Source organism: Bacillus sp. LLTC93, from assembly GCF_002993125.1.
In the GTDB taxonomy this organism is placed as follows: Bacteria; Bacillota; Bacilli; order Bacillales; family Bacillaceae; genus Bacillus; species Bacillus zhangzhouensis.
In genome coordinates this window covers 115,343-809,577 of the sequence record NZ_PVME01000003.1, presented here as the reverse complement: position 1 = coordinate 809,577, position 694,235 = coordinate 115,343, and the positions used below count along the sequence as shown (strand labels likewise).

The 694,235-nt window shown below is 41.0% G+C and carries 718 protein-coding genes, 18 tRNA genes, 1 rRNA gene, 12 pseudogenes, 11 riboswitches and 3 other annotated features (1 of these 763 cut by a window edge); of the genes and pseudogenes, 562 read left to right on the top strand and 187 right to left on the bottom strand.

The window, feature by feature from the left end; translation table 11 throughout:
* Positions 1-187 precede the first annotated feature (187 nt).
* The 19 genes from rrf (at position 188) to C6W18_RS13680 (ending at position 3,904) form a co-directional block, all read left to right on the top strand.
* A 5S ribosomal RNA gene (rrf, locus tag C6W18_RS13770) occupies positions 188-303 on the top strand.
* A gap of 9 nt (positions 304-312) precedes the next feature.
* Positions 313-387 (top strand) — tRNA-Asn (locus tag C6W18_RS13765).
* 4 nt (positions 388-391) lie between these two features.
* A tRNA-Ser gene (locus C6W18_RS13760) sits at positions 392-482 on the top strand.
* A gap of 17 nt (positions 483-499) precedes the next feature.
* A tRNA-Glu gene (locus tag C6W18_RS13755) sits at positions 500-574 on the top strand.
* A gap of 32 nt (positions 575-606) precedes the next feature.
* Positions 607-682, top strand: a tRNA-Val gene (locus tag C6W18_RS13750).
* 15 nt (positions 683-697) lie between these two features.
* A tRNA-Met gene (locus C6W18_RS13745) sits at positions 698-774 on the top strand.
* Between the two features lie 48 nt (positions 775-822).
* Positions 823-899 (top strand) — tRNA-Asp (locus C6W18_RS13740).
* 19 nt (positions 900-918) lie between these two features.
* Positions 919-994: transfer RNA gene (locus C6W18_RS13735), tRNA-Phe, on the top strand.
* Between the two features lie 6 nt (positions 995-1,000).
* Positions 1,001-1,073, top strand: a tRNA-Thr gene (locus tag C6W18_RS13730).
* Positions 1,074-1,097: 24 nt separating this feature from the next.
* A tRNA-Tyr gene (locus C6W18_RS13725) sits at positions 1,098-1,182 on the top strand.
* Between the two features lie 13 nt (positions 1,183-1,195).
* Positions 1,196-1,269 (top strand) — tRNA-Trp (locus tag C6W18_RS13720).
* Between the two features lie 29 nt (positions 1,270-1,298).
* Positions 1,299-1,374, top strand: a tRNA-His gene (locus tag C6W18_RS13715).
* Between the two features lie 9 nt (positions 1,375-1,383).
* Positions 1,384-1,455 (top strand) — tRNA-Gln (locus C6W18_RS13710).
* 7 nt (positions 1,456-1,462) lie between these two features.
* Positions 1,463-1,537: transfer RNA gene (locus C6W18_RS13705), tRNA-Gly, on the top strand.
* 5 nt (positions 1,538-1,542) lie between these two features.
* Positions 1,543-1,613, top strand: a tRNA-Cys gene (locus tag C6W18_RS13700).
* Positions 1,614-1,627: 14 nt separating this feature from the next.
* A tRNA-Leu gene (locus C6W18_RS13695) sits at positions 1,628-1,716 on the top strand.
* Positions 1,717-1,753: 37 nt separating this feature from the next.
* Positions 1,754-1,835: transfer RNA gene (locus tag C6W18_RS13690), tRNA-Leu, on the top strand.
* A gap of 501 nt (positions 1,836-2,336) precedes the next feature.
* Positions 2,337-3,131, top strand: a complete 795-nt coding sequence (locus C6W18_RS13685) for a phosphotransferase (protein ID WP_105927887.1) — start codon at positions 2,337-2,339, stop codon at positions 3,129-3,131.
* 68 nt (positions 3,132-3,199) lie between these two features.
* On the top strand, positions 3,200-3,904 hold the full coding sequence (locus C6W18_RS13680; RefSeq protein WP_105927911.1) for a hypothetical protein: 705 nt from the start codon (positions 3,200-3,202) through the stop codon (positions 3,902-3,904).
* A gap of 44 nt (positions 3,905-3,948) precedes the next feature.
* Here C6W18_RS13680 and C6W18_RS13675 read toward each other — a convergent pair.
* The 5 genes and pseudogenes from C6W18_RS13675 to C6W18_RS13655 form a co-directional block, all read right to left on the bottom strand.
* Positions 3,949-4,496: pseudogene (locus C6W18_RS13675) on the bottom strand (histidine phosphatase family protein).
* 69 nt (positions 4,497-4,565) lie between these two features.
* A complete protein-coding gene (locus tag C6W18_RS13670; RefSeq protein ID WP_034321732.1) occupies positions 4,566-4,757 on the bottom strand; it encodes a hypothetical protein in 192 nt (63 codons plus the stop codon).
* A gap of 142 nt (positions 4,758-4,899) precedes the next feature.
* The gene (locus C6W18_RS13665; RefSeq protein ID WP_105927910.1) at positions 4,900-5,169 is read right to left on the bottom strand and encodes a hypothetical protein; all 270 of its coding nucleotides are present in this window, start codon (positions 5,167-5,169) and stop codon (positions 4,900-4,902) included.
* A 135-nt stretch (positions 5,170-5,304) separates the two neighbouring features.
* A complete protein-coding gene (locus C6W18_RS13660) occupies positions 5,305-5,925 on the bottom strand; it encodes a DUF1963 domain-containing protein (RefSeq protein WP_223251700.1) in 621 nt (206 codons plus the stop codon).
* A gap of 18 nt (positions 5,926-5,943) precedes the next feature.
* Complete coding sequence (locus C6W18_RS13655) at positions 5,944-6,747, bottom strand: DUF2262 domain-containing protein (protein ID WP_105927886.1); 804 nt, start codon at positions 6,745-6,747, stop codon at positions 5,944-5,946.
* Between the two features lie 538 nt (positions 6,748-7,285).
* On the opposite strand from C6W18_RS13655, the gene ltaS reads away from it, so the two are divergent.
* The gene (gene ltaS, locus C6W18_RS13650; protein WP_105927885.1) at positions 7,286-9,229 is read left to right on the top strand and encodes a lipoteichoic acid synthase; all 1,944 of its coding nucleotides are present in this window, start codon (positions 7,286-7,288) and stop codon (positions 9,227-9,229) included.
* A 157-nt stretch (positions 9,230-9,386) separates the two neighbouring features.
* The gene (lepB, locus tag C6W18_RS13645; protein ID WP_105927884.1) at positions 9,387-9,953 is read left to right on the top strand and encodes a signal peptidase I; all 567 of its coding nucleotides are present in this window, start codon (positions 9,387-9,389) and stop codon (positions 9,951-9,953) included.
* A gap of 43 nt (positions 9,954-9,996) precedes the next feature.
* Here the strand turns inward: lepB (C6W18_RS13645) and C6W18_RS13640 are convergent, their stop codons facing one another.
* The gene (locus tag C6W18_RS13640) at positions 9,997-11,289 is read right to left on the bottom strand and encodes a homocysteine synthase (RefSeq protein WP_105927883.1); all 1,293 of its coding nucleotides are present in this window, start codon (positions 11,287-11,289) and stop codon (positions 9,997-9,999) included.
* Positions 11,290-11,554: 265 nt separating this feature from the next.
* Here C6W18_RS13640 and C6W18_RS13635 point away from each other — a divergent pair, with 265 nt between their 5' ends.
* The 10 genes from C6W18_RS13635 to C6W18_RS13595 all read left to right on the top strand — a co-directional run bounded on the left by C6W18_RS13635 (position 11,555) and on the right by C6W18_RS13595 (position 17,149).
* Positions 11,555-11,710 (top strand): FbpB family small basic protein, encoded by a 156-nt coding sequence (locus C6W18_RS13635; protein WP_078061704.1) that lies wholly within the window; start codon positions 11,555-11,557, stop codon positions 11,708-11,710.
* 62 nt (positions 11,711-11,772) lie between these two features.
* On the top strand, positions 11,773-11,916 hold the full coding sequence (locus tag C6W18_RS13630) for a hypothetical protein (protein ID WP_223251699.1): 144 nt from the start codon (positions 11,773-11,775) through the stop codon (positions 11,914-11,916).
* Between the two features lie 607 nt (positions 11,917-12,523).
* Entirely contained in the window at positions 12,524-12,736 is a 213-nt protein-coding gene (locus tag C6W18_RS13625; RefSeq protein ID WP_003211695.1) for a hypothetical protein, read from the top strand.
* A gap of 116 nt (positions 12,737-12,852) precedes the next feature.
* The gene (locus C6W18_RS13620; RefSeq protein WP_105927882.1) at positions 12,853-13,599 is read left to right on the top strand and encodes an ABC transporter ATP-binding protein; all 747 of its coding nucleotides are present in this window, start codon (positions 12,853-12,855) and stop codon (positions 13,597-13,599) included.
* Entirely contained in the window at positions 13,577-15,043 is a 1,467-nt protein-coding gene (locus C6W18_RS13615; RefSeq protein ID WP_105927881.1) for a hypothetical protein, read from the top strand. The genes C6W18_RS13620 and C6W18_RS13615 overlap by 23 nt, the downstream gene beginning before the upstream one ends.
* On the top strand, positions 15,027-15,932 hold the full coding sequence (locus C6W18_RS13610) for a PqqD family protein (protein ID WP_105927880.1): 906 nt from the start codon (positions 15,027-15,029) through the stop codon (positions 15,930-15,932). Before C6W18_RS13615 ends, C6W18_RS13610 begins: the two co-directional genes overlap by 17 nt.
* On the top strand, positions 15,929-16,210 hold the full coding sequence (locus C6W18_RS13605) for a hypothetical protein (protein ID WP_099728238.1): 282 nt from the start codon (positions 15,929-15,931) through the stop codon (positions 16,208-16,210). The genes C6W18_RS13610 and C6W18_RS13605 overlap by 4 nt, the downstream gene beginning before the upstream one ends.
* An 80-nt stretch (positions 16,211-16,290) precedes the next feature.
* Positions 16,291-16,416 carry a hypothetical protein gene (locus C6W18_RS20485; protein ID WP_262982645.1) on the top strand — a complete coding sequence of 42 codons (126 nt, stop codon included), beginning with the start codon at positions 16,291-16,293 and terminating at the stop codon, positions 16,414-16,416.
* A 22-nt stretch (positions 16,417-16,438) separates the two neighbouring features.
* Entirely contained in the window at positions 16,439-16,948 is a 510-nt protein-coding gene (locus C6W18_RS13600) for a hypothetical protein (RefSeq protein ID WP_223251698.1), read from the top strand.
* A gap of 127 nt (positions 16,949-17,075) precedes the next feature.
* A tRNA-Gly gene (locus C6W18_RS13595) sits at positions 17,076-17,149 on the top strand.
* A 99-nt stretch (positions 17,150-17,248) separates the two neighbouring features.
* Here C6W18_RS13595 and C6W18_RS13590 read toward each other — a convergent pair.
* Positions 17,249-17,845, bottom strand: coding sequence for a hypothetical protein (locus C6W18_RS13590; RefSeq protein ID WP_189318090.1), 597 nt, complete (start codon positions 17,843-17,845; stop codon positions 17,249-17,251).
* A gap of 83 nt (positions 17,846-17,928) precedes the next feature.
* Here C6W18_RS13590 and queG point away from each other — a divergent pair, with 83 nt between their 5' ends.
* The 10 genes from queG (at position 17,929) to C6W18_RS13540 (ending at position 28,585) form a co-directional block, all read left to right on the top strand.
* Complete coding sequence (gene queG / locus C6W18_RS13585; protein WP_105927908.1) at positions 17,929-19,077, top strand: tRNA epoxyqueuosine(34) reductase QueG; 1,149 nt, start codon at positions 17,929-17,931, stop codon at positions 19,075-19,077.
* Positions 19,078-19,138: 61 nt separating this feature from the next.
* On the top strand, positions 19,139-20,041 hold the full coding sequence (locus C6W18_RS13580) for an amidase domain-containing protein (RefSeq protein WP_034321693.1): 903 nt from the start codon (positions 19,139-19,141) through the stop codon (positions 20,039-20,041).
* A 43-nt stretch (positions 20,042-20,084) separates the two neighbouring features.
* The gene (trmL, locus tag C6W18_RS13575; protein ID WP_003211950.1) at positions 20,085-20,558 is read left to right on the top strand and encodes a tRNA (uridine(34)/cytosine(34)/5-carboxymethylaminomethyluridine(34)-2'-O)-methyltransferase TrmL; all 474 of its coding nucleotides are present in this window, start codon (positions 20,085-20,087) and stop codon (positions 20,556-20,558) included.
* A gap of 171 nt (positions 20,559-20,729) precedes the next feature.
* Complete coding sequence (locus C6W18_RS13570) at positions 20,730-21,437, top strand: YrpD family protein (RefSeq protein ID WP_034321690.1); 708 nt, start codon at positions 20,730-20,732, stop codon at positions 21,435-21,437.
* A 378-nt stretch (positions 21,438-21,815) separates the two neighbouring features.
* Positions 21,816-23,711, top strand: coding sequence for a PrkA family serine protein kinase (locus tag C6W18_RS13565; protein WP_034321687.1), 1,896 nt, complete (start codon positions 21,816-21,818; stop codon positions 23,709-23,711).
* A gap of 141 nt (positions 23,712-23,852) precedes the next feature.
* The gene (yhbH, locus tag C6W18_RS13560; protein ID WP_034321685.1) at positions 23,853-25,016 is read left to right on the top strand and encodes a sporulation protein YhbH; all 1,164 of its coding nucleotides are present in this window, start codon (positions 23,853-23,855) and stop codon (positions 25,014-25,016) included.
* A gap of 362 nt (positions 25,017-25,378) precedes the next feature.
* Positions 25,379-26,011, top strand: coding sequence for a biotin/lipoyl-containing protein (locus C6W18_RS13555; RefSeq protein WP_007497037.1), 633 nt, complete (start codon positions 25,379-25,381; stop codon positions 26,009-26,011).
* Between the two features lie 39 nt (positions 26,012-26,050).
* Complete coding sequence (locus tag C6W18_RS13550; protein ID WP_034321682.1) at positions 26,051-27,670, top strand: DHA2 family efflux MFS transporter permease subunit; 1,620 nt, start codon at positions 26,051-26,053, stop codon at positions 27,668-27,670.
* A gap of 17 nt (positions 27,671-27,687) precedes the next feature.
* The gene (locus C6W18_RS13545; RefSeq protein ID WP_105927878.1) at positions 27,688-28,212 is read left to right on the top strand and encodes a flavodoxin family protein; all 525 of its coding nucleotides are present in this window, start codon (positions 27,688-27,690) and stop codon (positions 28,210-28,212) included.
* 13 nt (positions 28,213-28,225) lie between these two features.
* Positions 28,226-28,585: a hypothetical protein gene (locus C6W18_RS13540; protein ID WP_105927877.1), complete on the top strand. Its 360-nt coding sequence runs from the start codon at positions 28,226-28,228 to the stop codon at positions 28,583-28,585.
* Positions 28,586-28,696: 111 nt separating this feature from the next.
* Here the strand turns inward: C6W18_RS13540 and cspB are convergent, their stop codons facing one another.
* Together cspB and C6W18_RS13525 are read right to left on the bottom strand one after the other, a co-directional pair.
* Positions 28,697-28,897 carry a cold shock-like protein CspB gene (gene cspB, locus C6W18_RS13535; protein ID WP_003212277.1) on the bottom strand — a complete coding sequence of 67 codons (201 nt, stop codon included), beginning with the start codon at positions 28,895-28,897 and terminating at the stop codon, positions 28,697-28,699.
* A 211-nt stretch (positions 28,898-29,108) separates the two neighbouring features.
* Entirely contained in the window at positions 29,109-30,200 is a 1,092-nt protein-coding gene (locus C6W18_RS13525) for a GGDEF domain-containing protein (RefSeq protein WP_105927876.1), read from the bottom strand.
* Between the two features lie 89 nt (positions 30,201-30,289).
* Between C6W18_RS13525 and C6W18_RS13520 the strand changes: the two genes are divergently transcribed.
* A complete protein-coding gene (locus C6W18_RS13520; RefSeq protein WP_411266075.1) occupies positions 30,290-30,682 on the top strand; it encodes a hypothetical protein in 393 nt (130 codons plus the stop codon).
* Between the two features lie 34 nt (positions 30,683-30,716).
* Here the strand turns inward: C6W18_RS13520 and C6W18_RS13515 are convergent, their stop codons facing one another.
* Complete coding sequence (locus C6W18_RS13515) at positions 30,717-31,115, bottom strand: spore coat protein (RefSeq protein WP_105927874.1); 399 nt, start codon at positions 31,113-31,115, stop codon at positions 30,717-30,719.
* Positions 31,116-31,269: 154 nt separating this feature from the next.
* On the opposite strand from C6W18_RS13515, the gene C6W18_RS13510 reads away from it, so the two are divergent.
* Both C6W18_RS13510 and C6W18_RS13505 read left to right on the top strand, forming a co-directional pair.
* Positions 31,270-31,776 (top strand): YhcN/YlaJ family sporulation lipoprotein, encoded by a 507-nt coding sequence (locus tag C6W18_RS13510; RefSeq protein WP_105927873.1) that lies wholly within the window; start codon positions 31,270-31,272, stop codon positions 31,774-31,776.
* 156 nt (positions 31,777-31,932) lie between these two features.
* Entirely contained in the window at positions 31,933-32,808 is an 876-nt protein-coding gene (locus tag C6W18_RS13505; protein WP_105927872.1) for a hypothetical protein, read from the top strand.
* Positions 32,809-32,833: 25 nt separating this feature from the next.
* Here the strand turns inward: C6W18_RS13505 and C6W18_RS13500 are convergent, their stop codons facing one another.
* Complete coding sequence (locus C6W18_RS13500; protein ID WP_034321661.1) at positions 32,834-33,478, bottom strand: spore coat protein; 645 nt, start codon at positions 33,476-33,478, stop codon at positions 32,834-32,836.
* A 144-nt stretch (positions 33,479-33,622) separates the two neighbouring features.
* Between C6W18_RS13500 and C6W18_RS13495 the strand changes: the two genes are divergently transcribed.
* From C6W18_RS13495 to C6W18_RS13485, 3 genes are all read left to right on the top strand, one after another.
* Positions 33,623-37,003, top strand: coding sequence for a CheR family methyltransferase (locus C6W18_RS13495; RefSeq protein WP_105927871.1), 3,381 nt, complete (start codon positions 33,623-33,625; stop codon positions 37,001-37,003).
* Between the two features lie 86 nt (positions 37,004-37,089).
* Positions 37,090-39,996 carry a 5'-nucleotidase C-terminal domain-containing protein gene (locus C6W18_RS13490; RefSeq protein ID WP_105927870.1) on the top strand — a complete coding sequence of 969 codons (2,907 nt, stop codon included), beginning with the start codon at positions 37,090-37,092 and terminating at the stop codon, positions 39,994-39,996.
* Between the two features lie 53 nt (positions 39,997-40,049).
* Positions 40,050-40,619, top strand: coding sequence for a class D sortase (locus C6W18_RS13485; protein ID WP_105927869.1), 570 nt, complete (start codon positions 40,050-40,052; stop codon positions 40,617-40,619).
* A 37-nt stretch (positions 40,620-40,656) separates the two neighbouring features.
* On the opposite strand, the gene C6W18_RS13480 is transcribed toward C6W18_RS13485, so the two are convergent.
* A complete protein-coding gene (locus C6W18_RS13480) occupies positions 40,657-41,565 on the bottom strand; it encodes an RluA family pseudouridine synthase (protein WP_105927868.1) in 909 nt (302 codons plus the stop codon).
* A gap of 109 nt (positions 41,566-41,674) precedes the next feature.
* On the opposite strand from C6W18_RS13480, the gene C6W18_RS13475 reads away from it, so the two are divergent.
* From C6W18_RS13475 to C6W18_RS13465, 3 genes are all read left to right on the top strand, one after another.
* Positions 41,675-42,025 carry a DUF5365 family protein gene (locus C6W18_RS13475; protein WP_105927867.1) on the top strand — a complete coding sequence of 117 codons (351 nt, stop codon included), beginning with the start codon at positions 41,675-41,677 and terminating at the stop codon, positions 42,023-42,025.
* 309 nt (positions 42,026-42,334) lie between these two features.
* Positions 42,335-43,000 (top strand): HAD family hydrolase, encoded by a 666-nt coding sequence (locus C6W18_RS13470; RefSeq protein WP_105927907.1) that lies wholly within the window; start codon positions 42,335-42,337, stop codon positions 42,998-43,000.
* A 14-nt stretch (positions 43,001-43,014) separates the two neighbouring features.
* Entirely contained in the window at positions 43,015-44,553 is a 1,539-nt protein-coding gene (locus C6W18_RS13465) for a bifunctional GNAT family N-acetyltransferase/carbon-nitrogen hydrolase family protein (RefSeq protein WP_034321648.1), read from the top strand.
* Positions 44,554-44,597: 44 nt separating this feature from the next.
* On the opposite strand, the gene C6W18_RS13460 is transcribed toward C6W18_RS13465, so the two are convergent.
* Positions 44,598-45,014, bottom strand: coding sequence for a hypothetical protein (locus tag C6W18_RS13460; RefSeq protein WP_105927866.1), 417 nt, complete (start codon positions 45,012-45,014; stop codon positions 44,598-44,600).
* Between the two features lie 166 nt (positions 45,015-45,180).
* Here C6W18_RS13460 and C6W18_RS13455 point away from each other — a divergent pair, with 166 nt between their 5' ends.
* The 12 genes from C6W18_RS13455 (at position 45,181) to C6W18_RS13395 (ending at position 60,067) form a co-directional block, all read left to right on the top strand.
* Positions 45,181-45,597 carry a VOC family protein gene (locus C6W18_RS13455; protein ID WP_105927865.1) on the top strand — a complete coding sequence of 139 codons (417 nt, stop codon included), beginning with the start codon at positions 45,181-45,183 and terminating at the stop codon, positions 45,595-45,597.
* Between the two features lie 88 nt (positions 45,598-45,685).
* Entirely contained in the window at positions 45,686-46,603 is a 918-nt protein-coding gene (locus C6W18_RS13450) for an AEC family transporter (protein ID WP_105927864.1), read from the top strand.
* Between the two features lie 28 nt (positions 46,604-46,631).
* Entirely contained in the window at positions 46,632-48,224 is a 1,593-nt protein-coding gene (locus C6W18_RS13445; RefSeq protein WP_105927863.1) for a PucR family transcriptional regulator, read from the top strand.
* A gap of 252 nt (positions 48,225-48,476) precedes the next feature.
* The gene (locus tag C6W18_RS13440) at positions 48,477-49,817 is read left to right on the top strand and encodes an aspartate aminotransferase family protein (protein ID WP_105927862.1); all 1,341 of its coding nucleotides are present in this window, start codon (positions 48,477-48,479) and stop codon (positions 49,815-49,817) included.
* Between the two features lie 359 nt (positions 49,818-50,176).
* Positions 50,177-50,734, top strand: coding sequence for a glycerol-3-phosphate responsive antiterminator (locus tag C6W18_RS13430; protein ID WP_034321630.1), 558 nt, complete (start codon positions 50,177-50,179; stop codon positions 50,732-50,734).
* A 215-nt stretch (positions 50,735-50,949) separates the two neighbouring features.
* Entirely contained in the window at positions 50,950-51,765 is an 816-nt protein-coding gene (locus tag C6W18_RS13425; RefSeq protein ID WP_034321628.1) for an MIP/aquaporin family protein, read from the top strand.
* Between the two features lie 15 nt (positions 51,766-51,780).
* Positions 51,781-53,277 (top strand): glycerol kinase GlpK, encoded by a 1,497-nt coding sequence (gene glpK, locus C6W18_RS13420; RefSeq protein WP_034321625.1) that lies wholly within the window; start codon positions 51,781-51,783, stop codon positions 53,275-53,277.
* A 139-nt stretch (positions 53,278-53,416) separates the two neighbouring features.
* Positions 53,417-55,078 carry a glycerol-3-phosphate dehydrogenase gene (gene glpD, locus C6W18_RS13415; RefSeq protein ID WP_105927861.1) on the top strand — a complete coding sequence of 554 codons (1,662 nt, stop codon included), beginning with the start codon at positions 53,417-53,419 and terminating at the stop codon, positions 55,076-55,078.
* Between the two features lie 158 nt (positions 55,079-55,236).
* Positions 55,237-56,982, top strand: a complete 1,746-nt coding sequence (locus tag C6W18_RS13410; protein WP_105927860.1) for a phospho-sugar mutase — start codon at positions 55,237-55,239, stop codon at positions 56,980-56,982.
* Positions 56,983-57,138: 156 nt separating this feature from the next.
* Entirely contained in the window at positions 57,139-58,284 is a 1,146-nt protein-coding gene (locus C6W18_RS13405) for a GAF domain-containing sensor histidine kinase (protein WP_034321739.1), read from the top strand.
* A complete protein-coding gene (locus tag C6W18_RS13400) occupies positions 58,281-58,931 on the top strand; it encodes a response regulator (protein WP_105927859.1) in 651 nt (216 codons plus the stop codon). Before C6W18_RS13405 ends, C6W18_RS13400 begins: the two co-directional genes overlap by 4 nt.
* A 251-nt stretch (positions 58,932-59,182) precedes the next feature.
* The gene (locus C6W18_RS13395; RefSeq protein ID WP_105927858.1) at positions 59,183-60,067 is read left to right on the top strand and encodes a GNAT family N-acetyltransferase; all 885 of its coding nucleotides are present in this window, start codon (positions 59,183-59,185) and stop codon (positions 60,065-60,067) included.
* A gap of 35 nt (positions 60,068-60,102) precedes the next feature.
* Here the strand turns inward: C6W18_RS13395 and C6W18_RS13390 are convergent, their stop codons facing one another.
* Complete coding sequence (locus tag C6W18_RS13390; RefSeq protein WP_024426598.1) at positions 60,103-60,351, bottom strand: YhdB family protein; 249 nt, start codon at positions 60,349-60,351, stop codon at positions 60,103-60,105.
* A gap of 191 nt (positions 60,352-60,542) precedes the next feature.
* On the opposite strand from C6W18_RS13390, the gene C6W18_RS13385 reads away from it, so the two are divergent.
* Positions 60,543-60,863: a YqzG/YhdC family protein gene (locus tag C6W18_RS13385; protein ID WP_373465719.1), complete on the top strand. Its 321-nt coding sequence runs from the start codon at positions 60,543-60,545 to the stop codon at positions 60,861-60,863.
* A 211-nt stretch (positions 60,864-61,074) separates the two neighbouring features.
* On the opposite strand, the gene C6W18_RS13375 is transcribed toward C6W18_RS13385, so the two are convergent.
* Both C6W18_RS13375 and C6W18_RS13370 read right to left on the bottom strand, forming a co-directional pair.
* The gene (locus C6W18_RS13375; protein ID WP_105927855.1) at positions 61,075-62,550 is read right to left on the bottom strand and encodes a catalase; all 1,476 of its coding nucleotides are present in this window, start codon (positions 62,548-62,550) and stop codon (positions 61,075-61,077) included.
* 158 nt (positions 62,551-62,708) lie between these two features.
* Complete coding sequence (locus C6W18_RS13370) at positions 62,709-63,140, bottom strand: Rrf2 family transcriptional regulator (RefSeq protein WP_034321607.1); 432 nt, start codon at positions 63,138-63,140, stop codon at positions 62,709-62,711.
* A gap of 183 nt (positions 63,141-63,323) precedes the next feature.
* On the opposite strand from C6W18_RS13370, the gene C6W18_RS13365 reads away from it, so the two are divergent.
* Both C6W18_RS13365 and C6W18_RS13360 read left to right on the top strand, forming a co-directional pair.
* Complete coding sequence (locus C6W18_RS13365; RefSeq protein WP_105927854.1) at positions 63,324-64,523, top strand: globin domain-containing protein; 1,200 nt, start codon at positions 63,324-63,326, stop codon at positions 64,521-64,523.
* A 67-nt stretch (positions 64,524-64,590) separates the two neighbouring features.
* Positions 64,591-66,015: a SpoVR family protein gene (locus tag C6W18_RS13360; protein ID WP_373465718.1), complete on the top strand. Its 1,425-nt coding sequence runs from the start codon at positions 64,591-64,593 to the stop codon at positions 66,013-66,015.
* Between the two features lie 52 nt (positions 66,016-66,067).
* Here C6W18_RS13360 and C6W18_RS13355 read toward each other — a convergent pair whose 3' ends face one another.
* Positions 66,068-67,432: an alkaline phosphatase gene (locus C6W18_RS13355; RefSeq protein WP_105927852.1), complete on the bottom strand. Its 1,365-nt coding sequence runs from the start codon at positions 67,430-67,432 to the stop codon at positions 66,068-66,070.
* A 354-nt stretch (positions 67,433-67,786) separates the two neighbouring features.
* On the opposite strand from C6W18_RS13355, the gene C6W18_RS13350 reads away from it, so the two are divergent.
* Positions 67,787-68,608 (top strand): C40 family peptidase, encoded by an 822-nt coding sequence (locus C6W18_RS13350; protein WP_034321599.1) that lies wholly within the window; start codon positions 67,787-67,789, stop codon positions 68,606-68,608.
* A gap of 452 nt (positions 68,609-69,060) precedes the next feature.
* Positions 69,061-70,461 carry a branched-chain amino acid transporter BcaP gene (gene bcaP / locus C6W18_RS13345; protein ID WP_034321596.1) on the top strand — a complete coding sequence of 467 codons (1,401 nt, stop codon included), beginning with the start codon at positions 69,061-69,063 and terminating at the stop codon, positions 70,459-70,461.
* A gap of 70 nt (positions 70,462-70,531) precedes the next feature.
* Here the strand turns inward: bcaP and C6W18_RS13340 are convergent, their stop codons facing one another.
* From C6W18_RS13340 to C6W18_RS13330, 3 genes are read right to left on the bottom strand one after another with little or no spacing between them, the layout of a single operon-like run.
* Entirely contained in the window at positions 70,532-70,822 is a 291-nt protein-coding gene (locus tag C6W18_RS13340; RefSeq protein WP_034321593.1) for a hypothetical protein, read from the bottom strand.
* Positions 70,810-71,868: an anti-sigma factor gene (locus C6W18_RS13335; protein WP_105927851.1), complete on the bottom strand. Its 1,059-nt coding sequence runs from the start codon at positions 71,866-71,868 to the stop codon at positions 70,810-70,812. Before C6W18_RS13335 ends, C6W18_RS13340 begins: the two co-directional genes overlap by 13 nt.
* On the bottom strand, positions 71,861-72,352 hold the full coding sequence (locus C6W18_RS13330) for a sigma-70 family RNA polymerase sigma factor (protein ID WP_003211938.1): 492 nt from the start codon (positions 72,350-72,352) through the stop codon (positions 71,861-71,863). Before C6W18_RS13330 ends, C6W18_RS13335 begins: the two co-directional genes overlap by 8 nt.
* Before the next feature lie 387 nt (positions 72,353-72,739).
* Between C6W18_RS13330 and C6W18_RS13325 the strand changes: the two genes are divergently transcribed.
* Positions 72,740-73,342 (top strand): lysophospholipid acyltransferase family protein, encoded by a 603-nt coding sequence (locus C6W18_RS13325; protein ID WP_034321587.1) that lies wholly within the window; start codon positions 72,740-72,742, stop codon positions 73,340-73,342.
* Between the two features lie 40 nt (positions 73,343-73,382).
* On the opposite strand, the gene C6W18_RS13320 is transcribed toward C6W18_RS13325, so the two are convergent.
* On the bottom strand, positions 73,383-74,714 hold the full coding sequence (locus C6W18_RS13320) for a hemolysin family protein (protein ID WP_105927850.1): 1,332 nt from the start codon (positions 74,712-74,714) through the stop codon (positions 73,383-73,385).
* 59 nt (positions 74,715-74,773) lie between these two features.
* On the bottom strand, positions 74,774-75,214 hold the full coding sequence (locus C6W18_RS13315; protein ID WP_105927849.1) for a MerR family transcriptional regulator: 441 nt from the start codon (positions 75,212-75,214) through the stop codon (positions 74,774-74,776).
* 336 nt (positions 75,215-75,550) lie between these two features.
* Here C6W18_RS13315 and C6W18_RS13310 point away from each other — a divergent pair, with 336 nt between their 5' ends.
* Both C6W18_RS13310 and C6W18_RS13305 read left to right on the top strand, forming a co-directional pair.
* The gene (locus C6W18_RS13310; RefSeq protein WP_105927848.1) at positions 75,551-76,933 is read left to right on the top strand and encodes a hemolysin family protein; all 1,383 of its coding nucleotides are present in this window, start codon (positions 75,551-75,553) and stop codon (positions 76,931-76,933) included.
* Positions 76,934-77,021: 88 nt separating this feature from the next.
* The gene (locus C6W18_RS13305) at positions 77,022-77,414 is read left to right on the top strand and encodes a transcriptional regulator (RefSeq protein WP_105927847.1); all 393 of its coding nucleotides are present in this window, start codon (positions 77,022-77,024) and stop codon (positions 77,412-77,414) included.
* Here the strand turns inward: C6W18_RS13305 and crcB (C6W18_RS13300) are convergent.
* Genes crcB (C6W18_RS13300) through C6W18_RS13290 form a run of 3 tightly spaced genes read right to left on the bottom strand, consistent with a single transcriptional unit; the run spans position 77,411 to position 78,893 of the window.
* Positions 77,411-77,776 carry a fluoride efflux transporter CrcB gene (gene crcB / locus C6W18_RS13300; RefSeq protein WP_105927846.1) on the bottom strand — a complete coding sequence of 122 codons (366 nt, stop codon included), beginning with the start codon at positions 77,774-77,776 and terminating at the stop codon, positions 77,411-77,413. The genes C6W18_RS13305 and crcB (C6W18_RS13300) overlap by 4 nt on opposite strands.
* Positions 77,777-78,172, bottom strand: coding sequence for a fluoride efflux transporter CrcB (crcB, locus tag C6W18_RS13295; RefSeq protein ID WP_105927845.1), 396 nt, complete (start codon positions 78,170-78,172; stop codon positions 77,777-77,779).
* Between the two features lie 4 nt (positions 78,173-78,176).
* Positions 78,177-78,893, bottom strand: coding sequence for a glycerophosphodiester phosphodiesterase (locus C6W18_RS13290; protein ID WP_105927844.1), 717 nt, complete (start codon positions 78,891-78,893; stop codon positions 78,177-78,179).
* A 307-nt stretch (positions 78,894-79,200) separates the two neighbouring features.
* Here C6W18_RS13290 and C6W18_RS13285 point away from each other — a divergent pair, with 307 nt between their 5' ends.
* From C6W18_RS13285 to C6W18_RS13275, 3 genes are all read left to right on the top strand, one after another.
* Positions 79,201-79,302: a YhdX family protein gene (locus C6W18_RS13285; protein ID WP_008359843.1), complete on the top strand. Its 102-nt coding sequence runs from the start codon at positions 79,201-79,203 to the stop codon at positions 79,300-79,302.
* A 166-nt stretch (positions 79,303-79,468) separates the two neighbouring features.
* The gene (locus C6W18_RS13280) at positions 79,469-80,557 is read left to right on the top strand and encodes a mechanosensitive ion channel family protein (RefSeq protein ID WP_105927843.1); all 1,089 of its coding nucleotides are present in this window, start codon (positions 79,469-79,471) and stop codon (positions 80,555-80,557) included.
* A gap of 29 nt (positions 80,558-80,586) precedes the next feature.
* Positions 80,587-81,318, top strand: a complete 732-nt coding sequence (locus tag C6W18_RS13275) for an NAD-dependent protein deacylase (protein ID WP_411266076.1) — start codon at positions 80,587-80,589, stop codon at positions 81,316-81,318.
* Positions 81,319-81,357: 39 nt separating this feature from the next.
* On the opposite strand, the gene C6W18_RS13270 is transcribed toward C6W18_RS13275, so the two are convergent.
* Complete coding sequence (locus C6W18_RS13270) at positions 81,358-82,212, bottom strand: polysaccharide deacetylase family protein (RefSeq protein ID WP_105927841.1); 855 nt, start codon at positions 82,210-82,212, stop codon at positions 81,358-81,360.
* A gap of 296 nt (positions 82,213-82,508) precedes the next feature.
* On the opposite strand from C6W18_RS13270, the gene dat reads away from it, so the two are divergent.
* Positions 82,509-83,366, top strand: a complete 858-nt coding sequence (gene dat / locus C6W18_RS13265; RefSeq protein WP_105927840.1) for a D-amino-acid transaminase — start codon at positions 82,509-82,511, stop codon at positions 83,364-83,366.
* A 44-nt stretch (positions 83,367-83,410) separates the two neighbouring features.
* Here dat and C6W18_RS13260 read toward each other — a convergent pair whose 3' ends face one another.
* On the bottom strand, positions 83,411-83,917 hold the full coding sequence (locus C6W18_RS13260) for a universal stress protein (protein WP_105927839.1): 507 nt from the start codon (positions 83,915-83,917) through the stop codon (positions 83,411-83,413).
* Between the two features lie 558 nt (positions 83,918-84,475).
* Between C6W18_RS13260 and bmrC the strand changes: the two genes are divergently transcribed.
* Together bmrC and C6W18_RS13250 are read left to right on the top strand one after the other, a co-directional pair.
* Complete coding sequence (bmrC, locus tag C6W18_RS13255) at positions 84,476-86,233, top strand: multidrug ABC transporter ATP-binding protein BmrC (RefSeq protein ID WP_105927838.1); 1,758 nt, start codon at positions 84,476-84,478, stop codon at positions 86,231-86,233.
* Positions 86,230-88,245 carry an ABC transporter ATP-binding protein gene (locus C6W18_RS13250; protein WP_105927837.1) on the top strand — a complete coding sequence of 672 codons (2,016 nt, stop codon included), beginning with the start codon at positions 86,230-86,232 and terminating at the stop codon, positions 88,243-88,245. Before bmrC ends, C6W18_RS13250 begins: the two co-directional genes overlap by 4 nt.
* Positions 88,246-88,381: 136 nt before the next feature.
* Here C6W18_RS13250 and C6W18_RS13245 read toward each other — a convergent pair whose 3' ends face one another.
* The 7 genes from C6W18_RS13245 to C6W18_RS13215 form a co-directional block, all read right to left on the bottom strand.
* The gene (locus C6W18_RS13245; protein ID WP_105927836.1) at positions 88,382-88,999 is read right to left on the bottom strand and encodes an NAD(P)-dependent oxidoreductase; all 618 of its coding nucleotides are present in this window, start codon (positions 88,997-88,999) and stop codon (positions 88,382-88,384) included.
* Positions 89,000-89,283: 284 nt separating this feature from the next.
* Entirely contained in the window at positions 89,284-89,487 is a 204-nt protein-coding gene (locus tag C6W18_RS13240; protein ID WP_008348940.1) for an alpha/beta-type small acid-soluble spore protein, read from the bottom strand.
* A gap of 232 nt (positions 89,488-89,719) precedes the next feature.
* Positions 89,720-90,826, bottom strand: a complete 1,107-nt coding sequence (locus C6W18_RS13235) for an ABC transporter ATP-binding protein (RefSeq protein ID WP_105927835.1) — start codon at positions 90,824-90,826, stop codon at positions 89,720-89,722.
* Positions 90,827-90,964: 138 nt separating this feature from the next.
* On the bottom strand, positions 90,965-91,840 hold the full coding sequence (locus C6W18_RS13230) for a helix-turn-helix domain-containing protein (RefSeq protein ID WP_105927834.1): 876 nt from the start codon (positions 91,838-91,840) through the stop codon (positions 90,965-90,967).
* A gap of 20 nt (positions 91,841-91,860) precedes the next feature.
* Complete coding sequence (locus C6W18_RS13225) at positions 91,861-92,070, bottom strand: YheE family protein (RefSeq protein WP_003211787.1); 210 nt, start codon at positions 92,068-92,070, stop codon at positions 91,861-91,863.
* A 154-nt stretch (positions 92,071-92,224) separates the two neighbouring features.
* On the bottom strand, positions 92,225-93,583 hold the full coding sequence (locus C6W18_RS13220; RefSeq protein ID WP_105927833.1) for a YheC/YheD family endospore coat-associated protein: 1,359 nt from the start codon (positions 93,581-93,583) through the stop codon (positions 92,225-92,227).
* Positions 93,540-94,646 carry a YheC/YheD family protein gene (locus C6W18_RS13215; protein WP_105927832.1) on the bottom strand — a complete coding sequence of 369 codons (1,107 nt, stop codon included), beginning with the start codon at positions 94,644-94,646 and terminating at the stop codon, positions 93,540-93,542. Before C6W18_RS13215 ends, C6W18_RS13220 begins: the two co-directional genes overlap by 44 nt.
* A gap of 214 nt (positions 94,647-94,860) precedes the next feature.
* On the opposite strand from C6W18_RS13215, the gene C6W18_RS13210 reads away from it, so the two are divergent.
* The 5 genes from C6W18_RS13210 to C6W18_RS13190 all read left to right on the top strand — a co-directional run bounded on the left by C6W18_RS13210 (position 94,861) and on the right by C6W18_RS13190 (position 100,749).
* The gene (locus tag C6W18_RS13210; protein ID WP_105927831.1) at positions 94,861-95,994 is read left to right on the top strand and encodes a DUF445 domain-containing protein; all 1,134 of its coding nucleotides are present in this window, start codon (positions 94,861-94,863) and stop codon (positions 95,992-95,994) included.
* A gap of 121 nt (positions 95,995-96,115) precedes the next feature.
* Complete coding sequence (locus C6W18_RS13205; RefSeq protein ID WP_034321530.1) at positions 96,116-96,472, top strand: YlbF/YmcA family competence regulator; 357 nt, start codon at positions 96,116-96,118, stop codon at positions 96,470-96,472.
* A gap of 447 nt (positions 96,473-96,919) precedes the next feature.
* Positions 96,920-97,786 (top strand): Cof-type HAD-IIB family hydrolase, encoded by an 867-nt coding sequence (locus C6W18_RS13200; protein WP_034321528.1) that lies wholly within the window; start codon positions 96,920-96,922, stop codon positions 97,784-97,786.
* Positions 97,787-97,899: 113 nt separating this feature from the next.
* On the top strand, positions 97,900-99,399 hold the full coding sequence (locus tag C6W18_RS13195) for a coproporphyrinogen III oxidase (protein ID WP_105927830.1): 1,500 nt from the start codon (positions 97,900-97,902) through the stop codon (positions 99,397-99,399).
* 75 nt (positions 99,400-99,474) lie between these two features.
* Positions 99,475-100,749 (top strand): lysine N(6)-hydroxylase/L-ornithine N(5)-oxygenase family protein, encoded by a 1,275-nt coding sequence (locus C6W18_RS13190; protein ID WP_105927829.1) that lies wholly within the window; start codon positions 99,475-99,477, stop codon positions 100,747-100,749.
* A gap of 38 nt (positions 100,750-100,787) precedes the next feature.
* On the opposite strand, the gene C6W18_RS13185 is transcribed toward C6W18_RS13190, so the two are convergent.
* Together C6W18_RS13185 and C6W18_RS13180 are read right to left on the bottom strand one after the other, a co-directional pair.
* Complete coding sequence (locus C6W18_RS13185; RefSeq protein ID WP_105927828.1) at positions 100,788-102,011, bottom strand: cation:proton antiporter; 1,224 nt, start codon at positions 102,009-102,011, stop codon at positions 100,788-100,790.
* 3 nt (positions 102,012-102,014) lie between these two features.
* Entirely contained in the window at positions 102,015-102,512 is a 498-nt protein-coding gene (locus tag C6W18_RS13180) for a cation:proton antiporter regulatory subunit (protein ID WP_048238384.1), read from the bottom strand.
* A 353-nt stretch (positions 102,513-102,865) separates the two neighbouring features.
* On the opposite strand from C6W18_RS13180, the gene C6W18_RS20095 reads away from it, so the two are divergent.
* Together C6W18_RS20095 and C6W18_RS13165 are read left to right on the top strand one after the other, a co-directional pair.
* Positions 102,866-103,060 carry a hypothetical protein gene (locus C6W18_RS20095; RefSeq protein ID WP_078061699.1) on the top strand — a complete coding sequence of 65 codons (195 nt, stop codon included), beginning with the start codon at positions 102,866-102,868 and terminating at the stop codon, positions 103,058-103,060.
* A 23-nt stretch (positions 103,061-103,083) separates the two neighbouring features.
* A complete protein-coding gene (locus C6W18_RS13165; RefSeq protein ID WP_105927827.1) occupies positions 103,084-103,857 on the top strand; it encodes an enoyl-CoA hydratase in 774 nt (257 codons plus the stop codon).
* A 31-nt stretch (positions 103,858-103,888) separates the two neighbouring features.
* Here C6W18_RS13165 and C6W18_RS13160 read toward each other — a convergent pair whose 3' ends face one another.
* Positions 103,889-104,077 carry a YhzD family protein gene (locus C6W18_RS13160; RefSeq protein ID WP_034321511.1) on the bottom strand — a complete coding sequence of 63 codons (189 nt, stop codon included), beginning with the start codon at positions 104,075-104,077 and terminating at the stop codon, positions 103,889-103,891.
* 171 nt (positions 104,078-104,248) lie between these two features.
* On the opposite strand from C6W18_RS13160, the gene C6W18_RS13155 reads away from it, so the two are divergent.
* From C6W18_RS13155 to C6W18_RS13140, 4 genes are all read left to right on the top strand, one after another.
* A complete protein-coding gene (locus tag C6W18_RS13155; RefSeq protein ID WP_105927826.1) occupies positions 104,249-105,463 on the top strand; it encodes a metallophosphoesterase family protein in 1,215 nt (404 codons plus the stop codon).
* A gap of 16 nt (positions 105,464-105,479) precedes the next feature.
* Positions 105,480-108,266 carry an ATP-binding protein gene (locus tag C6W18_RS13150; protein WP_105927825.1) on the top strand — a complete coding sequence of 929 codons (2,787 nt, stop codon included), beginning with the start codon at positions 105,480-105,482 and terminating at the stop codon, positions 108,264-108,266.
* A gap of 62 nt (positions 108,267-108,328) precedes the next feature.
* Positions 108,329-109,276, top strand: a complete 948-nt coding sequence (gene yhaM / locus C6W18_RS13145; protein ID WP_105927824.1) for a 3'-5' exoribonuclease YhaM — start codon at positions 108,329-108,331, stop codon at positions 109,274-109,276.
* Between the two features lie 116 nt (positions 109,277-109,392).
* Positions 109,393-109,623: a sporulation YhaL family protein gene (locus C6W18_RS13140; protein WP_034321499.1), complete on the top strand. Its 231-nt coding sequence runs from the start codon at positions 109,393-109,395 to the stop codon at positions 109,621-109,623.
* 58 nt (positions 109,624-109,681) lie between these two features.
* Here C6W18_RS13140 and C6W18_RS13135 read toward each other — a convergent pair whose 3' ends face one another.
* Positions 109,682-110,554: a peptidylprolyl isomerase gene (locus C6W18_RS13135; RefSeq protein ID WP_034321496.1), complete on the bottom strand. Its 873-nt coding sequence runs from the start codon at positions 110,552-110,554 to the stop codon at positions 109,682-109,684.
* A gap of 161 nt (positions 110,555-110,715) precedes the next feature.
* On the opposite strand from C6W18_RS13135, the gene C6W18_RS13130 reads away from it, so the two are divergent.
* A complete protein-coding gene (locus C6W18_RS13130; protein WP_008361129.1) occupies positions 110,716-110,802 on the top strand; it encodes a YjcZ family sporulation protein in 87 nt (28 codons plus the stop codon).
* 145 nt (positions 110,803-110,947) lie between these two features.
* Positions 110,948-111,037, top strand: a complete 90-nt coding sequence (locus C6W18_RS13125) for a YjcZ family sporulation protein (protein WP_017360317.1) — start codon at positions 110,948-110,950, stop codon at positions 111,035-111,037.
* Between the two features lie 53 nt (positions 111,038-111,090).
* Here C6W18_RS13125 and C6W18_RS20335 read toward each other — a convergent pair whose 3' ends face one another.
* Both C6W18_RS20335 and C6W18_RS13115 read right to left on the bottom strand, forming a co-directional pair.
* The gene (locus tag C6W18_RS20335; RefSeq protein WP_072368131.1) at positions 111,091-111,276 is read right to left on the bottom strand and encodes a hypothetical protein; all 186 of its coding nucleotides are present in this window, start codon (positions 111,274-111,276) and stop codon (positions 111,091-111,093) included.
* Positions 111,277-111,357: 81 nt separating this feature from the next.
* A complete protein-coding gene (locus C6W18_RS13115; RefSeq protein ID WP_034321494.1) occupies positions 111,358-111,876 on the bottom strand; it encodes a DUF3267 domain-containing protein in 519 nt (172 codons plus the stop codon).
* Between the two features lie 230 nt (positions 111,877-112,106).
* Between C6W18_RS13115 and C6W18_RS13110 the strand changes: the two genes are divergently transcribed.
* Entirely contained in the window at positions 112,107-112,451 is a 345-nt protein-coding gene (locus C6W18_RS13110) for a YhaI family protein (RefSeq protein WP_007497157.1), read from the top strand.
* On the opposite strand, the gene C6W18_RS13105 is transcribed toward C6W18_RS13110, so the two are convergent.
* Positions 112,429-113,049 (bottom strand): HTH-type transcriptional regulator Hpr, encoded by a 621-nt coding sequence (locus C6W18_RS13105; RefSeq protein ID WP_034321487.1) that lies wholly within the window; start codon positions 113,047-113,049, stop codon positions 112,429-112,431. The genes C6W18_RS13110 and C6W18_RS13105 overlap by 23 nt on opposite strands.
* A gap of 187 nt (positions 113,050-113,236) precedes the next feature.
* Entirely contained in the window at positions 113,237-113,593 is a 357-nt protein-coding gene (locus C6W18_RS13100) for a YtxH domain-containing protein (RefSeq protein ID WP_034321484.1), read from the bottom strand.
* Between the two features lie 128 nt (positions 113,594-113,721).
* On the opposite strand from C6W18_RS13100, the gene yhzF reads away from it, so the two are divergent.
* Positions 113,722-113,913 carry a membrane protein YhzF gene (gene yhzF, locus C6W18_RS13095; RefSeq protein WP_034321482.1) on the top strand — a complete coding sequence of 64 codons (192 nt, stop codon included), beginning with the start codon at positions 113,722-113,724 and terminating at the stop codon, positions 113,911-113,913.
* Positions 113,914-113,960: 47 nt separating this feature from the next.
* Here the strand turns inward: yhzF and C6W18_RS13090 are convergent, their stop codons facing one another.
* From C6W18_RS13090 to C6W18_RS13080, 3 genes are all read right to left on the bottom strand, one after another.
* Positions 113,961-114,479, bottom strand: a complete 519-nt coding sequence (locus C6W18_RS13090; protein ID WP_034321480.1) for a tryptophan transporter — start codon at positions 114,477-114,479, stop codon at positions 113,961-113,963.
* Positions 114,480-114,606: 127 nt separating this feature from the next.
* Entirely contained in the window at positions 114,607-115,686 is a 1,080-nt protein-coding gene (serC, locus tag C6W18_RS13085; protein ID WP_105927823.1) for a 3-phosphoserine/phosphohydroxythreonine transaminase, read from the bottom strand.
* A 160-nt stretch (positions 115,687-115,846) separates the two neighbouring features.
* Positions 115,847-116,275 carry an HIT family protein gene (locus C6W18_RS13080; RefSeq protein ID WP_008348883.1) on the bottom strand — a complete coding sequence of 143 codons (429 nt, stop codon included), beginning with the start codon at positions 116,273-116,275 and terminating at the stop codon, positions 115,847-115,849.
* Positions 116,276-116,741: 466 nt separating this feature from the next.
* Here C6W18_RS13080 and C6W18_RS13075 point away from each other — a divergent pair, with 466 nt between their 5' ends.
* Genes C6W18_RS13075 through C6W18_RS13065 form a run of 3 tightly spaced genes read left to right on the top strand, consistent with a single transcriptional unit; the run spans position 116,742 to position 119,456 of the window.
* The gene (locus tag C6W18_RS13075; RefSeq protein WP_008361146.1) at positions 116,742-117,482 is read left to right on the top strand and encodes an ABC transporter ATP-binding protein; all 741 of its coding nucleotides are present in this window, start codon (positions 116,742-116,744) and stop codon (positions 117,480-117,482) included.
* Complete coding sequence (locus C6W18_RS13070) at positions 117,475-118,695, top strand: ABC transporter permease (protein ID WP_105927822.1); 1,221 nt, start codon at positions 117,475-117,477, stop codon at positions 118,693-118,695. The genes C6W18_RS13075 and C6W18_RS13070 overlap by 8 nt, the downstream gene beginning before the upstream one ends.
* Before the next feature lie 53 nt (positions 118,696-118,748).
* On the top strand, positions 118,749-119,456 hold the full coding sequence (locus C6W18_RS13065; RefSeq protein WP_105927821.1) for an EcsC family protein: 708 nt from the start codon (positions 118,749-118,751) through the stop codon (positions 119,454-119,456).
* Between the two features lie 28 nt (positions 119,457-119,484).
* Here C6W18_RS13065 and C6W18_RS13060 read toward each other — a convergent pair whose 3' ends face one another.
* Positions 119,485-120,672 (bottom strand): M20 family metallopeptidase, encoded by a 1,188-nt coding sequence (locus C6W18_RS13060; RefSeq protein ID WP_105927820.1) that lies wholly within the window; start codon positions 120,670-120,672, stop codon positions 119,485-119,487.
* Positions 120,673-120,794: 122 nt separating this feature from the next.
* Here C6W18_RS13060 and C6W18_RS13055 point away from each other — a divergent pair, with 122 nt between their 5' ends.
* Positions 120,795-121,145: a hypothetical protein gene (locus C6W18_RS13055; protein ID WP_189318089.1), complete on the top strand. Its 351-nt coding sequence runs from the start codon at positions 120,795-120,797 to the stop codon at positions 121,143-121,145.
* A 27-nt stretch (positions 121,146-121,172) separates the two neighbouring features.
* Here the strand turns inward: C6W18_RS13055 and C6W18_RS13050 are convergent, their stop codons facing one another.
* Positions 121,173-121,658: an antibiotic biosynthesis monooxygenase family protein gene (locus C6W18_RS13050; RefSeq protein WP_105927819.1), complete on the bottom strand. Its 486-nt coding sequence runs from the start codon at positions 121,656-121,658 to the stop codon at positions 121,173-121,175.
* 127 nt (positions 121,659-121,785) lie between these two features.
* Between C6W18_RS13050 and C6W18_RS13045 the strand changes: the two genes are divergently transcribed.
* The 7 genes from C6W18_RS13045 to C6W18_RS13015 all read left to right on the top strand — a co-directional run bounded on the left by C6W18_RS13045 (position 121,786) and on the right by C6W18_RS13015 (position 131,838).
* Entirely contained in the window at positions 121,786-123,921 is a 2,136-nt protein-coding gene (locus C6W18_RS13045) for a transglycosylase domain-containing protein (protein ID WP_105927818.1), read from the top strand.
* Between the two features lie 124 nt (positions 123,922-124,045).
* Positions 124,046-125,104 (top strand): uroporphyrinogen decarboxylase, encoded by a 1,059-nt coding sequence (hemE, locus tag C6W18_RS13040; protein WP_034321460.1) that lies wholly within the window; start codon positions 124,046-124,048, stop codon positions 125,102-125,104.
* Between the two features lie 32 nt (positions 125,105-125,136).
* Positions 125,137-126,075, top strand: a complete 939-nt coding sequence (gene hemH, locus C6W18_RS13035) for a ferrochelatase (protein ID WP_105927817.1) — start codon at positions 125,137-125,139, stop codon at positions 126,073-126,075.
* 22 nt (positions 126,076-126,097) lie between these two features.
* Positions 126,098-127,510 carry a protoporphyrinogen oxidase gene (gene hemY / locus C6W18_RS13030; protein WP_034321454.1) on the top strand — a complete coding sequence of 471 codons (1,413 nt, stop codon included), beginning with the start codon at positions 126,098-126,100 and terminating at the stop codon, positions 127,508-127,510.
* 174 nt (positions 127,511-127,684) lie between these two features.
* The gene (locus C6W18_RS13025) at positions 127,685-128,263 is read left to right on the top strand and encodes a TetR/AcrR family transcriptional regulator (protein WP_034321451.1); all 579 of its coding nucleotides are present in this window, start codon (positions 127,685-127,687) and stop codon (positions 128,261-128,263) included.
* A gap of 64 nt (positions 128,264-128,327) precedes the next feature.
* Positions 128,328-130,643 carry a YhgE/Pip domain-containing protein gene (locus C6W18_RS13020; RefSeq protein WP_105927815.1) on the top strand — a complete coding sequence of 772 codons (2,316 nt, stop codon included), beginning with the start codon at positions 128,328-128,330 and terminating at the stop codon, positions 130,641-130,643.
* A gap of 145 nt (positions 130,644-130,788) precedes the next feature.
* A complete protein-coding gene (locus C6W18_RS13015; protein ID WP_034323674.1) occupies positions 130,789-131,838 on the top strand; it encodes a M42 family metallopeptidase in 1,050 nt (349 codons plus the stop codon).
* A gap of 33 nt (positions 131,839-131,871) precedes the next feature.
* On the opposite strand, the gene gltT is transcribed toward C6W18_RS13015, so the two are convergent.
* Entirely contained in the window at positions 131,872-133,161 is a 1,290-nt protein-coding gene (gene gltT / locus C6W18_RS13010) for a glutamate/proton symporter GltT (RefSeq protein ID WP_034323671.1), read from the bottom strand.
* A gap of 338 nt (positions 133,162-133,499) precedes the next feature.
* Positions 133,500-133,637, bottom strand: coding sequence for a protein YhfH (yhfH, locus tag C6W18_RS13005; protein WP_008359029.1), 138 nt, complete (start codon positions 133,635-133,637; stop codon positions 133,500-133,502).
* A gap of 156 nt (positions 133,638-133,793) precedes the next feature.
* Here yhfH and C6W18_RS13000 point away from each other — a divergent pair, with 156 nt between their 5' ends.
* From C6W18_RS13000 to C6W18_RS12990, 3 genes are all read left to right on the top strand, one after another.
* On the top strand, positions 133,794-134,537 hold the full coding sequence (locus C6W18_RS13000) for an MBL fold metallo-hydrolase (protein WP_189318097.1): 744 nt from the start codon (positions 133,794-133,796) through the stop codon (positions 134,535-134,537).
* A 2-nt stretch (positions 134,538-134,539) separates the two neighbouring features.
* A complete protein-coding gene (lplA, locus tag C6W18_RS12995; RefSeq protein WP_034323669.1) occupies positions 134,540-135,529 on the top strand; it encodes a lipoate--protein ligase in 990 nt (329 codons plus the stop codon).
* 174 nt (positions 135,530-135,703) lie between these two features.
* Positions 135,704-137,257: a fatty acid--CoA ligase family protein gene (locus C6W18_RS12990; protein WP_105927813.1), complete on the top strand. Its 1,554-nt coding sequence runs from the start codon at positions 135,704-135,706 to the stop codon at positions 137,255-137,257.
* Positions 137,258-137,470: 213 nt separating this feature from the next.
* Here the strand turns inward: C6W18_RS12990 and C6W18_RS12985 are convergent, their stop codons facing one another.
* Entirely contained in the window at positions 137,471-137,887 is a 417-nt protein-coding gene (locus C6W18_RS12985) for a YhfM domain-containing protein (RefSeq protein ID WP_105927812.1), read from the bottom strand.
* A 177-nt stretch (positions 137,888-138,064) separates the two neighbouring features.
* Between C6W18_RS12985 and C6W18_RS12980 the strand changes: the two genes are divergently transcribed.
* The gene (locus C6W18_RS12980; protein WP_105927811.1) at positions 138,065-139,348 is read left to right on the top strand and encodes a M48 family metallopeptidase; all 1,284 of its coding nucleotides are present in this window, start codon (positions 138,065-138,067) and stop codon (positions 139,346-139,348) included.
* A gap of 45 nt (positions 139,349-139,393) precedes the next feature.
* On the opposite strand, the gene C6W18_RS12975 is transcribed toward C6W18_RS12980, so the two are convergent.
* The 4 genes and pseudogenes from C6W18_RS12975 to C6W18_RS12960 form a co-directional block, all read right to left on the bottom strand.
* Entirely contained in the window at positions 139,394-140,539 is a 1,146-nt protein-coding gene (locus C6W18_RS12975; RefSeq protein ID WP_189318088.1) for a serine alkaline protease SapB, read from the bottom strand.
* 389 nt (positions 140,540-140,928) lie between these two features.
* Positions 140,929-141,519, bottom strand: a complete 591-nt coding sequence (locus C6W18_RS12970) for a histidine phosphatase family protein (protein WP_105927809.1) — start codon at positions 141,517-141,519, stop codon at positions 140,929-140,931.
* A gap of 61 nt (positions 141,520-141,580) precedes the next feature.
* Positions 141,581-142,882: pseudogene (locus C6W18_RS12965) on the bottom strand (globin-coupled sensor protein); the annotation flags it as partial.
* A gap of 79 nt (positions 142,883-142,961) precedes the next feature.
* Positions 142,962-144,494: an FAD-dependent oxidoreductase gene (locus C6W18_RS12960; RefSeq protein WP_105927808.1), complete on the bottom strand. Its 1,533-nt coding sequence runs from the start codon at positions 144,492-144,494 to the stop codon at positions 142,962-142,964.
* A 141-nt stretch (positions 144,495-144,635) separates the two neighbouring features.
* On the opposite strand from C6W18_RS12960, the gene C6W18_RS12955 reads away from it, so the two are divergent.
* Positions 144,636-145,496, top strand: coding sequence for an SDR family oxidoreductase (locus C6W18_RS12955; RefSeq protein ID WP_105927807.1), 861 nt, complete (start codon positions 144,636-144,638; stop codon positions 145,494-145,496).
* A gap of 62 nt (positions 145,497-145,558) precedes the next feature.
* Here C6W18_RS12955 and C6W18_RS12950 read toward each other — a convergent pair whose 3' ends face one another.
* Positions 145,559-145,789, bottom strand: coding sequence for an IDEAL domain-containing protein (locus tag C6W18_RS12950; protein WP_003210924.1), 231 nt, complete (start codon positions 145,787-145,789; stop codon positions 145,559-145,561).
* Positions 145,790-146,078: 289 nt separating this feature from the next.
* Between C6W18_RS12950 and C6W18_RS12945 the strand changes: the two genes are divergently transcribed.
* The 4 genes and pseudogenes from C6W18_RS12945 (at position 146,079) to C6W18_RS12930 (ending at position 148,261) form a co-directional block, all read left to right on the top strand.
* Positions 146,079-146,657 carry a competence protein ComK gene (locus C6W18_RS12945; RefSeq protein WP_105927806.1) on the top strand — a complete coding sequence of 193 codons (579 nt, stop codon included), beginning with the start codon at positions 146,079-146,081 and terminating at the stop codon, positions 146,655-146,657.
* A 99-nt stretch (positions 146,658-146,756) separates the two neighbouring features.
* A pseudogene (locus C6W18_RS12940) lies at positions 146,757-147,239 on the top strand (alanine racemase); the annotation flags it as partial.
* Positions 147,224-147,481, top strand: a complete 258-nt coding sequence (locus C6W18_RS12935) for a cupin domain-containing protein (RefSeq protein WP_105927805.1) — start codon at positions 147,224-147,226, stop codon at positions 147,479-147,481. The pseudogene C6W18_RS12940 and the gene C6W18_RS12935, both read left to right, overlap by 16 nt.
* Positions 147,482-147,781: 300 nt before the next feature.
* On the top strand, positions 147,782-148,261 hold the full coding sequence (locus C6W18_RS12930; protein ID WP_105927804.1) for a hypothetical protein: 480 nt from the start codon (positions 147,782-147,784) through the stop codon (positions 148,259-148,261).
* 32 nt (positions 148,262-148,293) lie between these two features.
* On the opposite strand, the gene pdxR is transcribed toward C6W18_RS12930, so the two are convergent.
* Positions 148,294-149,733: a MocR-like pyridoxine biosynthesis transcription factor PdxR gene (pdxR, locus tag C6W18_RS12925; RefSeq protein ID WP_105927803.1), complete on the bottom strand. Its 1,440-nt coding sequence runs from the start codon at positions 149,731-149,733 to the stop codon at positions 148,294-148,296.
* A gap of 145 nt (positions 149,734-149,878) precedes the next feature.
* On the opposite strand from pdxR, the gene C6W18_RS12920 reads away from it, so the two are divergent.
* The 7 genes from C6W18_RS12920 to C6W18_RS12890 all read left to right on the top strand — a co-directional run bounded on the left by C6W18_RS12920 (position 149,879) and on the right by C6W18_RS12890 (position 156,266).
* The gene (locus tag C6W18_RS12920) at positions 149,879-151,048 is read left to right on the top strand and encodes an MFS transporter (protein WP_105927802.1); all 1,170 of its coding nucleotides are present in this window, start codon (positions 149,879-149,881) and stop codon (positions 151,046-151,048) included.
* A gap of 65 nt (positions 151,049-151,113) precedes the next feature.
* Positions 151,114-151,389: a barstar family protein gene (locus C6W18_RS12915; RefSeq protein ID WP_034323636.1), complete on the top strand. Its 276-nt coding sequence runs from the start codon at positions 151,114-151,116 to the stop codon at positions 151,387-151,389.
* A gap of 167 nt (positions 151,390-151,556) precedes the next feature.
* Positions 151,557-152,507, top strand: a complete 951-nt coding sequence (locus C6W18_RS12910; protein WP_034323633.1) for an ABC transporter permease — start codon at positions 151,557-151,559, stop codon at positions 152,505-152,507.
* Positions 152,500-153,450 carry an iron chelate uptake ABC transporter family permease subunit gene (locus C6W18_RS12905; protein WP_105927801.1) on the top strand — a complete coding sequence of 317 codons (951 nt, stop codon included), beginning with the start codon at positions 152,500-152,502 and terminating at the stop codon, positions 153,448-153,450. Before C6W18_RS12910 ends, C6W18_RS12905 begins: the two co-directional genes overlap by 8 nt.
* Positions 153,441-154,199: an iron ABC transporter ATP-binding protein gene (locus tag C6W18_RS12900; protein ID WP_034323627.1), complete on the top strand. Its 759-nt coding sequence runs from the start codon at positions 153,441-153,443 to the stop codon at positions 154,197-154,199. The genes C6W18_RS12905 and C6W18_RS12900 overlap by 10 nt, the downstream gene beginning before the upstream one ends.
* A 22-nt stretch (positions 154,200-154,221) precedes the next feature.
* The gene (locus tag C6W18_RS12895; protein ID WP_105927800.1) at positions 154,222-155,166 is read left to right on the top strand and encodes a siderophore ABC transporter substrate-binding protein; all 945 of its coding nucleotides are present in this window, start codon (positions 154,222-154,224) and stop codon (positions 155,164-155,166) included.
* 143 nt (positions 155,167-155,309) lie between these two features.
* Positions 155,310-156,266 carry an LCP family protein gene (locus tag C6W18_RS12890; protein ID WP_105927799.1) on the top strand — a complete coding sequence of 319 codons (957 nt, stop codon included), beginning with the start codon at positions 155,310-155,312 and terminating at the stop codon, positions 156,264-156,266.
* Between the two features lie 38 nt (positions 156,267-156,304).
* Here the strand turns inward: C6W18_RS12890 and C6W18_RS12885 are convergent, their stop codons facing one another.
* Together C6W18_RS12885 and C6W18_RS12880 are read right to left on the bottom strand one after the other, a co-directional pair.
* Positions 156,305-156,739 carry a hypothetical protein gene (locus tag C6W18_RS12885; RefSeq protein WP_034323620.1) on the bottom strand — a complete coding sequence of 145 codons (435 nt, stop codon included), beginning with the start codon at positions 156,737-156,739 and terminating at the stop codon, positions 156,305-156,307.
* Between the two features lie 86 nt (positions 156,740-156,825).
* Positions 156,826-157,188, bottom strand: coding sequence for a YhjD family protein (locus C6W18_RS12880; RefSeq protein WP_034323617.1), 363 nt, complete (start codon positions 157,186-157,188; stop codon positions 156,826-156,828).
* A gap of 159 nt (positions 157,189-157,347) precedes the next feature.
* On the opposite strand from C6W18_RS12880, the gene C6W18_RS12875 reads away from it, so the two are divergent.
* Together C6W18_RS12875 and lepB (C6W18_RS12870) are read left to right on the top strand one after the other, a co-directional pair.
* Positions 157,348-157,965, top strand: a complete 618-nt coding sequence (locus tag C6W18_RS12875; protein ID WP_105927798.1) for a TVP38/TMEM64 family protein — start codon at positions 157,348-157,350, stop codon at positions 157,963-157,965.
* Positions 157,965-158,477 carry a signal peptidase I gene (gene lepB / locus C6W18_RS12870; RefSeq protein WP_034323614.1) on the top strand — a complete coding sequence of 171 codons (513 nt, stop codon included), beginning with the start codon at positions 157,965-157,967 and terminating at the stop codon, positions 158,475-158,477. The genes C6W18_RS12875 and lepB (C6W18_RS12870) overlap by 1 nt, the downstream gene beginning before the upstream one ends.
* Before the next feature lie 35 nt (positions 158,478-158,512).
* Here the strand turns inward: lepB (C6W18_RS12870) and C6W18_RS12865 are convergent, their stop codons facing one another.
* Positions 158,513-159,658: an AbrB family transcriptional regulator gene (locus C6W18_RS12865; RefSeq protein ID WP_105927797.1), complete on the bottom strand. Its 1,146-nt coding sequence runs from the start codon at positions 159,656-159,658 to the stop codon at positions 158,513-158,515.
* A 288-nt stretch (positions 159,659-159,946) separates the two neighbouring features.
* On the opposite strand from C6W18_RS12865, the gene C6W18_RS12860 reads away from it, so the two are divergent.
* From C6W18_RS12860 to C6W18_RS12850, 3 genes are read left to right on the top strand one after another with little or no spacing between them, the layout of a single operon-like run.
* The gene (locus tag C6W18_RS12860) at positions 159,947-160,369 is read left to right on the top strand and encodes a BlaI/MecI/CopY family transcriptional regulator (protein WP_034323609.1); all 423 of its coding nucleotides are present in this window, start codon (positions 159,947-159,949) and stop codon (positions 160,367-160,369) included.
* Positions 160,362-161,201, top strand: coding sequence for a M56 family metallopeptidase (locus C6W18_RS12855; RefSeq protein WP_034323607.1), 840 nt, complete (start codon positions 160,362-160,364; stop codon positions 161,199-161,201). Before C6W18_RS12860 ends, C6W18_RS12855 begins: the two co-directional genes overlap by 8 nt.
* A 57-nt stretch (positions 161,202-161,258) precedes the next feature.
* The gene (locus tag C6W18_RS12850; protein WP_034323605.1) at positions 161,259-161,669 is read left to right on the top strand and encodes a DoxX family protein; all 411 of its coding nucleotides are present in this window, start codon (positions 161,259-161,261) and stop codon (positions 161,667-161,669) included.
* A gap of 196 nt (positions 161,670-161,865) precedes the next feature.
* Here the strand turns inward: C6W18_RS12850 and C6W18_RS12845 are convergent, their stop codons facing one another.
* A complete protein-coding gene (locus C6W18_RS12845; RefSeq protein ID WP_105927796.1) occupies positions 161,866-162,312 on the bottom strand; it encodes a ferritin-like domain-containing protein in 447 nt (148 codons plus the stop codon).
* A 167-nt stretch (positions 162,313-162,479) separates the two neighbouring features.
* Here C6W18_RS12845 and addB point away from each other — a divergent pair, with 167 nt between their 5' ends.
* Genes addB through C6W18_RS12820 form a run of 5 tightly spaced genes read left to right on the top strand, consistent with a single transcriptional unit; the run spans position 162,480 to position 174,584 of the window.
* Positions 162,480-165,989, top strand: a complete 3,510-nt coding sequence (addB, locus tag C6W18_RS12840; RefSeq protein ID WP_105927795.1) for a helicase-exonuclease AddAB subunit AddB — start codon at positions 162,480-162,482, stop codon at positions 165,987-165,989.
* Positions 165,967-169,671 carry a helicase-exonuclease AddAB subunit AddA gene (gene addA / locus C6W18_RS12835; protein WP_105927794.1) on the top strand — a complete coding sequence of 1,235 codons (3,705 nt, stop codon included), beginning with the start codon at positions 165,967-165,969 and terminating at the stop codon, positions 169,669-169,671. Before addB ends, addA begins: the two co-directional genes overlap by 23 nt.
* Before the next feature lie 26 nt (positions 169,672-169,697).
* Positions 169,698-170,873, top strand: coding sequence for an exonuclease subunit SbcD (gene sbcD, locus C6W18_RS12830; RefSeq protein WP_105927793.1), 1,176 nt, complete (start codon positions 169,698-169,700; stop codon positions 170,871-170,873).
* Complete coding sequence (gene sbcC, locus C6W18_RS12825) at positions 170,870-174,265, top strand: exonuclease subunit SbcC (RefSeq protein ID WP_105927792.1); 3,396 nt, start codon at positions 170,870-170,872, stop codon at positions 174,263-174,265. Before sbcD ends, sbcC begins: the two co-directional genes overlap by 4 nt.
* Positions 174,266-174,284: 19 nt before the next feature.
* Entirely contained in the window at positions 174,285-174,584 is a 300-nt protein-coding gene (locus C6W18_RS12820; RefSeq protein ID WP_034323589.1) for an HNH endonuclease family protein, read from the top strand.
* Between the two features lie 47 nt (positions 174,585-174,631).
* Here C6W18_RS12820 and C6W18_RS12815 read toward each other — a convergent pair whose 3' ends face one another.
* The 8 genes from C6W18_RS12815 to C6W18_RS12780 form a co-directional block, all read right to left on the bottom strand.
* Positions 174,632-174,850, bottom strand: coding sequence for a spore germination protein (locus C6W18_RS12815; RefSeq protein ID WP_003211468.1), 219 nt, complete (start codon positions 174,848-174,850; stop codon positions 174,632-174,634).
* Positions 174,851-174,872: 22 nt separating this feature from the next.
* Complete coding sequence (locus C6W18_RS12810; RefSeq protein ID WP_105927791.1) at positions 174,873-175,304, bottom strand: spore germination protein GerPE; 432 nt, start codon at positions 175,302-175,304, stop codon at positions 174,873-174,875.
* A complete protein-coding gene (locus tag C6W18_RS12805; protein ID WP_003210893.1) occupies positions 175,304-175,480 on the bottom strand; it encodes a germination protein GerPD in 177 nt (58 codons plus the stop codon). Before C6W18_RS12805 ends, C6W18_RS12810 begins: the two co-directional genes overlap by 1 nt.
* Positions 175,477-176,091 (bottom strand): spore germination protein GerPC, encoded by a 615-nt coding sequence (locus C6W18_RS12800; RefSeq protein WP_034323587.1) that lies wholly within the window; start codon positions 176,089-176,091, stop codon positions 175,477-175,479. Before C6W18_RS12800 ends, C6W18_RS12805 begins: the two co-directional genes overlap by 4 nt.
* A gap of 31 nt (positions 176,092-176,122) precedes the next feature.
* A complete protein-coding gene (locus C6W18_RS12795) occupies positions 176,123-176,356 on the bottom strand; it encodes a spore germination protein GerPB (protein WP_034323585.1) in 234 nt (77 codons plus the stop codon).
* 14 nt (positions 176,357-176,370) lie between these two features.
* Positions 176,371-176,592, bottom strand: coding sequence for a spore germination protein (locus C6W18_RS12790; RefSeq protein WP_003211745.1), 222 nt, complete (start codon positions 176,590-176,592; stop codon positions 176,371-176,373).
* 127 nt (positions 176,593-176,719) lie between these two features.
* On the bottom strand, positions 176,720-176,881 hold the full coding sequence (locus tag C6W18_RS12785) for an aspartyl-phosphate phosphatase Spo0E family protein (RefSeq protein ID WP_008355160.1): 162 nt from the start codon (positions 176,879-176,881) through the stop codon (positions 176,720-176,722).
* Between the two features lie 122 nt (positions 176,882-177,003).
* Positions 177,004-178,098: a CotH kinase family protein gene (locus tag C6W18_RS12780; protein ID WP_105927790.1), complete on the bottom strand. Its 1,095-nt coding sequence runs from the start codon at positions 178,096-178,098 to the stop codon at positions 177,004-177,006.
* A gap of 206 nt (positions 178,099-178,304) precedes the next feature.
* Here C6W18_RS12780 and C6W18_RS12775 point away from each other — a divergent pair, with 206 nt between their 5' ends.
* The 3 genes from C6W18_RS12775 (at position 178,305) to C6W18_RS12765 (ending at position 180,405) form a co-directional block, all read left to right on the top strand.
* A complete protein-coding gene (locus tag C6W18_RS12775) occupies positions 178,305-178,913 on the top strand; it encodes a CotG/ExsB N-terminal domain-containing protein (RefSeq protein WP_105927789.1) in 609 nt (202 codons plus the stop codon).
* Positions 178,914-179,039: 126 nt separating this feature from the next.
* A complete protein-coding gene (locus C6W18_RS12770; protein WP_105927788.1) occupies positions 179,040-179,945 on the top strand; it encodes a fumarylacetoacetate hydrolase family protein in 906 nt (301 codons plus the stop codon).
* Positions 179,946-180,036: 91 nt separating this feature from the next.
* The gene (locus C6W18_RS12765; protein ID WP_034323576.1) at positions 180,037-180,405 is read left to right on the top strand and encodes a YisL family protein; all 369 of its coding nucleotides are present in this window, start codon (positions 180,037-180,039) and stop codon (positions 180,403-180,405) included.
* A gap of 38 nt (positions 180,406-180,443) precedes the next feature.
* Here the strand turns inward: C6W18_RS12765 and C6W18_RS12760 are convergent, their stop codons facing one another.
* The gene (locus C6W18_RS12760; RefSeq protein WP_105927787.1) at positions 180,444-180,971 is read right to left on the bottom strand and encodes a DUF2777 family protein; all 528 of its coding nucleotides are present in this window, start codon (positions 180,969-180,971) and stop codon (positions 180,444-180,446) included.
* 154 nt (positions 180,972-181,125) lie between these two features.
* On the opposite strand from C6W18_RS12760, the gene asnB reads away from it, so the two are divergent.
* The 4 genes from asnB (at position 181,126) to C6W18_RS12740 (ending at position 186,936) form a co-directional block, all read left to right on the top strand.
* The gene (gene asnB / locus C6W18_RS12755; RefSeq protein ID WP_105927906.1) at positions 181,126-182,967 is read left to right on the top strand and encodes an asparagine synthase (glutamine-hydrolyzing); all 1,842 of its coding nucleotides are present in this window, start codon (positions 181,126-181,128) and stop codon (positions 182,965-182,967) included.
* Positions 182,968-183,114: 147 nt separating this feature from the next.
* The gene (locus C6W18_RS12750; protein WP_105927786.1) at positions 183,115-184,632 is read left to right on the top strand and encodes a phytoene desaturase family protein; all 1,518 of its coding nucleotides are present in this window, start codon (positions 183,115-183,117) and stop codon (positions 184,630-184,632) included.
* The gene (locus C6W18_RS12745) at positions 184,629-186,104 is read left to right on the top strand and encodes a phytoene desaturase family protein (RefSeq protein ID WP_105927785.1); all 1,476 of its coding nucleotides are present in this window, start codon (positions 184,629-184,631) and stop codon (positions 186,102-186,104) included. Before C6W18_RS12750 ends, C6W18_RS12745 begins: the two co-directional genes overlap by 4 nt.
* A complete protein-coding gene (locus tag C6W18_RS12740) occupies positions 186,097-186,936 on the top strand; it encodes a phytoene/squalene synthase family protein (RefSeq protein WP_105927784.1) in 840 nt (279 codons plus the stop codon). Before C6W18_RS12745 ends, C6W18_RS12740 begins: the two co-directional genes overlap by 8 nt.
* A 29-nt stretch (positions 186,937-186,965) precedes the next feature.
* On the opposite strand, the gene C6W18_RS12735 is transcribed toward C6W18_RS12740, so the two are convergent.
* On the bottom strand, positions 186,966-188,342 hold the full coding sequence (locus C6W18_RS12735; protein WP_105927783.1) for an MATE family efflux transporter: 1,377 nt from the start codon (positions 188,340-188,342) through the stop codon (positions 186,966-186,968).
* Positions 188,343-188,455: 113 nt separating this feature from the next.
* Between C6W18_RS12735 and C6W18_RS12730 the strand changes: the two genes are divergently transcribed.
* The 4 genes from C6W18_RS12730 to C6W18_RS12715 all read left to right on the top strand — a co-directional run bounded on the left by C6W18_RS12730 (position 188,456) and on the right by C6W18_RS12715 (position 190,518).
* Entirely contained in the window at positions 188,456-189,322 is an 867-nt protein-coding gene (locus tag C6W18_RS12730; RefSeq protein ID WP_105927782.1) for an AraC family transcriptional regulator, read from the top strand.
* A 14-nt stretch (positions 189,323-189,336) separates the two neighbouring features.
* Positions 189,337-189,894 carry a GNAT family N-acetyltransferase gene (locus C6W18_RS12725; protein WP_411266074.1) on the top strand — a complete coding sequence of 186 codons (558 nt, stop codon included), beginning with the start codon at positions 189,337-189,339 and terminating at the stop codon, positions 189,892-189,894.
* Positions 189,895-189,962: 68 nt separating this feature from the next.
* Positions 189,963-190,229, top strand: a complete 267-nt coding sequence (locus tag C6W18_RS12720; RefSeq protein ID WP_105927780.1) for a hypothetical protein — start codon at positions 189,963-189,965, stop codon at positions 190,227-190,229.
* A gap of 31 nt (positions 190,230-190,260) precedes the next feature.
* Positions 190,261-190,518: a hypothetical protein gene (locus C6W18_RS12715; RefSeq protein WP_034324975.1), complete on the top strand. Its 258-nt coding sequence runs from the start codon at positions 190,261-190,263 to the stop codon at positions 190,516-190,518.
* On the opposite strand, the gene C6W18_RS12710 is transcribed toward C6W18_RS12715, so the two are convergent.
* Positions 190,503-191,048 carry a serine O-acetyltransferase gene (locus C6W18_RS12710; protein WP_105927905.1) on the bottom strand — a complete coding sequence of 182 codons (546 nt, stop codon included), beginning with the start codon at positions 191,046-191,048 and terminating at the stop codon, positions 190,503-190,505. The two genes, C6W18_RS12715 and C6W18_RS12710, sit on opposite strands and share 16 nt — an antisense overlap.
* A 384-nt stretch (positions 191,049-191,432) precedes the next feature.
* Here C6W18_RS12710 and C6W18_RS12705 point away from each other — a divergent pair, with 384 nt between their 5' ends.
* Genes C6W18_RS12705 through C6W18_RS12680 form a run of 6 tightly spaced genes read left to right on the top strand, consistent with a single transcriptional unit; the run spans position 191,433 to position 199,743 of the window.
* Positions 191,433-192,779 (top strand): aspartate aminotransferase family protein, encoded by a 1,347-nt coding sequence (locus C6W18_RS12705; RefSeq protein WP_034324973.1) that lies wholly within the window; start codon positions 191,433-191,435, stop codon positions 192,777-192,779.
* On the top strand, positions 192,766-194,262 hold the full coding sequence (locus tag C6W18_RS12700) for a pyridoxal phosphate-dependent decarboxylase family protein (RefSeq protein ID WP_105927779.1): 1,497 nt from the start codon (positions 192,766-192,768) through the stop codon (positions 194,260-194,262). Before C6W18_RS12705 ends, C6W18_RS12700 begins: the two co-directional genes overlap by 14 nt.
* Positions 194,259-196,040: an IucA/IucC family protein gene (locus C6W18_RS12695; protein ID WP_105927778.1), complete on the top strand. Its 1,782-nt coding sequence runs from the start codon at positions 194,259-194,261 to the stop codon at positions 196,038-196,040. Before C6W18_RS12700 ends, C6W18_RS12695 begins: the two co-directional genes overlap by 4 nt.
* Positions 196,037-196,591: a GNAT family N-acetyltransferase gene (locus C6W18_RS12690; RefSeq protein WP_105927777.1), complete on the top strand. Its 555-nt coding sequence runs from the start codon at positions 196,037-196,039 to the stop codon at positions 196,589-196,591. The genes C6W18_RS12695 and C6W18_RS12690 overlap by 4 nt, the downstream gene beginning before the upstream one ends.
* Positions 196,566-197,915, top strand: coding sequence for a lysine N(6)-hydroxylase/L-ornithine N(5)-oxygenase family protein (locus C6W18_RS12685; protein WP_105927776.1), 1,350 nt, complete (start codon positions 196,566-196,568; stop codon positions 197,913-197,915). Before C6W18_RS12690 ends, C6W18_RS12685 begins: the two co-directional genes overlap by 26 nt.
* A 13-nt stretch (positions 197,916-197,928) precedes the next feature.
* Positions 197,929-199,743: an IucA/IucC family protein gene (locus tag C6W18_RS12680; protein ID WP_105927775.1), complete on the top strand. Its 1,815-nt coding sequence runs from the start codon at positions 197,929-197,931 to the stop codon at positions 199,741-199,743.
* A gap of 42 nt (positions 199,744-199,785) precedes the next feature.
* Here C6W18_RS12680 and C6W18_RS12675 read toward each other — a convergent pair whose 3' ends face one another.
* The 5 genes from C6W18_RS12675 to C6W18_RS12650 form a co-directional block, all read right to left on the bottom strand.
* Positions 199,786-200,643, bottom strand: coding sequence for a GNAT family N-acetyltransferase (locus tag C6W18_RS12675; RefSeq protein WP_105927774.1), 858 nt, complete (start codon positions 200,641-200,643; stop codon positions 199,786-199,788).
* A 300-nt stretch (positions 200,644-200,943) separates the two neighbouring features.
* A complete protein-coding gene (locus tag C6W18_RS12665; protein WP_105927772.1) occupies positions 200,944-201,879 on the bottom strand; it encodes an anti protein in 936 nt (311 codons plus the stop codon).
* 118 nt (positions 201,880-201,997) lie between these two features.
* Entirely contained in the window at positions 201,998-205,426 is a 3,429-nt protein-coding gene (metH, locus tag C6W18_RS12660; RefSeq protein ID WP_105927771.1) for a methionine synthase, read from the bottom strand.
* On the bottom strand, positions 205,410-207,251 hold the full coding sequence (locus tag C6W18_RS12655; protein ID WP_105927770.1) for a bifunctional homocysteine S-methyltransferase/methylenetetrahydrofolate reductase: 1,842 nt from the start codon (positions 207,249-207,251) through the stop codon (positions 205,410-205,412). The genes metH and C6W18_RS12655 overlap by 17 nt, the downstream gene beginning before the upstream one ends.
* A gap of 78 nt (positions 207,252-207,329) precedes the next feature.
* A riboswitch (SAM riboswitch) is annotated at positions 207,330-207,448 on the bottom strand.
* Positions 207,449-207,529: 81 nt separating this feature from the next.
* Complete coding sequence (locus tag C6W18_RS12650; RefSeq protein ID WP_034324959.1) at positions 207,530-208,021, bottom strand: YajQ family cyclic di-GMP-binding protein; 492 nt, start codon at positions 208,019-208,021, stop codon at positions 207,530-207,532.
* Positions 208,022-208,258: 237 nt separating this feature from the next.
* Here C6W18_RS12650 and C6W18_RS12645 point away from each other — a divergent pair, with 237 nt between their 5' ends.
* From C6W18_RS12645 to C6W18_RS12635, 3 genes are all read left to right on the top strand, one after another.
* Positions 208,259-209,107, top strand: a complete 849-nt coding sequence (locus tag C6W18_RS12645) for a CvfB family protein (RefSeq protein ID WP_105927769.1) — start codon at positions 208,259-208,261, stop codon at positions 209,105-209,107.
* 156 nt (positions 209,108-209,263) lie between these two features.
* Positions 209,264-210,241 (top strand): BMP family lipoprotein, encoded by a 978-nt coding sequence (locus tag C6W18_RS12640; RefSeq protein WP_034322993.1) that lies wholly within the window; start codon positions 209,264-209,266, stop codon positions 210,239-210,241.
* The gene (locus tag C6W18_RS12635) at positions 210,238-211,887 is read left to right on the top strand and encodes a methyl-accepting chemotaxis protein (protein ID WP_105927768.1); all 1,650 of its coding nucleotides are present in this window, start codon (positions 210,238-210,240) and stop codon (positions 211,885-211,887) included. Before C6W18_RS12640 ends, C6W18_RS12635 begins: the two co-directional genes overlap by 4 nt.
* Before the next feature lie 40 nt (positions 211,888-211,927).
* On the opposite strand, the gene C6W18_RS12630 is transcribed toward C6W18_RS12635, so the two are convergent.
* Positions 211,928-212,785 carry a DegV family protein gene (locus tag C6W18_RS12630; protein ID WP_034322988.1) on the bottom strand — a complete coding sequence of 286 codons (858 nt, stop codon included), beginning with the start codon at positions 212,783-212,785 and terminating at the stop codon, positions 211,928-211,930.
* Between the two features lie 141 nt (positions 212,786-212,926).
* Between C6W18_RS12630 and C6W18_RS12625 the strand changes: the two genes are divergently transcribed.
* Positions 212,927-213,769: a YitT family protein gene (locus C6W18_RS12625; RefSeq protein WP_105927767.1), complete on the top strand. Its 843-nt coding sequence runs from the start codon at positions 212,927-212,929 to the stop codon at positions 213,767-213,769.
* 14 nt (positions 213,770-213,783) lie between these two features.
* Positions 213,784-214,239: a BsuPI-related putative proteinase inhibitor gene (locus tag C6W18_RS12620; RefSeq protein WP_105927766.1), complete on the top strand. Its 456-nt coding sequence runs from the start codon at positions 213,784-213,786 to the stop codon at positions 214,237-214,239.
* Between the two features lie 58 nt (positions 214,240-214,297).
* Here C6W18_RS12620 and C6W18_RS12615 read toward each other — a convergent pair whose 3' ends face one another.
* The 3 genes from C6W18_RS12615 to C6W18_RS12605 form a co-directional block, all read right to left on the bottom strand.
* Entirely contained in the window at positions 214,298-214,489 is a 192-nt protein-coding gene (locus C6W18_RS12615; protein WP_024425070.1) for a DUF3813 domain-containing protein, read from the bottom strand.
* On the bottom strand, positions 214,486-214,638 hold the full coding sequence (locus C6W18_RS12610; RefSeq protein ID WP_008348539.1) for a hypothetical protein: 153 nt from the start codon (positions 214,636-214,638) through the stop codon (positions 214,486-214,488). The genes C6W18_RS12615 and C6W18_RS12610 overlap by 4 nt, the downstream gene beginning before the upstream one ends.
* An 88-nt stretch (positions 214,639-214,726) precedes the next feature.
* Positions 214,727-215,539, bottom strand: coding sequence for a Cof-type HAD-IIB family hydrolase (locus C6W18_RS12605; protein ID WP_034322980.1), 813 nt, complete (start codon positions 215,537-215,539; stop codon positions 214,727-214,729).
* A gap of 137 nt (positions 215,540-215,676) precedes the next feature.
* Between C6W18_RS12605 and C6W18_RS12600 the strand changes: the two genes are divergently transcribed.
* The 14 genes and pseudogenes from C6W18_RS12600 (at position 215,677) to C6W18_RS12535 (ending at position 230,336) form a co-directional block, all read left to right on the top strand.
* On the top strand, positions 215,677-216,462 hold the full coding sequence (locus tag C6W18_RS12600; RefSeq protein ID WP_105927765.1) for an alpha/beta fold hydrolase: 786 nt from the start codon (positions 215,677-215,679) through the stop codon (positions 216,460-216,462).
* A gap of 46 nt (positions 216,463-216,508) precedes the next feature.
* Positions 216,509-216,817, top strand: coding sequence for a metal-sulfur cluster assembly factor (locus C6W18_RS12595; RefSeq protein WP_105927764.1), 309 nt, complete (start codon positions 216,509-216,511; stop codon positions 216,815-216,817).
* Between the two features lie 121 nt (positions 216,818-216,938).
* Entirely contained in the window at positions 216,939-218,384 is a 1,446-nt protein-coding gene (locus C6W18_RS12590; protein WP_105927763.1) for an FAD-binding oxidoreductase, read from the top strand.
* A complete protein-coding gene (locus tag C6W18_RS12585; protein WP_034322969.1) occupies positions 218,381-218,929 on the top strand; it encodes an MFS transporter in 549 nt (182 codons plus the stop codon). The genes C6W18_RS12590 and C6W18_RS12585 overlap by 4 nt, the downstream gene beginning before the upstream one ends.
* 137 nt (positions 218,930-219,066) lie before the next feature.
* Complete coding sequence (gene argC, locus C6W18_RS12580) at positions 219,067-220,104, top strand: N-acetyl-gamma-glutamyl-phosphate reductase (protein ID WP_189318087.1); 1,038 nt, start codon at positions 219,067-219,069, stop codon at positions 220,102-220,104.
* A gap of 20 nt (positions 220,105-220,124) precedes the next feature.
* Complete coding sequence (gene argJ / locus C6W18_RS12575; protein ID WP_034322967.1) at positions 220,125-221,345, top strand: bifunctional ornithine acetyltransferase/N-acetylglutamate synthase; 1,221 nt, start codon at positions 220,125-220,127, stop codon at positions 221,343-221,345.
* 48 nt (positions 221,346-221,393) lie between these two features.
* Positions 221,394-221,525, top strand: a pseudogene (locus C6W18_RS12570) (bifunctional ornithine acetyltransferase/N-acetylglutamate synthase); the annotation flags it as partial.
* 14 nt (positions 221,526-221,539) lie between these two features.
* A complete protein-coding gene (gene argB / locus C6W18_RS12565) occupies positions 221,540-222,316 on the top strand; it encodes an acetylglutamate kinase (protein WP_105927761.1) in 777 nt (258 codons plus the stop codon).
* Entirely contained in the window at positions 222,313-223,464 is a 1,152-nt protein-coding gene (argD, locus tag C6W18_RS12560; RefSeq protein WP_105927760.1) for an acetylornithine transaminase, read from the top strand. The genes argB and argD overlap by 4 nt, the downstream gene beginning before the upstream one ends.
* Positions 223,465-223,534: 70 nt before the next feature.
* Positions 223,535-224,596, top strand: coding sequence for a carbamoyl phosphate synthase small subunit (locus C6W18_RS12555; RefSeq protein ID WP_105927759.1), 1,062 nt, complete (start codon positions 223,535-223,537; stop codon positions 224,594-224,596).
* Positions 224,589-227,669, top strand: coding sequence for a carbamoyl-phosphate synthase (glutamine-hydrolyzing) large subunit (carB, locus tag C6W18_RS12550; RefSeq protein WP_105927758.1), 3,081 nt, complete (start codon positions 224,589-224,591; stop codon positions 227,667-227,669). The genes C6W18_RS12555 and carB (C6W18_RS12550) overlap by 8 nt, the downstream gene beginning before the upstream one ends.
* A complete protein-coding gene (argF, locus tag C6W18_RS12545) occupies positions 227,666-228,616 on the top strand; it encodes an ornithine carbamoyltransferase (RefSeq protein WP_105927757.1) in 951 nt (316 codons plus the stop codon). The genes carB (C6W18_RS12550) and argF overlap by 4 nt, the downstream gene beginning before the upstream one ends.
* Positions 228,617-228,719: 103 nt before the next feature.
* The gene (locus C6W18_RS12540; protein ID WP_008348517.1) at positions 228,720-228,899 is read left to right on the top strand and encodes a YjzC family protein; all 180 of its coding nucleotides are present in this window, start codon (positions 228,720-228,722) and stop codon (positions 228,897-228,899) included.
* 171 nt (positions 228,900-229,070) lie between these two features.
* Entirely contained in the window at positions 229,071-230,336 is a 1,266-nt protein-coding gene (locus tag C6W18_RS12535) for an MFS transporter (protein WP_105927756.1), read from the top strand.
* A 133-nt stretch (positions 230,337-230,469) separates the two neighbouring features.
* On the opposite strand, the gene C6W18_RS12530 is transcribed toward C6W18_RS12535, so the two are convergent.
* Positions 230,470-230,664: a YjzD family protein gene (locus C6W18_RS12530; RefSeq protein WP_034322948.1), complete on the bottom strand. Its 195-nt coding sequence runs from the start codon at positions 230,662-230,664 to the stop codon at positions 230,470-230,472.
* A gap of 211 nt (positions 230,665-230,875) precedes the next feature.
* Here C6W18_RS12530 and C6W18_RS12525 point away from each other — a divergent pair, with 211 nt between their 5' ends.
* The 4 genes from C6W18_RS12525 to C6W18_RS12510 all read left to right on the top strand — a co-directional run bounded on the left by C6W18_RS12525 (position 230,876) and on the right by C6W18_RS12510 (position 233,532).
* Positions 230,876-231,616 carry a hypothetical protein gene (locus C6W18_RS12525; RefSeq protein WP_105927755.1) on the top strand — a complete coding sequence of 247 codons (741 nt, stop codon included), beginning with the start codon at positions 230,876-230,878 and terminating at the stop codon, positions 231,614-231,616.
* Positions 231,617-231,691: 75 nt separating this feature from the next.
* Positions 231,692-232,270 (top strand): hypothetical protein, encoded by a 579-nt coding sequence (locus C6W18_RS12520; RefSeq protein ID WP_034322942.1) that lies wholly within the window; start codon positions 231,692-231,694, stop codon positions 232,268-232,270.
* Between the two features lie 90 nt (positions 232,271-232,360).
* Positions 232,361-233,323 carry a BMP family ABC transporter substrate-binding protein gene (locus C6W18_RS12515; RefSeq protein WP_034322940.1) on the top strand — a complete coding sequence of 321 codons (963 nt, stop codon included), beginning with the start codon at positions 232,361-232,363 and terminating at the stop codon, positions 233,321-233,323.
* Positions 233,324-233,334: 11 nt separating this feature from the next.
* Complete coding sequence (locus C6W18_RS12510; protein ID WP_034322937.1) at positions 233,335-233,532, top strand: ComZ family protein; 198 nt, start codon at positions 233,335-233,337, stop codon at positions 233,530-233,532.
* 10 nt (positions 233,533-233,542) lie between these two features.
* On the opposite strand, the gene C6W18_RS12505 is transcribed toward C6W18_RS12510, so the two are convergent.
* Complete coding sequence (locus C6W18_RS12505; RefSeq protein ID WP_034322934.1) at positions 233,543-233,776, bottom strand: hypothetical protein; 234 nt, start codon at positions 233,774-233,776, stop codon at positions 233,543-233,545.
* Positions 233,777-233,944: 168 nt separating this feature from the next.
* On the opposite strand from C6W18_RS12505, the gene C6W18_RS12500 reads away from it, so the two are divergent.
* The 9 genes from C6W18_RS12500 (at position 233,945) to C6W18_RS12460 (ending at position 243,997) form a co-directional block, all read left to right on the top strand.
* Positions 233,945-234,883 carry a beta-ketoacyl-ACP synthase III gene (locus C6W18_RS12500; protein WP_034322930.1) on the top strand — a complete coding sequence of 313 codons (939 nt, stop codon included), beginning with the start codon at positions 233,945-233,947 and terminating at the stop codon, positions 234,881-234,883.
* 21 nt (positions 234,884-234,904) lie between these two features.
* Positions 234,905-236,146, top strand: coding sequence for a beta-ketoacyl-ACP synthase II (fabF, locus tag C6W18_RS12495; protein WP_034322928.1), 1,242 nt, complete (start codon positions 234,905-234,907; stop codon positions 236,144-236,146).
* A gap of 77 nt (positions 236,147-236,223) precedes the next feature.
* Entirely contained in the window at positions 236,224-237,027 is an 804-nt protein-coding gene (locus C6W18_RS12490; RefSeq protein WP_105927754.1) for a DUF2268 domain-containing putative Zn-dependent protease, read from the top strand.
* Positions 237,028-237,188: 161 nt separating this feature from the next.
* A complete protein-coding gene (locus tag C6W18_RS12485; protein WP_105927753.1) occupies positions 237,189-238,169 on the top strand; it encodes an ABC transporter ATP-binding protein in 981 nt (326 codons plus the stop codon).
* Positions 238,166-239,188: an ABC transporter ATP-binding protein gene (locus C6W18_RS12480; protein ID WP_034322923.1), complete on the top strand. Its 1,023-nt coding sequence runs from the start codon at positions 238,166-238,168 to the stop codon at positions 239,186-239,188. The genes C6W18_RS12485 and C6W18_RS12480 overlap by 4 nt, the downstream gene beginning before the upstream one ends.
* Before the next feature lie 84 nt (positions 239,189-239,272).
* A complete protein-coding gene (locus C6W18_RS12475; RefSeq protein WP_105927752.1) occupies positions 239,273-240,907 on the top strand; it encodes a peptide-binding protein in 1,635 nt (544 codons plus the stop codon).
* A gap of 275 nt (positions 240,908-241,182) precedes the next feature.
* On the top strand, positions 241,183-242,133 hold the full coding sequence (locus tag C6W18_RS12470) for an ABC transporter permease (protein WP_105927751.1): 951 nt from the start codon (positions 241,183-241,185) through the stop codon (positions 242,131-242,133).
* A gap of 33 nt (positions 242,134-242,166) precedes the next feature.
* On the top strand, positions 242,167-243,066 hold the full coding sequence (gene opp4C, locus C6W18_RS12465) for an oligopeptide ABC transporter permease (protein ID WP_078061722.1): 900 nt from the start codon (positions 242,167-242,169) through the stop codon (positions 243,064-243,066).
* A gap of 178 nt (positions 243,067-243,244) precedes the next feature.
* On the top strand, positions 243,245-243,997 hold the full coding sequence (locus C6W18_RS12460) for a YjbA family protein (protein ID WP_034322915.1): 753 nt from the start codon (positions 243,245-243,247) through the stop codon (positions 243,995-243,997).
* Between the two features lie 34 nt (positions 243,998-244,031).
* Here C6W18_RS12460 and trpS read toward each other — a convergent pair whose 3' ends face one another.
* Complete coding sequence (gene trpS / locus C6W18_RS12455; RefSeq protein ID WP_105927750.1) at positions 244,032-245,027, bottom strand: tryptophan--tRNA ligase; 996 nt, start codon at positions 245,025-245,027, stop codon at positions 244,032-244,034.
* 53 nt (positions 245,028-245,080) lie between these two features.
* Positions 245,081-245,300 (bottom strand) — a binding site (T-box leader).
* Between the two features lie 480 nt (positions 245,301-245,780).
* Between trpS and C6W18_RS12450 the strand changes: the two genes are divergently transcribed.
* From C6W18_RS12450 to spxA, 8 genes are all read left to right on the top strand, one after another.
* On the top strand, positions 245,781-247,418 hold the full coding sequence (locus C6W18_RS12450) for a peptide ABC transporter substrate-binding protein (protein WP_034322910.1): 1,638 nt from the start codon (positions 245,781-245,783) through the stop codon (positions 247,416-247,418).
* A 115-nt stretch (positions 247,419-247,533) separates the two neighbouring features.
* A complete protein-coding gene (locus C6W18_RS12445; protein WP_034322908.1) occupies positions 247,534-248,478 on the top strand; it encodes an ABC transporter permease in 945 nt (314 codons plus the stop codon).
* A gap of 3 nt (positions 248,479-248,481) precedes the next feature.
* Positions 248,482-249,399: an ABC transporter permease gene (locus C6W18_RS12440; protein WP_034322905.1), complete on the top strand. Its 918-nt coding sequence runs from the start codon at positions 248,482-248,484 to the stop codon at positions 249,397-249,399.
* 12 nt (positions 249,400-249,411) lie between these two features.
* Complete coding sequence (locus C6W18_RS12435; protein ID WP_034322902.1) at positions 249,412-250,491, top strand: ABC transporter ATP-binding protein; 1,080 nt, start codon at positions 249,412-249,414, stop codon at positions 250,489-250,491.
* Between the two features lies 1 nt (position 250,492).
* A complete protein-coding gene (locus tag C6W18_RS12430; protein ID WP_034322899.1) occupies positions 250,493-251,410 on the top strand; it encodes an ABC transporter ATP-binding protein in 918 nt (305 codons plus the stop codon).
* Between the two features lie 113 nt (positions 251,411-251,523).
* Positions 251,524-251,811: a hypothetical protein gene (locus tag C6W18_RS12425; protein WP_105927749.1), complete on the top strand. Its 288-nt coding sequence runs from the start codon at positions 251,524-251,526 to the stop codon at positions 251,809-251,811.
* 137 nt (positions 251,812-251,948) lie between these two features.
* A complete protein-coding gene (locus C6W18_RS12420; RefSeq protein ID WP_105927748.1) occupies positions 251,949-252,527 on the top strand; it encodes a GNAT family N-acetyltransferase in 579 nt (192 codons plus the stop codon).
* 191 nt (positions 252,528-252,718) lie between these two features.
* Entirely contained in the window at positions 252,719-253,114 is a 396-nt protein-coding gene (gene spxA / locus C6W18_RS12415) for a transcriptional regulator SpxA (protein WP_003211421.1), read from the top strand.
* 49 nt (positions 253,115-253,163) lie between these two features.
* Here the strand turns inward: spxA and C6W18_RS12410 are convergent, their stop codons facing one another.
* Positions 253,164-253,829: a TerC family protein gene (locus C6W18_RS12410; protein WP_105927747.1), complete on the bottom strand. Its 666-nt coding sequence runs from the start codon at positions 253,827-253,829 to the stop codon at positions 253,164-253,166.
* Between the two features lie 177 nt (positions 253,830-254,006).
* Between C6W18_RS12410 and C6W18_RS20645 the strand changes: the two are divergent.
* The 5 genes and pseudogenes from C6W18_RS20645 to pepF form a co-directional block, all read left to right on the top strand.
* A pseudogene (locus C6W18_RS20645) lies at positions 254,007-254,112 on the top strand (adaptor protein MecA); the annotation flags it as partial.
* Positions 254,094-254,756, top strand: coding sequence for an adaptor protein MecA (gene mecA, locus C6W18_RS12405; protein ID WP_105927746.1), 663 nt, complete (start codon positions 254,094-254,096; stop codon positions 254,754-254,756). The pseudogene C6W18_RS20645 and the gene mecA, both read left to right, overlap by 19 nt.
* 86 nt (positions 254,757-254,842) lie before the next feature.
* On the top strand, positions 254,843-256,363 hold the full coding sequence (gene cls, locus C6W18_RS12400) for a cardiolipin synthase (RefSeq protein ID WP_105927745.1): 1,521 nt from the start codon (positions 254,843-254,845) through the stop codon (positions 256,361-256,363).
* 162 nt (positions 256,364-256,525) lie between these two features.
* Positions 256,526-257,689: a competence protein CoiA gene (locus C6W18_RS12395; protein WP_105927744.1), complete on the top strand. Its 1,164-nt coding sequence runs from the start codon at positions 256,526-256,528 to the stop codon at positions 257,687-257,689.
* A gap of 214 nt (positions 257,690-257,903) precedes the next feature.
* Positions 257,904-259,730, top strand: coding sequence for an oligoendopeptidase F (gene pepF / locus C6W18_RS12390; RefSeq protein ID WP_309219514.1), 1,827 nt, complete (start codon positions 257,904-257,906; stop codon positions 259,728-259,730).
* 109 nt (positions 259,731-259,839) lie between these two features.
* Here pepF and C6W18_RS20090 read toward each other — a convergent pair whose 3' ends face one another.
* The 5 genes from C6W18_RS20090 to C6W18_RS12370 form a co-directional block, all read right to left on the bottom strand.
* Positions 259,840-260,013, bottom strand: a complete 174-nt coding sequence (locus C6W18_RS20090) for a hypothetical protein (protein ID WP_034322881.1) — start codon at positions 260,011-260,013, stop codon at positions 259,840-259,842.
* A 296-nt stretch (positions 260,014-260,309) separates the two neighbouring features.
* The gene (locus C6W18_RS12385) at positions 260,310-261,221 is read right to left on the bottom strand and encodes a ClpXP adapter SpxH family protein (protein ID WP_034322878.1); all 912 of its coding nucleotides are present in this window, start codon (positions 261,219-261,221) and stop codon (positions 260,310-260,312) included.
* Positions 261,218-261,616 carry a globin domain-containing protein gene (locus C6W18_RS12380; protein WP_008355333.1) on the bottom strand — a complete coding sequence of 133 codons (399 nt, stop codon included), beginning with the start codon at positions 261,614-261,616 and terminating at the stop codon, positions 261,218-261,220. Before C6W18_RS12380 ends, C6W18_RS12385 begins: the two co-directional genes overlap by 4 nt.
* 277 nt (positions 261,617-261,893) lie before the next feature.
* Positions 261,894-262,658 (bottom strand): lytic transglycosylase domain-containing protein, encoded by a 765-nt coding sequence (locus C6W18_RS12375; RefSeq protein WP_105927743.1) that lies wholly within the window; start codon positions 262,656-262,658, stop codon positions 261,894-261,896.
* Positions 262,659-262,679: 21 nt separating this feature from the next.
* Positions 262,680-263,258 (bottom strand): CYTH domain-containing protein, encoded by a 579-nt coding sequence (locus C6W18_RS12370; RefSeq protein ID WP_105927742.1) that lies wholly within the window; start codon positions 263,256-263,258, stop codon positions 262,680-262,682.
* 236 nt (positions 263,259-263,494) lie between these two features.
* Between C6W18_RS12370 and C6W18_RS12365 the strand changes: the two genes are divergently transcribed.
* From C6W18_RS12365 to C6W18_RS12350, 4 genes are all read left to right on the top strand, one after another.
* Positions 263,495-263,860, top strand: coding sequence for a UPF0738 family protein (locus C6W18_RS12365; RefSeq protein WP_105927741.1), 366 nt, complete (start codon positions 263,495-263,497; stop codon positions 263,858-263,860).
* Between the two features lie 33 nt (positions 263,861-263,893).
* On the top strand, positions 263,894-264,523 hold the full coding sequence (yjbM, locus tag C6W18_RS12360) for a GTP diphosphokinase (protein ID WP_034322868.1): 630 nt from the start codon (positions 263,894-263,896) through the stop codon (positions 264,521-264,523).
* Positions 264,524-264,588: 65 nt separating this feature from the next.
* Positions 264,589-265,389 carry an NAD kinase gene (locus C6W18_RS12355; RefSeq protein ID WP_008355343.1) on the top strand — a complete coding sequence of 267 codons (801 nt, stop codon included), beginning with the start codon at positions 264,589-264,591 and terminating at the stop codon, positions 265,387-265,389.
* A gap of 44 nt (positions 265,390-265,433) precedes the next feature.
* On the top strand, positions 265,434-266,300 hold the full coding sequence (locus tag C6W18_RS12350) for an RluA family pseudouridine synthase (RefSeq protein WP_105927740.1): 867 nt from the start codon (positions 265,434-265,436) through the stop codon (positions 266,298-266,300).
* Positions 266,301-266,341: 41 nt separating this feature from the next.
* Here C6W18_RS12350 and prpE read toward each other — a convergent pair whose 3' ends face one another.
* Entirely contained in the window at positions 266,342-267,085 is a 744-nt protein-coding gene (gene prpE / locus C6W18_RS12345; protein WP_105927739.1) for a bis(5'-nucleosyl)-tetraphosphatase PrpE, read from the bottom strand.
* A gap of 162 nt (positions 267,086-267,247) precedes the next feature.
* Here prpE and C6W18_RS12340 point away from each other — a divergent pair, with 162 nt between their 5' ends.
* The 10 genes from C6W18_RS12340 (at position 267,248) to C6W18_RS12290 (ending at position 276,292) form a co-directional block, all read left to right on the top strand.
* The gene (locus tag C6W18_RS12340; RefSeq protein WP_105927738.1) at positions 267,248-269,098 is read left to right on the top strand and encodes a monovalent cation:proton antiporter family protein; all 1,851 of its coding nucleotides are present in this window, start codon (positions 267,248-267,250) and stop codon (positions 269,096-269,098) included.
* Between the two features lie 53 nt (positions 269,099-269,151).
* Positions 269,152-269,261, top strand: a riboswitch (TPP riboswitch).
* Positions 269,262-269,341: 80 nt separating this feature from the next.
* Positions 269,342-270,052 carry a thiaminase II gene (tenA, locus tag C6W18_RS12335; protein WP_105927903.1) on the top strand — a complete coding sequence of 237 codons (711 nt, stop codon included), beginning with the start codon at positions 269,342-269,344 and terminating at the stop codon, positions 270,050-270,052.
* The gene (gene tenI, locus C6W18_RS12330; protein WP_105927737.1) at positions 270,027-270,644 is read left to right on the top strand and encodes a thiazole tautomerase TenI; all 618 of its coding nucleotides are present in this window, start codon (positions 270,027-270,029) and stop codon (positions 270,642-270,644) included. The genes tenA and tenI overlap by 26 nt, the downstream gene beginning before the upstream one ends.
* Positions 270,628-271,740: a glycine oxidase ThiO gene (thiO, locus tag C6W18_RS12325; protein WP_105927736.1), complete on the top strand. Its 1,113-nt coding sequence runs from the start codon at positions 270,628-270,630 to the stop codon at positions 271,738-271,740. Before tenI ends, thiO begins: the two co-directional genes overlap by 17 nt.
* The gene (gene thiS / locus C6W18_RS12320) at positions 271,737-271,940 is read left to right on the top strand and encodes a sulfur carrier protein ThiS (RefSeq protein ID WP_034322851.1); all 204 of its coding nucleotides are present in this window, start codon (positions 271,737-271,739) and stop codon (positions 271,938-271,940) included. The genes thiO and thiS overlap by 4 nt, the downstream gene beginning before the upstream one ends.
* Positions 271,941-271,944: 4 nt before the next feature.
* Positions 271,945-272,712 carry a thiazole synthase gene (locus C6W18_RS12315; RefSeq protein WP_034322849.1) on the top strand — a complete coding sequence of 256 codons (768 nt, stop codon included), beginning with the start codon at positions 271,945-271,947 and terminating at the stop codon, positions 272,710-272,712.
* On the top strand, positions 272,709-273,722 hold the full coding sequence (locus C6W18_RS12310) for a thiazole biosynthesis adenylyltransferase ThiF (protein WP_105927735.1): 1,014 nt from the start codon (positions 272,709-272,711) through the stop codon (positions 273,720-273,722). Before C6W18_RS12315 ends, C6W18_RS12310 begins: the two co-directional genes overlap by 4 nt.
* A 17-nt stretch (positions 273,723-273,739) precedes the next feature.
* A complete protein-coding gene (gene thiD, locus C6W18_RS12305; protein ID WP_105927734.1) occupies positions 273,740-274,546 on the top strand; it encodes a bifunctional hydroxymethylpyrimidine kinase/phosphomethylpyrimidine kinase in 807 nt (268 codons plus the stop codon).
* A gap of 280 nt (positions 274,547-274,826) precedes the next feature.
* On the top strand, positions 274,827-275,603 hold the full coding sequence (gene fabI, locus C6W18_RS12295; protein ID WP_003211867.1) for an enoyl-ACP reductase FabI: 777 nt from the start codon (positions 274,827-274,829) through the stop codon (positions 275,601-275,603).
* A 113-nt stretch (positions 275,604-275,716) separates the two neighbouring features.
* Positions 275,717-276,292, top strand: coding sequence for a CotO family spore coat protein (locus C6W18_RS12290; RefSeq protein ID WP_105927733.1), 576 nt, complete (start codon positions 275,717-275,719; stop codon positions 276,290-276,292).
* A 39-nt stretch (positions 276,293-276,331) separates the two neighbouring features.
* Here the strand turns inward: C6W18_RS12290 and C6W18_RS12285 are convergent, their stop codons facing one another.
* From C6W18_RS12285 to C6W18_RS12265, 5 genes are all read right to left on the bottom strand, one after another.
* Complete coding sequence (locus tag C6W18_RS12285; protein WP_034325107.1) at positions 276,332-276,775, bottom strand: CotY/CotZ family spore coat protein; 444 nt, start codon at positions 276,773-276,775, stop codon at positions 276,332-276,334.
* Between the two features lie 210 nt (positions 276,776-276,985).
* Entirely contained in the window at positions 276,986-277,477 is a 492-nt protein-coding gene (locus tag C6W18_RS12280; RefSeq protein WP_017367028.1) for a CotY/CotZ family spore coat protein, read from the bottom strand.
* Positions 277,478-277,624: 147 nt separating this feature from the next.
* On the bottom strand, positions 277,625-278,104 hold the full coding sequence (locus C6W18_RS12275; RefSeq protein ID WP_105927732.1) for a spore coat protein: 480 nt from the start codon (positions 278,102-278,104) through the stop codon (positions 277,625-277,627).
* Positions 278,105-278,192: 88 nt separating this feature from the next.
* Positions 278,193-278,528: a spore coat protein gene (locus tag C6W18_RS12270; RefSeq protein ID WP_105927731.1), complete on the bottom strand. Its 336-nt coding sequence runs from the start codon at positions 278,526-278,528 to the stop codon at positions 278,193-278,195.
* Positions 278,529-278,572: 44 nt separating this feature from the next.
* The gene (locus tag C6W18_RS12265) at positions 278,573-278,968 is read right to left on the bottom strand and encodes a spore coat protein (protein ID WP_223251697.1); all 396 of its coding nucleotides are present in this window, start codon (positions 278,966-278,968) and stop codon (positions 278,573-278,575) included.
* A 160-nt stretch (positions 278,969-279,128) separates the two neighbouring features.
* Between C6W18_RS12265 and C6W18_RS12260 the strand changes: the two genes are divergently transcribed.
* The 5 genes from C6W18_RS12260 to spoVIF all read left to right on the top strand — a co-directional run bounded on the left by C6W18_RS12260 (position 279,129) and on the right by spoVIF (position 280,604).
* Complete coding sequence (locus tag C6W18_RS12260) at positions 279,129-279,479, top strand: DUF1360 domain-containing protein (protein ID WP_034325103.1); 351 nt, start codon at positions 279,129-279,131, stop codon at positions 279,477-279,479.
* Between the two features lie 71 nt (positions 279,480-279,550).
* Positions 279,551-279,679, top strand: a complete 129-nt coding sequence (locus C6W18_RS20480) for a hypothetical protein (protein ID WP_262982644.1) — start codon at positions 279,551-279,553, stop codon at positions 279,677-279,679.
* 85 nt (positions 279,680-279,764) lie between these two features.
* Complete coding sequence (locus C6W18_RS12255) at positions 279,765-279,986, top strand: hypothetical protein (RefSeq protein ID WP_060699623.1); 222 nt, start codon at positions 279,765-279,767, stop codon at positions 279,984-279,986.
* 84 nt (positions 279,987-280,070) lie between these two features.
* Positions 280,071-280,208: a YjcZ family sporulation protein gene (locus C6W18_RS12250; protein ID WP_003212017.1), complete on the top strand. Its 138-nt coding sequence runs from the start codon at positions 280,071-280,073 to the stop codon at positions 280,206-280,208.
* 138 nt (positions 280,209-280,346) lie between these two features.
* Positions 280,347-280,604 carry a sporulation-specific transcription regulator SpoVIF gene (spoVIF, locus tag C6W18_RS12245; protein WP_008348417.1) on the top strand — a complete coding sequence of 86 codons (258 nt, stop codon included), beginning with the start codon at positions 280,347-280,349 and terminating at the stop codon, positions 280,602-280,604.
* A gap of 46 nt (positions 280,605-280,650) precedes the next feature.
* On the opposite strand, the gene C6W18_RS12240 is transcribed toward spoVIF, so the two are convergent.
* On the bottom strand, positions 280,651-282,933 hold the full coding sequence (locus C6W18_RS12240) for a UvrD-helicase domain-containing protein (protein WP_105927729.1): 2,283 nt from the start codon (positions 282,931-282,933) through the stop codon (positions 280,651-280,653).
* A gap of 126 nt (positions 282,934-283,059) precedes the next feature.
* On the opposite strand from C6W18_RS12240, the gene C6W18_RS12235 reads away from it, so the two are divergent.
* The gene (locus C6W18_RS12235; RefSeq protein ID WP_034325100.1) at positions 283,060-283,317 is read left to right on the top strand and encodes a hypothetical protein; all 258 of its coding nucleotides are present in this window, start codon (positions 283,060-283,062) and stop codon (positions 283,315-283,317) included.
* A gap of 84 nt (positions 283,318-283,401) precedes the next feature.
* Here C6W18_RS12235 and C6W18_RS12230 read toward each other — a convergent pair whose 3' ends face one another.
* From C6W18_RS12230 to C6W18_RS12220, 3 genes are read right to left on the bottom strand one after another with little or no spacing between them, the layout of a single operon-like run.
* A complete protein-coding gene (locus C6W18_RS12230) occupies positions 283,402-283,836 on the bottom strand; it encodes a GNAT family N-acetyltransferase (RefSeq protein ID WP_034325099.1) in 435 nt (144 codons plus the stop codon).
* Between the two features lie 6 nt (positions 283,837-283,842).
* Positions 283,843-284,355, bottom strand: coding sequence for a YjcG family protein (locus tag C6W18_RS12225; protein WP_034325098.1), 513 nt, complete (start codon positions 284,353-284,355; stop codon positions 283,843-283,845).
* A 52-nt stretch (positions 284,356-284,407) separates the two neighbouring features.
* Entirely contained in the window at positions 284,408-285,148 is a 741-nt protein-coding gene (locus tag C6W18_RS12220) for an alpha/beta hydrolase (RefSeq protein ID WP_034325097.1), read from the bottom strand.
* A 220-nt stretch (positions 285,149-285,368) separates the two neighbouring features.
* Positions 285,369-285,490: riboswitch (SAM riboswitch) on the top strand.
* Positions 285,491-285,568: 78 nt separating this feature from the next.
* On the opposite strand from C6W18_RS12220, the gene C6W18_RS12215 reads away from it, so the two are divergent.
* From C6W18_RS12215 to C6W18_RS12205, 3 genes are all read left to right on the top strand, one after another.
* Positions 285,569-286,687, top strand: a complete 1,119-nt coding sequence (locus C6W18_RS12215) for a methionine biosynthesis PLP-dependent protein (protein WP_105927728.1) — start codon at positions 285,569-285,571, stop codon at positions 286,685-286,687.
* Positions 286,684-287,862, top strand: coding sequence for a cystathionine beta-lyase (metC, locus tag C6W18_RS12210; protein ID WP_034325094.1), 1,179 nt, complete (start codon positions 286,684-286,686; stop codon positions 287,860-287,862). The genes C6W18_RS12215 and metC overlap by 4 nt, the downstream gene beginning before the upstream one ends.
* Positions 287,863-287,989: 127 nt before the next feature.
* A tRNA-Val gene (locus tag C6W18_RS12205) sits at positions 287,990-288,062 on the top strand.
* 141 nt (positions 288,063-288,203) lie between these two features.
* Here C6W18_RS12205 and C6W18_RS12200 read toward each other — a convergent pair.
* The 4 genes from C6W18_RS12200 to C6W18_RS12180 form a co-directional block, all read right to left on the bottom strand.
* Positions 288,204-289,412, bottom strand: coding sequence for a tyrosine-type recombinase/integrase (locus tag C6W18_RS12200; RefSeq protein WP_105927727.1), 1,209 nt, complete (start codon positions 289,410-289,412; stop codon positions 288,204-288,206).
* Positions 289,413-289,422: 10 nt separating this feature from the next.
* Positions 289,423-289,902, bottom strand: coding sequence for an ImmA/IrrE family metallo-endopeptidase (locus tag C6W18_RS12195; RefSeq protein ID WP_223251696.1), 480 nt, complete (start codon positions 289,900-289,902; stop codon positions 289,423-289,425).
* Positions 289,903-290,378: 476 nt separating this feature from the next.
* Complete coding sequence (locus C6W18_RS12185) at positions 290,379-290,963, bottom strand: SHOCT domain-containing protein (protein ID WP_223251695.1); 585 nt, start codon at positions 290,961-290,963, stop codon at positions 290,379-290,381.
* Positions 290,964-291,210: 247 nt separating this feature from the next.
* Positions 291,211-291,582, bottom strand: a complete 372-nt coding sequence (locus C6W18_RS12180; protein WP_105927724.1) for a helix-turn-helix domain-containing protein — start codon at positions 291,580-291,582, stop codon at positions 291,211-291,213.
* A 152-nt stretch (positions 291,583-291,734) separates the two neighbouring features.
* Here C6W18_RS12180 and C6W18_RS12175 point away from each other — a divergent pair, with 152 nt between their 5' ends.
* From C6W18_RS12175 to C6W18_RS11950, 46 genes and pseudogenes are all read left to right on the top strand, one after another.
* Positions 291,735-291,953, top strand: a complete 219-nt coding sequence (locus tag C6W18_RS12175; protein WP_189318085.1) for a helix-turn-helix transcriptional regulator — start codon at positions 291,735-291,737, stop codon at positions 291,951-291,953.
* A gap of 12 nt (positions 291,954-291,965) precedes the next feature.
* Positions 291,966-292,160, top strand: coding sequence for a helix-turn-helix domain-containing protein (locus tag C6W18_RS12170; protein WP_105927722.1), 195 nt, complete (start codon positions 291,966-291,968; stop codon positions 292,158-292,160).
* Positions 292,157-292,903 carry a Rha family transcriptional regulator gene (locus C6W18_RS12165; RefSeq protein WP_105927721.1) on the top strand — a complete coding sequence of 249 codons (747 nt, stop codon included), beginning with the start codon at positions 292,157-292,159 and terminating at the stop codon, positions 292,901-292,903. The genes C6W18_RS12170 and C6W18_RS12165 overlap by 4 nt, the downstream gene beginning before the upstream one ends.
* Before the next feature lie 58 nt (positions 292,904-292,961).
* Positions 292,962-293,531 carry a helix-turn-helix domain-containing protein gene (locus C6W18_RS12160; RefSeq protein WP_105927720.1) on the top strand — a complete coding sequence of 190 codons (570 nt, stop codon included), beginning with the start codon at positions 292,962-292,964 and terminating at the stop codon, positions 293,529-293,531.
* Positions 293,528-293,806: a YqaH family protein gene (locus C6W18_RS12155; RefSeq protein ID WP_105927719.1), complete on the top strand. Its 279-nt coding sequence runs from the start codon at positions 293,528-293,530 to the stop codon at positions 293,804-293,806. The genes C6W18_RS12160 and C6W18_RS12155 overlap by 4 nt, the downstream gene beginning before the upstream one ends.
* Before the next feature lie 206 nt (positions 293,807-294,012).
* On the top strand, positions 294,013-294,192 hold the full coding sequence (locus C6W18_RS12150) for a hypothetical protein (RefSeq protein ID WP_105927718.1): 180 nt from the start codon (positions 294,013-294,015) through the stop codon (positions 294,190-294,192).
* Entirely contained in the window at positions 294,192-295,085 is an 894-nt protein-coding gene (locus C6W18_RS12145; protein ID WP_105927717.1) for a hypothetical protein, read from the top strand. The genes C6W18_RS12150 and C6W18_RS12145 overlap by 1 nt, the downstream gene beginning before the upstream one ends.
* Positions 295,057-295,854 carry a PD-(D/E)XK nuclease-like domain-containing protein gene (locus tag C6W18_RS12140; protein WP_105927716.1) on the top strand — a complete coding sequence of 266 codons (798 nt, stop codon included), beginning with the start codon at positions 295,057-295,059 and terminating at the stop codon, positions 295,852-295,854. The genes C6W18_RS12145 and C6W18_RS12140 overlap by 29 nt, the downstream gene beginning before the upstream one ends.
* Positions 295,855-296,042: 188 nt before the next feature.
* On the top strand, positions 296,043-296,702 hold the full coding sequence (locus tag C6W18_RS12130) for a DnaD domain protein (RefSeq protein ID WP_105927714.1): 660 nt from the start codon (positions 296,043-296,045) through the stop codon (positions 296,700-296,702).
* Positions 296,605-297,537 (top strand): DnaA ATPase domain-containing protein, encoded by a 933-nt coding sequence (locus tag C6W18_RS12125; RefSeq protein ID WP_105927713.1) that lies wholly within the window; start codon positions 296,605-296,607, stop codon positions 297,535-297,537. Before C6W18_RS12130 ends, C6W18_RS12125 begins: the two co-directional genes overlap by 98 nt.
* 401 nt (positions 297,538-297,938) lie before the next feature.
* Entirely contained in the window at positions 297,939-298,394 is a 456-nt protein-coding gene (locus C6W18_RS12120; protein ID WP_105927712.1) for a DUF1064 domain-containing protein, read from the top strand.
* A gap of 113 nt (positions 298,395-298,507) precedes the next feature.
* Positions 298,508-298,663: a hypothetical protein gene (locus C6W18_RS20085; protein ID WP_186364838.1), complete on the top strand. Its 156-nt coding sequence runs from the start codon at positions 298,508-298,510 to the stop codon at positions 298,661-298,663.
* A gap of 75 nt (positions 298,664-298,738) precedes the next feature.
* On the top strand, positions 298,739-298,939 hold the full coding sequence (locus C6W18_RS12110) for an XtrA/YqaO family protein (protein ID WP_249407376.1): 201 nt from the start codon (positions 298,739-298,741) through the stop codon (positions 298,937-298,939).
* Between the two features lie 17 nt (positions 298,940-298,956).
* Positions 298,957-299,214 (top strand): hypothetical protein, encoded by a 258-nt coding sequence (locus tag C6W18_RS12105; protein ID WP_105927709.1) that lies wholly within the window; start codon positions 298,957-298,959, stop codon positions 299,212-299,214.
* On the top strand, positions 299,211-299,459 hold the full coding sequence (locus C6W18_RS12100; protein ID WP_105927708.1) for a hypothetical protein: 249 nt from the start codon (positions 299,211-299,213) through the stop codon (positions 299,457-299,459). Before C6W18_RS12105 ends, C6W18_RS12100 begins: the two co-directional genes overlap by 4 nt.
* A pseudogene (locus C6W18_RS12095) lies at positions 299,456-300,715 on the top strand (DNA cytosine methyltransferase). The gene C6W18_RS12100 and the pseudogene C6W18_RS12095 overlap by 4 nt, the downstream one beginning before the upstream one ends.
* 222 nt (positions 300,716-300,937) lie before the next feature.
* A complete protein-coding gene (locus tag C6W18_RS12090; protein WP_189318084.1) occupies positions 300,938-302,365 on the top strand; it encodes an AAA family ATPase in 1,428 nt (475 codons plus the stop codon).
* A gap of 12 nt (positions 302,366-302,377) precedes the next feature.
* Positions 302,378-303,004 carry a hypothetical protein gene (locus tag C6W18_RS12085; protein WP_105927706.1) on the top strand — a complete coding sequence of 209 codons (627 nt, stop codon included), beginning with the start codon at positions 302,378-302,380 and terminating at the stop codon, positions 303,002-303,004.
* Positions 303,005-303,108: 104 nt separating this feature from the next.
* The gene (locus C6W18_RS20475) at positions 303,109-303,231 is read left to right on the top strand and encodes a hypothetical protein (protein WP_262982643.1); all 123 of its coding nucleotides are present in this window, start codon (positions 303,109-303,111) and stop codon (positions 303,229-303,231) included.
* A 15-nt stretch (positions 303,232-303,246) separates the two neighbouring features.
* Positions 303,247-303,711: a hypothetical protein gene (locus C6W18_RS12080; RefSeq protein WP_105927705.1), complete on the top strand. Its 465-nt coding sequence runs from the start codon at positions 303,247-303,249 to the stop codon at positions 303,709-303,711.
* A gap of 155 nt (positions 303,712-303,866) precedes the next feature.
* Complete coding sequence (locus tag C6W18_RS12075) at positions 303,867-304,367, top strand: hypothetical protein (protein WP_105927704.1); 501 nt, start codon at positions 303,867-303,869, stop codon at positions 304,365-304,367.
* A gap of 73 nt (positions 304,368-304,440) precedes the next feature.
* On the top strand, positions 304,441-305,040 hold the full coding sequence (locus C6W18_RS12070) for a BA5345 family protein (protein ID WP_105927703.1): 600 nt from the start codon (positions 304,441-304,443) through the stop codon (positions 305,038-305,040).
* 165 nt (positions 305,041-305,205) lie between these two features.
* Positions 305,206-305,921 (top strand): annotated as a pseudogene (gene terS, locus C6W18_RS12065) (phage terminase small subunit).
* The gene (locus C6W18_RS12060) at positions 305,908-307,212 is read left to right on the top strand and encodes a PBSX family phage terminase large subunit (protein WP_105927901.1); all 1,305 of its coding nucleotides are present in this window, start codon (positions 305,908-305,910) and stop codon (positions 307,210-307,212) included. The pseudogene terS and the gene C6W18_RS12060 overlap by 14 nt, the downstream one beginning before the upstream one ends.
* Positions 307,213-307,231: 19 nt before the next feature.
* The gene (locus C6W18_RS12055) at positions 307,232-308,686 is read left to right on the top strand and encodes a phage portal protein (protein ID WP_105927702.1); all 1,455 of its coding nucleotides are present in this window, start codon (positions 307,232-307,234) and stop codon (positions 308,684-308,686) included.
* Positions 308,667-309,587 (top strand): phage minor head protein, encoded by a 921-nt coding sequence (locus C6W18_RS12050; RefSeq protein ID WP_105927701.1) that lies wholly within the window; start codon positions 308,667-308,669, stop codon positions 309,585-309,587. Before C6W18_RS12055 ends, C6W18_RS12050 begins: the two co-directional genes overlap by 20 nt.
* Positions 309,588-309,590: 3 nt before the next feature.
* Complete coding sequence (locus tag C6W18_RS12045; protein ID WP_105927700.1) at positions 309,591-309,857, top strand: hypothetical protein; 267 nt, start codon at positions 309,591-309,593, stop codon at positions 309,855-309,857.
* Positions 309,858-310,007: 150 nt separating this feature from the next.
* Positions 310,008-310,634: a phage scaffolding protein gene (locus C6W18_RS12040; RefSeq protein ID WP_105927699.1), complete on the top strand. Its 627-nt coding sequence runs from the start codon at positions 310,008-310,010 to the stop codon at positions 310,632-310,634.
* A 13-nt stretch (positions 310,635-310,647) separates the two neighbouring features.
* A pseudogene (locus tag C6W18_RS12035) lies at positions 310,648-311,445 on the top strand (N4-gp56 family major capsid protein); the annotation flags it as partial.
* Positions 311,434-311,718 (top strand): fibronectin type III domain-containing protein, encoded by a 285-nt coding sequence (locus tag C6W18_RS20325; protein ID WP_223251708.1) that lies wholly within the window; start codon positions 311,434-311,436, stop codon positions 311,716-311,718. The pseudogene C6W18_RS12035 and the gene C6W18_RS20325, both read left to right, overlap by 12 nt.
* A 15-nt stretch (positions 311,719-311,733) precedes the next feature.
* The gene (locus tag C6W18_RS12030) at positions 311,734-312,030 is read left to right on the top strand and encodes a phage head-tail connector protein (RefSeq protein ID WP_105927697.1); all 297 of its coding nucleotides are present in this window, start codon (positions 311,734-311,736) and stop codon (positions 312,028-312,030) included.
* The gene (locus C6W18_RS12025) at positions 312,024-312,365 is read left to right on the top strand and encodes a phage head closure protein (RefSeq protein WP_105927696.1); all 342 of its coding nucleotides are present in this window, start codon (positions 312,024-312,026) and stop codon (positions 312,363-312,365) included. The genes C6W18_RS12030 and C6W18_RS12025 overlap by 7 nt, the downstream gene beginning before the upstream one ends.
* Positions 312,358-312,777 carry an HK97-gp10 family putative phage morphogenesis protein gene (locus C6W18_RS12020; protein WP_105927695.1) on the top strand — a complete coding sequence of 140 codons (420 nt, stop codon included), beginning with the start codon at positions 312,358-312,360 and terminating at the stop codon, positions 312,775-312,777. The genes C6W18_RS12025 and C6W18_RS12020 overlap by 8 nt, the downstream gene beginning before the upstream one ends.
* Positions 312,778-312,792: 15 nt before the next feature.
* Positions 312,793-313,191, top strand: coding sequence for a DUF3168 domain-containing protein (locus C6W18_RS12015; protein WP_105927694.1), 399 nt, complete (start codon positions 312,793-312,795; stop codon positions 313,189-313,191).
* A gap of 13 nt (positions 313,192-313,204) precedes the next feature.
* Positions 313,205-313,728, top strand: a pseudogene (locus C6W18_RS12010) (phage major tail protein, TP901-1 family).
* Positions 313,715-313,990 (top strand): fibronectin type III domain-containing protein, encoded by a 276-nt coding sequence (locus C6W18_RS12005; protein ID WP_317615001.1) that lies wholly within the window; start codon positions 313,715-313,717, stop codon positions 313,988-313,990. The pseudogene C6W18_RS12010 and the gene C6W18_RS12005 overlap by 14 nt, the downstream one beginning before the upstream one ends.
* A gap of 68 nt (positions 313,991-314,058) precedes the next feature.
* Positions 314,059-314,565, top strand: coding sequence for a tail assembly chaperone (locus C6W18_RS12000; RefSeq protein ID WP_105927692.1), 507 nt, complete (start codon positions 314,059-314,061; stop codon positions 314,563-314,565).
* A gap of 20 nt (positions 314,566-314,585) precedes the next feature.
* Positions 314,586-314,894, top strand: a complete 309-nt coding sequence (locus C6W18_RS11995; protein ID WP_034647808.1) for a hypothetical protein — start codon at positions 314,586-314,588, stop codon at positions 314,892-314,894.
* 4 nt (positions 314,895-314,898) lie between these two features.
* On the top strand, positions 314,899-319,680 hold the full coding sequence (locus C6W18_RS11990; protein WP_105927691.1) for a phage tail protein: 4,782 nt from the start codon (positions 314,899-314,901) through the stop codon (positions 319,678-319,680).
* Complete coding sequence (locus C6W18_RS11985; protein WP_105927690.1) at positions 319,677-320,444, top strand: distal tail protein Dit; 768 nt, start codon at positions 319,677-319,679, stop codon at positions 320,442-320,444. The genes C6W18_RS11990 and C6W18_RS11985 overlap by 4 nt, the downstream gene beginning before the upstream one ends.
* An 11-nt stretch (positions 320,445-320,455) precedes the next feature.
* Positions 320,456-324,391 carry a phage tail protein gene (locus C6W18_RS20320; protein WP_223251693.1) on the top strand — a complete coding sequence of 1,312 codons (3,936 nt, stop codon included), beginning with the start codon at positions 320,456-320,458 and terminating at the stop codon, positions 324,389-324,391.
* Position 324,392: 1 nt separating this feature from the next.
* Positions 324,393-324,590 (top strand): hypothetical protein, encoded by a 198-nt coding sequence (locus C6W18_RS11970; RefSeq protein ID WP_105927689.1) that lies wholly within the window; start codon positions 324,393-324,395, stop codon positions 324,588-324,590.
* A 64-nt stretch (positions 324,591-324,654) separates the two neighbouring features.
* The gene (locus tag C6W18_RS11965; RefSeq protein ID WP_105927688.1) at positions 324,655-324,933 is read left to right on the top strand and encodes a hemolysin XhlA family protein; all 279 of its coding nucleotides are present in this window, start codon (positions 324,655-324,657) and stop codon (positions 324,931-324,933) included.
* 19 nt (positions 324,934-324,952) lie between these two features.
* Positions 324,953-325,216 carry a phage holin gene (locus C6W18_RS11960; RefSeq protein ID WP_105927687.1) on the top strand — a complete coding sequence of 88 codons (264 nt, stop codon included), beginning with the start codon at positions 324,953-324,955 and terminating at the stop codon, positions 325,214-325,216.
* Between the two features lie 55 nt (positions 325,217-325,271).
* Entirely contained in the window at positions 325,272-326,081 is an 810-nt protein-coding gene (locus C6W18_RS11955; RefSeq protein ID WP_105927686.1) for a peptidoglycan recognition protein family protein, read from the top strand.
* Between the two features lie 87 nt (positions 326,082-326,168).
* A complete protein-coding gene (locus C6W18_RS11950; RefSeq protein WP_105927685.1) occupies positions 326,169-326,957 on the top strand; it encodes a DUF3800 domain-containing protein in 789 nt (262 codons plus the stop codon).
* Between the two features lie 369 nt (positions 326,958-327,326).
* Here C6W18_RS11950 and C6W18_RS11940 read toward each other — a convergent pair whose 3' ends face one another.
* From C6W18_RS11940 to C6W18_RS20640, 3 genes and pseudogenes are all read right to left on the bottom strand, one after another.
* Positions 327,327-327,818, bottom strand: a complete 492-nt coding sequence (locus C6W18_RS11940) for a hypothetical protein (RefSeq protein ID WP_105927684.1) — start codon at positions 327,816-327,818, stop codon at positions 327,327-327,329.
* A gap of 114 nt (positions 327,819-327,932) precedes the next feature.
* Entirely contained in the window at positions 327,933-328,151 is a 219-nt protein-coding gene (locus tag C6W18_RS11935) for a hypothetical protein (RefSeq protein WP_105927683.1), read from the bottom strand.
* A 695-nt stretch (positions 328,152-328,846) separates the two neighbouring features.
* Positions 328,847-329,418, bottom strand: a pseudogene (locus tag C6W18_RS20640) (MDR/zinc-dependent alcohol dehydrogenase-like family protein); the annotation flags it as partial.
* Between the two features lie 68 nt (positions 329,419-329,486).
* Here C6W18_RS20640 and hemB point away from each other — a divergent pair.
* A complete protein-coding gene (gene hemB / locus C6W18_RS11920) occupies positions 329,487-330,482 on the top strand; it encodes a porphobilinogen synthase (protein WP_105927682.1) in 996 nt (331 codons plus the stop codon).
* A gap of 209 nt (positions 330,483-330,691) precedes the next feature.
* Here the strand turns inward: hemB and C6W18_RS11915 are convergent, their stop codons facing one another.
* The gene (locus tag C6W18_RS11915; protein WP_034325088.1) at positions 330,692-331,636 is read right to left on the bottom strand and encodes an acetyl-CoA carboxylase carboxyltransferase subunit alpha; all 945 of its coding nucleotides are present in this window, start codon (positions 331,634-331,636) and stop codon (positions 330,692-330,694) included.
* A gap of 32 nt (positions 331,637-331,668) precedes the next feature.
* Entirely contained in the window at positions 331,669-332,115 is a 447-nt protein-coding gene (locus C6W18_RS11910) for a MarR family winged helix-turn-helix transcriptional regulator (protein ID WP_105927681.1), read from the bottom strand.
* Positions 332,116-332,628: 513 nt separating this feature from the next.
* Here C6W18_RS11910 and C6W18_RS20465 point away from each other — a divergent pair.
* Complete coding sequence (locus C6W18_RS20465) at positions 332,629-332,751, top strand: hypothetical protein (RefSeq protein ID WP_262982642.1); 123 nt, start codon at positions 332,629-332,631, stop codon at positions 332,749-332,751.
* A gap of 174 nt (positions 332,752-332,925) precedes the next feature.
* Here the strand turns inward: C6W18_RS20465 and C6W18_RS11905 are convergent, their stop codons facing one another.
* A complete protein-coding gene (locus C6W18_RS11905) occupies positions 332,926-333,114 on the bottom strand; it encodes a hypothetical protein (protein WP_034325201.1) in 189 nt (62 codons plus the stop codon).
* A 51-nt stretch (positions 333,115-333,165) separates the two neighbouring features.
* Entirely contained in the window at positions 333,166-333,672 is a 507-nt protein-coding gene (locus tag C6W18_RS11900; protein WP_105927680.1) for a hypothetical protein, read from the bottom strand.
* A 528-nt stretch (positions 333,673-334,200) separates the two neighbouring features.
* Here C6W18_RS11900 and catA point away from each other — a divergent pair.
* The 3 genes from catA (at position 334,201) to C6W18_RS11885 (ending at position 336,542) form a co-directional block, all read left to right on the top strand.
* Positions 334,201-334,848 carry a type A chloramphenicol O-acetyltransferase gene (gene catA / locus C6W18_RS11895; RefSeq protein WP_105927679.1) on the top strand — a complete coding sequence of 216 codons (648 nt, stop codon included), beginning with the start codon at positions 334,201-334,203 and terminating at the stop codon, positions 334,846-334,848.
* Positions 334,849-335,167: 319 nt separating this feature from the next.
* Positions 335,168-335,470: a hypothetical protein gene (locus C6W18_RS11890; RefSeq protein ID WP_105927678.1), complete on the top strand. Its 303-nt coding sequence runs from the start codon at positions 335,168-335,170 to the stop codon at positions 335,468-335,470.
* Positions 335,471-335,711: 241 nt separating this feature from the next.
* The gene (locus tag C6W18_RS11885) at positions 335,712-336,542 is read left to right on the top strand and encodes an SMI1/KNR4 family protein (protein ID WP_105927677.1); all 831 of its coding nucleotides are present in this window, start codon (positions 335,712-335,714) and stop codon (positions 336,540-336,542) included.
* 71 nt (positions 336,543-336,613) lie between these two features.
* On the opposite strand, the gene C6W18_RS11880 is transcribed toward C6W18_RS11885, so the two are convergent.
* Together C6W18_RS11880 and C6W18_RS11875 are read right to left on the bottom strand one after the other, a co-directional pair.
* Positions 336,614-337,234: a LysE family translocator gene (locus tag C6W18_RS11880; protein WP_105927900.1), complete on the bottom strand. Its 621-nt coding sequence runs from the start codon at positions 337,232-337,234 to the stop codon at positions 336,614-336,616.
* 262 nt (positions 337,235-337,496) lie between these two features.
* Positions 337,497-338,387, bottom strand: a complete 891-nt coding sequence (locus C6W18_RS11875) for a LysR family transcriptional regulator (RefSeq protein WP_034322365.1) — start codon at positions 338,385-338,387, stop codon at positions 337,497-337,499.
* Between the two features lie 127 nt (positions 338,388-338,514).
* On the opposite strand from C6W18_RS11875, the gene C6W18_RS11870 reads away from it, so the two are divergent.
* Entirely contained in the window at positions 338,515-339,672 is a 1,158-nt protein-coding gene (locus C6W18_RS11870; RefSeq protein WP_105927676.1) for an MFS transporter, read from the top strand.
* Positions 339,673-339,760: 88 nt separating this feature from the next.
* On the opposite strand, the gene lpdA (C6W18_RS11865) is transcribed toward C6W18_RS11870, so the two are convergent.
* Entirely contained in the window at positions 339,761-341,155 is a 1,395-nt protein-coding gene (lpdA, locus tag C6W18_RS11865) for a dihydrolipoyl dehydrogenase (RefSeq protein ID WP_105927675.1), read from the bottom strand.
* 188 nt (positions 341,156-341,343) lie between these two features.
* Between lpdA (C6W18_RS11865) and C6W18_RS11860 the strand changes: the two genes are divergently transcribed.
* The 3 genes from C6W18_RS11860 to C6W18_RS11845 all read left to right on the top strand — a co-directional run bounded on the left by C6W18_RS11860 (position 341,344) and on the right by C6W18_RS11845 (position 344,335).
* Positions 341,344-341,925 carry a TetR/AcrR family transcriptional regulator gene (locus C6W18_RS11860; protein WP_105927674.1) on the top strand — a complete coding sequence of 194 codons (582 nt, stop codon included), beginning with the start codon at positions 341,344-341,346 and terminating at the stop codon, positions 341,923-341,925.
* Positions 341,926-342,256: 331 nt separating this feature from the next.
* Positions 342,257-343,390, top strand: a complete 1,134-nt coding sequence (locus C6W18_RS11850; protein ID WP_105927673.1) for a Rap family tetratricopeptide repeat protein — start codon at positions 342,257-342,259, stop codon at positions 343,388-343,390.
* A 486-nt stretch (positions 343,391-343,876) separates the two neighbouring features.
* Positions 343,877-344,335, top strand: coding sequence for an AraC family transcriptional regulator (locus C6W18_RS11845; RefSeq protein WP_105927672.1), 459 nt, complete (start codon positions 343,877-343,879; stop codon positions 344,333-344,335).
* A gap of 234 nt (positions 344,336-344,569) precedes the next feature.
* Here the strand turns inward: C6W18_RS11845 and C6W18_RS11840 are convergent, their stop codons facing one another.
* A complete protein-coding gene (locus C6W18_RS11840; RefSeq protein ID WP_189318083.1) occupies positions 344,570-344,833 on the bottom strand; it encodes a LacI family transcriptional regulator in 264 nt (87 codons plus the stop codon).
* Between the two features lie 261 nt (positions 344,834-345,094).
* Between C6W18_RS11840 and alr the strand changes: the two genes are divergently transcribed.
* Positions 345,095-346,276, top strand: a complete 1,182-nt coding sequence (gene alr, locus C6W18_RS11835) for an alanine racemase (RefSeq protein WP_105927671.1) — start codon at positions 345,095-345,097, stop codon at positions 346,274-346,276.
* A 163-nt stretch (positions 346,277-346,439) separates the two neighbouring features.
* Here the strand turns inward: alr and C6W18_RS11830 are convergent, their stop codons facing one another.
* On the bottom strand, positions 346,440-347,552 hold the full coding sequence (locus C6W18_RS11830; RefSeq protein ID WP_105927670.1) for an NAD(P)-dependent alcohol dehydrogenase: 1,113 nt from the start codon (positions 347,550-347,552) through the stop codon (positions 346,440-346,442).
* A gap of 214 nt (positions 347,553-347,766) precedes the next feature.
* Here C6W18_RS11830 and C6W18_RS11825 point away from each other — a divergent pair, with 214 nt between their 5' ends.
* From C6W18_RS11825 to hag (C6W18_RS11810), 4 genes and pseudogenes are all read left to right on the top strand, one after another.
* Positions 347,767-348,381, top strand: coding sequence for a TetR/AcrR family transcriptional regulator (locus C6W18_RS11825; protein ID WP_105927669.1), 615 nt, complete (start codon positions 347,767-347,769; stop codon positions 348,379-348,381).
* A gap of 5 nt (positions 348,382-348,386) precedes the next feature.
* A pseudogene (locus C6W18_RS20665) lies at positions 348,387-348,659 on the top strand (Kelch repeat-containing protein); the annotation flags it as partial.
* Positions 348,660-348,886: 227 nt separating this feature from the next.
* Positions 348,887-349,726, top strand: a complete 840-nt coding sequence (gene hag, locus C6W18_RS11815; RefSeq protein WP_105927668.1) for a flagellin Hag — start codon at positions 348,887-348,889, stop codon at positions 349,724-349,726.
* 289 nt (positions 349,727-350,015) lie between these two features.
* Entirely contained in the window at positions 350,016-350,837 is an 822-nt protein-coding gene (hag, locus tag C6W18_RS11810) for a flagellin Hag (RefSeq protein ID WP_105927667.1), read from the top strand.
* 32 nt (positions 350,838-350,869) lie between these two features.
* On the opposite strand, the gene C6W18_RS11805 is transcribed toward hag (C6W18_RS11810), so the two are convergent.
* Positions 350,870-352,342 (bottom strand): FAD-dependent oxidoreductase, encoded by a 1,473-nt coding sequence (locus tag C6W18_RS11805; RefSeq protein ID WP_105927666.1) that lies wholly within the window; start codon positions 352,340-352,342, stop codon positions 350,870-350,872.
* Positions 352,343-352,562: 220 nt separating this feature from the next.
* Here C6W18_RS11805 and C6W18_RS11800 point away from each other — a divergent pair, with 220 nt between their 5' ends.
* Positions 352,563-353,387, top strand: coding sequence for a methyl-accepting chemotaxis protein (locus C6W18_RS11800; RefSeq protein WP_105927665.1), 825 nt, complete (start codon positions 352,563-352,565; stop codon positions 353,385-353,387).
* Between the two features lie 46 nt (positions 353,388-353,433).
* Here the strand turns inward: C6W18_RS11800 and C6W18_RS11795 are convergent, their stop codons facing one another.
* A complete protein-coding gene (locus tag C6W18_RS11795; RefSeq protein ID WP_105927664.1) occupies positions 353,434-353,805 on the bottom strand; it encodes a DUF5412 domain-containing protein in 372 nt (123 codons plus the stop codon).
* A 243-nt stretch (positions 353,806-354,048) separates the two neighbouring features.
* Here C6W18_RS11795 and C6W18_RS11790 point away from each other — a divergent pair, with 243 nt between their 5' ends.
* Positions 354,049-354,672 (top strand): poly-gamma-glutamate hydrolase family protein, encoded by a 624-nt coding sequence (locus tag C6W18_RS11790; RefSeq protein WP_105927663.1) that lies wholly within the window; start codon positions 354,049-354,051, stop codon positions 354,670-354,672.
* Positions 354,673-354,698: 26 nt separating this feature from the next.
* On the opposite strand, the gene C6W18_RS11785 is transcribed toward C6W18_RS11790, so the two are convergent.
* Positions 354,699-355,253 carry an ImmA/IrrE family metallo-endopeptidase gene (locus C6W18_RS11785; protein WP_034322325.1) on the bottom strand — a complete coding sequence of 185 codons (555 nt, stop codon included), beginning with the start codon at positions 355,251-355,253 and terminating at the stop codon, positions 354,699-354,701.
* 310 nt (positions 355,254-355,563) lie between these two features.
* On the opposite strand from C6W18_RS11785, the gene C6W18_RS11780 reads away from it, so the two are divergent.
* Complete coding sequence (locus C6W18_RS11780; protein ID WP_034322323.1) at positions 355,564-356,463, top strand: N-acetylmuramoyl-L-alanine amidase; 900 nt, start codon at positions 355,564-355,566, stop codon at positions 356,461-356,463.
* On the opposite strand, the gene C6W18_RS20460 is transcribed toward C6W18_RS11780, so the two are convergent.
* The 6 genes from C6W18_RS20460 to C6W18_RS11755 all read right to left on the bottom strand — a co-directional run bounded on the left by C6W18_RS20460 (position 356,452) and on the right by C6W18_RS11755 (position 360,057).
* Positions 356,452-356,583 (bottom strand): hypothetical protein, encoded by a 132-nt coding sequence (locus C6W18_RS20460; protein ID WP_262982641.1) that lies wholly within the window; start codon positions 356,581-356,583, stop codon positions 356,452-356,454. The genes C6W18_RS11780 and C6W18_RS20460 overlap by 12 nt on opposite strands.
* A gap of 99 nt (positions 356,584-356,682) precedes the next feature.
* Positions 356,683-356,853, bottom strand: a complete 171-nt coding sequence (locus tag C6W18_RS11775) for a type II toxin-antitoxin system SpoIISB family antitoxin (protein WP_008358858.1) — start codon at positions 356,851-356,853, stop codon at positions 356,683-356,685.
* Entirely contained in the window at positions 356,828-357,598 is a 771-nt protein-coding gene (locus C6W18_RS11770; RefSeq protein ID WP_105927662.1) for a type II toxin-antitoxin system SpoIISA family toxin, read from the bottom strand. Before C6W18_RS11770 ends, C6W18_RS11775 begins: the two co-directional genes overlap by 26 nt.
* A 162-nt stretch (positions 357,599-357,760) precedes the next feature.
* Positions 357,761-358,759, bottom strand: a complete 999-nt coding sequence (locus C6W18_RS11765) for an inorganic phosphate transporter (protein WP_034322317.1) — start codon at positions 358,757-358,759, stop codon at positions 357,761-357,763.
* Between the two features lie 15 nt (positions 358,760-358,774).
* Positions 358,775-359,392: a DUF47 domain-containing protein gene (locus tag C6W18_RS11760; RefSeq protein ID WP_105927661.1), complete on the bottom strand. Its 618-nt coding sequence runs from the start codon at positions 359,390-359,392 to the stop codon at positions 358,775-358,777.
* Between the two features lie 206 nt (positions 359,393-359,598).
* Entirely contained in the window at positions 359,599-360,057 is a 459-nt protein-coding gene (locus C6W18_RS11755) for an ASCH domain-containing protein (RefSeq protein WP_105927898.1), read from the bottom strand.
* A gap of 222 nt (positions 360,058-360,279) precedes the next feature.
* On the opposite strand from C6W18_RS11755, the gene ggt reads away from it, so the two are divergent.
* The 18 genes from ggt to C6W18_RS11665 all read left to right on the top strand — a co-directional run bounded on the left by ggt (position 360,280) and on the right by C6W18_RS11665 (position 377,633).
* Entirely contained in the window at positions 360,280-362,034 is a 1,755-nt protein-coding gene (ggt, locus tag C6W18_RS11750; RefSeq protein ID WP_105927660.1) for a gamma-glutamyltransferase, read from the top strand.
* A 259-nt stretch (positions 362,035-362,293) separates the two neighbouring features.
* Positions 362,294-363,331, top strand: a complete 1,038-nt coding sequence (locus C6W18_RS11745) for a sulfate ABC transporter substrate-binding protein (RefSeq protein ID WP_034322308.1) — start codon at positions 362,294-362,296, stop codon at positions 363,329-363,331.
* A gap of 11 nt (positions 363,332-363,342) precedes the next feature.
* On the top strand, positions 363,343-364,188 hold the full coding sequence (gene cysT / locus C6W18_RS11740; RefSeq protein ID WP_034322306.1) for a sulfate ABC transporter permease subunit CysT: 846 nt from the start codon (positions 363,343-363,345) through the stop codon (positions 364,186-364,188).
* Between the two features lie 5 nt (positions 364,189-364,193).
* On the top strand, positions 364,194-365,063 hold the full coding sequence (gene cysW, locus C6W18_RS11735) for a sulfate ABC transporter permease subunit CysW (RefSeq protein WP_105927897.1): 870 nt from the start codon (positions 364,194-364,196) through the stop codon (positions 365,061-365,063).
* Positions 365,064-365,078: 15 nt separating this feature from the next.
* Positions 365,079-365,810, top strand: coding sequence for a sulfate/molybdate ABC transporter ATP-binding protein (locus C6W18_RS11730; RefSeq protein ID WP_189318082.1), 732 nt, complete (start codon positions 365,079-365,081; stop codon positions 365,808-365,810).
* A 239-nt stretch (positions 365,811-366,049) separates the two neighbouring features.
* Positions 366,050-366,517 (top strand): PTS sugar transporter subunit IIA, encoded by a 468-nt coding sequence (locus C6W18_RS11725; protein ID WP_105927658.1) that lies wholly within the window; start codon positions 366,050-366,052, stop codon positions 366,515-366,517.
* Positions 366,518-366,570: 53 nt separating this feature from the next.
* A complete protein-coding gene (locus C6W18_RS11720) occupies positions 366,571-367,944 on the top strand; it encodes a PTS galactitol transporter subunit IIC (RefSeq protein WP_034322301.1) in 1,374 nt (457 codons plus the stop codon).
* A gap of 19 nt (positions 367,945-367,963) precedes the next feature.
* Complete coding sequence (locus C6W18_RS11715; RefSeq protein WP_003212259.1) at positions 367,964-368,242, top strand: PTS sugar transporter subunit IIB; 279 nt, start codon at positions 367,964-367,966, stop codon at positions 368,240-368,242.
* Between the two features lie 62 nt (positions 368,243-368,304).
* Positions 368,305-368,751 (top strand): hypothetical protein, encoded by a 447-nt coding sequence (locus tag C6W18_RS11710; protein WP_105927657.1) that lies wholly within the window; start codon positions 368,305-368,307, stop codon positions 368,749-368,751.
* Positions 368,748-369,779: an alcohol dehydrogenase catalytic domain-containing protein gene (locus tag C6W18_RS11705; protein WP_105927656.1), complete on the top strand. Its 1,032-nt coding sequence runs from the start codon at positions 368,748-368,750 to the stop codon at positions 369,777-369,779. The genes C6W18_RS11710 and C6W18_RS11705 overlap by 4 nt, the downstream gene beginning before the upstream one ends.
* Before the next feature lie 182 nt (positions 369,780-369,961).
* On the top strand, positions 369,962-370,945 hold the full coding sequence (gene pdhA / locus C6W18_RS11700; protein WP_105927655.1) for a pyruvate dehydrogenase (acetyl-transferring) E1 component subunit alpha: 984 nt from the start codon (positions 369,962-369,964) through the stop codon (positions 370,943-370,945).
* 31 nt (positions 370,946-370,976) lie between these two features.
* Positions 370,977-371,957, top strand: coding sequence for an alpha-ketoacid dehydrogenase subunit beta (locus tag C6W18_RS11695; protein WP_034281944.1), 981 nt, complete (start codon positions 370,977-370,979; stop codon positions 371,955-371,957).
* Between the two features lie 17 nt (positions 371,958-371,974).
* Positions 371,975-373,303 (top strand): dihydrolipoamide acetyltransferase family protein, encoded by a 1,329-nt coding sequence (locus tag C6W18_RS11690; RefSeq protein ID WP_105927654.1) that lies wholly within the window; start codon positions 371,975-371,977, stop codon positions 373,301-373,303.
* A gap of 12 nt (positions 373,304-373,315) precedes the next feature.
* Positions 373,316-374,698: a dihydrolipoyl dehydrogenase gene (gene lpdA / locus C6W18_RS11685; RefSeq protein ID WP_105927653.1), complete on the top strand. Its 1,383-nt coding sequence runs from the start codon at positions 373,316-373,318 to the stop codon at positions 374,696-374,698.
* Positions 374,699-374,723: 25 nt separating this feature from the next.
* Positions 374,724-375,428, top strand: coding sequence for an SDR family NAD(P)-dependent oxidoreductase (locus C6W18_RS11680; RefSeq protein ID WP_223251690.1), 705 nt, complete (start codon positions 374,724-374,726; stop codon positions 375,426-375,428).
* Entirely contained in the window at positions 375,385-376,191 is an 807-nt protein-coding gene (locus tag C6W18_RS11675) for an SDR family NAD(P)-dependent oxidoreductase (RefSeq protein WP_034322281.1), read from the top strand. Before C6W18_RS11680 ends, C6W18_RS11675 begins: the two co-directional genes overlap by 44 nt.
* 93 nt (positions 376,192-376,284) lie before the next feature.
* Positions 376,285-377,241 carry a sugar-binding transcriptional regulator gene (locus tag C6W18_RS11670; RefSeq protein WP_034322278.1) on the top strand — a complete coding sequence of 319 codons (957 nt, stop codon included), beginning with the start codon at positions 376,285-376,287 and terminating at the stop codon, positions 377,239-377,241.
* Between the two features lie 62 nt (positions 377,242-377,303).
* Positions 377,304-377,633, top strand: a complete 330-nt coding sequence (locus C6W18_RS11665; RefSeq protein ID WP_105927651.1) for a bh protein — start codon at positions 377,304-377,306, stop codon at positions 377,631-377,633.
* A 12-nt stretch (positions 377,634-377,645) separates the two neighbouring features.
* On the opposite strand, the gene C6W18_RS11660 is transcribed toward C6W18_RS11665, so the two are convergent.
* Positions 377,646-378,971: an APC family permease gene (locus C6W18_RS11660; protein ID WP_105927650.1), complete on the bottom strand. Its 1,326-nt coding sequence runs from the start codon at positions 378,969-378,971 to the stop codon at positions 377,646-377,648.
* A 330-nt stretch (positions 378,972-379,301) separates the two neighbouring features.
* Between C6W18_RS11660 and C6W18_RS11655 the strand changes: the two genes are divergently transcribed.
* Positions 379,302-380,258 carry a ring-cleaving dioxygenase gene (locus C6W18_RS11655; RefSeq protein WP_105927649.1) on the top strand — a complete coding sequence of 319 codons (957 nt, stop codon included), beginning with the start codon at positions 379,302-379,304 and terminating at the stop codon, positions 380,256-380,258.
* Positions 380,259-380,689: 431 nt separating this feature from the next.
* Here C6W18_RS11655 and C6W18_RS11650 read toward each other — a convergent pair whose 3' ends face one another.
* Positions 380,690-382,012 carry a S1C family serine protease gene (locus C6W18_RS11650; RefSeq protein WP_105927648.1) on the bottom strand — a complete coding sequence of 441 codons (1,323 nt, stop codon included), beginning with the start codon at positions 382,010-382,012 and terminating at the stop codon, positions 380,690-380,692.
* A 169-nt stretch (positions 382,013-382,181) separates the two neighbouring features.
* Here C6W18_RS11650 and proG point away from each other — a divergent pair, with 169 nt between their 5' ends.
* The 10 genes from proG to C6W18_RS11600 all read left to right on the top strand — a co-directional run bounded on the left by proG (position 382,182) and on the right by C6W18_RS11600 (position 392,771).
* A complete protein-coding gene (gene proG / locus C6W18_RS11645; protein WP_105927647.1) occupies positions 382,182-383,006 on the top strand; it encodes a pyrroline-5-carboxylate reductase ProG in 825 nt (274 codons plus the stop codon).
* A 189-nt stretch (positions 383,007-383,195) separates the two neighbouring features.
* A complete protein-coding gene (locus C6W18_RS11640; RefSeq protein WP_105927646.1) occupies positions 383,196-384,020 on the top strand; it encodes a M55 family metallopeptidase in 825 nt (274 codons plus the stop codon).
* 18 nt (positions 384,021-384,038) lie between these two features.
* Positions 384,039-384,974 carry an ABC transporter permease gene (locus C6W18_RS11635; RefSeq protein WP_105927645.1) on the top strand — a complete coding sequence of 312 codons (936 nt, stop codon included), beginning with the start codon at positions 384,039-384,041 and terminating at the stop codon, positions 384,972-384,974.
* Positions 384,971-385,933, top strand: coding sequence for an ABC transporter permease (locus tag C6W18_RS11630; protein ID WP_034322254.1), 963 nt, complete (start codon positions 384,971-384,973; stop codon positions 385,931-385,933). The genes C6W18_RS11635 and C6W18_RS11630 overlap by 4 nt, the downstream gene beginning before the upstream one ends.
* A gap of 7 nt (positions 385,934-385,940) precedes the next feature.
* A complete protein-coding gene (locus C6W18_RS11625; protein ID WP_034322252.1) occupies positions 385,941-386,954 on the top strand; it encodes an ABC transporter ATP-binding protein in 1,014 nt (337 codons plus the stop codon).
* Positions 386,951-388,573, top strand: a complete 1,623-nt coding sequence (locus C6W18_RS11620) for a peptide ABC transporter substrate-binding protein (RefSeq protein ID WP_105927644.1) — start codon at positions 386,951-386,953, stop codon at positions 388,571-388,573. The genes C6W18_RS11625 and C6W18_RS11620 overlap by 4 nt, the downstream gene beginning before the upstream one ends.
* 304 nt (positions 388,574-388,877) lie before the next feature.
* Positions 388,878-389,819, top strand: a complete 942-nt coding sequence (locus C6W18_RS11615) for a S66 peptidase family protein (protein WP_105927643.1) — start codon at positions 388,878-388,880, stop codon at positions 389,817-389,819.
* Positions 389,816-390,895: a dipeptide epimerase gene (locus tag C6W18_RS11610; protein ID WP_105927642.1), complete on the top strand. Its 1,080-nt coding sequence runs from the start codon at positions 389,816-389,818 to the stop codon at positions 390,893-390,895. The genes C6W18_RS11615 and C6W18_RS11610 overlap by 4 nt, the downstream gene beginning before the upstream one ends.
* Positions 390,895-391,803, top strand: a complete 909-nt coding sequence (locus C6W18_RS11605) for a C40 family peptidase (protein ID WP_105927641.1) — start codon at positions 390,895-390,897, stop codon at positions 391,801-391,803. The genes C6W18_RS11610 and C6W18_RS11605 overlap by 1 nt, the downstream gene beginning before the upstream one ends.
* Positions 391,803-392,771: an ABC transporter ATP-binding protein gene (locus C6W18_RS11600; protein WP_105927640.1), complete on the top strand. Its 969-nt coding sequence runs from the start codon at positions 391,803-391,805 to the stop codon at positions 392,769-392,771. The genes C6W18_RS11605 and C6W18_RS11600 overlap by 1 nt, the downstream gene beginning before the upstream one ends.
* A gap of 62 nt (positions 392,772-392,833) precedes the next feature.
* On the opposite strand, the gene C6W18_RS11595 is transcribed toward C6W18_RS11600, so the two are convergent.
* The gene (locus C6W18_RS11595; RefSeq protein WP_105927639.1) at positions 392,834-393,694 is read right to left on the bottom strand and encodes a dimethylarginine dimethylaminohydrolase family protein; all 861 of its coding nucleotides are present in this window, start codon (positions 393,692-393,694) and stop codon (positions 392,834-392,836) included.
* Between the two features lie 179 nt (positions 393,695-393,873).
* On the opposite strand from C6W18_RS11595, the gene C6W18_RS11590 reads away from it, so the two are divergent.
* From C6W18_RS11590 to C6W18_RS11565, 5 genes are all read left to right on the top strand, one after another.
* The gene (locus C6W18_RS11590; protein ID WP_034322378.1) at positions 393,874-394,395 is read left to right on the top strand and encodes an acyl-CoA thioesterase; all 522 of its coding nucleotides are present in this window, start codon (positions 393,874-393,876) and stop codon (positions 394,393-394,395) included.
* Between the two features lie 114 nt (positions 394,396-394,509).
* Entirely contained in the window at positions 394,510-394,836 is a 327-nt protein-coding gene (locus C6W18_RS11585) for a PadR family transcriptional regulator (RefSeq protein ID WP_105927638.1), read from the top strand.
* Between the two features lie 4 nt (positions 394,837-394,840).
* Complete coding sequence (locus C6W18_RS11580; RefSeq protein ID WP_105927637.1) at positions 394,841-395,593, top strand: HAAS domain-containing protein; 753 nt, start codon at positions 394,841-394,843, stop codon at positions 395,591-395,593.
* A gap of 309 nt (positions 395,594-395,902) precedes the next feature.
* Positions 395,903-396,391 (top strand): small multi-drug export protein, encoded by a 489-nt coding sequence (locus C6W18_RS11570; protein ID WP_034322235.1) that lies wholly within the window; start codon positions 395,903-395,905, stop codon positions 396,389-396,391.
* Between the two features lie 19 nt (positions 396,392-396,410).
* Positions 396,411-396,956 (top strand): GNAT family N-acetyltransferase, encoded by a 546-nt coding sequence (locus tag C6W18_RS11565; RefSeq protein WP_105927636.1) that lies wholly within the window; start codon positions 396,411-396,413, stop codon positions 396,954-396,956.
* 18 nt (positions 396,957-396,974) lie between these two features.
* On the opposite strand, the gene C6W18_RS11560 is transcribed toward C6W18_RS11565, so the two are convergent.
* Together C6W18_RS11560 and C6W18_RS11555 are read right to left on the bottom strand one after the other, a co-directional pair.
* Positions 396,975-398,018: a bifunctional transcriptional activator/DNA repair enzyme AdaA gene (locus C6W18_RS11560; protein ID WP_105927635.1), complete on the bottom strand. Its 1,044-nt coding sequence runs from the start codon at positions 398,016-398,018 to the stop codon at positions 396,975-396,977.
* A 319-nt stretch (positions 398,019-398,337) separates the two neighbouring features.
* On the bottom strand, positions 398,338-398,472 hold the full coding sequence (locus tag C6W18_RS11555; protein WP_003212325.1) for a YrzI family small protein: 135 nt from the start codon (positions 398,470-398,472) through the stop codon (positions 398,338-398,340).
* A gap of 221 nt (positions 398,473-398,693) precedes the next feature.
* Positions 398,694-398,802, top strand: a riboswitch (guanidine-I (ykkC/yxkD leader).
* Between the two features lie 65 nt (positions 398,803-398,867).
* On the opposite strand from C6W18_RS11555, the gene C6W18_RS11550 reads away from it, so the two are divergent.
* Entirely contained in the window at positions 398,868-399,197 is a 330-nt protein-coding gene (locus C6W18_RS11550; protein WP_034322226.1) for a DMT family transporter, read from the top strand.
* Positions 399,194-399,508: a DMT family transporter gene (locus C6W18_RS11545; RefSeq protein WP_034322223.1), complete on the top strand. Its 315-nt coding sequence runs from the start codon at positions 399,194-399,196 to the stop codon at positions 399,506-399,508. The genes C6W18_RS11550 and C6W18_RS11545 overlap by 4 nt, the downstream gene beginning before the upstream one ends.
* Positions 399,509-399,541: 33 nt before the next feature.
* Here the strand turns inward: C6W18_RS11545 and C6W18_RS11540 are convergent, their stop codons facing one another.
* Positions 399,542-399,727, bottom strand: a complete 186-nt coding sequence (locus C6W18_RS11540) for a hypothetical protein (protein ID WP_034322220.1) — start codon at positions 399,725-399,727, stop codon at positions 399,542-399,544.
* Positions 399,728-399,889: 162 nt separating this feature from the next.
* On the opposite strand from C6W18_RS11540, the gene purU reads away from it, so the two are divergent.
* The 5 genes from purU to C6W18_RS11510 all read left to right on the top strand — a co-directional run bounded on the left by purU (position 399,890) and on the right by C6W18_RS11510 (position 405,462).
* The gene (gene purU, locus C6W18_RS11535; RefSeq protein ID WP_105927634.1) at positions 399,890-400,792 is read left to right on the top strand and encodes a formyltetrahydrofolate deformylase; all 903 of its coding nucleotides are present in this window, start codon (positions 399,890-399,892) and stop codon (positions 400,790-400,792) included.
* A gap of 43 nt (positions 400,793-400,835) precedes the next feature.
* Positions 400,836-401,053: a binding site (T-box leader), on the top strand.
* A 55-nt stretch (positions 401,054-401,108) separates the two neighbouring features.
* Positions 401,109-402,206: a glutamate 5-kinase gene (gene proB, locus C6W18_RS11530; RefSeq protein ID WP_142392799.1), complete on the top strand. Its 1,098-nt coding sequence runs from the start codon at positions 401,109-401,111 to the stop codon at positions 402,204-402,206.
* 12 nt (positions 402,207-402,218) lie between these two features.
* Positions 402,219-403,466, top strand: a complete 1,248-nt coding sequence (locus C6W18_RS11525) for a glutamate-5-semialdehyde dehydrogenase (protein ID WP_105927632.1) — start codon at positions 402,219-402,221, stop codon at positions 403,464-403,466.
* Positions 403,467-403,590: 124 nt separating this feature from the next.
* Positions 403,591-404,727 carry a Rap family tetratricopeptide repeat protein gene (locus C6W18_RS11520; RefSeq protein ID WP_105927631.1) on the top strand — a complete coding sequence of 379 codons (1,137 nt, stop codon included), beginning with the start codon at positions 403,591-403,593 and terminating at the stop codon, positions 404,725-404,727.
* 306 nt (positions 404,728-405,033) lie between these two features.
* Positions 405,034-405,462, top strand: a complete 429-nt coding sequence (locus tag C6W18_RS11510) for an organic hydroperoxide resistance protein (RefSeq protein WP_060596095.1) — start codon at positions 405,034-405,036, stop codon at positions 405,460-405,462.
* A gap of 32 nt (positions 405,463-405,494) precedes the next feature.
* Here the strand turns inward: C6W18_RS11510 and C6W18_RS11505 are convergent, their stop codons facing one another.
* Positions 405,495-405,941, bottom strand: coding sequence for a MarR family winged helix-turn-helix transcriptional regulator (locus C6W18_RS11505; protein WP_034322203.1), 447 nt, complete (start codon positions 405,939-405,941; stop codon positions 405,495-405,497).
* A 167-nt stretch (positions 405,942-406,108) separates the two neighbouring features.
* Between C6W18_RS11505 and ohrB the strand changes: the two genes are divergently transcribed.
* Positions 406,109-406,525, top strand: coding sequence for an organic hydroperoxide resistance protein OhrB (gene ohrB / locus C6W18_RS11500; protein WP_105927896.1), 417 nt, complete (start codon positions 406,109-406,111; stop codon positions 406,523-406,525).
* Between the two features lie 200 nt (positions 406,526-406,725).
* On the opposite strand, the gene guaD is transcribed toward ohrB, so the two are convergent.
* The 4 genes from guaD to C6W18_RS11480 all read right to left on the bottom strand — a co-directional run bounded on the left by guaD (position 406,726) and on the right by C6W18_RS11480 (position 411,899).
* Complete coding sequence (gene guaD, locus C6W18_RS11495; RefSeq protein WP_105927629.1) at positions 406,726-407,196, bottom strand: guanine deaminase; 471 nt, start codon at positions 407,194-407,196, stop codon at positions 406,726-406,728.
* A gap of 139 nt (positions 407,197-407,335) precedes the next feature.
* Complete coding sequence (gene metE, locus C6W18_RS11490) at positions 407,336-409,624, bottom strand: 5-methyltetrahydropteroyltriglutamate--homocysteine S-methyltransferase (protein WP_105927628.1); 2,289 nt, start codon at positions 409,622-409,624, stop codon at positions 407,336-407,338.
* A 153-nt stretch (positions 409,625-409,777) separates the two neighbouring features.
* Positions 409,778-409,969: riboswitch (cobalamin riboswitch) on the bottom strand.
* 112 nt (positions 409,970-410,081) lie between these two features.
* Positions 410,082-411,041, bottom strand: coding sequence for a S8 family peptidase (locus C6W18_RS11485; RefSeq protein ID WP_034322196.1), 960 nt, complete (start codon positions 411,039-411,041; stop codon positions 410,082-410,084).
* A 378-nt stretch (positions 411,042-411,419) separates the two neighbouring features.
* Entirely contained in the window at positions 411,420-411,899 is a 480-nt protein-coding gene (locus tag C6W18_RS11480; RefSeq protein WP_105927627.1) for a GNAT family N-acetyltransferase, read from the bottom strand.
* Between the two features lie 266 nt (positions 411,900-412,165).
* Here C6W18_RS11480 and C6W18_RS11475 point away from each other — a divergent pair, with 266 nt between their 5' ends.
* From C6W18_RS11475 to C6W18_RS11460, 4 genes are all read left to right on the top strand, one after another.
* Positions 412,166-412,852 (top strand): response regulator transcription factor, encoded by a 687-nt coding sequence (locus C6W18_RS11475; protein WP_034322191.1) that lies wholly within the window; start codon positions 412,166-412,168, stop codon positions 412,850-412,852.
* A 3-nt stretch (positions 412,853-412,855) separates the two neighbouring features.
* Positions 412,856-414,205, top strand: coding sequence for a sensor histidine kinase (locus tag C6W18_RS11470; protein ID WP_105927626.1), 1,350 nt, complete (start codon positions 412,856-412,858; stop codon positions 414,203-414,205).
* Between the two features lie 66 nt (positions 414,206-414,271).
* Positions 414,272-414,961: a PepSY domain-containing protein gene (locus C6W18_RS11465; RefSeq protein WP_105927625.1), complete on the top strand. Its 690-nt coding sequence runs from the start codon at positions 414,272-414,274 to the stop codon at positions 414,959-414,961.
* A gap of 93 nt (positions 414,962-415,054) precedes the next feature.
* Positions 415,055-415,573, top strand: a complete 519-nt coding sequence (locus tag C6W18_RS11460) for a PepSY domain-containing protein (protein ID WP_034322182.1) — start codon at positions 415,055-415,057, stop codon at positions 415,571-415,573.
* Between the two features lie 166 nt (positions 415,574-415,739).
* Here C6W18_RS11460 and C6W18_RS11455 read toward each other — a convergent pair whose 3' ends face one another.
* On the bottom strand, positions 415,740-417,032 hold the full coding sequence (locus C6W18_RS11455) for an aminotransferase class V-fold PLP-dependent enzyme (RefSeq protein WP_223251689.1): 1,293 nt from the start codon (positions 417,030-417,032) through the stop codon (positions 415,740-415,742).
* Positions 417,033-417,084: 52 nt separating this feature from the next.
* Entirely contained in the window at positions 417,085-417,237 is a 153-nt protein-coding gene (locus C6W18_RS19865; protein WP_142392797.1) for a cation:dicarboxylate symporter family transporter, read from the bottom strand.
* A gap of 177 nt (positions 417,238-417,414) precedes the next feature.
* Between C6W18_RS19865 and C6W18_RS20080 the strand changes: the two genes are divergently transcribed.
* The 3 genes from C6W18_RS20080 to C6W18_RS11440 all read left to right on the top strand — a co-directional run bounded on the left by C6W18_RS20080 (position 417,415) and on the right by C6W18_RS11440 (position 419,917).
* Complete coding sequence (locus C6W18_RS20080) at positions 417,415-417,555, top strand: hypothetical protein (RefSeq protein WP_180272400.1); 141 nt, start codon at positions 417,415-417,417, stop codon at positions 417,553-417,555.
* A 132-nt stretch (positions 417,556-417,687) separates the two neighbouring features.
* Positions 417,688-417,851, top strand: a riboswitch (M-box (ykoK) riboswitch).
* Positions 417,852-418,058: 207 nt separating this feature from the next.
* Complete coding sequence (gene mgtE / locus C6W18_RS11445; protein ID WP_105927623.1) at positions 418,059-419,417, top strand: magnesium transporter; 1,359 nt, start codon at positions 418,059-418,061, stop codon at positions 419,415-419,417.
* 101 nt (positions 419,418-419,518) lie between these two features.
* Positions 419,519-419,917 carry a metal ABC transporter substrate-binding protein gene (locus C6W18_RS11440; RefSeq protein WP_034322172.1) on the top strand — a complete coding sequence of 133 codons (399 nt, stop codon included), beginning with the start codon at positions 419,519-419,521 and terminating at the stop codon, positions 419,915-419,917.
* Between the two features lie 137 nt (positions 419,918-420,054).
* Here C6W18_RS11440 and C6W18_RS11435 read toward each other — a convergent pair whose 3' ends face one another.
* Positions 420,055-420,918: a LysR family transcriptional regulator gene (locus tag C6W18_RS11435; RefSeq protein WP_034322170.1), complete on the bottom strand. Its 864-nt coding sequence runs from the start codon at positions 420,916-420,918 to the stop codon at positions 420,055-420,057.
* 207 nt (positions 420,919-421,125) lie between these two features.
* Here C6W18_RS11435 and C6W18_RS11430 point away from each other — a divergent pair, with 207 nt between their 5' ends.
* The 3 genes and pseudogenes from C6W18_RS11430 (at position 421,126) to C6W18_RS11420 (ending at position 422,526) form a co-directional block, all read left to right on the top strand.
* Entirely contained in the window at positions 421,126-421,497 is a 372-nt protein-coding gene (locus C6W18_RS11430; protein ID WP_078061710.1) for a cupin domain-containing protein, read from the top strand.
* Between the two features lie 178 nt (positions 421,498-421,675).
* Positions 421,676-421,776: pseudogene (locus C6W18_RS20630) on the top strand (IS1595 family transposase); the annotation flags it as partial.
* A gap of 240 nt (positions 421,777-422,016) precedes the next feature.
* Entirely contained in the window at positions 422,017-422,526 is a 510-nt protein-coding gene (locus C6W18_RS11420; RefSeq protein ID WP_105927622.1) for a MepB family protein, read from the top strand.
* Positions 422,527-422,692: 166 nt separating this feature from the next.
* Here C6W18_RS11420 and C6W18_RS11415 read toward each other — a convergent pair whose 3' ends face one another.
* Complete coding sequence (locus C6W18_RS11415; protein WP_034322164.1) at positions 422,693-423,022, bottom strand: MerR family transcriptional regulator; 330 nt, start codon at positions 423,020-423,022, stop codon at positions 422,693-422,695.
* Between the two features lie 187 nt (positions 423,023-423,209).
* On the opposite strand from C6W18_RS11415, the gene C6W18_RS20075 reads away from it, so the two are divergent.
* The 3 genes from C6W18_RS20075 to C6W18_RS11405 all read left to right on the top strand — a co-directional run bounded on the left by C6W18_RS20075 (position 423,210) and on the right by C6W18_RS11405 (position 424,396).
* Entirely contained in the window at positions 423,210-423,365 is a 156-nt protein-coding gene (locus C6W18_RS20075) for a hypothetical protein (RefSeq protein WP_167331435.1), read from the top strand.
* Positions 423,366-423,407: 42 nt separating this feature from the next.
* Complete coding sequence (locus C6W18_RS11410) at positions 423,408-423,572, top strand: hypothetical protein (protein WP_034322162.1); 165 nt, start codon at positions 423,408-423,410, stop codon at positions 423,570-423,572.
* Between the two features lie 359 nt (positions 423,573-423,931).
* The gene (locus tag C6W18_RS11405) at positions 423,932-424,396 is read left to right on the top strand and encodes a MarR family winged helix-turn-helix transcriptional regulator (protein WP_105927621.1); all 465 of its coding nucleotides are present in this window, start codon (positions 423,932-423,934) and stop codon (positions 424,394-424,396) included.
* A gap of 233 nt (positions 424,397-424,629) precedes the next feature.
* On the opposite strand, the gene C6W18_RS11400 is transcribed toward C6W18_RS11405, so the two are convergent.
* On the bottom strand, positions 424,630-427,053 hold the full coding sequence (locus C6W18_RS11400; protein WP_105927620.1) for an EAL domain-containing protein: 2,424 nt from the start codon (positions 427,051-427,053) through the stop codon (positions 424,630-424,632).
* 247 nt (positions 427,054-427,300) lie between these two features.
* On the opposite strand from C6W18_RS11400, the gene C6W18_RS11395 reads away from it, so the two are divergent.
* The 4 genes from C6W18_RS11395 to C6W18_RS11380 all read left to right on the top strand — a co-directional run bounded on the left by C6W18_RS11395 (position 427,301) and on the right by C6W18_RS11380 (position 431,139).
* Positions 427,301-427,915: a DedA family protein gene (locus C6W18_RS11395; RefSeq protein ID WP_105927619.1), complete on the top strand. Its 615-nt coding sequence runs from the start codon at positions 427,301-427,303 to the stop codon at positions 427,913-427,915.
* Positions 427,916-427,992: 77 nt separating this feature from the next.
* Positions 427,993-428,164, top strand: a riboswitch (yybP-ykoY riboswitch).
* A 31-nt stretch (positions 428,165-428,195) separates the two neighbouring features.
* The gene (locus C6W18_RS11390; protein WP_105927618.1) at positions 428,196-428,987 is read left to right on the top strand and encodes a TerC family protein; all 792 of its coding nucleotides are present in this window, start codon (positions 428,196-428,198) and stop codon (positions 428,985-428,987) included.
* Between the two features lie 215 nt (positions 428,988-429,202).
* On the top strand, positions 429,203-429,958 hold the full coding sequence (sigI, locus tag C6W18_RS11385) for an RNA polymerase sigma factor SigI (protein WP_039178045.1): 756 nt from the start codon (positions 429,203-429,205) through the stop codon (positions 429,956-429,958).
* The gene (locus C6W18_RS11380) at positions 429,955-431,139 is read left to right on the top strand and encodes an anti-sigma factor domain-containing protein (protein ID WP_105927617.1); all 1,185 of its coding nucleotides are present in this window, start codon (positions 429,955-429,957) and stop codon (positions 431,137-431,139) included. Before sigI ends, C6W18_RS11380 begins: the two co-directional genes overlap by 4 nt.
* Positions 431,140-431,177: 38 nt before the next feature.
* Here the strand turns inward: C6W18_RS11380 and C6W18_RS11375 are convergent, their stop codons facing one another.
* Together C6W18_RS11375 and C6W18_RS11370 are read right to left on the bottom strand one after the other, a co-directional pair.
* Positions 431,178-431,372, bottom strand: coding sequence for an alpha/beta-type small acid-soluble spore protein (locus C6W18_RS11375; RefSeq protein WP_003211343.1), 195 nt, complete (start codon positions 431,370-431,372; stop codon positions 431,178-431,180).
* A gap of 123 nt (positions 431,373-431,495) precedes the next feature.
* The gene (locus C6W18_RS11370; RefSeq protein WP_105927616.1) at positions 431,496-432,212 is read right to left on the bottom strand and encodes a DUF1836 domain-containing protein; all 717 of its coding nucleotides are present in this window, start codon (positions 432,210-432,212) and stop codon (positions 431,496-431,498) included.
* A 280-nt stretch (positions 432,213-432,492) separates the two neighbouring features.
* On the opposite strand from C6W18_RS11370, the gene htpX reads away from it, so the two are divergent.
* From htpX to C6W18_RS11350, 5 genes are all read left to right on the top strand, one after another.
* Positions 432,493-433,392, top strand: coding sequence for a protease HtpX (htpX, locus tag C6W18_RS11365; protein ID WP_034322141.1), 900 nt, complete (start codon positions 432,493-432,495; stop codon positions 433,390-433,392).
* Positions 433,393-433,536: 144 nt separating this feature from the next.
* A complete protein-coding gene (locus C6W18_RS11360; protein WP_105927615.1) occupies positions 433,537-434,883 on the top strand; it encodes a TrkH family potassium uptake protein in 1,347 nt (448 codons plus the stop codon).
* 97 nt (positions 434,884-434,980) lie between these two features.
* On the top strand, positions 434,981-435,499 hold the full coding sequence (locus tag C6W18_RS11355) for a DUF421 domain-containing protein (RefSeq protein ID WP_105927614.1): 519 nt from the start codon (positions 434,981-434,983) through the stop codon (positions 435,497-435,499).
* Positions 435,500-435,505: 6 nt separating this feature from the next.
* Positions 435,506-435,670 carry a hypothetical protein gene (locus C6W18_RS20070; protein ID WP_167331434.1) on the top strand — a complete coding sequence of 55 codons (165 nt, stop codon included), beginning with the start codon at positions 435,506-435,508 and terminating at the stop codon, positions 435,668-435,670.
* On the top strand, positions 435,663-435,845 hold the full coding sequence (locus tag C6W18_RS11350) for a hypothetical protein (RefSeq protein ID WP_105927613.1): 183 nt from the start codon (positions 435,663-435,665) through the stop codon (positions 435,843-435,845). Before C6W18_RS20070 ends, C6W18_RS11350 begins: the two co-directional genes overlap by 8 nt.
* 27 nt (positions 435,846-435,872) lie before the next feature.
* On the opposite strand, the gene C6W18_RS11345 is transcribed toward C6W18_RS11350, so the two are convergent.
* On the bottom strand, positions 435,873-436,892 hold the full coding sequence (locus tag C6W18_RS11345; protein ID WP_105927612.1) for an acyltransferase family protein: 1,020 nt from the start codon (positions 436,890-436,892) through the stop codon (positions 435,873-435,875).
* A 294-nt stretch (positions 436,893-437,186) separates the two neighbouring features.
* Between C6W18_RS11345 and C6W18_RS11340 the strand changes: the two genes are divergently transcribed.
* The 3 genes from C6W18_RS11340 (at position 437,187) to C6W18_RS20455 (ending at position 440,114) form a co-directional block, all read left to right on the top strand.
* Positions 437,187-439,397, top strand: a complete 2,211-nt coding sequence (locus tag C6W18_RS11340) for a PAS domain-containing sensor histidine kinase (protein WP_105927611.1) — start codon at positions 437,187-437,189, stop codon at positions 439,395-439,397.
* Between the two features lies 1 nt (position 439,398).
* Positions 439,399-439,890, top strand: a complete 492-nt coding sequence (locus tag C6W18_RS11335; RefSeq protein WP_105927610.1) for a methylated-DNA--[protein]-cysteine S-methyltransferase — start codon at positions 439,399-439,401, stop codon at positions 439,888-439,890.
* 89 nt (positions 439,891-439,979) lie between these two features.
* On the top strand, positions 439,980-440,114 hold the full coding sequence (locus tag C6W18_RS20455) for a hypothetical protein (RefSeq protein WP_262982640.1): 135 nt from the start codon (positions 439,980-439,982) through the stop codon (positions 440,112-440,114).
* A gap of 24 nt (positions 440,115-440,138) precedes the next feature.
* Here the strand turns inward: C6W18_RS20455 and mtnA are convergent, their stop codons facing one another.
* Positions 440,139-441,200: an S-methyl-5-thioribose-1-phosphate isomerase gene (gene mtnA, locus C6W18_RS11330; RefSeq protein ID WP_105927609.1), complete on the bottom strand. Its 1,062-nt coding sequence runs from the start codon at positions 441,198-441,200 to the stop codon at positions 440,139-440,141.
* Positions 441,201-441,206: 6 nt separating this feature from the next.
* On the bottom strand, positions 441,207-442,400 hold the full coding sequence (gene mtnK, locus C6W18_RS11325) for an S-methyl-5-thioribose kinase (protein WP_105927608.1): 1,194 nt from the start codon (positions 442,398-442,400) through the stop codon (positions 441,207-441,209).
* An 80-nt stretch (positions 442,401-442,480) separates the two neighbouring features.
* Positions 442,481-442,638: riboswitch (SAM riboswitch) on the bottom strand.
* Between the two features lie 162 nt (positions 442,639-442,800).
* Between mtnK and C6W18_RS11320 the strand changes: the two genes are divergently transcribed.
* The 6 genes from C6W18_RS11320 (at position 442,801) to C6W18_RS11295 (ending at position 447,846) form a co-directional block, all read left to right on the top strand.
* Positions 442,801-443,982: a pyridoxal phosphate-dependent aminotransferase gene (locus tag C6W18_RS11320; RefSeq protein ID WP_105927607.1), complete on the top strand. Its 1,182-nt coding sequence runs from the start codon at positions 442,801-442,803 to the stop codon at positions 443,980-443,982.
* A gap of 52 nt (positions 443,983-444,034) precedes the next feature.
* Positions 444,035-444,136, top strand: a riboswitch (SAM riboswitch).
* 99 nt (positions 444,137-444,235) lie between these two features.
* Positions 444,236-445,456: a 2,3-diketo-5-methylthiopentyl-1-phosphate enolase gene (gene mtnW / locus C6W18_RS11315; protein WP_105927606.1), complete on the top strand. Its 1,221-nt coding sequence runs from the start codon at positions 444,236-444,238 to the stop codon at positions 445,454-445,456.
* Entirely contained in the window at positions 445,457-446,152 is a 696-nt protein-coding gene (locus tag C6W18_RS11310; RefSeq protein WP_105927605.1) for a 2-hydroxy-3-keto-5-methylthiopentenyl-1-phosphate phosphatase, read from the top strand.
* Positions 446,116-446,754, top strand: coding sequence for a methylthioribulose 1-phosphate dehydratase (locus C6W18_RS11305; protein ID WP_034322112.1), 639 nt, complete (start codon positions 446,116-446,118; stop codon positions 446,752-446,754). Before C6W18_RS11310 ends, C6W18_RS11305 begins: the two co-directional genes overlap by 37 nt.
* A 17-nt stretch (positions 446,755-446,771) precedes the next feature.
* Positions 446,772-447,302, top strand: coding sequence for a 1,2-dihydroxy-3-keto-5-methylthiopentene dioxygenase (locus C6W18_RS11300; protein ID WP_105927604.1), 531 nt, complete (start codon positions 446,772-446,774; stop codon positions 447,300-447,302).
* A 301-nt stretch (positions 447,303-447,603) separates the two neighbouring features.
* Positions 447,604-447,846: an aspartyl-phosphate phosphatase Spo0E family protein gene (locus C6W18_RS11295; protein WP_105927603.1), complete on the top strand. Its 243-nt coding sequence runs from the start codon at positions 447,604-447,606 to the stop codon at positions 447,844-447,846.
* A gap of 49 nt (positions 447,847-447,895) precedes the next feature.
* On the opposite strand, the gene kinD is transcribed toward C6W18_RS11295, so the two are convergent.
* Positions 447,896-449,401, bottom strand: coding sequence for a sporulation kinase KinD (gene kinD, locus C6W18_RS11290; RefSeq protein ID WP_034322105.1), 1,506 nt, complete (start codon positions 449,399-449,401; stop codon positions 447,896-447,898).
* A 205-nt stretch (positions 449,402-449,606) separates the two neighbouring features.
* Between kinD and mhqR the strand changes: the two genes are divergently transcribed.
* Positions 449,607-450,062, top strand: a complete 456-nt coding sequence (gene mhqR, locus C6W18_RS11285; RefSeq protein ID WP_003211701.1) for a MarR family transcriptional regulator MhqR — start codon at positions 449,607-449,609, stop codon at positions 450,060-450,062.
* 233 nt (positions 450,063-450,295) lie between these two features.
* Here mhqR and motB read toward each other — a convergent pair whose 3' ends face one another.
* The 3 genes from motB to C6W18_RS11270 form a co-directional block, all read right to left on the bottom strand.
* The gene (motB, locus tag C6W18_RS11280; protein ID WP_034324953.1) at positions 450,296-451,063 is read right to left on the bottom strand and encodes a flagellar motor protein MotB; all 768 of its coding nucleotides are present in this window, start codon (positions 451,061-451,063) and stop codon (positions 450,296-450,298) included.
* Positions 451,056-451,850 carry a flagellar motor stator protein MotA gene (motA, locus tag C6W18_RS11275; RefSeq protein WP_034324951.1) on the bottom strand — a complete coding sequence of 265 codons (795 nt, stop codon included), beginning with the start codon at positions 451,848-451,850 and terminating at the stop codon, positions 451,056-451,058. The genes motB and motA overlap by 8 nt, the downstream gene beginning before the upstream one ends.
* Positions 451,851-452,233: 383 nt before the next feature.
* Positions 452,234-454,336 (bottom strand): ATP-dependent Clp protease ATP-binding subunit, encoded by a 2,103-nt coding sequence (locus C6W18_RS11270; protein WP_105927602.1) that lies wholly within the window; start codon positions 454,334-454,336, stop codon positions 452,234-452,236.
* Positions 454,337-454,581: 245 nt separating this feature from the next.
* On the opposite strand from C6W18_RS11270, the gene C6W18_RS11265 reads away from it, so the two are divergent.
* From C6W18_RS11265 to C6W18_RS11235, 6 genes are all read left to right on the top strand, one after another.
* Positions 454,582-455,625, top strand: a complete 1,044-nt coding sequence (locus C6W18_RS11265) for a YkvI family membrane protein (RefSeq protein ID WP_105927601.1) — start codon at positions 454,582-454,584, stop codon at positions 455,623-455,625.
* Positions 455,626-455,696: 71 nt separating this feature from the next.
* A riboswitch (PreQ1 riboswitch) is annotated at positions 455,697-455,741 on the top strand.
* 158 nt (positions 455,742-455,899) lie between these two features.
* On the top strand, positions 455,900-456,556 hold the full coding sequence (queC, locus tag C6W18_RS11260; RefSeq protein WP_034324944.1) for a 7-cyano-7-deazaguanine synthase QueC: 657 nt from the start codon (positions 455,900-455,902) through the stop codon (positions 456,554-456,556).
* Positions 456,557-456,997, top strand: a complete 441-nt coding sequence (gene queD, locus C6W18_RS11255) for a 6-carboxytetrahydropterin synthase QueD (RefSeq protein ID WP_034324942.1) — start codon at positions 456,557-456,559, stop codon at positions 456,995-456,997. It abuts the gene before it with no gap.
* Positions 456,990-457,721: a 7-carboxy-7-deazaguanine synthase QueE gene (gene queE / locus C6W18_RS11250; protein WP_034324941.1), complete on the top strand. Its 732-nt coding sequence runs from the start codon at positions 456,990-456,992 to the stop codon at positions 457,719-457,721. The genes queD and queE overlap by 8 nt, the downstream gene beginning before the upstream one ends.
* Positions 457,722-457,736: 15 nt before the next feature.
* On the top strand, positions 457,737-458,234 hold the full coding sequence (gene queF, locus C6W18_RS11245) for a preQ(1) synthase (RefSeq protein ID WP_034324938.1): 498 nt from the start codon (positions 457,737-457,739) through the stop codon (positions 458,232-458,234).
* 268 nt (positions 458,235-458,502) lie between these two features.
* Complete coding sequence (locus C6W18_RS11235) at positions 458,503-458,721, top strand: hypothetical protein (RefSeq protein ID WP_105927599.1); 219 nt, start codon at positions 458,503-458,505, stop codon at positions 458,719-458,721.
* A 118-nt stretch (positions 458,722-458,839) separates the two neighbouring features.
* On the opposite strand, the gene C6W18_RS11230 is transcribed toward C6W18_RS11235, so the two are convergent.
* Positions 458,840-459,028 (bottom strand): YkvS family protein, encoded by a 189-nt coding sequence (locus C6W18_RS11230; RefSeq protein WP_034324932.1) that lies wholly within the window; start codon positions 459,026-459,028, stop codon positions 458,840-458,842.
* Positions 459,029-459,195: 167 nt separating this feature from the next.
* Here C6W18_RS11230 and C6W18_RS11225 point away from each other — a divergent pair, with 167 nt between their 5' ends.
* From C6W18_RS11225 to C6W18_RS11200, 6 genes are all read left to right on the top strand, one after another.
* A complete protein-coding gene (locus tag C6W18_RS11225; protein ID WP_034324929.1) occupies positions 459,196-459,390 on the top strand; it encodes a hypothetical protein in 195 nt (64 codons plus the stop codon).
* Between the two features lie 307 nt (positions 459,391-459,697).
* Positions 459,698-460,360: a cell wall hydrolase gene (locus C6W18_RS11220; RefSeq protein ID WP_034324927.1), complete on the top strand. Its 663-nt coding sequence runs from the start codon at positions 459,698-459,700 to the stop codon at positions 460,358-460,360.
* A gap of 113 nt (positions 460,361-460,473) precedes the next feature.
* Positions 460,474-461,790: a polysaccharide biosynthesis protein gene (locus C6W18_RS11215; RefSeq protein WP_105927598.1), complete on the top strand. Its 1,317-nt coding sequence runs from the start codon at positions 460,474-460,476 to the stop codon at positions 461,788-461,790.
* 54 nt (positions 461,791-461,844) lie between these two features.
* Entirely contained in the window at positions 461,845-462,333 is a 489-nt protein-coding gene (gene stoA / locus C6W18_RS11210) for an endospore biogenesis thiol-disulfide oxidoreductase StoA (RefSeq protein ID WP_105927597.1), read from the top strand.
* Positions 462,334-462,628: 295 nt separating this feature from the next.
* On the top strand, positions 462,629-464,548 hold the full coding sequence (locus C6W18_RS11205; protein WP_105927596.1) for a heavy metal translocating P-type ATPase: 1,920 nt from the start codon (positions 462,629-462,631) through the stop codon (positions 464,546-464,548).
* A gap of 105 nt (positions 464,549-464,653) precedes the next feature.
* Positions 464,654-465,748 carry a M24 family metallopeptidase gene (locus tag C6W18_RS11200; protein WP_105927595.1) on the top strand — a complete coding sequence of 365 codons (1,095 nt, stop codon included), beginning with the start codon at positions 464,654-464,656 and terminating at the stop codon, positions 465,746-465,748.
* Positions 465,749-465,802: 54 nt separating this feature from the next.
* On the opposite strand, the gene C6W18_RS20060 is transcribed toward C6W18_RS11200, so the two are convergent.
* On the bottom strand, positions 465,803-465,946 hold the full coding sequence (locus tag C6W18_RS20060) for a hypothetical protein (protein WP_162839370.1): 144 nt from the start codon (positions 465,944-465,946) through the stop codon (positions 465,803-465,805).
* 93 nt (positions 465,947-466,039) lie between these two features.
* On the opposite strand from C6W18_RS20060, the gene C6W18_RS11195 reads away from it, so the two are divergent.
* The 10 genes from C6W18_RS11195 (at position 466,040) to C6W18_RS11150 (ending at position 477,595) form a co-directional block, all read left to right on the top strand.
* Positions 466,040-467,029, top strand: coding sequence for a LacI family DNA-binding transcriptional regulator (locus tag C6W18_RS11195; protein ID WP_105927594.1), 990 nt, complete (start codon positions 466,040-466,042; stop codon positions 467,027-467,029).
* Between the two features lie 55 nt (positions 467,030-467,084).
* A complete protein-coding gene (gene glcT / locus C6W18_RS11190) occupies positions 467,085-467,939 on the top strand; it encodes a glucose PTS transporter transcription antiterminator GlcT (RefSeq protein ID WP_034324915.1) in 855 nt (284 codons plus the stop codon).
* Positions 467,940-468,141: 202 nt separating this feature from the next.
* Positions 468,142-470,241: a glucose-specific PTS transporter subunit IIBC gene (gene ptsG / locus C6W18_RS11185; RefSeq protein ID WP_105927593.1), complete on the top strand. Its 2,100-nt coding sequence runs from the start codon at positions 468,142-468,144 to the stop codon at positions 470,239-470,241.
* Positions 470,242-470,334: 93 nt separating this feature from the next.
* Positions 470,335-470,601, top strand: coding sequence for a phosphocarrier protein HPr (locus C6W18_RS11180; protein WP_003211078.1), 267 nt, complete (start codon positions 470,335-470,337; stop codon positions 470,599-470,601).
* A complete protein-coding gene (gene ptsP / locus C6W18_RS11175) occupies positions 470,601-472,319 on the top strand; it encodes a phosphoenolpyruvate--protein phosphotransferase (RefSeq protein WP_034324912.1) in 1,719 nt (572 codons plus the stop codon). Before C6W18_RS11180 ends, ptsP begins: the two co-directional genes overlap by 1 nt.
* A gap of 99 nt (positions 472,320-472,418) precedes the next feature.
* Entirely contained in the window at positions 472,419-472,661 is a 243-nt protein-coding gene (splA, locus tag C6W18_RS11170; protein ID WP_051691184.1) for a splAB operon transcriptional regulator SplA, read from the top strand.
* Between the two features lie 81 nt (positions 472,662-472,742).
* A complete protein-coding gene (splB, locus tag C6W18_RS11165; protein WP_034324907.1) occupies positions 472,743-473,771 on the top strand; it encodes a spore photoproduct lyase in 1,029 nt (342 codons plus the stop codon).
* Between the two features lie 115 nt (positions 473,772-473,886).
* On the top strand, positions 473,887-475,848 hold the full coding sequence (locus C6W18_RS11160; RefSeq protein ID WP_105927592.1) for a methyl-accepting chemotaxis protein: 1,962 nt from the start codon (positions 473,887-473,889) through the stop codon (positions 475,846-475,848).
* A 75-nt stretch (positions 475,849-475,923) separates the two neighbouring features.
* A complete protein-coding gene (locus tag C6W18_RS11155; protein ID WP_105927591.1) occupies positions 475,924-476,709 on the top strand; it encodes an SDR family oxidoreductase in 786 nt (261 codons plus the stop codon).
* 13 nt (positions 476,710-476,722) lie between these two features.
* Positions 476,723-477,595, top strand: coding sequence for an NAD(P)-dependent oxidoreductase (locus tag C6W18_RS11150; RefSeq protein ID WP_105927590.1), 873 nt, complete (start codon positions 476,723-476,725; stop codon positions 477,593-477,595).
* Positions 477,596-477,835: 240 nt separating this feature from the next.
* On the opposite strand, the gene C6W18_RS11145 is transcribed toward C6W18_RS11150, so the two are convergent.
* Positions 477,836-478,627: a CAP domain-containing protein gene (locus C6W18_RS11145; protein ID WP_034325158.1), complete on the bottom strand. Its 792-nt coding sequence runs from the start codon at positions 478,625-478,627 to the stop codon at positions 477,836-477,838.
* Positions 478,628-478,963: 336 nt separating this feature from the next.
* On the opposite strand from C6W18_RS11145, the gene C6W18_RS11140 reads away from it, so the two are divergent.
* A complete protein-coding gene (locus C6W18_RS11140) occupies positions 478,964-481,090 on the top strand; it encodes a peptidoglycan D,D-transpeptidase FtsI family protein (protein ID WP_105927589.1) in 2,127 nt (708 codons plus the stop codon).
* 155 nt (positions 481,091-481,245) lie between these two features.
* Entirely contained in the window at positions 481,246-483,075 is a 1,830-nt protein-coding gene (locus C6W18_RS11135; protein WP_105927588.1) for a PAS domain-containing sensor histidine kinase, read from the top strand.
* Between the two features lie 25 nt (positions 483,076-483,100).
* On the opposite strand, the gene C6W18_RS11130 is transcribed toward C6W18_RS11135, so the two are convergent.
* Entirely contained in the window at positions 483,101-484,273 is a 1,173-nt protein-coding gene (locus C6W18_RS11130) for an aminotransferase A (protein WP_105927587.1), read from the bottom strand.
* Positions 484,274-484,565: 292 nt separating this feature from the next.
* Between C6W18_RS11130 and C6W18_RS11125 the strand changes: the two genes are divergently transcribed.
* Positions 484,566-485,450, top strand: a complete 885-nt coding sequence (locus C6W18_RS11125) for a cation diffusion facilitator family transporter (RefSeq protein ID WP_034325154.1) — start codon at positions 484,566-484,568, stop codon at positions 485,448-485,450.
* Positions 485,451-485,519: 69 nt separating this feature from the next.
* Here the strand turns inward: C6W18_RS11125 and C6W18_RS20055 are convergent, their stop codons facing one another.
* Positions 485,520-485,672 carry a hypothetical protein gene (locus C6W18_RS20055; protein WP_189318080.1) on the bottom strand — a complete coding sequence of 51 codons (153 nt, stop codon included), beginning with the start codon at positions 485,670-485,672 and terminating at the stop codon, positions 485,520-485,522.
* Between the two features lie 301 nt (positions 485,673-485,973).
* Between C6W18_RS20055 and C6W18_RS11120 the strand changes: the two genes are divergently transcribed.
* The 3 genes from C6W18_RS11120 to C6W18_RS11110 all read left to right on the top strand — a co-directional run bounded on the left by C6W18_RS11120 (position 485,974) and on the right by C6W18_RS11110 (position 488,930).
* A complete protein-coding gene (locus tag C6W18_RS11120; RefSeq protein WP_105927586.1) occupies positions 485,974-486,513 on the top strand; it encodes an RDD family protein in 540 nt (179 codons plus the stop codon).
* Between the two features lie 124 nt (positions 486,514-486,637).
* On the top strand, positions 486,638-487,948 hold the full coding sequence (locus C6W18_RS11115; protein WP_105927585.1) for an MFS transporter: 1,311 nt from the start codon (positions 486,638-486,640) through the stop codon (positions 487,946-487,948).
* A gap of 73 nt (positions 487,949-488,021) precedes the next feature.
* Positions 488,022-488,930 carry a chemotaxis protein gene (locus tag C6W18_RS11110; protein WP_034325151.1) on the top strand — a complete coding sequence of 303 codons (909 nt, stop codon included), beginning with the start codon at positions 488,022-488,024 and terminating at the stop codon, positions 488,928-488,930.
* Between the two features lie 36 nt (positions 488,931-488,966).
* On the opposite strand, the gene C6W18_RS11105 is transcribed toward C6W18_RS11110, so the two are convergent.
* The 4 genes from C6W18_RS11105 to C6W18_RS11095 all read right to left on the bottom strand — a co-directional run bounded on the left by C6W18_RS11105 (position 488,967) and on the right by C6W18_RS11095 (position 490,772).
* Positions 488,967-489,428 carry a YkyB family protein gene (locus tag C6W18_RS11105; protein ID WP_105927584.1) on the bottom strand — a complete coding sequence of 154 codons (462 nt, stop codon included), beginning with the start codon at positions 489,426-489,428 and terminating at the stop codon, positions 488,967-488,969.
* A gap of 252 nt (positions 489,429-489,680) precedes the next feature.
* Positions 489,681-489,971 (bottom strand): helix-turn-helix transcriptional regulator, encoded by a 291-nt coding sequence (locus C6W18_RS20295; RefSeq protein WP_223251687.1) that lies wholly within the window; start codon positions 489,969-489,971, stop codon positions 489,681-489,683.
* A 77-nt stretch (positions 489,972-490,048) separates the two neighbouring features.
* Complete coding sequence (locus C6W18_RS20290) at positions 490,049-490,213, bottom strand: cupin domain-containing protein (protein ID WP_262982647.1); 165 nt, start codon at positions 490,211-490,213, stop codon at positions 490,049-490,051.
* Positions 490,214-490,556: 343 nt separating this feature from the next.
* A complete protein-coding gene (locus C6W18_RS11095; protein ID WP_034324450.1) occupies positions 490,557-490,772 on the bottom strand; it encodes a hypothetical protein in 216 nt (71 codons plus the stop codon).
* 194 nt (positions 490,773-490,966) lie between these two features.
* Here C6W18_RS11095 and C6W18_RS20050 point away from each other — a divergent pair, with 194 nt between their 5' ends.
* Positions 490,967-491,143: a hypothetical protein gene (locus tag C6W18_RS20050; protein ID WP_189318079.1), complete on the top strand. Its 177-nt coding sequence runs from the start codon at positions 490,967-490,969 to the stop codon at positions 491,141-491,143.
* A 64-nt stretch (positions 491,144-491,207) separates the two neighbouring features.
* Here the strand turns inward: C6W18_RS20050 and C6W18_RS11090 are convergent, their stop codons facing one another.
* The 3 genes from C6W18_RS11090 to C6W18_RS11080 all read right to left on the bottom strand — a co-directional run bounded on the left by C6W18_RS11090 (position 491,208) and on the right by C6W18_RS11080 (position 494,070).
* Positions 491,208-492,485 carry an MFS transporter gene (locus tag C6W18_RS11090; protein ID WP_034324448.1) on the bottom strand — a complete coding sequence of 426 codons (1,278 nt, stop codon included), beginning with the start codon at positions 492,483-492,485 and terminating at the stop codon, positions 491,208-491,210.
* 73 nt (positions 492,486-492,558) lie between these two features.
* Positions 492,559-493,056, bottom strand: coding sequence for a L,D-transpeptidase family protein (locus tag C6W18_RS11085; protein WP_034324445.1), 498 nt, complete (start codon positions 493,054-493,056; stop codon positions 492,559-492,561).
* A gap of 156 nt (positions 493,057-493,212) precedes the next feature.
* Entirely contained in the window at positions 493,213-494,070 is an 858-nt protein-coding gene (locus C6W18_RS11080) for a metallophosphoesterase (protein WP_034324442.1), read from the bottom strand.
* Positions 494,071-494,209: 139 nt separating this feature from the next.
* Here C6W18_RS11080 and fadH point away from each other — a divergent pair, with 139 nt between their 5' ends.
* From fadH to C6W18_RS11005, 15 genes are all read left to right on the top strand, one after another.
* Positions 494,210-494,974: a 2,4-dienoyl-CoA reductase gene (gene fadH / locus C6W18_RS11075; protein WP_105927583.1), complete on the top strand. Its 765-nt coding sequence runs from the start codon at positions 494,210-494,212 to the stop codon at positions 494,972-494,974.
* A 64-nt stretch (positions 494,975-495,038) separates the two neighbouring features.
* Positions 495,039-496,259, top strand: a complete 1,221-nt coding sequence (locus tag C6W18_RS11070) for an EAL domain-containing protein (protein WP_105927895.1) — start codon at positions 495,039-495,041, stop codon at positions 496,257-496,259.
* Positions 496,260-496,522: 263 nt separating this feature from the next.
* A complete protein-coding gene (locus C6W18_RS11065; protein ID WP_105927582.1) occupies positions 496,523-497,419 on the top strand; it encodes a manganese catalase family protein in 897 nt (298 codons plus the stop codon).
* 184 nt (positions 497,420-497,603) lie between these two features.
* Entirely contained in the window at positions 497,604-497,846 is a 243-nt protein-coding gene (locus C6W18_RS11060) for a YkuJ family protein (protein ID WP_003212254.1), read from the top strand.
* Positions 497,847-497,990: 144 nt separating this feature from the next.
* The gene (locus tag C6W18_RS11055; RefSeq protein WP_105927581.1) at positions 497,991-498,506 is read left to right on the top strand and encodes a ribonuclease H-like YkuK family protein; all 516 of its coding nucleotides are present in this window, start codon (positions 497,991-497,993) and stop codon (positions 498,504-498,506) included.
* Between the two features lie 149 nt (positions 498,507-498,655).
* On the top strand, positions 498,656-498,847 hold the full coding sequence (gene abbA / locus C6W18_RS11050; RefSeq protein WP_003210802.1) for an antirepressor AbbA: 192 nt from the start codon (positions 498,656-498,658) through the stop codon (positions 498,845-498,847).
* A gap of 145 nt (positions 498,848-498,992) precedes the next feature.
* Positions 498,993-499,436 (top strand): cyclic-di-AMP-binding protein CbpB, encoded by a 444-nt coding sequence (gene cbpB / locus C6W18_RS11045; protein ID WP_034324432.1) that lies wholly within the window; start codon positions 498,993-498,995, stop codon positions 499,434-499,436.
* 96 nt (positions 499,437-499,532) lie between these two features.
* The gene (gene ccpC / locus C6W18_RS11040; RefSeq protein WP_099728658.1) at positions 499,533-500,414 is read left to right on the top strand and encodes a transcriptional regulator CcpC; all 882 of its coding nucleotides are present in this window, start codon (positions 499,533-499,535) and stop codon (positions 500,412-500,414) included.
* 128 nt (positions 500,415-500,542) lie between these two features.
* A complete protein-coding gene (locus C6W18_RS11035; RefSeq protein WP_105927580.1) occupies positions 500,543-500,968 on the top strand; it encodes a DUF4275 family protein in 426 nt (141 codons plus the stop codon).
* Positions 500,969-501,161: 193 nt separating this feature from the next.
* Positions 501,162-501,638 (top strand): flavodoxin, encoded by a 477-nt coding sequence (locus C6W18_RS11030; RefSeq protein WP_105927579.1) that lies wholly within the window; start codon positions 501,162-501,164, stop codon positions 501,636-501,638.
* Positions 501,628-502,521, top strand: coding sequence for a WD40/YVTN/BNR-like repeat-containing protein (locus tag C6W18_RS11025; RefSeq protein ID WP_105927578.1), 894 nt, complete (start codon positions 501,628-501,630; stop codon positions 502,519-502,521). The genes C6W18_RS11030 and C6W18_RS11025 overlap by 11 nt, the downstream gene beginning before the upstream one ends.
* Positions 502,522-502,570: 49 nt before the next feature.
* Positions 502,571-502,996, top strand: a complete 426-nt coding sequence (locus C6W18_RS11020; protein ID WP_051691180.1) for a flavodoxin — start codon at positions 502,571-502,573, stop codon at positions 502,994-502,996.
* Between the two features lie 109 nt (positions 502,997-503,105).
* Entirely contained in the window at positions 503,106-503,816 is a 711-nt protein-coding gene (gene dapD, locus C6W18_RS11015; protein ID WP_034324420.1) for a 2,3,4,5-tetrahydropyridine-2,6-dicarboxylate N-acetyltransferase, read from the top strand.
* A 34-nt stretch (positions 503,817-503,850) separates the two neighbouring features.
* Positions 503,851-505,029, top strand: a complete 1,179-nt coding sequence (locus C6W18_RS11010; RefSeq protein WP_105927577.1) for an N-acetyldiaminopimelate deacetylase — start codon at positions 503,851-503,853, stop codon at positions 505,027-505,029.
* 50 nt (positions 505,030-505,079) lie between these two features.
* A complete protein-coding gene (locus C6W18_RS11005) occupies positions 505,080-505,322 on the top strand; it encodes a YkuS family protein (protein WP_034324415.1) in 243 nt (80 codons plus the stop codon).
* A 22-nt stretch (positions 505,323-505,344) separates the two neighbouring features.
* Here C6W18_RS11005 and C6W18_RS11000 read toward each other — a convergent pair whose 3' ends face one another.
* On the bottom strand, positions 505,345-506,154 hold the full coding sequence (locus C6W18_RS11000) for a mechanosensitive ion channel family protein (protein ID WP_105927576.1): 810 nt from the start codon (positions 506,152-506,154) through the stop codon (positions 505,345-505,347).
* A 272-nt stretch (positions 506,155-506,426) separates the two neighbouring features.
* On the opposite strand from C6W18_RS11000, the gene ahpA reads away from it, so the two are divergent.
* The 3 genes from ahpA to C6W18_RS10985 all read left to right on the top strand — a co-directional run bounded on the left by ahpA (position 506,427) and on the right by C6W18_RS10985 (position 508,574).
* Complete coding sequence (gene ahpA, locus C6W18_RS10995) at positions 506,427-506,969, top strand: biofilm-specific peroxidase AhpA (protein ID WP_007498654.1); 543 nt, start codon at positions 506,427-506,429, stop codon at positions 506,967-506,969.
* Between the two features lie 82 nt (positions 506,970-507,051).
* The gene (locus C6W18_RS10990; protein WP_034324409.1) at positions 507,052-507,510 is read left to right on the top strand and encodes a TlpA family protein disulfide reductase; all 459 of its coding nucleotides are present in this window, start codon (positions 507,052-507,054) and stop codon (positions 507,508-507,510) included.
* Between the two features lie 482 nt (positions 507,511-507,992).
* Positions 507,993-508,574: a Rok-like winged helix domain-containing protein gene (locus C6W18_RS10985; RefSeq protein WP_034324407.1), complete on the top strand. Its 582-nt coding sequence runs from the start codon at positions 507,993-507,995 to the stop codon at positions 508,572-508,574.
* 63 nt (positions 508,575-508,637) lie between these two features.
* On the opposite strand, the gene C6W18_RS10980 is transcribed toward C6W18_RS10985, so the two are convergent.
* Positions 508,638-509,555 (bottom strand): coiled-coil domain-containing protein, encoded by a 918-nt coding sequence (locus C6W18_RS10980; protein WP_105927575.1) that lies wholly within the window; start codon positions 509,553-509,555, stop codon positions 508,638-508,640.
* A gap of 83 nt (positions 509,556-509,638) precedes the next feature.
* On the opposite strand from C6W18_RS10980, the gene C6W18_RS10975 reads away from it, so the two are divergent.
* From C6W18_RS10975 to moaD, 6 genes are read left to right on the top strand one after another with little or no spacing between them, the layout of a single operon-like run.
* Positions 509,639-510,220: a molybdenum cofactor guanylyltransferase gene (locus C6W18_RS10975; protein WP_189318078.1), complete on the top strand. Its 582-nt coding sequence runs from the start codon at positions 509,639-509,641 to the stop codon at positions 510,218-510,220.
* A 29-nt stretch (positions 510,221-510,249) separates the two neighbouring features.
* On the top strand, positions 510,250-511,266 hold the full coding sequence (locus tag C6W18_RS10970) for a thiazole biosynthesis adenylyltransferase ThiF (protein WP_034324401.1): 1,017 nt from the start codon (positions 510,250-510,252) through the stop codon (positions 511,264-511,266).
* A gap of 9 nt (positions 511,267-511,275) precedes the next feature.
* Positions 511,276-512,553, top strand: coding sequence for a molybdopterin molybdotransferase MoeA (locus C6W18_RS10965; RefSeq protein WP_189318077.1), 1,278 nt, complete (start codon positions 511,276-511,278; stop codon positions 512,551-512,553).
* Positions 512,535-513,059, top strand: a complete 525-nt coding sequence (gene mobB / locus C6W18_RS10960) for a molybdopterin-guanine dinucleotide biosynthesis protein B (protein ID WP_034324395.1) — start codon at positions 512,535-512,537, stop codon at positions 513,057-513,059. The genes C6W18_RS10965 and mobB overlap by 19 nt, the downstream gene beginning before the upstream one ends.
* Positions 513,056-513,547: a molybdenum cofactor biosynthesis protein MoaE gene (locus C6W18_RS10955; RefSeq protein ID WP_034324392.1), complete on the top strand. Its 492-nt coding sequence runs from the start codon at positions 513,056-513,058 to the stop codon at positions 513,545-513,547. The genes mobB and C6W18_RS10955 overlap by 4 nt, the downstream gene beginning before the upstream one ends.
* The gene (gene moaD, locus C6W18_RS10950; protein WP_034324389.1) at positions 513,540-513,773 is read left to right on the top strand and encodes a molybdopterin converting factor subunit 1; all 234 of its coding nucleotides are present in this window, start codon (positions 513,540-513,542) and stop codon (positions 513,771-513,773) included. Before C6W18_RS10955 ends, moaD begins: the two co-directional genes overlap by 8 nt.
* Positions 513,774-513,820: 47 nt before the next feature.
* On the opposite strand, the gene C6W18_RS10945 is transcribed toward moaD, so the two are convergent.
* A complete protein-coding gene (locus C6W18_RS10945; RefSeq protein ID WP_034324386.1) occupies positions 513,821-514,198 on the bottom strand; it encodes a Rok-like winged helix domain-containing protein in 378 nt (125 codons plus the stop codon).
* A gap of 518 nt (positions 514,199-514,716) precedes the next feature.
* On the opposite strand from C6W18_RS10945, the gene C6W18_RS10940 reads away from it, so the two are divergent.
* From C6W18_RS10940 to lepB (C6W18_RS10905), 8 genes are all read left to right on the top strand, one after another.
* Positions 514,717-515,124, top strand: a complete 408-nt coding sequence (locus tag C6W18_RS10940) for a YIP1 family protein (RefSeq protein ID WP_223251686.1) — start codon at positions 514,717-514,719, stop codon at positions 515,122-515,124.
* Between the two features lie 215 nt (positions 515,125-515,339).
* Positions 515,340-516,446, top strand: coding sequence for an efflux RND transporter periplasmic adaptor subunit (locus tag C6W18_RS10935; protein WP_105927572.1), 1,107 nt, complete (start codon positions 515,340-515,342; stop codon positions 516,444-516,446).
* Positions 516,443-517,144, top strand: a complete 702-nt coding sequence (locus C6W18_RS10930) for an ABC transporter ATP-binding protein (protein ID WP_105927571.1) — start codon at positions 516,443-516,445, stop codon at positions 517,142-517,144. Before C6W18_RS10935 ends, C6W18_RS10930 begins: the two co-directional genes overlap by 4 nt.
* Complete coding sequence (locus C6W18_RS10925; protein ID WP_034324378.1) at positions 517,131-518,324, top strand: ABC transporter permease; 1,194 nt, start codon at positions 517,131-517,133, stop codon at positions 518,322-518,324. Before C6W18_RS10930 ends, C6W18_RS10925 begins: the two co-directional genes overlap by 14 nt.
* 321 nt (positions 518,325-518,645) lie before the next feature.
* The gene (locus tag C6W18_RS10920) at positions 518,646-519,401 is read left to right on the top strand and encodes a DeoR/GlpR family DNA-binding transcription regulator (protein ID WP_105927570.1); all 756 of its coding nucleotides are present in this window, start codon (positions 518,646-518,648) and stop codon (positions 519,399-519,401) included.
* Entirely contained in the window at positions 519,398-520,309 is a 912-nt protein-coding gene (gene pfkB / locus C6W18_RS10915; RefSeq protein ID WP_105927569.1) for a 1-phosphofructokinase, read from the top strand. The genes C6W18_RS10920 and pfkB overlap by 4 nt, the downstream gene beginning before the upstream one ends.
* 13 nt (positions 520,310-520,322) lie before the next feature.
* Positions 520,323-522,215 (top strand): PTS fructose transporter subunit IIABC, encoded by a 1,893-nt coding sequence (locus C6W18_RS10910; RefSeq protein ID WP_034324372.1) that lies wholly within the window; start codon positions 520,323-520,325, stop codon positions 522,213-522,215.
* 211 nt (positions 522,216-522,426) lie between these two features.
* Complete coding sequence (gene lepB / locus C6W18_RS10905; protein ID WP_034324453.1) at positions 522,427-522,999, top strand: signal peptidase I; 573 nt, start codon at positions 522,427-522,429, stop codon at positions 522,997-522,999.
* Positions 523,000-523,062: 63 nt separating this feature from the next.
* Here lepB (C6W18_RS10905) and C6W18_RS10900 read toward each other — a convergent pair whose 3' ends face one another.
* Positions 523,063-523,338 carry a hypothetical protein gene (locus C6W18_RS10900; RefSeq protein ID WP_034324370.1) on the bottom strand — a complete coding sequence of 92 codons (276 nt, stop codon included), beginning with the start codon at positions 523,336-523,338 and terminating at the stop codon, positions 523,063-523,065.
* Between the two features lie 143 nt (positions 523,339-523,481).
* Here C6W18_RS10900 and C6W18_RS10895 point away from each other — a divergent pair, with 143 nt between their 5' ends.
* Positions 523,482-525,101 carry an ABC-F family ATP-binding cassette domain-containing protein gene (locus tag C6W18_RS10895; protein ID WP_034324367.1) on the top strand — a complete coding sequence of 540 codons (1,620 nt, stop codon included), beginning with the start codon at positions 523,482-523,484 and terminating at the stop codon, positions 525,099-525,101.
* Positions 525,102-525,139: 38 nt separating this feature from the next.
* Here C6W18_RS10895 and C6W18_RS10890 read toward each other — a convergent pair whose 3' ends face one another.
* The 3 genes from C6W18_RS10890 to mreBH all read right to left on the bottom strand — a co-directional run bounded on the left by C6W18_RS10890 (position 525,140) and on the right by mreBH (position 527,693).
* Positions 525,140-526,372 (bottom strand): aminopeptidase, encoded by a 1,233-nt coding sequence (locus tag C6W18_RS10890; RefSeq protein WP_105927568.1) that lies wholly within the window; start codon positions 526,370-526,372, stop codon positions 525,140-525,142.
* A gap of 107 nt (positions 526,373-526,479) precedes the next feature.
* Positions 526,480-526,611: a protein YkpC gene (locus C6W18_RS20045; protein ID WP_003210922.1), complete on the bottom strand. Its 132-nt coding sequence runs from the start codon at positions 526,609-526,611 to the stop codon at positions 526,480-526,482.
* Positions 526,612-526,685: 74 nt separating this feature from the next.
* Complete coding sequence (gene mreBH / locus C6W18_RS10885; RefSeq protein WP_099728754.1) at positions 526,686-527,693, bottom strand: rod-share determining protein MreBH; 1,008 nt, start codon at positions 527,691-527,693, stop codon at positions 526,686-526,688.
* Between the two features lie 275 nt (positions 527,694-527,968).
* On the opposite strand from mreBH, the gene abhA reads away from it, so the two are divergent.
* The 5 genes from abhA to ade all read left to right on the top strand — a co-directional run bounded on the left by abhA (position 527,969) and on the right by ade (position 533,223).
* On the top strand, positions 527,969-528,247 hold the full coding sequence (gene abhA / locus C6W18_RS10880; RefSeq protein ID WP_034325036.1) for a transcriptional regulator AbhA: 279 nt from the start codon (positions 527,969-527,971) through the stop codon (positions 528,245-528,247).
* Positions 528,248-528,392: 145 nt separating this feature from the next.
* Positions 528,393-529,682, top strand: coding sequence for an ATP-binding protein (locus tag C6W18_RS10875; RefSeq protein ID WP_105927567.1), 1,290 nt, complete (start codon positions 528,393-528,395; stop codon positions 529,680-529,682).
* 4 nt (positions 529,683-529,686) lie between these two features.
* Complete coding sequence (locus C6W18_RS10870; protein WP_034325041.1) at positions 529,687-530,523, top strand: gamma-glutamylcyclotransferase family protein; 837 nt, start codon at positions 529,687-529,689, stop codon at positions 530,521-530,523.
* A 37-nt stretch (positions 530,524-530,560) separates the two neighbouring features.
* A complete protein-coding gene (locus C6W18_RS10865) occupies positions 530,561-531,229 on the top strand; it encodes a potassium channel family protein (RefSeq protein ID WP_008345123.1) in 669 nt (222 codons plus the stop codon).
* Positions 531,230-531,492: 263 nt separating this feature from the next.
* On the top strand, positions 531,493-533,223 hold the full coding sequence (gene ade / locus C6W18_RS10860) for an adenine deaminase (RefSeq protein ID WP_105927566.1): 1,731 nt from the start codon (positions 531,493-531,495) through the stop codon (positions 533,221-533,223).
* A gap of 102 nt (positions 533,224-533,325) precedes the next feature.
* On the opposite strand, the gene rnjA is transcribed toward ade, so the two are convergent.
* On the bottom strand, positions 533,326-534,993 hold the full coding sequence (rnjA, locus tag C6W18_RS10855) for a ribonuclease J1 (RefSeq protein WP_003212511.1): 1,668 nt from the start codon (positions 534,991-534,993) through the stop codon (positions 533,326-533,328).
* A 5-nt stretch (positions 534,994-534,998) separates the two neighbouring features.
* Positions 534,999-535,208 (bottom strand): DNA-dependent RNA polymerase subunit epsilon, encoded by a 210-nt coding sequence (locus C6W18_RS10850; protein ID WP_008345114.1) that lies wholly within the window; start codon positions 535,206-535,208, stop codon positions 534,999-535,001.
* Positions 535,209-535,592: 384 nt separating this feature from the next.
* On the opposite strand from C6W18_RS10850, the gene C6W18_RS10845 reads away from it, so the two are divergent.
* A complete protein-coding gene (locus tag C6W18_RS10845) occupies positions 535,593-536,372 on the top strand; it encodes a Cof-type HAD-IIB family hydrolase (RefSeq protein ID WP_105927565.1) in 780 nt (259 codons plus the stop codon).
* Between the two features lie 39 nt (positions 536,373-536,411).
* Here the strand turns inward: C6W18_RS10845 and def (C6W18_RS10840) are convergent, their stop codons facing one another.
* Both def (C6W18_RS10840) and C6W18_RS10835 read right to left on the bottom strand, forming a co-directional pair.
* Positions 536,412-536,969 carry a peptide deformylase gene (gene def, locus C6W18_RS10840; protein WP_034325032.1) on the bottom strand — a complete coding sequence of 186 codons (558 nt, stop codon included), beginning with the start codon at positions 536,967-536,969 and terminating at the stop codon, positions 536,412-536,414.
* A 112-nt stretch (positions 536,970-537,081) separates the two neighbouring features.
* Positions 537,082-537,261: a YjcZ family sporulation protein gene (locus tag C6W18_RS10835; RefSeq protein WP_105927894.1), complete on the bottom strand. Its 180-nt coding sequence runs from the start codon at positions 537,259-537,261 to the stop codon at positions 537,082-537,084.
* A 234-nt stretch (positions 537,262-537,495) separates the two neighbouring features.
* On the opposite strand from C6W18_RS10835, the gene C6W18_RS10830 reads away from it, so the two are divergent.
* The 5 genes from C6W18_RS10830 (at position 537,496) to lpdA (C6W18_RS10810) (ending at position 543,536) form a co-directional block, all read left to right on the top strand.
* Positions 537,496-538,164, top strand: a complete 669-nt coding sequence (locus C6W18_RS10830; RefSeq protein ID WP_105927564.1) for a YkyA family protein — start codon at positions 537,496-537,498, stop codon at positions 538,162-538,164.
* 409 nt (positions 538,165-538,573) lie between these two features.
* Complete coding sequence (pdhA, locus tag C6W18_RS10825) at positions 538,574-539,689, top strand: pyruvate dehydrogenase (acetyl-transferring) E1 component subunit alpha (RefSeq protein WP_024424754.1); 1,116 nt, start codon at positions 538,574-538,576, stop codon at positions 539,687-539,689.
* Positions 539,690-539,692: 3 nt separating this feature from the next.
* Complete coding sequence (gene pdhB / locus C6W18_RS10820) at positions 539,693-540,670, top strand: pyruvate dehydrogenase complex E1 component subunit beta (protein ID WP_034325029.1); 978 nt, start codon at positions 539,693-539,695, stop codon at positions 540,668-540,670.
* A gap of 108 nt (positions 540,671-540,778) precedes the next feature.
* Positions 540,779-542,119 (top strand): dihydrolipoamide acetyltransferase family protein, encoded by a 1,341-nt coding sequence (locus C6W18_RS10815; protein ID WP_105927563.1) that lies wholly within the window; start codon positions 540,779-540,781, stop codon positions 542,117-542,119.
* A gap of 4 nt (positions 542,120-542,123) precedes the next feature.
* Positions 542,124-543,536 (top strand): dihydrolipoyl dehydrogenase, encoded by a 1,413-nt coding sequence (lpdA, locus tag C6W18_RS10810; protein ID WP_105927562.1) that lies wholly within the window; start codon positions 542,124-542,126, stop codon positions 543,534-543,536.
* 141 nt (positions 543,537-543,677) lie between these two features.
* On the opposite strand, the gene C6W18_RS10805 is transcribed toward lpdA (C6W18_RS10810), so the two are convergent.
* Positions 543,678-544,058, bottom strand: a complete 381-nt coding sequence (locus C6W18_RS10805; protein ID WP_223251704.1) for a hypothetical protein — start codon at positions 544,056-544,058, stop codon at positions 543,678-543,680.
* A 317-nt stretch (positions 544,059-544,375) separates the two neighbouring features.
* Here C6W18_RS10805 and C6W18_RS10800 point away from each other — a divergent pair, with 317 nt between their 5' ends.
* Positions 544,376-544,495, top strand: a complete 120-nt coding sequence (locus C6W18_RS10800; RefSeq protein ID WP_078061763.1) for a GapA-binding peptide SR1P — start codon at positions 544,376-544,378, stop codon at positions 544,493-544,495.
* Positions 544,496-544,538: 43 nt separating this feature from the next.
* Here C6W18_RS10800 and C6W18_RS10795 read toward each other — a convergent pair whose 3' ends face one another.
* Entirely contained in the window at positions 544,539-546,011 is a 1,473-nt protein-coding gene (locus C6W18_RS10795; RefSeq protein ID WP_105927893.1) for an aminotransferase class I/II-fold pyridoxal phosphate-dependent enzyme, read from the bottom strand.
* Positions 546,012-546,201: 190 nt separating this feature from the next.
* On the opposite strand from C6W18_RS10795, the gene C6W18_RS10790 reads away from it, so the two are divergent.
* Positions 546,202-546,471 (top strand): UPF0223 family protein, encoded by a 270-nt coding sequence (locus C6W18_RS10790; protein ID WP_105927561.1) that lies wholly within the window; start codon positions 546,202-546,204, stop codon positions 546,469-546,471.
* 28 nt (positions 546,472-546,499) lie between these two features.
* Here the strand turns inward: C6W18_RS10790 and C6W18_RS10785 are convergent, their stop codons facing one another.
* Positions 546,500-547,135 carry a DUF1054 domain-containing protein gene (locus tag C6W18_RS10785; protein ID WP_105927560.1) on the bottom strand — a complete coding sequence of 212 codons (636 nt, stop codon included), beginning with the start codon at positions 547,133-547,135 and terminating at the stop codon, positions 546,500-546,502.
* Positions 547,136-547,422: 287 nt separating this feature from the next.
* Between C6W18_RS10785 and C6W18_RS10780 the strand changes: the two genes are divergently transcribed.
* From C6W18_RS10780 to C6W18_RS10755, 6 genes are all read left to right on the top strand, one after another.
* Complete coding sequence (locus C6W18_RS10780) at positions 547,423-547,611, top strand: hypothetical protein (RefSeq protein WP_105927559.1); 189 nt, start codon at positions 547,423-547,425, stop codon at positions 547,609-547,611.
* Positions 547,612-547,744: 133 nt separating this feature from the next.
* On the top strand, positions 547,745-548,551 hold the full coding sequence (locus C6W18_RS10775) for an inositol monophosphatase family protein (RefSeq protein WP_034318102.1): 807 nt from the start codon (positions 547,745-547,747) through the stop codon (positions 548,549-548,551).
* 111 nt (positions 548,552-548,662) lie between these two features.
* Positions 548,663-550,588, top strand: coding sequence for a hypothetical protein (locus C6W18_RS10770; RefSeq protein WP_105927558.1), 1,926 nt, complete (start codon positions 548,663-548,665; stop codon positions 550,586-550,588).
* Positions 550,578-550,841 (top strand): hypothetical protein, encoded by a 264-nt coding sequence (locus C6W18_RS10765; protein WP_105927557.1) that lies wholly within the window; start codon positions 550,578-550,580, stop codon positions 550,839-550,841. Before C6W18_RS10770 ends, C6W18_RS10765 begins: the two co-directional genes overlap by 11 nt.
* The gene (locus C6W18_RS10760; protein WP_189318076.1) at positions 550,841-551,359 is read left to right on the top strand and encodes a sigma-70 family RNA polymerase sigma factor; all 519 of its coding nucleotides are present in this window, start codon (positions 550,841-550,843) and stop codon (positions 551,357-551,359) included. Before C6W18_RS10765 ends, C6W18_RS10760 begins: the two co-directional genes overlap by 1 nt.
* A complete protein-coding gene (locus C6W18_RS10755) occupies positions 551,356-551,652 on the top strand; it encodes an anti-sigma factor family protein (protein ID WP_105927555.1) in 297 nt (98 codons plus the stop codon). The genes C6W18_RS10760 and C6W18_RS10755 overlap by 4 nt, the downstream gene beginning before the upstream one ends.
* Before the next feature lie 39 nt (positions 551,653-551,691).
* On the opposite strand, the gene C6W18_RS10750 is transcribed toward C6W18_RS10755, so the two are convergent.
* Positions 551,692-552,327 (bottom strand): hypothetical protein, encoded by a 636-nt coding sequence (locus C6W18_RS10750; RefSeq protein ID WP_105927554.1) that lies wholly within the window; start codon positions 552,325-552,327, stop codon positions 551,692-551,694.
* Between the two features lie 275 nt (positions 552,328-552,602).
* Complete coding sequence (locus C6W18_RS10745; protein WP_034318096.1) at positions 552,603-552,782, bottom strand: DUF5325 family protein; 180 nt, start codon at positions 552,780-552,782, stop codon at positions 552,603-552,605.
* Positions 552,783-552,895: 113 nt separating this feature from the next.
* On the opposite strand from C6W18_RS10745, the gene typA reads away from it, so the two are divergent.
* Both typA and C6W18_RS10735 read left to right on the top strand, forming a co-directional pair.
* Positions 552,896-554,734, top strand: a complete 1,839-nt coding sequence (gene typA / locus C6W18_RS10740) for a translational GTPase TypA (protein WP_034318093.1) — start codon at positions 552,896-552,898, stop codon at positions 554,732-554,734.
* A 96-nt stretch (positions 554,735-554,830) separates the two neighbouring features.
* Positions 554,831-555,112 carry a YlaH-like family protein gene (locus C6W18_RS10735; protein WP_044334035.1) on the top strand — a complete coding sequence of 94 codons (282 nt, stop codon included), beginning with the start codon at positions 554,831-554,833 and terminating at the stop codon, positions 555,110-555,112.
* Between the two features lie 30 nt (positions 555,113-555,142).
* Here the strand turns inward: C6W18_RS10735 and C6W18_RS10730 are convergent, their stop codons facing one another.
* Both C6W18_RS10730 and C6W18_RS10725 read right to left on the bottom strand, forming a co-directional pair.
* A complete protein-coding gene (locus C6W18_RS10730) occupies positions 555,143-555,373 on the bottom strand; it encodes a YlaI family protein (RefSeq protein ID WP_012009835.1) in 231 nt (76 codons plus the stop codon).
* A gap of 305 nt (positions 555,374-555,678) precedes the next feature.
* A complete protein-coding gene (locus C6W18_RS10725; RefSeq protein ID WP_034318087.1) occupies positions 555,679-556,296 on the bottom strand; it encodes a YhcN/YlaJ family sporulation lipoprotein in 618 nt (205 codons plus the stop codon).
* Between the two features lie 140 nt (positions 556,297-556,436).
* Here C6W18_RS10725 and C6W18_RS10720 point away from each other — a divergent pair, with 140 nt between their 5' ends.
* Positions 556,437-557,759, top strand: a complete 1,323-nt coding sequence (locus tag C6W18_RS10720; protein WP_105927553.1) for a PhoH family protein — start codon at positions 556,437-556,439, stop codon at positions 557,757-557,759.
* A 15-nt stretch (positions 557,760-557,774) separates the two neighbouring features.
* Here C6W18_RS10720 and C6W18_RS10715 read toward each other — a convergent pair whose 3' ends face one another.
* Entirely contained in the window at positions 557,775-558,257 is a 483-nt protein-coding gene (locus C6W18_RS10715) for a hypothetical protein (RefSeq protein ID WP_105927552.1), read from the bottom strand.
* A gap of 120 nt (positions 558,258-558,377) precedes the next feature.
* Between C6W18_RS10715 and glsA the strand changes: the two genes are divergently transcribed.
* From glsA to C6W18_RS10690, 5 genes are all read left to right on the top strand, one after another.
* Positions 558,378-559,307, top strand: a complete 930-nt coding sequence (gene glsA, locus C6W18_RS10710; protein WP_034318080.1) for a glutaminase A — start codon at positions 558,378-558,380, stop codon at positions 559,305-559,307.
* 122 nt (positions 559,308-559,429) lie between these two features.
* Positions 559,430-559,711: an Fpa/YlaN family protein gene (locus tag C6W18_RS10705; RefSeq protein WP_034318078.1), complete on the top strand. Its 282-nt coding sequence runs from the start codon at positions 559,430-559,432 to the stop codon at positions 559,709-559,711.
* Between the two features lie 210 nt (positions 559,712-559,921).
* Positions 559,922-561,133 carry a putative lipid II flippase FtsW gene (gene ftsW / locus C6W18_RS10700; protein ID WP_034318075.1) on the top strand — a complete coding sequence of 404 codons (1,212 nt, stop codon included), beginning with the start codon at positions 559,922-559,924 and terminating at the stop codon, positions 561,131-561,133.
* Between the two features lie 79 nt (positions 561,134-561,212).
* On the top strand, positions 561,213-564,659 hold the full coding sequence (gene pyc, locus C6W18_RS10695) for a pyruvate carboxylase (RefSeq protein WP_105927551.1): 3,447 nt from the start codon (positions 561,213-561,215) through the stop codon (positions 564,657-564,659).
* Positions 564,660-564,757: 98 nt separating this feature from the next.
* Complete coding sequence (locus C6W18_RS10690; RefSeq protein ID WP_105927550.1) at positions 564,758-566,191, top strand: cryptochrome/photolyase family protein; 1,434 nt, start codon at positions 564,758-564,760, stop codon at positions 566,189-566,191.
* A 39-nt stretch (positions 566,192-566,230) separates the two neighbouring features.
* Here C6W18_RS10690 and C6W18_RS10685 read toward each other — a convergent pair whose 3' ends face one another.
* Entirely contained in the window at positions 566,231-567,154 is a 924-nt protein-coding gene (locus tag C6W18_RS10685; protein WP_034318066.1) for a COX15/CtaA family protein, read from the bottom strand.
* A 396-nt stretch (positions 567,155-567,550) separates the two neighbouring features.
* On the opposite strand from C6W18_RS10685, the gene cyoE reads away from it, so the two are divergent.
* The 6 genes from cyoE to ctaG all read left to right on the top strand — a co-directional run bounded on the left by cyoE (position 567,551) and on the right by ctaG (position 573,723).
* Entirely contained in the window at positions 567,551-568,468 is a 918-nt protein-coding gene (gene cyoE / locus C6W18_RS10680) for a heme o synthase (RefSeq protein ID WP_034318063.1), read from the top strand.
* 279 nt (positions 568,469-568,747) lie between these two features.
* The gene (coxB, locus tag C6W18_RS10675; RefSeq protein ID WP_034318061.1) at positions 568,748-569,815 is read left to right on the top strand and encodes a cytochrome c oxidase subunit II; all 1,068 of its coding nucleotides are present in this window, start codon (positions 568,748-568,750) and stop codon (positions 569,813-569,815) included.
* A gap of 175 nt (positions 569,816-569,990) precedes the next feature.
* Positions 569,991-571,862 (top strand): cytochrome c oxidase subunit I, encoded by a 1,872-nt coding sequence (gene ctaD, locus C6W18_RS10670; protein WP_034318059.1) that lies wholly within the window; start codon positions 569,991-569,993, stop codon positions 571,860-571,862.
* Positions 571,862-572,482: a cytochrome c oxidase subunit III gene (gene ctaE / locus C6W18_RS10665; RefSeq protein ID WP_373465679.1), complete on the top strand. Its 621-nt coding sequence runs from the start codon at positions 571,862-571,864 to the stop codon at positions 572,480-572,482. Before ctaD ends, ctaE begins: the two co-directional genes overlap by 1 nt.
* A 2-nt stretch (positions 572,483-572,484) precedes the next feature.
* Positions 572,485-572,814: a cytochrome c oxidase subunit IVB gene (gene ctaF, locus C6W18_RS10660; protein WP_024426910.1), complete on the top strand. Its 330-nt coding sequence runs from the start codon at positions 572,485-572,487 to the stop codon at positions 572,812-572,814.
* 30 nt (positions 572,815-572,844) lie between these two features.
* Positions 572,845-573,723: a cytochrome c oxidase assembly factor CtaG gene (gene ctaG / locus C6W18_RS10655; protein WP_105927548.1), complete on the top strand. Its 879-nt coding sequence runs from the start codon at positions 572,845-572,847 to the stop codon at positions 573,721-573,723.
* A gap of 192 nt (positions 573,724-573,915) precedes the next feature.
* On the opposite strand, the gene C6W18_RS10650 is transcribed toward ctaG, so the two are convergent.
* Complete coding sequence (locus C6W18_RS10650) at positions 573,916-574,281, bottom strand: YugN family protein (protein WP_034318051.1); 366 nt, start codon at positions 574,279-574,281, stop codon at positions 573,916-573,918.
* Positions 574,282-574,442: 161 nt separating this feature from the next.
* Between C6W18_RS10650 and C6W18_RS10645 the strand changes: the two genes are divergently transcribed.
* The 9 genes from C6W18_RS10645 (at position 574,443) to coaD (ending at position 579,500) form a co-directional block, all read left to right on the top strand.
* Positions 574,443-574,865, top strand: coding sequence for a CBS domain-containing protein (locus C6W18_RS10645; protein ID WP_034318137.1), 423 nt, complete (start codon positions 574,443-574,445; stop codon positions 574,863-574,865).
* Positions 574,866-574,987: 122 nt separating this feature from the next.
* Positions 574,988-576,031 carry a CAP domain-containing protein gene (locus tag C6W18_RS10640; protein ID WP_034318049.1) on the top strand — a complete coding sequence of 348 codons (1,044 nt, stop codon included), beginning with the start codon at positions 574,988-574,990 and terminating at the stop codon, positions 576,029-576,031.
* A 107-nt stretch (positions 576,032-576,138) separates the two neighbouring features.
* On the top strand, positions 576,139-576,552 hold the full coding sequence (locus C6W18_RS10635; protein WP_105927547.1) for a YlbD family protein: 414 nt from the start codon (positions 576,139-576,141) through the stop codon (positions 576,550-576,552).
* A gap of 19 nt (positions 576,553-576,571) precedes the next feature.
* On the top strand, positions 576,572-576,820 hold the full coding sequence (locus tag C6W18_RS10630) for a YlbE-like family protein (protein WP_034318044.1): 249 nt from the start codon (positions 576,572-576,574) through the stop codon (positions 576,818-576,820).
* Between the two features lie 72 nt (positions 576,821-576,892).
* A complete protein-coding gene (locus C6W18_RS10625) occupies positions 576,893-577,300 on the top strand; it encodes a hypothetical protein (RefSeq protein ID WP_034318041.1) in 408 nt (135 codons plus the stop codon).
* Between the two features lie 57 nt (positions 577,301-577,357).
* Entirely contained in the window at positions 577,358-577,807 is a 450-nt protein-coding gene (ricF, locus tag C6W18_RS10620; RefSeq protein ID WP_034318038.1) for a regulatory iron-sulfur-containing complex subunit RicF, read from the top strand.
* A 64-nt stretch (positions 577,808-577,871) separates the two neighbouring features.
* Positions 577,872-578,144 carry a YlbG family protein gene (locus C6W18_RS10615; protein WP_034318036.1) on the top strand — a complete coding sequence of 91 codons (273 nt, stop codon included), beginning with the start codon at positions 577,872-577,874 and terminating at the stop codon, positions 578,142-578,144.
* Between the two features lie 282 nt (positions 578,145-578,426).
* On the top strand, positions 578,427-579,014 hold the full coding sequence (gene rsmD, locus C6W18_RS10610) for a 16S rRNA (guanine(966)-N(2))-methyltransferase RsmD (RefSeq protein WP_262982646.1): 588 nt from the start codon (positions 578,427-578,429) through the stop codon (positions 579,012-579,014).
* Between the two features lie 3 nt (positions 579,015-579,017).
* A complete protein-coding gene (gene coaD / locus C6W18_RS10605) occupies positions 579,018-579,500 on the top strand; it encodes a pantetheine-phosphate adenylyltransferase (protein WP_034318030.1) in 483 nt (160 codons plus the stop codon).
* 13 nt (positions 579,501-579,513) lie between these two features.
* Here the strand turns inward: coaD and ylbJ are convergent, their stop codons facing one another.
* On the bottom strand, positions 579,514-580,722 hold the full coding sequence (ylbJ, locus tag C6W18_RS10600; protein ID WP_105927546.1) for a sporulation integral membrane protein YlbJ: 1,209 nt from the start codon (positions 580,720-580,722) through the stop codon (positions 579,514-579,516).
* 159 nt (positions 580,723-580,881) lie between these two features.
* Between ylbJ and C6W18_RS10595 the strand changes: the two genes are divergently transcribed.
* Both C6W18_RS10595 and C6W18_RS10590 read left to right on the top strand, forming a co-directional pair.
* Positions 580,882-581,661 carry a patatin-like phospholipase family protein gene (locus C6W18_RS10595; RefSeq protein WP_105927545.1) on the top strand — a complete coding sequence of 260 codons (780 nt, stop codon included), beginning with the start codon at positions 580,882-580,884 and terminating at the stop codon, positions 581,659-581,661.
* A gap of 4 nt (positions 581,662-581,665) precedes the next feature.
* Entirely contained in the window at positions 581,666-582,694 is a 1,029-nt protein-coding gene (locus tag C6W18_RS10590; RefSeq protein WP_105927544.1) for a SepM family pheromone-processing serine protease, read from the top strand.
* A 234-nt stretch (positions 582,695-582,928) separates the two neighbouring features.
* On the opposite strand, the gene C6W18_RS10585 is transcribed toward C6W18_RS10590, so the two are convergent.
* A complete protein-coding gene (locus C6W18_RS10585; RefSeq protein WP_105927543.1) occupies positions 582,929-584,176 on the bottom strand; it encodes a nucleotidyltransferase in 1,248 nt (415 codons plus the stop codon).
* A gap of 206 nt (positions 584,177-584,382) precedes the next feature.
* Here C6W18_RS10585 and C6W18_RS10575 point away from each other — a divergent pair, with 206 nt between their 5' ends.
* The 3 genes from C6W18_RS10575 (at position 584,383) to gerR (ending at position 585,776) form a co-directional block, all read left to right on the top strand.
* The gene (locus C6W18_RS10575) at positions 584,383-584,901 is read left to right on the top strand and encodes a YceD family protein (RefSeq protein ID WP_019743276.1); all 519 of its coding nucleotides are present in this window, start codon (positions 584,383-584,385) and stop codon (positions 584,899-584,901) included.
* Between the two features lie 26 nt (positions 584,902-584,927).
* Complete coding sequence (gene rpmF / locus C6W18_RS10570; RefSeq protein ID WP_008354700.1) at positions 584,928-585,101, top strand: 50S ribosomal protein L32; 174 nt, start codon at positions 584,928-584,930, stop codon at positions 585,099-585,101.
* A gap of 135 nt (positions 585,102-585,236) precedes the next feature.
* Positions 585,237-585,776, top strand: a complete 540-nt coding sequence (gene gerR / locus C6W18_RS10565) for a sporulation-specific transcriptional regulator GerR (RefSeq protein WP_034318017.1) — start codon at positions 585,237-585,239, stop codon at positions 585,774-585,776.
* 47 nt (positions 585,777-585,823) lie between these two features.
* Here gerR and C6W18_RS10560 read toward each other — a convergent pair whose 3' ends face one another.
* On the bottom strand, positions 585,824-586,303 hold the full coding sequence (locus C6W18_RS10560; protein WP_034318014.1) for an N-acetyltransferase: 480 nt from the start codon (positions 586,301-586,303) through the stop codon (positions 585,824-585,826).
* Positions 586,304-586,514: 211 nt separating this feature from the next.
* On the opposite strand from C6W18_RS10560, the gene C6W18_RS10555 reads away from it, so the two are divergent.
* From C6W18_RS10555 to C6W18_RS10260, 59 genes are all read left to right on the top strand, one after another.
* A complete protein-coding gene (locus tag C6W18_RS10555) occupies positions 586,515-587,414 on the top strand; it encodes a 2-dehydropantoate 2-reductase (protein ID WP_034318011.1) in 900 nt (299 codons plus the stop codon).
* A gap of 65 nt (positions 587,415-587,479) precedes the next feature.
* Positions 587,480-589,099: a bacillithiol biosynthesis cysteine-adding enzyme BshC gene (bshC, locus tag C6W18_RS10550; RefSeq protein ID WP_105927542.1), complete on the top strand. Its 1,620-nt coding sequence runs from the start codon at positions 587,480-587,482 to the stop codon at positions 589,097-589,099.
* Positions 589,100-589,227: 128 nt separating this feature from the next.
* Entirely contained in the window at positions 589,228-589,659 is a 432-nt protein-coding gene (gene mraZ / locus C6W18_RS10545; protein ID WP_003211163.1) for a division/cell wall cluster transcriptional repressor MraZ, read from the top strand.
* 66 nt (positions 589,660-589,725) lie between these two features.
* Positions 589,726-590,658, top strand: coding sequence for a 16S rRNA (cytosine(1402)-N(4))-methyltransferase RsmH (rsmH, locus tag C6W18_RS10540; RefSeq protein WP_034318006.1), 933 nt, complete (start codon positions 589,726-589,728; stop codon positions 590,656-590,658).
* 36 nt (positions 590,659-590,694) lie between these two features.
* Positions 590,695-591,042, top strand: a complete 348-nt coding sequence (gene ftsL, locus C6W18_RS10535) for a cell division protein FtsL (protein WP_034318003.1) — start codon at positions 590,695-590,697, stop codon at positions 591,040-591,042.
* 7 nt (positions 591,043-591,049) lie between these two features.
* Positions 591,050-593,200 (top strand): penicillin-binding protein, encoded by a 2,151-nt coding sequence (locus C6W18_RS10530; RefSeq protein WP_223251703.1) that lies wholly within the window; start codon positions 591,050-591,052, stop codon positions 593,198-593,200.
* A gap of 126 nt (positions 593,201-593,326) precedes the next feature.
* Entirely contained in the window at positions 593,327-595,246 is a 1,920-nt protein-coding gene (locus C6W18_RS10525; RefSeq protein ID WP_034318000.1) for a stage V sporulation protein D, read from the top strand.
* A gap of 212 nt (positions 595,247-595,458) precedes the next feature.
* On the top strand, positions 595,459-596,934 hold the full coding sequence (locus C6W18_RS10520) for a UDP-N-acetylmuramoyl-L-alanyl-D-glutamate--2,6-diaminopimelate ligase (RefSeq protein ID WP_105927892.1): 1,476 nt from the start codon (positions 595,459-595,461) through the stop codon (positions 596,932-596,934).
* Positions 596,935-597,070: 136 nt separating this feature from the next.
* A complete protein-coding gene (mraY, locus tag C6W18_RS10515) occupies positions 597,071-598,045 on the top strand; it encodes a phospho-N-acetylmuramoyl-pentapeptide-transferase (protein WP_034317997.1) in 975 nt (324 codons plus the stop codon).
* Positions 598,046-598,054: 9 nt separating this feature from the next.
* The gene (gene murD / locus C6W18_RS10510) at positions 598,055-599,401 is read left to right on the top strand and encodes a UDP-N-acetylmuramoyl-L-alanine--D-glutamate ligase (protein ID WP_373465681.1); all 1,347 of its coding nucleotides are present in this window, start codon (positions 598,055-598,057) and stop codon (positions 599,399-599,401) included.
* Between the two features lie 59 nt (positions 599,402-599,460).
* A complete protein-coding gene (gene spoVE, locus C6W18_RS10505) occupies positions 599,461-600,561 on the top strand; it encodes a stage V sporulation protein E (protein WP_024424259.1) in 1,101 nt (366 codons plus the stop codon).
* A gap of 198 nt (positions 600,562-600,759) precedes the next feature.
* A complete protein-coding gene (murG, locus tag C6W18_RS10500; protein ID WP_105927539.1) occupies positions 600,760-601,854 on the top strand; it encodes an undecaprenyldiphospho-muramoylpentapeptide beta-N-acetylglucosaminyltransferase in 1,095 nt (364 codons plus the stop codon).
* A gap of 31 nt (positions 601,855-601,885) precedes the next feature.
* Positions 601,886-602,797 (top strand): UDP-N-acetylmuramate dehydrogenase, encoded by a 912-nt coding sequence (gene murB, locus C6W18_RS10495; RefSeq protein WP_105927538.1) that lies wholly within the window; start codon positions 601,886-601,888, stop codon positions 602,795-602,797.
* A 127-nt stretch (positions 602,798-602,924) separates the two neighbouring features.
* Positions 602,925-603,704, top strand: coding sequence for a cell division protein FtsQ/DivIB (locus C6W18_RS10490; protein WP_105927537.1), 780 nt, complete (start codon positions 602,925-602,927; stop codon positions 603,702-603,704).
* Complete coding sequence (locus C6W18_RS10485) at positions 603,701-604,390, top strand: DUF881 domain-containing protein (RefSeq protein WP_105927536.1); 690 nt, start codon at positions 603,701-603,703, stop codon at positions 604,388-604,390. The genes C6W18_RS10490 and C6W18_RS10485 overlap by 4 nt, the downstream gene beginning before the upstream one ends.
* Before the next feature lie 20 nt (positions 604,391-604,410).
* Positions 604,411-605,136: a DUF881 domain-containing protein gene (locus C6W18_RS10480; RefSeq protein ID WP_105927535.1), complete on the top strand. Its 726-nt coding sequence runs from the start codon at positions 604,411-604,413 to the stop codon at positions 605,134-605,136.
* Positions 605,136-605,504: a small basic family protein gene (locus C6W18_RS10475; RefSeq protein ID WP_003210988.1), complete on the top strand. Its 369-nt coding sequence runs from the start codon at positions 605,136-605,138 to the stop codon at positions 605,502-605,504. Before C6W18_RS10480 ends, C6W18_RS10475 begins: the two co-directional genes overlap by 1 nt.
* A 159-nt stretch (positions 605,505-605,663) precedes the next feature.
* On the top strand, positions 605,664-606,986 hold the full coding sequence (gene ftsA, locus C6W18_RS10470) for a cell division protein FtsA (protein WP_105927534.1): 1,323 nt from the start codon (positions 605,664-605,666) through the stop codon (positions 606,984-606,986).
* Positions 606,987-607,019: 33 nt separating this feature from the next.
* Positions 607,020-608,168 carry a cell division protein FtsZ gene (gene ftsZ, locus C6W18_RS10465; RefSeq protein WP_034317972.1) on the top strand — a complete coding sequence of 383 codons (1,149 nt, stop codon included), beginning with the start codon at positions 607,020-607,022 and terminating at the stop codon, positions 608,166-608,168.
* 304 nt (positions 608,169-608,472) lie between these two features.
* A complete protein-coding gene (locus C6W18_RS10460) occupies positions 608,473-612,789 on the top strand; it encodes a S8 family peptidase (RefSeq protein WP_105927533.1) in 4,317 nt (1,438 codons plus the stop codon).
* A 250-nt stretch (positions 612,790-613,039) separates the two neighbouring features.
* Complete coding sequence (spoIIGA, locus tag C6W18_RS10455) at positions 613,040-613,969, top strand: sigma-E processing peptidase SpoIIGA (protein ID WP_105927532.1); 930 nt, start codon at positions 613,040-613,042, stop codon at positions 613,967-613,969.
* A 59-nt stretch (positions 613,970-614,028) separates the two neighbouring features.
* On the top strand, positions 614,029-614,748 hold the full coding sequence (gene sigE / locus C6W18_RS10450) for an RNA polymerase sporulation sigma factor SigE (protein WP_007499746.1): 720 nt from the start codon (positions 614,029-614,031) through the stop codon (positions 614,746-614,748).
* Positions 614,749-614,890: 142 nt separating this feature from the next.
* Positions 614,891-615,670, top strand: coding sequence for an RNA polymerase sporulation sigma factor SigG (gene sigG, locus C6W18_RS10445; RefSeq protein ID WP_024424250.1), 780 nt, complete (start codon positions 614,891-614,893; stop codon positions 615,668-615,670).
* Positions 615,671-615,821: 151 nt separating this feature from the next.
* A complete protein-coding gene (locus tag C6W18_RS10440; protein ID WP_105927531.1) occupies positions 615,822-616,760 on the top strand; it encodes a sugar-binding transcriptional regulator in 939 nt (312 codons plus the stop codon).
* 243 nt (positions 616,761-617,003) lie between these two features.
* A complete protein-coding gene (locus C6W18_RS10435; RefSeq protein ID WP_105927530.1) occupies positions 617,004-618,248 on the top strand; it encodes an NAD(P)H-dependent oxidoreductase in 1,245 nt (414 codons plus the stop codon).
* 12 nt (positions 618,249-618,260) lie between these two features.
* Positions 618,261-618,692, top strand: a complete 432-nt coding sequence (locus C6W18_RS10430; protein WP_034317954.1) for a transcriptional regulator GutM — start codon at positions 618,261-618,263, stop codon at positions 618,690-618,692.
* Between the two features lie 18 nt (positions 618,693-618,710).
* Positions 618,711-619,241, top strand: a complete 531-nt coding sequence (gene srlA / locus C6W18_RS10425; RefSeq protein WP_003210918.1) for a PTS glucitol/sorbitol transporter subunit IIC — start codon at positions 618,711-618,713, stop codon at positions 619,239-619,241.
* 13 nt (positions 619,242-619,254) lie between these two features.
* Positions 619,255-620,265 (top strand): PTS glucitol/sorbitol transporter subunit IIB, encoded by a 1,011-nt coding sequence (srlE, locus tag C6W18_RS10420; RefSeq protein ID WP_105927529.1) that lies wholly within the window; start codon positions 619,255-619,257, stop codon positions 620,263-620,265.
* Positions 620,266-620,291: 26 nt separating this feature from the next.
* Positions 620,292-620,648, top strand: a complete 357-nt coding sequence (locus C6W18_RS10415; protein ID WP_007499733.1) for a PTS glucitol/sorbitol transporter subunit IIA — start codon at positions 620,292-620,294, stop codon at positions 620,646-620,648.
* A 126-nt stretch (positions 620,649-620,774) separates the two neighbouring features.
* On the top strand, positions 620,775-621,554 hold the full coding sequence (locus tag C6W18_RS10410; protein ID WP_189318075.1) for an ABC transporter ATP-binding protein: 780 nt from the start codon (positions 620,775-620,777) through the stop codon (positions 621,552-621,554).
* Positions 621,555-621,633: 79 nt separating this feature from the next.
* Positions 621,634-621,870 carry a YlmC/YmxH family sporulation protein gene (locus C6W18_RS10405; protein WP_008344958.1) on the top strand — a complete coding sequence of 79 codons (237 nt, stop codon included), beginning with the start codon at positions 621,634-621,636 and terminating at the stop codon, positions 621,868-621,870.
* 211 nt (positions 621,871-622,081) lie between these two features.
* Positions 622,082-622,945: a peptidoglycan editing factor PgeF gene (pgeF, locus tag C6W18_RS10400; protein ID WP_105927528.1), complete on the top strand. Its 864-nt coding sequence runs from the start codon at positions 622,082-622,084 to the stop codon at positions 622,943-622,945.
* A 6-nt stretch (positions 622,946-622,951) separates the two neighbouring features.
* Positions 622,952-623,641: a YggS family pyridoxal phosphate-dependent enzyme gene (locus C6W18_RS10395; RefSeq protein WP_223251701.1), complete on the top strand. Its 690-nt coding sequence runs from the start codon at positions 622,952-622,954 to the stop codon at positions 623,639-623,641.
* 1 nt (position 623,642) lies between these two features.
* Positions 623,643-624,101, top strand: coding sequence for a cell division protein SepF (sepF, locus tag C6W18_RS10390; RefSeq protein WP_003212271.1), 459 nt, complete (start codon positions 623,643-623,645; stop codon positions 624,099-624,101).
* A gap of 6 nt (positions 624,102-624,107) precedes the next feature.
* Complete coding sequence (locus C6W18_RS10385) at positions 624,108-624,389, top strand: YggT family protein (protein WP_105927526.1); 282 nt, start codon at positions 624,108-624,110, stop codon at positions 624,387-624,389.
* Between the two features lie 53 nt (positions 624,390-624,442).
* Positions 624,443-625,219, top strand: a complete 777-nt coding sequence (locus C6W18_RS10380; protein ID WP_105927525.1) for a YlmH family RNA-binding protein — start codon at positions 624,443-624,445, stop codon at positions 625,217-625,219.
* Between the two features lie 26 nt (positions 625,220-625,245).
* Entirely contained in the window at positions 625,246-625,740 is a 495-nt protein-coding gene (locus C6W18_RS10375; protein WP_034317940.1) for a DivIVA domain-containing protein, read from the top strand.
* 59 nt (positions 625,741-625,799) lie between these two features.
* Positions 625,800-626,037, top strand: a binding site (T-box leader).
* Positions 626,038-626,096: 59 nt separating this feature from the next.
* Positions 626,097-628,862 (top strand): isoleucine--tRNA ligase, encoded by a 2,766-nt coding sequence (gene ileS / locus C6W18_RS10370; RefSeq protein ID WP_105927524.1) that lies wholly within the window; start codon positions 626,097-626,099, stop codon positions 628,860-628,862.
* Positions 628,863-629,022: 160 nt separating this feature from the next.
* Positions 629,023-629,397 carry a TraR/DksA C4-type zinc finger protein gene (locus C6W18_RS10365; protein ID WP_034317934.1) on the top strand — a complete coding sequence of 125 codons (375 nt, stop codon included), beginning with the start codon at positions 629,023-629,025 and terminating at the stop codon, positions 629,395-629,397.
* 94 nt (positions 629,398-629,491) lie between these two features.
* Positions 629,492-629,959, top strand: a complete 468-nt coding sequence (gene lspA, locus C6W18_RS10360; RefSeq protein WP_034317932.1) for a signal peptidase II — start codon at positions 629,492-629,494, stop codon at positions 629,957-629,959.
* A complete protein-coding gene (locus C6W18_RS10355) occupies positions 629,956-630,870 on the top strand; it encodes an RluA family pseudouridine synthase (RefSeq protein WP_105927523.1) in 915 nt (304 codons plus the stop codon). The genes lspA and C6W18_RS10355 overlap by 4 nt, the downstream gene beginning before the upstream one ends.
* A gap of 170 nt (positions 630,871-631,040) precedes the next feature.
* Entirely contained in the window at positions 631,041-631,583 is a 543-nt protein-coding gene (gene pyrR, locus C6W18_RS10350) for a bifunctional pyr operon transcriptional regulator/uracil phosphoribosyltransferase PyrR (protein WP_024424234.1), read from the top strand.
* Between the two features lie 154 nt (positions 631,584-631,737).
* Positions 631,738-633,066, top strand: a complete 1,329-nt coding sequence (locus tag C6W18_RS10345; RefSeq protein WP_099725923.1) for a solute carrier family 23 protein — start codon at positions 631,738-631,740, stop codon at positions 633,064-633,066.
* A gap of 129 nt (positions 633,067-633,195) precedes the next feature.
* On the top strand, positions 633,196-634,119 hold the full coding sequence (locus C6W18_RS10340) for an aspartate carbamoyltransferase catalytic subunit (protein ID WP_105927522.1): 924 nt from the start codon (positions 633,196-633,198) through the stop codon (positions 634,117-634,119).
* On the top strand, positions 634,103-635,389 hold the full coding sequence (locus C6W18_RS10335; RefSeq protein ID WP_034317924.1) for a dihydroorotase: 1,287 nt from the start codon (positions 634,103-634,105) through the stop codon (positions 635,387-635,389). Before C6W18_RS10340 ends, C6W18_RS10335 begins: the two co-directional genes overlap by 17 nt.
* Positions 635,386-636,480, top strand: a complete 1,095-nt coding sequence (locus C6W18_RS10330) for a carbamoyl phosphate synthase small subunit (protein WP_105927521.1) — start codon at positions 635,386-635,388, stop codon at positions 636,478-636,480. The genes C6W18_RS10335 and C6W18_RS10330 overlap by 4 nt, the downstream gene beginning before the upstream one ends.
* Positions 636,465-639,680 (top strand): carbamoyl-phosphate synthase (glutamine-hydrolyzing) large subunit, encoded by a 3,216-nt coding sequence (gene carB, locus C6W18_RS10325; protein WP_105927520.1) that lies wholly within the window; start codon positions 636,465-636,467, stop codon positions 639,678-639,680. Before C6W18_RS10330 ends, carB (C6W18_RS10325) begins: the two co-directional genes overlap by 16 nt.
* On the top strand, positions 639,677-640,453 hold the full coding sequence (locus C6W18_RS10320) for a dihydroorotate dehydrogenase electron transfer subunit (RefSeq protein ID WP_105927519.1): 777 nt from the start codon (positions 639,677-639,679) through the stop codon (positions 640,451-640,453). Before carB (C6W18_RS10325) ends, C6W18_RS10320 begins: the two co-directional genes overlap by 4 nt.
* Entirely contained in the window at positions 640,447-641,379 is a 933-nt protein-coding gene (locus C6W18_RS10315; protein WP_034317913.1) for a dihydroorotate dehydrogenase, read from the top strand. The genes C6W18_RS10320 and C6W18_RS10315 overlap by 7 nt, the downstream gene beginning before the upstream one ends.
* Positions 641,351-642,055 carry an orotidine-5'-phosphate decarboxylase gene (pyrF, locus tag C6W18_RS10310; protein ID WP_105927518.1) on the top strand — a complete coding sequence of 235 codons (705 nt, stop codon included), beginning with the start codon at positions 641,351-641,353 and terminating at the stop codon, positions 642,053-642,055. Before C6W18_RS10315 ends, pyrF begins: the two co-directional genes overlap by 29 nt.
* A 7-nt stretch (positions 642,056-642,062) precedes the next feature.
* Positions 642,063-642,701 (top strand): orotate phosphoribosyltransferase, encoded by a 639-nt coding sequence (gene pyrE, locus C6W18_RS10305; protein ID WP_034317908.1) that lies wholly within the window; start codon positions 642,063-642,065, stop codon positions 642,699-642,701.
* 270 nt (positions 642,702-642,971) lie between these two features.
* Positions 642,972-643,074, top strand: a riboswitch (SAM riboswitch).
* A gap of 116 nt (positions 643,075-643,190) precedes the next feature.
* Positions 643,191-643,295, top strand: a complete 105-nt coding sequence (locus tag C6W18_RS10295) for a DUF2292 domain-containing protein (protein WP_369810469.1) — start codon at positions 643,191-643,193, stop codon at positions 643,293-643,295.
* Positions 643,296-643,340: 45 nt separating this feature from the next.
* Positions 643,341-644,042 carry a phosphoadenylyl-sulfate reductase gene (locus C6W18_RS10290; RefSeq protein WP_105927517.1) on the top strand — a complete coding sequence of 234 codons (702 nt, stop codon included), beginning with the start codon at positions 643,341-643,343 and terminating at the stop codon, positions 644,040-644,042.
* 13 nt (positions 644,043-644,055) lie between these two features.
* On the top strand, positions 644,056-645,120 hold the full coding sequence (gene cysP, locus C6W18_RS10285) for a sulfate permease (protein ID WP_105927516.1): 1,065 nt from the start codon (positions 644,056-644,058) through the stop codon (positions 645,118-645,120).
* 57 nt (positions 645,121-645,177) lie between these two features.
* A complete protein-coding gene (gene sat / locus C6W18_RS10280) occupies positions 645,178-646,314 on the top strand; it encodes a sulfate adenylyltransferase (RefSeq protein ID WP_034317899.1) in 1,137 nt (378 codons plus the stop codon).
* Between the two features lie 14 nt (positions 646,315-646,328).
* On the top strand, positions 646,329-646,922 hold the full coding sequence (gene cysC, locus C6W18_RS10275) for an adenylyl-sulfate kinase (RefSeq protein ID WP_034317896.1): 594 nt from the start codon (positions 646,329-646,331) through the stop codon (positions 646,920-646,922).
* A gap of 28 nt (positions 646,923-646,950) precedes the next feature.
* On the top strand, positions 646,951-647,706 hold the full coding sequence (cobA, locus tag C6W18_RS10270) for a uroporphyrinogen-III C-methyltransferase (protein WP_105927515.1): 756 nt from the start codon (positions 646,951-646,953) through the stop codon (positions 647,704-647,706).
* Between the two features lie 75 nt (positions 647,707-647,781).
* Complete coding sequence (locus C6W18_RS10265) at positions 647,782-648,567, top strand: sirohydrochlorin chelatase (RefSeq protein ID WP_105927514.1); 786 nt, start codon at positions 647,782-647,784, stop codon at positions 648,565-648,567.
* Complete coding sequence (locus C6W18_RS10260; RefSeq protein WP_105927513.1) at positions 648,548-649,051, top strand: precorrin-2 dehydrogenase/sirohydrochlorin ferrochelatase family protein; 504 nt, start codon at positions 648,548-648,550, stop codon at positions 649,049-649,051. Before C6W18_RS10265 ends, C6W18_RS10260 begins: the two co-directional genes overlap by 20 nt.
* A gap of 30 nt (positions 649,052-649,081) precedes the next feature.
* Here C6W18_RS10260 and C6W18_RS10255 read toward each other — a convergent pair whose 3' ends face one another.
* The gene (locus C6W18_RS10255; protein ID WP_105927512.1) at positions 649,082-650,791 is read right to left on the bottom strand and encodes an Rqc2 family fibronectin-binding protein; all 1,710 of its coding nucleotides are present in this window, start codon (positions 650,789-650,791) and stop codon (positions 649,082-649,084) included.
* Positions 650,792-650,956: 165 nt separating this feature from the next.
* On the opposite strand from C6W18_RS10255, the gene C6W18_RS10250 reads away from it, so the two are divergent.
* The 17 genes from C6W18_RS10250 (at position 650,957) to spoVM (ending at position 668,524) form a co-directional block, all read left to right on the top strand.
* Entirely contained in the window at positions 650,957-653,632 is a 2,676-nt protein-coding gene (locus C6W18_RS10250; RefSeq protein WP_034317883.1) for a calcium-translocating P-type ATPase, SERCA-type, read from the top strand.
* 83 nt (positions 653,633-653,715) lie between these two features.
* Positions 653,716-654,591, top strand: coding sequence for a YicC/YloC family endoribonuclease (locus tag C6W18_RS10245; protein ID WP_105927511.1), 876 nt, complete (start codon positions 653,716-653,718; stop codon positions 654,589-654,591).
* Between the two features lie 76 nt (positions 654,592-654,667).
* Entirely contained in the window at positions 654,668-654,937 is a 270-nt protein-coding gene (gene remA / locus C6W18_RS10240) for an extracellular matrix/biofilm regulator RemA (protein ID WP_008344898.1), read from the top strand.
* A gap of 9 nt (positions 654,938-654,946) precedes the next feature.
* Positions 654,947-655,561 carry a guanylate kinase gene (gene gmk / locus C6W18_RS10235; RefSeq protein ID WP_034317877.1) on the top strand — a complete coding sequence of 205 codons (615 nt, stop codon included), beginning with the start codon at positions 654,947-654,949 and terminating at the stop codon, positions 655,559-655,561.
* 3 nt (positions 655,562-655,564) lie between these two features.
* The gene (gene rpoZ / locus C6W18_RS10230) at positions 655,565-655,768 is read left to right on the top strand and encodes a DNA-directed RNA polymerase subunit omega (protein ID WP_003211647.1); all 204 of its coding nucleotides are present in this window, start codon (positions 655,565-655,567) and stop codon (positions 655,766-655,768) included.
* Between the two features lie 117 nt (positions 655,769-655,885).
* Positions 655,886-657,103: a bifunctional phosphopantothenoylcysteine decarboxylase/phosphopantothenate--cysteine ligase CoaBC gene (coaBC, locus tag C6W18_RS10225; RefSeq protein ID WP_105927510.1), complete on the top strand. Its 1,218-nt coding sequence runs from the start codon at positions 655,886-655,888 to the stop codon at positions 657,101-657,103.
* Positions 657,100-659,508, top strand: coding sequence for a primosomal protein N' (gene priA / locus C6W18_RS10220; protein ID WP_105927509.1), 2,409 nt, complete (start codon positions 657,100-657,102; stop codon positions 659,506-659,508). The genes coaBC and priA overlap by 4 nt, the downstream gene beginning before the upstream one ends.
* A gap of 15 nt (positions 659,509-659,523) precedes the next feature.
* Positions 659,524-660,006, top strand: a complete 483-nt coding sequence (gene def, locus C6W18_RS10215) for a peptide deformylase (RefSeq protein WP_034317869.1) — start codon at positions 659,524-659,526, stop codon at positions 660,004-660,006.
* 5 nt (positions 660,007-660,011) lie between these two features.
* Positions 660,012-660,965: a methionyl-tRNA formyltransferase gene (fmt, locus tag C6W18_RS10210; RefSeq protein ID WP_105927508.1), complete on the top strand. Its 954-nt coding sequence runs from the start codon at positions 660,012-660,014 to the stop codon at positions 660,963-660,965.
* Positions 660,952-662,295 carry a 16S rRNA (cytosine(967)-C(5))-methyltransferase RsmB gene (gene rsmB, locus C6W18_RS10205; protein WP_105927507.1) on the top strand — a complete coding sequence of 448 codons (1,344 nt, stop codon included), beginning with the start codon at positions 660,952-660,954 and terminating at the stop codon, positions 662,293-662,295. Before fmt ends, rsmB begins: the two co-directional genes overlap by 14 nt.
* Before the next feature lie 3 nt (positions 662,296-662,298).
* Entirely contained in the window at positions 662,299-663,381 is a 1,083-nt protein-coding gene (gene rlmN / locus C6W18_RS10200) for a dual-specificity RNA methyltransferase RlmN (RefSeq protein WP_105927506.1), read from the top strand.
* A 3-nt stretch (positions 663,382-663,384) separates the two neighbouring features.
* Positions 663,385-664,155 (top strand): Stp1/IreP family PP2C-type Ser/Thr phosphatase, encoded by a 771-nt coding sequence (locus tag C6W18_RS10195; protein ID WP_105927505.1) that lies wholly within the window; start codon positions 663,385-663,387, stop codon positions 664,153-664,155.
* Complete coding sequence (gene pknB / locus C6W18_RS10190; protein WP_105927504.1) at positions 664,149-666,104, top strand: Stk1 family PASTA domain-containing Ser/Thr kinase; 1,956 nt, start codon at positions 664,149-664,151, stop codon at positions 666,102-666,104. The genes C6W18_RS10195 and pknB overlap by 7 nt, the downstream gene beginning before the upstream one ends.
* A 12-nt stretch (positions 666,105-666,116) precedes the next feature.
* Positions 666,117-667,013 carry a ribosome small subunit-dependent GTPase A gene (rsgA, locus tag C6W18_RS10185; RefSeq protein ID WP_105927503.1) on the top strand — a complete coding sequence of 299 codons (897 nt, stop codon included), beginning with the start codon at positions 666,117-666,119 and terminating at the stop codon, positions 667,011-667,013.
* A gap of 3 nt (positions 667,014-667,016) precedes the next feature.
* A complete protein-coding gene (gene rpe / locus C6W18_RS10180; protein WP_105927502.1) occupies positions 667,017-667,667 on the top strand; it encodes a ribulose-phosphate 3-epimerase in 651 nt (216 codons plus the stop codon).
* Positions 667,668-667,727: 60 nt separating this feature from the next.
* Positions 667,728-668,372: a thiamine diphosphokinase gene (locus tag C6W18_RS10175; protein ID WP_105927501.1), complete on the top strand. Its 645-nt coding sequence runs from the start codon at positions 667,728-667,730 to the stop codon at positions 668,370-668,372.
* Between the two features lie 71 nt (positions 668,373-668,443).
* Positions 668,444-668,524, top strand: coding sequence for a stage V sporulation protein SpoVM (spoVM, locus tag C6W18_RS10170; protein ID WP_008354550.1), 81 nt, complete (start codon positions 668,444-668,446; stop codon positions 668,522-668,524).
* Positions 668,525-668,593: 69 nt separating this feature from the next.
* Here spoVM and rpmB read toward each other — a convergent pair whose 3' ends face one another.
* Entirely contained in the window at positions 668,594-668,782 is a 189-nt protein-coding gene (gene rpmB, locus C6W18_RS10165; protein ID WP_003212514.1) for a 50S ribosomal protein L28, read from the bottom strand.
* Between the two features lie 272 nt (positions 668,783-669,054).
* Between rpmB and C6W18_RS10160 the strand changes: the two genes are divergently transcribed.
* From C6W18_RS10160 to sucD, 27 genes are all read left to right on the top strand, one after another.
* Positions 669,055-669,417 carry an Asp23/Gls24 family envelope stress response protein gene (locus C6W18_RS10160; protein ID WP_034317844.1) on the top strand — a complete coding sequence of 121 codons (363 nt, stop codon included), beginning with the start codon at positions 669,055-669,057 and terminating at the stop codon, positions 669,415-669,417.
* 15 nt (positions 669,418-669,432) lie between these two features.
* Positions 669,433-671,106 (top strand): DAK2 domain-containing protein, encoded by a 1,674-nt coding sequence (locus tag C6W18_RS10155; protein ID WP_105927500.1) that lies wholly within the window; start codon positions 669,433-669,435, stop codon positions 671,104-671,106.
* A 149-nt stretch (positions 671,107-671,255) separates the two neighbouring features.
* A complete protein-coding gene (gene sdaAB, locus C6W18_RS10150; RefSeq protein WP_105927499.1) occupies positions 671,256-671,918 on the top strand; it encodes an L-serine ammonia-lyase, iron-sulfur-dependent subunit beta in 663 nt (220 codons plus the stop codon).
* A gap of 23 nt (positions 671,919-671,941) precedes the next feature.
* The gene (gene sdaAA, locus C6W18_RS10145; RefSeq protein ID WP_105927890.1) at positions 671,942-672,844 is read left to right on the top strand and encodes an L-serine ammonia-lyase, iron-sulfur-dependent, subunit alpha; all 903 of its coding nucleotides are present in this window, start codon (positions 671,942-671,944) and stop codon (positions 672,842-672,844) included.
* The gene (gene recG, locus C6W18_RS10140; RefSeq protein ID WP_105927498.1) at positions 672,822-674,870 is read left to right on the top strand and encodes an ATP-dependent DNA helicase RecG; all 2,049 of its coding nucleotides are present in this window, start codon (positions 672,822-672,824) and stop codon (positions 674,868-674,870) included. Before sdaAA ends, recG begins: the two co-directional genes overlap by 23 nt.
* A 112-nt stretch (positions 674,871-674,982) precedes the next feature.
* Positions 674,983-675,549, top strand: a complete 567-nt coding sequence (fapR, locus tag C6W18_RS10135) for a transcription factor FapR (RefSeq protein WP_034317834.1) — start codon at positions 674,983-674,985, stop codon at positions 675,547-675,549.
* A 15-nt stretch (positions 675,550-675,564) separates the two neighbouring features.
* The gene (gene plsX, locus C6W18_RS10130) at positions 675,565-676,563 is read left to right on the top strand and encodes a phosphate acyltransferase PlsX (RefSeq protein ID WP_105927497.1); all 999 of its coding nucleotides are present in this window, start codon (positions 675,565-675,567) and stop codon (positions 676,561-676,563) included.
* 15 nt (positions 676,564-676,578) lie between these two features.
* Positions 676,579-677,523: an ACP S-malonyltransferase gene (fabD, locus tag C6W18_RS10125; protein WP_105927496.1), complete on the top strand. Its 945-nt coding sequence runs from the start codon at positions 676,579-676,581 to the stop codon at positions 677,521-677,523.
* Positions 677,523-678,266: a 3-oxoacyl-[acyl-carrier-protein] reductase gene (fabG, locus tag C6W18_RS10120; protein WP_034317825.1), complete on the top strand. Its 744-nt coding sequence runs from the start codon at positions 677,523-677,525 to the stop codon at positions 678,264-678,266. The genes fabD and fabG overlap by 1 nt, the downstream gene beginning before the upstream one ends.
* 81 nt (positions 678,267-678,347) lie before the next feature.
* Complete coding sequence (acpP, locus tag C6W18_RS10115) at positions 678,348-678,581, top strand: acyl carrier protein (RefSeq protein WP_034317822.1); 234 nt, start codon at positions 678,348-678,350, stop codon at positions 678,579-678,581.
* Between the two features lie 183 nt (positions 678,582-678,764).
* Positions 678,765-679,508: a ribonuclease III gene (gene rnc / locus C6W18_RS10110; RefSeq protein ID WP_034317819.1), complete on the top strand. Its 744-nt coding sequence runs from the start codon at positions 678,765-678,767 to the stop codon at positions 679,506-679,508.
* Between the two features lie 105 nt (positions 679,509-679,613).
* Entirely contained in the window at positions 679,614-683,174 is a 3,561-nt protein-coding gene (gene smc / locus C6W18_RS10105) for a chromosome segregation protein SMC (protein WP_105927495.1), read from the top strand.
* A 21-nt stretch (positions 683,175-683,195) separates the two neighbouring features.
* Positions 683,196-684,182, top strand: a complete 987-nt coding sequence (ftsY, locus tag C6W18_RS10100) for a signal recognition particle-docking protein FtsY (protein ID WP_105927494.1) — start codon at positions 683,196-683,198, stop codon at positions 684,180-684,182.
* A 143-nt stretch (positions 684,183-684,325) separates the two neighbouring features.
* Positions 684,326-684,658 carry a putative DNA-binding protein gene (locus C6W18_RS10095; RefSeq protein WP_034317813.1) on the top strand — a complete coding sequence of 111 codons (333 nt, stop codon included), beginning with the start codon at positions 684,326-684,328 and terminating at the stop codon, positions 684,656-684,658.
* Between the two features lie 13 nt (positions 684,659-684,671).
* Entirely contained in the window at positions 684,672-686,012 is a 1,341-nt protein-coding gene (gene ffh / locus C6W18_RS10090) for a signal recognition particle protein (RefSeq protein ID WP_034317810.1), read from the top strand.
* A 105-nt stretch (positions 686,013-686,117) separates the two neighbouring features.
* Complete coding sequence (rpsP, locus tag C6W18_RS10085; protein WP_034317807.1) at positions 686,118-686,390, top strand: 30S ribosomal protein S16; 273 nt, start codon at positions 686,118-686,120, stop codon at positions 686,388-686,390.
* Entirely contained in the window at positions 686,390-686,635 is a 246-nt protein-coding gene (locus C6W18_RS10080; protein ID WP_034317804.1) for a KH domain-containing protein, read from the top strand. Before rpsP ends, C6W18_RS10080 begins: the two co-directional genes overlap by 1 nt.
* Before the next feature lie 103 nt (positions 686,636-686,738).
* Positions 686,739-687,125, top strand: a complete 387-nt coding sequence (locus tag C6W18_RS10075; RefSeq protein WP_034317802.1) for a YlqD family protein — start codon at positions 686,739-686,741, stop codon at positions 687,123-687,125.
* A 7-nt stretch (positions 687,126-687,132) separates the two neighbouring features.
* Positions 687,133-687,657 (top strand): ribosome maturation factor RimM, encoded by a 525-nt coding sequence (rimM, locus tag C6W18_RS10070; protein ID WP_105927493.1) that lies wholly within the window; start codon positions 687,133-687,135, stop codon positions 687,655-687,657.
* Positions 687,654-688,388: a tRNA (guanosine(37)-N1)-methyltransferase TrmD gene (trmD, locus tag C6W18_RS10065; protein WP_034317796.1), complete on the top strand. Its 735-nt coding sequence runs from the start codon at positions 687,654-687,656 to the stop codon at positions 688,386-688,388. The genes rimM and trmD overlap by 4 nt, the downstream gene beginning before the upstream one ends.
* 137 nt (positions 688,389-688,525) lie before the next feature.
* On the top strand, positions 688,526-688,873 hold the full coding sequence (gene rplS / locus C6W18_RS10060) for a 50S ribosomal protein L19 (protein WP_003212364.1): 348 nt from the start codon (positions 688,526-688,528) through the stop codon (positions 688,871-688,873).
* 90 nt (positions 688,874-688,963) lie between these two features.
* Complete coding sequence (gene ylqF / locus C6W18_RS10055) at positions 688,964-689,812, top strand: ribosome biogenesis GTPase YlqF (RefSeq protein ID WP_034317793.1); 849 nt, start codon at positions 688,964-688,966, stop codon at positions 689,810-689,812.
* 75 nt (positions 689,813-689,887) lie between these two features.
* On the top strand, positions 689,888-690,652 hold the full coding sequence (locus C6W18_RS10050; RefSeq protein ID WP_034317790.1) for a ribonuclease HII: 765 nt from the start codon (positions 689,888-689,890) through the stop codon (positions 690,650-690,652).
* A 27-nt stretch (positions 690,653-690,679) separates the two neighbouring features.
* Positions 690,680-692,416, top strand: a complete 1,737-nt coding sequence (locus tag C6W18_RS10045; RefSeq protein ID WP_105927492.1) for a glycosyltransferase — start codon at positions 690,680-690,682, stop codon at positions 692,414-692,416.
* Positions 692,413-692,688: a FlhB-like flagellar biosynthesis protein gene (locus C6W18_RS10040; RefSeq protein WP_034317785.1), complete on the top strand. Its 276-nt coding sequence runs from the start codon at positions 692,413-692,415 to the stop codon at positions 692,686-692,688. The genes C6W18_RS10045 and C6W18_RS10040 overlap by 4 nt, the downstream gene beginning before the upstream one ends.
* A 176-nt stretch (positions 692,689-692,864) precedes the next feature.
* A complete protein-coding gene (sucC, locus tag C6W18_RS10035) occupies positions 692,865-694,025 on the top strand; it encodes an ADP-forming succinate--CoA ligase subunit beta (RefSeq protein WP_008344824.1) in 1,161 nt (386 codons plus the stop codon).
* 22 nt (positions 694,026-694,047) lie between these two features.
* A protein-coding gene (gene sucD, locus C6W18_RS10030; protein WP_003212080.1) for a succinate--CoA ligase subunit alpha crosses the window boundary here: on the top strand, positions 694,048-694,235 show its 5' portion. Its footprint extends 715 nt past the window's final position; 188 of the gene's 903 nt are visible here — the first part of the coding sequence; the start codon lies at positions 694,048-694,050; its stop codon lies off the right edge, out of view.

The following is a 694,235-nucleotide window of genomic DNA, read 5'->3' as shown; positions in this document are numbered from 1 at the left end:
ATCAGGTTGATAGGTCTGAGGTGGAAGCGTGGTGACACGTGGAGCTGACAGATACTAATAGATCGAGGACTTAACCTATATTCTAATGTGAAGCATGAACATTGTTATCTAGTTTTGAGAGAACATTTTTAAAATATCTCTTGATTTATTTTCAATACATAGTATAATATCTTTTGTCACTAAATTGTCTGGTGATGATGGCGAAGAGGTCACACCCGTTCCCATACCGAACACGGAAGTTAAGCTCTTCAGCGCCGATGGTAGTTGGGGGTTTCCCCCTGTGAGAGTAGGACATCGCCAGGCTTTCTTCATTCCGCAGTAGCTCAGTGGTAGAGCTATCGGCTGTTAACCGATCGGTCGTAGGTTCGAATCCTACCTGCGGAGCCAATTTGGAGAGCTGTCCGAGTGGCCGAAGGAGCACGATTGGAAATCGTGTAGGCGGTAACCCCGTCTCAAGGGTTCGAATCCCTTGCTCTCCGCCACAATTTACATAATAAAGGGCCCGTTGGTCAAGCGGTTAAGACACCGCCCTTTCACGGCGGTAACACGGGTTCGAATCCCGTACGGGTCACCATTTTCATAGAATATACACCAGCATTTTTATTCGGAGGATTAGCTCAGCTGGGAGAGCATCTGCCTTACAAGCAGAGGGTCGGCGGTTCGAGCCCGTCATCCTCCACCATATCTTTTATATCGTCGCGGGGTGGAGCAGTTCGGTAGCTCGTCGGGCTCATAACCCGAAGGTCGCAGGTTCAAATCCTGCCCCCGCAACCAAATTATTTTATACACCAATAGGGAGTACTCATTGAGTGTAACCAAAATGGTCCGGTAGTTCAGTTGGTTAGAATGCCTGCCTGTCACGCAGGAGGTCGCGGGTTCGAGTCCCGTCCGGACCGCCATTTTTAAAAAGTAATACTTGGCTCGGTAGCTCAGTTGGTAGAGCAACGGACTGAAAATCCGTGTGTCGGCGGTTCGATTCCGTCCCGAGCCACCACTATTTGCCGGTGTAGCTCAATTGGTAGAGCAACTGACTTGTAATCAGTAGGTTGGGGGTTCAAGTCCTCTTGCCGGCACTGCTTTTTCTTTTTTCTATATGTGGAGGGGTAGCGAAGTGGCTAAACGCGGCGGACTGTAAATCCGCTCCCTCCGGGTTCGGCGGTTCGAATCCGCCCCCCTCCACCATTTTTATTTTCATAGGGGCATAGTTTAAAGGTAGAACAGAGGTCTCCAAAACCTCCGGTGTGGGTTCGATTCCTACTGCCCCTGCCAATTATATTATAAGATTCATAACATTTATGGCGGTTGTGGCGAAGTGGTTAACGCACCAGATTGTGGCTCTGGCACTCGTGGGTTCGATTCCCATCAATCGCCCCATTTTATTATTGGGCTATAGCCAAGCGGTAAGGCAACGGACTTTGACTCCGTCATGCGTTGGTTCGAATCCAGCTAGCCCAGTTGATATGCGGAAGTAGTTCAGTGGTAGAACACCACCTTGCCAAGGTGGGGGTCGCGGGTTCGAATCCCGTCTTCCGCTCCAATAATGGCGGCATAGCCAAGTGGTAAGGCAGAGGTCTGCAAAACCTTTATCCCCGGTTCAAATCCGGGTGTCGCCTTTTTTGAAAAGACTGCCGGGGTGGTGGAATTGGCAGACACACAGGACTTAAAATCCTGCGGTAGGTGACTACCGTGCCGGTTCAAGTCCGGCCCTCGGCACCATTGATTTTTATCATAAGTTGCGCTCTTTAATGATCATGCCGGTGTGGCGGAATTGGCAGACGCGCACGACTCAAAATCGTGTTCCTCACGGAGTGCCGGTTCGACCCCGGCCACCGGTATCTATCATCGGTAATTGAATGTGAAATTGCCGTCAATCTAACGTTTCTCCATTGTGGAGAAACGTTTTTTTGTGTTTTCAATTCGAATTAGTGTTTGCGAAGGAGCAGTTAACATCATGATTTTGGAACTTTTATCGTCAGAGTGAATTGCATTCATTCTTTAAGGTTTTAGATAAACAGAAGATATGTATCCCTCTCTAGAGAATAAAAGTGTTGGAAACTCCTTTAGATGATCGATTCTATTTGATAATATAAAATGAACAATCTAAAGAAAGCGGAGTCTAATCCTCTTGACATGATTTACAAAAGGAAAAGTTATATGTTCCTTCGTTTTAAGTATTCAATTACTTGTCTGTCTAAAATCATTCAAGGGATGCATGGTATGGACCATTACATTCCCTTTGCTAAGCAGAACCCTTTGGAATATCTGCTTGTATGTATAGGGAAATCTCCATCTCTAGTTGACACCAGCATTGTGTCCCGTCTTTAGGGGGATTTTTAATGAAAAATCAATTTAATAATGAAGAATTGCTGAAAGGCGGGAATGTCTCAAACGTATATCGTTCGGGAGAAACGGTTAGACGAGAATTGAAACCAGGCAATAGCAACATACACAAATTATTGAAACATTTGAAAAAAAAGAATTTCAGCTATGCTCCAAAATATTTAGGTGTTGATGATGAAGGGAGAGAGATACTCTCTTTTATCGAAGGGGAGGCCGGCAATGATCCTATAAAAGAATATATGTGTTCTCATGATGTCTTAAGAGAAATAGCGAAAATGTTAAGACTCTACCACGATGCCGTAAGTGACTTTCCAATATCCGATGTTTGGGAACGAATGGACAATACACCTAACCAAATAGAGGTGGTGTGCCATAATGATTTTGCCATGTACAACATTATTTTCAATCATGGAAAACCTGTAGGAATCATTGATTTTGATGTTGCGAGTCCTGGTCCAAGACTTTGGGATATCGCCTATACACTTTACACTTGTGTTCCCCTCAGTAGATTCATTCGCACTGAGACAGGTAAGTTGGTTCAATATCATTCATTAGAACATGCAGATCATATAAAATATAGGGTTCAATTGTTTTTTGAATCCTATGGTGAGGAAATGGGAGACAGTTATTTGGATATGGTGTTACTGCGTTTAGAGGGATTATGTAAATACATGAAAAGAAAAGCAAATGAAGGGGACATAGCTTTTCAGAAAATGATCGCTGAAGGACATCTTGAACACTATCAAAAGGACATTAAATTCATTCAGGAGCATGGAGAAGAATGGATTTAGAGTAGCCTTTTTTCATGGAGGGTTTGTCTTACGATCAAATTGAATGTAAAAAGGACGGCGTTATGATATTGCAAACTACTACTATATTACGGGTCATCATTCAAGACGAGAGATCAAATCATTATCCTCATTTCAGACAGTACTGTGTAAAAAAAGAACAAGGGCTACGTAAAGAGGCGCTAAAAGTCCTTCATTCCTTTATTGAAGAGATGAAAAAGAACGATTTTGAAACTCAGCGAGTATTTGTTACGTGGTTGTTTGAGTGGATTGAACAGTTTGAGGATGATCATCATTTACTCGTTTTTCCGCTGGTGAATGGACTCATCAATCCGGTTCTTGAGGAGTGGAAGAAGGTTGATCCAGTGGATGTAAGGCCATATCGCTGGCAAGGTTTGTTTGTACCTCAGGGAGAATCATTGCCTTATTTATTGAAGGCACTAGAGCTTGGGGGCAGCGGGGAGCAGCGTGTGATTGTTCAGATTTGTGAAACCTATCTATCCGCTTTGTGGTATTCGTTTCATCATATACATGAAGATCTTTATTTAAGTACATTTGAGATGGATCAAGAGCGAATTCAGGGCATTGAAGATGTCATGATGCTGATACAAGATGAAAGGACACGTACATATTTTCAAAAACAAGCAGTCTATTATGCTCAGCTTTTATCTGACTGGATTGAATTTCAGCAAACGGAGACAAGCGGGTTTATGAAATGGTGTGCGGAACTTGAAAAACCGTATGAATGGGTGAAGGCCTTTTATTATCGCCAATAGGTGTATTGTGATGAGAAAACGACAGAATGGATATTCTGCCGTTTTTATATGTTATACCATATTCGTTCTATTTCTAAATGGTCTGAGTTAAAGTATTTCAATACATAGACATCTGGATTGCTGAGCTTCTCCCACTCATTGAAGCCAATGTTTGAATCGGCGTGTTTGAGGAGTAGGCTCATGATATTGCCATGTGTGACGAAGAGGGTATGATTTTCTTCAAAATGTATTTGTTCATAGAGAGCCTCTACGATCCGGTCCATGGCTTCTTGGCTGGATTCTCCGCCTTCATATGTGATGTTTAAATCCGTAAAGCTGAGCTTTAGCTTCTCATACCAATCGTCCATGGGCTTGCTGCTTAACACACGTTCAGAAAGACGGTCATCGATTTTCATCTTAAGTTGTTTTACATGGGCAAGAGGCTGGATAGTTTGGATAGCTCGTTATAAGGACTTGAGATGATCTGATTGAGGTGTATGCTGGAAAAGAACTGTGCCAGTGTGTGTGATTGAGCGATGCCTTGCGGTGTTAAAGCCGCGTCTTTGGATTGTCCATCTGCTTGGCAGTGTCTGACGATATAATATGTTTTCATGTGATTACACCTTTCATTGAGTATAAAAAAATCATCCAAGATTGGATGAAGATTCACGAAAGTTTAGGTTCATTTGTTCGTATCTATTTCTTTATAGGGATCTGTGAGCTTGGATGTCAGGTCTAAGTTGAACAAAAAATCATCTACTGTGTCTGTACCAAAGGGAAGGGTGGAAAAGTTAATTGGGATACTGTCTTCTTGCGTTTCTGAAGTGATCGGCTGTTTGGGCTGCTTTTTTCTCCAGTTCTTAAACAAGCGCATGTGGGGCCCCCTTTTCTATGAAAAAGATGGATTTATACATAATATACGGGGAGAGTTGTCCAAGCGTCAATTGTTTTCTTCAAAAGGATTTATTAAATTTATACGAAAAGAGCTACATTCAAGTGCGGCTCTTTTTGTATATTTACATGGCATGGCGTAATGCTTGCAGTAATTTACGTTCGCATCTTATGTTGTAACGCTTATGATGGAGTTTATCCGTTTTAAACCGGCCAATGACACGGCGAACATCTTGGTCATAAATGATGAGCTCTCTGCAAGTTTGATCGTTTAATAACGTTTGAAACCAGCTATATTTTTTCAGATGTGCTGCGTTTCTTGAGATATCTTCTTCATCTACCTGTAGAAAAGGAATGTACAGAGCAATGGTAAAGATATCTAAAATGAATCCCACATGACCTCCTCCTTTCATATGATTCGTTACGCTTGAAAAGAAAAAAGGTTTCATTGAAAAGACATCTAAAAACAATCCCAGTGCATAAGCCATTCTTTCGTTTCTTTGTCGTAATAGAAATACATGGTGCCATTATCACCAATCATGAAACGAGGTTTTTCTTCTGAGGCGATTTGTAGCATAAATTCGCCTGGCTTTTGATGGGGGGGGAGATTGAATATAAGCCCCATATCCGCCGATTTTTGTGAACGAGTAATTTGTGTATTGTTTAAAGAAGTGATCTGACGCTTCTTCACTCTCATTGACTTCTGATAAATCGACATATGACCATGCTTCTTCCCAGCATGGAAAGTCCTCTTGCTCTCTTTCGTTCCACTGGATTTGAAAGGGTTTGAGCCCTTTCACTTCTTCTGGAGTCTCAACTACTTCTAATCCTTCCATAGACGAATATTCAATGAGTTTCCAGCCTTCGCCGTTTGTGGTGATATCAATCGGAAGTGCTTTCTGGTTGAGGAAAATTTGAATCATCTTACATTCATCGAATCCGTGCATTCCCCTTGGGACTTCGGGTAAATAAATTTGTAAAATTGGGATCATGGCGCCATCTTGATCTGTCGGCCAGCCTTTATCAGGATGGATGGAAAAATGTCCGGCAAACCAGCTGTATCTAGATGGATCAGGACGGAATCCCCCAATCTTGGCTATGACTGGTGTTTTTCCAACTTGATTTAATGCATGAAAAGCCTTTATCTCCATTGATTATCCCTCCATCTTTTAGCCTGCAATGTGTGCATCTTTAAATGTGCCACCTATATTTCCTGTGATAAGGATGACATGTCCCCAAAATAAATCACCGTCATGATAATAGGCTTCAAACTCTCCATTTGGATAAGCTTGCAGGCTTTCAAGCGAAATGCGATTGATAAATTGGTCATGTGTGATCTCTTCTTGATTTTCATCTGAGTCGTCTTGTTCCTGCCAGTCTTTTGCTAGCTCAATCAGTTTATTTGCCGCAAATGATTTAATAGAAGAATCCCATTTAGTCTGCTCTTGTACGAGTCGTCTAGCAGTTTGGATAGCGTCGGTTATACCTTCGTCTTCTTCGAGATTAAAGTAGAGAAGGCATTCCTGATTGCCCCATTGGATTGTCGTTTCAAATAAGTCTAGTCCTTTCACTAATTCAAAGGTGCCCAGCTTGTCATCGTGATAAAAGACAGGTTTTTGTGCTTCTTCTAGTATTTCTTGAAGCTCTCTTTCCTCTGTATCTGTATCGATCAGTGATACCAGCATGAATTCACCTGCACCTTTTCGCACCTGAAGTGTAACGATTGATTCTTTATGTAATTGTGCCTGTTTTTCCCGTAATCCCTCTTCATCTGTTAACCAGCAGAGTCTCACCTTTTCGGTTGTGATGTGGCCTTTTTCCTTCCATGCAATCAGTGGAATGGAAGCGGTCCAAAGAGATTCCTTTCCTGCTTTTCCTGCACCTACTCCAGTAGGTCCTGTGACAGCAATGATGTCTACTATTTCTGCTGAAAATCTTTTTTCAAATGCGTTGATTTGTTGATTATTCTTCATGTGATGTCCTCCAGCCTGAGTTATGTGTTGTGAATTATATCTTTATCACACCGCACATTGGCAGGGGAAATCAAGCTTTTTTTGCTTGAAACTGTTTTTTAGGTTTGTAGGAGTAGAGAGGATACATGGATTTCTGGGGGATGAGTCACAATAAAAGAGCAAATTGAAGGGATCGAATGTTGTATAAATTTAGGTGAATAAGTCGAAAAGCCTAGGTGAATCTTCCTTTTCTTTATAATTACTTTGACACGAATAGATGAAAAAAGTAAAGTAGTACTGAGTGATTTACAAAACCTTCATCATCCACTGAAACATGAAGTGTCAGTAAATATAGTGTAAATGGATATTTTTCCTTTTATTTACTCGTATTTTTTTTGAAACTTATGATGCTTCTCATTCGTTATATTAAAGGAGCACACGTAACCGCCGGAGACAGAGCATCGGAATGCTTGGTGCAGAAGATTTACATTTGCAAAATGAATGTAAATTTTTTATGATTTCATTTATATCAGATCGAAAATAAGAAAGAAGAGGTTTTATGAAAAAAATATTTGCGAACAAATATAGCTTTTTTGTTTTGGCTGTTCTCTTATTTTGGGCAAAATCGTACACAGCCTACAAAATGGACTTTAATTTAGGAGTGAAAGGTTCTTTTCAAGAGGGTCTTCTCTTATTAAATCCATTTAGTTCAGCCATCGTGTTTTTTGGACTTGCTCTCTTTATCAAGGGGCGTAAATCGGCCATTGTTTTAATTGTCATTGATTTTATTATGACCGGACTTTTATATGCCAATGTAGCGTATTATCGTTTCTTTGATGACTTTTTGACTTTCTCCACAATGAAACAAGCAGGAAATCTTGGAGGAGGTATGACTGGCGGTGTGTTAGCAAGCATTAAGCCGCATGACCTATTATACTTCCTTGATATTATCATCTTAATTGCTATTGTCATTTGGAGACCAGAAGTGAAGAAATTCGAAATGAAAAAAACTTTCGCACTGCTTATTGTGGCGGCAGGTGTTGGACTGTTCTTTGTCAACCTGCATTTAGCTGAAAAAGATCGTCCAGAACTATTAACAAGAACATTTGATCATAAGTATGTTGTCAAATACTTAGGTGTTTATAACTATACGATTTATGACGGCGTACAAGCAGCACAAAACGCAACGCAGGTCGCAAATGCGAGCAGTGAAGATTTAACTGATGTCGTGAACTATACGGCTTCTCACTATGCGAAGCCAAATGCAGAGTATTTTGGTAAAGCAAAAGGTAAAAACATCATTAAAATTCATTTAGAAAGCTTCCAGTCGTTCTTAATTGACTACAAACTAAATGGAGAAGAAGTAACACCATTTTTAAACAAGCTGGCTCATGGAAAAGATGACTTTACGTATTTCGATAACTTCTTCCATCAGACTGGCCAAGGGAAGACATCTGATGCTGAGCTGATGATGGATAATAGTATGTTTGGTTTGCCAGAGGGTGCAGCGTTTGTGACAAAGGGTGAAAACACCTTCCAATCACTTCCTGCGATTCTAGATCAAAAAGCAGGCTATACAAGTGCAGTGCTTCACGGGGACTATAAGTCTTTCTGGAACCGTGACACGATTTATAAGCATATGGGAATTGATCAATTCTTCGATGCTTCATATTACAACATGGATGAAGAAAACCTTGTGAATATGGGTCTGAAGGATAAGCCGTTCTTTAAAGAATCAATCCCAATGTTAGAATCAATGAAAAAGCCATTTTATGCACATTTAATGACACTGACAAATCACTATCCATTTAATCTAGATGAGAAAGATGCGACAATCGCTAAGGCAACAACTGGCGATAAAACCGTGGATAATTACTTCCAAACAGCAAGATATTTGGATGAGTCATTAGAGCAATTCTTTAAGGACTTGAAAAAATCAGGTCTTTATAAAGACTCAGTGATTCTATTATATGGTGATCATAACGGTATTTCTGAGAACCATAACCGTGCAATGAGTGAAATCCAAGGAAAAGAAATTACACCTTATCAAAATGCACAAAACCAGCGTGTACCGCTCATGATTCGTGTTCCTGGTAAACAGGGCGGCGTGAACCATACGTATGGTGGTGAAGTAGACGTGATGCCAACGCTTCTTCACTTACAAGGTATTGATTCGAATGAGTTCGTGAATTTTGGGACAGATCTATTTTCTAAAAAGCATGATCAAACCGTTGCATTCCGTAACGGAAACTATGTGACACCAAAATATACCCTTGTAGATAACACTGTCTACGACACGAAAACGGGTAAAGTGGTGAAACAAAATAAAAAGACAGAGGCGATTAAAGCCCGTGTTGATAATCAGTTAAGCCTTTCAGATAAAGTGCTCTACAGGGATCTTCTTCGATTCCATAAACTATCTGATTTTAAACCAGTGAATCCATCTGATTATTTCTATGGTAAATCAAACAAAGAGAACGAAGCGGATTCTTCTGCTAAGTAACTGAGTTTTGGGCAAGCACAGAAAGGTGCTTGCCTTTTTCTCTCTCACTGCTTGATTTGTTGGCAAAATATGTTTATATTTAGGGGGAAACAAGCGTGACGTCAGCAGATAGCTGGTGAAAAACTCATTTCGTCCTAGGGGATTTCAGGAGGAGCTTATGATAACAAATACTAAAACACAAAAAAAGAAATCAGAGTTATGGGGCTGGATCAAAGCCATCTTAATCGCATTCATTGCTGTTTTCATCATTCGTAACTTTTTATTCGCACCGTACATTGTCAAAGGGTCTTCTATGTATCCGACATTGCATGATACAGAGCGGGTTTTTGTGAATAAAACCGTCGATTATTTCGGTGATTATAAACGAGGACAGATCATTGTCCTTGATGGGGAAGACCGCAGCACTCACTACGTGAAACGACTGATTGGTTTACCTGGTGATAAAATCGAAATGAAAAATGACCAGCTGTATGTAAATGGAAAAAAAGTGGCGGAGCCTTATTTAGAATCAAACAAAAAGCAAGCAGCCTCAGATGGCACTTTGCTGACACCTGATTTTGGTCCTCTTACAGTCCCAAAAGGAAAGTACTTTGTCATGGGTGACAATCGCCAAAATTCAATGGACAGCCGCAACGGTTTAGGTCTTTTTACAAAGAGTGATATTCAAGGGACAACATCATTTGTATTTTATCCTTTCCAAGATATTCGATTACTCAACCATTAAATAAACAGAAAAAGCACACAGTCGTGTGCTTTTTTCTATTTCATTAAGACTGGCTTTTTGCAATCGCCTGCTCAAGATCTGCCAGAATATCTTCAATCGCTTCTGTTCCAACAGATAAACGAATGAGTTCTGGTGTAACGCCTGTCGCTTTTTGTTCAGCTTCACTTAATTGTTGATGCGTTGTGCTGGCAGGATGAATAATCAGTGACTTAGAATCGCCCACGTTTGCAAGATGTGAGAAAAGCTGAACGGAATCAATGAGCTTTTTACCTGCTTCTCGCCCACCTTTAATACCAAATGTGAGGATTGCGCCTTGTCCTTTTGGTAAATATGTTTGAGCCAGTTCAAAGGATTCATGGCTTTCAAGACCTGGATAGCTTACCCACTCTACAAGGGGGTGATCTTGTAAAAATTGCGCTGTTTTTAACGCATTTTCACTATGCCGCTCAAGACGTAAATGCAATGTTTCTAAGCCCTGAAGAAGTAAAAATGAGTTGAAAGGTGACAGTGCTGCCCCTAAATCACGTAAGAGCTGTACACGCGCTTTTGTGATATAGGCCGCTTCTCCAATCGCTTCAGTATATGTGAGACCGTGATAACTTGGATCTGGTTCAGTCAGCCCTTTGAACTTATCACTGTCAGCCCAAGGAAACCCGCCGCTATCAACGATGACACCGCCAATTGATGTGCCATGTCCGCCAATGAATTTCGTCGCTGAGTGGACGACAATGTCTGCACCAAACTCGATAGGTCTTAATAAATAGGGGCTGGCGAGCGTATTGTCCACAATAAGTGGAATATGGTGTTTGTGTGCAATGGCTGAGACGGCTTCAATATGTAAAATGTCGCCTTTTGGATTCCCGATGCTCTCTGCATACACTGCTTTTGTTTTATCCGTAATCGCTGCTTCAAGTTCTTCAAGGTTGGATGAATCGACAAATTTCACTGTAATTCCGAGCTTTTTAAGCGTATGAGCAAACAGATTGTAGGTGCCTCCATAAAGGCTGCTGGAAGATACGATTTCGTCACCAGCTCCTGCAATGTTTAAAATAGAGTAAGTGGTGGCTGCTTGTCCAGAGGAGACAGCAAGTGCACCAATTCCACCTTCAAGCTCAGCAATCCTTTTTTCAAACACGTCATTGGTGGGGTTCATAATACGTGAATAAATATTTCCAGGTTCCTGAAGTCCGAATAAATTCGCCGCATGCTCACTATCTCTAAAACCGAAAGAGCTTGTTTGATAAATAGGTACGGCTCTTGAATAGGTCGCTGAATCAAGTTCCTGACCTGCGTGAATGGCTTTTGTTTCTAAACGAAATTGAAGTTCTTCTGACATGTGTATATCCTCCTTTTGTTAGATAAAACCAACTACTTTGATAAGAAATATTTAATAAGACTATAAATCTTGTTTCGTGCTTGGTCAATCATTTTTTAGATAAATCTGAAAAAACAATAAATATAGTTGACAGGTCGGAATAGTGTGTATTAACATGAGCATACTGAAAACACCAACAAGAATGGCTGATCGGTCAACCGAAGGCTCTATCACTCAAGCATGAGTGAAGGGCCTTTTTTTATTTCAATGAGAAAGGGTGATGAGCGTGGAAAAAAAGAAAAAACGAAAAAAATACAGAAAACATATGGATCTCACACTAGACATATTGATTGAACGGAACAAATATGAGATTTACAGCAATCAAGAACGAATAGAAGCGATTTACGATCGAATTGATGAAAAGCATACAAGGTCGAAATAACTTTTTTGGGATAAGTGCTTTTTTGATGTATATGTCTGATGACAAGAGGTAGTGAGGTTTCAATGACAATTTCAATTGATATTGTGGATCAGTTTTTTTTGACAGACAAACAAACCATTCAAGTGCTTGAAGACATGAGGCTCACCATTGTTCCTGGTGAATTTGGGACGGTGATTAGTCCGAGCGGATGCGGAAAAATACATTGACAGCTGGTGAAATCAATGGGAACAATTATTTTCCTGATACAGTCTCTACCGCAATTTTATAAGAAATATAGAAAAAGTATAGTAGTCACTTCTAGGCTGCTGTGCTTTTTTCATCGAAAGGAAGCGAGTCATATGTTGTGTCCTGCTGAAGCAGGTAAGGGCTTTTTTCCCAATACGATTTCTTGTATATACATATTTTAAGTGACAAGAGAAGAAGGAAAATGTACTCACTCTTTTGTCGGAATTATCAGTAAATATTTCATAATTAATCTGTTAACGACATATAATTGGGACTTCTATATCTGATATATCGGGGGAATTCTTTCTATATCTCAAAAATGAAAGAACATATAGAAGAGATGATAAAAATGAACTATTTGAAAAAAAGTAGAAAAAAGCTGGCTTAATTGCCATTATATGGGTTTATTAGGCATTGTGTTGTGGTGAAAACTAGTGAAAAAGAGAGGGTTCATGCAGTTGGGAGTAAATAATTGAATAAAAAGTCACATTTTACCCGAAAGTATGTTCGGTCAAAAATGGGATCTTCTGTTGATGTTTGGAGTGTGACGCCTATGATACGATCATCATAAGCTGGGAGGTGAAAAGTATGACTTATGCAGCGCCGCAAGTTGACTATTCCACTATGGAACCTGCTATTATGGACCAAGCTTGGTTCTTAGTATTTGTTGCAGTCCTTCTTGGATTGGGAGCAACAGTTGTTCTAGGAGCAGCAGTTTGGTGTTTAGCAAACGGCAAGGGTAGCTTTACAGGAGCCGTTCAGTGGGAAAGTGGCTTAAAAGTCCAAATTGAATGTAAGTAGCTATACTTAGGATTCATCTTTTTACTTCTATGATATGACACCAGGGCTAAACCGTCTGTGGCGGGCGGTTTAGCCTGATCTGTTTTTAAAAGAATATGCAGACACTTGGAGGTTATATGTTTACGATCGAGAATTTAACCAAGACGTATAAAAATAATGTGACTGCTGTCAATGATTTTTATTTAAAAATTGCCCCTCATCAAATCGTTGCTGTTGCAGGACCGAATGGATCTGGTAAAACAACGATGATTAACTGTATACTCGGCATCATTAAGCATACAAAAGGAACAATTCACTTACAGGACGTCACTAATGATGAACCATCCTTTAAAAAACAAGTAGCCTATATTCCAGATGACCTGCTGCTCCCTGAAGCATTGACTGGTGCTGAATATTTAGATTTTGTTTCTTCTATGTATGAATGTAAAACAATTCATAGAAGAAATCAACTAATTGAACTGTTTGATATGGACTCGGCTTTATCAAGACCGATCGAAACCTATTCACATGGTATGAAAAAAAAGACACAGCTGATTGCCGCCTTTATGCTTGATAGTCAATTGGTGATCATGGATGAGCCCTTTAGAGGACTTGATATTGAAGCGGTTATAAACACAAAGAAACTGATGAAGCGTTATGCCGAGAACCATGGTGCAATCTTGCTTTCAACGCATGATATGCTTTCAGCGGAAGAGCTGTGCCACAAAATCGCCATTATTTCTAAGGGAAATAAAATGGATGAAGGAACGGTCTCAGCCTTAAAGGAGAAGTATCAATCAAGCACACTGGAACAGGTGTTTCTGAAAGCTTCAATGTTAAGTGATAGGGGTGCACATTTTGATGAAATCATTAATCATTTCTAAAATGATGCTAAAAATGTGGCAGCAGGAGATGTATAAGCTCTTTGATACTCAAACGAAGCGAATCATTGTGGTCTTATTCTTTTTGTTTGCAGTCACAATGGGGGCCATCATTGGATACAGTTTTACTGGTGTCTTTATGAAGGCTTTCTTAAATGGGGATGAACGTTCACTTGGATTATTGGTTGTGTCGATGGCGATCAATGCATCTATTTTTACAAGCTTGTTATTTGTTCTGATCAAGGTCAGAACGCCTGAGCAAGACCGGTTTTCTATGCAGCTCAGCTGGTTCCCGCTCTCTACCTTTCAGAAAAGTCTTGGATACTTCATTCCGATGGTGACAGTAGTGACAGGGCTTGTGTTATTTTTTATCGGCATCTTGCTTTTACCTAATTTTATTGCCCAAGGAATCGGTATTTTCTTTATCCTCACTTTCTTTTTGATGGTGCTTTTGCAATCGCTATTTGTCCTAATGCTGCTGCAATTCATTTATAACATCACCTATTTGCTCGTTCTGAAATTAAAATTACCGTTGCAAAAATTTGCAGCGATATTTGTTTTATTGGCACTGGTTGTGGCGTATGGAATGACGCATTTTGACATCAGCCAAATACAGCAATCATATGTACAGTTTGATTATCATTTGATGTATTTTACAGCACCGTTATTCCTAGCGGCACAAGGGATGTCTCCAGATGGGGTGAATTATGCGATTTTGATCCTATTGATCCTCTTATCTGCGGGCGGCGCATTTATTTCTCTCGCCCTGATGCCGATTATGGCTGAGAAAAAAGCGTTAACTTTTTTAAACAAACTGCCATTCTCTGCTTCAAAAAAGTGGTCACTTATTGTAAAGGAAATCAAATCACAGGTGCGAAATGAAGAAAACATTTTAAACTTTCTCATTCTTCTCATTGTGATCTTATTCGTCCGTTATCAGTTTGCCTTCCGCTTTGAAGGAGAAGCGTTTTTTGTTCTATGTGCTCTTGCTGGATTAACAGCCTTTAATTCATTTGGCAATGATAAACGTATGCTAGGGATGTATAAAACATTTGGCCTAAGGTCGTGGGAAGTGGCTCTGTATAAGTTTATTGGACTTCTACTCGTTGGCGTGCTGCAAATTGCTTTATTCATGATTGCAACATGGACGCTTCCTGATCAGATCTGGATCCTTTTGATTGGAGCTGCTGCTCTCTGTAATGCAACGGCTCTCTTTTATGTGGTGGGTATTTTACTGCCCCTTGATCGAAATAATCCATACACGGGCATTTTTTCATTTGGAGCACTTATTTTAATCATGATTCCGATTGTGTTTATTGGAAATTATGTCATAGGGGAGTCGAGTCAAACGCTTCAGTGGCTGCTTGTGGCAGGATTTGAAGGTCTGCTCATCTTTGCCATATACAAAGGTTTTTCATGGAGGTATTCACATGATTCAACTTCTTAACAGTAAGCTAAAGATCGAGCGGGTACCGGCTCTTGCGCCGTATGTGACCTTACAAAAGAGGCATCTGACTGATACGCAGTATGGAAGCACTCTCCCGATTAATGAAAGTGCATATCATATGTTAACGAAAGTTGACGGCAAGAGGACAGAAGCGAGTATTACGGCAGAGCTCGCCGATTTGTTTCAGGTCGATGAGTCTGTGATTGCTCGTGATTTTTATCAACTGATGATGGGGTTGAATCAGCATCATTTGCTGTCTATTCATTATCAATCACCATATCCGATTGTCACAGCCTGCTGTCAATTTTTTAAGCAGTATCAAGTAAAGATGAAGGAACGGTTTGATTGTACAGGACACTCATTCCTTCAAATATTGGGGACGGCCTTGCTCATGGTGACGCGTAAAATCATCTTTTTCTGGGTGCTTTTCATGGTCATGGCAGGAATCGCCTTTTTATTCATTCCTGATCCATCGATTGCAGCCATTGCGATTTATTTTTCCATTATTTATTTCGGATTAATTACCGGGACCGCCTTGCATGAGGCAGCACATGGATATGCACATCGGAAGTTTGCGGGACGGGATGGTCCTCAAGGGTTTTTTGCGAGCGATATGATGTCTGTGAAGTTTGTGAGACCTGTATTAGATCCATTTCAGAAAAAGCAGGTATGGATTACGCTGCTTGGACCACTCGCACCAGGTGTGATTGGGGCAGCAGGCATCATTGTGACCGTGTTATTTCTGAAAGAGAACCCGATTTCGACAGGTTTCTTCATTTTTTCAATCACGTATTTTATTCAATTACTCTACCTTCTTCCGTTTATGGGGGATGGTAAGTCCATTATGAAGCAGTTATTGCTTGGTGGAATGGGAGGACAACGATCATGAACGTTCAGGCAATGAAACAAGGTGCTATTGTTGGTGGTTTTCTAGGATTCTTAGGCTTTCCGATGCTGACAATTGGTGTACTATTCTATCATTTATTTCAATCAAAAACGAATGATGCATTATTATTTAACAGTCTCGCTTTTGAGATGGAAGGTTCGTCAGCGTTTACTTTTCAGATCAAGCCAAACTTTTTTATTTATATGATTGTGATTTTTGCGGCGAGTTTTCTCATTGTGGCATTGCTGTCGGCAATGAAACAGAAAAAAGCGAAAGATTAGGAGAATTCTCCTAATCTTTTTTTGTATAATCAACCAAATTTTAGTATAATAAAGAATAAAAAACATCAAAGGGGATATCAATGATTAAAAAATGGAGTATTCTTTTATTTGCTGTTTTTCTGTTAGCGGGATGCGGCGAGAAGGCTGCAGAAACAACGACGACAGAGAAGACGGTATCTAAAAAAAGAAACAGAACCCGTATCTAAGAATCAAGTAACAATCGAAAAAATGAAGCTGACAAAGAAAGAAGAAAGCTTACTAGATGCAACAACTACTAATGAAATGGTGGCTCTTACCCTAAAGGGATTAACGAAGAAGAATAAGAGTATTACTTTTATCGGGAGTCATTATAAAAATGGTCGATTAGTTGATGAGGAAGCATCTTCTGCCACCTTTACCTTACATCAGGATGGAACCGATCAAACGATGAACATGCTCTTTCAACTGAATCATCAGAAAGATATATACGAATCACAATTTAGTATTTGGTCAGACAAGAAGAATGATGGGATGACAAAAGCAACTTCAAGCTTTCCATTCAAAGTAGGTGATTATGTTTTTTCCGCACAATCTGAATCTGTCAAAGTGGCTTCAGGAGAAAAAGCACTAATTGCGTATACAGCTGCAATGGGGAAAGATGGGATTTCACCTATGCTTGGAGCAATCGAGAAGAACCCCGAGAAAGCGTTGAAGAATATGTCACATGCGTACTTATTTTTTGTCCAGTTAGACAAATAACTATCGTAATATATATGGAGAATATGAAGTTTTTTGACGAAAAATCTTCATATTCTCTTGACGAATTGTTAAGAAAGTTGTAACATTATAAAAGTCAACGCAATGATGTTGCCTTTAAAAGATTGATGCGGGTGTAGTTTAGTGGTAAAACCTCAGCCTTCCAAGCTGATGTCGTGAGTTCGATTCTCATCACCCGCTCCAATACATAATTTTTGTTAATAACGCAGTATTTCGTTTCTTAGATAAACGAAGTGTTGCGTTTTTTATTATGTCAGTATAATGTGAAAAAGCACTGTCAGGCTACAGTGCTTTTTCAATGAGTTCATATTTGCTTTCTCCACCATGTATTTGTATAAACATCTTCGTCAAGGATTGTATAAGAGCTTCACTCTTTTCCCGGGAAATAGATGGCGGGAAAAGGATGATTTGAAGAATGTTTTTTGTGTCTTGAGAAATTTGTGCTTTACTTGCTTGAGAAAATAATCCCTTAAGTCCTGCGTCGTCCTGCCATTCAATGTGACCAGCATCATTTTTTGCCAGTGAAAGTGGTTCTTTTAGGCGATCGGCATCTAATGTCAGGATGGGCAAGAAATATTTTAATGAGAAAAATATCGACAAATCCTGTACGGAATTGGTCGAGTCAATAAATTGTTCCTTTTGAATATCAGAAAGAAGTGGAAGGAAAGGGACGTCTTCTAAAAGATCAGTCCATACTTTGATTGCTTGTACTTCTTCTAAGGCTTTATCTTCGTATTCAAAAAACAAAGACTCTTGAAACAGGCGTAATCGACCTTTTAACATTTGAGGTGATTTACCGACTTCAATATGTGAATATTCAATCTGTCCAACATGGATAGACGGGTTTTGAGGATGATAAATTTCCATATGTATCTTCACAGTGACTCACTCCAATCGGTCATGATACACTCGTATTATACTGAAAACAACAGAAGAAACAAAGGAAGGAGGTTTGCAAGGTGATTCATGTTGGAGAATTAAAAGAAGAGTTAATTCAATATGCGAAAGAAATTGGTGTCGATAAAATTCGATTTGCAAGTGCTGATACATTTGATTCATTAAAGGACCGACTGATCTTACATGAATCGTTAGGGTATTTGTCCGGCTTTGAAGAGCCTGATATTGAAAAACGAACAAACCCTTCTTTGCTGCTTCCAAAGGCCAAATCAATTGTTGCGATAGCGCTCGCGTATCCTTCCAAAATGAAAGATGCTCCTCGAAGCACAAAGGATGCGAGAAGGGGAATCTTCTGCAGGGCTTCATGGGGAACGGATTATCATGTTGTTTTGAAAAAAAAGCTCGATATGCTCGAGGAATTTTTGCGAAGCAAACATGTCGATATACGAACAAAATCAATGGTGGATACAGGGGAACTGTCTGATCGTGCTGTAGCAGAACGCGCTGGTATTGGTTTTAGTGCAAAGAATTGTATGATTATCACACCAGAGTTCGGCTCTTATGTGTATTTAGCTGAAATGATCACAAATGTCCCATTTGAACCGGATGAGAAAATTGAAGATCAGTGCGGGACGTGCAATAAATGTGTGGATTCGTGTCCGACAGGTGCACTTGTGAATCCAGGACAGCTGAATTCTCAAAGGTGCATTTCGTTTTTAACTCAGACAAAAGGGTTTTTACCTGACGAATTTCGTTCGAAAATAGGGAACCGATTGTATGGATGTGATACGTGCCAAATCGTCTGCCCGATCAATAAAGGGAAAGACTTTCATCTGCATCCTGAAATGGAGCCGGACCCTGAAATTGCAAAGCCACTTTTAAAGCCGCTCCTTACGATCAGCAATCGAGAGTTTAAGGAAAAATACGGTCATGTATCAGGATCATGGCGGGGGAAAAAGCCCATTCAGCGGAATGCAATTTTGGCACTCGCTCACTTTAAAGACACATCTGCCTTACCAGTTTTGATTGAATTGATGCACAAGGATCCAAGGCCGGTCATTCGAGGCACGGCCGCTTGGGCCATTGGCAAAATTGGCGACAAGCAGCAGCTTTCAGAGCTGGAAAAAGCCCTTGAGCGGGAAAGTGATGAAGAAGCGAAACAAGAGATCATCAAAGGGATTGAGTTGTTACAGACACCTTTAAATACTAAATAACATCCCTATGAACATAGAATGTACCAAACAGAGATTTTAAAAAAAGTTTGGTGGTGTCTGTGTGAAACAATTATTAGCGCAAACGTTAGAAGACAGGCTGGCGTATTTATTAAATGACAGTGCGATTAAACAGCCGCAGCTCATGTCTGATGTGGAAGCAGTAGAACGAAAAAAGGAGCTTTTTGCTAGAAGACAGGTTGAGATTGTGAAGGCAAAGGCAAAAGCAAAGCTTCTAGATTCAACGATTCAGGACGATGGAGCTCAGCATGTGCAATATCTTGCTCATCTCACTTATGTTTGTAAGGATGTAGACGATTCTTTTTATTTGGAGGAACAGGTTGAAAAAAGAGAAGCGTTTCTTTATAACGATATGCTTGTCAAAGATCACATGATGCAGGAGGAACGGCAAAAGGAAGAGCAGGAGGATGAGCGCTTCCAGAACGAGGAACAATTCGGGAGAGCCTTTCACTATGATCGGCGGGCAGCCGTGCAATATGCGGAGACGTACTGGAATAAACGGAATCCAGCCTACAAGAATTTTGAAGATAACTGTACAAATTTTATTTCACAATGCTTGAAAGCAGGGAATGCGCCAACGAGAGGGTATCCGAATCGCGGGTCTGGCTGGTGGGTGCGTCCACATACGTGGAGCTACAGCTGGACGGTGGCTCATTCGATGAAAAATTATTTAGCGAATTCTAAAGCGGGCTTAAGGGCAAAGAAGCTAAAAGAAGCGAAGGAGCTTCAAATTGGTGATATCATTTGCTACGATTTTGAGGGTGATGGAAGGTATAATCATACAACCATTGTCGTTGACCATGATAAAGGCGGGATGCCTCTTGTGAATGCACAGACGTATGACAGCCGCATGCGGTATTGGTCATATGAGGATTCGACCGCCTATACACCAGCTATTCGTTATACGTTTTTTCACATTTTGGACGATGCCGCAAAGGATAGTTAATGGTATAATGTTGAGCGGAAAAGAAAATTAGAGGTGAACTTTTTTGGGACTTCATGTCGTTTTATATCAACCAGAGATTCCAGCTAATACTGGAAATATTGCGCGTACATGTGCAGCAACAAATACAACACTTCATCTGATTCGTCCACTTGGTTTTTCGACAGATGACAAAATGCTGAAGCGTGCTGGACTCGATTATTGGAAGTATGCCAATGTCGTCTATCATGATTCGCTCGATGAATTGTTTGAGGCGCATCCGAAGGGACAATTCTTCTATATCACAAAGTTTGGCCAAAAACCGCATACAACGTTTGATTACTCTCAGTTAGATGAAGACTATTTCTTCGTCTTTGGCAGAGAGACAAGTGGATTGCCGAAAGATCTAATTGAACGAAATATGGACCGCTGTCTTCGTTTACCGATGACAGAGCATGTTCGTTCGCTTAATCTATCAAATACAGCAGCAATCCTTGTTTATGAGGCACTTCGCCAGCAGCAATATCGAGATCTCATATAAGATCATGATGAAAGCCGAGAAACCGATCTCGGCTTTTTTATGTGAGATTAGAAGCAGGGAGATGAAAAATATGACTTATTTATACTTTTTTTGACATGTTAAAAAATAGGTAGTATGATAGATTGTGATCACGTTTTCAAAAATGATGAATCCATTAGGAGGAATAATGAGATGAAAAAACTACTGATCACTAGTGCCATTAGCTCAGCTATTTTAATGGGGGCCATTCCAGTCAGTATTCCAGGTCTCTCTCAGACGCAGGAAATAGAAGCAGCGCAATTATCTAAAGGAATTGGCGGGCGTACTTATATCAATAGTAATGGATCTATATTGGTCACAAAAATTCAACTTCCTTCCACGATGAGTGTGTCTAATGGGACAGCTTATATTTATTCTGGATTCACAGGATCAAAAGAAGCGGATATTGGTCTTCAATACAGTCCAACCTATAATGTATGGAAACCTACGATGAAGGTAGGGACAAATAATCAAGAAACATATATCGAAGGACAGAGTGATTTTACGTATACAAAAGGATTTAAGCCTGGAAGTACTGTTCAAATGACCATTTATAAAAATTTGAATGGACATACAAGAGCGACTTTCTGGGGGACAAACAATGTTGGTTATACAGGACGCATTATCACAGAAATTCAAAACTCAAATATTGGCTCTGTGACCAAATGGAAATTACTTTCGACGGTTGCAGTGACTGACGATATTTATCGGAAAGATATTCGGGCAAACTTCTCTACTCGTTTTACTGATATCACATTAGATAATCGAGCAGTCACACCGGTGATAGATACGCAAGACTTTACTTCGATTCAGGTATCGGGTAATACAGTGAATATGCAAGTGCTGAAAACAACGAACTAAATGAAAAAAGGATGTTCCGCTGATGGAACATCCTTTTTTTTCATTTACCAGGCTTGCCTTCGTAGCCAGCTGTGAAAATGGATACTAAAAACGTAATGATGACGCCCATCATAATGACCGTTCTCATATATGCTCCCCCTTATCCCTTTGTTCCTACTCGCTGCCTGTTTCATATGATGTGAAGTTCGCCTTGAAAAGCAGGAGAAGAAGATCATTTTTCTCCTGTTTTTCCTTTATTATGAAGGGTCTTGCGGATGGTTGTCAATTCAGTTTGCCAATTCGTCATTTTGAAGAACGAAAGCATGTAATAGGACGCCTCCGCATAGATTGTAAAACAGTATCTGATTACTAGCTTCAATCTTGAAAGAGGAGGTTCATATGGATATTTTAAAGAAAATTGAACAGTACAGAGAAGAAGAGCAGCGTCTGAAATGGGAAGGCACATTCAGCGATTATTTAGACATTATTAAAGAAAATCCACTTGTCGCTCAATCTGCTCATTCTCGCGTTTATCATATGATTAAAGACAGCGGGATTGAAGAGGAGAATGGGGTCAGAACCTACAAATTTTTTGATCAAGAGCTTTTTGGATTAGAGGAGTCACTGGAAAGGCTAGTGGAGGAATATTTCCACCCTGCTGCAAAGCGATTAGATGTGCGGAAACGTATTTTATTATTGATGGGACCGGTAAGTGGCGGGAAATCTACGCTTGTAACAAGGCTGAAAAGAGGTCTCGAAGCATATTCCCTGACAGACAATGGCGCAGTCTATGCGATCAAAGGCTGCCCCATGCATGAAGACCCGCTTCATCTCATTCCGCAAAATCTGAGGGAGGATTTCTATAGAGAATATGGCATTCGTGTGCAGGGGAATTTGTCGCCTCTGAATATGATGAGATTGGAAGAGGAATATGGCGGCAGAATTGAGGATGTAAGGGTTGAGCGGATCTTTTTCTCAGAGGATAAACGGACCGGCATTGGTACCTTCAGCCCGTCTGATCCGAAATCTCAGGACATTGCCGACTTAACAGGCAGCATCGATTTTTCAACCATTGCTGAATTTGGATCAGAGTCAGACCCTCGTGCATACCGGTTTGATGGGGAACTCAATAAAGCAAACCGCGGAATGATGGAGTTTCAGGAGATGTTAAAGTGTGATGAGAAATTTCTATGGCACCTTCTTTCATTAACGCAGGAAGGAAATTTTAAGGCAGGCCGATTTGCCTTGATTAGTGCGGATGAATTGATTGTCGCTCATACGAATGAAACCGAGTACCGGTCGTTTATTTCAAATAAGAAGAACGAGGCCCTTCATTCAAGAATTATTGTGATGCCGATTCCTTATAATTTAAAGGTGACAGAGGAAGAACGGATTTATCATAAAATGATTTCAGAAAGTGATGTTTCAGACGTTCATATTGCACCCCATACGCTGAAGGTGGCGGCGATGTTCTCTATTTTGACGAGACTCAAAGAGCCGAAGCGGTCTGATATTGATTTGGTGAAAAAAATGCGTCTGTATGATGGGGAAAGTGTCGAAGGTTTTCAATCTGTTGACATAGATGAGATGAAAAAGGAATTTCATGACGAAGGGATGAGCGGAATTGACCCGCGTTATGTGATCAACCGAATTTCATCCACCATTATTCGAAAGAATATGGAATCGATCAATGCACTGGATGTACTTCGTTCCTTAAAAGAAGGGCTCGATCAGCATCCGTCTATCTCAAATGAAGATCGGGAGCGGTATTTGAATTTTATTTCTGTCGCGCGAAAAGAGTATGACGATATTGCGAAGAAGGAAGTTCAAAAGGCATTTGTGTATTCCTATGAGGAGTCTGCGAAAACACTCATGGATAATTACTTAGATAATGTCGAAGCTTACTGCAATAAAAACAAGCTGCGTGACCCGTTAACTGGTGAAGAAATGAATCCTGATGAAAAGCTTATGCGTTCAATTGAGGAACAGATCGGTATTTCTGAAAATGCCAAAAAAGCATTCCGAGAAGAAATTCTCATTCGTATTTCGGCTTATGCGAGAAAGGGCAAACGTTTTGATTATAATTCTCATGAGAGATTACGAGAGGCGATTCAGAAGAAGTTATTTGCTGATCTAAAAGATGTGGTTAAAATTACGACATCGACGAAGACACCAGATGAACAGCAGCTGAAAAAGGTAAATGAAGTAGTGGCTAGATTGATTGATGAGCATGGCTATAATTCAACAAGTGCAAATGAACTCTTAAAATATGTAGGTAGTCTTCTGAATCGTTAATAAATGAAGGAGGCATTATTGGCGCATATCAGCACCGGTAATGTCTTTTTTAGAAATGATCGTCATCTTGGATGACAGGCAGCATACGATAAAGGAATCGATGGTTAGAATAATTGCGCAAACAGGTGAGGAGGGGGATGGATGTCCCAGCAAGAAAAAAGTCAGTTTATTGTTTCTCAGGAAGACTGGTCCCTCCATCGAAAAGGCTATGACGACCAGCAGCGTCATCAGAAAAAAGTCAAAGAGGCGATTAAAAACAATTTGCCGGATCTTGTCACAGAGGAAAGCATCATCATGTCTAATGGGAAAGATGTTGTCAAAATTCCAATTCGATCATTAGATGAATATAAAATTCGGTACAACTACGACAAGAATAAGCATGTGGGGCAAGGGGATGGAGACAGCCAGGTTGGTGATGTGGTCGCGCGTGATGGGTCAGATAGTAAGCAAGGGCAAGGGAAGGGGCAAGGCGCTGGAGATCAAGCAGGTGAGGATTATTACGAAGCAGAAGTCTCATTAATGGATCTGGAGGAAGCGCTGTTTCGTGAACTAGAACTGCCTAACCTTAAACAAAAGGAGCTTGACGACATCATTGTCGAACAAATTGAGTTTAATGATATTCGCAAAACGGGCTTAACAGGAAATATCCATAAAAAACGAACGATGTTGTCGGCATTTAAACGAAACGCGATGACGGGAAGTCCTTCCTTTTATCCAATTTATCCAGAGGATATCAAATATAAAACGTGGAATGAAGTGACCAAACCAGAGTCGAAAGCCGTCGTTTTGGCGATGATGGATACGAGCGGAAGTATGGGACTTTGGGAAAAGTATATGGCTAGGAGTTTTTTCTTTTGGATGACACGTTTCTTACGGACAAAGTATGAGACGGTTGATATTGAATTTATTGCCCACCATACAGAGGCGAAGGTTGTCGATGAGGAACATTTCTTCTCACGGGGGGAGAGCGGGGGCACCATTTGCTCGTCTGTCTATCGAAAGGCACTAGAGCTCATAGATGAACGATATCCGCCGTCACGATATAATATTTATCCTTTCCATTTTTCTGATGGTGATAATCTGACCTCCGACAATGCGCGGTGTGTGAAGCTTGTTCAAGAGATTATGAAAAAAGCCAACTTATTCTGTTATGGTGAAGTGAATCAATATAACCGTCATTCTACGTTAATGTCAGCATATAAGCATATTCAGGATGAGAAATTTAATTATTATATTTTGAAGCAAAAATCAGACGTGTTTCTCGCATTAAAAAAATTTTTTCAGCAGGAAGAAGTTCTTTCTTAAAGAGAACATTTGAAAAAACCTTTCAGTATAAGGGCTGAAAGGTTTTTTTTGTGGAGAAGGAAAGGATCACCAGAAAAAAAGTAAAACTTTCTCTTTGACATTTCAATTTTCATTTATTAATATTTAATCTTGTTAAATATAAGTTTTTCAAAAAAGATGCCGATCGTCTTTTCTTCTTTTTCTGCTCTTTGCTCATGAGTGAACAATAAGTATAAATGGGCTGCACACCATTTTTCAGCGGAGTAGATGAAGGGAAAATGACATCTTTATGATCTTGTTTCATATTCTGTCAGATGATGGGCATTCTAAGCTTGCTAAAGCAGATGACACTATATTTTTATACATGAAAGGAGAAACAAAACATGAACAGAGGGCGTTTATTACTAACGAATATTATTGGCCTTATTGTGATTCTTGCCATTATTGCCGGAGGTGCTTATTACTACTACGAAAGCACAAACTTTGTGAAAACAGACGAGGCAAAAGTGACAGGAGACATGTATCAAATTACAGCACCAGCAGCTGGACAAATCAAAGGCTGGGATATCAATGAAGGTGACGAAGTGCAAAAGGACAGCACAGTTGCAAAAGTTGAAGGAGAAGCAAAAACAAACATTAAAGCAGTAGCTGATGGCACATTAGTCAAAAAAGAAGTGCAAAACAACCAACAAGTGCAGCCAGGTACAGTTCTTGGTGAAACAATTGACCTAAGCAAGCTTTATATCACAGCGAATATCAAAGAAACAGACATTAAGAACATTGAAAAAGGCGACAAAGTCGACATCGTGGTAGATGGTGATCCTGATACAACATTCGAAGGAACTGTTGAACAAATTGGTTATGCGACAAATTCAACATTCAACATGCTGCCAGCAACAAATTCAAGTGGTAACTATACAAAAGTGACACAAAAAGTAGCCGTCAAAATTTCAATTAAAAATCCATCTGACAAAGTACTTCCAGGTATGAATGCTTCTGTCAAAATCTCATCTTAATGATGACTGATATCAAAAAATGAAAGGAGGTTGTCTGAGATGGCAAATCAACCTGCAGCGACAAAACAGGGAACAGGCTCCTTGTCTTTACTGATCATTTTAATGGCTGGTTTGTTCGTAGCGATTTTAAACCAAACGCTTCTGAACGTAGCCATGCCCCATTTAATGACTGAATTTAATGTGAGTGCAACGACCATTCAGTGGCTTACAACAGGTTACATGCTTGTCAACGGTGTGCTGATTCCGTTATCCGCGTTTTTAATCACACGTTTTGGACAGCGTAGCTTATTCCTAGTGGCCATGATCTCATTTACACTAGGCACATTTATTTGCGGCATTGCGCCGAACTTTTCTACGATGCTCATTGGCCGCTTGATTCAAGCAATCGGTGGCGGTATCTTGCAGCCGCTCGTCATGACAACAATCCTTTTTATTTTCCCTCCGGAAAGCAGAGGGAAAGGAATGGGGATTTTTGGTCTCGCGATGATGTTTGCACCAGCTGTAGGACCAACATTATCTGGTTACATTATTGAACATTATTCTTGGCGTATTATGTTTTATGGCCTTGTACCAATCGGTTTGATTGTCATTATCGCGGCTTTCTTTATGTTTAAAAATATTGTAGAGCCTAAAAAAATCAAGCTGGACACCCTTGGTGCGATTCTTTCAATCGTTGGTTTTGCTTCGCTTCTATACGGAGTGAGTGAAGCGGGGAGTGATGGTTGGACAGATCCGATCGTCTTATCGACGATTATTATTGGTGCGATTGCGATCATTCTCTTTATTTTCCAACAGCTAAAAGCTGATAATCCGATGCTTGATTTCCGTGTGTTTAAATACAGCATTTTCTCATTATCAAGTGTCATTAACATCATTATTACTGTTGCCTTATACACTGGAATGTTCTTACTTCCGATTTATCTGCAAAACCTCGTTGGGTTTACTGCATTGCAATCGGGTCTGTTAATGCTTCCAGGGGCACTTGCGATGCTGATTATGTCCCCAATTTCAGGGATCTTGTTTGATAAATTTGGACCTCGTCCGCTTGCGATTGTGGGAATGCTGATTACTGTTGTCACCACATACGAGTTTACAAGGCTGACCATTGATACATCCTATAGTCACATTGTGCTCATGTATGCAGTACGTGCATTTGGTATGTCACTGCTGATGATGCCTGTTATGACAGCTGGGATGAACCAATTACCACAGCATTTAAACAGTCATGGTACAGCGATGTCTAACACATTAAGACAAATTAGCGGCTCAATCGGTACGAGTTTGATCACGACGATTTATACGAATCGGACGACATTCCATTATTCGAATATGGCGGATCAGACGAATACAGCTGACCCATTCTTTATGAATTCATTCCAAACGGCTGTGTCGAATGTGATGCATCATATGGGGATGACAGCAGAAGCTGCTCAAAAATATGTATCCACCCAGCTCTTTACGAAAGCACAGGTCGATTCAAACGTGATGGGCATCAATGATGCTTACATGTGGGTCACATTATTCTGTGCGGCTGGTGTCATTCTCAGCTTGTTCTTGCGAGATGTACGTAAGGATAAAAAACGAAAAGATCAGCAACATAAGAAACAAGAAATGACGCTGCTTCCAGCACCTAAGGAAGCAAACCAAGATGCAAGATAAGTGTGGAGGGACCGTACATGAAAATTTATGTCGTATATGATAGTGAAGGCGACCATACAAAAGCACTTGCAGAAGCGATTGCAGCGGGTGCAGATGAAACAGAGCAAGCTGAAGTGTTCATTGATCATGTGAAAGATGCGGACATTCGCAAGCTTGATCAAATGGATGCGATCATTTGGGGCTGCCCTGGTCACTTTGGTACCATTAGTTCTGGATTAAAGACATGGATTGACCGTCTTGGCTACTTATGGGCAGAAGGAAAACTCATCGATAAAGTCGGTGCTGTTTTCTGTACAACTGCTACAACACACGGCGGTTTAGAAATGACGATGCACAATTTGATTACGCCAATGTTCCATCAAGGGATGCTTGTGGTAGGTCTTCCTGGAAATGTTCCAGAGAATGCTTTATACGGCTCTTATTATGGAGCAGGTGTGACATGTCCAATTGATTCTGATGAATTGATGTCTACGGAAGGCATTGAACTCGGCAAAGCATTAGGAAGACGTGTAGCATCAGTCACTGCATCATTTAAGCGATAAGGAGAGGGTTCTTTTGGCGACGATTATTGTAGCGTTAGTAGCTGCTGTTCTAGTCATTATCGGATTAGTAGCGTTCAATGTCAGACACGCTTCGGTCGAGAAGGCAGAGATTAAAGAAGATGTGTCTAATCAGCCTGACGTGCCGCGCAGCGAGCCAGAAGTTGCGGCGAGACCTGTAGAGCCTGAAGAAGAAGAAATAGCGTCAGAGCCTTCTCAAACGGACGATCACGTGTCTGGCGACGATTTCTATAGACAGGCGCTTCAAAAGTTTAAGCAGCCAGAACCACCTGTCAAAAAAGAAGAACCAGAGACAAAAATGAATGATGATATGTATCGTTCTGCTTTGCAGAAGCTAAAGCAGAAGGACAAATAAAAAGAGAACCTCTCGTCAGGTTCTCTTTTTTATTGCATAAAAAAACCGCTGGCAGAAGCCGAGCGGTTTTCCTTCACTCTATAAAGTGCTAAAAGAGCAGATGCTCTTAAATTACGCTTTGTTAACGTTAGCAGCTTGTGGTCCGCGGTTACCTTCAACGATTTCGAAAGAAACTGCTTGACCTTCTTCTAAAGTTTTGAAGCCTTCGCCTTGGATAGCAGAGAAGTGAACGAATACATCGTCTTGACCTTCTACTTCGATGAATCCGAAACCTTTTTCAGAGTTGAACCATTTTACTTTACCTTCTAACATGAAATTTCCTCCTAAAGCGATCTTAACGCTTAAATTCACTATTCTTGCTCTTACACAAACTTCAAAGACGAAAACTCTTTCAAAACTTTCTTCTTAAAGGTGATACGAACAAAAATAATTACCTTTACTTTACCAGTGTTTGCGGGAAAAAACAACTGTTATCCGAAAACTTTTTTAAAAATAATGAGCTCTAACATATTGAGGAAAAGACCTATGTCAAATGGTTTCTCATTCTCTCTGAAAAGCTTACTTGATTTCGGCCTGACTGCTTCGCTTTATAAAGCTCTTGGTCAGCAATAATGGGTAGTTTCTTGATGTCTGTATGCGTTCCGGGATAATATGCACATCCAATTGACACAGTAGTTTGAATGGACGTTCCATCTTGTAAATAAATCGGCTGATCCGCTATTTTTCTCCGTAATCGTTCTGCAATTTGCCATGTTTTTTCAACTGAACAATTCGGTAGAAGGACAGCAAATTCCTCGCCGCCGATCCGCCCAATAAAATCTGAGCTTCTTGTGTTTTTAATCAACCTTGTTCCAATTTCTTTTAAAACGATATCTCCCTCGTGATGTCCATATTGATCATTAATGGATTTAAAGTAATCAATGTCTAAGTAAATAAGGGACATTTGATGAATAGACTGCTTCCATTTCGTAGAAAAAGCATGACTTAATACTTCATCAAACTTCCGTTTATTTAATACACCTGTTAAAAAGTCATAGTGAGCCTGGAATTTATACAAATTTAATAGCTGATATGCTTTTGTTTGATGCTCAATGACATAAAAGTTAAACAACCCGGCAATATATGAGAAAATCCAATAGGCAAAATGCAGTTCAAATGATGTCTCATGGACGATGGTGATAAACAAAATGGTTGCAATCACGTTGCTTATCGTGATGGATAACAGCATTTTCACAACATGATTGATATGGCGTTCAGCAATCAAAAAAGAGGCTGTTGCGATAATCATCATGGAAAAAATATTGATGAAAGAAGCGACGTTTGCTTCGATTAATAATCGCCCAATGATGACAATACATGCCGCAATGAACGTTTGCGCGATACCTCCATAAAAGGCCGTTAAAATAAGGGGGATATGTCTTAAATCGATGATGGCTGGTCCTGCTTTAATAGAGAAGAACATTAAGAGGACACCGAGTAACCCAGAAAGCATGCCTTTACATAGTTGTTTGAGTAAGGTATCTTCTTTCTTTAAAAAATTCTCTTTAAACACAAGCATAAATAAATAATGGAAAGTGACAAGAATTGTTAAATTAATAAAGAGGTCTCTTAGCAAAATAAAATCACCTTTTTAAAATTACTAAAATTTGTTGCAAAAGAAAAGGGGAAAAAAGATAATTAATAAAAATTTCACTTATGAGGAGGATGAACCGATTGCGCAGAAAACGCTTTCCAAATGAAGCGGAATGGCTTTCTTTTTTTGAAACAGAGCCTGATGAAGGGTTTGAACGAGATATGCCTATTGAATATCAAGATCTGACGTTTCGATTTGAGAATCAAGAGGAGCGATTCGTGATCACGATGTCGTTAGAGATGAAAGAGTTTTACTTAAAGATCGTTCGAAAAGAGGATGCGAAGGTTTCAGGGATATATGATTTTAAAACCGTGGGACGTATAGATATTAAAAAAGATCGGCAGGGAGAAAAAGAGCTTTTGCTCATTTTAGATGATGATCGTCACAGATTCATCACATCGATTGAAATTACTTTTTTGCCTTCCTTTTGTCTCATGGTCAAAGAGCATTTTTCAGGAGAATAAACAGGAGCCTTTTTCATGAAGGCTCCTGTTTCATTTATTTGTGCTCGATGTCATTGATCGCTTGCTGGATAGATTCATCATCCAGCACGTTCATGACACTTTCATCAATATGAAGAGACTGTGCATAAGACTCTCTTGGCTGATGGGTTCTTGAAGGTGACTGATGCTGATTTGTGTGACTTGGCTGGACAGCTGTGAACGCTTGCTTGATCATTTGACCTACTTCAGCAGTCCCTTTTGATTCTTGGTGCGAGTGTGATTCATGGCGAGATGGCTCATGATGTTGATGATCATTGCCTTTCATCATTGAAGACATATTCATTTGCGTCATGCTTTTCAGCCTTTTTCGTAAAACCGGGGAGAATAATGCAATGATAGCTGTTGATGCTGCGATCATTGCGCCAGTGCTCATGCCTTTTCTTTTTTTAAACAAACGAATCCCTCCATTTGATCATGATGATTCTTCTTCATCATGTTTAGGATGACCAAACATAGCTGAATTATGAATTCATTTTGCTGAAATAGAGGATGTGTGCATAAAAAGTCGTTTGGATGAAAAACCTATGAGCAAAAGGAGGGAATAATTGATGAATAAGAAATGGATGCTATCTTTACTACTCGTTCCAACATTAATCACCGCTGGGTGTGGAATGAACAACCAAGGCGATGAACGAAGAGGAACAATGAAACGACAGTATGAAAATGTCACATATAAGAACGACAACCTGAGACAGGATCAGCCAGATGTTCAAACGCCACAAAAGGTCAAAGTGGCAGATAAGGCGTCAGAGCTTGTAGCCAACATGTCTGAAGTGAAAACAGCGAACGTGCTTGTCACAGGGAAAAATGCATTTGTTGCCGTCGTGCTCGAAGGCAATAAAAGTGGTGACGTGACTGACGATTTGAAAAAGAAAATTTCAGACAAAGTCAAATCAACGGATCAACAAATCGATAACGTGTATGTATCCGCTAATCCAGACTTTGTTGATCGTATGAAAGGGTACGGAAAACGTATTAAAAGCGGAGAGCCAATTTCAGGATTTTTCGATGAATTTACTGAAACGGTTAGACGTGTCTTCCCTGAATCAAAATAGCTACGACAAAAGCCGTATGTCATATGCGGCTTTTTTGTTTGGAACCGCACCTCGCGCACCTGACTGCATAAAGTAAAAAATATATCACCTCTTGTTGATCTTTGTTTCTTCATAGAAAGAGAAAGAGGTTGCAGGATGAATTCAGGTGGGGAGTAAATGAAAGCCAAGCCGTCATTGATTCATAAAAAGCTTGTAGGCGGAATGATTGCAGCAGGTCTGATTTTTTATGCTTTCACCGCGTACTTGATTTATGTTGCGTTTCAGCTGACAGGACAATATTTAGAGCATCAGTCTTCTCCTAAAACGGTTTTAACGGAGGGACTCAATAAGCAAGTCTATGAACATATCAGAATTTACTATGCGGAGGAAGAGGACGTCTTTGTGGATCTGACAATAGAGGCTTTGGATCAGGCAAAGAAGAGGACATCGGCAGTGTTTCAGTTTGAACCTGACAAACCTTTAGACATTATTTATTTTGATGATAAAGACACGATCGAACAATTTGCCGGCATCAAGCAAATTACGGGTTTTTACTCCGATTATGATCAAATGATTGGGTTATACCCAGATAAACGGGAAGAATTATTGAAGAAAGAGACACTGCCCTTATACTTTTTCAACACGTTATTCATTCATGAGTATGCTCATTTTGTTTTCTATGAAAAGGTCCATGCATACAAGGTGTCTCCAGTGATCTTTCCTCTTTGGTTCCATGAAGGAACAGCAGAGTGGACGGCCTATGACGTGTTAAACGCTACGTCTGAACGGTTCGACGTCGTTCCTTTTCAATCTCTTCATTCTGATCAAGACTGGCAAGACTCTCGGATGACGTATGAGACAGATGTTTATTTACAAAGCTATTATATGATCTATGAGCTGGTGCAGCTTTACGGACGAAACATCATACATGAGATCATGGAGGAAACGGCGAAAGAGGGCCGATTTGATAGAGGCTTTGAGCAGGCGACAGGGCAGCGGCTCTCAGAATTTGAAGAACAGTTTAAAGTGATGTATCAAAGAAAAAACGGCTGACCAGAGAAAGGGGTCAGCCGTTTTTTTAATGAAGCGGCTTTTGCTGATTGGCTTTGCTTGGCGGCATTTGAACCTGTCCTTGCATTGGAACAAATGTAGATGTCATCGCTTTCATGTCTTGTACAGAAAGCTGAGGGACTTGATAGTAGCCATGTTTGTTTTGATACAAGAAAATTTCATACGCCATTTCGATAAAGTTCGGAATTTGCGCTGCGAGCACACGTCTGACAACTGGATTTGTTACTTCTAGTGATGTCATGGCTAGTAATCCTGCATGTGATTTCACGAGGCCGAGCATATGCCCTGTGATACCTGCATCTTTTACATCTTGCAATGACTGATTTGGCTTCTTCGGCTGAGAAGGTTTGATCCCGTACGTCACCTGTGTAGGCTCTTTCATCATATAAGTAGCGGTTTCTTCACTAGGCTTTTGTCCAGTAGAAAAACAATCTACAGTGACATTGTACTGGGATAAAACGAATTGATATTGTCGATCTAAAATGTCGGATAATGCAGGATCTTGGATAAACTGCCGAAAGATTAAATATTGATCCAGAATATTAATCGTGCCTGCTAAAATTTCATGTAAATCAAATAACTCATGCCCGCCATGGTTGAGCTCAGGCTGCGGGGCACTTCCTTGAAATGGTGGTTGCTGCTCGTTTTGCATAGAGGTTCCTCCTTCTGTTTTTACATTCTGTTTTAATGTGAGGATGTTTTCCTTCTTTCATGCAAAAAACATTATTTACAATTAGAGGGTTTTCTTCCTTTTTGTCGAAAAAAAGTATCAGACGAATGAACATGGGGGTAGCAGATGCAGGACAAAATCATTAATCGTTTGATAGAAGACGAACATGTGCAGGCACCAGTGATTGGCATCGGTGTTTCGCCGTTTGAACAGCATCATCTTGAGGCTTTTTTTCAATCGTTTCCAAATGAAATAAATGCCTCTTTTATTGTTGTGCAAAATCATGTGACGGGCGATTGTATAACTGATTTGGAATCACTTGTTTTACCGATTGGCTACCGGGCAAAAACGATTAAGCATGGTGAGAAAGTCATGGAAAATAAGATTTATTTTTGTCCGCAGCATTCGGTTGTCACGTTAACAGAAGACAAACGATTGCACGTATCAGAGCAGCTTCTAACGAACAAGGCATGCTCTGTCGACTCGCTTTTTCAGTCACTTGCCAGTGTGCAAAAGGAAGAGGCCTTTGCGATCTTTTTTCAAAAAGGTCATTGTGTGGGGAGTGGTTTGCTTCAATTGGTGGATCAAGGTGGTACAGCCTTATCATGCAGTGAGATAGAAAGTGGTTTTGACAGCATGTATCATCAAACATTCAAAGACCCTTCAATTCTTGCAGCATATATCGCCAATATCATCAATGTCCCGCATGCAGATGATGCAGATCCCGTTTTGCTTAGAATGATTGAACGTCTTGAAATGTATAAAGGAATTGCCTTTTCAACCTATGAAAGGAAAAGGATACTCTCTGTCATTCAAAAACGAATGCGGAGTGCAAAACAACCGATTTCATTATTATCAGAGTACGATCGTTTATTAGAAAGGGAGCCAGATGAGCTTGACCGTTTACATGTACAGCTTCTCAGCGGCACGACCTCTTTTTTTAGAGATATGGAGGCTTTTCGAGTATGTGAACATAAGGTCATTCCGTCGATCGTTGAAAATACGATGAAAAACGGGAAATCTCGATGCCGCATTTGGATTGCGGGATGTTCTACAGGGGAAGAAGCCTATTCCTTTACGATTTTATTTTTAGAAGAAATGAAGCGAAGACAAATGTCTATTGAACTTCAAGTGTTTGCAACAGACATCAACCGGAAAGCGATTCAAATGGCCAGTAAAGGTCTTTACTCGGTAGAGTCTATGGCAAGAATGCCAGAAAAATGGCGGGCGCGATATTTCGAAAAAAAAGGTGACGCTTTTATTGTGAAGCAGTCGCTTAGAAAACATATTGTCTTTGCACCTCACAATTTATTGATCGATTCACCTTTTATCCACCTCGATTTTATTAGTTGCCGAAATGTTCTGATGTACTTCCAGCCTGAAGTACAAAAACGAGTGTTGTCCCGATTCCAATATGCTTTAAAAGATCAAGGAATGTTGATATTAGGGCCAAATGAAACTGTACCCAATATTCCTCGCTTGTTTCATTTGTTCAATGAAAAGTGGAACATTTACACCCATTCAAACGTTCCTAAATACAATGTATCTTGGGCACATGACGCTCATTATGTGGAATTAAAAGAGCGAGCTGCACAATATATGCAAGAAGTGAGCAAGGATTATGACGCATGCATGGTGATCAACGATTGTGACAAAATCCTGGCGATATCAAAGGGTGCCTATTCTTTCCTAGAACATACAGAAGTGTCAAATCAATCATGTGAATATGTGACGCCTGATTATATGAAAGAGATGTTGAGTCAAACCTTTCAAAAAGTGTGGACAGACGAGACAGAGGTTGTGTTTCAGCATGTTCTTATTTCGGAAAAAGGCAGAAAGCAGTATGTAGATTTTACCGTGAAAAGTTTTGATCGCCGTTTTAAGGGAGTATACGTCATTCTTATTCGGATGAATGAGAGAGGGAAAAATCAAAAGAACAGCAGGGACAAAGGGATGCCAGATCAGAATTCAGTCTATCAACAACGTATTGTCGATTTAGAAAATGAACTCAATGAAGTCAAACAAAAGGAGCAAGAGGCAAGGGCTCAATTAAAAGCAAAAAACACGCAAATAGAGGAGCTTGAGAAAAAACACGAACATTTGATTAATATCATAAACAACTTAAAGGTGACAAGAGAAGAACTGTACAGACCCTCTGTGAAGCCAGAGCTTGCGACGTTGTTTGTGGACCGGGACATGAATATTCGCTATTACGCTCCTACAGCTGCCTCTTTATTTACTTCAGCTCAAATAAGGCACCAGCAATCCTTTCAGTCAATGGCTAAAAAGCTAGCGCAGGAAACGCTTTATGATGATATTCAATCCGTCATATCGGACAGGCGTGTCATCGAACGTGAAATTGAAACGAACGAAGGAGAGCAATTCACCGTTCAAATTACACCTATCTTTGATCAGGATCATGAGGGAGCGGTGATGACATGGATTAAAATGACGGAAATGACGAAAATCAAGCAGTCGCTTCATCTTGCGGTGACAGCACTTGATAACAGCCATATTCATATTGTTGTCGCAACAGAGGAAGGAATCATCCAATGCGTGAATCAGCGTTTTTGTCAGTTTGTACAGCAGCATGAATATGACCTGATCGGCAAAGATATTTTTTCTGTCTACCATTCGCTATGTCAATGTGATGATTTAGCGAAGCAATGGGACGTTTGTTTAAGAGATGGCAGCTGGACAGGTGAGTTGTACTTTCAGGATTTATCAGGACGCGAACGATGGGAGAGAGTCTCTTTACATCGAATTGATGATCCTAACAAAATGCAGGCAACCGTGATGCGGATTTCAGAGGATATTACCAATCAAAAGCAGTCAGAGAAGATGCTGATGAAGTCTGAGATGCTATCGGCAGTTGGTCAGCTTGCAGCAGGCATTGCCCATGAGATACGTAACCCGCTGACGTCGTTAAAGGGATTTTTACAGCTGATGATTCAAAGTAAAAAATATCAGAAGGATTATGCAGATGTGATGATGTCAGAGTTTAATCGGCTTGAGGCGATTATTAACGAATTCCTAGTGCTTTCTAGAAGCAAATCTGTGAAATTTGAGCCGGTACATGTCAATCTTCTGCTCGAAGAAGTCATCATGGTCGTTGAATCGCAGGCGGTCTTAAAAGGCGTGTCCATTCAAAAAAACCTTTCTCCGTCACTGCCAAACATTCAAGGCATACCGAATGAACTGAAACAAGTCTTCCTGAACATCCTTAAAAACGGAATTGAAGCAATGGATGGCGTGACAGGTGTCATCCAAGTGACCTCAGTACTGAAAACCAATCAAATGATGTTGATATTTGAAGACCAAGGAAAGGGCATACCAGAAGATGAAATGGGGAAACTGGGTGAGCCTTTTTATACAACGAAAGAAAAAGGGACGGGCCTTGGATTGATGATGACCATTAAAATCATTGAAAGCCATGGCGGCACCATTCGTTTTGAAAGCAAAAGCTTTGAGGGAACACGGGTGATTATTGCGTTTCCAATGAGTTGAAGGAGATAAGTTTTACATGAAATCCATTCAACATCAATATTTACTTTGTACACTATGAGAGATGAAGTTCAAAGGAGAGAGGTCTGATGAAACGTATACTTTCAATTCGAATGCTCTGCTGTTTAATTTTGGTGATCTTTAGTCTACAATCCTTACTGCCAGGTGTGATGACAGCAGAGCAGGTTAGGGCGTCTGAGAAGAAGGAAACCGTGTGGAAACAAATGAAGCCAATGAAGATCAAGAAAGCCCGTCAGCTGATAGGAGAGACGGTTACGGTGAGCGGAATTGTGACAGCAGATCAATCCGCTATAGGCAATGGGAAACTATCGACATATATTCAGGACAAAACGGCTGGAATCAATATTTATTCCACGCAACCCAAAAGTTTCCCGGCACTAAAAGCCGGCATGAAGGTGACGGTGACTGGCAAGGTCACGTCTTATAAAGGGCTGATCGAAATTGTGCCAGATCAAGACCGTCTGAGGATAGATGCTGTGAATCAAACATTGCCAGCGCCGAAGCGAGTCTCCATTAAACAACTGGAAACGGATCAGGCAGGTAAATATGAAGGAAGACTTGTGAAGATAAAAGGCTACGCGGAATCAAAGCCGGATCAGCCTGCTGGTGGTGGATACAATGTGCCCGTCATAGATAAAAAATATCACAGTACCGTCCTTAGAGTGATGGTCGATACAGGTGCCATTGATCAAGTAAAGGCAGGGAAATGGTATGAGTTTACAGGGGTTTTAAGCAGGTATGATACGCTGCAGGTGCTTCCAAGACACAAGAATGATGTCAAACTACTGAAACGCCAGCCAAAGCCACCAAAAATCAAGAAAGAATATGAGGCAACGGTTGACCGCGTGGTGGATGGAGATACCATTCATTTAAAACAACCGGTGCTTGGTACAACAAAGGTGCGCTTTGTCAATATGGACACGCCAGAAACGTACCATAAGCCAAAAAATGAATTAGATCAAAACCAACTGCGCTTTGGACAGCAAGCGACTGACTATTTAAAATCGCTTCTTTCAAGCGGTGATAAAGTCACGTTAAACATTGGTCCTGAAGCGAAGGATGGCTACGGACGTCTGCTAGCTCAAGTGAAAACCAAAAAAGGGATCAATACAAATTTAGAGCTTGTGAAAAAAGGTTATGCCCCTACTTATTTCATCTGGCCAGTTGGAGATGAAAAAGACTATCATACGTTCCAACAAGCCGTCAAAGAAGCGAAGGAAAAAGGGCTTGGCATTTGGAACGAAGCAGACCCTCTGCTGGAACAGCCATTTGAATTTAGAGCACGCGAGCAGAAAAAAGGACTCACACGTTATGTCGGTGATTCATCTGAGAAAACCTACGTATCCCCTCAAAACTGGAAAGACATAGACGTAGATAAACGTGTCTTTTTTGCTTCAAAAGAGGAAGCAGAGCAGGCTGGATATGAGCCGGCAGAGGAATCGAGCGAAGTACCTTTAACGATTTTAAGCATGAATGATCTACATGGTAAAATCGATCAAGAATACGAGCTGGATATAATGGGTGATGGCAGTAAAGGAATGTACGGACGAATGGATTATGTCGCGGCATATATGAAACAAAAACAAGCAGCACACAAAAATACGATAACGGTCCATGCAGGGGATATGATTGGTGGAAGCTCTCCGGTATCTTCACTTCTGCAAGATGAACCAACAGTTGAACTCATGGAGAACATAGGCTTTGATGTTGGCACAGTCGGCAATCATGAATTTGATGAAGGCGTAGACGAGCTATTGCGTATCTTAAATGGTGGAGATCACCCTAAAGGCACAAAGGGGTATGAGGGCCAGAACTTTCCACTCGTTTGTGCGAACTGTGAATACAAGGATACGGGCAAACCACTTTTACCTGCCTATGAAATCAAGGAAGTCGAAGGAATTCCTGTCGCATTTATCGGTGTTGTGACGAAGTCAGCCGCAGGAATGGTGATGCCAGAGGGGATTAAAGACATCCAGTTTACAGATGAAGTAAAAGCCGTCAATAAAGCAACGAAGGAACTAAAGCAAAAAGGGATCAAAGCCATTGCGGTGCTGGCTCATATGACAGCCTCTCAAAATGGAGATACCATTACTGGGGAGAGTGCGAAGCTTGCCAAAGAAGGTGATGACGAAATTGATGTCATTTTTGCAGGACATAATCACGAAGTGGTCAATGGAGAGGTCAATGGGAAACTAATCGTTCAAGCCTTTGAATATGGGAAAGCAATTGGCGAAGTGAGTGTAACACTTGACCGGAAAACGAAGGATATTGTCAAAAAGAGTGCTTACATCCAGTATGTAGACCAATCTGGTATTGAAAAGGACAAAGAAGCAGCCGCTATTTTAGCTCATTACGGAAAAGAAGTTGAACCAATCATTAGTGAGGTTGTTGGAGAAGCAGGCGTAAAAATGGAAGGCGGCTATTCAAATGATGGAGATACACCGCTTGGTAACCTCATTGCCGATGGCATGAGATATTCAATGAAAAGTGACTTTGCCATGATGAATGGTGGTGGCATCAGGCAAAACCTCGAAAAAGGGCCGATTACTTGGGGAGATCTCTTTAATATTCAGCCATTCGGCAACGTTTTAGTCAAGCTGGAGATTAAGGGGAAGGACTTGGTTGAAATCATTGAAGCGCAAATATCTCCTCAATTTGGGCCAGATTATAGTATTTCGGGCTTTTCATATTCCTATGATCCGTTAACATATAAAGTAGTCGACTTGAAGCTGCCAGATGGTTCAGCCGTTGCTTTTGATCAAACCTATACTCTCACGGTGAATAACTTCATGGCAACCGCAACTGGAAGTAAATATGCGCCGATAGGCAGGCTCGGGAAAAATCCTGAAACGGGCCCAGAAGATTTAGAAGCAACCGTTGAATTTGTGAAGAGCTTTGAGGGTGCTTCCATTGTGTATCAAAAAGAGGGACGAATTCAAAAAGCAAAACAAGAAGAAAAGGCAGCAGCAAGCTGAAGGAAATATTATCTAAGTAGTTGTAATGGTTTTTCAAACAAAGGAGCTTAAGCATGAAAAAGTGGCTGGCACTTACTGTGATGACAGCAGGTATTGTCCTGCTCGGCTGGGGAATTTGGCAAATCGCCTCTACTCACCTTCAAACAGCACAATCATTAGAAGAAGCGAAGAAGGCCGTGGCGGTCGATCAAGGGATGTCAAAGAAGCAGTTTGCTCCTGAAATGGGGAAAGCCGCTGGCATCCTGACGATTCCGAAATTAAAAGCAGACCTTCCTATTGTTGAGGGAACGGATGCAGACGACCTTGCCAAAGGGGTAGGACATTATAAAGGCAGTTATTACCCTGATCAAAATGGACAAATCGTTCTGTCAGGCCACCGGGACACGGTGTTTCGCCGGACAGGCGAGCTTGACATTGGAGATCAGCTGAAAATCACTGTGCCGTATGGTGAGTTTGTTTATGAAATCACACATACGAAAATTGTGGATCAGCATGATACATCCATTATCACCTTGCAGAATGAAAAAGAAGAGCTAGTGTTAACCACTTGCTATCCATTTCATTTCGTTGGCAATGCACCAGAGCGGTACATTATTTATGCAAAAAGAGTATCTGCGAAATGAAAAAAGAGCCTGATCATATATGCAGGCTCTTTTTCGTTTAATGTATGATCTTGTCCATTAGCTCTGCCATATCAGGTGGAAGAGGCGCCTCTATGGTGAGATGCTCTCCTGTAAATGGGTGTTTCATGTCTATTTTTTTGGCATGAAGGGCGCATCTATTCATGTGATCTCGCATACCGCCGTATAATGTATCTCCAGCTAAAGGATGCCCGAGGCTGCTAAGATGGACACGGATTTGATGCGTCCTTCCCGTCTCCAAACGAAGCTTGACGGCTGTCATCTGTAGGTGTTTATTGATTTCGATGACCTGAAAATGGGTCACAGCACTTTGTCCAGTAGGAGAGATTCTCCGTCTGACTGCATGGTGTTTGTCGCGGCCGATTGCCTCGTTGATGGTGCCTTTCTTTTTCTTGAACAGTCCCTCTGCGAGGGCGATGTATGTTCTTTTAATCGTTTTGTTAGAAAGCATTTGATCAAGTACAGCATGTGCTAGCCTGTGCTTTGCAAAAATGACAGTGCCGCTTGTGTCTTGATCAAGCCTGTGAATATGTCTCACCCGCTTTTCTTCCCCGTTTGCTTGAAAATGGAAGGCGACAAGGTTGGCCAATGTGCCCATTTGTCCTTTTTCATTCGGATGCGTTGGTTGGCCAGCTGGCTTTTGTACAATCAATAAATGCTCGTCCTCAAAGAGCAACTCTAAATCACCGTATTCTGGTGTGACATCACTTTCTTCCGTTTCAAATAGATCGATGATGATCTGGTCACCTGTACTGACTTTTGCCGCGTGATGGGCAGGTTTTTGATTTAGACGTATTTTTTGATACTCCATCCAAAAATGAATGATCGGTTTAGAAGCAGACACTTCTGTTTTTAAAAAATGGCTTAATGAAGTGCCGTGATGCTGCTCACCTACTTTTAGTGAGAGTGTATGTCCTTTTATGATCATGATATCCGTTCCTCTCTTTGGGTATATATAGGAAACACTTACCTTAGCGAACGCCTTTTTTTCTGTGCTATTCTGAATGGAGAAATAACGACAGAGAGGTAGATGTCACGTGAGATTAATGAAAGCTGCTACAGACATGCAGGAGCAGGCAATTGAAGAATTATCAAAGGATGTTGAAGATCTTTTATCCCATGTGATCAATGAAGAGCAGCAGGAAGCGCGTCAAAAACAGCGCCCGCTTACATTCATTGATGGGGTATATAACGGGACGATGGATGATGCTTTTCGTATTTTATCGGGACTTCAGCTATTACATACCATTATTGTAAAACCGAAACGTCATCTCACCAAACGAGATCGTGAGCTATTCGAGCGAAACCGTGAGCAGGTCAACGCCTGCGGCTTTTCTTTTCCGTTTGATCTCGACGATTTTGCCAGCCGTCACCTTCAAAATGCGTAAAAGATGGTGTGAACTTCCTTGTTAACTTACAAGATGGTCGCACATACTATTTTTAAGGGAACGGAGAAACCTTCACGATCTGTAATACCAAACCCGCTCTTTTTCAACATTGCCTATTTCTCCACGAATCGGAGCGCTTGGATCTCTTGCAGAATGAATCGAACATGATAGGAGCCTGACAAAACGATGCAGGCTCCTTTTATACATAATCATTTTAGCAGACATTCATCTTTGAAAGTCAATTTTATTCGCGATATGATAGCAATGAGTATCATGTTTCAGACTTTCGTAAAAAAAGGAGTGGCCTCGTTGGTAAAGGCGATTATATTTGATTTTGACGGATTAATTTTAGATACAGAAACACATGAATATGAGGTTTTACAGGAAATGTTTGCAGAGCATGAATCGGAGCTGCCTCTTTCTGTATGGGGCAATGTCATCGGTACGCAGGCAGGCTTTAAGCCATTTGAATATTTGGAAGAGCAGTTAGGGAAGACATTAGATCATGAGGCTCTCACAGCGGACCGGCGTTCCCGTTTTCAAAAGAGAATGAAGGACGAATCAGCAAGACCAGGCGTAGAAGCTTATTTAGAAGCAGCTCAGGAGCTGGGGATCAAGATTGGACTTGCTTCCAGCTCAGATTATAAATGGGTGTCTGATCACCTCAAGCAAATTGGACTGTTCGATTACTTTGAATGTATCCGCACGTCAGACGATGTGGAAGAAGTCAAACCAAACCCAGAACTTTATTTGCAAACCGCAAGCTGCTTAGGTGTAGAGCCGAAAGATTGCGTGGCATTTGAGGATTCTGTGAATGGCTCAGTTGCTGCGAAACGAGCAGGCATGAAATGTGTCATCGTCCCAAACAAAGTGACGAGCACACTGCAATTTGAAGAATATGATGTCAGATTAGAATCCATGGCTGAAATCGAATTGCTCCAGCTATTCCATCAGCTTGAAAAAGAGGATCAGTAAGGGGACAAAGATTCATGGCAGAAAAACTAGATTTAACGCGTTTTGAAAAAAGAATGGTGATCCGTAATATCAGGGAAGAAGATATCGACCGGATCATTGCGCTTCAAGAACTATGCTTTCCGGGCATGGACCCTTGGAAACGAGAGCATCTTGAAAGTCATCTCGAGCATTTTCCGGAAGGACAGTTTTGTGCGGAATTCGAGGGAGAAATCATTGGCTCTTGTTCAAGTTTATTAATTAACTTTGATGAATACGATGATCGGCACACTTGGCAGGACATTACAGATGATGGATACATCACCAATCATAATCCTGATGGAATGAATATGTATGGAATCGAAGTGATGGTTAGTCCTGAGTATCGCCGCATGAAAATTGGTCATCGTTTGTATGAAGCTAGAAAAGATTTAGCGAGAAGATTAAATTTAAAAAGCATCATCATTGGTGGGCGCATCCCGAACTATCATAAATATCAAGAGGAAATGACGCCTCGCCAATATGTTGAGCAGGTGACGCTCCACCAAATTTATGATCCCGTTTTATCTTTTCAGCTGTTAAATGAATTTACTCTGATGCGGATCAATCCGAATTACTTGCCGGATGATAAAGCATCCAGCACATATGCGACGTTAATGGAATGGAACAATGTAGATTATCGTCCGCAATCGAAAAGATATTATAAATCAGCCTTCCCAGTTCGAATTTGTGTGATTCAATATGCGATGAAACAAATTCATTCCTTTGAGGAATTTATGAATCAGGTGGAGTATTACGTTGATGTTGCATCAGATGCATCGGCTGACTTTGCTGTTTTCCCAGAAATTTTCACGACACAGCTCATGTCTTATTTAGAAGAGCGATCACCAAGTCTTGCGGTACAACGGATCACGGAATATACCGAGGACTACATTAATTTGTTTACAGATCTCTCTGTGAAGTACAACATTAACATTATCGGTGGGTCCCACTTCGTTGAAGAGGAAGGGAAAATCTACAATATTGCCTATTTATTTAGACGTGATGGAACGATTGAAAAACAATATAAGCTTCACATTACACCGAATGAAAGAAAATGGTGGGGAATTTCAAGTGGTGACCAAGTCCGGGTATTTGATACTGACTGCGGCAAAATTGCGATTCAGATTTGCTACGATATTGAATTTCCTGAGCTTGCTCGGATTGCTGCTGACAAAGGAGCGAAAATTATTTTCACTCCGTTCTGTACAGAAGACCGCCAAGGCTATTTAAGAGTGCGCTACTGTGCGCAGGCTAGAGCGGTTGAAAATCAGATTTATACAGTCATCTCTGGAACTGTCGGAAATCTTCCACAAACCGAAAATATGGATGTCCAATATGCACAATCTGCTATTTTTGCCCCTTCTGACTTTGAATTTGCAAGAGATGGGATTGTAGGAGAGTGTAATCCGAATATTGAAATGGTTGTGGTTGGTGATGTCGATTTAGAAATTTTAAGAAGACAGCGGCAAGATGGAACGGTACGTCAGCTGAAAGACCGAAGAAGAGACGTGTACCATATTGAATATAAGAAATAACCAAAACAAGCGCCCCGTTGTATGCGAGGCGCTTGTTTTTATGTTTACATTTTCTTTAACGACAATGTAGCAAAGTGAGCAAAGCTTTTGGCAGCTAAAAATGGAACACCAGATTTGACTAGAGATTGATAAATCGTTTTATCTACTTGTTTCCAAGTAAGAGTAGGCTCTTCTAACAGATTTTTTAAATCAGGTCCTACATGTTGATTGAAAAACTGTTCAAATTGTTCACGTTTTTCTTGTCCTGCAATCAATTCTAATTTTTGTAACCACTTATCTTGTTTTTGGAAAGAGAGTTCAATGTTTTGTTTAATTGTGTCAGTGACTGAAGGAAGCTGAAAATCACTCTGTGTTGTGACCTGTTTGTTTTGAATAGATGCAGCATCAGCTGTCTGTGTGAGTGGTGAAGCGAATAAAAGGACAGTAGTGGAGAGCACCAAAGATTTTGCGATTGTTTTCATTATGAAAACCTCCTAGTTTATTTAGTATTGTGTTCGAGATTTATTATACATTTTTGTTAAAATAAGGTAATGAGTCTTGCCGCTTATTTTTTCATGTGACAAAGGGATGCCTAAGCAAAAGATGAATATACTGAAAGGAGATCATGAGTTCAAAAAGGAGAGGAACATGGGGCGACAAACGAAACATTTGTATATCAATTTGCCGGTAAAGCATGTAAAGGAATCAAGAGTTTTTTTTGAGCAACTGGGCTTTGACTTCCAACCGCAGTTTACAAATGATCAGGCCGCTTGTTTGGTCATTGACGACACGATCACCGTCATGCTGTTATCCCTTAAACATTTTCAATCCATTTCAGAGAAACAATTGGTCGATGCAAAGCAGGCATCTGAGGTGATTATCTCCATGCGGGTCGATTCAAGAGAAGAGGTTGATGAGTTGGTGGAGCAGGCAATTGCAGCAGGCGGTTCGCCGTTTAAGGAAAAGCAGGATCATGATTTCATGTATGGATGGAGCTTTCAGGATCTTGATGGTCATTTGTGGGAAGTGTTCTATATGGATGAGGAGAGAAGCGACCTTTCATAAGGGTGCTTCTTTTTTATTGTTTATCAGTGGTATGATAATGAGGAAGCAAAAGGAATAAGGTATTCATCTAGAGAAAAGTAGGTGCAGCATGGAGTTTTTACTTGTTTTAATGCCAGTGTTCGGCATTTTCCTCATAGGATATATCGGGCAGAAGGCAATTGGTTTTGACATACATACGCTCTCATCAATGTCTTTATACTTAATGTCACCATTTCTTGCGTTTGAAACCTTTTATCAAAACAAAGTGTCAATGGACTATGTGTACCTAGCCATTTTTGTCGTAGGACTTTGCCTTTCACTTGTTTTATGTGTCTTCATTTTATCTCGTATTTATGGTTATTCGAATGAAACGTATTGTGCCATGATTCTGTCGTCAGCATTTATGAACAATGGAAATTACGGCACACCTGTTGTCCTGCTTGTCTTCGGAGCAGCAGGTTTAGATATTGCAATTGTGTTGATGGTTCTTCAGCAGCTTGTGATGAGTACAATCGGCATGTATTATGCGGCAAAGGGCGGAGAGGATGCGGGAGATCTAAAGGTCGTTTTGAAAAAAGTGCTGCGTATGCCGGTTGCTTATGGGGCACTCATCGGTCTATTATTTCAGCTGATTGACCTTTCATTACCTAAAGAGCTTATAACGGGTGTTCAGCTGGTTGGGGATGCAGCCATACCGACGATTATGCTCATTTTAGGCATGCAGCTGGCAGTGATTTCTTTTAAGCAAGTGGAGTATCGCCATATTTCCTATGCTGTGCTGCTAAAATTATTGATCTCACCACTGATCGCATTTGGCTTTACGCTCATTTTACCTGTAGATGATTTGGTAAAACAAATTATGGTCTTAGTTGCAGCCATGCCGACGGCAGCGAATACAACGCTGATGGCTGTACAATTTCGAACGAAGCCTGAGTTTGTGTCAAGTGCGACGTTTCTCAGTACAATCTTAAGTATCGTCACTTTACCTGTTTTATTATGGATTTTATCCATGCACCCTCTGGGATAGGGGACGGCAAACAAAGGGGGATATATGAATGAATGCAGATGTTCATTTTCAAGTGCGTGATGTGTTAAAAACGAAGTATTTTACACATGCGAAAGTATTAGCTGGGGAAAAGGGACTGTTTCGGCAAGTCAAATGGGTACATGTGTTAGAAGTGCCTGCTGTAGAGGATTTGTTAAATGGAGGCGAGCTTATATTAACAACGGCCGCAGGTTTTCATGATCAATTGGATGTATTTAAAGAGTTTTTAAGACAGCTGATTGACTCAGGTGCAGCTGGCTTGTGTATTGAATTTGTTCCGCTGCGCTTCGATGTGCCGGAAGAACTGATTGCCTATGCAGAAGAAAGGGATTTTCCCCTTATTCTGTTTACAAAAGAAGTGAAATTCGTCAACATTACACAGCATCTTCATACGATGATGATCGAGCGCCAGTATCAAATGATGGCCGACTTAGAAGCACTATCATCAAAGCTTAATGAGCTTTTATTGACCCCTCATCCGCAGATGGATATTTTAGATCAAGTGTATCAGCACTTAAGAGGAATTCTTTTACTCATACCCGTTCAAGGCGAGCCAATTATTTTATGTGATTCATCCAAACAAACTGAAGAGCTTGTCATGAATTATTTGCAGTATGCTTCCTTGCCAAACGGGTATGAAGTGACTCAAAAACAAGTCCTCGCACTCAAACAAACATTTGCAGATCTTGTGCTCATTCATCAATCGAACACACTTTCAGAATTTGAACTGCTCGTGATGGACAAGGGAGCGAATGCCCTTGCCCAGCAAACTTTAAGAGAGCTTTATACTGAAGAACTGAAGAAGACAAAAGAGAATGAATGGCTGCAAAAATGGTTCCAGGAAGAGCATACAGAAAGAGACATTTTAGAGCATCTTGAAGAAACGGAAGGACTGAAAAAACCAACCGGCTGTGTGGTCATGCTCTTTCAAAAACATCATCAAATCGAAAAAATTGCAGGAAATCTTTACTTTCTCGTATCTTGCCGCTCCATCTTTCAACGTGCCGGTTTCCATCTGATCGCTTATGAGCATCAAGGACAAACCTTGTTTATTTTATTGAACACGAGAAAGGTAGAAGACTGGAAGGAGCGAGCAGAGAAGGCAGCAAATGAAATGAGGCAATTATATGATCGTGAGCAGCCTCGTGGGACCGTGATCAATTTTGGGATTGGTCAATATTGTGAGCAGTTTCAGCATATGAGAAAAAGCTTTCAAGCAGCAAAAGAAGTGCTCCATTTAAAAAAAGCAATGCCGCAGCGAGTGGAAAGCCCATTTTATCAAGATTTACATATGCTTCGGCTGATGCCGGTCATGAAAGAGAGCGGTCTACTAGAATGCTTGGTGAAAGAGTATTTAGAGCCGGTGATTTTATATGATAAGCAAAATAGCGGAAGACTCTATCAAACGTTGAATATCTTTTTACAGACGAACGGTTCTAAAAAAGAAACCGCAAGCCAGCTCTATATTGTCAGGCAGACCCTTTATCATAGACTGGATAAACTGCATGCTTTGCTTGGAGAGGATATGATGCAGGCGCCGAAACGCCAGGCGCTTGAATTTGCGATTCTTGCTTATGAATTCCTGCAAGGAAATAGCCGTTAACAAGGTGTGTTAGATTTGCCGAGGCATCAAGTAGAGTGTCTTATGGTTCTTTTCAATGAGTTGACGATCTGTCTAATGTAATCGGCCCTGCCCCTTTTTATAATGAAAGTAACGATTGGTTCTCTCTTACAGGCGGCCTTGTTTCAGTTTCATATGCCTCACTTTTCATCCATATAATGAATGGAGAGGCAATGTAATGGACCTGTCTAAGCTTCTTTAATGATGAAAACGGATACATGGGGGCGTGGGAAGATGAAAATACATGAGCAAGCTCAAAATCTTCAGGCAAAAGATGATCAGTTGATCTGGCATCATATGAAAGGGACAAACAAAGAAAATGAAAGCATGGTCATTCACGAGGCAGAAGGCGCATGGGTGACAGATATTCATGGGAATCGATATTTAGATGGGATGTCAGGCCTTTGGTGTGTAAATGCCGGATATGGCCGAAAAGAGCTTGCAGAAGCGGCGTATCAGCAATTAAATACGATGCCTTACTATCCGCTTACACAAAGCCATGTACCAGCTATTCAGCTGGCTGAGAAGCTCAATGAATGGCTTGGGGGTGACTATGTCATCTTCTTTTCCAACAGCGGTTCTGAAGCCAATGAAACCGCATTTAAGATCGCAAAACAATATCATGCGCAAAAGGGAGAGGGTACACGAACAAAATTCATTTCCCGATATCGATCGTATCATGGCAATACAGCAGCAGCTCTTGCTGCAACCGGTCAAGCGCAGCGTAAATATAAATATGAACCATTAGGGCAGGGCTTCATCCATGTCGCGCCACCTGATCTGTATCGGCATCCCGAGGACCAAGAGAATTTGGCAAGTGCTGCTGCGATTGATCAAGCGATGACATGGGAATTAAGTGAGACCATTGCTGGGGTCATCATGGAGCCGATTATTACGGGAGGCGGTATCCTAATGCCGCCAAAAGGGTATTTAAAGAAGGTCAAAGACATTTGTGAAGCTCATGGAGCGCTTCTCATTGTGGATGAAGTGATATGCGGCTTTGGCCGAACAGGAAAGCGGTTTGGTTTTATGCATGAGGAAGTGAAGCCAGATATTATTACAATGGCAAAGGGGATCACAAGCGGCTATTTACCGCTTTCTGCAACATGCGTCAAACGGGAAATCTATGAAGCCTATGCAGGAGAAGATACGTATGACCGGCTGCGTCATGTTAATACATTTGGCGGTCATCCTGCTTCCTGTGCGGTTGCAGTTGCCAACCTAAATATTATAGAAAACGAGCAATTAGTGGAACGATCTGACACACTTGGTCGAGACATGCTCGAACGTTTGCAAGAGTTAAAAGAACATCCATTTGTCGGTGATGTCAGAGGAAAAGGCATGCTGTTTGGGATTGAGCTTGTGCAGGATCAGCAGTCAAAAAAGCCAGCTGATCCAAGTGTTGTCGGTCAATTGATTGCAGAATGTAAAAAACGCGGGCTGATCATCGGGAAAAATGGAGATACGGTCGCTGGCTATAATAACGTTGCGCAGCTTGCACCGCCGCTCAATATCACAGATGAAGACGCCACATTTATCATTAATACAATAAAAGAAAGTATGGCGCAACTTTAGCAGAGAGACTTCTCTCTGTTTCAGATTGTTGACAAAGGGCTAAAATGATCTTTATTTTAGCCCTTTGTCTTCTTTTCAGCGTGATTGAAAACCTTTGAAGTCTAGGAAGGACGAGCACCGAAGCGGAGCGAATTTGACATTCGTGAGCACCGGAGCGCAGGACTGACACCGAATGCGAGGGTTTGTCTACACGCTGAGCAGAGAGACTTCTCTCTGCTTTTTTCTATGTAAGGCTAAAAGTTCTTTATTAAGTTGCTAGGTCGAATCGGCAATGGGTACACTAGGTGTATTGAAAAAAAGAAGAGATTCTATTACTGTAAGGGAAGGCTGAACCAATACATATTAGAAGGAGACGGCATATGAGTTTTCATGATCAACCCATTCTACCTGCTGTTCGCAATATGAAGCAATTTGAGGAATTTTTAAAAAGTCCATTTACATATGGAGTCTTACTTGATGTTCACTTAGGCCGGCTTAAGGGCATCATGAATGAGGCGAATGCCCATCACAAAAAAATGTTTGTCCATGTCGATCTTATTCACGGAATCAAGCATGATGAGTATGGAACGGAATTTATTTGTCAGGAAATGAAGCCAGCAGGTATTATTTCTACTAGGTCTTCTGTCATAGTAAAAGCCAAGCAGAAAAAAGTATATGCGATTCAGCGAATGTTTTTACTTGATACAAGTGCGATGGAAAAAAGCATGGAGTTTGTCGGGAAACATCGACCGGATTTTATTGAAGTATTGCCGGGTGTCGTGCCAGATTTAATTACAGAAGTGCGCGAAAGAACGGGAATACCAATATTTGCAGGGGGATTTATCCGAACAAAAGAAGACGTGGAAAGAGCACTTGAGGCCGGAGCAACAGCTGTGACGACATCGAATACAAACCTTTGGAAAGCATTCCAAAAGTGAAAAAGATAAAATGTGAAAATTGATTGACAACGTTTTCATCCTCTGATACTATAGCACTAAGTTAATATCATGTGATGGAGAAACGGAGATCCACAACAGCGCTTTACTAGGTGACAAATGACCCTGATGTAAAGTATGTTTGTTGTGGATCTTTTTTCTTTATCTTTTCTACACATTCATAGGGGATGGCAACTGAACCAGAGGAGGAATTTTTCATGACACCATTTTGGGGTGAAGTCGTAGGTACAATGCTGCTCATTATTTTTGGAGGCGGTGTGTGTGCGGCTGTAAATTTAAAGAAATCGCTCGCCTATCAGTCCGGCTGGATTGTAATCGCTTTCGGGTGGGGATTTGCAGTAGCCATTGCAGCTTATGCAACTGGTGGAATTAGCGGGGCTCATTTAAACCCGGCGCTGACAATTGGTCTTGCTCTAGAAGGAAGTTTTCCGTGGGCGGATGTTCCAATGTATATTGTCGGCCAAATGCTTGGCGCATTACTCGGAGCTATTATTGTCTTTTTACATTACTTACCGCACTGGAAAGCAACAGACGATCCAGGTGCAAAACTAGGTGTATTCTCAACTGGTCCTGCGATTCCGCATACCTTTGCAAACGTACTCAGTGAAGTCATCGGTACATTTGTATTGGTTCTAGGAATCTTAGCGATTGGTGCAAATAAATTTGCAGACGGAGTAAATCCGCTGATTGTTGGTTTCTTAATTGTAGCGATTGGTCTTTCTTTAGGTGGAACAACAGGTTATGCAATCAACCCTGCACGTGATTTAGGTCCGAGAATTGCACATGCAATTCTGCCGATTCCAGGCAAAGGTCCATCGAATTGGAAATATGCATGGGTTCCTGTTGTTGGTCCAATTTTAGGCGGTGCATTTGGCGGTGTTTTCTACAATGCAGCCTTTAAAGCGAACGTCACTCCAGCCTTTTGGATTGTAAGCGTTATTTTAGTTGTGGTATTGTTAGGACTCTATTTCTCTACGAAAAACCAAACAAATGCTGTAAATGAAAGTATGTAAGGGGAGGAAAACACCATGGCAAAAGAAAAATATATTCTCGCATTAGATCAAGGGACAACAAGCTCAAGAGCAATCTTATTTGATCAAGAAGGTAAAATTGCACATACATCACAGAAAGAATTTAATCAATATTTTCCGAACCCTGGCTGGGTAGAACATAATGCAAACGAAATTTGGAGCTCTATTCTATCTGTTATTTCAACCGCTTTAATTGAATCTGGCATTGAAGCAGATCAAATTGCGGGTATTGGAATTACGAACCAGCGTGAAACAGCTGTTGTTTGGGATAAACATACAGGCGCACCAGTTTATAATGCAATTGTTTGGCAGTCTAGACAAACGTCTGGCATTTGTGAAGAGTTAAAAGCTCAAGGGCACAATGAGACGTTTAGAAATAAAACAGGTCTTCTCATCGATGCTTATTTCTCAGGCACAAAAGTGAAATGGATTTTAGACAATGTAGAAGGTGCCCGTGAGAAAGCAGAAAATGGCGACTTACTGTTTGGCACAATCGATACATGGCTCATTTGGAAAATGACAGGCGGAAAATCACACGTTACAGATTATTCCAATGCGTCAAGAACGTTAATGTTCAATATCTACGATCTGAAATGGGACGAAGAATTACTTGATATCCTAGACGTACCTGCTTCTATGCTTCCAGAGGTCAAACCATCTTCACACGTTTATGGTGAAACGACGGACTATCACTTCTTCGGTAAAAATATCCCGATCGCAGGAGCAGCGGGAGACCAGCAGTCTGCTTTATTCGGTCAGGCTTGCTTTGAAGCGGGAATGGCGAAGAACACATATGGTACTGGATGTTTCATGTTGATGAATACAGGGGAAAAAGCCATTAAGTCGGATCATGGTTTATTAACGACGATTGCATGGGGCATTGACGGTAAAGTTGAATATGCTTTAGAAGGAAGTATTTTCGTTGCCGGTTCAGCGATTCAGTGGCTACGTGATGGACTGAGAATGTTTAAAGACTCAAAAGACAGCGAAGCTTATGCAAAGCGTGTCGAGTCAACAGATGGTGTATATGTCGTTCCAGCATTCGTTGGTCTAGGCACACCATACTGGGACAGTGATGTAAGAGGCGCTGTATTCGGATTAACACGCGGTACTTCTAAAGAGCACTTTGTCCGTGCAACGTTAGAATCACTTGCTTATCAAACGAAAGATGTTTTAGATGCGATGGAAAAGGATTCAAACATCTCATTAAAAACTTTGCGTGTTGATGGCGGAGCTGTGAAGAATGACTTCTTAATGGGCTTCCAAAGTGATTTGCTGGATGTACCAGTAGAACGTCCAGAAATTAATGAAACGACGGCACTCGGTGCGGCCTATCTTGCGGGAATAGCAGTTGGCTTCTGGAACGACCGTTCAGACATTGCAAAACAATGGAACCTTGACAAGCGCTTTGAACCGAAGATGGAAGAGGACAGCCGTGACTCGTTATACAGCGGGTGGAAAAAGGCTGTAAAAGCAGCTCAAGCTTTCAAATAAACAAAAAGTATGGTATACTTCAAGTAAGTTAATAGAACGGTTGGAGAACTGGAGAGACCGCAGGCACCGAAGTGTAGAAATACGCTTTGGGTGTTTGCGGTCTCTTTTTCTTTACCGTACAACATGGGAGGAACAAGAGATGACTTTTTCTAGCTTAGAAAGAGAACAAATACTGCACGAAATGACAAAAAAACCATATGATGTGTTTATCATTGGTGGGGGTATTACAGGCGCCGGTACAGCACTTGATGCGGCTTCACGCGGGATGCGTGTTGGTCTTGCAGAAATGCAGGATTTTGCGGCAGGTACGTCTAGCCGCTCAACGAAACTCGTGCACGGTGGACTTCGTTATTTAAAACAATTTGAAGTGAAGATGGTGGCAGAGGTCGGTAAAGAACGTGCCATTGTATATGAAAATGGTCCGCATGTGACAACGCCAGAATGGATGCTTCTTCCGATGCATAAAGGTGGTACATTTGGTAAGTTTTCAACATCAATTGGTCTAAGAGTGTATGACTTTTTAGCTGGAGTCAAGCATGGCGAACGCAGAAGCATGCTAAGTGCGAAAGAAACACTTGCAAAAGAACCGCTTGTGAAAAAGGACGGCTTAAAAGGCGGCGGCTACTATGTTGAATACCGTACAGATGATGCACGCCTCACAATTGAAGTGATGAAAGAGGCAGTGAAATTCGGTGCAGAAGCTGTCAACTATGCGAAAGTAAAAGAATTTATCTATGATAAAGGTAAAGTTGTCGGCGTTGTCATTGAAGATGTCATGACGCATAAAACATATGATGTGTATGCGAAGAAGATTGTCAATGCGACAGGTCCGTGGGTAGATCAGCTAAGAGACAAGGACCATTCAAAAGAAGGGAAACACTTACAGCATACAAAAGGAATTCACTTAGTATTCGACCAATCGGTTTTCCCATTAAAACAAGCGATCTATTTCGACACGCCTGACAAACGCATGGTCTTTGCGATTCCAAGAGAAGGCAAAACGTACGTTGGAACAACAGACACAGTGTATAAAAAACAGCTTGAACATCCACGTATGACCAAAGCAGATCGTGATTATGTCATTCAAGCGATCCAGTACATGTTCCCAGACCTCAACATTACGGAAAAAGATGTTGAATCCAACTGGGCCGGTCTTCGTCCGCTCATTCATGAAGAAGGAAAAGATCCTTCAGAAATTTCTCGTAAGGATGAGGTGTGGACATCATCTTCAGGTTTGATCACAATTGCTGGTGGTAAATTAACAGGCTACCGCAAAATGGCTGAGCACATTGTGAACCTTGTACGTGATGGACTCAAAGAAGAGACTGGCAAAGATTACGGACCATGTAAAACCAAACATATGCCAATCTCAGGTGGGCATGTAGGCGGATCTAAAAATATGGCGTCCTTTGTTCAAGCGAAAACGGCAGAAGGAGCATCCGTTGGTTTAACAGAACCGATTGCTCAAAAACTAGCTGAAAAATACGGCTCAAACGTCAGCAGTGTCTTCAAGCGTGTAGAGCAGCTTCAAGGTGAACCAGACAAACGAAATATTCCAGCGTATGTACTGGCAGAGCTTGTCTATGCGATCGAAGAAGAACTAGCCGCTACACCTGTCGATTTCTTCTTAAGAAGAACAGGAAGCCTATTATTTAATATCAACTGGGCAAAAAAATATGCACAGCCTGTCGTTGACTATATGGCAGATCGCTTTGGCTGGGATGAAGCGACAAAACAAAAACATCAAACTGAATTAGATCAACTATTCCATGAAGCAGTCGTACCGCTTGATGCCGAATAAGAGAAAAAGCCGATCGTGCATCGGCTTTTTTTATTGTTTTTTTTCTATTTGTTCATCGTTTTTTCATATGTTAATGATATAACATGACATGAAGGGTAATTCCATATAAAATAACAGTAGATGTTATGAAATTGATGATAAGAACTGGGAGGATGACCATGAGTTGGAATACGAATTATGAGCGATGGATCAATGAGAAGCACCTGGATACTGAACTAAGGGAATGGCTAGAGGCGCATCGAGAGGATCATCAAGCTCTTGAAGACTGCTTCTACAAAAACCTTGAGTTCGGCACTGGAGGCATGCGCGGGGAGATTGGTGCAGGCACGAACCGAATGAACGTCTACACTGTTCGTAAAGCATCAGCAGGTCTTGCTGCGTATATTGCGAAACATGGAGAAGATGCAAAAAGAAGAGGCGTCGCCATTGCATATGATTCACGCCATAAATCGCCTGAATTCGCGATGGAAGCAGCGAAAGCGCTTGCTTCACATGGCATTCAAACGTATGTATTTGACGAACTGCGTCCGACACCAGAACTCTCCTTTGCTGTTCGGGAGCTGAATGCATTTGCTGGTATCGTCGTGACAGCAAGTCATAATCCACCAGAATATAATGGCTATAAAGTATATGGAGAAGATGGAGGCCAGCTGCCTCCATTTGAAGCAGATCAGGTCATTAAAGAAGTAGATGCCATTGAAAATGAACTGGCGATTCCAGTAAAATCAGAAGAAATATTAAAACAAAATGGGCTCATTAACATGATCGGAGAAGAAATTGATCATGCTTATATTGAAAAATTAAAAACCATCAGTGTGCACCCTGAGCTTGCAGATGAAGTCGATGTCAAAGTGGTGTTTACTCCGCTTCATGGAACAGCCAATCACCCTGTCCGAAATGGGCTAAAGGCTCTTGGCTATCAGCATGTGACCGTTGTTCCTGAACAAGAAAAGCCAGATCCACAATTCTCGACGGTGACATCGCCAAATCCAGAGGAGCATGCAGCGTTTGAGTATGCGATCAAGCTTGGTGAACAGCAGAATGCCGATATCCTCATTGCAACTGACCCAGATGCAGATAGGTTAGGCATTGCGGTGAGAGATCACGAGGGAGAATTTACAGTCTTAACAGGCAACCAAACAGGAGCGCTGTTGCTTCATTATTTATTGTCTGAAAAACAAAAGCTGGGTCTGCTGCCGCCTCGTCCAGTTGTGATGAAAACCATTGTCACAAGTGAACTTGGGCGTGCTGTCGCATCAGCATTTGGTGCTGACACCATTGACACTCTCACTGGTTTTAAATTTATTGGAGAAAAGATTAAGCAATTTGAAGAGAGCGGAGAATACACGTTTCAATTTGGCTATGAAGAGAGCTATGGCTATTTGATCGGTGACTTTGCCCGAGATAAAGATGCGGTGCAAGCGGCGCTGTTAGCCGTTGAAGTCGCTGCCTTCTATAAAAAACAAGGCAAGTCATTGTACGATGCCCTTGTCGATATTTTCAAGGAGTTTGGATTTTACTGCGAAGGGTTGAAGTCATTAACCTTGAAAGGTAAAGAAGGAGCTGAGCAGATTTCAGCAATCCTCCATACCTTTAGAACAAATCCGCCAGCTGCCATCGCAGGTCAGCGCATCACGGTCATTGAGGATTACCAATCAAGTCAAAGACATCTCGTGACAGAAAAGAAAGAAGAAACAATTCACCTGCCGGCATCAAACGTGCTGAAATATTTCCTTGAGGATGGCTCATGGTTCTGCTTAAGACCTTCTGGTACCGAACCTAAAGTGAAATTTTATATTGCAGTTAAAGGCTCATCTTTAACAGATAGCGAAGAAAAGCTGAAGCATTTATCAGAAGAAGTAATGAAAGTCGTTTATGATATTGTTGAAGAAACAGCTAAATAAAGCAACTAAAAAAGCCATCGTGTAAATGCATGATGGCTTTTTTCTCAGCCAAAAGTATGAGAAGAAATCATCCTTTTTGAGAAAGAGCCAAAAGGGTGCGCATGGTATAATCAACATAATGATAAGAGGATGCAGCTAATGCCGGGGGTAAACAGCATGGGAGAATACAAAGAGAAGGTTAAAACATTAAAAACGTTAAAAGAAATTGCTGAAAAGTTAAATGAAGGCATGGAAATGAAAGACACGCTTCATGAAGTACTCCATATGCTTATGGATGTCACAGGCTTTCAGACAGCATGGATTTATTTTATAGAAGAAGACGGCTCGTATGAACTGATGGCAGAGGTATCCTTACCTGAAGCACTCGCAAAGCACCAAAAGCAATTGATGTGTCAAAACGACTGTTATTGCATCAACCGATACACAAAAGGGTCACTGCAATCAGCCACCAATATCATCAACTGTAAACGGATTGAAACGGCCATCGAGCAAAATCTTGGGAATACGGAAGGAATTACACATCATGCGACAGTACCACTCAAAGCGTGTAAGCGCACGTTCGGTTTATTAAATGTGGCTGCAAAAGGAAAAGTCACATTTGCGCAAGAAGAGCTGAATTTGCTTGAAAGCATTGCACTTCAAATTGGCACTGCCATTCAGCGGATGAAGCTTGTACAAAACGAACAGCAGCATGCACTCTTAGAAGAAAGAAACCGGCTTGCGCAGGATTTACATGATTCTGTCAACCAAATGCTGTTTTCAGTGAGTCTCACTGCAAAAGCTGCCCGTCAAATGACAAACGATCAGAATTTAGGGGAAATGATTGATTTTATTCAGCATTTATCACAAGATGCCCTCATTGAAATGCGGTCACTCATTTGGCAGCTAAGACCAAGAGGACTTGAAAAAGGATTTACGACAGCGATTGAAGAGTACGCACAGCTCTTAGGATTAAACTGTACTTTATCTTTATCAGGCTGTATGGAGATGGATCATTCGCGGCATGAGGCTTTGTTTCGCGTATGTCAAGAAGCACTGAATAATTGTCAAAAACATGCGGAAGTAGAGGAAGTCGAGGTCAAACTCGAGCAATCGGCAGACACGTTTGAGATGGAAATCATCGACCGTGGAAAAGGATTTCAGTATGACGAGCAAATGAGCCTTCCTTCACTTGGGCTGAAAGGGATGGCTGACCGCATCCGAAGAATAGGTGGTACATTTTGTATTGATTCTGAGCTAGGTCAAGGAACCAAGATTCATGTGAAAGTGCCATTTTCTCAAGAAAGGAAGGGGTCGTCATGAGAGTAGTTATTGCAGATGATCATCATATTGTGAGAAAAGGGCTGGTGTTTTTCTTGCAAACACAGCCTGATGTGAACATCGTTGGTGAGGCATCCAATGGAGAAGAGGCGCTTAAAGTTGTCAGACAGACGCAGCCTGACATTGTCTTAATGGACCTCTCAATGCCTGTGATGAATGGCATTGAGGCAACGAAACAAATGATGCTAGAAATGCCGGATACACGCATTGTGATCCTGACAAGCTATGCGGATAAAGATTATGTCATACCAGCCATTCAAGCTGGGGCGAAAGCCTATCAGCTCAAGGATGTAGCGCCAGAAAAACTGCTCACGACAATGATCGAAGTGCAAAATGGCACCTATCAATTAGATGGTCATATCACAACCTTTCTTGTGCAGCATCTGACAGAACCAAAAGAGCAAAAATGGGCACTGATGAACGAGCTGACCAATAGAGAACGAGATGTCCTATTTGAAATTGCAAAGGGTAAAAGCAACAAAGAAATCGCCTCAGCGCTGTTTATTTCTGAAAAGACTGTCAAAACGCACGTATCTCATGTATTATCAAAGCTAGAGCTGGCAGATAGAACCCAAGCGGCTCTTTATGCAGTGGATTATCAAAAAAATCAGCCAAAAGAGCTGCTATGATAGAAGGGAATTTAGTCGTTATGCTAAAACTTTTAAGCGCACATTCAGTTCAATGAATTGAATAAAAAAGGGCACTAATATTGGTTTATTTGGAGTGCCCTTTTGTGTGAAAAGAGAAGCATGTACAGTCTAATTGATAGGAGCAAAACAAAAAAGACTTGATGAGTGTATTCTCATTGAGTCTTTTTTTATTTTGTAGGAGGTGATGAGTCGATCAATTACAGGAAAATCTAAAATGGGAGGAAACAAAAGTGGAGACATATGAATTAGTGAGCGATTATCGCGATGATGACAAATTGAAAGAGAGTTTTAATGCGTTAGCGATCAACACATTTGATTTGGATTTTAGAGACTGGTACGAGAGAGGGTACTGGGATGAAAAATATATTCCTTATTCCTTTGTACATAACGGGAAAGTGGTCTCCAACGCCTCTGTCTATCTCATGTCAGTGATCATTGATGGTCAAACGTATCGAGCTGTTCAAATTGGTACCGTCATGACAGATCAAGCCTACCGCCACAAAGGATTGGCGACAAAGTTAATGCAGCATATTATGGACACGTATGAAAATCACTGTGATGTGATGTTTCTTTTTGGCAATGAAACCGTGCTGAATTTTTACCCGAAGTTTGGCTTTACCCGTTATCACGAAAGTGAGTTTAGCCTGGATATCAGCAAAAGCACCATTCAAATGAAAAAGGATGAGCGCATCAAGCAGCTGACACTTGAACACGACCTGCCATTACTTGAACAGTTCGCAGAAAAACGTCAATCTTACTCAATGAAGATGGATGCCCAGGATCATGGCAGCTTGTTGATGTTTTATTTTACATTAGTATGGCCGGATGCCATCTTTTATATTGAAGCATTAGATACAATTGTGCTTATGAATGAAGAAAATGAAACCATGCATGTGTACGATATCATCTCGCTTAAAACGCCAAATATTGAGGAAGTTGTAGCAAGCATTGTAAAGGAGACGACGGAAAAAGTGATCTTTTATTTCACGCCTGATGCTTCAATTGAAGGCATACATGCGGTCACGACCCCAAATGACGAGGATGCACTGTTTATTTTAAATAAAGACGCTTGGTTAAATGGCCACTTTATGTTTCCAATCACAGCACACTGCTAAATGTATGTAAAAAGGCTGAAGATCAGCCTTTTTCTTTATGTGTACATCGGTTGTGAATAAACTTCAGAAGCAGCAGCCTCTGAAGCATGGTCAATGTACTGCAGGAGCCCGTATAAACATTTTTCAACATCTGCATCGTTTCGGTTAAATTGATACGCATGTAAGAAATGCTCAATACGTTTCGAGAGCAAGTCATCTTGCGTACGTACCATAAGAATAAGTAAATTATCCCATTGCGAGCGATGCGTATAATAAAGTGCCTTATCATAATCCGCCACATTCATGAAACCTTCTCCTTTCCCTTGAGAAGTCCTCATTAGTTTGCTCGGATCATATCGACTTTTTCAGGGGAAAAGTTGGTGTCCGCATGAATCGCGTACCGGAAATTATAGGTTGAATAAATGCTTCATGTATGAAAAAGGGTCGTTCAGCAAAACCTAATCAAAATATACATGAAAGTGAGATCAATGATATCATGCAGCCGAAATTGTGGATGCTTTTTGCAGCAGGAATGGTTTTGCTCGGCAGTCTCATGGTCCATCCTGCATCAAAAGCAGCGGTCCAGCCCGTTGAAAATTGGGAAAGACTTGCTTATACAGCATTGCAAGATGAATATGAAGGCGCCGCTTTAAACGACTATCATTACATTGGACGAACAAAAGTAAATGATGAACAGACAAAAGATGTATTTCGCGTGACTGTGAAGGAAGGATCGACCCTTTTTGCAGCACACGCAGAAATTTATTTTCACCCGGTGACCGGTCATTTGATTAGTATTAACGTGTTTCGCTTATAAAAAAGCACCTCTTATCAAAAGAGGTGCTCACCGTGTAGACAAACCCTCGCATTCGGTGTCGGTCCTGCGTGCCGGTGCTCACGAATGTCGAATACGCTCCGCTCCGGTACTCGTTCTTCCTAGACTGCAAAGGTTTTCTATCACGCTGAAAAGAAGACAAAGGGCTAAAATGAAGATCATTTTAGCCCTTTGTCAAACAATACGAATTCAATTATTTCATGTTTCCTTGAAGATATGAGCGAATATCCACACCGAGTGAATCCGCTAAACGCTGTCCGTAATCTTCATCTGCACGATAGAAATTGCAGATCGCAAGTAATTTCGTTTTTTCATTTACACCTTTGAGATCAGCTGTTAGGTTTTTGATCAATGCTTGTTTCTCTTCCTCAGAGTAGCTTCGATATTTTTCCCCAGCTTGTTTGAAATCGTTCGGTTTTTCGATTTTTTGTCTCACCATACGGTCACCATGAAGAACAGGTTCACTTTCTTTGTAGTGAGGGTTTTCTTTTGGCTGATCATCGTAACGGTTTGGTTCATAGTTAATATGACCGCTTGGACGAGTCGTTGTCATAAAGCCATCCTGTTGGTTATTGTGCACAGGTGCATAAGGGCAGTTGACCGGAATGCGCATGTAGTTCGCACCAAGACGGTGACGCTGCGTGTCTGGATATGAGAACAGACGACCTTGAAGCAGTTTATCTTCAGACGCTTCAATTCCTGGAACCAGTGCACTTGGCGTGAAAGCAGATTGTTCTGTTTCAGCAAAGAAATTTTCAGGGTTGCGGTTGAGTGTCATGCGTCCTACTTTTTGAAGCGGGTAATCTTCCTCGCTCCACGTCTTTGTTGGATCACATGGATCATAATCAAGTTCATCATAATCGCTAAGCGGCATAAGCTGAACATATAAGTCCCATGCTGGATAGTTGCCTTTTTCAATGCGATCAAAAAGATCTCTTGTCGCATGCTGGAAATCGTCTGCTTGAATTTCTGCTGCTTCTTCCATGGATAAATTGCGAATACCTTCTGATGGTCTCCAGTGATATTTCACATATTTGGTTTCCCCATATTTGTTTACCCATCTAAACGTATGAACGCCAGAACCGCGCATTTCAGCGTAGTTTGCAGGGATTCCTTCATCAGAGAAAAGCCATGTGAGCATATGAGTCGATTCAGGTGTTAAGGTCATAAAATCCCAATAACGGTCAGGATCTTGGATATTGGTTACAGGATCTGGCTTGAGAGAGTGAACCATATCAGGGAACTTCAATGCATCTCGAATAAAGAAGATCGGCAAGTTGTTACCAACCAAATCGTAGTTGCCTTCTTCTGTATAAAATTTGACAGCGAAGCCGCGCGGGTCACGTAATGTTTCAGGTGAACCTTTAGGGTGAATAACCGTTGAGAAACGAACAAAAACGTCTGTCTGTTTTCCTTCTTCACTTAAGAAGGCTGCTCTTGTATGTTTCTCCATGCTATTTTCTACTTCAAACACACCATAAGCACCGGCGCCTCTTGCATGAACGACACGCTCTGGAATACGTTCACGGTCAAAGTGTGCAAGCTTTTCAATCAAATGGTAATCATCAAGAAATGAAGGTCCGCGGTGACCAGCTGTTCTTGAGTTTTGGTTATCGCCAACAGGCACGCCCTGATTCGTCGTCAAATTTTTATGATTTGAATTTGTCATTGTTTTTTCCTCCTGTAAACAAAAAATGGTTTCTAGCAATCTATATACCCTAATTATATTGAATCAAACATGATAGTCAATATTTATTTATAATAATTTTAATTAAATTATTATTACAATGAGGTAAAGAAAAAGACGAAAGAATAAAATTCTTCCGTCTAAAGCAGGAGCTCTCTTAGAGCATCTTTGTTTTGTGTTAAATCTTTTAATGTGTATTGGTCTAGAACATGTAAATAAGCAGTGAGTGCTTCGTGAAGTACGTGCTTTAATGAACAAATCGGGGAGATGATACAGCTGTTTTTCTTTGGATCAAAGCATTCGACCATGACTAAGTCTTCCTCTGTATAGCGGACAACCTCTCCAATGTTAATGCTTTCTGGGCTTTTCCCCAGCCTAATTCCACCATTTCTCCCGCGGATTGTTTCCACATACCCACGTTTTCCAAGATGGTAAATCACCTTCGTTAGATGATTTTTAGAAATGCCATAAATATCGGCAATCTGCTGAATATTTGACAGTTCATTGTTGTCTCTTGACGCTAAATAAATGAGTACCCTTAATGAGAAATCTGTATAATTCGTAAGTTTCATTTTGACGACCTCTAAACCTAATAGAGTTTTGTATCATCGTAACACATTTTAGACAAGAACTGGTCGAGAAAGTGTTAAATGTGACAACATTTAAAACATGTATTATAAATATTGCTTTTATAAGCTGTCATCCATTACGATAAAGATGTATTTAAAATACATCTTTCGAAAGAAGGAATAACGATGTTATCCACAGGTCAAATGAACGCTATTCAACAATCAGCCCCTCTACTAAAAGCCGAGGGAACAAAACTTGTGACTGTTTTTTATCAAAATATGATCAGGCAGCACCCAGAGCTTCTCAATCAGTTTAATAAAACGAATCTCATGAACGGAAGTCAGCCAGAGGCGCTTGCTGCGACATTATATCAAGCTGCACTGCACATTGATCGATTAGAAGAATTGCTTCCTGCGGTGAAACAAATTGCCCATAAGCATGTCAGCGTCATGGTGAAAAAAGAGCAGTATCCGATTGTCGGGCATCACCTCATTGAAGCGATGAAAGAAGTGTTTGGATTAAATGAGCAGGATGACACATTATTGGCGTGGAAGGCTGCATATGACATCATTGCGAATATATTTATTGCGATTGAAGCAGAAATGATGGATGAAAATGTGAAGCAAAAAGGCGGATGGGCAGATGTCAAACCGTTTGTCATCAAGAAAAAGAAACAAGAATCTCCAGCGCTTATCTCCTTTTATTTAGTACCAGAAGATGAATCAGAGCTTCCAATGTATGAAGCGGGTCAATACATTACTGTGCAGGCAGATATGCCGGGCGAAGCCTATGTGTGCAGCAGACAATACAGCTTATCAGATCAATATCACCCGTCTTATTACCGCATCACAGTAAAGCGCGATGGTCATGTGTCCACATTCTTGCATGATGAAATGGAAGAAGGGGACGTTCTTCAAGTGAGTATGCCGCAGGGAATGTTCTGCTTGCAAGAAGATACAAAAGAGCCCGCTTATTTCATCAGTGCCGGTTCCGGTGTCACACCAATGATTGGTTTAGTGAAAACAGCAGCTCACCGCAATCAACCGTTTACGATGATTCATGCAGACCGATTAGAGGATGTAACCGCTTTTGAAAAAGAGTTTGAGAGCGTTCTAGCTTCATCTTCCCATGGTCGCATCTTCCTATGTAACGAGCAATTTGAACAGTCCGGAAAGGGCGAGCTGGTTGAGAAGGCAGCTTGCCGGATTGACCGTCCATTCCTTCAATCAGTGATGAGAGAAGGGAAAGGCCAATTTTATCTATGCGGTTCTCCGACATTTACACAGGAGATGATCCATATCCTAAAAGAGATGGGAATTCCAGAACAGAATATACATTTCGAATCATTCGGCGGGCAGTCCATGAAAGAAATGGAAGTTGTCTAAACGAATGGCGGAACATCATGTTTTTTTAGATACGCTCATATAGTAGGGATAAGTCCGATGAGGAGGGATGGTTTCCTTGAGCGTATCTGAAAAACGTCTTTTACAAAGAGCCATTGATGAAATTACAGAAATTGCAGAAGGATTTGGTCTAGATTTTTATCCGATGAGGTATGAAATCTGTCCCGCGGAAATTATTTATACGTTCGGTGCATACGGAATGCCAACAAGATTTAGCCACTGGAGCTTTGGAAAGCAATTTCATAAAATGAAGCTTCATTATGATTTAGGGTTAAGCAAAATTTATGAACTGGTGATCAATTCAAATCCTTGCTACGCCTTTCTACTAGATAACAATTCGCTTGTTCAAAATAAATTAATTGTGGCTCATGTACTGGCACACTGTGATTTCTTTAAAAATAATTGCCGTTTCCAAAACACTAAACGAGATATGGTAGAAAGCATGGCTGCGGCGGCGGAGCGGATCAAAGAGTATGAGCATATCCACGGAACAAAAGAAGTCGAATCCTTTTTAGATGCGGTATTGGCTTTGCAGGAGCATATTGATCCGTCTCTTGTTCGTTCAAAATTAAGCTGGAATATAGACGATGAAGAAGAATATGAAGAGGATAAACCAAAACGTCAAACACCGTATGATGATTTGTGGGGAATGGATGAGCCGAAGACGCGTGAGAAAAAGAAAGCCGTCAAGCAATTTCCACCAAAGCCAGAAAAAGATATTTTGCTCTTTATTGAAGCGCATTCCCGGGAGCTAGAGCCGTGGCAGCGGGATGTACTGACCATGCTTAGAGAGGAAATGCTCTATTTTTGGCCTCAGCTGGAAACAAAGATTATGAATGAAGGCTGGGCATCGTATTGGCACCAGCGGATTATGCGCGAGCTCGATTTAGATTCAAGTGAATCGATTGAATTTGCGAAATTAAATGCAGGCGTGGTGCAGCCATCTAAGACGGGTATCAATCCTTACTATTTAGGGCTGAAGATATTTGAAGATATTGAAGAACGCTATGACAACCCATGTGAAGAATTAAAAAAAGCAGGTGTGACAGAAGGGTCCGGACGTAGCAAAATGTTTGAAGTACGAGAAATTGAATCGGACATTTCCTTTATTCGAAACTACTTAACAAAAGACCTTGTGATGAGAGAAGACTTGTACTTGTTTCAAAAGCAGGGGAGAGACTATAAAGTCATTGATAAAGAATGGAAGGCTGTTCGTGATCAGCTTGTGAGCATGAGGGTCAATGGTGGTTTTCCTTATTTGACCGTGATTGATGGCGACTATTTAAAAAACAATGAACTCTATATTAAGCATTGGTACGAAGGCATTGAGCTCGACCTGAAATACTTAGAAAAAGTACTCCCATATTTGTATCAGCTGTGGGGAAGAAGTGTGCATATCGAGTCAGTTCTTGAAGGAAAAGAGGTGATGTTTTCATACGATGGAAAAGGAGTTCATAGAAAATATCTCGCGTAAAAAGATCAAAAAAGATGTCTGTTTTAAGACATCTTTTTTGTGTTTCACAAAGTTATTGATTTTTAAGCAATTTGAAAATGTGCTTGGCTTGATCTGTATTTTCCATGAGACCTTTTAGCTGCTGGCTTGTTGGACCATATGCATAAAACGGTACTTCATCACCGGTATGACCTGATGTTGTCCAGCCTGTATGTGATCTTGTGTTGATGATTTCTTCAATTGCATCATCAATCTTAACTGCATTTTTTGTTTCAGCTGCTTTTTGAATAGAAGCAATCTCCTCTTTTGTGAAATCAAGTTCAATATATTGTTTGAGCGCAGACTCAACAGTCATGCCACCTGCAATTTTGTTTGCAATAAAATCAGGTGTCTTTTTCGCTGCTTTTACAGGTTTGTAATCCCAGCTGCCAGAGCCATCTGCTCCGAAGGAAAGTCCGCCAGTGGAATGATCCGCAGTCGTGATCACTAACGTATTTTTATCCTTTTTTGCGAAACGAATGGCTTCTTCAAATGCTTTTTCAAAATCCTTCACTTCACTCATGGCACTGACAATATCATGGTCATGTCCCGCCCAGTCAATTTGACTGCCTTCGACCATGAGGAAAAATCCTTTTTTGTTTTTAGATAGCTGTTTAATGGCTGAGGACGTCATGTCTTGTAGGGAAGGAGTGTTTTTATCGCGATCAATGGCTTTATCGAGACCGCCATCAGCAAAAAGACCTAACACTTTTTGGTTTTTATTGTTTTGTAAGGCCGCTTTATTGGTGACATAATCGTAACCTGCTTTTTTGAATTCCTTCGTCAAATCACGATCCTTGCGAACAAAATCGATAAGTCCTCCACCAAGCATGACATCGACTGTATGCTGTTTCCCGATTTTCTCATCGAAGAAATCATCGGCAATGGCTGCTGTGTTTTTTCGAGACACATCATGGGCGGCATATGCAGCAGGTGTGGCATTGGTTAATTCAGATGTCACGACAAGACCCGTAGACTTTCCTTTACGCTTTGCTTCTTCTAAGACTGTTTTTAATTTTTTGCCATTTTTATTTACGCTGATGGCATTGTTGTATGTCTTTTTACCAGTCGCCATGGCTGTACCAGCCGCTGCTGAATCGGTGATGTTACTTTTAGAGTCGTCAGGGTATGTTTTGTGCATGCCAGTGAGGTAAGGATCAAACGCTGTTTGCTTTGAAAGGTCTCCGTTGTGTTTAAATGAGCGGTAAGTTGAAAGATAAGGTGTGCCCATGCCATCTCCAATTAACACGATCACATTTTGTACGTCATTTTTTGGTTTCTTTTTCGCCTCAGCTTTGTCAGCCTGTCCAAATTCAATTCCTGAAAAAATGCCAATCGATAGCACAGATGCTGCTGCCACAGCAGCTATTTTCGTTTTCGAGCTTTTCAACACACTCATTCATTTTGCCTCCTCATTGTTTATGTATCGCTCTTACGTTTACAATGGTAGAGCAGAAGTGTGGATTCCATTTTACAGTACCGTAAAGTTTGCTTTAAAATTGTAAAGGTCCACTTTACATAGAATGGACCAAAATGAGAAATGAATGTATCATTTATCCATGACAAGATGCATTCGTTTTGTCATGATTGTGTAATAAAAATGAAATGAAAAGAACCCTAAAAAAAAATAAATTTTGCCGAATTAATAAGCATAATGTCGTAGGAAGTCAAGACTATTTCTTCTGGTATTTGATCCTTATAATAGAAAGTAGATAAAAATTCGGATCACGATAGATACATACAGGAGGAACAAATGAAAAAACAATTGATCACAGCTGCAAGTGCAGTTCTACTTGGGACGACATTATTTGCCGGAGCTGCCTCAGCACAATCAGTAAAGGTTCAAAAAGGTGACTCTCTTTCTGTTCTAGCGAAAAGATACAAAACAACCGTGAGCAAGATTAAATCAGATAATAAGCTGAAATCTGACAAAATTTATGTTGGACAAACGTTAAAAGTAAATGGAACTTCCTCGAAAACAACAACTAAAACAACAACAACAGTAAAAGCGGCTTCAGCGACAGCCACTCATAAAGTTGTCAAAGGTGATACACTATCTAAAATTGGCAAAAAGTATGGGATGACAGTGAAAGAGCTGAAATCATTAAATAAACTCAAAACAGACCTCATCAAAATTGGACAAAAGCTAAAGGTGAAAAAGACGTCTAAAGTGAAGACAACACCTGTCAAAGAAAAAACAGTCTCTACTTCTTCATTAAACACGTCTAAGCTCGTATCTGATGCTAAAGCACAGAACGGTACACCATATAAATGGGGTGGAACGACACCGAAAGGCTTTGATTGCAGTGGGTTTATGTGGTATATCATTAACAAGCAAAAAAAGATCTCAAGACAAACAACAGAAGGTTTTTGGGGCTCGATGAAGAGCGTCTCAACACCAAAGGTAGGAGATTTTGTGTTCTTTACTACCTATAAATCTGGTCCATCTCACATGGGTGTCTACATTGGGAACAACAAGTTTATCCATGCTGCCTCTGACGGTGTGACAGTCAGTGATATGAATTCAAGCTATTGGAAGCCGATTTATCTTGGAGCGAAAACATTTGTTAACTAATCTATTCAAAGAGATTGCTCATGGAGCAGTCTCTTTTTTTATATATCATTCACGTAACAGGAGTGGACCTTTATCATAGTTCACTACCAGTCTAAAGACTTTTATATAACATGAATATGGACTCGCTATCAAAAGGAGAGTCTTATTTTTATTCAATCATTATTATATGAAAAAAACATAATTTTTGATGTTGAATAATAAATAGAGAGTGACAGGCTGTGAAATGAATAAAGTATGAAGAAAAACTGACCTATATATTGACAACGATTTTGTTGATATTTAAGGATTTTCACTCTATTTTTTAAAAAAGTGTTTTCATTTTTTAATTTTCATATATAATAATTTTACGCCACTAATTTATTGTGATAAATTTAATCTAAATATTCAGAAAATATTGTGAATTATACAGGTGTGGCGTCTTTAGACTGATACTACGTTTTGGGAGTGATGTTATGAGCAATTCGTTGTTTAGAAAAAAGAGCATTTCAGATCTCATCGCGGCAACACAAGGGGAAAAAGCGTTAAAAAAGGAATTAGGTTCATTTGACTTAACGATGCTTGGTATTGGGGCCATTATCGGAACAGGGATATTTGTTCTGACAGGTACAGGAGCTGTCACAGCGGGTCCAGGACTCGTTCTATCATTTGTGATCGCAGGTCTTGCTTGTTTGTTTGCGGCACTTTCTTATGCGGAATTCGCTTCCACCGTTCCTGTGTCAGGATCTGTTTATACATTTACGTACGCATCAATGGGAGAATTTTTGGCATTTATCATTGGTTGGGATTTGATATTAGAATATATGCTGGCCGCTAGTGCAGTTTCAGCAGGCTGGTCGGGATATTTTGTGTCATTTTTAAATGGGGTTGGCATTCATATACCGGTTGAGTTAACAGCAGCACCAGGTGGTTTAAAGGGGCAAGTGACATATTTTAATCTTCCTGCATTTATTATTTTAATGATCATCACCTTCTTGCTGTACTTCGGTATTAAGGAATCAAAACGAGTCAATAACATCATGGTGATTTTGAAAATTGCTGTCATTCTGCTCTTTATTTTAGTCGCTGTGAAATATGTAAAACCAGAAAACTGGACACCATTCGTTCCATTTGGGACATCAGGGGTCTTAAGTGCAGCAGCACTCGTATTTTTTGCATTTATCGGATTTGATGCAGTTGCTTCTGCGGCAGAGGAGACAAAAAATCCTTCACGCAACTTGCCAAGAGGTATTATTACTTCATTATTGATTTGTACCGTTTTGTATGTCGTTGTGAGTGCCATCATGACGGGCATCGTTCCATTCATGAACTTTGATGGAGTATCACATCCAGTGTCTCTTGTTTTACAAGTAGCAGGTCAAAACTGGGTGGCTGGCATTGTGGATATTGGGGCGATTTTAGGGATGACCACGGTTATGCTTGTCATGCTATATGGCCAAACACGCGTCATGTTTGCGATGTCTCGTGATGGCTTGGTGCCAAAGGTTCTTTCAAAGGTTCATCCAAAACATAAAACACCTTATATCAATACACTTTTCTTCGGTACATTGTCAGCATTAATGGGAGGGTTCATTCCACTAGATGAACTTGCAAGCCTAGTGAACATCGGGACACTTTCCGCATTCATTTTGATTTCGGTCGCTGTCATTGTGATGAGAAAAACACAGCCTGATTTACCGAGAGCATTTAAATGCCCAGCAGTTCCACTCATTCCAATCTTGGCTATTCTATCCTGTGGACTGCTCATTTATAAACTCGGCGCCATCACATTTGTTCGTTTCTTCATCTGGCTTGCTATTGGATTGGTTGTCTATTTCTTATATTCAAGAAAGCACTCAGAATTAAATGAAAAATAAATGGATATACAGGAAAAGCCAGTGCTACTTGGTGCAGTCAAGTAGCACTGGCTTTACATTTTGTGATTCATTAAAAACCTAACTGAAGATCTATATCAATTGATACGATGGCATAGACGCAAGCAATGACAAAGATATTCAGAACGACACCTAGAAAACCTGGGCCAGTACGACCTTTTTTGATGAACAGTTCAATAATACCAAATGGAACTGCGGCCATTGCAAAAGGAAGCATCTGAAAAGAATAAAATGTCACGTTGCTGATAATGGCGAGGTTCAGCATGAGCAGGGATAAAATAGCTGTGCCGACAGAAATCCAGCCAAATACATTGTGTTCTTTAAAAATTCTTACCAATTCCATAATTCCACCTCGCTCACTTTTGCCGTTTTAATCCGTTTTGTCTTCACAAATTTCTCAATTTCTTTAGAAGGACCTGTGACAACAGAGCCATAAGCTGTGACACCATTTTGATTGATATATCGTATTCGGTTAGCCAGATCTAGTTCAGGTCTGCCAGAGATCGTTTTTGCCCAGGTTGGATGCTGATTGACATAGGCAAGGGCATCTTTGAATTGATCTACCTCTGTTTTTGATGTGTGCTGAAGCTCTTTTAAAAATTCGGAGTCTTTCCCAGGAAAACCGATTGGGCGCTGATTCCCACTTAATGAATCCTCTGTTTTAATCGCATTCCAAAGCACTTTCATATCGTATTTTTTAGCAAAGGTATAAACGTCCTTTGGTGAGTATGCTTTATCATAGGATACATACACTTCACTCACTGTTCCTTCAGGAAGCTTGTCTAAAGTGGTGAGTGTTTGTTTTTTTGATGCATCTGCCTGCGTAGAAGGGTGGGTAAAGAAATCCTCCGTATTGCGTGCATTGTCACCATAATAAGAGATTGTAGGCTGTTTTAATTTATCGAAAAACATTTCAATTTGCTCACTGCCAATGGCTTCTGTTTTATTGCCTATTTGTTTTTGCAGCTTAAGCTCTGTGTTCATACCAAACAGCTTGACCTGTCCTTTTAAATCCCTCATATCAATGGCCACGTTTGGTTTCGTGAGAGCGACTGTCACAGCAGCTGTTTCCATGAAATGATTGCCTTTGCTCTCTGCTCCGCCAACTCCGTAGTATAGATAACTTCCTAATGTACAAAGCGGTAAAATAATGAGTGTAGATATGACAGCAAGTACGGAAATACGTAAGTAAGACTTTCTTTTTCCGTATTGTAAAATGGCTTTTTGCTTTTCAGGACTGATGGAAAAGTCTGTCCAATCCGAGTCATTCAGCTCCTGACTTAAGCGCTTTTCATTTTCTTCAAGCTCTTCTTCAAACGCCATCATTTCTTCCTCATTCATCTCGCCATTATTATATTGTTCCCATCGCTTGTTAAACTCTTCATTCATCATTAACACCTCTGTTATATAGTGCTTTTAGGCGCTGCCTTGCACGAAATAAAACACTTTTAAAATTTGCTTCAGTAATATTCATGACCTTGGATGCTTCCTTGTAATTCAGTTCTTTTAAATAATACAATGTCAACGCTTCCTTGTAGTTATCTGGAAGCTGCTCCAAATACATGTTGAGGACTTCTTTTATTTCAACCTGTTCAGCAGGGCTTTGTACAGACGTTTGTAAAAGGCCGCCAATTAGATCATCCGATATGGTCACTTCTTTTTTATGTTTCCTGACATAATCAATAAAAGCATTTCGTGCCACCTGAAATAACCAAGGTTTCACTTTGCTATGGTCGTAGGAATGAATATGTATATAAGCTCGCATAAAGGTTTCCTGCAATAAGTCTTCCGCCAAATGTTTGTCTTTTGTCATGGAGAGCAGAAACCTGTAAACATCGTTCATATACATTTGATAAATTTCATCGATCGTCACTGATTTTTCTCCCCTCTATGTTATACACGCATAAGAAAGGCATAAAGTTGCACGAAACTTCTCATAGGCCGTACATTACTCATTTCTTTCGCCGAATCAAAATCATTTCTCCTTATCATAGCGAAATTTGCATCATTTATAAAGCATTTTCAATAGAACAAATCAGGAAAAACCTTCGAAAAACGACAAAATTGGACACAATTCCTATTCTATTCTCTCCTAAAACCTCATGCTTGAATACAGAATGAGCCACGATTTCAAGCGGAAACATGATTTTAGTGGGCAGCCCTTCATTTTGACAGCATCACAAAAATTTTAGTACCAGGTAATAAAAAATTTGTTATAATAGAAACAAATCCTTCATTCTTCAAACAAAGGAAGTGCACTATGTATAAATTTTCAGGCTATACGATCAAAGCATTTTTTGCTCTCCGAGGCGGAATCAAAGTATATCAAAAAGAAAATCTGCCAACGGATCGAGGTTTTGTCATTGCATGTACGCATGAGGGTTTTGTGGATGTTCTTGCACTAGGCGCAGGAATTCTTCCGTTTGAGATCCACTACATGGCGAAAAAAGAATTGTTTGCAAATAAATGGATCGGCGGATTTTTAAAAAGGATTCATGCCTTTCCAGTTGATCGAGAGAATCCAGGGCCGAGCAGTATTAAAACGCCCATTAAATTATTAAAAGAAGGAAAGATCGTTGGAATTTTTCCAAGTGGAACACGTACAACAGAAGATGTTCCTTTAAAAAGAGGGGCGGTCACCATTGCGCAACTCGGCAAAGCGCCAATTGTCCCAGCGGCGTACAAAGGACCATCAAATGCGAAAAGCCTTTTCAAAAAGGGGAAAATGCGCTTAATCATTGGGGAACCGATTGAGCTGTCTGAATTTGACCATCTTCCGCCCAAAGAAAGATTAGGTGCCATGACCGAAGTATTAAACACAAGAATCAAAGAACTTGAAGCTCAATTAATGGAAAAGGGATAAAAAAAACGACCACTTGCTTAGGGCAAGGGTCGTTTTTTTCTTACGAAGCGCCTTCTTCGGCTGCTTCTAATAGTTGTTCATTTAACTTTTTGACTTCGATGTATACCACGTGGTGTCCATCGACTTCATTAATAATAAATTCATAGCCTTGTTCACGAATGGAGTCATTTTTCTCTACTTCATACTTCTGCGTGAGGAACCAGCCGCCAATCGTGTCAACTTCTTCATTATCAAGTGTAATCCCTAACAGTAGGTTGACTTGATCCACAAGGACTTTACCATCAAAGATGTAATGGTCTTCGCCTAGCTTACGCACTTCGTTGATTTCATCTATATCGAATTCATCACGAATTTCACCGACGATTTCTTCAAGGATGTCTTCAACAGTCACAAGACCTGCTGTACCACCATATTCATCTGATAAGATCGCCATGTGTACACGTTCACGCTGCATTTTTAGCAGTAAATCATGAACAGGAAGCGTTTCAATCACATGAATAATCGGATTCACAAATTTTTCGATCGTATCACTTGTAGAACATTCACCGCTAATGCACGCAGTGAGAACCTCTTTAATATTCACAACACCGATCATATTGTCTTTATCGCCATCTTCAATTGGATAACGTGTATATTTCTCTACCTTGGTGACTTTCAGCATTTCCTCAATGGTAATATCATGAGGGAAGCTGACAACTTCGGTACGAGGAATCATAATTTCTTTCGCCAGACGGTCATCAAATTCGAAAATTTTATTGACATATTTGAATTCAGACTGGTTAATCTCGCCGCTTTTATAGCTTTCTGATAAAATAATCCGCAATTCTTCTTCAGAGTGTGCCATGTCATGCTCAGATACTTGCTGAAGACCAAACGCTTTCGTTAGTAAACGAGCAGATCCATTTAATACCCAAATGAACGGGAACATCACTTTGTAAAAGATCATCAGTGGTCTAGCAAAAAGAAGGGATACTTGCTCAGCCTTTTGAATGGCGAGTGTTTTTGGTGCAAGCTCTCCAACCACAACGTGTAAGAACGTCATGATACTAAACGCAATAATAAAAGTGATGATGTGACTAGCTGATTGAGGAATTGACAGCTCTACAAAAAGTGGAGCAAGCATATGCGCAATCGTTTCTTCCCCTAACCAACCTATTCCAAGGGCGGTAATGGTAATACCAAGCTGACAGGCAGATAAGTACTCATCAAGGTGAGTCGTCACATGCTTGACAGCAACTGCTGTTTTATTACCTTCTGCGATTAATTGATCAATTCTTGAGCTTCTTAAGCGAATGATCGCAAACTCTGATGCAACGAAAAATGCGGTTAAAGCTATAAGCAAAGCAACTATAAGTAAATTAACTATGTCCAATTAAGGCCTTCGTTCTGACTGTTGAGAACGAAGGTAACACCTCCTGTTTAGTAAAAATTTTAACTTAACAGCAGTAAAAATGATTGGACAGCCGTCATTTTTTCAGGAGTAAGCTGCTCTTTTAGTTTTTCACGTTGTTCTGGTTGAAGCTGCTTACAACGTGTCAAAATGCGGTCCATATGCTCATTCATCCGATCGATATCAGATGTTAAATGGACAAGTTCATCATGATTCTCTTTTTGAGAAGGGAATTGTTCATCTAATCTGGATTTGATGTCAGAAAGAGCCAATCTCTGCTGTTTGCAAAGAACGATTAATTGTAATCGTTTTAAAGCATGTTCATCGTAATAACGATAATTTGAGCAAGACCTAACAGGCGCAAGTAATCCTAGATTTGTATAATAATCTACTGTTCGTTTTGTCACCTGTGCAATCTGTGCTAGCTCACCAATACGGTACTTTTTCTCAGCCCCATCTGAACATCTCCTCCTAACCGTCACGTTATAGTTTATGAAAATAGTTTAATATAATTCTAGGCTGAAATACAAGTTAATTGTTCATATTTCCTGGCAATATGAAGAAACAGAGGGGGCGTTTTCTCAATCTAGGTTGTCATGTCAAAAATAACATGACGACACAGGAATTTTCAGATTATTTATGGTAAGATAAAATGAATACCGTTTCATATATATGTAGAGAGGCGGATTTTACGTGAACCGGAGGTGGTTAAGTGGGGCCCTCAAAGTCGTCTTATTTAATCAGTTAACCGTTTTGCAAAAGACAACATCATCAATCAGGAGGTGACTCCTTGTTCTTCTAGGAAAGAGCAAGGTTAAATGGACGATATTGTTAATCTGAGTATAGTCGGTGTTTTGATTGCTTTAACAGCTTTCTTTGTTGCATCTGAATTTGCCATTGTGAAGGTGAGAAGTTCCAGAATTAATCAACTTGTTGCCGAAGGGTCCAAAAAGGCCATCATGGCGAAAAAGGTGACATCAAGGCTAGATGAATATTTGTCAGCCTGTCAGCTTGGTATTACAGTGACATCACTCGGTTTAGGGTGGATCGGTAAGCCGGCAGTGAAAGAACTTTTGGTTCGAGGTTTCGGTTTGACAAACATTCCTGATTCAGCAATCAGCCTGATCTCAGCAACACTTGCGTTCTCTATTATTACTTTTTTGCATGTAGTCGTAGGTGAGCTTGCTCCAAAAACGCTCGCCATTCAAAAGGCAGAAAAAATGACGCTTTGGCTATCAGGCCCGCTGCATGCATTTTATATCCTCATGTACCCTTTCATTTATGTGTTAAACGGGTCAGCCCGAATGTTAACCAAAATGATGGGCATCGATATGGGTGCTGAAAAAGAACATTCCCATTCTGAAGAGGAATTGAAGATTTTATTATCTGAGAGCTTGAAAAATGGGGAAATCAACCCATCAGAATATAACTATATGAACAAAATTTTCGATTTCGATAATCGAATTGCCAGAGAGATCATGATACCCCGAAGAGAAATTTGCGCAATCCCAGAAGATATGCCATTAGACGATATACTGGCCGTTATGACAAAGGAAAAGTATACACGTTTTCCAGTGTTTTCAGGGGATAAAGACCATGTCATTGGCATGTTGAACAAAAAGCAGCTCTTTGCAGATATTGTGTATCAGGGAGAAAAAGATCAACTGAAGATTCAAGATTATATTTATCCGGTGATTGAAGTGATTGACACAATTCCAATTCAGGAGCTTCTCGTTAAGATGCAGCGCGATAGAATGCATATGGCGATCTTAACTGATGAATATGGCGGAACGTCTGGACTTGTCACAACGGAAGATATTTTAGAGGAGATTGTCGGAGACATTCGAGATGAATTCGATGAAGATGAGCAGCCTGTCATTCAAAAAAGAGCCGATCATCATTATGTATTAGATGGCAAAGTGAGATTAGATGAAGTTCAAGATTTGATCGAGCTTCCCTATCATGATGAAGAAATTGATACAATAGGCGGGTTAATCTTAAAAGAAAATATCGATATCCAAGAAGGACAGTCTATTTATCTCGATGACATTCGGATAAAGGTGCTGGAAATGGATGGGCGCTATATTAAAAAGATCGACCTGAAGAAAGGCGTCATGTCATCGGATAAAGATAACACACGCACTGGGCTTGATATAAAAGAGCCACTGTTAGTAAATGAAATGACCTTGAGCGAAAAATAAGCTCAAGGTTTTTTTAGGTATTTAGTCTCTTCTTAACGAATGTACGTTCGTATATAATGAGAACAAACGTTCTTTAAGGGGGATGGACATGCTTTGGTATGAAACAGCAAGTATCACGGAGAAAAAAGCCTCAATGAAACGAATTGAGTTTCATTTGAAGAATTTCAAAAATTATCAGGCAGCAATCTTAAATATTGAAAGGAAGCTTGAAAAAAGAAGTACGCATCATCAAGATCACATGACACGAAAAAAGCTAGAAGAGCAGAAAAGCCAGTATGAACTAATCGTTGCTTGTATTGAAACCGCACTAAAAGAATTGGATGACATAGAGCAGAAGCTGATCGATTACAAATATTTTCGAGATTGGCGGATGGCAAAATGTGCAATTGAAATCGGCTATAGTGAAAAAACACTTTTTTTAATGAAGCGTCAGTTAATGGATCAACTGCTCATTAGCTTAGCCGCCATCACGAATATTTAAAAAAGGTGTTGTCCTATTTGATAAAACGCAGTAAAGAGACATAAAGACCCGATGATCGTCACAAATAAATAGGCAGCAAGCTGCCGTATTTGATGCTGCATTAGCATAGTCGCAGACTCTACACTAAAAGTAGAGAATGTTGTAAAGCCACCGAAAAATCCTGTTCCAATAATCACAAGCAGCGGATGATTGGCAGTCACTGCACCTGTCAGTAAACCTAAACCGGCAGCACCTAATAAATTGATAAGAATGATACTGTATGGGAAACGAGCATGGGAATGAGTTTTCTGAATCGATTGGCTGATGAAAAAACGAAGAGCACTGCCAATCCCGCCGGCAACAGCTGTATAAAAAACAATCATTTATCTGCTCCCTTTCTGCTGCTCATTTTGATGAAAAAGCCGCTGAGCAATCATAAGCCCAGATAAGGCAGCGGTCAATCCTGCAATCACTGAGAGCAGGATGTACATCAAACTTGAAGTGAACTGTCCAGCCTGTAATAGGAAAACAGTCTCTTTAGAAAAAGTGGACATTGTCGTAAAACCCCCGCAAAATCCTGTTCCGATTAAAGCGGCAAGATATTTTTTTCCCTTCCGGAACATAAAGTATCCTGTCGAAATACCAAGAAGTAGACTGCCTACAACGTTTTCAATCAGTGTTGCATAGGGAAAGGTTTGGCTGACAACGGACTGGCTTAGCTCATATCTGCAAAGTGTACCAATCAGTCCACCGATAAAAACGGCGAGATAAGCTTTCATTTAGTCATTTCTCCTTTTGAAAAAATGGTGGATGATCTGTCACCACTCCATCAATGGGGTATTTTTTTATCCGATTGGCTGTTTTTTGATCTTTCACGGTCCATATAAATACATCCATCCCGAATGAGTGGATGCGGTCTATCCACCACCTGTTGATCATCGTTTTCTTCATATTAAGACAATCCGCAAAGGAACTGTACACCGCCAATTTTCTTTTCGCCAGTTTTAAGGCGGAAGGTTTTATGATATAGGCTGTTCGAAGAGAAGGGGCATAAGCTTTGACTCTTTGGAGTGCATTGTCATCAAAAGATTGGACCATGATATGACGGGAATAGGTAAACCGGTTGATGATGTCGACAACTGCCTTTTCAATCCCAATCTGTCGTTTTGGATGCTTGATCTCAATGAGTATCCCGATTTGTTGGCTGTATTTTTCAAGAATTTCTTGTAATGTGGGGATTCGTTCGTTGGCGAACCGTTCATCAAACCAGCTTCCTGCATCCAGCTTCTTCAGCTGATCAAGTGTATAACTTTTCACTAAGCCGCTTCCATCTGTCGTTCGATCAATGGTGTCATCGTGAATCACGGCTACGTGCTGATCCAATGTCAGCTGTACGTCTAACTCGATATAATCTGCACCCTGCTGAACTGCTAAATCAAATGCAGCGATTGTATTTTCTGGGGCAGCGCTTGATGACCCTCTATGCGCGATAATATACACATGCTCCAGCTCCCTGACATTCGTTCTGGTCTTATCATATCAAATGCTTTGCCGGTTTTCCTTCTTTACTATATGGAGAGGGGGAGAGCTGTATGTAATAATGAAATAGCTTGTGCCTAGAAATTATGTTGTATCAATATAAAAAGTTGTAGGTATATCCCAAGCTTTCATTGAGTAAATCTGAATAACATCAATTTTTCTTCGATCAATTTTGTCCAAATCGTCAGCGTTCGTCAAAATATTAGTGCTTTCGTCATGTTGACTGAAAATTCTGATGTTTTATAATGATGAAAAGGAGGCGAGATGATTGGGTAAAGGGAGAATTAGAGTGGAAGAACGTATTAAGGTCGAAACGGATGCTGAAATGTTTAAAGCGACTCTCCTTGATCAGGCTCAGAAGAAAAAGTAGTTTGCTGCCCGTCGAAATGTCTCAATGCCAAAATTTCATAATTGAACATCATGCCTCGGGATCAGTCCCGAGGCTTTTTTATATAGAGGTCAGACATTTAAGAGAGGACATGAGCGAAGATTATATTATAAACTAGAGAGGATTGTTTTAAAGGAGAGAGACAGACATGTTTACACAAAAATGGATGGATACATATTTCACAGTAGATATTGCGATCCAAATCGGTATTAGCCTTTGTATTTTATTGCTTTTTTTATTGCTTCGGAAAGTATTTACGAAGTACTTATTTCATCTTCTCTTTAGGCTGACGAATCGGTCTAAAACCGAGGTAATTAATCAAATTGTTGTAGCATTCGAAAAACCTGCCAGACTGTTTTTTGTGGCACTTGGTTTATATTTTGCATTAAGACAGGCACCATATTTTGAGCATCATATGGATGTCATCATCAAATTGTATAGATCCTCCATTATACTGATGCTGACATGGGGGCTTTGTAATTTAACCGCTGCGTCTTCATTCTTGTTTCAAAAGGTGAATTCGAAGTTTGAATTAGAAATGGATGATATTTTAGCGCCTTTTTTATCAAAGGTTCTTCGTTTCATTATTATTGCATTAAGTATTAGTGTCATTGCACAAGAATTTAATTATGATGTGAACGGGCTTGTGGCAGGGCTCGGTCTAGGTGGTCTAGCCTTTGCGCTCGCTGCGCAGGATACAGTGGCGAACTTTTTTGGAGGGATTGTCATCATTACAGAGAAGCCTTTTACGATGGGCGATTTTGTGGAGACGCCAAGTGTACTTGGGACTATAGAGGACATTACATTTAGAAGCACAAAGTTTAGAACACCTGCTGAAGCGGTGGTGACAGTTCCGAATTCCACACTTTCAAAAGAGCCAATCACAAACTGGACGAGAATGAATAAACGTCAGATTACGTTCTCCATACGTGTGTCCTACAATACACCGAATGAAAACATTGATAAGTGTATCAAACGGCTCAAACAAATGCTTCATGAGCATGACGGTGTTCATAAGGAAACCATTATGGTGAATCTTGATGTGCTGGCAGACAGCTATTTGAACTTATTTTTCAACTTTTACACGAACACAACAGCTTGGTCTGAAAACCTCGATATTAAGCAAGACATTAACTATCGCATCATTGATATCTTCCATCAAGAAGGTGTAGAATTTGCTTTCCCTGGACAGACCATTTATATGAAACAAAAGGGTGAGAAACAGCTGGGGGAATAAAGGAGGAATTGTGAGTGGATCAAACAAAGGTGGCAGCGCTAAGAGAGAGATTAACGCAGGCTTCACATATTACAGTACTTTCAGGTGCTGGTATGAGCACAGAATCGGGTATTCCCGATTTTAGATCAACAGGTGGTTTGTGGACAGAAGATACCGCTCGCATGGAGGCGATGAGCCGGTCCTACTTTTTATCACACCCTCATCAATTCTGGCCGAAATTCAAGGAATTGTTTCAGATGAAAATGAGTGGAGACTACGAGCCAAATAGAGGACATGCCTTTTTAGCCAACCTTGAGAAGCAAGGAAAGCACGTGGATATTTTCACTCAAAATATCGATGGCCTGCATAAAAAGGCGGGAAGCCAGCATGTCTATGAACTGCATGGTTCCATTCAAACAGCTACTTGTCCATCGTGCCAGACGACATATGAACTGCCTTATTTATTAAAAGAAGAGGTGCCGGTTTGTCAAAGGGTTTCCTCGGGTGGCCGCACGTGTGGACGTGTGCTGAAAACAGATGTTGTCCTTTTTGGTGACATGGTGAAGCATTTTGATCAAGTGGAGAGATCACTTCAGCAAACGGACATGCTGCTGGTCATGGGAACTTCCCTAGAAGTGGCGCCAGCACGATATATTCCAGAAGATGCAGCTCAGCATCCTTCCATCTTCAAGGTGATGATGAATTTGAGTGAAACAGAATACGATACTCTGTTTGATCTTGTCTTCCACGAACGGATTGGCGATCTCGTGAAAACTCTATAAATCATCAAAAAACCCGCATCCAAAAGGTGCGGGTTTTCTTTATTGCTGCAGCGGCTTCATTGTTTCATCAAGGACTTCAAATGTATAGCCCTTTGCTTTTAGCTGTGTGATCAAACTGTTTAAGTATTTTGCAGTAGCTGGCTGATCATGCATTAAAATGATTTTTGGTTCTTTCGGGTGTTTTGTCTCTAGCACTTGCAGCTGATTCAATACCTCTGGTACATATTTTGAGCTTTTATATTTCCAGTCAAGGCTATCAATTGTCCAATCCCAGTATATAAAGCCTTTTTGTTTTAAACGTGCTTTTTGTTGATCTGTTAAATTGGGGGAACTGCCATAAGGTGTTCTCACAAGATGTGTATACTCACCTGTGACAGAAGCCAAAATGCGCTGGTCTTCTTTCATCTCGTTTACGGGAGAATCACTTTTTTGATAAAAGTGTTTCACATCATGCGTGATGCCATGAAGCCCTAATTGATGACCTTCTTGATGAAGCCTTTTAACAGCTGCTGGGTGTTCTTTGATCTGGGGCCCAAGCATAAAGAATGTGGCCTTCACTTGATGCGCTTTTAGCACATCTAATAGCTGATTTGATGTAGCAGAAGGACCATCATCAAAGGTTAAAAAGATCGTTTGATCCGTTACATGTTTGTTTGGATTGATCTTAAAATGTGCATCTAGTGTTTTCGAAGAATCATCTTTTGCTTTCAGACTTGTGCTTGTGTCTCGGAATTGACTGCTCGCAGACATTTGAGCCGGCTGGTCTGCTGCCTGCATATTGGTTTTAGACATATCCCAAATGAAAAAGAGGATCAGTGATAGAATCACTAAACCAATAGCCTTTGAGAGCAGCATCGTGTTTGAAGGTGTCTGTTTTTTCGTAACCCGTTGCATTACAATCGCTCCAATAAATCAAAAATTTGTGTCGAATCATGTAGTGGATTCTGTCTTTTTTCGCTGTTTTATGTCGTGCTCATATGGAGTAAGTATACAGGAAAAAAGAGCCTATGAATATAGAAGATGCTAAAAAATTGGAATCTTTTTGGTTATAAATCTATATTTGTTACAATGAGAGGTTATCCATTTATGTTCGTATGAAATAATTCTGATTAATCATTGAAACGTTTACATTTATCCGCTAAGATAGCATCAGACTCAACCATTAAAGCAAAGCGAAGGGGAGATTCCATATGAAAGTATTGTACAATGGAGATTTCATTGAAAAAAAAGATGCACATGTTGATATTGAGGACAGAGGCTATCAATTTGGGGACGGAGTCTATGAGGTCATCCGTGTATACAATGGTACTTTATTTACATTAAAAGAGCATACAGAGCGTCTCTTCAAAAGTGCAAAAGAAATCGGCATTCATCTGCAAGGTACAGTATCAGATATGGAAGAAAAATTAAAACAGTTAGTCGCTCACAATCAATTAACAGATGGCGGTGTGTATATTCAAGTGACACGAGGAGTCGCACCTCGTAAACATCAATATGGTGATTCTCTCACTCCTCAAATCACGGCATATACGTTCCAGGTGAAAAAGCCTGTTCAAGAACAGACAGCTGGTGCAAAGGCCTTATTATCTGAGGATCTTCGCTGGTTAAGGTGTGATATTAAAAGTTTAAACCTCTTATATAACGTCATGGAAAAGCAGAAAGCGTCCGAAGCCGGTGCGTTTGAAGCGATTCTCATTAGAGACGGTTTTGTGACCGAGGGAACCTCCTCGAATGTGTATGCTGTCATTGATGGCGTAATTCGTACTCACCCAGCAAACAACCTCATTTTAAACGGCATTACCCGTAGAAAGCTGCTAGAGGTATGTGAGGAAGAAGGATGCAGTGTCGAAGAAACCCGTATAAGCAAAGAAGAGCTACTGCACGCGCAGGAAATTTTCATCAGTTCGACGACTGCTGAAGTCATTCCAATTGTTGAGATAGATGGTCAGCAAGTTGGGGAAGGCATTCCAGGAGAGATCACGAAGCGTGTTCAGGAAGGTTTCCAAAATAAAATTAAACATGAAAGTGAAGCTTCCATTTCTTCATAAAGAAAAAGGCTGTAAACCAATGTTTACAGCCTTTTGTGATGCATTTATTTCACAATAAGCACAGGTATATCTGATTTTGATGATAACTTTTCGCTCACACTGCCAAATAGCATCTTTTTCAATCTGCTTTGGTCACGTGCTCCCATGACGATGAGGTCTGCTGATATCTCTTCAGCATAATCGATAATCGCTTCTGCAGGCTCTCCCTCAACAATTTCAATGGCAGCTTCAAACCGCTCCTCGTTTAATAGCATTCTCGCTTCCGCAACGACCTCTTCTGTATGGTCTTCAAAAATCAAGGGACTTTGCTGTTCGTCATGAGGTACATACACAGGGGGTGTTTGAAGGTCTGCCATGCCGCCCCCGATATAAGCACCGCCAGTCATTGGGCGTGGTGCATCAAACACCTGTCTGCTTGATTTGCCATCATGTGCATAGGCAACGGTCAGCTTGGCATTCAAGGTTTTGGCTAAAGCGATTGCCTTCTTTAATGCTTTCTTACTGTCTTCATGTCCATCAAACGCAACGACCATCCGATCAGCTTGAAACAATGTCCTCATTCCTTTCAAAAGGAGTCTTTACATTCATGGTATACCCGTTATCAGGAAAAGATACACATGAAGGCGATTGTATTTTTGTTAGAAAATTTCATTTATTGAAAAATATTTATTGACAAAATGGTGACAGCCACTATAAGATAAAAAAAGATTCAAGAGCCAAAAGGAGGAAATGTCATGTGCAACATTAGAAGAATGAAATCAAACTGCATGAATGGGTTGATTCACGTGACAAATACACCTTCATTGGTCATTGAAAAGGAACCAGTATGTTCCAATTGATCGGATGAATCAAGGCGTATGTTGCGTATTTGTCAACATGCGCCTTTTTATCATGTATAAAAGAGGCGTACCAGTCAGCTGGTTGCCTCTTTTTTTGTTGTATTCATTTCGTATCCCGAAATAAAGAAATGGATATCAACAACTAAATGAAGAGGAGTGAAAGCATGTGAACATGCCAAAAGCAAGACAAATGACAAAAGCTCAAAAAACGAAACAAGGTGACAGCCAGGAAAATATAGAAAGCGGCTAGCTTTAAAAGGAGAGACAAACATGTTTTCAGTATTTGCAAAATTAGGCTGGTTCTTTAAACAAGAGTGGAGGCGATATACGATCGCCATTACGCTGCTGCTCATTGTGAATGTGCTTGAAATGCTGCCGCCAAGGTATCTCGGGCAGGCAGTTGATGACATTCGTTCTGGTCAATTTACAACATCCAGTATTGTGTTTTATGTGGCTATTTTTTGTTTACTTGGTGTCATCGTCTATACGCTGACGTATTTTTGGATGTATCAGTTATTTGGCGGCGCGAATGTCATGGAGCGTGTGATGCGCGGAAAACTGATGCGCCACTTACTTAAGATGACACCAACCTTTTATGAAAAGAAAAAAACCGGCAACTTAATGGCCTTAGGTACAAACGATTTGAATGCTGTGGCCTTAACGACAGGTTTTGGCGTTTTGACATTGGTTGATTCCACTGCTTATATGCTGATGATCTTTTTTACGATGGGGCTGACGATTAGCTGGAAATTAACCTTAATGGCGATTATCCCCATGCCGCTGATGGCGATCTTGATTGCGTTTTATGGCAGCAAGATTCATGAGCGCTTTACAGTCGCTCAAGATGCATTTGGTGATATGAACGATCGTGTACTGGAATCAGTGGCCGGCGTTCGGGTCATCCGGTCTTTTGTACAGGAGAAACAAGATGTCGAGCGCTTTCGCCAAATGACAGATGATGTATTCCAAAAAAATATGCGAGTGGCGATCATTGATTCATTGTTTGAACCGACAGTGAAATTGCTTGTGGGCATCAGTTACTTAATCGGAATTGGCTATGGAGCATATCTTGTGTTTCAAAGTGATTTAACGATTGGTGAACTTGTTGCATTTAACGTCTATCTTGGGATGATGATCTGGCCAATGTTTGCGATCGGTGAGTTGATTAACATCATGCAAAGAGGAAATGCGTCGTTAGATCGGTTGAATCATACCCTTAGCTACAAGCCGGATGTAACAGACACAGCTCAGCCAAAAACATTACAAGAGCCTGGAGATATTCAATTTGATCAAGTGACGTTCAGATATCCAACTTCGTCTAAAGATAATTTAGTCGATGTGTCCTTTACTGTGCGAAAAGGCCAGACGATTGGCATTACAGGAAAAACAGGTAGCGGCAAAACAACAATCGTGAAACAGCTTCTGCGGCAGTATCCACCAGGTGATGGACAAATATTCTTATCAGGTGTTCCGATCCAGGAGATTGAATTGGATCAACTATTTCAATGGATCGGTTATGTACCACAGGATCATATCCTTTTCTCAAAAAGTGTAGAAGAGAATATGCGCTTTGGTCATATGGAAGCGAAACAAAACGAATTAGCACAAGCAATCAAAGACGCTTACTTTGAAAAGGATTTACGCCTGTTGCCAGAAGGCTTGGAAACCATGGTTGGGGAAAAAGGCGTGGCGCTGTCAGGCGGTCAAAAGCAGCGAATTTCCATCGCACGTGCTTTATTAATTGATCCCGACATTTTGATTTTGGATGACTCTCTATCTGCAGTTGATGCGAAAACAGAAACCGCTATTTTAGAAAATTTAAGACAAAACCGTCATGGGAAAACGACGTTTATTACAACCCATCGTCTATCAGCTGTTGAGCATGCGGATCTCATTCTTGTCATGGAAGAGGGACGCATCGTCCAAAAGGGAACCCACCAAGAGCTCATTCAGCAAGATGGATGGTACAAAGAACAATTTCTGCGTCAGCAGCTGACAAATCAGCTGGAAGGAGGGGATGAGGCATGACAACAGGAAGAAGACTCCTTGCCTATGCACTCCTATATAAGAAAGTACTGTCTGTTGCCTTGATCTTTCTGATCATCGCGGTTGGTGCTGAGCTGACAGGACCATTTATTGGGAAGAAAATGATTGATGATCATATTTTAGGTGTCGAAAAACCGTATGTCGAGGTAAATGAAAAAACAGATGAAACGGTTTATTACCAGGGAAATAACTATATACGAAGCGATCGATTAAAGAATGAAAATGAAGCCGGAAAACAAATCAATGTGGTGCAAGTCGGATTCGGTTACTACTTTGTGAATGAGCCAGTTCGTTTTGATGGAAACCGGACGATATCGGGAAATCAGCTCACCATTGAAAATGGGAACGAGCACAAAACCTATGATGTACAGCGTTTATCAAAAGAGGAAATTTTCGCTTTTTATCAGCCTGAAATCAGTGGTTTGATGCAGCTTGTTCTATTTTATCTAGGGCTGCTCGTCATTGCGATCTTCTTTCAGTATGGGCAGCATTATTTGCTCCAGCGGATTGCAAACCGTATTATCCAAAAAATGAGGGTAGACGTATTTGAGCATATTCAAACGTTGCCCATCCAGTATTTTGATAATTTACCGGCTGGAAAAGTAGTAGCACGGATCACCAATGACACGGAAACCATCCGTGATCTATATGTGACTGTCCTCGCAAATTTCGTGACAAGTGCCATTTACATGATTGGAATTTATATCGCCATGTTTTTATTAAATGTGAAGCTGGCACTCATTTGTTTGGTAGCTGTACCGATTATTTTCCTATGGTCGATGACTTACCGGAAATTTGCATCAGTATACAATCACCGCATTCGTTCTATTATCAGTGAAATCAATGCGAAGCTAAATGAAGCAATTCAAGGGATGACGATTATTCAAGCGTTTCGCCATGAAAAAGCGACGAAAGAAGAATTCGATGAGCTGAATAACAATCACTTTCGGTATCAGCGAAAGATGCTTCATTTAAATTCACTCCTTTCACATAACTTGGTTAACCTGCTGCGTAATTTAGCGTATGTTGCGCTCATTTGGTACTTTGGCGGCGCGTCATTAAGTGCGTCTGGCATTGTGTCTATCGGCGTACTCTATGCATTTGTCGATTATTTAAATCGATTGTTCCAGCCGATTACAGGCATTGTGAACCAATTTTCTAGATTGGAATTAGCAAGGGTTTCATCTGAAAGGGTCTTCCGATTATTAGATGAGCCAGGAACAAAAGTCGAAGAACCTGATCAGAAAAAAATGGAGGGGTACGTTCAGTTTCAAGATGTTACCTTCGCTTATAATGAAGGGAATAACGTACTAAAGAACATTACGTTTGAAGCAAAAAAGGGCCAAACAGTTGCACTTGTGGGGCATACGGGTTCAGGAAAAAGCTCGATTATGAACTTGCTGCTGCGTTTTTATGACATCCAGCAGGGAGATATTCTCATTGATGGAGAAAGTATTTATCATCAGTCGCGCCAAACTTTGCGTAAACAAATGGGCATTGTTCTGCAAGATCCGTATTTATTTTCTGGAACAATTGCATCCAATGTCAGCTTAGGAAATGAAGACATCAAAAGAGAAACCATTGAATCCTCATTAAAGCAAGTAGGCGCAACAGAGTTATTGAAGCATCTGCCACAAGGCTTGGATGAACCAGTGGTTGAAAAGGGAAGTACCCTCTCTTCAGGGGAACGTCAGTTGATTTCATTTGCTCGCGCACTGGCGTACGATCCAGCGATCTTAATTTTAGATGAAGCAACCGCCAACATCGATACAGAAACAGAAGCCATCATTCAGCGAGCACTTGATGTAGTCAAAGAAGGACGAACCACCTTTGTCATTGCTCACCGATTATCTACCATTAAGAAAGCCGATATGATTTTGGTGTTAGAAAAAGGTGAAATTGTCGAGCGAGGCAACCATGAACAACTCATGGAGCAAGGTGGGCTGTATGCGCAAATGTACGAACTGCAAAAAGGTGCACTTGCAAGCAGCTAAATTGAATAGCCGAAGGAAGTAAAAAAGGCCTCTTTCACGCGAAAGGGGTTCTTTTGATTGGCATGAAAAAAGTCGAGGATTTATTTCATCACCTCGACTTTTTACCGGTTGTATATGGTTTGCACGGGCTACATGATCAATAAGCGATGCCGACGCGTTGATGCACAAATTCCTTTGAATTTAACTGTTGATACAAAAAATGTGCGGTATCTTCAACTGAAATTTTCTTTCCATCGATAGGGAGAAAATCTTTCTCATAGCGATATGACCGTGTCACTTCTCCATCTGGTAAATAGGTTGGACAAATAATGGTCCAATCTAGATCAGTTGATTGAAGGATTTCAAACGCTTTGGCATGCTCTTTAGCTGCTCGGGAAGTGGTTCGCCTTGATTCATTTGTTTCAAAGCGATAAAGCTTTGGCTGCTGCCTTGCTTTTAAAATACCCGCCGTGCCAATCGTAATAATTCTTGATGTATTTGTTTGCTTCATGGCTTGTACGATATGCTCCATTGAAACAGATAATGTGTCATCTCCATCTGTAGATAGACAGCTCACAACAATATCTGCTCCTTTGATCGTTTCAAGTACATCTTCTTGATTTCTTGAATTACCGGTGACTTGAAACATACCCGCAAGCATTCCTTCCCGGTTTGTCCGAATCAATGAACGAACCATGTAACGATCATCTACTTGAACGAAACGAAGAAATGCTTGTCCTACACGTCCATGAGCACCGAAAAGAGCTATTTTCATCTGTTCGATCCCTCCACTACATACTATAAGTGAAAAGAACCCAAAATGGTACAATTTTTATGTCATGCTTTTTTTGTAAAGGTGAAAGGACCGAATACTATGAGCATATTCGCATAATAGAGAGATACCTACAAATTGTAGAAGTTCAAAGTTCATACCGGAAATAATGTCCATGAAGATCCGCTCCTTTCTACTACATGATATGAGCTGGAAGGGAATTGGTGAGAATAAATGCAAAAAAAGAAGACACCTTAAAAGGTGCCTTCTATGATCCAGATATGAAATTAAGCTTTTGTTCCGCCAAGGTTTTGTTGAGCGTAAGACACAAGACGTTTTGTGATTTCTCCACCAACTGATCCGTTAGCACGAGCTGTTGTTTCTGCTCCAAGGTTTACACCAAATTCAGAAGCGATTTCGTATTTCATTTGATCGATTGCTTGTGCAGCTCCTGGAACTAGTAATTGATTCGAACTATTAGAATTTGCCATGATGTGAATCTCCTTTATATATATGATTTGGTTTTGGTTGGGTTTGCTGGAATCGCACCAGCGAAATGATCAAGTCATTTGCCACTTGGCGAAACCCAATGCAGTAACTGCTTTGTACTAAGTATTATGGTTATTTGTGAAGAAAACATACGAGAAAAGAACATGGTAAATGTTGTGTCAACATACAAAAAACCACCACTCAATAGTGAGTGATGGTGTTGCGTATGTCTCCTTATTCAGCTGACCGAATGCGCAGCTCAGTATCAATATCGAAGAAGTGCGCTTTATTCATATCAATGGCAAGCGGTATAGACTGACCTGCCTGAATATCCGTACGAGAATCAACACGTGCAATAAACGTTTGACCATCGAGAGAAGAATAAAGCATTGTTTCTGCTCCCATTAATTCAGCCACTTCTACGATTCCATCAATTTTTGTTCCTTCAGACGCCTCTATAAACACAGGCTCATCATGGAAATCTTCCGGCCTGATGCCAAGAATGACATCCTTTCCGATATAGCCTTGACTACGTAATACCTTCATCTTTCCTTCGGGTACACGAATGTGAGTTTTTCCAACTGCAATGGCGCCGTCAGAAAGTTTCCCTGTAAAAAAGTTCATCGCAGGAGAGCCAATGAATCCGCCAACAAACACATTCTCTGGGTTCTCATAGACATCCTTCGGCGCGCCCACCTGCTGGATAAATCCATCTTTCATAACAACAAGGCGAGTAGCCATTGTCATGGCTTCAGTCTGATCATGTGTGACATAGATAAATGTCGTTTGCAGGCGCTGGTGAAGTTTAGAAATTTCAGCACGCATTTGAACACGGAGTTTTGCATCTAAATTTGAGAGCGGCTCATCTAGAAGAAAGACTTTTGCATCGCGCACAATCGCTCTGCCAAGTGCAACACGCTGTCTTTGACCGCCAGACAGTGCTTTTGGTTTTCTCTCTAAATATTGTTCAAGCCCTAATATTTTAGCCGCATTTCGAACCCGCTCATCAATTTCAGATTTAGGAAACTTCCGAAGCTTTAATCCAAAAGCCATATTATCGTACACATTCATGTGAGGATATAATGCATAGTTTTGGAAAACCATCGCAATATCCCGGTCTTTTGGTGCTACGTCATTCATCCGTTTACCGTCTAACAGAAAGTCCCCTTGTGAAATTTCTTCAAGACCTGCAATCATGCGAAGGGTTGTTGATTTTCCGCAGCCCGATGGACCAACAAACACAATAAATTCTTTATCCTGTATATGTAGATTAAAGTTGTCTACTGCTGTTACTTTGTTATCGTACACTTTATAAATTTGATTGAGCATCATTTCAGCCATGGATGATAGCCTCCCATTCCCTTTTTGAAAGCGCTTTACTTATAAATAAAGTGTATAAAATAGGGGGGAGTCTGTAAATGGACAACGTGCACAACATCTTATTTTCATTTTTGGGCAGGGTGCTCATGTCACCATTATTTATGAAAGGTCGAGAAGAATCATCATAAAGTAAGCAGCCGATGCTTCCGAAAAATGTCGTATATCTAGACCTGTGCGCTCAATAAATTTATCGATCCGATATTGAAGGCTGTTTCGGTGAACATATAAAGCTTTTGCTGCCTGCGATGCATTTAAATTACATTGCATATAGGTCATCAGGGTGCGGTAAACATCCCGATCAAAGACCGTTTCTTTAAAAGCATCAGAAATAGCGTCAAAAACCACAGAGGCATCATAACGAATGAGAGATGGCAGACATTGATAAAATGTGGCAACCCCTGACCTAAGCTTGCCTCGCTGCATATGCCACATAAAGAGCTGATATTCATTTAACAATCTTATTTGCAAATGGTTATTTGGCAAATGCAGCTGTCCTTGTAAAAAGAAAGAGTCTGTTAAAAAATCACTTGTGATGGCCTGAGACAAATCATTTAGCTGATCTAATTGACCATTTTCTGACGTAGCGTTTGTTTGAATCAGCATAGCTGTTTCAGCGCCTGTCCATATGAATTGGGTGCATTCGAGGCTGCTATTCACAGCCTCTTTTATTTGCTGTCTTTGTTCGGGTTGATGGTCCATTTTAAAATAATGAACACGGACGGGATGGTGGACGGTTAATGGTTTGTTTTCAAAAAGATAGCTGTACCATTTCTGTTCATCCTCAGTCTGCTGTGTATGAGATAGATCAATTGGTGTAAGGAAAGAATTGAGAAGAAGTGTTTCTCTTGCTGTAAGCGCCGTTTTGTCTACTCCAAATATTTCGCCTTTGTCCGTTTGATACCAAAGAATCTGTTTGTCATTTGTTGGTGAACTGATGATATGGTGTCCGTAAACAAGCTTTAACTTTTCTAACATGGCGAGGCTCCTTAAACAGTTTAATCATAGACATGGAAAAGCATTAATTCGTGGATTTCTTCTTTTAGGGTTGGTTCGACTTCATGAGGCGGAAGCTGGGAGCCCCATTCAATATCACCCGTTTTGTGGTAGATACCTTCATAGTGCGCACCATTGTGAAAAAAGGATATTTTCCATCCTGGCAATTGCGCTTTCTTAAAGAGGGGTTTCCATTGAAAATGAGAAATCATATCATCATTGCCTCCTTGCTTTTATTGATGAAACAATAAATAAACACGACAATACGGAAACAACCTTGAACTTGATTTTATTGTATCTCATCTGATGAAAAGAGCATAGGAAAAGCATAGATTTCAGAATACTGACACGCGAGACGAAAAACAATCAGTTGACGTTCGCGTGATCTGTAGTCGTGAGTGTCGTTTGTGAAAGGTAAGACGCGTAATCCACAATTCTTTTCCCGATCAGCCATTCTGATTTTTTCAAGGACACATGCTGGAAAATCTCACGGCCTGGGCGAGAATTGGCTTCAAACATCCAGATTGCGCCTGTGTGATCAATGCCTAAGTCAAAACCGATTTCACCAATATGACCGGGCATTTTTTCATCTATCACCTGACTAAGCGTGATGGCAGTATGAGAAAGCTGTTGTAAAATCTGCAAACGTTTCTTCTCTTCAGGAAAGACATCATAGAGTGTTTTGACCGATCCTCCATGTAACTGATGGGTCGTGACTGTGTGATTTCCTGAAACTTTTGCCGCTGCTGCCGTGACTGTCCAATGACCATACTTATTTTTATTCGTATGAACTCTGAAATCCAGCGGTTGATTGTCTATATGCAGAAGTTCAATGCCTTGTTGGGCAATAATTTCATGAATGACGCAATCTTTTCGCAACTGTTTGACGAAATGTTCTACTGAATCATATGAAATGGACTTTCCTTTATTCGAACGTACAATGATCTCGTTATGCACTGATTTTAATTGATAAATACCGTCTCCGTGACTCCCGTTTGTCGGTTTTAAGTAAATGACATGATGCAGATGGAGGAGTGTTTCTATTTTACTTAGAGTGTCCAAAGGATCTAATTGTATGGAATGTGGCAGAAAGGACAATGTTCGTTCATCTGTTAATAGTTGCTCATGTATATGCCATTTATTAAAAAAATAAGGGTTGAACCAAGGGATCTCGTAATCTTGAGTGAGTTTGCGCTTTGTTTCTTGAATGAAAGCCGATTGAGCAGCCTTTCTATTTGGAAGCCGGTCATAAACGACTGACGGCAGAGGGAGTTGTTTTTTAACCCATCTGTCCTCTTGGTAGAGCAGTCCTTCTACTATCCCTTTTTCCCAATCAATAGAATGAGTACCAAAAACATATGCAAAACCAGCATGTTGCTTGCAAGATTGCAGCAGCTTGATAAAAAAATCTGATCTTGATCCTAATGGCTGCGTACTTTGCTCAAAACCTGCGGTGAAAATGCCGATCAGTGGCCCTATAAAAAGTGTATCGTCAACGATGATGACTTCAACTTTTGATTGGTAAGGAATCAGTAAATCGATGTATAGGTCTTTCGATAATAAAATTTTATGTGTTTGTTGATGGTAGGAAATGGTGAAGTCGTCTACTAAACGAGACCCTAAAGCAAGAGAATCGATTGCATTCTGCTGTTTAAAATGGATGGGAAGGTGAATTGTTTTTTCACTTGTTAGATGAGGGACGATGATGCAACGATTTCTGTTCATAAGAAGCCTCCTTCGGTTGAGACATCATAGATTGTGCATGTTCAAGAATGAATCGAATCAATTGATTTTCCTTTTCAGGGTAAGCTTTTAAAAAAGCGGATCGTCCTGGTTTAGATCTTATATTTGATATGAAAAGTCTGCCTTCACTTGTATGAAGTAATTCTAAAGCGAACTCAAAGCATGGAGAGTAGGTTTTATCTACATATGCTGGGAGAGATGACTGAATGGATGCAATATCATCTAATAGTAGCTCTTTGATGTGTGGCTGCAATGAATGTAAATAGTGGTCAAAGCCTACCACTTGATTTGAATTTTGTGCATTGCTTAAAAGGCTATTTTCCAAAGGTGATTTTGTGTGAATCCCCATGCTATTCCATTGATTTTGTGAATCTTTCATAAGAAAAATCCTTATTTCATTGAATAAAAAATCTTTTTGGTCATTCGTGTTAAAAAATTGAAGGAAATATCGACCTACAAACTTTTTGCACCATCGTTCAACCTCTGATGGACGAGAAAATGTGATGACCTGCATGGGACTTAGCTGAACAGTGAATGTTGTTTTGTCATTTAAGGAAATGAAGTAAGTAGATGATGCATGCTGTTGAGAGAGCGGTTGCATCTTACAATATCCACCCTTCCTTACCATGTTGAGCAGGTCCGAGGGCTCTTTCAATAATGAGCATACAGGTAAATATGGCTGCAAAGAAGGAAGGAGACGGAGCCGCTCGAATAGCACCATTTTATTTGGGATTCCAGTATTCAAAAAAGCTGTTTTTGGATACTTTTTTAGCCATTCCATGATTGGTTTTGCTTTTTTAGATTGTGCGCCATGCTGGTAAAGACATCGATCGTAAATCAAGTCTGGAATTTGAAATTCTGCGGCTGCAAAACCTTTGTCATTCGTATATTTTTGACCTTGTATCAAATTCGAAGCAGGCTTTAAATCAAGAGGTGTAAAACGAACAACCTCTAAATCAAAAGAAGAGGCAGCTTTGGCGAGCTGACGTGTGAATACCTCTTCATGCTGCGGAGAAAGGGTCACAATACCTAACGTTGACGTCATTAAAAAACACCTTCTTTTCAACTTCATTTTTTACCACCAGAGAAACACTTTTTCATGATTTTACAGAAACCTTGCGCTCCTTTATCATTACGACAGATTACTTTATCATATGTCTCATTGCATGCTTCATTTGCTTGGGATCATGACAACAACTATAATACGTATAGATCAAAACAATAAACATCGGGTGTAGTTTGAAAGGTAGATGACGACTTTGAATATATTCACAACGTTTATCTTTATGATTGTTATAGGAGCAGTCATAGGAGCAGCGACAAACCATCTTGCAATTAAAATGCTTTTTCGTCCTTATAAGCCATATTACTTATTTGGAAAACAGCTCCCATTTACACCAGGGCTCATTCCTAAAAGAAGAGATGAAGTAGCCAAGCAGGTTGGTGTCATGGTTATGGAGCATTTACTCACGCCAGAAGGTATTCAAAAACGATTTGAATCATCGGAGGCAAGGCAAGAGATGTTGCATACAGTCCATCAATATATTGACAAGGGTGCTGATATGGAGATAACAGTGCTCTCCTTGTTAGAAAGATTTGGCGTTCCGCAGGCTGATGTAAAAGCAGATGAATGGCTCCATCAGTGGTCTGATCAGAAGCTCAGTTCACTGCTTGAAAAATATGATCAGCAAATTTTATCTGAATTGCTTCCTCCAGAAGTGGAAAATAAAATCTCTTCAAACATTCCAGTTGCAGCAGATTATATTTTAAAGAGGGGCATTCATTACTTTGAAAGTGAAGAAGGAAAAGCAAGACTTGGCAATATGATTGATGATTTCTTAAAAGAACGAGGAATGCTTGGCAGTATGGTCCAAATGTTTCTTGGGAATTCAAGCTTAATTGACCGTGTACATCCTGAAATCATCAAATTTTTAAGAAATGCAGAAACAAAAAGGTTTTTATCGGATTTGCTTGTTCAAGAATGGGACAAGGTAAAGCAGTTTTCTCTTCATGAGCTTGATGAAAAATGGAATGTGAAGGAGCTTGTATTTAGTGTGAAAAGACAATTGCTTTCCCATTTCTCTACAAAGCTGATATTAGACAGACCAGTTGGAGCTTATGTCAGTGCTGTAGCGGATGATCTCAAAACACAATTTGCGCCAGTGCTGATTGATAAGGTGATCGAAGCGGCATCGAATGCTTTAGAGGGTCTGCTCGCTAAGCTTCAATTTGAAGAAATCATTCGGGAGCAAATTGAACTTTTCCCACTTGAAAAAATGGAAGAGCTTGTGGTCAGCATTTCCAGTAAAGAGCTCAAGATGATTACCTTTCTAGGTGGTCTTTTAGGCGGGATGATTGGCGCTATCCAAGCTATTTTTGTCACGCTATTCTAAGACCGGCTAGAGAAATTTTGATGAATTTATTGTATATATGTGAAACGAAAGCCATAGTTTGTTATAGTGGAGTGGTGTCCGCCGATCATATCGGTGATAACGGATAGAAAGGAGACATAACATGTCTGTAAATCTTTATGATGTTGCATATGACCTTGAAAAAGCACTGCGTCATAGCGAAGAATATTCAACTTTAAGAAATCTTTATGATGAGGTAAATGAGGATGAGTCCTCTAAAAGAATGTTTGAGAACTTTCGTGACATTCAAGTAAACCTTCAACAAAAACAAATGACTGGCCAAGAGATTACACAAGAAGAAGTGGAGCAAGCTCAAAAAACGGTGGCACTTGTTCAGCAGCACGATAAAATCTCTCAATTGATGGAAGCAGAACAACGCGTGAGTGTTCTCATCGGTGAATTAAATAAAATTATCATGAAGCCTCTTGAAGAGCTTTATGGAAATACAGAAGAAAATTAATTGAAAGGGCGATAAAATTCGCCCTTTTTTTATTTAGCATCTCCTCTGCATATCTTTTAAAAAAAGGTTGATGAAGCTCAAAAATTCTGCGATAATACTTATTGAAAGTGCTTTCAAAAAAGCGCTCTCGTGATTAATTGGGTGCGTTTCACTTGGGATTTATGGCGATGAGCCGAATGAGAGAGAAGCGCTTCTGGGAGAAACGCAAAGCATAAGGGGATCGAATATAAGCAATGCTTTGGTGTGTGAAAGATAAGGGGATTATGGGGAGCTTCATCACTCCATTGTTACGCATCCAAACCATACATAAAAAAAAGCCTAGGGGTAGGCTTTTTTTATTTACCGTTGATTCATAAAGCTAGGGGTTGTTTCAACTGTATGTTCTAAAGCACCAAGCTAGGGCATATCCTCATCTTAAGTACAGTCATCAAGAAGGGGGATGCCTCAGTGTCAAAAAAACTACTTGCACTCAATATAGATGGAACGTTACTTCGTTCCAATGGGAAAATTCACTCCGCTACAAAAGAAGCTGTAGAATATGTAAAGAAAAAAGGGGTTTACGTGACGATTGTCACCAATCGGCATTTTCGGGCAGCACAAAAAATCGCCAAGGCGTTGAAGATTCCAAATTCAACTCTTGTGACGCATAGTGGTGCTTTTATCGCTGATAAACTCGATGAGCCGCTTCATGTGAAGAAATTAACGGAAGAAAAAACATTTAATCTTGTGCAAATTCTTGAAAGCTTTGATTGTAATGTCCGCTTGCTGCATGAAAAATTCTCTATCGGCAATCGAAAAAAAACACAGTCTCAATTGATGGGAAAGACGTTGATTCATCCGTCTGATCCGATTTTTTATCCCGTTCAATTTGTAGAATCGTTAAGTGATATGCTGATGGATGAACCGGTCAGCACACCAGTGATTGAAGTATATTCGACCGCAGAGCTTCAGCCTGAGATTCACAAGACTATTCAACAAGCATTCCCTTCTGTCGATCTCATTAAGATCAGTGATGAGAAAATGAATATCGTATGCAAAGGGGTTTCAAAAGAAGCAGGACTCTCTCTTTTAACCTCGGCGCTAGGATTAACTTTAGAAGATACGGTCGTCATCGGCCATGGGCCAGATGACATTCCAATGCTTGAGTTAGCTGGCTTAGGCGTCGCTATGGGAAATGCACCTCATTCGGTCAAGCGTAAAGCCGATTGGGTGACACGGTCTCATGATGAACAGGGCGTCGCTTATATGATCAAAGAATACTTTAGAATGCAGCAAAGGGAAGGCTTTTTACATCAATTCGATATTAAACGATAATACGGTGAAGACCCTGTCCATCAAGAAATGACAGGGTCTTCATCTGTTCCCTTCATTGCTTTTCCTAGATGAATTTTGTAAAATGAAACAAGTTTGAAGATAAAGGTGATACGATGCGAATTTTAATTAAAGGGCTGTCAGATGAACGATTTCATCGCCCGCTAGTCAATATAGCAAACTTATTTGAAGAAGATAGTGAAGTGCTGTTTGATCCAGACGAACAGGATGATGGTTTAGTGATCGTGTTTAGCTGGAAAGAAGAACGTGGAATGATTGAAGCATCTGGCCATATCGCTGGATCAGAAATAAACAGTCGTTTTACAAGAGATGTGCCAGAGGGCTTAAACGATAAAGAGCGCTGGAAGCAAATCAAAAACACAGTGCTCTCTGTTTATTTACACCTGCTTCAGGAGCATACAGGCATGACGCAAAAATGGGGGATTCTCACCGGGATACGTCCTACGAAATTACTTCACAAGATGCTAAGAGAAGGCATGACAAAGGAAGAAGCACATGCGGGGTTAAAGCGTGATTACTTGATTCATGATGAAAAAATCGATTTGATGCAGGAGATTGTCGACCGTCAGCTTCAAGCGATTCCAGATCTGTATGATCTTCAGCAGGAAGTGAGTATTTATATTGGTATTCCTTTCTGCCCAACAAAATGTGCTTATTGCACGTTCCCTGCTTATGCCATTAAAGGACAAGCTGGCAGAGTGGGAACGTTTCTCTTTGGACTGCATTATGAGATGCAGAAAATGGGCGAATGGTTAAAAGAACACGGGATCAAAGTGACGACCGTTTATTTTGGCGGAGGCACGCCAACGAGTATCACAGCGGAAGAAATGGATTTACTGTATGAAGAAATGCATCGCTCTTTCCCTGATGTGAAACATATTCGAGAAGTTACTGTAGAAGCAGGACGTCCTGATACGATTTCGCCTGATAAGCTAGAGGTGCTAAACCGCTACAATATTGACCGGATTAGCATCAACCCGCAATCATATGAGAATGAAACACTGAAAGCCATTGGCCGGCACCATAGTGTGGAAGAAACGATTGAAAAGTATCATTTATCAAGACAGTACGGCATGAATAATATTAACATGGACTTAATCATTGGTTTGCCGGGTGAAGGACTAAAGGAATTTCAGCACTCCTTGCAGCAGACTGAAGAACTAAGGCCTGAATCTTTAACCGTGCATACACTCTCCTTTAAAAGAGCGTCTGAGATGACGCGCAATAAAGAGAAATATCAAGTGGCAGACCGAGAAGAAATCACACGTATGATGGATGAAGCGGTCGCTTGGACGAAAGAACATGAATATTATCCATATTATTTATATAGACAAAAAAACATCTTAGGGAATCTCGAAAATGTCGGGTATTCATTAGATGGACAGGAAAGTTTGTATAATATCATCATTATGGAAGAAGTTCAGACGATCATTGGCATTGGATGCGGCGCAGCCAGTAAATTTATTGATCCGCGATCAGGAAAAATTACGCAGTATGCCAATCCAAAAGATCCAAAATCGTATAATGATCGCTATGAGCACTATACGGAAGAGAAAATTCAATTCCTTGAGTCATTATTTGTTTCTCACGTTTAAACACTGCGGTGACGCAGTGTTTTTTTCATTTGTAAAAGGGTATATAAGTGATAAAAAGTTAAAGCAGGTGTACATATGATTGATGTGATCGGAATTGGGATTGGGCCCGCAAATTTAGGATTGGCAGCTTTATTAGAGGAGTATGAAGACGTCACATGCTGTTTTTTTGAACAAGAGGCTCATTTTGCCTGGCATCCTGGTATGCTGATCAAAGGAACGGATTTGCAGGTTTCCTTTCTAGCAGACCTTGTGACGATGGCGAATCCAAGGAGCAGGTATACATTTTTGAATTATTTACATGAATCAAACAGACTTCATCGATTTTATACATTTGAACAATTTGATATACCTCGGAGAGAATTCAACGAGTACTTATCATGGGTCGCAGGTGAATTAGATAGCTGTCAGTTTGGGATGAAGGTAGAAGAAGTGACGGACTGTCAAGAAGGTTATCTAGTAAAAGTTCGGCAAATGAAAGACGGATCGCTTTCTGAATATCATGCAAAGCATGTCGTACTTGGGACAGGAAGCAAGCCGATGATTCCAGTCGATGTGCCAGAAGCTGCATTGCCACATGTGACGCATAGCAGCCGCTACTTAGATCAACAAAAAGAACTTCACGAAGCTGAATCGGTGACAGTAATCGGTTCCGGGCAAAGTGCAGCCGAGATTTTCTTAGACCTCCTTCAGCATCAAAAGAAAGGGCAGCAGCTTTCATGGTTTACACGTTCTAGTGAATTTAGAGAGCTGGAGAAGGCAGAGCTTGGCCAGGAGCTATTTACGCCAAAGTATGTTGAATATTTTCATTCGCTTCCTTATGAAGAACGTATGAATACATTGCCTAGACTGACTGGATTAAGGAATGGCATAGATGCATCGACGCTTTCTCGCATTTATCAGGAATTGTACCATCGCTCTGTTTCAGGAGAAGAGCCGTCTGTTCTCATTCAGCCGATGACCGAGCTTGAAGCGATTCAGATGGAGGAGCATCGGCCTTTGGAACTGCACCTAAGGCAGTGGCAGCTGAAGAAAGAAAAGAAAATAACAGCGGATCATGTGGTATTGGCTACAGGATACACGCCGAATATTCCCGCATGGTTTAGTGCGTACGAACCTTTGATTGAATGGGAAAGTGATGAACATTTTAAAGTGACAGGCGACTTCAGGCTTGTATTCAAAGACAAGCGCTCACATCATTTCTTTACATTTACTCATCTTGATCACTCTCATGGAACAGCGGCGACCAATTTAAAGCTATCCATCTACCGCAACCAGAAAGTGATACAAACCATTCGCGGGGTAAAGGAAACACCAGTGAAGCAAGAAACAGCATTTCAGCAATTTGATTAAGAAATGAAAAAGGGCCCTTTATTCGGGGCCCTTTTTGGTTAAATGGTTGTTTCTTTTTTCACTTTTGGTTTTTCTGTTTTCCACTTAAAGATTTTATTGAGTATGTGATAGATTCGCTTAGATTCTTTCGTCACAAGGGGTCCTAAAATCGCAAGGATTAAGACATATAATGCAGCAAATGGCTTCAATGTAGCGGCAAGCCCACCTGCAATGCCAAGCTCGGCTACGATGATTGAAAACTCTCCTCTTGAGACGATGGTTAATCCAATATTAGAAGAGGCTTTATGAGAAAAACCAGCTCTTCTTCCAGCGAACATACCGGCAATGAAGTTCCCAATTAAGGTGAGAATTACAGCGCCAATCGCAAGCCAGAAGGCGTCTCCTAATGTAAATGGATCAATACTCAGACCGAAGCTGAAGAAGAACATCGCCCCAAAGAAATCTCTAAATGGAACAACGAGATGTTCGATGCGGTCAGAATGCTCTGTTTCTGAGAAAACAAGGCCAAGTAAGAGAGCACCGATTGCCTCTGCTACATGAATTGTCTCTGAGAAACCAGCGACAAAGAACAAAGCGGCAAAAATCACAATGATGAACACTTCGTTCGAACGGATATCGAAAAGCTTGTTTAATAGTTTTGGCAGCTTACGTGCGATGATAAAGAAAAGCATCATATAACCAAAAGCGATTAAAATAGATAATAAGGCACCGCCAACGGATGTGGCATCTCCAAGGACAAGACCTGATACGACGGATAAATAAACGGCGAGGAAAATATCCTCGAACATAATAATCCCAAGAATTAACTCTGTTTCAGGGTTCGCTGTCCGTTTCAAATCAACAAGGACTTTGGCAACGATGGCACTAGATGAAATGGTGATAACCCCTGCCATAATGAGAACCTCGAGGAATCCAAATCCTGTAATGAAACCATAAAGCAGTCCTAAGCTAAAGTTGATCAAAATATAAATAGATCCGCCGACTGCAATGGATTTGCCCGATTTAATGAGCTTTCCGACAGAGAACTCAAGTCCAAGGTAGAAAAGAAGGAACAAGACACCCATTCTACCAAAAAACGAAATAATTTCAGTGCTTTCGATAAATTTCAAATCAATGATCCCGATGGTCGGAGCGTGCGGCCCAACAACCATTCCGAGGACGATGAGAAAAGGAATGATAGAGAATTTAATTTTATTGGCAATTAAGCTGGCAATGGCGATGAGAATCAGCGCCGTCCCAATTTCAAAGACTAAATGATCCATTCATCACTCTCCCCCTCTAGAAAGAAAATCACGTATCAATCGCTTCAAGTGTTTTCTTTCCCCTGAAATGACCATCGTATCATTTGCTTGAATAATCGAATCAGCACCTGGGTTGAGTAATTTTTCATTTGTATGTTTAATGATCGCAATCACGGTTACTTCATAATTTTGTCTCACATCTAAATCACCGAGTGTATGTCCAACCGCTTTTGCGCCTTTTTCCACCTTAAACCATTCAATGATCAAGTCATTGAAGGCCATTTCAATGGTTTCAAGTGCCTGCGGCTTATACACCATCCCGCCGATAATAGCAGCGATTTGCCGGGATTCAGCATCATCGAGAGAAATGGTGGATAGAACTTCATCTGGATCATCATCGTCAAAACGATAAATCTCCCGTCTGCCATCATCATGAATCACAATCGTCATCTTTTCTCTATTTCTCGTTTCAATTTCAAATTTCTTTCCGATCCCTGGAAGATCATTTTCTTTAATGTTCATTTTATCCCTCCGAATATGATAGGTTGTGTTTTTCATATAGTGAATACGGATGAAATAAAATGAATCAGTAGAGGTAATTTGATTGACACATAATGGGGATCGCACACTTCATTTCCAAAAAACATAGATCAATGGATAATGCTGTTGATGGAACACGCTTTAAAAGAAAAGCTTTTGAACCAACCATTGATAATCTGTGCTTTAACAGAATGGATGAGGCATGTTTTTTTGAAAATGGAGGTGTCTTCACTGCGTTTATTTCTTCATCATAGATGGATGGAGAAATACAATTGGGTGTGCTCGCTTCTGCCTGTGAAGCAAAAACGACATTTGAAAAGGGAGAAAACATGACGATGAAGCTAATCAATATGAGTATGGAACACCTTATCAATCATCCTCCTCCTTTCAAATCATTTTTCTTTCTTATTTTACTATATAAAAATATATTTCTTGTTTCAACAATTATGCTTATTTTAGTATCAATTGATCTTGAAATTTTTTATTCAGAGGAAAAGGAATTACTCGATGGAAAGGGAAGTAAGTCATAAGCTGTTAAGAAAGAGGGGAATGGATGATGACATATATCAATGGTCAGTTAGATGGGGATATTTTTGAAATCGTTTTCAATAGACCGGAAGCTTATAATTCATTTCATGTTGACATGTTTGCTGAATTCAAGGAGGCGTGTGATACAGCGGAGGAAAGCAGTGCAAAAATCGTTGTGATTAAGGGAATGGGAAAAGGGTTTTCGGCTGGCGGAGATATTGGAATGATGCTTAAGCAGGATCGTGAAGAGGATTTTCATCGTGTGATGGATTTGATCGAGGGAATTACACTTTCTCTTGCCCGTATGAAAAAAGTGACGATTGCGCTTGTTCACGGGGCAGCGGCGGGCCTTGCTTTTAGCTTTGCTCTAAGCTGTGATTATTTGTTTATGCATCAAGATGCAAAACTCGCCATGAATTTTAACGGAATAGGGTTAATTCCAGATGGGGGAGGGCATTTTTTCCTCACAAAAAGAGTCAGTGAACAAACTGCCAAACAATTGATTTGGAGCGGACAAAAGCTGTCGGCTGAAGAAGCGCTCGAGCTTCGTCTCGCAGATGGTGTGTTTCAGGAAGAGGTCGATATGTATCAAAAAGTGTGTGTGAAGCCGTTTATAAACATGCCGCTTCAGGCTTTTATTGAAACAAAAATGATCTATTTCCAGCAGTCAGAATCACAGCTGTTAGCCGTTCTTCAAAAGGAACGGGCAGCACAGGCAAGATTGAGGCAAAGTCATGATCACAAGGAAGGTATTCAGGCCTTTTTAGAAAAAAGGCGTCCTGTGTTTCAAAAAGTATAAACGAATGTGAGGCCGGCGAATGCCGGCTTTTTTAACGTTCAAATAAAAGAAGCTTGCCTGCATTATCAACGAGCCGATGAGAATGCTTCGTATATTGCTGTTCGGTTAAGCGATGACGTCCTAATTCCTTCGCCTTTTCATCACTATCCGTTGTGATTTTTTCATTTAATAAGGTCTCACCTGACCGATCAAATACGGTTAAAAAGTATGTTTTTTCCATCCGTCATCTTCCTTTCCTCTGTTTTTTAATGTAATTAAACAAGGGGTAAGACAAAACCTCTTTTTTGCTTTTAAAAATGTGTTTTTTAGAATGAGAGTGATAGAACGTGCATTCGCAAAAATGGCGTGATAAAATATGGACAACTACAGTACCGGACAAGGAGATAGACGTTTGACTAAGCTCACCTTTATTCATGCCGCAGATCTTCATTTAGATAGTCCATTTGCGGGAATGTCGAATATACCAAGCCAAATATTTAAGCGGCTCAAAGAAAGTACATTTCAAAGTGCCAAGAACATGTTTGATCTCGCCATTGAACGAGCAGTAGACTTTGTGCTGCTGAGCGGAGATTTATTTGATGAATCTAATCGCAGTCTGAAAGCACAGCTTTTTTTAAGACATCAGTTTCTAAGGCTGCAAACACACGGGATTGAAGTCTTTATTATTTACGGTAACCATGATCATTTAGGCGGTGAATGGACACCGATTGAGTGGCCAGAGAATGTTCACGTTTTCTCGAGTCATACGCCAAGTGAGCAATCTTTTTATAGAGGGGATCAGCTTGTCGCAAGTATTTATGGGTTTAGCTACAAGGAGCGAGCTGTCTATGAAAATATGACCTCTCATTACGTAAAAACGACTGATGCTGCTTATCACATTGCCATGCTTCACGGCACATTAGCGGGTCAAGAAGGGCATGATGCGTATGCGCCATTTCAGCTACAGCAGCTCCTCTCGCGGGATCTCGATTATTGGGCGCTTGGACATATTCATAAGAGAGCCCTTCTCCATGAAGATCCATTTATTATTTACCCTGGCAACATCCAGGGCAGACATATAAAAGAAACGGGAGAGAAAGGCTGTTACTTTGTTCACCTCTCCGAAGATTCTGAGACAGCAGAGTTTATTGGGTGTGCAGATGTCTTCTTTGAGACATTGGGAATAGACATCACAGAAACGGTTCATATGACGGACCTCGTGACGCTTGTAGAAAGAAATATCGGTGAACTGAAAGAGCAGGGCGTTCCACATTTTGTGAAAATTGAATTGACTGGTGATGCGCCTGATTATTTTGAGCGCACGCAGCTTGAGGTGCTCGAGGAGCTGATGGCAGTTCTTCATGAGCAAGAAGAAGATGAAGACGTGTTCGTTTGGGTGATGTCTATTGACTGCCGAACAAACGAGGATGTCGTCTATCCAGAAGATTCCTTTTTGAAAGAACTCACATCAGAAATTGCACAGTTTGAGGCATATGAAGAGCTGCTCTCACCGATTAAGCGTCACCCAACCTACAGGAAGTCAGGGAAAGCTCTCACAAAAGAGGATGAAGTGGACATAAAAGAAGAAGCACAAAGATTGCTGACAGAACAGCTGAAGCAATTATGAGTAAAGGAGAGGCATGATGAAAATACGTTCACTCCATATTGCGAATTTCGGGAAATTTTCAAATCGAACCTTTCACTTTTCTGATGACGGTTTTCAGCTAGTTTATGGCCTGAATGAATCGGGGAAAACGACTTTGAAGGCGTTTATTGAATCGATGTTATTTGGTTTTTCAAAAAGCAAGATGTATAAGCCGAAGCAGGGGTCTTTTTATGGCGGATATCTCACTTGTGTAGATGAGACGTTAGGTATCATTCATATTGAGAGAACGTCCGATCAAGGCGGTCAAGCTCAGGTGTTATTACCAAATGGTGAAGTGAAAGACGAAGCTTTTCTAAGGACTCTTTTAAAGGGAACGGATCGCAGATTATTCCAATCAATCTATTCATTTGATGTGTTTGGATTGCAAAATGTCCAAGCCTTAAACCAAGATCAAATCGGTGAATTTTTACTTTTCTCAAGTTTATTTGGTTCAGATGCGGCCTCCAAGATGGATAGCAGGCTGCTAAAGCTGCAGGAGCAGCTTTTTAAACCAAATGGGCGCAAGCCGGAATTAAACCAGCAGCTTGATCGTTTAAAAGAGCTGACAGGCCAGCTGAAACAAGCCAAATTGGTAGAAGGCCGTTATGCCGAAAAGAAACGGGAGCAAACTGAATTAACGGAGAGTATAGAAAAGCTTCAAAATGAAATGAAACAGGTAGAAGAAAATATTCATCAACTGACTGAACACATTCGACTGTACCCTATGATAGAGAACAAGGTGGAGCTAAAAAAAGAATTGGCGCATTATCCAGAACGAGTCAAGCGGTTTAAACAAGAAACAGAGCATGAACTTGATAAACTAGAATCACACCTTCACCCGAAAAAAGCGCAATTGACGGCACTGAAGTCGAAATTAGATCACTTGCAAACCTCGCTTGCACAAGTGCAACCACTCTATGAAAAAGATACGTTAATGGAGATGAATCGTGTCGTCGATGAGTCGTCTGAGGCTGAGCTTGTGATGAAGCGCTTAGCAGAAGGAAAAGCAGAGCGTGATTCATTGAAACAAAAAATAGAAGAAGCGACAGCGAAGCTGAAATGGCAGCGTCCAATTAAGTTGGATCAGATCGATGACTCACTTGATTTTGAGTGGGAATTAAAGGAGGCTGTCAGCCAATATGTTCGTTTAATGGATAGAAAAGCCCAGCTGGATGATCGATTTGATCACGCAAGACATGAGCTAGAAGAAGCGGAAACCGCTCTAAAAGGATTAAAGGAACAGCAGGTCAAGCAGCAGGGCGCAGAGGATGCCAGGGGAACAAGAACGAAAGAGAAACAGGTTCATTCCAGGGCGTGGTTATTCCCGGTCATGTTTATGTTTGATGCTGTGATCCTGTTCGTACTATTCTTTTTAACAGAGTGGTGGGTGACATTACTCTTTGCAGTGTTTTCTGTTTTTGTCTTCATTGCTATGTATCCATTCATTAAACATGCTCTAATAAGGCAAGGAAACAGTGGAGAGACATCTGATTCCTTTCAGGTTCAAGCAGCTTCAGCTGAAACGGTTGTGAGGCAAAAGGAGCTTCTATACGAAAGAATCATCCGGCAATATGAAGACTGGGAACGAGAGATAGAACCAGTCCAGCAGCAAGTAGAGGAAATGAAAAGACAGCTGGGCTTGTCCTCAGAGCTTTCTTTCCTCGTAGAAGCCTTTCATATTCTGAAACAATTAAAAACGAATACAGCGGCATATGAGGTGATTACTCGGGAAATAGACGTGCTTGTCGACCAGGAATCAATCTACGAGCGTAGAGTCTTAGCGTTAAGCAGCATACTTCAAAGAAATGAAGGGACCATTCAAGAGAACATCTCAGCCTTTCAAGAGATATTGAAAGACGAGGCGAAAAGAGAAAAAGAACGTCAGGCATTGAATGTATCCATTCAACATGTGGAACAGCAGCTGACAACGCTAGAAGGAGAAATTCAATATTACGAAAAACAAATTGGCGAGCTTTTTCGTCAAGTAGAAGCGGAGTCAAAAGAAGATTACCAAGTACTTTCCCATCTATCTAAAGAATACCGGGAGCGGCTGTACAATTTGCAGCAGCTGAACCAAGAGTTGCATAGAAGCGGTTGTTTTGATGAGGAAGAATGGATTGTCCAGAAAGGATTACGCCTCCTTGAGAAGGAATGCGCAGAAGCGAAGAAGCATCTACATGACATTCAACTGAACTCAAGGAATATGGAGAAGCGCTTAGCAGAACTAGCGGTGGACATCCGGCAAATAGAAGCTTCAGGCACAGTGTCTGATTTGACTCATCAGCTTGCAGCCGAGCAGGAACATGCGAAGCATCTTGCGAAAAAATGGGCAGCTATTCAGCTTGTCCGCTCCGTCATTAGAGAAAAATTGAATGAACATAAAGAAACAAGGCTGCCAGCGCTCCTTCAAACAGCTTCCAGCTTTATTCAGCCGTTAACAAATGATCGATATGAAGCCATTTTATTTTCAACCGAAGATGACCGGCTGATTGTAAAAAGGATGGATGGACGAATATTCCGCCCAGAGGAGCTTTCGCAGGCAACATGTGAACAGATCTATCTCGCGATTCGTTTTGCGCTCGCTTTGTCTCATCAGCAAGATTGTCAGCTCCCATTTATGATGGATGACAGCTTCGTTCATTTTGATCATGTTCGTCTAGGAAGAGTACTGGAGATGATGAATGAAATGACTCGTTTTGAGACACAGCTGTTTTATTTCACCTGTCATCATCATATGAAGCAAGCAGCAGAAGAGAGCCAGATTACGAGTTTAGCAGTTGAATGATTGACAAATAATGACTTATGTTATACTTATATGAGCAGAAATATGGAAGGAGCTTTTATTGAATGGCTAAAGGGATCATGACCTATGATGTCGGCGAACAAGTTGACCTGCATTTATTAATTAAATCATCTACTAAAGGTATTGCGAGTAATGGCAAACCATTTTTAACATTAATTCTTCAAGATCAAAGTGGAGATATTGAGGCGAAGCTATGGGATGCAAAGCAGAATGATGAACTCACATATGCACCACAAACCATCGTGAAGGTAGTAGGTGACATTCATCATTATCGCGGGAGGAATCAGCTGAAGCTTAGGAATATACGCCCTGTTGCTGAAAACGAACAAATTCGAATTGATGATTTTCTCGAAACAGCTCCTATTCCAAAACACGATATGATGGATACGATTATGCAATATATCTTTGATATGAAAAACCCTAATATTCAGCGTGTCACAAGACATTTGCTGAAGAAATACGGACAGGAATTTGCTGATTATCCAGCAGCGACCAAAAATCATCACGAATTTGTCTCAGGTCTCGCCTATCACGTGGTGTCCATGCTGCATTTAGCGAAATCAATTGTTGACCTATACCCATCACTAGATCGAGATCTTTTATATTCTGGCATCATTCTTCATGATTTAGGGAAAGTAAAAGAGCTTTCGGGTCCAGTCTCAACCACATATACGGTTGAAGGGAACTTAATTGGTCATATTTCCATTATGGTGACAGAAATTGCGAAAGCCGCAGAAGAGCTTGGTATTGATTCAGAAGAAATTTTGATTTTACAGCATTTAGTGCTGAGTCATCACGGAAAGGGAGAGTGGGGAAGTCCTAAACCACCAATGGTGAAGGAAGCAGAAATTCTCCACTATATTGATAATCTAGATGCGAAAATGAACATGATGGATCGTGCGCTTGAGCATGTGAAGCCTGGAGAATATACAGAACGTATTTTTGCACTAGAGAATCGTTCATTTTATAAACCAACCTTTCATGATCAATAACAATGTCAAAACGTCCGTTTCATGCGGGCGTTTTTTTCATAACTTGTCTTCTTTTCGCATAAGCATATAACACAAAGGAAGAGAGAGATGTCCTGAAAAAAGGAGGCGATGAAAAGATGTTGTTTTTTCCATGGTGGGTGTATGCATGTATCATTGGCATTATTTTCTGTGCATATAAATTAATGACGACAGCCAAAGAGGAGCAAGAGATTGATCAATCCTTTATTGAAAAGGAAGGAGAAATTTTTATCGAGCGAATGGAACAGGAAAGAGAGCGCAGACGTCAGGATCAGCAAGTGAAAAGATCACAGGAAACAGTGAAACATGAGGATCATTCGATTGCTTAAATATCATTTCATACAAAACCCCCTCTGCTTGTTGAAGGCAGAGGGGGTTTTTTCGTGATTATTGATTTTGAGTTTCTGTTGTTTGTTGAGATTTTTCTTTGAACGTGTTTTGAAGTTCTTTGTCTTTTACTTTCACATCAGCGTCTTTTACCAATTTGTTTAAGATGGTTTGGACTTCATTTGTGTCAGCTTGTTTTTGATCAAGCAGTTCTTTTTTCAAGTCCGCTTTCATGTCATCGTATTTACCACGTTCTTCGGTCTTTTTGATGATATGGTAGCCGAATTGTGATTTCACTGGTTTACTGATTTCATTTACTTTTAGCTTGAAGGCAGCTTTACTGAAGTTCTCATCCATTTGGCCTTCTTTTGCAAACCATCCTACATCGCCACCTTGGGCTGCTGAAGCCGTGTCAGTTGAATATTCAGACACAAGGGCATCCCATTTTTCACCTTTATCTAATTTCTTTTCCACTTCTTCAGCTGTTTTCTTATCAGCTACTAAAATGTGGCTTGCGCGGATTTTCCCTTTTAGGTCATCGTAATACGCTTTTACTTCTTTATCAGTGATTTTGATGTTAGCTTTGGCAGCCTTTTGAGTCAGCAGCTCATATTTCACTTGATCTTTGATGTAATCTTTTCCGAATTCATCTTGAAGTTGTTTTAAACGATCTTCACCAAGTGTCTTTTTATATTCTTCCATTTTCTTATCAATTTCTTTATCTGATACTTTGTATTTGTCAGCAAGAACCTTTTGTTGAACAAGTAGGTTTAAAGCATCTCCACCTGCTTGTTTCTTAAGAGTTGTATAAAGCTCTTCTTTCGTGACATCTCCTGATTTTGTTGTTGCGATTACTTCTTTATCACCGCTACTGCATGCGCCAAGAGTTAAAACACTTACTGCTGTTACAGCTGCTAAAGCCATTTTTTTCATTCAAAAAACACTCCTAATCTTTCCAATTTATTTATCGTTGCTTGTATCATAACATATTGTGACACGCAGTAAAAAGAATTGCAAATGGAAGGGCATTCGTCTAGTCAAAAATTTGCACGCCACATACACATATAGTGATCACAAAAAGGAGGCTGAATTATATGGGAGCAGGATATTCTAATGGGTTTGCTTTATTGGTCGTGCTATTCATTTTGCTGATCATTGTTGGTGCAGCATATCTTTATTAATTAAATCGCTGTTACAGAAAGGAGCCGTCCTGCCATGCGTGCGGGCGGTTCTTTTTTCAAACGATGACAGGTGCCTAAACGTTTTCAATTTTTCTGCATACACTGAGCTTAGAACAGAGGAAGACCTGGCAGGAGGTGTTTTCACATGGGAGGAGAAGTCTTTGCTGGCGGTTTTGCACTAGTCGTCGTGTTATTTATCTTATTGATCATTATCGGTGCTTCTTGGATTTGCTAATAGATCATAGAACACAAAAAGCTGCCCTCAAACCGGCAGCTTTTGCTTTGATCTTAAATAGAAATGGTAATTTCAACAAATGATGAGATAAGTAAAATCAGTATCGATACATTGATAAAGCGAAACACCTTATCTTGCCGTTCTTCAGGAATCTCTCTGACAAGGCATAATGTATTAGTAAGCCTGTTTATTGAATACACAATAAACGCGGCAAAGACGATGAAGTAAAATAAAACTATCGGAGATCCCCCCTCTCTCTGCTATTCCATACTACATTACCAAATTTTTTATGAAAAAGATAGAAGTTGGCTTTAAAAACCTCATGATGAGGAGGTTTGGTCAACTAAAATATCAAACTCGTCTTGGGCTTGATCGATGATACAGGATTTTGGTGCTTTTAGCAGTTTCCATGCAAATAAAAAATCAGGCAAACAATAGCCTGCATGAATACTTGCGATGATGATAAAATAGTGTGCGTACATTGGAAACGCTATGCCTAAAACAAAGTAAACAGGGGAGATGACACAAAACGGGCTGAGCAGTGAGAAAAGCATCACTCTCTTTGGCACGCGCTGCCAGCAATTTCGTTTAAATAACGTCATTTTTTTCTTGTTTTTCATCACTGGTATCAAGTGAACCACACGGTGGACAAGCAATGTCGCGAGTAAAAGCACAGCAAAAAGCGGTGCATTGTGACTGCTTAGTCTCGTTTCAGGATGAGTCAGTTGAAAACATAAAAAAGCCATAATGAAAAAAAGTATAGAAAGACTTATGGCTGAAATCATCATTCTCGTATAACCATAATCCTTTTCGAGATTAATGGTCTTCCAACAATTCATTTTTCATCCTTCCAATCTAAAATCTAATTGAATATCTCAAGATAATTTACTCTTCCTGAAGATAAAAATCAATGGTTTTTATGAAAAAAAATAAAATGTTGCATTCATATGGAATAAAGAGAGGAAACTTTGGATTTTTCAAGAAAAAAAGACATAAGGGGAGGTTCGTCTCTTTCGTCAATGAGTAATTTCGGCTAAAATAGAAAGACTAAGAGAAAGAGGGAACGTACATGAGTATTGAGGAACGAATGAGCCAGCTCGAATATTATATGGAACTTTTACTGACGGCGACAGATATGAGCCGTTATCCATATTATGCGCTATTGATCCGGCAGCGTGTATCGAAAGAAGAAGCAAAGGACATTGAGCGTATTTGTGCTGAGCTTTCAGATGAAATGGACAAGCAAAAAGCACAAGGCTATGTCATGTTTGACGATCTCCTTGCGCTTTTTGCGGGACAGTTAATTGAGAAGCTGGATGTTCATGAGACGATTTTTGCTCTGCATGATCAAGGGCTGTTTCAGCCTTTAATGAATGAATTTATAAAGATCATTAAACAATTTGATTTGCTTTAGCCGCTTTTTCTGCTGCCTCAGCTGAGTCTTCAAGTTCCTCAGACTTTTTCGTGATTTTTCCACGCTCATTCAAAAAGTCCTTCTCAATGTTTGAAAACGATTTCTCAAAAATCTCCATGAAGTCCTCACCATAAATGTTTCGGATAATACACATCATTTCTAAAATTTCAGGGAACTTTCCGTAAATGTCATGAAGCGGTTGAGCGCCTTTGACAATACCATTTCTGGCCGGGTCATAATCTTCGAGTAGTTGATGGAATGTCTCTTCGCCTTTTGGCGTTAGCTCAATATACGTATTGCGTTTATCGTTTAACTTTTTAGAAAATTTTAAAAATCCTCTTTCCTCCAGTTTTTTGGAGAAGTTAAACGCAGTTGATACATGCATGACGCCAAACTTTGCAATTTCTGATATTGAAGCTCCTTTTAATTGGTACGCAATCCACAAAATATGATGTTCATTAATATTCAGGTTATACGGTTTAATCCACTGCTGCCAGTCTTTCTCAATGGATTTCCAAAGAGCTTTGCTCAATTGGGCCATTCTTTGACTGAATAAAAGTGCTTCTTTTACATCGAAAGGCTTTTCCGAATGATTCATCCATTTCACCTACTTCTCTTTTTCTTGTAATTCTATTATGCCAATAAAATAAAGATTAATAAAGCTGAAAATTCAAGAATTTTAAAAAGTCATGAAAAACATTGACAAAATAACCTTTTTTCAACAAAAAAAATGCGGGATACGCACCCCGCACACTTTTGTAAACGAATATTTATTTGGGAGTATATTAGTTTTGTAAGGTTTTCTCCAGTTGTTTGAGCTTTTCCTCAATTTCCTGAATTTCCTTTTGTAAGTCCTGTTGATGAGGTTTGATGTCTTCGCGCCATTGCTGAATAGATGTTTGCAATTCAGCCCCAACCTCTTTAATGACTTCTGCACTTTCTTTTGCTGTTTCAACAATTTGCTCTTTTAAAGCTTGTCCATCTCTTTTTAATCTTGTCAGCGTATCTTCGAATTTGTCATAGCTGTCTTTCATCTTTCCGCGTACATCTCTGCCAGAAGAGGGAGTCGTCAGGAGCACTGCCGCACCTCCGAGGAGACCGCCTACAAATAATCCTGTTAATAAAGAACGTCCACTAGCCATTCAAATCACCTCTAGTCAAATTTTACACATTCGCATGTTCTCTCTGAGCTGATGATCAGCTTCATTGAACTTCCATACATAGCTTGCTTTATTTTAGCATACTTTTGAAGAAAAGGGAGGGGAGAAGGTTGTCTGTCTTTCTGTTCGTTTTTACGTGTATCGGTGTCGTTTTCACAGGTGGTTCCATTCATTATGCAAGACAGCTTGGGTATGCAGGGTCTTATCCGCCAAAACATGTATTAAAGCAAAAAGCACTTGTGTGTGCGGCAGGTGCAGGGATTTCGCTTCTCGTTTTGCTGCTTACCCTTTTTCTTTTATAAAAGCATGAAAAAACCTCTTCATCTGACATGAAGAGGTTCGTTATTCGTTAAGCGACTTCTATCATTCTTGCACGCTTTAGAATGGACTGAGCAATCGGGAAGACAAATACCATGGCAATGGTATTAATCACGACTGCTGGTAGGACAACACCCACAAGAAGTGCCGGTAATGCAGCTGGCAGTCCGGTGATCAGTAAAGCGGCAGATAGGAAAATGACGCCGGATACGATGGTTCCAATAGCAGTTAACACAGCGGTCAGCACAACTTTGTTCTTCATCTTCTGGCAAGACAAGAAAAGGGCTAGGAAGATAAAGGCTGTCACGGGTTTATCAATCATATTTGGAATTTGTCCGCCTGGGAAACCCGTTGTCAAAGCGGAAATGACCCCCGTCACGAGGGCAATCACGACTACATGCTGTACCTTAGGGAAAAGGATGATGCTTAAAAACATCATGACCAGCATCATATCAGGTTTCATTCCGAAAAAGATGGGCGGGAAAATCGTATGCAAAACAGCTCCCATTGCTGCAAGCAATGACATAATCACTAATTCTTTTGTTTTCATTTCTATGCTCTCCTCTGCTAAGCTCTTATAGGACTCTCCAATAATATGGCTCATCATTTATTGCAAGAGTCATCACTTTATATTTCTCGTTATTATAACAAATTTATTTCAAGATAGAAAAGCCTTTTTACTCATTTTCTTGCTGGAACTTTTTCATAAAGTCCGCAAGCTTTTGACAGTTTTCAATCGAAACCGCATTGTAAATAGATGCTCTGCATCCACCGACAGAACGATGTCCTGCAAGTCCAACCATTTGTTCTTGTTTGGCTTTCTCCACAAATGATGCGGTAAGTGCGTCATCACGAAGGGTAAACGTGACATTCATATGAGAACGGCTGTCAGCGCGTGCATGCCCTTTGTAAAAGCCGTCACTTTGATCAATCGTCTCATAGAGAATGGCCGCTTTTTGTTCATTGCGTTTTTCCGCTGCTTCTACGCCGCCAGCGTTTTTGACATGCTCAAGGACAAGAGACAGCATATAAATCGCAAAAGTCGGTGGTGTGTGGTAAAGAGAGTTGGCTTTTGCGTGTGTTGAATATTTTAATATTTTTGGCGTGCCGTTTTTTTCTTTCTCTAAAAAACGTTTGCGCGCGATCACAATCGTGATACCAGAAGGTCCTAGGTTTTTTTGTGCCCCTGCATAAATGAAATCAAATGAAGAAACGTCTATTTGTTTGCTGAGAATATCACTGGACATGTCCGCAATGAGCGGAAGTGAAGTGTCCGGGAACGTTTTCCACTGTGTGCCGAAGATCGTATTGTTTGATGTGATGTGCAAGTAAGCACCGTCTGTTAAACCCGAAGCATCTACATCTGGAATATACGAATAATTGTCATCTTTACTTGAGGCAAACACAGACGTTTCACCAAACCCTTTTGCTTCAGACAATGCTTTTTCTGACCAAGCGCCTGTTTGAATGAAATGAGCCGTTTCGCCTTCATGTAAGAAGTTCATAGGAATCATCGCAAATTGAAGACTAGCTCCACCTTGTAAAAAGAGGATCTCATAATCTTCTGGAATGTCCATCAGCTCGGTCAAAAGCGCTTTTGCTTTATTGTGGACTTCTTCATATTCACCGCTGCGATGAGAAAGCTCCATCACAGACATCCCAGTTTGTTTAAAATCAACAAGTTCTTCTTGTGCTTTTTGAAGCACTTCTAGCGGCAGTGCCGCCGGACCAGCATTAAAATTCGTCGTTCGCTTCATCACAATCTCTCCCTATTTCTCGCGTTAATGGATCAAAAGATAAAACCATCCTATCACAAATTTGAAGCATTTGGACAAAAAATTTGAATCGTTCTAAAAATCTTACTATTAGGAGATGTAAGCCTTAAAAAGGTGGCAGAAATAAGAAAAACCTCATCTTTTAAGATGAGGTAAGCCGCGTGTGAATGGCAGAAGAAATGTCTTTTAAATCCTCTGACGTATATTGATCTTGATGTGACTTCCATACGGCGCCAAAGCCATCTCCTTTGCCGTAGCGCGGAATGATATGCATATGATAATGGAACACAGATTGTCCGGCTTTTTCACCGTTGTTGTTCAGGAGGTTTAAACCAATTGGTTCAAATTCCTGTTTGATTGCCCTTGCAATTTTCGGAATCGCTTGGAAGTAATGATTAGACACTTCTGGTGTCATGTCATAGATGTTTTCTTTATGTATTTTCGGGATTACAAGGGTATGCCCTTTTGTTACTTGGCTAATATCAAGAAAAGCCAATACATGCTCGTCTTCATATACTTTTGCACATGGAATGTCTCCATCAATGATCTTGCAAAAAATGCAGTCGCTCACGCCATGTCACTCCTCATTAATTTTCCTTTATCGTATCACAAAAAGAAGCAAAAAAGAAAACAGGATAAGCGAACTCCTTTGGTCGCTCATCCTGCTCCTGCAGAAGAAATGCTGATGCTTTCATTCGATATGCCTTTTGAATTCTCTATTTACTGAAATAAAGAATTCATATGCCTACTATTTCTGCTGTAAACACCTCATTTGACGATTGTATAGGACACAAAAATCAAGAATCAGTGAAGCAAAACAGAAGCTAAGGTTTTTAGATGAAAAACCAACTTGTCATGCGGTTCTTTGCCTTTAACAAACACCTCATTTACTTATTGGTCATCAAGTTCATTTCTTCTACATACATTATGATGACCAATGTGCCTATTTTTTATTCAGGGCTCGTCTATAGGTAAACATTTCAAATTACCCTTCGTTTTTGGTACTATAAAGGAAAAAGAAAGAAAGGAACGAACTCATGTCCCTTTTAACTGTAAAAGATGTAACGGGTGGATATACGAAGAATCCCGTTCTAAAAAATATTTCATTTGAATTAGAAAGAAATCAAATTGTCGGTCTCATTGGCTTAAATGGAGCGGGAAAAAGTACAACCATTCGTCATATCATCGGTTTGATGAAACCACATAAAGGTGTCATTGAGCTGAATGGACGAACACTACAAGAAGATCAAGAGGCGTATCGTTCGCAATTCACCTTTATTCCAGAAACACCTGTTTTATATGAAGAGTTAACACTAAAAGAGCATTTAGAGCTGACAGCGATGGCTTACGGTCTTTCAAAGGAACAACTCGAAGAACGTCTACCATCATTGCTGAAAGAATTTCGAATGGAGAAACGGCTGAAATGGTTCCCTGCTCATTTTTCTAAGGGTATGAAGCAGAAGGTCATGATTATGTGTGCGTTTCTTGTTGAACCAGAGCTGTATATCATCGATGAACCGTTTTTAGGGCTTGATCCTCTTGCGATAAATGCACTATTGGAACGAATGAATGCTGCAAAGAAAAACGGCGCTAGTGTCCTGATGTCAACGCATATTTTGGCGACAGCTGAACGTTATTGTGACTCCTTTATTATTTTGCATGAAGGTGAAATTAGAGCGAAAGGAACACTGACAGAGCTAAGAGAACAGTTCAACATGAGAGATGCGACACTTGATGATCTTTATTTGGAATTAACAAAGGAAGAAAGCTATGAGTAAAACAACGCAAACCATTTGGAAATCACGATTAGAGGAACACGTACAAGACACAAGAAAATATTTAAAATACATGTTCAATGATCATCTTGTCATTGTGCTTATTTTTTTCCTTGCAGGCGGGGCGAGCTGGTATAGCGGCTGGCTCAAACATATTCCAACTCACTTCCCTTCGTACTGGGTCATGGCAGTTGTTTTCTCACTGGTGCTGACAAGCTCTTACGTACGTACGTTGATCAAAGAGGCAGATCTCGTGTTTTTGCTTCCTCTGGAAGCGAAGATGGAGCCTTATTTAAAAAACGCCTTTAATTTTAGCTTCCTTTCGCAGCTGTTTCCTTTGATTGCCGTATCGATTATCGCACTCCCGCTTTATTCGGCTGTATCTTCAGGAGATCTCATGCTTTATGTGCTGATCTTGGCGCAAATGATCTTGATAAAGGGCCTGAATACAGCGATTCAGTGGAGAATCACTTATTTTCAAGGAAAGCATGTCAGATGGCTTGATGCAGTGTTTCGTTTTCTATTGAATACGTTTCTGATGTATACCGTTTTACAGGCAGCCTATGCGATTGCAATTGTTTTTTATCTTATATATGCCGTCTATCTTATTTACTTAACAAATGCAGTGAAAAAACAGCCTTTTCAATGGGAATTGCATATTTCTGATGAATTAAAACGGAAACAGCGCTTCTATCGCTTGGCCAACTTATTTACAGATGTGCCTCATTTAAAGAAACAGGTGAAAAGAAGAGCATACATGGACTGGATCTTGCAGTTTGTTCCTTACGAGCAGCGTAAAACTTTTTCTTACATGTATGTGAGGGCGTTTTTACGTTCAAATGACTATTTTGGTCTTGTGTTTAGATTAACGGTCGTGTTTGTGCTGATTATTCTGTATACAGGTGCAGCAGATTGGGTAGGTGCGTTACTTGTCTTGTTCACAGTATTTATCACAGGTGTGCAGCTTGTTCCTTTAACGAAGCACTTCGCTCATCTTTCATTACAGGCACTATATCCAGTTTCTCAGCAAGAAAAGGATCGTAGCTTTTTTGTTCTCGTCCGTAATGTACTCATCATCCAATCAATTTTGCTGAGCTGCGCGGTACTCCCAGCAGGAGGATGGAAGGGAAGTGGACTTGCTCTTCTCATGTCATTGGTATTTGTGCTTGTTTTATTCAAGCCTTATGTCCAAAGTCGATTAAAAAAGATGAGATAAGTGAAAATCTATTTTTTACAGCGAGCGTATGATGACATCAAGGAGGGAACCGGATGAATGCAGCTGAACGGGAGTTGTATGAAGAGGCTATTCTTTTTCAAACGCGATTTTTAAGAAGACCATCAAAGATCGAACGGTTTTCAAAAGGAGTTCAGCAGCGAGTGAATCGCCGAATCCCTGCTAGGTTTCATCAAGTCATCACAAGTGCGGTTAAATCAATGGTCGAATCCACCGTAGCAGGGACGCACTTCACTTCATTTTCAGTGATCGATGAACAATTAACGATCGTAGAGAGAAATGAGCTGGCAAAGGATAAAGTGAAGTATTATCAAAAGGCGGCGGCGATCGAAGGGATTGGAACAGGGGCAGGCGGTTTATTCCTCGGAATGGCGGACTTCCCGTTGCTGCTGAGCATTAAGATGAAATGTCTTTATGAGTTAGCATGTATTTATGGCTTTGATTTGTCTCAAAAAGAGGAAAGACTCTTTTTGCTTTGTATTTTTCAGCTCGCCTTTTCAAGCAGTGCACATCGTCAAAAGATGATGAAGGTCATTGATGATTGGGAAACAAGCCGGGAGGAAATGGATTGGTACAGCTTTCAGCAGGAGTATCGAGATTACATTGATCTTGTGAAGCTGTTTCAATTAATGCCAGTCGTCGGTGCGGCTGTAGGCGGGGTGGCGAATCATCAGCTGACAGGACAGCTCGGGGAAGTCGCACGCCATGTGTTTCATTTACGAGTGATGAAAGAAATGAAGTGAAAAAGCCGCTGTCGTCAGCGGCTTTTTGTTATTCATCGTAGGATAGGACGGCGTGAGCGAGTACCTTTGCTGCGACAGGCATTGCTTTTTCGTTGATATCGAATTTCGGATGATGATGTGGATACACATCCTGGCTGTTTTCTGGCATAGCTCCAGTGTAGAAGAATGTGCCAGGAACATGGTGTAGGTAGTAAGCAAAATCTTCTCCGCCCATTTGGGTTTCCGCTTCTTTTACTTCTATGACACCTTCTGTTTGTCTTGCTATTTCAGCAATATATTCAGTTGGCTTTGGGTGATTTTTGACAGCAGGATATCCTCTCACATATTCATATGTGTACGATGCATCATGCATGTGGCAAACCCCTTTGACCACCTGTTCAATTTCACGTTCAATGATATGTCGTGCACTTTCTTCAAAGGATCGTGCAGTACCGGTTAAAACGGCTGAATCGGCAATGACGTTAAAGGCATTCTCAGCCACAAAACCTCCAACAGATACAACAGCTGAATCAATTGGATTGACTTTACGGGCGACAACTTGCTGCAAGTTTGCGACAATTTGTGAACCGATGAGTACGGCATCTTTTGTTAGATGAGGCTGGGCGCCGTGTCCACCTTTACCTTGGACTTGAATAGAGAAACGGTCGGCGGCTGCCATAAAGTTCCCGCTTTTATAAAGAACGGTGCCACAAGGTTCTGATGACCAAAGGTGAGTACCGAATATGACATCGACTCCGTCTAAACAGCCGTCTTCAATCATCGGTTTAGCACCGCCTGGAGCATATTCTTCAGCGTGCTGATGAATGAGGACGATTTTCCCTTTTAATTGATCACGATGCGTATGGAGGATTTTTGCTAATACAAGAAGTGTCGCTGTATGCCCATCGTGACCGCACGCATGCATCACACCAGGCTTTGTTGATTTGTAAGGCACATCCTTTTCATCGTGGATAGGCAGTGCATCAAAATCAGCTCTGAGGGCAATCGTCGGCCCTGGGGAAGCTCCTTCAATAAAAGCAAGAACACCATGACCACCCACCTGAGTACGTGTTGGTATATGTAATGTGTCATAGTAGTTAGCGATGAAAGCGGCTGTTTCTTCTTCCTGAAAAGAAAGTTCAGGATTCATATGGAGATGGCGTCTAATTTCAACCATTTCCTCATAATGTTCATCAAGACGTTCATTGATGCTTTTTTGTAAAGTGGATATTGTCATTGATTCGATTACCTCCTTCATGCTCTTTTACTGATTGTATGGTAATTGTTAGAATCTTTCAACAGAAGAGGATTTCGTGTTCAACATCAAAAGGTCATTTTACATAAAAGTCGAAAGTTGATATGAAGCTGGCAAAAGGGGGAAGTGGCATTGGGAAACTGTCCAAATTGTTCAAAAGTATTTTCTTTCGTCGAAAAGTTTCATTTATCTCACACGAGAATGATGATGTGTCCAAGCTGTCGGCACCCAATCAAAGAAACGTTTGTCTCAAAGATGAGTTTTTTCATGATCTGCTTGATTCCGTTATTGGTGCTGCTTATTCAGTTGAAAGGCGCTTCACCTATGTTGAAGTGGCCGATCTTATTAGGGTGGATATTGCTGAATTTCTATGTGCTTCAGCCTATCATTCATCGGTACGAGCTAAAATGAAGTCGTTGAAAAGAAAAGCCCAGCTAAAGGGCTTTTTTTCATGAAAAAAGAAGTGCTAAAGCAGCACTTCCTTAATTGTCTGTGACGGCATGGTAGGATGTGAGATAGGCAGGACGAGAGAAGATGGAGCCTGTATCCTCGTGAGGCTGAAAGAATGCTTCTGATTCTTGAAAGTCTTGAAATAAATCCTCTGATTCCCAAAGTGTCAAAATCAGATAAACCTCTTCATCTTTTTGTGGTCTTAAGACACGCAGAGCCTTGAAGCCGCGCTGATGCTCTGAGATGTTTGTTTTCTTTTGAAAGGTGGATTCAAAAAGTGCTCTGCTTTCAAGCTTAACAGGGATATGATTCAAGGTGACGAAGCCAGATTGGACAAGCTCGCCTTTCGCATAAATCACATCATAGGCATGAGGGGCTTTAAATACGGTCTCTCCCTCGGTTTCATGAAAAAGAGCTGCTTGTTCTTTTCCAACCATATAAAGTAGATTTTCCAGATGGTGTTTCTTTGCGATTTTATGCAAAAAATCTGCTGTTCCATATGTAATATAGAAGTTCATCTAAACCGCCTCCTGCTTGATAGTATAACAAAAGAATGATATATAATTCTTTGGTAGTCAATCCATAAAACATATTATGAAGCAATACATCCCATACTATCCGTATAAAGGAATGAGGTGACCTAATGTGAAGAAAAAGAAGATAATCATTCCGTTAGTCATTGCAGGAAGTACACTCGTGCTTTCATTTATTGGCTATCTGACCATTTTATTTTTAGGACATTATGTCATAGATGAGAAGAAGCTTGTTTTTCACGCTTCCTCAAAAATCATTGATCAGAATGGAAAAGAACTCACAAGTATGTATTCAGAAAATCGGGACCCTGTGTCATTAAAGGAGGTACCTGATAAAGTAGCGAAAGCTTTTGTTGCTGTCGAGGACAAGCGTTTTTATGAGCATCATGGAATTGATGCACAATCTATTTCAAGAGCGGTTTATCGAGATATATTAGCAGGAGGAAAGGTAGAGGGCGGGAGTACGATTACCCAGCAGCTCGCAAAAAATATTTTTCTCACAAACGATAAAACCTTTCTTCGAAAAACAAAAGAAGTCATTATTGCTATTAATTTAGAAAGAGATTATTCAAAGGATAAACTGCTTGAGATGTATTTGAATCAGCTTTACTTTGGCCATGGCGTCTATGGGATTCAGGCGGCAGCCAATTATTATTTTAGTAAAGATGTCAAAGACTTAACTGTCAGCGAAGGTGCTACACTTGCTGCTATGCCAAAGGCACCGTCTTCTTACTCGCCTGTTTTACATCCTGATAAAAATAAAAAAAGGCGAGATACCATCCTGAATTTAATGAATGAACAAGGATATTTGTCATCCACAGAAACAGTAGAAGCAAAAGGGAGAACACTCGGCATCCATTTGAAAAAGAAATCAGAAACGCCTTGGGTGGACAGCTATGTCGATCTCATCATTAAAGAAGCAGAATCAGAGTATGCCATTTCACATGAGCAATTGCTTCAAGGCGGCTATACCATTACCGTCCCGATCGATATGAACTTACAAAAAGTCGCCTATGATGCGATGAAGAACAACCGTTATTTCCCGGGAAAAAGCGGTTCTCCGGAAAGCAGTGCCGTGTTTATTGATAACGAGTCTGGTGGAGTAAAAGCAGCCATTGGAGGACGAGAATATCAAGCAAGAGGCTATAACAGGGTAACGGCTGTTAGACAGCCTGGATCTGTTTTCAAGCCGATCGCGGTGTATGGTCCGGCGATGCAGGAGAAAAAATTCAGGCCTTATTCACTGCTTGAAGACAAAGAAAAAAGCTATGACGGCTATTCACCAAAGAATTACGATGGACAGTATGAAGGCAGGGTCACGATGGTGGATGCCCTGATGAAGAGTAAAAATACAGCTGCTGTGTGGACGTTAAGTCAGCTTGGCATTGACACCTCTAAATCTTATCTTGAAAAAATGGGAATAGAGATTTCAGATAAAGGACTTGCCATGGCACTTGGCGGCTTAGAAAAAGGGGTTTCTCCATTGCAGATCGCTGGAGCCTTCCATACATTTGCAAATGAAGGCGTGTATAAAAAGCCTTTCTTTATTCAGAAAATCACAAATGATGAAGGGGAAACTGTTGAGAAGAATCGAAACAAGCAAGAGCGAGTGTTTAGTGTGCAAAACGCATGGAATATGACGAGAATGCTTCAGCAAGTCGTCAAAGGCGGGACAGCTCAGAGCGGTTCTTATGCTGGAGACTTAGCAGGTAAAACAGGAACAACCACCTATTCAGGTGTGAAAGGTGCAACGAAAGATGCTTGGTTTGCTGGTTACACACCTAGTACAACGGGTGCGATTTGGATGGGATATGACAAAACCGATAACAGTCACTATTTAACTGGCGGCAGTCAGTATCCAGTGCAGTTGTTTAAAGATATTTTAACGACAGCCCAAATCACCAATGAAACATTCAAAAAGCCAGAAGGGGTTAAAGAACTTCAATCACCGATCCATTTAGAAGGACTATCAGGATTTGAAGCCCGCTATGCCTTTAAAATCAAAGGATTGTTTACATTGGAGCTGTCTTGGGACGAACAGGAGGATAAACGGGTTGAATATCGCATCTATGAAAAGAGAAATGGAAGCGAGACGCTGATCGACTCAGTGACTGGCGTGGGCAGCTACACAATGCCGTATGCCAATGTGTTTTCAGATGCGCAGTATAAGGTTGTTCCATACAATACCCAAACAAAAGAAGAAGGCGAAGGCAGTTCTTATATCAAGCCAGAGACTTTTGGACGTTAATATTCGGCGATTTTTTGAACATTGAGCCGCTTTAGTATACCGTGCCTTGAAAAAGCGGTATAGTAAAAGCAGTGTTTGAGCCTTATACAAAGAGAGTGTGGGGCGAAAGGTGGAATGAAAGGTAATGGGAAAAACGAAAGCTTTTAATGACACGTTCTTAAAGGCGTGCAAAGGGGAAAAAACAGACCATGTACCTGTTTGGTACATGAGACAGGCGGGACGCTCACAGCCTGAATATCGTGCCCTCAAAGAAAAATACGGGCTATTTGAAATTACGCATCAGCCAGAGCTATGTGCTTATGTAACAAGACTTCCTGTAGAACAATATGGTGTAGATGCCGCTATTTTATATAAAGATATTATGACCCCGCTTCCGGCTATTGGAGTGGACGTTGAAATTAAAAATGGAATTGGACCTGTGATTGATTCACCCATTCGGACAAAAGCAGATATAGAACGTCTTGGGGAACTTCATCCTGAAGAAGACCTGCCATATGTGCTTGATACAATCAAGCTATTGACGAAGGAGCAGCTAAATGTTCCGCTCATTGGTTTTGCTGGTGCACCATTTACGATGGCAAGCTACATGATTGAAGGCGGTCCATCTAAAAATTATCATAAAACGAAGGCACTCATGTACAGTGAGCCTGAGACATGGATGTTGCTCATGAACAAATTAGCTGATATGACGATCACGTACATACGCGCCCAGGTAAAAGCAGGTATCAGTGCATTTCAAATCTTCGACTCATGGGTTGGCGCTTTAAATGCAGCAGATTACCGGACATTCATTAAGCCTGTCATGCAGCGGATCTTCACAGAGCTGAAGTCTGAAAACGTACCAATGATCATGTACGGAGTTGGTGCAAGCCATCTGGCGAAAGATTGGCATGACCTGCCGCTTGATGTCGTTGGGCTTGATTGGCGTATGAGTGTAGACGAAGCGAGGAAAGAAGGACTCACAAAAACGTTACAAGGGAATCTTGATCCAACCATCTTACTTTCTCCTTGGGAAGTGATTGAAGAAAGAGCAAAAGATATATTAGATCAAGGGATGAAATCAGATCACTTCATCTTTAACTTAGGTCATGGGGTATTTCCTGATGTTTCACCAGATACGTTAAAGAAGCTGACAGATTTTATTCACGACTATTCGGCTAAACATAAAAAAACATCCATCTAAACTATTTCAAATGATCTGAAGGAGTGTTGGTTGTGGAGAAAAAGAAAATGGGTCTTCTTGTCATGGCATATGGCACCCCATATAAAGAAGAAGACATTGAGCGTTACTATACACATATCCGTAGAGGCAGAAAGCCTGAGCCAGAGATGCTGCAAGATTTAAAGGATCGCTACAAGGCAATCGGCGGTATTTCTCCTTTATCAAAAATTACAGAACAGCAGGCAAATGGTTTGTGTGATCATTTGAATGACATCCAAGATGATATTGAATTTCATGTCTACATTGGCTTAAAACATATCGAGCCTTTCATTGAGGATGCGGTTGCTGAAATGCATCGAGACGGCATCACAGAAGCTGTGAGTATCGTCCTTGCGCCGCACTTCTCAACCTTTAGTGTGAAATCGTATAATAAACGTGCACAAGATGAGGCAGATAAGCTTGGTAATCTGAAGATCACTTCTGTTGAAAGCTGGTATGATGAACCGAAGTTTGTGGACTATTGGGTGAAACAAGTGAAAGATACGTATGCATCCATGAGTCAAGAAGAAAGAGAATCGGCGGTGCTCATTGTGTCTGCACACAGCCTTCCTGAAAAAATTATTGCAGCAGGAGATCCATACCCTGATCAGCTCGCACAATCTGCCAAAATGATTGCGGGCGGTGCAGGAATTGAACATTATGAAATTGGCTGGCAAAGTGAAGGTAATACGCCTGATCCGTGGCTTGGACCAGACGTGCAAGACTTAACGCGGGACTTATTCGAACAAAAAGGCTATAAAACGTTCGTGTATGTGCCTGTTGGTTTTGTCGCTGATCATCTTGAAGTGTTATACGATAATGATTATGAATGTAAAGTCGTGACAGATGAAATCGGTGCAGCCTACTATCGTCCAGAAATGCCAAATGCGAAACCAGCATTTATTGATGCGCTGGCGACAGTCGTATTAAAGAAGCTTGACGAAAGCAAGTAATCATATAAAAGAAGGCGATCCTATGCATGACAATCAAAAACACCTTGTCATCATTGGCGGTGGCATTACTGGTTTAGCCGCCGCCTTCTATTTGGAAAAGGAAATCGAAGAAAAAGGTCTCCCTATTCAAATATCTCTTATTGAAGCGAGTCCTAGGCTAGGTGGAAAAATACAAACATTATATAAAGATGGCTACATCATTGAACGTGGACCTGATTCATTTCTAGAAAGAAAGGTCAGTGGACCGCAACTGGCAAAGGATGTCGGTCTGTCGGATCAGCTCGTCAATAATGAAACAGGGCAAGCGTATGTATTAGTCAATGAAACCCTTCACCCGATGCCAAAGGGTGCTGTCATGGGTATTCCAACTCAAATCAGCCCATTCATCACAACAGGTCTTTTTTCAGTTGCAGGAAAAGCGAGAGCGGCGATGGATTTCGTTTTACCAAAGAGCAAGCAGACAGAAGATCAGTCACTTGGTGAATTTTTTAGAAGACGTGTGGGCGATGAAGTCGTTGAGAATTTAATCGAGCCTCTTCTATCAGGTATTTATGCAGGTGACATTGATCGCCTTAGCCTAATGTCTACCTTTCCGCAGTTTTATCAAACGGAACAAAAGCATCGCAGTTTGATTCTTGGGATGAAAAAATCACAGCAGCATGCGAAAGCGCAGCAAGTGACAGCAAAAAAACAAGGACAGTTCCAAACAATCAATCAAGGACTGCAAGCCCTGGTTGAAGCGGTAGAAAGTAAGCTCAAGCAGACGACGATTTATAAAGGGACAAAAGTGAAGCAGATTGAAAAAACAGATGGAGGCTATGGTGTACAATTAGATAGCGGTCAAACGCTTTTTGCAGATTCAGCCATTGTCACTACGCCGCATCAATCGATCTATTCCATGTTTCCAAAAGAAGCAGGGCTTGATTACTTGCATGACATGATATCCACTTCTGTAGCAACGGTTGCTCTTGGCTTTAAAGAAGAGGATGTTCATAATGAATATGATGGCACAGGTTTTGTCATCTCAAGAAACAGTGATTTCTCTATTACAGCCTGTACGTGGACGAATAAAAAATGGCCGCATACAGCTCCTAAAGGAAAAACGCTATTGCGTGCGTATGTAGGGAAAGCTGGCGACGAATCGATTGTCGAGCAGTCTGATCATCAAATCGTCAGCATCGTGCTGGAAGATTTGAAGAAAATCATGGATATTAAAGCAGATCCAGAACTGACAACGGTGACTCGCTGGAAAACCAGTATGCCGCAATATCATGTTGGTCACCAACAGCAGATTTCGAAGATGCGTGAAACGTTTAAGCAATCATATCCTGGTGTTTATATCGCAGGTGCTGCTTTTGAAGGTGTCGGAATCCCTGATTGTATTGATCAAGGAAAAGCCGCCATCTCTGAGGCTGTTTCTTACCTATTTTCATAAAAACAAACTCCCTTTTCTGTCATGGAAAGGGAGTTTTTCATGTTCGTATGATAAGAAAAGAATTGTGAATCATAAAAGTGAACAAATTAGTTGCATCTTTAGAAAAGGATATGGTATATTACTTTCTGTACTTAATGACCAAAACGTTCAAATAGTCATTTCGGGAGTGAGATCATGAGTGTTGATAGGAGACAAATGATTTTAGATGGGGCCACGAAGGCATTTACTCAATTCGGGTATAAAGCGACCACAATGGACCTTGTGGCGAAACTTGCCAATGTCGGAAAAGGAACCATTTATACCTTTTTCAAAAACAAAGAAGAGCTGTTTGATGAAATTTTCACTTCCCTTTTAATGGAGATGAGAAAAATTGCTGACGAGGCAATTGATGAGAAGAATAGTTTCTCTGAAAACCTTCACTTAGCACTCTTTGCAATATTGGAATTTCGAAAAAACCACCAGCTCACAATTAAAATTTTTCAGGAAAATGCGGAGCTTGGCACGTCCGCGGTCAAGGAAATGATTGAAAAAATGGAGCAAATGATCATTCGCTATATTAAAACAAAAGTAAAAGAAGCGATTGAAAAAGGCGACATTAAGCCTTGTGATCCTGAATTGACTGCATTTGTGATGGTGAAACTATATATTGCACTTATTTTTGATTGGGAGAAGCGATACGAGCCTTTAACAAAAGAAGAAGTAGCCGAATCATTGGAGCTTTATGTACTAAAAGGGCTTTCTACAACAACGTAATTTTTTTTGAGTTCAAATGACCAAATTGTCAATTTAGTCATTCATCTATGGGAGGAAAACAGCAATGAATTTAATTCGGAATCAATGGAAAGACATTGTGACGAGCAAAAAACTACTGATCCCGATTTTAGCTGTCTTATTTATTCCGCTGATTTATAGTGGTGTATTTTTAAAGGCTTACTGGGATCCATATGGTACAGTTGATCAATTACCTGTAGCGGTTGTCAACTTGGATGAAGGCAGTCATTATGATGGCAAAACGCTTCAAGTCGGCGATGATTTAGTGAAGGAATTGAAGAAGAACGATAGTTTTAAATGGCACTTTGTTGATAGTGAAGAAAAGGCCATCAAAGGATTAAATAACGAGGACTATTATCTCGTTGTAGAAATACCAAAAGATTTCTCTAAAAATGCAAGTACAGTGCTAGATAAACATCCGAAAAAATCGAATTTGAAATATTATACAAATCCAGGCGCAAACTACGCTGCGTCACAAATTGCAAATAATGCCATTATCAAATTAAAAGATTCGGTTTCAAAGGAAGTCACAGAAAATTATGCAGAGGTCATCTTTGATAACTTCAAAACCATTGCAAAAGGATTAGATCAAGCAAGCGATGGTGCGAAGAAAATTGATGACGGAACAAAAAGCGCAAAAGAAGGCAGTCAAAAGTTAAAAGACAATCTGGCGAAATTGGCTGAAGGAACGTTAACATATAGTGAAGGTGTTCATCAGTTCGCAGGGAAAATGGGTGAACTGAACACAGGGATTCAATCTCTTGACAGCGGGCTTGGCCAGCTATTAACTGGATATCAAACCATCGACCAGAAATTCGGAGAACTTGGCTCAGGAATTGATACATTGAGTGAAGGGCTAAATACAAGCCTTGAAGGACATCAGCAGCTTGCCTCTAAAATGCCGCAATTCACAGCAGGCATTGAGCAGCTAAACAATAAAGCACAGTCGTTTTCGGAAAAAATTGCAGCAGTAGAAAAAGTATTGTCTTCACCAGAATTAGCGAACCTTGAAAAGATGGCGCCTAAACTAGATCAGGTGAAAACTGATGCAAAAGCGTTCAATACAAAACTGGCTTCTTTAAAAGTAAAAGAAGCGCTCTCTAATCGAGATGCAAAAGTAAAAAGTATTATTCAAAACAGCTCAATGACAGATGAAGAGAAAAAGGCGGCAATGGATCAGCTCGAAAGCCTTCCTAAAATTGAACTGCCTGACCTGTCTGGACTTGAGCAAAGCTTAGCGGCCTTGCAGGAACTGCCCGATGCTAGTGAAGTTCAATCTGCGGTTGCTTCGGCAAAAGCACAATTGCAGCAAGTAAAGCAGCTGCCAAATAAAACAGAACAGCTATACACATCTACAGTTGCGATACAAAATGCCATTGATCAAATGACATCTGGTACGAATAAATTGTATCAAGGTGCACTTAAGCTTCAAACAGGTCAAGGGCAATTACAAGAAGGCCTGCAAACAGCAAATGGAAAGCTTGATACAGCGAAAAGTGGTGCGGATAAGCTTGCAAATGGTTCAAGCCAGCTTAGCGCAGCGTTAAATAAGCTAGAAAGTGGTTCAACGAGTATCCAAAGCAACTCATCTAAGCTTGCTGAAGGCTCAAAATCGCTTGATAAAGGATTAGGCGACTTAAAGAGCGGTACAGGGAAGCTGTCCAATAAATTGAAAAGCGCCGCAGATGAAACAGGTGAAATTGATGCGGATCAGGACAATTACAATATGATTGCGAGTCCAGTCAAAACAGAAAACGATACAGCGAAAAAGATTGATAATTACGGAACAGGGCTCACGCCTTATATCTTATCCATGGGACTCTTTGTAGGGGCTCTTATGCTCACCGTTGTATTCCCAATGAAAGACCCTGCTGGACGCCCTAGAAATGCGTTTGAATGGTTTGTCAGCAAATATAGTGTGCTCCTGCTTGTCGGTATCTTACAGGCTGTCATTGCAAGCACCATGCTTATCTTTGGACTTGGTCTTGAGGTGGAGAGTCTCTGGCGCTTCTATCTCTTTGCGATCGTCGTCAGTCTGACGTTCCTAGCGATCATTCAGCTGCTGGCGACAACAATGGGGAACCCAGGGCGCTTCATCGCTGTCATTATCTTGGTTCTTCAGCTTGCAGCAAGTGCGGGTACATTCCCGCTGGAGCTCGTACCAAAATTCTTCCAAGTCATTCATAGTCTGCTTCCAATGACGTATACAATCAACGGATTTAGAACGATCATTGCAAGCGGTGATGACAGCTATTTATGGCACCAAGCAGCGGTCCTTGGAACAGTTGCCATCATCATGATGGCAGCAACAACAGCATACTTTGCTTGGAACATAAGAAAAATGAAACAAGACGAAGCTTAATAAATGAATCCTTTCTCTTTCATAGAGAAAGGATTTTTCTATTAGAAATTAGACATCAGGAACCCGAAGAGATATATTTTAAGAAGAGATGCTGAAAAAGGCATACATGGAAGGAATTGCTTTCAGACAAAGGAGGAAATGCCGAATGACGACTGAAGTAAACGAAACGATTCAGCTTATTCAAAAGCTCGTATCAATCCCAAGTCCATCAGGGAATACAGAAAAGGTGATCGGCTTTGTTGAACGTTTTTTACAAGATTTGAATATTGAGACAAAGCGTAATCGAAAAGGCGGATTAATTGCCACAATAAAAGGAACAGATGACGAGGAACACCGCATGCTGACAGCGCATGTCGATACGCTCGGTGCGATGGTAAAGGAAATAAAATCAAATGGCCGAATTCGTCTTGCACTCATCGGGGGCTTTCAGTATAACTCGATAGAAGGCGAGTATTGTGAAATTGAAACAGCATCAGGTCATACATACACAGGAACAATCCTCATGCATCAAACGTCCGTTCACGTATATGAGGATGCTGGAAAAGCGAAACGAAACCAAGAAAATATGGAGATTCGCCTCGATGAAAAGGTGAAAAATGCAGACGATGTCAAAGCACTTGGGATTCAAGTAGGAGACTTTATCTCGTTTGATCCTAGAGTGGAAGTGACGTCTTCAGGCTTTATTAAATCAAGACATCTTGATGACAAGGCAAGTGTGGCGTTATTGCTGCGTTTAATCCACCGGATTCAAACAGAGAACATTACTTTGCCACATACGACACACTTCTTAATTTCAAATAATGAAGAAATTGGCTACGGCGGAAACTCGAATATTCCAGAAGAAACGGTGGAATACCTGGCAGTAGACATGGGGGCCATTGGCGACGGTCAATCAACGGATGAATATAGTGTGTCTATTTGTGTGAAGGATTCAAGCGGTCCTTATCACTACGGATTACGCAAGCATTTAGCAGCATTAGCAGAAGAGAATGAAATTGATTACCGCCTTGATATTTATCCTTATTATGGCTCTGATGCGTCAGCAGCAATTAGAGCAGGACATGATATCATTCATGGACTGATAGGTCCCGGCATTGATTCCTCGCATGCCTTTGAAAGAACACATGAAGATTCACTTATCCATACAGCTAATCTTCTTTATCATTATGTTCAATCAACATTAATCACAGCATAAAAAAAGAACCCCAGCTATTGGGGTTCTTTTTGGTTAGCTTGAAAGTTGTGTTGGCTCAGGAACATCTTGTCCAGTCATCACACGATGTCCTTTTTCAGGGTCATATTGCCCTTCCCATTTAGACATCACGACAGCTGCAAGTGCATTACCTGTTAAGTTGACAACAGTTCGCGCCATATCCATGATACGGTCAACACCTGCAATAAATGCGAGACCTTCAGCGGGTACACCGATTGTTCCTAGTGTTGCGAGTAATACGACAAATGAAGTACCAGGAACGGCAGCCATTCCTTTTGATGTCACCATCAGCACAAGAACAAGTGTAAGCTGCTGTACGATCGTGAGGTCAATGCCATATACCTGTGCAAGGAAAAGCGCAGCGATGGCTTGATACAAGACGGAGCCGTCCAGGTTAAACGTATAACCAATTGGGATAACGAAAGAGACAATTCCCTTTGGACATCCGATGCGCTCCATTTTATCCATAACTCTTGGTAAAACTGTTTCAGAGCTGGATGTACTAAAGGCAAGAAGCATTTCGTCTTTCATGTAAGCAAGAAATCTGAAAATATTGACGCCGATCATCTTTCCAATAATTCCGAATACAACGATAAGGAAGAGAGCCAGCGCAAAATAAACAAGACCTACGAGCTTACCTAATGAAATCAGAGATTCAAGGCCAAATTTTGAAACTGTCACACCAATGAGTGCGAAGACACCAAATGGTGCAGCTTTCATCACAACATTGACGACATGGAACATGGCATGTGATACACCTTCAAAGAAGGCGAGCACTGGTTTACCGCGTTCACCAATGGCTGAAACGCCAAGTGCAAATAACACAGTGAAGAAAATAATCGCAAGCAAATCACCTTCCGCCAATGATTGGAAGAAGTTCGTTGGAACGATATGAAGGAACGTATCAGCAACTGATTTACTGCTTTGCTCTTTTTCCGTTTCAACATACTGGCTAATATCTTGTTTTTCCGTATTTCCAAAGTCAACGCCTGCACCAGGTTGAACAAAGTTAGCAAGCACAAGACCAAGGACAATCGCAAATGTTGTGATAATTTCAAAATAAAGAATGGTTCTAAAACCGAGCTTCCCTACTTTTTTACCATCACCGGCACCTGCAACACCTAAAATTAAGCTAGAGACGACAATCGGTATAACAATCATCTTAATGAGTCTTAAGAAGAAGTCTCCAATTGGTTTTAAGTATGTCTCGACACCTGGGTTACCGAAAAAGATCGCACCAACAACGACACCGAGAATAAGACCGATTAGGATTTGTGTAGCTAATCCAAATTTTAATTTTTTCATAGATTTCCTCCCTACTTATTCATCAAAGGAATATTCCCATCATATTAAGTTTTAATATATGAATTAAAGTATAACTAAAATTAAAGAGGTTCGTCCACGGTTAAATTATATTAAGAAAATACAAAATTGTTTGAAAAAATGGACATTTAGAACCTCCTTCATTGTTTCAAGTCAATAAAAAGTGTCTTCAGAACTAAAAGTCATCATATGAAAATACTAAAAAACCCTTTTGCGACAAGGGTTTTACCTTTTTACCTATTTTTCAGAAAAAATAAAAAGCACTTTTAACTCCAACTGACGATGGAGGAAAAAAGTGCTTTTTAATTCAATTTATTTCCTTATTTAAGATAACTTACTTGTGAGCATTCCTCACATTCATTACCATAACACTCGTGCTGTTCCATTAAATCATTTCCACATTTTGTGCATTTCTTCGAGGGCAAATTTCTAAAAAACTCAGTGATTTTTCCTAGCATTTGTCATCCTCCAATACATTTTGTTGTTATCATTGTATTATAACAGATTGATAATTGTCAATCTGTTTTGTAACAATAGGCAAGAAGAATGCTTTTTCTATGAAAAATGGGTATATTGTAAGAAGGGGATTTTGACAAAAGGAGGGAAGAATGACGATGAAATTAACCGTGATTGGATGCTACGGAGGGTTTCCAGCAGCCGGTGAAGCGACATCAGGTTATCTGTTTGAATCAGATGGTTTCCAGCTGCTTGTAGACTGCGGGAGCGGAGTTCTTTCTAAGCTTCAGCAAACCATTGATATAGAAGAACTAGATGCTGTTCTCCTTTCTCATTATCATCACGATCATATTGCAGATATCGGACCTCTCCAATATGCGAAATTAGTGGGTTATCATTTAGGGAAAAGCAGCGGTCCACTTCCGATCTATGGACATACAGGTGATCAAGAAGCATTTAGGCGGCTCTCTGATGATGTACATACAAAGGCAAAGCCTTATCATCCAGCAGAAGGCATTCAAGTGGGTCCATTTCAAGTTGATTTTTTGAAAACGGTTCATCCGGCAGAATGCTATGCCATGAGAATTCAGGCAGATGATGCTGTGGTGGTGTATACAGCGGATTCAAGCTATCAGGACGCATTTATCCCATTTAGCAAGAATGCAGATCTGCTCATTGCCGAGAGCAATTTTTACGCCAGGCAAGACGGATCAGGTGCAGGACATATGAACAGCACTGAAGTAGGGAAGATAGCAAATGAAGCAAATGTTGGGGAGCTCATCATCACCCATCTGCCTCATTTCGGACGGCATAAAGACCTAGTCAATGAAGCACAGGCGTTATATACTGGCAGTATACAGCTTGCCCATTCCGGGCTTAGATGGAACAAGGAAGGAAGATAGAGATGCTGTTTATCGATAACGAACAACATGTTGATCCAATGATTAATCTGGCAATTGAAGAGTATTGCTTAAAATATTTAGATCCAGAAGAAACGTATTTGCTGTTTTACATCAACCAGCCGTCCATTATTATTGGAAAGAACCAAAATACAATAGAAGAAATCAATACAAAATATGTGGAAGACAACGGAATCAAAGTGGTTCGCCGCTTATCCGGCGGTGGTGCAGTTTACCATGACAAAGGAAACTTAAATTTCAGCTTTATCACAAAAGATGACGGGGACAGCTTCCATAACTTTAAAAAGTTCACGGAGCCAGTCATCAAAGCACTTGAAAAGCTAGGCGTCAAAGCTGAATTAAGCGGCAGAAATGACATCATGGCAGATGGACGCAAAATTTCTGGAAATGCCCAGTTCGCCACACGAGGACGTATTTTCAGTCATGGCACACTGCTATTTGATTCAGAAATTGAACATGTTGTCTCTGCATTAAATGTAAAAAAAGAAAAGATTGAATCTAAAGGCATTAAATCCATTAGAAGCAGGGTCGCGAATATTAGTGAACTGATGGATCAAAAAATGACAACAGAAGAATTTAGAAAAATTCTTTTAAGCTATATTTTTGATACGGATGGGGACGTGCCTCAATATCAACTGACTGATAAGGATTGGCAAAAGATTCATGAAATTTCCCGGGATCGATATCAAAAATGGGAATGGAACTACGGCCGTTCACCTAAGTTTAATTTGCAACACTCCAAGCGGTTCCCAGCTGGCTCGATTGATCTGCGATTAGAGGTGAAAAAAGGCATGATCCAAGACTGTAAGATCTTTGGTGACTTCTTTGGCGTAGGGGATATTGCCGATATTGAAAAAAGACTCATCGGACAACAATATGATCGTAAAACCATCAGCGATGTATTAGAGGATATGGATATGCGCCACTATTTCGGCAACGTATCAAAAGAAGATTTTCTTGATTTGATTTATTAAGCACGGGACAAGCACAGCTAGAGATAGCGGTGCTTTTTTTGATTGAAAGAAATGAAAGCGATGAACATTTGATCTTGTGGATTTTTTCGATTGTCTATTATAATAGGAAGGAGGAATGTTTGGTCATAAAATGAATGGCTATTCATTCATTGACGACGCATAAGGGGTGGGAGAATGGATTTGATCAAAAATCTTGAGCAGACTGCGATGACCAAGGGAGAAAACATCGCACTGATCTTTGAAGGAAACAAGTGGACCTATCGAGAGCTGATGACAAGTATTGAGCGTTTTGCAGATGGCTTAGTCAACGAAGGGTTTCAAGCTGGGGATCATATCGCGCTTATTTTAGGAAATTCACCGCATTTCGTCATTTCTTTTTTTGGGGCATTGAAGGCAGGGCTTGTCGTTGTACCTGTCAATCCAACATACACGCCAAGTGAAATTGGATATATGCTGATCACAGGTGATGTAAAAGGCATTGTTGCACCTGATCAGCTTCTGCCAGTATACGAGCAGGTGTATGAACAGCTTCCCTCTATTGAACGAGTGATTATTTGTGCAGAAAATGAATCTGCGTGCAGATCAAGTTTCAAAGAAGTATCTGATCGTCTTGTCTTCTTTGGAAAGCTTGTGTCTGGACGTGCACCAGAAGTGACACATCCTTCCATTCAGCGTGACGATACTGCAGTTATTTTATTTACATCTGGCACGACAGGAAAACCAAAGGGTGCGATGCTGACTCATTTCAACCTTTATTCAAATGCCAGAGACATTGCTGAGTACCTATCGATTGATAAAAGGGACAAGGTCATCGCCGCTTTACCTATGTTCCATGTATTTTGTTTAACGGTCTGTATGAATGCACCGTTGATTCACGGCGCGACCATTTATGTCCTGCCGCATTTCAGCCCATCAGAGCTTTTGCGCATGATGGAAAAAGAAAAACCCACGCTATTTGTTGGTGTTCCAACCATGTATAACTATTTATACCGCCAAGAGGGACATGATGAAGCGATGACATCAGTGAGGATTTGTATATCAGGCGGTGCCTCGATGCCTGTTGCCTTACTACACGGCTTTGAGAAAAAGTTCGGAGTCACGGTGCTGGAGGGCTATGGATTATCAGAGGCTTCCCCAGTGACTGCTTTCAATCCTCTTGATGGAAAAAGAAAACCGGGTTCAGTCGGGACTGATATTATGAATGTGAAGAATAAGATCGTGAATGAACTTGGAGAGGAAGTCGGTCCGAATGAAGTCGGAGAACTCATTGCAAAAGGGCCAAACATCATGAAAGGCTATTATCAAATGCCAGAAGATACCGAAGCTGCACTGAGGGACGGGTGGCTATATACAGGTGATCTGGCGAGAAGAGATGAAGATGGATATATTTATATTGTCGATCGAAAAAAGGATATGATTCTCGTTGGCGGCTATAATGTCTATCCAAGAGAAGTAGAAGAAGTGCTTTATCAACATGAAGCTGTAGCAGAAGCCGTTGTCATCGGTGTGCCAGATCCAAACACAGGTGAGGCTGTCGTCTGTTACATTTCCCCTAAGAAACATGCTCACATCAATCAAGAAGACATCATCACACATTGTTCACGCTATTTAGCGAAATATAAGCAGCCCCAAACGATCCATTTCATAGAAGATATTCCAAAGAACACAACAGGTAAAATTTTAAGAAGAGCGCTAAAGGACAAGTATCATACAGAAGAAAGTAAATAAAAAAAGGAGTCTCTTATGAAGAGACTTCTCAGCATGTAGACAAACCCTCGCATTCGTTGTCAGTCCTGCGTGCCGGTGCTCACGAATATTTCATTCGCTCCGCTCCGGTACTCGTCCTTCCTAGACTTCAAAGGTTTTCAATCACGCTGAAAAGAAGACAAAGGGCTAAAATAAAGATCATTTTAGCCCTTTGTCAACAATCTGAGGAGTCTCTTATGAAGAGACTCCTTTTTGAATGGCTTCTTTTAACTGTTTCTGAAAAGTATTTGACTGTTTTTGATTCAGTTCATAATACGTACCATCTACTAAAAAAACGACCTGAGAACGGTTGGTCCATAGCTGAAAGGTGGTGCCATTTGTTCGTCCAAACATCACCTTGGCAATATAATCAGGTTTTTTTATATTTTTCTTAAGATGATTGCTTGTTTGTTTGCCTTTGTTTAATTCTTCAATTAAATCTTCAGCAGTGTCTTTATCATCTATTTCATAAGAAATGGACTGATTTGTCGGTGAAAGCAATAACTTTTCTGCTCGATTCTCATCGAAGATTTCACTCGTCCGGCTGAACACATAAAAGAAGGTGATCAGTAGAAGTCCAAAGATCACAATTCCTGCAAGGATTTTCTTCATTTTGATCCTCCAACTCACTGTTTTACTTTTAGTTTCTCCGATTTTATAGAAGCATAATCATTTTTTTCGCTGAAGCTTTTTCAGATGGGGCATGCTATGATGGAGCCAAATGAGACAGGTTCTAAACAAAAATGTGCGTGATTAGAATAAAGAGAGGAATGGAAAGGAGGCTGACCTGTGCGAGTACGTAAATGGGTAGCTCTTGCAACGTTAGCATACATATTGTACGGTCTTTTTATTTATTTTTATTTGTTTCTAATGGGTGATTCATCGGTTCCTGAAAGTGTGAAAGGGACAAGTGCAGACCCTCATACTTTTATGACAAGCCATGAGCTTGTGATCAGTGAGAATTTCTCGAAAATACGTAACCTGCTGTACTTTATGACAATACCGTTAGATTGGTATGTCTTTTTCCTTTTGCTCATTTCAGGGTTTTCACGGAAATTAGCAGACTGGAGCTTTGCAGCAGCTCGTTTCACATTCTTAAGTAAACTTGTTTATGTCTTCGTGCTATCACTTCTAACGATGCTGGTTTCATTGCCGATCAAGTGGATTGGCTATCAGCTGTCCTTACACTACGGAGTATCTGCTCAAAGCACAGCAAGCTGGTTAAAAGATCAAACGCTGGATTTCTGGATTCAATATCCGCTCCTTGCCCTATGTGCCCTTGTGTTCTTTTGGCTCATTCAAAAGAGAAGGAAATTATGGTGGCTGTATGCCTGGTGTTTGACAGTCCCAGTCACACTCTTCCTCTTCTTTATACAACCAGTCGTCATTGATCCTCTATACAACGATTTTTACCCATTAAAGGATCAAGCACTTGAGAAAAAGATATTAACCCTTGCAGAAAAAGCGCATATCCCGGCTGATCATGTATATGAAGTCAACATGTCTGAGAAAACAAACACGATGAACGCTTACGTAACTGGGATTGGTGAAAATAAACGCATTGTTTTATGGGACACGACGTTGCAAAAGCTAAAGGATCAGGAAATTTTATTTATCATGGCGCATGAAATGGGGCATTACGTCATGAAGCATGTCTATATTGGTCTAGCAGGATATTTAGTGCTGTCACTAGCAGGATTCTTTGCAATGGACCGCCTTTATTTTTACCTTTATCAAAAGGGAGCCGCCTTATTTCGGCTGAAGGGATCACAGGATGTCGCTGCTCTTCCGATTCTTTTGATCATTGTATCCATGCTGTCATTTGCGGCGTCCCCTTTTACAAATGCAGTTTCAAGGCATCAAGAACAGGCAGCTGATGAATATGCCGTGAACCTGACAAAAGATGGGGAGGCGGGGGTGACGTCTTTTCAAAAACTTGCAAAATCAGGTCTGTCCCAAGTCAATCCACCGCTTCTCGTGAAAATATTCCGCTATGGACATCCGACAATGATGGAGAGAATCATGGACATGGAAAAAGCAGCAGAAAAAGAGGAAACGTCGAAAAAGCAATAAATAAAGAAAATCCGGCTGACCCAGCCGGATTTTTTGCACACTTGTTTAGTTAGAAGCCGCTTGAACGTTAATTAACCCTTTTCCGTAATAGAATGAGTTACCAAGCGGTGTTGCCGTGTTTTCCAAGCGCTGGCGAACCTGTGAATTTGATAGATTCGGGTTCTTAGAAAGAATAAGCGCTGCTGCTCCTGCTACATGAGGAGAAGCCATAGATGTTCCAGTATAAGAAGTGTATCCACTGCTTGGCACTGTACTTAAAATAGAAGTACCAGGTGCGGAAACATTTAATTCAGGACCTGCGCTAGAAGATGAGTTTCTTACATTGTTGCTGTTCACATTGGCAACGGCAATGGTAGAATCATATTTTGCTGGATAGCCGACAGTACTTGTAGAGCCAGTGGAACCTGAATTACCTGCAGCAGCAACAACAACAATTCCGCGATTGTTTGCTGTATCAACAGCATTTTTAAGCGCTGTTGAACCGGTTGGTCCGCCTAAGCTCATATTGATGACATCCATGTTATTGGCAACAGCCCATTCAATACCGCTAATAATCCAGCTGTATTGTCCATCGCCGTAACGATCTAACACTTTAACGGCATATAGGGAAGCACTTGGAGCGACCCCAAGAACACCAATTGTGTTATCAAGGGCAGCGATCGTTCCGGCTACGTGAGTTCCATGTGATTGAAAATCTTGGGTGGCATTTGGCTCTGAAGGGACGAAGCTAGCACCGCCTGCAACATTTAAGTCAGGGTGTGCAGCGTGGATACCAGTATCTAGGACAGCTACTTTGACATTAGCACCTTTATAGCCTTGAGCGTGTACAGCTGGAGCTTTGATTTGAGGGATACCATAAGGGACGGTTTGTGCATATGCTTCTGCTTTGTGGTCTTCTTCTACATAAGCAATGCTAGGGTCATGCTCAAGTTTTTTTGCGGCTTGTTCGGACATCTTCACTTGTGCAGCATTAATGAGCCGATATTGCTTTTCTAGTTTTCCGCCATTTTGAGTCACCGCATGTTTCTTAGAGCTGTTTGTCGTGGCAGAAGCTTTAAAGCCAACGATATAGCTTTTTTCACTATCTGACTTTGAGACAGTCTCGGCATTTGCCATGGAGCCTCCAAACCCTGCTGAAAACAGAAGAGGGACAGCCAATAAAACACTTGTCATCACATTTTTCTTTTTCACGCACATTCCACATCCCTTTTTTCTTATTTCAGAATAATCATCCGTAGTCTATAAGAATGATCCGTTTGATTATTCTGTATTTTCAGTTTAAGGGAAGTAGGCAAATAAGAGTAGACCTGAATTTTTGTGAAAGTCCTAGCGGAAATTAGGGAATTAAGTCGCTTGGAATGGATGGTAAATTATGTTTGTTTTAGTTTCCTTACGTTTTCCTATTAAAATGGAAGGGTGCTTTTTTTCTCATGATCAATTTGGGGACAAACATTCGATACCCGAAAGGTCATTAAATAGGTAGAAAAGGCTAGCGTTTATTTCGAATTTCGATATAAAAAAATATTATTTTATCATTGTTTCTGTCATAAAAAAAAGAACCTGCTAAGATCACAGGTTCTTTAAGAAGGGGAAGATTGAGTTAAATGGCTGACCACGTTGTAATCACGCACCTTCCATTCGCCATCTTTCCATTCCACATAATTTAAGCAAGCATTGACAAGTCTTGTGTCCTGAAGACCCATGTGTTCATCAGCAAGAATGGTGAGTAAGCAGTGGATGGCGGCACCGTGAGCCACAATCAGTACATTTTGATCTGGGTAGGTGGCTCTGACCTTTTCAATACCTTCTAACATTCGGTCTTGCATAGCCTCTAATGGTTCCATATTTGGATATTGTTTATCTGGAAACAGCTTCTGGCGCTCCTCAAATGATATGCCTTCAGCGTCTCCAAAATCACGTTCAATAAAATCATCCATGATGACGAGAGGCGCATGCACATGCACATGTTTTAAAATCAAATGAGCTGTTTCTTTTGCCCTTGATAATGGACTGGAAATGACGACATCCCAATGGGAATCCTTTAGGTAAAGTCCAGTTTGTTCAGCCTGCCATTTACCTGTCTCATTTAAAGGGACATCTGTTCGCCCTTGAATTCTTTGAGCTGCATTCCAATCTGTTTCACCGTGTCTGACTAAGCAAATTGTTGTCAATCAAATCCCGCCTTTTCTGTCTTTTGTTCTATTATACTAGAAGAAAAGAAGAATGGCTGGATTAGCGATTTGTCAGACTGGTTAAGGATTCGACTGAGCTGGCAACTTGGGAAACCGTTTGTTTGACTTCCTTCAACTCGTTTAGGAATGTTTGGAGATCTATTTCGATTTTTCCGTTTTGGTTTTTACTTAAGTTCATACTGCTCACGATATCATCGAAGAGCGAATTGATTTGAGTCATTTTTTCTTTACTGTCTGTCACAAGTAAATTCACGTCCGCAATGTGCTGTGACACAATGGAGATTTGTGAATTGGTATTATTGACAAGCTCTGAAACAGTTGAAACCGTTTTCTTTGTGTCCTCTGATAATTTGCGAACCTCGTTTGCGACGACAGCGAATCCTTTTCCATGTTCACCTGCACGCGCAGATTCGATTGAGGCATTTAAAGATAACAAATTCGTTTGCTCTGCTATGCCTGTGACGATCCCAAAAATTTGTTCAATTTGTTTTGCGATTTCTTCTAATCGTTTAATTTCTGTTTCAATCTTTGTCATGCTGCCATCAATTTGATTCATTTGTGTTTGCTGAATTTCTAATTCTTTTTTACCGCCGATTGATTTTTCCTCGACCTGTGCTGATATTTTCGTTCCAGCTTGTGACATATCTGCCATCTCATCAGATTTTGATACAAGCTTGTCCACTGCACTTGTTGTGTTGGAGAAGAGAGAAGCAAGCGAATTTGAGGTTTCTGTGATTTTTGTATGAAGCTCTTGCTGCTGTTCTTCCGCTTCATCACGAATTTTAGAATATTCATTTTGGAACGTATCTAGGACAAGCTGCTGCTCTAAATTTAAAATTTTCGTCGTCGCTTTGACTGCCGTCTGATATTCTTTGAAATCTTGGATATGCTGGACAAATAAATCCATAATTGATAGCAAAAGGTCTTGGAATGCCGCCATATACCATTTAGGCTGGAGGCCAATTCGTAAATGAACTTGTGCAATTTTAATCCTTTTTGCCACATATGCATCGTCAATCACACCTGCAAACATTTCGCTAATATGAATGCGTAGTGTTTTTTTCAAACGATCGACAGAACTATTATCTTGAATGATATGCATCAAGGAAGACTCTACTTCTAAATTTTTATAAAATTTATCAACGATATGTGTAATATCATCTTGAACAATTGGATTCAATTGTTTCAGTATAAAAAGGTCTTGCTGCGTCAGGTCAATCATTTTGATTTGTTTGGCAATGTCCGTATTCTCCGAAAAGTTGATTCGTTTTATCTCATCATCCTGCTGCGTGAAAAAAGCAGTGCTTTTTCTTTCTTTTTTAAATAACAATGTTTTTGTCCCCCCATAATCATCACAAATATCAGACTTTATGTTTCTTATCGGATAATAATGGATTTTTTAAAGGGAAACCAGTGAAATTTTACTGTTCTTTATATGACCTTTTTAGTGGTTTCTTTGCTGGTCCTGCTACTACGTCTCCAGTGATTGAAAAACGTGAACCGTGACAAGGGCAATCCCAGGTGCGGTCACTATTATTCCAAGCGACTTCACAGCCTAGGTGAGTACATGTTGTATCGACAAGGAAGACACTCCCATCCTCTGATTTATAGGCCCCGCATTTCTTATGTTCATAAGATACAATGCCGCCTTCGCCTGGTTTTAAATCATCAATGGTTTGATCAGTTCGTTTTAATTTACCACTGATCAGATTGGCAGCAACATTGGTATTTTCTTTCATAAAATCTTTGATGAATGAGTCAGAAACAAGTCTTGATGGGGTAAAGATTGATTCGTAGGGATTAGATTTTCCCTCAATTAAATCCCCGATAAGAGTTGCTGCGACATGGCTTGTCGTCATGCCCCATTTTCTAAAGCCGGTAGCAACGAAGATATTCGGATGGTGTTTGGTCAGGTGGCCAATGTAAGGGATTTGATCCATTGTGACCATATCGTGCGTCGACCAGCGATAAAGAACCTCCTCAATTCCAAGTGTATCGTCTCCAAACTTTTCTAGTGCTTCATAGTGTGCGGATTCATCACCGCCTTGTCCTGTTTTATGGCCTTCTCCTCCGATGAGAACCACTTCTTCACCGTGAAGTTCTGCCGTTCTTAAAGAGTGAGCGGGCTGGTCAATTCCTAAGTACATGCCGCCTGAAAGAGGCTTGGTTGTTTTGGCTGCTACTACATAAGATTGCTTGGGATGAATTCGAGTGAAAAAAAGTCCTTTGCCATCATAAAAAGGAAAGTGTGAACAGGAAATGATATAGCGGCCTGTCAGATGATGCCCACTTTTTGTGACGACAGCAGGCCGTTTCCCTTCTTTGACATCGACTGCGGTGGTTTGTTCAAAAATACGCACACCTCGCTCAATGAGCTGGTCGATCAGTGCATTTAGATAATGAAGGGGATGAAACTGCGCCTGCTGGGTCATGGCAAGGGCAGCTTTTATGTCAGTGTCAAAAGGAAGCTCTGTTTTCCATTCTCGGTCAATGCCGAGCTGTTTGTAGGCATCTAATTCTTTCTTTAACTTTTTGACGCCGCTTTCTTCCTTTGTATATAGGTAAGCATCTTTTATCTCTAACTGACACTTGATTTGGTGCTCCTTTATACGTGCTTGAATGAGCTCTTTTGCTTTCTCATTGGCTTCTACATACAAACGGGCTTTTGGCATGCCAATTTGCTGAATCAGCTCATGATAGTACACATCGTGCTGTGAGGTGATTTTAGCTGTCGTGTGTCCGGTCGTGCCTTGCAGTAATTGATCGGCATCAATGATGATGACATCTAATCCACGTTCTGTCATGTCAAACGCAGTAGCGATACCGGTAATTCCGCCGCCCACAATGATCACATCTGCTGTAAGATCCTCTGTTGCAGAAGGAAAAGAATGCTTTTGACTCTCTGCTAACCATAACGATTTTGCCTGCTTCATTCCTTTATGTTCTTGTTCCATGTTGTCGCCTCCAGTTTCTTGTTGTGTGTAATTTTTCCACAATGTAGAAAATCATACATTCGAAAGGAAACAAGCATGACATACATAAAAAAATAGCCAACACATAAAAATAAACAAGATAAAAGGAAGGAGTGGACTTGCGTGTCTACAAAGCAGCCGAAGAAAACATTGCCGCCTCAACATCAGAATGAACGTCCAGGTCTTGAATATAAAATGAACCCTAGACCTATTTTTGATCGAGAGGTGCAGGGCAAAAAACTAGCTGGGAAAACGGCTATTGTGACAGGTGGAGATAGCGGGATCGGAAGAGCAGTCTCTGTCTTATTTGCGAAGGAAGGGGCCAATGTGGCGATTGTTTACTTGAGTGAACATCGTGATGCAGAGGAAACGAAGGACTATATTGAAAAGGCGGGAGGACGCGTGATCTTAATTGCAGGTGACTTAGGGGATGAGGCTTTTTCAAATGAGGTCGTCAAAAAAACAAAAGATGCTTTCGGTTCTATTGATATTTTGGTGAACAACGCAGGGGAACAGCATCCGCAAAAAAGCATTGAACAGATTACCTCTCATCAGCTTCTTCGGACATTTCAAACGAATATTTTCGCCATGTTTTATTTAACAAAGGCTGTGCTCCCTCATTTAAAGAAAGGAAGCAGTATTATTAATACAACCTCCGTCACAGCCTATAAAGGGCACGAAACCTTAATCGATTATTCATCGACAAAAGGGGCGGTTGTGACATTTACCAGATCATTATCCTTATCGCTCATTAAACAAGGGATTCGAGTGAATGGGGTAGCTCCGGGACCTATTTGGACGCCGCTGATTCCATCAACTTTTACAGAAAAGGAAGTCTCTGAATTTGGCGGAGATGTCCCAATGGAAAGGCCTGGTGAACCAGTAGAGCTTGCGCCAAGTTATTTATTTTTAGCGAGCGAAGACTCGTCTTACATGAATGGACAAATCCTGCATGTGAATGGCGGAACCATTTTAAATGGGTAAACAAAAAACTTGCGGTAAAGAGACGAGTTGCTGTCTCTCTGCCGCAAGTAAAATCATCATGATTAATGTAAGCAGTGCTCTGCATATTGAGCTGACAGGTCATTGAATCGCTTTTCATCACGCTGATCCAGTGCCTTATCAATCTCTTCTCTAAGGAAGGTTAAGCGCTGTTTATAAAGCGCCTCATCTAAAACCATTTGAATATAGATGTCTAAAATGGTGACGCCGTTTTCTTCGGTTTTTTGGGTGTTGCGGGACTTCATGAGCTCAGCATACGTTTTTTTCTCTTTCATAAAGAATCCCCCCGATGCCTTTTTTATAGTATATGGATTGCTGGAGAAAAAATCAACAAGAATTTATAATTTTTAGACAATTTATTTTTGAGCAAAATCGACACCTCTTGTCCAATCGACAGAATGCGATATACTTTTAAAAATGCCTTTTAGATAGATCGAATGTACTAAAAAATATGGTAAAAAGATGATTTTAAATAAATTTTGAAAAAATCCTGTCGTTTCTTATACGTTGGTGATAGATTAATAGTATCTAAAATAACCAAAAATTAACACAGGAGGAAATGAAGTGTCAGGAATTAGCGAAACACCTTTAGATTCATATGTCATTAATCAAACAACGATGGCGATCCTTCCAGTTGAAGAAGGAAAAAGAGTATATTCAAAAGTCATAGAAAGAGAGACAAGCTTTTACGTCGAATTAAAGCCGCTGCAAATCATTGAACGCAGCTGCAGATTCTTCGGCTCAAGCTATGCAGGCAGAAAGGCGGGAACATACGAAGTAACAGGAATTTCTCACAAGCCTCCAATCGTGATTGACTCATCCAATCATCTGTATTTCTTCCCAACCTATTCATCCAATCGTCCTCAGTGCGGCTGGATCTCCCACAAATACATTCATACCTTCCAAGAATCATCCCTCGGGGACACGCTGGTCACGTTTACAAATGAGCAAACCGTCAAACTGGATGTCTCATATAAATCATTTGAGAGTCAGGTGCACCGGACAGCGTATCTCCGAACGAAATTTCAAGATCGTCTTGATGGAGGTCTTCCTAAAAAACAAGAATTTATGCTGTATCCAAAGGAACAGCAGCTCAATCTTGTATACGATTTTATTTTAAGAGAACTTCGTAACAGATATTAGCCAAAAACCAGCGGCAGACAGCCGCTGGACTCCTCAACCTACGTGAGCTTAGCACATCGTCATTTCTTTCTCGTAGAAAAAACAATTGATAAACGGGTGATGATGGAGAATATAGCCGCTATGCAGCAATATGCGGATCGTCAGCAAGTAAAACTGCGTCCTCACACGAAAACACATAAAACACCTAGGCTTGCCAAGGTGCAGGAGGAGATGGGCGCATCTGGCATGACCATGGCGAAAGTAGGAGAAGCTGAGGTGATGGCAGCGCATGGACTGACAGATATTTTTATCACAAATCAAATTGTAGGCGAGACAAAACTAAAGCGAATTCGAAAGCTGGCAGAATCAATACATATTTCATTCGGTATCGATTGTGTAGAGCATGTTCATCAAATTCAAAATGTCTTTCGCAAAGCAGAGAAAAAGGCTGAGGTTTTAATCGAGATAGAAGTTGGAGAAGAAAGGTCTGGTGTCATTGAAGAGAGTGATTTTCGTCAAATCTTACAGGCCATTCAGTCATGTGAATTCGTTCATTTAAAGGGGATTTTCTCTCATGACGGACATACATACAAGGCGAATTCGTTTGGCATCAGCATGATGACACGGACGAAGTGTTTTTCGTCATTGATGGCCAGATGGGAATTGAGTTTAGGGATGGCAAGGTCGAACTGCATGCAGGAGAAATGTTCGTGATCCCAAAAGGAAAAGAACACAAACCATACGCCAAAGAAGAATGTCATGTCATGTTGGTTGAACCGCGGGGAGTCGTCAATACAGGGGATGCCTCTTCTAATCTGACAGCAGAAAATGATGTGTGGATATAATGCAAAACGAAAAGGCGCCGAAAGGAGTCTTTTTTTAGAAAAAATCATGAAGATGACATACATTGAAACCAATTATATCTCTTTAGTCGTCTATTGACTGTATCGGTAGGATGTCAAAGAAATGACAGGGAAATGTGGATCATTAGACGTATTTTCATCCATTTGCTCATAAATCACAGAAGTGACACGAGCCGTCTGTTACAATAAAAGAAATCATTTCTTGAAAAGTGTTCGTATGAGGTAAAGGATGCTCATATTTGACCGATATGAACGAATGGGAATTAGAAATGGAGGCTCTGTATGAAAAAACGATTGCATTTGATGCTGCTATTCACCGTGACAGTGATATTACTAGCAGCCTGTCATCAAGCAGGTCAGTCGCCTTCAAAACAAGACACAAAAGAAGCTGCGTATGAACAATGGGTTCATCGTTATATGGATGAGTTAAATGAAGCATATGAAAACATGACAGACCAATTTATTTCAGATGGACATGGTAAGATTCAAGCAACTGAAAAATTGGCAAAAGCGACAAAAGCATTTGATCGTGTGATTCAAAAAGGACTTGCTCATCAAGAAGTTCCAGCTGCGTACAAACAGGCTGACAAACAATTAAAGACAGGACTTTCTTCATTTGAAAAAGGGATCGATAAGGTGGAGCAGCTGTTGAAGCATCCTGATCAAGAAAAGCTGTTTATTTCCGCTACCCATCATTTACAAGATGGATTGCAACAGACAGCCGCGTTTATTGAAGAAGTAGGTCACATTCAGCAATCATGAAAAAAGCTTGGAAGTTCACTTCCAGGCTTTTTTTAGATGCGCAGTGTTTGCTTTAAACGGCGCACGCCCTCTTGAATCATTTCTTCATCTGTACAGGCGAAACCAAGCAGCAATCCCTTTCTGTTGCTTTCATAGCAATAGGGGCTTAATGGATAAATTCCGACACCAGCGGCTTTAGCAGCCGCAATACTGCCTTTTTCATCAAAGTCTGGCGCTCCTTCCAAAAAGACATGAAGGCCAGTATCGGTTCCATATAAATGGAAATGTTTGTCGAATTGATGTATCAAAAGGGCTTCCATCATGGCCGCCTGCCTTTTTTTATAAAGCTGTCTCATTCGCCTGACATATCGCGTGAATTCTCCTTCTCTGAAAAATGAAGCAAGTGTAATTTGCTCCATGATCGGCAGCTGTCTTTGGATGAGGGATTGCAGCGCAGCGATTTCTTTGATAACAGCTTTGGAGCCGATGATTGCAGCAAGGCGTATGCCTGGTGCCAGCACCTTGGAAAAGCTTAAGATGTATATCACATGATCGGGTGCTTCTGAAAATAAGGAAGGAAGCGGCCCGCCATGATAACGATAATCCCCATCAAAATCATCCTCTAATATGTAAGATTGGTGGCTGACAGCAAACTGTATCAGCTGCTGTCTTCTATTTACACTCATACATACACCGGTTGGACGTTGATGGGAGGGTGTCACAGCGATCATCTTGGTTCGCCCCGGCAATGTGTTCACAATCATACCTTCCTCATCTACTGGTGCGGGATAAATGTTCATTTCACGATGTAAAAACGAAAGCCTTGCTCCAGGAAAACCTGGATCTTCAACAGCCACCGTATCGCCTTTTTTGAGCAGTACCTGTGAAATTAAGTCAATGGCTTGCTGCGTGCCCCCTGTTAATACCATTTGATCTTCTTCTACATTGATCCCGCGTTCAACAGATAAATATTGGCGTATTTCTGAGCGTACCTCCCATAATCCGTGCGGGGAAGAATAGCCCCAATCCTTCATGTCTAAGCGCTGTAATGCTTTCATAAGCGAGCGTTTCCATATGTTTTGAAAATGTTCGTCGATGGCTGGCTCTTGATGGCGAAAGTCGATATCGAGCTTCTCATGAAATTCATTGGCCGAGAGCCAGTGCTCCATTTGTTTTTCAGCCTCGTCAAAATGAGGCCTAACGGGGAGTGCAAAGGGCGGCTCGCTTTGATGGGGAGTGGAAGCTACGTATTGGTCACTTGAGATGACCTTAGTCCCGCCTCTTCTAGACGTGCTGACATAGCCTCTTGCCAGCAATTCATCATAGGCAAGTTGTACGGTTGATCTTGATACATTTAGCTCCTGTGCTAACACGCGTGTCGGCGTTAACTGATCGTTAGGATTCAGTTTTTGTGAATGAATTTTTTGAATGATACCGGTCACGATTTGCTGCCATAGCGGGGTAGAGCTTGAGCGGTCTAAATGAATATACATGTGGCACCTTCTCTCTTTGTCACGTCATTTATGATGATGACACGGAATTATGGACTGGTCAATAGAGTCATTTTTGGATGTAGGAAGTAAGCCAAATGGTGTGTAAACTGTTATCAGATGTCATTTACATAGAGGAGAGAGTCAAATGATTCCTGCATCAAAAGAAGAAACGGCTCAACAATCCATGATCCCGTTTATTTTCGTTTTATTTGGTCTTTTCATGATTACGACCGCTGTGAATCTGCAAGTGCCTCTTTATACGGCGTATGCAGATCAAGCAGGGTACGGAAAGGCGGCAACAGCACTTGTATTTGCTGCGTATGTATTCGGACTTATTCCAGTATTGCTTTTTCTCGGCGGCATATCTGACCGGGCTGGACGCAAACCAATTTTATTGGTCGCGCTTTGCTTTTCGTTATGTGCCACCCTTTTGATGATCGTGCATCCTTCCATACAGATGCTCTTTGCTGCCAGGCTGCTGCAAGGAGTGGGGCTTGGTCTAAGTGTTGGAACATGCACGGCCTATTTGATTGCTTTATATCCAGAGAAATCAGGCTGGATCCCGACCTTTATTGCCTTATGTAGTTCGGTTGGGTTTGGGGGAGGTGCTCTTTTTACAGCGCTTCTTTCTTTTCAGCGTGTGTCGCTCACGCCGCTGAGCTATTGGATTGTTTTGGTCTTTTTGATGCTGACGATTGTTGGTGTATTCTTTTTTGTGCCGCCTATACAAGGAAATACGAGTAAACCGATGATGAATATGCCAAGGTTTCCAAAAGGGACGATGCCGGCGAACTTGGCGATTGCCATTGCATGGTCAGTGTGTGGGCTTGTTATTTCTATTTTGCCAGCACAGCTGAAATTAAATGGATATGAATTATGGGTAGGACCGGCGCTGTTTTTTATTAATATGGCAGGTGTCCTCATGCAGCCCTTTGTTCGTAAAATGAATAGCAGCGCAGCGCTCCGGGTGGGTTTTATCTGTCTTCCGTGCGGATATGGCCTGCTGCTGTTCGGTGCAAATGGTGGGTCCATTTTCCTTGTACTTGCCGGGACCATGCTTGCGGGCACTGCTTGCTATGGATTTACTTACTTAGGTGGTCTTCAGCTGATTGTCGAGCGAGGGAAGAAGGAGGCGGCTAGAGCGGTTGCAGGATATTACTTGTTTGCTTACTTAGGTCTAGGCATTCCGAGTGTTTTTGTCGGTCTCTTTGCTGATATGTACGGTACTCAGACGGTGTTAACTTTCTTTTTCTTGGTCGTTTTGGCCGCCTGTCTCATACTGTTTATCTCAGGTTTCAAGCGGAAACAAACGTGAGATGTCCATCTTTCTCTTTTTTGATCAATTCGTTTAAAATAAAGACAAGAGAGGGGAAGATGAATATGAAAAAAGTGCGGCTGGACGGTGCGATATGCAGGTCGCAAGAGGAGCTTCATGACCAACTAAAAACAGTTTTACACCTTCCTGACTATTACGGGAAAAACCTTGATGCCCTTTGGGACTGTTTAACAGGAGAAGTGAATCTACCTGTAGAGCTTACATGGGTGAATTTTCAAACAAGTAAAGACGCTCTTGGCAATTATGCAGAGAGCTTGCGGCAGTTATTTCAAGATGCGGAAGAGGAACTGAAGGGACAATTTCAAGTGAACATTCAATAATTGGGGAAAAAGCAGCTGATACCGTAGGCTGTTTTTTTATGTGCTTTACTCCTTTTTTATTCCGGTATTGAATATTTTACTAAATGTGATAATATATGAACTGTCGCTTAATTGATAATGATAATCATTTGTAGCGGAAAGAGCTTGATAGAAAGTGAGAAACCTGTATGAAGTTGTATCAATTAAGTTTGTTATTTGTGTGTTTGGCATGTGCATCACTGTTTGTCGGTGTACAGGATCTGTCCATTTTACAGCTGTTTCATCTAACAGATGGGCAAATGCATACCTTATTGTCAAGTCGCATCCCACGACTGATGAGTATTGTGCTTGCTGGCATGAGCCTTAGTTTATGCGGCTTTATGATGCAAAGCATGACGAGGAATAAATTTGTTTCACCAACCACTGCAGGAACAATGGATTGGGCCAAGCTTGGTATTTTAGTAGCAATGCTCGTTTTTACACATGCGAGCCCGCTCACGAAAATGGGCATCGCATTTCTGTTTACTCTAGCTGGCAATCTCCTTTTCTTAAAAATCCTGCGCCATATTAAGGTGAACGATACGATCTATGTACCGTTAGTCGGCTTGATGTTTGGTGGGATCGTTAGTTCAATATCTACGTTTATAGCCTATAAATATGATCTGATCCAAAACGTATCCGCATGGCTTCAAGGAGATTTTTCTCTTATTGTTCAGGGGCGTTATGAACTGCTCTATGTGAGTGTTCCACTTTTGATCATCGCGTATTTATATGCTGACCGCTTTACAGTGGCCGGTATGGGAGAGAGCTTTGCCGTCAACTTAGGTTTAACGTATAAACGTGTGATGGCGGTTGGCTTGGTAATCGTTTCGATGATTACGTCTGTCACCATTTTAACTGTCGGAATGCTGCCATTTCTCGGCTTAATCATTCCTAATATTGTATCGATCTACCGAGGCGATCACTTGAAAAAAAGCCTCCCGCATACAGCCTTACTAGGTGCCATTTTTGTTCTGATTTGTGATGTGCTCGGAAGGGTGATCATTTATCCATATGAAATTTCAGTTGGGCTCATGGTAGGCATCATCGGAAGTGCGATCTTCCTGTACATGCTATTAAGGAGGAAACGCTATGCATAAGAAACGTATATTATTTCTCATTGCAGCCATTTCAGCCGTGCTGGTCGTGATCTTTATCACCTTTCAAATGGGATACTGGCAGTACACAGTCCCGAGCCGTTTAAAAAAAGTGCTTGCGATGACATTGACGGGAGGCGCTATTGCCTTTTCATCCGTTGTGTTTCAAACGTTGACCAACAATCGAATCTTAACGCCAAGCATTTTAGGCTTAGACGCACTTTACTTATTTTTGCAAACAGCGATTATTTATCTTTTTGGATCGACCAATTTGATGATCGTCAATAAAAACCTGAATTTTTTCCTTTGTGTTGGGCTGATGATTCTTTTTTCCGTGCTGCTATATACGGTGATGTTCAAACGCAAAAACAAGCACATTTTCTTACTTCTACTTGTTGGTATTGTATTTGGTACATTGTTCAAAAGTCTTTCTTCCTTTATGGAAATGCTCATTGATCCGAATGAATACCAGGTCGTACAGGATAAATCTTTTGCAAGCTTTAACCACATGAATACAGATATCCTACTCATTGCTTCTATTTTATTTGTAGCGCTATGTTTTTATATTTGGACATTCCGCTCCAAATTAGATGTGATGTCCTTAGGAAAGGAACATGCTGTGAATCTAGGGATTGACTATGATGGCATCACAAAAAAGATGCTGATCGTGATTGCCGTCCTTGTGTCTATCGCAACGGCTCTTGTCGGACCTATTACGTTTCTTGGCTTACTCGTCGTGAACGTGGCAAGAGAGCTATTTCGTACATACCGGCATACGTACTTGCTATTAGGTTCTTTTTTCATCAGTGTCATTGCCCTTGTAGGCGGGGAGTTTCTTGTAGAAAAGGTATTTACCTTTCAAACGCCGCTGAGTGTCTTGATTGATTTAGTCGGAGGATTGTATTTTATTTACTTACTTTTAAAGGAGAGTCGTTCATGGTCGTGATGAAGGGAGTCAGTAAGACATATAACGGAAAAACAGTGCTTCACAAAACAACTGTCAGTGTGAAAAAAGGACAGCTGACCTCTCTCATTGGTCCAAATGGTGCGGGCAAGAGCACGCTTTTGTCCATCATGAGCCGCCTGATTCAGCCAGACACAGGTGCAGCTTATTTACAGGACAAACCATATAGCGCGTATCCTCCGCAGGAGCTTGCGAAAAAGATGAGTATTTTAAAGCAGTCCAATCACATGAGTGTGCGCCTGACCGTACGGGAGCTTGTCAGCTTTGGCCGTTTTCCTTACTCACAAGGCCATCTGACAAAAGAGGATGAGAAGATGATCGATGTGTCCCTTCAATACATGAGGCTCGTCGATATCCAGCATCAATACTTAGATGAACTAAGCGGCGGACAAAGGCAAAGAGCCTTTATTGCGATGGTGCTGGCTCAGGATACGGACTATATTTTCCTAGATGAGCCTTTAAACAATTTAGACATGAATCATTCTGTTGAAATGATGAAGCTGTTTAAGCAGCTCGTTCATGATCTCGGGAAAACGATTGTTGTCGTTCTCCATGATATTAACTTTGCATCTGTGTATTCCGATCATATCGTCGCCTTAAAAGATGGACAGGTGATCCAAGAAGGCGGAGTAGATGAAGTGATTCAAACAGATGCACTTGAACAAATTTATGACATGCGCATACCGATTGAAGTCATTCGTGGTGAGCGTATTTGCTTATATTTTTCTTAAAAAAATGAAGAGGTGATCAAGCATGAAAAAATGGATATGGATGATGACTGTATTAACAGCGATTGTTGTACTCGCTGCCTGCGGTAACCAAGGGAAAACAGAAGGAACTAATGAGGAAATGGTGACGGTAAAAGACATGCTGAATAAAGATGGCGTGAAAATCAAGAAAAACCCGAAAAAAGTCGTCGTGTTTGATATGGGAAGTCTTGATACGCTGGACAAACTAGGTGTGAATGTGACAGCTTTACCAAAACAAGTGGTCCCAAAATATCTATCCAAATATGAGGATGACAAATATGAGAATGTCGGCGGTTTAAAAGAGCCGAATTTCGAAAAAATTGCAGAGATTAAGCCCGACTTGATTATTATTCAGTCTCGTCAATCAGATGCATTCGATGAATTTTCTAAAATTGCTCCTACGATTTTGATGGATGTAGACACTGCCAACTATATGGAATCATTTAAAAAGAATGCCACGACGTTAGGGGAAATTTTTGATAAGGAAGACGAAGTCAAAAAAGAACTAGCAGCCATTGATCAAAAAGTAGATGCATTAAAGAAACAGGCAAAAGAGTTGAAACAGAATGGTTTAATGATCATGGCCAACGACAGTAAAATGACAGCCTTTGGTGCTAAGTCAAGATACGGACTCATCCATGATGTGTTTGGTATCACACCGGCAGATCAAAAGCTTGAGCCGTCTGACAAACACGGACAAAGCATTTCGTATGAGTATATGGTCAAAACGAATCCAGATTTCTTATTTGTCGTTGATCGAGGCGCAGCGATCGGAGAGGAAACGTCTGCGAAACAGCTTGTTGAAAATGATTACGTGAAATCAGTCAAAGCGATCAAGAACAATCATGTAGTGTATTTGAACTCTGATATGTGGTATTTATCTGGCGGCGGACTTGAATCGTTGACTGCCATGATTGATGAAGTGAAAAAAGGAATTGAACAAAAATAAATATTGGATAAAAGGCTGCTCTTTTTGAGCGGCTTTTTTATTGTGGATTCATAAAAATATGTTGCGCGCAGGAAACTTTCTTCAAAATATGTTATAGTGGAACCTACATTGCTAGACTAAGATAGAGTGAGGGTTCGGAAAGGATGAAGGAGAAAACAAGATCAAAAAGAAGGCTGAGACCTTGGGTGAAAGTCGTGCTGTTTATCATGGCATTTGTTATGGTGATGGCGGTATCTGTGACAGGATACGCCTATTATAAAATTTCAAAAGCGTCGAATAAGGCGCAAGTCTCATTAGAAAGAGGAGACACCTCGCAAAAGCGTGTGAAAGCTTTTGATCCAGGGAAGGATAGCTTTTCGGTACTGCTGCTTGGAATTGACAGCCGTCCAGGTGAAACGGTAGATGAAGCAAGAAGTGATGCGGTCTTACTGGCGGCGGTGAACCGAACAGAGAAAACCATCAAGCTCCTCAGTATTCCTCGTGATTCTTATGTAGATATTCCGGGAAGAGGATATGATAAAATCGCCCACGCCCATGCCTTTGGGAGTGCAGATTTGTCAGTCAAAACGGTAGAAAACCTGTTGAACATTCCGGTAGACTATGTGATTTCAGGGAACTTTAAGGCGTTTCAAGACATTGTAGACGAGCTAAATGGAATTGAAGTAACGATTGAAGATGAAGGCATCGCAAAGCAAATGGAAAAGGATTCAAAGGGGAAAGTTCATGTGCAAACAGGCACACATACACTAAATGGCGAAGAAGCATTAGCCTTTGTGAGAACGAGAAAGGCAGATAGTGACCTCATGCGTGGAAAGCGCCAAATGGAAGCACTTCAAGCCATCTTTGAAAAATCTAAATCTATTTCTTCGATCCCGTCATATGACAACATCATTGATACACTTGGTGATAATGTCTCAACCAATCTGTCCATGAAGCAGTTTATCGGTCTTTTCCCTTTACTGAGCTCGTTGAAATCAGTGGACACCATTCAGCTAAAGGGGCATGATTATCAGCCTGGAAATGTGTATTACTTTGAGTTAGATGGAGCAGGATTAGAAGAAGTCAGAACAGAGCTGAGAGAACAGCTTGAGTTATCATAAATAAGAAGGAGCCTGCCGCTATGGCAGGCTTTTTTCTTTTAATAGTAGAGGGTTGCAGGCATCGTTGGGTACCACACGCCATTTAAAGCAAGCGCCCAGCCGTACACTTTTTGACCTGATTCAATCTTGTCCTTCACTGAGATGAGCGTTTCGTATGAAGTGACTTGATAAGCCTGACCGGTTTTTTTAGCGACAATGACAGATAAAATATTATCATTGAATACACTCGGTTCTTCATCATTACTCGTCCAAGCGATGCGTTGATAAAAATTTGAATTAAAATGATTTTCCAGTGCCTTTACTTCAAACTTCACTCGTTTTCCAACGATGGAAACCGTTGTGTAGGCTACACTTGTAAATTGTGCCGTTGCTGCTGGTTCCTGTTTTCCTGCTTGTAGTGGTTCTGTTGCAGAAACTGCGCTTGGCACAAGTAATCCTGCTGCTAAAGTGAATGCTGCTATTTTTTTGATCATCTTTTTGAAACCCCCTAATTTTTGGTATATTGATCAATTCGCCAAAAATCGAAGGTTTCCTTTGTTTTTGTAAAATATAACCATTTTTATTTTTCTTGATGGAGAAAATATCGAGTAAGCAGTTCCTCTACACGATGTCGTATACGTGGATTAAAGTATTTATGCTTTTCTTCATAGCCATTCATGATAAATAAATACGTCGTAAACCCTTCATCGTGTTCAATTTGCTGTACCTTCATTTTTTCTTTACGTAAATGCTGCTTCAGTTCATAAAGTGCTTTCTGTGCTTCCTTTAACGCAGAGGTAACAAGCTGAATATATGGTTCATTAAGTTTAAATGTTTGGTGTTCTTTTAAGTGTGTCAAATCACGATTGAGGATGGAGATGACCATTGGAAGAAAGATGGCCTGTTCCATCATCTGAAGTTGTATTGTTGATAGTCTTGTCATATCCATGCCTGCTTTCTTTATAAATAGAACGTTTGTTCTTGTTTATTATATCGGATGAGTCAAAGAATCTCAAGGGGGGATGGAGAGGGATTTATTTGTATATTTTTATGTTTTCCATGTAAAATGAAAAGTAGACAAACCTTGAAGGAGTCAAATAAGTTGCCATCATTTCTTTCCGTCTTTACTCATGAAAATATCACATCATTTTTTGAGAGCTATAAGGCCTTTGGACCAATTGTGGCCATATTGCTCCCTTTAATAGAAGCATTTCTACCGTTTTTACCTCTTGTTGTGTTTGCTGTGGCAAATGCAAATGCGTTCGGCCTTTGGGAAGGCTTTTTATTGACCTGGATCGGTGCAAGCGCAGGGTCTATCCTTGTCTTTGTACTGATCAGAAAATTTGGGCAGATGAGAATGCTGAACTTTATCAGCAGACACCCTTCCATTAAGAAATTGATGCTTTGGGTGGAAAAGCGGGGGTTTGGTCCGTTATTTATTTTACTCTGCTTTCCTTTCACACCTTCTGCTGCCGTCAATGTAGTAGCAGGCCTATCAAGAATTAGCATCTGGCAATTTTCATTAGCCGCTTTATCAGGTAAGTGTGTCATGCTTTTGATCATTAGTTTCATTGGCTATGATCTTTCTGCTTTAGTAAAGAATCCGTTAAGAAGTGTCTTTGCGGTTCTAGTTATCGCTTTATTATGGTATGTTGGAAAGAGAGTAGAGAATAGGTTGAACATTCGAATGAGCAAGCGTGAGGACAAAGGAGGCTCTTAATGAAAAAGAAGCCATTGCTATGGTTGATGATTATTACATGCATCGTCTTATTGTTCCAAGTAAAGAATTTCATGTTTGTCACGTACAAAGTAGAAGGGGTTAGTATGGACCCGACATTTACAGATGGAACAGAATTATTAATCAATAAGTTCTCGCCAAAACTCACGAAAATTAGCCGGTTTGATTACGTTTTATTTCATGGACCTAAAAATCAAATTTTGATCAAGCGGGTCATTGGGCTTCCAGGAGAAAAGATCAAGTATGAAGATGATCAGCTATTTGTCAACGGTGCAAAGTGGAAAGAACCATACTTAAAAGAGCAGAAAAAACATAAAATGGGGAACGTCCTGACAGGAGATTTTCAGCTGAAAGCCATCACAGGACACGATAAAATACAAAAAAATCATTACTTCGTCATCGGAGATAACCGAATACATAGCTTTGACAGCCGGCATTTTGGGACGATCTCAAAGGACCAAGTAGTCGGTGTAAAGAGGAATAACGATGAATAAAAAAGAGGCGCTCTGCTCATGCAAAGCGTCTCTTTTTATTTTGCAGCTTTATAATCAGTCTGTCTTTTTGCCCAGAAATGATGTAAGAATCGAAAAAACGGTGGCAGCATGGCAATCACAAGAATGATTCTGACGACTTGTACAGCGACAACAAAGGTGGAATCCTCATGAAGTGTGACTGCTGTTGTCGCCATTTCTGCAATCCCGCCAGGCGAAAAAGCAAGAATGGCTGTAATGACAGAAATACCTGTGATTTCTGCTATCGCAATTGAACTGAGAACAGTCGCAGCAATGAGCCCGGCTGAGCTGACGATGGCCACTATTAAGGTGTTTTTTAGCCCAACAAACATCTGTTTATTCATTTTTGACCCGATGGTTGCACCTAGAAATACCTGTGACGCAATATTGGCTTGTGCTGGCCAATAAGGAATCAAATCATGACCTGTGAGCGCACCCGCACCTACTTGAAGGGCTGCGACCCCTAACATGCTGCCGATCAGCCAAGGGGCAGGGAAATGAAGGCGAACCGCTAGGCGTGACATGAGCCAGGCACCTAAGATGAGCGCAGCAGTCCAAGAGATATTTGATAGGGTGAAAACGCCTGATGAGAAGGCGCTGCCCTGTGCTGCTATAGCCGTACCAGATTGGCTTTTTGTATTTAAATAGAACACCATAAATGGGATGGTGAGTACAACCATTAAAACACGTATCGTTTGCACGAGACTCACAACAGCTGTATTTGCTCCAACTTCTTGGGCAATCCCTGGCATCGCGGATAGACCGCCTGGTGCAGTTCCGACAAAGCTGGTGAGCATATCTGTTTTGCTCAGCTTCCATAAGAGAAAGCCAGAGAGCATCGCTAGTAGAATAGAAAAGACGAGCATGAAACTCACAGGAAGCCAATTGTCAGCGAAAATGTGAAGGACTTTCATGTTCATTTTCTGTCCAAGTTCGATTCCGAGAATGAATTGACCAAGGAGTAGCCATCTGCTATGAATACGTAAGGTGTTGTTTTCTTTACGCTGAAACAGGGTGGGGCGGCGCATGGCAATAAATGCAGCTGTGATTAACGTACCGACCATCCAGCCAATAGACATTCCTGTTAAAGACAAAAGAAATCCACCCAAACCGCTTATCGCGATCAGAATCAGATCAGTTCGAAGGCTGTTTCCTTGTTTCATCACATGTAAACCTTCTTCCTATATGTTTGTTCAGTAAGTGAAATGTTGTTATGTTCACTATAATACAAAAGTCTCTATAAATAAAATACGAATTTTTTTACCATTTTCATAAGATTATCTTATCATTAATAGGCTCCATTTATCTTCATGTGAAAATATCGAATTTATATAAATAAAGAGATCATTTTTACCAAAAACAAAAACAATACACAACGATTTTCCCCTATTTTTGTTATCAGTTGACTATCATTTTCAATTACACTACAATGCTTAGTGTGAGGTGATGACATGAAAATTCCTTCTTTTAAATATAATGAAAAGGGATTGAATCGTTTTTTTGGTCCTTTAGAGGGAAGGATTATGGAGATCCTTTATCAAGGCGAGGATATGCCGATTAAAGAAGTACAGCAGAAGCTGTCAAATGAGAAGCCGATTAATTTCAACACGGTGATGACTGTGCTGAATCGCTTAACCGAAAAAGGAATTGTGGAAAAGAAAACAAAAGGGCGTTCATCTATTTATAATCCCATTTTAACAAAAGAAGAATTTCTAAATGAGCAAACAAAGTGGATTACGCAAGGGCTGATGGACGATTTCGGTCCACTGGCAGTGAATCATATGGTGGATGCGATTGAAAGTGCTGATCCTGAATTACTCAAAATACTTGAAGCAAGGCTTGCATCAAAAAAAGAGGAGCAGCAAAATGAATAAAATGAAGTCGAGTCTGCTGTTTTTAGGCGGTATATTGATTGGTTTAGTGATTTTTTATCAGATGGGTTATTATGTGCTCTCGAGCTTTTTTGGCTGGAATCAAGCATATAACCTGATCCATGTGTGCCAGTCTGTTCTCGAATTCTACGGTTTCACTCCTTTAAAATATTTTCTAGATGCTTTAGTTCTCTACACATTGGGATTTGCGGCTTTCTATATGACGAAGCAAATCAGAAAGTATATCCAATTCAAGGGAAATATGATGATGGCAGTCGATCAGGAAACGACCGATTTTCTATCAGAGAAATATGCAAACGACATCATTGTTTTTCATTGTCATGAACCACTTGCTTTTGCAATGGGGATGCTTCATCCAAAGGTTTACTTATCAACGGCACTTATGGACATGCTTGATGAAGGGGAAATTGATGCTGTTGTTCATCATGAATTGCATCACAAATACAGCTATGACCCTTTAAAGTCTTTCGCTTTTTCAATGCTCACAAAAGTGATTTGGTACATTCCAGTGTTAAAGCATATGAGACAAAGTTACTCTGTTTTTCGTGAAGTGATTGCAGATGACTATGCTATTCGGCAGACAGGTACGGAGCTTGGAGTGGGGCAAGCCCTTTTGAAACTCATTAAAAAGAGAACCCAGTTTCAAAAACAAACGAAGTTTGCGGTGTCCTTTGGAGATCGGGCGTTAAATTTAAGAATACAAAAGATCTTAAACCCAACATACAATATACCTTTCAATGTACCACTTATTCCAATCGTGACATCCGCCATTCTCATGGTGGTCTTAATGATTATGCTCAACCTAAATTACTAATTTTTTTTACTTATTCACATTACATTATGTAGTGTAAAAACAGGAGGAAATCACTATATGAAAACGAATCAAGAAATAGGAACACTTTTCGTACGCGTTATCCTAGGTATCATTTTCTTTTTACATGGGCTTCAGGCATATCAAGGAGGCCTAGGGGGTACAGCTGCATTCTTTGGTCAAATCGGTGTGCCGGAATTTATGGCCTATATTGTGAAGACAATTGAGCTAGTCGGTGGAATAGCCCTGATTTTAGGTCTAGGAACACGTATTTTCGCAGCTTTATTTGTGCCAATTATGGCTGTGGCGATTATAACAGTTGGTTTTTCTAGAGGATTTGTTGGCGGTTATGAATTTGAACTTTCTTTATTGGTCATGGCGCTTTATTTGACGCTTAGCGGAAGTAAGGTACTGTCAATTGATGGGTTATTAAAACATCAGCAGCAAAGCAATGAAGCAAAATTTCATTAAAATATCATAAAAAAACTCCTCCTGCCTTTTGTGGTAGAGGAGTTTTTTGTTGGTCAAATCGTCGTTTTCTCGGTTGAAAAAGCGAAAGGTAAGAGAGTTTTTGTTGATGATAGCACTTTATTTCACATGTTGAGTGAACAAAAAGGCATTTTCATTTTTTGACGGAACGTATGATCTCCTATTAAAATAGAACTATCTAAGACACATGGTGCGTTATAAGATATAAAAACCATACAGCATGCTGCTGTTCGTCTTGTGCGATACGTTTCATTAGCTCTTTTGTTCCTTGATCACGGACATAGTCTGATACGCTTAAGTAAAAATCGACCGTTTTTTGTTCGTCTTTAAAGGCAAACATAAGCCCTTCTCTGAATTGATCTGGACAAGGTTCTGTTATGCTTGGTTTGTGGTTTTTACCAGTTAAAGAATAGTATAGTTTTGAAAAAAGTTGATAGTGTCTGACTTCATCCTGGCGTATTTCTTGAATGATCTTTTTCGCCTCAGGATTTTTTGCTTTTTGGGCAAGTTTTTCGTAGCATTGGATCGCAGAATATTCACCATTAAGAGCCTTCTCAAGGTCTGAAATGATTCTTGTGTTTTGGCGCATGTCATAGGGCGAGTAGTCATAGTAACCGTAATACATGATATTGCCAGCCTCCTTTTAGATCATGATGGTTTATGATATGAAAAGAGCTAGGAAAGGTGCCTATTTCTTTTCAATAAAGAGGGAGAAAGGGAACGTGATAGGAAAATAGCTATTTACCTTTATTTTCGCTAGAATATGAGTACATAAGAAAGGTGTTGTGGAACGTGGAGATTCAGTTTTTAGCAGGCAGATCGGGGAGTGGAAAAACGACTGCAATCTTAGAGGAGATGAAAGAACAGCTTCGGCTTGATCCGTTGGGTCCGCCAATCATTTTTTTAGTCCCGGATCAAATGACATTTTTAATGGAATATGAGCTTGCAAAAACGTCTGAAGCTGGCGGAATGATCAGGGCCAAAGTATTTAGTTTCACTCGTCTTGCTTGGTCTATTTTACAGCAGACTGGCGGAGCAAACCGGCAATTTGTTACAAGCACAGGGGTTCAAATGCTTTTAAGAAAAGTGATTGAAGAGCAGAAAGAAAAGTTTAAAGTATTCAAAAAAGCGAGTGATAAGCCGGGATTTGTTGAGCAAATAGAAAAAACGATGGCTGAATTCAAAAGGTACTGCATGTTACCGGAGGATATTGAAAAAATTTCAGCGTCCAGCATGCATTCAGAGTATACAGAAGAAAGACGGGCAGCCGAAAAACTGCATGATCTGCATGTTCTTTATCAGCAGATGGAGCAGCATTTACAAGATGAATATGTGCACTCAGAAGATTATTTGACACTTCTCACGCAGCAAATTCCTTTATCTGATGAACTAAAAGGAGCGCATATTTATATAGATGGCTTTTATCAGTTTACCCCACAGCAGCTTCTCGTCATTGAGCAGCTTTTGCTGCATGCCACAAAAATAACCGCTGCTTTCACAGTAGATCGTTCATATCATGACAAGCAGCCGAATGAACTTGATTTATTTCGTATGACTGGTAAAACGTATTTTCAGCTCTATCAGCTTGCCAAAGAGTGTGGAGCGGCCATTTCTGAGAACATTTTGGAGGGAAATAAGCGGCATCTACATACACCAGATCTAGCTTATTTAGAAAACCAATATGAGCAGAGACCGCAGCAGCCGTATCAAGAAAAAACGCCTCATCTCACAGTATCTAAAAGTGCAAACAAACGGGCTGAAATTGAGGGAGTAGCGAGAGACATTCTTGATTTAGTGAGGGAGGAAGGCTTTAGGTTTCGAGATATTTCGATTGTTGCAAGACATGTAGACGACTATAAAGATACGTTAAAAGAGGTTTTTCGAGATTATGATATTCCTTTTTTTATTGATGGAAATGAATCGATGCAGTATCATCCGCTCATTGAATTGATTCGTTCGAGCATGGATGTCATAAAAGGGAACTGGCGGTATGAAGCGGTGTTTCGCTGTGTGAAAACAGAGTTCCTATTTCCGCTAGAACTCGCCAAAAACAAAGCGAGAGAACAGGCAGATCAGCTTGAAAACTATTGTATTGCTTATGGTGTAAAAGGGGAGCGCTGGACAAACGGCTCACGTTTTCATTACAGGCGATTCCAATCATTAGATGAAGATTTTGGACAAACAGATCAAGAAATTGAAATGGAACAAATGCTGAATGACGTAAAAGAATGGATTGTTCCCCCTCTTTTTCAATTGCAAAAAAGATTGAAAAAAGCACAAAAAGTGAGGGACATGGTGGAGGCCATCTATGTCTTTCTAGAGGAAATACAAGTGCCGGAAAAGCTTGAAAAGGCAAGGCTTGAGGCTGAAGAAGCAGGTAGATTAGCTGAAGCGATGCAGCATGGACAAGTATGGGGTGCTATTGTTCAACTAATGGATGAATTTGTTGAAATGCTCGGAGAAGAGGAGCTCTCATTTCCTTTATTCCAACAGATGATGGATACAGGTCTAGCATCTCTAAAGTTCGCTTTGATTCCGCCTTCACTCGATCAAGTATTTATCGGAAGTATGGATTTATCCAGAATGTATCAAGTGAAGTGCACGTTTATCATTGGTGTAAATGATGGCGTTATTCCGGCGCGGCCTTCTGATGAAAGTGTATTGTCTGAGGATGACCGGGAATGGTTAAAGCGAGCAGGAGCAGAGCTAGCAGAAACAGGAAAGGAACGGCTGCTAGATGAGCAATTTTTAATTTACCAATCGCTATCAAGTCCATCCCATCATTTGTATCTATCCTATTCAGCTTCAGATGAAGAAGGACGTTCTCTATTGCCTTCGACTTTCATCAAGTATTGCCAAGAGCTTATGCCACATCACCAGCATGCTCTTTATGTGTTAGATCCAGAACAGCTGGATGACAAGGATCAATTAAAATTTGTAGCGAATGAGCATGTCTCGTTATCCTATACTGTCTCGCAGCTGCAGCAATGGCTCAATCAATATCCCATCAGTGGCGTATGGTGGAGTGTATATAATAATTTAATGACATCACCCAATCGAGATGTATCAAAAAAGATCATGTCAAGTTTGTTTTTTACAAATAGAGCGAAGCGCTTAAAGCCAAATGTCACAAAAGAGCTTTACGGTGATCATATTCAAGGCAGTGTTTCAAGGATGGAGAAATTCAATGCGTGTGCATTTTCTCACTTTGCTTCCCACGGGTTAAAACTAAAGGATCGACAATTTTACAAATTGGAAGCACCCGATATCGGTCAGCTGTTTCACTCAGCGTTAAAACATATTTCAGATACGCTCATTGAGCAAAAAAAGGATTGGAAAAACTTAACGAAGGAAGATTGTGTCACCTACTCAAGACATGCAATTGAACAGCTTGCCCCGCGTCTGCAAAAGGAAATTTTATTAAGCTCTAATCGGCATGCTTATATTAAAGAAAAGCTTCAGAAGATCCTGATTCGCGTCTCTTCTATATTAAGTGAACATGCCAAATTGAGTGGATTTTCTCCAATTGGGCTTGAGTTAGGTTTTGGAGGTCAAGGGCCTCTGCCGCCGTTTACTTTTCAATTGAAAAATGGCTGCACGATGGAGCTTGTCGGAAGAATTGACCGAGTGGATAAAGCAGAAGGTTCAAAGGGGCTGCTTTTGAGAATTGTCGACTATAAGTCCAGCGAGAAAGGGCTTGATTTAGCAGAGGTATACTATGGCTTGGCCTTGCAAATGCTCACTTACTTAGACCTCACAATTACTTATTCTAAAGAATGGCTAGGCATGGAGGCGACTCCTGCTGGAATTTTATATTTCCATATTCACGATCCGCTCATTCAAGCGACTATTCCGCTCGCAGAGGATGAAATTGAGCAGGAAATATTCAAGAAATTCAAAATGAAGGGTCTATTGCTTGAAGATGTAGAAGCAGTAAAACTAATGGATCAAACGCTTGAGTCAGGAAGATCCCAAGTCATTCAAGCGGGCTTGAAAAAGGATGGATCTTTCCGTTCGGATTCTGCAGTTTTAAGTGAAGATCATTTCCACATACTCACAAAACACGTTCGACGCACTTTTGAAGAGGCAGGGGAAAGAATTACAAATGGTGAGGTAGAAATTAATCCATATAAATTGAAGGATCAAACACCTTGCCGTTTTTGTTCATTCAAGTCTATTTGTCAGTTTGATGAATTAATAGAGGATAATGAATTTCGGGTGCTCACTTCAGACAAAGATGATGTCATGATAGACCGGATCAAAAAAGAAGGGGATCAGTATGCAAATACCAAAACCGAATAACAGTACTTGGACAGATGACCAATGGGAAGCCATCGTTTCAGAAGGACAAGATATCCTTGTTGCGGCGGCGGCTGGGTCAGGTAAAACGGCTGTCTTGGTTGAACGGCTGATTCGAAAAATGACACGGCCTGAGCAACCAGTTGATGTGGACCGTCTCCTCGTTGTGACTTTTACAAATGCATCTGCGGCAGAAATGAAGCACCGGATCACTGAAGCACTTGAAAAGGAATTATCAAAAAACCCTGGGTCCCTTCATATGAGGAGACAGCTGTCACTCATGAACCGTGCCAACATTTCTACCTTGCACTCATTCTGTTTACAAGTTCTGCGCACCTTTTACTATGAGATTGATCTTGATCCAGGCTTTCGTTTGGCCGATCAAACAGAAGGAGAATTATTAGGAGATGAAGTGTTAGACGAGCTGTTTGAAGATGAATATAAGGCTGGAAAGCCAGCATTTTTTGAATTAGTTGATCGTTACACATCTGACCGTCATGACTTAGATTTGCAGTGGCTCGTGAAGAGAATTTATGAATTTTCTAGGTCTCATCCTTCTCCTGAGCAATGGATGCGGGCATTCCTTTCTCTTTATGATGTGGATGCACAAACAAAAGTAGAAGAATTACCGTTTTATCCATATATCAAAGAGGATCTTTCTCTCGTTTTCCGGAGCTGTCAGGAGCTGCTCGAACGGGCTCTTACCCTATCGAAAGAGCCGGGTGGTCCAGCACCGAGAGCAGAGAATTTTATAGATGATTTAGAGCAAGTAAATGAATTAATCAGGCATCAAGATGATTTTGAAAAGCTCTATGAGCTCTTACCGAACATCAATTTTAAAAGGCTAAAGACGTGCAAAGGGGACGAATACGATCCTGTTCTGTTAGAAAAAGCCACAGATGCACGCAATCAAGCAAAAAAACAATTAGAAAAGCTAAAAGATGAATACTTTATGCGAAGTCCTGCACAGCATTTAAAAAGCTTGGCTGAAATGAAGCCAGTTGTTGAGACCCTTGTGGAGCTTGTCATCCAATTTGGAGAACGTTTCGAAAGAGCAAAACAAGAAAAATCAATCGTAGACTTTTCGGATTTAGAGCATTATTGCTTACGGATTTTAGCGAAGCAGGATGCGGAAGGAAATCTGATCGAAACAGAAGCAGCTAAATACTATCAACAGCAATTTGAAGAAGTGCTTGTTGATGAATATCAGGATACAAACCTTGTACAAGAAACAATTTTAAAGCTTGTGTCTAAAGGGGAACTTCCTGCAGAAGGCAACCTTTTTATGGTTGGTGATGTAAAGCAGTCCATTTATCGGTTTAGACTTGCTGAGCCGATGCTCTTTTTAAATAAATATAAGCAATTTAAAACAGACAGCAAAGACACAGGTAAAAGAATCGATTTAAATAAAAACTTCCGAAGCCGATCTGATGTTTTAGACAGTACAAACTTTCTGTTCAAACAGCTGATGGGGGAAACAGTTGGAGAAATTGAATATGATGAACAAGCTGAATTAAAGCTTGGAGCCAGTTTTCCGCAAAGCGAAGATACAACGACAGAAATGCTCCTTGTCCATCTAGATCAACATGAAACGGAAAGTGATGAAGAACGAGAAGAACTAGAGACTGTGCAATTTGAGGCAAGGGTCATTGCAAAGAAAATAAAAGAATTGGTTGAACAGCCTTTTCAAGTGTACGATGCAAAACAGCAAATGACCCGCAACTTGCAATATCGAGATATCGTGATTTTGCTTCGCTCTATGCCGTGGGCTCCGCAAATGATGGAGGAATTAAAGAAGCAGGGAATCCCTGTGTATGCGAATCTTTCCTCAGGCTATTTCGAAGCAACAGAGGTGTCTGTGATTCTTTCTCTGTTAAAAGTAATCGATAATCCATATCAGGATATCCCGCTTGCAGCTGTTTTAAGATCACCTATTGTTCATTTAGATGAAAATGAAATGGCACTTATTAGAACGAGTGATAAAAAAGGAACTTATTATGATGCTGTGAAGGCATTCATGAGTGTAACCCATTCTGATCACCCTACATGCAAAAAACTAGAGCGATTCTTCCAATTGCTGCGTAAGTGGCGTGATTTCTCCATGAATCACTCGGTAGCAGAATTGATTTGGGAAGTGTACCGCGATACTCAGTATGTAGATTATGTTGGCGGGATGCCTGGTGGAAAGCAGAGGCAGGCGAATCTTCGTGCTCTTTATGATCGAGCAAAGCAGTATGAAAAGGCTGCCTTTAGAGGACTGTTTCGATTCCTTCGTTTTATTGAAAGAATGCAAGAGCGTGGAGATGATCTTGGAGCAGCGAAAACGTTCAGTGAAACAGAGGACGTTGTTCGTATGATGACGATTCACAGCAGTAAAGGTTTAGAATTTCCAGTTGTCTTTACTGCAGGACTCGGCAGGAACTTTAATATGATGGACTTAAACCAGTCCTACTTGCTCGATAAAGAACTAGGCTTTGGAAGCAAATATATTCATCCAGAGCTGAGAATTAGTTATGCGACATTACCGCTTGTGGCCATGAAAAAAAAGATGAGAAAAGAGTTATTATCTGAAGAGCTAAGGGTTCTATACGTGGCGCTTACAAGGGCCAAGGAAAAATTATTTCTTGTCGGCTCCGTCAAAAATCAGATCAAAGCATTAAGTAAATGGCAAAATGCCGCAAATGGAGAAGAGTGGCTCCTCCCTGATTTTGAACGATACCAAGCCAAAACTTACTTAGATTTTATTGGACCTGCTCTCATCCGTCATCAAGCGATGTCATCTATTTTAGAAGAAGCAGGCGATGTTGTTCTCTCGCATCCATCATCATTCACCATCTCATTCACTCAAGCCTCAGATCTTCTAAAAGAAGATGTGTCACTTGAAAGGAAGCAGCACGACGAAGTGGTACAAGCGTTAATGGAAGGTCTTCCTGTTGAAGGACATGGTGATTATGAAGAGGAGGTTGCCGAGAGACTCTCATGGAAATACCCATATGTAGCGGCCTCACAAGTCGGTACAAAGCAGTCTGTCTCAGAGATTAAAAGGATGAAAGAAGTACAGGATGAGTACAGTGTTCCTGCTTCTATTCGAAAAGCTCGTGCAACCTTGTATGACAGGCCGGCTTTTATGAAGAAAAAAACACTCACTGCAGCAGAACAAGGTACTGCGATGCATACAGTCATGCAGCACATTCCCCTTCCTTCAGAAGAGCCTTATGATGAATCTCGTATAGAGCAGCTGCTCGATTCCTTAAAGCAGCGAGACTTACTAACAGATGAGCAAATCCAGTCTATTGATCGAGAAGGGATTATGTCCTTCTTTTCTACTTCTATTGGTCAAAAACTGCGGAAAGCGGACTGGGTGAAACGAGAAGTGTCATTTAGTATGATTTTACCTGTCAAAGAGGTGTACAGTCATATTGATGCAGAGGATGAACCTGTGCTTATTCAAGGAATGATTGATTGTTTGTTTGAAGCAGATGGAAAGCTTTATTTACTTGATTATAAAACAGATAGAGTGCAAGGCAGATATTCAGGCGGACTAGAGGTTGCCGAACCGATTTTGAAAAAGCGCTATGAAACCCAATTAGCGTTATACGCAGCAGCAGTAGAACGTTTAACAAACAGAACATTAGAGGAGAAAATTCTCTATTTCTTTGATGGGAATTTAGAAATTTCTTTATAAATGTATCGGAATGAGAGGTGAATCACATGAGGATTTTGCATACGGCGGATTGGCATTTAGGGAAAACCCTTGAAGGCCGAAGCCGGCTTGACGAGCAAGCTCAGTTTTTAGATGAACTGTATCAAATCGTCAAAGACGAACAAATTGATGTCATTGTGATGGCTGGAGATGCCTTTGATACAGTGAACCCACCTGCTAGAGCAGAGCAGCTTTTTTATGAAAGTCTATCTGCATTATCTGATAAAGGAAAGCGTCAGGTTGTGGTCATCTCAGGTAACCATGATAATCCGGATCGCTTATCAGCCGCATCTCCTTTAACAAATGATCAGGGAATTCATTTAATTGGCTATCCGACAAATGACATCATCCGCGTCAATGTTCCTTCTTCAAGTGAACGTCTATCCATTGCAGCACTTGCTTATCCGTCCGAGGCGAGGCTAAATGAGGTGCTGGCTGAAACATTTGAAGAGAAACTGCTTCGTGATCATTATAATTTAAAAATACAACAAGCGTTTCAACATTTAAGTGCTCAATTCCAAGCTGATACGGTCAATATCGCAACGAGCCATATTTATGTGGCAGGAGGAAGTCAAACAGATTCAGAAAGACCGATTGAAGTAGGAGGTGCATATACTGTTGCGGCTGAAAGTCTGCCCGAGGCCGCTTGTTATGTCGCACTCGGTCATTTGCATCGTCCGCAAACAATCAAACGTGCCAAAACGATTGCCCGTTATTCTGGATCACCGCTTGCTTATAGCTTTTCAGAGTCAGGCTATGCCAAATCAGTCACCATTGTAGATGCAAAGCCTAATGAAAAAGCAAGCTGGAAAGAAGTGTTTTTATCAAGCGGTAAACCACTTGTGAAATGGAAGGCGACTGAGGGGCTGAGTCAAGTACACGAGTGGCTAGATGAGAAACGGGATCTTCATGCCTGGATTGATTTAGAGATTCATTTAACAGATCAACTGTCCATTGAAGAGATCCATCAGCTCCGAAAGCAGCATAGTGGTTTTGTCCACATTAGACCAAAGTTCAAAGAATTACAGCAAATGGAAGAACGGAAACAAGTGGAAAAGCTCTCAATCGAAGAGCGGTTCGTGAAATTTTATGAGCGTCAGACAGGTGGCGGTCTGCCTGATGAAAAAACAGTCAAGCTGTTTTTAGAGCTTGCCAATGAAATGCAAGAGGAGGAAGCGACTTGAAGCCGATCACGCTAACCATTAAAGGACTTCATAGCTTCAGAGAAGAACAAACCATTGACTTTAGCTCTTTATGTGAAGCGGGTGTGTTTGGCATTTTTGGACCGACAGGAAGCGGAAAGTCATCCATATTAGATGCCATGACACTAGCACTCTATGGCAAAGTCGAACGTGCGTTAAATAATACACATGGTATTTTGAACCAAGCTGAAGAAAAACTGTCGGTTTCCTTTACATTCGCTTTGCAAAAGGAGCATCACATTTCTTATAAAGTCGAACGTGCTTTCAAGCGGGCAGATGAAATGAAAGTCAGAACGTCATTATGCCGCCTGATTGAAATCAGTGATACGCAGACAGTTCTTGCAGATAAAGCGAGTGAGGTCAATCGTAAAATAGAAGAATTACTCGGATTAACAATTGATGACTTTACGAGAGCGGTTGTCTTACCACAAGGGAAGTTTGCTGAATTCCTTTCATTGAAAGGAGCCGATAGACGCCAAATGCTTCAGCGTTTGTTTAATCTAGAAAAGTATGGTGATCAGCTCGTTAAGCGTTTGCGTGCAAAGGCTCAGAACCGGTATGGGCAGAAAAATGAACTGCTGGCTGAACTGAATGGTTTAGGAGAAGCTGGCCCAGAGGCATTAGCAAAAGCGAAGGAAGGCGCTGAGCAGGCAAAGGTCATTTTTCTTGAGAAAAAACAAATGCGGGACGAAGCGTTAACTGCTTTTACAAAGGCACAAGCGATTTGGCAGTATCAAAAAGAACAAGAGGCGTATGAGACTGAACAAAACAAGCTCAACCTGTTGGTGCCAAAGATGGAAGAGAAAAAAACTCAACTCAACATCGCGGAGCAAGCAGAGTCATTAAAGCCCTATGCGGATGCATTAACAAAGGCTGAACAGCAGCTTTCCCAAGCGTCAAATGAGAAGCAGGAAGCAGAAAAACAGTTACTTCATCAACGAACGATCTATGATCAAATGACGCAGGAATATGAGCGAGCACGTCAGAAAAAAATAGAGACTGAGCCAGCGCTTCTTCAAAAGAAAGAACAGCTGATTCAGTTAAAGGAAATTGAACGGAAAAAAGAGGCGGCTCTTCAGGAAAAGACGGGACTAGAGCAGCAAAAAAATGAAAAAGCGCAGCAATTGATACAAAAAAAAGCAGAAGCAGAGAATCTCCAATCTCTATTAGAGCGTGCACTGACGAAACAAACACAGCTGAAGCGTGAGCTGGAGCAATTACAAGTCTCTGTAAAAGAGCGGAAAAGTGTACAGGAGGCTTTGCGTTTAAGTGAAAATGTGCAAAGAATCAATCAGAGCATTCAAAAGGAAGAACAAAAGATTGGGGAGCTAAAAAAGCGATCCTCACAGGCTGCAGAAGCTTATGAAAAGCTTCAAAAACAGCAAAAAGATTCTCATGAAAAAATAGACCAATCGTTTCAAGCGATTGAACAACTTTATTTTTATGTATGTGAATTTGAGCGAGCTCTTACAGAATGGAGTAAGAGAGAACAAAAGCAGAAGCTCGAAAAATTAAAACAGCGTGATGCTGTAAGGGCAGCAGAATTAAGAAAAGAATTAGCGGCAGAGCTAGTAGATGGTGAGCCATGTCCCGTTTGTGGGTCGATTCATCATGATCCAAAGGCTGCGATAGCCAATGACCATGAAGAAACTGTTGCCCAAATCGATGAAGTCATTCAAAGAATAGACAAAGAGCTCAAGCAAGCAGAGGAATATGCTAGAGACATGTATGCAGCAAAGCAGCTGCTAGAAACGCATGCCAATCAATTAGTAAAGCAGTTCGCCTTTTTATCTCAAAAAGCCCCCGGTGCGGAAGTAGCTGCAGCAGTAGAAACAGTGCAAAATCCGCAGTCCTTGCATCATCTGATTCAAGAATGGAAAGGCATGAAACAAGATATTCAAGAAGTTGAACGTAAACGTGCTCGTTTAATGGATGAAACCCATGATCAAGCAGCAGAGATGAGCAAAATGGAAGAGCAATTGACATTTGAACAGCAGCGTATTCAAGAATTAGAGGTGCTGATCAAGGAGCTTCAATCTGAGCTTTCAGAGCAAACAACACAATTTGAGCAGGCTTTCCCGCGCTTTACATTGAGCCAAGTGCAAGAGATGCAAAAGCAAATAGATGAAAAGGACCAACAAGCAGAAGGTTATAAAGAGCGTATTGAGAAAAGTATTTCGTTTTTAGAAGAAAAACAGCAGATAAAAGAGCACCTGCAAACAACGATATACGATGTAGAGAAGGAGCTTGATAAACTAGCGCATCAGCTAGAAAGTCAGCAGAAGCTCATCCATCAATATGAAACAGATATAGGACGATATCCATTAAAAGCAGCCTCTATTTCTGATGAACTCATCGAGGTTGAACAGTCTCTTGCTCATCTAAATGAGACAGAGCAGCAATCGTACCAGCAATTAAAGCATGCGCAGCAACTGTTTAGTGAGGCGCAAAGCCATTTTTCAAGCAGTGAGCGTCAACTCCAAGAGGCTAACCGGCGAAAACAAGAAGCTGAAGCAGCATGGCAAAAAGAAACAGAGTCTTCTCCTTTTCATAAGCCAGAGGAGATTGAGTCTGCTTTCATGGATCAAGCATTACGTCATACGGTCAAACAGGAAATTGAGGTATTTGAGGATAAAAGAAAGCAATGTGCTGCAAACTTAAAGCGAATTTCTGAACAGCTGAAAGATGAGTCACTAGATGAAGAGCAGTGGACAGATGTTCAATTCAGAAAAGAAGCGGCAGAAAAGGAATTGGAAGAAGCGACAGTGATGAGCGGGTCTGCACATGAACACCTGCGTGTGATTGAAGAAAATCATCAGCGCTTTGCAAGTATTCATGAACGCTTGGAAGTACTGCAACAAGAAATTGATCGGCTCGATAAGCTGCAAACCGTTTTTAAAGGGAATACGTTTGTTGAGTTCTTAGCAGAAGAACAGTTAGAAAGTGTCAGCCGTGATGCATCAGCCCGTCTTGGCATTTTGACAAGACAAAGGTATGCAATTGAAGTCGACTCAGAAGGTGGCTTTGTGATGCGTGATGATGCCAATGGCGGTGTCAGACGCCCGGTGTCCAGCTTGTCTGGCGGAGAAACTTTCCTGACGTCATTGGCGCTTGCGCTTGCTCTTTCCGCACAAATCCAGCTGAGAGGTGAGTTCCCGCTGCAATTCTTCTTCCTTGATGAAGGATTCGGTACACTCGATCAAGACTTGTTGGATACGGTAATTACGGCACTAGAGAAACTACAGTCTCAAAATTTAGCAGTTGGCGTGATCAGCCATGTGGAAGAATTGAAGATGAGACTGCCGAAGAAACTGATTGTCCATCCAGCAGATCCAAGCGGGAAAGGGACAACGGTATCAATGGAATTAATGTAAATGTTGAGGTGATGACAGGGTGGCAAAGCAAACGATTGGATTATGTGAGCTGTGCGGAAGACAAGATGTCTTGCTCACGGAACATCACTTAACGCCAAGAGAAGAAGGTGGGGCATTTTTACCAACTGCCTTCCTGTGCATCCCTTGCCATAAACAAGTGCATGCCCTCTTTACAAACCAGGAGCTTGCCGCACGTTTGAACACGCTTGATGCGCTAAGACAAGATGAAAAGCTTGTTCCGTACATCAAATGGATTCGAAAACAGCCGGCAAGCAAGCTGGTCAAAACAAAAAAATCGAGACAACGCAGACAGAAATAAGCATAAAAAAGCACTCCTCTAAATGAAATGGGTATAGAGGAGTCGCTTTATGCATTGCCTACCATATTCTGATCATTTAAGTCAGGATCCACATAGTTGGTGGCGCTGATGCCATTATTTAATATCAAGAAATCTCCGGTATTCCCCGCTCCAGAGCCTAAAGCAGATTTTGACGAACTTTTAGGCGAAAGGTAAAATGAGTCACCGACGTTTACGACGCCTCCAGAAATAGAGTTAATGTAAATGGGTCCGACAATTGCTGGCATAATCGACATCCTTTATTCGAAGTCATATCACCATCATATGCGCAGGTAGGTCCACTTGTGAGTTTGGCGGACTTTCGTCGTTGCTAAATAACTCTCGAATATGCTTCACTCGCGCTATGCCATTCATTCTACAAGTAGAACCGATTTGATAGACAGAGGACGATGATACCCCTTCTACATGTATCGAAGAAACTTTAATCACAGGCTTTTCATGGTAAAATGCCGTTCTAACTGATCGTTCTGGCAGCATCAATGGAATCGGCTCATAATACACTTCAAATTCTTTCGCATTTAAGTTTTCTGCTTCATAGCCATAAAACAAACTAAGCGTCCGTTGAACAGCTAACACCTTGACCTTCGGGCATAGCTCCTGTGTATCACCAATTTGAACGACACTCGAAATCCCGACAGAATTCACCTTCGAGAACTTCACTTGAGATGTGCGCTTAATCATTATCGAGGTGCCAGAGGAACAAACGGTCCAATGATAAGAGATTCTGGCGGTGTATCGAAAATCGAGGATAATTGTACATGGTCTGTGTCCCCGATGATGAATAGGGAAGAGGACGATACCCCAACTACTTTAATGCTTCCGGTCTCGATGTTGCGGTTGACAACTGTGAAATTCATCCGTTTTCCTCTCCTTTCGTTTCACTTGGAATATGGGCTAAAAAATGCTCAATCGCCCGCTTCACATCATGCTTCACATATTCAGCAATTTGCTCTGAACGCTGCAGCGGTGTCATATCTTCACGATGTGGCAGCTGTCCTGCATAGTATTTGATCCTGCTGTCAATTTGTTTTCGAATGTCCTCAATGATATGGTGTTTATTGCTTTCATCAAGAGAGCCTTCATATCGCTGCTCTAGTTCTTCAAGAAGTTCTGGTGCTTCTTCATTTAAGAATGCATCGACAAGCTGGCGTGTTTGATTGAAAAATTGATCAGCCATTTCTTGCTGCATCATTCCAATTCCCGGGGTTGTTGTTTGGCCCACTTCAAAATTTTGAACACTGTTTGGATCAGATGGATTGAGGCCGATATTCAATGTACCTTCCAGCCGCTCGATTTTCAGTTGATCAAATTGATAATCAATCCGTTCAATATTCGTTGTCGGTTTGTCTTTGATCATTTGCATTTCCTGCTGAAGCTCGTTAAGCCTTTTTTCAAGCATCATGATTTGCTGTGTTTGTTTTTGAATGATGCCATACACTTGTGAAGCGTTGCTTTGATAGTCATACATTTACATACACCTCCGGGGATTGCAGATGAACTTAAGTTGTTGGTGACTGAAGCGGTACAAAAGGTGCTGTGCTTGCGCCTTGAGATTCTTCAATTCCTTGTGAGCCTGCTGCGGCAGGTGCTGATTCTACGTAGCTGCCTGTGTTATACAGGTTGGAAAGCGCCTTGATTGATCCAGCACTCCCAATTTGCAGAACAGATGAGTTACTCACAGACTCCACGCGTAAATAATTAATTTGTATCGCTTGATTAATATAGAAGTTCAACGGATTCTCACTCCTTACAAGTTACCAACAAGCGGTTGATCAATGACATCACTGTCGTACGTATTTGTTACACTCTTATAGTTGCTGATGCGCAATTGATCACCAGTGTTAAAACTGCCTGCGCCAGCAAACGTTTTAACCTGACTATTTGGAGAAATGGTGATGCAGTCTCCAACATGAACGACTCCGCTCGTTCCGACGGCATTTACTTTAAAGGCTCCAACAATAGCCGGCATAGCGGTGCACATCCTTTATAAAATTAGGGCGCTTTGTTTTTGGGCGTTTCACCATAGCTTATGATGGGTCTTTTAATGTGTGATTGTCTTTTTAAAAGCTTTTGATGAGAGGAATTAGGTGTATGGTTTACCCTTTATTCGAGCATTCTTTAGAGGTGTATTTGATGCCTTTATTTAAGAGTGTGTCAAGCTCTTGACTGCACCTGATGGTTTCTTCAGCATTCATACCGAATTTTTTTGCAGTCTCAATTAAATGTAATCTTTTTTGTTCAATTTCATAATTGATCATAACGGACGCCAACTCTCACATTTTTTATCAAATAGAAGGATATGGTTAGTATACCCTATTTTTCTATAAAAAAAGCTGTTTCGTCAATATGAGTAATAAAGTGACAAAATTCGAAATTGTCCTCACGTTCCAAATGTCTCTTTTCTAATCTCAGCCTGTAAATAACGTCGTCTTTTGTTGATATACTGCCGGATTAACTCTCTCTCTGACTGTAGTACTTCTTTTCGATCTTTCGTATATGGATCGTCCCCGATTCGGTACTCAATCGAGTTATGCCATTTCTCGATGATTGGACAGAGACGGTCCTGTGAAAAATGCGTATCTAGTACATGCTGGAAAAGAGCATAATAGGCTCTCTTGAACGAAGGAATATCTAGTAATCTAGCAGTTAATGTATTAAATCCGCTTACTGGGATATAATCGAACGCCATTTCTTCTCCATGGATGTCACGGCCCCATGTCGCATCATAATCCCAAGGAAGCACTTGAAATCTCCCTTGTTCATTCACATAAAGAGCGTAGTTATGAACAAAGCCATCAAAATTTTGGGTGCACACCACACCAATGAGCCAGCGGAAATATTGTGTCACATCAAGGTATTGCTCGATTTTTTCTGCAAATACGTCGTCTGTTGCTGTGTTGAGAAAGTAAATAAATTCGCTCAGTTGCTCGTCATGTCTTGATGTACCCGTTTTTTTCTCGTACCCGAGAAGAAGATGCTTTTTGGGCTTTTTATCAAACGAACTCAAAAGGGAGAAATTAGCGTCGTCATCTACTGCATAATAAATACCGCCTCCTGATAGCTGCCGTTTTTGAAGAAATAACTCATCGACGGATTCTATTTTTAAATAAATGCCCTCTTTTCTTCCGTTAATGGTCAGGAATACATGAGAAGCAGCAGGGCTTAGCACCCCCATCTGCTCGAAGAAATAAAAGGACAGCCTGTTTCGAATAAAAGAAGGGTCATTGTACTCTGCATTTAAATGAAAGATGGATTCGCCTTGTCTTTGTTTTGGCTTTCGATATTCAATTTGATAGGACTTTTTCTTAAGCTTTCTAATGTGTGACCCGCGGTATGAAGCATAAATATGTGATTTGATTTGGCCTGTTTTCAGAATCGCCTCAACAGGTTCATCGTTCCAAATGTCTTTTTTTAATTCAATCAGGTCCTTAGGATGAATCCACATATCAAGTTGTTTTAAAGGTTCTGTGCTCATACGTTCATCAGCCTCCTATATGCTCTTCTTTACGATATGAAAATGAAGGAATGTCCTGTACCGGCTGGTAGGTGTTCATGGAGTTTTAAAAGAAAGAGGCATTCGTCACGAACACTTGTCTACCGAGTCTCGTAACATAAAGCAGAGAAGATAAGCAGCTTTGTCTGTTTGTTTTGTCGAAGCATAGACTGGGAGGGGAATTGTTCGTGAGTACATTTGATCATTCACACATTGAACATGCAGTGGATTCACTTCGAAGTGAGGGACGTGATCATCACTTAGATCGTGAACCAGAATCGAGACGTTCGCACAAATCAGCTCGTTCTCGTCATTCAAGTCGCCATCATTGGTTCTTTGGCGGATGCCGTAAATCACGCCGTAGCAAAAAAAGCTACAGAAGCTATCGCTCGAAGAAAAGCCATCGTTCAAAGAAAAGCTATCGCTCGAAGAAAAGCCATCGTTCAAAGAAAAGCTATCGCTCGAAGAAAAGCCATCGTTCAAAGAAAAGCTATCGCTCGAAGAAAAGCCATCGTTCAAAGAAAAGCTATCGCTCAAAGAAAAGTATGAAGAGTAAAAAATCTTACAGAAGCAAAAAGAGCGAACCGAAAAAGTCACACCGCAGCAAGCACAGATCTCATCATAAGAAAAGCTGCCGCAAGTCACATCGCAGCCATCGATCTAAGCGTTCTCATCATCACAGACGAAGTCATTCTTGCCGAGGATGCGGAAAGAAAAAGCATCATTCCCGAAGCAGAGGAAATGTTGATCGTAAATGGGATCAAGGGAATATGTGGGAATATCGACGCTACCGCTAAACATGAGGTCATCATTTTTGAAACCCTTTTTAAAAGAGAGTATGATAAAAAAGGGTTTTTTTTATTTCGTAGAGAAATAAAATGAGACATCATAACTTAGCGAAATGAAGATTGCGAGGGGAAGACATGAAGTTTTTTACAGGTGAGATACATAACAGGATGTTTATTGGGGTGGTCATTGATGATGAATGGGTGATGGACGTTAAAAAGGCAGAGGCTAAATTATTTGAGCTGGAGACATTGCCAAACTCTTTAGCTGAATGCATCAACATGGGGGACAAGTTTGTCGAACACGTCAGACAGCTTCTTGATTGGGCTGAGAAAAAAGAAGAAGACCGCGGCTCTTATGTATATCCGCTTTCTGGGGTCAAACTCCATGCACCGATTCCAAAGCCAGCTAAAAACATCATGTGTGTCGGGAAGAATTATCAAGATCATGTCTTGGAGATGGGAAGTGCTGCAGATATTCCTAAAGACGTGATGATTTTTACAAAGGCACCTACTTCAGTGGTTGGACACGAAGCGGACATTCTTCTTCATGAAGATGTGACAAGTGAATTGGATTACGAAGGTGAGCTTGCCATCGTCATGGGGAAATCAGGGAAGAATATTGCGCCTGAACAGGCCCGCGATTATATCTTCGGTTACACCATTTTAAATGATATAACGGCAAGAGATTTGCAGAAAAAACATAAACAATTTTTCATAGGCAAAAGCTTAGATACATCTTGTCCGATGGGACCTTATATCGTCCATAAGTCAGTGATCGAGGATCATGGAGCACTCCAAGTGGAAACAAAGGTAAACGGAGAGGTTCGTCAGTCTGCCAGTACGGAATTAATGATCTTCCCAATTGAGGACATTGTTTCAACTCTTTCAAAAGGGATGACGCTAGAAGCAGGTGACATCATTGCAACGGGTACACCTTCTGGCGTTGGAAAAGGCTTTGAACCGCCAAAGTTTTTAGCTTCAGGAGATCAGATTGAAATCACGATTGAACCGATTGGGACGTTATCGAATCGCGTCAAATAAAGGGCTGTTGACACAGGATTGTCGCTTTGTGTTCGACTTATTTCGTGGTACGATGAGAAGGTACTTGTTCTGATAAAGGGGGAAATAACAGATGGGGACACATTTACATATTACAGCGTGGGTGCTAGGGATTATTTTATTCTTCGTGGCCTTTGCTCTAGCAGGTAAAAATGACAAAGGTGCTAAAATTGTGCACATGATCGTCAGACTACTCTACTTGCTCATTATTGCAACAGGCGTAGAGCTGTATGTTCGCACAGGAATGAAAATTCCAGGTTTCGGGGGCGAGTATATCGGCAAAATGGTACTCGGTATCCTTGTGATCGGTTTCATGGAAATGGTTCTTGTACGCAAGAAAAAAGGAAAATCAGTGACGGGTGTATTGATTGGTTTTATCGTGATTGCGATTGTGACCATTCTTCTAGGTTTACGTCTGCCGATCGGTTTCCATATCTTTTAATATAAAAAGGGCATTGCTTATAGGAAGCAGTGCCCTTTTTATGTGACATCAAACGTGGAAACCGACCGGTGACCGTCAGAAGTGGTCCATTCAAAACGCATTCGGCCGGCGGCAGGCTCATGGTGGCATTGAAGTGCTAGCGATTGTGTATCTGCTGAAAACTGAAAGAAAGAGACGCATTGAAAAGCATGAAAGGAGGAGAAGACACAATCGTAGACGGAAAAGCCCAGCTGTTCTACTTGTTCTATGATTTGATAAAAGACGTTTTCTGGTACGAACATGAGTAAGTCAAGCCAACCTTTGGCAAGAGATGCTGTATATTGAATCATTTCACCGCCTTGTACTTCCAGCAACTGCCCGTTTTCATGAAGAATCATAGACCCGAGCAATTCTCCTTTTGTCCATCGGTCATTTTCTTTCAAACAGATCATAGAGCTTTGAAGACTTTCTGGCAGCATGATCTCTCCTTCTTCATCTTCGATCAGGCAATGCCCATTTTCAATCAGTAAATACCCGATACACCACCTTCGGTTAGAGCGCTCAAGATGCTTCATTCGTTTCTCCATTGGCAAAAGCTCCTTTCCTCTTTCCTTTCTTACCAAATGATGCTTGTCCTATACTCCCGGAAAAAAGGACAAATCAACTATCAAGGAGACGATGCATAAACTAAGAAAGGCTGAATGAGAACACTTGATGAAAAACGGATGGGAGCTGATGATGATGTGTGGAATAACAGGCTGGGCAGACTTTAAAAAGCAGCTCATCCAACAGGAACATGTAATCAATCAAATGACAGATACATTATCTAAAAGAGGGCCAGATGATACAAATACGTGGAAAAATGAGCACGTTCTTTTTGGGCATAAAAGGTTAGCGGTTGTAGATGTAGAAGGTGGAAAGCAGCCGATGACTTATACACATCAAAACCATGCTTATACGGTTGTATACAATGGAGAGCTCTATAACACGGAGGACATAAGAAAAGAATTATTAAAAAGGGGGCACCGCTTTCTTGGGCATTCTGATACAGAGGTTCTTCTTCACGCCTACACAGAATGGAAGGAAGAGTGTGTCACCCATTTTAATGGTATTTTTGCATTTGTGATCTGGGATAGTGAGCGTGAATTATTATTTGCAGGGAGAGACCGGCTCGGCGTCAAGCCATTTTTCTATACAGAACGTCATCATTCCTTTTTATTTGGTTCAGAGATCAAAGCCCTTCTTGCTCACCCTGATATGAAAGCAAAGGTCGATCATGAGGGGTTATCGGAGATCTTTGGCTTAGGACCGTCTAGAACACCAGGGCAAGGGGTATTTAAAGGTGTAAAAGAGCTGAGACCTGCACATGCTTTGACCTTTTCAAAAGATGGCCTGCGTGTGTGGAGGTACTGGAATGTCAAAAGCGAGCAGCATACAGACTCACTTGATGACACCGCTCAGCACGTCAAGCATCTCTTTACAGATGCTGTCACAAGACAGCTCGTCTCTGATGTGCCTGTTTGCACATTTTTATCTGGTGGCGTTGATTCTAGTGCCATTACCGCCATCGCCGCCAAGCACTTTGAGAAAATAGGGAAAGCGCCGCTTCATACGTATTCGGTTGATTACGAAGGAAATGACCAATTCTTTGAGGCAAGTCAATTCCAGCCGAATGCTGACGGTCCTTGGATTGATCAAATGACCAAAGCATTTCAAACGAATCACCACAGCAGTGTCATCGGGCAAAAGGAACTGGCTTCGTATTTGAAGGAAGCGGTTGAAGTTCGAGATTTACCGGGCATGGCAGATATTGATTCTTCCTTACTTTGGTTTTGCCGAGAAATTAAAAAGGATTTCGTTGTCGGCCTATCAGGTGAATGTGCTGATGAAATATTTGGAGGCTATCCGTGGTTTCATATGTCAAATGAAACGAATGGTTTTCCTTGGATGAGATCGACTGAAGCCCGCACGCAGCTTCTTCAAGACTCGTGGCAAAAGAAGCTATCACTGAAGGAATATGCGCGAAGCAAATATGAAGAAACCGTGGCAGAAACACCTCTTTTAGATGGAGAAACTGGAGTAGATAAAGCCCGGAGAGAACTTTTTTACTTAAATATGATCTGGTTCATGACAACGCTGCTAGATCGAAAAGATCGAATGAGTATGGGCGCGAGCCTTGAGGTGCGTGTGCCATTTGCAGACCATCGCCTTGTCGAATATGTTTGGAATATTCCTTGGGAAATGAAAATGCATGGAAATCGTGAAAAAGGGGTTTTACGAAAAGCATTAGAGGGAATTTTACCGAATGAAGTGCTTTATCGCAAGAAGAGTCCTTACCCGAAAACGCATCATCCAGCCTATACCCAGGCTGTGAAAGAGATGTTAACAGATTGCCTTGCGCAAAAAGATTCTGTGCTTCATGAATTTTTAGATCCACATCAATTGAAACAGCTGATTGAAACTGAAGGGGCTTCCTTTCAAGTGCCTTGGTATGGCCAGCTAATGAAGGGCCCGCAGCTAATTGCCCATCTGGCGCAGATTCATCATTGGTTTGAAACATATCGAATTGATATAGACGCGTAATAAAGGGTCGGCTTTCTTGCACTTGTTGAAAGGAAGCCGGCTTTTTTGATACATAACATGAGACTTTTAGAGCACATCGAAAGTTGATCTAACCTTTCTAATTTGTATAATTAACTTAAAGTGAATTAATTTGGAGGAAAAAGGATAATGAAAATCATTGTGATCGGAGCAGGACCAGGGGGACTTGCGGCAGCTATGATGCTTCAAAGCAAAGGACATGACGTTCATGTATACGAAAAACAGCCCTTTGTTGGCGGACGTAACTCTAAGTTTCAACTTGGTGATTTCACGTTTGATACAGGTCCTACCTTTCTCAGCATGATTCATATTGCAGAGGAGCTGTTCACCTTTGCTGGCAAAAATCTTTATGACTATATCGATGTCATTGAATTAAAAGAAATGTATAGATTAATCTTTCAAGACAAGCAGCTTGATATGATTCGAGACCGAGACGAAATGTACAAACGGTTAGAAGCCTTTGCACCTGGTGAGGGCGAAGGATATGTACGCTTTATGAACGATACAAAGCGCAAAATGGACCGCCTTACGCCAATTTTACAAAGTAAGATGGATCGTTTTCATCATTATTTGCGTCCAAAGGTGATAAGAGCACTTCCGCAGCTTTCGTTAAATAAGAGTTTATATGATGTGCTCTCAGACTATTTCTCGAATGAGTCGGTGAAATATGCATTTACGTTTCAATCAAAGTATTTAGGAATGTCACCATGGGAATGCCCTGGAGCGTTTTCGATTCTTTCGTTTATGGAGCATGATACAGGCGTTTTCCATCCGAAAGGTGGCGTGAATCAGCTGTCAGAAGCGATGGCAAAGGCGGCGGTTGAATCTGGTGCAACCATTCATTTGTCATCTGGCGTCGAAAAGCTGATGACTGAAGGCAGGAAAGTAAAGGGCATTCGCTTAGAATCAGGGGAAGAAGTACACGCAGATGAGGTTGTCGTCAATGGAGACTTTGCATATGTGATGACAAAGCTGGTAGAGCCAGGTTTATTAAAGAAATATAGCGAAAAGAAATTGAAAAAGAAAAAATTCTCATGCTCCACCTTTATGCTTTATTTAGGATTAGATACAATTTATGATGAGCCGCATCATACCATCGTTTTTTCCGATGATTACGCTAAATTTGTCAAAGGGATTACGAAAACGTATGAGCTGCCAGATGACCCGTCCATTTATATTCAAAATGCAAGTGTAACAGATGACTCGCTTGCGCCAAAAGGAAAGTCAGCTCTTTATGTGTTGGCACCCGTTGCCAATAATCAAAGCGGTATTGACTGGGAAGCGCATCAAGATGAATTCAGAGAACTTGTGCTGGACACACTGGAGCGGAAAACCGGCTTTAAGAATATTAGACAGCATATAGAAGTCGAGCGGATGATCACCCCGAAGCATTGGGAGGAAGACCTTTACGTATATGAAGGGGCTACATTTAACCTTGGCCATCAGCTTACGCAAATGATGGTGCTAAGGCCGCACAATGAATTTGATGAATTGAAGCACTGCTGGCTTGTTGGAGGAGGAACGCACCCAGGAAGCGGTTTGCCGACCATTTTAGAATCGGCACGCATCACGACAAATGCGATTCTCTCAAAAGAGAAACATACGCACAAAACGATGCCACATCACGAAAAGGGGAGCGCCTCATGAAGAAACATATATTGATTGCAGGTGGCGGTATTGGCGGAATGATCTCAGCGCTCTATTTAAAAAAAGCTGGACATGATGTCACCCTTGTCGAAAAAAATGAACGGCTTGGCGGTCGGCTTGCTTTTGTACGTGAGAAAGGATATAAAGTAGATGAAGGTCCGACCATTGTCCTACTTCCTGGAATGTTAAAAGGCATTTTACATGAGGTGGGAATTGACGAAACCTCTCTTGATCTTTTGCAGCTTGATCCGCTGTACACGATCCAGTACCAGGATGGAACCTCCTACACGAAGTACTCTGATTCACAGCGACAGTTAGATGAAATCAGACGTGTATTTCCAAAGGAAGATCAAGGGTTTCTGAAATTTATAGAAGACATGACGAATCGGTTTCAAGAAGGGCAGCAAGCTTTTCTAGAGAAATCGTTTCATGAAAAACGAACATTTTTCACAAAAGAAAACATGAAGATTTTGATGAAATTAAAAGCGTACCGAACGGTTCAAAGCGCTCTAAAAAAATACTTCTCAGATGAACGCCTGCGAGATGCATACGCACTTCAAACCCTCTATGTCGGCGGAAACCCATATGAAGCATCTGCTATTTATTCGCTTGTTTCATATAGTGAGCACGCACACGGAATCTACTATTTAAAAGGCGGATATGCCAGTTTAGTAGATATATTGGAGAGACAACTCATTGAGATGGGTGTGAATGTAAGACGAAATGAAGAAGTGACGCAATTGGAGTTTGAGGGCAAACGGGCGGTCAAGGCAAAAGTAAATGATGAACACATAGCAGCTGATGCTTTTGTGATCAACGGGGATTATCCAGCGGCGTTAAAACAGCTTGGTTTAGATGAACAAGACCGGCGTAAATACGTTCCATCCTCTGGCTGCGTGATGGTGTATCTCGGTTTAAATAAGGTGTACCATGAAGCACCTGTTCATCAATTTTTTATGGGAGAACACTTTGATCAGCATATGAAAGAGGTTTTTCAAACGAAAACAGTCCCTCAAGACCCGTCATTTTATACATTTAATCCATCCATCATTGATCCAACTCTTGCCCCAGAAGGCTGTAGTGTCTTGTATATGCTCATTCCTGTTCCTTCAGGAGATCACATCAACTGGGAAGAGGAGACAGACTTTGTGGGAAACATGCTGAATCGTCTTGAGAAAAGAGGCTTTCCGCAATTGCGAGAGTCGATTGTATGGAAAAAGGTAAGAACACCAAATGATTCACTGCGAGAAGGATTGTTTGAGGGAGGCAGCTTTGGACTTGCACCTAATTTGTTTCAATCAGGCGTCTTTCGCCCGCAGGTGAAGGTAGCAGAGACAGACAATCTTTATGCGGTAGGTGCCTCCATTCATCCTGGCGGCGGGGTACCGATCGTCATGCAAAGTGCGAAGCTCATGGCTTCTGTGCTACTAAAAGATTTGAATGACAGAAAGGAAGTGAAGCTAAGTGGTTGATGTGCAAACAGCATTGAAAGTATGTGAAGAGACGATTCAAATCCATTCAAAAACGTTTTATCGCGCCTTTTCTATGCTGCCTAAAAAGAAAAGACAGGCAGTCTGGGCTGTTTATTCCTTTTGCCGGAGAGCGGATGACATTGTAGATGAGTCCCCTTCACCAAAAGAGGAGTTAGCATCCTTTCGGGAGGCGTTTGATCAATTCTTACATGGTGAGGTAGACCGGAATGATCCGATGTGGGTGGCGCTAGAGCATACATTTCAAGAGTTTCGTATGGATGAAGCTCCGTTCCGTGACCTGCTCCATGGACAGGAGATGGATTTAGAGCATCAAAGATACGAAACGTTAGATGAATTGCTCATCTATTCCTATCATGTAGCGAGTACAGTTGGACTCATGCTGCTTCCGATTATTGCTCCCCGTAAAAAGGAACAACTCAAAGAAGCAGCCATTTCGTTAGGGATTGGCATGCAGCTCACCAACATCCTTCGTGATATTGGTGAGGATGCAGCTGAAAGAAATCGCATTTATTTGCCTAAGCAAGTGATGGATCAATTCGGCTATACAGAGCAAGAATTGCAAGAAGGTGTGGTCAATCAAGCATTCCAGCATGTATGGGAGTACATTGCCTTTGAGGCAGAGGCGTACTATGAGGAATTTTTTGACCATCTTCATGAATTTCCACTTTATTCACGTATGCCGGTGAAAGCAGCTGCTCACTTTTATAAAGCCATTTTAGATAAAACAAGAGAAAATGAATACCGCGTCTTTACACAGCGCTCGTTTATTTCAAATCAGGAAAAAGCACTGATTTTAGAAAATATGACGTAATGAAAAAAGGACTGCACCCGCAGTCCTTTTTATGTGGAAGTAAATCGATACTCCGTCCATACCCTTGAACGCCACCGCCTATACATGAAGATGCCTCTTACCCATTCATCCACGATAAAAGATATCCAAACCCCAATCAGGCCCATCTCAAGCTGAATGCCTAATATATAAGCAATCGGAAGCCCGATTCCCCACATTGAAATCATCGCCATATACACTGGGAACTTCGCGTCACCAGCAGCCCGCAAGGAGTTAATGATGACCATATTAAAAGAACGTCCGGGTTCTAAAATGATCGTCAATAGGAGGAGTAGGCTGGCAATTTGAATAATCTCGCTGTTGCTTGTGAAAAAAGCAAGCAAATGTGTCGATGATAAAGATAAAACAGTGGAAGAAAGAAGGGAGATGGCAATGGCCCAGTATAGGCTTTTCATGCATCTGCGATAGGCAGCGTCGAATTCTTTCGCCCCAATATGACGGCCGATTAAAATTTGTGTCCCTTGGCTAATGGCTGCACCAAACAACATAACGAACATCATCAAGTTCTGAGTATATACTTTTGCTGCTAGTGCCTGCGTTCCCATAAATGTAATAAACAGCGTAATGACCATCTGAGAACCGTTATAAGAGAGCTGCTCTCCAGCAGAAGGAATTCCGATTTTTAGCAGCTTTTTTAAATGCGTCCGCTGGATGTGAAACATGTTCTTCATTGAAAACCGTAACCCAATTCGGCGGCGAACAATCAGGATCATCGCAATTAATCCGATGAACCGAGCTAGTGATGTTGAAAGGGCAACACCCATCACACCTAGTACTGGGAAGCCAAACGGACCGAAAATGACCAAATAATTACCGGCAACGTTTAATACATTCATTCCGATGGTGACATACATCGTGTCTCTTGTATATCCATAGCTTTTTAAAATAGCACTATAGGTCATAATGAGCGCTTGAATAAAAGAAAGCAGGCCGACAATTTGTAAAAACACCGTCGCATCTGGCATCAGCTCACTTGATAATCCCATCATGTGTAAGATTGGAACAGCTAACACAAACATGAGGAGACTAATGACAAAGCTAATCAGAAAGTTTGTTCCTAGTGAAACATATGCGACTTGAGTCGCTTCCTGCTCACGATTGCCTCCTAAAAGCTGAGCAATCACAATCGTCGTCCCTGTTGTAATAAAGCTGAACATGACAATCAACAAATTAAGAAGCTGGTTGCTTACACCTACTGCGGCAACGCTGCTATCGGAGTATTGACTGAGCATGAGTGTATCCGCACTTCCCATGAGCATATATAAAGAGATTTCGATAAAAATAGGCCAAGTTAACGCAAATAATGAAGGATGGGATCTTTCATTTTTAGCTTGAACCTTTTGAAATGGCAGTGTTTGAGGTTTCATCAAATAGCCTCCTTTTGTATAAATCCGATTTATAGTGTACCTTGCATCGACTATAATAAGAAGAGATGAAACCGAAATTTATTGGAGAAATCCGACTTCATAAGGGGATGAATATGAATCCATTTATTACATTTACTGTACCTCCGTTTCCGGATTATATTGCTTCAGGCAAAGGCGTATTTCGTCAAGGAGAAAGACATATTTCTAGAATCTTCACTGTATTTGATCTTCTCTATGTCACAAAGGGTGAACTGTGGATAACTGAGGACGAGGCGGCTCATCACGTAAAAGAAGGAGAATATATCATTCTATCACCAGGCCTGTCTCACGGCGGACATCTGCCATGCGAAGAAGAAACCCATTATGAGTGGCTGCATTTCTCAATTGATCCATTTGAGTTTACGAATCGGCCGAGAGAACACTGGTTTGATATGAAACAAAATCAAGCCACCTTTGAAAAACCCGCAAAATATGAGTTTAGCCTTCCCCGTCAAGGAAAAGTAAAAGGAAGAAGTGTGTTAGAGAAGCACCTTTCAGCGATGAGAGCATTGAATGATGATGCGTCTGAACTTCCGCTAAAAAAACAGCTTCAATTTGAAGAGCTGCTCATTCATTTACAAAAAGAAGCATTTCATATTCCAAATGCAAAGGAGACCGTCGCATCAGAAGTGGTTCACTATCTCGAGCGCCATTTTATGAAAAAAATACAAATGGAGCAGCTAGCAGAGAAGCTTCATTATCATCCTGATTACATCACAAGATGCATGCAGACGGTGTATGGACTGACTCCAAACCAGTACATCAATCGTCTCAAAATCGAAAAAGCCAAAAGCCTGCTTGCCTCAACGAATGAAAAAATAGCGGCCATTGCAGAACGTGTAGGTGTTGACGACCCTACTTATTTTTCTAAGCTGTTTCGGCAAAATGAAGGCATGCCGCCTATCCAATACCGTCATCTAGCAAGAAGGACGACAAAGTAAAGGAACGTGAAATGATGAAAAGGAAAAAAGAGCATGTGAGCATACGTCCATTAGACGAAACTGATCTAGAGGTCGTGTGGCATTTAAAGTTTAAAGCATCAGACCAGTCCTATCGAAAGTGGAATGCACCTTATTTTCATGAACACGAGATCCCGCTTGCTGCATTTAAGAAACGATATGTACAGGATGACGCCATTCCGCCAAAGCTATATGGCATTGTCATAGGTGGCGAATTGAAGGGCACCGTTTCTTATTATTGGGAGAATGAACGAACACGCTGGCTTGAATGCGGGATTCTTATTTATGACTCACGTTTTTGGAATGGAGGAGTTGGAACAAAGGCGTTAAATCTATGGATAAATGAGTTATTTTCACACATTGATATCCCGCGAATCGGTCTCACCACCTGGTCTGGGAATGAACGGATGATGCGGTGCGCGGAGAAATGCGGGTTTACCCTTGAGGGAAGACTGCGAAAGGTCCGTTACTACCAAGGAGAGTATTATGATTCTATGCGTTACGGGATGCTGAGAGAGGAATGGCAAAGCCTTCTGCAACATTCAACTGAATAATTCCTTTTCTTTTTAGTACAAAAGTAGCGTATGATTGAATAAACTAAAAAAGAAGGGTGGCGAATGAGTTGCGCTGGATTACCGGATGGTTTGTGTCGATTATAGTGGCCGTTTACCTATTTGTAGATGCACCTAAACATGGGAAGAATAAATGGCTGTGGGCGATTTTAGGCCTTTTATTCGGGCTCTTTACATTTGGAATATACCTCATCAAAACAGGGAGAAAAGGATTGGGCTGGACGGTTCTGATCGTGTCCATTATCATCTATTCTATTTTCATTCTAGTCTATGTCTTTTACTTCTTATTGCTGATTATCGGATACTCAAACGCATAGAAAGCGCGTGTACATAAGGGGGAGTTTGATCTTGAGAATCACGGGTTTATTCGTTTCACTTGCTGTTGCCATTTATTTATGGTTTGATGCTCCAAAGCATGACAAAGACAAATGGCTGTGGGCGATTTTAGGCGTGCTATTTAGTACAATCGTTCTTGGTATTTACTTGATCAAGACAGAGAGGAAGGGGCTCGGCTGGACAATTCTCATTTTAACAATCTTGTTTTATCTCATGTTGCTGATCTCTGTTTTGATCGGTGTTCTTCTTTTTTATCAGAGTCCTTCATGAAGAAGGGCTTTTTCTTTTACCTTTTGAGCAGGCACACCTGCAATGACAATCTGCTCTTCATGAAAGGAACGATTCACCACTGCATTTGCTCCGATTGAAATATGATTCGCAATATAGATATTTCCAAACAGCTTAGCACCAGGGCCAATCCATACATGATCTCCTATAGTTGGTACATCATTTTCATGATGGTTTTGACCGATATTCACTCCTTGATGAATATCACAAAATGCCCCGATTTTTGCATGCTTGTTCACAATTAAAAGACCAGTATGATTGATTCTGAGCCCAGGGCCAAAGACGCCAATCGGAATATCAAAGCCAAGCTGCATGCCTTTCTTTTTATGTAAATAGCGGTAAAACCATTTGCATAACGTGGCACCGCGATTTGTATAGTATTCATATTTTCGTAAATACCTTTGATATTTCCATATATCATCACCAAACCACTTTGGTCTTCTGCGCGTGATGGCTAATGCTTTCTTATCCTGAGCCAAGTAGTGGTGAAGATCATGCTTCGTTACAATCATCAGATATCCCTCGATTCCCTTTCGTTTCAGAGAAATTATACCATTATAACCATTTATTTCAATAAAAATGACGATATCTCTTTGTTTTTCTACATTCATTTCATCCGGCTTTCTATATAAAATAAGCACTCAGTGAGAAGTAGAACAAAAGAACCAGGAAGAATGATTTGTAATTTTTTTCAACCTGTTTCACGATCAAGCGTTTCATCTCTTTACAGCAGTAGATGTTTGTAAAAAATACACGAAAATACTCGTAGAAAAGAGAAAATTGCATTCATATGATTTTCGAATCATCTTTTTGAATACAATTGACTTTCATATCGCATATCCTCTAGTCTAGTAAATGAAAATGATAATCTTTATCAATTGGAGGAGTGTTTTATTATGTCCATCAAAACCGTTTCTAAAAATCAGCAGTTTTTAGAGCAGCAAAATCAAAGAGAATCTAATGCAAGATCTTACCCGAGACGGTTCCCATTAGCCATGCAAAAAGCCGAAGGTATGATCGTGACAGATGCGGATGGCAGAGAGTTTTATGACTGTCTAGCAGGCGCAGGAACACTTGCACTTGGGCACAATCATCCCGTTGTTATAGAAGCTATTGAACGTATGCTTCATGAAAAAAGACCATTGCATACGTTGGACATAACCTCAGAAATTAAAGAAGAATTTGTGAATGAGATTTTTTCTCACTTGCCAGAGGAGTTTGCAAAAAGAGCAAAAATTCAATTTTGTGGACCAACTGGTGGTGATGCGATAGAAGCAGCCATTAAACTAGTCAAGACCGCGACGGGAAATCGTTCGATTCTCTCATTCCACGGGGCTTATCATGGTGCGACACATGGCACGATGTCATTAAGCGGCAACTTATCTCCAAAGGAAAGAGTGCAAGGTTTAATGCCAGACGTTCATTTCCTGCCTTATCCATATGAATACCGCTGCCCATTTGGGATTGGTGGTAAAGATTCGCACCGTATTTCCAGCTCTTATATTGAGCGTATATTAAATGATCCTGAAAGTGGTATTCTTCCGCCAGCAGGCATGATCTTTGAAGCCGTGCAAGGCGAGGGCGGCTCCATACCAGCATCCATTGAATGGATAAAAGAAATGAGACGAATCACAAAAGAAAAAGGAATTCCGCTCATCATCGATGAGGTTCAATCAGGCATTGGCCGAACAGGGAAGATGTTTGCCTTTGAACATGCAGGGATAGTGCCAGATGTCATTGTATTATCAAAAGCAATTGGTGGAAGTCTGCCGCTTTCAGTTGTGATTTATGATAAAGACTTGGATCAATGGAATCCAGGAGCACATATTGGCACATTTAGAGGAAATCAAATGGCGATGGCTGCTGGAACCGCTACGCTTAAATTTATAAAAGAATCCAACCTGCTTGATCATGTAGACCAATTAGGTGATCGTATGCAGGCTCATCTAAAAGATATCCAAAAACAAGTACCAGCTCTTGGTGATGTACGTGGAAGAGGTTTAATGATTGGCGTTGAAGTCGTCAATACAAATGAGAAACAGGATGTGGATGGAAGCTATCCAGCCAATCCAGAGCTAGCCAGTCTCATTCAGAAGAATTGCTTCGATAAAGGCTTAATTGTGGAGACAGGAGGCCGTTTCGGAAGTGTGATTCGATTCTTACCACCGTTGGTCATGACAGAAGAACAGCTTGAAAAAGTCATCGCTATTTTTAAAGAGGCAGTTTACGATGCAATCAACTAAGCCTTCTGTTGATTCATTATTTATTAATCAAAGCCAGCTTGGGAGAGAGTCCTTCCAAGCGGCTCTCCATACATCAATCGACAGCTTACTGGCCCAGTGGCAAAAAGACAATGGACCGTACAGCGGAATATTGCCTGGGAAATTAGCGGCTAGTGTCGAATCGTTATTTCAATTTCAACCGTCTGGAGAATCAATTGATTCTGTCTTTCGAGATATAAAAGAGCACCTTTTGCCGCACTTGGTTGATGTGTCACATCCAAAATGCTTGGCACATCTTCATTGCCCGCCCCTCATTCCTGCACTTGCAGCAGAGGTGATGGTCAGTTCCTTTAACCAATCAATGGATTCCTTCGATCAAAGCGGCATTGCTTCTTTGGTCGAGGAGGAAATCCTAAAGTGGCTATGTGTGAAGTTTTCTTATGGAGATCTAGCAGATGGGACATTTACGAGCGGTGGAACCCAATCTAACTATATGGGACTGCTACTTGCGAGAGATGCATTTTGCGAAAGCACATGGCAATGGAATGTTCAGCAGAAAGGTTTACCGAGCGAAGCTCACCGTATGCGGATTCTCTGCTCTAAGAATGCGCATTTCACTGTGAAAAAGTCAGCATCCCAGCTAGGTTTAGGAGAGCAGGCAGTCGTACTAGTAGAGACAGATGAGCATCACCGAATGGATCTCAATGATTTGAAGCAGAAGCTTGTTGAGTTAAAGGAGCATGATCTGCTGCCATTTGCGGTAGTGGCGACTTGCGGGACAACTGATTTTGGCAGTATTGATCCGGTTCGAAACGTGTATGACATCGTCAAGCCATACGGCCTATGGATTCATGCAGATGCTGCATATGGCGGAGCACTTGTGTTAAGCGAAACCTACCGAAGTAAATTAGACGGTATTGAGCTTGCAGATTCGATCACGATCGACTTTCATAAACAATTTTATCAGCCGATCTCCTGCGGGGCATTTTTGCTAAAGGATAAAAGGCATTTTGGTTTGATTGATTATCATGCAGATTATCTCAATCCGAAGGAAGATGAGCTGGAAGGAATTCTACATCTCGTTAATAAATCTGTCCAAACAACGCGCCGATTTGACGCACTGAAATTACTTCTATCACTTCGTCTTATTGGAGAAGAAGGGTTTGGCGAGATCATAGACCATACGATCCATTTTGCGAAGGATGTGGCTGCGCTCATTGAAAAAAATGCTCACCTTGAAGTGATCAATCCGGAGCCAGAAATCAATGCGGTTGTGTTTCGATTTATAGATGAGAATCGATCGGATGACATCAATAAGGTCATTCATCGCACATTATTCCAAACAGGAACTGCTGTCGTTGCAAAAACAGTAGTGAATGGTCAAACCTGCTTAAAATTCACTTTGTTAAATCCGAGAACGACAATCACACATATCGAGGAAATCCTTTCTGACATCGTTGATATCGGGATCGCTCATATTCAATCCGGGAGGGTACTACGTTGAGTCAATATAAACAAATGGCTGAAAATGCAACCATGCAAAGCTTTTTAAACTGTTTTTTACGTGAAACAGGAATCGATCGATCTGCAAAAAAAGAGACAAAAGCAGATGGCTCACATGTATTCGTGGCAAAACTAGCGAAGCAAGATCTTGAGCTTGTGATTCCGATCAAATATTTTTCACCTGTAGGCCGTCATCTATTTGATTTTCCGATTCGCTTTCGCCCGCAAGGCAGTGAACAAGAGGGGACGATCGTCGATTACACGACACTCGTTGCTTTATGTTCAAAGGAGCTTCTCATTGAATATGGCCGCACAGATGCAGAGGATGAGTTCATGCTTCGCATCATTTTAAGCTGCCGGAATATTGAACGATTCTTAAAGGAGAGAGAAAGTGATCGAACGGCTCTTTCTCAAGCTGATTTTGAGTATATCGAGGCGGAGCAGTCACTTCTCCTTGGACATTTAACGCATCCTACACCAAAGAGCAGACAGGGAATGACAGAAGAGGAGGAAGCGATTTATTCTCCTGAGCTGAAAGGGTCTTTCCAGCTTCATTACTTTAAAGCGCACCATTCTATTGTGCTTCAGGATTCTTCTATTTCACAGTCTGCCGCAAACCTCATGCTAGAGGAGCTCTCACGCCAGGTGCCAGAAGAAAAAGAGAGACTGCATACATTAACAAAAGACGGAGAATATGTCCTTATTCCGATCCACCCGCTACAAGTCAAAGTGGTCATGGAGAAAGCGTTCGTGAAGCGTTATGTGGAGGAAGGAAAACTGACTTATTTAGGGCCGATAGGGTCTGAATACACAGCGACTTCTTCCTTTAGAACCGTTTACCAAAAGGATTCTGCTTACATGCTTAAATTCTCTGTCCCTGTGAAAATTACGAACTCCTTACGTGTGAACAAACAAAAGGAACTTGACCGCGGAGTTGAGATGTCTCGCATTTTAAAAACTGAATTGGGCGTTTCTTTATATGACCAATTCTCTGGATTCCGGGTGATTGAAGATCCAGCGTATCTATCCATTCAAGGAGATGAGGCGGAATCTGGCTTTGAAGTGGTCATTCGTCAAAATCCATTTTTACATCGTGAAAAAGGGGCAAGCTTAATTGCTGGGTTATGTCAGGACCATGCGTATGGAGGAAAATCGAGATTAGCAGGGATCATTCATGACCTTGCAGACGCAGAAGGCCGATCAACTGAGGCTGTCAGCAAAGATTGGTTTAGACAATATTTAACCATTTCGTTAGAGCCGATGCTCTGGCTGTTTGAAACGTATGGTCTTGCACTGGAAGCCCATCAGCAAAATGCCGTGGTGCAGCTGAAGAATGGTTATCCAGACACATTCTATTATCGTGACAACCAAGGCTACTATTATAGTGAATCGAAAAAGGATAAACTCGCAAATCTTGTCCAAAACTTGAGCGTCAGAAGTGAAACCATTTGTGCTGATGATGTAGCTGTTGAGAGACTGCGTTATTATTTCTTCTTTAATCATTTATTTGGTCTTATTAATGGCTTTGGCACAGAGAGGCTGGCAAAGGAAGAGGATTTGTTGGCACTCGTTAGAGACACATTGCTCGCTCATGAAGGGAAATATGGTGCATCAGACCTGACAAACAGCCTTCTCCGCTCAAAGGAACTGCCTTCAAAAGCGAATTTGCTGACAAGGTTTGAAGATATGGATGAGCTGACGGGGTCTCTGGAAACACAGTCTCGTTACACGTCTGTATTGAATCCGCTCTTTTTACATAAGGAGGCACTGATTGGATGAGGCATCGTATTAAGTTCATTCGCGCTGAATATGAAAGGGACGTCCGGCTTGTCCACAAGTGGATGCAAGAAGAGTACGTTCACCCGTTTTGGCATTTGAATATTCCGTTTCCTGCTTTTGAAAAACATTTTTATCAGGCGATTCATGATCCGCATCAGACCCTTTATTTAGGAACAATTGACGGGACGCCGATGAGTTATTTTGAGGCATACAACGTCAAAGGTGATGTGATTGAATCCTACTATCAGCCTTCTCCGCATGATCAAGGAATTCATCTGTTAATAGGGGAGCCAGATTATGTAGGAAAAGGATTTGCTGCGCCGCTGCTTCAGGCGATGACAGCATTTCAATTTGAGCAGAACAAAAGAACAGAAAAAATTGTTGCTGAACCGGATATTCGCAATGAAAAAATGATTCATGTGTTTGAAAAATGCGGCTTCGAACGTGTAAAACCAGTTGCTTTACCAGATAAAACAGGGCTTTTGATGTTTTGTGATCGAGATCGATTTGAAAGGAAGTATAACCATGACATGGTTCAACAAGCAAAATAATGTAGTGGATGTAATTGGGATTGGCATTGGTCCATTTAACCTAGGGCTTGCCGCACTATCTGAAGAAGTAAATGAAATTGACGCTTTGTTTTTTGAAAGAAGTGAAGCCTTTCACTGGCACCCAGGCATGCTCATTGAAGGGACGACACTTCAAGTCCCATTTTTAGCGGACCTAGTCAGCATGGCAGATGTGAAAAGTAAATATAGCTTTCTCAACTATTTGCAGGAGCAAAACCGTTTGTATTCATTTTACTTCCTAGAGGACTTCCATATCCCGCGCAAGGAATATAGCCATTATTGCCGCTGGGTCGCTGACCAATTAGACTCTTGCCGGTTTGGTATGAATGTCGAATCTGTCTCATTGATCGAGAAGGCAGGAGAAAAGCGATATGAAGTGCATGTCCGTGATGTGAAAGATCAAACCATAGAGGTGTTTGAAAGTAAGCATCTCGTCTTAGGAATTGGCACACAGCCGGCGATACCAGTCTCGCTCCAGCCAGCTTTAGGAGATAGGGTGTTTCATTCTGCTGACTATTTAAAACGCAAGAAAGAAGGCTGTTTCAAAGGAAAGTCTGTGACGGTCATCGGTTCTGGTCAAAGTGCGGCAGAAGTGTTTTATGACATTTTATCAGATGATGAGGCGAAGGATATTCAATGGTTCACTCGATCTAAAGGGTTTTTCCCAATGGAATATTCAAACCTTGGTCTTGAGTATTTCTCTCCAGACTACATTGATTTCTTTTATGAACTTCCGCAAACAAAAAAAGATGCCTTATTAAAACAGCAAGACTTGCTGTATAAAGGCATCAGTTCTGCGATGATACGCGATATTTATCACTTGCTTTATGAACGTTCTGCTTGCGGAGAACAGTTGAACACGTTGCTACAAGCGATGACCGAGGTCAACTTGATTGAGGAAACATCGGGTGGCTTGTCGCTTTCCTGTTCTCAATGGGTAAAAGAGGAATCCTTTACACATGAGACAGATATCGTCGTCTTAGCGACGGGCTATCAATCGGTATTGCCGCCGTTTATCGATCCGATTGCCCATCACATTGAGTGGGATGATCAAGGACGATTCCAAGTCGAACGTGAATATCGCCTGAAAACAAACACAATGGGTGAAAATGATATTTTTGTGCAAAATGCAGAGCTTCATACACACGGGGTCGGCGCACCAGATTTAGGGCTTGGGGCTTACCGAAACAGTGTGATTATCAATGAACTTGCCCGTCAAACCGTGTATCCACTATATCAAAAGCACGTCTTCCAGACATTTGGTACACATAAGAACGCAAACACATTTGAAGAAATCAAAGGTTAAGGAGGATGAAGCGATGAATGTACAAGATGAATTGAAAAAAGCGGTGAATCCTGCTGCTTGGAAAAAGGCGAACCAGCGAATGGTGGCAAAAATGCTGTCTGAATACATGTATGAGGATATGCTTCATCCCGTTCAGCTAGATCGTAAGGATGGCATCGCTCAATATGAATTAATCATTCATGAACATAAGAAATATCGCTATCTTGCAAAACCGCGTTTGTTTGATAGCTATGATACGATCGCTGAATCGATCGAGTGCTGTCAAAACGGGAAATGGACAAAGGATGTTAGTGCCATTGTGTTTTTACTAGACATCCAGCCGATCATTCCAATGTCTTCTGACACAACAGGCCATCTCATTAAAGAGCTTCATCATACCCTGCTCGCAGATGTTCATTTGCTGTCGAAGAAGGCACTTCGTGCGGATGAACTGACAGATACAGATTACGCTTGGATTGAAGGAGAAATGACAGGGCATCCTTGGATTGTGTATAACAAAGGGCGCATTGGATTCAGTTACGATGATTACTTAGCCTATGCACCTGAAAGGCAAGAAAGTGTGCAGCTATCTTGGATTGCTGTTCACAAAGAACTTGCGTCATTCCATGCGGTTGAACATGAAAACTATGAACAAGTGATCGCAAAAGAATTAGATGAAGTGACCATTCGTCAATTTCACCGCGTTTTAAAGGATGAAGGGCTGAATGTAGCTGATTATTATTTGATGCCTGTTCATAAGTGGCAGTGGACTCATATGATTATTCAGCATTTCCCTGAAGATTTGGCCTTACGCCGCATTGTGTATGTAGGAGAGGGTCTTGATCAATATATTCCGCAGCAGTCGATCAGAACCTTTACAAACATCTCAAATAAAGGGAAGCATCATATTAAACTGCCAATGAGTATTTTAAACACACTTGTGTACCGAGGACTCCCGTCAGAACGTACAGTCATCGCCCCTCGTATTACAGCACATATTAAAGGGATTGCCGATCAAGACTCATTTTTATCTGACGTATGCCGCGTGATTTTACCAGGCGAGAATGCAAGTATCAATGTTGATCATCCATACTACAGCAAACTGCCTGGTGCGCCGTATCAATATCTTGAAATGCTCGGTGTGATTTTCAGAGAAAGTATTTATACGTACTTAGATGAAGGGGAGAGCCCGGTTACACTGGCGGCACTCACTTATGAGGATCATGAAGGAGAGCCGTATATTAAACAGCTCATTGAAAAATCGGGTCTCTCAGCAAAAGAATGGATGGCGAAATTCTTCCATGTCGTGATGCCACCGCTGCTTCACTTTATGTATCAATACGGTACAGTCTTTTCACCGCACGGGCAAAATACGATTCTTGTGTTAAAAGATCATCAGCCGCATCGTTTGGCGATCAAAGATTTTGTTGATGATGTGAACATTAGTGATCAGCCGCTGCCGGAATTAGCTTCACTAGAAGAAGATTTAAAAGAAGTGCTGCGCAGTGAGCCGCCGGAAGGTCTCGTGCAATTTATCTTTACAGGACTGTTTATTTGTAACCTGCGTTACGTATCAAACGTATTAGACAATCATCAGTTGTTAGATGAAACGACTCTTTGGCGCTTGCTTGCAGAAGAAATTCAGCATTATCAAGAGCAATTCCCGCAGTTAAAGGACCGTTTTGAATTATTTGATCTATTCCAGCCTCAGCTGACAAAGCTTTGCTTAAACCGTAATCGAATGATTGATTATGGCTATGGAGATGGCGACGACCGGCCGCATGCATCAGAGCATGGGAAGGTCACGAATGCACTCGCTCATGTTCTTTCATCCGTTGCCGAGAAGTAAAAAGAAAGCTGTAGACAACCTCTGTCTACAGCTTTTTGTTTTTTAAGAAAATGCTTGAGAGGCAAGGAAATAGAGAAGCGCCGGATCGTTCTGCTTTTCTTTTCCGCGAATCATCATAAAATGCGCTTTGTTTGTTTTCGTAAATCCTGCTTCTACAAGTGATGTATGCAGACGCTCAGCTGTTTCCTCCTGCATATCTAAACGAATGGCACCAGAATAAGTCGAGATGAGCGATTTGATCAATGAGAGGGCCGTTTGTTCATTGTTTGCTGCAAGCGGACCAATCATCAGATTGGCTGGGGTTTCGACGCCAAATGCAAAGCCGGTTGTTTCATGATGTTCATTCTTTGCGATGAAACGGAAGGCTGCCCGGCTCATTCGGTTTATTAAAAAGCTTGAACGATTGGTGCCTGCGGCTTTTTCGTCAAGTGCTTCAATAGATGAAAGGTGCGTTTCATCAGCAGGAGAAAGGCGAATCTCACCTGAAACGCAAAGTGCCGAAGGGTTTGTTTTCTGTGCTTTGTATGTATGAATGTAACCGGCCGTGTGAAAACCGATCTTTTCGTAAACCGGCTGCCCCTGTGCAGTAGCAGTTAAAACGACAGGAACGCGCTGATCACTTTGACGAAGCAAGGTGTCAATCATTTTACGTGCAAGGCCTAAGCCGCGATGTGTCTCAGATACAATGACAGCACCAATTGATGCGACTCTGTCATATTGGAAAAGTCCTGCACATGAGATCACTTGTCCGTCAGTTGTTGTAAAACCTGTAAAATATCCGTTTGTTAAAAGAGATGTGAGTTCTTCCGCATTGTAATCAGGCCAGTCTACCTCTTTTGACAATGCGATGAGATCTGGTATGTCATCAAGTGTTAATGATCGTTGAATAACGTTTGTCAATACACGCAACTCCTTCTTAGCTGAATTGATCTATCTGTATCGTACCATAAGAAGGCATAAGAAAAAGGAAAAGGGAAATCCTTTTCCTTCCTGCATGTAGACAAACCCTCGCATTCGTTGTCAGTCCTGCGTGCCGGTGCTCACGAATGTCAAATTCGCTCTGCTCCGGTACTCGTCCTTCCTAGAATGCAAAGGTTTTCTATCACGCTGAAAAGAAGACAAAGGGCTAAAATAAAGATCATTTTAGCCCTTTGTCAACAATCTGAAAGGAAAAGGGAAATCCTTTTCCTTCTTGTCAAATTAATAATTCAGGTCACGGTTGTATTCATATTCAAAGGTGAGCTGCAAGTTTTTAATCGACACAACGCCCACTTTGATTAATCTTCCACCGATAAACTGAGGGACCTCTGTCGCATTGAAAGAAACGTAAAAGCGATCTTTTGCCGGAACCTGACTTGTTTTATAGGAAGAGATGTCGACCTTTTGTCCGTTCCAAGGTACGTTCACTGACCCGCCTTTTAAGGAAGAAACGGTGAATACATAATTGTGTGCGTTTGTACTGCCTTTATCAGCTTCTAATGAAACACCAGTCACAACGGCATCCTGCGGTAAGCTGCTTAAATCAAAAGAAGAATTTGGAGAACCAGCTTCATTGAAGCTGTTGAGTGTGGCAGGTGACCCATATCGTTTGGTTGTGACTTTTTCAATGCTTTTATCAAACACAATACGATACATTTTATCTTCTTCATTTAATAATCGTTTTGGCTTAACGGCTATGTAGTAATCAGTGCTCGCGGCAATTTTTGGCATATGAATGATCTCGTTTTGGTTGTTTGTCCGCACAGAGGAAGATACAAGCGACCCGTTCTTATTATAAAGGTAAAGGTCGAAATCATTTCCAGGTTTCACATTCACGAGTTTAATAGAAAAACGGCCATCTGCTCCATCAAACTTGGAGCTGGTGAAACGGTAAAAATCGATGTCATCCAAAGAAGAAATACTGCCCTCATGATATAAATACGTTTTGCTCAGATGAAGGGAATGCTGTAAGAATTGAGCTTTTTCCATTGTATCATTGTTTGCATAATCACTTTCAGGATACAGGTGCTCTAATTCTTCCGTATAATATTTTGTTTGTTTCGCAGAGGCTTCACTTGCTTGTGCAGGTGATTGAAAGAGAGGTGTAGCGATGAAGAGGCCGGTAAGCAGTAAAATACCCATTTTCTTTTTGAACATGACAAACATCTCCTTTTAAGTAAATGACTTTCATTTGTAATATCGGTAAATAAGAGTGAAAATTGATATTTATTCCATTTTTTATCAAAAAAGAACCTCCAATCACGGAGGTCCTGCATTAATGAACATTAAAATATCGAGCTTCAGGATGAGAAACGACGATCGCTGAAACAGATGCTTCAGGTTCCATCATGAAGCCTTCTGTCAGGTGGATGCCGATTTTTTCAGGCTGAAGCAGGTGGAACAGCTTTTCTTGGTCTTCAAGATTTGGACACGCTGGATAGCCGAAGGAATAGCGCTGTCCTTGATATTTGGCCTGAAACCGCTTTTCCATTGTGAAATCGACTGGATCAGGAAAGCCCCATTTGTCACGAATCACTTGATGAGTTCTTTCAGCTAACCCTTCTGCAAGTTCAAGCGCCAGAGCCTGGACAGCATGCATTTTTAAATAATCACCTTCTTGCTTAAATTGCTGCGCAACCTCACGTATACGTGCACCAGCTGTGACGGCAAATAAGGCAATATAATCTTTCTCCATTTTTTCGCTTTTCCGCACATAATCAGAAATGGAGCGGTACGGAAGCTTTTCCTGTCTTGGAAATTGGAACGTTTCAATGATGCGATCAGGCGCTTCCGGATCATAAATATGCAGGTCATTCCCATTTGAACTGGCAGGGAAGAATTGATATACAAATGCCGGTGCAAACCAGTTTTTCTCTCTGCCTTCCTGAAGAAGATCTGTGACAAGTTGTTTTAACTCCAATGCTTTTGGATGCTGTTCAGCTAATAATGTTTTGACCTTTCCTTTTAAGCCGAGGTGATGACCAATAAGCATTTGTTCATTTACATAAGGCATAATATGATGCAAATCAATGTTACGCACATAATGGCGTTTTGTATTTTCTGGTGTGAAAATGGGTGCCTGCGGGAGTGTCGCGCGTTTTTCTAGTAATTCAATGACGGCTTTCGGCTGTTTCACTTCTTTCTCCTTGATGACAGCCTCTTGTTCCGCTGAGGGCTTTGTTTGAAATTGAAGAGGGTCCGCTTTTAACTCATTGGCTAATGACAGGCCGTCCATTGCATCTTTGGCATAAAGAACGGGTCCATCATAATGAGGCGAAATTTTCATCTTCGTAAATTTCCGTGAAAGAGCAGCACCGCCCACCAAAATGGGAACGGAGATGTTTGCTTTTTGTAGATCTTGAGCGGTTAGTACCATTTGCTGTGCTGACTTAACAAGCAATCCGGATAATCCGATCATATCTGGTTTTTCCTTTTGCACGGCTTCAATCAATGTTTGAGGTGTGACCTTGATTCCGAGATCGATCACTTGAAATCCATTATTGCTCAAAATGATATCGACAAGGTTTTTCCCGATATCATGGACATCTCCTTTCACGGTGGCAAGAAGAATTTTTCCTTTCCCACTTGCATGCTGCTTTTCCATATATTGCTCAAGGTATGAAACAGATGCTTTCATGACCTCTGCTGATTGAAGCACTTCAGCTACAATCAGTTCGTTTTGATTAAAAAGACGTCCAACCTCAGCCATTCCCTGCATCAAGGGTCCATTGATGATATGAAGAGGCGATTCGAATTTGTCCAAAGCAAGGGCCAGATCATCAATCAGTCCTTCTTTCGTACCTTCGACGACATAGAGCGCTAGCCTTTCATCAAGCGATAAGGAGACCTTTGGTTTTTTCTCCGTTTTCTTTTTCCCGCGGTAAAATTGGGTGAATTCGGCAAGGGTTTGATCATTAGTTTCATATAGTAATGTTTCAGCAAGCTTGATTTCTTCCTTTGGAATTGAAGCGAAGCGCTCAAGCTTTTCAGTATTCACGATCGCATAATCAAGTCCTGCTTGAACGCAGTGATACAAATAGACGGCATTCAAGATTTCTCTGCCAACAGGCGGGAGTCCGAAAGACACGTTACTAATGCCTAAAATCGTGAGACACTGAGGCAGTGTTTCCTTGATCATTTTGATGCCTTTGATCGTTTCTTCAGCAGCACCAATATACTGCGCGTCTCCAGTGCCTACTGGAAAGACAAGAGGATCAAAAATAATGTCACTTGCAGGAATTCCATATTTCTTCGTTAGCAATTCATGGGAACGTACGGCAATCTCGAGCTTTCGTTCTGCTGTCACTGCCATCCCTGTTTCATCGATCGTTCCAACAACAAGTGCGCCGCCATATAGTTTCACAAGCGGAAGAATCTCTTCAAACCGCTCTTCGCCATCCTCTAAATTAATGGAATTGATGATGGCTTTCCCTTGAGAATAAGTGAGTGCTTTTTCAATCACGTGTTTATCTGTTGAATCAATGACAAAAGGGGCTTTGACCTTTTTCGTGGCTTCTTGTAAAAAGCCTTCCATGTCTGCTTCTTCATCACGGTCTGGATCTGCTAGACACACATCAATGACGTGAGCGCCATTTTTCACCTGAGCACGAGCAACTTCTGCCGCCTCTTCAAACTTTTGTTCAGCAATCAGTCGTTTGAATTTGCGGGAACCAATGACATTTGTCCGCTCACCTACAAAAAGCGGACGCATGGCTTCTTCATATATAAGGGGGTCAATTCCTGATACGGTATGCTGTGACGATTCATGTGCCATGCTGCGCGGCTGAAGCGAGCGCACTTCATCAGACAATGCCTGAATATGTGCAGGTGTTGTTCCGCAGCAGCCCCCGACGATATTTAACCAGCCTTCCTGTGCAAAGGCGGCGATTTTTTTAGCAAGAGAAGCAGGGGATTCGTGATATTGTCCTTCTTCATCTGGGAGACCTGCGTTTGGATAGCAGCTAACAGCTGACTTTGCGATGGAGGAGAGTGTGCGGATATGGTCTGTCATAAATTCTGGACCAGTTGCACAGTTTAGGCCAACGCTGATTGGTTTCATATGCTCAAGAGAGATATAAAAGGCTTCAATATCTTGACCAGCAAGGGTAGTGCCCATTGGTTCAATCGTACCTGATACCATTAGTGGTAATTGAATGCCGGTCGCGTTAAAGGCTTCCTGAATGCCCTTGAATCCAGCTTTTACATTCAGCATGTCTTGGCTTGTTTCTAAAAGAAGGGCATCACATTTGCCATCAATGAGTGCGCGGGCCTGCTCCTCATAGTTTGCGACGAGCTCTTCAAAGGTTGTGCCGCCTGTCACAGATAATGTTTTAGTTGTAGGCCCCATTGCGCCTACAACAAAACGAGGCCACTCAGGTGTGGAGAAACGGTCTGCTTCATCCTTTGCCAGCTGAGCAGCTCGTACGTTGAGCTCATAGGCAAGGTGGCCAAGCCCGTATTCATCGAGAACAAGTTTCGTAGCGCCGAATGTATTCGTTTCAATGAAATCCGCACTTGCCTCAAGGTATTCCCTGTGGATCGTGGAGATGATGTGAGGGGCTGTCAGGTTCAAATACTCGTTACAGCCCTCATACTCTTCTCCGCCAAAGTCCTCTGCTGTGAGATTGGCGTTTTGAATCATTGTGCCCATTGCACCATCAAGGACGAGGATGCGTTTCTTGAGTTGTTCAGTGATAGTTGACATTTACGTTTGGCTCCTTTTCTTTCTGATGGATGTAGGTTGTCAGTTCTGCTGTTAAATCTGATCGAAGGAAAGGGGTAATTAAATAAATGCCATTAAACAATTCGCAGGCCGTATCTAATAAAGACCGGGCAATCGCTAAGCCTTCTGTTCGCTGCTTTTCCTTATCCTCGCCTGCCTTGGCCATAATCTCACGAATCGAATCAGACAATTTGATGCCCGGAATTTCATGATGAATAAACTCTGCATTTCGACTGCTTGTTAACGGCATAATGCCGATGTAAATCGGTTTATCCAAATGACGGCTTTCCTCATGAATTTTCACTAGCTGTTCCTCTGAGTAAACAGGCTGTGAGATGAAATAATCAGCCCCGTATTCGATTTTTTTCTCAAGCCGTTTTACTGCTTTATCAATATGACGTACATTTGGATTAAACGCGCCAGCCACTGAAAAATTGGTCTTTTTTCCAAGCGGCTTCCCAGAGAAAGAAAGTCCTTCGTTAAACTGTTTGATCAGACGGATCAAATCAAAGGAGGTTAAATCATAAACAGATGTTGCACCTGGGAAATCACCAATTTTAGACGGGTCGCCAGTGATGGCTAAAATATCGGTTAAACCGAGAGTGTCGAGTCCCATCAAATGGGATTGTAGCCCAATCAAATTACGATCACGACACGTGATATGGACAAGTGAACGCATATCAAGCTGCTGTTTCAATAATGCGCCGCAAGCCACATTACTAATGCGCGGGGTCGCAAGGGAATTATCGGCTAACGTCAAGGCATCGATGCCTGCACTCTTTAATTCATTTGCTGCGACAAGGAATTTTTCAAAGTTCAGCTTCTTTGGCGGGTCCAGCTCTACGATAATCGATCGTTTTTTAACAGCCAGCTCGTCAAGTCCAGGTTCAGTGCGCTGGTCTTGGATCGAAATGATTTCTTCTTTTAATACTTTCACTTCTTTTTCAGTGATCGGTGCTAAATCTTTAACAGCTTCAGCCATTGCGCTAATATGCTGAGGCGTCGTTCCGCAGCAGCCTCCGATAATGCGTGCGCCTTGATTTCTAAACTCTAGCGCACTTTTTCGGAAATAATCATTATCTGTATCATAGACGAGTCTGCCTTCTTCAAGAGACGGGAGACTGCTGTTAGGATAGACAGATAAATAAGAATTTTCCAAAATCGGAACGCCTTCAAGTGCCTGAATCATATGATAAGGGCCTAGCCTGCAGTTGATGCCAACGACATCAGCGCCGAGAGAGGATAATTCAGATAAACCGTCCTTCAGTGGTGTACCGTCCTGCAAAACACCTTGCTCATGCATGGATACGTTCATGACAATCGGGAGAGTCGTTTCTTTGCGTGTAATTTCGAGAACGGCCTTCGCCTCTTCCATATCATAATACGTTTCAAGCAATAATCCGTCAGGCTGTTCATTTAATAGGATGTACAGCTGTTCTCTAAAGCTTCGTTTGATCTCGTCTATCGAGTAGGCATTTTTGTTAAACGTTCGAATGCCGCCAATCGTTCCGAGTACATAAGCTGAGCCAGCGGCAGCTTTTGCAATTTGTACTGCTTTTGTATTGATGCGTTTTGTTTCTTCTTCTAATCCGTAGCGGGATAGTTTAATATAATTCGCACCGTACGTGTTCGTTTGAATGATGTCAGCTCCAGCCTGCACATACGCCTCATGCACTCTTTTCACTTCATCTTCTTTTGATAAATTTAGTTCTTCAAAGCACCGGTCAATGCCGTAAGAGTATAAAAGTGTTCCCATTGCTCCGTCAGCAATCAATACGCGATTTTGTAAGTCTTGTAATAGGCCCATTGTATTCCTCCTTATTTCTATGTAACAAAAAAAGCCTTCTGATAAGAAGAAGACTTTTTGGCTGTATCGTAATTCTTCTCCTTATCTTCCAAGCAGTTGCTTGCTGGATTTAGCACCTTGGTCATAGAAAATACATTTCTACTACACCGGTTGCTGAGGCTTCACAGGGCCAGTCCCTCTGCCTCTCTTGATAAGAAAGCGATATGAACATGTCAATGAATTGAACTTCCATCAACTGTAACGAAAAAATCAGAAATAATCAATGGAAAATTTAAAATTTATCGAAAATTTATAAATTGGACGTCAATCGGCAAATCTGCTTTGCGCATGAGTGAAATGACCTCTTGTAAATCATCTTTATTTTTCCCTGTTACACGCACTTGGTCATCCTGAAACTGCGACTTCACTTTGATGCCAGATTGCTTAATGAGTGCGTTGATCTTTTTGGCATTGTCTTTATCGATACCACTAATCAGCTTGGCACGCTGGCGTACTGTTCCGCCTAGAGCATGTTCAGTTTTTCCGTAGTCGATGTTTTTAGTCGGCACATTTCGTTTAATCAGCTTTGTCACAAGCACATCTTTTAGCTGTTCAAGCTTGAAGTCATCATCTGAGATGAGAACGAGCTCTTCTTTTTCGAGTGAAATATCACTTTTACTTCCTTTAAAATCATAACGGTTTTTAATTTCTTTTAGCGCTGCTTGAATGGCGTTTTGCACCTCTGGCAGTTCCACCTTCGATACAATATCAAATGAACTTTCTTTTGCCATAACACATGACCTCCAAGTATAGATATTGCGTCTATTTTATCATGCAAACAGGGGAAGAAGAAACTTTATCATATAGACAAATCAAAGAGTTCAGCCGCTTGCAGTATAAATCAAGTGCAGTTTGTCCACTTTAGCTAACAGAACTAGAGATGTTCATGTTGAAAGAAGTATAGTAGAATAAAGTGAATCAAAAGATGAACGAACGCTCTTTTATGAGCAGATAGGAAGGAAGAGAACATGAGACCAGGTGAGCAATTGACCTTGCAAATAGATAACGAGATGGAGTACGGCTACTTTTTGACAGATGGTGAAGATTCGGTCCTCTTGCACCGCAGTGAGATGACAGAGGATATTGATGACCGAGATGAAGTAGAGGTCTACTTATATGTAGATCATGAAGAAAGACTAGCTGCGACGATGAAAATGCCTACAATCAATGCACATACATACGGCTGGGTAGAAGTCGTAGATGTTGTAGAAGACATGGGCGCATTTGTCGATGTCGGGCTATCAAAGGATGCACTTGTTGCAACAGAACACCTCCCGCCTTTTGAGGAAGCATGGCCGAAAAAAGGAGACAAACTCTACTGTATGCTGAAAGTCACAAGCTACGGTAGAATGTTCGCAAAGCCAGCCACTGAAGACGTGATCAGTGAATTGTTTACTGAGGCGCCAGAAACCTTAATGAACAAAGAAATCACTGGGACAATTTATCGCTTAATTGCGACAGGCTCCTTTATGCTGACAGATACAGGAGTGAGAGGATTTATCCACCGCACAGAACGAAAGGAAGAACCAAGGTTAGGTTCGACCGTTACAGGCCGCGTTATTGCGGTGAAAGAGGATGGAACCGTGAACGTTTCTTTGCTTCCTAGAAAGCAGGACGCGTTATCTGTTGATGCAGAAGAAATTCTAACTTATATGAGAACCCGAAATGGTGCCATGCCTTACTGGGACAAAAGTGATCCAGAAGATATACGTGAACGATTTCAAATGAGCAAGGCGGCCTTTAAACGAGCACTAGGTCATCTGATGAAAAATGACCTAGTCTTCCAAAAAGAAGGCTGGACATATGAAAAAAAGTGAGCATTTGCTCACTTTTTTATTTTTGCCATAAATAATGGGTTTTTTCAGTGAAAAAAGTCATAAAAAAAGCTGAAAAACCTTCCTTTTATCATTGAAACAACGCCTTTCAAATCCGATAAGAAAGAAGTAAGGATGATAAAAGGAGTGTGTTTTTGGATGAAAGTGAAGATCTCAATACTTCTGATGGCAGCCATGCTCATGGTACTCGCCTCATGCAGCAATCAACAGGGAGGACCACCGAAGTCAAATGTGAAGCATATTGGCGTCATGCTGACAGACGATGGTCTTGGTGATCAATCATTTAACGATTCTTCATTTAAAGGTTTAGAAAAAGCACGTGACGGGCTTGGCATTGAATTTGATTATAGAGAAATTGCAGAAACGGATACATACGAAAAAGGGCTGACAGAGCTCGTAAAAGATGGCAATGACCTGATCATCGGTGTAGGCTTCAGTATGCAAGAAGACTTAGAAAAAGTCGCAAAAACATATCCGAAGAAGCAATTCTTGCTGATCGATGCCGTATCTGAGCTGAAAAATGTGACCTCCGTGACATTTAAAGAAGAGCAAGGCAGCTATTTAGCAGGAGCACTTGCTGCCATGACAACGAAAAGTGATGTCATTGGATTTGTTGGCGGTGTCGATGCGGATCTCATTCATCGTTTTGAAAAAGGATTTCAGAAAGGCGCCAAATCTGTGAATCCGAAAATCAACATCCTGTCCACCTATGCAGGTACATTTAGTGACGCAGGCAAAGGTAGTAAAATTGCTAAAGAAATGATCAAAAAGAAAGCAGATGTTTTATACGCCGCAGCCGGCTATACGGGTGTTGGTGTATTAAAAGAAGCGCAATCACAAGGCAAATATGCAATTGGCGTAGACAGCGATCAGTACTATACAGCTGAAAAAGCTGTGATTTCGTCCATGGTCAAAAAAGTCGATGAAGTGGTCTATCAATTCAGCGAACAGCTCGTAAAGAACAATCAAATCAAAAGCGGGCATATCGTCTATGACTTAAGCAATGACGGAATCGATATGGCAAGAATCCGAGTGCTCAAGGATGCTGAGAAATTGACCAAAAAAATAAATGGACTGAAGCAGACGCTTCTGAAAGAAGAGGGGGCAGCATCATGAGCTTACGCGTTAAAATTTTGCTCAACTCACTCATCTCACTTCTTTTAGCGGTTGGTGTCATCGCCTTTATCATTGTCAGCATGACAAAGATCCAATCATCGAATGAAACAGAAGTTCAAACTTTACTCAACGTACAAAAAACGAAGGCGAGCTTTGAAAGTGTTGAACAAGCCATGACCAACTATTCCATGACACTTTCAGATGAACAGCTAGAGGTCGTTCAAAACGATATCTCTACAGCAAAAAAACAGCTGCAAACGTTAAACAAAAACGCAGGAAATATGAACAAAGAAGCATTAACGAGGTTAAATTCAAAGTTTGACACGTGGACCAAGGAAGCCAACAATGCCATTGGTGAAAAAAATGCATCTGATGCAAGACGTGTGGCAGCAAGAATTGATGGTGTCTTAAACGACGTGCATACGATGAATAAAAGAGCACAAGAAGCGTATGAACAAAATCTAGAGAATGCAGCAGAAAATGTGCAGTGGATCATCACAAGTGCACTCGTCGCAGCACTCACACTGATTGTCATCTCCGTCTTTTTAAATATTGGTTTAACGAGATCCATCGTGACACCAATCAAATCACTATCCTACCGGGCCAAGCAGATTGCAGAAGGAAACCTTGCTGTGGAGCGGATGGACATCCAGCGTAAGGATGAGATCGGCGTCTTAAATGAATCATTCAATCAAATGACAGATCAGCTGATTAGTCTAATTAAAGAAATCAGCAATGTCTCAAGTCAAGTGGAGAATTTCTCGATCCAGTTAGATGATGAAAACAAAAAGCTGATGGAATCTGCGAATCAAGTGTCTGTTTCGACAGACGAGATGGCAAATGGTTCACAAGCGATTTCAGAAGACCTCCAGCATGGCGTTAGTTTAATTGAGAAAATGGATCAGCATGGACGTAAAAATTCCGAACGATCACAAACGGTCATCCGCAGTACAGAGGATGCCATTGAAGCAGTGGAAAGCGGAAAGCACACGTTAACAGAAACAAAAACAGCAATCGAAAAAAATACACATGCAACAAGGCAAATCGAGCAGTCAGCAGGAGAATTCACTCAATACGCCAGCGGAATCTCGGCAATGGCCAAAACGGTTTCTGACATTGCGGACCAGACCAACCTACTCTCGCTAAATGCGGCGATTGAAGCGGCTAGAGCAGGGGAAGCTGGAAAAGGCTTTGCCGTTGTAGCAGATGAAATTCGTAAGCTTGCAGATGAATCATCTAACGCAACAAGACAAATCTTTGACATGGTCAGTCATATTGAAAGAGGCATTCAGTCCATTAGTCAAACCGTGCAAGAAGGGGTTAAGCTTTCTCTTCAGCAGCAGGATGCGATGGACAAAACCTCACACTCCTTTGAAGATATAGAAACAAAAGCACAGCATATTAAAGAAGAAATGGCATTTTTAAATGACCAAATTATTCAATCGACAGAGCTTGGCGGACAAGTGCTGCACTCGATTGAAAATATTAGTGCAGTTGTAGAAGAAACAGCAGCAGGCAGCGAAGAAATTTCTGCCTCGGCCAATGAACAGCTGCAATCGTTCCATCAAATGAACAAACAGGTAGAAGAACTGATGAGTATGACGGCGAGGTTAAATGAAACCGTTCATCGATTTAAACTTTCATAAGAAAAGCACCCTTCCCTACATGTTGAGGGAAGGGTGCTTTTTATGAGGGTTTGCCTGTAAAGAAGATCGCAAGCGTGCTAGGACCTGAATGGGACCCAACAGCAGCACCGATGATATGAATATCTATTTCTTTTGGATGAAATTCGGTTTCGATCAATTGCCTCATGTCTTCTGCAAGTGCAGGATCATCACCATGACTAATGCCGACTGTTTGGTTCGACCAGTCCGTTCCGCGCTCTTTCATCAGTTCAATAATGCGTTTCAGCAGTTTTTTACGTCCGCGTATTTTTTCAAGCGGTATCAGTTTTCCATCCTCGACGTGTAAAATGGGTTTAATGCTTAACAAACCGCCAACAAATGCAGACGCTTTACTGATTCTTCCGCCTCTTGCTAAATACGATAAATCGTCTACAGTAAAAATATGTTGTAAAGATTCACAAAAATGCTTTACAGACGTTTCAATTTCTTGTATTGTATTTCCGTCACTGGCAAGTGATTGAGCGTGTTTGACAGCAAGTCCATAGCCAAGTGAAGCACATTTAGAATCAATGATTCGCAAATCGAAATCAGGGTATTCTTCCTTTACTTCGTTTGCCATCATCACAGCGGTTTGGTATGTACCTGAAAGCTCTGATGAAAAAGCGACATAAAGTGCGGATGTATGAGTTTTTGCTAAAGAAACAAAGGCTTCCTTGATTCGGTTTGGTGAAGGTTGTGACGTTTTGGGACTTGCACCTTGTCTCATCGCATCAAATACTTGTTTTGGTTCAATGGTGAGTAAATCCTCAAATTCCTGCTCCCCAAGTAACACACGCAGCGGAATGAGTGTCATGTGATGTTCATCATAATAAGAAAGAGGCAGATCAGCAGCACTGTCTGCTATGATATGAACAGTCATATAAATCCCTTCTTTCTAAAAGAAATTAGCCATATTTTACATCTTTTTAGCCTAACTATATCATAGAAATCATCTTTTCGTGTTCAAATTCTAAATTTTAGGGAAAACCATAGAGAGAATGGTAAGTGGAGGAATGACAACATGTTCATTGGAGAAGCAAAAAAACTCATTGTCGTCGTCATTGGTGCATTACTCAATGCGATTGGACTGAATTTATTCTTAATCCCAGCTGACGTATATGCGAGCGGTTTTACAGGGGTAGCCCAGCTGTTATCCAGTTTAATCGATCAATATGCGCCATTTTATTTATCAACAGGGATCCTATTATTTATTTTAAACATTCCAGTCGGCATTTTAGGCTGGATGAAGGTTGGCCGTTCCTTTACTTTGTATAGCATTATCAGTGTAGCACTGACAACCATTTTCCTTGGCATTTTACCAGAGCAGAGCGTTTCTGAAGATATCTTATTAAATGCTGTGTTTGGCGGTGTGATCTCTGCACTTGGGATTGGAATCACGCTGAAATACGGGGCATCAACCGGCGGTCTCGACATCCTTGCGATGATTTTAGCGAAATGGAAGGATAAGCCAGTCGGCACGTATTTCTTCATTTTAAACGGAATCATCATTTTTACAGCAGGATTATTACAAGGTTGGGAGAAAGCATTATATACCCTTGTCACATTATATGTGACCACTAGGGTCATTGATGCCATTCATACAAGACACGAGAAGCTGACGGCGATGATTGTGACGAAGAAAGCAGATGAAATCAAAGAAGCTATTTATGGAAAAATGGTCAGAGGCATTACGACTGTACCTGCGAAAGGCGCATTTACCAACGAGAACAAAGAAATGATGGTGATTGTTATTACAAGGTATGAGCTGTATGAACTTGAACAAATTATTAAAGAAGTCGATCCAAAAGCCTTTACGAATATTGTTCAAACAACCAATATTCTTGGATTTTTCAGACGAGATTAAAGGGTGGGTAGAAGATGAAAAAAGGTTTGGTGCTTCTTCTCGTTTTATTGGTTTTAGCAGCTTGTGGACAACAAAAAAAGGATGAACCAGACAAGGAGGTTTCCGGTCAAATGGGAGAAAAAACGGTTGTACTCACAGTAGACCCCGTCCAAAAAGGTTCTTCGGTTCAATTTAACATGTCACTGAAAAATGAATCAGATCGAGATATTGAATTTACTTTTAACACAAGCCAGAAATTCGAGCTAACTGTGTATGACGAAAACGGGAATGAACAATACCGCTATTCGAAAGACCGTATGTTCACACAGGCTATCCAATCTTTTGTACTGAAAAAAGACGAAACGTATGATTTTCAAGATACGTGGTCAAACGGTGTAAAGCCGGGAACGTACGAAGTGATCGTAATGTTTAAAGGAAAAGCAGAAGGGCTGAAGCAAATCACGGAAAAGAAAACGTTCCAGGTGAAATAAGCGGCCTGCTTGTTGAGAATAAGAAAAAGCTGTCCAAATAGTGGACAGCTTTTTTACGTTAAAGATCATCAAGCAGGTCTTGGAAGGTATGCAACTGGTTTCTTTCTGCATCTGTCGAGTTGGCAAATGCAGATGATACGGCATTTTTTGCTCGCTTGACAGCCTGTTGACGCTCTAACCCAGATGAAAATGAAGAAGTAAGTGCTTCTTCAGTAAATGATTTGGCTTGATCAAAAAGTTCGTTTCTCACAATGAACCTCCAGAAGCATCAGTCTTCATATTTCCTCGGTCCTCCGCCGCTTCTTCAAGTGTGGAACGATAAGGAAAACGTGCGTCATGTAGACTGACTGAATCTTTACCTTGTTGTATAAAGCGTTTCGATTTGCTTCTTTTACCCATTCGGAATCCGCCCCTTTACACAAGCTGACAGGTCAACCTGTCTAATGGTAGTATGCCCGATTCCTTTGGCTATGTATGAATGGAAAAATTAAAGTGAGAAGTAATTCGTTAGGAATTTTGCAATCCCATCTTGTTCATTCGTATCTGTGACTTCATTTGAGATGCGTTTCACTGCGTCAATCCCGTTGCCCATCGCAACGCCGCATCCAGCAAATTCAAGCATCTCTAAATCATTGTCTTCATCTCCAAATGCCACAATTCGCTCCTTAGGAACACCGTAATAATCACTGATCTTTTGCAGTCCAACGGCTTTGTTCATGCCTGTTTTAATGATTTCAATCACATGCCACGGAGCGGCCCATCGCCGGTGATCAATTACTTCTGCATGAACATCTGTTAAATAGCTCCGAATGGCTCCAACGTCTTCTTCTTTTGCGTGAATTAAGACACTTGTCACATTCTCTCCAAGGTTGTTTCTAAGGTCTCCAACGGTTACTTTATTTGCATTCATATTAAATATATCAATGAGTTTTTCATCATGATAATGGAAATACAAATCGTCTAACACTTCAGCTAACACATTGTGCACTTTATACTCCTCACAGATGTCCACAAGCTGTTTAACAACTTGAAGATCAAGTGACGTGTGAAATCTGCCCCATTTTTCATCAAGAGGATGATGGACAAACGCTCCGTTAAAGTTCACAATCGGTGAATCGAGTTGTAATTGCTGATAATAAGGAGAGCTGGAACGAAATGGCCGGCCTGTTGATATACATACATGATGCCCACTGTCTTTCACTTTTTGAATGACGTCAAGCGTGTGCGTAGAAATGGTTTTATCATCTTTTAATAAGGTGCCATCCAGGTCAAGTGCGATTAGATAAGGTTTGGTCTCCATAAAATCTCCTTTGATCTGTAAGTAATAGGAGGCAAATGGTGCGGATGCCTCTATCTATAGTGTATCTTTATCACATCTTCGTTGTCTACATGTTAAAATAAACAAAGACGGGAATGATAAAGGAGGATTCATAGGCTGTGATCACCATTGATGAGCAAATTGAACACGATATTCCATTTTTACATATCGTAAAAGCTGAAAATAAAGAAAAACCGCTGCCGCTTGTATTTTTCATACACGGGTTTACAAGTGCACGTGAGCACAACTTACACTTCGCCTTTCATTTGGCGGAAAAAGGCATGAGAGTCATTTTGCCTGACTGTGCTTATCATGGTGTAAGATCAGAAAACCTCAGCTTAGAGGAACTAGCATCAAAGTTCTGGGAAATTGTCCTGAACGAAATTCGTGAAATCGACATACTCAAAACACATTTTCAAGAAAAACAATTGATTGAAGCCGATCTGATAGGCGTCGCTGGTACATCGATGGGAGGCATCACCACCTTTGGTGCACTTGCAAAGCATGATTGGATTAAAGCGGGCGTCAGCTTAATGGGCAGTCCAAAATATACGACTTTTCTAAAGGCACAAATCATGGACATGCGTCACAAAGGTTTGATGAAAGACATCACGGACGAAGAGGTCAATCAGCAATTAAACACTTTGCGCCCTTATGATTTAACGCTGCAAACGGATCGATTGAACAAAAGACCGCTGTTATTCTGGCATGCGGAAAATGATCCTGTTGTCCCTTATCGCCACGCTAAAGCATTATATGACGAGTTAGCGGCAACACAATATAAGCAAGACCCGCACCTAATTCGTTTTATCACAGATGAACAAGCAGGCCACAAGGTCTCAAGACAAGCGATGTTTGAAACGGTTGACTGGTTTGTGACACATCTGAAAAGCACAAACGTTTAGTCAAAAGAAAAAGTACGTTATACTAATGGAAAAAGGAGTGGATATCATGGATGAAGCATTGAAAGAAAATATTTTAGGCGCCCTAGAACAGGTGATTGACCCTGAGTTAAATGTCGACATCGTCAATCTTGGACTTGTCTATGATGTCGATCTTGATGAGAATGGAAAAGCAGATGTCACCATGACCTTAACATCAATGGGTTGTCCTTTAGCCCCAATTATCGTGGATGAAGTCAAAAAAGCATTAAGCGACCTGCCTGATGTGAAAGAAACAGAAGTTCACATCGTATGGAATCCGCCTTGGACAAGAGACAAAATGTCAAGATACGCTAAAATCGCGCTCGGTATTCAATAAGCACATATGAAAAACGCCTGGTATGAGTTAACTCGTACCAGGTTTTTTTATGAAAAATTAAGATGTGGGGAGAGAATGGTTTGATATAATGGACGTAATTTCATAGAACGGAGTACCTATAATGAAACGAAAGTGGATATGGATCGTTCTTTTCATGGGATATGCTGCTGCATTTTTTGCATCAATCACCGTACGCGAAGGTCAAGCACACAAAAGGCAAAATCTCGAGGCGTTTACAGATGTCAGCCATCTCATGCCTGTCAAAATAAAAAAAGTTGTTCAAGGTAAAGAAATAGAGACTTTAAAAGAAGCATTGGAAGAAGCAAAGGAGAAACATCTACCGATTTCAATTGCCGGGAAGCAGCATAGCATGGGCGGCCACACGTATTATGAAAATGGGATCGTGCTTGATATGACTAAATTCCGCCGGATTTTAGCCTTTGATGAAAACAAGCAGACCATTCGTGTCCAAAGCGGCGCCACATGGGATGATATTCAAAAATTTGTAAACCCATACGGTCTTGCGGTGAAGGTGATGCAATCGCAAAATATCTTTACGGTTGGAGGGTCATTAAGCGCAAACGCACATGGACGTGACATTCGCTACGGATCACTCATTGACACAGTTCGTTCCTTCAGACTGTTAAAAGCAGATGGCGGGATCATCACAGTTAAGCCAGGCGATGACTTATTTACGGCTGTCATTGGAGGATACGGTTTGTTCGGCGTGATTTTAGAAGTTGAACTTTCATTAACAAAGGATGAATTATATAAAATGGAAACAACCTCTCTTGATTATCGTGAATACACCGAGTATTTTCAAAAGCATGTAAAAGACAATAAAGAGGTACGCATGCATCTTGCAAGAATCTCAACAGCGAAAAAACACTTTTTGAAAGAGATGTATGTCACCAATTACAGCCTCTCTTCTGATCAAGAGATAGAATCATATCGGGAGCTCAAAGAAGATCAGCTTGTCATGCCCTTAAAATTTATGCTCGGCCTTTCGAGAAGATTTGATATGGGGAAAGATCTGCTATGGAATTTGCAAAAGAAATATTTCCAAAGTCAAAATGGACAGTTGATCACAAGAAACAATGTGATGCGGTCTGATTCTGCATTTTTAGAATATGAAAATGAGTCGGACACTGATGTGCTGCAAGAATATTTTGTTCCGGTTGATCGTTTTCGTGCGTATATAGATGAAATGAGAGACCTATTACAACATGAAGAGTTGAATTTAATGAATATCACGATACGCTATGTACAAAAAAATGAAAAAGCGGATCTTTCATATGCAAAACAAGATATGTTTGCACTTGTTCTTCTTGTGAATTACGGTTTTAAGAAAGAAGAAAAGGCAGAAGCGGAGCGGCTTATCCGGCAAATGACAGATGTCACCCTGCGGCACCATGGAAGCTTTTACTTACCGTACATGCCTTATCAAACAAAGGCACAAATGAAACGGGCGTATCCTAAAGCCGATGTATTCTTTCAAAAGAAAAAGCAGGCAGATCCAGATGGCAGGTTTATCAACTATTTTTATGAAAGGTACAATACACAATGAATGCAAAAGCAATGAAATGGTTCGTCTACTCACAAAGCCTGCTGTTTTTCGCCAGTAGTCTGATCTTTCCTTTTTACATTCTGTTTATTAAAAATGTTGGATCAAGTTATTCTCAGTTTGGTCTCGCGTATGGTCTGTTTGGTTTAAGCGGCGCGTTTATTCATTTACTCTTAGGAAAACTGCCTGAAACAACCGACAGGCGGCTCTTTTTAATCATTCATTCGTTCGGTATGGCTTTTCTTTTGCTGCTTTTTCCGCATATTACAGAAGTGGAGCAAGTGTATATGATACAGCTTGCACTAGGTGCGCTTGGTGGTTTTCAAAAGCACGGGGAGAAACTGCTCGTTACAGAACTGACAACTGAGAAGAAAAGAATGAAAGAAGTCGGGCACTATCATTTTTGGACAGCTCTTTTTTCATCCATCGCCATTATGCTTGGAGGCCTGTTTGCCGATTTCTTTACCGTCCATTTCATTTTTTATGCAAGCTCCTTATTATATTTATGCAGTGCGCTCATGGTCATCAATATGAAAAACGAAAGATAAATCCGCATGTCTCACGAAGATATGCGGATTTTTTTATGAAAAAAAATGAAAACAAATATTAAATATACAATTGAATTAATTTTTATACATGTTATAATGTTAAATAATTTCACAAAGATCAAGAGGGTGTATTGACGTTGAAAATAGGTATTATAGGTGCTACAGGGTACGGTGGTGCGGAATTGGTTCGTATCTTCAAGCACCATCCACATGTGGAGGAATGTATATTGTATTCATCAAGTGGTGATGGGCAATCATACAGTCAATCTTATCCGCATCTGACAAACATTGCAGATCAAACATTAAAAGCCATTGATCCGGCTGCCATTGTGCGAGAAACAGATGCTGTGTTTTTAGCGACACCAGCAGGCGTATCAAGTGAACTTTCGCCGAAGCTCATGAATCAAGGGGTGCCAATCATTGATTTATCAGGTGACCTGCGCATTCAAGATGGAGCAATTTACGAAGCTTGGTATAAACGAAGGGCAGCAGATGAAGCATCCGTCCAACAAGCTGTGTACGGTTTATCTGAACTGAATCGTGAAAAAATTGAGCAGGCTGAAGTGATTGCAAACCCCGGCTGCTTTCCTACCGCAGTTCTTCTCGGCTTAGCACCACTGATGAAACAGAATTTAATTGATGAATCTATGATCATTATAGATGCGAAAACAGGGGTGTCCGGTGCCGGACGATCTGCCTCACTAGGAACGCATTTTTCAGAACTGAATGACAACTTTAAAATTTATAAGGTGAATGAGCATCAACACACACCTGAAATAGAACAAGTATTAAGAGAATGGAATCCACAAACGGCAAATATCACATTTTCAACGCATCTTGTCCCGATGACAAGAGGGATTATGGCGACGATGTATACACAATTGAAATCAGATGTCACAAAAGATGAATTGATGAAGCGTATGAAAGGCTTTTATGAAGATTCCTATTTTGTCAGAGTGAGAGATCACGGGGTTTATCCGCAAACAAAAGAAGTATACGGCAGTAACTTCTGTGACATCGGCTTTCATTTAGATGAGCGAACAGGCAGACTGACGATCGTGTCGGTCATAGACAATCTAATGAAAGGCGCCGCCGGCCAAGCGGTTCAAAACTTCAACATCATCAAAGGCTTACATGAAGAGGCGGGCCTCACAATGACACCTCTTTATCCATAAGAACAGGGGAGACAACAAACATGATTGAATTAAATGAAAAAAGCATTGTCAAAATAGACGGTGATGTATCATCACCAAAAGGCTTTGAAGCGAAGGGAATTCACATTGGATTACGCTATTCAAAAAAAGACCTTGGCTTGATCATCAGTGAAGTACCAGCAGCGAGTGCAGCGGTATACACACAAAGTCACTTTCAAGCTGCGCCTCTACAAGTCACTCAAAAAAGCTTAAAAAAGACAGGACAATTAAAAGGTGTGATTGTCAATAGTGCCATCGCCAATGCTTGTACCGGTGAGCAGGGATTAAAAGATGCATACGAAATGCAGGCAGCCTGTGCAGACATGTTAGGGATAGCGCCTGATTACATTGCAGTTTCTTCTACTGGTGTCATTGGAGAATGTCTGGATATGGATAAAATCAAAAAAGGCATCACCCAGCTGAAAGAAGCAAAAGCAGAAAAAGGCCATTTTGAAGAGGCGATTTTAACGACAGATACGGTCATTAAAAATACAACATACACCCTTACGATAGACGGAAAAGAGATTCTCATTTCAGGCGCAGCGAAAGGCTCTGGCATGATTCATCCGAACATGGCGACAATGCTTGGCTTTGTCACAACAGATGCAAATGTCGAGCAGGAAGCTTTGCAAAATGCGCTTCGTGACATTACGGATGTGACCTTTAATCAAATTACCGTCGATGGAGAAACATCGACAAACGATATGGTACTTGTGATGGCAAATGGCATGGCAGAAAATGATGCGCTGAATGAAGAGCATCCAGAATGGCCATTGTTTAAAGAAGGCTTAAAACTAGCTTGTGAGGATTTAGCCAAAGAGATTGCTAGAGATGGAGAAGGCGCAACCAAATTAATCGAAGCGAAAGTGGTTGGAGCTAAAAATAACTTGGAAGCTGGCATCATTGCGAAAAAAATCGTTGGTTCAAGTCTTGTGAAAACAGCCGTATACGGTACGGATGCAAACTGGGGCCGGATTGTCGGAGCCATCGGTCATAGCGCAGCTTCCGTTACACCAGAAGAGGTTGAAGTCTATTTAGGCGGACAATGTCTGTTTAAACATAATGAACCGCAGCTTTTCTCAGAAGAGGAAGCAAAAGCGTATTTAGAGCAGGATGAGATTACGATTTTGATTCAAATGAATGAAGGAAATGGTGAAGCGGCAGCGTGGGGCTGTGACCTTACCTATGATTACGTGAAAATTAACGCGAGCTATCGCACATAATGAAGGGGATAGACATGGATAAAACGATCGTGTTCAAGTGTGGAGGAAGCAAAAGCGTATTTAGAGCAGGATGAGATTACGATTTTGATTCAAATGAATGAAGGAAATGGTGAAGCGGCAGCGTGGGGCTGTGACCTTACCTATGATTACGTGAAAATTAACGCGAGCTATCGCACATAATGAAGGGGATAGACATGGATAAAACGATCGTGTTCAAGTGTGGAGGCAGTGTCATTCGAGAACTTTCAGATACCTTTTATGAAAATGTCCGCTCACTTCAAGCTGCTGGATTTAAGCTTGCTATCGTACATGGCGGAGGACCTGAAATCACCAACATGCTGCAAAGATTAGAGGTGAAAACAGAATTCGTTGATGGACAGCGTAAAACAACGAAGCCTGTGTTAGAGGTAGCCGAAATGGTTCTTTCAGGAACGGTGAATAAATACTTTGTTTCAGAGCTCGCAAAACATGATATATCATCTGTCGGCGTTTCTGGTAAAGATGGTCAGATGCTTGTCGCTGATTTTCTCGATCAAGATGTTTATGGGTACGTTGGCGAAATCAAAGAAGTCAATCCTGAAATGGCAGAAGCATTAATGGATAAACAATTCATTCCTGTCATTGCTCCGTTATCTATGACGGAAGAATGTCAAACCTTAAATGTGAATGCCGATTTAGCAGCATCAGCTGTCGCAGGAGCCATGAAAGCCGATAAGCTCATGTTTGTCACAGATGTTGAAGGCATTTTGAAAAATGGTGAGTTGTTAGATGTCGTCACCGAACAAGAAGCTCTTTCACTGATTGATGAAGGCATTATTTCCGGGGGAATGATTCCAAAAGTACAATCTGCTTTAAGTGCTTTATCAGGAGATGTGGATGAAGTCATGATCGTGAATGGCAAAGGCAGTATATTTACAGGGGAAACCTTTAAAGGAACACGAATTGTGAAACAAAAGGAGGCGGTCCTGTGAGTCATCTCTTTCAAACATATGGCCGGTGGAATATTGAAATTAAAGAGGCAGCAGGTTCTTGGGCAGTCGATACAAACGGGAAAAAATATTTAGACTTTATTCAAGGCATTGCGGTCACGAATTTAGGCCACAATCACCCAAATGTGAATCAAGCCATCAAGGAACAACTAGATCACGTTTGGCATGTATCGAATCTATTTGAAAATGGACTGCAAGAAAAAGCAGCAGAAAAGCTGGCAGCAAATAGTTCAGGGGATCTCGTATTTTTCTGCAATAGCGGGGCTGAGGCAAATGAAGGTGCTATTAAATTAGCGCGTAAAGCCACAGGGAAAACAAATATCGTGACATTTTTGGACTCTTTCCATGGGCGTACCTATGCTGGAATGGCTGCCACAGGTCAAGATAAAATCAAAACCGGTTTCGGACCCATGCTAGCAGGCTTTCACTATGTACCATTTAATGACCCTGACGCTATGTCAGCGTGTGAAGTCGATGATGTGGCAGCGGTTATGCTGGAAGTTGTGCAAGGTGAAGGTGGAGTGAATCCAGCTACAGCAGAATTTCTAGAGGCAGTTCAAGCGTTTTGCAAAAAGCATCAAGCACTGCTCATCGTTGATGAAATTCAAACGGGCATTGGGCGCACAGGAACAGCATTTGCATACGAGCAAGTGGGACTTGATCCTGATATTATCTCAGCTGCAAAAGGTCTAGGAAATGGCTTCCCGGTCGGTGCGGTCATAGGGAAAAAAGCATTAGGAGACGCTTTCTCACCAGGTTCTCACGGAACCACATTTGGTGGCAACATGCTCGCCATGGCAGCTGTGAATGCGACACTTGATGTCATATTCAAAGAAGACTTTCTTTCAGAAGTCAAAGAAAAAGGTGCTTACCTTTTAGAAAAACTGCAAGATGTCAAACAGCTGAACATCGTCAAAGAAGTACGTGGAAAAGGATTGATGGCAGGCATTGAGTGTCATCAGCCAGTAGGTGACTACATCACAGCTCTTAGAGAACAAGGTTTACTGGTGCTTCCAGCTGGTCCGAATGTCATTCGTTTATTGCCTCCACTGAATGTGGAGAAAGCAGAATTGGATCAAGCGATAGAAGCGATCATTCAAGTGTTAGCAAATGAAACGGTGACGGTGTAAATTTTTTTTACACCAGTACGCATAAAAATGCATTTATATAATTAATTATTCAATTTGGGGTGACACAAGCATGAAAGGTTATTTAAATTTAGAAGATGGAGCCTCTTTTGAAGGAGATCTGACAGGAGAAGCTGGCATCACTGGTGAAGTGGTCTTTTTTACAGGCATGACAGGTTATCAAGAGGTGCTCACAGACCCTTCCTATAAAGGTCAAATCATTGTTTTCACCTATCCACTGATCGGAAATTACGGCATCAATCATGAAGATTTTGAGAGCAAAAAGCCACAAGTAAAAGCTGTGGTTGTCTATGAGGCAGCCGAGCATTTTTCTCACCATCTTGCTGCGGTAAGCTTAAAGGATTATTTACAGAAGTGGAACATTCCACTTCTGACACATGCAGATACTCGTGCAGTCGTGCAAAACATCCGGGCAAATGGCACAATGAACGCTGTATTAAGTTTAGACGAAAACGAAACGCCGCCAGCCATGAAGCAAGACAATGTTGTCGAGCAGGTAGCAGAGAATGAGATCTACACACAGGGCAGCGGCGAGGAACATGTGGCGCTCATTGATTTTGGCTTTAAAAAGTCAATTGCAGATTCACTTGAGGCGCGCGGCTGTAAAGTAACAGTCATTCCTTATAAACAAATGGAAAAGGTGTTTGAGATCAAGCCAGATGCGGTTCTTCTGTCAAACGGACCTGGAGATCCCAAAACAATGAAACCATATTTAAAGACGATTCATGACATCATGATGACCTTCCCGACACTTGGTATCTGCTTAGGTCATCAATTAATCGCTCTTGCACTGGGCGGGGATACGTATAAGCTTCCTTTTGGCCACCGCGGGGCGAACCATCCCGTACAAGATACAGAATCAAAACGTGTCTTCATGACAAGTCAAAATCACAGCTATGTTGTGAATGAAAAAAGCATGAATGACAAAGAAGTGGATGTGAAATTCCTTCACGTCAACGATGGATCTGTAGAAGGATTCATTCATAAAGAGAAGCTGATTATGTCCGTTCAATTTCATCCAGAAGCACACCCAGGGCCTGCTGAAAGTGAATGGGTATTCGATGATTTTATTGAGAAAGTGAAACAAGCAAGGAGAGAAGTCGCACATGCCTAAAGATCAAAGCATACAAACCATCCTAGTCATCGGGTCTGGTCCAATCATCATTGGTCAGGCAGCAGAATTTGATTACTCAGGAACACAAGGATGTATGGCCTTAAAAGAAGAGGGCTACAAAGTCATCTTAGTGAATAACAACCCAGCAACCATTATGACAGATGAGTCATTTGCTGATGAAATCTATTTTGAACCGCTTTCAGTTGATTCAGTGACAAGAATCATTGAAAAGGAAAAACCAGATGGTCTTTTAGCTAACCTTGGCGGACAGACCGCTTTAAACCTTGCTGTCGAGTTAGAAAAAGCCGGTGTGCTGAAAAAGCATGGGGTGACACTGCTCGGAACGTCAGTTGAAACAATTGAAAACGGTGAAGATCGTGAGAAATTCCGTGCTCTCATGAAACATTTGAACGAACCTGTGCCAGATAGTGAAATTGTGGATAATGCGAAAGATGCCCTTCAATTTGCAAAAGAAGTAGGCTTCCCAGTCATTCTTCGACCAGCGTACACACTTGGCGGTAAAGGTGGAGGAATCGCTTTAACAGAAGAGGCGTTTAAACCGCTTATTGAAGGAGCCCTTTTAGCGAGTCCAATTCATCAGTGTTTAGTTGAAAAAAGCATTGCTGGCTTCAAAGAAGTCGAGTATGAGGTCATGAGAGATCGTCAAAATACGTGTATCACTGTATGTAATATGGAAAATATCGATCCGGTTGGTGTGCATACAGGGGACTCAATTGTCGTTGCACCATCCCAAACATTAACGGATCAGGATTATCAAATGCTCCGTTCAGCGAGCCTGAAAATTATTTCAGCGCTGGATGTAGTCGGCGGTTGCAACATTCAATTTGCTCTTGATCCACTCAGTAAAGAATACTTTGTCATCGAGGTAAATCCACGGGTCAGTCGTTCTTCAGCTCTTGCATCAAAAGCAACAGGCTATCCGATTGCAAAAATGGCTGCAAAGCTTGCGGTGGGCTATACACTAGACGAATTGAAAAACCCGCTCACAGGCACAACTTATGCTAGCTTTGAGCCGGCACTTGATTATGTCGTCGTGAAATTCCCGCGCTGGCCGTTTGATAAATTTAAACATGCAGATCGTAAATTAGGCACAAAAATGAAGGCTACTGGTGAAGTCATGGCCATTGACCGTAATTTAGAGTCTGCCATTCAAAAAGCAGTCGCATCACTTGAAATCAAAACAAAGGGCTTTCATTTGCCAGAACTGAAAGAGCAATCGACTGAACAATTATTTGAATTAATCAAAACGCCAGACGATCGTCGTTTTTTCGCTGTCATGGAGCTTCTTTCTAGACAAGAAACGGTTGAAACGATTCATCAAATGACGCAAATCGATCTATTTTTCTTACATGTGTTCAAACATATGATCACACTCGAGCAAGAACTGAAGAATCATAAGGGAACTCTATCCAAAGACACCTTGAAAAAGGTAAAGGAAAAAGGCTTCCTTGATGAAACGATCGCTTCTCTCACGGGAAGCAGTGAAGAGGCGATTAGACAGCTTCGCCTGGAATATGGCATTGCGGCTTCATTTAAAATTGTCGATACTTGTGCTGCGGAATTTGATGCGAAAACGAATTACTTCTATTCCACGTACTTTGGCAAAAGTGATGGAGAGCATCAGGAGAAAACAAAGCAGCGTGCATTGATCATTGGCTCTGGTCCGATTCGAATTGGGCAAGGAGTCGAGTTTGATTATAGTGCAGTACATGGGGTTCTCACCTTGCAAAAGCTTGGATTTGAAACCATCATGATGAACAACAATCCAGAAACGGTAAGTACCGATTATGAGATTGCTGATCGTTTATATTTTGAACCTATTACATTAGAGCATATCTTAAACGTTGTGGAAGCGGAACAAATTGATTTCGTCATCGTCCAATTTGGCGGGCAGACAGCAATCAACGTAGCAGAAGGCTTGGAAAAAGCCGGTGTCACTTTGTTAGGTACGTCCTTTGACACACTAGATGCGCTAGAAGATCGTGATTTGTTCTATCAGCTTCTTGATGAACTAAAGCTTCCTCATGCAAAAGGAGATACTGCTCACTCAAAAGAAGAAGCACTCGCGCATGCTACAAGCATCGGTTACCCTGTGTTAATTCGCCCATCGTATGTCATAGGCGGAATGGGAATGATCGTTGTTCAATCTGAAGCACATTTGACGTCACTGCTTGATCAGCCTGATCATTTGCCATATCCGATCTTAATTGATGAATACGTCACTGGAAAAGAAGTTGAAGTGGATCTCATTTCTGATGGAAAAACGATCTTCATTCCAACGATCGTTGAGCATATTGAGAAAGCGGGCGTGCACTCAGGTGACAGCTTTGCCATTTTACCGAGTGTCTCCATCAGCGAGGAGATCAAACAGCAGGTGTATAACGCATCTGAACAAATAGTGAAGAAATTAGCCTTCAAAGGCATTATGAATATCCAATTTGTGATCAAAGGCGATCAGGCGCTTGTATTAGAGGTGAACCCTCGGGCAAGCCGGACTGTCCCAGTAGTCAGTAAGGTAATGGGGATTGAAATGATTCCGCTGGCAACACAGTTATTAGCTGGTGCGACGCTTGAAGAATTGAATCCTTCGACGAAAAACAAAGGGGGAACAGCTGTCAAATTCCCAGTTTTCTCATCACATGCCATTCAAGATATCGATTTAAAGCTGACACCAGAAATGAAAGCAACAGGTGAAGGAATGTGTGTAGGCAAAAACGTCGAAAGCGCCTTGAAAAAAGTGTTTGCGTCGATCTGGCATCAAAAAGGCAGCCTCTTTATACAAGGCAGTGAGCTATTAATAGAGGAAGCGAAACATGCAGGCTTTGATGTCTGGACTGGCAGCTTTGAATCTTGGCTGCAACAAGGCGATAAATCCCTCCACATTCATTTGGCGGATGATGAAGAGGCAAAAGAGCAGCGTGTAAAAGCTCTCACACATGGTGTTCAAGTATTAACCGAATATGAAACAGTTCAAGCATTCCTGCAAGGGAAAGAGGGAGATGTGTCGCCCGTATCTCTCCATGAATTATATAAAAAGGAAGTGACGGCATGAGTCAAGTCGACGTGCAACCGGCATTATACGGAAAAGACTTTTTATCGTTAAAGGATTTTTCTATCAATGACATTGCGTACTTAATTGAAAAAGCGGAAGAAATGAAACAGCATCCATATCAGGATTTATTCAAAGGGAAAACGTTAGCGATGATCTTTGAAAAGTCCTCTACTAGAACCCGTGTATCGTTTGAAGCGGGAATGACGCAGCTAGGAGGGCACGCACTCTTTCTTAGCTCAAATGATTTGCAAATTGGCAGAGGAGAATCCATTAGTGATACGGCGCAGGTGCTGTCTGGCTATGTAGATGGCATTATGATTCGGACCTTTGAACATGAGAAGGTGGAGGAGCTTGCAAAATACGCGTCTATTCCAGTGATCAACGGACTGACTGACTACTCACATCCATGTCAGGCACTTGCTGATTTATTGACGATTAAAGAAGCAAAAGGGACATTAAAAGGAGTCAAAGTGGCGTATATCGGAGATGGAAATAATGTGGCTCACTCCTTGATGGTCGGCTGTGCGCAGCTAGGCTGTGATATTGCGGTTGCATCACCAAAAGGCTATGAACCACTCCAAGAAGTGACAGATACTGCACGTAAGTTTGCAAAACAATCAGGCGCAGAAGTGATTGTTACGACAGACCCTGTAGCAGCTGTTCAAGATGCTGATGTCATTTATTCAGATGTGTTTACAAGCATGGGGCAGGAGGCGGAAACAGAGAAACGTCTTGCTGAATTTAAAGAATATCAAGTCAATGATGAACTGATGGGTCATGCAGCAAAGGATTATATCTTCCTTCATTGTTTGCCGGCACACCGCGGAGAAGAAGTAACAGCAGACATTATTGATGGGCCGCACTCAAAAGTATTTCAACAGGCAGAAAATCGCCTGCATGTGCAAAAAGCGTTAATCAAAGAGCTCATGTATCAACAAACCAAATAAACCACATAAGTCCCTGACTCGTAGGAGCAGGGACTTTTTGCATAGAGGATTGGAGAGGCAAGTGACGGGACATAATAACATCAATCGAGAAAGGAGGATGGAAATGGGTCAACAGCATCAGTTTAAATCAGGGAATAAAGCACCGAATAATGGTGTCTATATCGAGATCGGTGAAACCGGAAGTATGGTGAAAGATCCTTTAAAGATTAAGCTCAAAGCAGGCGACGTCTTTCCGGATAACTCGAACCATAACCGTGTTTGGACCTACCAAAGAAAGCCGTAAGCAATTGACTAAGAGTCCATATGAATAAGTCTTTAGAGGCATGTGTCATGCCTCTTTTTTCTTTATAATAAAAAACAATTAAGTTCAAATTTTCAAATAAATAGTATGAAAAAAAGAGAATGTAAGGTAAAATATGTAATTATTAATAGAGATGTTGAAAGGATTTGTGTGATGGAAATGACGAATCTCAGTGAAAGTGTTTGGAATAAACGCTTCACCTCATTATTCATATCAAGACTCATTAAAAATACAGGGGAAAGTTTTGCTTTTACATCCGTTCTTTGGCTATTGATTTTAAGAGGGGATGGAGCGCTTGGTACAGGACTTCTTCTAGCAGTTACAGTTCTTCCTTCATCATTGTTAGCCCCAATACTAGGACCTCTTATGAAAAAGCACCATTTGTCTAAATGGATGTTCGCTTCAGACGTCGTTCGAGCAACAATTGTACTCATTATTCCACTACTGCACTTTTCGCATCTATTGCCCCTATGGTTATTGATCTCATTAATGGTGATTCAATCGGCAACAGGTGCAGCATATAACCCAGCTTCTGTGGCTATCTTACCGCAGATTGTTCCGAAGCATCTCATTCAAAAAGCAAATGCGATCCTGCAATCTTCTTTTGAAATTGTCGCACTTGCAGCAGTGATGGTAGCGGGTCTCTTGGTCAAATTAATTGGACCTGCAGATACACTGCTGATCACAACTGCCTTATTTATCATATCTGGCCTGTTTATTATTGGCGTCAAACTAAAGAAGACAGACGAAGAAAAAGCAGCAGGCATTAAACAAGCAAAGAATACATATTTTTATAACTTAAAAAGAGGCTTCCTTGTCGTCAAAAATCATCACATTTTATTTGCGCTAACGCTGTATTGTATTTTAATGAATGTCGCAGCAGCCCCGTGGCAGGCACTGTCGGCTGTATACGTAGCAGAAGCGCTGCAAAGTGATTCAATGGTGTATTCCATTTTAAGAGGCGTTGCCGCAGTGGGCGCGTTTATGATGGGCTTTGCACTGGCAAAGGTGAAAATTAAAAGATTTGGTTTGTTCTTTATTGTCGCAGGAATGATTGAAGGGGCAGCGTTCTTTATCACAGGGATGAGCACATGGCTGCCAGTCGTTCTTCTTGCTTCCTTTATTTTTGGCGCCGCCGTTAGTGCGATTAATGTACCGGAAATGGTCATTATTCAAACGTCAGTGGACCAGGAGGATCAGCCACAAGTATATGCTGTGATCAATGCATCATCAAATGTCTTTCTCCCGTTTGCAGCTGTCGTATCGGGCGTCCTCGCAGAAAGATTTGGAGCGGGACCTGTTATTGCTGGCGGGGGGGTGCTTGAAATTTTATCAGGCATCGCGATCTTCCTGTTTACAGGGCTTGCGAAAAGCCATTTGATAGCAGACAAACAGAACTCTGAAACGGTTGAGGTGTAAACCAATAAAAAACCCCCTGTATTCAAGACAGGGGGTTTTAACGTGAAGACAAACCTCTTTAATTCACGCTGAAAAAAAGAAAAAGAGCTAAAATCATCATTTTAGCTCTTTTTCAGCAATCGTTTCTTACGTATTAAGAGTGTTTTGTTGAACTTTCCGTTTCTTTCATTGGACTTACTTCAGCAAAGATGAATAAAATAACCGTAAACACAATAGCAAGAATGGAAGTCAAAGTAAAATCATAAGCAGCTCCATTCATAGATGCAACGATGTAACCAGCCATATGTGTCAGCAGAAAAGTCCAAATGAGGGTGATAATATAATGCATAATCCCACCGTCCTTTATGTAACAATCTATTGATTATCATACCATAGATACGAGTTAAGGGAAAAGACTGTTTTCCGCCTTTATGTGACCATTTTTAGACCTTCTGCTATAAAATTGAAAAGAATTCTTAGTCTTTAGGGGATTTCCTTATTCCTACAAGAGTTGTTGTTCATATCATAGAAAGCAGAATCACTGAAAGGAGGCTGGCCATATGGGTGTAAGCGAACGGTTTTTTCAGCTTGGTTCCCAGTGGAACGTCATTCACCTTCCTCAAAAACCAAATGGCTTTGGCATTCTTATCCTCGGTGACCGAAATCACTTTGTGCAGGAAAATACATCATTCTGGCTTCAGCATTATGGAAGAAACCAGCTTTTAACTGCCTTAAAGGATGAAGGATATACATTGTTTAATAGTCATCTTCATGGGAATCACTGGGGATGCGAAGATGCCGTATTTAGTGCAAAGCAGCTTGTTCATCACACATTAAAACAAGAAATATTAAACCGGGAAATTCATGTGCTGGCGGAGGGGATGGGGTCACTTGTCGCCATGAGCCTTGCCGAAGAGATGCCAGAAGTGCTAAGGTCCATTGCGATGGTGAATCCTTGTTTGCATCTGCATGCACAAAGAGAAAGAGAAAAGGAACACAAATTCTTTTACAAACAGCTGATCAAAGAGTTAGCGCAGAGCTATGGCTGCACTGAAAAGGAAGCTGAAACGTATCCACTGCCTTCTTGCCCCGTTCATTCAGCTCATGTACCGATTCATATATGGCAAAGACTAAGCGGCGCACCGTATTCATATGAACTTCACGCAAAGCCCTTTATCGATCAGCATATGAGAAATCCAGAACATTGTCAGGTCGATCTCACCTTGCATATGTTTGATCATCCAAGAAGAATCTTTCAATCCATTCACAAGTTTTATAAATCGCATGAAAGAGAATTGTAATGAATAGGATGATAACAGCCCTTCATGGAAAGGGCTCTTCTTTTTATTCGATATGCTAAAAAAGGGGACATGAACATGGAAACAGGACTGATCATAGGTGCAGATGAATTTTTTGGCCTGACACTTTGTGAATATATGATGAAAGAGGGCATTCAAGTGGATATCACGTGTCCTCACGATCATACAGAAGAGCAAAAGTTGCTATTAGAAGAGCGGATGATGTGGCTCGGCCGGAATGACCTCGTCCGTGTCATTGACCTTCAGGATGGCAAAGAGACGTATGATCTGATCTTTATTCAATCAGAGGAACCCAATAAAAGAGAAACAGACATCAAAGCGCAGCAGGGCATGTACCGAATACTGTTCGAAGAACCTGAAGACGAACCGTCCAAACAGAACGTGCCAGCTGTTATCCTTCCTCGCATGTTCGGACCGTGGACACTTGATGAAGAAAGAAGAACAAAGAATGACCACTCATTTTTTGTAGAAGATGTCGCAAAGGATCTTTTGAAATGGGCGTCGCGCACCAACCAAAGACAGGATATGACGCATCAATTGAAGGTAGAAAGCCAAACAGATGACAAACAAGCAGAAGAAATGATCGCAGAATGGAAAAGACAAAACTCAACATTTTTCGACAAAAAGCAAGAATGATCTTCCATCTTATCTTTTTTCAGTATAAAATAAACCTATATTTAACATACAGGTTCATGCCTGCATGTTGCAAAGGGAGTTGAACATGGCATGAAGTACCAACGGCTTGTCATGATCTTTTCGTTCCTTCTCCTATTATCTGCCTGCTCGCAGGCGCCTTTAAAAGGACATATTGAGAAGGTGGGTTTACTCGTCCCCGATACGATCAATGATCAAGTTTGGGGAACGAAAGGTTATAAAGGCTTATTAAGTATTCAATCGACATTTGGTGTAGATGTTTATTATAAGGAAGGGATGGTCGACAAGGAGAAGATCGTTGATGCCATTGAAGAATTCCATAAAAAAGGAGTCAATTTGATTATTGGCCATGGCAATGAATACAGCGAAATTTTTAACTTGATCAGTGAAGATTATCCCAAAACACAATTTATTACGGTTAATGGAAACAAGCCTCAGGCTGACAATGTCACAAATGTGACGTTTAAAGGAGAAGCCATGGGCTTTTTCGGAGGCATGACAGCAGCACATATGTCAAAAACCAAAAAGATTGGTATTCTTGCTACATACGATTGGCAAAGTGAAGTAGACGGCTTTATCAAAGGCGCAAAATATCAAGATGAACATGTGCAAGTGCTAGCGGAATTTGTCGAAAACTGGGACGATGCTGACAAAGCTGTGGATCTCTATCAAAAATTGAAAAAACAAGGCGTAGATGTTGTGTATCCAGCAGGTGATGGTTATAATATCCCTGTCATTGAACAAATCAAAGCCGATAATTTATCAGCTATCGGGTATGTCACCGATCAATCCAACCTCGGAAGTCATACCGTCTTAACGAGCACAGTACAGCATGTCGATAAAGCGTACAGTATCATTGCGAAGAAATTTAATGAAGGCAAGCTAAATGAACAAGATGAGTACTCCTTTGACTTTAAAGAAGGAGTGATCGAAATGGGGAAATTTAGCTCAACCATTGACCGCGCTTTCGTGAAAGACATTGAGAGTGATATTGCGTATTACAAAAAAACTGGCAAACTGCCAAATGAAAAGTGAGGACTTTGAACATGCAGCACGAAAAATCGATGGAGTTTTTACAAATTGCCATGAAGTATTTCCCGCAGGCAAAAGAAGAATTAGATAAAGCAGGGATTCAGCTTGAGCCTGAAGCTCTTCAGCCGCTACTATCATTGTTTACATCGGTCATGCAAGAGGCATATGAGCTTGGAAAAGCAGATGCAGAATCAGAAAAAGCCACAAAATAGTGGCTTTTTTTTATGATAATTTTTTCTTGAAGGCACTAATCATAGGGCCAACATCTTTAAACACAGGCTTCAGCTCGTCGATCGAGTTCATGATGTTCCCGATCTGATTCATGACATGCACATAGTCAATTGAGTCATCATTTGAAGATGTTTCCGCACGATCCTCCTTTGCTTCTGTCTTGCTTTTCTCCTTTTCAAGTGGCTGACCAAACATCATTGCCGAGAAAATATCTTTTTGCGCCATATCACATGTTCCTTTCTACTATTGGTATACATTAATCTATGAAAAAAGTGAAAGGAAAGGTTAGACGTTTGTATTGCCAAGGAGAAAAAAATAAGGTAAAATTAGTACCAGATACTAATATAAGATCACAATATTACATGCTCGTATGAGTAAAAGGAGTCTTAATCAATGAATGCTGGAATTATTGGCCTTGGCCGCTATATACCTGAAAAAGTATTAACAAATCATGATTTAGAAAAAATGGTTGAAACTTCTGACGAGTGGATTCGTACTAGAACAGGTATAGAAGAAAGAAGAATTGCATCTGATGATGTCAATACATCTCATATGGCGCTTGCTGCTGCAAAAAAAGCATTAGCTGACGCAGATGTGGCTGCAGAAGATATTGATATGATTCTTGTGGCGACAGTCACGCCAGATCAAGCATTTCCGACAGTCGCTTGTATGATTCAAGAACAGCTCGGTGCACATAAAGCATGTGCAATGGATATTAGCGCTGCTTGTGCTGGCTTTATGTATGGGCTTGTTACTGGAAAACAATTTATCGAATCAGGAACTTTCAAGCACGTGCTCGTCGTTGGCGTTGAAAAGCTTTCTCGCATTACCGACTGGGATGACCGCAATACAGCTGTTTTGTTTGGAGATGGAGCAGGTGCTGCAGTGTTAGGAACAGTCAGCGAAGGCAAAGGAATTCTATCATTTGAGCTTGGAGCCGATGGAAGCGGCGGGAAGCACTTGTACTTAGATGAAAAAGATCATACAATCATGAATGGACGAGAAGTATTTAAATTTGCTGTAAGACAAATGGGCGAGTCAAGTGTAAACGTCATCGAAAAAGCTGGACTATCAAAAGAAGACGTTGATTTCTTGATCCCGCATCAAGCAAATATTCGCATTATGGAAGCAGCCCGCGAACGCTTAGAGCTGCCAGTCGAAAAAATGTCGAAAACTGTCCATAAATATGGAAACACATCAGCAGCATCCATTCCAATTTCATTATGTGAAGAAATCGAAGCCGGAAAAATTCATGACGGCGATGTGATTGTAATGGTTGGTTTTGGTGGCGGATTAACGTGGGGCGCAATCGCTATGCGATGGGGCCGATAAAAGAGTGAGGTGCACAAATTAATGGATAAAAAGCGAGTAGTTGTTACAGGATTAGGTGCTTTGACACCTCTTGGCAACGATGTAGAGACAACATGGAAAAATGCTGTAGCAGGTGTATCAGGTGTTGGACCGATCACACGTGTCGATTCAAGTGAATATACCGCAAAAGTAGCTGCAGAACTAAAGGATTTTAACATCGAAGATTACATGGAGAAAAAAGAAGCGAGAAAAATGGCGCGCTTCACTCAATATGCAGTCGTTGCTGCTCAAAAGGCTTTAGAAGATTCACGCCTTGAAATCACAGATGAAATCGCACCGCGTGTTGGTGTATGGGTTGGGTCTGGTATTGGTGGACTTGAAACATTTGAAGAGCAGTTTGAAGTGTATTCAAATAAAGGGGCAAGACGTGTCAGCCCATTCTTTGTCCCAATGATGATTCCAGATATGGCGACAGGACAAATTTCTATTGCACTTGGCGCAAAAGGAGTTAACTCTTGTACAGTCACAGCATGTGCAACAGGTACAAACTCAATTGGTGATGCATTTAAAGTCATTCAGCGTGGAGATGCTGATGCCATGATCACAGGCGGAACAGAAGCGCCGTTAACAAAAATGTCGTTTGCAGGTTTCTGTGCGAACAAAGCACTATCGACAAATCCTGATCCAGACACAGCAAGCCGTCCATTTGATAAAAACCGTGACGGATTTGTCATGGGTGAGGGAGCTGGGGTTATTGTTCTTGAAGAACTAGAGCATGCGTTAAAACGTGGTGCAACCATTTATGCAGAAATCGTTGGATACGGTTCAACTGGTGATGCATACCATATTACAGCACCTGCTCCAAACGGAGAAGGCGGCGTTCGCGCGATGAAAGAAGCGATTCGAGACGCAGGTTTGTCTGTGGAAGAAATTGATTATATCAATGCCCACGGAACAAGCACACCTTACAATGATAAATTTGAAACAATGGCCATTAAAGAAGTGTTCGGAGAGCATGCAAATCAGCTTGCGATCAGTTCGACAAAATCAATGACAGGTCACTTACTTGGCGCAGCAGGCGGAGTAGAAGCGATTTTCTCTGTTCTTGCGATTAAAGACAGCGTCATTCCTCCAACGATTAACCTTGAAACACCGGATGAAGAATGTGACCTTGATTATGTAGCAAATGAAGCACGTTCAAAAGAAGTACAAGTTGCTTTGAGTAACTCACTTGGCTTTGGCGGGCATAATGCGACAATTATTTTCAAAAAATACGAAGCGTAATACTTCCTGAGAAGGCGGTGATCTATAAACAGATCGCCGCCTTTTTGCATATGATAAAAATGGAGGTGTTAAACGGTATGGGTCTGATCAATACACAATATCTCATCCATCAATCATCATCATTTCAGGAGCTTGCGGTGCGCTTTGTCCCTTATTTTAAAGGAGCAGCAGAAAAGGAATGGTCCTCTATTCTGTCCCATTTACAGCATCACGGGATGGCGCGATCTTGGAACCCGTGCCAGGAAATGATCGATAAGCTCAAAGAAAAAGGATACTTCAAGCTCGTCATGAAAGAATATCAAAAGCTGCAAAAACAGTGGGGAGGCCCTGACATCCCTGTGTTTATTTTACCTGTCAATGAGAGCAGTAAAGAAATCAGAGAGCAATTTTATTATCAATCCGGCATGGCATTTGACGACAAGGTTTTTCTCTTTTTATCGCCAAATACCCCGAAAGAACGTATCGGTACATTACTGACACATGAATATCACCATGTATGCAGGTTGCATTTTCTCACGAAAGAAGAAAAAGATTTTACATTCCTTGATACAATCATGATGGAAGGGTTGGCTGAATATGCTGTGTATCATAGATACGGAGAAAGCTATACAGCCAAATGGACCAGATTATATGACGAAGCGCAGCTTCAGCGCATGTACAAGAAATGGGTATCCAGTCACCTTCATAAGAAAGTCCAGGACGACGAAAGACTGATACAGAACCTCCTTTATGGAAAAGGGAACTACCCCAAAATGCTTGGTTACGTCACTGGGTTTTATATCGTGAAAAAGTATTTCAGTGAGCATCGAATCAGCGAGGAGTCTATGATTGCAGAGCCAGCCGAAACCTTTTTAAAGGCGATAGAATCACAAAGTGAATAAATAACATAAAAAGAGACATATTACAAATTTACTAAATAATTCTTGATTTCGTCATGCTGATGTAATAATATACAAATATAAATTTTGATAATTCTTTTTATTATAAAAAGACGGAATTTTTTGATTTTCTTTTATTGATCTATGGAGAAAGGAGCGAATGAATGAGCGCGCTACTTGAAGTGCAAAACTTAAAAACATATTTTTTTCGAAAAAAGGAACCGATTCCCGCTGTTGATGGCGTTGATTTTAGCATCAACAGAGGAGAAACTGTCGCATTAGTCGGTGAGTCTGGATCTGGCAAAAGCATTACGTCCTTATCCATTATGGGTCTGATTAATGGGACTGGTGGAAAAATTATGGACGGTTCCATTAAGCTTGATGGAAAAGACCTTGTTACATATGGTGAAAAGGAATTATGCAGTATTCGCGGAAATGACGTATCCATGATTTTTCAGGAACCCATGACCTCACTTAATCCCGTTTTAACCATCGGGGAACAAATAACTGAAATCCTCATCTATCACAAAAAACTTTCAAAAAAAGAAGCTACCAGAAAAGCGATTGACCTGCTGAAGCTTGTTGGTTTTTCTCGCCCAGAACAAATCATCAAAGATTATCCGCACCGTTTATCCGGCGGCATGCGTCAACGAGTCATGATTGCCATTGCGCTAAGCTGCGACCCAAAGCTTCTCATTGCAGATGAACCGACAACGGCACTAGATGTGACCATTCAAGCGCAGGTGCTTACCTTGATGAAAGATTTATGTTCTACATTTGGTACATCCATTCTCCTCATAACACACGATTTAGGTGTCGTATCTGAAGTAGCAGATCGAGTGATTGTCATGTACTGCGGACAGGTTGTTGAAAATGGGACCGTCGAAGAGTTATTTGATCAGCCGCTTCATCCTTACACGGAAGGGTTGCTTGAATCAATTCCTGTCATTGACGGAGAGATACAGCCATTAACGGCGATAAAAGGGAATGTTCCTGCGCCAGATCAGCTTCCAGCCGGCTGCCGCTTTGCTCCTAGATGTCCGAGTGTGAAGGATCGCTGCCTAGGAGAGTTGCCCAAGCTGAGAACATTTGAAAATGGCAGAAGCGTCAGGTGCTTCTTATATGAGGAGGCAGACCAAACATGACCCTTGCTGAAAATCAATCACAGACAACAGATCTTCCAGAGAAAGAAACCATTCTTGAACTGAAACATATTCGAAAACACTTTCCGATTAAAGCGGGAGTATTGCAGAAGAAAGTAGGTGCGGTCAAAGCTGTTGACGGCATAGACCTGAAGATTTATAAAGGTGAAACGTTAGGCATTGTTGGGGAGTCAGGATGCGGTAAATCTACATTAGGACGGACAATGATTCGCTTATATGAACCAACAGACGGTCAAATCCTATTTAAAGGGCAAGATATCTCGCGTGTATCTGAATCAAAGCTAAGACAATCAACACGAAAAAACATCCAAATGGTTTTTCAAGATCCCTTTGCATCACTCAACCCTAGAAAAACACTTCGAAGCATCATCAAAGAACCCTACAAAACACATCACTTATATTCCTTCAAAGAAAGAAATGAAAAAGTGGAACAGCTTTTGTCAAAGGTGGGCCTTCATCCAAGCTTTGCAAATCGCTACCCCCATGAATTTTCTGGCGGGCAGAGGCAGCGGATCGGCATCGCTCGAGCCCTTGCCATGAATCCCGAAATGATCATCGCAGATGAGCCGGTTTCAGCACTCGACGTATCCATTCAGGCGCAGGTGATTAATCTGATGGAGGAGCTCCAGGAGGAATTTGACCTGACCTATCTATTTATCTCTCATGATCTAAGTGTGGTCAGACACATTAGTGATAGAGTCGGCGTCATGTATCTTGGCAAAATGATGGAGCTTGCCGATAAGCACAGCCTGTACGATGAACCGCTCCATCCGTATACACAGGCACTGCTTTCTTCCGTTCCAATCACCCGTAAAAAAGGGCAGGTGAAAAGAGAACGCATTATGTTGCAAGGTGACTTGCCGAGCCCTGCGAATCCGCCAAAAGGTTGCGTGTTTCACACAAGATGCCCGCATGCGAAGGAAATCTGTAAACAGCAAGTACCTGAATTTCAGGAATTAAGAACGAACCACTTTGTTGCCTGCCACCTCTATGACGCTTAATCAGCTTGTATGATCTCATCTTTGAGAGGGGGGATGAAGCAGCATCTGTCGTCATTTCTAAAAAAAGAATAGGGGGAATTGTACATGAAAAATAGAAATAAAAAGTCCATTTTGGTCAGTTTACTGCTGATCTTTACACTGATCCTTGCGGCTTGCTCTGGTGGGAATAAAACTTCTGGAGACAGTGAAAAGAAATCCACTGGTAAACCTGTACAAGGCGGAGATCTTGTCATCGGTTCAATTGCAGAGCCTACGTTATTTAACTCGCTGTATTCAACAGATGTGGCAAGCTCTGATATTGAGGAAAGAATCTACAGCTTCTTACTTCAAACAGACGGAAAACTCAACCCGCAGCTAGCGCTGGCAGAAGATATTAAAGAATCTGATGACGGCAAGCAGTTTGATGTGACCATTAGAAAAGGTGTGAAGTTTCATGATGGTAAAGAACTGACTGCTGAGGATGTTGTGTTTACATACAGCATTCCGATCAATAAGGACTACAACGGTGAGCGTGGATCAGGCTTTGAAGTCTTAGATTCTGTCAAGAAGACAGGAGATTACTCTATTGAATTCAAGCTCAATAAAAAAGATCCGTATTTTTATAATGTCACACTAGGAAGCTATGGTATTTTGCCTAAGCATATTTTAGGTGATGTGCCTGTCAAGGATCTCGGTGAAAATGAATTTAACCGAAAAAAACCAATCGGTTCAGGCCCATTTAAATTTGCAGAGTGGAAAGAAGGAGACTATGTCAAACTAGAAGCCTTTGACGATTATTGGGATGGACGTCCATACCTTGATACCGTCACGATTAAAACGATTCCTGATCAGAATGCAGCCATTGCCCAGCTATCAGCAGGTGATATTGACTTCTTTGCTGTACCGGGAGCAGAGCTGCAAACAGCTGAAAAAGTCAGCAACGTTAAAATTGAATCTGATCTAGGACTCAATTATTCATATATTGGCTGGAACCAGAAAAATGATCTCTTTAAAAGTAAAAAGGTCCGCCAAGCGCTTACGCATGCCATTGATCGTCAAACGATTGTCGATCAAGTGTTAGATGGAGACGGGAAAGTAGCCAACATTCCGGAAAGTCCGCTGTCATGGAACTATCCAAAGAGTGAAAATGTCCCAGTGTTCGAATTTGACCAAGAAAAAGCGAAAAAGATGCTGAAAGAAGAGGGCTGGGAGGATACAGATGGAGACGGCTATCTTGATAAGGATGGCAAAAAGTTCTCCTTTGTTTTGAAGACGAACCAAGGAAACAAAGTCCGTGAAGATATCGCTGTTGTTGTTCAGCAGCAGCTCAAAGAAATTGGGGTTGAAGCAAAGCCGCAAATTGTGGAATTCAGTGCATTAATTGAACAGACGACACCGCCTAAATGGGATTATGATGCTCTATTACTTGGCTGGAGCCTTGCGACATTCCCTGATCAATACAGCATCTTCCATTCAAGTCAGTCGGAAAAAGGCTTGAATAACATTTGGTATAAAAATGAAGAGGTGGATCAGCTGCTAGTTGATGCGAAGAACTTGAGCGATCGAAAAGAATATTCGAAGGCGTATGAAAAAATTTATAAGCTGATCGCAGAAGACCAACCGTATACGTTCCTTTATTATGCCAACTCACATCGTGCAATGCCATCTAATCTCCAAGGCTACTCTTACCACCCGAAAGATGAGTATTACAAAATCGAAAAATGGTGGATTGAACAGTAGGCTACTTGTGAAGAAGGGGAGTTTACTCCCCTTTCAGCGTGAAGACAAACCCTCGCATTCGGTGTCAGTTCTGCGTGCTGGTGCTCACGAATATCAAATTCGCTCCGCTCCAGTACTCGGCCTTCCTAGACTTCAAGGGTTTTCATATCACGCTGAAAAAAAGACAAAGAGCTAAAATAAAGATCATTTTAGCCCTTTGTCATCAATCTGGAAGGGGAGTTTACTCCCCTTTTTATATCACGGTATGGTCATTCGATGAAAAAGGAGTTGTGCATATGGTTACATATATCATTCGAAGGACATTGCTTTCCATTCCTATCTTGTTTGGTATTACGATTTTGTCCTTTGCTATTATGAAAGCAGCACCAGGCGATCCGATGTCACTCATGATGGACCCTACCATTAGTGCCGCAGACCGGGAAGCCTTTATTGATAAGTACGGCTTGAATGATCCCGAATATGTGCAATATATGAAATGGCTTGGCAATATGCTTCAAGGTGACTTTGGCACATCCATTGTAAAAAAGGGGACCCCCGTGGCTGATTTGATTTTTGCCCGGTTGCCAAATACCCTCATCCTCATGATTTTTTCTACATTTATTGCCCTGATCATCGCCATCCCATTTGGTGTCCTTTCAGCAAAACGTCCGTATACAAAGCTTGACTATGGCATTACGGTTACATCATTTATCGGACTGGCTATTCCGAATTTTTGGTTTGGTCTGATCCTCATTATGGTTTTATCTGTGAATCTAGGATGGTTCCCAACTGGTGGAGTCTCTACCTTGAATACCGATTTTAATGTGTTTGACCGGCTCCATCACATCATTTTACCAGCCTTTGTGTTAGCAACTGCTGATATGGCAGGGCTTACGCGTTACACAAGGTCGAGTATGCTTGATGTCATGCGGCAGGATTACATTCGCACTGCAAGAGCGAAAGGCTTTAGAGAAAACAAAGTCATTTTCAAGCATGGCTTAAGAAATGGTTTGATGCCTGTCATTACGATTTTTGGCCTCATGATTCCATCCTTTATTGGCGGCGCGGTCGTGGTAGAACAAATATTCACATGGCCTGGTCTTGGAAAGCTGTTTATCGATTCTGCTTTTTCAAGAGATTATCCGGTGATTATGGCGATGACCGTTATTTCCGCAGTGCTAGTGGTTGTTGGAAACTTAATAGCGGATATTTTATATGCGATCGTTGATCCGCGTATTGAGTATTAGAAGGGAGCTGAAGCACAATTGGCACAGCCTAATATGGGAACACCTCCTGTTGATCTCAAATTAAAGGAAGGCCTTCCGCCAAAACCTGAGACGATGCTGCGTTTATTTTGTGAGAAATTTTTCAAAAATAAATTGGCGGTTGTCGGCTCTGTTATTTTATTGGTGATCATCTTTTCGGCCATTTTTGCTCCAGTGATCGCCCCTTACGCACCAGAGCAGCAAGATTTATTGAAGCGGCTTCAGCCACCAAGTGCAGAGCATTTTATGGGAACTGACAAGTTTGGCCGCGATATTTTCTCAAGAGTGCTTTATGGAGCGCGTGTCTCTCTGTTAGTTGGTTTCGTCTCAGTGGTCGGAGCGATCACCATTGGCACCGTCGTTGGAGCGGTAGCAGGCTATTTTAAAGGATTTGTTGATTCTGTATTAATGAGGTTTGTTGATGTCGTGTTGTCTATTCCGGACATCTTTCTATTGATCACGCTAGTGACGATTTTCAAACCAGGCATTGATAAATTGATTTTGATCTTTGCTTTGACCGGCTGGACAACAACCGCCAGACTGATCCGCAGTGAATTCTTATCCCTGCGAACAAGGGAATTCGTATTGGCGGCAAGAACGATTGGAACGAAAAACCATGTCATCATCTTTTCGCATATTTTACCGAACTGTATCGGTCCTATTATCGTGTCAGCTACATTGAAAGTAGGTTCCGTCATTTTAGCTGAATCAACGCTGAGCTATCTAGGGTTTGGCATTCAGCCCCCAACGGCAAGCTGGGGCAACATGCTGCAAGATGCACAAAATTTCTCGATTATGGTGCAAGCATGGTGGTATCCGCTATTCCCGGGTTTACTGATCCTGCTCACCGTACTATGCTTTAATTTCTTAGGAGATGGGCTGAGAGATGCGCTGGACCCTAAAAAGCTGAAGTGAGGTTTAAACTTTCATAACAAGTTGAATGAGACTCTGCGATACGTTCTCCGTTTCCTTGATGAAATAAAGAAATGCAAACCGTCATTCGCTTCGCTTGAAGTTTTGATAAAGTTGGAATAATTTCTCTATCCCTTGCCCATACTGTGGACAACAGTTTTTAAAAAGTGAGGGATTGGTTATGTTATTTCTTCATGACGTATGGGTGAATTGGTTTGAAGGGGAAGAAAATGGCTACAATGTGTGCCATTTTCATGAGTGGCGTAAGGAGGACAGTGTCGAGTTGTTAGATCAAGTGCCTTTACTCAAGGTGCAGAGTCCTTTGTTTGATTACATAGAGAATGATCTATCAGAGCTGCCGAAAACGCTGCTAGAATCTGTATTTGAGAAATCATATATTCGAAAAAATCATGAACGGCGAAAATTAGAGTATTGCTTTGTTGTAACGGACGGCATCCGAATCATTGCCGTAGATACAATTGGGTATTCCATTCCTGTGAGAAAGAGCCGTTTGATTCCAAGACAGGAGCAATTGGTGTACGAAATGGTGAAAGATGTAAAGGCAGAGGAATATGAATTCTCTAAAGACAGTCTTGAGTCGACGAAAGAGTACCATATTTTGTCATTGCCGCCGCAGCACATCAGTGGATTAACGAGAAAAGAAAGACAGCTGAAGCAGCTCATGTTTATGGCGCTCGATCAATTAAAAGGACTTCAAAATAGGGCGGAAATTGCATATTGGTATACGGAATGGAATCCGCGAATGTACAACCAAATCAAACGAATGTCATTCGAGGAGATTTGGAACATGCTTTACAATGAAACAGTTGACGGGTGGTCTGAAAACCATTTAGCATTCTGTGAAAAAATGATTAAAGGACAGCCGTTTTTCGAAAAGCTTTGGGAAATGGAGAACGAATCAAAAGTGAATTAGAAAAAGCTTGCAGCATATGAAGCTGCAAGCTTTTTTATTTGCGTTTTCTGCCAAGACCCATCGCATTCTCCATTTTTTTCAGCATTTTGTTTGCCGCGCGGTTTGCCTTTTCAGCGCCTTCGTCTAGAATGCGGTCAAGCTCGTCTGACTCAATGAGTTCATAGTATCGATCTTGTATTGGTTTTAAAGCATCCACCACAACGTTCGCAAGATCTCCCTTAAACTCACCATAGCCCTTGCCTTCATACTTTTGTTCAAGCTCGTCAATAGATACGTTACCTAATACAGAATAAATCGTCAGCAAGTTGGCGATTCCAGGCTTGTTTTCTTTGTCATACTTGACGACGCCCTCCGAATCAGTGACTGCACTTTTAATTTTCTTTTCAAGCTGCTTTGGTTCATCTAATAAGGTAATGAAGGATTTTTGGTTCGGATCGGATTTGCTCATTTTTTTCGTTGGGTCTGTTAAAGACATGATTCGAGCGCCTTCTTTTGGAATTTTCACTTCTGGTACGGTAAAGATATCGTTAAACTTTCTGTTAAAGCGCTCAGCAAGCGTTCTTGTCAATTCAAGATGCTGCTTTTGATCCTCGCCAACAGGTACTAAGTCAGTACCGTATAATAAGATATCGCCAGCCATTAATGGTGGATAGGTTAACAAGCCTGAAACAACAGCTTCCTTACCAGCGGATTTGTCCTTAAATTGAGTCATTCTTTCTAATTCCCCAATATAAGCGACACATTGCAGCATCCAGCCTGCCTGGGCGTGGGCAGGTACCTCTGATTGGATAAACAATGTCGCCTTCTCTGGATCAAGTCCTACTGCCAAATAAAGAGCCGCTAAGCTTCTAATATTTTGACGAAGAGCTAAGCGATCCTGACTCACTGTAATCGCATGCTGATCCACCACACAAAAATAGCCATGATAGTCATGCTGCAAATCAACAAATTGCTTCATTGCCCCAATGTAGTTCCCTAATGTCACAGAACCGCTAGGCTGAATGCCTGAGAAAATTGTCTTCTTTGTCATACTAAAACCTCTTTTCTTCAATATAAAAAGGCCCACCCATCACTTTTCAACAGAAAAGGGACGAATGAACCGCGGTACCACCCTTGTTATTTCAATCAGAAATCACTCAAGACGTTGATATCGGAGACTGCTCCGTCTAAGCCTACTCACTTTTCAGAAGTGTTCGGTTAGCTGCTCCAAAGCCCATTCCATACATGCCATTATCTGCTTACACCGGCCGCAGACTCTCTGTAAATGGTGAATATATGTACTCTTCTTTTTCATCGCAACAGTATGTCTATCTATTATAAAGGATGACAATGAAAAAGTCACGAAGCCCTATGTGACCTTCTCATCATGTCGTTTGACACTTAAAATTTTAGATAAAATAGCAACTATCTGTCAGAATTTTTAAAAAAAGGATGATTAATTATATGTATAAAACATTATTCCTGTTGAATTTGTTAAATTATTTTAATCAATTTCCGCTTTAATTTGTTGAAGTGCTTGAGACTTTAGTTTATAAAAATCCCTCTTTATCCCCATTTACGTTTTTTAAAAATATATGAAATTGATATTGCAATAAATTATTCTATTCATTATAATGAATTTGTTCACACGTTTGTGCTAGGCTCTTTACATAATGAAAATTCAGAAAAAACAAAAGAAATAGAAAGTAAGTTATTTAGGGACTTTTTTACGCTATTTCTTAAATCTGAATCTCATCTTCTATCGAGACCTTTGAACTAAAACATATTATAAGGGGGAATACAGTTGAAAAAGCGTTGGTCTGTTGTTACTTTAATGCTTATTTTCACACTTGTATTAAGCGCTTGTGGTTTCAGCGGAAACAAATCAGGCGACAGCACGAGCAGTTCTGGAGAGGCTAAAACAACATTAAATGTGAATATCTCCACTGAGCCTTTTTCTCTACATCCGGGATTGGCAAATGATTCAACTTCAGGAAGTGTCATCCGTCAGACTTTTGAGGGATTAACTAGAATTAATGCTGAAGGCAAGCCAGAAAATGCAATGGCTTCTGACATCAAAACAAGTGCTGATGGTAAAACATACACATTCACACTTCGTGATGCAAAATGGTCTAATGGTGACCCTGTCACAGCAAAAGATTTCGAATATGCTTGGAAATGGGCATTAGATCCTAAAAATGAATCTCAATATGCTTATCAGCTTTACTATATTAAAGGTGCTGAAGCAGCTAACAAAGGGAAAGCGAAAGTTGCTGATGTTGGCATTAAAGCAAAAGACGACAAAACGCTTGTAGTTGAGCTAGAGAACCCAACACCGTTCTTTACTGAACTCACTGCATTCTATACGTATATGCCAGTCAACCAAAAAGTGGCTGAAAAGAATAAAAACTGGTTCACAAATGCTGGTGAAAACTACGTATCTAACGGACCATTCGTTCTTTCTCAATGGAAACATGGCGGTTCTATCACGCTTGAAAAGAACAATGAATACTGGGATAAAGACACTGTAAAACTGAAAAAGATTAACATGTCTATGATCAAAGATACAAACACTGAGCTTAGCATGTTCAAAAAAGGCGAGCTTGACTGGGCTGGTTCTCCAACTGGAAGCCTTCCAACTGAATCTTTACAAACATTGAAAAAAGATGGCGGTCTTAAAATTCAAACGATCGCTGGTATCTATAACTACAAATTCAACACAGAAGTAAAACCTTTAAACAATGCAAACATTCGTAAGGCTCTTGCATACTCAATCAACCGCCAAGCGATTGTTGACAAAATTACGCAAGGTGAACAAGTTCCAGCAATGGCAATCGTGCCTCCAACAATGGAAGGATTCACTGATAACAAAACTGGCTACTTTAAAGATCACGATGTAGCAACTGCTAAAGAACTTCTTGAAAAAGGTGCGAAAGAATTAGGCTATAAGTCAGTTTCTGATCTTCCAGCATTGAAATTGTCTTACAATACTGATGAAGGCCACCAAAAGATTGCACAAGCAATTCAAGAAATGTGGAAGAAAGATCTAGGTATTAAAGTTGAACTTGATAACTCTGAGTGGAACGTATACATCGACAAAATCCACAGCGGAGATTACCAAATTGGACGTATGGGCTGGTTAGGTGACTTTAACGATCCAGTGAACTTCCTTGAGCTTTACAAAGATAAAGACGGTGGAAACAACGACACTGGCTGGGAAAACAAAGAGTACAAACAATTATTGAATGATTCTGCGAAAGAAACAGATAAAACAAAACGTGAAGAAATGCTGAAAAAAGCAGAAGAAATTCTCATCAACGATATGCCTGTAGCACCAATCTACTTCTACACTCAGCTTTGGGTACAAGATCCAAAACTAAAAGGTGTAGTCGTATCTGGACTTGGTGATGTTCAATACAAATGGGCACATTTCGAAAAGTAAGATTATAGTGTAAGAGATCTATGGCAAGGATCTTAAGGTATATGGAGGATGTCTCTCCATATACCTTTCTTGCTGATTAGAGAAATTGTTGTAAAATCATGGAGGTGCAATTCCGTTGCTTAAATATATCGGTAAGCGATTAATATATATTTTAATCACACTGTTTGTTATTGTAACTGCAACTTTCTTTCTCATGCAGGCAGCACCTGGTGGTCCATTCTCTGGAGAGAAGAAACTTCCTGCTGAAATTGAAGCAAACCTAAACGAGCACTACGGGTTGGACAAGCCCTTATTTGTTCAATATGTAAGCTATTTAGGTTCAGTTGCAAAATTAGATTTTGGTCCCTCATTTAAATATAAAGGACAAACTGTAAATGACTTAATCAGTTCTGGATTCCCCGTTTCCTTTACCCTCGGAATTGAGGCAATTCTCCTCGCATTAGCATTTGGTGTATTGTTTGGGGTCCTTGCAGCGCTCTATCATAATAAGTGGCAAGACTACACGATTGCCATTTTAACGATCTTTGGAATCTCGGTTCCGAGTTTCATTTTAGCGGCGCTACTACAATATGTATTTGCATCTGAGGCAAGCTTCTTAGCGATTTTCCCGGTTGCAGGATGGGAGACTTGGGCAAGCACCGTACTACCTTCTATTGCACTTTCCTTCATGCCAATGGCATTTATCGCTAGACTTTCACGGTCAAGTATGCTTGAAGTGCTAAACAGTGACTACATTAGAACGGCTAGAGCGAAAGGATTAACGAAATCAGCTGTTACGATCAAACACGCGATTCGAAACGCATTGTTACCTGTCATCACATACATGGGACCAATGGCTGCTTCGGTTTTAACAGGTAGTTTTGTCGTTGAGAAGATTTTTGGTATTCCTGGCTTAGGCTCTCACTTTGTCACAAGCATTACAAACCGTGATTACACCGTCATCATGGGTGTCACTGTCTTCTACAGTATTATTCTATTAATCAGTATTCTAGTCGTTGACGTTCTATATGGCATCATCGATCCAAGAATTAAACTGACGAAGGCGAAGAAAGGGGTCTAACACATGGAAGAAATGAGAAAAGACTTATTTGTGCCGGCGACGGCTGACGCAGCAGAATCTGAAAAAATTTCTAAACCGAGTCTATCTTTATGGAAGGATGCCATGCTTCGCTTCCGTGCAAATAAACTTGCAATGGTTGGGCTTACAATTATTTTCATTATTGTGATGCTGGCGATTTTCGTTCCGGTGTTTTCTAAATATGATTACTCTACGACAGATTTGCTTAATGCAGACCAGCCACCATCAAAAGAGCACTGGTTCGGTACGGATGATTTAGGCCGAGACATGTTTGTTCGTACATGGGTGGGTGCAAGAATTTCGATCTTTATCGGTCTTGCTGCAGCCATTCTTGACGTGATCATCGGTATTATCTGGGGAAGTATTGCTGCATTCAAAGGCGGCCGTACAGATGAAGTCATGATGCGTATTGCAGACGTTTTATGGGCAATTCCAACATTATTAATGGTCATCTTAATGATGGTTGTTCTCCCAAAAGGATTATTAACGATTATCCTCGCCATGACCGTCGTAGGCTGGATTAACATGGCACGTATTGTACGGGGACAAGTTTTACAATTGAAAAGTCAAGAGTACGTTCTTGCAGCACAAACATTAGGTGCGAAAACGTCTAGACTTTTATTTAAACACTTGATTCCAAACTCAATGGGACCAATTCTTGTGACGATGACGCTAACGATTCCTTCTGCTATTTTCACAGAGGCCTTCTTAAGCTATTTAGGGCTTGGTGTACCTCAGCCTTTAGCAAGTTGGGGAACAATGGCGTCTGACGGAATCCCGGCCATGACGTACTATCCGTGGAGATTATGGTTCCCAGCCGCATTTATTTGTATAACAATGTTTGGTTTTAACGTGGTTGGAGACGGACTAAGAGACGCTTTAGATCCGAAGTTGCGTAAATAAGGAGTGATGAGGATGGAACGTGAACGTATTCTAGAGGTGAAAGACCTTGCAATCTCATTTAAAACATATGGTGGAGAGGTTCAAGCCATCCGTGGTGTGAACTTCCACTTAAATAAAGGCGAGACACTTGCGATTGTAGGTGAGTCTGGCTCTGGTAAAAGTGTCACATCACAGGCTATCATGAGATTAATCCCGATGCCGCCAGGTTATTTCAAGCGCGGAGAGATCCTGTTTGATGGACAAGATATTGTCAAGAAAACGGAAAAACAAATGCAAACCATTCGAGGAAAAGACATTGCTATGATCTTCCAGGATCCAATGACTTCTCTGAACCCAACCATGAAGGTCGGGAAACAAATTACTGAAGTGCTATTCAAGCACGAACAAATTTCGAAAGAAGCGGCTGAAAAAAGAGCCATTGAATTATTAGAGCTTGTTGGGATTCCGATGCCTGAAAAAAGAATCAAGCAATATCCGCACGAATTTAGTGGCGGGATGAGACAGAGGGTTGTCATCGCGATGGCACTCGCAGCAGATCCAAAGCTATTGATTGCTGATGAACCAACAACTGCACTTGATGTAACGATCCAGGCACAAATATTAGAATTAATGAAAGAAATTCAGCAAAAGATTGAAACATCGATTATCTTTATTACCCACGATCTAGGTGTTGTCGCCAATGTTGCTGATCGTGTAGCCGTCATGTATGCAGGACAGATTGTGGAAACAGGGACTGTCGATGAAATCTTCTACAACCCGAAACATCCATATACATGGGGACTTTTAGCATCAATGCCGAGTTTAGATACAGATGGCGGAGATGAAGGAAAGCTGACAGCGATCCCAGGAACACCGCCAGATCTAACAAACCCGCCGAAAGGAGATGCATTTGCACTCCGAAGCGATTATGCAATGAAAATTGACTTTGAACAAGAACCGCCAATGTTCAAAGTATCAGATACGCATTATGTGAAATCATGGCTACTTCATCCGAATGCACCTAAAGTTGAACCGCCTGCTGCTGTAAAGGCGAGAATGCGTGAACTAGAAGGTAGCTACGAAAAACCTGTATTAGTAAAAGAGGGTGAATAGCATGGCAGAAAAACTGGTAGAAATTAAAAATTTGAAGCAGCATTTCCATACAGCAAGAGGAACTGTGAAAGCAGTTGACGGTGTCTCATTTGATATTTATAAAGGTGAAACACTTGGACTTGTAGGTGAATCTGGATGTGGTAAGTCTACAACCGGACGTTCCATCATTAGACTTTATGATGCGACAGATGGCGAGGTTCTCTATAAAGGAGAGAGCGTACACGGGAAGAAATCAAGACAAAAAATGCTTGAATTCAACCGACAAATGCAGATGATCTTCCAAGATCCGTATGCGTCACTTAACCCTAGAATGACAGTCCTTGATATCATTGCAGAGGGCATAGACATTCATGGGCTTGCGAAATCTAAGCAAGCGCGTAAAGAGCGTGTGTACCAATTGCTTGAAACTGTTGGCTTGAACAAAGAGCATGCGAACAGATATCCACATGAATTTTCAGGTGGTCAAAGACAGCGAATTGGAATTGCTCGTGCATTAGCAGTTGAGCCAGACTTTATCATTGCGGACGAACCAATCTCTGCACTTGATGTGTCCATTCAAGCGCAGGTCGTCAATTTAATGAAAGAACTGCAAGAAGAAAAAGGCTTAACGTATTTATTCATTGCGCATGACCTTTCCATGGTGAAATACATTAGCGATCGTATCGGTGTGATGTATTTTGGGAAATTGGTTGAACTCGCACCAGCGAATGAATTATACGAAAACCCGCTTCATCCATATACAAAATCATTGTTATCTGCGATTCCGCTTCCAGATCCTGATTACGAGCGTAACCGCAAGCGAATGAAGTATGATCCATCCGTTCATAAAGGGACGAACACGGAGTTCCGTGAAGTGAAGCCAGGCCACTTTGTGAGCTGCACAGAGGAAGAGTTCAAAGAGCTCCAGGCTAAACAATAAGATCAGAACAGAGAAGAAGCACTGCTAGGTCAGTGCTTCTTTTTTTATTTTACAAAAAAACAGTATTATGGTAATTTTCGATTAACAAAGAGAGAAGTCTAGGAGGAAATAAGATGTCAAGATGGAGGAATTTTCGCTATTCATTACTTCATTTTCTGATCGTGTTCATGCTTTTCTCAACGTCATTTTTGGCGGAACCAAACGGAGGACCGTGGTTGCTCTCGTTTATGGTACTCATTGGCAGCATTTCGTTTTCGGTGGAATATATGCTTGACCGTCATACGAACAACCAGAAGCCAGAAGCACAGCGCGTGAAGTATCTTTATTTCATCATGTTTCAAATCGCGATGACACTCATTCTGTTTGTTTGTTTTCACATGCTCATGAATCGTTCGATATAAAACTTTTTTTGCATTGTTTGAAAAAAAGTGAAACCACCTCATACTTTTTAGCGTCTTACTAGTACAGGCGTTTAAATAGCAGGAAATCGGGAATATATAAGGAAGTGGTTCTTCACTATATCATAAGGAGCGGATCCATGAATTGGTATGAAAAGCTCAGTGAATACTTCCCGATAGAAGAAATGAAGTCAAAAGAGCATATGGAAGCTTTATTAAAGGAAAGAAGTGAAATTTATCATAAGGAAGAAGGGCCTCATCATGTGATGATGTACGCTGAATTTGATTCTTTCATCTTTATTGATTATTTATTTGTTTCCAAAGATGCAAGAGGTGAAGGCCTCGGCTCAAAGCTCATTCATAAGCTGAAGGAAAAAAAGAAACCGATCTTGCTTGAGGTCGAGCCTGTAGATGAAGATGATGCAGATACTGCAAAACGCCTAAAGTTTTACCAAAGAGAGCACTTCAAGCATGCCGAATCAATCGGTTATAAACGCAGGTCACTTGCAACCAATGAAGTGAGCCGCATGGAAATCCTTTATTGGTCGCCTCTTACAGATAATGAGGAAGAAATAATGGAGGCCATGAGGAAGACATATGAAAGAATCCATACGTATAAAGATGAAGAATGGTATGGGCAATCGTATGAGGATGTTGATGATGTGTTGAAGGTCATCGAAAATAAAAAACAAAAAAACATTTTCGATCATCTCGACTAAATGAGAATGTTCAGACATCAACCATCACCAAAATGAACGAAATTGTCTAGTTTTTGTCACAAAAATTGCAAGAAAACCTGTTCACACTTACTTTTTTATAGTATAATCACTATAAAGATTACTAATTTAGAACAATTTTAATTTAAGAATACAGATCAATATTCATTCTACAAATTGAGGAGTGAAGATTTATGGTAACATTATACACATCACCAAGCTGTACATCATGTAGAAAAGCAAGAGCGTGGTTAGAAGAGCACAATATTCCATATCAAGAGAGAAACATTTTTTCTGAGCCTCTTTCAATCGATGAAATCAAAGAAATTCTTCGAATGACAGAAGACGGTACAGATGAAATCATCTCAACACGTTCTAAAGTATTCCAAAAGCTAAATGTGAATGTTGAGACAATGCCGCTTCAACAATTGTATAAACTAATCAACGAGCATCCTGGTCTTTTAAGACGTCCAATTATCTTGGATGAAAAAAGATTACAAGTTGGGTACAACGAAGATGAAATTAGACGTTTCCTTCCAAGAACGGTTCGTACATTCCAACTGAGAGAAGCTCAGCGACTTGCTAACTAATAGAAAAGCGAAAAGCTGCCGATCATCCGGCAGCTTTTTTTATTTGTTTTCAGTTGTTTTCAGCCGTTTGTTCATAAAAGAGGCTGGCTAAAATGACGGTTGCGACTGTTAAAAAAGGAAGCAAAAATTCAAGGGTTGCATGCTGCGCCATAAATTCATTCAATTTCACATCACGGACAATCATTTCACCGCCAGTAAAAGCTAAAAGGGCACTTCCTCCGTATAAAAGAAACGGAAATTTGATTAATGCTGTATGAATGAGCTTACTTCCCCAAATGATAATAGGTACTGAAATCATTAAGCCAAAAGCGGTAAGCACCATGTTACCTTTTGCGGCTCCTGCAACTGCGATCACATTATCAAGCGACATAAAGAGGTCCGCAATCACAATGGTTTGAACCGCACGCCAAAGGGAGCCACTGCTTTTAATCCGAATGGATTCTTTCTTTTGTTCAATTAACAGATTGTATCCTATATAAAGGAGAAAGAGCCCACCGATAAATTGCAAATAAGGGATGGTCAATAAATAAACTGCTGCACCTGTCATTGTAATTCTCATCAGCACTGCCAAAAGTGTGCCGATCCATATGGCTTTATTGCGTTTATCATTTGATAAGCTTCGACTGGCCATCGCAATGATCAACGCATTATCTCCGCCTAAAATCATGTCTATGCCAATAATCATCAGTAAGGATACGATCCACTCTGTTTCCACCCATTTCACCTCACGTTACTAATAGAGCTCGTACAACCAATATATGAGGACAATTGAAATATATGTTTCTGTAAGTTTTCTCTGCAAAAAATGCGTTTTTATTTCTTTTATTCATGTTTTATCATAAAATAGACAGTACAAAGCAATACCTCAATTCTTTAAACGGTTAACATGTAGACGGAACGGGTAAAGTGTAGTAAAGTACTATTAATTGGGAGCTTGTATGTCCCTTCAACATCTTATATAGAAGGGAAGGTTGGCAAAATGGAAATTGAAAGAATAAATGAACATACAGTCAAATTTTATATTTCCTACGGTGATATTGAAGATCGCGGTTTTGACCGTGAAGAGATTTGGTATAATCGTGAACGCAGTGAAGAGCTGTTCTGGGAAGTAATGGACGAAGTACACGAAGAAGAAGAGTTTGCAGTAGAGGGACCGCTTTGGATTCAAGTACAGGCACTTGATAAAGGTCTTGAAATTGTCGTGACAAAAGCCCAACTTTCTAAAGATGGACAAAAGCTCGAATTGCCGATTCCAGAAGATAAAAAAGGTCAAACAGATGAAAGTCTAGATGCACTGCTTGATGATTTTCATAAAGAAGAGCAGGATCAAGAAGAACATAATGAGAAGGACAAAAAGCTTCAACTTCAATTCGTATTGAAATTGGATGACTTTGAAGATTTGATTGCACTTTCTCAATTAAATATGCAGGATTTTACCACAAGTTTATATTCGTTTGAAAACCGTTATTATCTATATGTTGACTTCCACGAGGATTTGTCAGATGAGCAAGTGGAGAATAAGCTCAGCATTCTGCTTGAATATGCCCATGAATCAGTGGTCAGCATCTACAGACTGCAAGAATACGGTCAGCTGATTGTGAAAGGGAATGCCCTTGAAACGATTCAACAGCACTTCTCGTAAACAACAAAAAGTCGATTTCTATAGAGGAATCGGCTTTTTTATCTGAATGAATAGTTAAACAAAGAGATCGGCAAGGAGAAAATGAAATGAGAAATTTAGTTAAGGTTCTATTTTTTCTTATCATTACGATAGGTGCTTATTTAATTATTCAAATTTTTGCCGGTGATCTAGCGGTCAGTGTACTCAGTTCCGTCAGCGTTCTATTCACTTTATCGATTATCTTCATTGGATTTGTCATTTTCTTAGAGAACCGAAATCCGTCCCAAACGATTACATGGCTTGTCCTGCTTGGCAGCTTTCCGTTGTTCGGATTTTTGTTCTATATTTTCTTTGGCCGCAATATTAAAAAGCGCCGGCTGTTTGAAAAGAAAGCGGCGCTGGATGAGCAGTTAATCCAGGAAGATGAACGCATTCACAGAGAAGCAATTGAAAAAATGACACATATGGGTGACCATCAGCAGCTTTTATTTAAGCTGGCCCACAGACTTGGACATACCCCTATTACGTATCGAACGTCCTCTAAAGTGCTAACAAATGGAGAAGAAACGTTCTCTCATATTTTTGAAGAGATCAAAAAGGCAAAACATCACATTCACCTAGAATACTATATTCTCCGCCACGATGACCTTGGCCAAGAATTAAAGGACATTTTAATTGAAAAAGCGAAAAATGACGTCATTGTCCGTTTTTTATATGACGATGTAGGCAGCTTAAAGCTCTCTCGCCAATATATTGCTGACCTAGAAAAAGCTGGCGTTCAGATCGTTCCGTTTTTACCAGTAAGGCTACCCTTGTTAAATAATAAAATCAACTTCCGTAATCACCGGAAAATTGTGGTGATTGATGGGGAAGTAGGATTTGTCGGCGGCCTTAACATTGGAGACGAATATATGGGCAGAAGCAGGCAATATGGATTCTGGCGTGATACGCACCTGATGATTAAAGGTGAGGCTGTTCGCGATTTGCAGCAAATTTTTATGCAGGATTGGTATTATATGACCAATGAAAGATGCTCAGGCGTGGAATATTTTAAAGATTTCAGCCATCTTGAGAGTACAACAGAAGGCGTACAAATGATCGCTGGCGGTCCTGATAAACAGTGGGAGGTCATTAAAAATCTCTTTTTCTCCATGATCATCTCCGCCAAAAAATCAATTTGGATCGCTTCACCGTATTTTGTACCTGATGATGATATTTTGTCAGCTTTGAAAATTGCTTCTTTGAGTGGAGTAGATGTACGGATTATTGCACCGAAGAATCCAGATAAACGGATCGTCTTCCATGCGTCTCGTTCATACTTCCCGGAGCTTCTTGAAGCAGGGGCGAAGGTGTATGAATATGATCAAGGCTTTATGCATAGTAAGTTTATTATTGTAGATAGTGAGCTGGCTTCGATTGGGACGGCCAACATGGATATGAGAAGCTTTCATTTGAACTTTGAAGTGAATGCCTTCCTCTATAAAACGAAAAGCACAGAGAAGCTGGTCAACGACTTCTTAGGTGATTTAGAGCAGTCGCATGAAATTGTCCCGGAAGAATTTGCAAAGAGGCCTTTGAGGGTGAGGCTGTTTGAATCTACCGCAAGATTATTATCACCACTTTTATAAAAATTGTATTTCTCCCTTTTTCTAAAAGGGGGATTTTTTATTTTAACGAGGAAAAGCTCGGTGAAATCATCTTTTGAATCGATAAAAGTCCATTTTCGATATTCGCTTCCTCTGATGAAAACAAGCTATCATATGGTCATCAAAGAGCAAGGAGCGAAATGAATGAACGAAGCGATCATGGATAATGGGAAGCTTATCAGAATTACACATCATCTAACGAAAAGTCGGTTAGAGCATGTAAGGGCTACATGCAAGTTTTATTGCCCTGAATGCAGGCAGGAGGTACAATTAAAGCTAGGTGAGCATCGTGTCTATCATTTTGCACATAAACAGCTGACAGCATGTCCATTAGCTGCTTCAGGCGAAACGGCTTATCATCAGGCGGGGAAGGCAGCCATCAAGGCTTGGCTCACTAGGCTTGGACATGAACCGGTGCTGGAGAAGTATGTTTCAAAGGTTCAGCAGCGTCCTGATGTGACCGTCGCTATAGGAGATGCAGGCTATGCGCTCGAATTTCAATGTGCGAATATTTCGCAGCAAGAGCTGCAAAAAAGAACAGAAGGTCTCCGTGCAGCAGGGCTCTATCCTTTATGGATCATAGGTGCAAATCGTTTAAAACGAAAATCTACACAGCTCTTTTCTTTCTCCTCCATTCATTGGGGAATCTTAAGGCAAACGAAGAAAAGGAGACTGATTTTTTACTGTCCGATTCAGCAAATGTTCATCCATCTTGATCAAATCCTCGTGTTTCAGCCAACCAAAATATGTGCCACAATAACCGTCAGACCGCCTTCAGCATACCGTCAACTTTCGGCGATTCTATCTTCTCCCTCGAGCAAGCATCGATTAAACAAGCAATGGCTTAGGTGTATACAACAATTTAGGCAGAGGCCTCCTCGCATTTTATCAAATGAAAGTAAGCGTTTGAGACACATTTTTTATGAGCATCACCAAATGGCATTTCCGTTTTTGCCATCTGAATTATTTATCCCACTGACAGAAGCGTATATCTTTACAAGTCCCGTTTATGTCTGGCAGGGATGTCTTTATGATTGGATGGTTAGGAAAAGAGGAAGAGGACCAATGACCATTCAACACTTTATAAAAGAAATCTATCGGTGTGTGCAGGCAAAAGAAGTGAAGCTCCGATATGCAGATGTCTCAATAGAAGAAGTCAAAGAGGTGATCACCGCATATGTAAAAGCACTCGTCTACCAAGGGTTTTTACACATGACGAAAGAGGGTAATTATGAAGTAACGTCGAATCAAATGCCAATACAAACATTAGATGAAGTGTTAAAACGAGATGCTTTCTTATTTCATTAGCATGTTTCATGCCCACTTTGATCATGATAAGAAAAAGGTGGTGCTGCTATTGAATAGAAAGAAACGCTTTTTTCTCATTTTATTAGTCTGTTTGGTATTTATTTCTGCATATGATTTGACAAATATAGCTCAAAACAAAGAAGATAAATACAACACCAATTTCTTTCACTTTCCGAAAGGTTGGTTCAACACAACTCATGCAAGGGGGATTCATATGACTTCACAAAGTAAAAACAACCATCTACCAGACAGAAGCGAAGTAAAAGAAGAAAACAAATGGCGTCTTGAAGATATTTTTGAAAGCGTCGATTCATGGAACAAGGAATTTGAAGCTGTAAAAAAAGAAATTCCTAAGCTAGCCCAATTTAAAGGCAAGCTGGCTCATTCTGCTGATGTCCTGTATGAAGCCCTAACATTTCAGGATCAACTTTCTGAAAAGCTTGGCAAGCTTTATACATATGCGCATATGAAATACGATGAAGATACAACAAACTCATCATTTCAGGCATTAAATGATAAGGCGTCCAATTTATTTACACAGCTGTCTAGTACATCTGCGTATATTGTTCCAGAGATTTTATCGATTCAAGAAGATAAACTGCAACAATTTATTCTGGAAAAAGAAGAGTTAAAACTTTATTCTCACGCTCTCGAAGAAATTAACAAAGAGCGCCCACATATTTTAAGTGAGGAGCAAGAAGCTTTATTAGCTGAAGCCTCTGAACCTCTTTCATCTGCATCCACTACTTTTAGTATGTTTAACAATGCCGATATTTCGTTCCCTTCTGTAAAGGATGAGGATGGGGAAGAAAAGAAAATTACCCACGGCAACTTCATCACATTTTTAAACAGTGATGATCGTGAAGTGAGAAAGAATGCCTTCAAAGCCGTTTATAAAACATATGATCAGTATAAGAATACACTTGCTTCTACACTGAGCGGTTCGATTAAAAAAGATAATTTTTATGCGAAAGTACGAAATTACAAATCCGCAAGAGAAGCAGCATTATCAAGAAATAGTATTCCGGAAGAAGTGTATGACAATCTAATTGATACAGTTCATCAATACTTACCTTTATTACACCGTTATATTGAATTACGTAAAAAAGTATTAAAGCTTGATGAAGTGCACAATTATGACTTGTATACACCACTTGTGAAAGATGCTGGCATGAAGTTAACCTACGATGAAGCAAAGGATTATATGCTGAAAGGATTAGCGCCATTAGGAGAAGAATATGTGTCCGTGTTAAAAGAAGGACTCGACAATCGCTGGGTAGACGTTTATGAGAATAAAGGGAAACGAAGCGGTGCGTATTCATCAGGAAGCTATGGTACCAATCCATATATTTTAATGAACTGGCAAAATAATATTGATAATTTATTTACACTGGCTCATGAATTTGGGCACTCTGTCCATAGCTACTATACAAGAAAGCACCAGCCTTATCCGTATGGCAACTATAGTATTTTTGTAGCTGAAGTGGCTTCCACAACAAATGAAGCGTTACTAGGCGAATACTTGCTCAATCATTTAGAGGATAAAAAGCAGCGTTTGTATGTGTTAAATCACTTGTTAGAAGGGTTTAGAGGAACAGTATTCAGACAAACGATGTTTGCTGAGTTTGAGCACCTTATTCATGTGAAAGCACAAGAAGGAGAGGCATTAACGCCAGAGTTTATGACGAACCTTTATTACGACCTGAATAAGAAATATTTTGGCGACGGCATGGTTGTTGATAAGGAAATCGGATTAGAATGGACGAGAATCCCTCATTTCTATTACAACTATTATGTGTACCAATATGCGACAGGCTATAGTGCGGCGCAGGCATTAAGCAAGCAAATATTAACAGAAGGTAAACCTGCGGTGGAGCGTTATACAGATTTCCTTAAAGCAGGAAGCTCCGATTACCCAATCAATGTGCTGAAAAAAGCAGGTGTTGATATGGCATCTAAAGAACCAATTGAAGCGGCATGTCAATTGTTCGAAGAAAAACTCAAAGAAATGGAAGAACTCATCTCCACAACGGGTGAGTAATGAAAAGACTTCTGTCAGACGTGTGAGTGTAAGCTCATCTTTTGACAGGAGTTTTTTTCTGATCACAAAAAACGACCTCTTCTCATGACGAGGTCGTTCTTGCAAATCATCAACCTTTAAATCCTTTAAAGGTCTTACGGTGGTTCATTCGATAGAGCACAAAGAGAATGGAAGCAAATAAGAGCGGAGACGTCAGATAAAGAGGCAGCAACTTCATTAAGCCTAATATATTTAAAAAGAAACATAAGCCAATGGCAACAAGTCCAATGGTTGTGCTGCGCATGCAAATCCCTCCATTTTTTCGTTACTTTCACTATATGAAAGTGACAACCCTCTTATGTTTTGTGACAAAAATATGAACATATAGCATATCGGTTGTCATAAGTCGACAAAATTTGATATACTACAGATGTGAAATTAATCACATACAAACATTACCCCTTTGTTTGACCGTGAAAAATTTCTCCCATCCCCTTTGTTGTCGTTAAGACATAGTGAAACCGCGCTTATCCCGGCGCGGTTTCTTCGTGTTAAAAAACAGAACGAATGTTCCTATTAAAGGTAAAGAAAAAACATGGGTCAGCACCCATGTTCATTCTCACAGCGGTAGACATCAAGCTCTGAATGATTTTCATCTTCTTTATAGCGCCAAAACATTTCTTGATGTACTTGTACACGTTCTACCTTTTTGGCGAAAGCCAGCTTCTTCATTTCTCGTTCAACTTCTTCAAGCGTCAGGTCGTATACTACGGCAATCTCTTTTGCAGAGGCAAATTGAAAGTAAGCAATAAACCATTCAATCGGAGGCCGTTCTGAAGGTGTAGGTTTTTCACCAATCATTTCAAAGAGAATTTCCTCGTATATATCATAAGAGTATGCACCTGAAATCTTTAATCCTTCATCTCCGTTTACCGTATTAAAAAAGGCGAAGGTAGGAAGTTCAGATACGTCCATTTCAGCTGCAATTTTCATATCGCATTTTAGTGCTTTGACAGCACTTTGAGAATGGATGTCCCGCTGGAATTCCTCTATGTCCAGTCCAGCACTTTTTGCATTTTCCAGCAAGACATGTTCACTTGTGACATCCTGCTGATGGCAAAAAAGTGATTCTTGAATGAGACGTAAAAATTTCATTCCGCATTTTCTACCTTGAAGCTCAGCTGCTTTTAGTGCGAGCGAGGCGAGGTAGGGTGATGTTACAATTTGTTCAGACAGCATTTGTTCTTTTTTGGTCTGAGTTTTGGTAGCAAATTTCCCCCATGCTTCTGTCAGCAAATGCTTTTTTCTTTTCCGGTTCAATGCATTAATACTCGAACTTGTGACCGTTCGTAAAGTGAAGAAACGGCCATACTTCATCTTCAATTTTTTAATTGAAGGCTCCAATAACCAGCAGTCTGGGCTGAGAGGATCAATGAATACATAGATTTCAATCGGCTTTTGAGGATGTCCGTGACAGTGTGAGAAATATTGATCGTGCTGATTGCAGCTCAAGATCGTCCGTCCTTTTCAGGTGTTTGATTCACCATATGACGAGCCGTCAGAGAAAGCCGCTCAAATAAAAAGTCACGAATATCGCCGGTTAGTCCTACTTGATCCATTGCATCCTCCATGCATTCAAGCCATGCGTCAGCCCGCTCCTCAGTAATCGGAAAAGGGAGATGTCTCGCCCGCAGCATGGGGTGACCATGCTCCTCTGTATAAAGCGGGGGGCCGCCTAAATATTGAGTTAGAAACTGTTTTTGTTTTCTTGCTGTTTCTTTTAAGTCATCCGGGAAAATAGGATGAAGCAAGGGATGACACTTTACATTTTCATAAAAAGTATCAACAAGTTGCGATAGAAGTTCCTCTCCAACCGCTTCGTAAGGTGCGTTAAACGATTGTACCATGTTGACTACTCCTTTTACTCGTAGCTAATAGGATGACTCACCCTATTGCGAAGTTCATGTATTTCAAAAATGATATTCAGTCTGTTCTATTTTATTGTTTCTATTGTTGTATACTTATTTTAACAACCTCAACTCAATTCCACAAACAAACCGCTTTGGCCTATTGGAAATACAGAGAGAGGCGGGTTCCGTGATCAATTGACCATATCATAACACATTCGGTCAAAAAAGGGTGAAAAGCGACATACAAAAAACCGAAGAGGTTATTCTCTTCGGTTTAGGCATAATATTGTGCTGTGATTTTCTTTACATAATTTTGTGTCTCTTTAAATGGTGGAATGCCTCCATATTTATCTACATTTCCTGAGCCTGCGTTATAAGCAGCTAAAGCGAGTGAGACATTTCCATTATATTTCTGAAGCATTTGTTTTAAATACTTCGTTCCGCCTTCAATGTTTTGGGCCGCATCAAAGGCATTACTCACGCCAAGTGATTTAGCAGTAGACGGCATGAGCTGCATGAGCCCGAGCGCACCTGCATGACTGACAGCATTCGAGCGATAGCCGGATTCTTGCTTGATGACCGCGTGGATCAGCTTCTCTGGGACGCCATGCTTTTCAGCCATTTGTGACACGATCTGATTAATCTCTTTTGATGAACCGCTTGAGACCGCTTTTTGAAGCGGCGGCGTATAATTGTTGTTTAAGACGTTTCCAATGCCATTTGCCGTATTTAATTGAGCGTCATCAGCATATAAAGACTGAGATTGAAGCTGATCACTGCCGGCGATGGCAGATAGGTATGGATTCGTACGCGCATATTGTGTGTTCGGAGCCGTTGATGGATCCGTTCCCATAAAAGCAGAGATTGAGAGCGGGAGACGTGATAGTTCTGATCCGCCTAAAAAATCTTGCAACAGCGACTGGAATGAAGCTTGAGCACTCGATTCTTGGCCGGTCTGCATTTGCGATTGTCCGTTATCCGATTGTAACGTTTTGAGCGCTTGAAGCTGCATAAAGGATTGAAGTTGATTGACGTTCATCATGTTCCTCCTTCAAGGAATTCATCTATTTTGTGTTTTCATTTTCTCTTCATAAAAACGAACCACTTTGTTTTTCGTGTTTCGTGCTGGGATCTGAAATTGATGGAGCAGTGCGGAGAATGCGGCTTGTCCGATTTCTAAGTCACTCACTTCAAATTCAAGTTCATAGTCCTCTACTGTTAAATATCGGCTGTGATCCAAAACAATTAAGCCTTCTTCGATCATTTTTTCTGCTCTTGATGTTTCAAGCGAACCAAAATACACAATTTGATCCCTTTGAATGTTCAGGTGGTCTAACCGGTCCGCCACCTCACCTTCTGGCAGCTCAAAATCGTCAACGCGAGTAGGAGGAGCTATCGTTTGATGGGTTTCGAGCAAGCCTATCTCGTGTGGTTCTTTTAACGTGAGAACCCACTGACCGTCTTTTTCTCTCATTCTTAATGCAGCAAATTGAGATTTTATATCAAAGTGAGGTGTATCAAAGTAATAATTGGTTTGAGTGCGGAAATCCGCATCCTTCAATTGAAAATATTGTTTTAGCTGTTCAAATTCTTCTTTCATTAATAATTGCTTTAGTTCGATTTCAATTTCCTGTGCCATCTTGACATCAACCTTTCATTTAGAGGAAATATTCATATTGTACATGATGTGTGTTCTCTATGTAAAAGTCTATTTTTTTCTTTAATTAGTCCTTTAACAAGTACTAACATTTAAGCTGAATCATGTGAAATGATCATATAAAAGAAGAAAACGGTATTTTCGCAAAAAGTTCGGTTTATCAATATTGAACTTGATATGATAAAATAAAGCTGTACTTTGTTGTAAAGGAGATCATGATGCAAAACAGAATTGAAATCACAGAAGCAACTTTAAAAGAAGACAGGCTGATTTTGACGATCCAGTCAGAGGAGCAAATTCAAAAAGCAAAAGCATCAGGACAAATGCTTGTTGATTCTGATCACTTTGCGTTCGTTTACATACTCGAAACCGAGGAGTCTTTTATGTATCTTATTTTAGGGGAACATACATGGGCTCCAATAAAAGAAGCAATGAATCTTGACATCCCTGTCTATTTGGCGGCGGAAGAACAATCGTTAGAACTCATTCAACTTCATCAGGAATTAAACTATTTAATCGACAATATTAAAGACAATGCCAATTACGGAGATATGGAAGAGAAAGTGAAGAGCACATTCCTCTGAAATAATTAGGTATTTGGAATTGGGGGAAGTTTCATGGACAAAAAACAATGGGATCAATTCCTCGCACCGTATAAACAAGCAGTTGAAGAACTAAAAGTGAAACTAAAAGGCATTCGAAAGCTGTACGAATTTGAGGATGACCATTCACCAGTAGAATTTGTCACAGGCCGAGTGAAACCCGTTGCTAGCATATTAGAAAAGGCAAAGCGTAAAAACATCCCGATGCATGAGATTGAAACAATGCAGGATATTGCTGGGCTTCGCATTATGTGCCAGTTTGTAGAAGATATACAAGTTGTAAAAAAAATGCTCCAGTCACGAAAAGACTTTGTGGTTGTAGATAAACGCGACTATATTGCAGAACATAAAGAAAGCGGATACCGCTCGTACCACCTTGTTGTGTTATATCCGCTGCAAACAGTCAATGGAGAGAAGCAGCTCCTGGTCGAAATCCAAATTCGTACGCTTGCCATGAACTTTTGGGCGACCATCGAGCATTCTCTGAATTATAAATATAGCGGGAATATCCCGGAGAAGGTCAAGCAGCGCCTTCAAAGAGCTTCTGAGGCAGCATCTCTTCTTGATGATGAGATGTCTGAAATCAGAGGGGAAATTCAAGAAGCACAAGTGGCGTTTTCCCGGAAAAAGAAAAACGATAGCTGAGCCTAAGCTTGATCAAATATGATGCTGCCCTCTCATAGCAGCAAGGTGAAAAAGGAGAAGAATTCATGAAATTTGCAGTTTCTTCGAAAGGGAATTCTGTATCTGACACACTCAAAAATAAAATTCAGACCTACTTATTGGATTTTGGAATGGAATTAAATGAAGAGGAACCGGATCTTGTCATTACTGTTGGAGGAGACGGAACCCTTTTATATGCTTTTCACCGCTATAGCAACCGCTTAAATGAAACAGCTTTTGTCGGTGTTCATACAGGTCATCTTGGTTTTTATGCTGATTGGGTGCCAAGTGAAATCGAAAAGCTTGTCCTAGCGATTGCCAAAACGCCTTATCATATTGTGGAATATCCTATTCTTGAAGTCATCGTTAGATATAACGACGGCGGCCGGGAAGAGAAATATTTAGCAATGAATGAATGTACGATTAAAAGTATGGAAGGCACGCTTGTGGCAGATGTTGAAATTAGGGGTCAGCTTTTTGAAACTTTCAGAGGTGACGGTCTTTGTTTGTCTACGCCATCTGGCAGTACGGCCTATAATAAAGCACTTGGGGGCGCCATTATCCACCCTTCCATTAGAGCCATTCAACTGGCAGAAATGGCCTCAATCAACAATAGAGTATTCCGAACGGTCGGTTCACCGCTGATTTTGCCAGACCATCATACTTGTGTGATCAAACCAATTAATGATGTTGATTTTCAGGTAACAATTGATCATTTGTCGCTGCTTCATAAAGATGTTAAATCTATTCAATGTCGAGTGGCAGACGAGAATGTTCGTTTTGCCCGATTTAGACCATTTCCATTTTGGAAAAGGGTGCAAGATTCCTTTATCGGAAAAGGAGAATAAGAAAGAGGTCGTTCTCGCTGGAATACTTTACGCTAACCAAAACCATGACAGCCAAAGAAAAGGGGCTGCCCTTAAAGGACTATTTAATTGATCTTGGTATTTCGAAAAGAATGCTGACTGATATTAAATTTGATGGCGGTGATCTGTTGATTAATGGAGAGCATGTCACCGTGAGATATGAGCTGCACGAGGGAGACAGGCTCACCATTTTATTTCCTGAGGAAAAAGTGAGTGAAGGGCTCAAACCAGCTCCGATTCCGCTGGATATAATATTTGAGGATGAGCATGTGCTTGTGCTGAATAAGAAGCCATATATCCCATCTATTCCTTCTAGAGAGCACCCTGAGCATAGTATTGCGAATGGTCTGCTTTACCATTATGCTGAGCAGTCTGTTCGGCTGACGGTTCATTTGGTGAGCCGTCTTGATCGTGATACATCTGGTGTGATGCTTGTCGCCAAACATCGCTTTGCACACAGCCTTTTATCAAAAGCGCAAAAAAAAGGGGAAGTCAAGCGAACATACAGAGCTTTTACACAGGGCATAATTGCACAAAAGCATGGAACCATTCGTGCAAAAATTGCCCGAAAAGGGGATAGTATCATTGAACGCATGGTCGATGAGGATGGTCAAGAGGCAGTGACGCATTATACAGTGCGACAGGTAGACGCTGATTTGAACATGTCGGATGTGTCTCTTGTACTTGAAACTGGAAGAACACATCAAATTCGTGTGCATATGCAATATCTTGGTCATCCGCTCATCGGTGATACGCTGTATGGCGGAACGAGCGAGAGAATGGATCGGCAGGCGCTGCATAGTGAAACCCTTGTCTTTCCTCATCCGATGACAGGTGAGCAAATGACATTTTCGGCTCCATTGCCAGCTGACATGAAGGCATTGCTTCTTTAAAGAATGAAAACCCGGTCACCTGCAAAGCAGGGCCGGGTTTTTTATGATGTGAAATGTTGGAATCTAGAATCATCATATGGCATAGATGAAGGGACAGAGACAGTTACAAGCTCAGGATATTTAAGAGCTGACAGCTGATTGCCAAAAACGCAGCCTGTATCAATATTGACTGTTCTGCCAACAAATCGAGGTTCTTTCACTGGTGTATGACCGTAAACAATCCATGGTTTCCCTTCATATTCCTTTGCCCAGTCCTTCCGCACAGGTCGTCCATCCGGCCAAATCTCTCCTGTGACAGCACCGAATAATAGATAAGATCGCATCTGTTTATTTGGCTTCTTTCCAATATCCTTTTCCTTCATCGCTGCGTGTGCAATGATCAGCTCATCTGGAATCAGCACATCATAAAGCGGAGCCTTCTCAAATAACTGTTTAAATTCATATGATAATTTGTTTTTTTCATGAAGCGGCAGTTTTTTTATTTCGTTCACTGTTGTTTCAATGCCATGCAGTAATTTAACGGGATTTCCTTTTAAATAGCGATAAAGCTTAAAGCAATGGTTTCCAGGTACGTAACGGATCGCTCCATGCGAATAGGCATGTATGACAAATTGCATCACGTCTACTGATTGAGGCCCTCGATCTGTTAAATCACCGACAAGTGCTAGTGTTCTCTTATCAGGATGGACGGGTAATCCATGTTTGAGTTCGTATCCTAGTTTGTATATGAGGGTAAGCAGCTCTTCGTAGCAGCCATGGATATCACCAATGATATCGAATTTCATAAGGTTTCCTCCTGATCTTTCTCATCAATTCATCGGGTATAAAGAAGTTTGAATTTTAGAAAATATAACGAATGGCTTTCATTTCATTTAGGCAATTGTTAGAATCAATGCTTTAACGTAAGACTTAAAAAATTAAATATGAATGTTAGGAGGCTTTAGCCAATGGAGCATACATCTGTTTCATCACTCGTTGTCGTTATTATCGTAGCCTTTTTCACCCCCATTTTATTGCACCGATTTAAGCTGACCATTCCGGTCGTTGTCGCTGAAATTATCATGGGGCTCATCATTGGAAAAAGCGGGTTTCAACTAGTTGTCGAACATGACGCATGGCTAGATACGTTATCCATGCTTGGTTTTATTTTTCTGATGTTTTTAAGTGGACTTGAAATAGATTTTTCTTCTTTTGAATCAAAGAAGAAAGCAAGAGAACTTCCAAATGGTCTAAAAGAACCGAATACGTTTAAAGCAGCCACCATTATTTTTCTTGGGGTATTTTGTATTTCCTTTATCCTGTCCTATGCGTTTGTACTCGCAGGGTTTATCGAAAATGCCTTTTTAATGACGCTCATCATTTCCACCATCTCATTAGGTGTAGTGGTTCCAACCTTAAAAGAGGAAAAGTTGATGCAGACGAATATTGGTCAAATCATTCTGCTTGTGGCCGTTATTGCTGATTTGGTGACGCTGATTTTACTTGCTGTGTTTTCCTCCATTTATGGCGATGGAACAGGGAACATGTGGCTGCTGTTATTATTATTTGCAGCGGGCATTCTTCTTTATTTATTTGGCCGAGTATTTAAGACAAAATCCATTTTTCAGTCCATGTCAAAAGGAACGGTGCAAATTGGGACAAGGGCAATCTTTACTCTCATTATAGTCTTAGTTGCCTTATCTGAATCACTCGGTGCTGAAAATATTCTTGGGGCGTTTTTAGCAGGCGTGCTCGTGTCCCTCCTTTCGCCAAATAAAGAGCTTGTCCAGCAGCTCGACTCATTTGGTTACGGATTTTTAATCCCGATCTTTTTTGTGATGGTCGGTGTGGACCTGAATATATGGGCACTGTTCAAGGACCCAACCATTATGATCATGATTCCGCTATTGTTTATTGCATTACTGCTTAGTAAGCTAATTCCCATTCTTTATTTGAAAAAATGGTATGACATGAAAAAAGTCATCGGCTCCGGCTTTTTATTAACATCGACGTTATCACTTGTCATTGCAGCTGCGACGATTGGGGAGCGGCTTGGTGTCATTGATCATAAAATGTCAGGCGCATTGATTTTAGTCGCTGTGTTGACGAGTATTTTAACGCCTGTTTGGTTTAAAGCGCTGTTTAAAAAAGAACAAGAAACGAATCAAAAAAAGCGTGTGACCTTTATTGGGGCAAACCAGCTGACTTTACCCGTAACACTTGATTTGCATCAGGATGAATATGACATCCGTATTTTGCATGTGTTTCAAGAAAATAAAGAAGCACAGCTTGCTGCCGATTCGATCTTTGAAGTTGAAGCGATTGAGCAATACGACGATGAGACGCTGAGAAAGGCAGGCATCGGCCAGGAGGATGTTCTAGTCGTAGCAACAGGCAGTGAGACAAAAAATAAGGAAATTGCTTTATTTGCAAAAGAAGAAGGGGCGAAACAAGTCATTGCAAGTGTTAACAAAGCGGAAGCAGAGCTGACGCTGAAGGAAGCGGGCATTGATACTTTTTCTAATTTCCTATCATCTAAAACGGTGCTAAGAGCGTTAATTGAAGCGCCTGATGCGATTCGATTGTTAACAAATGAGGATTCTTCTTTGTATCAAATTCAAATGAACAATCATCGGTATCACAATGTCATGCTGCGGGAATTCCCTTTTACCGGCGATTTGGTGTTTGTCCGTATTTTTAGAGGGATAGACAGCTTAGTACCGCACGGAGATACGGCGCTCAGAAGCGGAGACCGCGTGCTTGTGTCAGGTTCCCGGGAATATGTGGCAGGACTTAGAGCCCAATTAGAGTTGCAATGAACCCTTGACCAATGAACAATTCCTGATTAAGATAGAGGTACAACATCATATGTTTGATCCACTAGGGGAGTCCTTTAAAAGGGCTGAGATAAAAGTGTCGACTTTTAGACCCTCATTACCTGAACAGGTTCATACCTGCGTAGGGAAGTGGTGCGGTTTTTGACTATGCTTTTTACAAATTCCAAGCCACTTTCCACGCGGAAAGTGGCTTTTTTATATGAAGAAACAGGAGGAGAGAGGAACATGACATTTTCAAAGGAATGTAAAGAGGCAGCAGCAACATGGTGGAATGGAAGCTTTACGCATCCTTTTGTGAAAGGAATTGGAGATGGCACACTTTCACTCGATCGGTTCACCTATTACGTGATGCAGGATTCGTATTATTTAACTCATTTCGCAAAGATGCAAGCATATGGAGCTGCCATTAGTGAGGACTTACATACGACGGGCAGAATGGCGTATCATGCGCAGGGCACGTATGAAGCAGAGCTATCCCTGCATAGAAAGTTCACAGAGCTTCTTCAGATCTCTGACGAAGCACTCGACAGCTTTAAGCCTTCACCCACTGCTTATGCGTATACCTCACATATGTACAGGTCTGTGAAAAGCGGACGATTTGAAGAAATTTTAGCCACGTTATTGCCGTGCTACTGGCTATATTATGAGGTGGGGGAAAAGCTGAAACAAACGACACCTGACCATTCGATTTACCAAGAATGGATTTTGACATATGGAGGGGATTGGTTTAAAGAGCTTGTCTTTGAACAGGTCAACCGCTTTGATGAACTCGCGGAAAAAGCACCAGAACATGTACGGGCCAATATGAAAGAAAATTTTGTGATTTCAAGCTATTACGAATACCATTTCTGGGAGATGGCGTATAAAAAGGAAACGTGGCAAACAGCATGCTTAGATGGAGTTGGTGCAAATGGAACTCCACGCAGTGACAAATGATTCGTTTCCTGTTAATGAGCTGATCAAGCAAATAAAAGCCATTGAATCTGAAGTGGACTTTATTCATATCCGGGAACGGTCTAAAACAGCAAGTGAGCTTGTTGATCTCGTGAAACAACTCCGTTCAGAAGGTGTACCGAAAGAGAAACTCGTCATCAATGACCGAGTAGACGTCGCGCTGCTCACCAATATTCACCGGGTACATCTCCCAGGCCACAGCTTTTCGCCAAAGGAGCTGCGACAAAAATTTCCTCACCTTCATGCGGGTGTGTCTGTTCATTCGATAGAAGAGGCCAAAGCGGCCGAGGAAAACGGTGCAGAGTATGTCATGTTTGGGCACGTATATAACACCTCATGTAAACCAGGACTTAAGGCGAGAGGCGTAAAGCTTGTGGAAGAACTGACTTCTGCGCTGTCCATTCCGGTGGTGGTCATTGGCGGGGTGACGCCTGATCGAATCCCAGAATTGCTGCACGTGAATGTGAAAGGGATTGCTGTCATGTCAGGAATTTTCACTCACCATCAGCCGCGCATCAAGGCCCAAGCATTTTCTAAAAAGCTAAAGGAGAATCCTTATGAAAAAGCATTATGACGTTGCAATCATTGGCGGTGGAATCATAGGGATGTCCATTGCGTATCACGTCGCAAAAGCAGGAAAGCAGACTCTTTTACTTGAGGCGAATGAGATAGGGAAGCAAACGACGAGTGCGGCTGCTGGGATGCTCGGTGCACATGCTGAAGGAGAGGGTCATGAGGATATTTTCTTTCAGGTAGGCAGAGCAAGCCAGGCATTATATGAAAAATTAAAAGTTGATCTTCAGCATGAATCAGGCATTGATATTCGAAAATCAGCGGGCGGTATTATGAAGGTAGCCTTTACAGAAGAAGAAAAACGTACACTTTGCCGGATGCAGCATTTGTCTACGTTTCAGTGGCTTGAGGCAAGTTGTGTGAAAAAACGTATGCCGCAAATCGCAAATGACATCATGGGAGCAGGTTTAATTGAAGAGGATGTTCATGTTGAGCCTTATGCGGTATGCAGGGCATTGTGGCAGGCAGCTGTTCGGTACGGGGCAGATGTGAAGGAGTTTACACCTGTGATCGAAGTCATGCGGGACAAAGAAGCAATCACTGTCAGAACAGCTAATGGCACATTCACATGTGATGACCTTACGATAGCAAGTGGTGTATGGTCTGGCCGCTTTTTTGAAGAGCTAGGGTTATCTTATTCTCTTTATCCAGTAAAAGGAGAATGTGTGTCTGTATGGAATAGCGGCCCAGCGCTCGCACACACCATTTACCATGATCATTGTTATATCGTTCAAAGAGATAGCGGAAAGCTCGTAATTGGTGCAACGATGAAGCCAAATGATTGGCAGGCTGTTCCGACACTTGGCGGCATTGAAGCTGTGATTCAAAAAGCGTCTCAGCTCATGCCTTCTATAAAGGAGATGCAGATTGATCAATGCTGGGCAGGACTTCGCCCGGCGACAAGCGACCGGCATCCTTATATCGGAAGACACCCGGAAGATGAGCGTATTCTTTTTGCAACGGGACATTATCGGAATGGCATTTTACTTGCGCCAATTACTGGAGAAATCATTCGCGACCTGATATTAGGCAAGCCTGTCCAAGAGGAATGGCTTCATGCGTTTCGCATTGGCCGAAAGGAGGCACTGTTTATATGAAAATTCAATTGAATGGCAGAGTTGTTGATTTCGATAAAGAGAATGGAACGATCTATGATCTGCTATCAGCCTATCAGCTTGAAAATCGTGTAGTGATCGTCGAAAAGAACCAAGAAATTATTGATAAAGAAGCGTTTCAACAAGTAGAAATTCAACCAAATGACACGATCGAAATCGTTCACTTTGTAGGAGGAGGATGACAAAATGCTACACATTGGCGGAAAAACATTCACATCAAGACTATTACTTGGTACAGGAAAGTATCCATCATTTGAGGTTCAAAAAGAAGCAGTGAACGTATCAGAAGCTGAAATTTTGACCTTTGCTGTGCGAAGAATGAACATTTTTGAAGCATCTCAACCGAATTTTTTAGAGCAGCTTGATTTATCAAAATATACATTACTTCCAAATACAGCAGGCGCAAGTACAGCGGAAGAAGCGGTGCGCATTGCCCGTTTAGCGAAGGCTTCGGGGCTGTGTGACATGATCAAGGTAGAAGTGATTGGCTGTTCAAGATCCCTTCTACCTGATCCAGTCGAAACGCTAAAAGCATCTGAAATGCTATTGGAAGAAGGTTTTATCGTGCTGCCGTATACATCAGATGATGTGGTACTGGCAAGAAAATTAGAAGAACTCGGTGTCCACGCCATCATGCCAGGGGCCTCTCCAATCGGTTCAGGTCAAGGCTTACTAAACCCTCTGAATCTCTCATTTATTATCGAGCAGGCGAAGGTGCCGGTCATTATTGATGCGGGTGTAGGCTCTCCTAAGGATGCTGCTTATGCGATGGAACTAGGGGCTGACGCTGTATTACTCAATACCGCCGTGTCTGGTGCAAAGGACCCTGTGAAAATGGCCAAAGCGATGAAGCTGGCCATTGAATCAGGAAGATTAGGTTTTGAGGCAGGACGTATTCCGCTGAAAAACTATGGTACAGCCAGCAGTCCGCAGGAAGGGATGCCAGCGTTTTGAGCACACGTTATTCACGTCAAGAGCTTTTTTCGCCGATCGGAACAGATGGGCAAAAGCAGTTAAACGCCTCAAAGGCTGTCATTATTGGAGCGGGAGCACTTGGAACAGCCAGTGCTGAAATGCTTGTTCGTGCTGGCGTGGGATCTGTCACCATTTTGGATAGAGATTATATTGAATGGAGCAACCTTCAGCGTCAGCAGCTTTACACAGAGCAAGATGTGCAAGACCGGCTACCAAAGGCTGTGGCGGCTGAAAAAAGACTAAAGCAGGTGAACAGTGAAGTCTGCGTAAGAGGAATCGTCATTGATGTGACCGCTCAAAATATTGATGAACTTGTCAGCGGGGCTTCGATCATCGTGGATGCAGCTGATAATTTTGAGGTGCGAATGATCGCAAATGATGCAGCCATCAAACATCAAATTCCTTTCTTTTATGGAGCCTGTGTAGCCAGCTATGGCATTCAATTCACTGTCATTCCGGGAGAGACGCCGTGTTTACACTGCTTGCTTGAGCATTTACCTGCACAAGGCATGACATGTGATACAGCAGGTATTATTAGTCCGGTTGTGCAGCAGGTGGCGGCATATCAAGTGGCAGATGCTCTTAAATGTTTAACAGGACATCAAGTGACTCCGATATTAAGATCCTTTGATTTATGGACAAATGAACGGTCTGACATTCGGTCCGTCTCGTCTTTAAAGAAGGAGCAATGTCCAAGCTGTGGATTGAAGACATATCCATTTCTCTCATATGACCAGAGAGCGAAGGCAGACGTACTTTGTGGCCGCAATACGGTGCAAATCCGCAGTGCAGCAGGGACGCCACCGCCTTTACATGAAGTGGCCCTTCGGCTAAAGAAAGCAGGGATGGATGTGCTTGAAAATCCGTATTTGCTTTCTTGTCAAAAGGACGAGTTCAAGCTCGTCTTATTCAAAGATGGCAGGGCACTTGTACACGGTACAAGTGATATTGCCAAAGCGAGAACCATTTATCATCAATGGATTGGCTAATGAGAGGGTGTGATGAAATGACGATTAAAAAGGCATTAACCATCGCGGGTTCGGATTCTGGCGGCGGAGCAGGAATTCAAGCAGATTTGAAAACCTTCCAGGAGCTCGGTGTGTATGGAATGTCTGCGATCACAGCGATTACAGCGCAAAACACACTTGGCGTTCATGGTATATTTCCGCTTTCTATCGAGGCGTTAATAAGTCAAATAGATGCAGTGGCAGAAGACTTACTGCCAGATGCCGTCAAAACAGGGATGCTGTGGAGTGCTGAAATGATCAAAACGGTTGCTGAAAAAACGGTTCAGTATCAGCTGAAGCTGATTGTAGATCCAGTCATGATTGCAAAAGGTGGGGCTTCTTTATTAAATGAGGATGCTGTCTCTGCAATGAAAACACACTTACTGCCAGTCAGCTATGCAGTAACGCCCAATCTTCCTGAGGCAGAAGTGCTGACAGGCATACGCATTCAAACAAAAGAGGATCGCTACCTAGCAGCAGAACGTCTTTATGAGCTCGGCGCGAAATACGTAGTGATCAAAGGCGGACACGGTCCATTTGACGGCCTGATCACAGACCTGTTGTATGATGGAAAAGGCTTTATTGAAGTCACAAATGAACATATTGATACACCACATACACATGGCACAGGCTGTACTTTTGCAGCGGCATTAACAGCAGAAATAGCCAAAGGATGTTCCATGAAGGAAGCCTTTGAAACTGCGGAAACTTTTGTCCATGAAGCGATTAAATATCCTTTGCATATTGGCGCTGGTCACGGGCCTACCAACCATTTTGCTTATCAGCAAAACAGGATCAAAGGATAAAAATTGGACCGTCTTCACTTGCGAGGGCGGTCTCATCGTGTAGACAAACCCTCGCATTCTTTCTCAGTCCTGCGTGCTGGTGCTCACGGATGTCAAAATTCGCTCCGCGCCAGTACTCATCTTTCCTAGACTTCAAGGGCTTTCTATCACGCTGAAAAGAAGACATAGGGCTAAAAAGAAACTTTCTTCGAGCGAAAATTGTCATTATCTCATGATCTATGATAATATTATGATCAGGTACTAATACTATGTCTTGAAAAAATGGGAGGCTTTAATACATATGAACTTTTCTTTAGAAGGCCGTAATATCGTGGTCATGGGTGTTGCCAATAAACGAAGCATCGCTTGGGGAATTGCTCGTTCACTACACGAAGCAGGAGCTCGTTTGATTTTTACTTATGTTGGAGACCGTCTTGCTGAATCTGTGAAAGAGCTTGCAAGCACACTTGAGCGTGATGATTCAATTATTCTTCCTTGTGACGTGACAAGTGATGAAGAAATCGAAAAATGCTTTGCTACAATTAAAGAAAAAGTACAAGTCATTCATGGTGTTGCACATGCTATTGCGTTTGCAAACAAGGAAGAGCTTGTCGGTGAATATTTGAACACGAACCGTGAAGGGTTCCTTTTGGCGCACAACATTAGCGCATACTCATTAACAGCAGTAGCAAAAGCTGCACGTCCATTGATGACAGAGGGCGGAAGCATTGTGACGCTTACATACCTAGGCGGAGAGCGTGTTGTATCTAACTACAATGTAATGGGTGTAGCGAAAGCAGCACTTGAAGCAAGTGTGAAATATTTAGCAGCTGATCTAGGAGCAGAAGGTATCCGCGTGAACAGTATTTCTGCTGGCCCAATTCGTACTCTATCTGCAAAAGGCATCAGCGGCTTTAATACGATCCTGAAGGATATTGAAGAGCGTGCACCGCTTCGCCGTACAACGACTCCTGAAGAAGTTGGCGATACAGCATTATTCTTATTCAGTGATCTATCTCGCGGCATGACAGGTGAGAATCTGCATGTTGATTCTGGCTTCCATATCATTGCCCGCTAAACGAATAAATGACTTGCAGCATACCAATGACTGGTATGCTGTTTTTTATTTTTCTTCTGATTCGAAGCATCCTTTCATATATATAAGGAATGAATCATTCGGGAGGGATTAGTATGTCAAATAAAGGTGATGAGAATCAAAAGCCGCTTATGTATATTGTTCAGCCGAGCTATGATGAATCAAAGCCGGCCATGCAAGATATTGTGAGAAAGCGAAAGAAGTCAGAAAAACCGCCAGAAAACAAAAAAAGCACTAAAGACACGATCGAAGAAAGTGCGCAGGAACCTGTATCACAGGAAGTAGAGCAGAAAAAAGAAGCAGAGCCGCCTGCACTTCAGGAAGAACAAAAGGTCACACAAGAGGCAGAGCTTATACAAGAACGAGAGCCTCTGAAAGAAGAGGAAAAGCAGCCAGAAGGCGTATTTCATGAAACAAAACAAGAACCAAGAAGAAAACGAGTGAAAAAGCCTTTAAGTCAAATGAGCATTGACGAGAAGGTCGACTTTCTCACAAGTCTGCCTCATAATATGCCAAGAGCACTTTGCCTGATTGAAGCCGATGGTAAAACATATAGAGGGATTATAATGGATAGGAAGGAAAATACGGTGATCATTCGTACAGCAGGTGGCGGAAATCCAGTTGAATTAGCGATTGAAGAGATCACTTCCATTCATCCGCTTGGCTTTTAAAGTATATGAAAAAAAAGTCCCATTTAGGGACTTTTTTTGTTAGCAGCTACGGTTGATGAGTCGTGGATTTAAGCACTCGATTGCGCAGAAGCAGTCAAGATCCACTTCGATGCAATACTTCGATTTTTCTAATCGGAACACATCACATACGGAATCTTTATCTGTAAAATCTAAAATATGACGGTCTTTGTCAAATGCAATAAGCAAGCTGAGTGTTGCGCAGTGATCAGAGATGTGTTCGACTCTGAAAAATGCAGTGCTGAAGCAAGGTCCTGCATCTACTTCTCCGACGTTTCCGAATGCGACAAATGGTTTTGATTTGGATGTAAATAGAACAAACGGGACAGTGTCACCTAATGAATGTGATGGAGAAAGAAGATTGCTGTAACAGCTAGTCGGGCATTCTTCTTCGACGGCATTTTGTAAGTCGTTAATGTTTTCAACAGCCTCTGCTACACAGTTCCATGAATGTTTGCGGCTCATATTCAACCCTCCTATACAAGGAATTTTGTTTGAGTATTTGAGCACTGTCATCATCTACAAGCGATATGTTGTGTTGCGCCTGTTGAAGCCTTTTGGTTCAATCAATGCGGAAGCGGCAGCTCTTTTGCTGACTCCTCCGCATGATTGGTTGTCATTCGTAAGGAAGGGGATGCTTTGACTCATGACAAGTTAGGTCAACGGACGATTTGTTTAGCCGTGGTGATGATGTTTTTTATCTTTCGTTGGCATGACTCTGTCTACAAGTTCTGGGTTTAAACATTGGATCGCGCAGAAGCAGTTCAAATCAACCTCAATACAAAAGTCCGTTTTTTCTAGACCAAAGAAGTCAGGGTCACAAGGGTGACACACGCTCAGCGTATGTCCGTGTACATCAACAGGTCTTAATACTGATAACGTAGCACAGCAGTCGTGTAATTTTTCAACCCGGAAGAAGATGGATTCGAAGCATTGGCAATCGTCAACAAATCCTCCAATGTTTCCGAAAGTAGAAAACAATCCGCCCTTTTTATCAAAAAGTAAAAACGGAATTGTATCTTTTCCAGAAACTGTCGGGCTTAATAAATTACTGTAGCAGCTCGTAGGACATTTATCTTCTACAGCTTCCTGCTCTGCTAAAATCTTATCAACCGCATCGCATACACAGTTTTCATCATGTCGGCCATGGTGTTTTCCGCAGCTCATGGATTTCAGCTCCTTTAACAAGGTATTTGACTTTAGTCCTTAACAACATATGTATGCGCCCTCTAGTTGGTGTGGGTAAATGACTATTTATATTTGTTGTATTTTTGATAAAAAGAAAAGCAGAGCTGTTCGCTCTGCTTTTGTACATTAGAGGATACCAATTGCAACGATTGTCGCAACAAGTGTTTGTGTAAGTGTTTGGATTGCGATTGAGATGTCCGCATCGATTGTAGATACTGTAACGTTTCTTGAATTTTCGATGACGAGTTTTTGACGGTTTGTTTGTTTGTGAGTAGCGGCTTGTAAGAGATCTTGAGTAACGCGGTCAGCCAAATCACCATCAGCGATTGAGATGTTTGTAATTGTGATAATTGCTGTTTGAACAGCTACTTGGATAGATGCTGCGACTTGTGCGTCAACAGAAGATACGTTAATGTCACAGGAGTCTCTGACGATAATGACTTCCTCAGATGTCTGCTTTGTTACACTCACTTGATCAAAGTCTTGTAAGACATCTTCATCATCATAATAGTGACCGTCACAAACAGCTTTTCTTTCGTAGTTGTAATCGCCGTGGTGTGTACAGTTACGATCTAGAGCGACCCAAGAGTATGGTTTAGAATCCATTTCTATTCCTCCTTCCGTTTACTTTATTAAATGCTGGAATGAATGGTTTTGTCTCGGGCATTTACCCTAGCAGGCAACCCATTTTTATTTAATCGTTATTTTGCTGCGCTTGACGGCGCTGTTGAATACGATCTCGAAGCGAATTTCGTTTTGGGCGAACTTGTGGATCAGGTTCGACGTCTTCAACATGTTTTACTGCTTCAGCCTGCCTTTTTTTCTCCTGCTGCTGTTCTACGAAATCATTCGCCTTCTTTTGTAGGTCCTCAACTAATTTCAGAATCATTCTTCTCTGATCATCTGAGATATTTGCTTTCTGATCATCGGTGATATTGTTTTTGTTTAAAATATCACTCACAAGAAGACTTGTTAATGGGTCAACATCTGTATTGATTTGAAATTCCTTTTTTTCGTTCTCTTCAGCCACGATTATTTCACCTCTTTCATACGTAATGTTAGAAAAAGAAAGGGTCAAAGAATGCCGGCTTCAACTAAGAGTACATTCAGTGTTTGAGTGAGAATTTGTACAGAGTTTAGAATGGATGCATCAGATAATGTAATCGTGACGTTATAACAATTGATGATTTGAATCACAGTTTTCTTTTGGACTGTCACTTGTTGTGTGGATAAAAGCTGCTCTGTGATGTCTTTAGCCAATTCATCGTCTGGTACAAGAATTTGAATTAAAAGAGTAATGATTGTCGTTACGGTCGCTTGAAGGGAGAGTGCAGCTGTTACATCTGTTTTATGAATCGTGACATTTTCGGAATCCTTGATTTCGATGAAATCATCATAATTGCTGATTAATTCGTTTAACAGTTGTGTGTATAATAAATCAGCACTTTCTTCAATAGACAATACTTTCACTCCTTTCTTATCTATACATTATTTAATGCAGCAGGGCCTCGAGGTGGAATCAGAAAGCATGAAAAAGTACAACCCAATTTTATTTCCACTCGATTCATCATGGTGGTCTTTCTTTTTGCATATATAAAGAAAGGACGGAAAAAGAAGGAGGTGGAGGTTCCTGAGCGGTACTTTGTCATTTGCTATATTTGCCCTCGCATCCTTTAGATTGACGAGGTTAATTGTGTTTGATACCATTACGGCCCCTTTCCGCCGTCTATTTCATGAAGAACAGGAAGAGGTCAACGAACAAGGTGAAGTCGAGACATATATCATCATTAAAGGAAAAGGGCTGCGGTCTTGGGTAGGTGAGCTGTTAAGCTGTTATTGGTGTACTGGCATATGGTGCACTGCTGCTTTACTTGTGATTTACATACTTTTTCCTGTCATCAGCATGTGGCTAAATTTACTATTAGCGATTGCCGCAGCAGCAGGCATGATTGAAGCAGTCGTGTCGAGGCTTGTGAAATAAACAGGCATTCTGATCAGACACGCTTTAAAAAAATGCATATACTAACATGGAATAGGAAAGGAAGGGTTGCGATGAAACCAACTGAAACGCCGTCACATATGCTTCAAGGTTATCCAGCGCAGTCAAATCAACAATCTGTTTATACGAAGAAAATCAAGAAGACTGGCTGCGGCTGTGGAAAGAAAAAGAAGCATCAATAAAGGAAAAACAAAAGCCGGAATTATCCGGTTTTTTTGTTGCCCTTTTTTTGAGTGATGCATATGTAAGAGAGAAGGGGTGACCAGAATGGATGCATTCGAACAATTAATCGGCTCTTTGTTCACTAAACCCCATGATGGGAAAGAACAAGCGCACGAAAAGGCTGAAATGGATCTAGCGGATAAAGCGAATGATCTTGAGGAGCACTTAAAAGCTTTTGGCGTGAAGATGGATGCTTTTGCGAAAGAAACAGAAGCATTCATGATACGTCATGGAGAGGCAGATTACGTCTTTAAACAGCAGAAATAAAATTTCCGCACTTTTTTATGTGATCGTCCAAACCATTTCTTTCATTTTTCATACTTTGTAAGGGAGAAGAGGAGGTGCTTAAATATGAGTTGTTACGGTTACGGTGGCGGTTCTTGCGGAGGTTATGGCGGCGGCTACGGCGGCGGTTATGGTTCAACATTCGTTCTTGTTGTCGTGTTGTTCATCCTTCTAATCATCGTTGGTGCTTCTTTCTTTAACTAAACAGTAAGAAGGTGAGGGAAGCAATGGGGGAGCCTTTTGCTTTCCTTTCTCTTTGGTCTAACAAGGTAGTAGGATAGGCACATATCTCGCCTATTTTCATATAGTAAGGTGATTACTCCACAAAGAGGAGGCAAATGAATGGATAATAAATTCTTTAAAAGCGTCGAAAATAAAACGGGTGTGAATATGAATGATGTCTTTAAGCTTGCAGGTTCTTTGCAAAATGCCAATTTTAAAGATGAGAATACCGTTCGAGGTGTCATTAAAAAAGTAGCGCAGCTTGCAAACAAACGTGTACCTAAAGAAATGGAAGACAAAATCGTTCAATCGATTACAAGTGGGAAAGAAAAGCTTGATTTCAATACAATCGCTAAAATGATGAACAACAAAAAATAAACAACAGGCTCTCCGCTCAAAGGGGGGCCTGTTGTTTTTGTTTGAATCATTCACGATTTTTCTTTAGAAGAGGGTACAAAAAGCGAGAACGATGAGCGGTTTTCCCTCTTCTACATGATGGAACAGATAAATAGAGAGATTGTTCAGCTCTTGTCATAGCAACATATAATAAGCGCCGCTCTTCTTCAAGGGTTTCTTCATCACCGTTTCTCAATTCATCAAGTGAGAAATCATGAGGCAGTGCCCCGTCAACCACACAAGTGATGTACACCGTTTGGAATTCAAGTCCTTTTGCTCGGTGAATCGTCATGAGCTGAACGCCTGGCTCATCTGTTTTTTCCTTTTCAGCAGATTTCATGTGTTCGGCATGTGCGAGAAAGGCTTCAATTGTTTCAAAGCGTTTTGCAGCTGTTTTCACATCACGTACATCATCTGACCCTTTTTCAAGCACATTCGTATCGTTCACACGTTTTTTTAAGTAATCACCAAGTCCCATCTTTTGTTCAATAAACACCACAGCGTCAGACGGCTTTAACGTTCGTAAGGTTCGGAACAGGGGAACGATCGATTGCAGCTTTTTACGCTGAAACGGCTGAATGTCTGTTAGTTTTCCAAGGGCGTCTACCATTGAACAATCCTCCGTGATGGTCAGCGCCTTCAGTGTGTTCAGTGTTTGCTGCTTTAAAAAGAAGACCGGCAGCAGCTGTTTCATTGCAGTCACATCATCGGCATCCTGACTTAAAGAAAGAAAGGCAAGCAGCACTCGAACAATTCGTCTGCTATAGAAGGCTTTCACGCCAGCATCTGTCTCATACGGAATCGCCGATTGATGCAGCCGTTCATAAATGGCTCGTCCTCCCGTATTGGTTCTAAACAGCACACAGACATCATTCGGCTTTGCTCCATTTTTAATTTTCTCCTGAATATCTGCCACAATCATGGTCGCTTCCTCTTCCTCGTCATACGGATAAAAGAGAGTGGGAGGGATTTTCTCCGCACGAACCGCTTTTAACGACTTCGCATAGCGATGCTGGTTCTTTTTAATAATGGCATCTGCACTTGCGACAATCGTATGGTGAGAACGGTAATTCGCATGTAAATGGACGACCTGAGCGGAAGGGTAGTCCTGTTTGAATTCAAGAATGAAAGCAGGGTTGCTGCCCCTAAAGGCATAAATGGCTTGATCATCATCACCTACACAAAATAGCTGCTCTGATTCCCCGGCTAAAAGTTGAATCAATTCGTATTGAACCGGATTAATATCCTGAAATTCATCAACTAAAATATACTTGAATCGTTCTTGATATCGTTTGAGCAGTTCAGGCTGTTCCGTCAGCATGTGTAAACAGGCAATGGCCATGTCATCAAAGTCAAATTGCTGATGGTCTCGTTTCTGCTGTTCATACGATTGGTAGATCGTCCAGATTTTTTTGTCTTTTTCATCTTTCAGCTCAGGAAGTTCGCCGGGTAAAAAGGCATTTTTCCAATAGCCGATCGATTGTAACACTTGATCAGTAGGATAGTCTTTCTCATCAAGTCCTTCATTCATGATTGCTTTCCGAAGGTACTGTTCCTTTTGCCAGTCGAACTTGATCAGGTGCTGGCCGTTCCATTTGTTCGGATCATCGTGAAGCAGCATTTTATAAAAAAGACTGTGGAAGGTGCCCGTTACGACTTGGTTCGCCTGTGATGGCTGAAGCTGGTATTGCTTGCGCAGTCGTTCTTTCATTTCACTGCTGGCTTTTGTAGTGAAGGTCACGAGTAATATGTGATGAGCAGGAATTTGATGGTGTGAGATCAGATAGGCCGCTCTAGCCGTCAGCACCCTTGTTTTCCCGCTTCCGGCACCAGCCAGAACAAGCATTGGCCCATCTTTATGTGTGACAGCTTGAAGCTGCGGCGCGCTAAAGGTGATTTGAGGAAAAAGGTCGATGGTATGTACTTGTTCATTCTCTTCTAAATGTAAGACTTCGCTGAATTGAATCGACCTTGGTTCCTGCCAATCATACGATTCCTTTGTTTGCGAGATGACCTGTTTGCCAGTTGGAAAACGGAAGCCGCCAAGTTCTTTGTAGGAAGCACTTTCCTCTGGTTCTTTCTTTTTTTTCATGTCTTCTTGTTCTTCTGCTTTTTCGCATATCTCTTGCTGAGATGTTTGCTTATGAATAAAGGCAGGCTCTTCATGTATATTTAATCTGAAAAAGACTGGTTGTCCGCAATATGGGCAAGATAAGTGCCCTTTTTTTCCCTCATCATGGAGGAATTGATAATGTTCTCTCGAATATGTATGTAATGAGATCGTTCGATCATGTCGTCGTGCGCATTTCAAAGCTAGTCCTCCAATAGTCAATCAATCTTAAAAAGAAACAAATCTAATCATATCAAATGAAGTGTGTTTCAAACAGTCATAATTAGGGAATAGTAGAATAGAAGAGAAGCTAAGGAGGCGTTCTTGATGGGATATATAGCCCCGATTCAGCCGGATCTGTATTTTCAATATATCAATCGTCCTGCTCCTCAGGATAAAGAAGACTATGCGAAAGTGACAAAGGTTACTCGCACCTTTCATGACAAGGTATACAGAGAGCTGGAGAAAAAAGAGGACTTAGTGACAGAAGCAGAAACGAAAGTACAGCAAAAAAAGCGGGAACGCTTTGTGCGAGATATGTTTATGGAGGAAGGCAAGGGCATTCACATCAATGCTTATATATAAATGATTGCGCTTTCTTACCTAGACGAACGATAATGAATAATGAAAAAGCCAGAGCATCCATGATGCCCTGGCTTTTCTCTTTGATCAAACAGATAGCGTTTTTGTCATTTTGACATGTGTGATACCCGCTTCTTCAAATGGTTCAGAAACGGCTTTGTAGCCTTTCTTTTCGTAGAAAGGAAGAGCTTGGACTTGTGCATGCATAACAGCTTCCTTCGCTCCCTTGGAAGTGGCTTCTGTTTCTAGCGCCTCTAATAGTTTGTGACCAAGACCAAAAGAGCGCGCCTCTTTTAACACACAAATCCGTTCAAGCTTTGCCTTGGGACCTTCAATAATACGCAGTCTAGCGGCAGCCTGTGGCTTTTTGTCATCGTTATAAATGACAAAATGGATGGCTTCGTCTTCTAGTTCATCAATTTCGATCTCAAATGGGACTTCTTGTTCTTTTACGAACACTTCTTTTCGAACGTAATATGCATCTTCTCGTTGTGTTTGTGTTTTTGCGATAACTGTTTTCAAATGTCTTTATCCCTCTCCTAAAATAAATGTTTCATAAACGGTCCAAGATCCATTCTCTAATTGATATAAAAGGTGGAAGCGGTCAACCGTTTCCTCATGATCAATCTTTCTCAGCTTTAATGTGCCAAGTACGTCTGAATGCTCATCATCTGATAATTTTTGAGCCACTGTTACATGCGGAACAAATGCATATTCAGGTGTGCCAGCAAGTGGATCAGTGTACAATTTTTCATTTAGAGTCATTAATTCCTCGTTCGGATCTACTTTCATATAAATGACGTTGTTTACAGGAGCGAATGAACTGAATTTTTTAATACGTAAGGTAATAGGAGAAGCATTCTTTGCATACTCTCGCAAGGTTGAGACGACCTCTGCTGCTTCTAGATCCGTTAATTCAAAAGGTGTTCTTAATGTTAAATGAGGCGGTATGAGTGCATAGTTCGGATCATAACGTTTCCGATAAGAGTTCGCAACATCTTGCAATTTTTTTGATGGAAATATAACAACTCCGTATTTCATCATGTTCCCTCCTGATTAAGAAAGTATTTATTATTGTTTATTATAACAAAATTCAGTTGATTAACGAATATGGGAGCATTCTTTTTAACGAAGGGGCAATGAGTGGCTGCCAAAACGTCCATTTATGATCCCCTGCGAATGTCTCAAATAAATAATCCGCACCAGACTGTTCAAGAAGGGCTTTTAAGTCTTCATTCGGTTTGATAAAATCAAGCACTTGGCCATCTGTTGTTTTCACAGCCGTTTCTTCCAATCCAATTTGATGGATAATGGCATAATGAGAAAGTGCTGTTGTCTGTTTGACGGCTTCTAAGACCGACTTATCAACATATGGAGACTGCAAAATCAGCCCACCAAATAAAGAAGGATAATCAATAGCTGTCATGAGTGAGATCGTAGCGCCTAGTGAATCCCCAATAAATGTACGTCCTGACCCAATTTGATACGTTGGATAGTGTTCATCAATATAAGGAACAAGTTCATTTGCCAAAAAGCGTTTATACGCCTCAAACTTTGTGCCATCTGGGTGATACGTATTTCGCCTTTCAGTGACATTTTCATAAGGAACACCAATGATAATCGAACGTTCCATTTCTTTGTTTTGCATCAATTCTTCCGCCTGTCTGCCTATTTTACCTAAGCGGAAATAATCATGACCATCTTGTGCAATGATGACATGATATGTATAAAGAGGGGAGTAATTAACTGGCAAATAGATTAAAACGGTCATGTCCGTTCCGAGTTCTTTTGACTGTAAGATTTCCTCTTGTATGATTCCTGTTTTCTTCACCATAATCCATTCCTCCAGCTAACCAAATTCATCACAAGTGAAACGTTTCCATTCATTGTAACATGAAAAACATCGTTGTTCCTATATGCTAACATGCAATCAAATCGACTGACATCCATTCTGTTATAAAATACAGAAAATTTTAATTAATCATGACATTTCCCCTTGAAAAATGAGTTTTAATGCGTTACAGTATTAGGAATTAGAACAGACAGACAACACATTCTTATCGTGAGAGGTGGAGGGACTGGCCCTTTGAAACCTCAGCAACCGGTATGCATCACTTCATGTGATGTACCAAGGTGCTAAATCCAGCAAGCAGCTTTTTTGCTTGGAAGATAAGAGGAAGCGATTAAACCCCTTCTTCTTATGAAGAAGGGGTTTTCTGTTTTGAAATCAGATTTTTACTTAGGATGGTGTCAAATGAAAGAACATGTGGAAACGAAATTAGCGCAAATTGGAAACCGTAGCGAAGAGGCGACTGGCACTGTCAGTCCTCCCATTTATCTTTCAACAGCATACAGACATAGAGGCATAGGTGAATCAACAGGTTTTGATTACATTCGAACGAAAAACCCAACTAGACAACTTGTAGAGGATGCGATTGCTTCGCTAGAAGAAGGGACGGCCGGTTTTGCTTTCAGTTCGGGAATGGCAGCGATCCAAACGATCATGGCTCTATTTGAGAGCGGAGATGAACTCATTGTCTCATCAGACTTATATGGCGGAACATACCGTTTGTTTGAAAACGAATGGAAAAAATACGGTTTGCGTTTTCTGTACGATGATTTTTCAGATGAAGACTGTTTACGCTCTAAAATCACGCCAAACACAAAAGCCGTCTTTATTGAAACGCCGACAAATCCACTCATGCAGGAAGCAGATATTCAAAAAATAGCGCAGATTGCAAAAGAGCATGACGCTTTGGTGATTGTCGATAACACCTTTTACACACCAGTCTTGCAAAAGCCGATTACGCTTGGAGCGGACATTGTCATTCATAGCGCAACCAAATATTTAGGCGGACATAACGACGTCCTTGCCGGGCTCGTTGTCACAAAAGGGGAGCAGCTATCTGAAGACATGTTCCAGCATCAAAATGCCATCGGAGCGGTTCTATCTCCATTTGATTCATGGCTTTTAATGAGAGGGATGAAAACATTGGCTCTTAGAATGCGCCAGCACGAGGCAAATGCGAAGGAGTTAGCAGAGTTTTTAGAGAAGCAGCCTGAGATTCAAGATGTTCTTTACCCAGGAAAGGGAGGGATGCTGTCATTCCGAGTAGCCAAAGAGGACTGGGTCAATCCATTTTTAAAGCAGCTGAAAACGATTTGTTTTGCTGAAAGTCTTGGCGGAATCGAAAGCTTCATTACGTATCCTGCCACGCAAACGCACATGGACATTCCAGAAGAAATTCGCATTGCAAACGGTGTGTGTAACAAACTGCTTCGTTTCTCTGTTGGCATTGAGCATGTGGATGACCTAAAAGCAGATTTGAAACAGGCACTATCACAAGTAAAAGAGGAGGTACACGCAAAATGACCACACACGATTGGACTCTCGAAACACAACTTGTTCATAATGCGTTTAAAACAGACCGGTCAACAGGTGCAGTCAGTGTGCCGATTCAGCATGCGTCCACATTTCATCAAAGCAGCTTTGACGAATTTGGCCAATATGACTACTCCAGATCAGGGACACCTACACGTCAAGCATTAGAGGATACCATTGCAGCGTTAGAAGGAGGAACAAGAGGGCTTGCCTTTGCATCAGGCATGGCAGCCATTTCGACCGCTTTTCTTCTTTTATCAAAAGGAGATCACGTCCTTGTCACAAGAGATGTGTATGGCGGAACATTCCGTATGATCACGCAAGTCCTTTCGAGATTTGGAATTGAGCACACCTTTGTGGATATGACAGATTTAAATGAAGTCAAACAAGGCATTCAATCGAATACGAAGGTCATTTATATGGAAACACCGTCAAACCCTACACTAGGCATTACGGATATTGAAGGCGTCGTCCAGCTTGCAAAAGAGCATGACTGTTTGACCTTCTTAGATAATACGTTTTTAACGCCTGCTCTTCAGCGGCCGCTAGACCTTGGCGTTGATATTGTGCTGCACAGCGCAACGAAATTTTTAAGCGGCCACAGTGATGTGCTGTCAGGCTTAGCAGTGGTTAAAGATGAGAAGCTGGGAGATGACCTATATTCGCTGCAAAACTCCTTCGGTGCGGTCCTTGGCGTACAGGATTGCTGGCTTGTGTTAAGAGGGCTAAAAACCCTTCAGGTCAGATTAGAAAAAGCAAGCCAAACGGCATTCGAACTGGCTTCATTTCTAAAAGAACATCCTGCGGTGAAAAAAGTATACTACCCAGGCTTAGATGACCATCCAGGTGCAGACATTCAGCGTAAGCAAGCAAGCGGAGCAGGAGCTGTTCTCTCATTTGAACTAGAAAACCAAGCGGCAGTCAAAGAATTAGTGGATGCCGTCACATTACCTGTATTCGCCGTTAGCCTCGGTGCCGTCGAATCCATTCTGTCATACCCAGCCAAAATGTCACATGCCGCTATGCCAAAAGAAGAAAGAGAAAAAAGAGGGATTACAGATGGGCTGCTTCGATTAAGTGTGGGAGTCGAAAACGGAGAAGACCTCAAACGCGACTTCAAACAAGCACTCGATCAACTAAAGCCCGTCCTTGTCAACCAATCATAAGGAAAGAATAAAGCCGGCATGGCCGCCGGCTTTTTGACCTTTTTAAACAAAACCATTGACGACTTATCATGATGGTTATATAATAGAGACTGTCAGTAACAGAAAGCCCAGAACTGATACATAACCCGATTCCGTAGCTCAGCTGGGAGAGCGCTACCTTGACAGGGTAGAGGTCGCTGGTTCGAGCCCAGTCGGAATCATCGTTGAAACCCTTGCCTAGCAAGGGTTTTTTTGTTTTTATCCTTTCTCAGAAAACAAAGATTTCGACTTGTGGGGCCATTGTGGGGCCATTCTTTCAAAAAAAGTTATGAAATTGATCAAATGGTCTATTAATATTTAAATTAATTTGCGGTTTCGCTACGAGCTGTTTTAAACACATCGAATTTATCGGCTGTTTCTTTATCTACTTTTTCTGTTACATGACTATAGGTATCAGAAAGTACCTTGAGGCTTTCATGACCAGTTCTTTTTTGGATGGCTTTCATTTGAGCACCAGCTTCAATAAGAAGAGTAACCATTGTATGCCTTAGATCATGAAGTCTTATTTCTTTTATCTCAGCTTTTTTTCTAAACTTATCCCATCGAGCGGTTGGAGTTGTATAGTAAAATGGTTTTCCGCTGCCGTTGTGGAATAAAAATTCAAATGTACCGCCTTCCCAATCTTCACCAACTTTCATTTTTTCTTTCCTCCACCACAAATAATATTTCTGTAAATCTTCCATATACCATTCAGGCATTGAAACGAAACGACTTTTTTTGTTTTTAGTGGCTTTTATATACGCTTCTCCATTTTTAGTCTTGGACAAACTGCGGCTTATATTCAATCCTCCTTTATCCCAATCAACGTCTTTCCATTCTAAAGCCAGACCCTCACCTCTTCTTGTACCGGCAATTAACGTTGTTAAAAAATACATTCTCCACCAAATAGGCTCTAATTCATATAGTTTAGAAATGCACAAAGCAGCTTCTTCTGAATCAAAAAATCCCATCTCTTTTTTTTCGATTTTTGGTGGTTTTAGTCCTTTCATAGGGTTCTCAGGAAGGATCGACCACTCATGAACAGCAGTATTGAAAATTCTATCAAGAATAGAATAGATATCTTTTTGCGTAGCAGAACCTAAACCGCCTTTTTTTCCATCTTTTCTAGCACCGTCAAGGGTAAGAGAATGCATTAAATCATCAATTTTTTTGCTATTAATTTTACCAAGTTCCATATCACCTAGAGCAGGAATGATATGATTTTGCATGTGCTGTTTTACTACATCTAGTTTAGTAATTTCATAAATTTTGGTTGCCTTTTTCTCAAGCCATTCATCCACGAATTTTGAAAAAACCATTTTCTCAGGTGTAATATAAGCACCCGCTTGAACCTCAATTTCAAATTTTAGTAACTCTTGTTCTAGAAATTTTTCAAGTTTCTTGGGTTTTTTCAACAATGATTCATCTGTTATTTTTATTGGCTTTCTCACCTTATTGCGTTTACCGTTTACATACTCACCCTCAGTGGTCAAACGGAAAGTGTATTTACTTCTTTGTTCAATAGTCCCCATTTTTAACACCTCAATAATATTTTATTTTGTTGTAGTAAAGGCGCAGCCTACGTTTAGCAAATTCGCAAGTAACTTTGAAAATATCCGCGACAATTAGTGCTGCTTTGTTTTGGTCAGAGGGTAAATTTAAATTTTTCAGCATGAATGTTGGAATACAGAAATGATATGAAAAATAATTCGCCTTGTACTCTTGGTATTGCTTCCATTGAAGCGGCATTGCGGCATTGTTGCCACCTTCAATCAAAATGTGCCACAGTTCATGCGCCAGTTCACATCTTTGTTGAAATGGATCTGATCTACTATCAATGCTTACAACATAGACACCGCATATCTCAGTCATACAGGTCCGTTTTTCATGTTGTACGATGAAAATATTCATTTTTCGGCATAGTTCTATTAGTTCTAAGTCTGATGGAGAAGTAATCTGTTTACCTCTTAAAAACCTTTCGATCCAGTCTTCTAAATGGCTTTGAGTATATGTGTTAATCATGTGAAGCATCCCCTCCAAATTTACTGCATTAATACTGGATAAAAGTACGGTTTAAAAAAAATTCATAGAGGCTGACGACTTATTTTCCAAACATAAAAAGAACGTGTGTTCTGTTTTTGGTTCTAAAAAATAGCCCAATGCTTTAGGGCCTTATTCAGCTTTTTTTAAATCTATGTCCTTAAAAAAGAAAACTGCTGTAAAACTAATGACTATGATAAGAAGCACAATATTTTCTTTTAAATCTGGCCTATATAGATATTGATGGTATATCCAAAATCCTCCACCGATAAGCAGGAAGAAAAATTGTAGAAAGAAACCAATCAAATAACATTCTCCTATCATAAAAGATATTCCCTAATCAGCAGCCAGTATTTGTATCTATATGATGATAATAGAAATAAAAGGGTATTTCAAGAAAAAATGAACGTATGTTCTTATAGGAATTTAAATTAAAAGCCCAAAAGATAGGGCTATATTCAAATTCCTAAAAGTTGTTTCTTCTTTAGTGTGAACTCTTCATCAGTTAAAATGCCTTCTTCTTTGAGTGCTGCATACTTTCTGATTTCATCTATAATAAAATCGGTGTTCTCAGGCACAACAGGTTTTTCTTGCTTATTTACATCACTTGAAGGTTGTTTTATTACCTTTGAGGAGTTTTCTTTCATTTTCTTTATATAAGCCACCAAAGTAGCAGGATCACCTTCTAAAATACCAAACATTTCAATATGTTCACCAGCAACATTAAAAGAAAATTTATAACCACTCCATCCCTTTGTAGGAACAGATACATTAGAGACATCTGTGTATTCCCATGACTTAATAGAGTTGTTTTTATCAATAAATATTAATCTTTTTTTAGTTGCAATAAAAAGACCGACCTCACCATATTTAAGAAAATTACTTGAACATAAAACAATTTCAGCTATAGTTTCATCAGTTTGATTTAAAATATCGTTTGCTTTATGAAGAAGATTTATAAAATTTCTTGAAGCGCGTTTCTTTTTATTCAGTACAGGATTATAAATTTTTTCATCTCTAAAAATAAAAGCCAATCTATACACCTCTCACTAATAATCATTACTGTAAAAATTACAGCAGAACCTTCAGCTGAGAAAAAATGATTGTAGACTCTACTGTAATTTTTACAGTTGAATGGCCGTTCAATTGTAGGTATTACTGTAAAAATTACAGCAGAACCTTCAGCATTAATTAAACTAAACTAAACTAAACAATATATATAAATAATTAAAAGATATAAAAATAGACTCGAATCTGACTTGCAATACTTTTGTTTAAGAACAATAACAATTAACCCTTATCTTTTTTCTCAAGGTGTTCTTTGATGATTTTTTCAAGACCGTCAATCTGTTTTAAAGCATTCACTAAAATTTCATCTTTTTCATCATCTTCAAAGTCATGCCCGTCAATGGCAGCATAACGAGTGTCAGATCTTTTATTTATTTCACTTGCTAATTCTTTATAGTGTTCTTCGCCTCTTAACAAGTAATCGGTTGTAACATCAAAGAAATCCGCAATCTTAAGTAAAGTGTCATAATCCGGTTGACGATGACCTCTTTCATAGTTTGCATAAGTACCTCTGTGAATACCAATTTTTTCCGCCATTTGTTCTTGTGTTAATTTTTTGTTTTTTCTTAGTTGTATCAAGCGGTCCTTAAACATACTAACACCTCATTTCAAAATCATTATAACGTGTCAAAATGAAACAAATAAAGTTTTGTGTCAAAAAGACGAGAAAGTTATTGACATTGTTTCTTAATGACGATATTATTAAGTCAAATGATTCGTTAAGAAACATTTTGGAGGTGAAAAAATTGAGACATTGGCTTATTGAATTACGTGGTAACAGAAGCCAAGAAAGTACCGCAAAATCTATTGGTATAACAAGAGGGGCTTATGCCAATATCGAATTAGGAAAGAGAAACCCTTCTGTAACTCTTGCAAAAAAAATCGGTGACACTTTGAATTTTGATTGGACTCTTTTTTTTGAAGAAGAAGTCGTCGAAACGAAACAAAAAACAAACACCGCATAGGAGGTAAAGATAATGACAAATAAGCGAATGTCAGTTCAAGAAGCGGCGGATTATCTTGGAGTCCATCATGACACTGTATATACGATGGTCCGAACAAAAGAGATTCCGCATTTCAAAGTCAGATCAAGAATCTTCTTTCGAGAGCACACGCTAGATCAATGGATTGCAGCTCAAGAAGAAAAGATTTTGAAAGGGGTCACAGCATGAACAAACTCGTTTTCATTAAAGATAACCAAGTTGTTACGGACAGCCTGACGATTTCACAAGTTTTCGAGAAAAGACACGATTCAGTTTTAAGAGATATCGAGGTCCAAATCGAAAAATTGAAACAAGCTGATGAGACGGAGTTTTCACTCCACAACTTTGTGGAGTCAACTTACGAAAACGAGCAAAAGCGAAAATATCGCAAATTCAATCTAACAGAAGATGCTTTTGTTTTGGTTGCTATGTCATATACAACACCAGCAGCAATGAAAATGAAAATCCGGTTTATCAATGAATTCAAGAAAATGAAAAACTACATCCAAGAAATGAATGCTCCTTCTTATACGATTGATGATCCAGTCAGCCGTGCAAAGCGATGGATTGCCGAACAGGAAGAGAAACAGCAGTTACAACGAACACTGCAAATTCAAGAACCGCTTGTTAACTTCGCTGAAAGCTGTATGGCCTCAGAAAAGTCACTATTAGTTCGTGAGGTTGCAAAGCTGGCATCAAAGCAAGGCATCATCATAGGCGAAAGAAAACTTTTTCAAAAACTGCGGGACTGGAAAATGATTTTCAGCCAAAAGAACGAGCCTTATCAAGAGTATGTAAACCGTGGTTACTTCGAAATTGCTCAAGGTGTCCGAGAAGTAAATGGTTCATCTAAAGCATGGCTCACTATGAAGATCACACCAAAGGGACAAGCTTACATCATCAACCGTTTGAAAAAGCAGCAGGCCAGCTGAGCCTGTCCCTTCATTAATATTTTAGCACCACAAAAGGTATAAAGCAGGAGGAGAACATATGGCGAACAGCCCTTATAACGTAGCGAACCTATGCAAGATGATGCATAAGAAGCGTCTTGAGATAGGACTTTCACAAATAGCGATGGGAAAACTTTTAGGTGGGAGGAATCAAAAGTATGTATCAAACGTTGAAAATGGTCTTACCACTATTTCCCCTGAAATTTGCATCCGCTGGTTTGAGATATGCGGGGCATACGAACACATTGACCTTGTTCATTTCATTTTCAAGCTTCATCCAATGGCAGCCGCTCCAATTAATCCCGCCTTGAATGATTGCGCGCATAAAGCCCTTATCAATCTAGTGCAGGAAATGAAAGACGCACAAAAGGCTATCAATGATCTTGCGGAGTGGTTGAACAATACCCGCCCGGGCAAACATGAGGAGCTTCCGATGCAGGCTATCAAGCAAATATACGACCTGACACAAGCAAACAAAACGCTCATGTATTCAATGGCGCGTGAGTTTGACTTAAAGATAACGGACTTAACAGAAAAATGGTCGAAAAAAGCCATTGTCGCAGAGGTGGCAATGCACAAAAGACAGGATAGAGAGGCGGTTCTAGCGTGATTGAAAAACAGTTCATTAGTGAAGATGTATCTAGAGCAAAGACGAAAATTGATTGTGTGAAAGAGCTTTTATATCTTGCTCATCAAGAATTGAAAGACGGAAATTATGAAGAAGTTGCAAGTCTAGCTGGAAGCATTAGAAATATCAGCGAGGATCTTGTGCGGATGAATAACAAGGGTCTTCTAATTAAAACGGCTGCGGAAATACAGAAAAAACATGGTGTGAAGCTTGCAGTTGTCAAACGTACTGAAAGGACTGAAATCATTGAATATTGAGCATCCGATGGTGACGCAGATTAATAGCTTTGGTTATCCGAAAGATTACTGGAAGGACGAAGCGGAGCGCAATGGATATGAAGAGGAAGACGATGAAGACAAATAAAAAAACCCGCTTGGCATAGCGAGTTTTAAGGTGTATTGCTTCTGATTAGGTACAGACAGTATACCAAATCTTTAACAAAAATTCAATGGAGGTATACACGATGTCAAAATTTCAAATCAGTTTTGATCACCGCCGTGAAGCGCAGGAGCGTTTAGAACAGGCAGGCGGTTGGATCGACTACAAAAAAGGACAACCTGTGTTCAACTTTCCGAACGCTCAAGCAAAACAGAAATACATCCAGTTAGGGCAGGCGGCTTATCGCAGAAAGGTGGAAATGTAATGAATGGTTTAACCAATATTGATTACTCAACATATATGCCACAAGGAAATGCAGCACCTTCCGTCACAACAGAAGCAATGGTGAGCAGGCAGGCGCAAGAGGTTCAGGCGGCGATGGTGATAGCAAAAAAGTTTCCGAGAGACGTCTATGCTGCATTTGAGCGAATTAAGAAAGCATGTGAAAGAAAGCTGTTAGCTGAGAGTGCTGTTTACGAATACCCAAAAGGTGGATCGAAAATTTCGGGTCCTTCTATCCGGCTTGCTGAGGCTTTGGCTCAGAACTGGGGGAATATTGATTACGGGATAATTGAGCTAGAACAAAAAGCGGGTGAATCGTCAGTAATGGCGTATGCGTGGGATCTTGAGACAAATACACGACAAACAAAAATATTCACGGTAAAACATGAACGGAAAGCTAAGGGAACCGTAACTAAGTTGAATGATTCGAGAGATATTTATGAGCTTGTGGCTAATCTAGGGGCACGCCGTGTTCGTGCCTGCATTCTTGGAGTAATACCAGGAGACATTGTAGATGCCGCTGTTGATATGTGTCAAAAAACATTGATTAACGGACATAAGGAGCCGTTAGAGGACCGTTTGAGAAACGCCTTATCAGCTTTTAAAACTGAATTTGGTGTTACTAAAGAAATGATCGAAGAATATGTAGGGAGCAACTTGGATGCTTTTACTGAGCAAGATTATCTCAAGATTGGTCGTATTTACACTTCCTTACGTGATGGTATGGCAAAGAAAGAAGATTACTTCAATGTGAAGGTTAGCAGTGCCACCAAGTCAAAGGCAGAAGAAGATTTCCAAAAACAGAAGGAACAAAAAGAAAGCAATAAAAAGGCGGGTGATCCTGTAAATGGGGATTCCGGTGATCAATCAAGATAACTATTACTCTAATGAGATAGATAAAGTCTACATGTCTAATTCTCAATATAAAAGTTTCTTAGAGTGTGAGGCGGCTACGATTGCAAAGATTAACGGAGAATGGCAGCCGCCGTCCTCTGAGGCTCTTCTATTCGGACAGTATGTTCATGCTTGGTTAGAAGGTGAAAAGGCATTCGATTCCTTCAAAATGAATACACCATCATTATTCACTCAAAAGGGCCAGCTGTACAAGCAATATCAATTAGCTGATCTCATGATTGAATCAGTTCAAAACGATGATCTGTGTATGTTTGTTCTTCAAGGAGAGAAAGAAGTCATTGTTACTGGTGAATTGTTTGGTGTTCCGTGGAAAGGCAAGCTCGATGTCTACAACCCAAATGGAGGACGTTTCGCAGATTTAAAGACAACACGTTCCCTTCGTGAAAAAGTTTGGGATCAAGAACTAGGCTATTGTTCATTTGTAGAGGCTTACGGATATATAGGACAAATGGCAATTTATGCAGAGCTAGAAAGACAAATGGCTAAAAGGGATGAATGGCTTGAGCCTCTTATCGTTGCCATTTCAAAAGAAGATCCACCAGACAAAGCTGTTATCAATATAGACAATTCTAGAATGGAAGTCGAGCTTGAAGATATTGAGAAGCATATGGAGCGAATCATTCAAGTGAAACATGGCGGTGAGCCACCAAACCGATGCGAAAAATGTAAGTATTGTCGTTCCACAAATCAACTAAACAGGATCATTCATTTTTCGGAGCTGATCAGTTGATGGAAAAGGATTTTTTGATAAAGGTCCCTATTCCTTATGCTTACTTGTCTTTATCGAAATCAAGCAAAGATCAAGCCAGTTTGTTTAGATCATATGTAAAAGACTTCATTAAGAGAAACGAAACTGGGCTTACTTATATCAAAATTAGCGGTATGTATGCCCTATGTAAGTTGAAAGGGCGTGAATAGATGAATTACCTGAAAGAAATAAACGGCTTCATGAGGTGGCTTGAAACAACAGAACTAAAACCTACCACTCAAGCATTGTGGTTTCATCTGATGGATATAAACAACGGTTGCGGCTGGAAAGATTGGTTCACAGTGCCAAACAGTCGGCTTTATTCGAGGTTAGGAGTCAGCGAAAAGACCATGATTGAGCATCGGAAAATCTTGATAGAACATGGCCGTATTGAATATAAGCCTAGAGGCACAGGGGCGGGCAGTTACCGCATCATAAGTCTTGAGAATAAAGCAAGTATTGCCCCTGTACCTGATGAAGAACCTGAAAAGCCAAAAGAAGAAAAACCAACACGACAGGAGGACAAGCCAATGAACCCGTTTGAATTTTTCGAGAGTCATTTTGGAGGAACATTAAACTCCTTCAATGCTGAAAAGATCAATCAAATGATTGATGACCACGGAGAAGAAAAAGTCTTAGAAATCATGAAAGAAGCCGTTGAGAAGGATAGAAAATCAATCAATTGGGTGTCGGCGGTATTGTACAGACCAATCATCAAAGGAGGCAAGCAGGATGCCAAAGGCAACGCTAGACGAAGTGTTTCAAAGAATGAAGGCAAATCTAAAGTCACGCCAATCTTCGGCACCGGTCGTCTCAGAAGAAACGTATGAATGCGATGAGTGCAAAGACAAAGGAATCATCGTGTACCGGATTCACAAAAGCACAGAAGAGCGCATGAAAAATGAGGGGAAGCGCTTTGATCTAGCAGCTCATGAAATGGTTCGTGAAGATGACTTTCTTGCTGGGCGTGTGTGTTCTCCTCAAGAAGCAAAGGAATGGAAGACAACCTTTTCCCGCCAGTGTCCGTGTGTTGCTGAAAGAGCGGCACAGAAAACACAAATGCAACTTATGAGTGCCAGCAATATATCTGAACGGTTTAAGAAAATGACTTTCAGTAGTTTTAAAACAGCTGGAAAGCCTCAAGTGATTCAGGAAATGCGGGAATGCGCCTTTGAGTACGCCAAAGCATTTCAAGATATAAAAAGCACGGATGAAAACAGCATTGCTTTATTAGGTCAGTCAGGAGTCGGTAAAACGCATCTACTATCAGCGGTTGCCAACGGATTTATTGAAACATATAAAATTCCCGTCCTGTATTTTCCGTACCTTGAAGGAATGACTGATCTTAGAAAAGATTTTGATAAATTACCAGAGAAAATGGATCTCTTAAAAAACATAGACGTGCTTTTTATTGATGATCTATTCAAATCAAGAACAAATGAAAATGACGAGTTAAAGACATGGCCGTTTTTGCAAATGCAAGAAATCATTAACTATCGTTATCTGCATCAAAAACCGATCATGCTTTCATCTGAATTAACATTTGAGGACTTCATACAAATGGATGAAGCATTTGGCACACGACTTTACTCAATGTGTAAGAACTTTGCTGTGACAATTGAAAAGAATATAAAGCTGAATCATCGGCTAGAAGGAGCGTTTTGAGATGTGTAACACATGCAATGGCGAGAAAGTCGTCATAAATGAAAATAGCTTCATGGCGGGCTTCTTCCCTTGTCCTGATTGTAACACCACAGGATGTAAACAGAGCCTAAAGCCAGTCATTGAAATGTTAGATCAAATGCTGGCTAAAGCAAGGGCGTTGGAAGGAAAGACAGCATGAAGACGATGGCAGCACTAATCACTATCGCTTTCACTGCTAGATTCAGAGAAAGAAAGGTCCTGCAATGGCTGCGGGATGACGGGAGGTAACACAAAACAATAGCAATGAATCCAAGCATCACTGAACTACTAAAAAGAACCAACCTAAACGAATCAGAAAAAGAAAAGCTCGTTGCCGAACTGAAAAAGCACTTCCAGCAACGGAAAGCGAGGATCAACAAAACATGTCCAATAAATACGGCGCACGTAAAACAGTAGTAGACGGCATCACGTTTGATAGCAAAGCAGAAGCCAAATACTATGAGCAGCTTAAATGGCTCAAGAAAGCCAAGCAGATAAAAGACTTTTCATTGCAGCCACGCTTTGAGCTACAAGAAGCATTCAAGAAGAACGATAAGACTTTTCGGAAGATTGAATATATTGCAGATTTCGAGATCACTAATCTTGATGGATCAAAAGAAGTAATCGACATCAAAGGCATGGAAACAAAGGAATTTGCCATCAAGCGAAAGCTGTACGAACGCAAATTTGATACGCCGCTAAAAGTCATTGCTTTTGATCGGTCGTTTGGATTCATCGAATTAGACAAACTCAAAAAGCTGAAAAGGAAGGCGGGGAAACCAACTGTTAAACGTGGTAATAGCAGACGACCGTCCGTTGTGGATTCAAAAGGAAGATAAGCTTATGGCCTGTATGACACGTTGCAAGCAGTTTAAACATTGCGCCAGTCGTTTTGGTTCAGATTGTAAAAGGATGGGCGGAACGGAAATACCAAAGATCGGAGGGAGAAAAAATGAGCGGAAAGCCTAACAACCCATATGCTGTGGGTCCAGTCATCGAGTGGAAGATGACTAAAGAGGAGCTAGAGGCGTATCTAGCAAAACACCCGATTGTGTATCGAGAAGAATTAAAACCGTCACCAACGTTCCAGATGGATAAATGGGCATAAAAAAACACCGAAGCCGCTGCTCCAGTGCTAATTAAATCTCACACTTTAATTATAACACATGGGGGCATGAAGCGGATGAAACCAACTGAAATTAAAGACTTTGGAACAACGATTCAAAACGCAATAGAACCCGGTAAGGTCCGCATCATCGTGATTGACGGCAACGAAGGTACTGCCCACATCACAGACGCACCTGAACACGGAAAAACAATCATTCAAACTGCTAAAGGTCACTTTGCGAGGGTTGACCATGAAATAGGATACAAGATCAAATAATTGGAGGTTGAGAGATTATGAGTCTTCCAGCTGCAAAAGTCGAGTTAACTAAAGAACAAGCGAAGGCATTAGAAGCACGCGTGAACTATTATGAGGCGATCTGGATTAAACGGGGCGCTAGATTAAACAATATGATTGCACTAGATCATTGGCTAATTAAAAAAGGTGAAGAACCGCCGTGGGAACTAATATATGAACCTTTGAACGATGTTGATCTGCATGACTTAATGAGCGCTTTAACAAACGGCTATGTGGTGAAGGGGGAGCAAAAATGAGTCTACCAAAACACGTTGAACTGTCGCAGGCCGTCAAAGCCTGCAAAAACAAAGCTATGACGATTGATGATGCAGCTGCTGAAATTAGAGTGCCTGACTATATGGTGCCGATGCTTGTCAGAAAAAATGATGATCTCGTGATAGAAGGTAACGTGGTCATGGCAAAGCGTGAGTCAAACGGGCCTGTCATTTTCACACTGTTGTTTTTCATGGGGATCATTTCTGTCGCTGGGTTGATGCAATGAAACAGCTCAATCTATTCCGTGAAATCATTGTAGACAACTTTGCAGGAGGCGGGGGAGCAAGCACAGGCATCGAGCTTGCGACAGGCTTATCAGTAGATATAGCTATCAATCACGATCCGGCTGCCATTGCAATGCATGAGGTAAACCATCCTGACACAGAACATTATTGCGAGAGTGTGTGGGATGTCGATCCTAAACAAGCAGTCAAAGGTAGAAAAGTCGGTCTAGCATGGTTTTCGCCTGATTGTACACACCATTCAAAAGCCAAAGGCGGCAAGCCTGTAAAACAGAGTATCAGAGGGCTTGCGTGGATTGCTGTTAGATGGGCGATAGCGGTAAAGCCGAGAGTCATTATGCTTGAGAACGTTGAGGAATTTAAAGATTGGGGTCCTATCTCAAAAGAAGGTAAACCGATTAAAGAGCAAAAGGGGCAGACGTTTCAATCATTCGTTAAAACCCTTGAGTCACTTGGATATTAAGTGCAATTTAGAGAATTGACGGCATGTGACTATGGAGCGCCAACTATACGAAAAAGATTCTTTATGGTTGCAAGATGTGATGGAAAAGAAATCATATGGCCGAAGCCAACGCATGGAGATCCCAAAAGTCTTCTTGTTCAAACAGGGAAGCTCAAGCCGTGGCGAACGTCTTACGAAATTATAGATTGGTCCATAGGGGTCCCTAGCATATTCAGTAGGAAACGGCCACTAGTTGAAAATACAATGAAGCGAATCAAACGAGGCATTGATAAATTCATTGTGAACAATCCAAGTCCTGTAATGGTGCCGGATAAGAGCAAAGCGGCATTCTTGATCAGCTATTACACTGAGCAATCAGATAAAGAGGTAAGAGGCCTTTCGCTTGATCGACCATTACACACTATCACAGCTGGTGGCAATAGATTCGGACTAGTGACCGTTGCCTTCTTGACTAAGTATTACGGTCAAGGAGTAGGCCAACGATTAGACGAGCCATTGCATACCATTACAACAAAAGACCGTTTCGCACTAACGACAGTTTGCACAAATGGTCAGAGAATCGCAGACATCGGATTGCGTATGTTGCAACCAAATGAACTATTTGCAGGGCAGGGTTTCCCGCCTGGATACACATTTAACATCGGTAATAAATCGGACCAAATACGCAGGGTGGGGAATAGTGTTCCACCGCAATTCGCAGAGCAGCTGGTCAGGGCGAATTTGCCTGAACTATGCGTACCTGTACACATGAACAAATATTATAGCAAAGCAAACTAACAGCCTAGCGGCTTAGGAGGAAACAGAATGAACTACTCACTATATTTGATTGATGACAGACTCGTTATTGATCTTGGAGCGGATGAAAGGGGCAACATTTTAGTGGTACCTCCGAATTGGTAACCATCATGTAAAAAAAGACAGCTTACATTAATGAAAGCTGTTATGAAAACTGTGTTTTAGTATATAATATAATTAATGAGAAACGAGAGCGGGGATATTATGAAAATTGAAATAGAGAATCTTGGTCAAGTAAAGAGTGCCAAATTCGAAGAGAAAGACTTGACAGTAATTGTTGGAGACAATGGTTCAGGTAAAACATTACTTTTAGAAGCAACTACATTCATTATTAATTATTATAGAATGAACCTAGAGGAAATAGTAAGAAAATTGTACAGATTATATTCTAGTCAATTTGAGTTAGAAACAGATTGGACTAGCCTGAGGAAATTTATTGAAGACAAAACAGAAACCATCGATAAAGAAAAACCCAAATATGAATTTGAAATGGAAGTTAAGATAGAAGATCAAGTTTTAAATAATATGAATAATAATCTAAAGGAATTTTTTGAGGAACTTAAACAAAAAACCATTAGTGAAGTTAATAGAGAGATACTTAGGGTTAATGAATCAAACTTAGACTTTAATTTATTTATTACTCCAAAAATTCCAGACACAACGAACATTAATTGTGTAATAACTAAATATGACGAAGGTATATTTTTTATAGACATGTCTTTTGAAGAATTGAAATTAGGGTTTAATTTTCCATTTATAATTGATTCAATTCAAAGGGAAAGATTTCTCCATTCGATAGATCCTGAGCTTATAAAAGAGACAAAAAAATTATACGATCCAATAAACGAGCTTAAAAATAAAATGAAAAATAACTATTTGTATAGTACTTTTAGTGAAATAGACGATTTCAGAAATATTCTTTATTTACCTTCTGAGAGAAATTTATTCATGGATGATGCTCTAACAAAAACTTTAAAAGAAAGTAATGAGAATCGTTATTCTTTTGTTAGAGAAAATTCTAAAGTTAGATATAGTGAACATTTATTTAACATCGCCTATCTAAAATACAAAGACTTACTAAATCGCCTTGGGTTAGGAGATATTAGTGTTGATTCAGACCTAGAAAAGATTTTTGGTGGAAAAATTAATCTTGATGAAGAAGGAGATATTAAAAGTATTCACCAACTAGACGGAACAATTATAAAACGCGAACTTTTCTCTACAAAACAAAATAGACTTATTCCATATCTTATTTTAAGTAACCCTATTGAAGTATATAACCAAGTAATTATTGAGGAGCCTGAAGCTCACTTATCATTGAAAAGCATAAGAGAATTACTGGATTATTTTAAAATTTTGATCAAAAATGGAAAGAAACTTGTTATTACTACACATAGTGATGTATTTTTTTCACATTTAAATAATCTTTTATTACAAAATGAGGATATAGATGCCACAGTCTATGAACTCAAGTTTTTAGATGGTAAATCAATTCTCGAAGAAAAAAATAAAACTGATTTAGGATACAAAATTGATTTGTTTTCGGATGAGTTAAATAATTTGTTTGAAGAGACATTAGAATTACAAAACAAATTAGAGGAACAAGAGACAATTGATCAGAATAAAGATTGAGGGTAGAGATCTATGAATAATGCAAAGGCGTTAATAAAGAAAAATGACTTAATAAAAATTGAGAATTCTACATATTTAGACGAACATATAAAAAACAAAGATATGAATGTAGTAATGAGATTAAATATTAACGTAATTTCTGCGATAGATCTTTATAAAGCTTTCTGTATTGAAAAAAAGGGTAATGGTGAAAGTAGTAGACTTGCCTTTTTTCTTTTAGATAATTTTCCGGATGGGATTTTCATAGAAGTGGATGATGGCTTATTTAATTGTCATATTTTTGAGCTTAAATTTACTGGTTCAAGAGATTTGAAGCATCTTACAAAACAATTATTCTCTGGGTATGTTCATTGTAAAACTTTATTATCTGTATTAGATATTGAACCGACAAAAATTAATTTCTTTTTTAATGTTGTTTGTGCTCAAGAGAACAATAAACAAACTGAGTATAATTTAAAAGCTAATGCCAGAAAAGTTATTTCTGGGGAACCAATCGTTAAGGAAAATAGAGTTTTAAAAGATTGGTTATCTAACAAGTTAGTTTATTCTGAGGAGAACTATTCTAAAACTTTGAATATAAGGAAGATTGTTTTGGATAAGAAAGATGATTCAATGTATTCAAGTGACATAAATTTTTAGATTATTAGCTTTAGTCCAAGACGGAGAGCCTGCGGACACTAATCAACACCTTTTAAGGGTGCTGGTTGGTGTCCGTTTTTTATTTGTCGGGAAGGAGTGGCACCATGAAAAAAGAAAAGCCCAAAAAGAACACGCAGAAGCTCACTGACAGAGATTTAAGAGAGCTTATGGGGCAAAACGTGCAAAGACTGAAAAGAGCCAAAGGCGGGGCGTATAAGCGTAAATAACGGGAGGGAATATAGATGACAGATCAAATGATTGCTTGGAAAGTAGAAGAATGGATTAGAGACTATGAATTTATGCTACGAGAGATCGACAGGCTCACAAGGCTCCTGAATCGTGTTGAATTTGCAGGAGGTCAAAAGCTAACGGCAACATACGGTGATGAAGCTGCAATGCCTAAAGGATCAGCAGGAATAAGCCAAGCTGAACTAAGGCATCTTGACCGCAGAGAAAAGCGATTGCTCAAATACGAAGCCATTGCTAATTTTCTTAATAAAGCTGTGAACCAAATGCAAGAGGAAAGACATTTAATCGTGTATGACTGCATGATGACTGGAATGAGTTACACCGCTATATCTGATCACCTTGAATGCTCAAGAGACACAATCAGAAAAATCAAAACTGAAATAATCGGCAATATCGTCAAAGAAGTCAAGAAAGTCAATTTTCTTCAACATTTGAAATCACTTAAAACCGCAGTGTAAACTTGAAGGCAGGACGGGGAGGCATAATTTCCCGCGTCTCCACAAATTAATATATTTTCACTTGCTCTTGCGAGCTTGGGATTCGTTCGACAAATTTCGTAGACTCCTCAACTTTATCAATCTTATCCGATAATAAAATCGAGGAGTGAGTAGAGTTGGGTAAAAAAAATAAACGTGCAATAAAAAATAAAAGACAAAATGAAAAAATTAAGAAATTAGATAATGAGAACCACACGAAGAAATTAAAGGAATTAGAAGATGTGATCTACACATATCGAGATAAAGAATTACTTGCTTATTTTTTGAAAGAATTTAAATACGGTCAAGAAAAAAATTACTATAAAAAAAATGTGATACTACTTTATAATTTAGAAATTGAATGCCTAGAATTTGCGATAGCAAGGTTTTCACATATGGATAATAGTCTAGACCCTGTTAGAAGAAATCTAATGGCAATAGTGCCTTTATTCGCTGCATTTCTTACGGTCGCTTTTAATGTTAATGAAAATAAATGGTCAGGGTTTATATTTGTGACGGTATCAGTTCTAATTGTTCTGTGGCTTTTGGATAAAGACAGAAAGGATAGAATTGTTACAGGTTACATGTTAAAAACATTTGAGCAAGTAAAGGCAAGAAAAGAAAAGGAAGAAAAGTGATTTTCGTTCGACAAATTTTGCGAATAGTTCCATGTGCTCGCTTTCTGCCGATATAAAGGCGGGGGTGATAAAGGTGAATTTTGAATCTAAATATTTAGTAAGATGGGGACTCCCTGGATGGGTGTTTATGATATTTATAACCCTGCTGTATTTAATAAACAAACCAGAGTATATACCCCAAATTCTAAAGTATAAAGGTTTCTCGCTAGTAGGTTTTACTGCACTAGCAGCAGCACTAGGATTAATTTTAGGGCATATCATTCATCAGATTAGTTTGTTTTTCTGGTTTGTAATTCCAGAATACAGAAAAAGAAAATGGTTAGTTTACTTTGATAAAGAATTTAAAATAGATAAGCGAATCATTGAAGAAGAACTTGGGAAAGGAATTAAAAACATATACAGTTATCGTTTAGGGCAACTACATGCGAGAAGAGGCTTACTTACAAGTTTAATGCTGTCATTTGTGACTATAGCAGTCCTCTGTTGGACAGATTTAAACTTACTCAGCGGAAAAACGATAATACTTGAAATTGGTAACGGTGCTCTAATAATGATTATGCTGATAAATTATCACTATTTTGATAGAAACCTAGAATATTTTATGGACAGAGTAAATGAGTTTAAAAAACAAAGTAATTCAAGTGATAACTCTGAACAATCTAATAATGAATAAAATGGCGCCTCTATTATTAAGGTGCTTTTTTTGTTCCCTGTAAATTACTTCCGGTGAAGAATCTCTATAAAAAGTATCGGCTTAAAGGTAGAGTGCGGCGGCAGTTTAGAGGAAATAAAAATCCCAAAACAACACGAATCAGAAGGAGGCGGCAGGTGAATGTAGATGGAATCCAAGCACATTCAGGCGGAGAAAGATTACGTCAAAGGCATGAAATACAAGGACCTTGCCGAGAAATACGGGGTGTCGATAAACACCATAAAATCGTGGAAAAAGCGGCATGGTTGGGAAAGGAAAAAGGTGCACCCAAAGAAAAAAGTGTGCACACAAAAAAAGGTGGGCAACCCGGCAACAAAAACGCTGTAGGAAATAGCGGCGGTGCTCCTGTAAGAAATCAAAACGCAAAGACGCACGGCTTTTATTCAAAGCACATGCCAGCAGAAGCGTTTGAGATCATGCAGGACATTCAGGAGTTTTCGCCCGTTGATTTACTTTGGGAACAAATACAAATTCAGTTCACCGCTATAGTGCGGGCACAGAAGATCATGTTTGTTGAAAGCAAAGACGAAATGATCAAAGAGCTGAAAAAGAAAAAGTCAGTCGTTTCAGATTCAGCTGACATCGAAGAAGAAGAATATGAGTTTCAGTTTGCTTGGGATCGTCACGCTACATTCCTAAATGCTCAATCTAGGGCGATGTCTGAGCTTAGGGGCTTGATAAAGCAGTTTGACAACATAGCCCATGAGACAGACGAAAGACGGCTTAAACTGGAGCAGATGCGCTTGAACATTGATAAAACAAAAGCCGAAGTCGAGAAAATGGAATTAGGTGACGTTGCTCCAGTTTACATTGTTGATGATATAGGTGATGACGATGATTAAAGTATCGGAAGTGCTGGCACCGGCATTTCGTGAGTTTTGGAGATACAGAAGAGCAAAAGAGCATCTTCATTACGTTCTAAAGGGCGGCCGGGCTTCTGGTAAATCATTCAGCGTGGGCGTTGGTGTGGTAACAGACATCATTGAATACCCTGTTTCCGCTCTCGTGTTGCGTAAAGTACAGAATACGCTTGTTAAATCTGTTTTCGCACAGATAAAGCAGGCAACGGTAACGCTGGGTGTCTCTCATCTGTTCAAGTTTGTTCCTTCCAGGTTAGAGATCACATACAAGCCGAGAGGGAACAAGATTTATTTTGCTGGTGCTGACGATCCTGACAAGCTCAAATCAATCAAAGACGCTGACTTTCCAATAGGTGTCATGTGGATAGAAGAGCTTGCAGAATTCAAATCCGACGAGGAAGTAAGCACCATCATGAATTCGGTTCTACGTGAAGAACTAACACACAAAATAAAGCCGGACAACCCACGTAAACGAGCAGGGAAGTTTGATTATACGTTCTATTACACATATAACCCGCCGAAGAGAAAACAAAATTGGGTTAACAAGAAGTATGAAACGTCATTCCCTGCCGAGAACACGTATATTCATCATTCAACATACCTAGACAACCCTCATCTATCAAAAGCGTTTATCAATGAGGCTGAGACAACTAAAGCCAAAAATGAAAAGAAATATAGATGGGAATATCTTGGTGAAGCGATTGGAACTGGTGTTGTTCCGTTTGATAACCTTCAAATCAAGAAAGGTAGCATAACTGATGATATGGTCCGCTCCTTTGACAATATACGTCAAGGCGTTGACTTTGGTTATGGTCCAGATCCGCTTGCTTTCGTCAGATGGCATTATGACAAGAAGCGAAGCAAAATATATGCACTTGATGAATTATATGATCACAAAGTTTCTAACAGAGAACTAGCGAAGTGGATTAAATCAAAAGGCTATGAAAGCAATGAGATTACAGCCGATAGCGCTGAACCAAAAAGTATAGACGAGCTTAAAAAGGAACACGGCATTAGAAGGGTTTCAGGAGCAAAGAAAGGCCCTGACTCGGTTCAATATGGCGAGGAATGGCTTGGTGATTTAGATGAAATAGTCATTGATCCATTGAGAACACCAAATCTAGCCCGTGAATTTGAGAACATTGATTATCAAACAGATAAAGACGGCAACCCGAAACCACGCCTTGAGGATAATGAGAATCACTCTATTGATGCAACTAGATACGCATTTGAGCGTGATATGAAACAATCTGGCGTAAGGGTGCTTACTTGATTAGAAAGGGGGAATGACCATGTACCCAACTTCGCCAACACACACAGAAGAGCTGCTTAAAATCATCGAGGACAGCGCAGAAACATCTGACAAGCTACCCGATACAACCATTCTACAAAAGATGATTGATAAACATGCTGTAGAGCGGGATCAGATGCTCGAAGGTGTCGCTTATTATCTTAACCAAGCGGACATTAAGAAACGCAAACGCTATTACTATAAACATGGCGTTAAAGTGGTTGATACGGAGAAACCAAACAATCGAATCTCTCATAACTGGCATAAGCTGCTTGTTCAGCAAAAGGTTCAGTACCTTTTAGGGAAACCAATCACCTTTAACGCAGAAGAAGAAAGGTTTCTTGAAGTTGTGAATGATTTTATAGACGAAGACTTTGACGACTGTATGCAGGAGCTTCTTAAAAACGCCAGTAACAAAGGCAAGGAATGGCTTCATCCATTTGTTGATGAAGAAGGTAACTTTGATTATCTTCGCATTCCAGCAGAGGAAGTCATACCGGTTTACGATTCAACCAAAAAACGCAGCTTGCTATATGCTATCCGTTACTATGATGTTAAAAACATTGATGATGAGATCACCCGCAAAGTGGAATTGTACACAGATGAACAGATTTTCTACTATGTAGAGCGTAACGGATCTTTAGAATTAGACTTCGACTATGAAAAAAACCCTGAAAGTCATTTCTACACCAAACAAGGGAAAGGGTATGGCTGGGGTAAGGTACCAATGATCGAGTTTAAGAACAATGAAGAGGGTGTCAGTGACCTTATCTTCTATAAAGACTTGATTGATCAATATAATGACAACATTTCAAATAACGCAAACACGTTTGATGAAATGCAAGACTTGATCTACGTCATTAAAAATTTCGCAGGTCAAGATTTAAACGAGTTCACAACGAATCTACGTCACTATAAGGCTGTGGAAGTGTCAGGTGAAGGCGGTTTAGAAATGAAGAGTGCTGAAATTCCAATGGATAGCGCAAATTCACATCTGGACCGATTAGAAGAGAATATATACCGCTTCGGACAGGGTGTAAACAACAATCCTGACAAAGTGGGAAATTCACCGACCAACGTTGCAATTAAAAATCTATATTCATTGCTTGATCTAAAGGCGAATGAAGCAGAGCGGAAGTTCCGGCCAGCTTTAAGCGCCTTTTTTTGGTTCTTCACTGAATATCTAAAGATGACAGGACAAGGAGAATACGATCCCACGCTCTTACAGATGACATTTAACCGCTCTCGAATGACAAACGAACTTGAGCAGGTTCAAATGGCGAATCAGAGCACAGATTTAAGCCGAGAAACGCGTCTCGCAAATCATCCTTGGGTTGATGACGTAGAAGCAGAATTACAGCGTATTGAGGCAGAGGAAGCCGAATACAGAAACAGCATGCCGCCGTTAAATGAGATTGAAACGGGCGGTGATGAAGATGAATCAAAACGAGATTGATAAGCTGCTGGACGACATGATCACAGAGGATGCCAAGAAAATTGATGCTGTCTTTGCTAAGAGATTGAAAGAGATTAATCAGCAAATGGCCGCACTTTTTGCTAAGTACGGAAAAGATGGTTCTCTTTCTATGGCTGATCTGAATAAGTACAACCGCTTCAAGAAAGAAATGGAGCGGATGACAGAGGAATCAAGCAAAGCATTTAAAACGGTGCTTATCATTGTCGAAGCATTAGCCGCAAAGCAGTTTCTTGAGAACTATATGAGGTCAGCTTATCTCTACGAGATAGAAGCAGCGGTGAAGATGGGTTATACGTTGCCAACAACTGCGATGATTCAACAGGCTATTCTAAACCCGATAGCTGAATTGACTTTATCGGCTTTATATAAGCGTCACCGTGATGATTATGTTCGACAGATTCAAATTTCCATTGCTCAAGGCATACAAGCTGGCGAAGATTACTCAAAAATAGCCAAGCGAATTGAAAGAGCGACCGAATTTGCTCGAAAGAAAGCCCGTGACGTAGCGAGAACCGAAGTTCATAGGGTACAGGTATCAGCAAGAATGGAAAGCGCTGAAAAGGCTTCTAAGCATGCAGGTTTAGAAAAGGTTTGGAATGCTACCCTTGACCTAAAAACAAGGACGGGGCACAGAAAGCTAGATGGGAAGACCGCTAAAAATGGATTGTTCGTTTCTATTTATGGAGGTGTCGGTCCCGCTCCCGGTCACATGAATAACGCCAAAGATGATATAAATTGCCGCTGCACGGTTGCATTCAAAGTGAATGGCAAAATGCCGGACACAAGAAGAGCGAGAAAGGGCGGTACTGGAGCGGGTGAAGTCATTCCATACCAAACCTATGAAGAGTGGTACAAAACAATTGAGGGAAAGGGGAAATAATTCATGAAAGAGAATGAACGTGTTAAATATCTATTAGATATGCTCAATAGCGTAATTCAATACAATGATCCTGTTACTTATGATGAGATTGTCAGTGAGTTGAAGGAATCACTATTTACTCATGAAGCGTTTGATACAAAGACTGCTGAAAAAATGGTTGCATTACAAGAAGAGTACAGAGCAAAAGCCAATCATTCTAGTCAATTTAATGGATGGGACATTGTTACTGCTAAGCTAACAAACATTTTCAACAAAATAGACAAGCTTTAAAGCTGGTTACTTATGTGACAGCTTTTTTCTTTTGTCCTGAGCATGACATAAAAAGGCTCTTTTGCTCATTCTAAAGGCTTGGAGCCAAACTAAAGCGTAAATCCTGTGCGTGAGGTGGACACGCAAAAAAACATCAAAGGAGAGGTTGAAATGAGTTTAAAAGAATTACTTGGTGACGATCTGTATGCTCAAGTCATTGAAAAAGCTGGAGATCAAAAGATTGATATTGTTAGCAACGGTCAATGGTTCCCGAAAGAGCGGTTTGATGCTGTTAACAATGAAAAGAAGGAATTGAAAAGCCAGCTTGACGAGCGGGATCAGCAGTTAACCGCTTTACAGAAGCAAGCGAAGGGAAATGAAGAGCTTCAAAACGCAATTGAGCAGCTGCAAGAAGAAAATAAAAAGGTGTCTGAGGAATATCAGCAAAAGCTGGAAAAACAAGCCTTTGACTTTGCTCTCGAAAGTGCTTTACGTGATGCAAAGGCGAAAAATATCAAGGCTGTAAAAGCCAATTTAAACGTTGATGGGCTTAAATTATCTGATAGTAAGGTAATTGGTCTTGATGAGCAGTTAACCGCTCTTAAAGAGAGTGACAGCTACCTATTCAATGCAGAGAATGACAGTTCACCAGGTTTAGCTGGAAGACAGCCACACGTTAACCCATCCGCACCACTGAAAGGCAATATTACCAAAGATCAATTCGAGAAAATGGGATATAGCGAAAGAGAAAACTTATATCGTGAAAACCCAGAGCTTTATCAACAATTAACTAATTAAAGGAGTGTTTTAAATGGCTTTAACAAAACTAGAAAATATGATTGTGCCAGAGGTCATGGCCGATATGATTTCAGCGAAGTTGGACAAAGCAATTCGTTTTGCTCCATTCGCTAATGTTGACAAAACATTGCAGGGAAGACCGGGTGACACTATCACTGTACCAAAGTGGAAATACATTGGTGATGCGAAAGATGTTGCTGAGGGCGCAGAAATCGACCTTGACTTGCTTACTAGTGATTCTGAGACGTTTACCATTAAAAAAGCAGGTAAAGGTGTAGAAATTACTGATGAGGCAATGTTGTCAGGGTATGGTGATCCAAAAGGCGAGGCAGTCAATCAACTATCTCTTTCTATCAGCAACAAAGTTGATAATGATCTGCTTGAGGCTTTAGGTCAAGCAACACTCATCTATGAAAGTAAGTCAGCATCATTTGATGTCGATACGTTGGATGAAGCCATCGGCATTTTTAATGATGAAGATCCAGAAGATATGTTGTTGTTTGGTACTCCTAAAGACATTGCTGCTTTAAGGAAATCAGCTTCAGATAGTTGGACACGTAATACAGATCTAGGGGATAGTCTTCTTGTATCAGGTGTATTCGGTGAACTGCTAGGTGCTCAAATCGTACGAACAAAGAAACTTCCAGAAGGAACGGCTTATCTCGTTAAACGTGGTGCATTAAGTCTGTTCTTGAAAAGAGATATTTTTGTTGAAACAGACAGAAACATTACGAAGAAAACAACTGTTGCAACAGCTGACAAGCATTATGGCGTTTACTTATACGATGAATCCAAAGCGATTAAAATTACGCTTGCTACTACACCTAACGCGCCCCAAAATCTACAATTAGAGAACGCAAGTGAAAATGAAATCACTATTTCATGGTCTCCAGTAGAAGGGGCGACATCATACGATGTATATCGAAGCGGCAAAAAAGTAACGAACACAACGGAAACAACTCATACTTCAACAGAGTTAAATCCAGATGTTCAATATACGTTTGCTGTTGTTGCGATTAATGATGCAGGTGAATCAGAGAAATCAGAAAACCTAGTCACTCGCACAACAAAATCAGCAGGCTAATGAAAGGGTGATCCAATGGACATCCAAAAAGTAAAAAGAATGATAGGAATGACCACAGATAAGCATGATGATTACTTATCAGAGGTTGTTCCTATTTTTGTTGAATACGCTTCTGATTTTTGTAAGAACAAGTTTGATGCAGATGACCTGCCAGCGGGTGTAAAAATCTTTGTTGCGAAAGCTGTTGAGTTCAACATGAAGCCAGCAGGTTTGGCAAGTCGAAGTATGGGTGATGTGTCGTACTCTTATGACACTGATTTTCCTGAAACGGTCACTAAGTACCTGTACCCGTATAGGAGGGCTTATTGGTGAGTTATGTGTTTGAAGAGTTCCCACATGAAATCACGTTTCAAAAGCTTGAAAAAGTGCCGGACGGTGGCGGTGGCTACAATGAAGAGTATGTGGACCATCTGACAATTCCCGCTCGGGTGACAAGTGTTAAATCGGGAGAATTTTATCAAGCTCAACAGCTACAAAACCCAGTTGATCACAATGTCTATTTCGAGTACAGAGAGGACATTGAAAAGACCATGAGAATTAAACACAAAAATAAAATACTCACGTTGAAATCAGACCCTATTGATCAAGGCGGGGAAAATGAAATCATGTGTCTCAAATGCCAAGTTTCAGAGGTGCTCAATGGCTGAGGTAAGCGGAAAATGGGCGAAACAGATGGCGAAAACGGTTGAGAAATTTGAGCGCAAAGTCATAGATCGAGCAAAACAAGTGGTCACAGAAACAGCAGAACTGATATATAGTTATGCGGTCATTAACGCACCAACAGCAATGATTGATGGTGGGAACCTTAAAAACTCGATTGAGGTTGAATATCGTGACGAAGGATTGAAAGCCATCATCACTGTTGGTGCTGATTACTCCGTATATGTTGAATACGGAACAGGAATTTATGCAGAGGAAGGCGGCGGCCGTCAAACACCGTGGGTCTATTATGATGAAAAGCTAGGCCGATGGGTGATGACAAGAGGTATGAGGGCACAGCCATTCTTTAACCCAGCTGTCGAAGAGGGCATGCGGCACTTCGCAAGGGAAATGCAATAGAAAGGAGCTGCTTAAATGCGCTCATCATTGTGGCCGTTACAGGCTGCTATATTTGAAAGGCTATCAATGGATAAGCGATTGAACGAACGTGTTACAGGCGTTTTTGATGCGGTTTCCAAAGATATTAAAAAGCCTTATGTCTCAATGGGTGATGACGATGTGGCCTTGTTCGAGACAAAAACATCTGCTGGCGAGGTTGTAAACGTGGTTTTACACTGCTGGTCAGACTATTCAGGGAAAAAGGAAGCACAACAGGTCATAGACTTCATGTTGCAAGCATTGACAAAAAGGCCCCTAGAAGTAGAGGGCTTTTCTTTATGCCGTTCTGAGTTGCGAGGGATGCAGGTCATCACAGACATAGACGGATATACAAAACACGGTATCTTGCGAATGAGATACACGATAAACAATTGAGAGGGTGGTTTTAGTGGTAAACCTATTGAATGGTAAGGATGAAATCTATTTTGTTCAATCGATGGATGCGGCAGATGATGAGGGTTTATTTATTGCATTCCAGACGGAAGGCTCTCACACAAAAGAGCAGGACACGCTGGATGAAAGTACAAAGTCAGGCCGTATCGTTGGGTATGGCACAAAAGTGAATCTGTTGAATTATCTTTCTACGCCGCGGACAATGATCCGGGTCAAAAAGCCATTGAAGCGGCATTTGATAATGAAGAAGCTATCCAGGTTTGGAAAGTGAATCTCAACTTAAATAAAAATGGGAAGCATGATTCGGAATATGGTCATGCCATTATTGAAAACCTTGAGAAAAGCGCGCCACAGGATGGATTTATTGAGGTTTCAACAACGTTACCTGTATTGGGTAAAACGCAAAAAGGTGAGCTAAATGCGTTAGATCCTGCTTTCATTGCTCAAATCCGTTCTACCGCTGGAGCTGACAGCTTTAAACAGTTCGGCGAGCTTAACAAGAAAGTTGAGACACCCTAAGCAGCCCCAAAATCTATCGTTTACCGCCACATCTGACAGTATTTCAGTAAAGTGGGATGCGGTAGAAGGGGCGACTTCATATAACGTATACAGAGGCGCAGATAAGCGTCTTGATAAAAACGTCACTGACACAAGTTATGTTTCAACAGGAATGAACCCTGATACCAAATTAACAGTGAATGTGACAGCAGTGAATGAAGCTGGCGAGTCTCCAATGAGTGAAATCGTTACACAGACGGCACCAGCCGAAACAGGAGAATAACACTTGAAGGGCCTCCAGATAATAGAGGCCCTTTTCTATTACAAAAAACAAATCGGGGGTTTTTATAAATGGCTACTTTAACAATTGGTTCAAAAGAATATACAGCAAGATGTGACTTTGCATTTGATCGTACAGCAAACGAGAAATACACAACGAAAGAGGAAGACAAAGCAGGCGGAACGCTTAACATTTACATGGGTTTACTCAATGAAGATGCTTTTATGTTATCTGCTTTTTGGGATTGCGCTCTTTCTCATCTTAAAGGGAGTAAACCGTCTCCAGAACAAATCGAAGATGCAATTATGAAAATCATTGAAGAAGATACAAAAGGTGACGCGGTGGATCGCTTGGTTAAAGAAGCTTTCCAAACACTTGAAAACGCTGGTTTTTTCAAAGGAAAGATTCGTCAGAACTGGACGCTACTCGAGAAGATGAACAAACCGAAGAAAGTTGCTCCGAACGAGACACCAGAAATGGCAGCGAAGCGGATCGAGGAACAAGAGACCGGCAAGGAATACTTGGAAATGCTGAAACAAGCCCGCAAAGAGTTGACGGGATTGACTACCTCCAAGTAATTGAAGATGCAGCTCGTTGGATGGGTGTCTATGACAACGATCTCATCATGTCATGGACTCCAAACGAGTATAAACGCAAGCTCAAGGCGGCCAAGCTGCGTGAAATTGATGAAATAGAGCGAATGACAATTAACGCAATGTTTCATCGGTATGCGAATAACGCTAAAAAAGTTAAGCCGTCACAAATGTTTGATGCACAAAAAGCTAGGGCTGATCTTGAGCGTGATGTCACTAGCAACCGTTTCAAAAATCAAGTGGATGCCAAACGCTTGAACGATCTCAACATTGGATTACGGAACATACTTAGAAAATCAAAAGAAGAGGGGTGAGGGTTTGATCGAAAAATTAACGGCGGTTGTCGAGGCACAAACACGTAAATTCAAAAAGCAAATGGACAAAGTGAACGATATGATGCGCCGCATGCGCGATCATCATACGGTTGAAGTAGATGCTGAAATTGCTGATTTTCAAAGGCGTGTACGAGAGGCAGAACAGCAGATGGATAGTTTCTTGCGCCGACACGAACGCAACCGAGTTGACCTGGATGCCGATGCAGACCCTTTAACTAGGGCTGTTAGAATGGCTCGTCAAAAATTGCGAGAAATACCTCAACGGATCAATACTTACTTTACGGGTGATAACAATCCATTAACTAGTTCAATAGCTCGTGCTAAAGCGGGGCTGAGGTCTATCGCCCAAAGGGTGACAACCGTCATTGCCGGGAATCCTACTCCTTTAGGACGAGCTGTAATTGTCGCACGTACGGCATTATCTACTATCTCTCAAAGGGTAACGTCAATCATTGCAGGTAATGCCAGCCCGCTTGTTTCAACGGTTGCTGTTGCTCGTACCGCTCTTGCTTCGATTACTTCCAGAGTAACAACAGTGCTATCAGCAAATGAGGGGCCACTTCTTTTGGGAGTTGCCACAGGGCTTACAGCATTATCAAGTATACCGAATAGAGTCAAAACAGTAATAAACGGAAGTGCAGCAGCATTGATAAGGTCAGTAGCTGTTGCAAGAGCAGCTTTAGCGACAATACCGAGAGAAATTTGGGTGAAGATTGAGGGCAGGCTTGACAACTTTGAAAATGCCATGAACCGGTTAGCAAAAATCACAAATTCAATTTCAACGGTATTTGGGAATGCTATACGTGGTGGATTGTTAGCGTTATTACCTGCCATCGCTCCCGCTTTAGCTGGTGCTGTTGGTGTGCTTGGTTCACTTGGGCCAATGATTGGATCTGCTACAGGTGGATTAATGGGGCTTGTTAGTGCCTTTTCTACTGCTGGAACGGGTGCCGTGGCGTTTGGTGCATTAGCTGTTACATCTATTGGTAACGTAATTAAAACGGGGCAAGACTTAGATAAGCTACAAGCCAAGCTAGATGATGCTACAAATGCAAAAGAGCGGGCTAAAATCATGGAACAGATAAACGTGTTGCAACAGTCGCTTGGAAAAGAAGAGAAGAAAGCCCTTGCTACTTTAGAAGATTTTAAAGATAACTGGCAAGAGATCGCAAGCATAACCCAGAAGCCTATCCTTAAATCATTTACCAACTCTCTCACAACGTTTAAGACGGTTTTGAATAGTCTTAGACCGATGTTTGTGAGTGTCGCAAATGGAGCGGTTACATTATCAAAAAACATGGATAATGCTTTTAAAGCTCCTGACCTGCAAAACTTCATCAAATGGATGAACAACAATGCTGGTCAAGCATTTGTGACGTTTGGAAATATTGCTGGTAACGTCTTGAGAACAGTCATGAACCTTATTGTGGCTTTTGGTCCACTAGGAAATGATATGGCTGCAAGCATGGAAAAAGCAACAGCTTCATGGGCTAAATGGGCGGCTGGTTTAAGCTCGTCACAACGATTCCAAGACTTTATTTCGTATACCCGTGAAAACGGCCCGAAAATCTTAAAAGTTATCACAAACTTTTCAGGCGCATTACGCCGCTTATTCGCTGCGTTCGGTCCAATGTCAGCAGACATGCTTACATCTTTAGTTGATATGACCGCTCGTTTTAGAGAATGGGCCGGTACAGTTCAACATACAGAAGGTTTTAAAAACTTCATTGCCTACATCGAAAAAACAGGACCGACAGTGTGGAGCACACTTGGTCAAATTTCCCGGACTATAATAAATCTTCTTGTTGGAATGGCACCACTGGGGAAAACGATCTTGGAAAATGTAAATAGTTTTTTGAAATTTTCCAATGCAGCAATGGAAGCAAATCCGATAATCGGTCAATTAATTGCAGGTTTCCTATCTACTATTGGTGTAGTAAGAGCTTTGACACCGATGATCGTTTCTTTCTCCACACTCTTTTTGAGGTGGCAAGATATAGTAGCAATAGCAACAAAAGTCGGGTCAGCTATTAAATTGATCGGAACAACTTTCGGGATTGTATCAAAGGTATTTATGGCAAACCCTATATTGTTAGCAATTGCGGCCATTGGAACAGCAGTATTTCTTGTTATTAAATACTGGGAGCCTATTTCTAAATTCTTTATAGACTTGTGGAACAAGGTTACTAGCTTTACGCAAAATGCTTGGAATGGAATTTTGAATTTTCTAAAAGTTTTGTGGGGAAGTATTAAGGAAATATCCTCAAGCGTTTGGGGTGGAATTAAAGACTTTATAACTGGTATATGGAACGGAATTAAAAAGGCAGCGATAACGATTTGGAATGGAATCAAATTGTACTTTACAACGCTTTTCAAAATATACAAAACAATCTTCACAACTGTTTGGAATGCCATTTCTAAAGTGGTTAAAGCTGTGTGGAATGGATTGAAGAAAGCCGCAATGACCATATGGAACGGCATAAAAGCGTATTTTACGACATTATTTAAGATATATAAAACTATCTTCACGACAGCTTGGAACACTGTCAAGAAGATTGTTACAACAGTTTGGAACGCTTTAAAAAATACTGCATCTAAAGTCTGGAATGGGATTAAATCATTCTTTAGCAGCGTTTTGTCTGGAATTAAGAACTTCTTCGTGAACAACTGGAACAAAATCAAAAGTACGACAACGACTGTTTTCAACACAGTAAAGACTTTTATCGGGAGTGTGTGGAATAAGATCAAATCGACAGTCGCAAATGTTGTCGGCGGTATATGGAAGGCTGTTTCTGGAAAATTCAACGATATAAAAAATACTGTTGGAAGCAAAATGAATGACGTAAGAAGCAAGATTAAGAGCATTTGGGATAAAGTGATGTCTTTCTTCAAAGGAATTAACCTTTACAACATCGGAAAGAACATCATTCAAGGGTTAATCCGTGGCGTTGGCGGGATGGCTTCTAGCTTATATAAAAAAGCATCTGATATTGTGGGTAACGTCAAAAACACCTTTACCAAACTATTTAACATTCATTCTCCTTCACGCTGGATGCGTGATGAGATCGGTTATAACTTGGGTGCTGGTATGGCTGTAGGTCTTGATAGATCAACAAATACAGTTGTTTCTTCTGCTAAAAAGACAACGCAGGCGGCGCAAAAAGCATCACAAGCTGAAATGAAAAAAGCACAAAAGCAAGCGGCAGCATTGAAGAAAAAACAAGCTGCTGCGGCACGTAAAGCGAATGCGAGAAGAAAAACAGGCATTGATAACAAGATTAGAGCTGTGGAAACCAAGTTTGACACAGGTAAGATCAGCTCAAAGACATACATCAAACAACTGAACGCGATTAAAAAGAAAAACAAGCTAACATCCACGCAAAACGCAAAGATTCAGCGGGAAATATATAACGCTCAGAAAAAAGCACAATCACAGCAAAAGAAAAAGGCACTTGAGGCACAGCGCAAAAAGGCAAAAGCGCAGCTTGCTTATCAAAAGAAAGTGTCTCAAAAGATCGCTAATGCAGAAGTGAAATATGACACAAAAAAAATAAGCGGTCAGACATATATCAAGCAGCTTGAAAAGATTAAAAAGAAAGAAAAACTGACTGCTGCGCAGCGTAATAAGGTACAGAAAGAAATCTATGCAACTAGAACCAAACTTCAGAAAGAAGCGCAGAAGAAAAAAGATGATGAGAAAAAAGCGGCTGATAAGCTGAATAAAGGTCTTCTCTCCGCCAATAACAGCTATTTGTCCAAGTTTAAAAGCATAAACGATAAGTTAACCAACGACATCAAGAAGGCCAATGAAGAGTATAAGAACGCTCTTAAAGATCGTACGGATTCCATTTACAACGCTATGGGATTATTTGATAGTGTCACCACAGAAAAAGTCAGTGGGTCCAAGTTGTTAAATAACCTGCAAGCACAAATAGATAGAATGAAAGGTTTCCAGTCCGACCTATCAAAACTATCAAGCAATGCTCCAAAAGAATTCGTTGAGGAACTAAGAGAAATGGGCGTGGGGTCTGCTGATCAAATTAAAGCCATTGCTGCTATGTCTGAACCAGAGTTAGATAAATATATCTCTCTATGGAAACAGAAGCACAATATGGCGAGTGAACAAGCGACAAAAGAGCTTGCCGGACTCAAAAACGAAACAACCAAGAAGATCGCAGAATTGAGAAGTGCAGCAAATACGGAACTGAACAAATTGAAAATTGATTACATGAATAAAATTTCCCAATTAACTGTAAATGTTAAGCAACTGGGATCACTTAAAAAGAGTGGAAATGCAATTGGTTATAACACGATGGCAGGAATTATTTCAGGTATGAAAAGCATGAAAGGAGAGCTTGCGAAGGAAGCCAATACTATTGCTGCCACAATCGAGAAAACTATCAAGAAGAAGTTAAAAATTCATTCTCCTTCACGTTTAATGCGTGACCAAGTGGGTGTCATGGTGCCAGCTGGTATTGCTGTGGGGATTCAGCAAGGCGTGGGTACTGTGAGTAAAGCAATGAATGCCGTAACAGATGCAATGTATATCAAACAAGAAGATTTAAACATCGCTTACGATGCTTCTATTACAAACAGTAAAATAGGAGCGGTTAAACACGAGTTAAGCGCAGAGCTGCAAAACATTGAACTGCCTGAGCAAGTTATTGTTATAGAAATGGATAGCAAAAAGGTTGGTCAAGGTGTTGCAAAACCTGTAGAACATGAGCAGAAGAGAGCTAACGCAAGGAGGACGAGGATCACATGATTAATTATCAAAAACTTGTCCCCAATGAATGGAAGATTACTTTTAACGGAACCGATATATCACAATATTTCTACCTTAAAGAGACACCAAGCGGCAGGGGTGTTGTAGGTCGAGAAGTGAAAATTGACACGATAGGGAACCGCGCAGGCGGTTTTCTTCGTGGTACTAGGTTACCCGTTAGAGTGATAACCCTAGAAGTGCTATTCGCATTCAGTAGTGAAAGTGAATTGAAGAAAAAACAGGAGGAATTGAACTATATTCTTCACACAGATGAAGAAAAGCCGCTTGTTTTCTTCGATGAACCAGACAGGACATATAACGCAATATTTGAGAGTTTGACAGAGGGTGAGACAAAGGGAGGTTTGCAGCATGCCACACTAACCTTCCTTTGTTCTGATCCAAAAAAATACGGATTATCGGCGATTTATGAATTTGAGAGCGGCTTGAGGACTTTTACGAATCCAAGTTTAGCGACAATCGAACCAAAGATTGAATGTGTATTTACGGCAGCAGCCAATTCATATGAGGTGTCTCTTCTAAACTCAGATAATAGCGTGAAGAAAACTATTAAAATTGTTTATAATTTCATCGTTGGTGACACGCTTGTGATTGACATTGCTAAACGAAAAATAATGAACAATGGAAAAGCGATTATGAATGGTCTGCAAATTCAATCAGAGTTTTTTGATTTTCCTGCTCAAAAGCCAGTCAAGCTAAGGTTTAGCCATAAAAGTAGTATCAAATTCAACGAAGCTTATCTATAAGGGGGTCCGTCATGGCTGAAATATTCATTTTATCGCCAGAAGATGAACTTTTGGCTGTTCTGTCCAGTGACGGACAGGACTCATGTAATTTTTGGGATGCTAAATACAAAGAAGAACTCAACTTGGGTTCTTCTTTTTCTTTTATTGCAGATGCTTCACATCCAGATGCTAAGTATCTGTTTGAAGAGAATCAAGTCGTGTTCCGAGATAAGGACGGCGAATTGCGGGCGTTTGTTATAAAAGAGCTTGATGATACAGATGATGGTTCCGAGATTAATACGCTCGTTACATGTGAAGCCGCAATGATGGAATTGGCTGAAACAATCATTAAAGAGAAGCGGCCAAAAGATAAAACAGCACAGTATTTTCTTGATCAAGTGTTCGAACGAACTCGCTGGACCGCAGAAGTAACAACCGAGCTGGGTTTGAATTCAACATCTTTCTATAAAATGAACGTGCTTGAGTGCCTGAGCGATGTTTTGAACAAATGGGGCGGCGAGTTTAAAGACGTGGTGGAGTTTGACGGGAATACCATCACCAAACGTACTATCAAGGTATTATCACGAAGAGGAAAAGACAGCGGCAAACGTTTTGAAATAGACAAGGACACTGAAAGTATCAGACGTACTGTGATCAGCTATCCAAAAACGGCATTATACGGTTACGGTGCTTCATTAGAGACAACAGATGATGACGGAGAAGAAACAGGTGGTTATTCCCGTTTCATTGATTTTTCGGAAGTTGAGTGGAAAAAATCAAAAGGCGATCCAGTAGACAAACCAAAGGGCCAAGAGTGGGTAGGCGATCCTGCTTTATTGCAAAAATACGGCCGCTTGAAAAACGGGGCATTGATCCATAGAGAAGATATTTTCAGCGATGAAGATATTGAAGATGAAGAAGAGCTTTTGAAAGCTACTTACAATCATCTGATTACTGTGGCATCAAAAACAGAAGTCAATTATGAACTATCAGTAAAACTGCTTGAAGGCGTTGAGGGGTATGAGCATGAGCATGTCGATCTTGGAGATACAACCATCGCTATTGATCGTAATTTTGCTATCCCGATTGAGACTTCACAGCGAATTATCTCAATGGAATACGACATAACCGATCCTGAAAATACCTGTATCGTTGAAATAGGACAGTTTCTTTCAGCTTTACAAGGTGATGACCGAGTAAAGCAGCTGCAAAAGATCATTGATAGCAACCGTGGTACTTGGGAGCGGAAGCCGGATGCCGGAAATGTGACGGACGGCAGTTTTCCGAATACGAAGCCGCCACGTCCAGCAAATATCAAAGTAGAAGGTCTGTACAAGACTATTTCACTTACATGGGATTATGACCCGAGGTCCTTTATCGCCGCATATGAAGTGTATGCATCACAAAACAAGGGATTTACTCCGACAGCTACACAGCTTATTTTCCGAGGCAAAACAGGTGGCTGGCATCATCAAGACGGCGTGGAAGCTGATCAAGTATGGTATTACCGTTTGAGAGCAATAAACACACATGGAACGGCTAGTGATTGGTCAGACGAATATGAAGCAAAAAACGTAAGAATTCTTACCGATGATATTATGTTTGGTGCTGTAACAGCTGAAAAACTGGCATCACTTTCTGTCACAGCTGAAAAACTGTACACCGACATTGAGAATTCTAATATATTGCCGGGTTCTCTTTTAAGGTCAAGTGATTTAACAGCAATGAATTCGGGTCTTCTTTTCTTCAAGGAAAATGAAAGGTCTAATGTCGTTACTGTAATGAGGAATTCGACTTACAGTGCTGTCGGGATATTAACAAGTCAAAGAAAAGCATTGAAATTAACAAACGGAAAACAATATATCTTGTCATTTGAAGCCAAAAGAGGTTTGATGGATAACTTCAATTTTGTTTACGCAAGAAGAAATACAACTTCTACTAATACGGAAAGTGTTCTGATTCCATCGCCATACACGGACATAACAAATTTTCCAGAAGAAGAATTTGTAAGATATGATATTCCGTTTGAATTTACCGGAAAAACCAATTCGGACTATTACATCATTATAGCTGGGATTGGTGGAAGGGTGCCCGCAGTAACAGTAAATGGGATTCAACGTGGCGGGGGAGTAAGAGACATAAAGTTCTTAAAAAATATGAACTTCGCCGCATCGTACAACCCGGGGGAAATTCAAGTTATCTTCGGTGAAAATGCTTCTTTTACTACACCAGACGGAACTATTTACAAATTCCCAAAAGGAAGCACAGAAATTAGTACAAGCTTAGAAGGTACAGGGGCAAATTCTACAGAAACCAATGCTTTTTTAATGTTTACTGGATCAGATAAATCAAGGTTTACAAGCGGGGTCACTGTACAAACATACGATTTCAGGGTGGTACGATATAATGGCTCACAATGGCAATACAACAATAATTCCACTTGGGTCAATTTTACGCCAAATTCACAAGATACCATTATAGGAAGTGTTACGAGATCAGCAACGACAATAGAAGGTATTGAAACTTTAGATGTGACATCTGTTTCATTTGATATACGCAATGTCCAGTTACGAACAGGCAATGAAATAAAAGAATGGTCACCAAGCCCTTATGATGTAATGTTAACGGAAAAATCTGTTACAGCACTTCATGTGAACGATGCTGCGATAGGAACGGCAGCCATTCAAAACGCAGCAATTCAGAAAGCGCATCTAGGCACAGCTATCATTGACACTGCTCATATAAATGATGGTGCCATTACAAATGCCAAAATAGCTAATCTATCTGCTGATAAAATTAACGCTGGCACGATAAAAGGTATTACGATAGAGGGGTCGCTTATAAGAGGAGCGAGGATTGAACCTATTTCGGGGTCAACTGCATTTGAATCGTTTATTGAAGCAGATCAGATTTATCAATTAAGAAAAACCATTCACGATCTTACTGTAAAAAGATATGAACAACTTTCAATTAAAGCAGGTTACATTACACAGGAATATGGAAATAGAATTGGTGAGAATGAAACACAAGAGCCGATTAGTACCGTTGAGGTAAGAAGAGGCGGTATAGAGTTTTTTTCAACATCCAAAAAAGAAAACATTTCGCATAAATTAAGGTTAGAAACAAACCCGGGTGTTTCTAATGGGGCAGGCGTAACTAATAGTTGTACTCAAGCGGTCTTTTCACAGAATGACGAAGATGTTTTGTGGTTTATGGTAGACTCCGTAAGTAGCAAACCACGTCTATTAATTAACGGAAAAGCATACCTTGAATCTTATTACAAATCATATTCTGTTTCAGCAGAAAATATAAGTTTGTATGGATCTGTAGGGTATATTAATTTAAGATCTCCAAATTTAGTTAATATAGTAGGAGGCAATGGGGTCTCTTTGACAACTTTTACTGGACCGGTTGAGATAAAAGGGCACGGAGAAAAAAACGGCGGAATTACATTAGATGGTGGGGCTTATAACGGATCATTTTCTCTAGGACGAGATAATACAGGAAAACGTGTGTGGTCGTCTGATATATACGATAGGTCGTACACGGGATCAGCGAACGTGTATATTACTCAATATGGAACATTGGGCCGTGTCGTTTCATCGAAGAAGTACAAGATAAGCATCGAAGAATACCCTAACGACAAACTAGAAAATATTTTGAAATTGAAACCGAAAACATGGTTTGATAAACAAGTTGCTGAATCGTATTCAGAGATATTGGAATCCGGTAGTGAAGATGATGAAGATAGACCTTATCTTGAAAGAGTGCCGGGTTTAATAGCCGAGGATCTTTATGAAGCGGGATTGAATGAATATCTCTTCTGGAGTGAACCGGATAAGAACGGAGAAAGGCAAATCGAAGGCGTTATGTATGACCGCTTGTATGCCTTATTAATACCAATCGTCAAGGAATTGAAAGATAGGGTTAACATTTTAGAAAATCAGGTGAAAGAAATGGGGAATTGATATGGAGAATAAACAGACGGTGACAGAAAAAGAAGAATTGTTTTTTTACAAATCAATGGCTTTATCAGAGCAGTTAACAAAAGCGCATTTAGAGCTTGCCGAAGCAAGGGCGCAATATACAATATGTGACAATGAAAACAAGCAGCTTAAAGAGGAATTACTTAAATTAAAACAAAACGATTCAAACCACGCTGAATAGGCGTTTTTATTTTGCCTTCTTTGAGGAGGTGTATAAAACATGCAATAGGTTGGGGGGCTAACTCATGTCAGGAATGACGGAGGTTAACGATGTGAACATCATTCAAAAAGAAATCTCAGAATTAAAAAACAGTCATACTACTTTGGCGCAACGTGTCAACATACTTGAAAGAGGTCAAGACAAGCATGATCAGCAAATTATCAGCTTGAACAATCAGCTTAACAAAATTGAAGAAAACACAACATGGATTAAGAGAACAATCACAGGGGCAATGATAACGGCTGTTATTACGGGTGTAATTGGTGGTGTGATTGCCCTTGCATTCACATTCTTACAAAAATAAATGAAATGGGGAATTGAATATGAAAAATTTAGACAAAGGCACTGTGGTAAGAACAGTGCTTCTTTTAATTGCATTGATCAATCAAATTTTAGTTATGTTTGGCAAGACGCCTTTACCATTGGATGAAGAGTCCGTAAACAATTTAGCGAACGTTTTATATGTTGCTGGCTCAACACTCTTTACAACGATTATGACGCTAATCACATGGTTTAAGAACAACTATGTGACTTATAAAGGTAAGCAACAAAAGGAAGTCTTGAAACAAAAGGGATTAACAAAATAGAAGCCGCCTTCGGGTGGCTTTTTTTATATCAAATATATTAAAAGGGGAAGATAACATGGTGAAAGTCATTCAAGACTTCATTCCGAGAAGTAATAAGAACCGTCCGGGCAACTATATGAAGCCTTTATATATTACTGTCCATAACACAGCCAATACAGCAAAAGGGGCAAACGCATCAAGTCATGTAGCTTTCGTTAAACGATCTAGTACAGCCGTTAGCTGGCATTACACTGTGGACGAAAATGTCATCTATCAGCATTTACCGTTAAACGAAAACGGATGGCACGCAGGAGACGGCAGAGGAACGGGAAATATGAAATCGATCGGCATTGAAATTTGTGAAAATGCAGACGGCAATTTTGAGAAGGCGGTCGAAAATGCTCAATGGTTGATTCGCCAGCTGATGACAGAGCAAGGTATTTCACTTTCAAACGTTGTGCCGCACAAGCATTGGAGCGGAAAAGAATGTCCTCGTAAGTTGCTTAATCGTTGGGACAGTTTCAAAGCAGGTATTGCAACTGCTCACACGGGTAAAAAGGCAACCGCGAAACCTGTAAAATCAGTACCAACAAAAAGTACAACTAAGCCTAAAACAACATCTAAAAAGGCATGCAATTTACCTTCTGGCATTTTAAAAGTTACAAAGCCTCTTACAAAGGGAGCAGGCGTAAAAGCCGTACAGGAAGCCCTAGCGGCAGTTTACTACTACCCGGACAAAGGAGCAAAAAACAACGGGATTGATGGCTATTATGGACCGAAAACAGCGGATGCGGTCAAGCGGTTCCAACTCATGCATGGGCTTGCTGCTGATGGCATTTATGGGCCTAGAACCAGAACTGTATTAGAAAGTCTCTTGAATCAGTAGAATTTTTCAAAAAATTCCTCTCTTTTATTTTACCTGCCTAACATAAATTTAGTATAATTGTATTAAAAGTGTAAGGAGAGGGCCCTTTTGGAAGAAGAATTTTTAATGTTTTTGGATGAGACAGGAGATCATAGTTTACAACATATTGATCTTTCGTACCCTATATTTGGACTTGGTGCAGCTTTTATAAGAACTGAAAAATATATAAATGAAATAAACCCTTGCTTTGATAATTTTAAATATAAATATTTCAATAAAAGAAGTGTGGTTCTCCATTCAACAGAAATTCGAAAAGCTAAAAACAATTTCAACATATTGTTAAATGCAGAAGTTCGAAGAAATTTTATTGATGATTTAAATAGTGCTGTTGCTGAAGCCCCTTTTGCATTCTGTGTTTCTTTGATCGACAAACAAAAGCATAGAGAACAGTATATTGATCCAGATAATCCATATGATTTAACCCTTGCGTTTATTTTGGAACGGGCCTTTTTTCTTATTGCAAAACGATTGCCAGGAACCAGATGTAGGATTATTGCAGAAAGTAGAGACAAAAAAGAAAATGCGAGTTTGCGAAATACATTTGAACGTTACAAAAGGAATGGCACTGGTCAGGTAAGTGCCTCTGAACTTTCTTTTATAACAGGACTGGATTTTGTATCAAAAAAAGAGAACGAGACAGGGCATCAATTAGTTGATATCTGTCTTTATCCTTTAGCGAGAACTTTTCTTACTGGGAAGTGCCATCCTTCTGTTCCTTACTTTTATAATAAAGTTTATAAAAGTGCGAGTAACTCACCGATAGGATATGGAATTAAAACTTTCCCATTTGGTTTAAGTAGAGAGTTAGTGCAGGAAATTGAAAAAAATTGTTCTTGAGTTGTTTACAAATAAGCTAATTGGTGTATAATAAAGGTAGATAAAGGGGACTGCGAATGCGCGGGCTCCTTTTTTACTTTTGTACATATTTAAAAGTTATTGAAAAGCCCTTCCGTTTGGAGGGGCTTTTTTGTTTGTCTTTATTCAGTTCGATGTCTCATTTTATTGATCGTTCTAAAAGACGCTTCAACGCCAATAAATACGACAAAGAATATTACTATCCAACTGACCAAATCTGCCCAAATATTTGACATGTTAATCACGCCGAATTTACTTAATCCCGATTGAATTACAAAGGAGATTAAAGCAGTTATAAACACAGACAGAAACCAATTTGTTTTTCTCAAAAAAACCACTTCCTTTCAAAAATTAAAGGAATTTGCAAACATACTTAGTTGTTTTATTTTCGTTCTTGTAACGTTTGCAAAATTCATGGCCGCCCATATCTAAAAGCTTTTTACCTAACCATGCTAGACCTGCCCCAGCCAATACTTTGGCCGCCCATATCACTAACGGAGCAACCATAGTTGTCGCTTCACCTTTTTTCTGTGCAGCTAATTGATCTTGATACACTTTTTCAGCATCAGTTCCGGCCAATGATTCTAAATGATTTTTGATCTCTAATGAAATATCCTTTGGTAAACCAGCATTGATAACTTTGGATTCATCAAAGGAAAAAGTTTTATCTACTTCATTGTATGTAGCAGCTTCAAAAATAGCCTGTGCAATTCTTTGTTGCTTTTGAGGGTCCCATTGTTCTTTGGCTGATGCCTGACCAAAAGCAGATGTGATTCCAAGAGTCACAATAAGTGTTAATACAAGTGTAAGTTTTACATTGAGCTTACGCAATAAACCGTTCATACTAAACATCCTCCCCCTAAAAGTATTGTCCTACACCCGTATGGTAACAATTAACAGGCTTTATTTTCCATACTTTTTATAAAAATGGTAAAAACAGACTAAATAAAAGTCCCGTCATTTGTGACGAGATTGTGAAATGTTCTTATTAAAACGCCATTCCTGCTTCTCCTTATCCCATGCCAGTTCATTTCTTGACATTAGATTTCTGACGGCTTTTCTTATAGATTGTTCGTCTTTACCTGTTTTTATTTTTAAGTCCTCCATTGTGGGGTTATTGCGTAAACGGCTCATATTATAAATGATGCGATAAATTTTCCTTTCGAGATCAGTCATACTCTCACCTCGAAAATATTTTAACAGAATGTTTGTTCGGTGTCTAAGTGTGATGTATAATTAGAGTATACGGTTTACCCGCGGAAACGGGATTATAAAAATTCGTATATTTCAATGATTTTTCTTCTTATATTACTCACACCTCGGCCGTCCTTATGGATGGCTTTTTTAATTTTAACTAAATGACCCCATGTGGGGCCATTTTGGGGCCAAAACTCTTCATTTTTCATCAAAAATGCATATTTTTAAACAGAAAGAGTATTCAAACCCCTTGATACAACTGCACTTAAGACTGAATCCTCTTAAATGTTCAGTTAGAGTAATCCACATTGACAGGGTAGAGGTCGCTGGTTCGAGCCCAGTCGGAATCATCGTTGAAACCCTTGCATAGCAAGGGTTTTTTGTTTTTTGACAACGAATATTTGTTCTGTTTCTTTTGATTGGGGACGAATTGGGGACGAACTTTATCCGCCAGATTGTTTCTCAGTATTTTTAGGATCAAAACGATTAAAGTGTTCTGCAGTGTTAAATTCTAATTTGTTTGTGACATGACTATAAATATCTGAGGTTGTTTTAGCACTAGCATGTCCCGCTCTTTTTTGAATAGATGTACCCCCACCTGTTTGGGATGGGGTACTGCATCAATACATTCAATATTTGTCTGGTGTAATTTAAATAAATAAAGTTCGTTTATCTTAATATTTAATAATGGTTCTTCCTAAATGTTGACCATTTTTAATGGCTTCAATTTTTTCAGGTAACGTATCGAGAGTAATCTCATTGACTAGGGTCGTTTGGGAGATATTCCATTCGTTTGCTATCTCGTTCCAAATTACTTTGCGTTTATTGATTGGTACATTTACAGAATCGATCCCTAGAAGGTTGATTCCTCTCAGAATAAAAGGTAACACAGTTGTTGTTAATTTAATTCCGCCTGCATTCCCGCACATGCTCATGCTTCCACCATAAGAAATTTGAGGAATGATCACAGAAGCCACATCTCCTCCTACGGTATCTAAAACGAAGTCAAATTTTTGCTTGTTTAATGGTTTTTTTAGCTCTCCTAACTATAGCAATGCTACCAACTCCACCAGTTGACCCCGTAACGAGTATATTAGGTTGATTTTTCGTACTCATACCATTTTCCTGTAAAGCCATGATAGAAAGAGCTGCGGTAAAGCCTGCTGTTCCAAAAATCATTGCTTCTTTTAAAGTCAAGTTATTTGGCAAAGGAACAATCCAATCCAGCTGGAAATCGAGCTTTTTGTTCAAAGTCGGTATATAATTGAGCAATAATAAAACCACTAGGTAAAAAAACAGTAGGAGATGATATTGATGGAGAGTTTTCCGTCCATTCGGATGAGAAGAAATCGAAACAATGACTGGAGCCGCAGATTGGTCGCTGAAAATCGATTGTCTGCTGATGATTTCATTTGGCCAGTTTTTGTTCGGGAACATCCGGGAGAGGAAGAAATTGTTTCGCTGCCAGGGCAGTTGCGAGTCGGACTGGATCGACTTATTGAACACGTGGGACAGGCAGTAGAATTGGGAATTCCAGCAGTTGCGCTATTTCCTGTTATCGATCCAGAAAAAAAAGATGCAGATGGGAGAGAGGCGACAAATCCGGATAATTTGATTTGTCGGGCAGCCCGCGAGCTTAAGAGAGCATTCCCGGAACTCGGATTAATCGGTGATGTTGCATTAGATCCTTACACCACTCATGGGCAAGATGGAATTTTACGTAATGGCTATGTCGTAAACGATGAAAGTGTAAGTAGATTATCCGAACAAGCCATCATACTTGCGGAAGCTGGTTTTGATGTTGTAGCTCCATCCGACATGATGGATGGGCGTATAGGTGCTATACGGAGTGCTTTAGAGGAAAAGGAACTGGTCAATACAAGAATTCTATCGTATGCGGTGAAATATGCATCCGGCTTCTATGGTCCTTTCCGTCAAGCTCTGGGGAATGTATTATCTGGGGATAAAAAAAGCTATCAAATGGATTCTGCCAATAGCGATGAAGCCCTTCGAGAGGTAGCGCTTGATTTGAATGAAGGCGCAGACATGGTCATGGTAAAACCAGGGCTGCCGTATTTAGATGTCATACATAGGGTGAAATCGGAATTTAAAGTTCCTACTTTTGCTTACCAGGTTAGTGGAGAATATTCAATGTTGATGGCAGCTATTCAGAATGGTTGGCTTGATGCAAATGTTGTAATTGAAGAATCATTAATGTCGTTCAAACGCGCCGGATGCGATGGCATTTTGACTTATTTTGCTTTAGATATGGCTCGGCGACTGAGAGATGGAGAATCTCAAAACATATAGGCAAAATGAAAACAGACCATGCAGGGTCTGTTTTTTTATGAGGACGATTTGAGGACCTTCAGAAAAAGTATTGATGGAAGAAAATCCTTTTTCATACCGATCACACACCTTTTAATAGTATCAGCATATCCAGTTTAAGAGGTTACTTACAAAATATTTAGAATTCTTTGCGAGAATCCTCCTAAATGTAATATGGACTTTAAATATTTTCATTTATAATTCTCTATTTGTCTATACTTTTCATATCGCTGTTGTATAAGCTCTTCCGAGGATAATGGTATCAATTTTTTTAGAGATGATTCGATCACAGATTCAATCATTTTTGCCTGTGATTTTATATCATTTTGTGCTCCACCTTTAATTTCAGGAATGATTTCATCAATAATTCCTAAATGTTTTAAATCTTTTGCTGAAATTTTCATATGTTCAGCAGCTTCTGGAGCATACTTAGCATCCTTCCATAGGATAGATGCTGCTCCTTCTGGCGAAATTACCGAGTACCATGAATACTCTAACATATGGATATGGTTACCGACACTAATGCCAAGAGCTCCACCACTTGATGCCTCTCCAATTACAATACAAACAATTGGGACCTTAAGCGTAGCCATTTCCAAAAGATTTCGAGCTATCGCTTCAGAAATTCCACGTTCTTCAGACCCTTTCCCTGGATAGGCGCCTATTGTATCAATAAATGTAATAATAGGGCGATTAAATTTATCAGCTTGTTTCATAAGTCTTAGCGCTTTTCTATATCCTTCTGGATGTGACATTCCAAAATTTCTTTCTATATTTTCCTTTGTACTTCTACCTCTTTGATGACCAATAACCGTAACGGGCATCTCTTTAAATTTTGCAATACCACCTATCATTGCTTTATCATCACCATATAATCGATCACCATGAAGTTCGAAAAAGTTTGTAAACAATAAAGGTATATAATCCAATGTCGTGGGCCGGTTACGTAGCCTTGCAATTTGAACTCGTTGAAAAGGTGTAAGATTAGAATAAATTTCATCTTGCATTTTATTTAAACGTTTTTCTAATAAATGAATTTCTGACGATAAATCTACATTATTTTCTTTCATCATTTTCTTTAATTCATCAAATTTCTCTTTTAGTTCAATAATAGGACGTTCAAAATCCAAACTCATTTTATCCTCCAAAGGTTATGATTTACCTCACTCTAATCAAAAGACTTAGAAATAGAATCAATAAATAATTCAAAACCATCCACAACTATTTTTTGTTCTGATTCTGATAAATTATTGAGGATACGTTGATAAAATATAAGGGATTGTTCTCTTAAGCGATTAACAGTAATGTGACCTTTTTCTGTGAGGTGCAGAAAAAGTTCTCTTCTATTTTTTTCATTTACTTCACGATAAACAAGCCCCTTTTTTACTAACTTATCTACCAATCTACTTACAGTTGAAGTATCTAATCTAAGTTTATTGGATAGTTGCCAAACAGTTAATCTTTCCACCTCTAATTCCTCTAACGCCATCATTTGAGAAGTTGGTAGAGGTTTTTCAAATGGTCCATTGGGCAAATTTTGAGATTCAAAAACCCCAGTTATTATAATCATTTTCTTAATATCTGTTCTTAGTTTTAAGGCATCTTCTCTTTTCAAAAAGGTCACCCTCCTACAATTCGTGCATCATACATCAATTGTATTATACATCAATATGATTTTTTCACAAGCTTAACATAAGCCAATATGACAACATGGACGAGATATTTCTTCTTGTTAAAATGGTTTAAGTGGATTGTTTTCTACAAATGGCAGAACATCAATTATGTATCAGGGACCTTTATGGGGTACCGCTCATCGCAATCAAGCTAAGAAAATAAAACTACCCCAAAAACGAAAATCTAAATTCTTAAGTTGATGGGCATGTGAGGAAGCCCCTAACAAGCTTTATGAAAATCTTAGAAGCGATTTAGGTTAATAATATAAATGAGGAGCAGCTTGCCGAGGTGTTTCAGTATTTAGCGCAGAAACAGCTATTCGCTTCTGCTGTGAAGCAAGTTATATAGTATATCCAGATGAGTAGGGGGAAACAAGGTCGATTTGAAGAAGCTACGGTTGCTGATCAAAAGATATTAGAAACACAACTCAAAATTCAGAGAGAGGATGGTTTGTATGACTTTTAAGAAGGATTTTACGATGATTGCTCTTACGGTGATTTCAACTGCAGGAATGTACAGTATTGCAGCAGATCGAAACACAACGATGATCGATCCAAACTCAACATTTGAAAACTAATAGGCAAAATGAAAACAGACCTTGAGGGTCTGTTATTTTAAAATGGGGACGGATTGGGGACGAACCCTTTCAGTTTTGTTCAGAATCGAGAGTGACTTTTGTATTTCTCAGTGTGGTTCATTATCCTGTTTTCACAAACAGGAAGCTACATAAAGCAGCTCCCTGGACAAGTAATCAATCTTTCTTTTTTTTGTAGTCTTTTACTAAGCTTGAAACAGTTAAACCCATTACACCGAAAGCGACTACATAAAATAAAATATTTGTTACAGGTGTATCAATTTTTCCTAAAATCAACACAATAGCTATAATAGCGATGGGCAAAGTAATTAACAAACTTTTGGATGCCTTATTTTCTTGTGTCACTAACCAAGCACCTCCTTGTTGTTTCACCATTTAGGTGTGTTTTACTTAATTTTAAAAAACGAACAACATGATGGTTTTAGCAACCCACCACGCTGCATTCTCACTTCCAGTCACTTTAAGAGTGCCTAAATAAATGCCATGTTCAAGAGCGCCTGTATAATGTTCTAGAGTTATTAGAATTGTTTCTAACCCTGTAACACCGCCTATCATTACTTTCAGTTTTGTCGGTAATTGGTCATAGGCTTCTTTTATTGTTTTTATAGCCCATGTGAATTTACCGTGTACAGTAGCTTCTCCGTTTGTTTTTGACTGAGCTTCTTTAATTGCTTTTTCGAACTTTGCAGTTTCTTCTTCATTTAGATTCCAATACTGTGCAATCTCATCTATTGTAAGCTCTTTTGCTTGATCAAAAGAAGGTTTTACAGATGAATAAGAATAGGACTGTTCTTTTTCGAGACCTCTAGCAGCATTTGCTTCTGCAAAAGGTGTGAATATAAAAACAGAAATTCCTGCAACCGTTGATAATATTAAGCCTTTAGAAGTACTTAGCTTTTCCATAATGAACTCCTACTTTTGAATATATTTTAGAAATTAGACTTTCAACGAATATTAAGCTTAGTTAGTAATTTAATATTTTGTTTTAGTTGTTAGGAATATTCCTCTTACTCTAATTAATGTTATCATTTGTAAATAAATGAAGTAAATAGGTTATTTGTTATAGAGTTTGAACGGTAAAATATGCATGCATATTAATTATGAAAAAACATGAACAACAAAGAATTTAAATAAAAAAGAGTAAAACAGGCGTATAAAAAGGTATCATTTTTTGGTTTTTAACAAAACGAAGGAATGCCAGAAGATAATATTAAAGGGGGAAAAATATATAGCACTAGAACAGTTCAAGTTTGGGAAGATTACTTATGATTACTTACGAAGAGTTGCAGCAGGCTTTAACGTAGGCAAAGCTCATGGTAGACTTTGAATAGACAGAAACATAACATATTTCTTGAAAGGATGATTGTGGTGGTGAAATCAGATAAAGTCTCCTCCTGAATACATGAAATCACATTCAGGAGGAGATAAAAAATGTTTAAACAAATAGACGAAAATTACCCACGAAAAGAGCACTTTCATCATTATATGACTTTAACCCGATGCTCATATAGTTTGGTAATCAATCTAGACATCACGAAATTGCATTCAATATTGAAAGAAAGAAATCTGAAAGTGTATCCTGTGCAAATTTATTTGTTAGCAAGAGCTGTGCAAAAAATACCGGAATTTCGGATGGATCAAGTAAACGACGAACTTGGTTATTGGGATATTCTTCATCCAAGTTATACTGTTTTCAATAAAGAAACAAAGACATTTTTAAGTATTTGGACGCCTTATGAAGAAAGCTTTGTTAAATTTTATAAAAGTTGTTTAGCGGACATTGAAACATATAACAAAAGTAGCAAATTATTTCCGAAACCTAATATGCCAGAAAACATGTTTAATATTTCAAGTCTGCCTTGGGTTGATTTCACTTCTTTTAATCTTAATATATCTACAGATGAAACTTATTTACTACCAATATTTACATTAGGCAAATTTAAGATGAAAGAAGAAAAAATAATTTTGCCAGTTGCGATTCAAGTACATCATGCTGTTTGTGATGGCTATCACGTCGGTCAATATATCCAATACTTAAGATGGCTTATTGAACATTGTGAAGAGTGGTTAAACGGTTAATTGTATATATATCTTAAATTTCACGGGCATTTTTCCAGAGGTACTGCAAGGAAAGTTTAGAAAAAAGCGTAAGGCAGGCTTATACAAGTCTGCTTTTTTGTTGTGTGAAGAACATGTGAATGTGCTAAGGATATATTAGTGAGAGATTTTTATGAAAGTAGAGATTTATAGGAAGAATTTAGCTTTCATTCAATCTATTGCACCTATAGATTAAGTTTATGAAAATGTAAGTCAAACTAAAATTGTACGGGGGGAGTCTATAGTTAGTTCATACAATTTTAATTCAATACTATAGATTCAATATTAGAGAGGATTTGGAATGATGAAATTAAAAGTAATGTCCCTAGTATTCGCAGTTATTGGTTTTTTGTTTAGCTTAAACTTTCAATCTATGGCTTTAATAAGTGATGTTGTTTTTTGGCAGAAGTTTGGTTTCTACTCAGGAGCAGTTATATCTTACCTATTTGCCGTTGCGTCATTTATCACATTGATGATTAGCCGAAAACATCAGGGAAAAGGCTCGTCTAAACGTATAATTATTCATATAATGATTGTCGTTGTAAGTGGGCTATCTATATTAATCACGTCATTTATTTTACTTGCTTGGTCCGTTGGTATGTAATTTGGTATAGATAAGATATAAATTCATTTTTTCTTGAAAAACTGTTAAAGAACAATATGAGAGCGAAAGATTTGCTCTTCAACTTATGTACCTGGCTGAAACTCAGTCAGGACTTTTTATGTTTACTGGTAAATTCTTTATTGGAGCAAGGAATTGAATGGGATTGCAAGGTTTTAAAATGAGCAAATAATTAGTTGGACAATGTTATACTTATATCAATAGATATGGGGAGGCATCCACTTTGAAACCATTCTGGGAGAAAGAAGAAGAGAGTCCTTTCACGTTAGAAAAGAAAGGTGAGGAAAAAATTCGTGAAGTAGAGGGAAGTCTTGGTGTGACTTTACCTGATACATACGAAAAGCTCATTTTAGAATGGAACGGTGGTTTTACAGTTCGTAATGCGTTTCCAACTGAACGGCCGAATTCATGGGCAGATGATCATATTCAGTTTGACTATCTAATAGGAACCGCCAAAGGGGATGGAATTATGAGTAGTCCTCAGTTAAGTGATGAATTGGGGCTGCCTGAGGGACTTATTTTCATCAGCGGAGAAGAAGATACATGGATCGCAATGGATTATCGACAAACGAAAGAACATCCGCCTATTCACTATTTTGATTTAGAGATGGAAGTAGATTTTAAGCTGGCAGATAGTTTCGATGAATTTATTGGGCAGTTATATACAGCTGAAGATGCGATGGTCGAGGTAGTAGAGATTGATGATGAATCTTCGGAATTGTATATAAGTAGAGAAGAGCTTGAACTCATTTTTGAGAGAGGAGACCTTCGTCAGCAGAACCTCTTTAAAATGACATATTATCCGATGGAAGACATAGAAGAGATGGAATGGTTTTTCGATCGTATGAAGAAATGTATCAAACAGATAAAAGATCAAAATGTTTTGTATGAAGCAGCCACTGCCATTCACTCCATCCTTTTGTTAAATCCAGATATGCCAAGGAATGACCGTATCAATAAAGAGCTGCAAGAAGTTGCTGAGTTTCTAGAAAATAGTGGAGAGTCTCGAATCGCCTTTTTGGGAGAAGACATTCATCCAGTGAAAAAACCATAGTAAAAGAAGAAAAGCCCTTAAAAGGGCTCTTTTTCTTCTTAGTTTCATGTGAAGTTGTTTAGATTGGATATCTAATGTTTTGGATTTGTAAACAATAGTTTCACGCCAAAGCCTACTAACACTAAACCTGTTATTCTATCAATGGTCGTTTGAACTTTTGCTGATAATAAGAATTTTCTGATGTAGCCAAGAAGCAATACAATCGTTGAAAACCACAATATAGACAATAGAGCGTATATTGAACCCATCACGACAAACTGAAAACTTGTATTCAATCCTGGTGTGACGAATTGAGGTAAGAATGTTAAAAAGAAAATAGCTACCTTTGGATTTAATGTATTTGAGATTAATCCCTGTTTAAAAGCAGAATGTTTTGGCGTTTCGACCTTATGAGGTGGGGCGGCTTCTTTCTCTTTTTTATTCATGAAAGAAGACACACCTAGATAGATGAGGTAAATAGCGCCTAGATATTTAATGATTTCAAATGCTAAAGCAGACTTCATTAGAATTAAGGAAAGTCCAAATGCTGCAGCAAGTGTATGAATAAGAGCGCCTGATGTTAGACCTAACGCCATCTTGATCCCATCAGATTTTCCGGTACCTATGGTTCTTTTCGTGATTAAGGCAAAATCAACTCCAGGAGAAGCAACGACAAACAGAGTAAGAAGAAGAAAAGTCAGAAAATCATTCATATCCATACGTCCTTTCAAAAGTAATAATCCATACTAACGCACAAATGTATAGATTGCAATTCGTATGAGTCATGATGAAAACGCTATTCTTTTTCATTTTTATCTGTCTTTTGGTTTCGGTTACACTCTATACCATCATCAATCCATAAAAAAATTGAAGCGAGAAAAGTGATAATAGAGCATGCAGATCAAATCGCTGACTTACGAGTTGCTGGTCGGTGTACATAAGCTATTTTAATTCTTCATGTTTTTATCTCGCTGATCAGCTTGTTCTTGCTTTGAAAAAGTCTATCAACCATTCGGACAGCTGCTTGTGCGCTTTGCTCACAAATCGATTTGCATAATAAGTTAACTCCAGGTGCCGAATAGGAGCAGGCCCAGATATAGGGATAGAGACAATATTAGGCCATGTTGAATGTTGTTTTAATAACCCTCTTGGCTGGATGGTTGCACCGATACCGGCTTCAACTAACTGCAATAAAGAAGATGCGGACCCAACCTCCATGACGGTGTCCAATTCAAAACCATGTTTTTTACATACGTCATCTACTAAATCCCTGCCTAAATAACCCTTCGGATACATAACTAAAGCATGCTGCGTCAGCTCTTCCAACGTCACTTCACTCTTTTTTGCCAGCTCACTGTCAGAATGAACAAATAATTCGTAGGGCTCACTTCCAAGTGGAACTTGAACGAGACGCTTATCTGCAGGCCCACGCAGGCCAATGCCGAGATCCACTTTATGCGAAAGCACCTCTTCACGAACGAATATGGTTGAAAATGCCTTCAGATTGATTTCAGGATAATGTGTTTTGAATTCTACAAAAAGCGGAACAAGCTGAAAGTCAAGATCGGAGGGTAGTACTGCGAGACGAACGGTTCCTCGCTTTTCAGATAACAGTTCTTTCATGGCACTTTTCGCATCTCTTTCAGCTTGAAGCATTTTCATGCCATATTGATAAAGCAGCGAACCAGCTTCTGTTGCAACCACTTTTTTGCCGATTCGATCAAAGAGTGGCATCCCAAGTTCTGCTTCAAGCAGCCGAATCTGCTGACTTAGTGTAGGCTGTGATATCCCTAAATGCTCTGCGGCTTTTGTGAAATGGAGATGATCGAATACTGCCATAAAATACGTAATGTTTCGAGTATCCATATTTCATCCTTTCATGAATGATAGTATTTTACTATCATCATAATACGAATTATTGTATTGATCAATGAATGTGGCAGACGTATACTCAAAGTAACCTCAACAAGATGAGAGAGGAAGAAGAGTATTTATGAAAAAAGTATTTTATTTAGCCGCTTTATTTTTAGCTGCATTAAACTTACGGCCGATCATTACGTCTGTGGCCTCCATGATGAGTATGATTCAATCGGAGCTTGGTGTAAACGCACTGACAGCGAGTCTTTTAACCACATTACCGGTCTTGTGTATGGGGGTGTTTGCTCCTGTTGCGACGACACTCAGCCGCCGGTTTGGTTTAGAGCGAACCATTTTTTTCTCGATCCTTCTTATTACAATCGCCACCGCACTGCGTGGTACGAGTCAATCTGTTGCCATCCTTCTCATGACCGCGTTTGCAGGAGGGATAGGAATTAGCTTTGCGGGACCATTATTGTCCAGTTTTATCAAAAAGTATTTCCCGAAAAGTCCGGGAATCGTCAGTGTGTATTCTATATCGATGACAATAGGGGCAGCACTTGCTTCGGGCTTCACAATTCCTATTTACCTTCGCAGTCAGCATAACCTTCCGATTGCATTGTCTTGCTGGGCTATTTTAGGGGTTATCGCACTAATCCTATGGCTAGGTCTAGCTCGGAAAAAACAAAAGGCTGGACATGAAACCTTGCCGCTCAGGCTGCCGCTGCGAAACAAAAAAGCCATTCAATTCACTCTGTTCTTTGGCTTTATGTCCAGCATGTTCTATTCGTTGACGGCATGGATTTCACCCATTGCTCTTAGTTTCGGAAATAGTCCGCAATATGCTGCCATGCTGCTTACGGTATTTACGCTTATTCAGATTCCGGTGGCATTACTCGTTCCGGGATTCGTAAATCGCTTAGGAAAGCCGAAATTATTTCTTGTCTTATGCAGTGTGTCAGAGCTGATTGGCCTCATATTTCTTCTACTGCCATTGCCGATCTTGCCAGCCGTTATTTTCCTAGGTATGGGGGCAGGTGGATTATTTCCTTTAGCGCTTATGCTCCCAATTATAGAGACGCGTACTCCGGAGGAAGCTGGTACGTGGTCAGCTATGTCGCAGATGGGTGGGTACATCATGGGAGGGTTTGGTCCATTTTTCATTGGCTTGGTTTTCGATCTAAGCGGACATTTCCATGCTTCCATTGTTGCGATGCTCGTCATCGTTATGCTGATGATTGGCGTTCAGTTGTCTATGAATCTCGGAAAACAACGCAAAGTAGGACCCAATTAACGATCAAATGAAATCGCCACAGCCTATTTTCAAAATAGGCTGATGACGCTTATGATGCTTTATTTTTAGAAGCTGCACTCGAAACCATTTATTGTGCAAGATACTTTTCAACTTTACGGCTGGCCATTTCTGCGGCTTCCATGATGATTTCACCTAACGTTGGGTGAGGATGAATTGTCATTGCTAAATCTTCTGCTGTAGCGCCAATTTCAATAGAGAGAGAAAGTTCTGATATAAGAGTAGATGCTTCAGCACCTACGATTTGTGCTCCTAAAATAAGACCAGATTCAGCATGGGCTACAATCTTCACAAAGCCTTCTGGTTCTTTTAATGCTAGCGCTTTACCATTAATAGAGAACATTGATTTGCCAATGACAACTGGAATGGATTTTAGCTTACAATCAGTTTCACTCAGTCCAACACCGGCCAATTCTGGGCTGGAAAAAACAACAAGTGGGATCGCTTTATAATCTATCATTGAGGGTTTACCGCTGATGGCTTCTGCTGCAACCTTCGCTTCATAGGAAGCTTTATGGGCTAGAGCAGGACCATGGATGATATCACCAATGGCATATATATGCGAAATTGATGTTCTGCATTGTTCATCAATTTCAATCAGTCCTTGAGGGGTCATGGACAACCCGATAGAATCAAGACCTAATGTTCCATCTGTATTCGGTTTCCTTCCTACAGTAATCAGCGCATATTCCGCATTCACCGTGTAGCGGACTTCCTGCTTCTCATAATAAAGGTCAATTCCGCTTGTATGCTGGTCGGCACCTGTGACGTTTGCTCCTGTTATCAGTGTGATTTCATCTTCTTTCAGTTGACGAACGACAGGCGAGACAAGTTCACTTTCAAAGCCAGGCAATATTTGTTCTCCGCCTTCCAAAATGGTGACTTTCGTTCCAAATCTTGCAAACATCTGTCCTAGTTCCACCCCAATATAACCGCCCCCAACTACGACAAGATTTCTCGGAATCTTGGGAAGGGATAGTGCTTCAGTGGAAGACAATATACGACCTCCGAAAGGGAGTGATCTAATTTCAATTGGGCGGGAACCGGTTGCTAGTATAAGATGTTTGAAGGTGATACGCTTTTCCCCTTGTTCGAAATGTTGAATCGCTGCTGTATGCTGATCGATTAAGCTTGCTTCGCCTTCTAGAATTGTAACTCCCGCTGACTTTAACAAAAATTGGACGCCTCCAGCTTGTTTTTTCACAACAGCTTTTTTAAACGCTTGAGCTTCCTTGAAAGAATCGCCTTCTTGAAAAACACCCAATTGTGTGCGGAGTTTGAAACGCTCTGCTTCTCCAATTAGTGCTTTAGAAGGAATACAACCTACATGGGTGCATACTCCGCCTAACTGATCACGTTCTACAATGGCTGTCTTCATGCCAAGATTTGCTGAACGTAATGCCGCCACGTAGCCTCCCGGACCTGATCCAATCACTAAGGTATCTACTGTCTCTAAATGAATCATTTCATGTACCTCCACCTCAAAATATGATGATCATAATATATTATAGTCATCATATTTTAATGAAGTCAATACCATCTGGGTGAGGGAAGATGGATTTCAGTCAATTGACACAAGATAATATGATGAATATAATATTTTGATAAATACACTTAGAGTGAGTGAAAGAGAAGGGGGGGGGGGCGGAAGAGATGCCTTATCCGACAGGCCATAAGTTAAAAGTCAGAGAGCAGATCATTGAAAGTGCTGCAAAAGCATTTCGAACAAATGGCGTTCGTCATATCAGTTTACCATTCATCATGAAGGGGGCAGGTCTAACTCATGGCGGGTTTTACGCCCACTTTAAGAACAAAGATCAGTTGGTGATAGAGGCTTTTCATTTTGCCATTAGCGATACGATAAAGCTGTTGCAAAATGTAGCTGACAAGAAAGCAGACCAGCCTCGAATTCAGACCATCATTGAATTCTATTTAAGTTCCGTTCATAGGGATCAGACGGAGGTCGGTTGTATACTGCCTGCATTGGCAGGGGAGGTTTCTCAATTATCGCAAGAGGTTCGACAAGCCTATACCGATGAATTGAAGCGATTTATGGAGTTTATAGCCGATACGGCAAACATTGATGTCTCTACCAGTTACGCGCTAGTAAGCAGCCTGGTCGGTACAATTGCTCTAGCACGCGCTGTCAATGATTCGAATTTCAGTGATCAATTATTACTAGCAGGCAAGACACAGGCAAAACGCATCCTAGAGGTGGAATCACATCCAAATTAAAACATAGGGGTTGATGTGATGCTGATTAGAGAAGCAAGTACCATAGACTATCCTCTATTTTGAATCCCGTCACCAGTCACACTCAAACGTGTCTCCAAAATCACAAAGCGCTCTCTTTTTATAAAAAAAGGGCTGGAAGGCTGTTGTAGAAGAAGGGGAATCTGGATATGAATACTGGTTCCTTGTTTATGAAGAAATGTAATGGCATCTACTATGATTCACACGGCTCCTCTAAAGGGGCTTTTTTTTGCGGTTTCTTTTCGGTGTCGAATGATTCTTGAAATGATAATATATGTCATTATAGGGAAAATAGAGGAAGGGGTAAGGATTGATGGAGAAAGTACTTTCTTCTCACGTCGGCTTGAAAATCAATGAATGGTATTATCATATTCAAAGATTTAACGTGCCGGATGCCGAGGCATATAAAGAAGAAATCAAATCGATGCTCGATCATATGGAAGAGAACCAGGATTTATTATTGTATTTCTCACTCATGGAATTTAGACATCAATTAATGCTAGATTACTTGACTCCTTTAGAAAATGGAAAAGAGCGAGCCAACTTTAGGCAACTAGCAATGAAGATAAAAAAGGATCAAGAGAAATTAACAGGATTACTCGAGTATTACTTCAATTTTTTCTACGGCATGTACGAATTTGAAAACTATGAATACCTAAATGCCATTACCTTCTATAAGCGGGCAGAAAAAAAGCTATCTCTTGTCAGTGATGATATTGAACGTGCTGAGTTCAATTACAAGATGGCTGAAATCTATTACCACATGAAACAAACCCACATGTCCATGCATCATATCGCCCAGGCGATAGAGTGCTATAGAGAAAAAGATACATACACAGTAAGAGAAATCCAATGTTCTTTTGTCATTGGATTAAACTATATCGATATGGGCTGCCCCGAAAAAGCAATCCCCCATTTTGAACACGCACTAGAAAAAGCCGCCGACAACTCAACAAAACGATTAAAAGGATCAGCGCTTTATAATTTAGGGTTGAGTTATTTTCATAACAATGAACTATTAATGGCAATTAAATACTTTAACGAATCTATTCATTCATTTAAAGAACAAGGATATGAGCATCTAAACAAAATTCTTGATCCGCTCGTCATGTTGACAAAATCATACTTTAAAAGTGAACAGAATGATTTAGGTTTGTATGCATTAAATTATGGGATTGAACTAGCTGAAAAATTAAAGGATGATATTTTTATCAATACATTCATTATGTTGAGATCACTATATATCGATAACGATGTTAGCCGTATAGAAGAATCAATGGCTTATTTGGAATCAAAGTCTTTTTTTGCAAATCTTGAAGATTTAGCGAAAGATGCAGTGAAGCATTATAATAAAGCAGGAGATATAGAACGCTCAAACGAATTTTATGAGAAGATTCTATATTTCCAACACCAAATTAAAAGGGGAGACTGTCTTTATGAAATTTAAGTCAGTAGCAACCGTATTAATAATTGTCAGTGTGTTATGTGCTTTTAGTTATGTTTCATCAAACGATATCCATAATGAAGCCCAAAGAGGACATACATCAAGTATCGGTTATTTTGCTTAAACTAAAAAAGCCCTTTGAAGGGCTTTTTATCTAGTATTAGTAAAGGTTGAATACTAAAGGTATTAAACAGAAGAGTTAGCTATACTCTATTTTTTACATATTTAGTAATCACATGAATCAGTCTACAAAAAACATACTGAGGATAAGCAAAAGACAATGGTAAAATCAATAATAAGTGAGCGGCCAATGGTCGTTCTTTTTTGTTTTTAAAAAACGAACATCTTATAAATGAGATTCCTAAATATGTATTTTTTATAATGAATTCATTTATTTTTAATAACCTACTGCATTATATTTTAAAGGATGTTACCGTTGGATGTAAGGAATGATTGGCCAATCTTCCAATAAAGTGTTGGAGGAAAATCATGAATTACAAAATTGAAATGTTAAAGAATATGAAAATGGTGTATATGAGAAATATAGGACCATACGGCAGCATAAAGAATTTAGATATGATGAAAAGTTTTAAAAAATGGATAGCTCAACATCATTTAAATGATGAATTAGAGGAATATGGGATATATGGTGTTCCTCAAGATCATCCCGAAAGAACTTTACCTGAAAGATGCAGATATGACCTCATGTTAATGACAAATAGAGATTTTTCAAAAGATCAAATGGTTCAGACTGGTCATTTTGAAGGGGGGAAATATGCCGTTTTTACGGTGGCACATACGACTGAAAAAGTGAATTTGTTTTGGAGTCATTTACCTCATGTTCTTCAAAACAATCATTTGGACATGCGTCAGGCTCCTATTATAGAGCGATATAGAGAAGAAGAAGGGGAAGATAAGGTGTGTGAGTTCTTACTTCCGATCGTCTAGGTAGTTTGTAGATGCTACAAGATAATAAGGATAATGTAGGAAGCAAAGGGCTCATTCCTTAGAAAGATGAACGAAACCCATTGAGAATGAAAGATACACAACATTTTATGTTCTGAAGGAGTCACAGTTCTATGTGACTCCTCTTCTTAATTAGATGTCATTGATCAAGCGAAGCAGAAATAAAAAATCTGCCTCAACAATTTGGTGAGGCAGATTTTTTATGAATCTTTTACATTATTCGTAAACGTAGCAAGTACCGCTTATAACAGTGACACATTCATAAGTATTAGAGTAAGACTTACCATTCGAATCTCTAGAGAAAACGGTGACGGTTGCTACTCCTTTGCTATTGTAGCCATTCCATTTATATTGATAGCCATCATACTTGTCCCTAATAGGTATTAAATTCGAAGCTGCATCAGCAGGAATTGCAGAGAACATTAAAGCACCAGTGAATACAGCAGCGCCCACTATTTTTTTCATTTTCCCCTTAATCATAAAAACATCTCCCTTTTCATTATATTCTTCTATTAAACAATGTTTAATAGATACTTAAGAGAATAGCAAAAAGGACAGGAGAATAATGTCAAATATTGTCTAAAACATAATAAGTTCAAAAAATATACATATTTAGGAATTATTTTCATTTTTTTGTTCTGTTGTGCTTGAATGTTTTTACTTAAAAATGAATAAAGATAGACTAGACACGAAAGCGAACATTGATATAGGAATCACTCATTTTATGAGGAGGAACGATAAATGAAAAAGCTCTGCCGGGAAGTCTGGATCGAAGTCAATCTTGATGCGATTAAAAGAAATATTGAGGCGATTCAAGCGCATATTCCAAGGAAAAGTAAGATCATGGCTGTAGTGAAAGCAAATGCTTATGGACATGGTTCAGTGGAGGTGGCCAGACAGGCACTGGAAAGCGGCGCGACAGAGCTGGCGGTTGCCAGCTTGGAAGAAGGAATTGTATTACGAAGAGCGAAAATAGAAGCGCCTATTCTAGTCCTTGGATTCACTCCGCTCGACTGTGTGAAAAAAGCTGCGACATGGAGCATTGATTTATCAGGTTTACGTGCAGACTGGATCACGCGAGCAAATGAGATCTTAGAGGAAGAAGAAAGTCAGCATCGGCTTGGCATTCATGTCAATGTCGACACAGGCATGGGGCGACTAGGTGTACGGACGAAGGAAGAGCTTTTGGAAGTCGTTGAGGCACTTGAAGAAAGTGAGTACCTCAGATGGGATGGAATCTTTACGCATTTCTCAACTGCGGATGAACCAGACCCTGATTTCACATTACTTCAGCACAGTATTTTTATTGATTTTCTTCGTTTTCTAAAAAAACAAGGAATTACGCTGCCTACCGTACATATGAACAATACAGCGGCTTCTATTGCATTTCCTGAATTTAGTGCTGATATGATTCGGCTGGGCATCGGGCTTTATGGACTGTATCCCTCGCAATATATTGAAAGCTTAGACGCTGTACAACTAGAGCCGGCTCTGAGTTTAAAGGCGAGAATTGCTTTCGTGAAGGAAATGGTGACGAAGCCGAGGACAGTCAGTTACGGAGCTACCTATGTGGCAAAGCCTGATGAAGTCATTGCGACCATACCGATTGGTTATGCGGATGGGTACTCGCGTGCTTTATCGAATCGAGGATTTATGCTTTTCAGAGGAAAACGAGTGCCAATTGCGGGCCGAGTCACGATGGATATGACCATGATCAGCTTAGGAGAAATGAAAGCAAAGCAAGGCGAGGAAGTCGTCATTTACGGCCGTCAAAAAGGCGGGGACATTTCTGTCGATGAAATCGCTGAAATGCTCAATACGATTAACTATGAAGTCATCGCTACATTAAGCCGCCGCGTTCCAAGATTTTATCGTCGAGGTGGGAAGATTATTAAAATATCAACGCCGGTGATGTATGTGTGAATTCAATTTTATCTTATAAATCGTTTTGAAAAATGAGAAGGGAAAACCATGATGGAGTTGTTTCTAAAAGCGGATAGCATATTAAAATACGATTAGCCCCCTTTGCATAGCGAGGGGGCTAATGAGTTTAAGTTCTATTTCACGGTTTGTCTATGATCACTGCTTAAACTCGATACTCTTTATCTAAAATAAGGATTGGTTTAATCGTTGAGCCATTTTTAGAATCTTCAAAGGCTTGTTCAATATCTTCTAATTCATAGAATTTTGCCAGTTTCTCAACTGGAAATTGTCCATTTTTAAAGAATTTCACTAATTTAGGAATGAATAATTGTGGAACGGCATCCCCTTCTATCACACCTTTTAATGTGAGCGCGTTGAGCATTAAATCATTCGTCACGTTAAATGTTAAATCGCGTTTACCTACTGCTACTGTTGCACAAGTCCCTTTGACACGCAGGCAATGAAGTGCAGCTAGAGTGACTTCTGGTACACCAGTGGTTTCAAATGAGTAATGTGCACCTTTACCTTCCGTTATTTCCTTAATTTTTTCAGCTGGATTCTCATGTTTACTGTTGATGACATGTGTTGCACCTAATTCTTTTGCTAGCTCAAGGCGGCTATCATGGATATCAACGGCAATAATTGGATCGCAGCCTGCGATTTTTGCAGCCATTAATCCGCTTAAACCAACAGCACCTGTACCGAACACAACAAAGCTTGTACCTGGTGCTGGAGCAAGCGAATTTAAGACAGTACCGCTCCCAGTCATTAAACCGCAGCCGAATGGACCTAAGTAACGTAAATCGGTTTCTTTGTCTACTTTTATCACGTTTTTCTCATCAACAGTTGCATATGTCCCGAATGATGATTGGCCAAAAAATTGAGATACATCTTGCTGATCGTGTGTATGAATAGGCGTTTCATTGCGCTTATTACGACCAGAGAAGTTTAATTGAATCATGTTTTCGCATCCACCGGCGTTCCCATCTAGACAATTATGACAGTGACCGCAATAAGCGAATCCCAATACAACGTGGTCTCCTTCTTGAACGGTTGTTACATTAGAACCTACTTTTACTACAATTCCAGAGCCTTCATGTCCTAATAAAGCTGGACGTGGTACAGGAAGAGTGCCATCTAATACCGTGGCATCAGTATGACAGACGCCAGATGCAACTATTTTGACAAGTACTTCATCTGCTTTTGGGTCATCTAGTAATAAAGTTTGTTTCTCGAAATCTTTTTCATTTGTTGTGACCATTGCTTGAAATTCCATATCATGTGCCTCACTTTTCGTATATTATGGTATTCTATTAAAGATAGATAAAATGTCACATAAATTTCATTTGTATGTGACTTAAGTTGATTGTAAGATGAAAGGTTGTTCATATCAATCAGCAAAAAAACATTTTTGTATGGGTTTTCAACACAATAGAATTTTTGTATCTCTATTCAACATTTTTTTAAAAGTGTCTAAAAGGAGGGTGCAAATGATTAATAAAGAGGATCGCCGTGTTGAGCGAACAAAAGAAACACTGCGTCAAGCATTCAAAATGCTTGTGAAAGAAAAAGGCTATTCTCACGTAAAAGTGAAGGATATTGTTGAAAAAGCAAACTACAATCGAACGACGTTTTATGTTCATTACGATAGTAAGGACGAACTTGCAGCAGAATTAATTCACCGGGAAATGGAAGATTTTGAATACGAGTTTTGTAAGCCAACTCGTGAAAATCCACTTTTGGATTTAACTCGCATGAAACCAGAAGGCACTAATGTATTTCAATATATCGTCGAAAATCGTGACTATTATGATTTATTGGTGATGAAAGACCGTGTACCTCAAATTCAAGAAATTTTACTGAAGAAGTTGCAATACATTTTCCAGAGTAGAATGTCGTTTGTCAGTGATCAATACGAAGAAATCAACGACAGTTATTTTATTCAATATCGCTCATATGGCATCTTTGGATTGATTCTTGAATGGATCAGAAATCAGTACAATGCGTCTCCTTCTGAAATGGCACGTCGCATTATTAATTTATTATATATTCAATCCTCACTCATGATTCAGCTGAAGGACGAGGAAATGATTATTAAAACTTAATCCTCACGGAAGAACCAAAAGGCCAAGATGGAACAAAGCCAGGAGAAGAAACGACAAAAGATATACTTTCGATTACCATGATAAATGGATTGCAAAAGGATTATCTGCTCTCAGTGAAAGAGATCAACGATTTTGTAAACGGGTATAAAGAAAGAAGCTTTGGAATCGGAATGAACTTTTATGAGATCAATGATGAACACAATAAAGGACCTTTCACAAGTAAGAAAGATTATGTGGTGTACCAAAATATCTTAATATTTGATATCAAGCAATATTAATAAAATGGAAAGTTGCTGATAATAAATCAGCAGCTTTTTTTATTTTTACATAATTGTTAAAATTAGGATTAAAATCATAAAAAAATAAGATATTTTTTTAAAAATCTGCTAAACATCCTATAACCACGTCCGATAATAGAATTGTCAGGGTTGATAAGCCCTAGAATAAAGGACTTTTTTCAGACAAGGACGTCTGTCAGGTCCCAATTACATGGAGGTAATAGGAAATGAGAATTAACCACAATATCGCAGCACTTAACACATTAAACCGTCTTTCTTCTAACAACAGTGCGAGCCAAAAGAACATGGAGAAACTTTCTTCAGGTCTACGCATCAACCGTGCAGGAGATGACGCAGCAGGTCTAGCAATCTCTGAAAAAATGAGAGGGCAAATCCGTGGTTTAGAAATGGCTTCTAAAAACTCACAAGACGGTATCTCTCTTATCCAAACAGCTGAAGGTGCATTGACTGAAACTCATTCAATCCTTCAACGTGTGCGTGAATTAACTGTTCAAGCGGGTAACACAGGTACTCAAGATGCAGCGACAGATCTTAAAGCAATTCAAGATGAAATTGATAACCTTCTTGATGAGGTAGATGGAATTTCTGAACGTACAGCTTTTAATGGTAAAAATCTTCTTGACGGTACTCAAACAGGTGGATTTACGTTCCAAATTGGTGCTAACACAAAGCAACAATTAACAGTTACTATTGGTGATATGAGTACTAAGGCTGCAGGATTAGATATGTTGAAAGCTGACTACGTTGTAACAACGGCTACGACTGCTAATACTGATGCACTATTAGATAAAGTTGATGCTGCTATTAATAAAGTATCAGCTGAGCGTGGTAAACTTGGTGCAGTTCAAAACCGTCTAGAGCACACAATCAACAACCTTGGTGCTTCTTCTGAAAACTTAACAGCTGCTGAGTCTCGTATCCGTGACGTTGACATGGCAAAAGAAATGAGTGAGTTCACGAAGAACAACATTCTTTCTCAAGCGTCTCAAGCAATGCTTGCACAAGCGAACCAACAGCCACAAAACGTACTTCAATTACTACGTTAATGAAAGGCCCCTTTATGGGGCTTTTTTTTATGTTGTTTTTTTCTTCGAGGTTCCTCCAGTCTTATGATTCTTAAATCCCTCTGATAAATCATGAAAAATGACCTTTAATTTTGGCATACTCTAGCGAAACGATCATAATGAATGAGACTTTATCCTTATTTATTCCTTTTTTGTTAAACATATTCCATTAAGGTTCGATAAATGGATTGTAAGGCTTACAAAAAAATTCTAATTTAGAACTTTTGGACAAGGATGTCTAATTGGTTCAAACACATGGAGGTCATTTAACATGAGAATTAACCACAATATCGCAGCACTTAACACACTGAACCGTTTGTCTGCAAACAATGGAGCAGGGCAAAAAAACATGGAGAAGCTTTCTTCTGGTCTTCGCATTAACCGTGCGGGAGATGACGCAGCAGGTCTAGCAATCTCTGAAAAAATGCGTGGACAAATCCGCGGCTTAGAAATGGCATCTAAAAACGCACAAGACGGTATCTCTCTTATTCAAACAGCTGAAGGTGCATTAACAGAAACACATGCCATTCTTCAACGTATGCGTGAATTGACAGTTCAAGCGGGTAACATTGGTACTCAACAAACAGAAGATTTAACAGCTATTCAAGAAGAACTCACTGCTTTGGTTGACGAAATTGATGGGATTTCTCAACGTACAGCATTTAACGGAAAGAATCTGTTGGATGGTAGCGTTGAGGATGGATTCCAATTTCAAATTGGAGCGAACATTGAGCAAAATATCAACGTACAGATCGGCAAAATGGACGCTGAAACATTGACTGTCAAAGATATTAAAGTGAATGAAGATGGCTTTAGCTTTGACACCGAAGTAGCAAAAATCGATGCAGCGATCGGCGCAGTTTCTAAACAGCGTTCAGCACTTGGTGCGGTCCAAAACCGTCTAGAGCACACAATCAACAACCTTGGCGCTTCTGCTGAAAACTTAACAGCTGCTGAGTCTCGTATTCGTGACGTTGACATGGCGAAAGAAATGAGTGAGTTCACAAAGAACAACATTCTTTCTCAAGCGTCTCAAGCGATGCTAGCACAAGCAAACCAACAGCCACAAAACGTACTTCAATTATTACGTTAATGAAAAAGCCCCAATGAGGGGCTTTTTTTCTGTCAATTTGTATGAATCAGGTTGTGTAAATGAAATTCAGGAACAGCTTCATGGAAAAAAGTTCGATTTAATTCATTGTTCTCTTTGTCCCATTGTCGCCACCACTCGGCAGTTTCTCCAGAGGAATCAGACTGAATCATGTCATGTAGCTGCTCTAGGTTCAGGATTTCTCTCGGTTCTGTTAAGAAAGAATGCATACGGTGATATGCCTCAAGACGTTCAGCCTGTTTTGTTTGAACGGCATATTGTACGTATCGATTTAAATATCCCTGTACAAATGTTAAATGGGGAATTGGCTTTCCTCCCTTTAACTCGACTCCTTCCCACGCCATATCAGCAATCGCACAAAGCCACCAGCCAAGTTCATTGGCGTGCTGCATTTGTTGTAGGGTATTCCTTTCAAAAGACAACCGCCCATTTTCTTGTGCTTGTTTGAGCATACGCTCAAGTGTTTGCGCCTCGAGAGCTGCTTTTGTCATTCCTTGCCCATGAATTGGATCTAATGTACATAAAGCATCGCCCATTACCAATAATCCACTTGGCCAATCCTGCATTTGTTCATAGTGATGTCTCACGCAAGAAGGGACTCTAAATCCTTTTGGTTTTGTATAGGGCGTTAAATGGGTGATGGCTTCTGCTATCGCTGGATGGGTAAGCGCAGCGGTTTCTGAATCAAATAGATCAGCATCCGTTGTTGGATAATGTGAGCCGCCCGCTGCTGAGAGAAGAACAGCTACTAAATCATGATCTACCCGTTCAAACAGTCCTGTCGGGATTTGTTTGTTTGGTTGTCCAACTACGACCATTGATTGCAGGTTTGGCGCCTCAGGTGGTATCTGGTAGTATCTTGTGCTGTAGCCAAGAGAGACGCTTAGCTCATCTGTCTGTGGCAAGGACAGTCCTGCGTCTTTCAGCCATTTTGGTAGTTTAGACATTCTTCCAGACGTATCGATCACTAAATCTGCTTTCATTTGATGAATAATTCCTGGCTTTACATGCCGATCTTTCACGATGAGCCCTATGACTCGATTTGTTCCTTCCTCAAACTGAAGCGAGATCGCTTCATGTTTTTCTAGAAAATGAACACGTTCCTCACTTAACATTCTTTGCATCAGCACCCACTCTAGCATGGCTCGTCTTGTGACAGCTGTTTCTTCTGTATCGGTGAGCGCTAATTCACCATCTTTTGTGATGAATCGAGATGTTCGATGCAATGTATTAAACCCGCCCATTGCCAGTAACTCTTTTGTATAATCAGGAAATAGACGTTCGAATATTTGCTTGCCAAGTGGCAGCATTCTATGTGGATGAAAGGCTTGAGGAGTGCCGAGACGGTTCTCAGGAGAGTCTGGCAGTTCATCCTTTTCAATAATAAACACCTGATGATAAAACGTTGATAATACCTTTGCAGCGAGCATTCCGGTGATACCGCCGCCAATGACGATCGCCTGCTCATATTTCATGGGTTGTGTCACAACATGCGCCTCCAATAAATAAGTAAAATGGTTACATGACCATTTCATCATATGTTGATACTTTGATTATAGCAAATTTGCGTTTTTTTGAATATAGAAAGGAAATGACACACTTCTTACCCGTAAATATGAGAAAAATCATCAATCAAAATCATTATTTTTAAAAATAACTATTAATTTAAGATCGATGACCGATAAATACAGTAAGGGGGTAGGAGAAGTGGATATACTACAGAGTGTTGTGACAGCTGCACCATATATGATGCAGATCTTAAAGAATGAAGTGACGATGGGTGTTATTGATCGAGAGAAATTCTTGCTTTATTTGCCATCAAAAGATGTTGATTTTCAAATACGAGCAGGTGATCTGATTAAACCAGATGATATGAATATGAAAAAAGCGCTTAGAGGTGAAACGTCGAGTACGTTTTTGCCAGAATCCGTCTATGGGATACCGTTAAATGCGATGGGTTTGCCGATATTCGATGAGAATCAACAAGTAGTTGGGGCAATTGCTTTAGGGTTTCCGATCAAAAATCAATTGGAGCTTGAGGCATATATGGAGTCGTTACATGACATTATCCAAAGTATTCAAGAGAAGGTACATGTCGTGGCGGCGCATTCAGAGGAGCTCTCTGCTACAAGTGAGGAAATGACCTTACAAACGCAGCAAACACTTGAAAGCTCGAAAAAAACATCAGAAATTACAAAAATGATTAAAGGCATCTCGAAACAAACGAGTTTGCTAGGATTGAATGCGTCAATTGAAGCAGCCCGAGCAGGAAAAGAGGGTGCAGGTTTTAGTGTTGTGGCAAGCGAAGTCCAAAAACTATCAAGCGAAACCTCACGTGCAACTGAAAATATTGAAAGCTCATTGCAAGGGATTTCTTCCAATATACATACATTACTTGAGAGTATGGATCATATGAAAGGATCATCGGCAGAGCAGGCTTTGCTTGTGACAGAGTTTAGCGAGGTCATTGATCGATTGACTGTGGTCAGCAGGGAAATGAAAGATTTTATGCAAAAAATTATGTCAACGTAACAAAAAAACGAATCCAAATAGGGTTCGTTTTTTTGTTACTCACATTTTATTTTTTAGGTGATGGATCAAAGCGATAATCGTATGTTTCGCCTTTTACAACATTTAAAAACTCGTGTCCAATTTGAACAAGCTGTGCATTTTTCCACTTGATGAGAGGGTCTTTATCAGGGTATTTCCAGTAAATCGTTTTCTTTCGATGGGTTAGTTTGTTTTCAATTTCAGCTCTGACTGCGTTTTCCTTTAGTTTTCCTCCACTATGACGATAGGTGTTGATGATATATGTTCCGTCAGGTGATGACATAGAGCGGATGAATGTTCCGTGAGAAACGCCTTGAAGAGAGAAGCATTTCCAATAAATGATACCAGCGAAGCTAATCAATAAGATGACAAGGATGATGGTGGTTTTCTTTTTTAACATGAATTCCTCCAGATATAGATCACAATATTTCTAATTTATGAGAGAGAATACAAAAAGATTCTTATAGTCCAAAAGTTCTATTTGTTTCAATTATCGGTCATTTTTTCTCAAGATTCAACAGAAAGCCGTAAAGATAAGGAAAATTTAAGGATGTCTTCATATGGATAGACGTTTCGAAAACACTTTACAAAAGAATTTGAGATCAGTAGACTTATGCTCATATAGAGAAATGGGGCAGATGGAATGATGCAAATCATCGATACGTATCAAAATTATGAAGAGCTTTCCGCTCATGAAAGAGAAGGGATTGACTATCAAATTCTTCACAAGCGGGAAGGGGATCAGCTTCTCGTTTTGTCGCCTCATGCCGGAGGAATTGAATCAGGCGTGAGTGAGCTGATCCATGAATTAGCAGGCGATTATTCTATGTATTTATTTGAGGGCCTTAAAGTGAAAGGCAATCATGTTCTTCATATTACAAGCACACGTTTTGATGAGCCGATTTGTCTTTCTCAAGTGCATACACATCATTATACGTTTGCGCTCCACGGCTACGGAGAAACAGACGTGCTACAAACATTAGTGGGGGGTACAGACAGAGAAAGAGCTACAGAAACGGTGAAACGTCTAACTTTGAATGGTTTTCCTGCATTGCTGCTATCTGAATCAGATCGTTTTTCTGGAACACATCCTGATAATATTAATAATCAATGTCTGACAGGGAAAAGCGTTCAAATTGAAATCAGTCAAGCTCAAAGAAGAGCATTCTTTCAAGACTTTAGGCGGCGCTATCGGCGTGATACACAAAATGAACAATTTTATAGATACACAAATGCACTGAAACAAGTATTAAGCCTTTATGAATAAACCTCTGTTGTCATACGGGCAGGCGTTTACGTTTGATAAACGGCTTCTTTTTCCGCAACTCTTTCCGCTTCCGCTTTCATTAAATAGGAAGTAAACTCCTTTTGAAAGCGAATGCCTACTTTTCGCTGTTCGAATAAGGCAAGCCGTTTTTCTGCAAAAGCCCAGGTTACGTGAAATGTTTGAGCAATATGCGAAATAGCTTGCTGCCGAAGGTTTGGAAGCTTCATTTGCAGGAGCAAAAAGGTCGGAACACAAAAGTGATACATGAATTGTTTTGCCTGAAACTCTTGCAGTTCTCGAAAGAGCTTGTGCATCTTGAAATGATTGCCTGCGTGTTTCAGCACATGACAGAGCTCGTGGGCAAAATCCTGCCACTGTTCTTCTGGTGATAGGGATCTGTTTAAAATAATACTGTAAAGACCTTGATGTTTGATCATCATGCTGCCGGTATCCTCGTAATGGACCCATACATGAAATTCAGAAGCGATCCTTTGCATATCCAAATAAGCAGGACCGCTTATTTGTAGTTGAGTGTATAACCGTTTAATATCTTCTTCTAAATGGGTTAAAAAATAAGTCATTTAAAAACCTCCACGCAAACGTATGTTCTATTTTTGACGTAAAAGAAAAGTCCATATAGGACTAAATGGCTAATAAAGCTATCGCTTACTTTTTATATCGGCTTATATTTAACAATTTTAACATAAAATCAAAGAAAAATGGAATTATTTCCTGTGTTTTTCGTCGTTTTTTCATTTTCCACTATTAAAAATGGAAGATTGAATTCAAATTTTACCATAGTGTTATGACTAAAACAAACAAAATTTGTCTTACGAATGCCACCGATTGATGAGAAAGATCAATTCAATCTAGCAAAAGGGAGTGCAGAACATGGTACAAATTTATCAAGATTTTATTCCAGTAGGAAACGGAAATCGGCCAGGATACGCTATGACACCGTTGTATGTGACTGTTCATAACACAGCGAATACGTCAAAGGGAGCTGATGCGAAAAGTCATGCGGCATACGTCAAACGCCCAACAACAGAGGTGAGCTGGCACTTTACAGTGGATGATCGTGAAATTTTTCAGCATCTGCCTTTAAATGAAAATGGCTGGCATGCAGGGGATGGTCATGGGAATGGTAACCGGAAATCAATCGGAATTGAAATTTGTGAAAATGAAGATGGGAACTTTCAGCAGGCTGTCAAACATGCTCAATGGCTCATTCAAAAGCTATTAAAAGAACATGACATTCCATTAGCAAATGTGGTTACACATCAGCATTGGTCTGGAAAAGCATGTCCACGCCTGCTGCTATCTACATGGGGTGAATTTAAAAAAGGAATTGAAACTGCAGGTGATCCGGAGACGGTCATCACGTATGTGGTCAAAAGCGGGGATACGTTAACAAGTATTGCCAAAGCCCATGGCGTCACGGTGAGTGATTTACAGAAATGGAATGACATTAGCGATCCGAACAAGATTCAAATTGGACAGGTTCTTAAAATTTATCGAAATGATGGAAAGGTGATGTATGAGCTGCCGGATGGGACTTTAAAGGTGACATCTCCTTTGACAAAGGGGGAGCACGTACGCCTCGTCCAAAAAGCACTTGCTGCTGTTTATTTTTATCCTGATAAAACGGCTGTAGATAAAGGAGTCGACGGGATTTATGGGGAAAAAACGGCCAATGCTGTAGCGCGTTTTCAGCTGATGAATGGTCTGACAAGTGATGGGGTATACGGACCTAAAACGAAGGAAAAGCTGCTTGAGCTATTAAATAAGTGAGTTTTTCTGTTTGTATGAATGAATGACAGCTTCACTTTTTTCATTTAATCGTCGGACATAAGGGGACGGCTGAAATTCAGCAAATTGAACATATCTCAATTGTTTGATTTTCTTTTTCATTTTGGCACCTCAATGGTTACAGCATATGGTTTTATTGTATGCGAATCGATGTAAAAAAGGAATCAGGACGCGGGTTTAGTTCCGCGTCCTTTATTGTGATCAAGCTTTTTTATTTTTATACTCATCCAGAAGCTGTTCATTTTTTTTGAAAATACGCTCTGTATGGGGGCTTACTTTGTAATCGGCCATACTAATATGGCGTTTCTTCTTTAAAATCTTAAAAGGGTTTTTCTTGCGATTGTTGTTATCCCCTTGAAGTGCGTGGTCCATCTTCATCACCTTCCTCTTCGTCAGGCAAGATTAGGTCATAAATTGTTGTAAGTGAAGTCATTAATAAATAATCGAACTCAGTGACAATCTCATCAGAGGTCAGCTTAATGACAAAGTGTGCATCTGCTACTGAAAACGGAATGAGCACCAATTTGCCGAAATCATCGTAATATACTTCCTGCCTGTCAAGCTTTGCCTGAATGAGAGCACGCTGGTCAAGTGTTCGCAGCAAGTCATCTTTTTGTTCCTGCGTATCATATGGACACAGAACCGCTTGAATATTCATTTTTTCTGCAAAAGAATAAATCAGCCGTTCAATTCCCTCTATATATGCCTCTATACTTCCATAATATACATGGATCGGTTCGTTTTTCAATAGGTATTGGTACGTTTTTAGTTTATTGAGGTAAGAATGAAGTAGATCGTTGTTTTGTTCAAGGAGTTGATGGGTGTCGGTTTCCAGCTCATGATTCCCAAGTCTTTTAATATAGGAGCTGAGAAAAATGAAAGCATCGGTTAATGCAAAAAAAACGGCAATGATGAAGTAGTGCATCCAATCGGTGAAGATGGAAGAGGGGTCATTTGTCCAGTAAACAACAGCACCAGCTACATAAATCCAATACCACGTTTTACGAATGGCAAACATTTTTTCTTTTACTTTTTGTTCAAAGCGCCATACAGCAAATACATACACTGCAAGTGCACCTAACAATAACCATACAGTCAATTGAAAAAATAATAGCATGTTCTTCTCTCCCATAGACAGATGAATACTTGTTTACTTCTATGGGTATGATTGGAAACCCTGCTTCATGAAAAAAACTGCCAGTAAGAACAGACAGTTTGAGTGTGAAGGCAAAACCCTTTGTCTACATAAAAAAAAGACCTGTAAGACAGGCCTTTTACATTAGAGAAACGTGTTTAGCAAAAAGTATATGAGAGCACCTAGAGTTCCTGAAATTGGTAATGTGATGACCCAAGTGACAAGCATACGTTTTGCCGTACCCCAGTTCACACCTTTGACTCTGTGCGCAGAACCTACGCCTAGAATAGAAGATGAAATAACGTGTGTGGTACTAACAGGTAAGTGGATAAACGTTGCACCGAAAATAATGGCTGCACCAGTTAAATCGGCAGATACTCCGTTTACTGGACGAATTTTCATGATTTTACCGCCGACTGTTTTAATAATCTTCCAGCCACCAATAGAAGTACCAAGTCCCATTGCAAGCGCACAAGAGAATTGTACCCAGAATGGAATGTCGTCTGTTGTATGCAAATTACCTGCAATTAAAGCCATCGTAATAATTCCCATCGCTTTTTGCGCATCGTTCGTTCCATGGGTATACGATTGCAGTGCGGCAGTTAAAATTTGAACACGTCGGAATTGTTTATTTGTTTTTGCGAGATTGTTGTCTCTGAATATAATTTTAATAATGGTGTACACGATATATCCCAACACGAAAGCTAGGATAGGTGAAAGCAAAAGGGCTTGAATGATTTTAATGAATCCCGAATAGTTTAAAGCGCCAAAACCGGCAGAGGCAATAACAGCTCCTGCAATTGATCCAATCAGTGCATGTGAAGAACTACTCGGAATCCCGTAATACCAAGTAAGCAAGTTCCAAGTAATAGCTGCAATTAAAGCAGCCAAAATGACAACAGAACCGTTTTGAAGTGTAAATGGATCTGCGATGTCTTTTGTAATGGACTTTGCTACACCTGTAAATGTCATTGCTCCTAAGAAATTCATAAACGCTGCCATAATGATAGCATGTCTTGGTTTTAACGCTTTTGTTGAAACTGAAGTAGCAATGGCATTTGCTGTATCGTGGAATCCGTTAATGAAATCAAAAGCAAGTGCACAAATGACAATAAATATGGTAAGGATGAGTAATGTATCCATATTTAACTAACCCCGTTACGCATTCTTCATAATGATTGTTTCTAGATTGTTGGCAACACCTTGACAGGAATCAGCGATTTCTTCAAGTGTTTCGTAAATTTCTTTGTATTGAATGACCTTGATTGGATCAGTTTCTTTTCCAAACAAGTTCTTTAGCGATTTACGATAAAGATTGTCACAATTATGCTCGATCTCTTTGATTTTGATTGCGTGTGGTTGAATATCTTTTAAGCGATTTTCAGCCAGTAAATCAATTGTAATCATAATTTCTTTTGCGCATTCTCTGATGTAGTGGCTGAATTTGTCGATATGTTCGTCAGAGCTTGTCATTGAATAAATTTCCATTGTTGCTGAAAAATGCTCAATTCCATCTAAAACATCGTCGAGGCTATTCGTCAATTGAAGAATGTCTTCACGCTCAATCGGTGTAATAAAGGCTTTGTTCAGCTCTTTAATCATGGTATGAACATGATGATCACCTTTTGTCTCATATTCCTTCAATGTGTCAGAAAATTCTTTCAGAGTGGTTTGATTTGTTACTTTATAGCTAACAAAATACTCAGCAGTTTCATCTAAATTTTTAGCAATTTCCGTTAACAAGACGGAAAACTTGTCTTTTTTCCTTTTTAACATGTAAAAACCCTCCATTGTATAAATGAGACAATGCACACATCAAATAATTATATATTCTTTTGTCGAAAAAAAACAGGTGTAGTCGAAAATTTCTTCACTTTTTCTATTTGATCTTATTCTGACCTAAAGATGTGATCTCAACACACCTTTTTCAGAAAGGGAAAAGGAAACGGAAAAAGCGGGCCGTTTTTGGCGCCGCTTAAAGGTTAAGAAGCTGAATGAATCAGTTTAAAACGTTCACAAACAAGAAGCATGTCTTCTTTGAAGTCTAATTCGTATGGCTTGAGTGCTTCTGTGAAGAATTCTTTATGAACTCTATACCAATAGTCATATGATAGATCGCCTTCACCTTCAGCTTGTGCAAAGGATTCAGGGACTTCATTCATTGGCATCACATCTACATGCGTAATCTCAATGATGGCTTTAGGTTCTTCCTGGCTGTCCAAAATGACTGCATATTGTCCGGCTTTTGGAAGCGGCTCCTGTTCTTTTTCATAAAACAGGTGTCCAGAACAAGTGGCGGTTTTTTTCCCTTGCTTTACAAGATTAAGCAAATGATCTGGATCTGATCCGAATGCCCACGCCGAAACAAACGCGTCATCAGGTGCTTTTTCTGATTTCTCTTTCCAATACGTTTCCCAAAACATTTTGCTTTTGTGGTTCACCATTTTTCCCCCTTTGTGTTTATTATACCCTTAAGGCAAATACGTGAAAATATTATGTCTTTATCCCTACTTTTATTGTGTGTCATATGTTTTGAAAAAACGTGTTTCGTTTGATTTATGTAGGATGATAGAATGAAAATTTTTGAAATTTTAGAATAATCTATTGTATTCTGGTCAAGAAGTAGGTAATGTCAAAGTAAGAATATGGAAGGGGTGTTGTTTATGAAACGCATTTCTCTAACTGTTTTGTCCATATGTCTGTTTGTTTTCTCGTTTTTCCTACCTGTCAGTCAAGTCACTGCAAATGAAACACATGGGAATAAAGTAGCTGTTGGCAAAGATGGCATGGTGGCCACAGCTCATCCACTGGCATCAGAAGTTGGTGCTGATGTATTGAAAAAAGGTGGAAACGCAGTTGATGCTGCTGTTGCCATCCATTACGCACTGAATGTGACAGAGCCAATGATGTCTGGAATCGGCGGCGGAGGATTTATGATGGTTTATGATGGGAAGACAAAAGAAACTTCCATCATCAATAGTAGAGAGCGGGCACCTCAGGGCGCAACACCTGACATGTTTTTAACTGATGAGGGTAAAGTCATCCCATTCGCTGAGAGATCCACACATGGTAATGCAGTTGGTGTTCCCGGGACAGTAAAAGGTCTTGAGGCAGCATTAGATAAGTGGGGGACTCGTTCTATGAAGGAATTGATTAAACCTTCTATTCAACTGGCAGAGGATGGATTTCAAATTGATTCGGTCCTTGCAAAAGCCATTGAAGATCATCAAGAAAAATTGAAAAAAACGGCTGCAGCGCCAATTTTTCTTCCAGATGATCAACCGCTCAAAGAAGGAGATCTGCTTGTTCAGCCAGGTCTTGCAAAAACATTTAAACTGATTGCGAAAAAAGGAAGTAAGGCGTTTTATGAAGGAAAAGTAGCGAAGGCACTCGCAAATACGGTCCAAGATTTTGGTGGTACGATGACAACAGATGACATTAGTCATTATGAAGTCAAGACTGACAAGCCAATCTGGGGAGACTATAAAGGGTACCAGCTTGCAAGTATGCCTCCACCAAGCTCGGGCGGGGTGTTTATGCTACAAATCCTTAAAATACTTGACCACTTTAACCTATCTCAATATGACCCCAAATCGTTCGAAAAATATCAGCTACTTGCTGAAACAATGCATCTCTCCTATGCTGACCGAGCCGCATATGCCGGCGACCCCGAATTCGTAGATGTTCCACTAAAAGGACTATTAGACGATGATTACATTTCAGAAAGAGCCTCTCTCATTCAATTAGATCAAATGATTCAAAACCCGAAAGAAGGAGATCCATGGGCATATGAGGATGAAAAAAATCCATCCCCAATTGTTCCTCAGCCAGAAGATAAAACCATTGGTGAGACCACCCATTTTACTGTTGCAGATCAGTGGGGAAATGTTGTGTCATTTACAACAACCATTGAACAGTTATTTGGTACAGGGATTCTTGTCCCCGAGTATGGTTTTTTCTTAAATAATGAACTCACGGATTTTGATGCAAGGCCTGGCGGCGCAAATGAAGTGCAGCCAAATAAACGTCCATTATCAAGTATGACGCCAACGATTATTTTTAAAGATGGAGAGCCTGTCATGACCGTTGGGTCACCTGGAGGAACCACGATTATTGCTTCTGTTTCACAGACGATCCTGAATTTGCTTGAATTTGACATGGAGCTTCAGGATGCGGTCGAAGAACCAAGGATTTATACAAACAGTTTAACTTCTTACCGCTATGAAGTAGGTGTCCCCCTCGATGTGAGGACAAAGTTAAATGATATGGGGCACCGTTTTGGCAGTTCGCCTATTGATATAGGAAACGTGCAAGCTCTTCTAATTGATCGAAAAGCAGGGACATTTACTGGAGTAGCTGATTCAACTAGAAATGGAACCGCTGTTGGTGTCAATTTAAAGCTATCTGCAAATCAATAACATTTCCCGGGAAAAGAAGCGTCTCTTGAAGATGACGTTTCTTTTTTTGTCTAAACAAAAAGAAAAACATAGTTGACACCTGTGAATAGTTTGAATAATATATAGACTAACATCAATCATATATAGCTGATCGGACAACCGAAGGCTCTTGGCATTTGAAGTACAGGACTGTATGTATTTCAATGGCTAAGGGCCTTTTTTGCGTATGAAACGGCAAGGTTGGTGTCACTATTATTTGAGAACAGGGGAGCGGGATAACGTGAAAAAGTGGAAATGGGTCTCGATCGTGACCACCATATTGATCTTGACTGTGACGAGTGTTGCATGCTCAAACGCAAACGAAGCCTCAAATCAAAAAGGTAAGGTTGAGCTGTTAAATGTTTCGTATGATCCTACACGTGAATTGTATCAGGATTACAATCAAGCCTTTCAGACTTACTGGAAAGACAAAACCGGTGACGATGTGACCATTCAGCAGTCTCACGGAGGATCGGGAAAACAGGGGAGATCGATTATTGATGGACTCGAGGCAGATGTGGCAACACTTGCGCTTGGATATGACATTGATGCGATTGCAGATCGTGGACTTCTTTCAAAGGATTGGCAAAAGGAATTTCCCAACGAGTCAACTCCCTATACGTCTACTATTGTGTTTCTTGTGAAGAAAGGAAATCCCAAAAATATTAAAGACTGGGATGACTTGATTCAACCAGGCGTGTCTATCATTACGCCGAATCCAAAGACGTCCGGCGGTGCAAGGTGGAATTACTTAGCCGCATGGGCATATGCCGATAAAACATTTCATGGCGATGAAGAAAAAACAAAGGATTTTGTCAAAAAGCTATATGAACATGTCGAGGTCCTTGATTCAGGCGCCCGTGGAGCCACAACTACCTTTGTCGAACGCGGTCTTGGTGATGTGTTAATTGCATGGGAAAATGAAGCCTATTTGACACTGCATGAATTAGGCAAAGACAAATTTGAAATTGTCAGCCCATCCATAAGTATTCTAGCAGAGCCACCCGTTGCCGTTGTCGATCAAAATGTGAAGCGTAAAGGAACGGAGAAAGTGGCAAAGGCTTATCTAGATTATTTGTATTCTAAAAAAGGGCAGGAAATTGCGGCGAAAAACTATTATCGGCCTAGAAATCAAGAAGTGTTAAACAAATATAAAGACCAGTTTAAAAAAATTGATATGGTGACAATTGATCAGGCATTTGGCGGATGGCGACAGGCACAAAAAAGATTTTTTGATGATGGTGGATTATTTGATCAAATTTATAGCGGACAAAAATAGGGGGCGACGTGATGAGGAAAGCACATGCTGCCACCAATAAAAGAAAAAATGTATTGCCTGGATTTGGGCTGAGCCTTGGGGTGACGCTCGTTTATGTGAGTGCGATTGTGGTGATTCCTTTATCTATGGTATTGATCTGGACGGCTTCATTAGGAGTAGAAGGCATTTGGAAGGTCTTTAGCGATGCAAGAGTATTGAAGTCGTTGCAGCTAACTGTGACGACTTCCTTTGCAGCCGCACTCATCAATGCGGGATTTGGTGTATTGATCGCCTGGGTTCTCACCAGGTACTCTTTTCCTGGAAAGAAAATCTTGGATGCTCTCATAGACTTGCCATTTGCTCTCCCAACGGCTGTTGCAGGTATTGCTCTCACAACCCTTTATTCTCCGAATGGTTGGATTGGTCAATTTTTGCATGTAAAGGTGGCTTACACACCGTTAGGGATTATTTTGGCACTTATTTTTATCGGCATTCCATTTGTCATTAGAACGGTTCAGCCGGTGATAGAAGGACTGCAGCATGAAGTGGAAGAGGCTGCGGCGATCCTTGGTGCAACAAGAAGCCAGACCTTTTTTCATGTGCTGCTACCCGCCATGTTTCCAGCGATTATAACAGGCTTTTCTCTTGCGTTTGCAAGAGCACTGGGTGAATATGGCTCCGTTGTGTTTATTGCTGGAAATATTCCGTTTAAAACAGAAATTACACCGCTGATGATCATGTCAAAGCTTGAACAGTATGATTATCATGGTGCAGCAGCAATTGCGTGCTTGATGCTGCTCCTTTCGTTTTTCATCCTGATATTGATTCACGGGATTCAGTGGTATGTTGAGCGGAAAAAACAAGTGGACGTGAGGTGAAACAATTGGAGAGAGAGCTTAGTCATCAGCATCACACCAAATTTAAAAGTCCTGTGACGGAATCAAAGACGGTAAAGATCATTTTTATTACCATTGTGTATACCTTTTTGATTTTGTTTTTACTCATGCCGCTGATTGCCGTGTTTTCAAAGGCATTTGAGAAAGGGTGGAGTTCTTATCTTCTGGCTGTTTCACATCCAGATACACTTGCGGCAATCAAATTGACCGTCTTCATTGTGATCATCACACTGCCGCTTCAAATCATCTTTGGAGTCAGCGCTGCATGGCTCTTCACAAAATTTAATTTCCGCGGAAAACGTTTGTTAACGACTGTGATTGACCTCCCGTTTGCAGTTTCACCTGTGATAGCTGGACTTGTATTTGTTCTTTTATTTGGCTCAAACGGACTTTTAGGTCCATGGCTTTTAGCAAATGGATGGAAAGTCATTTATTCTGTACCAGGCATGATCCTCGCGACCATATTTGTCACATTTCCGTTTATTGCAAGAGAGTTAATCCCGTTTATGCAAAATGAAGGCATTCATGAGGAGGAAGCATCGCTCACGCTTGGTGCAAATGGGTGGAAGACTTTTTTTCTCGTGACACTGCCAAATATCAAATGGGCACTTTTTTACGGCGTCATTTTAGCAGGGGCAAGGGCGATTGGTGAATTTGGTGCAGTGTCGGTTGTATCAGGTCATATTCGCGGTATGACCAATACGATGCCGCTTCATATTGAAATCTTATACAATGAGTACCAATTCCAAGCTGCTTTTGCCGTGGCTTCTCTCATGGCGTTTGTTGCGGTCATTACATTAATGATCAAGCAAATCATTCAACAGATGGATCATCGGCTTGGCAAGCGTTCAAAATAAATGGAGGGATCAGCCTTGGGCATTACAGCGAAACAAATATCAAAACAATTTGGGCAGACAAAGGTGTTGCAAAACGTGGATTTGTCTATTGGAAATGGTGAATTGATATCTTTACTAGGACCATCTGGCTCTGGAAAGACGACTTTATTGAGAATTATTGCAGGACTTGACTATGCAAATAACGGGCAGATTTTATTTGGAGATCAGGATTATACTCATATTCCTGTGCGAAAGCGGCAGATCGGTTTTGTGTTCCAGCAATATGCACTTTTTCAAAATATGACAGTATTTGATAACGTTGCGTATGGCCTGAGGGTAAAACCAAAGCGGGAACGACTGTCAAAAGAGTCTATCAAAGAACGTGTGCATGAGCTGTTAGAAGTCGTTCAGTTAACGCAGTATGAGCAGCGTTATCCAGAGCAGCTGTCAGGTGGACAAAAGCAGCGTGTAGCGCTAGCGCGCGCACTTGCGGTCAAACCGAAGGCGCTCCTATTAGATGAACCTTTTGGCGCTCTAGATACGAAGGTGAGGAAAGAATTAAGACATTGGCTCAAAAAAGTCCATCGAGAATTTCAGATGACAACCATCTTTGTGACACATGATCAAGAAGAGGCGTTCGATATTGCTGATCGTGTCGTGGTCATGAATGAAGGCAGAATCGAAAAGATCGGGACAAAGCAAGAAATGGCGGAGCAAACAGACAATCTATTTGTATCCGAATTTTTAGATATAGGAAGCTATATTTAATAAGAGGTGTAGGAGGTTCAAAGGGAAGGGTGCAGCATTCGCTGCATCTTTTTTTATAAAAATTTTCCTAGGAACATTGACTTATAATTTCGAATATTATAATATCTTTACAAAGGTAACAACATTGAACATTTTTAAGGGTGAGTATTTGTGAGCGCTTTATAAAAGGTTCTACTCTAAAATGTTCTTTCTTTTTATTACATGTGTTCATGTTTATACCAAATGAAAGAGGTGGTTGTTTGAACAACTTGTTTGAATTAGATAAGGAGCTAATTAAGCTGCAGTACGAAGCATCTTCGAGAGAGGAGGTGACGGCATATTTAGCAGAACGGTTAGAAGCTGGAGGATATATTAAATCGAGCTTTCTACCAGCAGTGCTTGAAAGAGAAAAAACATATCCCACAGGCCTGCCTCTGGCGACCTTTGGAGTGGCAATTCCGCATACAGATCCTGAACATGTGAACAAACCGGCGATCAGTGTAGCGACATTAAAGGAACCTGTCATTTTTCATAAGATGGGAAGCCCTGATGAAACAGTGCAAGCCAAAATTGTGTTCGTCCTTGCAATCTCTGAACCTAGTAAGCAGCTTGTGATGTTAGAAAAGCTCATGACGCTTTTTAGAAAAGAAGACGTGATGAATAAGTTATCTCACATGACATCGTATGAAGAAGCTGTGGATGTCCTTCAACAAGAATTAAACCAATAGTCTTTCGTGAAATAATGTAAGCGCTTTATCTGAAAAAATCAGGAGGTGGATGTATGATCAAGCAAGCCGTCGATTTTATATTAGACCTTGGGCCAACTATTATGCTCCCGATTATTATGACGATTTTCGGTATGGTTTTAAGGCAAGGCTTTAAGAAATCCTTCCGGGCCGGTATCACAATCGGAATTGGCTTTGTCGGTGTCAACCTTGTCATTAATTTGCTTGTGAGCGGTCTTGGACCAGCAGCAAAAGCCATGGTCAATTCCCTTGGGTTAAAGCTCGATATTTTGGATGTCGGCTGGCCGATTGGAGCCGCAATTTCGTTTGGTACACCTGTTGCCCCTTTGATGATTCCTCTTGTGCTATTGTTAAATGTCATCTTGTTGTCCGTTAACTTTACGAAAACACTGAATGTGGATATTTGGAATTTCTGGCATTTGATTTTTGCGGCCTCTGTTACTTACTACGCTTATCATAATATGTTCTTGGCCCTTGCAGTTGGCTTGATCGTCTCTGCAATTACGCTTAAATTAGCCGATTGGACGGCACCAACAATTGAACACCATTTCGGATTAAAAGGCGTATCGATGGCTCATGCTGAAACGGTCAACTTCGCGCCGCTCATGTATGCGTCAAACCGTATCATTGATAAAATCCCTGGTTTAAACAAAATTCATGCTGATCCAGAAACATTGAAGAAACGTTTTGGCATTTTTGGCGAACCGCTCGTGATGGGTCTCATACTTGGTATCATTATTGGTCTTCTTGGCGGCTATGATGCGAAAGGCGTCATGACTCTTGGCATTCAAATGGCAGCAGTTCTTGTGTTAATGCCAAGAATGGTTGCTTTGTTAATGGAAGGACTTATTCCAATCTCTGAGGGCGCTCGATCTTATATTCAAAAGCGTTTCCCTGGAAAAAATGTCTATATTGGCTTAGATACAGCGATTGTAATCGGTCATCCGGCGAATATGGCCGTAGCCCTTTTGATGGTGCCGATTACGATTTTGCTCGCTGTTGTTCTTCCTTACAATGGCATGCTGCCATTTGCGGATTTATCGGTTCTGCCATTTACGGTTGTATGGGCAGTTGCAGCCGCTCGTGGAAATATTATTCGCGGCCTCATTAACAGTATTTTTACATTAATGATTGTCTTCTTCATCGCAACGAATCTCGCACCACTTGCGACAACAATGGGGAAAGCAGTAGGCTTTGATTTCCCAGAAGGGGCAAACATGATTTCTGGTATTGATCTAGGTTCTCACGTCATTCCTTGGATCATGGTGAGACTTCTTGATCCGAGCAACCCGTACTTTATTGCAGCGATTGTGTGTGCCCTGGCTTATGCGCTTCTATGGTACTGGGTGCGAAATGATATTAAAAAGCAGTATGCAAAAGAAATGGGCTTAGATCAGAAAGACCAATAAACAAGCTGGAGGGATTCTTATGGCAAAGAAAATATTGGTATCGTGCGGAACAGCAGTTGCAACATCAACGGTTGTTGCAAAAAAGGTAGAAGAGACATTAAAGGAAAAAGGATACGATGTCGTGGTTGAACAATGTAAGGCTTCTGAGGTACCGCAAAAGGCGGAGGGCGCCGATTTAATTGTAACGACAACGCCTGTAAGTGATACAAAAGGGACTCCTGTGATTCAAACATTATCTTTTTTAACTGGATTTGGCATTGAAGATGATATTGAGAAAATCATTGATCATATTAAGTAAACGATGTTTGCATGGAGGAGCTTTTGTAGCTCCTTCCATGTCACCTGAAAGGAGGGAGTCTCATGCAGCAGCATGCTTATAGCCGAACGTCTGCGGTGTTTTCTATTTTTCTTCCGGCCCTGCTCATCTGTCTGTTTTTTCTCTGGTCTCTTTATACCTTAATGTCGGCAGGACCTGAACCGTTAGCTGTGTTAGGTGTTTATACGCTGCCTATTCTGATGCTTTCTAGCTTCACGGGGCTGAATCAGCCGACGAACGTCATCATTAGTCGAGATGAGCTGAAGATAGGTGCTTTTGGCAGATGGCACACATATTCTGTATCCGATATCAAAGGAAAACTGTTTTTAAAGCCATATCCCCATATCGGAAAAGTATATGTCAGAGTGGGACAGGCGCGAATATTCGGGGGACGTTACTGGATATCAAGTGAGATGAGTGAATACAAACAGCTTGTTCAAACTTTACAGGGTCTTGCGAAATGTGATGAAAAGGAGGATGCAGCTACATGAAATCAGCTGTCTTTTATTCTTCAGAGGACATTCGTTATGAGGAGAGGGAGCGGCCTGCGATTGGTGATGATGAAGTTCTTTTAAGGATGCGTGCCTGCGGCTTATGCGGGACGGATATTTACAAAGCAACACATGAGACGGTACCTCCTGGGACGGTGCTCGGACATGAAATTGCCGGTGATATTGTCGAGACCGGCAGTCAAGTGACACATGTCCAAACGGGAGATAGGGTATATGTAGCACATCATGTTCCTTGTTTCACCTGTGACTTTTGTCAAAGAGGTTTTTATACAATGTGTCCGCAGTTTTCAGCCACAAATGTAGATCCAGGCGGTTTTTCAGAATATATCCGTGTTCCTGCTTTACACGTAAAGCACACTATGGGTAAGCTCCCGCATGGCGTCTCATATGAGCAAGGGGCCATGGTCGAACCAGTTGCCTGCTGCCTGCATGGGTTTGAACGAGCGCCTGTTCATCCTGGAGATTCTGTACTGATCCTTGGGGCGGGACAAATTGGCTGTATTCAATTACAGCTCGCCAAATATTATTTAGCTGGAAAAGTGATGATAACGGATGTGAATCAGAACCGGCTGCTTCAAGCGAGAAATTTAGGTGCAGATGTCGCTTTCCATCCAGCAGCTGAGCCAGTGGAAAAACGGGTCATGAAAGAAACAGATGGAAAAGGGGCAGATCTCGTCATTATTTCTGTTGGGAGCAGTGCACTTTTAAAAGAGGCGTTTCAAGCAGTAGCTAGAGGCGGGACGATTTTGGTATTTGCGCACTTTCCTAAAGGAGATGTCGCCATTCCGGCTGAGCGATTTTTCCATGACGAAGTGAAAGTAGTGGGGGCCTATTCTTCGCATCCGTATCATTATGATGAAGCGCTTCAGCTTCTGAAGGCGAAGGTGGTTCACACAGAAAAGATGGTGACGCATCGTTATCCTTTAAGTCAGCTGCTTCAGGCGATAGAATGCGCGAGGCATCCTGAAGGTGAGAGCGTCAAAATCATGATGTATCCAGATGAATGAGAACGTATGAGATTGAAAGAGAAAGAGAAGTTCTTTGGAAAAGGGCTTTGCCTTTCTCTTTTTTTCTGATAAAAGATGAAAACGCTTAAAAATCAAACAGAAATGCTTGACTTCAATGAGACTTAAACGTATGATAATTACAAATGTAACACATAAGAACAAATGTAAAGGGGAGAGAAGAAATGCAAAAACAAATCACTTTGCCTGAACAAATTAGTCATGAGAAATTAGCAGATTTATATAAACAAATGTGGTTAGTGCGATATTTTGATGAAAAGGTCGATCAATTCTTTGCAAAAGGACTCATTCATGGAACGACTCATTTATGTGTTGGACAGGAAGCGTCAGCTGTTGGTTCTATTGCCGTGTTAAAGGATGAAGATAAGATCATCAGCACACACCGTGGACATGGACATTGTATTGCAAAAGGCGCAGAGGTCAATAAAATGATGGCTGAACTGTTTGGACGTGAAACCGGCTATTGCAAAGGAAAAGGCGGCTCGATGCATATTGCCGACTTAGAAAAAGGGAATCTTGGAGCAAATGGAATCGTTGGTGGCGGTATCCCGCTTGCAACAGGCGCAGCGCTGACATCTAAAATGAAGCAGGAAGGCTATGTTGTCCTTTGTTTCTTCGGAGATGGTGCAACAAATGAAGGCAGCTTCCATGAAGCGTTAAACCTTGCATCCATTTGGGATTTACCTGTTGTGTTTATTTGTGAAAACAACCAATACGGCATGTCTGGTCCTGTGAAAGAAATGATCAACATTGAAGACATTTCAACAAGAGCAAAGAGCTACGGGATGCCAGGAAAAACTGTTGATGGAAATGACATGGTCGAGATCATGAACACAGTAGATGAAGCGGTCAGCCGAGCAAGAGATGGAGAAGGTCCGTCACTCATTGAAATGAAAACGTATCGCTGGAAGGGCCACTCAAAGAGTGATGCGAAAAAATACCGTACACGTGAAGAAGAAACGGAATGGAGACAAAAAGACGGAATCAAACGCTTTAAGTCACTCTTAATTGATCTAAATGTTTTGACAGAGGAGCAGGCAGCAAGCTTGCAGGAAGAAGCGAAACAGGAGATCGAAGCATCTGTCGAATTTGCTAAAAACAGTAAAGAACCGTCAATTGACACATTATTAGAGGATGTATACGCCTAATTAGGAGGGGAATCACGTGACAAAAACAACAGTGAGAGAGATTTCATATTTAGAAGCCGTTCGAGAGGCTATGAGTCAGGAAATGAGAGAAAACCAAGATGTCTTCATTTTAGGTGAAGATATCGGCGTATATGGAGGCGCTTTTGGGGTCACGCGCGGCATGATTGAAGAATTCGGTCCAGAGCGCGTACGCAATACACCGATCTCAGAGGCTGCCATCGCAGGAGGCGCAGTCGGAGCGGCTTTGACAGGCATGCGTCCAATTTTAGAACTTCAATTCTCTGACTTTATCACCATCGCTATGGATCAGCTTGTCAACCAAGCGGCCAAAACACGTTACATGTTTGGCGGAAAAGGAAAGGTGCCGCTTGTTGTGAGAACACCAGCAGGCTCTGGAACGGGTGCCGCAGCGCAGCACTCACAAAGCCTAGAAGCGTGGATGGCTCATATCCCGGGACTAAAGGTAGTTCAGCCTTCAACAGCTTATGATGCAAAAGGACTTTTAAAGGCAGCAATGGATGATGACAACCCTGTCATTTTCTACGAGCACAAGCTTTTATATAAAACAATCGGTGAAGTGCCAGAAGAGCAGTATTCGATTCCTCTAGGGAAAGCGGATGTGAAAAGAAGCGGGAAGGACGTCACGATTGTAGCAACAGCTATTATGGTGCATAAAGCATTAGAAGCGGCGAAGGAATTAGAAGCAGAAGGAATCGATGTCGAAATTATTGATCCAAGAACACTCGTACCTTTAGATGAAGAAACCATTATCGAATCTGTGAAGAAAACGGGTAAATGTATCGTCGTTCATGAAGCAGTAAAACGAGGCGGCTACGGCGGAGAGATTGCGAGTATGATAGCGGAAAGTGAAGCCTTTGACTACTTAGATGCTCCTATTAAACGACTTGGCGGTCTTGCGGTACCAATACCTTATAACCCAACGCTCGAAAAAGCGGTCATTCCACAAGTGCCAGATATTATTGAAGCAGCAAAAGAGCTTGTGCGCTCTTAAATAAAGGGGAGAAGATCATGCCAAAAGAGATATTTATGCCGAAGCTAAGCAGTACGATGGAGATCGGTACCTTGCTTCAATGGTTGAAAGAAGAAGGAGATTCGGTTGAAATCGGTGAGCCTCTTTTTGAAATTATGACAGACAAGATCAATATCGAGGTGGAAGCCTATGATGATGGCATTTTTCTGAAGAAATACTATGAAGCCGATGATCAAATTCCTGTCAATGCTGTCATTGGCTATATTGGAGAGGCAAATGAACAGGTGCCAAGCGAGCCGCCTGCACAAGCAGATGAAGATTCTTCGGGCAGCGGTGAATCATCAGTAGAATCTGCTTCATCTGGTTCTACTGAAGCTGAAGCCGAAACAAACTCTGATGAAAAAGTACGTGCCACGCCTGCGGCGAGAAAAACGGCAAAGGATCACCATGTGCCGATTCACGAGGTATCTGGCACAGGACCAAAAGGTAGAATTCAAAAGCGGGATGTCGAAGCAGTCGTCAATACTGATGAGCAAGATCAGCGCGTGTCACCGCTTGCAGAAAAAGTCGCTGCGCGTGAAGGAATCGATTTAGCGGCAGTTGCTGGATCTGGCGCTCACGGAAAAATCATGAAGAGTGATGTGAAAGCAGCAGCTGTACAAAAGGCAGACTCTGCTCCAGTGAAAACACAAAAACTAGCTGGCATGAGAAAAGTGATCGCTGATCGCATGTCACAAAGTGCCTTTACAGCACCGCACGTGACATTAACAAGTGAAATCGATATGACAAAAGCGAAAGAAGTGCGTAAGCAGCTGTTACCGGCGATCGAAAAAGAGACAGGCTACAGATTATCGTTTACAGAAATCATCATTCATGCAGTCAGCAATGTCCTTACGCGCCACCCGCAAATCAATATGACGTTTGAACAAAATGAGCTCCATTTCCATGACAATGTGCACATTGGTCTCGCTGTTGCTGTGAAAGACGGCTTAATGGTTCCAGTCATTTCTCATGCGAACGAAAAAGGATTAAAACAGCTGACAAAAGAGGCAAAAGAAATTGGCCGAAACGCACGTGACCAAAAACTGCTCCCAGACCAGCTGAAAGGGTCGACATTTACCATTAGTAACTTAGGTATGTATGCCATTGATACCTTTACCCCAATTATTAATCAGCCAGAAGTGGCGATCTTAGGTGTTGGGCGCATTCAAGAAAAACCTGTTGTGATAGATGGAGAAATTCAGGTGCGGCCAATGATGGGAGTCAGTTTATCGTTTGATCACCGAGTCGTAGATGGCGCACCAGCGGCTGCCTTTTTAACAGACCTTAAAAAAGTGCTTGAACAACCATTTGAATTGCTAATGTAGGAGATGAATCGGATGACGAAAACGTATGATCTGACAGTCATTGGCGGAGGGCCTGGCGGGTATACTGCCGCCCTTCAAGCAGCTGAGCGCGGACGAAAGGTCGCTTTAATTGAAGAGGATTTTCTAGGTGGTACTTGTTTAAATCGAGGCTGTATCCCTTCAAAGACACTGCTCAAACATGCAGAAGTCATTGAATCAATTGAGAAGGCGAAAAGCTGGGGAATCGAAACAGGAGACTTGGTCCTTTCCTTCGAAAAAATGAGAAAGCGTAAAGATGATGTCATTGAAAAGCTCAGAGGCGGAATCGCCTTTTTATTAAAGCAAGGAAAGATTGATGTATATAACGGCAGAGGTACAGCTGTCACAAAGCATCGTATTGAGATTGAACAACAAGCCGGATCAGAATCGATTGAAACGAAAGAGCTCATTATTGCCACCGGATCTTCACCTGCCATACCGCCAATTCCGGGGCTCAAAGAGATTCAATTTGATACAAGTGATACGATCTTTGATATCCCAGATATTCCTGCTTCTGTCGTCATTATTGGCGGAGGTGTCATTGGTCTTGAACTGGCATGTATCTTCCAGAGTCTACAATCAAAAGTCACTATTATTGAAGCGGCTCCGTCCATTATTCCACAAGAGGATGAGGAAGCATCTAAGCTGCTAGAAAGAGAATTAAAGAAAAAAGGCATCCATATTGCGACGAAAACCACTGTGACAGAGGTGACAGAAAGCGAAGGCGTCAAAGCGGTTCATGCAACAGATGATAAAGGAGAAACACATATCTTTACGGCTGAAAGACTGCTCGTTTGTGTAGGAAGAAAGCCTAATGTATCAGCGGTTAGCCAGCTGAATCTTCAGTTAGATGGACCTTTTATCAAAGTGAATGACCAGATGCAAACAAGTGCTGAAGGTGTATATGCAGTTGGCGACGTCGCCGGCGGCTATCAGCTAGCCCATGCAGCGATGGCAGAGGCAGCCGTTGCGGTCAGTAATATATGCGGAGAGCTTGAAAAAATGAATTCCGATATCGTACCTAGATGTATTTATACATTACCAGAGGTGGCGAGTGTTGGGCTTACAGAGAAAGAGGCGAAAGCAAAAGGTCTTAAAGTTCAAACAGAACGATTCGATTTAGCTGCAAGCGGAAAAGCATTGGCGGCAGGTGTTCAAACAGGCTTTATTAAACTAGTGTACGATACAGCATATGGTGAAGTCATTGGCGCCACTATGGTTGGTCCGCACGTAACAGAGATGATATCAGAAGCTTCCTCATTTATGTATTTAGAAGGGACGGCAGAAGAGATGGCCAAAATGATTCATCCGCATCCAACCATCTCAGAAGGCTTTTATGAAGCAGCCCTTCATATCGTGAGTAAGCTGAGAAAATAGAGGCCAAACAAGTGATAGGGAGGAGATGCATGTGCACGTCCAGCTTCATCAGAAAGCGGCACTTGTAACAGGTAGCACAGATGGGTTTGGAGAAGCCATCTGCCTGGCTTTAGCCCGGGCAGGTGCACATGTTTTTATACACACTTTTTATGATGAATCAAAGGCAAAAACCATTAGTGAAGACATTCAAAAAATGGGTGGCCAATCAAGTATCATCATGAATCCACTAGAGACACCGCGAGATGCAACGAACATGATGAGGCAAGTGATAGATACATGCGGCAAGCTTGATATTTTGGTCAATCAAGCAGAGCAAAAAGTGGGCACGGAGCTTGTTGCTGGCGTAAGCCCTGATAGATGGGTGGATGAAGTGGAATCGACCGTAAATACAGCTTTTCTTTCCAGTCAAGCCGCTGTATGGCACATGGTTGACCATAAGCAAGGCTGCATTATTAATATATCGTCTTCAGGCAGTATAACAGGTGATGGCGGGATGTCACATGCTACATCGAATAGTATGCTGAATGCCATGACAAAAGGTTTAGCGCGAGAATTTAAAGACAAAGGCATCCGGGTGTTAGCACTATTGCCGCCTCCTCTCCATTTGCTTCCTGACACAGAGCAAATCAAGGAGACTGTGGCTCATATGACGGTGTTCTTAAGTACGTCGTATGGGGCATTTACAGATGGAGCAGCGATTATGCTTGACGGGGGTGAGAGCGCTGGCTAATCATCAAAAAGCAGTTCTTATCGTTGGTGGGGCCCAAGGGATCGGGAAAGAAATTGCCGAGCGTTTTTTAAAAGAAGGGCATCGTGTTGCTGTGTCAGATATAGATGAACAGGGACTTTCACTCTTAAAAAAACAGCATCCTCAGCTACTGACGTTTCAAGCTGACGTTTCATCGTGGGAAAGTGTTCAGCAGATGATGTCAGCAGCTGAAAGGGAGCTAGGCGGCATTGATCATCTTGTGTATTCAGCAGGGATGACGAAATCACTTCCCTTTTTAGAAGTTGATTTTTCGCTTTGGAAAAAGACACTAGCTGTGAATTTATATGGTCTTTTTTATTGCATTAAAGCCTCGGCACCCTATTTATGTGAGCGGCAAGAAGGCAGTATGGTCATTATTGGATCGGGATCTGCGATAACAGGCTCTGGCGGCGGTATTCAGTATTACGCGTCAAAAGCAGGTGCTTTTGGCCTGATGCGTTCGCTCGTAAAGGAATTAGGCACACATCATGTGCGCATCAATGTGATTGCACCCCGCGTCATTGAATCTCAGATGCTTGATACCCTTTATCCTACTGAGGAGGAGAAAAGGCAGCTCCAATCGCTCATTCCTATCGGGAGATTAGGAAAACCTGAGGACATCGCAGGTCTCACTTTATTTCTCACAAGTAACGAAGGAAGCTATTTGCACGGACAGATTATCCTGTTAGATGGCGGGAGAACGTACCAGCCGAAATATACCGAGGGAAAAAGAGCGGAGAGTTGATCGCTCTTTTTGTCATTTTCATAACAATTGTTCCAATTGGAAACGAATGTTTGGTATACTGGTAATCATAGTATATTAAAAGGATGATGTCACATGCTGAATTGGGAAGAAAGACGACAGCTCGTCAAGGTTGCACATCTTTATTATACAGACGGGTGGACGCAGCAGGAAATTGCAAAAAAGCTCAATGTCTCAAGACCAGTCATTTCAAAACTTCTACAAAAAGCAAAAGATGTGGGAATCGTTGAAGTGTACATTAAAGACGAAAGCATTCATACGGTGGAACTTGAAAAGCAGCTAGAAACGACCTTTCAATTAACAGATGCTGTCGTGGTCCCAAGTGTCGGGACAATGTCTGAGATGGTCAAGCGGGCAGTCGGTCAGGCAGGAGCTTATTATCTTTCTAAAAACATGAAAGACGCTGAGAAAATCGGCATTTCTTGGGGAACCACGCTTGCTGAGCTTGTCAAAGAATATCCGTTTGAACGAAGAAACGAAATCAAAGTCATCCCTTTAGAGGGCGGGATGGGCAGGCAGGCAGTCGACATTCATGCCAATCAGCTGGCATATGAGCTGGCAAAGAAAATGAATGGCACATGTTCCTATTTATATGCCCCTGCGATTTTAGAGACAGAAGAATTAAAGGAACGGCTCATGGCGATGCAGGACATAGAAGCTGTGCTTGAAGAAGGCAGAAATGTGGATATTGCCCTCATCGGTATTGGTAACCCGCATAAAGGCTCTACTTTAAAAACAGTCGGTTATTTAAAAGAAGAGGATTTATCTGGATTAAGACAATCAGGTGCTGTCGGTGATATTGGTTTTCGCTTCTTTGATGGAGAAGGAAAACCCGTCCAAGATGAACTGAACCAAAAGGTCATTGGCTTATCGTTAGAACAATTAAAGAGCGTCAAAACTGTCATTGCTGTTGTGGAAGGAACCCATAAAGCTGAAAGTATTTTAGGGGCTTTAAATGGCGGCTTCATCCAAGTGCTGGTGACCGACGAACAGACTGCGACAGCCATTTTAAAGGAAGCATCAGTCCAATAAATGGCGGCGGTGATCGTATTGTATAAAAAGAGCAACATCAAACGAGAAAGGAGCTGTGTATCTTGAAGCAAACCGAAATGGAAGCAAATCTATACTGTACTCGGTGCCAAGAAGAGACCCTCCACAGCATCGTTTATGTGAATGATCAAATGAAAAGCGTTGAGTGTACAGAGTGTCATCAGAAGATCAGCGTGCAAGTCGACATCATGAAGGAATTTTACAAAGAAGTATATGAAAAAATTGCGACAAAGCCAAAGCGGATGACGCAGGAATATAAGGCGAATCTGAATGGCTTTATCTCAAGGCTCCCAATCCGCGTGCTAAGTAAGCCATACCGGCTCATGAGATATTTAAACGAATCATACAAAGTGATCAAGCAATATAAAAAATAAAGCAGAGGCTGTTTAGCTCTCTGCTTTATTTTGGGTCTTTTTCATATAATAATAAATAGGCAGTCCAGCTATCCCGATCAGTATGGAGAAAAGGCAGCTTTTCCAATCCGTGATCATCGTGCTGATTAAGACGAATAAAGAGCCGATAATCGCAACAATCGGTGTCAGTGGATAAAGTGGTACGCTATAAGCGCGCTTCATTCCGCTGTTTTGTTTTCTTAGCTTAAATACAGCGAAAAAGGCCATTACATAAAAAATATAAATCATGAAAATGGAAACCTCTGACAGCTTCTCTGGATTACTAACGATCATAAATACAATGGCGATCAAAATTTGCACAAATACAGCGACCCAAGGTGTTTGGAAGGTAGGATGAATACGTGAAATGGCTTTGGCAAAAGGAATTTGCTTTCGTTCTGCCATTGCAAAAATCACACGTGGGAATGAAAGAACCTTTCCGTTCAAACAACCAAAGATACTAATGATGATCCCAATGCTAATGATTTTACCGCCAATTGGACCAAAGAGTATTGTGGCAGCAGTACTTGTTGCATTTTCACCTAGCTGAACGATTTCATTAGCTGGTAACACGTGCAAAAGTGCCACATTAATAAAGAGATAACAGGCCGTGACAATTAAAATCCCGCCTGCCATCGCTCGAGGAAGCAGTTTCTCTGGGTTTTTCATTTCACCGCCAAGCGCTGCAAGCAAAATCCAGCCATCATAGGCAAACAACGTAGCCAAAACCGCTGCACCGAAGTTCATCTGAGCGATACTATCGTTGACAGCCGTAAAGATGTTTTCATTTCCTTTCCATAAGCCAAACACAATAATAGCGGCAATCGGGACAAGCTTTCCGATCGTGGTTAGTCCTTGTACAAACCCACCGTATTTCGTTCCCATAATGTTGATGACACATAAAAATAGAACCGTGATAATGCCAATAGTTGTAGACCATAAAGAAGAAAGAGAAAATAAATTGGATAATAATGAACCAAAATAAAGACCAAGAGCACCAATAATGGCAGGTCCGTAAATGATAATTTGCACCCAGCCGCATAAGTAGCCCCAAAATTCACCGTACACTTCTTCAAGATAGGCATACAAGCCGCCGGTTCGCGGGATTTGTGTACCAATTTCGGCGACAGTCAGTCCACCTGCAAGGGTTAATATCCCACCTAACAGCCAAGCAAATAATGCGATGTCGGAGCTTCCTGAATAGGAAAGGACGTTGCCTGGCTTCATAAAGACGCCTGACCCAATAATTGTCCCGATGACAAGAGATAGGGCAAAAAATAAGCCGATGTCTTGTTTTAACGCTGGTTGTTCTTTGTTCATTACACACGACCTCCTGCATCACTTTCGTACGTTACTGTGACATGTATTTTGTTCATTGTAATACGATTTTAAGAAAACAAGAATTAAAAAAATTTTCTGATTTTCGTATTTGTATTTAAAAGTGTTTGTTTATTGGAGATATTAGGGTGAATGTTGTGTTAAAAACGAACAATATAAGATTATTTTCGTTTTAATGTTAATTTAAAGGGCGAAAACCGAACATCCAGTAAACGTGCAGCCAAACGGTTGACTTTTCTTGAAAAATAACCTATTTTATTCATAAGGATATTATCTTGAATTCGAGATATTTTGAAATAGGAGTGAAAAATAATGAGAATAAATGGGATTCACCACGTATCTGCACTAACAGCCAATGCTCAGAATAATGTTGATTTCTACCGCCAAATCCTTGGCTTAAAACTTGTGAAGAAAACAGTTAATCAGGATGACCCTTCTATGTATCACTTGTTTTATGGAGATGAGGTCGCCTCACCAGGAACGGAACTCACATTCTTTGAAATTCCAATGCTGGCCCGCCGTTTGGAAGGAACCAATGCCATCACACGCACAGGCCTTCTCGTTTCTTCTGAAGAAGCACTTTCATTTTGGGAGAAGCGGTTTGAAGAAAAAGGCGTGCAGCAAGAAACAGCTTCCTTAAGAGGCGGAAGACCTGCCCTGCGATTTACAGATCCAGAAGGGCAGCAACTATTTTTGACAGTAGAACCGAGCGGACATGAGGCAGGTTCACCGCCAGTACATGACGATATTCCTGCAGATTATGCGATTAGAGGTTTAGGTCCTGTAGAATTAACAGTTGCAAAGGTAGAAAAAACGATCGGCGTCTTAACGGGCATCCTTGGTTTCACTGAAAGGGCACGTGAACAATCAAGTGATGGTGAGATCGTGACCATTTTTGAGTCAGGAAATGGCGGAGCTGGAACAGAGATTCATGTGATTGAAAAAGCAGAAGGGCCATCTGAGCGTTCTGGCAGAGGGAGTGTTCATCACGTGGCCTTTCGCGTGGAAGATGCAGAGGAGCTAGAAAAATGGCATGACAAAATATCAAAGGCTGGCTTCACGAATTCTGGTGTAGTGGAACGCTTCTACTTCAAAGCACTTTACTTTAGAGAGCCAAATGGTATTTTGTTTGAAATTTCAACAGATGGCCCTGGGTTTACAGTAGATGAGGGAGTGGATGAGCTTGGTGATCAGCTAGCACTTCCGCCATTTCTAGAGCACAAACGAGCAGAAATTGAACAACGATTAACCCCAATCCAGTCATCATAGCAAAAGCAGCTCATTTAATGAGCTGCTCAGCTTGTAGACAAACCCTCGCATTCGGTGTCAGTTCTGCGTGCTGGTGCTCACGAATGTCAAATTCGCTCCGCTCCAGTACTCGTCCTTCCTAGACTGCAAAGGTTTTCTATCACGCTGAAAAGAAGACAAAGGGCTAAAATAAAGATCATTTTAGCCCTTTGTCAATAATCTAAGCAGCTCATTTGATGAGCTGCTTCAGCGTGTAGACAAACCCTCGCATTCGGTGTCAGGCCTGCGCGCCGGTACTCACGAATGTTAAATTCGCTCCGTTCCGGTGCTTGTCCTTCCTAGACTGCAAAGGTTTTCTATCACGCTGAAAAGAAGACAAAGGGCTAAAATCAAGATCATTTTAGCCCTTTGTCAACAATCTGAAGCAGCTCATTTGATGAGCTGCTTTTTTGTTAGGAACTTACTTCCTTTGATTCCGATTGCGTTAATGTGACTTGTTTTGTTTCTTCTTTTCCGTTTCGAATGAGTGTGATCTTCACTGCATCTCCTACTTTTGTATTCGTGTAAAGTTCGTGTCGTAATTCACTGCCGGTTTTTACTTTTTTGCCATTGATGGCGGTAATGACATCCTCTGATTTTAAGCCAGCTTTTGCAGCAGGTGAGCCGGCGGCGATTTCTTTGACGTACACGCCCTTATCCAGCTGACTACTTTTGAGTCCTAGTGTTTCTTTCTGGTAAACATCCGGGACTTGTTCAAGATCAAGCATGCTAATGCCGATATATGGACGCTCAATTTTTCCTTTTGCGAGAAGCTGCTCGGCGATAGGTTTGACATCATTCATTGGGAGCGCGAATCCAATTCCTTCAACACCTGTTTCAGAGATTTTCATACTCGTAATTCCCACAACCTTTCCGTCTGTTGTTAAAAGCGGTCCGCCGCTGTTGCCGGGGTTAATGGCTGCATCTGTTTGAATGACATTGATGCTACTCTCGCCAGCTGATGTATTCATAGAGACCGTTCGATCGACACCGCTGACAATTCCTTGCGTCACGGTTCTTGATAAATCTTCACCAAGTGGGTTTCCGATAGCGATGACGGTTTCTCCAGCTCGAAGTGAAGAAGAATCGCCTAATGTCGCAACCTTCGTGACATTGCTGCTGCTAATTTCTACAACTGCTAGGTCAGTCAGCGGGTCTGCACCGACCAGTTTTCCTTCAACGGTTTTGCCATCATGCAAGGAGACCGTCAGTTTGTTTGCCCCTTCAATGACATGGTTGTTTGTTAATACATAGGCTTTACTGCCAGATTTTTTAAAAATCACCCCTGAGCCTGTACCGGTCTCTTCCTCTTGACTGCTGTTGTTTTGGTTTTGCTGTGATTCATCAAAAGGCGTATTGACATCGCCAAAGCTCGTATCTGTTTGACTTTGCGCTTGGTAGTTTGTAATGCCGACAATGGCTGGTGATACATTTTCGACCATATTGGAAATGCTGCTTGATGAATTCGATGTTTGTACGGCAGTGGATTTTGACGTATTGGTACTTGTATCATTAGTGGAAACAGCTTCGGTTTTTGTTGACGATTCATTTGCTGTACTGCTTTCTGAGTGCTGAGCATATGGCGTAAGGACGTAGACACCTAATGCTAACGTACCGCCTACAATGCCGCTTATGAAAGGTTTAAACCAACCACTCGGCTTCTTCTTCTGTTTTTTTGGTTGTTCGATTGTTTGTAATTCATATGAAGATTGTTTTTCATCTTTGTGATTTGTCATTCGGATCACTCTCTTTCATCAATTTTTACATGTATGTGTTCAAGGTGTTTTACGGTATGTGGTGGATACTGACTTTATCGTAAGAAAAAAATGTGGGATAAAAATGAAAACATTGTGGGAAATTGTTAAAATAAGTAGTGAATCTAAGCAAAATAGAGGAGATTAAACTGTGGAGACAATCGGAATCATTGGATATGGAAGCATGGCTGATATGATGGTACAAAAATGGCTGGAAAAAGGGGTGCTAGATGCCCGACAGTTTATGATTCATACAAGAAGTGAAACGGAGCGGCTTCATCAGCTCAAAGAGAAGCACCAAGATGTTAACATCTGCTCATTAGATGAACTTTCTGCGTCATGTGATGTTCTGTTTGTCTGTGTGCCGCCGCTTGCTGTACTTGACGTTCTGGATCAGCTACACCCGGCAAAGAAAGCGATACATGTTGTGTCAGTGGCAGCGGCTGTAACGTTAGATAAATTAACGCAGCATACGAATCAACCAGTATCCAGATACATCCCAACTTTGACTTCAGCCGTTGGGACGGGCGTATCACTTGTTGCACATGGTGTTACCGTAGGGGATGAAGAGAAAGAACGCTTGAACCGTCTGCTTTCAGCTTTTAGCATCGTCCGGGAAGTGGAGGAAGATCGGTTTGATGCGGCGAGTAATTTGACAAGCTCATCTCCTGGTTTTATCGCTGCTATTTTTGAAGAAATGGCGAAAGCCGCGGTGAGAAATAGTGAGCTTTCCTTAGAGGAAGCATATGAATTTTTAACTTATGCGCTTTTAGGCACAGGACAAGTCCTTGTAGAACACGGCCTCACATTCGCTGAAACGGTCAATAGGGTGGCGACAAAAGGCGGGATTACAGGAGAAGGCGCTGCGGTCATTCAAAGGCAGGCACCCCAGATGTTTGATGACTTATTTACACAAACCATGAAGAAATACGATCAGCTGAAATTGCAGGTCGACGAAGCAGATAAACACCACTAAAGACATAGTTAGTGGTGTTTTATTTGTTAAAAAAACCCTTTACTTGCTATTCTTTTGACCTGTATTAGCTGAGTCTAAACTCCTTATTTTTAGAAAATGTATTGAAAAATCAATCAAGTTCTCATATAATTTTTTAGAAAATTTAGAAAAATATACACAAATTTTAAGTTTAATTAAAGGGGGATGGGGATGAAGCTCTATGTATCTGTCGATATGGAGGGTATTACTGGTCTAGCTGATCATACATTTGTCGATGCCCGTCAGCACAATTATGAGCGGGGCAGAAAAATCATGACAGGTGAAGTGAATGCCTGTGTAGAAGCTCTTCTTGGGCATGGTGCAACCGATATTTTAATCAATGACAGTCATTCTAAAATGAATAATCTCTTGATCGAAGAACTGCATGAAGAGGCAGCCCTCATATCAGGCGATGTAAAACCTTATTCAATGGTGCAAGGATTAGATCAAACGTATGATGCAGCTGTTTTTTTAGGCTACCATGCGAGGGCGTCAATGAAAGGTGTGATGTCCCACAGTATGATTTTTGGTGTCAGACATTTTTACATAAATGATCATCCAATTGGTGAAATGGGCTTTAATGCGTATGTTGCAGGCTATTATGGTGTTCCGGTGATCCTTGTATGCGGAGACGATCAAGCGGCATTTGAAGCAGAAAAGCTGATGCCTGGCGTGAAAACTGTTGCAGTGAAAGAAACCATTTCAAGATCTGCTGTAAAATGCTTAACCCCAACCAAGGTAAATAAACAAATCTCGCAGCAAGTGGAAGCTGCAATGAAACAAATTCATCAAATCAAGCCGCTGACGCCTCCTGATCAGCCAATGCTTAAGATCGAGTTTGCCAATTATGGACAAGCTGAATGGGCGAATTTAATGCCGGGTACTGCCATCATAGAAGGAACGACGACGGTGACGTATCAAGCAAAAAATATTTTAGAAGCCTACCAAGCGATGCTTGTCATGACAGAGCTTGCCGCACGTACAACATTTTGTTAAGCGAGGGGGAGACAGCAGATGGCCAGCTTTTTGCTCAGGCGTTTTATTGCAATGATTGCCACGATCTTAACCATTACGACTTTAACGTTTATTCTGATGAAGGTCATTCCAGGATCGCCCTTCAATGAAGAACGAAATACAAATGAAACCGTCCAACGAAACCTCGAAAGCTACTATCACTTAGACGAACCACTTTATGTTCAATATGTCATCTATTTAAAATCCATCGTTACCTTTGATTTTGGTCCTTCCATTAAAAAGCCTTCTGAAAGTGTCAATGATCTATTGGCGAGAGGCTTCCCAGTCTCATTAGAACTTGGTCTTATCTCAATATTGATTGCTGTCATCTCCGGCATCCTGCTAGGGGTTATGGCTGCCCTCCGGCATAATGGTTTGATTGATTATATCGCCATGACCATTGCTGTTTTCGGTATATCCATTCCAAATTTTATCTTTGCTACCTTATTAATTCAGCAGCTTGCTGTGAATTTGAAGCTTTTCCCTACAGCGATGTGGACAAGTCCGATGCATATGGTGCTACCTACAATCGCACTGGCTGTCGGTCCAATGGCTATTATTGCCCGGTTAACGAGATCGAGCATGATTGAAGTGCTGTCGCAGGACTATATTCGCACTGCCAAAGCGAAAGGACTTTCTTCTTTTAAAATTGTGTTTAAACATGCGCTTCGGAATGCGCTTTTACCCGTTGTGACCATTCTTGGAACACTTGTCGCAAGTATTTTAACAGGAAGTTTTGTTATTGAAAAAATATTTGCCATTCCTGGAATGGGAAAATACTTTGTCGAGAGTATTAACAACCGTGATTACCCTGTGATCATGGGTACCACTGTTTTTTACAGCATTATTTTAATCACACTTCTTTTCATTGTAGATGTGGCGTATCGTCTGCTTGATCCAAGGATTCAGCTGCATCAGAAAGGAGGAAAGGCATGAGTGTACACCTTCAGCACGATCAACCGAATCGAAACCATGAAGTGCCGGATGAATGGTTTTCTCCTAGAGAGCAAAAGAAGACTGAAGCCCATGCCATTAAAAGACCCTCTCTTTCGTACTGGGCAGATACATGGAGACGGTTAAAGCAAAATAAGCTCGCGATGTTTAGTCTATCAGTGCTGATTTTTCTTTTTATGATGGCGGTCTTAGGTCCGCTGCTTGCCCCAAATAGTGTGACAGAGCAGCGTCTTTCGATGCAAAATCTACCGCCCTCTGCTGCTCACTGGTTTGGAACGGATGAGCTTGGACGAGATGTGTTTACGCGTACATGGTACGGAGCACGCATTTCGTTATTTGTAGGTGTGATGGCAGCCCTCATTGATTTTGCCATCGGCGTGATTTATGGCGGTATTGCTGGCTATAAGGGCGGGAGATATGACCATGTCATGATGCGAATCGTCGAGGTACTCTACGGTCTTCCTTATCTACTCGTCGTCATTTTATTGATGGTGCTTATGGGGCCCGGGCTTGTCACCATTATTGTAGCACTCACTGTCACAGGTTGGATTGGAATGGCGAGAATCGTGAGAGGTCAGGTTCTTCAGCTGAAAAGCCAGGAATATGTCCTTGCCTCGAAAACCTTTGGTGCAAAAAGCCTGCGAATCATTCGCCGGAATTTACTGCCGAATACGATGGGGCCGATTATCGTCCAGATGACTTTGACTGTGCCGACAGCGATATTTGCCGAAGCATTCCTAAGCTTTCTCGGTTTAGGAATCCAGGCACCGTTTGCAAGCTGGGGCGTGATGGCCAATGATGCTTTGCCAACTGTGCTGTCAGACAATGGTCACTGGTGGCGTTTGTTCTTCCCTGCATTTTTTATTTCACTTACGATGTTTTGTTTTAACAATTTAGGTGATGGCTTGCAAGATGCGCTTGATCCAAAGATGAAGAGGTGATGGCGCTTTGAAAAAAGTTCTTCAAATTATCGATCTGCATGTCAGCTTTCGGACATATGGCGGATCGGTTCAAGCGGTACGCGGGGTAAATGTGGATGTGTATGAAAAAGAAACCCTTGCCATTGTTGGAGAATCAGGCTGCGGAAAAAGTGTGACGTCACAAAGCATCATGCGGCTTCTTCCGGCATACAGCGCTCATGTAGATCAAGGGGAAATTTGGTTTCGTGACCGTAACTTGCTTTCTTTATCTGAAAAAGAAATGCGTGCCATCCGTGGTGTCGATATCTCTATGATCTTCCAAGACCCGATGACCGCATTGAACCCGACTTTGACAATAGGGGATCAGCTGATGGAAGCAGCGAAGGAGCATCAGAAGCTGACAAAAAAAGAAGTGAAAGAAGCCGCCATTCGGATGCTTGATTTGGTTGGCATTCCGCAGCCGAAGGAGAGACTAAAGCAATATCCACATCAGTTCAGCGGCGGAATGAGACAACGGCTCATGATTGCAATGGCACTGATTTGCGAGCCTAAGGTGCTGATCGCAGATGAACCGACAACCGCCCTAGATGTCACCATACAGGCGCAAATTTTAGAGCTATTTAAAGAGATTCAGAAGAAAACAGGTGTCACCATTATCTTAATCACGCACGATTTAGGGGTTGTAGCTCAAGTCGCAGATCGAGTGGCTGTGATGTACGGAGGGAAAATGGTTGAGGTCGGCACAAGACAGGATATCTTTTACAGTCCGCAGCACCCGTACACAAAAGGACTGCTGCAATCCGTTCCAAGACTTGATATGAAAGATGAACTCATTCCAATTGAAGGAAGCCCGCCGGATTTGTTTGCTCCACCGAAAGGCTGTCCGTATACAGAGCGCTGCCCGGCAGCCATGAAAGTGTGTGATCATATCATGCCGCATGAAACGCAGCGTTCACCTACACATACAGTGCATTGCTGGCTCCAGGATGAGAGAGCAAAACAAACGATTTTATCTGTAACACAAAGGGGGAGTATCTCATGAGAAAAAAAGGTTGGATCGTCAGTGTATGTTTGTTATCTATGATGCTACTCATTGGATGTACAGCCAATGAGCAAGCAGGCAAAGGATCGTCAAGCGATAAGGGTGAAAATAAAGTGTTAACAATAAATAACGAAAACGAACCAACATCGTTTGATCCCCCGATTGGCTTTAATAATGTATCCTGGCAAGGGCTGAATAACTTAATGGAGGGGCTAACGAGACTGAATGAAAAGCACGAACCATCTGCTGCCATGGCGGAAAAATGGGAAATTTCCGAGGATGGGAAAACGTACACGTTTCATTTACGAGATGGCATCAAGTGGTCGAATGGTGATCCAGTCAAAGCGAGCGACTTTGAATATGCTTGGAAGCGGCTGTTAGATCCGAAAACAGGATCTTCTGCATCGTTCTTAGCATACATGATTGAAGGAGGCGAGGCATTTAACAGCGGCAAAGGAAAGAAAGAAGACGTGAAAGTCAGCGCTGTAAATGACAAAACGCTTGAAGTCCAACTTGCGTACCCGCAGAAATCTTTCTTAAATATGACAGCAAATCCTGCTTTTTTTCCTGTGAATGAGAAAGTGGCAGAGAAAGATCCGAACTGGGCGAAGGATGCCAAAACCTTTGTCGGGAATGGACCGTTTAAGCTCACAGAGTGGAAGCATGACGAGAGCTTCACAATGGAAAAAAGTGAGACGTATTGGGACAAAAAAACGGTTAAGCTGGATCAAGTGAAATGGCTGATGATCAGTGATCGAAACACAGACTATCAAATGTATCAATCAGGAGATTTAGATACTGCTTTTGTCCCAGCAGAGCAAAGTGAAAATCTGCTGAAAAATAAAGATGTCCAAATTGAAGATCAGGCCGGACTGTTCTTTTATCGTCTGAATGTGAACATGGAACCTTTTCAAAATAAGAACATTCGCAAAGCCTTTCAAATGGCGATCAACCCGCAAGATATTGTGGATTATGTAACGAAAAATGAAGAGAAGCCAGCACGCGCCTTCGTTTCGCCGGGAATTCTAGATTCAAAGGGTGAGGATTTCAGAGAAGCTGGCGGCGATCTTGTGAAAAATGATACGAGTGAAGCCGCGAAGCTGTTAGAAAAAGGGCTAAAAGAAGAGAACTATTCAAAGCTGCCGCCCGTCACATTAACATATAGTACAAAGCCTGAGAACAAGAAAAAAGCTGAAGCGATCCAGCAACAGTTAAAAGAAGCGCTAGGTGTAGACGTGAAGCTTGCGAACATGGAAGCGAATGTGTTTTCAGAAGATCAAAAGGCACTGAAATTCCAATTCTCGCAAAGTTCATTTTTAGCAGACTATGCAGATCCGATCAATTTCCTAGAGAGCTTCCAAACAGGAAATGCGATGAACCGGACAGGATGGTCAAACGACACCTATGATCAGTTGATCAAGAAGGCGAGCCAAGAAGCAGATGAACAAAAGAGAAACGACATCCTTCATGATGCGGAGGCACTTCTCATTGAAGAAGCACCGATTATTCCAATCCATTTTTATAACCAAGTACATCTACAAAAAGAAGGCGTGAAGGGCATTGTCCGTCACCCCGTTGGTTATATCGATTTGAAATGGGCGCAAGTAGATGGAGAGTAAATAAGTAAATGTGGTAAAGGGACGCTTTGAAAAAAGCGTCTCAGCGTGTAGACAAACCCTCGCATTCGTTGTCAGTCCTGCGTGCCGGTGCTCACGAATATTTCATTCGCTCCGGTACTCGTCCTTCCTAGACTTCAAGGGCTTTCTATCACGCTGAAAAGAAACAAAGTGCTAAAATAAAGATCATTTTAGCGCTTTGTCAACAATCTGGGACGCTTTGAAAAAAGCGTCTGTTCCTTTAATCGTTCATGTTATGAAGAAGATGCCCATAGATTGAAAGAAAAAGAGAAAGAGGGGATATGGCATGAATCAGCTGCCAGCTGCACTTCAAACAGGGGATACGGTGGGGATTATTGCACCAGCAAGCCCGCCTGATGAGCTGAAATTAGCAAAAGGGATTGCCTTTTTAGAAAGCCTTGGGCTGAAGGTGAAAAAAGGGAAGTATATCGACGACCGGTATGGGTATTTAGCAGGTCATGATCATAAGCGAGTAGAAGATCTTCATCGCATGTTTCAAGATCCCGAAGTGAAGGCTGTGATTTGTGCTTGCGGAGGATACGGGACTGGAAGAATCGCGGAAGCCATTGATTATGACCTCATTCGCCGGAACCCAAAAATCTTTTGGGGTTATAGCGATATTACGTTTTTACATACGGCGATCCAGCAGCAGACAGGTCTTGTGACCTTTCATGGCCCGATGCTTTCCTCTGATGTGGGATGTGAGGAGGTCCATCCGTATACGAAGGATACTTTTTTGCAGCTGTTCACTCCAAGGACCTTTACGTATGCGCATCACCTGTCACCTCTCCATACCTTCTATCACGGCACTGCCTCAGGCGAAATCACAGGAGGGAACCTTGCCCTCATCGTGACAACACTTGGTACACCATTTGAGATCGATACAAAGGGGAAGCTTTTGTTCATTGAAGATATTGACGAAGAACCATATAAAATCGATCGAATGATGCAGCACCTTACATCTGCTGGAAAATTAGAAGAAGCGGCTGGATTCATCATTGGGGATTTTCATCAATGTGAGCCAAAAAAGAAAGAGCAGTCCTTAACGCTGGAAGAGCTATGGGAGACCTATATTGTGCCGCAAAAGAAACCTGCACTTGGCGGCTTTCGGATTGGTCATTCATCTCCGAACTTTGCCATCCCAATAGGCACGCAGGCTGTATTAGATGCGACAGGAAAAAAACTGCACATTTCTCCAGGTGTCGCAGCAAAAGAGGCGATTAAATGAAAATCGTAGATGTTCGTACATGCAGAACGAGTGTACCGCTAAAGAAGCCGTTCAAAACCGCTTTAAGAACGGTGTATGACGCAGCATCTCTGATCGTCATCATCACATATGATCAAGGTGATATCAGCTACGGAGAAGCAGTTCCAACATCGGTGATTACTGGTGAAACGCTAGAAAGCATTGACTATGCCATCTGTGAAGTGATCAGGCCGATCTTGCTTGGGGCTTCATTGTCGCAATATGAACAAATCTTTTCAGCTATAGACCGTGTGCTCGCTAGGAACACAAGTGCAAAGGCTGCAATTGATATGGCGATTTATGATGGCTTAGCGAAACAGGCAGGGCTTCCGCTTTATCAATACCTTGGCGGTTATCGCGATCAGCTTGAAACCGATTATACGGTCAGTGTCAACCGGCCGCTAGAGATGGCGGAAGATGCGAAGCAATATGTAGCTGACGGCTTTCCTACTTTAAAGATAAAAGTAGGAAAAGATGACATAGACACTGATATTCAGCGCATCAAGCGGATTCGAGAAAAAGTCGGGCCGGATATTCAAATCAGGCTCGACGCGAACCAGGGCTGGACGTGGAAGGAAGCGATTGTGGCCATTCGGAAAATGGAGGCGCTGAATATCGAATTAGTTGAGCAACCAGTGCCTAAAGAAGACATCGAAGGCCTGCGCCGGGTGACGGAAGCAACAGACACGTTGATTATGGCGGATGAAAGCATTTTCGGGTTCCATGATGCAATCAAGGTGCTTGAAACGAAAAGCTGTGATCTGCTGAATTTAAAATTAATGAAATCAGGCGGTATAAAAGAAGCACTGAAAATCAATGGTTTAGCAGAAGCTTACGGCGTAAAGTGCATGGTTGGCAGTATGATTGAGACCAAACTTGGTATTACAGCAGCCGCTCATCTCGCCGCAAGCCAGCAGAATATTACCCGCTACGACTTTGATGCCCCGCTTTTGCTAAAAGAGGACTTAATAGACGGAGGAATCGTGTACAAAGGAAAAGATATATTCTTTCCGCCACATCATGGGTTAGGCATTCAAGGAGTGAAAGGAGTCTCGTGATGATATATGAATCAAAGGTTCCAGTCGCGAATGTATGGACAGCGCCGCAGTCGCCAAGAGAAATCGATCGGAAGATTCTTCAGGGCTCCGTCAAAATCAAAGAGTGGATTGACCAGCAAACGTATGAAGAAAAATTGGCTTTATGTGAAGAAAATCTGATTCAATCGCAAGTGCTGCTCGGCGAACGAGTCATTGGATTAAAAGAGACAGACGGGTGGATGAGAGTCGTAATCCCTCAGCAGGCAAGCCGGAAACACCCGCAAGGCTACCCTGGCTATATCCCTGTTCAGCAATTAAAGCAAGTAACGGAGGAGGGTGCGCAAGCTACAACCCATGTCGTAGATCAGAAAAAAGCCGTGTTATATCAAAAAGGGAAAGAGGATATGGAGGTTAGTTTTTTAACAGAGCTGGCAGTGGTTGAAGAAGCCAGTGATCATTTTCATGTTCTTACCCCAGTAGGAAGAAGAGAAATCAAAAAAGAGGATGTGCGTCCGGTTTCGTTACCTTTCACTATGACCGGAAAGGATGCTTTAGACATTGGAAAACAATTTATCGGGCTTTCGTATTTATGGGGCGGCATGAGCAGCTTTGGCTACGACTGTTCCGGTTTTGCTTACAGCATGTACAAAGCGTGCGGATATCTTTTGCCAAGAGACGCAAGTGATCAAGCAGTTCAAGGAACCCCGGTCACATCAAGCGATTTAGAACCAGGTGATCTGATGTTTTTTGCAAATGAAAACGGCAAGGGAGCTGTTCGCCATGTTGGGATATATGCGGGAGATGGCCTCATGCTTCACTCGCCTAAAACCGGCAAACAAATTGAGCTTCTTTCCCTTTCTGGCACTTCATATGAGAGAGAATGGGCAGGTGCAAGGCGGTATTTGCCAAACGAAAGGGGGAAGGTGTGATGGCAGTTGAACCACTTTTACAAGTCAGCAATCTAAAAAAACATTTTCATCTATCCAAAGGAAGAACCTTAAAAGCATTAGACGGCGTCTCTTTTCAGCTGAAACAAGGTGAAACCTTTGGTCTTGTTGGCGAGTCCGGCTGCGGCAAATCCACACTTGGAAAGGTGCTCATGCGGCTTTACGACCCGACAGATGGCGAAGCCTTGTATGAAGGAAAAAGTCTTCACCACCTGTCTAAAAGAGAAGCATTTGATTTCAATAGACAAATCCAAATGGTGTTTCAAGATCCGTATTCATCTTTAAACCCAAGGCTGTCAGTAAAAGATATTATGCTGGAACCGATGGAGATCCATAACCTTTATGGGAGTCAAAAGAAAAGGATCGCCCGCGTGAAAGAACTACTTGAAGCGGTAGGGCTAAGCTATGATTTCGCCACCCGCTATCCGCATGAATTTAGCGGAGGACAGAGGCAGAGAATAGGAATTGCAAGAGCACTTGCCTTAGCGCCAAAATTTATTGTGGCAGATGAGCCGATTTCTGCACTAGATGTATCCGTTCAAGCGCAGGTCGTGAATTTGCTGAAAAAGCTGCAAAAAGAGGAAGGATTAACGTTTCTATTCATTGCGCATGATTTGTCTATGGTCAAATATATTAGCGATCGAATTGGTGTGATGTATTTAGGACATCTCGTGGAAATGACCAGTAGTGATGCTTTATATAAGACGCCGCTGCATCCGTATACACAGGCTCTGCTATCTGCTATCCCGATTCCAGATCCTGACGTGGAGGACAAGCGCAAAAGATTCATTTTAAAAGGAGAAATTCCAAGTCCAGTGAACCCGCCAAGCGGCTGTGTATTTCGAACAAGATGTCCTGCCGCCATGGACGTCTGTGCTGAAAAAAAACCGACATTACAAGCAGCGGAAGAAGGACATGAAGTTGCCTGTCATTTATACGATAGAAAATAAAGCCATGAAAATAGGACAAGCCGCAAAAAAGCCAGCAAGTAAACTAGCTGGCTTTTTTGTAATTATGAACGCCGAATAGGCAGTGTGCAGCATCGAAAAGAGCCGCCAGATTTAATAATTTCTGAAAAATCCACTTCAATGACGGTGTACCCATGAGCGGTTAATGCAGCATTTGTTTCTTGATTGATGGGCAAGCTGATCACTTTTTTCTGCCCAATGGATAAAACATTTGGTCCAAGTGTGAATTGCTCTTGTTCACTTATTTCAATCAGGTCATAATGCTTTTTGAGCAAGTGAAGATCCTCTTTGGTGAAGGCTTCAGGGTAAATCAATATCTCCTCATGAGAAAGAATATTCATTACACAATCGAGGTGCAAAATATGAGAAGGAAGATGAATGGGAAAGATGTCGTGATTCGGCAGTTCTTTTTTTAGCTGATGGATAGCGGCTGGATTTGTTCTTTTGCTCGTTCCAACAAATACGCGGGTCTGATCCACAAGCACATCGCCGCCTTCAATTGTTCCTTCTGTCAGGGTGACGGATGTCCATCCCTTTGCCTGAGCCCACTCTTTTAAGGATTGTTCTTCTCCTTGTCGAACCGGAGCGGCCATGTTTGACACAAATAAGGTATGTCCAATCGTAAACCCAATATCCCGAGTGAAGACTTGTTCAGGGAAGCGGTCATTTGCAGGAAGCAGGGTAGGCCGTACATGATGGTGTTTTAACGTTTGAATCAGCTGCTTATGCTGAGCCACTGCTTTGATTTGAGAAATATTTTCTCTAGCAAAATGCTTTTGGGTTTCGTTGATGATTTGTTTGATTTCCATATAGATAGGGCTGCACAAGAGGACTTCTTGTAAATCATCATATTCACTCATACAGTGCGGTGTTTTGTACACTTTCTCTGATTTCATAGAATCCATCAAATGGCCTCCTTGTTCGTAGATAGTTCTATTATTCCTCCTTCTAGTAAATGTTGAAACATTTCCGAAAGAAAATCTCTCATGTGAGACTAAAGCAAAAAGTTTAGACAAACCTAAAAGAATAGTGTTTAATAAAAAGCGTTCCGCATCAAAGAAATCAGCAAGAAGGGGCTATGATGATGAGTGAAGAAAATTTCAAGTATTGTAAAGAATCAAAAGTCGTTAAAACAAGCAGGGTTTTCCCTCTCGATACGAATAACCATCAAACATTATTTGGCGGTAAATTAATGAGTTATATAGATGATATTGCCTCCATCTCGGCAGCAAGACACAGCCGATGTGAAACGGTCACGGCATCAATGGATTCAGTTGATTTTTTAGAGCCGATTGGACAAAAGGAGTCGGTATGTTTAGAGTCCTATGTCACATGGGTCGGCACGTCTTCTATGGAAGTGTTCGTCAAGGTCATCAAAGAAAACTTGATGTCTGGAGAGCGCAGACTCGCAGCGACTTCATTTCTTACCTTTGTCTCGTTAGATGAAAACGGGAAGCCAAAGAAAGTCCCACAAGTCATGCCGGAAACAGAGGAAGAAATCATGCTGCATCAAACAGCGAAGCAGCGAGCAGAGGAAAGAAAAAGCCGCCGAAAGCATAGTAAAGCATTGGCTGACGCACTTGGGACAGATAAACCATGGGCGTAAAAATCACCCTTTAAGCGGTGATTTTTTTCTATCATGGTATCTTGCATGGCAAGATAGTGTGTGTTAAGATGAAGCTATCTTGTGATGCAAGATACTGAAATCGGAGGATCAATGATGACAACATCAACACAAATGCTAAAAGGAATTTTAGAAGGCTGCCTGCTGTCGATTATTTCTGAAGGTGAAATTTATGGGTATGAAATGACGAAGAAGCTCGCGCATTATGGGTTTGATCAAATTAGTGAAGGAAGTATTTATCCGATTCTGCTGCGTATGCAAAAAGAACAGCTAGTGAGCACTGTCACAAAAGCATCCGCAAGTGGACCGAAAAGGAAATACTATACGCTCACTCAAGCGGGAGAACAAGCGCTAACAGATTTTATCGCACGCTGGAATGAGCTGTCAGGAAATGTAGAGCGCTTATTACATAAAGGGAAGTGAGAATATGGTATCAAAAGAAACAAGACACATCTTACTAGAGCTGAAACTCTATCTCATATCAAAGGGGAAAAATCAGGACGACATTGACGAGCTGATGGATGAACTGACGACACACGCTGTCGACGCTGAAAAAGATGGTAAAACAGGTGAGGATGTGTTCGGCGGAGATCCGCGGGGCTTTGCTGACGAGTTAGCAAAAGAGCTTTCTAGAAATTATAAAGACTGGGTTCCGTTTGTCAGTGCTTTTTTAATTGGATCGCTCTTTTACATGATTTTAGCAGACGCCATCAGTCAAAGTTTATCGTATTCTTGGTATGCACTCATTGGTTATCCGCTGATTATAGTGGCCAATGTCATCATGACCATTGTGATGTTTAGAGCGTCTGCTTTTCAAACAAGCAGGAGGGCTTTTTTTTACTTTTGGATATTAGGTGTTTTTCAGATGACCGCCATGATCACAGTGAAATTATTGGATCAAAAACTTGGCACACCCTTACTTGTGCTTACCTCGAGTCAAAGATGGGGCGTCATTCTTCTTATGCTGCTGTGTATTGTCTTATTTAATGCAATATTAAAAGCGAATATGGTGTCGCTGATTCCGCTGATCTTCTTCGGACCGCAGCTTCTATTCGAATGGATTGGATGGACATCGCCTCTGATGCTTCTTTTCACAAGTCTGCTCTCCATTGTCATTTTAGTTTTGCTCACGATCGCTTTTTTAAGGAAAACAAACAAGAAAAATGAACATTCAATGTAAGCATAGCACATCCTATACGATGTGCTTCAGCGTGTAGACAAACCCTCGCATTCGGTGTCAGTCCTGCGCGCCGGTGCTCACGAATGTCAAATTCGCTCCACTCCAGTGCTCGTCCTTCCTAGACTTCAAAGGTTTTCAATCACGCTGAAAAGAAGACAAAGGGCTAAAATAAAGATCATTTTAGCCCTTTGTCAACAATCTGTAGCACATCCTATACGATGTGCTTTTCTTTTTCTAAAAAAATGTAGAAATGGAATCATGTTTTTCTTTACAATGGGAAGAGGACAAAAATGAAAAGGGGTTCTGTTTTTGGATATCGTATGGGGATATGTACTTGTTTTTGTATTGGCTGCTTTGCCTTTTTTTGAAGTGGTTGGTGTCGTTCCACTGGCGATCTTAAGTGGACTGCATCCTGTAACAACGGCGATTATTGGATTCATCGGCAACTTTCTTACAGTCTTGCTTCTTATTGTCTTCGTTGACCGGTTTAAAGCATGGCGGTTGAAGAGAAAAGAAGAGAAAAGTGATGAAAAAGGGGAGAAAAAGCAGCTACGGGCCAGAAAGATTTGGGAACGATATGGTCTTCCTGGTCTTGCGCTCGTCGGTCCTTTTATCATCGGCAGTCATTTAGCGGCATTTATGTGTATGAGCTTCGGTACGAAAAGAAAACAAGTGGCGGTGTGGATGACGGTTAGCTTAATGATGTGGACGGCGCTAGCAGCTAGTTTAACAGGCGCAGGCTTCCATTACTTTGCCCCGGATTCAAATGGATTGTTCGGAGATATCTTTCAGAGGTAGAGCGAAGGGAGGATAGCAGATGAAACATCAAACGCGGACAGTGCTCGAAACAGAGCGCCTTAGACTTAGAACAATGGATGAGCATGATGCGAAATTCTTATACGAAATGTTGTTCCAAGATGAAGAAGTCATGAAGTATTATCCTTCTTTAAAGGATGAAAAGCAGACGAAAGAGTGGATTGCCTGGAATCAAAAGAATGACCGAATGTACCATACCTCCCTGTGGATCATTGAAGATAAAGAAACGAAGGAACCGCTTGGGCAAAGCGGAATTGTGCTGCAAAACATCGAAGGACAAACGGAGCTTGAAATCGGCTATATGCTAAAGAGAGCGGCGTGGGGAAATGGGTATGCTGCTGAGGCTGCAAAAGGCTGTTTGACTTATGGGTTTGAAGAAATGAAGGTCAGACGGATGGTGAGCTTAATTCGTCCTGAGAATGAAGCGTCGGTGAAGGTCGCTTTAAAATTGGGCATGGAAAAAGAAAAAACCATTTCAAAATGGGATCAAATCATTGATGTATACAGCATCACCCATGACGGAGAAAACGGCTCGCTTAACCAATAAAGAGAGCCGTTTTTTCTTTTATACACGCTGTTCTAACTGAAGTAAATATTTCTTGCGTTCGACTCCACCGCCGTATCCACCGAGCTCACCACTTGTTTGAATGACGCGGTGGCATGGAATGATGATTGCCATTTGATTGGCACCATTTGCATTGCCAACCGCCCGAACCAAGTGCGGATCGCCAAGCATATTGGCAATGTCTCTATATGATCTTGTTTCACCTGCTGGAATACGTGAGAGTATGTCCCACACCTTCATTTGAAAAGGGGTGCCATGTAAGGAAAGTGGCACAGTAAACTTGGTAAGCTTTTTCTCAAAATATAAGGCCAATTCCTTTGCCAATTGCTGATGGACGTTTGTTTCTCCAACTAAAATGCGGGCATGATGCTTTTTTCTTAATGTTTCAATTTCTTTTTCGAGTCCCCGCCTGTCCATAAATTCCAGTAAATACACATGTGTGGCATCTGTCACGCTGATCATCCGCCCGACCGGTGTGGAAATAAAATTAGCATAGAGAATGTTAATCTGCGCTTTTTTAGGGGGATTCCCCATGATTTTCGTAAATGCATCATTGAAGGCGCTTGAAGATTCATAGCCGAAAGTGACCTGCTGATCGATCACTTTTTTTCCGTTCAAAATTTCTTTAAAGGCAAGTCCCATTCGGCGTGATCTTGCATATTGAACAAAGGTCATGCCGTAAATGTCTTTAAATTTTCTTCGAGCTGTGGCAGAGTGAATCCCTAATTGGCGAAAGTCCTCTTCCTTCCAGCGTTTCTCAGGATTTTTTTCTACTGCTGAAACGAGTGTTTTGACTTCTTCGGGAATGCTGTTAGGGTATGTTAATGGTGTGCAGCGCTTGCATGGACGATACCCTGCCAGCAGTGCTTCCTCCGCGGTAAAGAAAAACTCACAGTTTTCATATTTTGGCTTTCTAGCCGTACATGTGGCATGACAGAAGATACCAGTTGTCTTAATACAGGCAAAGAATGTGCCGTCATATTGCGGATTCTTGTCAACAAGTGCTTGATAAAATTCATGTTTTTGTTCATCGGTTATCATCATATGAATCCACCTCTAGATTTCCTATAAAATGTTTTTCAGCATTGTTTGGGCCGAGACAACGGATGATCTGTAAATGCAGCATCCTAAAGTTGAACGTTCATCACATCAATCTTATTTCATTATACCAGCGGTGTGATCGTTCCTCTAACGTCTGAGCATTTCTTGCTGCTCTCTTTGCGTTGGGTATGGATTGGCGTACCGTGCTTTAAGGAATGCGGAATGTGTCTAAACCTGATCCTTCTTCCTCGTATAACAATCAAGCAATGCAAGTATCATAAACATGTCAATTTCCACCTTTTCGCATTATTGATGTCCTGTTTTAGTTCATATACTTTAGTTGTTTCTGTTTCATTTCTTCATAAAATGTTTCGACTTCTTGTTCGTAAAGAACGGTCTCCATGTCCTTATATTTACGCTTGATCGTCAATGTAATAAAAAATAAATGGATGGTCATATACGCTCATTTCCCTTCAGTTCGCAGCACGCGAAATAGCCCGCAAATCTTCTTTATCAGTTGACCTGTTTCTAACACTTAGTATACGGCGGTCCCATAAAATTTCTTTCGAAAAATGAACAAGTATATTTGAATGAGAAGGTAAAGCAGTAGACCGGCATACTGGGGTGTGATACAATTTTTCCATACAGAATCTGCTCTATGGCAGGTCTGCTTATAATGAATTGGTTTTCTAGGGTTCCGTGCGGCGACGTAGTCTGGACCGAGAGGAAACACATAGGATCTTTAGAATAGATCATATGGACACGGAGGGATAAAAGCCCGGGAGATTTGATCAAACGATCGATTTCCGGGCTTTTTTGTTGCTTGAAATTGGTCAGAAAGGAAGAGATTGGATGAAATGGGGAAGTGTATTCATTGCGGCTATATTTGAAGTCGGCTGGGTGATGGGATTGAAATATGCCCACTCGCTTCTTGAATGGAGCGCAACCATCGTTTGTATTATCGTGAGCTTTTATTTACTCATAAAAGCAACAAGTGTGCTGCCAGTTGGCACACTTTATGCCGTCTTTACCGGGCTTGGAACAGCAGGTACCGTTACCTTAGGCATGGTACTTGGTGAGCCGGTTCAGCTAGTTAAAGTACTGCTGATCATGATGCTTTTGTGCGGTGTATTAGGATTGAAACTGACAACGGGTGAAAAGAAAGGGGAGGCTGAATCGTGAGCTGGCTTTTACTCATTGGGGCAGGCATCTTAGAAATGCTTTGTGTCACCATGATGAATCAATTCCAGAAAGATCGACATCTGAAATGGGTTTTATTCATTGCAGCTGGATTTTCGCTGTCCTTTCTGATGCTGTCTCTTGCGATGAATACAATTCCGATGGGAACGGCGTATGCCATTTGGACTGGAATTGGAGCTGCAGGAGGCGCCATTGTCGGAATGCTGTTTTACGGTGAGTCGAAAGAGGCGAAACGCATTTTCTTTATCGCACTGATTCTGTCTGCGGCGGTAGGGCTAAAAATCATTGAATAAAAAAAGGCTGGCAAACAGATGCCAGCCTTTTTGTCACATCGAATGATGATTGGAATCGTTTTCATTTTTGCGGTAAAGCTGACTCACAAGCACAAAACATACACCAAACGTGAGTAAAGGAATGAGTCTTTCTCCGGTCATAAAAAGATAAATGCCAGTGATCAGACATACGATGCCGAGCCAAAAGCTCACTTTACCAAACAAAGTCATGCTTTTCATCTCCATCACTCCTTTTGTGATAAAAGGTCTATTCACATTATATCACGCCTGATGCAGAATTGAATGAATATTCAATAAAAAATGCGACTCTCAATTGCTTTTTCTCTTTCCAGTCCAGTATAATATTTCATTAGAATGAAAACGTAAAAGAGGTCATGATACATGAGAACATTGATTACAGAAAAACTTGAATTACACAGACAAAAACACGAGCAAAAAGGAAGATTGCTTGTCAGCTGCCCAGATCAGCCCGGTATTGTGTCAGCTGTATCTACCTTTTTATTTGAGTACGGAGCAAACATCATTGAATCCAGTCAATACACAACAGATCATGAAAGCGGCCGGTTCTTTTTAAGAATTGAATTTGATTGGAAAGACATCTCAGCTAATATTGATCAGCTGAAAAACGGCTTTGAGCCAATTGCTGAATCATTTCAAATGACGTGGAGCATGTCGCGCGCAAGTGAGCTCAAAAAGCTGGCGATCTTCGTGTCAAAAGAACTTCATTGCTTACATGAGCTTCTATGGGAATGGCAGAGCGGAAATTTAATGGCTGAAATTGCGGTTGTCATCAGCAATCATGAAACGGCGAAAGATACAGTAGAAGCGCTCGGGATTCCATTCCATCATGTGAAGGCGAATAAAGACATTCGCAAAGAAGCAGAAAAAGAGCAGCTCGCATTATTAGAAGAGTACGATATTGATGCGGTTGTGCTTGCTAGATACATGCAAATTTTAACGCCTGCCTTTATTGAACAGCATCCGAACAAAATCATTAATATTCACCATTCCTTCCTGCCAGCGTTTATCGGTGCGAACCCATACAAGCGGGCATATGAGCGGGGTGTCAAATTAATTGGTGCGACTTCTCACTATGTAACAAATGATTTAGATGAAGGGCCGATCATTGAACAGGATATTGAGCGGGTAGATCACCGGGATGATGCAGAGGCACTAAAGAATATTGGTCGTACGATTGAACGAAGTGTACTTGCACGTGCTGTCAAATGGCATCTAGAAGATCGGATTATTGTTCACGAGAATAAAACGATCGTGTTTAATTGACCGCTTGACTTTTCTGAAGCAATTGGTGATAATATAAAAAAATTAACGAGCGTTGAAAAGGAATAGTAAGCAGGAACTGCTGTGTAAAGAGAGCAAATGATATGCTGAAACATTTGCCGCAGACAGCTGCTGAACCTACCCTTTGAGCCTTAGAGGAAAAATCTAAGCGCAGGCCTGGCGTTACAGGAGTTGAGTGGAATAAGCACACGCATGCTTATTCAATGAAGGTGGTACCACGGAAAATCCCTTTTCGTCCTTTAATTAAGGAGAAAAAGGGATTTTTTTGTGCCTAAAGGTATAGCGGAGGGAATCAATGATGAAAAAGCAAAGGATCGTCATAAAAATTGGCAGCAGTTCATTAACAGAGCAAAAGGGAGCCATTGATGAACAAAAAATGTGTGATCATGTGAGAGCCATTGCAAAGCTCAGAGAAGCGGGGCATGAAGTTATTTTAATTTCGTCAGGAGCTGTTGCGGCGGGATTTGGCAGTTTAGGATATCCTTCAAGACCTGTGACCTTAAAAGGAAAACAGGCTGCTGCTGCCGTTGGTCAGGGTTTATTAATGCAGAAATATACTGAACTATTTTCACAGTTTCACATGACGCCTGCACAAATGCTTTTAACACGTAATGACTTTTCAGATCGTACAAGATATCGAAATGCTTACGCAACGATGATGGAGCTGTTGGAAAGAAAAATTTTACCGATTATTAATGAAAATGATTCGGTTTCGATCGAGGAACTGACCTTTGGTGATAATGACATGCTGTCAGCGCTTGTCAGTGGATTAATCCATGCAGATCAATTGATCATCTTAACTGACATTAATGGAATTTATGATGCAAACCCAAATGAGCATCCTGAGGCAAAGCGGTTCGATGCGCTGACACACATTTCAGATGAATTATTTTCATATGCGAAGAGCACTGGTTCAAAGGTTGGAACAGGCGGGATGAAATCAAAGCTGTCTGCTGCACAAACCGCACTTTCACTTGGCGTCAAAGTCTTCATTGGCACGGGTACAGGGGAAGACAAATTACTTCACATTCTCGCAGGTCAAGGTGATGGAACGTATATCGGTGAACAGGACTTATCAGCCGTTAACAACCGTCGTCAATGGATTCAATTCCACTCACCCGTCTCTGGGAAAATCATGATTGATGCGGGAGCGGAAGCGGCGATTTTGTACAACGGCAGAAGCCTTCTTCCGGCGGGTGTCATTGATGTCGCTGGTGATTTTTCTAAAGGAGAGGTCGTTGAGGTCGTCGGTCCGAACGGATTAGTTGGTAAGGGACAAACATTGTACGCGTCTGATGAGCTTCTCGGCATTAAAGGGATGCGAAGTGATGAGCTTTCACATGAGAAGCCTGAGGTTATACACCGAGATCACTGGGTACAGCATGTACAAAACTGAGGAGGGAATACAATGAATGAAGTTCTTGAAAAAGCAAAAAAAGCAAGTGTGGCCAAAGATCAGCTGCTATTAAAAACGACTGAACAAAAGAATGCGGCTTTAGACGCAATCGCAAAAGCGCTAAAAGCATCTTCAGCTTTTTTGATTGAGGAGAACCAAAAGGATGTTGAGGCAGCCAAGGAAAAGCAGTTCACTCCATCTGTCATTGACCGGATCACACTCACGGAAGAGAGAATTGAGGCAATCGCAGACGCTACACTTCAACTGATTCAGCTAAAAGACCCAATTGGTGAAACGTTAGAAACCATTCAAAAAGAAAATGGTCTTTTGATTGAAAAAGTACGTGTGCCTCTCGGAACGGTTGGGATGATTTATGAAGCAAGACCGAACGTGACAGTAGATGCTGCCACCCTTTGTTTGAAAACTGGAAATGCTGTCATTCTAAGAGGAAGCTCATCAGCCATTCATAGTAATAAAGCGATTGTGAAGGTGATTCATGAAGCACTTCATGCCACGGATATTCCAGTAGACAGTGTGCAATTGATTGAAGATACAGGCCGAGAAACGGCTAAAACGCTGTTCACCTTAAATGATTACCTAGATGTCCTCATACCGCGAGGCGGGAAAAATTTAATTGATCTCGTTGTGAGAGAGTCTACCGTGCCAGTGCTTGAGACAGGCGCAGGGAACTGTCATATCTACATTGATGAAACGGCCAAAAAAGAGATGGCTGAGCAGATTGTTCTGAATGCCAAAACTCAAAGACCATCTGTTTGTAATGCCATCGAGAGCATTGTCATTCATGAAACATGGGCAAAGGCACATGGCGCTTCGTTATTTGAAGCCCTTCATGCAAATGGGGTAGAGATACGAGGAGATGAAGCCGTGTGCGCGCTTGCTCAGGGCGCAACACTTGCGACAACAGCTGACTTTGAAACGGAATTCTTAGCACCAATTGTCAGTATCAAAATCGTTCAGAACATAGAAGAAGCGATTCAACATATTCAAACCTATAGCTCCAAGCACTCTGAAGCCATCATTACGGAAAATGATCAGCATGCGGCATTTTTCTTAACAGCCGTCGATGCTGCCGCTGTATATCATAATGCCTCCACTCGATTTACAGATGGCTTTGAATTTGGCTATGGCGCAGAAATAGGCATTAGTACACAAAAACTGCATGCAAGAGGGCCGATGGGTTTGCCAGCCTTAACCTCTGAAAAATTTGTCATTCGTGGTCAAGGACAAATAAGAGAATAACGATGTCAAAAGAGAGTCTAATCACAACAGGCTCTCTTTTTCCTCTCATTTTTGTATTTCTCAGGTCAAGTATGATAAAATATGGTAATGTTTTATATTTTGAGAAGATTGGAGAAGGCAACGTATGGCGAAAATCATTCCCTCTTCGGATATTGGAGTGAAAATCAACAAGTGGTATGAATTAATCCGCAGATTTGATTCAGAACAAGCAGAACAGTTAAAGCAGGAAATTCGCACCTCTCTTGATTCAATGGAAGAAGATCAGAACTTGCTTCTCTATTTTTCTTTAATGGAATTTAGGCATGAGGTCATGCTCGATTATTTAAAGCCATTAAAGGAAGGAAAGCTTCGCGCCAACTTTTCCGAGCTTTCGAAAGAAATAGATGAGCATCAAACGCATGTTACAGGCATGCTTGAATACTACTATCATTTCTTCAGAGGCATGTATGAATTCGGCCGAAGGCAATACATTGCTGCTATATCGTCTTATCAAAAGGCGGAACATAAGCTTTCTTTTGTATCAGATGATATTGAACGTGCGGAGTATCATTTTAAAATGTCAGAAATATATTATCACATGAAACAAACCCATATCTCGATGCACCATGCCAAACTAGCGCTGGATGTCTATGTTCAGCACGAACTATATGCACTTCGCACCATTCAGTGTGAATTTATTGTGGCCGGTAATTATGATGATATGAGAAGGCATGAAAAGGCATTACCACATCTCGAAAGAGCACTTGCGAGATCAAGAGAATTTCAGAATGTGCGTTTTATTGCTTCCTCTTTGTTTAATATGGGCAACAGCTATTACAGAATGGGAGATTTGAACCGCGCACTCGACTTAATGAAAGAATCCATCTCATTATTTGATCAAAATCAATCCCATCATCTTCGTCGATCTATAGACCCTCTTTATACAGCCGCTCAGATATTATACAAACAAGGTAAAAACGAAGAAGCATTATACTACAGAGAAGAATGTATGAAACGAGCAGAAGCTCTTCAGGATGATATTCATATTCAAAAGACAAAATTTCTAGAAGCATTGTATTTGAGACAAGATGCCGAGCATATTAAACGAATTTTCCATTTTTTAGAGTCTGCCTATGCATATCCAGATATAGAGGAGCTAGCATTAGACACCGCAAAGTATTATAATGAATGGGAGGATTATGAAAAATCTTCCATGTTCTACAGAGAAGCGGAACATGCTCGAATCTATATTCAGAGAGGGGATTGTTTATATGAATTTTAAAAAATGGGCAGTCGTCTGTACAAGCATCACGATCATGGCATTATGGCTGGCATCAGCAAATGCCGATCCGGATAACAGAAACCACACGTTAGAACAACCGAATCCGCAACATGTTACCATTTAAAAGCCCTATTTCAAGGGCTTTTTTTATTGATTGACTGCCTTAAAATGAACCAGCGTGATATGTTCATAAAAATGAAACTTGTAGGAAAGATTAATAAGAGTGCTTTTTCATTGACTCTTAAAATTAGATTGTGTACAATTCAATTGTAGAAAACATTAATGGAGAGAAAGAGGGTTATATTGATGTCAGACGTTTTATTTACTGCAACGGTATCAGCTGTAGGAGGAAGAGAAGGAAAGGTTGTTTCAACAGATGGAGTACTAGAGCATGATGTGGCAATGCCTGGAACACCAAGAGCGAAAAAGCTTGAAAAAGCAACGAATCCAGAGCAATTATTCGCAGCAGGATACTCTGCATGTTTTGATTCAGCCCTTCAAATGGTAGCGAGACAAGAGCGCATCCGCTTTGAAAGTGAAGTAACGGCACATGTGAGCTTAGTCAAAGATAGTTCGGATGGCGGTTTCAAACTAGGCGTTAAATTAGAAGTAAAAGGAACTGGAATCGAGCAATCGGCATTAGACGAGCTGGTTCATAAAGCACACGGCGTATGCCCATATTCAAAAGCAACTCAAGGAAACATTGAAGTAGAACTAGTGGCTGTGGCCCAATAATTGACATCATAAAAGGCTGAGGGAATGTTCCCTCAGCCTTTTGGTTGTGTTAATTTTTGCAAAAGCTCATGTAAAGAGGCACGCAGTGTTTTCAGCTCTTCTTCTGATCTGCCAGTTCCAGACAGCATGTGAAATGGAATCGCAGTTGCCTTCTCTTTTAGCTGTTCTCCATACTCAGTTAAACGAATTTGCACAGACCGCTCATCCTCTTTTGAGCGCTTTCGGATGATGAGCCCGTTTTGCTCCATCCGTTTGAGCATGGGGGTGAGTGTACCGGAGTCTAAATACAGAAGCTCGCCCATTGTCTTCACATTTAACGTCCCATGCTCCCACAATAAAAGCAGTGCCAAATATTGAGGGTAGGTGATGTTTAACTCTTCTAATAACGGTTTATACTGCTTCGTCATCTCTCTTGAACTTGCATATAACAAGAAACAAAGCTGATTTTCCAGCTTCATATGTTCGAATTCATTTGTCATGTCAGTCACCAACTATTTTTTGTCATACTTATCATTGTATAAGATTTTCTTCCTTTTTAAAATAAATACAGACTAAAAATGAAAAATTCTTCAATGTGCGATAAATGTTTGAGAAATGAATAGAACGTGAAAGGTATTAATAGAAAAAGGAGGAGATGGAGATGGAGATGAAACCATTATTCACAGCAAAAGTAAAGGCGCAGCATGGAAGAGCTGGGCATGTTCGTTCAGACGATGGTGTGCTTGATCATAACATTGTCATGCCAAACGCAAAGAAAGATGGAGAGACTGGCACGAATCCAGAGCAATTATTTGCAGCAGGCTATGCGGCCTGTTTCGGCGGAGCGCTTGAACACGTAGCCAAGAAGCAAGGGATAGAAATTGAATCAGAAGTAGAGGCGCATGTTAGTCTATTAAAAGATGAAAGCGATGGGGGCTTTAAACTTGGCGTGAAGCTGATTGTGTCCGCTAAAGGGCTTGACCATGACAAAGCAAAAGAGCTTGTCGAGGCTGCGCATCAATTCTGTCCATATTCAAAAGCAACAAGAGGGAACATCGAAGTGGAGCTTGAAGTGGCTGAGTAATAGAAGACAAACCTTCGCATTCTTTGTCAGGTCTGCGCTCCAGTGCTCTTGAATGTCAAATTCGCTCCGCTCGGATGCTCGTCCTTCCTAGACTGCAAAGGTTTTCTATCACGCTGAAAAGAAGACAAAGGGCGAAAATAAACATCATTTTCGCCCTTTGTCAACAATTTGAAACACCTGCTGTGGGCAGGTGTCTTTTTTTAATATTCTTTCTTTTTGTCGTATGCTTCCCATGCTTCAAATGGCGCAAGGTTTTTTTGAAGAGTCAGCTGGTAAAATGGAATGTTTCTTGATTCGTATTCTTTGTTGATTTCTTCATAAATAAACGAGTCATCAAAACCAGAAGTCGCGGCATCCTGATGTCCAGCTGCAAAATACACCGCTTTTGGTCTAGCCCAGTAAATAGCGCCGAGGCACATCGGGCAAGGCTCACAGCTTGTATATAAAATACAATCTTCTAATTGGTATGTATGTAGAGCCTGGCACGCCTTTCGAATGGCTGTGACTTCTGCATGTGCAGTAGGATCATTATTTGTTGTGACATTGTTGCTTCCCTCTGCAATAATCTGACCATCCTTGACAATGACTGCTCCAAAAGGGCCGCCAGTACCATTATTGACTCCTTCTACTGCAAGATCAATTGCGCGTTGTAAAAAAGCTTCGTGATTCATTGTCTTCCTCCCTTTGTTCGACTGACTTCTCTAGTATAAACGAATCATGCTAGAAAAGGAATCATCCTAGTAGATGATCGAACAGGACAATATGCGGATAAAAAAACCCCTGCCATGTTCAGCAGGGGGGAGAAATCCATTATGCATGCTGCGCCAGCTTTTTACGAGCCACTTCAGCAGATGTGACCATGTTTTTCAAAGCAGCAATGGTTTCAGGCTCTTGTCTTGTTTTTAGACCACAGTCAGGGTTGACCCAGAAGCGATCTGTCGGACATACGTTCAGTGCATCATCAATGATTTTACTCATTTCTTCAATAGATGGAACGCGCGGGCTATGGATGTCATATACCCCAAGTCCAAGTCCTTTCATATACGGATGTTTTTCTAAATAATCAAGGAATCCACCATGACTGCGTGAGTGCTCAATCGTGATCACGTCGGCATCAAGGTCTTCGATCGTATCGACAATATCCTCGAAGTTACTGTAGCACATATGTGTATGAATTTGCGTTTCATTTTGAACAGAAGATGTTGATAAACGGAATGACTCGGCTGCCCAGTTTAAATATTCTGCCCAATCACTTTCTTTGAGCGGAAGACCTTCTCTAAGCGCAGGCTCATCTACTTGAATGACTTGAATACCTGCTTCTTCTAACGCTTCTACCTCTTTACGCAAAGCGAATGCGATCTGGAAGGCAATGTCTTTCCGGGAGATATCTGTTCTTGGGAAAGACCAGTTTAAGATGGTGACAGGTCCTGTCAGCATTCCTTTGACCTTTTTCTCAGTTAAGCTTTGTGCGTAAACCGTCTCTTTCACAGTCATTGGCTCTGTAAATTCTACATCTCCATAAATGATTGGCGGCTTCACGCAGCGCGATCCATAGGATTGCACCCAAGCAAATTTCGTAAAGGCAAATCCGGCTAGCTTTTCACCGAAGTATTCAACCATGTCTGTACGTTCAAACTCTCCATGAACGAGAACATCCAGACCAATCTCTTCTTGAATATCAATCCATCTTTTTGTTTCTTGCTTAATAAATTCATCATATTCTGCATCTGTCCACTCATTTTTACGCCACTTTTGACGAGCACTGCGCACTTCAGCTGATTGCGGGAAGCTGCCAATCGTTGTCGTTGGTAGGAGCGGCAGCCCAAGAGATTCGTTTTGGATACGAAGGCGCTCTTCAAAGGCAACTGGACGTTTAAAATCTTTAGATGAAAGATTGTTACGTTCTGCTGTCAGATCCGCATTTGTTCCTTTCGCAAATTCTTTTAAGGTAAGAAGCGCTTGTGTTGCTTCATTGATGTCTGCATCAATGGCAGCCGTTCCTTTTGTTAAGCCTTCTTTTAAAAGTGTTAATTCAGCCAGCTTTTCAGTGGCATAAGAAAGTCCGTTTAATAGTTTTTCTTCAAGCTGTTCGCTCGGGTGTTTCGCAACTGGTACATGAAGCAAGCTGCTTGATGGCTGTAGCCACACTTCTTTCGGCTGAACGTCAGCAATCACCTCAGAAATAAACGATAATCGCTCGCCAAGATCTGACCTCCAAATATTTCTTCCATCAATGATGCCGGCTGCTAAAATTTTATCTTTCGGGAAGCCATGCTTTTTCACTTGGTCAAGGTTGCGCCCTTGATCATGGACAAAATCAAGACCGATGGCTTCAACAGGGTAAGAGACAAGCTCTTCATAGGCATCAACTGAATCAAAGTATGTTTGAAGAAGAATGTTTAAGGCAGGTACGGCTTCTTTGATTGTTTGATAGATTTCTTTTACTGCTTTCACGTCTTCACTTGAAGCTGTGACAAGTGCAGGCTCATCAATTTGAACCCATTTGACGCCGGCTTCTTCAAGTTCTTTTAAAACTTGAGTATAAAGCGGCACTAGACGCTGCTCGATCTCTTTCACTTCATTTGCTTCATAGCCTTTTGAGAGAGAGACAAATGTATAAAGTCCAAGTACAACAGGTTTTGTTTCAACGCCAAACGCCTTTTTTACCTTTTCATAAGCTTCAAGCGGTTTGTTGTGTGTGAGTTTGAATTCGGTGCTTTTTTCGTATTCTGGAACGATGTAGTGATAGTTTGTATTAAACCATTTTGTCATTTCACTTGAGACAGCATCTTTTGTTCCTCTCGCCATCGCAAAGTATGTATCTAGCGGGTCTTTCAAGCTGCGGAAGCGCTCTGGAATCCAATTGAACATAACAGCAGTATCCAGCACGTGATCATAGAAGGTGAAGTCTCCAGAAGGAACAACATCAATTTGTTGGTCAATTTGTGTTTTAATGGCGGTTAAAAATTGTTCATCCAGTGTGCTTAAGAGGGTTTCGCGGTTCGTTTGACCCTTCCAGTAAGACTCAAGTGCTTTTTTCCATTCTCTGTTTAAACCAATTCGTGGGAAACCTAAATTACTTGTTTTAACAATTGTCAATTCCAATTCCTCCTCTAAAATATAAAAAGACATTCACACTCATGGTCTAGATTGATGAGGGCAAATGTCTGGTTTAAAAAGACAAAATGTGTGTGCGAAATGAAGCGTGAGCACAACTGACGCTTATCCGACATCTCCTATCAACCGTAGGGGGTTTGATGTGATAGAGCGGCTGGTATCCTGGCTGGTGAATCTTCAAGCTTTTCATCCTTCCCATCCTCATGACAGTGGATCAAAAAGAAAAGCTCTCCTCACTTACAGTGGCGGGACCGCGCCGGATTTTCACCGGTCTTCCCAATTAAAATTCGACGTGTCATCGAATTACCGACTCTCAAACTATGAATTTATTGTGTTCGATTATATAACGTTCACTTCATTTCGTCAAAGTAAATTTTGAATAATTTTAATTAAAAAAATCCTGAGAAAATTCGATCTTTTCTCAGGACCTAAATTTAAGCTATAGAGATAAAAGATCTGCTTCCAATGTTTTTTCTAAAAGTACATCAGGTGCAGTTAAATATAAAAATCCATTCCCTACAAGGGTTTTTGATTGTTTCAGCGGAAGGGTTCTTCTCACAAGCTGAGCATAGACCTCAGGTTCTGTCAGCTTACGCTGGAACGCTTCTTCCTCAGCATTTTTAATAATGGCCAGTGCACCGCTCACGTGAGGGGCAGCCATTGAAGTACCTGTGAGTCTGCCGTATTTATGGTTAGGGAGAGTGGATAAAATGTCTTCTCCTGGAGCGACGAGGTCGATTTCTTTATTGGCATTGGAAAATTCAGAGGATTCTCTTGCAAGGGAGACAGAGCCGACGGCAATGACCTCATTGTATGCAGCTGGATAGGAGAACTCTTCAGTACGCTCGTCCCCGTCTCCTTCATTTCCTGCTGCGCAAACAACAAGCACACCGCTTTTTACCGCATTTTGAATGGCCTCCTGCAGGGCTGGCTCATTGCTTGGACCACCGAGAGACATGGAGATAATATCCACCTTCTGCTCTGCGGCATAGTTGATGCCATTAATGATCCATTCGTATTTCCCACTGCCATTTTCTCCGCCGAGGACTTTCACGATAAGCAGCTTGGCTTCAGGGGCAACCCCTAAAATGCCGCCATTTTGATCTGTTGCTGCAATTGTTCCTGCTACATGGGTACCGTGCCCATTGTAGTCTTTCACATTATCCGCATCTCCATTGTCATCATCGGTAAAGTTCTTCCCTCCGATAATCTGATCTTTTAAGTCGGGATGCTCCGTGTCGCAACCTGTATCAAGGACAGCAATGGTTATGCCTTTTCCTTTGAAGCCACTTGACCAAAGTTCGGGTGCTTTAATCTCCTGAATACTTTCCGGCGTCTCTTTCGCTTCCATCACATTGGCTTTTACTTCATACGGAATTAAGCGAATTTCACCTTTCATAAGAAAGCCCTCCTTATTTTGTTTTCAAAGTAGATTCAGGCTGCGTAATGTTATTGTATAAAAGAAACTTTTGTTCGGAAAGGGTCAATTGTAATAATTTTTCAAATAATCAATCTATTATCAAATGTGCAAGTCTCCTCACATCTTGCCGAAAGGGGTCGTCTTTTGAGGAAAACTCTTGATATCATATGAAAAAGAAGGAAATGCTGCATAGTGAGCTTGCACCTGTATAGATCAAAATGGGTGGAAAGAACTAAAAAAGGCTTTCTGACTAAACAACGAAAATAAGTGATAGTTGAGAAGTGAGAAGAAGGAAGATTGAGCGGAATTATTTTTGTTCTAAAATATTTTTTACTCTAGTATTCGTTTTGTGAACAGTTAGGATAACCATAAACTCATTATCAACTGTTCGCCAATTGGACCGATTTTTCTTTTACCTGTATCCTTATAGCCTACTTGTGAGTACAGAGTCTGAGCAGGAATATTTTGATGATTCACAGCCAGTACGATCTCGTTACAGTTAGGAAATTCAGAGGTGACAAATTGATTTAATAAGAACATTGCTTGTTTCGCATATCCTTTTCCTTGCTGCGTCTGATGAATAGATAATGAAGTTAACAACATAGCGTTTGGGTTATCTGAATAATCCTTAACACGATCTGTTGCATGTAGTACAAAGAATCCAACCGGTTCAATTTCATTGAGTATGACAATTCTGTATTGTCCTTCGGTGAACTTAAAATATGCGTTTGGTAAAGCAGTGAATTTTACTTGTTCTTCATCTAAAACAAAAGACGTTAAACCCTCTATGTATACATCTGAAAAGTGTGTTAAATTTACATTGTTTTTGCTTTTCATAGAATGGTGTTCCTCCTTGTATTTTTTAAAATGAGCGAGATTTGCATATTCTATAGATATGTTTATACAACAAATGAAATAGGATTACGTTCAGGTGCTTACAATATCAATAACTGTTATGGTGATAACTTTAGTATAGAACGAATGTTCTTGTTTATCAATATTCATATGAAAAATAAGATGTGAAGTTTGTGACTGTTCCAAATGCGAAAGGCAACATATAATAATGGAAAGACAAGCCTGCCTTTTAGATAGGAGAGATAGAGATGAACAAAGGGAAGATACTCGTGATCGAAGATGAAAAGAAAATTGCAAGGGTGCTGTCACTTGAACTTGAATATGAAGGATATGAGGTCACCGTCAAAGATACAGGCATGAGCGGACTCCAGGCTCTTGAAGAAGATAGCTTCGATTTAGTGCTGCTTGACGTCATGCTTCCAGAATTAAGCGGCCTTGAGGTGCTTAGAAGGGTTCGAAAGACAAATACAGTCACGCCCATTATTTTGATTACAGCAAGAGGGAGTGTTCCTGATAAGGTAAGCGGCCTTGATCTTGGGGCAAATGATTATATTACAAAGCCTTTTGACATAGAAGAATTATTAGCGCGAATTCGTGCGCAGCTGAGATTCAATATAAGTGCGCAAGAAGAAAAGGAAACAGAATTGAGCATAGCAGATCTGACCGTCAATGAGAAAACAAGAGACATACAAAGGGGCGGACAAATGCTTGAGCTCACACCGAGAGAATATGACCTGCTTGTCCACTTGCTGAAACATCAGCAGCAAGTGCTCACAAGGGATCAGCTTTTAACAGCCGTTTGGGGCTTTGATTACTTCGGTGACACAAATGTTGTGGATGTCTATATTCGCTATTTAAGAAAAAAAGTCGACTACCCATTTGAAAAACAGCTGATTCACACAGTGAGAGGTGTGGGTTATGTGATGAAAGGATAAAGAATGAGATTAAAAAATAAAATCCAGCTTTATACGTCGCTGTCTTTGTTTTTAATGGTGCTGCTGTTTCATACAGCCATTTATTTTATTTTTTCGATGACCTTGACGCAAAAAGATATGTCTCGTCTATCTGAGGTGGCCGAAAATATTGCTATTGCTCTAAAAAAATCAGAAGAAGAGGGCCTTCCATCCTCGGAGCTACTGAAGGCGTACCTGCCTCAAAATGGCATGATCCGTGTCGTGACAGAAAAGGACCAATCGAAGCTAACTATCACAAAGGAATCAACGTTTAGCTCACTGCCTTTTACATATGAATCTGGTCAGACAGCAGAAATTAAAGAATACAACAAGCAGATGATTGCGTTCGCTGCTATTCCAGTCATTTGGACAAATGGTGAGATTGTGTCGCTTCAATTATATGAAGAAATCGAAAATACGGAAGAGAATTTGGCGTTATTAAGAATGATTTTAATCGCTACTGGCGTTTTAATTATTGTGCTTTCCTATTTTACTGGCCACATTTTAACAAAACAAATCGTCCGCCCTATTAGTAGAATGACCAATACAATGAAGGCAAGTATGAAAGAGAAGGCGTTTAAACGAATCAAACTAGCAGGCGATTCAAAGGATGAATTGTATCAAATGGGACAAACCTTTAATGAAATGTCAGAAATACTCGAGAAACATTATGAGAAAGAGCAACAATTCTTGCATGATGCCTCTCATGAATTGAAGACACCGATTACCGTTATTATGAGCTACAGTAATTTACTAAAACGCTGGGGACAGACACGTCCAGAGGTTGTAGAAGAATCCTCTCAAGCGATTCATGATGAAGCGAAAAAAATGAAAAGACTGACAGATCAATTATTAACACTTGCGAAAAATGGTCAACCGCTATACTTGAACATGAAGCCAGTTGATCTTGGTCATTTATGCAAGCAGGTATGTCATACACTTGAAGTCGCAACTAATCGAAGCATTCATCCTGATGTGCAAACAAATCAGCCGCTCGTCGCTGAGGGAGATGAAGAGAAAATCAAACAGCTTTTGACCATCTTAATTGACAATGCGGTTAAATATAGTGCAGAGCCAGTTGGTGTGACCTGCGGGAGAGCAGGAGACAAGCCGTTTATTTCAGTCATTGATAAAGGTATTGGCATAAAAGAAGAGGATCTGCCGAAAATCTTTGACCGCTTTTTCCGTGTGGATGAAGCGAGAAACAGTGAGACGGGCGGAACCGGACTGGGTCTTTCAATTGCGAAGCAAATTGCTGAAGAGCACGGGGCTGAACTAAAGGTAGACAGCCGTATAGGCGACGGGACAACCATGACCATTCTTTTTCAGAAATAAATAGGTCTTTTCTCATCAATTTCTCATTTCCTCCTTATAAAATAGGAAATAGGAAGGAGGCGCTGCATGTCTAGAAAAATGAAAATGGTGCTTGCGCTCGCAGGATGTCTCGTCATTCTTGCGGCCTTTGCAATGCTTATGATTCAAACCATTGATCAAAAATTATTAAGTGAAGCAGAAATCAAAAAAATCATCGCAAAAGACTACAATGGAAACATTACAAATATTGATTTAATCAATCATAAACAGGACTATACATTGACGCTGGAAAATTCAAATGGCATCTATCAAATCATTGCATCTTCTGCAAGCGGTCAAATGAAAGAAATCAAACAGTTAAAAAGCTATCAAAAGCCAAATGAAAAAAATGCTGCACTGCAAGCAGAAGAAGCGGCCGTTAAAAAAGTGAACGGAACCGTGATCCAAAAGAAAGAGAAGTCAGATCGTTTTATCTTTACGATCCAATCAAAAAAAGAATTATATCAAGTGGCTGTCGATAAACAAACCTTTAAGGTGATAGAAGCAGAAAAGAAAAAAACAACCTCTAAAGAAAAGAAGCTGACGAAAATCACGGTGGAAGAAGCCATTCAAATCGCCATAAAAGAAGTCGGGGGGACAGTGGATGATGCAGATCTTGAAACATTTAGCGGCATGCTCGTGTTTGAGGTGGAGCTAGATTTGCCTGATGGTAGAGAGGCAGAGGTGCTTGTGAACGCGTATACAGGAGACATTGAAGGCATTACGTACGAAAACTAATCCTTTTCTCATGATATTCTCATGTTTCTTTCCTTCCTTTATCATCTTGTTTTATTAAGATAAAGGAGAAATCAAACAGAGGAGGAAATGAACATGATGAAAAAAGTACTAGTAGCTACAGCATTAACAGGAACTCTTGTCGCAGGTGGTTTCACACTTCAAGCGCAAAATACAAATCAAACAGCAAACGCCGAGCAAGTGGTGCAAAAGAAATCATCGTTTGTCTCAAAGAAACAAGCTGAAAAAGCAGCATTAAAAGTTGTGAAAGGCTATGTGGATGATGTGGACCTTGAGCGTAAAAAAGGAAAATGGGTGTATGAGGTCGAGATTAAAAAAGGCGGCTTTGAATATAAAGTATATGTCGATGCAAAAACAGGAAAAGCGCTGAATGATCCAGTGAAAGAAAAGAAACAAAATGTGAAAATCACCAAAAAGCAGGCTGAACAAATTGCCCTTGCAAAAGTAAAAGGCACAGTTACAGATTCAGATTTAGATAAAGAAAATGGTGTGTACATTTATGAAGTTGAAATCACTACACCAGGCGGCGAGGAAGTTGATTTTGAGATTTCCGCTAAAACAGGCAAAATCCTGAAGCAAGAATGGGATGATTAATCGGCCTGCAATCCTAAGATAAATTTTTATGCGGTCTGAACCATTTATCCATCATGGATAGCTGGTTCAGACCGCTATTTTTGCTTAAATGATTGTATACAAGTGCAAATGAATATCAACTTTTAAACTGAATAGCTTACTTCCATGTATCTGTACACCAAGCATGTTAATGCTTTTTATGTTGACTGCTTATCATTTCAGTTGTTCTTAAAAACGTCTCAATCTCTTGAATATGATGACAATGGAGAGGTGATATTCTAATAGCTCCTTTCATTCCAAAGGAATCCAGCATCCTTTTAGAATAAATGCTTGTATTCACCCTTTCATATACGATCACACCATGCTGTTCATATTGTCTTACTGCATCCTCATGGTTTGTTCCTTCTATTGATATGGCTACGATGAAATCTTTTTTTGATAAATCATGGTCATCAAGATGCACGGTAACGCCTTCGATCTCTCTTAGCCCTTTTACGTTGGGTGTCCCGTCTAGCATTATTTTTAATAAAGATCTTTCTTGTTTTGCGATAGCTTCCATACCTGCTGCAAATAACTGTCGTCTGGCATTCACTGTCGTAAAATGACCACCAAGCCAGCACACATAATCAACAATTGCGCTAATAGCCGCATAATGTGCAGGTGCTGGACTTCCTAGCTCCCATTCAGTTTCTTTCTTTCCTTTTAACTTATGATGAGGGAGAAGAGCAGCTCTTTCCGATAAATAAGCAACCCCGCAGCCTCTAACACCAAAAAATTTATATGGGGCAAAATTTATCACATCAACAGGTGTTTTTTCAATGTCAATTAAACCATGAGGTGCATGTTGAACGGCATCAACAATGATAAATAAGTTTGGGTTCTTTTTTCTTGCCTCTTGTACAATTTGTTCAATGTCTAAAATAGCACCAGAGATATTCGAAGCATAGATGACACTTAGAAGAACAGTATCTTGATCGATTAATGCCAAGATGTCTTCTGCGTTCACTCCGCCTGTTAAAGGATTAGACTTGGCCACTCTCAGCTCCTTGTTTAATTTATTTGCATAAAAACTAGCTGCGTCATAAGCTGCTGGATGTTCTAAGGATGTTGTGACAATATTTGTTCCTTGAATATGTTCTGCAATGACACCCGTAGTTTGAAAGATAGCCTGTGATGCTGTCAGATATGTGGCGAAGCTTCCTTGTTTAACGTTAAAAATGGTTTGAAGATCAACAATCCCTTTTTTCTGGATATCAATCAAGTGTTTTGCAGTTTTATGATTTCTTTCAGAACAATCTGGGATGCCTTCAATGATTGAAAATATATGATTTGCCTGTTTTAGACGAAGAGAGCCACCTGCATTATCAAAAAAAAGCCGTTCCTTTTTGAGGATAGGATCCTCATCAATATATAAAAAATGTTCTCTTACTTTTTTTAATAAATCATTTGAAAAGTGCATGTTTAGTTTAGTTTCATTCATCATCATATCCCCCAATATTCATTTCTTATACTTAGTATTATACATTGTGTGATCAATCAATGGTGGTACCTCTCTCAGCGACGGTTGCCAGTGCATTGCCAATGATATTAGTTGTTGTTCTCGCCATGTCCATGATAGAATCAGCTGTCATTAAAAGAGCAATCCCTTCCAGTGGAAGCCCAATGAATGTAGATGTAAGAAACAAAAGTTAAGTAAAAATGGAACGAAGATGAATCTAATGAGAGCTAGAACTGTAATGATTATGTTTGAAAACATATACCGCATCTTTATGAGCTCAGCTGTTTTATACAAATCACTCTTTACACTTTTATGTGTAAGGTTTTTTCATTAGGACAAACTACGGGAAAGGAGGCGAGAGAATATGAAGAAAAAAGAAGAAGAACAGACAATGGACTATGCGGAATATGTTCCGCATCCTGATGGAGAAGGATATGCTTTGTTTTTGCATGATTCCTTTCATCTCCTCTCCCAAGAGGATATGAATCAGCCGGAAGAGGAATAAAATGCATGAAAGGGCGATGGTCAACTTGTCTATCGCTCTTTTTTTTGAAAAGTAAGCGAATACATGACGAGACTTGGCATCTTGCTTATTGACATCATTACGCTTTTTCTGTAATCTCAGTGTGTTAACAATATGAGACTTCGTTAGGTGAGGCTCCTGTATGGAGATACGCTGCTGCCCAAAAATGTCCAAAGACGCCAATGGGTCAACAGAAATCATCGACATAAGGTGATTTTTAATGCAGCTGGATTTATCCTATGCCATACAGTGCTAAAGCTCTACGATTGAAGGAGCAAGTGTTTATTTTGCCATGCTTACAAAGCGCCTTCATTCGGTTGAAGGTGCTTTTTTATAAGAAAAGGAGGTGTGGGGATGGATCATCCCGATTCGAGACACATAGAGATTATGTCAAAAGATCAAATTGAGACATCAGATAGAGGAGATCCTGACCCCACACGTTCTAAGGGATTCGGGTATCTCCTGACTTTGGGGAGGTAACAGCAATGATACAGAACATTACGTACGATGAACTCATTTTAAGAATCATTATTTTATTAAGAGATGGAAAACGCAAAGAATTTAAAAACATTATGGAAGAGCTTCAGCCGTATGATATGGCCTATTTATTTAAAGAGCTTCCAGAAAAACACCGCGGACGCTTTCTCAGTTTTTTAACGGTCGATGATGTAACGGAAATGATGGGTGAGCTTGAGCGGGAATATCAAGAGATCATTCTTGAAAAAGTAGGGAAAGACAAAGCTACCTTCGTTACAAACAAAATGGATAACGATGACTTAGCCAACTTGTTTGATGAAATGGATGATGAGCTAAAAGATCAGCTTTTATCAAACATGGAAGCGGAGGAATCAAAGGCCGTCCAGCTTTTGATGAATTACCCTTCAGAGACAGCAGGCCGGATCATGACCAACCGGTATGTATGGATTCCTCAGCATTATACAGTTCAGGATGCGGTTGTGAAGCTGAAAAGTTTTGCTGAAATTGCAGAATCGATTAACTACTTATATGTGATCAATGATCAAAAACAGCTTGTAGGTGTCCTCTCATACCGTGACCTTATTTTAGGTGAACCGGATGAAAAGGTGCAGGATCTCATGTTTACAAGAGTCATTGCTGTCGGAGCATTTCAAGACCAGGAAGAAATTGCAAAGCTGATTGAACGGTATGATTTCCTCGCCATTCCTGTTGTGGAAGAGAACAATGTCCTTGTCGGAATTGTCACAGTCGATGATATCATTGATGTCGTCATTCAAGAGGCAGGCGAAGACTATGAGAAGTTTGCTGCCTCTGGTAAAGATATCACGTTTGAAACACCGTCATTTGTTGCGGCATACCGCCGTCTTCCATGGCTGATTTTACTTTTATTCATTGGGCTCATTTCAGGCAGTATATTAAATTTCTTTGAAGATACGCTTCAGCAAGTTGTTGCTCTTGCTTTCTTCATGCCGATGATTGCAGGGATGACAGGGAATACAGGTACACAGTCTCTTGCGGTCGTTATTAGAGGGCTTTCAAAAGAAGAATTAACGAAAAAAACCATTATGCGCCTTATTTTTAGAGAGCTGAGAACAAGTATTTACATTGGGATTGTCTGTTCAATCATTATTACAGTTGTCGCGATGGTTTGGCAGGGCAATATGATTTTAGGCTTTGTGGTTGGTTCCTCGCTCCTTGCGACACTCATTATTGGAACAATGGCAGGTACTATCGTGCCCATTATTTTACACAGATTAAACGTGGATCCGGCTATTGCATCTGGACCGCTGATTACAACATTGAATGATATTTTATCACTGCTGATCTATTTTGGCATTGCCACAGCGTTCCTTCATACACTGATGTAGCAAAAAGACTGTAAAACGTGACGTTTTACAGTCTTTTTTGAATAAAGATTGCATATAGCGCTTTCATCCTTTACATTTTAAGGAGAAGGTGGGAGAGAAATATGAAGAAGTTCTTATTCATTTTGATGTGTATTCTTTTGCTGAGTGCATGTCAAAGGGAAGACGAAGGGAAAGACAGGAGGCTTGTTGCTGCAGAGCGTATGCTTGAAGCCATCACCGAAGGAAATAAAAGAAAAATGGAAGATGTCTACGTCGAAGGTGCGGTCCCGAGCCCGGATGACATGTTGAAACTGAAAAAAGAATGGGGCATAGACAGGCTTTCTTATGAGGATTTTCAATTGGAAGAAGCCAGCATTCACGTGTTCCATGCAAATTATGAAGATACAAAAACCGGGAAGAAAAAGGCACTTGCCCTCCGGGTGAAAGAAGATCCAGAAAAAGGCGGCGTGCTGATTGACTTTGTAGGGGTCGTTGAAGGAACTGATGCTTCCTCTAAATAAAAAAATCATTCAAAAGCCATAATAAATGTCAAATTATATGATTTAAAAGGATAGAAGAGCTGAAATAACCGTGCTCTATCTATCCTCTTTTTTTGCCATAAATGATCTTGTTTACTAAAACCACTATCTGTCACCGATCACATATTAGTTATGCCCATCAACTCCATAAATCGTGAGAGAGCACTGGTCATGTAAGAATCGCGACGTCTTATCAATACAGTGGGCACTATTCTATGTGGGTCCGGTAATGGATGACAGGTAAATCTGCCTTGCACCCGAGATTCAACCATAGATTTTGGTAATACAGTGACTCCTAGCCCATTTTCTACGCATTTAAGGACACCCTCTAAAGTACCATATTCCATTACCTTCATAGGAGCAAAGCCATTGCTCTCTAGCCATTGCTGCCAACGTCCCAAATAGATGCAATGCGCAAATGACGAGAGCAACGGTTCATGTAAAATTGATTCTACCTGGAATTGCTCCTGAGAGTAGCTTGTAATTAGAACTAGGGATTCCTCCAATACAGGGTACTCAATAATTTCTGGATGAAGAATTGGACCATCTACCAATGCGCCGTCTACCTTGTAGTTGAGAATGGCACTCACCTGATCTACAGTAGGTGCCATATACATGCTCAATTCTACTTGTGGAAAATTCTTATGATATTCTGCAAAAATTTTTGGCAATCTTGTAGAAGCAGTTGACTCTATAGCCCCAATGTGTAAAGTTCCCCGCGGAGTAGAGGAAAGTTGTACTGCCTCTATCGCTTCTTCGAAATCATAGAGTAATTTGTTTACATATGGCAACAGTTCACGTCCTGCAGGCGTTAAGGATATCTTCTTGTGATATCGATATAGAAGAGGAACACCTAATTCTTGTTCAAGACGTTGTATTCGTGCAGTGACATTTGACTGCACATAATTTAATTTCTTAGCAGCTTTTGTAATGCTTTGTTCAATGGCTACTGCTTTAAATACTTCCAAAGATTTAATATCCAAAACAACTCTCCTTTTTTTGCATCACTAATTATGATGATCTATATACTATTTTTTGATTTTACGTGATCCACTGAAGTATGTAAACTTAATTATACAAGAGGGTTTTGCGTACCTTGTTATTTAATCGTGAGGAGGGGAATGGAAGAAAGGTGATTTTATCCAGGAAAAGAAAAAACACACGTTTCCAATTAATGAGGAGGGGATCTATTGATTTCAAAGGTGAATGTCCAAGAAAAATTTTTGCAAATAAATGATTATTGGAATCCTAGAATAAGCGGAGAGTTGAACGACTCATACATTAAAATGGTAAAGATTAAGGGTGAATTCATTTGGCATCATCATGATGACGAGGACGAAATGTTCTTTGTATGTAAAGGGCATCTGGTCATCCGTTTTAGGGATAGTGAAATAGCTCTTAATGAAGGAGAGTTTATTGTGATACCTAAAGGAATTGAACATCAGCCAATTGCTGAAGAGGAAGTTCATTTGCTATTAATCGAACCCAAAACGACTCTAAACACGGGGAATGTGGTCAATGAACGAACCGTTTCGATTCCTGAACGAATGAATGAACACTAGATCATTGCACTTAACAGGTGCTTTAGTTCAAAAAGAGGCAGCAATCGCTGTCTCTTTTTACTACTTCACCATATATTCCCGCTTTTACGGTGCACAGATATGCAACTAACTATAGACTATGAAAGGAATAAAACACGAGACGATCAATGCACGTAATAAAGAGTATGTCCGACATAAAATTTATCACGTTCAGCACGTTAATATAGTTATCATCGACGATTAAAAGATTGGATGGAACGATTTAATGGGGTAGCAACGAAATACCTAAACGGGTATTTGATATAGCATTGTTCTTAGAATTTAATAGGAAATTTGCCTCTAAATAAAATGTGAATGAAATGTTGTTGAACGCCTGCAAAAAAGCAAATTTCACAACTTTAATCGATATTAGAAATTTCAACTGATGTATTTTGCTTATATAGCTTATTTCACTAAGTTTGAATTTGGTATTGCGTTCAAATTAAGATAATGTTGATTTCAAGAGTGTTGGAATTAGTGTGAAATAAGGGGTGTAAAGCAGTGAATGAATTTTATAATGTGTTAACATATGTAAATAAAATGTTTGATGAACCTAATCATTTGTCCTTAAAAGCTGTCCGAGAAGAAGTCCAAAATTCGGATTATGGGGCTGGTTTGTTTCAGCTAAATTCAAAATCAATTAGATTTAGAGTCGCAAAAATAACGCCTACTAAGATAGGACAGTTTGTTGCTTTTTGGGAAAAAGATGAGGGAAATAAAAACCAACCCTTTTCATATGAAAAAGCTACGGATTTATTAGTGATCAATACCTTTACTAGTGAAAATGATTTTGGTCAATTCGTTTTTCCGAAAGAAGTTCTTCTAAAACACAATATTCTTAAAACAGATACTACAAAAGGAAAAATGGCAATTAGAGTTTACCCTAGCTGGGAAAATCCCGCTAGCAAACAAGCTATCGAAACACAGAAATGGCAATTAGAATATTTTGTTGGCATGAACAATACAAATAGTTTGCCAGTACAAGAGCTATTAAAACTATACTCTAACTAAAATAACTCTAAGCTGTAAAAGGTTGCGAATTTATAAACTTAAACTGCCAAGGGCTCTAGTTTGATAACGGAGACAGCAAAAACGCTGTCTCTTTTTCATTAAGCCATTAGCAACAATCCATACGAACAAAGCCTTAATTTTAAAGAGTAAGCGATTCTTTATTTGTTTATCGATTCTTGTATCGGAAGTGTGCGTTAATCTGGCCTTCCAGCATTTTTTTCTTATATTGTCCGCTTTTTAATGCTTGTTCTTTTTTCTTCATGTCTTTTAAAATTTCAGCTGTCTGCACTCCGTCTTCCCTTTTATTGGCGATGTCCATTAAACGTTCAACATCTGCAAATGAATATTTCCGTGTGCCTCTTGTTGAGCGCTGGGGATAGATGAGTTTACGTTCCTCATAATATCGGATTTGCCTGACAGAAAGTCCTGTTAATTCACTGACAATCCCGATTGAAATGACTTTTTTATCTTTATAAGATACATCTTCCTGCGTCATATACTCACCCCTGCAAGTCTTTTCTTCATATTATATAGAACGACAAGTAAAAAAACCTAACGTTTGTTAGAAAATATAACACAAAAATGAAAAAAACGAAAAAACAATGGGAGGAAACTTAACATTATATGTGCAAACCATCTCATGAGCACATATAATTGAATTGAAAAAGGAGGAGGAGCATATGATGGAGCAAACACAGATCATTCGTATGGCAAAAGAAATCATCGCGTTAGATATGAAGAGGGATGAATTGCTTGAGCAATTCATGCAGGCTGCAGGTCAGAACGCACATGCTCTTCTAAGAGCCGTACAAAATGATTTGTATAAAAGGTCTTCATAAGCACCCGATCCACATCAATTGATAGGAGGGAGGGGATATTCGGTGCGACGTATATTAAAAGAAGCTTTAGCGAAAGAAAGACGTTATTATACGAAGCAGCTGTGTTCGTTAGGGGTTTACAGCCCTGATATGACCAAAAACATGACAATTAGTGACTTAAAAAAAGAGTATCATTTCTTTTTCAACAAAACAGAGCGCTATCTGTAAAAATCCCTTGAAATGTGCACGCGTCACATAGAGGGTTCTTTTTTTGCGTATTCAATATTATAGCAATATTGAATTTTGTAGAAATTTGACGAATTAACTGCAAGAAAACATAGAGTCTTTACAGATTATGTTAAAATGTGTCGTAACTTGATGGTTTGCTAAAAAAGCTTTTTTTCGAGATGATTGTGAAAAATAAGAAGGATTTTAAAAGTTTATATCGAAATCTTATACATAACACGAATGGAGTCACTTATGTGGTTGAAAGGGTTTTCAAAAACGTACTTCTATTTTTTACGAAAGGCTCCAACTGCACCGCAAGAAAGCCTTGAAGTTAAAAAAATATTATAAGAGGTAGATATGTGATGAGACTATCGTTTAATGAAGAAGAAGTAGAACGTTCAATGACGCTTTACAAGGTTTTTGCAAGAGCATTTAAAAGCGTTTCAGAACACAGTATTAGAGACAGCAAAGAGCATGGGTTTAATCCAACTGAATTTGCCGTTCTTGAATTGCTGTACACAAGAGGTGCTCAAAAGCTTCAGCAAATCGGTTCAAGACTCCTGCTTGTCAGCGGGAATGTTACGTACGTAATTGACAAATTAGAACGAAATGGTTTCATTGAAAGAGAACAGGACCCTAAGGATAAACGGTCGGTTTATGCCCATTTAACAGATAAAGGGCGCAATTATCTTGATAAGATTTACCCGATCCATTCTCTTCGTATTGCGCGGGCGTTTTCTGGTCTGACGCGTGAAGAACAAGAGCAATTGATTAGTCTTCTGAAAAAAGCAGGCATTCACAGTCAGCATTTATTATTTAGATAAAACGAAAAGGTGCCATGGTTGGCGCCTTTTAGATTGTTGACAAAGGGCTAAAATGATGTTGAATTTAGCCCTTTGTCTTTTTTAACTTATCGTGATAGAAAACCTTTGAAGTCTAGGAAGGGCGAGCACCGGAGCGGAGCGAATTTGACATTCGTGAGGACCGGAGCGCAGACCTGACAAAGAATGCGAGGGTTTGTCTATACGCTGAAAGGTGCCAGGATTGGCACCTTTTTTTATGTGTCCAGCTCATATGCAGGATAGGCGATGAATTTCTCAATATCGCTTGCTGGAAGGGGCTTTGCATAATAAAAGCCTTGCAAATCGTCACAGCCCTGCGCAGATAACAGCTGCGCTTGTGCGAAGGTTTCAACGCCTTCTGCAATGACTTCGAGAGATAATTGATGCCCCATCGCTATAATGGCACCTGTGATCTGTTCAGACTTTGAATCACTTAGAATATCCTCAATGAAGGATTTGTCGATTTTCAGTCGATGAATTGGTAAATCCTTTAAATAGCTTAAGGAGCTGTGACCTGTACCGAAATCATCAATGCTAATGCGAACGCCAAGCTGCTTCAGCGACGTAAGCACCTGTTTTGATTGCTTGATGTTGTCCATTGTCATACTTTCTGTGACTTCAAGTTCCAGCAGTGACGGCTTAAGGTCGTATTTTTTCAGTGTCAGCTTGATCAAATCGATTAAGTCTTCAGAATTGAATTGTTTAGCAGATAAATTGACGGCCACAGGAATCTTTAAACCAGTGTCATACCAAATTTTTGCCTGCTTACACGCGGTATCAATGACCCATCTGCCAATATCAATGATAAGGCCTGATTCCTCGGCTAGTTCAATAAATGCTTCAGGTGACTTTAAGGTACCGTCTGGCGCTCTCATTCTTAAAAGGGCTTCAACCCCTGTCATCTTTCTTGTTTTGGCACTGATTTGAGGCTGATAGTGAAGCACAAACTGCTCTCTTTGAATGGCATCTCTTAACTCCAGCTCTCGATTTAACCTGTCTTCACTCGATCTTTCCATTGATTCGGTGAAGAACTCATAACGGCTTTGCTTATGTTTTTTGGATAAATACATCGCCATATCTGCTTTTCTCATCAGTTCCATCCCGTCTTTTCCATTTTGCGGAGAGATCGCGATTCCAATACTGATAGATGTAATGAGCTGATGATTCTGGATGAAAAAAGGGCGTTCAAATTGCCGGATGATATTTTTAGAAAGCTGTTCAATTTTATATGTATCATGCTCCATGTGAGGGAAAATCATTAAAAATTCATCTCCGCCAATTCTAGCAATAAAGCCATTATCCGGTAAACATTGCGTCAGTCTGTTTGCAGCGCCTTTGAGCAATAAGTCCCCTATGTTATGACCAAGTGCATCATTAATAATTTTAAACCGATTCAGGTCAAGAAAAAGAACAGCCGTTGATGTCCTTGTCTCTCCTTGAGCGGATAGAACATCATTTAAATGATTGATGCCGTGACGCCGATTTGGAAGCTCAGTTAATGCATCATAATGTGCCATCACATGAATTTCTTTTTCTGCAATCCGCTGCTGCGTTAAATCCTTTAACACAAGATAAATGCTGTCAAGTGTATTGTTGACGTGAACAGGTATGTAAGTAACATGGTAATAATAAAAGCGATCTGCTGTTTTCAATTCTGCTTCACGTGTGATGGCCTTCTTAGATTGGTAAATAAATTCTTCCCACATCTCATTTGGCATCACGTATTGGCTGACATCATCACCGATCCAGAAATTGCACATTTTTAAAATGTGCTTACCTGAGTCATTGGCAGAAAGTACCTTTCGATCGACTGATAACACGATAATGCCATCGATATTATGTTTGATGAGTGATTGGAACCGCTGTTCATTTTCCTTTAGCTTATCTGACTGCTTCATGATTCGGTGATCAATATAGGCGCCAAAAATCATCAGCGTTTGGACAATAAGAGTCATTAAACCAATGAAAATAGATAGACTGAATGGCGACATTTCAAGAGAACCACCCGCAGCGACCCGCCCATCTGAATGAAAAAACATGGTAGAAGCAGCCATACCGGTATAATGCATACCAGCAATAGCAACACCCATCATGAGTGCGCCAGCTATTTTTAACAGATGATCCGCCTGTCTTTTCTCAGATCGATGGAGCCGAAAAAAGAGATTTAACGAAAAGAAAGAAGCGAGCGCAGCAATGAAAAACGAAAGAAAAAAGAGGACTGGATCATAGCTAATTGAGACATTGGCCATTGATTCCATTCCGAGATAATGCATGCTGCACATAGCTGATCCCATAGTGATTGAACTAATCAGCAGTCGCCTTGTGGAGAGCTGTTGCTGAATACATATCGAAAAAGCGATCAAAGAACCGATAAAAGATGCTAAAATCGATAAAATCAGTAAGGGAGTTTCGTATGTGATGCCTACACGCATGTGAAATGCCATCATACCGATAAAGTGCATCGACCATATCCCCATTCCCATGATCATTGCACCAATGATCAGCCATACCTTTTTCTTTGCGCCGCTTGACTGTATCACTCGGCTGGCTAAATGAAGAGCTGAGTAGGAGGCGACAACGGCGACAGCGACTGACAGAAAGACAAGCCATCCGTTGTAGCTTCCTGTTAAATGTGTCATGTGAGAAAACCTCCTGTATCCTAAAAACAGACATATACTTAATATATCGGATCGATTGGCTTCTGTGTTCACTTTTCCTTCACTTAAAAAGGACAATCAGCATTTTTTTTGTTCATTTTTTATAGTAAAATCAACTTTTAATGAAAAAACGATGAAAAGTGAATCGTTTCTTCGGTTTTATTCGTTTAATAAGTGGCACGGCTTTAAAAGCGATATGGTCTGTCAAACTGATTATGTGTGAAAGGGATTGATAAACATCGAAGATTTTATTATTTCTTTAGCTGATGCCTTTAAGAATTTGTCGTATTTTGGCATCTTCCTCGCATTATGCATTGAATTTGTTCCTGCTGAAGTGGTTTTGCCTCTCGCGGGTTACTGGGTCTCAGAAGGGGACATGGCTTTCATCGGTGTCGTGGCTGCAGGGTCGTTTGGCGGCGTGGCTGGTCCTTTGACCTTGTACTGGTTAGGACGTTACGGCGGCAGACCCTTTTTAAATAAATATGGGAAGTACTTTTTTGTAAAACCTGAGTCGCTTGATAAATCGGATGCTTTCTTTGAAAAGCATGGCGGTTTTGTCGCGTTTAGCGGCCGGTTTATTCCAGGAGTGAGAACCCTTATTTCCATTCCATGTGGTATTGCAAAGATGAATGTGTGGGTATTTTGCTTGTATACGTTTTTGGCCATTACACCGATTACGTTTGTGTATGTGTATCTAGGGTTTATGCTTGGGGAGAACTGGAAAGAGGTTGGCACCATTTTAGAGCCATATCTTTTACCGATTGGGATCGGTGTTGTGTTATTGTTCGTTCTTTACATATGGCTAAAGCGAAGAAAGAGAAAAACAGAAACGCCAACTGCTTAATCACGGGATTGGGATGAACGTAATCTGTTGACAATTCAGTATCTATTGATTAAGATATAAGTAATCTAAATATTCTTAATCCCACCAAAGGGGAGTAGCGTCCGGTTTTTACCGGAAACAAAGTCGTCATTACATGGACATATGTTCCATCGGCTTTGTTGGCATGATTCTACATATCACATGTCTAGCAAGACCTTTGCCAATACAGGCAAAGGTCTTTTTTGCATTCATAAGCCTTTGTCTGTTGTGGGACAATAGATAAAAACAAGGAGGAATGATGATGGATGCAGCAATTATTTTAGAATACGGGTGGGTTCTTCTCGTATTGATTGGATTAGAAGGGATTTTAGCAGCTGATAATGCGCTAGTCATGGCCGTGATGGTCAAACACCTTCCTGAAAAGCAAAGAAAAAAGGCATTGTTTTACGGACTTGCGGGTGCGTTTGTCATGCGATTTGGTTCTTTATTTCTTATTTCATTTTTAGTGGACGTGTGGCAAGTTCAAGCAATTGGCGCAATTTATCTTCTTTATATTTCCATTCACCATATTTTGAAATCTCATGTATTTAAGAAAAAGGAATCAGAAACGAACATGAAGCAAAGCGGCTTCTGGGCAACAGTCGTGAAAGTAGAGCTTGCCGATATTGCTTTTGCAGTAGACTCTATTTTAGCAGCCGTCGCTTTAGCGGTGACACTTCCAACAACAAGTCTTCCGCAAATCGGTGGACTTGATGGCGGTCAATTTATCGTGATTCTTTTAGGCGGTATCATCGGTCTGATCATCATGCGATTTGCAGCAACTGTCTTTGTGAAACTGCTCAAAACAAGACCGAGCCTAGAAACAGCAGCATTTGTCATTGTCGGATGGGTTGGCGTGAAGCTTACACTTTATACACTTTCACATCCCGCCATTGGAGTCGTGTCCTCTCATTTCATTCATTCAACATTATGGAAAGTCATTTTCTGGACGGTGCTTCTCGCGATTGCAGCATTTGGCTGGTTTTTATCAAGTCCATCAAGAAAGGGTGGGCAAGAAAGCAAGGAAAAACAAGAGGTGCGCCTAGAAGAGTAGGTTTTTTGAAAGAAATATCATTTCATTTTCATAACACGTATATTACAAAAAAGGGGGAGATACCCCCTTATTTCTTTGCTTTTAGACGAAACGTTGTAAAGGAGATCATGAAATACGTGTCATAATTGAGTAACAGGAAATGAATTCCTCATTTCTTCCTTTGCGCTTCCCTCATAAATTAGCTATCATAAATGAGTAATATAGGGAGAACTGAGGTGAAACCATTGCTTAGCCTTTTGTTTAAAAAAGGAAAGAAAAAGCAAACATTAGAGCAGTCGGCTATCAGTATCCAACAAGGTGATAGTGAGCTGCAAAATGCATTAATAGAGCAATACAAACCATTTGTCGCTAAGACGGTTTCATCCGTTTGTAAACGATATATAGATGAAAAAGACGATGAATTCAGCATAGGCTTAATTGCCTTTAATGAAGCGATAGAAAAATACTCTGCCGAAAAAGGAAACTCACTCCTTGCTTTTGCGGAATTAATTATTAAAAGAAAAGTGATCGACTATATTCGAAAAGAAGCAAGAAATGCGCCAACGGTTCAAATGGACCTTCAAGAAAGTGAGAATGGCGAATACTCTCAAAGTATGATTGAAGCAGAGCTATCTGCAAATGAATATAGGCGTTTAATTGAACAAGAACACAGAAGAGAAGAGATTGAACATTTTAAAGAACGGTTAAAAGTATACGGCCTCACGTTTCAAGAGTTGCTTGAGCATTCACCCAAGCATGCAGATGCCAGGCAAAATGCAATTAAAGTGGCCCATACACTCGTTGAACACGATGAGCTAAGAACGATTTTATTTCAGAAAAAACAATTGCCAGTTAAACAGCTGGAAAAGCTAGTGGAAGTCAGCCGCAAAACGATTGAGAGAAATAGAAAATATATCATTGCGATGGCGATCATTATGACGGGTGATTATGTGTATTTGAAAGATTACCTTAAAGGGGTGCTTAATTCATGAGAAGAGGCATTATAGTAGAGAAAAACAAAAAATATGTCACGCTGCTGACCCCTGATGGACAATTTCTGCGGACAAAGTACGAACAGCAAGACTATGAAATCGGTCAAGAAGTGACATTTCCGAATGAATCACGTCTCGAAAGAAAAAGAGCCGGTTTTTTTGACCTGCTCCGTTTACGTCCGTTAAATGCAGGAATTCTATCAATCGCAGCTATTATTGTCGTGATTTTCACTATGATGCCATCTTTCTCAAGTCAAAAAGCATATGCGTATATGACGATTGACATTAACCCGAGCTTTGAGCTAAAGCTGGATCACAATTATCAAGTGATCGGCGTCACACCACTGAATAAAGATGCGAAACAAGTACTCGCCAGTATGAAAGATTTAGAAAAAAATGATATGACCAAAGTGGTGCAGGAAATCATAGACGATTGTGATAAAAAGGGATACGTGAACCACTCTAAAAGCATTTATATTTCTACCGTTTATGAAAACAAGCAGGATCATACATATAAAACAAATGTAAAAAGCAAAATTAACACCATCTCTGGTGAATATCAAAAGCGCGATTACAAGCTAGAAACTGTGGAGGGTGACCTAGAAACAAGAGAGAAAGCACAAAAGGCAGGCATCTCAACAGGAACATATATTAGAAATCAAGAAATGCAAGACAAAGAACAAGAAGACATCAAAAAGGATGAAGATGCAGCAGATGGTGAAGCTGTCAAAGAAGAAGAGCCTAAGAAAGATGATGAAGATCAAGCAGGCAAAGACGAACAAGAAGAAGTAAAGACAGACGATAGCGAAGACGTGCAGCCTGATCAAGAGGCTCCTGAAGGCGAAGATAAAGAGCAGAAGGAAGTAGAGAGGGAAGAGCAAGGGTCTGTTCAAAAGCCTCACCAGACAAAACCTGATGATGAAAACAAAAACAAACAGATAAAAGAGGAAAAGGATCGCTCTTTCGATAAAGAGCAAAAAAAAAATCACTCAACTGACCCTAATGAAAAAAAGAATTCGAACAACACATCACGTGGTCATGCTGAAAAGCACGCAAAAAAAAACGACAGGGATCAGAAACGAACGTCCAGTGAACGAAAAAGAGAACATGCTAAGCAAAAAGGAAAAGATGCGCAGGCCTTTTATCGCGAGAAACGGCATGAGCACACATATGAACAATAAAAAACGCCAGAATTGCTCCGGCGTATTTCACCATGTCATTATTTAGATTGATTGCCCATTTGTGATTGAGCCTGTTGAACGAGTCTTTTTGTGATTTCGCCGCCAACAGAGCCGTTTGCACGTGCGACTGTATCTGAACCGAGAGTCACGCCAAATTCTTGAGCGATCTCGTATTTAAATTGATCTAATGCTTGTTCTACTCCAGGAACAAGAAGTTGATTTCGGTTTGCCATGATCATATTCCTCCTTTCACCTCATGTTTGTTGCGCCTTCTTATTTTGAAAAAAACTGCCTGCAATTATGCTGGCAATTGCTGCACAAAAAAACCGAGGTGATGAGGTCACCTCGGCTCTTATTTAATCCTTTTTAAGCTTCAACGTATTAAACATCATTTCTTGTGCTGTGCTTTGCAAATGAGAAGTGAAAACAGAGAAGACCGTAGAACTGATAATGCCTTTAATCAAATTCCATTGATTCTTCGTCAATTCTGTAAACTCTTCATGGAGCTTGTCTGTCTGCTCCTCGGTCATTTCTCGTAAATTCGTTTCCTTTAACGGAAAATGTGTATGGTGATAAATAAAATCAAGGACGTGCGCATATGCTTCATAAAAACGGATTGGGCTAATAATATCATCCGTTCGATCTGTGATCGTGTTAAATAAGGCAGATAAGATCATGCGAATGGCATCAAAGTCAAAAACGGATTTTAAATCCCTGACAATTAATAAAATAACGACCTGATCAATGGAGTACTTTTTGCCAAGCTCCGGATGGCCAATCATATCTTTAATATCACGTTTGATCCAGTTTTGAATCGCCGTCGATTTAAGGGAAGTTAGCTCACACAAGTTGCCAAGCTCAACAATTTCATTTGTTGACAGTCCGTGCTCTGCTTTTTGCTTTCGTCGTTCGAGCTTTTCAAAAAACGATGGGATTTTTAATTCATCATATTCATGATCTTTGTCGCTTTTTACAGATAGATTCAAAAGCTGAAGCGGAGTCAGATCTCCCTCTCCTTTTAGAGAATACAGAAGTCTCGTCATGTCAATTCTCGTTAATTTAAAAGTAACCATGTTCCACCTCATTTTGTACGTCAAAAACGTGATTATTGATCTAATTCAACATCATAATCTCTTTTCGATGAAAATGCAAAACAAACTAAAAACTGGGACGGCGCGTCACAATTTGTTCACTTCTGTTCTGTAGCAAAAGTCATAAATATTGAAGTGACGGGGCTTAAGCCGTTATGATAAACATAGAAAACGATTCCTTTTTCCTTGCAATTTGAGACGTTTATTTTTATAATTTTATTAATAAGTTCATTTGAACTTAATATGACAGCGGAGGTTATGTATGGGTAAAAGAATATTTCTGTTTATATTAACGAACATTCTTGTTATCACTACGATTGGAATTGTACTTTCGATTATTAGTGCAACAACTGGTGTTGGTTCTTATATAGGAGCAGACGGAAGTCTTAATATCATGTATCTTCTTGTCTTCAGTGCAGTTGTTGGTTTTGTTGGCTCGTTTATGTCATTAGCAATGTCTCGCTGGATGGCAAAAATGATGATGGGTGTGCGCGTGTTAAACCCTGAAAAGGATACATTAACATACGATGAGCAGCAGCTTGTTGACCGTGTTCACAGATTATCTAGAGCAGCAGGTCTTTCTAAAATGCCTGAGGTTGGTATTTATCAATCATCGGAAGTAAATGCTTTTGCGACAGGTCCTTCTAAGAGAAGATCACTTGTTGCTGTATCGACTGGTTTGCTGCATGAAATGGATGATGCAGCGGTTGAAGGTGTTATTGCTCACGAAGTCGCTCACGTTGCGAACGGTGACATGGTGACAATGACATTGCTACAAGGGATCGTCAACACGTTCGTTGTTTTCCTTTCAAGAATTGCGGCATGGATCGCAAGTCGTTTCGTTTCACGTGAAGAGCTTGTGCCGATTGTCCACTTTATCGCTGTGATTGTCTTCCAAATCATTTTCTCTATCCTAGGAAGCCTTGTCGTGTTTGCATATTCTAGACATCGTGAATTCCACGCAGACCGCGGCGGTGCTGACCTTGCAGGAAAAGACAAAATGATTCATGCACTTCGTTCTCTTGAGGCGTATACGTCAAGAATCAAAGATGATGATCAAACAGCAGTCGCGACACTGAAAATCAGTGGTAAAAGAAAAGCTTCTCTTTTCTCGACTCACCCTGATTTAAACGAAAGAATCAGAAGACTAGAAGCAAAATAAGAAAGATCAAAAAGACATTCTGTTACAGGATGTCTTTTTCTTTTTGATGAAAAAGAAAATAAAGCATAAAATACCTTTAAAAACATGTCTCTTTTCATTAAAATGATAAAGTATTCGAAAAGAAAGATAAAAGAAGGAATGACAATGAATCCAATTAAAAAGTTAATTGACCGGCTGTCAGCGTTCCAGCTGATTGCCCTTTATTATTTTCTCGCTGTCACAGTGTCGTTCATTCTCCTCAGCCTCCCAGTGGCTCACCAAGAGGGAGTGAAATGGACATTTATTGATGCCTTATTTACAGCTGTGAGTGCTGTCAGTGTTACAGGCCTAACCGTTGTCGATACCTCGCAAACATTTAGTGTGGCAGGTATGTGGATTCTTGCGTTTGTTCTGCAAATCGGAGGCATCGGCATTATGACCCTCGGTACCTTCGTATGGATCGTCATGCGAAAAAGGATTGGAATTAAAGAAAGAAAACTCATCATGGCAGACCAAAACCAAAGCAATTTATCAGGAATTGTGAAACTAATGAAGCAGGTTTTATATTTAATTTTGCTGATTGAGTTTGTCGGCGGTTTGATTTTAAGTATGTATTTTCTCAAATATTACGACGTGCAAGAGGCTTTCTTACATGGCTTTTTCTCAAGTATTAGTGCGACAACCAATGGTGGCTTTGATATTACAGGGAATTCGTTGATCCCATACAAAGGTGACTATTTTGTCCAATTTATTACGATGCTGCTCATCATTTTTGGAGCCATTGGCTTTCCGGTGTTGGTTGAAGTAAAGGACTATTTATTTAATCAAGACCGAAAGCATGCATCGTTTTCGTTGTTTACAAAAATCACAACGATCACGTTTGGCGGGCTCGTTGTCGTTGGAGCGATTGGAATATATGCACTTGAAGCCCGTTTTACCTTTCTAGGGAAGAGCTGGCATGAGATCGTGTTTTATTCTTTGTTCCAATCAACCGCAACGCGAAGCGGTGGTCTGACGACATTAGATATTACCCAATTGACGGAACCGACACTTTTATTTCTATGTATGCTCATGTTTATCGGGGCTTCTCCAAGCTCGGTGGGGGGCGGAATTCGGACAACCACGTTTGCCCTTAATTTACTCGCACTGTTTCATTTTGCGCGAGGAAATAAGTCCATCAAAATCTTCAAAAGAGAGCTTCATCAAGCGGATATTAACAAATCCCTTATGGTGACGATGATGGCCTTTATTTTGGTGTTTGGAGCTACATTCCTGTTAACCTTATCAGAGCATAATACACTTCTTGAAAATTTATTTGAAGTCTGTTCTGCCTTCGGAACAACGGGGCTATCGCTAGGGATTACCTCTGAGCTCTCTGTTTTCGGTAAGTGTATCATTATGATGGTCATGTTTATTGGACGGATCGGCATTCCAAGCTTCTTGTACTTAATTGGCCGAAGAGAAAGTGAAGCGAATTATCATTATCCGAAAGAGCGTGTCATCATCGGCTAAACAGCATTCCCAGCGAATGCTGTTTTTTTATTTCCATTATCTAACTGGCTAAATCACGCGAGATGTTCGCAATCTATAGGTAAGAGGTGAACGAGACGTGCTGGATGTAATATGGAAAGCAATTGTCATGCTGCTAGTTGGTACCTTGCTACTGAGAATAGCAGGGCCTAAATCCATTAGTCAATTAACTGTTCAACAAACAGTGATCATGATTTCAATCGGGTCGATTATTATCCAACCCTTTATTGAACATAATTTACTTGAAACCATTTATGCAGCAGCCATCTTTATTGTGGCACTTGTGGTGATGGAAAAGCTGTCGATTCAATCTGATTTCTTTGAAAAATTGGTTTCAGGGAAATCGGTGGTGATTTTACAGGATGGCCAAATGCTTGATGACAAGCTGAAGAAAACCCGGCTCACAAGGGATCAATTTAAAATGCGTTTAAAGCAGCAAGGCATTACGGACATCAGCAGTCTCAAAAAAGCCACGCTAGAAGCTAATGGACAAATTGGCTATGAATTAAAACCTGAGGAAAAACCAGTAACGGTTAAGCAAATGAAAGAGCTGTTTGAACAATTAAGAGAAGAACTAAACATGCCGAAAAAGGACTGATTTTAAATGAAAAGAAAAGCAGCGAAAAATGAAGCACTGACAAATAATATGACGCCAACAGAAAGCATGGCACATGACCAAGGTCAAACACAATTTGACGAACAATCAAAAGATCGTCAGGCAAACCGAAATTCTCACCAAGGTAAACAAGGGGGAGCATCTCGTGACTAAAAAGCATGTGAAGAGCAAGGATATCAAAGACCATAAAAAACCGATGAATCCAGACATCTTAGGAGAGGAATTTGGCAGTGAGCTTGGAGATGTGAACAGCAGCAAATGGATTGATACCCTCATGAAACCAAAAAAGGATGCTGAATGTCATACTGGGCAAAAGAACAAGAAATAGAAAAAACGATCCTCGTGGGATCGTTTTTTATTTGATATAGCTGCTTTGTTTGCCAGTGATCGTTCGCATGAGACTGGTCATTTTGAGCTCAATCACTGGCTGTGCAACGGTTTTGACAAATGTACTAGATAGGGTAAAGGTTAAGAGGATGGTTAGCAGCAATAAAATCAGTACGCTTGCCGCATTTAGTGCCCAATCATCAAACCAAGTGGTTCTGAGCAGCTTGATGACAAAACCATGCAATAAATAGACATATAACGTTCTCGTGCCCCATTTTGTAAAGAAGAAACGGCGTGTTGGGACTAATGCAAAGAAGCTAAATGTAGCGCCAAAGGCAAGCAAATACCATGCCATTCGTTTCATAGCCGCAATCAGTCCTTCATCTCCAAGAGAAGAGTATGACTGTGACCCAAATAAGAAGGAATAATCGAATTCATAGAAATAGCAAAACATGAACACGCCCATCAATACAAAAAGTGCTGTTATTTTCCCTTTGCTAGTTCGGATAAATTCAAAGTGCTGCTTCTTTAAATAAAAGCCAGCCAAAAACATGGGCAAAAAGACAAACGTACGCGATAAGCTGAGCGTATTGCTAATGCTGTCCACGTAACCGACAAGTAATGCGATCGATAAACTGACGATCATCGCCCAGTGGAACGGCAGTTTGGAAAAAGGAATGAGCAGTAAATTCCAAAAGAATAAACTAATTAAAAACCATAAAGACCATTGCGGATCAATTGGATTTAAATTGGACATGCTTTGATCCTGCAAGAGATAATAGTATACAGAATAGATCACCTGAAAAATTAAATATGGGATGATCAGCTTAACGGCGACTTTTTTCATAAAACCAGGCTGTCTAAATCCTTTTGCAAAGAAGCCAGAGACCAAGATAAAGGCCGGCATATGAAATGTATAAATAAACTTGTATAAGTAGAGCAACCAATCATTATCATGGATGAATGACCGTAACAAATGACCAAAAACGACTAGAAAAATCAGAAGAAATTTCGCATTATCAAAATAACTATCTCGTGAAGATGCCATAACATCACCTTTCCCTGCTTCATTTCAAACATAAATGTTCTAAGTGCACGGTTCCCTCATTTGCCCCATTTTAAAATACATTTTGGCTCATTTCGCTATTTGATTTGAAATTGTATAACGGTTGTAAAAGAAGCGTAAGAAAAGAGATTCATTATACAATCGTGTCATCCGCATGAAATAAATTAAACAGTCTTCGTGTAAAAAGTTATCTTTTTTTATGAGTCGAATGAAGGAACAATGAAAATATTGTAGAAATATTGTAGAGGAATGAGGCTGGAAAAGGAGTGTAAGAGAATGACTGAAACGCTCGATGGCAAGCGATTAATCTCTGCGGAAAATATCAGAAAATTAGAAAAAGAGAACGAATATTTGCGAACTGAGTTGATGCAGCAAAAAATGTTGTTAAATAAGACGTTAGATGCCATTTTTATATTTGATCAGCACCTCAACATTGTCCAAGCCAACGAAGCAACATGCCGGCTTGTACAGACACCGAAAGAAGACCTCCTCAATAAATCCGTTCTAGATTTCCTATACGGCATCCCGAAAAATAAAATTGAATGCTCACTAGAGGTTTTTTTTCGAAAAGGTACATTAAAAAGAGAAATCTCCATCCAGCTTGAAAATGGCGAGACAAAATACATTGAATTTGTTGCAGAACATGACGCCGTGAATCAGCAATATATTGTGGTGATGCGAGATATTTCTTCAAAGAAAATCTTAGAACGAGAACGCTCCATGAATGAGCAGCTGTTCAAAGATTTGTTTGACCGAGCGATTGATGGTATGGTCATTTTTGATCAGGATGGCTGCATGATAGACGCCAATCATTCTTTTTGTCAGAGCTTTGAGCTTCAAAAGACAGATTTAACAGATCGCTATTTAAATGAATTTGTCGAAGAAGAAAATCTTCCAGCCTTGCAGCACCTTTTAACGTCATTAAAAGAAACAGGAAAAGCAAAAGGAGAGCTTCCCGTTACCCTACAATCTGGTCAGCACAAATTATTCGAACTGACCATTACATCAAATGTCATGAGCGGTTTTTATATGTCCATCATGCGGGATATTACAGAAAAAAGGTTAATGGAAGAGAAGCTGTTAAAAAGTGAAGAACGCTTTAGAGAAATATTCGAAAATGCGATGGATGCTATCATCATATGGGCGGACGATGGAGAGATTGTGAGAGCCAATGAATCGGCCTGCCGTATTTTTGAATTACCAATGCATCAACTGATTGGCAAGAAACTTACAGACTTTCTCGTCAAATCTGATAAGAGATATAGACCGACAAGAAGACGTTATATCAGGAATCATGAAATAAGGGAAGAACTCCTGTTCAGAATGGCAAATGGTCAATTTAAAGAGCTGGAGTTCACCTCAAAGCATGCGGTATTAGAAGGACAGCACTTAACCATTTTACGTAATGTCAGTGATAGAAAGCGAATGGAGCAGGAGCTGCGTGAAAGTGAGCTCAAATTCCGTAAAGTATTTAATGGGTCAATGGATGGCATTGTTCTTTTCGATAATCAATACCGGATTATTGATGTCAATCCTTCTGCAAGCGAACTGCTAGAACTGAAGGACGATCATTTAACTGAAATGAATCTCTTTCATATACTTGCACCATATCAAATTGAAAATTTGGCACAGCCCGCTCAGGCGATGTCATTAGATGAGATGGACAATGAAGTTCCGTTTGTGCTGAACCACCCAGATCAACGTATACTAGAGTTCTCTTTTAAACGCAATATCATTCATAACATGAATCTAGCGATCTTTAGAGATGTGACAGAGCGGAAAGAACTAGAAGAGCGGGTGAGAAAATCAGATACACTTCATGTGGTCGGAGAGCTTGCCGCTGGAATTGCTCATGAAATTAGGAATCCGATGACGGCATTAAAAGGCTTCATTCAACTGCTGAAAGGAAATATTGAAGGGGAGTATTCACTCTATTTCAATGTCATCACATCTGAGCTTAAAAGAATTGAATCCATTATTACAGAATTTTTGATTTTAGCGAAACCACAAGCCATTGTGTATGAAGAAAAAAATGTGGTGCAAATTGTAAAAGACACGATGGATCTTCTGCACGCACAGGCGAATCTTGGCAATGTTCAAATGCACCTCAATGTGATGGATGAGATTCCACTGATCTACTGTGAACAAAATCAATTAAAACAGGTCTTCATTAACATTTTAAAAAATGCGATTGAAGTGATGCCGCGGAAAGGAAATGTATACGTGAGCATTCAGCGGAAGGGGGAGGAGCATATTGTCATTTCACTGCGTGATGAAGGCTGCGGAATGACAGAGGATAAGCTAAAGCGTCTTGGTGAACCATTTTATACAACGAAAGAACGAGGTACTGGACTTGGTTTAATGGTTAGTTATAAAATTATTGAAGAGCATCAAGGAACCATTGAGGTAGAGAGTGAAGAAGGAGTAGGGACGGTTTTCCATCTCACGCTGCCACTCAGGCAACAGAAACAAGAAGGGGAGCTTTAATGTGTATTATACAGTCTATCACGCACCAATCGGGGCATTATACATACTAGAAAAAGACGGTGTCATTATCGAAGTGGTGTTTGATGATGAACCGTTTTTGGCAAAAAAACAGGCATCCGATCTAAAAAAAGAAGATACGTCTGTTTTACGAGAAGCGAAAAAACAGCTTGATGAGTATTTCAGGGGAGATCGTAAAGTATTCGATCTTCCACTCAAGCAAGCTGGCTCTCCGTTTCAAGAGCAAGTGTGGGATGCACTTTCGGCTATTCCATACGGTGAATCAAAAAGCTATGCAGACATTGCAGAAGCGATTGGCAATCCAAAGGCCGTCAGAGCCATTGGACAAGCCAACCGGCGCAATGCATTGCCTATTTTTATCCCGTGTCACCGGGTCATTGGGAAAGACCGGTCTCTCACGGGCTATGCAGGAACGAAGACAGATATGAAAGCGGTTCTGCTTGAATTAGAAGGCATCCCATTTGTTCAAAAATAAATCCGTTGACCTGTTCCAAATGTTTAGCAAACGACATATCCTTTTATTAAGCTAAAAAAGTTGGTCGAGGGAAAAAGGAGGGTGCTAGGATGTTTTGGGGCAAAAAAGATAAAGTGTATGCCGTCACATCACTATGTGTCAAAATGAACGTCTTGACAGAGGAACAGAAAAAAGAAATATTAGCTAAAACGAATGAAACAAAAAAGCGCGGTGCTCTTAAATAACGAGAACACGGCGCTTTTTTGATATTAGAGGGAGATGCTTTCAGTGAAAAGTGCATCAATCTCCTCTGTATAATTGGAAGTGATAATCCCCTTCTCTGTAATGATACCTGAAATAAGATGGTGGGGAGTGACATCAAAGGCGGGATTAAATACTTGAACATCGGGCGGTGCAATTTGTATTCCGTTTAATTCCTTTACTTCCAGCGGGTCGCGCTCTTCAATTGGAATATCTGCCCCATCAAGGGTCGATACATCAAAGGTCGAAAGCGGTGCTGCCACAAAAAACGGAATTTGAAAGTGTTTAGCCAGAATGGCAAGACCTAACGTTCCAATCTTATTCGCTGTATCTCCATTTCGAGCGATCCGATCAGCTCCAACAATAACAGCAGAAATTTGCTTTTCCTTCATCGTATGGGCTGCCATGTTATCTGTGATGAGCGTCACATCCACACCGCCCTGCATGAGCTCCCATGTCGTCAGCCTGGCGCCTTGAAGAACGGGGCGTGTTTCACAAGCATAAATATGAAGATCGAGATTTTTCTTTTTGGCTAAATAAAAAGGAGCAAGCGCTGTTCCGTAACGGCTCGTTGCGATGGAGCCTGCATTACAAATGGTCATAATACGGTCACCTGATTTAAAGAGCTGGAGGGCATTTTGACCGATTTGCCTGCATGTTTCTTCATCTTCGATTTGAATTTGAATGGCTTCATGGACAAGATCTGTTTTGGCTGCATTCACCGAAGCAGCACGCTTAATGCGCTGAAGCAGTCGGTCTAATGCCCAGGTAAGGTTCACAGCGGTTGGACGAGCACTGTTTAAGTATTCTTTTAGTCGAGCTACTTCTTGTTGAAAGACATCAATTTTTTCTGTATCAATTTCTTGGGCACTGAGCGCAAGCCCAAAAGCGGCTGTAATGCCAATAGCAGGTGCTCCGCGCACTTTTAACGTCACAATCGCATCATAGACATCTTCCTTAGTAGATAAATGCTCAAATACGGTTTCAGCCGGTAATTTTTGCTGATTCAAAATTTTAATATGGTTTTCTTCCCATTCGACGGAACGGGGAACTTCAAATTCTTTAGACAAAACCCGTCACTCCTTTACAGATTGCTGGAATAATGCGACGAGGTCAGACGCTGTTTCCACTGTATGATATTGTTTGATGAAAGTTTTTCCGAGCGTAAGTGCTGCTTTTTTCTGCTGAATTCGTTTAGTTGGTGATGGAATGGCATCAAGATCAGCGGCATGAGCAAGACCAATGGTTCGGCGAACTAGCTCACAGCCAGCAAAGCCTGTCGCTTCTTTTAAAATACGGTCAAAGGTTGTTTCTAAAAAGCTGTCCGATACACTAAACGCTTCAATGCTGTCTTCTTTCCAAGCTTTTGTGAACACTTCTTTGAATGTTGCCCATACATTGACAACATGATCAAAAAGGTGCTGCTGATCCTGCTCATTTTCACGAGATAAAGCATTCAACAGTAGATTGGCAATAAAGTGACCGATATCGAATCCAAAGGGACCGTAAAAAGCGAATTCTGGATCAATGATCTTTGTTTCAGTCTCGCTTGCAAAAATACTGCCTGTATGAAGATCTCCATGAACCAGTGTTTCAGCTGAGGTTAAGAAAATTCGCTTTAGTTCTGCTGCTTTGGCTTGCACTGCAAGATCGGTCCACAATGCTTCGGCATCTTCTCTTAATTCCTCTTCGAAGTCATTTGTTTCACTATCAAAGAAAGGGTCTGTGAAGACGAGTTTTTCTGTGATGTCACAAAGGTCAGGGTTTGTAAATTGCTTCACGAATTGTTTTTTGATTTTAGGATTTGTGGCAAAGTCAGATGTGTAAAATAGTGTTTTGCCTAAAAATTCACCGACATGAGCTGATAAATACGGGTATTGTTTTCCGGCAATTAGCCCTTTTCTGACGATTTCCAGGTGTGATAGATCCTCCATTGCTGTCACAGCAAGAGCTGTATCAGAATAATAGACTGTTGGTACGAGATGCGGTGTATATTCTGACTGCTTAATCAGTGCAGCACTTTCAATTCTTGCACGGTCTAATGTAAGCGGCCAGCTCTCCCCAACCACCTTTGCATAAGGCAGTGCCTGCTTGATGATCAAGCCATTTTCACGTTTGTGATCAAAGATATGAAAGACGTAATTTAAATTTCCGTCACCGATTTCAGTACATGTTAAATGACTACTTTCTTGGATCAAGCCAAGTCTAATTGCGAGTACAACTGCCGAGCTCTCTGTTAATTCTTCATATGATGCCGTAAGTGTAACCAATTGCTTCCCCTCCAAATCATATAAAAAAGCCTCTTTCTCCTGAGAGAAAGAGGCTTGATGGCGTGTATGCTCTAAGCCTCTCTTATCTCTCAGCACATACGTCTGATGGAATTAGCACCGTGCCCTATAAGACAATTGTCTCGGCGCTTTACTTGCTGCGCCCCACTTCACAGTGGTATTAACGGTCGGTTGCTGTTGGGGTCAAAAGGCCAAATCCCTCGCCCAACTCTCGATAAGAGAAATCAATATGTAATTGTTTTGTCTGCATGTATTTCTTAATTCAAAATATTATCAGAGCTGCTCTTCACATGTCAATCTTTTTTCAAAATTGCTTTACAATTCATAAAACAATCTATTACAGTGAGTGTATTGTCATGTAACTTGAATAGAAGGTGAAAAAATGGAATTCCAGCAATCAGATGTGTTGAAACATTTACCGAAACAGTTTTTTGCGTCGCTTGTCCAAAAAGTGCAGAAAAAAGTGCAGGAAGGGGCCGATATCATTAATTTAGGTCAGGGAAATCCTGATCAGCCAACCCCGCCGCATATTGTCAAAGCCATGCAGGAAGCGGTAGCAAAACCGGAAAATCACCAATACTCTTCATTCCGCGGGACGGCGAAACTAAAAAAGGCCGCCGCCGCCTTTTATGAAAGAGAATATGGGGTTACGCTTGATCCAATGACGGAGATCGCGATTTTATTTGGCGGGAAAGCGGGACTTGTTGAACTGCCTCAATGCCTTTTGAATCCGGGTGATACGCTGCTTGTCCCAGACCCAGGTTATCCTGATTACTGGTCTGGCGCCGTGCTTGCTGGAGCTCATATGGTTACCATGCCTCTTCTTGAACAAAATGATTTTTTACCTGACTACCATCTATTGTCAGAGGCTGATAAGAAAAAGGCAAAATTGATGTACTTAAATTACCCAAACAATCCGACTGGTGCCACTGCAAGTCGTGCATTTTTTGAAGAAACCGTGACTTTTGCGAAAGATCACAAATTGTGTGTTGTCCATGATTTCGCATATGGTGGCATTGGATTCGATGGAGAAAAGCCGGTCAGCTTCCTGCAAATAGATGGAGCGAAAGAGACGGGTATTGAAATTTACACATTGTCCAAAACATATAATATGGCCGGCTGGAGAGTTGGTTTTGCAGCAGGAAATTCTTCTGTCATTGAAGCGATCGAGCTTTATCAGGATCATCTGTTTGTGTCACTGTTTAAAGCGACTCAAGATGCAGCAGCAGAAGCTCTTTTAAGCGATCAAACGTGCGTACAGGAGCAAAATGATCGTTATGAAAAAAGACGAAATACATGGATTGCTGCATGTAAGGACATTGGCTGGGACGTAACTGCACCGAAGGGATCATTTTTTGCTTGGTTAAAGGTGCCTGAAGGGTATACATCTGAAACTTTTTCTGACTTATTATTAGAGAAAGCACATGTTGTCGTTGCGCCAGGGAATGGCTTTGGTGCTGGCGGTGAAGGCTATGTCAGAGTAGGGCTTTTAACAAGTGAGGAGCGGTTAAAAGAAGCCGCAGAACGCATCGCTGCCTTGCAGCTATTTGAAAAAAGCCATTGACAACGTAAAAAAATGGTGGGATAATTCAGGCAATATTTAAGAAAATTGAATATTCTTATCAAGAGTAGGCAGAGGGACTAGCCCAATGAAGCCCGGCAACCGACTTCCATGAAGCACGGTGCTAATTCTTGCAGCAGGCGCTGAGAGATAAGATTCGGATGAATGAGACGAAACCTCTTTAAGGCGCTGCCCAAGCACTTAAAGAGGTTTTTTTATTGAACATATAGAGGACACAATCGAAAGGGGATTCCTAGTGAGTGAATTACTGGCAACATACGTATTAACACATCGAGAGGATGAACAAATTGACCGAAAAGCGGAGCAGATCGCTCTTGGTTTAACAGTTGGATCATGGACGGATTTGCCGCAGCTCAAAAAGGAGCAACTTAAAAAACATAAAGGCCGAGTAGAGAAAGTGACCGAAAAGTTTGCATCAGCCGAAAATGGTCTGTATCAATCAGAGGTAACAATTGCTTATCCTGAGGCTAACTTTTCAGCTGACATACCAGCCGTTTTAACGACGATATTTGGAAAGCTCTCACTAGATGGGAAAGTAAAGCTTGTCGATATAGAATTTTCGAAAAGGTTTAAAAAAAAGCTGCCTGGACCGGTATTTGGAATAGAGGGGATCCGAAAGAGATTAGATGTGTTTGATCGTCCGTTATTGATGAGTATTTTTAAAGGCGTGATCGGCCGTGATATGGCGGATTTAAAGGAGCAGCTCCGTTTACAGGCATTAGGCGGTGTTGACTTCATCAAAGACGATGAAATTTTATTTGAAAGTCCATTAGCCCCTTTTGAAGAACGAATCAAAGAAGGAAAAAAGATATTAAAAGAAACATATGAAGAGACAGGGCACCGCACGCTGTATGCTGTCAATTTAACTGGCAGAACATTTGAACTTAAAGATCGAGCAAGGAAGGCCGCTGAACTCGGAGCAGATGCACTTCTATTCAACGTCTTTGCCTACGGACTTGATGTCATGCAAAGCTTAGCTGAGGACCCAGACATCCAATTGCCTATAATGGCACATCCAGCAGTGAGCGGCGCGTTTACATCATCTCCTGAATATGGATTTTCACATTCGCTTCTTTTAGGTACATTAAATCGATATGCTGGCGCTGATTTCAGCCTTTTTCCATCTCCTTATGGATCGGTCGCACTTCCGAAAAAAGATGCCCTTGGTATCTATGAAGCTTGTGTAAAAGAGGATACGGTTCAAAAAACGTTCCCTGTCCCGTCAGCAGGCATTCATCCTGGTATGGTTCCGGTATTGATCAAAGATTTTGGATTCGATCATGTCATTAACGCAGGTGGAGGAATTCACGGACATCCGCGGGGAGCCATCGGTGGAGGGAAAGCATTTCGATCCATCATTGATGCGGTGATAAATGAAGAGTCCATCGAGGAAAAGGCATCATCTTGCCAAGACTTAAAAGCAGCACTTGATCTTTGGGGAAGGGTAGCAGAATAAATGAAAAAACCAATTGTATGTTGTGATTTTGATGGAACGATTACGAAAAATGATAATATTATTCGCATCATGAAGCAGTTTGCACCAAGTGAATGGACGAAGCTGAAGGATGGTGTCCTGTCAAAGGAGATCACAATTCAAGAAGGCGTCGGACAGATGTTTCAATTGCTAACGAGTGATCAGAAGGAAGCCATTCAGTCGTTTATTTTAGAAGATACAGAGATTCGGGAAGGATTCAAGCAATTTGTTGATGATGTAAAAAAAGCAGACATTCCTTTCTATGTGTTAAGCGGCGGTATGGACTTTTTTGTCTATCCCATACTCGAAGGCATTGTAGATCAAGCAGATATTTATTGCAATCATGCGTCATTTAAAGAAGACCATATTCAGATTGAATGGCCGCATGCCTGCGATTCAGAATGTCAAAATGGCTGTGGCTGCTGCAAGCCCTCGATCATTCGAAAGCTGACTCATGAAAATGACTTCATTATCATGATTGGAGATTCAGTAACCGATATTGAGGCAGCAAAACATGCAGATATCACGTTTGCGCGTGACTATTTGTTGAATGAGTGTAAAGAGCTCGGGCTCTTACATAAAGAATATGAAACATTTATCGATCTAAAAGCGCAATTTGTTCAAATAAAGGAAGTGAAGGAATGGCAGACGCAAAGAGTAAACGCTGGCAGGAGTTAGCAGACGTCAAACGTGAATTGGCACAAAGAGACTGGTTTTTCGGAACAAGCGGTAATTTATCGATCAAGGTGTCGGATGATCCAATCACGTTTTTGGTGACGGCAAGCGGTAAAGATAAACGAAAAGAATCGGACGAAGATTTTGTTTTAGTTGATGCAGCAGGTCAGCCTAATGATCCGAATCAACCACTCAGACCATCGGCCGAAACACTGCTTCACACATATGTGTATGAGCGGACGAAAGCAGGCTGCTGTCTCCATGTCCACACAATCGATAATAATGTCATTTCAGAGCTGTATGGGGATAAAGGAGAGGTTCGTTTTAAAGGCAACGAAATCATCAAAGCCCTTGGTTATTGGGAAGAGGATGCAGAAGTCATTCTTCCTATTATTGAAAACCCAGCTCATATTCCACTTCTTGCAGAACACTTTGCAGCGCACCTTACAGAAGAGGCGGAATCAGGTGCTGTGCTCATTCGCAATCATGGCATCACTGTCTGGGGAAAAACAGCATTTGAAGCAAAACGAGTGTTAGAGGCTTATGAATTTTTATTTAGCTATCATTTAAAATTAACGCTTTATCAAAGGCAGCTTGTTAGATAAAAAAGGAGGAAAAATACATGGCGACGATTTTTATTCATAATGAAGAGAACACATTACTTGAGAACGAACAAGAGGTAGCGGCATATTTAGAAAAACAAGGGGTCATTTATGAACATTGGGATATTGAAAAGCTACCAAACCGGTTATCAGAAAAGTATGATTTAACAGATGAGGAAAAAGAAGAAATTTTGACCGTTTTCCAAAAGGAAATACAGAATATATCTGAACGGAGAGGGTACAAAGCGCAGGACGTGATTTCATTATCTGATGCGACACCAAATCTTGACGAGCTGCTCCAAAACTTTAAGCGTGAGCACCATCATACAGATGACGAAGTACGGTTTATTGTGAGTGGGCACGGAATCTTTGCCATTCAAGGGCAAGATGGTATCTTTTTTGATGTGAGACTGAATCCAGGCGATTTAATTTCTGTGCCACCAAATATTCGTCACTACTTTACATTGCAAGAGGATCGCAAAGTGGTCGCAGTTCGCATATTTGTCACAACTGAGGGCTGGGTGCCAATTTACGAAGAAGAAACGGTTTAATGAAAGAAGCTGATCATTCCGCATGGGGCGGAAGATCAGCTTTTTTTTAGGAAAATAGACATAAAATGAGAAAGAAAATAGTTGATTTTGAACTTCTGCATAGGATAAAATTCTGTTTAATCAATGTGTCAGTCCTGTCCAAATTTGAAGTTTACCCCCAGAAATGATTGGGTAAGAGGTCTTTAGGCTGTAAAAAATTAAATAAAATAAGCATATTTAATTTAATTTACAAATAAAGTATAATTTTGGTGTCGGATCATTTAGAGCATAGACAGATGAATTCATTGCGGGAGCTGAGATCATGAATATTTATGTAAGGAAAGAACAATTGCTGATGTCCATTGATGAGAAGAGAAAACAAATGGTAGAAGTTGCTCAAGTGGAAGGGTACACAGGTGAGACGACAATTAAATATAGTCAAGAACTGGACAACTTGATGAATGAGTATCAGCATCTTCTTTTTCATGAGAAACAATCTGCCCCCTCCTTTCATGATCTTGTGTCCCAAATGAGTCTCCTATCTGTGAACCGGCCCTCTTACTGACATGAAAAAAACCGGTCTTGCATAAGCAAAACCGGCTGAACTCTTTTAGCTATGCTGAGTGAGCGGAAGGAAGCATGATCATAACAGTTGTTCCTTTATTCACTTCGCTATGAATATCAATTGTCCCGCCATACATCGAAATGATTCGTTTACACACGACAAGCCCAAGACCTGTGCCTTTTTCCTTCGACGTAATAAAGGGGAGGAAGATATGCTTTAGCATCTCTTCTGGTATGCCTTCACCCGTATCCGTCACTTTAATGATGACATGTTCTTTTTCAGCCTCAACCACAATCTTCAAATGACCGCCATTTGGCATCGCTTCTAAAGAGTTTTTCGCTACATTTAATACGACTTGTTTAATGTGATCCTTCGTGCAATACACACCAACATCTTGAATCGTATTGATTTGTAAATCAACCTCGACATTATACAGGTTTGCCTCTGAGAAAACGATCGGCATGATCTCACTCACAATTTCTTTCACAGAATTATTCTGCCATTTTTCTGCAGTTGGTTTTCCCAACACAAGAAATTCACTGACTATTTGGTTAATCCGTTTAATTTCTTCCTCTATGACAGAAAAATAGAGCTGATCTTCTTCTGAATGATACTTCTTTTGCAAAAGCTGTATAAACCCGCTAATTCCTGTTAATGGGTTGCGAATTTCGTGTGCTGTACTTGCCGCGAGTGTTCCAATCAATTCAAGCTTTTGTGCCTCATTTTGATGACGCTCCTGCTGAGTTTGACGCCTTAAAATGACATATTGGACAAGTGTGAATAAAATATTTAATAAAATAAAAGCACTGGATAGAGGAACCAGCGTAACGGACAGCACTTCACTAGTTGAAGCACGCTGCGGAAAAACCTCTAGCTTCCAGCTATTTTCATCTAAATATGTAGACACGGTGCTGTCATTTTCTGATGCTGGTTTCGGACCACTTGTAAACACAACATGTCCATTTTGATTCAGCATCTTAAAATGAAGATCTGGGTTTAATACATTCATAATATTTCTTAAATAGTCAATTTGAATGGCGGCAACTAAAACATTGGTGACTTCTTCGTTTTCATCCAAAACAGGGACACAAATGGAGAGAATTCTCTGTTTTGTAATTCTACTCACATAGTTATCTGTGATCACGGTCTGCTTGGTCACTTGAATACGCTTAAAATAATCTCTGAATGATAGGTTGATTTTTTCCTTTAACACGGTGGTGCTTGCTGTTACATTTCCTTTTTTGTCTAGGAGATACAGGCCTGAAAAACGAGGTTCTTGTTTATAGATTTTCTCTAGGATGTTTTGTACTTTTTTCGTCTCAAGCGGCTGGTCAAATCCCATGGCAAGGGAAGTTAATCTTGCCTCTGTTTCACTAATTAAATAATTCATTTGGTTTTTGTGAATATTTAACATAAGTGTAGCAGTTTGTTTGTTTTTTAAATCGATTTTTTCAGTTTCTTTTTCGTAGATAAAATAACTAATGATTAGGGTTGGAATCATCACCAAAATAAGGTACAGCCTGATCTTCTTCCAAAACCCTTTCAATATACTCATCATTCATCGCTCCAACGTATTACCTAATAGACTTATTATAGCATTGAACCTATCTTTATTACGATGACTTGTATGATTTTTAAAAAATTAGGTGATTCGTTCTGGTCTCATTTTCATGCTAAAGATGGATCAACATGTTGACATTTTACTTATTGTTTATTAATGTCACATTAGTGGGTTGCATTTCATAAAGGATGATAAAAAAATGGAAAATCATAATGTTGAGAAATCATTGAAATTATTTATTGTATTATCACGTGCTTATCGCTCAATTAACCATCACATGAACAAACATATTGTCAAACACGGTCTGAATCCGACTGAATTTGCTGTACTAGAATTGCTGTATCATAAAGGTGATCAGCCGCTTCAGCAAATCGGTGATAAGATTTTACTCGCAAGCGGAAGCATCACGTATGTGGTCGATAAATTGGAGAAAAAAGAACTCCTCAGTCGTAAGGCTTGTGCAGAAGACCGCAGGGTGACATTTGCGCATATTACGGAACAAGGACGAGCTTTGCTTGATGATATCTTCCCAGATCATGCGAAAGAAATTCATGAGATGATCAGTGTGCTGAGTGAAGAAGAGAAGGATGCGTGCATCGATATGCTCAAACATGTGGGACTGCGTGCAAAGCATTTATATGATCATAAAGAATAAACAAATAAAAAAGGAAGCCGCTGGCTTCCTTTTCAGCGTGAAGACAAACCCTCGCATTCGGTGTCAATCCTGCGCGTTGGTGCTCACGAATGTCTAATTCGCTCCGCGCCAGTGCTCGTCTTTCCTAGACTTCAAGGGTTTTCATATCACGCTGAAAAGAAGACAAAGGGCTAAAATAAAGATCATTTTAGCCCTTTGTCAACAATCTGAAAGGAAGCCGCTGGCTTCCTTTTTTATTTCGCTTTTTTCTCAATCGGTAAAATAAGTACTTCTACGCGTCTGTTTTTACTTCTGCCTTCCGCTGTATCGTTTGAGGCAATCGGTTTGAATTCACCGAAGCCTTTTGTACTAAAGTTCTCTTGGTCTAGGTTGCTGTTCTCAAGTAGAATACTTAAAAAGTTTACAGCACGAATCGCGCTTAAATACCAGTTGGATTCAAATTCTGAATTTCTAATGGGTACATTATCTGTATGTCCGCTAATGACAATGTCACGAGCAGGGTTAATGACAAGCAGTTTTGAAATTTCTCTTGCTAACGGGACATCCTGCGGGCGGATAATCGCTCGGCCGGAATCAAAGAAGATACTGTCTTCAATCGTAATGAGCAGACCTTCATCTGTAAGCTTTGTTTCGAGCTTGGAACCGAGCTTTTTATTCGCAATGAATGAATCTACTTGTTTTTTGACCTTTGTCAGAACCGCTTGGTCTCGCGCTTTTGCTTTGGCTTCTTCCTCATCTTCTTCTGCTGATTTTTTGATTTGATCGCTGTTTTCGGTTTCCTCTGTGCTTTGCATGCTGGATTGATCCATGACACCAGTGCCGCCAGTAAAAACAACATTAAAAGACTTGGCCATCTGTTCATATTTCGCAACATCAATGGAACTAGATGCAAACAGCACAATGAAGAGGGCGACGAGAAGTGTCAGAAGATCGGCATATGGAAGCAGCCAAGACTCATCTACATGCTCATCGTGATCATGTTTTTTCCGTTTCCTAGCCATTTTGCTTTTCTCCTTCTTCAATGACAAGATTTGCACGTTCTTTTGCTGGTAAGTACATAAGAAGTTTTTGTTCAATGACCTTTGGAGATTGACCTTCAAGAACCGAAAGAATACCTTCAATCATAATCAGACGAAGCTTTACTTCTTCCTTTGATTTACGCTTCAGTTTATTGGCAAAAGGATGCCATAAAACATACCCTGTAAAAATCCCAAGCAATGTAGCAACGAAGGCAGCACTAATGGCATGTCCAAGCTGTTCGATATCTCCCATGTTTGCAAGTGCGGCAATGAGCCCGACAACGGCGCCAAGTACACCAAGCGATGGAGCGTAGGTACCTGCTTGTGTAAAGATTAATGCGCCTGCCTGATGTCTTTCCGACATTGCGTCGACTTCTTCTGTTAATATGTCTCGAATAAATTCAGCACTTTGGCCGTCTACTGCCATGCTTAAGCCGTTCTTTAGAAAATCATCATCGACTTCCTCAAGATTTGCTTCTAATGCCAAAAGACCTTCACGACGAGCAATTTGTGCCCAGTTTGAAAAAAGAGGGATCATTTCTTGAATCGTTGGAAGCTGGTTTTCTTTGAAGATTTTGCCGAACAATTTTGGTGTTTTTTTAATTTCACTAGATGGGAATGCAATAACAACAGCTGAAATTGTCCCAGCAATAATGATTAATATAGCCGCCGGGTTGATAAGAGCGGTTAGACTCACACCTTTCAAAACCATACCGACACCCAGTGCAATTAATGCTAAAATAATACCAATTAACGATGTTTTGTCCATTATCTCACCAAATCCTTTAACTATCTTTTTCTATAGTTAATATCGGTGTGTTCCAGAAGGGTTTTAGCCTGAAAACAAAATTAAGACAGTTTCTGTGAAGAAATTTTGACGAAAGCGCTTTCTATTTACCTTAAAAAAAGAAACTCCCTTATAGATGGAGGGAGTTTCTTTTTTTATTTTGTGCTGTTTCATTCATAAGCAGTTCTTTTAATTTTTCTTCATGTATGATTTTGATCAGATCGTAGTTCCAATTTATCATGTGATCCATGTGATCCACCTCTTTTTCTTTTATCATAAAGGAAAAGAGGCGGGGGAGCGTCAGCGTTCAGTTGGAACTTAGCCACCATCACATGATGGATCTGTTCATCCTCCTTAGGATGTACTTATCCCTTTTTCACAACGATTTCGTCATGTTCAACATCGACGGTAAATCCAGAAAGATGTTCTTCTTCAAGCAAAATCTCTGTCATTTGATCCTCGACGTGCTCTTGAATGGTTCTTCGTAATGGACGAGCACCGAATGCAGGATGATATCCAAGCGCTGCGATTTTTTCTTTCGCTTCGTTTGTGACGTGGACCGTTAAATTTTGCTCTTTTAGCTGTTCTGACAGTTCATTCAGCAGAAGATCAACAATCTTCACTAGGTCGTCTTTGTCTAATGAGTCAAATTGAATGATGCTGTCAAAACGATTCAAGAATTCTGGTTTGAAATAGGCGCTGAGTGAATCAATCAGTGATTGTTCCTCAATTGCTTCTTCCTGATCAGACTGGAAGCCGACTTTGACCGTTTTATCTGTGCTGCCTGCGTTACTTGTCATAATGATGACCGTGTCTTTAAAGCTGACGGTTCTGCCTTGGCTGTCTGTTAACCGGCCATCTTCCATGATTTGAAGGAACATGTGCTGGACATCAGGATGTGCTTTTTCGATTTCATCCAGCAAAATGATGCTATATGGCTTTCTGCGAACCTTTTCAGTAAGCTGACCAGCTTCATCATGTCCAACGTAACCAGGAGGAGATCCGATGATTTTGGACACGGAGTGTTTCTCCATATACTCACTCATATCTAAACGAATGATCGCATCTTTTGAGCCAAATAATTCTTCGGCTAACGTTTTAGACAATTCGGTTTTCCCGACACCTGTTGGTCCAACGAAAAGGAAGGAGCCAGTCGGTCTATGTTTCGATTTTAAGCCAGCTCTGCTTCTTTTCACGGCTTTCGCCACTTTTTCTACGGCATGTTCTTGACCAATCACTCGTGCTTTTAAACGAACGTCAATTTCTTTCATTTTTGTTTGTTCGTCTGCTTGCAGTTTGCCGACAGGGATGCCTGTTTTTTGTTCCACAATGCCCTCGATATCCTCTGCTGTGACGACATGTTCTTTGTGATCTGTTTTGTGCTTAAGTCTTGCTTCAATCGCTTCTTCTTCATCTCGAAGCTTCGCTGCTTTTTCATATTGTTCTTCTTTTAAAGCAGCTTGTTTTTCAGCAGCGATTTGTGCAAGACGGTTTGTTAATTCATCTTCACTTGCTACATCAAGAGAAAGATTCGCTTTTGAACCAGCTTCGTCCATTAAATCAATGGCTTTATCCGGCAAGTGACGGTCTTGAATATACCGTGAAGATAATTGAACGCACGCTTTAATGGCTTCATCAGAATAGGTGACACCATGATAGGCTTCATACTTATCTTGAATGCCTTTTAAGATGTCGATCGCTTCATCCTGTGTTGGCTCGTCTACGATGACGGGCTGGAAGCGGCGTTCAAGTGCGGCGTCTTTTTCAATTTGGCGATACTCTTTTAATGTGGTCGCACCTACTAGCTGAAGCTCGCCTCGTGCAAGGGCTGGTTTTAAGATGTTTCCAGCATCCATTGACCCTTCGGCAGACCCTGCCCCTACAAGAAGATGGATTTCATCAACAAATAGGATAATATTTTTACGATTTTGCAATTCTTTGATTAACTGCTTCATTCGTTCCTCAAATTGACCACGTACACCTGTGTTCGCCACAAGTGAGGAGACATCTAATAAATAGATTTGTTTGTTCTTTAATTTATTTGGTACATCGCCACTCGCAATTTTTAGTGCAAGTCCTTCGGCGATCGCTGTTTTACCAACGCCTGGTTCACCAATCAGAACAGGGTTGTTTTTATTTCTTCTATTTAAAATCTCAATGACTCTTGTGACTTCTTCATCACGGCCAATGACTGGATCAATCAAACCAGCATTTGCGCCATCAGATAAGTTCCGGCCAAGCTCATCGAGTAAGCCTTTTTGTTTAGGCTGTTCCCCACTTGGGGCATGTCCTGTTGACTCGGAGAAGAATGAACTTCCTCCGAACAATTGAGGTCCCATTTTCATTTTTGACTGCTCCATCAAAGAGGTGTAGCAGTCTTCACATAAAACCATTTGGCTGCGGGCCGAATTCACTTGCATATTCAGGCGAATAGTTGCTTCATTTACTTGACAATGTTGACAACGCATTTGCCATGACCTCCTTAAAATAAAGTTTGACTTTATTTGATCAATGAATGTTAAATAAAATGGTCTATTGTTTGACCATCTTTGACTATAGTATAATCTGACCTATTTTGACTTTCAACTGTTTTGCTCAAAGGCGGATGAAAAATCCTTTTTTGCATTTAATCATGGTTTGTCCTTCTTTTCAAGGAATTTGTCTCATAGGATAAAAAAGAGACAAACGAAAGTGATGGGTGCGGAGGGGTCACATGAAACGTTCAAATGAATCCGCTTTTCAGCTTGCCTTTGTATATGTAGGAACTGTGGTTGGAGCTGGGTTTGCGACAGGAAAAGAAATTGTAGAATTTTTTGTTCGTTTTGGTTGGATTGGATTACTGGGAATCCTGATTAGCGGTGCTATTTTTACTTTCCTTGGCGCAAAAATGATGCTTATTTCTAAGCGAATTCAAGCAGAGTCTTATCAAGATATGAATCGTTTTTTATTTGGAGCAGCTGCGAGTCGATATATTAATGTCGTCATGTTTTTTATTTTACTTGGTGTCACCTCAGTGATGATTTCTGGCGCAGGTGCTATTTTTGAGGAGCAGCTTGGTATATCAAAGGAATATGGCATTTTATTGACGATCATTCTGAGCATCATTGTGCTTTTTAAAGGATCAAAAGGATTATTCGGTGTCAACGTACTCGTTGTCCCGATGCTTATTTTCTTTTCATTGATCGTGTTTCTTGATTCATTTGTTTTTAGCAGCAGTGCAAGTCACGTTCTTGCGCTGCAAATGGGAGAGGGCGAATGGATGTTGTCTGCTGTCTCATATGGTGCCTTTAATTTAGCGCTATCTCAAGCTGTGTTAGTGCCGGTCGCAAATGAAATGACATCAGAAGCTGTGATTAAAAAGGGAGCGGTTCTTGGGGGCGTCATGCTTACACTCATTTTGCTTGCTTGCTTTTTATCTCTTTCTTCATTAGATATGCTCGAGGCGTATGATATTCCAATGGCCCAAGTGGTGTATCAAGTAGCAAACTCCATTCATCTCATTTATTTATTCGTGATTTTCGGTGAAGTCTTTACATCCGTCATAGGCAATTTATATGGGCTGGAAAGACAGGTGAGGGTGTATATCCGACTGAAAAGCATCTATACGATATCTCTTATCCTCGTATGCTGTTATGTGATCAGTAAAATTGGATACGGTACACTGATTTCAACGGTTTACCCTATTTTCGGTTATGTCAGTATTTTTTTTATCCTCTTTCTTTGTCTGAAAAAAGTGCCTAAATCGCTAAATAGATAAAGAAGGGATAGCCTGCATGAAAAATATGTGGTACACTATGCTCTGTGAAAATTGAACAAAAATCCGTGAAAACGGGAGAGGTTCTAGCAAAACCCTCTATAAAAAACTAAGGACTTGCCGTATCCTTGGATGTGGCATTTTTTATTTTTTATGGCTAGGACACCTCATATACATGTGAAGGTGTCTTTTCTTTTGAGAAAATAGGGGTTTTCATGAGCCTTTCAGATGCAGCTTTGTACGGTTGTACTCATCTGCAAAAGGAGGAGAACAGGAAATGAAAAATGAAAAAGCAGTTGTTGTCTTTAGCGGGGGACAGGACAGTACGACTTGTTTATTATGGGCACTTCAACAATTTGAAGAGGTAGAAACAGTGACCTTTCATTATAATCAGCGCCATCAAGAAGAAATTGATGTAGCCAAAAGAATCGCTGACAAATTAGGTGTGAAGAATCATCTATTAGATATGTCTCTTTTGAATCAGCTGGCACCAAACGCTTTAACAAGAGATGACATTGATATTGTGGAAAAAGAAGGAGAACTGCCTTCCACATTTGTTCCAGGGAGAAACTTAGTCTTCTTATCCTTTGCCTCTATTCTTGCGTATCAAATCGGAGCAAGACATATTATCACAGGTGTTTGTGAGACAGACTTTAGCGGCTATCCAGATTGCCGAGATGAGTTTGTGAAATCTTGCAACGTCACAGTGAATCTGGCGATGGAAAAACCATTTGTCATCCATACACCACTGATGTGGCTGAATAAAGCAGAAACATGGAAGCTGGCCGATGAGCTGGATGCGCTAGACTTTGTGAAAAATGAAACGCTCACTTGCTATAATGGCATCATTTCTGATGGCTGCGGTGAATGTCCTGCATGTAAGCTTCGGAAAAACGGCTATGACACTTATATGGAAATGAAGGAGGCGAAATAAATGCTTTCTCAAATCTATCCACAAACGGATCATCCATTTTCGTTTGAATTGAACAAAGATATGCATGTATCGGCTGCCCATTTTATCCCGCGAGAAGATGCAGGCGCCTGCAGCCGTGTACATGGTCATACGTATACCATTAATATCACGATTGCGGGAGACGACCTAGATGAATCGGGTTTCCTTGTCAATTTCAGTACATTGAAGAAGCTTATTCATGGTCAGTACGATCACACGCTGCTTAATGATCATGAGGAATTCTCATCAAACGATCCATACGCGATGCCAACCACTGAGGTTGTGGCAAAGACCGTACATGACAAAGTCGCAGCGTATTTATCGACTTTAGCGAACAAACCGACATGTGTTCAGGTCTTTGTTAGAGAGACTCCAACAAGCTACTGCATCTACCGTCCGAAACGAGTTGAGATCAATGGCTAAAGCGATTCCCGTATTAGAAATATTTGGTCCAACCATTCAAGGAGAAGGAATGGTCATTGGACAAAAAACAATGTTTGTCAGAACGGCTGGCTGTGACTATTCTTGTAGCTGGTGTGATTCCTCCTTTACATGGGATGGCTCAGCAAAGCATGACATTCAGTGGCTTCAGGCAGAGGACATTGTCCAAGAGCTGAAAAGAATAGGCGGACAGGCTTTTTCTCATGTCACCATTTCAGGAGGGAATCCTGCGCTTTTAAAGCAAATGGAATCACTCATTGATTTGCTGCATGAAGAAGGTATCGATACTGCGCTTGAAACACAAGGAACGATGTATCAGGATTGGTTTTTAAAAATTGATGATTTAACCATTTCTCCAAAGCCGCCAAGCTCGAATATGAAAACAGATTTTACAAAACTGACACGCATTATAGATGAATTGAAAAATGGAAACAGATTGCAACATGCAAGCCTGAAGGTCGTGATCTTTGATGATCGTGATTTAGCCTATGCGAAGGATGTTCATGCGAAATACCCAGAGCTTCCTTTTTATTTACAGGTAGGAAATGATGACACGACGACAGGTGATGATGCGTACTTATTGACGCATTTATTAAAGAAATATGAAGCGCTTGTAGATCAAGTCGCGCAGGATTCAGATTTAAACCGCGTAAGAGTGCTGCCGCAGCTGCACACATTATTGTGGGGAAATAAACGAGGCGTATAGAAAGGAAGAGACGACATGACGACAAGAAAACCAGAAGAATTAGAAGGTGTCACTTTATTAGGAAACCAAGGGACCAATTATTTGTTTGAATATGCACCACAAGTGCTTGAAACGTTCCCGAATAAACATCCAAATAGAGATTATTTCGTAAAATTCAATTGCCCAGAGTTTACATCACTTTGTCCGCAAACAGGGCAGCCAGATTTTGCGACGATTTATATCAGCTATATTCCAAATGAAATCATGGTCGAGAGTAAATCGTTAAAATTATATTTGTTCAGCTTCCGTAACCACGGTGACTTCCATGAGGATTGTATGAATATTATCATGAACGACCTCATTGAATTGATGGACCCAAGGTATATTGAAGTATGGGGCAAATTCACACCAAGAGGCGGCATCTCAATTGACCCGTATACAAACTACGGAAAACCTGGAACAAAGTATGAAGAAATGGCATCGTATCGTATGATGAATCATGATATGTATCCAGAAACGATTGATAATCGCTAATAATAGGAAAAGACATGCCGGATGACATGTCTTTTTTTATGGAATCAAGGCGGAAATATAAGGCTAAAACCAAAAAAAGAGAAGAGTCATGTCACTCTTCTCATACCAATAGGAATAGAACTCGCTAGGACGGCTGGGGGCTACCAGCTCGTAAAATTATTATACATGACAGAACGTATGTTTGTAAAGGTAGATCGTGCTTTTTTTGCTTATCACGTTTGCTTTGAGATAAAATAGGGGCAATGAGTGGAAAACGGAGGCGTTTGTGTTGGAAAACAAAGAAGAGAAAACAGAGAAGCTGCTGTTGGAGCTAAGAGAAGAGCTTCAGATGCTTGAACACCAAAACAAAGAACGATATAAATGGAGTGCTTCCACATTGCTTGGAGTGATTGCGCTTTTAATTGATAAAGGCGTTATAACACCTGAGGAAGTAGAGATGTACAAGACCAAGGCAGAAATACAGACCTTTCATACGCAAAAAGACTGACCTCCCTTCAAAAGGTGTCAGTCTTTTTCATATGTGATTTTCAAAAGAGAGCAAAGCTCTCTGACAGCTTTGCTTCGTATATATTTATGTAATGATAGTCTGAATTGAGGATTGCAAATTAATGTGCGGAGTCTTTGATGATTTTATAGTTTTTATGATTAACGACTGTTAGTGAATCCAGTTCTAAATCTCTATAGTTGTCCATGATGGTGACATCCACAATGACAGAGTTTTCATTCACTTTTTCAACTACACCTGTTAAACCATTTCTAAATTCGATCACATTTCCAATTTTTGCAATCTTCAACCGATCCCTCTCCTTTAAAAACAGATTTCATTCCCTATTAAAAAGTATTTTGCAATATTTTCATACTAATGTAAAGGATAAAGACGTTTTTGTTTCGTTTTCGTTGTACGCTCCTCAAACGAATGATATATTTAATATTTGATCATGGCAGAAAAGGAGCGGTTTTTTTGACTGAAGAACAAATCCTCACAATACTCGAATCATTACGGAATGGGACGGAGAAGCAAGTGACCATTCAAAAAGATGATTTTTTAACTTTTCGTTCTATTTTGGTAAAGCAAGATGATTTTAAATATTTTCGCGGAATTGCCAAACATCGTGGAGATGTTATTTTTGAATATCTTAAAGAAGCAAGAAGCTAAAGCTTTTTCTCACTAATGAGAGAAAGCTTTTTTATTTTGGTTCTTTTGTCATACTTCAAACCAGCTTGATACATATGAAAAGAAAATGTAATAACCCATAATTAGGAGCATAAGGATGATTATAGGCGGAAAAGGGACCTTTTTAAGCGCTAACAATTCCAGTTCATGTGCATTCCAACTAGGACATGCCATTTTATGACGGAATTTGGACAGGCATGCAAATCTTTGTGCGTGAAAATAAAAGAAGCTCTTGTTAGAGTGGACAAGTATCTTACGGCCTACTTTGATTAAAGGAGGAATGAGGCGAATGATCAAAATTCACACAGCTCTTTTTGTCATCCTTATGCTGGTAGCAGCAATGAAGATGGACAATATACAAGAGCAGCAAGGCACATTAAGTCACGAACTTTCACAAGCACCTGTTAAGCATCAGTTTTCATATATAGATCAAGATGATCACGATCAAGTCATCCCAGCATTTTCAGAGGAGAAGCGTCAGCCAAAAGTCAAAATGCTAAGTACGTCAACAGAAAAACAGTCTTCAAAACCGAAGCAAAAGAAACAAGTGAAGTCTGAAACGACGAAAGAGGCAAGCTCAAAAAAACAAACGCGTTATTCTAATGAAGAAATGGACTTGCTCTCTCGATTGGTACATGCTGAAGCGAAAGGTGAATCTTACGCAGGGAAAAAAGCTGTGGCAAGCGTTGTCTTAAATAGGGTAGAGCATGGCTCTTTTCCTGACAGCGTCAGAGCGGTTATTTATCAGCGAAATGCCTTCCAGCCAGTATCGAATGGAAGTATTAATGATAAGGCAGATCAAGATTCTGTGAAGGCTGTGAAGCAAGTTGTGAAAGAACATGACAGAACGACAAAGGCCATTTATTTTTATAATCCGAAAACGGCGACAGATAACTGGATTCGTTCCCGTAAAATTGTAGAACGGATCGGACGTCATGTATTTGCCGTCTAAAGAAAAGCAGCGACCAACAGGTCGCCTTTTTTTTGTCTTCAATTATCAAAATATTTTCAGGACTTGTCTCATAGAATGGGAAAAGAATTTGCTTTTAGACAAGGGGAGGCTACATGAATCGATTTGTAAAAGGGGTCATTCTGCTATCTGTTGCAGCTTTCATTGCGGAGTGTATAGAGTTCTTAGTCAATATGATTTTAGCGAGAGAGCTTGGAGAACATGGAATGGGTCTATATATGAGTATCCTTCCAATCATCATGCTTGTACTTGTGATCGCTAGCTTAGAGCTTCCAGTCTCCATTTCTAAATTCATTGCAGAATCGCATGAGCGGCTTCACAAAAGTATGCTCCGCCATGCCTTTAAAATGACGCTTGTGGTGACATGTACAACCACAGGAGCAGCAGCGATTGTACTGCCTTTCATTCCTGTGTTTCATTCGTACCATCCGCTCATGAAAGGCTTAGTGCTATCTCTTATTCCGATTATTGCGTTTACCTCCATTGCACGCGGTTATTTTATGGGGAAGCAGCAAATGGGCAGAATCGCCCTAGCCAATATGCTGAAAAAAACGATCCAACTCATCTGCTTGTTTTTATTTTTCCATTGGTATTCCTTTGATATTGAAACAGCGGTGCTCATCGCCATTGGGGTCATTGTTGCGAGTGATCTTGTTGTCTTTATTTATTTATACTCCCAATACGTCATGGCGAAAAATGCTGTGAATGTGAGGTCTGTAGAACTAAGAGGGATTGACGTAAGAAAGCGCTTGTTGGCTGTCTCGATTCCGACAACTGGCATGCGCATCTTTCATGCCATCGCCAATGCCGTTGAACCCTTTTTAATCAAAGGAGCTCTCGTGGCAGCAGGCATCTCTGGAACACTGGCTGTTGATCATTACGGCATGCTTGCTGGTGTAGCGATGTCGATTGGTTTTTTCCCGGCGTTTATCGCCCATTCGATCATGATTGTGATGATTCCGAATGTATCTGAAGCCTATGCTTTAGGGCAATATGATCTCGTGAAAAAACGTGTCAGGCAAGCGATTCTCATTACGTTTGGGTATGGGGTGCCGGCAGTGATGGTGATGTATTATTTCGCTTATCCGCTCACGCAACTCTTTTTTGACTCACCACAAGCTGCCGTCTATCTGCAGCTTCTCTGGCCGTACTTTTTATGCCATCTGTTTGTGATGCCATTTCAAGCGTGTTTAATCGGTATGGGGCTGATTAAAGATGTGTTCCTACATAATATTTGGGTGCATGTCGTCTCATTTTCTATGGTGTATTTCCTTGGGTCAATTGAAAGCCTGAACATGATGGGCGTTATATTAGGAATGAACACGGGCATGCTGCTGCTGACTGCGCTGCATTATGCAACCATTTGTAAGGAGCTTGGCGTTTCGGTGTTTCTTAGAATGAAAAAAGCTTGAATGTCATCTTCATCGAGAGGGCAAGCTATAAGAAAACTGGGAAGGAAGATCTTGATGAAACGTAAATATCTACCCGCCAGTCTTCTGATCATGACCCTTCTTCTATTTCTGATGAACATAGAGGCAGAAGCGAAAGAACCTGTTATGGCGCCGAGGATAGAGGTTCCTACATTAACTGGTGAAACGCAAATCGTTCCGCCGAAAGGGAAACGAACGATCCTGCATTTTTGGACAACATGGTGTCCGTCCTGCAAAATGGAGCTGCCGGCCTTTGAGCAGATCGTGAAAGAAAATCAAAGTGATGTTGATATTCTGACCGTTAATTTACTAGGTGCTGAACAAAGTAAAAACGCTGTCGCCCAATTTGTGAAAGACAGAAAGTTTACGTTCCCGATCGTTCTTGATGAGCACGGAGAAATGATGAAGAAATATCAAATCATCACGATCCCGACCACCTTTTTAATTAATGAAAAAGGAGAAGTGGTGAAAAACCATGTAGGTCCACTGACGAAAAAACAAATCAAAGAGTGGACGAATTCGTAAAACAAATGCTTTCTATGAAGAACCAAGGGTCATTCCTTTGGTTCTTTTTTAGTGTTCAATTGCTTTTTATTTGAATAAACTGTGCTCAGAAGAGGATGGAATGATCTACATCAATAATGATAATTATTATCAAAAAGAAATTATAATAATTATTAATTGAAAATTGATCAGAACCTGTTATAATGAATTACAGACCAATAAAGAGCTTGAAATAGCAGAAAATATAGATGGAAAACGGAACGGGTAACGATTGATGATGTGAAAATCATTATCAATTAGAGAGGAGAAAACAATCATGAATGAGAATACAGCACTTTATCAAACGACAAAACAAAAGGAATCGAAATGGTCCTTTCACAAATGGGCACAGCACGGAGAATTAATAGCAGCAGGCATCTCGGGAATTCTCATCTTGATTGGGTGGGTTCTAAAGGATGAAAGCATGTGGAGTATCCCTCTTTTCATCCTTGCTTTTGTTATTGGAGGTTTTGCAAAGGCGAAAGAAGGGATCGAAGAAACGATTTCGTCTAAGACACTGAATGTAGAACTTTTAATGATTTTTGCAGCGATAGGGTCAGCTATTATTGGATATTGGGCAGAGGGCGCTATCTTAATTTTTATTTTTTCATTGAGTGGTGCGCTTGAAACGTATACGTCAAATAAAAGCAAGAAAGATTTAACAGCTTTAATGAGTATCGCACCAAATGAAGCGACTTTAATTGAAGACGATGGCACAACCATTCAAATCGCTGCTTCATCATTAACACCGGGTGACCGTATTATGATCAAAGCTGGAGAGCGTATTGCGGCAGATGGTGTGATCCTAAGCGGGAGAACAAGTGTGGACGAATCTGCACTGACTGGTGAATCGGTTCCTCAGGAAAAAGGGCAAGGGGAAGACGTGTTTGCAGGAACAGTGAACTTAAATGGTTCATTAACAGTAGAAGTAACGAAATATAATGAAGAGACGCTTTTTCATAAGATTATTAAGCTTGTTGAATCCGCTCAAGAAAGTGTTTCGCCAAGCCAAGCATTCATTGAAAAATTTGAAGGTGCATATGTAAAAGGTGTGTTAATCACCGTCGCTATTTTAATGTTCCTGCCTCATTTTGTGCTTGGCTGGAGCATGAGTGAAACCTTTTATCGGGCGATGGTGTTTATGGTGGTTGCTTCACCGTGTGCGCTTGTTGCATCCATTATGCCAGCCGCTCTTTCACTTATCTCAAACGGCGCAAGAAACGGAATGCTTGTAAAAGGAAGCGTCTTTTTAGAAAAATTAGGCACAAGCACCATGATTGCTTTTGATAAAACGGGGACGATTACAAGCGGGAAGCCAGCTGTAGAAAAGGTTGTGATGGCCAATGGCCAAGATGCACCTGCTTTTTATCAGGCGCTCTATCAAATCGAAAGTCAATCAAACCACCCATTAGCTAAAGCAATTTCTGATATGGCTAAAGAGCATCAAGCGGAACGATCTGCACATGTCACCATTGAAGAAACCTCTGGTTTTGGTGTAAAAGCACAATTAAATGGAGAAACGTGGCGTATTGGGAAGAAAGACTTTGCCGGCAAGGCTTCAATGGACCGCGAGATTGAAGAGATTGGTGACGATCTTTCATCACAAGGGTATACAGTGGTATATGTTCAAAAGGATCAAGAAGTCGTCGGGTGCCTTGGTCTTAAGGATCAAATCAGACCAGAAGCCAAAAAGATAATTCAAGAGCTGAATGATTTAGGCATTCAAACGGTCATGCTGACAGGGGACCAGCAAAAAACAGCTGAAGCCATTGCGGAGGAAGCCGGCATCCAAACCGTTGTTGCTGAATGCCTTCCAGATGAAAAGGTAAACGAAGTCAATAAATTAAAAAAACAAGGTGATTCAATCATTATGGTAGGAGACGGGATCAATGATGCACCTGCACTCGCCACAGCAGATGTTGGCGTTGCGATGGGCGGTGGCACAGACGTTGCCTTAGAAACAGCGGATCTCATCTTAATGAAGAACAATTTAAATAACCTAACAAAGATGATTCGCCTTTCAAGAAAGATGAATAGAATCATTAAGCAAAACATCATTTTCTCGTTAACTGTGATTTGTCTGTTAATTTGTGCGAATTTCTTACAAGTTCTTGATTTGCCTTTTGGCGTCATTGGGCATGAAGGAAGTACGATTTTGGTCATTTTAAATGGACTGCGTCTGCTCCGTGCATCTTAACCAAATCAACTAAGCGCACTTGGCTTCATGCCAGTGCGCTTTTGTGCGAAATATAGCAAAAACTGATACAATAGATCAGTAGTAAAACGTGTGAGGAGGATCACGATGAACCGAATGAAGAGCTTGTCTTCTTGGCTAAAGAAAAAAGACATTCAAGGTGCATTTATACATACAAAGGAGAATGTGTTTTATCTATCTGGATACTTCACAGAACCGCATGAAAGAGTGATGGGGCTGTTTGTGTTTCAAGAGGCAGATCCATTTTTTATTTTGCCTAAAATGGAAGTCAAGCAGGCGGAAAATGCTGGGTGGTCGGGCGATATCATTGGATACGAAGACCACGAAAACCCATTTGATTTTATTAAAACCGCAATAGAAAAACGAGGTGTACGAGCGACTCGTCTTGCGATTGAAAAAGAGTCGATTCCGCTTCAAAGAGCAGAGCAGCTGCAAGCTGTCACCGGGGCAGAAACATTCGTCCGGGCAGAAGAGGAGTTGAACCAGCTAAGACTGATTAAGGACGAGACAGAGATTGCTACACTGAAAAAAGCCGCTCAATTGGCTGATGAAGGTGTGAAAATTGGGGTCAACGCCTTAAAAGAAGGTGTCACAGAAACAGAAGTACTCGCTGTCATTGAATATGAACTAAAGAAACAAGGCATCCAAGGCATGTCCTTTTCAACAATGGTTCTCTTTGGAGAAAAATCAGGCGAGCCTCACGGCAATCCAGGGCAGGCAGCCTTAAAAAAAGGCGATTTTGTGTTATTTGACCTTGGTGTGATTGTGGATGGATATTGTTCAGATATTACAAGAACATTCATCTACCAAGAAGCATCTGAAAAGCAAAAGGACATCTATCAAACCGTCTTAAAAGCAGAAATGGCAGCACTTGAAATGAGCCAGCCAGGCGTGAGAATCGGTGACCTTGACTTGAAGGCAAGAGGGCTGATCGCAGAAGCGGGATATGGTGAATATTTCCCTCACCGCCTTGGACATGGATTAGGGGTTTCAGTTCATGAGTTTCCTTCCATGAGTCAAGCAAATGACGACCTTCTGAAAGAAGGCATGGTGTATACGATCGAGCCGGGTATTTATGTCCCAAAAGTCGGCGGAGTTAGAATTGAAGATGATGTTCTGATTACAGCAGATGGTCCAGTCACCTTAACCAATTATCCAAAAGAGCTGACGATCATCAAGTAATGAAAAAAATCACGATGAACGTCCAATTATTGGAAGTGTCATCGTGATTTTTTGTCACTCTTTTCGATCCTTATCAACAAAAAAATCATCAATTGATTCAAACGGTTTGATTTTATGTTCTTTTCCTAAAGGATGTAGTGCGAAGCGAGCAGAAAACAAAACAGTCATACATAATATAATCCATATGATAATACCCATCTTGAATTCCCCTTTCCATCCAGTGATTTGTTCAGCTCACATACATCTTAAAGTATGAAACGCTTACCATATCAAGAGAAAGTAGGAGAAAAAATGCCAAACATAAGGGAGATTGCGAAAAGAGCGGGCGTATCTGTAACAACTGTATCACGTGTGTTGAATCATCATCCTTATGTGAAAGAAGAAAAACGAGAACGTGTACTGAATGCGATGAAAGAGCTCAAATATACGAGAAACATTCAGGCTGTGCATTTAGCAAAGGGCTACTCTAATATGTTTGGAATCGTACTTCCAACGATTGATCACTCCTATTTCAGCGGACTTGTCACAGGCATTGCTGAGAAAGCCCAGGCGTGCGGCATGCACTTTGCCTTGTTTCAAACGGGATATGATCCATTAAAGGAAAAAGAAGCTTTGATGAGTTTGAAGGAGCGACGTGTGGACGGTTTAATCTTTTGCTCAAATGCGTTAAGTGATCGAGACATTTTAAAGTGGCAGGAATCTGGCCCCATTATTTTTTGTCATCCTACTCCACATGATGACTGTTCAGCGGTGTCGATTGCACATGATCAAGCGTTGAAAGAAGGGCTTCATCATTTAGCAGCATGCGGGCACGAGCGAATTGCGATCGTTCTTGCCAGAACAGAGGGAGCGAATAGCCAAACACGCCTTCAAGCTTATCAAGATATGATGCAATCGCTTGGGCAGGACATTGATGAGGAATGGATCATCGAAGGGAAGTTAACACTTTTTGATGGAAAGCAATTATTTACAGAATGGCAGGGGATGAAAAATCGTCCCACGGCATTACTGATCACAAATGACAACGTGTCAGCAGGTTTTTTATTAGAAGCGCAGCGTCACCATATAAAAGTAGGGGAATCACCAGCCATACTCAGCTTTCAAAATGAACAATTGAGTGAGGCTCTAGGGATTTCCAGCATTGAAATTCCACTCAAACAAATGGGGCAGGAAGCATTTGACTTGTACGACCGGGCGTTAAAGGGAGAAGCACCAGAAAAAAGAGTGCTGCCATTTCGCCTCATTGAGCGAGCAACCACTGTTTTGCAAAACAATCGTTGACGCACGTTTCATCTGTTTTGTACGATAAGAGGGATTGAATAAGAAGGAGGTGGGGATGTTCATGGAATCCTTCACCGTTGATAAAGCGTTAAATAATAATGTCATCATCGCAAGACACCCTTCTTTGGGCGAAGTGGTTCTGATTGGAAAAGGGATCGGCTTTGGAAAAAAATCGGGTGATGTTCTCGATCAAGCGGCATTTGAAAAGATGTTTGTGTTAAAAAACACGAAGGAACAAACAGAATATAAACAGCTGCTTCATCACATTGATGAGAACATGATCGAGCTTGCCAATGACGTCATTTATCATATACGAGAAAAAATGGGTCATCGCTTGAATGAGCACATTCATATCGCACTGACCGACCATATTGCCTTTAGTTTTAAGCGGGTGCAGCAAGGTTATGATATTACCAATCCTTTTATGCTTGAGACACAATCGCTGTACCCGAAAGAATACGAGGTCGCAAAGGAAGTCGTTGAACTGATTAACGAGCGGCCAGATGTTGAAACAAAGCTGCCAGAAGGAGAGATTGGTTTTATTGCGCTCCATATTCATTCGGCTTTAACGAATCGGCCCTTATCTGAGGTGAACCGTCATTCGCAGCTCATCACGCAAATGGTCCAGGTCATAGAAGATTCATTTCATATGAAAGTAGATAGAGAAAGTATTCATTATTTACGCTTATTGCGCCATATAACGTTTTCGATTGAGCGTATTAAACGGGAAGAATCATTAGAGGAACCAGAAAAGTTGCTTCATCTATTGAAAAATGAATATCCTTTATGCTACAATACTGCTTGGAAAATGATCAAAATTTTGCAACATGCATTGAAAAAGCCTGTACATGATGCAGAAGCTGTCTACCTGACACTTCACCTGTACAGATTGACTAATAAAATTTCATAGTTTCCTTGAAACGTGTAACTGATTCGATCAGGCATGAGTGACTTAAGGTAAATACAGGATAAGATCCTGTTATTTGCGTAACCTTATATCACCATGCCTTTTTTTGTGTTTGAAAGTGAAATGTAAACGGTTAATTATGAAATGTACGTCAGAGGGCGATTGAAATGTATGTTGTAAGCGAAAACAAAAGGAGGTTCAACCAGTGTTTAAATCACTTTTTGGGGTATTGCAAAAAATTGGACGAGCACTTATGCTTCCAGTTGCGATCCTTCCTGCTGCTGGTATTTTACTAGCACTTGGAAATGCGATGCAAAATCCTCAGCTGATTGATGTAGCTCAATTTTTAAGCAATGATACAATTCAGCTTGTGGCAAGTGTTATGGAAAATGCAGGGAACATTGTCTTCTCTAATCTTCCGCTCTTATTTGCTGTAGGGGTTGCCATCGGTCTTGCCAATGGGGACGGAGTGGCAGGAATTGCCGCGATCATCGGTTATCTTGTCATGAACGTTACGATGAGTGCCGTATTAATGGCCAATGGATCGATTCCGTCAGATTCTATCAAACTGGCCCAGTTCTTTAAGGAAAGCCATCCAGCGTATATTAATATGCTCGGCATTCCGACCTTGTCTACCGGCGTTTTTGGCGGGATCATTGTTGGGGTATTAGCAGCTTATATGTATAATAAATTTTACAAAATTGAGCTCCCGCAATATCTCGGTTTCTTTGCTGGTAAACGTTTTGTTCCAATCGTTACATCCATTTCAGCACTTATTTTAGGGCTTTTGATGCTAGTTATTTGGCCGCCAATCCAAGGTGCACTGAACTCGTTTTCAACAGGACTGCTTGCAGCGAATGAGCCGCTTGCTGCCTTCGTATTCGGTGTGATTGAACGCTCACTTATTCCGTTTGGTCTGCACCACATTTTCTACTCTCCATTCTGGTATGAGTTCTTTAGCTATAAGAGCTTATCAGGAGAGCTTGTCCGTGGTGACCAGCGTATCTTCATGGCACAAATCAAAGATGGTGTTCAGCTGACAGCCGGAACATTCATGACAGGGAAATATCCTTTCATGATGTTTGGACTTCCAGCCGCAGCACTTGCGATTTACCATGAAGCAAAACCTAAGAATAAAAAGCTTGTAGCTGGAATTATGGGTTCAGCGGCACTTACTTCTTTCTTAACAGGGATTACAGAACCGCTTGAATTCTCATTCTTGTTCGTTGCCCCATTATTATTTGCAATTCACTGTGTATTTGCTGGATTATCCTTTATGATAATGGATATTCTAAACGTGAAAATCGGCATGACCTTCTCAGGAGGGTTGATCGACTTCTTCTTATTCGGTATTTTGCCAAACAGAACGGCTTGGTGGCTTGTGATTCCAGTAGGTCTCGTACTTGCTGTCATTTATTACTTCGGATTTAGATTCGCAATTCGCAAATTTAATCTGAAAACGCCAGGTCGCGAGGATGAAGCAGCAGATGGTGCAAGCGGGGCTAAGGCTGGAAAAGCTGATGACTTGCCGTATGAAATCCTTGAAGCGATGGGTGACCAAGAAAACATTAAACACCTAGATGCTTGTATTACGCGTTTGCGTGTCACAGTAAATGATCAGAAGAAAGTGGACAAAGACCGCTTGAAAAAGCTTGGCGCATCAGGTGTCCTCGAAGTAGGGAACAACATCCAGGCAATCTTTGGCCCGCGCTCTGATAATTTAAAAACACAAATGCAAGACATCATTGCAGGCCGTACGCCACGTCCAGCTAAAGACCCTTCTGCAAAAGAAGAAGTCAGCCAGCAGGTCGAAGAAGTCATTGCAAAACCGCTTCAAAACGAGCAAGGGGAAGAAATCTTTGCTTCACCAATTACAGGGGAGCTTCATCCGATTACAGATGTACCAGATCAAGTATTCTCAGGGAAAATGATGGGTGACGGTTTCGCCATCTTGCCAAAAGATGGAACGGTGATTTCGCCGGTGAAAGGGAGAATCTTAAATGTTTTCCCAACGAAACACGCAATTGGCCTGCAATCTGATGGTGGACTTGAAATTTTGATCCACTTCGGTATTGATACGGTCAGCCTCAAAGGAGAAGGATTTGAAGCATTTGTAAAAGAGGGAGATCAAGTAGAAATCGGTCAAAAACTCTTAGAGGTTGATATTGATAAAATTAAGTCAGAAGTACCATCTTTGATGACACCAATTGTATTTACAAACTTAGGTGAAGGACAATTTATTGACCTTCAAGAATCCGGTGAAATCAAGGCTGGTCAAGAAAACATCATGAAAATTTCAAAATAATTTTCATAACTGCCGTTCTTGTTAGATGACAAGCTCGGCAGTATGATATAATATTGTGGATGTATTAATTGTATAAAAAGGAGATTGATAAAAATGGCTCAACAAACATTCAAAGTAACTGCAGATTCTGGAATTCACGCACGTCCTGCAACAGTTCTTGTACAAACTGCTAGTAAATATGATGCTGATATCAACTTAGAATATAATGGTAAAACAGTGAACCTTAAATCTATTATGGGTGTAATGTCTCTAGGAATCGCGAAAGGTGCTACGATCACGATCTCTGCTTCTGGTTCTGATGAAAATGATGCACTTGCTGCGCTAAAAGACACAATGAAAAGTGAAGGCCTAGGCGAGTAATGCAACAACTGAAAGGAATCGGTGCTTCAGCAGGCGTTGCGATTGCAAAAGCATATCGTCTCGAAGAACCAGATTTAACAGTTCACCAAAAAGACATCAACGATCCAGAGACAGAAGTGAAACGTTTTGAAGAAGCAATTCATGTTTCAAAACAAGAACTTGAAGCAATAAAAGAACATGCGCTAAAAGAGCTTGGCCAAGACAAAGCAGATATCTTTTCTGCGCACCTTCTTGTGTTAAGTGATCCGGAGCTGCTAAACCCAGTGATGGATAAAATCAAATCTGATAAAGTAAATGCTGAATTTGCTTTAAAAGAAACAGCAACAATGTTTGTCACGATGTTCGAAGCAATGGACAATGAATACATGAAGGAACGTGCAGCGGATATTCGCGACGTAACAAAACGTGTTACTGGACATTTGCTAGGCGTTGATATTCCAAACCCAAGTATGATTTCTGAAGAAGTCATTATCATTGCAGAAGATTTAACACCTTCTGATACTGCTCAGCTAAACAGACAATTCGTCAAAGGTTTTGCGACAGATATCGGTGGTCGTACTTCTCACTCAGCTATCATGGCAAGATCAATGGAGATTCCAGCAGTTGTTGGAACAAAAGAAGCAACAAAAACGGTGAAAAACGATGATCTCATCATTGTTGATGGTATTACTGGAGACGTCATCATTCAGCCTTCTGAAGATGAAGTGAAAGCGTATCAAAAAAAGCATGAAGACTTCTTAGCTCAAAAAGCGGAATGGGCGAAACTTGTTGACCAACCAACAGTCACAAAAGACGGCGTTCACGTAGAGTTAGCTGCAAACATCGGAACACCTGAAGATGTAAAAGGTGTACTTGAAAATGGCGGCGAAGCAGTCGGATTGTACCGTACAGAGTTTTTATACATGGGCAGAGATCAGCTTCCAACAGAAGAAGAACAGTTCAATGCTTATAAAACAGTGTTAGAGAAGATGGAAGGTAAAGCAGTTGTTGTCCGCACACTTGATATTGGTGGCGATAAAGAACTCCCTTACTTGCAGCTTCCAAAAGAAATGAACCCGTTCCTTGGCTTTAGAGCGATCCGCCTTTGCTTAGAAGAGCAGGAGATTTTCAGAACACAACTACGCGCCTTACTTCGTGCAAGTACATATGGAAACTTGAAAATCATGTTCCCTATGATCGCGACGTTACCTGAATTTAGAGAAGCAAAAGCCATTTTACTTGAAGAAAAAGAAGCGTTGGTTGCCGCTGGTACAGACGTATCTGATTCCATTGAAATCGGTATAATGGTGGAAATTCCATCAACAGCTGTCATAGCAGACCAATTTGCAAAAGAAGTGGATTTCTTTAGTATTGGAACAAATGATTTGATTCAATACACAATGGCTGCTGATCGAATGAACGAACGAGTGTCTTATCTTTATCAGCCATACAACCCAGCCATTTTACGTCTTATTACGCTTGTTATTGAAGCAGCGCATAAAGAAGGTAAATGGGTTGGCATGTGCGGTGAGATGGCAGGAGATGAAATCGCAATCCCACTTCTACTTGGATTAGGATTAGATGAATTCTCAATGAGTGCAACATCCATTCTTCCAGCAAGAACACAGCTAAGCAAGCTTTCTAAGGAAGAAGCTGCATCATTTAAAGAGCATATCTTATCACTTAGCACCACAGAAGAAGTGGTTGAATTCGTCAAGAAAACGTTTCAACATAACTAAGTGAATCAAACCAGACAGGTTTAACTGTCTGGTTTTTTTGTCGAATTTTATCATATTGAGTCATATCGAGCAGAGAGAAGGGTAACCTATAATTAAAAAATGGAGGTGACCAGATTGCCTTTCTCTGACTATAAGCCGGGTGATCAAGTATATGTGATTTATCGAAATCCACATGCAGCAAACGTAGCACAAATTAAAGAAGCGGAAATCGTTTCACATCCATACCACGAAGAGGAGCTTGCGCTATTTCTACTGGAAACATATCATCCATTAGCACCTGATGATGCCGTATTTCCAACATACGAAGAAGCAGAAGCCCTTTATCAAGATTTGTTTGAATAAGGGAGATTTTAGAAAGGATAAAAGCCATCCTGAGCGGTTAAAGTAACGGTATGAAACCTTAAAGGTAAGGATGTGCTAAATATGATCAAACCTTTCGTCCCCCAGCTTGTTTATATTGAACCTCGGGCGTTAGAATACCCGTTAGGACAAGAGCTGAAGGAAAAGTTCGAGGGTATGGGAATTGAAATAAGAGAAACGACTTCACATAACCAGGTGAGAAATATCCCAGGGAAAAATGACTTGCAAAAGTATCGCAATGCAAAATCGACGCTTGTCATAGGTGTGCGGAAAACATTGAAGTTTGATACCTCTAAACCATCTGCGGAGTATGCGATCCCTTTTGCGACGGGATGTATGGGGCATTGTCATTATTGCTATCTGCAAACGACAATGGGAAGTAAGCCGTACATTCGTACGTACGTTAATGTAGAAGAAATATTAGATCAGGCTGAGCAGTACATGAACGAGCGTGCACCGGATATCACAAGATTTGAAGCCTCTTGTACTTCTGACATCGTAGGAATTGACCATTTGACACATACACTAAAGCGAGCGATTGAATATTTTGGGCAAACCGACCTTGGCAAGCTTCGCTTCGTTACTAAATTTCATCATGTCGATCATCTATTAGATGCAAAGCACAACGGTCGAACAAGATTCCGCTTTAGTATCAATGCTGATTATGTCATAAAATATTTTGAACCCGGAACATCACCGCTTGATCAGCGGATTGAAGCAGCTGTCAAAGTGGCAAAAGCAGGCTATCCTCTTGGCTTTATTATAGCCCCAATTTACATTCACGAAGGCTGGCAGGAAGGGTATAAAGTTCTTTTTGAAAAGCTCGATGCCGCCCTTCCTGAAGATGTGAGACACGATATCACCTTTGAAATGATTCAGCACCGCTTTACAAAACCAGCGAAGCGTGTCATCCAAAAAAACTATCCAAAATCAAAATTAGAATTAGATGAAGAAAAAAGAAGATACAAATGGGGTAGATATGGAATCGGGAAATATATTTACCAAAAAGATGAGGAACAAGAACTAAGGCAGACGTTAGAATCATATATCGATCAGTACTTTCCGTCTGCAAAAATTGAATATTTTACTTAAAACAAGCCTTTATGGCTTGTTTTTTCTATTTAAATTTTCTTACAACTATTGAATGCGGTACCAATTTTGCCGATATACAAAATAAGATGCGAAAGTAGGATGTAGGGGTGATGAGATGTTTAAGAAACTTCAAATGAAGATAGCTGTTTTTATCTCAGTTATTTTAATTTTAACAGTCGTGGCGGTTCAAGTGGGTTCCAACTTGGTATTAAAACCACTCATTGAACGAGATGCTAAAACCACCACAGCAGCAACAGCAGAAAGCATGAAAGACATTATTGCATTAAGACTTGATGGTTACAGTGATACAATTAACAAACTAGCAACAAGTACACTTACTGAAGATTTTGCACAAAAACAAACAAAACAAACATTGGCATTTGAAAGCGATGAACTAAAAGGTTTACAGGAGCAGGATGAACTCATCTCGCTTGCCTATATTGGAACAAGTGATGGCAAAATGTTCGCTTTCCCAGAGTCCGATTTTGGTGAAGGATATGATCCTTCTAAACGAGATTGGTATATTCAAGCGGCTGAAAAGCCGGATGAGGTCCTGTGGACAGACCCATATATTGATAAAGCAACGAATGAAATGGTCGTCTCAGCCACTAAGGCGATTGTACGAAATGGAAAAGTCATTGGAGTCGCTGGACTTGATTTGAAGCTGTCCTCCATTCAATCCTATATAAAGGAACAAAAGATTCCTTATATGGGAACCGCTTTCTTAGTTGACGGCACAGGAACCATTTTGGCGCATCCAACAGAGCAAGGAAAGAACATATCAAAAGTCGCTTCTGTGAAAAAAGCGATCGACAATTCTGGAATTGATGATAATAAACAGCTGACCGTCATATCTAAAATTAAAGAAACCAATTGGACGATAGGGGTCAGCTTTGAGAAAAAGAAACTGCTTTGGATCACAGAACAAATGAATCAGACAAGCATCATTATATCCGTCATTGCCATTATTCTTGCGATGATCCTCAGCTTCTTATTGGCAAGAAGCATCACAACGCCAATCAAGCGTCTAACAGGGCATGTCCGTAAGGTGTCAGAAGGCGATTTAACAAGCACGCTTGCAACGAAGTCCAAAGATGAAATTGGTATCCTCACGAAAAGCTTCAATCAAATGACTGAGGACATCAGGGAGTTAATTGAAAAAGTGAAAGGGGCTTCAGACCAGGTTGTGAAATCAACGGACGAAGTCACGCAAATTTCAAATGAGACCTTGCTATCAAGCGAACAGATTGCAACTGCCATTCAAGAGGTGGCAACAGGGGCGTCCAAACAAGCCATAGATGCTGAAACAATAAATGAAAAATCAGAGCATTTGTATGAAAAAGTACGTCATATGGGTGAGCTTGCCACACAAATGCAAGTCAACTCAAAATCATCTGAAGATGCAGGCTACAGAGGGCTCGATGCTCTTGGTTTGCTCGTCCAAAAATCAACACAAGCGAATGAAGAATCGAAGAAGGTAGAGCAAATGCTGCTTGACCTTGAGCATAAAACGAAAAATATTGAAAACGTCGTGACGGCGATCTCTGAAATCTCTGATCAAACGAATTTACTTGCACTGAATGCAAGCATCGAAGCAGCGAGAGCAGGAGAAAGTGGACGAGGGTTTGCCGTCGTCGCAGAAGAAGTAAGAAAGCTTGCTGAACAATCTGCGCAATCAACAAAACACATTAGTGAAACTGTGAAACTCATTCAAGATGAATCGAAGAAGGCAGCTGAAGCGATGACAGCAGCAAGTAAAATGAATGAGGAACAAGGTGATGCCATCAATGCAACAGGTGAGGCACTCAGCAGCATCACAATGGAAATGCAGGCACTTGTCGGTTCAATCGACAGCATTCATACACAGATCAATGAAATGACAGAAGAACAGCAGAAGATGAGTGACTCCATTCAAAGCATTGCTGCCATTTCAGAAGAATCTGCTGCCTCAGCTGAGGAAGTGCATGCGTCTACAGATGAACAAGTCCAAGTGTTAGAAAGAACGAAAACCTCAACTGAAATGCTGAACGAATCAAGCCAGGCGTTACGTCAGGCGGTTGACCGGTTTAAGCTGTAATAGAATGGAAAGGGACCTTGCGACGTGAGCAAGGTCCTTTTTGTATGCTAAAATAAGAGCAGAGGAGGTGTTGACATGGATGTCAATCTAATTGGAAAAAAAGCATTGGTAGCTGCAAGCAGTCAAGGTATTGGAAAAGCCATTGCCTTTGCTCTAGCAAAAGAGGGAGCAGATGTGATGCTCTCAGGAAGACATGAGCAGACGCTGAAAGAAACAGTCAAAGAATTGTCCCCGCTTGTCAAAGGACAGCTGACTTATCAAGTATGTGATGTATCTGACGCCGAGCAAATCAAGGCGCTTGTCGTAGCAGCTGCTGGTGATGAAAAGCGTCTTGACATTCTTGTGAACAATACAGGCGGTCCTCAAACAGGGACGCTCGAAACCTTAACGGATCAAGATTGGCTGGAATCATTTCAGCTTCATTTACTCAGCTATATCCGGTTATTAAAAGAGGCCTTGCCTTATTTAAAAAAACGCGGCGCACGCGTGTTAAATATTGCGTCTATGTCGGTGAAAGAACCGATTCCAGGCTTGATGCTGTCGAATACATTTAGACCGGCGATTGTTGGATGGACAAAAACAGCTGCTCAGGAACTTGCAAAAGATGGCATTTTGATCAATACGTTAGCCCCGGGAAAAATTGAAACAGAGCGCGTCAAACAGTTGGACAAGCACCGCGCACAAACAGAGCATCAATCAGTTAAAGAAATCAAAGCACAGGCAGAACGAGCGATCCCACTTGGCCGGTACGGACAGCCACAGGAATTTGCGACATATGCCGCTTTTCTTTTATCTGAAGCCAATACATATATGACAGGTCAAACACTGATCATTGATGGTGGATTGACAAAGTCACTTTAAGGAGGAACACATGATGGCACAAATCAAAACAGTTGGTTTCATTGGAATCGGTGTAATGGGACATAGTATGGCAGGACATGTAATGGATGCCGGATATGAGGTTCTCGTGTATACAAGAACGAAAGAGAAGGCAAACGCATTGATTCAAAAAGGCGCTTCATGGAAGTCGACAGTGAAGGAAATCGCAGAAAGTGCGGATGCTGTCATCACTATGGTCGGGTATCCATCAGATGTGGAAGAGGTCTATTTAGGGGAAGAAGGGCTCGTGACACATGCTTCTCCTGGTACTTATCTCATTGATATGACCACATCGAAGCCTCAGCTTGCAAAAGAAATTGAAATGAAAGCGAAGGAAAGGGGCCTATTTGCGTTAGATGCACCGGTATCAGGTGGTGACGTAGGGGCGAAGAATGGTACGCTGGCCATTATGATTGGCGGAGAAAGGGAAGCCTATGAAGCTTGTCTGCCTCTATTTGAGCAAATGGGTGAAAACATTCAATATCAAGGACCGGCAGGAAGCGGTCAGCATACAAAAATGTGTAACCAAATTGCGATCGCAGCAGGCATGGTAGGTGTCGCAGAGGCAATGGCCTATGCCGAAAAATCAGGTCTTGATCCAGAGCAGGTGCTTAAAAGTATCACAACAGGAGCTGCAGGTAGCTGGTCCTTGTCAAACCTTGCGCCAAGAATGCTGAAAGGTGATTTTGAGCCAGGATTTTATGTGAAGCATTTTATCAAGGATATGGGCATTGCACTTGAAGAAGCAGAGCTGATGGGAGAAGAGATGCCGGGCCTCTCACTTGCGAAGTCACTTTATGAGAAGCTCAGTGAGCAGGGCGAAGCAAACAGTGGCACACAAAGTATCTATAAATTATGGGTAAAATAAAAATCCTGTCCCACCGAGGACAGGATTTCAGCGTGTAGGCAAACCCTCGCATTCGTTGTCAGTCCTGCGCGCTGGTGCTCACGAATGTTCAATTCGCTCCGCGCCAGTGCTCGTCTTTCCTAGACTTCAAGGGTTTTCTATCACGCTGAAAAGAAGACAAAAGGCTAAAATAAAGATCATTTTAGCCTTTTGTCAATAATATGAAAAATCCTGTCCCACCGAGGGACAGGATTTTTCATATTATTTTCCGATGAATTGCTGCGTCCAGTAGTTGCCAGCTTTCACATAACCAACACCGATATGTGTATAGTTTTTGTTTAAAATGTTCGCTCTGTGACCTTCACTGTTCATCCATGCTGTTACAACTTCTTGAGGTGATCTTTGACCTTGTGCAATGTTTTCACCTGCTGTTTTGTAAGTGATACCGAATTTCTTCATTTGATCAAAAGGAGATCCGTAAGTTGGGCTTGTATGAGAGAAATAGTTTTTATCTTTCATATCTTGAGATTTTGCGCGCGCAGATTTGCTTAATTTTGAATCAACAGAAAGTGCCTTTAATCCTTGTTTTGCACGCTCTTTATTTGTTAGCTCAACCACTTCTTTTTCGAATGCATTTAAGCTGCTGTCCGCTTTTGTTGCAGTTGTGTCTTTTTGGTCAGCTTTTGTGTTGTTATTGTTTTGTTTTGCTGGAGTGCTTGGTTTAGAAGCAGTTGGTTTTTTCACTGATTCTTGTTTTTGTTCATTTTTAGCTTTGTTTACTTCTTTCACTACTTTTGTACCAGTAACAGGTTGACCACTTTTGATCAGCTTGTTTAATAGTGCTTCGATTTCTTTTTGATTCGATTTGCTTAGCTTGTTTACATCTGATGAGATATGTAATTTTGCAGCTAATGTATGAAGATCAATGGCTTGATGCTGTACGGGTACGACTTGTTTCAGGTTAAGCTCCTTTGCATCAGCTGAATGCCCTCCGGTGAACGTGATCAATGCAGCAGCTGTTAGCGCTGAAAAAAAGAATGATTTCTTCTTCATCATGTAACTCCTCCTAAAATCTTTGTTTTGTTTTCTCACAGAAAATCATAACATGGACTTTTTGTTATAAACATACCAGCATCCTCCATTGACAAAGTGTGTTTGTCATTTTTGTTAAAGTCATAGAAAGAGCCTCTTCACATCAAAGGATAGGGAATTTTTCCATTTAAAGAAAACGACATAAACATACCAATATTTTAAAGTGTTAGTATATTTTTTTTCATAATAGGGATTGACAGCTTTTTTTCACTTGTTTCGCTGTAACAACTATTACAAAAGTGTTACAATAATGAGTGATAATTGTAAAAGATTGAAAGGATGAGAGGAGATACATAAGTGGGAGAGAAACAGCATCAAGGTGCTGCCGAGCAGAAAAAAATTAAGCGCCGGAACGCCTGGAGGATTAATCTCTTTTTCTTCGCTGTATTTAGTTTATTCGCTGTACTTGTGATCAAGCTCGGTGTGCTGCAAATCGTCAATGGTGAGGATTATAAAAAGCAAGCAAACCGAACAGAGGTCAAAACAGCATCATACCCGTCTCCAAGAGGAAAAATGTATGACGCGAGAGGAAGAGTCGTCGTTGATAACGAAAGTGTACCTGCTATCGTTTATACATCAGAAAGCGGTGTGAAAGCGGAGGATAAGATTAAGGTAGCAAGAAAACTTGCGACTTATATAAAAATGGATACTGATTTTTTGAGAGAGCGAGACATTCGAGATTTCTGGCTGGCCAGCCACCCGGAAGAAGCCGATAAGCTGATTTCAAAAGCAGAAAAAAAGGACATCAATGCGAAAGATGTCTATCCGCTTCAAGTGGAGCGTGTGCCAAAGAAAGAAGTAAAGGCCATTGAAAACGATGCAACCGAAAAAGCAGTTGCTGCTATCTATCGAAGATTTACAGGAGGCTATGCCTTTGAGCCTCAAATTGTGAAAGCAATGGACCCGAACGAAGAGAAAAAAGGGGACGAAAAAGTTGCTTTACTCGATGAAACAAAAGAATCAAAACAGACATCATCAGAGAGTTTGACATACGAAGAAATTTCACTTGTGTCAGAGCACCTTGATGAACTGCCTGGCGTGAATGTCATCAATGACTGGACAAGAAAATATCCGTATGAAAAGACCCTTTATAATGTACTTGGCGGTGTGACCACACCAGAGCAAGGGATTATTAAAGAACGTGAAGATTACTATATGGCAAGAGGCTACTCGCGAAATGACCGAGTAGGGAAAAGCTATTTAGAATATCAATACGAGGATTTTCTAAATCCAGAGAAAGCGACCGTTCAATATACACAAGTCGGTGGGAAGCTGCTTGATGAAATCAAGCGGACAGAGGGACGAAGAGGACTTGACCTTGCGCTGACATTTGATATGGAGCTGCAAAAAGAAGTCGACAAGATCGTCGAATCAGAGCTTAGATCCGCCAGTGCAAGAAACTATATGATGGACCGCGCCTTTGTTGTCATGATGGACCCTAACACAGGGGATATTCTCGCCATGTCAGGAAAGAAAATGGACGGCAGAGATGTCACAGATTATGCCATTGGAAACTTTACAACGCAATATGAGATGGGCTCTGTCGTAAAAGGAGCCACTGTACTATCTGGTTATCAGGACGGTATGTCACATAATCAATCCTACATGGATACACCGCTCTACTTTGCAGGGAGTGGGGGAAAACCGAAAAGGTCTTACAAAGATCTTGGGTGGGTTAACGACCTTCAGGCGCTTCAAAAAAGCTCAAACGTCTATATGTTCCAAGTAGCGATGAGAATGGCAGGTATCACCTATCAAAAGGATGGCCCGTTACCAGCAAGACCTGAACACTTACAAAAAATGAGAAACTATTATGCGCAATTCGGCCTTGGCGTAAAAACAGGGATCGACCTGCCGCAGGAATCAAGTGGAATGCAGACGCATCCTAAGACGGTCGGCGGGCTCTTGCTTGATGAAGCAATTGGGCAGTATGACACGTATACACCGCTTCAAGTCGCACAATACATGTCGACAATCGCCAATGGAGGCCACCGTGTTCAGCCAAGAGTGGTGAAAAGTGTTCACCTTCCAACGAATAAGGAAGAAGTAGGCCCGGTTGTGAAAAAATATGAGCCGAAGGTGCTGAATACCATTAACAACTCGAAAGCTGATATTGACCGCGTGAAAATGGGGCTGAAAATGGTCACATCAACAGGCGGAACTGCCGCTGGCCGGTTCGGTCAGCATGATGTAGCGGGGAAAACAGGCACAGCCCAAACCTTTTACTATGGCGCCAACCGCAGCTGGTGGGGAAATGCCACGTACAATTTAACGTTTGGAGGATATTATCCTTCTTCTAATCCAAAGGTGGCTTTTAGTGTCGTGACTCCTTATGTCTCAGATAAAGATTCTGTCATTAAAACGATCCCGAGTAAAATTGTTGATAAGTACGTTGAATTACAAAAAAAATACGAAAAGCAATAAACAGCAGAGAGCACAGCAAGAGAATGTGCTCTTTTTTGCTGAAAATATGGACGTTTCACTCGATTATGGAAGGAAAATACGGGTTTTCTAGCGAATCTTTTTTATACATCAATCTAAGGACAACCCTAAAAAAATAAAAGGAGGGTCGGACGACGATGGAACAAAAAATGAAAGATTCGAATCAGCTGTATTCGAATATTGATTTACATGCCGTTCTTTCTTCTAATGGCCGCTTTCTCTACATTTCTTCCAACTGTAAGCAGCTTTTGCTCTATGAACAAAAGGATGTACTGGGGTGTTTTTTGAAGGACTTTGTTCATAACGAAGATCAATTTCTCGTCGAAAGTTATTTCTACAATCAGCACATGCTAGAGATTTGCCACTTTAGACTGCTAAGAAGTGATCTTACAGCTGTTTGGATTGAAGCAAGCATTGATTTTGTTGCTTGTGAAGGTTTAGACAACGAATTAGGTAGAGAAATGATCCTGAAAATGAGGGTGCTGGACTCTGAGCCTCAAAAAGCAGCATTTCAAACAACATCAGACGTGTCAGAACAGTCGTTAGGCAGTCTACCGGCTTTCCAAAATGTTAGTGAAGCTGAAAAATTGATTGCCATGCTGCCAAATCCGTTATGTATTACGGCGCTTGGGAAAATTGTTTATGCGAACGATGCGATGCTGCGATTAATGGGGGTATGCACAAGAGATGAAATGATCGGCAAGTCCGCGTTTGATTTTATTGCCGAGGAATACCATGACATTGTCAGAAACCGAATTACAAGGCTGCAGCAAGGCCTTCCGGTCGGAATGATTGAGCAAGAATGGAAGAGGAAAGATGGAAGCAGCATTCACATTGAAGTAAAGTCATCGCCTACAATCTATCAAAATCAGAGGGCAGAGCTCTTGCTCTTAGTGGACATCTCATCCCGTAAAAAATTCCAAACCGTCCTTCAAAAAAGCCGAGAGCGGTATCAGCTGCTTATCCAAAATTCAATTGATACGATTGCGGTCATCCATGATCATAAATGGGTGTTTATGAATGAATCGGGCATTAAATTATTTGAAGCCGAACATTACGATAAATTAATAGGAAAGGATATCTTTCATCAAATCCATTCTTGTGATCAGCAAAAAGTCAAAAAGAGCTTGTCGCGTATTATTGAAAGATCATCAGATTCTGAGATTGTCACGATGAGCTGCCATACGTTTAAGCACAAGCTGATTTATACAGAAATGGTTTGTATCCCAACAACATTCTTTGGAGAAACAGCCGTTCAAATTATTTTAAGAGATATATCCGAACGAAAGCAGACAGAAGAACTGATGCTGCGCTCTGAAAAATTATCGATTGCAGGCCAATTGGCGGCGGGTATTGCACATGAAATAAGGAATCCATTGACGGCCATCAAAGGCTTTTTGCAGCTCATTAAACCGAAAACAAAAGATCGTGATCAATATTTCGACATTGTTTTCTCTGAGCTGAGCCGGATAGAAATTATATTAAGTGAGTTGTTAATGCTCGCGAAGCCGCAGCAAACTGCATCGATGCAGACCCTTGATTTGAAAAAAATCATCAGTGAAGTCACGGCTTTGTTAGAAACACAGGCCAACTTAAATGGAATTTTAATGAACACAAGTGACATTGAGGAGGATCTCCTGATGAACGGGGATCAAAATCAGCTCAAGCAGGTGTTTATCAATTTAATCAAAAATGCTGTAGAATCCATGCCGGACGGAGGAAAGGTAGACATTACGGCCAAAGCAGAAAGAGATGGGATACTTGTCACCATTAGAGACGAAGGAGTCGGCATTCCTGAATCAGTCATGAAGCGAATAGGAGAGCCCTTTTTAACCACAAAAGAAAAGGGCACTGGACTCGGCCTCATGGTGACCTTTAATATTTTAGAAAATCACAACGGGACGATCCGTGTCGACAGTCAGCCTGAGAAGGGCACCGTGTTTCACATCATGTTTCCTGCAAAATAAAAACAACGGCAAGAGAGCCGTTGTTTCATCCGTCTGTTGAATGTATAGAACGTTTTTCAAGTATAAATTGTTCTAGGCGGTCAAGTCCTTCTTTCAGCGTTTCAAGTGAATATGCATAGGAAAGGCGCACATACCCCTCGCCTAATGGAGAGAAAGCAGAGCCAGGTACGACAGCAAGTCTTGTACTTTCTAACAGCTCCATGCAAAAATCAAATGAACTCATCCCAAACGATTCAATGGATGGAAAAATATAAAAAGCGCCAGAAGGTTTAATGACCGGAAGCCCCATAGAAATGAGCCGATCATATACATAATCGAGTCTCTTCTTATATTGCTCTCTCATGATGAGTGCATCATCCACACCATTTGTCACGGCTTCAAGTGCCGCCTTTTGTGAGACAGCCGAGGCACAAGACACGTTATATTGATGTACTTTTAATACATGTTTAGCAATTGGAGCTGAAGCAAATAAAAAGCCAATTCTCCATCCGGTCATGCTATGAGATTTTGACAGTCCGTTGATCACAATGGTCTGTTCCTTTAGGAAAGAGGCAATTGAATGATGCGGGCGATCAAATGTCAGCTCACTATAAATTTCGTCGGATAAAATAAAGATGTCCTTTCCTTCAAGCAGCTGGGCAATTTCTTTCAATTCTTCTTCTGAAAGTGTGACACCTGTTGGGTTTGAAGGGTAAGGAAGGACAACACACTTTGTCTTTTCCGTTAATGCATCCTCAATCAGCTTGGCATTTAATTTAAAGCCAGCATTCGTTGTGTCGATATGTACGGGCGTCCCGCCACACATTCGAATGATCGGTTCATAGCCAGGGTAAACAGGTCCAGGTAAAATGACCTCATCACCCTCAGTCAAAATGGTTCGAAACGCAGCATCAATTGCTTGACTTGCACCTGTTGTGACAATGATTTCTGACTCTGCATCATAATCAAGATTCACTTTCTTCTTGATGTAATGCTGGATCGCTTGTCTTAACTCTAGGAAACCAGCATTATGAGTATATGAGGTGAAATTCTCGTCAATGGCTGCTTTAGCAGCTGTTTTGACATGATGCGGCGTATAAAAATCGGGCTGACCTATAGTCAATGAAACGACATCCTCATATGACGATACGAGATTTGAAAATGTTCTAATGCCTGAAATTTCAATATCCTTTACTCTTGGATTCAGCAAATGCTCCATTTCTCATCACCTTAAAAATTTATGTTTTTATCCTATTTTACCATTCACTGCATAAATGTCACCTGCGGAAGGGCATCGGATATCATTATATGTAGTCTATTCTCCTATACATCACAGCATGTGTGATATATGAAGAAAGAGCAACATTTATTATAGCGTAACCAGCTCGGAAAATACAGGCTGTGATGAAGATGATTAGAAAACGTCAAAACTGCGTAAAATGAAAGAACGTGAGATTCAAGTCATGGGAATTGCTTTCACAGACATACGATCTCCTGAAGGAGGACGATAGATGGAACAATCAGCGAAGACATCGAAAATAGCGTTTCTATCCGTGATGAGTAACACATTTGTTGTCATCCTAAAAATCATTGTCGGGCTGTTAACTGGATCTGTTGCTGTTTTATCAGAGGCCATTCATTCCTTTCTCGATTTAATGGCATCTTTTATTGCATTTATTTCTGTTCGTATTTCAAGAAAGCCAGCAGATTCAAAACATCCTTATGGACATGGAAAAGTCGAAAATATTTCTGGAACCATTGAGACCCTGTTGATTTTTGTTGCTGGCATTTGGATTATATACGAATGTGTTCACAAATTAATGCATCCAGAGCCCGTCAAGCTGCCTGTTCTTGGCATTGTGGTCATGCTGTTAGGCGCGCTTATCAATTTTGTTGTATCGAGAGTCGTGAACAAAGAGGCAGAGCGAGTACATTCTGTCGCCATGAAATCCAATGCGCTGCATCTTTTAACAGATGTTTATACGTCATTAGGGGTGGCATTCAGTTTATTACTTGTGGCATTAACAGATTGGTATTTCCTTGATCCGATCATTGGTATGGTTCTGGCCCTCTTTATTATGCGTGAAGCGTTTAAACTCATGAAGGAAGCCTTCCCGCCACTTGTAGACGCTCGGTTAACACCGGAGGAAGAACAATCAATTGAAGCCATCATTCAAGCATTCAGCCAAGAATTTATTGAATACCATGATTTTCGAACAAGACGGTCTGGTGCAGAAGAATATATTGATTTCCATTTGATTGTGGATGGAAAAACAACCATTGAAGATGTTCACCAATTATGTGATCGAATCGAAGAGAGGATTCAGCATGAATTTCCGCATGCGCAAATCTTTATTCATGTGGAGCCTGAAAGTGAAAGAAGTTCACAAACGTAAAAAAGGCGATCAACCTACCTACAGGTTGTATCGCCTTTTTTTACGCTTCATCTATGAAATGAAATCAAATCAATATCCATAAGCAGTATCGTAATCTTCATACCAAGAGATATAAGCTGCGTCTTCATTTGACAAATCATGCTTCATGTCTAAAAAATCAGCTTCGCAAATATCTTCAATCACAGTCATTTCGTTGTTCTTTAATAGTACGACAGTTCCCATCATGAACACCTTTCTTTAAAAAATCCTTGACTATTGTACCATGTGAAGCCCGATTGTCAACAGAAGAATCGAGACAAGACAAAAATATCACAAAATGTTAAAAAATCAGGAGGTAAAAGAACTAGAAGTGCCATGATTTTCACAAATTTTCAGTATTTATTCACATAAATCCTTCAGGGCAAACTGATCTAAAATATATGTAAAAGTGTAAAGCTCCATTGATCTTGCTATATTCATAAGATATAATAACGAATGATTATAAGAAATTTATAGAAAACATACATAATAAAGGAGAAATAGGATGGAAACAAACATAACAGAACCACACATTCAAGAAAAGAAGCATCCTGAGCTAGCAGGAGTGGGCTATCGTTTTCTTGCACACCTTTTGGACGGTGTCATTATCGGTGTTCCTTATGCCTTCATCATGTTTATTTTGGGGACACTCTTTTTTGTCTCAAGCCCAGAGGCAGCATTGATGTTAGATGATGACAGCTATTACTATTCCACAACCGTTATGACGGATGAAGAATGGGCTGTCATTATGGGACTTATTTTTTTCTACGTAGCAACGATCTTAATTGGTATCGTGGTGACATGGCTTTATTACGCCATTATGGAATCATCAAAACTGCAAGGAACTCTTGGTAAGATGGCTCTTGGGATCAAAGTCACAAAAGTAACGGGCGAAAAAGTGACATTCGGAAGAGCAACAGGCCGCTTTTTTGCAAAAGGCTTTTTGTCTCCAATCTTATGTATTGGCTACATCATTGCCTTTTTCACAGAGAAAAAACAAGCACTTCACGATTTGATTGCAAGTACCATTGTTGTGAAGAAATAATGAAAAAAGCACCTCTGCTATATAGTAAGGGGTGCTTTTTGCATAGATAGCTTGTATGGAAGAGGGGAACGTCACATAAAGTAGATTGATAGTGAAAAATAAGGCAGGGAAGGGAGACAATATATTGAGAACAGGAAAAAAGACCGTTCAGAAAAAAGGGGCAGGCTTCGGGCTGTTTTTGACAGCACCTGTTTTGGCCTGGGCACTATATGATTTCGCAAATACGATATTTTCATCAAATATGATCACCATCTTCTTCCCGTTCTATTTGCAGGAAACGATAGGGGACAGTGCGAGAATGGACCAGATCGCCAGTACCTTTATTTCTTATGCGAACGCACTAGCCAGCTTTTTCCTTGTAATTTTTACGCCTTTATACGGTGTGCTAATCGATCGTACAGGGAAAAAAAAGCGCTACATCACGGTGTTTACCCTGATTTGTATTGCTTGTACGTTGATGATGGGGATCTTTGCTGGGATTGATTTCTCAAACGAATGGTTTGGGCTGCCAGTCTCCTTATTAGTGGTCGTCACCTTGTTTGTGATAGCGAAATTTTTCTATCACTCTAGTCTTGTTTTTTATGACACGATATTACCTGACCTTGGGACAAAGGATGAAATACCTCTTATTTCTGGATTTGGCATTGCTGTCGGCTATTTAGGGACACTTGTCGGCCTCTCTGTTTATTTACTGGTTGGAAATGACCAGTTTCATGAAGCCTTTATCCCAACAGCTCTTTTATTCTTTCTCTTTTTTCTCCCCTTTCTCTTTTTTGTGAAAGACCCTCATCCGCTGCCACAGCAAGTGAAAAAAGCGTCTTTTTTCAGCGGGTATAAAGAGATTATTCACACGTTAAAAGATATGAAGCAATACAAGCCAGCTTTTATGTTTATGATCGCCTTCTTTTTTATGAATGATGCCTTACAGACAGCGATTGCGATGATGGCTGTTTATGCCAAAATTATCATTGGCTTTACCGCTGGGCAATTTATTTTGCTTTATCTTGTGTCCACGATTTCAAGTATCATTGGCTCCTTTCTATTTGGATATATCACAAAAGCGATTGGGGCAAAGCGCTCGATTACAGTCGTTTATGTCATTTTAATCGTTGCGCTTATCCTAGCTGTGACAGCTTCAACCGAATGGGTTTTCTGGGTAGCGGGCAGTTTATTTGGGATCTCACTTGGCGCGAGCTGGGGGGCATCACGGATATTGATAATTGAGCTAACACCTAAGGAAAAACGAGGACAATTTTTTGGTCTCTTTGCATTTTCAGGGAAGGTGTCTTCAATTGTCGGACCGATCATTTATGGTTCAGTCACACTGCTATTTGCAGAGCACGGAAATTTCGCAAGCCGTCTTGCACTAGGGTCTTTACTCATCCTTGCAGCGATAGGACTTGTAATTCATCAATTCGTACGAGAGAAAGCGTAAAGAAACGTCAACTTTTTACCCATGCTGCCGATATAAAAAGTACAATCTTATATTGAAGAATAGAGGGATTTCCGTGGCTTTAAACAAACAAGAAATTTTACTTGACTCTGGTACAAATGAATTGGAAATTGTGAAGTTTGAAATTGGTTCAAATCAATTCGGCATTAACGTGATGAAAGTAAGAGAAATCATTCAGCCAGTTGAGGTGACGGTTGTACCGCACTCTCACCAAGACGTAGAAGGTATGATTAGTTTACGAGGCGAGATTTTACCAGTCATCAATCTATTTTCCTTTTTTAATGTCGAGTCAGATCAGTCCGAACAAGAGAAGTATATCGTGACTGAATTCAACCAACGGAAATTTGTGTTCCATACAGGAACGGTTTCACAAATTCACCGCGTCAGCTGGGAAGAGATTGAAAAGCCAACTGCACTCAATCAAGGCATGGACCGTCATTTAACAGGCATTATTAAGCTTGATGGGAAAATGATTTTCCTTCCAGATTACGAAAAAATCATTTATGATATTGAATCCGCTTCTGGAGTAGAAACGTATCATATGTTTGACGGTGAGAAAGACGAGAGAAGAACAGGGAAGAAGCTGTATGTCGTTGAAGATTCTCCGCTTCTCATGCGTCTATTAACGAATGAATTAACTGAAGCAGGCTATAAAAACATTGTGACCTTTGAAGATGGCAAACAGGCATATGACCACGTCATGGATCTTGTCAGCAAAGGAATCAGTGTGACTGACGAAATTGATATGATTATTACAGATATTGAAATGCCAAAAATGGATGGTCATCGATTAACAAAACTGCTAAAGGAAAACCCTTTAACGGGTTCCATTCCGATTCTTATCTTCTCTTCGTTAATCACTGAAGATTTGCGGCATAAAGGAGAAACAATCGGTGCAGATGATCAAATTAGTAAACCAGAAATTCATCAGCTCATTGAAAAGGTTGATCACTTTATTATCTAAAGAAAAAACCACTCGGCCTGAGTGGTTTTTTTCTGTTTAAAAATAACTTTCCCCGAGTCGTTTGAAGACGGGTTTCGTATAATGTGATTTTTGTTTTGTGGCGGCAGGTTTTTCTTTTAAACCGACATACGTTTGAAGGATGTGTTTTGCTCGGTTTAATGACATATTCGCTTTCGGATTGCGATATGATTGATTTAAATTTCCTAAGTGTGGCAAAAATTCGAAGTCTTCTTTGGTTGGTGGCAGGTGAAAATAATAATCTCCAATTTCAATCAGCACGTCTGACTGTTGTTGACTATATTTGGGATTGTTAGAGAAATGTAGGCCCACTTTTTTTCCTTTACCTTCTTGCAATAGTTTTTGCAGCGCACGTTTTTTCAAAAGATAAAGAAACTTGGGATTTGGTGCGGTTTTAGCATGGCGGTTAACAGTATAAATGGCTTTTGCGATGTTTTCTGCTGTAGGTTCTATGTCTTTAGTATGAGCATAATCGTCCATTTTTTCTCTCCTTTGTCTTTCGTCTTCCTGTGCTTAGTATAAATTATACGTTTTTATTAGTAAATTGCAAATAGAGTTATTGTAAAAAGCGATAGGACTCCATCGCTTTTATTTACAATAGCCATTCATAATGATTTTGAAACGTGGTTGAATGTAAAAAGGGCAGAACCACCATCTTCATAGCAAAAACACCATCATACATCCGTCTTCATATCTCATGTAGCCGTGTCAGCTGAAAAGAATGTGACTCTTTTAATTTCTATATGCTAAAGGTGTCGTATTTTTTATTCTTTTAAAAACACTAATAAAAGAGCTTGTACTGTTGAAGCCTACTGGGTAGGCGATTTCTAGTAGATTTAAATCCGTCTCTTGAAGCAAGATGAGGCTTTGTTGAATTCTATACTCATTGACATAATGCAGGAGTGATTTCTTTAGAATATCTTTGTAGTATCTGCAGCATTCAGAGCGGATTAGCTGTCCTGCATGAACGATATCTTGAAGAAGTACTTTTTCATGATAATGCTGATAAATCCATATGAGCATGTGTTTCGTACGTTCATTTTTATTGTGTTTACTGGTGTTTGAATCACCTGCATATAACGATGAACGAACGTGGTGAATCATTCATTGGCTGTGATGAAATGAGAAGAAACGTTTAAACAAATATATGAACATGTCGTTCCATTGGCGTCTTTTGCCATGCCGCTGTTGATAAATACACCGTCTCCTTCCTTTATAGATAAAGTGTTTTCATTGATGTGAAATTCAGCCTCGCCCTCTAAAATAAAGACAAATTGAAATTCGTCATGCCAGTGGAGAGGGGGACAGCTTGTATTGTATATATGATTTTATTCATGACACTGTATCAGCTCAAAAAACAGAAGAAGGGTGAGTGATCATAGAAGGAGCAAAAGAGAGACCTAGATTTGGCTTGAGGTAATGGGAGTTCTTAGAAGAATTGATGGAAATGAAATATATATAAAGTGAACTATTAGATCATGATAACTACCTATTTAAATAAATGGGTAGTTTCTCAATTTGTATGTCTTTCTTATGTTGAGTCATGATTGCTTCTGAAACCTACCATATGCTAGACAACAAAGTCGAACATATGGCTTGAAAAATGGACTATTTTGTATGACTAGAATAAGCGCAATAAAAACAACCATTAAAATCAGTGTCATTCGTCATTTTTTTGGCTTCTTCAATGGCGCTTTCACCATTCATGTGCAGACCAATCAATGTACGGCTTGAAGCATCTCCTAGAAACGCACAATCTTCTGTATGTACAACATACTGTCCATGATCATCTTTTGAATGAATAAAATAATAACTTTTTAGCATACCCCTCACCTCCAACCTGACCATCCTACTATAAAACTTCCAATAATGTAAAGAATTTTTATTAAAATTGTTGCTATTTTATACACGATCATGTTGTTTTAAACACAATCAAATGGTTGATAAAGTAAATAAAGTTATATAATGTATATAAGAGGTTTGATCAGTGTACATAATAAAAGAAAGGACTGTTTATCTTGAAAGATATTTTAACTCCTTTATTGGTCGCATTTGTCGTTGGAGGCATTGTGTATGTGGTAGATGATCAGCCCATTCATCCTTTTTTTCTCTTCCTTATCCTATTTATTAGTATTTATGCAGTCGAAAGAATCGTTCATTTTGCTTCCAATCATTTCGATGAACAGAATAAGTAAGCGTCGTTTGTGTTTCAGCAATGAAAAAAGGACTTTCTATAGGAGAAAGTCCTTTTTGCTTCATTTATTGAACTCCTTGGCCTTTTAATTCACGCTGTACATCTAACTCAGCAGCTTCTCTGCTGAATTTTGGCAGTGTAATGAAGTAAAAAAGGAAGACGAGTAAAATAATCATGCCCATTCCGTAATAAATATAAGAAATATTTGTCACGAGCTTTGGAAATAGTACCGCGATTAAACCTAACGTCATTGATTGGGCAAACATAGTAAGCGGATCAACCCATCCTGACACACGTCCCATGAGACGAGGGTGGACGATTCTCGGCAGCCAGCCGCCAATGACAATGTTGATTGGACCGATGCACGTTCCAATGACAAATGATGTAACATAAAATAACCACAATGTATGGGTAGAACCAAGTACAAAAATAAGAATGCCTGCAATCAGAATTGGAATCGACATGAGATATTGCATCTTTACCTTTTTAGCGAGGACAGAGCCCATTACGCTTCCAACAAGAAGCCCTGCACCGATCGCTATCGTAAAGAATGATGTATGCAATTCAAAGTGATCTGGTGAAAGACCATATTTCATTGTAAACATTGGAAGGACTGCAAATGCGCCATTGACAAGACCGAAAACAAAGAAGCCAAAAATTAAGGAAGCCAGTAATTTATTTTTTAAAATATAAATAATGCCTTCTTTAAAATCCTTAAGAGACGTTTTAATCGTCATACTTCTCCAGCCTGCTTGTCCATTTGGCTGACGCGCTTCCATTGGAATGTTACATGAACGAATCAGGATGCCGGAAATAATAAAACTGATCAAATCGATCGTAATGGCACCATGAAGACCAATGGTTTTATACGTAATAGCACCGATTCCAACACCAAACACCATAAATAAACTAAATAGCATTTGATTTAAGCCAGCGGCTTTTGCGTATTGATCTTTATTTAAAATCGCCTGTACGAGAGATGCTTCAGCTGGATAGAAGAACTTCGTAACGGCACTTCGTATAAACAAGATCAAGAAAATAAGTGGAAGTGAATTAAAATAAATAACGATAAATAAAACAATCGTCAGCCCAGCTCGTATCCAATCACAATTCTCTGCGACTTTTTTACGATCAAAACGGTCTGCGACCACACCGACCATAAAAAAGACAAAGATGGTAGGTAGTGAATACATTAACTCTGCCAATGTGGCGTAGGCGGGCTGTTGACTAAAATGGTCGAGCAAATAAAAGGCAAACGCCATATTGCCTACTGTTGTCCCCATTTGCGAGGCAAGTGCTGCAAAAAAGAGACGAACAAAATTTCTGTTTTTAAAAATATCCATAATTACGCTCCTTAACCTGAAGATCCCACTTTATATCATATAAAATTTTAACCATTCATACAATTGATTTCTCCTACTGGCTAATGGTCACAGGTGTTCCATTTGGAACGAGTGAAGCAAGTTCAATGACATTCTGATTATACATGCGAATGCACCCTCTAGAAACAGCTTTACCAATTGAAGAAGGGTTATTCGTACCGTGAATGCCATAATGGATTTTCGAAAGGCTCAGCCAATAGGCGCCAAAGGGACCTCCTGGGTTTGGCTGTCTGTTGACAATATAATAAGAACCTGTCGGTGTCATATTTAATATTTTTCCTGTTGCAATCGGGTACGAGCGAATGAGCTGTGATCCAGAAAACAAAACGAGACGTTTCATTGAAATCGAAACAGAGATGCGGTAAGGGATCGTGCTAGGATCCGGTAACCCTGGAATAATGATGACCTCATTTTGTACTGGCTCGCGAGCCTGAAGTGACGGATTTGCAGCCTTTAAGGCATCTGTCGTTGTTCGAAAATCAAGCGCTATAGAAGCAAGTGTTTCTCCACTTTTCACCGTGTATCGTAGCACCAAAGGACACTCCTTTTGCTCAAATAAAAGAAGCCATGATGCCCGTCACCGATATACTATATGGACGGAATCAGGCCCAGTAAGGTTTCTCCTAACATTTGTCATGAGAAATATCTTTGATTATACATATGCAAGAGAGGGCGGTTTGGCTTCTGTTTACACATGAGATGTTAATGTGAAATAGGTTAATTCAGGTTTGGCTAAAAACCGAAGTGGCAGTCTTGTTGTCCCGAGTCCGCGGTTGACATAGATGCGGTGCTGATAGCTGCCGTATAAACCTTCTACATATGTATGGCCATAAGGTGCTGTGAGAATTGGTCCATAAAAAGGAAGCTGTATTTGACCGCCATGCGTATGCCCAGAGAGCTGCAAGTTAATGGGCGTTGCGTTCAGTTCTAGTGCAGCATCAGGCTCATGTACGAGCAGTAAAGTAAATAAATCAGAGGATACTTCCCGTTTGATGAGGTCGTAATCTGGCACGCTCATCATGAGGTCATCCAGTGTAGCGATCTGAATGTGCACACCTTCTTTTTCTAAAAGAAACACATCATTTTTACATAATGTAAATCCACAAGCTTCCATCGTTTCTTCATAAAGCTCCACGCCAAATGGTCCGTAGTCATGGTTTCCACATATCGCCAGCTTACCAAACGGAGCATGAAGTTTAGTCAAATAAGCTTTGGCTTTTTCATGTTCTTCAATTGATGCTTGAAAATCAACAAGATCACCTGTGAACACAATGAGGTCTGGAGATTCAGCATTGATTTTCTGGACGACGGCTTCTAGATCCTTAGCAGGAAATGTATCACTTAAATGAACATCACTAAATTGGGCAATTTTAAACTGATCAAATGAAGCTGGAAGCTGAGCATCTTGAATGGTCAGTGACACGGCATCAATTATGTGTGGCTCGATGTATCTGGCATAGCCATATCCACATGTTGTAGCCAAAAAGCCTAAAATACTCGCACCAGCTGCTCCTTTTAAAAACTGTCTGCGGGAAAGTTGCTTCATATAAGACTCCTTTAAAAATAAAATTAAGTATAGCATGATCTGTGTTAAATCTCCCATATGGTGCATGGAGGGGAAATCATGATATGATAGGGAAATAATGAATGAATAGCCATTCAAATTATACAAAGGGGGAGAACAAATGACGAAACAAACAGTGATTGTCACAGGAGGATCTAATGGGATGGGGAAGGCGATGGCTACCCATTTGGCACTCGGAGGCTGGAATGTTGTGATTACTGGAAGAACAGAAGAAACGTTGGAAAAGACCGCAAATGAAATCAAGCAGAAAGGTGGATCGGTTGGTTACTTCCAAATGGATGTGCGAAACCCAGAGGATGCTGATCAAATGGTAAAGTTTGCTGTGGATACATTTGGTGATGTTGATGCGCTCATCAACAATGCGGCGGGGAATTTTTTGGTCCCGGCAGAAAAGCTGTCTCCTAACGGCTGGAAAGCGGTCATTGATATTGTGTTAAATGGCACATTTTTTTGCAGTCATGCAATGGGCAATTACTGGATTCGTCAAAAGAAAAGGGGAAGTATGATCAACATGGTAGCCACTTATGCATGGGGTGCTGGTGTAGGTGTGGCGCATTCAGCAGCAGCAAAGGCAGGTGTTCTGTCTCTTACTCGAACGCTTGCAGTAGAATGGGGAAAGCAATACCGAATTCGCGTCAATGCGATTGCACCAGGACCAATTGAGAGAACAGGCGGTGCTGATAAACTGTGGGAATCTGAAGAGGCAGCGCAAAGAACATTAGATAGTGTCCCTCTTGGCAGACTGGGCACACCAGAGGAAATTGCAGAGCTTGCGGCCTTTTTATTATCTGAACATGCGTCTTATATTAATGGAGATTGTATCACGATGGATGGAGGTCAATGGCTCAACCAATCACCATTTTGAATGACCGTGTAAGACCTGCTTTTGATGTGGTATAATCACACAAAGAGAGAAGCAGGTGATGAAAATGGTCGATCCATTGGATATTTTAACGAATATTGAAGATGTTTTCCCGCACTATCAAGCGATCTTCAGTGCGGAAGAGCAAAAAGTGATAGGCTATGAAATTCTAGGAAGAATGAAGCTTGAGTCTGACACGGTTAGCCTAGGCTCCTTCTTTACGGATTCATCTATTCCTGACGAATATAAATTGGAAGTAGATCAAAAAGTACTTAGTCAAGCACTTGATCTCTTCACAACGGCTGATGAAGATTTGCTCATTTTTATTAATCATGATGCCAATGTCCTTATGCTTGATCATGGCGAAAGCTTTTTAGCGTTTTTAAAGGAATATGAAGCAAGAGGCATTCAGCTTAACCGGTTTGTCATTGAATTTACTGAACATACGTTTAGCGGCGACATTGAACAGCTTTACCATACGTTAACGTATTATCGTACATATGGGATCAAAATCGCCGTATCTAATATAGGAAAAGAAAGCAGTAACCTTGACCGGATTGCCCTGCTTTCACCCGATCTATTAAAAATAGATTTACACGCATTAAGGGCATCCGCACCTTCCCCTTCCTATGAGTATGTCTTGTATAGCATTTCATTGCTTGCAAGAAAAATAGGAGCGGCCTTAATTTATGAGGACATTGAAGCAAATTTTCAGCTGCAGTATGCATGGAGAAATGGCGGGAGATATTTTCAAGGGTTCTATCTGCATGAGCCTACGGCGGAATTAATCGACCGTAACAAACGAAAAGATCAGCTTAGAGAAGAATTTCAACAATTTATTGCCCATGAGAAAAAGAAACTTCAAGCTGTTTACGAACATTCTGAAACATTTTATAAACGAATTCACCAAGCTGTCACGACCTTAAAAAAATCATGCAGCACAAATGATGAACTCATACAAAAACTGGCACTCGAACTAACAGATTGCAGCTTTCGGATTTATATGTGTAATGAGGAAGGCTTTCAAATCACTGGAAATGTGTTTAAAAAAGAAGAAGAATGGCTATTTCAGCCGGAGTATATAGAGAAAAACTGGAGCTGGCGCCCTTATTTCCTATCGAATATTCTTCAAATGAGAATTAGCGGGAAAGGGTTTTTCAGCGATATTTACAGTGATTTAGAAACCGGGGAGCGAATACGAACGTTTTCTTATCCGTTAGAGGGAGACATGTATTTGTTTATAGATCTTCCATATGCCTATCTATATGAGCAAGATGGATTAATTTAAAAGCAGCCAGAGCGGCTGCTTTTTTTTGATAGAAAAAAGAAATAAAAAAATGGTTGACAATGAAACTGATAATCATTATCATTTAGTTATAGAGAGAAGCTACTCTCTGTTCCCCAACCCCTCTATCAGATCAAGATCCAAAAAACTTGGCGCTACCCCCGCCAAGTTTTTTTTGTGCTTCAATCTTTTCCTTTATGCATAGGACATCCCAAATCCTCCATACATCTTAAGTGATGATAGTTAGACGGTAGGAGGGAAAAGTCATGATCAAACGTGACAAGCGGCTGCTGATTGATTTGCCAAGACCAGATCACCCAGATGCAAATGGGGCCGCTGCTGTGCAAGAATTACTCGGCGGGAAATTTGGTGAAATGTCCACATTAAATAATTATATGTTTCAATCCTTTAACTTTAGAGGGAAACGAAAACTCAAACCGTTTTATGACCTCGTATCAAGTATTACAGCTGAAGAATTCGGTCATGTAGAGCTTGTGACAACGGCTGTGAATCTCATGATTACCGGGACCACCCATGGCGGAGATCCAGATACGACACCGATGAAGGCGGCTGTCGATAAACGAAATACACAGCATTTCATTCAAACGGCACAAACAGGCTATCCGTTTGATTCAATGGCAAAACCTTGGACAGGAGAGAATGTGTTCTCAAGTGGTAACCTGATTCTTGATCTTCTTCATAATTTCTTTCTTGAATGCGGGGCTCGTACGCATAAAATGCGTGTATATGAAATGACGGATCATCCTACGGCAAGAGAGATGATCGGATATTTACTTGTCAGGGGCGGTGTGCATGTTGTGGCATATGCAAAAGCGCTTGAGGTAGCCACAGGAGTAGATGTAGGGAAGATGCTGCCGATTCCAAACCTCGATAACAAATATTTTGACTCTGCGAGAAAATTTGAAGATCAAAACATGCATACGAAGCTTTACACATTTAGTGATACAGATTATAAGGATATCAGTAAAATTTGGAAAGGCAGCCATCCGATTGATGGAAAGCCGCTGACAGTCATTGAGGGCACCCCGCAAGGTGCACCTGTACCAGATTATAGAGAATTACCGGAAGAGTTTGCCCCGGGCATTTCAAAAGAGGATTTTGACGAAATTGCCAAACGGCTCATGAGATCTGCCGGTTTATAAAAAACATCGTGTATGAGATGAGAAAAAAGACTCAAAATAAAAAAACAGATTCTTTTTCTTTTTTTGAATTCAAGAGGAAAAATATCATCTGAGAACACTTTATGGTATGATGCTTTGTAGGACTTGTGTATAATCAATACGGGTTCATCTTGAGTTGTTTTTTTGAAAGGAGTCTTTTTTTAGAATGTCACAATTAATGGGTATCATTACAAGGCTGCAAAGTCTTCAAGAGACAGCAGAAGCTGCAAACGAGCCGGCACAGCGTTATTTCGAAGTGAACGGTGAGAAAATCTGTAGTGTTAAGTATTTCGAAAAGAATCAAACGTTTGAATTGACTGTTTTTCAACAAGGGGATAAGCCAAACACTTTCCCGTTTGACAACATTGATATGATTTCGATTGAAATTTTTGAGCTTCTACAATCCTAAGCTGAATCTTATGAAATGTTTTTTCTGAGGATTCCTTCGTTTATTGCGGCAATATACACTTGTCATCATAGGTGATGTACAAATGGAAGATGATCAATCAGCGCATTTTTCGGATAAGAGACCATTAAAAAGGAGTTCCTTTCTGTGAGTGATTCTTTTTTCTACAATCTTTCTGAAGATTATTTAGCGTTTTCTGATGTCGTCATGAGAATGAAAGACTTTATTCGAAAAGACCCTAGATCCGTCTATGTGTTATCAATTGGTACGGATTCTCAGGTTAATCAGAATGTCACAAAATTTATGACTGCAATTCATCTTCACCGGGTTGGCAAAGGAGCTTGGGGCTGTCTCACACAACAAGTGATCAGCAGGCCTGTGCAAAGTCTTAGAGAAAAAATTTCATTAGAGACAGCGTTTAGCCAAAAGGTATGTGCAGACATCCTGGAGGGTCCTTTAACAGAACTGATGGATTTGCTTCTTCCGTTTGCTGAGGAAGGGGCAGACCTCCGTTTTGAAGCCCATCTAGATATTGGCAAAAAAGGAAGTACGAAAGAGCTGATTCAGGAAATGACCGGAATGATCACAGCTATGGGAATTGAAGCAAAAATAAAACCCGACTCATATGCAGCATTTTGCTATGCCAATCGATACACAAAATAAATTCCGTCATTTTTCTCCAAACCTTGTCGAAACGTGCGGTTGACGATTCGATTCTAGTTCCTTATTCTAGCTGTATAGAGAGGAAGCAGACATTCAAAAGCCTGCTAATCAATATAAAAGCATATATGAAACAGGGGGCCTGATGTTGAATGAGCGTCATCGAAAATCGTTTTAATGAAGAAGAGAAAAAGCTATTATTAAACGTATTGCTGAATCAGGAATATGCTGTCGAATTACTAAGCAGTGAGATCAATGATATAGAATGTGGGACAAAAAATGTCGACGACAATACGTATAAGCAATTGATCACATTGTATGACAGAGTAAGATTTGAGAATTAATATCGGTTTAACATTCTATTAGATACTCGAGGCTGAGTATCTTTTTTATGCAGAAAAAATCTTTCGACAAATTTCGTTTTAGTTTATGCTTAATATGAAAAGGGAATGTATGATTGATGATCGAGAGAAAAGGGGTCGAAGAAACATGATAGAGATAGAACCGACTCAATTACTTGAGTCAACAGTAGCCGAGCATATGATTGATGCAGATAAAGTGGCACATGTTCAAATTGGAAATAATCTTGAGCATGCCCTCTTGGTCCTGACAAAAACAGGATATACAGCCATACCCGTATTAGATGCTTCTTATCATCTACACGGGTTAATTGGAACGAATATGATCATGGATAAAATCTTTGGTTTAGAACGAATTGAATTCGAGAAACTGGACCAATTGAAGGTAGAAGAGGTCATGTTAACAGATATTCCAAGACTCAAAACGACTGATCCTGTGCTAAAAGGTGTTCACGCTGTGACGAATAATGGATTTGTTTGTGTAGTAAATGAGGAGCAAGTATTTGAAGGAATTTTTACTCGACGTGTTGTATTAAAGCGCTTAAATGAGGTCATTCATTCCGCAAAAAAATGAGCTGAAGCCCAGCTTATTTTTTTTGCCTTCATAAGTTAAAGTTTATATAATGATCATATGGAATAAGAAAAACTTATAGAGGGAAAGGGGACGCCCATGCAGCTTCAAGAGTTACATATGCTTGTTGTGCTAAGTGAAGAATTGAATATGAGAAAGGCTTCGGAGCGGCTCTTTGTCTCTCAGCCTGCATTATCTCAAAGGTTGCAAACGATCGAAAAGGAATGGGGAACTAAAATCTTTTTTCGTTCACAAAAAGGGTTGACCGTGACTTCAGCAGGTGAACAGATTATCCAGTTTGCAAAAGAGGTCACGACGGAGCAAGATCGTGTGAGAGAGAGAATCGATGAGCTTGAAGGAGAAATTCATGGCACACTCAAACTTGCGGTTGCGTCCATTATTGGACAGCACTGGCTGCCAAAGGTGTTAAAGCGGTATGTCGAAAAATATCCAAATGCCAAAGTATCACTCGTCACCGGCTGGAGTAGTGAAATGCTCAAAAGTTTGTATGAAGACCATGTGCACATTGGGATTATTCGTGGAAACCCTGATTGGAAGGGGACAAAAGAATATTTGATGACAGATCATTTATATTTAGTTGATTCCGTAATCAAGGACGTGGATGAGTTAATTGAGACAGAACGACCGTTTATTCAATTTAAAAGCGACAGCACCTATTATCAGGAAATCCAGCACTGGTGGCACCAAAAATTTAAAGTGTCGCCAAAGCAGACGATTCTTGTGGACCAAATTGAGACATGTAAACAAATGGCTTATCATGGCATCGGTTATGCCATTTTGCCTTCTGTCACCTTATATGACCACGAAAAAAGTGTTCATAAAACCCCGCTCGTTGATGTAAATGGAGAGCAAATCGGACGTGACACATGGCTTCTAGGCTATGAAGCGTCTTTTCAGTTAAAACAGGTTCAAGCATTTGTTGGTGTGGTGAAAGAAATGCTTGAAAGTGATGCGGTGTAAGTACCTTTTGGAAGAGAAAGGTGCTTTTTAAAAATATAAGTGAACTTTCTTGTTTGAATTGCCTCATACCCTATGTATAGAACGAAACAGGCTGATGGATTGATTTCATAGAAAGGAATTTTCATCTTATGAGAAATAAACAATTAAAGAAAATCGACATACCGAAGTGGGGAAACTATTTACGTGGGAGATGGCGTGCACGTTTTGCAAGTCATCTTTCAATAAAAGAACAAAAAGAGATTTGGATGGATCATTTTCTTTGGCACTTATGTAGCTGGGAAAGGGTTAAATGCCTTGAGAAGGATAAAGCGATAAACGCATTTCTTCATCAATCAAAGCATAAATGTACAATTTTTTATCAATTTGTGGACGAGGCATATCTTTTTGAAAACGCCAATGCACTTTCAATCAATGAATTACCCTATCAAAATGGTCATATGGACTATAACGATATGTATGTCATGGATTGGAATGAAAAATGGACATTTGTGATGACACACGAAGCAGATTGCGGTCCATATTTTATAAAGAAGGATGAAATGAATTTCTCATAGAAGCTCTATTATATCTAAATACTTCACCATTTTAGACCCGCCTTCCAATTGGAATTAGCGGGTTTTTTATTTAGGTCATTTTTATCTTGATAAAAGCCTTTTTGTAAAAATATTTGACAATGAAAATCATTATCATTTAAAGTGTACATATAATAATTGAAAATGATTATCATTTAGATGAGGTGACCAATAGATGAAAGCACTAATTACATTTGCGAGTATGTCTGGCAATACGGAAGATATGGCAGCGATCTTAAAGCAAACACTTGAAGGAAAAGGGATAGATACAGAAATGATGGAATTTGATGATACGAGCGCAGAGGATCTTTCTTCATACGATTATGTATTGATCGGTTCTTATACATGGGGTGATGGAGATTTACCTTATGAAGCAGAGGATTTTTATGAAGAGGTCTCAACTCTCGAACTTAGTGACATTAAAGCGGCTGTATTCGGATCTGGTGATTACAGCTATCCGAAGTTTTGTGAGGCTGTTCATACATTCCATGACATGCTGCAATCAACCGGTGCCTCCGTTTTTCCTGAAACATTGAAAATGGAGCTTGCGCCAGATACAGATGAAGATGTGGCGTGTTGTCAAGAATTTGCTACCAGCTTTTTAACGTGGGCCTCTTTGTCTGAGAAACGAGTTGAAAATCATGTTTCATAAAGGAGCGACGGCCGTTGCTGCATCTAAAAGTGGCGGATACTTTGTCGCTGTAAAACGAGAAGGTATTTTTCACTATAGTGTTGAGAGCGGGTGGCAGCAACTGTTTAAGCTCAAGCATAAAATTCATGCCATCAGCTATATTGGGCCTTATTTATTTGGTGTTGGTGAAAATGGAACAGTGATCAGGTCAGGAGATGAGGGCAATACGTGGGCGCTATCATCATTTCCAACAAATGCAGTCGTTTGGTCTATTACAGGACGTAAAGATGGATTTGTGTGTGCCCATGGAAAGCACAGTATCTATGTGTCAAATGATTTCGGGATTTCCTGGGAAATTATGAAGCCATTTGCTCATGTGAATCATCCTCCTGTCATTCGCTCTTTATGTGTTGCAGGTGATCACCTTTATATTGGAACACAGATTCATGAGGTTCATGGGGGAATATGGGTGTATGACTTGGAGAGTGAACAGATTTTTCTACTAAACAGAGAAGAGCACCGAATGACAGCTTCTATGCTGCTCTGTCAGGAGCATCTTCTTGTCTGTGCGTTAGGCTCAAAAAAAGGCAAAAAAGGATCTGTTCAAATTTTAGACTTACATACAAATATTCTACATGATATTCAATCACAGGCCTTCGCTAGAGAAGAATCGTTTTTGGATGTATCAGAGGATAATGGCATTGTTTATGTGACCACCTCACAAGACGAACACGGGTTTTCTAAAGTGTATCAGCTTGATATAGAGCAAAAAGAGCTCAAATGGTTTGATACGATCAAAGGACACGGTTTTCGTGTTGCCAATCAAAACGAAAATTTTTTCTGCGCGGGTTTATATGAAAGCAAGTTTGTCAGGCCATATGAGGAGCCTGCGCTGATTCATTGATAAGGAGGAAGAAAAAGTGACGGAAAAGGTTTTATTGGTGTATGCCACGATGTCTGGGAACACAGAAGCAATGGCTGATTTAATTGAAAAAGGATTAAAGGATGCAGGAGCTAGCGTGGACCGACATGAAGCGATGGATATTGATGCCGAGCTTCTTAATGATTACTCGCACATTATGTTAGGTGCGTATACATGGGGAGATGGTGATCTTCCAGATGATTTTATTGATTTATATGAAGAAATGGAAGAGCTTGATTTAACGGGAAAAGCGTTTGCTGTATTCGGTTCCGGAGATACATCGTATGAGCATTTTTGCGGAGCTGTTGACTTAATCGAAGAAAAAGTGAAGGAGCTTGGTGGTGATATTGTCCTGCCATCAGTCAAAATTGAGCTGAATCCAGAAGGAGACGAAGAAGAGGAATTGATTTCTTTTGGCAAACAATTTGTTCATCTTCACCAGCAAGAAGCGGGATAATCGGGCCCGCTTGTTTTATTTGCCAATGGGAAGACAATTCTTTCACTTGTCATTAAAACTCTCCTTTGGTACAGTAATGAAGTATAAATTAAGAGGAGGACATACATACATGAAGCAAATGGACGCTAATGAAATTATTTCATTTATTCAAAATAGTACTAAATCAACACCTGTCAAAGTCTATATCAAAGGAAACTTGGAAGGTATTGAATTTGGTGAACAGGCAAAAACGTTCATCACTGGCAACACAGGTGTTGTCTTCGGTGAGTGGAGTGAAATTCAGGAAGCTTTAGCATCAAACAAAGACAAAATTGAAGATGTTGTTGTGGAAAATGACCGCCGCAATTCTGCGATTCCTATGTTAGACTTGAAAAATATTAAAGCACGTATTGAACCAGGTGCAATCATTCGTGATCAAGTTGAAATCGGTGATAATGCAGTCATCATGATGGGTGCTTCTATTAATATCGGTTCCGTGATCGGTGAAGGTACGATGATTGACATGAACGTGGTGCTTGGTGGCCGCGCGACAGTAGGTAAGAACTGTCATATCGGTGCTGGATCTGTTCTCGCGGGTGTCATTGAGCCACCATCTGCTAAACCAGTCGTCGTAGAAGATGATGTTGTCATCGGTGCGAACGCTGTTGTTTTAGAAGGCGTAACAATTGGTAAAGGAGCGGTTGTAGCAGCAGGTGCGATCGTTGTCAACGATGTTGAGCCTTACACAGTTGTAGCAGGTACACCTGCAAAGAAAATCAAAGACATTGATGAAAAAACAAAAGGTAAGACTGAAATCAAACAAGAACTGCGTCAGCTTTAATTCATACAATTCGCAGCAGAAGACATAGACGTGGATGATATATCCACGTCTTATTCGTATACTGGAAAGGAAGCGAGTTCACTTGTTAAATCGTGAGCAATTAATATCCATTCGAAGAGATTTACACCAAATTCCCGAGCTTGGTTTCCAAGAATTTAAAACACAAGCGTATCTCATCAAGCATCTCGATATGTATTCAAAGGATCGAGTAGAGATTGAAACATGGCGGACTGGGCTTTTTGTGAAAGTGAAAGGAACAAATCCCGCGCATGTATTTGCTTATCGTGCAGATATGGATGGTCTATCTATTCCTGAGGAAACTGGGTATCCATTTCAATCTGTGCATGAAGGGAAAATGCATGCATGTGGACATGATCTTCATATGACCATTGCCCTTGGTATTATCGATCATTTCGTTCATCAGCCAATCAAAGAAGATATCCTATTTATTTTTCAACCAGCAGAAGAAGGACCAGGCGGGGCTGAACCGATGCTTGCAAGTGATGTCCTGAAAAAGTGGACGCCAGACTTTATTACAGCGCTGCATATTGCACCTGAATATCCAGTTGGAACGATTGCAACAAAGCCCGGGCTATTATTTGCCAATACGAGTGAACTTGTAATTGACTTAGAAGGAAAAGGGGGACATGCTGCTTACCCTCATTTAGCGAATGATATGGTTGTCGCTGCAAGTGCACTTGTAGGTCAGCTGCAATCTGTCATTTCTCGTAATGTCGATCCTCTGGATAGTGCAGTGATTACAGTCGGAACGATTACGGGAGGAACTGCTCAAAATATCATTGCTCAGCATGCCAAACTTGACGGAACCATTCGCACGCTCTCACCAGAGTCTATGGAAAAGGTGAGAAAGCGAATTGAAGCGCTAGCAAAAGGAATTGAAATTGGCTACGAATGCAAGGCAACAGTTCGATACCCTTCATCTTATTACGAAGTGGACAATTCAAAGGACCTGACAGAAGAATTTATGTCATATGTAGCCAAAGAAGGGCTTGCGAATGTGATTGAATGTAGAGAAGCCATGACAGGAGAAGATTTTGGCTACATGCTGAAAAAATATCCTGGCTTCATGTTTTGGTTGGGGGTAGATTCAGAATATGGTCTGCACCATGCAAAACTCATGCCTGATGAAAAGGCCATCGAAACGGCTGTAAATGTCATGACGGCTTATTTTAAAAAGCAATCCGGTGAATGAATAATCGTGCCGCCTCCTGTACACCTTATGAACAGGAGGTGTTCTTGATTATGACAAGAATTGGTGTAGAACCATCTTTATCCGATGTAGAAGAACTTTTGAAGCAAAAAGGGTATGACGTCGTACGTATTCAAAATGAACAACAAATGGATCAGTGCGACTGCTATGTGGTGACAGGACTAGATTCAAATGTTCTTGGCATTTCAGACACAACAACAAAGGCATCCATCATTACAGCATCAGGTATGACAGCTGATGAAATTTGTCAAGAAGTAGAACAGCGTGTTCAATAAAACGAGAAAAAGAACCGGTAGATTATGATCCCGGTTCTTTTTGTTTTTTGTTTATATCAAGTACTTCTTTCATTTTTTTGCGTAGAATTCGTTCTACCCGCCACTGCTCCATTGTTTCGGTTTTCGCAATGATACGCAGCACGAGGGAAGACGAACCGAACGCCTCCACACCGACCACTTGAGGTCCTTCAATAATCTGAGGTGTTTCTGCCCGTACCTCATCACAGGCTGCTTGTAAGGCTGTAATCATCTGATCCACATTTTCATCTGGAGATAACTCGATATCAACGAGTGCCTGCATGGTCCCCCTTGAATGGTTACTAACATTCAGTATGCTTCGATTTGGAATGAAGTGAAGGGTACCATCAAAGCTTCGAAGCTGTGTTGTTCTAAGTCCGATTTGTTCTACGATGCCATCAAAGCCTGCAACCGTGATATACTCGCCTACATCGAATTGTTTTTCTAATAGAATAAAGAAGCCTGTCACAATATCACTTACTAGTCCTTGTGCGCCAAAACCGATTGCAAGCCCAACAACACCTGCGCCAGCTAGCAAAGCAGTCGGATTATAATGAAATAAGTCGAGGATCATGACAACTAGAATAAAAATCAATAAGTAGGCGAAGATATTTAACGTCAGACCTTGCAGCGTCTGAGCTCTTGATAAAGAGACTTCGTGTTTCTTAGAGAATTTATCATAGGCACGCTTAATCATCTTGTTACCTATGGCTCTGATGACAAAATAAATCATAAAAATAGCGATTAATTTTAGCAAAATTATACTGCTATTGAGGATGATGGAAACCCAATCTACTTGGTCAAATGCTCTCACGATCTTCAAAACCTTTCTATGTATGCTCTAAAAGAGAAGCTAATCATTTGTTCCCTCCTGCAAGTCATGTTAAACTTTTGTTAGTTGGAGCGAGAGATTGTGACAAATCGTTAATTAAATTTATTATTAATTAATATTGACTAAAAATCGCTTAAGTATTATAATTATATTTGTGAAGTTATTAACTAAATGAGAATTTCATCTTTTGATTCTCATTTTATATACAGCTAAGAAGTCTGTATAAAGATATTATTTTATGGAGGGATTTACATATGGCAGAGCGTTTTGTAGGAAAACAAGCTCCACGTTTTGAAATGGAAGCAGTACTTGCTAACAAGGAATTTGGTAAAGTAAGTTTAGAGGAAAACATCAAGAATGACAAATGGACAGTTCTTTTCTTCTATCCAATGGATTTCACATTTGTTTGCCCAACTGAAATTACGGCAATGAGCGATCGTTATGATGAATTCGAAGACTTAGATGCAGAAATCATTGGTGTATCTACTGATACAATCCATACGCATCTTGCTTGGATCAACACAGATCGTAAAGACAATGGTCTAGGTGAATTAAAATACCCACTAGCTGCTGACACAAACCACACAGTATCTAGAGAATATGGCGTTTTAATTGAAGAAGAAGGAATTGCACTTCGCGGGCTATTCATTATTAACCCAGAAGGCGAACTTCAATATCAAACCGTATTCCACAACAATATCGGTCGTGATGTAGATGAGACATTACGTGTTCTTCAAGCATTACAAACTGGTGGACTTTGCCCAGCGAACTGGAAGCCTGGTCAAAAAACACTTTAATTGATAGCTGAAGAAACAGGAGGGTCTAACTGATGTTAGACCTTTTTGTTTCGACACATACAATGGATGGAGGCGCTTCATAATGAAATTACGTCAACCAATGCCAGAACTAACTGGTGCAAAAGAATGGTTAAATGGAGAAGTAACAAAAGAAGATCTAATTGGTGATAAACCAACATTGATTCATTTCTGGTCAGTTAGCTGTCATCTTTGTAAAGAGGCAATGCCTCAGGTCAATCAATTCCGTGATGAATACAAGGATCAACTAAACGTCGTGGCTGTGCATATGCCGCGTTCAGAGGATGATCTGGATCTAGAAAAAATCAAAGAGGTTGCGAAAGAGCATGAAATCACACAGCCAATCTTTGTGGACAGTGATCATCAATTAACAGAAGCCTTTGAAAACGAATATGTACCTGCGTATTATGTATTTGATAAAACAGGTGCTTTACGTCACTTCCAAGCTGGCGGAAGCGGTATGAAAATGCTGGAAAAACGTGTCAATCGAGTTCTTTCTGAGTCTGAAAAGGCTGCAGAATAGGCTTTTCCCCCATGAATGGGGGTTTTTTCATGTTCAAAAACAGGCGACATATTGGACTAGATGGACTTTTCATGTAGGTGTTATTCCTAAGAAAAGAGAAAATGAGGGAGTTTATTAAAAAATATCTTTAAAATAAAAAGGTATTACGACCTATTTACATTTTTATTTTGAAATGAAAATGTAAAGATTTTAACTTTTTACTATTCAGAACGTTTTTGCACAAAAGAAATTTCAGTTTGGTAAATAACTATATAAATCAAGTAGTAGAAGCGTTTATTCAAATTTTTTACAATATTTTAAAGTTTGTCAAAAGCCTATAGTGGCAATGAACTGGGTGCCGAATTTTCCTCTTTGGCAAAATTTTAGTTGAAAATACCTATCTGTTAGCAAACTGTAAAATGATAAAAAAATAGTTGATAAAATTAGTTTTCTAATCTAATATTTACTATAGAATATTTTTTATATGATGAGGGGGAAATCCATTGTTTAATGAGAGGGAAGCGTTACGTTTACGATTGGAACAACTAAATGAAGCAGAAGTAAAGGTCATTCGTGAATATCAAATTGAACGAGATGCGATTTATGCAAAATTAAGAGAATTAGACCGTCAAGGAACAGGTCTAGTGACAGATACAAAAAAAGAAGTGCGTACAGAGAGAAAAACGGATTCACTGCCTGTATTAGCTGAGCTAGCTGCACAAGAAATGAGAAGCTACCAGCAGCCGGCGCCATCACAATCAAACGCTACATCACCTTTAGGAACAGGTCAGCTAAACGGTGCACCTGTAGGTATTCCTGAAGGAACTACAAGACGCAGAAGAGGCACAGCTCGACCTGGTTCAAAGGCAGCTAAGCTTCGTGAAGCTGCGATCAAAACGTTAAAGCGTCATAATGCGGCAATTAAAAGCTCAGAGCTTCAAAAAGAGATTGAAAAAGAGAGCGGTCTTGAAATTCCAAATATGACCACGTTTATGCAAAGCTTAATTAAAATGTATCCTGAAGTGAAGAAACCTTATCGCGGACAGTATATTTTAGAAGGCGACATTCAAACAGAAGACGAATAAATAAAAAAGAAACTGCTGGGCGTAAAAGCCGGCAGTTTTTTTATTTTTTACATCATGAGCTGATCACTTCTTTTGATCAACTGTATAGACAATCTTTCGTTCTTTAGGCATGTGGTCACGCTGTTTCTTGAATCCTTCGATTTTCACTGTCATAACCTCCCCGTTACGCTGCACCGCATCGACTTGTGCCTGGAGGGTTTGAACTTGTTCGTTTAGTTTTTTCAAAATAGGTTCAATTTCTTCCGTTGTTTGCAGGATACGATCTGGTGAGAAAGGCTCGCTGTTTGTTTGAGTTGACTGGTCAATATCAGCAAAATGAGCTGCGATCCATTCCTCGCTTTCTGCTAACTGTTTTTGATAGCTTGTGAGCGCTTCATAAAAAATCGCTTCCTTTGCCTTTTCAATTTGCAGTAATTTTTCTTGTGTTTCATAAAAACGTTCCTGAAGATGCCTGACGCCTTCCTGTAATAAATGGAGCTCTGCGTTTTTATCGCTTAGTGTTTGCTGCAGCTTTTCAATCACAGCTGATAATGTATTTCCTTTCTTCTCTTCTTTTGAAAGCAGCTTATCTTGATCCTGTAACCGTTCAGTTAATTGTTGAGAGATTTCCTTATATTTTACAACTTTCAAATGCAGCCGGTGCTTTTCTTCTGTTTCTTTTCTTCTATGATAGGTTTCCTTTTGCAGCATCTCATGGAGAAGGACCATTTTATGTAATAATTCTGATTTGCTATAGGAGAGATCCTGTATTTTAGAGGCAGCATCGCCTTGATCAATGGTCATTTCCTCCAATTGTTGTTTTAATTCAGTGAAATCCTTTTTCATCTCATGATATTCTTGAGTTAACTTCTTATTTTTAGAATACGTATATGTGGACTGTAAATCAGAAATCATTTGTTGATATTTGGCAGTTTCAGCTTTTAAATATAAATTCTCTTGAGATAGATCATGGAATAGGGGAGAAGCATGGCGCCGGTTCATAGGTAGACCCTCCTTATTCATGTTACCAATAAAGTATGCGAAATGAGTGTAAATAGAACAACCATATCAAAGGGGATGGGATGATGAGCGTAGTGAATGTGATATTAGCTGGAGGAGCTTCCAGACGTTTTGGAGAGCCAAAGGCAAGTCATGTGTATCAAGGAAAACCACTGTATGAGCATGTTAAAAAGCAGCTATTGGATGGACAAACCATCATCATCAGTCATCCAGCGCTTTTGCCTTTTTTCAAAGCAAGAGGTGAACAAGCTGTCTGGTTAGATGATGAACAGATGCGCGGGTGCGGGCCGCTTGCCGGCATGTATACCGCTATGCAAAAGCAAGATGCGGACTGGTATTTGGTGACTGCATGTGATATGCCTTTCATACGAAAAGAGACAGCCGAGGTATTATCGTCCTATTGCAACGAGCATGTAGATGCCGTTGTCCCGCTTGTGCAGGGCATATTACAACCCCTGTTTGCGCTTTATCACCGCCGCTGTCTGCCGTTTATTCACGCGTGTTTAAAAGAGAATCAATTAGCGATCAAAGACTTGCTTCAAAAGCTCAAGGTGCGCGTTGTTCCAGAGGACGAACTCAACGTGACATCAAATGAATTTCACAATATCAATAAAAGAAGCGATTTACCTGAAAACGGTATGATATGATACATAAAAACGAGGAGGAGAGAACAACATTGAAGGAGCGATATTCAAGACAAATCTTGTTCCCTCCGGTAGGGGAAAAAGGCCAGCAGGCATTGGCTGCAAGTCATGTCCTGATCGTTGGAGCTGGTGCACTTGGAACTGCATCTGCTGAAGGGCTTGTCCGGTCTGGAATCGGCACTTTGACAATTGTAGATCGTGATTATGTAGAGTTCTCAAATTTACAGCGGCAGCAGCTCTATACGGAACATGATGCAAAGGCACATGTGCCAAAAGCGATTGCGTCAAAAAAACGTCTCCAAGAGATCAACCATGAAGTGACCATACACGCCCTTATTGAAGATGCTGGGGCTGAGCTATTAAGACCATTATTTCAGAGAGCGGATATCGTCATTGATGCGACGGATAATTTTGAGACAAGAATGGTGATGAATGATTTATCACTAGAAACGAAGACGCCGTGGATATATGGCGCCTGTGTGAGCAGTCAGGGGATGTATATGACCATACTGCCGGATAAAACGCCTTGTTTATCATGTGTTTTCACAGCAATGCCTGTTGGTGGTCTGACGTGTGATACAGCGGGGATTATTTCACCTGCTGTTCAAATGGTCTCTGCTTATCAGCAAACAGAGGCACTAAAATATTTAACTGGGCATGAAGATCAAATCGAGCAGAAGTTTGTCACATTTGATCTATGGCAGTCCACATCGTTTAAAATGGATTTATCTCGTACTAAGCAGCAGGACTGTCCATCTTGCGGCACGAAAAGAACCTACCCATATTTACACGATCAGCGTAAAAAAACGACGGTCCTCTGCGGGCGAGACACAGTTCAAATCGTGTCAAAGGATTTAGCGAATCTATCATTTGAGTATTTGAAAGAACGTCTGTCGTCTATTTGTGAGGTGGAAGTGAACGATTTTTTAATCCATGTACGCTATGAAACATACCGTATTGTCTGTTTCAAAGGAGGACGTGCATTAATCCATGGGACAAATGATGAAAAAGTAGCAAATTCATTACTAGCAAGACTGCTAGGCATATAGGAGTGAGACGTGATGGAAAGACGACAGCCAATTCCAGTAGAAGAGGCCATTAATAAAGTCAGCCAATATCAAAAGCATGGAGAAGTAGAATGGGTCCCTTTAAAGAATAGCCTTGGGAGGTTCACTGCAGAGGATATTGTGGCAGACCATGATGTTCCTGCCTTTGATCGATCTCCGTATGATGGCTTTGCACTTCGGGCAGAAGATACAAAAGAAGCATCAAGTGAGCATTCGATTGAATTTGAGGTCATTGATCACATTGGTGCAGGAATGGTCTCACCAAAAACCATCGGACCATTTCAAGCCATTCGTATCATGACAGGTGCAAAGATTCCAGACGGAGCAAATGTCGTCATCATGATCGAACTTACAAAGACCTTCGAAAAAGACGGGAAACCTTTTATGTCATTAAAAAGACCGCTTCAAAAGGGACATAATATTTCTCGTCAAGGAGAAGAGACGCTCAAAGGGAAAGCGATGGTCAAAAAAGGAACAAAAGTGACCTCAGGCGTCACTGCTATACTGGCGACGTTCGGATATGCAGTGGTGCCAGTTGTCAAAAAGCCGGTCATCGGCATTATCTCAACAGGCACAGAGCTTCTTCAGGTAAGTGATGCCATGATGGAGGGCAAAATTAGAAACAGTAATCTCAGTATGGTCTTTGCGCAGGTTCTTGAAGCCGGAGGAGAGCCGCTTGATTTAGGTGGTGTATCCGATGATTTCAATCAAAGCTATCATGCAGTAAAATCAGCCTTGAGCAAGGTAGACATGCTCATTACAACAGGCGGTGTGTCAGTGGGTGATTTTGACTTTCTGCCTGCTATTTATGAAAAGCTAGGTGCAGAGGTTTTGTTTAATAAAGTGGCCATGAGACCGGGAAGTGTGACGACCGTTGCTGCGTTACCAAATGGTCAATTGTTATTTGGGCTGTCAGGAAATCCAGCTGCCTGTTTTGTTGGATTTGAATTATTTGTGAAACCGATCATCTATAGATGGTGTTTGAAAGAAAATCCTTATCCTTCTTTTGCCTTGGCGAAGCTAACACATGATTTTCCAAAGGCCAATCCTTTTACTCGATTTGTCAGAGCAGCACTCCAATTCACTGGCAGCCAGCTGAGTGTGACGCCAACTGGTCTTGATAAATCAAGTGCGGTGACTTCTATTGCTGATGCCAACTGTTTCATCGCTTTGCCTGGGGGAACAAGAGGTTTTCAAGCAGGTGATCAGGTGAATGTTCTGCTGTTTCAGCACGAAGGTGGTGGCTCTCCATGCTGGATGCCAAATTAAGCATATTACAGGTGGTCGGCTATCAAAATAGTGGCAAGACCACATTGATCGAAAAGTTATGTCAGTTGGCCGAACATGAGGGGCTTAAGCTAGGCTGCTTCAAACATCATGGACATGGCGGGAAACCAGATCGCCTTTTTAAAGAAAAAGATACCGATCGATATGTTCAAGCGGGTGCATTTGCCGCAGGTGTCGAAGGGGAAGGTGAATGTCACTTTTCAATGCAGCACATGACGTTAGAGCAGTTGCTCAACATGTGTGAACATCTCCCGTTAGACGCTGTCCTGATAGAGGGATACAAACAGGCGCCTTATTACAAAATCGTTTGCGTAAAGAACGAACAGGAGCTCATTGAGCTTTCAACACTTTCCAATATACAAGCAGCCATTTATTTTTCTCAAGAGTTTCAATTAACCGAAAATTACTCGTTTCCTGTGTTTTCAGCCTTTGAAAAGCGCGGGGTGACATATGCTTTTAACTTATTGAAGGGAGGCAGCCTTACTTGAATGAACTTTTTAAAATAACAAAAGGGCCAATTGATGTGAATGAATTGATTCAGCATGTGACAAGACGAAAGGCAGGAGCTATTACGACGTTTATCGGGACGGTCAGAGAGTGGACAAATGGCAAAAAAACATTGCGTTTAACCTATGAAGCATACATACCAATGGCCGAAAGCATGCTAAGTCAAATTGGACAAGAAATCAAGAAGCAATGGCCAGATACTGAAGTCGCCATTATGCATCGTATTGGGACACTTGAGATATCTGACATTGCTGTCGCGATAGCCGTTTCGTCTCCTCATAGGAAGGCCGCATACGAAGCCAATGAATATGCCATTGAACGAATCAAGGAAATCGTTCCAATTTGGAAAAAAGAATACTGGGAAGACGGAGAGGCCTGGATAGGTGATCAGCTTGAAACTGTTTCTTATCCAGAAGGAAAACCTAGCGATCTTCAACTGAAGGAAAAAGAAGGTGATCGGCATGATTAACGTATTATTGTTCGCCGGCCTTGCTGAGAAGGCCGGTAAACAACAAATCATCATTCAAAAAGATAAAACAACGGTTGATGAGATTAAAATAGAATTACAGGAGGTATATGGTGTTGATGCTGCACAAAATGTGATGGTTGCAGTCAACGAAATATATACGAGGGAAAATGCTGAAGTGCGTAGCGGGGACACTGTTGCACTCATTCCTCCTGTAAGTGGTGGATAATAGTTATTAGAGGATTTGGTTATGGCCAGCGGCTGTAACCAATTTTTTTATGTGTGAAAAATTTGTAGAGGTACTTGGGTATGATCTTCGTAAATAAAACATCCCCTTCGTGCTTTAGAAATGTGAGGGTCGAGCTGCTGGATGAGATCATACAATTCGCTGATTCGTCTCACATTGAAATCTGTTTGTGCTTGAAGCTGTTCTTTTAATTCTTTCGTGCTCACAATACTTCCCTTTTTCTCTTTAATAATATCTACGCATCTTGCAGCGTAGTATATTTTGTCATTAGAGGGTCTGCTTTCTTTCATATCAAGTAATTTGAGCTCATGATAAATCTGTTCTCTTTCCTTTCGAAAGTATTGCCATGCTTCTTGTTCCTTTTCATAAAGTAAAATCAATTGCATTTTCAATTTTTCTCTTAACATTCACTTGACTCCATTTCCACTATCATTTAACCTACCTCTATTTTACATTATATGAAAAAATAACGTTTGATCAAGTAAAATCCCTTTATTTTTATTTTTTTAATATGAAAGTATTGATACTAAAGTCTCTGTTGTTCTGTAAAAGAAACCAATCATAGTCCTATAAAGCCGGGATTTGTCGAAATTATTAGGATTATTTTAACAAAAATTTGTTGTGTCTCACTGTGACCATCCGAATTCAAAGGAAAAGGATATTTATTCCGATAGGCATTTTGTTTACTTGATAAAATGTTTTTAGGTAAGTAAAATCAGTGTTTTTTGATATGAATATGGTCTGGTCATGGTGTCATTTGGAGGATGTTGTTCGTGAAAATAGAATAATAGTTATAATTCTTCTTCTATGAAAATAAGAAAATCAAATGATCTATTACTTATTGGCAATCTTTTGATAAAATAGAAAGAACAAGAGCATGAATGTGCGTTTGCATACTTGCCTGACATAGAGAGGATGACATTTGATGCAAGAAAAAAGGCTAAAGCCCACGATCATAGGAGTGAGCACAAGACCAACAGAGCACCTGAAAAAAGTGTGGGAAGATCCGGTTGTTTGGTGGCCTTTATGCTGTGTGCTTGTTTTAACAGTCATAATCACTTATTTGTCTGAGCTGGTGAATGCAGGAATGTGGGCAGATTTAAGTTTGCCCATACCCGTTGTTTATGTGGTCACACTAATTGGTCTAATACTTGGGATTGTCATCAATGCTGCCATATATAGGTTCATCGTATTTTTAGCAAAAGGTGATGCTTCGTTTCAGCAGTACTGTTTATTACACCAATTACGATCATTGGAACGATTATTTCTCATTTGGTGGTCATCCTTTTCCATGTTCCAAAAGATATCACTGTTACATCATGAAACGCACTGATTCGAGTCTCTGGTCCATGGCATGATGTGTTAGCCAATATCGATGTATTTGTAATCTGGAATCTTGTTTTAACAGGCTTTTTATTGATCCAAGTCGACCATATATCGCCGAGAATTTCTTGGAGGATGATAGGAGTCTTTTATGTACTATCTTTCATTTTTCAATATGTAGGAACCACAATCAACATGTCAGTAAGCTGGGGGTAGAATGTCTTTATGAGAAAGAAAATCATCATCGGATCAATTTTTATCATTGTAATTGGTCTATTTATTGGATTTAACATTGCGAAAAACCAATCAAAGCCTGCTTCTACAGCAGCTTTTAAAACAGTTAAACTCACGTCAAAAGAAATAACATCTACTGTGATGACACCTGGGACACTTTCATTCTCTGAAGAGCAATTCATTTATGTAGAAGAGGAAAAGGGAAAACTGAATGAAATTGCTGTTAAAGAAGGTGAAAAGGTTAAGGTTGGAACGCCGCTCCTTACATATGAAAATAAGGAACTGGAGCTTGAAGAGCAGCAGCAAGCACTAGCGGCTGAATCAAGTACACTAAAACGCGAACAACTGCAAAATAGACTCAGTGAATTAGATAAAAAACAAGCAGGTGAATCTGGCACCAATTCCAAAAGCGAGCGAGATCAGCTTGAATTAGAACTGAAAGCAGCTGAATTAGAGCAAAAACAAGCTGAGCTTAACCAAGAAAAAGTAAAAGCACAGTTAGAAGATTTAACGATACATAGTAAAATTGAAGGAACAGTCATAACCATTGAGCAAGAGGCTGGAACAGGGAAGCTAGAAGAGAGACAGCCGATCATCCATATTGGCAATGAGAAAAAAATGATCGTGCGAGGTTTGATCTCTGAGTATGATGCCATAAAAATCAAAAAGAAACAAAAAGTAAAGGTAACATCTGATGTCATTCGCGGAAAAAGCTGGCAAGGAGTCGTGAAAAAAGTGGGGGCTGTTCCTGCCGGGGCAGCATCCGATACAACTGATGGCAATCAAACTGTTCAATATCCAGTTGAAATTGAAATAAAGGGAAAAAAACCTGAGGCAAAACCAGGTTTTAAAATGATCATGGAAATTGAAACAGACAAGCACCAAGCGCAAACGATTCCTGAAACAGCAGTAAAAAAAGAAAATGATGGACAATACGTTTATGTTGTTGAGAAGAATGTACTGAAAAAAGTAAAAGTCGGCCTGGGTGAAACGTCAGGTCATGTTCTTGAAGTAACAAAAGGTTTAACACCAGCCGATCAAATCATTGCAAATCCATCAGATGACATGTATGACGGAATGGAAGTGAATGCTGAATGATTCAGCTTTCAAACGTGACAAAAAGCTATGAGGTCGCACAAGAAACATTTGATGTATTAAGTGAGATTGACCTTGTCATTGAAAAGGGCGAGTATATGTCGATTATGGGGCCGTCCGGCTCTGGGAAGTCGACGTTAATGAATATCATCGGCTGTTTAGACCGACCGACCTCAGGGCAATATCTTTTTCAAGGAACAGAGCTGTCAGCAGCAAAGGATCAAGAGCTCGCAGTGATTCGAAATCAATCCATTGGGTTTGTTTTTCAGCAATTTCATTTGCTGCCTAGATTAAATGCGAGGAAAAATGTTGAACTCCCGATGATTTACGCTGGTATCGGTCAAAAGGAAAGAAAAGAACGTGCGGAAATTGCACTTCAAAAGGTTGGTTTGGCGGATCGAATGAAACATATGCCAAGTGAGTTGTCAGGAGGTCAAAAGCAAAGGGTGGCGATTGCACGTGCGATTGTCAATAAGCCTCAGCTTATTTTAGCAGATGAACCGACAGGCGCTCTTGACTCAAAAACAAGCTTCTCGATTATGGAACAGTTTACACAGCTAAATGAGGAAGGGACAACGGTTGTGCTTGTGACTCATGAAGAAGAAATAGCTGCATATACAAACCGGACGGTCGTTGTGAGAGATGGCCGCCTCGTTGAAGATAGTTGGAAGCAAGGGGACGCTATGAATGAAACTCTTTGAAAATATCAAAATAGCGCTGAATTCTGTTTTAGCTCATAAATTACGTTCTATTTTAACGATGCTTGGGATTATTATTGGTGTTGGGTCGGTGATTGCAGTCGTTGCCATCGGTCAAGGCGGCGAGCAAATGTTGAAAGAATCGATTTCAGGGCCAAACAATACCATTGATATGACGTATACGCCTTCTGATGAAGAGTTAAATGCGAATCCAAATGCCTTATTTGAAGCCGCATTTACCGAAGAAGACATACAAAGCATTAAGACAATCAATGGGGTGAAACAGGTCGCCTCCTCGACTGCACAAGGAATGCAATTGAGATTTCAAGATACGACAGTTGATGCTACAGTTAACGGTATTAATGAAGGGTATATGAATGTAGAGTCACTACAAATAGCAGAAGGACAGGATTTAAGAGATATTGACTTTAGAAGCGGCAGAAGAGCAGCTATCATCTCAGAAGGTCTAAAAAAAGAACTATTTCATGGACAAAAGGCATTAGGCGAGATGATTTGGATGAACGGTCAGCCTGTTGAAGTCATCGGTGTTTTAGCAAAACAGGAAGGGATGTTTTCATTTGATATGAATGAAATATATGTCCCATTTGAGATGCTCACTTCAACATTTGGTATAAATGAATATGATAAGTTGTCTATTCAAGTAGCGCATGCTGATCAAATGAAGGAAGTAGGGAAAAACGCCGCTGCTCTCTTAAATGAAAATCACCATACAGAAGATGCTTACGACATGATCAATATGGAAGAAATCGCTGCAGGCATCGGTCAAATTACGTCTGTTATGACAACGATCATTGGCTCAATTGCCGGTATCTCCTTACTTGTCGGCGGCATCGGTGTTATGAATATTATGCTCGTTTCTGTGACAGAGAGGACAAGGGAAATCGGTATTCGAAAGGCGCTTGGGGCAACCAGGGCTCAAATACTCGTTCAGTTTTTAATCGAGTCTGTTGTTTTAACACTCATGGGCGGGTTGATGGGGATCGCACTTGGCTTAGGCGGTGCCTCGCTAGTGTCACTATTTGCCGGCTGGCCATCTCTTGTGTCGTGGCAAGTGGTGAGTGGAGGTGTACTGTTTAGTATGCTCATTGGGATTATTTTTGGGTTAATCCCTGCGAATAAAGCTGCAAGACTTGATCCTATTGAATCGCTCAGGTATGAATAATACTGAGATGAAAAAAGAGCAGCAAATAGGTGTGACCTCACCCGAATTAACCATCTGAAGCTTTTATGCAAATCGCATAAAAGCTTTTTTTAGTTCCATTGAATGAAATGAAAAATGATAGAAATGCTAATATCATGACTTTCATCTTAATGTCACATATTTTTCAGTTTACAAATGGTACATATAAAGGTAAGATGACCATTGTGAAAGATTTTGATAGTTATTGAATGTATTTGATTGTTTTGTATTGATAATGTTGAAAAAAGCGATTACAATAAAGGTGCGCGCAAAATGAATACGTTTTCAAGAGGGGGTGTTTTCATGTTAACACCAGAGAGACATCAACTCATTATCGACTACTTAGAAGAAAATGATGTCGTCAAAATACAGGACTTAACGATTATGACGGATGCTTCTGAATCTACAATTAGAAGAGATTTATCCGCCCTTGAAGATAAAGGCTTCCTCAAAAGAGTTCATGGGGGAGCGGCGAAGATATCGAGTATTCGTCTTGAACCAGATATATTCGAAAAATCTGCCAAAAACCTTCATGAAAAGTCATTGATTGCACAGTCAGCTGCATCCCTTTTAAAACAAGGCGATTGCATTTATTTAGATGCTGGTACGACGACACAGCAAATGATTGAATATATCGATCCAGATCAAGATATTGTTGTGGTGACAAACGGTGTCATGCACATTGAAGCACTCATGAGAAAAGGCATTTCTTTTTACCTGATAGGCGGATCGGTGAAACATCGAACAGGAGCCATGGTGGGTGCCGCAGCTTTGACAGCTATGGAAAATTACCGTTTTGACAAAAGCTTTGTTGGGACAAATGGTATTCATCCCGAGGCGGGGTTTACAACACCTGATCCAGAAGAAGCGCTCATTAAAAAAAGAGCCATGAAGCAGGCGAAAAAAACCTATATCTTATCAGATGCCTCAAAGTTTGGCGAAATATCGTTTTCAGCCTTTGCTAGTTTACAGGAAGCGACCATTATCACAAACGATGCAAAAGAGGATTCATTCGATAATTACCATGAAAAAACGGTTATAAAGGTAGTGAAAACATGATTTATACAGTTACTTTAAACCCATCAGTTGATTATATCGTACACGTGGCGGATTTTGCTGTCGGCGATTTAAATCGTTCAACCTATGACAAAAAATATCCAGGTGGTAAAGGGATCAATGTCTCAAGGCTTTTAAAACGTCACGGTGTTGAATCAAAAGCACTTGGATTCATTGGCGGATTTACAGGCACATATATTCAAGACTTTTTACAAAAAGAACAATTACAAACAGCCTTTCACAAGGTGTCAGAAGATACACGAATCAATGTGAAACTAAAAACAGGTGAAGAAACAGAAATCAACGGACTGGGTCCAACTATTACTGAAGCGCAATTTGAGTCGTTTCTATCCCAATTTACTTCATTGACTGAAGGAGATGTCGTTGTATTAGCTGGCAGCATTCCTTCTTCATTGCCCGATAACACTTATGAGCGTATTGCTGAAGTTTGTGAGCAGCAAGGTGTAAGAGTTGTCCTTGATATTTCTGGAGAAGCGTTAAAAAAAGCAGCACATATGAAACCGTTCTTAATGAAACCAAACCATCATGAGTTAGGTGAAATGTTTGAGACGAGTATTTCATCAGCGGAAGAAGCCATCCCTTATGGGAAAAAGCTGTTGGAACAAGGTGCTGAACATGTCATCGTATCCATGGCAGGAGACGGAGCCCTTTTGTTCAGTAAAGAAGGGATCTATCAGTCCAATGTTCCGAAAGGCACGCTCATCAACTCAGTTGGTGCAGGAGATTCAGTCGTTGCAGGATTTTTAGCCGGCGTTTCTAAAGGTCTTTCCATTGAAGAGTCATTTAAGCTTGGTGTCACATCAGGGAGCGCTACAGCATTTTCTGAGGAACTTGGAACAAAAGAGCTTGTCGATACACTATTACCACAAGTAAAAGTCACACGCATTTAAAGGAGGAGTCATCATGAAAATTACAGAACTACTCACGAAGCATACGATTAAGCTTCATTTAGATAGCCAGCAGAAAGAAGCAGTGATTGAAGAGCTGGTCACTGTATTAGATACAGCAGGCAAATTAAATGATAAAGAAGGCTACAAAGAAGCTGTTATCAATCGTGAAAAACAGAGCTCTACTGGTATTGGTGAAGGAATTGCGATCCCTCACGCAAAAACATCAAGTGTGAAAGAACCTGCCATTGCATTTGGCCGCTCGACTGCTGGTGTAGACTATGAATCACTAGACGGACAGCCAAGTCATCTAGTCTTTATGATTGCAGCAACTGAAGGCGCAAACAACACGCATTTAGAAGCACTTTCTCGTTTATCCACACTTCTCATGCGCGAAGAAATCCGAAAGCAGCTGCTTGAAGCGGCTACTGAAGATGAAATCATCGACATCATCAATACGCATGATCAAGACGATGAAGAAGAAGAGGAAGTAAAAGAAGAACCGGCTGTAGAAGGAAAACCTGCTAAAATTTTAGCGGTGACTGCTTGTCCAACTGGCATTGCGCATACATTTATGGCGGCAGATGCTTTGAAAGAAAAAGCAAAAGAAATGGGCGTTGACATTAAAGTTGAGACAAACGGCTCTAGTGGTATTAAACATGCCCTTACAGCAAAAGAAATTGAAGAAGCACCAGCCATCATTGTGGCAGCGGACAAGCAAGTTGAAATGGAACGCTTTAAAGGCAAACATGTCATTGAAGTACCTGTGACAGCTGGAATTCGCCGCCCGCAGGAATTGATCGAAAAAGCAATCAATCAAGATGCACCGATTTATAAAGGCTCAGGCGGAGGTTCTTCAAAAGACCAAAATGAATCATCAGGCAGCGGAAGAAGTGGATTTTATAAGCACTTAATGAGTGGCGTAAGCAACATGCTTCCATTTGTTGTCGGAGGCGGTATCCTTGTTGCGATTTCATTCTTCTGGGGAATTAACTCGGCGGATCCTAAAGACCCTTCCTTCAATTCATTTGCAGCTGTATTAAAAGGCATTGGCGGAGATAATGCGCTTGCCTTAATCGTTGCTGTATTAGCTGGATTTATCGCCATGAGTATTGCAGACCGTCCAGGTTTTGCGCCAGGTATGGTCGGTGGATTTATGGCCTCAGCTGCAGGTGCAGGATTCTTAGGCGGACTAATTGCTGGTTTCCTTGCTGGTTACATCGTGGTACTCTTGAAAAAAGTATTCACCATCGTACCGCAGTCGCTCGATGGCATTAAACCGGTTCTGCTGTATCCATTGTTCGGTATTTTCTTTACAGGCATTATCATGCATTATATTGTTAACACGCCAGTTAAAATGGTGATGGACGGATTAACACACTGGCTTGAATCACTAGGTACTGGAAACCTTGTACTAATGGGTATTATTTTAGCTGGTATGATGGCGATTGATATGGGTGGCCCAATTAACAAAGCGGCTTACACATTTGGTCTTGCTATGATTGCTGCTGGCAACTATGCACCGCATGCTGCTATTATGGCAGGCGGAATGGTTCCACCACTAGGTATTGCTCTTGCTACAACGATCTTTAGAAATAAATTCTCAAAACGTGACCGCGAAGCAGGTATTACATGCTACTTCATGGGGGCCGCTTTCATCACCGAAGGGGCGATCCCGTTTGCAGCGGCAGATCCTCTGCGTGTGATTCCTTCAGCCGTCGTTGGTGCAGCAGTTGCTGGCGGATTAACGGAATTCTTTAGAGTCACGCTTCCTGCACCGCACGGCGGACTATTCGTTATCTGGGTAACAAATCATCCGATTCTTTATATCATCAGTATCTTAATAGGTGCTGTTGTCACAGCGCTTTTACTTGGTATTTTGAAAAAACCAGTCAAACAAGAAGCGTAATTCAGAAGAGAAGCATCGTGAAGAGCGGTGCTTCTTTTTGTTTAATTATCAACAAATTAGGAAAAAATATCTAAATGAATGGTTGTCTTGTGAATTTTTAAATGACATGTGATAAAGTAAAGTTATTCAATTCACGTTTCAAGTCTTTTAGCAGAAAGTCTTAGGAGGAAGCAGTATTTTGAACGAAGAAAACAAACAAAACGAAAATGACATTCAATCTGATGCAAAGCAAGCCAAAACAGAGAAGAAAAGTTCACTGTTTGAATGGATCAAAGCCATTTTGATTGCACTTGCACTTGTCTTTCTTATCCGTACGTTCATATTTGAGCCGTATGTGGTGGAAGGAGAGTCAATGGAACCAACCCTTCATGATGGGGAAAAGCTGTTTGTCAATAAAACCATTAACTATCTCGGTGGTGTCAAACGCGGTGACATTGTCATTATAAATGGAAAAGACGGTCAAAAAATTCATTATGTAAAACGATTGGTCGGCCTTCCAGGCGACACCATTGAAATGAAGGATGATACCCTTTACATTAATGGTAAAAAAGTAGATGAGCCTTATTTAAAAGAGAACAAGGCGCATGCGAAAGAGTATGAGGTGCATTTGACAGGTGATTTTGGTCCGGTGAAAGTACCGAAAAACGATTACTTTGTGATGGGTGACAACAGACTTAATTCCATGGACAGCCGAAATGGACTCGGACTCATTGAAAAGGATCGTATTGTCGGGACATCAGAATTTGTTTTCTTCCCATTTGGCGACATTCGACAAACACAATAAAAGCACCCTTCTCAGCGCGTGAGAAAAGTGCCTGAATGGACGACCCTTAAAGAAGGGTCGTTTTTAATTTGGCGTGAGCATCGTGACAATGATCACAATGGCTAAAACAGAAGCAAACACAGACCCTGTAATGGCTAAAACGGATCGAAACAATCCGATCTTTTGATTTTCTTTTCCCCGCTTTTGTAAAAAGCGTTTGGAAAAAAGGTGGACCAGTGTGTAAATGAGAACAAGCCCAATATAAAGGCCAAAGTCCTTCGCGTTAAAGCCTGTTGCAGATAAATAAATGCCCATAAAGAAAATCAATAAACAGTATTCCATGAGTGTGAGTAATCTCAAATTGCATGAACTCCTTCAACAAATCATTCGAACTTATTATACCATAATGGACAAAAAGCTTTTGTTCTGAGAGAGAGACGTTTCTATCAAACGTTATTCATGTTATACTTCATAATGATGAATGAGTGATGGAGGATTAATAAATGATTGCAGTAAATAATGTTAGTTTGCGCTTTGCTGATCGTAAACTATTTGAAGAAGTAAATATTAAGTTCACTCCTGGCAACTGCTACGGACTAATTGGTGCCAACGGAGCTGGTAAATCAACGTTCCTAAAGATTCTTTCTGGAGAAATTGATGCTCAAACTGGCGATGTTCATATGAGCCCTGGTGAACGTTTAGCGATTTTAAAACAGAACCACTTTGAATACGAAGAGTTTGAAGTGTTAAAGGTCGTCATCATGGGTCATAAACGTCTATATGATGTGATGCAGGAAAAAGATGCGATCTATATGAAACCTGATTTCTCAGATGAAGACGGGATTCGTGCAGCGGAGCTTGAAGGTGAGTTCGCCGAGTTAAACGGTTGGGAAGCAGAAAGTGAAGCAGCGATCCTATTAAAAGGTCTTGGCATTCCAGAGAGCCTTCAATCAAAGAAAATGTCTGAGCTTGGCGGTTCTGAAAAGGTTAAAGTATTACTAGCCCAAGCTTTATTCGGTAAACCTGACGTTCTTCTTCTTGATGAGCCAACGAACCACTTGGACTTACAAGCAATTCAGTGGCTGGAAGAATTCTTAATTAACTTTGAAAATACCGTTATTGTCGTATCGCATGATCGTCACTTCTTAAACAAAGTGTGTACTCATATTGCAGACCTTGACTTTGGAAAAATCCAAGTGTATGTCGGTAACTATGATTTTTGGTATGAATCCAGCCAATTGGCACTGAAACTAAGCCAAGATGCAAATAAGAAAAAAGAAGAACAAATTAAGCAGCTTCAGGAGTTCGTTGCCCGGTTCAGTGCGAACGCTTCTAAATCGAAGCAAGCAACATCAAGAAAAAAATTGCTTGATAAAATCTCTTTAGACGACATTAAGCCATCTTCTCGTAAATATCCGTATGTTCATTTTGCGCCAGAGCGTGAAATTGGAAATGATGTCCTTCAAGTAGAAGGTCTATCCAAAACAATTGACGGTGTGAAAGTACTTGATAATGTCAGCTTTATTATGAACCGCGAAGATAAAATTGCGTTTTTAAGCCGTAATGAGCTTGCTGTGTCCACTTTATTTAAAATCCTTGCCGGTGAGATGGAGCCAGACAGCGGGACGTTTAAATGGGGCGTAACAACGTCTCAAGCCTTTTTCCCGAAAGACAATAGTGAATACTTTGAAGGAAGCGACTTAGATCTTGTGGATTGGTTACGTCAATATTCCCCTAATGATCAAAGTGAAAGCTTCTTACGAGGCTTCTTAGGACGTATGCTTTTCTCTGGAGAAGAAGTAAAGAAAAAAGCAAGCGTCTTATCAGGAGGAGAAAAGGTCCGTTGTATGTTATCAAAAATGATGCTGTCTGGAGCGAATATTCTGCTGTTAGATGAGCCGACGAACCACTTAGACCTAGAATCCATTACAGCGCTGAATAACGGCTTAATGAGCTTTAAAGGGGCTATGCTCTTCTCATCTCATGACCATCAGTTTGTTGAAACAGTTGCAAACCGTATGATCGAAGTGACGCCAAATGGCATTGTCGATAAACAAACAACATATGATGAGTTTTTAGCAGATCAAGACATTCAAAAGAGACTCAACGAACTTTATGCGTAAATCAAAAAAGACATCCAATTGTGGATGTCTTTTTTTGATTAAAAAGCCCAATTCCCGTTACGGAAGATCGGTTCACGCTTCCCGTCTTTTGTGATCCCATCAATATTCATTTCTTTTGAACCAATCATGAAATCAACGTGTGTAATGCTGCTGTTGACACCAGCTGCGTCTAATTCCTCTCGTTTCATCTCTTTTCCGCCTTCGATATTAAACGCATAACCGCTGCCGATGGCAAGGTGGTTCGATGCATTTTCATCGTAAAGTGTATTGTAATAGAGGATATTCGAGTTTGAAATCGGTGAATCATCTGGTACGAGGGCAACCTCACCTAAATAATGAGAACCTTCATCTGTTTCAACCAGTGATGTTAAAATGTCTTCGCCTTCTTTTGCTTTGACATCCACAATCCGGCCATTTTCAAAGGTCAGTGTGAATTCATCAATGATATTTCCGGCATAGCTGAGCGGCTTTGTACTTGAAACAGTACCGTTCACACCCTCTTTTTTAGGCACGGTAAATACTTCTTCTGTCGGCATATTGGCCATGAAAGATACACCGCGCTCACTCACGCTACCAGCACCTACCCATATATGCTGCTCTGGGAGCTCGATCGTTAAATCTGTACCTGGTGCTTCATAGTGCAGCTTGTGATAGTGGCGCTCATTTAATACTTTTACTTTTTCATTGAGTGACTCATCATGCTTTTTCCACGCATCAACAGGATCTGCTTGATCAGCACGAGCAACTTTAAAGATTTGATCCCATAATAAAGCGACAGCCTCTTCATCTGTCTGGTCAGGGAAAATCTTTTTCGCCCAGTCTTTTGATGCAGCACCTACGACCGTCCAAGCGACTTTGTCAGATTGAACGTATTGACGATATGTATGAAGTGCTGAACCAGCGGCCTTTTGCTGTGCAGCGATTTTTTTCGAGTCAATGCCTCGAAGAAGGTCAGGGCTTTCTGACAAGATGGTAATAAAAGCGCCCCCGCGTTTTGCGATGGTTTCCATCATCTGTGCTTCCCATTCTGGGAATTGCTCAAACACATCCTGTGGTGCATGTTCGTATTTTAGACGAGTGAGAACACCATCACTCCAGCGGATATGTACGTTTTTCGCCCCGCGCTCATACGCGTGTTTTGCCACAAGACGAACAAGGTCTACAGATTCAGTAAACGCAGATACGACCACTTCTTGTCCTTTTTGAACATTCACACCGACTTCAACGATGGTCTTTGCATATTGATCTAGTTGTTTTTTGAATGAACTCATAAAAAACCCTCCTTTAGTCATGTTCATCATATCAGATTTATGACCGAAAAGGAAAATGGGGAGCCGCTTTGAAGCCAAAATAAAAAAGCCGCTTTCGTGCGGCTTTTTTAGCGGTTCAGTTGTTTCACAGGCTGTGCATTAGAAGGCGGCATATGTGAAAACGACAGGCTCATTCCTCCTAAAATAATACCCGTTAAAATGACTGTGACAACGACCCGTTTACCTAAATCAAGCAACATGTTCTTCCTCCTTCACGTTTATCCATTTCTCACGATATGATCGAAATGATGAAAAAAGAAGTAGAACAGGAAGATTATTTTAATGTTTTTTGCAATTTGTCGATGACTTCTAATGAACGCCCCGTTCCAATCGCTACACATTCCAGCGGATTTGCCGCAATATGAACTGGAACGACAATCTCTTGAGAGAGCCATTCTTGAATTCCATTTAAAAGAGCACCACCGCCAGTTAAAATCACGCCGCGGTCTACAATATCACCACTTAGCTCTGGAGGGCTATCCTCTAAAGTGGCACGAATTGCTTCTAAAATATGAAGAAGTGATTCTCGTAGGGCGCCCTGAATTTCATGAGAATCAAGCGTGATCGTTTTTGGGAGACCTGTGACAAGATCGCGTCCACGCACTTCTAAAGACTCAGGCTCATGCTCAATGAGTCCATACCCAATTTCCATTTTCACCTGCTCCGCTGTCCGCTCTCCGATCAGTAGATTGTATTTCTTTCTTACAAACGTAATGATATCTTCATCCAGCTGATCTCCGCCAATTCGAATCGAATGACAAGAGACAACGCCGCCAAATGAAATGATCGCTACTTCGGTTGTTCCTCCGCCAATATCTACGACGACGTTTGCAACAGGCTCGTCTACCGGTAGATCAGCGCCGATTGCAGCTGCGACAGGTTCTTCAATTAAATGCACATGCTTTGCCCCGCAATTCTTTACCGCGTCACTGATCGCGCGGCGCTCGACAGCTGTTGAACCAGAAGGTGTACATACAACGACGGTCGGCTTTCTAAAGGTAAATCCAATATTCTTTCCTGCTTTTTTCATAATTTGTTTGAGTAAATCTGTTGTCATATCATAATCAGCGATGACACCGTCTTTCATCGGGCGGATCGCCACAATTTTCCCAGGAGTTTTCCCAATCATCTCTTTTGCTTCTGATCCGACTGCAAGTACAGTTTTTGTTTCTGTATCTACTGCCACGACGGACGGTTCATTTAAAATAATTCCCTTGTTTTTACTATAAACCAATATGTTAGCTGTTCCTAAATCAATTCCAATTTCGGCATTTTGAAACATGTTTTCACCCAATCTCTATTTTTGCTATTTAAACAATTTTACATTTAAAAGTTCAGAGGGCTACTGTCATTTCTGGGGGTTTGTGATGACCTTGAAATGAATCTGTAAAATTCAAGTCTCATTTTGACAATCACAATAAATTTTCCCTTTGTTTTTTCTTTTATGAAAAAAATTTTCGAGTTGGAGAAACCTTTCGTGAATCTCTTACGTCTACGATATATCAATTGGTGAATAACAGATTGATCTTGAGCTAATGAAAGAAAGAGGGAACGAAATTGAAATCTATCGGAGTCGTAAGAAAAGTAGATGAACTAGGGCGTATTGTTATGCCAATCGAATTGAGAAGAGCACTGGATATCGCAATTAAAGACAGTATGGAATTTTTTATAGATGGAGATAAAATCGTCTTGAAAAAATATCAGCCTCAAGGTGTTTGTCTCATGACTGGTGAGATTACTTCTGAGAATCATGAATATGGAAATGGTAAAATTAATTTAAGCGCTGAAGGCGCAGAACTACTGCTAAAAGAGCTGCAAGAAGCCCTTCAGCAGTAAATAAAGATAGCCTGCTCTCTTGCTTCGTGCTGAGAACAGGCTATTTTTTATGAAAAAAGTTCCTTAAAAATGCCCCATCTCCCTCAAAAAATAAGTGGAAAATGGTACAATTGACAAAGAATCTCAGGGCGGAAGGTGGAATCATTTGAACAAAACATATCAAGTGCGGATCGTGTTATCTGTTCTTGCATTTATAATACTCTTAAGCTGGGATTTCTTTTATTATCTAGGCGGCTATCAAATTAATTGGCCGCTCGATCTAGCCTTTACAGTCGTTGTTTTAGCTGGTATTTGGGTCGTCTCAGGCTATGTGGACCGGTTAAATTTACTTGTGTCAGATTTAAACAAACGAGAAAAAGAAGCACACGAACTGACAGAGCGTCTGAATCGAATAACAGATAACTTGCAAGAAATCGTCTTTGAAACAAATGAAAAGGGTCAAATCATTTTTTTAAATCAAGCATGGAAACAAATGACGGGCTACGACATAGATGAATGTTTAGGCACGATGTACAATCAGTACTTTGATCAAGAAGAGCGTGTTGTCCAACATTTGTTATCTGTAGTAAAAGAACATAAGGATGAGGGCCGAGTTGAACTGCAGCTCCTCCATAAAGAGGGAAAAAAGGTATGGGGAGACGTTCATTACAAGCTCTACTTTGATGAGCAGCACCAGTTTACTGGAGGTATTGGGACGGTTGCTGATATCACGAAACAAAAGCAGGCAAAGCTCGAGCTTGAAAGATCCAATCAGCAATTGCAAATGCAGGCGCAAAAGCTCGCTGTTGCAGGACAAATAGCCGCTGGAATTGCTCATGAAGTCAGAAATCCACTGACATCCGTAAACGGCTTTTTGCAGTTGATGAAAACACAATATCCCGAAAGAACCGATTATTTTGACATTATCTTTTCCGAAATTAAACGGATTGATTTTGTTTTAAGCGAGCTGCTTGTGTTAGCAAAGCCTCAATCGGTTAATTTTCAAGAAGTCCAGCTTCATGAGCTGTTAGAACAGGTGATTACCCTGCTCAAAACAAATGCAGTTCTTTCAAATATTGACCTCAAGCAGCCATTTAAAAAGCAGGATGCTGGGGTCATCTTAGCAGATGCCAATCAAATGAAGCAGCTGTTCATTAATTTAATCAAAAATGCCATTGAGGCAATGCCTGAAGGCGGCAGCATATACATATCAACAGAGAAAGTGATGAATGAATGGGAAATCACCATTCAAGATGAAGGAAAAGGAATGTCTGAAGAGGATATTCAGAAAATATATGACCCTTTCTTCTCAACCAAAAAAGAAGGGACAGGGCTTGGTCTGACCATCTGTGCGACGATTTTAAAAGATCATCACGGTAGAATGGAAGTATCCAGTGAGCTGGGAAAAGGCACAGCTTTTCAGATTTATTTACCTGTGTGTCAAAAAAGGACGTGATTTCATGACGATGAAAACTTTATTTGTATATGGGACGCTTCTAAAACATGAAGAGCACCACGAGGCGTACATGAAAGAAAGCAGCCCATTAGCTAAATCAGCTTGGATAAATGGAAGGTTATACGATACAGGTGCAGGATACCCTGCGTGTATTCTCGCGGGAAAAAGCACAGTGTATGGGGAATTGTATGAGGTGACCGCTGAAACATTGAATAAGTTAGACGCGCTAGAGGAAGGGTATGACAAGCAGGAAATGGATGTCATGACAGATCAAGGACCAAAGGCGGCTGTTGCATACACATTATCAGAGCAGAAGGCATCAGGGCTGAAAGAAATTGAGAGCGGCAGCTGGAAAGAATACAGACTGTGGCAGCGTAAGCCGTTATCCTTCTATTATTTTGCCTATGGCTCCTGTATGGATGATGCAAGGTTTAAGCTAGCTAAAGTCGATCATTACTTCAAACGAATCGTCGGCGGTGGTGCACTTGACCGTTTTACAACTAGATTTACATTGGTGCGGCCTGATGGTTCAAGAGCCGATATGGTAGAAGATGGCGGAGAAACAGAGGGTGTTTTATATGAGGTGCCTTTTGATGCCATTCGTTATTTATACAAACGAGAGGGTGTATATGAGGGCACTTATCGTCCAGCTTTTGTCGATGTCAAAATGGGTGATCAAGTATATGAGGATTGTTTAACCTTTCTCGTCCTTCAAAAGAGCGAAGAAATCGCTCCACCAGGTCATTATCGAAGTGAAATCGAAAAAGGAGCAGACCTTTACTTAAGTGAAGCGTTCCGCAAAAAAATTCGTTCGCATATGGATTCATTAATCAAACCGTAGTAAAATGCATGGTAAGTGACATAAAAGGAGTCTGAACATGAAAAAGGAATATGCAGTCATTGGTCTTGGACGCTTTGGCGGAAGTATTTGCAAGGCGCTGAGCGAAGAAGGACTTGAAGTGATGGCCATGGATATGAACGAAGATCGAGTGAACGAATACGCTAAAATTGCTTCACATGCGGTGATCGGTGATTCGACGGACGAATCTGTTTTAAAAAATCTAGGCATTCGCAATTTTGATCATGTCATCGTCGCGATTGGAGAAAACATTCAGGCAAGTATTTTAACAACGATTATGCTGAAAGAGCTTGGCGTCAAAATGGTTACAGTGAAAGCGCAAAATGACTACCATGAAAAAGTACTCAACAAAATTGGAGCGGATCGTATTGTTCATCCAGAGCGAGACATGGGTAGGCGGATTGCACATAAAATCATTTCCAACAACGTGCTGGATTATCTCGAGCTGTCAGATGAGTATAGCCTCATTGAAATCGTTGCAAACAGTAGGCTCGCCGGGCATTCTCTTTTAGATCTCGATATTAGAGCAAGATACGGCATCAATATTGTAGCGATTAAGCGCGGAAAAGAAGTCATCGTTTCCCCGCTTGCAGATGAAATGATCCAAAAAGAAGATATCCTCATCGTCATTGGGGCAGTAGCAGATATTGGCCGGTTTGAAAAAAGAGAAATGCAGAACGACTATTAAACACTCCGAGGGCGGGGTGTTTTTTTATATCGTTGTGTACACGTCAAGCGGACAGTTCAGAGAGGAAAAGAATTTGAAATGTGCTCATTTTGCTATGAATAACAGCAAAAATGTCCGACTATATTTTTCATGCAATTATCACTATTCAGAAATAAAAGTCAGTCCTTTTATATGGTTGATTTTCTCTAAATGTCATTGACTGGGCAAACAGATTCGTTTACGATAAGTAACATTATATTGTTTACTTGGAGGAGGCAGTGTCGTTGGATAAGGAGCTTTTCAGACATCAAATTGAGGTAGCTGCAAAGAGAAAAAAAGCAGCCCTAGTGATTAAACATGCGAAGGTTATGGACGTGTTTAACCAGGAATGGATAGACGCTGATGTCGCTGTTGAAAATGGAAAAATAGTAGGAATTGGAGAATACGAGGGAGAAAAGGAGCTAGATGCAGCTGGTCAAATGCTTGTACCTGGTTTTATAGACGGTCACGTTCATATCGAGTCCTCCATGGTGACCCCTGCTGAATTCTCCAAAGCTGTCGTTCCACGCGGTGTGACAACTGTCGTAACAGACCCGCATGAAATTGCCAATGTTTCGGGTATAACAGGCATCCGTTTTATGATGGAAGAAGCGAGAAAAGCTGCCTTAAATATATATTTTATGCTGCCGTCCTGTGTGCCGGCTGTCAGCTTTGAACGATCAGGTGCTACACTAAAAGCAAATGATTTAAAGCCTCTTTATCAAGAGAAAGAGGTTCTTGGTCTTGCTGAGGTGATGGACTATGTCGGTGTAGAGCAGGCAGAAGAAGATATGCTTCAAAAACTGCTCGATGCTCAAAACGAGAATAAATTAATTGATGGCCACCTAGCAGGCTTAACGGACCGATTAATAAACGTCTACCGGACTGCGAATGTCCAAACAGATCATGAGGTGACAACAGCTCAGGAAGCCCTTGAACGTGTAAAACGAGGTATGTATGTCATGCTGAGAGAAGGGTCTGTTGCCAAAAACGTGAAAAATGTTTTACCAGCTGTCAATGAGAAGAATGCGAGACGCTTTTTCTTTTGTACCGATGATAAACATTTAGATGATTTAATGGCTCAAGGAAGTATTGATGAACAAATACGTATGTCCATCAAAGAAGGATTGGACCCCTTTTTAGCGTATCAAATGGGGAGTTTAAACGCCGCAGAGTGTTTTGGCCTCAATACAAAGGGAGCTATTGCACCAGGCTTTGATGCTGATTTTATGCTAGTTTCTGACCTTCATCAAGTAGACATCTCAAGCGTATTTATTGCTGGTGAGTTGATCTCTCAGCATGGAGATTACCAGCCAAGTGTTGGAAAGATCGCACCGAATCCTTCATTATTGCAATCTGTACATGCAGTGGATGTTCAAGATAAAGATCTTGCACTGCCTATCACAGACCATCAAAAGATGAATGTCATTCGCATTATTCCAAATCAGCTTGAAACGAAATTAGAACAAGTATCTCCTTCAGAAATCAATGGACAATTTACTAGTGATACAGAAAGAGATGTATTAAAAATGGTGCTTGTCGAACGTCATCAAGGTCTATCTGAAATTGGGGTAGGGGTTGTCAGTGGCTTTGGCTTAAAAAAGGGAGCTATTGCAACAACTGTGGCGCATGATTCTCATAACTTAATTGCCGTTGGCACAAATGATGCTGATATGATCAAAGCCATTGAGACGTTAAAAGAAGCAGGCGGCGGATTGACCGTTGTGAGGGACGGCCAGCCTCTCCATACGCTTCCATTACCGATCTCTGGTTTATTATCAGATCAGCCAGCACATCTGGTAAATGAAAGTCTTCATGCACTCCATGAAGCGTTGAAAGAAACAGGTTTTGCCTTAGATTTTAATCCATTTTTGACGTTATCCTTCTTGGCACTCCCAGTCATTCCTGATGTAAAAATGACGACAAAGGGATTGTTTGATGTCAGAAGCTTTCAGCATCTCCCGATTCAATCATAAAAGAATGAATGAGAAACCGCATGTATATTTGTATATATGCGGTTTTTTCATGCTGGACGAAAAAAAGAGACACAAGCCATTGGCTTCTGTCTCTTTGTCTGATTAAACTTCCATAATAATCGGTAAGATCATTGGGCGGCGTCTTGTTTTTTCATAAAGGAAAGGTGCAAGTGTGTCAGTAATTTCGTTTTTAATTTCTGACCATTGTGTTGTCTTGCGTTCCATCACTTTTTCAAGATGCTTTGAAATCAAATCCTGTGCGTCATTGATGAGGTCTCCAGATTCTCTCATGTAGACAAAACCTCTTGAGATCAAATCAGGACCAGCAGAGATTTTGAATTCTTTCATGTCCATGCTGACAACAACAATGACAAGACCTTCTTCTGAAAGAATGCGGCGGTCTCTTAATACGATGTTTCCGATATCACCAATGCCGCTTCCGTCGATATACACGTTACCTGATGGAATTTTGCCAGCGACACTTGCTTCGTCACCTTTCAGTGCAAGAACTTCACCGTTATCCATGATAAAGCAGTTTTCCTCAGGAATTCCGCAATCATTCGCAAGTTTAATATGCGTTTTTTGCATGCGGTATTCACCGTGAATTGGCATGAAGAATTTTGGTTTAATTAAACGGAGCATCAGTTTTTGTTCTTCTTGTCCGCCGTGACCAGATGTATGAATATTATTTAGTGAGCCATGAATGACTTCAGCGCCAGCACGGTAAAGCTGGTTGATGGTACGGCTTACGCTAATATTGTTACCTGGGATCGGTGAAGATGAGAAGACAACAGTGTCTCCGGGATTAATGGAAATCTGGCGGTGAGTACCGTTCGCAATACGAGAAAGAGCTGCCATCGGTTCACCCTGGCTGCCAGTACAAAGAATGGTGACTTTGTTTGCTGGAAGTCGGTTGATTTCATTATGTTCAATGAACGTGTTTTTTGGACATTTAATATAGCCAAGATCTTGTCCAATATCAATTGCAGACTCCATACTGCGCCCAAACACAGCGACTTTTCGGCCGTTGGCAACAGCGGACTCAATGACTTGCTGAAGTCTGTGAATGTTTGAAGCAAACGTTGCAAAGATAATTCGTCCATCTACTTTTCTAAAGATGTCATCAATGCTTTCACCTACGCGTCTTTCAGACATCGTAAATTCTGGGATTTCACTGTTTGTACTGTCAGATAGAAGACAAAGGACACCTTCTTTACCGATCTCAGCCATTTTCGTTAAATTGGCAGGCTCGCCAACAGGGGTAAAGTCAAACTTGAAATCACCTGTATGTACGATGTTACCAGGAGGTGTCTTCACGACAATTCCGTAAGAATCTGGAATACTGTGCGTTGTTCTAAAGAAAGACACAGCTGTTTTTCTAAATTTAATGGTATCTTCTTCTTCATAAATGTGAAGTTTCGTCTGTCTCAAGAGACCATGCTCTTCCAATTTATTACGAAGTAGGCCGATTGCGAGTTTGCCTCCGTAAACTGGAATATTCACTTGCTTGAGAAGGTAAGGGATACCGCCGATGTGGTCTTCATGTCCGTGAGTGATGAATAGACCTTTGATTTTATCTTCGTTTTTAACTAAGTACGTATAGTCAGGGATGACGTAATCAATTCCGAGAAGCTCATCTTCAGGGAACTTAATACCAGCATCAATTAAAATGATTTCATCTTGAAATTGAACGCCATACGTGTTTTTACCGATCTCGCCTAATCCGCCGAGCGCAAAAACTGCCGCCTGATCGTTTTTAACAAATTTCATTCCTCTCATAGCTCCAATACTTTAAAATTTTCACTTTCTCGTTCATAGTCTAAAAAAGCACCGTCTACAGGCTGAATGAATTCAATATTGTAGTTATGTTTTTTCAACTTATCGCGTACGTCTCTTTCAGAAACCGCTTCAACGTATAGTGAATCTGTGTGTTCTCTTACAGGTACCTCAGTAGTACTTGCCTGAAAAAATACCTTATATATCATCCAAATCTCTCCTTAAATACCGTATGTTACACTCGCTTATTCTATTATATTAAAAAAACGCGCATAAGAAAAGGCTCTGAGAAAAAAGGACCTTCAGCAAATGTGCGGAAGATCCTTTTAAGCAATCGATTTTTTACGAAGCATGTCCTTCCATTGTCTTCGAATTTTCTTGCGTAAACGACGAAGCATCGCTGCTCGCCTCCTTTCGTTTAGGATAGCAAGTTCCGTTCTCTCTTTATACTTGTATTATATGATGTTTCCATTGAATGTTACATGGTTATATGTGGGAAATAGGCGTTTTAAAAGGTATTGGTTTCGAAAGCGGACATCTTTCTGTATGATGAAGGGGAGAGTGTGTACATAACGAGAGACAGGAGACGAGATATGAATAAAAAAGTCATCTTCTTTGATATCGACGGTACTTTATATGATCATGATAAAAAAATACCTGAATCAACGAAGCGAGCTGTTCGTTTATTAAAAGAAAAAGGACATCATCTATTCATTGCATCTGGCCGTTCACCTTTTTTGATTCAACCTATTTTACATGAATTGGAACTTGACTCATTTATTGCTTATAACGGTCAGTATGTCATGTATGAGGGAGAAGTCATTTACGGCAATCCGCTCAAACAGGAGCTGATGGAGCAAATTTATGAAACAGCGGATCGTCATGATCACCCGCTTGTTTTCATGGGGGAAGAAACGATGAAGGCTTCTGTGCCGAACCATCCGTTTATCCATGAAGGAATTGGAACGTTAAAAACAGAGCACCCCGAGCATGATTTGTCTTTCTTTAAAGAAAACGACATTTATCAAATGCTGCTATTTTGTAAGGCAGAAGAGGAAGTCCAATATGAGGCGTTCCGCGAGAAAATTGACCTTGTCAGATGGCACGAGCTGTCAACCGACGTCTTGCCAAAGGGCGGATCAAAAGCTGAAGGAATGAAACGAGTCATCGAAAGGCTGCCTTACGATCAAAAGGATACAGTTGCCTTTGGAGACGGTCTGAACGATAGAGAAATGATTTCGTTCGCTGGAACAGGCGTTGCCATGGGAAATGCTGTGAGTGAATTAAAAGCATTGGCTGATTTTGTGACAAAGCCAGTAGATGAGGGCGGTATATTCCATGCAGTGACTCATTTAGGCCTCATTGAAGAATAAAAAAAGAAGACCCTTAAGTTGCTGGGTCTTCTTTTTATTTTATGATCTACCGATCGCAACAGAGTTGTCTGGCTCGGCGAATGGCTGATCCTTTTGAATATGATCATAAAACATGATGCCGTTCAGGTGGTCAATTTCATGCTGAAAGACGATGGCAGGGAACCCTTTTAAGCGGATATCAATGTCGTCCCCTTCAAGCGTTGTAGCCCTTACCCTGATTTTTTCATAACGGGGGACGAATCCAGGGATGGCTTCATCAACAGATAAGCAGCCTTCTCCAGTAGCCAAATAAGCTCTTTTGACTGAATGACTGACAATTCGAGGGTTGAACAGGGCATAGCTGTATTGCTGCCCATCCTCATCCTCACAGTGAACAGCAATCATACGTTTACTAATATTGATCTGCGGAGCTGCTAGTCCTACACCGGGTCTCAGTCCATATTTTTCAGCAATGTCTTCATCCTGACTATTTTTAACGAATTCGATCATATCAGCTAATTGCTGTTTTTCTTCTTCTGTTGGCGGGAGTTCGACCGCTTCAGCTGTTTGCCTTAAGACGGGATGTCCGTCCCTTACGATATCATCCATGGTAATCACAAAACTTCACTCCTATTTCCTTTGTATGTAAAGTATATAAAATGATACACAACATATGCAATGAAATAAAGAAGACCGGTCGTATGAGACCGGTCAGAGGCTTAAACAGCCATTAGCAGCAACCGCCGCCGCCTAAGAATGCTGCGCCTACAATGATTAATAGGATGAATAGGACGACGATTAAAGCGAATGTACGTCCGCCACCGTATCCGCACCCACCACCATAACCATAACTTGGGTAACAACAGCCGCCACCGTATCCATACCCGTAACCGCCGTATCCACCATACATACTTCCATGACTATAATTAGACATATTTTTGACCTCCTTTGGAAATACACTTGGCCTCTCAGAAGTGAAGGCGAAGCGTGTAATATAAACTATGTATGAATGCACTATTTGTATAGTCATGAGCCTATAGGTTGAAAAAAATCTTCTTCCCCCTAAAAAGGCTAACCTCTTTCCTTGTCACAAACGCCTATAAAAATTATAGTGGTATGTGGAGATATAAAGGGGGACCTTGTGATGAGACAGAGGAAAAGAAGCATGAAAGCAAGTGCTGCTTTAGCGGCGATATGTACCCTCTTGCTTGCGGGATGCGGAGGTCAAAGTCCGTTCAATGAGATGCAAGATGCGATGACGAAAATGAGCGAAAAAGAGGCGTCCTTTGAAAAAGAGCAGGGCACACTAGAAAACTATGAGAAAAAAGAGCATCAGCTGTATACGAAAATGATTCAAACAACAAAGGATCATACAAAAACAGTGTCAAGCCTTTCTGATCAGGCGTTAGCATCAGCTGCGAAGCGAGAAGAACATTTAAAAACAGAAAAAGACAGCATGGATGAATCGAAAAAAGAATTGCAAACTGTAAAAGAATCTGCCGGACGGATAAAAGATGCGGAATTAAAAGACAAAGCAGAACAAACGGTGAAATCAATCGAGAAGAGATATGCGTCGTACGATCAGCTTTACCGTGAGTATCAACAGGCGTTGAAACAAGACCAGCATTTGTATCAATCTTTAAAGAAGAAAGACTTAGGATACAGGGAGCTAAAATCCAAGCTGAAGACAGTGAATCGTTCTTACAGCAAGGTCAGAAAAGAAAGCAAGAAGTTCAATCAATATACAGACCAATTGAACGAACATAAACAGGCTTTATACAAAGCGGCAGATAAAGAGTCAAAAAGGAGCTGAAAAACAGCTCTTTTCTTATTTTTCGACAAAAACAAACATTTGCTATTGTAGTACAGTAGTACACTCTATACTAGTACAGTTCGTGCTGTTCGTTAAACAGATTGATACAGATCACCATAAAAAGTAAAGCGAATACATTTATTTAAATAAAGCCGTTAAATCAATTGACGGACTATTTTTCTTGTTGTAAACTAATCCTTGTTAACAGAAGTTGTATTAGTTTTTTGTGAACTATCGTTAATACAGTTAGAAGGGCTCAAAAGTAAGCGATCATCCAATGTTTCGACAACCCTCTTTGTGGCTATTATAAACAGGAGTCATATGAGTATTTTGGGTTATCCTATATCTGTATGTATAAATGGATTCACGACAAATTGACTGTTAAAAGAAAGGAAGAGGTGACTTTAGAATGGCTGCAAAAACAAAAAAAGCAATTGTTGATAGCAAAAAGCAATTTGATGCCATCAAAAAGCAGTTTGAAACGTTTCAAATTTTAAACGAAAAAGGCGAAGTCGTAAACGAAGCGGCAATGCCGGATCTTTCAGATGACCAATTAAAAGAATTAATGCGCCGTATGGTGTTTACACGTGTATTAGATCAACGTTCAATTTCATTGAACCGTCAAGGACGTCTTGGCTTCTATGCGCCAACAGCTGGACAAGAAGCTTCTCAGCTTGCAACTCACTTTGCACTTGAGAAAGAAGATTTCATTCTTCCAGGATATCGTGATGTACCACAATTAATCTGGCATGGTCTGCCACTAACAAAAGCATTCTTGTTCTCTCGTGGACATTTTGTTGGTAACCAAATGCCTGAAGATGTGAATGCACTTTCTCCGCAAATCATTATCGGTGCACAAATCATTCAAGCTGCTGGTGTAGCTCTTGGTTTGAAAAAGCGCGGTAAAAAAGCTGTTGCAATTACTTACACAGGTGATGGCGGAGCTTCACAAGGTGATTTCTACGAAGGTATTAACTTTGCAGGGGCTTACAAAGCGCCAGCGATTTTTGTTGTCCAAAACAACAGATATGCGATTTCTACACCTGTTGAAAAGCAATCTGCTGCACAAACGATTGCACAAAAAGCAGCTGCAGCTGGTATCGTAGGCGTACAAGTTGACGGTATGGATGCATTAGCTGTATATGCAGCGACTGCTGAAGCTCGTGAGCGTGCTGTAAATGGTGAAGGTCCAACATTAATCGAAACTCTTACATTCCGTTACGGCCCACATACAATGGCTGGTGACGATCCAACTAGATATCGTACAAAAGAAGATGAAAACGAGTGGGAGCAAAAAGATCCATTGGTACGCTACCGCAAATTCTTGGAAAACAAAGGACTATGGTCTGAAGAAGAAGAGAATAAAGTCATCGAAGATGCAAAAGAACAAATCAAACAAGCAATCAAAGAAGCTGACGAACAGCCTAAGCAAAAAGTCACTGACTTGATTGAAAACATGTACGATGTGAAACCATTCAACCTAGTTGAACAGCTTGAAATTTACAAACAGAAGGAGTCGAAGTAAGCCATGGCGCAAATGACAATGATTCAAGCGATCACTGATGCGTTACGCACAGAACTGAAAAATGACGAAAACGTTCTCGTTTTCGGAGAAGACGTTGGTAAAAACGGCGGCGTATTCCGTGCGACTGAAGGATTGCAAAAAGAGTTTGGTGAGGATCGTGTATTCGATACTCCACTTGCTGAATCTGGTATTGGCGGTCTTGCAATTGGCCTTGGACTACAAGAATTCCGCCCAGTAATGGAAATTCAATTCTTCGGATTCGTTTTCGAAGTATTAGATTCTGTTTCTGGACAAATGGCTCGTATGCGTTACCGTTCTGGCGGACGCTGGCATTCTCCAGTGACAATCCGTTCTCCATTCGGTGGAGGAGTTCATACACCTGAGCTTCACGCTGACAGCTTAGAAGGTCTTGTAGCACAACAGCCTGGTATCAAGGTTGTTATTCCTTCAACACCTTACGATGCAAAAGGACTATTAATTTCTGCAATTCGCGACAACGATCCAGTTGTATTCCTTGAGCATATGAAACTTTATCGCTCTTTCCGTCAGGAAGTTCCTGAAGAAGAGTACACAATTGAAATCGGTAAAGCTGACGTGAAACGTGAAGGTTCTGACCTTTCAATCATTACTTACGGTGCAATGGTTCACGAATCACTTAAAGCTGCTGAAGAACTTGAAAAAGAAGGCATTTCTGCTGAAGTGATCGACCTTCGTACAGTAAGCCCGCTTGATATTGAAACAATCATCGCTTCTGTTGAAAAAACAGGCCGTGCAATCGTTGTTCAAGAAGCACAAAAACAAGCTGGTATTGCTGCAAACGTAGTAGCTGAAATCAATGACAGAGCAATCCTTAGCCTAGAAGCACCAGTACTTCGTGTAGCTGCACCTGATACTGTGTTTGCTTTCTCTCAAGCTGAAACTGTATGGCTTCCAAACCATAAAGACGTGCTTGAAACAGCTAAAAAAGTTCTTGAATTTTAATTAAATGACAGGGGGGAAAAGAATTTATTTCTCTTCCCCTTTATCAATTACATGATCGTGTAATGTTTACACAACAAGGGTTCAACAAAATCTAGGAGGCGAAAAACAGTGGCATTTGAATTTAAACTTCCGGACATCGGAGAAGGTATCCACGAAGGTGAGATCGTTAAGTGGTTTGTAAAACCTAACGACGAAATCAATGAAGATGACGTTTTAGCAGAGGTACAAAACGATAAAGCAGTTGTAGAAATTCCTTCACCTGTTAAAGGAAAAGTATTAGAATTAAAAGTTGAAGAGGGAACAGTTGCAACTGTAGGACAAACAATCATTACGTTTGATGCACCTGGTTACGAAAATCTTCAATTTAAAGGCAGCGAAGAAGAAGGCGAAGCAAAAACTGAAGCTCAAGTACAAGGTACTGCTGAAGCTGGTAACGAGCCAGAGAAGAAAGAAGTAGCACAAGAAGAAGCGACAGCAGCAACTGGCGCAGGCGCACAAGAGCAAGTAGATGCTGATCCAAACAAGCGCGTAATTGCTATGCCATCTGTACGTAAATACGCTCGTGAAAAAGGCGTTGAAATTTACAAAGTTGCAGGTACTGGTAAAAACGGCCGTGTCTTAAAAGAAGATATCGACAGCTTCGTTAATGGTGGTTCTGTAACTCAAGAAGCAGCACCTCAAGCAGCTGAAAGTGCGAAAGAAGAAGCAGCTCCAAAAGCGGCAGCGGCTCCAGTTCTAGAAGGAGAATTCCCAGAAACTCGCGAGAAAATGAGCGGAATCCGCAAAGCGATCGCTAAAGCAATGGTGAACTCTAAGCATACAGCTCCTCACGTAACATTAATGGATGAAGTTGATGTAACAAACCTTGTTGCACATCGTAAACAATTCAAACAAGTTGCAGCTGATCAAGGAATCAAGTTAACTTACTTGCCTTACGTTGTAAAAGCTCTAACTTCTGCTTTGAAAAAGTACCCAGTACTTAACACTTCTATCGATGATAAAACAGATGAAGTTGTTCAAAAGCATTACTACAACATCGGAATTGCAGCTGACACTGAAAAAGGCTTGCTTGTTCCAGTTGTGAAAAATGCAGATCGCAAAGCGATTTTCGAAGTGTCTAACGAAATCAATGAGCTTGCAACAAAAGCACGTGATGGTAAATTGGCTCCAGCTGAAATGAAAGGTGCATCTTGCACAATCACAAACATCGGTTCTGCTGGTGGACAATGGTTTACTCCAGTCATCAACCACCCAGAAGTAGCGATCCTTGGTATTGGCCGTATCGCTGAAAAAGCGGTTGTTCGTGATGGCGAAATCGTTGCAGCTCCAGTCTTAGCTCTTTCCCTAAGCTTTGACCACCGTATGATTGACGGAGCTACTGCGCAAAATGCCCTTAACCACATCAAGCGTTTGTTGAATGATCCACAATTAATTTTAATGGAGGCGTAATGTCATGGTAGTAGGAGATTTCCCAATCGAAACAGATACTCTTGTCATCGGTGCAGGTCCTGGTGGATATGTAGCTGCTATTCGTGCTGCACAGCTTGGACAAAAAGTAACAATCGTTGAAAAAGGAACGCTTGGCGGCGTATGCCTAAACGTCGGCTGTATCCCTTCAAAAGCATTAATCAATGCTGGTCATCGTTTCGAGAATGCAAAGCATTCTGAAGACATGGGTATCAAAGCTGAAAACGTAACAGTTGATTTCACAAAAGTGCAAGAGTGGAAAGCTTCTGTTGTGGGCAAATTAACAGGTGGAGTTCAAGGCCTTCTAAAAGGAAATAAAGTAGACATCGTCAAAGGTGAAGCTTATTTCGTAGACGCTAACTCTGTACGTGTAATGGATGAAAATTCAGCACAGACTTACACTTTCAAAAACGCAATTCTTGCAACTGGATCTCGTCCAATTGAATTGCCAACATTTAAATACACTGACCGTGTGATCAACTCAACTGGTGCTTTAGCGCTTAAAGAAGTACCTAAAAAGTTAGTTGTTATCGGTGGTGGATACATCGGTACTGAGCTTGGAACTGCTTATGCAAACTTTGGAACAGAAGTTGTCATCCTTGAAGGTGGAGACGAAATCCTTCCAGGTTTCGAAAAGCAAATGAGCTCTTTGGTTAAACGTAACCTGAAGAAAAAAGGAAACGTTGAAATCCATACAAACGCTCTTGCAAAAGGCGTGAAAGAAACATCTGAGGGTGTCACTGTTACTTTCGAAGTAAAAGGTGAAGAAAAAACAGTTGATGCTGATTACGTACTTGTAACAGTTGGCCGTCGTCCAAACACTGATGAGCTTGGTCTTGAACAAGTTGGTGTTGAATTGACAGACCGCGGAGTTGTCAAAACTGACAAACAATGCCGTACAAGCGTATCTAACATCTATGCAATTGGTGACATCGTTGATGGACCACCACTTGCACACAAAGCTTCTTACGAAGGTAAAATTGCAGCTGAAGCAATCGCTGGAGAGCCAGCTGAAATTGATTACCTTGGTATTCCTGCTGTTGTATTCTCTGAGCCAGAACTTGCAACTGTTGGATACACTGAAGCAGAAGCTAAAGCAGAAGGAATCGAAATCGTTGCAGCGAAATTCCCATTCGCAGCTAACGGACGTGCACTTTCTCTTGACGCAACTGATGGCTTCATGAAAATGATCACTCGTAAAGAGGATGGTCTAGTCATCGGTGCACAAATTGCAGGTGTTGGCGCTTCTGATATGATTTCAGAGCTTAGCCTTGCAATCGAAGCTGGAGTGACTGCTGAAGATATCGCAATGACAATTCATGCTCACCCAACATTAGGTGAAATCACAATGGAAACGGCTGAAGTAGCAATTGGAAGCCCAATCCATATCGTAAAATAATGAACCTAAAAAGCCCTCTTCGACATGGAGAGGGCTTTTTAAAACGTTTGAGAAGGCTGTACAAATGTCTCTATATGAAAAAACCCCTCATGAGGTGAGGGGTTTTTTCATATGGTTATCTATAAGTGCAAGGTTGAATCGTTAATTTGTATTCACGCGGTCTAATGCATGACATAAGGGTGATAAGATATCCTCTTTACTGCGGACATTTCCTTCAACCTTCACAATGACTTTTTCATCATTGACAAGCAAAATAGCCGGTAATTCATCTACTTCGTTTTTCCAGCCCTTACGATCTTCTTTTACGATCATCTTTGACATTTCCTTTGGGTACTCATTTTTTAAATCGAGTACTGCATCATAATAAGGACTTTCTTTATCAAGATTTTCTGCATCAGTAAAAAAGAGAATTCTTGGTTTTTGAATGTGACTGACTTGGTCTGTTTGATTCGGTATGATATAAGCAAATGAGCATGAACTAAGTACAAAGAGCATGGGGAATATAATGAGAAGTGTCCTCATAAAATTCAATCTATTCACCTCAAAATCCTTTGGGGTTATACCAACATTTTTAGGAGCCGGTTCCCTGTTAGTCACTCTAGTGTATCATGTCCTTTTTGACAATTTTCGATTGTTACTCAATTGTTACAGAATTGATATGAAGCAAAATACAATTGAAACGTTCCCTCAATAATGATGAGTAAAAAGCATATATCTATAAAAATGATTAAATGTGTCATACAATTAACCGTTGACAACTTAAATGTGACATCATATTATAGAGGTAAGAAATAAATTAAACGCTTCTAAACTATAAGGTGAAGAAAAGGGGAATGTACGTGGGTACAATTATTTGTCAAGATTGCAATGAAACCATTGATCAATTTGAGAATGAAAAAGTGACAACGCTGTATGGAACGTGTGGTCACTGTCATTGCGGTGATGAAGCCTCTGAATAAATAAAAAAGCATGCAGCTCCAATTGGGGCTGCATGCTTCTTTTTTATAGAATTGGTTTTTGTTCCTTAATGACACGGATCATCTCTAGCGTTGAATCTTCAGGTCCTTGGACAGGGAGACCAATTTCAATATTTTTAAAGATATACGAGACATTTTCGTCTGTGATAATTTCGCCTGGGATAAAAATCGGAATGCCCGGCGGATATACCATGACAAACTCTGCAATGATGCGGCCGGCCGCTTCTTTAAATGGAATCACTTCTGTTGTTGCGTAAAAGGCGTCACGCGGCGTCATAGCAAGCGATGGGATCTCAGGCAGTAACACTTCCGTCACCGCTTGTTTGCCGGCCTCACATGTAGAGGTTGCGGCAATTTCTTTCATAGCCGTCACAAGTGTATCGATCGTCTCATCAGAATCTCCAGGGGTTACGATACATAAAATGTTGTATAGGTCAGAGAGTTCCACTTCAATTCGGTAGCTTTCTCTCAGCCATTTTTCGACATCATGTCCATTTAGCCCAAGGTCTTTAATCGAGATAATTAATTTCGTTGGGTCATAATCGTAAGTAGAAGCTGAACCGAGTATTTCCTGACCAATACAGGTAATGCCGTCAATTTGATTCAGGCGGTTTCTCGCTAATTCAGACAAACGAATCGCTTCATCTGCGAGTGCCTTTCCTTCAGTGGCTAATCGCTTTCTAGCGACATCAAGTGAAGCTAAGAGCAAATAAGAAGTGGATGTTGTCGTTAGCATGCTCAAAATCGACTGCACGCGGTCCTTTGAAACAAGTCCTTCCTTCATATTTAAAATAGAGCTTTGGGTGAGGGACCCGCCGAGTTTGTGGACACTTGTTGCTGCCATGTCGGCCCCTGCCTGCATCGCAGACAGCGGAAGCTCATCGTGAAAATGAATATGCACACCGTGCGCTTCATCCACAAGGACAGGCACATTAAATGAATGGGCAATCTCTACGATCGTTTTTAAGTCAGCAGAAATGCCAAAATATGTTGGGTTAATCACAAGCAAGCCTTTTGCATCTGGGTGCTCGGTCAGTGCTTTTTTGGCTGAGTCTGGTGTAATGCCGTGTGAGATACCAAGCTCTTTATCGATTTCTGGGTGAATAAAAACAGGCACTGCGCCAGAAAATACAATAGCGGACATAATGGATTTATGGACGTTACGAGGAACAATGATTTTATCTCCAGGTCCACACACCGTCATCACCATCGTCATGATCGCGCCGCTTGTTCCTTGAATGGAGAAAAACGTATGGTCAGCACCGAATGCTTCAGCAGCTAACTCTTGTGCTTCTTTTATCATCCCTCGAGGCGAATGTAAATCATCGAGAGGTTCTATATTAATGAGGTCAATGCTTAATGCATTATCACCAATGAATTCTCTAAATTCAGGATCCATTCCGGCACCTTTTTTATGGCCTGGAATGTGAAATTGGACTGGATTGGTTGCAGCGTGTTTTTTTAGTCCAGTGTATAAGGGTGTATCATGTTGTGACAATTGCTTTCCCACCTTCATCGAAATACCTGCTATTATTGTGCCAATAACGGCAGATTTCATTGCATAAAACAAAAGAATTATATTATGAACTGAACGGAATGTAAAGCATAAAATCGGTCGGTTTCTGATAGATCAAATGCTATAATGTAAGTTCAAATAAGAAATGAGTGTTAAAGTGAGGGACAAGTAAATGGAATATCAATATCCAATGGATGTCGACTGGACAACAGAGGAAAAGATTGCGGTCATTTCGTTTTTTCAAGCCGTTGAAAAGGCGTATGAAAAAGGAATTACCAAGCAGGAATTATTAAATGCTTATAAACGATTTAAAGAAGTTGTGCCATCGAAAGCAGAGGAAAAGACGCACTCTGCGGCGTTTGAAAAGGGAAGCGGGTATTCCCCTTATCGCACAGTGAAAAGTGCTAGAGAGGCAGAAGAAACAGCGATCATCCGTATGTAAAAAAACGAGCCTAGATTGGCTCGTTTTTTTATACAGATTCTTTCTGTGTAAAGCGGTATAGATAAGTCAACGTACGGAAGGCATTTTCGATTTTCGATAAAAACTCTTCATTATTCATTTGAACGACTTCTTCTCTAGGCAGCTGAATGCCGCAAAGGAGTTCGGCTTTCTTTACCGTTTGAACACGTTCAAATAGTGTTTTCAGCTGTTCAGCATCAAGCTCATTGTGACGCAGTACGTCTGGTTTCATATGATCTTTAGACCAAACGAAATCTTGCGGTATTTTCTGCTGGATGGTGTCTAGCTCTTTTTCGAATAATTGCCCATACTCACCTTTAACTGGAGATTCATAAATAAGTGCAAACCATACAAATACATGAGTTTTCCAAAGCCCAATTTGAAAATGAGGGAGCTTTTTATACCCGCGCTTACTGTTTGCAAAAGCAACCCACGTATCATTTGGCGGGTTGACTGATCTTCTCGCATGCTTTGCTACGTGTACAAACATCTCGTCTCCTGTAATAGAAGAAAGAAGCGGTGCAAAATGTTCGCCAAGAGTCTCAAGCTTTGGACGGACTCTTTCTTTTAATACGGTCATTCGTTCATCTAAACCGTCAACTGTGAATGTTTCAAAATCTTCATCTCTAAAACGCATCTCACTCATGTTATGCCTCCTGTATCATTTCGCTGATCATATTCTATCATAGCTTGGGTCAAGCTCAAAAAAAGATGCACCATAAGGAGAAAGATTGCAGAGGATATAATGTAGCGTTTAAAAACATCGAATTTGTGGTACATAACAAATAGGTAAAAACACAATTTTCAGAATGTCGTTGCGGTTATGCGATCGCTTCATACGATATAAGCAAGAACCAATTCTCTTATCGATTGTATTTTTTATCAATGAAAACTGACAAGGAATGAATCATTCTCTGGAAGGGGCGTTGACCAATGAAGCAAATCGTGAAGCAGGGGTATAGACAAGAGAAGAAGAATCGCATCGCTGTGTGGAGATTAGAGGTTGATTATGAGCTTTCTACGCTTCATGAAGCCATCGAGCAAAAAGATGGTATTCAAATTGAACGCAGCAAACGAAAGCTTGAGCGCCTAAGAAAAGAATGGGAGCAGCTTCAAGGGTAAAACAAGGTGAGGTAAAAACGAACCAATTCATCGGTTCGTTTTTGTATGACGCTGCTTTTTTCTTGCTTTTACGTACATAATATCAGTATGCTAATACAAATAGGTACTACATAGAAAAGAGGTTTACAGTCTGATGACAAACTGGGTGGAAATTGACCGTCTTGCAAAGCTTTGGGTAAAAGAAGCAGGAAGCCGTATTAAAGCGTCCATGCAGGAAGGTCTATCAATTGAAACAAAATCAAATCCTAATGATCTTGTCACAAACATCGATAAAGAAACAGAGCGTTTTTTCATTGAAAAGATTCAGTCGACATTTTCAGATCATCACATTTTAGGAGAAGAGGGACAAGGGGAAGAGGTGACCTCACTGGGTGGGATTGTGTGGATCATTGATCCGATTGATGGCACAATGAACTTTATCCATCAAAAACGCAACTTTGCCATTTCAATTGGGATATTTGAAAATGGCGTTGGAAAAATCGGTCTTATTTATGACGTCATTCATGACGAGCTATATCATGCGGTCAAAGGAGAAGGAGCCTATATGAACGATACCCTGCTCCCGCCACTAAAAGATGTCGCGATTGAAAAAGCCATTGTGGGCATTAACCCGACATGGGCAATCGAAAGCCCTTATTTTGATGCCAAACCGTTTGCCCGTCTCGTACGTGACGTGAGAGGTACTCGTACGATTGGATCAGCTGCGCTTGAGCTCGCTTATATTGCAAGTGGAAGAAGTGACGCATACATCACGTTAAGGCTTGCGCCATGGGATTATGCGGCCGGCTGCGTGCTGCTTGATGAAGTAGGTGCTGTTTATTCAAATATTCACGGAGAGCGGCTTACGTTCCTAGAGAAAAATAGCATTGTTGCAGGAAATCGATCCATTTGTGAAAAGATCTTGCACGATTACATAAAAGGAAGCGGAAATAAAAGATAAACACAATCACTTCATGAGAATGAAGTGATTTTTTGTTTTTCCTGAAACTTTTTGGTAAGGCGAATGTCTATACGAATGAGGCCTTAATTTGATGTAAAGGATTGTGTATCAATGTTTGATTTGTTTAGTGATTTATCTCTCCATTTTGAAAGGTATTTGATTTTAAATGAGTACAGTATGAAAATCATTCAATGGTGTGTACTTGGACTATTTGTCCTTTTCATGACACTTCCGCTATGGAAAGAAAAGAAGAGTGGTTATTTATTTTATGCTGGAATCGTATTAAGAGTCGTTCTGCTGGGCGGTATGACACTTGAAATGATCCACCAAGTCCTAGCTAGACAATATACGATCGAAACATTTGAAGTGCTGACAGATTTCATGCAATTTCTCATCTATGGGTATGTCTTGCTTGCATCACTTTACTATGTGATTTCTCTTCCTTATTTAAAAAATAAAGGCATGTTTTTTGCTTTTGATTTATCTGTGTTACTTCTGCCTTTATGTCAAACGGTGTTTATTGTGTTAGCTGAAAGCAAAAAGTTCTTTCTTAGCGGTGATATGGAGCTAGTATGGAGAGATCTGATCATCATTTTGCTTATGGCTGGCTTTGCCGCTTTGGTGCTGCACCTTTTCTTTCGCTTGTTTTGGCATCGGAAGTGGATGGAATTGCTGTTGTTCTATGGCCTGATTTTCGCTGCTCTGCTTTATATTTTTTATCCTTCTATCACGAAGTATGAGCTGCAATCTTCATTTAAATCGATTGTGATTTTAGCGACGGCAGCAGGAAGCTTTATGACGATTTATTTGTTATGTGTTTTACTACAAGACAAGGTGAGGTTGAGACAGTGGGGCGCTGGGGGTATATCTGTGTTTTTACTGCTATTACTCAATCCGATCGTCAATGTCCCTCATACAATGTTCCAATTCACCAAAACGGAACTTGTGGATACTTTCTCAGAAGAATATCGCCCTTTATCGGCGATAAGTGCAAAAGAATTCGCTTCAAAATTTTTACCAGTGGATCAGTCGTTATATTTAAGTGCTAGTCACCATCCTATCTCTTATCACTACGTGTTTGCAGGTGATCAGTATGAAGTGAATATTTCTGCGTTTACAGGCGAATTAAGCGGCTATTCCTATAGGGGTCGTATAGTGGGCAAGGATTTGACCGATAAAGAATATAGGGAAAAAACCATTGAATTTTTCGAAAGAAGCGGACAATCGATTGATCTGGACCGCATTCATATAGCAATCAAAAAAGATGAAGGAGAGACGAACGTTCTTCTTCTGCCAAAAATGTCTCAGAATGAAAATGAAAGCTTAGCGTTCGCCACCTGGAAAAAAGGGACGCTTCGACAAGCGCAATACGGGAACGCCATCTTTCAATTGAAGGATATAGACGGAATCCATTTAACAGAAACTGAGATAAAAAACAGGATCAACAGCATTTATCAAAATTTAAATCTAAAGCCGCCAGTTTATCAAGTCACAGGCATTGATGAATTTTATTTTGATTGGCAGCATGAAGTGAGGGTCACAACAAAAGATCAATCGGAGTTTCTGTTTAATGGTTCAACAAAAAAATTAATCAGCTTCGAGCTGTCAAAAGCGATTCTTCATCAGAAAAAAGGGAAAATCAGCGATGAAGATTTGTTAAAGATCATAGGGAAAAAGCCAGAAGACGTGAGGAAAGAAACAGGATCTGGCGAACACAAACAGTATACATTTAACTCATCCTCTCATTTACTCAATATGTCTAGAGATGATGATGGAATCAAGTTGAATTGGCAATCAGCTTCTTCTTTGCCTCATATGGTATCTAATCAAGAACGTGATGAAGTCTATCAGCAAGTAATAAAAAGGTATAAACCATATACGATCTATAAAAAACAAATAAAACCTGTGAGAATGATCGATAAAGAAGGGAACATCAACATTTCATGGCTTGTCATCATTCAAACATTCGGATCAAATGAGCGTAAAATCTATGAAGTAAATGGACGAACAAAAGAGGTGTACCGTTTTGACAGATAAAGAAAAACAAGCCATCTTTCAAGACTTATATGAACTGTATCAAGAAGGGGAGCTGGGAGAAGAAGCAGCCAGCTGGATGAAGAGACATGAACAGCAATTTCAGGATTCTTTCATGGGAAATGATCCGTCTTCAGCACTGACTGAGGATCAGAATGACGATAACGAGTTAAAACGTATGAAGGGGTTTATTTACTCATTGTATCTCTTTTTTATCGTCTTATCTATTTGGATGACTGTGTGGTTTTATTTTTGATGTCTAGACCAGCCGATCAAATTGCAATAATATATGAAGAGTATTTTCAGGAAATCACCAAATATTTATATCGCCGGACAGGAAATATGGAAACGGCCAAGGATCTAGCGCAGGATGTATTTATGAAGGCACTACATGGATTATCCTCTTTTAAAGGACATTCTAGTATTAAAACATGGCTTTATACCATTGCTTATCACACATTTGTCAATGACTATCGCCGAAAAGTAAAACGGTCATTTACGGATGTAGAGGATGTTGATTACTTAGAGCAGCAGACCTTCATCACACCAGAAGACCATATAGAAACACAAGCTGACATTCAAAGGCTGTGGAATCATATCAATCAACTGAAGGATTCTTACCGGGAGGTCCTCATTTTAAGAGATATTCAGGAATTGTCATATGAAGAAGTAGCTGAAATTTTGAATTGGACTTTATCTAAAGTCAAAACAACCCTTTATCGAGCCAGATTAGAGTTGAAGCGAATGCTACATTGTGAGGAGTTCAATAAATGAGCTGTTATTTGATCGAAGAATTGTTACCACTTTATATAGAGGGGGACACAAGTGCAGAAACAAATAAAATAGTAGCCGAGCACTTACATTCCTGCGAGAGTTGCCGTCATCTTTATCAAGAAATGAAAGAACCAATTCTTCTTATGAAGACACCGGATCCCATGCCATATTTAGATGAAAAGGAAGAAAAAAGAAAATTCGAGAAGCGCTACTATGGAAAGCTCTTACGTCGAGCGAGTATCGTGTTTAGTGTAGTGTACGTCATCATGATCATTCTATATTGGCTGAAATAAAAACCCCCATCTGGACGAACCAGGTGGGGGTTTTCGAGCTTAGTTTAATTTTTCTTTTGCAAGTTGAACTGCATCATAGAAAGTTTTTAATTGCTCTTGAGGAATTTTCTTAAGCAATTGGTTGAAAACAAGTAATTCAGTAGAACTGAATCCAAGACCTTTTGCAATTTTTGAATCAATTACAACGTTTCCTTTTTTGTCTAGAACAAGTGCATCACCAGCAAGATCAGCAATTCTGATCACTGATTTGAAAAGCTTTTCGAATTTAGTTGCTTCTTCTTTAGTAAGACCAAGTTCAATCGCTTTTTCTGCATCAAAAACTAATTTTCCTTTTTCGTTTTTATTGATGCTTTCACTGAAAACGATTGTAAGAACAGCTGCGCGATCTAAGAATTTCTCAGCAGTCGCCGCTTCTTCTTCAGTCAAACCGAGCTCAATCGCTTTTTTCACATCGAATGTGTAGCTGTTGTCTTCCTCAACAAATGAATTGATGAGAATGTTGATGACACGCTCGTTTTTCTCCAATAAATCTTTAATAATTTGTTGCTGTTCAAAAGGAATCCCTTTGAACGTTGCAGCGTTTGCTTGCCCAGGAGCTACTGTTGTGAAAGTAAGAATGATAGCTAAAGCGAAAAATACAACAGAGCTGAGCGATTTGCTCAAAAACTTCTTCATGCTTCTTTTCTCTCCCTTTTCTGTTAAATTTTGTTGCAAGAACAGCATACCATGAGAAAGTTTGTGGAAGAATAGGAAAATTGTAACTTTGTGTTTGATTTTGGAGAACTATAAAAGTTCTTGTCGAAAAATAGAGAGGTTCAGATTGCTTATATTTGCCAAGTCTACATGCTATTTTCAGTCTGATTACTCGGATTTTCATAGGTGGTTGGTCTTGTTTTTACTCGAAATAAAAAGCCTTCTACATGTAGAATGTAAAAGGCTTTTGAGAAATTTTATGATTGCACGTTTAATTTTCTTTTTAATGTAAATCCTGTACCCATGAAAATCATGGCGAACACGATACTAAGGCATGTTCCCAGTGTGCTTTTTTCTGCAACAGATACCCCAATAAACGCCATACTGACGACTGCAAGTAATGCACATAATAATAGAAGCCATTTGATTTGTTTCATTTGTCTCCATCCCTTTTTTTAGAGTTAATATAAGTTTACAGAAAAACGATCGGATTTTAAAGGGGATTGTGATATAATATGAAAGTTATCTAATTATTTTAGGAGATGAAAATGTGAAACTTCGAAAAGATCTTCGCAACATCGCAATTATTGCCCACGTTGACCATGGTAAAACGACGCTTGTTGACCAATTGCTCCATCAAGCTGGTACTTTCCGTGCGAATGAAAATATCGCTGAGAGAGCCATGGATTCAAATGATTTAGAGCGAGAGCGCGGTATTACGATTTTAGCTAAAAATACTGCGATCCATTATAAAGATACACGCATTAATATTTTAGATACACCAGGACACGCCGACTTCGGTGGTGAGGTTGAGCGTATCATGAAAATGGTAGATGGTGTACTTCTCGTGGTGGACGCTTATGAAGGCTGTATGCCTCAAACACGATTTGTGCTGAAAAAAGCACTTGAGCAAAACTTAACACCAATTGTTGTTGTCAATAAAATTGACCGCGACTTTGCTCGTCCGGCTGAAGTAGTCGATGAAGTTATTGACTTGTTCATTGAATTGGATGCAACAGAAGAACAGCTTGAATTCCCAGTTGTGTATGCATCAGCAATCAATGGTACGGCAAGTAATGATGCGAGCAAGCAAGATGAAAACATGGAATCTTTGTTTGAAGCAATTGTCAACCATATTCCAAGCCCAATTGATAACCATGAAGAGCCGCTTCAATTCCAAGTGGCGCTACTTGATTACAATGATTATGTTGGAAGAATTGGAATCGGCCGTGTATTCAGAGGGACAATGCAAGTAGGACAGCAAGTAGCCCTGATGAAAGTCGATGGCAGTGTGAAACAATTCCGTGTGACAAAGATTTTTGGTTTCCAAGGGTTAAAAAGAGTGGAAATCAATGAAGCGAAAGCTGGAGATCTTGTCGCTGTATCTGGTATGGAAGACATCAACGTAGGTGAAACAGTTTGTCCGGTAGAACACCAAGAGGCACTGCCAATCCTTCGTATTGATGAGCCGACACTTCAAATGACGTTTGTTGTCAATAACAGCCCATTTGCAGGCCGTGAAGGAAAATACGTGACATCACGTAAAATTGAAGAGCGTTTAGAGCAGCAGCTTCAAACAGACGTAAGTCTTCGCGTGGATCCAACTGATTCACCTGATGCTTGGGTCGTATCTGGACGCGGAGAGCTTCACTTATCGATTCTGATTGAGAATATGAGACGTGAAGGGTTTGAATTACAAGTATCGAAGCCAGAAGTTATTGTAAAAGAAGTGGATGGTGTTCGATGTGAGCCTGTAGAACGCGTTCAAATTGATGTACCAGAAGAGCACACTGGCTCTATCATGGAGTCAATGGGCGCAAGAAAAGGTGACATGATTGACATGATCAATAATGGTAACGGTCAAGTTCGCCTGATCTTTACAGTTCCATCACGTGGTTTAATCGGATATACAACTGAATTTCTTTCATTAACTCGTGGTTTTGGTATTCTGAACCATACGTTTGACAGCTATCAGCCGATGCAGTCTGGTCAAGTTGGCGGACGCCGTCAAGGTGTACTTGTTTCAATGGAAACAGGCAAAGCGACTTCTTACGGAATCCAAGGTGTGGAAGAACGCGGTGTGATTTTTGTTGAGCCAGGTACTGAAGTATATCAAGGAATGATTGTTGGTGAGCATAACCGTGAGAACGATCTTGTTGTCAACGTTAGCCGTATGAAACAACAAACGAACGTACGTTCAGCGACAAAAGATCAAACGGTTAGTATGAAAAAACCACGTATTATGTCACTTGAGGAATCTCTTGAGTATCTTAATGAAGACGAATACTGTGAGGTTACACCAGAATCCATTCGTCTAAGAAAGAAAATTTTAGATAAAAACGAACGTGAGAAAGCAGCAAAGAAGAAAAAGCTAGCAGGATTATCATAATTCCATGAAGAATTAAAAAGATAGAACCCTGAAAGATAAGGGGAGGGAATCTTTTTGAATGATCAGGAAGTAAGTGAGAATCTATCCTTTTTCGCGATGCTGTTTCGTGTCGATGAAAATCCGCAAACAGGGATGTGGCTCCTATATGGCACCATCCTTGTTTTAGCGATTATTGTTTTTAAGCTCGGCTTTGCTAGACGTCTACCGATTTTAAAAGCGCTCGTGATTTATTTGTTTTTGATTTTTGGCTGTACGTTTCTCACATTTTTAGGAATCTTCTTGCCAGTAGCGGAAGGCCTAGTAGTGGCAGCTGCCATTTTAATTATTTATAAAATACGGCTGCATCGTGCGAAAAAAGAAGGAACAGTAAATACGTAAAAAAAGACCTGAACATGTGTCAGGTCTTTTTTATGTTTTTTGTTCTTTTTTTCCTTTTTTCTTCTTTTTCTCTTTCGTCGCAGGATCTTGATAAAGAGAGAATCTGCCAGTTTTGATGCGTGCTTCTGTCTTGACTTTAATTCTTTCTTGGCAGTCATCGCACATATATGTATGAATCGGTCGATTTCTTAACCGCTTAGCAACGAGTGTATCATCATCAATGGTTTCAAGCTTTTCACATAATGAGCACTTCACTCTCATCATTTTCACCTCACTTTGTTGCATTCATTATAGCATGTTTTCTGAACCACTTAAAATCAGCGTAGAAAAAGGCTTATATCACAAGAGATATAAGCCGCAGCGTGTAGACAAACCATCGCATTCTTTGTCAGGTCTGTGCTCCGGTGCTCACGAATGTTAAATTCGCTCCACTCCTGTGCTCGACCTTCCTAGACTGCAAAGGTTTTCTATCAAGCTGAAAAGAAGACAAAGGGCTAAAATAAAATCATTTTATCCCTTTGTCATCAATCTGAGGCTTATATCACAAGAGATATAAGCCGTTCTCATTATTTCTTCTGATTCATATGATGGTTTGATTGATCGTTTTGATTTTTTTCTAACTGCTTTTGATCGTTTTGTTTGAGCTGATCATTCGGGTCATTCGTCGGGTCCGTTTCGCTACGATCGATCTCATTTCTCGGCATCTCTGGCATCACACGTCCGACAATGGCAGCTAGTTCATCCATAATACCACTTACAGGACGGCCTGCTTGAATTTCTTTGCCCATTTCTTTTAAACGGCTGACTGTATCTGGGTCAGCGACCACAACAGCATTCGCACCCTCTGGGTCATTTTTCAGCGCTTTTGCGACTGAATATTTAATGGTTTCTACTTTGCTTCTATCTAAATCATCTTTTACATCAATGCCAACAACAGCATAGCGGCCGATGACGATAGCCGTTGCATCATTTACATCTGCTACATGCTCGGTCACATTGACAAGATGCTGCGCGACATCTGTTGATGGGCGGGCTTGATCGGTATTTTTCTTGGTTGAGTCTGACACCCGTACTAAGTGCTGGCGTCCATCTTGCTTGTCCAGAGCCTCTGGCTTTTCCTGCTGCTGGCAAGCGCCCAACAGAAAGATGGTATGAATCATGAATAATGTAACAAATAGTCGCATGTGTATTCCCTCCTTCACAAACTGCATGATTTATTTTATTGTTGAATTAACCTTCTAACTTTATTCATGAAAACATATATTTTAACAATCGTTTTTGGAAAGACAAGGATGAATGAAACCCCGATCAGGAGGCGAAGGACCTGAGTAAAATTTATGTATTAGACACGAATGTGTTATTACAGGATCCGAATTCAATCTTTTCATTTGAAGACAATGAGGTCGTCATTCCGGCCGTTGTTTTAGAAGAAGTAGACTCGAAAAAGAGATACATGGACGAGGTTGGGCAAAATGCTCGGCGCGTTTCACGTTTAATCGACGCTTTGAGATCGAAAGGGAAACTGCATGAAAAAATTACGCTAGAGTCAAAAGGGACACTGCGCATTGAACTGAATCACCGTTCTTTCCATGAACTTCAAGAAATTTTCATTGAAAAAACGAACGATAATCGGATCTTGGCTGTGGCAAAGAATTTGAGCTTAGAGGAAGAAACAAAGCCTCATGGGCGGCCTGTCATTTTGGTTAGCAAGGATGTCTTAGTGCGAGTGAAGGCAGATGCCATTGGGCTGCAAGCAGAGGATTTTTTAAGTGATCGTGTGCTGCAAAATGAAGACATTGATAATGGCTATCACGAGCTCTATATTCCGACGGAACAGTTGAATACATTTTATAAGCAAAATCAGTTACACGTAAAAGACGTCACCAATGCCTCGTTAAACCCTCATCAATTTGTCATTATGAAGGGAAATGAAGGGGGTTCTGCTTTAGGAATGCTTGATCAAAAAGGAGAGCTCGTCAAGCGTCTCATTTATGATCAAGAACATATTTGGGGAATCCGCCCGAAAAATGTTCAGCAGACGATGGCGATAGAGCTACTTTTACGCCGTGACATTCCGCTCGTGACACTCATCGGAAAAGCGGGGACAGGCAAAACATTGCTTGCACTTGCTGCTGGATTGATGCAAACAGAGGATCTCGGCATGTTTAAAAAGCTCATCGTGGCTCGCTCAATTGTTCCTGTTGGAAAGGATTTAGGCTACTTGCCAGGAGAGAAGGAAGAGAAGCTCAGACCATGGATGCAGCCGATCTATGACAACCTAGAATTTTTATTTAATACAAAAAAACCTGGAGAACTTGATGCGATCTTAGCGGGTATTGGTTCGATTCAGGTGGAGGCTTTAACTTACATCCGTGGAAGAAGTATACCTGATCAATTTATCATCATTGATGAGGCGCAAAATTTAACAAAACACGAAGTGAAAACATTATTAACGCGAGTTGGAGAGGGAAGTAAAATTGTGTTGATGGGAGATCCAGAGCAGATTGATCATCCTTATTTAGATAGCTTAAATAATGGGCTTACGTATGTCATTGAGCGCTTCAAAGGGCAACAAATATCTGGACATGTCAAGCTTGTCAAAGGAGAAAGATCTGGACTTGCACAGCTTGCAGCTGATTTATTATAGTCCAGACCCTCTATCTTATGTAATGATTAGCTCTTTTACACCTTTAATCGGCTGAGTGATGTTGGACTGATCCTCGAAATAAACGTGGATTGGTCCTTCTTCTGTAATAGGTTTTCCATTTTGACTGAAATGAGCAATGCTTTCCATTGCTTTAGAAAGCGGGACAGCAATTGTTTCCGTTTCTGTGACAAATTCACACGCTGCCGCCTCATCAAGCGGTTCTGCATTTTTCAGCATGTCGCCAAGCTTCATACCGAAGCTGCCTGTGACGAGTCTTTCTTTTTCGTATTTCTTCTCTGTTTTTAAAGTGGGTGGGAGTGTTTGCCCCTCTCTTATGACCCGCTCTTGGTCAAGCTCCTGATCAAGCTGATTCTCTTCACTTACTGCGCTTTTCTCAAAAAATGAATCCATTAAAAATTTGCGGTCATCAAAAATCCACACACTTGGATCAATGGTGATCTTGTACCGTACGTTCCCCTTAATTTGAATAATGCTCATGTTCAAGACAACCCCTTTCCATCATAAATTATAGAAGTTTTCGCCCGCTTTGTCACTTTCATAAACATGCTTCTCTTTGTACACACTAACCTTACATGAAATATAGGGAGGATTTTGGGCATGGCATGTCGTGACAATGAAGAGCTTCAGCGATTTGTAGAAGAAGCAAAAAAAGTCGCCAAATATGGCAAAGTAGCATCCTATATTCCTGCTCTCGGTAAAGCGGATCAGACGGATTTATCTGTGGCTGTATATCATGTGAGTAACACATGTCACTCGGCAGGGGATGTAGATAAAAGGTTTACCCTTCAAAGTATTTCAAAAGTATTAGCACTTGCGCTCGTGCTCTCAGAAGAAGGGCCAAAAAAAGTATTTCAATTTGTTGGGCAGGAACCGACAGGCGATCCATTTAATTCGATGATTAAACTTGAAACAGCAAGCCCGAATAAGCCGTTGAACCCAATGATTAACGCAGGAGCGCTCGCAGTCACAAGCTTAATAAAAGGCAGGACCCCGCAAGATCAGCTCAATCGATTGCTCGCATTTATTAGAGAGCTTGCAAATGACACAAGCATTACATACTGTAAAGAAACAGCTGCTTCCGAATTTGAGACATCGATGATTAACCGCGCCATGTGCTATTACATGAAGCAATATCATATTATTAGAGGGAATGTAGAAGAGGTCATGGATGTTTATACGAAACAATGTGCCATCATGATGAACAGCTTGGATTTGGCGAAAATCGCTTGTGTTTTTTCATTAGACGGCAGGCATCCAGAGACGGGGAAGCAAATCCTTTCAAAAGATGTCGCTAGAATTTGTAAAACCTTTATGGTGACTTGCGGAATGTACAATGCAAGCGGAGAATTTGCCATTAATATCGGGATTCCCGCCAAAAGCGGTGTCTCCGGCGGGATCATGGGAGCAGCGCCATATGATTTTGGGATTGGCATTTTCGGGCCTGCGCTGGATGAGAAAGGGAATAGTATTGCTGGAATTAAGCTGCTTGAGCTCATGAGTGAAAAATATGAAATGAGTATCTTTTAACAACTCATGTCTTCTTTTTATTTTTACAGAGCGAACTGTACAAATCTGCTTGCAATTTTGGGCGTTTCGCTTTATGATAAATAGAAGAATTAGGTACTCGCCTGGGGAACGGAGGGATACTTTTGGCGTCAGAAATTTTAGTCGATCATCGGCAAAAAGCACTGTCTTTATTAAAATTGGATGCAGATAAAATTTTAAAATTGATCCAAGTGCAAATGGACAACTTAACGATGCCGCAATGTCCTCTTTATGAAGAGGTTTTAGATACTCAAATGTTCGGATTATCGAGAGAAATTGATTTTGCTGTCCGACTTGGATTAGTTGATCAACATGAAGGCAAGAAACTACTCGATAAACTTGAGAGAGAGCTTTCCGCACTTCATGATGCGTTCACAAAAAAATAATGATCGAAAACTCAAACTTCCACAACATAAGTTTGAGTTTTTTTGTCCTCCATTTTCTTTTGATTGTTTGAGAACAAACGGACTTGATTCTTTCATGAATGACGAACAATATAAAAGAGGTAAAACGGGATCAAACGGAGAAAATGTAGTAGAATAAGAACAGCTAAGAGGATATCGAGCAGAAGAAACAGACGTTAGGAAGAGGATTATATGTTAAAGAGAATGCTAAAATCGTATGACTACTCATTATTGTTCGCCATTATATTAATTAGCGCATTCGGTTTGGTGATGGTGTATAGCTCAAGTATGATTACATCTGTCATCAGATATGATGCCGCGCCAGATAATTTTTTTAAGAAACAGCTTTTATTTATGATTGTTGGGGCGGTCATCTTGATCTTTACAGCTCTGGCTCCATATCAGCTGTTTTCAAATAAAAAATTCCAGATCGGTATGCTGCTGCTTTCTGTTGTTTCACTCATCTACGTGTACTTTGGCGGTCACATTGCAGGGAATGCTAGAAGCTGGATCAAAATAGGACCTTTTAGTCTTCAGCCAGCAGAATTTGTGAAGATTGTCGTCATCATCTATCTTGCTGCTGTGTATGCAAAAAAGCAGCACTATATTGATCATATTTTAAGAGGGGTCACACCTCCAATCGTGATTGTCTCCATCTTATGTGGCTTCATTATTTTGCAGCCAGATTATGGGACAGCCTTTATCATCGGCATGATTGCCCTTGCGATGATTTTATGCTCAGGCTTTAGCGGTAAAACGCTTGCGAAGCTGTTAGCGCTATTTAGTGCAGTGATGGTCGTCGTGACACCGTTTATTATGCTGTTTTGGGATAAAATTTTCACGCAAAATCGTCTCGGACGTTTTGAGAGTTTCCAAGACCCATTTAAAGATGCAGGCGCCACTGGGCATCAATTGATTAATTCATATTATGCGATTGGATCAGGTGGCTTTTTTGGACTTGGGCTTGGAGAGAGTGTCCAAAAGTATGGGTATCTTCCAGAGCCGCATACAGATTTTATCATGGCGATCATCTCGGAAGAGCTTGGCTTTTTCGGTGTATTTTTTGTTCTAGCTCTACTTGGCTTCATCGTCGTAAAAGGTTTTTATATTGCGAGAAAGTGTGAGGATCCGTTTGGAAGTTTGCTTGCAATAGGAATTTCTTCGATGATTGCGATCCAAACATGTATTAATTTGGGTGGTGTTTCAGGTCTTATTCCAATCACTGGGGTGACACTTCCATTTATCAGCTACGGGGGATCGTCCATCATTTTATTAAGCGGATGTATGGGAATACTGCTGAATATCAGCATGTTCACTGAATATAAAGAGCGTTATAAAAAGAAAAAATCAATCAGCAAACCATCACTTCAAAAAAATGGATTGCAGAAAACTTTGAATCTTTAGAAAACAAAAGTGTACAGTTTTCATTTCTTCCTTTATTATAGAGTACATATAAAATTTTAAGGGATATGGAGGAGTGAGAATGTCACAGAGAACAATTCAAAAGGTTCTAGTTGCAAACAGAGGGGAAATTGCTATCAGAGTCTTCAGGGCCTGTACAGAGCTTAATTTACGTACAGTGGCCATTTACTCCAAAGAAGACTCGGGCTCTTATCATCGCTATAAAGCAGATGAAGCATATCTAGTTGGAGAAGGGAAAAAACCGATTGATGCCTACCTTGATATCGAGGGGATCATCGAAATTGCAAAACGAAATGACGTGGATGCGATTCATCCAGGGTACGGATTTTTATCCGAAAACATTCATTTTGCAAGACGATGCGAAGAGGAAGGCATTCAATTCATCGGTCCAACTTCTCAGCATTTAGATATGTTTGGAGATAAAGTAAAGGCGAGAGATGAAGCGAAAAAAGCTGGAATTCCAGTCATTCCAGGAAGTGACGGGCCAGTTGATTCGGTCAAAGAAGTCGAAAAATTCGGTGAAGAATACGGTTACCCGTTTATTATTAAAGCTTCACTTGGCGGCGGCGGCCGAGGTATGCGGATTGTCAGATCAAAAGAGGAGCTGAATGAAGGCTATGACCGTGCAAAGTCAGAGGCAAAAGCTGCTTTTGGAAATGACGAAGTATACGTTGAGAAACTAATTGAAAATCCGAAACATATTGAAGTGCAGGTGATTGGTGACAATCACGGCAATATCATTCATTTATATGAGCGTGACTGCTCTGTCCAAAGGCGTCATCAAAAAGTCATTGAAGTTGCACCAAGTGTATCTCTTACAGATCAATTACGTGAAGACATCTGCGAAGCGGCTGTTAAGCTGGCTCGAAATGTGTCGTATATTAACGCTGGGACTGTAGAATTCCTAGTGGCAAATGGTGAGTTTTATTTTATTGAAGTCAATCCTAGGGTACAGGTGGAACATACGATCACAGAAATGATCACAGGTGTCGATATCGTACAAACCCAAATTCTTGTCGCAAAGGGTCATGATCTCCATAGCGATGAAGTCGGAATACCAAAGCAAGAAGATATCTTCACACATGGATTTGCCATTCAATCAAGGGTCACGACAGAGGATCCTTTGAATAACTTTATGCCGGACACTGGAAAAATTATGGCCTACCGTTCAGGTGGGGGATTTGGTGTACGTTTAGATGCTGGGAACAGCTTCCAAGGTGCAGTCATTACATCTTATTACGATTCATTATTGGTCAAGCTGTCCACATGGGCGCTCACATTTGATCAGGCTGCTGCTAAAATGGTCCGTAATTTACAAGAATTCAGGATTCGCGGCATTAAAACGAATATCCCATTTCTTGAAAACGTGGCAAAGCATGAGAAGTTTCTAAAAGGGGAATACGATACGTCGTTTATCGATTCATCGCCAGAGCTATTTAATTTCCCAAAACAAAAAGACCGTGGAACGAAAATGTTGACTTATATTGGTAACGTGACCATTAATGGGTTCCCTGGTATTGCGGAGAAAAAGAAGCCTCAATTTGATAGACCAAATGTACCGAAGCTTCCAGTCCATGAAGAGGTTCCGTCTGGGACAAAACAATTGTTAGATACGCATGGACCTGAGGGACTCGCCAATTGGGTAAAAGAACAAAGCAACGTTCTTTTAACAGATACAACCTTTAGAGATGCCCATCAGTCTCTGCTTGCAACACGTTTTAGAACACATGACTTGAAGAAAATTGCCCAGCCAACAGCAGGGTTATGGCCAGAGCTATTCAGTATGGAAATGTGGGGCGGCGCTACATTTGATGTTGCGTATCGTTTCTTAAAAGAAGATCCTTGGGAAAGACTGAAAGAGCTTCGTCAAGAAGTTCCGAACACCTTGTTCCAAATGCTTTTAAGATCATCAAACGCTGTCGGATATACAAACTATGCAGATAATGTAATTAAAGCATTTGTAAAGGAATCGGCTGAGGCAGGCATTGATGTGTTCCGCATTTTTGATAGCTTAAACTGGGTCAAAGGCATGACGCTTGCCATAGATTCTGTTCGTGAATCAGGCAAAGTGGCTGAGGCAGCCATTTGTTATACGGGGGATATTCTTGATCCATCTCGTCCGAAATATGACCTTAAATACTATGTCTCTCTTGCGAAGGAACTTGAATCGGCAGGTGCTCATATTTTAGGCATTAAAGATATGGCGGGATTATTAAAGCCTCAGGCAGCTTACGAGCTTGTATCTGCTTTAAAAGATGAACTGACCATCCCAATCCATCTTCATACACATGATACGAGTGGAAACGGACTGTTCACCTATGCAAGAGCGATCGATGCAGGTGTTGATATTGTTGATGTTGCCGTTAGCTCTATGGCGGGGCTCACATCGCAGCCAAGTGCGAGCTCGTTATACTATGCTTTAGATGGACATGAAAGAAAGCCAGAAATGAACGTCAAAGCTGTAGAACGTCTTTCTCAATACTGGGATTCCGTCAGAAAATACTATCATGAGTTCGAAAGTGGCATGAATTCGCCGCATACAGAAATTTATGAGCATGAAATGCCTGGCGGTCAGTATAGTAACTTGCAGCAGCAGGCGAAAGGTGTAGGCCTTGGCGAGCGCTGGAATGAAGTAAAGGAAATGTACAGACGTGTAAATGACATGTTTGGTGATATTGTGAAGGTTACACCATCCTCTAAAGTGGTCGGAGATATGGCACTTTATATGGTGCAAAATGATCTAACAGAAGAGGATGTCTATGAAAAAGGCGCAACACTGGACTTCCCGGATTCTGTTGTTGAATTATTTAAAGGCTATTTAGGTCAGCCGCATGGCGGATTCCCAGAAAAACTGCAAAAGCTGATTTTAAAAGGGGAAGAGCCGCTGACTGTCAGACCAGGTGAGAAGCTGAAGCCAGTGGACTTTGAAGAAATTAAAAAGCAATTCAAAGAATCACATGACCTGTCGTTGACAGAACAAGATGCGATTGCATATGCCTTATATCCGAAAGTCTTTTCTGAATTCGTTCAAACAGCAGAAAGCTATGGTGATATCTCTGTTCTTGACACACCAACGTTCTTCTATGGGATGAGACTAGGTGAAGAGATTGAGGTGGAAATTGAAAAAGGAAAAACCCTCATTGTCAAACTCGTGTCAATTGGAGAACCGAATCCAAATGCCACAAGAGTCATTTACTTTGAGCTAAATGGTCAGCCGCGTGAAGTGGTGATTAAGGATGAAAGCATCAAATCCTCCGTTCAAGAAAAAATGAAGGCGGATCGCTCGAATCCAAATCACATTGCCGCATCGATGCCAGGCACCGTAATCAAAGTGCTTGTTGAAAAAGGGCAGAAAATCTCGCAAGGTGAGCACCTGATGATCAATGAAGCCATGAAAATGGAAACGACCGTTCAAGCACCATTCTCTGCGGTTATAGATGAAATTCATGTGACGAATGGAGAGCCAATTCAAACCGGTGATCTGCTGATTGTATTAAAGCCTGAATAATGAGTGAGACACATCCATAGCGATGTGTCTTTTTTGAGCGCATTAAAATGTGCAGCGGCCTGAAAGAGTGATTACACTATAGAATGAGGTGAAGAAAGTTGGAAATCGTCGTGATTTGGTTTCGCCGAGATATGCGATTGGATGATCATATCGCCTTATCAAAAGCGATCACATATGCAAAAAAACACGAATACAAATTATTTGCTTTTTATCATGTAGATCCTTTTTTTACAGAAATGGAGCTTGATTTAAACCACGAACACTTCTTTCAAAGCTTGGCTCATTTTGTCAAGGAAGCGAGAGAATCTCAAGTGTATGTTCACCTTTTCCATGATGATGTCTTGTCCGCCTTTCAGCAGGTCATCGATGTTTATGACATAAAAGCCTTCTTTTTTAATGAAGACCAAGTTGGAATCGGTCAAACACGTGATCATCGAGTAAGCGATTTTTTAGAAGGAAAGGGCATTCATGTATCAAAGTGGCAAGATACACACCTTCATGGGGCGAGAGATATTTTAAAAGCGGATGGGTCTCATTATCAAGTGTTCACCCCATACTATCAATCATGGCGAAAGAAAGAGAAGCAGCCTGTGATAAAAGTTGACAAATCTTTTTTCAGTAGCGAGCATACGATTTGTGATGAGTCACTTTCTCAAAAAGGGGATGACAAACTAAGAAGCATCATCAAGGGATGCTCAAGGAAATTTGATCAAATTGGTTCAGACAAAGCGATGAACACGCTAAACACCTTTATCCAAAAAAGACTGACACATTATCATGAGAAAAGGGATATTCCGTCTGTTTTTGGAACGAGTAAGCTGTCGCGGTTTTTAAAAACAGGCACCATTTCTATTCGGACGATCTTTCATGCTGTAAACGAGGAAGCACTTTATGAAGACGAGGGCCGGGAAACCTTTGTGAAAGAGCTGGCGTGGCGTGATTTTTATCATATGATTTTTGCGCACTATCCAGAGATGAAAGAAAAGGAAATCAATTCTTCATTTCAAGGGGTGAAATGGAATGAAGATGAGACTCTTTTTGAAGCTTGGTGTAAAGGTGAAACAGGCTTTCCGCTCGTTGATGCAGGGATGAGGCAATTAAATGAAGAAGGCTGGATGCATAACCGCTTGCGAATGGTGACTGCTTCATTTTTAACAAAGGATTACTTGATTGATTGGAGAAAAGGCGAAGCGTATTTTGAGAAAAAACTCGTGGACTATGATGAGTCTTCAAATATCGGGGGATTTCAGTGGGCAGCCTCTGTCGGAACGGATGCTGTTCCTTACTTTCGTATATTTAATCCAACGACCCAATCGAAGCGATTTGATCCAACTGGGGAATTTATCAGAAGATATGTACCTGAACTAAAACATGTCGATGAAAAATGGGTTCATGAACCAAGTAAAATGCCGATAGATGAACAAATAAAATCTGGATGTGTGCTAGGTGATGCCTATCCACTGCCGACAGTCGATCATCAAGAAAGACGCAAACAAGCCATTTCGCTATTTGAAAAAGCAAAACAACAATAAAAGAAATCCCCTTTCCACATGGAAGGGGGATACAAACTTTTATCTAAATGGCTCTTTACTTTCATATTTATACCGGGCAATGAGTAAGCAGAAGTAGCATAGTACCCCAAACAAACAAGAAATAAAGAATGAATGAGCAAGCGCATAACCAAGTGCAAGGTGAGAATAAACAGACATCACACCTGAAATTGCTTGAAGTGTAATCAGAATGGCTGAAATGATCCATCCATAATACAACTGCTTCTGATCTTTATAATGTTTAATGGCATGGATCATGGCGATAAATATCCATACGAATAAAAGAAGTGCTGCTGCTCGGTGAGACATTTGAACCCACTGATTAAAATAAGTCGGAAGTGCGCCGTCTTTTGAACAAAATGGAAAGACAGAGCAAGCAAGGCTCGATTTTGTATGTCTTACATAAGCACCCGTATACACCACGATATACGTATATGTGATCAAGCCATAAATATGGAACTGCATTCTTTTTCCGATATGAAGGGGCTTCACAAGCTTTGTTTCAGATCTAGTTGCCTCAAATACAAGAAGGGCAAGCAGTAAGATTGAAGCAAAAGAAATCAGTGAAATACCGAAGTGCAGTGCCATCACAAGTGCATTAGAACCAAACACAACGGCGAGTGCCCCTAACAGCGCTTGGAGCAGTAAGAATATAATGGACATGATGACCAAGAATTTGGTTTCACGGAATACTGGACTAATCTTTTTCCAGCATAAGATCGCCAGTGCTAGTACAAGAATAGTGGAAACCCCTGTTGACATGCGGTGACTCCATTCAATGATGGAAGCAGGATTCATTTCAGGAAAGAAACGACCGTGGCAAAGGGGCCACTGTCTACCGCAGCCAAGACCCGAGCCGGTTTTTGTAACAAGCGCACCACCAATCAGAACGATCAGCATCACAAACGTTGTGACAACGCTCAATAGCCTTAAAGCAAATTTCATCAAATTATTTCACCTTCTCTAAAAAACTTCTGATACAAATGAAAACCTCACATGCTCTCAAGTTTAAGTCAAATGCGTGTTCTGTTGCAATTCATAATCACCAAAGTTCACAAAAAAATGATATGTCAGTTCACAAAGTTTACAGATTTAGAGTGCTTGATCTTTCTTTGACAGTCTGATAGAAATAGAGGAGAGAATATTTCATTTTGCACCGCCTTCTGAAACACACATATATATCCTATATAAATTCACGAAAAGTTCACAAATAACTTCAAGTTTGTCGTTTATTATTTAATAGGATGTTTTTTTACAGCTCTTTATCTTGTATGATAGAGTTGTAACGATTTTACGTTTCATTTGTTAGTTTCAAGGTTTGGGCAAGGGAGGTTATACACATTGGCAAATTCCAAAACAGCCGCGGAAGCAGCTATTCATGGACAAATAGAAGAAACAACAGCTTGGAAAGATTTTCTTGCTCTTATTAAAATGGGCATCGTCAATTCCAACTTCATTACAACATTTACTGGAATGTGGCTTGCTTTTTATTTTACAGATATGAGTTTTCTTGGGAATCTTGATATTGTGCTGTTAACAATGATTGGTTCTTCTCTCATTATTGCCGGTTCATGCGCCATTAATAATGCGTTTGACCGTGATATTGATATATTAATGGAAAGAACAAAAACAAGACCGACGGTTACAGGTAAAATTCAGCCGGGGCAAGCGTATGCATTTGGCATTTTGCTTGTTGTACTTGGACTCATTATGCTTCTGATGACAACCATTACATCAGCAGTGATTGGATTTATTGGAGTCTTTACTTATGCGGTTCTTTACACCATGTGGTCTAAACGCCATTACACCATCAATACTGTCATCGGAAGTGTATCTGGGGCGGTTCCGCCATTAATCGGCTGGACAGCTGTCACAGGTACAATTGACACAACGGCTTGGGTTTTGTTTATGATTATGTTCATTTGGCAAATCCCACACTTCCTGTCACTTGCGATTAAGAAAACGGAAGATTACCGCAAGGCAGGCATTCCGATGCTGCCAGTTGTCTACGGCTTTGAAGTCACAAAACGCCAAATTATTATTTGGACAGCATGTCTTCTTCCACTTCCGTTTTTCTTAGGTGGATTAGGATGGCCGATTGTTGCACTTGGTACATTGCTAAACATTGGATGGCTCGTCATTGGCCTTATGGGCTTTAAAATGAAAGACGTCATGAAGTGGTCTACACTGATGTTCGTTTATTCATTAAACTACTTAACCATCTTTTTCGTTGCGATGATTATTATTACACTATTCTAGAGTGAAATACACTTTGATCACATCAAAACAATGGCTATATCTTATAACACAACATTTTCTTACAACTATGAAAGCCGCCTGATATTCAGTTCTATTTAGGCGGCTTTCTGTTTATACATAGATGGTATTTTGAGTAAAAACATCATTTTTTTATGAAAAGAGGAAATGTAAGTGCTTTTATAAGGGGCGGGGGTTATTGATGAGTGAAAGGTGATTTTATAAATAAGAGGTAAAAAGCGAAAGGCAAAGGAGATCAAGCAAAAGGGGTTGGGACAAATTATGATAAGAAAATGGCGTGTTTATTCACTGTTTCTCTTACTGACGCTCGTTTTGGCGGGCTGTGGTGAACCATACTTATCAACACTCAAGCCAGTCGGGGAAGTAGCAGATAAACAGTTTTTCCTGACGGTACTGAGTACACTTATTATGGTTCTTGTCGTCATTGTTGTATCGATCATTTTCTTTTACGTCATCATTAAATTTAAACGTTCTAAAGTGGGAGAAGATACGATTCCAAAACAGGTGGAAGGGAACCGTAACCTAGAAATTACGTGGACAGCGATCCCAATTCTTCTACTCATTATTCTCGTTGTACCTGTTGTGGCATATACGCTTGAGCTAGGGGATACAAGCGCTATGGATAAGAAAAAACGAGATCCTGAAAAGACACTTGTTGTAAATGTAAGAGCCAGCTTATATTGGTGGGAATTTGAATACCCTGATTATGGGATTGTCACAAGTCAGGAATTAATTGTACCGACAGATCAAAAGGTGTACTTTAAGCTGAAAGCATCCGATGTCAAACACTCTTTCTGGGTTCCATCAGCTGGCGGTAAAATCGATACAAATACAGACAATGAGAACAAATTTTATTTGCAATTTGATTCGAAACGAACGAAAGATGCTGGAGAATATTTCTACGGGAAATGTGCGGAGCTTTGTGGTCCATCACATGCTTTAATGGACTTTAAAGTTAAAACGCTTTCTCAAGATGAGTTTTTAGGGTGGACCAAAAAAATGGCAGATTACAAGAAGCCTACATCCACGTCAGACCTAGCCTTAGAGGGTGAAAAACTATTTAAAGAGAAAAACTGTTTGAGCTGTCACGCAGTAGAGCCTGGGGACGAACGGCCTGAAGCGGCAAGGACTGCTCCAAACCTTGCGACGTTCGGAGAGCGAACGAAAGTAGCTGGAATTAAAGACATGAACAAAGAAAATGTGAAAGCATGGCTGAAAGATCCAGAGAGCTTTAAACCAGGTAATAAGATGACAGGGACGTATCCTAAATTAAATGACTCAGAAGCAGATGCACTCTACGAGTATTTAAAAGGTCTTAAAATAGAGTGATTTTTAGAGCCTATGTTCAAATAGGTATGTGATCTTATTGAAGTTTTTGTTAAGAGCTCCCGAATATGTCTCTACAACCGAGAAGTAGTCATCTGTCAGACACAGTCTGTTTAAAAGATCGTTAAGATAGACATCTATATGAAAAGGGGCAAATGGGAGATAAGAGGGGGATTTCATGGTGAGTACAATAGCTAAAAAGCGGGGGTTTGGCGCTGTCTTATGGGATTACTTGACGACGGTTGACCACAAAAAAATTGCCGTACTATATTTAGTGGCAGGGGGATTTTTCTTTTTGGTTGGCGGCCTAGAAGCGATGTTTATCCGTATTCAGCTAGCCATCCCTGAAAATGATTTTGTGGGTGCAGGGGTTTACAATGAAATCATGACGATGCATGGAACGACAATGATTTTCCTTGCAGCAATGCCGCTTTTATTTGCATTAATGAATGCGGTTGTACCAATTCAAATTGGTGCACGTGACGTAGCATTTCCGTTTGTGAATTCACTTGGTTTTTGGCTATTCTTTTTCGGAGGGATTTTCTTAAACCTTGGCTGGTTCTTAGGCGGATCACCTGATGCGGGCTGGACTGCATACGCTTCGCTCACGCTGAATTCAGAAGGGCATGGCATGGATTTCTATATTTTAGGTTTGCAGATAGCGGGAATTGGTACGCTGATTGCCGGTATCAACTTTCTTGTGACGATCATTAATATGAGAGCGCCTGGTATGACGTACATGAGAATGCCGCTCTTCACTTGGACGACATTTGTCGCATCTGCACTCATTTTATTCGCATTCCCGCCGCTCACAGCAGGGCTTGCGATGCTGATGCTTGATAGAATGTTTGATACGAGCTTTTTCAATCCAGAGCTTGGAGGGAATACGATCATCTGGGAGCATTTGTTCTGGATTTTCGGACACCCGGAAGTATATATCTTGATCCTGCCAGCATTCGGAATTTTCTCTGAGATCATTCCAGTGTTTGCAAGAAAAAGATTGTTCGGCTACTCGTCCATGGTGTTCGCCACTGTATTGATTGGTTTCCTAGGGTTCATGGTGTGGGCGCATCACATGTTCACAACAGGGCTAGGACCTATTGCAAATGCGATCTTTGCCGTAGCCACTATGGCGATTGCGGTGCCAACAGGGATTAAAGTATTTAACTGGCTGCTCACCATATGGGGCGGTAACGTGAAGTTTACGACACCGATGCTGTATTCTGTTGCATTCATTCCGTCATTCTTACTTGGCGGGGTAACCGGGGTCATGCTTGCAGCCGCTGCAGCTGATTATCAGTTCCATGATACGTACTTTGTTGTGGCGCATTTCCACTACGTGATTATCGGTGGTGTGGTATTCGGAATTTTAGCAGGTGTGCATTACTGGTGGCCTAAAATGTTTGGAAAAATACTTAATGAGAAGCTTGGGAAAATTAGCTTTGTGCTCTTTTTTATCGGTTTCCATTTAACCTTCTTTATCCAGCATTTCTTGGGGTTATGGGGCATGCCGCGCCGTGTCTTTACGTTCCTGCCAGGTCAGGGCCTTGAGCTTGGAAACTTGATTAGTACAATAGGTGCTTTCTTTATGTTTGTAGCAGTTGTCATCATGTTGATTAACGTCATCTGGACAACAGCAAAAGGGGAGCGTGTATCGGGCGATCCTTGGGGAGATGGAAGAACGCTTGAATGGGCAGTGTCTTCACCTCCGCCAGAATATAACTTTAAACAGCTTCCACTTGTAAGAGGACTTGATCCATTATGGATTGAAAAAATGGATGGTAAAAAAGGAATGACAGCATCTGAACCGCTCGATGATATTCACATGCCGAATAATTCCATCTTACCTGTCATTATCTCATTCGGTCTATTTGTGTCAGCGTTTGGATTCATGTATCGTCAAGAGCACAGCTGGGGTCTTCCGGTGATTTTCATTGGTCTTGGCATAACGTTTGCGACCATGCTGGTCAGGTCTCTTAAAGATGATCATGGATATCATATTCACAAAGAAGATTTGACCGATGACGATGATAAAGGGGTGAAAGCATAATGGAACCACAAAAAATGACAGCGGAAACCTTTCCGGCTTCGCCTGAGAAAGCCACATTAGAAGGAAAGAATAAGTTCGTCGGGTTCTGGTTGTTTCTTGGGGGAGAAACTGTTCTGTTTGCATCTTTGTTTGCCACTTACTTGGCGCTGAAAAACTCAAATGCAGGTGGAGCAAAAACAACTGATATGTTTGACATCACAATTGTCTTTGTTGCCACGATGCTCCTGTTAACGAGCAGTTTAACGAGTGTGTATGCAATGTATCATATGAAAAACTTTAACTTTAAAAAAATGCAGCTATGGCTCGGAGTGACCGTTTTATTAGGTGCTGGATTTTTAGGGGTTGAAATTTATGAGTTTTATCACTATGTGCATGAGTATGAATTTACGATTACCAGCTCTGCTCTTGGCTCTTCCTTTTATACACTTGTAGGAACCCACGGAGCTCACGTTGCATTTGGACTTTGCTGGATTACCGCTCTTATGATTCGAAATATGAGACGCGGACTGGATTTATATAATGCACCAAAATATTATGTCGCAAGTCTTTATTGGCACTTCATTGATGTTGTGTGGGTCTTCATCTTTACCGTTGTATATTTAATGGGAATGGTGGGATAAGAATGGGAAATAAAAACACAAATCAGTCCAAAGTCGATCTTGTATACCGTAAAAAGAAAAATGCCGAAGAAATGAAGCATCAGCTCATTTCTTTCGGCTTGATGATTGGATTAACATTTGTTGCATTTTTAACGATCGCCTCTGAAGATGTCGGGAATTGGTTCGCAGTCCCATTTATTTTACTGCTTGCAGGCATTCAGGTGGCTTTTCAGCTTTATTATTTTATGCACATGAACCAAAAAGGGCATGAAACACCCGCGTTGTTTCTTTACTCAGGTGTGTTTGTCGCGTTTATTACCGTTTTAGCCTTTTTGACCATTATTTGGTGGTAAGCCCGCTTTGTCCTTGAAGGAGGCGCAGCAATGGAGAACTTAGAGATATTCGGATTTCGGGCATTATGGAGTCCCTATTATTTGACATGTATTGTAATAGCAGCTGCTTTTTATCTACTTCTCGTTACAAAGGGAAAGCACCGTGCGACGGTGAAAGAGAAAACGCTATTTCTGACTGGGCTTATTCTGTTATATGCCGTGAAAGGCAGCCCAATTGATTTAATGGGGCATATTATGTTCAGTGCACATATGGCGCAAATGGCGGTACTCTATTTAGTCATCCCGCCACTCCTTATCACAGGTTTACCTGTGGCCATTTGGGAGCGAATACTTCAAACACCAGGCATTCAGGCTATTTTCCGTTTGTTTTCCAAGCCTTTGATTGCTCTGCTTGGGTTTAACGGGTTGTTTTCGCTTTATCACATCCCGCTTGTGTTTGATTTTGTGAAAACAGATCCGTTTTATCATGCGTTGATGACGGTTGTCATTTTTATCGCTGCCTTTTTCATGTGGTGGCCGCTTGTCCATAAAGTCCAAAGTCAGCCGCAGATCACAGGCATTTTAAAGCTTGGTTACATCATGGCAGACGGTATATTGATGACACCTGCCTGCGCACTCATCATGTTTAGTGATGCACCGATCTATGCGACCTATTCAGATGCCGGCGCGTGGATACAAGCTCTGCATCTATGTGTGCCAAGCGATATGCTCGCAGGTCTTGCGCTAACTGGCCCTGATATGTTTCACACCTTGCCGCTGCTAGAGGATCAGCAGCTAGGCGCTATTTTGATGAAAATTATTCAGGAGATTGTTTACGGATCGATTCTTGCTGTTGTGTTCTTTGATTGGGCAAGAAAAGAAAGAGCGAAAGATGCCGTACCAGATGCGCTCATTCCGAAATATGAATAAATCTAAAGCACAGCCATCAAGGCTGTGCTTTAGATTTGTCTTCTTTTCAGCGTGATATGAAAACCCTTGAAGTCTAGGAGGGACGAGTACCGGAGCGAATTTGACATTCGTGAGCACCGGCACGCAGGAGTGACACCAAATATGAGGGTTTGTCTACACGCTAAAACACAGCCGCATGGGCTGTGTTTTGTTTTATGCTTCAGCAGTCATTGATTCTAGTTTTTCTTTCAGTCGGTTAAGCGTTTGTTTGCTTGATTGGATAAGAGATTTAGGGAAATCTTCACCTTCGCCGTATTCGACACCATGCGGATAATAATGTTTTCCAAGTAAAGGTGTCAGAAGCTGAATGTGTGCCTTTTTGGAACCGACATCTCCTTCAGTAGCGTAGCCATAGATCCGTAAATAAAATGTCCCTTCAACCATGCTATACTTCCTGTCATACGTCACTCGCTCATAATCCCATTGATCGGCTCGTACAAATCCTTCACTTTCCATGATGAAATCCAATTTATTTAAGTCAACTGATACCTTTTCAATCCCCGTACCTTCAAACTTCACCCAAAACCCCTCCTTATAAAAATTCCCTTTACTGACAATCATAGTATGAAAGCGTTAAACTTTCAACTGTGAAAGGTATGTTCTTTTATAAGCTGGTTACAGTAATAAAGAAAATAATAGATGGAGGAATCAACGTGAAAACGAAAAAAATCAAAGATATTATGACAAAAAAAGTAGTGACGTGCCAAAAGGACGACAATGCTTATGAAGCGGCAGTAAAAATGAAAGATGCTGACATCGGTGCCATTCCAGTGGTTGACGGAGATCAGCTCGTTGGAATTGTGACAGACCGGGACCTTGTACTCAGAGGCATTGCTGAGAAAAAGCCAAACTCGCAGGAAGTTGGCGCACTCATGACGAAGGAAGTACTAACAGCCGAAGAAGATGCAACGCTTGAAGAAATTGTCCGGTTAATGTCAGAGCACCAGCTCCGCCGCATTCCCGTCGTTAAAAGCGGAGCATTAACGGGCATTGTAGCTCTTGGAGATTTATCAGTTGAAGATTTGTCAAATGATCGTGCGGGAGATGCACTTACTGAAATCTCTCAACAAGATCAAGATCACGGGCAAGGATTTCTTCATTAACAGGGGCATATTTTAAATTCGTGTTAAATAGGCTGTATTGTCGTTGTAATATGGAGCAAGTTTTGTTTAAATGACAGTAGAAGGTACTTTTTGTACCTTGCCAATTTAACGGAGGTGTTTATTTGAAAACTGTGCTCAAAACACTCTTCATCCTCCTGATTATATCTGGAACGTACGTTCTGTTTATTCAATATGGATCTTCACCGGAAAAAGAAAGCAGCAATGAACCGAAGGTGTCTAATGAAGAAACATCTAGCGATAAGCCGATCAACATCCCAAAAAAGGGGCTCATGTCCTTTATGGGGAAATCTTCAAACGAAGTGCTTAAACAGCTGGGAGAACCAGATCGCATTGATCCTTCCGCATATGATTATGACTGGTGGATATACAACCAATCGAAGAAGCACTATATTCAAGTAGGGGTAAAGGATAGTAAAGTGGTGACTTTGTTTGCAACAGGAGACGGGCTAAATGTTGAACCATTTAAAATCGGTCAAGCCACAAGTGAAGTGTTTAAAAAAACACAAATTGCGCCTTACATTCATGTAGAGGATGAGCAAAATTCATACCGCTTTGAATTCTCAGAAGATGATATGAATACGCGGCCAACCGTGAAAGTGGGAGATGATGTCTATGTCCAGCTTTACATGGATAAGTTTGAAAGCACCCTTTCGAGTATCAGGGCCTTTAACGCAGATACATTTGTGAAACAAAAGCCGTATGAGGTTGTCTATCGAGGTCAATTGATAGAACCTGAAGCAATATCAGGCGAAAAATGGAAAGATATTGAGACTTCCAGCCAAAAACAAATTTTTGATATGACCAATATTATTCGCCATAAGTACAACCTGCCGACCTTAAAGTGGGACGATGAAACCTCCGAAGTCGCATTCATGCATAGTGAGGACATGAAAGAAAATCATTATTTCTCCCATGAGTCTAAAAAATACGGTACGCTGAAAGACCGATTAGAAAGAGGAGAGGTGGCATTTCAGCTCGCAGGTGAAAACATTGCATATAACTATGTGGATGGACCAGCAGCTGTAGAAGGCTGGCTCAATAGCGAAGGTCACCGGAAGGCGCTATTAAACGGAGATTACACACACCTTGGCGTAGGTGTGAAAGAAAAATACTATACTCAAAACTTCATCAAGAAAACATCTTAAAACAAAACAGCTGCACAACCGCAGCTGTTTTTTTATGAAAAAAGAGGCTCACCAAAACAGATGCTGGTGTATATAGTATAGTAGGCATTTGTATGGGGGGTGAGGATATGACAAACAAGCAAAAGCAAACATCCATTGATGAATTTAAACAATTCGTCAGACGCCATCCGAAGTTAATTCAAGAAGTGCAAACGCAAGAAAAAAGCTGGCAAAGTTTATACGAGAATTGGGTAATGTTTGGTGAGGAAGATGAGATGTGGTCTCCTTACCGGCAAACGCAATCTCAAGAAGCAAAAGACGAAAAAGCCTCTAAGCCAAGTGAACCGGGAAAAGCAGATTTTATGTCTAAAATGGTTTCTGCTGTGAAAAAAATGGACGCTGATCAAATGAATGAACAGATTAACAAAATGAGCCAGTCTATTTCCTCTTTACAAAGCTTACTCGGCCAATTTTCATCAAATGGCTCAAAAAAAGGTTCATCTGGAGGCAGTCAGCACCCATTCTCCTTCAGGAAAGATTAATTGAAAGGGGATGCTTTTGGTGCGGAAAGAAGTACAGGAGTTTGTCATGGCCGAAGAGGATCGAATCAAATTCATTAGACAACGTCCTCTCTGGTACAGACAGCTGACTCGACATCCTGAAAAACTATCTTCCTTTGAATTAGATAAAATGAACTTTTACGAAAAAACCATTCCTCATCGTGTGAGTCAGTTGAGCAATAGTGTCCAAATGGCTGAAATGATGATTCAAATGTTCCAAGCAATGCGCAATCAAAATGGAGCCGGGTGAGGCTTTTTTGAGTTGATTAAGATGTCTAATTCATGAGCATCCTATGAAAGTAGACGAAAGGAGAATCAGATGATGAAATGGATGCTGTCAATATGCGCATTGCTTTTTCTTGTCACTGGGTGTCAAAGTCAACATGAAGAAGAGCAAGTGGTCAAGCAAGAACCAGATGTACCAGTGATGCAGCAAGCCCAAAGTGAAATGAAGCAGCAAGGCTTTTTAAAATACAAAGTGCAGGGAACGGCTGTCTATATAGAAAGTACACTTCGAGATTTCCATCTTGAGCCTTCACTTGGAAATAAAGATGAGAAGGCGGGATATTTTACAGTATATGTAGATGGGAAACGTGCGGGCAATGAGTATACTGCTGCGTTTGTGGTCAAGCACCTTTCAAAAGGAAAGCATAAAATGACCGTTGTGCTGAATTCCCGTCATCCAGATTATAAACAAAAAAGAGAAACGTGGGACGTATTTGTCACGTAAAAGCATTTTCTGATCCATAGGTTTCGTGGTAAACTATGAATTGGAGGTGCAACATTTATGTATGCGACAATCGAATCTGTGGAGCTCCAAGAGGAAGCTAATCAATTGGCTGCCATGATTCTTCAGTCGGAGGAGGCTGAACATTACCGCAACTGCTTTAAGCGTCTCCAGCAAGACGAAGAAGCCCAGCAAATTATTGCCCATTTTACAAAAGTAAAAGAGCAATATGAGGATGTGCAGCGGTTCGGCAAATACCATCCGGACTATAGAACGATCTCAAAGGAAATGCGTGAGGTCAAAAGAAAGCTAGATCTTCACGATACAGTGGTTGATTTCAAAAAAGCAGAAACAGCGGTTCAATCCATCTTAGATGAGATTAGTATTGAAATTGGTCAAGCTGTATCAGCATATATTAAAGTTCCAACAGGGAACCCATATTTTGATGGCCTATCATCATGCGGCGGTGGCTGTGGATCAGGAGGCAGCTGCGGCTGTAAAGTATCTTGACGAGACTTGAACGTCTCGTCTTTTACATAATGAATGGAAGAATTGAAAAGCGGCAGGTGAAAAGATGGAAACCAAACGTCAAGGGATGGTCGTTTGGCTGCATTCGTTAAAGCAGTCAAAAGCGCTAAGAAAATTTGGGAATGTTCACTATATTTCAAGGAAAATGAAATATGCAGTGATTTATTGTGATATGAATGATCTCGAGCGCCATATGGCAAAGCTGAACTCATTGCCATTTGTAAAACGTGTTGAGCCCTCATATAAACCTTTTATTAAATTAGAGTACGAATCCAAATTGGACAAAGCGAAAGAATATGATTATAAGGTGGGCTTTTAAAGACACAAAAAAACCCCCGCGGCATCACCCGCGGGGTCCTTCTATTCTTAATGATTCATTAAGGAGAAGGCAAAGGGAGAGGAGAAACCGGAGGAAGAACTTATGGGGAAACGTAAGTCTTCTCCGCGGTTGGCAACAGCACCACATCAGATGCTGTTACAAGTAGTATGACCCCGCTTCCCGTCATCTATACATAGAAAATGAATGAAAATCCGCGCATTGTCCCATGCGGATTGGATGTGGTAAGATAATGTTGAATTTTTTGTCATAAGACAGTGAGCAATAGAAGCAAGCAGAAAAAGTGGTGGGAAAATGAGAGTCATCTCTGGAACGAGAAAAGGCCGCACGCTTAAAGCGGTACCAGGTCAATCAACAAGACCAACTACAGATAAAGTGAAAGAATCCATTTTTAATATGATAGGCCCGTATTTTGATGGCGGGAGGGCCCTTGATTTATTTGCGGGAAGCGGTGGTTTAGGAATTGAAGCGCTCTCTAGAGGATTCGATCATTGCATTTTCGTTGATCGAGATATGAAGGCGATTCAGACGATTAAAGGAAACCTGAATCAATTGTCGCTAATGGATCAAAGTGAAGTATTTCGGAATGATGCAAAGCGTGCTCTTGCAGCCGTTGTTAAACGAGAGGAATCCTTTCAAGCTATCTTTCTTGATCCGCCGTATAAGGATCAAAAGCTGAAGGCACTTCTTGAAATGATTGATGAGCACTCCTTATTAACAGATGATGGCGTGATTGTATGTGAGCATGATAAAGACGTTACGCTGCCTGAAGAAGCTGGACAGCTCCACATATCAAGGCGGGAACTGTACGGAATGACTGGCATTACGATCTATAGAAAGCGGGGAAATTAAAGCATGGGGAACATAGCCGTTTGTCCGGGTAGCTTTGATCCAGTCACATTGGGCCATTTGGATATTATTAAAAGAGGAGCAAACATCTTTGATGAAGTGTATGTATGTGTATTAAATAACTCATCAAAAAAACCGTTGTTTACAGTTGAAGAACGGTGTGAGCTCATTAGGCAAGCGACAAAGGATTTGCCAAATATCAAAGTTGAATCCTTTCATGGCTTGCTTGTTGATTATGCGAAACAAAAAGGGGCAAAAGTCATTTTGCGTGGACTAAGAGCCGTGACGGACTTTGAATATGAGATGCAAGGCACATCGATGAACAAAGTCTTAAATGATGAAATTGAAACATTTTTCATGATGACCAATAATCAATACTCCTTCTTAAGCTCAAGCATTGTCAAAGAAGTAGCGAAGTATCATGGCTCTGTCAAAGAGCTTGTTCCAAAAGAAGTAGATGCAGCGCTGAAAGAAAAATTTAATGGATGAGTGCCTCGTGCACTCATCCATTTTTTAGTTTCTGGTAATATAGAGCAATATACACGATTAGGCTGAACAAAGTGATCAAAGGGCCAGCTGTCACAAGCAGATTCCAGAGCACACTGCTAAACATGACGACTTGCTCGCTTGCTTCAAAGGCTCCTGCTGGAAGAGCCAAGTCTGATCGAGATACATAAAGAGGTTTGAATAATAAAAAGGCAAAGACAGCTGCATAAATCCCGTGGAGCAAACGGGCGAAGAAAAACGGTTTAAAGCGTATATCAGTAGCTGCCAAAATGCCGGCGACCTGGGCTTGAACAGAGAACCCGCTGAATCCTAAAATAAAGCTGACGACAATGGTTTTAGCGAGCAGGGTGACCTCTTGTGACCCCGTTAGCTGACTTCCTAATGTGATTTCAAATAAACCGGCAATCATGGCTAGATCTAATTCTGGCGGAAGGTGCATCGTTTGCAGCATATATCTGATCCCTATAGAGAGCAGGTCTGTCACATGAACAACTGACAGCATTTTGCTAAAGACAGAAAATAAGATAATAAAGCCACCAATCATAAAGAGTGTTTGAACTGACGACATGACAGCATCGCTTAAAATTTGGCCGAGCGGTCTTTTCTCTGCGAGTCTGGCTGTATGAAGGGCGCTGAATGCCTCTTTAAACGGTGGGAATAAAAATCCCTTCCGGCTTCTAAGATGCGCATCATGCCGCGCTTTATACCCCCGCATCGTCACACCAACAGCGAGATTCCCTAAATAATGTGCGCAGGCTAAAACAACCCCTAAAGCTGGGTGATGAAAAAAACCAACAGCCACCGCACCGAAAATAAACAATGGATTCGATGAATTTGTAAATGAAACAAGGCGCTCTGCTTCGATTCTCGTCAGCTGTCCTTCTTGCCTGAGTCTTGTCGTTAATTTAGCGCCAGAAGGAAAGCCTGAGGCCATTCCCATAGCTAGTACAAATCCGCCTACACCAGGTACTCGAAAGATGGGGCGCATAAATGGCTCTAATAACACTCCGACAAATCTGACAATCCCGAAACTAATTAATAGCTCGGACAAAATAAAAAAAGGAAGCAATGACGGAAATACAACCTCCCACCACATTGCAAGTCCATTTTTCGACGCTTGCAAAGAGGCTTGTGGGTGTGTAATCACAGTGGCTGTTAAAAAGATAAAAAAAGCAGCGATGAACAGAGTGTTCCATTTTTTCATGGAGATTTCGCCCCTTGCCGTTATGATCTATTGGCGAGCTCGTGATCAAAGAAAAAGGAAAAACTAGCCGAGCCTGTCTTCTATTACTATACGAGCAGAAGGGGCATGTTTAGACCTATAGATTCGTATATATGCATAGAAAGAGGAGGGTGGATTTTCATGAAGCGACCGGTCATCGGGCTTGCGCTAGGCTCTGGGGGTGCTAGGGGAATGGCGCATATCGGAGTTTTATCTAGTCTTGAGAAACAAGGAATTCAGGTGGATATGATTGCTGGAAGCAGTATTGGCGCACTTGTTGGGAGCTTTTATGCGGCAGGACAAGACGTAGAAAAAATGAAAAAACTTGCACTTGTCTTCAGAAGAAAGTATTATGCTGACTATACACTGCCAAAAATCGGTCTTTTAAAAGGAAATCGAATTTTGCAGCTGATCCACACGTTTACATATGGGAAAAAAATCGAGGAATTGCGAATGCCTCTTGCGATTGTCGCGTGTGACCTCGAGACAGGGGAGAAGGTTGTGTTCAAAGAAGGGTCTGTCTCACAAGCAGTTAGAGCGAGCATTAGCATTCCAGGTGTGTTTGTTCCGCACGAAATGGGCGGTAGACAATTAGTAGATGGAGCGGTTGTTGATCGTATTCCTGTTTCTGTTTTAAAAGAAATGGGTGCAGATCTCATTATCGCCTCTGATGTATCAAGGGTGAAAAAAACAGAAAAGGCGACGAGATTATCGGATGTGATTATGCAAAGTTTGGACATCCTTCAAAATGAATTGGTTCGTCATCAAACCATTCATGCAGACCTCATGATCCGGCCAAAGCTTGAAACATATAGCTCTAGTGCGTTTACACAGGTTCAAGAGATGATCGAAGCAGGTGAGCTCGCCGCAGACCAACTAAAAGGGAAACTAAAAGATGTCATTGATAAATGGGAGTGTTAATCGAATGAAAAAATTGAATATTCGCTGGCTCAGCTTTTTTGTGGTTGTTCTTGTATTATTTGGCTTAACCTTTGTTAAACTGCCGTATTACGTGACAAAGCCGGGCGATGCAACAGAGATTGCTCCGCACATTAAAGTAGACGGAGCATATGGCGAGAAGGGCAGCTTCTCCCTTATGACCATTAAAGTAGGTCCAGCAAACCCATATACGTATTTGCTTGCAAAAATGAACAAGTATGACGAGATCGTCCCGGAAGAAAACATTAAAGCGGACGGAGAATCGGATGAAGATTATATGAAACGACAGCTTCAGCTGATGAAAAGCTCTCAAGAAAATGCCATGATTGCAGCATATACAAAAGCAGGGAAAAAAGTAGATTATACGTTTAACGGGGTATATGCGAGCTACGTGATGAAAGGAATGCCCGCTTACGGAAAGATTGAAGTTGGCGACCGGATCAAAAGCGTTGATGGCAAGACCTATGATTCAGCTGATAAAATGGTTTCATATATCAGCAGTAAAAAAGCAGGCACATCTGTCCGCTTTGTCCTTGAACGAAACGGCAAAGAAATCACACAGCAAGTGACGTTAAAACCATTTAAAGAAGAGCCAAAACGAGTCGGAATAGGTGTGTCATTGTTTACAGACCGTCATGTGAAAGTGTCACCTGCGATTAAAGTAGATATTGAAAATATCGGCGGTCCATCAGCAGGCTTAATGATGTCGCTTGAAATTTATAACCAGCTGACAAAAGAAGACGAAACACATGGCTATGCGATCGCGGGGACTGGAACGATTGACGCCGATGGAACGGTCGGCCCAATTGGTGGGATCGATCAAAAGGTTGTGGCAGCAGATAAAGCAGGAAAAGACATTTTCTTTGCGCCAAACGATAAAGGCGATCCAAACTCAGACTATCAAAATGCAGTCAAAACAGCGAAAGATATTAAAAGTGATATGAAAATTGTCCCTGTAGATACAATGCAAGATGCACTGAACTATTTAAACAAATTAAAAGAGAAAGCATCATAAAAAAGAGCAGTCCTCAATAAGGCTGCTCTCAGCGTGTAGACAAACCCTCGCATTCGGTGTCAGTCCTGCGTGCCGGTGCTCACGAATCTCAAATTCGCTCCGCTCCGGTACTCGCCCTTTCCTAGACTGCAAAGGTTTTCTATCACGCTGAAAAGAAGACAAAGGGCTAAAATAAAGATCATTTTAGCCCTTTGTCAACAATCTGAGAGCAGCCCTCATTAAGGCTGCTCTTTTTTATCGAGAGAGAAAGAGATCAGTCTCTTCATCATATCGGATCGGAGAGGTTTTAAACTCTGCTTCCGTTAGTTCCGTTTGCATTGGCTCACAGATGGGAAGGCTGAAGACGCGGGAAGCGCGAATGTCAAGATCAAGTGCGGGATGTGAAAAGGAGGACAGCTTGCTCACAAGCGGTACGTCCAATTCTTTTTTCACAAGAGATAAGTATTGCTGCCCTTTCTTGGACATACCAAGTAAACGAATATAGGGCGCTTTTTTCTCTTTCAGAAGCTCATGCATTGCGGTTTTTTTCACTCTCATTAAGAGGTGGGTATTCATTCGCTGTAACCTTGTCCACGTATATCGTTTTGTTTTCACAAGTGATAGATATTCCTCATAGGAGGACGCGTGTGTGATCGCCTTTTGCATGCGGTGTTCGATGCCTTCTTCGATTTCATAGATGTCTTCTAGTTCAGCCGTATCCATTGTGTGAAAGACATGTTTTAAGAAGTTAAAATAGGCTTTTTGCGTATGTAAAAGACCGTATGAAGAATGATAGTTGTGTAATTGCTTTAAAGTAGCGTCCGGGAGATAGGGTGTGACCGCTTCAAATGAGCCGTGCTCTTTTAAGGCTTTTCGAATACTTGTTGCACTTGCGATTTTCTGATTGACAGGAAGTTCTTCATCATGATAATCAGATGCAATTCTCACGGAGGTAAAAGGCTGCATGTGAGGGGATCGTTCTAAGATGGCCTTTACATAATGAAAGCCCAAAATATTATTCGGTTTAGACAAATCCAGTAAGTGCTCAAGGTAAATGGCCTCTTGAAACGCAGCGGCAGCAGCAGCCGGATAGCTAAGCCCTTCTTTGACCTTCTCTTTTGTTAAAAGGTCAATCTCTGCCTTTTTCTCATGCCAAGCGTGAGCTGTGCGCTCAAATACGTTGATGTCCCCATCCTCACTTCCGAAAAAAAGAGTGCGGCATTTTAAAGCGTCTAGGATGGACACAGCGCCATTTGCAAAGGTTTCTGCCTTTTGCACAGCGTATATGTATGGAAGCTCACACACAATGTCTACACCGTTTTGCAGTGCCATTTTTGTACGTGCCCATTTTGAGACGATTGCAGGCTCTCCGCGCTGGAGGAAGGAACCGCTCATGACGGCAATGGCAACATCTGAGGAGGTTTGTTTTTTCGCCTGACGAACATGATAGGCATGTCCATAATGAAATGGGTTGTACTCTACAACGATTCCCACTGATTTCAATAGATGTTCCGCCTTTCTTGCTATGGTTAAATGGTCTATGCTACAGTAGCATAAGGGAAAAATGAAGCTCATTTTTTTCAGTGTAGGCATTCAAGGAACTGATGTCAAACAACCCACTGACATCACAAAGGACTGTAAAGAAAAAATATTGACAAATAACATGATGAAAGCTATAATCATGTTTGTTGCTCTTAGAGGTGATACAATTGAAATGGACAGTTTATCAATTACATCAAAAAGCTAAAAACAGCTTCGATTTTCATGAGACGGTTGACTTAAATGAACTTACTAGCCTTCATTCAGATATACGTCGCATTTCACCAGTAGAGGTGAAAGGGACTGGAGTGATCGAATCAAAGCAAGTCGCATTTGATTTAACCATCACAGGTGAAATGACATTGCCTTGTTCAAGAACGCTTGTTGATGTAAATTATCCATTTGCGATTTCAACGAAAGAACTATTTGTACTTCATAAGACAGACGATATAGAAGATGAAGACGTTTCCGTTGTAGAAGACGATATCATCGACTTAACGCCTATAGTCAAGGAAGAAATACTTCTTGAAGTACCGATGCAAATCTTTTGCGACCAAACAGACGTAAAAGGTGCTGCACCACAAGAAGGTAATGACTGGGCGGTCATTTCGGAAGATGCACATCAAAACCGAATTGATCCGCGTCTGGAAGGCTTGAAGAAGCTCTTAGAAGAAAATAATGAATCTTAACTTAACTCTTTAAGGAGGTGGGAATAATGGCTGTACCTTTTAGAAGAACTTCTAAAATGAAAAAAAGATTGCGTCGTACGCATTTCAAACTACAAGTACCTGGTATGGTAGCTTGCCCAGAATGCGGTGAAATGAAAATTTCTCATCGTGTCTGCAAATCTTGCGGAACATACAAAGGCAAAGACGTAAAAAGCAACTAATTTATAAAAAAGCGTGAGGGAATCTTCCCTTGCGTTTTTTTATTTGTCTATTTTTTAGGTTTCTCTCCTGCAAATAGTCTATCTACTCTAGTAGGCGCATATGATGTGGTATTCAGATTCAGGGGGGATGATCAATTGACGATTACAAGGCAGGATGCATGGACACAAGATGAAGATTTACTATTAGCAGAAGTCGTCTTAAGACATATTCGAGATGGAGGGACCCAGCTTTCCGCATTTGAGGAAGTCGGGAAAGCACTGTCAAGAACAGCTGCAGCATGTGGATTCAGGTGGAATTCTTACGTCAGAAAGCAGTATCAGGCAGGCATTGAACTGGCAAAAAAACAGCGAAAAGAACTGCGTAAAAAGATTGGTATTCATTCTTCAGGTTTACCACAGCATGCGTTAACAATAGAAAAGAAGACATCTTCAGATCAGGCTGAATTGACCCTTCGAGAAGTGATTCAGTTTTTAGAGCAGCTTGAAAAAGAGCCTTCTGGTCCCGCTTATTTACGCGAGGAGCTAAAGGATGCACATCATCAATTAAAGTCGCTCACAGAAGAAAATGAACACTTGAAGCGCCAATTGAAAATGACAGAAGAAGATTACCGAGCACTCATTGGTATTGTTGAAAGAGTTAAACAGAATATCAGCTTAAAAGACTACGCAAAATAAGAAAAAGCCCCTCACAGATAAAAGGAGGGGCGTTTTGTCATCAACCATTAAGCTGATTCACCTGTATTCTTTTTGATATGTGCGGGCTCCCAGATGAGTGGATTTTCACCCTTATCGCGTTCCATATCATATTTCACCGCTTCAAAGCCCATTTTATCCCAAAAACCAGCAGATTTGACGCGTGGATTCGTTCGAATCGGCAATCCGAAAGATTTGGCGAATTCAACAAGCGCTTCGCCGTACCCTTTGCGCTGATATCCAGGTAGCACTTCTAGCTTCCACAGCTCTAAATAATTATGATTATGGTCAAAATACGTAGTCGTCGAGCCATCCACTTGATATAGGCTCATACGTGCCACAAGCTTATCTCCAAAATAAATCCCGTAAAATGGAGAGTTGCTGTCATTTTCAATCATATTACTTTCAAGGTCTTCAAGCATTGAAAGTTCTTGTATGCCATATTCCTTAAATTGTTTAAATTCCTCTAATGTTTTGTAATTAATTAGAAGACGTTTTACTTGTGTCATGTGATCTTCCCCCTTACACACATAATGTCGACAGTGATGTTATTGAAGGCGTTTTCATCCCATCCGCCTAAAAAAGTTTTTACACTTATTATTATAGTTTTTAAATTAAAAAAATTCAATCATAGCGCGTCATCTGCTTTTTGCATCATGACATGAAACTGTTAAAATAGTGGATATGATGAAGTAAACAGAAAAAAGGGAAGTGCGGCAGTTGAAAATTGGAATCATTGGCGGAGGTGCGATCGGTCTTCTTTGTGCCAGTTATTTATCACAGCAACATGACATCACCGTATTTACAAGAAGAAATGAACAGGCAAAAGAGATTCGAGCGTCAGGAATTGAACGAACGGTGAGAGGAGAAACGTTTCGGGCAGTGGCTCATGCAGACACAGGTGTAAAAGGAATATTTGATCTACTGATTGTGACGGTGAAATATCATCATTTGCAAGATGTACTGGACGAACTATCGACATTACCTCGTCAGCGGATCTTATTTTTGCAGAACGGAATGGCCCACCTATTAGACTTAGAGAACTGGAAAACGGCACATCAATTATATATAGGTGTGGTAGAGCATGGCGCAATGAAGGTGTCAGATCATGCAGTCGCTCATACAGGTATTGGTGTCATAAAGTGGGGGGCATTTCATCATAAGGAAGCAGCAGATGTGAGGAATGAATTGAATGAGACATCAGCCCATTTTCAGATGGTCTATACAGATGAATGGAAAAAGGTGCTGGAGGAAAAACTGCTTGTCAATGTCTGTATTAACCCGCTGACGGCTTTATTACATGTGAAAAATGGGGAACTGATCGCAAATGCCTCATATGAATATATGATGAAATGTGCATTTGAAGAAGCTGTTTCCGTTTTAGGCTTGTCTGAAAAAGAGCGGCTCTGGTCCCATGTGGTCTCTATTTGTGATAAAACGGCCGCTAATCAATCGTCGATGCTTCAAGATATCGTAAAAGGCCGCCAAACCGAAAGAAAAGCCATCGTTGGCTATCTTTTAAAACAGGCTCAGGCACAAGAGATTCTGACGCCACATCTTGCTTTCTTCAATAGAAGCTTGGAAGTATTGGAAAAAAAGCAAACAAAATCTTTTGAGTGAGCTCATTTACATGCTATACTTTTTTCGGGAAACTAACTATTTATTGAAGAAAGGAAGTTCTAAACATGCAATTGACTGAACTTTCCATCCGAAGTCAGAATTTATTCATACGTGATTATATAGAAGAAAAAAAAGAGATGACTGCTTTTTTTGATTATGATATACATTCTGAGCACACATGGAAAAAGAGATACGACGATCTCATGGGAAGGAGCTTCCCGCGCGAGGCTTTAGCGGATTATATGAGCGCATATCACGCGAAGTTTGAATCGGCAGCGATGCGTCAGAACATTGAAAAAATCCGTGATGAACGGAGTGTCATGGTGGTTGGAGGGCAGCAGGCAGGCCTATTAACAGGACCGCTTTATACCATACATAAAATCATATCGATTATTCAGTTTGCAAAAGAAAAAGAATCAGAGCTTGGCGTTCCTGTGATTCCGGTCTTCTGGGTAGCTGGTGAGGATCATGACGTAGATGAAATTAATTTTGTGTACACGTCTGGCGAAAAAGGTCCAGTCAAACAAAAGCTGCCATTACATAGCGTCAAAAAAGCAGCTGCGAAAAGAACACCGCTACATCAGGAGAAAACAGAGAAATGGCTTCGTGATGTGTTTTCAACCTATGAAGAATCTGCTTACACAAATGATTTGCTTGATCAGCTTCTTCGATGTTTACGCAAATCACAAACATTTACTGATTTCTTTGAATGGATTGTGTGCGACCTCTTTGAAGAAGATGGACTGCTGCTATTTAATTCAGGAGACTTAGGCGTCAAACCACTTGAGCGCACGTTATTTAAGCAGATTATCGAGACAAGTGATACGATCACAGCTCGCCTGAACGAAACGCAGGCTGCCATGAAGCGAGCTGGATATCGGCCGATCATTGAAGCTGGTGACCACCAGGCAAACCTGTTTTACGAATATGATGAGGAACGTTTCCTCATTGAAAAAGAGCAGCATCAGTTTTCTGTATCAGAAGTGGGGCTTACGTGGACAAAGGAAGAGCTTTTGCAGGAAGTCGAGGAGCACCCAGAAAGGTTTAGCAACAATGTGGTGACGCGTCCCTTGATGCAAGAGACCCTTCTTCCAACACTTGCTTTTATGGCAGGACATGGTGAAGTCAACTATTGGGGCGAGCTGAAAGGAATTTTTGAACACTTTGAATTAAAGATGGCACCTGTTCTTCCAAGACTGCACGTCACCATTCTTGAAAGGCACATTGACAAAAAACTACCGGTCAGAGAACTGTCGGTAGAAGAAGTACTGACAAACGGAGTAAAAGAAAAGAAGGATGCGCACTTTCAGCAAAGTCTTCCAGACAGCTTCGTTCAAGCGGTTCAACATGCGAAACGTGAATTAGCAAATGTTCATGGGACGGTGAGACAAGAAGCGCTGGAGATTGAACCGAGCTTTGAGCAGCTTCTAGATAAAAATGCCAAATTTATTGAAGACCAACTTCAATTTGTCTATCAAAAGGTGGCTCAGCGTGTGGAAGAGAAGGAAGGATATATCCTTCGCGACTTTGAACGGATTGAAAATAGTTTAAAACCACTTGATGCACCACAAGAAAGAATTTGGAATATCATGTATTTTTTAAACAAATATGGTCCAGAATTCTTCAAAACATTCAAAAATATGCCATTTTCATTTCAAAACAAGCAACAAATTGTCAAACTTTGAAATAAAGTTTTAATCAACCCTGACTAGTTCAGGGTTTTTTTTTATGAAGAAACAGTGTAGAATAAGTTTTGTGGAGAGAAGTGGTGGATAGTGGAGAGTAAGGGTGAGAAAGTGGGGCTCTGATTATCATGTTCATGGGTGAATACCAACATACGATTGATACAAAAGGGCGCATGATCATCCCTGCTAAATTTAGAGACGGTCTCGGAGAACAGTTTGTGCTGACGAGAGGGCTTGATCAATGTTTATTTGGCTACCCTATGAGTGAGTGGAAACTAATCGAAGAGAAACTCAAAGCACTTCCGCTAACGAAAAAAGATGCACGTGCGTTTACCCGGTTCTTCTTCTCTGGCGCAGTCGAATGCGATCTGGACAAGCAGGGACGCATTAACATCGCATCAAACCTACTCCAATATGCAAAACTCGAAAAAGAATGTGTGGTCATCGGCGTTTCAAATCGAATTGAGTTGTGGAGTAAGTCGATCTGGGAACAATATACAGAAGAGCAAGAAGATTCTTTTGCTGAAATTGCTGAAAACATGATTGGATTTGATATATAATAATCCCTTGTGCAGCAAGCTTTCTACACATTCATTTCAATTTGAAAAAGGTGGGACCATAACATCATGTTTCAACATGAGACAGTATTATTAAAAGAAACAGTTGACGGTTTAAACGTCAAAGAAGACGGTACATATGTGGACTGCACGCTAGGCGGCGCAGGTCATAGCTCATATTTACTATCTCAATTATCAGAAAAAGGTACATTGATTGGTTTTGACCAAGACGATGCTGCACTGGATCATGCACGAGAGAAGCTCGCAGATTCAAAAGCGAACATTCTTTTCATAAAAAGCAACTTCCGATATTTAAAAGAACGTCTGAATGAACAAGGCATTACAAGCGTAGACGGTGTGATCTTTGATCTTGGTGTATCGTCTCCTCAGCTTGACACACCAGAGAGAGGCTTTAGTTATCATCATGATGCACCTCTTGACATGAGAATGGATCAATCAGCCGCATTGTCGGCCAAACAAGTGGTGAATGAATGGCCATTTGAAGATCTAGTTCGGATTTTCTACAAATATGGGGAAGAGAAATTCAGCAAGCAAATCGCACGCAAAATTGAAGAAGCTAGAAAAAAAGCGTCAATTGAAACAACGGGTCAACTTGTAGACATTATCAAAGAAGGAATTCCCGCCCCTGCAAGACGAACTGGCGGACATCCAGCGAAAAGAGTGTTTCAAGCGATCCGAATTGCCGTAAATGACGAATTGAAAGTATTTGAAGAAGCACTAGAACAAGCAATAGAGTTACTCAATCCGAAGGGGAGAATTTCTGTCATTACATTCCATTCACTTGAAGATCGGATTTGTAAAAGTACATTTAAAGAGATGTCTTCTCTTCCAGAACTTCCGCACGGATTACCAGTGATTCCAGAAGGACTTGAACCAAAACTGAAGCTGGTCACGAGAAAACCGATCGTCGCATCAGAACAAGAGCTGGAACATAACAACCGTGCCCGTTCAGCGAAGCTCCGAATTGCAGAAAAAAAGTAAACGACACCATAGATGATGATAAAAAGGAGGTTTCTTATGAGTAATTTGGCTTACCAAAGAGAAGTGAAGCAACATCAAACAGAGCAGCAAGGCCAATCGGTTGTCATTAGAAGAAGAGGTTCTATTACACTTGGTGAAAAAATCTTACTTGTCATGTTTGTCATGGCTCTTATGTGCAGCTCCATTCTCATCATTTCTAAAGCCTTTGCTGTGTATCACGCAAATATCGAAGTGCAGAAATTAGAACAGCAAGTATCTTTAGAATCGAAGAAAATCACTGAGCTACAAAAGGAAAGAGATTTGCTAAGTGAACCAGAAAGAATCATCGAAGCCGCTAAAAAAGCAGGCTTAAGCATATCGAAAGATGTTAAGAAGGTCGATTAACATGGCGATGCCTAAAAAGAATAAAATGATGAACAGAGGCGCGGCAATTGCGAGTATTTGCTTCGCCCTGTTTTTCTTTATCATCCTTGCACGTTTTATTTATATTCAGATTACAGGAACGGTTGATGGACAAGTTCTAGCAGCCAAGGCAAATGAACAATATCAATCGAAGAAAACACTTGAAGCCAAAAGAGGATCCATTTTAGACCGAAATGGAAATGTGATTGCAGAGGATACCTCTGTGTATAAACTCATTGCCATCATGAGTAAGAAAATGACGGTGGATCCAAAGCACCCAATGCATGTCGTCGATAAAGAAAAGACAGCAAAAGAGCTGTCAAAAGTAATTGATATGAGCGAAAGCGAAATTTTAAAGCGTCTGAATACAAAGGATGCGTTCCAAGTCGAGTTTGGTAAAGCTGGGAAAGACATTAGTTTTTCAACAAAGGAAAAAATTGAAAAGCTAAAGCTTCCTGGCGTCGCGTTTGAAAAAGATACGAAGCGATATTATCCAAACGGCATGTTTGCTTCTAATTTAATTGGTTATGCAAGATTAGATGAGGCGACCAAGGACATGTCAGGTGCAATGGGGCTTGAGAAGGCGCTAAATAAATTCTTAAAAGAAAAAGATGGCTATGTGACGTATAATAGTGACAGAAGCGGGTGGGCTCTTCCAAATAGTAAAGAAGACATTGTCGCCCCGAAAGATGGGAAAAACGTGACGCTGACCATCGATCAAAAAATTCAGGCATTCCTTGAAGAAAGTATGACGCAGGTCGCCAAAAAATATAAACCGAAGAAAATCATTGCGACAGTCGTCGATCCGAAAACAGGAAAAGTTCTCGCGATGGGACAGCGCCCAAGCTTTAATTTAAATGAACTCGACATTACGAACTATAACAATGATGTCATTTCATATGCATTTGAACCTGGTTCGACGATGAAAATCTTTACACTCGCTGCGGCGATCCAAGAAGGGGTCTACCAAGGCAATGATAAATACCAATCTGGTACTTATAAAGTAGGCGGCGGCCTTGTAAGAGATCACAACAACGGAAATGGCTGGGGGAAAATTGACTTTCATCAAGGTGTTCTCCGTTCTTCTAATGTGGCCTTTGCAAAGCTGGCAAAGGAAAAGCTAGGATTCACGCGATACGAACAATATTTGCAAAAATTCCATTTCTATGACAAAACGGGAATTGACTTACCGAATGAAGCGTCTAGCAAAATCAACTACAGATACGAATATGACAAAGCATCGACGGCTTATGGTCAAGCGTCTGCCATTACACCAATTCAGCAAATCGAAGCAGCGACAGCGATTGCCAACGGTGGAACGATGATGAAGCCATATGTCATTGACCATATTACAGACCCGAACACAAACAAAACGATCTTGCAGCACGAACCAACAGTAGCTGGAAAGCCGATTTCATCTGATACAGCGAAGCAAGTCCGTGACATTTTAGGTGAGGTTGTTTCCTCGAAAATTGGTACAGGTCAGCCTTATCAAATCAAAGGCTTTGACGTCGCTGGGAAAACAGGGACAGGACAAATTGGCGGAGCCGGCGGTTACCTCCAGGGAAGAAACGATTACGTCTTTTCATTTATGGGGATGGCGCCAAAAGATGATCCGAAGCTGCTCGTTTATGTGGCAGTACAGCAGCCACAATTGTCTGAAACAGAAACAGGCTCTGCCCCTGTTTCACAAATCTTTAACCCTGTCATGAAAAATAGTCTGCTATATTTAAATATAGCACCAACAAAAACAGACGATAAAAAATCAGGCGAACAAAAGGTGAAACAAGAAACAATGCCTTCATTCCTGGATTTAGAAGTGAAACAAGCAGAAACGGAAGTCAAAAATAAAAACTTAACACCTGTTGTCATCGGCGATGGTTTATCCATTAAACGCCAGTCGCCGAGTGCGGGCTCTGAATACTCTGAAAGCCAGAAAGTCTTCTTGAAAACAGCAGGAAAAACCATTAAGATGCCTGATATGACAGGCTGGTCCAGAAGGGAAGTACTTCAATATGCGTCCATTTCGGGTGTGCACATTGAAACAAATGGACAAGGATATGCTGTCAAACAAAGTGTCAAAAGTGGAGCGGAGATTTCAGATAAGGTCGTCACTGTGACATTTAAAAGCCCAAATTAACTGCAAAACCTAGCAAACCATTTGCTAGGTTTTTTCTTTTGCTTTAGAGGGATGGACTAGACCGTTCTACAAGAGGACGGGCTTGCATATGATAGACATAAGCCATATGTAAGGAGTGAACCGGGCGTGCGAGTGTCGAGTGTAACAGTGAGAAAACGATTGCTTTTCGTGCTGCTGTTTGGGGTGATCATTTTTTTCATCATAGATACTAGATTAGGATATGTACAGTTTATTATGGGCGAAAAGCTGACAAGCTTAGCAAAAGATTCATGGAGCCGTAATCTCCCATTCGAACCGGAACGAGGAGATATTTTGGACCGGAATGGGGTAGAGCTGGCGACGAACAAAAGTGCTCCATCCATTTTGGTCGTCCCGCGGCAAATTAAAGATCCCGCAGAAACAAGCAAGAAACTGGCGGCAGTGCTGAATATGTCTGAGGAGAAAGCATACAAGCACGTCACGAAGAAAACATCAATTGAGCGAATTTCTCCTGAGGGCAGAAAAGTATCTCATGAAAAAGCAAAAGAAGTAAGAGAGCTTGATTTAGATGGAGTTTATGTAGCGGAAGACAGCATCAGACATTATCCGTTTGGCAGTTTCCTGTCCCATGTACTAGGCTTTGCTGGAATTGATAATCAAGGTTTACTTGGGCTGGAAGCCTACTACGATGATGACCTAAAAGGTGAAAAAGGCTCTGTGAAATTCTATTCCGATGCAAAAGGACAGAAAATGCCAGATGAAGCAGATGATTATACACCGCCTAAAGATGGTCTTGATATGAAATTAACGGTCGATTCGAAAGTACAAACCATCATTGAACGAGAATTAGATAATGCGCAGGCAAAATATAATCCAGATGGCATGATCGCCATTGCCATGAACCCGAAAAATGGTGAAGTGCTTGGGATGTCAAGCAGGCCGGATTTTGATCCAGCTGACTATCAATCAGTTGATCCAAAAGTGTTTAACCGAAATTTACCAGTGTGGAGCACATATGAGCCGGGATCGACGTTTAAAATTATTACACTTGCAGCAGCATTAGAAGAAAAGAAAGTGAATTTAAAACGCGATCATTTTTTTGACAGTGGATCTGTGACGGTCGATGGAGCAAGGCTCAGATGCTGGAAAAAAGGCGGGCATGGATCACAGTCATTTTTAGAAGTGGTGCAAAACTCCTGTAACCCAGGCTTTGTAGCGCTAGGCGACCGTCTTGGGAAAGATAAATTATTTTCCTATATTAAAAATTTTGGTTTTGGCCAGAAAACAGGAATCGATCTTCAAGGGGAAGGGAGAGGAATTTTGTTTCCGCTTGATCGAGTAGGTCCTGTAGAGCAGGCAACAACTGCTTTTGGTCAAGGTGTCTCCGTTACGCCGATTCAACAAGTAGCCGCAGTGGCAGCTGCGATAAATGGCGGGACGCTTTACACACCCTATATTGCGAAAGAATGGATAGATCCGGTCACAAAAGAGGTCGTGAAAAAGCAATCACCGATTGCCAAGAAGAAAGTGATTTCAGCTGAAACATCAAAAGAAATCAGATATGCGCTTGAAAGTGTAGTTGCTCAAGGAACTGGCCGAAATGCATTTGTTGAAGGGTATCGAGTTGGCGGAAAAACCGGAACTGCACAGAAGGTAAAAGACGGAAAATACATGGAAAATAACCATATTGTGTCGTTTATCGGATTTGCGCCTGCTGATGACCCAAGCATCGTTGTATATGTAGCCGTTGATAACCCAAAAGGCACTATTCAATTTGGTGGTACAGTAGCTGCACCAATTGTTGGTCATATTATGCGAGACAGCCTGCCTGAGATGGGTGTGAAAAAAAGAAAAGGACAAATTGAAAAGAAGTACCAGTGGCTGGACACAAAAACCATTGAGGTACCGAATCTTGTAGGGGGATCTGTTTCTGACCTTGAATCACTCCTCATTAACCTGAAGATCGATGCCTCAGGCACTGGCAGTAAAGTGGTGAAGCAGTCTCCTGCTGCCGGGACAAAAGTGAAAGAGGGCTCAACGATCAGATTATACTTAAACGATGAATAATAAAGAATGAACAGAGGGTAGCCGCACTCATTCGGCTGCCTCTTTTTGTTGAAAGAGAAGGGCAGTTTTAAAAAAAGAGCACAAAGTGTGTTTTTTCCAAGAGAAACTTAAGGAATACGCTGGATGTATCCTTTTTTTTGCGATAAAATATAGACTGTGTGTTTTTTTCACAAGACATGCACGTGAACGAATTTGAGAGGTTTGATATGATAATGAATTTACAAGAACTCCTTACATACTTTAAAAGTGAAAACAACGAATTAATAAACGAAAATCCCGATATCACTTCCATTGAAATGGATTCAAGAGAGGTGAGAAAAGGGAGCCTGTTTGTCTGCATAAAAGGCTATACAGTAGATGGACATGATTACGCTGAAAAAGCGGTGAAAAGCGGGGCTGCAGCGATTGTGGCAGAACACCCTCTTAACATAACAAATGTACCAGTTATTATTGTGAAACACTCTCAAAGAGCACTTGCAAGAATCGCTGATGCGTTTTACAGCCAGCCAACCCATAAGCTAAATCTAATCGGTATCACAGGAACAAACGGAAAAACATCGACAACACACATGATCGAACAAATGATGAGAAAAGCCGAGAAGAAAACAGGCTTAATCGGTACGATGTATATGAAGGTGAATGATGAAATTCTCGACGTGAAAAACACAACACCTGAGAGTGTCACACTTCAAAAAACCTTTAAACAGATGCTTGATCAAGATGTAGACACGGCAATTATGGAAGTATCATCACATGCATTGCATCTTGGCCGGGTTCATGGATGTGATTATGATATTGCCGTTTTCACAAACCTTTCGCAAGATCACCTTGACTACCACAACACAATGGAAGAATATAAACACGCGAAAAGCTTGCTATTCTCTCAGCTTGGAAGTGCCTTTCATCACGATAAGCCGAAGCACGCGATTTTAAATGCAGATGATGAAGCTTCTAGTTATTTTGAAAAAGTCACAGCTGCTGAAATCATGACGTATGGCTTAGAACAAAAAGCAGATGTCATGGCAAAGAATATTCAAATCAAGCCTAAGGGAACTCAATTTGATTTGATCACACCAATTGGCACAAAATGCGTGACGGTTGCCCTTATCGGAAAGTTCAATGTGTATAACATCCTGGCTGCTGTATCAGTAGGGATCGTATCCGGCTTATCGTTTGATACGATCGTCAGTGCAATGGAAGAGCTGGAGGGAGTCAAAGGAAGATTTGAACTTGTGAACTGTGATCAAGACTTCCCTGTCATCATTGATTACGCGCACACACCTGACAGCTTAGAAAATGTCCTCACAACGTGTAGAGAATTAACTGAGGGCAAAATTTTCTGTGTGATAGGCTGCGGCGGAGACCGTGATAAAACAAAACGCCCTCAAATGGCCCAAATCGCTGTGAAATATGCAGATGAGCCTGTATTTACATCAGACAACCCGAGAAGTGAAGATCCATCAGCTATATTAAAAGATATGGAAAATGGTGTACCTGAGGCATATTATCATAGTTTTGTGAATCGTAAACAAGCCATCTTTTTTGCGATTGCCAATGCGAAAAAAGGCGATACCGTCTTAATAGCGGGAAAAGGCCACGAGACGTACCAAATCATTGGCGATCAAGTCTACGACTTTGATGATGCAAAAGTTGCAGTGGACGCTATCTTAGATCTAAACAAATCTTAAATATGATGAAAAGAGTGTAATGAAATGAAGCATTTTGTACAAAAACAACATATGAAAGACTCGAATGAATATTATAATAATGAATGCTATTTTCTGATGGAAAACGGCTTTGGAAATTCGGAAGGAGTAAAGAACGATGCTTGAACAGGTGATATTGTTTACAATCATAATGGGATTTTTAATCAGTGTTCTTTTATCCCCGATTTTTATTCCGTTTTTAAGAAGACTTAAATTTGGTCAGAGTATTAGAGAAGAAGGCCCGCAGTCTCACCAAAAGAAATCAGGTACTCCGACGATGGGCGGAATTATGATTATCTTTTCTATCACAATTACAACAATTGTGATGATTAACAAATTCTCTGAGATTAGTCCAGAAATGTTTTTACTGTTATTTGTCACACTTGGTTATGGTTTATTAGGATTTTTAGATGATTATATTAAAGTAGCGATGAAACGAAATCTTGGATTGACATCGAAACAGAAATTAATCGGTCAAATTGTGATCGCAGTGATTTTTTATGCAGTCTTCCATTATTATCAGTTTGCAACGACGATTCGCATCCCAGGAACGGATGTCAGCTTTGATTTAGGATGGGCTTACTTTATCCTCGTCATTTTCATGCTTGTCGGTGGTTCTAATGCGGTGAACTTAACAGATGGACTTGATGGTTTGTTATCTGGAACAGCTGCCATTGCTTTCGGAGCTTTTGCCATACTTGCTTGGAATCAATCTCAGTATGATGTGGCCATCTTTTCAGTAGCTGTTGCTGGAGCCGTCCTTGGTTTCCTTGTGTTTAATGCGCACCCTGCAAAAGTATTTATGGGTGATACAGGGTCACTAGCTTTAGGCGGAGCCATTGTAGCGATTGCCATTTTAACGAAGCTTGAAATTTTACTCGTCATTATTGGAGGAGTATTTGTTGTTGAAACGTTATCGGTTATCCTTCAAGTCATCTCCTTTAAAACAACTGGAAAAAGAATCTTTAAGATGAGCCCGCTTCACCACCACTATGAGTTAGTTGGCTGGTCTGAGTGGAGAGTAGTTGTCACCTTTTGGACAGCTGGTTTATTGCTTGCTGTTTTAGGAATTTACATCGAGGTGTGGTTATAATTGAATAAGATGCAAATGTTAAAAAACGAACATGTACTAGTATTAGGTCTTGCAAAAAGCGGATATGCGGCCGCCTCAATTCTTCACGAACACGGAGTAAACGTGACAGTAAATGATCAAAAACCATTTGAAGAAAATGAGCCAGCTCAGCTACTTTCTGAAAAGGGGATTGATGTCATTTGTGGCAGTCATCCTCTTCGTATGTTCGATGATAAAGAAATTACGATTTTAATTAAAAACCCTGGAATACCATATGAGAATGTGATGGTTCAAGAGGCGCTTCGACGCCAAATTCCAGTTTGGACTGAAATAGAATTAGCCTATCATTTGACCTCATCTCCTTTTATTGGGATTACCGGATCGAATGGGAAAACTACTACCACTACATTGATTTATGAAATGCTGAAAAAAGACAGTCAAAAAACATTAGTGGCAGGTAATATTGGAACAGTTGCCAGCGAAGTCGCAGCAAATGCAGCTGGCGATGAATGGATTGTAACTGAGCTCTCTTCTTTTCAGTTAATGGGAACAGTTGAATTCAGGCCCAAAATCAGCTTGATTTTAAATATTTTTGACGCACATTTAGACTATCACCACACTCGTGAAGAATACGAAAAAGCAAAGCAGAAAGTTTACGCACATCAACATGAAAATGACATAGCCGTGATCAACCTAGATGATCCATCTGTCGTTAAGCTTGCAGAAGGATCAAACGCGAAAAAGGTGTTTTTCTCTGTGAAAGAGCCAGTAGAGCACGGAGCATTTATTAAAAATGGCGCTATCTACTACATGAATGAACGTGTCATTGATCTAAAGGATGTTGTTCTTCCTGGTGAGCATAATCAAGAAAATATTTTGGCGGCCATTTGTGTTGTGAAAAATGCAGGCTGTTCGAATGAAGCGATCACACATATACTCACAACATTTAGTGGAGTGAAGCATCGTTTGCAGTTTGTGGATACGATTCAAAGTAGAAAATTTTATAACGATAGCAAAGCGACCAATATACTGGCAACAACTAAAGCTTTGTCAGCCTTCGAACAGCCGACCATTTTACTAGCAGGTGGACTGGATCGGGGCAATGAATTTGATGAATTGAAACCTTTTATGAAAAATGTGAAAGGAATTATCACATTTGGTGAGACTGCACCTAAGTTTTTGAAGCTTGGTGAAGAGCTGGGAATACATCACGTAAAACATGTCGATAATGTTGAACAAGCAGTACCTGCGGCGTTTAGCATATCTGAAGAAGAAGACGTGATTTTATTATCTCCGGCTTGTGCAAGCTGGGATCAACATAAAACATTTGAAGAACGTGGAGACATGTTTGTAAACGCCGTGCATATGCTTAAATAAGGGCTTGTCTCTCATATGACTGACAGCCCAAATGAACTTATGCTTGGGGTGTCGGTCTCTTGACGAATAAGAAAACTTCTCCGGATTTTTTGCTTGTTGTCATTACGTTACTTTTATTGACGATTGGTTTAATTATGGTGTACAGCGCAAGTGCTGTGTGGGCATCGTATAAATTTGATGATTCGTTTTATTTTGCAAAAAGGCAGCTTTTGTTTGCTGGAATCGGAGTTATCGCGATGTTTTTCATTATGCGAGTCGATTATTGGACATGGCGGACTTGGTCAAAGATATTGATTGCTGTTTGTTTCCTCCTCTTGCTACTTGTACTGATTCCTGGGATCGGTATGGAGAGAAATGGATCAAGAAGCTGGATCGGTGTCGGTGCGTTTAGTATTCAGCCATCTGAATTCATGAAGCTTGCGATGATTGCGTTTCTCGCAAAATTCTTATCTGAAAAGCAAAAAAATATCACGTCCTTCCGTAAAGGTTTCGCACCAGCGTTAGGTATTGTGTTTTCTGCATTTGCCATCATTATGCTGCAGCCGGATCTGGGGACAGGAACGGTTATGGTTGGAACTTGTATTATTATGATTTTTGTTTCAGGTGCGAGGATTGCTCACTTTATATTTCTCGGTCTTTTAGGGCTAAGCGGTTTTGCTGCACTTGTCTTATCAGCACCCTATCGAATAAAACGAATTACGTCTTATTTAAACCCTTGGGAGGATCCACTAGGCAGTGGGTTTCAAATTATTCAATCCTTATACGCTGTTGGCCCAGGTGGTCTGTTCGGAATGGGTCTAGGTCAAAGTAGACAAAAATTCTTCTATTTACCTGAGCCTCAAACAGACTTTATTTTTGCCATATTGTCTGAAGAGCTCGGTTTTATAGGCGGATCACTCATTTTATTGCTCTTTAGTGTTCTGTTATGGAGAGGCATACGAATAGCACTTGGGGCACCAGATTTATACGGAAGTTTCTTAGCAGTTGGCATCATTTCTATGGTTGCCATTCAAGTGATGATTAATATCGCAGTTGTCACTGGACTTATCCCTGTGACAGGTATCACGCTCCCATTCCTAAGTTATGGCGGCTCATCACTGACATTAATGTTGATGGCAATTGGCGTTCTTTTGAATGTAAGCAGGTACGCTAGATATTAATGTGCTGCTAGTTCATGAAACCATGTCGACTTTTATTTTGCAAAAGTACAAAAAAATGATTTGAAGAGTGAAAATGACAGTTTTTGTTTCGAAAACATGATTTTTGACTCTTCTTTACAGGTTTTAACGGAGCCCTGTTGTTTAAAACAGGGTTTATACTTTGTTCAGAGCAGAAAAAAATTGAGGGGAAATGGTATAATGCGTATAGCAATCAGTGGAGGCGGAACAGGCGGACATATTTATCCGGCCTTAGCTTTTATTAAAGAAGTAAAAAGGCTGCATCCTGATGTGGAATTTTTATATATTGGTACTGAAAATGGACTTGAAAAGAAAATTGTAGAAAGAGAAAATATCCCTTTCAAGTCAATAGAGATTTCAGGTTTTAAAAGAAAGCTTTCCTTTGATAATGTAAAAACGGTGATGAGATTTCTAAAAGGCGTTCAAAAAAGCAAAACGTATTTAAAAGAGTTTAAACCAGATGCTGTCATTGGAACAGGCGGTTATGTGTGTGGTCCTGTCGTTTATGCGGCTTCTAAGCTGAAAATCCCGACCATTATTCACGAACAAAACAGCCTTCCTGGTATCACAAATAAATTCCTTGCGAGATATGTTAATAAGGTAGCCATTTGCTTTGAAGAAGCGAAGGCACATTTTCCTTCTGAAAAGGTTGTTTTTACGGGAAACCCAAGAGCCTCTGAAGTCGTCTCTATTAAAGAGGGGAAATCTCTTAAAGAATTTGGTCTAGATGAAAAGAAAAAAACGGTTCTTATTTTTGGCGGAAGCAGAGGTGCAGCTCCGATCAATAGAGCAGTCATTGACATGCAAGATGAATTAAAGGCAAAGAACTACCAGGTTTTATATATTACTGGTGAGGTTCATTATGAAAAAGTGCTAAACGAACTAAAGGACAAAGGTGCAGCACCAAATATGATCACAAAGCCTTTCTTGCATCAAATGCCGGAGTACCTGAAATCGATTGATGTGATTGTTGCAAGAGCGGGAGCAACAACGATTGCTGAAGTGACAGCTCTTGGAATTCCAACAATTTTCATTCCGAGCCCATACGTGACGGCAAATCATCAGGAAGTCAATGCTAGATCACTTGAAAAGCATGATGCTGCTATCGTTTTAAGAGAATCAGAGCTTTCTGGAGATCGCTTGCTGCATGCAATTGATGAAATTGCCGGTAATGAAGAGAAACTAAACCAAATGAGCCGTTTAACGAAAGAACTTGGAGTTCCAGATGCGGCTACACGTTTATATAATGTGTTAAAAGAAATTACGACTACATGATTGAATGATATTAGGTAAGGCGGAGGGTAATATGGAGAACTTGAAGAATGAATTATTAGAAGCGCAAGTTGGTAAAGTGCTTGAAAATGAGCCGCTTGCAAATCATACGACAATGAAAATAGGCGGACCAGCAGATCTATTGATCATTCCAAAAGATGTCGACGCAGTCAAAACGATCATGGATCAGGTGAAAAAACATCATGCGGATTGGACGGTCATTGGGAGAGGGTCTAATTTACTTGTACTCGATAAAGGAATACGTGGTGTAGTCCTGAAGTTAGGCGCTGGACTTGATCACTTAACTGTAAATGATGAAGAAATTACAGTTGGCGGTGGCTACTCTGTTGTACGTCTCGCAACGTCTCTTAGTAAGAAGGGCCTTTCAGGTTTGGAATTTGCAGCTGGTATTCCAGGGTCTATCGGTGGCGCTGTTTATATGAACGCAGGAGCACATGGATCAGACATCAGTAACATTCTTGTGAAAGCTAGAATCTTATTTGAAGATGGAAGCATCGAGTGGTTAACAAATGAGCAAATGAACTTTAGCTATCGAACTTCTGTACTTCAAAAAGAACGTCCGGGCATTGTCCTCGAAGCCGTGTTTAAGCTCAAGCAGGATGATCGCGAGAAAATCACAAAGAAAATGCAGCAAAATAAAGACTATCGTAAGGAAACACAACCTTATAATCGACCATGTGCTGGAAGTATTTTTCGAAATCCGTTACCTGAATATGCAGGACAGCTTGTAGAAAAGGCGAATTTAAAAGGATACCAGATTGGCGGGGCAAGAATTTCTGATATGCATGGAAACTTTATTGTCAATGCTGGTGGCGCTACTGCTCAAGATGTGCTGGATTTAATTCAGTACATTCAAAAGAAAATTAAAGAAGACTACAATGTAGATATGCATACAGAAGTAGAAATTATCGGTGAAGCAAACTAAAAGCTAGTTTTTATGAATGATGGCATCGCAGGAAAACAAACGGCATTTTTTCATGCCGTTTGTTTTCTAATCAAAATGATGACCCAAAGGTGTGGACAAGCAGCTTTGAATGAGGTGAAGAGTATATATGCGGCCTGATCATGAAAATGAAAAGATCGTCAATATAGAAGAGCGAATTCCTAAAATTAAAGAACAAAGAAAGCAGAAAGCGAATCGGAGACTGATCTCTTTTATTCTGCTGTTTTTTATCATGGTTTTAATTATTATTTATTTGCAAACACCAATCAGTAAAATTTCTTCTTTAACCATCACGGGTAACGAGCATGTTTCAACAAAACAGCTTGTTAAACTTTCACAAATTAAAGAAGGCGAGACAGAGTTTTGGAATTTAAATAAAGATATGACAGCAGACCATATTAAACAAAATAAACTGATTAAAAGTGTTAGTATTAATAAACATTTCCCAAATAAGGTCAGTATTGCTGTAAAAGAATATGCAAATATTGCATATCTTCAAAAAGGTAATCTATACTATGAGCTTCTTGAAAATGGGACAGCTTTACCAGATGAAGTAACGCCGAATCATGCAGGACCTATTTTTGTCGATTGGGACAATAAAGAGAAACTGAAGCAAACAGTTAAATCTTTAAATCAGCTCCCAGCCTCTATTCAGGAACTCATCTCAGAGGTATATTATGTACCGACAAGTTCAAACCAGTGGCTCGTTAAATTTTATATGAATGACGGGAACACGGTGATCGCATCAATTAAAACATTCGCCGATAAAATGAAAACCTATCCGGCTATTGTAAAAGAACTTTCGTCATCTGAAAAAGGCACGATTCATATGGAAGTCGCAACGTATTTTGAAGCTTTTAAATCTAAGAAAAAGGAAGATGAACGTTGAGAGGCAAAACAGTTATATTCTCAATTGTGATGCTTGTTCTTGGGTTTCTGATTTCTTTTTCATACCAATATACAAAGCAGCATCAGGCAGATGTCAATCGAACCGAACAATGGAAAAAAGAATACTCTTTGAAAAGTCAGTTGACAAAACAAGAAAAGGCGAATCAGAAACTTGAAAAAGAACTATATAGCCTTCAATCAAAGGTTCAAGCGACAGAATCCAGTTTGAAAAATGAAAAAGAGCAGTATTTTAATGTGTTGGAAGATGTTGAGAAATACAGAATGTTTACAGGGGAGATAGGTGTAAAAGGGAAAGGCGTAAAAGTATCTCTTGAAGATGCATCTTATATCCCGAGTGGACAAAATGTCAATAATTACATTGTTCATGAGAGCCACATTTTTCATGTGATAAACGAACTATTTATATCAGGGACATCTGCTGTATCTATTAATGGACAAAGAATCACACACCAATCATACATACATTGTAATGGTCCAGTCGTCACAGTTGACGGAGTTCAGCATCCAGCGCCATTTGTCATTTCTGCTATTGGGGATCCTGCTGTGTTAATACCTGCTTTAAATATTGCAGGCGGGGTGGTTGATCAGCTGACAAGTGACCACATTTCAATGACGATTGAAAAAAAGGATATTCGTATGAATCCTCTTTTAAGAAACAAAGATTAAAAGTGAAAAGGTGAGTGGTGTTGAGGAAAAAGAAGCCTTTACTTAGTTTGACAGCCTTGATGGTGATATTTGGCGTCATGGTCTCCATCCAATTCAACTCTATACAAAAACCTAAAGTTCGTGATACTCGCGATGTTTGGGAATTAAGAGAGGATTTATCTGCATCCAAAAGTAAAGAATTGGATTTACTGAAAGAAATTGATAAATATGATGAGATGCTGAAAAAGTATGGTCATCAAGGGGATCAATCAAAAGAAGCTCAATTAACAAAAACGTTAAAAGATTTAAAAGAAAAGGCTGGTTTTACAGAGGTAACGGGGGAGGGGATTGAAGTTGAGATTTCTCAGCTTTTTTCCAAGGATCTGACCGGGGAAGAAGTGAAAAATATCCCACCTGACCTTCTAAAAAAGTTAATCAACGAAGCCAACATGTTTGGGGCAAAACATATATCCATTAATGACCACCGTGTGATTAATACAAGTGTCATTCGAGATATTAATGGGACGACGAAAATGGATGGCTACAGCTTAGATGATGATGCAGTTACCATTAAAATAATTAGCCAGCAGGCAGACAAATTATACAGCCGTTTAAATGTATCAGATATTGGCGATCTGTTCGCTCAGGAAAATTTCAGCTTGAGTATTAGCCAGCCGAAGAAAAAAATTCATTTGAAGGCATATGACGGTGCAATTCAGATAAACGAATTGAAGCCTCTTGACGATGTAAAGGAGGGAAAATCTTAATGTGGCTTCCTGTTCTTGGCTTAATCATAGGAGTTGCAATCGGTTTTTTAACAAATTTTACGATACCGAATGAGTATTCTAACTACCTTTCCCTCGCTGTACTTGCTGCGCTTGATACATTGATTGGTGGAATTCGAGCACATCTGCAAGGGGCATACGATGAACTGGTGTTTGTATCAGGCTTCTTCTTTAATATTATACTCGCAATAAGTTTAGCTTTTCTGGGCGTCCATCTTGGTGTAGACTTGTATTTAGTCGGAATGTTTGCGTTCGGCGTTAGATTGTTTCAAAACATAGCAGTTATTCGAAGAATTCTACTAACAAAATGGACAATTTCTAGAGAAAAAAAGAAAAAAAGTGAGTCATAAAAAAGGATATACATATGATGTAACGAATATTTTCAGTAATCCTAATAAAAAATGTTGATTTTTTAAGTTTTGTTACACACTTGTAAAAACACATTCATTGTATTGTTGTTCAGCAAATAATAGAATAGAAAGTATTGATATGTGAGGAGGTGCCATAGAATGAACAACAATGAAATTTACGTCAGCCTTGACATCGGTACATCCAATATAAAAGTCATCGTCGGAGAAATGGCGGATGATTCGCTTAACATTATAGGTGTTGGAAATGTCCCTTCAGAGGGGTTAAAAAAAGGATCGATTGTTGATATAGATGAGACAGTTCATTCTATTAGACAAGCATTTGAACAGGCTGAGAGAATGGTAGGTTTTCCTTTACAAAAGGCGATTGTCGGAATAAACGGAAACCACATTCATATTCAGAATACGAGCGGCGTGGTCGCAGTATCTAGTGAAAACAAAGAAATACATGCTGAAGATGTGAGACGTGTCTTAGATGCTGCACAAGTAGTATCTATTCCTCAAGAACATCTCGTCATAGACGTGATTCCGAGACAATTTATCGTCGACGGAAGAGATGAGATCACAGATCCGAAAAAAATGCTTGGTGTTCGGCTAGAGGTGGAAGGATCGTTAATTACAGGCTCTAAAACGATTCTACATAACTGGCTCCGATGTGTAGAGCGAGCTGGTATTGAAATTATGGATATTTGCTTGCAGCCACTCGCATCGGGCTCAGCAGCATTATCGAAAGATGAAAAAAATCTAGGAGTAGCTCTTGTCGATATTGGCGGCGGATCTACAACGATTTCCGTATTTGAAAACGGGCATCTCTATTCTACTCACAGTATCCCTTTGGGCGGAGAGAACATTACAAAAGATTTGTCTATAGGACTTAGAACTTCCACTGAAGAAGCTGAACGAATCAAAAAACAATTTGGACATGCGTTCTATGATGAGGCATCGTCTGAGGAAACATTTGAAGTTTCCGTCATTGGTACCGATCAAAAGCAGACGTATACACAACTTGAAGCGGCCAATATCATCGAAGCACGACTGGAAGAAATCCTGTTGTTTGTGGCAGAGGAATTAAGAAATATGGGTGTCCATGATTTGCCTGGCGGATTCGTCCTAACAGGTGGCCAGGCAGCCATACCAGGTATCCTATCTCTTGCACAAACAGTCTTACAAAACAATGTAAGAATTGCAAGTCCTAATTATATCGGGGTGAGAGAGCCTCAATTTATGACAGGAGTGGGTCTGATCCATTTTGCTTACCGCAATGCAAAGATCCAGGGCAGACAGGTTGGATTCCAAATGCCGGATGAAGCGTTTCATGAAGTAGGCGCGTCCATGGAGCCGGTTTCTGCTGCATCACAAGTGAAAGAAGCTCAGCCAAGACCGAAAGTAAAGCAAAAAGCACAACAAGAGACAAATAAAAAACCGGGCAAAATGAAAAAACTATTTAATATGTTCTGGGAATAGAATTAGATTTTCGACGGATTAGGAGGATTCAGCATGTTGGAGTTTGAAACAAATATAGACGGCCTAGCATCAATTAAAGTAATCGGAGTAGGTGGGGGCGGAAATAACGCTGTCAACCGAATGATTGAAAATGACGTACAAGGTGTCGATTTTATTGCAGTTAATACAGATGCACAGGCGTTAAATCTATCAAAAGCAGAAACAAAAATGCAAATCGGTGCTAAGCTGACAAGAGGGCTTGGAGCAGGTGCGAATCCTGAAGTCGGTAAAAAGGCCGCTGAGGAAAGCAAAGAACAAATTGAAGAAGTATTAAAAGGCGCTGACATGGTCTTTGTTACAGCTGGTATGGGCGGTGGAACTGGTACTGGTGCTGCACCTGTCATTGCAAAGATTGCAAAGGATTCTGGGGCATTGACAGTTGGTGTCGTCACTCGTCCTTTTACATTTGAAGGAAGAAAGCGTCAGCTTCAAGCAGTTGAAGGAATTGCTTCTATGAAAGAAGCAGTTGATACATTAATCGTGATTCCAAACGATCGATTGCTTGAAATTGTTGATAAAAATACGCCAATGCTTGAAGCTTTCCGTGCAGCGGATAACGTGTTAAGACAAGGTGTTCAAGGAATTTCAGATTTAATTGCCACACCAGGTTTGATTAACCTTGACTTTGCTGACGTGAAAACAATCATGTCCAACAAAGGTTCAGCCCTTATGGGAATTGGAGTCGCAACAGGTGAAAACCGTGCCGCTGAAGCAGCGAAGAAAGCCATTTCTTCACCACTTCTTGAAACGGCAATTGACGGTGCACAAGGCGTCATCATGAATATTACAGGTGGTACAAACCTAAGTCTTTATGAGGTGCAAGAAGCAGCTGATATTGTTGCATCAGCCTCTGATGAAGATGTAAACATGATTTTCGGATCTGTTATTAATGATAACTTGAAGGATGAAATTGTGGTGACAGTGATCGCAACTGGATTTATTGAGCAGGAGCCAGAAGTGACAAAATCACAAAGAAATCCATTAGGTCAAGGATTAAAGCAAAATCAATCCATTCCACAAAAGCGTGAAGTAAAGCGCGAGGAACATCAGCAAACATCATCTCAGCCAAGACAAAATACACAACAATCGAGCGATGATACGCTCGATATCCCAACGTTCTTGCGTAACCGCAACAAACGCTAATTGAACATGTCTCATCCCCTTCCATTGGAAGGGGATTTTTTAATGCCTAAAAGAAAAAAGGGATCTGTTGTTCTTCTAATAAAAAAGTCTTGAACATGAAAGAATCACTCCATCCACCCTATGCATTTCGGCTTATTTGGATTAAGTCAAAAGAATCATTTTTGATACCTGTTACAAAAAACGACAAAATGATGAACTTTATTTGACTACATTAAATAGAACACCAGGAATCTTGTCATAAACAAAAAGGAAGGGAGAAGTGAGGACGACACGCTGCTTGACCATTTGAGGAGGAGGGATTTGATTGAAAGTGAAGTTTCACAAAACCGCTGGCTATCGTTTGATGAGTCTATTGGTGATTGGTACATTAACGATGACAAGCTTTGGGATGGTTCAGGCAAAATCGACTTCTACCTCATATCAGGAGGAAGCTGTTTCATCTAAGACAACAAAAGCAAAGATTTCATCTAGATTAATGAAGCAGTTTCACCAGAAAGACAAGGTAACCTTTTTAGTCAAAATGAAGGAACAAACAAACGTGCAAAAAGTAGCGAAGGAAGCTGTGTCGAAAGCCAAAAAGCAGAAACTAACAGCTGCTAAAACGCAGTACACAAAAAGATCGGCTGTTGTATCTGAGCTAAGAGCAACGTCTGTTGAGACACAACAAGCACTGCTTACGTATTTACAAAAGCAAAAAAAGAAAAAGCAAGTGAAGGATATTCATTCGTACTATATCGTGAATGGTCTAGCTGTGACGGGAACGAAAGAAGTCATGGAAAAGGTCGCTTCCTTTCCAGAAGTAGATCAAGTGTTGCCGAATGAAACACGTCAAATTCATCGTCCTGTTGATTTGAAGAGTTCTCAGCAGAAAAAACAAATCAAAGCAGTAGATGGAATCGAGTGGAATATTTCTCAGATTCATGCCCCAGAAGCGTGGGCTTTAGGCTATGACGGTACTGGTACAGTCGTTGCAAGTATTGATACAGGTGTGGAGTGGGATCACCCTGCTTTAAAAGAAAAATACCGCGGGTTTGATCCGGCTCATCCGAATGAACCATCTCATGAATTCAATTGGTATGATGCAACGACAGGATCTGAAGCACCTTACGATGACTTAGAGCATGGGTCACATGTGACTGGAACAATGGTTGGTTCTGAGCCAGATGGAACGAATCAAATCGGGGTCGCACCAGGTGCAAAATGGATCGCAGTGAAAGCTTTCTCAGAAGATGGAGGAACAGATGCTGATCTGCTAGATGCAGGTGAGTGGATTTTGGCACCGAAGGATGAGAACGGAAACCCGCATCCAGAAAAGGCACCAGATGTCGTAAATAATTCTTGGGGCGGTGGGCCTGGTCTTGATGATTGGTATAAAGATGTGGTCAATGCTTGGAGAGCAGCAGACATCTTTCCAGAGTTTTCAGCTGGCAATACCGATTTATTTAATCCTGGAGGTGAGGGCTCGATTGCAAACCCCGCAAACTACCAAGAAGCCTTTGCTACAGGTGCAACTGATCAAGACAACAAATTAGGGTCTTTCTCACTGCAAGGTCCGTCTCCATATGGCGTTATGAAACCAGATATTGCTGCCCCAGGGGTAAACATTCGTTCTTCAATCCCAGGGAAAGGGTATGAGGATGGGTGGAATGGCACTTCAATGGCAGGTCCGCATGTTTCAGCCGTTGTTGCTCTTCTTCGCCAAGTACAATCAGATCTTTCTGTTGAAGAGATTGAGCAGATTCTCATTGATACAGCAAAGCCGCTGACAGACGAACAATTTCCCGAATCGCCTAACAATGGCTATGGGGCAGGTTTAGTTGATGCGAGAGAGGCCATCACGGCATTAACCGACGGAATCGGCACGATTGAAGGCCAGGTCACCACAGAAGGGGAAGATACAGAACCGCCTGTTTTTTCTCATAAAGGACCGAACGAAATTTTTGCTTCTACGCCAACGCCTCTCACAATTACAGCGGAAGATGAAGTAGCTGTGACGAATGTATCCTTGACCTACCAAGTCGATCAAGGTGAATGGGAGACGCTACAAGCAAGTCGTACGGGTGGAAACCATTTAAAAGGAACCTATGTTGTCCAGCTTCCTGAACTTGAGGGTGAGAACATCACGTATCGATGGATTGTAAAAGATTTTGGAGAAAATGAAGCGGCATCAGAGCCGTACACGCTACCGATTAAGACATCCGTCACCACGGGCTACTCGCAAGATTTTGAAGCATGGCCAAGTGGATGGTTCAGTGGTGGAACAAAAGATCCGTGGCAGTGGGGAAAACCGTCCACAGGTCCGAAACAAGCCTTTACTGGAGAACGTGTCTATGCCACAAACTTAGACAGTCCTTATGAAAATCAAACGGATGCCAATTTATCAATGCCGTTGATTGCGGTACCAGAGTCAGGCTCCTCCTTTTTGCAATATCAATACTGGCACGATCTCGAAGCAAACTATGACTATGTGCATGTACATGTGCAGCCTGAGGGCGAAGATGCTGTTCAAGTGGCTGCCTATACAGGAAAAACAAATGCATGGACAGCAGGTGAAGTCGATTTATCTGCCTATAAAGGTCAAAAGGTGAGAGTGATTTTTCAGCTGAGAACAGACGGCAGTGTCACAAAAGACGGCTTTTATTTAGATGATGTGAAAATAACAGATCAAGCATTGCCTCAAAAAGCAAAGAAACACCTTGGCGTGATCAAAAAGGAAAAGTCTACAACGCAAAATAAGAAATCAGTCAATCCGAAAAGGGCAACACCTGCTAAAGTAAAAGAAAAACATGTGCAGCTGAAAAAGGAAAAAGGTCTAGATGTCCCGTCCATTCAAGCCCTTCCTATGAAGGCGGAAATTAGTGTCCTTGAAAGCGGAAAATCAACGTACACTGATGAAGCGACAGGAAGATACCAGCTTTCTCATGGAGCAGGAGAATTTTCAGTAAAAGCTGAAGCTTATGGCTTTGAATCACGCACCCAAACAGTCAATATTTCCTCAAATGAAAAGGCAGAAGCGAATTTCTCCTTACAGCCACTTGAGAAACGAACGATATCAGGCACAGTTGTCAATGAAATAACGGGTCAAAAAGTAAAGAATGCCACTGTTTATCTTGTCGAGGATGCCAACATTGAACCGGTGAAAACAGATGAATCCGGCGAGTTTTCTCTAGAGGCATTGAGCGGTATCTATACAGTCAAAGTATTTGCGAAAGGTTTTAAAGGCTATTCGTTTACGGTGGATGTCACAGAAAAGCCGCTGGAAAAAGAGATCAAGCTTGAGCCTTTTATCGGCTTTCCTGGTGAAATCGGCTACGATGACGGGACAGCTGAAAATGCGCGGGCTTTCTATGATCCTGGCAATGGCTGGGCTGTGAAGTTTTCACTAGAAAAGGGGAAGAAACAAGCACAAGTCACAGGTGGACTTTTCCGTTTCTGGACAGCAGAGTGGCCAGCTCCTGGCGGTAATGAATTTGCAGTTGAAGTGTATGATGCTTCCGGTAAAAACGGAGCACCAGGTGAAAAGATCGCAGGACCTTTAAAAGCGAATGCACTGCGTAATGGTGAATGGACAAAAGTAGATTTAGAAGATCAAGCAATCACTGTGGATGGAGATTTCTATCTCGTCTACATTCAAACGAAAAAAAACACGGAATCTCCGGGGCTTGCAACAGATGAAGATGGGCCAAATACTGAAAGAAGCTGGCAGTTGACGAGCGGTGCCTTTTCTCCTTCTCCAAAAGAAGAGGGGAATTATATGATTCGCGCGCTTGTTAACTATGAAGCAGAGGTGCCAGAGATTACATCTCCAAAGGCGGGAACCATCACAAATAAAGGTGAATTGGAGCTTGAAGGCACAGCCTCTCCTGGGCTTGATGTAGCGATCTATCAAAACGACAAAGAGGTCGCCAAAGTCAAAGCAGATCAGTCGGGCGTCTTCAAAGAGAAGATCACTGTTTCAAGCGGAGAGCATGAGTTCACTACAGCGACTGTCACGGATAAAGGTGCAACGAAACGATCCAAGCCGGTAAAGGTGATCATTGATCAAACAGCACCAACTTTGACCATTGATACACCGAAAAAAGGCGAGAAATCAAATAGAGAATCGCTCACTGTGGAAGGAAAAGTAACGGACGATCATCTTGATCAAGTCACAGTGAATGGAAAGAAAGCGACAGTAAAAGATGGGAAGTATTCCGCAAGAGTGCTGCTTGAGAACGGGAAGAATACGATAAAAGTAATAGCAAAGGATGCAGCAGGAAACAAAACGACTAAAAAAGTCGACATTGATGTTCAATACGAGGTACCTGACATTTCTGAGCTGACTCCAGCTGAGCATGTCAATTTATCATCGGGAGAATCTGTTAAAATTTCATTTAAAAGCAGGGAAAAGCTAGAGGCCACCTTTGTCATTCACATGCCGCTGACAAATGCTAGATCAAAGCTTCAAAATATAGCAGAGCTGCCGATCCGCGAAGTAGCCAAGGGAACATATGAAGGCTACTGGACGGCTACATCTACCGCAAAAGCAAAAGGCGCAGTCATTGAAGTCATTGTGCGAGATGATTATGGAAATGTCACAAGACAAAAGGCTTCAGGCACATTAAACATCAACGAGAAGTAATCCTTAGCAAAAGACACGACTCTTTAGAGCGTGTCTTTTTTGTCCCGCACAATCGTTTGAAAACTTGTCCAAAACATCGCTCTCTTGTCCCGCACTCTCATTCCTCGACAAAAACAATAACAATCCACCAAAAGTTCTCTATCATCCCCAACAAGAATTGACAGACTTCCATCTCATAACTGTTTTATACTGGTACAAACAAGTGCAAGTACTGCTTTTGATTCTTTGTTTCAGATGAAAGGAGCAGAAGGTGGTCATTTATTTAGATGTGATTTGGCTGTTAAACTTTTGTTTTGATCTATTGCTTCTCTTACTCACTGCATTTATTCTCAAACGACAAGTAAAAAAAAGGCGATATATGTTAGGAGCTCTGATTGGATCGAGCATCGTTCTCTTGCTCTTTACACCATTTGCAATGTATGTGTCACACCCTTTAGGCAAACTACTTTTTTCTGTCTTGATCGTGTTTGCAACCTTTGGTTTTCAAAGATTTCGTTCCTTTTTTCAAAACCTGTTTGCTTTTTACTTTGTAACATTTTTGATGGGAGGAGGCATGATCGGGGTTCATTCGTTTTTGCAAACAAATACAATCATTCAAGATGGCCTGCTTATTTCACAAAATGATGGCTTTGGCGATCCCATTAGCTGGCTTTTCGTTTTAACAGGCTTTCCTGCCATTTGGCTGTTTTCAAAGAAAAGATTAGGAGAGGTTGGTGCGAAAAAAAGACAGTTTGATGAACAAGTGCTTGTGGAGATACACATTCATGGAGAGACCATCCGATTAAATGGACTCGTTGATTCTGGCAACCAGCTGTATGATCCTATGACGAAAACACCTGTCATGATCGTCCAGCTCGATCAGTTAACGTCTATTTGTGGAGAGCCATTTATAGAACTGATGAGACAGTCTCACCCTGTTGAAGTGATGCAAAAGCTTGATGATCGGTTTCCACTGCTTGATCGTTTAAGACTTGTTCCATATCGTGCGGTCGGTCATGATCATGGGTTTCTCCTATGCTTGAAACCAGATACGGTCGTCATTTATTCAAAAACGCATATGATCCAGCCAGCCAAGTGTTTTGTTGGAATGAGCCTAAGCGGTTTATCAGCAGATCAGGAATTTCAATCCATCATTCATCCAGATATGTTAGATGGGAAGATCATACAAGGGGTGTCGTAGTTTTTTGGTCATGTCTTTTATCTTACGAGGTCAACTTGACATTTAGAAGGGAGAAGAAGATGAAAAAATTAAAATTTAAACTCACTTACTACTGGTATAAACTCCTCATGAAGCTAGGTCTAAAGAGTGATGAAATTTATTATATTGGTGGAAGTGAGGCGCTGCCGCCTCCATTATCAAAGGATGAGGAACAGGAATTGCTTGTCAAATTACCGAAGGGTGATCAAACAGCAAGGGCTATTCTCATCGAAAGAAACTTACGATTAGTTGTCTATATCGCCAGGAAATTTGAAAATACAGGTATTAATATTGAGGATTTAATTAGTATCGGAACCATTGGTCTGATCAAGGCAGTCAATACATTTAATCCAGAAAAAAAGATCAAGCTTGCGACATATGCTTCGAGATGTATTGAAAATGAGATTTTGATGTACCTGCGCCGAAATAATAAAATCCGTTCAGAAGTATCGTTTGACGAGCCGCTCAACATCGATTGGGATGGAAATGAACTGCTTTTATCAGATGTACTTGGAACAGATGATGATATTATCACCCGCGATATTGAAGCGAATGTAGATAAAAAATTGCTAAAAAAAGCGTTAGAACAATTAAACGATCGTGAAAAACAGATTATGGAACTCAGATTCGGCTTAGTCGGCGGTGAGGAAAAAACTCAGAAAGATGTCGCTGATATGCTGGGAATTTCCCAGTCATATATTTCAAGGCTGGAAAAAAGAATTATTAAACGATTACAAAAGGAATTTAACAAAATGGTCTAAAAAATTTTTTTGAGAGCTCTGTCCCTACGCTGACAAAGGAATCAACCCATTTTTGCATGTTTTTCGTCATAGCTTGTGCATATTTTTCCATCCCGAGGAGATACTGAACTTTGTACAACAGCTCCTGTAGGGAGGGAAAAAAGTGTCCAGAAATAAAGTGGAAATCTGCGGAGTCGACACCTCCAAATTGCCTGTTCTGAAAAACGAAGAGATGAGAAAATTGTTCAGACAGCTGCAAGATGAGGGTGACGATACAGCAAGAGAAAAGCTAGTCAATGGCAATTTGCGGTTGGTTTTAAGTGTGATTCAGCGTTTTAACAACAGAGGCGAGTATGTGGATGATCTCTTCCAAGTAGGCTGTATCGGATTAATGAAATCAATTGATAATTTTGATTTAAGCCACAATGTCAGATTTTCAACTTATGCGGTCCCTATGATCATAGGAGAAATCCGTCGATACTTGCGTGATAACAACCCGATTCGAGTGTCTCGTTCACTAAGAGATATTGCTTACAAGGCACTTCAGGTCCGTGAGAGGCTAATTAGTGAGACAAGCAAGGAACCAACGGCAGAAGACATTGCCAAAGTGCTAGAAGTTCCTCATGAGGAAATAGTCTTTGCCCTAGATGCGATTCAAGATCCTGTTTCTTTGTTTGAGCCGATCTATAATGACGGAGGAGATCCGATTTATGTCATGGATCAAATTAGTGATGATCGGAACAAAGACACACAATGGGTGGAAGAATTGGCCTTAAAAGAGGGAATGCGCAGATTGAATGATCGAGAAAAAATGATTCTTCGTAAACGCTTCTTCCAAGGCAAAACGCAAATGGAAGTCGCTGAAGAAATCGGGATTTCTCAAGCACAAGTATCAAGGCTTGAAAAAGCAGCCATTAAACAAATGAATAAGAACATTTTTTAAAGCCGCCACTTCATGTGCGGCTTTATTCATTCTTTTTAGAGAACACGTCTTTAGTATTGACTCGGTTATTCTTTTCATTTAATCTGTTTTTAACAAATGTTATTTTAGATATCATTTGTTAGGGAACACAGATGCGGAAAGAAGGGTTATTATGACATTCCATGATGAAAGAAGGCTGCTCATTAAGGTTGCGCATATGTATTATGAAGAAGGCGCCACCCAATCTAAAATTGCAGAAGCTGTTGGGGTTAGCCGTTCGCTCATATCGAAATATTTGGCAAAAGCACGTGAAGCAGGAATCGTGGAAATCATTATTCATGATGAAGTCAATCAACAATACGGGTCGTTAGAAAGAAAAATAGAGCGTAAATATGGGCTGCGAGAAGTCGTATGTGTTGAATCTCTCAGTCAAGAAACAACAAAAAGCCGAATCGGAGCTGCGGCTGCGGGTTTTTTATTAAAAGTGATGAAGGATGGTCAAGTCATCGGCTTTTCCTCAGGGACAACTTTGCATGAAATGGCGAAAGCGCTTACGTCTGTCCAGCATTATCCATCCGTGACATTTGTTCCGCTTGTCGGAGGTGTTGGGAATGAAGATGTTGATATCCATGCCAACTATATTATTGCGAGATGTACAGAGGCACTCAAATCTAAATGTGAATTTTTACATGTTCCTGTCATGCTTGATACGAAAGAAGCGAAGGAAGTGCTGATTAGACAGCCGTCGATCAAAAAAGTGATTGAATTAGGAGAATCATCAAATATTGCTGTTGTAGGGATTGGCGGAGTTCCGCAGCATTCAACGATGGTGAAATCTTACATGACAAGCGGTGAGGAGGATATACTCCAAGCGAAGGATGTAGCAGGTGACATTTGTTATAACTTTATTGATCATAAAGGGGAAGTGTACCCTCATCCATGGAACGACCGGGTGATGGGCATAAGCCCGCAAAAGCTGAAAGAAATTCCGCTAGTCATTGGTGTCGCTGGTGGAGAAGAAAAGATTGAAGCGATAAGGGCAGCATTAGAAGGTGGATTAATTCATGTATTAATTACGGATGAACGAACAGGAGATGCCTTATTAAAGTAACTACCTAATCATATTAGGTGGTTTTTTTGAGTCTTTAGACTCAAAAAGATTGAAAATTTTATCGATTTTAGCTTGACACAAAGTTGACACATCATATAAACTAAGTTCATAACAAATGATAAATAAAATAACAAATGTTACAAGAAACAGATTTTTGTTAATTTTTATAACATTTGTTAAAAGTTTCAGATTATTTTTCTAGCAATCTATTGTGAAGCAAGAAAACCTGAAAGGATGATTTAGATGTCAATTTATCAACAGTTGTTAGCACGAGAACGCAGCGGAGATCCGATCAAAGTAGGGATTATTGGAGCTGGCCAAATGGGCTTTGGACTCATTTCACAAATTTCTAAAATCCCAGGCATGATTGTAGCGGGTGTTTGTGATATTCACCTCAGTGCAGCAGAGAAGGCAGCGAATTTTTACAAACAGCATGCGAAGTCTCATCAAATGGTTGTCACAAATGATTATAGAGAAGTGATTCAATCAGATTTCGTGGAAGTTGTTGTGGATGCAACAGGTGTTCCAGAGGTCGGAGCAAACATTTCTTTGGAAGCGCTTAATTCAAAAAAACATCTTGTTCTTTTAAATGTAGAAGTCGATATTACCATCGGTTTGGTGATGCATAAATTATTCACGAACGCAGGGCTTGTTTACTCTGGATCAGCTGGAGACGAACCAGCAGCAACACTAGAATTATATGAATTTGCGAAAACAATGGGGCTTGAGGTGCTGGTTGCTGGGAAAGGCAAAAACAACCCATTCTTCCCTGAAGCAAATCCAGATACGTGTAAAGCAGAAGCAGATAGTAAACATATGAGTTCACATATGCTGGCTGCGTTCCAGGACGGAACAAAAACAATGGCAGAAATGAACTTATTGAGTAATGCGACAGGGCTTTTGCCAGATAAAGTAGGCATGCATGGAGTCGAAGCGAATTTAGAGAATGTAGCAGATAAATTGAATCAAAAACAACATGGCGGCGTGCTGGATAACTTCGGAGTTGTTGAATATGTAAATGGACTTGCACCAGGCGTATTTGTCATCGTCAAGAGTGAGCTTGAGCCAGTAGATGAAGAGCTTCGCTACTTAAAAGTTGGAAAAGGTCCACACTACACGCTTTATCGTCCTTTCCACTTAGCGAGTCTTGAAACACCAGTCACTATCGCAAAAGCCGTCTTACAGCATGATTCATCCATTCACCCAATTGGTGTACCAGTGTCAGAAACAGTGGCTGTTGCGAAGAGAGATATTAAAGCAGGAGAAACACTTGACGGAATTGGTGGATACTCCGTAAGAGGTGTACTTGAAACGCATCAAGACATGAAATCGAACGGTCACATTCCAATTGGCTTAATCAGTGGAAAAGTGGTAGCGAAAAAAGACATCAAATTAGGACAATTCCTATCTCATGATGATGTAGAACTTGATTCAAACACAACGGTCTGGAAACTGCGTTCATTACAAGATCATCTATTTCAATCATAAGGACGTGAGGCTATGGAAAAATTAGCAATCGTACTTTGTATCATTCTCATTGTGCAGTATGGTTTATCTTTTATTCAAATCAAGTACTACCGTAAAAGCATGGATTCACTGATTGATGACTATAGAGGGAAACAAGGCTATCACTTGTTTTCAGGAATGGAGCGGCGCAAAGTTGGTCCTGGGGCCATTGCGCTTATCATTGTCGATGAATCGTATATCATTCAAAAATGCCATGTGCTTGGCGGGGTCTCGATCTTATCTAAATTTAAGGAAGTTCCTTCATATGAAGGCAAGCATGTAGGTGCTGTGCTAGACGAGCACCATATGATGAAACAAACATTGAAAAGACGCAAAAAAGGACCAGCTGTCATGCAAGCACTCTCCATGGCAGCGGAACAGGCACTTGTCTCGATTTCGAAAAAAAATATAACAAATGTGAACTAAAGAAAGGGGAGATGAAACATGGAATGGATTCAATGGTTTGGAGAGCACTTTATCGGAATGTTTGAAGCCGGCGGAAAGCAATTCATGGGTCTTGTCACAGGTATCGTTCCAACGCTTGTTGTGTTACTTACTTTCACCTATGCTGTTATGAAGTTTATTGGAGAAGAGCGAGTGAATAGAGCGATCCAGTTTGCAGCAAAATATACCATTTTACGCTACACGTTAATGCCGATCTTATCCGTTCTTATTTTGACAAACCCAATGGCTTATACGTTTGGCCGCTTCTTACCTGAAAAACAAAAACCAGCATTCTATGATTCAGCTGTTTCATTTGTTCATCCAGTGACATCACTGTTCCCGTATGCCAACGCAGGAGAACTATTTGTCTACTTAGGAATTGCTAACGGGATTAAAGAAGCTGGATATTCCATGTCAGAGCTTGCTGTTCGTTACTTCTTAGTCGGGATTGTCGTCATTTTACTTCGCGGAATCATTACTGAATGGATCACAAAATACTTAGCAGGAAAAATGAAAGCGAATTCACAATAGGGGAGGGTTAGACATGACAAACCACAAAGTATTTGTAGCAAAAGGGTCTGGCGGATGGGGAAAAGGCTTAGAGCTTGAACCAGCCGGTAAAAGAAGAAAGGTTGTTTCCATTACAGGGGGAGGCATTCACCCAGTTGCACGTAAGATAGCAGAAATGACAGGGACAGAAGCATGTGATGGCTTTAAAAACTCCATACCAGAAGATGAAATGATGTGTGTTGTCATTGATTGCGGAGGAACCGCGCGAATCGGACTTTATCCAATGAAGCGCATTCCAACTGTAGACGTTTTGGCATCCTCTCCTTCTGGACCGCTTGCAAAACATATTACAGAGGATATCTTCGTATCAGGCGTGACGGAAAAAGATATTTCCTTTGCGGAAGCATCTGATGGTGAGGCGACAGCAGAAGGTCAAGATAGCAGTGAGTCGATTGACAAAGAGAATTTCAAAGAAACATACTCAAAGCTAAAAGAAGAAAATATCGAGCGTCAGGAAAAAGGCAATTTCCTTATGAGATTCTCAAGAGGAATCGGTAAAGTAACCGGCACGTTCTACCAGGCTGGCCGTGATTCTGTTGATATGCTTTTGAAAAACATTATTCCATTCATGGCTTTTGTCAGTATGTTAATTGGAATTATCAATTATACAAAAATCGGTGATCTGATTGCCCATTTCCTATCACCTTTGGCAGGATCTCTATGGGGGCTCTTACTGCTCGTTGTGGTCTGTACACTGCCATTCCTATCACCTGTCTTAGGACCCGGTGCAGTTATTGCACAAGTCATCGGTGTTCTCATTGGTAGTCAAATTGCACTAGGTAACATTCCGCCTCAATTTGCACTTCCTGCACTATTTGCCATCAACGGTCAAGTAGGGTGTGACTTCATTCCAGTTGGGCTATCACTTGGTGAAGCGAAGCCGGAAACGGTACAATATGGGGTACCAGCTGTTTTGTATAGCCGTCTTATTACAGGGGTTCTATCTGTTGTGATCGCATACGTTGCCAGCTTCGGTATGTATTAAACGTATTAAAGGAGGAATCGAGATACATGGTAACACAATCTGTCGTAAAAGAGATTGGGATCTTAGTCCCGCAGTTTAAAGAAGATAAGCTGATTGTTTTATTTGGACCCGCAGCGCCGCAGGAATTAAGAGATATGTCGGTCATTCACGAATTCGAACACTTAGAAGAAGAGCCGCTGAAATTAGGCGGAACGATTCAAGTGGGCGATCAAACGTACACTATCACTGCACTTGGCAATAAAGCAAATGACAACTTTAAAGAGCTCGGCCATATTTCGATCTACTTCCAAGAGCCGTTTGATGATGTATTACCGGGAGCTGTATTTGCATCCCCGCACACGTTTCCTGATATAAAAGAAGGCGTACGAATTGAAATCTCGTAGCCATGCAGAAAAGCTGTTCCTAAAAAGGAGCGGCTTTTTTATGTGAGGTTTACCGAAAGGAGCATTTACGATATGCTGTAAACATTCATTATTTGTATATTCAGAATTTTTACTCAGGAGGAAATGATGGTGTCACTTGATTTGAAGGATGTTTCTTTAAAACGAAATGGAAAATGGCTGCTGCGTTCTGTTGACTGGCATGTGAAAAAGCAGGAACACTGGGTGCTTTATGGATTAAATGGTGCGGGGAAAACCGCTTTATTAAATATGCTGTGCTCGTATTATTTTCCAACGTCAGGTGAGATGACGGTATTAGGGCATGTCTTTGGCAAGGAGGCTCTCGGTGAAAAGCTACGGAAGAAAATTGGACTCATCTCTGCAGGTCTTGAAAAGAAGCTGCACAGAGAGGACAATGCATTTGAAATTGTCCTTAGCGGAGCATTTGCTTCTATCGGGCTTTATGAAACACCAACAGATGATATGAGAGAGAAAGCGATTGATCTATTAAAAGCGTTCGGATCATTCAAATATGCCAACCGCACATATGAAACGCTCTCACAAGGAGAGAAACAAAAAGTACTGATCGCAAGGGCTTTAATGAATGATCCGAGGCTCTTGATTTTAGATGAACCTGTGACGGGTCTTGATTTTTTAGCAAGAGAACAAGTGCTGGAGACGATCTCACTCATTGCATCAAAGCCTGATGCACCCACTTTACTCTATACGACCCATCATGCAGAAGAGATTCTGCCGGTTTTTCAGCACACCTTATTATTAAAAGAAGGAGCAGTATTTCATCAAGGGGAGACAGAGCAGATGATGACAAGTGACTTGCTTTCTTCCTTTTTTGAATGTCCGGTGGATGTCATGTGGAGAAATGGGCGTCCGCACTTAAGTAAATTGTAGATAAAAGAAACTATTGGTCTGCTTCCCTGCTTTTCCATCATACATATTATAGTAGAAAACGAAAGGCGGGGAAGGAAAGATGATCAGTATTTCTGAATTCCAAATCAAAGATGTCGTTGATGTGTCCAGCGGTAAAAAACTAGGCACCATTGGTGACATTGATATCAATGTCACGAGCGGTAAAATACAAGCGATTATTATTGGCGGTACAGGTAAAATGATGGGATTTTTCGGAAAAGAAGAGGAAATGATCGTCCCATGGCGAAATATAGTAAAAATTGGCGAAGATGTGATACTTGTCCGATTGTCTTCTTAATTCGTATAACTCCTCAATGAATAACTTAATTTATCCTTAAAACGAGCTCTCCATTCTCAGCAAACAATGTCTTTTTCGGGTAAAAAGATTACGTTTTCATATCAATTTGAAAAAAAACCTGTAGAAAGGGCACATTTGAGTGTAATATTTAATGAATCCCACTAACTGTCTATGCATGTCTTGTGGTAAAATAGGAGCGATATAAAGAGAGATGAATGAAAGGTGGGAGGCAGCTTTGACATACAAATATGACCCCTTTCAGCAGAAATCACCTTATGCAATGACCATTCATGATTGGACGAACATGACATGTTCTGGTAAAGAGGTATTGGCCGGGTTTACAACAAAAAATGGCGGCTTTAGCCTTTCTCCATATCAATCAATGAACACTGGACTCCATGTAGGAGATGATGCTTCTAGTGTCCAAATGAATCGTCAAGTCATAGCAGATGCTACTGCTGTGCCGCTCTCTGATTGGGTGTTTGCAGACCAAACACACGAGGATCGCATTATGAAAGTCACCAAGGAGCAAAGAGGAAGAGGAAATTTTCATTATCATGAGGCACTGCCTGGAACAGACGGCTTATATACCTCTGAACCAAACATGATGCTCGCTCTTTGTTTCGCTGACTGTGTTCCGCTTTATTTTCTAGCTCCGCAAAATGGATTGATTGGAACGGCTCATGCCGGCTGGAAAGGAACCGTCAAGCAAATTGGCGCAAAGATGGTTGATGAATGGGTTAGCCAAGAAGGTGCCGAGGCCGATCATATACAAGTCGTCATTGGACCATCAATTGGCAGCTGCTGCTACATAGTAGATGATGTTGTCATGGATCAAGTGAAAAAGCTTCCTTTTTCAACTGAGGATGTGTATTCCGAGATTTCACAAGGACAATATAAAATTGACTTGAAAACATTAAACAAAAACGTATTGCTTCATGCAGGAATAAAAGAAGAAAACATACATGTCAGTTCGATGTGCACAAGCTGCAACGATCAGCTTTTCTTCTCACACCGGCGTGATCAAGGAAAAACAGGACGTATGATGTCTTTTGTCGGGTTTAAGGAGGCATAAGTGCAATTGAATGTACGAGAGAATCTCAGACAAATAAATGAACAAATAAACGAAGCATGTAAAAGAGCAGGTAGAAACCCAGCCGATGTATCGGTCGTCGCTGTGACAAAATATGTCTCGATTGAACGAGCACAAGAAGCCAAGGAAGCAGGGGTATTGCACTTTGGTGAAAACCGTGACCAAGGGCTACTTGAAAAACAGGCGGCAATTACCGATGAAAACATTAGCTGGCACTTTATCGGCAGTTTACAGACGCGAAAAGTGAAATCTGTCATTCAGACAATTGACTACTTACATTCGCTCGACAGAATGTCCCTTGCGAATGAAATTGAAAAAAGAGCGGATCACATCGTTCGCTGTTTTGTTCAGGTGAACACATCTCTTGAGGAGTCAAAACACGGCTTACAAAGCGAAGACGTGATTCCATTTGTCAAACAGCTCGCAGATTTCCAATACATTGAAGTTGCTGGACTGATGACGATGGCTCCATTTACAGATGATCAGACTGTGATTCGAAACTGTTTTAAAACATTAAAGAGCCTTCAAGAAGAGGTAAAACTTCTTAACCAAGTAAATGCACCTTGTCAGCATTTATCGATGGGCATGTCAAACGATTTTGAAATCGCAATTGAAGAAGGTGCGACATTTGTTCGGATTGGCTCTTCACTTGTTGGAAATGAAACAGGAGGTGCGTGACATGAGCATAAAAAATAAGTTTAAAAGCTTTTTCACACTCGACGATGAAGAGTATGAGTACGAATATATTGATGAAGAAAGAGAACCAGTTCAAGAAGAAAAAGGAACAAAAGACAAAGCAGCATTTCAAGAGCGCCCGCAGACAGGAAAACAAAATGTCGTCAGCTTGCAAAGCGTGCAGAAATCCTCTAAAGTGGTGTTAAGTGAGCCGCGGGTTTATGCAGAGGCGCAAGAGATTGCAGACCATATTAAAAACAGACGTGCAGTCGTCGTGAATTTGCAGCGCATTCAGCACGATCAAGCAAAGCGAATCATCGACTTCCTAAGCGGAACGGTTTATGCAATCGGTGGAGACATCCAGCGTATTGGCTCGAATATATTCCTCTGCACACCTGATAATGTGGATGTATCTGGCACAATATCAGAACTTTTGACAGAGGAAGAACCTCAGAGGTGGTAAATCAAAGTGATTCTATATTATATTTTTAAGATTTTAGGGACTGCATTAACGATTTACTCATTCGCGATTATTATTTACATCTTTATGTCATGGGTGCCTTCTTCAAGAGAAACAACGATTGGCCGCTTTTTGACATCCATTTGTGAACCGTATTTAGAACCATTTCGTAAAATTATTCCGCCAATTGGCATGATTGACATCTCGCCGATTGTGGCATTGCTTGTGATTCGTTTTGCATCATCGTATGGACTAACTGGTCTTTACCAAATGATTGCCGGAATCATGTAAACAGGCTGCCGGGCTTGGCGCTGCCAGGCTCTTTTACATAAAAGGGGAACAAAATGAGCGATATTTATCAACATTTTAGAAAAGACGAACATCCATTTGTCGACCAAGTGTTAGGCTGGAAAAAAATCGCACTTGACCAATATCGATTGAAATTAACAGACTTTCTTGATCCGCGTGAGCAGTTTATTACCCAGTCCGTGATCCAGCATTCTGATGAACTTGGCATCCTGTTTTTTGGTGGGTATGAGGGAGCGGAGCGCAAAAGAGCCATGATCTATCCTGATTATTTAGAGCCGTCTATTCAGGATTTTGAGCTGTCTTATTTTCAGGTGAACTATGCGAAAAAGTTTATTTCCATTGAACACCCGAAGCTTCTTGGCTCACTGATTGGGACAGGCTTGAAGCGTCAAAAATTTGGAGATCTGTTATTTTCAGAGGAAGATGTGCAGTTTATTTGTACAAGTGAGGTAGCCGATTTTGTTCGGGCGCAGCTGACACATGTGGGCAGAGCATCCGTTTCATTAGAGGAAATCAGTGAAGCAGAGATAAAGCCAGTCATCAGCAAGACAGACATCAAAGAAGATACCATTTCCTCTTTGCGGCTTGATGCTGTATGTGCTGCTGTCAGCCGTCAGTCTAGGCAAAAAGCACAGCTTTTAGTCAAAAACGGACTTGTCAAAGTAAACTGGAAAGTCACTGAAGACCCTTCCTTCACAATCGGCGAAGGAGATCAGCTCTCTGTGCGGGGATTTGGTCGCTTTAGCTTAAAAACGATTGATGGGAAGACAAAAAAGGATAAATTTAAAGTAACATTTGAGCTTCTGACATAACGAACTTGAATCTGGAGGTGGCGAGGTTGCCATTAACACCTAATGATATTCATAATAAAACGTTCACAAAAAGTTTTCGCGGCTATGACGAAGATGAAGTAAACGAGTTTTTAAGCCAGGTACGTAAAGACTACGAGATCGTGCTTCGTAAAAAGAACGAGCTTGAAGACAAAGTAAACGAGCTGGACGAAAGACTAGGTCATTTTGCGGTAATTGAAGAAACATTAAACAAATCAATTCTTGTGGCGCAGGAAGCAGCAGAGGACGTAAAACGTCATTCTGATAAAGAAGCAAAATTGATTATTCGTGAAGCAGAGAAAAATGCAGACCGTATTATTAACGAAGCACTATCTAAATCAAGAAAGATTGCGATGGAAATTGAAGAGCTGAAGAAACAGTCGAAGGTCTTTAGAACTCGCTTCCAAATGCTGATCGAAGCCCAGCTGGATCTTCTGAAAAATGATGACTGGGATCATTTGCTGGAATATGAAGTGGACGCTGTCTTTGACGAAAAAGAATAAGCGCATCATCTTGACATGACATGCTCATGTTGCATATAATACCATCATAAATTAACAAGAGATAAACGTTTGAAAGGGACACTCGCAGCTGTTACATGCGTAATAAAGCGAATCAGGGATGGTGGAAGCCTGACATTACGAAACGCTGCAATGAGATCACCCCTTTAGTTCCTTTTCTGAAATGAACCAGTAAGAAAAGGCGTCGGATCACGTTACGATTTTAGAGTGGATAAGCGGCTGTTTTATATCGCTTGTCTAAAAGGGTGGTACCGCGAGACAAGCCTTCTCGTCCCTTATGGGATGAGAGGGCTTTTTTTATTGTTTTTTAATACGAATTTGCATATGGAGGAATGGGTATGAACTACAAAGACACCTTATTAATGCCGAAAACAGAATTCCCAATGAGAGGGAACTTGCCAAACAAAGAGCCTGAAATCCAAGAGGAGTGGGCAGAAAAAGACATCTACCAAATGGTCTTAGAGCGGACAAAAGGACGCCCGACCTTTATTTTGCATGATGGACCTCCATATGCGAATGGTGACATTCATATGGGGCACGCACTCAATAAAATCCTAAAAGATTTTATTGTCCGTTTTAAATCGATGAATGGGTTCCACGCACCATACGTACCGGGCTGGGATACACACGGTTTACCAATTGAAACGGCTCTTACTAAAAATAAAAAAGTCAAACGTAAGGAAATGTCTACAGCAGAATTCCGTAAATTATGCGAAGAGTATGCTTGGAAGCAAATCGACGGTCAGCGCAATCAGTTTAAGCGATTAGGCGTAAGAGCAGACTGGGACAATCCGTATGTGACGTTAAAGCCTGAATACGAAGCGCAGCAAATTCTTGTCTTCGGTGAAATGGCGAAAAGAGGCTATATCTACAAAGGACTAAAGCCGGTTAACTGGTCTCCTTCAAGTGAGTCAGCTCTTGCTGAAGCGGAAATTGAATATAAAGACAAACGTTCACCATCCATTTACGTATCATTTAAAGTGAAAGATGGAAAAGGCGTACTTGAAAACGGCGAACAATTCATCATCTGGACAACAACACCTTGGACTCTTCCTGCAAACCTTGGCATTTGTGTTCATCCAAACCTAGAGTACAGTGTGCTCAAAGTTGGAGATGAGCGTTATGTTGTCGCATCTGAGCTGGCTGAACAAGTGGCAAAAACTCTTGGCTTTGAAGAGTATGAAGTCGTGAAAACACTAAAAGGAAAAGAATTAGATACCATCGTTGCAGAGCATCCAATTTACGGTAGAGATTCTCTTGTGATGCTTGGCGATCACGTGACAACGGATGCAGGAACAGGCTGTGTTCACACAGCACCAGGACACGGGGAAGATGACTTTATCGTTAGTATGAAGTACGGTCTTGATGTGCTTTGTCCAGTAGATGAAAAGGGCGTGATGACAGAAGAAGCGCCTGGTTTTGAAGGACTATTCTACGAGGATGCCAATAAAGCGATCACAGAACAGCTTGAAGCAAAAGGCGCGCTGAAAAAGCTCGACTTTATCACGCACTCTTACCCGCATGACTGGAGAACGAAAAAGCCAACAATTTATCGTGCAACAGCTCAGTGGTTTGCATCGATTAAAGATTTCAGAGAAGCACTATTAGACAATATTAAAGAAACGAAATGGGTGCCAGCATGGGGCGAAACACGCCTATTCAATATGGTACGTGACAGAGGTGACTGGTGCATTTCAAGACAGCGTGTATGGGGCGTTCCAATTCCGGTCTTTTATGCCGAAAGTGGTGTGCCGATCATCACGGACGAAACGATTCAGCACGTATCTCAATTATTTAGAGAGCATGGTTCAAATATTTGGTTTGAAAAAGAAGCGAAGGAATTATTGCCAGAAGGCTTTACACATCCAGGCAGCCCGAACGGCGAATTCACAAAAGAGCAAGACATCATGGATGTATGGTTTGATTCAGGTTCTTCTCACCAAGCCGTTTTAGAAGAAAGAGATGACCTTGTCCGTCCGGCAGACCTTTACCTTGAAGGCTCTGACCAATATCGCGGCTGGTTTAACTCATCCTTATCAACAGCGGTGGCTGTCACTGGGAAAGCACCATATAAAGGTGTCTTAAGCCATGGCTTCACGCTTGATAAAGAAGGACGCAAAATGAGTAAATCATTAGGTAATACGATTGATCCAACGAAGGTGGCGAAACAGCTTGGTGCGGAGATTCTTAGACTTTGGGTATCTTCTGTTAACTATCAAGCCGATCACCCAGTGTCTGACGATATTCTAAAACAAGTAGCAGAAGTGTACCGTAAAATTCGTAACACCTTCCGCTTCCTGCATGGCAACCTCTTTGACTTTGAGCCAGCAGTTCATGCCGTGCCAGTAGAAGAGCTTCGTGAAGTGGACCAATATATTTTGATCAAATTAAACAAATTAATTGATAAAGTGAAAAAAGCATATGACGACTACGAATTTGCAGTCGTATATCATGCGATTCACAATTTCTGTACGATTGAGTTAAGCTCTTTCTATCTCGATTTTGCAAAAGATGTGGTGTACATTGAGCATGCAGATCATCCAGACCGCCGCAGCATGCAGACCGTCTTCTACGAAACATTAATGGCGTTAGTGAAGCTGACTGCACCAATTCTTCCGCATACAGCAGATGAGTTATGGAGCCACTTAAGCTTTGTTGAAGAGCCAAGTGTTCAGTTAACAGATATGCCAGAAGGTGTGGCAGTTCCTCAAGCAGAAGCGACAGAAGCGAAGTTCGACCGCTTTATGGAAGTGCGTGACGATGTCCTTAAAGCGCTAGAGATTGCACGTAACGAAAAAGTCATCGGACGTTCACTTGAAGCAAGTGTGACACTTTACGCGACAGATGAAGTGAAAAACCTTCTTGCATCCATTAAAGAAGATGTGAAGCAGCTCTTTATCATCTCTGAACTAACGGTAGAAGATAAGCAGAATGAAGATGCATCAGCAACTGAATACACATCAGGACGAATTGTGGTTCAAAAAGCAGAAGGAGAACTGTGCGAACGTTCCCGCATTATTTCTAAAGATGTTGGTGCAAATCCGAAATACCCAACATTGTCGCTTAAAAATGCTGAAATTGTGGAGAAATATTACCAAAATTAACAGTGCGATATCACCAACTAGCGCCCCGCCATATGCGGGGCGTTTTCTATTCTGAGAAAATGACAGCGTTTAGAACGAAAGGAAAAATCTTATGGCTTTAAAGTGAACAGGCGAGGTAACAATATGATTATCACGACAGGGCAGGAGTTGAAATAGCGACATGAATGGCGATCTAGAGACGATTTACATGGAACTCCTTCAAATAAAAGAAGAACTGCAATCTAAACTGTTTGAATATGCATCATTTCGTTCACCCGATGACCATGTCACATTGAATGAAGCTAAAACGACAACGCTTCTTTTTCACATCAAAGAAGAGCTGCAAGATGTGTCGCTCGCTATTGCAAAAATTGAGCAAGGAACCTATGGCGTATGTGAAGCAACAGGTCTTGCAATCCCACTTGAACAAATGAGTATTCTTCCTACAGCCCGCACGACTGAAGACTTTTTATATCATAAGCAATACGAGAAAAAAGCATTCACTCCTTATCCTCACGATTCAAACGATTCTCATTTTGAAGCCTTCCACATGTAGGGAGGTTTTTGTCTGTCAACTAAAGTTTCTTTACTCCTTCCTGTTTTCTTGATAAAATGCTTAAAGATCAAAGTATGAAGATGGAGGAACGTGTGTGTTCTATTACATAATCGCATTCGTTATGATTTGTTTAGATCAATTAACAAAATGGCTCATTGTCAAACATATGATGCTCGGAGATTCTATTCCAGTGATTGATGGATTCTTTTATATCACGTCTCACCGTAATTCAGGAGCCGCATGGGGTATTCTCCAAGGACAAATGTGGTTTTTCTATGTGATCACACTCGTTGTTATTGCGGGAATTATTTATTACTTGCAAAAGCATGGACAAAAGGACAAGCTGCTTGGAGTAGCGCTAGCCTTAATGCTTGGCGGAGCAATTGGAAACTTTATCGACCGCATTTTCCGTCAGGAAGTGGTTGATTTTGCTCATTTCGTATTTGGGAATTATCATTATCCAATCTTTAACATTGCAGATTCTTCTTTATGTGTAGGGGTTATTCTGCTCTTCATTCAAATGCTTTTAGATGGAAAGAAAAATAAGGAGTCAACTACATGAATCAAGTAAACATTGCCGTTGCAGAAGAACAAACAAGTGAACGGCTTGATAAATTTTTAAGCATGACAGAACCAGAATGGTCAAGAACCCAAGTTCAGCAGTGGGTAAAGGATGGGCTCATCGAAGTAAACGGGAAACAAGTGAAAGCGAATTACAAAGTCCAAGCTGGAGATCAAATCAAAGTGGAGATTCCAGATCCAGAAGCACTTGATGTAGAAGCAGAATCAATGGATCTTGATATTTATTATGAGGATGAAGATGTGCTAGTGGTGAATAAACCACGAGGAATGGTCGTTCATCCAGCACCAGGCCATGTGTCAGGAACGCTTGTGAATGGCCTCATGGCACATTGCAATGACTTATCAGGTATTAATGGTGTGATGAGACCTGGAATTGTCCACCGCATTGATAAAGATACGTCTGGTCTGTTAATGGTCGCTAAAAATGATATGGCGCACGAATCACTCGTCAATCAGCTAGTTGCTAAGACCGTCACAAGAAAATATACCGCAGTTGTCCATGGCATCATCCAGCATGATACAGGAACAATTGATGCACCAATTGGCAGAGACAAAAAAGACCGCCAAAGCATGACGGTCACAAAAGAAAACGCAAAGCAGGCGGTCACTCATTTTGACGTGCTTGAACGCTTTCAAGATTTTACTGTTGTTGAATGCCGTCTTGAAACAGGAAGAACACACCAAATTCGTGTTCATATGAAATATATTGGCTATCCTCTTGCAGGAGACCCGAAATATGGCCCGAGAAAAACAGTCGATTTCAATGGGCAGCTGCTACATGCAGGAGTTTTAGGATTTGATCATCCTAGAACAGGAGAATACATCGAGTTCACAGCACCAATTCCAGCTGATATGCAAGCTTTTATCGATTCATTAAGAAATAACGATTGACAGGCCGTTCTTTTTTTGAAATAATAAACAAAGAAATTGAGATTCTTTAAAACAGTCCAGAGAGGCTGAGAAGGATAACGGATCAATTTGTGCACGTGTATGCACAAATGAACGCCCCTCTCTGCCCTTTGCAGAAGGGGCTTTTTATTTGTCAAAAAGAGGTGTAGAAGATGGAACAAAAAGCAGTCATTCTTGATGAACAAGCGATAAGACGAGCGCTTACCCGAATTGCACATGAAATGATTGAGCGCAACAAAGGGATGAAGGATGTCATCCTTGCTGGGATCAAGACAAGAGGCATTCATCTTGCAAAGCGCCTTGCAGAGCGCATTGAGCAAATTGAAGGAAATCCAGTCACTGTGGGTGAACTTGATATTACACTATACCGTGATGACCTGACAAAAAAGACAGACAACCAAGACCCACTTGTAAAGGGAGCAGACATTCCAGCTGACATTAATGACAAAACACTCATCGTCGTTGACGATGTCTTGTTTACAGGCAGAACCGTAAGAGCGGCAATGGATGCTCTTGTGGATGTAGGCAGACCGTCTTCTATCCAGCTTGCTGTTCTAGTCGACCGGGGACACCGGGAGTTGCCTATTCGAGCGGATTATATCGGGAAAAACATCCCGACATCAAAAGCAGAAACCGTCATGGTTCAGCTCAATGAAGTAGATCAAAACGACCTTGTCGCTATATATGAAAAATAACCTTTTTAAATGCATTCCAGAGAGTTTGCAAAGAGGGCAATAACAGAGACACCGAGCACACAGCTCCATGACGTGTACGGTTTTTCTAGGCCTCTTTGCGCATACTCGCAAAGAGGCTTTTTTAATGAAAAAGGACACATCTAGGAGGAAAATCATGAGTCAGCAAAAAGCCAATTTAGGCATTCGAGATATCCCAAAACCGTTCACATGGCTATCACTTAGCCTTCAGCATTTGTTTGCCATGTTTGGTGCGACCATTCTTGTACCAAAAATTATTGACATGAGTCCAGCAGTCGCGCTCATCTCAAGCGGTGTTGGAACCATTGTTTACTTAATCATCACAAGAGGACAAATTCCGGCGTATCTTGGATCGTCCTTTGCCTTTATCGCCCCCATATTGAATGTCAAAGCAACAGGCGGCCCTGGAGCCGCAATGGTTGGTGCCTTCATGGCGGGTGTGGCTTATGCGCTCATTGCACTATTCATTAAATGGTTAGGCACAGGCTGGCTGATGAAGCTTCTACCGCCTGTCGTCGTAGGACCAGTCATTATGGTGATCGGACTTGGACTCGCTGGAACAGCTGTCAACATGGCGATGTATGCCGATCCGAATGCGACCGAGCTTGTATACAGCCTAAAGCACTTGATGGTAGCGGGCTTTACACTAGCGGTCACGATTATCAGCATGATCTTCCTAAGAGGATTTCTTAGCCTGATCCCAGTATTAATCGGTATTATTAGCGGCTATCTCTTTGCCTTAACGCAGGGCATTGTGAATTTCCAGCCGGTTATTGACGCAAAATGGTTTGCTGTACCAGACTTCGTCGTACCATTTGTCGACTATACACCTGCTGTGACGTTAAGCATTCTCACAGTCATGGTGCCGGTTGCCTTTGTGACCATGTCTGAGCATATCGGTCACCAAGTGGTGTTAAGCAAGGTTGTGGGGCAAGATTTTATTAAAAAACCAGGTCTTCACCGCTCCATTTTAGGAGACAGTGCGGCGACCATTTTCGCTTCACTCATTGGTGGCCCTCCAACAACGACTTATGGGGAGAACATTGGCGTACTTGCCATCACAAGAGTGTTCAGTATCTTCGTCATCGGCGGAGCAGCAGTATTTGCGATCTGCTTCGGCTTTGTTGGGAAAATGTCAGCATTAATCAGTACAGTGCCGTCCGCGGTCATGGGAGGCGTTTCGTTCCTGCTTTTTGGGATCATTGCCTCAAGCGGCCTGAGAATCCTGATTGATCATAAAGTGAATTTTGAAGAAAAGCGTAATCTCATTATCGCATCTGTCATCTTAGTCATCGGAATTGGCGGGGCATTCATTGAGGTGAAACAAATCAACCTCACACTATCTGGAATGGCACTCGCTGCAATTACGGGCGTCCTGTTAAATCTCATCCTGCCGCACCAGAAAGCGGAGGATAACGAGTCAAATGAATCGAATACAGAAAACCTTTTAAAAGAAGTCCAGTGAGGCTGACAAGGGTTCTAAAATGAGCAGATTGTGCGAAAGTGCCGCTGCTTCTTTTGGAGAACCCTAAGCTGCCGAGGCTTAGGGTTTTTTTGAACCTGAAAGTGATGAAAAACTAGAGGGGGAAGAAAAATGAATGATCTATCGACAATGAGTAGCTTATCTAAGGAAGAGATTTTACAGCTGATTGAAGAAGCATCCGCACTGAAAAAAGGGAAGCAGGAACATAGCTTAGCTGGAGAATTTGTAGCGAACCTCTTCTTTGAACCAAGTACAAGAACACGTTTTAGCTTCGAAGTAGCCGAAAAGAAACTCGGAATGAATGTGCTTAGTCTAGATGCGGCAAGTACCTCAGTTCAAAAGGGAGAGACGCTTTACGATACGGTGAAAACGCTAGAATCCATTGGAGTCAAGGCGTGTGTCATTCGCGACAGCACTGACGAATATTACAACGAGCTAATCGGAAAAGTCGGGATTCCCATCATCAATGCTGGAGATGGCTGCGGGCAGCACCCGACACAATCACTGCTTGACCTGATGACCATCTTCGAAGAGTTTGGCGGGTTTGAAGGCTTAACGATTTCGATTCATGGAGATATCAAACATAGCAGGGTGGCGAGGTCGAATGCTGAGGTTCTTTCAAGACTTGGAGCAACAGTGCTCTTTTCAGGACCAGTCTCCTTCCAAGATGAACAAAATCCTCACGGAACGTATGTCCAAGTAGATGAAGCCATCAAACACTCTGATGTGGTGATGCTGCTAAGAATTCAGCATGAACGGCACGCAGAAAAGATGGGCAGTGACGATTACTTATCTACTTATGGATTAACAGTAGATCGGGCAAGCAAAATGAAAGAACGAGCCATTATTATGCATCCAGCACCGGTGAACAGAGGTGTTGAAATAGAGGATTCTTTAGTAGAATCCGAGCAGTCAAGAATTTTCAAACAAATGGAAAATGGCGTGTATATCCGAATGGCTGTTTTAAAAAGAGCTTTTCAAAATAACAGACTACATCAAAAAGGGAGAGATTCTGTCTATGTCATATCTCATTAAAAACGGTTTTATCTTAACAAGCACAGGGGAAAGAGTGCAGCAGGATATTAGGGTAGAAGGAAAAGTGATTCAAGCGATTGGTCATTTAGAAAGAGAAGACGGAGAAGAGATCATTGATGCAGCTGGACTGTTTGTGTCACCAGGCTTGATTGATCTGCATGTGCACTTAAGAGAGCCAGGCGGCGAGAAAAAGGAAACGATTGAAACAGGCTCTAAGGCAGCAGCAAGAGGTGGATATACGACAATTGCAGCCATGCCGAATACACGGCCAGTGCCAGATACAAAAGAACAAATGGAATGGCTCATGAATCGAATCGAAGAGACCTCATCTGTGAGAGTGCTGCCATACGCCTCGATTACAACAAGGCAAATTGGCGAAGAGATGACAGACTTTGCAGCCTTAAAAGAAGCTGGTGCCTTTGCATTTACGGATGATGGTGTTGGCATCCAAACAGCTGGCATGATGTACGAAGCGATGAAAAAGGCAGCAAGCCTTGATCAAGCGATTGTGGCGCACTGTGAAGATAACTCGCTCATTTACGGAGGATGCGTTCATGAAGGAGAATTTTCACAAGCAAATGGGTTAAACGGAATACCATCAATTTGTGAATCTGTGCATATTGCAAGAGATGTCCTCTTAGCAGAAGCAGCGAACTGTCATTATCATGTATGTCATATCAGTACAAAAGAATCTGTTCGAGTCGTGCGCGATGCGAAAAAAGCAGGCATTCGTGTAACGGCTGAGGTATCACCGCATCACCTGCTTCTATGTGATACGGACATCCCGGGTCTTGATACAAACTATAAAATGAACCCGCCGCTAAGAGGAAAAGAGGATCGCGAGGCGCTGATTGAGGGACTTTTAGATGGCACAATTGATTTCATCGCAACAGATCATGCTCCGCATACAGAAGAAGAAAAAAACGAAACGATGCAGCGTGCACCTTTTGGGATTGTAGGACTTGAAACGGCGTTCCCGCTTTTGTACACACGATTTGTGAAAACAGGCGAATGGACATTAAAAGAACTCGTTGATTATATGACAATTAAACCAGCAGAAGCCTTCTCCCTTCCGTACGGAAAGTTAGAAGAGGGTCAAGTAGCTGATATCACACTCATTGATTTAAACAAAGAAATGGCAATCGATAAAAAAAGTTTCTTATCTAAAGGACAAAATACACCGTTTGACAAATTGACTGTATCAGGATGGCCAGTCATGACACTCGCATCTGGAAAGGTCGTTTATGAAGAGGGGAGACTAGTAAAATGAAGAGACGCTTAGTGCTAGAAAACGGAACAGTATTCGAAGGAACAGGCTTTGGCAGCTTAGAACCGTCAGTCGGAGAAGTCGTCTTTAATACAGGGATGACGGGCTATCAAGAAATTTTATCTGATCCATCATACTGCGGACAAATTGTCACACTCACTTACCCGCTCATCGGTAACTATGGCATTAACCGTGATGATTTTGAATCAATCACACCGTTTGTGAAAGGGCTGATTGTGAAAGAACTTTGTGAAAAGCCCTCAAACTGGCGCTCTTCATACTCACTCGATGAATACTTAAAAATGAAAAACATTCCCGGTCTTAGCGGAATCGATACACGGAAGCTGACAAGAATGATTCGAAGTGCAGGAACATTAAGAGGGGCTTTTGCAGGGTCAGATGAACAAGTGGAAGACGTTGTGCGCCGACTTCAAACATTGCAGCTGCCCACAGATCAAGTGAGTCAAGTATCTGTGAAAAATGCGTACCCAAGCCCAGGAAGAGGAAAAAGAATAGTGCTTGTCGATTTCGGAATGAAGCACGGCATTTTGCGCGAGCTCAATAAACGAGACTGTGATGTTATTGTGGTGCCATACAATATCACTGCAGATGAAGTGCTGCAGTTAAAGCCTGACGGAATCATGCTATCAAACGGCCCTGGGGACCCAGTGGATGTACCAGAAGCAGTTGAAATGATTCAGCAATTGATCGGTCAGGTACCACTCTTTGGGATTTGTCTAGGACATCAGTTATTCGCTCTTGCGTGCGGCGCAAGTACAGAAAAAATGAAATTCGGTCACAGAGGATCAAATCACCCAGTCAAAGAACTAGCAAGTGGCAAGGTGACCTTGACGTCTCAAAACCATGGCTACACGGTAAGTGCTATTAATGAAGACTTGCTCGAAGTAACCCATATTGCTCTAAATGACAATACGATTGAAGGATTAAAACATAAAGAAGCGCCAGCATTCACTGTGCAGTATCACCCAGAAGCATCACCGGGTCCAGAAGATGCGAACTACTTATTTGACGAGTTCATGGAAATGATTCAGATGACTGAGAAAGAAGGGGAAGAAGTATGCCAAAACGCGTAGATATCAAAAAGATTTTAGTAATCGGATCAGGTCCAATCATCATCGGTCAGGCAGCGGAGTTTGACTATGCAGGCACACAGGCTTGCCTAGCACTAAAAGAAGAGGGCTATGAAGTCGTTCTTGTGAATTCAAATCCTGCGACGATTATGACAGATACAGAAATGGCCGACAAGGTATACATCGAACCACTGACACCAGAATTCTTAACACGAATCATTCGAAAGGAACGCCCTGATGCGATCTTACCAACACTTGGCGGACAAACTGGACTGAACCTCGCTGTTGAATTATCAGATCTTGGCGTACTCGCTGAATGCGGCGTTGAAGTACTCGGAACAAAGCTCTCAGCTATTCAAAAAGCTGAGGACAGAGATTTATTCCGTAATCTGATGAATGAACTAAATGAACCTGTCCCAGAAAGTGAAATCATTCATAATCTTGAAGAAGCGATGGCGTTCACGAATCAAATTGGTTTCCCTGTCATTGTCAGACCAGCTTATACATTAGGCGGAACGGGCGGCGGAATTTGTACAAACGAGCAAGAATTGAAAGAAATCGTTGAAAACGGATTGAAGCTAAGCCCAGTCACACAATGTTTGCTTGAAAAGAGTATTGCAGGCTTTAAAGAAATTGAATATGAAGTCATGCGTGATAGCAGTGACCATGCGATCGTTGTTTGTAACATGGAAAACTTTGACCCAGTCGGCATCCATACTGGTGACAGCATTGTCGTCGCACCAAGCCAAACGTTAAGTGACCGTGAATATCAGCTGCTTCGTAATGTGTCACTCAAGCTCATCCGTGCACTTGGCATTGAAGGCGGCTGTAACGTACAGCTGGCACTTGATCCGAATAGCTTTCAATACTATATCATCGAAGTAAACCCGCGCGTGAGCCGTTCCTCTGCGCTTGCGTCTAAAGCAACAGGCTATCCAATTGCGAAACTTGCAGCGAAAATTGCTGTAGGCTTAACGCTTGATGAGATGATGAACCCAGTGACAGGTAAAACATATGCAGCCTTCGAGCCAGCACTTGACTATATCGTTTCAAAAATCCCGCGCTGGCCGTTTGACAAATTTGAATCTGCCAACAGACGTCTTGGTACGCAAATGAAAGCAACCGGTGAAGTCATGGCGATCGGCCGTACATTAGAAGAGTCTCTTTTAAAGGCTGTACGTTCACTTGAAGCCGATGTGCATCACATTGAATTAAAAGATGAAGCAGACATTACAAACGAAGTGCTTGAAAAACGGATTATTAAAGCGGGAGACGAACGATTATTTTATATCGCTGAGGCGCTTAGAAGAGGCTATACAGTCGAACAAATACATGAATTCTCAAAAATTGATTTCTTCTTCCTTCATAAGCTGGAAGGAATCATCGCATTTGAAAAGACATTAAAAGAAAACAAAGGCAATACAGACGTATTAAAAGAAGCGAAAGATAAAGGCTTCTCAGACATCTACATTAGCCGCGAGTGGAATATGAAAGAAGCGGATGTCTACAAGCTAAGACAAGATGCAGGCATTGTACCTGTATACAAAATGGTGGATACATGTGCGGCAGAATTTGAATCAGAGACGCCATATTTCTACAGCACGTATGAAGATGAAAATGAATCAGAACGTACAGACAAGAAAAGCGTCATCGTGTTAGGTTCAGGTCCAATCCGAATTGGACAAGGGGTTGAGTTTGATTATGCAACCGTTCATTCTGTGTGGGCGATCAAACAAGCAGGTTATGAAGCCATCATTATAAACAACAACCCTGAAACGGTCTCAACAGACTTCAGTATTTCAGATAAGCTTTACTTTGAACCACTTACTGTAGAAGATGTGATGCATATCATCGACCTTGAACAACCTGAAGGTGTCGTTGTTCAGTTCGGCGGACAAACAGCGATCAACTTAGCAGATGAATTATCGAATAGAGGGGTTAAGATTCTAGGAACGTCGCTTGAAGACCTGGACCGCGCAGAAAACCGTGACAAGTTTGAACAAACATTAGAAGCACTCGGCGTGCCGCAGCCAAAAGGAAAAACAGCTACGTCTGTGCCGGAGGCGGTAGCGATTGCGAATCAGATCGGCTACCCAGTCCTTGTCCGTCCTTCCTATGTATTAGGCGGTCGTGCGATGGAAATTGTTTACCAAGAAGCCGAGCTCCTTCACTATATGGAGAATGCGGTGAAAGTCAATCCGCAGCACCCAGTGTTAATTGACAAGTATTTGACAGGAAAAGAAATTGAAGTAGATGCCGTGTCTGACGGAGAAACTGTCGTGATCCCAGGCATTATGGAACATATTGAAAGAGCTGGAGTTCACTCTGGTGACTCCATTGCGGTCTATCCCCCGCAAACATTGTCTGAGGACATCAAAGCGAAGATCGCAGAATACACGATTAAACTCGCAAAAGGACTCAACATTATAGGGCTGCTTAACATTCAATTTGTTCTATCAAAAGGAGAAGTGTTCGTCCTTGAAGTGAATCCGCGTTCAAGCCGGACTGTCCCATTCTTAAGTAAAATTACGGGCATTCCAATGGCAAACCTAGCGACAAAAGTCATTTTAGGCGACAAGCTCAAAAACTATGGCTACAAAGAAGGGCTTCACACCGAACAAGAAGGGGTATACGTCAAAGTCCCAGTCTTCTCTTTTGCAAAACTAAGAAGAGTGGATATTACACTTGGGCCTGAAATGAAATCAACAGGTGAAGTCATGGGGAAAGATGTCACAATCGAAAAAGCCCTCTACAAAGGGTTGATTGCATCAGGGATTCAAATTCCAAAAGACGGAACGGTTCTCCTCACAGTGGCTGACAAGGATAAAGAGGAAGGGCTAGAGATTGCAAGAAGATTCCATTCCATCGGTTATCATATTTTAGCGACAGAAGGAACGGCTAATTACTTAAAACAAGCCTCCATTCCATCAAGTGTGGTCGGCAAAATAGGAGAAGAAGGAAAGAATCTTCTCGATGTGATTCGAAACGGTGAAGCCCAATTTGTCATCAATACCCTGACAAAAGGAAAGCAGCCGGCAAGAGACGGATTTAGAATTAGACGTGAATCTGTTGAAAATGGAGTGGCTTGCTTAACGTCACTAGATACAGCAGAAGCCATTTTAAGAGTGCTTGAGAGCATGACATTTAGAGCAGACGAAATGCCAGAAGTGAAAACGAATGCTGAGGTGACAGTAACGATATGAAAAAAGCATACTTGACGGTCGTCTCGAACCGAGAGATCGCTGATCATATTTACGAAATGACATTAAAAGGTGACCTTGTGGACTCATTTCAAACGGCTGGACAGTTTCTTCATATAAAGGTCAGCGAATCCATGACACCGCTGCTGAGAAGACCGATCAGTATTGCCAACATTCATGCCGAGCAAAAAGAAGCAACCATCATTTACCGCGCAGAAGGAGAGGGCACAAAGCTCCTCTCCCAAAAGCGGGCGGGAGAATCAGTCGATGTATTAGGGCCGCTTGGGAACGGTTATGACCCTTCAGTTGTCCAGCCTGGTCAGACGGCATTACTAGTCGGTGGAGGAATTGGTGTACCGCCGCTATATGAGCTGTCCAAGCGTTTAACGAAAAAAGGCGTCATCGTGAAGCATGTCCTCGGCTTTCAATCGAAAAAGGATGTATTTTATGAGGGGAAATTTCAAGCACTTGGCGATACTTATATCGCGACTGTTGATGGAACGTACGGCTCAAAAGGTTTTGTGACAGGTGTGATCGAAGAAAATGATTTGAGCTTTGATGTACTGCTTTCCTGCGGACCGACACCTATGCTAAAAGCACTGAAAGACACGTATCCTGATAAGCCTGTCTACATTTCAATGGAAGAAAGAATGGGCTGCGGAATCGGTGCGTGCTTTGCTTGTGTCTGTCATACCGATCAGCACGAAAAACCTTACGTCAAAGTCTGTCTTGATGGACCTGTATTTAAAGCAGAGGAGGTGGCATTGTCATGCTAAACGTTGAATTACCCGGCTTATCTTTAAAGAATCCGATTATACCTGCATCAGGCTGCTTTGGATTCGGGAGAGAATTTGCTTCATTATATGATTTATCCATGCTGGGCGGCATCATGATCAAAGCCACTACCCTTGAAGCGAGATTTGGCAACCCAACACCAAGGGTGGCCGAGACTGGAGCCGGTATGCTTAATGCGATTGGTCTTCAAAATCCAGGTCTAAAAGGCGTGCTTGAAAATGAATTACCTTGGCTTGAGCAGTTTGATACCCCTATTATTGCAAACGTTGCTGGCTCACAGGTCGATGATTATGTTGAAGTAGCAAAACAAATCAGCCAAGCGAAGAATGTCCATGCCCTTGAACTGAATATTTCTTGTCCGAATGTCAAAACAGGTGGGATTGCATTTGGTACAGACCCAAACATGGCAGCGTCGTTGACAAAAGCGGTCAAGGAAGTCTCCTCGGTCCCTGTCTATGTCAAACTGTCTCCTAACGTAGCCAATATTGTGGAGATTGCTCGTGCGATTGAATCTGCTGGAGCGGATGGGCTCACCATGATTAATACCTTAATTGGCATGCGTTTAGATTTAAAAACTGGGAAACCCATCCTTGCCAATAAAACAGGCGGATTATCAGGTCCAGCTATAAAACCTGTCGCTGTTCGAATGGTGCATGAGGTCAGTCAGGCGGTTTCTATTCCGATTATTGGGATGGGCGGGGTGCAAAGTGCTGAAGATGTACTTGAATTTTTACTAGCAGGTGCAAGTGCAGTTGCTGTTGGAACAGCCAATTTTGTGAACCCTTTTATTTGTCCAGAAATCATTGAAGAGCTGCCAAATGTGTTAGCGGCTTATGGTTATTCATCTGTAGAGGAATGTATCGGAAGGAGCTGGAACCATGAAGCACTTGCCCATCATCGCGCTTGATTTTCCATCAGGGCAGGAGGCACTTGCCTTTTTAGAACCCTTTGAAGGGACACCATTATTTGTGAAGGTTGGTATGGAGCTGTTTTACCAAGAAGGGCCAGCCATCCTTGACGCGCTAAAAGAAAAAGATTGTCGCATATTTCTTGATCTGAAATTACATGACATTCCAACAACGGTGCAAAAAGCGATGAACCGGCTTGCCGCACTTGGGGTCGATTTGGTCAATGTGCATGCAGCTGGCGGCAAACGAATGATGCACGCTGCGGTAGAGGGGCTTGAAAGCGGGACGCCTGCTGGACAAAGTCGCCCAGGCATCATTGCTGTGACTCAGCTGACAAGTACATCAGAAGACATGATGAACAAAGAATTACTCATTGATCGTCCATTGCAAGAGACTGTGCTGCATTACGGACAATTGGCTTTTGAAAGTGGACTTGACGGTGTTGTTTGCTCTGTTCATGAATCTAAAGTCCTTCATGAACACATCTCACCTTCCTTTCTCACTGTGACGCCAGGGATTCGCTTGCCGAATGATCAAACCGATGACCAAAAGCGTGTGGCGACACCTGCCTTTGCAAAAGAGCAAGGTGTTTCACAAATTGTTGTCGGAAGGTCCATCACGAAAGCTGAAAACCCAAAGGAAGCCTATCATCAAATTTTGAAAGAGTGGGAGTGACCGCCGGATGAAAACGAAAATCGCTAAACATTTATTACAAATCAAAGCTGTCTCATTAAAACCAGACGCACCGTTTACGTGGGCAAGCGGCATCAAATCACCAATTTACTGTGATAACCGCCTAACTTTGTCGTACCCGGAAGTTAGACACGACATCGCTGAAGGTCTAAAAGATCTGATTCTCACTCATTTTGAGGGAGCTGAAGTGGTCGCTGGTACTGCGACAGCAGGTATTCCGCATGCGGCATTAGCGGCAGATCGCCTGAACGTGCCGATGTGTTATGTCAGAAGTAAGCCAAAAGCACACGGAAAAGGCAATCAAATTGAAGGAGTCGTATCGCCTGGTCAAAAGGTTGTTGTCGTAGAAGACCTCATTTCAACAGGAGGCAGTGTGCTTGAGGTTGTCGCTGCCCTTCAAGATGAGGGCTGTGACGTACTCGGAGTTGCGGCTATTTTCACATACGGCCTGCCAAAAGCAGCTGCAGCTTTTCAAGAGAAAAACATTCCATATGTCACACTAACAGACTATGACACGCTGACAGACGTAGCACTGGAACTAAAAGCAATTGAACCTTCTGCTATGAATAAACTAAAACGCTGGAGACAAGATCCTTCCTCTGAATCTTGGATGGAAGAAACGGTCTAAAAAGCTGTGCTTAGCTGCACAGCTTTCAGCGTGTAGACAAACCTTCGCATTCTGTGTCAGGTCTGCGCTTCGGTGCTCGTCCCTCCTGAACTTCAAAGGTTTTCTATCACGCTGAAAAAAAGAAAAAGGTCTAAAATAAAAATCATTTTAGACCTTTTTCTTTTGGTTAAAAATAGTAAAATAGACTCAAATTTAAATAAAAACTAATCCTATCAATAAAGTCGGGTTGACTTTTGTTTGAATTGTGTTAATATTTAATACAAATTAAAACTCTTATCCAGAGAGGTGGAGGGACTGGCCCGATGAAACCCGGCAACCTGCGATTCGCAAGGTGCTACTTCCTGCAAAATGATTCTATTTTGAAAGATAAGGAAATCGTGAGCTTCCTCATCTTTCTTTCGGACTGAAAGAAAGTTTTTTTATTTTAACGGTGAGGAGGAAGAGGAGATGGAAGTGAAACAAAACCAGGATGAGGACTTAGTGAAGCACATGCAAGAACTGATTGGGGATATGAAATTCGGTTCGATTACGTTGATTGTTCAGGACGGTCAAGTGATTCAAGTGGAAAAAAACGAAAAAATTAGATTGAAGTAGTGCGGAGAGTAGCAATATGAACGGTACTCCGGAAGGGGAGAAACAATGTTAACTTACGAAAATTGGCAAGAGCCGTCCATTACATTTCAAGAGGACGATTTGTATAAAGGGGCCCTATCTGTGCTGAAATGGGCGTACGGTCATTATGGTGATCAGCTCGTTTATGCATGCAGTTTTGGCATTGAGGGCATTGTCCTGATTGATCTTATTGCGAAAGTAAAAAAGGATGCGAGAATTGTTTTTTTAGATACAGGTCTGCATTTCAAGGAAACGTACGATACAATTGATGCGGTAAAGGAAAGATACCCCGGATTAGACATCGTTCTGAAAACACCTGAATTGACAGTTGAACAGCAAAACGAGCAGCATGGTGAAAAATTATGGGAAACAAATCCCCAAAGCTGCTGCCATATGCGCAAGGTCATTCCTTTGCAAGAGACACTATCTGGCTATCCGGTATGGCTTTCTGGCTTAAGAAGAGAGCAGTCACCAAAACGAGCAGGTACGAACTTTTTAAATAAGGATGAAAAATTCAAATCAGTAAAAGTATGTCCACTCATTCACTGGACGTGGAAGGACATATGGAGATATGCATCTAGAGAGGATCTTACTTATAATCCGCTGCATGACCAAGGATACCCAAGTATCGGCTGTGCACCGTGTACACAGCCAGCATTTACTGCGGATGATTTGCGTTCTGGCAGATGGTCAGGTACAGCAAAGACAGAGTGCGGATTACATGAGTAAGGGAGCATAATGTATGGAAATCGCCGCAATTTTATTTAGTTTATTCTTTGCTTTAAACATAGGCGCAAGCGGAGCAGCTGCTTCTATGGGCATTGCATATGGGTCAGGTGCAATTAAAAAGCCCATCTATGCACTCAGCGTTTGTGCAGTTGGGATTTTAGCAGGTTCAGTGATTGGCGGCGGTGAGGTCGTCAAAACGATCAGCTCTGGTATTATGCCAGAATCTGTGATTACACTTGAAATTGTTTGTATCATCATTGGTTCTGCCGCATTATCACTCTTCATAGCAAATCTGATGGCGATCCCTTTATCAACAAGTGAGGTCACAGTAGGGGCAGTGGTCGGTGTTGCTGTCGCATATAAAGTGTTATATGTGAAATCTATTTTAGTCATTGTGGCCTTTTGGATCATCATTCCAGTTGTCGCTTTTGTTTTTACCTTTGTTGTAGTCAAAATCATCAGAATGTTCCCTAAACGCAGGTTATCTAAAAAAGGCACAGCGATCTTGTCAGTCTTGCTCATTATCAGTGGATTTCTAGAGGCATTTTCAGCCGGCATGAACAATGTCGCCAATGCGGTCGGTCCGCTTGTCGCCTCAGGTGTGTTGTCTGTTGGGCAAGGAACGCTTTACGGCGGAATCTTCGTCGCAATTGGTGCCCTTTTACTTGGCAGAAGGGTGCTAGAAACAAACGGAAAGAAAATCACCCGCTATCAAACGGGTGAAGGGATTTTGTTATCGAGTACCGGTGCTGGACTCGTCATCGTCAGCTCTATTTTTGGGCTGCCAGTTCCACTTACTCAGATCACTTCCTCGTCCATTATTGGACTTGGGATGGCAAAGGGTGGACCTAACATTTTTCATAAACATATCGTGAAAAAGATGTTGAAGGTTTGGGTTGTGTCACCCTTTTTATCACTCAGCCTATCGTATCTGCTGGTGAGCCTTTTCTTAAAAGGCGACTATTACTCTATCTTTATCATGATGAGTGTACTGCTTGCCTCACTTGGTGCGCTGAGTCTGATGAAGGCAGTCAAAAATGAAAGCAGCTCTATTCATGAGCAGGGCGGCGGGATTTAACCATAAATCCGACTATTAACATCTAATAAATATGAACATTGAGAGGAAGATGAACAAATGAGTTTAACACCACATGGTGGCGTATTAATTAATCGAGTAAATGAAGAATATGATCTTAGCACGGCTGCAAAGGAAATCGAACTAGATGCGATCTCCTTTGCAGACCTTGAACTCATTGCAATTGGCGGATATAGTCCAATTGAAGGGTTTTTAACAAAAGCTGATTATGAAGCAGTTGTGAGCAGTATGCGACTAGCAAGTGGTGTCGTTTGGTCTCTTCCTATTACGCTGCCAGTCACAAAGGAAAAGGCAGCTGAGATCAATCAAGGTGATATAGTGCGTCTATCGTACAATGGAACAGTATACGGGATTATTGAAGTAGAGGATCAATACACACCAGATAAGGAAAAAGAAGCTGTGAATGTGTATAAAACAGATGACCGCGATCATCCAGGCGTGAAAAAATTATTTGAACGCGGTGACACGTATATTGGTGGTAAAATTACACTGACGAAACGAAGCGAAAAACCGTTCCCTCAATTTACGTATGAGCCAGAAGAAACAAGAAAACATTTTAAAGAAAATGGATGGAAAACAATTGTTGGTTTCCAAACGAGAAACCCCGTTCACCGTGCCCATGAATATATTCAAAAGACAGCACTGGAAACAGTTGATGGTTTATTTTTAAATCCACTTGTTGGTGAAACAAAATCCGATGATATTCCAGCAGATGTGAGAATGAAAAGCTACCAAGTATTATTGAACGGTTATTATCCAAAAGATCGCGTCTTTTTAGGTGTTTTTCCTGCTGCAATGCGTTATGCTGGACCAAAGGAAGCGATATTTCATGCGCTTGTTCGCAAAAATTATGGCTGCACACATTTTATTGTCGGAAGAGATCATGCAGGTGTTGGTGATTATTACGGCACATACGAGGCGCAGGAGTTATTTGATCAATTTACAAGTGAAGAAATTGGCATCACTCCGTTAAAATTTGAACACAGCTTCTACTGCAATACATGTGAAGCGATGGCAACACCAAAAACATGTCCGCACGATAAAAGTGAGCATGTCATTCTTTCAGGTACAAAGGTTCGAACGATGCTGAGAAACGGTGAATTACCACCAAGTACGTTCAGCCGAAAAGAAGTCATTGAAACATTAATCGAAGGATTAAAAACGACGGTATCTTAAAGGGAGGGTATGACATGAGCAACGAACATATCGTGTGGCATGATTCATCTATTACAAAAAAAGAATATCAACAGAAAAACAATCATACAAGCGGCATCATCTGGCTCACAGGTCTTAGTGGATCAGGTAAATCAACGATCGCAAATGCAGCGGCTAGAGAGCTGTTTGAACAAGGCTACCAAGTAACAGTCCTTGATGGAGACAACGTACGACATGGACTCAATAAAGATTTAGGGTTTTCAGATGACGACAGAAAAGAAAATATCCGGCGCATCGGAGAAGTGGCGAAATTATTTGTTGAGCAAGGGACCATTGTCATCACAGCTTTTATTTCTCCGTTTCAAGAGGATCGCCAAATTGTCAGACAGTTAGTCGAAGATGGGGAATTTCACGAAGTGTTTGTGAAATGTGATCTGAACGTGTGTGAAGAACGTGATCCAAAAGGATTATATAAAAAAGCCAGAAACGGCGAAATTCCATTTTTCACTGGAATTGATTCACCGTATGAAGAGCCAGCTGCGCCTGAGCTTGTCCTAGATACAGGTGAATTGTCTCGCGAGGAGTCCAAACAGCGCCTCGTTGATTATGTAAAGGGAAGAGCGAAATAATCGGCTGATGGCAGGGGGAGAAAGCACGATGGGGAAAGTATACATTGTTGGTGCCGGACCGGGTGATCCAGACTTAATTACATTGAAGGCCCATAAGGCAATACAGCAGGCAGATGTCATTTTATATGATCGTCTCGTCAATCAAGAGATTCTCGCCCACGCCAAACCGGAGGCGGAATTGATCTATTGCGGCAAGCTGCCAAATCATCATACGATGAGACAGGAAGCCATCAATGAAGCGCTTGTGACTCATGCAAAGAAAGGGAACGTTGTCGTTCGTCTGAAAGGCGGCGATCCCTTTGTATTTGGCCGCGGCGGTGAAGAAATTGAATGCTTAGCTGAGCACGGGATTCCGTATGAGGTCGTCCCTGGGATTACCTCTGGTATTGCAGCGGCTGCTTATGCGGGCATTCCGGTGACGCACCGTGAATTCAGCTCAAATGTCGCTTTTGTCACAGGACATTATCAAAAGGATGAACATTTTGAAGAAAAGTGGGAGGCGCTGGCAACGGGAATTGATACTCTTGTCATATACATGGGCGTCAAAAACGTGGAAAGAGTGCAGCGGCTTCTTTTGAAAAATGGGCGGAACCCTGAAACACCAGCTGCGTTTATTCACTGGGGAACCACTACGAGGCAAAAGACGACTTGCTGCACTGTGGCGACGCTGTCTGAAACCGTTGAAAAAGAAGGAATCGAGCATCCAAGTTTAATTGTTGTAGGGGATGTGGTTCATTTTCATCAAAAGCTGAATTGGTTTGAACCCGCATTAATCGAGAAATGAGAACGAAAGAGAAAAGACACGTACATACATCGTGTCTTTTCGTCTGATCAAAACAGGGTGAGAGGGAGGAGCCAAATGAAACAAGCTGTACTTTATGTTGGGCATGGAAGCAGGGTAAAAGAAGCACAAGATAAAGCCATTTCTTTTATGAAAAGCTGTATGCCGTTAGTAGAAGCGGATATACAAGAAATTTGTTTTTTAGAGTTGACGGACCCTTCTATAGAAGAAGGATTTGAGACTTGTGTGAAAAAAGGAGCAACACACATTGCGATCGTCCCGCTCCTCCTTTTAACTGCCATGCATGCAAAATCAGATATCCCAGTCGAGATTGAAAAAGTACAAGAACGTTACCCGCAAGTGAAAGTGACATACGGAAAACCAATCGGGGTGAATCAAGAAGTTACGAAAGCTGTTGTCGCAAGGATTGAAGAAGCTGGATATCAAGGCGAGAGAGCACGGATTCTTTTGATTGGCCGCGGAAGCTCTGATCCAGATGTGAAGCGAGATGTGTTTGGCATTGCGGGCGATGTTCGAAGCCTGCTCCCTCATGCAGAGGTTCTTCCATGTTTTATTACGGCATGTGAGCCAAATTACCGAGATGTTCTTGCGCAGTTAACAGCAGATGACGATACGCCTGTGTATATCGTTCCTTACCTATTGTTTACGGGCATTTTAATGAAAGAGATTGAAAGTGAGGCCGTTCAGGCGAGAGAGCGACTTCAGGATGTACGAGTATGCCGGTATATTGGCTTTCATCCGCATGTGAAAGCCGCTTATATTGAACGCGTGCAAGAAACCATTTTAAACAAAGAGGATGCGTTCCGTTTTCAAGGAGAAAGCCATGCTTCCAGTCCATCTTGATCTAACGAATAAACAAGTGCTCATCGCCGGCGGCGGACTGGTAGCGGCAAGAAGGGCGAGTGCGCTATGCATGGAGCCTTGCCGCATAACCGTCGTGAGTCCTGACATTAGTGATGAAATGGCCCATCTGATTGATACATATGAGCTGAATTGGAAGGAAAAGAAGGTGAGCGCTGAAGATTTGGAGGATGCATTTTTCATTGTTGCTGCAACAAACGACCCTTCGGTGAACGAATGGATTGCGCAAACAGCGCTGCCGCATCAGCTTGTCAACTGTGTGAGCCAATCAGAGCTAGGCAATGTGATTATGCCAAAGGTTGTCAAAGCAGGGAAAGTGATGATTTCAGTATCGACGAGCGGCGCAAGCCCAGCCCGGACAAAACAGCTGGCTGCGGCAATCGAGACCTTGCTTGAAAAAGAAGATGTAGACGCACTTGAAGCCCTCTATATAGAAAGAAAAAAACGACAAAGAAAAAGCCGATAAAATCCTTAGATGAGATTTTATCGGCTTTTTTTATTTTCGCAGCTTTAAGACAACATCTTCATCAGGCGTCACAAATAATGTTTGCTGCTGATCATACGTAACAAAGCCCGGCTTTGCTCCGTTTGGTTTTTTCACATGACGGATTTTCGTATAATCGACAGGCACGGAGCTGGATTCTTTTGCTTTAGAGAAGTAGGCAGCAATTTGAGCCGCTTCATGCAATGTTTGTTCATCTGGTGTTTGATGACGTATGACGACATGTGACCCAGGAATATCCTTTGTGTGCAGCCAAATGTCATCACGAGCAGCAGCCTTTGTGGTCAAATACTCGTTTTGTTTGTTATTTTTCCCGACTAAAATGGGAATGCCTTGAGAAGATTCATACGATTCAAGCTGGATGGCCGCCGTTTTTTTCTTTTTGGCGTGACGCTTTTGTTTGGCGCGCAAATATTTCCCTTCAACAAGCTCTTCTCTCATTTCCTCTAAATCTTTTGGCGAGGCCGAGGACAGCTGCTGGGTCAGCTCTTCAAAATAATTAATTTCTTCATGTGTTCGCTTAATTTGTTCATTTACAGCCTCAACTGCATTTTTTGCCTTTTGATATTTTGTAAAATACGCCTGCGCATTTTCAGAAGGGGTTTTGTTTGTTTTTAGCGGGATCGTCATTTCTCCGCCTTCTTCATCGTAATAATTGATGACAGTCGCTTCTTTATCCCCTTTTTTTATGGCATATAAATTGGCTGTTAACAATTCACCATAGAGCTGATATTTATGCGCATCTTGAGATTCTTCAAGGGTTCTTTTTAGTTTTTTAAGCTTGTTTTCATTTTTCTTCTTTTCATTCGCGACAAACCGTTCAAGGTCAGCCGCCTGTTGTTTTACTCTATCCCTTTCAGCTTTTCCAAAATAAAAGCGGTCAAGCAGCTGGCTGAGAGAATCGAACGTCTTCATTTCGCCATTTACATGCTGGAGTTCTAATAAATAGAAATACTCTTTGCCGTCTTTTCTTGTGACCTGCGGTGTAAAAGAATGCGTCCGAATGAGCTGGAACATGTCAAGTAATGTATTTGGGATCGTTGCCTGGTTGGCAAGACCGGCCCTGTGAACAGCTTCCTTTGCAAACAGCGGGGAAACCCCGGAGAATGTATCGACAATTTGATTCGTGATTTTTCCTTCTTGAAAGCGCAAATGCTTTAAAATATCATCCTTCGTCACTTCAAATGGATTCAATTTTTGCTGTGCAGGCGGCAAAAGGTATTCATGACCTGGCAGCACCGTTCGATAGCTGTTCACAGATGGAGAAAGATGTTTTAGTCCATCGATGATCTGCTGCGTTTCGTCCTCTACAAGAATCAAATTACTGTGCCGTCCCATGATTTCGATATAGAGCTTCCGCGTTTGTTCATCGCCAATTTCATTTCGGCTTCGCACATGGAGCACAATGACCCGATCAAATCCAACCTGTTCGAAACGTTCAATAAATCCGCCCTCAAGATGCTTTCTGAGGAGCATACAAAACATTGGGGGTTCGCTTGGATTGTCATAATGATGCTCAGTGAGCTGCACTCTCGCATAGCTCGGATGAGCCGATAAAAGGAGCTTATGATTCTTCCCGTTTGACCGGATATGAAAAATCAGCTCGTGCTTATATGGCTGATGTATTTTGGAAATTCTCCCGCCGGTTAATGTTTCTTGCAATTCATTTGTCATACCGTATGTAAAAATGCCGTCAAATGACATGTTGGATACACCCTCTTCTTTCACACAAATCTACTGAAAGAACCTTACATTTTCTCGTTCTTTAGGCAGTCTTATTATTATAGCATGATTTAGGACGAGTCTGAATAAACTGGCTTATAGAACACTGCATATGAGAGAGAACAAAAGAGGAGTGGACGAGGTCAAATGAATTGGCATGAACTGAACCAAACCGATTTATTAAAAACAATGAATACATCGATAGGTGACGGACTGTCAGAAAAAGATGTGCAAAAGCGGCTTGAAAAACACGGGCCAAATGAATTGCAGGAAGGGAAAAAGGCGTCGGCTTTCATCATCTTTTTAGCGCAATTTAAAGACTTTATGGTCTTAATTTTGCTTGCGGCAACAATTATTTCTGCCTTTTTAGGAGAATACATTGATGCTGTGGCGATTGTAGCGATTGTTCTGATTAATGGTGTACTCGGCTTTTATCAAGAACGCCGGGCGGAAAAATCCCTTCAAGCGCTAAAGGAATTATCGACTCCTCATGTGTATGCAAGGAGAAACAATGAGTGGGTCAAGATCCCGTCTAAGCACCTCGTACCAGGGGATATTGTGAAGTTTTCGAGTGGAGACCGGATTGGGGCGGATATTAGATTACTAGAAACAAAGAGTTTAGAGATCGAAGAGTCAGCTCTCACTGGTGAGTCCATCCCAGCGGTCAAACATGCAAGTCCACTTTCACGAGACCATGTCTCGCTAGGAGATTTGACGAACATGGCCTTTATGGGGACGCTTGTCACTAGAGGAAGCGGCGTTGGGGTTGTCATCGGGACAGGAATGAATACAGCCATGGGACAAATTGCCGGCATGCTGGATGCTGCAGGTAATATGGAAACACCACTGCAAAGACGTCTCGAACAGCTGGGGAAAATCCTGATTGTTGCTGCTTTATTCTTAACTGTACTCGTTGTTGTTCTTGGCGTGGTACAAGGACATGATTTGTATCATATGTTCCTAGCGGGTGTATCTCTTGCTGTTGCTGCGATTCCAGAAGGACTGCCGGCGATTGTAACGGTCGCACTTTCCTTAGGTGTGCAGCGGATGATCAAACAAAAATCAATTGTCAGAAAGCTCCCAGCGGTGGAAACGCTCGGCTGCGCGTCGATCATTTGCTCAGATAAAACAGGGACAATGACGCAAAATAAAATGACGGTAACACATGTGTGGGCAGAGGGAAAAACGTGGAATATTTCTGGCACGGGCTATGAGCCGTCTGGTGATTTCACCTTAAATGGAGAACTTGTCCATGTTGACAAACATCCAAGCCTGCAAAAGGTTTTATTATATGGTGCGCTTTGTAATACATCGACCATTGTTGAAAAAGATGGGGAGATGAGGCTTGATGGAGATCCGACAGAGGGCGCACTTTTAACCGCAGCACGTAAAGCAGGCTTTACAGAGCAATTCATAGAAACTGGGTTTCACGTCGTAGAGGAGTTTCCTTTTGACTCAGAAAGAAAAATGATGTCAGTCGTTGTCGAAACGAATCAAAGAGAGCGGTATGTCATTGCAAAAGGTGCGCCAGATGTACTGATGGACCGTTCAAGTCATATCATGCACGGCGGACGCACAGCCTCATTTTCAACAACTCATCGACAAGAAACAGAAGCTGCGATTCAAGGCCTAGCAAGACAAGCGCTTAGAACCATTGCGATTGCGTATAAAAAAGTCGGTTTGACAGAAAAAATCACATCTGTTCAGCAGGCCGAAACCGATCTAACATTTATCGGATTAGAGGGCATGATTGATCCACCTCGTCCTGAAGTCAGGCGAGCGATTAAAGAGTGCAGGGATGCTGGCATTAAAACTGTGATGATTACAGGGGATCACGTGGAAACAGCCAAAGCCATCGCAAAAGACTTGAGCCTTTTACCGAAGCAAGGAAAGGTACTTGACGGGAAAGCGTTGGACCAGCTGAGTGACAAAGAGCTTGAACAAATGGTTGAAAATGTATACGTCTTTGCCCGGGTATCCCCGGAACATAAGCTGAGAATTGTGAAGGCCTATCAAAAAAATGGTCATATTGTGGCGATGACAGGTGATGGGGTCAATGATGCGCCCGCAATTAAACAAGCAGATATCGGAATAGCCATGGGCATCACAGGAACAGACGTAGCAAAAGAAGCATCTTCCCTTATTTTACTTGATGACAACTTTGCGACCATTAAATCCGCTATTAAAGAGGGCCGGAATATTTACGAAAACATTCGCAAATTTGTCCGCTATTTGCTCGCATCAAATGTTGGAGAAATTTTGGTCATGCTGTTTGCGATGCTCCTTGCGCTTCCGCTCCCACTCGTTCCTATTCAAATTTTATGGGTAAACCTTGTGACAGATGGACTCCCAGCTATGGCACTTGGGATGGATAAGCCAGAAGGCGATGTCATGAAGAGGAAGCCGCGGAACATGAAAGAGGGCATATTTGCTAGGGGGCTTGGCTGGAAGGTCATATCAAGGGGATTCCTCATTGGGCTTGCCACTCTGTTAGCATTTATGTTTGTGTATCACCGCGATCCAAACGAACTGCAATATGCACAGACTGTCGCATTTAGTACGCTTGTTTTGGCGCAGCTCATTCATGTATTTGACTGCCGTAGTGAACGGTCTATTTTTGAACGTAATCCATTTGGGAATTTCTATTTAATCGGTGCTGTTTTATCATCACTTCTTCTGATGTTTGTGGTCATTTATTATCCGCCGCTTCAGCCGATTTTCAAAACAGTGGCAATTGCACCAATTGATTGGCTACTGATCATCGGTATGTCCGCACTGCCAACTTTTTTACTGGCAGGATCACTTTTGACAAGAAAAAAATAATTCGTTATGGTATAATTTTGAGGTAATAGTGTCTGCTATTACCTTTTTCATTTTATTAATATGAAAGAATTGGGTGTTTTGACATGATACGCAGTATGACGGGATTCGGCCAAGCGAGTAAAACGGATGGAGAACTGACAGTGTCAATCGAGCTAAAATCGGTCAATCACCGTTTTAAAGAGGTTCATGCCCGTTTGCCGAGGCCGCTTTTATATTTTGAAGATACATTAAAAAAGATCATTCTTCGTCACGTGCAGCGCGGTAGAATCGAGCTGTTTGTCACGATTGAAGGTGGCAAATTAGCAAGCCGGTCTTTACAGATCGACTGGCCGCTGCTTGATGAATACATGAAAGCCTCAAAAGACCTCGAGGAACGTTATCACATCTCAGGCATTCAGCATGCACATGACTTACTTGGGCTGGAGCATGCGGTTCAGGTAGAAGAGTCGGTCAGCCGAAATGAGCAGCTAGAGCATTTGCTGATAGACGCTTGTGAGGCTGCTGTCAAGGAGCTTTGCTTCATGAGAGAGCAAGAAGGGACATCACTACAAAAAGACTGTGAACTGAGGCTCTCTGAACTAGAAGCCTATACAGAAGAAATAAAAGTCTTTGCACCAGAGGTTGTGAGTCAGTACAAAGAACGATTGAATCAAAGATTGCAAGAATGGATCGGAGAGGCGCTTGACGAAAGTAGATTGACGACAGAGGCTGCCATCTTTGCTGATCGCTCTGACATTACAGAAGAGATCACAAGATTAAAAAGTCATTTTCAGCAATTTCAGCAAATCTTGACGCAAGGCGGGGCTGCCGGCCGAAAACTTGACTTTCTTGTACAGGAGCTCAACCGTGAAGTGAACACCATTGGATCGAAAGCGAACCATCACCATTTAACAAAGCTGGTGGTCGAAATGAAAAGTGCTATTGAAAAAATAAAAGAACAAGTGCAAAATATAGAATAGTCATTGTGTATGCTGTTTACAGTGCGTCTCTTTCGGCGAGACTAGAGACGTTTATATTACAGGGGGACGAAAGAAGATGACCATAAAGTTGATCAATATCGGATTTGGAAACATCATTTCAGCGAATCGGATGATTTCGATCGTCAGTCCGGAATCAGCACCGATTAAACGAATGATACAAGACGCAAGAGATCGAGGCATGCTCATAGATGCTACATACGGAAGAAGAACCCGTGCTGTTGTCATTATGGACAGTGACCATGTCATCTTATCTGCCGTTCAGCCTGAGACTGTCGCGCAAAGACTTTCTGTAAAAGAAGAAATCATAGATGAAGGGCAGGGGTAATACGCCATTATGAAAGAAAGAGGACTTTTAATCGTTCTCTCTGGACCTTCGGGAGTTGGAAAAGGAACGGTCAGACAAGCCATTTTCTCCCAGGAAGATACGAAATTTGAATACTCTATTTCTGTTACGACACGCAAACCGCGTGAAGGTGAAAGAAATGGTGTCGATTATTTCTTTAAAACCAGGGAAGAATTTGAAGATATGATTGAAAACAAAAAGCTGTTAGAATGGGCAGAATATGTCGGGAATTACTACGGCACACCTGTTGACTATGTAGAACAGACACTGAGCGAAGGAAAAGATGTTTTCCTTGAAATCGAAGTGCAAGGTGCACTTCAAGTAAGAGAAGCTTTCCCGGAAGGTCTTTTTATTTTCCTTGCACCGCCTAGTCTTTCAGAACTTCAAAACCGTATCATTACTCGCGGTACAGAATCTGAGGAACTCATTCGAAATCGAATGGCCGCTGCAAAAGAAGAGATTGAAATGATGGATGCTTACGACTATGTCGTTGAAAATGATGATGTCGAGCTTGCTTGCGAAAGAATCAAAGCGATCGTCCTTGCAGAGCACCTGCGAAGAGACAGAGTCGCACCAAGATATAAAAAAATGCTGGGGGTAGAATAAACGATGTTAGATCCTTCAATTGACTCATTGATGAACAAACTTGATTCAAAATATACACTTGTGACAGTGTCTGCACGCCGTGCACGTGAAATGCAGATCCATCAAGATCAGCAAATCGAAAACACAAAGTCTTACAAATTTGTAGGAAAAGCACTTGAAGAAATCGACGCTGGTCTTTTGACATTTGAAAAAGAAGATCAAGAATAACACATCGCTTCTGCAATGCAGATACGATACGTTCAAAAAAGTCAAAACTATGATTGGTTTTGACTTTTTTGAATTGTAGACGAATTTGTGAAAAAGGCCGTTAAGGGGGACAAACAAATGTTACAGTCAAAAAATATTTTGCTCGGCGTCAGCGGAGGAATCGCCGTATATAAAGCAGCTGCACTCACTAGTAAACTCGTACAGGCGGGCGCAAATGTAAGAGTGATTATGACGGAATCTGCTCGTGAGTTTGTGTCTCCGCTTACCTTCCAAGCCCTATCTCGACAAGAGGTTTATGTGGATACATTTAAAGAGAACAATCCAAGAGTCATTGCGCATATTGATGTAGCTGACTGGGCCGATCTCATTCTCGTTGCTCCTGCAACAGCACATACGATTGGTAAAATGGCTGCAGGACTTGCAGATGATATGCTCACAACCACCTTGCTTGCTTCAACAGCTCCTGTATGGATCGCACCGGCTATGAATGTGCATATGTATGATCATCCAGCTGTGAAGCGGAACATTCGCACATTATATGAAGATGGATACCGGTTTATTGAGCCAAGTGAAGGTTATTTAGCTTGTGGCTACATTGGAAAAGGGCGTTTAGAGGAGCCTGAAAAAATTGTTGAACACATTCGTGCGTTTTTCGAGGAGCCAAAAAACTTGCCGCTTTCTGGTAAAAAAGTCGTGGTGACAGCAGGTCCTACACGAGAAGTGATCGATCCTGTTCGTTTCTTTACAAATCGTTCTACTGGGAAAATGGGCTATGCCATTGCAGAAGCTGCCCAGCAAATGGGGGCTGATGTCACGCTTATTTCGGGCCCTGTTTCTTTGACTGCGCCTGACCATGTAGACGTGGTACACGTTGAATCGGCAGAGGACATGTATCAGGCTGCTTTAGATGTGTACGGGGAGGCAGACCTTGTCATTAAATCAGCAGCTGTTGCCGATTACACCCCTGTCACGACATATCCTCATAAAATGAAAAAGCAAGATGGCGCACTGGAAATTGAATTCACGCGGACAAAAGATATTTTAAAAGAGCTGGGGAAAAGAAAAGAGCATCAAGTACTTGTCGGTTTTGCAGCTGAAACGCAGGATGTAGAATATTATGCGAAAAAGAAAATCGAATCCAAGCATCTAGATATGATTGTTGCCAACAATGTAACAAAAGAGGGTGCAGGCTTTGGCACAGACACAAATGTGGCAGCGATTATCAAAGCAGACGGAACAAAAAAAGAGCTGCCGATGATGAGCAAAAAAGACCTCGCTTTTGAAATCTTAAAGGAGGCAAAACAGCTGTTGCCAAAAGAGCGTGATCGAGCATGATTGCTGAAGTCATAGTGGATGTCACAACGAAAGCCATTGATCGGCCATTTGATTACCGTGTACCTGATCGGTTCAAAGATCTCGTCAAAGCGGGGATGAGGGTGGTCGTTCCCTTTGGCCCGAGGAAAATTCAAGGATTTGTGACAAAAGTTAAAGATGTAACAGACGTAAAGACAGGAAACATCAAGGACATTGTGGATTTATTTGATTTATCACCTGTTCTGACAGATGAGCTAATGGAGCTTTCCCACTGGCTGACGGAAAAAACATTGTCCTATCATATTACGGCTCTGCAATCCATGCTGCCTGCAGCCATGAAGGCCAAATATGAAAAAGAAATTCAGGTGTTATCAGATGAAGAACTTCCGCAGTCATTGAAAGAGCTTTTCGGTCAGCAAGAAAGCATACTTTACGCTGACATCCCGCCTGAACAACTGAAGTACATTCAAAAGCATGTCCAAAAAGGTCATCTAGAGGTGAGATATCATGTCTCTCAAAAATCTGGAAAGAAAAAGGTACGCATGCTTCAGGTCGTCGTTTCGAAAGAAAAACTTGAAGAAAAGCAGCAGCAGCTAAAGAAAAATGCGGTGAAACAAAAGGCATTGCTCTCCTTTTTACTTCAAGCGAGTGACACCACTTTTTTAGCGAAAGACTTACAGCTGCAAACAGGCGCTAGTTCTCAAACGCTTAAAACCTTTATTCAAGAAGGGCTGTTAACAGAAAGCTATGAAGAGATCTATCGAGATCCTTATGCAGACAGGGAGTTTAAACAATCTGATTCCCTCGATCTCACGACAGAACAAGCAGAAGCAGCGAAACACATTCATCAAGCAGTGAGTGATGAACAGCACGAAACCTTTCTGCTGCACGGGGTGACAGGAAGCGGGAAAACGGAGATTTATTTGCAGACCATTGACCATGTACTTCAAAAGGGAAAAGAAGCGATCGTTCTTGTTCCTGAAATCTCATTAACCCCTCAAATGGTTCAGCGGTTTAAAGAACGATTTGGCTCAAGTGTGGCTGTTCTTCATAGCGGATTATCGACAGGGGAAAAATATGATGAGTGGCGGAAAATTCACCGCAAGGAAGTCAAGCTTGTCGTGGGAGCAAGGTCTGCTGTTTTCGCTCCATTTGAAAATCTAGGAATGATTATCATAGATGAAGAGCATGAATCTTCCTACAAACAAGAAGAGATGCCCCGTTATCATGCCAAGGACGTCGCAATTGAACGAGCAAGACGGCACCAATGTCCAGTCGTATTAGGCAGTGCAACACCTTCCCTTGAGTCCTATGCGCGTGCGAAAAAAGGTGTGTATACATTGCTGACGCTAAAGCAACGCGTGAACCAGCAGCAGATGCCGCACGTCTCGTTAATTGATATGAGGGAAGAATTAAGGAACGGCAACCGGTCTATGTTCTCAGAAGAATTAATGCTCAGGTTAAAAGAAGTGCTTGAAAGGAAAGAACAAGCCGTCTTATTTCTGAATAAAAGAGGCTATTCATCCTTTGTGATGTGCCGTGATTGCGGATATGTGGAGCAATGTCCTCATTGCGAGATTTCCCTTACCTATCACCGTTATCAAAAACGGCTGAAGTGTCACTATTGCGGTCACGAAGCCCCGGTACCTGTTGAATGTCCAGAATGCCACAGTGAGCATATTCGTTATTTTGGTACAGGTACGCAGCGAGTAGAAGAAGAGCTCACAAAGGTTTTGCCTGAGGCGAGGGTGATCCGAATGGATGTAGATACAACCTCTCGAAAAGGCGCTCATGAAAAACTTCTTACCTCATTTGGCAACAAAGAAGCGGATATTCTACTCGGTACGCAGATGATCGCAAAAGGCTTAGACTTTCCAGATGTCACACTTGTCGGTGTACTGAGTGCGGACACGTCCCTTCATATCCCTGATTTTCGTTCAAGTGAAAAAACATTTCAACTTCTCACGCAAGTCAGCGGCCGGGCAGGGCGCCATGAAAAAACGGGCTCAGTCATTATTCAATCGTATACGCCTTCTCACTATAGTATTGAATTAACCAAGCAGCATGACTATGAAGCCTTTTATGAGCAGGAGATGCTGCATCGTCGTCATCAGTCCTATCCGCCATTTTATTTTTTGGCCATGGTGACTGTATCACATGAAGAAGTGACGAAGGCAGCGCATGTCGCGGATCAAATTGTCCAGTTTCTGAAAATGAACTGTGCACCGAATACAAGAATCCTTGGTCCAGCTGCATCACCGATCGCTAAGATCAAAGATAGATATCGATATCAATGCGTGATAAAATACAAAAGGGAAAATGAACTGGCAAGTTTACTACGGAAAATACAAGATCATTATCAAAAAGAAATGGAACAAAAACAGTTGATGATTTCAATAGATATGAATCCATATATGATGATGTAAAACGGAGGGCTTTAAGTGGCAATAAAACCAATAGTCATACATCCGGCAGAAGTGCTTGAACAAAAGGCAGAGCCTGTCGATACGTTCGATAAAAAGCTCAAAAAACTGCTCGATGACATGTATGATACAATGCTTGAGCTAGATGGAGTCGGACTAGCAGCACCGCAAATCGGTATTTCAAAAAGAATTGCCGTTGTAGATATAGGGGAAGAATCTGGCAGAATTGATTTAGTGAATCCCGAGGTTCTTGAAGTAAAAGGAAGCCAGACTGACATTGAAGGCTGCTTGAGCTTTCCATCTTTATACGGCACTGTAGAAAGACCCAATCATGTGAAGGTGAAAGCCTTTGATAAGAAAGGCAAACCATTTACAATAGAAGCAGAAGGATTTTTAGCAAGAGCCTTATTGCACGAAATTGATCATTTAGACGGCATATTATTTACGTCGAAAATCATTCAAACCTATACAGAAAAAGAACTTGTGGAAATGGAAGGGTGAAGAAAATGGCACGTATTGTATTTATGGGAACCCCTGATTTCTCAGTACCTGTGCTGCAAACACTGATAACAGAAGGATACGAAGTCGTAGGGGTCGTCACGCAGCCGGATCGCCCGAAAGGCAGAAAACGAGTGCTCACGCCGCCTCCTGTGAAAGTGGAAGCCTTAAAGCATGGTATCCCTGTTTTGCAGCCTGAAAAAGTGCGCCTTGATGAAGAAATCGATAAAGTGCTTGCATTAAAGCCAGATTTAATTGTAACAGCAGCATTTGGACAAATTTTACCAAAAAGGTTACTAGATGAACCTGAATTTGGCTGTATCAATGTTCATGCTTCTTTGCTACCAGAGCTAAGAGGCGGCGCGCCGATCCATTATGCGATCCTGCAAGGCAAAAAGAAAACAGGCGTGACCATCATGTACATGGTTGAAAGACTCGATGCAGGTGACATGATTAGTAAAGTAGAAGTAGAAATTGATGAATTAGACAACGTTGGGACATTGCATGATAAATTAAGCATAGCAGGCGCCGCATTGCTAAAAGCTACTGTTCCAAATGTGCTGAACCGGTCCATCTCTCCGATTCCGCAAAATGAAGAGGCAGCAACCTACGCACCTAATATTAAGCGGGAACAAGAAAGGGTAGACTGGACAAAAACCGGAGAAGAGCTTTACAACCAAATACGCGGCTTAAATCCATGGCCAGTTGCCTATACTGAATGGAACGGCGCTCATTTAAAAGTTTGGGAAGCGAAAAAAGTTCCGCTTCATGCGCAAGAAGAACCTGGGAAAGTGATTGAGCTTCAAAAAGAAGGACCGGTCATTGGAACTGGCAATCAGCAAGGCCTTTTATTAACAAGTGTGCAGCCGGCTGGAAAGAAAAAAATGACCGGCGAAGACTTCTTAAGAGGCGCAAATATCGAAATTGGACAGAAATTAGGGTTAATGAATGAAGAAAAGTAATGTGAGAGAAGTAGCGCTGGACGCTTTAATCAAACTCGAACAAAACCAAGCTTACAGTAATTTGCTTTTGCAGTCAGTCATGAAAGATAAGGATCTGGCAGATCAGGACAAACCACTGTTAACAGAGCTTGTGTACGGTACACTGCAAAATAAGCTGGCACTAGATTACATGCTGGCGCCCTTTGTGAAAAAACCGCAAAAGGTGGCCCCGTGGGTCATGCAGCTTTTGCGTATGTCTCTTTATCAAATGGTCTACCTTGAAAAAATTCCAGATCGTGCAGCCATTCATGAAGCAGTCGAGCTAACGAAAACGCGCGGGCATAAAGGCATATCTTCACTTGTGAACGGCGTACTTCGTTCGGTACAAAGAGAAGGCGTTCCGGCATTTGATGCAATCAAAGATCCTGTAAAAAGGCTCTCGATTGAGACAAGCCACCCACTATGGCTCGTAGAGGAATGGGTTGAGGCGTATGGCTTTGAAGCAGCTGAAAGCATGTGCCGCATTCATTTAGTGCCGCCAAAGCAAACTCTTCGTGTCAATCGAATGAAAACCGATCGCATGGCCTTACAGAATGAACTGATGGATGCCGGTATTGAAACAGAGCTTGGCGACTTATCTGAGGATGCACTGAAGCTCATGAAAGGATCCATCGTATCAACTCCTTCTTTTCAAGAAGGCTTTGTGACCATTCAAGATGAAAGCTCAATGCTTGTCGCAAGAGCACTAAACCCTCAGCCGGGAGAAACGGTGCTTGATGCCTGCGCGGCTCCTGGCGGCAAATCAACACATATTGCAGAGCGAATGAACGATGAGGGGAACATTGTTTCACTTGATTTACATGAACACAAAGTGAAACTCATTAACCAAGCAGCAAAGCGTCTGCACCTTACTCACATTGAGGCAAAAGCGCTTGATGCAAGAAAAGCAGCTGACTATTATAGCGAAGCTTCGTTTGACCGTATTCTAATTGATGCACCGTGTTCTGGTTTTGGCGTCATTAGACGAAAACCAGATATGAAATATACTAAGTCTCCAGAAGACTCAGCAAGGCTTGCGATAATTCAGCAGGCCATCTTGAACGAAACAGCCTCGCTTCTAAAGCCGGGCGGAACCCTTGTATATAGTACATGTACAATGGATCCAACAGAAAATCAACAAGTGATTCATGCGTTTTTACAAGAACACCAAGACTTCGAACCCGATCTATCTCTTAATGAACGGCTGCCTGAGCAGGTTGCTCCGTTTGTTCAAAACGGAAGTGTGCAAATTCTTCCTCATTATTTCGGAACAGATGGTTTCTTTATTTGCAGCATGAGAAAGAAGGGATAAAAAATGACAGAACAAAAAGTAAGAAAAGAACTGAAAACGGACATGCCGTCGATCTACTCATTTGAGCTTCACGAAATCAAAGAATGGTTAAAAGAACATGGTGAAAAGCCTTTCCGTGCAGCCCAAATTTTTGAATGGCTTTATGAAAAACGTGTGACATCCTTTGATGAAATGTCTAACCTTTCAAAGGAATTAAGAGAAAAATTGAAGGATCAATTTGCAATCACCACATTAAAAACAGTGATCAAACAAACATCTCAAGATGGAACGATCAAGTTTTTATTTGAATTACATGATGGCTATACAATTGAAACAGTGCTCATGCGTCACGAGTACGGCAACTCTGTGTGTGTGACCACGCAGGTCGGCTGTAGAATTGGCTGTACATTCTGTGCATCGACACTTGGCGGCTTGAAGCGAAACCTTGAAGCAGGTGAAATCGTTGCCCAAGTATTGAAAGTGCAGCAGGCGCTTGATGAAACGGATGAGAGAGTTAGCTCTGTTGTCATCATGGGTATCGGTGAACCGTTTGATAACTTTGAAGAAATGCTGGCATTCCTAAAAATCATCAACCATGACAATGGCCTAAATATTGGCGCGCGTCATATTACTGTCTCAACAAGCGGGATCATTCCAAAGATCTATCAATTTGCTGATGAGCAAATGCAAATCAACTTTGCCGTGTCATTGCATGCACCAAATACAGAAATTAGAAGCCGCTTGATGCCGATCAATAAGGCATATAAGCTGCCAAAATTAATGGAAGCCATTGAATACTACATTCAAAAAACGGGTAGACGTGTCAGCTTTGAATACGGCCTGTTTGGCGGAGTCAATGATCAAGTTCATCACGCGGAAGAACTTGCTGATTTATTAAAAGGAATCAAATGCCACGTGAACCTCATTCCGGTGAACTATGTCCCAGAGAGAGATTATGTGAGAACACCAAGAGAACAAATCTTCCTATTTGAAAAAACGCTGAAAGAAAAAGGGGTAAACGTAACGATTAGACGAGAGCAAGGCCATGACATTGATGCTGCTTGCGGTCAGCTAAGAGCGAAGGAGCGTCAGGAAGAGACGAGGTGACGAATGTTGATAAGGGCAGCCTTTCTAACCGATACAGGAAAAGTCCGTCAGCATAATGAAGATGATGCAGGTATTTTTGAAGCAAAAGAAGACACCCTTCTAGCTGTTGTAGCAGATGGAATGGGAGGTCATCTTGCTGGTGATGTGGCCAGCAAGATGGCAGTTTCTTCTTTAAAAGAATACTGGGAAGCAACATCTTCAATTCCAAATAAACCAGCCGAGCAAGAAAGCTGGTTAATCTCAAAAATTAGTGAAATTAATGACCAAGTATATGAACATGCGAGAAACAATGAGGAGTGCCAAGGAATGGGGACGACCATTGTTTGTGCGCTCGTTCATTTGCAAACGGTCACAATTGCCCATATTGGAGACAGCCGCTGCTACTTACTAAGAGAAGGAGCACTCACCCAATTAACGGATGACCACTCGCTTGTCAATGAGCTTGTGAAAACAGGTGAGATTTCAAAAGCGGATGCAGAATATCATCCAAGAAAAAATGTGCTCACGAAGGCATTAGGAACAGATAAACATGTTCAAATCGATGCACGCACCTTTGAAGTTGATCCAGGAGATCAAATCCTGCTTTGCTCAGATGGATTATCGAATAAAGTAGAAGAAGAGAATTTGATTCATATCTTAACGCAAACGACCGCACTGGATGAAAAAGTAACAGCGTTAATTCAAACAGCGAATGACAACGGCGGTGAAGATAACATTACAGCAGTACTGTTAGAAATCTCCTCCAAAACAGAGGAGGGTGACAGCAAGTGTTGATCGGAAAAAGGATCAGCGGCCGTTATCAGATTCTTCGCGTCATAGGCGGAGGCGGAATGGCAAACGTTTATTTGGCGGAGGATATGATTTTAGATCGCGAAGTAGCGATTAAAATTTTACGGTTTGACTTTGCAAGCGATGATGATTTTATTAGACGGTTCCGTCGAGAAGCACAATCAGCAGCAAGCTTAGATCATCCGAACATTGTCAGCATCTACGATGTAGGAGAAGAAGATGACATTTATTATATTGTCATGGAATATGTCGAGGGAATGACGCTGAAGGAATACATACATGCCAATGGGCCGCTTCATCCGAAAGAAGCCGTTCGCATTATGGAGCAAGTCGTTGCGGCGATGGAAGAAGCCCATGCGAAACAGCTCGTCCACCGGGACATTAAGCCTCACAATATATTAATAGACAACATGGGGAATATCAAAGTCACTGATTTTGGAATTGCCATGGCACTCAGCTCAGCGACCATTACCCATACAAATTCAGTCCTAGGTTCCGTGCACTATTTATCTCCAGAACAAGCACGCGGAGGTCTTGCAACAAAAAAGTCAGACATCTATTCACTTGGAATTGTGCTCTATGAACTTATCTCAGGACGCATGCCGTTTGAAGGGGAATCAGCGGTTAGTGTCGCGCTGAAGCATTTGCAATCAGAACCCCCATCTGTGAGAAGATGGAATCCTTCTGTTCCACAAAGCGTGGAAAACATCATTTTAAAGGCGATGGCCAAAGATCCATTTTATCGATTTGAAGATGCATCTGAAATGCAAAAAGACTTAAAAACAGCCTTCGACCCTGCAAGACTAAAAGAAAAACGTTTTGTCATTGAAGAAGATCATGAAGCAACGAAAGCCATCCCAATCATCCAAGATCATCAAGTCGGTCAAGACAATGAAAAAACAGCCGTCCATCCTGCTCAAAAACCGAAGAAAAAAAAGAAACAAAAACCGAAAAAGAAACGAAAAAAATGGCCTTGGGTTGTGGCATCGATCTTATTCATTCTGACAGCCGCGACGATTTTAGCCATCACTGTGTTTCCAGGGTTACTCTTTCCAAAAGATGTTGAGGTCACAGATGTATCGGGCATGACGGTTGAAAAAGCAGAAGACACCTTGAAGAAAGCTGGATTTACCATCGCTTCTGAACCAATTGATATCGCTGATGAGAAAATTGAAAAAGGACTTGTCGTCAAAACAGATCCGAAAATCGGCACAAAGGTAAAAGAAGGAACAGAGATTCAGCTTTACCAAAGTACAGGCAAAGAAAAGACCGAATTACCTGATGTAACAGGCGAAAAGGTCGAGAAAGCAAAAGAATTATTAGAGAAAAAAGGGTTTAAGCAGGTCGTCGTGGAGGAAGTGAATGATAATGACACCGAATCAGGGCTTGTCATGGAACAGAAACCTTCAGCGAATACAGAGCTTGTCGCAGCAGATGAAGAAGTGACTTTGACAGTCAGCATAGGCCCTGCCGATATTACATTACGGGATTTAACGACGTATAGTAAACAGGCAGCATCGAATTATTTAGAGGATAATGGTTTAAAGCTCGATGAAAAAGAAGCGTATTCTGATGATGTGCCAAAAGGTGAGGTCATGAAGCAGGAACCAGGAGCGGGAACTGCTGTCAAGCCAGGTGATACGGTCAAAATCACATTCTCTCTTGGACCGAAGAAAAAACCGGCCAAAACAGTAACTGAAAAGATTGCGATCCCATATGAACCAGAAACGGAAGGGCAAGAAATGAATGTCCAAATTTCCATTGATGATGCAGAGCATAGCATTTCTGATTTATATGAAACCTTTAAAATCACTGCACCAACCGAACGCACCATTAAGTTTAAGATTGAACCAGGTCAAAAAGGATATTATCAGGTGACGGTTGATGATAAAGTAGTGAGCTCCAAAACGATCGAATACCCTGATGATGAATAAAGGAGGGACTTTATGCCTGAGGGCAAAATTATTAAAGCATTAAGCGGGTTTTATTATGTACTGGATGAGTCTCGAGAAAGTGGAAAAGTGATTCAGTGCAGAGCGAGAGGCATTTTTCGAAAAAACAAAATAACACCTCTTGTTGGAGATTATGTCGTTTATCAAGCAGACAATGATAAGGAAGGCTACGTATTGGAAGTAAAAGAGCGAACAAACGAACTTGTTCGGCCGCCTATCAGTAATGTCGATCAAGCGGTGCTTGTTTTCTCAGCGACAGAGCCAACCTTTAGCACATCGCTTTTAGACAGATTTTTAGTGCTTGTTGAAGCCAATCATATAGAGCCGATCATCTGCATCACAAAAATTGACTTGCTGAAAACAGAGCAAGAACGCAAAACCATTCAAGCATATGCAGAGGACTACAGGCAAATTGGATATGACGTTCATTTAACATCTACAATCGAGGGGGACGGAATTGAAAAACTAACCCCACACTTTCATCATAAAATGACTGTATTTGCAGGTCAGTCTGGTGTAGGTAAGTCCTCACTTTTAAATGCGATGAGCCCTGATTTGGCGCTGAAAACAAATGATATTTCATCCCATCTTGGCAGGGGGAAACATACGACAAGACATGTGGAACTCATTCGTACAGCTGAAGGACTCATTGCAGATACACCTGGCTTTAGCTCACTCGAATTTACAGGCATCGAAGCGGAAGATTTAGGTCTGTACTTTTTAGAAATCAGAGAGCGGAGTTCTGATTGTAAGTTTAGAGGATGTTTACACGTGAAAGAGCCTGGATGTGCGGTAAAAGATGCGGTAGAACATGAGCAAATCAGAAAGTATCGCTATCAGCATTATTTAGAGTTTTTAGCTGAAATCAAAGACAGAAAGCCGAGGTACTAAATCATGGTTTATATTGCCCCTTCCATTTTATCAGCAGATTTTGCTAATTTGGAGAAAGATATCCGTGATGTTGAAAAAGGTGGAGCGGATTATATTCATATCGATGTCATGGACGGCCATTTCGTACCGAATATCACATTTGGACCGAATGTAGTTGAAGCGATCAGGCCGCATACACATCTTCCGCTGGATGTTCATTTAATGATTGAACAGCCAGACCGGTATATCCCTGCATTCGTAAAAGCAGGCGCTGACATCATTTCTGTCCATGTGGAAGCGTGTCCGCACTTGCACAGAACCATACAGCACATGAAGGAGCAAGGCGTAAAAGCAGGCGTCGTCCTGAACCCACACACTCCCGTTTCTCAAATTGAGCATGTATTAGAGGATGTGGACCTTGTGTTATTCATGACGGTGAATCCTGGTTTTGGTGGACAGGCGTTTATTCCATCTGTCCTCACTAAGGTAAAAGAACTAAAGACACTTAGTGAACAAAAGGGCTTAACCGATTTACTCATTGAAATAGACGGCGGTGTCAATGTAGAAACAGCAAAGAGCTGCAAAGAAGCAGGCGCTAATTTACTTGTAGCCGGCTCAGCGGTATACGGTAAAGACAACCGCGCAGCAGCCATTCAGGCGATTCGAGAAGCGTAAAGAAAGGAACCAAAGGCATTGTGATCTTTGGTTCTTTTTAAATGGAGAGGAGCGTATATCATGCACATACATATCGTAGCCGGCGGTCCTGTTGAATATATCCCGCCCCTTGAACGTGAAGCATCTAAGGATGACATTCTCTGGGTTGGCGTAGACCGAGGAACCCTCTTCTTACTAGACCATGGCATTGTTCCTGCCAAAGCATTTGGTGATTTTGATAGTGTGACAGAAGAAGAGCTTCGCGAGCTAAAAAAGAAATTGCCTGCTCTGAATGTATTTCAGGCAGAAAAAGATGAAACCGATTTAGAGCTCGCGCTTAACTGGGCCTTGCGTCAGCACCCAGAACAGATTCAAATATACGGCATAACAGGCGGAAGAGCCGATCATTTTCTAGGAAATATCCATCTCCTATACAAAGGCATTCAGCACAAGCAGAACATCATACTCGTGGACAAGCAAAATATCATTCAAATGTTTGGACCTGGTACATACGAAATAAAACAAGACTTGGACAAAAAATACGTGTCGTTTCTCCCCTTTGGTACACCGATTGAAAAGCTGACATTAAAAGGTTTCAAATATCCACTGAAAAATTGTCATATTGAGCCTGGTTCCACACTATGTATTAGTAACGAACTCATCCACTCAAATGGTACTTTTTCTTTTCATGAAGGCATATTAATAATGGTAAGAAGCAAAGATTGACCAACCTATCAATGTGGATGGCTGATTAAGCTCAATTGTGCTGCAAGCGGTACTTTTAGGAGGGGGACAAAATGAAATTTTATACAATCAAACTGCCTAGATTTCTTGGGGGCATTGTCCGTGCGATGCTTGGTTCATTTAAGAAAGATTAATGAGTAATCTCCTTTATTTCCACATAAAAACGCCTGCTACAATTAACTGTAGCAGGCGTTTACTCTTGCTTATACACGCTCAACTTTACCAGATTTCAAAGCTCGAGCTGATACATATACTCTTTTAGGCTTACCGTCCACTAGAATACGAACTTTTTGAAGGTTCGCGCCCCAAGTACGTTTTGTAGAGTTCATTGCGTGAGAACGGTTGTTCCCAGCTTTTGTTTTTCTGCCTGTAATAACGCATTTACGTGCCATTTGTTTCCCTCCTAACTGCGAAAACATCATCATATTCTTCATATACGTTCTTAGAGATGCCTCAAGATACTTTAATAATTTACCACAGCTTCAAGGGGTTTGCAAGGATTGTTTACGCCTCTTTCAAGAAAAATACCTTGACATCTTGATAAAAAATCAAGGCTATAGTATAAGTAGGATTGGGTCGGATTGAATGATTTCTTTTAAAAAGAAGGGTCTTATAGTAAAATAGTGATAACTCAGGGCAATTTCTCAAAAAAGGGGGAACCAATGTGTCCATTGAACTTAGAACGAAATACGGACAAATTGATATATCAAATGAAGTCATTGCAATGGTAGCAGGAGGCGCTGCAATTGATTGCTATGGTATTGTTGGCATGGCGTCCAAAAATCAAATGAAGGACGGCTTGACGGATATTCTCCGCAAAGAGAACTTCAGCCGGGGTGTTCTTGTGCGTCAAACAGAAGACAGCATTCATATCGATATGTACATCATCGTTAGCTACGGTACAAAAATATCAGAAGTCGCACATAATGTTCAAACGAAAGTCAAATATACGATTTCTCACACGATTGGACTTTCTGTTGACTCGGTCAACATTTATGTACAAGGAGTAAAAGTTACGAACCCGTAGTAAGGAGGAAATATATTGTCTATTAGAAATCTTGATGGCCGCTCATTTGCAAAAATGATTCTTGCAGGTGCTCACCATCTATCTCAAAACGCACAAATTGTTGATGCGTTAAATGTTTTTCCGGTGCCAGACGGAGACACGGGAACAAATATGAATTTGTCAATGACTTCAGGAGCAAAAGCAGTTGAAGAAACAACGACCGATCATATTGGTAAGGTCGGGGTGGCTCTGTCAAAAGGGCTATTGATGGGCGCAAGAGGAAACTCAGGCGTGATCCTGTCACAGCTCTTTAGAGGTTTCAGTAAAAATATAGAACAAAAAGAGACGATTGACGCCAAAGAATTTGCCCTTGCCTTGCAGGCAGGTGTTGATACAGCCTATAAAGCCGTGATGAAACCGATTGAAGGGACTATCTTAACGGTTGCAAAAGATGCAGCAAAGAAAGCGGTTGCTGTTTCAGCGACAGAAGATCAAATTGACCGCGTGTTAGAATTAACGATTGAGGAGGCAAGTGCGTCACTTGATCGAACGCCAGATTTGCTCCCTGTTTTAAAAGAAGTGGGCGTTGTAGATAGTGGAGGTAAAGGACTTCTTTATGTATATGAAGGTTTCCTTGCTTCTTTAAGAGGAGAAGAGCTCCCTTCTAAAACGGCCTCTTTGCCAACGCTCAAAGAACTAGTGAGTGCAGAACATCATAAAAGTGCGCAAAGCCATATGAATACAGAAGATATTGAATTTGGCTACTGTACAGAATTTATGGTGAAATTTGAAGAAGATAAACAGTCCTTTGAAGAGAATGCATTCAGAGAAGACCTAAGCGAATTCGGAGATTCACTTCTTGTGGTATCCGATGATACGCTAGCGAAAGTTCATATTCATGCAGAGCAGCCAGGAGATGTCTTGTCATATGCACAGCGCTATGGCAGCCTGATCAATATGAAAATTGAAAACATGAGAGAGCAGCATAGCTCAATCGTAAATGAAGAAAAAGATCACTCGCCTGCTGCACCAAAAGTACCCGCTGCTGAAAAACAGCGCTTCGGAGTAGTGAGTGTCGCAATGGGAGAAGGAATTGCAGACTTGTTTAAAAGTATCGGGGCTTCCGTCGTCATTGAAGGTGGACAAACGATGAATCCGAGCACAGAAGACATTGTCAAAGCAATTGATAGCACACATGCCGAAACCGTCTTTATCTTACCTAATAATTCTAATATTGTCATGGCAGCTAAACAGGCGGCAACTGTCTCAAGTCGTGAGGTCGTTGTCATTCCGACGAAGACCGTACCTCAAGGGATGTCAGCACTTCTTTCTCTAAATGAAACAGCTTCAAATAAAGATAATGAAGCAGCGATGTTAGAAGCGATTGATCATGTGAAAAGCGGCCAAATTACCTTTGCAGTGAGAGATACTCAAATTGATGGAATCGACATTGCCAAAGGCGATTATATGGGTCTATTCAACGGGAAAATCACTTTAACTGCGAAGAATCAATTAGATGCAGCCAAAGAGCTTTTGACCAAAATGGTGACAGAAGATGATGAGATTGTCACGATCATTAAAGGGGAAGACGCATCATCTGATGAGATGGAAGCGTTAGAAGCCTTTATTGAAGAAACATTTGAAGATGTAGAAGTTGAAGTCCACGATGGCAAACAGCCGCTTTATTCATATATTTTGGCTGTTGAATAACGAAAGAAGGGCAAATAAAGCCCTTCTTCTTCTTTTGCAATTTTTTACTAGAGATTCCTCGGTGAAATGAGTTGCGAGAAACGAATGAATCCATTAGTCTAAAGGGAGAAACAAACCAATATGTGAGTGGTTATGAGAGGGGAAGACCTATGAAATTTAGAAGTGTGTTTGATATTATTGGACCCGTCATGATTGGTCCATCAAGTTCGCACACAGCGGGTGCGGCTCGTATAGGAAGAGTGGCTCGCAGCTTATTCGGGAGAGAACCGAAACGAATTGTCGTTTCATTTTATGGTTCTTTTAAAGATACGTATAAAGGGCACGGTACAGATGTAGCGATTATAGGCGGTGTTCTTGACTTTGATACATTTGACGAACGAATCAAAACAGCGATTGATATTGCAAAAAGCAAAGCGATTGACATCGAATTTAAAGAAGAAGGTGCAGTACCAGCGCATCCGAATACAGCAAAAGTAGAGATTTCAGATGCGAATGGAAAGCTTGAATTAATCGGCATTTCCATCGGCGGAGGTAAAATTGAAATCACAGAATTAAATGGCTTTGAGCTCAGGCTTTCAGGAAATCACCCTGCCATTCTTGTGGTTCATAACGATCGCTACGGTACAATTGCGGCAGTTGCCAATGTATTAGCGAAATTCGCCATCAACATCGGTCATATGGAAGTGGCGCGTAAAGATGTCGGGCAAGAGGCACTGATGACAATTGAAGTGGATCAAAATATTGACCCAGCTGTCCTATCAGAGCTAGAAACGCTGCCTAACATTATTCAAGTCACACAAATTGCAGAGTAACAACAAGGAGGTAATGTATGATGATGTTTAAAAACGTCAAAGAACTCGTGCAGCTAACAGAAGAACGGAATACCTCCATTTCAGAAATTATGATTTTGCAAGAAATGGAAGTGACAGGGAAGTCACGAGAAGAAATTTTCTCGCAGATGTACCGCAACCTAGAAGTGATGGAACAGGCCGTTGAAAACGGACTAAAAGGTGTGAAATCATTATCAGGTTTAACAGGCGGAGATGCAGTCAAACTTCAAGCGTATATCGCATCAGGCAAAACGTTGTCTGGTCATACGATCTTAGATGCTGTCAGTAAGGCAGTTGCAACGAATGAAGTCAATGCAGCAATGGGGACCATCTGTGCGACGCCTACGGCAGGATCAGCAGGTGTTGTACCTGGGACGTTATTTGCAGTAAAAGAAACATTACAGCCAACAAAGGAACAAATGGTCAGATTCCTATTCACTTCTGGCGCATTTGGTTTTGTTGTGGCCAATAATGCCAGTATCTCTGGTGCAGCAGGCGGCTGTCAGGCAGAGGTAGGCTCAGCATCAGGCATGGCAGCGGCAGCCATTGTAGAAATGGCAGGCGGCTCGCCGCAGCAATCTGCTGAAGCGATGGCCATTACACTGAAAAATATGCTTGGACTTGTTTGTGATCCAGTAGCAGGACTTGTCGAGGTACCATGTGTGAAACGAAACGCAATGGGTGCATCAAATGCAATGATTGCAGCAGATATGGCACTTGCCGGTATTACGAGCCGTATACCGTGTGATGAAGTCATTGATGCCATGTATAAAATTGGTCAAACGATGCCAACAGCCCTTCGTGAGACCGCACAAGGCGGGCTCGCTGCAACACCGACAGCAAGAGAGCTTGAAAAGAAGATTTTCGGAGGTGTGACCTCATCTCGTGATACAGAAACTGCAAGATAATATCTCTGTCCTAAAAGGGATTGGAGAAGAAACAGAAAAAACATTAAATGAACTTGGAATCTATACAGTAGCCGATTTGCTCGGCTACTTTCCTTATCGATATGATGACTATGAGCTTCGCAACTTAGAAGAAGTGAATCATGACGAACGAATCACGGTTGAAGGCAAAGTGCATAGTGAGCCCGTTCTCACCTATTATGGAAAGAAACGAAGCAGGCTGACATTCAGGCTGCTTGTCGGGCGTTTTCTCATTACCGCTATTTGCTTCAATCGCCCATATTTGAAACGAAGTCTTGTTTTAGGTGATACAGTATCAGTCACAGGAAAATGGGATAAAAACCGTCAATCCATTATGGTGCAGGAATTTAAAAAAGGGACACACGAGCAAGATGGCAGTATAGAACCTGTTTATTCGGTCAAAGAAAATGTAACGGTGAAGATGATAAGGCGCTTTGTGAAACAAGCTTTGTCGCTTTATGTAGACAAAGCCGAAGATCCACTGCCAAAGCAACTTGTCCTTGCCTATAAACTCATGTCCTATCAAGATGCATTAAAAACCATTCATCTCCCTGAAACAAGAGACTCGCTCAAGCAAGCAAGACGCCGCTTTGTGTATGAGGAATTTTTGATTTTTCAGCTGAAGATGCAGGCGATCAGAAAGAAAGAACGAGAAAAAACATCAGGTATCCAGCATCCGTTTTCAAAAGAGGCTGTCTTTGAGTTTGTTCACAGCCTGCCATTTCCGCTGACTAAGGCACAATCAAGAGTGCTTGATGAAATTATGTCTGATATGGCGTCCCCGTATCGAATGAACCGGCTGCTCCAAGGAGATGTTGGATCAGGGAAAACAGCTGTTGCAGCCATTGCACTTTATGCCGCTCATTTATCCGGCTTTCAAGGTGCGCTGATGGTGCCAACTGAAATTTTGGCAGAACAGCATGCAGATTCACTGTACCAGCTCTTTGAAAAATGGGGCCTGAATATCGCCCTGCTGACGAGCTCTGTGAAAGGAAAACGCCGCAGAGAATTGCTGGAACGTTTGAAAGAGGGCGAGATTGATATATTAGTCGGTACGCACGCTCTCATCCAAGACGAAGTCGAATTTCAGCAGCTCGGTCTCGTCATCACAGATGAACAGCACCGGTTTGGTGTGGAACAACGGAAGAAACTGAGAAGTAAAGGGCAGGACCCGGATGTCTTGTTTATGACCGCAACACCTATTCCAAGAACACTTGCGATTACTGTATTTGGAGAAATGGACGTATCCGTCATTGATGAACTACCAGCTGGCCGAAAGCAAATCGAAACGTATTGGGTCAAGCATGACATGCTCGAGAGGATTCTTGCTTTTGTGGATAAAGAGCTGAGAAAAGGCAGGCAGGCGTATATTATTTGCCCGCTCATTGAAGAATCAGACAAACTGGATGTTCAAAATGCGATTGATGTCCATAGCATGCTGACGGAGGCGTATCGCGGCAAGTGGTCGATCGGCTTAATGCACGGGAAGCTTGCAAGTGATGAAAAAGATCAGGTGATGAGAGCTTTTACCACAAATGAAGTTCAAATTCTCGTTTCAACCACAGTCGTTGAAGTAGGGGTTAACGTGCCGAATGCTACCATCATGGTCATATATGATGCAGACCGATTCGGACTGTCTCAGCTTCATCAGTTAAGAGGCCGGGTCGGACGCGGAGAGCATCAATCATTTTGTATTTTAATGGCTGATCCGAAATCAGAGACAGGTAAAGAACGAATGCGGATTATGTCCGAAACGACCGATGGCTTTGAGCTGTCTGAAAAGGACTTAGAACTAAGAGGGCCTGGCGATTTCTTTGGTAAAAAACAAAGCGGGATGCCTGAATTTAAGGTAGCAGACATGGTCCATGACTACAGAGCACTTGAAACCGCAAGAAAAGATGCGGCAGAACTTGTGCAATCGGACGCCTTTTGGACAGAGCCTGAATACAAAGAACTTCGGCAAACGCTTGTAGACAGCGGTGTGCTGGGCGGAGATAAATTAAGCTGATCGTGAGCTGGAGGAATTTTCTTGTCTTTTTGAAACAAGGATTGATTTATCATCTATGAGATTATATACTACTATTAGTACCTAGTCATAAATGTACGGATGGTGTCTGCATATGAAACTAAATAAAAAAGAACGTCAAAAGCTTCTCCAGCAAACGATCAGCTCGACTCCATTCATTACTGATGAAGAATTGGCAAGTAAATTCGGTGTAAGCATTCAGACGGTTCGTCTTGATCGTTTGGAGTTGTCAATCCCTGAATTACGCGAAAGAATTAAGCATGTGGCCGAAAAGACATTAGAGGATGAAGTGAAGTCACTTCCGCTGGATGAAGTGATTGGAGAAATGATTGATGTAGAGCTTGATGATCAAGCCATTTCCATTTTTGAAGTGAGAAAAGAGCATGTATTTAGCCGTAACCAAATTGCCAGGGGACATCATCTCTTCGCCCAGGCAAATTCGCTGGCAGTCGCCGTCATCGACGATGAACTGGCGTTGACAGCAAAAGCGAATATCAGGTTTACAAGGCAGGTCAAACAAGGTGAAAGAGTTGTCTCAAAAGCCAAAGTAGCCTCGCATGATAAAGAAAAAGGTAGAACCGTAGTTGAAGTAAACAGCTATGTAGGTGAGGAAGTTGTCTTCTCAGGTGACTTCGTCATGTATCGCTCAAAACAAAAGTAAAAGGTGGCACATAACATGAGAATTGCAGTCGATGCAATGGGGGGAGATCATGCCCCTAAAGCCATTATTGACGGTGTGCAAAAAAGCTTAGCAGCATTTTCAGATATCGACATTACACTTGTCGGCGATGAAAGCAAAATTAAACCATACATAACAGATAACGAGCGCATCACGATTTTAGATGCAAAAGAAGTCATTGAACCGACAGATGAGCCAGTACGTGCAGTCAGACGTAAAAAGGATTCATCTATGGTGAAAATGGCGCAGGAAGTATCCGAAGGAAGAGCAGATGCCTGCATCTCAGCAGGAAATACTGGAGCACTCATGACAGCAGGACTGTTTATTGTAGGCAGAATCGATGGCATTGACAGACCAGCACTTGCTCCAACTTTGCCAACACTGGATGGCAGCGGATTTTTATTACTAGACGTCGGTGCAAACGTCGATGCCAAACCAGAACATCTTGTGCAATATGCCATGATGGGATCTATTTACGCAGAGCGAGTCTTCCCAAAGAGCAATCCGCGCGTTGGACTTTTAAACGTAGGAACAGAAGATAAAAAAGGCAACGATTTAACAAAAAAAACCTTCGAATTACTTAAAGCATCAGACTTGAATTTCGTAGGAAATGTGGAGGCTCGTGATTTATTAGAAGGTGTAGCCGATGTCGTTGTCACAGATGGATTCACAGGAAATATTGCGCTTAAAACGATTGAAGGAACAGCCCTTTCCGTATTTAAAATGCTGAAAGAAACATTAACATCCAGCTTTACAGCAAAAATAGCAGCAGGCATGATGAAGCCGAAATTGATGCAGATGAAATCTAAAATGGATTACTCCGAATATGGCGGTGCCGCTTTATTTGGTTTAAAGGCTCCTGTTATTAAAGCGCACGGCTCCTCTGATGAAAACGCCATTTTCCATGCAATTCGACAGGCGCGTGATATCGTTGAAAAAGACGTTTCAGCCATCATTCATCAAGAAGTTCAAAAAGAAAACACGAATGAGTCTTAATGGAGGTAAAGCAGCATGAGCAAAATTGCATTTTTATTCCCTGGCCAAGGCTCTCAAAAAATTGGCATGGGAAAAGATTTATTTGACCAAGAAACAGCATCTAAAGCTGTGTTTGAAGAAGCAGACAAGACCCTCGGTTTTGACTTATCTTCTATGATTTTTGAAGGGGATGCAGAAGAACTGACGCTGACTTATAATGCGCAGCCAGCTCTTTTAACAACAAGCATCGCCATCTTAAAGAAATTTGAAGAGAGCGGAATCAAAGCAGATTATACAGCAGGACACAGTCTTGGTGAATACACAGCCCTCGTTGCAGCAGGCGCTCTTTCGTTTAAAGATGCTGTATACGCCGTCAGAAAACGCGGCGAATTAATGAATGAAGCCGTTCCAGCAGGTGAAGGCGCAATGGCAGCGATCCTTGGACTAGATCAAGCTTCGCTTTTGGAAGTAACAAAAGAAGTGACAGAGAGCGGTCATCTTGTAGAACTCGCTAACTTAAACTGCCCTGGACAAATCGTCCTCTCTGGTACAGCAAAAGGTGTAGAACTTGCATCAGAGAAAGCGAAAGAAAAAGGCGCAAAACGTGCAATTGCACTTGAGGTGAGTGGACCTTTCCATTCAGCTTTAATGAAACCAGCAGCTGATAAATTCACAGATGTACTGTCAAAACTAGACATTGCGGATGCCAAAATACCGGTCATTTCAAATGTAACAGCAGACATCGTGACATCTCGTGATGAGATTGAGACAAAGCTCATTGAACAATTGTATTCTCCTGTTCGTTTTGAAGAAAGTGTGGAACGCCTCATTGATTTAGGTGTGACAACGTTTATTGAAATTGGTCCTGGCAAAGTGCTTTCAGGTCTTGTAAAAAAGGTCAACCGCCGCCTGACGACTATTTCCGTTTCAGATCAAGAAACAATTGAAGCAGCAATTCAAACATTGAAGGGGGATTCTTGATGCTTACAAATAAAACAGCCGTTGTAACAGGTGCATCACGCGGTATTGGCCGTTCCATCGCGATCGATTTAGCGAAGAATGGTGCAAATGTTGTCGTGAATTATTCAGGAAACGAAGCAAAAGCAAATGAAGTAGTAGATGAAATCAAAGCACTTGGCAAGCAGGCTTTTGCTGTCAAAGCGGATGTCTCAAATGCTGAAGAAGTACAAGCATTAATGAAACAAGCCATTGATACATTTGGTTCAATCGACATCCTTGTGAATAACGCTGGCATTACAAAGGACAACCTGCTCATGAGAATGAAAGAAAATGAATGGGATGATGTCATTAACATAAACTTAAAAGGTGTCTTTAACTGTACAAAAGCTGTGACGCGCCAAATGATGAAGCAGCGAAGCGGAAGAATCATCAACTTGGCATCAGTGGTCGGTGTATGCGGAAACCCTGGACAAGCGAACTACGTTGCAGCAAAAGCTGGCGTCATCGGGTTAACGAAAACAACCGCAAAAGAGCTGGCAAGCCGCCATATTACAGTCAATGCAGTAGCACCAGGCTTTATTTCGACAGATATGACAGACAAGCTTGATGACAATGTGCAGGCAGAAATGTTAAAACAAATCCCGCTTGCACGCTTTGGTGCGCCTGAAGATATTAGCAACATTGTTGTCTTTTTAGCTTCTGAAGGAGCAGGTTATATTACAGGCCAAACCATCCAAGTGGATGGCGGAATGGTCATGTCCTAAGAAATATCAAAATTTCGTTAGGTTTTCTCTAGTTTTTTAAAAACGAATCAACTATAATACTTTGAGGGGAGGTGAAAGGCAATGGCAGACGTATTAGAGCGTGTAACAAAAATTATTGTAGACCGCCTTGGCGTTGATGAGGCTGACGTGAAAATGGAAGCTTCATTTAAAGAAGATTTAGGCGCTGATTCCCTTGATGTAGTTGAGCTAGTTATGGAACTTGAAGATGAGTTCGATATGGAAATTTCTGACGAAGATGCTGAAAAAATTGCAACAGTCGGTGACGCTGTGAACTACATAAATAACCAGCAATAAGCGTAACAAAGTCCCGTCTACTTTCATGACGGGACTTTGAAAATTTATGTTAGTTTCAACACATTCAGCTGATCAATTGTCAGCCTTTTTCAGATGCTGGGAGCAATGTTTCCTTGCATGTAGAAAGAGAGACTCCATATAATCAGTATCCTTAAAGGCGATTAAGCCTACCTGGAGGTTGCTATGCCAAAACACTATAAAGACAAACAGAAACAGAGCAAAAAACTAGAGCAATTTAGAGAATTCCAGCAGCGTATTTCAGTACAGTTTAAAAATGAAAAGCTTCTATATCAAGCCTTTACACATTCCTCTTATGTCAATGAGCACCGGAAAAAACCTTACGAGGATAATGAAAGACTTGAATTTTTAGGAGATGCTGTTTTAGAATTGACCATCTCTCAATTCTTATTTGCGAAATATCCAGCGATGAGCGAGGGAGATTTAACAAAACTGAGAGCGGCGATCGTGTGTGAACCGTCACTTGTGTCACTGGCACATGAGCTGTCCTTCGGAGATCTTGTTCTTTTAGGAAAAGGCGAAGAAATGACTGGCGGCAGAAAACGCCCCGCACTCTTAGCAGATGTATTTGAGGCGTTTATCGGAGCACTTTATTTAGATCAAGGGCTGGAACCTGTTGAACGATTCCTAGAAGGGTATGTGTATCCTAAAATTAATGACGGAGCTTTCTCACATGTCATGGACTTTAAAAGCCAGCTTCAAGAATTTGTTCAGCGCGATGGAAAAGGTGTGCTAGAATACCGAATCCTGCATGAAAAAGGACCTGCACATAACCGGGAATTTGAAGCGAATGTATCCCTCAGGGGAGAAGTGCTCGGGATTGGAAATGGCCGCTCTAAAAAAGAAGCAGAACAGCACGCTGCACAGGAAGCACTTGCTAAATTGCAGAAACATCATATGAACCAATAAAATCCCCCTCGTCATTCAGGGGGATTTCACTCTGTTTTCCATCATCTTTTTTCGCTTCATATGGTAAGATGATAGTACTTTAAATACATAAGGAGGATCACTCTCATGTTCCTCAAACGTTTAGACGTGATAGGATTCAAATCTTTTGCACAGCGAGTGTCCGTGGACTTTGTCAAAGGTGTCACAGCTGTTGTTGGACCTAACGGAAGCGGCAAAAGTAATATTACCGATGCCATCCGCTGGGTACTTGGAGAACAATCAGCGAAAAGCCTCCGCGGAGGAAAAATGGAAGACATCATTTTTGCAGGAAGTGACTCAAGAAAAAGAGTCAACCTAGCAGAGGTGACTTTAACGTTAGATAACGAAGATCACTTTTTACCGATCGATTTTCACGAAGTCAGTGTAACAAGAAGGGTGTATCGTTCAGGAGAAAGTGAATTTCTCATAAACAATCAATCTGTCCGCTTAAAAGATATTATTGATCTCTTCATGGATTCAGGACTTGGTAAGGAAGCCTTTTCTATCATCAGTCAAGGAAAAGTAGAGGAAATTCTATCGAGTAAGGCAGAAGAGAGAAGAAGTATCTTTGAAGAAGCGGCTGGTGTCTTGAAATATAAAACAAGAAAGAAAAAAGCCGAGAATAAACTGTTTGAAACGCAGGACAATTTAAACCGAGTGGAAGATATTCTGCATGAACTAGAAGATCAAGTAGAACCATTAAGAATGCAAGCATCTATTGCAAAGGACTATTTGCATAAAAAAGAAGAGCTTGAAAATGTAGAAATTGCACTCACCGTTCATGATATCGAAGCACTTCACGAAAAATGGACAACACTTGGAGAAGCTGTCGAGCGGTTCAAACAAGATGAAATGAAGCAGTCCACAGACATTCAAGCAAAAGAAGCCAAAATTGAAGAGTCGAGAGACCGAATTCAGGCGCTGGACGAATCCATTAATGACCTGCATGAAGTCCTTCTATTCACAAGTGAGGAATTAGAAAAGCTTGAAGGAAAAAAAGAAGTTCTAAAAGAACGTAAAAAAAATGCAGCCGCTAACCAAGGACAGCTGGAAGAAACGCTCGTTCGCTTAACTGAAAAGCAGGCGCTGTTAACCGAAAAGATTGAACAGCAGAAAATCACGCGGGACAGTCTGCAAAAAGAAGTGCAGCAGCTAAAAGATGAAGTGAACAAAAAACAGCATCAACTATCACTTCATAGTGAAGACGTGGAAGGTCAAATTGAACAGCTGAAAAGCGATTATTTTGATCTGCTAAATGAACAGGCTTCAATCCGCAATGAACGTAAATTACTAGAAGAGCAGCAGCGCCAGGCGGCCATGCAGCTAGAGCGTCTAACGCAAAATAACCAGAAACATATCGAAGAACGTGTGTCTGTCAAAGAAAAGAAAACGGAAGCTGAGCAGCAGCTTGCAGAGCTAGAAGAAGACATTTTGACTCAGGTGAAACGCTTTAGAGAGGCGGAACAAAAGCTTGAGCAAATGAAGCGTCAATACGAAAAAAAAGAAACGGCTCTTTATCAAGCCTATCAATATGTTCAGCAGGCAAAATCAAAAAAAGAGATGCTTGAATCCATGCAGGAAGACTTCTCAGGCTTTTTCCAAGGAGTGAAAGAGGTCTTAAAGGCAAAGGACCGGTTAGGCGGTATTCACGGTGCCATTGCAGAGCTGATCCAAACAGATCAGCAGCATGAGACAGCGATTGAAATTGCGCTAGGCGCAGCAACGCAGCACGTAGTCACGGAAAATGAAGCAGCTGCGAGACAAGCTATTGGATACTTAAAGCAGCATTCCTTTGGACGTGCGACCTTCCTGCCAATGAACGTGATCAAAGAAAGAACCATTCAGTTCAGAGACGTCCAAACAGCTGAGCAGCATGCAGCATTTATCGGCGTAGCGAGTAATCTCGTTTCCTTTGATGAAAAGTACCAAAAGGTCATTCAGAACTTGCTTGGAACCGTCCTGATTGTCAGAGATTTAAAAGGCGCCAATGAATTGGCAAAAATGCTCGGACATCGTTATCGCATCGTGACCCTTGAGGGGGATGTCGTCAACCCAGGTGGTTCAATGACTGGGGGCGGCGTGAAGAAAAAGAGCAACTCCCTCCTTTCAAGGAATCGGGAGATCGAAACATTGACGAAGCAGCTCGTTGATATGGAAGAAAAAACAACGATCCTTGAAAAAGAAACAAAAGAAACGAAGCAATCGATTGCAGCAAGTGAAACCCAATTAAATGAACTGCGTCAGCGCGGTGAGACGCTTCGAGAAAAGCAGCAAGAGCTCAAAGGAAAACTATACGAACTGCAAGTAGCAGAAAAAAATATTAACGCTCATCTAGAGATCTATGATCAAGAAAAAGAAGAATTGCAGCAGCGCTCTATTGGACTTACGAGCAAGGACAAAGAGCAGGTAACATTTGAAGCCTCTATAGGTGAGAAACTGGTAGCTCTTGATGAAGAGATCAATACTTTAACAAAGCGTAAGCAGACCCAAAGCTCAACGAAAGAAACCATTTCTGCGGAATTAACTGAGCTGAAAATCTCACTTGCGAAAAAAGAGCAGTCTTTATCTAATGAACAAGAGAAGCTTTCGATCTTGATGGCTGAATTGGAAGAGGCAGAACAGACGCTGATTGAAACAAAAGAAGATCTGTCACTCTTAACAAGTGAAATGTCATCTAGCTCAAGCGGAGCAGAACAGCTGGAAGAAGCTGCAAAAGAAAAGCTTGAAAATAAAAATAAAACGACAGCACTCATTTCAGAGCGCCGCAAACAGCGACTGGCTCTTTCAGAAACATTAGAATTTGCTGAACGTGAACTCAAAGAGCAAAAACGTCTTTACAAGCAGCTCACCACAAGCTTAAAAGATGAAGAGATCAAGCTTGGCCGCATGGAGGTTGAACTCGATAACCTTATCGCCTATTTGAACGAAGAATATGCTCTTTCGTTTGAAGGAGCAAAAGAAATGTACCATCTGACACTCTCGCCAGATGAAGCAAGAAAACGAGTGAAATTGATCAAACTAGCCATTGAAGAGCTTGGAACAGTGAACTTAGGCAGTATTGATGAGTATGAACGCGTGAATGAACGTTATCTTTTCCTTACAGAACAGCGAAATGATCTGACAGAAGCGAAAAATACGTTATTCCAAGTCATCGAAGAAATGGATCAAGAAATGACGAAGCGTTTTTCTGAGACATTCTCTCAAATCCGTGGGCATTTTGAATCTGTTTTCCAAGCTTTATTTGGCGGGGGAAGAGCCGACCTGAAGCTGACAGATCCAAACGATTTACTAAACTCTGGAGTTGATATTGTCGCGCAGCCGCCAGGGAAAAAATTGCAAAACCTAAGCCTGCTTTCAGGCGGAGAGAGAGCATTAACAGCGATCGCTCTACTATTCTCCATCTTAAAAGTCAGACCTGTTCCATTCTGCGTGTTAGACGAAGTAGAAGCGGCGCTTGATGAAGCCAATGTCTTCCGTTTTGCACAATATTTAAAGAAATACAGCCAAGAAACGCAGTTCATTGTCATTACGCACCGTAAAGGAACAATGGAAGAAGCAGATGTCCTGTATGGTGTCACAATGCAGGAGTCAGGCGTCTCCAAACTTGTATCCGTCAAGCTAGAAGAAACGAAAGAGCTTGTCCAGTAATTAAAGGAGGTCTATGAACCAATGAGCTTTTTTAAGAAATTAAAAGAAAAATTTACGCAGCAAACCGATTCAGTATCTGAAAAGTTTAAAGATGGACTTGAAAAAACGAGAAATTCATTCCAAGGAAAAGTAAATGAACTGATTTCTCGCTATCGTAAGGTCGACGAAGACTTTTTTGAAGAACTAGAAGAAGTTCTTATCGGCGCTGATGTCGGTTTCACGACTGTGATGGAACTGATTGATGAGCTGAAAAAAGAAGTGAAATTAAGAAACATTCAAGACCCAAGTGAAGTACAGGTGGTCATCTCTGAAAAGCTTGTTGACATCTATAATAGCGGAGAGGAACAAATCTCTGCGCTGAACATTGAAGACGGGCGTTTAAATATCATTTTATTTGTGGGCGTCAACGGCGTTGGGAAAACAACGACCATTGGTAAGCTTGCAAACAAGCTGAAAAATGAAGGGAAATCCGTCATATTAGCAGCAGGAGATACGTTCCGTGCCGGTGCCATTGAGCAACTTGAAGTATGGGGAGAGCGGTCAGGCGTCCCTGTCGTCAAACAGACGGCGGGCTCTGATCCAGCAGCGGTTATCTTTGATGCCGTTCAGTCAGCAAAAGCGAAAAATGCGGATGTCCTTATCTGCGATACAGCTGGAAGACTTCAAAATAAAGTCAACTTGATGAAAGAGCTGGAGAAGGTCAAAAGAGTTATTGAACGCGAAGTCCCAGATGCCCCGCACGAAGTACTGCTTGCCCTTGATGCAACAACGGGTCAAAACGCCATGGCACAAGCGAAGGAATTTTCTAAAGCGACAAATGTGACAGGGATTGCCTTAACAAAGCTTGACGGGACTGCAAAAGGCGGAATTGTGCTTGCGATTCGAAATGAACTGAACATCCCGGTGAAGCTTGTCGGTTTAGGTGAAAAGATAGACGATCTACAAGAGTTCGATGCAGAATCATATGTGTATGGTTTATTTTCAGACGTGATTGATCAAGAAGACTAACAAAAAAATGCCGGCAAAGTTGCTGGCATTTTTATTTATACGCAGCCTCATGAAGTGACAAGATAAAAACTTGACACACAGGAGAGAACCGTGTAAACTTAGTTGATGTAAAGGGAATGAACTTAACAAAGGGGAGAGAGCCCATGACGCTTGAAAAAACAACGAGAATGAACTACTTGTTTGACTTCTATCAATCGTTGTTGACCGCAAAGCAGAAGAGCTACATGTCGCTTTACTACCTAGACGATTTTTCCCTCGGTGAAATTGCGGATGAATATGAAGTATCAAGACAGGCTGTTTATGATAATATTAAACGGACTGAAGCGATGCTTGAACAATATGAAGAAAAGCTGCTCTTGTTTAAGAAATTTAAAGAGCGTAAAGAACTTCTCAATAAAATGAGAGAGCTTGTAGCAGATTCCGCGCAAAAGGAAGAAGCAGAAGCTTTAATTGAATCGCTTGAGAAATTAGATTAGGAGGCGGCACAGTATGGCATTTGAAGGATTAGCCGACCGACTGCAGCAGACGATTTCAAAAATCCGCGGCAAAGGAAAAGTGTCAGAGCAAGATGTAAAAGAAATGATGCGCGAGGTACGCCTTGCCCTTCTTGAAGCTGACGTCAATTTTAAAGTAGTCAAAGACTTTGTGAAAAAAGTAAGCGAGCGGGCAGTTGGACAAGAGGTCATGACAAGCCTTACCCCTGGACAACAGGTCATTAAAGTTGTAAAAGAAGAACTCACTGAATTAATGGGCGGGGAAGAGAGTAAAATCGCTGTAGCGAAAAAATCTCCAACAGTCATTATGATGGTCGGTCTTCAAGGGGCAGGTAAAACGACCACAACTGGGAAACTTGCCAATTTACTTCGCAAAAAACATAATCGCAAGCCGATGATGGTGGCTGCAGATATTTACAGACCGGCAGCGATCCAGCAGCTTCAGACACTTGGGAAACAGCTTGATATGCCAGTGTTTTCATTAGGTGATCAAGTAAGTCCTGTCGAAATTGCCAAACAGGCAATTGAAAAAGCGAAAGAAGAACACCACGATTATGTCATTTTAGATACAGCAGGGCGTCTTCATATCGATGAGGAATTGATGGATGAACTTCAGAAAGTAAAAGAAGTAGCAAATCCAGAAGAAATTTTCCTTGTTGTTGACTCTATGACAGGTCAAGATGCTGTCAATGTAGCAAAAAGCTTTAATGAACAGCTTGGCTTAACAGGTGTCGTTCTAACGAAACTAGACGGTGATACAAGAGGCGGAGCAGCACTTTCGATTCGTGCTGTCACAAATACGCCGATTAAATTCGCTGCACTAGGAGAAAAGCTTGATGCGATTGAACCATTCCACCCGGAGCGGATGGCATCAAGAATTCTTGGTATGGGAGATGTGCTCACACTTATTGAAAAAGCACAGGCAAACGTCGACCAAGATAAGGCGAAAGAGCTTGAACAAAAAATGCGGACCATGAGCTTCACGCTCGACGATTTCCTCGAGCAGCTTGGCCAAGTTCGTAATATGGGTCCACTTGATGAACTGATTCAAATGATGCCGGGTGCCGGTAAAATGAAAGGGCTCAAAAACGTCCAAGTAGACGAAAAGCAGCTCAATCACATCGAAGCGATTATTAAATCAATGACGACCGAGGAAAAAGAACAGCCAGAGGTCATCAATGCAAGCCGAAGAAAACGGATTGCAAAAGGAAGCGGAACATCTGTACAGGAAGTCAATCGCCTTTTAAAGCAATTTGATGAAATGAAAAAGATGATGAAGCAAATGACCAACATGTCCAAAGGGAAGAAAAAAGGCTTTAAATTACCATTTATGTAATTGGTTACACATGATAAAACCGTTGTTAAGAAAAAACACTTTACAAACCCTTTTATCATTGTTAATATACTATCTTGTTGAAATATTTTCGGAGGTGCTAGTAAAATGGCAGTAAAAATTCGTTTAAAACGTATGGGATCAAAAAGATCTCCTTTCTATCGTATTGTTGTAGCAGATTCTCGTTCACCACGTGACGGTCGTTTCATCGAAACAGTTGGAACTTACAACCCAGTGGTATCACCAGCTGAGGTGAAAATCAACGAAGAATTAGCGCTTAAATGGCTTCAAAATGGTGCGAAACCATCTGATACAGTTCGCAACCTTTTCTCAAACCAAGGAATTCTTGAAAAATTTCATAATGCGAAAAACAGCAAATAATGAATGAGCTGTCCTTGGAAGAATTGATTGTGTCCATCGTCGAGCCACTTGTTGATTTCCCTGAAGATATTCACGTATCTTCATTAAAGAAAGATGAGCAGGTGATTTACACACTGTCTGTCAATGCCGAAGATACCGGAAAAGTGATCGGAAAGCAGGGGCGTACAGCAAAAGCGATACGAACAGTCATTTTTGCAGCAAGTGCAGAGTCTTCTAAGAAAGTTCAACTTGAGATTGCTGACTAAAAAGGGAGAGGGCTTAGGACCTCCCCTTTTTTTACACGTTTAAATCTATTTTTCGTTATACTGTAGAGGACAAATGCCTTCGGATAGGGGGACAAAAAGGAAGATGCAGATCATTCAACATGTCACCGTGATGCAAGTATTAACTGAAAGCAGTAAGGACAAACTGTTAACGACTTTTTTGGAGAAAAAAGAAAGACTAGAACGTGAGTGCAATCAGCTATATTTCCAACTAAAAAAACATGAAAAAGAACCACATCAGCAAGACGCCATCCCTCAATTTCAAAAAGCCATTGATAAAAGGCAAGAGAAAATGAGACAAATTGATTTTCAAGTGGAGCAGCTACATATCTTGCCGCTTGGAAGTGAAATGAAAGAAACAGAAGTGGATGCGCTGGTTGAAGTGAAAATAGGTGATAAATGGGATGACAAAATGCAAGATAATGTCATCGTCGTGAAAGACGGCACCATTGTTGAAATACGTCAGGGGTGATTAGAACATGGAGCTAGATTGGTTGAATGTCGGAAAGATCGTCAATACACACGGAGTGCGCGGTGAAGTGCGCGTTGTGTCAAAGACCGATTTCCCGGAAGAGCGCTACAAAAAAGGAAGCGTCCTCTATATTTTTAAACAAGGTCAAAAGGATCCGCTGAAAGTTACTGTAGCATCACATAGACAGCATAAGCAGTTTGATTTGCTCACATTTGAAGAAATAGGTTCATTAAATGAAGCAGAGCAACTGAAAGAATCGATCTTAAAAGTAGAAAAAGAACATCTCGGTTCATTAGATGAAGGAGAGTTTTATTTCCATCAAATCATTGGCTGCGAAGTATACGATGAGCAGGACAAACTCATCGGTCAAATCAAAGAGATTTTAACGCCAGGGGCAAACGATGTTTGGGTCGTTCAAAGAAAAGGAAAAAAGGATGCTCTCATTCCTTATATTCCATCTGTCGTCAAAAAAATCGATATCTCATCCAAAACAATACACATTGAAGTGATGGAAGGACTCATTGACGAATGAAAATTGATTTTTTAACGCTTTTTCCTGAAATGTTCGAGGGAGTGCTACACTCATCGATTTTAAAAAAAGCACAGGAGAAAGAAGCTGTCTCATTTCATGTTGTCAATTTTAGAGAGTATTCGGATCATAAGCATAAAACAGTGGATGACTATCCGTATGGCGGCGGTGCTGGCATGGTACTGAAAGCACAGCCTGTATTTGATGCGGTAGAAGATTTGACGAATAAAGCAAGCAAAAAGCCCCGGATCATTCTTGTCTGTCCTCAAGGGGAAAGATATACACAAAAGAAGGCAGAAGAGCTTGCAAAAGAAGAGCACCTTATGTTCATTTGCGGCCACTATGAAGGCTACGATGAGCGCATCAGGGAGCATCTTGTCACAGATGAAATTTCAATTGGAGATTTCGTTCTCACAGGCGGAGAGCTGCCGGCGATGATGATTGCAGACAGTGTGGTCAGGCTTTTGCCTCATGTGCTTGGAAAAGAAGCATCTCACATCGAAGATTCATTTAGTACAGGTCTGCTTGAGCACCCGCACTATACAAGACCAGCTGATTATAAAGGGCTAAAAGTGCCGGATGTGCTCCTCTCTGGAAATCATGCGAAAATTGAGGAGTGGCGGCGCAAAGAATCCTTGAAGCGAACCTATACAAGACGGCCAGACTTGATAGATTCATGCAAAACTTTAACGAATGAAGAAAAAAGATGGCTTTGGCAGCTTCATAATGACTAGATTGTATTGCACACGGTATAGAGGTATGGTATGATACTACTTGTGACTTGGACGGCTTGCCGATTCAAGTTTGAAAACGATGTTCCGCTGCAATGAAGAAAGAGGACATGAGCATCTGTTGGAAGGAGTTGAAAACGATGCAACATTTGATTGAAGAAATCACAAAAGAACAATTACGCACTGATCTTCCTGCGTTCCGTCCTGGTGACACTTTACGTGTACACGTTAAAGTTGTCGAGGGTACTCGTGAGCGTATCCAGATCTTTGAAGGTGTTGTAATTAAGCGTCGTGGTGGTGGAATCAGCGAAACTTTCACAGTTCGTAAGATTTCTTACGGTGTAGGCGTTGAGCGTACATTCCCTGTACACACACCAAAAATCGCTAACATCGAAGTTGTACGTCACGGTAAGGTACGTCGTGCGAAACTGTACTACCTACGTGAACTTCGCGGTAAAGCGGCTCGTATCAAAGAAATCAGACGATAATGATATCAAAGGAAAGAGCTTGTTACCTGTAACAGGCTCTTTTTTTGTACAATGTATATAGATAACTGATAGAAGAGAGAAGGTGCACCTATGACGATTCAATGGTTTCCGGGCCATATGGCAAAAGCTAGACGTCAAGTCACAGAAAAATTAAAGCTCATCGACATTGTATTTGAATTAACAGATGCAAGAATTCCGATGTCCTCTAGAAACCCAATGATTGAAGAAATCCTTCAAAACAAACCTAAAATCATGCTCTTAAACAAAGCAGATAAAGCAGATCCTCGTATGACAAAGGAGTGGCAGGCGCATTTTGAGCAGCAAGGCGTTCGGTCACTTGCCATTAACTCTGTTGATGGACAAGGGTTAAATCAGATCATCACGACTTCAAAAGAAATCTTAAAAGAAAAATTCGACCGCATGAAAGCAAAAGGTGTCAAGCCGCGTGCGATTCGAGCGCTGATTATCGGGATTCCCAATGTTGGGAAATCGACCTTGATCAATCGTTTAGCAAAAAAGAACATCGCCAAAACAGGAGATCGACCTGGTATTACCACATCACAGCAATGGGTGAAGGTAGGGAAAGAACTAGAACTGCTCGATACCCCTGGAATCCTCTGGCCAAAATTTGAAGATGAGCAAGTAGGACTCAGGCTAGCGGTTACTGGAGCGATCAAAGATTCAATCATCAACTTACAGGATGTCGCCGTGTATGCACTGCGTTTTCTAGAAGAGAACTATCCAGAGCGATTAAAAAAACGATATGACCTGGCAGATATACCTGAAGATACGGTTGAGCTGTTTGATGCAATTGGCACAAAGCGCGGCTGTCTGATGAGCGGAGGATTCATTAATTACGACAAAACCACCGAAATCATTATTCGGGATATTCGAACTGAAAAATTTGGTCCCCTCACTTTTGAGAAGCCTGAAAGCTAAAAGACACGCAGCTCATGCGGGTCTTTATTTTTTGTGAAAAACTGCCGATATAAAGAAGGAGGCTGCGAAAAGCCTATGTACACCGTGAAACAAATAAAAGAATTGATAGAAAAGCATTCGCACGACGAGTCATACATCCGTGAGCTTGTAAAAGATGACACAAGAAAAAGTGTCCAAAAGCTTATAGAAAAGTGGCACAAAGAGAGAGAAAAACAGCAAGAACTTCGTGCAGCATGGAATCAAATGCTGCAATTTGAAAACCAAGCAAAGGCGCAAGGATACACGTGTATTGCAGGTATAGATGAAGCTGGAAGAGGTCCGCTGGCAGGCCCGGTTGTCGCAGCAGCTGTTATATTAAAAGAAGAAACAGTCCTGCTTGGTTTAAACGACTCAAAGCAACTATCTGAGAAAAAAAGATTGGCTTATTATGATTTGATTCAAGAAAAAGCACTTGATATCGGAATCGGCATTGTTGATGCGGCGACGATTGATGAAATCAATATTTACGAAGCATCAAGACTGGCGATGGTGAGAGCTGTGGAGCAGTTAACTCATACACCGGATTATCTACTCATAGATGCAATGACACTCCCGCTTCCTACTCACCAGGAGAATATCATCAAAGGAGATGCAAAAAGTGCATCCATCGCAGCTGGTGCATGTATTGCGAAAGTGACAAGGGATCAGATGATGGAGGAGTATGGGCGCCAATACCCTGAGTACCAGTTTGAAAAACATAAAGGGTACGGAACGAAAGAGCATCTGGCTGCCATTCAAAAGCATGGTGCTACCCCAATCCATCGATTATCGTTTGCACCAGTGAAATCCGTTATTTCATAAATTTTTGACACAAGGAGGCTGCCTGTGATGACAAGAGTTGAAGACATACATACAGCACTGAATAGCCGGTTAAATACGGTAGAATCTGTTCCATTAAACACCGAAGGAAAGGAAAATATGCACCGACTGATTCTCGGAAAAGTACTTAAAATGCTTGGAGATGATACAGCGCTTGTTCAAATAGGCACGACCAAAATAAAAGCGCAGTTAGCGGCTCAATTAAAAGCGGATGCATTCTATTGGTTCCAATTTGAACAAGAGGGTGGAGGCAGCCTCAATAAATTAAGACCCGTTCAACAATTTGATCAAGATCCCAAAACGTTAAAGGATGCAGCAGCCAAACTATTAGAAGGCCTGTCACTTAAAAATGGGATTGAAAACATATTAACGGCTACAGCCTTTTTAAAAGAAAAATCGGTCATCAATGAAGCAGAGTTAAAAACTGCAGTGAAATGGATCGAACAGTTTCAAGGAGCTGATGTCAAAAAAGGGATGCAGGCGCTTCTGTTTGCTTTGAAGAAAGATTTACCGATCCAGCAAGGGGTTCTCCAATCGATATTAGCAGTGAAATCATCCTCTGCTCTTCATCAGGATATAACAGCGCTACTAGATCGATTAACACAGCTGCCGAAGCAATCAGATGCCACACAGGCCCTTACACAAGCCGTTCGGTCTGTCATAGATACTGAGACTACTGTTCATGCAGAGAAGCTCTTATCGGTGCTTCTAGCAGCGAAAGAAGGCCAAGCGAAGCAAGGGGGCAGTATGTCAGTGCCATATAACCTCAATCCGTCTCAGGAAACAGAAAATAGCCAAGTCTCAAACGCCCAAGGGCGTCAGACAATTTCAATCAATCAGCCTAACACGCAGCAGTTGATCAGTCCAAAGCAACTACCGATCCCACTTCATCAAATAGAGCGCATACTGACAAGCATGACAAAGCAAGGTGCAGACGGACGGCAGCAGCCCGACTTAAAACTACTCACTGCACTGCTTCAAGGGCTCCAGCAGGCAGGATCTCAGCCTGACGCAAAGGCATCCGTGCTTCAAAAAGAATTTCCATTCCTTTCAAAAATAGAGGCGAAAGCATTGGCTCAGGTCATTCAGCAGACTGAACCAACATTAAGCAATAAAACCGATGTGCTCGATTTACTCATGACGATGAAAAAGGCGATAGGTGTACGTGATGAAATCGGTATGCTAAAACTACTGGAAAAAGGCAGCCAGGATGTAAAAAGTCAGGAGCTTCATCAATTAAAGCTCGTCTTAAATGATGTGAAGCAGGCGGATTTACCGGATCACGTTAAAAAAGAAGTGGATCAATTGTTTCATAGATTGAATGGACAGTTATTTGTTCAGCAGGAAAACCAAACCGTCAGTCAAATGATGGTCTCCTATCCTCTTTTCTCAAAGCATAGTGTTCAAGATTTAACGTTTATTTTAAAAGGCCATAAGAAAAAAGATGGCTCTATTGATATTTCTCAGTGCCGCCTCATGTTTTACTTAAACATGGAAAACCTTGAAGAAACATTAATAGACTGTACAATTCAGCAAAAGGTCATGGCGATTACAGTTGAGACAGCCCATGAACTGCAAGGAATAATTAATCCGATGATTCCAGCTGTTCGAGAGAATTTAAATGCCTTAGGCTACAGTTTAACGGGTATTACAGCAAAGAAGAGGCAAGAGCAAATCGATCCATCTCATTTTCTAGATGAACACTTTCATAAAATCAGCGAGAAAGGGCTGGACTTACGAGTATGAAGGATTCAAAACCGCTTAGAAGAGCGGTCGCTCTACATTACGATGAAGAAAAACAAAAGGCGCCAAAAGTCATCGCAACAGGAAGCGGCTATGTGGCAGATCATATTATTGAAGAAGCAAAGAAATCAGGAGTTCCTATTCAAGAAGACCCTAATTTAGTAGAGCTTATGCGCCACTTAACGCTGGATGAGGAAATACCTGAAGCATTATACGATACTGTAGCAGAAATATTTTCCTTTATCTATAAGTTAGATCAAAAAATGAAAAAATAAGGTAAAAAAAGTGATTTGGCTAAAAAATTTATATTTTTAATAAAATAAAAGTTTGAATGTTTAGAAGGATTTTACGATTTTACATAGAACCCTAGACATTCTCTTTTTTATTCTTTAAAATGAAAGCGCAGTCTATTTTATAATTTTTGTTTCTACATATGTTGGGAGGATGGGAAATGAATATCCATGAGTACCAAGGAAAAGAAATCCTAAGAAAATATGGGGTTTCAGTTCCAAATGGTAAAGTAGCATTTACACCTGATGAAGCAGTGAAAGCATCAGAGGAGCTAGGTAGCTCTGTATATGTCGTAAAAGCACAGATTCATGCAGGCGGCCGTGGTAAAGCAGGTGGGGTAAAAATTGCAAAAACAAAAGATGAAGTGAAAGGGTTTGCAGAGGAATTGCTCGGCAAAACACTTGTCACACATCAAACAGGGCCTGAAGGGCGCGAAATAAAACGCTTACTTATTGAAGAAGGCTGCGATATTCAAAAGGAGTACTATGTTGGACTTGTTTTGGACAGAGCGACATCAAGAATTGTATTGATGGCTTCTGAAGAAGGCGGTACTGAAATTGAAGAAGTAGCAGAAAAAACGCCAGAAAAAATCGTCAAAGTGGTCATCGACCCAGCGATTGGTCTTCAAGCCTACCAGGCGAGAGAAGTAGCGTTTAAAATTAATATTCCAACAAAATTAGTTGGCCAAGCTGTTAAGTTTATGACTAGCCTTTACAACGCGTTTATTGAAAAAGATTGTTCAATTGCTGAGATTAATCCACTTGTCGTAACAGGCGATGGAAAAGTCATGGCACTTGATGCAAAATTAAACTTTGATAGCAATGCCTTATATAGACAAAAAGATATATTAGAATACCGTGACCTTGATGAAGAGGATCCGAAGGAAATTGAAGCATCTAAATATGATCTAAGCTACATTTCACTAGACGGAAATATTGGCTGTATGGTCAATGGAGCAGGTCTTGCGATGTCTACAATGGATATCATCAAGCATTACGGGGGGGACCCTGCAAACTTCCTGGATGTTGGCGGCGGTGCAACAGCTGAAAAAGTAACGGAAGCATTTAAAATCATCTTATCTGATCAAAATGTCAAAGGGATTTTCGTTAACATTTTTGGCGGCATCATGAAATGTGATGTGATCGCAGAAGGTGTAGTTGAGGCAACGAAACAAGTTGGCTTGACATTACCGCTCGTTGTACGACTTGAAGGAACAAACGTTGAATTAGGGAAGAAAATCCTGAGTGATTCAGGCTTAAATATCACTTCTGCTGAGTCTATGGCTGACGGGGCAGAAAAGATTGTATCTTTAGTCAAGTAGAGCAGAAAGGCAGGGAACCTAAATGAGTGTATTTATTAATAAAAATACGAGAGTAATTGTTCAGGGGATTACCGGTTCAACCGCATTGTTCCATACTAAACAAATGATTGAGTACGGAACAAATATTGTTGGCGGTGTCACACCTGGAAAAGGTGGAACTGAAGTAGAAGGAGTTCCTGTATTTAATACAGTATCTGAAGCCGTGCAAAC

What these genes read in the sequence shown, in the direction of transcription:
- C6W18_RS13480 (WP_105927868.1), bottom strand. Translation starts at nt 41,565, where the DNA reads ATGATCATAAAAGGACATACACTCTCACTAAAAGTAGGTGAGCAGCAT.
- C6W18_RS10940 (WP_223251686.1), top strand. Translation starts at nt 514,717, where the DNA reads ATGCAAGAAAAAAGGCTAAAGCCCACGATCATAGGAGTGAGCACAAGA.
- bshC (WP_105927542.1), top strand. Translation starts at nt 587,480, where the DNA reads ATGCAATTGACTGAACTTTCCATCCGAAGTCAGAATTTATTCATACGT.
- C6W18_RS12845 (WP_105927796.1), bottom strand. Translation starts at nt 162,312, where the DNA reads ATGTATTACGGTTACTATGACTACTCGCCCTATGACATGCGCCAAAAC.
- C6W18_RS10045 (WP_105927492.1), top strand. Translation starts at nt 690,680, where the DNA reads ATGACAAGAGTTGAAGACATACATACAGCACTGAATAGCCGGTTAAAT.
- C6W18_RS13305 (WP_105927847.1), top strand. Translation starts at nt 77,022, where the DNA reads ATGCTTTGGTATGAAACAGCAAGTATCACGGAGAAAAAAGCCTCAATG.
- C6W18_RS13185 (WP_105927828.1), bottom strand. Translation starts at nt 102,011, where the DNA reads ATGGATCATTTAGTCTTTGAAATTGGGACGGCGCTGATTCTCATCGCC.
- C6W18_RS20075 (WP_167331435.1), top strand. Translation starts at nt 423,210, where the DNA reads ATGGAGCAAACACAGATCATTCGTATGGCAAAAGAAATCATCGCGTTA.
- C6W18_RS13445 (WP_105927863.1), top strand. Translation starts at nt 46,632, where the DNA reads ATGAATGCAGATGTTCATTTTCAAGTGCGTGATGTGTTAAAAACGAAG.
- thiS (WP_034322851.1), top strand. Translation starts at nt 271,737, where the DNA reads ATGAAAATTCAATTGAATGGCAGAGTTGTTGATTTCGATAAAGAGAAT.
- C6W18_RS12790 (WP_003211745.1), bottom strand. Translation starts at nt 176,592, where the DNA reads ATGCCGGCTATTGTTGGAGCCTTTAAAGTAAATGCCGTCGGAACGAGC.
- C6W18_RS13390 (WP_024426598.1), bottom strand. Translation starts at nt 60,351, where the DNA reads ATGAATGTGGCGGATTATGATAAGGCACTTTATTATACGCATCGCTCG.
- pepF (WP_309219514.1), top strand. Translation starts at nt 257,904, where the DNA reads ATGACTTCACAAAGTAAAAACAACCATCTACCAGACAGAAGCGAAGTA.
- cysC (WP_034317896.1), top strand. Translation starts at nt 646,329, where the DNA reads ATGAGCAACGAACATATCGTGTGGCATGATTCATCTATTACAAAAAAA.
- C6W18_RS13425 (WP_034321628.1), top strand. Translation starts at nt 50,950, where the DNA reads ATGACACCATTTTGGGGTGAAGTCGTAGGTACAATGCTGCTCATTATT.
- C6W18_RS13490 (WP_105927870.1), top strand. Translation starts at nt 37,090, where the DNA reads ATGAAACGTATACTTTCAATTCGAATGCTCTGCTGTTTAATTTTGGTG.
- C6W18_RS12040 (WP_105927699.1), top strand. Translation starts at nt 310,008, where the DNA reads ATGAGTTTAAAAGAATTACTTGGTGACGATCTGTATGCTCAAGTCATT.
- C6W18_RS20070 (WP_167331434.1), top strand. Translation starts at nt 435,506, where the DNA reads ATGAAAAGAAAAGCAGCGAAAAATGAAGCACTGACAAATAATATGACG.
- C6W18_RS10410 (WP_189318075.1), top strand. Translation starts at nt 620,775, where the DNA reads ATGGTGTCACTTGATTTGAAGGATGTTTCTTTAAAACGAAATGGAAAA.
- C6W18_RS11565 (WP_105927636.1), top strand. Translation starts at nt 396,411, where the DNA reads ATGAAACATCAAACGCGGACAGTGCTCGAAACAGAGCGCCTTAGACTT.
- C6W18_RS11265 (WP_105927601.1), top strand. Translation starts at nt 454,582, where the DNA reads ATGAAACGTTCAAATGAATCCGCTTTTCAGCTTGCCTTTGTATATGTA.
- C6W18_RS11890 (WP_105927678.1), top strand. Translation starts at nt 335,168, where the DNA reads ATGATGAAATTAAAAGTAATGTCCCTAGTATTCGCAGTTATTGGTTTT.
- crcB (WP_105927845.1), bottom strand. Translation starts at nt 78,172, where the DNA reads ATGAAAGCTTATCTCGCCGTTTTTATCGGTGGACTGATTGGTACACTT.
- trpS (WP_105927750.1), bottom strand. Translation starts at nt 245,027, where the DNA reads ATGACAAAGAAGACAATTTTCTCAGGCATTCAGCCTAGCGGTTCTGTG.
- C6W18_RS10735 (WP_044334035.1), top strand. Translation starts at nt 554,831, where the DNA reads ATGCTGTTTCGTGTCGATGAAAATCCGCAAACAGGGATGTGGCTCCTA.
- C6W18_RS11400 (WP_105927620.1), bottom strand. Translation starts at nt 427,053, where the DNA reads ATGACACATTTAACAGGAAGCTACAACGGATGGCTTGTCTTTCTGTCA.
- C6W18_RS10615 (WP_034318036.1), top strand. Translation starts at nt 577,872, where the DNA reads ATGGAAACCAAACGTCAAGGGATGGTCGTTTGGCTGCATTCGTTAAAG.
- C6W18_RS11440 (WP_034322172.1), top strand. Translation starts at nt 419,519, where the DNA reads ATGAAGAAGTTCTTATTCATTTTGATGTGTATTCTTTTGCTGAGTGCA.
- C6W18_RS12420 (WP_105927748.1), top strand. Translation starts at nt 251,949, where the DNA reads ATGAATTGGTATGAAAAGCTCAGTGAATACTTCCCGATAGAAGAAATG.
- plsX (WP_105927497.1), top strand. Translation starts at nt 675,565, where the DNA reads ATGAGAATTGCAGTCGATGCAATGGGGGGAGATCATGCCCCTAAAGCC.
- C6W18_RS11465 (WP_105927625.1), top strand. Translation starts at nt 414,272, where the DNA reads ATGTCTAGAAAAATGAAAATGGTGCTTGCGCTCGCAGGATGTCTCGTC.
- C6W18_RS12605 (WP_034322980.1), bottom strand. Translation starts at nt 215,539, where the DNA reads ATGGAGACCAAACCTTATCTAATCGCACTTGACCTGGATGGCACCTTA.
- C6W18_RS13125 (WP_017360317.1), top strand. Translation starts at nt 110,948, where the DNA reads ATGGGAGGAGAAGTCTTTGCTGGCGGTTTTGCACTAGTCGTCGTGTTA.
- C6W18_RS13020 (WP_105927815.1), top strand. Translation starts at nt 128,328, where the DNA reads ATGAATTTAATTCGGAATCAATGGAAAGACATTGTGACGAGCAAAAAA.
- sigE (WP_007499746.1), top strand. Translation starts at nt 614,029, where the DNA reads ATGAAAAAATTAAAATTTAAACTCACTTACTACTGGTATAAACTCCTC.
- proB (WP_142392799.1), top strand. Translation starts at nt 401,109, where the DNA reads ATGAAAAAGCAAAGGATCGTCATAAAAATTGGCAGCAGTTCATTAACA.
- C6W18_RS11795 (WP_105927664.1), bottom strand. Translation starts at nt 353,805, where the DNA reads ATGTTAAAAAAGAAAACCACCATCATCCTTGTCATCTTATTGATTAGC.
- ftsZ (WP_034317972.1), top strand. Translation starts at nt 607,020, where the DNA reads ATGTTGGAGTTTGAAACAAATATAGACGGCCTAGCATCAATTAAAGTA.
- srlA (WP_003210918.1), top strand. Translation starts at nt 618,711, where the DNA reads ATGGAATGGATTCAATGGTTTGGAGAGCACTTTATCGGAATGTTTGAA.
- C6W18_RS11305 (WP_034322112.1), top strand. Translation starts at nt 446,116, where the DNA reads ATGGCAGACGCAAAGAGTAAACGCTGGCAGGAGTTAGCAGACGTCAAA.
- C6W18_RS11390 (WP_105927618.1), top strand. Translation starts at nt 428,196, where the DNA reads ATGGATGCAGCAATTATTTTAGAATACGGGTGGGTTCTTCTCGTATTG.
- glpD (WP_105927861.1), top strand. Translation starts at nt 53,417, where the DNA reads ATGACTTTTTCTAGCTTAGAAAGAGAACAAATACTGCACGAAATGACA.
- C6W18_RS13065 (WP_105927821.1), top strand. Translation starts at nt 118,749, where the DNA reads ATGAATGCAGCTGAACGGGAGTTGTATGAAGAGGCTATTCTTTTTCAA.
- C6W18_RS12030 (WP_105927697.1), top strand. Translation starts at nt 311,734, where the DNA reads ATGGACATCCAAAAAGTAAAAAGAATGATAGGAATGACCACAGATAAG.
- C6W18_RS12160 (WP_105927720.1), top strand. Translation starts at nt 292,962, where the DNA reads ATGGCGAACAGCCCTTATAACGTAGCGAACCTATGCAAGATGATGCAT.
- C6W18_RS12920 (WP_105927802.1), top strand. Translation starts at nt 149,879, where the DNA reads ATGATTCCTGCATCAAAAGAAGAAACGGCTCAACAATCCATGATCCCG.
- C6W18_RS12215 (WP_105927728.1), top strand. Translation starts at nt 285,569, where the DNA reads ATGAAAGAACATGTGGAAACGAAATTAGCGCAAATTGGAAACCGTAGC.
- C6W18_RS12080 (WP_105927705.1), top strand. Translation starts at nt 303,247, where the DNA reads ATGACAGATCAAATGATTGCTTGGAAAGTAGAAGAATGGATTAGAGAC.
- cspB (WP_003212277.1), bottom strand. Translation starts at nt 28,897, where the DNA reads ATGTTAGAAGGTAAAGTAAAATGGTTCAACTCTGAAAAAGGTTTCGGA.
- C6W18_RS12460 (WP_034322915.1), top strand. Translation starts at nt 243,245, where the DNA reads ATGTTATTTCTTCATGACGTATGGGTGAATTGGTTTGAAGGGGAAGAA.
- fabD (WP_105927496.1), top strand. Translation starts at nt 676,579, where the DNA reads ATGAGCAAAATTGCATTTTTATTCCCTGGCCAAGGCTCTCAAAAAATT.
- glcT (WP_034324915.1), top strand. Translation starts at nt 467,085, where the DNA reads ATGTTCATGGAATCCTTCACCGTTGATAAAGCGTTAAATAATAATGTC.
- C6W18_RS12655 (WP_105927770.1), bottom strand. Translation starts at nt 207,251, where the DNA reads ATGGGCCTATTACAAGACTTACAAAATCGCGTATTGATTGCTGACGGA.
- C6W18_RS11555 (WP_003212325.1), bottom strand. Translation starts at nt 398,472, where the DNA reads ATGACCATCCATTTATTTTTTATTACATTGACGATCAAGCGTAAATAT.
- C6W18_RS12110 (WP_249407376.1), top strand. Translation starts at nt 298,739, where the DNA reads ATGAAACCAACTGAAATTAAAGACTTTGGAACAACGATTCAAAACGCA.
- yjbM (WP_034322868.1), top strand. Translation starts at nt 263,894, where the DNA reads ATGGACAAAAAACAATGGGATCAATTCCTCGCACCGTATAAACAAGCA.
- motB (WP_034324953.1), bottom strand. Translation starts at nt 451,063, where the DNA reads ATGGCTAGGAAACGGAAAAAACATGATCACGATGAGCATGTAGATGAG.
- argJ (WP_034322967.1), top strand. Translation starts at nt 220,125, where the DNA reads ATGATTGAATTAAATGAAAAAAGCATTGTCAAAATAGACGGTGATGTA.
- C6W18_RS12475 (WP_105927752.1), top strand. Translation starts at nt 239,273, where the DNA reads ATGAAAAATAGAAATAAAAAGTCCATTTTGGTCAGTTTACTGCTGATC.
- ftsW (WP_034318075.1), top strand. Translation starts at nt 559,922, where the DNA reads ATGTTAAAGAGAATGCTAAAATCGTATGACTACTCATTATTGTTCGCC.
- rnjA (WP_003212511.1), bottom strand. Translation starts at nt 534,993, where the DNA reads ATGAAATTTGTTAAAAACGATCAGGCGGCAGTTTTTGCGCTCGGCGGA.
- catA (WP_105927679.1), top strand. Translation starts at nt 334,201, where the DNA reads ATGTTTAAACAAATAGACGAAAATTACCCACGAAAAGAGCACTTTCAT.
- C6W18_RS11130 (WP_105927587.1), bottom strand. Translation starts at nt 484,273, where the DNA reads ATGGAGCATTTGCTGAATCCAAGAGTAAAGGATATTGAAATTTCAGGC.
- C6W18_RS12510 (WP_034322937.1), top strand. Translation starts at nt 233,335, where the DNA reads ATGCAGCACGAAAAATCGATGGAGTTTTTACAAATTGCCATGAAGTAT.
- C6W18_RS11550 (WP_034322226.1), top strand. Translation starts at nt 398,868, where the DNA reads ATGAAATGGGGAAGTGTATTCATTGCGGCTATATTTGAAGTCGGCTGG.
- mhqR (WP_003211701.1), top strand. Translation starts at nt 449,607, where the DNA reads ATGGAAAATCATAATGTTGAGAAATCATTGAAATTATTTATTGTATTA.
- C6W18_RS11205 (WP_105927596.1), top strand. Translation starts at nt 462,629, where the DNA reads ATGAATGAGAATACAGCACTTTATCAAACGACAAAACAAAAGGAATCG.
- C6W18_RS11850 (WP_105927673.1), top strand. Translation starts at nt 342,257, where the DNA reads ATGGAGAAAGTACTTTCTTCTCACGTCGGCTTGAAAATCAATGAATGG.
- spoVM (WP_008354550.1), top strand. Translation starts at nt 668,444, where the DNA reads ATGAAATTTTATACAATCAAACTGCCTAGATTTCTTGGGGGCATTGTC.
- C6W18_RS13245 (WP_105927836.1), bottom strand. Translation starts at nt 88,999, where the DNA reads ATGAAAATAGCTCTTTTCGGTGCTCATGGACGTGTAGGACAAGCATTT.
- C6W18_RS12485 (WP_105927753.1), top strand. Translation starts at nt 237,189, where the DNA reads ATGAGCGCGCTACTTGAAGTGCAAAACTTAAAAACATATTTTTTTCGA.
- C6W18_RS12905 (WP_105927801.1), top strand. Translation starts at nt 152,500, where the DNA reads ATGCATAAGAAACGTATATTATTTCTCATTGCAGCCATTTCAGCCGTG.
- C6W18_RS12145 (WP_105927717.1), top strand. Translation starts at nt 294,192, where the DNA reads ATGAATGGTTTAACCAATATTGATTACTCAACATATATGCCACAAGGA.
- C6W18_RS10295 (WP_369810469.1), top strand. Translation starts at nt 643,191, where the DNA reads ATGCAAGAACTGATTGGGGATATGAAATTCGGTTCGATTACGTTGATT.
- C6W18_RS13130 (WP_008361129.1), top strand. Translation starts at nt 110,716, where the DNA reads ATGGGAGCAGGATATTCTAATGGGTTTGCTTTATTGGTCGTGCTATTC.
- C6W18_RS10520 (WP_105927892.1), top strand. Translation starts at nt 595,459, where the DNA reads ATGAATTTACAAGAACTCCTTACATACTTTAAAAGTGAAAACAACGAA.
- C6W18_RS11160 (WP_105927592.1), top strand. Translation starts at nt 473,887, where the DNA reads ATGTTTAAGAAACTTCAAATGAAGATAGCTGTTTTTATCTCAGTTATT.
- C6W18_RS11935 (WP_105927683.1), bottom strand. Translation starts at nt 328,151, where the DNA reads ATGACTGATCTCGAAAGGAAAATTTATCGCATCATTTATAATATGAGC.
- C6W18_RS13015 (WP_034323674.1), top strand. Translation starts at nt 130,789, where the DNA reads ATGACGACTGAAGTAAACGAAACGATTCAGCTTATTCAAAAGCTCGTA.
- C6W18_RS12530 (WP_034322948.1), bottom strand. Translation starts at nt 230,664, where the DNA reads ATGCATTATATTATCACCCTCATTTGGACTTTTCTGCTGACACATATG.
- C6W18_RS13520 (WP_411266075.1), top strand. Translation starts at nt 30,290, where the DNA reads ATGAACCGATTGCGCAGAAAACGCTTTCCAAATGAAGCGGAATGGCTT.
- C6W18_RS13410 (WP_105927860.1), top strand. Translation starts at nt 55,237, where the DNA reads ATGAGTTGGAATACGAATTATGAGCGATGGATCAATGAGAAGCACCTG.
- C6W18_RS11195 (WP_105927594.1), top strand. Translation starts at nt 466,040, where the DNA reads ATGCCAAACATAAGGGAGATTGCGAAAAGAGCGGGCGTATCTGTAACA.
- C6W18_RS12855 (WP_034323607.1), top strand. Translation starts at nt 160,362, where the DNA reads ATGAATAAAATGAAGTCGAGTCTGCTGTTTTTAGGCGGTATATTGATT.
- C6W18_RS11065 (WP_105927582.1), top strand. Translation starts at nt 496,523, where the DNA reads ATGATCAAACGTGACAAGCGGCTGCTGATTGATTTGCCAAGACCAGAT.
- C6W18_RS11680 (WP_223251690.1), top strand. Translation starts at nt 374,724, where the DNA reads ATGCATGTGCACGTCCAGCTTCATCAGAAAGCGGCACTTGTAACAGGT.
- C6W18_RS11090 (WP_034324448.1), bottom strand. Translation starts at nt 492,485, where the DNA reads ATGGATATTTTTAAAAACAGAAATTTTGTTCGTCTCTTTTTTGCAGCA.
- hemB (WP_105927682.1), top strand. Translation starts at nt 329,487, where the DNA reads ATGGAGAGTTTTCCGTCCATTCGGATGAGAAGAAATCGAAACAATGAC.
- serC (WP_105927823.1), bottom strand. Translation starts at nt 115,686, where the DNA reads ATGAAGCGAACGACGAATTTTAATGCTGGTCCGGCGGCACTGCCGCTA.
- C6W18_RS12610 (WP_008348539.1), bottom strand. Translation starts at nt 214,638, where the DNA reads ATGGGTAAAAGAAGCAAATCGAAACGCTTTATACAACAAGGTAAAGAT.
- C6W18_RS10560 (WP_034318014.1), bottom strand. Translation starts at nt 586,303, where the DNA reads ATGACACAAGTAAAACGTCTTCTAATTAATTACAAAACATTAGAGGAA.
- sbcD (WP_105927793.1), top strand. Translation starts at nt 169,698, where the DNA reads ATGAGGATTTTGCATACGGCGGATTGGCATTTAGGGAAAACCCTTGAA.
- C6W18_RS11010 (WP_105927577.1), top strand. Translation starts at nt 503,851, where the DNA reads ATGATATATCCACGTCTTATTCGTATACTGGAAAGGAAGCGAGTTCAC.
- stoA (WP_105927597.1), top strand. Translation starts at nt 461,845, where the DNA reads ATGAAACGTAAATATCTACCCGCCAGTCTTCTGATCATGACCCTTCTT.
- C6W18_RS20475 (WP_262982643.1), top strand. Translation starts at nt 303,109, where the DNA reads ATGAAAAAAGAAAAGCCCAAAAAGAACACGCAGAAGCTCACTGACAGA.
- C6W18_RS13510 (WP_105927873.1), top strand. Translation starts at nt 31,270, where the DNA reads ATGAATAAGAAATGGATGCTATCTTTACTACTCGTTCCAACATTAATC.
- C6W18_RS12735 (WP_105927783.1), bottom strand. Translation starts at nt 188,342, where the DNA reads ATGAAACCTCAAACACTGCCATTTCAAAAGGTTCAAGCTAAAAATGAA.
- pyc (WP_105927551.1), top strand. Translation starts at nt 561,213, where the DNA reads ATGTCACAGAGAACAATTCAAAAGGTTCTAGTTGCAAACAGAGGGGAA.
- moaD (WP_034324389.1), top strand. Translation starts at nt 513,540, where the DNA reads ATGATTAACGTATTATTGTTCGCCGGCCTTGCTGAGAAGGCCGGTAAA.
- C6W18_RS20080 (WP_180272400.1), top strand. Translation starts at nt 417,415, where the DNA reads ATGAAGAAAAAAGAAGAAGAACAGACAATGGACTATGCGGAATATGTT.
- C6W18_RS11025 (WP_105927578.1), top strand. Translation starts at nt 501,628, where the DNA reads ATGTTTCATAAAGGAGCGACGGCCGTTGCTGCATCTAAAAGTGGCGGA.
- lepB (WP_034323614.1), top strand. Translation starts at nt 157,965, where the DNA reads ATGAAAAAGAAGCCATTGCTATGGTTGATGATTATTACATGCATCGTC.
- C6W18_RS12535 (WP_105927756.1), top strand. Translation starts at nt 229,071, where the DNA reads ATGGAAATGACGAATCTCAGTGAAAGTGTTTGGAATAAACGCTTCACC.
- trmD (WP_034317796.1), top strand. Translation starts at nt 687,654, where the DNA reads ATGAAAATTGATTTTTTAACGCTTTTTCCTGAAATGTTCGAGGGAGTG.
- C6W18_RS11295 (WP_105927603.1), top strand. Translation starts at nt 447,604, where the DNA reads ATGAATATTTATGTAAGGAAAGAACAATTGCTGATGTCCATTGATGAG.
- C6W18_RS11880 (WP_105927900.1), bottom strand. Translation starts at nt 337,234, where the DNA reads ATGAATGATTTTCTGACTTTTCTTCTTCTTACTCTGTTTGTCGTTGCT.
- C6W18_RS13405 (WP_034321739.1), top strand. Translation starts at nt 57,139, where the DNA reads ATGGGAGAATACAAAGAGAAGGTTAAAACATTAAAAACGTTAAAAGAA.
- C6W18_RS13215 (WP_105927832.1), bottom strand. Translation starts at nt 94,646, where the DNA reads ATGACGTCAACGTTAGGTATTGTGACCCTTTCTCCGCAGCATGAAGAG.
- C6W18_RS13565 (WP_034321687.1), top strand. Translation starts at nt 21,816, where the DNA reads ATGGATATTTTAAAGAAAATTGAACAGTACAGAGAAGAAGAGCAGCGT.
- C6W18_RS13270 (WP_105927841.1), bottom strand. Translation starts at nt 82,212, where the DNA reads ATGCAACGGGTTACGAAAAAACAGACACCTTCAAACACGATGCTGCTC.
- C6W18_RS12050 (WP_105927701.1), top strand. Translation starts at nt 308,667, where the DNA reads ATGAATCAAAACGAGATTGATAAGCTGCTGGACGACATGATCACAGAG.
- C6W18_RS13000 (WP_189318097.1), top strand. Translation starts at nt 133,794, where the DNA reads ATGAAATTAACCGTGATTGGATGCTACGGAGGGTTTCCAGCAGCCGGT.
- C6W18_RS12370 (WP_105927742.1), bottom strand. Translation starts at nt 263,258, where the DNA reads ATGGCACAGGAAATTGAAATCGAACTAAAGCAATTATTAATGAAAGAA.
- yhaM (WP_105927824.1), top strand. Translation starts at nt 108,329, where the DNA reads ATGGCTAAAGGGATCATGACCTATGATGTCGGCGAACAAGTTGACCTG.
- C6W18_RS11765 (WP_034322317.1), bottom strand. Translation starts at nt 358,759, where the DNA reads ATGGATACATTACTCATCCTTACCATATTTATTGTCATTTGTGCACTT.
- C6W18_RS11155 (WP_105927591.1), top strand. Translation starts at nt 475,924, where the DNA reads ATGGATGTCAATCTAATTGGAAAAAAAGCATTGGTAGCTGCAAGCAGT.
- C6W18_RS10260 (WP_105927513.1), top strand. Translation starts at nt 648,548, where the DNA reads ATGCTTCCAGTCCATCTTGATCTAACGAATAAACAAGTGCTCATCGCC.
- C6W18_RS13440 (WP_105927862.1), top strand. Translation starts at nt 48,477, where the DNA reads ATGAAAATACATGAGCAAGCTCAAAATCTTCAGGCAAAAGATGATCAG.
- C6W18_RS10380 (WP_105927525.1), top strand. Translation starts at nt 624,443, where the DNA reads ATGAGCGATATTTATCAACATTTTAGAAAAGACGAACATCCATTTGTC.
- C6W18_RS11580 (WP_105927637.1), top strand. Translation starts at nt 394,841, where the DNA reads ATGGTATCAAAAGAAACAAGACACATCTTACTAGAGCTGAAACTCTAT.
- C6W18_RS12880 (WP_034323617.1), bottom strand. Translation starts at nt 157,188, where the DNA reads ATGACAAGACTATCAACAATACAACTTCAGATGATGGAACAGGCCATC.
- C6W18_RS10355 (WP_105927523.1), top strand. Translation starts at nt 629,956, where the DNA reads ATGAATCAAGTAAACATTGCCGTTGCAGAAGAACAAACAAGTGAACGG.
- sdaAB (WP_105927499.1), top strand. Translation starts at nt 671,256, where the DNA reads ATGAAATTTAGAAGTGTGTTTGATATTATTGGACCCGTCATGATTGGT.
- C6W18_RS13230 (WP_105927834.1), bottom strand. Translation starts at nt 91,840, where the DNA reads ATGTTAGAAAAGTTAAAGCTTGTTTACGGACACCATATCATCAGTTCA.
- ftsA (WP_105927534.1), top strand. Translation starts at nt 605,664, where the DNA reads ATGAACAACAATGAAATTTACGTCAGCCTTGACATCGGTACATCCAAT.
- C6W18_RS10625 (WP_034318041.1), top strand. Translation starts at nt 576,893, where the DNA reads ATGAAATGGATGCTGTCAATATGCGCATTGCTTTTTCTTGTCACTGGG.
- kinD (WP_034322105.1), bottom strand. Translation starts at nt 449,401, where the DNA reads ATGAGTATATTGAAAGGGTTTTGGAAGAAGATCAGGCTGTACCTTATT.
- C6W18_RS12650 (WP_034324959.1), bottom strand. Translation starts at nt 208,021, where the DNA reads ATGGCAAAAGAAAGTTCATTTGATATTGTATCGAAGGTGGAACTGCCA.
- rsmH (WP_034318006.1), top strand. Translation starts at nt 589,726, where the DNA reads ATGTTTCAACATGAGACAGTATTATTAAAAGAAACAGTTGACGGTTTA.
- mgtE (WP_105927623.1), top strand. Translation starts at nt 418,059, where the DNA reads ATGATACAGAACATTACGTACGATGAACTCATTTTAAGAATCATTATT.
- C6W18_RS10075 (WP_034317802.1), top strand. Translation starts at nt 686,739, where the DNA reads ATGCAGATCATTCAACATGTCACCGTGATGCAAGTATTAACTGAAAGC.
- C6W18_RS11620 (WP_105927644.1), top strand. Translation starts at nt 386,951, where the DNA reads ATGAGAAAAAAAGGTTGGATCGTCAGTGTATGTTTGTTATCTATGATG.
- tenA (WP_105927903.1), top strand. Translation starts at nt 269,342, where the DNA reads ATGACATTTTCAAAGGAATGTAAAGAGGCAGCAGCAACATGGTGGAAT.
- gmk (WP_034317877.1), top strand. Translation starts at nt 654,947, where the DNA reads ATGAAAGAAAGAGGACTTTTAATCGTTCTCTCTGGACCTTCGGGAGTT.
- C6W18_RS10760 (WP_189318076.1), top strand. Translation starts at nt 550,841, where the DNA reads ATGTCTAGACCAGCCGATCAAATTGCAATAATATATGAAGAGTATTTT.
- C6W18_RS13610 (WP_105927880.1), top strand. Translation starts at nt 15,027, where the DNA reads ATGATTCAACTTCTTAACAGTAAGCTAAAGATCGAGCGGGTACCGGCT.
- C6W18_RS11460 (WP_034322182.1), top strand. Translation starts at nt 415,055, where the DNA reads ATGATGAAAAAAGTACTAGTAGCTACAGCATTAACAGGAACTCTTGTC.
- C6W18_RS12000 (WP_105927692.1), top strand. Translation starts at nt 314,059, where the DNA reads ATGGCTACTTTAACAATTGGTTCAAAAGAATATACAGCAAGATGTGAC.
- C6W18_RS20480 (WP_262982644.1), top strand. Translation starts at nt 279,551, where the DNA reads ATGAAACCAACTGAAACGCCGTCACATATGCTTCAAGGTTATCCAGCG.
- yhfH (WP_008359029.1), bottom strand. Translation starts at nt 133,637, where the DNA reads ATGCTAGGAAAAATCACTGAGTTTTTTAGAAATTTGCCCTCGAAGAAA.
- C6W18_RS12170 (WP_105927722.1), top strand. Translation starts at nt 291,966, where the DNA reads ATGACAAATAAGCGAATGTCAGTTCAAGAAGCGGCGGATTATCTTGGA.
- C6W18_RS12890 (WP_105927799.1), top strand. Translation starts at nt 155,310, where the DNA reads ATGAAGGAGAAAACAAGATCAAAAAGAAGGCTGAGACCTTGGGTGAAA.
- rpe (WP_105927502.1), top strand. Translation starts at nt 667,017, where the DNA reads ATGGTTTATATTGCCCCTTCCATTTTATCAGCAGATTTTGCTAATTTG.
- C6W18_RS12895 (WP_105927800.1), top strand. Translation starts at nt 154,222, where the DNA reads ATGAAAAAATGGATATGGATGATGACTGTATTAACAGCGATTGTTGTA.
- acpP (WP_034317822.1), top strand. Translation starts at nt 678,348, where the DNA reads ATGGCAGACGTATTAGAGCGTGTAACAAAAATTATTGTAGACCGCCTT.
- C6W18_RS12505 (WP_034322934.1), bottom strand. Translation starts at nt 233,776, where the DNA reads ATGGCGCAAAAAGATATTTTCTCGGCAATGATGTTTGGTCAGCCACTT.
- C6W18_RS12480 (WP_034322923.1), top strand. Translation starts at nt 238,166, where the DNA reads ATGACCCTTGCTGAAAATCAATCACAGACAACAGATCTTCCAGAGAAA.
- C6W18_RS12235 (WP_034325100.1), top strand. Translation starts at nt 283,060, where the DNA reads ATGGGATATATAGCCCCGATTCAGCCGGATCTGTATTTTCAATATATC.
- C6W18_RS20485 (WP_262982645.1), top strand. Translation starts at nt 16,291, where the DNA reads ATGATTAAAAAATGGAGTATTCTTTTATTTGCTGTTTTTCTGTTAGCG.
- C6W18_RS12540 (WP_008348517.1), top strand. Translation starts at nt 228,720, where the DNA reads ATGGGTCAACAGCATCAGTTTAAATCAGGGAATAAAGCACCGAATAAT.
- C6W18_RS12745 (WP_105927785.1), top strand. Translation starts at nt 184,629, where the DNA reads ATGAAGAAACATATATTGATTGCAGGTGGCGGTATTGGCGGAATGATC.
- C6W18_RS11775 (WP_008358858.1), bottom strand. Translation starts at nt 356,853, where the DNA reads ATGGACCACGCACTTCAAGGGGATAACAACAATCGCAAGAAAAACCCT.
- ltaS (WP_105927885.1), top strand. Translation starts at nt 7,286, where the DNA reads ATGAAAAAAATATTTGCGAACAAATATAGCTTTTTTGTTTTGGCTGTT.
- C6W18_RS11270 (WP_105927602.1), bottom strand. Translation starts at nt 454,336, where the DNA reads ATGCGTTGTCAACATTGTCAAGTAAATGAAGCAACTATTCGCCTGAAT.
- C6W18_RS11785 (WP_034322325.1), bottom strand. Translation starts at nt 355,253, where the DNA reads ATGACTTATTTTTTAACCCATTTAGAAGAAGATATTAAACGGTTATAC.
- cysP (WP_105927516.1), top strand. Translation starts at nt 644,056, where the DNA reads ATGGAAATCGCCGCAATTTTATTTAGTTTATTCTTTGCTTTAAACATA.
- C6W18_RS12020 (WP_105927695.1), top strand. Translation starts at nt 312,358, where the DNA reads ATGGCTGAGGTAAGCGGAAAATGGGCGAAACAGATGGCGAAAACGGTT.
- C6W18_RS12150 (WP_105927718.1), top strand. Translation starts at nt 294,013, where the DNA reads ATGTCAAAATTTCAAATCAGTTTTGATCACCGCCGTGAAGCGCAGGAG.
- C6W18_RS12350 (WP_105927740.1), top strand. Translation starts at nt 265,434, where the DNA reads ATGACAGCCAAAGAAAAGGGGCTGCCCTTAAAGGACTATTTAATTGAT.
- C6W18_RS11520 (WP_105927631.1), top strand. Translation starts at nt 403,591, where the DNA reads ATGGCGAAAATCATTCCCTCTTCGGATATTGGAGTGAAAATCAACAAG.
- C6W18_RS10040 (WP_034317785.1), top strand. Translation starts at nt 692,413, where the DNA reads ATGAAGGATTCAAAACCGCTTAGAAGAGCGGTCGCTCTACATTACGAT.
- C6W18_RS12525 (WP_105927755.1), top strand. Translation starts at nt 230,876, where the DNA reads ATGGGTGTAAGCGAACGGTTTTTTCAGCTTGGTTCCCAGTGGAACGTC.
- pfkB (WP_105927569.1), top strand. Translation starts at nt 519,398, where the DNA reads ATGATTTATACAGTTACTTTAAACCCATCAGTTGATTATATCGTACAC.
- C6W18_RS12100 (WP_105927708.1), top strand. Translation starts at nt 299,211, where the DNA reads ATGAGTCTACCAAAACACGTTGAACTGTCGCAGGCCGTCAAAGCCTGC.
- C6W18_RS12665 (WP_105927772.1), bottom strand. Translation starts at nt 201,879, where the DNA reads ATGTTCAAAAAGAAAATGGGTATTTTACTGCTTACCGGCCTCTTCATC.
- sdaAA (WP_105927890.1), top strand. Translation starts at nt 671,942, where the DNA reads ATGTTTAAAAACGTCAAAGAACTCGTGCAGCTAACAGAAGAACGGAAT.
- C6W18_RS20320 (WP_223251693.1), top strand. Translation starts at nt 320,456, where the DNA reads ATGGCTGAAATATTCATTTTATCGCCAGAAGATGAACTTTTGGCTGTT.
- C6W18_RS12725 (WP_411266074.1), top strand. Translation starts at nt 189,337, where the DNA reads ATGAAAAGGAAAAAAGAGCATGTGAGCATACGTCCATTAGACGAAACT.
- C6W18_RS13600 (WP_223251698.1), top strand. Translation starts at nt 16,439, where the DNA reads ATGAAGCTGACAAAGAAAGAAGAAAGCTTACTAGATGCAACAACTACT.
- C6W18_RS11675 (WP_034322281.1), top strand. Translation starts at nt 375,385, where the DNA reads ATGGAGCAGCGATTATGCTTGACGGGGGTGAGAGCGCTGGCTAATCAT.
- C6W18_RS12425 (WP_105927749.1), top strand. Translation starts at nt 251,524, where the DNA reads ATGTCAAGATGGAGGAATTTTCGCTATTCATTACTTCATTTTCTGATC.
- C6W18_RS10770 (WP_105927558.1), top strand. Translation starts at nt 548,663, where the DNA reads ATGTTTGATTTGTTTAGTGATTTATCTCTCCATTTTGAAAGGTATTTG.
- C6W18_RS12045 (WP_105927700.1), top strand. Translation starts at nt 309,591, where the DNA reads ATGAAAGAGAATGAACGTGTTAAATATCTATTAGATATGCTCAATAGC.
- C6W18_RS11790 (WP_105927663.1), top strand. Translation starts at nt 354,049, where the DNA reads ATGATGCAAATCATCGATACGTATCAAAATTATGAAGAGCTTTCCGCT.
- carB (WP_105927520.1), top strand. Translation starts at nt 636,465, where the DNA reads ATGCCAAAACGCGTAGATATCAAAAAGATTTTAGTAATCGGATCAGGT.
- dapD (WP_034324420.1), top strand. Translation starts at nt 503,106, where the DNA reads ATGAAGCAAATGGACGCTAATGAAATTATTTCATTTATTCAAAATAGT.
- ftsY (WP_105927494.1), top strand. Translation starts at nt 683,196, where the DNA reads ATGAGCTTTTTTAAGAAATTAAAAGAAAAATTTACGCAGCAAACCGAT.
- mobB (WP_034324395.1), top strand. Translation starts at nt 512,535, where the DNA reads ATGCTGGATGCCAAATTAAGCATATTACAGGTGGTCGGCTATCAAAAT.
- C6W18_RS13195 (WP_105927830.1), top strand. Translation starts at nt 97,900, where the DNA reads ATGCGAATTTTAATTAAAGGGCTGTCAGATGAACGATTTCATCGCCCG.
- C6W18_RS12700 (WP_105927779.1), top strand. Translation starts at nt 192,766, where the DNA reads ATGCAATCAACTAAGCCTTCTGTTGATTCATTATTTATTAATCAAAGC.
- C6W18_RS12195 (WP_223251696.1), bottom strand. Translation starts at nt 289,902, where the DNA reads ATGATTAACACATATACTCAAAGCCATTTAGAAGACTGGATCGAAAGG.
- C6W18_RS20465 (WP_262982642.1), top strand. Translation starts at nt 332,629, where the DNA reads ATGACTTTTAAGAAGGATTTTACGATGATTGCTCTTACGGTGATTTCA.
- C6W18_RS20060 (WP_162839370.1), bottom strand. Translation starts at nt 465,946, where the DNA reads ATGGGTATTATCATATGGATTATATTATGTATGACTGTTTTGTTTTCT.
- C6W18_RS13240 (WP_008348940.1), bottom strand. Translation starts at nt 89,487, where the DNA reads ATGGCAAATTCTAATAGTTCGAATCAATTACTAGTTCCAGGAGCTGCA.
- C6W18_RS11360 (WP_105927615.1), top strand. Translation starts at nt 433,537, where the DNA reads ATGAATCCAATTAAAAAGTTAATTGACCGGCTGTCAGCGTTCCAGCTG.
- C6W18_RS12090 (WP_189318084.1), top strand. Translation starts at nt 300,938, where the DNA reads ATGAAAATTGAAATAGAGAATCTTGGTCAAGTAAAGAGTGCCAAATTC.
- C6W18_RS10945 (WP_034324386.1), bottom strand. Translation starts at nt 514,198, where the DNA reads ATGTTAAGAGAAAAATTGAAAATGCAATTGATTTTACTTTATGAAAAG.
- C6W18_RS13660 (WP_223251700.1), bottom strand. Translation starts at nt 5,925, where the DNA reads ATGGAGATAAAGGCTTTTCATGCATTAAATCAAGTTGGAAAAACACCA.
- C6W18_RS11670 (WP_034322278.1), top strand. Translation starts at nt 376,285, where the DNA reads ATGCTGAATTGGGAAGAAAGACGACAGCTCGTCAAGGTTGCACATCTT.
- C6W18_RS13460 (WP_105927866.1), bottom strand. Translation starts at nt 45,014, where the DNA reads ATGAAAACAATCGCAAAATCTTTGGTGCTCTCCACTACTGTCCTTTTA.
- C6W18_RS13140 (WP_034321499.1), top strand. Translation starts at nt 109,393, where the DNA reads ATGTTGTTTTTTCCATGGTGGGTGTATGCATGTATCATTGGCATTATT.
- C6W18_RS11955 (WP_105927686.1), top strand. Translation starts at nt 325,272, where the DNA reads ATGGTGAAAGTCATTCAAGACTTCATTCCGAGAAGTAATAAGAACCGT.
- C6W18_RS10685 (WP_034318066.1), bottom strand. Translation starts at nt 567,154, where the DNA reads ATGAAATTTGCTTTAAGGCTATTGAGCGTTGTCACAACGTTTGTGATG.
- C6W18_RS11120 (WP_105927586.1), top strand. Translation starts at nt 485,974, where the DNA reads ATGGAAACAAACATAACAGAACCACACATTCAAGAAAAGAAGCATCCT.
- C6W18_RS12255 (WP_060699623.1), top strand. Translation starts at nt 279,765, where the DNA reads ATGGATGCATTCGAACAATTAATCGGCTCTTTGTTCACTAAACCCCAT.
- murG (WP_105927539.1), top strand. Translation starts at nt 600,760, where the DNA reads ATGCGTATAGCAATCAGTGGAGGCGGAACAGGCGGACATATTTATCCG.
- hemY (WP_034321454.1), top strand. Translation starts at nt 126,098, where the DNA reads ATGCATGACAATCAAAAACACCTTGTCATCATTGGCGGTGGCATTACT.
- C6W18_RS11900 (WP_105927680.1), bottom strand. Translation starts at nt 333,672, where the DNA reads ATGGAAAAGCTAAGTACTTCTAAAGGCTTAATATTATCAACGGTTGCA.
- C6W18_RS12375 (WP_105927743.1), bottom strand. Translation starts at nt 262,658, where the DNA reads ATGAACGTCAATCAACTTCAATCCTTTATGCAGCTTCAAGCGCTCAAA.
- C6W18_RS13640 (WP_105927883.1), bottom strand. Translation starts at nt 11,289, where the DNA reads ATGTCAGAAGAACTTCAATTTCGTTTAGAAACAAAAGCCATTCACGCA.
- C6W18_RS11640 (WP_105927646.1), top strand. Translation starts at nt 383,196, where the DNA reads ATGAAGCTCTATGTATCTGTCGATATGGAGGGTATTACTGGTCTAGCT.
- purU (WP_105927634.1), top strand. Translation starts at nt 399,890, where the DNA reads ATGAGAACATTGATTACAGAAAAACTTGAATTACACAGACAAAAACAC.
- coaD (WP_034318030.1), top strand. Translation starts at nt 579,018, where the DNA reads ATGGGGAACATAGCCGTTTGTCCGGGTAGCTTTGATCCAGTCACATTG.
- pdhB (WP_034325029.1), top strand. Translation starts at nt 539,693, where the DNA reads ATGGCGCAAATGACAATGATTCAAGCGATCACTGATGCGTTACGCACA.
- C6W18_RS11960 (WP_105927687.1), top strand. Translation starts at nt 324,953, where the DNA reads ATGAAAAATTTAGACAAAGGCACTGTGGTAAGAACAGTGCTTCTTTTA.
- C6W18_RS12850 (WP_034323605.1), top strand. Translation starts at nt 161,259, where the DNA reads ATGAAAACGAATCAAGAAATAGGAACACTTTTCGTACGCGTTATCCTA.
- C6W18_RS11915 (WP_034325088.1), bottom strand. Translation starts at nt 331,636, where the DNA reads ATGAGTTTGGATTTTGAACGTCCTATTATTGAACTAAAAGAGAAATTT.
- C6W18_RS12250 (WP_003212017.1), top strand. Translation starts at nt 280,071, where the DNA reads ATGAGTTGTTACGGTTACGGTGGCGGTTCTTGCGGAGGTTATGGCGGC.
- C6W18_RS12015 (WP_105927694.1), top strand. Translation starts at nt 312,793, where the DNA reads ATGCGCTCATCATTGTGGCCGTTACAGGCTGCTATATTTGAAAGGCTA.
- coaBC (WP_105927510.1), top strand. Translation starts at nt 655,886, where the DNA reads ATGTTACAGTCAAAAAATATTTTGCTCGGCGTCAGCGGAGGAATCGCC.
- guaD (WP_105927629.1), bottom strand. Translation starts at nt 407,196, where the DNA reads ATGAATCACGAAGCTTTTTTACAACGCGCAATTGATCTTGCAGTAGAA.
- C6W18_RS13025 (WP_034321451.1), top strand. Translation starts at nt 127,685, where the DNA reads ATGAGTGTTGATAGGAGACAAATGATTTTAGATGGGGCCACGAAGGCA.
- C6W18_RS11310 (WP_105927605.1), top strand. Translation starts at nt 445,457, where the DNA reads ATGAAAAAACCAATTGTATGTTGTGATTTTGATGGAACGATTACGAAA.
- C6W18_RS12785 (WP_008355160.1), bottom strand. Translation starts at nt 176,881, where the DNA reads ATGATCAATTATGAAATTGAACAAAAAAGATTACATTTAATTGAGACT.
- C6W18_RS20090 (WP_034322881.1), bottom strand. Translation starts at nt 260,013, where the DNA reads ATGCGCAGCACAACCATTGGACTTGTTGCCATTGGCTTATGTTTCTTT.
- C6W18_RS11475 (WP_034322191.1), top strand. Translation starts at nt 412,166, where the DNA reads ATGAACAAAGGGAAGATACTCGTGATCGAAGATGAAAAGAAAATTGCA.
- C6W18_RS10335 (WP_034317924.1), top strand. Translation starts at nt 634,103, where the DNA reads ATGTCATATCTCATTAAAAACGGTTTTATCTTAACAAGCACAGGGGAA.
- C6W18_RS10745 (WP_034318096.1), bottom strand. Translation starts at nt 552,782, where the DNA reads ATGAAACAAATCAAATGGCTTCTATTATTATGTGCATTACTTGCAGTC.
- cbpB (WP_034324432.1), top strand. Translation starts at nt 498,993, where the DNA reads ATGATAGAGATAGAACCGACTCAATTACTTGAGTCAACAGTAGCCGAG.
- C6W18_RS20085 (WP_186364838.1), top strand. Translation starts at nt 298,508, where the DNA reads ATGAGCGGAAAGCCTAACAACCCATATGCTGTGGGTCCAGTCATCGAG.
- C6W18_RS13550 (WP_034321682.1), top strand. Translation starts at nt 26,051, where the DNA reads ATGGCAAATCAACCTGCAGCGACAAAACAGGGAACAGGCTCCTTGTCT.
- C6W18_RS10975 (WP_189318078.1), top strand. Translation starts at nt 509,639, where the DNA reads ATGAGCGTAGTGAATGTGATATTAGCTGGAGGAGCTTCCAGACGTTTT.
- mecA (WP_105927746.1), top strand. Translation starts at nt 254,094, where the DNA reads ATGGAAATTGAAAGAATAAATGAACATACAGTCAAATTTTATATTTCC.
- addA (WP_105927794.1), top strand. Translation starts at nt 165,967, where the DNA reads ATGCAAATACCAAAACCGAATAACAGTACTTGGACAGATGACCAATGG.
- C6W18_RS13325 (WP_034321587.1), top strand. Translation starts at nt 72,740, where the DNA reads ATGTATAAATTTTCAGGCTATACGATCAAAGCATTTTTTGCTCTCCGA.
- C6W18_RS12595 (WP_105927764.1), top strand. Translation starts at nt 216,509, where the DNA reads ATGGATGAAGCATTGAAAGAAAATATTTTAGGCGCCCTAGAACAGGTG.
- C6W18_RS13310 (WP_105927848.1), top strand. Translation starts at nt 75,551, where the DNA reads ATGGACGATATTGTTAATCTGAGTATAGTCGGTGTTTTGATTGCTTTA.
- C6W18_RS10365 (WP_034317934.1), top strand. Translation starts at nt 629,023, where the DNA reads ATGAATGGCGATCTAGAGACGATTTACATGGAACTCCTTCAAATAAAA.
- C6W18_RS13060 (WP_105927820.1), bottom strand. Translation starts at nt 120,672, where the DNA reads ATGACAATATCCACTTTACAAAAAAGCATCAATGAACGTCTTGATGAA.
- C6W18_RS11770 (WP_105927662.1), bottom strand. Translation starts at nt 357,598, where the DNA reads ATGCTATTATTTTTTCAATTGACTGTATGGTTATTGTTAGGTGCACTT.
- C6W18_RS12165 (WP_105927721.1), top strand. Translation starts at nt 292,157, where the DNA reads ATGAACAAACTCGTTTTCATTAAAGATAACCAAGTTGTTACGGACAGC.
- ctaG (WP_105927548.1), top strand. Translation starts at nt 572,845, where the DNA reads ATGGAGAACTTAGAGATATTCGGATTTCGGGCATTATGGAGTCCCTAT.
- C6W18_RS12290 (WP_105927733.1), top strand. Translation starts at nt 275,717, where the DNA reads ATGTCAAATAAAGGTGATGAGAATCAAAAGCCGCTTATGTATATTGTT.
- C6W18_RS10805 (WP_223251704.1), bottom strand. Translation starts at nt 544,058, where the DNA reads ATGAGGACACTTCTCATTATATTCCCCATGCTCTTTGTACTTAGTTCA.
- rpsP (WP_034317807.1), top strand. Translation starts at nt 686,118, where the DNA reads ATGGCAGTAAAAATTCGTTTAAAACGTATGGGATCAAAAAGATCTCCT.
- opp4C (WP_078061722.1), top strand. Translation starts at nt 242,167, where the DNA reads ATGGGAACACCTCCTGTTGATCTCAAATTAAAGGAAGGCCTTCCGCCA.
- metH (WP_105927771.1), bottom strand. Translation starts at nt 205,426, where the DNA reads ATGTCAACTATCACTGAACAACTCAAGAAACGCATCCTCGTCCTTGAT.
- fabI (WP_003211867.1), top strand. Translation starts at nt 274,827, where the DNA reads ATGAACTTTTCTTTAGAAGGCCGTAATATCGTGGTCATGGGTGTTGCC.
- C6W18_RS12315 (WP_034322849.1), top strand. Translation starts at nt 271,945, where the DNA reads ATGCTACACATTGGCGGAAAAACATTCACATCAAGACTATTACTTGGT.
- C6W18_RS13570 (WP_034321690.1), top strand. Translation starts at nt 20,730, where the DNA reads ATGAAAAAACTACTGATCACTAGTGCCATTAGCTCAGCTATTTTAATG.
- C6W18_RS10345 (WP_099725923.1), top strand. Translation starts at nt 631,738, where the DNA reads ATGAGTCAGCAAAAAGCCAATTTAGGCATTCGAGATATCCCAAAACCG.
- C6W18_RS13615 (WP_105927881.1), top strand. Translation starts at nt 13,577, where the DNA reads ATGAAATCATTAATCATTTCTAAAATGATGCTAAAAATGTGGCAGCAG.
- C6W18_RS12060 (WP_105927901.1), top strand. Translation starts at nt 305,908, where the DNA reads ATGACGATGATTAAAGTATCGGAAGTGCTGGCACCGGCATTTCGTGAG.
- rsmB (WP_105927507.1), top strand. Translation starts at nt 660,952, where the DNA reads ATGAAGAAAAGTAATGTGAGAGAAGTAGCGCTGGACGCTTTAATCAAA.
- C6W18_RS12395 (WP_105927744.1), top strand. Translation starts at nt 256,526, where the DNA reads ATGAACGAAGCGATCATGGATAATGGGAAGCTTATCAGAATTACACAT.
- C6W18_RS11660 (WP_105927650.1), bottom strand. Translation starts at nt 378,971, where the DNA reads ATGAACAAAGAACAACCAGCGTTAAAACAAGACATCGGCTTATTTTTT.
- C6W18_RS13280 (WP_105927843.1), top strand. Translation starts at nt 79,469, where the DNA reads ATGTTTACACAAAAATGGATGGATACATATTTCACAGTAGATATTGCG.
- C6W18_RS12430 (WP_034322899.1), top strand. Translation starts at nt 250,493, where the DNA reads ATGGCAGAAAAACTGGTAGAAATTAAAAATTTGAAGCAGCATTTCCAT.
- C6W18_RS10245 (WP_105927511.1), top strand. Translation starts at nt 653,716, where the DNA reads ATGATACGCAGTATGACGGGATTCGGCCAAGCGAGTAAAACGGATGGA.
- C6W18_RS10440 (WP_105927531.1), top strand. Translation starts at nt 615,822, where the DNA reads ATGACATTCCATGATGAAAGAAGGCTGCTCATTAAGGTTGCGCATATG.
- C6W18_RS11540 (WP_034322220.1), bottom strand. Translation starts at nt 399,727, where the DNA reads ATGAAAAGCATGACTTTGTTTGGTAAAGTGAGCTTTTGGCTCGGCATC.
- C6W18_RS13400 (WP_105927859.1), top strand. Translation starts at nt 58,281, where the DNA reads ATGAGAGTAGTTATTGCAGATGATCATCATATTGTGAGAAAAGGGCTG.
- rsgA (WP_105927503.1), top strand. Translation starts at nt 666,117, where the DNA reads ATGCCTGAGGGCAAAATTATTAAAGCATTAAGCGGGTTTTATTATGTA.
- C6W18_RS13115 (WP_034321494.1), bottom strand. Translation starts at nt 111,876, where the DNA reads ATGAATTGTTGGAAGACCATTAATCTCGAAAAGGATTATGGTTATACG.
- ylbJ (WP_105927546.1), bottom strand. Translation starts at nt 580,722, where the DNA reads ATGAAAAAATGGAACACTCTGTTCATCGCTGCTTTTTTTATCTTTTTA.
- alr (WP_105927671.1), top strand. Translation starts at nt 345,095, where the DNA reads ATGAAAAAGCTCTGCCGGGAAGTCTGGATCGAAGTCAATCTTGATGCG.
- fmt (WP_105927508.1), top strand. Translation starts at nt 660,012, where the DNA reads ATGGCACGTATTGTATTTATGGGAACCCCTGATTTCTCAGTACCTGTG.
- C6W18_RS11030 (WP_105927579.1), top strand. Translation starts at nt 501,162, where the DNA reads ATGAAAGCACTAATTACATTTGCGAGTATGTCTGGCAATACGGAAGAT.
- C6W18_RS11020 (WP_051691180.1), top strand. Translation starts at nt 502,571, where the DNA reads ATGTCTGGGAACACAGAAGCAATGGCTGATTTAATTGAAAAAGGATTA.
- C6W18_RS12705 (WP_034324973.1), top strand. Translation starts at nt 191,433, where the DNA reads ATGTCCATCAAAACCGTTTCTAAAAATCAGCAGTTTTTAGAGCAGCAA.
- C6W18_RS11105 (WP_105927584.1), bottom strand. Translation starts at nt 489,428, where the DNA reads ATGGACGATTATGCTCATACTAAAGACATAGAACCTACAGCAGAAAAC.
- C6W18_RS10330 (WP_105927521.1), top strand. Translation starts at nt 635,386, where the DNA reads ATGAAGAGACGCTTAGTGCTAGAAAACGGAACAGTATTCGAAGGAACA.
- C6W18_RS12225 (WP_034325098.1), bottom strand. Translation starts at nt 284,355, where the DNA reads ATGAAATACGGAGTTGTTATATTTCCATCAAAAAAATTGCAAGATGTT.
- gltT (WP_034323671.1), bottom strand. Translation starts at nt 133,161, where the DNA reads ATGAAAAAATTAAAATTTGGATTAGCTACACAAATCCTAATCGGTCTT.
- C6W18_RS13180 (WP_048238384.1), bottom strand. Translation starts at nt 102,512, where the DNA reads ATGAACATTAAAGAAAATGATCTTCCAGGGATCGGAAAGAAATTTGAA.
- C6W18_RS11860 (WP_105927674.1), top strand. Translation starts at nt 341,344, where the DNA reads ATGCCTTATCCGACAGGCCATAAGTTAAAAGTCAGAGAGCAGATCATT.
- C6W18_RS12990 (WP_105927813.1), top strand. Translation starts at nt 135,704, where the DNA reads ATGGATTTGATCAAAAATCTTGAGCAGACTGCGATGACCAAGGGAGAA.
- mreBH (WP_099728754.1), bottom strand. Translation starts at nt 527,693, where the DNA reads ATGTTTCAAAATGCCGAAATTGGAATTGATTTAGGAACAGCTAACATA.
- C6W18_RS10340 (WP_105927522.1), top strand. Translation starts at nt 633,196, where the DNA reads ATGAATGATCTATCGACAATGAGTAGCTTATCTAAGGAAGAGATTTTA.
- C6W18_RS11590 (WP_034322378.1), top strand. Translation starts at nt 393,874, where the DNA reads ATGAGTGAAGAAAATTTCAAGTATTGTAAAGAATCAAAAGTCGTTAAA.
- C6W18_RS11005 (WP_034324415.1), top strand. Translation starts at nt 505,080, where the DNA reads ATGACAAGAATTGGTGTAGAACCATCTTTATCCGATGTAGAAGAACTT.
- C6W18_RS13630 (WP_223251699.1), top strand. Translation starts at nt 11,773, where the DNA reads ATGACAATTTCAATTGATATTGTGGATCAGTTTTTTTTGACAGACAAA.
- pyrE (WP_034317908.1), top strand. Translation starts at nt 642,063, where the DNA reads ATGAAAACGAAAATCGCTAAACATTTATTACAAATCAAAGCTGTCTCA.
- C6W18_RS11610 (WP_105927642.1), top strand. Translation starts at nt 389,816, where the DNA reads ATGAAAATCGTAGATGTTCGTACATGCAGAACGAGTGTACCGCTAAAG.
- C6W18_RS13500 (WP_034321661.1), bottom strand. Translation starts at nt 33,478, where the DNA reads ATGCAAAACGAGCAGCAACCACCATTTCAAGGAAGTGCCCCGCAGCCT.
- C6W18_RS12750 (WP_105927786.1), top strand. Translation starts at nt 183,115, where the DNA reads ATGAAAATCATTGTGATCGGAGCAGGACCAGGGGGACTTGCGGCAGCT.
- C6W18_RS13225 (WP_003211787.1), bottom strand. Translation starts at nt 92,070, where the DNA reads ATGATTTCTCATTTTCAATGGAAACCCCTCTTTAAGAAAGCGCAATTG.
- C6W18_RS12690 (WP_105927777.1), top strand. Translation starts at nt 196,037, where the DNA reads ATGAGGCATCGTATTAAGTTCATTCGCGCTGAATATGAAAGGGACGTC.
- C6W18_RS11215 (WP_105927598.1), top strand. Translation starts at nt 460,474, where the DNA reads ATGAATCGATTTGTAAAAGGGGTCATTCTGCTATCTGTTGCAGCTTTC.
- C6W18_RS13465 (WP_034321648.1), top strand. Translation starts at nt 43,015, where the DNA reads ATGGCAGAAAAACTAGATTTAACGCGTTTTGAAAAAAGAATGGTGATC.
- C6W18_RS13495 (WP_105927871.1), top strand. Translation starts at nt 33,623, where the DNA reads ATGCAGGACAAAATCATTAATCGTTTGATAGAAGACGAACATGTGCAG.
- C6W18_RS11650 (WP_105927648.1), bottom strand. Translation starts at nt 382,012, where the DNA reads ATGACAAATCACAAAGATGAAAAACAATCTTCATATGAATTACAAACA.
- C6W18_RS12810 (WP_105927791.1), bottom strand. Translation starts at nt 175,304, where the DNA reads ATGATTAAGCGCACATCTCAAGTGAAGTTCTCGAAGGTGAATTCTGTC.
- remA (WP_008344898.1), top strand. Translation starts at nt 654,668, where the DNA reads ATGACCATAAAGTTGATCAATATCGGATTTGGAAACATCATTTCAGCG.
- C6W18_RS12355 (WP_008355343.1), top strand. Translation starts at nt 264,589, where the DNA reads ATGAAATTTGCAGTTTCTTCGAAAGGGAATTCTGTATCTGACACACTC.
- C6W18_RS11780 (WP_034322323.1), top strand. Translation starts at nt 355,564, where the DNA reads ATGGTACAAATTTATCAAGATTTTATTCCAGTAGGAAACGGAAATCGG.
- C6W18_RS13250 (WP_105927837.1), top strand. Translation starts at nt 86,230, where the DNA reads ATGACAACAGGAAGAAGACTCCTTGCCTATGCACTCCTATATAAGAAA.
- C6W18_RS12950 (WP_003210924.1), bottom strand. Translation starts at nt 145,789, where the DNA reads ATGAAAGAGAAAAAAACGTATGCTGAGCTCATGAAGTCCCGCAACACC.
- C6W18_RS10930 (WP_105927571.1), top strand. Translation starts at nt 516,443, where the DNA reads ATGATTCAGCTTTCAAACGTGACAAAAAGCTATGAGGTCGCACAAGAA.
- C6W18_RS12680 (WP_105927775.1), top strand. Translation starts at nt 197,929, where the DNA reads ATGAATGTACAAGATGAATTGAAAAAAGCGGTGAATCCTGCTGCTTGG.
- C6W18_RS10290 (WP_105927517.1), top strand. Translation starts at nt 643,341, where the DNA reads ATGTTAACTTACGAAAATTGGCAAGAGCCGTCCATTACATTTCAAGAG.
- C6W18_RS10195 (WP_105927505.1), top strand. Translation starts at nt 663,385, where the DNA reads ATGTTGATAAGGGCAGCCTTTCTAACCGATACAGGAAAAGTCCGTCAG.
- C6W18_RS11455 (WP_223251689.1), bottom strand. Translation starts at nt 417,032, where the DNA reads ATGAATGAAACTAAACTAAACATGCACTTTTCAAATGATTTATTAAAA.
- C6W18_RS10790 (WP_105927561.1), top strand. Translation starts at nt 546,202, where the DNA reads ATGGAATATCAATATCCAATGGATGTCGACTGGACAACAGAGGAAAAG.
- C6W18_RS12640 (WP_034322993.1), top strand. Translation starts at nt 209,264, where the DNA reads ATGAAAGTGAAGATCTCAATACTTCTGATGGCAGCCATGCTCATGGTA.
- C6W18_RS13205 (WP_034321530.1), top strand. Translation starts at nt 96,116, where the DNA reads ATGTCTGTAAATCTTTATGATGTTGCATATGACCTTGAAAAAGCACTG.
- C6W18_RS10595 (WP_105927545.1), top strand. Translation starts at nt 580,882, where the DNA reads ATGAAGCGACCGGTCATCGGGCTTGCGCTAGGCTCTGGGGGTGCTAGG.
- C6W18_RS12585 (WP_034322969.1), top strand. Translation starts at nt 218,381, where the DNA reads ATGAATGCAAAAGCAATGAAATGGTTCGTCTACTCACAAAGCCTGCTG.
- rpoZ (WP_003211647.1), top strand. Translation starts at nt 655,565, where the DNA reads ATGTTAGATCCTTCAATTGACTCATTGATGAACAAACTTGATTCAAAA.
- ctaE (WP_373465679.1), top strand. Translation starts at nt 571,862, where the DNA reads ATGGAACCACAAAAAATGACAGCGGAAACCTTTCCGGCTTCGCCTGAG.
- C6W18_RS12380 (WP_008355333.1), bottom strand. Translation starts at nt 261,616, where the DNA reads ATGGTACAATCGTTTAACGCACCTTACGAAGCGGTTGGAGAGGAACTT.
- C6W18_RS12635 (WP_105927768.1), top strand. Translation starts at nt 210,238, where the DNA reads ATGAGCTTACGCGTTAAAATTTTGCTCAACTCACTCATCTCACTTCTT.
- fabG (WP_034317825.1), top strand. Translation starts at nt 677,523, where the DNA reads ATGCTTACAAATAAAACAGCCGTTGTAACAGGTGCATCACGCGGTATT.
- hemE (WP_034321460.1), top strand. Translation starts at nt 124,046, where the DNA reads ATGGGAAAAACGAAAGCTTTTAATGACACGTTCTTAAAGGCGTGCAAA.
- C6W18_RS12555 (WP_105927759.1), top strand. Translation starts at nt 223,535, where the DNA reads ATGAAAGGTTATTTAAATTTAGAAGATGGAGCCTCTTTTGAAGGAGAT.
- C6W18_RS11985 (WP_105927690.1), top strand. Translation starts at nt 319,677, where the DNA reads ATGATTAATTATCAAAAACTTGTCCCCAATGAATGGAAGATTACTTTT.
- spoVIF (WP_008348417.1), top strand. Translation starts at nt 280,347, where the DNA reads ATGGATAATAAATTCTTTAAAAGCGTCGAAAATAAAACGGGTGTGAAT.
- C6W18_RS13340 (WP_034321593.1), bottom strand. Translation starts at nt 70,822, where the DNA reads ATGGAATTGGTAAGAATTTTTAAAGAACACAATGTATTTGGCTGGATT.
- C6W18_RS12985 (WP_105927812.1), bottom strand. Translation starts at nt 137,887, where the DNA reads ATGAAGAAAATCCTTGCAGGAATTGTGATCTTTGGACTTCTACTGATC.
- rimM (WP_105927493.1), top strand. Translation starts at nt 687,133, where the DNA reads ATGGAGCTAGATTGGTTGAATGTCGGAAAGATCGTCAATACACACGGA.
- mraZ (WP_003211163.1), top strand. Translation starts at nt 589,228, where the DNA reads ATGTTCATGGGTGAATACCAACATACGATTGATACAAAAGGGCGCATG.
- C6W18_RS11710 (WP_105927657.1), top strand. Translation starts at nt 368,305, where the DNA reads ATGCAGCAGCATGCTTATAGCCGAACGTCTGCGGTGTTTTCTATTTTT.
- C6W18_RS10865 (WP_008345123.1), top strand. Translation starts at nt 530,561, where the DNA reads ATGAAAAAGGAATATGCAGTCATTGGTCTTGGACGCTTTGGCGGAAGT.
- C6W18_RS13190 (WP_105927829.1), top strand. Translation starts at nt 99,475, where the DNA reads ATGATTGATGTGATCGGAATTGGGATTGGGCCCGCAAATTTAGGATTG.
- C6W18_RS12200 (WP_105927727.1), bottom strand. Translation starts at nt 289,412, where the DNA reads ATGGGGACTATTGAACAAAGAAGTAAATACACTTTCCGTTTGACCACT.
- argF (WP_105927757.1), top strand. Translation starts at nt 227,666, where the DNA reads ATGAGTCAAGTCGACGTGCAACCGGCATTATACGGAAAAGACTTTTTA.
- queC (WP_034324944.1), top strand. Translation starts at nt 455,900, where the DNA reads ATGAAAAATGAAAAAGCAGTTGTTGTCTTTAGCGGGGGACAGGACAGT.
- C6W18_RS11150 (WP_105927590.1), top strand. Translation starts at nt 476,723, where the DNA reads ATGGCACAAATCAAAACAGTTGGTTTCATTGGAATCGGTGTAATGGGA.
- C6W18_RS12760 (WP_105927787.1), bottom strand. Translation starts at nt 180,971, where the DNA reads ATGGAGAAACGAATGAAGCATCTTGAGCGCTCTAACCGAAGGTGGTGT.
- C6W18_RS11825 (WP_105927669.1), top strand. Translation starts at nt 347,767, where the DNA reads ATGATTAATAAAGAGGATCGCCGTGTTGAGCGAACAAAAGAAACACTG.
- C6W18_RS11525 (WP_105927632.1), top strand. Translation starts at nt 402,219, where the DNA reads ATGAATGAAGTTCTTGAAAAAGCAAAAAAAGCAAGTGTGGCCAAAGAT.
- C6W18_RS12710 (WP_105927905.1), bottom strand. Translation starts at nt 191,048, where the DNA reads ATGATTGTAACGAAGCATGATCTTCACCACTACTTGGCTCAGGATAAG.
- C6W18_RS11655 (WP_105927649.1), top strand. Translation starts at nt 379,302, where the DNA reads ATGAGAATAAATGGGATTCACCACGTATCTGCACTAACAGCCAATGCT.
- C6W18_RS10475 (WP_003210988.1), top strand. Translation starts at nt 605,136, where the DNA reads ATGTGGCTTCCTGTTCTTGGCTTAATCATAGGAGTTGCAATCGGTTTT.
- C6W18_RS20055 (WP_189318080.1), bottom strand. Translation starts at nt 485,672, where the DNA reads ATGGGAACTGTCGTACTATTAAAGAACAACGAAATGACTGTGATTGAA.
- C6W18_RS11585 (WP_105927638.1), top strand. Translation starts at nt 394,510, where the DNA reads ATGACAACATCAACACAAATGCTAAAAGGAATTTTAGAAGGCTGCCTG.
- C6W18_RS11200 (WP_105927595.1), top strand. Translation starts at nt 464,654, where the DNA reads ATGAACCGAATGAAGAGCTTGTCTTCTTGGCTAAAGAAAAAAGACATT.
- C6W18_RS12055 (WP_105927702.1), top strand. Translation starts at nt 307,232, where the DNA reads ATGTACCCAACTTCGCCAACACACACAGAAGAGCTGCTTAAAATCATC.
- lplA (WP_034323669.1), top strand. Translation starts at nt 134,540, where the DNA reads ATGCTGTTTATCGATAACGAACAACATGTTGATCCAATGATTAATCTG.
- splB (WP_034324907.1), top strand. Translation starts at nt 472,743, where the DNA reads ATGATCAAACCTTTCGTCCCCCAGCTTGTTTATATTGAACCTCGGGCG.
- C6W18_RS11505 (WP_034322203.1), bottom strand. Translation starts at nt 405,941, where the DNA reads ATGACAAATGAATTCGAACATATGAAGCTGGAAAATCAGCTTTGTTTC.
- C6W18_RS12885 (WP_034323620.1), bottom strand. Translation starts at nt 156,739, where the DNA reads ATGATCAAAAAAATAGCAGCATTCACTTTAGCAGCAGGATTACTTGTG.
- C6W18_RS11375 (WP_003211343.1), bottom strand. Translation starts at nt 431,372, where the DNA reads ATGGCAAACCGAAATCAACTTCTTGTTCCTGGAGTAGAACAAGCATTA.
- ggt (WP_105927660.1), top strand. Translation starts at nt 360,280, where the DNA reads ATGAAACGCATTTCTCTAACTGTTTTGTCCATATGTCTGTTTGTTTTC.
- C6W18_RS12140 (WP_105927716.1), top strand. Translation starts at nt 295,057, where the DNA reads ATGGGGATTCCGGTGATCAATCAAGATAACTATTACTCTAATGAGATA.
- carB (WP_105927758.1), top strand. Translation starts at nt 224,589, where the DNA reads ATGCCTAAAGATCAAAGCATACAAACCATCCTAGTCATCGGGTCTGGT.
- asnB (WP_105927906.1), top strand. Translation starts at nt 181,126, where the DNA reads ATGTGTGGAATAACAGGCTGGGCAGACTTTAAAAAGCAGCTCATCCAA.
- C6W18_RS10990 (WP_034324409.1), top strand. Translation starts at nt 507,052, where the DNA reads ATGAAATTACGTCAACCAATGCCAGAACTAACTGGTGCAAAAGAATGG.
- C6W18_RS10635 (WP_105927547.1), top strand. Translation starts at nt 576,139, where the DNA reads ATGACAAACAAGCAAAAGCAAACATCCATTGATGAATTTAAACAATTC.
- C6W18_RS11125 (WP_034325154.1), top strand. Translation starts at nt 484,566, where the DNA reads ATGGAACAATCAGCGAAGACATCGAAAATAGCGTTTCTATCCGTGATG.
- C6W18_RS10415 (WP_007499733.1), top strand. Translation starts at nt 620,292, where the DNA reads ATGGTAACACAATCTGTCGTAAAAGAGATTGGGATCTTAGTCCCGCAG.
- crcB (WP_105927846.1), bottom strand. Translation starts at nt 77,776, where the DNA reads ATGATTGTTTTTTATACAGCTGTTGCCGGCGGGATTGGCAGTGCTCTT.
- C6W18_RS10250 (WP_034317883.1), top strand. Translation starts at nt 650,957, where the DNA reads ATGAATTGGCATGAACTGAACCAAACCGATTTATTAAAAACAATGAAT.
- cysT (WP_034322306.1), top strand. Translation starts at nt 363,343, where the DNA reads ATGAGGAAAGCACATGCTGCCACCAATAAAAGAAAAAATGTATTGCCT.
- C6W18_RS13430 (WP_034321630.1), top strand. Translation starts at nt 50,177, where the DNA reads ATGAGTTTTCATGATCAACCCATTCTACCTGCTGTTCGCAATATGAAG.
- ylqF (WP_034317793.1), top strand. Translation starts at nt 688,964, where the DNA reads ATGACGATTCAATGGTTTCCGGGCCATATGGCAAAAGCTAGACGTCAA.
- splA (WP_051691184.1), top strand. Translation starts at nt 472,419, where the DNA reads ATGGAGGTGACCAGATTGCCTTTCTCTGACTATAAGCCGGGTGATCAA.
- C6W18_RS10315 (WP_034317913.1), top strand. Translation starts at nt 640,447, where the DNA reads ATGCTAAACGTTGAATTACCCGGCTTATCTTTAAAGAATCCGATTATA.
- C6W18_RS10175 (WP_105927501.1), top strand. Translation starts at nt 667,728, where the DNA reads ATGCACATACATATCGTAGCCGGCGGTCCTGTTGAATATATCCCGCCC.
- C6W18_RS11415 (WP_034322164.1), bottom strand. Translation starts at nt 423,022, where the DNA reads ATGACGCAGGAAGATGTATCTTATAAAGATAAAAAAGTCATTTCAATC.
- coxB (WP_034318061.1), top strand. Translation starts at nt 568,748, where the DNA reads ATGATAAGAAAATGGCGTGTTTATTCACTGTTTCTCTTACTGACGCTC.
- dat (WP_105927840.1), top strand. Translation starts at nt 82,509, where the DNA reads ATGAAAGTATTGTACAATGGAGATTTCATTGAAAAAAAAGATGCACAT.
- C6W18_RS12220 (WP_034325097.1), bottom strand. Translation starts at nt 285,148, where the DNA reads ATGGTGAAGAAAACAGGAATCATACAAGAGGAAATCTTACAGTCAAAA.
- C6W18_RS12685 (WP_105927776.1), top strand. Translation starts at nt 196,566, where the DNA reads ATGACATGGTTCAACAAGCAAAATAATGTAGTGGATGTAATTGGGATT.
- C6W18_RS11220 (WP_034324927.1), top strand. Translation starts at nt 459,698, where the DNA reads ATGATCAAAATTCACACAGCTCTTTTTGTCATCCTTATGCTGGTAGCA.
- argB (WP_105927761.1), top strand. Translation starts at nt 221,540, where the DNA reads ATGGATAAAACGATCGTGTTCAAGTGTGGAGGCAGTGTCATTCGAGAA.
- smc (WP_105927495.1), top strand. Translation starts at nt 679,614, where the DNA reads ATGTTCCTCAAACGTTTAGACGTGATAGGATTCAAATCTTTTGCACAG.
- C6W18_RS13350 (WP_034321599.1), top strand. Translation starts at nt 67,787, where the DNA reads ATGAAAAAACAATTGATCACAGCTGCAAGTGCAGTTCTACTTGGGACG.
- C6W18_RS12275 (WP_105927732.1), bottom strand. Translation starts at nt 278,104, where the DNA reads ATGGATTCTAAACCATACTCTTGGGTCGCTCTAGATCGTAACTGTACA.
- hag (WP_105927668.1), top strand. Translation starts at nt 348,887, where the DNA reads ATGAGAATTAACCACAATATCGCAGCACTTAACACATTAAACCGTCTT.
- lpdA (WP_105927675.1), bottom strand. Translation starts at nt 341,155, where the DNA reads ATGATTCATTTAGAGACAGTAGATACCTTAGTGATTGGATCAGGTCCG.
- C6W18_RS12960 (WP_105927808.1), bottom strand. Translation starts at nt 144,494, where the DNA reads ATGGAACAAGAACATAAAGGAATGAAGCAGGCAAAATCGTTATGGTTA.
- C6W18_RS10785 (WP_105927560.1), bottom strand. Translation starts at nt 547,135, where the DNA reads ATGAGTGAGATGCGTTTTAGAGATGAAGATTTTGAAACATTCACAGTT.
- C6W18_RS12915 (WP_034323636.1), top strand. Translation starts at nt 151,114, where the DNA reads ATGAAAAAAGTGCGGCTGGACGGTGCGATATGCAGGTCGCAAGAGGAG.
- C6W18_RS11470 (WP_105927626.1), top strand. Translation starts at nt 412,856, where the DNA reads ATGAGATTAAAAAATAAAATCCAGCTTTATACGTCGCTGTCTTTGTTT.
- C6W18_RS12120 (WP_105927712.1), top strand. Translation starts at nt 297,939, where the DNA reads ATGTCCAATAAATACGGCGCACGTAAAACAGTAGTAGACGGCATCACG.
- C6W18_RS10890 (WP_105927568.1), bottom strand. Translation starts at nt 526,372, where the DNA reads ATGAGTTCATTCAAAAAACAACTAGATCAATATGCAAAGACCATCGTT.
- sucC (WP_008344824.1), top strand. Translation starts at nt 692,865, where the DNA reads ATGAATATCCATGAGTACCAAGGAAAAGAAATCCTAAGAAAATATGGG.
- C6W18_RS13110 (WP_007497157.1), top strand. Translation starts at nt 112,107, where the DNA reads ATGAGTATTGAGGAACGAATGAGCCAGCTCGAATATTATATGGAACTT.
- C6W18_RS11705 (WP_105927656.1), top strand. Translation starts at nt 368,748, where the DNA reads ATGAAATCAGCTGTCTTTTATTCTTCAGAGGACATTCGTTATGAGGAG.
- fapR (WP_034317834.1), top strand. Translation starts at nt 674,983, where the DNA reads ATGAAACTAAATAAAAAAGAACGTCAAAAGCTTCTCCAGCAAACGATC.
- rpmB (WP_003212514.1), bottom strand. Translation starts at nt 668,782, where the DNA reads ATGGCACGTAAATGCGTTATTACAGGCAGAAAAACAAAAGCTGGGAAC.
- C6W18_RS13335 (WP_105927851.1), bottom strand. Translation starts at nt 71,868, where the DNA reads ATGAATGAAGAGTTTAACAAGCGATGGGAACAATATAATAATGGCGAG.
- C6W18_RS11605 (WP_105927641.1), top strand. Translation starts at nt 390,895, where the DNA reads ATGATATATGAATCAAAGGTTCCAGTCGCGAATGTATGGACAGCGCCG.
- C6W18_RS13450 (WP_105927864.1), top strand. Translation starts at nt 45,686, where the DNA reads ATGGAGTTTTTACTTGTTTTAATGCCAGTGTTCGGCATTTTCCTCATA.
- cls (WP_105927745.1), top strand. Translation starts at nt 254,843, where the DNA reads ATGAGAAATTTAGTTAAGGTTCTATTTTTTCTTATCATTACGATAGGT.
- ileS (WP_105927524.1), top strand. Translation starts at nt 626,097, where the DNA reads ATGAACTACAAAGACACCTTATTAATGCCGAAAACAGAATTCCCAATG.
- C6W18_RS10895 (WP_034324367.1), top strand. Translation starts at nt 523,482, where the DNA reads ATGATTGCAGTAAATAATGTTAGTTTGCGCTTTGCTGATCGTAAACTA.
- C6W18_RS13360 (WP_373465718.1), top strand. Translation starts at nt 64,591, where the DNA reads ATGGTTTCCTTGAGCGTATCTGAAAAACGTCTTTTACAAAGAGCCATT.
- ffh (WP_034317810.1), top strand. Translation starts at nt 684,672, where the DNA reads ATGGCATTTGAAGGATTAGCCGACCGACTGCAGCAGACGATTTCAAAA.
- C6W18_RS12105 (WP_105927709.1), top strand. Translation starts at nt 298,957, where the DNA reads ATGAGTCTTCCAGCTGCAAAAGTCGAGTTAACTAAAGAACAAGCGAAG.
- C6W18_RS12645 (WP_105927769.1), top strand. Translation starts at nt 208,259, where the DNA reads ATGAGACCAGGTGAGCAATTGACCTTGCAAATAGATAACGAGATGGAG.
- C6W18_RS12180 (WP_105927724.1), bottom strand. Translation starts at nt 291,582, where the DNA reads ATGTTTAAGGACCGCTTGATACAACTAAGAAAAAACAAAAAATTAACA.
- ccpC (WP_099728658.1), top strand. Translation starts at nt 499,533, where the DNA reads ATGCAGCTTCAAGAGTTACATATGCTTGTTGTGCTAAGTGAAGAATTG.
- C6W18_RS11760 (WP_105927661.1), bottom strand. Translation starts at nt 359,392, where the DNA reads ATGTTAAAAAGGAAAAAAGACAAGTTTTCCGTCTTGTTAACGGAAATT.
- C6W18_RS12285 (WP_034325107.1), bottom strand. Translation starts at nt 276,775, where the DNA reads ATGAGCCGCAAACATTCATGGAACTGTGTAGCAGAGGCTGTTGAAAAC.
- tenI (WP_105927737.1), top strand. Translation starts at nt 270,027, where the DNA reads ATGGAACTCCACGCAGTGACAAATGATTCGTTTCCTGTTAATGAGCTG.
- C6W18_RS20095 (WP_078061699.1), top strand. Translation starts at nt 102,866, where the DNA reads ATGAAGCTAATCAATATGAGTATGGAACACCTTATCAATCATCCTCCT.
- metC (WP_034325094.1), top strand. Translation starts at nt 286,684, where the DNA reads ATGACCACACACGATTGGACTCTCGAAACACAACTTGTTCATAATGCG.
- C6W18_RS10255 (WP_105927512.1), bottom strand. Translation starts at nt 650,791, where the DNA reads ATGTCATTTGACGGCATTTTTACATACGGTATGACAAATGAATTGCAA.
- C6W18_RS12865 (WP_105927797.1), bottom strand. Translation starts at nt 159,658, where the DNA reads ATGAAACAAGGAAACAGCCTTCGAACTGATCTGATTCTGATCGCGATA.
- C6W18_RS10775 (WP_034318102.1), top strand. Translation starts at nt 547,745, where the DNA reads ATGACAAACTGGGTGGAAATTGACCGTCTTGCAAAGCTTTGGGTAAAA.
- C6W18_RS11300 (WP_105927604.1), top strand. Translation starts at nt 446,772, where the DNA reads ATGGCGACGATTTTTATTCATAATGAAGAGAACACATTACTTGAGAAC.
- C6W18_RS12500 (WP_034322930.1), top strand. Translation starts at nt 233,945, where the DNA reads ATGAATGCTGGAATTATTGGCCTTGGCCGCTATATACCTGAAAAAGTA.
- C6W18_RS11480 (WP_105927627.1), bottom strand. Translation starts at nt 411,899, where the DNA reads ATGAAAAGCAAAAACAATGTAAATTTAACACACTTTTCAGATGTATAC.
- ahpA (WP_007498654.1), top strand. Translation starts at nt 506,427, where the DNA reads ATGGCAGAGCGTTTTGTAGGAAAACAAGCTCCACGTTTTGAAATGGAA.
- C6W18_RS13375 (WP_105927855.1), bottom strand. Translation starts at nt 62,550, where the DNA reads ATGACAAATTCAAATCATAAAAATTTGACGACGAATCAGGGCGTGCCT.
- bmrC (WP_105927838.1), top strand. Translation starts at nt 84,476, where the DNA reads ATGTTTTCAGTATTTGCAAAATTAGGCTGGTTCTTTAAACAAGAGTGG.
- C6W18_RS20455 (WP_262982640.1), top strand. Translation starts at nt 439,980, where the DNA reads ATGTTTTGGGGCAAAAAAGATAAAGTGTATGCCGTCACATCACTATGT.
- C6W18_RS13625 (WP_003211695.1), top strand. Translation starts at nt 12,524, where the DNA reads ATGACTTATGCAGCGCCGCAAGTTGACTATTCCACTATGGAACCTGCT.
- C6W18_RS10980 (WP_105927575.1), bottom strand. Translation starts at nt 509,555, where the DNA reads ATGAACCGGCGCCATGCTTCTCCCCTATTCCATGATCTATCTCAAGAG.
- ctaD (WP_034318059.1), top strand. Translation starts at nt 569,991, where the DNA reads ATGGTGAGTACAATAGCTAAAAAGCGGGGGTTTGGCGCTGTCTTATGG.
- ohrB (WP_105927896.1), top strand. Translation starts at nt 406,109, where the DNA reads ATGAAACCATTATTCACAGCAAAAGTAAAGGCGCAGCATGGAAGAGCT.
- C6W18_RS10530 (WP_223251703.1), top strand. Translation starts at nt 591,050, where the DNA reads ATGCCTAAAAAGAATAAAATGATGAACAGAGGCGCGGCAATTGCGAGT.
- C6W18_RS12470 (WP_105927751.1), top strand. Translation starts at nt 241,183, where the DNA reads ATGGTTACATATATCATTCGAAGGACATTGCTTTCCATTCCTATCTTG.
- C6W18_RS12280 (WP_017367028.1), bottom strand. Translation starts at nt 277,477, where the DNA reads ATGAGCTGCGGAAAACACCATGGCCGACATGATGAAAACTGTGTATGC.
- cobA (WP_105927515.1), top strand. Translation starts at nt 646,951, where the DNA reads ATGGGGAAAGTATACATTGTTGGTGCCGGACCGGGTGATCCAGACTTA.
- prpE (WP_105927739.1), bottom strand. Translation starts at nt 267,085, where the DNA reads ATGAAATTCGATATCATTGGTGATATCCATGGCTGCTACGAAGAGCTG.
- C6W18_RS10920 (WP_105927570.1), top strand. Translation starts at nt 518,646, where the DNA reads ATGTTAACACCAGAGAGACATCAACTCATTATCGACTACTTAGAAGAA.
- yhbH (WP_034321685.1), top strand. Translation starts at nt 23,853, where the DNA reads ATGTCCCAGCAAGAAAAAAGTCAGTTTATTGTTTCTCAGGAAGACTGG.
- pdxR (WP_105927803.1), bottom strand. Translation starts at nt 149,733, where the DNA reads ATGTATATTCATTTAGACCGCTCAAGCTCTACCCCGCTATGGCAGCAA.
- C6W18_RS10850 (WP_008345114.1), bottom strand. Translation starts at nt 535,208, where the DNA reads ATGATATATAAGGTATTTTTTCAGGCAAGTACTACTGAGGTACCTGTA.
- C6W18_RS11600 (WP_105927640.1), top strand. Translation starts at nt 391,803, where the DNA reads ATGGCAGTTGAACCACTTTTACAAGTCAGCAATCTAAAAAAACATTTT.
- C6W18_RS13050 (WP_105927819.1), bottom strand. Translation starts at nt 121,658, where the DNA reads ATGAACTTCTATATTACATATGGAACAGCAGATTTTTTGCATAAAATC.
- C6W18_RS12340 (WP_105927738.1), top strand. Translation starts at nt 267,248, where the DNA reads ATGGAGCATACATCTGTTTCATCACTCGTTGTCGTTATTATCGTAGCC.
- C6W18_RS11340 (WP_105927611.1), top strand. Translation starts at nt 437,187, where the DNA reads ATGACTGAAACGCTCGATGGCAAGCGATTAATCTCTGCGGAAAATATC.
- C6W18_RS11690 (WP_105927654.1), top strand. Translation starts at nt 371,975, where the DNA reads ATGCCAAAAGAGATATTTATGCCGAAGCTAAGCAGTACGATGGAGATC.
- C6W18_RS12860 (WP_034323609.1), top strand. Translation starts at nt 159,947, where the DNA reads ATGAAAATTCCTTCTTTTAAATATAATGAAAAGGGATTGAATCGTTTT.
- C6W18_RS11875 (WP_034322365.1), bottom strand. Translation starts at nt 338,387, where the DNA reads ATGGATACTCGAAACATTACGTATTTTATGGCAGTATTCGATCATCTC.
- C6W18_RS13385 (WP_373465719.1), top strand. Translation starts at nt 60,543, where the DNA reads ATGCAGCCGAAATTGTGGATGCTTTTTGCAGCAGGAATGGTTTTGCTC.
- C6W18_RS13455 (WP_105927865.1), top strand. Translation starts at nt 45,181, where the DNA reads ATGGGGCGACAAACGAAACATTTGTATATCAATTTGCCGGTAAAGCAT.
- C6W18_RS11180 (WP_003211078.1), top strand. Translation starts at nt 470,335, where the DNA reads ATGGCTCAACAAACATTCAAAGTAACTGCAGATTCTGGAATTCACGCA.
- C6W18_RS12780 (WP_105927790.1), bottom strand. Translation starts at nt 178,098, where the DNA reads ATGAGCACAGAACCTTTAAAACAACTTGATATGTGGATTCATCCTAAG.
- pdhA (WP_105927655.1), top strand. Translation starts at nt 369,962, where the DNA reads ATGCAAAAACAAATCACTTTGCCTGAACAAATTAGTCATGAGAAATTA.
- C6W18_RS10095 (WP_034317813.1), top strand. Translation starts at nt 684,326, where the DNA reads ATGACGCTTGAAAAAACAACGAGAATGAACTACTTGTTTGACTTCTAT.
- hag (WP_105927667.1), top strand. Translation starts at nt 350,016, where the DNA reads ATGAGAATTAACCACAATATCGCAGCACTTAACACACTGAACCGTTTG.
- C6W18_RS10870 (WP_034325041.1), top strand. Translation starts at nt 529,687, where the DNA reads ATGACGATGAAAACTTTATTTGTATATGGGACGCTTCTAAAACATGAA.
- C6W18_RS10715 (WP_105927552.1), bottom strand. Translation starts at nt 558,257, where the DNA reads ATGAGCATTATTCAAATTAAGGGGAACGTACGGTACAAGATCACCATT.
- C6W18_RS11080 (WP_034324442.1), bottom strand. Translation starts at nt 494,070, where the DNA reads ATGAAGCAACTTTCCCGCAGACAGTTTTTAAAAGGAGCAGCTGGTGCG.
- C6W18_RS10730 (WP_012009835.1), bottom strand. Translation starts at nt 555,373, where the DNA reads ATGAGAGTGAAGTGCTCATTATGTGAAAAGCTTGAAACCATTGATGAT.
- C6W18_RS12515 (WP_034322940.1), top strand. Translation starts at nt 232,361, where the DNA reads ATGAAGTACCAACGGCTTGTCATGATCTTTTCGTTCCTTCTCCTATTA.
- C6W18_RS10430 (WP_034317954.1), top strand. Translation starts at nt 618,261, where the DNA reads ATGGAAAAATTAGCAATCGTACTTTGTATCATTCTCATTGTGCAGTAT.
- rnc (WP_034317819.1), top strand. Translation starts at nt 678,765, where the DNA reads ATGCCAAAACACTATAAAGACAAACAGAAACAGAGCAAAAAACTAGAG.
- C6W18_RS12085 (WP_105927706.1), top strand. Translation starts at nt 302,378, where the DNA reads ATGAATAATGCAAAGGCGTTAATAAAGAAAAATGACTTAATAAAAATT.
- queD (WP_034324942.1), top strand. Translation starts at nt 456,557, where the DNA reads ATGCTTTCTCAAATCTATCCACAAACGGATCATCCATTTTCGTTTGAA.
- C6W18_RS10080 (WP_034317804.1), top strand. Translation starts at nt 686,390, where the DNA reads ATGAATGAGCTGTCCTTGGAAGAATTGATTGTGTCCATCGTCGAGCCA.
- C6W18_RS11380 (WP_105927617.1), top strand. Translation starts at nt 429,955, where the DNA reads ATGAGAAGAGGCATTATAGTAGAGAAAAACAAAAAATATGTCACGCTG.
- C6W18_RS20045 (WP_003210922.1), bottom strand. Translation starts at nt 526,611, where the DNA reads ATGTTGCTTGATTTAGGTAAACGGGTCGTTGTCACAGTCATTTTAACG.
- C6W18_RS12365 (WP_105927741.1), top strand. Translation starts at nt 263,495, where the DNA reads ATGCAAAACAGAATTGAAATCACAGAAGCAACTTTAAAAGAAGACAGG.
- C6W18_RS10750 (WP_105927554.1), bottom strand. Translation starts at nt 552,327, where the DNA reads ATGAAGAAGTTTTTGAGCAAATCGCTCAGCTCTGTTGTATTTTTCGCT.
- C6W18_RS11635 (WP_105927645.1), top strand. Translation starts at nt 384,039, where the DNA reads ATGGCCAGCTTTTTGCTCAGGCGTTTTATTGCAATGATTGCCACGATC.
- C6W18_RS11135 (WP_105927588.1), top strand. Translation starts at nt 481,246, where the DNA reads ATGGAACAAAAAATGAAAGATTCGAATCAGCTGTATTCGAATATTGAT.
- C6W18_RS12590 (WP_105927763.1), top strand. Translation starts at nt 216,939, where the DNA reads ATGAAACGAAAGTGGATATGGATCGTTCTTTTCATGGGATATGCTGCT.
- C6W18_RS11060 (WP_003212254.1), top strand. Translation starts at nt 497,604, where the DNA reads ATGTCACAATTAATGGGTATCATTACAAGGCTGCAAAGTCTTCAAGAG.
- C6W18_RS10935 (WP_105927572.1), top strand. Translation starts at nt 515,340, where the DNA reads ATGAGAAAGAAAATCATCATCGGATCAATTTTTATCATTGTAATTGGT.
- C6W18_RS11940 (WP_105927684.1), bottom strand. Translation starts at nt 327,818, where the DNA reads ATGAACGGTTTATTGCGTAAGCTCAATGTAAAACTTACACTTGTATTA.
- C6W18_RS13150 (WP_105927825.1), top strand. Translation starts at nt 105,480, where the DNA reads ATGAAAATACGTTCACTCCATATTGCGAATTTCGGGAAATTTTCAAAT.
- glpK (WP_034321625.1), top strand. Translation starts at nt 51,781, where the DNA reads ATGGCAAAAGAAAAATATATTCTCGCATTAGATCAAGGGACAACAAGC.
- fadH (WP_105927583.1), top strand. Translation starts at nt 494,210, where the DNA reads ATGACGAAACAAACAGTGATTGTCACAGGAGGATCTAATGGGATGGGG.
- C6W18_RS11345 (WP_105927612.1), bottom strand. Translation starts at nt 436,892, where the DNA reads ATGGCATCTTCACGAGATAGTTATTTTGATAATGCGAAATTTCTTCTG.
- C6W18_RS13075 (WP_008361146.1), top strand. Translation starts at nt 116,742, where the DNA reads ATGTCCCTTTTAACTGTAAAAGATGTAACGGGTGGATATACGAAGAAT.
- C6W18_RS13505 (WP_105927872.1), top strand. Translation starts at nt 31,933, where the DNA reads ATGAAAGCCAAGCCGTCATTGATTCATAAAAAGCTTGTAGGCGGAATG.
- fabF (WP_034322928.1), top strand. Translation starts at nt 234,905, where the DNA reads ATGGATAAAAAGCGAGTAGTTGTTACAGGATTAGGTGCTTTGACACCT.
- C6W18_RS11095 (WP_034324450.1), bottom strand. Translation starts at nt 490,772, where the DNA reads ATGCTAAAAAGTTATTATTTTATTCATTCAAAAGATGATCATGGACAG.
- C6W18_RS11845 (WP_105927672.1), top strand. Translation starts at nt 343,877, where the DNA reads ATGAATTACAAAATTGAAATGTTAAAGAATATGAAAATGGTGTATATG.
- C6W18_RS12815 (WP_003211468.1), bottom strand. Translation starts at nt 174,850, where the DNA reads ATGCCAGCAATTGTCGGACCCATTTACATTAACTCTATTTCTGGAGGC.
- C6W18_RS11720 (WP_034322301.1), top strand. Translation starts at nt 366,571, where the DNA reads ATGATCAAGCAAGCCGTCGATTTTATATTAGACCTTGGGCCAACTATT.
- priA (WP_105927509.1), top strand. Translation starts at nt 657,100, where the DNA reads ATGATTGCTGAAGTCATAGTGGATGTCACAACGAAAGCCATTGATCGG.
- C6W18_RS11560 (WP_105927635.1), bottom strand. Translation starts at nt 398,018, where the DNA reads ATGATGATAACCGATGAACAAAAACATGAATTTTATCAAGCACTTGTT.
- C6W18_RS20295 (WP_223251687.1), bottom strand. Translation starts at nt 489,971, where the DNA reads ATGCTCATATGGATTTATCAGCATTATCATGAAAAAGTACTTCTTCAA.
- mraY (WP_034317997.1), top strand. Translation starts at nt 597,071, where the DNA reads ATGCTTGAACAGGTGATATTGTTTACAATCATAATGGGATTTTTAATC.
- C6W18_RS10830 (WP_105927564.1), top strand. Translation starts at nt 537,496, where the DNA reads ATGAGACAGAGGAAAAGAAGCATGAAAGCAAGTGCTGCTTTAGCGGCG.
- C6W18_RS12805 (WP_003210893.1), bottom strand. Translation starts at nt 175,480, where the DNA reads ATGAATTTCACAGTTGTCAACCGCAACATCGAGACCGGAAGCATTAAA.
- pgeF (WP_105927528.1), top strand. Translation starts at nt 622,082, where the DNA reads ATGAATGAAAGGTGGGAGGCAGCTTTGACATACAAATATGACCCCTTT.
- C6W18_RS12130 (WP_105927714.1), top strand. Translation starts at nt 296,043, where the DNA reads ATGAATTACCTGAAAGAAATAAACGGCTTCATGAGGTGGCTTGAAACA.
- C6W18_RS10780 (WP_105927559.1), top strand. Translation starts at nt 547,423, where the DNA reads ATGAAGCAAATCGTGAAGCAGGGGTATAGACAAGAGAAGAAGAATCGC.
- C6W18_RS11320 (WP_105927607.1), top strand. Translation starts at nt 442,801, where the DNA reads ATGGAATTCCAGCAATCAGATGTGTTGAAACATTTACCGAAACAGTTT.
- C6W18_RS13235 (WP_105927835.1), bottom strand. Translation starts at nt 90,826, where the DNA reads ATGGCTGAAATGATGCTCAATCAAATTTATAAAGTGTACGATAACAAA.
- C6W18_RS12490 (WP_105927754.1), top strand. Translation starts at nt 236,224, where the DNA reads ATGGGTCTGATCAATACACAATATCTCATCCATCAATCATCATCATTT.
- C6W18_RS13100 (WP_034321484.1), bottom strand. Translation starts at nt 113,593, where the DNA reads ATGGCTAGTGGACGTTCTTTATTAACAGGATTATTTGTAGGCGGTCTC.
- C6W18_RS13160 (WP_034321511.1), bottom strand. Translation starts at nt 104,077, where the DNA reads ATGGAAAAAACATACTTTTTAACCGTATTTGATCGGTCAGGTGAGACC.
- C6W18_RS11595 (WP_105927639.1), bottom strand. Translation starts at nt 393,694, where the DNA reads ATGGATTCTATGAAATCAGAGAAAGTGTACAAAACACCGCACTGTATG.
- C6W18_RS10265 (WP_105927514.1), top strand. Translation starts at nt 647,782, where the DNA reads ATGAAACAAGCTGTACTTTATGTTGGGCATGGAAGCAGGGTAAAAGAA.
- C6W18_RS11715 (WP_003212259.1), top strand. Translation starts at nt 367,964, where the DNA reads ATGGCAAAGAAAATATTGGTATCGTGCGGAACAGCAGTTGCAACATCA.
- C6W18_RS11830 (WP_105927670.1), bottom strand. Translation starts at nt 347,552, where the DNA reads ATGGAATTTCAAGCAATGGTCACAACAAATGAAAAAGATTTCGAGAAA.
- C6W18_RS12930 (WP_105927804.1), top strand. Translation starts at nt 147,782, where the DNA reads ATGAAAAAACGATTGCATTTGATGCTGCTATTCACCGTGACAGTGATA.
- ptsP (WP_034324912.1), top strand. Translation starts at nt 470,601, where the DNA reads ATGCAACAACTGAAAGGAATCGGTGCTTCAGCAGGCGTTGCGATTGCA.
- ricF (WP_034318038.1), top strand. Translation starts at nt 577,358, where the DNA reads ATGTATGCGACAATCGAATCTGTGGAGCTCCAAGAGGAAGCTAATCAA.
- htpX (WP_034322141.1), top strand. Translation starts at nt 432,493, where the DNA reads ATGGGTAAAAGAATATTTCTGTTTATATTAACGAACATTCTTGTTATC.
- C6W18_RS13370 (WP_034321607.1), bottom strand. Translation starts at nt 63,140, where the DNA reads ATGAAACTTACGAATTATACAGATTTCTCATTAAGGGTACTCATTTAT.
- C6W18_RS13605 (WP_099728238.1), top strand. Translation starts at nt 15,929, where the DNA reads ATGAACGTTCAGGCAATGAAACAAGGTGCTATTGTTGGTGGTTTTCTA.
- C6W18_RS10910 (WP_034324372.1), top strand. Translation starts at nt 520,323, where the DNA reads ATGAAAATTACAGAACTACTCACGAAGCATACGATTAAGCTTCATTTA.
- C6W18_RS13545 (WP_105927878.1), top strand. Translation starts at nt 27,688, where the DNA reads ATGAAAATTTATGTCGTATATGATAGTGAAGGCGACCATACAAAAGCA.
- thiD (WP_105927734.1), top strand. Translation starts at nt 273,740, where the DNA reads ATGACGATTAAAAAGGCATTAACCATCGCGGGTTCGGATTCTGGCGGC.
- C6W18_RS12435 (WP_034322902.1), top strand. Translation starts at nt 249,412, where the DNA reads ATGGAACGTGAACGTATTCTAGAGGTGAAAGACCTTGCAATCTCATTT.
- C6W18_RS12730 (WP_105927782.1), top strand. Translation starts at nt 188,456, where the DNA reads ATGAATCCATTTATTACATTTACTGTACCTCCGTTTCCGGATTATATT.
- C6W18_RS20460 (WP_262982641.1), bottom strand. Translation starts at nt 356,583, where the DNA reads ATGAAAAAGAAAATCAAACAATTGAGATATGTTCAATTTGCTGAATTT.
- C6W18_RS11145 (WP_034325158.1), bottom strand. Translation starts at nt 478,627, where the DNA reads ATGAAGAAGAAATCATTCTTTTTTTCAGCGCTAACAGCTGCTGCATTG.
- C6W18_RS10590 (WP_105927544.1), top strand. Translation starts at nt 581,666, where the DNA reads ATGAAAAAATTGAATATTCGCTGGCTCAGCTTTTTTGTGGTTGTTCTT.
- C6W18_RS12800 (WP_034323587.1), bottom strand. Translation starts at nt 176,091, where the DNA reads ATGTATGACTATCAAAGCAACGCTTCACAAGTGTATGGCATCATTCAA.
- murD (WP_373465681.1), top strand. Translation starts at nt 598,055, where the DNA reads ATGCAAATGTTAAAAAACGAACATGTACTAGTATTAGGTCTTGCAAAA.
- C6W18_RS13070 (WP_105927822.1), top strand. Translation starts at nt 117,475, where the DNA reads ATGAGTAAAACAACGCAAACCATTTGGAAATCACGATTAGAGGAACAC.
- lepB (WP_105927884.1), top strand. Translation starts at nt 9,387, where the DNA reads ATGATAACAAATACTAAAACACAAAAAAAGAAATCAGAGTTATGGGGC.
- C6W18_RS12625 (WP_105927767.1), top strand. Translation starts at nt 212,927, where the DNA reads ATGTTCATTGGAGAAGCAAAAAAACTCATTGTCGTCGTCATTGGTGCA.
- C6W18_RS13135 (WP_034321496.1), bottom strand. Translation starts at nt 110,554, where the DNA reads ATGAAAAAAATGGCTTTAGCAGCTGTAACAGCAGTAAGTGTTTTAACT.
- C6W18_RS10435 (WP_105927530.1), top strand. Translation starts at nt 617,004, where the DNA reads ATGTCAATTTATCAACAGTTGTTAGCACGAGAACGCAGCGGAGATCCG.
- bcaP (WP_034321596.1), top strand. Translation starts at nt 69,061, where the DNA reads ATGAGCAATTCGTTGTTTAGAAAAAAGAGCATTTCAGATCTCATCGCG.
- C6W18_RS12440 (WP_034322905.1), top strand. Translation starts at nt 248,482, where the DNA reads ATGGAAGAAATGAGAAAAGACTTATTTGTGCCGGCGACGGCTGACGCA.
- C6W18_RS11070 (WP_105927895.1), top strand. Translation starts at nt 495,039, where the DNA reads ATGGTCGATCCATTGGATATTTTAACGAATATTGAAGATGTTTTCCCG.
- C6W18_RS13055 (WP_189318089.1), top strand. Translation starts at nt 120,795, where the DNA reads ATGAAGCTGGCAAAAGGGGGAAGTGGCATTGGGAAACTGTCCAAATTG.
- motA (WP_034324951.1), bottom strand. Translation starts at nt 451,850, where the DNA reads ATGGACAAAACATCGTTAATTGGTATTATTTTAGCATTAATTGCACTG.
- C6W18_RS13555 (WP_007497037.1), top strand. Translation starts at nt 25,379, where the DNA reads ATGAACAGAGGGCGTTTATTACTAACGAATATTATTGGCCTTATTGTG.
- pyrF (WP_105927518.1), top strand. Translation starts at nt 641,351, where the DNA reads ATGAAGCACTTGCCCATCATCGCGCTTGATTTTCCATCAGGGCAGGAG.
- rplS (WP_003212364.1), top strand. Translation starts at nt 688,526, where the DNA reads ATGCAACATTTGATTGAAGAAATCACAAAAGAACAATTACGCACTGAT.
- queF (WP_034324938.1), top strand. Translation starts at nt 457,737, where the DNA reads ATGACGACAAGAAAACCAGAAGAATTAGAAGGTGTCACTTTATTAGGA.
- abbA (WP_003210802.1), top strand. Translation starts at nt 498,656, where the DNA reads ATGAGCGTCATCGAAAATCGTTTTAATGAAGAAGAGAAAAAGCTATTA.
- C6W18_RS11995 (WP_034647808.1), top strand. Translation starts at nt 314,586, where the DNA reads ATGGGTGTCTATGACAACGATCTCATCATGTCATGGACTCCAAACGAG.
- C6W18_RS10925 (WP_034324378.1), top strand. Translation starts at nt 517,131, where the DNA reads ATGAAACTCTTTGAAAATATCAAAATAGCGCTGAATTCTGTTTTAGCT.
- C6W18_RS11035 (WP_105927580.1), top strand. Translation starts at nt 500,543, where the DNA reads ATGAGAAATAAACAATTAAAGAAAATCGACATACCGAAGTGGGGAAAC.
- C6W18_RS11965 (WP_105927688.1), top strand. Translation starts at nt 324,655, where the DNA reads ATGTCAGGAATGACGGAGGTTAACGATGTGAACATCATTCAAAAAGAA.
- C6W18_RS12630 (WP_034322988.1), bottom strand. Translation starts at nt 212,785, where the DNA reads ATGACTGTTCATATCATAGCAGACAGTGCTGCTGATCTGCCTCTTTCT.
- C6W18_RS13220 (WP_105927833.1), bottom strand. Translation starts at nt 93,583, where the DNA reads ATGAACAGAAATCGTTGCATCATCGTCCCTCATCTAACAAGTGAAAAA.
- C6W18_RS12620 (WP_105927766.1), top strand. Translation starts at nt 213,784, where the DNA reads ATGAAAAAAGGTTTGGTGCTTCTTCTCGTTTTATTGGTTTTAGCAGCT.
- C6W18_RS13165 (WP_105927827.1), top strand. Translation starts at nt 103,084, where the DNA reads ATGATGACATATATCAATGGTCAGTTAGATGGGGATATTTTTGAAATC.
- srlE (WP_105927529.1), top strand. Translation starts at nt 619,255, where the DNA reads ATGACAAACCACAAAGTATTTGTAGCAAAAGGGTCTGGCGGATGGGGA.
- C6W18_RS11870 (WP_105927676.1), top strand. Translation starts at nt 338,515, where the DNA reads ATGAAAAAAGTATTTTATTTAGCCGCTTTATTTTTAGCTGCATTAAAC.
- C6W18_RS12910 (WP_034323633.1), top strand. Translation starts at nt 151,557, where the DNA reads ATGAAGTTGTATCAATTAAGTTTGTTATTTGTGTGTTTGGCATGTGCA.
- C6W18_RS11840 (WP_189318083.1), bottom strand. Translation starts at nt 344,833, where the DNA reads ATGATTAAGGGGAAAATGAAAAAAATAGTGGGCGCTGCTGTATTCACT.
- C6W18_RS11630 (WP_034322254.1), top strand. Translation starts at nt 384,971, where the DNA reads ATGAGTGTACACCTTCAGCACGATCAACCGAATCGAAACCATGAAGTG.
- spxA (WP_003211421.1), top strand. Translation starts at nt 252,719, where the DNA reads ATGGTAACATTATACACATCACCAAGCTGTACATCATGTAGAAAAGCA.
- ftsL (WP_034318003.1), top strand. Translation starts at nt 590,695, where the DNA reads ATGAGTAATTTGGCTTACCAAAGAGAAGTGAAGCAACATCAAACAGAG.
- rpmF (WP_008354700.1), top strand. Translation starts at nt 584,928, where the DNA reads ATGGCTGTACCTTTTAGAAGAACTTCTAAAATGAAAAAAAGATTGCGT.
- murB (WP_105927538.1), top strand. Translation starts at nt 601,886, where the DNA reads ATGGAGAACTTGAAGAATGAATTATTAGAAGCGCAAGTTGGTAAAGTG.
- C6W18_RS13105 (WP_034321487.1), bottom strand. Translation starts at nt 113,049, where the DNA reads ATGAATCATTCGGAAAAGCCTTTCGATGTAAAAGAAGCACTTTTATTC.
- C6W18_RS13090 (WP_034321480.1), bottom strand. Translation starts at nt 114,479, where the DNA reads ATGAAAACAAAAGAATTAGTGATTATGTCATTGCTTGCAGCAATGGGA.
- glsA (WP_034318080.1), top strand. Translation starts at nt 558,378, where the DNA reads ATGGCATGTCGTGACAATGAAGAGCTTCAGCGATTTGTAGAAGAAGCA.
- C6W18_RS12765 (WP_034323576.1), top strand. Translation starts at nt 180,037, where the DNA reads ATGGGGACACATTTACATATTACAGCGTGGGTGCTAGGGATTATTTTA.
- thiO (WP_105927736.1), top strand. Translation starts at nt 270,628, where the DNA reads ATGAAAAAGCATTATGACGTTGCAATCATTGGCGGTGGAATCATAGGG.
- C6W18_RS10725 (WP_034318087.1), bottom strand. Translation starts at nt 556,296, where the DNA reads ATGCGACTATTTGTTACATTATTCATGATTCATACCATCTTTCTGTTG.
- C6W18_RS13365 (WP_105927854.1), top strand. Translation starts at nt 63,324, where the DNA reads ATGTTATCCACAGGTCAAATGAACGCTATTCAACAATCAGCCCCTCTA.
- C6W18_RS11615 (WP_105927643.1), top strand. Translation starts at nt 388,878, where the DNA reads ATGAATCAGCTGCCAGCTGCACTTCAAACAGGGGATACGGTGGGGATT.
- C6W18_RS11370 (WP_105927616.1), bottom strand. Translation starts at nt 432,212, where the DNA reads ATGGTTACTTTTAAATTAACGAGAATTGACATGACGAGACTTCTGTAT.
- C6W18_RS10835 (WP_105927894.1), bottom strand. Translation starts at nt 537,261, where the DNA reads ATGTATGGTGGATACGGCGGTTACGGGTATGGATACGGTGGCGGCTGT.
- C6W18_RS13355 (WP_105927852.1), bottom strand. Translation starts at nt 67,432, where the DNA reads ATGAGTGTGTTGAAAAGCTCGAAAACGAAAATAGCTGCTGTGGCAGCA.
- C6W18_RS13685 (WP_105927887.1), top strand. Translation starts at nt 2,337, where the DNA reads ATGAAAAATCAATTTAATAATGAAGAATTGCTGAAAGGCGGGAATGTC.
- C6W18_RS10645 (WP_034318137.1), top strand. Translation starts at nt 574,443, where the DNA reads ATGACAAAAAAAGTAGTGACGTGCCAAAAGGACGACAATGCTTATGAA.
- C6W18_RS11970 (WP_105927689.1), top strand. Translation starts at nt 324,393, where the DNA reads ATGGAGAATAAACAGACGGTGACAGAAAAAGAAGAATTGTTTTTTTAC.
- sepF (WP_003212271.1), top strand. Translation starts at nt 623,643, where the DNA reads ATGAGCATAAAAAATAAGTTTAAAAGCTTTTTCACACTCGACGATGAA.
- C6W18_RS12900 (WP_034323627.1), top strand. Translation starts at nt 153,441, where the DNA reads ATGGTCGTGATGAAGGGAGTCAGTAAGACATATAACGGAAAAACAGTG.
- C6W18_RS11510 (WP_060596095.1), top strand. Translation starts at nt 405,034, where the DNA reads ATGTCAGACGTTTTATTTACTGCAACGGTATCAGCTGTAGGAGGAAGA.
- C6W18_RS10845 (WP_105927565.1), top strand. Translation starts at nt 535,593, where the DNA reads ATGAATAAAAAAGTCATCTTCTTTGATATCGACGGTACTTTATATGAT.
- C6W18_RS13485 (WP_105927869.1), top strand. Translation starts at nt 40,050, where the DNA reads ATGAAAAAGTGGCTGGCACTTACTGTGATGACAGCAGGTATTGTCCTG.
- lpdA (WP_105927653.1), top strand. Translation starts at nt 373,316, where the DNA reads ATGACGAAAACGTATGATCTGACAGTCATTGGCGGAGGGCCTGGCGGG.
- C6W18_RS12125 (WP_105927713.1), top strand. Translation starts at nt 296,605, where the DNA reads ATGCCAAAGGCAACGCTAGACGAAGTGTTTCAAAGAATGAAGGCAAAT.
- lpdA (WP_105927562.1), top strand. Translation starts at nt 542,124, where the DNA reads ATGGTAGTAGGAGATTTCCCAATCGAAACAGATACTCTTGTCATCGGT.
- C6W18_RS10755 (WP_105927555.1), top strand. Translation starts at nt 551,356, where the DNA reads ATGAGCTGTTATTTGATCGAAGAATTGTTACCACTTTATATAGAGGGG.
- C6W18_RS10405 (WP_008344958.1), top strand. Translation starts at nt 621,634, where the DNA reads ATGATCAGTATTTCTGAATTCCAAATCAAAGATGTCGTTGATGTGTCC.
- rlmN (WP_105927506.1), top strand. Translation starts at nt 662,299, where the DNA reads ATGACAGAACAAAAAGTAAGAAAAGAACTGAAAACGGACATGCCGTCG.
- queE (WP_034324941.1), top strand. Translation starts at nt 456,990, where the DNA reads ATGGCTAAAGCGATTCCCGTATTAGAAATATTTGGTCCAACCATTCAA.
- C6W18_RS11485 (WP_034322196.1), bottom strand. Translation starts at nt 411,041, where the DNA reads ATGAAAGGTGAAATTCGCTTAATTCCGTATGAAGTAAAAGCCAATGTG.
- pdhA (WP_024424754.1), top strand. Translation starts at nt 538,574, where the DNA reads ATGGCTGCAAAAACAAAAAAAGCAATTGTTGATAGCAAAAAGCAATTT.
- C6W18_RS10320 (WP_105927519.1), top strand. Translation starts at nt 639,677, where the DNA reads ATGAAAAAAGCATACTTGACGGTCGTCTCGAACCGAGAGATCGCTGAT.
- C6W18_RS12770 (WP_105927788.1), top strand. Translation starts at nt 179,040, where the DNA reads ATGAAGTTTTTTACAGGTGAGATACATAACAGGATGTTTATTGGGGTG.
- C6W18_RS12520 (WP_034322942.1), top strand. Translation starts at nt 231,692, where the DNA reads ATGGAAACAGGACTGATCATAGGTGCAGATGAATTTTTTGGCCTGACA.
- pyrR (WP_024424234.1), top strand. Translation starts at nt 631,041, where the DNA reads ATGGAACAAAAAGCAGTCATTCTTGATGAACAAGCGATAAGACGAGCG.
- C6W18_RS13670 (WP_034321732.1), bottom strand. Translation starts at nt 4,757, where the DNA reads ATGCGCTTGTTTAAGAACTGGAGAAAAAAGCAGCCCAAACAGCCGATC.
- C6W18_RS13655 (WP_105927886.1), bottom strand. Translation starts at nt 6,747, where the DNA reads ATGAAGAATAATCAACAAATCAACGCATTTGAAAAAAGATTTTCAGCA.
- C6W18_RS10490 (WP_105927537.1), top strand. Translation starts at nt 602,925, where the DNA reads ATGCGGCCTGATCATGAAAATGAAAAGATCGTCAATATAGAAGAGCGA.
- ctaF (WP_024426910.1), top strand. Translation starts at nt 572,485, where the DNA reads ATGGGAAATAAAAACACAAATCAGTCCAAAGTCGATCTTGTATACCGT.
- sat (WP_034317899.1), top strand. Translation starts at nt 645,178, where the DNA reads ATGAGTTTAACACCACATGGTGGCGTATTAATTAATCGAGTAAATGAA.
- C6W18_RS10050 (WP_034317790.1), top strand. Translation starts at nt 689,888, where the DNA reads ATGTACACCGTGAAACAAATAAAAGAATTGATAGAAAAGCATTCGCAC.
- C6W18_RS13620 (WP_105927882.1), top strand. Translation starts at nt 12,853, where the DNA reads ATGTTTACGATCGAGAATTTAACCAAGACGTATAAAAATAATGTGACT.